This window comes from Streptomyces sp. CA-142005 (assembly GCF_050942335.1).
Classification (GTDB): domain Bacteria; phylum Actinomycetota; class Actinomycetes; order Streptomycetales; family Streptomycetaceae; genus Streptomyces.
In genome coordinates, this window is sequence record NZ_CP192078.1 from 7,240,247 (window position 1) to 8,154,452 (window position 914,206).

805 protein-coding genes, 2 tRNA genes and 44 pseudogenes (1 of these 851 only partly in view) are annotated in these 914,206 nt (G+C 71.1%); 432 read left to right on the forward strand and 419 right to left on the reverse strand.

Going from position 1 to position 914,206, the window contains the following annotated elements; genetic code table 11:
- Positions 1–214 precede the first annotated feature (214 nt).
- The 5 genes from ACQPXS_RS33740 (at position 215) to ACQPXS_RS33760 (ending at position 6,934) form a co-directional block, all read left to right on the forward strand.
- Positions 215–2,959 (forward strand): ATP-binding protein, encoded by a 2,745-nt coding sequence (locus ACQPXS_RS33740; RefSeq protein ID WP_433453140.1) that lies wholly within the window; start codon positions 215–217, stop codon positions 2,957–2,959.
- A 107-nt stretch (positions 2,960–3,066) separates the two neighbouring features.
- A complete protein-coding gene (locus ACQPXS_RS33745; RefSeq protein WP_433453142.1) occupies positions 3,067–3,831 on the forward strand; it encodes an alpha/beta fold hydrolase in 765 nt (254 codons plus the stop codon).
- A gap of 117 nt (positions 3,832–3,948) precedes the next feature.
- Entirely contained in the window at positions 3,949–5,199 is a 1,251-nt protein-coding gene (locus ACQPXS_RS33750; RefSeq protein ID WP_433453143.1) for a sugar ABC transporter substrate-binding protein, read from the forward strand.
- Positions 5,196–6,107, forward strand: a complete 912-nt coding sequence (locus tag ACQPXS_RS33755; RefSeq protein WP_433453145.1) for a carbohydrate ABC transporter permease — start codon at positions 5,196–5,198, stop codon at positions 6,105–6,107. The genes ACQPXS_RS33750 and ACQPXS_RS33755 overlap by 4 nt, the downstream gene beginning before the upstream one ends.
- Positions 6,104–6,934 carry a carbohydrate ABC transporter permease gene (locus ACQPXS_RS33760; protein ID WP_433453146.1) on the forward strand — a complete coding sequence of 277 codons (831 nt, stop codon included), beginning with the start codon at positions 6,104–6,106 and terminating at the stop codon, positions 6,932–6,934. The genes ACQPXS_RS33755 and ACQPXS_RS33760 overlap by 4 nt, the downstream gene beginning before the upstream one ends.
- Here ACQPXS_RS33760 and ACQPXS_RS33765 read toward each other — a convergent pair.
- The 5 genes from ACQPXS_RS33765 to ACQPXS_RS33785 all read right to left on the reverse strand — a co-directional run bounded on the left by ACQPXS_RS33765 (position 6,927) and on the right by ACQPXS_RS33785 (position 11,323).
- Positions 6,927–7,274: a GNAT family N-acetyltransferase gene (locus ACQPXS_RS33765; RefSeq protein WP_433453147.1), complete on the reverse strand. Its 348-nt coding sequence runs from the start codon at positions 7,272–7,274 to the stop codon at positions 6,927–6,929. The genes ACQPXS_RS33760 and ACQPXS_RS33765 overlap by 8 nt on opposite strands.
- Before the next feature lie 118 nt (positions 7,275–7,392).
- Positions 7,393–8,130, reverse strand: coding sequence for a YoaK family protein (locus ACQPXS_RS33770; protein ID WP_433453148.1), 738 nt, complete (start codon positions 8,128–8,130; stop codon positions 7,393–7,395).
- On the reverse strand, positions 8,111–8,635 hold the full coding sequence (locus ACQPXS_RS33775) for a DoxX family protein (protein ID WP_433453149.1): 525 nt from the start codon (positions 8,633–8,635) through the stop codon (positions 8,111–8,113). Before ACQPXS_RS33775 ends, ACQPXS_RS33770 begins: the two co-directional genes overlap by 20 nt.
- 37 nt (positions 8,636–8,672) lie before the next feature.
- On the reverse strand, positions 8,673–9,335 hold the full coding sequence (locus ACQPXS_RS33780) for a hydrolase (protein WP_351806080.1): 663 nt from the start codon (positions 9,333–9,335) through the stop codon (positions 8,673–8,675).
- Between the two features lie 101 nt (positions 9,336–9,436).
- The gene (locus ACQPXS_RS33785; protein WP_433453151.1) at positions 9,437–11,323 is read right to left on the reverse strand and encodes an amidohydrolase; all 1,887 of its coding nucleotides are present in this window, start codon (positions 11,321–11,323) and stop codon (positions 9,437–9,439) included.
- Positions 11,324–11,688: 365 nt separating this feature from the next.
- On the opposite strand from ACQPXS_RS33785, the gene ACQPXS_RS33790 reads away from it, so the two are divergent.
- Both ACQPXS_RS33790 and ACQPXS_RS33795 read left to right on the forward strand, forming a co-directional pair.
- Positions 11,689–12,660 (forward strand): alpha/beta hydrolase, encoded by a 972-nt coding sequence (locus ACQPXS_RS33790; protein WP_433453153.1) that lies wholly within the window; start codon positions 11,689–11,691, stop codon positions 12,658–12,660.
- Between the two features lie 21 nt (positions 12,661–12,681).
- Positions 12,682–13,401 carry an alpha/beta fold hydrolase gene (locus tag ACQPXS_RS33795; RefSeq protein WP_433453155.1) on the forward strand — a complete coding sequence of 240 codons (720 nt, stop codon included), beginning with the start codon at positions 12,682–12,684 and terminating at the stop codon, positions 13,399–13,401.
- Positions 13,402–13,458: 57 nt separating this feature from the next.
- Here the strand turns inward: ACQPXS_RS33795 and ACQPXS_RS33800 are convergent, their stop codons facing one another.
- Together ACQPXS_RS33800 and ACQPXS_RS33805 are read right to left on the reverse strand one after the other, a co-directional pair.
- Positions 13,459–13,590, reverse strand: a complete 132-nt coding sequence (locus tag ACQPXS_RS33800) for a hypothetical protein (RefSeq protein ID WP_433453156.1) — start codon at positions 13,588–13,590, stop codon at positions 13,459–13,461.
- A 142-nt stretch (positions 13,591–13,732) separates the two neighbouring features.
- Positions 13,733–14,487 (reverse strand): annotated as a pseudogene (locus tag ACQPXS_RS33805) (low temperature requirement protein A); the annotation flags it as partial.
- A gap of 329 nt (positions 14,488–14,816) precedes the next feature.
- Between ACQPXS_RS33805 and ACQPXS_RS33810 the strand changes: the two are divergent.
- Both ACQPXS_RS33810 and ACQPXS_RS33815 read left to right on the forward strand, forming a co-directional pair.
- Positions 14,817–15,398 (forward strand): Dps family protein, encoded by a 582-nt coding sequence (locus ACQPXS_RS33810; protein ID WP_433453157.1) that lies wholly within the window; start codon positions 14,817–14,819, stop codon positions 15,396–15,398.
- A gap of 308 nt (positions 15,399–15,706) precedes the next feature.
- Positions 15,707–15,958 (forward strand): hypothetical protein, encoded by a 252-nt coding sequence (locus ACQPXS_RS33815; protein WP_433453159.1) that lies wholly within the window; start codon positions 15,707–15,709, stop codon positions 15,956–15,958.
- Between the two features lie 485 nt (positions 15,959–16,443).
- Here ACQPXS_RS33815 and ACQPXS_RS33820 read toward each other — a convergent pair whose 3' ends face one another.
- Positions 16,444–17,871, reverse strand: a complete 1,428-nt coding sequence (locus tag ACQPXS_RS33820) for a non-reducing end alpha-L-arabinofuranosidase family hydrolase (protein ID WP_433456059.1) — start codon at positions 17,869–17,871, stop codon at positions 16,444–16,446.
- 500 nt (positions 17,872–18,371) lie between these two features.
- On the opposite strand from ACQPXS_RS33820, the gene ACQPXS_RS33825 reads away from it, so the two are divergent.
- Positions 18,372–19,802: an endo-1,4-beta-xylanase gene (locus tag ACQPXS_RS33825; protein ID WP_433453161.1), complete on the forward strand. Its 1,431-nt coding sequence runs from the start codon at positions 18,372–18,374 to the stop codon at positions 19,800–19,802.
- A 159-nt stretch (positions 19,803–19,961) separates the two neighbouring features.
- On the opposite strand, the gene ACQPXS_RS33830 is transcribed toward ACQPXS_RS33825, so the two are convergent.
- Positions 19,962–20,528: a nucleoside deaminase gene (locus ACQPXS_RS33830; protein ID WP_433453162.1), complete on the reverse strand. Its 567-nt coding sequence runs from the start codon at positions 20,526–20,528 to the stop codon at positions 19,962–19,964.
- 115 nt (positions 20,529–20,643) lie between these two features.
- Here ACQPXS_RS33830 and ACQPXS_RS33835 point away from each other — a divergent pair, with 115 nt between their 5' ends.
- Positions 20,644–21,612, forward strand: coding sequence for an antibiotic biosynthesis monooxygenase (locus ACQPXS_RS33835; RefSeq protein WP_433453164.1), 969 nt, complete (start codon positions 20,644–20,646; stop codon positions 21,610–21,612).
- 36 nt (positions 21,613–21,648) lie between these two features.
- Here ACQPXS_RS33835 and ACQPXS_RS33840 read toward each other — a convergent pair whose 3' ends face one another.
- The gene (locus ACQPXS_RS33840) at positions 21,649–22,797 is read right to left on the reverse strand and encodes a zinc-binding dehydrogenase (RefSeq protein ID WP_433453165.1); all 1,149 of its coding nucleotides are present in this window, start codon (positions 22,795–22,797) and stop codon (positions 21,649–21,651) included.
- Positions 22,798–22,909: 112 nt separating this feature from the next.
- On the opposite strand from ACQPXS_RS33840, the gene ACQPXS_RS33845 reads away from it, so the two are divergent.
- Positions 22,910–24,286: an FAD-binding oxidoreductase gene (locus ACQPXS_RS33845; RefSeq protein WP_433453167.1), complete on the forward strand. Its 1,377-nt coding sequence runs from the start codon at positions 22,910–22,912 to the stop codon at positions 24,284–24,286.
- Here the strand turns inward: ACQPXS_RS33845 and ACQPXS_RS33850 are convergent.
- Positions 24,263–25,354: pseudogene (locus ACQPXS_RS33850) on the reverse strand (helix-turn-helix domain-containing protein). The gene ACQPXS_RS33845 and the pseudogene ACQPXS_RS33850 overlap by 24 nt on opposite strands.
- 340 nt (positions 25,355–25,694) lie before the next feature.
- Here ACQPXS_RS33850 and ACQPXS_RS33855 point away from each other — a divergent pair.
- The 18 genes from ACQPXS_RS33855 to ACQPXS_RS33940 all read left to right on the forward strand — a co-directional run bounded on the left by ACQPXS_RS33855 (position 25,695) and on the right by ACQPXS_RS33940 (position 45,253).
- On the forward strand, positions 25,695–25,880 hold the full coding sequence (locus ACQPXS_RS33855; protein WP_433453168.1) for a hypothetical protein: 186 nt from the start codon (positions 25,695–25,697) through the stop codon (positions 25,878–25,880).
- 422 nt (positions 25,881–26,302) lie between these two features.
- Positions 26,303–26,437, forward strand: coding sequence for a thiocillin family RiPP (locus tag ACQPXS_RS33860; RefSeq protein ID WP_433453170.1), 135 nt, complete (start codon positions 26,303–26,305; stop codon positions 26,435–26,437).
- A gap of 59 nt (positions 26,438–26,496) precedes the next feature.
- Positions 26,497–26,658 carry a RiPP peptide gene (locus ACQPXS_RS33865; protein ID WP_433453172.1) on the forward strand — a complete coding sequence of 54 codons (162 nt, stop codon included), beginning with the start codon at positions 26,497–26,499 and terminating at the stop codon, positions 26,656–26,658.
- 61 nt (positions 26,659–26,719) lie between these two features.
- Entirely contained in the window at positions 26,720–26,878 is a 159-nt protein-coding gene (locus ACQPXS_RS33870; RefSeq protein WP_433453173.1) for a thiocillin family RiPP, read from the forward strand.
- A gap of 31 nt (positions 26,879–26,909) precedes the next feature.
- Complete coding sequence (locus ACQPXS_RS33875; protein WP_433453175.1) at positions 26,910–27,080, forward strand: thiocillin family RiPP; 171 nt, start codon at positions 26,910–26,912, stop codon at positions 27,078–27,080.
- A 46-nt stretch (positions 27,081–27,126) separates the two neighbouring features.
- Entirely contained in the window at positions 27,127–27,300 is a 174-nt protein-coding gene (locus ACQPXS_RS33880; RefSeq protein WP_433453176.1) for a hypothetical protein, read from the forward strand.
- Positions 27,301–27,426: 126 nt separating this feature from the next.
- A complete protein-coding gene (locus ACQPXS_RS33885) occupies positions 27,427–28,665 on the forward strand; it encodes a cytochrome P450 (protein ID WP_433453177.1) in 1,239 nt (412 codons plus the stop codon).
- The gene (locus ACQPXS_RS33890) at positions 28,665–30,878 is read left to right on the forward strand and encodes a peptidase domain-containing ABC transporter (protein WP_433453179.1); all 2,214 of its coding nucleotides are present in this window, start codon (positions 28,665–28,667) and stop codon (positions 30,876–30,878) included. The genes ACQPXS_RS33885 and ACQPXS_RS33890 overlap by 1 nt, the downstream gene beginning before the upstream one ends.
- On the forward strand, positions 30,875–32,980 hold the full coding sequence (locus tag ACQPXS_RS33895; RefSeq protein ID WP_433453181.1) for an ATP-binding cassette domain-containing protein: 2,106 nt from the start codon (positions 30,875–30,877) through the stop codon (positions 32,978–32,980). The genes ACQPXS_RS33890 and ACQPXS_RS33895 overlap by 4 nt, the downstream gene beginning before the upstream one ends.
- Before the next feature lie 50 nt (positions 32,981–33,030).
- The gene (locus ACQPXS_RS33900; protein WP_433453182.1) at positions 33,031–35,322 is read left to right on the forward strand and encodes a TOMM precursor leader peptide-binding protein; all 2,292 of its coding nucleotides are present in this window, start codon (positions 33,031–33,033) and stop codon (positions 35,320–35,322) included.
- Positions 35,319–36,845: a SagB/ThcOx family dehydrogenase gene (locus tag ACQPXS_RS33905; protein WP_433453183.1), complete on the forward strand. Its 1,527-nt coding sequence runs from the start codon at positions 35,319–35,321 to the stop codon at positions 36,843–36,845. Before ACQPXS_RS33900 ends, ACQPXS_RS33905 begins: the two co-directional genes overlap by 4 nt.
- Before the next feature lie 30 nt (positions 36,846–36,875).
- Entirely contained in the window at positions 36,876–39,320 is a 2,445-nt protein-coding gene (locus ACQPXS_RS33910) for a hypothetical protein (protein WP_433453184.1), read from the forward strand.
- The gene (locus tag ACQPXS_RS33915; RefSeq protein ID WP_433453186.1) at positions 39,317–40,180 is read left to right on the forward strand and encodes a thiopeptide-type bacteriocin biosynthesis protein; all 864 of its coding nucleotides are present in this window, start codon (positions 39,317–39,319) and stop codon (positions 40,178–40,180) included. The genes ACQPXS_RS33910 and ACQPXS_RS33915 overlap by 4 nt, the downstream gene beginning before the upstream one ends.
- Positions 40,181–40,272: 92 nt before the next feature.
- A complete protein-coding gene (locus tag ACQPXS_RS33920; RefSeq protein ID WP_433453187.1) occupies positions 40,273–41,193 on the forward strand; it encodes an ATP-binding cassette domain-containing protein in 921 nt (306 codons plus the stop codon).
- Positions 41,190–42,005 carry an ABC transporter permease gene (locus ACQPXS_RS33925; protein ID WP_433453188.1) on the forward strand — a complete coding sequence of 272 codons (816 nt, stop codon included), beginning with the start codon at positions 41,190–41,192 and terminating at the stop codon, positions 42,003–42,005. Before ACQPXS_RS33920 ends, ACQPXS_RS33925 begins: the two co-directional genes overlap by 4 nt.
- A gap of 71 nt (positions 42,006–42,076) precedes the next feature.
- Positions 42,077–43,309: a sensor histidine kinase gene (locus ACQPXS_RS33930; protein ID WP_433453190.1), complete on the forward strand. Its 1,233-nt coding sequence runs from the start codon at positions 42,077–42,079 to the stop codon at positions 43,307–43,309.
- Positions 43,306–43,914, forward strand: coding sequence for a response regulator transcription factor (locus ACQPXS_RS33935; RefSeq protein ID WP_433453191.1), 609 nt, complete (start codon positions 43,306–43,308; stop codon positions 43,912–43,914). The genes ACQPXS_RS33930 and ACQPXS_RS33935 overlap by 4 nt, the downstream gene beginning before the upstream one ends.
- Before the next feature lie 64 nt (positions 43,915–43,978).
- Complete coding sequence (locus ACQPXS_RS33940; protein WP_433453193.1) at positions 43,979–45,253, forward strand: amidohydrolase; 1,275 nt, start codon at positions 43,979–43,981, stop codon at positions 45,251–45,253.
- Positions 45,254–45,522: 269 nt separating this feature from the next.
- Here the strand turns inward: ACQPXS_RS33940 and meaB are convergent, their stop codons facing one another.
- The 4 genes from meaB to ACQPXS_RS33960 all read right to left on the reverse strand — a co-directional run bounded on the left by meaB (position 45,523) and on the right by ACQPXS_RS33960 (position 51,109).
- A complete protein-coding gene (gene meaB / locus ACQPXS_RS33945; protein ID WP_365330790.1) occupies positions 45,523–46,527 on the reverse strand; it encodes a methylmalonyl Co-A mutase-associated GTPase MeaB in 1,005 nt (334 codons plus the stop codon).
- Between the two features lie 13 nt (positions 46,528–46,540).
- Positions 46,541–48,715, reverse strand: a complete 2,175-nt coding sequence (gene scpA, locus ACQPXS_RS33950; protein ID WP_433453195.1) for a methylmalonyl-CoA mutase — start codon at positions 48,713–48,715, stop codon at positions 46,541–46,543.
- A complete protein-coding gene (locus ACQPXS_RS33955) occupies positions 48,715–50,514 on the reverse strand; it encodes a methylmalonyl-CoA mutase family protein (protein WP_433453197.1) in 1,800 nt (599 codons plus the stop codon). The genes scpA and ACQPXS_RS33955 overlap by 1 nt, the downstream gene beginning before the upstream one ends.
- Positions 50,515–50,599: 85 nt before the next feature.
- Positions 50,600–51,109: a MarR family winged helix-turn-helix transcriptional regulator gene (locus ACQPXS_RS33960; RefSeq protein WP_351806126.1), complete on the reverse strand. Its 510-nt coding sequence runs from the start codon at positions 51,107–51,109 to the stop codon at positions 50,600–50,602.
- 139 nt (positions 51,110–51,248) lie between these two features.
- Here ACQPXS_RS33960 and ACQPXS_RS33965 point away from each other — a divergent pair, with 139 nt between their 5' ends.
- The gene (locus ACQPXS_RS33965) at positions 51,249–51,764 is read left to right on the forward strand and encodes a YceI family protein (protein ID WP_433453198.1); all 516 of its coding nucleotides are present in this window, start codon (positions 51,249–51,251) and stop codon (positions 51,762–51,764) included.
- A gap of 9 nt (positions 51,765–51,773) precedes the next feature.
- Here the strand turns inward: ACQPXS_RS33965 and ACQPXS_RS33970 are convergent, their stop codons facing one another.
- Positions 51,774–53,483: a hypothetical protein gene (locus ACQPXS_RS33970; protein WP_433456061.1), complete on the reverse strand. Its 1,710-nt coding sequence runs from the start codon at positions 53,481–53,483 to the stop codon at positions 51,774–51,776.
- 249 nt (positions 53,484–53,732) lie between these two features.
- On the opposite strand from ACQPXS_RS33970, the gene ACQPXS_RS33975 reads away from it, so the two are divergent.
- The 6 genes from ACQPXS_RS33975 (at position 53,733) to ACQPXS_RS34000 (ending at position 59,014) form a co-directional block, all read left to right on the forward strand.
- Positions 53,733–54,152 carry a cell division protein SepF gene (locus ACQPXS_RS33975; RefSeq protein ID WP_356305181.1) on the forward strand — a complete coding sequence of 140 codons (420 nt, stop codon included), beginning with the start codon at positions 53,733–53,735 and terminating at the stop codon, positions 54,150–54,152.
- 589 nt (positions 54,153–54,741) lie between these two features.
- Complete coding sequence (locus tag ACQPXS_RS33980; RefSeq protein ID WP_433453200.1) at positions 54,742–55,938, forward strand: AAA family ATPase; 1,197 nt, start codon at positions 54,742–54,744, stop codon at positions 55,936–55,938.
- Positions 55,935–56,303 (forward strand): nucleotide pyrophosphohydrolase, encoded by a 369-nt coding sequence (locus ACQPXS_RS33985; protein WP_433453201.1) that lies wholly within the window; start codon positions 55,935–55,937, stop codon positions 56,301–56,303. Before ACQPXS_RS33980 ends, ACQPXS_RS33985 begins: the two co-directional genes overlap by 4 nt.
- Before the next feature lie 166 nt (positions 56,304–56,469).
- Positions 56,470–56,976 (forward strand): DUF6099 family protein, encoded by a 507-nt coding sequence (locus tag ACQPXS_RS33990; protein ID WP_351806136.1) that lies wholly within the window; start codon positions 56,470–56,472, stop codon positions 56,974–56,976.
- A gap of 102 nt (positions 56,977–57,078) precedes the next feature.
- Positions 57,079–58,002, forward strand: coding sequence for an LLM class F420-dependent oxidoreductase (locus ACQPXS_RS33995; RefSeq protein WP_433453202.1), 924 nt, complete (start codon positions 57,079–57,081; stop codon positions 58,000–58,002).
- A 73-nt stretch (positions 58,003–58,075) separates the two neighbouring features.
- Positions 58,076–59,014 carry a CbrC family protein gene (locus tag ACQPXS_RS34000; RefSeq protein WP_433453204.1) on the forward strand — a complete coding sequence of 313 codons (939 nt, stop codon included), beginning with the start codon at positions 58,076–58,078 and terminating at the stop codon, positions 59,012–59,014.
- Between the two features lie 58 nt (positions 59,015–59,072).
- On the opposite strand, the gene ACQPXS_RS34005 is transcribed toward ACQPXS_RS34000, so the two are convergent.
- Positions 59,073–59,990: a D-alanyl-D-alanine carboxypeptidase family protein gene (locus ACQPXS_RS34005; protein WP_433453205.1), complete on the reverse strand. Its 918-nt coding sequence runs from the start codon at positions 59,988–59,990 to the stop codon at positions 59,073–59,075.
- 122 nt (positions 59,991–60,112) lie between these two features.
- Here ACQPXS_RS34005 and ACQPXS_RS34010 point away from each other — a divergent pair, with 122 nt between their 5' ends.
- The 5 genes from ACQPXS_RS34010 (at position 60,113) to ACQPXS_RS34030 (ending at position 67,751) form a co-directional block, all read left to right on the forward strand.
- The gene (locus tag ACQPXS_RS34010; RefSeq protein WP_433453207.1) at positions 60,113–61,051 is read left to right on the forward strand and encodes a hypothetical protein; all 939 of its coding nucleotides are present in this window, start codon (positions 60,113–60,115) and stop codon (positions 61,049–61,051) included.
- A 59-nt stretch (positions 61,052–61,110) separates the two neighbouring features.
- Entirely contained in the window at positions 61,111–62,574 is a 1,464-nt protein-coding gene (locus ACQPXS_RS34015; protein WP_433453208.1) for a 3' terminal RNA ribose 2'-O-methyltransferase Hen1, read from the forward strand.
- Positions 62,571–65,153 (forward strand): polynucleotide kinase-phosphatase, encoded by a 2,583-nt coding sequence (locus ACQPXS_RS34020; RefSeq protein ID WP_433453209.1) that lies wholly within the window; start codon positions 62,571–62,573, stop codon positions 65,151–65,153. Before ACQPXS_RS34015 ends, ACQPXS_RS34020 begins: the two co-directional genes overlap by 4 nt.
- 220 nt (positions 65,154–65,373) lie before the next feature.
- Positions 65,374–67,221: a RiPP maturation radical SAM C-methyltransferase gene (locus ACQPXS_RS34025; protein ID WP_433453211.1), complete on the forward strand. Its 1,848-nt coding sequence runs from the start codon at positions 65,374–65,376 to the stop codon at positions 67,219–67,221.
- The gene (locus ACQPXS_RS34030; protein ID WP_433453212.1) at positions 67,218–67,751 is read left to right on the forward strand and encodes a DUF5825 family protein; all 534 of its coding nucleotides are present in this window, start codon (positions 67,218–67,220) and stop codon (positions 67,749–67,751) included. The genes ACQPXS_RS34025 and ACQPXS_RS34030 overlap by 4 nt, the downstream gene beginning before the upstream one ends.
- Here ACQPXS_RS34030 and ACQPXS_RS34035 read toward each other — a convergent pair.
- Together ACQPXS_RS34035 and ACQPXS_RS34040 are read right to left on the reverse strand one after the other, a co-directional pair.
- Positions 67,748–68,639 (reverse strand): annotated as a pseudogene (locus tag ACQPXS_RS34035) (hypothetical protein). The gene ACQPXS_RS34030 and the pseudogene ACQPXS_RS34035 sit on opposite strands and share 4 nt — an antisense overlap.
- Positions 68,636–69,862: an SPFH domain-containing protein gene (locus ACQPXS_RS34040; RefSeq protein ID WP_433453213.1), complete on the reverse strand. Its 1,227-nt coding sequence runs from the start codon at positions 69,860–69,862 to the stop codon at positions 68,636–68,638. Before ACQPXS_RS34040 ends, ACQPXS_RS34035 begins: the two are co-directional and overlap by 4 nt.
- 145 nt (positions 69,863–70,007) lie before the next feature.
- Between ACQPXS_RS34040 and ACQPXS_RS34045 the strand changes: the two genes are divergently transcribed.
- From ACQPXS_RS34045 to ACQPXS_RS34055, 3 genes are all read left to right on the forward strand, one after another.
- The gene (locus ACQPXS_RS34045; RefSeq protein ID WP_365330755.1) at positions 70,008–71,231 is read left to right on the forward strand and encodes an arginine deiminase; all 1,224 of its coding nucleotides are present in this window, start codon (positions 70,008–70,010) and stop codon (positions 71,229–71,231) included.
- Positions 71,232–71,293: 62 nt separating this feature from the next.
- Positions 71,294–72,304 (forward strand): ornithine carbamoyltransferase, encoded by a 1,011-nt coding sequence (argF, locus tag ACQPXS_RS34050; protein ID WP_433453215.1) that lies wholly within the window; start codon positions 71,294–71,296, stop codon positions 72,302–72,304.
- Positions 72,305–72,425: 121 nt separating this feature from the next.
- The gene (locus ACQPXS_RS34055; protein WP_433453217.1) at positions 72,426–73,877 is read left to right on the forward strand and encodes an amino acid permease; all 1,452 of its coding nucleotides are present in this window, start codon (positions 72,426–72,428) and stop codon (positions 73,875–73,877) included.
- Here the strand turns inward: ACQPXS_RS34055 and ACQPXS_RS34060 are convergent.
- Entirely contained in the window at positions 73,834–74,289 is a 456-nt protein-coding gene (locus ACQPXS_RS34060) for an ATP-binding protein (protein WP_433453218.1), read from the reverse strand. The two genes, ACQPXS_RS34055 and ACQPXS_RS34060, sit on opposite strands and share 44 nt — an antisense overlap.
- Positions 74,290–74,584: 295 nt before the next feature.
- On the opposite strand from ACQPXS_RS34060, the gene ACQPXS_RS34065 reads away from it, so the two are divergent.
- The 3 genes from ACQPXS_RS34065 to ACQPXS_RS34075 are packed head-to-tail and all read left to right on the forward strand — an operon-like array spanning position 74,585 to position 78,208.
- Positions 74,585–75,412, forward strand: coding sequence for an enoyl-CoA hydratase family protein (locus ACQPXS_RS34065; RefSeq protein WP_433453220.1), 828 nt, complete (start codon positions 74,585–74,587; stop codon positions 75,410–75,412).
- A 6-nt stretch (positions 75,413–75,418) separates the two neighbouring features.
- On the forward strand, positions 75,419–77,686 hold the full coding sequence (locus ACQPXS_RS34070; RefSeq protein ID WP_433453222.1) for a bifunctional salicylyl-CoA 5-hydroxylase/oxidoreductase: 2,268 nt from the start codon (positions 75,419–75,421) through the stop codon (positions 77,684–77,686).
- A 57-nt stretch (positions 77,687–77,743) separates the two neighbouring features.
- Positions 77,744–78,208, forward strand: coding sequence for a hypothetical protein (locus tag ACQPXS_RS34075; protein ID WP_433453223.1), 465 nt, complete (start codon positions 77,744–77,746; stop codon positions 78,206–78,208).
- 12 nt (positions 78,209–78,220) lie between these two features.
- Here the strand turns inward: ACQPXS_RS34075 and ACQPXS_RS34080 are convergent, their stop codons facing one another.
- Both ACQPXS_RS34080 and ACQPXS_RS34085 read right to left on the reverse strand, forming a co-directional pair.
- Entirely contained in the window at positions 78,221–79,033 is an 813-nt protein-coding gene (locus ACQPXS_RS34080) for a PaaX family transcriptional regulator (protein WP_433453225.1), read from the reverse strand.
- A 15-nt stretch (positions 79,034–79,048) separates the two neighbouring features.
- Entirely contained in the window at positions 79,049–80,746 is a 1,698-nt protein-coding gene (locus ACQPXS_RS34085) for an AMP-binding protein (RefSeq protein ID WP_433456063.1), read from the reverse strand.
- Positions 80,747–80,992: 246 nt separating this feature from the next.
- Here ACQPXS_RS34085 and ACQPXS_RS34090 point away from each other — a divergent pair, with 246 nt between their 5' ends.
- A complete protein-coding gene (locus ACQPXS_RS34090; protein ID WP_433453227.1) occupies positions 80,993–82,126 on the forward strand; it encodes an acyl-CoA dehydrogenase family protein in 1,134 nt (377 codons plus the stop codon).
- Positions 82,123–82,521, forward strand: a complete 399-nt coding sequence (locus ACQPXS_RS34095) for a RidA family protein (RefSeq protein WP_351806177.1) — start codon at positions 82,123–82,125, stop codon at positions 82,519–82,521. Before ACQPXS_RS34090 ends, ACQPXS_RS34095 begins: the two co-directional genes overlap by 4 nt.
- 10 nt (positions 82,522–82,531) lie before the next feature.
- Here the strand turns inward: ACQPXS_RS34095 and ACQPXS_RS34100 are convergent, their stop codons facing one another.
- Entirely contained in the window at positions 82,532–82,726 is a 195-nt protein-coding gene (locus tag ACQPXS_RS34100; protein ID WP_433453228.1) for a DUF5999 family protein, read from the reverse strand.
- Positions 82,727–82,961: 235 nt separating this feature from the next.
- On the opposite strand from ACQPXS_RS34100, the gene ACQPXS_RS34105 reads away from it, so the two are divergent.
- Positions 82,962–83,387 (forward strand): DUF6299 family protein, encoded by a 426-nt coding sequence (locus tag ACQPXS_RS34105; RefSeq protein WP_433453230.1) that lies wholly within the window; start codon positions 82,962–82,964, stop codon positions 83,385–83,387.
- 436 nt (positions 83,388–83,823) lie between these two features.
- On the opposite strand, the pseudogene ACQPXS_RS34110 reads toward ACQPXS_RS34105, so the two are convergent.
- The 4 genes and pseudogenes from ACQPXS_RS34110 to ACQPXS_RS34125 form a co-directional block, all read right to left on the reverse strand.
- Positions 83,824–83,973 (reverse strand): annotated as a pseudogene (locus ACQPXS_RS34110) (UTRA domain-containing protein); the annotation flags it as partial.
- 100 nt (positions 83,974–84,073) lie between these two features.
- Positions 84,074–84,223: pseudogene (locus ACQPXS_RS34115) on the reverse strand (UTRA domain-containing protein); the annotation flags it as partial.
- A gap of 100 nt (positions 84,224–84,323) precedes the next feature.
- Positions 84,324–84,473, reverse strand: a pseudogene (locus tag ACQPXS_RS34120) (UTRA domain-containing protein); the annotation flags it as partial.
- Positions 84,474–84,573: 100 nt separating this feature from the next.
- A complete protein-coding gene (locus ACQPXS_RS34125; RefSeq protein WP_433453232.1) occupies positions 84,574–85,353 on the reverse strand; it encodes a GntR family transcriptional regulator in 780 nt (259 codons plus the stop codon).
- A 324-nt stretch (positions 85,354–85,677) separates the two neighbouring features.
- On the opposite strand from ACQPXS_RS34125, the gene ACQPXS_RS34130 reads away from it, so the two are divergent.
- The 10 genes from ACQPXS_RS34130 to ACQPXS_RS34175 all read left to right on the forward strand — a co-directional run bounded on the left by ACQPXS_RS34130 (position 85,678) and on the right by ACQPXS_RS34175 (position 97,464).
- Complete coding sequence (locus ACQPXS_RS34130) at positions 85,678–86,958, forward strand: extracellular solute-binding protein (RefSeq protein WP_356305226.1); 1,281 nt, start codon at positions 85,678–85,680, stop codon at positions 86,956–86,958.
- 84 nt (positions 86,959–87,042) lie between these two features.
- Positions 87,043–88,041: a carbohydrate ABC transporter permease gene (locus tag ACQPXS_RS34135; protein WP_433453234.1), complete on the forward strand. Its 999-nt coding sequence runs from the start codon at positions 87,043–87,045 to the stop codon at positions 88,039–88,041.
- Positions 88,038–88,868 (forward strand): carbohydrate ABC transporter permease, encoded by an 831-nt coding sequence (locus ACQPXS_RS34140; RefSeq protein ID WP_351806189.1) that lies wholly within the window; start codon positions 88,038–88,040, stop codon positions 88,866–88,868. The genes ACQPXS_RS34135 and ACQPXS_RS34140 overlap by 4 nt, the downstream gene beginning before the upstream one ends.
- Before the next feature lie 8 nt (positions 88,869–88,876).
- Positions 88,877–90,364 (forward strand): glycoside hydrolase family 3 protein, encoded by a 1,488-nt coding sequence (locus ACQPXS_RS34145; protein WP_433453236.1) that lies wholly within the window; start codon positions 88,877–88,879, stop codon positions 90,362–90,364.
- A gap of 110 nt (positions 90,365–90,474) precedes the next feature.
- Complete coding sequence (locus tag ACQPXS_RS34150) at positions 90,475–91,509, forward strand: phytanoyl-CoA dioxygenase family protein (RefSeq protein WP_433453238.1); 1,035 nt, start codon at positions 90,475–90,477, stop codon at positions 91,507–91,509.
- The gene (locus ACQPXS_RS34155; protein WP_433453240.1) at positions 91,506–92,795 is read left to right on the forward strand and encodes a DUF6271 family protein; all 1,290 of its coding nucleotides are present in this window, start codon (positions 91,506–91,508) and stop codon (positions 92,793–92,795) included. Before ACQPXS_RS34150 ends, ACQPXS_RS34155 begins: the two co-directional genes overlap by 4 nt.
- Positions 92,792–94,078 carry a type III PLP-dependent enzyme gene (locus ACQPXS_RS34160; protein ID WP_433453242.1) on the forward strand — a complete coding sequence of 429 codons (1,287 nt, stop codon included), beginning with the start codon at positions 92,792–92,794 and terminating at the stop codon, positions 94,076–94,078. The genes ACQPXS_RS34155 and ACQPXS_RS34160 overlap by 4 nt, the downstream gene beginning before the upstream one ends.
- A 1-nt stretch (position 94,079) precedes the next feature.
- On the forward strand, positions 94,080–94,583 hold the full coding sequence (locus tag ACQPXS_RS34165) for a GNAT family N-acetyltransferase (RefSeq protein ID WP_433453243.1): 504 nt from the start codon (positions 94,080–94,082) through the stop codon (positions 94,581–94,583).
- Positions 94,583–95,776 carry an MFS transporter gene (locus tag ACQPXS_RS34170; protein ID WP_433453245.1) on the forward strand — a complete coding sequence of 398 codons (1,194 nt, stop codon included), beginning with the start codon at positions 94,583–94,585 and terminating at the stop codon, positions 95,774–95,776. Before ACQPXS_RS34165 ends, ACQPXS_RS34170 begins: the two co-directional genes overlap by 1 nt.
- Positions 95,777–96,009: 233 nt before the next feature.
- Positions 96,010–97,464, forward strand: a complete 1,455-nt coding sequence (locus ACQPXS_RS34175) for an MFS transporter (protein ID WP_433453247.1) — start codon at positions 96,010–96,012, stop codon at positions 97,462–97,464.
- Positions 97,465–97,539: 75 nt separating this feature from the next.
- Here ACQPXS_RS34175 and ACQPXS_RS34180 read toward each other — a convergent pair whose 3' ends face one another.
- Complete coding sequence (locus ACQPXS_RS34180) at positions 97,540–98,556, reverse strand: Lrp/AsnC family transcriptional regulator (protein ID WP_433453248.1); 1,017 nt, start codon at positions 98,554–98,556, stop codon at positions 97,540–97,542.
- 109 nt (positions 98,557–98,665) lie between these two features.
- Positions 98,666–100,195: a helix-turn-helix domain-containing protein gene (locus ACQPXS_RS34185; RefSeq protein WP_433453250.1), complete on the reverse strand. Its 1,530-nt coding sequence runs from the start codon at positions 100,193–100,195 to the stop codon at positions 98,666–98,668.
- Positions 100,196–100,575: 380 nt separating this feature from the next.
- Between ACQPXS_RS34185 and acnA the strand changes: the two genes are divergently transcribed.
- Complete coding sequence (gene acnA / locus ACQPXS_RS34190) at positions 100,576–103,293, forward strand: aconitate hydratase AcnA (RefSeq protein ID WP_351806209.1); 2,718 nt, start codon at positions 100,576–100,578, stop codon at positions 103,291–103,293.
- A 918-nt stretch (positions 103,294–104,211) separates the two neighbouring features.
- Here the strand turns inward: acnA and ACQPXS_RS34195 are convergent.
- Positions 104,212–106,881, reverse strand: coding sequence for a SpoIIE family protein phosphatase (locus ACQPXS_RS34195; protein WP_433453251.1), 2,670 nt, complete (start codon positions 106,879–106,881; stop codon positions 104,212–104,214).
- A gap of 472 nt (positions 106,882–107,353) precedes the next feature.
- Here ACQPXS_RS34195 and ACQPXS_RS34200 point away from each other — a divergent pair, with 472 nt between their 5' ends.
- Positions 107,354–110,662, forward strand: a complete 3,309-nt coding sequence (locus ACQPXS_RS34200; protein WP_433453252.1) for a GH92 family glycosyl hydrolase — start codon at positions 107,354–107,356, stop codon at positions 110,660–110,662.
- Between the two features lie 58 nt (positions 110,663–110,720).
- Here the strand turns inward: ACQPXS_RS34200 and ACQPXS_RS34205 are convergent, their stop codons facing one another.
- Positions 110,721–114,524: a GH92 family glycosyl hydrolase gene (locus ACQPXS_RS34205; protein ID WP_433453254.1), complete on the reverse strand. Its 3,804-nt coding sequence runs from the start codon at positions 114,522–114,524 to the stop codon at positions 110,721–110,723.
- A 361-nt stretch (positions 114,525–114,885) separates the two neighbouring features.
- Between ACQPXS_RS34205 and ngcE the strand changes: the two genes are divergently transcribed.
- From ngcE to ACQPXS_RS34250, 9 genes are all read left to right on the forward strand, one after another.
- Positions 114,886–116,331, forward strand: a complete 1,446-nt coding sequence (gene ngcE, locus ACQPXS_RS34210) for an N-acetylglucosamine/diacetylchitobiose ABC transporter substrate-binding protein (RefSeq protein ID WP_433453256.1) — start codon at positions 114,886–114,888, stop codon at positions 116,329–116,331.
- Between the two features lie 125 nt (positions 116,332–116,456).
- Positions 116,457–117,392 (forward strand): carbohydrate ABC transporter permease, encoded by a 936-nt coding sequence (locus ACQPXS_RS34215; RefSeq protein ID WP_356305257.1) that lies wholly within the window; start codon positions 116,457–116,459, stop codon positions 117,390–117,392.
- Positions 117,393–117,407: 15 nt separating this feature from the next.
- A complete protein-coding gene (locus ACQPXS_RS34220; protein ID WP_351806224.1) occupies positions 117,408–118,328 on the forward strand; it encodes a carbohydrate ABC transporter permease in 921 nt (306 codons plus the stop codon).
- Between the two features lie 187 nt (positions 118,329–118,515).
- The gene (locus ACQPXS_RS34225; RefSeq protein ID WP_433456065.1) at positions 118,516–119,715 is read left to right on the forward strand and encodes an ROK family transcriptional regulator; all 1,200 of its coding nucleotides are present in this window, start codon (positions 118,516–118,518) and stop codon (positions 119,713–119,715) included.
- Between the two features lie 133 nt (positions 119,716–119,848).
- Positions 119,849–120,946 (forward strand): substrate-binding domain-containing protein, encoded by a 1,098-nt coding sequence (locus tag ACQPXS_RS34230; protein WP_433456067.1) that lies wholly within the window; start codon positions 119,849–119,851, stop codon positions 120,944–120,946.
- Positions 120,947–121,132: 186 nt separating this feature from the next.
- Positions 121,133–121,924, forward strand: coding sequence for an ATP-binding cassette domain-containing protein (locus tag ACQPXS_RS34235; RefSeq protein WP_351806226.1), 792 nt, complete (start codon positions 121,133–121,135; stop codon positions 121,922–121,924).
- Positions 121,921–123,213: a sugar ABC transporter permease gene (locus ACQPXS_RS34240; protein ID WP_433453259.1), complete on the forward strand. Its 1,293-nt coding sequence runs from the start codon at positions 121,921–121,923 to the stop codon at positions 123,211–123,213. The genes ACQPXS_RS34235 and ACQPXS_RS34240 overlap by 4 nt, the downstream gene beginning before the upstream one ends.
- 168 nt (positions 123,214–123,381) lie before the next feature.
- Positions 123,382–125,310, forward strand: coding sequence for a 1-deoxy-D-xylulose-5-phosphate synthase (dxs, locus tag ACQPXS_RS34245; RefSeq protein WP_351806230.1), 1,929 nt, complete (start codon positions 123,382–123,384; stop codon positions 125,308–125,310).
- A 151-nt stretch (positions 125,311–125,461) separates the two neighbouring features.
- The gene (locus tag ACQPXS_RS34250) at positions 125,462–126,985 is read left to right on the forward strand and encodes an amino acid permease (protein ID WP_433453260.1); all 1,524 of its coding nucleotides are present in this window, start codon (positions 125,462–125,464) and stop codon (positions 126,983–126,985) included.
- A gap of 910 nt (positions 126,986–127,895) precedes the next feature.
- Here ACQPXS_RS34250 and ACQPXS_RS34255 read toward each other — a convergent pair.
- Together ACQPXS_RS34255 and ACQPXS_RS34260 are read right to left on the reverse strand one after the other, a co-directional pair.
- A complete protein-coding gene (locus tag ACQPXS_RS34255; protein WP_433453261.1) occupies positions 127,896–128,294 on the reverse strand; it encodes an NTP pyrophosphohydrolase in 399 nt (132 codons plus the stop codon).
- 38 nt (positions 128,295–128,332) lie between these two features.
- Positions 128,333–129,307 carry a hypothetical protein gene (locus ACQPXS_RS34260; RefSeq protein ID WP_433453262.1) on the reverse strand — a complete coding sequence of 325 codons (975 nt, stop codon included), beginning with the start codon at positions 129,305–129,307 and terminating at the stop codon, positions 128,333–128,335.
- Positions 129,308–129,327: 20 nt separating this feature from the next.
- On the opposite strand from ACQPXS_RS34260, the gene ACQPXS_RS34265 reads away from it, so the two are divergent.
- The 7 genes from ACQPXS_RS34265 to ACQPXS_RS34295 all read left to right on the forward strand — a co-directional run bounded on the left by ACQPXS_RS34265 (position 129,328) and on the right by ACQPXS_RS34295 (position 137,802).
- Positions 129,328–130,545 carry a CapA family protein gene (locus tag ACQPXS_RS34265; protein WP_433453264.1) on the forward strand — a complete coding sequence of 406 codons (1,218 nt, stop codon included), beginning with the start codon at positions 129,328–129,330 and terminating at the stop codon, positions 130,543–130,545.
- Positions 130,546–130,808: 263 nt separating this feature from the next.
- Positions 130,809–133,142, forward strand: coding sequence for a HAMP domain-containing protein (locus tag ACQPXS_RS34270; protein WP_433453265.1), 2,334 nt, complete (start codon positions 130,809–130,811; stop codon positions 133,140–133,142).
- 6 nt (positions 133,143–133,148) lie between these two features.
- Positions 133,149–134,759: a poly-gamma-glutamate synthase PgsB gene (gene pgsB / locus ACQPXS_RS34275; RefSeq protein WP_433453266.1), complete on the forward strand. Its 1,611-nt coding sequence runs from the start codon at positions 133,149–133,151 to the stop codon at positions 134,757–134,759.
- Positions 134,756–135,238 (forward strand): poly-gamma-glutamate biosynthesis protein PgsC/CapC, encoded by a 483-nt coding sequence (locus ACQPXS_RS34280; protein ID WP_031169214.1) that lies wholly within the window; start codon positions 134,756–134,758, stop codon positions 135,236–135,238. The genes pgsB and ACQPXS_RS34280 overlap by 4 nt, the downstream gene beginning before the upstream one ends.
- A 41-nt stretch (positions 135,239–135,279) precedes the next feature.
- The gene (locus tag ACQPXS_RS34285) at positions 135,280–136,332 is read left to right on the forward strand and encodes an NlpC/P60 family protein (protein ID WP_351806244.1); all 1,053 of its coding nucleotides are present in this window, start codon (positions 135,280–135,282) and stop codon (positions 136,330–136,332) included.
- Between the two features lie 47 nt (positions 136,333–136,379).
- Positions 136,380–137,399: a hypothetical protein gene (locus ACQPXS_RS34290; protein WP_433453269.1), complete on the forward strand. Its 1,020-nt coding sequence runs from the start codon at positions 136,380–136,382 to the stop codon at positions 137,397–137,399.
- Between the two features lie 10 nt (positions 137,400–137,409).
- Positions 137,410–137,802, forward strand: a complete 393-nt coding sequence (locus ACQPXS_RS34295) for a hypothetical protein (RefSeq protein WP_356305305.1) — start codon at positions 137,410–137,412, stop codon at positions 137,800–137,802.
- Positions 137,803–137,872: 70 nt separating this feature from the next.
- Here ACQPXS_RS34295 and ACQPXS_RS34300 read toward each other — a convergent pair whose 3' ends face one another.
- The 5 genes from ACQPXS_RS34300 to ACQPXS_RS34320 all read right to left on the reverse strand — a co-directional run bounded on the left by ACQPXS_RS34300 (position 137,873) and on the right by ACQPXS_RS34320 (position 144,574).
- Positions 137,873–140,002: a 3-hydroxyacyl-CoA dehydrogenase NAD-binding domain-containing protein gene (locus tag ACQPXS_RS34300; protein WP_433453271.1), complete on the reverse strand. Its 2,130-nt coding sequence runs from the start codon at positions 140,000–140,002 to the stop codon at positions 137,873–137,875.
- On the reverse strand, positions 139,999–141,216 hold the full coding sequence (locus tag ACQPXS_RS34305) for a thiolase family protein (RefSeq protein WP_351806250.1): 1,218 nt from the start codon (positions 141,214–141,216) through the stop codon (positions 139,999–140,001). Before ACQPXS_RS34305 ends, ACQPXS_RS34300 begins: the two co-directional genes overlap by 4 nt.
- A 241-nt stretch (positions 141,217–141,457) precedes the next feature.
- A complete protein-coding gene (locus ACQPXS_RS34310) occupies positions 141,458–142,747 on the reverse strand; it encodes a ribonuclease D (protein ID WP_433453272.1) in 1,290 nt (429 codons plus the stop codon).
- 212 nt (positions 142,748–142,959) lie between these two features.
- The gene (locus ACQPXS_RS34315; protein WP_351806713.1) at positions 142,960–143,616 is read right to left on the reverse strand and encodes a response regulator transcription factor; all 657 of its coding nucleotides are present in this window, start codon (positions 143,614–143,616) and stop codon (positions 142,960–142,962) included.
- 280 nt (positions 143,617–143,896) lie between these two features.
- Positions 143,897–144,574 (reverse strand): DUF3000 domain-containing protein, encoded by a 678-nt coding sequence (locus tag ACQPXS_RS34320; RefSeq protein WP_365329257.1) that lies wholly within the window; start codon positions 144,572–144,574, stop codon positions 143,897–143,899.
- A gap of 159 nt (positions 144,575–144,733) precedes the next feature.
- On the opposite strand from ACQPXS_RS34320, the gene hemE reads away from it, so the two are divergent.
- The gene (gene hemE / locus ACQPXS_RS34325; protein WP_433456069.1) at positions 144,734–145,774 is read left to right on the forward strand and encodes a uroporphyrinogen decarboxylase; all 1,041 of its coding nucleotides are present in this window, start codon (positions 144,734–144,736) and stop codon (positions 145,772–145,774) included.
- A gap of 1 nt (position 145,775) precedes the next feature.
- Here hemE and ACQPXS_RS34330 read toward each other — a convergent pair whose 3' ends face one another.
- Entirely contained in the window at positions 145,776–146,600 is an 825-nt protein-coding gene (locus ACQPXS_RS34330) for a rhomboid family intramembrane serine protease (protein WP_433453275.1), read from the reverse strand.
- A gap of 91 nt (positions 146,601–146,691) precedes the next feature.
- Between ACQPXS_RS34330 and ACQPXS_RS34335 the strand changes: the two genes are divergently transcribed.
- Positions 146,692–146,961, forward strand: a complete 270-nt coding sequence (locus tag ACQPXS_RS34335) for a hypothetical protein (RefSeq protein WP_351806705.1) — start codon at positions 146,692–146,694, stop codon at positions 146,959–146,961.
- 6 nt (positions 146,962–146,967) lie between these two features.
- Here the strand turns inward: ACQPXS_RS34335 and ACQPXS_RS34340 are convergent, their stop codons facing one another.
- Together ACQPXS_RS34340 and ACQPXS_RS34345 are read right to left on the reverse strand one after the other, a co-directional pair.
- Positions 146,968–148,362 (reverse strand): FAD-dependent oxidoreductase, encoded by a 1,395-nt coding sequence (locus ACQPXS_RS34340; RefSeq protein WP_433453276.1) that lies wholly within the window; start codon positions 148,360–148,362, stop codon positions 146,968–146,970.
- 27 nt (positions 148,363–148,389) lie between these two features.
- A complete protein-coding gene (locus ACQPXS_RS34345; RefSeq protein WP_433453277.1) occupies positions 148,390–149,361 on the reverse strand; it encodes a DUF4349 domain-containing protein in 972 nt (323 codons plus the stop codon).
- A 138-nt stretch (positions 149,362–149,499) separates the two neighbouring features.
- Between ACQPXS_RS34345 and hemG the strand changes: the two genes are divergently transcribed.
- Positions 149,500–150,954 carry a protoporphyrinogen oxidase gene (gene hemG / locus ACQPXS_RS34350; protein ID WP_433453278.1) on the forward strand — a complete coding sequence of 485 codons (1,455 nt, stop codon included), beginning with the start codon at positions 149,500–149,502 and terminating at the stop codon, positions 150,952–150,954.
- A 5-nt stretch (positions 150,955–150,959) separates the two neighbouring features.
- A complete protein-coding gene (hemQ, locus tag ACQPXS_RS34355; RefSeq protein WP_351806698.1) occupies positions 150,960–151,691 on the forward strand; it encodes a hydrogen peroxide-dependent heme synthase in 732 nt (243 codons plus the stop codon).
- 77 nt (positions 151,692–151,768) lie between these two features.
- Here the strand turns inward: hemQ and ACQPXS_RS34360 are convergent.
- From ACQPXS_RS34360 to ACQPXS_RS34395, 8 genes and pseudogenes are all read right to left on the reverse strand, one after another.
- A pseudogene (locus ACQPXS_RS34360) lies at positions 151,769–151,942 on the reverse strand (alpha/beta hydrolase); the annotation flags it as partial.
- Between the two features lie 12 nt (positions 151,943–151,954).
- The gene (locus ACQPXS_RS34365) at positions 151,955–153,604 is read right to left on the reverse strand and encodes an alpha/beta hydrolase (RefSeq protein WP_433453279.1); all 1,650 of its coding nucleotides are present in this window, start codon (positions 153,602–153,604) and stop codon (positions 151,955–151,957) included.
- Positions 153,605–153,774: 170 nt separating this feature from the next.
- A complete protein-coding gene (locus ACQPXS_RS34370; RefSeq protein WP_433453281.1) occupies positions 153,775–154,554 on the reverse strand; it encodes a TIGR04222 domain-containing membrane protein in 780 nt (259 codons plus the stop codon).
- 106 nt (positions 154,555–154,660) lie between these two features.
- On the reverse strand, positions 154,661–155,434 hold the full coding sequence (locus ACQPXS_RS34375; protein ID WP_433453282.1) for a DUF4142 domain-containing protein: 774 nt from the start codon (positions 155,432–155,434) through the stop codon (positions 154,661–154,663).
- Between the two features lie 456 nt (positions 155,435–155,890).
- On the reverse strand, positions 155,891–157,210 hold the full coding sequence (locus tag ACQPXS_RS34380) for a DUF692 domain-containing protein (RefSeq protein ID WP_433453283.1): 1,320 nt from the start codon (positions 157,208–157,210) through the stop codon (positions 155,891–155,893).
- A gap of 107 nt (positions 157,211–157,317) precedes the next feature.
- Positions 157,318–157,926, reverse strand: a complete 609-nt coding sequence (locus ACQPXS_RS34385; protein WP_433453284.1) for a TIGR03086 family metal-binding protein — start codon at positions 157,924–157,926, stop codon at positions 157,318–157,320.
- 77 nt (positions 157,927–158,003) lie between these two features.
- Positions 158,004–158,642: a TetR/AcrR family transcriptional regulator gene (locus ACQPXS_RS34390; RefSeq protein WP_433453286.1), complete on the reverse strand. Its 639-nt coding sequence runs from the start codon at positions 158,640–158,642 to the stop codon at positions 158,004–158,006.
- 8 nt (positions 158,643–158,650) lie between these two features.
- A complete protein-coding gene (locus ACQPXS_RS34395; RefSeq protein WP_365329234.1) occupies positions 158,651–159,367 on the reverse strand; it encodes a peptidyl-tRNA hydrolase in 717 nt (238 codons plus the stop codon).
- A 79-nt stretch (positions 159,368–159,446) separates the two neighbouring features.
- Here ACQPXS_RS34395 and ACQPXS_RS34400 point away from each other — a divergent pair, with 79 nt between their 5' ends.
- Both ACQPXS_RS34400 and ACQPXS_RS34405 read left to right on the forward strand, forming a co-directional pair.
- Complete coding sequence (locus ACQPXS_RS34400; RefSeq protein WP_433453288.1) at positions 159,447–160,325, forward strand: ABC transporter ATP-binding protein; 879 nt, start codon at positions 159,447–159,449, stop codon at positions 160,323–160,325.
- Positions 160,322–160,993 carry an ABC transporter gene (locus tag ACQPXS_RS34405; RefSeq protein WP_433453290.1) on the forward strand — a complete coding sequence of 224 codons (672 nt, stop codon included), beginning with the start codon at positions 160,322–160,324 and terminating at the stop codon, positions 160,991–160,993. Before ACQPXS_RS34400 ends, ACQPXS_RS34405 begins: the two co-directional genes overlap by 4 nt.
- Positions 160,994–161,002: 9 nt before the next feature.
- Here ACQPXS_RS34405 and ACQPXS_RS34410 read toward each other — a convergent pair whose 3' ends face one another.
- The 10 genes and pseudogenes from ACQPXS_RS34410 to zapE form a co-directional block, all read right to left on the reverse strand.
- Positions 161,003–161,185, reverse strand: coding sequence for a hypothetical protein (locus ACQPXS_RS34410; protein WP_433453291.1), 183 nt, complete (start codon positions 161,183–161,185; stop codon positions 161,003–161,005).
- A gap of 80 nt (positions 161,186–161,265) precedes the next feature.
- A pseudogene (locus tag ACQPXS_RS34415) lies at positions 161,266–161,533 on the reverse strand (polysaccharide deacetylase family protein); the annotation flags it as partial.
- Between the two features lie 78 nt (positions 161,534–161,611).
- On the reverse strand, positions 161,612–163,135 hold the full coding sequence (locus ACQPXS_RS34420; protein WP_433453292.1) for an FAD-dependent oxidoreductase: 1,524 nt from the start codon (positions 163,133–163,135) through the stop codon (positions 161,612–161,614).
- Positions 163,136–163,152: 17 nt separating this feature from the next.
- Positions 163,153–164,010 (reverse strand): PPK2 family polyphosphate kinase, encoded by an 858-nt coding sequence (locus ACQPXS_RS34425; protein WP_351806675.1) that lies wholly within the window; start codon positions 164,008–164,010, stop codon positions 163,153–163,155.
- 23 nt (positions 164,011–164,033) lie between these two features.
- Positions 164,034–164,585: a YbhB/YbcL family Raf kinase inhibitor-like protein gene (locus tag ACQPXS_RS34430; RefSeq protein ID WP_433453294.1), complete on the reverse strand. Its 552-nt coding sequence runs from the start codon at positions 164,583–164,585 to the stop codon at positions 164,034–164,036.
- A gap of 10 nt (positions 164,586–164,595) precedes the next feature.
- A complete protein-coding gene (locus ACQPXS_RS34435; RefSeq protein ID WP_433453296.1) occupies positions 164,596–165,447 on the reverse strand; it encodes a slipin family protein in 852 nt (283 codons plus the stop codon).
- A 135-nt stretch (positions 165,448–165,582) separates the two neighbouring features.
- Positions 165,583–167,061: a SulP family inorganic anion transporter gene (locus ACQPXS_RS34440; protein WP_433453297.1), complete on the reverse strand. Its 1,479-nt coding sequence runs from the start codon at positions 167,059–167,061 to the stop codon at positions 165,583–165,585.
- Between the two features lie 8 nt (positions 167,062–167,069).
- Complete coding sequence (locus tag ACQPXS_RS34445) at positions 167,070–167,648, reverse strand: carbonic anhydrase (RefSeq protein ID WP_365329217.1); 579 nt, start codon at positions 167,646–167,648, stop codon at positions 167,070–167,072.
- A gap of 76 nt (positions 167,649–167,724) precedes the next feature.
- Entirely contained in the window at positions 167,725–168,063 is a 339-nt protein-coding gene (locus ACQPXS_RS34450; RefSeq protein WP_433453300.1) for a hypothetical protein, read from the reverse strand.
- Positions 168,064–168,229: 166 nt separating this feature from the next.
- Positions 168,230–169,333, reverse strand: a complete 1,104-nt coding sequence (gene zapE / locus ACQPXS_RS34455; RefSeq protein ID WP_351806663.1) for a cell division protein ZapE — start codon at positions 169,331–169,333, stop codon at positions 168,230–168,232.
- A gap of 37 nt (positions 169,334–169,370) precedes the next feature.
- On the opposite strand from zapE, the gene ACQPXS_RS34460 reads away from it, so the two are divergent.
- The 12 genes from ACQPXS_RS34460 to ACQPXS_RS34515 all read left to right on the forward strand — a co-directional run bounded on the left by ACQPXS_RS34460 (position 169,371) and on the right by ACQPXS_RS34515 (position 181,328).
- Positions 169,371–170,267 carry a pyrimidine reductase family protein gene (locus ACQPXS_RS34460; RefSeq protein WP_433453302.1) on the forward strand — a complete coding sequence of 299 codons (897 nt, stop codon included), beginning with the start codon at positions 169,371–169,373 and terminating at the stop codon, positions 170,265–170,267.
- A gap of 130 nt (positions 170,268–170,397) precedes the next feature.
- A complete protein-coding gene (locus ACQPXS_RS34465; protein ID WP_351806659.1) occupies positions 170,398–170,871 on the forward strand; it encodes an indole-3-glycerol phosphate synthase in 474 nt (157 codons plus the stop codon).
- A gap of 214 nt (positions 170,872–171,085) precedes the next feature.
- Entirely contained in the window at positions 171,086–172,474 is a 1,389-nt protein-coding gene (murC, locus tag ACQPXS_RS34470; protein ID WP_433453303.1) for a UDP-N-acetylmuramate--L-alanine ligase, read from the forward strand.
- Positions 172,475–172,489: 15 nt separating this feature from the next.
- A complete protein-coding gene (gene msrB, locus ACQPXS_RS34475) occupies positions 172,490–172,897 on the forward strand; it encodes a peptide-methionine (R)-S-oxide reductase MsrB (protein ID WP_351806655.1) in 408 nt (135 codons plus the stop codon).
- Between the two features lie 191 nt (positions 172,898–173,088).
- Positions 173,089–174,429, forward strand: coding sequence for a PP2C family protein-serine/threonine phosphatase (locus ACQPXS_RS34480; RefSeq protein ID WP_433453306.1), 1,341 nt, complete (start codon positions 173,089–173,091; stop codon positions 174,427–174,429).
- Positions 174,430–175,017: 588 nt separating this feature from the next.
- Positions 175,018–176,355, forward strand: a complete 1,338-nt coding sequence (locus ACQPXS_RS34485; RefSeq protein WP_433453308.1) for a ferredoxin reductase family protein — start codon at positions 175,018–175,020, stop codon at positions 176,353–176,355.
- A 16-nt stretch (positions 176,356–176,371) separates the two neighbouring features.
- Positions 176,372–176,761: an FMN-binding protein gene (locus tag ACQPXS_RS34490; protein WP_433453309.1), complete on the forward strand. Its 390-nt coding sequence runs from the start codon at positions 176,372–176,374 to the stop codon at positions 176,759–176,761.
- A 1-nt stretch (position 176,762) separates the two neighbouring features.
- Entirely contained in the window at positions 176,763–177,485 is a 723-nt protein-coding gene (locus tag ACQPXS_RS34495; RefSeq protein ID WP_433453310.1) for an FAD:protein FMN transferase, read from the forward strand.
- Between the two features lie 126 nt (positions 177,486–177,611).
- Complete coding sequence (locus tag ACQPXS_RS34500; protein WP_433453312.1) at positions 177,612–178,880, forward strand: ABC transporter ATP-binding protein; 1,269 nt, start codon at positions 177,612–177,614, stop codon at positions 178,878–178,880.
- Positions 178,877–179,530 (forward strand): ABC transporter permease, encoded by a 654-nt coding sequence (locus ACQPXS_RS34505; RefSeq protein WP_351806644.1) that lies wholly within the window; start codon positions 178,877–178,879, stop codon positions 179,528–179,530. Before ACQPXS_RS34500 ends, ACQPXS_RS34505 begins: the two co-directional genes overlap by 4 nt.
- Complete coding sequence (locus tag ACQPXS_RS34510; protein ID WP_351806642.1) at positions 179,527–180,195, forward strand: ABC transporter permease; 669 nt, start codon at positions 179,527–179,529, stop codon at positions 180,193–180,195. Before ACQPXS_RS34505 ends, ACQPXS_RS34510 begins: the two co-directional genes overlap by 4 nt.
- A 173-nt stretch (positions 180,196–180,368) precedes the next feature.
- Positions 180,369–181,328 carry an ABC transporter substrate-binding protein gene (locus ACQPXS_RS34515; protein WP_351806640.1) on the forward strand — a complete coding sequence of 320 codons (960 nt, stop codon included), beginning with the start codon at positions 180,369–180,371 and terminating at the stop codon, positions 181,326–181,328.
- Between the two features lie 102 nt (positions 181,329–181,430).
- Here the strand turns inward: ACQPXS_RS34515 and ACQPXS_RS34520 are convergent, their stop codons facing one another.
- Complete coding sequence (locus tag ACQPXS_RS34520) at positions 181,431–181,886, reverse strand: tellurite resistance TerB family protein (protein WP_351806638.1); 456 nt, start codon at positions 181,884–181,886, stop codon at positions 181,431–181,433.
- A gap of 192 nt (positions 181,887–182,078) precedes the next feature.
- Between ACQPXS_RS34520 and ACQPXS_RS34525 the strand changes: the two genes are divergently transcribed.
- Positions 182,079–182,447 carry an ArsR/SmtB family transcription factor gene (locus ACQPXS_RS34525; protein WP_433453315.1) on the forward strand — a complete coding sequence of 123 codons (369 nt, stop codon included), beginning with the start codon at positions 182,079–182,081 and terminating at the stop codon, positions 182,445–182,447.
- 128 nt (positions 182,448–182,575) lie between these two features.
- On the opposite strand, the gene ACQPXS_RS34530 is transcribed toward ACQPXS_RS34525, so the two are convergent.
- Entirely contained in the window at positions 182,576–183,046 is a 471-nt protein-coding gene (locus ACQPXS_RS34530; protein WP_433453317.1) for a DUF6114 domain-containing protein, read from the reverse strand.
- Between the two features lie 5 nt (positions 183,047–183,051).
- The gene (locus tag ACQPXS_RS34535) at positions 183,052–183,762 is read right to left on the reverse strand and encodes a DUF6230 family protein (protein WP_433453318.1); all 711 of its coding nucleotides are present in this window, start codon (positions 183,760–183,762) and stop codon (positions 183,052–183,054) included.
- Positions 183,763–184,350: 588 nt separating this feature from the next.
- Between ACQPXS_RS34535 and ACQPXS_RS34540 the strand changes: the two genes are divergently transcribed.
- Entirely contained in the window at positions 184,351–185,004 is a 654-nt protein-coding gene (locus ACQPXS_RS34540) for a Tat pathway signal sequence domain protein (protein ID WP_433453319.1), read from the forward strand.
- A 30-nt stretch (positions 185,005–185,034) separates the two neighbouring features.
- Here the strand turns inward: ACQPXS_RS34540 and ACQPXS_RS34545 are convergent, their stop codons facing one another.
- Positions 185,035–185,859, reverse strand: a complete 825-nt coding sequence (locus ACQPXS_RS34545; protein WP_433453321.1) for a lytic polysaccharide monooxygenase auxiliary activity family 9 protein — start codon at positions 185,857–185,859, stop codon at positions 185,035–185,037.
- Between the two features lie 434 nt (positions 185,860–186,293).
- Here ACQPXS_RS34545 and ACQPXS_RS34550 point away from each other — a divergent pair, with 434 nt between their 5' ends.
- Both ACQPXS_RS34550 and ACQPXS_RS34555 read left to right on the forward strand, forming a co-directional pair.
- A complete protein-coding gene (locus tag ACQPXS_RS34550) occupies positions 186,294–186,941 on the forward strand; it encodes a ScbR family autoregulator-binding transcription factor (protein ID WP_433453322.1) in 648 nt (215 codons plus the stop codon).
- Between the two features lie 22 nt (positions 186,942–186,963).
- On the forward strand, positions 186,964–188,154 hold the full coding sequence (locus ACQPXS_RS34555) for a damage-control phosphatase ARMT1 family protein (protein WP_433453323.1): 1,191 nt from the start codon (positions 186,964–186,966) through the stop codon (positions 188,152–188,154).
- On the opposite strand, the gene ACQPXS_RS34560 is transcribed toward ACQPXS_RS34555, so the two are convergent.
- Positions 188,147–189,409, reverse strand: coding sequence for a cytochrome P450 (locus ACQPXS_RS34560; RefSeq protein ID WP_433453325.1), 1,263 nt, complete (start codon positions 189,407–189,409; stop codon positions 188,147–188,149). The genes ACQPXS_RS34555 and ACQPXS_RS34560 overlap by 8 nt on opposite strands.
- The gene (locus ACQPXS_RS34565; protein WP_433453327.1) at positions 189,406–190,242 is read right to left on the reverse strand and encodes an alpha/beta fold hydrolase; all 837 of its coding nucleotides are present in this window, start codon (positions 190,240–190,242) and stop codon (positions 189,406–189,408) included. The genes ACQPXS_RS34560 and ACQPXS_RS34565 overlap by 4 nt, the downstream gene beginning before the upstream one ends.
- A 180-nt stretch (positions 190,243–190,422) precedes the next feature.
- Between ACQPXS_RS34565 and cyc2 the strand changes: the two genes are divergently transcribed.
- Positions 190,423–192,585, forward strand: coding sequence for a germacradienol/geosmin synthase Cyc2 (gene cyc2, locus ACQPXS_RS34570; protein ID WP_433453328.1), 2,163 nt, complete (start codon positions 190,423–190,425; stop codon positions 192,583–192,585).
- A 716-nt stretch (positions 192,586–193,301) separates the two neighbouring features.
- Here cyc2 and ACQPXS_RS34575 read toward each other — a convergent pair.
- Complete coding sequence (locus ACQPXS_RS34575; RefSeq protein ID WP_433453330.1) at positions 193,302–194,024, reverse strand: CTP synthase C-terminal region-related (seleno)protein; 723 nt, start codon at positions 194,022–194,024, stop codon at positions 193,302–193,304.
- A gap of 94 nt (positions 194,025–194,118) precedes the next feature.
- Between ACQPXS_RS34575 and ACQPXS_RS34580 the strand changes: the two genes are divergently transcribed.
- The 4 genes from ACQPXS_RS34580 (at position 194,119) to ACQPXS_RS34595 (ending at position 198,092) form a co-directional block, all read left to right on the forward strand.
- The gene (locus tag ACQPXS_RS34580; protein ID WP_433453332.1) at positions 194,119–194,985 is read left to right on the forward strand and encodes a LysR family transcriptional regulator; all 867 of its coding nucleotides are present in this window, start codon (positions 194,119–194,121) and stop codon (positions 194,983–194,985) included.
- 159 nt (positions 194,986–195,144) lie between these two features.
- Positions 195,145–195,714, forward strand: coding sequence for a PDZ domain-containing protein (locus tag ACQPXS_RS34585; RefSeq protein ID WP_433453333.1), 570 nt, complete (start codon positions 195,145–195,147; stop codon positions 195,712–195,714).
- 249 nt (positions 195,715–195,963) lie between these two features.
- Complete coding sequence (locus ACQPXS_RS34590; RefSeq protein WP_433453335.1) at positions 195,964–197,091, forward strand: aminopeptidase P family protein; 1,128 nt, start codon at positions 195,964–195,966, stop codon at positions 197,089–197,091.
- Between the two features lie 65 nt (positions 197,092–197,156).
- Entirely contained in the window at positions 197,157–198,092 is a 936-nt protein-coding gene (locus tag ACQPXS_RS34595; protein ID WP_433453336.1) for a phosphotransferase family protein, read from the forward strand.
- Positions 198,093–198,196: 104 nt separating this feature from the next.
- Here the strand turns inward: ACQPXS_RS34595 and treZ are convergent, their stop codons facing one another.
- The gene (gene treZ / locus ACQPXS_RS34600; RefSeq protein WP_433453338.1) at positions 198,197–199,942 is read right to left on the reverse strand and encodes a malto-oligosyltrehalose trehalohydrolase; all 1,746 of its coding nucleotides are present in this window, start codon (positions 199,940–199,942) and stop codon (positions 198,197–198,199) included.
- Between the two features lie 223 nt (positions 199,943–200,165).
- Between treZ and ACQPXS_RS34605 the strand changes: the two genes are divergently transcribed.
- Complete coding sequence (locus ACQPXS_RS34605; protein ID WP_433453339.1) at positions 200,166–200,717, forward strand: FHA domain-containing protein; 552 nt, start codon at positions 200,166–200,168, stop codon at positions 200,715–200,717.
- Positions 200,718–200,827: 110 nt separating this feature from the next.
- Positions 200,828–201,241 carry an SSI family serine proteinase inhibitor gene (locus ACQPXS_RS34610; RefSeq protein ID WP_433453341.1) on the forward strand — a complete coding sequence of 138 codons (414 nt, stop codon included), beginning with the start codon at positions 200,828–200,830 and terminating at the stop codon, positions 201,239–201,241.
- 55 nt (positions 201,242–201,296) lie between these two features.
- On the opposite strand, the pseudogene ACQPXS_RS34615 reads toward ACQPXS_RS34610, so the two are convergent.
- The 3 genes and pseudogenes from ACQPXS_RS34615 to lpdA all read right to left on the reverse strand — a co-directional run.
- Positions 201,297–201,545, reverse strand: a pseudogene (locus ACQPXS_RS34615) (M14 family zinc carboxypeptidase); the annotation flags it as partial.
- Positions 201,546–201,566: 21 nt separating this feature from the next.
- Positions 201,567–202,817, reverse strand: a complete 1,251-nt coding sequence (locus tag ACQPXS_RS34620; protein ID WP_433453343.1) for a M14 family zinc carboxypeptidase — start codon at positions 202,815–202,817, stop codon at positions 201,567–201,569.
- Between the two features lie 137 nt (positions 202,818–202,954).
- On the reverse strand, positions 202,955–204,445 hold the full coding sequence (lpdA, locus tag ACQPXS_RS34625; RefSeq protein ID WP_433453345.1) for a dihydrolipoyl dehydrogenase: 1,491 nt from the start codon (positions 204,443–204,445) through the stop codon (positions 202,955–202,957).
- 108 nt (positions 204,446–204,553) lie between these two features.
- On the opposite strand from lpdA, the gene ACQPXS_RS34630 reads away from it, so the two are divergent.
- Positions 204,554–205,495, forward strand: coding sequence for a LysR family transcriptional regulator (locus tag ACQPXS_RS34630; protein WP_433453346.1), 942 nt, complete (start codon positions 204,554–204,556; stop codon positions 205,493–205,495).
- A 6-nt stretch (positions 205,496–205,501) separates the two neighbouring features.
- Here the strand turns inward: ACQPXS_RS34630 and treY are convergent, their stop codons facing one another.
- Together treY and glgX are read right to left on the reverse strand one after the other, a co-directional pair.
- Complete coding sequence (gene treY, locus ACQPXS_RS34635) at positions 205,502–207,877, reverse strand: malto-oligosyltrehalose synthase (protein ID WP_433453347.1); 2,376 nt, start codon at positions 207,875–207,877, stop codon at positions 205,502–205,504.
- Between the two features lie 183 nt (positions 207,878–208,060).
- The gene (glgX, locus tag ACQPXS_RS34640; RefSeq protein ID WP_433453349.1) at positions 208,061–210,172 is read right to left on the reverse strand and encodes a glycogen debranching protein GlgX; all 2,112 of its coding nucleotides are present in this window, start codon (positions 210,170–210,172) and stop codon (positions 208,061–208,063) included.
- 196 nt (positions 210,173–210,368) lie between these two features.
- Between glgX and ACQPXS_RS34645 the strand changes: the two genes are divergently transcribed.
- The 4 genes from ACQPXS_RS34645 (at position 210,369) to ACQPXS_RS34660 (ending at position 214,726) form a co-directional block, all read left to right on the forward strand.
- Positions 210,369–211,169 carry a Tat pathway signal sequence domain protein gene (locus tag ACQPXS_RS34645; RefSeq protein ID WP_433453350.1) on the forward strand — a complete coding sequence of 267 codons (801 nt, stop codon included), beginning with the start codon at positions 210,369–210,371 and terminating at the stop codon, positions 211,167–211,169.
- Positions 211,170–211,217: 48 nt separating this feature from the next.
- The gene (locus ACQPXS_RS34650; protein ID WP_433453352.1) at positions 211,218–212,546 is read left to right on the forward strand and encodes a copper amine oxidase; all 1,329 of its coding nucleotides are present in this window, start codon (positions 211,218–211,220) and stop codon (positions 212,544–212,546) included.
- A gap of 116 nt (positions 212,547–212,662) precedes the next feature.
- Positions 212,663–213,901: an SAV2148 family HEPN domain-containing protein gene (locus tag ACQPXS_RS34655; protein WP_365329132.1), complete on the forward strand. Its 1,239-nt coding sequence runs from the start codon at positions 212,663–212,665 to the stop codon at positions 213,899–213,901.
- Between the two features lie 102 nt (positions 213,902–214,003).
- Entirely contained in the window at positions 214,004–214,726 is a 723-nt protein-coding gene (locus ACQPXS_RS34660) for a 3'-5' exonuclease (RefSeq protein WP_433453354.1), read from the forward strand.
- Positions 214,727–214,760: 34 nt separating this feature from the next.
- On the opposite strand, the gene ACQPXS_RS34665 is transcribed toward ACQPXS_RS34660, so the two are convergent.
- Positions 214,761–215,624 (reverse strand): phosphotransferase enzyme family protein, encoded by an 864-nt coding sequence (locus ACQPXS_RS34665; RefSeq protein WP_433453355.1) that lies wholly within the window; start codon positions 215,622–215,624, stop codon positions 214,761–214,763.
- 167 nt (positions 215,625–215,791) lie between these two features.
- Here ACQPXS_RS34665 and mgt point away from each other — a divergent pair.
- A pseudogene (mgt, locus tag ACQPXS_RS34670) lies at positions 215,792–217,040 on the forward strand (macrolide-inactivating glycosyltransferase).
- A 114-nt stretch (positions 217,041–217,154) separates the two neighbouring features.
- Here the strand turns inward: mgt and ACQPXS_RS34675 are convergent.
- On the reverse strand, positions 217,155–219,413 hold the full coding sequence (locus ACQPXS_RS34675) for an MMPL family transporter (RefSeq protein WP_433453357.1): 2,259 nt from the start codon (positions 219,411–219,413) through the stop codon (positions 217,155–217,157).
- Positions 219,414–219,837: 424 nt separating this feature from the next.
- Between ACQPXS_RS34675 and ACQPXS_RS34680 the strand changes: the two genes are divergently transcribed.
- Positions 219,838–220,389: a DUF1697 domain-containing protein gene (locus ACQPXS_RS34680; protein ID WP_433453359.1), complete on the forward strand. Its 552-nt coding sequence runs from the start codon at positions 219,838–219,840 to the stop codon at positions 220,387–220,389.
- On the opposite strand, the gene ACQPXS_RS34685 is transcribed toward ACQPXS_RS34680, so the two are convergent.
- Entirely contained in the window at positions 220,355–221,224 is an 870-nt protein-coding gene (locus ACQPXS_RS34685) for a transglutaminase-like domain-containing protein (protein ID WP_433453360.1), read from the reverse strand. The two genes, ACQPXS_RS34680 and ACQPXS_RS34685, sit on opposite strands and share 35 nt — an antisense overlap.
- 98 nt (positions 221,225–221,322) lie before the next feature.
- Here ACQPXS_RS34685 and ACQPXS_RS34690 point away from each other — a divergent pair, with 98 nt between their 5' ends.
- The 4 genes from ACQPXS_RS34690 (at position 221,323) to ACQPXS_RS34705 (ending at position 224,992) form a co-directional block, all read left to right on the forward strand.
- Complete coding sequence (locus ACQPXS_RS34690) at positions 221,323–222,366, forward strand: ketopantoate reductase family protein (RefSeq protein WP_433453361.1); 1,044 nt, start codon at positions 221,323–221,325, stop codon at positions 222,364–222,366.
- A 108-nt stretch (positions 222,367–222,474) separates the two neighbouring features.
- Positions 222,475–223,422, forward strand: coding sequence for a sigma-70 family RNA polymerase sigma factor (locus ACQPXS_RS34695; protein WP_433456071.1), 948 nt, complete (start codon positions 222,475–222,477; stop codon positions 223,420–223,422).
- Positions 223,423–223,477: 55 nt separating this feature from the next.
- Positions 223,478–224,113 carry a mycothiol-dependent nitroreductase Rv2466c family protein gene (locus tag ACQPXS_RS34700; protein WP_433453363.1) on the forward strand — a complete coding sequence of 212 codons (636 nt, stop codon included), beginning with the start codon at positions 223,478–223,480 and terminating at the stop codon, positions 224,111–224,113.
- 570 nt (positions 224,114–224,683) lie between these two features.
- Positions 224,684–224,992, forward strand: a complete 309-nt coding sequence (locus ACQPXS_RS34705; protein ID WP_433453365.1) for a hypothetical protein — start codon at positions 224,684–224,686, stop codon at positions 224,990–224,992.
- 31 nt (positions 224,993–225,023) lie between these two features.
- On the opposite strand, the gene ACQPXS_RS34710 is transcribed toward ACQPXS_RS34705, so the two are convergent.
- From ACQPXS_RS34710 to ACQPXS_RS34780, 15 genes are all read right to left on the reverse strand, one after another.
- Positions 225,024–225,761: a sirohydrochlorin chelatase gene (locus ACQPXS_RS34710; RefSeq protein ID WP_433453366.1), complete on the reverse strand. Its 738-nt coding sequence runs from the start codon at positions 225,759–225,761 to the stop codon at positions 225,024–225,026.
- Between the two features lie 8 nt (positions 225,762–225,769).
- Positions 225,770–226,654 carry an ABC transporter permease gene (locus ACQPXS_RS34715; RefSeq protein WP_356308932.1) on the reverse strand — a complete coding sequence of 295 codons (885 nt, stop codon included), beginning with the start codon at positions 226,652–226,654 and terminating at the stop codon, positions 225,770–225,772.
- Positions 226,641–227,444, reverse strand: a complete 804-nt coding sequence (locus ACQPXS_RS34720; RefSeq protein ID WP_433453367.1) for an ABC transporter ATP-binding protein — start codon at positions 227,442–227,444, stop codon at positions 226,641–226,643. The genes ACQPXS_RS34715 and ACQPXS_RS34720 overlap by 14 nt, the downstream gene beginning before the upstream one ends.
- 12 nt (positions 227,445–227,456) lie before the next feature.
- Positions 227,457–228,566 carry an aliphatic sulfonate ABC transporter substrate-binding protein gene (locus ACQPXS_RS34725; protein ID WP_433453369.1) on the reverse strand — a complete coding sequence of 370 codons (1,110 nt, stop codon included), beginning with the start codon at positions 228,564–228,566 and terminating at the stop codon, positions 227,457–227,459.
- 235 nt (positions 228,567–228,801) lie between these two features.
- Complete coding sequence (locus ACQPXS_RS34730) at positions 228,802–230,136, reverse strand: sulfate adenylyltransferase subunit 1 (RefSeq protein ID WP_365329110.1); 1,335 nt, start codon at positions 230,134–230,136, stop codon at positions 228,802–228,804.
- Positions 230,137–230,138: 2 nt separating this feature from the next.
- Positions 230,139–231,074 (reverse strand): sulfate adenylyltransferase subunit CysD, encoded by a 936-nt coding sequence (cysD, locus tag ACQPXS_RS34735; protein WP_351806552.1) that lies wholly within the window; start codon positions 231,072–231,074, stop codon positions 230,139–230,141.
- Positions 231,071–231,607, reverse strand: coding sequence for an adenylyl-sulfate kinase (cysC, locus tag ACQPXS_RS34740; protein WP_351806550.1), 537 nt, complete (start codon positions 231,605–231,607; stop codon positions 231,071–231,073). Before cysC ends, cysD begins: the two co-directional genes overlap by 4 nt.
- Positions 231,608–231,633: 26 nt before the next feature.
- Positions 231,634–232,344: a phosphoadenylyl-sulfate reductase gene (locus ACQPXS_RS34745; protein WP_356308920.1), complete on the reverse strand. Its 711-nt coding sequence runs from the start codon at positions 232,342–232,344 to the stop codon at positions 231,634–231,636.
- On the reverse strand, positions 232,341–232,520 hold the full coding sequence (locus ACQPXS_RS34750; protein WP_356308917.1) for a hypothetical protein: 180 nt from the start codon (positions 232,518–232,520) through the stop codon (positions 232,341–232,343). The genes ACQPXS_RS34745 and ACQPXS_RS34750 overlap by 4 nt, the downstream gene beginning before the upstream one ends.
- Positions 232,517–234,217: a nitrite/sulfite reductase gene (locus ACQPXS_RS34755; protein WP_390680974.1), complete on the reverse strand. Its 1,701-nt coding sequence runs from the start codon at positions 234,215–234,217 to the stop codon at positions 232,517–232,519. Before ACQPXS_RS34755 ends, ACQPXS_RS34750 begins: the two co-directional genes overlap by 4 nt.
- A 125-nt stretch (positions 234,218–234,342) precedes the next feature.
- A complete protein-coding gene (locus ACQPXS_RS34760; protein ID WP_309486338.1) occupies positions 234,343–234,426 on the reverse strand; it encodes a putative leader peptide in 84 nt (27 codons plus the stop codon).
- A gap of 139 nt (positions 234,427–234,565) precedes the next feature.
- Entirely contained in the window at positions 234,566–235,138 is a 573-nt protein-coding gene (locus tag ACQPXS_RS34765; RefSeq protein WP_433453373.1) for a GNAT family N-acetyltransferase, read from the reverse strand.
- 67 nt (positions 235,139–235,205) lie between these two features.
- Complete coding sequence (locus tag ACQPXS_RS34770) at positions 235,206–236,540, reverse strand: hypothetical protein (RefSeq protein WP_433453375.1); 1,335 nt, start codon at positions 236,538–236,540, stop codon at positions 235,206–235,208.
- Positions 236,541–236,715: 175 nt separating this feature from the next.
- Positions 236,716–238,002: a GAF domain-containing protein gene (locus ACQPXS_RS34775; RefSeq protein WP_433456073.1), complete on the reverse strand. Its 1,287-nt coding sequence runs from the start codon at positions 238,000–238,002 to the stop codon at positions 236,716–236,718.
- A gap of 352 nt (positions 238,003–238,354) precedes the next feature.
- Entirely contained in the window at positions 238,355–239,992 is a 1,638-nt protein-coding gene (locus ACQPXS_RS34780) for an acyl-CoA dehydrogenase family protein (RefSeq protein ID WP_433453377.1), read from the reverse strand.
- 130 nt (positions 239,993–240,122) lie between these two features.
- Here ACQPXS_RS34780 and ACQPXS_RS34785 point away from each other — a divergent pair, with 130 nt between their 5' ends.
- The 4 genes and pseudogenes from ACQPXS_RS34785 to ACQPXS_RS34800 all read left to right on the forward strand — a co-directional run bounded on the left by ACQPXS_RS34785 (position 240,123) and on the right by ACQPXS_RS34800 (position 243,767).
- Complete coding sequence (locus ACQPXS_RS34785; protein ID WP_433453378.1) at positions 240,123–241,346, forward strand: YihY/virulence factor BrkB family protein; 1,224 nt, start codon at positions 240,123–240,125, stop codon at positions 241,344–241,346.
- 219 nt (positions 241,347–241,565) lie between these two features.
- A pseudogene (locus ACQPXS_RS34790) lies at positions 241,566–242,083 on the forward strand (cupin domain-containing protein); the annotation flags it as partial.
- A gap of 227 nt (positions 242,084–242,310) precedes the next feature.
- Complete coding sequence (locus tag ACQPXS_RS34795; protein WP_433453380.1) at positions 242,311–243,111, forward strand: VC0807 family protein; 801 nt, start codon at positions 242,311–242,313, stop codon at positions 243,109–243,111.
- Positions 243,084–243,767 (forward strand): helix-turn-helix domain-containing protein, encoded by a 684-nt coding sequence (locus ACQPXS_RS34800; RefSeq protein WP_433453382.1) that lies wholly within the window; start codon positions 243,084–243,086, stop codon positions 243,765–243,767. Before ACQPXS_RS34795 ends, ACQPXS_RS34800 begins: the two co-directional genes overlap by 28 nt.
- On the opposite strand, the gene ACQPXS_RS34805 is transcribed toward ACQPXS_RS34800, so the two are convergent.
- A complete protein-coding gene (locus ACQPXS_RS34805) occupies positions 243,753–244,151 on the reverse strand; it encodes a VOC family protein (RefSeq protein ID WP_433453383.1) in 399 nt (132 codons plus the stop codon). The genes ACQPXS_RS34800 and ACQPXS_RS34805 overlap by 15 nt on opposite strands.
- An 87-nt stretch (positions 244,152–244,238) precedes the next feature.
- On the reverse strand, positions 244,239–244,871 hold the full coding sequence (locus ACQPXS_RS34810; RefSeq protein WP_433453385.1) for a VOC family protein: 633 nt from the start codon (positions 244,869–244,871) through the stop codon (positions 244,239–244,241).
- Positions 244,872–244,952: 81 nt separating this feature from the next.
- Between ACQPXS_RS34810 and ACQPXS_RS34815 the strand changes: the two genes are divergently transcribed.
- The 3 genes from ACQPXS_RS34815 to ACQPXS_RS34825 all read left to right on the forward strand — a co-directional run bounded on the left by ACQPXS_RS34815 (position 244,953) and on the right by ACQPXS_RS34825 (position 246,887).
- Positions 244,953–245,609, forward strand: coding sequence for a ThuA domain-containing protein (locus ACQPXS_RS34815; protein WP_433453386.1), 657 nt, complete (start codon positions 244,953–244,955; stop codon positions 245,607–245,609).
- A gap of 157 nt (positions 245,610–245,766) precedes the next feature.
- The gene (locus tag ACQPXS_RS34820) at positions 245,767–246,630 is read left to right on the forward strand and encodes an isocitrate lyase/PEP mutase family protein (protein ID WP_433453388.1); all 864 of its coding nucleotides are present in this window, start codon (positions 245,767–245,769) and stop codon (positions 246,628–246,630) included.
- Positions 246,627–246,887, forward strand: a complete 261-nt coding sequence (locus ACQPXS_RS34825) for a hypothetical protein (protein ID WP_433453390.1) — start codon at positions 246,627–246,629, stop codon at positions 246,885–246,887. Before ACQPXS_RS34820 ends, ACQPXS_RS34825 begins: the two co-directional genes overlap by 4 nt.
- 90 nt (positions 246,888–246,977) lie before the next feature.
- Here the strand turns inward: ACQPXS_RS34825 and ACQPXS_RS34830 are convergent, their stop codons facing one another.
- The 3 genes and pseudogenes from ACQPXS_RS34830 to ACQPXS_RS34840 all read right to left on the reverse strand — a co-directional run bounded on the left by ACQPXS_RS34830 (position 246,978) and on the right by ACQPXS_RS34840 (position 249,206).
- Positions 246,978–247,199, reverse strand: coding sequence for a hypothetical protein (locus tag ACQPXS_RS34830; protein WP_433453391.1), 222 nt, complete (start codon positions 247,197–247,199; stop codon positions 246,978–246,980).
- A gap of 61 nt (positions 247,200–247,260) precedes the next feature.
- Positions 247,261–248,061, reverse strand: a pseudogene (locus ACQPXS_RS34835) (substrate-binding domain-containing protein); the annotation flags it as partial.
- A gap of 131 nt (positions 248,062–248,192) precedes the next feature.
- Positions 248,193–249,206, reverse strand: coding sequence for a hydroxyacid dehydrogenase (locus tag ACQPXS_RS34840; protein ID WP_433453393.1), 1,014 nt, complete (start codon positions 249,204–249,206; stop codon positions 248,193–248,195).
- Between the two features lie 149 nt (positions 249,207–249,355).
- Here ACQPXS_RS34840 and ACQPXS_RS34845 point away from each other — a divergent pair.
- A pseudogene (locus ACQPXS_RS34845) lies at positions 249,356–250,144 on the forward strand (alginate lyase family protein); the annotation flags it as partial.
- 151 nt (positions 250,145–250,295) lie between these two features.
- Positions 250,296–251,864 carry a carboxylesterase/lipase family protein gene (locus ACQPXS_RS34850; RefSeq protein WP_433453394.1) on the forward strand — a complete coding sequence of 523 codons (1,569 nt, stop codon included), beginning with the start codon at positions 250,296–250,298 and terminating at the stop codon, positions 251,862–251,864.
- A gap of 171 nt (positions 251,865–252,035) precedes the next feature.
- Here the strand turns inward: ACQPXS_RS34850 and ACQPXS_RS34855 are convergent.
- Together ACQPXS_RS34855 and mmuM are read right to left on the reverse strand one after the other, a co-directional pair.
- Positions 252,036–252,255 (reverse strand): annotated as a pseudogene (locus tag ACQPXS_RS34855) (LacI family DNA-binding transcriptional regulator); the annotation flags it as partial.
- 180 nt (positions 252,256–252,435) lie between these two features.
- Positions 252,436–253,362, reverse strand: a complete 927-nt coding sequence (mmuM, locus tag ACQPXS_RS34860; RefSeq protein ID WP_433453396.1) for a homocysteine S-methyltransferase — start codon at positions 253,360–253,362, stop codon at positions 252,436–252,438.
- A 424-nt stretch (positions 253,363–253,786) separates the two neighbouring features.
- On the opposite strand from mmuM, the pseudogene ACQPXS_RS34865 reads away from it, so the two are divergent.
- From ACQPXS_RS34865 to ACQPXS_RS34880, 4 genes and pseudogenes are all read left to right on the forward strand, one after another.
- A pseudogene (locus ACQPXS_RS34865) lies at positions 253,787–254,083 on the forward strand (carbohydrate esterase); the annotation flags it as partial.
- A 68-nt stretch (positions 254,084–254,151) separates the two neighbouring features.
- Positions 254,152–255,848, forward strand: a pseudogene (locus ACQPXS_RS34870) (DUF2264 domain-containing protein).
- Positions 255,849–256,000: 152 nt separating this feature from the next.
- Positions 256,001–256,369, forward strand: coding sequence for a VOC family protein (locus ACQPXS_RS34875; RefSeq protein WP_433453397.1), 369 nt, complete (start codon positions 256,001–256,003; stop codon positions 256,367–256,369).
- Positions 256,370–256,427: 58 nt separating this feature from the next.
- The gene (locus ACQPXS_RS34880; RefSeq protein ID WP_433453399.1) at positions 256,428–257,237 is read left to right on the forward strand and encodes an isocitrate lyase/PEP mutase family protein; all 810 of its coding nucleotides are present in this window, start codon (positions 256,428–256,430) and stop codon (positions 257,235–257,237) included.
- Here the strand turns inward: ACQPXS_RS34880 and ACQPXS_RS34885 are convergent.
- The 12 genes from ACQPXS_RS34885 to ACQPXS_RS34940 form a co-directional block, all read right to left on the reverse strand.
- Positions 257,171–257,887, reverse strand: a complete 717-nt coding sequence (locus ACQPXS_RS34885) for an alpha/beta fold hydrolase (protein WP_433453401.1) — start codon at positions 257,885–257,887, stop codon at positions 257,171–257,173. The two genes, ACQPXS_RS34880 and ACQPXS_RS34885, sit on opposite strands and share 67 nt — an antisense overlap.
- A complete protein-coding gene (locus ACQPXS_RS34890; RefSeq protein ID WP_356308842.1) occupies positions 257,880–258,464 on the reverse strand; it encodes a TetR/AcrR family transcriptional regulator in 585 nt (194 codons plus the stop codon). Before ACQPXS_RS34890 ends, ACQPXS_RS34885 begins: the two co-directional genes overlap by 8 nt.
- A gap of 231 nt (positions 258,465–258,695) precedes the next feature.
- A complete protein-coding gene (locus ACQPXS_RS34895; RefSeq protein ID WP_433453402.1) occupies positions 258,696–259,541 on the reverse strand; it encodes a MerR family transcriptional regulator in 846 nt (281 codons plus the stop codon).
- A gap of 45 nt (positions 259,542–259,586) precedes the next feature.
- Positions 259,587–259,907 carry a nuclear transport factor 2 family protein gene (locus tag ACQPXS_RS34900; protein WP_433453404.1) on the reverse strand — a complete coding sequence of 107 codons (321 nt, stop codon included), beginning with the start codon at positions 259,905–259,907 and terminating at the stop codon, positions 259,587–259,589.
- A 24-nt stretch (positions 259,908–259,931) separates the two neighbouring features.
- Complete coding sequence (locus ACQPXS_RS34905; protein WP_433453406.1) at positions 259,932–260,705, reverse strand: SDR family oxidoreductase; 774 nt, start codon at positions 260,703–260,705, stop codon at positions 259,932–259,934.
- Between the two features lie 259 nt (positions 260,706–260,964).
- Positions 260,965–263,835: a glycoside hydrolase family 2 TIM barrel-domain containing protein gene (locus ACQPXS_RS34910; RefSeq protein WP_433453407.1), complete on the reverse strand. Its 2,871-nt coding sequence runs from the start codon at positions 263,833–263,835 to the stop codon at positions 260,965–260,967.
- Positions 263,836–263,853: 18 nt separating this feature from the next.
- Positions 263,854–264,669 carry a carbohydrate ABC transporter permease gene (locus ACQPXS_RS34915; RefSeq protein WP_433456075.1) on the reverse strand — a complete coding sequence of 272 codons (816 nt, stop codon included), beginning with the start codon at positions 264,667–264,669 and terminating at the stop codon, positions 263,854–263,856.
- 23 nt (positions 264,670–264,692) lie between these two features.
- Positions 264,693–265,658, reverse strand: coding sequence for a carbohydrate ABC transporter permease (locus tag ACQPXS_RS34920; RefSeq protein WP_433453409.1), 966 nt, complete (start codon positions 265,656–265,658; stop codon positions 264,693–264,695).
- A gap of 20 nt (positions 265,659–265,678) precedes the next feature.
- Positions 265,679–266,944 (reverse strand): ABC transporter substrate-binding protein, encoded by a 1,266-nt coding sequence (locus tag ACQPXS_RS34925; protein ID WP_433453410.1) that lies wholly within the window; start codon positions 266,942–266,944, stop codon positions 265,679–265,681.
- 213 nt (positions 266,945–267,157) lie between these two features.
- A complete protein-coding gene (locus tag ACQPXS_RS34930) occupies positions 267,158–269,002 on the reverse strand; it encodes a glycoside hydrolase (RefSeq protein WP_433453411.1) in 1,845 nt (614 codons plus the stop codon).
- Between the two features lie 11 nt (positions 269,003–269,013).
- Positions 269,014–270,255 (reverse strand): ROK family transcriptional regulator, encoded by a 1,242-nt coding sequence (locus ACQPXS_RS34935; protein WP_433453413.1) that lies wholly within the window; start codon positions 270,253–270,255, stop codon positions 269,014–269,016.
- 152 nt (positions 270,256–270,407) lie between these two features.
- Positions 270,408–271,679: a D-arabinono-1,4-lactone oxidase gene (locus tag ACQPXS_RS34940; protein ID WP_433453414.1), complete on the reverse strand. Its 1,272-nt coding sequence runs from the start codon at positions 271,677–271,679 to the stop codon at positions 270,408–270,410.
- Positions 271,680–271,837: 158 nt separating this feature from the next.
- Here ACQPXS_RS34940 and ACQPXS_RS34945 point away from each other — a divergent pair, with 158 nt between their 5' ends.
- The 6 genes from ACQPXS_RS34945 to ACQPXS_RS34970 all read left to right on the forward strand — a co-directional run bounded on the left by ACQPXS_RS34945 (position 271,838) and on the right by ACQPXS_RS34970 (position 279,078).
- Positions 271,838–272,524, forward strand: a complete 687-nt coding sequence (locus ACQPXS_RS34945; protein WP_433453416.1) for a pyridoxamine 5'-phosphate oxidase family protein — start codon at positions 271,838–271,840, stop codon at positions 272,522–272,524.
- Positions 272,525–272,582: 58 nt separating this feature from the next.
- Entirely contained in the window at positions 272,583–273,926 is a 1,344-nt protein-coding gene (locus ACQPXS_RS34950; protein WP_433453417.1) for a radical SAM protein, read from the forward strand.
- Positions 273,927–274,163: 237 nt separating this feature from the next.
- Positions 274,164–275,666, forward strand: a complete 1,503-nt coding sequence (locus ACQPXS_RS34955) for a cellulose binding domain-containing protein (RefSeq protein ID WP_433453418.1) — start codon at positions 274,164–274,166, stop codon at positions 275,664–275,666.
- 252 nt (positions 275,667–275,918) lie between these two features.
- The gene (gene rsgA, locus ACQPXS_RS34960; protein ID WP_433453419.1) at positions 275,919–277,013 is read left to right on the forward strand and encodes a ribosome small subunit-dependent GTPase A; all 1,095 of its coding nucleotides are present in this window, start codon (positions 275,919–275,921) and stop codon (positions 277,011–277,013) included.
- 173 nt (positions 277,014–277,186) lie between these two features.
- On the forward strand, positions 277,187–278,590 hold the full coding sequence (locus ACQPXS_RS34965; RefSeq protein ID WP_433456077.1) for an AlkA N-terminal domain-containing protein: 1,404 nt from the start codon (positions 277,187–277,189) through the stop codon (positions 278,588–278,590).
- Complete coding sequence (locus ACQPXS_RS34970; protein WP_433453421.1) at positions 278,587–279,078, forward strand: methylated-DNA--[protein]-cysteine S-methyltransferase; 492 nt, start codon at positions 278,587–278,589, stop codon at positions 279,076–279,078. The genes ACQPXS_RS34965 and ACQPXS_RS34970 overlap by 4 nt, the downstream gene beginning before the upstream one ends.
- On the opposite strand, the gene ACQPXS_RS34975 is transcribed toward ACQPXS_RS34970, so the two are convergent.
- On the reverse strand, positions 279,068–279,466 hold the full coding sequence (locus tag ACQPXS_RS34975) for a PPOX class F420-dependent oxidoreductase (RefSeq protein WP_433453422.1): 399 nt from the start codon (positions 279,464–279,466) through the stop codon (positions 279,068–279,070). The genes ACQPXS_RS34970 and ACQPXS_RS34975 overlap by 11 nt on opposite strands.
- 196 nt (positions 279,467–279,662) lie before the next feature.
- On the opposite strand from ACQPXS_RS34975, the gene ACQPXS_RS34980 reads away from it, so the two are divergent.
- Positions 279,663–280,868 carry an SGNH/GDSL hydrolase family protein gene (locus ACQPXS_RS34980; RefSeq protein WP_433453424.1) on the forward strand — a complete coding sequence of 402 codons (1,206 nt, stop codon included), beginning with the start codon at positions 279,663–279,665 and terminating at the stop codon, positions 280,866–280,868.
- 18 nt (positions 280,869–280,886) lie between these two features.
- On the opposite strand, the gene ACQPXS_RS34985 is transcribed toward ACQPXS_RS34980, so the two are convergent.
- Both ACQPXS_RS34985 and ACQPXS_RS34990 read right to left on the reverse strand, forming a co-directional pair.
- A complete protein-coding gene (locus tag ACQPXS_RS34985) occupies positions 280,887–281,369 on the reverse strand; it encodes a DUF456 domain-containing protein (RefSeq protein ID WP_433453425.1) in 483 nt (160 codons plus the stop codon).
- A 59-nt stretch (positions 281,370–281,428) separates the two neighbouring features.
- Positions 281,429–282,409: a helix-turn-helix domain-containing protein gene (locus ACQPXS_RS34990; RefSeq protein WP_433453426.1), complete on the reverse strand. Its 981-nt coding sequence runs from the start codon at positions 282,407–282,409 to the stop codon at positions 281,429–281,431.
- A gap of 441 nt (positions 282,410–282,850) precedes the next feature.
- On the opposite strand from ACQPXS_RS34990, the gene ACQPXS_RS34995 reads away from it, so the two are divergent.
- The 3 genes from ACQPXS_RS34995 to ACQPXS_RS35005 all read left to right on the forward strand — a co-directional run bounded on the left by ACQPXS_RS34995 (position 282,851) and on the right by ACQPXS_RS35005 (position 286,965).
- On the forward strand, positions 282,851–284,422 hold the full coding sequence (locus ACQPXS_RS34995) for a protein phosphatase 2C domain-containing protein (protein ID WP_433453428.1): 1,572 nt from the start codon (positions 282,851–282,853) through the stop codon (positions 284,420–284,422).
- A gap of 27 nt (positions 284,423–284,449) precedes the next feature.
- Positions 284,450–286,192 (forward strand): pyruvate dehydrogenase, encoded by a 1,743-nt coding sequence (locus tag ACQPXS_RS35000; RefSeq protein WP_433453429.1) that lies wholly within the window; start codon positions 284,450–284,452, stop codon positions 286,190–286,192.
- 299 nt (positions 286,193–286,491) lie between these two features.
- On the forward strand, positions 286,492–286,965 hold the full coding sequence (locus tag ACQPXS_RS35005; protein ID WP_351806460.1) for an ATP-binding protein: 474 nt from the start codon (positions 286,492–286,494) through the stop codon (positions 286,963–286,965).
- 121 nt (positions 286,966–287,086) lie between these two features.
- Here ACQPXS_RS35005 and ACQPXS_RS35010 read toward each other — a convergent pair whose 3' ends face one another.
- Positions 287,087–288,136 (reverse strand): DUF2637 domain-containing protein, encoded by a 1,050-nt coding sequence (locus ACQPXS_RS35010; RefSeq protein ID WP_351806458.1) that lies wholly within the window; start codon positions 288,134–288,136, stop codon positions 287,087–287,089.
- A gap of 450 nt (positions 288,137–288,586) precedes the next feature.
- On the opposite strand from ACQPXS_RS35010, the gene ACQPXS_RS35015 reads away from it, so the two are divergent.
- Positions 288,587–289,387, forward strand: coding sequence for a GntR family transcriptional regulator (locus ACQPXS_RS35015; protein ID WP_433453432.1), 801 nt, complete (start codon positions 288,587–288,589; stop codon positions 289,385–289,387).
- A 287-nt stretch (positions 289,388–289,674) separates the two neighbouring features.
- Here the strand turns inward: ACQPXS_RS35015 and ACQPXS_RS35020 are convergent, their stop codons facing one another.
- Both ACQPXS_RS35020 and ACQPXS_RS35025 read right to left on the reverse strand, forming a co-directional pair.
- Entirely contained in the window at positions 289,675–290,442 is a 768-nt protein-coding gene (locus ACQPXS_RS35020) for a hypothetical protein (RefSeq protein WP_351806454.1), read from the reverse strand.
- A gap of 166 nt (positions 290,443–290,608) precedes the next feature.
- Positions 290,609–292,282: a PucR family transcriptional regulator gene (locus tag ACQPXS_RS35025; RefSeq protein WP_433453433.1), complete on the reverse strand. Its 1,674-nt coding sequence runs from the start codon at positions 292,280–292,282 to the stop codon at positions 290,609–290,611.
- Positions 292,283–292,625: 343 nt separating this feature from the next.
- Here ACQPXS_RS35025 and ACQPXS_RS35030 point away from each other — a divergent pair, with 343 nt between their 5' ends.
- The 5 genes from ACQPXS_RS35030 (at position 292,626) to ACQPXS_RS35050 (ending at position 299,363) form a co-directional block, all read left to right on the forward strand.
- Positions 292,626–293,519, forward strand: coding sequence for an FAD binding domain-containing protein (locus tag ACQPXS_RS35030; protein ID WP_433453435.1), 894 nt, complete (start codon positions 292,626–292,628; stop codon positions 293,517–293,519).
- On the forward strand, positions 293,519–294,103 hold the full coding sequence (locus tag ACQPXS_RS35035) for a (2Fe-2S)-binding protein (RefSeq protein ID WP_365328991.1): 585 nt from the start codon (positions 293,519–293,521) through the stop codon (positions 294,101–294,103). The genes ACQPXS_RS35030 and ACQPXS_RS35035 overlap by 1 nt, the downstream gene beginning before the upstream one ends.
- Before the next feature lie 2 nt (positions 294,104–294,105).
- A complete protein-coding gene (locus ACQPXS_RS35040; RefSeq protein ID WP_433453437.1) occupies positions 294,106–296,490 on the forward strand; it encodes a xanthine dehydrogenase family protein molybdopterin-binding subunit in 2,385 nt (794 codons plus the stop codon).
- 209 nt (positions 296,491–296,699) lie between these two features.
- Positions 296,700–298,166, forward strand: coding sequence for an NCS2 family permease (locus ACQPXS_RS35045; RefSeq protein WP_433453438.1), 1,467 nt, complete (start codon positions 296,700–296,702; stop codon positions 298,164–298,166).
- A gap of 45 nt (positions 298,167–298,211) precedes the next feature.
- Positions 298,212–299,363: an XdhC family protein gene (locus ACQPXS_RS35050; RefSeq protein WP_433453440.1), complete on the forward strand. Its 1,152-nt coding sequence runs from the start codon at positions 298,212–298,214 to the stop codon at positions 299,361–299,363.
- A gap of 10 nt (positions 299,364–299,373) precedes the next feature.
- Here ACQPXS_RS35050 and ACQPXS_RS35055 read toward each other — a convergent pair whose 3' ends face one another.
- Positions 299,374–299,814 carry an SRPBCC family protein gene (locus ACQPXS_RS35055; protein ID WP_356308765.1) on the reverse strand — a complete coding sequence of 147 codons (441 nt, stop codon included), beginning with the start codon at positions 299,812–299,814 and terminating at the stop codon, positions 299,374–299,376.
- Between the two features lie 53 nt (positions 299,815–299,867).
- Positions 299,868–300,638 (reverse strand): polysaccharide deacetylase family protein, encoded by a 771-nt coding sequence (locus ACQPXS_RS35060; protein WP_433456079.1) that lies wholly within the window; start codon positions 300,636–300,638, stop codon positions 299,868–299,870.
- A 149-nt stretch (positions 300,639–300,787) separates the two neighbouring features.
- Between ACQPXS_RS35060 and ACQPXS_RS35065 the strand changes: the two genes are divergently transcribed.
- On the forward strand, positions 300,788–301,432 hold the full coding sequence (locus ACQPXS_RS35065; RefSeq protein ID WP_433453442.1) for a phosphoribosyltransferase: 645 nt from the start codon (positions 300,788–300,790) through the stop codon (positions 301,430–301,432).
- Positions 301,433–301,509: 77 nt separating this feature from the next.
- Here ACQPXS_RS35065 and ACQPXS_RS35070 read toward each other — a convergent pair whose 3' ends face one another.
- A complete protein-coding gene (locus ACQPXS_RS35070) occupies positions 301,510–302,673 on the reverse strand; it encodes a magnesium and cobalt transport protein CorA (protein ID WP_390681020.1) in 1,164 nt (387 codons plus the stop codon).
- 136 nt (positions 302,674–302,809) lie between these two features.
- Here ACQPXS_RS35070 and ACQPXS_RS35075 point away from each other — a divergent pair, with 136 nt between their 5' ends.
- Entirely contained in the window at positions 302,810–303,925 is a 1,116-nt protein-coding gene (locus ACQPXS_RS35075; protein ID WP_433453443.1) for a winged helix DNA-binding domain-containing protein, read from the forward strand.
- Positions 303,926–304,057: 132 nt separating this feature from the next.
- A complete protein-coding gene (locus ACQPXS_RS35080) occupies positions 304,058–304,243 on the forward strand; it encodes a tautomerase family protein (protein WP_433456081.1) in 186 nt (61 codons plus the stop codon).
- Positions 304,244–304,377: 134 nt separating this feature from the next.
- Here the strand turns inward: ACQPXS_RS35080 and ACQPXS_RS35085 are convergent, their stop codons facing one another.
- The 3 genes from ACQPXS_RS35085 to ACQPXS_RS35095 all read right to left on the reverse strand — a co-directional run bounded on the left by ACQPXS_RS35085 (position 304,378) and on the right by ACQPXS_RS35095 (position 309,219).
- On the reverse strand, positions 304,378–305,169 hold the full coding sequence (locus ACQPXS_RS35085) for a S1 family peptidase (RefSeq protein WP_433453445.1): 792 nt from the start codon (positions 305,167–305,169) through the stop codon (positions 304,378–304,380).
- A gap of 238 nt (positions 305,170–305,407) precedes the next feature.
- Positions 305,408–308,236, reverse strand: coding sequence for an ATP-binding protein (locus ACQPXS_RS35090; protein WP_433453446.1), 2,829 nt, complete (start codon positions 308,234–308,236; stop codon positions 305,408–305,410).
- A gap of 152 nt (positions 308,237–308,388) precedes the next feature.
- Positions 308,389–309,219 carry a response regulator transcription factor gene (locus tag ACQPXS_RS35095; protein ID WP_433453447.1) on the reverse strand — a complete coding sequence of 277 codons (831 nt, stop codon included), beginning with the start codon at positions 309,217–309,219 and terminating at the stop codon, positions 308,389–308,391.
- Between the two features lie 188 nt (positions 309,220–309,407).
- On the opposite strand from ACQPXS_RS35095, the gene ACQPXS_RS35100 reads away from it, so the two are divergent.
- Positions 309,408–311,081, forward strand: a complete 1,674-nt coding sequence (locus ACQPXS_RS35100; RefSeq protein ID WP_433453449.1) for an AMP-binding protein — start codon at positions 309,408–309,410, stop codon at positions 311,079–311,081.
- Positions 311,078–312,670 (forward strand): AMP-binding protein, encoded by a 1,593-nt coding sequence (locus ACQPXS_RS35105; RefSeq protein ID WP_433453451.1) that lies wholly within the window; start codon positions 311,078–311,080, stop codon positions 312,668–312,670. Before ACQPXS_RS35100 ends, ACQPXS_RS35105 begins: the two co-directional genes overlap by 4 nt.
- Positions 312,671–312,969: 299 nt before the next feature.
- Here the strand turns inward: ACQPXS_RS35105 and ACQPXS_RS35110 are convergent, their stop codons facing one another.
- Positions 312,970–313,794 (reverse strand): hypothetical protein, encoded by an 825-nt coding sequence (locus tag ACQPXS_RS35110; protein ID WP_433453452.1) that lies wholly within the window; start codon positions 313,792–313,794, stop codon positions 312,970–312,972.
- A 211-nt stretch (positions 313,795–314,005) separates the two neighbouring features.
- On the opposite strand from ACQPXS_RS35110, the gene gcl reads away from it, so the two are divergent.
- Positions 314,006–315,793 carry a glyoxylate carboligase gene (gene gcl, locus ACQPXS_RS35115; protein ID WP_433453454.1) on the forward strand — a complete coding sequence of 596 codons (1,788 nt, stop codon included), beginning with the start codon at positions 314,006–314,008 and terminating at the stop codon, positions 315,791–315,793.
- Between the two features lie 220 nt (positions 315,794–316,013).
- Here gcl and ACQPXS_RS35120 read toward each other — a convergent pair whose 3' ends face one another.
- Positions 316,014–316,247, reverse strand: a complete 234-nt coding sequence (locus tag ACQPXS_RS35120; protein ID WP_153543919.1) for a hypothetical protein — start codon at positions 316,245–316,247, stop codon at positions 316,014–316,016.
- Between the two features lie 93 nt (positions 316,248–316,340).
- Between ACQPXS_RS35120 and ACQPXS_RS35125 the strand changes: the two are divergent.
- A pseudogene (locus tag ACQPXS_RS35125) lies at positions 316,341–316,586 on the forward strand (heme-binding protein); the annotation flags it as partial.
- 738 nt (positions 316,587–317,324) lie between these two features.
- Here the strand turns inward: ACQPXS_RS35125 and ACQPXS_RS35130 are convergent.
- From ACQPXS_RS35130 to ACQPXS_RS35205, 16 genes are all read right to left on the reverse strand, one after another.
- Positions 317,325–318,788, reverse strand: coding sequence for a catalase (locus ACQPXS_RS35130; RefSeq protein WP_433453456.1), 1,464 nt, complete (start codon positions 318,786–318,788; stop codon positions 317,325–317,327).
- 161 nt (positions 318,789–318,949) lie between these two features.
- Positions 318,950–319,864 carry a 2-hydroxy-3-oxopropionate reductase gene (locus tag ACQPXS_RS35135; protein ID WP_351806408.1) on the reverse strand — a complete coding sequence of 305 codons (915 nt, stop codon included), beginning with the start codon at positions 319,862–319,864 and terminating at the stop codon, positions 318,950–318,952.
- 43 nt (positions 319,865–319,907) lie between these two features.
- Entirely contained in the window at positions 319,908–320,747 is an 840-nt protein-coding gene (locus ACQPXS_RS35140) for a TIM barrel protein (RefSeq protein ID WP_433453459.1), read from the reverse strand.
- Positions 320,748–320,901: 154 nt separating this feature from the next.
- Positions 320,902–321,702, reverse strand: coding sequence for a hypothetical protein (locus tag ACQPXS_RS35145; RefSeq protein WP_433453460.1), 801 nt, complete (start codon positions 321,700–321,702; stop codon positions 320,902–320,904).
- Between the two features lie 33 nt (positions 321,703–321,735).
- Positions 321,736–322,224, reverse strand: a complete 489-nt coding sequence (locus ACQPXS_RS35150; protein WP_433453461.1) for a hypothetical protein — start codon at positions 322,222–322,224, stop codon at positions 321,736–321,738.
- Positions 322,221–323,495: an MCE family protein gene (locus ACQPXS_RS35155; RefSeq protein ID WP_390681031.1), complete on the reverse strand. Its 1,275-nt coding sequence runs from the start codon at positions 323,493–323,495 to the stop codon at positions 322,221–322,223. The genes ACQPXS_RS35150 and ACQPXS_RS35155 overlap by 4 nt, the downstream gene beginning before the upstream one ends.
- Positions 323,492–324,784 carry an MCE family protein gene (locus ACQPXS_RS35160; RefSeq protein ID WP_433453463.1) on the reverse strand — a complete coding sequence of 431 codons (1,293 nt, stop codon included), beginning with the start codon at positions 324,782–324,784 and terminating at the stop codon, positions 323,492–323,494. The genes ACQPXS_RS35155 and ACQPXS_RS35160 overlap by 4 nt, the downstream gene beginning before the upstream one ends.
- The gene (locus ACQPXS_RS35165) at positions 324,781–325,899 is read right to left on the reverse strand and encodes an MCE family protein (RefSeq protein WP_433453465.1); all 1,119 of its coding nucleotides are present in this window, start codon (positions 325,897–325,899) and stop codon (positions 324,781–324,783) included. Before ACQPXS_RS35165 ends, ACQPXS_RS35160 begins: the two co-directional genes overlap by 4 nt.
- Positions 325,896–326,876, reverse strand: coding sequence for an MCE family protein (locus ACQPXS_RS35170; RefSeq protein ID WP_433456083.1), 981 nt, complete (start codon positions 326,874–326,876; stop codon positions 325,896–325,898). Before ACQPXS_RS35170 ends, ACQPXS_RS35165 begins: the two co-directional genes overlap by 4 nt.
- Before the next feature lie 344 nt (positions 326,877–327,220).
- A complete protein-coding gene (locus tag ACQPXS_RS35175) occupies positions 327,221–328,261 on the reverse strand; it encodes an MCE family protein (RefSeq protein ID WP_433453466.1) in 1,041 nt (346 codons plus the stop codon).
- Complete coding sequence (locus tag ACQPXS_RS35180; RefSeq protein WP_433453468.1) at positions 328,258–329,505, reverse strand: MCE family protein; 1,248 nt, start codon at positions 329,503–329,505, stop codon at positions 328,258–328,260. The genes ACQPXS_RS35175 and ACQPXS_RS35180 overlap by 4 nt, the downstream gene beginning before the upstream one ends.
- 4 nt (positions 329,506–329,509) lie before the next feature.
- Positions 329,510–330,325 carry an MlaE family ABC transporter permease gene (locus ACQPXS_RS35185; RefSeq protein WP_351806391.1) on the reverse strand — a complete coding sequence of 272 codons (816 nt, stop codon included), beginning with the start codon at positions 330,323–330,325 and terminating at the stop codon, positions 329,510–329,512.
- A 3-nt stretch (positions 330,326–330,328) separates the two neighbouring features.
- Positions 330,329–331,099 (reverse strand): MlaE family ABC transporter permease, encoded by a 771-nt coding sequence (locus ACQPXS_RS35190; protein WP_023545776.1) that lies wholly within the window; start codon positions 331,097–331,099, stop codon positions 330,329–330,331.
- Positions 331,096–332,025: an ABC transporter ATP-binding protein gene (locus ACQPXS_RS35195; protein WP_351806388.1), complete on the reverse strand. Its 930-nt coding sequence runs from the start codon at positions 332,023–332,025 to the stop codon at positions 331,096–331,098. Before ACQPXS_RS35195 ends, ACQPXS_RS35190 begins: the two co-directional genes overlap by 4 nt.
- 338 nt (positions 332,026–332,363) lie before the next feature.
- Positions 332,364–333,410 carry a sigma-70 family RNA polymerase sigma factor gene (locus ACQPXS_RS35200; RefSeq protein WP_433453470.1) on the reverse strand — a complete coding sequence of 349 codons (1,047 nt, stop codon included), beginning with the start codon at positions 333,408–333,410 and terminating at the stop codon, positions 332,364–332,366.
- Positions 333,411–333,474: 64 nt separating this feature from the next.
- Positions 333,475–334,557 carry a lytic transglycosylase domain-containing protein gene (locus ACQPXS_RS35205; protein ID WP_433453472.1) on the reverse strand — a complete coding sequence of 361 codons (1,083 nt, stop codon included), beginning with the start codon at positions 334,555–334,557 and terminating at the stop codon, positions 333,475–333,477.
- Between the two features lie 190 nt (positions 334,558–334,747).
- Between ACQPXS_RS35205 and ACQPXS_RS35210 the strand changes: the two genes are divergently transcribed.
- The 9 genes from ACQPXS_RS35210 (at position 334,748) to ACQPXS_RS35250 (ending at position 342,187) form a co-directional block, all read left to right on the forward strand.
- Positions 334,748–334,996 (forward strand): hypothetical protein, encoded by a 249-nt coding sequence (locus ACQPXS_RS35210; RefSeq protein WP_351806382.1) that lies wholly within the window; start codon positions 334,748–334,750, stop codon positions 334,994–334,996.
- Positions 334,993–335,361 carry a helix-turn-helix domain-containing protein gene (locus tag ACQPXS_RS35215; protein ID WP_351806380.1) on the forward strand — a complete coding sequence of 123 codons (369 nt, stop codon included), beginning with the start codon at positions 334,993–334,995 and terminating at the stop codon, positions 335,359–335,361. Before ACQPXS_RS35210 ends, ACQPXS_RS35215 begins: the two co-directional genes overlap by 4 nt.
- A gap of 127 nt (positions 335,362–335,488) precedes the next feature.
- Complete coding sequence (gene uraD / locus ACQPXS_RS35220; protein ID WP_433453474.1) at positions 335,489–336,001, forward strand: 2-oxo-4-hydroxy-4-carboxy-5-ureidoimidazoline decarboxylase; 513 nt, start codon at positions 335,489–335,491, stop codon at positions 335,999–336,001.
- Positions 336,002–336,005: 4 nt separating this feature from the next.
- Positions 336,006–336,401 (forward strand): hydroxyisourate hydrolase, encoded by a 396-nt coding sequence (gene uraH, locus ACQPXS_RS35225; RefSeq protein ID WP_356308686.1) that lies wholly within the window; start codon positions 336,006–336,008, stop codon positions 336,399–336,401.
- Between the two features lie 5 nt (positions 336,402–336,406).
- Positions 336,407–337,330, forward strand: coding sequence for a factor-independent urate hydroxylase (pucL, locus tag ACQPXS_RS35230; RefSeq protein WP_433453476.1), 924 nt, complete (start codon positions 336,407–336,409; stop codon positions 337,328–337,330).
- Between the two features lie 64 nt (positions 337,331–337,394).
- On the forward strand, positions 337,395–337,595 hold the full coding sequence (locus ACQPXS_RS35235) for a hypothetical protein (protein ID WP_433456277.1): 201 nt from the start codon (positions 337,395–337,397) through the stop codon (positions 337,593–337,595).
- Between the two features lie 16 nt (positions 337,596–337,611).
- A complete protein-coding gene (locus ACQPXS_RS35240; protein WP_433453478.1) occupies positions 337,612–338,997 on the forward strand; it encodes an 8-oxoguanine deaminase in 1,386 nt (461 codons plus the stop codon).
- A 1,121-nt stretch (positions 338,998–340,118) separates the two neighbouring features.
- Positions 340,119–341,486 carry a nucleobase:cation symporter-2 family protein gene (locus tag ACQPXS_RS35245; protein WP_433453479.1) on the forward strand — a complete coding sequence of 456 codons (1,368 nt, stop codon included), beginning with the start codon at positions 340,119–340,121 and terminating at the stop codon, positions 341,484–341,486.
- A 62-nt stretch (positions 341,487–341,548) separates the two neighbouring features.
- Complete coding sequence (locus ACQPXS_RS35250) at positions 341,549–342,187, forward strand: TMEM175 family protein (RefSeq protein ID WP_433453480.1); 639 nt, start codon at positions 341,549–341,551, stop codon at positions 342,185–342,187.
- Here ACQPXS_RS35250 and ACQPXS_RS35255 read toward each other — a convergent pair.
- Positions 342,123–342,755, reverse strand: a complete 633-nt coding sequence (locus ACQPXS_RS35255; protein WP_433453482.1) for a 3'-5' exoribonuclease domain-containing protein — start codon at positions 342,753–342,755, stop codon at positions 342,123–342,125. The genes ACQPXS_RS35250 and ACQPXS_RS35255 overlap by 65 nt on opposite strands.
- A gap of 80 nt (positions 342,756–342,835) precedes the next feature.
- Positions 342,836–343,651 (reverse strand): helix-turn-helix domain-containing protein, encoded by an 816-nt coding sequence (locus ACQPXS_RS35260; protein ID WP_433453484.1) that lies wholly within the window; start codon positions 343,649–343,651, stop codon positions 342,836–342,838.
- A 96-nt stretch (positions 343,652–343,747) separates the two neighbouring features.
- Between ACQPXS_RS35260 and ACQPXS_RS35265 the strand changes: the two genes are divergently transcribed.
- Positions 343,748–344,602 carry an NAD(P)H-binding protein gene (locus tag ACQPXS_RS35265; protein ID WP_433453486.1) on the forward strand — a complete coding sequence of 285 codons (855 nt, stop codon included), beginning with the start codon at positions 343,748–343,750 and terminating at the stop codon, positions 344,600–344,602.
- A gap of 13 nt (positions 344,603–344,615) precedes the next feature.
- Here the strand turns inward: ACQPXS_RS35265 and ACQPXS_RS35270 are convergent, their stop codons facing one another.
- Positions 344,616–346,055 (reverse strand): MFS transporter, encoded by a 1,440-nt coding sequence (locus tag ACQPXS_RS35270; protein WP_433453488.1) that lies wholly within the window; start codon positions 346,053–346,055, stop codon positions 344,616–344,618.
- 92 nt (positions 346,056–346,147) lie between these two features.
- Between ACQPXS_RS35270 and ACQPXS_RS35275 the strand changes: the two genes are divergently transcribed.
- Positions 346,148–346,549: a winged helix-turn-helix transcriptional regulator gene (locus tag ACQPXS_RS35275; protein ID WP_356308662.1), complete on the forward strand. Its 402-nt coding sequence runs from the start codon at positions 346,148–346,150 to the stop codon at positions 346,547–346,549.
- An 11-nt stretch (positions 346,550–346,560) separates the two neighbouring features.
- Here the strand turns inward: ACQPXS_RS35275 and ACQPXS_RS35280 are convergent, their stop codons facing one another.
- The 7 genes from ACQPXS_RS35280 to ACQPXS_RS35310 form a co-directional block, all read right to left on the reverse strand.
- Positions 346,561–346,983 carry an acyl-CoA thioesterase gene (locus tag ACQPXS_RS35280; RefSeq protein ID WP_351806356.1) on the reverse strand — a complete coding sequence of 141 codons (423 nt, stop codon included), beginning with the start codon at positions 346,981–346,983 and terminating at the stop codon, positions 346,561–346,563.
- 52 nt (positions 346,984–347,035) lie between these two features.
- Positions 347,036–347,674: a hypothetical protein gene (locus ACQPXS_RS35285; protein WP_433453490.1), complete on the reverse strand. Its 639-nt coding sequence runs from the start codon at positions 347,672–347,674 to the stop codon at positions 347,036–347,038.
- A gap of 139 nt (positions 347,675–347,813) precedes the next feature.
- On the reverse strand, positions 347,814–348,413 hold the full coding sequence (locus ACQPXS_RS35290) for a histidine phosphatase family protein (protein ID WP_351806352.1): 600 nt from the start codon (positions 348,411–348,413) through the stop codon (positions 347,814–347,816).
- A 42-nt stretch (positions 348,414–348,455) separates the two neighbouring features.
- The gene (locus ACQPXS_RS35295; protein WP_433453492.1) at positions 348,456–349,616 is read right to left on the reverse strand and encodes a serine hydrolase domain-containing protein; all 1,161 of its coding nucleotides are present in this window, start codon (positions 349,614–349,616) and stop codon (positions 348,456–348,458) included.
- An 85-nt stretch (positions 349,617–349,701) separates the two neighbouring features.
- On the reverse strand, positions 349,702–350,658 hold the full coding sequence (locus ACQPXS_RS35300) for a trypsin-like serine peptidase (protein ID WP_433453494.1): 957 nt from the start codon (positions 350,656–350,658) through the stop codon (positions 349,702–349,704).
- A gap of 105 nt (positions 350,659–350,763) precedes the next feature.
- The gene (locus ACQPXS_RS35305; protein WP_433453496.1) at positions 350,764–350,970 is read right to left on the reverse strand and encodes a DUF397 domain-containing protein; all 207 of its coding nucleotides are present in this window, start codon (positions 350,968–350,970) and stop codon (positions 350,764–350,766) included.
- A complete protein-coding gene (locus tag ACQPXS_RS35310; RefSeq protein WP_433453498.1) occupies positions 350,967–351,800 on the reverse strand; it encodes a helix-turn-helix domain-containing protein in 834 nt (277 codons plus the stop codon). The genes ACQPXS_RS35305 and ACQPXS_RS35310 overlap by 4 nt, the downstream gene beginning before the upstream one ends.
- Positions 351,801–351,955: 155 nt before the next feature.
- On the opposite strand from ACQPXS_RS35310, the gene ACQPXS_RS35315 reads away from it, so the two are divergent.
- Positions 351,956–352,432: an ATP-binding protein gene (locus tag ACQPXS_RS35315; RefSeq protein WP_433453499.1), complete on the forward strand. Its 477-nt coding sequence runs from the start codon at positions 351,956–351,958 to the stop codon at positions 352,430–352,432.
- 3 nt (positions 352,433–352,435) lie between these two features.
- On the opposite strand, the gene ACQPXS_RS35320 is transcribed toward ACQPXS_RS35315, so the two are convergent.
- Complete coding sequence (locus ACQPXS_RS35320) at positions 352,436–353,644, reverse strand: pyridoxal phosphate-dependent aminotransferase (protein ID WP_433453501.1); 1,209 nt, start codon at positions 353,642–353,644, stop codon at positions 352,436–352,438.
- A gap of 81 nt (positions 353,645–353,725) precedes the next feature.
- Here ACQPXS_RS35320 and ACQPXS_RS35325 point away from each other — a divergent pair, with 81 nt between their 5' ends.
- On the forward strand, positions 353,726–354,352 hold the full coding sequence (locus ACQPXS_RS35325) for a winged helix-turn-helix transcriptional regulator (protein WP_433453502.1): 627 nt from the start codon (positions 353,726–353,728) through the stop codon (positions 354,350–354,352).
- Between the two features lie 52 nt (positions 354,353–354,404).
- Here the strand turns inward: ACQPXS_RS35325 and ACQPXS_RS35330 are convergent, their stop codons facing one another.
- Genes ACQPXS_RS35330 through ACQPXS_RS35340 form a run of 3 tightly spaced genes read right to left on the reverse strand, consistent with a single transcriptional unit; the run spans position 354,405 to position 357,991 of the window.
- Positions 354,405–355,205: a hypothetical protein gene (locus tag ACQPXS_RS35330; RefSeq protein ID WP_433453503.1), complete on the reverse strand. Its 801-nt coding sequence runs from the start codon at positions 355,203–355,205 to the stop codon at positions 354,405–354,407.
- The gene (locus ACQPXS_RS35335; RefSeq protein ID WP_433453505.1) at positions 355,205–356,467 is read right to left on the reverse strand and encodes a VWA domain-containing protein; all 1,263 of its coding nucleotides are present in this window, start codon (positions 356,465–356,467) and stop codon (positions 355,205–355,207) included. The genes ACQPXS_RS35330 and ACQPXS_RS35335 overlap by 1 nt, the downstream gene beginning before the upstream one ends.
- A 9-nt stretch (positions 356,468–356,476) precedes the next feature.
- The gene (locus ACQPXS_RS35340) at positions 356,477–357,991 is read right to left on the reverse strand and encodes an IucA/IucC family protein (RefSeq protein WP_433453506.1); all 1,515 of its coding nucleotides are present in this window, start codon (positions 357,989–357,991) and stop codon (positions 356,477–356,479) included.
- A gap of 85 nt (positions 357,992–358,076) precedes the next feature.
- On the opposite strand from ACQPXS_RS35340, the gene ACQPXS_RS35345 reads away from it, so the two are divergent.
- Positions 358,077–359,591, forward strand: coding sequence for an IucA/IucC family protein (locus ACQPXS_RS35345; RefSeq protein ID WP_433453508.1), 1,515 nt, complete (start codon positions 358,077–358,079; stop codon positions 359,589–359,591).
- Between the two features lie 7 nt (positions 359,592–359,598).
- On the opposite strand, the gene ACQPXS_RS35350 is transcribed toward ACQPXS_RS35345, so the two are convergent.
- Complete coding sequence (locus ACQPXS_RS35350) at positions 359,599–360,357, reverse strand: CAP domain-containing protein (protein ID WP_433453509.1); 759 nt, start codon at positions 360,355–360,357, stop codon at positions 359,599–359,601.
- A 382-nt stretch (positions 360,358–360,739) separates the two neighbouring features.
- Positions 360,740–361,039 (reverse strand): annotated as a pseudogene (locus tag ACQPXS_RS35355) (M23 family peptidase); the annotation flags it as partial.
- A 351-nt stretch (positions 361,040–361,390) separates the two neighbouring features.
- On the opposite strand from ACQPXS_RS35355, the gene ACQPXS_RS35360 reads away from it, so the two are divergent.
- Positions 361,391–362,305, forward strand: coding sequence for a HipA family kinase (locus tag ACQPXS_RS35360; RefSeq protein WP_351806327.1), 915 nt, complete (start codon positions 361,391–361,393; stop codon positions 362,303–362,305).
- A 10-nt stretch (positions 362,306–362,315) separates the two neighbouring features.
- Positions 362,316–362,591 (forward strand): SelT/SelW/SelH family protein, encoded by a 276-nt coding sequence (locus ACQPXS_RS35365; RefSeq protein ID WP_351806325.1) that lies wholly within the window; start codon positions 362,316–362,318, stop codon positions 362,589–362,591.
- A 3-nt stretch (positions 362,592–362,594) separates the two neighbouring features.
- On the opposite strand, the gene aceB is transcribed toward ACQPXS_RS35365, so the two are convergent.
- A complete protein-coding gene (gene aceB, locus ACQPXS_RS35370) occupies positions 362,595–364,220 on the reverse strand; it encodes a malate synthase A (RefSeq protein ID WP_433453511.1) in 1,626 nt (541 codons plus the stop codon).
- Positions 364,221–364,404: 184 nt separating this feature from the next.
- Positions 364,405–365,007, reverse strand: a complete 603-nt coding sequence (locus ACQPXS_RS35375; RefSeq protein WP_433453512.1) for a nucleotidyltransferase family protein — start codon at positions 365,005–365,007, stop codon at positions 364,405–364,407.
- Positions 365,008–365,136: 129 nt separating this feature from the next.
- On the opposite strand from ACQPXS_RS35375, the gene ACQPXS_RS35380 reads away from it, so the two are divergent.
- On the forward strand, positions 365,137–365,451 hold the full coding sequence (locus ACQPXS_RS35380; RefSeq protein ID WP_433453514.1) for a DUF5955 family protein: 315 nt from the start codon (positions 365,137–365,139) through the stop codon (positions 365,449–365,451).
- A 119-nt stretch (positions 365,452–365,570) separates the two neighbouring features.
- On the opposite strand, the gene ACQPXS_RS35385 is transcribed toward ACQPXS_RS35380, so the two are convergent.
- The gene (locus tag ACQPXS_RS35385; protein WP_365328885.1) at positions 365,571–366,365 is read right to left on the reverse strand and encodes an IclR family transcriptional regulator; all 795 of its coding nucleotides are present in this window, start codon (positions 366,363–366,365) and stop codon (positions 365,571–365,573) included.
- Between the two features lie 271 nt (positions 366,366–366,636).
- Between ACQPXS_RS35385 and allB the strand changes: the two genes are divergently transcribed.
- The 9 genes from allB to ACQPXS_RS35430 all read left to right on the forward strand — a co-directional run bounded on the left by allB (position 366,637) and on the right by ACQPXS_RS35430 (position 376,070).
- On the forward strand, positions 366,637–367,974 hold the full coding sequence (allB, locus tag ACQPXS_RS35390; protein ID WP_433453516.1) for an allantoinase AllB: 1,338 nt from the start codon (positions 366,637–366,639) through the stop codon (positions 367,972–367,974).
- A gap of 37 nt (positions 367,975–368,011) precedes the next feature.
- Positions 368,012–369,151, forward strand: coding sequence for an allantoicase (gene alc, locus ACQPXS_RS35395; RefSeq protein ID WP_433456085.1), 1,140 nt, complete (start codon positions 368,012–368,014; stop codon positions 369,149–369,151).
- Positions 369,152–369,285: 134 nt separating this feature from the next.
- Positions 369,286–370,104, forward strand: a complete 819-nt coding sequence (locus tag ACQPXS_RS35400; RefSeq protein ID WP_351806311.1) for an AIM24 family protein — start codon at positions 369,286–369,288, stop codon at positions 370,102–370,104.
- A gap of 107 nt (positions 370,105–370,211) precedes the next feature.
- Complete coding sequence (locus ACQPXS_RS35405) at positions 370,212–370,838, forward strand: dihydrofolate reductase family protein (RefSeq protein WP_356308607.1); 627 nt, start codon at positions 370,212–370,214, stop codon at positions 370,836–370,838.
- Between the two features lie 89 nt (positions 370,839–370,927).
- On the forward strand, positions 370,928–371,839 hold the full coding sequence (locus ACQPXS_RS35410) for a DMT family transporter (RefSeq protein WP_433453518.1): 912 nt from the start codon (positions 370,928–370,930) through the stop codon (positions 371,837–371,839).
- Between the two features lie 85 nt (positions 371,840–371,924).
- Positions 371,925–372,320, forward strand: a complete 396-nt coding sequence (locus ACQPXS_RS35415) for a ribonuclease domain-containing protein (RefSeq protein ID WP_356308602.1) — start codon at positions 371,925–371,927, stop codon at positions 372,318–372,320.
- Between the two features lie 265 nt (positions 372,321–372,585).
- On the forward strand, positions 372,586–373,830 hold the full coding sequence (locus tag ACQPXS_RS35420) for a sensor histidine kinase (protein WP_433456087.1): 1,245 nt from the start codon (positions 372,586–372,588) through the stop codon (positions 373,828–373,830).
- A gap of 307 nt (positions 373,831–374,137) precedes the next feature.
- Positions 374,138–374,809 (forward strand): response regulator transcription factor, encoded by a 672-nt coding sequence (locus tag ACQPXS_RS35425; protein ID WP_356308599.1) that lies wholly within the window; start codon positions 374,138–374,140, stop codon positions 374,807–374,809.
- A 79-nt stretch (positions 374,810–374,888) separates the two neighbouring features.
- Positions 374,889–376,070, forward strand: a complete 1,182-nt coding sequence (locus tag ACQPXS_RS35430) for a cytochrome P450 family protein (protein WP_433453520.1) — start codon at positions 374,889–374,891, stop codon at positions 376,068–376,070.
- 65 nt (positions 376,071–376,135) lie between these two features.
- Here the strand turns inward: ACQPXS_RS35430 and ACQPXS_RS35435 are convergent, their stop codons facing one another.
- Entirely contained in the window at positions 376,136–377,140 is a 1,005-nt protein-coding gene (locus ACQPXS_RS35435) for a Gfo/Idh/MocA family protein (protein ID WP_433453522.1), read from the reverse strand.
- Positions 377,141–377,269: 129 nt separating this feature from the next.
- Here ACQPXS_RS35435 and ACQPXS_RS35440 point away from each other — a divergent pair, with 129 nt between their 5' ends.
- The 8 genes from ACQPXS_RS35440 (at position 377,270) to ACQPXS_RS35475 (ending at position 388,459) form a co-directional block, all read left to right on the forward strand.
- Positions 377,270–378,007 carry a GntR family transcriptional regulator gene (locus ACQPXS_RS35440; protein ID WP_433456089.1) on the forward strand — a complete coding sequence of 246 codons (738 nt, stop codon included), beginning with the start codon at positions 377,270–377,272 and terminating at the stop codon, positions 378,005–378,007.
- 186 nt (positions 378,008–378,193) lie between these two features.
- A complete protein-coding gene (locus ACQPXS_RS35445; RefSeq protein ID WP_433456091.1) occupies positions 378,194–379,198 on the forward strand; it encodes a sugar ABC transporter substrate-binding protein in 1,005 nt (334 codons plus the stop codon).
- Positions 379,195–380,250, forward strand: coding sequence for an ABC transporter permease (locus ACQPXS_RS35450; RefSeq protein WP_433453524.1), 1,056 nt, complete (start codon positions 379,195–379,197; stop codon positions 380,248–380,250). The genes ACQPXS_RS35445 and ACQPXS_RS35450 overlap by 4 nt, the downstream gene beginning before the upstream one ends.
- Entirely contained in the window at positions 380,247–381,017 is a 771-nt protein-coding gene (locus ACQPXS_RS35455; protein ID WP_351806296.1) for an ATP-binding cassette domain-containing protein, read from the forward strand. Before ACQPXS_RS35450 ends, ACQPXS_RS35455 begins: the two co-directional genes overlap by 4 nt.
- Before the next feature lie 106 nt (positions 381,018–381,123).
- Positions 381,124–382,269 carry an ROK family glucokinase gene (locus ACQPXS_RS35460; RefSeq protein WP_433453526.1) on the forward strand — a complete coding sequence of 382 codons (1,146 nt, stop codon included), beginning with the start codon at positions 381,124–381,126 and terminating at the stop codon, positions 382,267–382,269.
- Entirely contained in the window at positions 382,266–382,847 is a 582-nt protein-coding gene (locus ACQPXS_RS35465) for a sugar kinase (protein WP_433453528.1), read from the forward strand. Before ACQPXS_RS35460 ends, ACQPXS_RS35465 begins: the two co-directional genes overlap by 4 nt.
- A 96-nt stretch (positions 382,848–382,943) precedes the next feature.
- The gene (locus ACQPXS_RS35470; RefSeq protein WP_433453529.1) at positions 382,944–385,787 is read left to right on the forward strand and encodes an SNF2-related protein; all 2,844 of its coding nucleotides are present in this window, start codon (positions 382,944–382,946) and stop codon (positions 385,785–385,787) included.
- Between the two features lie 875 nt (positions 385,788–386,662).
- Entirely contained in the window at positions 386,663–388,459 is a 1,797-nt protein-coding gene (locus tag ACQPXS_RS35475) for an SWIM zinc finger family protein (protein WP_433453531.1), read from the forward strand.
- 81 nt (positions 388,460–388,540) lie between these two features.
- Here the strand turns inward: ACQPXS_RS35475 and ACQPXS_RS35480 are convergent, their stop codons facing one another.
- A complete protein-coding gene (locus ACQPXS_RS35480) occupies positions 388,541–389,065 on the reverse strand; it encodes a transglycosylase SLT domain-containing protein (protein ID WP_433453532.1) in 525 nt (174 codons plus the stop codon).
- Positions 389,066–389,476: 411 nt separating this feature from the next.
- Between ACQPXS_RS35480 and ACQPXS_RS35485 the strand changes: the two genes are divergently transcribed.
- From ACQPXS_RS35485 to ACQPXS_RS35495, 3 genes and pseudogenes are all read left to right on the forward strand, one after another.
- Positions 389,477–390,109, forward strand: a complete 633-nt coding sequence (locus ACQPXS_RS35485; RefSeq protein WP_351811561.1) for a hypothetical protein — start codon at positions 389,477–389,479, stop codon at positions 390,107–390,109.
- 188 nt (positions 390,110–390,297) lie between these two features.
- The gene (locus ACQPXS_RS35490) at positions 390,298–391,281 is read left to right on the forward strand and encodes an MSCRAMM family protein (RefSeq protein WP_433453534.1); all 984 of its coding nucleotides are present in this window, start codon (positions 390,298–390,300) and stop codon (positions 391,279–391,281) included.
- Between the two features lie 230 nt (positions 391,282–391,511).
- Positions 391,512–391,613: pseudogene (locus ACQPXS_RS35495) on the forward strand (alpha/beta fold hydrolase); the annotation flags it as partial.
- A gap of 234 nt (positions 391,614–391,847) precedes the next feature.
- Here ACQPXS_RS35495 and ACQPXS_RS35500 read toward each other — a convergent pair.
- Positions 391,848–392,813: a restriction endonuclease gene (locus ACQPXS_RS35500; RefSeq protein WP_433453536.1), complete on the reverse strand. Its 966-nt coding sequence runs from the start codon at positions 392,811–392,813 to the stop codon at positions 391,848–391,850.
- 242 nt (positions 392,814–393,055) lie between these two features.
- Complete coding sequence (locus ACQPXS_RS35505) at positions 393,056–393,205, reverse strand: hypothetical protein (protein WP_433453538.1); 150 nt, start codon at positions 393,203–393,205, stop codon at positions 393,056–393,058.
- A gap of 56 nt (positions 393,206–393,261) precedes the next feature.
- Between ACQPXS_RS35505 and ACQPXS_RS35510 the strand changes: the two genes are divergently transcribed.
- From ACQPXS_RS35510 to ACQPXS_RS35520, 3 genes are all read left to right on the forward strand, one after another.
- Entirely contained in the window at positions 393,262–393,771 is a 510-nt protein-coding gene (locus tag ACQPXS_RS35510) for a class I SAM-dependent methyltransferase (RefSeq protein ID WP_433453540.1), read from the forward strand.
- Positions 393,772–393,836: 65 nt separating this feature from the next.
- Positions 393,837–394,502, forward strand: a complete 666-nt coding sequence (locus ACQPXS_RS35515) for a hypothetical protein (protein ID WP_433453542.1) — start codon at positions 393,837–393,839, stop codon at positions 394,500–394,502.
- A gap of 75 nt (positions 394,503–394,577) precedes the next feature.
- A complete protein-coding gene (locus ACQPXS_RS35520; RefSeq protein WP_433453544.1) occupies positions 394,578–395,759 on the forward strand; it encodes an FAD-dependent oxidoreductase in 1,182 nt (393 codons plus the stop codon).
- Between the two features lie 41 nt (positions 395,760–395,800).
- Here the strand turns inward: ACQPXS_RS35520 and ACQPXS_RS35525 are convergent, their stop codons facing one another.
- Positions 395,801–397,174 (reverse strand): MFS transporter, encoded by a 1,374-nt coding sequence (locus ACQPXS_RS35525; RefSeq protein WP_433453546.1) that lies wholly within the window; start codon positions 397,172–397,174, stop codon positions 395,801–395,803.
- A 154-nt stretch (positions 397,175–397,328) separates the two neighbouring features.
- On the opposite strand from ACQPXS_RS35525, the gene ACQPXS_RS35530 reads away from it, so the two are divergent.
- Complete coding sequence (locus ACQPXS_RS35530) at positions 397,329–397,688, forward strand: ArsR/SmtB family transcription factor (protein WP_433453548.1); 360 nt, start codon at positions 397,329–397,331, stop codon at positions 397,686–397,688.
- 747 nt (positions 397,689–398,435) lie between these two features.
- On the forward strand, positions 398,436–400,481 hold the full coding sequence (locus ACQPXS_RS35535; RefSeq protein WP_433453550.1) for an N-acetylmuramoyl-L-alanine amidase: 2,046 nt from the start codon (positions 398,436–398,438) through the stop codon (positions 400,479–400,481).
- A gap of 609 nt (positions 400,482–401,090) precedes the next feature.
- On the opposite strand, the gene ACQPXS_RS35540 is transcribed toward ACQPXS_RS35535, so the two are convergent.
- From ACQPXS_RS35540 to ACQPXS_RS35560, 5 genes are all read right to left on the reverse strand, one after another.
- On the reverse strand, positions 401,091–401,786 hold the full coding sequence (locus tag ACQPXS_RS35540; protein WP_433453551.1) for a response regulator: 696 nt from the start codon (positions 401,784–401,786) through the stop codon (positions 401,091–401,093).
- A complete protein-coding gene (locus ACQPXS_RS35545) occupies positions 401,758–402,894 on the reverse strand; it encodes a sensor histidine kinase (RefSeq protein ID WP_433453553.1) in 1,137 nt (378 codons plus the stop codon). Before ACQPXS_RS35545 ends, ACQPXS_RS35540 begins: the two co-directional genes overlap by 29 nt.
- 181 nt (positions 402,895–403,075) lie before the next feature.
- Positions 403,076–403,576, reverse strand: a complete 501-nt coding sequence (locus tag ACQPXS_RS35550; protein ID WP_433453555.1) for a hypothetical protein — start codon at positions 403,574–403,576, stop codon at positions 403,076–403,078.
- Between the two features lie 148 nt (positions 403,577–403,724).
- Positions 403,725–404,213 carry a hypothetical protein gene (locus tag ACQPXS_RS35555; RefSeq protein WP_433453557.1) on the reverse strand — a complete coding sequence of 163 codons (489 nt, stop codon included), beginning with the start codon at positions 404,211–404,213 and terminating at the stop codon, positions 403,725–403,727.
- Between the two features lie 59 nt (positions 404,214–404,272).
- Entirely contained in the window at positions 404,273–404,935 is a 663-nt protein-coding gene (locus tag ACQPXS_RS35560) for a hypothetical protein (RefSeq protein ID WP_433453558.1), read from the reverse strand.
- A 328-nt stretch (positions 404,936–405,263) separates the two neighbouring features.
- On the opposite strand from ACQPXS_RS35560, the gene ACQPXS_RS35565 reads away from it, so the two are divergent.
- The 4 genes from ACQPXS_RS35565 (at position 405,264) to ACQPXS_RS35580 (ending at position 410,142) form a co-directional block, all read left to right on the forward strand.
- The gene (locus ACQPXS_RS35565; protein ID WP_433453560.1) at positions 405,264–405,659 is read left to right on the forward strand and encodes a hypothetical protein; all 396 of its coding nucleotides are present in this window, start codon (positions 405,264–405,266) and stop codon (positions 405,657–405,659) included.
- 141 nt (positions 405,660–405,800) lie between these two features.
- The gene (locus ACQPXS_RS35570; protein ID WP_433453562.1) at positions 405,801–406,409 is read left to right on the forward strand and encodes a carbonic anhydrase; all 609 of its coding nucleotides are present in this window, start codon (positions 405,801–405,803) and stop codon (positions 406,407–406,409) included.
- An 80-nt stretch (positions 406,410–406,489) separates the two neighbouring features.
- Positions 406,490–407,962: a SulP family inorganic anion transporter gene (locus ACQPXS_RS35575; protein ID WP_433453564.1), complete on the forward strand. Its 1,473-nt coding sequence runs from the start codon at positions 406,490–406,492 to the stop codon at positions 407,960–407,962.
- A 206-nt stretch (positions 407,963–408,168) separates the two neighbouring features.
- A complete protein-coding gene (locus tag ACQPXS_RS35580; RefSeq protein ID WP_433453566.1) occupies positions 408,169–410,142 on the forward strand; it encodes a copper resistance CopC/CopD family protein in 1,974 nt (657 codons plus the stop codon).
- Here the strand turns inward: ACQPXS_RS35580 and ACQPXS_RS35585 are convergent.
- From ACQPXS_RS35585 to ACQPXS_RS35595, 3 genes and pseudogenes are all read right to left on the reverse strand, one after another.
- Positions 410,129–410,296, reverse strand: a complete 168-nt coding sequence (locus tag ACQPXS_RS35585) for a hypothetical protein (protein WP_433453567.1) — start codon at positions 410,294–410,296, stop codon at positions 410,129–410,131. The two genes, ACQPXS_RS35580 and ACQPXS_RS35585, sit on opposite strands and share 14 nt — an antisense overlap.
- 176 nt (positions 410,297–410,472) lie before the next feature.
- A pseudogene (locus ACQPXS_RS35590) lies at positions 410,473–412,967 on the reverse strand (Pls/PosA family non-ribosomal peptide synthetase).
- Positions 412,968–413,469: 502 nt separating this feature from the next.
- A complete protein-coding gene (locus ACQPXS_RS35595; protein ID WP_433453569.1) occupies positions 413,470–413,901 on the reverse strand; it encodes a hypothetical protein in 432 nt (143 codons plus the stop codon).
- Between the two features lie 354 nt (positions 413,902–414,255).
- On the opposite strand from ACQPXS_RS35595, the gene ACQPXS_RS35600 reads away from it, so the two are divergent.
- The 4 genes from ACQPXS_RS35600 (at position 414,256) to ACQPXS_RS35615 (ending at position 418,207) form a co-directional block, all read left to right on the forward strand.
- Positions 414,256–414,846: a hypothetical protein gene (locus ACQPXS_RS35600; RefSeq protein ID WP_433453571.1), complete on the forward strand. Its 591-nt coding sequence runs from the start codon at positions 414,256–414,258 to the stop codon at positions 414,844–414,846.
- A 407-nt stretch (positions 414,847–415,253) separates the two neighbouring features.
- Entirely contained in the window at positions 415,254–416,024 is a 771-nt protein-coding gene (locus ACQPXS_RS35605) for a methyltransferase domain-containing protein (RefSeq protein ID WP_433453572.1), read from the forward strand.
- Positions 416,025–416,354: 330 nt separating this feature from the next.
- Positions 416,355–417,056, forward strand: coding sequence for a methyltransferase domain-containing protein (locus ACQPXS_RS35610; RefSeq protein WP_433453573.1), 702 nt, complete (start codon positions 416,355–416,357; stop codon positions 417,054–417,056).
- A 347-nt stretch (positions 417,057–417,403) separates the two neighbouring features.
- Complete coding sequence (locus ACQPXS_RS35615; protein ID WP_433453575.1) at positions 417,404–418,207, forward strand: DUF2690 domain-containing protein; 804 nt, start codon at positions 417,404–417,406, stop codon at positions 418,205–418,207.
- Between the two features lie 473 nt (positions 418,208–418,680).
- Here ACQPXS_RS35615 and ACQPXS_RS35620 read toward each other — a convergent pair whose 3' ends face one another.
- Positions 418,681–419,607: a cation diffusion facilitator family transporter gene (locus ACQPXS_RS35620; protein ID WP_433456093.1), complete on the reverse strand. Its 927-nt coding sequence runs from the start codon at positions 419,605–419,607 to the stop codon at positions 418,681–418,683.
- A gap of 366 nt (positions 419,608–419,973) precedes the next feature.
- Here ACQPXS_RS35620 and ACQPXS_RS35625 point away from each other — a divergent pair, with 366 nt between their 5' ends.
- From ACQPXS_RS35625 to ACQPXS_RS35645, 5 genes and pseudogenes are all read left to right on the forward strand, one after another.
- On the forward strand, positions 419,974–420,330 hold the full coding sequence (locus ACQPXS_RS35625; protein WP_433453576.1) for an ArsR/SmtB family transcription factor: 357 nt from the start codon (positions 419,974–419,976) through the stop codon (positions 420,328–420,330).
- Positions 420,331–420,558: 228 nt separating this feature from the next.
- A pseudogene (locus ACQPXS_RS35630) lies at positions 420,559–421,357 on the forward strand (permease).
- A 440-nt stretch (positions 421,358–421,797) separates the two neighbouring features.
- On the forward strand, positions 421,798–422,232 hold the full coding sequence (locus ACQPXS_RS35635) for a hypothetical protein (RefSeq protein WP_433453577.1): 435 nt from the start codon (positions 421,798–421,800) through the stop codon (positions 422,230–422,232).
- 167 nt (positions 422,233–422,399) lie between these two features.
- Complete coding sequence (locus ACQPXS_RS35640) at positions 422,400–423,542, forward strand: PLP-dependent cysteine synthase family protein (protein WP_433453579.1); 1,143 nt, start codon at positions 422,400–422,402, stop codon at positions 423,540–423,542.
- Positions 423,539–424,783: an MDR family MFS transporter gene (locus ACQPXS_RS35645; RefSeq protein ID WP_433453581.1), complete on the forward strand. Its 1,245-nt coding sequence runs from the start codon at positions 423,539–423,541 to the stop codon at positions 424,781–424,783. The genes ACQPXS_RS35640 and ACQPXS_RS35645 overlap by 4 nt, the downstream gene beginning before the upstream one ends.
- A 68-nt stretch (positions 424,784–424,851) precedes the next feature.
- Here ACQPXS_RS35645 and ACQPXS_RS35650 read toward each other — a convergent pair whose 3' ends face one another.
- The 3 genes from ACQPXS_RS35650 to ACQPXS_RS35660 all read right to left on the reverse strand — a co-directional run bounded on the left by ACQPXS_RS35650 (position 424,852) and on the right by ACQPXS_RS35660 (position 427,174).
- On the reverse strand, positions 424,852–425,871 hold the full coding sequence (locus ACQPXS_RS35650) for a chitinase (RefSeq protein WP_433453583.1): 1,020 nt from the start codon (positions 425,869–425,871) through the stop codon (positions 424,852–424,854).
- 116 nt (positions 425,872–425,987) lie between these two features.
- Positions 425,988–426,701, reverse strand: a complete 714-nt coding sequence (locus ACQPXS_RS35655; RefSeq protein ID WP_433453584.1) for a hypothetical protein — start codon at positions 426,699–426,701, stop codon at positions 425,988–425,990.
- Entirely contained in the window at positions 426,698–427,174 is a 477-nt protein-coding gene (locus tag ACQPXS_RS35660; protein ID WP_433453586.1) for a GNAT family N-acetyltransferase, read from the reverse strand. Before ACQPXS_RS35660 ends, ACQPXS_RS35655 begins: the two co-directional genes overlap by 4 nt.
- Positions 427,175–427,347: 173 nt before the next feature.
- Between ACQPXS_RS35660 and ACQPXS_RS35665 the strand changes: the two are divergent.
- Together ACQPXS_RS35665 and ACQPXS_RS35670 are read left to right on the forward strand one after the other, a co-directional pair.
- Positions 427,348–427,530 (forward strand): annotated as a pseudogene (locus tag ACQPXS_RS35665) (hypothetical protein); the annotation flags it as partial.
- 101 nt (positions 427,531–427,631) lie between these two features.
- Positions 427,632–427,976: a hypothetical protein gene (locus tag ACQPXS_RS35670; protein WP_433456279.1), complete on the forward strand. Its 345-nt coding sequence runs from the start codon at positions 427,632–427,634 to the stop codon at positions 427,974–427,976.
- Between the two features lie 116 nt (positions 427,977–428,092).
- On the opposite strand, the gene ACQPXS_RS35675 is transcribed toward ACQPXS_RS35670, so the two are convergent.
- Positions 428,093–428,800 (reverse strand): DUF1775 domain-containing protein, encoded by a 708-nt coding sequence (locus ACQPXS_RS35675; protein WP_433453588.1) that lies wholly within the window; start codon positions 428,798–428,800, stop codon positions 428,093–428,095.
- A gap of 78 nt (positions 428,801–428,878) precedes the next feature.
- Positions 428,879–429,538 (reverse strand): hypothetical protein, encoded by a 660-nt coding sequence (locus tag ACQPXS_RS35680; RefSeq protein WP_433453589.1) that lies wholly within the window; start codon positions 429,536–429,538, stop codon positions 428,879–428,881.
- 276 nt (positions 429,539–429,814) lie between these two features.
- Here ACQPXS_RS35680 and ACQPXS_RS35685 point away from each other — a divergent pair, with 276 nt between their 5' ends.
- Together ACQPXS_RS35685 and ACQPXS_RS35690 are read left to right on the forward strand one after the other, a co-directional pair.
- Positions 429,815–430,738: a permease gene (locus ACQPXS_RS35685; protein WP_433453591.1), complete on the forward strand. Its 924-nt coding sequence runs from the start codon at positions 429,815–429,817 to the stop codon at positions 430,736–430,738.
- A pseudogene (locus tag ACQPXS_RS35690) lies at positions 430,735–431,466 on the forward strand (TIGR03943 family putative permease subunit); the annotation flags it as partial. The gene ACQPXS_RS35685 and the pseudogene ACQPXS_RS35690, both read left to right, overlap by 4 nt.
- Before the next feature lie 3 nt (positions 431,467–431,469).
- On the opposite strand, the gene ACQPXS_RS35695 reads toward ACQPXS_RS35690, so the two are convergent.
- The gene (locus tag ACQPXS_RS35695; RefSeq protein ID WP_433453593.1) at positions 431,470–431,865 is read right to left on the reverse strand and encodes an ArsR/SmtB family transcription factor; all 396 of its coding nucleotides are present in this window, start codon (positions 431,863–431,865) and stop codon (positions 431,470–431,472) included.
- A 115-nt stretch (positions 431,866–431,980) separates the two neighbouring features.
- Between ACQPXS_RS35695 and ACQPXS_RS35700 the strand changes: the two genes are divergently transcribed.
- Positions 431,981–433,954: a heavy metal translocating P-type ATPase gene (locus tag ACQPXS_RS35700; RefSeq protein WP_433453594.1), complete on the forward strand. Its 1,974-nt coding sequence runs from the start codon at positions 431,981–431,983 to the stop codon at positions 433,952–433,954.
- Complete coding sequence (locus ACQPXS_RS35705; protein WP_433453596.1) at positions 433,951–434,358, forward strand: (2Fe-2S) ferredoxin domain-containing protein; 408 nt, start codon at positions 433,951–433,953, stop codon at positions 434,356–434,358. The genes ACQPXS_RS35700 and ACQPXS_RS35705 overlap by 4 nt, the downstream gene beginning before the upstream one ends.
- Before the next feature lie 157 nt (positions 434,359–434,515).
- Here the strand turns inward: ACQPXS_RS35705 and chrA are convergent, their stop codons facing one another.
- The 6 genes from chrA to ACQPXS_RS35735 all read right to left on the reverse strand — a co-directional run bounded on the left by chrA (position 434,516) and on the right by ACQPXS_RS35735 (position 439,129).
- On the reverse strand, positions 434,516–435,748 hold the full coding sequence (gene chrA, locus ACQPXS_RS35710; RefSeq protein ID WP_433453597.1) for a chromate efflux transporter: 1,233 nt from the start codon (positions 435,746–435,748) through the stop codon (positions 434,516–434,518).
- Positions 435,749–435,789: 41 nt separating this feature from the next.
- Positions 435,790–436,167, reverse strand: a complete 378-nt coding sequence (locus ACQPXS_RS35715; protein ID WP_433453599.1) for a hypothetical protein — start codon at positions 436,165–436,167, stop codon at positions 435,790–435,792.
- A 56-nt stretch (positions 436,168–436,223) separates the two neighbouring features.
- Positions 436,224–436,655, reverse strand: a complete 432-nt coding sequence (locus ACQPXS_RS35720) for a chromate resistance protein ChrB domain-containing protein (RefSeq protein WP_433453601.1) — start codon at positions 436,653–436,655, stop codon at positions 436,224–436,226.
- Complete coding sequence (locus tag ACQPXS_RS35725) at positions 436,652–437,179, reverse strand: Chromate resistance protein ChrB (RefSeq protein ID WP_433453603.1); 528 nt, start codon at positions 437,177–437,179, stop codon at positions 436,652–436,654. Before ACQPXS_RS35725 ends, ACQPXS_RS35720 begins: the two co-directional genes overlap by 4 nt.
- 103 nt (positions 437,180–437,282) lie before the next feature.
- Positions 437,283–438,365: a sensor histidine kinase gene (locus ACQPXS_RS35730; protein WP_433453605.1), complete on the reverse strand. Its 1,083-nt coding sequence runs from the start codon at positions 438,363–438,365 to the stop codon at positions 437,283–437,285.
- Positions 438,362–439,129 (reverse strand): response regulator transcription factor, encoded by a 768-nt coding sequence (locus tag ACQPXS_RS35735; RefSeq protein WP_433453607.1) that lies wholly within the window; start codon positions 439,127–439,129, stop codon positions 438,362–438,364. The genes ACQPXS_RS35730 and ACQPXS_RS35735 overlap by 4 nt, the downstream gene beginning before the upstream one ends.
- Positions 439,130–439,249: 120 nt before the next feature.
- Here ACQPXS_RS35735 and ACQPXS_RS35740 point away from each other — a divergent pair, with 120 nt between their 5' ends.
- The 8 genes and pseudogenes from ACQPXS_RS35740 to ACQPXS_RS35775 all read left to right on the forward strand — a co-directional run.
- Positions 439,250–440,251 (forward strand): DUF1259 domain-containing protein, encoded by a 1,002-nt coding sequence (locus ACQPXS_RS35740; RefSeq protein WP_433453608.1) that lies wholly within the window; start codon positions 439,250–439,252, stop codon positions 440,249–440,251.
- Positions 440,248–440,613 carry a hypothetical protein gene (locus ACQPXS_RS35745; protein ID WP_433453610.1) on the forward strand — a complete coding sequence of 122 codons (366 nt, stop codon included), beginning with the start codon at positions 440,248–440,250 and terminating at the stop codon, positions 440,611–440,613. Before ACQPXS_RS35740 ends, ACQPXS_RS35745 begins: the two co-directional genes overlap by 4 nt.
- Before the next feature lie 86 nt (positions 440,614–440,699).
- A complete protein-coding gene (locus ACQPXS_RS35750) occupies positions 440,700–441,743 on the forward strand; it encodes a hypothetical protein (RefSeq protein WP_433453611.1) in 1,044 nt (347 codons plus the stop codon).
- Positions 441,744–441,832: 89 nt separating this feature from the next.
- Complete coding sequence (locus tag ACQPXS_RS35755; protein WP_433453613.1) at positions 441,833–442,510, forward strand: ABC transporter ATP-binding protein; 678 nt, start codon at positions 441,833–441,835, stop codon at positions 442,508–442,510.
- The gene (locus ACQPXS_RS35760; RefSeq protein WP_433453615.1) at positions 442,507–443,292 is read left to right on the forward strand and encodes an ABC transporter permease; all 786 of its coding nucleotides are present in this window, start codon (positions 442,507–442,509) and stop codon (positions 443,290–443,292) included. The genes ACQPXS_RS35755 and ACQPXS_RS35760 overlap by 4 nt, the downstream gene beginning before the upstream one ends.
- Positions 443,293–443,885: 593 nt before the next feature.
- Positions 443,886–444,407, forward strand: a complete 522-nt coding sequence (locus ACQPXS_RS35765) for an IS110 family transposase (RefSeq protein WP_433453616.1) — start codon at positions 443,886–443,888, stop codon at positions 444,405–444,407.
- Positions 444,358–444,915, forward strand: coding sequence for a transposase (locus tag ACQPXS_RS35770; protein ID WP_433453617.1), 558 nt, complete (start codon positions 444,358–444,360; stop codon positions 444,913–444,915). The genes ACQPXS_RS35765 and ACQPXS_RS35770 overlap by 50 nt, the downstream gene beginning before the upstream one ends.
- A gap of 301 nt (positions 444,916–445,216) precedes the next feature.
- Positions 445,217–445,460, forward strand: a pseudogene (locus ACQPXS_RS35775) (transposase); the annotation flags it as partial.
- Between the two features lie 62 nt (positions 445,461–445,522).
- On the opposite strand, the gene ACQPXS_RS35780 reads toward ACQPXS_RS35775, so the two are convergent.
- Positions 445,523–445,786 (reverse strand): GlsB/YeaQ/YmgE family stress response membrane protein, encoded by a 264-nt coding sequence (locus ACQPXS_RS35780; protein ID WP_383669914.1) that lies wholly within the window; start codon positions 445,784–445,786, stop codon positions 445,523–445,525.
- Between the two features lie 281 nt (positions 445,787–446,067).
- On the opposite strand from ACQPXS_RS35780, the pseudogene ACQPXS_RS35785 reads away from it, so the two are divergent.
- Positions 446,068–446,157 (forward strand): annotated as a pseudogene (locus tag ACQPXS_RS35785) (ion transporter); the annotation flags it as partial.
- Positions 446,158–446,359: 202 nt separating this feature from the next.
- Positions 446,360–446,815, forward strand: coding sequence for a tellurite resistance TerB family protein (locus ACQPXS_RS35790; RefSeq protein WP_383669916.1), 456 nt, complete (start codon positions 446,360–446,362; stop codon positions 446,813–446,815).
- A gap of 81 nt (positions 446,816–446,896) precedes the next feature.
- On the opposite strand, the gene ACQPXS_RS35795 is transcribed toward ACQPXS_RS35790, so the two are convergent.
- A complete protein-coding gene (locus ACQPXS_RS35795) occupies positions 446,897–447,829 on the reverse strand; it encodes a M56 family metallopeptidase (RefSeq protein ID WP_433453618.1) in 933 nt (310 codons plus the stop codon).
- 6 nt (positions 447,830–447,835) lie between these two features.
- Positions 447,836–448,219: a BlaI/MecI/CopY family transcriptional regulator gene (locus tag ACQPXS_RS35800; protein WP_433453620.1), complete on the reverse strand. Its 384-nt coding sequence runs from the start codon at positions 448,217–448,219 to the stop codon at positions 447,836–447,838.
- 215 nt (positions 448,220–448,434) lie between these two features.
- Here ACQPXS_RS35800 and ACQPXS_RS35805 point away from each other — a divergent pair, with 215 nt between their 5' ends.
- Both ACQPXS_RS35805 and ACQPXS_RS35810 read left to right on the forward strand, forming a co-directional pair.
- Positions 448,435–449,010 (forward strand): TerD family protein, encoded by a 576-nt coding sequence (locus ACQPXS_RS35805; protein ID WP_383669924.1) that lies wholly within the window; start codon positions 448,435–448,437, stop codon positions 449,008–449,010.
- Between the two features lie 47 nt (positions 449,011–449,057).
- Positions 449,058–449,642, forward strand: coding sequence for a TerD family protein (locus ACQPXS_RS35810; protein WP_433453622.1), 585 nt, complete (start codon positions 449,058–449,060; stop codon positions 449,640–449,642).
- Between the two features lie 22 nt (positions 449,643–449,664).
- On the opposite strand, the gene ACQPXS_RS35815 is transcribed toward ACQPXS_RS35810, so the two are convergent.
- Positions 449,665–449,931: a GlsB/YeaQ/YmgE family stress response membrane protein gene (locus tag ACQPXS_RS35815; RefSeq protein WP_383669931.1), complete on the reverse strand. Its 267-nt coding sequence runs from the start codon at positions 449,929–449,931 to the stop codon at positions 449,665–449,667.
- 243 nt (positions 449,932–450,174) lie between these two features.
- On the opposite strand from ACQPXS_RS35815, the pseudogene ACQPXS_RS35820 reads away from it, so the two are divergent.
- The 8 genes and pseudogenes from ACQPXS_RS35820 to ACQPXS_RS35855 form a co-directional block, all read left to right on the forward strand.
- Positions 450,175–450,732, forward strand: a pseudogene (locus ACQPXS_RS35820) (TerD family protein); the annotation flags it as partial.
- A 678-nt stretch (positions 450,733–451,410) separates the two neighbouring features.
- Positions 451,411–451,773 (forward strand): ArsR/SmtB family transcription factor, encoded by a 363-nt coding sequence (locus tag ACQPXS_RS35825; protein WP_433453624.1) that lies wholly within the window; start codon positions 451,411–451,413, stop codon positions 451,771–451,773.
- Complete coding sequence (gene mgtA / locus ACQPXS_RS35830; protein ID WP_433453625.1) at positions 451,766–454,441, forward strand: magnesium-translocating P-type ATPase; 2,676 nt, start codon at positions 451,766–451,768, stop codon at positions 454,439–454,441. Before ACQPXS_RS35825 ends, mgtA begins: the two co-directional genes overlap by 8 nt.
- Complete coding sequence (locus tag ACQPXS_RS35835; protein WP_433453627.1) at positions 454,423–454,893, forward strand: hypothetical protein; 471 nt, start codon at positions 454,423–454,425, stop codon at positions 454,891–454,893. The genes mgtA and ACQPXS_RS35835 overlap by 19 nt, the downstream gene beginning before the upstream one ends.
- A 64-nt stretch (positions 454,894–454,957) precedes the next feature.
- Positions 454,958–455,641, forward strand: a complete 684-nt coding sequence (locus ACQPXS_RS35840) for a transglycosylase SLT domain-containing protein (RefSeq protein ID WP_433453629.1) — start codon at positions 454,958–454,960, stop codon at positions 455,639–455,641.
- A gap of 592 nt (positions 455,642–456,233) precedes the next feature.
- Positions 456,234–457,946 (forward strand): LCP family protein, encoded by a 1,713-nt coding sequence (locus ACQPXS_RS35845; RefSeq protein ID WP_433453630.1) that lies wholly within the window; start codon positions 456,234–456,236, stop codon positions 457,944–457,946.
- Positions 457,947–458,070: 124 nt separating this feature from the next.
- Positions 458,071–458,352, forward strand: coding sequence for a Sec-independent protein translocase subunit TatA (tatA, locus tag ACQPXS_RS35850; RefSeq protein ID WP_433453631.1), 282 nt, complete (start codon positions 458,071–458,073; stop codon positions 458,350–458,352).
- A 148-nt stretch (positions 458,353–458,500) separates the two neighbouring features.
- Positions 458,501–459,622, forward strand: coding sequence for an acyltransferase family protein (locus tag ACQPXS_RS35855; protein ID WP_433456095.1), 1,122 nt, complete (start codon positions 458,501–458,503; stop codon positions 459,620–459,622).
- A 25-nt stretch (positions 459,623–459,647) separates the two neighbouring features.
- On the opposite strand, the gene ACQPXS_RS35860 is transcribed toward ACQPXS_RS35855, so the two are convergent.
- Positions 459,648–460,199 (reverse strand): hypothetical protein, encoded by a 552-nt coding sequence (locus tag ACQPXS_RS35860; protein ID WP_433453633.1) that lies wholly within the window; start codon positions 460,197–460,199, stop codon positions 459,648–459,650.
- A 248-nt stretch (positions 460,200–460,447) separates the two neighbouring features.
- Here ACQPXS_RS35860 and ACQPXS_RS35865 point away from each other — a divergent pair, with 248 nt between their 5' ends.
- The 4 genes from ACQPXS_RS35865 to ACQPXS_RS35880 all read left to right on the forward strand — a co-directional run bounded on the left by ACQPXS_RS35865 (position 460,448) and on the right by ACQPXS_RS35880 (position 465,295).
- Positions 460,448–461,803, forward strand: a complete 1,356-nt coding sequence (locus ACQPXS_RS35865) for a hemolysin family protein (RefSeq protein ID WP_433453635.1) — start codon at positions 460,448–460,450, stop codon at positions 461,801–461,803.
- A complete protein-coding gene (locus ACQPXS_RS35870) occupies positions 461,800–462,819 on the forward strand; it encodes a hemolysin family protein (RefSeq protein WP_433453636.1) in 1,020 nt (339 codons plus the stop codon). The genes ACQPXS_RS35865 and ACQPXS_RS35870 overlap by 4 nt, the downstream gene beginning before the upstream one ends.
- A 299-nt stretch (positions 462,820–463,118) precedes the next feature.
- On the forward strand, positions 463,119–464,414 hold the full coding sequence (locus ACQPXS_RS35875) for a phosphatase PAP2 family protein (protein ID WP_433453638.1): 1,296 nt from the start codon (positions 463,119–463,121) through the stop codon (positions 464,412–464,414).
- A 185-nt stretch (positions 464,415–464,599) separates the two neighbouring features.
- Positions 464,600–465,295: a hypothetical protein gene (locus ACQPXS_RS35880; protein WP_433453640.1), complete on the forward strand. Its 696-nt coding sequence runs from the start codon at positions 464,600–464,602 to the stop codon at positions 465,293–465,295.
- An 89-nt stretch (positions 465,296–465,384) separates the two neighbouring features.
- Here the strand turns inward: ACQPXS_RS35880 and ACQPXS_RS35885 are convergent, their stop codons facing one another.
- The 8 genes from ACQPXS_RS35885 to ACQPXS_RS35920 form a co-directional block, all read right to left on the reverse strand.
- Positions 465,385–465,768, reverse strand: a complete 384-nt coding sequence (locus tag ACQPXS_RS35885) for an STAS domain-containing protein (protein ID WP_433453642.1) — start codon at positions 465,766–465,768, stop codon at positions 465,385–465,387.
- An 883-nt stretch (positions 465,769–466,651) separates the two neighbouring features.
- A complete protein-coding gene (locus ACQPXS_RS35890; protein WP_433453644.1) occupies positions 466,652–466,786 on the reverse strand; it encodes a hypothetical protein in 135 nt (44 codons plus the stop codon).
- A 380-nt stretch (positions 466,787–467,166) separates the two neighbouring features.
- The gene (locus tag ACQPXS_RS35895; RefSeq protein ID WP_433453646.1) at positions 467,167–468,699 is read right to left on the reverse strand and encodes a hypothetical protein; all 1,533 of its coding nucleotides are present in this window, start codon (positions 468,697–468,699) and stop codon (positions 467,167–467,169) included.
- A gap of 344 nt (positions 468,700–469,043) precedes the next feature.
- On the reverse strand, positions 469,044–469,703 hold the full coding sequence (locus ACQPXS_RS35900) for a zinc ribbon domain-containing protein (protein WP_433453648.1): 660 nt from the start codon (positions 469,701–469,703) through the stop codon (positions 469,044–469,046).
- A 124-nt stretch (positions 469,704–469,827) separates the two neighbouring features.
- A complete protein-coding gene (locus tag ACQPXS_RS35905; RefSeq protein WP_433453649.1) occupies positions 469,828–470,670 on the reverse strand; it encodes an undecaprenyl-diphosphate phosphatase in 843 nt (280 codons plus the stop codon).
- Between the two features lie 116 nt (positions 470,671–470,786).
- Positions 470,787–472,328, reverse strand: a complete 1,542-nt coding sequence (locus ACQPXS_RS35910; protein ID WP_433453651.1) for an LCP family protein — start codon at positions 472,326–472,328, stop codon at positions 470,787–470,789.
- Between the two features lie 138 nt (positions 472,329–472,466).
- Positions 472,467–472,697 (reverse strand): hypothetical protein, encoded by a 231-nt coding sequence (locus tag ACQPXS_RS35915; RefSeq protein WP_433453653.1) that lies wholly within the window; start codon positions 472,695–472,697, stop codon positions 472,467–472,469.
- 71 nt (positions 472,698–472,768) lie between these two features.
- Positions 472,769–473,200, reverse strand: coding sequence for a sec-independent translocase (locus tag ACQPXS_RS35920; RefSeq protein ID WP_433453654.1), 432 nt, complete (start codon positions 473,198–473,200; stop codon positions 472,769–472,771).
- 153 nt (positions 473,201–473,353) lie between these two features.
- On the opposite strand from ACQPXS_RS35920, the gene ACQPXS_RS35925 reads away from it, so the two are divergent.
- Positions 473,354–473,929, forward strand: a complete 576-nt coding sequence (locus ACQPXS_RS35925) for a TerD family protein (protein WP_383669976.1) — start codon at positions 473,354–473,356, stop codon at positions 473,927–473,929.
- A 148-nt stretch (positions 473,930–474,077) separates the two neighbouring features.
- On the forward strand, positions 474,078–475,274 hold the full coding sequence (gene rodA / locus ACQPXS_RS35930; protein WP_433453656.1) for a rod shape-determining protein RodA: 1,197 nt from the start codon (positions 474,078–474,080) through the stop codon (positions 475,272–475,274).
- 61 nt (positions 475,275–475,335) lie between these two features.
- On the opposite strand, the gene ACQPXS_RS35935 is transcribed toward rodA, so the two are convergent.
- On the reverse strand, positions 475,336–476,583 hold the full coding sequence (locus ACQPXS_RS35935; protein WP_433453658.1) for a CASTOR/POLLUX-related putative ion channel: 1,248 nt from the start codon (positions 476,581–476,583) through the stop codon (positions 475,336–475,338).
- Positions 476,520–477,209, reverse strand: a complete 690-nt coding sequence (locus ACQPXS_RS35940) for a hypothetical protein (protein WP_433453660.1) — start codon at positions 477,207–477,209, stop codon at positions 476,520–476,522. Before ACQPXS_RS35940 ends, ACQPXS_RS35935 begins: the two co-directional genes overlap by 64 nt.
- Before the next feature lie 319 nt (positions 477,210–477,528).
- On the opposite strand from ACQPXS_RS35940, the gene ACQPXS_RS35945 reads away from it, so the two are divergent.
- Positions 477,529–477,879, forward strand: a complete 351-nt coding sequence (locus tag ACQPXS_RS35945; RefSeq protein WP_433453661.1) for a DUF4190 domain-containing protein — start codon at positions 477,529–477,531, stop codon at positions 477,877–477,879.
- Between the two features lie 266 nt (positions 477,880–478,145).
- Positions 478,146–478,481 (forward strand): transposase, encoded by a 336-nt coding sequence (locus ACQPXS_RS35950; protein ID WP_433453663.1) that lies wholly within the window; start codon positions 478,146–478,148, stop codon positions 478,479–478,481.
- 624 nt (positions 478,482–479,105) lie between these two features.
- Here the strand turns inward: ACQPXS_RS35950 and ACQPXS_RS35955 are convergent.
- The 7 genes and pseudogenes from ACQPXS_RS35955 to ACQPXS_RS35985 form a co-directional block, all read right to left on the reverse strand.
- Complete coding sequence (locus ACQPXS_RS35955) at positions 479,106–482,090, reverse strand: RNaseH domain-containing protein (RefSeq protein ID WP_433453665.1); 2,985 nt, start codon at positions 482,088–482,090, stop codon at positions 479,106–479,108.
- A 91-nt stretch (positions 482,091–482,181) separates the two neighbouring features.
- Positions 482,182–485,481, reverse strand: coding sequence for a hypothetical protein (locus tag ACQPXS_RS35960; protein ID WP_433453666.1), 3,300 nt, complete (start codon positions 485,479–485,481; stop codon positions 482,182–482,184).
- Positions 485,478–486,728 carry a hypothetical protein gene (locus ACQPXS_RS35965; RefSeq protein ID WP_433453668.1) on the reverse strand — a complete coding sequence of 417 codons (1,251 nt, stop codon included), beginning with the start codon at positions 486,726–486,728 and terminating at the stop codon, positions 485,478–485,480. Before ACQPXS_RS35965 ends, ACQPXS_RS35960 begins: the two co-directional genes overlap by 4 nt.
- 59 nt (positions 486,729–486,787) lie before the next feature.
- Positions 486,788–487,249 carry a hypothetical protein gene (locus tag ACQPXS_RS35970; RefSeq protein WP_433456281.1) on the reverse strand — a complete coding sequence of 154 codons (462 nt, stop codon included), beginning with the start codon at positions 487,247–487,249 and terminating at the stop codon, positions 486,788–486,790.
- Between the two features lie 588 nt (positions 487,250–487,837).
- A pseudogene (locus ACQPXS_RS35975) lies at positions 487,838–488,014 on the reverse strand (helix-turn-helix domain-containing protein); the annotation flags it as partial.
- A 469-nt stretch (positions 488,015–488,483) separates the two neighbouring features.
- A complete protein-coding gene (locus ACQPXS_RS35980) occupies positions 488,484–489,269 on the reverse strand; it encodes a hypothetical protein (protein WP_433453669.1) in 786 nt (261 codons plus the stop codon).
- The gene (locus ACQPXS_RS35985) at positions 489,266–490,099 is read right to left on the reverse strand and encodes a hypothetical protein (protein ID WP_433453671.1); all 834 of its coding nucleotides are present in this window, start codon (positions 490,097–490,099) and stop codon (positions 489,266–489,268) included. The genes ACQPXS_RS35980 and ACQPXS_RS35985 overlap by 4 nt, the downstream gene beginning before the upstream one ends.
- Before the next feature lie 113 nt (positions 490,100–490,212).
- Between ACQPXS_RS35985 and ACQPXS_RS35990 the strand changes: the two are divergent.
- Positions 490,213–490,715, forward strand: a pseudogene (locus tag ACQPXS_RS35990) (MFS transporter); the annotation flags it as partial.
- A 78-nt stretch (positions 490,716–490,793) separates the two neighbouring features.
- Here the strand turns inward: ACQPXS_RS35990 and ACQPXS_RS35995 are convergent.
- Both ACQPXS_RS35995 and ACQPXS_RS36000 read right to left on the reverse strand, forming a co-directional pair.
- Positions 490,794–491,406: pseudogene (locus ACQPXS_RS35995) on the reverse strand (serine hydrolase); the annotation flags it as partial.
- 89 nt (positions 491,407–491,495) lie between these two features.
- On the reverse strand, positions 491,496–491,771 hold the full coding sequence (locus ACQPXS_RS36000) for a helix-turn-helix domain-containing protein (RefSeq protein ID WP_361292713.1): 276 nt from the start codon (positions 491,769–491,771) through the stop codon (positions 491,496–491,498).
- 588 nt (positions 491,772–492,359) lie between these two features.
- Between ACQPXS_RS36000 and ACQPXS_RS36005 the strand changes: the two genes are divergently transcribed.
- Complete coding sequence (locus tag ACQPXS_RS36005; protein WP_433456097.1) at positions 492,360–493,256, forward strand: DUF5655 domain-containing protein; 897 nt, start codon at positions 492,360–492,362, stop codon at positions 493,254–493,256.
- Positions 493,257–493,555: 299 nt separating this feature from the next.
- Here ACQPXS_RS36005 and ACQPXS_RS36010 read toward each other — a convergent pair whose 3' ends face one another.
- The 6 genes from ACQPXS_RS36010 to ACQPXS_RS36035 all read right to left on the reverse strand — a co-directional run bounded on the left by ACQPXS_RS36010 (position 493,556) and on the right by ACQPXS_RS36035 (position 498,173).
- Positions 493,556–494,293, reverse strand: coding sequence for a class I SAM-dependent methyltransferase (locus ACQPXS_RS36010; protein WP_433453673.1), 738 nt, complete (start codon positions 494,291–494,293; stop codon positions 493,556–493,558).
- A 50-nt stretch (positions 494,294–494,343) separates the two neighbouring features.
- Positions 494,344–495,735: a hypothetical protein gene (locus tag ACQPXS_RS36015; protein WP_433453674.1), complete on the reverse strand. Its 1,392-nt coding sequence runs from the start codon at positions 495,733–495,735 to the stop codon at positions 494,344–494,346.
- A 2-nt stretch (positions 495,736–495,737) separates the two neighbouring features.
- The gene (locus ACQPXS_RS36020; RefSeq protein WP_433453676.1) at positions 495,738–496,502 is read right to left on the reverse strand and encodes a hypothetical protein; all 765 of its coding nucleotides are present in this window, start codon (positions 496,500–496,502) and stop codon (positions 495,738–495,740) included.
- Positions 496,503–496,541: 39 nt separating this feature from the next.
- Entirely contained in the window at positions 496,542–497,126 is a 585-nt protein-coding gene (locus ACQPXS_RS36025; protein WP_433453677.1) for a hypothetical protein, read from the reverse strand.
- A gap of 157 nt (positions 497,127–497,283) precedes the next feature.
- Positions 497,284–497,583, reverse strand: coding sequence for a hypothetical protein (locus tag ACQPXS_RS36030; RefSeq protein ID WP_433453679.1), 300 nt, complete (start codon positions 497,581–497,583; stop codon positions 497,284–497,286).
- An 80-nt stretch (positions 497,584–497,663) separates the two neighbouring features.
- A complete protein-coding gene (locus ACQPXS_RS36035) occupies positions 497,664–498,173 on the reverse strand; it encodes a nucleoside-diphosphate kinase (RefSeq protein WP_093721422.1) in 510 nt (169 codons plus the stop codon).
- A 405-nt stretch (positions 498,174–498,578) separates the two neighbouring features.
- Here ACQPXS_RS36035 and ACQPXS_RS36040 point away from each other — a divergent pair, with 405 nt between their 5' ends.
- Together ACQPXS_RS36040 and ACQPXS_RS36045 are read left to right on the forward strand one after the other, a co-directional pair.
- Positions 498,579–499,238, forward strand: a complete 660-nt coding sequence (locus tag ACQPXS_RS36040; RefSeq protein WP_433453681.1) for an NUDIX hydrolase — start codon at positions 498,579–498,581, stop codon at positions 499,236–499,238.
- Positions 499,235–499,648 carry an NUDIX hydrolase gene (locus ACQPXS_RS36045; RefSeq protein ID WP_433453683.1) on the forward strand — a complete coding sequence of 138 codons (414 nt, stop codon included), beginning with the start codon at positions 499,235–499,237 and terminating at the stop codon, positions 499,646–499,648. Before ACQPXS_RS36040 ends, ACQPXS_RS36045 begins: the two co-directional genes overlap by 4 nt.
- Positions 499,649–499,894: 246 nt before the next feature.
- Here ACQPXS_RS36045 and ACQPXS_RS36050 read toward each other — a convergent pair whose 3' ends face one another.
- The 26 genes from ACQPXS_RS36050 to ACQPXS_RS36175 form a co-directional block, all read right to left on the reverse strand.
- Positions 499,895–502,042 carry a DEAD/DEAH box helicase gene (locus ACQPXS_RS36050; RefSeq protein WP_433453685.1) on the reverse strand — a complete coding sequence of 716 codons (2,148 nt, stop codon included), beginning with the start codon at positions 502,040–502,042 and terminating at the stop codon, positions 499,895–499,897.
- A 52-nt stretch (positions 502,043–502,094) separates the two neighbouring features.
- The gene (brxD, locus tag ACQPXS_RS36055; protein ID WP_433453686.1) at positions 502,095–503,447 is read right to left on the reverse strand and encodes a BREX system ATP-binding protein BrxD; all 1,353 of its coding nucleotides are present in this window, start codon (positions 503,445–503,447) and stop codon (positions 502,095–502,097) included.
- 121 nt (positions 503,448–503,568) lie between these two features.
- Positions 503,569–506,484 carry a BREX-2 system phosphatase PglZ gene (pglZ, locus tag ACQPXS_RS36060; RefSeq protein ID WP_433453688.1) on the reverse strand — a complete coding sequence of 972 codons (2,916 nt, stop codon included), beginning with the start codon at positions 506,482–506,484 and terminating at the stop codon, positions 503,569–503,571.
- Positions 506,484–510,383: a BREX-2 system ATPase PglY gene (pglY, locus tag ACQPXS_RS36065; protein WP_433453689.1), complete on the reverse strand. Its 3,900-nt coding sequence runs from the start codon at positions 510,381–510,383 to the stop codon at positions 506,484–506,486. Before pglY ends, pglZ begins: the two co-directional genes overlap by 1 nt.
- Before the next feature lie 25 nt (positions 510,384–510,408).
- Positions 510,409–514,155 (reverse strand): BREX-2 system adenine-specific DNA-methyltransferase PglX, encoded by a 3,747-nt coding sequence (pglX, locus tag ACQPXS_RS36070; protein ID WP_433453691.1) that lies wholly within the window; start codon positions 514,153–514,155, stop codon positions 510,409–510,411.
- A 60-nt stretch (positions 514,156–514,215) separates the two neighbouring features.
- Positions 514,216–518,904 carry a BREX system serine/threonine kinase PglW gene (gene pglW / locus ACQPXS_RS36075; protein ID WP_433453692.1) on the reverse strand — a complete coding sequence of 1,563 codons (4,689 nt, stop codon included), beginning with the start codon at positions 518,902–518,904 and terminating at the stop codon, positions 514,216–514,218.
- Positions 518,905–519,165: 261 nt separating this feature from the next.
- Positions 519,166–520,536, reverse strand: coding sequence for a DUF317 domain-containing protein (locus ACQPXS_RS36080; protein ID WP_433453694.1), 1,371 nt, complete (start codon positions 520,534–520,536; stop codon positions 519,166–519,168).
- Between the two features lie 65 nt (positions 520,537–520,601).
- A complete protein-coding gene (locus tag ACQPXS_RS36085; RefSeq protein WP_433453695.1) occupies positions 520,602–521,720 on the reverse strand; it encodes a DnaB-like helicase N-terminal domain-containing protein in 1,119 nt (372 codons plus the stop codon).
- The gene (locus ACQPXS_RS36090; RefSeq protein ID WP_433453696.1) at positions 521,720–522,991 is read right to left on the reverse strand and encodes a DNA cytosine methyltransferase; all 1,272 of its coding nucleotides are present in this window, start codon (positions 522,989–522,991) and stop codon (positions 521,720–521,722) included. Before ACQPXS_RS36090 ends, ACQPXS_RS36085 begins: the two co-directional genes overlap by 1 nt.
- A complete protein-coding gene (locus tag ACQPXS_RS36095) occupies positions 522,988–523,851 on the reverse strand; it encodes a hypothetical protein (RefSeq protein WP_433456099.1) in 864 nt (287 codons plus the stop codon). Before ACQPXS_RS36095 ends, ACQPXS_RS36090 begins: the two co-directional genes overlap by 4 nt.
- A 96-nt stretch (positions 523,852–523,947) precedes the next feature.
- Positions 523,948–524,415 (reverse strand): hypothetical protein, encoded by a 468-nt coding sequence (locus ACQPXS_RS36100; RefSeq protein ID WP_433453697.1) that lies wholly within the window; start codon positions 524,413–524,415, stop codon positions 523,948–523,950.
- Complete coding sequence (gene trpA / locus ACQPXS_RS36105) at positions 524,408–525,247, reverse strand: tryptophan synthase subunit alpha (protein WP_433456101.1); 840 nt, start codon at positions 525,245–525,247, stop codon at positions 524,408–524,410. The genes ACQPXS_RS36100 and trpA overlap by 8 nt, the downstream gene beginning before the upstream one ends.
- On the reverse strand, positions 525,244–525,714 hold the full coding sequence (locus ACQPXS_RS36110) for a hypothetical protein (RefSeq protein ID WP_433453698.1): 471 nt from the start codon (positions 525,712–525,714) through the stop codon (positions 525,244–525,246). The genes trpA and ACQPXS_RS36110 overlap by 4 nt, the downstream gene beginning before the upstream one ends.
- A 196-nt stretch (positions 525,715–525,910) precedes the next feature.
- Positions 525,911–526,513, reverse strand: coding sequence for a hypothetical protein (locus tag ACQPXS_RS36115; RefSeq protein WP_433453699.1), 603 nt, complete (start codon positions 526,511–526,513; stop codon positions 525,911–525,913).
- A 157-nt stretch (positions 526,514–526,670) separates the two neighbouring features.
- Positions 526,671–528,464, reverse strand: coding sequence for a type IV secretory system conjugative DNA transfer family protein (locus ACQPXS_RS36120; protein ID WP_433453700.1), 1,794 nt, complete (start codon positions 528,462–528,464; stop codon positions 526,671–526,673).
- 34 nt (positions 528,465–528,498) lie between these two features.
- Positions 528,499–529,284, reverse strand: a complete 786-nt coding sequence (locus ACQPXS_RS36125; RefSeq protein ID WP_433453701.1) for a DUF317 domain-containing protein — start codon at positions 529,282–529,284, stop codon at positions 528,499–528,501.
- A gap of 2 nt (positions 529,285–529,286) precedes the next feature.
- A complete protein-coding gene (locus tag ACQPXS_RS36130) occupies positions 529,287–529,811 on the reverse strand; it encodes a hypothetical protein (protein ID WP_433453702.1) in 525 nt (174 codons plus the stop codon).
- Positions 529,812–529,883: 72 nt separating this feature from the next.
- The gene (locus ACQPXS_RS36135) at positions 529,884–530,702 is read right to left on the reverse strand and encodes a DUF317 domain-containing protein (RefSeq protein ID WP_433453703.1); all 819 of its coding nucleotides are present in this window, start codon (positions 530,700–530,702) and stop codon (positions 529,884–529,886) included.
- The gene (locus ACQPXS_RS36140; RefSeq protein ID WP_433453704.1) at positions 530,693–531,049 is read right to left on the reverse strand and encodes a hypothetical protein; all 357 of its coding nucleotides are present in this window, start codon (positions 531,047–531,049) and stop codon (positions 530,693–530,695) included. The genes ACQPXS_RS36135 and ACQPXS_RS36140 overlap by 10 nt, the downstream gene beginning before the upstream one ends.
- 29 nt (positions 531,050–531,078) lie before the next feature.
- On the reverse strand, positions 531,079–531,882 hold the full coding sequence (locus ACQPXS_RS36145) for a DUF317 domain-containing protein (RefSeq protein ID WP_433453705.1): 804 nt from the start codon (positions 531,880–531,882) through the stop codon (positions 531,079–531,081).
- Positions 531,879–532,262 carry a hypothetical protein gene (locus ACQPXS_RS36150; RefSeq protein WP_433453706.1) on the reverse strand — a complete coding sequence of 128 codons (384 nt, stop codon included), beginning with the start codon at positions 532,260–532,262 and terminating at the stop codon, positions 531,879–531,881. Before ACQPXS_RS36150 ends, ACQPXS_RS36145 begins: the two co-directional genes overlap by 4 nt.
- A 474-nt stretch (positions 532,263–532,736) precedes the next feature.
- Complete coding sequence (locus ACQPXS_RS36155; RefSeq protein ID WP_433456103.1) at positions 532,737–533,495, reverse strand: hypothetical protein; 759 nt, start codon at positions 533,493–533,495, stop codon at positions 532,737–532,739.
- A gap of 742 nt (positions 533,496–534,237) precedes the next feature.
- Positions 534,238–535,086: a relaxase/mobilization nuclease gene (locus tag ACQPXS_RS36160; RefSeq protein ID WP_433453707.1), complete on the reverse strand. Its 849-nt coding sequence runs from the start codon at positions 535,084–535,086 to the stop codon at positions 534,238–534,240.
- Positions 535,083–535,316 carry a hypothetical protein gene (locus tag ACQPXS_RS36165; protein WP_433453708.1) on the reverse strand — a complete coding sequence of 78 codons (234 nt, stop codon included), beginning with the start codon at positions 535,314–535,316 and terminating at the stop codon, positions 535,083–535,085. The genes ACQPXS_RS36160 and ACQPXS_RS36165 overlap by 4 nt, the downstream gene beginning before the upstream one ends.
- Positions 535,313–535,735 (reverse strand): hypothetical protein, encoded by a 423-nt coding sequence (locus ACQPXS_RS36170; RefSeq protein WP_433453709.1) that lies wholly within the window; start codon positions 535,733–535,735, stop codon positions 535,313–535,315. The genes ACQPXS_RS36165 and ACQPXS_RS36170 overlap by 4 nt, the downstream gene beginning before the upstream one ends.
- A gap of 297 nt (positions 535,736–536,032) precedes the next feature.
- Positions 536,033–536,617: a group II intron maturase-specific domain-containing protein gene (locus ACQPXS_RS36175; RefSeq protein WP_433456105.1), complete on the reverse strand. Its 585-nt coding sequence runs from the start codon at positions 536,615–536,617 to the stop codon at positions 536,033–536,035.
- Positions 536,618–536,789: 172 nt separating this feature from the next.
- Here ACQPXS_RS36175 and ACQPXS_RS36180 point away from each other — a divergent pair, with 172 nt between their 5' ends.
- From ACQPXS_RS36180 to ACQPXS_RS36190, 3 genes are read left to right on the forward strand one after another with little or no spacing between them, the layout of a single operon-like run.
- Positions 536,790–538,022, forward strand: a complete 1,233-nt coding sequence (locus ACQPXS_RS36180) for a site-specific integrase (RefSeq protein ID WP_433453710.1) — start codon at positions 536,790–536,792, stop codon at positions 538,020–538,022.
- Positions 538,019–538,948 carry a tyrosine-type recombinase/integrase gene (locus ACQPXS_RS36185; RefSeq protein WP_433453711.1) on the forward strand — a complete coding sequence of 310 codons (930 nt, stop codon included), beginning with the start codon at positions 538,019–538,021 and terminating at the stop codon, positions 538,946–538,948. Before ACQPXS_RS36180 ends, ACQPXS_RS36185 begins: the two co-directional genes overlap by 4 nt.
- On the forward strand, positions 538,945–539,934 hold the full coding sequence (locus ACQPXS_RS36190) for a tyrosine-type recombinase/integrase (RefSeq protein WP_433453712.1): 990 nt from the start codon (positions 538,945–538,947) through the stop codon (positions 539,932–539,934). Before ACQPXS_RS36185 ends, ACQPXS_RS36190 begins: the two co-directional genes overlap by 4 nt.
- A gap of 15 nt (positions 539,935–539,949) precedes the next feature.
- Here ACQPXS_RS36190 and ACQPXS_RS36195 read toward each other — a convergent pair whose 3' ends face one another.
- Positions 539,950–540,909 carry a reverse transcriptase domain-containing protein gene (locus ACQPXS_RS36195; RefSeq protein ID WP_433453713.1) on the reverse strand — a complete coding sequence of 320 codons (960 nt, stop codon included), beginning with the start codon at positions 540,907–540,909 and terminating at the stop codon, positions 539,950–539,952.
- 56 nt (positions 540,910–540,965) lie between these two features.
- Here ACQPXS_RS36195 and ACQPXS_RS36200 point away from each other — a divergent pair, with 56 nt between their 5' ends.
- Positions 540,966–541,277 carry a hypothetical protein gene (locus ACQPXS_RS36200; protein WP_433453714.1) on the forward strand — a complete coding sequence of 104 codons (312 nt, stop codon included), beginning with the start codon at positions 540,966–540,968 and terminating at the stop codon, positions 541,275–541,277.
- Between the two features lie 146 nt (positions 541,278–541,423).
- Here the strand turns inward: ACQPXS_RS36200 and ACQPXS_RS36205 are convergent, their stop codons facing one another.
- The 20 genes and pseudogenes from ACQPXS_RS36205 to ACQPXS_RS36300 all read right to left on the reverse strand — a co-directional run bounded on the left by ACQPXS_RS36205 (position 541,424) and on the right by ACQPXS_RS36300 (position 560,019).
- Positions 541,424–541,930, reverse strand: coding sequence for a hypothetical protein (locus ACQPXS_RS36205; RefSeq protein WP_433453715.1), 507 nt, complete (start codon positions 541,928–541,930; stop codon positions 541,424–541,426).
- Positions 541,931–542,831: 901 nt separating this feature from the next.
- A pseudogene (locus tag ACQPXS_RS36210) lies at positions 542,832–544,009 on the reverse strand (hypothetical protein).
- The gene (locus tag ACQPXS_RS36215; protein WP_433456107.1) at positions 544,006–544,461 is read right to left on the reverse strand and encodes a hypothetical protein; all 456 of its coding nucleotides are present in this window, start codon (positions 544,459–544,461) and stop codon (positions 544,006–544,008) included. Before ACQPXS_RS36215 ends, ACQPXS_RS36210 begins: the two are co-directional and overlap by 4 nt.
- Positions 544,462–545,554: 1,093 nt before the next feature.
- Entirely contained in the window at positions 545,555–546,298 is a 744-nt protein-coding gene (locus ACQPXS_RS36220; protein ID WP_433453716.1) for a glycosyltransferase, read from the reverse strand.
- 51 nt (positions 546,299–546,349) lie between these two features.
- Positions 546,350–546,865: a hypothetical protein gene (locus ACQPXS_RS36225; RefSeq protein WP_433453717.1), complete on the reverse strand. Its 516-nt coding sequence runs from the start codon at positions 546,863–546,865 to the stop codon at positions 546,350–546,352.
- 136 nt (positions 546,866–547,001) lie between these two features.
- Positions 547,002–547,796, reverse strand: a complete 795-nt coding sequence (locus ACQPXS_RS36230) for a hypothetical protein (protein ID WP_433453718.1) — start codon at positions 547,794–547,796, stop codon at positions 547,002–547,004.
- A gap of 289 nt (positions 547,797–548,085) precedes the next feature.
- Positions 548,086–548,856 carry a hypothetical protein gene (locus tag ACQPXS_RS36235; RefSeq protein WP_433453719.1) on the reverse strand — a complete coding sequence of 257 codons (771 nt, stop codon included), beginning with the start codon at positions 548,854–548,856 and terminating at the stop codon, positions 548,086–548,088.
- A gap of 30 nt (positions 548,857–548,886) precedes the next feature.
- Complete coding sequence (locus ACQPXS_RS36240; RefSeq protein WP_433453720.1) at positions 548,887–549,807, reverse strand: hypothetical protein; 921 nt, start codon at positions 549,805–549,807, stop codon at positions 548,887–548,889.
- A 344-nt stretch (positions 549,808–550,151) separates the two neighbouring features.
- On the reverse strand, positions 550,152–550,400 hold the full coding sequence (locus ACQPXS_RS36245; protein WP_433453721.1) for a hypothetical protein: 249 nt from the start codon (positions 550,398–550,400) through the stop codon (positions 550,152–550,154).
- A gap of 321 nt (positions 550,401–550,721) precedes the next feature.
- Entirely contained in the window at positions 550,722–551,246 is a 525-nt protein-coding gene (locus ACQPXS_RS36250) for a hypothetical protein (protein ID WP_433453722.1), read from the reverse strand.
- Positions 551,243–551,665, reverse strand: coding sequence for a hypothetical protein (locus tag ACQPXS_RS36255; RefSeq protein ID WP_433453723.1), 423 nt, complete (start codon positions 551,663–551,665; stop codon positions 551,243–551,245). The genes ACQPXS_RS36250 and ACQPXS_RS36255 overlap by 4 nt, the downstream gene beginning before the upstream one ends.
- A 252-nt stretch (positions 551,666–551,917) precedes the next feature.
- Positions 551,918–552,097, reverse strand: a pseudogene (locus tag ACQPXS_RS36260) (ParB N-terminal domain-containing protein); the annotation flags it as partial.
- Between the two features lie 35 nt (positions 552,098–552,132).
- Positions 552,133–553,647, reverse strand: coding sequence for a VirB4 family type IV secretion system protein (locus ACQPXS_RS36265; RefSeq protein WP_433453724.1), 1,515 nt, complete (start codon positions 553,645–553,647; stop codon positions 552,133–552,135).
- A gap of 28 nt (positions 553,648–553,675) precedes the next feature.
- Positions 553,676–554,128, reverse strand: a complete 453-nt coding sequence (locus ACQPXS_RS36270) for a DUF6238 family protein (RefSeq protein ID WP_433453725.1) — start codon at positions 554,126–554,128, stop codon at positions 553,676–553,678.
- On the reverse strand, positions 554,125–554,613 hold the full coding sequence (locus ACQPXS_RS36275) for a hypothetical protein (protein WP_433453726.1): 489 nt from the start codon (positions 554,611–554,613) through the stop codon (positions 554,125–554,127). The genes ACQPXS_RS36270 and ACQPXS_RS36275 overlap by 4 nt, the downstream gene beginning before the upstream one ends.
- A gap of 143 nt (positions 554,614–554,756) precedes the next feature.
- Positions 554,757–556,229, reverse strand: coding sequence for an SCO6880 family protein (locus tag ACQPXS_RS36280; RefSeq protein ID WP_433453727.1), 1,473 nt, complete (start codon positions 556,227–556,229; stop codon positions 554,757–554,759).
- Between the two features lie 81 nt (positions 556,230–556,310).
- Positions 556,311–557,693: an SCO6881 family protein gene (locus ACQPXS_RS36285; protein ID WP_433453728.1), complete on the reverse strand. Its 1,383-nt coding sequence runs from the start codon at positions 557,691–557,693 to the stop codon at positions 556,311–556,313.
- A gap of 37 nt (positions 557,694–557,730) precedes the next feature.
- Positions 557,731–558,426, reverse strand: coding sequence for a hypothetical protein (locus ACQPXS_RS36290; protein ID WP_433453729.1), 696 nt, complete (start codon positions 558,424–558,426; stop codon positions 557,731–557,733).
- Positions 558,426–558,740, reverse strand: a complete 315-nt coding sequence (locus ACQPXS_RS36295) for a DUF6112 family protein (RefSeq protein WP_433453730.1) — start codon at positions 558,738–558,740, stop codon at positions 558,426–558,428. Before ACQPXS_RS36295 ends, ACQPXS_RS36290 begins: the two co-directional genes overlap by 1 nt.
- Positions 558,741–558,885: 145 nt before the next feature.
- Positions 558,886–560,019, reverse strand: a complete 1,134-nt coding sequence (locus ACQPXS_RS36300) for a C40 family peptidase (protein WP_433453731.1) — start codon at positions 560,017–560,019, stop codon at positions 558,886–558,888.
- A gap of 514 nt (positions 560,020–560,533) precedes the next feature.
- Between ACQPXS_RS36300 and ACQPXS_RS36305 the strand changes: the two genes are divergently transcribed.
- The 19 genes and pseudogenes from ACQPXS_RS36305 (at position 560,534) to ACQPXS_RS36395 (ending at position 574,630) form a co-directional block, all read left to right on the forward strand.
- A complete protein-coding gene (locus tag ACQPXS_RS36305; protein WP_433453732.1) occupies positions 560,534–561,289 on the forward strand; it encodes a DNA-methyltransferase in 756 nt (251 codons plus the stop codon).
- Between the two features lie 211 nt (positions 561,290–561,500).
- Complete coding sequence (locus ACQPXS_RS36310; protein ID WP_433453733.1) at positions 561,501–562,076, forward strand: DUF4913 domain-containing protein; 576 nt, start codon at positions 561,501–561,503, stop codon at positions 562,074–562,076.
- Complete coding sequence (locus ACQPXS_RS36315; protein ID WP_433453734.1) at positions 562,073–562,558, forward strand: hypothetical protein; 486 nt, start codon at positions 562,073–562,075, stop codon at positions 562,556–562,558. The genes ACQPXS_RS36310 and ACQPXS_RS36315 overlap by 4 nt, the downstream gene beginning before the upstream one ends.
- Positions 562,559–562,576: 18 nt before the next feature.
- On the forward strand, positions 562,577–563,275 hold the full coding sequence (locus ACQPXS_RS36320) for a hypothetical protein (protein ID WP_433453735.1): 699 nt from the start codon (positions 562,577–562,579) through the stop codon (positions 563,273–563,275).
- A gap of 18 nt (positions 563,276–563,293) precedes the next feature.
- Complete coding sequence (locus ACQPXS_RS36325; RefSeq protein ID WP_433453736.1) at positions 563,294–564,034, forward strand: hypothetical protein; 741 nt, start codon at positions 563,294–563,296, stop codon at positions 564,032–564,034.
- A 180-nt stretch (positions 564,035–564,214) separates the two neighbouring features.
- Positions 564,215–564,508: an SH3 domain-containing protein gene (locus ACQPXS_RS36330; protein ID WP_433456109.1), complete on the forward strand. Its 294-nt coding sequence runs from the start codon at positions 564,215–564,217 to the stop codon at positions 564,506–564,508.
- A 98-nt stretch (positions 564,509–564,606) separates the two neighbouring features.
- Positions 564,607–565,089: a hypothetical protein gene (locus ACQPXS_RS36335; RefSeq protein ID WP_433453737.1), complete on the forward strand. Its 483-nt coding sequence runs from the start codon at positions 564,607–564,609 to the stop codon at positions 565,087–565,089.
- A pseudogene (locus ACQPXS_RS36340) lies at positions 565,086–565,526 on the forward strand (hypothetical protein). Before ACQPXS_RS36335 ends, ACQPXS_RS36340 begins: the two are co-directional and overlap by 4 nt.
- A 10-nt stretch (positions 565,527–565,536) precedes the next feature.
- A complete protein-coding gene (locus ACQPXS_RS36345; protein ID WP_433453738.1) occupies positions 565,537–565,953 on the forward strand; it encodes a hypothetical protein in 417 nt (138 codons plus the stop codon).
- Between the two features lie 44 nt (positions 565,954–565,997).
- Positions 565,998–566,840 (forward strand): winged helix-turn-helix transcriptional regulator, encoded by an 843-nt coding sequence (locus tag ACQPXS_RS36350; protein ID WP_433453739.1) that lies wholly within the window; start codon positions 565,998–566,000, stop codon positions 566,838–566,840.
- Positions 566,837–567,355: a regulator gene (locus ACQPXS_RS36355; protein WP_433453740.1), complete on the forward strand. Its 519-nt coding sequence runs from the start codon at positions 566,837–566,839 to the stop codon at positions 567,353–567,355. Before ACQPXS_RS36350 ends, ACQPXS_RS36355 begins: the two co-directional genes overlap by 4 nt.
- A complete protein-coding gene (locus ACQPXS_RS36360) occupies positions 567,352–568,587 on the forward strand; it encodes an MFS transporter (protein WP_433453741.1) in 1,236 nt (411 codons plus the stop codon). Before ACQPXS_RS36355 ends, ACQPXS_RS36360 begins: the two co-directional genes overlap by 4 nt.
- 35 nt (positions 568,588–568,622) lie before the next feature.
- On the forward strand, positions 568,623–568,925 hold the full coding sequence (locus tag ACQPXS_RS36365; protein WP_433453742.1) for a hypothetical protein: 303 nt from the start codon (positions 568,623–568,625) through the stop codon (positions 568,923–568,925).
- A gap of 214 nt (positions 568,926–569,139) precedes the next feature.
- On the forward strand, positions 569,140–570,366 hold the full coding sequence (locus tag ACQPXS_RS36370) for an ATP-grasp domain-containing protein (RefSeq protein WP_433456111.1): 1,227 nt from the start codon (positions 569,140–569,142) through the stop codon (positions 570,364–570,366).
- Positions 570,363–571,508, forward strand: coding sequence for an MFS transporter (locus tag ACQPXS_RS36375; RefSeq protein WP_433453743.1), 1,146 nt, complete (start codon positions 570,363–570,365; stop codon positions 571,506–571,508). The genes ACQPXS_RS36370 and ACQPXS_RS36375 overlap by 4 nt, the downstream gene beginning before the upstream one ends.
- Positions 571,505–572,125, forward strand: coding sequence for an HAD family hydrolase (locus ACQPXS_RS36380; RefSeq protein WP_433453744.1), 621 nt, complete (start codon positions 571,505–571,507; stop codon positions 572,123–572,125). Before ACQPXS_RS36375 ends, ACQPXS_RS36380 begins: the two co-directional genes overlap by 4 nt.
- Positions 572,126–572,180: 55 nt before the next feature.
- Positions 572,181–573,026, forward strand: coding sequence for a DUF317 domain-containing protein (locus tag ACQPXS_RS36385; RefSeq protein ID WP_433456113.1), 846 nt, complete (start codon positions 572,181–572,183; stop codon positions 573,024–573,026).
- Between the two features lie 30 nt (positions 573,027–573,056).
- Complete coding sequence (locus tag ACQPXS_RS36390) at positions 573,057–573,545, forward strand: hypothetical protein (protein WP_433453745.1); 489 nt, start codon at positions 573,057–573,059, stop codon at positions 573,543–573,545.
- 53 nt (positions 573,546–573,598) lie between these two features.
- Positions 573,599–574,630 (forward strand): SpaA isopeptide-forming pilin-related protein, encoded by a 1,032-nt coding sequence (locus ACQPXS_RS36395; RefSeq protein ID WP_433453746.1) that lies wholly within the window; start codon positions 573,599–573,601, stop codon positions 574,628–574,630.
- 201 nt (positions 574,631–574,831) lie between these two features.
- Here ACQPXS_RS36395 and ACQPXS_RS36400 read toward each other — a convergent pair whose 3' ends face one another.
- The 3 genes from ACQPXS_RS36400 to ACQPXS_RS36410 are packed head-to-tail and all read right to left on the reverse strand — an operon-like array spanning position 574,832 to position 580,575.
- On the reverse strand, positions 574,832–575,167 hold the full coding sequence (locus tag ACQPXS_RS36400) for a DUF2267 domain-containing protein (protein WP_433456115.1): 336 nt from the start codon (positions 575,165–575,167) through the stop codon (positions 574,832–574,834).
- An 8-nt stretch (positions 575,168–575,175) separates the two neighbouring features.
- Positions 575,176–576,699 carry a gamma-glutamyltransferase gene (locus ACQPXS_RS36405; RefSeq protein ID WP_433453747.1) on the reverse strand — a complete coding sequence of 508 codons (1,524 nt, stop codon included), beginning with the start codon at positions 576,697–576,699 and terminating at the stop codon, positions 575,176–575,178.
- Between the two features lie 60 nt (positions 576,700–576,759).
- Positions 576,760–580,575 (reverse strand): DUF4365 domain-containing protein, encoded by a 3,816-nt coding sequence (locus ACQPXS_RS36410; protein WP_433453748.1) that lies wholly within the window; start codon positions 580,573–580,575, stop codon positions 576,760–576,762.
- A gap of 553 nt (positions 580,576–581,128) precedes the next feature.
- Here ACQPXS_RS36410 and ACQPXS_RS36415 point away from each other — a divergent pair.
- The 4 genes from ACQPXS_RS36415 (at position 581,129) to ACQPXS_RS36430 (ending at position 583,354) form a co-directional block, all read left to right on the forward strand.
- Positions 581,129–581,482: a DUF317 domain-containing protein gene (locus ACQPXS_RS36415; RefSeq protein WP_433453749.1), complete on the forward strand. Its 354-nt coding sequence runs from the start codon at positions 581,129–581,131 to the stop codon at positions 581,480–581,482.
- Between the two features lie 107 nt (positions 581,483–581,589).
- Positions 581,590–581,880 carry a hypothetical protein gene (locus ACQPXS_RS36420; RefSeq protein ID WP_328919275.1) on the forward strand — a complete coding sequence of 97 codons (291 nt, stop codon included), beginning with the start codon at positions 581,590–581,592 and terminating at the stop codon, positions 581,878–581,880.
- Positions 581,881–581,895: 15 nt separating this feature from the next.
- A complete protein-coding gene (locus ACQPXS_RS36425) occupies positions 581,896–582,717 on the forward strand; it encodes a DUF317 domain-containing protein (RefSeq protein ID WP_433453750.1) in 822 nt (273 codons plus the stop codon).
- Between the two features lie 232 nt (positions 582,718–582,949).
- Entirely contained in the window at positions 582,950–583,354 is a 405-nt protein-coding gene (locus ACQPXS_RS36430) for a hypothetical protein (RefSeq protein ID WP_433453751.1), read from the forward strand.
- A gap of 55 nt (positions 583,355–583,409) precedes the next feature.
- Here ACQPXS_RS36430 and ACQPXS_RS36435 read toward each other — a convergent pair whose 3' ends face one another.
- From ACQPXS_RS36435 to ACQPXS_RS36480, 10 genes are all read right to left on the reverse strand, one after another.
- Positions 583,410–584,105 carry a hypothetical protein gene (locus tag ACQPXS_RS36435; RefSeq protein ID WP_433453752.1) on the reverse strand — a complete coding sequence of 232 codons (696 nt, stop codon included), beginning with the start codon at positions 584,103–584,105 and terminating at the stop codon, positions 583,410–583,412.
- Positions 584,106–584,184: 79 nt separating this feature from the next.
- Positions 584,185–584,628: a hypothetical protein gene (locus tag ACQPXS_RS36440; RefSeq protein ID WP_433453753.1), complete on the reverse strand. Its 444-nt coding sequence runs from the start codon at positions 584,626–584,628 to the stop codon at positions 584,185–584,187.
- 442 nt (positions 584,629–585,070) lie between these two features.
- Entirely contained in the window at positions 585,071–586,813 is a 1,743-nt protein-coding gene (locus ACQPXS_RS36445; protein WP_433453754.1) for a relaxase/mobilization nuclease domain-containing protein, read from the reverse strand.
- A 15-nt stretch (positions 586,814–586,828) separates the two neighbouring features.
- Positions 586,829–587,344 carry a plasmid mobilization protein gene (locus tag ACQPXS_RS36450; RefSeq protein WP_433453755.1) on the reverse strand — a complete coding sequence of 172 codons (516 nt, stop codon included), beginning with the start codon at positions 587,342–587,344 and terminating at the stop codon, positions 586,829–586,831.
- A 92-nt stretch (positions 587,345–587,436) separates the two neighbouring features.
- On the reverse strand, positions 587,437–587,673 hold the full coding sequence (locus ACQPXS_RS36455) for a hypothetical protein (protein ID WP_433453756.1): 237 nt from the start codon (positions 587,671–587,673) through the stop codon (positions 587,437–587,439).
- Between the two features lie 87 nt (positions 587,674–587,760).
- Positions 587,761–587,952 carry a hypothetical protein gene (locus tag ACQPXS_RS36460; protein WP_328919280.1) on the reverse strand — a complete coding sequence of 64 codons (192 nt, stop codon included), beginning with the start codon at positions 587,950–587,952 and terminating at the stop codon, positions 587,761–587,763.
- Positions 587,949–589,670: a hypothetical protein gene (locus ACQPXS_RS36465; RefSeq protein WP_433453757.1), complete on the reverse strand. Its 1,722-nt coding sequence runs from the start codon at positions 589,668–589,670 to the stop codon at positions 587,949–587,951. The genes ACQPXS_RS36460 and ACQPXS_RS36465 overlap by 4 nt, the downstream gene beginning before the upstream one ends.
- Positions 589,667–590,308: a WhiB family transcriptional regulator gene (locus tag ACQPXS_RS36470; RefSeq protein ID WP_433453758.1), complete on the reverse strand. Its 642-nt coding sequence runs from the start codon at positions 590,306–590,308 to the stop codon at positions 589,667–589,669. The genes ACQPXS_RS36465 and ACQPXS_RS36470 overlap by 4 nt, the downstream gene beginning before the upstream one ends.
- A 155-nt stretch (positions 590,309–590,463) precedes the next feature.
- Positions 590,464–591,180, reverse strand: a complete 717-nt coding sequence (locus ACQPXS_RS36475) for a zinc finger domain-containing protein (protein ID WP_433453759.1) — start codon at positions 591,178–591,180, stop codon at positions 590,464–590,466.
- A 2-nt stretch (positions 591,181–591,182) separates the two neighbouring features.
- Positions 591,183–592,070, reverse strand: coding sequence for a helix-turn-helix domain-containing protein (locus tag ACQPXS_RS36480; RefSeq protein ID WP_433453760.1), 888 nt, complete (start codon positions 592,068–592,070; stop codon positions 591,183–591,185).
- Between the two features lie 850 nt (positions 592,071–592,920).
- Here ACQPXS_RS36480 and ACQPXS_RS36485 point away from each other — a divergent pair.
- The 4 genes from ACQPXS_RS36485 to ACQPXS_RS36500 all read left to right on the forward strand — a co-directional run bounded on the left by ACQPXS_RS36485 (position 592,921) and on the right by ACQPXS_RS36500 (position 596,589).
- Positions 592,921–593,391 carry an XRE family transcriptional regulator gene (locus tag ACQPXS_RS36485; protein WP_229924139.1) on the forward strand — a complete coding sequence of 157 codons (471 nt, stop codon included), beginning with the start codon at positions 592,921–592,923 and terminating at the stop codon, positions 593,389–593,391.
- A 71-nt stretch (positions 593,392–593,462) separates the two neighbouring features.
- Entirely contained in the window at positions 593,463–593,939 is a 477-nt protein-coding gene (locus ACQPXS_RS36490; protein WP_433453761.1) for a hypothetical protein, read from the forward strand.
- A complete protein-coding gene (locus ACQPXS_RS36495) occupies positions 593,936–595,144 on the forward strand; it encodes an MAB_1171c family putative transporter (protein WP_433453762.1) in 1,209 nt (402 codons plus the stop codon). Before ACQPXS_RS36490 ends, ACQPXS_RS36495 begins: the two co-directional genes overlap by 4 nt.
- Complete coding sequence (locus ACQPXS_RS36500) at positions 595,141–596,589, forward strand: amidase family protein (protein ID WP_433453763.1); 1,449 nt, start codon at positions 595,141–595,143, stop codon at positions 596,587–596,589. The genes ACQPXS_RS36495 and ACQPXS_RS36500 overlap by 4 nt, the downstream gene beginning before the upstream one ends.
- On the opposite strand, the gene ACQPXS_RS36505 is transcribed toward ACQPXS_RS36500, so the two are convergent.
- The 16 genes from ACQPXS_RS36505 to ACQPXS_RS36580 form a co-directional block, all read right to left on the reverse strand.
- The gene (locus ACQPXS_RS36505; protein ID WP_433453764.1) at positions 596,567–597,085 is read right to left on the reverse strand and encodes an AAA family ATPase; all 519 of its coding nucleotides are present in this window, start codon (positions 597,083–597,085) and stop codon (positions 596,567–596,569) included. The two genes, ACQPXS_RS36500 and ACQPXS_RS36505, sit on opposite strands and share 23 nt — an antisense overlap.
- A 39-nt stretch (positions 597,086–597,124) precedes the next feature.
- Complete coding sequence (locus ACQPXS_RS36510) at positions 597,125–597,760, reverse strand: M15 family metallopeptidase (RefSeq protein WP_433456117.1); 636 nt, start codon at positions 597,758–597,760, stop codon at positions 597,125–597,127.
- Positions 597,761–598,038: 278 nt separating this feature from the next.
- Positions 598,039–598,866, reverse strand: coding sequence for an NUDIX domain-containing protein (locus tag ACQPXS_RS36515; RefSeq protein ID WP_433453765.1), 828 nt, complete (start codon positions 598,864–598,866; stop codon positions 598,039–598,041).
- 132 nt (positions 598,867–598,998) lie between these two features.
- Entirely contained in the window at positions 598,999–600,072 is a 1,074-nt protein-coding gene (locus ACQPXS_RS36520; RefSeq protein WP_433453766.1) for an NUDIX hydrolase, read from the reverse strand.
- A 129-nt stretch (positions 600,073–600,201) separates the two neighbouring features.
- Entirely contained in the window at positions 600,202–600,783 is a 582-nt protein-coding gene (locus ACQPXS_RS36525; RefSeq protein ID WP_433453767.1) for a GFA family protein, read from the reverse strand.
- A 188-nt stretch (positions 600,784–600,971) separates the two neighbouring features.
- Positions 600,972–603,296, reverse strand: coding sequence for a methyltransferase, FxLD system (fxlM, locus tag ACQPXS_RS36530; RefSeq protein WP_433453768.1), 2,325 nt, complete (start codon positions 603,294–603,296; stop codon positions 600,972–600,974).
- 50 nt (positions 603,297–603,346) lie between these two features.
- Positions 603,347–604,726, reverse strand: coding sequence for an NUDIX domain-containing protein (locus ACQPXS_RS36535; protein ID WP_433453769.1), 1,380 nt, complete (start codon positions 604,724–604,726; stop codon positions 603,347–603,349).
- On the reverse strand, positions 604,723–605,643 hold the full coding sequence (locus ACQPXS_RS36540) for a class I SAM-dependent methyltransferase (RefSeq protein ID WP_433453770.1): 921 nt from the start codon (positions 605,641–605,643) through the stop codon (positions 604,723–604,725). Before ACQPXS_RS36540 ends, ACQPXS_RS36535 begins: the two co-directional genes overlap by 4 nt.
- The gene (locus tag ACQPXS_RS36545) at positions 605,556–605,984 is read right to left on the reverse strand and encodes an HIT family protein (RefSeq protein ID WP_433456119.1); all 429 of its coding nucleotides are present in this window, start codon (positions 605,982–605,984) and stop codon (positions 605,556–605,558) included. The genes ACQPXS_RS36540 and ACQPXS_RS36545 overlap by 88 nt, the downstream gene beginning before the upstream one ends.
- Positions 605,985–606,085: 101 nt before the next feature.
- Positions 606,086–607,318, reverse strand: coding sequence for a methyltransferase (locus tag ACQPXS_RS36550; protein WP_433453771.1), 1,233 nt, complete (start codon positions 607,316–607,318; stop codon positions 606,086–606,088).
- A gap of 203 nt (positions 607,319–607,521) precedes the next feature.
- Complete coding sequence (locus ACQPXS_RS36555) at positions 607,522–607,971, reverse strand: NUDIX hydrolase (protein ID WP_433453772.1); 450 nt, start codon at positions 607,969–607,971, stop codon at positions 607,522–607,524.
- A complete protein-coding gene (locus tag ACQPXS_RS36560) occupies positions 607,968–609,377 on the reverse strand; it encodes an MFS transporter (RefSeq protein WP_433453773.1) in 1,410 nt (469 codons plus the stop codon). The genes ACQPXS_RS36555 and ACQPXS_RS36560 overlap by 4 nt, the downstream gene beginning before the upstream one ends.
- A gap of 279 nt (positions 609,378–609,656) precedes the next feature.
- On the reverse strand, positions 609,657–611,525 hold the full coding sequence (locus ACQPXS_RS36565) for an ABC transporter ATP-binding protein (protein ID WP_433456121.1): 1,869 nt from the start codon (positions 611,523–611,525) through the stop codon (positions 609,657–609,659).
- 576 nt (positions 611,526–612,101) lie between these two features.
- Positions 612,102–613,199 (reverse strand): DNA-3-methyladenine glycosylase family protein, encoded by a 1,098-nt coding sequence (locus ACQPXS_RS36570; protein WP_433453774.1) that lies wholly within the window; start codon positions 613,197–613,199, stop codon positions 612,102–612,104.
- Positions 613,196–613,480 carry a hypothetical protein gene (locus ACQPXS_RS36575; RefSeq protein WP_433453775.1) on the reverse strand — a complete coding sequence of 95 codons (285 nt, stop codon included), beginning with the start codon at positions 613,478–613,480 and terminating at the stop codon, positions 613,196–613,198. The genes ACQPXS_RS36570 and ACQPXS_RS36575 overlap by 4 nt, the downstream gene beginning before the upstream one ends.
- Positions 613,477–614,685, reverse strand: a complete 1,209-nt coding sequence (locus tag ACQPXS_RS36580; RefSeq protein ID WP_433453776.1) for a hypothetical protein — start codon at positions 614,683–614,685, stop codon at positions 613,477–613,479. Before ACQPXS_RS36580 ends, ACQPXS_RS36575 begins: the two co-directional genes overlap by 4 nt.
- A 166-nt stretch (positions 614,686–614,851) precedes the next feature.
- Here ACQPXS_RS36580 and ACQPXS_RS36585 point away from each other — a divergent pair, with 166 nt between their 5' ends.
- Positions 614,852–615,358 (forward strand): NUDIX domain-containing protein, encoded by a 507-nt coding sequence (locus ACQPXS_RS36585; RefSeq protein ID WP_176945002.1) that lies wholly within the window; start codon positions 614,852–614,854, stop codon positions 615,356–615,358.
- 20 nt (positions 615,359–615,378) lie between these two features.
- Here the strand turns inward: ACQPXS_RS36585 and ACQPXS_RS36590 are convergent, their stop codons facing one another.
- From ACQPXS_RS36590 to ACQPXS_RS36685, 20 genes are all read right to left on the reverse strand, one after another.
- Positions 615,379–615,924 (reverse strand): NUDIX hydrolase, encoded by a 546-nt coding sequence (locus tag ACQPXS_RS36590; protein WP_433453777.1) that lies wholly within the window; start codon positions 615,922–615,924, stop codon positions 615,379–615,381.
- A complete protein-coding gene (locus tag ACQPXS_RS36595; RefSeq protein WP_222995839.1) occupies positions 615,921–616,766 on the reverse strand; it encodes a class I SAM-dependent methyltransferase in 846 nt (281 codons plus the stop codon). Before ACQPXS_RS36595 ends, ACQPXS_RS36590 begins: the two co-directional genes overlap by 4 nt.
- Before the next feature lie 60 nt (positions 616,767–616,826).
- A complete protein-coding gene (locus tag ACQPXS_RS36600; protein ID WP_433453778.1) occupies positions 616,827–617,756 on the reverse strand; it encodes a DUF2797 domain-containing protein in 930 nt (309 codons plus the stop codon).
- A gap of 36 nt (positions 617,757–617,792) precedes the next feature.
- A complete protein-coding gene (locus ACQPXS_RS36605) occupies positions 617,793–618,485 on the reverse strand; it encodes a dTMP kinase (RefSeq protein WP_433453779.1) in 693 nt (230 codons plus the stop codon).
- Positions 618,482–619,561: a hypothetical protein gene (locus ACQPXS_RS36610; protein WP_433453780.1), complete on the reverse strand. Its 1,080-nt coding sequence runs from the start codon at positions 619,559–619,561 to the stop codon at positions 618,482–618,484. The genes ACQPXS_RS36605 and ACQPXS_RS36610 overlap by 4 nt, the downstream gene beginning before the upstream one ends.
- Positions 619,558–620,385: a hypothetical protein gene (locus tag ACQPXS_RS36615; protein ID WP_433453781.1), complete on the reverse strand. Its 828-nt coding sequence runs from the start codon at positions 620,383–620,385 to the stop codon at positions 619,558–619,560. The genes ACQPXS_RS36610 and ACQPXS_RS36615 overlap by 4 nt, the downstream gene beginning before the upstream one ends.
- Positions 620,382–621,011, reverse strand: coding sequence for a GTP cyclohydrolase I (gene folE / locus ACQPXS_RS36620; protein WP_433453782.1), 630 nt, complete (start codon positions 621,009–621,011; stop codon positions 620,382–620,384). The genes ACQPXS_RS36615 and folE overlap by 4 nt, the downstream gene beginning before the upstream one ends.
- Positions 621,012–621,067: 56 nt before the next feature.
- Positions 621,068–621,811 (reverse strand): 7-carboxy-7-deazaguanine synthase QueE, encoded by a 744-nt coding sequence (locus ACQPXS_RS36625; RefSeq protein ID WP_433453783.1) that lies wholly within the window; start codon positions 621,809–621,811, stop codon positions 621,068–621,070.
- Positions 621,808–622,218 (reverse strand): 6-pyruvoyl trahydropterin synthase family protein, encoded by a 411-nt coding sequence (locus ACQPXS_RS36630; protein ID WP_433453784.1) that lies wholly within the window; start codon positions 622,216–622,218, stop codon positions 621,808–621,810. The genes ACQPXS_RS36625 and ACQPXS_RS36630 overlap by 4 nt, the downstream gene beginning before the upstream one ends.
- 67 nt (positions 622,219–622,285) lie before the next feature.
- On the reverse strand, positions 622,286–622,744 hold the full coding sequence (locus tag ACQPXS_RS36635; RefSeq protein WP_433453785.1) for a DUF6082 family protein: 459 nt from the start codon (positions 622,742–622,744) through the stop codon (positions 622,286–622,288).
- A 73-nt stretch (positions 622,745–622,817) separates the two neighbouring features.
- Entirely contained in the window at positions 622,818–623,393 is a 576-nt protein-coding gene (locus ACQPXS_RS36640; protein ID WP_433453786.1) for a DUF6624 domain-containing protein, read from the reverse strand.
- The gene (locus ACQPXS_RS36645) at positions 623,390–623,962 is read right to left on the reverse strand and encodes a hypothetical protein (protein ID WP_433453787.1); all 573 of its coding nucleotides are present in this window, start codon (positions 623,960–623,962) and stop codon (positions 623,390–623,392) included. The genes ACQPXS_RS36640 and ACQPXS_RS36645 overlap by 4 nt, the downstream gene beginning before the upstream one ends.
- A 74-nt stretch (positions 623,963–624,036) precedes the next feature.
- Positions 624,037–624,528 carry a LuxR C-terminal-related transcriptional regulator gene (locus ACQPXS_RS36650; protein WP_433453788.1) on the reverse strand — a complete coding sequence of 164 codons (492 nt, stop codon included), beginning with the start codon at positions 624,526–624,528 and terminating at the stop codon, positions 624,037–624,039.
- Between the two features lie 128 nt (positions 624,529–624,656).
- Positions 624,657–625,910 carry an acyl-CoA dehydrogenase family protein gene (locus tag ACQPXS_RS36655; RefSeq protein WP_433453789.1) on the reverse strand — a complete coding sequence of 418 codons (1,254 nt, stop codon included), beginning with the start codon at positions 625,908–625,910 and terminating at the stop codon, positions 624,657–624,659.
- 87 nt (positions 625,911–625,997) lie between these two features.
- Complete coding sequence (locus tag ACQPXS_RS36660) at positions 625,998–626,639, reverse strand: GAF domain-containing protein (RefSeq protein ID WP_433453790.1); 642 nt, start codon at positions 626,637–626,639, stop codon at positions 625,998–626,000.
- Positions 626,639–627,226: a GTP-binding protein gene (locus tag ACQPXS_RS36665; protein WP_433453791.1), complete on the reverse strand. Its 588-nt coding sequence runs from the start codon at positions 627,224–627,226 to the stop codon at positions 626,639–626,641. The genes ACQPXS_RS36660 and ACQPXS_RS36665 overlap by 1 nt, the downstream gene beginning before the upstream one ends.
- A 52-nt stretch (positions 627,227–627,278) precedes the next feature.
- Entirely contained in the window at positions 627,279–627,683 is a 405-nt protein-coding gene (locus tag ACQPXS_RS36670) for a DUF742 domain-containing protein (protein WP_006143017.1), read from the reverse strand.
- Positions 627,680–628,195, reverse strand: a complete 516-nt coding sequence (locus ACQPXS_RS36675; RefSeq protein WP_055493701.1) for a roadblock/LC7 domain-containing protein — start codon at positions 628,193–628,195, stop codon at positions 627,680–627,682. The genes ACQPXS_RS36670 and ACQPXS_RS36675 overlap by 4 nt, the downstream gene beginning before the upstream one ends.
- A gap of 70 nt (positions 628,196–628,265) precedes the next feature.
- Positions 628,266–629,783 (reverse strand): ATP-binding protein, encoded by a 1,518-nt coding sequence (locus ACQPXS_RS36680; protein WP_433453792.1) that lies wholly within the window; start codon positions 629,781–629,783, stop codon positions 628,266–628,268.
- A 263-nt stretch (positions 629,784–630,046) separates the two neighbouring features.
- Positions 630,047–630,538 carry a DUF6415 family natural product biosynthesis protein gene (locus ACQPXS_RS36685; RefSeq protein ID WP_433453793.1) on the reverse strand — a complete coding sequence of 164 codons (492 nt, stop codon included), beginning with the start codon at positions 630,536–630,538 and terminating at the stop codon, positions 630,047–630,049.
- A gap of 189 nt (positions 630,539–630,727) precedes the next feature.
- Here ACQPXS_RS36685 and ACQPXS_RS36690 point away from each other — a divergent pair, with 189 nt between their 5' ends.
- Positions 630,728–632,116 (forward strand): Tat pathway signal protein, encoded by a 1,389-nt coding sequence (locus tag ACQPXS_RS36690; protein WP_433456123.1) that lies wholly within the window; start codon positions 630,728–630,730, stop codon positions 632,114–632,116.
- 72 nt (positions 632,117–632,188) lie between these two features.
- Entirely contained in the window at positions 632,189–632,689 is a 501-nt protein-coding gene (locus ACQPXS_RS36695; protein ID WP_222995855.1) for an SAM-dependent methyltransferase, read from the forward strand.
- Between the two features lie 62 nt (positions 632,690–632,751).
- On the opposite strand, the gene ACQPXS_RS36700 is transcribed toward ACQPXS_RS36695, so the two are convergent.
- Positions 632,752–633,261, reverse strand: coding sequence for an ATP-binding protein (locus ACQPXS_RS36700; protein WP_433453794.1), 510 nt, complete (start codon positions 633,259–633,261; stop codon positions 632,752–632,754).
- A 131-nt stretch (positions 633,262–633,392) separates the two neighbouring features.
- On the opposite strand from ACQPXS_RS36700, the pseudogene ACQPXS_RS36705 reads away from it, so the two are divergent.
- Positions 633,393–634,635 (forward strand): annotated as a pseudogene (locus ACQPXS_RS36705) (helix-turn-helix transcriptional regulator).
- A 65-nt stretch (positions 634,636–634,700) separates the two neighbouring features.
- Here ACQPXS_RS36705 and cutA read toward each other — a convergent pair.
- The gene (gene cutA / locus ACQPXS_RS36710) at positions 634,701–635,027 is read right to left on the reverse strand and encodes a divalent-cation tolerance protein CutA (RefSeq protein ID WP_433453795.1); all 327 of its coding nucleotides are present in this window, start codon (positions 635,025–635,027) and stop codon (positions 634,701–634,703) included.
- 1,037 nt (positions 635,028–636,064) lie between these two features.
- On the opposite strand from cutA, the gene ACQPXS_RS36715 reads away from it, so the two are divergent.
- The 5 genes from ACQPXS_RS36715 (at position 636,065) to ACQPXS_RS36735 (ending at position 641,004) form a co-directional block, all read left to right on the forward strand.
- Entirely contained in the window at positions 636,065–637,282 is a 1,218-nt protein-coding gene (locus tag ACQPXS_RS36715) for a tyrosine-type recombinase/integrase (protein ID WP_433453796.1), read from the forward strand.
- Positions 637,283–637,777: 495 nt separating this feature from the next.
- Complete coding sequence (pcaC, locus tag ACQPXS_RS36720; protein ID WP_433453797.1) at positions 637,778–639,067, forward strand: 4-carboxymuconolactone decarboxylase; 1,290 nt, start codon at positions 637,778–637,780, stop codon at positions 639,065–639,067.
- Positions 639,068–639,118: 51 nt separating this feature from the next.
- Positions 639,119–639,754, forward strand: coding sequence for an MBL fold metallo-hydrolase (locus tag ACQPXS_RS36725; RefSeq protein ID WP_356313968.1), 636 nt, complete (start codon positions 639,119–639,121; stop codon positions 639,752–639,754).
- 35 nt (positions 639,755–639,789) lie between these two features.
- Positions 639,790–640,569, forward strand: coding sequence for an exodeoxyribonuclease III (locus ACQPXS_RS36730; RefSeq protein WP_433453798.1), 780 nt, complete (start codon positions 639,790–639,792; stop codon positions 640,567–640,569).
- Positions 640,570–640,584: 15 nt separating this feature from the next.
- Positions 640,585–641,004, forward strand: coding sequence for a DUF6278 family protein (locus ACQPXS_RS36735; protein WP_356313964.1), 420 nt, complete (start codon positions 640,585–640,587; stop codon positions 641,002–641,004).
- Positions 641,005–641,195: 191 nt separating this feature from the next.
- Here ACQPXS_RS36735 and ACQPXS_RS36740 read toward each other — a convergent pair whose 3' ends face one another.
- Entirely contained in the window at positions 641,196–642,764 is a 1,569-nt protein-coding gene (locus ACQPXS_RS36740) for an alpha/beta fold hydrolase (RefSeq protein ID WP_433453799.1), read from the reverse strand.
- A 108-nt stretch (positions 642,765–642,872) separates the two neighbouring features.
- Positions 642,873–643,616, reverse strand: coding sequence for a hypothetical protein (locus ACQPXS_RS36745; RefSeq protein WP_433453800.1), 744 nt, complete (start codon positions 643,614–643,616; stop codon positions 642,873–642,875).
- A gap of 142 nt (positions 643,617–643,758) precedes the next feature.
- Here ACQPXS_RS36745 and ggt point away from each other — a divergent pair, with 142 nt between their 5' ends.
- On the forward strand, positions 643,759–645,561 hold the full coding sequence (gene ggt / locus ACQPXS_RS36750) for a gamma-glutamyltransferase (protein ID WP_433453801.1): 1,803 nt from the start codon (positions 643,759–643,761) through the stop codon (positions 645,559–645,561).
- Positions 645,562–645,614: 53 nt separating this feature from the next.
- Here ggt and ACQPXS_RS36755 read toward each other — a convergent pair whose 3' ends face one another.
- Together ACQPXS_RS36755 and map are read right to left on the reverse strand one after the other, a co-directional pair.
- Positions 645,615–648,182 (reverse strand): ATP-dependent Clp protease ATP-binding subunit, encoded by a 2,568-nt coding sequence (locus ACQPXS_RS36755; protein ID WP_433453802.1) that lies wholly within the window; start codon positions 648,180–648,182, stop codon positions 645,615–645,617.
- A 142-nt stretch (positions 648,183–648,324) separates the two neighbouring features.
- Positions 648,325–649,101, reverse strand: coding sequence for a type I methionyl aminopeptidase (gene map / locus ACQPXS_RS36760; protein ID WP_433453803.1), 777 nt, complete (start codon positions 649,099–649,101; stop codon positions 648,325–648,327).
- Between the two features lie 62 nt (positions 649,102–649,163).
- On the opposite strand from map, the gene ACQPXS_RS36765 reads away from it, so the two are divergent.
- The 9 genes from ACQPXS_RS36765 (at position 649,164) to ACQPXS_RS36805 (ending at position 660,800) form a co-directional block, all read left to right on the forward strand.
- Positions 649,164–649,415, forward strand: coding sequence for a helix-turn-helix domain-containing protein (locus ACQPXS_RS36765; RefSeq protein ID WP_351803760.1), 252 nt, complete (start codon positions 649,164–649,166; stop codon positions 649,413–649,415).
- Between the two features lie 100 nt (positions 649,416–649,515).
- Positions 649,516–651,732, forward strand: coding sequence for a hypothetical protein (locus tag ACQPXS_RS36770; RefSeq protein WP_433453804.1), 2,217 nt, complete (start codon positions 649,516–649,518; stop codon positions 651,730–651,732).
- A gap of 206 nt (positions 651,733–651,938) precedes the next feature.
- Complete coding sequence (locus tag ACQPXS_RS36775) at positions 651,939–652,781, forward strand: nitrilase-related carbon-nitrogen hydrolase (RefSeq protein ID WP_351803756.1); 843 nt, start codon at positions 651,939–651,941, stop codon at positions 652,779–652,781.
- Positions 652,778–654,061, forward strand: a complete 1,284-nt coding sequence (locus ACQPXS_RS36780; RefSeq protein ID WP_365329523.1) for an aspartate aminotransferase family protein — start codon at positions 652,778–652,780, stop codon at positions 654,059–654,061. The genes ACQPXS_RS36775 and ACQPXS_RS36780 overlap by 4 nt, the downstream gene beginning before the upstream one ends.
- Positions 654,062–654,078: 17 nt before the next feature.
- Positions 654,079–655,644 (forward strand): PucR family transcriptional regulator, encoded by a 1,566-nt coding sequence (locus tag ACQPXS_RS36785; protein WP_433453805.1) that lies wholly within the window; start codon positions 654,079–654,081, stop codon positions 655,642–655,644.
- A 156-nt stretch (positions 655,645–655,800) separates the two neighbouring features.
- Complete coding sequence (locus tag ACQPXS_RS36790) at positions 655,801–656,643, forward strand: nitrilase-related carbon-nitrogen hydrolase (RefSeq protein WP_356313946.1); 843 nt, start codon at positions 655,801–655,803, stop codon at positions 656,641–656,643.
- Positions 656,644–656,719: 76 nt separating this feature from the next.
- Positions 656,720–658,123 (forward strand): dihydropyrimidinase, encoded by a 1,404-nt coding sequence (gene hydA / locus ACQPXS_RS36795; RefSeq protein ID WP_433453806.1) that lies wholly within the window; start codon positions 656,720–656,722, stop codon positions 658,121–658,123.
- Between the two features lie 11 nt (positions 658,124–658,134).
- Complete coding sequence (locus ACQPXS_RS36800; RefSeq protein ID WP_365329516.1) at positions 658,135–659,157, forward strand: TIGR03842 family LLM class F420-dependent oxidoreductase; 1,023 nt, start codon at positions 658,135–658,137, stop codon at positions 659,155–659,157.
- 116 nt (positions 659,158–659,273) lie between these two features.
- Complete coding sequence (locus ACQPXS_RS36805; protein ID WP_433453807.1) at positions 659,274–660,800, forward strand: NCS1 family nucleobase:cation symporter-1; 1,527 nt, start codon at positions 659,274–659,276, stop codon at positions 660,798–660,800.
- A 17-nt stretch (positions 660,801–660,817) separates the two neighbouring features.
- Here ACQPXS_RS36805 and ACQPXS_RS36810 read toward each other — a convergent pair whose 3' ends face one another.
- The 6 genes from ACQPXS_RS36810 to ACQPXS_RS36835 form a co-directional block, all read right to left on the reverse strand.
- The gene (locus tag ACQPXS_RS36810; RefSeq protein WP_433453808.1) at positions 660,818–661,531 is read right to left on the reverse strand and encodes a hypothetical protein; all 714 of its coding nucleotides are present in this window, start codon (positions 661,529–661,531) and stop codon (positions 660,818–660,820) included.
- Between the two features lie 454 nt (positions 661,532–661,985).
- The gene (locus ACQPXS_RS36815; RefSeq protein ID WP_433453809.1) at positions 661,986–662,522 is read right to left on the reverse strand and encodes a hypothetical protein; all 537 of its coding nucleotides are present in this window, start codon (positions 662,520–662,522) and stop codon (positions 661,986–661,988) included.
- The gene (locus ACQPXS_RS36820; protein WP_433453810.1) at positions 662,500–663,798 is read right to left on the reverse strand and encodes a WXG100 family type VII secretion target; all 1,299 of its coding nucleotides are present in this window, start codon (positions 663,796–663,798) and stop codon (positions 662,500–662,502) included. Before ACQPXS_RS36820 ends, ACQPXS_RS36815 begins: the two co-directional genes overlap by 23 nt.
- Positions 663,798–664,103, reverse strand: coding sequence for a DUF6317 family protein (locus ACQPXS_RS36825; RefSeq protein ID WP_433453811.1), 306 nt, complete (start codon positions 664,101–664,103; stop codon positions 663,798–663,800). Before ACQPXS_RS36825 ends, ACQPXS_RS36820 begins: the two co-directional genes overlap by 1 nt.
- Positions 664,100–664,606 carry an SAV_915 family protein gene (locus tag ACQPXS_RS36830; protein WP_433453812.1) on the reverse strand — a complete coding sequence of 169 codons (507 nt, stop codon included), beginning with the start codon at positions 664,604–664,606 and terminating at the stop codon, positions 664,100–664,102. The genes ACQPXS_RS36825 and ACQPXS_RS36830 overlap by 4 nt, the downstream gene beginning before the upstream one ends.
- A 189-nt stretch (positions 664,607–664,795) precedes the next feature.
- Complete coding sequence (locus tag ACQPXS_RS36835; protein ID WP_433456125.1) at positions 664,796–665,860, reverse strand: lipoate--protein ligase family protein; 1,065 nt, start codon at positions 665,858–665,860, stop codon at positions 664,796–664,798.
- Positions 665,861–665,988: 128 nt separating this feature from the next.
- On the opposite strand from ACQPXS_RS36835, the gene ACQPXS_RS36840 reads away from it, so the two are divergent.
- The 4 genes from ACQPXS_RS36840 (at position 665,989) to ACQPXS_RS36855 (ending at position 670,796) form a co-directional block, all read left to right on the forward strand.
- Positions 665,989–667,806 carry a gamma-glutamyltransferase family protein gene (locus tag ACQPXS_RS36840; protein ID WP_433453813.1) on the forward strand — a complete coding sequence of 606 codons (1,818 nt, stop codon included), beginning with the start codon at positions 665,989–665,991 and terminating at the stop codon, positions 667,804–667,806.
- Between the two features lie 91 nt (positions 667,807–667,897).
- Positions 667,898–668,746: an inositol monophosphatase family protein gene (locus ACQPXS_RS36845; RefSeq protein WP_433453814.1), complete on the forward strand. Its 849-nt coding sequence runs from the start codon at positions 667,898–667,900 to the stop codon at positions 668,744–668,746.
- A 125-nt stretch (positions 668,747–668,871) separates the two neighbouring features.
- Positions 668,872–670,290 carry a phytoene desaturase family protein gene (locus ACQPXS_RS36850; protein WP_433453815.1) on the forward strand — a complete coding sequence of 473 codons (1,419 nt, stop codon included), beginning with the start codon at positions 668,872–668,874 and terminating at the stop codon, positions 670,288–670,290.
- Positions 670,287–670,796: an O-acetyl-ADP-ribose deacetylase gene (locus ACQPXS_RS36855; RefSeq protein WP_433453816.1), complete on the forward strand. Its 510-nt coding sequence runs from the start codon at positions 670,287–670,289 to the stop codon at positions 670,794–670,796. Before ACQPXS_RS36850 ends, ACQPXS_RS36855 begins: the two co-directional genes overlap by 4 nt.
- Before the next feature lie 15 nt (positions 670,797–670,811).
- On the opposite strand, the gene ACQPXS_RS36860 is transcribed toward ACQPXS_RS36855, so the two are convergent.
- Positions 670,812–672,659 (reverse strand): PLP-dependent aminotransferase family protein, encoded by a 1,848-nt coding sequence (locus ACQPXS_RS36860; RefSeq protein ID WP_433453817.1) that lies wholly within the window; start codon positions 672,657–672,659, stop codon positions 670,812–670,814.
- Positions 672,660–672,685: 26 nt separating this feature from the next.
- Positions 672,686–673,387 carry a B3/B4 domain-containing protein gene (locus ACQPXS_RS36865; protein WP_433453818.1) on the reverse strand — a complete coding sequence of 234 codons (702 nt, stop codon included), beginning with the start codon at positions 673,385–673,387 and terminating at the stop codon, positions 672,686–672,688.
- A 240-nt stretch (positions 673,388–673,627) separates the two neighbouring features.
- Here ACQPXS_RS36865 and ACQPXS_RS36870 point away from each other — a divergent pair, with 240 nt between their 5' ends.
- The 4 genes from ACQPXS_RS36870 (at position 673,628) to ACQPXS_RS36885 (ending at position 678,298) form a co-directional block, all read left to right on the forward strand.
- Entirely contained in the window at positions 673,628–674,515 is an 888-nt protein-coding gene (locus ACQPXS_RS36870; RefSeq protein WP_433453819.1) for a methylenetetrahydrofolate reductase, read from the forward strand.
- Between the two features lie 138 nt (positions 674,516–674,653).
- Entirely contained in the window at positions 674,654–676,165 is a 1,512-nt protein-coding gene (locus tag ACQPXS_RS36875; protein WP_433453820.1) for an AlkA N-terminal domain-containing protein, read from the forward strand.
- A gap of 11 nt (positions 676,166–676,176) precedes the next feature.
- Positions 676,177–676,665: a methylated-DNA--[protein]-cysteine S-methyltransferase gene (locus tag ACQPXS_RS36880; protein ID WP_433453821.1), complete on the forward strand. Its 489-nt coding sequence runs from the start codon at positions 676,177–676,179 to the stop codon at positions 676,663–676,665.
- Between the two features lie 202 nt (positions 676,666–676,867).
- Positions 676,868–678,298: a selenium-binding protein SBP56-related protein gene (locus tag ACQPXS_RS36885; protein ID WP_433453822.1), complete on the forward strand. Its 1,431-nt coding sequence runs from the start codon at positions 676,868–676,870 to the stop codon at positions 678,296–678,298.
- A gap of 39 nt (positions 678,299–678,337) precedes the next feature.
- Here ACQPXS_RS36885 and ACQPXS_RS36890 read toward each other — a convergent pair whose 3' ends face one another.
- Together ACQPXS_RS36890 and ACQPXS_RS36895 are read right to left on the reverse strand one after the other, a co-directional pair.
- On the reverse strand, positions 678,338–679,075 hold the full coding sequence (locus ACQPXS_RS36890) for an SIR2 family NAD-dependent protein deacylase (protein WP_433453823.1): 738 nt from the start codon (positions 679,073–679,075) through the stop codon (positions 678,338–678,340).
- Between the two features lie 118 nt (positions 679,076–679,193).
- Complete coding sequence (locus tag ACQPXS_RS36895; protein WP_433453824.1) at positions 679,194–679,793, reverse strand: TetR/AcrR family transcriptional regulator; 600 nt, start codon at positions 679,791–679,793, stop codon at positions 679,194–679,196.
- 147 nt (positions 679,794–679,940) lie between these two features.
- Here ACQPXS_RS36895 and ACQPXS_RS36900 point away from each other — a divergent pair, with 147 nt between their 5' ends.
- Positions 679,941–680,459, forward strand: a complete 519-nt coding sequence (locus ACQPXS_RS36900) for an ATP-binding protein (protein WP_433453825.1) — start codon at positions 679,941–679,943, stop codon at positions 680,457–680,459.
- Positions 680,460–680,465: 6 nt separating this feature from the next.
- On the opposite strand, the gene ACQPXS_RS36905 is transcribed toward ACQPXS_RS36900, so the two are convergent.
- The 3 genes from ACQPXS_RS36905 to ACQPXS_RS36915 are packed head-to-tail and all read right to left on the reverse strand — an operon-like array spanning position 680,466 to position 682,403.
- Positions 680,466–680,798 carry a hypothetical protein gene (locus tag ACQPXS_RS36905; protein WP_433453826.1) on the reverse strand — a complete coding sequence of 111 codons (333 nt, stop codon included), beginning with the start codon at positions 680,796–680,798 and terminating at the stop codon, positions 680,466–680,468.
- A complete protein-coding gene (locus ACQPXS_RS36910; protein WP_433453827.1) occupies positions 680,795–681,289 on the reverse strand; it encodes an NUDIX domain-containing protein in 495 nt (164 codons plus the stop codon). Before ACQPXS_RS36910 ends, ACQPXS_RS36905 begins: the two co-directional genes overlap by 4 nt.
- Before the next feature lie 28 nt (positions 681,290–681,317).
- Positions 681,318–682,403, reverse strand: coding sequence for an ADP-ribosylglycohydrolase family protein (locus ACQPXS_RS36915; protein ID WP_433453828.1), 1,086 nt, complete (start codon positions 682,401–682,403; stop codon positions 681,318–681,320).
- Positions 682,404–682,586: 183 nt separating this feature from the next.
- Between ACQPXS_RS36915 and ACQPXS_RS36920 the strand changes: the two genes are divergently transcribed.
- Entirely contained in the window at positions 682,587–683,705 is a 1,119-nt protein-coding gene (locus ACQPXS_RS36920; protein WP_433456127.1) for a glycerate kinase, read from the forward strand.
- 331 nt (positions 683,706–684,036) lie between these two features.
- On the opposite strand, the gene pssA is transcribed toward ACQPXS_RS36920, so the two are convergent.
- The 9 genes from pssA to ACQPXS_RS36965 all read right to left on the reverse strand — a co-directional run bounded on the left by pssA (position 684,037) and on the right by ACQPXS_RS36965 (position 694,987).
- Positions 684,037–684,858, reverse strand: a complete 822-nt coding sequence (pssA, locus tag ACQPXS_RS36925) for a CDP-diacylglycerol--serine O-phosphatidyltransferase (RefSeq protein ID WP_351803831.1) — start codon at positions 684,856–684,858, stop codon at positions 684,037–684,039.
- Positions 684,859–684,880: 22 nt separating this feature from the next.
- The gene (locus ACQPXS_RS36930; protein ID WP_433453829.1) at positions 684,881–685,537 is read right to left on the reverse strand and encodes a phosphatidylserine decarboxylase; all 657 of its coding nucleotides are present in this window, start codon (positions 685,535–685,537) and stop codon (positions 684,881–684,883) included.
- A 169-nt stretch (positions 685,538–685,706) separates the two neighbouring features.
- Positions 685,707–686,912 (reverse strand): acyl-CoA dehydrogenase family protein, encoded by a 1,206-nt coding sequence (locus ACQPXS_RS36935; protein ID WP_351803704.1) that lies wholly within the window; start codon positions 686,910–686,912, stop codon positions 685,707–685,709.
- Positions 686,912–687,424, reverse strand: coding sequence for a MaoC family dehydratase (locus ACQPXS_RS36940; protein WP_351803702.1), 513 nt, complete (start codon positions 687,422–687,424; stop codon positions 686,912–686,914). Before ACQPXS_RS36940 ends, ACQPXS_RS36935 begins: the two co-directional genes overlap by 1 nt.
- Positions 687,425–687,439: 15 nt before the next feature.
- The gene (locus ACQPXS_RS36945; protein ID WP_433453830.1) at positions 687,440–688,405 is read right to left on the reverse strand and encodes an HpcH/HpaI aldolase/citrate lyase family protein; all 966 of its coding nucleotides are present in this window, start codon (positions 688,403–688,405) and stop codon (positions 687,440–687,442) included.
- Positions 688,402–690,429: a protein meaA gene (locus tag ACQPXS_RS36950; protein WP_351803698.1), complete on the reverse strand. Its 2,028-nt coding sequence runs from the start codon at positions 690,427–690,429 to the stop codon at positions 688,402–688,404. The genes ACQPXS_RS36945 and ACQPXS_RS36950 overlap by 4 nt, the downstream gene beginning before the upstream one ends.
- Positions 690,430–690,438: 9 nt before the next feature.
- Positions 690,439–691,776 carry a crotonyl-CoA carboxylase/reductase gene (gene ccrA / locus ACQPXS_RS36955; RefSeq protein WP_433456129.1) on the reverse strand — a complete coding sequence of 446 codons (1,338 nt, stop codon included), beginning with the start codon at positions 691,774–691,776 and terminating at the stop codon, positions 690,439–690,441.
- Between the two features lie 432 nt (positions 691,777–692,208).
- On the reverse strand, positions 692,209–693,027 hold the full coding sequence (locus ACQPXS_RS36960; protein WP_351803697.1) for a TetR family transcriptional regulator: 819 nt from the start codon (positions 693,025–693,027) through the stop codon (positions 692,209–692,211).
- 154 nt (positions 693,028–693,181) lie between these two features.
- On the reverse strand, positions 693,182–694,987 hold the full coding sequence (locus ACQPXS_RS36965) for a 3-hydroxyacyl-CoA dehydrogenase family protein (RefSeq protein ID WP_433453831.1): 1,806 nt from the start codon (positions 694,985–694,987) through the stop codon (positions 693,182–693,184).
- A 393-nt stretch (positions 694,988–695,380) separates the two neighbouring features.
- Between ACQPXS_RS36965 and ACQPXS_RS36970 the strand changes: the two genes are divergently transcribed.
- A complete protein-coding gene (locus ACQPXS_RS36970) occupies positions 695,381–695,965 on the forward strand; it encodes an adenylosuccinate lyase (RefSeq protein ID WP_365329459.1) in 585 nt (194 codons plus the stop codon).
- A gap of 11 nt (positions 695,966–695,976) precedes the next feature.
- Here ACQPXS_RS36970 and ACQPXS_RS36975 read toward each other — a convergent pair whose 3' ends face one another.
- From ACQPXS_RS36975 to ACQPXS_RS36990, 4 genes are all read right to left on the reverse strand, one after another.
- Entirely contained in the window at positions 695,977–696,471 is a 495-nt protein-coding gene (locus ACQPXS_RS36975) for an N-acetyltransferase family protein (protein WP_433456131.1), read from the reverse strand.
- 20 nt (positions 696,472–696,491) lie between these two features.
- Positions 696,492–696,890 carry a RidA family protein gene (locus ACQPXS_RS36980; protein ID WP_433453832.1) on the reverse strand — a complete coding sequence of 133 codons (399 nt, stop codon included), beginning with the start codon at positions 696,888–696,890 and terminating at the stop codon, positions 696,492–696,494.
- Positions 696,891–696,963: 73 nt separating this feature from the next.
- Positions 696,964–698,526 carry an alpha/beta hydrolase gene (locus tag ACQPXS_RS36985; RefSeq protein ID WP_433453833.1) on the reverse strand — a complete coding sequence of 521 codons (1,563 nt, stop codon included), beginning with the start codon at positions 698,524–698,526 and terminating at the stop codon, positions 696,964–696,966.
- 176 nt (positions 698,527–698,702) lie between these two features.
- Positions 698,703–699,743, reverse strand: a complete 1,041-nt coding sequence (locus ACQPXS_RS36990) for an Rv2578c family radical SAM protein (RefSeq protein WP_433453834.1) — start codon at positions 699,741–699,743, stop codon at positions 698,703–698,705.
- Between the two features lie 159 nt (positions 699,744–699,902).
- Here ACQPXS_RS36990 and ACQPXS_RS36995 point away from each other — a divergent pair, with 159 nt between their 5' ends.
- The 10 genes from ACQPXS_RS36995 (at position 699,903) to ACQPXS_RS37040 (ending at position 714,936) form a co-directional block, all read left to right on the forward strand.
- Positions 699,903–700,346, forward strand: a complete 444-nt coding sequence (locus tag ACQPXS_RS36995; protein ID WP_351803685.1) for an SRPBCC family protein — start codon at positions 699,903–699,905, stop codon at positions 700,344–700,346.
- A gap of 152 nt (positions 700,347–700,498) precedes the next feature.
- Positions 700,499–702,898, forward strand: a complete 2,400-nt coding sequence (locus ACQPXS_RS37000; protein WP_433453835.1) for an MFS transporter — start codon at positions 700,499–700,501, stop codon at positions 702,896–702,898.
- 165 nt (positions 702,899–703,063) lie between these two features.
- Entirely contained in the window at positions 703,064–705,520 is a 2,457-nt protein-coding gene (locus ACQPXS_RS37005; RefSeq protein ID WP_433453836.1) for a SpoIIE family protein phosphatase, read from the forward strand.
- Positions 705,521–705,662: 142 nt separating this feature from the next.
- A complete protein-coding gene (locus ACQPXS_RS37010; RefSeq protein ID WP_390682841.1) occupies positions 705,663–706,385 on the forward strand; it encodes a class I SAM-dependent methyltransferase in 723 nt (240 codons plus the stop codon).
- Between the two features lie 130 nt (positions 706,386–706,515).
- The gene (locus ACQPXS_RS37015) at positions 706,516–707,349 is read left to right on the forward strand and encodes a M55 family metallopeptidase (RefSeq protein ID WP_351803677.1); all 834 of its coding nucleotides are present in this window, start codon (positions 706,516–706,518) and stop codon (positions 707,347–707,349) included.
- The gene (locus ACQPXS_RS37020; protein WP_433453837.1) at positions 707,342–708,646 is read left to right on the forward strand and encodes a M20/M25/M40 family metallo-hydrolase; all 1,305 of its coding nucleotides are present in this window, start codon (positions 707,342–707,344) and stop codon (positions 708,644–708,646) included. The genes ACQPXS_RS37015 and ACQPXS_RS37020 overlap by 8 nt, the downstream gene beginning before the upstream one ends.
- A 15-nt stretch (positions 708,647–708,661) precedes the next feature.
- Positions 708,662–710,614 (forward strand): prolyl oligopeptidase family serine peptidase, encoded by a 1,953-nt coding sequence (locus ACQPXS_RS37025; RefSeq protein ID WP_433453838.1) that lies wholly within the window; start codon positions 708,662–708,664, stop codon positions 710,612–710,614.
- The gene (locus ACQPXS_RS37030) at positions 710,611–711,534 is read left to right on the forward strand and encodes a S66 peptidase family protein (protein ID WP_433453839.1); all 924 of its coding nucleotides are present in this window, start codon (positions 710,611–710,613) and stop codon (positions 711,532–711,534) included. Before ACQPXS_RS37025 ends, ACQPXS_RS37030 begins: the two co-directional genes overlap by 4 nt.
- A gap of 822 nt (positions 711,535–712,356) precedes the next feature.
- Positions 712,357–712,911, forward strand: a complete 555-nt coding sequence (locus ACQPXS_RS37035) for a GNAT family N-acetyltransferase (RefSeq protein WP_351803669.1) — start codon at positions 712,357–712,359, stop codon at positions 712,909–712,911.
- A gap of 63 nt (positions 712,912–712,974) precedes the next feature.
- Positions 712,975–714,936 carry a DUF5107 domain-containing protein gene (locus ACQPXS_RS37040; RefSeq protein WP_433453840.1) on the forward strand — a complete coding sequence of 654 codons (1,962 nt, stop codon included), beginning with the start codon at positions 712,975–712,977 and terminating at the stop codon, positions 714,934–714,936.
- Positions 714,937–714,941: 5 nt separating this feature from the next.
- Here the strand turns inward: ACQPXS_RS37040 and ACQPXS_RS37045 are convergent, their stop codons facing one another.
- Complete coding sequence (locus ACQPXS_RS37045) at positions 714,942–715,289, reverse strand: VOC family protein (RefSeq protein WP_356311876.1); 348 nt, start codon at positions 715,287–715,289, stop codon at positions 714,942–714,944.
- Between the two features lie 80 nt (positions 715,290–715,369).
- On the opposite strand from ACQPXS_RS37045, the gene ACQPXS_RS37050 reads away from it, so the two are divergent.
- Positions 715,370–715,789, forward strand: coding sequence for a phage holin family protein (locus tag ACQPXS_RS37050; RefSeq protein WP_433453841.1), 420 nt, complete (start codon positions 715,370–715,372; stop codon positions 715,787–715,789).
- A 32-nt stretch (positions 715,790–715,821) separates the two neighbouring features.
- Here ACQPXS_RS37050 and ACQPXS_RS37055 read toward each other — a convergent pair whose 3' ends face one another.
- The gene (locus ACQPXS_RS37055) at positions 715,822–716,775 is read right to left on the reverse strand and encodes an LLM class F420-dependent oxidoreductase (protein ID WP_433453842.1); all 954 of its coding nucleotides are present in this window, start codon (positions 716,773–716,775) and stop codon (positions 715,822–715,824) included.
- A gap of 197 nt (positions 716,776–716,972) precedes the next feature.
- On the opposite strand from ACQPXS_RS37055, the gene ACQPXS_RS37060 reads away from it, so the two are divergent.
- From ACQPXS_RS37060 to ACQPXS_RS37120, 13 genes are all read left to right on the forward strand, one after another.
- On the forward strand, positions 716,973–718,496 hold the full coding sequence (locus tag ACQPXS_RS37060) for an NAD(P)/FAD-dependent oxidoreductase (protein ID WP_433453843.1): 1,524 nt from the start codon (positions 716,973–716,975) through the stop codon (positions 718,494–718,496).
- A 40-nt stretch (positions 718,497–718,536) separates the two neighbouring features.
- Entirely contained in the window at positions 718,537–720,384 is a 1,848-nt protein-coding gene (locus ACQPXS_RS37065) for a transketolase (RefSeq protein WP_365329424.1), read from the forward strand.
- Positions 720,381–721,316, forward strand: a complete 936-nt coding sequence (gene ligD, locus ACQPXS_RS37070; protein WP_433453844.1) for a non-homologous end-joining DNA ligase — start codon at positions 720,381–720,383, stop codon at positions 721,314–721,316. The genes ACQPXS_RS37065 and ligD overlap by 4 nt, the downstream gene beginning before the upstream one ends.
- A 45-nt stretch (positions 721,317–721,361) precedes the next feature.
- A complete protein-coding gene (locus ACQPXS_RS37075) occupies positions 721,362–721,736 on the forward strand; it encodes a gas vesicle protein (protein WP_365329606.1) in 375 nt (124 codons plus the stop codon).
- A 69-nt stretch (positions 721,737–721,805) separates the two neighbouring features.
- Positions 721,806–722,222 carry a gas vesicle structural protein GvpA gene (locus ACQPXS_RS37080; RefSeq protein WP_433453845.1) on the forward strand — a complete coding sequence of 139 codons (417 nt, stop codon included), beginning with the start codon at positions 721,806–721,808 and terminating at the stop codon, positions 722,220–722,222.
- Positions 722,219–722,989 carry a GvpL/GvpF family gas vesicle protein gene (locus ACQPXS_RS37085; RefSeq protein WP_433453846.1) on the forward strand — a complete coding sequence of 257 codons (771 nt, stop codon included), beginning with the start codon at positions 722,219–722,221 and terminating at the stop codon, positions 722,987–722,989. The genes ACQPXS_RS37080 and ACQPXS_RS37085 overlap by 4 nt, the downstream gene beginning before the upstream one ends.
- 29 nt (positions 722,990–723,018) lie before the next feature.
- Positions 723,019–723,279 (forward strand): gas vesicle protein GvpG, encoded by a 261-nt coding sequence (locus ACQPXS_RS37090; RefSeq protein ID WP_365329416.1) that lies wholly within the window; start codon positions 723,019–723,021, stop codon positions 723,277–723,279.
- Positions 723,279–723,887, forward strand: coding sequence for a DNA primase (locus ACQPXS_RS37095; protein ID WP_433456134.1), 609 nt, complete (start codon positions 723,279–723,281; stop codon positions 723,885–723,887). The genes ACQPXS_RS37090 and ACQPXS_RS37095 overlap by 1 nt, the downstream gene beginning before the upstream one ends.
- Complete coding sequence (locus tag ACQPXS_RS37100; RefSeq protein WP_433453847.1) at positions 723,884–724,996, forward strand: SRPBCC family protein; 1,113 nt, start codon at positions 723,884–723,886, stop codon at positions 724,994–724,996. The genes ACQPXS_RS37095 and ACQPXS_RS37100 overlap by 4 nt, the downstream gene beginning before the upstream one ends.
- Positions 724,993–725,328 carry a gas vesicle protein gene (locus tag ACQPXS_RS37105; protein ID WP_351803643.1) on the forward strand — a complete coding sequence of 112 codons (336 nt, stop codon included), beginning with the start codon at positions 724,993–724,995 and terminating at the stop codon, positions 725,326–725,328. The genes ACQPXS_RS37100 and ACQPXS_RS37105 overlap by 4 nt, the downstream gene beginning before the upstream one ends.
- A complete protein-coding gene (locus ACQPXS_RS37110) occupies positions 725,325–726,089 on the forward strand; it encodes a GvpL/GvpF family gas vesicle protein (RefSeq protein ID WP_433453848.1) in 765 nt (254 codons plus the stop codon). The genes ACQPXS_RS37105 and ACQPXS_RS37110 overlap by 4 nt, the downstream gene beginning before the upstream one ends.
- On the forward strand, positions 726,086–726,274 hold the full coding sequence (locus ACQPXS_RS37115; protein ID WP_356311891.1) for a gas vesicle protein: 189 nt from the start codon (positions 726,086–726,088) through the stop codon (positions 726,272–726,274). Before ACQPXS_RS37110 ends, ACQPXS_RS37115 begins: the two co-directional genes overlap by 4 nt.
- Complete coding sequence (locus ACQPXS_RS37120) at positions 726,271–726,552, forward strand: gas vesicle protein K (RefSeq protein ID WP_069777790.1); 282 nt, start codon at positions 726,271–726,273, stop codon at positions 726,550–726,552. Before ACQPXS_RS37115 ends, ACQPXS_RS37120 begins: the two co-directional genes overlap by 4 nt.
- A gap of 1 nt (position 726,553) precedes the next feature.
- On the opposite strand, the gene ACQPXS_RS37125 is transcribed toward ACQPXS_RS37120, so the two are convergent.
- The 3 genes from ACQPXS_RS37125 to ACQPXS_RS37135 all read right to left on the reverse strand — a co-directional run bounded on the left by ACQPXS_RS37125 (position 726,554) and on the right by ACQPXS_RS37135 (position 729,208).
- Positions 726,554–726,724, reverse strand: coding sequence for a hydrophobic protein (locus ACQPXS_RS37125; RefSeq protein WP_351803637.1), 171 nt, complete (start codon positions 726,722–726,724; stop codon positions 726,554–726,556).
- 42 nt (positions 726,725–726,766) lie between these two features.
- Entirely contained in the window at positions 726,767–727,588 is an 822-nt protein-coding gene (locus ACQPXS_RS37130) for a class I SAM-dependent methyltransferase (RefSeq protein WP_433453849.1), read from the reverse strand.
- Between the two features lie 111 nt (positions 727,589–727,699).
- On the reverse strand, positions 727,700–729,208 hold the full coding sequence (locus ACQPXS_RS37135; protein ID WP_433453850.1) for a bifunctional phosphatase PAP2/diacylglycerol kinase family protein: 1,509 nt from the start codon (positions 729,206–729,208) through the stop codon (positions 727,700–727,702).
- 81 nt (positions 729,209–729,289) lie between these two features.
- Here ACQPXS_RS37135 and ACQPXS_RS37140 point away from each other — a divergent pair, with 81 nt between their 5' ends.
- Complete coding sequence (locus ACQPXS_RS37140) at positions 729,290–729,946, forward strand: histidine phosphatase family protein (RefSeq protein WP_433453851.1); 657 nt, start codon at positions 729,290–729,292, stop codon at positions 729,944–729,946.
- 129 nt (positions 729,947–730,075) lie between these two features.
- Positions 730,076–731,695, forward strand: coding sequence for an ABC-F family ATP-binding cassette domain-containing protein (locus ACQPXS_RS37145; RefSeq protein WP_433453852.1), 1,620 nt, complete (start codon positions 730,076–730,078; stop codon positions 731,693–731,695).
- 57 nt (positions 731,696–731,752) lie between these two features.
- Here the strand turns inward: ACQPXS_RS37145 and ACQPXS_RS37150 are convergent, their stop codons facing one another.
- Positions 731,753–732,868, reverse strand: a complete 1,116-nt coding sequence (locus ACQPXS_RS37150) for a Vms1/Ankzf1 family peptidyl-tRNA hydrolase (RefSeq protein WP_433453853.1) — start codon at positions 732,866–732,868, stop codon at positions 731,753–731,755.
- 92 nt (positions 732,869–732,960) lie between these two features.
- Between ACQPXS_RS37150 and ACQPXS_RS37155 the strand changes: the two genes are divergently transcribed.
- Positions 732,961–733,218, forward strand: a complete 258-nt coding sequence (locus ACQPXS_RS37155) for a DUF6158 family protein (protein ID WP_433453854.1) — start codon at positions 732,961–732,963, stop codon at positions 733,216–733,218.
- A gap of 109 nt (positions 733,219–733,327) precedes the next feature.
- Here the strand turns inward: ACQPXS_RS37155 and ACQPXS_RS37160 are convergent, their stop codons facing one another.
- From ACQPXS_RS37160 to ACQPXS_RS37175, 4 genes are read right to left on the reverse strand one after another with little or no spacing between them, the layout of a single operon-like run.
- Positions 733,328–733,870 carry a type 1 glutamine amidotransferase domain-containing protein gene (locus tag ACQPXS_RS37160; RefSeq protein ID WP_433453855.1) on the reverse strand — a complete coding sequence of 181 codons (543 nt, stop codon included), beginning with the start codon at positions 733,868–733,870 and terminating at the stop codon, positions 733,328–733,330.
- Complete coding sequence (locus tag ACQPXS_RS37165) at positions 733,819–734,517, reverse strand: diguanylate cyclase (protein ID WP_433453856.1); 699 nt, start codon at positions 734,515–734,517, stop codon at positions 733,819–733,821. The genes ACQPXS_RS37160 and ACQPXS_RS37165 overlap by 52 nt, the downstream gene beginning before the upstream one ends.
- On the reverse strand, positions 734,514–734,891 hold the full coding sequence (locus ACQPXS_RS37170; RefSeq protein ID WP_433453857.1) for a DUF2795 domain-containing protein: 378 nt from the start codon (positions 734,889–734,891) through the stop codon (positions 734,514–734,516). The genes ACQPXS_RS37165 and ACQPXS_RS37170 overlap by 4 nt, the downstream gene beginning before the upstream one ends.
- Positions 734,892–734,908: 17 nt before the next feature.
- Positions 734,909–736,705, reverse strand: a complete 1,797-nt coding sequence (locus ACQPXS_RS37175; RefSeq protein WP_433453858.1) for a thiamine pyrophosphate-requiring protein — start codon at positions 736,703–736,705, stop codon at positions 734,909–734,911.
- Between the two features lie 390 nt (positions 736,706–737,095).
- Here ACQPXS_RS37175 and ACQPXS_RS37180 point away from each other — a divergent pair, with 390 nt between their 5' ends.
- The 3 genes from ACQPXS_RS37180 to ACQPXS_RS37190 all read left to right on the forward strand — a co-directional run bounded on the left by ACQPXS_RS37180 (position 737,096) and on the right by ACQPXS_RS37190 (position 740,518).
- Positions 737,096–737,827: a hypothetical protein gene (locus tag ACQPXS_RS37180; protein ID WP_433453859.1), complete on the forward strand. Its 732-nt coding sequence runs from the start codon at positions 737,096–737,098 to the stop codon at positions 737,825–737,827.
- Positions 737,828–738,131: 304 nt separating this feature from the next.
- On the forward strand, positions 738,132–739,388 hold the full coding sequence (locus tag ACQPXS_RS37185; protein ID WP_351803613.1) for an aminotransferase class I/II-fold pyridoxal phosphate-dependent enzyme: 1,257 nt from the start codon (positions 738,132–738,134) through the stop codon (positions 739,386–739,388).
- Positions 739,385–740,518: an MBL fold metallo-hydrolase gene (locus ACQPXS_RS37190; protein WP_433453860.1), complete on the forward strand. Its 1,134-nt coding sequence runs from the start codon at positions 739,385–739,387 to the stop codon at positions 740,516–740,518. The genes ACQPXS_RS37185 and ACQPXS_RS37190 overlap by 4 nt, the downstream gene beginning before the upstream one ends.
- Positions 740,519–740,530: 12 nt before the next feature.
- Here the strand turns inward: ACQPXS_RS37190 and ACQPXS_RS37195 are convergent, their stop codons facing one another.
- Both ACQPXS_RS37195 and ACQPXS_RS37200 read right to left on the reverse strand, forming a co-directional pair.
- Complete coding sequence (locus tag ACQPXS_RS37195) at positions 740,531–741,148, reverse strand: DedA family protein (protein ID WP_365329390.1); 618 nt, start codon at positions 741,146–741,148, stop codon at positions 740,531–740,533.
- A gap of 14 nt (positions 741,149–741,162) precedes the next feature.
- The gene (locus ACQPXS_RS37200; protein ID WP_433456136.1) at positions 741,163–741,936 is read right to left on the reverse strand and encodes an MBL fold metallo-hydrolase; all 774 of its coding nucleotides are present in this window, start codon (positions 741,934–741,936) and stop codon (positions 741,163–741,165) included.
- Positions 741,937–742,020: 84 nt separating this feature from the next.
- Between ACQPXS_RS37200 and ACQPXS_RS37205 the strand changes: the two genes are divergently transcribed.
- From ACQPXS_RS37205 to dnaK, 6 genes are all read left to right on the forward strand, one after another.
- Positions 742,021–742,458 (forward strand): hypothetical protein, encoded by a 438-nt coding sequence (locus ACQPXS_RS37205; RefSeq protein WP_433453861.1) that lies wholly within the window; start codon positions 742,021–742,023, stop codon positions 742,456–742,458.
- A gap of 329 nt (positions 742,459–742,787) precedes the next feature.
- On the forward strand, positions 742,788–744,917 hold the full coding sequence (locus ACQPXS_RS37210) for a phage holin family protein (RefSeq protein ID WP_433453862.1): 2,130 nt from the start codon (positions 742,788–742,790) through the stop codon (positions 744,915–744,917).
- 80 nt (positions 744,918–744,997) lie between these two features.
- Positions 744,998–746,059, forward strand: a complete 1,062-nt coding sequence (locus tag ACQPXS_RS37215) for an ATP-binding protein (RefSeq protein ID WP_433453863.1) — start codon at positions 744,998–745,000, stop codon at positions 746,057–746,059.
- Positions 746,060–746,142: 83 nt separating this feature from the next.
- A complete protein-coding gene (locus tag ACQPXS_RS37220) occupies positions 746,143–747,861 on the forward strand; it encodes a vWA domain-containing protein (protein WP_433456138.1) in 1,719 nt (572 codons plus the stop codon).
- 82 nt (positions 747,862–747,943) lie between these two features.
- On the forward strand, positions 747,944–748,369 hold the full coding sequence (locus ACQPXS_RS37225) for an OsmC family protein (RefSeq protein WP_055709926.1): 426 nt from the start codon (positions 747,944–747,946) through the stop codon (positions 748,367–748,369).
- A 136-nt stretch (positions 748,370–748,505) separates the two neighbouring features.
- Entirely contained in the window at positions 748,506–750,374 is a 1,869-nt protein-coding gene (dnaK, locus tag ACQPXS_RS37230; protein WP_433453864.1) for a molecular chaperone DnaK, read from the forward strand.
- A 51-nt stretch (positions 750,375–750,425) separates the two neighbouring features.
- Here the strand turns inward: dnaK and ACQPXS_RS37235 are convergent, their stop codons facing one another.
- Positions 750,426–750,833 carry a hypothetical protein gene (locus ACQPXS_RS37235; RefSeq protein ID WP_433453865.1) on the reverse strand — a complete coding sequence of 136 codons (408 nt, stop codon included), beginning with the start codon at positions 750,831–750,833 and terminating at the stop codon, positions 750,426–750,428.
- A complete protein-coding gene (locus ACQPXS_RS37240; protein ID WP_433453866.1) occupies positions 750,830–752,536 on the reverse strand; it encodes a right-handed parallel beta-helix repeat-containing protein in 1,707 nt (568 codons plus the stop codon). The genes ACQPXS_RS37235 and ACQPXS_RS37240 overlap by 4 nt, the downstream gene beginning before the upstream one ends.
- 179 nt (positions 752,537–752,715) lie before the next feature.
- On the opposite strand from ACQPXS_RS37240, the gene ACQPXS_RS37245 reads away from it, so the two are divergent.
- Positions 752,716–753,936, forward strand: coding sequence for an RNA-guided endonuclease InsQ/TnpB family protein (locus tag ACQPXS_RS37245; protein ID WP_433453867.1), 1,221 nt, complete (start codon positions 752,716–752,718; stop codon positions 753,934–753,936).
- Positions 753,937–754,160: 224 nt separating this feature from the next.
- Here ACQPXS_RS37245 and ACQPXS_RS37250 read toward each other — a convergent pair whose 3' ends face one another.
- The 3 genes from ACQPXS_RS37250 to ACQPXS_RS37260 form a co-directional block, all read right to left on the reverse strand.
- Positions 754,161–754,970, reverse strand: coding sequence for an SAM-dependent methyltransferase (locus ACQPXS_RS37250; RefSeq protein WP_433453868.1), 810 nt, complete (start codon positions 754,968–754,970; stop codon positions 754,161–754,163).
- A gap of 36 nt (positions 754,971–755,006) precedes the next feature.
- Positions 755,007–755,870: a helix-turn-helix domain-containing protein gene (locus ACQPXS_RS37255; protein ID WP_365329373.1), complete on the reverse strand. Its 864-nt coding sequence runs from the start codon at positions 755,868–755,870 to the stop codon at positions 755,007–755,009.
- Between the two features lie 94 nt (positions 755,871–755,964).
- The gene (locus ACQPXS_RS37260) at positions 755,965–756,795 is read right to left on the reverse strand and encodes a helix-turn-helix domain-containing protein (RefSeq protein ID WP_433453869.1); all 831 of its coding nucleotides are present in this window, start codon (positions 756,793–756,795) and stop codon (positions 755,965–755,967) included.
- A 42-nt stretch (positions 756,796–756,837) separates the two neighbouring features.
- On the opposite strand from ACQPXS_RS37260, the gene ACQPXS_RS37265 reads away from it, so the two are divergent.
- From ACQPXS_RS37265 to ACQPXS_RS37280, 4 genes and pseudogenes are all read left to right on the forward strand, one after another.
- Positions 756,838–757,959 carry an ADP-ribosylglycohydrolase family protein gene (locus ACQPXS_RS37265; protein ID WP_433453870.1) on the forward strand — a complete coding sequence of 374 codons (1,122 nt, stop codon included), beginning with the start codon at positions 756,838–756,840 and terminating at the stop codon, positions 757,957–757,959.
- Positions 757,960–758,052: 93 nt separating this feature from the next.
- A complete protein-coding gene (locus tag ACQPXS_RS37270; RefSeq protein WP_356311923.1) occupies positions 758,053–758,361 on the forward strand; it encodes a 4a-hydroxytetrahydrobiopterin dehydratase in 309 nt (102 codons plus the stop codon).
- Positions 758,362–758,366: 5 nt separating this feature from the next.
- Entirely contained in the window at positions 758,367–759,116 is a 750-nt protein-coding gene (locus ACQPXS_RS37275; protein WP_433453871.1) for a class I SAM-dependent methyltransferase, read from the forward strand.
- Positions 759,117–759,288: 172 nt separating this feature from the next.
- Positions 759,289–759,588: pseudogene (locus ACQPXS_RS37280) on the forward strand (glycoside hydrolase family 6 protein); the annotation flags it as partial.
- A gap of 27 nt (positions 759,589–759,615) precedes the next feature.
- Here ACQPXS_RS37280 and ACQPXS_RS37285 read toward each other — a convergent pair.
- On the reverse strand, positions 759,616–760,377 hold the full coding sequence (locus ACQPXS_RS37285) for a phytanoyl-CoA dioxygenase family protein (RefSeq protein WP_433453872.1): 762 nt from the start codon (positions 760,375–760,377) through the stop codon (positions 759,616–759,618).
- 144 nt (positions 760,378–760,521) lie between these two features.
- On the opposite strand from ACQPXS_RS37285, the gene ACQPXS_RS37290 reads away from it, so the two are divergent.
- The gene (locus ACQPXS_RS37290) at positions 760,522–761,442 is read left to right on the forward strand and encodes a class I SAM-dependent methyltransferase (protein ID WP_433453873.1); all 921 of its coding nucleotides are present in this window, start codon (positions 760,522–760,524) and stop codon (positions 761,440–761,442) included.
- Positions 761,443–761,534: 92 nt separating this feature from the next.
- Positions 761,535–762,236 (forward strand): SDR family oxidoreductase, encoded by a 702-nt coding sequence (locus ACQPXS_RS37295; protein WP_351803579.1) that lies wholly within the window; start codon positions 761,535–761,537, stop codon positions 762,234–762,236.
- A gap of 13 nt (positions 762,237–762,249) precedes the next feature.
- On the opposite strand, the gene ACQPXS_RS37300 is transcribed toward ACQPXS_RS37295, so the two are convergent.
- Positions 762,250–762,957 (reverse strand): glycoside hydrolase family 75 protein, encoded by a 708-nt coding sequence (locus ACQPXS_RS37300; protein ID WP_365329360.1) that lies wholly within the window; start codon positions 762,955–762,957, stop codon positions 762,250–762,252.
- A gap of 211 nt (positions 762,958–763,168) precedes the next feature.
- On the opposite strand from ACQPXS_RS37300, the gene ACQPXS_RS37305 reads away from it, so the two are divergent.
- Together ACQPXS_RS37305 and ACQPXS_RS37310 are read left to right on the forward strand one after the other, a co-directional pair.
- On the forward strand, positions 763,169–763,780 hold the full coding sequence (locus ACQPXS_RS37305; RefSeq protein WP_433453874.1) for a hypothetical protein: 612 nt from the start codon (positions 763,169–763,171) through the stop codon (positions 763,778–763,780).
- A 5-nt stretch (positions 763,781–763,785) separates the two neighbouring features.
- Positions 763,786–764,013, forward strand: coding sequence for a hypothetical protein (locus ACQPXS_RS37310; RefSeq protein ID WP_433453875.1), 228 nt, complete (start codon positions 763,786–763,788; stop codon positions 764,011–764,013).
- A gap of 289 nt (positions 764,014–764,302) precedes the next feature.
- Here the strand turns inward: ACQPXS_RS37310 and ACQPXS_RS37315 are convergent, their stop codons facing one another.
- On the reverse strand, positions 764,303–765,139 hold the full coding sequence (locus ACQPXS_RS37315) for an aldo/keto reductase (protein ID WP_351803571.1): 837 nt from the start codon (positions 765,137–765,139) through the stop codon (positions 764,303–764,305).
- A gap of 315 nt (positions 765,140–765,454) precedes the next feature.
- Between ACQPXS_RS37315 and pqqA the strand changes: the two genes are divergently transcribed.
- The 9 genes from pqqA to ACQPXS_RS37360 all read left to right on the forward strand — a co-directional run bounded on the left by pqqA (position 765,455) and on the right by ACQPXS_RS37360 (position 777,421).
- Positions 765,455–765,622, forward strand: a complete 168-nt coding sequence (gene pqqA / locus ACQPXS_RS37320; protein ID WP_433453876.1) for a pyrroloquinoline quinone precursor peptide PqqA — start codon at positions 765,455–765,457, stop codon at positions 765,620–765,622.
- Positions 765,619–766,344 carry a pyrroloquinoline-quinone synthase PqqC gene (gene pqqC / locus ACQPXS_RS37325; RefSeq protein WP_433453877.1) on the forward strand — a complete coding sequence of 242 codons (726 nt, stop codon included), beginning with the start codon at positions 765,619–765,621 and terminating at the stop codon, positions 766,342–766,344. The genes pqqA and pqqC overlap by 4 nt, the downstream gene beginning before the upstream one ends.
- The gene (pqqD, locus tag ACQPXS_RS37330) at positions 766,341–766,625 is read left to right on the forward strand and encodes a pyrroloquinoline quinone biosynthesis peptide chaperone PqqD (protein WP_433453878.1); all 285 of its coding nucleotides are present in this window, start codon (positions 766,341–766,343) and stop codon (positions 766,623–766,625) included. The genes pqqC and pqqD overlap by 4 nt, the downstream gene beginning before the upstream one ends.
- On the forward strand, positions 766,622–767,713 hold the full coding sequence (gene pqqE / locus ACQPXS_RS37335) for a pyrroloquinoline quinone biosynthesis protein PqqE (RefSeq protein WP_433453879.1): 1,092 nt from the start codon (positions 766,622–766,624) through the stop codon (positions 767,711–767,713). The genes pqqD and pqqE overlap by 4 nt, the downstream gene beginning before the upstream one ends.
- A 156-nt stretch (positions 767,714–767,869) precedes the next feature.
- Positions 767,870–769,072 (forward strand): glycoside hydrolase family 88/105 protein, encoded by a 1,203-nt coding sequence (locus ACQPXS_RS37340; RefSeq protein WP_433453880.1) that lies wholly within the window; start codon positions 767,870–767,872, stop codon positions 769,070–769,072.
- Between the two features lie 5 nt (positions 769,073–769,077).
- Positions 769,078–769,863: a heparin lyase I family protein gene (locus ACQPXS_RS37345; protein WP_433453881.1), complete on the forward strand. Its 786-nt coding sequence runs from the start codon at positions 769,078–769,080 to the stop codon at positions 769,861–769,863.
- A 151-nt stretch (positions 769,864–770,014) separates the two neighbouring features.
- Entirely contained in the window at positions 770,015–773,122 is a 3,108-nt protein-coding gene (locus tag ACQPXS_RS37350; protein WP_433456140.1) for a glycosyl hydrolase family 28 protein, read from the forward strand.
- The gene (locus tag ACQPXS_RS37355) at positions 773,119–775,368 is read left to right on the forward strand and encodes an alpha-galactosidase (RefSeq protein WP_433453882.1); all 2,250 of its coding nucleotides are present in this window, start codon (positions 773,119–773,121) and stop codon (positions 775,366–775,368) included. The genes ACQPXS_RS37350 and ACQPXS_RS37355 overlap by 4 nt, the downstream gene beginning before the upstream one ends.
- A gap of 22 nt (positions 775,369–775,390) precedes the next feature.
- The gene (locus ACQPXS_RS37360) at positions 775,391–777,421 is read left to right on the forward strand and encodes a PQQ-dependent sugar dehydrogenase (RefSeq protein WP_433453883.1); all 2,031 of its coding nucleotides are present in this window, start codon (positions 775,391–775,393) and stop codon (positions 777,419–777,421) included.
- A 16-nt stretch (positions 777,422–777,437) separates the two neighbouring features.
- Here ACQPXS_RS37360 and ACQPXS_RS37365 read toward each other — a convergent pair whose 3' ends face one another.
- Together ACQPXS_RS37365 and ACQPXS_RS37370 are read right to left on the reverse strand one after the other, a co-directional pair.
- Positions 777,438–779,264 carry an AMP-dependent synthetase/ligase gene (locus tag ACQPXS_RS37365; RefSeq protein WP_433453884.1) on the reverse strand — a complete coding sequence of 609 codons (1,827 nt, stop codon included), beginning with the start codon at positions 779,262–779,264 and terminating at the stop codon, positions 777,438–777,440.
- Between the two features lie 702 nt (positions 779,265–779,966).
- The gene (locus ACQPXS_RS37370) at positions 779,967–780,836 is read right to left on the reverse strand and encodes a LysR substrate-binding domain-containing protein (RefSeq protein WP_356311940.1); all 870 of its coding nucleotides are present in this window, start codon (positions 780,834–780,836) and stop codon (positions 779,967–779,969) included.
- Positions 780,837–780,972: 136 nt separating this feature from the next.
- Between ACQPXS_RS37370 and ACQPXS_RS37375 the strand changes: the two genes are divergently transcribed.
- Complete coding sequence (locus ACQPXS_RS37375; protein ID WP_351803549.1) at positions 780,973–782,019, forward strand: bile acid:sodium symporter family protein; 1,047 nt, start codon at positions 780,973–780,975, stop codon at positions 782,017–782,019.
- Here the strand turns inward: ACQPXS_RS37375 and ACQPXS_RS37380 are convergent.
- Together ACQPXS_RS37380 and ACQPXS_RS37385 are read right to left on the reverse strand one after the other, a co-directional pair.
- On the reverse strand, positions 781,969–783,846 hold the full coding sequence (locus tag ACQPXS_RS37380; RefSeq protein ID WP_433453885.1) for an exo-alpha-sialidase: 1,878 nt from the start codon (positions 783,844–783,846) through the stop codon (positions 781,969–781,971). The two genes, ACQPXS_RS37375 and ACQPXS_RS37380, sit on opposite strands and share 51 nt — an antisense overlap.
- 130 nt (positions 783,847–783,976) lie before the next feature.
- Positions 783,977–784,894, reverse strand: a complete 918-nt coding sequence (locus tag ACQPXS_RS37385) for a quinone oxidoreductase family protein (protein WP_433456142.1) — start codon at positions 784,892–784,894, stop codon at positions 783,977–783,979.
- A gap of 128 nt (positions 784,895–785,022) precedes the next feature.
- Here ACQPXS_RS37385 and ACQPXS_RS37390 point away from each other — a divergent pair, with 128 nt between their 5' ends.
- Positions 785,023–785,460 (forward strand): MarR family winged helix-turn-helix transcriptional regulator, encoded by a 438-nt coding sequence (locus ACQPXS_RS37390; protein ID WP_433453886.1) that lies wholly within the window; start codon positions 785,023–785,025, stop codon positions 785,458–785,460.
- A gap of 19 nt (positions 785,461–785,479) precedes the next feature.
- Positions 785,480–786,007 (forward strand): isochorismatase family protein, encoded by a 528-nt coding sequence (locus ACQPXS_RS37395; protein WP_433453887.1) that lies wholly within the window; start codon positions 785,480–785,482, stop codon positions 786,005–786,007.
- A 184-nt stretch (positions 786,008–786,191) separates the two neighbouring features.
- Here the strand turns inward: ACQPXS_RS37395 and fdhD are convergent, their stop codons facing one another.
- From fdhD to ACQPXS_RS37420, 5 genes are read right to left on the reverse strand one after another with little or no spacing between them, the layout of a single operon-like run.
- Entirely contained in the window at positions 786,192–787,040 is an 849-nt protein-coding gene (gene fdhD / locus ACQPXS_RS37400) for a formate dehydrogenase accessory sulfurtransferase FdhD (protein WP_390682790.1), read from the reverse strand.
- A 7-nt stretch (positions 787,041–787,047) separates the two neighbouring features.
- Positions 787,048–787,908: a 2Fe-2S iron-sulfur cluster-binding protein gene (locus ACQPXS_RS37405; protein ID WP_356311948.1), complete on the reverse strand. Its 861-nt coding sequence runs from the start codon at positions 787,906–787,908 to the stop codon at positions 787,048–787,050.
- Positions 787,905–789,722 (reverse strand): NADH-ubiquinone oxidoreductase-F iron-sulfur binding region domain-containing protein, encoded by a 1,818-nt coding sequence (locus tag ACQPXS_RS37410; protein ID WP_433453888.1) that lies wholly within the window; start codon positions 789,720–789,722, stop codon positions 787,905–787,907. Before ACQPXS_RS37410 ends, ACQPXS_RS37405 begins: the two co-directional genes overlap by 4 nt.
- A gap of 4 nt (positions 789,723–789,726) precedes the next feature.
- Positions 789,727–791,646: a molybdopterin oxidoreductase family protein gene (locus ACQPXS_RS37415; protein WP_433453889.1), complete on the reverse strand. Its 1,920-nt coding sequence runs from the start codon at positions 791,644–791,646 to the stop codon at positions 789,727–789,729.
- A complete protein-coding gene (locus ACQPXS_RS37420) occupies positions 791,643–792,614 on the reverse strand; it encodes a 2-dehydropantoate 2-reductase (protein ID WP_433453890.1) in 972 nt (323 codons plus the stop codon). The genes ACQPXS_RS37415 and ACQPXS_RS37420 overlap by 4 nt, the downstream gene beginning before the upstream one ends.
- Positions 792,615–792,841: 227 nt before the next feature.
- Between ACQPXS_RS37420 and ACQPXS_RS37425 the strand changes: the two genes are divergently transcribed.
- From ACQPXS_RS37425 to ACQPXS_RS37440, 4 genes are all read left to right on the forward strand, one after another.
- Positions 792,842–794,179 carry an OFA family MFS transporter gene (locus ACQPXS_RS37425; RefSeq protein WP_433453891.1) on the forward strand — a complete coding sequence of 446 codons (1,338 nt, stop codon included), beginning with the start codon at positions 792,842–792,844 and terminating at the stop codon, positions 794,177–794,179.
- A complete protein-coding gene (locus ACQPXS_RS37430) occupies positions 794,154–794,282 on the forward strand; it encodes an MFS transporter small subunit (protein ID WP_351803529.1) in 129 nt (42 codons plus the stop codon). The genes ACQPXS_RS37425 and ACQPXS_RS37430 overlap by 26 nt, the downstream gene beginning before the upstream one ends.
- Before the next feature lie 138 nt (positions 794,283–794,420).
- Complete coding sequence (locus ACQPXS_RS37435; protein WP_356311954.1) at positions 794,421–795,368, forward strand: beta-ketoacyl-ACP synthase III; 948 nt, start codon at positions 794,421–794,423, stop codon at positions 795,366–795,368.
- A 122-nt stretch (positions 795,369–795,490) separates the two neighbouring features.
- Complete coding sequence (locus ACQPXS_RS37440; protein WP_433456143.1) at positions 795,491–796,168, forward strand: GntR family transcriptional regulator; 678 nt, start codon at positions 795,491–795,493, stop codon at positions 796,166–796,168.
- Here the strand turns inward: ACQPXS_RS37440 and ACQPXS_RS37445 are convergent, their stop codons facing one another.
- A complete protein-coding gene (locus tag ACQPXS_RS37445; RefSeq protein WP_433453892.1) occupies positions 796,169–797,374 on the reverse strand; it encodes a low temperature requirement protein A in 1,206 nt (401 codons plus the stop codon). It lies immediately after the preceding gene.
- A gap of 103 nt (positions 797,375–797,477) precedes the next feature.
- Here ACQPXS_RS37445 and ACQPXS_RS37450 point away from each other — a divergent pair, with 103 nt between their 5' ends.
- Both ACQPXS_RS37450 and tnpB read left to right on the forward strand, forming a co-directional pair.
- Positions 797,478–798,053, forward strand: coding sequence for an IS607 family transposase (locus ACQPXS_RS37450; RefSeq protein ID WP_433453893.1), 576 nt, complete (start codon positions 797,478–797,480; stop codon positions 798,051–798,053).
- Positions 798,050–799,555 (forward strand): IS607 family element RNA-guided endonuclease TnpB, encoded by a 1,506-nt coding sequence (tnpB, locus tag ACQPXS_RS37455; RefSeq protein WP_433453894.1) that lies wholly within the window; start codon positions 798,050–798,052, stop codon positions 799,553–799,555. Before ACQPXS_RS37450 ends, tnpB begins: the two co-directional genes overlap by 4 nt.
- A gap of 69 nt (positions 799,556–799,624) precedes the next feature.
- Here the strand turns inward: tnpB and ACQPXS_RS37460 are convergent, their stop codons facing one another.
- The 5 genes from ACQPXS_RS37460 to ACQPXS_RS37480 all read right to left on the reverse strand — a co-directional run bounded on the left by ACQPXS_RS37460 (position 799,625) and on the right by ACQPXS_RS37480 (position 807,600).
- On the reverse strand, positions 799,625–801,034 hold the full coding sequence (locus ACQPXS_RS37460; RefSeq protein WP_433453895.1) for an OFA family MFS transporter: 1,410 nt from the start codon (positions 801,032–801,034) through the stop codon (positions 799,625–799,627).
- Position 801,035: 1 nt separating this feature from the next.
- Positions 801,036–802,400: an MFS transporter gene (locus ACQPXS_RS37465; RefSeq protein ID WP_433453896.1), complete on the reverse strand. Its 1,365-nt coding sequence runs from the start codon at positions 802,398–802,400 to the stop codon at positions 801,036–801,038.
- Between the two features lie 124 nt (positions 802,401–802,524).
- A complete protein-coding gene (locus tag ACQPXS_RS37470) occupies positions 802,525–804,669 on the reverse strand; it encodes an acetate--CoA ligase family protein (RefSeq protein WP_433453897.1) in 2,145 nt (714 codons plus the stop codon).
- A 4-nt stretch (positions 804,670–804,673) separates the two neighbouring features.
- Positions 804,674–805,906: a formyl-CoA transferase gene (frc, locus tag ACQPXS_RS37475; RefSeq protein ID WP_433456144.1), complete on the reverse strand. Its 1,233-nt coding sequence runs from the start codon at positions 805,904–805,906 to the stop codon at positions 804,674–804,676.
- 11 nt (positions 805,907–805,917) lie between these two features.
- Positions 805,918–807,600 (reverse strand): thiamine pyrophosphate-binding protein, encoded by a 1,683-nt coding sequence (locus ACQPXS_RS37480; protein ID WP_390682780.1) that lies wholly within the window; start codon positions 807,598–807,600, stop codon positions 805,918–805,920.
- 234 nt (positions 807,601–807,834) lie between these two features.
- Here ACQPXS_RS37480 and sucC point away from each other — a divergent pair, with 234 nt between their 5' ends.
- The 4 genes from sucC (at position 807,835) to ACQPXS_RS37500 (ending at position 811,799) form a co-directional block, all read left to right on the forward strand.
- Positions 807,835–808,965 (forward strand): ADP-forming succinate--CoA ligase subunit beta, encoded by a 1,131-nt coding sequence (gene sucC / locus ACQPXS_RS37485; protein ID WP_433453898.1) that lies wholly within the window; start codon positions 807,835–807,837, stop codon positions 808,963–808,965.
- Positions 808,966–808,976: 11 nt separating this feature from the next.
- Entirely contained in the window at positions 808,977–809,858 is an 882-nt protein-coding gene (gene sucD / locus ACQPXS_RS37490) for a succinate--CoA ligase subunit alpha (protein ID WP_433453899.1), read from the forward strand.
- 101 nt (positions 809,859–809,959) lie between these two features.
- Positions 809,960–811,540, forward strand: a complete 1,581-nt coding sequence (locus tag ACQPXS_RS37495) for an aldehyde dehydrogenase family protein (RefSeq protein WP_433453900.1) — start codon at positions 809,960–809,962, stop codon at positions 811,538–811,540.
- A 174-nt stretch (positions 811,541–811,714) separates the two neighbouring features.
- Positions 811,715–811,799, forward strand: a tRNA-Leu gene (locus ACQPXS_RS37500).
- Positions 811,800–812,155: 356 nt separating this feature from the next.
- Here the strand turns inward: ACQPXS_RS37500 and ACQPXS_RS37505 are convergent.
- A complete protein-coding gene (locus tag ACQPXS_RS37505) occupies positions 812,156–812,425 on the reverse strand; it encodes a GntR family transcriptional regulator (RefSeq protein ID WP_351811163.1) in 270 nt (89 codons plus the stop codon).
- 76 nt (positions 812,426–812,501) lie between these two features.
- On the opposite strand from ACQPXS_RS37505, the gene ACQPXS_RS37510 reads away from it, so the two are divergent.
- Both ACQPXS_RS37510 and ACQPXS_RS37515 read left to right on the forward strand, forming a co-directional pair.
- The gene (locus ACQPXS_RS37510; RefSeq protein ID WP_433453901.1) at positions 812,502–812,852 is read left to right on the forward strand and encodes a hypothetical protein; all 351 of its coding nucleotides are present in this window, start codon (positions 812,502–812,504) and stop codon (positions 812,850–812,852) included.
- Between the two features lie 718 nt (positions 812,853–813,570).
- Positions 813,571–813,765 (forward strand): hypothetical protein, encoded by a 195-nt coding sequence (locus ACQPXS_RS37515; RefSeq protein WP_433453902.1) that lies wholly within the window; start codon positions 813,571–813,573, stop codon positions 813,763–813,765.
- A 253-nt stretch (positions 813,766–814,018) separates the two neighbouring features.
- On the opposite strand, the gene ACQPXS_RS37520 is transcribed toward ACQPXS_RS37515, so the two are convergent.
- Positions 814,019–814,918, reverse strand: a complete 900-nt coding sequence (locus tag ACQPXS_RS37520; protein ID WP_433453903.1) for a replication-relaxation family protein — start codon at positions 814,916–814,918, stop codon at positions 814,019–814,021.
- Between the two features lie 1,417 nt (positions 814,919–816,335).
- Between ACQPXS_RS37520 and ACQPXS_RS37525 the strand changes: the two genes are divergently transcribed.
- Positions 816,336–816,872: an SMI1/KNR4 family protein gene (locus ACQPXS_RS37525; protein WP_433453904.1), complete on the forward strand. Its 537-nt coding sequence runs from the start codon at positions 816,336–816,338 to the stop codon at positions 816,870–816,872.
- A 52-nt stretch (positions 816,873–816,924) separates the two neighbouring features.
- Positions 816,925–817,467, forward strand: a pseudogene (locus tag ACQPXS_RS37530) (IS701 family transposase); the annotation flags it as partial.
- Between the two features lie 27 nt (positions 817,468–817,494).
- Here ACQPXS_RS37530 and ACQPXS_RS37535 read toward each other — a convergent pair.
- The 3 genes and pseudogenes from ACQPXS_RS37535 to ACQPXS_RS37545 form a co-directional block, all read right to left on the reverse strand.
- Positions 817,495–818,587, reverse strand: a pseudogene (locus tag ACQPXS_RS37535) (integrase core domain-containing protein).
- A 572-nt stretch (positions 818,588–819,159) separates the two neighbouring features.
- Positions 819,160–819,414 (reverse strand): annotated as a pseudogene (locus tag ACQPXS_RS37540) (transposase); the annotation flags it as partial.
- A 4-nt stretch (positions 819,415–819,418) separates the two neighbouring features.
- A complete protein-coding gene (locus ACQPXS_RS37545; RefSeq protein WP_433453905.1) occupies positions 819,419–822,349 on the reverse strand; it encodes an NACHT domain-containing protein in 2,931 nt (976 codons plus the stop codon).
- A 119-nt stretch (positions 822,350–822,468) separates the two neighbouring features.
- Between ACQPXS_RS37545 and ACQPXS_RS37550 the strand changes: the two genes are divergently transcribed.
- Positions 822,469–822,885 carry a hypothetical protein gene (locus ACQPXS_RS37550; RefSeq protein WP_433453906.1) on the forward strand — a complete coding sequence of 139 codons (417 nt, stop codon included), beginning with the start codon at positions 822,469–822,471 and terminating at the stop codon, positions 822,883–822,885.
- Between the two features lie 87 nt (positions 822,886–822,972).
- Here the strand turns inward: ACQPXS_RS37550 and ACQPXS_RS37555 are convergent.
- A pseudogene (locus ACQPXS_RS37555) lies at positions 822,973–823,119 on the reverse strand (IS5/IS1182 family transposase); the annotation flags it as partial.
- Positions 823,120–823,139: 20 nt separating this feature from the next.
- Positions 823,140–824,237: an integrase core domain-containing protein gene (locus ACQPXS_RS37560; protein ID WP_433453907.1), complete on the reverse strand. Its 1,098-nt coding sequence runs from the start codon at positions 824,235–824,237 to the stop codon at positions 823,140–823,142.
- A 157-nt stretch (positions 824,238–824,394) separates the two neighbouring features.
- Between ACQPXS_RS37560 and ACQPXS_RS37565 the strand changes: the two genes are divergently transcribed.
- Positions 824,395–824,730 carry a helix-turn-helix transcriptional regulator gene (locus ACQPXS_RS37565; RefSeq protein WP_433453908.1) on the forward strand — a complete coding sequence of 112 codons (336 nt, stop codon included), beginning with the start codon at positions 824,395–824,397 and terminating at the stop codon, positions 824,728–824,730.
- Positions 824,731–825,107: 377 nt separating this feature from the next.
- Here the strand turns inward: ACQPXS_RS37565 and ACQPXS_RS37570 are convergent, their stop codons facing one another.
- Entirely contained in the window at positions 825,108–825,998 is an 891-nt protein-coding gene (locus ACQPXS_RS37570) for a helix-turn-helix domain-containing protein (RefSeq protein WP_433453909.1), read from the reverse strand.
- Between the two features lie 685 nt (positions 825,999–826,683).
- On the opposite strand from ACQPXS_RS37570, the gene ACQPXS_RS37575 reads away from it, so the two are divergent.
- From ACQPXS_RS37575 to ACQPXS_RS37605, 7 genes are all read left to right on the forward strand, one after another.
- Positions 826,684–826,914 carry a hypothetical protein gene (locus ACQPXS_RS37575; protein ID WP_433453910.1) on the forward strand — a complete coding sequence of 77 codons (231 nt, stop codon included), beginning with the start codon at positions 826,684–826,686 and terminating at the stop codon, positions 826,912–826,914.
- 111 nt (positions 826,915–827,025) lie between these two features.
- Positions 827,026–827,295 carry a hypothetical protein gene (locus tag ACQPXS_RS37580; protein ID WP_433453911.1) on the forward strand — a complete coding sequence of 90 codons (270 nt, stop codon included), beginning with the start codon at positions 827,026–827,028 and terminating at the stop codon, positions 827,293–827,295.
- Between the two features lie 652 nt (positions 827,296–827,947).
- Positions 827,948–829,492: a circularly permuted type 2 ATP-grasp protein gene (locus ACQPXS_RS37585; protein ID WP_433453912.1), complete on the forward strand. Its 1,545-nt coding sequence runs from the start codon at positions 827,948–827,950 to the stop codon at positions 829,490–829,492.
- The gene (locus ACQPXS_RS37590) at positions 829,489–830,421 is read left to right on the forward strand and encodes an alpha-E domain-containing protein (protein ID WP_433453913.1); all 933 of its coding nucleotides are present in this window, start codon (positions 829,489–829,491) and stop codon (positions 830,419–830,421) included. Before ACQPXS_RS37585 ends, ACQPXS_RS37590 begins: the two co-directional genes overlap by 4 nt.
- Before the next feature lie 2 nt (positions 830,422–830,423).
- On the forward strand, positions 830,424–831,278 hold the full coding sequence (locus ACQPXS_RS37595; protein WP_433453914.1) for a transglutaminase family protein: 855 nt from the start codon (positions 830,424–830,426) through the stop codon (positions 831,276–831,278).
- Between the two features lie 235 nt (positions 831,279–831,513).
- Complete coding sequence (locus ACQPXS_RS37600) at positions 831,514–831,771, forward strand: hypothetical protein (RefSeq protein ID WP_433453915.1); 258 nt, start codon at positions 831,514–831,516, stop codon at positions 831,769–831,771.
- A complete protein-coding gene (locus tag ACQPXS_RS37605) occupies positions 831,768–832,373 on the forward strand; it encodes a class I SAM-dependent methyltransferase (RefSeq protein ID WP_433453916.1) in 606 nt (201 codons plus the stop codon). Before ACQPXS_RS37600 ends, ACQPXS_RS37605 begins: the two co-directional genes overlap by 4 nt.
- A 300-nt stretch (positions 832,374–832,673) precedes the next feature.
- Here ACQPXS_RS37605 and ACQPXS_RS37610 read toward each other — a convergent pair whose 3' ends face one another.
- The 3 genes from ACQPXS_RS37610 to ACQPXS_RS37620 all read right to left on the reverse strand — a co-directional run bounded on the left by ACQPXS_RS37610 (position 832,674) and on the right by ACQPXS_RS37620 (position 835,972).
- On the reverse strand, positions 832,674–834,917 hold the full coding sequence (locus tag ACQPXS_RS37610) for an RICIN domain-containing protein (protein ID WP_433453917.1): 2,244 nt from the start codon (positions 834,915–834,917) through the stop codon (positions 832,674–832,676).
- A gap of 95 nt (positions 834,918–835,012) precedes the next feature.
- Positions 835,013–835,552, reverse strand: a complete 540-nt coding sequence (locus ACQPXS_RS37615) for a hypothetical protein (RefSeq protein ID WP_433453918.1) — start codon at positions 835,550–835,552, stop codon at positions 835,013–835,015.
- 120 nt (positions 835,553–835,672) lie between these two features.
- A complete protein-coding gene (locus ACQPXS_RS37620) occupies positions 835,673–835,972 on the reverse strand; it encodes a hypothetical protein (RefSeq protein WP_433453919.1) in 300 nt (99 codons plus the stop codon).
- 96 nt (positions 835,973–836,068) lie between these two features.
- Between ACQPXS_RS37620 and ACQPXS_RS37625 the strand changes: the two genes are divergently transcribed.
- Positions 836,069–836,377 (forward strand): hypothetical protein, encoded by a 309-nt coding sequence (locus ACQPXS_RS37625; protein ID WP_433453920.1) that lies wholly within the window; start codon positions 836,069–836,071, stop codon positions 836,375–836,377.
- A 299-nt stretch (positions 836,378–836,676) separates the two neighbouring features.
- On the opposite strand, the gene ACQPXS_RS37630 is transcribed toward ACQPXS_RS37625, so the two are convergent.
- From ACQPXS_RS37630 to ACQPXS_RS37640, 3 genes are all read right to left on the reverse strand, one after another.
- Positions 836,677–837,639 (reverse strand): electron transfer flavoprotein subunit alpha/FixB family protein, encoded by a 963-nt coding sequence (locus ACQPXS_RS37630; protein WP_433453921.1) that lies wholly within the window; start codon positions 837,637–837,639, stop codon positions 836,677–836,679.
- A gap of 57 nt (positions 837,640–837,696) precedes the next feature.
- Positions 837,697–838,482, reverse strand: a complete 786-nt coding sequence (locus ACQPXS_RS37635; RefSeq protein ID WP_433453922.1) for an electron transfer flavoprotein subunit beta/FixA family protein — start codon at positions 838,480–838,482, stop codon at positions 837,697–837,699.
- A gap of 206 nt (positions 838,483–838,688) precedes the next feature.
- Positions 838,689–840,230: a 3-hydroxyacyl-CoA dehydrogenase gene (locus tag ACQPXS_RS37640; protein ID WP_433453923.1), complete on the reverse strand. Its 1,542-nt coding sequence runs from the start codon at positions 840,228–840,230 to the stop codon at positions 838,689–838,691.
- Between the two features lie 476 nt (positions 840,231–840,706).
- Here ACQPXS_RS37640 and ACQPXS_RS37645 point away from each other — a divergent pair, with 476 nt between their 5' ends.
- The 3 genes from ACQPXS_RS37645 (at position 840,707) to ACQPXS_RS37655 (ending at position 843,493) form a co-directional block, all read left to right on the forward strand.
- Positions 840,707–841,609, forward strand: a complete 903-nt coding sequence (locus ACQPXS_RS37645) for a LysR family transcriptional regulator (RefSeq protein WP_433456145.1) — start codon at positions 840,707–840,709, stop codon at positions 841,607–841,609.
- A gap of 117 nt (positions 841,610–841,726) precedes the next feature.
- On the forward strand, positions 841,727–842,950 hold the full coding sequence (locus ACQPXS_RS37650) for an acetyl-CoA C-acetyltransferase (RefSeq protein WP_433453924.1): 1,224 nt from the start codon (positions 841,727–841,729) through the stop codon (positions 842,948–842,950).
- An 84-nt stretch (positions 842,951–843,034) separates the two neighbouring features.
- A complete protein-coding gene (locus ACQPXS_RS37655; protein ID WP_351812268.1) occupies positions 843,035–843,493 on the forward strand; it encodes a MaoC family dehydratase in 459 nt (152 codons plus the stop codon).
- Between the two features lie 73 nt (positions 843,494–843,566).
- Here the strand turns inward: ACQPXS_RS37655 and cofC are convergent, their stop codons facing one another.
- From cofC to ACQPXS_RS37720, 13 genes are all read right to left on the reverse strand, one after another.
- Positions 843,567–844,448, reverse strand: a complete 882-nt coding sequence (cofC, locus tag ACQPXS_RS37660) for a 2-phospho-L-lactate guanylyltransferase (RefSeq protein WP_433453925.1) — start codon at positions 844,446–844,448, stop codon at positions 843,567–843,569.
- On the reverse strand, positions 844,445–847,045 hold the full coding sequence (locus ACQPXS_RS37665; protein WP_433453926.1) for a bifunctional FO biosynthesis protein CofGH: 2,601 nt from the start codon (positions 847,043–847,045) through the stop codon (positions 844,445–844,447). The genes cofC and ACQPXS_RS37665 overlap by 4 nt, the downstream gene beginning before the upstream one ends.
- 2 nt (positions 847,046–847,047) lie before the next feature.
- Positions 847,048–848,202 (reverse strand): acyl-CoA dehydrogenase family protein, encoded by a 1,155-nt coding sequence (locus tag ACQPXS_RS37670; RefSeq protein WP_433453927.1) that lies wholly within the window; start codon positions 848,200–848,202, stop codon positions 847,048–847,050.
- Between the two features lie 77 nt (positions 848,203–848,279).
- Positions 848,280–848,933 carry an enoyl-CoA hydratase/isomerase family protein gene (locus ACQPXS_RS37675; RefSeq protein WP_433453928.1) on the reverse strand — a complete coding sequence of 218 codons (654 nt, stop codon included), beginning with the start codon at positions 848,931–848,933 and terminating at the stop codon, positions 848,280–848,282.
- The gene (locus tag ACQPXS_RS37680) at positions 848,930–849,994 is read right to left on the reverse strand and encodes an LLM class flavin-dependent oxidoreductase (protein WP_433453929.1); all 1,065 of its coding nucleotides are present in this window, start codon (positions 849,992–849,994) and stop codon (positions 848,930–848,932) included. The genes ACQPXS_RS37675 and ACQPXS_RS37680 overlap by 4 nt, the downstream gene beginning before the upstream one ends.
- Positions 849,995–850,120: 126 nt before the next feature.
- On the reverse strand, positions 850,121–850,444 hold the full coding sequence (locus ACQPXS_RS37685; RefSeq protein WP_433453930.1) for an NIPSNAP family protein: 324 nt from the start codon (positions 850,442–850,444) through the stop codon (positions 850,121–850,123).
- A complete protein-coding gene (gene npdG, locus ACQPXS_RS37690) occupies positions 850,441–851,109 on the reverse strand; it encodes an NADPH-dependent F420 reductase (protein ID WP_433453931.1) in 669 nt (222 codons plus the stop codon). The genes ACQPXS_RS37685 and npdG overlap by 4 nt, the downstream gene beginning before the upstream one ends.
- 90 nt (positions 851,110–851,199) lie before the next feature.
- Positions 851,200–852,006, reverse strand: a complete 807-nt coding sequence (locus ACQPXS_RS37695) for an IclR family transcriptional regulator (RefSeq protein ID WP_433453932.1) — start codon at positions 852,004–852,006, stop codon at positions 851,200–851,202.
- 27 nt (positions 852,007–852,033) lie between these two features.
- On the reverse strand, positions 852,034–852,504 hold the full coding sequence (locus tag ACQPXS_RS37700; RefSeq protein WP_351812294.1) for a VOC family protein: 471 nt from the start codon (positions 852,502–852,504) through the stop codon (positions 852,034–852,036).
- Between the two features lie 114 nt (positions 852,505–852,618).
- The gene (locus tag ACQPXS_RS37705) at positions 852,619–854,241 is read right to left on the reverse strand and encodes an AMP-binding protein (protein ID WP_433453933.1); all 1,623 of its coding nucleotides are present in this window, start codon (positions 854,239–854,241) and stop codon (positions 852,619–852,621) included.
- Complete coding sequence (locus ACQPXS_RS37710) at positions 854,223–855,671, reverse strand: aldehyde dehydrogenase family protein (RefSeq protein ID WP_433453934.1); 1,449 nt, start codon at positions 855,669–855,671, stop codon at positions 854,223–854,225. Before ACQPXS_RS37710 ends, ACQPXS_RS37705 begins: the two co-directional genes overlap by 19 nt.
- 24 nt (positions 855,672–855,695) lie before the next feature.
- Complete coding sequence (locus tag ACQPXS_RS37715) at positions 855,696–856,583, reverse strand: TIGR03619 family F420-dependent LLM class oxidoreductase (RefSeq protein WP_319752710.1); 888 nt, start codon at positions 856,581–856,583, stop codon at positions 855,696–855,698.
- 28 nt (positions 856,584–856,611) lie between these two features.
- Entirely contained in the window at positions 856,612–857,808 is a 1,197-nt protein-coding gene (locus ACQPXS_RS37720) for a CaiB/BaiF CoA transferase family protein (protein WP_433453935.1), read from the reverse strand.
- Positions 857,809–858,492: 684 nt separating this feature from the next.
- Here ACQPXS_RS37720 and ACQPXS_RS37725 point away from each other — a divergent pair.
- From ACQPXS_RS37725 to ACQPXS_RS37735, 3 genes are all read left to right on the forward strand, one after another.
- Positions 858,493–859,371 (forward strand): ABC transporter substrate-binding protein, encoded by an 879-nt coding sequence (locus ACQPXS_RS37725; RefSeq protein ID WP_433453936.1) that lies wholly within the window; start codon positions 858,493–858,495, stop codon positions 859,369–859,371.
- A 40-nt stretch (positions 859,372–859,411) separates the two neighbouring features.
- Positions 859,412–859,714 carry a muconolactone Delta-isomerase family protein gene (locus ACQPXS_RS37730; RefSeq protein WP_433453937.1) on the forward strand — a complete coding sequence of 101 codons (303 nt, stop codon included), beginning with the start codon at positions 859,412–859,414 and terminating at the stop codon, positions 859,712–859,714.
- Positions 859,715–860,093: 379 nt separating this feature from the next.
- Positions 860,094–860,240: a hypothetical protein gene (locus ACQPXS_RS37735; protein ID WP_433456283.1), complete on the forward strand. Its 147-nt coding sequence runs from the start codon at positions 860,094–860,096 to the stop codon at positions 860,238–860,240.
- A gap of 56 nt (positions 860,241–860,296) precedes the next feature.
- Here the strand turns inward: ACQPXS_RS37735 and ACQPXS_RS37740 are convergent, their stop codons facing one another.
- The 3 genes from ACQPXS_RS37740 to ACQPXS_RS37750 all read right to left on the reverse strand — a co-directional run bounded on the left by ACQPXS_RS37740 (position 860,297) and on the right by ACQPXS_RS37750 (position 862,994).
- Positions 860,297–860,821 (reverse strand): hypothetical protein, encoded by a 525-nt coding sequence (locus tag ACQPXS_RS37740; protein ID WP_433453938.1) that lies wholly within the window; start codon positions 860,819–860,821, stop codon positions 860,297–860,299.
- A 1,230-nt stretch (positions 860,822–862,051) separates the two neighbouring features.
- A complete protein-coding gene (locus ACQPXS_RS37745) occupies positions 862,052–862,774 on the reverse strand; it encodes a hypothetical protein (protein WP_433453939.1) in 723 nt (240 codons plus the stop codon).
- A gap of 145 nt (positions 862,775–862,919) precedes the next feature.
- Positions 862,920–862,994 (reverse strand) — tRNA-Trp (locus ACQPXS_RS37750).
- A gap of 827 nt (positions 862,995–863,821) precedes the next feature.
- On the opposite strand from ACQPXS_RS37750, the gene ACQPXS_RS37755 reads away from it, so the two are divergent.
- The 9 genes and pseudogenes from ACQPXS_RS37755 to ACQPXS_RS37795 form a co-directional block, all read left to right on the forward strand.
- On the forward strand, positions 863,822–864,673 hold the full coding sequence (locus tag ACQPXS_RS37755) for an ABC transporter substrate-binding protein (RefSeq protein ID WP_433453940.1): 852 nt from the start codon (positions 863,822–863,824) through the stop codon (positions 864,671–864,673).
- A 2-nt stretch (positions 864,674–864,675) separates the two neighbouring features.
- Entirely contained in the window at positions 864,676–865,425 is a 750-nt protein-coding gene (locus ACQPXS_RS37760; protein ID WP_433453941.1) for an amino acid ABC transporter permease, read from the forward strand.
- Positions 865,422–866,192 carry an amino acid ABC transporter ATP-binding protein gene (locus ACQPXS_RS37765; RefSeq protein WP_433453942.1) on the forward strand — a complete coding sequence of 257 codons (771 nt, stop codon included), beginning with the start codon at positions 865,422–865,424 and terminating at the stop codon, positions 866,190–866,192. Before ACQPXS_RS37760 ends, ACQPXS_RS37765 begins: the two co-directional genes overlap by 4 nt.
- Positions 866,193–866,236: 44 nt before the next feature.
- Entirely contained in the window at positions 866,237–867,304 is a 1,068-nt protein-coding gene (locus ACQPXS_RS37770) for a LacI family DNA-binding transcriptional regulator (protein ID WP_433453943.1), read from the forward strand.
- Between the two features lie 161 nt (positions 867,305–867,465).
- Positions 867,466–868,590 carry an NAD(P)/FAD-dependent oxidoreductase gene (locus tag ACQPXS_RS37775; protein ID WP_433453944.1) on the forward strand — a complete coding sequence of 375 codons (1,125 nt, stop codon included), beginning with the start codon at positions 867,466–867,468 and terminating at the stop codon, positions 868,588–868,590.
- A gap of 29 nt (positions 868,591–868,619) precedes the next feature.
- Positions 868,620–868,925, forward strand: a pseudogene (locus tag ACQPXS_RS37780) (Gfo/Idh/MocA family protein); the annotation flags it as partial.
- A gap of 313 nt (positions 868,926–869,238) precedes the next feature.
- Positions 869,239–869,619 (forward strand): Gfo/Idh/MocA family oxidoreductase, encoded by a 381-nt coding sequence (locus ACQPXS_RS37785; protein ID WP_433453945.1) that lies wholly within the window; start codon positions 869,239–869,241, stop codon positions 869,617–869,619.
- Positions 869,620–869,662: 43 nt separating this feature from the next.
- The gene (locus ACQPXS_RS37790; protein WP_433453946.1) at positions 869,663–871,696 is read left to right on the forward strand and encodes an FAD-dependent oxidoreductase; all 2,034 of its coding nucleotides are present in this window, start codon (positions 869,663–869,665) and stop codon (positions 871,694–871,696) included.
- Between the two features lie 172 nt (positions 871,697–871,868).
- A pseudogene (locus ACQPXS_RS37795) lies at positions 871,869–872,199 on the forward strand (VOC family protein); the annotation flags it as partial.
- A gap of 67 nt (positions 872,200–872,266) precedes the next feature.
- Here the strand turns inward: ACQPXS_RS37795 and ACQPXS_RS37800 are convergent.
- The 4 genes and pseudogenes from ACQPXS_RS37800 to ACQPXS_RS37815 form a co-directional block, all read right to left on the reverse strand.
- Positions 872,267–873,154 carry an acetaldehyde dehydrogenase (acetylating) gene (locus ACQPXS_RS37800; protein ID WP_433453947.1) on the reverse strand — a complete coding sequence of 296 codons (888 nt, stop codon included), beginning with the start codon at positions 873,152–873,154 and terminating at the stop codon, positions 872,267–872,269.
- A pseudogene (locus ACQPXS_RS37805) lies at positions 873,151–873,740 on the reverse strand (fumarylacetoacetate hydrolase family protein); the annotation flags it as partial. The pseudogene ACQPXS_RS37805 and the gene ACQPXS_RS37800, both read right to left, overlap by 4 nt.
- 145 nt (positions 873,741–873,885) lie before the next feature.
- Positions 873,886–874,407: a DUF3995 domain-containing protein gene (locus ACQPXS_RS37810; RefSeq protein WP_433453948.1), complete on the reverse strand. Its 522-nt coding sequence runs from the start codon at positions 874,405–874,407 to the stop codon at positions 873,886–873,888.
- Positions 874,408–874,557: 150 nt separating this feature from the next.
- On the reverse strand, positions 874,558–874,989 hold the full coding sequence (locus ACQPXS_RS37815; protein ID WP_433456146.1) for a thioesterase domain-containing protein: 432 nt from the start codon (positions 874,987–874,989) through the stop codon (positions 874,558–874,560).
- On the opposite strand from ACQPXS_RS37815, the gene ACQPXS_RS37820 reads away from it, so the two are divergent.
- The gene (locus tag ACQPXS_RS37820; RefSeq protein WP_433453949.1) at positions 874,983–875,360 is read left to right on the forward strand and encodes a DUF6191 domain-containing protein; all 378 of its coding nucleotides are present in this window, start codon (positions 874,983–874,985) and stop codon (positions 875,358–875,360) included. The two genes, ACQPXS_RS37815 and ACQPXS_RS37820, sit on opposite strands and share 7 nt — an antisense overlap.
- Positions 875,361–876,107: 747 nt before the next feature.
- Positions 876,108–877,133: a cytochrome P450 gene (locus ACQPXS_RS37825; RefSeq protein WP_433453950.1), complete on the forward strand. Its 1,026-nt coding sequence runs from the start codon at positions 876,108–876,110 to the stop codon at positions 877,131–877,133.
- A gap of 104 nt (positions 877,134–877,237) precedes the next feature.
- Here the strand turns inward: ACQPXS_RS37825 and ACQPXS_RS37830 are convergent, their stop codons facing one another.
- Positions 877,238–877,795 (reverse strand): GNAT family N-acetyltransferase, encoded by a 558-nt coding sequence (locus ACQPXS_RS37830; protein WP_433453951.1) that lies wholly within the window; start codon positions 877,793–877,795, stop codon positions 877,238–877,240.
- Between the two features lie 363 nt (positions 877,796–878,158).
- Between ACQPXS_RS37830 and ACQPXS_RS37835 the strand changes: the two genes are divergently transcribed.
- The 4 genes and pseudogenes from ACQPXS_RS37835 (at position 878,159) to ACQPXS_RS37850 (ending at position 882,301) form a co-directional block, all read left to right on the forward strand.
- A complete protein-coding gene (locus ACQPXS_RS37835; RefSeq protein ID WP_433453952.1) occupies positions 878,159–878,290 on the forward strand; it encodes a ferredoxin reductase in 132 nt (43 codons plus the stop codon).
- Positions 878,287–879,657, forward strand: a pseudogene (locus ACQPXS_RS37840) (NAD(P)/FAD-dependent oxidoreductase); the annotation flags it as partial. The gene ACQPXS_RS37835 and the pseudogene ACQPXS_RS37840, both read left to right, overlap by 4 nt.
- A gap of 132 nt (positions 879,658–879,789) precedes the next feature.
- Entirely contained in the window at positions 879,790–880,908 is a 1,119-nt protein-coding gene (locus tag ACQPXS_RS37845; RefSeq protein ID WP_433456147.1) for a cytochrome P450, read from the forward strand.
- Between the two features lie 691 nt (positions 880,909–881,599).
- Positions 881,600–882,301 carry a hypothetical protein gene (locus ACQPXS_RS37850; protein WP_433453953.1) on the forward strand — a complete coding sequence of 234 codons (702 nt, stop codon included), beginning with the start codon at positions 881,600–881,602 and terminating at the stop codon, positions 882,299–882,301.
- Between the two features lie 52 nt (positions 882,302–882,353).
- On the opposite strand, the gene ACQPXS_RS37855 is transcribed toward ACQPXS_RS37850, so the two are convergent.
- Complete coding sequence (locus ACQPXS_RS37855) at positions 882,354–882,518, reverse strand: hypothetical protein (RefSeq protein WP_433453954.1); 165 nt, start codon at positions 882,516–882,518, stop codon at positions 882,354–882,356.
- Positions 882,519–882,934: 416 nt separating this feature from the next.
- Between ACQPXS_RS37855 and ACQPXS_RS37860 the strand changes: the two genes are divergently transcribed.
- Positions 882,935–884,380 carry an FG-GAP-like repeat-containing protein gene (locus ACQPXS_RS37860; RefSeq protein ID WP_433453955.1) on the forward strand — a complete coding sequence of 482 codons (1,446 nt, stop codon included), beginning with the start codon at positions 882,935–882,937 and terminating at the stop codon, positions 884,378–884,380.
- Positions 884,381–884,481: 101 nt separating this feature from the next.
- Positions 884,482–884,667, forward strand: a complete 186-nt coding sequence (locus tag ACQPXS_RS37865; protein WP_433453956.1) for a hypothetical protein — start codon at positions 884,482–884,484, stop codon at positions 884,665–884,667.
- A gap of 296 nt (positions 884,668–884,963) precedes the next feature.
- Here the strand turns inward: ACQPXS_RS37865 and ACQPXS_RS37870 are convergent, their stop codons facing one another.
- Entirely contained in the window at positions 884,964–886,001 is a 1,038-nt protein-coding gene (locus tag ACQPXS_RS37870) for a LacI family DNA-binding transcriptional regulator (protein WP_433453957.1), read from the reverse strand.
- Positions 886,002–886,457: 456 nt separating this feature from the next.
- Here ACQPXS_RS37870 and ACQPXS_RS37875 point away from each other — a divergent pair, with 456 nt between their 5' ends.
- The 9 genes from ACQPXS_RS37875 to ACQPXS_RS37915 all read left to right on the forward strand — a co-directional run bounded on the left by ACQPXS_RS37875 (position 886,458) and on the right by ACQPXS_RS37915 (position 898,077).
- Positions 886,458–887,807 carry an ABC transporter substrate-binding protein gene (locus ACQPXS_RS37875; RefSeq protein ID WP_433453958.1) on the forward strand — a complete coding sequence of 450 codons (1,350 nt, stop codon included), beginning with the start codon at positions 886,458–886,460 and terminating at the stop codon, positions 887,805–887,807.
- 95 nt (positions 887,808–887,902) lie between these two features.
- Positions 887,903–888,895 carry a carbohydrate ABC transporter permease gene (locus ACQPXS_RS37880; RefSeq protein WP_433453959.1) on the forward strand — a complete coding sequence of 331 codons (993 nt, stop codon included), beginning with the start codon at positions 887,903–887,905 and terminating at the stop codon, positions 888,893–888,895.
- On the forward strand, positions 888,892–889,794 hold the full coding sequence (locus tag ACQPXS_RS37885; protein ID WP_351807779.1) for a carbohydrate ABC transporter permease: 903 nt from the start codon (positions 888,892–888,894) through the stop codon (positions 889,792–889,794). Before ACQPXS_RS37880 ends, ACQPXS_RS37885 begins: the two co-directional genes overlap by 4 nt.
- A 47-nt stretch (positions 889,795–889,841) precedes the next feature.
- A complete protein-coding gene (locus ACQPXS_RS37890) occupies positions 889,842–891,371 on the forward strand; it encodes an alpha-N-arabinofuranosidase (protein ID WP_433453960.1) in 1,530 nt (509 codons plus the stop codon).
- Positions 891,372–891,472: 101 nt separating this feature from the next.
- Positions 891,473–893,518, forward strand: a complete 2,046-nt coding sequence (locus ACQPXS_RS37895) for an RICIN domain-containing protein (protein ID WP_433453961.1) — start codon at positions 891,473–891,475, stop codon at positions 893,516–893,518.
- A gap of 58 nt (positions 893,519–893,576) precedes the next feature.
- Entirely contained in the window at positions 893,577–895,268 is a 1,692-nt protein-coding gene (araB, locus tag ACQPXS_RS37900; RefSeq protein ID WP_433453962.1) for a ribulokinase, read from the forward strand.
- A 25-nt stretch (positions 895,269–895,293) separates the two neighbouring features.
- The gene (araA, locus tag ACQPXS_RS37905) at positions 895,294–896,811 is read left to right on the forward strand and encodes an L-arabinose isomerase (RefSeq protein WP_351807775.1); all 1,518 of its coding nucleotides are present in this window, start codon (positions 895,294–895,296) and stop codon (positions 896,809–896,811) included.
- Positions 896,812–896,824: 13 nt separating this feature from the next.
- Positions 896,825–897,547 carry an L-ribulose-5-phosphate 4-epimerase AraD gene (gene araD / locus ACQPXS_RS37910; protein ID WP_433453963.1) on the forward strand — a complete coding sequence of 241 codons (723 nt, stop codon included), beginning with the start codon at positions 896,825–896,827 and terminating at the stop codon, positions 897,545–897,547.
- 149 nt (positions 897,548–897,696) lie between these two features.
- Complete coding sequence (locus ACQPXS_RS37915; protein WP_433453964.1) at positions 897,697–898,077, forward strand: VOC family protein; 381 nt, start codon at positions 897,697–897,699, stop codon at positions 898,075–898,077.
- Between the two features lie 99 nt (positions 898,078–898,176).
- On the opposite strand, the gene ACQPXS_RS37920 is transcribed toward ACQPXS_RS37915, so the two are convergent.
- Both ACQPXS_RS37920 and ACQPXS_RS37925 read right to left on the reverse strand, forming a co-directional pair.
- Positions 898,177–898,338 carry a WhiB family transcriptional regulator gene (locus ACQPXS_RS37920; RefSeq protein WP_433453965.1) on the reverse strand — a complete coding sequence of 54 codons (162 nt, stop codon included), beginning with the start codon at positions 898,336–898,338 and terminating at the stop codon, positions 898,177–898,179.
- A 9-nt stretch (positions 898,339–898,347) separates the two neighbouring features.
- The gene (locus ACQPXS_RS37925; protein ID WP_433453966.1) at positions 898,348–899,190 is read right to left on the reverse strand and encodes an NmrA/HSCARG family protein; all 843 of its coding nucleotides are present in this window, start codon (positions 899,188–899,190) and stop codon (positions 898,348–898,350) included.
- Between the two features lie 361 nt (positions 899,191–899,551).
- On the opposite strand from ACQPXS_RS37925, the gene ACQPXS_RS37930 reads away from it, so the two are divergent.
- From ACQPXS_RS37930 to ACQPXS_RS37940, 3 genes are all read left to right on the forward strand, one after another.
- The gene (locus ACQPXS_RS37930) at positions 899,552–900,250 is read left to right on the forward strand and encodes a TMEM175 family protein (protein WP_433453967.1); all 699 of its coding nucleotides are present in this window, start codon (positions 899,552–899,554) and stop codon (positions 900,248–900,250) included.
- A gap of 417 nt (positions 900,251–900,667) precedes the next feature.
- On the forward strand, positions 900,668–900,979 hold the full coding sequence (locus ACQPXS_RS37935; protein WP_433453968.1) for a hypothetical protein: 312 nt from the start codon (positions 900,668–900,670) through the stop codon (positions 900,977–900,979).
- Between the two features lie 307 nt (positions 900,980–901,286).
- The gene (locus tag ACQPXS_RS37940; RefSeq protein ID WP_433453969.1) at positions 901,287–901,946 is read left to right on the forward strand and encodes an MSMEG_1061 family FMN-dependent PPOX-type flavoprotein; all 660 of its coding nucleotides are present in this window, start codon (positions 901,287–901,289) and stop codon (positions 901,944–901,946) included.
- Between the two features lie 435 nt (positions 901,947–902,381).
- On the opposite strand, the pseudogene ACQPXS_RS37945 reads toward ACQPXS_RS37940, so the two are convergent.
- The 3 genes and pseudogenes from ACQPXS_RS37945 to ACQPXS_RS37955 form a co-directional block, all read right to left on the reverse strand.
- Positions 902,382–903,145: pseudogene (locus ACQPXS_RS37945) on the reverse strand (formyltetrahydrofolate deformylase); the annotation flags it as partial.
- A gap of 87 nt (positions 903,146–903,232) precedes the next feature.
- Positions 903,233–904,453: a metallophosphoesterase gene (locus tag ACQPXS_RS37950; RefSeq protein WP_433453970.1), complete on the reverse strand. Its 1,221-nt coding sequence runs from the start codon at positions 904,451–904,453 to the stop codon at positions 903,233–903,235.
- 206 nt (positions 904,454–904,659) lie between these two features.
- On the reverse strand, positions 904,660–905,166 hold the full coding sequence (locus tag ACQPXS_RS37955; protein ID WP_433453971.1) for a hypothetical protein: 507 nt from the start codon (positions 905,164–905,166) through the stop codon (positions 904,660–904,662).
- Positions 905,167–905,265: 99 nt separating this feature from the next.
- Between ACQPXS_RS37955 and ACQPXS_RS37960 the strand changes: the two are divergent.
- From ACQPXS_RS37960 to ACQPXS_RS37990, 7 genes and pseudogenes are all read left to right on the forward strand, one after another.
- Positions 905,266–905,409, forward strand: a pseudogene (locus ACQPXS_RS37960) (SAM-dependent methyltransferase); the annotation flags it as partial.
- Between the two features lie 616 nt (positions 905,410–906,025).
- On the forward strand, positions 906,026–907,546 hold the full coding sequence (locus ACQPXS_RS37965; protein ID WP_433456148.1) for an SDR family oxidoreductase: 1,521 nt from the start codon (positions 906,026–906,028) through the stop codon (positions 907,544–907,546).
- A gap of 73 nt (positions 907,547–907,619) precedes the next feature.
- Entirely contained in the window at positions 907,620–908,996 is a 1,377-nt protein-coding gene (locus ACQPXS_RS37970) for a cryptochrome/photolyase family protein (protein WP_433453972.1), read from the forward strand.
- A 77-nt stretch (positions 908,997–909,073) separates the two neighbouring features.
- Positions 909,074–909,964, forward strand: coding sequence for an MBL fold metallo-hydrolase (locus tag ACQPXS_RS37975; protein WP_433453973.1), 891 nt, complete (start codon positions 909,074–909,076; stop codon positions 909,962–909,964).
- Between the two features lie 232 nt (positions 909,965–910,196).
- A complete protein-coding gene (locus ACQPXS_RS37980; protein ID WP_433453974.1) occupies positions 910,197–911,030 on the forward strand; it encodes an SDR family NAD(P)-dependent oxidoreductase in 834 nt (277 codons plus the stop codon).
- A 24-nt stretch (positions 911,031–911,054) separates the two neighbouring features.
- Positions 911,055–912,641: a Na+/H+ antiporter gene (locus ACQPXS_RS37985; RefSeq protein ID WP_433453975.1), complete on the forward strand. Its 1,587-nt coding sequence runs from the start codon at positions 911,055–911,057 to the stop codon at positions 912,639–912,641.
- 391 nt (positions 912,642–913,032) lie between these two features.
- Positions 913,033–914,206: the 5' end (the start) of a LamG-like jellyroll fold domain-containing protein gene (locus ACQPXS_RS37990; protein ID WP_433453976.1), read on the forward strand. It continues 1,445 nt past the right edge of the window; the window shows 1,174 of its 2,619 coding nt (coding positions 1–1,174); its start codon is at positions 913,033–913,035; its stop codon lies beyond the right edge, outside the window.

Genomic DNA, 914,206 nt, shown 5'->3' on the forward strand with positions numbered 1-914,206 from the left:
TCACCCAACCCGCTCAGAGCCACCGCACGGCCCTGGACGCACCCCGGGGTATGCACTGAGCTGCGGTTCTTGCGATAGTGGACACGCGGAGCGCCGTCCGCGCCCCGGCCGGCCCCTCCACCCGGACAGGCGGGCGACGGCATAGGGCGACATCGCCGCTCCGCATGGCTGCCTGGACCGGAGGCGGTCGGCGAGTGCGGACAGAGGGGCGTGAGTGGAGCGGTCGGACGGGTCGCTGTCCCGGCGCGGTCTGCGTGGCCGAGAGGCCGAACTCGAACAGCTGCGGGCCGTCCTCACATCGGTGGTCGGCACCGGAAGCGGCGCCTTGGTCCTGCTCCGGGGGGAGCCGGGCATCGGCAAGACCGCGCTGCTCGGCGAGGTCGTCACCACGGCCGGTGCGGCGGGCTTCTCGGTCGGTCTGGGCAAGGCCGACGAACTGCACCACATCGTCCCGCTCTCCTCGCTGGCCGCCTGCCTCCTGTACGGTGACCGGCCGCTGCTGTCCAGTGACGCGTTCGCCGACCTCACCCGCCACCACGACCAGCGGATCTGGCTGGTCGAGCGCGTGGCGGAAGCAATCGAGGCCAGGGCCGCCGAGATGCCCGTGCTGATCGCCCTGGACGACGTGCAGTGGGCCGACTCACTCAGCCGGTTCGCCCTGAAACAGCTCCCGACACGCCTGCGGACATCGCCGGTTCTGTGGGTGCTCACCGGGCGGCAGGATCCCGCCGGCCCGGCGCAGGAGATCGTCGCGGCGGCCGAGGGCGGGCTCCCGTCGGTCACTGTGCCCCTGGGACCGCTCTCCGGCACGGCGATCGGCCAGCTGGCCGACGACACCCTGGGCGCGGCCGTCGACGAGCGGGTACGGCAGCTCCTCGACGGAGCCGGCGGGAACCCGTTCCTGGCGGTCGAGATGCTCACGGGACTGCGGACCACCGGCCCGTCGGGGGAGCCCGTGCCCGAGGGGCTCGTGGTGGGCGTGCGCGGCAGGCTCAGGTCACTCGAGCCCAGCACCCTGCGCTTCCTGCAGATGGGAGCCGTGCTGGGACGGAGATTCGACCTCCTCGACGCCGCCGCGCTCTACGGCCGACCGTCCGCCGGCTTGCTCGCGGAGCTGGAGGAGGCGGTGCGCGCCGGGCTCCTGGACGACGACGGCGACCAGCTGGTCTTCCGGCACGACCTGCTGCGCCAGGCCGTCTACGTGGACATCCCGCCGTCGGCTCGCAAGGCCCTGCACCGGGAGGCCGCGGGACACCTGGTCGCGGCCGGGCACCGGCCGATCGACGCGGTGTCGCACATTCTCCGGGGCGCCCGGCCCGGAGACGACGAAGCGGTGACGCTGCTGTGGCAGGCCGCCGACGACGTCCTGTCGGTCACGCCGGGCCTCGCTGCCGACCTGATGACGCGCGCCCTGGAACTGGCGCCTCCCGGACGGCCGTTGTGGTACGACGTCGGTGTGCAGGCGATCGTCTGTCTGACCCGGGCCGGCCGGAACCGCGAGGCGCTGGAGACCGGCGACCGGCTGCTGGCCGCCCGGCCGCCGCTGGAGACGTTCGGCCGGATCCAGGCCGCCCTCGGCGGGACGCTCTGGAACCTGGACATCGCCGAGGAGCTGCGCCGCCGCGCCGAGACAGCCCTCGCGCTCGGCGGTGCCGCCCCGGAGGTCGAGGCGCGGCTCACCGCCCTGCGTGCGCTGGCTCTTTCCCGGGGCGAGGATCTCGGCGCGGCACTGGAGGCCGGCGAGAACGCGCTGCGTGCGGCCATCGCGACCGGTGACCGGGAGGCACACGTGCTGGCCCTGTTCGGTCTGGGGGAGAGCGCTCTGAACGCCGGTGCGAACGCCGTGGCGCTGGAACGCTTCACCGCGCTCAGCGCCGTCGAGCCCGCCTTCCTTCCCGAGGAGATCGTCGCGCACCAGCACATGGACGACTTCGAGGCCGGCCGGCTGCTGCTGCTGCGGGCGGCGGACGACGGCGGCTCGGTGCCGCAGACCATGCTGCTGTGGGCACAGGCCTCGCAGCATCTGGGGCTGGGTGACCTCGACGACGCGGAGGCCGACCTGGTCACCATGGAGCGCCTGGAGAACGACGTACACATCTGCGTCCAGCAGGTGAACGCCCGGGTGATCCGCTCCTGGATCGCCCTGCTGCGCGGCGACCGGGAAGCGGCGCGGCACCAGCTGACCGCCGCGCGGGAACGACGCGCGATCAAACCGAACCCGGGCAACACGGCGGCGGTGCGTTTCCTGGAGGCGCTCATCGCCGACGACGAGGGGAACACCGCGCTCGCCCTCGACAGGATCCGGCAGGTGCAGCAGGAAGGTCCCTTCATGCGCTGGCGGCTGCTGCGCACCTGGGTCGACTCCGCGATACGCATGGCCCTCGGCGGCGCGGACCACGCGCTGGCGGAGGATCTGGCCGCACAGGCCGAGGCCCACGGCGCGCGCAACCCGGCCGTGCCCACCGCCATGGGCATCGCGGCCCAGGCCGCGGGCCTGGTGCGCAACGACCTCACCCTGCTGGAACGCGCGGTGGCCCTCCTCGAGGAGAGTCCGCGCCCGTTGGTCCGGGCCGGGGCCCAAGCCGACCTCGGCCGGGCACTGCTGACGGCAGACCGGGGAGCCGAGGCCAAGGCCGCCCTGACCCGCGCCCACGGCCTGTTCGCGGAGGCGGGTGCCCACGCCGCGGCGGCGCGCGTGCAGCGCGATCTGGGCCGTGCCGGGTCCGGCAGCCGCGGGACGACCACACCGCGCCCGGTCCAGGGCTGGGAGGCGCTCACGGCCTCGGAGAAGAAGATCGCGCGACTGGTCGCCGCGGGCCACACCAACCGGTCGGCCGCCGAACTGCTCGTCGTCTCCCCGCACACGGTCAACACGCACCTGACCTCCGCCTTCCGCAAGCTGTCGGTCAACTCGAGGGTCCAGCTGGCCCATGTGGTCATGGCCTTGCCCGAGGACTGAGCGGATCCGCCGGTACGTCCGGCACGTCTTGGTACGTTCACGCGATGCCCGCGGTAACCGGATGCGCTTGGCTGGAACGCCAGGACTCATCCGGAGGTCATCGGAACGTGAACGGACCCGCCCCCCACCCACCGACCGTCGTGCTCGTGCACGAGGCGTTCACCGACGCCTCCTCCTGGGCCGGGGTCATCACCCTCCTGCAGGCCGCCGGCCTGACCGTGCTCGCCCCGGCGAACCCGCTGCGCGGACTGGCGCAGGACGCCGCCTACCTCAGGAGCGTGGTGCGCCGGATCGACGCCCCGGTCGTCCTGGTCGGACACGGCTACGGCGGCGCGGTCGTCACCCATGCCGCCGGCGACTGCGACCAGATCGTGGCCCTGTGCTACGTCGCGGCGTTCGGCCTGGACGCCGGAGAGTCCGTCCTGGACATCCTGAGCCGCTTCGCCGCCGCGCCGGTGACCGACACCACCATCACGGCAGCGCTGCCCGCCCGGTTCTCCGGCGGCCCGGGGGACGAGATGTACCTCGTCGAGGAGCAGTTCGGGACGACGTTCGCCTCCGACCTGCCACCGCACGTCACCGATGTCCTGGCCGTGACCCAACGCCCCATCGCGAGACGTGCGCTGAGCGGTACGTCGGGCCCGCCGGCCTGGGCCTGCAAGCCGTCGTGGTACGCCATCGCGGCCGCCGACCGGATGCTCGCCCCCACGGCCCAGCGCTTCATGGCCCAGCGCATGGCGGCCACCGAATACTCGGTGGCCGCTTCGCACGGCGTAGTCCTGTCACAGCCCGGCGCCGTGGCGGCGATGATCCGGGAAGCCGCCGAACAGGGCACGGACCGCGGCGACGGCTACGGGCTCCCGCGCAGCTGATGCGCAGGTCAATCGGCTAGCATCCCTGTTCGATCGGTAAGACGCCGGTGTCAGAGCCTCTCCTCGGCGACGCGGACGCCTGGCGTCGACCACAGGCTCGCTCGGGAAGGCGTCACCTTGAACTCACCGGCCAGACCGTCGGCGCGACGGATCACCACCCTCCTCGGGACCGTCGCCCTCGCACTGGCTGCCACCGGCTGCGGCGGGGGAACCGGCGCCGCATCGGCCCCGGACAAGGCGACCTCCATCACCGCGCTCGACTACTACACCGACGGGACCGAGCACGCCCAGTGGAGCAAGCGGCTCACCGACTGCGGCAGGACCGTCGGCGTCAGGGTAGAGCACACCAGTGTCCCGGCGCCGTCGCTCATCCCCCGGGTCCTGCGACAGGCGTCGTCACGCACCCTGCCCGACCTGCTGATGCTCGACAACCCCGACGTCCAGCAGATCGCGAGCACCGGCGCACTGACGCCGCTGGACCGCTACGGCATCGACACCACCGGCTTCGCCGAGGGCATCCTGTCGGCGGGCACCTACCGTGGGAAGGTGTACGGACTGGCGCCCGCGGTCAACACCATCGCCCTCTTCTACAACAAGGACATGCTCGCCGAGGCCGGTGTCGCCGTGCCACGGACCTGGGACGAGCTGAAGACGGCGGCCGCCCGCCTGACCCGCCCGGGGCGCTACGGCATCGCCGTCTCCGCGAACGCCACTCCCGAAAGCACCTGGCAGTTGCTGCCCTTCCTGTGGTCCAACGGCGGGGACGAGAGGCATCTGGACACCCCGCAGGCCGCGCAGGCCCTCCGGTTGTGGACCGACCTGGTGAAGAGCGGGTCCATGTCGAAGTCGGCGCTGAACTGGACCCAGGCCGACCTCCACGACCAGTTCGCCGCCGGAAAGACGGCCATGATGGTCAACGGCCCCTGGCGGATCCCCGCGCTGAACAAGGACCGTGACCTGCACTGGGGAGTGGTCCCTCTGCCCGTCCGCCAGAAGGGGCAGAAGCTCGTCACACCCCTCGGCGGCGAGGTGTGGACAGTACCGCAGAACTCTTCCCCGTCCCGGCAGGAGAAGGCCGCCCGGGTCCTGGCCTGCCTGAACGACCCCACGACCATGCTGGCCGTGGCGAAGGATCACCTCACCGTGCCCTCCCGCACCGCGGTGGCGGCCCGGTACGCCGAGCAGGTCCCGTCGATGTCCGGCTTCGTCACCAGCGTGGAGCGGGCCCGGTCCCGTACCGCCGAACTCGGCGTCAAGTGGCCCGGAACGGCGACCGCGATATCCACGGCGATCCAGTCCGCGCTGACGGGCCGGCAGACGCCGGAGGAAGCACTCGCACGCGCGCAGCGGCTCGCGACCGCCTCATGACCTGTCCGCCGGCCCCCACCCGGACCCGCTTGCGGGCCCTGCTCACCCAGTGGGGGTTCGTCGTGCCCGCTGTGGTCTACCTGCTGCTGTTCTTCGGCTACCCGATCGTCGAGAACGTGGTGATGAGCTTCCAGCAGTACACGCCCGCCACCTTCTACACCGGGGCCGCGCCGTTCGTCGGGCTGCGGAACTACGCGGAGATCCTGTCGTCGGGCCTGTTCTCCCAGGCACTGCTGACGACGGTCCTGTTCACCGCGGGTTCGGTCGCCGGGCAGTTCCTGCTCGGTCTCGCCCTGGCCCTGTTCTTCCGCCGCAGCTTCCCGCTCGGCGGCCTGCTGCGCTCGCTCCTGCTGCTGCCGTGGCTGCTGCCGCTGGTCGTCTCGGCCACGACGTGGAAGTGGATGCTCGACACCGACGACGGAGTCGTCAACAACGCACTGCGCGCCCTCCACATCGTGCCGTCCGGCATCCCCTGGCTCACCGGCACCTCACAGGCACTCGTGTCGGTGACCCTCGTCAACATCTGGGTGGGAATCCCCTTCAACACCGCGATCCTGTACAGCGGCCTGCAGAACATCCCGGCCCAGCTGTACGAGGCGGCAGACCTGGACGGCGCCGGTCCGGTGGCGTCGTTCCGCCACATCACCTGGCCGCTGCTGCGGCCCGCCGTGAGCGTCGTGCTGGTGCTGGGCGTGGTCTACACCCTCAAGGTGCTGGACATCATCCTCGTCGTGACGGGCGGAGGACCGGCCGACGCCACGCAGACCCTCGCCACCCGCTCCTACGAACTGTCCTTCCAACGGTTCGAGTTCGGGCGCGGCGCCGCCATGGGCAACGTACTGATCGTCCTCTCCCTCGTCCTCGCCCTCGTCTTCCTGCGCGCCGACCGGCGCGCCGCGCACGCATGAGGGGCGGTCAGGTGCGGCGGGGACGCCGCCGTGGCCCGCTCTCCACCGTCGTCGGGACAGTCCTGCTCGCGGTGATGCTGTTTCCCGTCTACTGGATGGTGAACGCCTCTCTGCAGCCGACGGGCACCACACTGCGGGCGGGCTGGTTCCCTTCCCACCCGGACTTCAGCGGCTACGCCACGGCACTGCGCGAACAGGGACCCAACCTGGTCACCAGCCTCGTCGTAGCCCTCGGCAGCGTCGCGCTCAGCCTCGGGCTCGCCGCCCCGGCTGCCTACGCCCTGGCCCGGTTCTCCCTGCGGGGAACCAGCCTCGTACTCTTCGGGATCCTGATCACACAGATGGTGCCGGGCATCGTCGTGGCGAACGCGCTCTACGGCGCCTACAACGACCTGGGACTGCTGAACTCCCGCCTGGGACTCGTCCTCGCGGACTCCACCGCCGGGGTCCCGTTCGCCGTCATCATCCTGCACTCGTTCATGCGGGGCATTCCCAGGGAGATCACGGAAGCCGCGCGTATGGACGGCGCCGGGAGGCTGCGCACCTTCTGCGCCGTGGTGCTGCCGCTGAGCCGGAACGCACTGATCACCGCTGCTCTCTTCACCTTCCTCTTCACCTGGAGCGACTTTCTCTTCGGCCTCACACTGACCACCACAGAGACAGTCCGGCCGATCACCCTGGGCATCTACGAGTACATCGGTGCTCACACGACCCAGTGGAACGCGGTGATGGCCACCGCGGTCCTGGCGTCGGTGCCGGCCGCGGTGCTGCTCGTCGTCGCCCAGCGCTTCATCACCGTCGACGCCACCAGCGGCGCGGTCAGGTGAGGGTCCGCAGCTCGGTCTTGAGCCGGCGCAGGATCTCCGGGGTCACCGGGTCGGTGATGTCCGCGAACTCCTCGTGCTTCTTCAGGAACTTGGCCACATAGGGGCAGACCGGCACGATGCGCATGCCTGAGCGGCGTACGTCGGTGAGGGCCTCCTGGACCAGGAGCGCGGCCAGTCCCTGTCCGGCGAAGGCGTCGTCGACCTCCGTGTGGTAGAAGACCCGCTGCTCACCATGGTCGCGATAGGCGGTCAGACCGGCGAGCCGGCCGCCGACCAGAATCTCGTAACGGTGCCTGTCGTCTGCTCGTTCGACGGTCGGGGTGGGGGAAGGCCGGCTCATGGGGTTCCTTTCGGTGGGTGCGGGTCGGCGGTGCGCCGGACCCCCGGGGACGAGGAGTCCCGAGGATGCGCCGAAGGTGCGGCTCCGGGGTGCCAGCCGGGGGTGGTCACCGCCGCGTTCATGGCCGTGGCCGCAGCCAGGGGGCGTCGGCGGCGGAGAGGCGGTGGGTGGTCACGGAGGTGACCGCGAGCAGGACCAGGGTGAGGCTCAGGACGAGGACCAGATGGCCGTGCAGCAGGAGCGCGGCTCCGACCAGGGCGCCGAGGAACATGGCGAGCACGGACAGGATCCGGCGGCCGGGGCGCGGCGCCTCGCCGCCGGCCGGGGTGGAGTCGGCGGCCAGGCCCGTCAGCGTCAGGGTCAGCACGGTGGTGGTGAGATCCGGGACGCCGAGGCGCCGGGCGACCGCGTTCTGCAGTCCCATGGCGAGCCCAAGGAACACGATCAGCGTGTACTGGACGGAGGTGGTGACCCGGCCGTCGGCCACCGCGGCGACCACCACGGCGACCGCGACCAGCACCGTCTGCACCGCCGTCGCCGCTCTCAACATGTGCCCTCGGTGCGTGGCGAACCGGGTGCCGAGCCTGCCGCCCGCGAGCGCGCCCAGGAGGAACACGGTCATCGAGACGACGGACGCGAGCGCGGACAGGCTCTCGGCGCCTCCCAGGGCGAACCCCAGAAAGACCACGTTGCCGGTCATGTTGGCGACGAAGACGTGTCCGAGGGCCAGATAGCTCACCGAGTCCACCAGGCCGGTGACCACCGTCATGGTCAGCAGCAGCGGGGGCAGCGGACCGTGGCGTTCCTCGCCCCGGGGCACCAGCGTGCCGACGGCGTCACTCAGCAGCTTGCGCATGTCGCGTCCCTTCCACCTCGGAGTCCGTCCGGTGCAGCACCACACGGGTGAGCAGTCCGCTCGTCGGGCCGAGCACGATCGCGGCGACGGCGATCCACAGCGGCCAGGGGGTGATGCCCAGCGCGTGGTCCACGGACCACCGTCCGGGCCCGGTGAGGGCCAGCGAGGCGGAAACGACGACGAGGACCATCGGGTACTCGTAGCCGTCGTTCTGCACCCACAGGCCCTTCTGCCACTTGACGGTGCCCGCGACCGTCATCACGCCCATGGCGGCCATCGTGGCCAGGGGCGTGAGGAGCCCGAGGGCCAGGAACAGGCCGGCACCGATCTGACTGGCTCCCGCGACGAGTGCGGTCAGCACTCCGCCGCGGAATCCGTCACGGCGGAATTCCTCGGTTCCGCCCGCCAAGCCGTTGCCCCCGAGCCGGAGGCTCACCTTCTGCACCCCGTGACCGGCGATGAGCAAGCCCGCCACCAGCCGCAGGACCAACAGTCCAGCGTCCATCGTGTTCCTGCCTGTTCCTGGATCAGAATCGGTGCGGTCAGCCGGCGGCGTGGGCGCCGATGACGGACTGCGCGTACACCACACCGAGGCCGTAGGCGCCGGCGTGCTCCTTGACGACCTCGGTGACCGGGACGTACGTCTCCGTGCGCGCCCAGTCCCGCTGGAGCTCCAGGAGCACCTGCACCCACGTCACCGGGATCGCGCCGGCCTGGATCATGCGCTGGACGGCGTGCTCGTGGGCCTGCGGGCTGACACCGCCGGACGCGTCCGTGACGACGTAGACCTCGTAGCCCTGGGCGAGGGCCGACAGCGTCGGCAGGACGACACAGACCTCGGTCCACAGGCCGGCGATGACCAGCTTCTTGCGGCCGGTCGCCTTGACGGCCTCGACGAAGGGCACGTCCTCCCAGGCGTTCATCGAGGTGCGGTCGATGATCTTCTGGTCGGGGAAGACCGCGGCCAGTTGCGGCATGATCGGGCCGGAGAAGGACTCGGCGGCCACGGTGCTGAGCACGGTCGGCACGTCGAAGACCTTGGCGGCCTTCGCCAGGCCCACGGTGGCGTTCATGATCGAGGTGCGGTCGCCGCTGGCGGCGGCGAAGAACATCTGCGGCTGGTGGTCCACGAAGAGCACGGCGCAGTTGTCGGGGGTGAGCAGGTCGGGGCTGGGGGCGGCGGTGACGTCGGAGATGTTGACCATGAGGATGAACCTTTCCTATCCATGTAGAACCGTCCGTGTGCGGACGGAGTCGGTGGGTGTCCCGGCAGGGGCGCTCAACGACCTGGCCCCTGCCGGGTGTTCTAGAGGTCGAAGCAGGGATCGAAGGGCGTGCTCGCGGTCTCTGGGGTGAGGCCACGGGCGATGCGCCAGTGGCGGTGCTGCTCCGATTCGGCGACGGCCTGGCCGAGGGACTCCGCCTGGCGGGCGCCGGCCACTGAGGGAGACGCCTGGTAGCCGCCGAAATGCGCCACCGGGCTCCAGGCGGGGCTGACGGGCGGCAGTTCCTCGTCGAGCCCCTCGTAGGTGCCGGCGGCGTAGACGATCCGCCCGCCGGTCACCGTCAGCAGCGACTCGATGTGCGCGATCTCAGGCTCGGGCACGGTGAAGTAGTCCTCGGACAGCATCGCCAGGTCCGCGTAGCAGCCCGGCCGCAGGACGCCCTTGACCTCGTCCTCGCCGGTCAGTACGGCGCCGGCGCGGGTGAACATCGTCAGCGCGGCCTGCCGGTCGACGCGGTTGGCCGGCGGGCGCAGCGTCAGGTCGCCGACGGTGCGGCCGCTGACCAGCCAGTGCAGGGCCACCCACGGGTTGTAGGAGGACACCCGGGTGGCGTCGGTGCCGGTGGCCACGGTCAGCCCGCGGTCCAGCATGGCCCGGATCGGCGGGGCGTCCGCGGCGGCGCCGGGACCGTAGCGGCGCAGGAACGCCTCACCCTGGAAAGACAAACGATTCTGCACGGACATCGCGCCGCCGAGCGCGGCGATCCGGTCGAGGCTGTCGGTGGAGACGGTTTCCGCGTGGTCGAACAGCCACCGGTTCCCGGCCGGGAAAAGCCCGTCCGTGGCGAGTTTCTCGAAGACCGCGAGGTCCCGGCGGATGGTCTCGTCGTAGGTGGCGTGCAGCCGGAAGCCCCACCCGTTCTCCATGAGGAGACGGACGGCCTTCTCGAACTCGACCTCGTAGTCCGACGTGAGTTCTGGACGCGGCTCGGCGAAGTTCTCGAAGTCCGCGGCGGCCCAGGTGAGATTCTCGCCCGCGCCGTTCAGGCGCAGCCATTCGTCCCCGTCCTCGGGGCGGGCCATCTCGATCCAGCGGGCGAGATCGTCGACCTCCTGGCCCGGAGTCTGCGGGAAGAGGTGATAGGCGATGCGCATCGAGAGCTGGCCGGCCTTGGCCAGTTCGATGACGGTGGCGTAGTTGTCGGGGAAGTTCTGGAATCCGCCGGCGGCGTCGATCGCCGAGGTCAGTCCGAACCTGTTCAGCTCGCGCAGGAAATGACGGGTGGAGGTCTTCTTGTCCTCCTCGCTCTCCAGGACCGGCGCCTTGGCGAGGGTCGAGTAGAGGATGAGGGCGCTGGGCGCGGCCAGCAGCATGCCGGTCGGTTCCCCGTCCCGGCCGCGCATGATCTGGCCGCCCTTGGGGTCCGGCGTGTCCTTGGTGAAGCCGGCGGCCTTGAGCGCCGCACGGTTCAGCACGGCCGAGTGGTACAGGTGCAGCACGAACACCGGGGTGTCCGGGGCGGCCGCGTTCAGTTCGGCGACGGTTGGCAGCCGGCGCTCGGCGAACTGCTCGACGGACCAGCCGCCCACCACCCGCACCCACTGGCCCTTCGGGGTACGCGCGGCCTGCTCACGCAGCATCGCCAGCCCCTGCCGCAGGCTGCGCACCCCGTCCCAGCGCAGCTCCAGTACGTAGTTCAGGCCCCCGCGGATCACGTGCAGGTGGGCGTCGTTGAGGCCGGGGACGACCCGGCGGCCGCATGCGTCGACCACCTTGGTGGCCGTACCGATGTGCGGGGCCACGTCGTTGTCGTCGCCGACGACGGTGATGACGCCGTCCCGGACCGCGATGGCCTCGGCGTGCGGGCGCCTCGGGTCGGCTGTGTGGATCTTCGCGTTGCGGACGACGAGGTCTGCGGCATCGTCGGAGCCATGCGGAACGAGCCCGCCGACCGGCATTGTCGACATCTCTTGAAGGCCTTTCCGGGACAGGGGAGTTCGGTTCCGTCCGCTTGCGGCGCGGCAAGGAGAAGTCCGGGGCACGCGCCGCGCCAGTGGGGTGGAGGGCAGACCCGGCAAGGGGCCGTGGTCTCGCTGTCGCCCTCACGATAGGCACGGCCGACCTGCGGCAATGTCTCCGCAGTGCACCGGACTTGGTCTCACAGTGCACTACGTCGCCCAGGACCCCGAACGAGCTCGCAAGGCGGCCGGAAGCCCGCAGTGCGCTGGCGGAACAGCGGTGGTGCGCTCACGGAGAATCCCGCCCCGGCGACGCTCACTAGCGTGACCGGCGCACCACACGAAACAGTCCCCTGGAACATCGGGAGAGGCACATGTCCCACACCGTCGAGCCGGTTCAGCCGGTACTGGAACCCGCGGCGGCCGCCTTCGCGGAGGCGACCGCCAACCCGCCTTACCTCTTCGACCTGGCCCCGGCGGAGGGACGCAAGGCCGTCGACGAGGTGCAGTCCGGCGACATCGACAAGCCGGCGATCGACGAGGAGTGGATCAACGTCTCCGGTGGCCCCACGGGCAGTGTCCGGGCCCGCATCGTCAAGCCCGCCGGCGCCACCGGCACCGTCCCGGTCATCCTCTACATCCACGGCGCCGGCTGGGTGTTCGGCAACGCCCACACCCACGACCGCCTGGTGCGCGAACTCGCCGTCGGCGCGGACGCCGCGGTGGTCTTCCCCGAGTACGACCTCTCGCCCGAGCACCGGTACCCGGTCGCCATCGAGCAGAACTACGCGGTCGCGCGGTGGGTTGTTCAGGAGGGCGCCACTAAGGGCCTGGACGGCACACGGCTGGCCGTGGCCGGGGACTCCGTCGGCGGCAACATGAGCGCCGCCCTCACCCTGATGGCAAAGGAGCGCGGCGACGTCTCCCTGGTGCAGCAGGTGCTGTTCTACCCGGTGACGGACGCGAACTTCGACACGCCGTCCTACCACCAGTTCGCCACCGGCTACTTCCTGCGCCGCGACGGCATGCAGTGGTTCTGGGACCAGTACACGGCCGACGAGGCCGAGCGCGCCCGGATCACCGCCTCCCCGCTGCGCGCCACCACCGAGCAGCTCACCGGCCTGCCCCCGGCCCTCGTCATCACCGGCGAGGCCGACGTCCTGCGCGACGAGGGCGAGGCGTACGCCAACAAGCTTCGCGAGGCCGGCGTCCCCGTCACCGCCGTGCGCTTCCAGGGCATCATCCACGACTTCGTGATGCTCAACGCCCTGCGCGGGACCCACGCCGCCGAGGCCGCCATCACGATGGCCGCCGGCACCCTGCGCGCCGCCCTGCACACCGCCTGACCGCAAGGAGATCCGGCAGACATGAGCACCACCACTCCCACCGTCGTCCTCGTCCACGGCGCCTTCGCCGACGCGGCCAGCTGGTCCGGCGTCATCGAGGAGCTCCAGCGCCACGACATCCCGGTCATCGCCCCGCCCAACCCGCTGCGCGGCCTGGCCTCGGACGCCGCGTACGTCGCCTCCGTGGCCGCCCAGATCGACGGCCCCGTTGTGCTGGTCGGCCACTCCTACGGCGGTGCGCTGATCACCGTCGCCGGCACCACGGAGAACGTCGTCGGGCTGGTCTACGTGGCCGCCTACGTCCTCGAAGAGGGCGAGAGCCTCGGCGAGCTGCAGGGCCGCTTCCCGCTCTCCCCGCTGGTGAGCAACCTCAAGCAGTGGACGTACCCCGTCGCGGACGGCGACCCGGCCGTCGAGGTCACCATCGCCGCGGACGCCTTCCCCTCGGTCTTCGCCGCCGACGTGCCCGCAGACGTCACGAAGGTGCTGGCCGTGGCGCAGCGCCCGCTGGCCGCCGCCGCCTTCGAGGAGACGGCCTCCGCCGCCGCCTGGAAGACCAAGCCGTCCTGGGCGCTGGTCGCGGGCGCCGACACCGCGATCAACCCGGAGGTGGAGCGCTTCGGCGCGAAGCGCGCGGGGGCGACCGTCGTCGAGATCGAGGGCGCCTCGCACGCGGTCGCCGTCTCCCGGCCGAAGCAGGTCGCCGACCTGATCCGCGAGGCGGTGCACGCCACGACCTGACCAGGGGAAAGGGATGCTGCACGGAGAAGGACTCCGGGCGGCACCCCATTTTCCGTGTCACGGGTCCTCTCGCCGCACCCGCTCGGCCCGGTCGACCAGCGTGACCACGACGACCAGGGCCGCCGCGGCCAGAGCGGCGAGAAGGGCCGGCGTCGGCGAACGAGTGGCCGTCAGGACTGCCACCGCCACCGCGGGAAACGCAAGCTGTTCGACCCGGCTCCGCCGGTGCGGCCGGACGTGCACAGCCCATACGGTGATGAGGAAGACCGCCGCCGGCACCGTGACCGCGCCACCCGCCGACAACGGCGGGGCACCGGTACGCCCAGGTGAACCTCCTGCGATGGGCCTGGTGCGAGGTGGCGAGCAGGGTGTGGGCCGGCCGGGCGAAGTACAGCCACCACAGGGCGAAGACGAGCAGCAGGCCACCCGCTGCCAACAGGTACAGCGCCGCGGTGTCATGGTCCCGGTTCAGGGCACCGCGGACCGCCGCCGCGGCGGCCGCGACGGACGCACCCAGCACGATGAGGACGAACAGCCCGTACCGCGCGGCGATGTGGTGCGGATGCCACGGGGTCATTCCCGCGGACTGCGCCCACACCGGGACGCAGACCTCTGGAACGATCAACGCGATGATGGTCGGCAGGCGCGCCGGGGCCGGGAGGAAAAGCACCCCGGCCCAGCCGATCTGACAACACGTCACCCCCATGGCGAATCGGAGCGTGGTCCGCCGCCGAGGCGGATCCGATCGTGCGACACGCAGCCACAGCGAAGTCAGCGTCGTACGCAGGACGACGTATCCGAGTGTGACGACGCGCAGATCGCCTTCCTCGAACGCGCTGGGGACACCGGCGGCGAGAATGAGGGAGCCCGCGATCTGGACCAGCACCGTCAACCGGTAGGGGACGTCGTCAGGGTCATAGCGGATGCGAACCAGGCGAAGTTCCTCCAGGCCCACCAGATCGTGAAGAAGACCAGCGCGAAGCGCAGGGCGCCGGTGAGCCAGTGCCCGCTCGTCACCGCCGTGTTCAGACACGCGGACGCCTGCGCGACCGCGATGACGAAGCACAGGTCGAAAAAGCACTCCAGCGTCGTGGCGGTTCTGTGCGCTTCCCTCGGGTCCCGCCCCCCGCAGGCTCAGTGCGGGGCTCCCGGAGCGCAATCCACCCTCCGCTGCTCGCTCGGCATCATGCCTCTCCTCGTCGGTTTCCGGGCCCACGTCGTCAGCGACGTTAGGCGGGACGAGGTGCTGAGCCGTGCCCGCTGGCGCCCGGGGGCTTGCCCGAGAGTGAACAAGGGCACGCACGGATCGTTCCCGTGCGCTCCCGAGCACGTGCATGTGCGCTTCAGGGCAACCCGCCCGTCGTGCCGGCACCTAGCGTCACTCGTGTCCACGGCCAGTCAGCAGGAGGCGGAACATGACCATCGAATCCCAGCACGTCGGCAGCCAGCCGTGGCTGCACCAGAAGGGCGAGATCATCCAGGAGTTCGGGACCGTGAAGCAGTTCCCCCTCGGCCTGTCCTACGAGACGCGCATGTACTCCTGCCAGCGCATCAACATGGTCCTCGCGGACAGCCAGATCCTTCACGGCCTCTACAAGAAGCACCACTGGCTGATGCGCGGGGCGACCTTCTACCAGCTCCACCTGGTGCTGGACAAGCACGCGGCGGAACAGCTGGAACTCGTCGACGCCCTTGCCGAGCGGGTCCAGACCCTGGGCGGTGTCGCTGTGGGCGATCCGCGGCACGTCGCCGAGATCACGTCGATCCCGCGCCCTCCGGACGGTGTGGAGGAGGTCCCCGCGATGCTCTCGCGACTGCTGGAGGCCCACGAGGTCATCCTGACGGAGGCCCATGACGCGGCTGCCCGCACCGCCGAGCTGGGCGACGACGGCACCAACGACCTGCTCGTCTCCCAGGTGATCCGGACCGGCGAACTCCAGGCGTGGTTCCTCGCCGAACACCTGGTCGATACGCCCTTGGTCCGTGTCCGTGCCTGAGCGATGACCTCCTCACCGCCCTTTGAGCCGCCCGCCCCGCGGTTCGCGCGCCGCGGGCGTATGAGGACAGGTTGCACCGACCACGAGCCCGGGGCGCCGACGGTGAGACCGACCTGGACGAGGTGATACCGACCCCGCCACGCGGTACAGACGCGCGCGTTCGATGTCCTTGCCGAAGCGTCCGGTTGAGGATCTGCGCACCCAGCCGGCCAGGGCAGTTCCGCCCGACGGCGAGGGAGGGATGTCGTCCTGACGCTCGGTTGACGCTCCTGACACCCGAACGCGGGACAACGCGCTGACTGCTCGATGTGCTGACGGTGCTGCTGCTCTCCTCCGGCGCGTTGAGTGCTCCGCCGGTCTGTCGGCTGGTGTTGAGGAGCGCGGCGGCCGTGCCGGCTCCTTCGGCCGCGACGCTGTCGAGCATCAGTGATATCGCCGCCTTCGGCGCCCTCCTCGCGAGTGACTTCTCCCGCGGCATGACGGAAAGCCTCGCACTCGCCGCGTGCCTGCTGGCGGTGGCCGAGCTGGGCGCGGCCATCCTGCTGCAGCGCCGCCGGTGAACGACGGTGCGGCAGCGCCGCCTCCCCCCGGCACTCCGGCGCGGTGCACGCCGGGCGGGGCACCCCCCACCCATCAAGTGAGGGCGGCTGCGCGCCGCCGCGGCGAGGGCGTGGGCGTACGCGGCGGCGTCCTGTGCCAGGTCGCCGGCGACTCGGGTCCTGGTCGTCGTGCTCCCTCCGGGGGGGCGGGTGCGGCTGGGAGGCGAACGCCCACACCACGAAGGCGGCGGAAGGCCGCGAGCAGCAGGAGGACCGCGATCGTCCGCTTCTCCGCGGCGGGCATCGGCGGGACACGTTCACGGCTGTCACGCATGTGCCCGGCGCCGTTGTTGCCGTTGCCCATCGCTTTTGCCGCTTAGGTGAGGCGCAGAGGGTTGGTCCACGCCAATCACGTCGAGGAACCCCGGCCGCCGCGCAGCCGGGATTCCTCGACGCCGTGATCGTCGGTCAGCAGGCGGAACGACCCCCGCCGTGCACCGAGGAGGTCAGCGCTGCAGGGTGAGGACGCCCGGCCGCCACGGCAGCTGGTCGTAGGGGCCGGTCGCGGTGGGGGACTTGCCCTGGTAGAGGAACTGCAGGTTGCAGGGGTCGATGGTCATGGTCTGGTCGGGGTTGTTGCGGACCAGGTCGCCGTGGCTGATGTCGTTGGTCCAGGTGGCACCGCTGTTGGCCTTGCCCGCGAAGGGGTTGGACTCGGTGGCGGCCTGCGGGGTCCAGGAACCGTTCAGGCTGGTGGCGGTGAACGAGCGGAAGTAGCGCTGCTCGTTCGCGCCCCGCGCCTCGACGATCATGAGGTACTGGTTCTGGCCCTGGACCTTGTAGACCTGCGGCGCCTCGAACAGGTTCTTCGTCGTGTCGCTCATGACCGTCGTGTACGACGAGCCGAAGCTGCCCGGGAAGTTCGCGAGCGGCATGCTCGCCCGGTAGATCTTGCCGTTGTCACCGGCGAAGAAGAGGTACATGTTCTGGCTGTCGGCGATCAGGGTCTGGTCGATCGGCCCGGTGCCGGAGTCGGGGAGACTCCCGGTGAACAGGGGCTGCGGCGCGGACCAGCCGTTGGGGTTGGTCGGGTCGCTCGACGTGCGGTAGATGAAGGGCCACGCACCCCACTGGTACGCCAGCACCCAGATGTTCTTGGGCGCGAAGTAGAACAGCGTGGGCGCCACCGCGGCCTGGCTCATCCCGGTCTGGCCGGCCGACGCCATGTCCGACCAGTTCGTGAACGGGCTGAACATCATCGAGCCGTACGACGATCCCGACACGTTGGACGCGTAGACCAGGTGCTTGCCGTTGTACGTCACGTTGGTGAAGTCCTTCACCGCGGCCCACCCGTTCGCCGGCTGCGCCAGCGCACCCGTTGACGTCCACCGGTACGTCGACGGAAGAGCGCACGTGCCGTCCGGCGGGGTGGACCCGGAAAGGCCGGTCCACTTCTGGTTGCTGCCCCCGTTGCACGTCCAGATCTGCACCGCCGTGCCGTTGGCCGTGCCGGCGCCCGCGGCTTCCAGACACAGCCCGGACTCCACGCCGACGACGGTGCCGTCGGAGTTGACCTGCCACTGCTGGTTCGCCCCGCCGGAACAGGTCCAGATCTGCACCCGGGTGCCGGGTGCGGTGGCGTGGCCGGGAACATCCAGGCACTTGGTGCCGTACACGGTGAGCTGGTTGCTGTCGGTCAGCGTCCACTGCTGGTTGGTCCCGCCCCAGCAGTCGTAGATCTGCAGGTACGTGCCGTCGGTCTGGCTGGCGCCCGGCACATCGAGACACCGGTTCGAACCGATACCGCGCAGGGCTCCGCTCGTGGCCGCCTGAGCCGGGGTGACGACGAGCATCGCCGCCAGCGCGGCCAGGACCGCAGCCACGACGGCGAGCGCCGCAGGCGTATGCCCGCGGCGGGAACTTCCTCTGGGCACGGGGTGCAGGGGATGCATGGAGACTTCCTCAACCTCGGGCGGACAGCGATTGTCGAGTCCATGACATATGTAGCGTTCGATATGTCGGACGTAGGTCGGAGTGTCGAGCACCTGAATGATAGGGAACCGCCCAACGGCGTCAACCCTTCTCGCATGTGTCGACAGTCAAGTCGAAACATCCGGGACGGACTCGGCAAGAAATTGCCGCCTCACGTGGACGACTGACCGAGCAGGCGCGCGATTTGCCCGATCGACGGGGGCTCCAGGATCTCGAAACATTCGGACGAAAGACAGAAACTTGATGCGTAGCGAGTATTGACGATCCGTCATCGCTGCCCCAACCATTTCTGGCTGAGAAACCGGCCACAGGTCGATATTTCGAACCGTATGGGCCTTGAACCATCCCTGCCGCACGGCAGTGTCCGGTCATTCCGTGCTGCCCGGGCTCCGGCCCGCCTGCACTTCACGCCTTCCGTGTCGTCTACCTTGGAGGCACAGCCATGGGCTCGTATGCCCTTCCCAGACCCAATGTCCGCCGGAAGATCCGCGGCCTGCTGCCGGCGCTGCTCGTCGGCGTCCTCGGTGTGGCCGCCGCCCTGGTCCCGCCGTCGGCCGCGCAGGCCGCTGAGAGCACGCTCGGCGCCGCGGCGGCGCAGAGCGGCCGCTACTTCGGCACCGCCATCGCCTCGGGCAGGCTGGGCGACTCGACGTACACGTCGATCGCGGCCCGTGAGTTCAACATGGTGACGGCCGAGAACGAGATGAAGATCGACGCCACCGAACCGCAGCGGGGCCAGTTCGACTTCACCTCCGGTGACCGCGTCTACAACTGGGCGGTGCAGAACGGCAAGAAGGTACGCGGTCACACGCTCGCCTGGCACTCCCAGCAGCCGGCCTGGATGCAGAGCCTCAGCGGCAGCGCGCTGCGACAGGCGATGATCGACCACATCAACGGCGTGATGGCGCACTACAAGGGCAAGATCGCCCAGTGGGACGTCGTGAACGAGGCCTTCGCCGACGGGAGCACGGGCGCCCGGCGCGACTCCAACCTGCAGCGCACCGGCAACGACTGGATCGAGGTCGCCTTCCGCACCGCGCGCGCCGCCGACCCCTCCGCCAAGCTCTGCTACAACGACTACAACATCGAGAACTGGACCTGGGCCAAGACCCAGGCCGTGTACTCCATGGTCCGGGACTTCAAGCAGCGCGGCGTGCCGATCGACTGTGTCGGCTTCCAGTCGCACTTCAACAGCGGCAGCCCGTACGACAGCAACTTCCGCACCACCCTGCAGAGTTTCGCCGCCCTCGGTGTCGACGTGGCCATCACCGAACTCGACATCCAGGGCGCCCCGGCATCGACCTACGCCAGCGTGACCAACGACTGCCTGGCCGTCTCGCGCTGCCTCGGCATCACCGTCTGGGGTGTGCGCGACACCGACTCCTGGCGATCGGGTGACACGCCGCTGCTGTTCAACGGCGACGGCAGCAAGAAGCCCGCCTACACCGCCGTTCTCGACGCCCTCAACGGCGGCTCCACCACGCCCCCTTCGGGTTCCGGACAGATCAAGGGCGTCGGTTCCGGCCGCTGTCTGGACGTGCCCAACGCCAGCACCACCGACGGCACCCAGCTCCAGCTGTGGGACTGCCACAGCGGCACCAACCAGCAGTGGACGTACACCGACGCCGGAGAGCTCAGGGTCTACGGCAACAAGTGCCTGGACGCCGCCGGCACCGGCAACGGCTCCAAGGTCCAGATCTACAGCTGCTGGGGTGGCGACAATCAGAAGTGGCGCCTCAACTCCGACGGAACCATCGTCGGCGTCCAGTCCGGCCTCTGCCTCGACGCCGTTGGAGCCGGCACCGCCAACGGCACCCTGATCCAGCTCTACTCCTGCTCGAACGGCAGCAACCAGCGCTGGACCCGCACCTGAGGGCACCTGAGTCACGGGTCGCCGCCGGACGGGGTGGTGGCGACCCTCGCGTCGGTAAGCCCGCGGCCAAGGGAGCTGGGTCCGCGCAGAGCAGTCGTGACGCTCATGTGACGCCCGCTCTGATGGCTCATCAAGTCTGCGGCCTTGCCTCGGCTCTCGTCAGTAGGCGTGCCGGTCGGGCTTCGTCTCCCAGGCTTCGTATGCCTTCGCGCCCAGCTCCGGGTGGATCTGCTCGATGTGGATCCGGCGCCGGTCCAGCGGCTTCTGGAAGTCCTCGTACTGGAAGGCGTCGTCGAAGCCGATCTTCCGGGTGGCTTCCAGGTCGCAGCTGAAGTAGACGTTGTCGATGCGCGACCAGTAGATGGCGCTCATGCACATGGGGCACGGTGCGCCACTGATGTAGATCGAACAGCCCTGCAGCATCCGGGCCCGCTCCGGGACCGGGTCGGGGGAGCCTTCGGGGCGCTGGACGTATTCCAGGGTGCCCTCGTTGTGGTGCTCTTCCGGGATGGTGGGCGCCTGCGGGTTGAGGAGTTGGGACGCCTTGCGGATGGTCTCCACCTCGGCATGTGCGGTCGGATCGCCGGTCAGGAGGACACGGTTCTGCCCACGGGCGATGATCTCGCCATCCCGGGTGAGCACGGCGCCGAACGGGCCGCCCCAGCCGTGCTCCACCGACTCCGTGGCCAGCCGTACCGCTTCCGTCAGGAACTCCGTGTGACCCATGACGCCCTCCGCTCCGCCCCAGCTTAGGCATTCGATCGATTTCACCGGTCTACGATTGTTTGATTGCCTTTCCCCCATTTGTTCTATAAGTCCCTTTGTGATTAGGCTACCTCGTATGAGCGCCAGCGCAAACCGCGGCCGTGGTGGAGCCGGAGCAACCGTGGTGACCTCGCAGAAGGTCGTCCCCGGTCGCGAGGAGGACTACAAACGCTGGCAGGAGCGGGTGAACCGGGCCGTACGGGTCTTCGACGGCTTCGAGGGAACGGAGCTGTACCCGCCCGACTCCGCCGACGACAACCAGTGGGTCGTGGTGTTCCGCTTCTCGGACGTCGACCGGCTGAGCGCCTGGCTCGGGTCGGCTGCGCGCCGGCAACTCCTCGACGACGGCCACGACTTGTTCGAGGAGGAGCCCTCCCAGGAGGTGCTGCACGGAGGGCAGCCCGCTCAGGAGGCCGTGACGGCCGTCGTCTCCCACACCGTGCGGCCAGGCCGCGAGCAGGACTTCGAGCGCTGGCAGGACAAGGTCCTGAAGGCCCAGCAGAAGTACCCGGGTTTCATGGGGTCCGAACTCTTCGCGCCGGTCGAGGGCATCCAGGACCGCTGGGTCGTCGTGTTCCGGTTCGACACCCGTGAACACCTCGACCAGTGGCTGCAGTCGGATGTCCGCAGGAAACTGCTGGACGAGGGGCGCGACTCCGTCGCCGACTACGACGTGCGCGAGATCGCGTCGGCCTTCAGCGGATGGTTCCGCTTCGGCGAAGGGGAGCAGGCGGGTGTCCCGCCCAACTGGAAGCAGGCCATGTCCGTTCTTCTCGCGCTCTACCCCACCGTCATGGTGCTCAACCTCACGGTAGGGCGCGCCCTCACGCATGCCGACGTTCCGGGGTACCTCGGCCTGTTCATCTCCAACGTGCTGAGTGTCGCGATTCTGACCTGGCTTCTGATGCCGCTGGTCGTCAACCGCGCCCTGGCCTTCTGGCTGGCACCCGACCGGCCGCGTTCGCGCCGCACCGACCTGGCGGGTGCGGCCGTCGTGGCGGTGTGTTACGCGGCGCTCCTCGTGGTTTTCGGGCTCACCGTCTGAGCGCGTGCCCCGCCGTCAACAGCCAAACCCCCGCCGTCAACCGCCGAAGTGGATCAGTGGCTTGATGATGCCGTCGGCCCCGGCTTCCATCATCCGGAATGCCCGCTCGACCTCGTCGAAGCCGAACGCGTGCGTCGTCATCGGAGTGGGGTCCACCCTGCCGTGCTGCATCAGCCGGAAAATCCGCGTCAGGCGCTCCCTGCCCCCTCGGTTCAGCCCGGCGTGGACATGCTTGTCGGACATGCCGTATCCGAAGGGCTCCAGCGGGATCCTCAGCGGTTCAGGCACTTCGCCGTGGTAGCCGACGTTGGAGATGTGGCCGCCCGGCTTGGTGACGCGGAACGTCGCTTCCCAGGTGCCCGGAGTGCCCAGCGCCTCGATGGCCGCATCCACACCCTGCCCGTCCGTCAGTTCGAGGACCCGCTCGACGGGATCGCAGCGCGTGTGATCGACGATCACGTCGGCGCCGAAGTGACGGGCCAGTTCCTGCCGTTCGGGCCGCGATTCGACGGCGATGACGAATCCTGCGCCGCGCAGCCGGCACCCGATGGTGGCCGAAAGACCCACTGCTCCCTGAGCGAAGACGGCGACGGTCTGCCCGAAGTCGAGTTCGGCGTGTTCGGCGGCGACGAATCCGGTCGACAGCATGTCCGTCGCGTACAGGGCCTGGTGGTCGGACAGGGCCTCGGGAATCGGAGCGAGATTCGCCTGTGCGTTGTTCACGAGGAAGTATTCCGCCAGGCTGCCGTCCCTCCGCACGGTGAACCTGGCTCCGCCCATCATTTCGCCCCCGCACTGCGAGGACAGGCCGCGCTGACAGAATTCGCACTGAAAGCAGGGCGTGACTCCACCCACCGCCACGCGTTCGCCTTCGGCGAGTCCTTCCACCGCGGAGCCGAGCGCATGGACCGTTCCCACGGCCTCGTGCCCCAGGGTGACATCGGGGGCGACCGGGATCGCTCCCCTCACCGTATGGACGTCGGAACTGCAGATCATCGCGGTGGTCGTACGCACCACGGCGTCATTCGGTCCCGGTTCCGGAACACGTTTGTCGAGGACGGCGACCTCGCCGACGTTCCTCATGACGAAGGATTTCATGGTGTCCGTGGCAATCCCTGCCCGCCACCGGTCGTTTCGCTGCGGGCTGCGAGGTAGGCTGGAAAGGCCCAAACCGCCCTGGCTCATCACTGAATGGCGTAAACAACGTCTTTTCAGCGTCGTATACAACGGCGGTCTCCGCAACTTCGCCGCCCGAGGGCGTGCAGCGGACCGCGGATGCCGGGGCAAGGAGCGCAGGATGAGCCGCCACACGCAGATTCGCGGTCTCGAGGGGCTGTCGGTAGGGCGGAACGACGCCGGTTACGAAGACATCCGCCGGGCCGTCGTGTGGAACGCGCTGACACCGGCGCGGTTCCCGGACGTCATCGTCCGCGCGGCGTCGGCCGGTGATGTCGTGGAAGCGGTGCGCCTGGCTCGGTCCCAGCGCCTCCAGGTCGCCATCCGGTCGGGGGGACACAACTGGTCCGGATCGTCCCTGCGCGACGGGGGCATGCTCATCGACCTGTCCGGGCTCCGCGGCTGCGCCGTCGACCCCGCCTCCGCGACGGCGACGGTACAGCCCGGTGTCACGGGCGGGCAGCTCACCGCGGAACTCGGCCGTCACGGACTCGCCTTCCCCACAGGTCACTGCGGGTCCGTCGCCGTCGGCGGATACCTCCTCAGCGGAGGTCTCGGCTGGAATTCCGGCGCCCGCGGGCCGGCGTGCGCCAGTGTCGAGGGGCTGGAAGCCGTGACCGCCGACGGGGAGCCGGTCACCTGCAGCGCGAGCGAGCACAGGGACCTGTTCTGGGCGGGCCGGGGAGCGGGTCCCGGCTTCTTCGCCGCGGTCACCGCCTTCCGCCTCAGGCTGTATCCCAGCCCCGGCGCGATCACGAGCACGAGGTGGACCTTCCCCCTCGCGAACGTCACCGAGGTGACGCACTGGGCCACCGAGCTGGCCGCAGGGCTGTCCCCGAACGTCGAGTTGAGCTTCTCCCTCGGCACGGTCGACCTCGGTCCGAAGCCGGGTCCCAAAGGGGTGACCGTCACCGGTACCGCCTTCGCCGCGTCGCGAGAGGAAGCCGACGCGTTCCTGCTGCCGCTGCGCCACTGCCCCCTGCGCCAGAGCTCCCTCTCCCGCCGATTGGACGAGCCGACGACGTTCAAGGCCCTGTACGACTCCGCCGCCGCCCTGTGGCCTCCGCAACTGCGCTATGCGGCGGACACCCTGTGGTCGGACGCCGGCTTCCCCACGCTGCTCGGCGAGCTCGCGGATGTCGTCGACTCGGCCCCCTCGCACAGATCGCTGGTCCTCGCACCGTTCTCGCCGGCAGGCCGGCCGCCGCCCGACATGGCCTTCTCGGTGCTCGGACAGAGCTATGTCGTTCCCTACGCCGTCTGGGACGACCCCCGCCAGGACGCCGCCAACACCGGCTGGCTGCGGGAAGCGATGCGCAGGGTGGAGCCGTTCGGGACGGGGCACTACATCGCCGAGGCGGACCTCACCGCGGCACCGTCCCGTGCCCGCCGCTCCTTCACCGCGGGCGACTGGCAGCGCCTGCGGAGCCTGAGGACGCGGTACGACCCGGACGGCGTCTTCTGCTCCTACCTGTCACCGGACGAGGCCGTGCCGTAACGCCACAGGTCCGGTCTGGTCGGTGGCCCAGGAGGCGAGGATACGGAGCCGTTCGTGGGTGGGGGAGCCGGGCTCGGCGGTCCAGACGGTCAGGTGCTGGTCGGGGTCGGTGTTGGTGGTGAGGGTGTCCCAGTCCAGGACGAGCTCGCCCACGACCGGATGGTTGAGGGTCTTCGTGCCGACGGTGCGGGCCGCGCCGCGGTGGTCGCCCCACCACTGGGCGAACTGCTTGTCCTACAGGGAGAGTTCACCGACCAGCTCGATCAGGCGAGGATCGTCCGGGTACTTCGCCGCCTCCATCCGCAGCTGGTCCGCGGAGATCTGCGCGGAGGTCTCCCAGTCGGCGTACGGGGTGCGCCTCGCCGGGTCGGTGAACTGGATCCGCGGGTAGTTGCGGTGCTTCTCCGGGAGGCGGGAGAAAACGGTGACCAGGGCGTTCCAGGCCAGGATGTCGCCGCGTCGGCCCTGCACGATGGCCGGGGTGGCGGTGAGGTCGTCCAGCACGCGCTGGAGCTGCGGCTGCATCTTCTGCCGGCCGCGGCGCCGGGCGCGGACGGTGGGCTTGCCGGCGAGCTGGAAGAGGCAGCCGCGCTCGTCGTCGTCCAGGTGCAGGACGCGGGCGAGGACGTCCAGGACCGGCGCGGACGCCTGCATGCGGCCCTGTTCGAGACGGGTGTAGTAGTCGGTGCTGATGCCGGCGAGCTGGGCGACCTCCTCGCGGCGCAGCCCGGTCACCCGGCGGGGACTGCCGGTGTCGGGCAGCCTGGCCGTGCGCCTGCCTCCCGGTGTGAGGCTCGACGGAGCGGCCGTACGCAAGCGACGACAGCGGCAGACCCGAACCTCGCACCGAAGGAAGAACCACCCATGCGCGGAGCAGTCATCCATGGCAGGGGGGACTGACAACGGACGTCTGAGGCCAGGACACACGTGAAGAGGCCGCCGGAGCATTGCCGGCGGCGGTCCACATCCACTCCTGTACCTGCTCCGCAGGTATCGCAGACGCCACCGCCCACTCGATCTGAGGTTTCTCTGAGGTTTTTCCATAAGGGGAAGTTGAAATTCGCACATCCGGCTCCCGGTTAGTATTGCACCGGTAAAGAAAAGGTCAATCGCCGGTTATGTCCCATCGATCACAGGGAAGCCACTCCGCGTCTGTACGGCGATTGCCGGACATGCATTGCCCGATCTTGTCCCAAATGTCGCCACGCTCGGCGCATGTGAGGTCGCGATGCGATGGACGCGGCGAGGGTGACCGCCGAAGTGACGTATGTTGCGTCCGCGTTGCGGGCTTTGTAGTGTGGCAACGCGTCGAGCGACTGACCATCGCCGATCAAGCCTGAATGGGCGGCGCTGAAACAAGGCAGCGCTGAAAAAAGGCAACGATAATTCTGCACGGGGGTGCACGACGATGCATGGTGGCGAGTCCGGAGGACACGGCGGCGACAGCGGATCGATCGGTGCCGCGGCGGCGGCCGGGTCCGACGGCGGCCGTGACCAGAGCTACCGAGAAGACCTGCGCGGCTGGGTGCCCGTCTTCGGCATCACGGCTGCCGTGATCGCGATCGGCTTGCTGGTCGTCTTCCTCATCAAGTAACCGCAGTTCACCGGCGGTTTTCACGGGCACTCGAGTGACCCGCCGCGCGCGCTGCGCGCAGGGTCCACAGCGCCCTTCGTCCGCAGTACCTCTCAGCACACCGACGCCTCCCCGCCCACCCGTGCGGTGCGGCGAGGAAGACGCGTGAAGGACGCGTCGGCGATGTGCTCGGGTTTCGGGACGAAACGTTTCCTGCGTTCGGCTGCGGTTCGAATTCATCGTGTGAACGCGCAGTTTTCCCGTGTCATTACGTGTCATTTCTGCGCTTGCTCAGGCTTGCCCGTTCCCACCATGGGGACGCGGCATCATGACTCCGTGTTCCCGCGCAGAGACTGCGGTTCCACGCGTTTCCTCGCGGTCGAACAGGAGTGAATTCTGCGCCTTTATGCGCGCGAAAAAGGGGGTGAAAAGAAATGGAAGAAATGACCGAGGGTCCGGAAATGCACGAGGACATCGCGATCGAGGAACTCGCGGAGACCGCCGGTGCGGGCACCGCGTTCACGATCGGCTCGGCCGGTTGCCCCAGCTCCGCCGGTACCGCCTCCAGCTTCGGCTGATCCGGGCGGCCCGCGAACTTCCTTCACACGCGCGGAAGAAAGAAAGGGGGTGAAACGCGATGAACAACGTCGAGAGCATCGATGTCGTCGAGGAGTTCGACGACATCGCCATCGAGGAGCTCGGTGACCTGGCCGGTGCCGGTGGCACCACCAACACCGGCGGCACTTTCGGGTCAACGACCTGCCCCGCCTGCATCGGCACCGCCTTCAGCTGGAGCTGACGGCACCGCCCGAGCCGGCCGCTGCCCCACGGCGGCCCCTGTGGGAAGGGAGGTGAACACAGTGAACGAGACCCTCAGCGACGCCGACCTCGATCTGTTCGAGGACGTGGCGATCGAGGAACTGTCCGACGCCAGCGGCGCCGGCTGGTGCGTCGGCTCCGCCGGGACCTTCGGCTGCCCGAGCTCGGCAGGTTCGTACGGAACCGCGACGTCGCACTGACCATGCCCGTCATTCACCAGGGGGAACCCGTATGAACCAGGAGCAGAAGCTCGTCCAGGGCGCAGAACCTGCCCCGCACGCCGACGACATCACGATCGAGGAACTGAGCGACGCCACCGGCGGCAGCCTCTGCCTCGGCACCGTCGGCTGCGCCGGCTGCCCCAGCTCCGCGGGCACGGTCGGAACCGCCAGCTCGCACTGACGCACCGATCGGCCACCCATCCATTCCCGGAGAGGAGGTGTGACCCATGACCGCTCTCGACACGATCAACGCGATCCACGCCGAGACCGACGCCGACGCCCTCGTGACCGAGGACATCGCCATCGAGGAGCTGACCGAGGCCGGCGGCACGAACTGCTTCGGCACGCTCGGCTCCGCCGGCTGCCCGGTGTGCTTCGGCACGCTCGGCTGCGCCACCTGACGCACAGCCCGAACTGAGGTGCCGCGTCCCGCCGTTCGGCCCACGCACGGGCGGCGGGGCCGGTGCCCTGCCACGTCCACCACACCAAACCGTCCAACCAGCCCGCACCACGGGGGAATCGGGACCATGTCGACCAGTGAGAGTGCGCGCCGAGTCTGGCGCTGGTTCACGCTGCGGGAGAACTGCGCCGAGGACAACACCGACCTGTTCGCCCGCCTCGCCACCGAGTCCCCGGTCGTGCACATGCCCGGACTGTGGGTGGTCTCCCGGCATGATCTGGTCACCAAGCTCAGCAACCACCCCGCCTTCACCATGGTGAACCCCGAGTTCCCCGCCGAGGTCCGCGAGGCCAACCCGGACTTCACCGCGTTCTTCGCCCGTTCCATGTCCGTACGCGCCCCCGAGGACCACCGTCGGCTGCGCGGCGTCCTCGCCCGGGAGTTCACCGGGCGCGCCGTGGAACGGCTGCGCGAACGGATCACGGGCATCGTCGACGGGCTGCTCGCCCCGCTTCGCGACGGTGCCCCCTTCGACTTCGTCACCGAGATCGCCGTACCCCTCCCCTCCCTCGTCACCGCGGCCCTGCTCGACCTCCCGGAGGAGGACTGGCCGCAGATCGGCGTCTGGGCGCGCGGGCTGCTCGCCCAGCTCGGGAAGTCGTTCCCCGGCTCGGCGCAGCACGCCGACCCGATCTCCGTGGCCGGCTTCCGGGCGCTGCGCGCATACGTCGCCGAGACCGTGGACGCACGGCACGGCGACGGCAAGGACGTCGTCTCCCAGCTCAACCAGGCCGCCGACGCCGGACTGATGAGCCGCGACGAGGTCATCGACATGGTGCTGCTGCTGTTCATGACGGGCGTCGACACCGTCACCAGCGGCCTGACCAACGCGCTGACCTGCCTGCTGACCCGGCCCGGCGACTGGCGACGGGTGCAGGAGGACCCCGCCCGGTGGGCCGGTCCGGCCTGGGACGAATCGATCCGCCTGCTCACCCCGGTCACCTTCGGGGCCCGGGTCGCCGCACAGGACGCCCACTGGGGACCACTGCGCTTCGCCGCCGGAGACGTCGTCCTGCTGTCCTTCGCCGCGGCCAACCTCGACCCGCGCCGCTTCGAGGACCCGCTCACCTTCCGCTGGGACCGCAACCACAGCGCCTCCCTGTCCTTCGGGCACGGCGCGTACTTCTGCCTCGGCGCCGGACTCGGGGGCCTCCAGGCGGAGCTGACCCTGCGCCGGCTCGCCGAGACCGGCGTCACCCTGACCGTCCCCCCGGGCGATCTGTCCTGGCGGCCCGAACTCACCTTCAACAGCCCGGCGGAACTCCCCGTACGGCTCGGCCGGTCACCGGCGGCGGAGGTCGCCTGATGAAGGCACCCATGATCCGCCGCACCCGGCCCGTGCGCACCCGGCACGTCCGGCAGTCCGAGGAGGCCGACTGCGGTGCCGCCTGTCTGGCCGCCGTGCTGGCCTGGCACGGACGCAATGTACCGCTCCCCGAACTGCGCAGGGTGTGCGGCGGCGGACGGGACGGGCTGACCGCGGCCACCCTCGTGCGGGCGGCCGGGCACTACGGGCTGCAGGGCCGTGGCAAGCGGGTTCGGCTCACCGGTGACGACGCTGCCGACGTCCGTGCGCTGCGGGGCCTGTCGGCGCCGGCGATCCTCTTCGTCGACGGCCACCACTTCGTCGTCCTGGACGAGGTGACCGAGTCCGGGGAGGTGCGTCTCAACGACCCCGCGACCGGGCGACGCCGACTCCGTGTCACGGAGTTCCGCGCCCACTTCACCGGTATCGCGCTCGTCTTCGCGCCCGCCGCGGACTTCACCCCCGGGGGTGAGCCGGAGCGGTTGCGGCACCACGTGCGCTCCTGGCTGCACCCGCACCGCGGGCTGCTGGCCGCGGCCGCCGTGGCCGGAGCCCTCGCCTCCCTCGCCGCGCTCGGCGCCGCGCTGCTGCTGCGCGCCCTGATGACGGCCCAGACCGGCGCGGCACAGCGAACGGCCACGTGGCCGCTGTGGGCGATGGGCGGGGCGGCCCTCGCGGTGCTCGGCGCAGGCTGGCTGCAGAACAGGCTCCAGTCGGCGCTTCTGGCCTCGGTCTCCGCCGAGCGCTCGGCGGAGTTCGTGCGCACCCTGCTGCGACTCCCCCCGGCGTTCTTCCAGCGGCGCTTCACCGGAGGTATCGCCGCCCGCGTCCAGCTCCCCGACACTCTCGCCAACCAGCTCACGGCGCTGGCCGTGCCCGTGCTCGGCGCGGGGATCACGTCACTGGTGATGGCCGGTGCGCTGCTGTGGCTGGCGCCGGCCGTCGCACTGCTCGCCTTCACCGGCACCGTACTCGCCGTCCTGGTCTCCCGCCGGTCGGCGGCGGACGAGGAGGAGCGGCAGGGCGTCGTGCTGGCCGAACAGGCCGCCCGCGACGGGGAGTTGATGGGCGGCCTCGGCATGCTGGACACGCTCAAGGCGGAGGCCGGCACGGCTCGGCTGCTGGACCGCTGGCAGCGCGCCCACACCCGGGGCCTGCTCGCCGAGCGGGACGCCACGGCCGCGGCTCAGCGCGCCGAGGGCACCGTCACCGCCGTGCACGCGGCCGTCTCGGCCGGCGCGGTGATCCTGGGCGCCTTCGAGGTGCGGCACGGCAGCCTGACCTTTCCCGACCTGATGGCCGCCGTCACCCTGACCGGTGTCTTTCAGGCGTCCGCGGCCACCCTCGGCGGCAGCGCTCTGCGAGCGGGAGCGCTGCGCGGCGGGTTCGCCGCGTACGCGGACGTCGTGGGAGCGGAAGAGGGCACAGCGGCGGCAGCGGGGGCTCAGGACGCGGACGTGTCCCGCGTTCCGGGGCCGCTGCCACCGGGCGGCTCTGGCGCTCCCACCGGCAGGCTGGCCGTGCGGGACCTCGTCTTCGGCTACGACATCAACCGCCCGCCGCTGCTGGAAGGCGTCGGCCTCACTCTGGAGCCCGGTGAACGGCTCGTCGTCGTCGGCGCGTCCGGCAGCGGCAAGTCGACCCTCGTCCGACTGCTGGTGGGGGGTGCCGCCCCCTGGTCGGGTGCCGTCACCCTCGACGGGACGGACGTACGCCTGCTGCCGCCCGGCACGGTCGGCTACGTCAGTCAGCACCCGGTGTTCTTCGAGGGCACCGTCGCCGAGAACGTCGCCTTCGGCGACCCCGCCATCCCGGCGCCACTCGTCGAAGAGGCCCTGCGGATCGCCTGCCTGGACGAGGTCGTCGCCCGGCGCGGGGGGCCCGGCACCGCCCGGGTGGCCGCCGGCGCGCAGAACTTCTCCGGCGGCGAACGGCAGCGGCTCGCGCTGGCCCGGGCCCTGTGCCGGCGACCGAGGCTGCTCGTCCTCGACGAGGCCACCAGCGCCCTGGAGGCCCCGCTCGCCGCCCGTGTCGACGCCCGGCTGCGCGCCGGCGCCACGACGACCGTGAGCGTGGCGCACCGCCTCGACACCGTCCGCCGCGACGACCTGGTGCTGCTCCTCGATTCCGGCCGCCCCGCACAGTACGGCCGGCACCGCGACCTCGCCCGGGGCCGGGGCGCCTATCGAACGCTGCTGGAGGCGGCCCGATGACCGCCACGACCGCCGGGCAGGCTCCTCCCGCCCGGGACGCCGACGACGGGGCCACTCGGGACTGGGCCGCCCAACGCGCCGCTCTGCTGCCGCTGCTCACCGCGCTCGGAGCCGATCCGGGCGACGTCCCCGACGTGCCGCCGTCCGGGGCCGACCCGGTCGCCGTCGCCGTCTCCCGCTGCGGTGTCCGTGTCCAGCGTGCGCCTCTCGCCGAGGCGCTGCTCTGGCAGCCGCACAGCCCCGTGCTCGCGGTCCGCGACGGCCACCCCGTGGCCCTGCTGCCGGGCCGGCGCGGCCGCTGGCTGCTGCACGCGCCGGGGCGCCGCTCGCCCCGGCTGCTCACGGCCGGTGACATCCGGCGGCTGGACGAGAGCTGCCGGGTCCTCGGCCGCCGGCTGCCCGAGGAGGGCAGCGTGCGCGGGCGGCTGCTGCGGCTCGCCTTCCACGGCACCGCCGGCACCGTCACCGCCACCGTCGTCACCGGCCTGCTCGCCGCGGCCGCGGCCTTCGCCGTCCCGGTGACCTCACTGCTGCTGCTCACCGCCGTCCTGACCGACGACGACACCGCCTTCGGCTGGGCGTGTGCCGCCGTCGCCACGGCCATACCGCTCGGCCGGCTGCTGGGCGAGGCCCGCGACCGTGCCTCGGCCCGGCTCCAGACCGCGGCCCAGGGCGCGGTGGAGCCCGCCGTCTGGGACCACGTGCTGCGGCTGCCGTCGCGGTTTCTGCGCGCCTACCCGCCCGCCCGGCTGCTGCACCACGCGGGCGGCATCGGCCGGTTGCGCGGGCTGCTCGGTGCTTCGGGCCTGGACGCGCTGCTGGGCGCCGTCTGCTCGGCGGTGGCCGTGGGTCTGCTCATGGTCGTCGATCTCGTGCTGGGGCTGGTCGCGGTGGCCGTCGCGGTGCTGCTGCTGGCCGCTGTCTCGCAGTTGTCCTGGCGGCAGCAGAAGCACGACCTCCGGGTGTACGAGGCGGTCGAGGACGTGCAGGCCACCGTGTACCCGGCGCTGCTCGGCATCGAGGAGGTCCGCGCCTACGGCGCCGGCGACCTGGTCGTGCGCCGCTGGCACCAGGTGTACGAGGCGCAGAAGCGGGCCGACGACGCGGGTCTGCGGTACGCGGAGGTGTCCGCGGGGCTGATCGCGGCGACGTTGCCGCTGACGTTGACGGCGCTGCTGCCGGTGGCCCTGTGGCGGCACACCGGACCCGAAGGGCTGTGGGCCGCGTCCTTCGCCGCCGTCCAGCTGAACCTCGCCCTCGCCCGGCTGCCCGCGGTGCTCCAGGCGGCGTTCTCCGTCCGCACCACGCACGCCCGCCTCAAGCCGCTGCTGTCCACCGCTCCGGAGACCGGGGCCGGCGGTGTCCTGCCGGGCCCATTGACCGGGCGGGCCGAACTGCGCGGGGTCACCTTCGGGTACCCGGACGCCGGGCGGCCGGTACTCGACGGGCTCGATCTCGCCGTCGAACCGGGCGAGTTCCTCGCCGTGGTCGGGGAGTCGGGCGCCGGGAAGTCGACCCTGCTGCGGCTGCTGCTCGGCCTGGACGCCCCGGACGCGGGAGCGGTGTGCCTCGACGGACGGGACCTGCGGGAGCTGGACCTGGACGCCGTCCGCCGGCAGATCGGCTACGTGCCGCAGGACACCCGGGTGCTGCGCGGCGACATCCGGTCGGTCCTGCTCGGCGCCACGGCCGGGCTGGGGGACGCCGATGCCTGGCGGGCGGCCGAACTGGCCGGCGTCGCCGCCGACATCGCCGCGCTGCCCATGGGCCTGGACACCCGGCTCACGGACGGCACCGCCGGGTTCTCCGGCGGCCAGCTGCAGCGGCTGCTGATCGCCCGCGCGCTGGCCGGCCGGCCCCGGCTGCTGCTGCTCGACGAGGCGACCAGCGCGCTGGACAACGCCACACAGGACGCGATCAGCGAGGCGGTCGGCGCCCTCGGCATCACCCGGGTCGTGGTCGCCCACCGGCTCAGCACCATCCGCCGCGCCGACCGGATCGCGGTCGTCGCCGACGGCCGGATCGCCGAGTGCGGGGACTACGACTCGCTGGTCGCCGCCGGCGGCCGGTTCGCCCGGCTGGTGGCGACGGCGCTCACGTGACCGGGCCCGCACACGGCGCCCGTACGCAGACAAGAAAGGCACAGGGGGACATGGCAACCACGCAGTCCGGGCCGACCACCCGGACCACGATCAGGTTCAAGCGGTTTCTGCGCAGCACGACCGTCGACGGCGACGGCGTCTACCTGACCACCGAACGCTCGGGGCAGATCCGGCTCGAGGGCCGCATGATCGAGCTGATGGCGCCGCTGTTGCAGGGCGGCCACAGCCGCGCCGACATCGTCCGGGCGCTCGACGGCGAGTTCCCGGCCGCGCGTGTGGAGCGGGCGCTGGACAAGCTGGTGGCCGCCGGGCATGTCGTCGTGGCCGACGCCGGCACCGACCCGCGGGCGGCCGGCTACTGGGAACTGCTCGGCGTGGACGGCGACAAGGCCGTACACGGCGCCAAGAACGTCGACGTCGTCACTGTCGGCGAGGTGCGCCGCGCCTGGTTCGAGGAGGCCGCCGAATCCGTCGGTCTCACCGTCACCGGCCCGGCCGACAGCGCGCTGACCGTCGTCCTCACCGACGACTATCTGCGTCCCGAACTCACCGAGCTGAACCGCCGCTTCCTGGCGGAGGGCAGGCCCTGGCTGCCGGTCAAGCCGGTCGGCTCCACGGTGTGGACCGGCCCGGTGTTCCGGCCCGGCGACGGCCCCTGCCACGAGTGCCTGCGCATCCGCCTCGCCAACAAGCACATGCTGACCTCCTATCTGCGGCAGCGCGGGGTGCTGACCGGCCCGCTGGTCGGTTCGGTCACCGACCTGCCGGGCACCGTCCGCCTCGGCACCGGACTGGCGGCGCTCGAGGCCGCCAAGTTCCTTGCCGGAGCGGTGAGTTCGCCCCGGCTGGAGCTGCCCCGTGACCAGGTCACCTCGCTGGACACGCTCACCGCGCGCACCGAAGCCCACCCCGTCACCCGGCGCCCGCAGTGCCCGGAGTGCGGCGACCCCGAGCTACAGGCGGCGCGGCAGCGCCGGCCGGTCGAACTCACCAGCCGGGGCAAGGCCGTCGCCTCCGACGGCGGCCACCGGGCCAAGGACCCGCAGGAGTTCCTCGACACCTACCAGCACCTGGTCAGTCCGATCAGCGGTCCGGTCAGCAGCCTGGTGAAGGTGCCGCTGGAGGTGGAGGGCCTGCACACCTACACCGCCGGCCAGAACTTCGCCGTGCCCATGGCCAACGCGGCCGACCTGCGGGCCGGACTGCGCAGCGCCAGCTCCGGCAAGGGCATCAGCGACCTCCAGGCCCGGGCCAGCGCCCTCGGCGAGGCCATCGAGCGGTACTCGGGCGTCTTCCACGGCGACGAGGCCCGCATCACCGCCTCCTACGCCGAACTCGGCCCGGACGACGCCATCGAGCCCAACGCCCTGCATCTGTACAGCGAGCGGCAGTTCGCCGAACGCGCCGAGTGGAACGCCCGGCCCTCGCACTTCCACTGGGTGACCCCGCCGATGGACCCGGAGGCGCCCGTCGAGTGGTCCCCGGTGTGGTCGCTGACCGAGCGCCGGCACAAGTACCTACCCACCTCCGCCCTGTACTTCTCGTACGCGAGCGAGCAGCGGCTGTACAACGCGGGGGCCAACTCCAACGGCTGCGCGGCGGGCACCACGCTGGAGGACGCGATCCTGCAGGGCTTCTTCGAACTGGTCGAGCGGGACAGCGTCGCCATGTGGTGGTACCACCGGCTGCGGATGCCGCGCATCGACCTGGACAGCTTCGACGATCCCTACTTCCGGCAGTGGCAGGAGCGGTACCGGTCGCTGAACCGCGAGACGTGGGTGCTGGACGTCACCAACGACCTCGGTATCCCGACCGTCGTCGCCGTCTCCTACCGCACCGACAAGCCCGTCCAGGACATCCTGTTCGCCCTCGGCTCCCACTTCGACGTGCGGATCGCCATCGGCCGTGCCCTGTCGGAGATGAACCAGTTCCTGCCCGCCGTCATCGGCGTCCGCGCCGACGGCACCGGCCGCTACGCCTACGACGATCCCGACCAGCTGAACTGGTGGCGTACCGCGACCCTGCAGACCCAGCCCTATCTGCTGCCCGCCGACGGCGTCGTGCGCACCGCCGCCGACTACGCCCCGCACATCTCGGCGGACCTGCGTGACGACGTGCTGCTGGCCCAACGCGCGGTCGAGGACAAGGGCCTGGAGATGCTCGTCCTGGACCAGACCCGCGTCGACATCGGGCTGCCGGTCGCCCGGGTGATCGTGCCCGGCATGCGCCACTTCTGGCCCCGCTACGCGCCCGGGCGGCTGTACGACGTGCCCGTCGAGCTGGGCTGGCTCGACCACAAGCCCACCGAGTCCGACCTCAACCCGATTGCGATGTTCCTGTGACGACCACCATCGAACCCACCCGGCTCACCGAGGGCACCGTCTTCCGTCAGGGCGTGGTCTGCGAACACCGCGACAGCACCGTCCTGCTGGGCCTGCGCAACCAGACGGGCTACCGGCTCACCCATGTCACCCCCGGCATCATCGGCCTGCTGCACCGGCTCACCCGCGAGGCCGTGCCGTCCGGTGCCCTCACCGAGGGACTCGACGAGCGCGAGCGGCGTCAGCTGCCGCGCGTGCTGGAGCGCATCGCGCCGTTCCTGGCCCGCGCCCAGTTGCTGGACGGCACCGCGCACCTGTCCGTCGAGGCCACGGCACCGGTCGAGCCGTACACCCTGGTTCCGGTCGGCCCCGACCGGCCCGTGCGGCTGTCGAAGTTCACCCTGCTGCGCCGCCGTGAGGGCGCCCTGGTGCTGGAGACGCCGTTGACCGCGTACCGCTGCGTGGTGCGGTCGGCGGCCGCGGCCGCCGTGGTGAGCGCGCTCGCCGGGACCGCCACGGCCGCCGAGCTGGCCCGCCCCGGGCTGCCCGCCGAGGCCGTCGCCCAACTGCTCGGGCACCTGGTCGGCGCCTCCTTCGCCGACGCGGGCACCCGGGACGCCGACGGGGACCACTTCGCCGCGGACGACGACGAGGTGCTGCGCCAGTGGGACGTGCACGACCTGTACTTCCACTCCCGCAGCCGGCTCGGCCGCACCGACGAGCCCTACGGCGGCCGTTTCCCGCACGTCGGCACCATCGAGCCGCTGCCCCCGGTGCGGCCGGCCCCGGCCGGCGAGCCGATCCCGCTGCACCGGCCGCGGCTCGACGACATCCTCTCCCGGGACCCGAGCCTGGTCGCCGTGATGGAGGGCCGGCAGTCGATCCGCGCCTACGGCGAACAGCCGCTGCACATCGACCAGCTGGGCGAGTTCCTGTACCGGACGGCCCGGGTCCGTGGCGTCTACGGCCCGCGTCCCGACCAGAAGATGCCGTACGCCGGCTCCACCCGCCCCTACCCCTGCGGCGGGGCCGCCTACGAGCTGGAGCTGTACCTGACCGTGCGCCGCTGTGCGGGCCTGGCGCCGGGCGTCTACCACTACGACGCCGCTGAACACGCCCTGCGCCTGGTCAACGACGACCCGGAGATCCGGCGGCAGCTGATCGACCTGGGTTCGCTGTCGACGGGCGGTGAGGCGGTGCCCGACGTGCTGTGCACGGTGACCTCCCGCTTCCAGCGGCTGTCGTGGAAGTACCAGTCCATCGCCTATGCCGTCACCCTCAAGCACGTCGGTGTGCTCTACCAGACGATGTACCTGGTCGCCACGGCCATGGGGCTGGCCGCGTGCGGGCTGGGCAGCGGCAACTCCGCACTCGCCGAGCGCGCCTTCGGACTGGACCCGCTGCGGGAGTCCGCCGTCGGCGAGTTCCTGCTGGGCAGCGCGCCCGAGGTCCGGCCCGTCCCGGAGAGTGCCCGGGGCGCCGCCGACTGGCGGCCCGGAAACGACCCGCAGTGGCAGCAGGACGTACGGCGCCTGCTGCCCTGACGTTCGGACACAGTGAGAGGAAACCCAGTGGTGACGCAGATCGCGCCGCTCGTGGTGACCCGGGTCTGCGGGCTGCCCGCCGACGCGGTGGACGCGCTGCGGGCCGACGGCACCGTCTCCGGCGTACGGCTGGCGGTGGCCGCCGAGGACCGGGCGCGGCGGCTCGCGGAAGCCCTCGGTGACGCCCTGCACCTGATGGTGCCGCAGCTCGACCGGCAGACCCGGCGGGCAGCGCTCCGGCTGCGCCGGGACGCGCACAACCTGCGGCTCACCGAGGCCACGGAGGCGGCGGCCGAGCTGGTCGCGCAGCGGCTGGACGAGGAGACGGCCGGACTGCTGGACTCGTGGCGCAGGGCGGTGCGGGAGGCGCGGTGCGCCCTGGCGGACGCCCGGCGGGCGGCCGCCACGGAGCTGCCCGCGGCAGGGCGAGCCGCGCTCGACCGGCTGGGTGACCCCCGCGTGGCCCGGGGACTGGCCCTGGCCAGCCCGGACTTCACCCGGGAACTGCTCGAGCGGCCACCGGCCGAGGCGCCCGCCTGGGACGCCCGGCTCGCCCGCACCGCGACCGCCTACCTCACCCGTACCGCCCTCAAGCCCAGCCCTTTCGGCACCCTGACGACGGTCGGCACCGTCGCCCTCCCGGCACCGCCCACGAGCGGTCCGCTGCCTCGTTCCGGCACCGAGGCCGCGGGCGCCGGGCCGATGGGGTACGGGGGCGGTCCGGCTGCGCCGGCCGGCGGTGAGCCCGCCGGTGCTCCCACCGGTCCCCGCGCCTATCGTGCCGTCTCCTCCTCCCGCGCTGCCGCGTTGCATCTGCTGCACGTGTGGGCCAGTTCCCCGGAGGCGCCCGGCTGGATCCGTCTGCTGCCCCACCCGGGCGTCCGTGGCGACCTGGCCGCACTGCCCCTGTACTGCCACGCGGCCGGTGTGTTCGTGCGGCAGGACGAGGTCACCGACGTGTCCGCGGTCCGCCGGATGTTCGCGGCGCTGCCCGCCGAGCCGGTCGCCGCGAAGGAGGCGGCCCGGCTGCTCGGCACCGGTCCCGAGGAGATCACCCGGCTCGTCGCCATGGGACTGCTGCTGCCGGTGACACCGTGGGCGTTGTCCGACGGCCGGCACTTCACCGCGTTCGCGGCCGCGGCTGCCGACACTCCGCACCCGGTGGCCGACGCGGTGCGCACCCTCGCGGACACCGAGGAACTCCTCGCCCTTGACGCCGGGGCCGCCGAACGCACCGCGGCCGCCGGCCGGGCCCGCGCCGCCCTCGCCGAGGCCCACACGCTCCTGCACCGCCGCCCACCGGACTGGCTCCCGGCCGCCGGGCCACTGCACGAGGCGGTGGCCCACCCCGCCGAGCACAGCCCGCCGCCGGCCCCCGAGTTCCACGCGAGCCTCCGGGAGCTGGGCGCGGGACTGCGGCGCTGGGTCCGCCGGTCGGCGCTCTACGACCGGATGGTGCGCCATTTCCTCCGTCGCCACGGCGCACACGGCAGCTGCGACCTGCTGGCGTTCTGCTACGACTTCCTCGCCGCCGACCCGTTCTGGTTCGCCGACCGCACGGCCGACGCCGTACCGGAGACGCCGTCCGGGCACCGTACGCTCGCCGCCCCCGCGCAGACCGTGTTCTTCCAGACGGCGGGCCCCCTGCTCGTTGTCAACCGTGTCTACAGCGGCTTCAGCGGCATGGTCGCCCGCTGGGCGGCGATCCCCGCCCTGCACGACTCCATCGACACGGCCGTCACCGCCTGGCTGGAAGCCCTGCACCCGGAATGCCGGGTGTACCAGATGTCGGCGCACGCGGACTGGATCGAGTTCCAGCGGCCCTCGGTGCGCGGCCTGCCCCGCGTCGGCTGGGGACCCGAACTCGCCGAAGCGGCCCGTGCGGCACGGGACCTGAGGGGTTTCACGCTGGCCCACGACCCCGCCACCGGCACGCTCCAGGCCACCGACCCTGACGGCCGCCCCGCCGCCTTCGCCTACCTCGGCGCCGTACCGCCCCACTCCCTGCACGGCGTCGACCGGCTGCTGGCCACCCTCAGCGATCCCTGGACACTGGCCCAGCCCGCCTCCGGCGCCGGACACCAGCCTCGGCTCCAGCGGGCCAACCTCGTCCTTCGCCGCGCCACTTGGGTGTTCAGCCCGGGACAACTGCCGAGCGCCACCCGGGGCCAGGATCCGGTGGACTTCCTCGCCGCGGTCGAACGCTGGCGTGGCGCCCACGGCCTGCCCGAGGAGGTCTTCCTCACCCGGCTGTCCCCCGGTCGGCACCACAAGCCCCAGTGGGTCAGCTTCCGCCACCCGCACACCGTCTGGTCCGCCCTGCGACGGATCGACACCCGCACCACCGGGGTCCGGCTCACCGAGGCCCTGCCGGCCCACGACCAGCACCCCAAGGCTCCGGGTGGAGACGGCCGGCCTCGGGCCACCGAGTACATCGTCCTGTTGCGGCAGGCCGCGACCGAGGAGCCCTCATGACGGGACACCAGGACTGGCTCTACTACCGTGTCTACGTCGCGAGCATTCCCGAGATCCGGCGACTGGTCGAGGAGGTCGTCGCCCCCGCCGTACGGGAGTTCACCGCGGAGGACCCCGATCTGCACTGGTTCTTCCTGCAGTACGTCGATGTGATCGGCCTTCAGCTGCGGCTGCGGCTGCGCGGCACGCCCGACCGACTGGCCCGCTACGAACGCACGTTGGACCCGGCCTTCGACACCGCCCTGGACGCGCTCGCCGCCGACGCGGGCCCTTCGCCCGGCCCGTTCCCGGCCCGCCGGGCAGCCGTCAAGCGACTGTACGAACCGGAGTACGCCAAGTTCGGCGGGGCCGAGGGCGTGGCGCTGGCCGAGCGGCTGATGCGGCGCGGCAGCGAGGCCGCGCTGCTGTGCGCGGGCCCCCGGCACCGGGCGCGACGCACCGCGATCGCCGCCGCCCACACCCACCTCATCACCGCGCGGCTGCCCGCGCCGCAGCGCACCGCCTTCCTGCACCAGTACGCGTGGTACTGGGACGGCCGCGGCCGCCGCGACGCGCCCCCGGGCCGCCCCCTGCCCCGGCTCGCCCCCGGCGACCCCGAGTCCGCCGGGCGTGCCGAGGTGCTGCACGGCCGGATCGCCGAGGTCCTCGCCGACCGGGAGCTGGGTCCCGTCCTCACGTCGTACGCCGACGACTTCTGGCGGCTCGTGCGCGAGGCCGCACTGCCCCGCCCCGACTACCTCGCCGCCTTCCACCACATCCATCTCATGAACAACCGGCTCGGTGTCGTTCCCGGCGAGGAGTTCCAGATCGCCCGGCTGCTGTGGCTGCGCCGCATCACCGGACCTGTGCGCACGGCATGACGAATGTCATGGTCACCGTCGTGCGGAACGCCCGCGGAACCCGTGAGATCGCTCCCTACTGTCCCCACCCCCGTGATCCCTAGGGTCGAACCATGAACACCGAATCCGTGATCCAGGTCGCCGACCTGCGTGTCGACTACGGAGCGAAGACCGCCGTGGCCGGCATCACCTTCGATGTGCGCGCGGGCGAGGTGGTCGCGCTGCTCGGTACCAACGGTGCGGGCAAGACCACCACGCTGGACGTGCTGGAGGGCTATCTGCGGCCCACCTCGGGCAGCGTCACGGTCCTTGGCCACGACCCGTACACCGAGCGCGGCCGTATCGCCCCGCACATCGGGATCATGCTCCAGGAGGCCGGCTTCTTCGGTGAACTCACCGTCGCGGAAACCGTCCGCGCCTGGCGCCGCTTCACCCCGAACGCGTCCTCCGTCCAGGAAGCGCTGCGCCTGGTCGACCTGGAGGACCGGGCCCGCACCAGGGTCGGCCGGCTCTCCGGCGGCGAGCGGCGCCGGCTCGACCTGACCCTCTCCGTCCTCGGCAGGCCCCGGCTGCTGTTCCTCGACGAACCGACCACCGGCCTCGACCCCGAATCCCGCCGGGAGACCTGGCGGTTCCTCAAGAAGATGGTCAACGACGGCATGACCATGCTGCTGACGACGCATTACATGGAGGAGGCCGAGTTCCTCGCCGACCGGGTCGCCATCATGGACCACGGTCGTGTCGTCCGGCACGGCACCGTCGGCGACGTCCTCGCCCAGGAGTCCAGCACCCGCATCTCCGTGACCGCCGACGCCACCGTCAACGCCCGCACCCTGCCGCCGTTCCCCGAGGCCGAGGTACGCGAAGTCGACGGCCGCGTCACCCTCGTCACGCCCGACCCGCAGCCCGTCCTGAAGCTGCTGCTGCGCTGGGCCGACGTCAACGCGGTCCGCCTGCGCGGCCTCGAAGTACGCACCGCATCCCTGGAGGACGTCTTCCTCGACGTCGCCGCGACCGGAAAGGGGCGAGCATGACCTGGCTGCGCCTTACCTACTCCCAGTTCCTGCTCTCCCAGCGCGTGTACTGGCGTGACCTCGGCTTCGCCCTCACCGGGGCGCTGCTGCCTCTCGGGCTGAGCCTCGCCTACTCCATCAGCCGGCACGGCAAGGGCAGGATCGCCGGATACGACACCGGCGCCTACCTTTTGCCAGGGTTCGCAGGTTTCGTCCTGCTGTGGATCGTCTACAACGTCATCAACTCCGCGGCCTCCCGCCGTGACCGGCTCATCTACAAGCGGCTGCGCGGCACTCCGCTGCCCGACACCGCGATCCTCACCGGGGAGGCGGCCAGCGGCAGCGTAACCAGCCTGCTCCAGGTGGTGATCCTGCTGGTGGTCGGCACCCTCGCCATCGACGCCCCCGCCCCGCGCAACCCCCTGCTGCTGCTCCTCGGCATCCTGTTCGGCGCCGTCGCCTTCTCCCTGCTGGCCATCGGGCTGTCCGGGCTGCTGCCCTCCGGCGAGGTCTCCACCTGGATCGTGACCCCGGTGATCCTGGTCATGATGATGACCTCCGGTATCGCCATGCCGATCACCGACCTTCCCGGCTGGGCCCAGCACGTGGCGCCCTATCTGCCCTCCAGCCCGGTCGTGGAGATCGTCCGCACCGCCTGGCTCGGCCGCGACTTCGCGAGCGACCCGACGGTGAGCGGCGTCCCGGCCGCCGTCGGTTTCGCCGGTTCCTTCCGGGCGTGCGCCCAGCCGCTGGGCATCCTGTGTGCGTGGGCCGGGCTGTCCTTCTCGATGGGCAAGCGGTTCTTCCGCTGGGACCCCCGCCGGTCCTCCTGAACCGCCGGGCCCCGGCACCTGCCGATAGGGTCGAAGGACAGCCGACCGGATCACGAAGGGGGGATCAGCAGGTGCGAGCGCGCACTCCCGCGACGGTGGCCCGCACCGTGGCCTGGCTCATCCTGCTGACCGCGGCCGTCTTCCTCGCCGAAGGGCTGGTGCTGTGGCTGCGCCACCGCCCCTCGCTCGGGCTGGTCTGCCTCGCCGCCGTCGGTCTGCTGGCCTTCGCCCTCACCTTCTCCCGCACGGTCTACGACGTCGTCGCGCGCGGCGGTGCCCGCGACCGGCATCTGCTGGACGTGGCGATCTGCACCAGCGTCGCCTTGGCGCTGCTGCTTCTGCTCGGCGGCGCCTGGGGGGCCCTGCCCTCCCTGGCGGCCTGCGCCGCCGTCGTCTCGCTGAGCGCCCGCCGCTCCGTGTGGGCGGCCCTCGGCATCCTCCTCGGTACGACCCTGTCGTGCCTGCTCCTCGGCATGTCCGCGGACCTCCTCGTGGACGTCGTCGTACGCAGCGTGGTCACCGTGGTGGTCGTCGGTGCCCTCGGCCTGCTGCCGCCCTTCGCACGCGAGATCCACGACCACCGCGCCGAACTGGCCCGGATGGCGGTCCTGGAGGAGCGGCTGCGCTTCGCCCGCGATCTGCACGACGTGCTCGGCCACGGCCTGTCGGTCGTCGGTATGAAACTGGAGGTGGCGCTGCTGCTGCTGCGCCAGGATCCCGAGCGGGCCCGCACCGAGATCGAGCAGGCGCTCGGTGTCTCTCGGGAGTCCGTGTCCGACCTGCGTTCCCTGGTCCGTGGCTACCGCCAGCCCTCCCTGGAGTCCGAACTGGAGGGCGTCCGCTCGGTCCTGCGGTCCGCCGGCATCGCCTGCCGCACCGACCAGGTGCCCCCGGGTGTGCCGCGGCCGGTGCAGGACGTCGCCGGGTGGGTCGTACGGGAAGGCGTCACCAACGTGCTGCGGCACAGCGCGGCCACCGAATGCCGTATCAAACTCCGTGTCGACGACGGCTGGTTGCTCGTCGAGGTCGCCAACGACCGGGCCCGTCCGAGCGGCACCTCGGACGGCAGCGGCCTGCGCGGCCTGCGCGAGCGCCTCGCCGGCATCGGCGGCGAACTGACCGCCGGACCGGACGGCAGCGGGGGCTTCCGGTTGCTGGCATACGCCCCGCTGCACCCCGCCGCATCCGGTTCCCCGGCCTTCGACCGGGTCCCCACACACGACAGCACTTCGCGTACTTCGCACACCTCGCACACCTCGCACACTTCGCGGACTTCGCGCACTCGGCAGGAGGGACCCGTATGACGATCCGCATCGCCGTCGCCGACAACGAGGCCTTCATCCGCGACTCGCTGTCCGTGCTGCTCTCCGCGCACGAGGACCTTCAGGTCGTGGCCACCGCGGCGGACGGCACCGGCGCCGTCGCGGCGGTCCGCGCGGGCGGCGTCGACGTGGCCGTCCTCGACCTCGACATGCCGGTCATGGACGGGCTCGCCGCCGCCGAGGCCATTCGGGACAGTTCGGCCGCGTGCGCCGTCGTCGTCCTGACCAGCCATGGCCGTCCCGGCCACCTCCAGCGCGCGCTGAGCCTCGGCGTCCGGGGCTTCGTCACCAAGGACACCCCGGCCGCCCGGCTCGCCGAGGTGGTCCGCACCGTGCACGGCGGCGGCCGGTACGTCGACCCGGAGATCGCCACCGACGCGCTCGCCCTTGGGGGCAATCCGCTGACCGCACGGGAGCGCGAGGTCCTCGGTCTGGCCGGCGAGGGCCTGCCCACCGCCCGCATCGCGGCCCGCCTGCACCTCGCCGAGGGCACCGTCCGCAACTACATGTCCTCGGTGCTCGCCAAACTCGGCGTCGACAACAAGGTCGCGGCCTACCAGCGCGCGAAGGAGACGGGCTGGCTGTGACCAGGCCCGAGGGGAAAGGGGTCGGCTGTTGCCGCCGGCCCGTTCCGGAAGACAGGGGGAACGCATGGAGACCGGCGCGACCGGCACCGCCAGTGTCATCGACCGCACCGTCCTCGCGGATGTCGCAGACGTCCTGCCCGAGGCACTGAGCCTCTACAAGGCGCTGCACGCCGCGCCCGAACCGTCCGGGCACGAGAGGGAGACGGCCCGGCTCCTCGCCACCCGGCTGCGGGAGACCGGCTGCGAGGTCACCACCGGCGTCGGCGGCCACGGGATCGTCGCCCTGCTGGGCAACGGCCCCGGACCGGTCGTGGCCCTGCGCGCCGAGCTGGACGCCCTGCCGGTCACCGAGGCGACCGGTCTGCCCTACGCCTCCCGCACCTCCGGTGTCATGCACGCCTGCGGACACGATGCCCACCTGGCCTGCGCCGCCGGGGCCGCGGCCTGGCTCGCCGCCCGCCGCGACCTCTGGTCCGGCACCCTCATGATCATCGGTCAGCCCGCCGAGGAGACCCTCGCCGGTGCCCGGGCTCTTCTCGACGATGGCCTCTACGCCCGCTTCCCTCGCCCCGACGTGGTCCTCGCCCAGCACGTCGCCCCCCTTCCGTGCGGGGTCGTCGCGCACGGACCCGGACCTCTGACGTCCGCCACCGCCGTCGTGCGCGTCGTCATACCGGGCAGAGGAGGCCATGGCGCCACCCCGCACCTCACCGTCGACCCGGTCGTCACCGCCGCCCATGTCGTCCAGCGGCTCCAGACCGTCGTCTCGCGCGAGAACAACCCCTTCGAGCCCCTTGTCGTGACCGTGGGCACCCTGCACGCCGGAACGGTCCCCAACGTCATCCCCGACCGGGCCGAACTCGGCATCAGCATCCGCTGCTACGACGACGACCGGCTCGACCGGACCGTCGCCGCCGTCCGCCGCATCGTCCAGGCCGAGTGCGCGGCCGCCGGCTGCCCGGAGGAACCGCTCGTCAACGTGGGCCCCGTGGCTCCCGTCACCGTCAACGACCCTGCGGCCGCCGCCCGGGTGCGCGCCGCCCACACCCGACTGCTGGGTGAACGCCGGGTCCTCACCACACCGCCGATGCTCGCCAGCGAGGATTTCGGCCTCTTCGGCGCCGATGGAGTGCCCACCGTCTACTGGTTCCTCGGCTCGATCGCCGCCGGCGACTGGCGCGCCGCTCCCGGACGCACCCCGCAGGAGAAGACAGCCGCCCTCCCCGCCAACCATGCCCCGGACTTCGCACTGTCCCCCGACGCAACCCTGCGCCACGGCATCACGGCGGCCACCTCCGCCGCTCTGTCCTGGCTCGGGCGTGAGCACTGCGCCGGCTGAGGCCTGGGCACGGTCCCCGGCTGGTGCCGAGAGGCCGGGCAACATCTCAAAGCCGAGCGGGCCTGCTCCGCCCGGCGTCACAGGAAGTCGGCCCCGCGCGGCCCGCCATCCCGGGACCGGCGGGCCGGCGCTTCGAAAGGCGCCATCGCGGGGTAACCGGAACCTACGCCTCCGCCAGCCACAACGGAAGGCCCCGGCACACCGCTGACCGCACCGGGCACCCACCCGGGGTCCAGCGCCCCCGCAGCGGAGGAGGCTCCCGTGACGACTCAGTTGCCCGTCGGCGGGGTCATGCTCCCGCCGAACGCCTCCAGGATCCGTTCCGCCGCCAGGGTCGCCGTCAACCGGCCTTCCCTGACCTGCCGTTCCAGGTCCGGTGCGGCCTCGCGTACCGCCGGGTCGGAGTGGAGGCGGCCGAGCAGTTCGTCGCGGACCATCGCCCAGGTCCAGCCGACCTGCTGATCGCGTCGCTTGGCGGTCAGCCGGCCGGTGGAGTCGAGCAGGGTGCGGTGCTGTTCCAGGCGCTCCCAGACCGTGTCCAGGCCCGTCGACTCCCGGGCGCTGCAACTCAGCACCGGCGGGGTCCAGAACGCCTCCTTGCCGTGCATCAGGCGCAGCGCGCCCGCCAGTTCGCGGGCGGCGGCCTTCGCGTCGCGCTCGTGCGGGCCGTCCGCCTTGTTGACGGCGATCACGTCGGCCAGTTCAAGGACGCCCTTCTTGATGCCCTGCAGTTGGTCGCCGGTGCGGGCCAGGGTCAGCAGGAGGAAGGAGTCGACCATGTCGGCCACCGTCGTCTCCGACTGGCCGACGCCGACGGTCTCGACGAGGACCACGTCGTAGCCCGCCGCCTCCATCACCACCATCGACTCCCGGGTGGCCTTCGCGACCCCGCCCAGCGTGCCCGCGCTGGGGGAGGGGCGGACGAAGGCCGCGGGGTCGACCGCCAGGCGTTCCATGCGCGTCTTGTCGCCCAGGATCGAGCCGCCGGTACGCGTCGAGGAGGGGTCCACGGCGAGCACCGCGACCCGGTGGCCCAGCGAGGTCAGCATCGTGCCGAACGCGTCGATGAAAGTCGACTTGCCGACACCTGGCACCCCGCTCACGCCGATCCGCCGCGCCCGGCCGCTGTGCGGGAGCAGCTGGGTCAGCAACTCCTGCGCCAGCGACCGGTGCGCGGGCCGGGTGGATTCCACGAGCGTGATCGCGCGGGCCACGATCGCTCGCTTCCCGTCGAGCACGCCCTTCACATACGTGTCGAGATCGATCGCCGCCACCCCGAGAGCTCCGTTACAGCTCGTGGCCGAGGTCGGCAGACAACCGCTTGACCAGGTCGTACGCCGCGTCCGGGATCACCGTCCCGGGCAGGAACACCTCCGCCGCGCCCATCTCCCGCAGCGTCGGCACGTCCTGCGGCGGGATGACCCCGCCGACCACGATCATGATGTCCTCGCGGCCCTCCTCGGCGAGCTTCTCGCGCAGCGCCGGGACGAGGGTCAGGTGACCGGCGGCCAGCGAGGACACGCCGACCACGTGCACGTCCGCCTCGACCGCCTGGCGGGCGACCTCCTCCGGCGTCTGGAACAGCGGGCCGACGTCGACGTCGAAGCCGAGGTCGGCGAACGCGGTGGCGATCACCTTCTGGCCGCGGTCGTGGCCGTCCTGGCCCATCTTGGCGACCAGGATGCGCGGGCGGCGCCCCTCGGCCTCCTCGAAGGCGTCCACCAGAGCGCGGGTGCGGTCCACGTTCGGGGACTGGCCTGCTTCGTTGCGGTACACGCCGGAGATCGTACGGATCTGGCTCGCGTGCCGGCCGTACACCTTCTCCAGGGCGTCGGAGATCTCACCGACCGTGGCCTTGGCGCGGGCCGCGCGGACGGCCAGCTCCAGCAGGTTCTCCTTGCCGTCGGCGGCCCGGGTGAGCGCGTCCAGGGCGTCCTGGCAGGCCTGCTCGTCCCGCTCCGCGCGCAGCCGCCGCAGCTTCTCGATCTGCTGGGCGCGTACGGCGGAGTTGTCGACCTTGAGGACCTCGATCGCCTCGTCGTTCTCCACCCGGTACTTGTTCACGCCGATCACCGGCTGGCGGCCCGAGTCGATGCGGGCCTGGGTGCGGGCCGCCGCCTCCTCCACACGCAGCTTCGGGATGCCGGCGTCGATGGCCTGCGCCATGCCGCCCGCCTGCTCGACCTCCTGGATGTGCGCCCAGGCCTTGCGCGCGAGGTCGTACGTCAGCTTCTCCACGTACGCGCTGCCGCCCCACGGGTCGATGACCCGGGTGGTGCCCGACTCCTGCTGGATGAGCAGCTGGGTGTTGCGGGCGATGCGCGCCGAGAAGTCGGTGGGCAGGGCCAGCGCCTCGTCGAGGGCGTTGGTGTGCAGCGACTGGGTGTGGCCCTGGGTCGCGGCCATCGCCTCCACGGCCGTACGCGTGACGTTGTTGAACACGTCCTGCGCCGTCAGCGACCAGCCCGAGGTCTGCGAATGCGTGCGCAGGGACAGGGACTTGCTGTTCTTCGGGTCGAACTGGGAGACCAGCTTCGCCCACAGGAGCCGGGCCGCCCGCATCTTGGCGATCTCCATGAAGAAGTTCATGCCGATCGCCCAGAAGAAGGACAGGCGCGGTGCGAACGCGTCCACGTCCAGGCCCGCTTCACGCCCGGCCCGGATGTACTCGACGCCGTCCGCGAGCGTGTACGCCAGCTCCAGGTCGGCCGTCGCGCCCGCCTCCTGGATGTGGTAGCCGGAGATGGAGATCGAGTTGTAGCGGGGCATCCGCTGCGAGGTGAACGCGAAGATGTCGGAGATGATCCGCATCGACGGCTTCGGCGGATAGATGTAGGTGTTGCGGACCATGAACTCCTTCAGAATGTCGTTCTGAATGGTTCCGGCCAGCTTCTCGGGCGGTACGCCCTGCTCCTCCGCCGCCACGATGTACAGCGCGAGCACCGGCAGCACGGCGCCGTTCATCGTCATCGACACCGTCATCTTGTCCAGCGGGATGCCGTCGAACAGCTGCCGCATGTCGTAGATGGAGTCGATGGCCACGCCCGCCATGCCGACGTCACCGGTCACCCGCGGGTGGTCGCTGTCGTAGCCCCGGTGCGTGGGCAGGTCGAAGGCGACCGACAGGCCCTTCTGGCCGGCCGCCAGGTTGCGCCGGTAGAACGCGTTGGACTCCTCGGCGGTGGAGAAGCCCGCGTACTGGCGGATCGTCCAGGGCTGGTTGACGTACATCGTCGGGTACGGGCCGCGCAGATACGGCGCGATGCCCGGGTAGGTGCCCAGGAAGTCCAGGCCCTCCAGGTCACGGCCGGTGTACAGCGGCTTGACCCCGATGCCCTCCGGGGTCTCCCACAGCGGCTCTTCGCTGCCGGTGGCCCGCTGGACGGCCGCACGCCACTGATCGGCAGTGCCGTCGGCGACCGGTGTCCCCAGCTCGATGCCGGAGAAGTCGGGGATTCCCATCAGGACACTCCCATGCGGTCGAGGGTCGCGGACAGCACGTCGATGGCGTCGCAGCCCGCGAAGACGTACGAGTCGATGCCGGCGTACTCGCCCCGGCCCGCGAGGAACACGTGCCGGGCGCCGGCCGCCTTGAGCGACTCGGCGGTCTGCTCGGCCTGTTCGGCGTACAGGGCGTCGCTGGAGCACAGCACGGCCTCGGTGGCGCCGCTGTCCTCGAAGGCGCCCTCGGTGACCGGCTCGATGCCGCCGGCCTGGAAGAGGTTGGCGGCGAAGGTGGCGCGCGCGGTGTAGGCGGCGGCCGAGCCGAGGGTCGCCAGGAAGATCCGGGGGCGGGCGCCGGTCGCCGCGAGGTGGGCGTCGGAGCGGGCCCGCAGCTCCTCGTACGCCTCGTCGCGGCGCACCCGCGGCAGACCGCCGGACGGCGGCTCGGGCGCGGGCTCGCGCTCCACCGGCTTCTCGGCCAGCAGCGGGAACTCGCTGACACCGGTGATGGGTTCGCGCCGCTTGGCGAGCTTCTTGGAGCGCTCCGCCCAGGTCGTCGCGAGGTCCGTGCGCAGCCGGCCGGAGCGCAGCACGGCCGCCTGGCCGCCGTCGCGCTCGATCGTCCGGAAGAACTCCCAGGCGGCCTCGGCGAGTTGGTCGGTGAGCCGCTCGACGTACCAGGAGCCGCCCGCCGGGTCGATGACGCGGGCCAGGTGGGACTCCTCGATGAGGATCGTGGAGGTGTTGCGGGCGATGCGGCGGGCGAACGCGTCGGGCAGGCCGAGCGCGTGGTCGAACGGCAGGACGGTCACCGAGTCGGCGCCGCCGACCCCGGCGGCGAGCGTCGCGACCGTCGTGCGGAGCACGTTCACCCACGGGTCGCGGCGGGCCATCATCACCGGCGAGGTCACCACGTGCTGCACCTGCGCGCCCGGGGCCCCGCAGACCTCGGCGACCCGGGCCCACAGCCGGCGCGCGGCGCGCAGCTTGGCGATCGTGAGGAACTGGTCGGCCGTGGCGGCGTAGCGGAACTCCAGCTGCCTTGCGGCCTGTTCGACGCTCAGCCCCGCCTCGGTGAGCTCCCGCAGATACGCCACCCCGGTGGCGAGCGAGGCGCCCAGCTCCTGCGCGGCCGAGCCGCCCGCCTCGTGGTACGGCAGCGCGTCCACGGTCAGCGCGCGCAGCCCGGGGTACCGCTCGGCGCAGCGCGCGGCCAGGGCGGCGTACGGCGCGAAGTCCAGCGGGGTGCCGGTGCGGGCCTCGTACCCGAGCGGGTCGCCGCCCAGATTGCCGCGCACGGCCGCGGCGGCCACGCCCTTGTCCGCGCACAGCCGCAGCAGCGCCTCGGCGGCCTGCCCGGTGTCCCGGCCCGCGTCCAGCACGACCGGCGCCAGGTCGAGGTACACGCCCTCCAGGGCCCGGCCCAGCCCGTCGACCGGGATGCCGCCCTCGCCCAGCACGAGCCACAGCGAGGTGCCGCCGTTCTCCAGGTCGGCCAGGACGGCGTTCTCCCCGAGGGCGGTGTGCCGCTGCCGTACGTCCCAGCCGCCCGCGATGTTGCCCTCGGGGCGGCTGCCGCGCACGTACGGCGCGAAGCCCGGCAGGCCGGGGTCGGGCGCGGTGTCGCGCGCGGTGTACAGGGGCCGGGTGCGCAGCCCGTCCTCCAGCGTCGTGGACAGAGCGTCCTCAGCTGCCGCGCCCGAGACTTCCTTGCCCGACTTGCGCAGCACGCCCTCGACCAGGCGTTGCCACTGCTCGTGTGTCGCGTCAGGGAACTCGGCGGCCAGTGAGAGCCCGTCGTCAGGCAGGACCGTCATGGCTCGGATGCTAGGGCAGCATGCTCAAGTGAGTGCAGAGCGAGGGCTGTGAGGTTTCCCTCCTTGCGCTTGTGACCTGCGCCGCTCAGCCGTCGGAGGGCTCCTCGTCCGGGTCCGGCAGATCGGGTACGAGCGCGCACATCGCCGCGCGTTGGTCGGGCCCCATGGAGTCCGCGAGGGCCTGGCGGACGGTGCCGGCGAGCAGGGCGGAGGTCTCGTTCAGGAGGTCGCGGGCCTTGTCGGTGAGGGCGACCTGGACGCCGCGCTTGTCGCCGCACACGGAGGTGCGGGCGACCAGACCGGCCCGCTGAAGGCAGGCGATCTGGTAGGTGAGCCGGGTCTTGGGGCGGCCGAGGAGGTCGGCGACCTGGGTCATGCGCAGTCCGGTGCGGGGCTGTTCCGCCAGCAGGCACAGGATCAGGAACTCGTCGTGGGAGACGTCGAGGGTCTCCTTCACGACCGACCGCAGCCGCTGCTCCACGGCGCCCGTGGCGGCCAGCAGGATCATCCAGGCGCGCAGCTCGGCGGGCAGCAGGCTGCCCGCCGAGGCGGGACATTCGAGCTGATGGGCGGGGTGCGCGTCGGAGGCGGACATGGGTCGAGTCTACCTGTTGTCCAATTTTGGACCAGAAGGTTGTCCAGTTTTGGATTAGCAGGTTGTTCAAATTTGGATGACGCGCTAGCGTGAGCCGTCAGTCATCCAAATTTGAACCACTCGATTCCGGAGTACGACCATGACCGTCGCCGTGCAGACAGGCACCTGGCAGCTCGACCCGGCCGCGTCCACCGTGGGACTGCGGCACAAGACCATGTGGGGACTCGTCACCGTGAAGGGCACGTTCACCGCCGTCGCCGGCGGCGGCGAGGTGCACGCCGACGGCTCGGCCACCGGCACCGTGACCCTGGAGGCGGCCTCCGTGGACACCAAGCACGCCAAGCGGGACACCCACCTGCGCTCGGCCGACTTCCTCGACGCCGACAACCACCCCGAGATCACCTTCGCGGTGCGCGGCGCCGAACGCCTCGACGGCGACGGCGTACGGGTGACCGGTCAGCTGACCGTGCGGGGCATCAGCAGGCCCGTGACCTTCACCGCGCGCCTGACCGACGCGGGCGCCGAGGCGCTCACCCTGGACGCCGAGTTCACCGTGGACCGCGACCAGTTCGGCATGGGCTGGAACCAGCTGGGCATGATGCGCGGGCTCACCACGGTGTCGGCGAGGCTGCGTTTCGCGCGGACCGAGGGATGAGCCGCCCGCTCAGCCCTTGAGGCCCAGCTCGGCCCGGCGCACGTCCTCGGTGGAGAGCGTCTGCGGGGTCGCCGTGAAGGCGCGCAGCCGGATGTGCGTGTACTCCTTCGTGGGCAACGGGAAGCCGCCCTTGGGCGCCCGCAGCTCCACGGTCGCCGTGGTGTGCGCGGGGATCGTGGCCGGGCCGTGCGCGAGCGTCCAGTACCGGCTCATGCCCTGACCCGTCGTCAGCATGTAGTGCGGGGTCAGCGCGGTGCTCCCGGTGTTGGCGACCTTCACCGTCAGCGTCGACAGGGTGCGCGCCGAGCCGTGCCGGGCCGCCGTGATGTCCATCCGCAGCGGCGGCCCGCCCGTCACCGCGAGGGTCGCGCTCACCAGCGCGGGCGTGATCAGCAGGACGACCGCGGCGACCAGGGCCGGCCGGCGGCGCGGGCCGGTCAGCCACCGGGGCCGCGGCTGCCACGCGTTCCGGAACTCCGACAGGGGCGCGGTGATCGCCGCCGTCAGCCACAGCGGGGTGTACATCAGGTAGTAGCCGTCCTGGGACCGGGTCGCCAGGTAGAAGGCGCACCAGGGCAGCACGGTCGCGGCCGGGCCCAGCCGCCGCACGAACAGCACGAACAGCACCAGCAGGGACGCGGCGAGCAGCGCGCTGGCGTGGCCGTACCAGTCGAGCCGGTCGCTGCCGTGGGTGAAGTACAGGGAGATGTCGACCAGACCCTGGCCGTGCAGTACCGCGCCCTGGGTCAGCGGCAGGGCGACGCCCTCCAGCCACGGGCCCGGCTCGCTCACGATGAAGTACGCGTTGATCAGCAGCCAGGTGACGACCGCGATCCCGGCGATCCGCAGCACCACCCGCGCGGCCGCCCGCCCGCCGACCTCACCGCGGCGCAGGGCGTAGATCCCGGCCAGCAGGAACGGCGTGACGAACCAGGGGAGTTGCTGTGCCGCGCACGCGGCCCCTATGCACACGGCCCGCGCGATCCCGCCGGAACCCAGCCGGCCCCCGGCGCCGAACCGCGGCCAGCGCACCACCACCGGCACCAGCAGGACCAGGCCGACGATCGCCGGGTAGCCCTGACGGGCGTACATCGGCAGGAAACCGAAGCCCAGACAGACCATCGTGGCCGCCGACCGCCACGGCGTCGGCAGCAGCCGCCACAGCATCACCGCGCCCACGATCAGTACGACCGTCACCGCCGCGGTCGCCGGGGCACCGCCGTGGCCCAGGGCCAGGAACGGCACGGTGAGCAGCGGGGCCAGCGGCGGATAGCCGTACGTGAAGTCGTAGCCGCCGTCTATCGTCGGCGTCAGGGCGACACCCTTGGTGTGGAACAGCCACGGCCACGGCTGCCCGTACACCGTGTGCCCGTTCACCAGCTCCTTGGCGGCCTGCGTGGTCAGGACCGCCTCGTCGCCGCCGGCGTGGTTCAGCGCCCAGGCGCACAGGGCGAGGACGATCGCCGTGACCAGCACGACCAGGTCCAGGCGGGCCAGCGAACGCGCACGGCGGACCGTGAGCGCGAGCACGCCGGTCACGAGGATCGAGGCGTAACAGACCGAGATGGCCGCCGCGAGGACCAGTTTGTGCGTGGCCGCCTGCGTCCACACCGCGCGCGTGCCGATGAACAGGCTGACGTCGGCGAGCAGCGTCAGCACGCGATGCCACTGCGCGGGTGGCTCATGGAGCGTCGCGCGGGCGACCGGGACGGCGGACACCGCCGACTGCGTCCGCCGGCCGGCTGTCACCTGCTGGGTTTCTGCCAAGTGCACGGCACTGGACGCTAACGGCAGCCGGTGAGCGCGGTGTGGCGGCATGTGAAGAGTCCGGTATGAGGGCGGTAAGAAGCGGACGTAAACGTACATGTGACGCAGGTCGCTCCCGGCCGTGGCGCGCCGGAACGGTCGCGCAGTGTGTCGCAGTTGGGCCGAACGGGTGACTTGGCGTAAGAATTGGCCGGTGCAGGCATGGAGTGCGAGTCAGGTCAGGGGGAGCCGGTGAGCCGTTACGACGTCACCGATGAACAGTGGGAAGGGCTCGCCCAGGTCGTGCCGCTGCGGGGCCGGGACGCCTGGCCGTCCGCGGTGAACCACCGCTCGCTGCCGGACGCCGAGACCGAGACGCGGCGCCGGTTCGTCGTCCTGCGCGTCAACGTCTTCGCCGACGCCCGGGAAGTCGCCGAGACCCTGATGGCCGGCGCGCCGGTCCTGCTCGACCTCTCCGGCGCGGAGACCGAGGTCGCCAAGCGCGTCCTCGACTTCAGCACGGGCGTGGTCTTCGGCCTGGGCAGCGGAATGCACCGCGTCGACCGCAACGTCTTCCTCCTCACCCCACCCGGCACCGAGGTCAGCGGGCTGATGGAGGGGGTCGCGGTGTCGAAGGGCTGAGAAGGCCTCCGGCGGTCGAACGGTGGGCTCCGGGGTCGGGCGGGGTGTTGTTCGGGGTGGCTGCGCGGTGTCCACCGGCGGTTGAGCGGGGGCTCGCGTGGCTGAGCGGATACTCCGGCGGTACCGCGTGGTGGCTGAGTCGGCGGGCTCCGGGGTGGGCGCGGGGCATCGGCCCTTCCGTTCGGGCGAGGCGCCGGCCGCGTGGGGCGTTCTCACCAAGGGTGACGATGACTCGGCCACCTGCTGTTCTCACGTAAGGATCGCGCGGGTGACTCGGTGGTACGGGAGGTGGGCCGTGCCTGCCTAGGGAGCGGGACCAGCCGGCTGCGACGGTGCGGTGCGGTCGATGGAGAGCGTGGAGCCGGCCGGCACTCGACATCGCTCACCGCGCAGGTCGAGCCGGGACAGCGTCGGCAGGGGCGAGCGTGCCGTGGCGTGCGCGTGGGTCCGGTGGTCCCGGTAGCCGGTCGCTCGTTGTCACTCGACCGAGTGGCCCCTCGTCCCGTTTGGTCCCGTCCGGACGCCCGATCGTAGGAAGGTGCCGGCAGGAAACGGTTCGGCAGGTGGGGGGAGTTCTACGGTCCGGGGCATGGCCGTGTCTTCCGTGTCCGCTCAGCCCCCCGCCGCCGACGCGCCCGCCGGGACCGTGCCCGCGCAGGCCCGGCGGTCCCTCGATGTGCGCGCCCGGATCACCGAGTTGCGGCTGTCGGCCTTCGCCGGGCATCGGCGGGCCGGATTCCCGCTGGGGCCCGTCACCTTGTTCGCCGGGCCCAGTGGAACGGGGAAGACGACCGCGCTCACGGCGTACGAGGCGCTCGCCAGGCTCGGGGGCGGAGCCTCGCTCCTGGAGGTGTTCCCGGACCCGGCGGCCTGTGTGCCGCAGCGGGCGCGCCCGGATGCCGGAGGGCGGCGCGGCTTCCGGATCGGCTGTACGGCCGACGGCGCCGAGGGACCGGTCCGGCTCGATGTCGCCGTACAGGCCGAACCGGACCTCAGGATCGTGGGGGAGCGGCTGACCGCGGGCGGGGTCGTCCTGCTGGAGACGGCGTTGCGCGACCCCGGACGCGGTACCGTCCAGGCCGCCTGGCACACCGCAGGCTCCGCTCCGGTGACCCGCGCACCGCTCCCCGACGACCGCCTCGGCACCCCTCTGCTGCCGCTGCGCGTGGCCGGCAAGACCGACGGACAGCGCCATGTGCTCGCCGCCGCCGAGCAGATGGTGGTCGCCCTGCGCTCCGTCTTCCCCTGCGACCCCCGCCCCGAGCGCATGCGCAGCCCCGTGCCCACCGGTTCCGGCCGGCTGCTGTCCGGCTGCGACAACCTCGCCGACGTGCTGTGGCGCACCCGCGCCGAATGCGGCCGCCGGCACGGCCTGCTGGTGGACGCCCTGCGTGCGGGCTGTGCGGGACCGGTGACCGATCTCGCCGCGGAGCCGCTGCCGGACGGCACGGTACGGGCGCTGCTCGACCGCGGCGACGGCCCGCGCACCGAACTCGCCCGGCTCGGCGACGGCGAACTGCGCTACCTCTCGCTGACGCTGGTGCTGCTGACCGGGCCCGGCGTCCTGGACGTGGACACCCCGGGCGAGGTGCCCGACGCCCTGCGCACCCTCACCGTCCTCGCCGACGGCTTCGACCGCGGCCTCGACCCCGTCCAGCGCCGGGAACTGCTGCGGACGGCCGCCCGGATGGGCGAGCGCGGGCACATCCGGTGCGTGGGCGCGGTGAGCGACGCCTCGTGGGCCACCGGGACCGAGGGCGTCACGGTGGTACACCTGGACGCGTGACGGAACCCCTCGACCTGGCCCGACTCCAGCGCAGGCTCGCCGAGTTCGCGGCCGCGCGGAACTGGCAGCCCTACCACACCCCCAAGAACCTCGTCGCCGCGCTCAGCGTGGAGGCCTCTGAACTGGTCGAGATCTTCCAGTGGTTGACGCCGGAGGAGTCCTCCCGCGTGATGGCGGACCCGGACACCGCGCACCGGGTCACCGACGAGGTCGCCGACGTCCTCGCCTATCTGCTGCAGTTCTGCGACGTCCTCGGCGTCGACCCGCTGGCCGCCCTGGCCGCCAAGATCGACCGCAACGAGCGGCGCTTCCCGGTGCCGGGGGCGCAGGGCGCGTCCGAGCGCCCCCAGCCGCCGGAGGAGTGAACTCCGCTATGACTCTCCGGAGTTGAATCACTCGTCGAATCCGAATTGTTGTCCACAGATTTCCGTCTACCTCTGGCTTTTCACCCCGAGCGGTTTCACTCTGGGTAGTGACCAAGAGTGTTCAAGCGGGCGTGCGAGGAAGCGCGCGGAAGGACGGGGGCGACGCATGGATGCGATAGGACTCATCCTCACGAGCAGGCGTGCGCTGGCGTGCGGCGCCGACGCGGCCGAGATCATGGCGGAGGTGTGGCAGGCGCAGGCCCTGGCCCAGGCGATCGGCAGCCGGCTCGCGGTCTCCGGCCCGCCCGAGCTGCGCGGCGAGGCGCTCGGCCTGACCGAGCTGGCGGGGCGGGGCTGCGGAGTCCTCGACCCGCCCGAAATCGACCTGGGCGACCTGCGCGCCGCCCAGCTCACCGAGCTGGCCGACGCCCGCGAGACCCTGCTCGGCCTCGGGGGTCTGCTCGGCGAGGTGGGCATGGCCCTGGTCGGCATGGCCAGCGGGGCTGACGACGAGACGACGTACTGGCAGTGCATGGAGGCCATCGACGCGGCCGACGAGTCCCGTGACCGCGTTTTGGAGATGCTGCGCAAGCTGGCGGCGCGGGAGGAGGCCTCACAGGACGGCGATCAGAACAGCCTGAACGGCAACCGCAGCAGCCCGTCCGGCGTTTGAGCGCGAGGCCCGCCCGGCGGGCGCCTTTCACCCGACCGGGGGGCGGCTGTGCCGGGGGGTACCGGCGAGGTGGACGCGGTCAGGGGTGTGCAGGATGGATGTATGGACCTTCGAATCTTCACCGAGCCCCAGCAGGGGGCCACCTACGACACCTTGCTCACCGTGGCCAAGGCCACCGAGGATCTGGGCTTCGACGCCTTTTTCCGCAGCGATCATTACCTCCGGATGGGCGGCGTGGACGGCCTGCCCGGGCCCACGGACGCCTGGATCACGCTCGCCGGACTGGCCCGTGAGACCAAGCGCATCCGCCTCGGCACGCTCATGACGGCCGGCACCTTCCGGCTTCCCGGCGTGCTCGCCATCCAGGTCGCCCAGGTCGACCAGATGTCCGGCGGCCGGGTGGAGCTCGGCCTCGGCGCGGGTTGGTTCGAGGAGGAGCACCGGGCGTACGGCATCCCGTTCCCGAAGGAGAAGTTCGCGCGGCTGGAGGAGCAGCTCGCGATCGTCACCGGGCTGTGGGCGACCGAGCTCGGCAAGACCTTCGACTTCCACGGCACGTACTACGACCTCACCGACTCGCCCGCGCTGCCCAAGCCGGCCCAGAAGAGGATCCCGGTGCTCGTCGGCGGTCACGGCGCGACCCGTACGCCGCGGCTGGCCGCCGAGTTCGCCGACGAGTTCAACATCCCCTTCGCCTCCATCGAGGACAGCGAGCGCCAGTTCGGCCGGGTGCGGGCCGCCGCCGAGGAGGCCGGCCGCGGCGCGGACGCGCTGACGTACTCCAACGCGCTCGTGGTCTGCGTCGGCCGGGACGACCGGGAGGTCGCCCGCCGCGCCGCCGCGATCGGCCGGGAGGTCGACGAGCTGAAGGCCAACGGCCTGGCCGGCTCGCCGGCCGAGGTCGTCGACAAGATCGGCCGGTACGCGGCGATCGGCTCCCAGCGGATCTACCTGCAGATCCTGGACCTCGACGACCTGGACCACCTGGAGCTGATCTCCGCCGAGGTGCAGTCGCAGCTGTCGTGAACCGTTCGGGCCGCCCCTCCGCCAAGGGCCTCACCCCGGCGGAGGGAGCCGTTCGTGTGATGAAGTGACCGTCATGGGTTCCGGCATCCACGTCCACATGTTCCGCGACGGCGACGTCGTCCCGATGGACGCCTCGGTCGTCCGGGAGGTGCTGGAGCCCTACGCCCCGTACGACGTGCCCGACGACGAGCCGGTCGAGTGGGTGCGGGCCGCCGACGGCAGCGACGCCGAGGTGTACACAGGTGACGGGGTGTACTTCGACCGGCCGGGCCCCGGTGTCCTGGACGTCATCGCCGGGCTGGCCCGCCGTACCGGCGCCGCGATCCTGCTGCCGGGCGAGCCGACGGCGATCGTGACCCGCGAGGAGGGGCTGCGGCACCTGCCGGAGGATCTGCGGGCGCAGGCGGTCGTCGTGCCGCCCGCCCTCCTGACCGGCCAGGCGATCGCACAGGTCCTCAGGCCGCGGCCGGAACCCCGGCAACGGCCGATGCTGCCGCCGTTCCCCTACCACCCGGACCCGGTGGCCACCGGGTCGATCGTCGCGGCCGACGAGACGTGCGCGTGCTGCGGGCACGACCAGGGCTGGATCTACACCGGCCCGGTCCACGGCGAGAACGTGCCGGACGGCCGCCTCTGCCCGTACTGCATCGCGTACGGCACCGCGGCCGAGCGGCACGGCGTGTTCTTCAACGAGGCCGCGGGCCGCCGGATGCCGGAGGAGGCGGCCCGGCTGATCCGTGAGCGCACCCCCGGCTTCGCCACCTGGCAGGACTGGGGCTGGCCCGCGCACTGCGGCGACGCAGCCGAGTTCCGCGGCGTGGTCGGGGCGAAGGAACTGGCGCCCCACCCGGACGCGCTCGACCGTCTGCGCCGGCGGTGCGCCGAGTGGGGCTGGGAGTCCGGGGCGACCGAGGACTTCCTCGCGGCGCTCGACAAGGACGGGCAGCCGACCGCGTACCTCTTCCGCTGCCGCGCCTGCGCGACCCATCTCGCCGAGGCCGACTTCACGTGAGCCCCTGCCCGGGCGAAGGGCCACCGCCGTGCACCACGGCGGCGGCCCCCCGCCTGCGTCAGCCGCGCTGCGCGAAGCCGTAGTCGAGGATCTTCGTCGCGTCCTGGAAGCGCTGGTCCACCGAGGTGTCGGCGAGCACCGTGCCCACGACGGTCCGGCCGCCCCGGGTCGCCGCGAACACCAGGCAGAACTGCGCCTCAGGTCCCGAGCCGGTCTTCACACCGATCGCGCCCCGGTAGGAGCCGAGCAGCTTGTTGGTGTTCTCCCACGGCGCCATCGCGTGCGTTCCGCCGCCCGGCCGGTAGGACTGCATGTCCTTGTACAACGGGGTGCCGACGACCTTCCGGAACGTCGCGTTCTTCAGCGCGACGGCGGCCAGTTTCGTCAGGTCGCGCGGCGAGGCGTAGTTGTTGCCGTTGGACACCCCGTCGAAGGAGTCGAAGTGGGTGTTGGTCAGGCCCAGTTCGCGTGCCTTGCCGTTCATCTTGGCGATGAACGACCTGGTCCGCTGGGCCGTCGTCGACCCGGTGCCGTAGGTGTCCGCGAGCGCGTAGGCCGCGTCGCAGCCCGAGGGCAGCAGCAGCCCGTACAGCAGGTCGCTCACCTTCATCGAGTCGCCGAGGATCAGGTGGGCGCTCGAATAACGCTGGGCGTGCGTGGTGGGGTCGATGACGTAGTCCGTGTACTCCTTCTTGATCTTCACCTTCTTGCCGAGGTCCAGGTGCGGCTGGGACAGCACCACGAGCGCCGTCATGATCTTCGTCGTGGACCCGGTCCGCAGCCGTCCGTCCGGTGCCTTGCCGAACAGCGTCTTGCCGGTGGCCGGGTCGAACGCGTACGCGCCCTGGGCCGACACCTGCGGTGCCGTGGCCGCCTGGGCGGGAGCGGCCGCGAGGATCCCCGTACCGAGGACCGCACCCGCCAGTGCCGCGACGACGGCTCTTCTGCCGGCGCGGACTCCGTGGCCATGGGACATGGTTCCCCCTTGAGTCAGTGGTCAGTTGACGGTTGATCACTATGCCGTAACTGTGGATGTCGCGTGTCGGAAGTGTGGGCTCCACCACAGCGCGACCGATCAGGGCTTGATCGGATGACCGGGTGCGCAAAATCCTCCCTCTCGCCCTCACCGGCCTGTTCGCCCTGTCGGCATGCCGGTTCGCCGGTCACGACGACCCCGCCGACAAGGCCCGCCGCCTCAACACCACGGCGTCGTTCCCGCTGCACGCCTACATCCCCGATCCCGCGTCGGACGGCGCGAAGGCCGTCAGCCGGGCGCAGTGGATCCTCGGCAAGCAGTGCATGGTCCGGCTCGGCTTCGCCGGCTTCGCGACGCTCGACCCCAAGGCCGTCGAGTCGACCTACGCGGTCCGGCAGGGAACGCTCACGAGGGAGGACATGCCCGGGGACGACAGCCCGTACGGCGTCGCCGACCCCGACCTGGCCGCCGAGCACGGCTACCACAACCGGACACCGGACAGCTCCGCCCAGCCCCAGGAGTGGCCCGCCGACCAGTACACCGCCCTCACCGGCGTCTTCGAGTCCGGGGGCAGCCACGTCTCGCACGGTCACCGCATTCCCGAGGGCGGCTGCCTGGGACAGGCCACACGGAGGATCTACGGCGCGCCGCCGAAGGTGGTGAAGGTCGACGGTGTGAGGCTGTCCGGCTACTACTCGCTCGCCCTCGCGCTGTGGAACGAGTCCCACGAGCAGGCGCGCAAGGACCCGGCCTGGAAGAAGGCCGACCGCGCCTGGTCGGCCTGCATGAAGAAGAAGGGCTTCCACTACCCGGACCCGGACGAGGCGTCCCTGGACTCCGACTGGTTCGGGCACGAGAAGCCGTCGGCGAAGGAGAAGGAGACCGCGTCCGCCGACGCCCGGTGCAAGCTCGACACCGGCTACAACCCCGCCGTGCACGCCCTCGACGTGCGCACGCAGAAAACCTTCATCGCCAGGAACAAGGAGAAACTGGAGGCGCTGCGGGCGGCGGACGAACGGGCGATGCGCAAGGCCCGGACGATCGTCAGTCACGCCTCCTGACCGGTGCACAGGGAGAAAACCGGTGGTCAACGGGTTCTCCGAGCGGAAGACTCGGTCATGTGTTCCTGACGATCTCCACGCGCGGCGACGCCGCCCACCCGGCCACCGACCTCGGGTACCTGCTGCACAAGCACCCCGACAAGGCGCAGAAGTTCTCCACGTCCTACGGCACGGCGCACGTCTTCTACCCCGAGGCGGACGACCGGCGCTGCACGGCCGCGCTGCTGCTGGAGATCGACACGCTCGCGCTCATCCGGCGGGGCAAGGGCAAGGGCCGCGGCGGCGCCCCCGACGCGGCCCTCGCGCAGTACGTGAACGACCGCCCCTACGCGGCCTCCTCGCTGCTCGCGGTCGCGCTGAGCGGCGTGTTCTCCAGCGCCCTGCGCGGCGTGTGCACCGCCCGTCCCGAGCGGGCCGCCGCCCCGCTGCCCCTGCGCATGGAGGTGCCGGCCCTGCCCGCCCGCGGCGGCCCCGACCTGGTACGACGGCTGTTCGAGCCGCTGGGCTGGACGGTGACCGCCGAGCCCGTCCCGCTCGACACCGAGTTCCCGCAGTGGGGCGACTCGCGGTACGTCCGCCTGGTCCTGGAGGCGGAGACACTGACCCTCGCCGAGGCGCTGCGCCATCTGTACGTCCTGCTGCCGGTCCTCGACGACGCCAAGCACTACTGGGTCTCCTCCGACGAGGTCGACAAGCTGCTGCGGGCCGGCGAGGGCTGGCTGCCCGCCCACCCGGAGCAGAAGCTGATCAGCAGCCGGTACCTCTCCCGCCGCTGGTCGCTGACCCGGCAGGCGATGGAGCGGCTGGAACTGGTGCGCCTCGCCGAGGCCGACGACAGCGAGGTCGAGGAGATCGACAACGCGGTCGAGGCCGAGACCGAGGAGGAAGAGCGGCCCACCCCGCTCGCCGTGCAGCGCCGCGAGGCGATCCTCGCGGCCCTGCGGGACTCCGGCGCCGCCCGCGTCCTCGACCTCGGCTGCGGACAGGGCGAACTGGTCCGGGAACTGCTGAAGGACGTGCGGTTCACCGAGATCGTCGGCCTCGACGTGTCCGTGCGGGCGCTCACCATCGCCTCCCGCCGGCTGAAGCTGGACCGCATGGGGGAGCGGCAGGCGTCCCGCGTCAAGCTGGTGCAGGGCTCGCTCGCCTACACCGACAACCGGCTCAAGGGCTACGACGCCGCCGTGCTCAGCGAGGTGATCGAGCACCTCGACCTGCCCCGGCTGCCCGCCCTGGAGTACGCCGTGTTCGGGCACGCCCGCCCGCGCACGGTCCTCGTGACCACCCCGAACGTCGAGTACAACGTCCGCTGGGAGACCCTGCCCGCCGGACACGCCCGGCACGGCGACCACCGCTTCGAGTGGACCCGGGCGGAGTTCCGCACCTGGGCGCACACGGTGGCCGAACGGCACGGCTACACGGTGGAGTTCGGGCCCATCGGCCCCGACGACCCCGAGGTGGGCCCGCCCACCCACATGGCACTGTTCGTGATCAGGACCGAGAAGGAGGCGAAGGCGGCATGACCGAGTCGACAGAGCAGCAGGGACGGGTCCTCCCCGTCACCGACCTCTCCCTCGTCGTCCTCGTCGGCGCCTCCGGCTCGGGCAAGTCCACCTTCGCCCGCCGGCACTTCAAGCCCACCGAGGTGATCTCCTCGGACTTCTGCCGCGGTCTCGTCTGCGACGACGAGAACGACCAGAGCGCGAGCAGCGACGCCTTCGACGTCCTGCACTACATCGCCGGCAAGCGGCTGGCCGCCGGCCGCCGCACCGTCGTGGACGCCACCAGCGTGCAGCAGGACGCCCGGCGTCAGCTGATCGAGCTGGCCAGGAAGTACGACGTGCTGCCCATCGCCATCGTGCTGGACATCCCGGAAGACGTGTGCGCCGCGCGCAACGCGGCCCGTACCGACCGCGCCGACATGCCCCGCCGGGTCATCCAGCGCCACATCCGCGAACTGCGCCGCTCGCTGCGGCACCTGGAGCGGGAGGGCTTCCGCAAGGTGCACGTCCTGCGCGGGGTGGAGGAGGTGGAGCACGCCACCGTCGTCACCGAGAAGCGCTTCAACGACCTGACCCATCTCACCGGCCCCTTCGACATCATCGGGGACGTCCACGGCTGCTCCGCCGAACTGGAGGCGCTGCTCGCCAAGCTGGGCTACGCCGACGGCGTCCACCCGCAGGGCCGTACCGCCGTCTTCGTCGGCGACCTGGTCGACCGCGGCCCGGACACCCCGGGCGTGCTGCGCCGGGTGATGTCGATGGCCGAGTCGGGCAACGCGCTGTGCGTGCCCGGCAACCACGAGAACAAGTACGGCCGCTACCTGGCGGGCCGCAAGGTCCAGCACACCCATGGGCTCGCCGAGACCATCGCGCAGATGGAGGGCGAGAGCGAGGAGTTCAAGGAGCGGGTACGGCGGTTCCTGGCGGGCCTGGTCAGCCACTACGTCCTGGACGGCGGCAAGCTGGTCGTCTGCCACGCCGGACTGCCCGAGAAGTACCACGGCCGCACCTCCGGCCGGGTCCGCTCGCACGCCCTGTACGGCGACACCACGGGCGAGACCGACGAGTTCGGGCTGCCGGTGCGCTACCCGTGGGCGGAGGACTACCGGGGCCGCGCCGCGGTCGTCTACGGCCACACTCCGGTGCCGGAGGCATCCTGGCTCAACAACACGATCTGCCTGGACACCGGCGCGGTCTTCGGCGGCAAGCTGACCGCGCTGCGCTGGCCGGAGCGCGAGCTGGTCGACGTACCGGCCGAGCGGGTCTGGTACGAGCCGGCCCGCCCGCTGCGCACGGAGGCTCCCGGCGGTGAGGACGGCCGGCCGCTGGACCTCGCGGACGTGTACGGCCGCAGGGCCGTGGAGACCCGGCACGCCGGCCGGGTGGCGGTCCGCGAGGAGAACGCGGCCGCGGCCCTGGAGGTCATGAGCCGCTTCGCGACCGACCCGCGCCTGCTGCCGTATCTGCCGCCGACCATGGCACCGACGCCGACCTCGCAGGTCGAGGGCTACCTGGAGCACCCGGCCGAGGCCTTCGCGCAGTACGCGGCGGACGGCGTCGAGCGGGTCGTGTGCGAGGAGAAGCACATGGGCTCACGCGCCGTGGCCCTGGTGTGCCGGGACGCGGAGACGGCGCGCAAGCGGTTCGGCGTTGGGGGTACCTCCCGCTCGAGCGAAGCCGAGAGTGGGGGAGGTCCGACCGGGTCGCTCTACACCCGTACCGGGCGGCCGTTCCTCGACGACGATCGGGTGACCGAGGAGATCCTCGGACGCCTGCGCTCGGCGATCACGGATGCCGGTCTCTGGGACGAACTGGCCACCGACTGGCTGCTGCTGGACGCCGAGCTGATGCCGTGGTCGCTGAAGGCCTCGGGGCTGCTGCGCAGCCAGTACGCGGCCGTCGGCGCCGCGTCCGGCGCGGTGTTCCCGGGCGCGCTGGCCGCGCTGGAGGCCGCCTCGGCCCGGGGCGTCGACCTCACCGGACTGCTGGACCGGCAGCGGGACCGGGCCGCCGACGCGGCCGCGTTCACCGCCGCCTACCGCCGCTACTGCTGGACCACGGACGGCCTGGACGGCGTACGCCTGGCGCCCTTCCAGCTGCTGGCCGTCCAGGGCCGCAGCCTCGCCGCGCTGCCGCACGACGAGCACCTGGCCCTGATCGACCGCCTGGTGGAGCACGACGGCACCGGACTGCTGCAGACCACCCGGCGGCTGTACGTCGACACCGGTGACCCGGAGTCGGTGCGCGCGGGTGTCGACTGGTGGCTGGAGATGACCGGCCGCGGCGGCGAGGGCATGGTCGTCAAGCCGCTCGGCGCGCTGGTCCGCAACCCGGACGGTCGGCTGGTCCAGCCCGGCGTCAAGTGCCGCGGCCGGGAGTACCTGCGGATCATCTACGGCCCCGAGTACACCCGCCCGGACAACCTCGCCAGGCTCCGGCAGCGCTTCCTGAACCACAAGCGGTCCCTCGCCCTGCGCGAGTACGCCCTCGGCCTGGAGGCCCTGGACCGCCTCGCGGACGGGGAGCCGCTGTGGCGGGTGCACGAGGCGGTGTTCGGGGTGCTGGCCCTGGAGTCGGAGCCGGTGGACCCGCGCCTGTAGTCCGGCACGCCGAGTCGGGCCGCATCCGTCGGTCACAGAACGCCCTTGTGTCGCACACACATCTGTCCATATGGTGGACAGCCGGTGCGGCACATGGGTGTTCGCGTGTCCGGCGGGGAGGGGTGGTGGACGTGGAGATCAAGAAGGTCGTGGTCCGCGAGGAGGAGCGGGGCACCGGCCGCCGGCCGGCGATCCTGGAGAAGCGGCCGACCCGCTGAGCATGCGCGTCCATCTGGTCACGATGCCCTGGCATCCGCTCGACCTTCCGTCACTGCAACTCGGCCTGCTGAACCGGCTGGTCCGGCAGGCCCGCCCCGAGGCCGAGGTGGCGGAGTTCCACGGCTCCCTGCGCTGGGCCGAGTTCCTGCTGGAGCACTCCGGGGGCCGGCTGCGGCCGGGCGACTACGTCTCCGTCGGCAGCGACGCCATCTTCCACGGCCTCGGCGACTGGGTCTTCTCCGGCGTCCTGTACGACGATCCGGACTGGGGCCTGGCCCGGCTGCGGGACTACGCCGCCGACCGGGACGTCCTCATCGACACGGCCGTCGCCATGCGGCCGTACGCCGCCGCCTTCGTCGCCGCCTGCGCCGACGAGGTGCTCGCGGCGGAGCCCGACGTCGTCGGGCTCACCACGACCTTCATGCAGAACGTCTCCTCCCTCGCGCTCGCCCGCGAACTGAAGCGAAGACGCCCCGAGTCGACGGTCGTCCTCGGCGGCAGCAACTGCGACGGGCCGATGGGCCACGCCCTGCACCGCAACCACCCCTTCGTCGACCATGTGGTGCGCGGCGAGGCCGAGTACGCCTTCCCGGCCCTGTTACGGCACCTGGCCGAGGGCACCGACCCGGTCGACGTGCCGGGCCTGTGCTGGTGGGACGGCCCGGTGTCACGCGCCAACCCCGCGACCCGGCGGACCGTGGCGCCCGCCGACATCCCCTCGCCCGACTACGACCAGTGGCAGGCCGCGCTGGACGCCTCCCCGGTGCGGGAGTACGTCCATCCGAAGCTCGTGGTGGAGGGTGCCCGCGGCTGCTGGTGGGGCGAGAAGCACCACTGCACCTTCTGCGGGCTCAACGGCTCCGCCATGGCCTTCCGCGCCAAGCCCGGCGAGCGGCTGTGGGCCGAGATCGACCGGCTGGTGCGCCGGCACCGCATCCTCGACGTGGTCACCGTCGACAACATCATCGACATGGCCTACTTCCGGGACTTCCTGCCCCGCGTGGCCGAGAGCGGCTGGGACCTGCGGCTGCACTACGAGGTCAAGTCCAACCTCACCCCGGCCCAGCTCCGCCTCCTCGGCGAGTCCGGCACCGTGCACATCCAGCCCGGCATCGAGAGCCTGGGCAGCAGGGTGCTGGACTTGATGGCCAAGGGCGTCACCGGCGCCCGTAACGTCCGCACCCTGCGCGAGTGCGAGAACCACGCGCTGACCTGCTCCTGGAACCTCCTCTACGGCTTCCCCGGCGAGACGGCCGAGGACTACGCACCGGTGATCGACCAGCTCCCCGCACTGGTCCACCTCCAGCCACCGAGCGGCGCCCACCGCATCCAGCTGGAGCGGTTCAGCCCGCACTTCACCGACCCGGACCTCGGCTTCGGCAAGCGCCGCCCGGCCCGGATGTACCAGCACGTCTACGAGCTACCCGAGGACGAACTCGCCGACTTGGTCTACCTGTTCGACAGCGAGGACGCCGGGATCACGGGCCCGGTCGAGCGACGGCTCAAGGCCGCCGTCGCCGCGTGGCGGGCCGGGCACGCGCACTCCCGGCTGCTGTTCGCGGAGGACGGCGACGAACTGCTGGTGCACGACCGGCGGCACGGCCGGGCACCGGTCACCCACCGCTTCTCCGGCTGGCGCGCCGAGGCCCTGCGGCGACTGGAAGACGGCCGTACCGTACCGGCGCTGCACCGGCTGCTGGCCGCCGACGGGCACGGGCCGGGCGTCGACGCGCTGGCCGAGTGGGTGCGACAGGCCTTCGGGCTCGGTCTGTTGTTCCGCGACGGGGCCACCTATGTGTCCCTGCCGACCTGGGGCGAGCCGGTCCGCCTGCCCGAGGGCGCCGGATGAGCGCGCTGTCCGCCGCCGTGCCGTACCGGCTTACCGGACGGCGGGCCGAGGTGACGGGGCCGCTGGAGCTGAGCGGCGCGGGGCGGGAGACGGCGGAGGCGGTGCGCTTCCTGCGCGAGTGCCAGAGCCAGGGCCTGCGGGTGACCTGGCGGGCCGTGGGCGGGCCGTCGTACGACATCGGACTGCTGAGCCATCTGCCGCCGCCGGACGAACTAACGGGAGCGGAGGCCGAGTTGGCCGGCTGGCGGACCGGATATACCTACGGCAGCCTCTACCACCGGCGCGGGCCCGGGTTCGTGACGGTCCTCGACCGGCGGGCGGGGCGGGGCACGGCCGTACGGCTCACCCTCGACCACCCCGAGCTCCTCGCCGCCTTCCTCCGCCTCCAGGAGCCGACACCGGTGGACGCGGTCGGCCGGGAGGCCGTGGGCGTGCTCGTCGCCGAGCGGCTGGTGCTGGCCGCCGGAGGCTGGGCGGTGGCCCTGCCGCCGCGGATCCGGCGCTGGCCGGTGCCCTGCACCGCGATCTAACCGACCAGCCGCAGCCGCTGTCCGCACACCCCGACCCGGACCGTCTGTCCCCAGGTCAGCTGGAGCGCGTCCGTCTCGATGGCGTCGCCGAAGGCGACGAGGCGGTCGGACTCCACGGTGACCGTCAGCGCCGCCGAGGCGGCGAGTTCGCCCGCCACCAGGCTCGTGCCGGTGGCCGGTGACGGCCAGGCCTCGCGGACGCACCACACCAGCCGGTCCTCGGTGGGGGAGGGCAGCGGGATCCGGCTGCCCCGCTCCTGCCACACCGAGCGGAGCCAGCCGGTCGCGCCGGTGCCGGTGCCCGCCAGCACTCCGGAGGAGGCCTGGGCCTCGACGACACCCCCGTCGTCCTCGAGGCCCAGGCGGTACCGGGCGGTCTGATGACCGGGTGTGCCCAGGTAGATCTCGTTGAGTGCGAGCAGCCGCTGGGTGTCGTCGGTGACGGCCTCCACCATGGTGAGTTCGTCCACCGCCGTGGCCGTCGCCGCCAGCAGCTGGGCCGCGTCGGCCGGGCGGTGCCGCACCAGCACCCCCGGATTGCGGCCGGGATCGGTGTCGATGCCGATCACCGGCTGCCCCGCCGGATACTTGGCGGCGTTCGCGACCAGCCCGTCCTGGCCGATGACCACCACCACGTCCTCGGGCGCGAACAGGAACCGGTCCAGGTCGCCCCGCTCCACCTGCGCCTGCCGCCAGGTCGGCGGCACCGCCGCGGTCACCTCGGCCAGCGCGCGGCGGGTGCGCCGGTGGCGTTCGGCCACCTCCTCGATGTCCCGCCCCCCGGGAGGCGAGGAAGAACGCGGCCTGGCCGTGCGTGCCGTGCCGGGCCACCAACTCCTCGTACTCCGTGGTCCGATGGACCAGCACGGCACGCGGGGCGAGGCTCACGCGGAACCTCCGGGGGCGAGCCGGGTGAGCAGGGCGGTCAGCACGTCCGGTGAGACGGTCACGCTGTCGATGTGCGGCAGGTTCTCCGCCAGCCGGGCGGCGGCGAGCGCCCGCAGGGTCGTCGCCCCGTCGACGCCGGCGTCGGTGTGCACCCGCAGCCAGGCCGCCTGGGCCTCGGCCCGCGCCGCGCCCAGCTCCCGCGCGCCCTCGGCCTCGGCCCGGGCGATCCGTACCGCCCGCGCCGCCTCGGCGTCGGCCAGCAGGGCCGTGCGCGCGGCCTCGGCCTCGGCGAGCTGCCGCGACCGCGCCGCCTCGGCCTCGGTGAGCCGGAGCTGCCGCGTGGCCTCCGCCTCCGCGAGCTTCACCGACCGCTCGGCCTCCGCCTCGGCCCGCCGCACCGAGCGGGCCGCCTCGGCCCGGGCGCGCACCGCGTCCGCCGCCTGCTCCTCGGCCTCGCGGCGGGCGTTGGCACCGTGCTGCTCGACCAACTGCTCCTCGCGGCGGGCGAGTTCGATCCTGCTCGCCAGTTCGTTCTCGGCGATGGTCCGCTCCCGCTCGACCGCGACGGCCCGCCGCTCGTAGGTCGCCCGGTCGGCCTCCTGCTGGATCTGTTCCCGGGCGGGGGCGCGCAGGGCGCGCTCCACCTCGGGCTCGGGCCGCAGCGCCATCACCCGTACGGCGACCACCTCGATCCCGGTCGCCGGCAGCCGGGGCTCGGCGCCCAGCCCCGCCGCGACCCGCTCGCGCACCGCCGCGACGCCGTCGACCAGCGCCGCCGAATTGATTCCGCGGCCCGGAGGGCCTCGTCGAGGGGTGGTGGTCGGGAGACGGGCGGGCGTACGGGCGAGCACGTCCAGCGCGTGCTGCTGGGCCGTCTCGGTCAGGAGCGTGCCGAGCTGCTCCAGCGGGGTGCCGCGCCGGGCGCCGGTGTCCGGGTCGATGGAGAAGTCCAGGCGGGCGGCGGCCGCGGCCGGGTCGGCGATGCGGTAGGTGACCGTCGCCTGGACGGACACGTCCTGGAAGTCGGACGTGCGGGCGTGGAAGGTCATCGCCAGTTCGCGGTCGTCGACCGGCACCTCGGACAGGGCCGCGCTGAGCGGCCGGAACCAGAAGCTGAGCCCGGGACCGTCGTGCACCGGCGTGCCCGAGCGGTGGTGCCGGATGTGGGCGGTCGGTGCGCCGCGCAGGTGGCGCAGGCCGAGACGCCGGGTGATGTCGGCCATGGATCCCCCTCGTGTGCGAACCCCCGTTTTTCGTCATGGCGACGATAAGCCGGGGCGCCGCTTCTCGTCAAGGGGACGAAAACAGGAGGGATCGGAAACGGTCAACAAGGGCGTGAAGACGGGCGGGGACGGCCAGGATGGAGGCATGGCATACCACGTCGACTCCGAGGCCGGACGGTTGCGCCGCGTGATCCTGCACCGGCCCGACCTGGAGCTCAAAAGGCTCACCCCCAGCAACAAGGACGCCCTGCTCTTCGACGACGTGCTGTGGGTGCGCCGGGCGCGCGCCGAGCACGACGGATTCGCCGACGTCCTGCGTGACCGCGGGGTCGCCGTCCACCTCTTCGGCGACCTGCTCACCGAGACCCTGGAGCTCCCCGAGGCCCGCGCCCTCGTCCTGGACCGGGTCTTCCACGAGAAGGAGTACGGCCCCCTCGCGGCCGACCACCTGCGCGCCGCTTTCGAGTCCCTGCCCGCACGCGAGCTGGCGGAGGCGCTCGTGGGCGGCATGACCAAGCGCGAGTTCCTGCAGGCGCACGCGGAGCCGACCTCCGTCCGCTTCCATGTGATGGACCTCGACGACTTCCTCCTCGGCCCCCTCCCCAACCACCTCTTCACCCGCGACACCTCCGCCTGGGTCTACGACGGGGTCGCGATCAACGCCATGCGGCTGCCCGCGCGGCAGCGGGAGACCGTCCACTTCGAGGCGATCTACCGGTACCACCCGCTGTTCCGTGACGAGACGTTCCACGTCTGGTCCCAGGGGCAGGCGGATCACCCCTCCACCATCGAGGGCGGTGACGTCCTGGTGATCGGCAACGGCGCCGTGCTGGTCGGCATGAGCGAGCGCACCACCCCGCAGGCCGTGGAGATGCTGGCGTACAAGCTGTTCGCGGCCGGCTCGGCGCGCACCATCGTCGCGCTCGACATGCCCAAGCGGCGCGCCTTCATGCACCTCGACACGGTGATGACCATGGTCGACGGCGACACCTTCACCCAGTACGCGGGGCTCGGCATGCTGCGCTCGTACACCATCGAGCCGGGGGTCTCCGAGAAGGAGCTGAAGGTCACGGACCATCCGCCGGAGCACATGCACCGCGCCATCGCCGCCGCCCTGGGCCTCGGCGAGATCCGGGTGCTGACCGCCACCCAGGACGTGCACGCGGCCGAGCGTGAGCAGTGGGACGACGGCTGCAACGTGCTCGCCGTCGAGCCCGGGGTCGTCGTCGCCTACGAGCGCAACTCGACCACCAACACGCATCTGCGCAAGCAGGGCATCGAGGTGATCGAGATCCCGGGCAGCGAACTGGGCCGGGGCCGGGGCGGTCCGCGCTGCATGAGCTGTCCCGTGGAGCGAGACGCCGTATAGAAATGTGAAAGGTCGTATAGACTTACAGCGTCCGCTGTAGTCGTACCCCTGGAGCGCCCCCCATGGCGACTGTCCCGACCGCCCTCGCCGGCCGCCACTTCCTCAAGGAGCTGGACTTCACCGGTGAGGAGTTCCGCGGCCTGGTCGAGCTGGCAGCCGAGCTGAAGGCGGCCAAGAAGGCGGGCGCCGAGACGCAGTACCTGCGCGGCCGGAACATCGCGCTGGTCTTCGAGAAGACCTCGACGCGCACCCGCTGCGCGTTCGAGGTCGCCGCCGCCGACCAGGGCGCCCACACGACCTACCTGGACCCGTCCGGCTCGCAGATCGGCCACAAGGAGTCCGTGAAGGACACCGCGCGGGTGCTGGGCCGGATGTACGACGGCATCGAGTACCGCGGGGACAGCCAGGCCAAGGTCGAGGAGCTGGCGGCGTACGCGGGCGTGCCCGTCTACAACGGGCTCACCGACGACTGGCACCCCACCCAGATGCTCGCCGACGTGCTCACCATGACCGAGCACAGCGCCCGGCCGCTGACGGAGATCGCCTTCGCCTACCTCGGCGACGCCCGCTTCAACATGGGCAACTCCTACCTGGTCACCGGCGCCCTGCTCGGCATGGACGTGCGGATCGTCGCCCCGAAGGCCTACTGGCCCGCCGAGGACGTCGTCACCCACGCCCGCAAGCTCGCCGAGACGAGCGGTGCCCGGATCACCCTCACCGAGGACGTCGGGGAGGGTGTGTCGGGGGCGGACTTCGTCGCCACCGACGTGTGGGTCTCCATGGGCGAGCCGAAGGAGATGTGGGCGCAGCGCATCGCCGCGCTGAAGCCGTACGCCGTGACCATGGACGTCCTGCGAGCCACCGGCAACCCGGACGTGAAGTTCCTGCACTGTCTGCCGGCCTTCCACGACCTCGGCACCCAGGTCGGCCGCGAGATCCACGAGACCTACGGCCTCGACTCGCTGGAGGTCACCGACGAGGTCTTCGAGTCCGCCCACTCGGTCGTCTTCGACGAGGCCGAGAACCGCCTGCACACCATCAAGGCGGTGCTGGTCGCCACACTCGCCCGCTGACCCTGGTCCACCGCCCCGACCAGCCCTTATCCTGACCGGCGGCCCGGCAACACCCCAGCCCGGGCCGCCGCCGCGACCCCACCCGGTCGCCCGCACCACGCAGAAACGAGCACCACCCGCAATGCCCGCTCCCCGCATCAAGTCCCCGCACCTGCTCGTCGCCGAATCCGGCGCCGACCGCGAGGGCCACGGCCTCAAGCGCACGATGGGCCTCTTCCAGCTCATCTGCTTCGGCGTCGGCGCCATCGTCGGCACCGGCATCTTCGTCGGCCTCTCCGACTCCGTCGCCCAGGCCGGCCCGGCCGTCGTCGTCTCCTTCGTTCTCGCCGCGATCACCTGCGTCTTCACCGCCTTCTCCTTCGCGGAGCTGGGCGGCGCGATCCCGGTCTCCGGCTCCTCGTACTCCTTCGCCTACGCCGGTCTCGGCGAGTCCACCGCCTTCCTGGTCGGCTGGTGCCTGCTGCTGGAGTACGGCATCTCCATCTCGGCCGTCGCCGTCGGCTGGAGCCAGTACGTCAACGAGCTGCTGCACAGCCTCACCGGCGTCCAGCTCCCGGCCGCCCTGTCCGCGGGCCCCGGCGACGGCGGGATCATCAACCTCCCCGCCGTGATCGTCATCGCCATGGCCTCCGTGCTGCTGGTGCGCGGCGTGCGGGAGAGCGCCCGGGCGACGGCCGCCATGGCCGCGGTCAAGCTCGTCATCCTGCTGGCCTTCTGCGCCATCGGCTACAGCGCCTTCAAGCACGGCAACCTCACCCCGTTCTCCCCGGCCGGCCTCGGCGGCATCGGCGCGGGCACCACGGCCGCGTTCTTCTCCTACATCGGCTTCGACGCGATCACCACGGCCGGCGAGGAGGCGAAGAACCCGCGCCGGGACATCCCGGTCGCGATCATGGTCTGCATGGGCATCGTGACCCTGCTGTACTGCGCGGTCGCGCTGGCCGCGATCGGCGCCATCGGCGGCAAGCAGGTCGCCGGCCGCTCCGCCGCCCTCTCCTACGTCGTCAACGAGGTCACCGGCTCCGCCGTCGGCGGCGGAGTGATCGCCTTCGGCGCGGTCGTCGCCATCGCCTCGGTCGTCCTCGCGGTGATGTACGGCCAGACCCGCATCCTGATGTCGATGTCCCGCGACGGCCTGATCCCGCGCGTCTTCGAGAAGGTGAACCCGAAGACCTCCACCCCGGTCGCCGGCACGCTGATCGTCGCCGTGGTCTTCGCGCTCCCGGCGGCCTTCGCCTCGCTCGACGCCGTGATGAACCTGTGCACCATCGGCACGCTCGCGATCATGGCCGTCGTCAACATCGTGGTGATCGCCCTGCGCCGCCGCGAGCCGGGCCTCACCCGCAGCTTCCGCGTGCCGCTCTACCCGGTGGGCCCGCTGCTCGGCGTCGGCTTCTGCCTGTACCTGATGTACGAGACCGGCTGGCAGACCTGGGTCCAGTTCGCCGTGTTCCTCGTGGCGGGCCTGGCGATCTACGCCGGCTACGGCCGCCGGCACTCCACGCTGGCGCGGACGGCCGCCCCCGAGGTCACGCCGAGCGCCGCCGCTGAGCGGGAACCACAGGCAGTCTGAACCACACCGCCTTGCCCGACGGGGTGGGGCGGTGACCGCAGGAGGAGCTGAGGGCGCGGATCAGCAGCAGGCCGCGCCCGCCCTCCTGCCAGACGTCGGGCTGCTCGATGGCCGGCGCGGTCAGCCGACCGGGCGGCGCCGGGTCCGGGTCGTGCACCTCGACCTGGCAGCCGGTCGGCAACAGCTCCACCACCAGCTCTATCGGGCCGCGCCCGGCGGTGTGCTCCACCGCGTTCGCCACCAGCTCCGCCGTGAGCAGCTCCGCGGTGTCGCTGTCGGCCGGGTGCTCCACCTCGGCGAGGGCCGTACGCACCAGGGCACGGGCCACGGGCACCGCCGCTGCGGTGTGCGGCAGTGCGATGCGCCAGGAGGCCGGTTCGGTGGGGCGTTCGTGCAAGGCGAGTCCGTTCATGGAGCAGGCTGTCCTGCTTTCGACTGTAGGAATGGTACGGGCCCGGCCACTTCGGACCGTCGGCGGGCTTCGCCCGGGACCCTCGGCCCCGGTACCGGCGGCTTACCCCGGCGAACGCCCTCCCTCGCCCGCCCGAGCCCCTTGTTACGGCGCTGTCGCCGACCGGTGACGCACGTGACCGGATCCGGCCGAACGACCGCTGCCTGTCGCGCAGTCGTGACGACAGTCACAAACAAGTGATAACTTCGGGGGACAGCGCAACGTACGGCACCGCCGCCCTAGGAGGCCGCACGTCATGAGTCCCTTCACCGGCTCCGCCGCCCGCACCTCCGACTGGGAGCACCTGCGGGTCCAGCTCGCCGACGGGGTCGCCACCGTCACCCTCGCCCGTCCCGAGAAGCTCAACGCGCTCACCTTCGGCGCCTACGCCGACCTGCGCGACCTGCTGGCCGAGCTGTCCCGGGAGCGCGCCGTACGCGCCCTGGTGCTGGCCGGCGAGGGGCGCGGCTTCTGCTCCGGCGGCGACGTCGACGAGATCATCGGCGCCACCCTCGGCATGGACACCGCCCAGCTGCTCGACTTCAACCGGATGACCGGCCAGGTCGTACGGGCGATCAGGGAGTGCCCGTTCCCCGTGATCGCCGCGGTGCACGGGGTGGCGGCCGGCGCCGGAGCGGTCCTGGCCCTGGCGGCCGACTTCCGCGTCGCGGACCCCACCGCCCGCTTCGCCTTCCTCTTCACCCGCGTCGGCCTGTCCGGCGGCGACATGGGCGCGGCCTATCTGCTGCCCCGCGTCATCGGCCTCGGCCACGCCACCCGCCTGCTCATGCTGGGCGAACCGGTCCGGGCCCCCGAGGCCGAGCGCATCGGCCTGATCAGCGAGCTGACGGAGGACGGCCGGGCCGACGAGGCGGCTCACGCGCTGGCCCGCCGCCTGGCCGACGGCCCTGCCCTGGCCCACGCCCAGACGAAGGCCCTGCTGACGGCCGAGCTGGACATGCCGCTGGCGGCCTCGATCGAGCTGGACGCCTCGACCCAGGCGTTGCTGATGAACGGCGAGGACTACGCGGAGTTCCACGCGGCCTTCACGGAGAAGCGCCCGCCGAAGTGGCGGGGGAGGTGAGCCTGCGTGCGCGTGGCGATCATCGGTGGCGGCCCCGGTGGCCTGTACGCCGCCGCGCTCCTCAAGCGGCTCGATCCCACCCGTGAGGTCACCGTCTGGGAGCGCAACGCCCCGGACGTCACCTTCGGGTTCGGCGTCGTCCTCTCCGACGAGACCCTCGGCGGCATCGAACACGCCGACCCCGTCGTCTACGAGGCCCTGCAACGCGACTTCGTCCGCTGGGACGACATCGACATCGTCCACCGGGGTGTCACCCACCGCTCCGGCGGCCACGGCTTCGCCGCCCTCGGCCGGCGCCGTCTCCTCGCGATCCTGCACGAGCGCTGCCGCTCCCTCGGCGTGGACCTGAGGTTCTCCACCGGGGCGCCCCACCCGGACACGCTCTCCGCCGAGTACGACCTCGTGATCGCCGCCGACGGAGTCAACAGCACCACCCGCGCCGCCCATGCCGAGGTGTTCGGCCCGCGGGTGACGACACACCGCTGCCGCTACATATGGCTCGCCGCGGACTTCGCGTTCGACGCCTTCCGCTTCGAGATCGCCGAGACCGAACACGGCGTGATGCAGCTGCACGGCTACCCCTACGCGGCCGACGCCTCCACCGTGATCGTGGAGATGCGCGAGGAGGTCTGGAAGGCGGCGGGATTCGGCGAACTCGGGACGGACGAGTCCATCGAGCGCTGCGCCAAGATCTTCACGGACGCGCTCCGCGGCCGCCCGCTGCACTCCAACAACTCGGCCTGGACCACCTTCCGTACGGTGGTCAACCACCGGTGGTCCCACGGCAACGTCGTCCTGCTCGGCGACGCCGCGCACACCGCCCACTTCTCCATCGGCTCCGGCACCAAACTCGCCGTGGAGGACGCCCTCGCCCTCGCGGCGTGCCTGCGCGAGCAGCCCACACTCGCAGCGGCCCTGGCGGCCTACGAGGAGGAGCGCAAACCCGTCGTCGCCTCCACCCAGCGCGCCGCCCGGGCCAGCCTCGAATGGTTCGAGAACCTGCGGCTCCACCTCGGCCGGCCGCCCCGCCAGTTCGCCTTCGACCTGCTCACCCGCAGCCGCCGCGTCACCCACGACAACCTGCGGCTGCGCGACGCCCACTTCACCGAGGCGGTCGAGCGCGAGTTCGGCTGTCCGCCCGGGACACCCCCGATGTTCACCCCCTTCCGGCTGCGCGGCCTGACCCTGCGCAACCGGGTCGTGGTGTCGCCGATGGACATGTACTCCGCCACCGACGGCGTCCCCGGCGACTTCCACCTCGTCCACCTCGGCGCCCGCGCGCTGGGCGGCGCCGGGCTGGTCATGACCGAGATGGTGTGCGTGAGCGAGGAGGGCCGGATCACGCCTGGCTGCGCCGGTCTCTACACCGGCCGGCAGGCCGAGGCGTGGCGGCGGGTCACCGAATTCGTGCACACCCAGGCACCCGGCACCGCGATCGGCGTGCAGCTCGGGCACTCCGGCCGCAAGGGCTCCACGAAGCTGATGTGGGAGGGCATGGACGAGCCGCTGCCGCACGGCAACTGGCCCCTCGTCGCCGCCTCCCCGCTGCCGTACAAGCCCGGCGCCCAGACCCCGCGGCAGCTCTCGCGCGCTCAACTCACCGACATCCGCGAGCAGTTCACCGCAGCCACCTGGCGGGCCGCGCGGGCCGGCTTCGACCTGCTCGAACTGCACTGCGCGCACGGCTATCTGCTCTCCGGCTTCCTCTCCCCGCTCACCAACCGGCGCACCGACGCCTACGGAGGCTCGCCGGAGCGACGGCTCAGGTTCCCGCTGGAGGTCTTCGACGCCGTACGCGCGGTGTGGCCGGCGGAGCGGCCCATGACGGTGCGCATCTCGGCCACGGACTGGGCCGAGGGCGGCACGACCGCCGAGGACGCGGTGGAGATCGCCCGCGCCTTCGCCGCGCACGGGGCCGACGCGATCGACGTCTCCACCGGGCAGGTGGTGGCCGAGGAGCGGCCGGAGTTCGGGCGGTCATACCAGACGCCGTTCGCCGACCGGATCCGGCAGGAGGTGGGTGTCCCGGTGATCGCCGTCGGCGCGATCTCCTCCTGGGACGACGTCAACTCCCTGATCCTCGCCGGGCGTACGGACCTGTGCGCGCTGGGCCGTCCGCATCTGTACGACCCGCACTGGACCCTGCACGCGGCGGCCGAGCAGGGGTACGAGGGGCCCGGTGTCGTCTGGCCGGCGCCCTACCGCGCGGGCAGCCGGCGCCCGCAGACCGGCCGCACGGACGCCCCGAAGCCGCGGTTGACCCTCGACGGATGACTGCCGGTGCCGTCTGCTGTACTCGACTCGTGGGGCAGTGAGACGAACGGAGACATCATGGGCGTGTCACACGAGTACTTTCTCGCCGGCGACCGGGGCATGGCGGTGGAGCGGGCCACCGGGCCGGGCGTGGACGGGCTCGATGCGGGGGGCATGGACCCTCACCTGGCGCTGCCCCGGCTGGTCGCCTTCGCGGCGGGCATACCGCCCGCCCGCGGGGAGCGGCCCGAACTGGTCTGGCCCGACCCCGGCGAGGTGCCGTACCCCCATGAGACGCCGGCGGCGTCGGGGACCGCCTGGGACGACGGGACGTACCTCGAGGAACTGCCCGACGCCTGGCGGGACACGCTCGACGACGTGGTCGAGGACGCGGTGCCGATGCTCGCTCTTCAGGCGTGCGACATCGGCGAGGCGCACTTCGCCGACTACCTGCAAGCCGAGGACAGCATCCGCACGTTCGTCGGCCTGGCCCACCGCGCCCGGGCGGAGGGAGCACACCTGTACTGCCTGACCTCCCTGTGAAACCGCACCGTCTCACACCCCGGCGAACTCCGCCCCCGCGTCCCGAAGCCGCTCGTGCAGGGCGCGGAACACCTCCGCCGAGCGCACGCCCGGCCAGCCCGCGGGCAGCAGCCGGGCGGGCAGACCGGGGTCGGTGTACGGCAGGTGGCGCCAGGAGTCGAGGGCGAGGAGGTAGTCCCGGTAGGCCTCCTCGGGCGGGGTGGCCGTACGGCGCTCCCAGGCCCGCAGCACCGGGGCGTGCGCGTCCAGGAACCGCTCGTGCTCCTTGGCGATCGCGGCCAGGTCCCACCAGCGGGCGACCGCCTCGGCCGTCGGGGCGAAGCCCAGGTGCTCGCCGCGGAAGAGGTCCACGTACGGGTCCAGGTGCAGCCGGCGCAGGGTGTGCCGGGTCTCCTCGTACAGCCTCGCCGGGGCGATCCACACCCCGGGGGCCGCCGTGCCGAAGCCCAGGCCGGCCAGCCGGGAGCGCAGCACATGCCGCTTCTGCCGCTCCGACTCGGGCACGGAGAACACCGCGAGCACCCAGCCCGTGTCCTCCAGGGGCGTCGTCGCGTAGATACGCCGGTCGCCGTCCTCCAGCAACTGCCGGGCCTCCGGCGAGAGTTCGTAGCCGGCCGCGCCCTGCTCGGTGCGGGCCGGCAGCAGCAGGCCGCGGCGTTTGAGCCGGGACACCGAGGAACGGACGGAGGGCGCGTCCACGCCGACCGCGGCCAGGAGCCGGATCAGCTCGGCGACGGGCACCGGGCCGGGCATGAAGCGGCCGTACGCGCCGTAGAGCGTGACGATGAGGGACCTGGGGGCGTGCTGCTCGGACACGTTGATCATTTTAGGTCGTCGGCATCACTGCCGGTCACCTTCGCTGCGCAGCCGGAAGCGTTGCAGCTTGCCGGTGGCGGTGCGGGGGAGCGCGTCGAGGAAGACGAACTCGCGCGGGCATTTGTAGGGTGCCAGTTCGGACCTGAGGAAGGCGCGCAGGGCCTCGGGGTCGCGCCGGGCGCCCTCGCGCAGCACGGTGTAGGCGACCACCACCTGTCCGCGGGCCTCGTCCGGGCGGCCGACGACCGCCGTCTCCACCACGTCCGGGTGCCGCAGCAGCGCGTCCTCCACCTCGGGGCCGGCGATGTTGTACCCGGCGGAGATGATCATGTCGTCGGCGCGGGCCACATAGCGGAAGTAGCCGTCGGGCTCGCGGACATAGGTGTCACCGGTGATGTTCCAGCCGCCGCGGACATAGGTGCGCTGGCGCGGGTCGGCGAGGTAGCGGCAGCCGACCGGACCCCGCACGGCGAGCAGTCCGGGCTCGCCGTCCGGCACCGGCGTGCCGTGCGCGTCCTGCACCCGCGCCTGCCAGCCCGGTACCGGCACCCCCGTGGTGCCCGGCCTGATCCGCTCGTCGGCCGCGGAGACGAAGATGTGCAGCAGCTCGGTCGCGCCGATGCCGTTGATGACGCGCAGGCCGGTGCGCTCGCGCCAGGCCCGCCAGGTGGCCGCGGGCAGGTTCTCGCCGGCCGACACACAGCGCCGCAGCGACGAGACGTCGTACCCGTCGAGCTGCTCCAGCATGGCGCGGTACGCGGTCGGGGCGGTGAACAGCACCGAGACGCGGTGCTCGGCGATCGCGGGGAGCAGTTGGCGGGGCCCGGCCTGTTCCAGGAGCAGGGAGCTGGCGCCGGCCCGCATCGGGAAGACCACCAGACCGCCCAGGCCGAAGGTGAAGCCGAGCGGGGGGCTGCCGGTGAAGACGTCGTCCGCCCGGGGGCGCAGCACATGCCGGGAGAAGGTGTCCGCGATGGCCAGCACGTCCCGGTGGAAGTGCATGCACCCTTTCGGGCGGCCCGTGGTGCCCGAGGTGAACGCGATCAGGGCCACGTCGTCGGCCGCGGTGCCGACCGCCGGGTACGGCGTGCCGGGTGCCGGGCGGTGCAGGAGGTCGTCGGGGCCGTCCCCGCCGTACGTCGTGATCCGCAGCCCGGGTATGTCGGCCTTCGCCAGGTCGTCCACGGACCGGATGTCGCACAGCGCGTGCCGCACCAGGGCGATCTCGCACATGGTGGCCAGCTCGTGCGGGCGCTGCTGGGCCAGCACGGTGACCGCTATCGCGCCCGCCTTCAGCACCGCCAGCCAGCAGGCGGCGAGCCAGGGCGTGGTGGGGCCGCGCAGCAGCACCCGGTTGCCGGGGACCACGCCGAGGTCGCCGGTGAGCACGTGCGCGATCCGGTCGACCCGCGCGCGCAGCTCGCCGTAGGTCCAGGTGGGCCCGTCCGGGGTGTGGAAGACCGGCCGGTCCGCCTCGGTGTGGTCCAGGAGTTCGGCGGCGCAGTTCAGCCGCTCGGGGTAGCGCAGCTCCGGCAGGTCGAACCGCAGCTCGGGCCACTCGTCGGGCGGCGGCAGATGGTCGCGCGCGAAGGTGTCGACATGGGCCGAGCGATGCATGGCGGTTCGCCCCCTTGCCGTGACAAAACGTCGAGACGGGCGTCGTGGTGGGCACCGGCGTCCTGGTGGGCTCGCGGAACGAGCGTATCGGCTTGGTGACGGCAGTCAAGGTTGCGCGATAACGTCGGGTGGGACGGGGTAGGCCAGGAGGGTGCCCGGCGGTGACGGGAAGGCTGTCGCGGCCCGGCCCCGCGAATTGACGGGGAGGCCGTGGTGGCCCGCCCTCGGGAGATGGCGGCGAGGGGTCCTGCCGACCCGTCGCCGGAAGGCGCTGGGGCGGGCCGCGGTGGTCCCGTCCCGGACGGCGAACGGGACGGGTCACGGTGGCCCGGACCGGAGGGAGGACCGGCAGTGCCCGCATTCTCGCTCGACCCGCGGCAGACGGCCTGGTGCGCCGAGCTGCGCACGGCGGCCGCCGAACGGCTGCGCCCGCTCGCCGACAAGGGCGAGCCCGGACACGTCAACCGACCGCTCCTCGCCGAGCTCGGCCGACTCGGTCTGCTCGCCCGGCTGTTCAGTTCCGGCGCGCTGGACCTGTGCCTGATGCGGGAGTCCCTCGCACAGTCCTGCACCGAGGCCGAGACGGGGCTCGCCCTGCAGGGCCTGGGCGCCCATCCGGTGCACGCCCACGGCAGCGCCGCCCAGCGCGAGCTCTGGCTGCCCCGCGTCGCCGACGGCAGCGCGGTCGCCGCCTTCGCGCTGAGCGAGCCGGGGGCCGGTTCGGACGCGGCCGCGCTGTCCCTCGCTGCCGAGCCCGACGGCGACGGCCGCTGGCGGCTCACCGGCGCCAAGCGCTGGATCTCCAACGCCCCCGAGGCCGACTTCTACACCGTCTTCGCCCGCACCACACCCGGCGCCGGAGCCCGCGGCGTGACCGCCTTCCTCGTCCCCGCCGACCGGCCCGGCCTCACCGGCACCCCGCTGGACATGCTCTCGCCGCACCCCATCGGCGCCCTGGACTTCGACGCCGTGCCGGTCACCGCAGACGACGTGCTCGGCGAGCGTGACCGCGGCTTCGCCGTCGCCATGGGCACCCTCAACCTCTTCCGCCCCAGCGTCGGCGCCTTCGCGGTCGGCATGGCCCAGGCCGCGCTCGACGCCACCCTCGCCCACACCCGCCGCCGCGAGGCCTTCGGCGGCCGGCTGATGGACCTGCAGACCGTCTCCCACCAGGTCGCCGAGATGGCCCTGCGCACCGAGGCCGCCCGGCTGATGGTGTACGCGGCGGCGACGGCGTACGACGTGGGCGCGGCCGATGTGCCGGGGCGCGCCGCGATGGCCAAGCTGCTCGCCACCGAGACCGCGCAGTACGTCGTCGACACCGCCGTCCAACTGCACGGCGCGGCGGCCCTGCGCCGCGGCCACCTCCTCGAACACCTCTACCGCGAGGTGCGCGCCCCCCGCATCTACGAGGGCGCCAGCGAGGTCCAGCGGGGCATCATCGCCAGGGAGTTGTACACCAGGACCGAGGAGGACCGACGGTGACGACCGAGCGCGTCAACCCGCCCGAGCTGTCCCCGCCCACGGGGTTCTCGCACGCCGTCGTCGCCTCCGGCTCGCGCGTGGTGTTCCTCGCGGGCCAGACCGCCCTCGACGCCGACGGCAAGGTGACCGGGGACACGCTCCCCGAGCAGTTCGAGCGGGCCCTCGGCAATCTCCTCGCGGCCCTGCGCGCGGCCGGCGGCACCCCCGCCGACCTCGCCCGGGTCACCGTCTACGCCACGGACGTCGCCGCGTACCGCGCCCACGCCGGCCGGCTCGGCCGTGTCTGGCGGGACCTGGCGGGCCGGGACTACCCGGCGATGGCCGTCGTACAGGTCGTACGGCTGTGGGACGAACGGGCGATGGTGGAGCTGGACGGGTTCGCGGTGCTGCCGTAGGGAGCCCGGGTCAGGCCGCTGTGGCGAGCCGTTCCGCCGGGACGCGGCACGGCGGGACCACGCTGCCGTCCGGGTGCAGTTCGCCGCTGTCGTCGAACACGATCGAGCCGTCGCACAGCAAGGTCCAGCCCTGCTCGGGGTGGGCGGCCACCGGGTGCCGCAGGGCGGGGCCGGACGCGGGGCACGAGGACTGGTCGGAGCACATGGCGCACCTCCACATCGGGATGTGAGGGGCCGGCGGATGCGGCCGCCGCCCGTCATACCTAGACCATGCTCCCGCCGTGAACGCCCCGGAACCGTGCGCCGTGAAGCGTGACAACTCCCGGACAACTCCCGGACGGTTCCATGACGCGCCACCGATGGGGTGACGATCACGCCCGGTGACACGGCCGACCGGTACGAGTGGAGGCCCCCGACCCCATGGAACCGGGAGGTTTCCCATGCACGTTCGCCCCGCCCTCGCCGCGGCCCTCGGCGCCGCCGCCCTGCTGTGTGCCGCCGTCGGCCCGGCCGGCGCCGACCCCTCCGAGACCGTCACCGTCGACACCGCCGGCCATCTCGCGTCCGACGGCACGGTCACGCTCTCCGGCAGCTACCGCTGCACCGCCGGCACCGGAACGGTGTTCGTCAGCTCCTCGCTCAGCCAGAGCGACGCCCAGGTCAAGCACGGCATCGGCGGCAGCGTCGCCCAGTGCGACGGCGCCGAGCACCGGTGGCGGAACACCGGCAAGGCCGACTCCGGGGCCCTCAGGACCGGCCCGGCCCATGTGCAGGCCACGCTCATGGAACTGCGCCCCTCGGGCATCGCCCCGCTGCCCGCCTTCCACGCCGTCACGGACCAGGACATCACCCTCGACCAGAGCTGAGCGGCCGTCACATGCCGTGCATCGGCGACTCGTCGCTGCACGTGAGGTGGATCGTCAGGTCGGCCGGACCGGCGCCGTGCCGCGTGTCGCCCTTGCCGTGCGGGTGCCCGCCGGGCCCGGGCCGCCACCAGGTGGTTTGTGCACGGGGACGATCCGCCGCTGGCGTTGTCGCCGGACCGGTCGTCCAGAACGTCGGCCGCCTCCTCGGAGAGCCGGGTGCCGCCGGCGCCTTGGGGAATGAGCGTGCCGGCGACGTGCCGCGGTGGCTCCGGCGGGTCGGCGGCGAGGGGGACACGGCTTGCGGTGGGCGGGGGACAGGGCGCGCTCATGGGAGCCCGCCCGTCCGGCCCCGCCCACGGGCCGCCCGGGGCCGTCCGATGTCCCTGTCGGCCATCGGCTCGCCTTCGTCACCGACTTCGAGTGGGCTGTGGCGTGGTCACTCCTGCGCGGGCCCCGGCAGCGGCCGGCGCAGGGCCGCCACGAACTTGTACCGCGAACCGCGGTACACCGAGCGCACCCACTCCACCGGGGTGCCCTCCGCGTCCCGCGAGTGCCGGGACAGCGGCAGCATCGGCAGACCCACGTCACGCCGGGCGGCCCTGCCCACGGGTCGCCCGGGGCCGTCCGATGTCCCTGTCGGCCATCGGCTCGCCTTCGTCACCGACTTCGAGTGGGCTGTGGCGTGGTCACTCCTGCGCGGGCCCCGGCAGCGGCCGGCGCAGGGCCGCCACGAACTTGTACCGCGAACCGCGGTACACCGAGCGCACCCACTCCACCGGGGTGCCCTCCGCGTCCCGCGAGTGCCGGGACAGCGGCAGCATCGGCAGACCCACGTCACGCCGGGCGGCCCTGCCCACGGGTCGCCCGGGGCCGTCCGATGTCCCTGTCGGCCATCGGCTCGCCTTCGTCACCGACTTCGAGTGGGCTGTGGCGTGGTCACTCCTGCGCGGGCCCCGGCAGCGGCCGGCGCAGGGCCGCCACGAACTTGTACCGCGAACCGCGGTACACCGAGCGCACCCACTCCACCGGGGTGCCCTCCGCGTCCCGCGAGTGCCGGGACAGCGGCAGCATCGGCAGACCCACGTCACGCCGGGCGGCCCTGCCCACGGGTCGCCCGGGGCCGTCCGATGTCCCTGTCGGCCATCGGCTCGCCTTCGTCACCGACTTCGAGTGGGCTGTGGCGTGGTCACTCCTGCGCGGGCCCCGGCAGCGGCCGGCGCAGGGCCGCCACGAACTTGTACCGCGAACCGCGGTACACCGAGCGCACCCACTCCACCGGGGTGCCCTCCGCGTCCCGCGAGTGCCGGGACAGCAGCAGCATCGGCAGACCCACGTCGGTGGCGAGCAACTGTGCCTCGCGCGGGGTGGACAGCGAGGTCTCGATGGTCTCGTCGGCCTCGGCGAGATGGACGTCGTACACCTCGGCGAGCGCCGTGTACAGCGAGGGCTGGGTCGCCAGCGAGCGGCGCAGGCCGGGGAAGCGCGTCGCGGACAGGTGGGTCGTCTCGATCGCCATCGGGTCGCCGCTGGCCAGCCGCAGCCGCTCGATGCGCAGGACGCGCTCGCCGATGCCGATGCCGAGCAACTCCGACAGCCGCTGGTCCGCCGGGATCTCCCCGATGTCCAGCACCTGCGAGGCGGGGGTGAGGCCCTGGGCGCGCATGTCCTCGGTGTGCGAGGTCAGCTGGAGCGTGCGGTACAGCTTGGGCTGGGAGACGAAGGTGCCCTTGCCCTGGATCCGGTCCAGGCGGCCCTCGCCGACGAGTTCGGTGAGCGCCTGCCGGATGGTGGTCCGGGAGGTGTCGAACCGGACGGCGAGCAGCCGCTCGGCCGGCATCGCCGAGCCGGGCTGCAACTCCTCGGCCATGGCGAGGAGTCGCTGCTTGATCCGGTAGTACTTCGGCACGCGCGCGGTGCGGCCGGACGCCCCCGCGTGCGGCTGGGCGCTGCTGACGTCGGTGGTCATGCCTGCCTTCCCGGCTGTGTCGACGGTCTCCCGTTATAGCGACCAACTGCCCTATGGTCTAGTCCAACTCGCTCGCTCAGGTCCGGTCCAACCCGAGGGCCGGGCGAAAGGGGCGGATGCGGACGGACGCGCTCCGGTGACGTTCTCGTAACGGCCGGAATCGGCTTCCCGGACCACCCTTGACACCCCGAAAGGTCTAGGCCAAGCTCCACCCTACTGGTCTACACCATTAGTGGCCAGGTCCCGAGCCCTACGTGCAAAAGCGTCGTACGCAGGTCACCGCCGAGGGCGTGGGGGGTTAGTGGCATCCCTGAGGAGGGTGGCGTGAAGCGCAAGCTCGCTGCCGCGATCGTGATCGCGGGCATGATGGTCTCCGTTGCGGCGTGTGGCGGAAACGACGGCAAGGACAGCGGCAAGGACGCGGGACCGGACAGCTGGAAGGGCCAGACGCTCACCGTCTGGACCATGGACGGCTCCGCGCCGCCGCAGTGGAGCAAGGACGTGCAGGCCGCGTTCGAGAAGAAGACCGGCGCGAAGCTGAAGTTCGAGATCCAGAAGTGGGACGGGATCCAGCAGAAGATCACCACCGCCCTCTCCGAGGACAACCCGCCGGACGTCCTGGAGGTCGGCAACACCCAGACCCCCGCCTACGCGGCCACCGGCGGCCTCGCCGACCTCGCCGACCTCAAGAAGGGGATCGGCGCGGACTGGACGCCGTCGGTCTCCCAGTCCTCCGTGTACGACGGCAAGCAGTACGCCGCCCCCTGGTACTTCGCCAACCGCGTCGTCATCTACAACAAGGCGATCTGGGCGAAGGCCGGCATCAAGTCCACCCCGAAGACCCGCGACGAGTTCTTCAAGGACCTGGACACCATCGGCAAGAAGACCGACGCCGAGCCGCTCTACCTGCCGGGCCAGAACTGGTACTTCTTCGACGGCCTGACCATCGGCCAGGGCGCCGACCTGGTGAAGAAGCAGGGCGACAAGTACGTCTCCAACCTCGCCGACCCCAAGGTCGCGGCGGCCATGGAGACCTACAAGAAGTACGCCTCCTACTCCAAGGCACCCAAGGACAAGGACGAGGCCACCCCGCAGCAGGCCACGATCTTCGCCAAGGGCAAGACCGGCGCGTTCATCGGCATGGGCTGGGAGGCCGGCACCGCCGTCCAGGCCAACAAGGCCATCGAGAAGGACCTCGGCTACTTCACCATCCCCGGCGCCACCGCCGACAAGCCCGAGGGCGTCTTCCTGGGCGGCTCCAACCTCGCCGTCGCCCAGAACAGCAAGAAGCAGTCCCTGGCCAAGGAGTTCCTGAAGATCGCCCTGTCCGACCAGTACGAGGGCGAACTGGCCAAGCTCAACGGCGTCATCCCGAACAAGACGTCCCTGCAGAGCAACCTCCAGGGCAACGGCGCCGCCGAGGCCGCGGCCCCCGCCGCCGCGGTCGGCGGCACCACCCCGCTGATCCCGGAGTGGGCCGCGGTGGAGAACACCCCGAACCCGATCAAGGCCTACATGACCGCGGTGCTGAACGGCAAGTCCCCGGCGGACGCCGCCAAGCAGGTCGAGGCCGAGATCAACAAGCGCCTGGCCCAGCAGAACTGATGACCAGCGCCGGGGGCGCCGCGGCAGGCGCCCCCGGCTCAGTCGTTCGTACGGCCGGTTCGGCCACGGAAGAGATGGCAACTCATGTCAGTGCAGACCCAAGGCACGGACACGGCCGGGGAGCCCGCTGTCCGCAAGGCCCGGATACCGGGGCCGCCCCGGGGCGCGGACCGTGACTCCGCGTCCCCGTCCCGCCGCGGTGCCGCCGCCCCCTACCTCCTGCTGCTGCCCGCACTGCTGGCCACAGTGGTCCTGCTCGGCTGGCCCCTGGTCAAGAACGGCATGCTGTCGTTCCAGAACCTCAACCCACGGCAGCTCATCCAGCACCTCACCGAGTGGAACGGCGTCGACAACTACCGGCAGGTGCTCTCCGAGTCGGAGTTCTGGCACGTCCTGGAGCGCTCCGTCTTCTTCACCGTCGCCAACGTCGTCCTCATCATGGGCATCGGCATGCTGATCGGCCTGCTGCTGGCCCGGCTAGGCCGGAGGATGCGACTGCTGCTCATGGTGGGCCTCGTCCTCGCCTGGGCCATGCCCTACGTCGCGGCCACCACCGTCTACCAGTGGCTGTTCGCCCAGCGCTTCGGCGTCGTCAACTGGGTCCTGGACAGGCTGGGCTGGCACTCCATGGCCGACTACAACTGGATGGGCTCCCAGTTCTCCACCTTCTCCGTGGTCATCCTGCTGATCGTGTGGCAGTCGGTCCCGTTCGTGGCGATCAACCTGTACGCCGCCACCACCACGATCCCCAAGGAGCTGTACGAGGCCGCGTCCCTGGACGGCGCCGGCGCCTGGCAGAGCTTCGCCTCGGTGACCCTGCCCTTCCTGCGGCCGTTCCTGTACGCCACGACCTTCCTGGAGGTCATCTGGGTGTTCAAGTCGTTCACGCAGCTCTTCGCGATGAACGAGGGCGGCCCCGACCACCTCACCGAGACCCTGCCGATCTACGCCTACGTCGAGGGCGTCGGCAACCAGCACTTCGGGGTCGGCGCGGCGATCTCCTTCCTGACCATCCTGGTCCTGCTCGTCATCACCTCGTACTACCTGCGCATGGTGCTCAAGCAAGAGGAGGACGAGCTGTGAAGCGCTCGCTCTTCGGCCGTATCTGGCCCAACGCGACCGCCGTGGTCCTCTTCGTCGGCTTCGTGTTCCCCGTCTACTGGATGTTCGCGACGGCCTTCAAGCCGACCGGCGACATCATCGCCGAGAACCCGGTGTGGTTCCCGACGAACGTCACCCTCGGCCACTTCAAGAAGGCCGTCGACGCCGACCACTTCTGGACCCTGGTCGCCAACTCCGTCACCGTGACGGTCCTGTCGGTCGTCTTCTCGCTCGTCATCGCCCTGTTCGCGGCCTTCGCCCTGGCCCGGATGCGGTTCCGGGGCCGGCGCGGGCTCATCGTGACGTTCATGCTGGCGCAGATGGCCCCCTGGGAGGTCATGATCATCGCCATCTACATGATCGTCCGGGACAACGACATGCTGGACAGCCTGGTCCCGCTCACCGTCTTCTACACCATGATGGTGCTCCCCCTGACCGTCCTGACGCTGCGCGGGTACGTGGCCGCCGTGCCGAAGGACCTGGAGGAGGCGGCGATGGTCGACGGCTGCACCCGCACGCAGGCCTTCGTCCGGGTCATCTTCCCGCTGCTCGCGCCCGGCCTGATGGCGACCTCGCTGTTCGGGTTCATCACCGCCTGGAACGAGTTCCCGCTCGTCCTGATCCTCAACAAGGACGTCGAGAAGCAGACCCTGCCGCTGTGGCTGTCGCAGTTCCAGACGGCCTTCGGCGACGACTGGGGCGCCACCATGGCCGCCTCGTCCCTGTTCGCGCTGCCCATCCTGATCCTCTTCATCTTCCTGCAACGCAAGGCCGTCAGCGGCCTGACCGACGGCGCCGTGAAGGGATGACACCGCCGATGACCACACTCGCCACCGGCCCGGACACCCTCACCCGGGACGCCCTCGCGGTGCTGCAGCCGGGGTTCGACGGCACCACCGCGCCCGACTGGGTGCGCCGCCGCCTCGGTGAGGGCCTCGCCTCCGTCGCCCTGTTCGGCCGCAACGTCGTCACCGAGGAGCAGGTCACCGCCCTCACCGCCGAACTGCGCGCCGAACGCGACGACCTGCTGGTCGCCATCGACGAGGAGAGCGGCGACGTCACCCGCCTGGACGTGCGCACCGGCTCCTCCTTCCCCGGCAACCACGCCCTCGGCGCCGTCGACGACCCCGGCCTCACCCGGGCCGTCTCCCGCGAACTGGGCCGGCGCCTGGCCGCCTGCGGCGTCAACTTCGACTGGGCGCCGTCCGCCGACGTCAACGCCAACCCCGACAACCCCGTCATCGGGGTGCGCTCCTTCGGCGCGAGCACCGACCTGGTCGCCCGGCACACCGCCGCCTGGGTCGAGGGCCTGCAGTCCACCGGCGTCGCAGCCTGCACCAAGCACTTCCCCGGCCACGGCGACACCAACGTCGACTCCCACCACGCCGTACCCCGCATCGACGTCGACGCCGACACCCTCTACGCCCGCGAACTGCCCCCGTTCCGCGCGGCCATCGCCGCCGGCACCCGGGCGATCATGAGCGCCCACATCCTCGTCCCGGCCCTCGACCCCGACCGGCCGGGCACCCTCTCCCGCCGCATCCTCACCGAGCTGCTGCGCGACGAACTCGGCTACCGGGGCCTGATCGTCACCGACGGCATGGAGATGCGCGCCATTTCCGGCACGTACGGCCTGGAGCACGGCGTCGTCCTCGCGATCGCGGCCGGCGCCGACGCCATCTGCGTGGGCGGCGGACTGTGCGACGAGGGCACCGTGCTGGGACTCAGGGACGCGCTCGTGGCCGCCGTACGCTCCGGCGAACTGCCCGAGGAACGGCTCGCGGACGCGGCGGCCCGGGTGCGGGACCTGGCCGCGTGGACCGCCGGGGCGCGAGCCGCCGCCTCCGCCACCGTGCCCGACCCCGAGGTGGGCCTCGTCGCCGCCCGCCGCGCACTGAGAGTGACCCGGGCCGGCGCCGCCGTACCGGCCGACACACCCGTGTTCGTCGCCCAGTTCGAGCCGGCCCGCAACATCGCCGTCGGCGACCAGACGCCGTGGGGCGTGACCGCCGAGCTGGAGCGGCTGCTGCCCGGCACCGCGTCCGGGTCCTTCACCGGTGAGGGCGGCGGACCGGAGGCCCTCGCCGCCGCCGACGGCCGCCGGATCGTCGCCGTGGTCCGCGACGAACACCGGCACGGCTGGATGCGCTCCGCCCTCGACACCCTGCTCGCCGCCCGCCCCGACACCGTCGTCGTGGAGATGGGCCTGCCGCAGGCCGCCCCGCGCGGCGCCCTGCACATCGCCACCTACGGCGCCGCGCGGGTCTGCGGTGTGGCGGCGGCGGAGGCCGTCGTCGCGGGCTGACCGAAACGGCCACCACCGGCCGCCCGCTTCGTCGCGGGCGGCCCGCTCGACCTTGCTCTTTTCCCGGATCCCAACCGCACCTGCTCGCCCGTGCTGTCCAGAGGAATCGCATGCAAACGCCCCACCCCCACCTCCACCGAGCAGCCTCCACCCGCCCCTACTTCAGCGCCGACGGCGAGACCTACCTCGCCCCGACCCCCCTGCGCCACATCGAGAAGTCCCAGCCCCTCAGGGTGCTGTCGGACGAGGACTTCGCCTTCTGGCAGACCTACGGCTACGTCGTCGTACGGGAGGCCATCACCCCCGGCGAGGCCAAGCAACTCCTCGACTTCGCCTGGCGGTTCCAGGGCCTCGACCCCGACCGCCCCGACACCTGGTACGAGGAACCGGAGTTCCGCTCCGAACTCGACCGGCACCTGTTCATCTACGGCTTCGTCGAGGCCTACCACCACCAGCTCCTCTGGGACAGCCGCCAGACCCGGCGGGTCTACGACGCGTTCGTGGACGTGTGGGACTGCCCGGAGCTGTGGGTCACCCTGGACCGGCTCAACCTCAACCCGCCCAACACACGCACCCGTTCGCGCTCCCTGATCGAGCCCACCGACGAGGGCTTCGACATCGAGCTGCACTGGGACGTCGACACCACCCTCGCCGTCCTCCCGCAGCGCGTCCAGGGCATCATCGCGCTCAACGACACCCGGCCCGAACTCGGCGGCTTCCAGTGCGCCCCCGAGCTCTTCCGCCGCTTCGAGGAATGGCGCGTGGCCCAGCCGCCCGGCCGCGACCCGGTCCGCCCCGGCACCGACCGCGCCGAGTTCCCGGTGATCCGCCCCGACCTCCAGGCCGGCGACCTGCTCATCTTCAACGGGCTGCTGGCGCACGGCGTGGCACCGAACCTCTCTGACAACGCTGTCCGAGCCGTCCAGTACCTGTCGATGATGCCCGCCCTGGAGGAGGCGACCGCCCTGCGCGACTCCCGCGTCCACTCCTGGCGCACCCTCGCGACCCCCGACTGGAACGCCACCCTCCTCGGCGACGCCCGCAAGCCGGAGGCCGACCGCTACGGCCCGGCCACGCTCGACCCGCTCGGCAGAAAACTGCTCGGCCTGGACTCCTGGACCACCGCCGCGGAAGAGGCACAGTGAACCGGATCTGCCTCTGCCTGCCCACCAACCGGGCCTGCTCCGCCACCCTCACCGCACTCCACGACGAGGCCGCCTACGCCGCTCGGCGCTTCGGCGCCGACGTCCAGCTGCTCATCCTCGACTCCTCCGACGCCCGCACCCGCGCCCGGCACGCCCGCGTCGTCGCCGGACTCCACCCGGCGACCGGCGTCACCGTCCACCACCTCGACGAGGACGCCCAGCGCGCCTTCCTGCGCCGGACGATCGAGCGAGCGGGCCTGGCGGAACCCGAGCGCCTCCTGCACCTGATGCTCCCGCCCGCCGTCTCCTACGGCGCCTGCACCAACCGGGCCTTCCTGCTCGCCGCCGCCCTCGGCTGCCACTCGCTGCACCGCAGGGACTCCGACAGCACCTACCAACTGCTCGCAGGACAGCCGGTGTTCCCCGTCCACCACGAGCTGCCCTGGCTGGGCGGTCCGGTCGCCGAGGCCACGGCCGCCGGTCTGCCCACCGACCTCGACCCGGCGCTGCTGGGCCGCCCGGTGTCACTGGCCGGAGCCTCCTTCATCGGCGAACTCTCCGTGGACCTGGGGGAGATACGGCACCTGGACGAGGGCGTGTACCACGACGTCGTCAGCCTCTGGGCGCCCAGCGACTGGTCCGAGGAACGCAAACGGCACCTGGTCGAGGAGTCCTTCACCGGAGCGGGCACGGCAGCCTTCACCGGCGACCGGGCGACCCTCACCGTGGTCGACCCCATGCGCGTCGACATGTGCAACATCGCCTTCGACCGCGCGATCTACGAACGCGTCCCCCTGCCACCCGCCACCGACACCATCGGCAGCGACTACTTCCTCCTCCACCTGGTCCACGACGCCGGCCTGCCCGGCATCCTGCACAACCGCCACATAGAGAACTTCCACACCCCCGAACGCCGCACCGACACCGGCTTCCCGGCCTACCAGCGGCGGTTCGTGAAGTTCCTGCTGTCCATGCTCTACTTCCACCACGTCTACGACCGCATGGCCGCCGAAGGTGCCGGGTTGCTGGACGACCGGCATCGGGTGCGGCCCGACCGGATCGTGGACTTCCTGCGGGAGAGCACCGGCCTGGACCGCACGGAGAACATCTGGCGCCTGGACCGGGTGGACACGGCGTATCGCAAGCTGGGCGGCCGGTACGCGACGTTCGCCGACCAGCTCGCGGCAGAGCGCGAACGGTTATGGGACGAGGCGGAGTCGGACATGGAGGACTTCGCACACCTGGTCGAGGTCTGGCCGGCACTGATCAAAGCAGCCTGCACATGAGCGCCCCGAAGGAGCGCGGGGCCCTGTCTGATATGCGGCTACCGCCGCGCGGGCGCGATCAACCACGGTGGACCCGCCCTCGCACGACGGCACATCCGGGCACGTCCGTAGGCGCACTCGGCACCGCACTCGCCGCAGCCGAATCCGACCGCGTCATCTACGACCTGACCGGCATAGAGCACCAATACGACGCCCTGCTCAACGAGTTGCCCGGCACCCACATCCGCTTCGCCCTCAAGGCCTGCCCCGTCGACGAGGTCCTGCACACCCTCGCAACCCGCGGATCGGGTTTCGACGCGGCAAGCCCTGCTGAAATCACGCAAGCACTACGCACTGGCGCCTCAGCCGACCGCATCCACTACGGCAACACCATCAAGTCCGACCAGGACATAGCCGAAGCCCACCGCCTGGGTGTCCGCACCTTCGCCACCGACAGCGTCGAGGACGTCACCGCCATCGCCGCACACGCCCCAGGGGCACGGGTGTTCTGCCGCCTGGCCACCGGAGGTGACGGCGCCCTGTGGGGCCTGAACCGCAAGTTCGGCTGCGTCCCCGACGACGCCGTCCGCGTGCTGGAGACCGCCCGTGACGCCGGACTCACCCCGGCCGGCCTGTCCGTGCACGTCGGCTCCCAGCAGATGACCGGCGAGGCCTGGCAGCAGGCCCTCGACACCCTCGCCGGGACCCTGTCGGCGCTGGCCGGGCGGGGGATCCTACCGGACCACGTCAACCTCGGTGGCGGCCTGCCCGCGCTCGGCTACCGGGACCGCCACGGCAACCCCCTCGACCCGCCGCTGGACAAGATCTTCACCGTGCTCCGCGAAGGCATGGACCGGCTGCGCGACCTCACCTCCTCCCCGCTCGACTTCGTCATGGAACCGGGCCGCCACCTGGTCGCCGACCACGGTGCCGTGCGCGCCCACGTCTCCCGGCTGACCCGGCGCCGGCAGCCGGACGGAACCGAGGAGCACTGGCTCTACCTGAGCTGCGGCAAGTTCAACGGCCTCTACGAGATGGACCAGGTGACGCACCGCATGGTGTTCCCGGGCCACCTCGGGGCGCGGGAGCACGTCCTCGCCGTCGTCGCCGGCCCCACCTGCGACAGCGACGACGCCTACGGCGCGGGCCGGTATCCGGTGCGCGTGCCGGCGTCCGTCACCTCCGGCGACCCGGTCTGGATCCTCTCCGCCGGCGCCTACGCCACCAGCTACATGACCCAGGGGTTCAACGGCGTCCGCCCGCTGCCCTGCGTGTGCGTCCGCGGCCAGGAAGGACACCACTGACATGACCCACCTGATACGCGGCATCACCGAGGCCGACTGGCCCGAGGTCGTGGCCCTGGAAGCCGAGGCGTACGCGGACACCGCGCTCACCGAGGGGGAGGCCGCACTGCGCGCCCGGGCCGCGGCGGGCACCGGCCTCGTCCTGGACCTCGACGGCCGGATCGCGGGCTATGCACTGGCCCTGCCCTACCCGATGTTCCGCTGCCCCGACCTGACCCGCGCCGAGCACGCCGCCCACTGCTCCACCAACCTGCACCTGCACGACCTCGTCGTCACCGCGCCCCTGCGGCGCAGGGGGCTCGGCAGCCGGATGGCCCGCCACCTGACGGACACGGCCCGCACCCGCGGTTTCCGGACCATGTCCCTGATCGCCGTCGCCGGCAAGGAACCCTTCTGGCGGGCCAACGGCTACCGCGCCCACCACGAGGCGCACGTCCCGGCCGGCTACGGCGCCGGCGCGGTGTACATGTCGGCGCGGGTCGCCGCCGTACGGAAGGCGAGCTGATGCCCACCCCCTCCTTCCCGCGTGCCAAGTGGTCGATCGCGGCGCTGTTCTGCTTCCTCGGCCTCCAGTACGGCACCTGGGTCTCCCGCCTGCCCGCGCTCAAGACCCGGCTGGACCTGGGCTCCGGGGAGGTGGGCCTGCTGCTGATGGTGTGCGGGGCCGGCGCCGCGGCCTCCTTCCCGCTGGTCGCCGTCCTGATGCGGCGTCTCGGCTCCCGGCGGCTGGCCCTGGCCTCCGCCCTCGGCCTGGTCGCCGTACTGGCCGCCCTCTCCGCCGTACCGAACTACCCGCTCGCCCTCCTCGCCGTCTGCGCCGACGGAGTCGCGGTCGGCTGCCTCAACGTCGCCATGAACGCCCAGGGCGCCGCGCTGGAGAGGGCCTACGGCCGCACCGCCATGTCCCAGCTGCACGCCACCTTCAGCGCCGGTCTGCTCGCCGCCGCCCTGCTGAGCTCGGGCGTGACCACGCTGACCGCGTCGGTGCCGGCACATTTCGCCGTGGCCGGGGCGCTGTTGCTGCTGCTGCTCGCCGGCGCCCGCTCCGGGCTGCTGGACCACACCCAGCCGGGCACGCCGGGCGAGCCGAAGCGGAACCGGCGCCCGGTCCTGCCCTCCTGGACGACTCTGCTGATGGGCTGCGCCATGGCCTTCGGCACCATCACCGAGGGCGCGATGAACGACTGGTCGACGCTCTACCTGAAGGACGTCGTCAAGGCCTCGGCGTCCGTGGCGCCGCTGGGCATCGCGGTCGTCTCCGTGATGATGCTGCTGGCCCGCCTGAGCGCGGACCGCTGGCGCAGTCGCTGGGGCGACGGCCGGGTGGTACGGGCCGGCAGCGCGGTGGCCGCCGCCGGCCTGGCCCTCGCCCTGCTCGCCGGCGGGCTGGTCCCGACCCTCCTCGGCTTCGCCTGCGTCGGCCTCGGCGCGGCCGCCGTCACCCCGTGCGTCTACGTCGCCGCCGCCGGCCGCGGCTCGGACGCCCTGGCCCTGGTCGCCGCGATGGGCACCACGGGCCTGCTGGCGGGCCCGGCCCTGATCGGCTTCGTCGCGAGCACCACGAGCCTGACCCTCGGCATGGCGACCGTCGCCGCGTCGGCCCTGATCGTGACACTGACCGCGTTCCGCATCCCCTGGCCCGGCCACCGCACCCCGGCACCCGCGGCCGAACCCCGGCCTTCGTTCAGCGGTCCGTGAGGATCTCCAGGTCGTCCACGTGCCGGCACATCTCCGCGCCGGCCGGGGTGCGTGCACCCGGCCGGCGTGTGGGAAATCGTCACCGCAGGCGTCCTCGGCGGCAGGAATCTTCCATCTCCCCGCTCCGGCTGGAGGCCCCGGACCCGTCCCTCCACGCTGACTCGTGGTCGGACTCGATGCCCTCACCCCAGGGGATCGGGTCGGCGCGTCGACAACGGTGGAGAGGAACCCCGATGACTGCTGAGCATGTGCTTGCGCCGACTCCCGCGACGGCGTACCGATGGCGGTGGCCGGCGCTCACCGCCCTGCTGCTCGGTGAGGCGATGAACCTGTGGGACACGACCATCGTGCAGGTCGCCGCACCGGCGATCCACGCCGATCTGGGCGGATCGGTGTCCGGCATCCAGTGGTTCACGACCGCCTACACCCTGCCGTTCGCGGTGCTGCTGATCACCGGTGGCCGGCTGGGCGACATCGCCGGCCGACGACGGCTGTTCGTCGTCGGCGTCACGGGATTCATGCTCGCGTCCACCGCCTGCGCCCTGGCACCCACGGTGGGACTGCTGATCGCCTTCCGTGCGGTGCAGGGAGCGGCGGCGGCCGTGATCATTCCCCAGACCATCGGTCTCATCAAAGCCATGTTCTCCGGTGACGAGATGTCCAAGGCCCTGGGCAGCATCGGCCCGGTGATGGGCCTGGCGGCCGTCTGCGGTCCGGTGCTCGGCGGTGTCCTGACGCATGCCGACCTGTTCGGCTCGTCGTGGCGCGCGACATTCCTGGTCAACGTGCCCGTCTCCCTGGTCGTGCTGGCCCTGGCCCCCAAACTGCTGGAGAACCGCGCTCCCCAGCGGCCCGCTCTCGATCTCACCGGCACGCTCCTGGCCGCGATCGGAGTCGGGCTCGTCGTCTACCCCCTCGTCGGTGCCGACATCGCCGCGATGTCCGCGTGGAGCCGGGGTGCCGTCGTGGCCGGTCCGCTCGTGATGGTCGTGTTCGCGCTGCACCAGCGCCGCGTCGCCGCCGCCGGCCGGAGCCCGGTGGTGGAGCCGAGCCTGTTCGCGCACCGGGGTTTCCCGGCCGCGCTGGTGACGTCGGCATCGTTCTTCGCGGTGACCAACGGCCTGATGACGGTCGTCGTGCTGCAGCTCCAGCTGGGGCTCGGCACCGATGTGCTCGACGCGGGGCTGACCCTCGCGCCCTGGTCGGTGGGCCTGGCCGTGGCCTCCTGGGTGGCCGGCGCCCATCTGGTCCGGCGCCACGGGCACCGCGTGATGTCCCTGGGCCTCGCCGTACTCCTGCTCGGAGCACTGGCCGCCATCGCCGTCTACCACGAGGCGGACCCCACGTCCTACCCCGAGCCGCTGCTGATCGCGCTGGGCGTGGCGGGTCTGGGAGTCGGGCTCTTCAGCCCGGCCTTCTTCACCATCGCCCTGAAGCCGCTGCGGCCGCAGGAGACCGGGTCGGCCGCCGGCCTGCTGAACGCCGTGCAGCAGTTGGGCGCCACGCTCGGGGTCGCCGTCCTGGGCAGCGTCTACCTCGACAGCGCGGAGCCCGGCGGCCCATCGGCCGCGCTGCACGCGGTCCAGGCCGCCTTCTGGGTTGCCGTCGCGCTGGTGGTGGTCAGCTTCGTCACCAGCAGGTCGATGCTCGCCAAGGACGCCCCGGACAAGGCCGGGGCACAGCGCTGATCGAGCCACGCTCCCGAGCGGTCCCTGCGGCGGCCTCGCGCTCGCCGCACCGGCGTGCGCGAGCACTCCACCGCTTCACAGCCGCACGCGCGAAGCCGGAACAGCCCGTCGGATACGGGCGAGGTCGGTGAGCACCGGGCTCGCCGCCTTGACGTTCCGCAGCACCGGGCTGGTCTCCAGGGTATGGATCGCGTCGAGGGAGCCGAGCCGCCGGGTGAGGTAACGGTGCAGGTCGGCGGGGTCGCTGCACAGCGCCTGGGCCACCAGGTTGGTGGGGCCCGTGGTCGCGGCGACGAAGGCGAGTTCGTCATGGCCCGCCAGGGCCGTCGCCACGTGATCCAGGTGCGCGGGGCTCACCGACATCCACAGAAGTGCCCTGGTGTTGGCGCCGAACAGCCCGGTGTCGACCTCCACGTCGAAGAAGAGGGCGCCGCCCGCCCGCAGATCGGCCAGGCGGCGCGCGACGGTGACGGGGGACCAGCCGGTCGCCTGGGCGAGTTCCGCGTGACTGGCACGCCCGTCCTTCTGCAGTGCGACCAGCAAATCGGCGTCCGCGTCGGTCAGTTGACGCGGCACGGGGACATGTCCGGTGCCGGTGGCCTCGTTCGACCGCAGCATGCGCTGCTGCTCCTCGTCGAGGGTGTTCGCGCTCCGGCGCCAGTTCGTGGGACCTCCGAGGTACATGTGCAGCAGGCAGTGGGCGGACACGGCCGTGACCGTGTTGGTGCGCGGGATGTCGCGCAGCAGCAGGGAGCTGCCGGCGGCGCCGTTCGGGGCGTGGATGATCGCGACGATGTCGGTGCCGCCGGAGGTGAGTTTGACCCACGACGTGTCCGGCCGACGGGCCAGGGCGTGCGCGAGGTCCTCTGCGGAGCCCGCCGCGGCGGTCATTCTGACGAGCCACTGTGTCCGACCGGCTCGGTGGGGGTCCGCGAGCCCGACGACACGCAGCGACGCCTCCTCCCGCAGCCGTCGGTAGCGGCGGGCGATCGTCTGGGACGACACGCCGAGTGCGGCAGCGATCCGGCTGAACGGCGCGCGGCCGGCCACGTGCAGCGCGTGGATCAGGGCACGGTCCAGGTCGTCGAGCATGCACCCATCCTTCAGTGGGGGCCGGCCCCGGGCACAGGTGCCGCCGCCCCCTCCCGCCGTCACATGGCGCGGGTCGGTCGGGGTGCGGCGGCGTTCCCTCGGCAACCGGTCAGATGTCCCGGAAGATCTCGATCTGCGCCCCGATGGAGTTCAGCCGCTCGGCGAGGTCCTCGTAACCCCGGTTGATGACATACACGTTGCGCAGCACGGACGTGCCCTCGGCCGCCATCATCGCCAGCAGGACGACCACGGCGGGGCGCAGGGCCGGCGGGCACATCATCTCGGCGGCGCGCCAGCGGGTGGGGCCCTCGACCAGGACCCGGTGCGGGTCGAGGAGCTGGAGGCGGCCGCCGAGGCGGTTGAGGTCCGTGAGGTAGATCGCGCGGTTGTCGTAGACCCAGTCGTGGATCAGCGTCTTGCCCTGCGCGGCGGCCGCGATCGCCGCGAAGAACGGGACGTTGTCGATGTTCAGGCCCGGGAAGGGCATGGGGTGGATCTTGTCGATCGGGGCTTCGAGCTTGGAGGGGCGGACCGTCAGGTCGATCAGGCGGGTGCGGCCGTTGTCCGCGAAGTACTCGGGCGACCGGTCGTGGTCGAGGCCCATCTCCTCCAGGACCGCCAGCTCGATCTCCAGGAACTCGATGGGGACCCGGCGCACCGTCAGTTCCGACTCCGTGACGACGGCGGCGGCCAGCAGGCTCATCGCCTCGACCGGGTCCTCGGAGGGGGAGTAGTCCACGTCGACGTCGATGTTCGGCACGCCGTGCACGGTCAGCGTGGTGGTGCCGATGCCCTCGACCTTGACGCCCAGGGCCTCCAGGAAGAAGCACAGGTCCTGGACCATGTAGTTGGAGGAGGCGTTGCGGATGACGGTCACGCCGTCGTGCCGGGCGGCGGCCAGCAGCGCGTTCTCGGTCACGGTGTCGCCGCGCTCGGTCAGCACGATCGGACGGTCGGGGCGGACCGTGCGGTCGACCTGCGCGTGGTACTGGCCCTCGGTGGCCGCGATGTCCAGGCCGAACCGGCGCAGCGCGATCATGTGCGGCTCGATGGTCCGGGTGCCGAGGTCGCAGCCGCCGGCGTACGGCAGTTTGAAGTGGTCCATGCGGTGCAGCAGCGGGCCGAAGAACATGATGATCGAGCGGGTGCGCACGGCGGCCTCCGCGTCGATCGCCGCCATCTCCAGCTCGCCCGGTGGCACCAGTTCCAGGTCGACGCCGTCGTTGATCCAGCGGGTGCGCACGCCGATGGAGTTGAGGACCTCCAGCAGGCGGTACACCTCCTCGATCCGCGCGACGCGGCGCAGCACCGTGCGTCCCTTGTTGAGCAGCGAGGCGCACAGCAGCGCCACGCAGGCGTTCTTGCTCGTCTTGACGTCGATGGCGCCGGACAGACGGCGACCGCCGACCACGCGCAGATGCATCGGGCCCGCGTACCCCAGCGACACGATCTCGCTGTCCAGGGCTTCTCCTATGCGGGCGATCATCTCAAGGCTGATGTTCTGGTTCCCGCGCTCGATGCGGTTGACCGCGCTCTGACTGGTGCCGAGCGCCTCCGCGAGCTGCGTTTGTGTCCAGCCTCGGTGTTGCCGGGCGTCACGGATGAGCTTGCCGATGCGTACGAGGTAGTCGTCTGCCATGTGGTTGAGGTTATCTCAGATATGAGATGGCGCCCGCCGAGGGGTCCATTCGGGTGACGGCGCGTCAGTGGCCTGCGGAGACGCGGTGCTACGCCCCATTCATGGTGAGTGCCCGGTATCTCCCCTACCCTCCATGCAGGGGGCGAATCCAGCGTGTGGCCCCGTCGCCTCATATCGCGCCACCGGCCCGGCGGGGTGTCCGGGCATGACCATCCGGCCCCCATGTACTAGTGTTATCTCGACATCGAGATATCTGCCAGGTGCACCGCAGCCGCCACCCACTAAGGGTTACCTAACTTAGCCTTACCTTAGCGGATCGGCCAGACCGGCGTGGCGGCAGGATTGACGGTGGTACGCGCACATCAATGAAGGAGACTGTCGTGTCGGCGAACAGCTTCGACGCCCGCAGCACGCTGCAGGTGGGCGACGAGTCGTACGAGATCTTCCGGCTGGACAAGGTGGAGGGCTCGGCCCGCCTGCCGTACAGCCTCAAGGTCCTGCTGGAGAACCTGCTCCGCACGGAGGACGGCGCGAACATCACCGCCGACCACATCCGCGCCCTCGGCAACTGGGACTCCCAGGCCCAGCCCAGCCAGGAGATCCAGTTCACGCCGGCCCGCGTGATCATGCAGGACTTCACCGGCGTGCCCTGTGTCGTGGACCTCGCGACCATGCGTGAGGCCGTGAAGGAGCTCGGCGGCGACCCCGCCAAGATCAACCCGCTGGCGCCGGCCGAGCTGGTCATCGACCACTCCGTCATCGCCGACAAGTTCGGCACCAACGACGCCTTCAAGCAGAACGTCGAGCTGGAGTACGGCCGCAACAAGGAGCGCTACCAGTTCCTGCGCTGGGGCCAGACCGCCTTCGACGAGTTCAAGGTCGTCCCGCCCGGCACCGGCATCGTCCACCAGGTGAACATCGAGCACCTGGCCCGTGTCGTGATGGTCCGCGACGGCAAGGCCTACCCGGACACCCTGGTCGGCACCGACTCGCACACCACGATGGTCAACGGCCTCGGCGTCCTCGGCTGGGGCGTCGGCGGCATCGAGGCCGAGGCCGCCATGCTCGGCCAGCCGGTCTCCATGCTCATCCCGCGCGTCGTCGGCTTCAAGCTGACCGGTGAGCTGCCCACCGGCACCACCGCCACCGACCTCGTGCTCACCATCACCGAGATGCTGCGCAAGCACGGCGTGGTCGGCAAGTTCGTGGAGTTCTACGGCGAGGGTGTCGCCGCCACCTCCCTCGCGAACCGCGCCACCATCGGCAACATGTCCCCGGAGTTCGGCTCCACCGCCGCGATCTTCCCGATCGACGACGAGACCCTGAACTACCTGCGCCTGACCGGCCGCTCCGAGCAGCAGGTCGCGCTGGTCGAGGCCTACGCCAAGCAGCAGGGCCTCTGGCTGGACCCGAAGGCCGAGCCGGACTTCTCCGAGAAGCTCGAGCTGGACCTGTCCACGGTCGTCCCGTCCATCGCCGGCCCGAAGCGCCCGCAGGACCGCATCGTCCTCGCGAACGCCGCCGAGCAGTTCAAGCTGGACGTCCGCAACTACGTGGACGACATCGACGAGGCGGGCAAGGAGTCCTTCCCGGCCTCCGACGCCCCGGCCGTCCACCCCAACGGCTTCCCGTCCAACCCGGTCCCGGTCACCGCCCCCGACGGCACGACCTACGAGCTGGACCACGGTGCGGTGACGGTCGCGGCCATCACCTCCTGCACCAACACCTCCAACCCGTACGTCATGATCGGCGCCGCCCTGGTCGCCAAGAAGGCGGTCGAGAAGGGCCTGACCCGCAAGCCCTGGGTCAAGTCCACCCTCGCCCCGGGTTCGAAGGTCGTCACCGACTACTTCGAGAAGGCCGGCCTCACCCCGTACCTGGACAAGCTGGGCTTCAACCTCGTCGGTTACGGCTGCACCACCTGCATCGGCAACTCCGGCCCGCTGCCGGAGGAGGTCTCCAAGGCCGTCAACGACCACGACCTCGCGGTCACCTCGGTCCTGTCCGGCAACCGGAACTTCGAGGGCCGGATCAACCCCGACGTCAAGATGAACTACCTGGCGTCCCCGCCGCTGGTCGTCGCGTACGCCATCGCGGGCTCCATGAAGGTGGACATCACCCGTGACGCCCTGGGCACCGACCAGGACGGCAACCCGGTCTACCTGAAGGACATCTGGCCGACCGAGGCCGAGGTCAACGACGTCGTCGCGAGCGCCATCGGCGAGGACATGTTCTCCAAGTCCTACCAGGACGTCTTCGCCGGCGACGCCCAGTGGCAGTCGCTCCCGGTCCCGACCGGCAACACCTTCGAGTGGGACCCGCAGTCCACCTACGTCCGCAAGCCCCCGTACTTCGAGGGCATGGGCATGGAGCCGGCCCCGGTCGAGGACATCGCCGGCGCCCGCGTGCTCGCCAAGCTCGGCGACTCGGTCACCACCGACCACATCTCCCCGGCCGGTGCCATCAAGGCCGACACCCCGGCCGGTCAGTACCTCACGGAGCACGGCGTCGAGCGCCGCGACTTCAACAGCTACGGCTCCCGCCGCGGCAACCACGAGGTCATGATCCGCGGTACGTTCGCCAACATCCGCCTGCGCAACCAGATCGCGCCGGGCACCGAGGGCGGCTACACCCGCGACTTCACCCAGGACGGCGGTCCGGTGTCGTTCATCTACGACGCCTCCCGCAACTACATCGAGCAGGGCATCCCGCTGGTCGTCCTGGCCGGCAAGGAGTACGGCTCCGGTTCGTCCCGCGACTGGGCCGCCAAGGGCACCGCGCTGCTCGGCGTCAAGGCCGTCATCGCCGAGTCGTACGAGCGCATCCACCGCTCGAACCTCATCGGCATGGGCGTCCTGCCGCTGCAGTTCCCGGAGGGCGCCTCCGCCGCCTCCCTCGGCCTGACCGGTGAGGAGACCTTCTCCATCTCCGGCGTGACCGAGCTGAACGACGGCACCACGCCGCGCACGGTCAAGGTCACCACCGACACCGGTGTCGAGTTCGACGCGGTCGTCCGCATCGACACCCCCGGTGAGGCCGACTACTACCGCAACGGCGGCATCATGCAGTACGTGCTGCGCAACCTGATCCGCAAGTAAGCGGACCCGGCACAGCGGTTCAGGGCCGCATCCCCGGCACCGGGGGTGCGGCCCTTCGCCGTCCGTCCCCGGACCGGCACAGCGTTCTCACCGCCACCCTCGTCAGCGTGTGCGCCGCGCTCACACTGACCACCGACCTCGCTCAACGCGCCCATCCCATGGGCGAGTCGGACGGACGACTGACCGAGGCCCGCCGAGCACGGACCGACCGGCCCAGCCGACCTCGCCTTCCTCGGCACCGGAGGCCACCCGTCGGGGCCGCCCGGTTCGACTCCGGCGGGCTCACCTCGGCCGCCGCGGTCGTCGGCCGGAACAAGGGCCCTCGCCCGCTCAGCGCGCCGCTCTCGGCGGCGTCCCCGGCGACGGCGCGGCCCGCACCCGCACGGTCCCGGGACTCGGCATCTACCGCGTCACCGTCCTCGACGGGAGCGGCATCCGCGTTCTGGCCGGCCTGTGCGTGGACGGCGTACGGCACACGCTCGACGGACCGGTCCGCTGGGCCGGGACGAGGGCTCTTGCCCGCTCAGCGCGCCGGTCTCGGCGGCGTTCCCGGCGACGGCGCGGCCCGCACCCGCACGGTCCCGGGACTCGGCATCTACCGCGTCACCGTCCTCGACGGGAGCGGCATCCGCGTTCTGGCCGGCCTGTGCGTGGACGGCGTACGGCACACGCTCGACGGACCGGTCCGCTGGGCCGGGACGAGGGCTCTTGCCCGCTCAGCGCGCCGGTCTCGGCGGCGTTCCCGGCGACGGCGCGGCCCGCACCTGCACGGTCCCGGGACTCGGCGCCTGCCGCGTCACCGTCCTCGGCGCGAGCGGCATCCGCGTTCTGGCCGGCCTGTGCGTGGACGGCGTACGGCACACGCTCGGCGGACCGGTCCGCGTCGATGCCGCGGCCATGACCCCGCCCGGCCGCGCCCTACGGCAGCGCCTGCTCCGCCCAGATCACCTTGCCCTGAGGGCTGTACCGGACGCCCCAGCGCTCGGTCATCTGCGACACCAGGAACAGTCCCCGGCCGCCCTCGTCGGTGGTCGCCGCGTAGCGCAGATGCGGCGAGGTGTTGCTTCCGTCGGCCACCTCGCAGATCAGGGTGCGGTCACGGATCAGCCGCACCCGGATCGGGGCGCCGCCGTAGCGGATGGCGTTGGTGATCAGCTCGCTGAGCACGAGTTCCGTGGCGAAGCCCAGCTCGGCCAGGCCCCACTCGTCCAGTTTCGCGGAGACGGCCAGGCGCATGTCCGACACGGCCGCCGGATCGGCGGGCACGTCCCACTCGGCGACCTGGCCGGGCGTCAGCGTATGGGTGCGCGCGACGAGCAGCGCGACGTCGTCCGTGGGCCGCCCGGGCAGCAGCTCGTCCAGCACCGCCTGGCAGCTGGCGTCCGGTGTCCGGCCGGGATGGCCGGCCAGCGCCTGCCCCAGCAGCTCCATGCCGACGTCCAGGTCCCGGGCGCGGTCCTCGATGAGACCGTCGGTGTACAGCACGAGCTCGGTGCCCTCGGCCAGCTCGAACTCCGCCGTTTGGAACGGCATGCCCCCGATGCCGAGCGGAGGCCCGGCCGGCACGTCGGCGAAGGTGACGCTGCCGTCGGGGTGGACCAGTGCCGGCGCCAGGTGCCCCGCCCGCGCCATGGTGCAGCGGCGCGTCACCGGGTCGTAGATCGCGTACAGACACGTGGCACCCGCGATCTCCCCGGCCGCCTCCGCGTCGGCCTCGTCCTGGTCGATGCGGCCGACCAGGTCGTCCAGGTGGCCCAGCAGCTCGTCGGGCGGCAGGTCGAGGGTGGAGAAGTTGTGGACCGCGGTGCGCAGCCGTCCCATGGTGGCGGCCGCGTGCAGGCCGTGGCCGACCACGTCACCGACGACGAGCGCCACCCGGCTGCCCGGCAGCGGGATCACGTCGAACCAGTCCCCGCTCACCCCCGACTGCGCGGGCAGATAGCGGTATCCGACGTCGAGGGCGCTCTGCTCGGGCAGAGCCCGCGGCAGCAGGCTGCGCTGCAGGGTGACCGCCAGCGCGTGCTCACGGGCGTAGCGGCGGGCGTTGTCGATGCTCACGGCGGCGCGCGCCACCAGCTCCTCCGCCAGCGACAGGTCCTCCTGGTCGAAGGGGTCCCGCTTGGCCCGGTAGAAGTTCGCCATGCCCAGCACGACACCGCGGGCCCGGATCGGGGCGACGATGAGGGACTGGATGCCGTAGTCGAGGATCTCCCTGGTGCGCTGCGGATCCTGGGCCTGCCAGTCGTCGGCGGTGGACAGGTCGGTCACCAGCTCCGAGCGGCCGCTGCCGTACCCCCGGGCCTGGGGTGTGAACGGCAGGAAGTCGATCAGCCGGTCCTTCTCGTAGAGCGGGTGGTCGTCCCGGACGCCGTGGACGGCGATGCGCCGCATGTCCGTGGCGGTGGCGGCCGGCTCCTCGCCGTGCAGCACGGCGTCGGCCAGGTCCACGGTGACGTAGTCGGCGAAGCGCGGCACGGCGACCCGCGCCAGCTCGCTCCCGGTGCGCTCCACGTCCAGGGTGGTGCCCACGCCCAGACCGGCGTCGTACAGCAGTTTGAGCCGCTCCTTGGCGACCTCCGCCCGTCCGGACAGCGCCTGCAGCTCGGTGGTGTCGCGGAGGGTCACCACGGTGCCGCTGGGGCATCCGGCCCGGTCGGTGGGCCGGATGTTGACCGCCAGCAGCCGGTCCCCGGCGAACAGCACCTCGTCGGTGGCCTCGCGCCCGGACAGTAGGAGGTCCACGAAGTCGGGATCGAGGCCCGCGAGCCCGGCCACGTGTGCTCCCTCGGCCTCGGCGGGCAGCTCCAGCAGCCGTCTGGCCTCGTCGTTGATCAGCAGCAGCCGCCCGTCGGCGCCGACGATGAGCACTCCCTCCCGCACCGAGTGCAGCACCGTGTCGTGGTGCTCGTACATGCGGGTCATCTCGTCCGGGGCCAGGCTGTGGGTCTGCCGTCGCAGCCGCCTGCCCACCAGTGCCGTGCCCCCGGTCGACACCACCAGCGCCGCGGCCCCGGCGGCCAGGATGAGCGGCAGCTGCCGGTTGACCTCGTGGGTGACGTTCTTGACCTTCATCCCGGCGGAGACGAGAGCGACCACCTTGCCGTGGGTGTCGTCGATCGGCACGGTCGCCTGTTCCTCGTGGCCCAGCGGGCCGTGCACGCTCTCCGTGTAGACCTTGCCGGCCAGCGACGGGCCGATCCGGCCCACGAACCGCTTTCCGATCTTGCTGGGAATCGGGTGGGTGTAACGGATGCCGTGGGTGTCCATGACGACGATGAAGTCGACACCGGCGGACTTGCGCCCCGCCTCGGTGAGCGGCTGCAGGATCTTGGACGGGTTGGGCTTACTCAGCGCCTGCAGGACGCCGGGGGAGTGCGCGAAGGTCTGGGCGACGGCGATGGACCGCCGCCGGGCCTCGGTGCCGGTGTCCCGTTCCGACTGCAGGACCAGGGCGAGTACGGCGCTGAGCACGAGTGCCGCGACCAGCGCCACCTGCAGGACGAAGACCTGCCCGGCGACGCTCCTCGGGCTTTTGCCGATCACAGACCGCCAGGAGTGACGCCTGAGTCGGTCACTGATGTCCGACATGCGGCCTTTGTAGCACCGGGTTCACCCCGTGGCTATGCCTCGTCCACGAGCTGGACGTCCGCTCCGTCCCGATCGACGTGCATCGTCCCTGGTTGCGAGCGTGAGGGCGGGGCCGGAGATCAGTTCGAGAATCCGGCGCGCGCGCCGCGAACCGCTCTGGGCGGACCCGGTGTTCAGGTCCACCGGGTCCGCGAGCCGGGCGGGTGAGGGGAGTGCGGGAAACCCGCCCGGATGGTGCTGGCCTGTGAGGCGCGCTGAGCGCGCGACAACGTTGTCTATGGTCTGTACATGACTCTACCGCCTCAACCGACAACGATGTCAACCCACTTGGGGTAGCCCGTCCGGGTGGTCCCCGGCGTGTGCCTACCGGGGCGTACGCGGTCTTCCGTGGTACCGCTGGGCCGCGTTAGTGTCCCTGCGGCTTGTGCGACCTGTGGTGCGCGACCCGTCCGTAAGGAGGAGGGGCCGCGTCATGCGTTTCCGCCCCGTGTCCCTGTTTCTCGCCGCGCTTCTCACCACCGGCGCCGTCACCCCCGCCCTCGCGGCGACCACCGCACCTCCCGGCCTCGTCGAGGATCCCACCGCGTACGTCGGCCCCCTGATCGGCACCCGGAACGGCGGCGATGTCTTCCCGGGCGCCGTCGTGCCCTTCGGCATGCTCTCCTGGAGCCCCGAGAACACCGGAGGGGACGCCACCAGAACCGCCGCCCCCGGCGGCTACCAGTACGACGCCACCCGCATCCGGGGCTTCAGCCTCACCCACATGTCCGGCACCGGCTGCGCCGGCGGCAGCGGCGACATCCCCTTCTTCCCCTACACCGGCGAGGTCACCTCCTCCCCGGCGAGCGACACCAGGGACGCCGTCTACGCCTCCGACTTCGCCCACGCCGACGAGACCGCCGAGCCCGGCCACTACAAGGTCGGCCTCGCCTCCGGGGTCACCGCCGACCTCACCGCCACCGCACGCACCGGCTCGGCCCGCTTCACCTTCCCGGCCGGCAAGCCGGCCTCACTGCTGGTGCGCACCGCCAACTCCGAGCTCGGCTCGCAGGACTCCACCGTCACCATCGACCCCGGGAGCCGGACGATCTCCGGTTCCGTCACCTCCGGCGACTTCTGCGGCTACCTCGATCCGGAAGGACAGCGCGCCTACTACACCCTGTACTTCACCGCCCGCTTCGACCGCGCCTTCCGGAGCACGGGCACCTGGCAGGACGACAAGCTGAACCCCGGCTCCCGCACCGCCTCCGGCGGCACCGGCGGCTTCACGCACGGCGGGCGGCCCGTCGCGGGCAAGGGCGCCGGCGGATACGTCGAGTTCGCGCCCGGCACCGGACCGGTGAACGTCAAGGTCGGCATCTCCTACGTCGGCCGTGAGGCCGCCGAGGCCAACCTCGCCGCCGAGAACCCGCCCGGCCGCTCCTTCGCCGCGGTCGAGGGCGCGGCCCGCCGGGCCTGGCGCGAGCGGCTCGGCGCGATCCGCGTCGGCGGCGGCACGGACGCCGACCGCACCACCTTCTACACCGCGCTGTACCACGCGCTGCTGCACCCCAACGTCATCAGCGACGCCGACGGCCGGTACCGCGGCAGCGACGGTGAGGTGCACCCGGTGGCCCACGGCCATCGGGCCCAGTACGGCACCTTCTCCGGCTGGGACGTCTACCGCGACCAGGTGCAGCTGCTCACCCTGCTCGACCCGCGCACCGGCTCCGACATCGCCCAGTCGCTGTACGAGCTGGCCCGGCAGAACGGCGGCACCTGGGACCGCTGGCTGCACGGCGCGAGCGGCACCCATGTCATGAACGGCGACCCTTCGCCGACCGCCCTGGCCGGCATCCGCGCCTTCGGCGGCACCGGCTTCGACCTGCGCGGCGCGCTGCACTCGCTGGCCCGGGCGGCCACCGTCCCGACCGCGCAGGACCTGTCCGCGGCGGGCAGACCGGTGCTGTCCGTCGGCCAGCGCCCCTCGCTGGACAGGTACCTCGACCTGCACTACATGCCGAGCGTCTCCAACGCCTGGGGCGGCGCCGCCGAGACCCTGGAGATGTCCACGGCGGACTTCTCGATCTCCCAGCTCGCCGCCGCGGCAGGGGAGAAGGACACCTCCGCCGCCTTCCAGCGCCGGGCCCAGTGGTGGCAGAACACCTTCGACATCGCCGCCGACCCTCCCCCAGTCTCGAATCCGCTCGACCGGGGGGACCCCCATGGCGGCTACATCGCCAACCGCAAGGCCGACGGCAGCTGGGTCACCGGCTTCGCCCCGGACACCGGCAACGGCTTCGTGGAGGGCACGGCCGCCCAGTACACCTGGATGGTCCCGCACGACCCGGCGGGCCTGTTCGCCGCGCTCGGCGGCCGGAACAGGGCGCTCGCCCGGCTCGACGACTTCTTCCACGACACCGACGGCGGCTGGGCCCTCACCGGCCACGGCGGCACCAAGTCCGAGCTGGACAACGAGCCGTCGATCAACGTCCCCTACCTGTACGACTACGCGGGCGCCCCGTACAAGGCACAGGAGACCGTACGGGCCGCCATGCGGCAGCTGTGGTCGACCGCGCCCGGCGGCATCCCGGGCAACGACGACCTCGGCGCGATGTCGGCGTGGTACGTCTTCTCGGCCCTCGGCATGTATCCACAGGTGCCCTCCCGTGCCGAACTGGTCCTCGCCTCACCGCTGTTCGAACGCGTGGAGATCGGCAGGCCGCAGGGCAACGACATCTCCATCCGCGCGACCGGAGCGGCGCCCGACGCGCCGTACGTCCAGTCCCTGAAGGTCGACGGCCGCAGCAGCGACCGCCCGTGGCTGCCCGCGTCCTTCGTCCGGGACGGCGGAACCCTGGACTACACCCTCTCCCGCACCCCGAACCGGACCTGGGGCAGTGACCCGGTCTCCGCCCCGCCGTCCTTCCGCGAGGGCGAGCAGCCGTACCAGATCGGCGTCGGCCCCACCGCCGCCACGCTCGCCCCCGGTGACAGCGCGAAGACCGTCGTCCGCGCGCTGTCCCTGAACGGCGGCACCGGTCCCGAGGTGCGCTTCCGGGTGGACACCCCGGCCGGCGTCACGGCCGCGCCCGCCGAGGGCACGGTCACCGACGGCGTCCAGGTGATCACCCTCACCGCCGCGAAGGACGCCGCACAGGGCTTCGCCGACGTCAAGATCACGGTGACCTCGGGCGACATCTCCTACCGGCAGCCGGTCGCCCTCACCGTGGCCGCGCCCGGCACCCTCCTCGCCGCCTACGACAACACCGGCATCTCCGACGACACGGGCGACCACGACGAGGCCGACTACGACGGCGGCGGCTGGAGCTACTCCCGCCAGGCCCTCGCGGCGGCCGGCCTGACGGCGGGCGGGCAGGGCACGGTCGACGGCCTCGCCTTCACCTGGCCGGGCTCACCGGACGGCCGCCCGGACAACGCCTCGGGATCCGGCCGGACCATCCAACTCGACACCCCGGCAAGCAAGTTGTCCTTCATCGGGAGCGCGGTCAACGGCAACCAGCAGACCAGGGCGACCGTCACCTACACCGACGGCACCACCGACACCGTCGACCTCTCCTTCACCGACTGGACCGTCGGCGGCGGAGGCGGCGGCGTCCAGTACGGCAACGAGGTCGTCGCCAGGACCCCGTACCGCAATGTCGCGGGCGCCGACAAGGACCCGGTGGCGACCTACGTCTTCGCCACCCGGCCCTTCACCGCGCCGGACGGGAGGACCATCGCGAGCGTGCGGCTCCCGCAGAACGGCGACCTGCACGTGTTCACCCTGGCCACCGGCTGACCGACCGCACGACAAGGGGGCGGACCCGAACGGGCCCGCCCCCTTTCCCGTGTCCGGGTCAGGCCAGCAGCTCCACCTCCGCCAGCGTGGACTCGCCGTCCAGGACCAGCCGGTACTTCGTGTACGTGCCCGGCGCGGCGATGGTGAACGCCCTGGTCTGGCGGTCCCAGGTGAACGACTCGCCGGAGCGGTGGTCCAGGGTCTGCCAGGTGGTGCCGTCCGTGGAGCCCTGCAGGGTCCAGCCGGTCGGCGCCCTGGTGTGGTCCGCCGAGGAGGTCAGCGTGTACTGGACGGGCCTCACGGCCCCGTCCACCGGCAGATCCACCGAGGTGACCGTGGCGTCCGTCGCCGAGGTGTCGTCGAACAGCGCGCCGTCACCCTTCAGGACGTCCGAGCGGGGCGCCGGCACCTTGTCGTCCTGGGTGACGGAGGCCGGGGCCGCGTTCTTGCCCGTGCCCCACACGGACGGCTTGGCGCCCATGGAGAACTCCAGCACCCCGCCCTTGGACAGCAGCGAGTGGGGCAGCGAAGTCGACGTCCAGGGGCGGCCGTTGAACGTCACGCCCTGGATGTAGACGTTCCTTGCGCTGTTGGCGGGCGCCTTGACCACCAGGTCGCGGCCGTTCTCCAGGTGCACGGTGACCTTCTTGAACAGCGGGGAGCCGATGGCGTACTCGCCGCTGCCCATGACCAGCGGATAGAAGCCGAGCGCGGAGAACAGGTACCAGCCCGACTGCTCGCCGTTGTCCTCGTCGCCGTGGTAGCCCTGCCCGATCTCGCTGCCGGTGTAGAGCCGGGAGAGGATCTCCCGGACCGTCGCCTGCGTCTTCCAGGGCTCGCCGGCCGCGTCGTACATGTACGACACGTGGTGGGCGACCTGGTTGGACTGCCCGAGCATGCCCATCCGCACGTCCCGTGCCTCGGTCATCTCGTGGATGACACCGCCGTAGGAGCCGACGTAGTCAGGGGAGGCGGTCTCCGGGGTGGAGAAGAACGCGTCCAGCTTGTCGGCGAGAGCCTGCCGGCCGCCGTAGAGGTTGGCCAGGCCCCGGCTGTCCTGCGGGACGCTGAAGGCGTACCCCCAGCCGTTCGTCTCCGTGTAGTCGTAGCCCCAGACGCGCGGGTCGTACTTCGCGGAGTCGATCCGCCAGTCGCCCTTGGCGTCACGGCCCTGGAAGAAGCCGCCCGCCTTGGAGTCGAACAGGTTCACATAGTCCCGGGCGCGGTTGAGGAAGTACTCGGACTCCTCCTTGTAGTGCTTCTCGCCCGTCTTCTTGTACAGGGCCTCGCCCATCTTGGCGATGCCGTAGTCGTTGACGTACCCCTCCATCGCCCAGGACAGGCCCTCGGCGGTGGCGGTGCTGGTGTAGCCGAGGAACTGCGAGGTGCTCATGCCCTTGCGGCCCACGCCCGACATCGGCGGCACGACGGTCGCGTTCTTCAGGGCCGCGTCGTAGGCGGCCTTCGCGTCGAACTTCACGCCCTTGACGTACGCGTCCGCGAACGCCACGTCCGAGGAGGTGCCGGTCATCAGGTCGGCGTAACCCGGCGAGGACCAGCGCGAGGTCCAGCCGCCGTCCTTGTACTGCTGCACGAACCCGTCGACCATCTCGCCCGCCTGGGACGGGGTGAGGAGGGAGTACGCCGGCCACGTGGTCCGGTAGGTGTCCCAGAAACCGTTGTTGACGTACACCTTGCCGTCGACGATCTTCGCCCCGGTGTGGGTCGGGGTGTCCTGGCTCGGCATCGGGGAGAAGGGGGAGGCGTACTGGTCCTTGCCGCCGACCTTCTCGAAGCCCGAGTTCGGGTACAGGTACAGCCGGTACATGCCGGAGTACAGCGTGGTCAGCTGCTCCGGGGTCGCGCCCTCCACCTCGACCTTGCCGAGCAGCCTGTCCCACGTCTGCCGGGCCTGCTGCTCGACCGTGTCGAAGGAGGCGCCGTCCGGGATCTCCTGGCGCAGGTTGTCCTTCGCCTGGTCGACGCCGATCAGCGAGGTCGCCAGGCGCAGGGTGACGGTGTGGTCGGCGCCCGCGTCGAACCGCAGGTAGCCCTTCACCCCGCTCGATCCGCCGTCCGTCACCGGCTTGTCGAACTCGCCGTACACGAACAGGCGGGTCGCGCCGGTCGACAGGCCCGACTTCACGTCCGAGTAACCGGTGACGATCCCGTGCTCCTTGTCGAGCGTCAGGCCCGCCTGCTCGGTGACGTTGTCGAACAGCACGCTCGCGTCGTCGCCGGGGTAGGTGAAGCGCAGCATCGCGGCGTGGTCGGTGGGCGTCATCTCCGCCTTGAGACCGTTCTCGAAACGGACCCCGTAGTAATACGGCCGCGCGGTCTCGTTCTCGTGCCGGAAGGGCAGCTCGCGTGCCTCGCGGCCGGTGTCCGGGGTGCCGGCCGCCGCCGACGGCATCAGCTGGAAGGTCTGCCGGTCACCCATCCACGGGCTCGGCTCGTGGCTCGCGCTGAACGCCTGGATCGTGGGCAGGTTGTCGTCGTTGTTCGCCCGTGCGTACTCGTAAAGCCAGCTCAGCGACGAGGCGTTGGTCACCGGCGTCCAGAAGTTGAAACCGTGCGGAAGGGCGGTCGCCGGGAAGTTGTTGCCGCGCGAGAAGCTGCCGCTGGAGTTGGTGCCGCGCGTCGTCAGCGCGTAGTCCGACAGATGCGCCTTCGGCTCCTCGGGCGGTACGGGCCTGATCGCCACGTCGTCGATCCAGCCCCGGAACTTCGCCGGCCCCGCGGGGGAGTCGTACGCCACCAGGATCCGGTCGACCGTCCTGCCGGCCGCCACCGAACCGATCCGTGCGACAACGTTGTTCCACTGGTTCACGTAGAGCGACTTGGATTCGCCCTGCCCGCGCGGCGACAGCGGGAACCCGTGCTGGTCCAGCGCGCCCAGACCGCTCAGATACGTGCCGTCGGTGAAGGCCAGGTCGAGGGAGACGTTCGTGGCGTCGTAGTCCCGGTCGCCGTCGGCCATCTGCGGGAAGATCCGGTAGGAGAGCTGGGTGTCGCCGCCGACCTTCACGTTCACGTCGAAGACCTTGTTGTACGAGTACGCCCGGCCGCCCGCCGTGTGCCGCCCGGCGTAGCGCAGCGCCCGCTTCCCGGTGAACCCGACCCGTGCCTTGGCCGTCGGCGAGGCGGTCGGGCCCTTGTCGACCAGCGTCAGCATGTCCTGCGGCACCGGGCCGCCCCCGCCACCCGTGGAGAACTGCACATCGGCGAGCTGCAGGATGTCGGCGCCGGAGTTCTTCGTGATCTCCAGCCGGAAGTGCTGGTACTCGGCGGGCTCGGCCAGGTCGTAGGACTTGGTCTGGAACCGCTCGGAGAAGGTCTCGCCCGCGCGGGTGTCGACCGTCTTCCAGTCCTTGCCGTCGGGGGAGCCGAGCAGCGTCCAGTCCCTCGGGTCGCGTTCGGCGTAGTCGTTGGCGGAGGTGAGCGCGTACGTCACCAGCTTGACGGGCTTGTCGAGGTCGAACTCCACCCAGCCGGTGGGCTCGAAGGTCAGCCACTTGGTGCCGGGCTCGCCGTCGGCCAGGTTCTCCTTGACCTCGCCCGCGCCCGTGTTCTCGCCGCTCGCCCGGACCTCGGTGACATGGTCGTTCACATTGCCCGGTATGCCGGTGCTGTAGCCGCCGTCGACCCCCGAGGCGCGCTTGGTGCCGTCCGGTGCGGTGTCGACGGTGTTGAGCCAGTCCGGCGCCGGATCGCCCGTCTCGAACGAGGATGCGAACTCCCGGTCGGCTGCCGGAGCCTTGGCGGGCAGGGCGACCGCCGCGCCCTGTGCGCCGACGGCCATGACAAAGGCGGCCGTGAGGACGACCGCCGGGCCCCATCTGTGCCGAGTTCTCCGCTGCATCTACGGATTCCCCTCCTGCGACCGCTCTGGACAACGTTGTCAACTTCGGTACGCAGGAACCAGTAGGGCGTCAAGTGGCCCGTGGTGTCAAGGGTGTTGGGTGTGGCATTCAGGCACTTATGCCGCGAGTTTTTCCGCCGGGCGCTCCACAGGGGGCTCATATTTCCGCGAGGTCTCAACTCGGAAAAGACCCATGGCCAACCCTGCATTCGATCTTGCTCCGCTGGCGGGAAGTGGACTATACCTGTCGGCACTTCCAGCAAGACCCAGCACTACTCTGCACGACCCAGCACTACCCGACCGCGGTGCCGGGGAGGATCCGGTTCACCGCCTGAGTCCTGGAGAAGGCGAGGACTTGAGCATGGGATCCACTGCGCACCACGGTGGCGAAGATGTCGGCCGCCGCGATCTGATCAAGCGTTCGGCCGCGCTGGGCCTGGTGGCCACCCCCGCAATGGGCCTTCTGTCCGCCTGTGCGAGCGGCGGCGGAGACGGCGACAACTCCGACGGGGGCAACACCAAGGGAAAGGCGTCCAAGGACAACCCCTTCGGCGCGAAGAGCGGCAGCAAACTCGACGTCGTCGTCTTCAAGGGCGGCTACGGCGACGACTACGCCAAGGCGTGGGAGGCCGACTTCAGCAAGAAGCTCGGCATCACCTCGACCCACACCGGCACCCAGGAGATCACCGGCAAGCTGCAGCCGCGCTTCAACGCCGGCAACCCGCCGGACGTCGTGGACGACTCCGGCGCCCAGCAGATCAAGATCGACGTCCTGTACAAGAACGGCTCGCTGCTCGACCTGTCCGAGGTGCTCGACGCGCCCTCGGTGGACGACCCGAGCAAGAAGGTCCGTGACACCCTGATCCCCGGCACGCTCGACCCGGGCGTCCAGGAGGGCAAGGTCGTCGCCCTCAACTACATCTACACGGTGTGGGGCCTGTGGTACTCCGGCAAGCTCTTCAAGGAGAAGGGCTGGACGCCGCCGAAGACCTGGGACGACTTCCTGGCCATCTGCCAGGACGCCAAGAAGCAGGGCATCGGCGGCCTCGCCCACCAGGGCAAGTACCCCTACTACATCAACGTCGCCATCATGGACATGATCGCCAAGAAGGGCGGCATCGACGCCGTCAAGGCGATCGACAACCTGGACCCGAAGGCGTTCGTCGGCTCCGCGGCGGCCCAGGCGGGTGTCGAGGCGATCTACGAGGTCGTCGAGAAGGGCCTGTTGATGCCCGGCACCAACGGCCTGACCCACACCGAGTCGCAGACCCGGTGGAACCAGTACAAGGCCGCGTTCATCACCTGCGGCTCCTGGCTGGAGAACGAGCAGCTGAAGCAGACGCCGACGGACTTCGACATGAAGTTCCTGCCGATGCCGCTGCTGTCCGGCAGCAAGATGCCGTTCGAGGCGATCCGGGCCGGCTCCGGTGAGCCGTTCATCATCCCGGCGAAGGCGGCGAACCTGCCCGGCGCCAAGGAGTTCATGCGGCGGATGCTGTCCAAGGAGTGGTCGACGCTGTTCGCCAAGGAGGCCAACTCCCTGACGATTCTGCAGGACGGCGTGGACCCGAGCGTGAAGCTGCGGCCCGGTACGCAGTCCACGGTGGAGGCGTCCAAGGCGGCCGGCTCCAACACGTTCCGGTATCTGTATCCCGAGTGGTACAGCGAGATGGACACGGCGATCCAGAACGCGTCCAATGAGCTCATGGCGAAGCGGATTCAGCCGAAGGAATGGCTGAAGAGGTGTCAGGCGGCCGTGGACAAGCAGGCGAAGGACCCGGCGTCGAAGAAGAACCGGCACGAGTGACATTCGCCTGAGCGCCGTAGGGGTGCGGATGGAATTGCGGGTTCCGGTCCTTTGTGGCCAGGTCGCGTAGTTCCCCGCACCCCTGAGGTGCTGGCGCTCACCGGAACATCAAGGGCAGGAACGCCATGCGCAAAGGGCAGTACCGGTTCGTCGCGGGGTTTCTCTTCGTCCCCGTGGCGCTTTATCTGATCTTCGTGATCTGGCCGTACATCCAGACGTTCGGCTATTCACTGACCGACTGGAAGGGACAGTCGCAGACCTTCAGCTTCGTCGGTCTGGACAACTACAAGGCGCTGTTCCAGGACGACGTGTTCCTGGAAGCCGTGTGGCACAACATCCTGTTCCTGATCTTCATCCCGGTGATCACGATTCTGCTCGCCCTGTTCTTCGCCTTCATGCTGAACGCGGGCGGACGCAGCAGGGCCGGCGGAGTGCAGGGTGTCGCGGGGTCGAAGTTCTACAAGATCGTGTACTTCTTCCCCCAGGTGCTGTCGCTGGCGATTCTCGCCGTGCTGTTCAACGCGGTGTACCGCAGCGACGGCGGCGGTCTGCTCAACGGCGCGCTGATCAAGATCGGCCTGGTCGACGCCGACAACCCGGTGGAATGGCTGAACGAGCCCAACCTGGTGCTGTGGGCGCTCATGGTGGCCGTCATCTGGCAGGGCGTGGGCTTCTATCTGGTGCTGTTCTCGGCCGCCATGCAGTCGATCCCGAAGGACATCTACGAGGCCGCGCTGATCGACGGCGCGAGCCGCAACCAGTCCTTCTTCCGCATCACCCTGCCGCTGCTGTGGGACACCGTGCAGACCGCCTGGGTCTACCTCGGCATCGTCGCCATGGACATGTTCGTGCTGGTGTCCTCCATGACCCAGAGCATGGGCGCGTACGGCGGCGGTCCCGACCATCACAGCGATGTGATGGCGACCGTGATGATGCGCAACTTCCTCTACTACGGCAAGAGCGGCTACGCCTGCGCGATGGGCGTGGTCATGCTGCTGCTCACCCTGATCCTGTCCGTCGTCACGCTGCGCGCCACCCGCCGCGAGCGCATCGAGTTCTGAGCGGGAGTAACGACGATGACCGCACTCAAGGAGACCGCCCCCGCTCCGGCCGAGGGGCCCGTGGCCAAGGTGCCCGTCCGGCCCGGCGACCGCCGTGGCGAGGGCGTCGTACTGAACGTCTTCTCGCACGGCTTCCTCGCCCTGTGGGCGCTGCTGATCGTGCTGCCGCTGCTGTGGCTGGTGCTGAGCTCCTTCAAGACCGACGCGCAGATCGGCGGCTCCGCCTTCGGCTGGCCGCACAGCTGGTCCTTCGACGTCTTCCACCGCGCCTGGAGCAAGGGCATCGGGGACTACTTCCTGAACACCGTGATCGTCCTGGTGTTCTCCGTGCCGCTGACCATGCTGTTCGGCTCGATGGCCGCGTATGTGCTGGCCCGGTACCAGTTCTGGGGCAACCGGCTGCTGTACTACTTCTTCGTCGCCGGCGCCATGTTCCCGGTGTTCCTGGCCCTCGTCCCGCTGTTCTTCATGGTCAAGCGGCTGGACATGCTGAACACCTACCAGGGCCTGATCCTGGTCTACATCGCCTACTCGATGCCGTTCACGGTGTTCTTCATGCACGCCTTCTTCCGGACCCTGCCCACGGCGGTCTTCGAGGCGGCGGTCCTGGACGGCGCCTCGCACACCCGGATCTTCTTCCAGGTGATGCTGCCGATGGCCAAGCCCGGCCTGATCAGCGTGGGGATCTTCAACACCCTGGGCCAGTGGAACCAGTTCATCCTGCCCACGGTGCTCATGCAGCCGCAGAGCGGCTCCGACCCCGAGCGCTATGTCCTCACCCAGGGGCTGATCCAGCTGCAACAGCAGCAGGGATACGCCTCCGACCTGCCGGTTCTGTTCGCGGGTGTGACCATCGCGATGATCCCGATGCTGGTCGTCTACCTGTCCTTCCAGCGCCAGGTGCAGGCGGGTCTGACCTCGGCGACCCTCAAGTAGCGGCACGCTCCGCGACCGTCCGTGCGCACGCCGCTCCGGCTTCCGGGGCGGCGTACACGCGTGCGTCCGGGTACCCGGAAACGGTTCAACCTCTTGACGGAAGACACCCCGAACGGCTCAGCTTAGAGTTCACTAGTTGGACATACGCGGGGCCTCGCCGAAGCGGCCCCGCGCTCAGGAGGTCGTCGTGGAGACTCCAGGGTCGCAGTCGTCGCTGCACCGAGCCAACCTGGAGCGGGTCGTACGGGCCGTACGCTTGGCCGGGTCCCTCACGCAGGCGGAGATCGCGCGGACGACCGGTCTGTCCGCCGCGACCGTCTCCAACATCGTGCGGGAGCTGAAGAACGGCGGAACCGTCGAGGTCACGCCCACGTCGGCGGGCGGGCGCAGGGCCCGCAGCGTCAGTCTGAGCGGGGACGCCGGGATTGTGATCGGCGTCGACTTCGGGCACACCCACCTACGCGTCGCTGTCGGGAACCTCGCCCACCAGGTGCTGGCCGAGGAGGCCGAGCCGCTGGACGTCGACGCGTCCGCCGCGCAGGGCTTCGACCGGGCGGAGGAGCTGGTCAGCCGCCTGATCGCGGCAACGGGCGTCAACCGGTCCAAGGTGGCCGGCGTGGGGCTCGGCGTGCCCGGTCCGATCGACGTGGAGTCGGGGACGCTGGGCTCCTCCGCGATCCTGCCGGGCTGGACCGGCGCCAAGCCCGCCGAGGAGCTGCGCGAGCGGCTCGGCGTGCCCGTGCACGTGGACAACGACGCCAACCTGGGCGCCCTCGGCGAGCTGGTGTGGGGCGCCGGCAAGGGGGTCCGCGACCTCGCGTACATCAAGGTCGCGAGCGGTGTCGGCGCGGGTCTGGTGATCGACGGGAAGATCTACCGGGGGCCGGGCGGAACGGCCGGAGAAATCGGGCATATTACACTCGATGAATCCGGCCCGGTCTGCCGCTGCGGCAACCGCGGCTGCCTGGAGACGTTCGCGGCCGCACGCTATGTCCTCCCGCTGCTCCAGCCCAGTCACGGCCCCGACCTGACCATGGAGGGCGTCGTCCGGCTGGCCAGGGACGGAGACCCGGGCTGCCGTCGGGTGATCGCCGACGTCGGCCGCCACATCGGCAGTGGGGTGGCCAATCTCTGCAATCTCCTCAACCCGAGCCGGGTAGTGCTCGGCGGTGATCTCGCCGAGGCCGGTGAGCTGGTGCTCGGGCCGATCAGGGAGTCCGTCGGCCGCTACGCCATCCCCAGCGCGGCGCGTCAACTGTCCGTTCTTCCAGGGGCACTTGGCGGTCGCGCCGAGGTGCTCGGGGCGCTCGCCCTCGCCCTCAGCGAGATGGGCGATTCGACCCTTTTGGACGGGTCGCTGTCCATGGCGGCTCCTGCCTTCACTTAGAAAACGGATGGCACCGTTGCCATCTCGTTAAGGATTTACTTCTTGACGTCGCACGTGTGGCCGAGTTGACTTCCAGCCACCTCGGCCGCAACGACGCGGCCTCGTCAGGGAGGTTTCTGAAGTGAACACGCGTATGCGTCGTGCGGCCTTCGCCGTTGCTGCTGGTGCCATGGCCGTCTCTCTCGCCGCCTGTGGCAGCGCCAAGGAGTCCGGTGGTGGCTCCTCCAAGTCCGCCAGCCCCAAGAAGGGCGACGCCATCAAGGTCGGTCTGCTCCTGCCGGAGAACCAGACCGCCCGTTACGAGAAGTTCGACCGCCCCTTGATCGAGAAGAAGGTCAAGGAGCTCACCAACGGCAAGGGCCAGATCGTCTACGCCAACGCCAAGCAGGACGCCAGCCTGCAGAACCAGCAGGTCGACACCATGGTCACCAACAAGGTGGACGTGCTGATCGTGGACGCGGTGGACGCCGCGGCCATCAAGAACTCGGTCCAGAAGGCCAAGGACGCCGGTATCCCGGTCGTCGCCTACGACCGCCTGGCGCAGGGCCCGATCGACGCGTACACCTCGTTCGACAACGAGACGGTCGGCAAGACCCAGGGCGAGGCCCTGCTGAAGGCCCTGGGCTCCAAGGCCAAGTCCGGCAAGATCGTCATGATGAACGGCTCCTCCACCGACCCGAACGCCGCGCAGTTCAAGAAGGGCGCCCACGAGGTCCTCGACGGCAAGGTGAACGTCGGCAAGGAGTACGACACCAAGGAGTGGAAGCCGGAGAACGCCAACTCCAACATGGAGGGCGCCATCTCCGCTCTGGGCAAGAAGAACATCGTCGGCGTCTACTCCGCCAACGACGGCATGGCCGGCGGTATCATCACCGCCCTCAAGCAGGCGGGCATCAAGGTCCCGGTCACCGGCCAGGACGCGGAGCTCGCGGGTGTCCAGCGCATCGTCACCGGCGACCAGTACATGAGCGTCTACAAGCCGTACGCTCCCGAGGCCGCCGCCGCCGCCGAGATGGCCGTGGACCTCGCCCAGGGCAAGTCGCTCGACTCCGTCGCCAAGGACAAGGTCGACAGCCCGACCACCAAGCAGGTCCCCTCGGTCCTGGTGCCGGTCACGGCGCTGACCAAGGACAACATCAAGGACACCGTCATCAAGGACGGCGTCTACACGCTGGCCGACATCTGCACCCCGCAGTACAAGGCCGCCTGCGAAAAGATCGGCCTGAAGTAATCAGCCGCACGCGCCTTTCCAACCAGGGGAATCCACCCTTGAATTTCCCTAGCGGGAGGAAGGCGCCCACAAGCTCCTCCGGCGCCCCGCGCAACCAAACAGCCCCGCAAGCTCGGTGCGGGGCGCCGGACGGAACTACCCCCCAAACTTCTGCACAACCTCCCGCCGGGTCAGGCGGCGAAGGAGATGGTTCACGTGTCCGCTACGCCCGTGCTGGCGTTGCGCGGGGTCTCCAAGCGGTTCGGTGCCGTTCAGGCGCTCACCGACGTAGAGCTTGAGGTCCACGCCGGTGAGGTGGTCGCCCTGGTGGGCGACAACGGTGCCGGAAAGTCCACGCTGGTCAAGACGATCGCCGGCGTGCACCCCATCGATGAGGGCGTCATCGAATGGGAAGGCAAGGCCGTCCAGGTCAACAAGCCGCACGACGCCCAGAACCTGGGCGTCGCGACGGTGTACCAGGACCTCGCGCTGTGCGACAACATCGATGTCGTCGGCAACCTCTTCCTCGGCCGGGAGATCCGCCGCCGCGGTGTGCTGGACGAGGTCGAGATGGAGCGGCGCTCGCGCGAGCTGCTGGACCAGCTCTCCATCCGCATCCCCAGCGTCCGCATCCCGATCGCCTCCCTCTCCGGCGGTCAGCGCCAGGTCGTGGCGATCGCCCGTTCCATGCTCGGTGCGCCCAAGCTGGTCATCCTCGACGAGCCGACCGCCGCGCTCGGCGTGGAGCAGACCGCCCAGGTCCTCGACCTGGTCGAGCGGCTGCGGGAGCGCGGTCACGCCGTGATCCTCATCAGCCACAACATGGCCGACGTCAAGGCCGTCGCCGACAAGGTGGCCGTCCTGCGTCTGGGACGCAACAACGGCGTCTTCGAGGTCAAGTCGACCTCGCAGGAAGAGATCATCTCCGCCATCACCGGCGCCACGGACAACGCCGTGACCCGTCGTGCGGCGCGCAGCAATGGGGAGATCAAGAAGTGAGCATCGACAAGACCTCCACGCCCCCCGAGGACGTCCCCGTGGAGAACCCCGAGGCGGCACGCGGCTCCGACGTCGCCGTCGACCCCCGTCTGCTGGTGCGCGAGCAGGGCCTCGCCGGCTACGTCACCGAGTTCAAGCGCAAGATGAAGGCCGGTGACCTCGGCTCCATCCCGGTCGTCGTCGGTCTGGCGATCATCTGGATCATCTTCCAGAGCCTGAACTCCAACTTCCTCACCGCGGGCAACCTCTCCGACATCTCCGTCGCCATGGTCGGCACGGGCATGATCGCCGTCGGTATCGTGTTCGTGCTGCTGCTCGGCGAGATCGACCTGTCGGTCGGTTCGCTCTCCGGTGTCGCGGGCGCCACCTTCGCGGTGCTCAACGTCACCCACGGCATGAACGAGATCCTGGCGCTGGTGCTGTCGATCCTCACCGGAACGGTCGCGGGCGCGCTGCAGGGCTTCTTCTTCGCGAAGATCGGCGTGCCGGCCTTCGCGGTCACCCTGGCCGGTCTGCTGTTCTGGAACGGCTTCATGCTCAAGATCCTGGGCGACAACGGCACGATCAACCTGAACGACAACGGCGTGGTCGCCAAGCTGACCAGCTACTACTTCTCCGACGTGGCCGCCGCCTACGGCCTGGCCGTCGCGGTGACGGTGCTGTTCTTCCTCAGCTCCTACTTCGGCAACAAGCGCCGCGAGGCCGCTGGTGTGCCGTCCCGCCCGCTGAGCGAGACCATCCTGCGTACCGCGCTGCTGGCCGTCGTGGCCTTCGCCGCCGCGATCATCTTCAACCAGTACAAGGGCCTGCCGCTGGCCGTGGTGGTCTTCGTCGCCGTGCTGTTCATCACGGACTTCGTGCTGCGTCGCACTTCCTACGGCCGCAAGGTCTTCGCGCTCGGCGGCAGCGTCGAGGCGTCCCGCCGTGCCGGTATCAACGTGGACATGGTCCGCATCTCGGTGTTCGCCATCTCCGGCACGTTCGCCGCGATCGGCGGTCTGTTCATCGCCTCCAAGATCGCGTCCGCCAACCAGGGCGCCGGCGGCGGTGACCTGCTGATGAACGCGATCGCCGCGGCGGTCATCGGTGGCACCTCGCTGTTCGGCGGGCGTGGACGCACCTGGAACGCGCTCCTCGGCGTGCTGGTGATCGTCTCGATCCAGTACGGCCTCGCGCTGGAGGGCATCGCCTCGCCGGTGCAGTACATGATCACCGGTGGTGTGCTGTTGGCCACGGTCGTGATCGACGCGGTGACGCGCAAGACGCAGAAGACCGCGGGGCGTGCGTAACGCCTAGCCGCCCAGGGGCGTGGGGTTGCGGCCCCGCGCCCCTTCGGCGCGCCCACCGTGCCCGGCACGCTGAAACGTGCCGGGCGCTGTCGTGTCGTGCAAAGCCGGAACATTAGACTCTGGCGAGCCCGGCGAAAGCTCGATCAGCTCTACTGCAAGGAGGCACGGGTGCCGCTGCTGACCCGCATCAGGGGACCGCGCGATCTGGACCGGCTCAGCCTGGAGGAGCTGGACCAGCTGGCAGAGGAGATCCGGACCTTCCTCGTCGACGCCGTCTCCAAGACCGGCGGCCACCTCGGCCCCAACCTCGGCGTGGTGGAGCTGACCATCGCCCTGCACCGCGTCTTCGACTCGCCGAAGGACAAGGTCCTCTGGGACACCGGCCACCAGTCCTATGTGCACAAGCTGCTCACCGGCCGGCAGGACTTCTCCAGGCTGAAGATGAAGGGGGGCCTGTCCGGCTACCCCTCGCAGGCGGAGTCCGAGCACGACGTCATCGAGAACAGCCACGCCTCCACGGTGCTCGGCTGGGCCGACGGCATCGCCAAGGCCAATCAGCTGAGGAAGCGGGACAGCCATGTCGTGGCCGTCATCGGCGACGGGGCGCTCACCGGCGGCATGGCCTGGGAGGCGCTGAACAACATCGCCGACGCCAAGGACCGCCCGCTGGTCATCGTCGTCAACGACAACGAGCGGTCGTACGCCCCGACCATCGGCGGCCTCGCCAACCATCTGGCGACCCTGCGCACGACGGACGGCTACGAGCGGTTCCTCGCCCGCACGAAGGAACTCCTGGAGCGCACCCCGGTCGTCGGCCGGCCGCTGTACGAGACCCTGCACGGGGCGAAGAAGGGGTTCAAGGACTTCATCGCCCCGCAGGGCATGTTCGAGGACCTGGGCCTGAAGTACGTCGGCCCGATCGACGGCCACGACATCGAGGCGCTGGAGTCCGCACTCGCCCGCGCCAAGCGGTTCGGCGGGCCGGTCATCGTGCACTGCCTCACCGAGAAGGGCCGCGGCTACCAGCCCGCCCTGCAGGACGAGGCGGACCGCTTCCACGCCGTCGGCAAGATCCACCCGGACACCGGCCTGCCGATCGCCAGCTCGGGCGCCGACTGGACCTCCGTCTTCGGCGACGAGATGGTCCGGCTCGGCGAGGAGCGCGAGGACATCGTCGCCATCACGGCCGCCATGCTCCAGCCGGTCGGTCTCGACAAGTTCGCCAAGCGCTTCCCCGAACGGGTGTACGACGTCGGCATCGCCGAGCAGCACGGCGCCGTCTCCGCGGCGGGCCTCGCGTACGCCGGGGTGCACCCCGTCTTCGCCGTCTACGCCACCTTCCTCAACCGCGCCTTCGACCAGGTCCTCATGGACGTGGCCCTGCACCGGTGCGGGGTGACGTTCGTGCTGGACCGGGCCGGAGTCACCGGTACGGACGGTGCCTCGCACAACGGCATGTGGGACATGTCGATCCTGCAGGTGGTGCCGGGGCTCAGGCTGGCCGCCCCGCGCGACGCCGAGCAGGTGCGGGCCCAGCTGCGGGAGGCCGTCGCGGTGGACGACGCGCCGACCGTGGTGCGCTTCTCCAAGGGCGCCGTCGGGCCCGCCGTACCGGCCGTGGGCCGGATCGGCGGCATGGACGTGCTGCGCGAGCCCGGCACCGACCGGCCGGACGTGCTGCTCGTCTCCGTGGGCGCCCTCGCCCCGATGTGCCTGGAGATCGCCGGCCTGCTCGACAAGCAGGGCATCTCCACCACCGTGGTCGACCCGCGCTGGGTCAAGCCCGTCGACGAGGCGATGGCCCCGCTGGCCGAGCGGCACCGGGTCGTCGTCACCGTCGAGGACAACAGCCGGGCCGGTGGCGTCGGCTCCGCGATCGCCCAGGCCCTGCGCGACGCCGGCGTGGACGTGCCGCTGCGCGACTTCGGCATCCCGCCGCGCTTCCTCGACCACGCCTCCCGCGCCGAGGTCCTCGCCGAGATCGGCCTGACCGCCCCGGACATCGCCCGCCAGGTCACCGGGCTCGTCGCCAAGCTGGACGGCCGGTACGACCGTACGGCCGCCGAGGTGGACTCGGTGGAGCCCGCGCGCGACTGACGAGCGTTCCCTTCACGGGCCGGTCACGCCGCACCCTGCGGTGGCGGAACCGGCCCGTTTGCGTGAACCTGCCTGTGCCGGGGCATACGCATCCCGACCCTCTCGATCATGACGGGCCAGGGCGTGGCCCCCGAGCGTGGGAGGTAGGTACGTGAGCAGCGCGCTGTTCAGGACGAAGAACGTCGAGCAGTCCATCCAGGACACCGAGGAACCGGAGCATTCGCTCAAGAAATCCCTCTCCGCGCTGGATCTGACCGTCTTCGGCGTCGGCGTCATCATCGGCACCGGCATCTTCGTCCTCACCGGACAGGTCGCCAAGAACAACGCCGGCCCGGCGGTGTCCCTGGCCTTCGTGGTGGCCGGCGTGGTCTGCGCGCTCGCAGCCCTCTGTTACGCCGAGTTCGCGTCCACGGTCCCCGTGGCGGGCTCGGCGTACACGTTCAGCTACGCCTCCCTGGGCGAGCTGCCCGCCTGGATCATCGGCTGGGACCTGGTCCTGGAGTTCGCGCTCGGTACGGCGGTGGTGGCGGTCGGCTGGTCCGGCTACATCCGCTCGCTGCTGGACAACGCCGGCTGGCATCTGCCCGGCTATCTGGCCAGCCGGGACACGGCCTCCGGCTTCGGCTTCGACATCCTCGCCGCCGTCCTGGTGCTGGTGCTCACGGGCATCCTCGTCCTCGGCATGAAACTGTCGGCCCGGATCACCTCGCTCGTCGTCGCCATCAAGGTGGTCGTCGTGCTCATCGTGATCATTGCCGGGGCCTTCTTCATCACGGGCAGCAACTACTCGCCGTTCATCCCCAAGGCCCAGCCGGTGCCGGCCGGCGGTACGCTCAGGGCCCCGCTGATCCAGCTGATGTTCGGCTGGGCGCCGGCCAACTTCGGTGTGATGGGCATCTTTACGGCCGCCTCGGTGGTGTTCTTCGCCTTCATCGGCTTCGACATCGTCGCCACGGCCGCCGAGGAGACCCGCAACCCCCAGCGGGACATGCCGCGCGGCATCCTCGGCTCCCTGTTCATCTGCACCATGCTGTACGTGGCCGTCTCCATCGTCGTCACCGGCATGGAGAAGTACTCCAAGCTCTCCGTGGAGGCCCCGCTCGCCGACGCCTTCAAGGCCATCGGGCACCCCTGGTTCGCGGGTGTGATCAGCTTCGGCGCCGCCGTCGGCCTGACCACGGTGTGCATGATCCTGCTGCTCGGCCAGACCCGGGTGTTCTTCGCGATGAGCCGCGACGGGCTGCTGCCGCGCTTCTTCTCCCGCGTCCACCCACGTTTCCGCACCCCGCACCGGCCGACCATCCTGCTCGGCGTGATCATCGCGGTCGTCGCCGGTTTCACCAGCCTGAGCGAGCTCGCCGAACTGGTGAACATCGGCACCCTCTTCGCGTTCGTCGTCGTCGCGCTGAGCGTGATCATCCTGCGCCGGACCCGCCCGGACCTGCCGCGCGCCTTCCGCACCCCGTGGGTCCCGGTCATCCCGATCCTGTCGGTGTGCGCCTCGCTGTGGCTGATGCTCAACCTGCCGGCCGAGACCTGGCTGCGGTTCGCCATCTGGATGGTGATCGGTTTCGCCGTCTACTTCTTCTACGGCCGCACCCACAGCCGGCTGGCTCCGGGCGCGCAGACCGCCGCCGGAGAGACCCACCGGCCGTCCGCCGGAAACGCTCCGTAACCGCCTTCGGTCTGCTGGTCTCGGTCGGGCTCGGCCCGGAGGGCGCGCAGGCTGCCTCCTTGGAGCTGGGGCGGTTGCCGGGAGGCTGCCGGCTCTCTGTGCGACCCGGTGCGCTGGGCCTCGCTCGGTCTGTCGCTGCCGGCGGTCCTCGGCCAGCTGCTCACGGCAGCGTTGCGGGCTTTCGTCGCCCGGCGCTGCTGGGGCGGCGGTGCGGCGGGGGTGCTGTGTTGCTGGTCTGGGTCGGGCTCGGCCCGGGCGCGCAGGCTGCCTTCTTCGAGGTGGGGCGGTTGCCGGGAGGCTGCCGGCTCTCTGCGCGACCCGGTGCGCTGGGCATCGCTCGGGCTGTCGCCGCCGGCGGTCTTCTGCCGGCTGCTCACGGCAGCGCTGCGGGCTTTCGTCGTCGGGCGCTGCTGGGGCGACGGTGCGGCGGGGGTGCTGTGTTGCTGGTCTGGGTCGGGCTCGACCCGGAGGACGCTGAGTCCGACCGCGGGCGCTGGGGTGCGGCCGGGGGGGCGTCGCCGTGGCGTTCCTCACCGAGCGGACCGGCGGCGCGGTGCTGCTTCCGGTGGCGTGGCTGCCGCACCGGCAGGGCGCCCACGCGCGGGCGCGCTGCGGCAGGCCGTGAGTTGCCGGCTGCCGGGCGTGGCCCTGTCGACGGACTCGGCCGGGTTCCTCGTGGCCCAGTCCTGTGCGAACACCGGTCTCTGGGCCCCGGGGGGCGGCGGCCTCGGCTCAGTACCGGTGCGGGGCCCTGCCACCTGGGCGCCGTGTTCCTGGACCCGGCGGCGTAGTTTGCGGTCGGCCGCGCTGCTGGCTGCCGGGCGTGGCCCTGTCGACGGACTCGGTCGGGTTCCTCGTGGCCCAGTCCTGTGCGAACGCCGGGCTCTGGGCCCCGGGGCGGGCGGCGGACTCAGACCAGTACCGTGCGGGGTCCCGCCACCTGGGCGCCGTGTTCCTGGACCCGGCGGCGTAGTTCGCGGTCGGCCGTGACGACCAGGCATGGGCGGTCGCCCGCCGCTGCCGCGAGGTTCACGATGTGGTCGTCGCCGCTGCCGGGGGCATCCTCGACGCGCACCCCGGGCACCGGCTCCACGCCCCGGGCCGCGCCCTCCACCACCAGGACCAGTTCCAGCGGACCGGGCAGGCCGGCCACACCGGACCGGGCGAGGGGCGCCAGCCGGTCGCGCAGGCGCTCGGCGGCGCCGCGGCGGTCGCGCCACCAGCCGTCGGGCACCGACCCGACGACGTTCGCGCCGTCGACGACGAGCAGCGGGAGCGGCCCGTGCGCAGTACCCGAAGTGTCCGTCATGTCGGTAACAGCCCTGTTCTGCCGTGTTCCTGGCGGACTCAGTGTGTCACGGGTGTCCCCGCCCACCGGCGGGTGATCTCGGCGATCGCCGCGGCCGCGCGATCGGCGGGCCGCCCGCCCGCGCGCACCTCGGGGGAGAACTCGACGTGCAGGAACGGCACATGGTCGGCGTCGGCCACCCGGCCCTGCACGTTCGTCCGGCCCTCCAGCGGACAGGAGCGCGCCCAGGCCCGGCACACCCGGAAGCCGTGGCCGCGCAGGGCGTCGGCCAGGTCGCGGCCGTCCTGCCGCCCCGCCGACCCGGCACCGGTGGAGGCGACCACGTCGTACCCGGGCACGGCGGACGCGGCGAAGCCGTGCACCTGGATACCGGGCATCCCACGGCGGGCCAGCTCGGCGCAGACGGCGTGGAAGACGGTGTCCAGGCGGTGCGCCACGTCCGCGGAGTTGCCGACTCCGGCTTTGCGATGTGCTCCTGCTATCACCAGAATCCCACCCGGTGAGCCGCGCAGTACCCGCACGCCCAGCTGCTCGGTGCCCAGGTCGAAGCCGGGATGCGGAACCTGTACCGACCAGCTCGGGCGGTGGTCCAGATCCAGGTAGACCCGGCCCCAGCCGCGTGGTGTCACGGCGGAGTCGGTGCGGTCGGCCACCTCGGCGTAGCGGTGGCCGGAGGGCCGGTCGAAGACCGTGCGCACGGTGAAATCCTGTTGTGAGAGTCGCTCTTCCGCTTGTTTGCGGTGACCGTCGAGCAACAGGCCGATGGCCGTGGCGATGTCCTCGCGGTCGGACCGGCCGGGCGGCAGATAGCCCCGGTCGGGGCCGAACCGGCTCGTGTAGTCCGCCACCTCGCGGGACAGGTCGATCTGCTCGGCCCCCTTCGGCGCGGGCCCGCGGGCGTCGTCCGCGGTGCCGCCCGGGGTGCGGAGCAGGGCGGTGAGACCGGCCGCGAGACCGGTGACGAGCAGCAGCAGTGTTGCGATCGTTATCAGACGTGAGCGATGGGCTCTCATGGTTGTATCAAGATATCCCGGTGAACAGACGCCGTAGCCGGACCCTGCTGTCCCTGCTGACCCCGCTCTCCCTCCTCGCCGCCGTCTCCGGATGCGGACTCCTCTCGGACGACGCCGGTGCCTCGGGCGGCGGGCGCTCCTTCACCGTCGCGGCCGCCGGTGACATCCTCATGCACCCGGAACTGGTGGATCAGGCGCGCAAGGACGCCAAGCGCACCGGCAAGGGCGTGGACGGGCTGGACTTCGGGCCGATGATGGCCGGGATCAAGCCGCTGATCAGCAAGGCCGACCTGGCGATCTGTCACTTCGAGCCGGTGATGGGCCCGGCGAATGGGCCGTTCGAGGGCTTCCCGGACTTCCAGGTGCCGCCGCAGCAGGCGAAGACCATCAAGGACATCGGTTACGACACCTGTTCCACCGCCTCCAACCACACCCTCGACCACGGCTACGACGGTGTGAAGCGCACCCTCGACGCGCTGGACGCCGCCGGCCTGAAGCACACCGGCTCCGCCCGCACCGCGAAGGAGGCGAGCACCCCGCTGGTCATGGACGTCAAGGGCGTCAAGGTCGCGCAGATCTCCTTCGCCTACGGCTTCAACGAGCCGCACACGCTGCCCAAGGACAAGCCCTGGCTGGCCAACCAGCAGGATCTCGGCCGGATCAAGGCCGCCGAGCAGCGGGCCCGCAAGGCCGGTGCCGAGGTGGTGATCCTCTCCCTGCACTGGGGCCGTGAGCACCATCCGGAGCCGTCGGGCTCGCAGATCTCCTTCGCCCGGCAGATCGCCCGGAACACCGGCATCAACCTGGTCATCGGCCACCACGCGCACGTGGTGGAGCCGATGGAGAAGGTCGAGGGGACCTGGATCTCCTACGGCCTCGGCAACCAGATCGCCCGGCACGAGGTGCCGACGGGGCTGACCGAGGAGGGCGTGATCGCCTGGTTCACGTTCACCGAGCACGGCAAGGGCCACTGGGACGTCCAGCCGCGGTTCGAGCCGACGCTGCTGACGATCCCGCCGGACGCCGAGAACGTCCGGGACGGCGGCACCGCCGCGTACACCGACGCCGACGTGCGGGACTACCGTCTGCTGGACGTGCCGGCCGCGCTCCGCGACGACCACGACCTCACCGGCGCCCAGAAGGCCCGGCTGCGGCTGGCCTTCGAGCGCACCGAGGGCACCCTGCTGAACCGCGGCGCGGCCGAGGACGGGCTGAAGCCGCTCACGCCGCTGCCGTAGGGGCCGCAGTGGCCCCCTGCCGGAGAGGCCGCCATGCCGGACCGGCCCCCAAGGGCAAGGTATTTGTCCGAACTTGTCCGGCAGTTGCGCGATGTTGCCTAGATCACGTCGGACTTACTGCAACTTAGTGCCCCTCTTATCTGTCTGAGGTATCCGGGCGAGCCCTTAGTGTCGGCACGCCCGGAGCCCGTTTTCACGAGAGGACACCTCCCTTGGCGTCACCGCCCCCGGCGCGGCAGCACCGAGCCCGCCGCCGAGCCGACATGTCGCTGATCGGAGGCATCCGCCCGCCGATCGCGGTCCTCTCGGCGCTGCTGCTGACGCTCGCCGCCATCACGGCACTCGTGCTCGGCCGCGTCGACGACGCCGGCGTGCCGAAGGCGGTGCTGAACTCCCAGCAGCACTTCGCCGAGGACGGCGCCATCGCGCTGCGCGCCTCGATCGACGAGTCCGTCAAGGACGTCACCCGCTCCGCCGCGCTGTTCAGCGCCGGGCAGCCGGTCTCCGGCGACGCCGTCCTCGACAAGCTCGGCAGCACCTACGAGAAGTGGATGGGCACCGCCGTCGTGGAGGTCCGCAGCGGCAAGCTGGTCGCGGCCCGCGGCGAGACGGTGCCGCTGACCTCCATGGACCTCTCCACGCTCAGCGGCGAGGACGGGCTGGCCCCGCGTATGGTCCGGCTGAAGAACGGCGAGGTACGGCTGCTGTCCTTCGGACTGCTGACCTGGCCGGGCAAGCCGCAGCTGCTGCTGGTGGCCTCCCGGAACCTGAAGTTCCCCGGTATCAGCCTCGGCCAGTTCCGCTCCATCGCCGTGGTCGACGCGGGCGGCACGATCCTCAGCAGCGACGGCATCGCCGAACCGGAGTCCGCGCGCAACAGCATCGACCGCAAGGACATCACGGACTCCCGCAAGCAGCTGAAGGACTTCGCCGAGCAGGCCGCCCGCCGCGCGAAGCAGGATCCGCGCAGCAGCAAGGAACCCGGCAGCGGCGGCTACCAGGGCGTCAGCGGCAGCCTCCTCGGCGGCAAGCTGCTCGGCGACCGCTCCGTCGCCGGATACGCCACGCTCGCCGCGGCCGAGCCCGGCGAGACCACCACCGCCACCGGGCTCGGCCTCTCCGTGGTCGCCATGGTCAAGGTGACCGAGGAGTCCGGCGGGACCCAGTCCCCGGTGTTCGGGCTGGCGGCGGGCGCCGCGCTGCTCGTCGTCGGCGCCCTGGCCGTGGCGGTGCTGCTGGGCACCGTGCAGCGCCCGCTCATCCGGCTGTTCCTGGAGTCCCGCCGGCTCACCCGCGGCGATCTGACCCGGCCCGTCACCGTCCCCGGATACGGCGAGGCGCACCGCATCGGCGGCGCCCTGGAACGGCTGCGCCGGCAGCTGCTCGGCGAGAGCGCCGAGGCCACCGGAGCGGCCGAACGCCCCCGCGGGGCACGCCGGGTGGGCACCCGCGCCCTCCTCGCGATCTGCGCCGTGCTCCTGCTGGCCTGGGCCGCACCGCTGATGCTGCTGTTCAACCGCGCCGACAACACCGCCGAGATACCCCGGCAGCTCGTCAACGACCAGCGCGAACGCACCGACACGCTCAGCGACCGGGTGCGCCGCGCGCTCAACGAGGGCGACGCCGACCTGCAGTCGGTGGCCTCCCTGATCGGCGACAAGACCGCGCCCGACGCCATGGAGCCGGTGCTGGAGCGCACCTACAACGAGAACAAGCGCTACCGCTCCCTGTACGTCGTCGACTCCTCCGGCGAGATCAAGACCCGCGAGGGCAAGGACCCGAAGGTGATCCGGCAGAACCGCGTCTCGGACAAGCCCCTGCGGCTGCTCGGCCGCGGCGGCAAGGAGCCCGTGGTCGTCGCCGTCGCCGAGATACCCGGCCGGAACGGGGACCGGCTGATCGGCGAGTTCCGCCCCGAGTTCTTCAACGCCCTGCTGACCCGGCCGGGTCTCGGCGTGGTCCGGCTCGTGGACGACCAGAACAAGGTCATCGCCGGCAACACCGGCTTCCTCGCCTTCCAGTCGCTGCCCGACCAGCATCTGACGGACCTCGTCGAGGCCAGCGCCCAGCGGCTCGGCAAGAAGCCGCGGCCCAACGGGGTGCTGTACCGGGAGAACGGGCTGCGGATCGCCGCCGCCGCGCCGTTCTCCGGCAGCGGCTCGGCCGAGTCGCTGCACTGGAGCGTGGTCAGCTGGGAGCCGGTCGACCGGCTCGCCATCCCGGAGTTCGACACCCAGAACCGCACGGTCCTCGCCGGTCTGCTCGGCGCCGCCGCGGCCGTCGCCTGCCTGGGCTGGCTGCACATCGTCGTCGCCCGGCCGCTGCGCAGCCTCGCCGACCGGGCCGAGGCTCTGGCCGGGGGCGACCGCAAGACCGTGCTCTTCCCGCAGCACCACGACGAGGTCGGCGCCGTCACCCGCTCCCTGGAGCTCATCCGGCAGCAGTTGCAGGACCAGCGCAAACAGCAGCCGCGCCGCACCCCGCCGCCCCGACCCTCCGCGCCGAGGCAGGACCCGCCCGAGCCGTACACGCCGCCGTCGCACCCGGACCCGTACCCGCCCCAGCAGTACCCGCCCCAGCAGTACACAAGGAACTGATCACCCGTGCTCTTCCTCTACTCCGTGCTGCTGGTCTGCTGCGCGATACTGCTCGCGGCAGGCATCGTGGAACAACGGCGGCACTTCACCAACCTGGACCACATCCCCACCCGGGTCCTGGTCAACGGCATCCGCGGCAAGTCCTCCATCACCCGGCTGTGCGCGGGCGCCCTGCGCGGCGGAGGCCTCACCACCGTCGCCAAGACGACCGGCACCGCGGCCCGGTTCATCCACCCGGACGCCACCGAGGAGCCGGTCTACCGCAAGTTCGGCATCGCCAACGTGGTCGAGCAGATCGGCATCGTGCGGCGCGCCGCCGCGTACAAGCCGGACGCGCTGGTCATCGAGTGCATGGCCGTCATGCCCGCCCTGCAGGAGATCAACCAGTCCAAGCTGATCCGCTCCACCATCGGCGTGCTGTGCAACGTCCGCGAGGACCACCTCGCCGAGATGGGCCCCACCCTGGACGACGTGGCCCGCTCGCTGTGCCGCTCGATGCCCGAGGACGGCATCTGCGTCACCGCCGAGAAGGACCGCTTCCACATCCTCCAGGAGGAGGCGGACGCCCGGAACTGCAAGCTGGTCTACGCCGACCCCGAGACGGTGACCGACGAGGAGCTGCGCGGGTTCAGCTGGTTCACCTTCAAGGAGAACGTCGCCATCGCGCTGGCCGTCGCCGAACTCCTCGGCGTGGACCGCGAGACGGCCCTGCAGGGCATGTACGACGCCCCGCCGGACCCCGGTGTCCTCTCCGTCGAGCGCTACCAGACCCCCGAGGGCAAGAAGCTGCGCTTCGCCAACGTCTTCGCCGCCAACGACCCCGAGTCGACGCTGATGAACATCAACCAGCTGCTCGACCTCGGCGCCATCCACCGCCCGCTCAACGTGGTCATCAACTGCCGGCCCGACCGCGTCGAACGCAACGGGCAGATGGGCGAGATCATCCCCGACCTCGACCCCGAGCGCGTCTTCGTCATCGGCCACCCGGCCAAGTCCGCCATCGACGCCATCCCCGCCGAGTTCCGCTCGCGCGCCGTGGACCTCGGCGGCGACAAGCGCGACCCCGAGGAGTTCATGGGCAAGATGCTGGACATGCTCGGCGCGGACTCGTCGATGGTCGCGATCGGCAACATCCACGGCCAGGGCGAGATCCTGCTGGAGCACCTCGCCGAACTCCCGCCGGACGACAGCGCCGACGAGCCGGTCCCCGCGGCACCGGCCGGCCGGACCGAACCGGCGCCCGACCGGGTCGACCCCTCGGAGACGATGCAGCTGTACGCGCCTCGCATCGACCCCTACCAGCACTACTCGGAGGCGTACGAGTCGCGCTACGCCCACCAACAGCAGCCGTACGTCCCGCAGCTTCCGGTGCAGCGCAGCGCCGCACAGCCCCACCGGCACGAGGAGCCGGTGCACCGGGCCGGACACGAGCAGGCGCAGTCGTACGGCACCTGGACCGAGCCCCAGCCGAACCCGGCCGGCCGGCCCACCCCGCCCCAGGCACCCGCCGACGGCGGCCGACCGGCCCCGTCCCGCGGGCTGTTCGAGCCCCGCATCCCGCCCCAGCCTTCCGCCGACGACAGCCAGCAGTGGCACAGCCCAGGAGAACAGCGTTGATCCCCTCCGTCCTCACCCCCGAGATCGCCGCGATCGGCATCGGCCTGGGCCTGATGTTCTCGCTCATGTGCTACCTGACGACCAACCTGTCGCCGGGCGGCATGATCACTCCGGGATGGCTCGCGCTCACCCTGATCGAGGACCTCCAGCGCGCCGCGCTCGTCGTCGGCGTGACCGTGCTGACGTACCTCGCCACGCTGCTGATGCAGAAGTTCGTGATCCTGTACGGCAAGCGGCTCTTCGCGGCGGTCGTGCTCAGCGGTGTGCTCATCCAGGCCACCGTGATCATCGTGCTGCAGATGGAGTTCCCGCTGCTGTACGCCAACCAGACGCTCGGCTTCATCGTCCCCGGCCTGATCGGCTACCAGCTGGTCCGCCAGCCCAAGGGCGCGACCCTGCTCTCCGTCGCGTCGGTCTCCCTCGCCACCTATGTGGTGCTGACCGCCGGCATCCTCCTCGGCGCCATGCCGACCGCCTGAACCCGCCCGTATCCGACGCACGCATTCCTGGAGCCCCCACCATGCCGAAGCGCAAAGGCCGCCCGGTCGTCCACACGGTGACGGTCCTGGCGCTGCTCGCGGGCAGCGCCTACTTCACCTTCGAACTGCGCAAGGACGAGCAGGCGAAGCTCCCGGCCGCCCAGAGCATCACCGAGAACCTGCACAGCTCGGGCGGGGCGACCGGCAAGCAGACCTGGGAACGGCTGAACAACCCGGCGCGCTCGGTGCTGCGCGACGGCAAGGGCGCGGTCATCGCCACCTTCACGGACGGCGCCCGCACCGCGACCCTCAAGGGCCCGACCCGCACCTTCAGCGAACCGGCCAACACCACCACCAAGGTGGTCACCGACGACTGGGTCCGCCTGATGCCGGAGACCTGGACCAAGGGCTCCGAGAAGCAGCAGTGGTTCAAGGACTGGTTCAAGCAGTACTACGGCAGCGAGGAGGACGACGTCTTCGCGTTCGCCTTCCAGTACATCGTGGGCGCGCCGGCCAAGAAGGACGACCAGGGCATCCAGTACGCCGGGCACGCCACCTACGGCCCGCTCAAGGCCGACGGCGTCGACCGCTTCGAGCAGACCGACTTCTACGACTACCTGGGCATCCCGTACACCTTCCGGGACGGTGTCACCAAGTACCCGCAGCAGGACCGCCTGCGCGCCGTGGACTGCTCCGGCTATCTGCGCCTGGTCTACGGCTACCGGGCCCGCTACCCGCTGATGTCCGACAACGACCACGGCGACGGGCTGCCGCGCACCGCCGACGGCATGGCCCGCGGGAAGGAGGGCGTCGACATCATCAAGCTCCAGGGTCCGAGCCCCTGGTACGTACGGCCGCAGAACATCGACGTCCTCCAGCCCGGCGATCTGCTGTTCTTCAAGATGGACCACCGCACCGGCAACCACATGGACCACTCCGCGATCTACCTCGGCCCGGACACCGAGGGCCACAAGGTCTTCATCTCCAGCCGCAAGGAGCAGAACGGCCCCACGATCGGCGACCAGGGCGGTGTCTCGCGCCTGGACGGCGACGGTTTCTACGCCAAGCTGTTCCGCACGGCGAAGCGGCTGTGACCAGGGGCGGCGAGGGTTCGCGTGCGGTCCGCGGCTAGAGTGAACCGGTGAACGGCGACTGGCTCCTGCGCGGCCGAGACGGCCGGCTCAGTGTCTACCAGCTGTCGGGCGACGCCGTCCTGTGCCGGGCGGAGCGCGAACCCGGCGGCCCCTGGACCGCCCCGCGCACGGTGGGCGGCGACCAGAAGCTGCACCCCGTCCTGGCGGTCGGCCAGGGCAGCGACGGTTACGCCCACCTGGTGTCCTGGCGGCCCACCGTCAAGGGCGAGTCGGGACTCGTGCACTCCACCCACTTCCGCCCGCGCCTCGCGGCCCTGGACTGGAACCCGCTCGGCCACCCGCAGAAGAAGGGCGACCGCACGGGCACGCCCGCGGTCGCCGTCGACGCCCAGGGCCGCGCCCATGTCTTCGTGCCCGACGGCCAGGGCGGGGTGCGCCTGCTCGCGCAGAAAGAGAAGGGCGGCTGGGCGGCCTGGCGGGACCTGAAGGGCGGCGAGAACGTCCGGGACGGTCTGGCGGCGGTGACGGGGGAGTCCGGCCGGGTCGAGCTGTACGCGGCCGTCCCCGACGGGATCCGCCACTGGCGCCAGGAGGAGGCGGGCGCCGAACCGGTCCTGACGGAGTCCCTGCGCACCCCGGTCCGCCCCGGCACCCTCTACGCCCTGGCCACTTCCGCCGACAGCACGACGCTCTTCTACACCGACCCGGACGGCGACCTGTGCGCCTGGCGCCCCGGCGGCAAACCGGTCACCCTGCTGCCCTCGGCCGGTTCCGGCCCGGTCTCGGCGGTCCGCTGCGAACTCGACGGCCACGACTGCACCCTGCTCGCCCAGCGCTCGGCGAGCGGCCGCGTCGCCTTCGCCGCCTACCCGACCGAACTGGAGTCGGCGGGCGCCTGGTGGACCGAGTCGGGCCCGCGCCTGCCGGTGGACGCGACGGTGTCCCTGGCGACGGACCAGGACGGCCGGGTCGTGGCGGCAACGTTGTCCCCGTCGACCGGCCAACTCCTGCTGACCCGCCGCAAGTCCGAGCCGGGACTGGCCCTGGAGGCGTGGCGGCAGGTCTGAGTGCGCCATGATGGCCGGCGTGGACACCGAGACTCTCATCGACACCTGGCGGCGTCTCCTCGCCGGCTCCGGAAAGACATGGGCGTTGTTCGAGCACGGCACCTGCGTGGTGCTCGAACGGCCCACCGGGGATCCGGCCGCCCAAGCCACCGAGATCCTGCGGGAGTTCGGGCCGGTACGGGTGGGAGGCCCCGCGGGCGACTTCCGGGTGCTGGAACTGAACAACGGCGAGGGCTGGCTGGTGACGGGCCACCACCCGGACGTCGTCACCTTCGTCCCGCTGGACGACCCCGCCGATCCCACGCACCTGGCCGTCGGCATCCTCGGCCGCTCCCGGCGCGACCAGGACGGCACCGGGCTGCACGTCGTCCACGTCGAGGACGGCCGCCAGGACGCGGGCTGACAGGCCTCACGCAGACGCCGGTGCCCGCACTCCGACGGGAGCGCGGGCACCGGCGTTCATCGGTGAAGCGTTACGCGGGGACGCTGGCCACGCCCTGCGCCAGGAACTTCTTGCCGTTCACGCGCTCCGAGACGCCCTCGCGGTCCAGGTACGGCGTGATGCCGCCCAGGTGGAAGGGCCAGCCGGCGCCGGTGATGAGGCACAGGTCGATGTCCTGGGCCTCGGCGACGACGCCCTCGTCGAGCATGAGCCCGATCTCCTGGGCCACCGCGTCCAGGACCCGGGCGCGGACCTGCTCCTCGGTCAGGACGGCGTCGCCCTGCTTCAGCAGCGCGGCGACCTCCGGGTCCAGCTCCGGCTTGCCGCTGTCGTAGACGTAGAAGCCGCGCTTGCCCGCCTCCACGACCGCCTTGAGGTTCGGGGAGACCGTGAAGCGGTCCGGGAAGGCCCGGTTGAGGGTCTCCGAGACGTGCAGGCCGATCGCGGGACCGACCAGCTCCAGCAGCACCAGCGGGGACATCGGCAGACCGAGCGGCTCGACGGCCTTCTCGGCGACCTCGACCGGGGTGCCCTCGTCGATGACGTTCTGGATCTCGCCCATGAAGCGGGTCAGGATGCGGTTCACGACGAACGCCGGGGCGTCCTTGACCAGAACCGCGGTCTTCTTCAGCTTCTTGGCGACGGCGAACGCGGTGGCCAGGGAGGCGTCGTCGGTCTTCTCGCCGCGGACGATCTCCAGCAGCGGCAGCACCGCGACCGGGTTGAAGAAGTGGAAGCCCACGACCCGCTCGGGGTGCTTGAGCTTCGACGCCATCTCCGTCACCGACAGCGAGGAGGTGTTGGTCGCGAGGATCGCGTGCGCCGGGGCGACCGCCTCGACCTCCGCGAACACCTGCTGCTTGACACCGATCTCCTCGAACACGGCCTCGATGACGAAGTCCGCGTCGGAGAAGCCCTCGGCCTTGTCCAGGACACCGGTGACCAGCGCCTTGAGACGGTTGGCCTTGTCCTGGTTGATCCGGCCCTTGCCGAGCAGCTTGTCGATCTCGGAGTGGACGTAGCCCACACCCTTGTCGACGCGCTCCTGGTCGATGTCGGTCAGCACGACCGGCACCTCCAGGCGGCGCAGGAAGAGCAGGGCCAGCTGCGAGGCCATCAGACCGGCGCCGACGACGCCGACCTTGGTGACCGGGCGGGCCAGGTTCTTGTCCGGGGCGCCGGCCGGACGCTTGCCGCGCTTCTGGACCAGGTTGAACGCGTAGAGCCCGGCACGCAGTTCGCCGCTCATGATCAGGTCCGCGAGGGCCTGGTCCTCGGAGTCGTACCCCTGCTGCAGGTCGCCGTTCTTGGCGGCCGCGATGATGTCCAGGGCGCGGTAGGCGGCCGGGGCCGCGCCGTGCACCTTGGAGTCGGCGATGAACCGGCCCTTGGCCACGGCCTGGTCCCAGGCCTCGCCGCGGTCGATCACCGGGCGCTCGACCTGGACGTCGCCCTTGAGGACCTGCGCGGTCCACAGCAGCGACTGCTCCAGGAAGTCGGCGCCCTCGAAGATCGCGTCGGCGATGCCGAGCTCGAAGACCTGCTTGCCCTTGAGCTGCTTGTTCTGGTTCAGCGAGTTCTCGATGATGACCGAGACGGCCTTGTCGGCGCCGATCAGGTTCGGCAGCAGGGTGCAGCCGCCCCAGCCGGGGACCAGGCCGAGGAAGACCTCGGGGAGCGAGAACGCCGGGACGGCCTTCGACACCGTGCGGTAGGTGCAGTGCAGGCCGACCTCGACGCCGCCGCCCATCGCCGCGCCGTTGTAGTAGGCGAAGGTCGGCACGGCCAGGCCCGCCAGACGCTTGAAGACGTCGTGGCCGCCCTTGCCGATGGCGAGCGCGTGCTCGTGCTCCTTGAGGACCTCGACGCCCTTGAGGTCGGCGCCGACCGCGAAGATGAACGGCTTGCCGGTGATGCCGACGCCGACGATCTCGCCGTCCGCCGCCTCCTTCTCGACCTGGTCGATGGCGGTGTTCAGGTTCGCCAGCGAGCCGGGGCCGAAGGTGGTCGGCTTGGTGTGGTCGAAGCCGTTGTCCAGCGTGATCAGCGCGAAGCGGCCGGCGCCGAACGGCAGGTCGAAGTGGCGTACGTGCGCACTGGTGACGACCTCGTCGGGGAACTGCTGCGCGGCCTGCTTGAGAAGCTCGGCGGTGGTGCTCACTTGTCCCCCTCGAAGTGCGGGTTCTCCCAGATGACCGTCGCGCCCATGCCGAAGCCGACGCACATGGTGGTCAGGCCGTAGCGGACGTTCGGCTGCTCCTCGAACTGGCGGGCCAGCTGCGTCATCAGACGGACGCCGGAGGAGGCCAGCGGGTGACCGAAGGCGATGGCGCCGCCGTACTGGTTGACGCGCTCGTCGTCGTCCGCGATGCCGTAGTGGTCGAGGAAGGCCAGGACCTGGACGGCGAAGGCCTCGTTGATCTCGAACAGGCCGATGTCGGAGATGGACAGGCCCGCCTTGGCGAGGGCCTTCTCCGTGGCCGGGATCGGGCCGTAGCCCATGACCTCCGGCTCCACGCCCGCGAAGGCGTAGGAGACGAGCCGCATCTTGACCGGCAGGCCGTTCTCGCGGGCGAAGTCCTCGCTGGCGATGATCGAGGCGGTGGCGCCGTCGTTCAGACCGGCCGCGTTACCGGCGGTGACCCGGCCGTGGACGCGGAACGGCGTCTTGAGGCCCTGCAGGTTCTCCAGGGTCGTGCCCGGCCGCATCGGCTCGTCCGCGGTGACCAGGCCCCAGCCGGTCTCGCCGGCCTCCGGGCTGGTCCGGCGCACCGAGATCGGCACCAGGTCCTGCTGGATCTTGCCGTTGGCGTACGCCTTGGCGGCCTTCTCCTGCGAGCGCACCGCGTACTCGTCGGCGCGCAGCTTGGTGATGTGCGGGTAGCGGTCGTGCAGGTTCTCCGCCGTCATCCCCATGAACAGGGCGGACTCGTCGACCAGCTTCTCGCTCACGAACCGCGGGTTGGGGTCCACGCCCTCGCCCATCGGGTGGCGGCCCATGTGCTCCACGCCACCGGCGATGACGGCGTCGTAGGCACCGAAGGCGATCGAACCGGCGGTGGTCGTCACGGCGGTCAGCGCGCCGGCGCACATGCGGTCGATGGAGTAGCCGGGCACCGACTGCGGCAGGCCGGCGAGGATGCCGGCCGTACGGCCGAGGGTGAGGCCCTGGTCGCCGATCTGCGTGGTGGCCGCGATGGCGACCTCGTCGATCTTCTTCGGGTCCAGACCGGGGTTGCGGCGCAGCAGCTCCCGGATCGCCTTCACGACAAGGTCGTCGGCACGGGTCTCGTGGTAGATGCCCTTCGGGCCCGCCTTGCCGAACGGGGTGCGGACGCCGTCGACGAAGACGACGTCCCTGACGGTACGAGGCACGATGGCTCTCCTCCAGGGTGCGGGACGCTGAGCGCTTGCTTAAGCCCATGCTACTCATGGGTAATGTTGCTGCCCAGTCCCCTCCGCTGGAGCGGCGAAGGTCACACCAGGGGGCTTGTGCGCTGAAGAGCGGTATGGCTTGATCTGGTCGCGCCGGTGGCGCCCCGAAGAGGGCACGGGGAGCCGCGTGACCGTCCTCGGCGAACCCGCGGCCGCCGTATCCGGTCAAGCGCCGTGGCGGCTACGCGTCCTTCGCCGACAGCGCGGACACCAGGACCGGGGTCACCAGCTCCACCTGCCACGCCCGCGCCCCGTACCCGGCCAGCGCGGTCTCCACCGAGCCGGTGTCGATCACCTTCGGTGGTTCCCAGCAGATACGCCTGACCGTGTCCGGCGACACCAGGTTCTCCTGCGGCATGGCGAGCCGCTCGGCGAGCGCGCTGACCCCCGTCCGGGCCGCGGTCAGCCGGGCCGCGGCGGCGGGGTCCTTGTCGGCCCAGGCCCGCGGCGGCGGAGGCCCGGTCACGGGCTGACCGGGCTGAGGCAGCGCGGAGTCCGGCAGGGCCTTGGCCCGGTCGACCGCCGCCTGCCACTGCTCCAGCTGCCGCCGCCCCATCCGGTGGCCGAACCCGTTCAGCGCCGCGAGCGCGTGGACGTTGGCCGGAAGGGCGAGCGCCGCCTCCACGATGGCGGCGTCACTGAGCACCTTGCCCGGCGAGACATCCCGCCGCTGCGCGATCCGGTCCCGCGTCTCCCACAGCTCCCGTACGACAGCGAGCTGCCGGCGCCTGCGCACCTTGTGCATCCCGGACGTACGGCGCCACGGATCCTTCCTCGGCTCGGCCGGCGGCGCGGCCGCGATCGCGTCGAACTCCTGCAGGGCCCACTCCAGCTTGCCCTGCCGGTCCAGCTCCTTCTCCAGGGCGTCGCGCAGGTCGACGAGGAGTTCCACGTCGAGCGCGGCGTATCTGAGCCACGGCTCGGGCAGCGGCCGGGTCGACCAGTCGACGGCGGAGTGGCCCTTCTCCAGGACGAAGCCGAGCACGTTCTCGACCATGGCGCCGAGCCCGACCCGGGGGAACCCGGCGAGCCGGCCGGCCAGCTCGGTGTCGAAGAGCCGGGCCGGGACCATGCCTATTTCCCGCAGACAGGGCAGGTCCTGGGTGGCGGCGTGCAGGACCCATTCGACGCCGGACAGGGCCTCGCCGAGCCCGGACAGGTCGGGGCAGGCCACGGGGTCGATCAGGGCGGTCCCCGCACCCTGGCGGCGCAGCTGCACCAGGTAGGCGCGCTGGCCGTAGCGGTATCCGGAGGCGCGCTCGGCGTCGACGGCGACCGGGCCGGAGCCCGCGGCGAAGGCCGCGACCACCTTGGCGAGCGCGGCCTGGTCGGCGACGACGGGCGGAATGCCCTCGCGGGGTTCGAGCAGTGGTGTCGGCGCCCCCATCACAGAAGATCCGGCGTCGTCCGGAGGAGTGCCTCCGGTGATACGCAGGGAGCTGTCTGCTGCGGTGTCTTGGGCGTCGGTCACCTGTCAAGGGTATCGGTGTGTGGACGGCGCCCGTCGACGGAACGTTCCGTCGACGGGCGCCGGAGGGTCGTAAACCAGTCAGGTCGGTGAAAGGCGCGGTTCATGTGAGTGAACCGTGCGCTGCTCTGAACGGCTCGATGGGCGGCTCTATGGGCGGTTCGGTAAACGGTGATCGGTTCGGTAAGCGTGATCGGCTCGGTGATCGACTTGGCTCAGTGGATGATCCCCGTGCGCAGGGCCACGGCCACCATGCCGGCCCGGTCGCCCGTGCCGAGCTTGCGGGCGATGCGGGCGAGGTGGCTCTTGACGGTCAGGGCGGACAGGCCCATGGAGACGCCGATCGCCTTGTTCGACTGGCCCTCCGCGACCAGCCGCAGCACCTCGACCTCGCGGCCGGACAGCTCCCGGTAGCCGCCCGGGTGGCTCGGGGCACCCGGGGGGCGGCGGTGCATCCGGGCGGCGCCGAGGGGAGCGGCGCCGGGCCGGGTGGGCATGCCGAGGTTGGTACGGGTGCCGGTGACGACGTAACCCTTGACCCCGCCGGCCAGGGCGTTGCGCACCGCGCCGATGTCGTCGGCGGCGGACAGCGCCAGCCCGTTGGGCCAGCCCGCGGCGCGGGTCTCGGACAGCAGGGTCAGGCCGGAGCCGTCGGGCAGATGGACGTCGGCGACACAGATGTCGCGCGGGTTGCCGATGCGGGGACGAGCCTCCGCGATGGACGAGGCTTCGATCACGTCGCGCACGCCGAGCGCCCACAGGTGGCGGGTGACGGTGGAACGGACGCGGGGGTCGGCCACGACCACCATGGCGGTCGGCTTGTTCGGGCGGTAGGCGACCAGGCTTGCGGGCTGCTCGAGGAGAACGGACACCAGGCCTCCTGGGTGGGGGGACGGGGCCGGCTTGTGGGGAGGAAGCCGGGACGAACCGTGCTTTCTAGGTCACAGTCGTCTTCGGCAGCAAACTCGTCCGCCTTTAGAGAATGATCACGATCTAGTGAGTAATAATCTGTGCAATTCGGACACGCGATCGATCATCCGAAGATCGAGTCGGTTCGAGCGAGTGCCATTTGGGGTCGGAAAGTGGCCGTATCGACAAAGGGATGGTCAATAAGGCGCCCATGCGGATGAAAGGCCGGTCCGACGGCCCCGCTCACTGTGGCTGCGGACCCCTGCGCTGCGGCAGCGTCACCACCGAGGCGTCGCCCGGACCGGCCGGCGGCAGCCCCGCGACCTGGGCCAGCAGATCGCACCAGGAGGCGAGGTGGGAGGCGGTGTCGGGCACTCCGCCGAGGCCCTCCCGGGGCGTCCAGGACGCCCGGATCTCGATCTGCGAGGCCGCCGGCCGCTCGGCCAGCCCGCCGAAGTAGTGCGAGCTCGCGCGGGTGATCGTCCCGCTCGGCTCGCCGTAGCCGAGCCCGCGCGCCTGCAGCGCCCCGGTCAGCCACGACCAGCACACCTCGGGCAGCAGCGGATCAGCGGCCATCTCCGGCTCCAGCTCCGCGCGCACCAGCGTCACCAGCCGGAAGGTTCCGCGCCAGGCGTCGTGACCCGCCGGGTCGTGCAGCAGCACCAGCCGTCCGTCGGCCAGTTCCTGCTCGCCGTCGATCACCACGGCCTCCAGCGCGTAGGCGTGCGGGGCGAGCCGCTGCGGGGCGGGGGTGGGCTCCACCTCGACCTGGGGCCGCAACCGGCAGCTGCGCAGGGCGTCGACCGCGGCCCGGAACGCCGGCGGCCCCGGAGTACCGGAACGCCGGTCCGCCTCCTCGGTGTCCTTCACGTCGTCCATTCCGTCAGCGCTGTCCGACATTCTTCCGTGAGCCGCAGCCATGCCGGGAAGAGTAAGGGGAACGGGGCCTTCGTGCAGGGCAAGACACCACCGCGGCGCACGTGGCCGCGGGCGGGTGACCCGGCTCCCGGCCGGCACCGGTCCCGGATCGATCGCTTCCGGCGGCATGCGAAACTTGACCCCGTGACCGCCAACACCAGCATGCAGCCGACAGCCACGTACGACAGCGCCTTCCTCAAGGCGTGCAGGCGCGAACCCGTACCGCACACGCCCGTGTGGTTCATGCGCCAGGCCGGCCGCTCCCTGCCCGAGTACCGCAAGGTCCGCGAGGGCATCCCGATGCTCGAGTCCTGCATGCGGCCCGAGCTGGTCACCGAGATCACGCTGCAGCCGGTGCGCCGGCACCACGTGGACGCGGCCATCTACTTCAGCGACATCGTCGTTCCGCTGAAGGCCATCGGCCTCGGCCTCGACATCAAGCCGGGCGTCGGCCCGGTCGTCGAGGAGCCCATCCGCACCCGCGCCGACCTGGCCCGGCTGCGCGACCTCACGCCCGAGGACATTCCCTACGTCACCGAGGCGATCGGCCTGCTCACCAAGGAGCTGGGGCAGACCCCGCTGATCGGTTTCGCGGGCGCGCCTTTCACCCTCGCGAGCTACCTCGTCGAGGGCGGTCCGTCTCGCACGTACGAGAACGCCAAGGCGATGATGTACGGCGACCCCGAGCTGTGGGCCGACCTGCTGGACCGCCTGGCCGACATCACGGCGGCCTTCCTGAAGGTGCAGATCGAGGCCGGCGCGAGCGCGGTCCAGCTGTTCGACTCCTGGGTCGGCTCCCTCGCCCCGGCGGACTACCGGCGCTCGGTCATGCCCGCCTCCGCGAAGGTCTTCGACGCCGTCGCCGGCTACGGCGTCCCGCGCATCCACTTCGGTGTCGGCACCGGCGAGCTGCTGAAGCTCATGGGCGAGGCCGGCGCCGACGTCGTCGGCGTCGACTGGCGCGTCCCGCTGGACGAGGCGCAGCGCCGCGTAGGCCCCGGCAAGGCGCTGCAGGGCAACCTCGACCCGACGGTCCTGTTCACCGACAAGGACACCGTCGAGGCCAAGGCCCGCGAGGTGCTGGACGCGGCCGCCGGCCTGGAGGGCCACGTCTTCAACCTCGGCCACGGCGTCATGCCGAACACCGACCCGGACGCGCTCACCCGGCTCGTGGAGTACGTCCACACCGCGACCGCGCGCTGACTCACCACGTGTAACGGGGCCGCGCCCGCCTGCCGAACAGCAGGCCGCGCGGCTCCGGCGGGGGCGGCGTGCCGGGCTTGAGGGGCCAGGCCAGCAGCATGCCCGCGAGGAATCCGACCACGTGCGCCGCGTACGCCACCGTGCCCGCCCCGGACACGCCGTGCCCGGACGAGTACACCGCCTGCAGCACGAACCAGAAGCCCAGCACCAGCCAGGCGGGCAGCCTCAGCGGCAGGAAGACCAGGAACGGCACGAGGACCCACACCCGCGCCCTCGGCCACAGCACGATGTAGGCGCCGAGCACCCCCGCGATCGCACCGGACGCGCCGATCAGCGGGTCGCCGGAGGTGGCGTTGAGCAGCGCGAAACCGTATCCGGCCGCGTATCCGCAGACGACGTAGAAGAGGAAGAAGCGGATGTGGCCCATCCGGTCCTCGACGTTGTTGCCGAAGATCAGCAGGAAGAGCATGTTCCCGAGCAGGTGCAGCCAGCTGCCGTGCAGGAACATCGCCGTGAAGACCGACAGCGGCGGCGACTTGTCGTAGCCGGGCGGGGCCACCACGCAGCCCGGGCCGTGCGGCCCGACGCCCACCTGTCCCGTCGGGACCAGCCGCGGCACCTGATGGTGGATCAGCTCCCGTGGGACGGCGGCGTAGTGATCCATGAAGGCTTGCAGATGGCACAGTTGCGCCAGGTCGCTGCCGCCGGCCACGGAACCGGCTATGCCGGGCGTGGTGACGAACACCAGGACGTTCGCGGCGATGAGGGCGTACGTCACCCAGGGGGTGCGGCGCACCGGGTTCACGTCATGGACGGGGATGACCACACAGAAGTACTGCCCGGGATGCGGCGGGCGAATCGGTGAACGGCGCCGGGTGCGTGTGCGTATCTCCTTTCAACCGACGTGAGGACAGGCGATGAGCGAACGAATCACTCCTCCGATGCATGCTCTGCCCGACGGCGAGGCGGAGATCTCTCTGGTCCTGCGGCTCCCCTGGGAGGACGTGGCCCGGCTCGGCCAGGAGGCCGGCCGGCTCGCCTCCCAGATGCAGCGGCCGGTGACGCTCGACGAGGCGGTGAGCTACCGGCTGCGGTCCACCCGGCCGTCCGCCACGCACGCGAAGCCCGCCGGCGAGCAGCCGCCGGCGGCCGTGTCCGCACTGCCGCGCATCAGCGGAACGGCCTAGGCGCGCCTAGGAATCCCGCACCTTCGCCGCCGCCTTTCGCGCCGCCACCAGGACCGGGTCCCACACGGGGGAGAAAGGCGGGGCGTAGCCCAGGTCCAGGGCCGTCATCTGCTCCGCCGTCATCCGCGCGGTCAGCGCCACCGCGGCGATGTCGACCCGTTTCGCCGCGCCCTCCCTGCCGACGATCTGGACGCCGAGCAGCCGGCCGGTGCGGCGTTCGGCGAGCATCTTGACCGTCATGGGGGAGGCGCCGGGGTAGTAACCGGCGCGGCCGGTGGACTCGATGGTGACCGTCTCGTACCGCAGGCCCACCCGGTCGGCGTCCTTCTCGCGCAGGCCGGTGCGGGCGATCTCCAGGTCGCAGACCTTGCTGACCGCCGTGCCGACCACGCCCGGGAAGGTGGCGTAACCGCCGCCCGCGTTGGTGCCGATGACCTGGCCGTGCTTGTTGGCGTGGGTGCCGAGGGGCATGTACTGCTCCTGGCCGGAGACCAGGTTCAGCACCTCCACGCAGTCGCCGCCGGCCCAGACGTTCGCGTGGCCGCGCACCCGCATCGCGAGGTCGGTGAGCAGGCCGCCATGGGCGCCGAGGGGCAGCCCCGCGGCCCTGGCGAGAGCGGTCTCCGGACGGACACCGATACCGAGGACCACCACGTCCGCCGGGTACTCGGCGTCCTCGGTGGCCACCGCGCGGGCCCGTCCGTCCTCCCCGGTGAGGATCTTGGTGACCTCGGCGTCGTTCACCATGGTGATGCCGAGGCCCTCCATGGCCCGGTGCACCAGCCGGCCCATGTCCGCGTCGAGCGTCGACATGGGCTCCTTGCCGCGGTTGACGACCGTCACCTCGAAGCCGCGGTTGATCAGCGCCTCCGCCATCTCCACGCCGATGTAGCCGGCGCCCACGACCACGGCCCTGCGGCCACGCGTGCGTGCCAGCGTCTCCAGCAGCGCCTGGCCGTCGTCCAGGGTCTGCACGCCGTGCACCCCGGGGGCGTTCGCGCCGGGCAGGTCGGGGCGGACCGGGCGCGCGCCGGTCGCGATGACGAGCTTGTCGTACGACGTCCAGTACTCGGCGCCGGAATCGACGTCACGCGCGCGTACCCGCTGTCCGGCCACGTCGATCTCGGTGACCTCGGTGCGCAGCCGCAGATCGATCCCTCGCGCCCGGTGCTCCTCGGGGGTCCGGGCGATCAGGGCGTCGCGTTCGGGCACGTCGCCGCCCACCCAGTACGGGATGCCGCACGCCGAGAAGGAGGTGAAGTGGCCGCGTTCGAAGGCCACGATCTCCAGTTCCTCGGGCCCCTTCAGCCGGCGCGCCTGCGACGCCGCGGACATGCCCGCGGCGTCGCCGCCGATCACGACCAGCCGTTCCGTCCCACCTCGTCCGTCACCCATGCTCATGGGAACACGCTACGGGGCGCGGGCATTTCAGTCCCGGTCCGGCCGTCCCTCGGAGGATTCCGGCGCCGGGCGGGCCGACGGCAGGGGGCCCAGCGCGGTCATCGCGGGCGCGGGCTCCCGCCGGCGCGGCAGCCGGGGCCGTACGACCCGCAGCCACAGCAGCGTCAGCAGCGCCGCGCACGCCGCGAACGGCAGGGCGGCGCCGAGCGCGAGGACGATCCAGCGCAGCATGGTCACGAACACGTGCCAGCCGCCGGACAGGGCGTCCACGACGCCGGGGGAGCCGTCACCGGCCGCCTTCCGCACCGGCGTCTCGGACAGCGACAGCGTGATGGTGGCGAGGCTCGTGCGGTCCTTCAGGGACGCCTGCCGGGCCAGCAGCGCCTCCAGGTCGGCCTGACGGCTGCTCAACTCGCCCTCCAGCGCGACGACATCGCTCAGCTTCGTCGCCCGGTCCATCAGCGCGCGGATCCGGTCCACGCTGGCCCGCTGCGACTTGACGCGGCTGTCCACGTCCACGACCTGGTCGGTGACGTCCTCCGCCTGCGCCGTACGGTCGATCAGCCGGCCCGTCCCCTGGAGTCCGACGAGCACCGCGTCGTACCGCGCGGCGGGCACCCGCAGCACGACGCGGGTGTGCTCATGGCCGTCGGCGTCCCGGCCGGTGCTCTCCTTGCCGACGTAGCCGCCCGCGTCCTCGGCGGTCGCGCGGGCCTGGTCCAGGGCCTTGGGCACGTCCTTGACCTGGAGGGTGAGGGACGCGGTGCGGATGACCGCGTTCTGGGCGAGCCGCGGTGTCTTCGGTGCCGTCGGCTTGGCGCCGCCGGCCGCGCCGGGCCCGGCGGCCACGTCGGCGCCGTCCGCCGCGGACTTCGCCGAGCCACCGCCGGCCGTGTCGTCCGCCCCGCCGCATCCGGCGAGGGCGAGGGAGGCGGCGAGCAGGATCCCCGCCAGGGCCCTGGCGGGGCGTGCGGGCCGAGTGGAACGTGATGTGCGCATGGGCGGTACCCCCGAGGGCTCTGCGGCCTGTGACGTCCCTACGACGGCCGGACGTGCCGGAACGTTCGGACGACGGCCCCCCGCGTGGGGACCTCCGGCCCTGGCGGGGGTGTCGGTGGGGTCTGAGAGAGTGGGGGCATGAGCGCAACGGGTACGCGTACGGGGCATGTCGTCGTCATCGGAGCCGGTATCGCCGGGCTGGCCGCCGCCCACCGGCTGCTCGGGCGCGGCACGCGCGTGACCGTGCTGGAGGCCGCGGACCGGGTCGGCGGCAAGCTGCTGCCCGGCGAGATCGCGGGCGTGCGGGTCGACCTGGGCGCCGAGTCGATGCTCGCCCGCCGCCCCGAGGCCGTGACCCTGGCACGCGAGGTGGGCCTGGCGGAGCGCCTCCAGCCGCCGGCCACCGCGACCGCCTCGATCTGGACCCGCGGCGCCCTGCGCCCCATGCCCAAGGGCCATGTGATGGGCGTCCCCGGCACCGCCGCCGCCCTCTCCGGCGTGCTCTCCGAGGAGGGCTTGGCCCGCATCGAGCGCGACGCCGACCTGCCGCGCACCGAGGTCGGCGACGACGTGGCCGTGGGGGAGTACGTGGCCGCGCGGCTCGGCCGCGAGGTCGTCGACCGCCTGGTCGAGCCGCTGCTCGGCGGCGTGTACGCGGGCGACGCGTACCGCATCTCGATGCGCTCGGCCGTCCCGCAGCTCTTCCAGGCCGCCCGCACCCACACCTCCCTCACGGAGGCGGTCCGCGAGATCCAGGCCCAGGCGGCGGCGAACCAGCAGGCCGGGCCGGTCTTCATGGGCATCGAGGGCGGAGTCGGCACCCTGCCGCTCGCGGTCGCCGACTCCGTCCGGGCCCGCGGCGGCGAGATCCTGACCGGCACACCGGTCACCGGGCTGCGCCGCGAGGCGTCCGGCGGCTGGCGGCTCACCGCCGGTGAGCGGGTCCTGCGCGCCGACGCCGTGATCGTCGCCGTACCCGCCCCGGCCGCCGCGCGGCTGCTGCGCGCGGAGTCCCCGGAGGCCGCCGCCGAGCTGGCCGCCGTCGAGTACGCGTCCATGGCGCTGGTCACCCTCGCCTACCGCCGCCCGGGCCTGAACCTCCCCGAGGGCAGCGGCTTCCTCGTGCCCCCCGTCGACGGCCGCACCATCAAGGCGTCCACGTTCGCCTCCCACAAGTGGGGCTGGATCGCCGAGGAGGACCCGGACGTGGTCGTGCTGCGCACCTCCGTGGGCCGGCACGGCGAGACGGAGATCCTCCAGCGGGACGACGCCGCCCTCGTCGAGGTGTCCCGGCACGACCTGCGGGAGGCCACCGGCCTGGACGCCGTACCCCTGCGGACCCGGGTGACCCGCTGGACCGACGGCCTGCCGCAGTACCCGGTCGGGCATCACGCGCGCGTGGCCCGCATCCGCGAGCACGTCGCCAAGCTGCCGGGCCTCGTGGTGTGCGGCGCGCAGTACGACGGCGTCGGCATCCCGGCCTGCATCGCGAGCGCGTACGCGGCCGTCGACCAGCTCGACGGCGACCTGAGCGGAATCCGGGAGCTTACGGCCAACCCGGTGCAGAGCCTCCACGGCGGAGCGGGAGAATAGGGACCATGAGTGACGACGCCCCCACCACCGAGTCCGGCAGGATCCCGAACAAGGGCAAGCTGGCCAAGGACCTCAACGAGGTCATCCGCTACACCCTCTGGTCGGTCTTCAAGCTCAAGGACGTACTGCCGGAGGACCGCGCCGGTTACGCCGACGAGGTCCAGGAGCTGTTCGACCAGCTCGCCGCCAAGGACGTGACGATCCGCGGCACCTACGACCTCTCCGGCCTGCGCGCCGACGCCGACCTCATGATCTGGTGGCACGCGGAGACCAGCGACCAGCTCCAGGAGGCGTACAACCTCTTCCGCCGCACGAAGCTGGGCCGCGCGCTGGAGCCGGTGTGGTCCAACATGGCGCTGCACCGCCCGGCCGAGTTCAACCGCTCGCACATCCCGGCGTTCCTCGCCGACGAGACGCCCCGCAACTACGTCAGCGTCTACCCGTTCGTGCGCTCCTACGACTGGTACCTGCTGCCCGACGAGGACCGCCGCCGCATGCTCGCCGACCACGGCAAGATGGCCCGCGGCTACCCGGACGTGCGCGCCAACACGGTCGCCTCGTTCTCTCTCGGCGACTACGAGTGGATCCTGGCCTTCGAGGCCGACGAGCTGTACCGCATCGTCGACCTCATGCGCCACCTGCGCGGCTCCGAGGCCCGCATGCACGTCCGCGAGGAGGTCCCGTTCTTCACGGGCCGCCGCAAGGACATCGGGGACCTGGTGGCGGGCCTGGCCTGAGGCGCCCCGAAGGGCCTCTGGCGTCGCTCGCCCCGCATGGAGCCTCGCGGGGACTCTTTCGCCGGGCCCGCCGCCGGGGGCAGCCGGTGCGGCGCGCACGACGTGAGCCGTGCCGGGACGCGGCCCTCCAGCAGGTGTGTGTCGAGGTGGCCGTTGACGCACGGGTTGGGCCCGCCCCCGCTCCCGTGCGTCCCGGCGTCCCGCTCGGTCACCAGCACCGAGCCGGCCAGCCGCCGGTTCATCTCCAGCGCCACGAAGGGCCTCTAGCGTCGCCCGCCCCGCATGGAGCCTCGCGGGGACTTTTTCGCCGGGCCCACTGCCGGGGGCAGCCGGTGCGGCGCGCACGACGCGTGCCGTGCCGGGACGCGGCCCTCCAGCAGGTATGCGTCGAGGTGGCCGTTGACGCACTGGTTGGGCCCGCCCCCGATCCCGTGCGTCCCGGCGTCCCGCTCGGTCACCAGCACCGAGCCGGCCAGCCGCCGGTTCATCTCCAGCGCCCCCGGGTACGGTGCCGCCGCGTCCCGCTCGGCCGCCAGGATCAGCACCGGCGGCAGTTCACCCGGTCCGGTCCGCACGTCCAGGGGCTGCCGGCGGGGCGCCGGCCAGTAGGCGCACGGCAGGTTCATCCAGGCGTTGTCCCAGGTCTCGAACGGTGCCGCCCGGGCCAGCCGGGTGTTGTCGCGGTCCCACGTCTTCCAGTCCGTCGGCCAGGGCGCGTCGTTGCACTCCACGGCCGTGTAGACCGCGCTGCCGTTCTCCGCCTCGGCGGCCGTCTCCGCGTTCGGCGCGGCCAGCCGGACCAGCGGCTTCGGGTCGCCGTGCAGATAGGCCGACAGCGCCTCGGCCCGGCTCGGCCAGAAGTCGTCGTAGTACCCGGCCATGAGGAACGCGTTCTGCAGCTGCCCGGGACCGACCTTCCCGCCGGCCGCCTTCCGGGCCAGCCGCTCGCGCGCGGTGTCGTAGGCGCGCTGCACCTTCTCGGCGGTGTTCCCGAGCTTGTAGACGTCGTCGTGGCGGGCGATCCAGTCCCGGAAGTCCGCCCAGCGGTCCTCGAACGCCGCAGACTGGTCGAGGTTGTTGCGGTACCAGACCTTCGCCGGGTCCGGGTTCACCGCCGAGTCCAGCACCATACGCCGCACGTGCGTGGGGAACATGGTGGCGTACAGCGCGCCGAAATAGGTGCCGTACGACGCTCCGACGAAGGTCAGCCGGTCCTCGCCCAGCGCGGCCCGCAGCACGTCGAGGTCCCGGGCGTTGTTCAGCGAGGTGTAGAAGCGCAGCCTGCTCCCGGAGCGCCGGGCGCAGCCGCGCGCGTACGCCTTGGCCTGGGCGATGCGCTGCCGCTTGTACGCCTCCGTCGGGTGGGCCGGCGACGCGGTGGGCGCCTTGACGAAGCGTTCGGGGTCCTCGCAGGACAGGGGCGCCGAACGGCCCACGCCGCGCGGGGCGTAGCCGACCAGGTCGTAGGCGGCGGCGATCCGCTGCCACTGCGGGAGCTTGCCGATCAGCGGGAAGTACATGCCGGACGCGCCGGGGCCGCCGGGGTTGTAGACGAGGGCGCCCTGCCGGGGGACCTTCCGCTTGCTGTTGCGCGAATCCTTCTGCGTCGCCGGGATCCGGCTGACGGTCAGGCGGATCTGCGGGCCTTCCGGGTGGGCGTAGTCGAGCGGGACGGTCACCGTGCCGCACCGCACGTCGCTGCCGGGCTCCTGCGGTACGTCGGCGGCGGAGCACGCGCCGAAGTCGATACCGGCCGCCCGGGCGCGGGCCGCGGCCACCGCGGTGCCGCGCAGCTCGGCCGCGCCGGGGACGGCCGCCGCCCCTGCCACGCGGGCCGCACCGCCCGCCGGGGCGGCGGCCAGGGTGGTCAGGAGCAAGGATCCGGCGGCCGAGTACAGGGCGGCAGCTCTCATCGCGTATCCCTTCGGTGCGGCGACGGCGATGGCACGGCTGCCACGGCCCGGCAACAACACAAGGGATGTTTCGTTCGGCCCTCGGGGAAGGCAAGCACCACCCGGCCGGTGTCGGCGCCAATGCCCCCTATGCGCCCCTCGAAGAGCCTGTCGGGACCCTCGGGCCGCCCTCACTCCCGCCAGGGCTGGTCGCGGTGGGTGAAGGCGGCGCGCAGCTGCGGCTCGCCGATCGCGCGGATCCCGCGTACGGCGACCGAGGTGAGGAAGGACCGCTCGTCGCCGGCCGGCCTGCGCACCAGCGCGCCCAGCAGCCGCTGCCCGGCCGGGGAGGCCCAGCGCGAGTAGGGATGCACCTCGAACCGGGCGATGGCGAGGCAGCTCAGGGACAGCACGAGGGGCAGGGCGAACCACAGTCCGACCAGCAGCCGGGGCGTCCCGGTCTGGACGGGCAGCAGCAGCGCGACCGTCCCGAGCACCGCCGCGGCCGACGCGGCGGCGCGCACCTGGCGGACGGCGGCGCCCACGGTCGCACCGGAGCCGTCGGGGACGGCGAGACCGGCCCGCACCAGCCGGTCGGCGAGCCGCCGTACCGCCTCGGCGCCGGCCGCACGCGCCCGCGCGGGCGCGATGCGCGACTGCCCCTCCGGGCCGATGGCTCCTATGACGGACTGCTCGATCTCGTCACGCCCTTGCGGGTCCACCACCGTGGCCCAGCCGGTGTGCGCGAGGTGCAGGCGCCGCTGGCGGGCCATGGACACCATCGTCACATCGGCGACCCGGGCCGGGCCGCCGGAGAGGAAGGCCGCCTCGTAGAGCGTCAGGTCGTGCTCGTGGTCCGCCGTCGTGGCATCCGCGTCCAGGGCTGCCGCGCGAACGGCCGCAAGGCACAGCCGGGTGCACGCCGTACCGGCGAAAGCCCAGGCCAGGAGCAGGAGAAGGACCCAGAACATGACGCGTTTCTATGTCAGAGGCCCGGGTGAGCGCCATGCCCTGTTCATCATCCGGACACAGTGTCAGCGGTTTGTGACGTTCCGTTCCGCGCTCAGGTCGGGGATTTCAGGAGCCGTTGGTCGCAGGCGGCGGGCTGGTGGTGGCGGGCGGCAGGGAGTACGACTCGGCCGGCGACGGGGTGACCGGCACGGCGGCACTGGGTTCGACGGCCGGCGGGGTCGGTACGGGGGTGGGCGAGGAGGCCAGCTCCTTCGCGAGCGCGGCGAAGTCGACGTAGCCGGTCGCCTCCAGGACCTTGATGTGATCCAGGACGGTCGCGTTCGCGTCGTCGGCGAGATCGCGGACCAGGGAGTTCTGGGTGCCGGCCCGGACCGCGGCGACCAGTGCGAACACCCGGCCGTGGGCGAGCCGTACGATGCCGGCGAACTGGCGGTCGAAGTCCTGGCCCTGCGCCGCCTTCAGGGTGCCGAGCCACTGACGCTGCTGCCTGTTCGGCTCGTTGGGCAGCGGGACGCCGAGCTGGGTGGCGACGGTGCGGACATGGGCGTCCAGCGAGGCGTGCCCGTCGACCAGGTGCTGCCCCGCCGTGCGTACGGCCCCCGTGGTGCCCTTCCGCTCGGCCATCTCACCGGCGGGCAGCTCCCACAGCCCCGCCAGCCGGACCTTGGTGATGAAGTCCCGGTCCTGCGCGGACAGGGGGCCGTAGGGGGTCGTCACGGTCTGCGTGCTCAGGACGGTCGCACCGGCCGCCGGGCTCTGGCGGCCGGCGTACGACCAGAGCGGGTAGAGCAGCGCCGCCGCGGTCGCCGCGAGGGCCGCGATGATGAGGCCTGTGCCGCTGAATATGCCTCGGCCCTTGACCGGGGGTCGGGGTCGCATGACGCCTCCTGTAGCGCACCGCACGCGAGTGTGCAGGGGGGTGGGGTGCGGGCGGCATATTACTCGGCTGCGGTCGGCTGCCGCCGGGCTCGGGGTGCGCGTGGGTGCCGTCGGGGATGCGGCGTTGGCGACTGCGGGTGCGTCGTGGCCGGTCGCGCCCACGCGGCGGAGCGGCACATCGATACAGCCCCGCGCCCCTTACGGGGCGCGCGTCGCCGTCGTAGTCCGCGGGCGGTCTGCCGCTGGGGCGAGGCGCAGGCCGAGGCCGCGCCCGGGGAGGCTGCGGAGGCGAAGGCGCGCCGCACGCGGAAGACGGCCGCCGCCGTCACCGAGGCTGCACCGACCGACGCGGCACCGGTGGACGCGGAGGCGGAGCCACGACGGGTGGGCGCAGCGGCGCCCGGCGGGCGCCGGTGAGCGAGCCGGCCCCGGCCGGCACCAGCACCGGTCGCCGCGTCATGCCCTCCGCAGCAGTACCTTCCGTGCTGCCCGGGCCACCCGTCCTCCGCCGGGCCTCGGTGCCGGACCCGCCCGGTCCAGCCACCACTCACGCAGCTGTCGGCGAGACCCCGGCTCCTCCGGCCGTCCCGCTGTCAGCAAGTGCCCGGCGAAATCCAGGGCGTCCCGTCGATAGCCCCCCGTCATCGGCCGCACCCGGGCGTAGTCCAGGAACGCCGCCCGGTACCCGTCGCCGAGAATGACCGTCAGCTCGGGCGCAACCTTCGCCACCACGTCCGCCCGCTTCGAGGCGAGCGCCCGCGCCTGCACCCCCATCCGCACCCGGTCGAACCCCTCGGGCACCGGCGTCCCGGCCACCAGCGAGGACAGTACGGCGGTCTGGGCGACGGCGAGCCGCTCCCGCGCACGGACCGTGGGCGGCGCCAGGACGGCGACACCCCCGCCCGCGGAGCCGGCGACGGCACCGGTCCCCGTGCTCCCCTCGGCCCGCGCGCGCCCTGCCGTCACCGCGTCCCGGATCTTCGCCAACTCCCGCTCCAACTCGTCCGGTTCGGGGAAGTTCTCGTCCCGTTCCAGGAGGACGCCGGGCGGCTCGGTACGGGAGGCGAGGCCGGTCAGGATGTCCAGCACCGGGCGCGGCACGGGGTGGGCGTGGCTGTCGTGCCAGACGCCGTCGCGCTCGAAGCCGCCCGCGACATGGACGTAGGCGATCGCTTCCACGGGCAGCGCGGCCAGCGCCCCGGCCGGGTCCTCGCCCCGGTTGACGTGGTTGGTGTGCAGGTTGGCCACGTCGATCAGCAGCCGTACGCCGGTGCGCTCGACCAGCTCGGACAGGAACTGCCCCTCGGTCAGCTCCTCGCCCGGCCAGGAGAACAGCGCGGCGATGTTCTCCAGCGCCAGCGGTACGGGAAGCGCGTCCTGCGCGATGCGCACGTTCTCGCAGAGCACGTCCAGGGCGTCCCTGGTGCGCGGCACCGGCAGCAGGTGCCCTGCCTCCAGACGCGGGGAGGCGGTGAGCACCCCGCCCGCGCGGACGAACGCGATGTGCTCGGTGACCAGGGGGGAACCCAGGGCCTCCGCACGCTCCGCCAGCGCCGTCAGCCGCGCCTCCTCCGGGCGGTCGGCGCCGCCGAGGCCGAGGGCGACGCCGTGCGGGATGACGGTCACGCCGCGCTCGCGCAGCCGCAGCAGCGACTCGGGAAGGTGGCCGGGGCAGACGTTCTCCGCCACGACCTCCACCCAGTCGATGCCCGGCATGCGCTCCACGGCGTCCGCGATCTCCGGCCGCCAGCCGATCCCCGTGCCCAGTCGCCGCATGGCTCCTCCCCTCCGTCGAGCGAACCCCTCCGTCGAATGACGGGGGTATGGCCCCGGCGGCCGGACCCGAACCTCCTCCGTGCCGTGTTCAGAGCAACATTTGAGCTTCAGTCCCCGGTCGGCCACCGCTCGGGGCTGCGGCCCAGCAGACGCAGTGCCTCCTCCAACGGGCCGGAGCCCTCGGGCACCTTCAGCGCCGGGGCGAAGGCGAAGCCCGGGCCGCGCCGGCCGGGATCGTCCGGCACCCGACGGGCCACGGCGAGCGCGCCGACGAGGACGTGCTCGGGGAGTTCCGGCCTGGTGCCGAGGGCGGCGGCGACGTCCCAGGCGTGGACGACGTAGTCGACGAAGTGGAAGCTGATCGCCCGGCCGCCCGGGAAGCCGCCGCCCAGCTCGGGCAGCGTGAACTCCCGCTGGGCCGCGCCCGGTTCGGCGAAGGCCGACAGGACCGAGGCCGCGGCCGACCGGTGGATTCGGGCGGGCTCGCTCATGTCCTCCGGCTCCCGCCAGTGCTCCGGTTCCCGCCCCGCCCCGCGGGCCGCTGCGGCGAACCCGACATGCTGTGCGGTCATGTGCGCGACGAGCCGCCGCAGAGTCCAGCCCGCGCAGGGGGTGTCCCGGCTCCAGTCGGCGTCCGTGGCCAGGTCCACCACGCGCACGGCCTCCTGGACGGCGATCCGGTCGAGTTCGACGAAGTCCGCTCCGGTGAGAGTCATGGCCCGAGCATAAAACAAACCGAACGAGCGTGCTTATTTTTTAGCAGGTGCGTTCTCTCTCCCGACACCGGCTCATTTCAAGGGAATTGGGGGAGCAGGGCACCATCCACGGTCGCATCGCGCAGCCGCCGCGCCAGGGCCACCCGAGCCCTGCGGTACGCGGTCTCCTCGTCGTGCAGCACCGACAGCGCGTTCGCCGTCTCCAGCAACGCCACGACCTCGAAGGCGAGTTGCGCCCCATCGGTGTCGGCGCGCAGCTCACCCGCCGTACGGGCCTCGTCGATCGTGCGCTCGACATGGGCCGACCAGTCACGCTGCGCACGGACCACGGCGTCGTGCACGGGCCCCGTCCGCGCGTCGAACTCGGCCATGGCGCCGTAGAAGAAGCAGCCGCCCGGGAACACCCGGCCGCGCGAGTACTCCAGCCACAGCTCGCACAGCCGCCACACCCGGCCGACGCCGGCCGGGGTCTCGGCGGCGGGCCGTATCACCCGCTCGGTGAAGATCCGCGCCGCCTCCCGCACGGTGGCCAGCTGCAGTTCCTGCTTGGAACCGAAGAGCGCGAACACCCCGCTCTTGCTCAGCTCCAGCTCGGCGGCGAGACGGCCGACGGTGAGCGCCTCCAGGCCCTCGACCGAGGCGATGTCCACCGTGCGGCGCAGCACCAGCCGGCGGGTGCGGTTGCCCCGCTCGACCCGCCCGTCGACCCGTGTCATCGGCCCTCCTAGCGCAGCGCCGGATGGTCGGCGACGACCGTGCAGCTGCCCGGCGCGATCTCCGTGAAGCCGGCGTCGCGCACCATCGGCAGGCCGCCGCCGGCCAGCCGTGCCCAGTCGGCGGGGTCGGCCGTACGGACGGCCAGTGCGTAGCCCGCGTCCCGCCAGGCGGCGCGCTCGGCGCCGGACAGCGCCCACCAGGCCAGCTGGGCACCGTGCCCGGCCTGTGCCATCGCCTTCCCGGCCGACATCTCCAGCCCGGGGTTCAGCCACAGCACCGGCTGGGCCGCGTCCGCGGCGACGGGCGGCTCCGGGTCGTCCAGCTCGGTGCCGGACACCTGGAGCTTGGCCAGGTCCTTGGGCCAGCCGTCGAGCGGGATCGGCGGGAAGACCCGCACCTGCGCGGACTTGCCGGTCACCGTGATCCCCGGCAGCGCCTCGGCCCGCCGCCACTCGGCGCCCCTGGCCCGCCGCACGACCTTGCGGATCCGCGCGTCCTCCCAGCTGCGCACCGCATCGGCCCACTCGCCGTCCCCGTGCGCCCGCTCGTCCCCGAGCAGCACCAGTACCGCCCGGGCGGCCGTCTCCAGCGCGTCGGTGCGCGCCGGCGGCGCGCTCTTCTCGATCCGCACGACGAGGGGCAGCACGAACTGCGGCGCCTCGTCGCGCGGATTGCGCTCGGCCTGGAAGGGACTGTCTCCGGGGGAGGCTGAAACATGGCTCACACCAGCCAACCTTAAAGGGGGGCGCCCGCGGGCCGACAGGCCGATCAGGTCCTGCGGCGAGACCGGACAAAATATCCGCATGCAACGTGACCTGCGACTGACCGCCGTAGGCCGCCGCTACGGCATCCGCGGCCCCTGGGTGTTAAGAGGCGTCGACCTCACCGTCACGCCCGGAACCCTCACCCGCGTAGACGGAGCGAACGGCACCGGAAAGTCCACCCTGCTGCGCCTCCTCGCCCGGCTGGACGCGCCGACGGAGGGCCGTGTCACCGGCCGCCCCCGCACCGCGTACGTCCCCGAACGCTTCCCCTCCGCCCTCCCCTTCACCGCCCTCGGCTACCTCACCCACCTCGGCACGGTGCACGGCCTGAGCCGCCGGACGGCACACAGTGCCGCGGGCACCTGGCTGGAGCGCTTCGGCGCGGCGGCGTGCGCCGGCACGCCCATGGCGCGGCTGTCCAAGGGCAGCAGCCAGAAGGTGGCGGTCGCGCAGGCCCTGCTCGGCGAGCCGGAGCTGCTGGTGCTGGACGAGGCCTGGACCGGACTGGACGCGGCGGCGCGGGCCGAGCTGGAGCGGGCCGTGGCCGAGCGCACCGCCGCCGGGGGTGCCGTGGTGTTCGTGGACCACGACCCGCGCCGGCTGGCCGGGGCGCCGGACGCGACGTACACGCTGCTGGACGGCGGCCTCAAGCGTCGTACGGACCAGGGGAGTTCACCGGAGGGGCCGCTCACCCTCGTCACCGTCCGCGGACCGGCCGGCGGGCAGCTGCCGCCCGACGCGGCCCGGACCGCCGCCTTCGCCGAGGAGACCGCTCCCGGTGTCCACCGCCTCGCCGTGCCCGCCTCCCACTCCGACGTCGTCCTGCGCACCCTGCTCACAGCCCGCCCGCCCTGGCACGTCGTGAGCGTCAGCCCGCCCCCGGTCGATCCCGTACCGAACCCCGAAAGCCGCCCATGACCGCACTCCTGCGCTACCAGGCCGACCTGCTGGTGCGCTCCCAGCGCTGGCTGCCGCCGGTGATCCTGTACGCCGTGTTCCTCGGGATCGGCGTGCAGAGCGGCCAGCCCGTCCTCGACTCGCTCGGCTACACCGCCGCCGGTCTGCTCCCGGTGGCCGCCTGGCTGGTGCGGATCTGTGTCACCGGCGAGCCGGACGCGGCCCGCGCCTGTGTCGCCGCCGCGCGCGGCCCCGCCCGGGCGCACCTGGCCTGTCTGCTGACGGCGCTGCTCGCCTCGGTGGCGCTCGGGGTGGTGGCGACCGCGGTGGTGACGCTGATCAGCGATCCGGCGAGCAACGGGCACCGGGTGCCCGTACCCCTGCTGCGGGCGGGTGCGGCCGGACTGCCGGCCACGCTCACCTGCGCGCTGCTCGGAGCGGCCGTCGGCGCGCTCACCAACCGGCCGCTGCTGCGTTCCACCGGCCGCGCGGTGCCCGCGATGCTGCTCGGCGCGCTGCTGGCGGTGGTGCTCACCGGCTCCCCGGCGCAGGCCGCCGTCCAGGGCCTGGTCACCGGTTCGCGGACCGGCCACGCGCCGGTGCCGCTGCTGCCACTGGCCGGGGCGGTCCTGCTCACGGCCGCGGCCTTCGCAGCGGCGGCCCGGCTCACCGCCCGCCGGGCGCCCTGAGCGAGCCGGTCACCCCGAGCAGGCGGTGCGCTGCGCCTCCAGCCACTCGCAGCGAGGGCAGAGCGTGATGCCCTTGTACGACTCCGGGTACTCCGTCGGCTCCCGGCACAGCACACACTCGGCGTACGGCGGGCCGTCGGCCTCGGGCGGTTTCGCCGCCGGGACGACCGTGCAGTAGTCCTCGTCGCTCATGCCTCCAGCGTAGGACGGCCAGCGGTGTCCGCCGGCCTCGCCGTGGCGGTCGTCGGTGAACGCGCAGTGGCTGTAGGAGTCCAGCGGCCGGTCATGAAGATCGTCGCCGGCACCTTCAGTACGCGCAGGGTGGCGATGAGGTCTGGGTTGTCGAAGTGTTCGCCGGCGGGCGGCGCGCGGCCCCTGGCCGGCGGTCATGCCGGCGTCGAAGGGGGCCGGCACGGGCGGACGCGAGACGGACGGGGCGGCGGGGACGGCGGCCTCGCCAGGGACCTGACGGCCATGGCCGACGGGCCCCGCGCCGCCACAGGCCCCGAGAGCCACGCCCAGGACGCAGACGGCGGTGATACGACGTGCCGGTGACGCGGCGGCACCGGCACCCGCGCGGCGGCGAGCCGCGGTGGGGCCGCCGGGATCGCGGGAACCTCACAGGCCACGCGGCTCCAGCGGCCGTACCGCCGGGCCCTGGATCACCGTGCCGTCGACGTCGAAGCGCGAGCCGTGGCAGGGGCACTCCCAGGCGCGTTCGGCCCGATTGAAGGCGACCAGACAGCCCAGGTGGGTGCAGCGGGCCGAGACCGCGTGCAGGGCGCCCTCCTCGTCCCGGTGCACCGCGAGCCGGCCGCCGCCCGCCCGGACCACCGCACCGTCGCCGGGCGCCAGGCCGTCCACCGAGGCAGGCGGTTTCAGCCGGTCGCCGACGAAGTGCCGAGCGACCTCCGCCTGCGTCTTCAGCAACGACGGCGCCTCGCGCACCACCGACTTCAGCCGCCGCGGGTCGTACAGCTCGCGCCAGGCGCGGTCCCGCCCGGTGATCAGCGCGGTCAGCAGCAGCCCGGCCATGATGCCGCCGCTCAGCCCCCAGCCGCCGAAACCGGTGGCGACATAGGTGTGCCGGGCGCCCGGGTGGAAGGGACCGACCAGCGGCACGGTGTCGGTGGAGTCGTTGTCCTGGGTGGCCCACGCGTGGTCCAGGGCCACCCCCGGGAAGTGCTCCTCGGCCCAGGCGGCGAGGCCGTCGAAGCCGGCCCGCACATCGCCGGTGCCGGGCGTGAAGTGCTCGCCGGTGACGACCAGCAGCCGCTGCCCGTCGGCACCGTACGGCGCCGTGCGCACCGAGCGGGTGTTCTCCTCCGGCGTGATGTACATGCCCTCCGGGTCGGCGCCCTCGCCCAGCGGGCCCGCGACGACCAGTTCCCGGCGCGGGGAGAGCCGGGCGAACAGCAGCGCCCGGTCGAACACCGGGTAGTGGGTGGCGATCACGACGTCCCGGGCGGTGACCGTGTGGCCCGCCTCGGTCGTCAGCCGGCAGGGCTCTCCGCCCTCCTGCAGCCCGACGACCCGTGTCCCCTCGTACAGCAGGCCGCCCCGCGCCAGGAGATCCTCGGTGATCGCCCGCAGGTACTTCACCGGATGGAACTGCGCCTGCCCCGTCACCCGGACCGCGCCCGCCACCGGGAACGGCAGCCCGGTCTCCGTCGTGAACGCGGCCGGCAGCCCCGCCTCCCGCGCCGCCTCGGCCTCCGCCCGCACCTCGTCCGCGCGCGAGGGGTCCCGCACGTAGGTGTACGCGTCCCGGGTCTCCCACTCGCACTCGATGCCCAGCTCGGCCACCAGCGCCGCCGCGTGCTCGATCGCCTCCGACTGCGAGCGGGCGTACAGCCGCGCCCCCTCGGGTCCGCGGGTGCGCCGCAGCCGGTCGTAGACGAGGGTGTGCTGGGCGGTCAGCTTGGCCGTGGTGTATCCGGTGACCCCGGCGGCCGCCCGCCCGGCCTCCAGCACCGCCACCCGCAGCCCGGCCCGGGCCAGTTCGTGCGCGGTGCTCAGCCCGGCGATGCCGGCGCCGACGACGGCCGCATCCACGTCCAGGTCCTCGCTCAGCGGGGGACGGGACGGCCCCGGTGCGGTCCGGAGCCAGTACGAGTCGGTGACCTGCCGTTGTTCGCGCATGGCCGCCGGGTACCCGGCTACGCCTCCTTCAGCAGCCGCTCCCGGCACTCGGCCACGTCGAAGTCGCCCTTCGGGTACTGCGGGTCCAGCTCCTCCAGATGCTCCAGCAGCAGACGGCTGATCGCCCAGTTCCGGTACCACTTGCGGTCCGCCGGCACCAGGTACCAGGGCGCGTACGGCGCCGCGCAGCGCTCCAGCGCCAGCTGGTAGGCCTCCTGGTAGGCGGGCCACAGCGCGCGCTCGTCGATGTCGACCGGATCGAACTTCCAGTGCTTGTCCGGGCGGTCCAGGCGGCGCAGCAGCCGGCGCTTCTGCTCCTCGCGGGAGATGTGCAGGAAGCACTTGATCACGGTCACGCCGTCCTCGGCGAGGGACCGCTCGAAGTCGTTGACGAGGCCGTAGCGGCTGCCGATCTCGGCGGGGCGGGCGAGATGCCGGACCCGGGCGATGAGGACGTCCTCGTAGTGCGAGCGGTCGAAGATGCCGATCTCGCCCGGCCGGGGCAGGGCCGGGCGCACCCGCCACAGGAAGTCGTGCCGCCGTTCCTCCTCGGTGGGAGCCTTGAACGCCTGGATCCGGCAGCCGGCCGGGTTGAGCCGGCCGATGACGTGCTTGACCGTGCCGCCCTTGCCGCTGGTGTCCATCCCCTGGAGCACCACCAGCACCCGCCGCCGGTCCCCGGCCGTACTCGCCGCCCACAGCCGCACCTGGAGCTCGGCGAGCCGCTTTCCCATGGGCGCGGTGTCCCGCAGGGCCGCCTTCTTCCCGCCGGGGGCACCGGGCGTGGCCCGGGTGTCGTACGCGGCGAGGTCGACCGGCTCACCGGGCGGCAGACGCAGCGACTCCCTGAGGTCCTTGCCGTTCTTCTTGGCCACGGTCACCCTTTCCCTCTGCGGCACTACCCCCGTCCGTACCGTCCCGTCAACGTGCCCACAGCCGACGTGTGCCCGGAAATCGCCTTCAGCAGATCCGCCGACGAGACTCCCGCGCCGAGCGACACACGCCGGTCGACGGCGTACACCGTGAGGACATAGCGGTGCGGCCGGTCACCGCGCGGCGGGCAGGGACCGCTGTACCCGGTCCTCCCGAAGTCGTTGCGGCCCTCGCGCGCCGCCCGCGGGTGCTCCCCCGCGGCCAGCCGCGTGGTGTGCGGGTCGATGCCCCACACCAGCCAGTGCGTGAACGTGCCGTGCGGGGCGTCCGAGTCCCGCAGCAGCAGGGCCAGGGAGGACGTCCGCGCGGGTACGCCGGTGACGGCCAGCGGAGGCGAGACGTCGGGGCCGTCGCAGGTGTACCGGCGCGGGACGGTGCCGCCGTCGGCGTAGGCCGTGCTGGTGACGGTCAGCCGGCGGGCTCCGCCCGGGGAGGGCGCGGTGGCCGGTCCGGCACCGTCCCCGCAGCCCGCGGCGAAGGCCATCGCGGCCACGGCGATCACCCAGCTCCTGCGCATGCCCGGCACGTTATCCGGAGGGGAGCTCTCCGTCCTCGTCCGGCACGGGCTGCCGTGCACCCTTTTCCAGGCGGAGTTCCCCGTCACCGTTCGGCGCGGTCTGCTGGTTGCCCCGCTCCAGGAAGTGCAGCAGCTCCACCGGGATGGGCAGGACCAGCGTGGAGTTCTTCTCGGCGGACACCGCCATCACGGTCTGCAGCAGCCTGAGCTGGAGGGCGGCCGGGGTGTCGGCCATCTGCTGGGCCGCCTCGGCCAGCTTCTTGGAGGCCTGGTACTCGGCGTCCGCGTTGATGATCCGGGCCCGGCGCTCCCGGTCCGCCTCGGCCTGGCGGGCCATGGACCGCTTCATCGTGTCCGGCAGGGAGACGTCCTTGATCTCCACCCGGTCGACCTGGATGCCCCAGCCCACGGCCGGGCTGTCGATCATCAGCTCCAGGCCCTCGTTGAGTTTCTCGCGGTTGGAGAGCAGGTCGTCCAGGTCGCTCTTGCCGATGATCGACCGCAGCGACGTCTGGGCCATCTGCGACACCGCGAACTTGTAGTCCTCGACCTTCACCAGGGCGCTCGCCGCGTCGACCACGCGGAAGTAGACGACGGCGTCCACCCGGACGGTGACGTTGTCGCGGGTGATGCCCTCCTGGGCCGGGATCGGCATCGTGACGATCTGCATGTTGACCTTGTGCAGCCGGTCCACGAAGGGGATCACCAGGGTCAGGCCGGGCTCGCGTTCGCCTCCCACCACCCGGCCGAGGCGGAAGAGCACGCCTCGTTCGTACTGCTTGACGATCCGCGCCGCCATCGCCAGGTAGACCACGGCGACCGAACCCGCCGCCGCCACGGCGCCCAGCAGCTCCTGGAGCATGGTGACCTCCTCACGGAGAGGTCCGATTTCGTCCGCTGCTGTAACCATATGCCCGGGGTGGGGCGGAAGCCATAAGCCGGGGACCGGGCCGGGGTGCCGAGGGGCGTCGGCGCCCCGGCCCGGAGACAGCGGCCGTCAGCGGGCCGGCGTCGTGACCCTCACCGGTTCCGTCCCCGCCGCGCTGTGCCGCTCGGCCCAGTTCTCCAGGGCCGTGCGGCAGGCGTGGTCCAGATGGTGCAGGCCGGACAGGTCCAGGCGGACCGGGCGGTCCTGGGGCAGCGACTCCAGGCTGTCCAGGATCTTCGGCAGCCGCAGGAAGGTCGCGTTGCCCGAGAGATACGCGCCGACCGGGCCCGCCCCCTTGTCGACGACCTCCAGCTTGACGTGCGAGGCCTGCCAGGCGGTCTTGACCACCGCCATCGCCAGGCCGATCAGCACGCCCTCGAACATGCTGACCGCCACGATCGAGACCGCCGTCACCGCGAGGATCAGTGCCTCGCCCCGATGCTCGCGCCACAGCACGGTCAGCGCCCGGACCGGGACCAGCTTGGCGCCCGAGTGGATCAGGATGCCCGCGAGCGCCGGGACCGGGATGTGGGCGAGCACGTCCGGCAGCAGCGCGGCGAACAGCAGCAGCCACACGCCGTGCAGGACGCGGGAGGCCTTGGTACGGGCGCCCGCCTGGACGTTGGCCGCGCTGCGCACGATCACCGCGGTCATCGGCAGCGCGCCCAGCAGCCCGCACACCGTGTTGCCGGCGCCCTGCGCGACCAGCTCGCGGTCGTACTGGGTGCGCGGTCCGGAGTGCAGCCGGTCCACGGCCGCCGCGCTGAACAGCGACTCGGCGGAGGCGATCAGCGTGAAGGCGACGATCGTGCCGAGCAGCCCGGCACTCGCCAGTTCGCCGAACGCGCTCAGTGGCGGCGGCTGGACCGAGCCCAGCAGACCCCGCACCTCGACCATGGCCACCGGCAGGTGCAGCGCGAACGCGGCCACCGTGGCGAGGCCGACCGCGGCCAGCGGACCGGGCAGCGTCCGCAGCTTCGCCGGGACGTGCTTCCACAGCAGCAGCACCGCGACCGTGCCCGCGCACACCGCGAGCGAGGCCACCGCCCTGCCGTCGCCGAGGGCGTCCAGGAACGCCCCGGGCAGCCCGGCGATCTTGCCCAGGCCGGAATCGGGGGCCTTGGCGGCCAGCGCCGGATACAACTGCCCGGCGATGAGCACCAGTCCGATTCCGGCCAGCATGCCCTCGACGACGGAGACCGAGATGGCGCGGAACCAGCGGCCCAGCCTCAGCAGGCCCATGGCCACCTGGAGGAGTCCGGAGGCGAGCACGATCACGCCGAGTGCCGGCAGCCCGAACTCCTGGACCGCCTCGAAGACGAGCACGGTCAGGCCGGCCGCCGGCCCCGACACCTGCAGGCTGCTGCCGCGCATCAGCCCGGTGACGAGGCCGCCCACGATGCCGGTGACCAGGCCGAGTTCGGCCGGGACCCCGGAGGCGACGGCCACGCCCACGCACAGCGGCAGCGCGACCAGGAAGACGACGAGGGAGGCGGTGAAGTCCTGCCGCAGGTACGGAAACCGGGATATGAGGTTCTTGCTGGTCATCGGCGCGCTCACAGGGACTCGAAGGTGTCGGTCTGCGGGCGGTGCGCCCGTACGGCGCCGGTGTGCACCTCGTAGTACCAGGCGTGCAGGCCGAGTTGACCCTCCGCCAGCTTGCGCTCGACGCAGGGGTAGGAGCGCAGCCGGAGCAACTGGGTCAGCACATGGGCCTGCACGCCCTCGGCGACCTCCGGGTCCTCGGCCTGGCCGGCCGGGCGCGGGGTGGCGTGCGCGAGCCAGTCGCGCACGGCGGGTACGGCGGTCAGGTCGTCGCCGCGCACCAGGGCGCCGACGGCACCGCAGTGCGAGTGACCGCAGACGACGATGTCGCGGACGCCGAGCACCTCGACGGCGTACTCGATGGTGGCGGCCTCGCTGGTGGGGTGCTGCGAGGTGTGGGGCGGGACGATGTTGCCCGCGGTGCGCAGCTCGAAGAGCTCGCCGGGGCGGGCGCCCGTGATCAGGGCCGGGACGACCCGGGAATCGGAGCAGGTGATGAACAGGACCTGCGGGGACTGGCCTTCGGCGAGCTTGGCGAACTCCTCAGGGCGCTGTCCGAAGGTACGGGCGTTGTCGATGAGGGGCTGCATGTATGTGGTTCCTCCTGGCGCGCCTGAGCGGCGCGTCGGACTTGAACGACGGTTGTGGGGGAGAGATGAGCGCCTGTCAGCAGCGGAAGACCTGAAGTGCTGCCGGGGCGTGGGGTGCCGATGCTCTGGGGACCGGGCCGTGCGCGGTGCCGGGCGTGGGGGAGGGGCCGGTACCGGCTGCCCGGCCGGTTATCAGCGGGTGCTCCCGCGCGCAGCGGGAGGCGGGGCCGCGGACCGGGTCCGCCGTGTCGCGCACCGGCTGTTCGGGCGGCGTGGTTCCGGTCTCGGCCTTGGCCGTTGCTTCACTGAGAGTGTGCGCAGATGTGAAGGGATCCGCGGGGGCGGAGAACAGCAGGGCGAGCAGGACGACGGCGACGGCAGCGAGTGCGGCCCGGGCCGTCCTGCCTCGGAACATGCGCCCTCCTCCCGGACGTCCCACATCTCTCGCGCACACCAAGCATTGGTCAATGGCTGGTCAAGAAACACGTTAACCCTGCAAAGTCGTTTGCAGGGTTAACTACGCGTTACGGGCGCAAGAGAGCGTGAAAAGTGCCGGTCGCGTGGCGCGAACTCGCTCTTGACTAGGAGCCGACGAGCCCCTTCGCGTCGCGGGCCAGCGCGGTGAGCCGGGATATCGCGCGGAAGTACTTCTTGCGGTAGCCGCCGTTCAGCATCTCCTCGCTGAACAGCTTGTCGAACGGCAGGCCCGAGGCCAGCACCGGGACCTCACGGTCGTAGAGCCGGTCCGCGAGCACCACGAGCCGCAGCGCCGTCGACTGGTCCGGCACCGGTCGCACGTCGGTGAGGCACACCGCCCGCAGGCCGTCGGTCAGCGCGCCGTACCGGCTCGGGTGGACCTTGGCCAGGTGGTCCAGCAGATGCGGGAAGTCGTCGAGCGAGGCGCCCGGGGTGGCGTAGGCCGCCTTCGTCACCTCTTCGTCGGTGAAGGGCTTCGGCGCCTCGGGCAGGCCGCGGTGGCGGTAGTCCTCGCCGTCGATGCGCAGGGTGCGGAAGTGGGCCGACAGGCCCTGGATCTCGCGCAGGAAGTCGGCGGCGGCGAACCGGCCCTCGCCCAGCTTGCCCGGCAGCGTGTTGGAGGTGGCGGCGAGCGCCACGCCCGCCTCGACCAGCTTGCCGAGCAGGGTCGACACGAGGACCGTGTCGCCCGGGTCGTCGAGCTCGAACTCGTCGATGCACAGCAGGCGGTGGCCGGAGAGGGTCCGCACGGTCTGCTGGAAGCCGAGGGCGCCGACCAGGTTCGTCAGCTCCACGAAGGTGCCGAACGCCTTGAGCGCGGGCTCGGCCGGGGTGGCGTGCCACAGGGAGGCGAGCAGATGGGTCTTGCCGACGCCGTAGCCGCCGTCCAGGTAGACACCGCGCGGGCCGGCCGGGGTCTTGGGCGCCTTGGCCCTGCCGAAGCCGAGGAAGCCGCGCCGGCCGGCGCCGGAGGCGTGCGCCCCGCCGAGTCCGCCCGCGAAGCCCTCGAGCACCTTCACGGCCTCGCTCTGGCTGGGCTGGTTCGGGTCCGGTATGTAGGTCGAGAAGCGGACCGAGTCGAAGCGCGGGGGCGGGACCATCTCGGCGACCAGCCGGTCCGCGGGCACGTGCGGCTCGCGGGCGCACAGGGACAGGGGGCCCGCGTCGGTCAGAGGGCTGGATCCGGGGGCGGTGGTGGAGGACGACACGGTTGTCCATGCTAAGCGCCGTGTCACACTGCACGACATGCGACGCCTGTTCCCTGTGACCGACGAAACAGCAGCCCAGGCCTCCGGCGGGACGGCCGAGAGGGAAGGGGCGAGGGGGGTTGGCGGGACAAGGGTGGCCCATGCGCCCGGTGAGATCGGCGCCCACGCCGACCTCGGCGCCCACGCCGACCACGACGCCCACGTCGACCGCGAGTGGAGCCTCGCCGAGCTGGCCGCCGCCTACGTCTACCCGGAGCCGCCGGGCGCCCCGCGGCCGTGGCTGCGGGCCAACATGGTCTCCACGCTCGACGGCGCCGCCCAGCACGAGGGGCGTTCCCAGCCCATCTCCAGCGCCGCCGACATGCGGATCTTCGGCACGCTGCGGGCGCTCGCGGACGTGATCGTCGTGGGCGCGGAAACGGTGCGCCAGGAGGGGTACCGGCCCGCACGCGCGCGTGCCGAGTTCGCCGAGGCCCGGGAGGCCGCCGGACAGGGCCCGGCGCCGGCGATCGCGGTCGTCACCGCGAGCCTGGACCTGGACTTCTCGCTCCCGCTGTTCACCTCGCCCCTGGTGCCCACGCTGGTCCTGACCGGATCCGCGGCCGCCCCCGACCGGGTCGCCGCCGCCGAGAAGGCCGGCGCCAAGGTGGTGATCGCCGGCGAGGGCAGCGGCATCGACCCAGTGCGGGCGGTGCGCGCCCTGGCCGGCCTCGGCCACATCCGGATGCTCACCGAGGGCGGTCCCCGGCTGCTCGGCCAGCTGGTCGCCGCCGAGGTGCTGGACGAGCTGTGCCTGACCCTGTCGCCGATGCTCACCGCGGGCGACGCGCAGCGCATCGGCGGGGGGCCGGCGGTCGCCGTGCCGCACCGGTTCGAACTCGTGTCCCTGCTGGAAGACGCCGGTTTCCTGTTCGGACGCTACCGGCGGTCCTGAAATCGGCGGAATGTGTCGTTCCGTTTAGCTTCCGGGGGGCAGACTTAGTCCGGCACACCCCGTGCGATCACGAGGCAGGATGGTTTCCGCAGGGGCCTGCTCGGGGCCCACGGAGGAGAAGAGGCGTTCTGTGTTCACCAGCGTTCTGATGATCGAGAAGGCTTTGACGTCCGCCGACGTGGAGTTCGTCACCACCTTGCACGGGGACGAGCCGGTCGATTTCCATGTGCTCCTCCAGCCGCGCGGCGACCAGGCGGACCGCCTGCTGCGGGCCATCGACGACATCGCGCTCGGCGAGCTCGACGAGGCGGTCCGCGAACACGAGACACCCGAGGGCGAGGACGCCAGGAGCGTCGGACAGCAGGCCCTGGACGTGTCGGTGCAGGCGCTGCGGGCCGCCGGGAGCCAGGCGGCGGGGCAGATGGTGGAGGACCATCCGCTGGATGCGCTGAAGTCCCTGGTCGCCGAGGTGAAGGCGGACGAGGTGATCGTGCTCACCGACCCCCACTACGTGGAGGAGTTCTTCCACCGGGACTGGGCCTCCCGGGCGCGGCACAAGGTAGGGGTGCCGGTGCTGAAGCTGTTCTCGCACAGCAAGGCGTAGACGCTCCGCTGGTCCGGCCGACGAGCGCCGTCGGGGGTTGCGGTGCGTTCGCGGGCGCCGGTGCGTCGTGGTCGCTCGCGCCCGCGCGGCGGAACTGTACATCGACACGGACACGCGCCCCTCATGCCGGCGGCCTTGCCCTCGCTGCCACGAGCCCGGTGCTTCAGCGCATAGGCTAGGGCCGCTCGCACGTACCGTCTCTGGGGAGAACCACATGGCACCCGGCCTTCCTACCGCCATGGACCGACCGCACTTCATCGGCATCGGCGGCGCCGGGATGTCGGGGATCGCCAAGATTCTCGCGCAGCGCGGGGCCGAGGTGGCCGGCAGCGACGCCAAGGAGTCGGCGACCGCCGAGGCGCTGCGGGCGCTCGGCGTGACCGTGCACATCGGGCACGCCGCCGAGCACCTCGCCGACGACGCGAGCTGTGTCGTGGTGTCCTCGGCGATCCGCCAGGACAACCCCGAGCTGGCCCGCGCGGCCGAGCTGGGCATCCCGGTGGTGCACCGCTCCGACGCCCTCGCCGCGCTGATGGAGGGGCTGCGCCCGATCGCCGTGGCCGGCACCCACGGCAAGACGACGACCACCTCGATGCTGGCCGTCTCCCTCACCGAGCTGGGCCTGAAGCCGTCGTACGCCATCGGCGGCGACCTGGACGCGCCCGGCTCCAACGCGCTGCACGGCGAGGGCGACATCTTCGTCGCCGAGGCGGACGAATCGGACCGCAGCTTCCACAAGTACGCGCCCGAGGTCGCCATCGTCCTCAACGTCGAGCTGGACCACCACGCCAACTACGCCTCGATGGACGAGATCTACGAGTCCTTCGAGACCTTCGCCGGGAAGATCGTCCCCGGCGGCACCCTGGTGATCTCCGCCGACCACGAGGGCGCGCGGGAGCTGACTCGGCGACTGGCCGGGTCGGTGCGGACGGTGACGTACGGCGAGGCCGAGGACGCCGGCGTACGGGTGCTGTCGATCGTCCCGCAGGGGCTGAAGAGCCAGGTCACCGTGGTCCTGGACGAGCAGGAGCTGACCTTCACGGTCTCCGTGCCCGGCCGCCACTACGCCCTCAACGCCGTCGCCGCGCTCACCGCCGGTGCCGCCCTCGGCATCCCGGCCGCCGAACTGGCGCCCGCGCTCGCCGCCTACACCGGCGTCAAGCGGCGCCTGCAGCTCAAGGGCGAGGCCGCCGGGGTGCAGGTCATCGACTCCTACGCCCACCACCCCACCGAGATGACCGCCGACCTGGAGGCCATGCGCGCCGCCGCCGGCGACTCCCGCATCCTCGTCGTCTTCCAGCCGCACCTGTTCTCCCGCACCCAGGAGCTGGGCAAGGAGATGGGCCAGGCCCTCGCCCTCGCCGACGCCTCCGTGGTGCTCGACATCTACCCGGCCCGCGAGGACCCGATCCCGGGCGTGACCAGCGAGCTGATCATCGAGGCCGCGCGCGCCGCCGGCGCCGACGTCACCGCCGTGCACGACAAGGACGGGATCCCCTCGGTGATCGCGGGAATGGCCAAGCCCGGCGATCTCGTTCTCACCATGGGCGCGGGCGACGTGACAGACCTGGGCCCGCTGATCCTGGACCGCCTGTCGCAGTAAAAGGGGCTGAGGCTCATGTCGTACGACGTCGAGAAGCCGGACGAGCAGTGGCGCGCGGAGCTGAACCCCGCCGAGTACGCCGTGCTCCGCCAGGCCGCCACCGAGCCGGCCTTCACCGGTGAGTACACCGACACCAAGACCAAGGGTGTCTACTCCTGCCGGGCCTGCGGCGCCGAACTCTTCACCTCCGACACGAAGTTCGCGTCGCACTGCGGCTGGCCGTCCTTCTACGACCCGAAGGACACCGACGCGGTGGAGCTGGTCGAGGACCGTTCCCACGGCATGGTCCGCACCGAGGTGCGCTGTGCCCGCTGCGGCTCCCACCTGGGGCACGTCTTCGAGGGGGAGGGGTATCCGACCCCGACCGACCAGCGCTACTGCATCAACTCGATCTCCCTGCGGCTGACGCCGGCCGAGGACTGACTCCCTCCTCGGTCGGTCGACACTCCGGATCCGGCAGAAGACGTCCTCGGCAGGGCTCGCCCGGTCGAAGATGAACGCCATCGGGCACCGGAGTGCGACTCGAGGCCTGTGCTGGGCCTGCCGAGGGCGCTGGGACGGATGAGGCTGGTGCCCCACTCGCTCCGGTTTGAGATTCTGTGAGGGTGTTGGGTGTGGCGCGCTGGATCCAGTCCCGCCGCAGGCCTGTGCCCGCCGACAGCGGTCGCCACCGCGAGGACGACGGCGGGCACGAGGCGACGGCGACATCCGCGCGGTCCGAGGAGCTCGCGGCGGCCGAGGGCTCCTCGGAGGGCCTGCCGGCCACCGGTGCCATGGCGGCCGGCGCGCCGCTCGGCGTGCTGCGGGAGGCGCTGGCCGGGATCGGTACCACCCTCGACGAGGACAGGATCTGCGCCGAGCTGACCCGGCAGGCCGTACGCCTGGCCGGTGGCACGGCCGCCGTGATGCGCCGGACGGGCCAGGCCATGTCCGGATACGAGGCGATCACCGGGGACGCCGACGCGCTGCCCGACGTCCGGTGGGCCACCGCGGCGGCCCGCGAGGCGGAGACACCGGCGCTCGACGCACAGCCGGAGCCCTGGCTGGAGTACGCGGGCGCCACCCCGACCCGGGTAGGGCTGTGCGCGCCGCTGACCAGCGGCACGGACAGGTACGGCATTCTCGTGTGGGCCCGCTCCGGGCAGCCGCTGCGCCGCGCCGAAGCCGAACTGCTCACCATGCTCGCCGAGCGCGCCGCCTCCCACATCCGGCACGCCCGCGCCTACGCGAGCATCAACCGCACCGCCGGCGATCTGCAGCGGGCCCTGCTCGCCGAGCCCGGCCGCCCGCATCCCAACCTCGACATCGCCGTCCGCTATCTGCCGGCCGGCGGCGGCGTGCTGGTCGGCGGCGACTGGTGCGAGACCGTACGGCTGCACTTCGGGCGGACCCTGCTGGTCGTCGGTGACGTGATGGGCCACGGCCTGGAGGCCGCCGTCGACATGAACGTCTACCGTTCCTCCCTGCGCTACATCGCCTCCGCCGACCTTCCCCCGCACCGGGTGCTGCGGCAGATGGACGACATCGCCTCCCGGGAGGCGGAGCTCAGGCCCGCCACCTGCCTGCTCGCCCGCGTCGACCCCGGGCGCCACCAGGTCACGCTGGCCAGCGCGGGCCATCTGCCGCCGGTGCGCATCGCGATGGGCGGCGAAACCTCCATCGTGCCGGTCCCCGTCGGACCGCCGTTGGGCACCGGGCTCGGTGGCTATGAGATGGCCACGCACCCGCTGGCCGCGGGGGAGACGCTCGTGCTGTTCACCGACGGACTGGTGGAGCGCCGGGGCGAGGACATCGACCGGTCCCTGGAGCGGCTGGCCACGGGCCGCCTCCCCGGCGGGGAGTGCCTGGACGACGTTCTGGACACCATCCTCAGCCGTACGGACGCGCGGCACGCGGAGGACGACGTCGCCGCGATGGCCTGCCGGACCCACAGCCGGCAGGGCGTCTCACCGTAGGGCGCAGCGGCCCGCCGGCCGACCGCCCGCGGAAGGTTGCATGGAGCCCCGCACACCTTCGGGGAGCCGCGGTCACCGGCGGCCGCAGCGTGAACGCCGTCGAGGCGTCCTCCCCGGGCGGACGGAGCATGCCGCCGCAAGCGTCCGCCAAGGCCGGACTCCCTGGGTGTGCTCCTCCAGGGCCAGGTCGGCGAGCCGCAGCACCGTCCGCTGGAGGACGGGGCACGTGCAGCGCCGGAGCCCGCGACCCGGCCGGCGACGCCGTCGCGCGCGGTGAGGAACAGGGCCGACACCATCGTCCCCGAGCGGCGCAGCCGGCCCAGCAGCCGAAGCCGTCCACGTCGGCCGGCATCAGGTCCAGGACGCGTGGCCCGGCCCGAGCTTGGCGGACCCCGGCCGGTGGGCCGCCGTGCGCGACCAGCAGGCGTGCCCTCCGCACCCGCCCGTCTTCGTGCACCCGTTCGGCCCCGCCCGGGCTGCCGCGCCCCACGGGCCGCATCGATACTCGAGTGACAGTCGTCCGACAGGCAAACGACAGCAACCACGGGCGAAGCTCGTCATCCAGGACCCGATCAAGGAGCTGTGTCCGTGACGACCCTCCAGACACGTCCCGCACCTCCCACGACGATCCGCCCCCGGGTCGTGGCCCGCACCGGCCTGTACGCCCTGCTGGCCGTCAACGCGGCCGCCACGGCCTGGTTCTTCGTCCAGGCCGGATTCGCCTCGAACACGCTGATCGTGCTGGGCCGCCTCGCCGGCCTGAGCGGCGCCCTCCTCATGGCCTTCCAATTGCTGCTGGTGGCCCGGCTGCCCTGGCTGGACCGCCGGATCGGCATGGACCGGCTGACCTCCTGGCACCGCCGCACCGGCTTCGGCATCCTGTGGACCCTGCTCACGCACGCCGTGTTCATCACCTTCGGCTACGCCCAGGCGTCCTCGATGGACCCGGTGAACCAGCTCGTGAACCTCGCCGAGACGGTCGAGGGCGTGCTGCGCGCGATCGTCGCGCTCACGCTGATCGTCGTGGTCGGCGCCGTCTCGGCCCGCTGGGCACGCCGCCGACTCGCCTACGAGACCTGGCACTTCATCCACCTGTACACCTACGCCGCCGTGGTCCTCGCCTTCACCCACCAGGTCGCGGCCGGTACGACCTTCACCTCCTCGCCCGTCGCGCGGACGTACTGGTACACGGTGTGGGGCTGCGCCCTCGGCTCGGTGTTCCTGGGCCGGCTGGTGCTGCCGCTGTGGCGCAACCTGCGGCACCGGCTGCGGGTCTCGGCGGTCGTACCCGAGTCCGACGACGTCGTCTCCGTCTATGTCACCGGCCGCGACCTGGACCGGCTGCCCGCGCGGGCCGGCCAGTTCTTCCTGTGGCGGTTCCTCACCCGGGACCGCTGGTGGCAGGCCAACCCGTTCTCCCTGTCCGCCGCCCCCGACGGCCGCACCCTGCGCCTCACCGCCAAGGCGTCCGGCGACGGCAGCGCCGCGCTGCGGCACCTCAAGCCCGGCACCCGCGTCTTCGCCGAGGGCCCCTACGGCGCCTTCACCACGCTGCACCGCACCCGCCCGGAGTCCGTGCTGATCGCCGGCGGCGTCGGCGTCACACCCATCCGGGCACTGCTGGAGGACCTTCAGGGCCACGCCGTCGTCATCTACCGGGTGGCAGCCGACCGCGACGCCGTCCTCTACGACGAGCTGAGCGACCTCGCCCTCACCAAGGGCGCCGAACTGCACCTGGTGACCGGACCGATCGCCCCGGACAAGCTCGCCCCGAGCGAGCTGTCGCGGCTCGTCCCCGACATCGGCGAGCGGGACGTCTTCCTGTGCGGGCCGCCCGGCATGATGACCGCCGTGCTGCGCAGCCTGGCCGACCTGGGCGTACCCAAGCGGCAGATCCACTTCGAGCGCTTCAGCCTCGCCGGCTGAGAGAGGGCGTCCGACCGTGAAGCGAGCCATTCCCGTCTTCGTCCTGACCGTCGCCGGTCTGATCCCGGTGTGGCGTTACCACCCGTCGACCGGGACCGTCGAGACCGCACAGCCCGCGGCGACGCCGACCTCCATGCCGTCCTCCTCGAGGGTGGTGCCGGGCACCGCGGTGAGCACCACGAAGGGCGTCTTCCAGGTGGAGGTGACCTTCCGGGGCGACCGGATCGCCTCCGTGCGGATGCTGCAGGCGCCGCACCATCCACAGACCCGGTGGGCCGTACCGGAGCTGATCGCGGAGACGCTCAAGGCGCAGAGCGCCCACATCGACTCGGTGTCCGGGGCCACGATCACGAGCCAGGGGTACCGGGCGTCCCTCCAGGCCGCGCTCGACGCCAAGGGCTCCTGACGTGCGGCGTGTCGAGCACGTCATGGGGTTTCCGGTCTCGCTGCGGATCGACGACGAGGGCGACTTCGGCGCGGCCGCGGACGAGGTCTTCGCCTGGCTGCGCCAAGTGGACGCCCGCTTCAGCCCGTTCAGGACCAGCAGCGAGGTGTCCCGGTACGGGCGCGGGGAACTGGCGGACGCCGAGGTGAGCGCGGACCTCACCGAGATCCTCGGCCTGTGCGAGCGGTACCGGGCCGCGACCGGCGGTGCCTTCGACGTACGGCTGCCCGGCCGGGGCTTCGATCCCTGCGCGGTGGTCAAGGGCTGGTCGGTGCAGCGGGCGGCCGGGCTGCTGGCGGCGGCCGGCGCGCGCCGGTTCTGCCTCAACGCGGGCGGTGACGTGGTCGCGTCCGGCGGGCCGTGGCGGATCGGGATACGGCATCCGGAACAGGCCGACCGGCTCTGTGCCGTGCTGGCGGTCACCGACGCGGCGGTGGCGACCTCCGGTCGGTACGAGCGCGGTGACCACATCGTCGACGGGCGCACCGGACGCCCCGCGACCGGGCTGCTCAGCCTCACCGTGGTGGCCCCCACCCTGACCGAGGCGGACGCGACCGCCACGGCCGCCTTCGCGCTGGGCGCCGACGGCCCGGCCTGGGCCGCCGCCCGGCCCGGCTGCGAGGTGTTCGCGGTCGACGCCGCACGCGGTGTGGTCCGCACGCCGGGGCTGCCGGTGGCGGCCTAGCCGGTTGTTCGCCCGCCAAAGCGCCGCAACATTTGCGGTCTAGACTCTCCCCGCAACGGCCTGCGCATCGACGACCGTGGCCGAAAGCGGGCGGAAATCCGCCAAACCCGAAGGGTATTCGGCGTTTTGATACGGATAGAGTCAGTCACGAAGCGGTATCCCGACGGCACGGTCGCGGTCGACCGGCTGTCGCTGGAGATACCGGACCGCGCGATCACCGTACTCGTCGGGCCCTCCGGCTGCGGCAAGACGACGACCCTGCGGATGATCAACCGGATGGTGGAGCCCACCGAGGGCAGCATCCTCCTCGACGGCACGGACATCCGGCAGCAGCCGGTCAACACCCTGCGCCGCTCGATGGGGTACGTCATCCAGAACGCCGGACTCTTCCAGCACCGCACCATCCTCGACAACATCGCCACCGTGCCCCGGCTGCTCGGCTGGAGCAAGCAGAAGGCCCGCGCGCGAGCCGCCGAGCTGATGGAGCGGGTGGGGCTCGACGCCGGGCTCGCCAAGCGGTACCCGTACCAGCTCTCCGGCGGCCAGCAGCAGCGCGTCGGCGTGGCCCGGGCCCTCGCCGCCGATCCGCCGGTGCTGCTGATGGACGAGCCGTTCTCCGCCGTCGACCCCGTGGTACGCAAGGGACTCCAGGACGAACTGCTCCGCATTCAGGACGAGTTGGGCAAGACCATCGTCTTCGTCACGCACGACATCGACGAGGCGATCAAGCTCGGCACGATGGTCGCCGTGCTGCGCACCGGCGGCCGGCTCGCCCAGTTCGCCCCGCCCGCCGACCTGCTCAGCGCCCCCGCCGACGCCTTCGTGGAGGACTTCCTCGGCGCCGACCGCGGCATCCGCCGGCTGTCCTTCTTCCCCTCCACCGGCCTGGAGCTCGAGACCGGGCCGATCGTGGGCGTCGACGCCGACGCCGACCGGCTCGCCGCCCGCGCCGACGCCGCCTACCTCCTCGTCACCGACCCCGACGGCAGACCCCTCGGCTGGAGCGAGCCGGGCCGGCTCACCGCCGGGGCCGTCGACCCGGGGCAACTCCTCGACCACGGGCGGCCGTTCGTACCCGGCAAGGACTCGCTGCGCACCGCGCTCGACGGGGCGGTGCTCTCGCCGACCGGCTGGGCCGTCGCCGTGGACGGCGAGGGACGCGCCGTGGGTGTCGTCTCCCAGCAGGTCATCGGCGAGGCCATCCGCGCCGCCCACAGCCGGGTCGCGGACGGCGGCACCGGCACCGGGCGCGCCCGGCCCGCGGACGACACCGATGCCGCACCCGGCGCGGCTGCGGACGACACCGATGCCGCACCCGGCGCCGCTGCGAACGACACCGGCGCCCCACCGGGCCAGGGCACGGACGGCGACGCCGACCTCAAGGCCGCCCGATGAACGGCTTCTTCGACCTCCCGAGCGACCTCCAGCACAGCTACCTCGGGCTCGTCGGCCTGCATGTGCGCGAGGGCCTGCTGCCGGTGCTGGCCGCGCTGCTCGTCGCGCTGCCCGTGGCCCAGCTCTGCGTACGCTTCCGCTGGGTCTACCCGCCCGTCCTCGGCATCACCACCGTGCTGTACTCCATCCCGTCGCTGGCCTTCTTCGTCGTGCTCATCGACTACTTCGGGCAGAGCGAGACGACGGTGATGATCCCGCTCGCGGTCTACAGCCTGGTGGTGCTGGTGCCGGGCATTGTGGACGGCGTCCGCTCGGTGCCGCCGGAGACCCTGGCCGCCGCGCAGGCCATGGGCTTCGGGCCCGTACGCCGCTATCTCCAGGTCCAGTTGCCCATCGCCGCCCCCGCGATCATCGCGGGCCTGCGGGTGGCCGTGGTCTCCAGCCTCTCGCTGGTCAGCGTCGGCATGCTCATCGGCAACCAGGGCGCGCTGGGCAACATGCTCAACGACGCCACCACGTACCACCGGCCCGCCCTGGCCGTGAACTCGGTGCTGACGACCGCGCTGCTCGGCATCCTCGCCGACGCGCTGCTGGTCCTCGTCCGCCGCCTCCTCACCCCCTGGATGCCGAGGAAGGGTGCCTCCCGGTGAACGTCCTGAACTTCGCGCACGCCTTCTTCGGCGACAGCGCCCACTGGCACGGCTACGACGGCATCCCCACCCGGCTCGCCGAGCACGTGAAGTACTCCCTGGAAGCACTGCTGTTCGCCGCGCTGATCGGACTGCCCGTCGGCCTGGTCACCGGCCACTACGGCCGCGGCGGCAACGCCCTCGCGCTGATCGCCACGGCGGGCCGGGCCCTGCCCAGCTTCGGTCTCCTGGTCCTGATGTTCATCTGGATCGGATTCGGTCTGCTGCCGGTGATGATCCCGCTGGTCGTGCTCGCCGTACCGCCGATCCTGGTCACCACCTACGAGGCGATCCGCTCCGTCGACCCCTCGCCCGTGGACGCCGCCCGGGGCATGGGCATGCCCGAGGCGCGGGTGCTGTTCCAGGTCGAGCTGCCCGTCGCGCTCCCCCTCATCCTGAGCGGCCTGCGCACGGCGGCCATCCAGATCGTATCCACCGCCACCATCGCCGCCTACGTCAGCCTCGGCGGACTCGGCCGCTACATCATCGACGGTCTCTACCAGAAGGACTACGAGAAGGTGGTGGGCGGCGCCACCCTGGTCGCCGGACTCGCCCTGACCACCCTCGTGGTGTTCTGGGCCGCCTCCCGGATCACGGTCTCGGCGGGGGTACGGCGCAGCGGCTGAGGTCGACCGGCCGGGCTCCCGGGCGCCGAGGGCCACGACCGGCGCCGGGGAGGGCCCCAGGGGCACCGATGAGCCTGCGCTGCACGGGCGCGTCGCAACTGACCACAGATCGAGGCCAATCGGTGATCCGGAGCCCCTTGACTGACCGAGAACCGGCTGGATTGGATCGGTGAGTGACTTCCACCAACCGCATCAGCAGGTCCATCCGGAGGAACCGAGGCGCGGCGGTGGTCGCCCTCGCGGCGGCGACGGCTCTGCTGGCGGGCTGTTCCTCCAACGACAAGTCCGGCGGCAATCCGTTGACGGACAGCAAGGCGAGCGGCGACACCGTGGTCGTCGGATCCAACAACTTCCCCGAGAGCACCCTGCTCGCCGACATCTACGGCGAGGCCCTCAAGGCCAAGGGAATCAAGGTCAGTTACAAGCCGAACATCGGCAGCCGGGAGACCACCTACGGGCTGATCAAGAACGGCTCCCTCTCGGTGCTGCCCGAGTACAACGGCGCGCTGCTGGCCTACCTCGACCCGAAGGCCACGCCGAAGACGGCCGACGCCACCACCACGGCCATCGAGGCCAAGCTGGACTCCAAGCTGACCCTGCTCAAACCCTCGCCGGCCGAGGACAAGGACTCGGTCACGGTCAACGCGGCCACCGCGAAGAAGTACCACCTCACCGAGAAGTCGACCATCGCCGACCTCAAGGACATCGCCAAGGACCTGGTCATCGGCGCCTCGCCGGAGTTCCAGACCCGGCAGCAGGGCCTGGTGGGCCTGAAGTCGGTCTACGGCCTGCAGTTCAAGTCCTTCAAGGCGCTGGACGCGGGCGGCCCGCTCACCCAGGCCGCGCTGAAGAAGAACGCCGTGCAGGTCGCGGACATCTTCACCACGGACCCGACCATCTCCAAGGAGAAGTTCGTCGTCCTGCAGGACCCGAAGAACCTCTTCGGCTTCGAGAACGTCCAGCCGCTCGTCTACAAGAGCGCCCTGTCCCAGAAGGGCGTCGACGCGCTCAACGCGGTCTCGGCCAAGCTCGACACCGCGACTCTGCTGGACCTGGACACCCAGGTGCAGGCCCAGAACAAGGACCCGCTGGACGTGGCTCAGGCCTGGCTGAAGTCCGCCGGTCTCGCCTGACGTCCGCTCCGCCAGGTACGGCCGCGTGGACGCCGGCGCGGGTGCCCCGGGACACCGGGAGCACCCGCGCCGCATGTTCCGAAGGGGCGCGGACCCGTGGGCTCAGAGGTCGAACTCGTGCGGCGGCAGGTCCAGCGTGTAGCACGCCTCGCGCACCACGGCCTGCTCCGTCTTGTCGAAGTCGCCGTCCGCGCCGCCGATCACGATGCCGATCTGGATCACGGCCCGCGCCTCCGCCGGCTTCTTCTTCGCCTTGGCGATCTCCTGAAGCACGCTCACCTTGCCGAAGGCGAAGTCGGTCGTCAGCTTGTTCAGGTTCTCCTCGAAGCGGCGCCTGAGGTCGTCCGCCGGGAAGTTCTGCAACACCTCGTTCGTGGCGATGAGCTGGGCCACCCGCTGCCGCTCCGACGGATCCACGGTCCCGTCCGCCGCCGCCACGAGCGCGCACATCGCCATGCTCGCATCGCGGAACGCGCCGCTCTTCAGGTCGTTCTTCTTCGCCTCCAACTGGGTCTGCATCTGCGACGCCGACTCCTTGATGCGGTCCCACAGGGCCATGCGCACTCCTCGTGTCACTCGTGAACCACGGCCGGGTCTTCCGGCACACCGGCCGCGACTTCTACAACACCGCAGAAACTCCAGCACCGTGGAAACTCCCGGGACCGCCGGGAAGTTCCTGCCGACCTAGACTGAGTCCCCGCACAGAGACGGAACAGACCGAACACAGCGCGACGCGGAGGGAAGGCGACAGTGGCGACAGTGTCCGGCACCGGCTACCAGGACCCCTCCGCCGAGGTGCTCACCGAGGCGGCCGCCGCCTTCGGACTGCTCGCCTCACCCGCCCGGCTGCACATCGTCTGGGCGCTGATCCAGGGGGAGAGCGACGTCACCGGGCTCGCCGAGCGGGTCGGCGGCGCGCTGCCCGCCGTCAGCCAGCACCTGACCAAGCTGAAGCTCGCCGGGCTCGTCCGCTCCCGTCGCGAGGGCCGGCGCCAGGTGTACTTCGTGGACGCCGCCGGGCAGGCCGCCGTCGTCGACGTCGTACGCCTCCTCGTCGGCCGGCTCGCCGAACGGGCCGCGGCCGCACCGGCCACGGCCCGCCGCCTCCGTGGCATCTGAGACCCCGACGGGCCCGGTGAGCGGACCCGGCACCGGCCCGGCGAGCGTCGGCGGCCGAGCGGACGGCCACGGAGGCGGAGGCGTCCGCCGGGTCCCGGTGAGCGCGGGCTCGGTGCGTCCCCGGGCCGTCAGACGGCCAGGCCCTCCGCCCCCTCCGGGTCCTCGGCACCCTCGGCCCCCGCACGCGCCGCCGCCTTCGCCCGCTCGCGGCGCCTGCGGCGGCCGACGCGCGGCTCCTGGTCGGGGAGCCAGCCGAAGGTGAGGCAGCTGCCGGTCACGCCCAGCAGGAGGCCGATGAGGAAGCCGCCCAGGTTGGACGTGACCCAGGTGCCCAGGGAGAGCAGGACACCGGTGATGGAGTAGAACAGCCGCTGGGCCGGGTTGAAGAGGATCAGCAGGCCCAGCAGCGCCATCAGCGTCGGCAGCAGGTAACCGGCCACCCCCTGCATGCCGATGTGCATCACGACCTTCAGTGAGGCCTTCTCGGTGAGCAGGATCTCGCCGCCGGCCAGCGCGAGCAGCAGCCCGCCCCAGAACGGACGACGCGCCCGCCAGCCGCGGAAGGCGGCCCACGCTCCCCGGTGTGGACGGTCGGCCACCGCGCTCAGCAACCCGAGTCGCTGAAGCGGAGCTTGAGACCGGGAAGCTTGAACACACCAGCCGTCGTCGCGTAGTTGGTCTGCCGCAGGTTGGCGATGTGGACGGTGTCGGCCTGCTGGCTGAAGACGCCGATCGGGCCCTTCACGCCCGCCTTGGTCAGCGTGCTGGCGTCGTTGCCGATCTCGATGTTGTCGAACGCGGCGTTGCCGGACAGCTCCGTGGAGTCCGTGGTCAGGTCGCTCGCCCGTACCTTGTCCGCGCCGCCGCCCGCCGTGATCAGCAGGTTGGTGCCGCCGAGGTCGACGCTCTGGCACAGGTGGTCGAGCGTGGCATTCTTGATCGCGGAGGTCACCACCAGCACCTGACCGCCGGTGTCCCCGGCGTTCGGGCTGCCGTCCGCCATGGTGTCGAGGCCGCCGAACTGCTCGAAACCGGTTCCGTTCAGTTCCGTCGCGGTGACCGTGAACGGCATGCCGGAGATCGCGAACTGCACGCCCAGTGCCCCCTGGGCGGTGAGTACGGCGAGACCGGCGGCGACGAGGGTGGCCGGCACCGCCATCACCGCGGCCCGGCGGGCCCGGACCCGGCCGCGCCGCTCGCCGGCGGTTCCGGCCGCGTGCGGTGCTTCGGAGGCTTCCGGGGCTTCTGAGGGTGAACCGCTTCCCGGGTTCTCGGGGGTGTTGCCGACGGACGGGACGTCCGGGGACGAGGCCATGTCTGCTCCCATGGGCATGATCTGCGGGTTGGGCTTCAGCGGCGCGGTGTCCTGGCGCGGACAGCGACTGTCGCGTACGCCTCCTCGCACCCCGGCGGAGCAAGGGCTTTCTCGTTACGCGGCAGTAGCCTGCGAGGAAGTTACCGCCGGTTACTTCGGGGGGTCAAGGTGGTTGTGAAAAAAGGGTGTCGGATGTGCGCGAGCTGCGATCGCGGTCCACAACTCCCTTGGCAGCGCTTGACGTTGACGGTTGATCAGGTCTACAACTTCCCCTGTTTCCACGGATCCGTGGCGCCGGATCCGCGAGCGGCACCGGATGCGTTGCCCGGCCTCTCACGCCGACCGCTCACCTCGGCCGACAGAAACCGTTCACATCGGTGCGGCACCGCATGGCCGCTTCACCCTCGCCGCACCCGGCCGCCCCCCTGCCGGCCCGGCCGAAGGCCTTCCCCCGGGCCTTCGGCCGGCGCCTGTACCGCCGCCGTCGCCGGACCGTCGCGTACGGAGAAGGCGCACGGCCCTGCGCCGGCGGCACCGCGCACCCCCCACCCACCTCACCCGGACCCCACCCAGGAAAGAGGCACCCGCATGCGTACGCGTTCCCTTTTCGCCCTCGCCGGCGCCGCCACCGCACTCGCCCTCGCGGTCGCCGCCCCCGCCTCCGCCGACGGCAGCGCCGTCCTCACCACCGGCGGCGCGGGCGGCACCGCCGTGGCGACCGGTGACACCCTCACCGCGCCGCTGGCCTCCGGCACGTCCGCGACGCTCTACTCCAGCGCGACCGGCACCAGCGGCGTCACCTGCACGTCGTCCCAGTTCACCGCCACGGTCACCGACAACCCGACCGCCCCCGGCACGGCCACCGAGTCCGTCACCGGGCACACCTTCGACAGCAGCTCCTGCACCAGCAACGTCACCGGCGTCCTCGGGGTCAGCAGTATCACCGTCGACAACCTGCCCTACACGGCGACGGTCGCCTCCGACGGCACCCTCACCGTCTCGCCGGCGAGTGGCTCCACCATCCAGACCACGGTCAAGCTGCGCACCCTGCTGGGCTCCATCACCTGCGTCTACCAGGCGGCCTCCCTGACCGGGAAGGCCGGCAACGCCGACAACAGCATCAGCTTCACCAACCAGCAGTTCACCAAGACCTCCGGTTCGTCGCTGTGCTTCGCCAACGGCTACTTCACCGCCAGGTACGCGCCCGTGACGGACGGCGGCACCCCGGTCTACGTCAACTGAGCCGCCAACCGGCCTGCGGATTCACTGAGTTCAGCGCCGCCGCAGGCGCACCGCGAGGGCGGCGCCCCCGGTGAGCACCAGCACCGCTGCGGCGCCGCCCGCCAGCAAGGGCGCCGAGGGGCCCGGGTCCCGGGCGACCCGCTCGTCCGCGGCCGAAGCCGGACCTGCCGACACGGCGGGTCCGGTTTTCGTCTTCCCCGGCCCCTTCTCGCCCTTCTCCGCGAAGACCACGTCGGAACACGAGTAGTAGGTGTCCGTCGTGCTGCTGTTCTGCCAGACGGTGTACAGGACCTGACGGCCCGTCCGGTCCTTCGGCAGTGTCGCGCCGATGTGGTACGCCCCGTCGCGCAGCGGTGGGTCGGTGACCCGCGCGAAGGGCCGCTCCGGCAGATCGGACCAGGTGAGCGGTTTCGCCGGGTCGTAGCCGGGCTTGGTCAGATACAGCCGGAACGTGCCCGTGTGCGCGATCGTCGAGGCGTACGTCATCGTCAGCCTGCCGCCGGGCGTCAGCCGGGTCGCCGGCCAGTCCCGCCGCGCCAGGTCCAGGCCCCGGTACGCCGGAAGGTTCCCGCTGCACAGTCTGCCGTCCGGAATCACCTGCCGGTCACGGCCGTTCACCCCTGCCACGCGCAGGTTGTCCCACGCGGTGAAGGGAGCAGCGTTGGCCGCGACCGCCGCCCGGCAGGCCGCCGAGCGGCCGGCCTCGCCGCCCTCGGGGGAGCAGGCGTAGACCCGGCTGACCGGAGCCGTGGGGGCCCCGTGCGCCTGGGCAGGCCCCGCCGCCCACGACAGGAGCAGGAGCGAGGCCGCGGCGGCGGCCGCAGTGACGCTCGGGCGGGCGGTCGTCCGGGTCATCCGGGATGTCTCCTCGGCGGGCGCGGGAACGGGGTCTGCGCGGTCCAGTACGGCGGGGACGGTCCGTGCGTTCAGCCGGACCGGCGGATCGGTGGTCCGGGGGGCGTGAAAGCACCGACCGGTACGGACGTTTCGCGCCTCCTTCAAGACACCGTTGAGGAGCCGGCGGTCGTCCTCGTATCGTGGCGATCATGGGTCCGGCACCCGCCGCCCCGCGGTTGCCGGGAGAGGCCGGGCAAGGAAGGGGGATGCGTCCTGGTCTCGTCGTGCACGGACCGCCGGGAGCCCGTCCGACGCCGTATCGGCAGGTGACACGGGTCCCGGTGCCGGTCCGCACCCCGGACTGCCGCTGCCGTGGGGTGAGTTATCGTGTGCAAGGGGTCAAAAACAAACCGCATGTCCCGTTCGTTCGAGTCGCGAGGAGGGGTCCCAGGATGGCGAGGCAGTTACGCGCCGAACAGACCCGGGCAACGATCATCACGGCCGCCGCCGATCTGTTCGACCGGCAGGGCTACGAGTCCACGAGCCTGAGCGACATCGTCGCGCACGCGAAGGTCACCAAGGGGGCGCTGTACTTCCACTTCGCGGCCAAGGAGGACCTCGCCCATGTCATCCTTGAGCTCAACGCGGGCGCCGCGAAAGCACTCGTCGCCGAGGTCGAGAACCGCGGCTGCTCCTCGCTGGAAGGCCTGATGCGCACCACGTTCGGGATCGCCAGACTCGCCGTGGAGGACCCCGTGCCGCGCGCCGCGCTCCGCCTCGCCACCGCCGGTGTCGCCGTACGCCCGCCGCTGAGGCACCCGTTCACCGAGTGGCTGGAGTTCGCCACCCGGAAGTTCACCGGAGCCGTCAGGGAGTCCGATGTGCACGGTGATCTCGACGTCGGGATCGTCGCGCACTCGCTGGTCTCCTTCTTCGTCGGCACCCGGGTCGCAGGCCGCTCACTCGAACCGGTAGGTCGGCTTCCGCGCCGGGTCGCCGAGATGTGGCACCTCCTGATCCGGGGCCTGGTCCCGGTACACCGCCGCCCCCGTTACGTCACGCTCGCCACGCAGCTGGAGCGGGAGATCAGAACCGCCTGAGCCGCGCGATACGGTGACGGACATGCCCTCCACCCCGTTCGCACCCGTGATCCTCGGCAACGAACCCGGCTCGTTCCCGCACAGCGTGCTGGCCGAGCGGCACCCCGCGATCATCAGCCGGGTACGGGACACCTTCCCGTACGGCCCCGGGCAGCACCGGGCACTCGACGAGCTGCTGAAGAGCTGCACCGAGGGGACGGTCGAGCCGCTGCCCGCCGATGCCCCGGACCGGGACCGATGGCAGGAGTGGGGCCTCGCCGGCTGTGCCGGGAGCTCCTGGTACGACGTGCCGTGGCTGTGGTCGGAGAGCTACTTCTACCGCCGGCTGCTGGAGGCCGTCGGCTGGTTCGGCCCCGGCGCCTGGCAGGGCATCGACCCCTTCCGCCCGTTCAAGCGCGCCGAACTCGACGCGCCGGAGACGGACGAGGAACTGGCCGCACTGGACGCCCTGCCCGGCCTGCCGGAGGAGGAGCGGGCACACGCCCTGCTGCACGGCTCGCTGTGGGGCAACCGCGCCGACCTCGGCTTCCGGCTCTCCGCCGAGGGCGCCGAGGCCCGGGAGCCGGCCCCCGCGCTGGTCGCCGACGACAGTACGGCCCTGTGGTCGCTGCTGCCGCCCGACGGCACGGCCACGCTCGTCCTGGTCGCGGACAACGCGGGCCGCGAACTCGTCCCGGACCTGCTGCTGATCGCCCATCTCCTCGCCGAGGGCCGGGCCGCACGGGCAGTGCTGCACGTCAAGCCGTACCCGTACTACGTGTCCGACGCCACCACCGCCGATGTCGTCGACGCGCTGCACCGGCTGCGCGCCGCCTCCGGTGCGGCCGCCGAGTACGCGCGCGTGCTCTGGTCGGCCACGGCCGACGGCCGCCTCACCCTGCGCGCCCACCCGTTCTCCTGCGCCCCGCTGCCGTACGCGGAGATGCCGGACGACCTGCGCGCCGAGTTCGCCGCGGCCACCCTGACCGTCTTCAAGGGCGACCTCAACTACCGGCGTCTGGTGGGCGACCGGCTCTGGCCGGCGACCACGCCCTTCCAGGAGACGACCGACTGGTTCCCCGGCCCGGTCGCCGCGCTGCGCACCCTGAAATCGGACGTGATCACCGGCCTGCCCGCGGCGACCGAGGCCGCGCTGGTGGCGGCCGAGGACGGGCGCTGGCGCACCAGTGGCACGCACGCGCTGATCCAGGTTTCCGGTGCCGACATCAAGTGACCTGGATCCGCAGTGACTTGATGCCGTTGATGAAGTTCGACACGAGACGCCCGGCCGGCGCGGCGAGCCGCGGCTCGGGGATCACCCGCAGCACCTCCTCGTGGAGCAGCCGCAGCTGCAGCCGTGAGAAGTGGGCGCCCAGGCAGACGTGCGGGCCGTCGCCGAAGGACACGTGCGGGTTGGGGGAGCGGGCGAGGTCGAGCCGGGCCGGATCGGTGAAGACCCGCTCGTCCCGGTTGGCCGAGGCGTGGAAGACCACGACCTTGTCCCCGGCCCGGATCCGCTGCCCCGCGAGCTCCGTGTCCCGCGCGGCGGTCCGGCGGAAGGTCAGCACGGGCGGATGCCAGCGCAGCAACTCCTCGACGGCGGTGGCCAGTTCCACCTTGCCGGCCCGCAACGACGCATAGGCCTCCGGGTGCTCGGCCAGGGCCAGGAGTCCGCCGGGGGCCGCGCTGCGCACGGTGTCGTTGCCGGCGACGGTGAGCAGGAAGAAGAACATCTCCATCTCGCCCTCGGCGAGTTCGGCATCGTGGGCGAGTGTCGTCACGACGTCGTCCGCCGGGTACCGGCGTTTGTACGCGGCCAACTGGTGGGCGTACGCGAACATGTCCTTGAGCATCGCCGGGGAACGCGGATTGACCGGCTTCCCCGTCCCGTCCAGCACCGCAGGACCGGCCTCGTCCGGGTCCTGATAGCCGATGACCCGCTGCGTCCAGTGCAGCAACAGCCGCCGGTCGCTCTCCGGCACGCCCAGCAGATCAGTCAGGTTGAGCAGGGCGTACTCGTCGGTGACGGTGGCCACCAGGTCGGCCGAGCCGTCCCCGTGCCGTGCCTGCCGCAGCGCACCGGCGAGCAGGGTGCGCGCCCGCTCCCGGGCGAGGGCCGCGAACCGGTCGACCCGGCCCGGCGTGAACGCCCGGCTCACCAGCCGCCGCAACCGGCCGTGCTGCGGCGGATCCTGATTGAGCATCATGCGGCGGATGAAGGGCAGGTCCTCCGGGTCCGGGTCGCGGATCTGGGTCGCACCGAGGCGGGAGGAGTACGTCGGGGCGTCCTTCAGCACCCGGACGACGTCCGCGTGCCGGGTCACCGCCCAGAATCCCGGCCCGGCCGGCCAGCCCAGCACCTCCGGCTCCTCCTGCCAGGCGACCGGGTGGCCCTCGCGCAGCAGGCGGTAGTCGTCGTGGGGCACACCGACGGCGTACCGGCGCGGGTCGAACACGTCGGGCACGGGCCGGGTCTCGCGCACGCTCACGCCGGCTCGCTCTCGCCGACGGCGGCCACGGCAGCCGCCGGGTGCCCGGCGTCGGCCGGGTTCTCGGCGTCCGCTCGCAGGAAGTCCTCGACCACGCGGATCAGGTCCAGCGGGGACTCGTCCATGGCGTAGTGCCCGGCGCACGGCAGGGCCACGAGTTCGGCACGCGGGTACCAGGACATCCAGGTCTGCCGCATGACCTCGGGCGGGAGGGCCGGGTCCAGCTCCCCGGCCACGGCCAGCGCGGGCACCTCGCTGCCCTCGACGTCGGCGTGGAAGTCCTCGACCGCCCAGGAGTCCAGCCAGGCCCGGAACGCCCGGGCGTCGCTGCGCTCCAGCGAGCGCGCGACCATCCGGTCCAGCCAGGCGGCGGGACGCCGGCCCCCGGTGGTGAAGTCGATGATCGCGCGCCGGTTCTCCGGCTTGTGCGCGGCGTCCGCGAACAGCGCGGCCTGCTCGCCGGCCAGCGGCACCCCCGAGGCCGGCACCGGGGAGACACCGACCATCCGGCGCAGCCGGTCCGGGACCGTGGCGGCCAGCCGCTGCGCCACCGCGCCGCCCATCGAGTGCCCGATCACCGAGAACCGCTCCCAGCCCAGCCGGTCGGCCAGCTCCACCAGGTCTCCGGCCGCCTCGGCCGTCGTGTAGGCGCCCGCCGCGTCCCGGGCCTCGCCGTAACCGCGCAGGTCGACCAGCGCATAGGTGAAGGAGGTGCGGTCGAGGTCCGGCAGAACGGTGGCGTAGGCGGAGCGGTCGGCGAACCAGCCGTGCACGGCGAACACCTTGTGGGCGCCGTCGCCGTGCACCTCATGGGGCAGCACAAAGGAGGTCATGGGCCTACCGTGGCCCGCCGGCGAGGGCACGGCAAGGGTGCGGACGGGGCATAGCGCGGGGCCCCGCGGCGGTGCTCGTCCGGGCCCGGAAATTCCCCTGTTCCCCGGCGGTTCACGCGATGGTGTGATCATGTCCCGCGCGGCGGATGCGCGTTGGAGACCGCGGGTAGGGCCCCGGCCATGACGCAGCCGTTCGAACTCCCGCACTTCTACATGCCGTATCCCGCGCGGCTCAACCCGCACCTCGACGAGGCCCGCGCCCACTCGACCGGGTGGGCACGCGAGATGGGCATGCTGGAAGGCTCCGGGATCTGGGAGCAGGCCGACCTGGAGGCGCACGACTACGGACTCCTGTGCGCCTACACCCACCCCGACTGCGACGGAGCGGCCCTCTCGCTGATCACCGACTGGTACGTGTGGGTGTTCTTCTTCGACGACCACTTCCTCGACATGTACAAGCGCACCCCCGACCGCTCCGCCGGCAAGGCCCACCTGGACCGCCTGCCCCTGTTCATGCCGCTCGACCCGGCAACCCCCGTGCCGGAGCCGGAGAATCCCGTCGAGGCGGGGCTGAAGGACCTGTGGGCGCGCACGGTGCCGTCGATGTCCGTGGACTGGCGCCGCCGCTTCTGCGTGGCCACCGAGCACCTGCTCAACGAGTCGATGTGGGAGCTGTCGAACATCGACGAGGGGCGGATCGCCAACCCCGTCGAGTACATCGAGATGCGCCGCAAGGTAGGCGGCGCCCCCTGGTCGGCCGGGCTCGTGGAGTACGCGACCGCCGAGGTGCCCGCCGCCGTCGCCGGCACCCGGCCGCTGCGGGTCCTCATGGAGACGTTCTCCGACGCCGTCCACCTGCGCAACGACCTGTTCTCCTACCAGCGCGAGGTCGAGGACGAGGGCGAGAACAGCAACGGCGTGCTGGTGCTGGAGACCTTCTTCGGCTGTACGACCCAGGAGGCCGCCGAGACCGTCAACGACATCCTCACCTCCCGTCTGCACCAGTTCGAGCACACCGCGCTCACCGAAGTCCCCGCCGTGGCGGTGGAGAAGGGCCTCGCCCCGGACCAGGTCGCAGCGGTCGCCGCCTACACCAAGGGGCTGCAGGACTGGCAGTCCGGCGGCCACGAATGGCACATGCGCTCCAGCCGCTACATGAACAAGGGAGCGCGGCCCGGTGCGCCCTGGCAGCTGCCCAGCGGCCCCGGAGTGTCGGCCGCCGACGTCGGTGCGCTCCTCGCCGCGGCCGCCCAGGAACGCCTGCGCGCCTACACCCACCTGCCGTACCAGAAGGTCGGCCCATCGATCCTGCCCGAGTTCCACATGCCGTACCGGCTCGAACTGAGCCCCCACCTGGACGACGCGCGCCTGGGCCTCGTGGGGTGGTCGCACCGTATGGGCATCCTGGAGGAGGGCGTCTGGGACGAGGACAAACTCGCCGCCTACGACCTCGCGCTGTGCTCCGCCGGCCTGGACCCGGACGCCACCCCCGAGGCGCTCGACCTCAGCGCCCAGTGGCTCGCCTGGGGTACGTACGGCGACGACTACTACCCGCTGGTCCACGGCCACCGCCGGGACCTCGCCGCCGCCCGGCTGACCACGGTCCGGCTGTCGCAGTGCATGCCCGTCGAGGGCGGGCCGGCCCTCGTCCCGGCCAACGCGATGGAGCGGGGACTGATCGACCTGTGGGCGCGGACGACGGCCGGCATGACCGCCGACCAGCGGCGCACCCTGAAGGCCACCGTGGACACGATGACCGAGAGCTGGGTGTGGGAGCTGTCCAACCAGCTGCAGAACCGCATCCCCGACCCGGTCGACTACCTGGAGATGCGGCGCGCCACCTTCGGCTCCGACCTCACCCTGAGCCTGTGCCGGATGGGCCACGGCCCCGCCGTCCCGCCGGAGGTGTACCGCAGCGGCCCGGTCCGCTCCCTGGAGAACGCCGCCGTCGACTACGCCTGTCTGCTCAACGACATCTTCTCGTACCAGAAGGAGATCGAGTACGAGGGCGAGATCCACAACTCCGTCCTCGTGGTGCAGAACTTCTTCGGCGTCGACTACCCGGCCGCCCTCCGTGTCGTACACGACCTGACGACCCAGCGCATGCGGCAGTTCGAGCACGTGGTCGAGCACGAACTGCCCGTGCTCTACTACGACTTCGGGCTCTCGGAGGCGGGGCGGGCCGCGATGGACGGCTATGTCCTCGACCTGCAGAACTGGATGGCCGGAATCCTGAACTGGCACCGCAGCGTGGACCGCTACAGGGCCGAGTGGCTGGGCCGCCGCTCACACGGCTTCCTGCCCGGCCGGGCGCCCGCCACGCCGGCCCTCTCACTCGGCTGACGGCCGCGGAATCCTCCGGGAACTTCGGTGAGCCCACGGCGGTGCACACGGCGGCCATGGAGAGGGCCACACGGGCTGAGCCACGGCGGCGGCCCCGACTCACGGACCGCCGGGCCGCCGGAACCACGGAGGACTTCCGGGGTTACGACGGGCGGGCGGTCCGAGGGCTGGTGGTCCGCGGGGCGGCGGTCGTCGGCTGGCCGGGCGGCCCGGTGGTCTGAGGGGGAGGCCGCCCGATACTCGGGCGCCCCGGCACCCTGGTGGTCTCAGGGACGACCTTTCGACGGCCGGGTGGTGGTCCGAGGGGCGACCTTTCGACGGCTGGGCGGTGGCCCTAAAGTCCGGAGGTCCGGGCGTCCTCGAATCGCCGTGCCGTGGCGCTGCCGTGTTTTCGGCCGTGGCGTCGGGTGGTCCGGGGCCGGTCGTCCGGGAGAGGGCGGCTGACTGGTGCTGGGCCGAGGGGTGGTGGTCCGAGGGGCGACCTCTCAACGGCCGGGCGATGGCCCAAGAGTCCGGAGGCCTGGGCGTCCTCGAACCATCGCGCCGTGGCGCTGCCGTGTTTTCGGCCGTGGCGTCGGGTGGTCCGGGGCCGGTCGTCCGGGAGAGGGCGGCCGACTGGCGGTGGTCCGAGGGGCGGTCTTTCGATGGCCGGGTGGTGGCCCGAGAGTCCGGAGGCCTGGGCGTCCTCGAATCGTCGCGCCGAGGCGCGGCGGGTCTCAGGCCGGGTGGGCCAGTGCGGGGGACGCGTGGTCGGCCGCGGCTTGTGCCAGGGCCCGGATCATCGGGTGCGGGCGTGCCGGGTCGCCGGACAGTTCCGGCTGGAACAGGGACGCCAGGAAGAAGGGATGGCCGGGCAGTTCGGCGAGCCGTACCTGACCGTCCGCGTCGTGGCCGGAGAACCGCAGGCCGTGGGCGCGGAGCGTGTCGAGGTGGCGGGAGGGGCCGTAGGCACAGAAGTACCGTTCGACCGTGCGCGGCGCGCCGATCACGGACTCCGCCAGCGAACCCGGCTCGATCGTCACCGCGGCCTCATGGCCCACCAGCGAGCAGGCCAGCGGCTCGATGAGCGGGTCGGTGGCGTCCGGGTCGTTCTCGGCGTGCGCCACCCCGGTCAGCCCGCACACGTTGCGGGCGAACTCCAGCACCGCGTGCTGGAAGCCGCCGCACGTGCCCAGGAACGGGATGCCCTCCTCGCGCGCCGCGCGCACGGCCGCGAGGACACCCGCCTCGCTGCGGTACGGGCTGCCCGGCAGCACCCACACCGCGTCGAAGCCGCGGACCGCGCCCTCGGCCTCCGCGTCCGTGGAGGGGATCCAGTACGCGTCCAGGACCAGCCCGTCGCGTTCGGCCAGGGCCTCCAGCAGAAGCGGCACACGCGTGTGCGAAACGACATGGGGCGAGCGGTCGCCGACGAGGGCGACGGTGGCGGTGTTCGTCATGCCCCTCATCCTCCGGGCCACCGTCAGTTCACGTCCAACGATGATTCCTGCACCGTCGATAAGCAGAGCTGATGGTGATGGGATCCTGGGCCGCATGGACCCGCACCTGCTGCGCACGTACGTCACCGTGGCCCGCATCGCCTCCTTCTCGGAGGCCGCCCGCGAGCTGGGCTACACCCAGTCCGCGGTCTCCCAGCACATCGCCGCCCTCGAACAGGACCTGGGCGCACCCCTGCTGACCCGGCGCCCCGTCGCGCCCACCGCGGCCGGCGAGCGGCTGCTGGAGCACGCGGGCCCGCTGCTGCTGCGGCTGGACGCGGCGCGCGCCGACATCCTCCGCATGGCCGCCGCACCCCAGCGCGGTCTGACCCTCGCCACCACCCCGACCGCGCTCGGCGCGGGAGTCCTCGCAGCCCTCCCGCCGGCCGGCGTCACCCTGCGCGTCCTCACCCGCGCGGAGATCCCGGCCGCCGTCGCCACCGGCACCGCCGCCCTCGGCCTCCTGGACGGGCTCGCCGCACCCAGCGATCCGCTGCGCCTGCCGGACGTGGCGCCGCTGACCACGCACGGCCTCGCCGAGGAACCCGTGAGCGTCCTGCTGCCCGCCCGGCACCCCCTCGCGGCCCGGGCCGGCCTGCGCCTCGCCGACCTCGCCGACGCCCGCTGGCTCGACGCGCCCGACGCCGCCCTCCCGCTCGGCCAACTGCGCGCCGCGACCGGCGGCCGCGCGTTCCGCTCCGTCCTGCGCTACGAGGGCACCGACCTGCGCACCCTCACCGCCCTCGCGGCCGCCGGACACGGCCTCGCCCTGCTGCCCAGCTCGGCCGCCACCGCCGTACCCGGCACGGTCGCCGTCCCCCTCACCGCACCCCGGGTCGTCCACCGCACGGAACTCGTCCACGGCGGGAGTCCCGGAGGAGCGGCGCAGGAGGTGGTGCGGAGGCTGGTGGGAGCGGTGTGACGCCCGCGCCATGCCGTAGGACATGGGCGCCGGGTGTGCCCCGACGCCCGCGCCTTTGGGCTATGGCTACCCTCCGCCACGCTCGGGCCAGTCTCACTCGTTCGTGTCTCGTCGCGGCCCTGCGCCCCGGGTAGAGCACCAGCCGGAGGCGAGCGAACCATGGAACAGACTGTGTTGCGTCCCAAGCCGATGCCCGGTCAGGACCGGGAGGAGGGCGGCACCCCCGGCCCGCCGCACCGCCCGCACGCCGCGCCACGGCGCGGACGGCGGCTGCGGACCGTGCTGTTCGTCCTGTGCACCGGCACCCTGCTGGTGCTGTCCGGCGTCGGCATGGGCACGGTCGGCGCCACCGTGATCGGCATGAGCAAGCTCGCCGAGCTGCAACGCCAGGCCCCGCCGGCCAGGCCCACGCCCACCGCCCCTGCCGGTACACGCACCCTGAGCCCCGCTCCCGCCGCCGCGACGGGGGCGACCCTGGGCGTCGAGGCCGTCGACGCCGACAAGGCGGGTGCGCTGGTCGTGGGCGTGCACGTGCCCGGCCCCGGCTATACGGCCGGCCTGGTCCGCGGGGACGTGCTGCTGCAGTTCGGCTCCGCCCGCGTCGACACCGCCGCCGACCTCGCCCGGGCCGTCGCCCAGGCCCGCCCCGGCAAGCAGGTGCTCCTCACCGTGCGTCACAGCGAAGGGAGCTACCAGCAGTTGACGGTCGTACCCGGCGTGGTGACGTGAGACGTGCGTCCTGCCTCACGACACGTCGGCGGGCCGCCGCGAGCCCCGCCGCACGACTCTCGGTCACCCCGGGAAACCCGCTGGTGACCGTCCGCCCCGCGCGCCATGATGGCCCCATGCCGAGTCCCTTCCGAGCCGACCGCGCCCCGCGGGGAGCACCGGCGATCGGCTCGCGTGACCCTGTCCGGCCGGGCAGGATGCTGCCCGAGACGCCGACGCCCGTTTCCCCACCCGCGCCCGGAGGCCCGGATGACCGGTAGTACGCCCGCGCCCTTCACCGCCGCCGACTACAGGGCCCGCATGGAGCGCGCCGCGCGCTCCGCGGCCGACGCCGGCCTCGCGGGACTGCTCGTGGCGCCGGGACCGGACATGGTCTGGCTCACCGGCTACACGCCCACCGCCGTCACCGAACGGCTCACCGTGCTGGTCCTCACCCCCGGCCAGGACCCCGTGCTCGTCGTGCCCACCCTGGAGGCCCCCGACGCCGAGCACGCGGCCGGCGCGACCGCGCTCACCCTGCGCGACTGGACCGACGGCAAGGACCCCTACGCCGTCACCGCCGCCCTCCTCGACGGCCACGGCCGGTTCGGCATCAGCGACAACACCTGGGCCATGCACCTGCTGGGCCTCCAGCGGGCCCTGCCGGAGACCTCCTACGCCTCCCTCACCGACGCCCTCCCCATGCTGCGCGCCGTCAAGGACGCCGCGGAACTGGAACTCCTCGCCGCCGCCGCAGCGGCCGCCGATGCAACGTTCGAGGAGATCCGCAAGGTTCCCTTCGCCGGCCGCCGCGAGTCCGACGTCGGCCAGGACCTCGCCGGCCTGCTGCGCCGCTTCGGCCACTCCCAGGTCGACTTCACCATCGTCGGCTCCGGCCCCAACGGCGCCAACCCGCACCACGAGGTCGGCGACCGCGTCATCCGGCGCGGCGACATGGTCGTCCTGGACTTCGGCGGCCTGAAGGACGGCTACGGCTCCGACACCACCCGCACCGTCCACGTGGGTGAACCCACCGAGGAGGAGCGCCGGGTGCACGACATCGTGCGCGAGGCCCAGGAGGCGGGCTGCCAGGCCGTACGGCCCGGTGTGGCCTGTCAGGAGGTCGACCGCGCGGCCCGCGCGGTGATCAACGACGCCGGCTACGGCGAGTACTTCATCCACCGCACCGGGCACGGCATCGGCGTCACCACGCACGAGCCGCCGTACATGATCGAGGGCGAGGAACAGCCCCTCGTGCCCGGGATGTGCTTCTCCGTCGAGCCCGGCATCTACCTGCCCGGCCGGTTCGGGGTGCGCATCGAGGACATCGTCACGGTGACCGAGGACGGCGGCCGCCGCCTCAACAACACCACGCGCGACATGGTCATAGTGGACTGAGAGACCGCTGAGGCGACCCAGGGGACACACCCTCGACGACATCCAGGAACGGCGACGCGCGACCCATGACCCAGGCACCGGAACCCACCGCGGACACCGTCCGCAGACTGGTCCGTTCGCTGCTCAAGGAGGGCGGCGCCGACACGCCGGGCCCCGATGTGCGGCCCGTGACGGAGGGCCGCGCGCACACGTGGTGGGTCGGCACCCGCCATGTGCTGCGCCTCGCCCCCGACCGTGAGGCCTCGGTGCTGCGCCGCCGGGAACTGCGCCTGCGCGACCTGGTCCGGCCGCACGTGCCCGTCGCCGTCCCCACCAGCGTCGCGCACGGCGACTGGGCGCCCGGCCTCGCCTACACCCTGGACACCAAAGTGCCCGGGGGCACCGCCGACGAGCACGACGTGTCCGCCGTCGGCGAGGCCGACCTCGCCGCCCTGCTCACCGGGCTGCGCACGGTGCCCGCACGGCAGGCCGAGACGCTCGGCGTGCCGCGCACCGCCCCGCGCTCCCTGGAGGCGCTGCGCCGCATGGCCGTGCACGCGGCCGAACGGCTCTCCGCCGCCGACGAGTTCGACGCCGCCCGGCTGCACCAGCTGACCCCGCCCGGCGCGGCCCAGCTCGCCGCCCAGCCCGGCACAGCCGTCCTCACCCACCACGGCCTGACCGGCGAGCACGTGGTGGTCAGTGCCGACGGCCGGGTGCGCGGCATCCTGGACTGGACCCGGGCGTCCCTGGGCGACCCCGCCGAGGACATCGCCGGCCTGGCCGTCGCCGTCGGCTCCCCGGCGGCCGTCCGCGCCGCCACCCTCGCCGGCTACGGCGCCCGCCCCTGCCTGCGCGGCCTGTGGCTCGCCCGCTGCGACACCGTCATCCACCTCACCGACCACCTGGAAGGCCGCGCGGGCGGTTCCCCGGTGCTCCTGCGGACCCAGCTGCGGCGCGCGTGGGAGCCGATCCTGCTGGAGCGCTTGTCGGACTTCAAGGAGGACGGGCCGGAGCCGTAGCGCACCGGCTCCGGCCCGCGGCGCGCGCCTGCCGGGGGTGCCCCCACGCGGCAGGCGCGGAGCGGACACGGCCCCGCGCCCCTGCGGGGCACGGTCGGCTCCGCTCAGGGCTGGGCCAGCACCACGCACGACTCCGCGGGCACCTGGAGCAGCCCGTCCGCTCCCGGAAGCTCCACCGGCTCCCAGGCCGCCAGGACCGTCGCGGGGCGGGTGCCCAGCGGGATCGCCGCCGGTTCCTTGCCGAGGTTCACCGCCACCCGTACGTCACCGCGCCGGAAGGCCAGCCAGCGGGCGTCCTCGTCGTACGCCACCTTGGTGTCGGCCAGGTCGGGGTCGGTGAGGTCCGGCTGCTCGTGCCGCAGGGCGATCAGCCGGCGGTACCAGGCGAGCACGCTCGCGTGGGGCTCGCGTTCCGGTTCCGACCAGTCCAGGCAGGACCGCTCGCGGGTCGCCGGGTCCTGCGGGTCCGGTACGTCCTCCTCGGCCCAGCCGTGCGCCGCGAACTCCCGCCGCCGGCCCCTCCGTACCGCCTCGGCCAGCTCCGGATCGGTGTGGTCGGTGAAGAACTGCCAGGGCGTGCCCGCCGCCCACTCCTCGCCCATGAACAGCATCGGCGTGAAGGGCGAGGTCAGCGTCAGCGTCGCCGCGCAGGCCAGCAGCCCGGGGGACAGGCGGGCCGCGAGCCGGTCGCCCTGGGCGCGGTTGCCGACCTGGTCGTGGGTCTGGCCGTAGCCGAGCAGCCGGTGCCCGGCCACCCGCGCGCGGTCCAGCGGCCGGCCGTGGTGCCGCCCGCGGAAGCTGGAGTACGTGCCGTCGTGGAAGTAGCCCGCGGTGAGCGTCTTGGCGAGCGCGGCGAACGGGGCGCGCGCGAAGTCCGCGTAGTAGCCCTGCGACTCACCGGTCAGCGCGGTGTGCAGGGCGTGGTGGAAGTCGTCGTTCCACTGCGCGTGCAGCCCGAGGCCGTGCTCCGCGCGCGCGGTGATGAGCCGCGGGTCGTTCAGGTCCGACTCGGCGATCAGGAACAGCGGCCGGCCCAGCTCCTCGGCGAGGGCGTCCACGGCCGCCGACAGCTCCTCCAGGAAGTGGCACGCGCGCGTGTCGTACAGCGTGTGCACCGCGTCCAGCCGCAGCCCGTCGATCCGGTAGTCCCGCAGCCACGCCAGCGCGCTGCCGACGAAGAACGCGCGCACCTCGTCCGAGCCGGGCCCGTCCAGGTTCACCGCCGAGCCCCACGGCGTGTGGTGGGCCTCGGTGAAGTACGGCCCGAAGAGCGGCAGATAGTTCCCGGACGGGCCCAAGTGGTTGTGGACGACGTCCAGGACGACACCCAGGCCGAGCTCGTGCGCCCGGTCCACGAACCGTTTCAGCGCCTCCGGGCCGCCGTACGGCTCGTGCACCGCCCACGGCGACACCCCCTCGTAGCCCCAGCCGTGCCGACCCGGGAACGGACACACCGGCAGCAACTCCACATGGGTGACACCCAGTTCCACCAGGTGCTCCAGCCGGGCCGCCGCCGCGTCCAGGGTGCCCTCCCGGGTGTACGTGCCCACGTGCATCTCGTAGAGCACCGCACCGGGCAGTCCACGCCCCGCCCACTCGGCACGCCATGCGTGGCGTCCGTGGTCCACGACCGCGCTCAGCCCGTCCGGCCCGTCCGGCTGGCGGCGCGAGCGCGGGTCCGGCCGTACGGGGCCGTCGTCCAGCGCGAAGCCGTACCGGGCGCCGTCCCCGGCCTCCGCCTCCCCCGTCCACCAGCCCGCACGCTCCGGATCGCGCGCCAACGCGCGCGTGCCGCCCTCGCAATGGAGCGTCACTCGGTCTGCCTGCGGTGCCCACACCTCGAACTGCACGGACGGTTCCCCTTCGTCTGTGACGGCTTGCGTCTGTGATGGCTTGCGCCTGTGATGTCTCGCCTGCTCACCGTGATGTCCCGCGCCCCCATCGTGCCCGCCGGGACGATCAATCCGCTTTCGAATCCGTCCTTTCCCGGTGGGTGTCGTGGAAGTACCCGCAGATCGGCGTCGATTCCCCGTTTTCTGGACACCCGGGGTTCACTGCCCGACAATCACCAGCGTGACGTCGTCCTTCGAGTTCTCCACGTACCCCGCGCGGCTGTCCGACGCGGAGCGCGACAAGGCGCTGCAGGTGCTGCGTGACGGCGTCGCCATGGGCCGGCTCTCGCACGACACGTTCGTGCGCCGCATGGAGCTGGCGCTGGCCGCCCGCCGCGCCGACGAACTGGCCGCCCTCGTCGCCGACCTGCCCCGGGAGAACCGCTTCTCCCGCGCGGTCCTCGGCACCGTCGAGGCGGTCTCCGGGTTCACCGTACGGCTGCGCCGGGCCTGGCAGGCCGAGCGGCTGCCCAAGCTGCTGCTGCCGCGTCCGGAGCACACCCATCCGCTGCGCATCGGGCGCGACCCGGCCAACGGGCTGCGCCTGAACCACGAGACGGTCTCCCGCGTGCACGCCGAGCTACGCCGGCAGGGCGGCATGTGGGTCCTCAGGGACCTCGGCTCCACCAACGGCACCACCGTCAACGGCCGCCGGGTGATCGGCTCGGTCGTCGTCAGCGAGGGCGACCAGGTCGCCTTCGGCAGGGTGGTCTTCCGGCTCGCCACGAGCTGAGCGGCCACGGCCGCTCCCGTTCGAACGGATGCTCCCGGCACGCGCGCGTGCCGTCCCGATCGGGTGAGCCGGGCTGTGGTCCGCGGGCCGGCGTGCCGATGGAAGGGGGCATGACGTACCTCACCAGAGCGACAGCGGCGGGCGGCGCCCTGCTGGCGGCCGCGGGGCTCCTCGCCGCGGGCCCGGCCCACGCGGCGTCCCGCGACCTCCTCCCCGGCAACTGGCTCTACCTCACCGTCACCAAGGGTGATCCGGCCTCGGGCGACGCGCGGGGCACCCTGCTGCTGTGCGATCCGCCCGTGGGCCACCCGCACGCGGCCGAGGCCTGCGCCGAACTCGCCGCCAGCGACGGCGACATCGGCCGTATCCCGCCCAAGGACGTCTTCTGCCCGATGATCTACGCCCCGGTGACCGCCCACGCGAGCGGCCGGTGGAACGGCCGGCCGGTCGACTTCCAGGAGACCTACGCCAACACGTGCGCCATGAACGCGCGGACCGGCGCGGTGTTCGCCCTGGACGACTGACCACCGGCCGGGCGGCCGCAGGCGTCGAGGGGGCGGCGCGTGGGCCCGGTGTGGCTCACACCGCCTGCTCGCGGGCCTGCTGCGCTGCCACCAGCACCGTGCGGGACTGGTGCTCCACCTGGTGCTCCATCGGCACCCAGCGGGCCCGGAAGCGTGTGGCGAAGGCATCGCACCAGTCGGTGACGAGCTGTTCCAGTCGCGGTGCCGCCTGGTCGTCGGTCTCGCGCAGCACCCGCAGCAGCATCGCTGCCGCGCGCAGCGGCAGCCGCCGCCCGAAGGCGTCCACACTGCCGACGTACGCCCCGGCGCGCGGGCCCGGTGTGGCTCACACCGCCTGCTCGCGGGCCTGCTGCGCTGCCACCAGCACCGTGCGGGACTGGTGTTCCACCTGGTGCTCCATCGGCACCCAGCGGGCCCGGAAGCGTGTGGCGAAGGCATCGCACCAGTCGGTGACGAGCTGTTCCAGTCGCGGTGCCGCCTGGTCGTCGGTCTCGCGCAGCACCCGCAGCAGCATCGCTGCCGCGCGCAGGGGCAGCCGCCGCCCGAAGGCGTCCACACTGCCGACGTACGCCATCGTCGTACCCGCGGGCGGCGTGTGGATCCAGTCCTCGGCCAGGCCCGGGATCAGCTCCAGCGCCCAGCGTGCCGCCCGCAGCAGCGGACCGTCTTCGCCGTCGAGCCGGGGCAGCGCCTCGGCGAGGATCCGCTCCACCTCCAGCGAGTCCCGCAGCAGCCGCTGGGCCAGGCGCCGCATCGCCGCCGCCGGTGCCGGGTGCGGTGCCGGATCGTCCACCAGGTCGCTCGCCCACATCGGCACCTCCACCACGGCCGTCAGACCGCCGTAGCGGTGCGCGTGGTACCAGGTGCTGTGCCGGGCGTCGTCCGGCATGCTCGGGTAGGCGACGCCCGTCTCCGGGCCGGGCATGACATGCACGCCGGGGCCGGAGGCCGGCCAGCCGGCGGCGTCCGAGGCGCCCGTCTCCACCGGGATGTGCAGCTGCGCCGCGGACTTGGCGAACGGCTCCGCGAGCCCCGGCACGTCCTTGGTCAACTGCACCCAGCTGCCGCCCAGATCGGTGCCGTGCAGGGTCACCTGGAGGTAGGGCCGCAGCTCGTCGATCACCCCGGTCAGCGCCCGGGTCTCGGGCGGCAGCCGGTCCGGCGGCAGCACGGAGGGCGACCACTCCGGCTGCTCGGCGCCTGTCGGCCGGTAGAAGCCGAGGTGGTAGTCGAGCAGGCTGCGCGGGGCCGGCGTCACATGCAGGCTCGCGCCGTCGGGATCCGCGCACAGCAGGAAGTGCCAGGACGTGTCGTCCCGCAACTCGCGCTCGGCCAGTACGCGTTCGGCCAGCACCCGCAGGGTGGAACCCCCGGTCGGCTCGTTGGCGTGGGCGCCGGCGACCACCAGCACCGCCCGCCGGGCGTGCCCCACCGACAGCAGGTGCAGGGGTCTTCCCGCGCGCGAGACGCCCACCCGCCTGAGCGAGCACAGCCCGGGTTCCTGAGCGGCCAGCGCCTTCGCGGTGGCGACCAGTTCGGGAACGCTGGGGTAGCGCAGCTCCGGCAGGAGACTCACCCCCGACTTGTTCCGCCCGGCTTCGCCCTCCAAGTCCCGCACGCGAAGGGTGAACTGTCAAGCATTCGGCGAGGGAGGCTGCGGGGGCGCCCGGACGGAATCGCGGGGGTGCGGCGGGCGCGGTGCGTGCCCTGGGCTCACTGCTGGTGCAGGCAGCGTCCCGCGAGCGTCAGGAACACCTCACCCACCGCCTCCGACAGCGTCGGGTGCGGGTGCACGTGCCGGGCCACGTCCGAGGGCTCGGCGTCCCAGCCGACGATCAGCTGGCTCTCGGCGATCATCTCCGACACGTTCGGGCCGACCAGGTGCACGCCGAGCACCTGCCCGCCACCGGCCTCGGCGACGACCTTCACCACGCCGCCTTGGCCGTGCACCATGCCCTTGGCAACGGCGGTGAGCGGCATCGTGTTCACCTCGACCTCGCGCCTACGCGCGCGTGCCTCCGTCTCGCTCAGTCCCACCGAGGCGGTCTGCGGCGCGGAGTACGTCACCCGGGGCACGGCCGCGTAGTCCACCGGCGCCGACGGCAGCCCGGCCAGTGTCTCGGCGACCAGCAGGCCCTCGGCGAACGAGGCGTGGGCGAGGCCCGGCGAGGGCGGCGGCAGCAGGTCCCCGACGACATGGATGCCCCGTACGGCCGTCTCCAGCCGGTTCCAGTCCGCCGGTACGACGAACCCACGCTCGTCCGTCGTCAGGCCGGCCGCCGCCAGGTCCAGGCCCGCGGTGACCGGCGCCCGGCCGACGGCCACCAGCAGCCGCTGCGCCTCCACCGTGCGCGTCTCACCCCGCGCGGTGCGCACACGCGCGCGTACACCGTCGTCCAGCACCTTTGCGTCCAGCAGCCGTGCGCCCGCCCGCACATCGATCCCGCGCTTGCGCAGCCCGCGCGTCAGATGCCGGCTCACATCGGGGTCCTCCAGCGGAACGATCCGGTCCGCGGCCTCGACCAGGGTGACCTCCGCGCCCATGGATCGGTGGAAGGAGGCGTACTCCACGCCGATCGCGCCCCCGCCCAGCACCAGGACGGACGCCGGCAGCCCCGGCGCGAACAGGGCGTCGTCGCTGGTCACCACGTGCCGCCCGTCCGGTTCGAGACCCGGGAGCGTGCGCGGGCGTGAGCCGGTCGCGAGCACGATGCCCCGGCGCGCGGTGAAGTCGTGCACGCTGGGCGCGGAGCCGCTGCGCGCGCCCGGCGCGGAATCCGCCCGCCTGCCCTTCGCGCCCTCCACCCGCACCGTACGCGCCCCCGTCAGCCGTGCGCTGCCCCGCACCACCTGCACGCCGGCATGCGCCAGATGCGCCTCGACCCCCTTGTGGTTGCGCGCCACGATGTCGTCCCGCGTGGCCACCAGCGCGGCCCAGTCGACCGAGTCCAGCGAGGCCTTCACACCCCACCGCTCGCGTGCCTCGGCAATGCCGTCGACCAGCTCGGCGGCGTGCAGCATCGCCTTGCTCGGGATGCAGCCCCGGTGCAGACAGGTCCCGCCGACCTTGTCGCGTTCGACGAGGACGACGTCCAGCCCGAGGCCGGCGGCGCGCAGGGCGGTGCTGTAACCGCCCGTGCCCCCGCCGATGACGATGACGTCCACTGTGTCCGTGACCTGCGTGGTCGTGCCCCGTGTGCTCATGGTCCCAGCCTCCGCCCACCCCTTGCCATGAGTCCAAGGCAATGTTCTTGTGGGAGCCATGCAGGATGCTTATGAGTCGATGCCTGCGACTCGTAGGGAGGCGCGGAGTTGAGTCTGCGGCAGATGGAGTACTTCGTCACGGTCGTCCACGAGGCGTCCTTCACCCGCGCGGCGGACGCCCTGCACGTCACGCAGCCCGCGCTCTCGCACCAGATCAAGGCCCTGGAGAAGTCGGTCGGCGGCGCCCTGCTGGAGCGCATGGCCCGCGGCGTGCGCCTCACCCCGATGGGGCGGGCCTTCCTGCCGCACGCCGAACTCGCCGTCCGCAGCGCCGCGCAGGCCCGCCGCGCCGCCCGCGCCACCGCCGGCGCCGAGGGCGGCGAACTGCACGTCGCCACCCTGCACTCCCTCGCCGTGGGCGTCCTGCCCGATGTCTTCGCCCGCTGGCGCGAGACCCGTCCCCGCGTCCTGCTGCGGCTGCACGAGTACGCCACGGCCGAGGCACTGGAGGAGGCCGTCCAGCGCGGCACCGCCGACCTCGCCTTCGGCCCGGAGCCCGCCGACCCGCCGGGCACCGTCGTGCCGGTCGGGGAGGAGGAGCTCGTCCTGGTGGTCCCGTTCGACGACCGGCTCGCGGGCCGTACGACGGTGACGCTGCCCGAGCTCGCCGACCGCGCCTGGGTCCGCTGTGCGCTCGAACCCGTCGTGCACGGCGAGCGCTTCCTCGACTGGGCGTGCGGGCGGGCCGGGTTCGCACCCCGGACCGCCGTGTGGACCGAGCACACCTCGACCGCGGTGCGGATGGCCGCGGCCGGTGTCGGGGTGTGCGTCGCGCCCGCCCACATCGTGCGCGGGGCCGTCGGTGAGGACTGCACGGTCCTCAGCCCCGACCCGGCCTGGAAACGCCCCCTGGCCGTCTACGCGCGCGTGGTGCCCACCGGAGCCGCCGAGGCCTTCGTGGACCTCCTGCGCACCACCTGGCGCGCTCTCGGAGACCGGCCGGAACAGCCGTACGAGGACTGCCGACTACCCGCGGCGCCCGTCCACTGAGCCGCCTCAGCCCTCCCCGGCCCGCTCCAGCAACACCACCGGCAGCCGGTCGAACAGGTCCGCCACGCGCGCTTCGCCGGTGAACTCCCGCTCCGGGGCGAGCACGTCCGCCCACCGGCCGGGCGGCAGCGCCAGCCGGGTCTCCCGCCAGCCGCCCGCCTCCGCGAGCCGCAGCGACAGCCGGGTCACCGCCGTCACCACCTCACCGGAGCGCGCGAACGCCACACAGTGCCCGGCCGCCGGGCCCTCGGCGGTCAGCGGTTCGTACGACGCGGCCGCGCCGAACGCGCCGGGACGGCGGGCCCGCAGCCGCAGCGCCGCCGCCGTCACTGCGTCCTTCTCGCCGGGCACCTGGGGCGGGAAGGCCACCGGACGCCGGTTGTCCGGGTCCACCAGCGACCGGCACTCGCCCTCCGTGCCCTGGTACACGTCCGGCACCCCGGGCATCGTCAGATGGACCAGGGCGGTGCCGAGCACGTTGGCCCGGATGTGCGGCTCCAGTGCCTTGCGGAAGGCCGCCACACGCTCACCGGGCGGCCCGCACGGCCCTGCGGCGACGAACGCGGCCACCGCCTCCTCGTACGGCGGCTCCTGCTCCGTCCAGCTGGTGTACATGCCCGCCTCGCGCACATGCTTCAGCAGCGCCCGCTGCACCCGCTCCTCCTCGGCCGGCCCCAGCCCGAACACCGTCTGCCAGGCCGCCCAGGCCAGCTGGCCGTCCGGCACGCCGACACCCTCCTCGGGCCGGTTCACCTCGGCCAGCAGCTCCGCCCACCGGCCGGGGCACTCGGTGAGCACGGCCAGCGCGGCGCGCATGTCGGCGCTGCGCTTGGTGTCGTGCGTGGAGACCACCGTGCCGGTGACCGGCCAGTCGCGCTGCACGCGCGCGCAGTACGCGTGGAAGTCCTCCGGGGACACCCCCGGCCGGCCCGGGTCGCCGCCCACCTCGGTCGCCGACAGCAGCGGCACATAGCGGTAGAACGCCGTGTCCTCCACCGACTTGGCGCGCAGCGCCGACGCGGTCTGCGCGAACCGGGTGCGGAACTCCACCCGGTCGGCGTGGTCCGGCGCGGAGGCGTCACCGGGCGGCTCGACCAGCAGCCGGCGCACGATGCCGACGGCCTCCGCCTCCTCGGGCACCACGAAGGCGAGCCGGGCCTCCTCGGCGGCCTCCTCGGTGACCACGGCGGCCGCGTCACCGGAGGAGTACGGCCGGTACACCCGCATCCGCACCAGCAGCTCCTCCACGGCCGTGCGCAGCGCCCAGGGAGCACGGTCGCGCAGGCCGAGGTCCGGCGAGGACGCGCACAGCCGGGTGGCCACCCGGGTGAGCCGGTCCGTCTCGGCGGCCAGCTCGTGCGTGAGCACCTTGTAGGCGGCCCGCCGTGCCGTCGCGTCCCAGTTGCCGCCCCGGTCCGTCTGCGGCGCCGCGAACGCCCGGTAGCGGCCCAGCAGTTCGTACGCCCCCGTCTGGTCGGTGAACAGGCCGTCCACCTGGCGGAGGGCGTCGTAGCCGGTGGTGCCCGCGACGGGCCAGGACGCCGGCAGGCGTTCGCCGTCGGCGAGGATCTTCTCCACCACCGTCCAGCGCCCGCCGGTCGCCTCGTGCAGCCGCGCGAGGTAGCCGTCGGGGTCGGCGAGCCCGTCCGGGTGGTCGACGCGCAGCCCGTCGATGACGCCCTCGCGCAGCAGCTGGAGGATCTTGGCGTGGGTGGCGTCGAACACCTCCGGATCCTCCACGCGCAGCCCGATCAGCTCCGAGATGCTGAAGAACCGCCGGTAGTTCAGCTCGGTGCGGGCCAGCCGCCACCACACCGGGCGGTACCACTGGGCGTCCAGCAGCTCCGGAAGCGGCAGGTCGTGGGTGCCCTCGCGGAGCGGGAAGGCGTGCTCGTGGTAGCGCAGCACGTCGCCGTCGGCCACGAGATGCTCCAGCTGCGAGCCGACCGGACCGCCCAGCACCGGCAGCAGCACGCGTCCGCCCTGCGCCTCCCAGTCGATGTCGAACCAGCGGGCGTACGGCGAGTCGGGCCCCTCGCGCAGCACCTCCCACAGGGCGTGGTTGTGCCGGGGGGCCATCGCCATGTGGTTCGGCACGATGTCGGCCACCAGGCCCAGACCGTGCTCCCGCGCGGTCCGCGCCAGCGACCTGAGGCCCTCCTCGCCGCCCAGTTCCTCGCGTACGCGCGCGTGGTCCACCACGTCGTAGCCGTGCGGGGAGCCGGGCACGGCCTCCAGGACGGGGGACAGGTGCAGATGCGAGACGCCGAGCGACGCCAGGTACGGTACGGCCGCCGCGGCGGCGGCGAACGGGAACGCGGGCTGGAGCTGCAGCCGGTAGGTGGCCGTGGGCACCTCCGGTCCGGGTCGCGCAGAAGTCATGGAAACCTACGTACCCAGCCCGCCGCCTTTCGTGTCATCGGTCCCCGCACGGACCCCACGCACGCGTGCCCGGCTTCGAGCGAAGGGGACGACGGCAGACCCATCCGGCCTACGCGACGGCGGCGGCGCCGGCGACCGTCCGCGGCACCGCCTGTGCCCTGCCGCCACGAGCTCCCGCCCGGCCTACGTGGGCCGTTGCAGCACGGTCAGGCTTCGGTCGGGCAGGGTGAGGCGGTCGCCCGCCTCGATCTTCGGCCCGGTTCCCGGTGGCACCCCGTCCGGACGGGCCGTGTCGACGACCACCTGCCACTGCCGGCCGTGGTTGACCGGCACCTGGAAGTCCAGCGGCTCCGGGGAGGCGTTGAACATCAGCAGGAAAGAGTCGTCGGTGATGCGCTCCCCGCGCGGGCCCGGCTCGGAGATCGCGTTGCCGTTCAGGAACACCGTCAGCGCGGAGGCCCGTGCCGAGTCCCAGTCCCGCTGCGTCATCTCGGCACCCTCGGGGGTGAACCAGGCGATGTCGGACAGATCGTCGTGGGTGCCCTCCACCGGACGGCCGTGGAAGAAGCGGCGCCGCCGGAAGGCCGGGTGGTCACGGCGCAGCCACACCATCGCGCGGGTGAACTCCAGCAGGTCGCCCTCCGCGGGCTCCGGCCAGTGCACCCACGACAGCTCGCTGTCCTGGCAGTACGCGTTGTTGTTGCCGTTCTGGGTGCGGGCGAACTCGTCGCCGTGGCTGATCATCGGCACGCCCTGGGACAGCATCAGCGTGGCGATGAAGTTCCGCATCTGCCGGGTGCGCAGCGCGAGCACGTCCGGGTCGTCGGTCTCGCCCTCCGCGCCGCAGTTCCAGGACCGGTTGTGGCTCTCGCCGTCCCGGTTGTCCTCGCCGTTGGCCGCGTTGTGCTTCTCGTTGTACGAGACGAGGTCGTGCAGCGTGAAGCCGTCGTGGCAGGTCACGAAGTTGATCGAGGCCAGCGGGCGGCGGCCGTCGTCCTGGTAGAGGTCCGAGGAGCCGGTCAGCCGGGAGGCGAACTCCGCGAGCGCCCGGGGCTCGCCGCGCCACAGGTCCCGTACCGTGTCCCGGTACTTGCCGTTCCACTCGGTCCACAGCGGCGGGAAGTTGCCCACCTGATAGCCGCCCTCGCCCACGTCCCAGGGCTCGGCGATCAGCTTCACCTGGGAGACCACCGGGTCCTGCTGCACCAGGTCGAAGAACGAGGACAGCCGGTCCACCTCGTGGAACTGCCGGGCAAGCGTCGCCGCGAGGTCGAAGCGGAACCCGTCGACGTGCATCTCGGTGACCCAGTACCGCAGCGAGTCCATGATCAGCTGGAGCACGTGCGGGGACCGCATGAGCAGGGAGTTCCCGGTGCCCGTGGTGTCCATGTAGTAGCGCGGGTCGTCGGTGAGGCGGTAGTACTGCCGGTTGTCGATGCCCTTGAAGGACAGCGTCGGGCCCAGATGGTTGCCCTCGGCCGTGTGGTTGTAGACGACGTCCAGGATGACCTCGATCCCGGCCTCGTGCAGCGCCCGGACCGCCGACTTGAACTCGAGCACCTGCTGCCCGCGGTCGCCCCAGGAGGCGTACGCGTTGTGCGGGGCGAAGAAGCCGATGGTGTTGTAGCCCCAGTAGTTGCTCAGGCCCATGTCGACGAGCCGGTGGTCGTGCACGAACTGGTGGACCGGCATCAGCTCCAGGGCCGTCACCCCGAGCTTGGTCAGGTGTTCGATCAGTGCCGGATGTGCGAGCGCCGCGTAGGTGCCGCGCAGTTCCTCCGGCAGCCCCGGGTGACGCATGGTCAGCCCCTTGACGTGCGCCTCGTAGATCACCGTGTGGTGGTACTCGGTGCGCGGCGGCCGGTCGTCGCCCCAGTCGAAGTACGGGTTGATCACCACCGAGGCCATGGTGTGCGGGGCCGAGTCCAGGTCGTTGCGGCTGTCCGGAGCGCCGAAGTGGTAGCCGTACACCTCCTCGCCCCACCGGACCGTGCCGCTGACCGCCTTCGCGTACGGGTCGAGCAGCAGCTTCGCGGAGTTGCAGCGCAGTCCGCGCCCGGGGTCGTACGGGCCGTGCACCCGGAACCCGTACCGCTGTCCCGGCATCACGCCCGGCACGTACGCGTGCCGCACGAAAGCGTCGCTCTCGCGGAGTTCCACCGCCGTCTCCGAGCCGTCGTCGTGCAGCAGACACAGCTCTACTCGGTCCGCGGCCTCCGTGAAGACCGCGAAGTTGGTTCCGGCGCCGTCATAGGTGGCGCCGAGCGGATACGCCTCTCCAGGCCAGACCTGCATGGCTACGACTCTCCCAGGTGTGCCGCCGCCCCGGGGCCGCGTTGGCCCCCGAGTCGCGCCGAATTGACGGAACCTCCCGTGTCCTGCCTCCCTCTTACCCACCGACCAGCGCACACGCCGGTTCTCGTACCCGCCGTGTGCCGAACCAGTGGGGCAACACGTACTCCCGGACGACCATGGGGAGCAGGGGGACAATGTGCGTGAGACAGTGCACCGCCATCTGGGCACGTTAGTGGCAGCAGTGGCCCTCGCGACGGTGGGGACCGCCGCGATGGTCGCGATCACCCTGCCGGGCACGGCGGGGGCGGACACCTCGGCGGGAGCGCGCGGCGGTACGGGGGCCGGGCAGGGCCCGGACGCGGTCCGGCCCGGTGTCGTCGAACAGGCGCCAGCCGAGGGCGGCAAGGGCACCGGCCGGGATCCGCTCACCGACGACGAGATCCGGCGGGCCGAGAAGATCGCCCTGAACCGGCGGCCGCCGACCGCGGGCGAGAACGTCGACGGCGGCCGCGGACCGCAGCGGCTGAGCGCCGACCTCGCCGAACCCGGGCCCGGCGAGGCGGACGACCCGGCCGCGCCGCGGCGGGCCGACATCACCTTCTACGACTACAAGGACGACACCCTCGTCACCGCAACCGTCGACCTGGACACCGGCAAGGTCGAGCGGACCGGCACCCAGCGCGGTGTCCAGCCGCCGCCCATCCGGGCCGAGAACGCCGAGGCCGCACGGCTCCTGATCACCTCCCCGCTCGGCGCGGGCCTGAAGGCCGACTACAAGGACGCCACCGGCAAGGAGCTCACCTCTCCGGACCAGCTGCTGCTGAGCGGCGGCATCTACCGGGCCGCTCCGGGGGCCCAGCCGGCGGTCCTCGACCAGTGCGGCGTGCACCGGTGCGTCCGGCTGTTCACCAAGGTCAGGAACGGGCCCTGGATCGACACCCGGTCCCTGGTGATCGACCTGAGCGCCCGCAGGGCCGCCGCCCTGGACCGCGGCTGACCGAACGTTTCCGCAGACCTGTACCTCCTGAAAGGGAGCCATTTCGTCATGCCCGAGTACGGAATCCGCCGTGCCCGCAGGGCAGCGGCCGCCGGTCTGACCGTGGCCGCGCTGGCCGCCGGCGCGACGACCGCCGCCGGACCGGCCGCCGCCCGCCCGTCGGTGGCCGCCACCGCCGCGCCCGCGGCCGACTGCAGTGCCGCCTACCGCATCGAACAGAAGCTCTCCACCGGCACGACCTGGCGCATGTGCTGGCACTACGACAGCAAGGCCGACCTCGTCCTGGAGAAGATCAGCTACCAGCCCCAGGGCGAACCGAAACCGATCAAGGTCCTCAACAGCGCGAGACTCGCCCAGATCCACGTCCCCTACGACGACGGACAGCACGAGTACAGCGACCTCACGGACGAGGACTACGCCGCGTCGCTGATGAACCTCTCGCCCGCCGAGTGCCCCGGCGGCACCATCAGGACCGTCAAGGTGCCGGACGCCGTGGACCCGCAGCACCCGAACGTCCAGGGCCTGTGCACGACCACCCGTGCCCGCGGCCACGCCTACCGCATGCACGACGACCTCGGCACGGGCAAGGTCTACCAGGCGCAGGGCAAGGACTTCCTCGTCTACACCGTCAACCAGGTCGGCTGGTACGAGTACATCACCGAGTGGCGCTTCCAGGACGACGGCACGATCGCCATGAACGTCGGCGCGACCGGCAGCCTGTCCTGGGAGGACTACGACTCCGGCGACGGACGCGGCTGGCCCGTCGGCAAGGGCGCCAAGGCCTACGCCACCAGCCACAGCCACAACGTCTTCTGGCGGCTGGACTTCGGCCTCGACGGCTCGTCCAGGACGAAGGTCGAGCAGTACGACTCCGCCGTCAGCCCCCGCACCGGCCGGCAGCAGGGCCCGACCACGAAGACCACCCGCACCCCGGTCACCAGGGAGACGGCGGGCGACCTGAAGGACTACCGCTGGTGGCGGGTGGTCAGCGCGACCGGCAGGAACAGGGACGGGCACGCGCGTTCGTACGAGATCGTCCCCGGACCCACCACCAAGTACCCCGGCCGCGGCTTCACCAGGCACGACCTCTACGTCACCGAGTACAACCCGTGCGAACTGTTCGCCAGCAACAACCCGACGTGCGGCCGCGGGCACCACCCCGCATCCGTCGACCACTGGGCCGATGGACAGACCCTGACCCACCCGGTGATCTGGACGAACGTCGGTTTTCACCACATCGCGCGGGACGAGGACCAGCAACCCATGCCGGTGCACTGGCAGGGCTTCGCCATCGTCCCCCGGGACGTCACCGCTATGAATCCGCTCACTCCGCGTGACCTGGCATGGCAGAACGGCCATTGGGAACCGCGCAGTTGAGGAAAACAGTTGAGGAACCGACCTGTCCATCCGGCTGCACCGCCCACCCCTCGCGGAGTACCCTTCCTTGATCGTTGAGACGGGAAAGGCCCGGGGGATCGGAAGGCGGTGCACGGGTGGGCTCGGGAGGCCTGGAGCTGCCCCCTGGTGACGAAGGTCACGAGGGGAACTCCACAGACGTCCCGCCCGGCGCGGTGTCCCTGGCCCGCCCGATGGACCCGGGGGCCATCGGGCCGGAGCTGGACTGGGACGCCGACGCCTGGCGCGAGGTGCGCACCCGTGCCCAGCGGGCCGGCCGGGCCTACATCTGGCTGAACCTCGTCGAACAGCGGCTGCGCGCGGTCGTGGCCGCCGTACTGCGGCCCATCTACGAACCCGTGCACGGGGACGAGTGGGTGGTCGCCGCGGCCGGTCCGGCCGGGCAGGAGTGGGTGCAGCGCGCCGTCGCCGTCCGCGAGGTCAGCCGCCGCAAGGGCTACTTGCTCGACCCGGCCGACGACAACGTGCTCAGCTTCCTCACCCTCCCCCAGCTGCGCGAGCTGATGGTGCAGCACTGGCCGTGCTTCGAGCCGTACTTCGACGAGCGCCGCGACCTCGAACTCGCCCTGGACGAGCTGGAGGTGACCCGTAATGTCGTCTCCCGCAACCGGGCGCTGTCCGAGGCGGTCCTGAACCAGGCCGAGCGCGCCTCCGCCCGGCTGCTGGAGATGCTCGGCTCCGGCGGCGACGTCCCCTCGGCGCGCCGGCTGCCGGTGGACGCGGTCGAGGACCTGGTCGGCGACCGGTACGCGGACGTCGTCGCCGTCCACGCGGACCGGGTGCGGCTGATGCGCCAGTTCCCCGCCGAGGACCTCTTCGGCGGCGCCCGCCGTCTCGACGCCATCGGCATCGGCCTCAACCTGCTGGTGCAGAACTTCTCCGGCCGCCGCCTGGTCCGGCTCGCCGAGACCGGCTGCCGGGTACGGCTGCTCTTCCTCAACCCGGCCTCCAGCTCGGTCAAGCGCCGCGAGCGCGAACTCGGGATGAAGCGGGGCGAACTGAGCCGCTCCGTCGAGATGAACATCCTGCACATGCGCCGGGTCCGCTCCCGGCTGCGCGACCCGGGCGCCTTCGAGATCCAGGTCTACGACGAGACACCGCGCTTCACCGCCTACCTGGTCGACGGCGACGGCGCCGACGGCATCGCCGTGGTGCAGTCCTATCTGCGCGGGGCGCGCGGGATGGAGTCGCCGGTGCTGGTGCTGCGCAACGGCAGCAAGCTGGTCAAGTCGGACGACGTCGGTGAATCGGGCCTCTTCCCCACATACCGCGAGGAATTCGAGCTGGCGTGGGCGGATTCGCGCCCGGTGTCCTGAACTGTCCGTGACGGCAAGCGGAACGCGATCCTCTGATTGTCAGTGCCGCGTGCGATGGTGGAGGCCACTGGGGGAAAGCACCACCAAGAAGGGGGGCCGCCCATGGGCTGGCACCGGGAGCTGCTGATCGGCTTCGACCTGGAGACGACCGGGACCGATCCGCGCGAGGCGCGCATCGTCACCGGCGCGGTGATCGAGCTCAGGGCCGGTGAGCCCATGGGACGCAAGGAGTGGCTGGCCGATCCGGGCGTGGAGATCCCGGCCGACGCGGTGGCGGTGCACGGCATCAGCAACGAGCGGGCGACGGCCGAGGGCCACCCGGCCGACCGGGTGGCCGACTCCATCGCCGACGTCCTGGTCTCCTATTGGAGGACGGGCGTGCCGGTCGTCGCCTACAACGCCGCGTTCGACCTCACCCTGCTCTCCGCCGAGCTGCGCCGGCACGCCCTGCCGTCCCTCGCCGACCGCCTGGGCGCCGCCCCGGCCCCGGTCGTCGACCCCTACACCATCGACCGCTGGGTCGACCGCTACCGCCGCGGCAAGCGGAACCTGGAAGCGGTCTGCGCCGAGTACGGCATAGCCCTCGACGCGGCCCACACGGCCCCGGCCGACGCCCTCGCCGCCGCACGGCTCGCCTCCGCGATAGCCGACCGCCATCCCAAGATCGCATCCCTGAGCCCGGCCGAACTCCACCGGCGGCAGATCGAGTGGTACGCGCAGTGGGCGGCGGACTTCCAGGCGTTCCTGCGGCGCAAGGGGGACGCGGGGGCCGTGGTGGACGGGGCGTGGCCGCTGCGGGAGCTGACGGAGAGCCAGCCCGCGTAACCGGTTCCGGGCGCGCGGAAACACCGGAGCACTGTCAGAACGAGTACCAGCGGACGGTCTCGTCCCCGTCCCGCAACGACTCCACCCGCCGCCGGAATTCGTCCCGGGCCTTCGGATTGCTCGGCGCGTGCTGGGCCACCCAGGCGCAGCTGGCCGTCTCCCGGGCCCCGCGCAGCACACCGCACCCCTCCCACTCCCGCACATCCCACCCGTACGTCTCGACGAAGGAGTCGTATTCCTCGGCGGGCAGCCCGTACCGGTCACGGGAGAGGGCCATGACCACCAGGTCGTGCTCGCGCAGATCCGCGGAGAAGGTCTCCAGGTCGACCAGGAGCGGGCCCTCCGGGCCGACGTACACATTGCGGGGCAGGGCGTCGCCGTGGATCGGGCCCGGCGGCAGATGGGGCGTCAGCGCGGCCGCGGCCGCCGCGAACCCGTCCCGGCGCTCGCGGAGATACGCGGCGTCCGCCGGATCGATCGCGTCGCCCGCGAGCCGCAGCCACCGCTCTACACCGCCGAGCAGTTCGCGGGGCGGCAGGACGAAAGGAGGAGAGGGCAGTGCGTGCACGATCCGCAGCAGCTCCGCCAGATCGCGTGGCTCGGCGGGCCGTGCCGGATCCGGCAGCCGGTGCCACACCGTCACCGGGTGCCCGTCCACCAGCCGCGGCTTCGGCTCCGTCGCCCGTACCGCCGGCACGCCCGCCTCGGCCAGCCAGCCGGCGATGTCCAGCTCGCGCCGGGCCCGTTCGAGCAGCTCGGCGTCGCGGCCCACCTTCACCACCAGGTCACCGGCGGCGAACACCGCGTTCTCGCCGAGGGCCAGGAGAGCCGCGCCTCGGGCCGGACCCGGCAGCACCCCCGCCGCGGCCAGTACGTCCCGTGCCCGTGCCTCGTCCATCGTGCCTCCGTGCCGCGCCGTCGTCCCGTGCCATGAGCGGACCCGGCCGCCGCCATGCGGGTGCCGGACGCGTGCCGGTTCCGGTCGGATCTCGCCGATCAGTCTCGCATCCGCACAGGTCGGCCGGCCGCGCCCTGAACGCGGGCCGCCGCCAGGCCCGGCGGGAAATCACTTTGAACGAGACGTCTCGTCTCGTCTACCCTCGGCACCATGACCACGCCCGCCCATATCGCCATGTTCTCCATCGCCGCGCACGGCCATGTGAACCCCAGCCTGGAGGTGATCCGCGAACTCGTCGCCCGGGGCCACCGGGTGACGTACGCCATCCCGCCGGTGTTCGCCGAGAAGGTGGCCGCCACCGGCGCCCGGCCGGTGCCGTACACCTCCACGCTGCCCGGACCCGACGCCGACCCGGAGGCCTGGGGGACCACGCTGCTGGACAACGTGGAGCCGTTCCTCGCGGACGCGATCCAGGCGCTCCCGCAGCTCGTCGAGGCCTACGCGGGTGACGAACCCGACCTCGTGCTGCACGACATCGCCTCCTACCCGGCCCGCGTCCTCGCCCACCGCTGGGGCGTCCCGGCGGTCTCCCTCTCCCCGAACCTCGTCGCCTGGGAGGGCTACGAGGAGGAGGTGGCCGAGCCGATGTGGGCGGAGCCGAGGAAGACCCCGCGCGGGCAGGCGTACTACGCCCGGTTCGCGGCGTGGCTGGCGGAGAACGGGATCACCCAGGACCCGGACTCCTTCGCCGGCCGACCGGCCCGCTCGCTCGTCCTCATCCCCAAGGCGTTGCAGCCGCACGCCGACCGGGTCGACGAACGCGTCCACACCTTCGTCGGCGCGTGCCAGGGCGACCGCGGCGACCAGGGTGACTGGCAGCGGCCCGCCGGCGCCGGCAAGGTCGTGCTGGTGTCGCTGGGCTCGGCCTTCACCAAGCAGCCCGCGTTCTACCGCGAGTGCGTCCGCGCCTTCGCGGACCTGCCCGGCTGGCACCTGGTCCTGCAGGTCGGCCGCCATGTGGACCCCGCCGACCTGGGCCACGTACCGGAGAGCGTCGAAGTGCGCGACTGGGTGCCGCAGTTGGCGATCCTGAGGCAGGCCGACCTGTTCGTGACGCACGCCGGGGCGGGCGGCAGCCAGGAGGGGCTGGCCACGGCCACGCCGATGATCGCCGTACCGCAGGCCGTCGACCAGTTCGGCAACGCCGACATGCTCCAGTCCCTCGGCGTCGCCCGCCGGCTGGACACCGGGGAGGCCACCGCCGACCGCCTCCGCGAGACCGCGCTCGCCCTGGTGGACGACCCGGAGGTGGCGCGGCGCCTGAAGGACGTCCAGGCGGAGATGGCGCAGGAGGGCGGCACACGTGGGGCGGCGGACCTCATCGAGGCCGAACTGCCGGTCCGCGCAGGCAAGTAAGAGCTGCAGCGCCCCGAAAGGGGCGTGGGGAACCGCGCGACCGGTTCCCCACGCCCCGCACCCGCGCACGGTCTCAACCGCCCGGCGGGCGGGCACCCGCCACGACCCGCCGGATCAGACCGGCAGCCGCTCGTCCTCCTCCCGCACCGGCCCGGAGGCGACCGCGGCCGGCGTCTCGTCGTGCGTGAGGTCCGGCAGCCAGTGGAGCCACTTCGGCAGGTACCAGTTGCGCTCGCCGAGCAGGGCCATCACGGCCGGCAGCAGCACACCGCGGATGACGGTCGCGTCGATGAGGACCGCGGCGGCCAGGCCGACGCCCATCTGCTTCATGGACTGCATCGACAGCGTGCCGAAGATCGCGAACACGGCGACCATGATGACGGCGGCGCTGGTGACGACGCCGGCCGTGGTCACCACGCCGTGCCGGATCGCGTCCTTCGTCGTGCGGCCGTTCATACGGGCCTCGCGGATCCGGGACACCACGAACACGTGGTAGTCCATCGACAGCCCGAACAGGATCACGAACAGGAACAGCGGCAGCCAGGTGACGATCGCGCCGACCCCCTCCGCGCCCACCAGCGAGGCGCCCCAGCCGTGCTGGAAGACCGCGACGAGGATGCCGTACGCGGCGCCCACCGACAGCAGGTTGAGCACGATCGAGGTGATGGCCACGGTCAGCGAGCGGAAGGACAGCAGCATCAGCAGGAAGGCGAAGACGATCACGAACGCGAAGACCGGGACGACGGAGCCGAGCAACTGGTCGTTGAAGTCGTGGTTGCCGGCCACCTGCCCGGTGATCGGCGCCTGCACACCGGCCACCTTGCCGAGCGTGGCGGGCCGCACCTCGTCGCGCAGCTCGTCCAGGCTCTTGACCGCCCGGTCCATGTCGGAGCCGCCGACCAGCGGCACGGAGACCAGCGCGACGTTCTGCGCGTCGTGCACCCGGATGTCGACCGGGCCGCGCGAGGCGCCCGAGGAGATCGCCCGCTGCTTGAAGTCGGCCAGCGCCTGCCGTACCTCGGGCGCGTTGATGTCCTTGGCCTTGACGACGACCTGGGCCGGCTCACTGCCGCCGGGGAAGGCGTCGTTGACGCGGTTGTACGTCTGCACGATCGGCAGCGACTTCCCGAACTCCTGGTCCAGGGTGAGCTGCTGGGTGTTCATGCCGAGCGCGGGCGCGGCCACCGCCAGCAGGGCACCCGCCGCCACGACGACGGAGACCAGCGGCCTGGCCAGCACCCCGCGCAGGACGGTGGTCCAGACCCGGCTGCCCTCGTCCGCGGCCCGCTCACGGCTCCGGTTGCGGCGGCTCAGGAACGGGATCCTGCCCTTCTCCACCCGTTCGCCCAGCAGCGACAGCAGCGCCGGCAGGACGGTCACCGACCCGACCATGGCGACCGCGACCACCATCAGCGAGGCCAGACCCATCGCCTCGAACCCGGCGAGCCCGGTGAAGAGCATGCCGGCCATCGCGACGCACACCGTGACGCCGGAGACGATGACCGCCCGGCCGCTGGTGGCGGCGGCGATCCGCAACGCGGTGCCCGCGTCCTTCCCGGCCTGCCGTTCCTCGCGCTCGCGGCGCAGGTAGAACAGGCAGTAGTCGACACCGACGGCCAGACCGACCAGCAGCATCACGGAGTTGGCGGTGTCGCTCATCGGCTGCAGATGGCTGACGAGGCCCATCAGACCCATCGTCGCCATGATCGCGGTGATCGCGAGGGCCACCGGCAGCAGCGCCGCCACCAGCGCCCCGAAGGCGATCAGCAGGATGCCGAGGGCGACCGGCACCGCCGAGTACTCGGCCTGCTTGAAGTCGTCCCCGAAGGCGTCCTTGTACTGCTTCTGCATGCTGGCGCCGCCGATCTCCTCGATCCGCAGCGAGCCGTGCGCCTTCTGCACCCCGTCGACCGCGTTCAGCACCGGCTCGACCCGGTCGACGGCCGTCTTGGCGTCCCCGCGCATGTCGAACTGCACCAGCGCGCTGCGGCCGTCCCGGGAGATGGTGTGCGTGTCGTACGGCGAGGTCACGGCCGTGACCTTCCCGGTGCCCTCGACGGCCTTCACCACGTCGGCGACGGCGGCCCGGAACTCGGCGCCGGTCGCCGTGACGGAAGCATCCTTGGCCTGGATCAGGACGGTCTCGCCGGCCGGCTGCTTGATGCCCGAGTCGTCCATGATCTGGGCGGCGGTGTGCGTCTCGCCCTTGAGCTGGTTGTTCTCGTCGACGTCGACCCGGCCCGCCGCCGAGCCCAGCCCCATGGCCAGCACGACGAACAGCACCCATATGCCCACGGCCGCCCAGCGGTGCCGGGCGCTCCAGCCGCCGGCGCGGGCGGCCAGCCCCCGCACCGGCACGTCCCTGTTCCCCATCGCGGGTCTACCCCCTCGTGTGCGGTGGCGACCCCCTGTCGCCACGTCTGCGCTTGCTCCGGTACGACCGTATGAGCCAGGTAAACGCGTCTCGTCGTGCTGCCCGGTGAACTCGGCGACCCGCCGGTCAGCACTGGGGAGGACAGTGGCCCCTTACACCTATCCGTGCTTCTCGGGGGCGCGTCTCGGGGTTCTGGCAGTCTGTGCCGCCGGCCGGTCCCGCAGGCCGGCGGACATGGGCTGTCCGTTCTGCCGCCGGCGCGGCGGTTTGTGATTACGAAACCTTGTTGAACAAGTCACAGCTGCGTGTAGAGGTTGATCCGCCGCCCGGCGATCGGCGAGAGTTTCGCGCAGCCCCGCCCCGCGCGGGCCCGGCCGTCGTGCCCACCCCCACGGGGCACGACGGCCGTTCTACGCTGGCCGGGTGACGACCTACGCGGCGCTGTTGCGCGGAATCAACGTCGGCGGCAGCAGGAAGCTCCCGATGGCCGACCTCCGTACGCTGCTGACCGGCCTCGGCCACACCGGTGTGCGCACCCATCTGCAGAGCGGCCAGGCCGTGTTCTCCACCGGCCGCGGCGACGAGGAGTCGCTCGCGGCGGAGCTGAGCCGGGCGATCGAGGAGCGGTTCGGCTTCCCGGTCGACGTGATCGTGCGCGACCACGCCTATCTGAAGGCGGTCGCCGAGGCCTGCCCGTTCCCGGCCGCCGACCTGGAGCCCAGGCAGCTGCACATCACGTACTTCTCCGCCCCGGTCGCCCCGGACCGCTTCGCGGACATCGACCCCGCCGCCCACCTCCCCGAGGAGTTCCGCCTCGGCGACCGCTGCCTGTACCTGTACGCCCCCGAGGGCCTCGGCCGCTCCAAGCTCGCCGAGGTGCTGTCCCGCCGCCCTCGGACCAAGGGCCTGATCGCCACCAGCCGGAACTGGAACACGGTGGTCAAACTGGTCGAGCTGACCGTTCCGGGAGCGTGACGGACCGCCGCCCGAGGAAGGTCGTGTGCGCGACGATCTCCCGGGGTACGGCGAGCCTCGGGTCCGCGTGCAGACGGCGCTGCTCCTCGGCGGTGCCGGCGGCGGCCACCGTGTCCAGCAGCGCGAGTTCGTCCGAGGTCAGGGGGCGCTCCGCGTCCCATGGACCCCAGCCGTCCCAGGGGAGCGTCTCGGTGCCGGCCACACAGGCCAGGTCGAGGACCACGCTGTGGGCCACCATCGGCAGACCGCGCAGCTCCGGTACGTCCCAGACGCCGAAGGTGTCCGGGTCCGCCTCCCCGGCCCGGCAGGCCCGCCACGCCTGCCCGGCCACGATGAACTGGTCCCGGGGCACGTCCAGCGGGTCGAACGGCACGCCGTAGCGGTCGTCGTGGACCTGGGGGTCGGCCAGCCGCCAGGCGCCGCCGGGGAGTTGGTACTCGGTCACCCAGTGGTCGTCGTGGAAGCCGGCGACGAAGTAGGCGGCGTACCCGCCCCGGACGCGGGCCGGGGTGCCGGTGGCGCGCAGCAGGGAGCACAGCAGCAGCGCGTAGTCCCGGCAGGTGCCCACGAACCGCTGGTCGTACGGCCGTTCCTCGGTGAGCGGGCCGGACCCGCGCTCGCGCAGGATGCGCAGGATCTCCGTGACGTACCGGGACTCGGCGTCGTGGTGCAGCCGTTCCTCGGGGATGGCGCACCCGAAGCGCTCGCCCTCCAGCCGGTGCAGGATCAGCCCGCGCACCAGTGCGGTGAGCCGGCGCGGATCGCGGGGCAGGGCGCCGACGTCCAGGTCGCCCGGATCGCTGTACGGCGTCTGCCGCAGGTGGAAGTCGTCCATGCCCCGCACGCTGCGCCCTGCCCCAGGGGCAAGGTCAAGCGCCCGCCTTCCGGGGAATCGACGGGCAGGGCCACGCACGCGTGTGCGACGCTCTGCCCATGCGCTACATCATCATCGGGGCCGGAGCGGTCGGCGGGACCGTCGGCGGGCGGCTGGCCCAGGCCGGGCGCGAGTGCGTCCTCGTGGCACGCGGCAAGCATCTGGCGGCACTGGAGGAGCACGGGCTGCGACTGCGGGTACCGGAAGGGGAGTTCACGCACCGGCTGCCCGCCGTCGACGGGCCCGGCCCGCTCGGTGAACTGCGCGCCGACGACGTCCTCGTGCTCGCCGTGAAGACGCAGGACACCGTGGCCGCCCTCCAGAGCTGGGCCGACGTGCCCGTGGCCGGTGGGGGCACGGCGGCCGAGCGGCTGCCGCTGGTCCTGCTGCAGAACGGGGTCGAGAGCGGACGGCTCGCGCTGCGCCGCTTCCGTCATGTGTACGGCGTCTGCGTCTGGCTGCCATCGACCTTCGTGGAGCCCGGCGTGGTCTCCGCCGCCGGCCGTCCGCTCACCGGCGTCCTGCACCTCGGCCGGCTGCCGCACGGCACCGACGACACCGCCCACCGGATCGCCGCCGACCTGACGGACGCGCACTTCGAGGCGCCGGTCGTGCCCGACGTGGCCCGCTGGCAGTACGCCAAGCTGCTCGGCAACCTCGGCAACGCCCTGGAAGCGGTGAGCGGGCCCGTCGCGGATGCGGCCGCCGAGGCGCTGTACGCGCGCGTGCGGGCCGAGGGCGAGGCCGTGCTGGACGCGGCCGGCATCGCCTGGGCGAGCACCGAGGAGCAGCGCGCGGCCCGCGGCGACAAGGTCACCCTGGTGCCGCTGGACGGGGCCCCGCGCGGCGGCGGTTCCTCCTGGCAGTCCCTCGCCCGGGGCACCGGCACGATCGAGGCCGACTACCTCAACGGAGAGATCGCGCTCCTCGGCCGGCTGCACGGCGTGGCGGCCCCGCTGAACGAACTGCTCCAGCGGCTCGCCAACCGGTTCGCCCGGGAGCACCGGGCCGCCGGGTCGCTTCCGGTCGCGGAACTGGTGCGGACGGCCGACGCTGCCGAGGGTTCGGCGCCGACCGACTCCGTTGCGGCACAGGGCAGTTGATCTTCCGGCCGGTTCGGCGTTTCGTAGGACGTGGTCGGCGTTGTGGGGCGTCGACCGTACACACGAGGGGGCGGGGGAGCGGTGGACGAGTCCACGGACGGGACCCGGATGGACGGCGTCGGGGAGGACGCCGGGCGGCGGCTCGCGGAGCGGTTCGAGGCGGACCGGCCGCATCTCACGGCCGTGGCCCACCGGCTGCTCGGCTCGGCCGCCGAGGCCGACGACGCGCTGCAGGAGGCCTGGCTGCGGGCCCGGGGCGCCGACCTCGACGGGATACACAACCTCACCGGCTGGCTGACCACCGTGGTGACCCGGGTCTGCCTCAACCTGCTGCGCGCCCGCCGCAACCGGCGCGAGGAGTTCCTGGAGGCGTACGACAACTCCCACGGCACCCCGGCGGTCTCCGCCGAGGCCGACGACCCGGCCCGGGAGGCGCTGCTGGCCGACCAGGTCGGGGTCGCGCTGCTGGTCGTCCTCGACACCCTCGGCTCGGCCGAGCGGGTCGCCTTCGTGCTGCACGACATGTTCGCGGTGCCCTTCGAGGAGATCGCCCCGCTGATCGACAAGACCCCGGCCGCCACCCGGCAGCTCGCCAGCCGGGCCCGCCGCCGCGTCCAGGGCCGGCCGGCCGCGCCCGCCGCCGGCGCCGTACGCCGGCGCCGGGCCGTCGAGGCGTTCCTGGCCGCCACCCGCGGCGGAGACTTCACGGCCCTGGTCGCGCTGCTCGACCCGGACGTGGTGCTGCACGCCGACGCGCTGGTCGTACCCACACCCGAACCGATCACCGCGCGGGGCGCCGGGCCCGTCGCGAAGGGCGCGATGGCCGCCATGGCGCGCGCCCGGCTCACCGGACTCGCCCTGCTGGACGGCGAGTTCGGCCTGGTCATGACGGAACGGGGGCGCCCCCGCCTGGTCCTGGCCTTCGCCTTCGGCACGGACGGCCGGATCACCCGGATCGACGTCGTGGCGGAACCGGAACGCCTGCGCGCGACGGAGATCGCGGTGGCGGACCCGGGGCACACAGGAGGAGGTGACGCCGAAGGATTGGACCAGTGAACCGAGAGCGGATTGGACCGGGACACTGGACCAATACGGCACTAGCGTCGCAGCCATGACGTACCGCGACACCGCCACCGAGCCCACCCCGACCCGGATCGACTTCTACTTCGACCCGGCCTGCCCCTTCGCCTGGATCACCTCCCGCTGGCTGCTGGAGGTCGAGCGCCTGCGCCCACTGGACCTGCGGTTCCGGGTGATGAGCCTGTACCTGCACAACATCGGCAACGAACTCCCCGACTGGTACCGGGACCTGGTGGACCGCTCGATCGGCCCGGTGCGGGTCGCCGTGGCCGCCGCCGAACGGCACGGCGAGAAGGTGCTGCGCGACCTGTACACCGCGTTCGGCACCCGGATCCACGAAGGCCGGATCGAGGACTTCGACCGGGTGATCGCCGAGTCCCTGGCCGAACTCGGGCTGCCCGCCGACCTGTCGGCCGCCGCCCACGACCCGTCGTACGACGACGCGGTGCGCCGGAGTCACGAGGCGGGCGTCGAGCCGGAGACGGGCGGCTACGTGGGCACACCGACCCTGCACATCGACGGCACGGTGTGGTTCGGTCCCGTGCTGCGCGCCGTTCCGCGCGGCGAGGAGGCGTCCGAACTCTTCGACAGCTTCCGGGTGCTGGCCCGCCACCCCGACCTGTTCGAACTCAAGCGCACCCGCACCGGCGCCCTCCGCTTCGACTGACCGGGAGACGGACTGGCCGATAAACGTCGCTCGCGCGCGTCGAGCCGGTCGCTCGTGTGACACACGGGCCGTGACCGACGCAGAACGAAGAGCCGCCTCGGTCCGACGTCACAGGGGAGCGCCGGACCCCGGCGGCCCTCTACCACGAGCCCGCGGCCCAAGGCCAGCCCTCGCCGAACCTCGCGACAAACTCATCCCGTTCTCCCTAGGGTGAAGCGCGCAGACGGCTGGAAGGGGCGAGGGGCACCGATGAGCGTGACGGGCAGGAGACCGCGGGAACGGAACGCCCCGGCGACCGGGTGCCCCGGGGTACCCCTCCGGGCCCGGTCAAGGGGTGCCGGTCACCCGGATGGGTGGCGATTTTCGGCCTACTCGGCACCGTATCCGCGCGTCACCGCTCCCCGACCTGGTGCGGGGCGGCCCGCAGCCGCCGGGCGCCGGCACCAGGCGTCGGTAACGTCGGCCGCACCAGCACCTTCGGCAACCAGAGCCTGGTCGCCCGCGCCGAAGCAGCAGCCGTGGCCACCCCTACCCCCGAAGGCTCCTTCGGACCACAAGCGAGGACAGGACATGAGTACCTACCACTTCGGGAACGGGCCCATCGACTTCGCCCGTATCGACCCCAGGAACGGCGCACCCGACCTGGAAACCCTCATGGATGTGGCGGACCGGCTCACCGAGGCGCTGCGGGCCGAGTACCCGGGGATCGCCGGCAACGGGGAGGTCGTCCAGGCGGAGCTGGCCCTGTCCGCGGAGGACGGCCTGCCGCCCAACCGGGGCCGGATCCGCACCGCACTGGAGAACGTCGCCATCACGGCGGGCGCGGGCACGGCCAGCCTCACCTTCACCCAGCACCTCCTGCACGCGCTCGGCCTGTGACCCCCGGAACGCCGGGAAGGCCGGGGGGCGATCAGGCGCCCAGGGCCGTCAGCACCGGCCGGCGCGTCGAGTCGTAGCGCTTCAGCAGCACCCGCGCCACCTCCGGCGCGGGGCCCAGCACGTCCGCCAGTACGTCCGCCCCGGCCGCGCCCCGCGCGATGCGGTCCGGCAGAAAGCCGGGGGCCAGGACGTACGGCGCGACGGCGACCCGCTCGCACCCGAGGGCGCGCAGCTCGGCCACGGCGTCCTCGGTGCGGGGCAGGGATGCGGAGGCGAACGCAGGCCGCACGGCGCACCAGCCGGTGTGCCGCCACTCCCGCGCGATTTCTGCGATCACTGCGATCGCCTCCGGGTCGGTGGACCCCGCCGAGGCCAGTACGACCCCGGTCGAGGACTTGTCGGCGGGGCTCAACCCCGCCTCGTACAACCGTCGTTCCAGCGCCGACAGCAGCAGCGGCGACGGGCCCAGCACGTCCGCCTGCCGGATCCGCAGCCGGGCCGGCGCCTCCCGCAGCACGGCGGGGATGTCGGCCTTGGCGTGGAAGGCGCGGGTCAGCAGCAGCGGCAGGGCGACGACGTCCCGCACTTCCTCCGCCGCGAGGGACTCCAGCACGCCCTGCACGGAGGGCACGTTGAAGTCCAGGAAACCGGTCTCCACGCGCAGCCCCGGCCGCAGCGACCGCACCCGTTCCACCAGGGCGTGCACGGTCGCCGCGTGCCGTGGGTCGCGGCTGCCGTGGGCGATGACGAGGAGAACCGGACGGTGCATCGTGTGCCTCAGCCCTTCACCAGCAGGCCGCGGCTGCGCAGCACCCACCGCTCCAGCGGGCTGAAGATCAGCAGATCGATGGCGATGCCGACGAACAGGATCAGCAGGATGGCCTCGAACACCATGGCCATGTCGCTGGCCGTGCGGGCGTTCTCCAGCAGCTGGCCGAGGCCCGTCCCCAGGTCGGGGAAGTTGGCGATGATCTCCGCGGCCATCAGGGAGCGCCAGGAGAAGGCCCAGCCCTGCTTCATGCCGGCCACATAGCCGGGCAGCGCGGCCGGCAGGGTGACGTGCCAGGTGCCCTTCAGGCCCGTGGCGCCCATCGTGCGGCCCGCCCGCAGGAACAGCGGCGGCACCTGGTCCACGCCGGACACCAGACCGTTGGCGATGGACGGCACGGCGCCGAGCAGGATCACCGCGTACATCATCGAGTTGTTCAGGCCCAGCCAGATCACCGCGGGCGGCACCCACGCCACCGACGGCAGCGACTGCAGACCGGACAGGATCGGGCCGATGGCCGCGCGCACGAACCTCACCCGGGCTACCAGCAGGCCCAGGGGGGTGCCGATCAGCAGCGCGAAGCAGAAGCCGAGCAGACCACGCGAGACACTGGTCCAGATGTAGCCGAGCAGCTTGCCCTGCAGCCAGTCGTCGCGGAAGGCGTGCCAGACCGCGCCCGGTGTGGGCAGCTTGGTCGGATCGTCGACGATCTTCAGGGTGATCAGGCCCTGCCAGACCACCAGGACCACGACGATCGCGGTGACCGGCGGGACGATCTTGTCGACGAGGGTCTTGCGGAACGGCGTACGGCCCGGCTGCGCGGTCTCCAGCGCGTCGAGGCCCGCCTCCACGCTCCCCGTCTCGCGCGAGGTCGTCGTCTCAGTGCTGGCCATGGCGGCGGATCTCCCCACGTAGTACTTCGGTGATCTCCAGGGACAGTTCCGCCACGGGCGCGTCCTCGATGCGGCGCGGCTGCGGAATGTCGACCTCCCACTCCCGGGCCACCCGGCCCGGACGGGAGGACAGCAGCACGACACGCTGTGCGAGCCGTACCGCCTCGCGCACGTTGTGCGTCACGAACAGCACGGACAGCCCGGTCTCCGACCAGATGCGGGTCAGCTCGTCGTGCAGCACGTCCCGGGTGATGGCGTCCAGCGCGGCGAACGGCTCGTCCATCAGCAGCAGGCCGCTCTCCTGCGCCAGCGCGCGGGCCAGCGCCACCCGCTGCCGCATACCGCCCGACAGCTCGTGCACACGCTTGCCGTACGCGCCCTTCAGCCGGACGAGTTCGAGCAGCTCCTCGGCCTTGCCGCGCCGCTCGGGCTTGGGAACCCCCCTGAGCTTCAGGGCGAGTTCGATGTTCTTGCCCGCGGTCAGCCACGGGAACAGGGCGTGCTCCTGGAACATCAGGGCCGGGCGCCCGTCCGTGGTGATGGACCCGGCGGTGGGCCGGTCCAGGCCCGCCACCAGGTTCAGCAGGGTGGACTTGCCGCAGCCCGAGGCCCCCAGGAGGGTGACGAACTCGCCGGGCGCGACATCGAGGCTGATGTCGTCCAGGACGAGCTGCTGCCCGCCGGGTGTCGCGAAGGACTTCGAGACATGCTCGAGGCGTGCGGCGTACTCGACCGACTCGGCGGCCTTGGCGAGAGTCGTGGCCATGGTCGTCACCTCCTGGGAACTCATCGGGAAGGGGCGTCAGCTGGTGCCGAGACCGGCGGCGTCGACCGGGCTGTCACCGTCGGCCTTGAGGACCTTGTTGAGGATCGTCAGGTCGTAGATCCCCTTGAGGTTCGGCGCGTCCAGCAGGCCGGCCTTGACCGCGTGTGCCGCCTCGGTGTTCAGGGTGGAGGCCAGCGGGTCGTCGGTGAACTGGATGGACTTCCACGCCGGGTCCAGGACGTTCGCCGGCAGCTCCTTGCCGGAGTCGATGCCCAGCTGCTTGTTCGCCGCCGCCTTCGCCTGGTCCGGGTTGGCGTTGATCCACTTGTTGGCCTCGACCGCGGCCTTCAGCACCGCCTCGACCGCCTTCGGGTGCTCCTTCAGGAAGGCCTGCCGCACGATGATGTTCGTGATCACGAACTTCTTGTCCGGCCACAGCGTCGACTCGTCCAGCAGCACCTTGCCGCCCTCGGCGACCAGCTTGGACGCGGTCGGCTCCGGCACCCAGGCGCCGTCGACCGACCCGGCCTTGAAGGCGTCCGGGGTGACCTTGTTGTCGCTGCGGACGACCGTGACGTCACCCTTGCCGCTCTGCGCGTCGACCTTCCAGCCCTGCTCGGCCGCCCAGTTGAGGAACGCCACGTCCTGTGTGTTGCCCAGCTGAGGGGTGGCGATCTTCTTGCCCTTGACGTCCTTCAGGGACGAGATCTTCTTCGGGTTCACGACCAGCTTCACCCCGCCGGACGCCGAACCACCGATGATCTTCAGGCTCTTGCCGTTGGACTTGGTGTAGCCGTTGATCGCGGGGGAGGGGCCGATCCAGCCGATGTCGATGGAGCCGGAGTTGAGCGCCTCGATCTCCGACGGACCGGCGTTGAAGGTGGCGTAGTCCGCCTTGGTGGCGCCCAGCTCCTTCTGGAACAGGCCCCGCTCACGGCCGACCAGCGCGGTCGCGTGGGTCAGGTTGCCGAAGTAGCCGATCTTGACGGAGTCGAGCCCGTCGATCTTCTTGGCGCCGGCGGCGACCTTCGTGGTCTCGTCGTTCTTGGAGTCGGAGCCGTAACCGCAGGCGGCGAGCGTGAGCAGGGGAAGTGCGGCGAGCGCGGCTATGCCGCCTCGGAAAAGCTTCGAGCTGATGGCAGGCACGGGAGGGGTTCCTCTCGTTGGCCCGGCGGTCACGGTCTCTCAGGTCGTGGCCGGGAGATCGGCAAAGGGTCTTCGTCGCTTCCGGGACGTCGGGTGGGGGGTGTGGGCGCGCATGCGGTGCGCGTACGTCAGCGCACACATCGCGCCACCCCGCCCTGTCCGCTGCCGAGGGAGCCGCTGCCGATGCGGCCGCCCTCCTTCGCGAACGTCGAGTAGACGTCGGTCGTCCTCATGCTCAGAAGTCCCAGCCGTCGTCGTCGGACTCGTCCTTGACCGGCTCCGGGGAGGCGAACGACTCGCCGACCATGCCCGCGGTCAGCGTGGTGCCGTCGCTCGGGTCGATCAGGATGAACGAGCCGGTGCGCCGCGAGTCGGCGTAGGAGTCGACCGGCAGCGGCTCGGCGGTACGGATCTTCACCCGGCCGATGTCGTTGGCGACGAGCAGTCCGGGGTGCGGGTGCAGGGACAGGTCGTCGAGCGTGAGCCGGGACGGGATGTCCTTCACGATCGCCTTGACCGTGCGGGTGCCGTGCTTGAGCAGCACGCGGTGGCCGACGGTCAGCGGGGCGTCGGCGACATGGCAGACGGTCGCCTCCACGTCCTGGGTGGTGGCCGGCGCGTCCTTCGTCGGCACGATCAGGTCGCCGCGCGAGACGTCGATGTCGTCCTGGAGCAGCACCGTCACCGACTGCGTCGTCCACGCGACGTCCACCGGCTCGCCCAGCAGGTCGATGCCGGCGATCCGCGTCGTCCGCCCGGACGGCAGGACCGTGACCTCCTCGCCGACCCGGAAGGTGCCGGCCGCGATCTGGCCCGCGTAGCCCCGGTAGTCCGGGTGCTCGGCCGTCTGCGGCCGGATCACGTACTGCACGGGCAGCCGGGCGTGGCAGTGCGCCAGGTCGTGGCTCACGGGAACGGTTTCGAGGTGTTCCAGGACGGTCGGGCCGCCGTACCAGTCCATGTTGGCGGACGGGTCCACCACGTTGTCACCGGCGAGCGCCGAGATCGGGATCGCGGTGACCTCGGGCACGCCCAGCTCGGTCGCGTACGCCGTGAACTCCTCGGCGATCGCGGCGAACACCCTCTCCTCGTACCCGACGAGGTCCATCTTGTTGACCGCGAGGACGACGTGCGGGACCCGCAGCAGGGCCGCGATCGCCGCGTGCCGGCGGGTCTGCTCGACCACGCCGTTGCGGGCGTCGACCAGGATCACGGTCAGCTCGGCGGTGGAGGCGCCGGTGACCATGTTGCGGGTGTACTGCACATGGCCCGGGGTGTCGGCCAGGATGAACCGGCGCCGCGGGGTGGCGAAGTAGCGGTAGGCGACGTCGATGGTGATGCCCTGCTCCCGCTCGGCGCGCAGGCCGTCGGTGAGCAGCGCGAGGTCCGGGCCGTCCTGGCCGCGGCTCGCGGAGACCCGCTCCACGGCCTCCAGCTGGTCGGCGAGGACCGACTTGGAGTCGTGCAGCAGCCGTCCGACGAGCGTGGACTTGCCGTCGTCGACGGAGCCGGCGGTGGCGAACCGCAGCAGCGTGGTGGCCGAGAGCGCCTCGGTCGTGGTCGTGCTCATGCTTAGAAGTACCCCTCGCGCTTGCGGTCTTCCATCGCGGCCTCGGACAGCTTGTCGTCGGCGCGGGTCGCGCCCCGCTCGGTGAGCCGGGAGGCGGCGATCTCGGCGATCACGGCGTCCAGCGTGGTGGCGTCGGAGTCGACGGCGCCGGTGCAGGACATGTCACCGACGGTGCGGTAGCGGACCTGGCGCTTGACGACGGTCTCGCCGTCCTTCGGGCCGCCCCACTCGCCGGGGGTCAGCCACATGCCGCCGCGCTGGAACACCTCGCGCTCGTGCGCGAAGTAGATCTGCGGCAGCTCGATGCCCTCACGGGCGATGTACTGCCACACGTCGAGCTCGGTCCAGTTCGACAGCGGGAACACCCGGACGTGCTCGCCGGGGGCGTGCCGGCCGTTGTACAGGTTCCACAGCTCGGGGCGCTGGCGGCGCGGGTCCCACTGGGAGAACTCGTCGCGCAGCGAGAACACCCGCTCCTTGGCGCGGGCCTTCTCCTCGTCCCGGCGCCCGCCGCCGAACACCGCGTCGAACTTCTCGCTCTGGATCTTCTCCGTCAGCGGAAGCGTCTGCAGGGGGTTGCGGGTGCCGTCGGGACGTTCCTTCAGCACACCGCGGTCGATGTAGTCCTGGACGGAGGCCACGTGGAGCCGCAGCCCGTGCCGGGCCACCGTGCGGTCGCGGTACTCCAGCACCTCGGGGAAGTTGTGCCCGGTGTCCACGTGCAGCAGCGAGAACGGCACGGCCGCCGGTGCGAACGCCTTCAGCGCCAGGTGCAGCATGACGATCGAGTCCTTGCCGCCGGAGAAGAGGATCACCGGGTTCTCGAACTCGCCCGCCACCTCGCGGAAGATGTGCACCGCCTCGGACTCCAGCGCGTCCAGGTGCGACAGGGCGTACGGGCTGTCCGTGCCGTCCTCGACCTTGGCCACGGTCGTCATGCCAGTCCCCTCTCGCTCAGCAGGGCGTACACGCTCGCCGCGGACTCCTGCACGGTCTGGTGCTGCGACTCGATCCGCAGATCGGGCGTCTCGGGCTCCTCGTACGGGTCGTCGACACCCGTCAGCCCGGTCAGCTCGCCCGCGGCCTGCTTGGCGTACAGCCCCTTCACATCGCGCACGCTGCACACCTCGACCGGGGTCGCCACATGGATCTCCAGGTACGACGTCCCGTTCTCGGAGTGCCGCTTGCGCACCGCGTCCCGGCTGTCCGCGTACGGCGCGATCACCGGCACCAGCGCCTTGACGCCGTTGCGGGCGAGCAGTTCGGCGACGAAACCGATGCGCTGCACGTTGGTGTGCCGGTCCTCGCGGGAAAAGCCGAGGCCCGCCGAGATGAACTCCCGGATCTCGTCGCCGTCGAGCACCTCGACGCGGTGGCCCTCGGCGCGCAGCCGGCCGGCCAGCTCGTACGCGATGGTGGTCTTGCCGGCGCTCGGCAGACCCGTGAGCCAGACGGTGGCTCCGGTCGTCACGTGGTTCTCCTGAGTCGAGTCGTTGGTCATCCGTGCAGCCCGCACTCGGTCTTGGCGCGGCCCGCCCAGCGGCCGGCCCGCGCGTCCTCGCCCTCCAGGACCCGGCGGGTGCACGGGGCGCATCCGATGGAGGCGTAGCCGTCCATCAGCAACGGGTTGGTGAGCACGCCGTGCTCGGCGACGTAGGCGTCCACGTCGTCCTGCGTCCAGCGGGCGATCGGGGAGATCTTGACCTTCCGCCGCTTCTCGTCCCAGCCGACGACCGGTGTGTTCGCCCGGGTCGGGGACTCGTCGCGGCGCAGGCCGGTCGCCCACGCCTGGTAGCCCTTCAGCCCCTCTTCGAGCGGCTTGACCTTGCGCAGCGCGCAGCACAGGTCGGGGTCGCGGTCGTGCAGCCTCGGGCCGTACTCCGCGTCCTGCTCGGCGACCGTCTGCTTCGGCGTGAGGGTGATGACGTTGACGTCCATCACCGCCTCGACGGCGTCGCGGGTGCCGATGGTCTCCGGGAAGTGGTAGCCGGTGTCGAGGAAGACGACGTCCACGCCCTTCAGCACGCGCGAGGCGAGATGGGCGACCACGGCGTCCTCCATGGAGGAGGTGACGCAGAACTTCGTGCCGAAGGTGTCGACCGCCCACTGGAGGATCTCCAGGGCGGACGCGTCCTCCAGGTCCCGGCCCGCCTGCTCGGCGAGCGCCTTCAACTCCTCGGCCGTACGGTCTTGCTGAGCCGTCGTCATATCGGGTCCCCTCCGTTGTCGGCTCGCTGAAGGCCCCGGGCGAGCAGCCCGAGGAACTTCAGCTGGAAGGCGCGGTTGCACGCCGCGCATTCCCAGGCGCCGTGTCCCTGCTCGTGCGGACGCAGGTCCTCGTCGCCGCAGTAGGGGCAGTAGAACGGTGCGGCACGTTCGCTCACGACAGTGCCTCCTCGTCGGCGCGGGCGGCCCAGGCTGCGAACCGCTCGCCGTCCTCGCGTTCGGCCTGGAACCGCTTCAGGACCCGCTCGACGTAGTCGGGCAGCTCCTCCGCGGTGACCTTCAGCCCGCGCACCTTGCGGCCGAAGCCCGGCTCCAGGCCGAGCGCGCCGCCGAGGTGCACCTGGTAGCCCTCGACCTGCTCGCCCTTGTCGTTCAGGACCAGCTGGCCCTTGAGACCGATGTCCGCGACCTGGATGCGGGCGCAGGCGTTCGGGCAGCCGTTGAGGTTGATGGTGATCGGCTCGTCGAAGTCCGGCAGGCGGCGCTCCAGTTCGTCGATCAGGGACGAGCCGCGCTGCTTGGTCTCGACGATCGCGAGCTTGCAGAACTCGATGCCGGTGCAGGCCATGGTGCCGCGGCGGAAGGAGGACGGCCGGGCGGTGAGGTCCAGCGCCTCCAGGCCCTCGACCAGCGAGTCGACCCTGTCCTGCTCGACGTCGAGGACGATCATCTTCTGCTCGACGGTGGTGCGCACCCGGCCCGAGCCGTGCGCCTCCGCGAGGTCGGCGATCTTCGTGAGGGTGGCGCCGTCGACGCGGCCGACGCGCGGGGCGAAACCGACGTAGTAACGGCCGTCCTTCTGCCGGTGCACACCGATGTGGTCCCGCCACTGCTGCACGGGCTGCTCGGGGGCGGGCCCGTCGATCAGCCTGCGCCCTCCCAGGTACTCGTCCTCCAGTACCTGACGGAACTTCTCGGCGCCCCAGTCGGCGACGAGGAACTTCAGCCGGGCGCGGTTGCGCAGCCGGCGGTAGCCGTAGTCACGGAAGATGGAGATGACGCCCTCGTAGACGTCCGGGACCTCGTCGATCGGCACCCAGGCGCCCAGCCGCACGCCCAGCTTGGGGTTGGTGGACAGGCCGCCGCCCACCCACACGTCGAAGCCCGGGCCGTGCTCGGGGTGCCGTACGCCGACGAACGCCACGTCGTTGATCTCGTGCACCACGTCCAGCAGCGGCGAACCGGAGATGGCCGTCTTGAACTTGCGGGGGAGGTTCGAGTACGCCTTGTTGTTCAGGACGCGGCGCTTCATCTCCTCCAGCGCCGGCGTGCCGTCGATGATCTCGTCCTCGGCGATGCCCGCCACCGGGGACCCGATCATCACACGCGGGGTGTCGCCGCAGGCGGTGACGGTCGACAGGCCGACGCCCTCCAGCCGGTCCCAGATCTCGGGCACGTCCTCGATCCGGATCCAGTGGTACTGCACGTTCTGACGGTCGGTGATGTCCGCGGTGCCGCGCGCGAACTCCTGGGAGATCTCACCGATGACGCGCAGCTGCCGGGTGGTGAGCGCGCCGCCGTCGATGCGCACCCGCATCATGAAGTAGCGGTCGTCCAGCTCCTCCGGCTCCAGCACCGCCGTCTTGCCGCCGTCGATCCCGGGCTTGCGCTGGGTGTACAGCCCCCACCAGCGCATCCGGCCGCGCAGGTCGCTGGGGTCGATCGAGTCGAAACCGCGCTTGGAGTAGATCGTCTCAATGCGTGTCCGCACATTGAGACCGTCGTCGTCCTTCTTGACCTGCTCGTTGCCGTTGAGCGGGGTGAAGTGGCCCACCGCCCACTGACCCTCACCACGGTGACGGCTCACCTTGCGGCGGGGCGCGGAGGCGGCGGGGTTCGGCGGAGTGGCGGCCATGGTTCTACGTCCTTCGGGACCGGTGGGAATCGACTCTGACCTGCGCGGACGCGCGCACGCGGGCAGGCGTGCGCGTCCTTGCGCAAGGAAAAATCAGGAGGGGGTTCGCGACGGTGCTGGGGCGGTCAGCTCGCCGGACAGATGGCGCTGGACATGCGGCCGAGGTCGACGTGCCGCCGACTCACCAAGGCAATTCCAGTTCCAGACATGACGGAAGCGTGTCACGGCGATCTGGACACAGTCCAGCTTTATCCATCATGCGGACACCCTTGTCCCGGAATGTGGGACAAGGGTGTCGTCGCTCACATGACCTGCGGGAAGGCTTGTCCCGGCAGGTCAGGCGGGGTATCAGGCCGGGTGTGCGCCGGGCCAGGGCCCCGGCGTCGGCGCATCCGGCTCCAGCTCGACCTTGGTGTCGAACAGTTGGAAGCCGCGCCGCTGGTAGTTGGCCATGGCGAACTCGCCGTCCTTGCTGCACGTGTGCAGCCACACCCGCTTCGTCGGCGCCCGCTCGGGCCACCGCTCGGCCAGGTCCCAGGCGCGCGCCGTGCCGTACGACAGCAGATGGCCGCCGATGCGCCGGCCGCGGAAGGCGGGGATCAGCCCGAAGTAGGCGATCTCGACCACGCCCTCGCCCTGCGGGTCCAACTCGACATAGCCGGCCGGGGTGCCCCGGTCGTAGGCCACCCAGGTCTCCACCCCGGGCCGCTCCAGATGCTCCTGCCACCGGGCGTACGTCCAGCCCAGCCGGTCGGTCCAGCGGATGTCGCCGCCGACCGAGGCGTACAGGAAGCGGCTGAACTCGGGGGAGGGGACCTCGGCGCGGACGACCCGTACCTCGCCCTCCGGCGCGGCGGCGGGCAGGAGGTCGGCCGGCGAGGTCTGCTCGAGGGACCAGGTGGTGACAGGGACGCTGCTCATGCGGGCCAGGGAATCATCCCGCCGCCCGGTCTGTCGATCGACCGGGTCACGCCGCAGACGGCGGGGGTCACCCCAGGGACGTGTCCAGCTCCGCCAAAGGCAGGGAGAACAGCATCCGGTCCGACAGCGACCACACCTCGCCCGTCGCCTGCCAGTAGGACAGGGAGCCAGCCGCCTCGGCCCAGCAGCGGTGGGAGCCGTCCGCGCCGCAGTGTGCCCCCTTCGCCCCGCCGACGTCCTGCCGCCACAGCCCGCCGTGCCCGTCCCGTGAGCCGGGCAGGCGTCCCACATACCAGGACGTGTCCTCCGCGCCCGGCGGCTGGTACGACAGCACGCCCCGGATCCCGGCCGCGCGGGTCCGGTACTCCTCCGACGGCGCCACCCGTCCCGCGGCGTCCGTGGCGAGCAGCCCCCCGCGTTCCGGGGACGTGCTGAACGCGTACCGCCACAGCCGGGCGTTCCGCGCGCCGTCCGGCTCGGTCCACTCCGCGGCGACCAGACTGTCCGGCATGGTGCCCCGGTCCAGGGCGAGCGCGCCGGGACAGGGCGGCCCCGAGCGGCCGCAGCGGCCCCCGGCGAAGCGGTACGAGCCGATCGCGGGCATCACATAGCGGTAGCCGTCGGCCGACCAGCCGCCGGGCACCCGGCCGATCGCGGGCCCGTCGACGTCGACGCGCTGGATCCGGTCGAGGTCGTAGACGTACAGCGCGTCGGCGCTGCCGGTCCTGGCGGTGACCAGCAGCTTGTCCTGGTACCAGACCATCCCGGAGATCCCGGAGGCCAGCCCCCGGTAGTCACGGCCGCCGTCGACCGGCACCACCAGCAGCACCCAGCGGTAGGAGAGGCGGGCGGGGACGTCGGCGTTCACGAACGCGACCCTGGCCAGCCCCCGCTCGGCGGCCCGCCCGGTGGAGGTGCTGTGGGTCCAGCCGGCGAGCACCACCCGGTGGGTGCCCCAGACGCCGTCGTCGTCGGCGTCCCCGGAGGTGGTCACCGACGCCGGGCGCCAGGCGGTGGAGGCGGAGTCGGCCGCGTCCCAGCAGTAGGCGCGCGTGGCGGTCGGGGTGACGGGCAGGGAGGCGCGGTCGGCGGAGGAACAGCCGGCGGAGGCGCGCATTCCGCGGTCGGCGCTCGCCAGCACGGCGTCCACGCCGACGGGCCGGCCCATCGCGGCGGAGAGCCGGTCCAGCGTGCGGGCGGGGAACAGCCGCTCCTGGAGCCGCAGCCGGCCGGTGTCCGTGGGGGAGGAGAGTGGCTTGAGCGCGCCGGGGCTGTCGGTGACGTCCGCCTGGGACGCGCTGATCAGGGTGGCGGCCGCGGTGAGCGCCAGCGCGGCCCCGGTCAGGACCGCGCGCAGTGCAGCGCCCCGCCTGCGCCGGCGGTGTCTGCCGCGATGCTTCATCTCGTCCCCTTCTCCAGGGCCCCTTCGCCGCCGGGGTGCGCCGCCCGGTGACGGGCCAACTGCGTCTCATGATCCGTACGTTGACGCGAGAAGCGGCTGGGGAGGCCCTCAAGGGATGCTACGGCAGCAACGGCCCGCGCAGGGCGAAGACCCCGCAAATATGCGGAAGACACACTCACCGGTCCGCGGGCCCGCCGGACGGCCCGGCCGCCCGCCTCCGCGTGATCGCCGGCGCCGTCGAGTAAGGCAGCAGGTCACGGGGGTCGTCGGGGAGGAGCACCTCGAACTCCGCGTCCTCGCGGAAACGATACGGCCGATGCTGCAGAAGTTCCCCGCAGTACCTCCGGATCCGGGACATCTCCGCCCGCACCGTCACCGTGCGTGAGGCATCCCCGAACAGATCCTCGGCCAGGGCCGCCGCCCCGCGGCCGGCCCGGTGCACGGCGAGCAGATACAGCAACTCGGCATGCCGCGGACTGAGTTCACGCGACCAGGACCCCGCCGCACCGGACACCGTGAGCGTACTGCGTCCCGGCCTGGCCAGGTCCAGCGCGATCCGCGGAGCCGTGCCGACCGGTTCCTCGGCCGCCCGCAGCAGCCAGCCCCCGGCCAGCGGCTCCACCGCGCACAGACCCAGCGCCGGCAGCCACCGGCACCCCGGCGCGAGCGACTTGGGCAGTGCGACGCGCCGGACGTACGGCATCCCGGACACCGCCGCCGACCAGCCGTCCCGGTCCACCACCAGCGCCCGCCCGTCCAGCCGGGCCAGCACCGGTGCCGCCACCGACCGCAGCCCCTCCAATGAGTCCCGGTGCAGCTCCCGCAGCCGGGCCTCGGCCAGCTTGGCCACCGAGTCCACCCAGGCGAGGGTCGCCGGATGCATGGTCTCCAGCGGGCCGCTGACGTCCACCACACCGATCAGCCGGCCGTCCCTGGGATCGGTGATCGGTGCGCCGGTACAGGTCCAGGAGGCGTGCGAGCGGACGAAGTGCTCGGCTGCGAAGACCTGTACGGGCCGTCGCACGACCGCCGGTGTGCCCACCCCGTTGGTGCCGACGACGTCTTCCCGCCAGTCCGCGCCGAGTTCGAAGCCCAGGCCGTCCGCCTTGCGCAGCACCGGCGAGGCCCCCTCCCGCCACAGCACCCGCCCGTCGGCGTCCGCGACGACCATGATGTGCTGGGCCACGTCGGCGACCGAAAGCAGTCCCTGCCGCAGCACCGGCAGCACATGCCTGAGCGGTGACTCCTCGCGCCGGCGCAGCACTTCGTCGGAGGGCAGCAGCCCGGATCTGAAGTCGTGGTCGGGATCGACACCGCTGCGCAGCATCCGTCCCCAGGACTGCTCGATCACCGGCCGGGGCGCGACTCTCGCCCGCTGACCGGCCAGGGTGGCGTCACGTACCTCGCTCAGCAGTCGCGCCGCCTGTGCCGCGTCCACGGCGGCCAAGCGCGCCACGTTCATCGGCGGGTTCACCACGGGGGCCTCCCGGATTAGGGCTCGAACATGGTTGTCAAGCCGTCCTGGCGGCGGTTTCCGGTCCGGCTGTACCTCTCATACTGCCGCTCCGGGCAGGCCGGAGGCACACACTCCGCGCACGTGCCCCCACAAGTTGCAACCCCCTGCAACCCTGGTGGACCGTCGGAGGGTGGCCGAGACTTGACCCCGGCGCGGTATCTCGCGTCCGCGGGCTTCAACGGGCCCATGGGGTGGGGGTGGTGCCGTGTCGGCGCAGCACCACCCCCACCGGGGGTTCGGCCGGGTTCGCGGGAGAAGGTGCGTGACGGCTGTGCGTTGACGGATGAGGCCGCGTGTTTCAGAGCGCCGGGCGGGCCCGTTCGACGATCGACGCCCAGTCCAGGCCCGTCGGCAGGGTGCCGAACGACGCTCCGTGGTCCCCGCCCAGACGGGAGGCGCAGAAGGCGTCCGCCACCTCCGGGGGTGCGTGCCGCACCAGGAGCGAACCCTGGAGCACCAGTGCGAGGCGTTCCACGACCCGCCGGGCCCGGCCCTCGACGGCCTCCAGGTCGGCGAGTTCGGTGAAGAGGTCCTTCACGGCTCGGTCGAGACGGTGGTCGGCGCCGTGTGAGCGGCCGATCTCGGTCAGGCAGGCGTCGAGCGCGCCCGGCTCCCGTCGCAGCGCCCGGAGCACGTCCAGCGCCTGAACGTTTCCGGCGCCCTCCCAGATCGAGTTCAGCGGTGACTCCCGTACCAGCCGGGGCAGGCCCGACTCCTCGACGTAACCGTTGCCGCCCAGGCACTCCGCGGCCTCGACCGCAACGGGCGCACAGCGCTTGCTGATCCAGTACTTGGCGGCCGGTACCGCCAGCCGCAGAAGGGCGCGCTCCTGGTCGCCGCCGTCGTCGTAGGCGGCAGCCAGTCTGAGCGTGAGCGCGGTCGCCGCCTCCGACTCCAGCGCGAGGTCGGCGAGGACGTTCCGCATCAGCGGCTTGTCGATCAGCTTCCCGCCGAACGCCTCGCGGTGGGCGCAGTGGTGGACCGCCTGCGCCACCGCCTGCCGCATCAGTCCCGCCGAGCCGAGCGCGCAGTCCAGCCGGGTCGCCGCGACCATCTCGATGATCGTCCGCACCCCCCGCCCCTCCTCGCCGACCCGGCGCGCCCAGGTGCCGGCGAACTCCACCTCGGCCGAGGCGTTGGACCGGTTGCCCAGCTTGTCCTTCAGCCGCTGGATGAGGAAGACGTTGCGGGCGCCGTCCGGCAGGACGCGCGGCACCAGGAAACAGGTGAGGCCTTCCGGGGCCTGCGCCAGCACCAGGAAGGCGTCCGACATGGGAGCCGAGCAGAACCACTTGTGCCCGGTCAGTTCGTACGCGCCCGCCTCCGCGAGCGGCCGGGCCTCGGTGGTGTTCGCGCGGACGTCGCTGCCGCCCTGCTTCTCCGTCATGCCCATGCCGAACAGCACGCCGGCCTTGTCCACGGCGGGCCGCAGCTCGCGGTCGTAGACCGTGGACGTCAGCCGCGGCTCCCACTCGGCGGCGAGCACGGGGTCGGTCCGCAGCGCCGGCACCGCCGCGTGCGTCATCGACAGCGGGCAGCAGTTGCCCGCCTCGACCTGCGTCCAGACCAGGAAGCCGGCGGCCCGGCGGACGTGCCCGGACGGCCGGGTCCAGGCGCCGGTCAGGCCCGCCGACACCCCCTTGCCGAGCAGCCGGTGCCAGGCCGGGTGGAAGTCGACCTCGTCGATCCGGTGGCCGTAGCGGTCGTGGGTGCGCAGCCGGGGCGGGTGCTCGTTCGCCTGCATCCCCCACTCCTGCAGCTGCGCCGAACCCGCGGCGCGGCCCAGCGCGGACAGCTCCGACCGGACCTCGTCGAGCACGTCCGGACCGGTGTGCCGCTCGACGGCCGCCACGAGGGCCCGGTCGGCGGTGAAGACGTCGTAGCCGACCAGGGGAGGCGGCTGGTTCGTCACGGTGTGGGTGGAGGTGCCTGCCATGATTGCGAACCTACCGGGACAGCGATGGTGGTGGCCTCCAGAGTGGCACAGCGGCCCCGCCGGGCGCGCCGGATCCGCTCACCCGGCCCGGAAGGTGAGGGCGGTCCGGTGCTGCGGATACCTTTGGGTCGTGCAGCCAGCAAGTGAACCCCCCGAGCGGCCCGCCGGTCGCCTCCACCGGGCCAGAGCCCTCTACCGGAACGTCTCCAAGCGCAGGACGGCCTGGCTGCTGCTCAAGGACACCGTCAACTCCTGCATGGAGTACCGCATCCTGGGCCTGGCGGCCGAGGCGGCGTTCTTCACGCTGCTGTCGGTGCCGCCGCTGCTGCTCTGCCTCATCGGGCTGCTCGCCTACGTCGACACCTGGACCGGCGCCCACACCATCAGCAGCCTCGAGACCAACATCCTCGAGGCCTCGCGGACGGTCCTGTCCGACAAGGGTGTGAAGGAGATCACCGAACCGATCCTGCACGACGTGATGAAGGGCCGCCCCGACATCATCTCCATCGGTTTCCTCTTCGCCCTGTGGTCCGGCTCCCGCGCGGTGAACGTCTTCATCGACACCATCACCGTCATGTACGGCCTCGACGGCGTCCGGGGCATCGTCAAGACCCGGGTGATGTCGTTCCTGCTGTTCATCGTGGCGCTGCTGATCGGGTCGGTGGCCCTGCCGCTGATGGTGGCGGGCCCCGACGCGGTGGTGCGGGTGGTGCCCTGGTCGGAGACGGTGGTGCAGGTCCTGTACTGGCCGGTCGTCATCGTGCTGTCCATCGCCTTCCTGACGACCCTGTACCACGTGTCCGTGCCGGTCCGCTCCCCGTGGATCGAGGACGTCCCCGGCGCCCTCGTCGCCCTGGCCATGTGGGTCCTCGGCAGTTTCCTGCTGCGGATCTACCTCGTGCACACCATCGAGGGCGCCACCATCTACGGCTCCCTCGCCGCCTCCGTCGCCGTGCTCCTGTGGATCGGTGTGTCGGCCTTCGCCGTGCTCGTCGGCGCGGCCGTGAACGCCGCCATCGACCGGGTCTGGCCGGCCGCCGCCACGGCCGCCGCCCGCGCCGCGAACGAGCGGATCCGCGAGGCTCAGGTCGCCGAGTACGTCGCCCGGGCCGCGGCGGCCCGCGATTCCGACCCCGACGACCCCGACATGCCCTCCGAGTTCCCCGAGCGCTGGTCCCGCTTCCTGCCCCCGGAGGACGTCACGGCCCGCCTGCGCACCCACACCAAGCACCCCCACCACGCGCACAAGGCGAACAGCCGGCCTTCGCACGAGGCCGACGGGGGCGACGGCGTCGGCGGGGTGAACGGGGCCAACGGGAACGGGGACGCGGACGAGGGGCCGGCACGGCAGTAGAGGTGGCCGGGGGCCCGTGGGGCGCACCGGCCGGACCTCACCCGTACCGGCCGCACAGCGCACCGCCCGCCGGCGTCAGGCCTTCCACGCCCCGGCTGCCGCCGCCTCCCGGGCGAAGTCCACGACGTCGCGCGGCGCCCGGCCCAGCACCCGCCGTACACCGTCCGAGACGTGCTCGTTCCGCCCGTCGAGCGAGTGGCGGACGAGGCGCCGCTGACCGTGATGCTCATGGCGCGCGGCTCGGCCTGGATCACCCCGGACTGCGACGGCGTGCCGGTGCGGCTCGGCCCCGGGGACTTCGCGATCACGCGCGGCCCGGACCCGTACACCTGCGGCGACGAGTGCCGCTACCCCGACGGCACCTCGCTGAACGGCTCCATGGACCCGGCGTGCGCACCCGGGGCGACCGCCCCGACGCCGGCACGATCATGCTGATCGGCACCTGCCTGATGCGCGGCGAGATCAGCGGACGACTGCTCGACGCCCTGCCGCCCCTGCCGACCCTCCCCGCCGACGTGTGGGCCTGCCCGCTCACGCCCCTGCCGGCCGAGGAGATCGTCCGCGACGAACCCGGCCAGGACGTCGTCCTGGACCGCCTGCTGGACCTGCTGCTCATCAGCGCCCTGCGAGCCTGGTTCTCCCGCCCGGAGACGGCGGCCCCCGCCTGGTACTCGTCGGCGAAGCGGCGGGCCCTCGACACCATCGCCCACCCGTTCGGCTACGGCAGCGCCTTCGCCCTCTCCCCTCTCCACCCGGTGAGTGAAGCCGCTGTCCACCTGCTTTCCACCCGGCCCTCCACCCGTGCGCCGATCCGCCCGGCACCGCCTCGCATCTAGCGTTTTCCCTCAGCGGGGCAGGCAGGCCAGGCGCCGCAAGGCGACCGGGCGGAGGCACAGCGCCGGACAAGGAGGCGGAGGACATGGCGGACGCAGCCGGGACGGCAGGTATGACACGGACGGCAGGCATGACAGACGTGGCGGACAGGGCGGTCCGGGAACGGCGGCGCACGGCGGCGAAGGCGGGCGGCGCGCCCCACGGCCCGCTGCTCACCATCGCCGTGGACATCCTCCTGCCGCTCCTCATCTTCTACGCGGCACGCGCCCTCGGCGCCGGCCAGGCCCCGGCGCTGCTGCTCAGTGGCGCGCCACCCGCCCTTCGGCTGATGTCCGGCACGGTGAGGCAGCGCCGGATCGACGGCGTGGACCTGTTCTTCACGGTGCTGCTGGCCGCCGCCGCGCTCGCCACCCTGATCGGTGGCAGCACCCGCCTCCTGCTGTTCAAGGACGCGGCACTGTCCCTCGTGGTCGGCGGCTGGATACTCGGCACCGGGTTCACCGGGCGGCCGCTCGCCTTCCAGTTGGGCCAGCGACTGCACAGGGGCCCGGCTGCCTCGGCACGGGCCGGGATGTGGCGGGACTCCGCCGAGTTCCGCCGGGGCTTGCGCGTCCTGACCGTGCTCTGGGGCGCCGAGCAACTGCTCGACGGCGGTCTCGGCACACTCGCCGCGGCCACCCTGCCCACGGACGCGGTGCCGCTGCTCACCCGAGTCCTCTCGCTGCTCCTGCTGGCCCTGACTGTCGCGGCCACCGCCGCCGGTGCCCGCCGCTTCCGCACCCGCCACGGCGTCCCGCTCTTCGGCACCCCCGGCATCGCCGATTCCGCCGAGGCACGGCAGTCGGCGCCGTACGGAATCGGGGAGCAGACGTCGGGCGCTGTCGGCGACGTAGGCTGGCACCCGTGTACACGGAGCGGGCGTCCCGGCTGACCGGCGCGGTCGTGTGGACGAACACCCCCGAGGGGGCCGGTGCTGGGCCGGTACTGCCCGACGGCTGCATGGACCTGCTGTGGAGCGAGGACCGACTGCTGGTCGCGGGCCCCGACACCCGGCCGTACGTCCCCGAGGGCCCGCCCCGCTCCTGGGCCGGCGTCCGCTTGTTCCCCGGCACCGCGCCCGCCCTGCTGGGCGTCCCCGCGCACGAACTGCGCGATCTGCGCGTGGACTTGGCCGACCTCTGGCCCGCCGCCCGGGTCCGGCGGCTGCGCGAGCGTGTCGAGGCGGCGCCCGACCCGGCGACGGCACTGGAGGACATCGCCCTGGACCGGGCAGCGCGGACCACGGCCCCCGACCCGCTGCTGCACCGGCTGGTGCAGCGCCTGGACGAGGGCCGCCCGGTGTCGGCCACGGCCGCCGAACTCGGCATCGGCACACGGACGCTGCACCGTCGCTGCCTGGGCGCGTTCGGCTACGGCCCCAAGACCCTGGCCCGCATCCTGCGTCTGCAACGGGCGCTGGCGCTGGCCCGCTCCGGGACGCCGTTCGCCGAGACGGCCGTCCGCGCCGGGTACGCGGACCAGCCCCATCTCGCCCGTGAGGTCCGGGAGCTGACGGGCATGCCGCTCGGGCGGCTACTCGGCGGCTAGCGGGGCGAACAGGTCGACGCCGTTGCCGTCGGGGTCGTGCACGGTGGCGTACCGCTGCCCCCAGAACGCGTCCCACGGCTTCAGCTCCCCGTGGTACCCGGCGTTCACCAGGTCCTCGTACAGGGCGTCGACCTCGGCGGGCGAGTCGCACCGGAAGGCGAGCCCGACACGGCCACCGTCCTCGGGCGGCTGCCAGCCGGGGTGGAAGGAGCGGATGGTCTCCTCGGTGTCCAGCGCGAAGACCAGCCCGCCGGGCAGTTCGGCCTCGACGTGCGGCTGCTCTTCGGCCCCCTCGGGAAAGACGAGTCCGAGGCGACGGTAGAAGGCGAGCGTGGCGGCCATGTCGGACGTCACCACGCCGATCACGGCGAATCGTGGAGTCATGCCGTCACCGTAGGCGGGCGGTCTGCGGCCGGTCTTGAAGAAATCGGCCACCCTCCCCGAGGGCCGCACCGGGCGCGCGTTCCCGGCTCACCCGAAGGTCACCGGCCCGCTGGGTGTGTCCACGGTGAAGGACAGCGTCGCCGGTCCCGTGGTGAGCGTCAGGCCGGTGTCCAGGGCCGCGAGCGGGCCGCGCAGTTCCTCCGGGTCCGGCACGGTTGCGGACACCTCCAGCAGCGGGGTGACCGGCAGCCCCGAGGCCGTGGGATGGCGGGACCCGCCCCAGTCGATCAGGAACGGGACCAGGCCGGAGGGGTGCGCGTGGCCGCTGTCGGTCAGTCGCCAGCGCAGTACGGCGCCGTCCGGGGTGCGGCGGCTCATCGGGTGCACGGGCCCGGGGTCGTAGCCCCGCTCGCGGGCCGTCGTGATCGCCGCGTCCAGGTCGGGCGGGCTGATCGCCCAGGTCAGCGTGCGCGGCCTGGTCAGCCGGTCGACCCCGAACGGGCGCGGCGCCGCGGGTTCGGGCTGCTCGGGATCGGGGCCGAGGATCTCCAGATAGCTCCGGCCGCCCAGCCCCACCAGATGGTTGCGCGTACCGAGGCCGGGATGCACCCCACCGGGCACGGGCGTCACCCCGGTCCGCCGCGCGAACTCGGCGACGGTCGCCGCCAGATCGGGCGTGGCGAGGACGAGATGGTCCAGGAACGGGGGAACGGCGCTCATGCCCGGCGAGGCTACGGTCAGCGGGCATGCGGTTCAAGGGAGTTGAAGCGGACGCCGGCCGCCGCGGCATAGGGTCGTCGCATGGCCGCCCGACTGCTGCTCTACACCCGCACCACGGACTACCGCCACGACTCCATCCCGGACGCCGTCGCCGCCGTGCGCGCGCTCGGAGGGTTCGCCGTCGAGCACACCGAGGACCCCGCCGAGCTCGAGAAGCCGCTGGACGGGTACGCGGCCGTCGTCTTCCTCTCCACCAGCGGCGAGGTGCTGACCCCGGCCGGGCGCGAGCGGCTCGCGCGGTACGTGGACTCGGGCGGAGGTTTCGCCGGGGTGCACGCGGCGGCCTGCACCGAGTACGGCTGGCCGTACTACGGGGAACTCCTCGGCGCCCGCTTCGTACGGCACCCCGCCTTCCAGCCGGGCCGGGCCGTGGTCGAGGATCCCGGTCACCCCGCGACCCGACGGCTGCCGGCCGTCTGGGACTTCACCGACGAGTGGTACGACTTCGACGCCAGCCCCCGGGGCCGGGTGCGGGTGCTGCTGAGCGCCGACGAGACGTCGTACGAGGGCGGAGGGATGGGCGCGGACCATCCGCTGGCCTGGTGTCGCGAGCAAGGCGCGGGTGGTGGCCGCGTCTTCTACACGGCACTCGGTCACGCCGCCGAGGCCTACCGCGATCCGTCCTTCCTGGCCCACCTCGACGGCGGGTTGCGCTGGGCGGGACGGCTTCCGTCGTGACGTTTCTGCGGTGAAGCGGTTCCACCATTGGGGTGAGTAAAGCTCGCGTACATCGAGAGTCACGTGAGTACCTAGAGATGCTCTTGTCTTGGCAAAGGGCGTCGAGACGCGTCGGCCATCCGGCCAAGCGTCACCCACCCACAGGAGGAGCCGGACCTTGACTTACGGTAAGAAGCTGCGCGAGCGCATCGCCGGGCCCGGGACCACACCGCTGATCGGCGTGTACGACATGTACTCGGCGTCGATCGCGGCCAAGCACTACGACGGGATGTTCGTTTCGGGCTTCGGCTTCGCGGCCTCGTACTACGGGCTGCCGGACATCGGTTTCATCGCTTGGCCCGACATGGTGGCCTTCGTTCAGCGGCTGCGGGGCGCGTTCCCGCACCATCACCTGCTGGTCGACATCGACGACGGGTATGTCGACCCCGAGGTCGCCTGTCACGTCGTCGAGGGGCTGGAGCGCATCGGCGCCTCCGGAGTGATCCTGGAGGACCAGAAGCGGCCCCGCCGCTGCGGCCACGCCGACGGCAAGCAGGTGCTCCCGCTGGAGGAGTACCTGGAGAAGCTGCACAAGGTGCTGGAGACCCGCAAGGATCTGGTCGTCGTCGCCCGTACGGACGCCACCGACGAGCACGACATCCTGCACCGCGCCGAGCGGCTGGCCGCGACCGACGCCGATGTGGTGCTGGTCGACGGGGTGCGCAGCGTCGAGTGGATCAGGCGCATCCGTGAGGTGGTCGGCGCCAAGCCGCTGCTGTTCAACCAGATCGCCGGCGGCAAGTCGCCCCGCCTGTCCCTCGGTGAGCTGTCCGACCTCGGCGTCGACGTCGCGATCTACAGCACCCCGTGCCTGTTCGCGGCGCACGAGGCGATGGACTCCGCGCTCGCCGGCCTGAAGGCGGCCGACGGCCGGCTGCCGGAGGTGGACCCCGCGAGCGGGATCGGCGTGAAGGCCTCCACCAGCCTGCTGGAGCGCAACATCGCCCGTGAGCGGCTCACCCCCGAGGGCGTGGGCGTGTGACCGGCGCCGTACCCCGGCTCGGGATGGCGGCGTCGGTCGCCGCCGCCGTGCTGGGGGCCGGTGCGGCACCGGCGGTCGCGTCCGGCAGTCTGATCACCGTGGTCGACAACTCCCACGCCGACTCCTGGCTGGAGGTCGACCGCGCGGCCAACGTGCAGACCGGCAGCGGCACGGCCGGCAGCGACCACGACGGCAGCGCCGTGGATGTGGTTGAGGCCCTCGTGGGCGCCGCGCACCGGCACGGGGTCGCGGACTGACCGCGCTCGCCGGCGCTCCCCGTATACGGCGGCGGCCGGGCACCTCCCGCACGAGGTGCCCGGCCGCCGCCGTGCTCCGTGCCCCACTCATCAACCGTGCAGCGTGCCCCAGTCCTCGCCGAGGTCGGGGCGGCCGTTCTCGTCGAGTTCCACGTCCTCCGTCGGGTCGTGCTCGTCGCCGGGTGTGGCCACCGTGGCCCGGTGCGGGCCCGGAGCGAGGGTGTGGCAGGCGGCGTGGGCCGTGCCGTAGGCGGTGACCAGGGCGACTGCGGCCACGGCGAGGGCCGCTGCGGTGCGCGTGGTGAGGTCCATGCCCGGGAAACGATGCCGCGCCGGGTGCCGTCACCGTCTGCGCCCGAACGGGCTCCGCACATCACGCAGTCGGCCGCTCCTCGGGCGGCGCGGCCGTGCTCGCCCGCGACACCAGCCGGGTCGACAGCTCGGTCCGCGTGCCTTCTGGGTGCTCGCCCTGCATCATCCGCACCAGCAGCCGGAGTGCGGTCGCCGCCATCTCACCGAGCGGCCGGCGGACCGTGGTCAGCCCCGGCGCCGCCCAGCGGGCCTCGGGCAGATCGTCGAAGCCCACGACGCTCATGTCGTCCGGCACCCTCAACTCCCGTTCCGTGAGGGCCTCGTACACGCCGAGGGTCAGCCGGTCGGAGCACACGAACACCGCGGTCGGCGGCTCCGGCAGGTCCAGCAGCCTGTGCATGCACCGCCGGGCGGCGGTCTCGTCGACACCGGCGTGCCGCACGTACTCGGCGCGGTACGGCAGTCCGGCCGAGGCGAGCGCGGAACGGTAACCGGCCACCCGGGCGCCGCCGGCCATGGTGTGCCGGTGCCCGGCGATCACCGCGATGCGCCGATGGCCGAGTTCGAGCAGATGCTCCGTCGCGCTCACCCCGCCCTGCCAGTTGGCCGCCCCGACCGACACCACTCCGGCCGGCGGCTCGTGCGCGGGGTCGATCAGCACGTAGGGGATGCGATGGTGGTCCAGCCACGCGTACTGCGACGGGGACAGCTCCGCCAGGTTGAACAGCACCCCCGAGGAGCCGCGCGCCGTCGGCTTGTCCAGCCAGTCCCGCTCAGGCCGGTCGGCCCGGGTGCGGGCCGGCCCGGCCGAGACCACCACCTCCAGGCCCGCACTCACCGTTGCGGCTCCTTCGACGTCGTGGCGCGTCTCCCACCTGCACGGGTCCGCGCCGGTTCGGAAACCGTATCCCACCGTCACTCCGACCGGTGGGCCTGTGGACAACGGCCCTCCGAGGCCCGGCGGACCTGTGGACGGCGGTCCGTCCACGGGCATCAGGCGACCCGGGCCAGGTCCGCGTGCCGCACCTCGTGCAGGGGCGGCAGGCCCGCCGCCAGCCGCTCCACCTCCTCCACGACGATCAGGCCCAGCCGCTCCAGTTCATTGCCGAGCGAGCCCGCGATGTGCGGGGTGAGGAAGACGTTGGGCAGCCGGTACAGCGGGGAATCGGCGGGCAGCGGCTCGGGCTCGGTGACGTCGAGGACCGCGCGCAGCCGTCCCGAGACCAGCTCCTCGGTGAGCGCCTCGTGGTCGACCAGCGCACCGCGCGCGGTGTTGATCAGCACACCGCCGTCCCGGATGAGGGCGAGCCGGGCCCGGTCGAGCATGTGGTGGGTCTCGGGGATGTCGGGGGCGTGCAGGCTGACGATGTCGCTGCGCCGCAACAGGTCCTCCAGCGGCAGCAGTTCGGCCCCGAGGGCGGCGGCCTCGGCGGGGCTCAGGTAGGGGTCGTGCAGCAGGACGGTGAGGTCGAACGGCCGCAGGAGTTCCATGAGCCGGCGGCCCACGCGGGAGGCGCCGACGACCCCGACGCGGCGCCGGAGGTTTCCGGTGGCCGCGGTCTCGGCGGGGGGCGGGCCGGCGTGGGTGCGGCGGTAGCGCTCGCGGTGCGCGAAGGCGTCCTTCCCGGCGAGCAGGATCATCGCGAGCGTGTACTCCGCCACGGGCACGGCGTTGCCGGTGACCGCGCTGGACACGGTGACGCCGTGTTTCCATACGGCTTCGCCGACCAGGGAACGGACCGAGCCCGCGGCGTGCAGGACGGCACGCAGCTTCGGGACCGTGGCCAGGACGCCGGCGTCCAGATGCGGGCAGCCCCAGCCGGTGATCAGCACCTCGGCCCGGGCCAGGGCCGCGGCCCCCGCCGGATCGGTGAAGTCCCGTACGACGAGCTCGGTGTCGATGTCGGCCGTCCGCCTCAGCCGGGCCATGAGCGGCGGAGGGAACAGCAACGGCAGGTGTACCGGATCCATCGCGAACACGGCCCGCGGCGGTTGAGGGCTGGGCATGGCTCTCCTGGGAGCGATGGGGGAGGGAGTGTGGTTGCGGGATGGAAACCGTTTCAGAAAGCGCCTTCTACCGTATGTCTGCCGGGAGGGGCGGTCAATCGGCTGTCGGCTGGGCGGGTGTTGGTGGGTATGCGCGCTGCCGGGAAGACGGCAACGCCGACCGCTTCCTCGCCGTCGGCATCTACGGCTGGGAGTTCGCCAACGCGGGCGAACTCATGCGGGAATACGACGGGTTCGACCTCGCCGCCTTCCAGGACATGATGGTGAGCGTCTTCTACCCGCTCAACAACAGCTTCCTGACCAACCACAACGACGCCTGCATCACCAACTACTGGACGAACTGGGACCTGTGCACCACGGCCTCGATCATGGCCATCGGGATCCTCACCGACGACGCCGCCAAGTACGACCAGGCCGTCACGTACTTCAAGTCCGGCGCCGGAAACGGTTCCCTCGCGCACGCGGTGCCGTACCTGTACACCGACGCCGACGGCTACGCCCTCGGCCAGTGGCAGGAGTCGGGCCGCGACCAGGGACACACCATCATGGGCATGGGGCAGATGGGCTCCCTGTGCGAGATGGCCTGGAACCAGGGAGACGACCTGTACTCGTACGACGACCGCCGCTTCATGAAGGCCGCCCAGTACGTCGCGAAGTACAACACCGGCCAGGACGTCCCCTACACGACCTACACCTGGGGTGGCGGCCAGAACTGCGCCCAGCAGTCGCAGACGGCGATCGGCTCCGGCTCGCGCGGGCAGATCCGCCCGGTGTGGGCCATTCCACTTCCACTACAACCGCCGTCTGTCCTCGACGACACGTACATCGCCGCCATGTACTACGACCTCGTCGCCCCCGAGGGCGGCGGCGGTGACTACGGCTCCACCAGCGGCGGCTACGACCAGCTCGGCTTCGGCACCCTGATGTACGCCAAGTAGCCGTGGTCCCGAACGTGACCGCCCCGACACCCACCGTGCCGGGGTAGCCCGAACGGCCCTCCCGCGCGCCCGTGCAGCCGGAATACCGGGCGCTCTTGTGGTGCTCTGATGGTGCACGGTGCACGAGCGCGCGGCGAAGGGCTGGTGAGCGATGACGGCGGACCAGGCGAACCCCGTGGTCAGAACGCCGTACGGGGCCGTACGCGGCCGGTACGAGCAGGGCGTCGCGGTGTTCCGCGGCATCCCGTACGCCGCCCCGCCCTTCGGCCCCCGGCGGTTCCGCCCGCCCGAGCCGCCCGAGCCCTGGGACGGGGTGCGCGACGCCGGCGCCTTCGGTCCCACCGCGCCGAAACCGCCGTACTCCGAAGCGTTCGGCCAGTACCTGTCCGACCCGGAGATCGCCGGCGACGACTGCCTCAACCTCAACGTATGGACCCCGCAACCGGACCCCGGCGCCCGCCTCCCGGTCCTCATCTGGCTCCACGGCGGCGCCCTGACCAGGGGATCCTCCGCCGTGCCCGTCTACAACGGCGCCACCTTCGCCCGGGACGGCGTCGTCTGCGTCTCCGTCAACTACCGGCTGGGCGTCGAGGGCTACGGACTGTTCCCCGACGCACCGCCCAACCCCGGCCTGCGCGACCAGCTCGCCGCCCTGCGCTGGGTGCACGACGCGATCGGCGCCTTCGGCGGTGACCCGGACCAGATCACCCTGTGCGGCCAGTCGGCCGGCGCCATCAGCGCCGGCGCCCTGCTCGCCGCACCCGCGACCCGGGGCCTGATCCGGCGCGCGGTGCTGCAGAGCGGCGCCCCGGAGGCGTCCGAACGGGACAAGGTACGGCGCATGGTGCGCCGCATGGCCACCCGGCTGAAGATCCCCGCCACCGCCGAGGCCTTCGCCGCCGTCGACCGCGACCTGCTGCTGCGCACCCAGGCCGAGGTCGGCCGGCTCAGCAGCCCGGTCCTGGGCGGACCCGCGTTCGGCATCGTCGTGGACGGCGACCTCGTGCCCCGCGACCCCCTTCAGGCCCTGGTCGACGGCGACGCCGCCCAGGGCGTCGAGCTGCTGATGGGCTGGACCCGGGACGAGTACCGGCTCTGGCTCGTGCCCGGCGGGCTGGTGGAGCACGTCGACCGGCTCGGCCCCGTCGCCCTCGCCGGAGCCATGGCCCGCTGCCGCGCCGGGCACGAGGTGCCCCGCGGCTACCGCGCCCTGCGCCCCGACGCCGGCGCCGCCGAGATCGTCGGCCAGATGGTCACCGACCACCTGCTGCGCCTCCCGCTGCACCGCCTCGCCGACGTCCGCCCCGGCACCTCCCACCTCTACGAGTTCGCCTGGCCGTCCCGCATCCCCGGCCTCGGCGCCTGCCACGCCCTGGAACTCGGGTTCGTCTTCGACTCCGGTGACCTCCCCGAGTCGAAGAAACTGGCGGGTCAGGGCGCCCCGCAGGAGCTGGCCGACGCGATGCACGCCGCCTGGGTGCGCTTCGCGACGACAGGGGATCCCGGCTGGCAGGCCTGGGACGCGTCCCATCCGGTGCGGATCTTCGGCGACGGTGAACCGTATACCGCATACGGTCCACGAGACGCGGAAATCGCCCTCTGGGCGACCGCGTCCGCCCTCCCGGAACCCGGCCCCGCCTCCGAGATCCGGGCACCGGGAGCGGAGCTGGCGGCGGCGGTACGGCGCCTGCGGCGGTCGGTGGGGGCGCGGCGCCGCTGATCGTCGACAGTCGACGGCAGACGGCCGACGGTCGTCGGCATGCCGTCACAGGTCCGCCCCGACCTCACCCCTTAACCGCCCCTCACCCCTGAACCGCGGCCACCGACTCCCGCACCACCACATGCGTGCCCAGCAGCAGGTGCTCACCGGGGGAGCCCGGGGAGTGACCCAGGGACGCCAGGGTCGGCGTACCGACCTCGGCGACGGCCTTGGCGTGCGCGTCGGCCACGTAGTCCATCTCGCGCACGGCCCGCAGCACCCGGGTCCGGGTGGCCGTGCTCACCGGGTACACCCCGCCCAGCACCCGGGACACGGTCGACGCGGACACCCCGGCCCGCGCCGCGACATCCCGGATCGTGCTCCGTCCGGCGGCCTCGCTCTTCCTGGTCATCCCCCGCCCCTCCGCACCGTCGGGAACTGCGGCAACATCGGCAGAAACCGGTTCCCAGGCGGGAGGCCGGCGTCCGGGAGCGGGCGTGGGCCAGTGTCGGTGCACCGCTCCGGCGCATGCCCGCGTGCCCGGAGGCGGTCCGGCCGTCCCGCGGGGCCTTGGGGATGACGAGAGTGCCGCTCAGAGCGTGCCCAACGCCTGCCTGATCGACGCGATCGCCTCCGGCCCCACCCGGCAGCACCCCCCGATGAGCCGCGCACCCGCGTCCCGCCAGGTCTTCACCTGCCCGGCGCCGAACCTCGTCCGCCCCGTCCAGGCACGCGCCTCGGCGTCCCAGGCCTCGCCGCTGTTCGGATAGACCACGACCGGCTTGCCGGTGACCCGCGCCGCGATCTCCACCGCCGGCTCCACGTCCTCCGGCGCACAGCAGTTCACGCCGACCGCGATCACCTCGTCCACGTCGGAGGCCAAGGCGAAGGCCTCCTCCAGCGGCTGCCCGGCCCGCGTGCGCCGACCGTCGACGGTATACGACAGCCAGGCCGGCACCCCCAGCCCGCGCACCGCCCTGAGCAGCGCGGCGCCCTCGTCGGCGTCCGGCACCGTCTCCAGCGCGAGGACGTCCGGCGCCGCGGCGGCCAGCACCTCGATGCGCGGCCGGTGAAAGCGCTCCAGCTCGTCCACGCCCAGCCCGTACCGGCCCCGGTACTCGGACCCGTCCGCGAGCATCGCGCCGTACGGCCCGACGGACGCCGCCACCCACAGCGGCCGGTCGACGCCCTCGTCCGCTGCCTGCCGGGAAGCCTCGCGCGCGAGGTCCACGCTCAGCGTGAGCAGCCGGGCCGCGTCGTCATGGCCGATCCCGCGCCGCGCGAAGCCCTCGAAGGTGGCCTGGTAACTGGCGGTGATGGCCACGTCCGCGCCCGCCCGGAAGTAGGCGAGATGCGCCTGCGTCACCGCTTCCGGCCGCCCGGCGAGCAGCCGCGCCGACCACAGTTCGTCGCTCAGGTCGTACCCAGCCGACTCCAGCTGGTTGGACATGCCGCCGTCGAGCACGACCGTCCCGGCGGCGAGGGCGTCGGCGAGGCTGGGTGAGGTGTCGCTGGTCATGTCACGACGCTAGTCGAAGCCCGACGCCGACGGACCGGGGTGTCCAGGTGGTGAGCGTCCGGCCGTGCTGTGCCGGCCCCTCCCGCGGAAAGCGGTGTCTCGCGACCGGGACGTCCGTCTAGCCTGAGGGGAATGACCACACCGCTCCCTGATGGACCGGAACCCGCGGAAACCCGCTCGGAAACGCCGGAACCCCGGAGCGCCCGAAAGCCCAGGAGCCCCCGAAGGCCTCCCCGTCCCCGGACGTCCAGGAAATTCCCGACTCGCTCCAGGGCGAACTGCGCGGCGTTTTCGGCGACTTCACCGAAGTCCCGGCGCGGACGCCGCTCGTCCACAACCCGCGCAGCGGTGTCACCGCCGGCGTCTGGCGAGTCCGGGTGGACGAGCGCTCGGCGATCCTGAAAGTGCTGACGCGGTCGAAGGGGACGGCACCCTGGACAACACCACCGCCCTGCTGGTCAACGGCCTCGGCGTCGACCTCCCGGCCGTCGTCCGGTCCGTCGCCGCCGCCGAACGCATCCCGCTGATCGACCTCACGGCGAAGACCAAGGCGCTGGTGGAGTCCCTCGGCCCGGAGGGCTCCAAGGCGATCTACCTCCACAACGAGAAGCGCGACAACACGCACACCTCCGTGCACGGCGCCACCGTCTACGCCGGCCTGGTCCGCGACGCGCTTCTCGCCCTGGATCTGGTGCCCGAGGGTGCCGTGCGGGTGGGATGAGCCCCTGGGGTGCCCCGACCGGAACCGGGGCGCCCCAGGCCCCGCCAGGAAGGAAAATCACCGCCGTGATCGAACTGCCCGCCGACGACCGCCTGTCGAGCCCGTACACCGGCTACACCCGCGCCCACTGGGAGGCCGCCGCCGACGCCCTGCTGGCCGCCGTCGAGCCCCACGCCACCCCCGACCGGGCCCTCTACCACCTCCCCGGCGACCACGCGAGCCACTCCGGCCACCTCTCCGACGGACTGGAGGGATACGCCCGTACGCTGCTGCTGGCCGCCTTCCGCCGCGACGAGACCGCGCTCGGCCGCTACGCCGACGGCCTCGCGGCCGGTCCCGGCGGGGTCTGGCCGAGCATCGAGGACCGCAGCCAGCCGCTCGTCGAGGCAGCGTCCATCGCGCTCGCCCTGCGGCTGACCCGGCCACTGCTGTGGGACCGGCTCGACGACGCTGTACGGCAGCGCACCGCCGACTGGCTGGGGGACGCGCTCACCGCAGAACCCTGGCCGTGCAACTGGGAGTTGTTCCCCGTCACCGTCGGCGGCTTCCTGGCGGAGATCGGGCACCGGCCGGAGGCGGCACGCAAGGCGATCGACCACGGTCTGGAGCGGATCGAGGGCTGGTACCTCGGAGACGGCTGGTACACCGACGGCGACGGCCGGAAGTTCGACTACTACAACGGCTGGGCCATGCACCTGTACACAGTCCTCCACGCATGGCTGGCGGACGACAGCGAACTGCTTTCTGTGTACGGTCGACGGTTGTCACGCCATCTCGCCGACTACGCCCGCCTGTTCGGCGGCGACGGCGCCCCCTGCGCCAGGGCCGCTCCCTCACCTACCGCTTCGCGACGACCGCCCCGCTCTGGCTCGGCGCACTGACCGGACAGACCCCCCTGACCCCGGGCGAGACACGGCGCCTGGCCTCCGGCGCGCTCCGGTACTTCCTCGACGGCGGCGCGGTCGACGAGCGCGGACTGCTCCCGCTGGGCTGGCTCGGCCCGGACGAGTCGCTCGTGCAGGACTACTCGGGCCCGGCCTCCCCGTACTGGGCCAGTAAAGGGTTTCTCGGCCTGCTGCTGCCCGCGGAGCACGAGGTGTGGACGGCGACCGAGGAACCGGGCCCGGTCGACCGCGCCGACGAGACACGGCCCGTCCACGCCCCCAACTGGCTCCTGCAGTCCACCCGTTCGGACGGACTGGTCCGGCTGCACAACCACGGCAGCGAGGACGTCCGCTACGACCCGTACTACACCCGGCTCGCCTACTCGACCGCGACCACGCCCGACCGGGAGTCGTACGACAACAGCGTGATCGTCGGCGGCGATGCGAGCCGCACCGGGATCGAGCCGCTCGGCACGGGTGAGGGCTGGATCGCCTCCCGGCACATCGTGCGCGACGGGATCGGTGTGACGAGCGTGGTGCTCGCCGAGGGAGCGGTGGAGGTGCGGGCCCATCTGGTGTCGGGAGCCGCGCCCGGGACACCCGTGCGGATCACCGGGTGGGAAGCGGTGCGGGACGGCGTACGGACCGAACTCCTGCCCGCTGTGGGCCTGTCCGGCGCGCTCACCGGGACCGTCGGGGAGGGGGACACCCTGTTCGTCGCGCTGGCCCGGCTCACCGGGGACGCGCATCCGCAGCCGATGGGAGAGCTGGTGTCCGTGCGGGCGGACGGGGAAGGGCAACTGGAGGTCCGGTGGAGCGGGGGAGGCACGGCCCGGGTACGGCTGGCGGCGACGGAGGTGGACGTCGTCGTACGACGATGAGGGCGGGGCCTGCCGTGCGGGGCGACCCGGAGCGAGGCGTTCCGGGCGGTGGCGGTGGCGGTGCGGTTTCGCTCGTGGAGGTCGTTGTGGCCGGTCGACAGGTGGGGCTATCCGGTTGCCGTTCTTCACCGCCATTGACAAGAATCCAGCACATGTCTTCCAAGATCCGTCACGTGACCGTCGACTGTGCCGACGCCTACGCCCTGGGCAGCTTCTGGTCGAAGGTGCTGGAACAGCCCCTGCACGAGGACGACCACCCGGGTGACCCGATGGCCCTGATCGAGGGCGCGGGCCTGCTCTTCGTCACCGTGCCCGATGCCAAGACCGTCAAGAACCGGGTCCACGTCGACCTCCAGCCCCAGGACCGCAGCCGTGACGAGGAGGTCGCGCGGCTGCTCGCCCTCGGCGCCACCCTGGTCGACGACCGGCGCAACGACGACGGCACCGGCTGGGCGGTCCTCGCCGATCCCGAGGGCAACGAGTTCTGCGTGGAGCGCAGCGCGGCCGAGCGCGGGGAGTAGCCGGGCCGACCCCAACGGTTCGGCGGGCGCCGAAACGCCCCGCGTCCAGCATGGCCGTATGACCGCTGAGCCCACCGTGACCTCCTTCGCCGGACTTCACCACCGCCCCGGCGAACCGCTTCTGCTGCCCAACGCGTGGGACCACGCCTCGGCCGCCACACTGGCGGCGCACGGCTTTCACGCGATCGGTACGACGAGTCTCGCGGTGGCGGCGGCCGTGGGACTGCCCGACGGTCGGGGCGCGACCCGAGAGCACACCCTGCGCCTCGCCCTCACCCTCGGCTCGGAGCCGTACCTGCTGTCGGTCGACGCGGAGGACGGTTTCGCCGGTGATCCGGACGAAGTGGCGGCGCTGGCAAGCGAGTTGTGGACGGTCGGAGTGGCCGGCATCAACCTGGAGGACGGTCTCGGGCCCAGGGACCGGCACGCCGCGAAGATCGCCGCGGTGAAGGCGGCCGTACCCGGCCTGTTCGTCAACGCCCGTACGGACACCCACTGGCTGGGCGACGGCGACGAGACGGACACCCTGCGCCGCTTGGACGCCTACCAACAGGCGGGTGCCGACGGGGTGTTCGTGCCCGGGCTCACCGACCCCGGGCGGATCGCCGCCCTCGTCCGGCGCCTCGACGCCCCGCTCAACATCCTCTACTCGCCCACCGGCCCCACCGTGTCCCACCTCGCCGACCTCGGCGTCCGCCGGATCAGCCTCGGCTCCCTGCTCTACCGGCGGGCGCTCGGCGCGGCCCTGGACGCGGCGGTCGGCATCACCGCCGGACGCGCGCCGGGCGGAACCACCCCCGGCTACGCCGAGGTCCGCGCACTGGAGCGCAGCGTGTCGGCGAGCAGGTCCGCGAACGCCACCGGGTGATCCACCGTGCCCAGGTGTCCGCCCGGGAACTCCACGAACGAACCGCCCAGCAGCCCGGCGAGCGACACGCTCGTCCGGTACAGCGACCCGCCGCGCGAGTCGGTGCCGGCGGCGAGGCTGAGACCGCCCGGGGAAGCGGTGAAGGACGGCAGGTACGACGTGAACGGGCGCAGTACGCGTGCCAGGAAGACCCCGAACGGTGTGGCCGCGTCGCCTTCCGCGGGCGGGCGCCCGGGGCCGTCCAGCTGTCCGATCAGCTCGGCCCGCCGCTCCTCCCCGTCCGGCAGCACCGTCACGCACGGCGGTTCGTGCGCGACCACGTGCGCCAGCCGTCCGGGGTGCCGGGCGAGCAGGTCCAGGGCCGCGATGCCGCCGGAGCTGGTCCCGAAGACGCAGGCGGAACCGCCTTCCGGAAGCACCGCCTCCAGCACCCGGTGCGCGCCCTCGCTCCAGTCCGCCACCCGCTGCTCGGGAACGGGCCGCCCGAGCCGGCCGTGGGCGAGGCCCAGCGGGTCGTACGTCACCACGGTGAACCGCGCGGCCAGCCGCTCGGTCAGCGGCCCGAGCCCCATCGGATGCCCGGCGCCGCCCGGCAGGACCAGCAGCACGGGACCGCTGCCCGTGACGTCGTAGGAAAGCGGTTCAGTCATCGTTTCTCGTCTCCCGGGGCCAGTGGGTCAGGGCCAGGTGCAGGGCGTCGATCGCCTTGTCCCAGGAGGCCCGTACGTCCCGGTCCGCGCCGAAGCCGCCGGAGGACTCCAGGGCGCAGTAGCCGTGGAAGGTGCTGCGCAGCAGGCGTACGGCGTCGGTCAGGTCGGGTTCCTCAAGGCCGTAGCCGCGCAGCATGCCGTAGGTGATCTCTGCGGTGCGGCGCATCGCCGGGGAGCCGGCGATCAGGGACTGGTCGATGCGGATCTGGGTGGCCGCGTAACGGCCGGGGTGCTCCAGGGCGTAGGCGCGGTAGGCGCCGGCGAAGGCGGCCAGTGCGTCCTTGCCCGCGCGGCCCGCCACGGCCACCGCGATCCGGTCGATCAGCTCGCCGCCCGCGTGCAGCGCCAGCCGGGTGCGCAGGTCCGCGAGGCCCCGGACGTGCGAGTACAGGCTCGCGTCCTTCACCCCGAAGCGGCGCGCCAGCGCGGACAACGTGACGTTCTCGAACCCCGCCTCGTCGGCGAGCTCGGCGGCGGCCACGACGACACGGTCGACGGTGAGTCCCGCACGGGCCATGGGAGCCTGCCTTTCCCTGTATACCTAGGTTATCTAGGTTAACGCCTAGGTATACCAGGAAACCGTCGGCACTGATCCCGGACGGCCCTTCTTGCGGTACATGGCCGCCTGAACCTGCTCTTGCCCTCGCCCGGCGAGACTCCTTGGCCGGCCGGCGACCGGTTGCGGGTGAGTGGGGCGTGACCCTCAGCACCTGGGACCTGCCTCAGCGACAGCCGAGGCTTGCTGCCCCTACGTCGGTGACGGACCGGCGCCGGAGGCGAGCAGCCACGCGACGAGGGTGCGCCAGTGGTCGGGCTGGTCGGTGTCGCGTGGCCCGACGAGATAGACCTCCTCGACGAAGTCATCGCTGCCCAGCCCGTTCCGGGCCGCGAAGGAGCCGACGGCGGCGTAGGTGAGGTCGAGATCGTCGTGCGGACCGGAGTGGGTGGCGACGACAGCTCTCCGCTGTGGCAGTTGGAGCTCCCTCACGGCACCGGGGGCTCCTGGCCGCAGCGGTGGCTCGGCCGGGAGGTAGACGGTGGCGCGGCCGTGGCCCTCGGTGAAGAGCGTGTGCTCGTACCGGCCGCCGGGCGGGAGCACCGGACGCCGGCCGGCTGCTGCGTCCAGGTCACGCATCGCGGCGTCGTACCAGCTCAAGTCGGCGCCGGGCGGAACGTCCACAGACACGGCGAGGACTCGCTGAGGCGGAAGAACCTCCAGGCTCACCGCCCGCTCGGCCTCCGGGTCGAGGAGCTCCCGCAACGCCTGCACCGCTCGCTGCGTGCGGCCGAGCCGGTCTTCGAGCCGGCGCAGGTGGGCGGCGACGATCCGTTGCGCCGTGCCATGGCCGGCCGCGTTCCCGCTGGCGGACTCCGCCTCGAGAAAGCGCCTGACGTCCGGCAGCGGGAGGTCGAGCTCGCGGAGCCGCCTGATGGTCAGCGCCGGCCGGACCTGTGCGGGCGCGTAGTAGCGGTAGCCCGTGGCCGGGTCGACCTCTGCGGGGACGAGGAGCTCCTGCTCGTGGTAGCGGCGCAGCGCGCGGATGCTCAGGTGCGTGATGCGGGAGAACTCTCCGATGGTCAGCCGCTCAGCCACGATGTCCTCCTCGTGGTCCGCATCCGGACCGGTGCGCTCTCGCTGTCAGGGTTCGATGCCCAGCTGGGTGATCTTCCCCTGTACGTCGCGGACGAAGGCGAAGCGGAGCGTGACCGGGCTGCCGGGGAAGTCGCCGGAGACCTCCGCGACCGCCGTGCACGCGGTGGCCGTACCGGTGACCCCGCGGAGGTTGTAGCGCACGGAAGGGATCTCGGCGCGCCAGCGGCGCACCGCCGTGAGTCCATGGTGGCTCCGGCCGTCGTCGTGTACGACGACGTCGTCGCGGAAGAGCGAGAAGTAGCGCTCACGGTCGGGGTCGACCGCCGCGCCGAAGTACTCCTCGGTGAACTCCTGGATGTCATGCATGGTCTTCTCCTGTGTCGAGACGTGTCAGAGGGTGCGAAGGGTGCCGCCGTCGACGACGTGTTCGGCGCCGGTGACCGCGCTCGCCCGATCCGAGGCGAGGAAGGCGATCACCTCGGCCACCTCTTCCGGCTCGGCGGGCCGCCCCAGCGGGATGCCGCCGAGGACCTGCATCAGGCCGTCGAGGGCGGCCTCCCTGGAGACGCCGTCCTCGCTCATCCGGCGCGCGAGCAGATGCTCGGCACCGTCGGTGCGGATGAAGCCGGGCGCGACCGAGTTGACCCGGACGCCGGCCGGGGCGACCTCGTTCGCGAGTCCCTTGCTGTAGGTGGCCAGGGCGCTCTTGGCCGCGGCGTACGCCAGCGTCGACTGGTGCAGCGGCATACGGCGCTGGATGGAGGTCACATGGACGACGGCGCCCGACCCGCGGGCCACCATCCCGGGGACCAGCTCGCGGTCCAGCCGGACCGCGGGGAACAGGTTGAGCGCGAGCTCCTGCGCCCACAGTTCCTCGTCCAAGGCCGCGTACCCACCGGCCGGGGAGCGGGAGCCACCCACGACATGCACCAGGATGTCCGGTACGCCGACCAGCTCGGCCACTGCCGAAGCCGCCGACGCCACACCCTCGCGGGTACTCAGGTCGGCCCGGACGAAGAAGGGGTCGGAGGTCTCCGGCGGCGTACGGGCGATGGTGACGACCCGAGCTCCGGCGTTGCCGAGCCGGCGTGCCGTCGCCAGCCCGACTCCCTTGCTCGCGCCCGCCACCACGGCGAGGCGCCCGTCGAGATCAGTGCTGCTCATGAGCTCGACCCTGCACCCTCCCGCGGGGAGAGACTCAAGCCGCATGCCCGGACTCGGGTCGGGTGCCGCGGCTGTGGGGGGCGGGCCCTGTGCGGGCGAGGTCATCCGCTCATCCCCGTGCAGTACCCGAGGGCACGGCGCCACAGCAGGTGGGCGGGCGGGCCGAGCGCATTGGACGCGGCCGCCGGCCAAGGCCGACCCCGACTCGGCCGGCCGGTTAGGAACCGGCCGGCCGCGGTGGGATCGGAGGACGTGGTGGTCAGCTGGTCTCCGGGTCGGGGGCGGTGGAGAACACGAAGGAGAACTCCGCCGGTTCGGCCCGCAGGTGGTACTGGGGCAGCGGGGCCGGGCCGCAGGACTGGGAGCCGATGCCGTGCTGGCCGTGGTCGAGGTTGACCCACACCGTGTCGCCGGGGGCGAGGTCGGTGCGGTGTTCGGCGGCGTCCAGCTGCTCGGTGGTCCAGCGGCGGGCGGTGAGCCAGAACGCCGGGTCGCCCTCGATGCGCAGGCCGCCGAGCTCGGCCCAGCGGACGTCGATGCGGGCGCCGTTCTCCTGGGGACGGACGTACGGCGTCTGCATACCGTCCACGGTCGACCGCCAGCGGCCGACCGCCGACGCCGTGCCGGTGTCCGGATACGCCTCGCCGGGGCCCCCGCCGTACCACTGCACACGGTCGGCCGCTCGCAGTCCGAAGCGGATGCCGAGCCGGGGGAGGGGGACGCTCCAGTCGCCCTCGGGGGTGGTGCGTACGGTCAACCGCAGCCGGTCTCCGTCCGAGGTCCAGCGGTATACGGTCGACAGCCCCAGCTCCCGTGCGGCCGGCGCCACCCGGGTGCGGACCGTCAGGGTGTGCTCGCCGGTCTCCAGCGCGTCCAGCCGGTGCCGCATCCGGTGCAGGCCGAGCCCCCGCCACAGCAGCCCGTAGCGCAGGTCGGGCTGCCAGGGAGCACCGTCGTCGTTGTCGGTGGTGGCCCGCCACACGTCCAGGCGCAGCCCGGAGACCGGCACGCCGCCGACGGCCGTCAGGGCGCCGGTGCGGGCGTCGAAGGTGCCGGCGCCGAGGGTGATCACCCCGTCGCCCGACACCGGGCGGGCCGTCGCCGCGACCGTGGGCACCCGGCGCTCCGACGCCGGGACCTGGCCCCAGGCCACCACATGGCCCTTCGGCGCCCAGGCGGTGTCCGCCGCGAGCGCCGCCCGGACCGTCCAGAAAGCCTCGCCGGCCGGCGCCCCGGCCGGCGGCGCGGGCAGCTTCACGTCGGCCGACTCGCCGGGCGCCAGCGCCGGCACCGACAGCGTGCCGGTCTCCACCGCCTCCCCGTCGACCTCGTACGACCACGAGAACGCCAGCGCCGACAGGCCGGCGAAGTCCTGCTTGTTGGTGACCCGGACCGTTCCGTCGCCGAAGTCGCCGGCGATGCCGACCGGTTCGATCACCTTCTTGAACTCGACCAGGCCGGGGGAGGGCCGCCGGTCCGGGAAGAGCAGGCCGTCGCAGACGAAGTTGCCGTCGTGCAGCTCCTCGCCGAAGTCACCGCCGTAGGCGTAGCCCAGCTCCGGATGGGCGATGCCGTGGTCGATCCACTCCCACACGAAGGCACCCTGCAGCCGCTCGTACGACTCGAACAGCCGCTGGTAGTCGGCGAGTCCGCCGGGACCGTTGCCCATGGCGTGCGCGTACTCGCAGAGGATGAAGGGCAGCCGGCGGCGCTTGAGGCTGCCGCCGTCCAGGCCCTGGCCGATCCGCTCTACCTCGGCGTGGCCGGCGTACATCCGCGAGTACATGTCCGTGTCACGGCAGGTGAGGTCGCCCTCGTAGTGGATCAGGCGGGAGGAGTCCCGGCCGCGGATCCACTCGGCCATCGCGGTCAGGCCGCGGCCGGTGCCGGCCTCGTTGCCCAGCGACCAGACGACGACCGACGGGTGGTTCTTGTCCCGTTCGACCATGCGGGACGCCCGGTCCAGCAGGGCCGGGGTCCAGCGGTCGTCGTCGACGGGGTTGTCCCGCCAGCCCTGCTCGGTGAAGCCGTGGGTCTCCAGATCGCACTCGTCGATCACCCACAGCCCGTACTCGTCGCACAGGTCGAGGAAGGCCGGGTGCGGCGGGTAGTGGGAGGTGCGGACGGCGTTGACGTTGTGCCGTTTCATCAGCAGCACGTCCTCGCGCATGGTGGCGAGGTCCAGCGCGCGGCCCTTCTCCGGATGCCACTCGTGCCGGTTGACACCCTTGAAGAGGACCGGCCTGCCGTTGACCTTGATCAGGCCGTCCGCCAGCTCGACGGTGCGGAAACCGATGCGCAGCGACACCCGCTCGCCCTCGGTGGCGAGCGTGCCCTCGTACAGCCTCGGGGTTTCCGCCGACCACGGCTCGACCGGTACGGTCACGCTCTCGCCGGTCGCGATGTCGATACCGAGCTCGGAAACGGTTACCCGGCCGTCCACGTCGGAGTCGACGCGCAGGGTGCCGGTACCGGCGCGGTGGTCGTAGGAGGCGTGCACGAAGAAGTCGAGGGCGGCGCCCGCCGGGCGGTGCAGCAGGGTGACGTCACGGAAGATGCCCGGCAGCCACCACTGGTCCTGGTCCTCCAGGTAGGAGCCGGCCGACCACTGGTGGACGCGGACCGCCAGTACATTGCCGGCAGTCTTCAGCAGATGGCCGACCGCGAACTCGTGCGGCAGGCGGGAGCCCTTGAACTCGCCGAGGTCCGTGCCGTTCAGCCACACCCGGGCGCAGGACTCCACCCCGTCGAAGCGCAGCACGGCACCGCCGTCCGACGGCCAGTCCTCAGGCAGGTCGAAGACCCGCAGATGGTCGCCGGTCGGGTTCTCGGTCGGCACCCGTGGCGGGTCGACCGGGAACGGGTAGAGGTGGTTGGTGTAGATGGGGGAGCCGTGCCCCTGGAGGACCCAGTGGCCCGGGACCGGGATCTCGGCCCAGTCTCCGGCGTCGTACCCCTCCTCGGCGAAGGAGTCGTCCTCTGCGTCGGCCGTCGGCGACAGCCGGAAACGCCAGCTGCCGTTCAGGGACAAGGACTTGGCGTCCGAGGAGGCGTACCAGGCGCGGGGCGGCAGCGCCCCGGAGCCCGGCGAGACGTCCTCGACGTAATCGGTGACGGTGTGGGTGCTCAACGACATCGGTCTCCTAGCTCAGCCCTTGATGCCGGTCTGTGCGATCCCCTGCACCAGCCAGCGCTGGAGGAAGAGGAACACGAACAGCAGCGGCAGGATGGAAATGGCGGCCGCCATGAAGATCTGGTGGAAGACGACGGTCTGGTTGGTGATGTACGAGGAGAGCGCGACCTGGACGGTCCACGAGTCGGGGTCCTGCCCGATGACCAGCGGCCACAGAAAGGCGTTCCAGCCGTTGATGAACGTGATCGTCGCGATCGCCGCGAAGAAGTTCAGCGAGTTGGGGACGACGACCCGCCAGTACGCGCCCCAGTAGCCGAGCCCGTCCACGCGCGCCGCCTCCTCCAGCTCCTTGGGGAACCCGAGGAAGTACTGCCGGAACAGGAAGCAGGTGAAACCGCTGAACAGCCCCGGAATGATCAGGCCCCGGTAGCTGTCCACCCAGCCGAGCGACGACACCAGCACGAAGCTGGGCACGAAGGTGACCGAGGTCGGGACCATCAGGGTGCCCAGCACGACATAGAAGATCTTGTTGGCGTGCCGGTACGGGATGCGGGCCAGGGCGTAGCCCGCGAGCGAGCACACCAGCAGGATGCCGGCGGTCATGGAGACGGCGACGACCGCGGAGTTCAGCAGCGACCGGGCGAACGGCACCGACGGGTCGTCGAACAGCTCGCCGATGTTGTCCCACTGCAGGTGCGTGGGGAAGAGCTCCCAGTGCTCGCCGGTGATCCGGGCGTCGGTGGACAGGGAGTTGCGCAGCAGCACGTAGAACGGGACCAGGAAGAGGACGGCGGCGACACCGGTGGCGATGTAGAGCCCGGTGTTGCCCATCACCCCGCCCCTGCGTTTGGCGGTCACTTGGACTCGTCCCCCCTTCCGAAGCCCATGATCTTGCCCTGGAAAAGGGTTACGACGACGATCAGCGCGGTCAGGATGACGGCGCCCGCGCTGCCGGCGCCGTAGTCCTGTTCCTGGCCCAGGGCGGTGTAGTACAGCTCGACCAGCGGGGGCCGGCCCCAGGTGGTCTTGTCGAGCAGGTTGAAGAACTCATCGAAGGCCTGGTAGGCGGCGATGAGCAGCAGCAGGACCACCGCCGTCGAGGTGGCGCGCAGCTGGGGCAGCGTGATGTGCCGGAAGGTCTGCCAGCCCGGCCTGGCGCCGTCGATGGCGGCGGCCTCGTACAGCTCGGCCGGGATGTTCTGCAGTGCGGCCAGGAAGAGGATCATGTAGAAACCGGACTGCAGCCACAGCCGTGCCGAGACGATGACCAGCCAGTACCAGGGCGGATCGGGGCTGGCCAGCCAGGCGATGCCGTCTATCCCGAACCAGCCGAGGACGGTGTTCATCAGGCCGAAGCGCACGCCGCTGAAGAGGGACATCTTCCAGATCAGCGACGCGGCGACGTAACTGCACGCGGTCGGCAGGAAGAACACCGACCGGAAGAACGCCCGCATGAACCTGAGCCGGTTCACCAGCAGGGCGAGCCCCAGCGACACCGCCCAGGTGGTCGGCACGATGAACGCGGCGAAGACGGTGAAGGTGCCGAGCGAGTGGACGAACTTGGGGTCCGTCAGCATGTACGTGTAGTTGTCGAAACCGATGAACCTGCTCGGCGTGACGGTGAAGCGCGCGTCGAAGAAGCTGAGGTAGACGCTCCAGACGATCGGCAGATAGATGAAGACGATCAGCCCGACGAGGAAGGGGCTGAGGAAGAGCCAGAAGTTGAACGTGCGGCTGCCGCGCAGGCCCCGCCAGGTCCGGGCCGGTTCGGCCTTCGCCGGGGCGGGGCCCGCGAGGACGGGCTTGGTGGTCGTCGACATGTCGTGGTCCGCCCGCCGGCCTATCCGAAGAGCTTCTTGAGCTCGCGGTTCACGGCCTTGTCGCACTTGTCGAGCGCCGCCTCCGGGTCACCTTCCTTGCGGACGCAGTCGGCCATGACGTCCCACGACGCGCTCATCATGGCCTGCGTCCAGGCGATGTTGTCGAAGTGCCCGTACTGGTTGAAGAGCTTCACGCCCTGCGCGGGCAGCCCGGACTCGAGCGTGGTGGCCGACGCGGCGATCGAGGCGCGCGGCGGGATGTGGAAGCCGTACGACGTGGCGAAGTCCTCCTGGTACTTCTTCTGGTCGATCCACAGCCACTTCACGTACTCCTTGGCCGCGTCGACGTTGCCGCCCTTGGCGTTGACGAACATCGACCAGCCGCCGTTGTAGACCGAGGGCTTGCCCGAGTCGACGGTCTTCGGGAAGGGGAAGACGCCGAGGTCGTCGCCGAGTGCCTTCTGGAACTGCGGCATGGCCCACATGCCGCAGAACTGCATGGCGCACAGACCCTGGCTGAGCGAGGAGGGGTCCCAGAAGTCGGTGGGGGCGCCGAGGAGCAGATGGCCGCTGGTGAACAGCTTGCGCATCTTCTTCAGGCCCTCGACGACGGCGGGCGTGTGGTAGGCGATCTGGTTCTTGTCGTCGAGGGTGTCGGCGCCCGCGGACCACATCAGCGGGTTGACGACGGCGTGCAGGTCGTTGCCGAGGTACAGGCCCTTGACCTTGCCGGTGGTGAGCTTGGCGGCCGCCTCGATCAGCTCGTCCAGGGTCTCCGGGACCTTGACGCCGGCCTTCTCGAAGAGGGAGGGCCGGTAGAAGAAGAACTGCGGATCGTCGATCATCCGGACGCCGTAGATCTTCCCGTCCACGGTGTGCGACTTGATGTCGGCCGGGTTGAAATCGTCCTTGACCGGGTCGATGAGGTCGCTCAGGTCCGCCACCTGACCGCTCTTGACCATCTGGATCTGCGGGTGGAACTCGAAGACGTCGGGCGCGTTCTTGGTGAGCAGGGTGGCGAAGAGCTTGCTCTCGTAGTCGGCGCTGGTGATCCACTGGGTGTTCACGTCGGCGTTCTTGTAGGCGGCGGCGTACCGCTTGATCGCCTGCTCCGTCCCCGCCTCGCCGTAGGCGTGGAACATCTGGTTCAGCTGCTTGCCCGAACCGCTTCCTCCGCCACGGCCGTTGTTGCTGCCGCACGCCGCGAGCGGGGCGGCGACGGCCAGTCCGGCGGCCGCCCGGAGTATCGAGCGGCGGTCCCAGGTGCTGTTGCTCTGTGCCGACATGGTGACGTCCTTGTCTGTCGAAGTGCGGGTGCGGGTGCGGCTGAGGCTGGTGCGGGACGTTAACCTTCGGCTAACGCTTCGGCAAGGGGTTGGACGAAGTCTGTTCGAAGCGTTGTGGCCGGTTCGGAATTCCGAACGGCCCGAGGAGCAAAGGGAGATGAGGGCCGCCGGGTCAGGGAAGCGGCCGGCGGCCCTCGTCCGGGGAGGTGGCGCCTACTGTCGGGTCCACGCCTCGTTGGCGCCGCCGTTGCAGCTGTACAGGATCACCTTGCTGCCGTCGGCGGTCGCCTGTCCGGTGACGTCGAGGCACTTGCCCGACGCCTCGTTCGCGATCTGCCCGTTGCCGTTGAGCAGCCACCGCTGAGTGCCGTCGTCCGTGGCGGCCGCGGTGGCCGTCAGGCCGGAACTCCCCGCCGTCAGATAGCCGTTGGCGCCCTTCAGGGTGCCCCTTGCGTCGTACGACCACGACTGGCCCGCCGCGCCCGTGCAGGAGGCGATCGCGGCCCCGGAGGCGTCGGCGGTCAGGCACTTGCCGGACTGCCGGCCGACCAGGGCCCCGGTGAGGGCCGTAGCGCCCTGGTCCTGCTGGTCGAGGACGTAGGTCGTGATGGAGCGGGCGGCCAGGGTTGTGGAAACGGTTCCGCCGCTGACGGCCGGCTTGGCCACCTTGGCCCAGTTCTCGTCCGCCGAGGTCCGCACCGCCTGGGCCGCCCGCACCGGCGCCTTGCCGTTGAAGTGCAGGTTCAGCGCCGTGTCGGTGGTGTTGTGGTTGTTCACCACGACCACCCACTGCCCGTTCCGGTCGTACGACGACACCTCCACGCCGTCCGGAGCCCCGGTCACGTTGTGCGCGACCGCGCCCGGCCGGACGAACCTGCTGTACTGGCCCAGCGCGTAGTACCGCTTGGTGAAGTACAGGCTCTGGTCGCCGTTCGTCGCGTAGTCGGGGTCGTAGTAGATCAGGCCGTCGTTCCACCCCTGGTCGTTCCTGGTGCCCGGATCGGTGCCGTAACCGCTGGCGAGCGCCACCCACCACTGGAACGCCGAGTCGTGGGAGGTGGCGAAGTCCTTGTAGATGATCCGCGACATCAGCAGGGCGTTGTCGATGGTGGGGTCGTACTCCTGGTTCCAGCCCGTGCCGCCCTTGCCGAAACAGCAGATCTCGGTGGCCCAGGACGTCCTGCCGGCCGATTTCGCCGTCTCGTAAACGTTTCCGAGCTGGCCGTCGTCCGGGTTGTTGTAGGTGTGATGGGCCAGCTTGGACACGTACTGCGCGGTGCCGGGCTGCGCGATCCACTGCGGGACCTCGCTGGTGAACTGCGTGGTCTTGCTGGACTCGTCCGCGATGACGGCGGTCTTCTGGTGCCGGGCCCGCTGCTCGGCGCCCAGCGCGCGCACGATGTCGTCGCGCTGGTCGACGGGCACCGGCATGCCCTCCTGGCCGCAGTCGGCGAAGCTGTTGTCCGGCTCGTTGAAGGGGCTGATGTAGTCCAGCTTCACGCCCTGCCGCGCGAAGTGACCGGTCACGTCGGCGACGTACTTCGCGAAATCGGTCTCGTGCTCCGTCTTCAGCAGCCCGCCGCAGCTCTTGCCGTTGGTCGTCCACTGGGCCGGCGCGCTGTTGACGAAGCCGATCAGGTCCTTCACGCCGTACTGCGCGGCGTACTTCAGGAAGGTCCGGCCGCCCTTGTCCCTGCTCCAGTCGTACGAGCCGTCGGAGGCGAGGAAGTCCTCGGCGGCGCGGGCCGGCGTGGTGACCCCGACACCGCCGCCGCCGATGTTGTAGCGGTACGAGCTCAGCGCCAGCCCCTGCGGGGAGAAGAGGAGTCGGGCGACCCGGGCCTGCACCTTCGGGTCGAAATGCTGGAGGTCGTTGACCCACCATGCGCCGGACGCGCCGATGTCGTCGATGGTCTGGGCGGCGTGGGGGGAGACCTCGGCGGCGGCCGGGGCGGCGTCGGCACTCGCGGCCGGGGAGGTGAGAAGGGCTCCGGTGACGGTCAGTGCGGCACACGCCGCCGGCAGCAGGAATCTCTTGCGGGGGTGAGACACGTGCATCCCTTCCGTCGTCATGAAGGCGGTGCGGTACGGCTCCTTGCGTTGCTGCGTGGTGCTGACCTCTGCCCGACGGACTGCAGTGCCCCTTCCAGCGCGAACGTGGCCGCGCCCAGGGACACCGGGTCGGTGGGGATCGGGGAGAGGACGATCTCGGTGGCCGCCAGCGGCCGGCGCAGCGCGTGCCGGGCGACGGCCTGGCGGACCTCGTCGAGCAGCGGCTCGCCCAGCCGGGCGGCGACCCAGCTGCTGAGCACGACCACTTCGGGGTTGAGGAGGTTGATCAGGTCCGAGATGCCGGCGCCCAGGTAACGGGCGGTGTCCCGGACCACCTTGAGCGCCACGGGGTCGTCCGCGGCGACCGCGCGGGCCAGGGCGTCGATGGTGGCCGTCTGGTCCTCGGGGTGCAACAGCGGGGACTGCGGGCTGAGTTCACGCAGGTTCTGCATGATGCCGGGCGCGCCGACGTACGTCTCGACACAGCCGTGATTGCCGCAGTGGCACAGTCGCCCGTCCAGCACGAGCGTGGTGTGGCCCCACTCGCCGGCGCTGTTGCTCACCCCCCGGTGCAGCCCGCCGCCGAGGGCGAGCCCGGCGCCGACGCCCGTGCCCAGATTGACCACGACCGCGTCCCCGCGTCCCCGCGCGGCCCCGAACCACAGCTCGGCCACCGCGCAGGCGCGCAACGGATTGTCCAAGTACAAGGGGTACGCGATGTGTTCGGCGAGCAGGTCGAGCAACGGCACCTCGTGCCAGTCCCAGTTGGGCGCGTACTCGGCGAGGCCGGTGTCCCGGTCCACCTGGCCCGGCACACTCACTCCGACGCCGAGCACCCGGGCGGCCTCGACCCCGGCCTGCGCCACCACCGAGCCGACGGCCGCGGCCACATGCCCGACCACCTGCTCCGGTCGGCTCTCGCCGGGCGGCATGTCCTCCTCGGCGCGGGCCAGCACGTTCAACGCCAGGTCGAACAGCTCGACATGGACGTACGTCTCCGCGATGTCCACGCCGATCAACGCGCCCCCCGACGCGTTGACCGCCACCAGGCCACGGGGCCGGCCGCCGGCCGAGTCCTCGAACCCGACTTCGGTGATCATCCGGAGGTCGAGCAGCTCGCCGACCAGCGTGGCGACCGTGGCCAGGCTCAGTCCGGTGGCGGCGGCCAGCTCCTGCCGGGAGGTGGGGGACTCGGCGATGATCTGGCGCAGCACCTCGTAGCGGTTCGCGGTGCGGATGTCACGTGATGTGCGCTTCAACGCGGCTGCCCCTCCCATCCCGTCCGGCCGGACCAGGCCGGGGCGACAACGGCACCGGCGCGGGCGCCAGGCTATGGGCTGGGAGGAGGTTTCGACAAGGGGTTAGGAAAGGGGCTGGAGGAAGTCCGGCGGAAGTCCCGTCCGAGGGGCCGTCAGTCGTCCGCGAGGCCGAGGAGGTCGCGCACGAAGTCGTTGGCGAACGTGCCGGAAGGGTCCAGGTGGCGGACCAGGGCCCGGAAGTCGGCGAACCGCGCGTACCGCCCGCGGAGTACGGCCGAGGGGGTCTCGAAGACCTTCCCCCAGTGCGGGCGCGGGTCGAACGCGTCCAGCACCTCCTCCAGCCGGCGCACCACCGGCAGCACCGCCGTCTCGTCCCGCACCCAGGTGAAGTGCAGCGCGACGGAATCCCGTCCGTGCGCCGGGCTCAGCCACTGCGTGTCGGCGGCGACCGTGCGCACCTCACACGTCTGCAGCACCCCGGCGACCGTCTCCCGGATGCCGTCGAGCGCGTTCAGCGCGTCGAGGGCCGCCGACCGCGGCAGCAGGTACTCCGACTGGATCTCCTCCCCGCTGCTCGGCGTGAACTCCGCCCGGAAGTGCGGCAGCCGCTCGTGCCACGGACCGGGCACGCCCAGCTGCCCGGTGCAGTTCTGCGCGGGCATGCCCGGCACCGGGTGCAGGGGGCCGGCCGCGGGCGCGGCCCACGGGAAGTCCACCGCCGGCCGGTCCGTGCGCCGCTTGACCCACACCTGCCGAAAGCCCGGCTTCCGCCAGTCCGTGAACAGGCTCACGCTGTACCCCGCGGCCGCCACGGCATCGAAGTCCAGTCCCTGCAGCGGGAGTTCGGTGTAGACCCGCTGCTCCACCTCGTACGCCGGCTCCAGATCGAGCGTGAGCGCGGTGACGACGCCGAGTGCGCCCAGGGAGGTCACGACACCGTCGAACCGCTGGTCGTCCCGGCCCATCGTCCCGGTCGCGCCGTCCGCGGCGATCATCTCCACCTCCCGGACCGCCGACGCCAGCGGGCCGTTGCCCACGCCCGAGCCGTGCGTGCCCGTCGCCACCGAACCGGCCACCGAGATGTGCGGCAGGGACGCCATGTTGGACAGGGCGAGACCGTGGGCGTGGACCGTGCGGGCCAGTTCCGCGTAGCGGACCCCGCCCGACACCCGGACCGTACGCGCCGCCGTGTCGACGTCGATCGTCCGCGGCAGCCCGGCGGTGGACAGCAGCACGCCGTCCGGGCCCGGGTCGGCGATCCGGTTGAAGGAGTGCCCGCTGCCCAGCACCCGCACCCGCGCACTGTCCGCCACCAGCGCCGCGAGTGCGTCGAGCGTGCGCGGACGGTGGAACTCGCGCGGGGCGTAGGTGATGGTGCGCGCCCAGTTGGTGACCGTCCCGGCGGTCTCGGCCGTCCCTGCCACAGTTGCGTCCCTCCCGGAGAGTGCGTCTGCCTCGACCCTCTCATCCGCCGAGACCCAGAGGAGAGTCTTTCTGCGGATTTCGTTGCCGAAACCGTATTCATCAACGTATACAGAATATGACTGGCCTAATGAATGCGGTATCGGTAGCTTCTCGATCCATGACTCAGGAACCGCTGCCGGCCCGCCTGCCCGCCCGTCTGCCCGTCACCGACCGCACCCGTCATCGCAGGCTGCGCGAGCAGGGCAGCCTGGAGCGGGCGGAGCTGGAGGCGATCCTGGACGCCGCCTTCGTCTGTCATCTCGGGGTGCTGGTCGAGGGGCGGCCGGTCGTCGTGCCCACGGTGTACGGGCGGGACGAACGGTGGCTGTATCTGCACGGGTCCGTGGCCGCCCGGAGCCTCGCCGGGGACACGCCGGTGTGTGTGACCGTCACCCACGTGGACGGGCTCGTGCTCGCCCGGTCCGTCTTCGAGCACGGCGTCAACTACCGCAGCGCCATGATCCACGGCACGGCCCGCAAGGTCACCGACCCCGAGGAGAAGCTGGAGGGGCTGCGCCGGCTCACCGAGCACTCCGCGCCCGGCCAGTGGTCGTACGCCCGCCGCCCCAATCGCAAGGAACTGGCCGCCACCACCCTCCTCGCCCTCTCCCTGGAGGAGGCCTCCGTCAAGATCCGCACCGGCGCCCCGGACGACGGCGACGGACCCGACGCCGCCCTCGGCCTGTGGGCCGGGGTCCTGCCGCTGACCACGGCCTGGGGCACCCCGGAGCCCGACCCGGCGCTGCCGTCCGGGACCCCCGTCCCGGACCACATCGCGCGCCGTGCGGGGACCCGGCACGGCTGAGCCGCAGGCGGGGGCATACGGTGTGAGACGTACGCCTGAACCGGGAGGAGACAGACGGATGGGCAGTCGTACCGCGCTGGTCGAGGATCTGATGGAGCGGTTCCCGCACGTGCCACGGGAAGCCGTCTTCAAGGAGGACCTGCTCCGCGGCGGCGTCGCCTTCGACCCGTCCGCCCTCAGCGACAACGAGAGCGGCGAGGTCAAACCGAAGTCGTACTTCATCTTCTCCTTCGACCACGGCACCCTGCCCGAGCTCGGTGAGGCCGCGCTGCGGCGCCCGCCGGAGGAGATCATCCTCACCGGTGGGCCGTACGACCTGCGGCGCACGGTCGTCTCCGTACGGGTGAACCCGGCCTCGCCGTACCGGGTGGCCGCCGACGACGAGGGACTGCTCGGGCTCTACCTCGACGGCAAGCGGATCGCCGACGTCGGTGTGCCGCCGATGCCGGAGTACTACCGGCACACCCTCTCCAACGGGAAGTCCGTGATGGAGGTGGCTCCGACCATCCAGTGGGGTTACCTGATCTATCTCACCGTTTTCCGGGTCTGCCAGTACTTCGGCGCCAAGGAGGAGTGCCAGTACTGCGACATCAACCACAACTGGCGCCAGCACAAGGCGGCCGGGCGGCCCTACACCGGCGTGAAGGACGTCGAGGAGGTGCTGGAGGCCCTGGAGATCATCGACCGGTACGACACCCAGAAGGCCTCCACCGCCTACACCCTGACCGGGGGCGCCATTACGAAAACGGTTGCCGGCCGTGACGAGGCCGACTTCTACGGCCACTACGCCAAGGCCATCGAGGAGCGCTTCCCGGGCCGCTGGATCGGCAAGGTCGTCGCCCAGGCGCTGCCCAAGGCGGACGTGCAGCGGTTCAAGGACTACGGCGTGCAGATCTACCACCCCAACTTCGAGGTGTGGGACCGCCGGCTGTTCGAGCTGTACTGCCCCGGCAAGGAGCGCTACGTCGGCCGCGACGAGTGGCACAGGCGCATCCTGGACTCCGCCGAGGTGTTCGGCGCGCGCAACGTGATCCCCAACTTCGTGGCGGGCGTGGAGATGGCCGAGCCGTTCGGGTTCACGACGGTGGACGAGGCGATCGCGTCGACCACCGAGGGGCTGCGCTTCTTCATGTCGCACGGCATCACGCCCCGCTTCACCACCTGGTGCCCGGAGCCCACCACCCCGCTCGGCAAGGCCAACCCGCAGGGCGCGCCGCTGGAGTACCACATCCGGCTGCTTCAGGCCTATCGCCAGACGATGGAGGACTTCGGGCTGTCCTCCCCGCCCGGTTACGGCCCGCCCGGACCCGGCCGCGCGGTCTTCTCCGTCAGCTCCTTCATGGACAGCCTGCCCGCGGACGAGTCGGCGGTGGACACCGAGGAGGCGCGGGCCGAGGTGTGATTGCGCACACCGGCCCGGCGGGACGGTGAATGGAACGGCGCCCGCGTCCGTACTGAAGGCGGGAGTTGGGGGCTCGTGGCGGCACGCATCCACCCGGCCACCAACGGTAACCGGATCTGAACAGGCCGCTTGTCAGTTGTGTCGAGAGCGTGAAAGGCTCTGTGCCCTGCCGCGAGGTCCCCAGCAACTCCCGTCTGTCTATGGTGAGTTGCCCTCGCTCGTGGATGCAGGAGTTCCATGCCCGACCTGCCGACCCCCAAGGACGCCACCGAGTCCGCGCTGTTCTCGGAGGGCTGGGACGCGGTGCTCAGTTACGCGGACCTGTGCACCTCCGGTTCCCTGACGGCCCATCAACTGGCCACCGAGGCGTTCACGCTCGGCATGCGCGAGATCCGCGCCGCCACCAGCACCCATGTGCGCGGCGCGGGCCGCCGCACCGCCCGGCTGCCCACGATCCCGGCGCTGCTCACCGCCGTACGCGACACCGCGGCCGCCTGGGAGGCCGGCGGGCAGGGTCACAAGCTCGACCCCGACCTCCGACTGTGGCTCAACTCCCCGAGCGCCGCCCGCTATTCGGGTCCGCCGCTGGAGCGCCCGGTCGCGCTGCGCGGTCTCAGGGACATGCAGGAGGCCGACGCCTCGCTGCTGTGGCTGGCCGACGTGGAGGCGCTGCCCCTGCCCACGGTCGCCCGCCGGCTCGGCCTGGACCCGGCCACCGTCGCCGACGAGCTCGACCAGGTCCGCACCCTGTTCCGGGACCGCTGCCACCGCGCCCATCTCGACACCCCGATGGACGCGCGGTGCCGCTCCTACGCCCGCCTGCTGGACGCGGTCACCCGCTCGCCGGCCGCCGACACCCCCGACGACCTCTCCCGGCACCTCGCGACCTGCGTGCGCTGCGCCGAGGCCGCCGCCTGTCTGCGTCTGCACGGCGGCGGGCTGCCCGCCGCGCTGGCCTGCGGGGTCATCGGCTGGGGCGGCCTCGCCTACCTGGAACGCCGCCGCCGCGCCGCCGAGGTCCGCCTCGGCGCGGGCCGCCCCGCCGGCACCGACCCCGCCGCCGGCGACCCGGAGGGGGACACCGGCCGCGGCCGCGCCCTGCGCGGCGGCCTGCTCGCCGCCGCCGTGCTGCTGCTCTCGGCCCTGGCGCTCGGCGTGTCGATGATGCCGTTCGGCGGCTCCGGCGACGACGGCGCCGCCGCCCGGGACGACCGGCAGCCGGTCGCCGCCGACCCCAGCGTCTCCCCGACCAGCACCGGCACCCGGCCCGGCTCGCCGACCGCACCCGCCGCCACCCCCTCCGCGACGCCGACCACGGCCGGTTCCGGCCGCAGGCAGCCCGACCCCGAACCCCAGGGCAGCACCTCCTCGGCCGCGCACCACCCCGGCCCCAGCGCCGGCCCCGGCCGCTCCAGCGCCCCCGCGGCCGGCTGCCGCGTCGCCTACGACCTCGTCGACCAGTGGCCCGACGGCTTCCAGGCCTCCGTCACCGTCACCACGGACCGGCCCCTCGACGGCTGGACCGTGTCCTGGTCCTTCCGCGACGGCCAGCAGGTCAGCCAGATGTGGGACGCCACCGTCCACCAGAGCGGCGCCCGGGTCACCGCCACCGCCGCCGACTACAACAGGACCGTCGCCGCGCACGGCACCCTGTCCGTGGGGTTCATCGGCACCTGGCAGGGCAGAAACCGGTCGCCGTACGGTTTCACGCTCAACGGGGCGCCCTGCACGACAGGCTGAGCGCGCCGTACGGAAAACGCGCCACGCGGAAAATGGTTTGACGCGACGCGCCTCCGGCGGGCTACGGTTTCCGTGCACGCCGAGGTGGTGTGTGCATGCGCGAGTGAGATGAGGAGGTGTCGACCGATGGCTGTCATTGCGATGGGCGCTGCCCGCATCCAGGAATCCGTCAAGTCCACCTCCGTGGCCACCGGCTGAACCCACCGCGCACCGAACGCGCCTGCCCGGGGCCACCCTTGTGAAGGGTCTCCCTTGACTTCCACCTCTGCTGCATCCACCGCGCTGGCTCCCTACGGCTGGGACGAAACCTGGGCCGACGCGTTCGCCCCGCACGCCGCCGACGGACTGCTGCCCGGCCGCGTCGTCCGGGTCGACCGAGGTCAGTGCGACGTCGTCACCGCCGACGGGACCGTCCGCGCCGACACCGAGTTCGTCGTGCCCCGTGACCCGATGAAGGTCGTGTGCACGGGGGACTGGGTCGCCGTCGACCCCGGCGGTGATCCGCGGTACGTCCGCGCGTATCTGCCGCGCCGCACCGCCTTCGTGCGCTCCACCTCCTCCAAGCGGTCCGACGGGCAGATCCTCGCCGCCAACGTCGACCACGCCGTCGTCGCCGTGTCCCTCGCCGTCGACCTCGACCTCGGCCGGATCGAACGTTTCCTCGCCCTGGCCTGGGAGTCCGGCGCCCAGCCCGTCGTCGTCCTCACCAAGGCCGACCTGGTGCCGGACCCGGTCACCCTCGCCCACCTCGTGCAGGACGTGGAGACGAGCGCGCCCGGCGTGCCGGTGCTCACCGTCAGCGCCCTGCACGGCGAGGGGCTCGACGTCCTCGTCGCGCTCGTCGGGTCCGGCACGTCCGTGCTGCTCGGCCAGTCCGGCGCGGGCAAGTCCACGCTGGCCAACGCCCTCGTCGGCGCGGACGTCATGGACGTACGGGCGGCGCGGGACGTGGACGGCAAGGGCCGGCACACCACGACCACCCGCAACCTGCTCGCCCTGCCGTCGGGCGGGGTGCTGATCGACACCCCCGGACTGCGGGGTGTGGGCCTGTTCGACGCCGAGGGCGGGGTCGGCCAGGTGTTCTCCGAGATCGAGGAACTGGCCGAGCGGTGCCGTTTCCACGACTGCGCCCACGCGACCGAGCCGGACTGCGCGGTGCGCTCCGCCGTGGAAAGCGGGGAACTCCCGCATCGCCGGCTGGAGAGTTACCGGAAGCTGGTGCGCGAGAACCAGTGGATCGTGGCCAAGACCGATGCGCGGGTCCGCGCGGAGCTCCGCCGGGACTGGAAGCGGAAGGGCGCCGAGGGGAGGGCGGCGATGGAGATCAAGCGGGGGCGCCGGATGTAGGGCGCCCTGGGCAGGCACTGCCTCGAAGGGGCGCGGGGAAGCGTGCGACCAGCCACGTCGTACCCGCGCCCGGCGACGGTCAGCGCCTCCACGGCGAGACCGCACGCCCGCCATCGCCATGTCCGATTTCCGCCAGCCCCACTTCTCGCCCCCGGTCCACACTGGAACACGTGATGGACGAGGACACCAGGTACGAGGCGGTGCGGAGCCGGGACGGGCGGTTCGACGGAGTGTTCTTCTTCGCCGTCGAGACCACCGGGATCTACTGCCGGCCCAGCTGCCCGGCGGTGACGCCGAAGCGGCACAACGTGCGGTTCTTCCCGACGGCAGCCGCCGCGCAGGGCTCCGGGTTCCGGGCCTGCCGGCGGTGCCGGCCGGACGCCGTGCCGGGGTCGGCGGAGTGGAACGTGCGGGCGGACGCCGTCGGGCGGGCCATGCGGCTGATCGCCGACGGCGTCGTGGACCGCGAGGGCGTCGCCGGGCTCGCCGCGCGGCTCGGCTACAGCGCGCGGCAGGTCCAGCGGCAGCTCACCGCGGAGCTCGGCGCCGGGCCGGTGGCGCTCGCCCGGGCCCAGCGGGCGCACACCGCACGGGTGCTGCTGCAGACCACCGAGCTGCCGGTCACCGAGATCGCGTTCGCGTCCGGGTTCGCCAGCGTGCGGCAGTTCAACGACACCGTCCGGGAGGTGTACGCCTCGACGCCGACCGAGCTGCGGGCCGCCGCCCCCCGGGGCCGTGCCGCGTCCCGGGGCCCGGCCGCTCCGGGCGCCGGGATACCGCTGCGGCTCGCCTACCGCGGCCCCTACCAGGCCGCCGCCGTCTTCGACCAGCTCGCGGCGGAGGCGGTAACCGGTGTCGAGGAGGTTTCCGGCGCGCCGGGCGGCCGTACCTACCGGCGCACCCTGCGGCTGCCGTACGGCACCGGAATCGTCGCCGTCGAGGAGCGCACCGGGGCGCCGGGCACCGGCACCGGCACCCATCCGGGCGGCTGGCTCGACGCCCGGCTGCACCTCACCGACCCCCGGGACCTCACCACCGCGGTGCAGCGGCTGCGCCGCCTGTTCGACCTCGACGCCGACCCGTACGCCGTCGACGAACGGCTCGGCGCCGACCCCCGGCTCGGCCCGCTGGTCGCCGCGCGGCCCGGGCTGCGCGCGCCCGGTGCCGTGGACCCGCCGGAGGCCGCCGTCCGTGCCCTGGTCGGGACGGAAGGCGCTCGGGAGCTGGTGCTGCGGTACGGCAAGGTGCTCGACGCGCCCTGCGGCAGCCTCACCCATCTCTTCCCCGAGCCGGCCGTCCTCGCCGAGGCCGAGCCGGACGGGCCGCTGGGCGCACTGGCCGCCGCCCTCGCCGACGGCACCGTACGGCTGGACCCGGGCGCCGACCGCGACGCCGCGCAGGAGGCCCTGCTCGCCCTGCCCGGGATGGACCCGGCCACCGTCGCCGCCGTACGCGCCCGCGCCCTCGGCGATCCCGACGTCGCCCCGCCGGGGGCGGAGGTCCCCGACGGCTGGCGGCCCTGGCGCTCGTACGCCGTCCGGCATCTGCGTGTGGCAGGGGAGTGGAACGACCGATGACAACCGTTTACTGGACTCGACTGGACGCTCCTGTGGGCAGGTTGCTGCTCACCGCCGACGCGGACGGGGCGCTCACCTCGCTGTCCGTGCCCGGGCAGAAGGGCGGGCAGGTCGTGCAGGACGGCTGGCGCCGCGATGCCGGGCCGTTCCGGGCCGCCGCGGACCAGCTCGCCGCCTACTTCGCCGGTGAACTCAAGGAATTCCGGCTGGCGTCGAGCCCGCACGGCACCGAGTTCCGGCAGCGGGTGTGGGCCGCGCTGGACGCGGTGCCGTACGGCGCCACCGTCAGCTACGGGGAGATCGCCACGCGGATCGGCGCCTCCCGCGCGGCCGTTCGCGCCGTCGGCGGCGCGATCGGCGCCAACCCCCTGCTGATCGTGCGCCCTTGTCACCGGGTCATCGGCGCCGACGGATCGATGACCGGGTACGCGGGCGGAGTCGAACGGAAGGTGTGGCTGCTGACCCTGGAGGGCGCGCTCACCGGTTAGGTTTCCCGCCGGTCCCCGGCTCCTCCTCCAGGCCCCAGCTGTGCACCCTGCGGGGATGGATGCGGATCACCTCCTCGCTGAAGTGCGGGCCCAAGCCGTGCGGCCCGACGAGGAGTTCGGCCTCGCCACGGATGTCGACGCCGCGCACCCGCCAGGGCCGTACGCTCACGACGTCGTCCACGACCAGGGCGACCTTCGGGTTCCGCTGGAGATTGCGCCACTTCTTCGTCGTCCCCATCGCGAAGCCGCCGACCAGGATCGTGCCGTCGTCCTGCACGAAGTAGCCCACGGGGTTCGCCTGCGGCTGGCCGTGCGGGTCGACGGTGGCCATGCGGCCCAGCCGCTGCGACGCCAGATACGCGCGCTCCGCCTCGCTGAATTCGGTCATGACGCCAGCCAAGCACGCCGGGCCGCCCCGCACATCGGCTCCGCGTCCTAGGTCCTTGGGGCGAACGCCCGTCGTCCGCCGCCGCCCCGCGCCCCGTTGCGCCGAGCGGGTGGACCGCTGTCGCGGGTGCGGTGGTGGGGCCCGGCGCTGTGGCACGGTCTGCTCCGACGGGCAACGGGGAAGGGCGGGTGCGGAGATGGCCGGGGCCGGACGGATCCTCGTGGTGCTGCTGCTGGCGATGGTGCCGGGCACGGTCGCGCCGGCCGTGGCGGAGCCGGCGCCGCCGTCCTGGACGGGCAGCTGGGAGACCGCGCCGTCGGGAACCGCTCCCGCACTGCCCGGCGCCGCGATCCGCAACGTCGTCCACCTCAGCGTCGGCGGCACGGCCGTGCGCATCCGGCTGGGCAACCGTTTCGGCACCGCGCCCCTGCGGCTCGGCGCGGTCACCGTCGCGCTGCGCCGTGGGGCCGGCCCGGGCGCGGTGCCCGGCAGCCTGCGCACCGCCACCTTCCACGGCGCCCCGACGGTCACCGTCCCGCCCGGCCGGGACACGGTCACCGACCCGGTGCCGCTGTCCGTCCCGGCCGCGGCCGACCTCCTCGTGACCGTGTACACCCCCGAGGACTGCGGACCCGCCACCTACCACCGGACCGCCCTGCAGACCAGCTACGTCGCCCGGGACGGCGCCGGCCGGGCCGCCGACCAGGGCGGCGCCGCCTACACCAGAACCGTGAGCAGCTGGTACTACGTCACCGGCGTCGACGTACTGGGCGCGGCGTCGGGCTGCATCGTCGCCTTCGGCGACTCCCTCACCGACGGAAACGGTTCCACCCCCGACGCCAACCACCGCTGGCCCGACCGGCTCGCCGCACGGGTCCGCGCGGACCGGCTCGGTGTCCTCAACGCCGGAATCTCCGGAAACCGTCTGCTGCGCGACGGCACCGGACCGCGCGCCCTCGCCCGCCTGGACGCGGACGCTCTGGGCCGGGCCGGGGTACGGGTCCTGGTCGTCCTGGAGGGCATCAACGACATCAAGGGCACACCGACGGCCGACGACGTGACGGCCTACGCCGGCGCCTACCGCGCGCTCGTCGCCCGCGCCCACGCCCGGGGGCTCCGGGTCGTCGGCGTCACCCTCACCCCGTACCGGGGCTTCTCCGCCTACACGGGCGCCCGCGAGGCGGTACGGCAGCGGGTGAACGCCTTCATCCGCACCGGCGGCACCTTCGACGCCGTCGCCGACGCCGACGTGGCCCTGCGCGACCCGACCGACCCGACCCGCCTCCTTCCCGCCTACGACCCCGGCGACCACCTGCACTTCAACGACGCGGGCATGACCGTGGTGGCCGAGACGGTGCGGCGGACTCTCGCAAGAATCCCCGTCGTGACCGCTCCCTCGTGACCGTTCCCTGGTGACCGCTCAACCCCCCAGCACCGCACCCAGCCACGCCCCCGTGATCAGCAGGCAGGCGAACAGTTCCGTCAGCACGCTGGAGCCGCCCGAGCGCATCGTCGTGCGCACGGCGGCCATCGCTTTGCCGTGTCCGCCGAGGCGCAGCCGCTCGTGCAGGTAGATGCCGGCCACAAAGCCCGGCAGTGCGCCCAGCACGGGCAGCAGGACGAAGCCGAGGAACGCCCCGGCGCCCGCGTACACCCCCATCCGCGGTGTGGCGCCGCTCCGGCGCAGCCGGCGCGGGGGCAGCGCCGTGCGGACCGCCAGCGACAGCAGCAGCACCGCGCCGGCCCCCATCAGGACGGCCCAGGTCAGTGGCCCCGGATCCGTCAGCGCCCACCACAGCACCGCGGCCCACACCAGCCACGATCCCGGCACCCCGGGCACCAGCACTCCGCACAGGCCGAGCGCGACGACCACACCGACCAGCAGGAGTTCCCACACTCCCATCTGCCCACAGTGCAGGAGAAGGCGGGCGGCGGCAGGTGGGTGCCGGGCCGGCCGGGAGCCTACGAGCGCGTGACCCAGCCCCGCTCGTACGCGTGCCAGCCCAGCTGCAGCCGGGTCGTCACGCCGGCCAGCTCCATCAGCCGCCGCACCCGGCGCTGCACGGTCCGCAGGCCGAGGTCGAGCTGCTTGGCCACGCTCGCGTCGGTCAGCCCGGCCAGCAGCAACGACAGCACCTCCAGATCGGTGGCGTCGGGGCCGTCCGGCCGCTCCTCGACCACCCCCGACGCCCCCAGCCGCAGCGGCAGCGCCTCCCGCCACACCGACTCGAACAGCCCGGCCAGCAGCTCCAGCAGCCCGCTGGCGTGCACCACCAGCGCGGCCGGCTCCGCCGTGCGCGAGGTCAGCGGCACCATCGCGAGCGCACGGTCGGCGATCACCAGCTTCGTCGGCACCCGGTCGACCGCCCGCACCTGCTCGTCCCGTCCGAGCGCCGCCGTCAGCTCGGTCAGCCCGTGCGGCGGCTCCAGCACCGCGCGCTCCACCACCACCCGGTAGCGCACCCCGCGCCCGGCCGCCTGCGCCTCCGCCTCGTTCTCCACGCCGGACACGACCACCGGATTGCCGGTCACCAGGGCGCACACCTCCTCCGCCGCCCCCAGCTGCAGCTGCAGAAAGCGCTGGGCCACCGCCGAGGCACCGGTGACCACCTCCACCAGGTCGTGCACGGCGGGCTCGGCCGCCGTCGCCCGGTACTCCTCCGCGAGCAGCGCCGCCGCCAGCTCCGCCTTCTCCAGCTCGTGCCGCTGCTGGGCGAGCAGCGCGCCCAGCGCCACCCCGGGCGGGGCCGCCACCCAGCGGCCCGGCCGGGCCGGGGACTGGGCGGCGAGCCCCTGCCGCTCCAGCCGGCGCAGCGCCCGCTCGGCGTCCGGCTCGGACAGCGTCAGGCGCCGCGCCAGATCGGTCACGTCGGCCGCGCCCACGGACACCAGCGCCCGGTACGCCGCCTCGTGCGTGTCGTCCAGCCCTATCGCCGCCAGCATCGGCCCACGTCCCTCCCCTGGAACCGGTCCTGGAACCCCCAGGCCCCGGCACCCGCCACCGACAAGCCACCCCGACGGGCCCGGCCTGGCGGAAACCGGCCACGGCGCAAACCCGCCGCGGAACATCATCGCCGTACCGGAGGTGGGTCTGCCAAGGTGGCGGCATCGCGGGACACGGGCCGTGCTCCTCAGGCACAGCCGCGTCCCGGGAAACCAAGCCACAATCCGGCCAACCGACCGGTGCCCCGGGGGTCCGGGGCCGGGTCACCCGGACGCCGCCGGGCGGTCCTCCCGTGGGGGGTGGGGCCGCTCGGCGGCCATCTGCCGCCGCCCGTACGACTGTTCACCCCCTCACCCGACACGCCGTTCGACGCGGCCGGGTGCACCGGATTTTCCTGATGCCCCGTTTTCATACGGCCCGTGCGGTGGACAATTAGGGGCATGAGCCAGCAGGGGGGAAGGCCCGCCCGTCCTGAGGACGACTGGTGGGGACAGCTGTACGACGACTCCACCGAGGACACGGGACCCACGGCCGCGCCCGATTCCCTGGACGACCGCTTCGCCTCCGCGAAACACACGGTGACGGACCGGCCGGCCAGGCGGAGCGACGACGACGGCTCGGGCCGGGGTGCCGAGGGCGCGGGCCCGGGTGTCGGGGGCGCGGACCGAGGTGCCGGAGGGGCGACGGGAACGGAGTCCCGGGAGCCCGCGGTGCCGGCGCAACGCGCGGCCTGGGAGCCTCCGCCGGCCGCACCCCCGGCCGGGGCGACGTTCCCCCCGGCCACCAGGCCCCCGGAACCGGCCCCGGCACCGTCGGCGCCGTCCGAGCGGCAACCACCTCCCGCCCCCTCCCCGCCGGCGGCACCGGCGTCCGGCCGCCCCGAACAGTCCCCGTCGGCACCCGCCTCGCTCCCCGAGCCGCCACGGCTCCCGGACGCGCACGCCGCGCCGCCGCCCACGGCAGGCGCCGCCGCCCACGACCCCGAGCCCGCCTCGGCCACCCCAGCCGTCCCCGCCCCTGCACCCCCTTCCGCCGTCGACTACGTCGGCTCCGGCCCGCCCACCTACGACCCCGAGCCCACCGCGCTGCCGGTCGCCGATCCGGACGGGCTGGAGGAGCTGGTCGCGGACACCGTGCTGGACGGTGCCCGGTACGGGGCCTGCACGCTGCGGGCCGTGTCGTTGCGCGGGGACTCGGCGCGGTACCGGGGTGAGCCGCGCCGGGACTCGCTGCTCATCGCGCGGTTCGGCACGGGGGAGCAGGCGCTCGTGCTGGTCGCGATGGCGACCGGGGTGCGGGGCACTCCGGGCGCGCATCTGGCGGCGGCCGAGGCGTGCCGGTGGATCGGGCAGGCCGTGGGGCGCAGTCGGCACCGGCTCGCGGAGGACATCCGGGCGGCCCGGCGCGGCGACCTGAAGTCGGGTCTGCACCGGCTGACCGACCGCAGCCTCGGCAGGCTCCGCGCGAGCGCCGTCGAGCAGGGCGTCGACCCGGAGGAGTACGCGGCGAGCCTGCGCTGTCTGCTGGTGCCCGCCGACCCCGACTGCCGTACGCGCGTGTTCTTCGGCGTGGGCGACGGCGGCCTGTTCCGGCTGCGGGACGGCGCGTGGCAGGACATCGAGCCGAAGGTGTCACCCGCCGACACCACCGGCGGCTCCGTCGTCGGCTTCGGCTCCCCGCCGGCGAAAACGTTTGCCGAAACCCCCGAGGGCGACCGGCTCACCATGGACTTCGGCATCCCCACCCCGCCGAGCCCGTACGAACCGGCGCCCGAGCCGCCCCGCGAGCCGTTCCGGTTCCGTGCCTCGGTAGCCCGCCCGGGTGACGCCCTGGTGATGTGCACCGCGGGCCTGGCCGATCCGCTGCGCGGCGAGGCCGCCCTCTGCGCCTACCTGGCCCGCCGCTGGTCCGGCCGCACCCCGCCGGGGCTCGCCGCGTTCCTCGCCGACGCCCAGGTGCGGGTGAAGGGCTACGCCGACGACCGTACGGCGGCGGCCGTGTGGGAGGCGTAACCGTTTCCCCTGTGCATCCATGGGTGCATGGCCAAACAGAACGTAGCGGAGCAGTTCGTCGACATCCTCGTCCGCGCCGGTGTGCGCCGCCTCTACGGCGTGGTCGGGGACAGCCTCAACCCGGTGGTGGACGCCGTCCGCCGCAACGCAGCCATCGACTGGATCCACGTACGCCACGAGGAGACCGCCGCCTTCGCGGCCGGCGCCGAGGCGCAGATCACCGGAAAGCTGGCGGCCTGCGCCGGCTCCTGCGGCCCGGGCAACCTGCACCTGATCAACGGCTTGTACGACGCGCACCGGTCCATGGCCCCGGTGCTCGCGCTCGCCTCCCACATCCCGTCGAGCGAGATCGGCCTCGGCTACTTCCAGGAGACCCACCCCGACCGGCTCTTCCAGGAGTGCAGCCACTACAGCGAGCTGATCTCCAGCCCGAAGCAGATGCCCCGGCTGCTGCAGAGCGCCATCCAGCACGCGGTCGGGCAGAGCGGTGTCAGCGTGGTCGCGCTGCCCGGTGACATCGCCGCCGAACCGGCACCGGAGAAGGCCGCGCAGAGCGCCCTCGTCACCTCCCGGCCGACGGTCCGGCCCGGCGACGCCGAGATCGACGCGCTCGTGGACATGATCGACGCGGCGGACCGGGTGACCCTTTTCTGCGGCAGCGGCACGGCGGGCGCGCACGCGGAGGTCATGGAGTTCGCGGGGAAGATCAAGTCTCCGGTGGGGCATGCGCTGCGGGGCAAGGAGTTCATCCAGTACGACAACCCGTACGACGTCGGCATGAGCGGACTGCTCGGCTACGGCGCCGCCTACGAGGCGACCCACGAGTGCGACCTGCTGATCCTGCTCGGCACCGATTTCCCGTACAACGCCTTCCTGCCCGACGACGTGCGGATCGCCCAGATCGACGTACGGCCCGAGGTGCTCGGCCGCCGTTCCCGCCTGGACCTCGCCGTGTGGGGCGACGTGCGCGAGACCCTGCGCTGTCTCACCCCGAGGGTGAAGGAGAAGACCAGCCGGCGTTTCCTCGACCGGATGCTGAAGAAACACGCCGACGCGCTGGAGGGCGTGGTCAAGGCGTACACCCGCAAGGTCGACAAGCACATCCCGATCCACCCCGAGTACGTGGCCGCCGTCCTGGACGAAGTCGCCGACGACGACGCCGTGTTCACGGTCGACACCGGGATGTGCAACGTGTGGGCCGCGCGGTACATCTCGCCGAACGGGCGCCGCAGGATCATCGGTTCGTTCTCGCACGGCTCGATGGCGAACGCGCTGCCCATGGCGATCGGCGCCCAGTTCACCGACCGGCGCCGGCAGGTGGTCTCCATGTCCGGCGACGGCGGGTTCTCCATGCTGATGGGCGACTTCCTGACGCTCGTGCAGTACGACCTGCCGGTCAAGGTCGTGCTGTTCGACAACTCCTCCCTCGGCATGGTCGAGCTGGAGATGCTGGTCTCCGGGCTGCCCTCCTACGGCACCGCCAACACCAACCCCGACTTCGCCGCCGTCGCCCGCGCCTGCGGTGTCTACGGAATCCGGGTGGAGAAGCCCAAACAGCTGGCCGGCGCGCTCAAGGACGCTCTCAAGCACAAGGGACCGGCCCTGGTGGACATCGTCACCGATCCCAACGCCCTGTCCATCCCGCCGAAGATCAGCGCGGAGATGGTCACCGGATTCGCCCTGTCCGCCTCCAAGATGGTGCTGGACGGCGGCGTCGGCCGTATGGTCCAGATGGCCCGCTCCAACCTGCGCAACGTGCCGCGCCCCTGAACCCGGAGACGGAGGGGTTGATTTCGGCCACTTTCACGGCGCGTGACGGTGTGCCGACGGCCGGTGCCGGGCGCATCTGCCTGGCCGTCCCGGGGCGTCCGTGGCGCCCAGGGCCCTGAGAGGAGCCGGCCACCCGGGCCCGGTGGGGACCGGTGGCCGGCTCGTACGCCGTACAGCCGTGGCCGAACCGCCGGTCATCGGGCATGTGTGATGACTGCCTGTGTGCGTGCTGGGCAAGCATCCTCCGTGAACGTGTTCGACCAGGAGGGGCAGGGTCCAGCGGCGTGCGGGCGGGGGTCATGAAGAGTCAGGCACGAGGGGGCGGTCCCGCGGTCGTCGGGGGCTCCTCGGCGACGACGGGGGAAGAGGCCGGCACCATCACGGAACACGCGCACCGGCTCCGGCGCAGGCTGGGGCGGGCCGATCTCAAGGCAGTGCCCGAGGCGCGCCGGGAGTTGCGCGAACTGCTACGGCACTGGGGCAAACCGGGCCGTTCGGAGATCGCCGAACTGCTCACCAGCGAACTGGTCACCAACGCGCTCGTCCACACCGACGACGACGCGGTCCTCACGGCGGTCGTGGAGCCGGACGGACTGCGCGTGGAGGTCCGGGACTTCGTGGGCCGCAGACCGCAGCTGAGAGGCCCGGACTCGGACGACGACACCCATGGGCGGGGCATGGTGCTGGTGCAGTCCCTGGCGGACGCCTGGGGCGTACGGCCGCACGGGGTGGGCAAGTCGGTGTGGTTCGAACTGGGCGCCGAGGCGGCGTGACGCTCCGCGACGGCTCCGCCGGCGTGGCGGCGCCGGCGCCCGAAACGGGACGGGGCGCGAAACGGGACGGGGGCGTGACCCGTGTGGTCACGCCCCCGTCCCGTCATGAGCGGCGGTGGTCCTAGCCGAACTGCTGCTCCAGGTCCTTCAGCTTGCGCTCCAGGGAGTCAAGGCGCGGGAGGGCCATGGTGTCGTCCTCGGCGGTGAGGTCGACGGTCACCTGCTCAGCGGACCCGCTGCGGACCGGCTGCAGGGAGGGGCGGGCGCGTACGGGCAGCTGTTCCGCGGTCGATATGGCAGGCTCCGCGGTCGCCTGGGCGGACCCGCGCTCCACCGCCTGCACCTCCACCTCGACCTGCCGTCCGCCCCGGTTGACGAAGCCGCGGTGGCCCCGGCTGATGGCCTTCAGCTGGGCGCGCTCGATGCGCTGCTGCTCGCGCCGGCGCTGCCGCTGCTCCTCCTTCTGCCGCCTGTCGTCGCGGACCTCCTCGACCGCCTCGTCCAGGCTGCGCACGCCTTCCAGGAGCATCAGCGACCAGGCCCGGTAGGTCTCGCGGGGGGCCCGCAGCCAGCGCACGATGCGGATCTGCGGCAGCGGACGCGGCACCAGGCCCTGCTCGCGCAGCGCGGCCCGGCGGGTCTGCTTCAGCGCACGGTCGAACAGCACGGCCGCCGACAGCGACATACCGGAGAAGAACTGCGGCGCGCCCGCGTGGCTCGCGCCGCGGGGCGCGTGCACCCAGTTGAACCAGGCCGCCGCCGCGGCGAACATCCACACGAGTATCCGGGAGCCGAGGGCCGCGTCACCGTGGCTGGCCTCGCGCACCGCGAGGACGGAGCAGAACATCGCCGCGCCGTCCAGGCCGAAGGGCACGAGGTACTGCCAGCCGTCGGTCAGCCCCAGGTTCTGTTCGCCGAAGCCGACGAGGCCGTGGAAGGACAGGGCGGCCGCGACCGCCGCACAGCAGAACAGGAGCACGTAGGAGGCCGTGCCGTAGATGGCCTCCTTGCGCCTGCGGCGCTCCTCGCTGCGCTCCCACGAGTCGTCCGCGCTCGCGTTCTCCCCGGAGGAGCGCTTGCCGCGCGCGAGCACCGCCACCGCCGCCAGCATTCCCAGGAGCAGTACGGCGCCCGGAAGGAGCCAGTTCAGCGATATGTCGGTCAGTCTCATCAGGGGTCCCTTGCATTGGGATAGGGCGTAACGCCCGCCATAGTGGCCCACTCCCGACGGCCCTCAGGGGGTTTCGGGGCAAGAGGCCGCCAAGGAAGTGCAAGGGGATGCCCAGGGCGGCGTTCTGCTCGAACTGCCGCTTGAGGGGCGGGAGTTGAGTTCGAATAAGAGTACCTGTACCGGTGGTTCCTCGGAAAGTTCCCGTGGTTGGTGAGGAAGTTGTGAATCGCCTGTCCGAGGGCCGTCCGCGGGCGGGTGGCGCCATCTCCGATGATCTTAGTGGATCCGGGCCCGGCCGAATGACTGGGATTGCCGAATGACTTAGGCAAGGCAACCCTTATTCATCCCCTTCGGAATTTGAACTGTCGCCTCGGGCGCCTAAGGTGCTTGACGGACCGGAGACAACCCGTCCTTAATGACCCAAGTGCCGACAAGCTGCCAGGAGGACCCGTGAAGCAGAGCACGCAGGGCTCCGCCGGTGCGGGGACACCGGGCGGGATGCCGCCGGGTGCCGCCCGGGTGCCCGTGCAGCCGAGCGCGGCGGACGGCCCCGACGGCTTCCGCGAGCGGGACACCGCCGTGCCCGCCGCGCGGGGGGAGCACACGCACAGTGAACGGCCGATTCCGGACCCGCGCGCCGTGGTGCAGCGCTCCTCGGTGCGCGGGCAGATCCTGGACGCACTGCGTACCGCGCTGGTGACCGGGGAGCTGAAGCCCGGCGAGGTCTACTCGGCGCCGGTGCTCGGCGAGCGGTTCGGTGTCTCGGCCACGCCCGTGCGGGAGGCCATGCAGCAGCTCGCCCTGGAGGGCGCCGTCGAGGTCGTGCCCAACCGCGGGTTCCGAGTGGTCGAGCGGGGGGCGCGGGAACTGGCCGAGCTGGCGGAGGTGCGTGCGCTCATCGAGGTGCCGGTGATGCTGCGCCTCGCCCGGAGCGTGCCGGCTGAGCGGTGGGCCGAAGTGCGTCCGCTCGCGGAGGAGACGGTACGGGCGGCGGCCACCGGCTGCCCGGCGACGTACGCGGAGTCCGACCGCGCCTTCCACCGCGCCCTGCTCGCCCCGTCGGGCAACGAGCAGCTGGTCCGTATCGCCTCCGATCTCCATCGGCGCTCGCAGTGGCCACCGGTCCGGCGGGGCCGGGCGTACCTGGTCGCGGACGCGGCGGAGCACATGGCGCTGCTGGACGCGTTGATCGCCGGGGACGTGGACGTGGTGCGGGGGCTGGTATCCGGGCACTTCGCCGACGCGGGCTGAGGGGGGCAGGGCGGGCGCCACCGGGGTCCGGGGACGACTTCGGGGTGTGGGTCTGACGCGGCCGTTCGCGCGGCTCCCACCCGGCGCCGAGCCCGCACGCACGCGCCTCTAGGTCGTGGCCACCCCCGGAGTCGGCGATGTGGCCGTTCGCGCAGCTGCCGCCGCCGCACCCGGCGACGAGCTCGCGCCCGCGCCTCTACGCCGTGGTTACCCTCGGAGCTGGTGACGTGGCCGTTCGCGCGGTTCCCACCCCGCGCGCACCCGGCGACGAGCTCGCGCCCGCACCCCTACGCCGTGGCCACCCCCGGAGCCGGCGGAGTCAACTGCCGTGCCAGCCAGGTCGGTACGCCCCCGAGCAGCCGGAACAATCGCCGGGCCTCCTCACGCAGCCGCGAGGCCTCCGGCTCGGTCTCCGCGTCGGCCAGTGAGGCCAGCGCCGGTGCCGTGCCCACCAGGTAGCCCAACTCCTCGCGGATCCTCAGCGATTCGGCGAAGCCGTGGCGCGCCTCGGTCAGCTCGCCGTCGCGCAGGGCGAGTCCGGCGAGGTGGCGCCAGGTGAAGGACAGCAGGAGCGGGTCGGCGTGCGCCGTGGCTCCCGCGTGGGCCCGGCGGTACGCCGCCCGCGCCGCCTGCGGGGAACGGGTCAGGTTCTCCGCGATCAGGCCCCGGCGGAAGTCGAGCAGGGCCCGGCCCGGCGCCCCCGGCGGGATCAGCGCCGCCGCCCGCCCCAGCGCGGCCCGGGCCTCGTCCGCGCGGTCCCGGACGCCGTGCAGCGTTGCCGTGTAGGCGAGTTGGCCGCGCTCGCAGGCGGCGGCCCCCCGCTCCTCGTCGGTGTGCGCTAGCGCCTCCGCCGTCCGCAGGGCGTCCTCGGCGTCCTCCCAGCCCCGCTCGGTGTACAGGCACCGTTCGACCAGCAGCGCGGCCCGCTGCAGGCCCGTGGCGGGGGTGTCCGGCGGCAGCAGGGCCGCCGCGTCCGCCCAGCAGGCCCGCGAACGCAACCGCCATACCGCGGTCTGGAGTGGATCGTCACCGGCGGTCGTTCCGTTACCAGACATGGCGGTATGCGCCACGTTGCCCTCCCCGAGCACGCCATCGAGCTGTTGAGTGGTGGCGGCATTCCAGCACCAATCGCGGGGCCGGGCCAAGAGGGTGGGTGAAAGATTTCACAAAGTCGTGGGGTGCGGGCGCGACCGGTTCGGCCGCCGGTGGCCCCCGCCGGCCTCAGCTCATGCGCAGGGCGAGGAAGAAGTCGAGCTTGTCCTCCAGGCGCGAGAGGTCACGTCCCGTCAACTGCTCGATCCGGCCCACCCGGTAGCGCAGCGTGTTGACGTGCAGGTGGAGCCGGGTGGCGCAGCGCGTCCAGGAGCCGTCGCAGTCCAGGAACGCCTCCAGGGTCGGGATCAGCTCGGCCCGGTGGCGGCGGTCGTAGTCCGTCAGCGGGTCCAGCAGGCGGGCCGTGAAGGCGCGCCGGACGTCGTCGGGCACGAAGGGGAGCAGCAGGACGTGCGACGCCAGCTCCTGGTGCCCCGCCGCGCAGACCCGGCCCGGGCGGGCGGCCGCCACCCGGCGCGCGTGCCGGGCCTCCTCCAGGGCGCCGCGCAGCCCCTCGGCGGAGTGCACGGCCGCGCTGACGCCGAGGGTGAGCCGCCCGTCGTCGTTCAGGCCCGCCGAGAGCGTCTCCCGCACCGACTGCAGCAGGGAGTCGGCCAGCAGCCCGGTCTCCGAGCCGTCGTGCTCGGCGGAGACCGCCGGCAGCGGCACCAGGGCGATCGCCTCGTCGCCGGTGTGTGCGACGGCGATCCGGTCGGACGGCTCGGGGCCGGTCGCCTGCGGATCGACCAGCACTTCCTCCAGCAGCGACTGGGCGACCGGGCCGCCCTCGACCTCGCCGCCCTCCCACTCCACGCGGGCCACCACGACCTGCCAGTGCGGGGCCGCGCCGAGCCCGGGCAGCAGCACCGGGGCGGCCACCCTCAGGCGGGCGGCGATCTCGGCCGGCGCCGCGCCCGTCTGGACCAGCTCCAGCACCTCCTGGGCGAGCCGGCGCCTGACCGTGCGGGCCGCGTCCCGGCGGTCCCGCTCGACCGCGATCAGCTGGGTGACGCCCTGCAGCAGGTCCAGCCGCTCCTCGGGCCAGTCGCCGGCGTCCGCCTCGACGGCCAGCAGCCAGTCCGACAGCACCGACTCGCGCACATCGCGGGCGGCCTGCGGGGAACGGCCGGAGGAGCGGATCGGGAAGAGGGAGTAGGTGCTGCCGGCGAGCAGGACGCGGTGCGGGCCGCGGCGGCCGGTGCGGGTGGCCGCCAGGTGCTCGGCGGCGAGCTTGGCGCAGAGGTCCGCGGGCAGCGCCGGGCCCGCCACCTTGGAGCCGGCGATCAGCCGGCCGGTCGGGGCGAGCACCCAGGCGCGCAGGTCCAGGTCGGTGCCGAGCAGGTCGAGGACCACGTCCGGGCCGCCGCCCGCCGGGCCGGAGGTCATCATCCGCCGGTGCCGGTCGACCACGGCCGCCAGGTCCCCGGCGCGCTCGCTGGAGACCTGCCGTACGACGTGCTCGGTGATCGTGGCGAAGGCGACCGACTCGTGCACCGCGAACAGCGGCAGCCGGTGCTTGGCGCAGGCCAGGACCAGGTCCTCCGGCACATCGCCCAGCTCCGCCTCACCGGCGGCGAGCGCCGCCACCCCGGCCTGCACCAGGAGGCGTACGAACGGCTCGGAGTCGGCGGCGTCCCGGCGCCAGGCGAGGCCGGTCAGCACCAGCTCGCCCCCGGAGAGATAGCGGCTCGGATCGCGCAGGTCCGTGGTCATGACGCCGCGCACCGACCGGTCCAGCTCCTCCTCGCCGCCGAGCAGCCGCAGGCCCAGCGCATCGGTGTCCAGAAGTGCGCGCAGCCGCATCTCGTCGCCGCCGTTCTTTGTCTCGAAACCTACGATGGATCTTGGAGGGTGACGGGGGAGTCACCCGGAGCGTGACGTCCGGGGACGCGTTCGGCGGTCCTCCGGCTGTTTCCTGCGTTTCTCGAGGAAAACGGAGAGGTTACCGATGACCTCCGTTCATACGAATCTACAAGATGCCCGCCGTGGCCAGCCAACTCCTTCATGGTTTCGGTGACTGACCCCGTCGGAGCACGGAGCGGTGTACTGAGTCCGCTCCGCGTTAACAGCACATGAACGAGCCGCGCCCGCCGCACACGGATTGGCTCAATCTGTACGACCCACGAGACGAAGAAGAGAGCCGGTCATGGACTTCCTTCGCCCCGCCAGCTGGGAGGAGGCGCTCGCCGCGAAGGCCGAGCACCCCACCGCTGTGCCGATTGCGGGTGGCACCGATGTGATGGTCGAGATCAACTTCGACCACCGCCAGCCCGAGTACCTCCTCGACCTGAACCGCATCGGCGACCTCTACGAGTGGGAGGTCGGCGAGGAGAGCGTACGGCTGGGCGCCTCCGTCCCGTACACCGACATCATGCAGAGTCTCCGTGCCGAGCTGCCGGGCCTCGCGCTCGCCTCGCACACGGTCGCCTCCCCGCAGATCCGCAACCGCGGCGGCGTCGGCGGCAACCTCGGCACGGCCTCGCCCGCCGGTGACGCCCACCCCGCCCTGCTCGCGGCGGGCGCCGAGGTCGAGGTGGAGTCGGCGGCCCGCGGCACCCGGCTGATCCCGATCGACGCCTTCTACACGGGGGTGAAGCGCAACGCGCTCCAGCCCGACGAGCTGATCCGCGCCGTGCACATCAAGAAGGCCGACGGCCCGCAGCAGTACTCCAAGGTCGGCACCCGCAACGCCATGGTCATCGCCGTGTGCGCCTTCGGCCTCGCCCTGCACCCCGGGACCCGTACGGTCCGGACCGGCATCGGCTCGGCCGCGCCCACGCCCGTGCGGGCCAAGGCGGCGGAGGAGTTCCTGAACGCGGCCCTGGAGGAGGGCGGCTTCTGGGACAACGGAAAGATCATCACCCCGTCGGTCGCCAAGCAGTTCGCCGACCTGTGCTCGGCCGCCTGCAACCCGATCGACGACGTCCGGGGCACCGCGAGCTACCGCCGCCACGCGGTCGGCGTGATGGCCCGCCGGACACTCACCTGGACCTGGGAGTCGTACCGCGGCGCCCGCCGCGCATCAGAGGGAGCTGCGTAATGCGCGTCAACTTCACCGTGAACGGACGTCCGCAGGAGGCCGACGACGTCTGGGAGGGCGAGTCCCTGCTGTACGTCCTGCGCGAGCGCCTCGGCCTGCCGGGTTCGAAGAACGCCTGTGAGCAGGGCGAGTGCGGCTCCTGCACCGTGCGGCTGGACGGCGTGCCCGTCTGCTCCTGCCTGGTCGCGGCCGGTCAGGTCGAGGGCCGTGACGTGGTGACCGTCGAGGGCCTCGCGGACTACGCCAAGCAGCGCGAGGAGCACGGCGGCTGCGCCACCGGCGCCTGCGGTACGACCCTCCAGGACGCCCAGCAGTGGGAAGCCAAGGGCACCGACTCGCAGACCGGCGAGGGAACCGAACTCTCGCCGATCCAGCAGGCGTTCATCGACGCCGGCGCCGTCCAGTGCGGCTTCTGCACCCCGGGTCTGCTCGTCGCCTCCGACGAACTCCTGGAGCGCAACCCGAACCCGTCCGACGCCGACATCCGCGAGGCGCTGTCGGGCAACCTGTGCCGCTGCACGGGCTACGAGAAGATCATGGACGCGGTCCGCCTGGCGGCCGCCCGCCAGTCCGAGGGGGTCTGACCATGCGGGCCAACGGCGCTCCTACGAAGATCACACAGGGCTCCCAGACCAAGGGCGGCATCGGCGAGTCCACGCTCCGCCCGGACGGCACCCTCAAGGTCACCGGCGAGTTCGCGTACTCGTCCGACATGTGGCACGAGGACATGCTGTGGGGCCAGATCCTGCGCTCCACCGTCGCCCACGCCGAGATCGTCTCGATCGACACCTCCGAGGCCCTGGCCACGGCGGGCGTGTACGCCGTCCTGACGTACGACGACCTGCCCACCGAGGTGAAGAACTACGGCCTGGAGATCCAGGACACCCCGGTCCTCGCGCACGGCAAGGTACGCCACCACGGCGAGCCGGTCGCCCTCGTCGCCGCCGACCACCCGGAGACGGCCCGCCGCGCCGCCGCCAAGATCAAGGTCGAGTACCGCGAACTGCCGGTCATCACCGACGAGAAGTCGGCCCTCGCGCCGGACGCGGTCCTCGTCCACGAGAACCGCGACGACCACCACTTCGCGCATGTCCCGCACCCGAACGTCGTGCACCGCCAGCCGATCGTCCGCGGCAACGTGGAGGAGGCCCGCGCGCGGGCCGACGTGATCGTCGAGGGCGAGTACACCTTCGGCATGCAGGACCAGGCCTTCCTCGGCCCCGAGTCCGGCCTCGCCGTGCCCGAGGAGGACGGCGGCGTCCACCTCTACATCGCCACCCAGTGGCTCCACTCCGACCTGCGCCAGATCGCGCCCGTCCTCGGCCTGCCCGAGGAGAAGGTGCGCATGACGCTGGCCGGCGTCGGCGGCGCGTTCGGCGGCCGCGAGGACCTGTCCATGCAGATCCACGCCTGCCTGCTCGCGCTGCGCACCGGCAAGCCGGTGAAGATCGTCTACAACCGGTTCGAGTCCTTCTTCGGGCACGTCCACCGGCACCCGGCGAAGCTGTACTACGAGCACGGCGCCACCAAGGACGGCAAGCTCACGCACATGAAGTGCCGGATCGTCCTGGACGGCGGCGCCTACGCCTCCGCCTCCCCGGCGGTCGTCGGCAACGCCTCGTCCCTGTCGGTCGGCCCGTACGTGGTGGACGACGTCGACATCGAGGCCATCGCCCTCTACACCAACAACCCGCCCTGCGGCGCCATGCGCGGCTTCGGCGCGGTCCAGGCGTGCTTCGCCTACGAGGCGCAGATGGACAAGCTGGCGAAGAAGCTCGGCATGGACCCGGTGGAGTTCCGGCAGCTGAACGCCATGGAGCAGGGCACGATCATGCCGACGGGCCAGCCCGTCGACTCGCCCGCCCCGGTCGCCGAACTGCTGCGCCGCGTCAAGGCGATGCCGCTGCCGCCGGAGCGCCAGTGGGAGTCCAGCGAGGGCGCCGACGTACGGCAGCTGCCCGGCGGTCTGTCCAACACCACGCACGGCGAGGGCGTCGTACGCGGCATCGGTTACGCGGTCGGCATCAAGAACGTCGGCTTCTCCGAGGGCTTCGACGACTACTCCACCGCCAAGGTGCGCATGGAGGTCGTGGGCGGCGAGCCGGTCGCCACCGTGCACACCGCGATGGCGGAGGTCGGCCAGGGCGGTGTCACCGTCCACGCGCAGATCGCCCGCACCGAGCTCGGCGTCACCCAGGTGACCATCCACCCCGCCGACACCCAGGTCGGTTCCGCGGGCTCCACCTCGGCCTCCCGGCAGACGTACGTCACCGGCGGCGCCGTGAAGAACGCCTGCGAGCGGGTCCGCGAGAAGGTCCTGGAGATCGGCCGGCGCAAGTTCGGCTCCTACCACCCGGCCTGGGCGACCGCGGAACTCCTGCTGGAGGGCGGCAAGGTCGTCACCGACGGCGGCGAGGTCCTCGCCGACCTGGTCGACGTCCTGGGGGACGAGGCCGTGGAGATCGAGGAGGAGTGGCGGCACCGGCCGACCGAGCCCTTCGACCTGCGCACCGGCCAGGGCAACGGCCACGTCCAGTACTCCTTCGCCGCGCACCGCGCGGTCGTCGAGGTCGACACCGAGCTCGGCCTGGTCAAGGTCATCGAGCTGGCCTGCGCCCAGGACGTCGGCAAGGCGCTCAACCCGCTCTCCGTCATCGGCCAGATCCAGGGCGGTACGACCCAGGGCCTGGGCGTGGCGGTGATGGAGGAGATCATCGTCGACCCGAAGACGGCGAAGGTCAGGAACCCCTCCTTCACGGACTACCTGATCCCCACGATTCTCGACACGCCGACCATCCCGGTCGACGTGCTCGAACTCGCCGACGAGCACGCCCCGTACGGGCTGCGTGGCATCGGCGAGGCCCCGACCCTGTCGTCCACCCCGGCCGTCCTCGCGGCGATCCGCAACGCGACCGGGCTGGAGCTCAACCGCACGCCGGTGCGGCCCGAGCACCTGACGGGGACCGCGTAACACCCAAGCTCTCCGGGCGGCGTGAGGGAACGTCACACACTCCGCCGCGCCGCCCGGAGGAACCCCTTTGAGTTCCGCACCGCTCGCGGTCCTTGAAGTACCAGGAAATTCGTTCGTCTCGGGCCGTCCCCCGGGTCGTCCATTCCCAAATCCCGTGGCCGCTCAGGGCGGTAGCACGGGTGCCCCTGTGAACCTTGGGAGATGGCACCATGACCCAGCAGTCAGTGGAGCCCACGACCACCGCCGAAGACGCGGGCGCGGGTTCGCGTCCGTCGGCCGGCAGGTCGTGGCTCGACCGGTACTTCCACATATCCGAAAGAGGATCCACCGTCGCGACCGAGGTGCGCGGTGGCGTCACCACCTTCATGGCGATGGCGTACATCCTTCTGCTCAACCCCGTGATCCTCAGCGGCGCGGACAAGTCCGGCGACTCCCTGAGTCAGAAGGCCCTCATCACGGCCACCGCGCTCGGCGCGGCGTTCACCACTCTCCTCATGGGCTGGATCGGCAAGGTGCCGCTCGCCATGGCCGCCGGACTCTCCGTCTCCGGTGTGCTGGCCGGTCTGGTCATGGGCACCAAGGACCTGACCTGGGCCCAGGGCCTGGCGATGTGCGTCGCCTACGGCGTCGTGATCATGCTGTTGGTGGTCACGGGACTCCGCGAAATGATCATGAACGCGATCCCGTTGCCGCTCAAGCACGGCATCACCATGGGCATCGGTCTGTTCATCGCGTTCATCGGCCTGGTCAAGGCCGGGTTCGTGCACGCCGGTACGGCGACCCCGGTCACGCTGGGCAACGGGGGTGAGCTCGTCGGCTGGCCCGTCCTGCTCTTCGCCGTCACGCTCCTGCTGATCTTCGCGCTCCAGTCCCGGAACGTTCCGGGCGCCATCCTCGTCGGCATCGTCACCGGTACCGTTCTCGCGCTGATCGTCAACGCGGCCGGCCTCGTCGACGACAAGGGCTGGGCCAACGGCGAGGGCCCCGCGCTGCACGGCAGCGCCGTGTCGATGCCGGACTTCTCGCTCACCGGCAAGGTGTCCTTCGGCGGCCTGGGCGACGTCGGCTACATGACGGTCACCTTCATCGTCTTCACGCTGGTGCTCGCCGGCTTCTTCGACGCGATGGCGACCATCATCGGCATCGGCACCGAGGCCAACCTCGCCGACGCCCAGGGGCGGATGCCGGGCCTGTCCAAGGCGCTGTTCATCGACGGTGCCGGCGGCGCCATCGGCGGTGCGGTGGGCGGCTCCGGCCAGACCGTGTTCGTCGAGTCCGCGACCGGCGTCGGCGAGGGCGCCCGCACCGGGCTGGCCTCGGTCGTCACCGGCGGGTTCTTCGCCCTCTGCCTCTTCTTCACACCGATCACGGCGATCGTGCCGCGCGAGGTGGCCTCGGCCGCCCTCGTCACCATCGGCGCGATGATGATGATGAACGCCCGTCATGTGGACTGGGGGGACCGATCCGTCGCGATCCCGGTCTTCCTGACGGTCGTGATCATGCCGTTCACGTACTCGATCACCCCCGGTGTCGCCGCCGGTGTGATCTCCTACGTCGTCATCAAGCTCGCCCAGGGCAAGTGGCTGGAGATCGGCCCCTTCATGTGGGGGCTGACGGTGCTCTTCCTCGTCTACTTCTCCCTGCATCCGATCCGGGACCTGCTGGGCGTGCACTAGCCGGTCGAACGTCCCTTCCACGCGAACCCGTTAGGAGACCGACAGATGCTGGACATCGCCGAAGAGCTGAACCGGTGGGTCGAGCAGGGCCGTGACTTCGCCGTCGCCACCGTGGTGGCCGTCGGCGGCAGCGCCCCGCGCCAGCCCGGCGCCGCCCTCGCGGTGGACGCCGACGGCACGGCCGTCGGCTCGGTCTCCGGCGGGTGCGTGGAGGGCGCCGTGTACGAGCTGTGCCGACAGGCGCTGGAGGACGGGGAAACCGTTCTCGAACGCTTCGGCTACAGCGACGAGGACGCCTTCGCCGTCGGCCTGACCTGTGGCGGCGTCATCGACATCCTCGTCACGCCGGTCCGGGCGGACGGTTCCGCCCGGCCGGTGGTCGCCGCCGCGCTGGCCGCCGCCGCCCGCGGGGAGGCGGCGGCCCTCGCGCGGATCGTGGAGGGGCCGGACGAGCTGCGGGGCCGGGCTCTCCTGGTCCGCCCCGACGGCTCCTTCGAGGGCGGTTTCGGCGGCCATCCCGAGCTGGACCGCACGGTCGCCGCCGAGGCCGGAGCCTTCCTGGACGCCGGCCGCACCGGCTGTCTGGAGACCGGCGAACAGGGCTCGCGCTGCGGTGCCCCGCTCACCGTCCTGGTCGAGTCCTCCGTCCCCGCCCCCCGGATGATCGTCTTCGGCGCGATCGACTTCGCCTCCGCCCTGGTCCGCGTCGGCAAGTTCCTCGGCTACCACGTCACGGTGTGCGACGCCCGCCCCGTGTTCGCCACGAAGGCCCGCTTCCCGGAGGCGGACGAGATCGTGGTCGAGTGGCCCCACAGGTACCTGGAGCGCACCCAGACCGACGGCCGTACGGTCCTGTGCGTCCTCACCCACGACGCCAAGTTCGACGTACCGCTGCTGAAGCTGGCCCTGCGGCTGCCGGTCGCCTATGTCGGCGCGATGGGCTCCCGCCGCACCCACCTCGACCGCAACGAGCGCCTGCGCGAGGTCGGCGTCACCGAACTCGAACTCGCCCGCCTGCGCTCGCCGATCGGGCTCGACCTCGGCGCCCGTACGCCGGAGGAGACGGCCCTGTCCATCGGCGCGGAGATCGTCGCGGGGCGGCGCGGTGGCAGCGGGGTCTCCCTCACCGGCGCGCATACTCCCATCCACCACGACGCGGTCTCGCGGCCGGCCGGGAGGATCGGGTCGGTGGCCTGAGGGGGACGGCTCACGCCCGCCTGAGCAGCCGGTTGACCGCTCGGCCGAACATCGCGCGTGCCGTGCGCTCCAGTACGCCGTCGAAGACGCGCGGCAGGAAGCGCACCCGCAGTTCCTCCAGCCACAGCACCCGGCTGCGGCCCCCGGGCCCCGGCAGGACCTCGATCTCCGCCCAGCCCCGCACCACCCGGCCGCGCTTCTCCAGCCGGCACAGCCCGCCCTCGCCGTCGGCCGGCGGGCGCCAGACCGTGACCTCCATGACGTCGTCGAGGGCCAGCGGGCCGATGCCGGAACGGGCCACCAGACGCGTACCCACGCCCGTGGGCCCGTCGGTGAGCACCCTGATCCGGGTCAGCGGGACCGCGTCGGCGTGGCGGGGCCACTCGGTGAGCCTGCGCCACGCCTCGTCGAGGGGGAGCGGGGCCGTACGGGCGAAGGAGAAGATCGGCACGCCACGATCGTAGGCAATGCGGCCCGGCCGGCCGGCCGTTCGGCCCACGCTCGTCAGGGCCGGTAGACCTTGCCCGGTTCCGCCTTGCCGGGCGCCAGCAGCTGAGGCACCGTCACGAACACGTATCCGCGTGCCTTCAGCGCGTCGATGATGCCCGGTACGGCGGGCACGGTGCCCGGGTAGATGTCGTGCAGCAGGATGATCCCGTCCCGGGACGCCTGGTCCAGGACGCGCTGGGTGATGAGCTCGGAGTCGTTGGTCGTGTAGTCCTTGGCGGTCACGCTCCACAGCACCTCCGCCAGGCCCTCCTCCCTGGCGATCTTGTGCACGTTGCTGTCCGTACGGCCCTGCGGCGGGCGCATCAGCGTGGGCCTGCGCCCGGTGAGCCGCTCGATCGCGTCGTCCGGCCGCTTCAGCTCCTCGCGTATCCGGTCGTCCGATATCTGCGTGAGGATCTTGTGGTCCCAGGTGTGGCTCGCGACCTCGTGCCCCTCGGCCGCCATCCGCTTGACCAGCTGCGGGTACTTCTCGATGTGGTTCTTGCCGAGCAGGAAGAAGGTGGCCGGGACCTTCTTCTGCTTCAGGATGTCGAGCAGCCGCGCCGAGTGCTCGCTGGGTCCCGCGTCGAAGGTGAGCGCGATGCACTTGGCCTCGCGGCAGTCGACGGTCCCGAGGCTCGCCGCCGCGCCGTGCGCCGCCGCGGCGGCCCGTGCGGTGCTCGGTGCGGTCGTGTCGACCTGGGCGCAGCCGGACAGGACGACCGCCAGGCCGAGTGCGGCCGAGGCGAGCGCGGCCGGACGCAACCTCCGGGCGGTTTCGCGCATCTTCCCGTGCTTCGGCGTCGGGATCTTGTCGGTCGAAAGAGGCATGCGGCGACTGTACACTCAGTGTATAGCGCATCAGTTCGAATATCTCCCCACGGCTCGACCAGGAGCACCATGGAAGGAGAGGCACCGCGCGGAGGAGGACGGCCATGCGCTTCCGGGACCGTGCCGAAGCCGGACGGGAACTCGCCGGACTGCTGAGCGACCTGCGGGAACAGGGCGCCCTCGTCGATCCGCTCGTCCTCGCCCTGCCGCGCGGCGGCATCGCCGTCGCCGAGCCCGTCGCCCGGGCCCTCGGCGCCCAGCTCGACGTGCTCATCGTGCGCAAGATCGGCGCGCCGCACCACCAGGAGTTCGCCGTCGGCGCGCTCGTCGGGGACGACCCGCCGCTCTTCAACCCCGGAACCCTGGACCGGCTCGGCCTGACCGAGGAGTCCATGGCCCCGGTGGTGGAACGCGAGCGGCGCGAGCTGCGCCGCCGTGAGGAGCGCTATCGCGGCGGCCGGCCGGCGCCGGACCCCGCGGGGCGCACGGTGATCGTCGTCGACGACGGTCTGGCCACCGGCGCCACGGCCCGCGCGGCCCTGCGGCACGTACGGCGACGCGGGCCCGCGCACCTGGTGCTGGCCGTGCCCGTCGGCGCGCCGGACTCCGTGGCGCAACTCGCCTCCGAGGCCGACACGATCGTGTGCCCGCATCGGCCGGTCGCGTTCACCGCGGTGGGGCAGTGGTACGAGGACTTCGAGCAGTTGACCGACGCGCAGGTGCTGGCGGCGCTCGGCAGCGGCGGGTAAGCGCCGCCGGGATGCTCGCCGCTGCCGGGTGCGGGTCGTCGTGGCCGGTCGCGCCCACACGGCGGAGCCGGAGATCGCTACAGCCAGTCGCGCTTCTTGAAGACCACGTACAGCGTCAGACACACCACGCCCATCAGCCCGATCGCGAACGGGTAGCCCAACAGCCAGTGCAGCTCCGGCATGTGGTCGAAGTTCATGCCGTAGATCGTGCCGACGAGGGTGGGGGCGAAGAGGATGGCCGCCCACGACGAGATCTTCTTGACCTCCTCGTTCTGCTCGAAGCCCGCCTCCGCCAGCGCGCGCATCTCCGCGTTCTGCTGCTGGGAGACCAGGGTCGCGTTGACCGTGAGGATCTCGGAGAGGGCCTGGCGGAAGCCGTCGACGCGTTCGCTGATGTGGGTGACGTGGTCGGCGACGTCCCGCAGATAGCGCTGGAGCTCCTCGTCGGTCTCGTACTTGGCGAAACCGGCCATCAGCCCGTGCAGCATGCCGACCAGCGGCCGGGTGGCGCGCTGGAACTCCACCATTTCGCGGGAGAGTTCGTAGATGCGGCGGGAGACCTCGGGGTCGCCGCGGAACACCTCGGTCTCGATCTCGTCGATGTCGTTCTGGACACCGGAGACCACCGGGGCGTAGCCGTCGACGACGGCGTCGAGGATCGCGTACAGCACCGCTTCCGGGCCGAGCTTGAGCAGGTCCGGGGTGTCCTCCATGCGGCGGCGGACCGCCGACAGGTCCGGGGCCGCGCCGTGCCGGACCGTGATGACGAAGTCCGGTCCCACGAACACGTGCAGCTCACCGAAGTCGACCTCCTCCGGCGCGTCCAGATAACGGGCGGCGCGCAGCACGACGAACAGCGTCTCGCCGTACCGCTCCAGCTTGGGCCGCTGGTGCGCCTCCATCGCGTCCTCGACCGCGAGCGGGTGCAGGCCGAACTCGGCGGCCAGCGAGTGCAGATCGGCCCCGGTGGGCCGGGCCAGGCCGATCCAGGCCATGCCCGAGGGCCGTTCGCGCAGCTCGCGGTAGGTCTCGGCGAGCGTGGCGGGGGTGGAGACGCGGACCCCGTCGTGGTACAGCGCCGCCTGGACGATGCTCACCGGCTCGGCGCCGTCCGCCGCGGCGGAGGCGGACGCGGGTGCCTCGGCGGCGGGGGACTGGGGCTGGGTGAGCGCGCGGCGCCAACCGGACCTGCGCCCGTTCCCGCCGTTCCCGCCGTTCCTGCCGTTCTCTCGATCGGACATCGGCCGCCTCCTAGGAACCCAGGGGGACAGGAGGAGCAGGATATCGGCGGGCCGCCGCGAGCGGCGCGTGCCGCGGTGCAGGGTCCGGTGAGAGTTACGGACAGAAGGTGTCCGCGATCCCGGTTAGCGTGCGGTCATGACGAAGAGCAGTGCGACGAAGGCCCCCCTCCTGGACGTCCGTGCCCTCAACCGCGCCACGCTGGAACGCCAGCTGCTGCTGCGCCGCTCGGCGCTGTCCCCGCAGGCCGCCGTGGGGCATCTGCTCGGTCTCCAGGCGCAGAACGTCAAACCGCCGTACTACGCCCTCGCCGCCCGCCTCGACGGCTTCGCACCGGAGCGGCTGTCCGCGCTCATGGCCGACCGCGAGGTCGCCCGGATCGTCACCCTGCGCTCCACCCTGCACACCCACACCGCCGAGGACTGCCTCACCCTGCGGCCCCTCGTCCAGCCGGCCCGGGACCGCGAGCTGGGCCAGTTCCGCGGCGGCCTGGCCGGCGTCGACCTGGGCCTCCTGGCCGGCCTCGCCCGCGAGCTGGTCGAGGCCGAGCCGCGGACCATGGCCCAGCTGCGGCAGGCGCTGAGCGCCCGCTGGCCGGACGCCGACCCGCGGGCCCTCGCCGTCGCCGCCCGCTGCACGCTGCCGCTGGTCCAGGTCACCCCGCGCGGACTGTGGGGCCGCAGCGGCCAGGTCACGCTCACCACCGTCGAACACTGGCTCGGCCGCTCGGCCGGGCCGGCCCCCGAGCCGGACGCCGTGGTCCTGCGCTATCTCGCCGCCTTCGGCCCGGCGTCCGTCAAGGACATGCAGACCTGGGCCGGGCTCACCCGTCTGAAGGACGCCTTCGAGCGCCTGCGCCCCCGGCTGCTGACCTTCCGGGACCCGAACGGAGTCGAGCTGTTCGACCTGCCCGACGCCCCGCGCCCCGACCCGGACACCCCGGCCCCGCCCCGCTTCCTGCCCGAGTTCGACAACCTCCTGCTCTCCCACGCCGACCGCGGCCGCGTCGTGCCCGCCGAGCACCGGGGCCGGCACTGGCAGGGCAACCAGGCCTACCGCACCCTCCTGGTCGACGGCTTCCTGGCGGGCGTGTGGAAGCTGGACCCGGACGCCCTGGTCGTCGAGCCGTTCGCCGAGCTGACCAGGGCCCAGCGGGACGAGGTCACCGCGGAGGGAGAGCGGATGCTCGCGGTCCTGCACCCGCAGAGCCCGTACGACATCCGCTTCGGGACGGTCGTACCGAGGGACGCCTGACGCCCCCTCCACGGTCACCTTCCATGGAGTGCCCCTCTCCGGTCAGCCCGTGGAACGCCCCTCTACAGTCGGCCCTGGAGAACCTGCTCCTGGCCTGCGGCGATCACGAAAGCTGATCGCTGCGGTCGCGGACTGCTTCTTGGTCCGGGGCGCGCTCCGCGATGGACTGGACCCACCGAACAGGAACACCGACCGAGGGGGGTCACCGACGCGTTCGTCGACGCCTACCGGATCCCGGCGGAGACCGTCCAGGTGTGGATCCCCGAGGTCCCGGCGGACAGCTGGGGCGCGGCCGGGAAGCTCACGGCCGACAAGTAGCCCCGCGTTCCAGGGGGGTGAACGTGGAGAGGGGGGCGCTGCGGGCCGCTCGTGGTGGCTCGCAACGCCCCCCTGGCATCTACCTGAGGGGTGCTCAGGTGTCCCTCTTCCGGGCTACGAGTGGACCTGCGCGGTCATGAACCGACCTGCGCGGTCACGAGGTCCGAGAAGGTGGTCAGCCGGGTGTACACACCCGGTGAACCGGCCTCCGCGCACCCCTCGCCCCAGGAAGTGATCCCTGCCAGGACGCCCCCGATGAGCAGGGGACCGCCGCTGTCGCCCTGGCAGGTGTCTACGCCGCCGGAGGAGTATCCGGCGCACACCATGTCGGACTGGACGAAGTCCGAACCGTAGGAGGTACGGCAGCTGGAGTCGGACAGGACCGGGACGGTCGCGGTCCGCAGCTGGTGGGAGGGGCTGCCGTACTCCGAGGTGGTCCCCCAGCCGAGGATGCGGGCCGTGGTGCCGGCCGCGTACACGCCCGTCTGGGAGGAGGAGACGTACGACACCGGTTTGTACGGCATCGGCGTCGACAGGGTCAGCACGGCCACGTCATGGCCGCTGGTGGCCTCCGTGTACTCCGGGTCGACCCAGATCTTGCTGACCCTGCCGACCGTGCCGTCGGTGCCGTTGAGATAGGTCCGGCCGCCGACCACACGGACGTTGCCCGCCGACCCGCCGGCCATGCAGTGGGCGGCCGTCACCACCTTCGTGGCGGACACCAGGGTGCCACCGCAGAACTGGCGGCCGGACGCGTCGGTGATCTGCATGATGAACGGGTACGCCGCCGTCGTCGTGGTCGTACCGCCGACGATGGGCTGGGGTGCGGCGCTCGCCGTGGGGGAGGCGAGCAGCGCGGTCGCCGCGACGGCGGCACCGGCCGCCAGGGTCGCGGCGGCCTGTCTTGCACGTCTGGGCCCGAACATGAGTCTCCTGTAGGGGTCGCACCGGTGGGGGATCGCACGGGCGTGGGGGTTGTGCACGGGGTGGGAGCGCCCCCGCTCGAACGAAGCCGAGAGTGGGGGAGGGACCGACCCCGTGTGCCCGGGCGAGCGGCACGCCCATTACGCTAGGACCCGGCGCCCTTGGCCCCCAATGAGGGAACCCCCTAAGGGGCCGGGTGAGGGAAAACCCTCGGTCCGCCTCAGTTAACCGGCCGTGTTCTCACTTCGCGCGGCGAGCCGCCGCCAATCGGACGATGTCGACCCGCGACCGGATCCCCAGCTTGCGGTAGACCCGGGTCAGGGTCGCCTCCACCGTCTTGACGCTGATGAACAGCCGCGCGGCGATCTCCCGGTTGGTGGCCCCCTCCATGACCAGCGCGGCGACCTGACGCTCCATCGCGGCCAGGATGTCGAGGGCGTCCAGGGCGTCCGGGACGGCGCGCGCGGGTTCCGGCTCGGGGGCGGTGAGGGATTCGTCCACCTGGCGCAGCCAGGGCAGTGCCCGGCAGCGGCGGAACATCCGGGTGGCCTCGTCGTACACCGACGAAGCCGTGCCGGCCCGGGCCTTGCCGCGCAGCCGGGCGAGCGCGAGCGTGGCCCTGGCCTCCTCCAGACCGTAGCCGAGCTTGCCGAGCCGGTGCTGAGCGGATGTCAGCTGGGCGACCGCGGCCTCCAGGTCTCCCTGGGCGGCGCGCACCAGGGCCTCGGAGCGGTCCAGCACCGCGAGGACGCTCTCCCGGCCGAGCCGCAGGGCGTGTTCACGGCTCACGTCGATGACGTCCTGCGCCTCGGCCGGTTCACCGATCCGGACCAGCGCCTCGGCGAGGTCGCCCTGCCAGCGGCCGCGCGCCGGGTCGGTGATGCCGAGCCCCAGTTCCAGGGTCCGCACCCGGCGCAGCGAGCGGACCGTGCCCGCCGGGTCCCCGGCCACCAGCTGGGCGTATCCGAGCGCGCCCAGGGCCCGGGAGAGGTACATCTGGTCGCCGTCCTCCTCGGCGTGCTCCACCGCCTCCCGGGCGAGGGCGAGGGCCCGGTCCACGTCCCCGCCGGAGGCCTCGGCGAGCGAGGTGAGCATCGCCGAGGCGGTCTCGCCGATCCCGGAGTCCCGGGCCAGGCGCAGGCTCTCGCGGGCCAGTTCCAGGGCGCGTCCGCAGTGCCCGGCGCGCAGCTCGGTCTCGGCGATGCCGCGCAGGAAGTGCACCTCGCTCTCCACCGAGCCGCGCCGGCGCACCTCGCGCAGCAGCGCGGTGACCGTCGCCCGGGCCTCGGTCAGCTGGTCGCTCATCACCAGCCAGCGGAACCGGGCGCTGGCCGCCCCGTTGTGGTGCCAGGCCACCCTGGGGTCCTGCGGCTCCTTCAGGGCGCGTTCGATGGTCCGGGGCGCCTGCGGGTGGCCCATCAGGGTCTCGGTCTGGGCCTGGAAGGCGAGGGAGAGCAGTTCGGTGCGCCGGTCCTTGCCGCGCGCCGCCAGCTCGGCGGCGTGCGCGGCGGCCTCGCGGGCCTCCGTGAAGTCGCCCTCCACGATCAGCGCCCGCCAGGCCAGCTGGTAGTGCACCAGCGCCAGCAGCCGGGGGTCGTCGCCGGCGTCGGCGAGGGCCTGCGGGAAGACGGCGTCGACCTCGGCCATGGTGTGGCCGGCGGTGTCGATGACGATGATCCAGGCCCGCACCCGTTCGGCGGGCACGCTCGCCCGCGACAGCACCTCGCGGGCGATGTCCCGGGCCAGGTCGATCTCGCCCGCGGTGATCGCGTCCTCGGCGGCCTGCAGCCGGCGCTCCTCCGGGCCGGGCGTCCCGTCGGCGGGGGTATGCCGGGCGGCGAGCAGGCCCAGGTGGGCGGCGACCGAGGGCGCGCCGCGGTCCCGGGCGAGGGCGGCGGCCTCGGCGAGCCGGGCGGCGACGTCCGGGTCGGTGCCGGTGGTGGCCAGGGCCAGGTGCCGGGCCCGTTCGATCGGGTCGGAGGCGGCCGTGGACAGGGCCGCGTGCGCGGCGCGCCGCTCGTGCGCGGGCGCCTCCGCGTACAGCGCGGCCGATATCAGCGGGTGCGCGAACCGTACGGCGGGGGCGTCGGGCTCGGTGGCCAGCAGCCCGAGTTCGGCGGCCTGGGCGCACTCGGCCTCGGCGTTCTCCCGGCCGGCCGCGTGCAGCAGCGCCGGGCTGGGGCGGGCGCCGGCGCTGGCCACCAGCAGGGTGCGGCGGGCCTCTACCGACAGCATGTCCAGGCGGCTGAGCACCAGGGCGCGCAGGCTGGTCGGCACCGGCAGCGGCTCGCCCGGGCGGGGCGGGGTGGGGCTGTCGGCGAGGGCGCGGCCGAGTTCGAGGGCGAACAGCGGATTGCCGGCGGACGTGCGGTGGATCTCGCGGACGGTGGAGCGGGGCAGCTGGCCGTGGCCGCGGTGGTCGAGCAGCTGGGCGACCTGGGTGCGGGAGAGCGGGCCGAGCCGGACCGCGAGGGTGCCCGGCGGGCAGGAGCGCAGATGCCGGTCGTACTCCTGGCTCTCCTGGCCCTCGGTGCGTACCGCGCACAGCAGCTGCACCGGGGTGCCCCCGAGGCGGCGGGCGGCGAAGCCGAGCAGTTCGGCGCTGGCCGGGTCCAGCCACTGCAGGTCGTCGGCGACGACGAGGACACCGCCGTGCGCGGCCAGTGCGCGCAGCGCGGAGAGCACCGCGAGGCGCAGGGCGAGTCCGTCGCGCTGGAGGCTGGACTCGCCGCGGCCGGTGAGCGCCGACTCCAGCGCGGTGCGCTGGGCGAGGGGCAGCCGGGGCGAGACGTCGTCGAGGACCAGGCCGAAGAGGTCGGCGAGGGCCAGGAAGGGAAGATGGGATTCCGACTCGGTGGCGGAGCAGCGCAGGACGGTGCGGGCGGTGGCGCCGTATTCCTCGGCCAATGCCCGCAGGACGGTGGATTTCCCTATTCCGGCGGGACCGTGGAGCAGCACACTGCCGCCCGAGGCGAGTTGGTCGCGGGCGCCGGCGAACAGGTCCTCCCGGCCGATGACCAGGTCGGGGCGGCACCTGGCAGGCTCCTGGAAGTCCCGTCGCACGGTCACCGCTCCCCTCGTGTGTCGTGTCCGGGGCAAATTCTAGGCAACGATCGCTGAAATTCGGCCGGATGCTGTGGTGAGGGAAATAACAAATGATCAAGCATAGGGAAATTCAAGGCGCCTACGCTTGAATGGAAAGGTTTCCCAACGGTCCGCCGTCACGGCAGCAGCCCCGCCCTGCGGGCCGCGGTCACCGCCTCCCCTCGGGTGTGCGCGCCCAGCTTCCGCATCGCCGAGCGCAGATAGCCCTTCACCGTCTCCGCACGCAGTCCCAGCCGTTCGGCCACGGCCGCGTTGGTCGCTCCCGCCGCCACCCAGGACAGCACGTCCAGTTCGCGCGGCGCCAGGGTCACGCCGCCGGACCGTGGCGGCGCGGTCAGCAGTCCGCAGGCCGCGAGCAGTTCGGCCCGCAGACCCGGATCGGCGATCCGCGGGGCCAGCGCCCGGAGCGCCGCATGCGCCTCGCGCACCTGCTCCCAGGCGGCACCCTGGTCGCCGCCGGCCGGCTCCGGCCGGGCCGCCGCCAGCAGCCCCCGCGCCTCGTCCCGCACCACCAGCGCCTGCTCCACGTCCCGGGCGACGGCCATGGCCGCACCCAGCGTGCGGTCGCCGAGGGGCTGGGCCGAGCGCAGCGCGCCGTAGAGCACGCCGCGCACCCGGCGCCGTACCACCACCGGCACCGCGACGACCGAGCGGATGCCCTCCGCGGCCACCGGCACGTCGTACTCGTGGCTGATCTGCCGGGAACTGGAGTAGTCCGTCACCGCGCACGGCCGGGCCAGCGCCACCGCCTTGCCGCCGAGCCCGTTGCCGGAGGTCACCGCGAGCGAGCGCAGGGCGGCCGTGGTCGTGCCGCTCAGCTCGCTGATCCGGATCTGCGGCCGGCCGGACTCGACCAGGCCGCCGAAGGCGACCGGCAGCCCCGTGAGGTGCCGCAGCCGGGCGAGCGCGCCGCCGATCTCCACCGTCCCCGCCGCGTCTGCCGTCACCTGTCCGCCCCTTCTGCCGACCCCACCCCCGTTCGGGGGTAGTGAGACCCGCATCACGGATTAGACGATGCCAGAGAGCCGCCCGGCAATGGTCCGGAACAGCGGGAGTGAGCCGTGGGGCCGAGCACGCCGCGGGCACCGGCTGCGAGCGCCCCGAGGTGAACGCCCCACAGCGCGAGGAGTGTGTGATGACGACGGCGACCGAGGTGTTCCGCGACGCCCGGGACTTCCTGCTGGAGCACCGCGAGGACTATGCCACCGCCTACCAGGGCTTCGCCTGGCCGCGGCCCGCGCAGTTCAACTGGGGGCTGGACTGGTTCGACGCGATCGCCGCCGGCAACGACCGGACCGCGCTGCACATCGTCGAGGAGGACGGCGGCGAGACGCGGCTGTCCTTCGCCGAGATGTCCGAGCGCTCGAACCGGGTCGCGAACCATCTGCGGGCGCGGGGTGTCGCCGCCGAGGACCGGATCCTGGTCATGCTCGGCAACCAGGCCGAGCTGTGGGAGACCGCGCTGGCCGCGATGAAGCTGCGCGCGGTGGTCATCCCGGCCACCCCGCTGCTCGGGCCGGCCGATCTGCGCGACCGGGTGGACCGGGGCCGGGTGCGGCATGTGATCGCGCGGGCCGAGGACACCGCGAAGTTCGCCGACGTGCCCGGCGGTTACACGCGGATCTCGGTCGGCGGACCGCCGCCGGAGGGCTGGGAGCCGTACGAGGACGCCTACTTGGCCCCCGCCGGCTTCGTGCCCGACGGCCCCACGCTGGCCGACGACCCGCTGATGCTCTACTTCACCTCCGGTACGACCGCCCGCCCCAAGCTGGTCGAGCACACCCACACCTCGTACCCGATCGGGCATCTGGCCACCATGTACTGGATCGGCCTGAAACCCGGTGACGTGCACCTGAACATCTCCTCGCCGGGCTGGGCCAAGCACGCCTGGTCCAATCTGTTCGCGCCGTGGAACGCCGAGGCGACCGTCTTCCTCTTCAACTACACCCGCTTCGACGCCGCCCGGCTGATGGCCGAGATGGACCGGGCGGGCGTCACCACCTTCTGCGCCCCGCCGACCGTGTGGCGCATGCTGATCCAGGCCGACCTGGGCCTCCTCGCCACCCCGCCCCGGGAGGTGGTGGCCGCCGGCGAGCCGCTCAACCCCGAGGTCATCGAACAGGTCCGGCGGGCCTGGCACGTCACCATCCGGGACGGCTTCGGGCAGACCGAGACCGCCGTGCAGGTCTCCAACAGCCCCGGCCAGCGGCTGAAGACCGGCTCCATGGGCCGCCCGAGCCCCGGCTACCGCGTCGAGCTCCTCGACCCGGTCTCCGGCGCGCCCGGCGCCACCGAGGGCGAGATCGCGCTGGACCTCTCCGAGCGCCCGGTCGGGCTGATGACCGGCTACCACGGCGACCCGGACCGCACGGCGGAGGCCATGGCGGGCGGCTACTACCGCACCGGGGACATCGCCTCCCGCGACGAGGACGGCTATCTGACCTACGTCGGCCGCGCGGACGACGTCTTCAAGGCCTCCGACTACAAGATCAGCCCGTTCGAGCTGGAGAGCGCGCTGCTGGAGCACGAGGCGGTGGCCGAGGCCGCCGTCGTGCCCGCGCCGGACGAGCTGCGGCTCGCGGTGCCGAAGGCGTACGTCGTGCTCGCCGAGGGCTTCGAGCCCGGACCGGACACCGCGAAGGTCATCTTCGAGCACTCCCGCCGGGTGCTCGCCCCCTACAAGCGCATCCGCCGGCTGGAGTTCGGCGCGCTGCCCAAGACCGTCTCCGGCAAGATCCGCCGGATCGAGCTGCGCGAGGCGACCGCCCAGGGCTCGGAGCACGAGTACCGCGAGGAGGACTTCCGGTGACCGCATCGCTGTCGTACACCCACGGAACCGGTGCCACCGCCCTGCTCGGGGACACCATCGGCGCCAACCTGGACCGCGCCGTGGCCGCCTGGCCGGACCGCGAGGCCCTGGTCGACGTGCCCTCCGGCCGGCGCTGGACCTATGCCGAATTCGCCGCCGACATCGAGGAGTTGGCGCAGGCGCTGGTCGCGAGCGGAGTCGTCAAGGGCGACCGGGTGGGCATCTGGGCGGTCAACTGCCCGGAGTGGGTCCTGGTCCAGTACGCCACCGCCCGCATCGGCGCGATCATGGTGAACATCAACCCGGCCTACCGCACCCACGAGGTCGAGTACGTCCTCAACCAGGCCGGGATCTCCCTGCTGTTCGCCTCGCTGAGCCACAAGAGCAGCGACTACCGCGCGATGGTCGAGCAGGTGCGCGGCAGGTGTCCGGCGCTGCGCGAGGTCGTCTACATAGGCGACCCCGGCTGGGAGGCACTGCTGGCGCGGGGGACCGGTGACGCGCCGTACGAGGAACTGTCCTGCGACGACCCGATCAACATCCAGTACACCTCGGGGACCACCGGCTTCCCCAAGGGCGCCACCCTGTCCCACCACAACATCCTCAACAACGGTTACTTCGTGGGGGAGTTGATCGCCTACACCGAGCAGGACAGGATCTGCATCCCGGTGCCCTTCTACCACTGCTTCGGCATGGTGATGGGCAACCTGGCGGCCACCTCGCACGGCGCCTGCATGGTCATCCCGGCCCCGTCCTTCGACCCGAAGGCCACCCTGGAGGCGGTGCAGCAGGAGCGCTGTACGTCCCTGTACGGCGTGCCGACCATGTTCATCGCCGAGCTCAACCTGCCCGACTTCGCCACGTACGACCTCTCGACCCTGCGCACCGGCATCATGGCGGGCTCGCCGTGCCCGGTGGAGGTGATGAAGCGGGTCGTCGCCGAGATGCACATGGCGGAGGTCTCCATCTGCTACGGCATGACCGAGACCTCCCCGGTGTCCCTGCAGACCCGCCGGGACGACGACCTGGAGCACCGCACGGGCACCGTCGGCCGGGTGCTGCCGCATCTGGAGGTCAAGGTCGTCGACCCGGCCACCGGCGTCACCCAGCCGCGCGGAGTGGCGGGGGAGTTGTGCACCCGCGGCTACAGCGTGATGCTCGGCTACTGGAACGAGCCCGAGAAGACCGCCGAGGCCGTGGACGCCGGCCGCTGGATGCACACCGGGGACCTGGCGGTGATGCGCGAGGACGGGTACGTCGAGATCGTCGGCCGGATCAAGGACATGATCATCCGGGGCGGCGAGAACATCTACCCGCGCGAGATCGAGGAGTTCCTCTACGGCCACCCGAAGATCCGGGACGTCCAGGTCGTCGGGGTGCCGCACGAGACGTACGGCGAGGAGGTCCTGGCCTGTGTGATCCCGCACGACGCGGCCGCCCCGCTCACCCTGGAGGAACTGCGCGCCTTCTGCCAGGGCCGGCTCGCCCACTACAAGATCCCCAGCAGGCTGCAGATCCTCGACTCCTTCCCGATGACGGTGTCCGGAAAGGTGCGCAAGGTCGAACTGCGCGAGACGTACGGGGCGTGAGCCCGTCGCGGTACGGCCGGCTCCGCGGTACGGCATCGGGCCCGGCCCGGCCTGGCTGACGCCGGGGCTGGTGCGGCCGTGGGGCGAGACCTGACCGAGACGGCTTCCCGTCCTGGGCGGCCGGCGCATCCCCGTCCTCTCGGCCGTCGTGCCCGCCGGGCTCGGCGCACTGGCCTGCTCGGTCCACGGGGTGCTCTTCGTGTGGACGACCCCGCATGTGCGGAGGGACATCACCCGTGGGGGCCATGGCCGCTGGACGCCTGGTGTCCGCTGCTGCCCGGAGCCGTCACCGTCCGCTGCTACAGGCGCCGCGTCCACGGCCGGCCGCCCGGTGCGCCCGTCTCCTTCAGGGCGTCGGCCGCGTCGTTCACCGGCTGCGGGACGCCCGCGAGGTCCAGGACGAAGAGGGGGACGCCCAGAGTGTTCGCGCGGGCCCGGGCGTCGTCGGTGTAACCCGCGAGGCAGAAGTACACACAGTCCGCGGACTCCGTCATCGCCGTGAGCCACAGGCACTCCACGTCCCGTGGCTCCGCCGGGCGCACGGTCGGGTCCACCTGGGCGAGGAGGCCGTGCGTGGCGAGCCCGATGCCGTTCGGGGGCCGCTGGTCGGCGCGGCGGATGTCCCGGTAGCCGAGCCAGCGCAGATAGAGCGCGGCGACGGTGACGGCGTCGCGGGCGGTGCGGATGGCGCGCGGCCGGAAGGCGGGGCGGTGGGCCGGGGTCTCCGGTTCGGCCACCGCGGACCGCACACCGCTGTCCGAGGGGGACGCGCCGACCACGGCTGACGGCATGCCGGTGTCCGCCGGAGGTGCCGCCGCCACCGGGATGCGCAGGACCGTGCCGCAGGAACAGCCCAGCTCCGGGTGCGGCCACTGGTTGCCGCGCCCGCAGCAGGCGCACCGTACGGAGATCCACTCGTCGTCCCAGGCCCGGTGGTCCGCCACGGCCGGTTCGGTGGCGGCATCCAGCCGCGGGGCGGTGGGCGCGCCGCACGCGCACGGATACGACGGCGCGGTGTAGACGTGCTCGCGCCGGCAGGCCGGGCAGCGCACCGGCACGCTCTCGGGCATGGCCCACTCCCAGGCGTCGCGTCGGGACAGTCGCGTGGGGACAGCGGCTCCCATGGTCCTCCTCTTCCGCCCCGCTTGTCCGGCGCTTGCCCGGTCTCCGCCTCTCTTGACGACAGTTGGCGCGCACTTCTACATTGATTCCAGATAGTAGAAGTTAAGTTCCGCGATATGGAAAAATCTCGCGGAAGTTCGACAATCTGGAGACTGTGCTCACCGCGGGGCGCGACGGGAGTACGCATCCGAGAAGCCGAAGCAGGAGTACTCGATGGCTCGTATGACCGCTGCCCGCGCGGCAGTTGAGATCCTCAAGCGCGAGGGCGTCACCGACGCCTTCGGTGTGCCGGGCGCGGCGATCAACCCCTTCTACAAAGCCCTCGAGGAGGGCGGCGGCATCCACCACACCCTCGCCCGCCATGTGGAAGGCGCCTCGCACATGGCCGAGGGGTACACCCGCACCAAGCCGGGCAACATCGGCGTCTGCATCGGCACCTCCGGCCCGGCCGGCACCGACATGATCACCGGCCTGTACTCGGCCATCGGCGACTCCGTCCCGATCCTGTGCATCACGGGCCAGGCGCCCACCCACGTGATCCACAAGGAGGACTTCCAGGCCGTCGACATCGCCTCGATCGCCAAGCCGGTGACGAAGATGGCGGTCACCGTCCTGGAGGCCGCCCAGGTCCCCGGCGTCTTCCAGCAGGCCTTCCACCTGATGCGCTCCGGCCGTCCCGGCCCGGTCCTGATCGACCTGCCGGTCGACGTCCAGCTCACCGAGATCGAGTTCGACCCGGAGACGTACGAGCCGCTGCCGGTCTACAAGCCGGCCGCGACCCGCGCCCAGATCGAGAAGGCGATCTCCTTCCTGCTCGCCTCCGAGCGCCCGGTCATCGTCGCCGGCGGCGGCGTCATCGGCGCCGACGCCACCGACCTGCTGGTGGAGTTCGCCGAGCTGACCCAGACCCCGGTCGTCCCCACCCTGATGGGCTGGGGCACCCTGCCCGACGACCACGAGCTGAACGCCGGCATGGTCGGCGTGCAGACCTCGCACCGGTACGGCAACGCCAACTTCCTGGAGTCGGACTTCGTCCTCGGCATCGGCAACCGCTGGGCCAACCGCCACACCGGCTACAAGCTCGACGTGTACCGCCAGGGCCGCACGTTCGTCCACGTCGACATCGAGCCCACCCAGATCGGCAAGATCTTCCCGCCGGACTACGGTGTCGTCTCCGACGCCAAGGCCGCGCTGGAGCTGTTCGTCGAGGTGGCGAAGGAGCTGAAGGCGGCGGGCAGGCTCCCCGACCGCTCCGCGTGGGTGGCCTCCACCCAGGAGCGCAAGGCGACCCTGCTGCGCCGTACGCACTTCGACGACGTGCCGATGAAGCCGCAGCGCGTGTACGAGGAGATGAACAAGGCCTTCGGCCCGGACACCCGCTACGTCACCACCATCGGCCTCTCCCAGATCGCCGGCGCGCAGATGCTGCACGTCTACAAGCCGCGCCACTGGATCAACTGCGGCCAGGCCGGTCCGCTCGGCTGGACCATCCCGGCCGCGATCGGCGTCGCCAAGGCCGACCCGGACAGCCCGGTCGTCGCGCTGTCCGGCGACTACGACTTCCAGTTCCTGATCGAGGAGCTGGCGGTCGCCGCCCAGCACCGGATCCCGTACGTCCACGTGCTGGTGAACAACGCCTACCTGGGCCTGATCCGGCAGGCGCAGATCGGCCTGGACATCAACTTCCAGGTCAACCTGGAGTTCGAGAACATCAACACGCCGGAGATCGGCGTCTACGGCGTCGACCACGTGAAGGTCGCCGAGGGTCTGGGCTGCAAGGCGATCCGGGTCACCGAGCCGGACCAGCTGGGCGCGGCGTTCGAGCAGGCGAAGAAGCTGGCCGCCGAGTACCGGGTGCCGGTGGTCGTCGAGGCGATCCTGGAGCGGATCACCAACATCTCGATGAGCCGCACCATGGACATCAGCGACGTCTCCGAGTTCGAGGAGCTGGCCACCGAGCCGGGCCACGCGCCGACGTCGATCAAGCCGCTGAAGGTCTGATCCCCTGCCACGCACACCAAGGGCGGCCCGTCCTCAGGACGGGCCGCCCTTGCGCGTCCCCCGTGACTCCCCCGTCTCGGGGCCCGCCGCCCCCGTGCCGGCGGGCCCCTGTGCCCGTAATCTGCCCGGCCGCGGGGGCAGTTGAAGCCTGAGCCGCGGTATTCAGAGCTCGATTTGAGGATGGCGTAGCCCGCCTACGACCGCTGCCGTACACCAGCCGCTACAGCTCGTGCTCCGACAGCCCGGGCCAGTCGTCGGGTCCGCCGCCCTGCCATTCGATGAGATCGCTCTCCTCCACCTCGATCCGGTCCAGATCGGCCAGCCGCAGGATCTCCACGACATCGTCCAGATGCGAGGCGATCCCCAGGGTCACCTCCCCCTCGGTGACCCGCCGGGAGCCGTCGAGCGCCGGGGAGTGGACCACGATGTGCGGGTAGTGCGTCGGATTGCCCATGGGTTCAGCGTGCTGCGCCGGCCGGCTTCTCGCACGTCGGTCGGGGATCATGTCTGACACCCACGCCTACCCGGTCCGACGTCGGCCGAGGCGGACTGGCTCGTGCAGGACGCGCCGGCGGTCGGCGCGGAGCGAGGTTTCCCGCCGCTGGCGGTGGCCGTGGTCGATCTGACCGGTGAGGTGGTGGTCCTGTGCCGGGCCGACGGCGGGATGCCGATGACCAGCCGCATCGCCGTGGCGAAGGCGCGCACTGCGCTGCTCGTCGACAGCATCCGCACGTCTACGGCGGCGACTTCGTGCCGTGGGCCGGCGGTGTGCTGGATACCGACGGCGATGTGATCCTCGGTGCCGCGGGTGCGTCCGGGGCCCACGCGTCGCGGACGAGGAGGCCGTACGGTCGGTGGTGCGGCGGTGGCAGGAGGGTCGTTCCGGCTGACGGTCGGGTGTGCGGGGGAGGTGCCCCGTAACGCCGAGCGCTCCCTCTGTGCGGGCGGTGAGCCGGCGTGGGGAGCGTTCTCGGTGATGGCCGTCCGACGGCGCGAGGCTGGGCGCGACAGGTCGTTCGCGCCGCCGGACGGAGTGGGGGAGCCCCCGCGAGGGGGCTGGGTGGGGCCATGCCGTCGAGGCGAGGAGGCCCTATGGCCGGCGGTGCGGCGGTGGCAGGAGGGTCGTTCCGGCTGACGGTCGGGTGTGCGGGGGAGGTGCCCCGTAACGCCGAGCGCTCCCTCTGTGCGGGCGGTGAGCCGGCGTGGGGAGCGTTCTCGGTGATGGCCGTCCGACGGCGCGAGGCTGGGCGCGACAGGTCGTTCGCGCCGCCGGACGGAGTGGGGGAGCCCCCGCGAGGGGGCTGGGTGGGACCGTGGTGGGTGCGACGGAGCCGGGGCCCTTCCCTCTGGTCGAGAAGGGGACTCGGTCCTTGACCACCGCACTGGCTCGCATCCGCCACGGTCCTCGCCCTGCCCGCGCGCGCCGCCGGACAACCACCCCTCATCCGGGCCGTCCGGCGTGCCGCGCGGGCCGCGTGCGGAGATCATGACCTCCCGTCAGATCCCGTACGCTGCTTGCGGGTCACTGGTCTCAGTCCTCGCGCAGGGCGCGGACCGCCTCCTCCACGCGCTTGCCGTACTCCGGGTCGGCCGCGTGGAAGTGGGCCAGGTTCTTCTCGATCACGTCGTCGCGGGAGACCTGCGACAGGCCGCCGGCGATGTTCGCGATCAGGCGGGACTTCTCCTCCTCGGACATCAGCCGGTATAGCTCGCCCGCCTGGAAGAAGTCGTCGTCCTTGGTGTGGAGGGGGGCGACGTGGCTGCCCGTGTGGCCCGACACCGCCAGGGGCGCCGACAGCGGACGGCCGGTCTCCACCGGGCCGTCGTAGGAGTTCGGCTCGTAGTTCTTGGCGCCGCGGCCCTGGCCGTTGACCGCCATGAAGCCGTCGCGGCCGTAGTTCCGGGCGCCGCCCGCGACCGCCTTGGGGGCGTTCACGGCCAGCAGGGTGTGGTTGACGCCCAGGCGGTAGCGGTGCGCGTCCGCGTAGGCGAACAGGCGGCCCTGGAGCATCTTGTCGGGGGAGGGGCCGATGCCCGGCACGAAGTTGTTCGGGGAGAACGCGGCCTGCTCGACCTCGGCGAAGACGTTGTCCGGGTTGCGGTCCAGCACCAGGCGGCCCACCCGCCGCAGCGGGTAGTCCTTGTGCGGCCACACCTTGGTCAGGTCGAACGGGTTGAAGCGGTAGTCCGCCGCCTCGGCCGCCGGCATGATCTGGACGTACAGGGTCCAGGACGGGTGCACCCCGCGCTCGATGGCCTGCAGCAGGTCCGTCTGGTGGGAGTTCGGGTCCTTGCCCGCGAGCTCCGCGGCCTGCTCGCTGCTCAGGGAGCGGATGCCCTGGTTGGTCTTGAAGTGGTACTTGACGAAGAAGGCTTCGCCCGAAGCGTTCGTCCACTGGTAGGTGTGCGAGCCGTAGCCGTTCATGTGCCGGTACGACGCCGGGATGCCGCGGTCGCCCATCAGCCAGGTCACCTGGTGCGTGGCCTCGGGTGCGTGCGCCCAGAAGTCCCAGACGTTGTCCGGCTCCTGGCGGCCCGTGAAGGGGTCGCGCTTCTGCGAGTGGATGAAGTCGGGGAACTTGATGGGGTCCTTGATGAAGAACACCGGCGTGTTGTTGCCGACGAGGTCGTAGTTGCCCTCCTCGGTGTAGAACTTCACCGCGAAGCCGCGCGGGTCACGGACGGCGTCCGCGCCGCCGAGGGAGTCGGCCACCGTCGAGAAGCGCACGAACACCGCGGTGCGCCTGCCGATCGCGCTCAGGAAGTCGGCGTGGGTGAAGCCGGTGATGTCGTCCGTCACCTCGAAGTGGCCGTACGCGCCGGAGCCACGGGCGTGCACCACGCGCTCCGGGATGCGCTCGCGGTTGAAGCGCGCGAGCTTCTCCAGGAGGTGCTGGTCCTGGATCAGGAGCGGGCCGCCGACGCCGGCGGAGGCTGAGTTCTGGTTGTCGGCGACCGGTGCGCCGGACTCTGTCGTGAGCACGCGCTTCGACATCGTGGACCTTCCGTGCGGGTGTCAGCGGAAAACTGTTTCCGCTTTGTGGAGCCTAAAAGTTGGTGATCCGACCGTCAACAGTTTGTTGAAGTCGATTCCGGGCCGCGGCGCCGCCTGGGCGCGACAGGACAGGTGTCAGCGGCGCCGCGGCCCGGAAGTCTCTACAGCTGAGCGCCGGAGAGGCGCTCGACCGCCCGCAGCAGGGCCGAGTGGTCCAGGCCGCCGTCGCCCTGGGCGCGCAGCGAGGCGACCAGCTGGGCGACCACGGCACCGACCGGCAGCGCGGCGCCGACGTTGCGGGCGGCGTCGGTGACGATCCCCATGTCCTTGTGGTGCAGGTCGATGCGGAAGCCCGGCTTGAAGTCGCGGTTCAGGAAGTTGTCCTTCTTGCGTGTCAGCACGGTCGAGCCGGCCAGGCCGCCGTTGAGGACGTCGAGGGCGGCCTTCAGGTCCACGCCCGACTTCTCCAGGAAGACCACGGCCTCGGCGCACGCCTGGATGTTCACGGCGACGATCAGCTGGTTGGCCGCCTTCACGGTCTGGCCCGAGCCGTGCGGGCCGCACAGCACGATGGTCTTGCCCAGCGCCTCGAAGATCGGCTTGGCCTGGTCGAAGTCGGCCTGCTCACCGCCGACCATGATCGACAGCACGGCCTCGACGGCACCGGCCTCACCGCCGGACACCGGGGCGTCCAGCACCCGGATGCCCTTGTCCCCGGCGGCCTTCGCCAGGTCGACGGAGGTCTGCGGGGTGATCGAGGACATGTCGATCAGCAGGGCGCCCTGCCGGGCGTTCTCCAGGATGCCGTCCGGGCCGTAGGCGATGGCCTCGACCTGCGGGGACGCGGGCACCATCGTGATGACCACGTCGGCGTCGCGCACGGCCTCGGCGATCGAGGCGGCGGCGGTGCCGCCGGCCGCGGCCAGGCGGTCCAGCTTCTCCTGCTCCAGGGTGAAGCCGGTGACGTCGTAACCCGCCTTGATCAGGTTCTCGGACATGGGGGAGCCCATGATGCCGAGGCCGATCCACGCGATCGCCGGGCGGGTCGGGCGGGAAGAATCCGCAAGAGTGCTCATGTCTGGGGGTGCCTCTCTCAACTGCCTTGCAAAGTCAGGATGTTCAGCGGGCCGCGCGCGCTTCGCGCGGGAGCCAGTCGAAGGCCTCGGCGCTCGGGCGGTCGCCCGGCTTGTACTCCAGGCCGACCCAGCCGTCGTAACCGGCCTTCCTCAGCCGGTCGAGCAGCTCCTCCAGCGGGAGCGAACCCGTCCCGGGGGCGCCGCGGCCGGGGTTGTCGGCGATCTGGACGTGGCCGGTGCTCGCCGCGTACCGCTCGATCACCGACGGCAGGTCCTCGCCGTTCATGGACAGGTGGTACAGGTCCATCAGGAACCTGGCGTTCCCGAGGCCCGTCGCCTCGTTGACCTTGTCCACGACCTCGACGGCGGCGGGCGCGCTCACCAGCGGGTACAGCGGCGACTCCGGCTGGTTCAGCGTCTCGATCAGCAGGATCGCGCCGATCCGGTCGGCCGCCCGGGCCGCGAGGACGAGGTTCTCCAGGGCGAGCGCGTCCTGCTCCGCCGGGTCCACGCCCTCGACGCGGTTGCCGTACAGGGCGTTGAGCGCCTTGCAGCCGAGGGAGGCGGCGAAGCCGGCGGCCACGTCGATGTTGGCGCGGAACCTCTCCGACTCCGCACCGGGGACCGACAGGGCGCCGCGGTCCGGGCCCGGCAGCTGTCCGGCGTAGAAGTTCAGTCCCGTGAGCCGGACGCCCGCGTCCTCGATCGCCTTCTTCAGGGCGTCGAGCTCGGACTGCTCGGGGGTGGCGGAGTCGACCCAGGGCCACCACAGCTCGACCGCCGTGAAGCCCGCCGCGGCGGCGGCCGCGGGACGCTCCAGGAGCGGGAGTTCCGTGAAGAGGATCGACAGGTTGACGTTGAAGCGCTGGTCTGCGAATCCCACGGGGACGGCGCTCCCTTCCCTGTTAGTTATTCCGTATTACGGAAGTTCGTTTCTGTTCTGTGGAAAGACTGCCTGTGAGTCGGGAGGACTGTCAAGAGAGCCCACGAAAAAGTGCCCCCGCGCGACCGCGCGGGGGCACTGTGCGAAGGCCTGGTCAGAGGGCGTCGACGCCGCTCACCTTCCAGCCGCCGGAGGTGCGGGTGAGCGTCATCCGCACCCGGTTCAGGTCCAGCCGGGGCTGCGGGACCTGGGTGCTCTCCGTGACCTGGTTGACGAAGAGCAGGACGACGGCGCTGTTTGGTGTCGCCGACACGACGGAGGCCGCGGGGGCGCCGCCGTCGGCGGGGGTGGCCACGGTCGCCTTCACCACGCCGTGGTACTTCGTCGCGGTCGGCGCGACCACCGTCTTCGTGGTCCTGCCGTACTGGTCGCGGAAGTGCCCGGTCAGCAGGGCACGCGCCCGGGCGAAGTCCCGGTCCAGGTGCCGGTAGTCGTACGACAGCACGGCCGGCGCCGCCTTCCGCGCGGCCGCGAGGGCCTCGCCGCGGGCCTGCTCCGCCTGTCGCCCCTCCCGGTACCGCCAGCCGAGTACGGCGACCACGACCAGGGCCGCCACGAGGACGACGCCCAGTACCGCGACGAGCACGCGCCGCGCGACCCTGCGCGGGGGCGCGCCCTCCTCCGCCGCGCCCTCCTCCGCCGCGCCCTCCTCCGGCGCGCTCTCCTCCGGCTCGTGCTCGGACGAGTCGGGTGAGTCGGACGGCTCGGGCTCGGGCGGGTCCTCCCAGCCGTCCGCCGGGGGATCGACGAGCAGCGTGCGCCCGGGGGAAACCTCCTCCTCCCGGCGGGCGGGGCGCTCCGGCCGCCCGGCGCGCTTGGCCGCCGCGCGGGCGGCCGCGGTCAGGGTACGGCGGGCCGGGGAGCCGCCGCCGCGGGTCCGGGTCGGGTTCGCCATGGTCTCTCTCCTCACTGATGGCCTCACGGCGGGTCAGCCCACGAACGTGACGTCGGAGGTCAGCCAGCGGCCGCCGGCCCGCACGAGGTCCAGCTGGAGCCGGTAGGTGCGCGCCTGGCCCTCGGGCGCGGCGGTGTTGGTCACCTTGCTGTCGGCCACGACCAGCACCCGGGCCGAGCGCGCGTCGGACCGCACGATGCCCGCTTCCAGCACCTGCCCCTCGGACACCGACTTGTTCTGCGCGACGAGCTTCGTCAACTGGGCGGTCTGCGCGGCGAACTGCTTCTTGAAGTCGCCGGTGGCGCCCTCCAGCACGTTGCGGCTGTCCCGGTCGTAATGCCGGTAGTCGAGCGAGGTGAAGTTCAGCGCCGACTGGCGGGCCGCCGCCAGGACGTCCTGGCGGCGCTGTTCCGCTCCGCGCTGGTCGGCCAGCTTCAGGCCCAGCCAGACCGCCGCTACGGTCGTCAGCACGGTCGCCGCGACCAGGCCTGCCGACAGCAGCCTCACGCGGGCCCCTGTCATGCCATCGGTCCCACGAGCAGCCATTGCCACGACTCCTTTCCGAAAACGGTCTGTTCGCCGCCTGTCGAGCCGATCTCGACGGGCGCTCCGTCCGGGCCGGTCAGGGTGCCGGTCTCCGGGTCGTACGGGGCGACGAACGCGGCCTGGTCCGCGCCGCCCGAGCCGGTCGTCGCGCCGGGGGCGTTCTGCGCACCGCGCACCGAGGTCTTGCTCCCGCGCGGGGCCGTGCAGCGCGCGTCGGTGTTCGCCGGGCGGGTGCCGGTGTCGGCCGGGTCGCGGCGCTGGGTGCCGTAGCCCTGGGTGCAGGCGGGCGGGTCGTCGGCGTTGACGGTCAGCCCGAAGTGGGTGGTGCCGTCGCCGGGGATCACCGTGTAGCTGCCCGCCACGGTGAGCGGGAGCGTGACCAGGGCCTGCTCGACTCCGGGCAGCCGGGCCACGGTGATCTGACCGCCGCTGACGAGGTTGGCCAGCAGGACCGGCACGTGCGGCCGGGTGGACTTCAGCAGGGAGTCGAGTTCCCGCGTGGCGGGCACCGTGTTGCCGATCAGCCGGCGCAGGTCGCCGTCGCTCGACTTCAGCTGCTCGGTGAGCCTGGCCAGGTCACGGGAGAACGACTTGATGGCCGAGCCCTGGTCCGCCTGTGTCTTGAGCACCTTCCGCGAGTCCTCGATCAGCGAGACCGTCTGCGGGAGCGACGCTGACGCCGACTCCACCAGCGAGTTGCCGGAGTCGACCAGTCGGCTCAGGTTCGGTCCGGTACCGGCGAACGCCTTGCCCAACTCGTCGACGGTGACCCGCAGATCGTCCTTGCCGACCGAGTCGACCAGCCGGTCGAGGCTGAGGACCAGGTCGGTGACCGGCAGCGGGGTCCGGGTGTGGCTGCGCGGGATCGGGCTGCCGTCCATGAGGTACGGCCCGCCCGACCCGCGCGGCTGGAGGTCGACGTACTGCTCGCCCACCGCCGAACGGTCGGCGACCACCGCGAGCGTGTCGGCCGGGATCCTCGGGGCACCGTCCTCGATCTTCAGCGCCACCGAGACCCCGGACCCGTTCAGCCGCAGATCGCCCACGCGGCCCACCGGCACCCCGCGGTAGGTGACCTCCGCGCCGGGGAACACGCCCCCGGACTCGGCGAAGTCGGCGCGCACGGTGTATCCGCGGTGCAGCACGTCGTCCACCAGGCCCGTGTACCGGGCGCCGACGTACGACACCCCGAGCGCGGTGACGGTCGCGAAGGCGAGCAGCTGGGCCCTGACCGTACGTGTGATCACGGCAGTATCCCCTTCAGCATCAGCTCGGCCAGGCCGAGGTCGATCCCGGGCGGGAGGCGACGCGAGCCGTCGCCGGCGGCGTAGGCCGCGGTGCACACCGGCGGGCACAGCAGGGTGCCGCCGTCGGAGGGCTTCGAGGGCACGGCGGGTGCGGAGGGCACGGGCGGGAGCGACGGAGTGGCCGGCAGGGACGGGACGGACGGGACGGACGGGAGAGGGGTGGGAGTGGGGACGCCGGGAAGACGCGGGGTCCCGGGGGCCGGGGATCTCCCGCCCTTGCCCGGCTTGTCCGTGACGTTGCCGTAGATGCCCGCCAGATCGAGGTCGGCGGTGATCTTCAGGTTGACGTAGTCGCCCTTGACGGCGTCGGTGGCGTTGCGCGGGAACGGATACGTGGTCAGCAGTTCGAGGGAGTCGGGCAGGTCGTCGCCCGCCTTGTTCAGCTGCTGCAGGATGGGCCGGAGACTCCTCAGGTCGGCGACGGTGTCGTCGTGGGAGGCGTTCACCACCCTGGTGCCGGTGGTGCCGAGCTCGGACAGGGCGGTGAGCATCTTCGTCAGGTCGCGGCGCTGGTCGGCGAGGGCCTTCAGGGCCGGTGGCATGGTGTCGACGGCCACGGCGATCGTCTTCTTCTCCTTCTTCAGCCGTTTGGCGAGCCTGTCGACGCCCTTGAGCGCGCGCACGATGTCGGCCCGCTGGTCGTCGAGGCCGCCGAGGAAGGTGTCGAGCTGCTTCAGCAGCGACCTGACCCGGTCCTCGCGGCCGTTCAGGGCCTTGTTCAGCTCGACGCTGATCGTCTTCAGCTGGGCCACCCCGCCGCCGTTCAGCAGCGCGGACAGGGCGGACAGCACCTCCTCGACCTCCGCGTTGCGGCCGCTGCGGGAGAGCGGGATGCGGTCGCCGTCGCGGAGCCGTCCGACGGGTGGTGTGCCGGCCGGCGCGGACAGGGCCACGTACTTCTCGCCGAGCATGCTGGTCTGCCTCAGGTCGGCGACCGCGTTGCCGGGCAGTTTCACCGAGTCGGCGATCCTGAGCCGCACGCGCGCGTGCCAGCCGTCCAGTTCCACCTTCTCGACCGTGCCCACGGTGACGTTGTTCACCTTCACCGCCGACTGCGGCACCAGGTCCAGCACGTCCCGGAACTCGACGGTGACGTGATAGGCGCGGCCGTCCGAGGCGGCGCCGCCGGGGAGCGGGACGTCGTACCAGCCGTTGAACTCGCACCCGGTCAGCAGCAGTGAGCCGACCGCCGTCCAGGCGGCCGCCCGCCCCAAGCGCCGCGCGCTCATGCCCGTGCCCCCAGGATTCCGCCGAGGGTCCTGTCGACCGTGCCCGTCCCCGCCGGGGCCGAGGGCAACGCGGGCAGGGAGCCGAAGAGTTTCCTCAGGTCCGTGCAGCCGGGGTTCTTGCCGCCCTCGTCCCCGGTCGTCTTGAGGATCGAGCAGAGCAGGGACGCCGGGTCCTGGGAGGTCTGTGCGTTGTTGCGGGTGTCGAGGGTGCCGGCCGCGGGGTTGTAGGCGTTCTGCAGGTTCGACAGGCCGGTGGGCGCGACGCTCAACAGCTCCTCCAGTGCGGCCCGTTGGGTGACCAGCACCTTGGTGACCTTGGCCAGGCCCCGCACGTCGGAGGTCAGCGCCTTCTTGTTGCCCTTCACGAAGCCGGAGACGTCACCGAGGGCGGCGGCCAGGTACTTCAGCGCGGCCGCGAGATCCTTGCGCTCCCCGGCCAGCTGCCCGGCCACGTCGGCGAGGTCGGTGTCGAACGACCGCACGCTCTGGTCGTCCGCCGCCAGCGCGGCCGTGAACACCTGCAGGTTCCGCACGGTCCCGAACAGGTCGCCGCGCCCGTCGGACAGCGTGGTGACCGCCTTCGAGAGGTCCTCGACCGTCTGGTTCAGGTTCTTCCCCTGTCCCTGGAGGTTGTCGGCGCTCACCCCCAGCAGCCGGGACAGCGAGCCCTTCTTGTTCGCGCCGTCCGGGCCGAGCGCCTCCGCGGTGGTGTGCAGGCTGTCGAAGATCCGGTCCAGCTCGACGGGGACGGCCGTACGGGACTCGGGGATGACAGCGCCGTCCCGCAGCACCGCTCCCTTCCGGTACACCGGCAGCAGCTGCACGTAACGGTCGCTGACCACAGAGGAGTTGACGATGGCGGCCTGTGCGTTCGCGGGCACCTTGCGGCCCCGGTCGTACTCCAGCTCCACCCGGACCCGGCCGCCCTCCGGCGTGATCTTCCTGACCTCGCCGATGCGGACACCGAGGACGCGGACGTCGGAACCCGGGTAGATGCCGACGGTGCGCGGGAAGTACGCCGTGACCCGGACGGGGTCGGGGCCGGGCCACAGGAGGACGGCGAGGCCCGTGACGACCGCGAGAGCGGTGAACAGGGCCAGGAGTCTGCGGGTCATCGGGTGCCTCCCGTCCGTGGGGTGACCGGGGCGGCGACCAGGTTCTGCACATAGGAGTCGAACCAGCGGCCGTTGCCGAGGGTGTTGGTGAAGAGCCGTACGTAGGGGGCGAGCAGCCGGACGCTGCGGTCGAGGCTCGCCTGGTTGCGTTCGAGCATCATCACGAAGGTGTCGAGGTTCTTCAGGGCGGGCCCGATGTCCTTGCGGTTGTCGTCGACCAGGCCGGACAGCTCGATGCCCAGCAGGGCGGAGCTCTTGAGCAGGTCGTGGATCGCCGTGCGGCGCCGGCCGATCTCCTTGAGCAGCGCGTCGCCGTCCTTCACCAGCGCCGAGAAGTCCTTCGTGTGGCCGGCCAGCACCTTGGTGACTCCGTTCGCGTGGTCGAGGAGCCCGCGCAGCGCCTTGTCGCGGGAGGCGACGGTCCGCGAGATCCGCGACAGTCCCTTGATGGACGCCCGCACCTCGGCGGGCGAGTCCTGGAAGGTGACGGAGATCGTGTCCAGCGCCTTCGCGAGCCGGTCGGTGTCGACCTCCTCGGTGGTGGTCGTGAGGTCGCTGAAGGCCTGGACGACGTCGTACGCCGACACCGTCCGCCCGATCGGGATCTCGCTGCCCGGCTTCAGCTGCCCGGGTCCCCTGGGGGAGAGGGCCAGGTACTTGGCTCCGAGGATCGTCTTGACCCGGATCGCCGCGCCCGTGTCGGTGCCGAATCCCGGGTGGCCCTTCACCTTGAAGGTGACCTTGACGTGGTCGCCGTCCAGGCCGACGTCCTCGACCTTGCCGACCTTGACCCCGGCGATCCGCACCTCGTCGCCCGGCTTGAGCCCGCCGGCCTCCGAGAAGGCCGCGCTGTAGGTGTCGCCGCCGCCGATCAGCGGCAGGCTGTCGGCGTTGAAGGCGGCGACGGTGAGCAGCGCGAGGACGGTGAGGCCGACGGCGCCCACGACGACCGGATTGCGCTCGCGGAAGGGCTTCAGCCGAGGGCGCCTCAGCCGGATCCTGGGCAGCTTCGGCGGCAGGACGCGTACCTTCACCAGGGGCTCGGGGCGCGCCTTGCGCTTGGGCAGCCGGGGAACGAGCCTCGGCAGTTTCGGCGGCAGGACGCGTACCTTCACCAACGGCTCGGGGCGCGCCTTGCGCTTGGGCAGCCGGGGCAGGAGCCTCGGCAGTTTCGGTGGCAGGACGCGTACCTTCACCAACGGCTCGGGGCGCGCCTTGCGCTTGGGCAGCCGGGGCAGGAGCCTCGGCAGTTTGGGAGGCAGGACCCGTACCTTCACCAGGGGTTCGGGGCGGCGCACCCTGCGCCGCGGGACGCGCATGCTCATCCGCCGCACCTCGCCCGTGCCACGTGCAGCTCCGGGGTGATCACCTGCTTGGTCTTCGGCAGCACGATCCGGCCGTCGAAGTCGCACAGGTAGAAGTTGAACCAGGAGCCGTAGGACGCCGTCCCGGTCAGCTTGTCGAGCTTGTTCGGCAGCCGTTTCAGAACGCCCTCCACGGTGTTCTCGTTCTTGTCCAGCGTTCCGGTGAGATCGCCGAGGCCGGCGATGTCGTCCTTCAGCGGCGCACGCGCGTCCTTGAGCAGTCCCGCCGTGGCGTCCGTGAGATCGCCGATGCTCACCAGGGACGCTCCAATGGGCTTGCGGTCGGCGGACAGTCCCGAGATCACCCGGCGCAGCTGCGTGAGCAGGTCGGAGAAGCGGGAGCCGCGCTTGTCGAGCGTCTTCAGGACGGTGTTGAGGTTGTCGATCACCGAGCCGATCAGCTGGTCGCGGTCGGCGAGCGTCGTGGTGAGCGAGGCCGTGTGCGCGAGCAGGCCGTTCACCGTGCCGCCCTCGCCCTGGAGGGTCCGGATGATCTCGGTGGCGAGCTGGTTGACGTCGTTCGGGCTGAGCGCCGCGAACAGCGGCTTGAAGCCGTTCAGCAGGGCGTTGAGGTCCAGCGCCGGCTGGGTCCGGGACAGCGGGATGGTGCCGCCGGGCCGCAGCCGCCTGCTGCCGTCGCCGGTGCCCTCGGTGAGCGCGATGTACCGCTGCCCGACCAGGTTGCGGTAGCGGACGACCGCGTGGGTGCCGGCGAGCAACGGCCGGTCGGCGGTGACGGTGAACGTGACCTCGGCCAGGGTCCGGTCCTTGATCCGGATGCCCTCGACCTGGCCGACCCGCACTCCGGCCACCCGGATGTCGTCGCCGGTCTCCAGCCCGGTGACGTCGGAGAACACCGCGTGGTAGGTGTCCTTCGGCGTGAAGGAGACGTTGACGATGGTGGCGGCGAGCAGCGCCGTCGCCGCGATGGTGACCAGCGCGAAGAGGCTGAACTTGATCAGCGGGCCGGTGGTCTGCCGGGCTCCTGCCCTGCTCATGCGACACTCACCGCCGTTCCGCGTGCGAGCGGCCCGAACAGCAGGGTCGCGACGGGCGGCACCTGGTCCGCGGGGACGCCCATGACGGGGGCCACGAGCGAGCCGACGGCCCGCTGCTCGGCCGCGGTGGCGGACACGCCGGCACCTCCGGGGAGCGAGCCGTCCGAACTCCGGGCGGACGTACCGTCGTTCAGGTGAGGCTTCGGCCCGGGCACCTGCGGGTGCGGCAGGCCACGGCAGTCGGGGCCCGACCGCTCGCCGTACACCGGTTCCTCGCCGGGCCGGTACGCCCCCTGCGGCCGGACGACCTCCAGGGTGATCCGCATCTCCCCGCCCCGGAACGCGTCCTCCGACGCCCTCTCCTGCCGGACCAGGCCCTGCAGCAGGCACGGGTACTCGGGGGAGTAGCGGGCGAAGAGTCCCAGCGTGGGCCGGGAGACCCGGCCCAGGGTGATCAGCCGGTCGCCGTTCTCGGCGAGGAAGTCGTCCGCCGTGCCCGCCACGGCAGCGGTCGAGCGCAGCCCTGCGGCCAGCTGGTCCTGCTTCTCGACGATCGTCCGGCTGGTGGTGACCGTGTTGCGCAGGATCCGCATCAGGTCGGGCGCGGCGTCGCCGTAGACCTCGGCGACGTCGGCGAAGCGCGAGATGTCCTCCTTGAGCGACGGCAGATGCGGGTTGAGGCGGCGCAGATAGCCCTCGACCCGGGTGAGGTTGTCCCCGATCCGGTCGCCGCGGCCCTCCAGCGCGGTGGCGAATGCCGAGAGGGTCGCGTTGAGTTCACCGGGCCGGACGGTCCGCAGCAGCGGCAGCAGGTCGTTCATCAGCTGCTGCACCTCGATGCCGGCCTTCGTACGGTCCTGGGTGATGACGTCCCCGGCGCGGATGGGCCGGGTCGAGGATCGCGCGGGCGCCACGAGGTCGACGTACTTCTCGCCGAACAGCGTCTTGGGCAGCAGCCGCGCGTGCACGTCCGCGGGGATGTACGGGACGTACTGCGGCTTGAGCGCGATGTCGAGGGTCGCCTTCGTGCCGTCGGCGTGCACCGCGCGCACCTCGCCGACCAACATCCCGCGCAGCTTGACGTCGGCGCGCGGATCGAGCTGGTTGCCGATGCTGCCGGCCTCCAGGGTGATCGGTACGACGGACGTGAACGCCTGCTGGTAGACGGCCACCGCGAGCGACAGCAGCAACGCGAGCACGGCGACGAACGCGATGCCGTACAGCCTGAGTGTCAGATGTCTCACCGGTTCACCCCGCGATCCGTACGGTCGTGTTGGCGCCCCAGATCGCGAGGCTCAGGAAGAAGTCCAGGACGTTGATGGCGACGATGGACGTCCGTACCGCCCGGCCCACCGCGACGCCGACGCCCGCCGGGCCGCCGCTCGCGTGGTAGCCGTAGTAGCAGTGCACCAGGATGATCAGCACGGCGAAGACGATCACCTTGCCGAAGGACCACAGGACGTCCACCGGCGGCAGGTACTGGTGGAAGTAGTGGTCGTAGGTGCCGGTCGACTGCCCGTAGTAGCCGGTGGTGATGGTGCGGGCGGCGAGATACGAGGACAGCAGCCCGATCACGTACAGCGGGATCACCGCGACGAAGCCGGCGATCATCCGGGTCGTCACCAGGAACGGCACCGACGGGACGCCCATCACCTCCAGCGCGTCGGTCTCCTCGCTGATCCGCATCGCGCCGAGCTGCGCGGTGAACCCGGCGCCCACCGTCGCGGACAGGGCGAGCCCGGCCACCAGCGGGGCGATCTCCCGGGTGTTGAAGTACGCCGACAGGAACGCCACGAAGTTGGAGGTGCCGAGCTGGTTCAGGGCCGCGTAGCCCTGCAGGCCGACCTCGGTGCCGGTGAAGAAGGACAGGAAGGCGATCACGCCGACCGTGCCGCCGACGACGGCGAGCGCACCGCGCCCGAAGCTGACCTCGGCGAGCAGCCGCAGGATCTCCTTCTTGTAGCGGCGCAGGGTGCGGCCCGTCCACGCGAGCGAGCGCCCGTAGAAGGACAGTTGGGTGCCCAGCTCTTCGAGTGAGCGCAAGGGGCGGTCGAGAAGTCTCATCGGCTAACCCCTCTGCGGGACGACCTGGAAGTACACGGCGGTCATCACGAAGTTGGTCACGAACAGCAACATGAAGGTGATCACCACGGACTGGTTGACGGCATCGCCGACGCCCTTCGGCCCGCCCTTCGCGGTCAGCCCCTTGTACGAGGCGACGATCGCGGCGATGGCGCCGAACACCAGCGCCTTGATCTCGGCCGCCCACAGGTCGGACAGCTGGGCGAGGGTCGTGAAGGACGCCAGGTAGGCGCCGGGAGTGCCGTGCTGGAGGATGACGTTGAAGAAATAGCCGCCCGCGACGCCGACCACCGAGACGAGGCCGTTGAGCAGGACGGCCACGACCATCGACGCCAGCACCCGCGGTACGACGAGCCGGTGGATCGGGTCGATGCCGAGCACCTGCATCGCGTCGATCTCGTCCCGGATCTTGCGCGCCCCGAGATCCGCGCAGATCGCCGTGCCCCCCGCGCCCGCGATCAGCAGCGCGGTGACGATCGGCGAGGCCTCGCGCAGCACGGCGAGCACGGACGCGGCACCGGAGAACGACTGGGCGCCGAGCTGCCGGGTGAGGCTGCCGATCTGCAGCGCGATGACCGCCCCGAAGGGGATCGATACCAGCGCCGTCGGCAGGATCGTGACGCTCGCCACGAACCACGCCTGCTGGATGAACTCCCGTGCCTGGAAGGGCCGTCGGGGCAGGGTGCGGACGACGTCCAGCGCCATCGCGAACAGGTTGCCGGAGTGCCTGAGCGCACCGGTCGGGGAGAGGCTCATCCGCCCGTCACCCCCGTCCCGTGCAGCTCGGCCTCCCGGCGCGCGATCGCCTCCCAGCGGGGCGGGCGGGTGATGCCGGGACTCGGCAGCAGCCGGGGCGTCAGGCCCTCGACCGATCCGCCCTCGTCCATCTGGGCCAGCTCCTGTTCGACCTGGGCCGCGTCCTTCTCCTCCGCCATGCCGATCGGCCCCTGCATCCGGCCGTTCAGGAACTGCCGCACCACGGGCTCGTCACTGGTCAGCAGCTGCTCGCGGGGCCCGAACAGCACCAGCTCGCGCCGGAACAGCAGCCCGATGTTGTCGGGGACCTGCCGGGCGGAGGCGATGTCGTGGGTGACGATCAGGAAGGTCGCGTCGGTCTGTGCGTTGAGGTCGACGATGAGCTGGTTGAGATAGGCCACGCGCACCGGGTCCAGACCCGAGTCCGGCTCGTCGAACAGGATGATCTCCGGGTCGAGGACCAGGGCGCGGGCGAGCCCGGCCCGCTTGCGCATACCGCCGGAGATCTCGCCGGGCAGCTTCCCCTCGGCGCCGATCAGCCCGACCATCTCCATCTTCCCGAGCACGATCCGCCTGATCTCGCTCTCGGACTTGCGGGTGTGCTCGCGCAGCGGGAAGGCGATGTTGTCGTAGAGGTTCATCGAGCCGAACAACGCGCCGTCCTGGAACAGCACACCGAACAGCTTCCGCACCTCGTACAGGTCGCGCTCGCGCAGGCGGGTGACGTCCCGGCCCGCGACCCTCACCGAGCCGCGCTCCGGCTTCAGCAGTCCGACGAGCGTCTTGAGGAACACCGACTTGCCGGTCCCGGACGGCCCGAGCATCACCGAGACCTCCCCGGCGGGGAGCGTCAGCGAGACGTCCTCCCAGATGACCTGGTGGCCGAAGGACTTGGTCAGCCCTTCCACACAGATCTCGACACCCATCCGGTTCCACCCTTCGCCCGTGCAGCAGCTGCGACATCTGCTCTACGGGGAGGGGCGGGGCGTCCGTCGCGGCGACCGCGAAGTTTTTTCCGGACGTGGGCGGGGGCGCTACGGCAGCTTCGGCAATGACGTGTTTGAGGGCGCCGGGGTGGAGACGGGGAGCCCGGTGGAGGGCAGGGCCGGGGTGGGGGGAGGTGACGGGGCCACCACGGCGGCGGACGTCGCCGGCAGGTCCGGCACGGTGGGCAGGCCCGGTGCCTGTGGGACGTCGGGCACCTGCGGGATCCGTGGTGCCGGCAGGTTCGGGAGCCGGGAGCAGGACACGTCCGACAGGGGCGCTACGGCAGCTTCGGCAATGACGTGTTCGAGGGCGCCGGGGTGGAGACGGGGAGCCCGGTGGAGGGCAGGGCCGGGGTGGGGGGAGGTGACGGGGCCACCACGGCGGCGGACGTCGCCGGCAGGTCCGGCACGGTGGGCAGGCCCGGTGCCTGGGGGACGTCGGGCACCTGCGGGATCCGTGGTGCCGGCAGGTTCGGGAGCCGGGAGGAGGAGACGCCCGGCAGGGACGGTACGGACACCGGCAGCGGCAGGGTCGTTCCCGCGGTGGGTGAGGGCGTCCGGCCGGAGGCACCGGCCGCCGTGGTCGACGCGGTGCGCGTCTCCGGGGAGGGCTCCCGGCCCGTGGCCCCGGTCCGCAGGGGCCGCGCGTCGGCGGACACGGCCGGGCGCGGCACCGGATCGCTTCCGTTCCCGCCTGCGTCGAGCGCGTACGGCAGCACGAATCCGGCCACCACCAGGGTCGCCGCCGTCGAGGTGACCGCGACCGCCTGGGCCTTGCCGCCGCCGCGCAGCCGCCCGCGCCCGAACAGGAACAGCACGAGCCCGAGCGTGCCGGCCAGCGAGGCGCGCAGGGTCCGCCGGGCCCGGGCGAGCAGCGACTCGACGGTCCGGTAGCTGAGTCCCATCCGCACCGCGACCTGGCTCACGTCCAGGTCCTCGGACTTCAGCCGCAGCGCCTCCGCCTGCCGCGCGGGCAGCTCCCCGCTGCGCACGGCGAGCCACTTCGCCTCGGCCCGGTCGCACACCACCTCCTCGACCGGTACCGGGCCCGGCGCGACGAGCGTGGGGCGGCGGCCCACCTCGGCCTCGCGGTGGACCTGCCGGTACCGGTCGACGCACAGCCGCATGGTCACCGTCGTCAGCCAGGCACCCAGCCGCTCGTCGTCGAGGTCCGGGCGTTCCGCGGCCCGCAGCATCGCCTCGTGCACGGCGTCCTCGGCGTCCTCCAGGCTCATCGAGCGGCGCCGGGCCACCTTGAGCAACTGCTCGCGGTGGCTCCACATGCGCTGCCAACGCTCGTCGGCGGCCGCTGTGTTGGCAGGCATGTCCGTCGCCATGAGGGCCCCTTCGCACTCACCCGCCGGTCCTGTGCTCCCGGCGGTGGCGACATTACCGCCGGGTATCCGCGGTTGTGGAGGGGGAGACGCCCATCGTGTTCGAGCTGTTGCCGGTGGTCAGCGGACCTGCGCCGGGCAGCACGCCGCCGGGCAGGGTGAGCGTCGGCCCGGGGACGGGGACCGGCGGCGGCTCGGTCCCCTCGGGGGCGTCGGCCGTACGGGACGGGGCGGGGGACGGCGAGGCAGGGGGTGCCGACGGCGTGCGCGAGGGGGCCGGGCGGCCCGGTTTCCGGTCGTCCGACGGCTTCGGCGCGGGCTTCGGGGCCTTCGGGCGGGACGGCTCAGACCGGTCCCCCGGCTCGGCGGGCGCGTCCGGCACCACCCGGTGTCCCGTCAGGAAGTACGCGTACCAGGCCTTGACCGTGCGCAAGTAGGCGTCCGAGTGGTTGTAGCCGAGGACCGCCCGGTCCAGGTCGGCGGGGTTCGACAGGTCCCGGCCGCCCGCGCACAGGTAGCGGCCGGCGGCGAGCGCCGCGTCGTACACGTTGTCCGGGTCGGCGCGCCCGTCGCCGTTGCCGTCCGCGCCCCAGCGGGCCCAGGTCGAGGGGATGAACTGCATCGGGCCGACCGCGCGGTCGTACACCGCGTCCCCGTCGTACGCGCCGCCGTCGGTGTCCGGTACGACGGCGAAGGCGCCGCCCGTCAGCCGGGGACCGAGGACGGGCGTCACGGTCGTACCGTCCGGGGTCACCCGGCCGCCCCGCGCCTGCCCGGACTCCACCTGGCCGATCGCGGCCAGCAGCTGCCAGCGCAGCCGGCAGCCGGGCGCGGTGCGCGCCAGCTCCTCCTCGGCTCGCCGGTACGCGGCGAACACGGTCGCGGGCAGGGCGCCGCTGCCGCCCGTCACGGCCCGTGCCGAGGTCCGCTCACGGCCGCGCAGCGGGGGCAGATCGGTGCGGTAGGGCGTGTCACCGGAGACGCTGGGTCCCTGCCCGGCGGAGGGTGCCGCCTGCCGCGCGGGCTCCGTGGCCCGCGCCGGCACCGCCCCCGGCGCCTGCGACGCGGTCAGCGCGGCCAGCGCCGCCGCGGCGACCGCCGTACCCCTGGCACCCCTGGCGCCCCTCGCACCCTTCAACGCTCCTTTGAGCTCGCGCGCTGTCACTGCTCAGTCCCCTCCCCGGCTCGATCCGTCATCCGCTCTACGCGGCCGGACGGCCCGTCCGTCGCACGGAGCGGAAGGAGTGGGGAGGAGTGGGAGGAACGGGGGAGAGCAGAGGACCCGGAAGGACTGCCGGAGGATCGACGCCGCGCGCTAGGTTGAGCCCGTGCGATTGAGAGTGGAGTTCACGACCGAGCCCTTCGACCTGGACGAGGCGCCCGCGCACGCGCTGGCGGCCCGCGAGGTGATCGAGGCGGCGGAGCTGGACGCGGTGGACGTCGGTCCCTTCGGCAACACCGCGGAGGGCGGCGCCGACGCGGTGCTGACCGCCGTGGAGGCGCTGCTGCGCAAGTCCCTGGAAGCCGGCGCCACCCGGATCTCGCTGCAGGTCAACGTGATCGGAGCGGGCGAATGACCGGCACCGGTGACGAGCCCTTCATCGCGGCCGTGAAACCGCTGGTCGACGCCATGGGCGGGGAGATGATCCCGCCCGACGAGGCCGGCCCCGAGGACGTCGTCCTCGCCTGGGAGGGCGCCGACGTCGTCGCCGTGCGCCTGCCCCAGCTCGCCGACTCCCTCGACCACATCCTGGCCGCCATGGAGCGCAGGCAGGGCCGGCCGCTGGCCGACCTGGACCGCAAGGCGAAACAGGAGGTCGTACGGGTACTGGAGGCACGCGGCGCCTTCGCCGTGCGGCACGGCGTGGAAACCGTGGCGAGCGCCCTCGGGGTCAGCCGCTTCACCGTCTACAACTACCTCAACCGGGAGAAGGGTGTCTGAGCCGGCGCCACGGGATCCGTAGCGTTGCCGCCGAATTTTCAACAAAGTGTTGACGCGGTGTTTCGGAGGGCGTTAGCTGTTCGCAGCCCGTTCAGCACGAAGGCCGGATCCGGCCACGGAGGCTCCCGTGACTTCGACTTCCACGCCCCCGGGCCTGGCCCGGTTCAACGACCTGGAGGAGCGCGCGGCCCTCGCCGCCCTCCACGAGGCGTGCGCCTCCACCGAGTGGGCCCGGCGACTGCTCGCCGCCCGCCCCTACGCCACCCCCGACGCACTGTACGCCGCCAGCGACGCCGCCATGGCCGAGCTCGGCACCGCGGACCTGGAGGAGGCGATGGCCGGGCACCCGCCGATCGGGCGCCCCAGGCCCGGGGACCCGACCTCCGCCCGCGAACAGCGCGGCATGGCCGGCGCGTCCGAGGACCTCAAGGCCGAGATGCTCGAACTCAACCTGGCCTACCAGCAGAAGTTCGGCCATGTGTTCCTGATCTGCGCCACCGGCCGCACCGGCGAGCAGATGCGCGACGCGGTCAAGGAGCGGATCGGCAACGCGCCGGAGCAGGAGCGGGAGATCGTCCGCACCGAGCTGGGCAAGATCAACCGCATCCGACTGGCCCGACTCGTCGAAGAGGACGCCTGACACCATGAGCACCAGCACCACCGCCTCCGTGTCCACCCACATCCTGGACACCTCGGTCGGCCGCCCCGCCGAGGGCGTCGCCGTCCAGCTCGCCGCCCGCGCCGGCCGGGACGCGCACTGGCAGGCACTCGGCGGCTCCGCGACCGACGCCGACGGCCGGTGCAAGGACCTGCCGGCCCTGCCTGAGGGGACCACACACGTACGGCTCGACTTCGCGGTGGAGCCGTATTTCGAGAAGAAGCAAGCCGATGCGCAGCAGGACGCCCCCGCGAATCGGGACAGCGGACCGGCCGTGTTCTTCCCGGAGGTGGCGATCACGTTCGCCGTCGTGCCGGGCGAGCACTACCACGTACCGCTGCTGCTCAACCCGTTCGGCTACTCCGTTTACCGAGGGAGCTAGCAGAAATGCCCACGATCCTGGGACAGAACCAGTACGGCAAGGCCGAGAACCGAGTCGTAAAGATCACGCGGGACGGCGCCACCCACCACATCAAGGACCTCAACGTCTCCGTCGCCCTGAGCGGCGACATGGACGAGGTCCACTACTCCGGCTCCAACGCCAACGTCCTGCCGACCGACACCACCAAGAACACGGTGTTCGCGTTCGCCAAGGAGTACGGAATCGAGTCCGCCGAGCAGTTCGGCATCCACCTCGCCCGCCACTTCGTCACCTCGCAGGAGCCGATCCACCGCGCCCGGATCCGCATCGAGGAGTACGCCTGGGAGCGGATCGAGACCTCCGACGCCAACTCCAGGTTCATCGGCGCGGACGAGGTCAAGCACTCGTTCGTGAAGAAGGGCCAGGAGACCCGGCTCACCCAGGTCACCTACGACGGTGAGAAGTGGGAGGTCGTCTCCGGTCTGAAGGACCTGACGGTGATGAACTCCACCAACTCGGAGTTCTGGGGCTACGTCAAGGACAAGTACACCACCCTCAAGGAGGCGTACGACCGGATCCTGGCGACCTCCGTCTCCGGCCGCTGGCGGTTCAACTGGACCGACGACGAGCAGAAGATGCCCAACTGGGAGAAGTCCTACGAGCAGGTGAAGAAGCACATGCTCCAGGCCTTCGCCGAGACCTACTCCCTCTCCCTGCAGCAGACGCTGTACCAGATGGGGTCGCGCATCATCAACAACCGCAGCGAGATCGACGAGGTCCGCTTCTCGCTGCCGAACAAGCACCACTTCCTGGTCGACCTGGAGCCCTTCGGGCTCAAGAACGACAACGAGGTCTACTTCGCCGCCGACCGGCCCTACGGCCTGATCGAGGCGACCATCCTCCGGGACGGCTGCGAGCCGAGGATCCCGGTCGACATGACCAACCTCTGACACGGGACGCGTGTCCCCGGACCCGCCCACCGCGCCGGGGACACGCCACACCGGAGGGAGCACCATGGCACAGCCCGCGAAGGGGCCGGCCCACGCCACGCTCGTCTCAGGCCTCAGCGCGGGTTCGCTCGCCGCCGTCCTGCCCGACCTGTTCTTCCACCACCTCGGCACCCGGAGCGGGCAGCCCGCCCCGGCACTCAAATCCTCCCAGGGTCCTGCCGTGCCCTCCTTCGTGGACACGTCCCCGTCCACGGACCGCCACTGAAAGACAAGGAAGCGCCATGGCACCATCGGCAGCCCAGCGCATCGTCATCGAGAACTGTGCGATCGCGACCGTGGACGCGGGCGACACCGAGTACGTCTCCGGACACCTGGTCCTCGCCGGCAACCGCATCGAGTCGGTCGGCGCGGGCCAGGCACCCCAGGGCCTCGACGACGTGGTGCGCCGGATCGACGGACGCGGCCACCTGGCCACGCCCGGCCTGGTCAACACGCACCACCACTTCTACCAGTGGATCACCCGCGGCCTCGCCACCGACCACAACCTCTTCAACTGGCTCGTCGCGCTCTACCCGACCTGGGCGCGCATCGACGAGCAGATGACGTACGCGGCCGCGCAGGGTTCCCTCGCCATGATGGCCCGCGGCGGCGTCACCACCGCCATGGACCACCACTACGTCTTCCCGCACGGCTCCGGTGACCTGTCCGGGTCGATCATCCGGGCCGCCGCCGAGATGGGCGTCCGGTTCACGCTGGCCCGCGGCTCGATGGACCGCAGCGTGAAGGACGGCGGCCTGCCGCCGGACTTCGCCGTGGAGACGCTGGAGGGCGCGCTCGCGGCGACCGAGGAGACCGTCAAGCAGCACCACGACGCCTCCTTCGACGCCATGACCCAGGTGGCCGTGGCCCCCTGCTCCCCGTTCTCGGTGTCGACCGAACTCCTCAGGCAGGGAGCGGAGCTGGCCCGCCGGCTGGGCGTGCGGCTGCACACCCACGGCTCGGAGACCGTGGAGGAGGAGAAGTTCTGCCACGAGCTGTTCGGCATGGGCCCGACCGACTACTTCGAGTCCACGGGCTGGCTCGGTGACGACGTGTGGATGGCGCACTGCGTCCACATGAACGACTCCGACATCGCCGCATTCGCCCGGACCAGGACCGGTGTCGCCCACTGCCCGTCCTCCAACGCCCGCCTCGCGGCCGGCATCGCCCGCGTCCCCGACATGCTGGCCGCCGGCGTCCCGGTCGGCCTCGGCGTCGACGGCACCGCCTCCAACGAGTCCGGCGAACTCCACACCGAGCTGCGCAACGCCCTGCTGATCAACCGGCTCGGCGCACACCGCGAGGCCGCGCTGAACGCCCGTCAGGCGCTCAGGCTCGGCACCTACGGGGGCGCGCAGGTCCTCGGCAGGGCCGACCAGATCGGTTCGCTGGAGCCCGGCAAGCTGGCCGACGTCGTGCTGTGGAAGATGGACACCCTCGCCCACGCCTCGATCGCCGACCCGGTGACCGCGCTGGTCTTCGGTGCGGCGGCGCCGGTCACCGCGTCCTTCGTCAACGGCAGGCAGATCGTGGAGAACGGCCGTCTGCTGACGGTGGACGAGGACGCCATCGCCCGCTCCACCCGCGAGGAGGCCCAGCGCCTCGCCCGGATCAGCGCCCAGTCCTGATCACCACGCACCACCGATGGGCCGGCCCCGCCAAACCCCGGCCCACCGGACCTTCGACGAACCCACCCGCAGCGGGCCACACCGAACCCCTCGGCGGCCCCGGCACCCCGCCGACAAACCTGGCGGTCGCCCCGTATGGACGATCCGCCTATGGCCTCGGCGAGCGGCCTCGCGGTCGGTTTGTCGCCAGCCCCGGGGGTGGCCCCATAAGGGCCTGTCGCCGGAGCACCCGGCGGGTCGGACCCTGGGGCCGTCCTGCCGGACAACACGGCGGTCGCCTGTCGTGGGTGGCCCGCCGGAAGATGTGGCGGTCGCCGGGTACGGGCGGTCCGCCTAAGGCCTGGGCGAGCGGCCTCGCGGTCGGTTTGTCGCCAGCCTCGGCGGTGCCTCACAAGGGCCTGTCGCCGACAGCACCGGGTGGGTCGGATCCTGCGGCCGTCCTGCCGGACAACACGGCGGTCGCCTGTCGTGGGTGGCCCGCCAGAAAACTTGGCGGTCGCCTGCCGCGGGTGGCCCGTCAGCAGACTCGGCGGTCGCCCCGTATGGACGACTCCGCCTAAGGCCTCGGCAAGCGGCCTCGCGGTTGGTTTGCCGGCAGCCCCGGCGGTGGCCCCACAAGGGCCCGTGCCGACAGCACCTGGCGGGTCGGGCCCTGCGGTCGGCCTGCCGGACAACACGGCGGTCGCCTGTCGTGGGTGGCCCGCCAGAAAACTTGGCGGTCGCCTTTCTTGGGTGGCCCGTCAGAAGGCCTGGCGGTCGTCCCATACGGGCGCTCGCCACAGGTTTCGGCAGGTTGGGCCATGAGGCCGGTCTGCCGGAGGACTTGGCAGGTTGCCCTGTACGGGCAGCGTGCCGGAAGCGCGGTGGTCGGCTCCTGTGGCCGGCTCGCCGGAACGCTCCGGTCGGGAGGGACGGCTCCCGGCCGGGGTCCGTGGACCCGAGCGGGGTCCACGGCAGCCGTCTCCGGGGCGCGTGTGGACACACGCGCCCCGGGACGGTCACCGCTCGAACCGCTCAAGCGCCACCCCGTCCCGGTCCCGCACGACCACACGCACCACCTCCAAGAAACCCACGTCGACCCCGCGTCGACGGCGACGTGTTACCCGACCGGAGGAGCCGCCGTGGCCGCCCACCCTGTTGACGAGAAACTCCCCGCCCTCAAAATGGCGACCAGCGGCCTGCAACATGTGGCCGCCATGTACGCGGGAGTCGTCGCCCCACCCCTGATCGTCGGCGCGGCCGTAGGCCTGTCCGGCAAAGACCTCACCTTCCTCACCGGAGCCTGTCTGTTCACCGCCGGGCTCGCCACCTTCCTGCAGACCCTCGGCTTCTGGAAGGTCGGCGCCCGCCTGCCCTTCGTCAACGGCGTGACCTTCGCCGGCGTCGCCCCCATGACGGCGATCGTGGCGTCCGCGAAGGACAAGTCCGACGCCCTGCCGATGATCTTCGGCGCGGTCATCGTCGCCGGTCTGCTCGGCTTCGTCGCCGCGCCCTTCTTCAGCAAGGCCGTCCGCTTCTTCCCGCCCGTCGTCACCGGCTCGGTCATCACGCTGATCGGCGTCTCCCTGCTCCCGGTCGCGTTCAACTGGGCCCAGGGGCCGAACCCCGCGGCGCACGACTACGGCTCGACGACCAACCTCACCCTGGCCGGCATCACCCTGCTCATCGTGCTGCTGCTGCGCCGCTTCACCCGCGGCTTCGTCAAGCAGATCGCGGTCCTGCTCGGCCTGATCATCGGCACGCTCATCGCGATACCCTTCGGCGTCACCGACTTCAGCCCCGTCGCACACTCCGCCGTCGTGGGCTTCCCGACCCCGTTCCACTTCGGCACCCCGACCTTCCACATCGCGGCGATCCTCTCGATGTGCGTGGTGATGGTCGTCTCCATGACGGAGTCCACCGCCGACATGCTCGCGCTCGGGGAGATCGTCGAACGCCCCGCCGACGAGCGGACCATCGCGGCCGGTCTGCGCGCCGACACCCTCGGCTCCGCCCTCAGCCCGCTGTTCAACGGCTTCATGTGCAGCGCCTTCGCCCAGAACATCGGCCTCGTCGCGATGACCAGGATCCGCAGCCGGTTCGTCGTGGCCGTCGGCGGCGGCTTCCTCGTCCTGATGGGCCTGTGCCCGATGGCCGCCTCCCTCATCGCGGTCGTGCCCCGCCCCGTCCTCGGTGGCGCCGGCATCGTCCTGTTCGGCTCGGTCGCCGCGAGCGGCATCCAGACCCTGGTCCGGGCCGGCCTGGAGAAGGACAACAACGTCCTGATCGTCGCCGTCGCCCTCGCGGTCGGCATCGTCCCGATCACCGCGCCGGACTTCTACCACGCCTTCCCCGAGACCGCGAGGATCGTCCTGGACTCCGGCATCTCCACCGGCTGTGTCACGGCCGTCGTCCTCAACCTCCTCTTCAACCACCTAGGCAAGGGCCAGGAGGCCGAGGACGTCACGCACCCGATGGAGGCGGGAGAGGAACTCACCCCCGCCCACTGAACTCCCGTGCGGGGCACGGCGATCGCCGTGCCCCGCACGGGTGTGTGCGGCAGTCTTGGGCCATGAACGAGTCCGGCCGGGTCGAGGCCTTCAGCGACGGCGTGTTCGCCATCGCCATCACCCTGCTCATCCTGGAGATCAAGGTCCCCAAGGCGGGGAACCACGGCGGCCTGTGGCACGCCCTGGGCGCGCAGTGGCCCTCGTACGCCGCCTATGTGGTCAGCTTTCTGGTCATCGGCATCATGTGGGTCAACCACCATCAGGTGTTCAGCTACGTCGCCCGGGTCGACCGCACGCTGATGTTCCTCAACCTTCTGCTGCTGATGGTGGTGGCCGCGGTGCCGTGGCCGACGGCCATGCTCGCGGAGTATCTGCGCGAGGACGCTGCCTCACACGCGGCGGCCGCCGTGTACAGCCTGGTCATGGTCGCCATGGCTCTCGCCTTCCAGGCCCTGTGGTGGCACCTCACCCGCACCGGCCACCTCTTCGACGCGCGCGTGGACACCACGGCGGCCCGGTCGACCCGGGCCCGGTTCGCCCTCGGCTCCCTCGGCTACCCGCTCACGGTGGGCCTGGCCTTCGTCTCGGCCCCGCTCACGCTGGCCGCGCACGGCCTGCTCGCCCTCTACTACGGCTTCAACCAGATCGCGGTACCGACGCGCCCGGACCCGGACCCGGACCCGGACCCGGCCACGCCATGAGGTTCGCCAGCAGCTCCGCCTGCTCGATCGCGTCGTCCAGGGCGTGGTGGGTGTGCCGGCGCCGGGACAGCAGTTCCCGCGGCATCGTGCCCTTGGCCACCGCCCGCAGCGGCAGCCCGGCCTTGGTGGCGTACAGCGTCTTCATGTCCAGGCAGCCGGAGTGCCCGAAGGGACTCTCGCCGGTGAACCGGATCAGGTACCAGTACAGGAACGTCCAGTCGTACGACGCCGGATACCCGCACATCACCGGCTGCGCGCCCGCGCTCACCTCCCCCACCCAGGCGCTGAACTCGGCGAGCGCGACGGCCGGTTCGGCGCCGTGAGCGGTCAACCGGTCCCGGTCCAGGCCGCTCACCGCCAGCGCCTCGGGGACGAATTCGCTGGAGATGGGGCGCAGTTCGCGGTAGAAGGTCCGCTCTTCCGGGTCCGCCGGGGTGAAGCCGTCGGCGTCCTGGGTGCCGGCCACGGCCGCGCCGATGCTCAGCATGGAGTACGGCCCCGGGATCGGCCCGTCGGCCTCGATGTCGACGGAGATGCAGCGGCTGGGCTTGACGCGTCGTGCGGACATGGTCCCGCAGCATGGCAGCCACGGCCGCCGCCGCGCATCCCGTTTCCGGCGCGCGACGGCATACGGGCGGCCGCGCGGATTCAGCCGCGCTGTCCGACCTGGCAGGGCGTGACCGCGGGCAGCCGGCCGGTGACGTACGACCTGGGCGGCACCCCCATCAGGGCACGGAAGTCGGACGTCATGTGCGACTGGTCGAAGTAGCCGGTGGCGGCGGCCAGTTCGGACCAGCGGGCACTCCCGGCCCGGGTGACGACCGTACGGACGCGGTCGATACGGGCGTAGTGCTTGGGGGAGACCCCGACGCCCTCGGCGAACAGGTTCCGCAACTGACGCTCGCTGACGGCCAGTTCCCGGGCGACCTCCCGGACCTGCGCGGGCGCCCGGTCCAGCCGTACGGACAAGGCCGCCACGCCCGCCCGCAGCAGTGCCGTACGGTCCGGATCCACGGCGTCGGACAGCAGTCCGGGCAGCACCTCGGTGAGGTGCGGCAGCGCATCCCGGGGCTCCAGCCGGCGCATCTCGCGCGCCAGCCGGCGCCCCGCCCCGCCCGGCAGCTCGTCCAGCCTCGCGACCCGGCCGACCAGCCCGGCGGCCGGAACACCCAGCAGGGGCCGGGCCGTACCCGGTGCGAGGCGCAGCTCGACACAGGAGATGCGGCTCTTCCCCTCGTGGTAGGAGGCCCGCACCCGCGGCCCGACGGCCAGCACGTCACGCCGCCCGTCCGCCGTCACCCGCAGCACCACCTTGGTCACCGCGTCGGGCAGATGGACGAACGCCTCCTCGGGCGGCTCGGCGAAGGACACGGTCCGCACCCCGGCGAGCCAGGGGCGCAGCACCTCGGGCGTGCTGCGGACCTGCCAGGCGGCGGTGTCGGGCGCGGCGGTGGAGTTCGGCACCCCTCCACGGTAAGCGCCCGGGACCGCCGTCCGGGCCGGCCGGCCGTGCCGGAATTTCCAAGAGACCGGCGCCGCCTGCGGACCACCGTGGACCCCATGATTCTGGTGACGGGTGCCACGGGCACCATCGGGAGTGACGTCGTACGACAGCTGGCCGCGCGCGGTGAGAAGGTGCGCGCCCTGACCCGCGACCCGGCGAAGGCGCGGGTCCCCGCCGGGGTGGAGGTGGTGCGCGGGGACTTCCACGAGCCGGCGTCCCTCGGGGCGGCGCTGGAGGGTGTGACGGCCGCCTTCCTGCTGCGTCCGCCCGGCCCCGACGAGGGCCGGGACGCGGCGCTGGTCGCGGCGGCCGGCGCGGCGGGCGTACGACGGCTGGTCAAGCTCTCCGCCATCGGCACCGGCGACCCGGCGGTCGGCCCCTCCGGGCTCTGGCACCTGGACGGCGAGCGTGCCGTGCGCGACAGCGGCGCCGAGTGGACGGTGCTGCGGCCGTCGTCGTTCGCCTCCAACACGCTGAGCTGGGCGGAGCCGCTGCGGGCGGGGGAGCCGGTGCCCAACATGACCGGGGACGGGGCGTCCGGCGTGATCGATCCGCGCGATGTGGCGGCGGTCGCCGTCCGCGCGCTCGTCGACGCCGGGCACGCGGGGCGGACGTACACCCTGACCGGGCCCGAGGCCATCACCGTCCCCGGCCAGACCGCCGTGCTCGCCGACGTCCTGGGCCGTCCGGTCCCGGTCCGGAACCTGTCGCCGGACCAGACCCGCGAATTCCTGCGCACCGCCTGGGGCTTCGACGAGGAGCGGGCGGACGGCATCCTGGCCGGCGTCGCGTTCGTCCGCGACGGAGGCAACGCGGTGGTCACCGAGGACGTGCCCGAGGTGCTGGGCCGCCCCGCCCGCAGCTTCCGGGAGTGGGCCGAGGACCACAAGGAGGCCTTCGGCGCGGACTGAGGCGCGCCCGGTGTCAGCGGCCCCGCGGCCGCAGCACCGCTCCCGCCAGGACCAGCGCGGCCACCGCGATCCCGGTCGCCACCCGGAACGCCAGCCGGTAGCCCTCCGCCGTGGCCGGGATCAGCTCCGTGCCCCGGTCGAGCAGACCGCCGGTGCGGCTCGCCGCCAGCGTGCTCAGCACCGCCAGGCCCAGTGAACCGCCCACCACCTGCGTGGTGTTGAACAGCCCGGACGCCAGACCCGCGTCCTCCTCCCGCGCCCCGGCCATCGCGAGCCCGGTCAGCGCCGGCATCGCCGCGGCGAACCCGGCGGAGAGCAGCAGCAGCGGCGGCAGCACGTCAACGGCGTAGGAGGCGCCGACCGGTGCGCGGCTCAGCAGGGCCATGCCGGCGACGATCAGCGCCAGGCCGGCCAGCAGCACCCGGTACGCGCCGTACCGGGCGACCGTGCGCGCGGACAGGCCCAGCATCAGCAGACCGATCGCGACCGGCGCCGGAAGGAACGCGGTGCCGGTCGCCAACTCGCCGTACCCCAGCACCCTCTGCAGATACAGCGCGCCGATGAACTGGAAGCCGTACATCGTGGCGATCATCAGCATCTGCACGGCGTTGGCGCCGGTCAGCAGCCGGGAGCGGAACAGGCGGGGCCGCAGCAGCGGGCGGGCCGCCCGCACCTGGCGCAGGGTGAACGCCGCGAACAGCACGAGCGCGAGGACCGCGAGCAGCGCGGTGCCGGCCGGGGTACGGCCACCGGCGCCGACGATGACGTACACCGTGAGCATCAGCCCGGCCGTGACCAGCGCGGCTCCCGGATAGTCGGCGCCCCTGCCGAGCCCGGCGCCGCGCTCCGGCGCGAGCACCCGCGCCGCCGCCAGCCAGGCGAGCACCCCGATGGGGAGGTTGATCAGGAAGATCCAGTGCCAGTTCAGGGCTTGCGTCAGCGCGCCGCCCAGGAAGGTGCCGAGCGCCCCGCCCGCCGCGCCGACCGCGCTGAACGCCGCGATGGCGCGGGCCTGTTCCCGTGGCTCCGGGAAGAGCGCGACCAGCATGCCGAGGACCACCGCCGAGGCCATCGCCCCGCCGGCGCCCTGCAGCGCCCGCGCCGCGATCAGCAGCCCCTGACCCGTGGCCACCCCGGCCAGCACCGAGGCCGCGGTGAAGACGGCCAGCCCGGTGGTGAACATCCGCTTGCGGCCCACCAGGTCGCCGAGCCGGCCCATCAGCAGCAGCAGTCCGCCGAAGGCGATCAGATACGCGTTCACGACCCAGGCGAGCCCCGGACCGCTGAAGCCGAGGTCGCTCTGGATGGCGGGCATGGCCACCGTGACGATGTTGCCGTCGAGGATCGTCATCAGCGTGCCGGTGCACAGCACGGCGAGAGACGTCCAGCGGGAGTACGGTCGTGGGGACGTCACCGGCGTGGGTGACGGGCTGTTCTCGATGACGGCCGACATGGCTACCCCGTTCCTCAAGCTCGCCTTGGTGCACGACTTGTAACGGGGAACATCGTGAGTGACCATGGAGGCCGGCGTAAGGAGGCAGTCCGATGTCCCGAAGGAACACCGGTGTTACCGTCCAGGCAGTGAACGCGCAGGCCTGCCCGGTCCGCGAAGTTCTTGACAGGGTGGCCGGGAAGTGGAGCGTGCAGATCCTCGTCGCCGCCTCGCACGGGCCCATCCGGTTCACCGAACTGGAGCGCGGCATCGAGGGCATCAGCCGCCGGATGCTCACCCTCACCCTGCGCAACCTGGAACGCGACGGCCTGGTGACCCGCACGGTGCATCCGACCGTGCCGCCCAAGGTGGAGTACGAACTCACGCCGGTCGCCCACGAGTTGAACGACACCCTGCAGCGGCTGACCGACTGGGCCGAGCGGAACCGGACGTACATCGCCGGGGCCCGGGCGGCCTACGACGCCGAGCACCGGCCCGAGCTGCTCGACGCCTAGGCCCGCGGGGCCTACAGGCCGAACAGGGCGAGGTCCGTCGTCAGTTCCTTGAACACCTCCCGCGGGTCGGCGACCAGCTTGCGCTCCTTGAGGTCCAGCAGGCCGCCCACCGCGCTGACCTCGGCCGCCAGGGTGCCGTCGGTCTTGCGTATCTCCTGCGCGATCCGGAAGGTCTTGCCGCCGCCCCACTCGAACGCACAGGTGACGTCGACCTCGTCACCGGCGAGCAGTTCGCGCCGGAAACGGAGCGTCGTCTCCAGCGCCACCGGGCCCACGCCCCGGCCCACCAGCCGGGCCTGGCTGATGCCGGCCGCCTGGAGCAGCGACCAGCGGGCGTGCTCCGCGTAGTTGAGGTACACGGACTGGTTGAGGTGTCCCTGGGTGTCGGTCTCGTAGCCGCGGACGGTCACACGGACGGAAAACGGTTCGGCCACTGCTTGCCCTTCTCGCATGCGAATATCCGGTCGCTCGATCTTGGCACGACGCTCACACCCGGCGCGGCGAGGCCAGCAGATAGCGCTCTCTCGTGCGCGGTTCGGTGTACTCGCCGGGCTGCCAGCCCGCGCGCTCCAGCGTGGCCGCGCAGGCCGCCAGGCTGTCCGGGTCCGCCGCGTACACGGCGACCGCCTCCGGCTGGGGGGTCGCCCGCACCCGGTAGCCGTCCGCGCTCCCGCTCGCCGGACGGTGCCCGGCCGCCTCCAGGGCCAGCGCCGCCGCCCGCACCAGATGCGTGCGCTCCCAGCCGCACGGCCGGTCCACCGCGCCGTCGGGGTTGGTCATCCGGCGCAGCTCCAGCAGCCCCTGCCAGGCACTGTGCACCTCACGCAGCCGCGCCGGAGTTTCCGCGGGCGGCTCCTCCTCGCCGCCGACCCGCGCCGCGAACACCCCCGGGCGCGGCGCGGGTTCCGCCGGCTTCGCCTCGGGCACCGCCTCCGGGGGCTCCGCCTCCCGTATGCGATGCCCCGCCGGGGTCAGGAAGTGCTCGTGCGGCGGCCGCGGGTGCCGGAAGGCCAGTCCCCGCTTCACCAGCGCCGCCAGCTGCGCCTCCGTACCGCGCAGCCGCCCGGTCACCGGATCGGCGGCCTCGATCACCCGCCGCTGCGCGGCGGTCGGCGGTCGGCTCACGGCGCGCTCCTTCCGGTCCCCTGCCCCCTCCGGGCCCGCCCGTCGGACGGCCCATTCGCAGAGTACGACCCGGGTCTGACAACGCGGCCGCCGCCCGTGTCCAGGCCCCGAGCCCGTGTCCAGGCCCCGAGCCCGGGGCCTACTCCGGTGGCCGGATGTTCCACCCCGCCACCACCGGCCGCTCGTGCTCCGTGCCCAGCCGGCACAGGGTCCCCGTCGCCAGCTGGAACAGGGCCCCGTGCCGGGGCGGGAGGCCGAGGCGGCGGGCGGTGAGGACGCGGAGGAAGTGGCCGTGGGCGATCAGCACGACGGCGCCGTCGGTGTCGGCGAGGGCGGCGTCGACCTTGCCCAGCATCCGGTCGGCGCGCTCGCCGACCTGCTCCGGGGTCTCGCCCGGATGCTCCGGCGGCCCCGGCGCGACCCCGTCGGTGAACAGGAACCAGCCCGGCCGGCTGCGCTGGATCTCCACGGTGGTGACGCCCTCGTACCCGCCGTAGTCCCATTCGTGCAGGTCGGCGTCGACCCGGGCGTCCGGGATGCCGATGAGCTCGGCGGTCTCCCGGGCCCGCTGCAGGGGGCTGACGAACGCGGCCGCGATCCGGTGCGAGCGGATCAGCGGCACCAGCCGCCGCGCCTCCTCCCGTCCGTGCTCGGTGAGGGGTACGTCGGTCCAGCCGGTGTGCCGTCCGGACCGCGACCACTCGGTCTCACCGTGCCGGACGAGAAAGAGGTCACCCACGTCAGCGCCTTCCCGCCTTCCCGCTCGCCTGTCAGCACCGTGTCACAGGGTGGCGGCCGCCCGCAGGACGGACTCGGCCAGACGGCCGTTCTCCAGGGCGGCCCCCACCCCGGTGGGGAAGGCGAACCGGCGCCGGGTGTAGGCGTACGCGATGCCGTTCGCCGGGTCGGCGAAGCCCAGCGAGCCGGTCGCGCCGCTGTGCCCGAAGGTGCCCGCGCCGAGGAACGGGTAGAGCGCCCGGGTGTACTCGAAGCCGCGCGCGAAGTGGTTCTCGCTGCCGGTGACCAGGTCCGGCCCGCCCGGGGTGCGCAGCGCGCCGAACAGGGCCGCGGTCGCGGGCGTGAGCAGCGGCGGCCGGCCGTCCACGGTGCTGATGGCGGCCGCGAACATCCCGGCGACCCCGCGCGCGTTGCCCACCCCGCCCGAGGACGCCGGCCCGAGCGCCTTCACCCGGGGGTGATTGCCGAAGGCCACCAGGTCGGTCGGCTCCGGCCCGTGCGCGTTGAAGGCGATGCCCCGGATGCTGTCCGGTGCCGCCGCCCGCTCCTTCAGCAGCGCGGCCTCCTCCGGGGTCGGCACCAGCGGCTGCACGTCCACCCAGCGCGGCTCCGCCTCGGCCGGCAGGCCCAGGTAGTAGTCCAGCCCGTACGGCGCCCGGATCCGCTCCTCGTACAGTTCCTGGATGGACCGGCCGGTCGCCCGGCGCACCACCTCGCCGGTGAGGGCACCGATGACGAAGGCGTGGTAGCCCCAGGCGGTACCCGGCTCCCACAGCGGCCTGCGCCCCGCCAGCCGGGCCGCGGTGATCCGGTCGTCGGCCAACTCCTCGACGGTGAAAGGCTGTTCGGCGTCGCTGACGAGTCCGGCCCGGTGCTCCAGCAGCTCGCCCAGCGTCAGCCGGTCCTTGCCGTGGACACCGAACTCGGGCCAGTACACGGCGACTTCGCGGCCCAGGTCGAGCACCCCGTCCTGCACCAGCAGGGCGACGACGAGGTGCGCGGCGCCCTTGGCGATGGAGTACAGGGTCGTCAGCGTCTCCCCGTCGATGCCGTCGCCGCCCCACAGGTCCACCACGCGCCGCCCGTGGCGGTACACCACGAGCTGCGCGCCCGGATCGTCCCGCTCCTCGGCGAGCACCGCCGCGAACTCCTCGCGTACGCCCTCGAATCCCTCCGCGACCGTTCCGTGCACGTCGATCGGCATGCGTCGTTCCCCCTGTCCGCTGATGGCCAACGGAGATCCTCAACGGACGGACGCCGCGGGGCATTCCCCGTCCCCGAACCGCCGGTCAGCGCACGCCCGGTGTGCGTCGCGGCGGCGCATCCGAGGACGGGTCCCGGTTCGCCACCGCGTCGGCGAGGAGGTGCGCGGCGTCGTCGCCGAACGCCGGGGCGTAGCTGATGTAGTCGACGTTCGCGTCGTTGCCGCCGCCGTTGTAGCCGCCGAGGTCGCCGATGACGTGGCCGGTGCGCGCGTCGTCCTTGTAGTCGGTGATCCACGGGCTGCCGGACACGCCGCCGTAGTAGCCGCCGCAGGTCATCGACATCTGCCGGTAGCCGGGGAGCTGCCTGGTGGGCACGGTGCACTTGACGGCGCGGCCGGCGCTGTTGTGCCGGTAGGAGGGGTAGCCGACGACGGTCACGTTCCTGTGCGTGTAGCCGTTCGCGCGGGTGAAGGTCAGACCGCCGCCGACCGCGTCCTGGAGGCTCCGGCCGCGCTGGTCGGCCGAGACCCGGGCGAACGCGGTGTCCAGGTCCGACGCGCGCTTCTTGGTGGTCGTGGACCCCCTGTCGGGGACGTACCGGGGGTCGATGAAGATCCGCTGGACGTGGAAGATGCCGTACGGCTGCCGGTCGGGCCCGGCCCCCTTCACGAACTTGGGGACGAAGACGTAGTCGCCCTTCATGTTCAGCGCGCAGTGGGCCGCCGTGAGGACGATGTCGCGCGCCGGGGTGTCGATCACGCTGCCGGTGCAGTGCCAGGTGGTGCCGCCGGGCCCGTCCGACCCGAAGAAGGTCCCGATCAGCCGGCTCCCGCCGAACATCGTGCCCTGCGGCCGGCCGGCCGCAGCGACCGGCCGCCCCGGCCCGCCCGGCGCCACCCGCGCCGCGTCCAGCGGCCGGGCGTCCGCCATGCGCTGCGCGGTCCAGAACCGCGCGGCCTGCCGGGCCTCCCGCCCGGCGGCCGGATCCGACGGCGAGGGCGCCGCCCCGCACACCATGGCCACGGCCACGGCCACGGCCACGGCCGTCCAACGAATTCGGTACGCCGACAACACTGTTCCCCCCTGATCACGCGGGGGTGATCTTCGCACAGACGTCGGCGGACGGGCCAGGCGACCGGGGCGTTGTCAGCGTCCGGCGGCGTACGAGACGAAGGAGGCCCACTGCCGTGGGCCGACGGTGAGTTGGGGGCCGTGGTGGTGCTTGGAGTCCCGTATGTGGATGGTCCGGGGGGTGGCGGCGACCTCGACGCAGGCGGGACCGTCGTCGGTGCTGTAGCTGCTCTTGAACCACTTCAGTTCGGAGCCGTGTCCGGCCGAGGGCTTCGCGCTCATGTTTCTCCCAGGACTTTCTCGACGAAGGCCAGTGACTCCCGCGGGGGAAGGGCCTGGGCCCGGATGACCCCGTAGCGCAACTCGAGGATCTGGATCTCCTTGGCCTCCGAGATCAGCCGGCTGAAGCGCTGAACCTCGCTGTGCCCCACCGTGGTGCCCTCCTTGAGTCGCAGCAGGTGAAAGGGCCCGCCGAGACCGGCGTTGTCCTCGCGATCAAGAGGCAGCACCTGGATCTCCACGTTCCGCATCCGCCCGACCTCCAACAGCCGTTCGAGCTGTCGGCGCATGACCATTCTGCCCCCGACCCACCTCCGCAGGATCGCCTCATCATGTACGAAGCTGAAGGCGGGGATCATCTGCTTACCGTCGATGATCCGCTGTCGTGCCAGCCGCGCGGCGACGCGCTGTTCCACCTCGTCCTCGGTGAACGCCGGCCGCCGCGAGCCGAACACAGCCCTGAGATACTCCTCCGTCTGCAGGAGCCCGTTGACCACGGAGTTGTCGTAGGCGCAGATCTCGACCGCCTCCGCCTCCAACTTCGCCAGATCCCGTACCTTCTTCGGATACCGGGCCTCCTCCACGTCCTTCTTCAGCCCGGCGATCACCCCGTGGGCGTCGAGCACCTGATCCGCCGCGTCGAGGAACTGCCCCTTCGGTGCCCGCCGCCCCCGCTCCACCGAGGACACCTGCTCCTCGCTGTACCCGATGGCCGTTCCCAACTCGGCCTGGGTGAGCCCCTTCCGCTCGCGGTACATCTTGATGACCTTGCCGACGGTCCGCAGGACGGCCGCCGACTCCTCGTCCTCGGCGTGCCCCGTCGCCTCCACCACCCCGACACCTCCACATGCCGCCCGTGCCCAACTCCTCACCGGCCCGCCGCGTCACGCGTCGCCGCCCGGACAACCCCGGACAGCCACCGGACAGTGACGCTGCGTACCGCCGTGATCGCTGTTCAGCGTAGAGACAGGCGGCCACGCTGAGTGACATGAACGCCGATATTGCCCACTCGACCGCGTCCCACGCCGAGGCGGCGGAACCCGCCGCGGCCGCCCGCCACTTCACCGTCCGGCTCTCGGCCACACCGAGAGGCGCTTGTCTCGCCCGCCGTCTGACGGCCGGGCAACTGGACGCCTGGGGCTGGCCGTACGGCGCGGAGGCGAACGAGACCGCGGTGCTCCTCGTGGCCGAACTCGCCGCGAACGCCGTGCGCCACGGGCGGGTGAGGGGACGCGACTTCCGCCTGAAGCTCAGCCTCTTCCCCGACGGCCCGGCACTCCGCATCGAGGTCACGGATTCCCGCATCGACCGTCACCCGCCCACTCCGGGCACACTCCCGCCGGCCTCTTTCGAGGCGGAGTCCGGCCGGGGGCTCCTGCTCGTCGAGGCCCTGGCCGGTCACTGGGGAACGACGTGCGGGAACCCCTATACCAAGACCGTCTGGTGCGAGGTGGCGATGGGGTGACGACTACTGCCGGTACCCGCCGAGGAACCGCCCGATGCGGCCGATCGCCGCCTCCAGGTCCTCCGCGTGCGGCAGGGTGAGGATGCGGAAGTGGTCGGGGGAGGGCCAGTTGAAGCCGGTGCCCTGGACCACTTGGATCTTCTCGCGCAGGAGCAGGTCGAGGACGAACTTCTCGTCGTCGTGGATCTTGTGCACCGCGGGGTCGATGCGCGGGAACGCGTAGAGCGCGCCCTTGGGCTTCACGCAGGACACGCCGGGGATCTCGTTCAGCTTCTCCCAGGCCATGTTGCGCTGCTCGTACAACCGGCCGCCGGGCAGGGTCAGTTCGCGGATGGACTGGCGGCCGCCCAGCGCGGCCTGGATGGCGTACTGGGCGGGCGCGTTGGCGCACAGACGCATGGAGGCCAGCATGGTCAGGCCCTCCAGATAGTCCTTCGCGTGCTGCCTGGGGCCCGTCACCACCAGCCAGCCGGAGCGGAAGCCCGCCACCCGGTACGTCTTCGACAGGCCGCAGAAGGTGAGGACGACCAGGTCGGGGGCGAGGGCGGCGGCCGAGTGGTGGACCGCGTCGTCGTACAGGATCTGGTCGTAGATCTCGTCCGCGAACACCATCAGGCCGTGCCGGCGGGCGAGGTCGAGGATGCCCTCGACGACCTCCTTCGGGTACACCGCGCCCGTCGGGTTGTTGGGGTTGATGATGACCACGGCCTTCGTGCGGTCCGTGATCTTCGACGCCATGTCGGCCAGGTCCGGGTTCCAGTCGGCCTGTTCGTCGCACAGGTAGTGCACCGCCTTGCCCCCGGCGAGGGTGGTCACGGCGGTCCAGAGCGGAAAGTCCGGTGCGGGGATGAGGATTTCGTCGCCGTCCTCGACCAGGGCCTGTACGGCCATGGAGACCAGCTCCGAGACGCCGTTGCCGAGGAACACGTCGTCGACCCCGACCTCCAGTCCCAGGGTCTGATAGCGCTGGGCGACCGCGCGGCGGGCGGAGAGGATGCCGCGGGAGTCGGTGTAGCCGTGCGCCTGCGGCAGCATCCGGATCATGTCCTGGAGGATCTCCTCCGGCGCCTCGAAGCCGAAGGCCGCGGGGTTGCCGGTGTTCAGGCGCAGCACGCTGTGCCCCGCCTCCTCCAGCGCGTTGGCGTGCTCGATCACCGGGCCGCGGATCTCGTAACAGACCTCGCTGAGCTTGTTCGACTGCCGGAACTCCATGCGCCCCTCCGGAAACTGGTGTTGCTTGGTTTTACCAAGTAGACGCTTGGAAAGTCCAACATCTTGTCTAGACTGCGTCGCATGTCACCACGCCGAAGCTACGACCAGTACTGCTCCGCAGCCCGCGCCCTCGATCTCGTCGGCGACCGCTGGACCCTGCTGATCGTCCGGGAGCTGCTGGCCGGCCCCCGCCGCTACACGGACCTGCACGCGGACCTGCCCGGCGTGAGCACGGACGTACTCGCCTCACGGCTGAAGGACATGGAACGCGACGGCCTCACCACCCGCCGGAAGCTCCCTCCGCCCGGCGCGGCCTTCGTGTACGAACTCACCGGGCGCGGACGCGCGTTGCTCCCGGTGCTCCAGGCACTCGGGCGGTGGGGCGAGCCCGAGCTGGGAGAGCGGCGGCCGACCGACGCGGTCCGCGCCCACTGGTTCGCCCTGCCGCTGCTGCGGGCACTGGAGGGCGAGGGGCTGGTCGAAGTCCGGCTGGAGGAAGGCGACTTCCATCTGCGGGTCGGCGCGGAGGAGGGCTGGGTGTACGGCGACGGCCCCGCGCCCGGCGAGGCCGACGCCTGCCTGACGATGGACGCCGCGACCTGCGAGGCCGTGGCCAGGGGCGAGACGGGCCTGGCGGACGCGGTACGGGACGGACGGGTGACGGTGACCGGCGACGGCATGCTCGCCAAGGCGCTGAAGGAGGCGTAGCAGCGGAAAAAGGAGAAGGCCCGCCGGGAGGCGGGCCTTCGAGCGCCTTGGCTCACGCGTTCGGCGGCACCCGGGACGGCCGTCCCGAACCCCGCGTCAGCGCATACCCGCCGATTCCGGCGAGGGCCGCGAGCACGCCCCCGATCGCGGTCCACACCCACCGGTCGGACCACCAGCCGGAGGACCAGCCGTCGTCGGAGCCGAAGCTGGACAGCACCGCGGTCTTGGAACCGCCCCCGTCGGCCTGCGACTTGACGGCGATGCCGGGCACCAGCGGCTTGCCCAGCGAGCCGTCCACCGCCGCCGCGCCGCCGATGTCCTTGGAGTCGGCGCGGACCTCGACACCGACCGGCTTGCCCAGGTCGGCCGAGCCGAGGTCCACGACCGTCAGCCGGATGTAGTAGGTGCCCGGCAGCGGGTCGTTGGCCCAGGGCTCCGACCAGCCGCGCACGGTCCGCAGGACACAGGCCAGTTCGACGGAGGACGCGCCCTGCCCGGCCGTACGGCTCGCCGCGCCGTACTGGCAGGCCTGCCGGCGCCGCAGTCCGTCGTACACGTCGATCTGCCAGGTCTGCGCCCCGTGCGTGGCGGGCAGCTTCACCGTCGCCTTGACGGTGGGCCGCTGCCCGGTGTCCGCGGGGAACGACCAGTACAGGTAGTCACCCGTCGAACCGGACGCCGTGGCCTGCTGCCCCTGCTCGATCTCCGTCGCCGTACGGAACGACGTGCCCGCCTGGGTGGGTGCCGTGCCGTCGGCGGAGGCACCGGGAGACGGGGAGGAGTCGGCCGCGGCCGGTCCGGCGGCCAGCCCGAGTGCCAGCAGCGCGGCACCCAGCACACGTGTGATCCGCATCAGTTCGTCCTCCAGACCGAGACCCGCCAGCGCGACAGCCAGCCCCACAGCAGACCGGCGACGAAGCCGGCCAGCACCAGGGCGCCCAGCAGCCACCAGCCGCGCCCGAGACCGAAGGAGGCCACGTCGTGGTGGTCCGACGGCCCGTCCACGACATCGACCGTCAGCTCCAGCGGCAGACCCGGCGTGGTCTTCACGCCCGCCGCCGCCGAGAAGGAGTTGGTGACCTGAAGGCACACCGTCTCCGCCGTCGCCGTGTCGTCGTCGGTCTCCGGCTTCGGGTAGCGCAGACCCGTGGAGATGACGTCCGTACGGCCGTCGCCGGCGGCCTCGCCGCGCACGATCTCCCGTCCGTGCACGGTCACCGCCCGCAGCAGCACCCCGTAGTCCGGGTTCACGGCGCGGTCGTCGGCCACGCTCACCGAGGCGCGCAGCTCCTTGCCCGGGTCGACGTCGACCTTGTACCAGCGCTGCTGCCCGAACTCCTCGCGGTCCGTGAAGAGCCCGGACTTCAGCGTCGGCGCCTGCGCGCACTGCGCGGCACCCTCCGTGGCCACCGGCGTCACCACCGGATCCGCCGCCCGGTCGACCAACTGGCCCACCCGGTCCGACAGTTCCTCCTTGTGCCGCACGTCGGTGTAGGTGCCGCCGGTGGCGTCCGCGATGCAGCTGAGCTGGTCGCGGGTCTTGGCGTCCGGCACCAGGCCGAGCGTGTCGATGGTCAGGCCGATGCCCTTGGCGGCTATCTCGCGGGCCACCTGGCACGGGTCGAGCGGCTGGCAGGTGTCCTCGCCGTCGCTGATCAGGACGATACGGCGGGTGCCGGTACCGCCGTTCAGGTCGTCCGCCGCCTTCAGCAGCGCGGGGCCGATCGGCGTCCAGCCGGTGGGCTGCAGCGTGGCCACCGCCGTCTTCGCGTCGGTCCGGTTCAGCGGGCCGACCGGGTAGAGCTGCGCGGTGTCCTTGCAGCCCTCCTTGCGGTCGTCGCCCCGGTAGTTGGCACCCAGCGTGCGGATGCCGAGCCGGACCTCCTGCGGGGTCGCGTCCAGCACCTCGTTGAACGCCTGCTTCGCCGCGGCCATCCGCGAGCCGCCGTCGATGTCCCGCGCCCGCATCGAACCGCTGACGTCCAGCACCAGTTCGACCTTGGGAGCGGCCTGTTCCGTCTCATCGGCGACGGCCCCGCCGGGGAACGCGATCCCGGCCGCCAGGGCGGCGAGCAGAGCACAGACGCCCGCCGCCAGCCGTTGTCTTGTGATCATCGCCGGATCTTATTGATCAGACGGGTCGTGCTCCAAAACGAGGGGGTTGGGCAGGGCGGTCCACTGGTCGCCCGGGGTCCGCGGAGACAGCCGCATCAGGGTCAACGCCTTCGCCGGCAGCGGCCCTTCGCGCAGGGCGCGCAGGTCGGGGGTGTCCGGCAGGTCCGGTACGGCGGACGCCAGCGCCGTGCCCAGCGCAGGGCCCGAACCCGCCGTACCGGCCAGGGCGCCCGCCACCAGCGAGCCGAACAGCTTGCGGCGCAGGGCCGTTTCGTCGTCGGTGATCAGCCGGCCGGCGAGCGGTGGCGGGGTGATGCCGTGCCGCATCAGGCGGGCCGGGCTGATCCGGATGTCGGCCAGGTCGCGGTAGACCAGCCGCAGCGGGGTGCCGTCCGCCGACAGGATCACCAGCAGGTTCTGGCCGTGCGCCTCCAGGGCCACGCCGAGGTCGAGCAGGCGCAGTCCCACGGTCAGCGCCAGCCGGGCGAACGCGGCCAGCCAGGCGGGGGAGCCGGGCAGGTCGGTCGTGGCGAGCGCGGCCACGGGGACGACCCGCTCGCCCGGACCGGCGTACACCTCGGGCGACTCCCGCAGCAGCGCGGCCAGGTCGGGGGAGTGGGCGGAGACCGCGGCCGGCGTGCGGGTGACGTGCAGCAGTCCCCCGGTGCGCGCCGCCAGCTCCTCGCCGAGGGCGGACAGGGGCGCGGCGGCCCGGACCGAGTAGGGGGAGATGTCCCGCACGGACGACGTCAGCCGGGCGCTGAGCGCGGTCTTCACATGCGGGCCGTCCGGCAGCGCGAGGGTACGCAGGGAGAGCAGCGGGCGGGCCGGGCGCCAGGGGGCGTACGGCTGCTTCAGCACATGGTCCGCCTGCCACGGGTGCACCGGCAGCAGCAGCCGCTCGCCGTCCCGCAGCTCCCGCGGCCAGTCGCCGGTCACCAGGCACCCGTCCGCCGGCACCGGCACCGTTCCCAGCTCCACCACCGGCCGGTGCTCCGGGCCGTACGCCAGCTGGTCCGCCACCGAGAAACCGGGCCGGGACCGGCAGCCCGGATGGTACGGATGCCCGTCGGTCACCCGCTGCTCCCACTCCCAGTCCCGGTCCGGCCACTCCTTCGGGTGATCCGCGTCGGCCCGCGACAGGGCCAACGAGGCGACGCTGTCCGCCAGTTCGGCCGCGAACGCGGCACCGTGCGGCACCCCGAGGGCGGTCATCAGCGCGGCCGGATCCACCTGGCGCTCCCGGTCCAGGCGGACCCCGGTGACGTACGCGCTCGTGGCGTACGGGTCCGCGTGCGGCCCGTACAGCGTCCGTCCGTCGGCCAGCCGCAGCGCCAGGCTGTGCGCGCCCGGCACCCGGCCCGTGACCCAAGGCAGCGGCTCATGGGCCAGCGCCCGCCACAGCCGGGTCAGCACCGCGGCGCGGGCCCCCGGCAGCTCCGCCGTGAACCGGGGCAGCAGTCCGGGCCGGACGGCGGCCAGCTCCTCGGCGACCTGGGCCTCGGTGGTGGGTGGACGGTGCACGGTCGGCTCCTCGGGTACACGGGGCACAGAGGACGATTGTCGGCGACGACAGACATACTGATCGCGACCACCCCGGACGAAACGAATGGATCGCGTGGACTCCTCGCCCTCCTCCGGAGCACCCCCCATCGGTTCCGTCGGCCCCCTGGCCGACTCCTACGCGGCCGCGCCCCTGCTCAACTGCCTGCTGCGCGAGGTGGCCGAGCCGCTCGGCCACCCCGGTGACCCGCGGGTCCACCGGCTGCCCAGCGGGCGGCTGCTGCGCGTGCGGGCCGGCCGGCGCCCCGCCGACCCCGAGGTGCGCGCGGCCGGGGCCTGGCACCGCGTCGGCCACTCCGAGCTGGTCAAACTGGTCGCCGAGGAGCTGCGCCGGCACACCGGGCTGGCGGGCGGCGACCTGCCCGCCGAGATGGTCGACAGCCGGGACGCGGTCGCGGCCCTGCTCACCGCCCGCGCCCGGGCCACGGCGCCCGCGGACCCGTATCTGCGCTCCGAGCAGTCCCTGATCACCGGCCACCCGTACCACCCGGCGCCCAAGGCGCGCGGCGGCGGCCCGGTCGCCTCCTGGCTGCCCTACGCCCCCGAGGCGCACGCCCGCTTCCCGCTGGTGCTGCTCGGCGTCCGCGAGGACCAGGTCGCCGAGGAGGGCGACACGAGCGCCCTGGACGCGCTCGGCCCGGTCCCGCCCGGCTACCAGCTGCTGCCGGCCCACCCCTGGCAACTGGACCTGATCGGCCGCGAGCTGGCGGAGGCCTTCGCCGACGGGCGCCTGCTCCGTCTCGGCACGACCGCCTTCGACACCTGGCCGACGGCGGCGATCCGCACGGTGTACGAGCCCCGGCGTGACCTGTTCCTGAAGTTCAGCGTGGACGTCCGCATCACCAACGACATCCGCCGCCTGTGGCGCCACGACCTGCGAAAGCTGCGCCGTACCGACACGGCCGCCCGGCACGCCTTCGCGGCGATGGGCCCGCCCGCGGCCTGGCTGAGCGACCGCGGCTACCGCACGGCCGCGTTCGCCTTCGAGGAACTCGCCGTCCTGGTCCGCGACGGCCTGCGCGGCCATCTGCTGCCGGGCGCCACCCCGCTGCTCGCCGCCGGCCTCGCCGAGGGCTTCGACGGCAGCCCGCTGGCCACGGCGGCCGACCCGGCGGCCTGGTGGGAGGCCTATCTGCGCCAGGTCGTGCCGCCCGCTGTCACGGCCTTCGACGACCACGGGGTCGTCCTGGAGGCCCATCTGCAGAACACCCTCGTCGCCGTGGACGCGGCCGGCACGCCCGTCCAGGTGCTGTACCGGGACGCCGAGGGAGCCAAGCTGCTGCCGGACGTGACCCGGGCGGCGGGCTGGGAGCGGCTGGTGTACTGCCTGGTCGTCAACCACCTCACCGAGATCGCCGCCGCCCTCGCCGAACACCATCCCGGGTTCGACCCCTGGCCCGCCGCCCGCCGTGAACTCGCCCGGCACGAGCTGCCCGAGATCCCCGCCCTGCTCACCTCGCCCACGCTGCCCGGCAAGACCAACCTGCTGCTGCGCTGGACCGGCGCGGACGGTGCGGACGCCCGCTACCTGCCGCTGCCGAACCCGCTGGCGGGCGGCTGACCCGGGCTCAGCGGGCGGTGCCGAAGTCCTGGGTCCAGTAGCTGCCCGGCTGGGCGAGACCGACGCCGATCTCCTTGTACGAGCAGTTCAGGATGTTGGCCCGGTGCCCGGGGCTGTTCATCCAGCCCGTCATGACCTGCTCCGGGGTGGAGTACCCGTAGGCGACGTTCTCGCCGTAGGCGCTCCAGGTGTAGCCGGCCCGCGTGATGCGGTCACCGGGGGACGATCCGTCGGATCCGGTGTGCGACATGTTCTGGTGGGCCGCCATGTCCGCGCTGTGGGCCTGCGCCGCCTTCGTCAGCTTCGCGTTGACGGTCAGGGGATGGCACCCCACCTTGGCGCGCTCGGCGTTCACGAGCTGCACCACGCGCGCGGTGGCCCCGGACGCGGTGGCCGTGGGCGTGGGGGTGGGCGTGGGCGTGGGCTTGGCGGTGCTGGGAGCGGTGGTCGTCCGGGGCTTGGGGGCCGTGGTGGGCTTCGCGCTCGCGCTGGTGCTCGGGTGCGCGGTGGGCCGGTGCGTGGGCGACGCGGTGGCCCGCGGGGTGCCGGTGTGGTGGTGGGCGTTGCGGTGGTGATGGTGGTGATGCCGGTGGCCGTGGTGCTCCGGCTGCCGGGGCGTGGTCGTCGCGGCGACGTCCGCCCGGTTCTGGTCGCCGTACGGCCAGTCGGAACAGGCCAGGGCGACGGACGGCACGCCCACGACTCCCATGGCGACGGCGGCGACGACTATGCGCCGGTAGTGCTGCGTCTTGCGGTGCTTGGCCATTCCCTCAACCTCGCTCGGTGATCGCCGGGCGCTCATTTTCAGGAGGGCTTCACAAGGAGCGCAAAGGCCGCTTCTACTACTGCGGGTCGTAGGGGTTGATGCCTCTTGTCAGGCGGCCACGGAGATGCCGAGTTCGCTTACGCGACGTTTGCAGGAGCCTGGCGTTGTGTCAGGAGAGGTCCGATGGCGGTGTATACGGTCACGCATCGAGCCGGGGCGGCGCAGTGGCCCGATGGGTGGTTCCTGTCGGCGGCAAGCCGGACAAATCCCATTTGTCATCGGGGTCGCGCCTACTATGCAGGACGCCTAGTTGCCGAGTGCGCTGTGATGGATGTCACGCCGCCGGGCCTCCGGCGGGGGTGTCCCGCCGGAGGCGCGGTGGTCAGCAGTCGGGGATGACGGTGCCGTTGTTGTCCTTGGCCTCGTCGTTGCCCCAGCGGGTGAGGTAGTAGGCGGAGACGTACTGGTTCGCCGGTCCGGTGTCGGGGTCGGTCTTCAACCACCAGTGGTTGTAGCTGGTGGCGTTGCCGATCTGACGGCCCCACACCTTGCAGTAGACGTAGTTGGTGCCCTGGTAGAGGGTGCCGGTCTGGGTGGTGCTGGTCTCCGACGCGTACACCGGGGCGTTGGCGAAGGTGTCCACCCAGTACTTGACGGGCGGCGGGGGCACGCTGCCTCCGCCGTCGACGTCGAGGCAGTCGCCGTCGATGTTGACGGTGACACCGCCCCAGGTCTCGTTGGTGCCGCCGAAGTACTGGTGGATGCGCTGGTGGTCGGCCCAGTCGGCGGCGGGCACGTACCGAAGGGCCGGGCAGCGCCGAGGGGCGGCTTCCAGGCGCTGCGGCAGACCCGCGCCTGGATCATGCTGGAGGCAGGGACAGTCCTCCCCGGTTGTCACGCTTGGTCACTATGCTCATGTCTTGCCGGAGGCCGGAAGCAGGGCGGCGCGTCTGATCGGGGAGGTTTCCCCGGACCGAACCGCGTCGGAGCCGGCCGTGGAATGTGAGACAAGCGACCGTGGGGGCCTTGGAAAATGCTGAGAGAGGTCACCGCGACCCGCTACATCGCCCCCCTGCACTCCGGCGGCTCCGTGCCCGGGATCGTGGAGGCCGACGACGACGGCACCTACGTCGTGAAGTTCACCGCTTCGGCGCAGGGGCACAAGGCGCTGGTCGCCGAGGTGATCGTCGGAGAGCTCGCCCGTGCGCTCGGCCTGCGCTTCCCCGAACTGGTCCTCGTCCACTTCGACCCCGCGATCGCCGCCGGCGAGCCGCACCAGGAGGTGCGGGAGCTGCACGGCGCGAGCGCGGGCGTGAACCTCGGCATGGACCATCTGCCGGGCGCCCGGGACTTCACCCCGGAGATCGCCAAGGTCTTCCCCGTGGACCCGCTGGAGGCGGGCCGGATCGTCTGGCTGGACGCGCTCACCGTCAACGTCGACCGTACGGTCCACAGCTCCAACCTGATGGTCTGGCCCACGCTCGGCACCGTGCCGCCCCGCCTGTGGCTGATCGACCACGGCGCCGCCCTGGTCTTCCACCACCGCTGGGACACCACGACACCGGGCAAGAGGTACGACTTCCGCCATCACGCCCTCGGCCACTACGGCCCCGACGTCCGCGCCGCCGACGCCGCACTCGCCCCGAAGGTGACCGAGGACCTGCTGCGCGGGATCGTCGCCGAGGTGCCGGACGCGTGGCTCGCCGAGGACGCCGGCTTCGCGAGCCCGGACGACGTCCGCGCCGCCTACGTCGACTACCTCATGGCCCGCGTGCGCCTGTCGCACGAGTGGCTGCCCACCGACTTCCCGAGCCGCGAGCAGCTCGCGGCCGAGGAGGCCGCCCGCGCGGCGAAGACCCAGGCGGGCCGCCCGGACTGGCTCAAACGCGTCCCCGACCTGCACGGCAAGCCGGCGGCGGAACAGGACTGGTCGGCACACCTGGGATGAGGCACATCGGATGAGCCATCGCGTACAGATCGAGTACTGCACACAGTGCCGCTGGCTGCCCCGCGCGGCCTGGCTGGCGCAGGAACTGCTCACCACCTTCGAGGCGGAGCTGACCGAGCTGGCGCTCAGGCCCGGCACCGGGGGCGTCTTCGTGGTCCGGGTGGACGGCGAGGTGGTGTGGGACCGCAAGGAGCAGGGCTTCCCGGAGCCCACGGCGGTCAAGCGCCTCGTACGCGACCGAGTGGCCCCGGGGAAGCCCCTGGGCCACTCGGAGGGATCCTCGTGAGCGTCAGCCCTTGAGCTGCTCGTACGCCGGCAGGGTGAGGAAGTCGGCGTAGTTCTCGTCCAGGGAGACCTTCAGCAGCAGGTCGTGGGCCTCCTGCCAGTGGCCGGCGGCGAAGGCCTGCTCGCCGATCTCCTGGCGGATGGCGGACAGTTCCTCGGCGGCGATCTTGCGGGCCAGCTCGGGCGTGGCCCTGTCGCCGTTCTCGAACTCGACGCCGGCGTTGATCCACTGCCAGATCTGGGAACGGGAGATCTCGGCGGTGGCCGCGTCCTCCATCAGGTTGAAGATGGCGACCGCGCCGAGCCCGCGCAGCCAGGCCTCGATGTACCGGATGCCGACCTGGACGGCGTTGACGAGGCCCTGGTACGTCGGCTTCGCCTCCAGCGAGTCGATCGCGATCAGGTCGGCCGCCTCGACGTGGACGTCCTCGCGCAGCCGGTCCTTCTGGTTCGGCTTGTCGCCGAGGACCCGGTCGAAGGACTCCATGGCGATCGGGACCAGGTCGGGGTGGGCGACCCAGGAGCCGTCGAAACCGTCGTTCGCCTCGCGGTCCTTGTCGGCGCGGACCTTCTCGAAGGCCACCTTGTTGACCTCGGCGTCGCGACGGGACGGGATGAACGCGGCCATGCCGCCGATCGCGTGCGCCCCGCGCTTGTGACAGGTGCGGACGAGGAGTTCGGTGTACGCCCGCATGAACGGGGCGGTCATCGTGACCGCGTTGCGGTCCGGCAGGACGAACCTCGGGCCGACGTCACGGAAGTTCTTCACGATGGAGAACAGGTAGTCCCAGCGGCCCGCGTTCAACCCCGAGGCGTGGTCGCGCAGTTCGTAGAGGATCTCCTCCATCTCGTACGCGGCCGTGATCGTCTCGATCAGGACGGTGGCGCGGATGGTGCCCTGCGGGATGCCGACGTAGTCCTGCGCGAAGACGAACACGTCGTTCCACAGGCGGGCTTCGAGGTGCGACTCGGTCTTCGGCAGGTAGAAGTACGGCCCCTTGCCGAGGTCCAGCAGCCGCTGGGCGTTGTGGAAGAAGTACAGGCCGAAGTCGACGAAGGCGCCCGGGACCGGCGTCCCGTCGGCGTCGACCAGGTGACGCTCGTTCAGGTGCCAGCCTCGCGGGCGCATGACGACCGTCGCCAGCTCCTCGTTCGGGCGCAGGGCGTAGGACTTGCCCGAGCCCGGGTCGGTGAAGTCGATGTTCCGGGTGTAGGCGTCGATCAGGTTGACCTGGCCGACGACGACGTTCTCCCAGGTGGGCGCGGAGGCGTCCTCGAAGTCGGCGAGCCAGACCTTCGCGCCCGAGTTGAGCGCGTTGATGGTCATCTTGCGGTCGGTGGGGCCGGTGATCTCGACGCGCCGGTCGTTCAGCGCGGCCGGGGCCGGGGCGACCTTCCAGGAGTCGTCCGCGCGGATCGCGGCCGTCTCGGGCAGGAAGTCGAGCGTGGAGGTGCGGGCGATCTCGGCGCGGCGCTCGGCCCGGCGGGCGAGGAGTTCGTCACGGCGCGGGGTGAACCGCCGGTGCAGCTCCGCCACGAAGGCGAGCGCCGCGTCCGTGAGGACCTCTTCCTGCCGGGGCAGGGGCTCGGCGTCGACGATGGCCAGCGGGGACGGCGCTGGTGCGGACATGAGCTGTCACTTCCTTCAGCGGTGGCACCGGGTGCCTAGTGGCACGAACAGGGCGATCGGCGCCAACTGTGCGGGCAGGCGCTTCTGATCAGTGGATAGTAGTTTCCTCATCGTGGAACTTCAATGGTTTGTTGATGTCGAGATTCTCCGGGTCGAGGCAAGGTGGCGCCCAGTGCCACCCTCTTCACTCAAGGTGGCGCAGGTCCGCCTCGGTGTCGATGTCGTACGGCTCGGCCACGTCCGCGCACTCCACGAGCCGGATCCGCCCGGCGTTCTCCTTCAGGTACTCCCGGGCCCCGCGGTCCCCGGCGGCGGTCGCCGCGATGCCGGGCCAGTGGGCAGCGCCGAAGAGCACCGGATGCCCGCGCGTGCCGTCGTAGGCGGCCGAGACCAGCGATTTCTCGTCCTCGAAGGCGCCGAGCACCCGTGCCACGGCCGCCGGCCCGATGCCCGGCTGGTCGACGAGGCTCACCAGGGCCGCGCGCACCCCCGTACCGGTCAGCGAGGCCAGTCCGGCCCGCAGCGACGAACCCATCCCCTCGGCCCAGTCGGAGTTGTCCACGAGCACGCATCCGCTCAGATCGGCCCGCCGGCGGACCTCGTCCGCCCGCGCTCCCAGCACGACGTGGATCCGGCCGCACCCGGCCACGCGCAGCACCTCGGCCGCGTGCTCGACCAGGAGGCGCCCCCGGTGCTCCAGCAGCGCCTTGGGCCGCCCGCCGAGCCGTCTGCCCCCGCCGGCGGCGAGCAGCAGCCCGGCGACGTCCTCGCGTCGGTTCTCCGTCATGCGTCCTGCATACCCGACGGGGAAGGCGGCGGCCGGTTTCCTTGGGCTGAATTTCGGTCCGCGCGGTGGCGCTCCCGGACGCGGTGGCGTTTACTGACCCGCGCACGAGGGCGTGTGAGGGGGAGGGCTGTGTTGCAGAGCTTGGGGCAGAGGCCAGTGACCGGCAGCGACGAGGATCCGAGAGTGGCGGAACTGCGGATCGCGGTGTCCCGGCTGCGTCGCGAACTCGCCGCGCTCCCCTCCGAGTTCCCCGACCGCGCCATAGCCGAGGACGAACTGGCGACGCTGGCGGCGATGGCCTCCGGCGGCTCACCGGAGATCCCGCGCCTGCGCAGCTCCCTGTTACTGATCGCCGGTGCCATCGGCTCGGTGAGCGCCCTGGCCAGGGGGCTGGGCGAGGTACGGCAGGCGGTGGATCTGTTCGGGGAGTCGCCGAGAGCTTGACAGCGGGGCGGGCCGACTTACGCAGGGGCGCGGGGCTGTATCGATATGCGGCTCCGCCGCGTGGGCGCGATCAACCACGAAGCACCCGCACCCGCAAACGATCAGGTCTGCCCGAGCTCTCAGGCGCCCGAACTGGCCAAGGCCTGAGACAGCTCAAGGGCGACCTGCTGCAGCACCGGCACGATCTTCTCGGTAGCTGCTTCCGTGACCCGCCCGGCCGGCCCCGAGATGGAGATCGCCGCAGCCGTCGGAGACTCCGGCACGGACACCGCCAGGCACCGCACCCCTATCTCCTGCTCGTTGTCGTCGACGGCGTACCCCAGCCGCCGTACGTCCTCCAGCGCGGCGAGGAACCCCTCGGGTGTGGTGATGGTCTTCTCGGTGGCCGCGGGCATCCCGGTGCGAGACAGCAGTGCCCGGACCTCGTCATCGGGAACGCCGGCCAGCAGCGCCTTGCCCACGCCGGTGGAGTGCGGAAGGACCCGTCGGCCCACCTCGGTGAACATCCGCATCGAGTGCTTCGACGGCACCTGGGCCACGTACACGATCTCGTCGCCGTCCAGCAGCGCCATGTTCGCGGTCTCGCCGGTCTCCTCGACCAGCCGCGCGAGATACGGCCGCGCCCATGTGCCGAGCAGCCGGGACGCCGACTCGCCGAGCCGGATGAGCCGGGGGCCGAGTGCGTAGCGCCGGTTCGGCTGCTGGCGGACGTATCCGCAGGCGACCAGGGTCCGCATCAGCCGGTGGATGGTCGGCAGCGGCAGCCCGCTGGTCGCGGACAGCTCGCTCAGGCCGACCTCGCCGCCCGCGTCCGCCATCCGCTCGAGCAGGTCGAAGGCGCGCTCCAGGGACTGGACCCCGCCCGCGGCGGAGGGCTTGGCGGAGTCGGTGGTGCTGGCGCTGGACGTCGGCACGGCGCGTTCCTTTCGGATGGCAGGAGGTGAGAAGCCTACCCGGCAGCCGGTTGACTCCCTGCTTGTACGTAGCTACGTTCTGCTTGCTGGAATTGTAATTCCGCTTTGTGGAAACGTCCAGAGTGGATGCGGGTCGGCCGCTGTTCAGAAGTGTGCCTCTTGACGGCGGAGAAGCGGGAGTGAAGACTCCTTCAACAGAACGTTGAAATCCGTTACGTGGATGTACATCCCGTTCCCGGGGCGTAAAACGGCGGTACAGAGAGGGGTCCGGGTGTCCGACGCTGAACTGGTCCTGCGCTCGACGCGCGTCATCACTCCGGAGGGGACGCGGGCCGCCACGGTCACCGTGTCCGCCGGGAGGATCACGGCCGTCCTGCCGTACGACGCGGAGGTCCCGGCCGGCGCGCGGCTGGAGGACTTCGGCGACCATGTGCTGCTGCCCGGCCTGGTCGACACCCACGTGCACGTCAACGACCCGGGCCGCACCGAGTGGGAGGGCTTCTGGACCGCCACCCGCGCTGCGGCGGCCGGCGGCATCACCACGCTGGTCGACATGCCGCTCAACTCCCTCCCGCCGACCGCGACCGTCGACAACCTGCGGCTGAAGCGGGAGGTGGCCGCCGACAAGGCGCACATCGACGTCGGCTTCTGGGGCGGCGCCCTGCCCGACAACGTCAAGGACCTGCGCCCGCTGCACGACGCCGGCGTCTTCGGCTTCAAGGCGTTCCTGTCCCCGTCCGGTGTGGACGAGTTCCCGCATCTCGACCAGGACCAGCTGGCCCAGTCCCTGGCGGAGATCGCCGGCTTCGACGGCCTGCTGATCGTGCACGCCGAGGACCCGCACCACCTCGCCGCCGCACCCCAGCACGGCGGCCCCAGGTACGCCGACTTCCTCGCCTCCCGCCCGCGCGACGCCGAGGACACGGCCATCGCGAACCTCGTCGCGCAGGCCCGCCGCCTCCACGCGCGCGTGCACGTGCTGCACCTGTCGTCCAGCGACGCGCTGCCGCTGATCCGCGCCGCCCGTGCCGAGGGCGTCCGGATCACCGTGGAGACCTGCCCGCACTACCTCACTCTCACCGCCGAGGAAGTCCCGGACGGCGCCAGCGAGTTCAAGTGCTGCCCGCCCATCCGCGAGGCCGCCAACCAGGACCTGCTGTGGGAGGCGCTGGCCGACGGCACCATCGACTGCGTGGTCACCGACCACTCGCCCTCCACCGCCGACCTGAAGACCGACGACTTCGCCACCGCCTGGGGCGGCATCTCCGGCCTCCAGCTCAGCCTGTCCGCCGTGTGGACCGAGGCACGCGCGCGTGGGTACGGCCTTCAGGACGTGGTGCGCTGGATGTCCACCCGGACCGCGTCCCTCGTGGGCCTCGGGCAGAAGGGCGCCATCGAGGCCGGCCGCGACGCCGACTTCGCGGTCCTCGCCCCCGACGAGACCTTCACCGTCGACCCGGCCGGTCTCCAGCACCGCAACCGGGTCACCGCGTACGCCGGCAAGACCCTGTACGGCGTCGTGAAGTCCACCTGGCTGCGCGGCGAACGCATCGTCGCCGACGGCGAGTTCACCGAGCCGAAGGGCACGCTGCTCGCCCGCCCCCGGTAAGCCACCCTCCGCACCGGCCGACTCCCGAAAGGAACCCCTGATCACCGTGACGGCGCTGCATCAATCTTCTTCGGCTCGCTTCACCGGCGACGCGAACCCCTACGGAGGCGGCGACCCGTACGCGGACTACCGCACCGCCGACTTCCCCTTCACCCGGTACGCCAACCTCGCCGACCGGCAGCTCGGCGCCGGTGTCATCGCCGCCAACGACGAGTTCTTCGCCCAGCGGGAGAACCTGCTGGTGCCCGAGCCGGCCGAGTTCGACCCCGAGCACTTCGGGCACAAGGGCAAGATCATGGACGGCTGGGAGACCCGCCGCCGGCGCGGCGTCTCCGCCGAGCACCCGTGGCCGACCGCCGAGGACCACGACTGGGCGCTGGTCCGCCTCGGCGCGCCCGGGGTGATCCGCGGGATCGTCGTCGACACCGCCCACTTCCGCGGCAACTACCCGCAGGCGGTCTCGATCGAGGGTGCGTCCGTACCCGGCTCGCCGTCCCCGGAGGAGCTGCTGGGCGAGGACGTGAAGTGGACGACGATCGTCCCGCGCACCGCCGTCGGCGGCCACGCGGCCAACGGCTTCGAGGTCACCGCCGAGCAGCGCTTCACCCACCTGCGGGTCAACCAGCACCCCGACGGCGGCATCGCGCGCCTGCGCGTGTACGGCGAGGTCGTCCCGGACCCCGAGTGGCTCTCGGTCCTCGGCACCTTCGACGTGGTCGCCCTGGAGAACGGCGGCCGGGTCGAGGACGCCTCCGACCTCTTCTACTCCCCGGCCACCAACACCATCCAGCCGGGCCGCTCCCGCAAGATGGACGACGGCTGGGAGACCCGCCGCCGCCGCGACCAGGGCAACGACTGGATCCGCTACCGGCTGGCCGCCCAGTCCCGGATCCGCGCCATCGAGATCGACACGGCCTACCTGAAGGGCAACAGTGCGGGCTGGGCGTCGGTGTCGGTGAAGGACGGCGAGCACGGTGAGTGGACGGAGGTCCTCCCGCGCACCCGCCTGCAGCCCGACACCAATCACCGGTTCGTGCTGCCGGCCCCGGCCGTCGGCACGCACGCGCGGATCGACATCTTCCCCGACGGCGGCATCTCCCGCCTGCACCTGTTCGGCTCCCTGACCGAGCAGGGCGCGGCCGGCCTCGCCGCCCGGCACCAGGAACTGGGCGGCTGACCCCCGGCCGGCCCACTCCGTACCCGCGTGGGGCGCCCCGGCCCGGACAGCACCGGGGCGTCCCGCGCGTCACTCACCGGGGCCCGTTTCCGGATGGCCGGAACTTACGGGTCCGTCTCCCGCGTTCTCCCCGCGTGACCCTTCAGCAAGAGATCGTCGGCAACGCCATGCAGATGGCGGTCGTCAACCTTCAGCCCGGCCAGACCGTGTACTGCGAGGCCGGAAAGTTCCTGTTCAAGACGACGAACGTGACCATGGAGACGCGGCTGTCCGGCCCGTCCGGAAACGGCGGACAGCAGGCGCAGGGCGGCGGGAGCGGCGGCATGGGCGGCCTGCTCCGCCAGGCCATGGGCACCGCCATGCAGGTGGGCCAGCGCATGCTCGCGGGCGAGTCGCTGGCGTTCCAGTACTTCACCTCCCAGGGCGGCCAGGGCACGGTCGGCTTCGCCGGGGTGCTCCCGGGCGAGATGCGGGCCCTGGAACTCGACGGCACACGCGCGTGGTTCGCCGAGAAGGACGCCTTCGTGGCCGCCGAGTCCACCGTCGACTTCGGCATCGCCTTCGCCGGCGGCCGCACCGGCATGAGCGGCGGCGAGGGCTTCATCCTGGAGAAGTTCACCGGGTACGGCACGGTGATCATCGCCGGCGCGGGCAACTTCATCGACCTCAACCCGGCGGACTTCGGCGGCCGCATCGAGGTGGACACCGGCTGTGTGGTCGCCTTCGAGGAGGGCATCCAGTACGGCGTCCAGCGCGTCGGCGGCCTCAACCGCCAGGGGATCATGAACGCCGTGTTCGGCGGCGAGGGCCTGTCCCTGGCCACCCTGGAGGGCAACGGCCGGGTGATCCTGCAGTCCCTCACCATCGAGAGCCTCGCCAACGCCCTGAAGAAGGCCCAGGGCGGCGACAAGCAGGGCCCGACCGGCGGACTGTTCTCCACCCACGCCGGCTGAGCCGGGATTTCTCCGGCGCGCGCGGCTCGAACCGATGAGTTGCGGGTGTGTGCGGGGTCTGAGCTGTTGACCGAAAAGACCCCGCACCCGGAAAGAAGGCACCCGCCATGGGCAAGCTCGTCTCCACCATCTTCGTCACCCTCGACGGCGTCTACCAGGCACCCGGCGGTCCCCAGGAGGACACCCGGGGCGGCTTCGAGCACGGCGGCTGGAGCTTCACGTACGGCGACGACGACTTCGGCCGATTCGTCACCGAGGTCTTCGACCGCGCGGGCGCGTTCCTGCTCGGCCGCCGTACGTACGACATCTTCGCGGGGTACTGGCCGAAGGTGACCGACCCCGACAACCCGATCGCCGCCAAGCTGAACGCCCTGCCGAAGTACGTCCCCTCGTCCACCCTCACCGACCCCGCGTGGTCCGGCACCACCGTGATCAGCGGCGACCTCGCCAAGGAGGTCACCGCCCTCAAGGAGCGCACCGACGGCGAGCTCCAGGTGCACGGCAGCGGCGCCCTGCTCCGCTCCCTGATCGATCTCCAGCTCCTCGACACCCTGCACCTGCTGACCTTCCCGGTGGTGCTCGGTTCCGGCCTCCGCCTGTTCACCGAGGGCGCCGTACCGACCGCGTTCACGCACACCGCCGGACGTGTCACCGCCGCCGGTGTCTCCCTCCAGTCGTACGACCTGGCCGGCAGGCCGCAGTACGGCTCGTACGAGCTTCCGGAAAACGCCTAGCCGAAGATCGTCACCGCCGGTACGGTGATCGCCCCGCGCGAGCCGCCGACGTCTCCGCACCCCTTTCGGAGACCGGGAGAGCCGCCCCCATGTCGTCGATCGCCGTACCGGGTCCCGCCGCCCTGCCCCGCCGCACCTGGCACACCGGTCTGCCCGTCCTGCTCGTCGCCGTCTGCTGGGGTGCCAGCTATCTCGCGGCCAAGGACATCACCACCGCCCGTACGGTCCTCGCCGTCCTGGTGCTGCGGTTCGCGCTCGCCGTCCCCGTGCTGGCCGTCGCCGGCCGCCGGGCCCTGCGGGGGCTCGGCGGCGCCCAGTGGCGCGGCGCGGGCCTGCTCGGCCTGATCCTCAGCGGGATCTTCCTGCTGGAGACGTACGGCGTGGTCCACACCTCGGCGACCAACGCCGGTCTGATCATCAGCCTCACCATGGTCTTCACCCCGCTCGCCGAGGCCGCCGTCACCCGTACCCGGCCCACCCCGGCCTTCCTCGGCGCGGCGCTGCTGTCGGTGCTCGGTGTCGTCCTGCTCACCCAGGGCGCCGGCTTCACCCGGCCGAGCACCGGAGACCTGCTGATGCTGCTCGCCGCGCTGGCCCGCACGCTGCACGTCCTCGCCATGTCCCGGCTCAGGGCCGTACGGGGCGCCGACGCCCTGCCGCTGACGACGGTCCAACTCGGCGCGTCCGTCGCCGTCTTCGCCTTGCTGTCGGCCGTCTCGGGCGGTCCGGCGCCGTGGGCGGTCGCGGCCGGGTTCGGCGCCCGGGACTGGGCGGGGCTGCTGTTCCTGTCCGCGCTGTGCACGGTGTTCGCCTTCTTCGTGCAGATGTGGGCGGTGCGCCGCACCTCCCCGTCGCGGGTCGGTCTGCTGCTCGGCACCGAGCCGCTGTGGGCCGCCGCGGCGGGGATCGCCCTGGGCGGGGAACGGCTCGGCGCGCTCGCTCTCGCGGGCGGTGCGCTGGTGCTGGTGGGCACCGCGTGGGGGCGCAGGGCGGCAGGTTAACTTCCCGAAAACTCATCGGGCTTGAAGGGAAATTCTTCAATCTTGTCGTTGACATGCCAACGTCTACGCGCGTCATCATGAGGGCATGAGATTCCCCCCACGCGCCACTCGCATCGGCGCCGCAGCCGCGCTCCTGTCCGCCCTCCTCGTGGGCGGCACCGTCTCCGCCACCACGGCGGACGCCGCGGCCTCGTCGGTCGGCAGCATCTGCTACAGCGACCTGCCGTCGCAGGCCTACGACACCCTGGACCTGATCGACCAGGGCGGCCCGTACCCGTACTCGCAGGACGGCACCGTCTTCTCCAACCGTGAGGGCGTCCTGCCCAGCGAGTCCTACGGCTACTACCACGAGTACACGGTGATCACCCCGGGCTCCTCCACCCGCGGTGCCCGGCGCATCGTCACCGGCGAGGCGTACCAGGAGGACTACTACACCTCCGACCACTACGCCACGTTCGACCTGATCGACTTCGGCTGCTGAGCCGGACGACGACAGAACCCGAGGAACAGCGCGACGATCCGACGCACCAGCTCCGCCCCGCGGTCCATCCCCCACCCATGCGCCGCGGGGCGGGTCGGCGAGTGAAGCCGGCCAGGAGCGGAAGGCATGAGAGCGTCCGCAGGCCCCTGCCCACCAAAGTCCATGAGTCCGCGACTTTGGTAGCCGATCCCGTCCACGACGCGCTCGGCGCATCGTGGCCTGCGTAGATTTGTCGACCGTGACAGAGAACGGGCTGGACCACACCATGGCGCCCGGGGCGGGGCTCCGCCGGTGGATGCTGCCCTCGGCCGTGCTGCACGGGCTCGACCCGGACTCCGCCCCGGCCGGCCGGCGGCCCCGGCGCACCGCACGGGACTGGGTGGTGGATTCCTGCTGCTTCCTGCTCGCGGTGCTCCTCTTCCTGGCGACCGCCACCGTCCTGCTCCGGCGCGCGCCCCAGGCACTCGCCGTCGCCGACGTGCTGCTCGGCGCCCTGTCCTGCGGCGCCGTCTGGCTGCGCCGACGCCGGCCGGTCGGCCTCGCCGCCGCGATGGTCGTCGTCGGCTTCGTGTCCTCCACCGCGGGCGGCGCCGTCATGGTCGCCGTGTTCACCCTCGCCGTGCACCGGCCCTTCCGCTACGTCGCCTGGATCGGCGGCGCCGACCTCGCCCTCGTACCCGTCTACTACTGGCTGCGGCCGGACCCGGACCTGCCCTATCTGGGTTCCGTGGTGTTCGCCGTGCTGCTCGCGGTCTCCGTCATCGGCTGGGGCATGTTCGTGCGCTCCAAGCGGCTGCTGATGCTCAGCCTGCGGGAGCGGGCCCGCCGGGCGGAGAGCGAGGCGCGGCTGCGCGCCGAGCAGGCGCAGCGGCTCGCCCGCGAGGCCATCGCCCGCGAGATGCACGACGTCCTCGCCCACCGGCTGACCCTGCTCAGCGTGCACGCGGGCGCGCTGGAGTTCCGGCCGGACGCGCCGCGCGAGGAGGTCGCCCGGGCCGCCGGAGTGATCCGGGAGAGCGCGCACGAGGCGCTCCAGGATCTGCGGGAGATCATCGGCGTGCTCCGGGCCGGCGAGGCCGACGACGCCGCCGGTGAGCGGCGCCGGCCGACGCTGGCCGCGCTGGACGCCCTCGTCTCCGAGTGCCGCGAGGCCGGCATGAAGGTCACCCTGGAGCACCGCGTCGCCGACCCGGCCGCCGTACCCGCCTCCGTCGGCCGCACCGCCTACCGCATCGCCCAGGAGGCCCTGACCAACGCCCGCAAACACGCCCCCGGCGCCGAGGTCGCCCTGACCCTCACCGGCGCCCCCGGCAAAGGCCTCACCGTCACGGTCACCAACCCGCCGCCCACCACCGAGCCCGCACCCGTCCCCGGCTCCGGTCAGGGCCTGATCGGCCTCACCGAGCGCGCGACTCTGACCGGCGGCCGGCTGGAGCACGGCAACACGTCCGACGGCGGCTTCGAGGTGCGGGCCTGGCTGCCCTGGGGGGAGCCGGGGCCGGCGGCATGACGGCGCCCTTCGTGAGCGGGTCCGCCGAAGCCGGAGCCCGGGGCGCCACCGGCGCGACGACCCGCCCTCGACCGGGTGAGGACCATCCCGGGCGCCCCGCCGGGACCCCCTGGCCGATGCGGTGAACGCGCCCTGGCCAGGCGGCACTTGTGGCCGGCATCCACCCTCGGCCGGCTCATGCGGACCGCCGGACACGCACCCGGCACGGCGTGTTCCCCCACGGCCGAGGCGATACCGGTCACGCGGCCCGACCCCGGGTGCCCAGGCGTGGCGCCATCGCCCCCGCAACCGTGATTACGTAAGGCCCATGACGCCGATCAGACTGCTCCTCGTGGACGACGACCCGCTCGTACGGGCCGGGCTGGCCCTGATGATCGGTGGGGCCGAGGACATCGAGATCGTCGGGGAGGCCGCGGACGGCGCCCAGGCCGAGGAGCTCGTCGCGCGCACCCGGCCGGACGTCGTCCTCATGGACATCCGGATGCCGTCCGTGGACGGGCTCACCGCGACCGAGCGGCTGCGTGCGCGGTCCGACGCCCCGCAGGTCGTGGTGCTCACCACCTTCCACGCCGACGAGCAGGTGCTGCACGCCCTGCGCGCGGGCGCCGCCGGATTCGTGCTGAAGGACACCCCGCCCGCCGAGATCGTCCACGCCGTGCGCCGGGTCGCGGCCGGCGACCCCGTGCTGTCGCCCGCCGTCACAAGGCAGTTGATGCGGCACGCGGCCGGCAGTGCCGCCGACGCGCGCCAGGCACGCGCGCGTGAACGGCTCACCGTTCTCAACGACCGCGAACGCGAGGTCGCCGTCGCCGTCGGCCGCGGCCTCGCCAACGCGGCGATCGCCACCGAGCTGTTCATGAGCGTGGCCACCGTCAAGACCCACGTCTCCCGCATCCTCGCCAAACTCGGCCTCGACAACCGCGTCCAGATCGCCCTGCTGGCGTACGACGCCGGACTCCTCGAGGACGACGGGCACTAACCGGGTGTCCGGGGCGTTCACGCGGTACGGGGTGCTGCTGTCCTGGCCTCGGGGGCGGCAAGGGGAGGACGGGAAGGACATGGAGCTGATCGACCTGGGGGAGTACGGCGACGAACTGCGCCGGAACCCGCACGCGGTGTACGCGCGCCTGCGCGAGCGCGGCCCGGTCCACCGCGTCCGGCCGCCTGGCTCCGACAAGAGCTACGAGAGCTGGCTCGTCGTCGGGTACGAGGAGGCCCGCGCCGCGCTCGCCGACCCGCGCCTGGCCAAGGACGGCAGCAGGATCGGCGTGACCTTCCTCGACGAGGACCTGATCGGCCGGCACCTGCTGGCCACCGACCCGCCGCAGCACACCCGCCTGCGCGGCCTGGTCGCCCGGGCCTTCACCATGCGCCGGGTCGAGCGACTGCGCCCACGCGTCCAGCAGATCACCGACGACCTGCTGGACGAGATGCTCCCGGCCGGCCGCGCCGACCTCATCGGCTCCCTCGCCTACCCGCTGCCCATCACCGTCATCTGCGAACTGCTCGGCGTCCCGGAGATGGACCGCGACGAGTTCCGGAAACTGTCGACGGAGGTGGTCGCCCCGACCAGCTCCCAGAGCGAGTACGACGCCGTGGTCCGCCTGGCCGAGTACCTGACGGAGCTGATCGAGGACAAGCGGTGCTCCGGCCCGGCCGACGACCTGCTCAGCGACCTGATCCGCACCACCGCCGAGGACGGCGACCGGCTCTCGGCGCAAGAGCTGCGCGGCATGGCCTACCTGCTGCTGATCGCCGGCCACGAGACCACGGTCAACCTCATCGGCAACGGCGTCCTCGCGCTGCTCACCCACCCCGGCCAACTCGCCGCCCTCCGCGCCGACATGGGCCTGCTGGACGGCGCGATCGAGGAGATGCTGCGCTACGAGGGCCCGGTGGAGACCGCCACCTTCCGCTACGCCACCGAGCCCCTGGAGATCGCCGGCACGCGGATCGGGCGGGGCGAGCATGTGATGATCGGCCTGACCGCGGCCCAGCGCGACGGCGCCCGCTACGCCGGACCGGACCGCTTCGACATCCGCCGCGACCCCCGCGGCCACCTCGCCTTCGGCCACGGCATCCACTACTGCCTGGGCGCGCCCCTGGCCCGCCTGGAGGGCCGTACGGCCATCGGCACCCTCCTGCGCCGCGCCCCCGCCCTCACCCTCGACGGCCCACCCGGCGAATGGCTTCCGGGCCTGTTGATGAGAGGCGTCCGCACCCTGCCGGTGCGCTGGTAGCTCTCCGGCCGCCCGCTCGGAGCCGCCCTTCGGCAGCCGTGCCGGGACCCGTGCTCCGAAGCCCCCTACCGGCCCGGGATCTCCGCCAGGGCCACCGGGCGCCGCTCCCGCCGGGAGACCTCGCAGGCCTCGGCCACCCGCAGGGCCTGCAGGGCCTCGTGACCGTCGCACGGGTTGGCGCGCTCGCCGAGCACCACCTGCACGAAGGCGTTCAGCTCGGCCTCGTACGCGGGGCCGAACCGCTCCAGGAAGCCCGGCCACGGCTTGTCCGCGGGCGGCGGCCCGGTCGGCTCGGTCGAGGCGAGCGGCGTGCGGTCGTCCAGGCCGACCACGACCGTGTCCGCCTCCCCGGCGAGCTCCATGCGCACGTCGTACCCGGCCCCGTTCAGCCGGGTCGCGGTGGCCGTGGCGAGCGTGCCGTCGTCCAGCGTGAGCAGGGCCGCGCCCGTGTCGATGTCGCCGGCCTCGCGGAACATCGCGGGCCCGGCGTCGGACCCGGTGGCGTAGACGTCGGTCACCTCACGGCCCGTCACCCACCGCAGCACGTCGAAGTCGTGGATCAGCGTGTCCCGGAACAGCCCGCCCGACAGCGTCAGCCAGTCGGGCGGGGGAGGGGACTGGTCGCAGGTCATCGCGCGCACGGTGTGCAGCCGGCCGAGGCGTCCGGAGCGGACGGCCTCGCGGGCACCGGCGTATCCGGCGTCGAAGCGCCGCTGGAACCCCATCTGCAGGACCGTGCCCGCCGTCTCCACCTCGGCGAGTGCCTGCAGCGTGCCCGGCAGGTCGAGCGCGATCGGCTTCTCGCAGAAGACCGGCAGGCCCGAGCGGGCTGCCCGACCGATCAGTTCGGCGTGGGCCGACGTCGCCGTGGTGATCACCACCGCGTCCACGCCCCACGTGAAGATCTCGTCCACACCCGGCGCCGCCGTCTCACCCAGCCGGTGTGCCAGTCCCTGCGCCCGCGCCGGATCCGCGTCCGTCAGGATCAGTGATCCGACCTCGCGGTGGCGGCTGAGCGTTCTCGCGTGGAGGGTGCCGATGCGGCCCGTACCGATGACCCCGATGCGCATGGAAACAAAGTGAGGGCGGACCCCGTACGCTGTCAATGCGTATGTCCGGACAATCGGACTACACAACTTCCCGTCAACCGACCACGGGGCTACGCTCGGGCCGTGCCGAAACCAGATGTGGACCCCACCGTGTCGCTCGACCTCCATGTGGACCGTAGCTCCCCGGTGCCGTTGTACTTCCAGCTCTCCCAGCAGCTGGAGGCCGCCATCGAGCACGGCAGCCTCACGCCGGGCAGCCTGCTGGGCAACGAGATCGAGCTGGCCGCGCGGCTCGGACTGTCCCGGCCGACCGTCCGCCAGGCCATCCAGTCCCTCGTCGACAAGGGGCTCCTCGTGCGCCGCCGCGGCGTCGGCACACAGGTGGTGCACAGCCAGGTCAAGCGCCCGCTGGAGCTGAGCAGCCTCTACGACGACCTGGAGGCGGCCGGCCAGCGCCCCGCGACCAAGGTGCTGGTCAACACCGTCGTGCCGGCCTCCGCCGAGGTCGCCGCGGCGCTCGGCGTCCCCGAGGGCGCCGAGGTGCACCGCATCGAGCGGCTGCGCCTCGCGCACGGCGAGCCGATGGCGTATCTGATCAACCACCTCCCGCCCGGCCTGCTCGACCTGGACACCGGCCAGCTGGAGGCCACCGGCCTGTACCGGCTGATGCGCTCGGCCGGGATCACCCTGCACAGCGCCCGCCAGTCCATCGGCGCCCGCGGTGCCACGGCGGCCGAGGCCGAGCGGCTCGGCGAGGACGAGGGCGCACCCCTGCTCACCATGCAGCGCACCACCTTCGACGACACCGGCCGCGCGGTCGAGTTCGGCGACCACACCTACCGCCCGACGCGCTACTCCTTCGAGTTCCAGCTGCTCGTCCGGCCCTGACCGCTGATCCCCGGCGGCCGGCCCTCGATGCTGAATTCGTCGCAATGTCCGGACATTCGGGCCGGTAGATGATCCCCGGCTGTGTCATGAGTGTCACCCGTGTTCGATACTGGAGCGTTTGGGGCCGCCGAGCTGATCGCCGGCCCCTTCCGTACGTACGAACACAGCAAGAAGGGGCACTGCCTCGTGGCACGGTTCAGGACCTGGGCGGTCATCGCGCTGACAGGGGCACTCTCGCTGTCCCTCGCGGCGTGCAGCAGCACCGGAGGCAAGCGGGCCGAGGACGCCCGCGAGGCCGCCGCGGCCCAGGGGAGAGCGGCGGTGAACACACCGCGCTGGACCTTCGCGATGATCACCCACTCCGGAGACGGCGACACCTTCTGGGACATCGTGCAGAGCGGCGCCAAGCAGGCCGCCGTCAAGGACAACATCAACTTCCTGTACTCGCACGACGACGAGGCCCAGCAGCAGGCGCAGCTGCTGGACGCGGCGGTCGACAAGAAGGTCGACGGCATCATCGTCACCCTCGCCAAGCCCGACGCCATGAAGGCAGCCGTCGCCCGCGCCGAGAAGGCCGGCATCCCGGTCATCACGGTGAACTCCGGCTCGGAGGAGTCCAAGGCCTTCGGCGCCCTCACCCACATCGGCCAGGACGAGAGCATCGCCGGCGAGGCCGTGGGCGAGGAGCTGAACGAGCGCGGGAAGAAGAAGGCCCTGTGCGTGCTGCACGAGCAGGGCAACGTCGGCCACGAGCAGCGCTGCGACGGCGTCGCCAAGACCTTCCACGGCACGCTGCGGAAGCTGTACGTCAACGGCACCGACATGCCCGACGTGCGGTCCGCCATCGAGGCCAAGCTCCAGGCCGACGACTCCATCGACTCCGTCGTCACCCTCGGCGCCCCGTACGCCGACACCGCGGTGAAGGCGAAGGGCGACGCGGGCAGCAAGGCCGAGATCGACACCTTCGACCTCAACGCCCAGGTCGCCGCCGAACTGAAGAACGGCACCCTCGGCTTCGCCGTGGACCAGCAGCCGTATCTCCAGGGCTACGAGGCGGTCGACCTGCTGTGGGCCTACAAGTACAACGGCGACGTCCTCGGCGGCGGCAAGCCGGTCCTGACCGGCCCGCAGATCGTCACCAGGGACCAGGCCGCCGCGCTGGCCGCGTACACCGAGCGGGGCACCCGATGAGCGCGACGACCAAGGAGACGGCCGACGAGCGAGCGGTTGACGAAAGGATTCTGCAGACCTCCGTCCTGCGGAAACTGCTCTCCCGCCCCGAGCTCGGCTCGACCGTCGGCGCGCTCGCCGTCCTCGTCTTCTTCGCCTGCGCCGCCGACGGGTTCCTGCGCGCCTCCAGCCTCAGCACGGTCCTGTACGCCTCCTCGACCATCGGCATCATGGCCGTACCGGTGGCGCTGCTGATGATCGGCGGCGAGTTCGACCTGTCGGCCGGTGTCCTGGTGACGTCCTCGGCGCTGGGCTCCTCGATGTTCAGCTACCAGATGACGGCGAACACCTGGGTCGGCGTCGGCGTGTCCCTGCTGGTCACCCTCGCGATCGGCGCCTTCAACGGCTTCGTGCTCACCCGCACCGGGCTGCCCAGCTTCATCGTCACGCTGGGCACCTTCCTGATGCTGACCGGCATGAACCTCGGCTTCACCAAGCTGATCGACGGCACGGTGTCGACGAAGACCATCGGGGACATGGAGGGCTTCCCCGCCGCCCACGCGGTCTTCGCCTCGACGCTCACGATCGGCGGCGTCGACGTCAAGGTCACGATCCTTTGGTGGCTGGGCCTGGTCGCCCTCGCCTCCTGGATCCTGCTGCGCACCCGCACCGGCAACTGGATCTTCGCCGTCGGCGGCAACGAGGACGCGGCCCGCGCGGTCGGCGTCCCGGTGGCCAGGACCAAGATCGGCCTCTACATGGGCGTGGCGTTCGGCGCCTGGATCTCCGGCCAGCACCTGCTCTTCTCCTTCGACGCCGTCCAGTCCGGAGAGGGCGTCGGCAACGAGCTGATCTACATCATCGCGGCCGTGATCGGCGGCTGTCTGATCACCGGCGGCTACGGCAGCGCGATCGGCTCCGCCGTGGGCGCCCTCCTCTTCGGCATGACCAGCAAGGGCATCGTCTTCGCCGAGTGGAACCCCGACTGGTTCAAGTTCTTCCTCGGAGCGATGCTGCTCCTCGCGACCCTGCTCAACGCCTGGGTCAAGAAGCGCGCGGAGGTCACCAAGTGACTCTGGTCGAGCTGGCCGACGTCAGCAAGCACTACGGCACCGTCCGCGCCCTCGAAGGCGTCTCGCTGGAGGTCCACCCCGGCGAGATCACCTGCGTCCTCGGCGACAACGGAGCCGGCAAGTCCACCCTCATCAAGATCGTCGCGGGTCTGCACCGGCACGACGGCGGCACCCTGAGCATCGAGGGCGAGGAGACGACCCTCTCCTCCCCGCGCGAGGCCCTGGACCGCGGCATCGCCACGGTCTACCAGGACCTGGCGGTGGTCCCCCTCATGCCGGTCTGGCGGAATTTCTTCCTCGGCTCCGAGCCCCGCAGGGGCAAGGGCCCCTTCAAGCGCCTGGACACCGACCTCATGCGCCGTACGACCCGCGAGGCGCTGCTCCGCATGGGCATCGACCTGAGGGACGTCGACCAGCCCATCGGCACCCTCTCCGGCGGCGAACGCCAGTGCGTGGCGATCGCCCGCGCGGTCCACTTCGGCGCCAAGGTCCTGGTCCTGGACGAGCCGACGGCGGCACTGGGTGTGAAGCAGTCCGGTGTGGTCCTCAAATATGTGGCCGCGGCACGCGACGAGGGCCTGGGCGTTGTTCTGATCACCCACAACCCGCATCACGCGTACCTCGTGGGGGACAGGTTCGTGCTGCTGCGGCGCGGCACGATGGTGGGCAATTACACACGGGACGAGATCACCCTGGACGAGCTGACCCAGCAGATGGCGGGAGGGTCCGACCTGGACGCTCTGCGCCACGAACTGCGGCGGAGTTGAGGGGCGCGCGACCGGCCACGGACCAGCCGCACCCGGCACTGCTCGCGCACCCCCTCCCCCTTCCCCGTACCGCACCCTTACCCACGGTGAGGCACAATCGAGCGCGATGAGCACCTACCGCGACCTCACCGCCCCCATCGGCTCCCGCCGAGCCCCGGTCCTGCGTACCGTCGGCACGCGGGAGCGCCGGTCCCACCTGACCGCACCCCGCGTGCCCACGGTCGGGATCGACATCGGCGGCACCAAGGTCATGGCGGGCGTCGTGGACGCGGACGGCAACATCCTGGAGAAGCTCCGCACGGAGACCCCGGACAAGTCCAAGAGCCCCAAGGTCGTCGAGGACACCATCGTCGAACTGGTCCTGGACCTGTCCGACCGGCACGACGTGCACGCGGTCGGCATCGGCGCGGCCGGCTGGGTCGACGCCGACCGCAACCGCGTCCTGTTCGCCCCGCACCTGTCCTGGCGCAACGAGCCGCTGCGCGACCGCCTGAGCGGCCGCCTCTCCGTGCCGGTCCTCGTCGACAACGACGCCAACACCGCCGCCTGGGCGGAGTGGCGCTTCGGCGCGGGGCGCGGCGAGGACCACCTCGTCATGATCACCCTCGGTACCGGCATCGGCGGCGCCATCCTGGAGGACGGCCAGGTCAAGCGCGGCAAGTACGGCGTCGCCGGCGAGTTCGGCCATATGCAGGTCGTGCCCGGCGGCCACCGCTGCCCGTGCGGCAACCGCGGCTGCTGGGAGCAGTACAGCTCCGGCAACGCGCTGGTCCGCGAGGCCAAGGAGCTGGCCGCCGCCGACTCCCCGGTGGCCTACGGGATCATCGAGCACGTCAAGGGCAACATCCACGAGATCTCCGGCCCGATGATCACCGAGCTGGCCCGCGAGGGCGACGCCATGTGCATCGAGCTGCTCCAGGACATCGGCCAGTGGCTCGGCGTCGGCATCGCCAACCTCGCCGCCGCCCTCGACCCCTCCTGCTTCGTCATCGGCGGCGGGGTCTCGGCCGCCGACGACCTGCTCATCGGCCCCGCCCGGGACGCCTTCAAGCGCCATCTGACCGGCCGCGGCTACCGCCCCGAGGCCCGCATCACCCGCGCCCAGCTCGGCCCCGAGGCCGGCATGGTGGGCGCCGCCGACCTGGCCCGGCTGGTCGCCCGCCGGTTCCGCCGGGCCAAGCGCCGCCGGGTGGAGCGGTACGAGCGCTACGAGCAGTACGCCCAGGCCCGACGCGACCGGGACACCGTATGACCGCGTCACTGCCCCGCCAGGCCGCCCCGCCGCACGCGCCGCGCCGCCCCGCCGAGGACCCCCGGCACAAGGCCAGGCGCCGCGCGCTCACCCTGCTGATCATCGGGCTGCTGATCGGCGTACCGGCCGGCTACCTGGTGATCTCCGCGAACCAGAGCCGCGACAGCGGCAAGGACAAGGAGGCGAAGTACTCGGCGACCGGCCTGACCCCGGGCTGGCCTTCGAAGGTGCAGCGCCGCCTCTACCAGGTGACGGTCCCGCACCCGGCCGACTACATCGCCTTCTACGAGACGAACAACTGGAAGACCAGCCGCCTCTACGTGCAGTTCCGCACCAACGCGGCCGGCCTGGACGGCTTCCTGCAGACCATGGGCGCACGCCGGGACGAGCTGAAGAAGGGCGACATCGCCATCGGCTCCCGCGACCAGAAGGTCAGCGGCTGGCACTTCACCGGCGCCGGCCCCTGGTGGGGACTCACCCACAAGCAGAAGAACCCGGCGCCGACGCAGGACGTGGTCGTGAACATGTCCGACCCGAAGTACCCGATGGTCTACGTCGTCTCCCGCACCGTCCCGTAGGCGCGGGCCCGGGCCGGTCCCGGGGCCGATTGTCAGACCCCGCCCGTAGAGTCGAAGACGTCTGATCCGGCACAGGGGCGGGAGGTGGCAGGACGTATGAGCGGCGGCACGACGACGGTGGCCGAGCGCAGCCCGGGCGACTCCGGGCAGGCCGGGAACCCGGTCCCGGTGCGTCTCGCGTCCGTCTATCTGCCCGCGCCCCTCCCGCGCGAGGGCCGGATCGCCTTCTGGGATCCCGAGGGCGGGTCCGTCCCGGGCGACACCGCCGAGATCACGGTCGTACGACGCCATGGTGCGGGGGTGCGCCGCCGGCAGGTGTCCGCGCTCACCCTGCCGCTCGCCGAGGCCCTGCCGGTGCTCGTCCGGGCCCGCCGCGACCCGGCCGCCCATCCGGCCACGGCCTGCTGGGGCGCCGCCGCGCTGCACGCGCTGCGGCTGGTCGCCCGCGGCCGGCTGCTGCCGGGCCTGACCCCGGCCGGCCATGACGCCTGGCGGGCCGGCCCGCTGGAGCCCGCCGACATCGCCCACCTGCGCGCGGTCGCCGCGGCCCTGCCCCCGGAGGGCCACGCCGTGCCGCTCCCGGACCCGGGCCCGCTCCGGCTGCCCGAGCCGGAGGCCCTGATCCGCTCCTTCCTGGACGCGGTCGCCGACACCCTGCCGCGCACCCCGGCCGCCCCCTACACCTCCGGCCGGCCCTTCGCCGCCCGGGAGCCCGTGGCACTGCCCCAGGCCCATGAATGGGCGGCCGAGGTCGCCGCCGGCATGGACGCGGGCGTGCGGATCTCGCTGCGCCTGGACCTGTCCGCGTACGACGTCTTCGACGCCGGCGAGCACGACGGCGCGCGCGCCGCGGGAGCGGCGATCGTGCAGGTGCACAGCCTCGCCGACCCCACCCTGGTGGCCGACGCGGCGTCCCTGTGGGCGGGGGAGGCCGACACGGCGTTCGGGCCCCGCTCGCGGGTGGACGCCGCCCTCGCCGTGCGGCGCGCGGCCCGCGTGTGGCCGCCCCTGGACCGGCTCGCCGAACAGGACGTGCCCGACGTCCTCGCCCTGTCCGAGGAAGAGCTGGGCGAGCTGCTCGGCGTCGGTGCCGCGCGGCTGGCCGCCGCCGGGGTCGCCGTGCACTGGCCCCGGGACCTCGCCCGCGACCTCACGGCCGCCGCGGTGGTCCGCCCGGCGCCCGGCTCGGCGACGGACGGCACCGGCTTCTTCGAGAGCGAGGAACTGCTCCGGTTCCGCTGGCAGCTGGCCCTCGGCGGAGATCCGCTCAGCGAGGCCGAGATGGACGCGCTCGCCGAGGCCCACCGCCCGGTCGTACGGCTGCGGGACCGCTGGGTGCTGGTCGACCCGGCCCTCGTCCGCAAGGCCCGCAAGCGCGAACTGGGCCTGCTCGACCCGGTCGACGCGCTGTCCGTCGCGCTCACCGGCACCGCCGAGGTCGACGGCGAGACGGTGGAGGCGGTGCCGGTCGGCGCGCTGGCCGCCCTGCGCGACCGGCTCACGGCGGGCCTGCGCCCCGCGGACCCGCCGGCCGGCCTCGCCGCCACTCTCCGCGACTACCAGCTGCGCGGTCTGGCCTGGCTGGACCTGATGACCTCCCTCGGCCTCGGCGGCTGCCTCGCCGACGACATGGGCCTCGGCAAGACCGTCACCCTCATCGCCCTGCACCTCAAGCGCGCCCGCACCGAGCCGACCCTGGTCGTGTGCCCCGCGTCCCTCCTGGGCAACTGGCAGCGGGAGATCACCCGTTTCGCGCCCGGCGTCCCCGTCCGCCGCTTCCACGGCCCGGACCGCACCCTGGACAGCCTCGACGGCGGTTTCGTCCTCACCACGTACGGCACCATGCGCTCCACCGCGGCCCGCCTGGCCGAACAGCCCTGGGGCATGGTCGTCGCCGACGAGGCCCAGCATGTGAAGAACCCCTTCTCGGCCACCGCCAAGGCACTGCGCACCATCCCGGCCCCCGCGCGCGTGGCGCTGACCGGCACCCCCGTGGAGAACAACCTCTCCGAGCTGTGGGCCCTGCTCGACTGGACCACCCCCGGACTCCTCGGCCCGCTGAAGTCCTTCCGCGCCCGGCACGCGCGGGCGGTGGAGAACGGCGAGGACCAGGAGGCGGTCGAGCGCCTGGCCCGCCTGGTACGGCCGTTCCTGCTGCGCCGCAAGAAGTCCGACCCCGGCATCGTGCCCGAGCTGCCCCCCAAGACCGAGACGGACCACCCGGTGCCGCTCACCCGCGAGCAGGCCGCGCTGTACGAGGCGGTGGTGCGCGAGTCGTTGCTGGCCATCGAGACCGCCGAGGGCATCGCCCGCCGGGGCCTGGTCCTGAAGCTGCTCGGCGCCCTGAAGCAGATCTGCGACCACCCGGCGCTGTACCTGAAGGAGGACCCGCACGCCGACCGGCTCCTGGCCCGCTCCGGCAAACTCGCCCTGCTGGACGAGCTGTTGGACACCCTCCTCGCCGAGGACGGCTCGGCGCTCGTCTTCACCCAGTACGTCGGCATGGCCCGCCTCATCACCGCGCACCTGTCCGCCCGTGCGATCCCGGTGGACCTGCTGCACGGCGGCACCCCGGTTCCGGAACGCGAGCGCATGGTCGACCGCTTCCAGAGCGGCGAGACACCGGTCCTGGTGCTCTCCCTGAAGGCCGCCGGCACCGGCCTGAACCTCACCCGCGCGGGCCATGTCGTCCATTTCGACCGCTGGTGGAACCCGGCGGTCGAGGAACAGGCCACCGACCGCGCGTACCGCATCGGCCAGACCCAGCCGGTCCAGGTCCACCGCCTGGTCACCGAGGGCACGGTCGAGGACCGCATCGCCGAGATGCTCACCGCCAAGCGCGCCCTGGCCGACGCCATCCTGGGCTCCGGAGAGGCGGCCCTCACCGAACTGACCGACCGCGAGCTGTCCGACCTCGTCTCGCTGCGGAGGCCGTCGTGACGAACGGCGAACAGCGCCCCGGCGACGCCGCCCGCCGGGCCCTGCGAGAGGCACGGCAGCGGGCGGAGACCGAGCGGGCCGGGGGCGCACGGGTCGGGTCCGAGCGGGCCGAGGCGGCGCGGGAGGAGACCACGGACGAGCAGGCGGCGTCCGGGCGCGGAGCCGACGGGCCGGGCACCGCGGAGTGGAGGCCCGCGGACGTCGCCCGGGCAGCCCTCCGGTCGGCCATGCCGTCCGTGCCCACCCGGTCGCCGGACGCAGTCGGCCCGCAGGACGAGACCGGCGAGTCCGCCGCATCCGCCGACAGCGGGACAACAGGCGCTCGCGCACACTCCGCCGACGGAGGGGCGCTCGGTGCCACCGCGCGATCTGCGGACGAAGGCGGGGCCGGTGCCACGGCGCGGCCCGCGGGCGCGGGGGACCGGGGGGTGTCCGGGGCTGCTGGTGCGGGGGAGCGGGGCGTGCCCGGGGCTGCCGGTGCGGGGAAGCGAGGTGTGTCCGGGGCTGGCCGTGCGGATGGCCGTGCTGTGTCTGGGGCTGCCCGTGCGGGGGACCGTGATGTGCCGGGAGGCGCCCGTGTGAGTGATCGGGGCCTGCCCGGTGCCGCCCGTGCGGGAGAGGGGGACGTGTCCGGGGGCGTCCGTGCGGATGGTCGTGATGTGTCTGGGGCCGCCCGTGCGCGGGAGCGGGGCGTGTCTGATGCTGCCCGTGCGGGGGACCGTGATGTGCCGGGAGGCGCCCGTGTGAGTGATCGGGGCCTGTCCGGCACCGCCCGTGCGGGAGAGGGGGACGTGTCCGGGGGCGTCCGTGCGGATGATCGTGATGTGTCTGGGGCCGCCCATGGGCGGGAGCGGGGCGTGTCTGATGCTTCCCGTGTGGATGATCGGGACGGGGCGGGAGGCGCCCGTGCGGAACGGCCGGTGGCGCGGCCCGCCGACGTGGCCAGGGAAGCGCTCCGGTCCGCCCGCCGGGAGGCGTTGCGCGCCGAGGCCGAGGCGGGCGAGGCCGCCGCGCGCGGCCGGCGGGCGCAGGAGCCCCCTGCCGGACGCGGGCCGCGCGCGACCGGTGGCCCCGCAGCGACGGCGCCGCGCCCCGCGACCGCTCCTGGATCGGACTCCCGCGGCGCCCGCGTCAAGGCCGCCCAGGAGATGCGGAGCTACCTGGCCAACGCCTTCCGGATGCCGACGTGGTCCGACACCCCGGAGGGCGAGACCCCGAGCACGGACACCAGCGGCAGCGCCGACAGGGCCGGCAGCCCCGACATCACCGACGCCTCCCAGCCGCGACCCTTCGCCACCCCCGCCGAGCCGGGCCCGATGGGGGAGGAGCCTGCAAGCTCCGCCACACCCACCGAACCGCACTCCACGCCCCCCGCGCCGGTGTCCCCCCACGTGCCCGCCACCATGGCCACCCCCCACCGCGACTCCGAACTGCGCCGGACCTTCCCGGAGTTCGCGCCCCGTGCGGCCACCGACGAGGGCGCGCCGTTCGCCGGGACCTGGTGGGGCAACGCCTGGGTGGCCGCGCTGGAGCAGGGCGCGCTGGACCCCAAGAGGCTGGCGCGGGGCCGCGGCTACGCCGACCAGGGGCACGTCGACGCGATCACCGTGACCCCGGGGCTGGTGCTGGCGTACGTCCGGGGGAGCCGGCCCCGCCCCTACCGGGTGCAGGTGCGGGTCCGCACGCTGGAGGACGCGGACTGGGCGCGGTTCCTGGACGCGGCCGCCGACCGGCCGGGGCACATCGCCGCGCTGCTCGACAAGGAACTGCCCCAGTCACTCGCCGACTGCGGTGTGCCCCTGCTGCCCGGCCCCGGCGACCTCGTGCCGCGCTGCAGCTGCCCCGACTCCGGGCACCCCTGCAAGCACGCGGCCGCGCTCTGCTACCAGACGGCACGGCTGCTCGACGCCGACCCGTTCGTGCTGCTCCTGCTGCGCGGCCGGGGCGAGCGGAGCCTGCTCGACGCGCTGTCCCGGCGCAGCGCCGCCCGCGCGGCCCGCGCCGCCCAGGAGCGGCAGCTGCAGTCCCTGCCGGGTGTACGCGCCGCCGACGCCCTCGCGCCGCGCGAGCTCCCGCCGCTGCCCCCGCCGTTGCCGGCGCCCCCGCACCCCGAGCAGCCCCCGGTCTATCCGGCGGCGCCCGGCGGCCCGGACCCCCTCGCACTGGACCAGCTCGCGACCGATGCCGCCGCCCGCGCCCACGCGCTGCTCGGCACCGGACGGGACCCGGTGGGCGAGCTGACCCTGTGGCAGGACGCGGTGCGCCTGGCCGCGGCCCGCCCCGGCTCCGGTCTCACGGCCGCCACCCGCTCCCTCTACGCCACGCTCGCCACGGCCGTCGGCCGCACCCCGGCCGACCTCGCGCGGGCCGTCGCGGCCTGGCGCCAGGGCGGGGCCGCCGGGCTGGCCGTCCTGGAGGAGGAGTGGGACCCGCCGGCCGGCCGCTTCGACCGGGCCCGCCCGCTGCTGCTCGCCGCCGACCTCCCGGCGTTCCGCCCCCGGCGCAACCGGCTCACCCATCCGCGCGGCCACGTTCAGCTCCGGCTGGGCCGCGACGGCCTGTGGTACGCGTACGAGTCGGAACCGGGCCGGGACGACTGGTGGCCCCGCGGCACGCCCGACCTGGACCCGGTGGGCGCCCTGACCGGCCTCGGCACACCGGACGACGGCTGACCGCCACGACGCGGGAAGGCCGGTGCCGGCAGCGGTGGTCGCTGCCGGCACCGGCCTTCGGGTGCCCCGGGGTGCGTCGGCTCAGTACGCGGAGTTGACGTTGTCGATGGAGCCGTAGCGGTGGGCGGCGTAGTTGGCGGCCGCGGTGATGTTGGCCACCGGGTCGGTGACGCTGTTGGCGGTGCCGGCGACGTGGTAGGCGTGGAAGGTGGGGTCGATCACCTGGAGCAGGCCCTTGGAGGGGGTGCCCTGCTTGGCGTTGACGTCCCAGTTGTTCTGGGCGCTGGGGTTGCCGCCGGACTCGCGCATGATGTTGCGCTTCAGGCCCTCGTAGCTGCCCGGGATGCCCTTGGCCTTCATGATGGCCAGCGACTGCTTGATCCAGCCGTCGAGGTTGTTGGCGGTACCGCCCTTGCCCTGGGAGGTGGTGCTGCCGTCGTTCGAGGACGCGTTGACCACGTGGGAGGCCGACACCTGCGTCGCTTCCGCGGCCTGGGCGTTCGCGGGCATCAGAGTCAGGGCGACGGCCGCCGCGCCGGTGGTGGTGATGCCGGTGAGGGCGAGGGTGCGCAGACGAGCGATGCGGGTGCGGGTGATCATGGTCATACGGAAGGAATTCTCCACGAAAGGACGTAGTCGGTGCCGGCCGCTGTCGGTCGCGGTGGCCTGGGGCGGTGCCCCGGGTCGCCGCGGGAGTGGGCGGATCCGGCGGTGTCCCGCTCGGTCCGTCCGGTGGCTCCCGGCGACGACAGCAATGTTTATCGGCGAGCTGAGCGCGGCGCAAAGGTGTGACGTACTGCCCAACCACGTAGTAATGTCCGAAATCAGCCATTAAATGGTGACTTTTATGCAGGTCCGCCGATTAGTGGGTCTACGGCCCTGCCTAGGATGTGATCTGGCTCCTATGGGTGGCATCACACGCAAAGCCCCTCCGGCGGGGGTCCGGAGTCGACTCGCGAGGGGTAGATCGGGGTCTCACGATGGAAGACCCAGACCATCGACCCCTTGGACGGCACCATGTCCGTGACCCGCCCCAAAGGCTCCGCGAGGGCCCGGCACCGGATCATCCTGGGAAGCGCGCTCGGCGGACTTCTCCTCGCCGGCGGGCTCGTCGGCTGCGGCAACGGCAACGGCCAGAGCGCCTCGCCCACGGTCGGCACTCCCCGTACGCCGAACGTCTCCTCGTTCTCCGGTACGCCGCCGTCGGCACTGGCGTCCTCGGCCTCCTCGGCGATCAGCTCCGCCCGGGCGTCCGCCTCCGCGGCGGCGTCCTCCGCCTCGGCCCGCGCCTCCGAGTTCGAGGCCTCGGTGGACGCCGAGACCCAGCGCAGGAGCGCGGCGGCGGAAAAGGAGCTGAAGAACGTCAAGGGCCGGGGCAACGCGCTCTCCGAGGTCTCCATGACGGGCATCCCGCGGTCGCAGTCCGGCGGCGTGCACGCAGTCCTGGTCACCGTCACCAACAAGACCGACAGCAAGGCCTCCTACGCCGTGCAGGTCGACTTCAAGGACGCGTCCGGCAAGGTGGTCGAGACGCGGTACGTCGGCGCGGAGCACCTGGAACCCGGGAAGAAGGACCAGTCCATCGCCTTCAGCCGCCTGCCGAAGGAGAAGAAGCTGACGGCTGACCTTGCCAAGGCCCAGCGCTACTGACGCCGGCCCGCACGGGGCCGGGGGCGCTGCCCTTGGTGGCGTGCGCGTGTACGCGTCCGGCCGGTCCGTTGTCCCCGGCCGGCTGCCGCACGAGCGACCGTGCGCGCCGGTGGTGCGGTGTGAGGGCGTCTCGGCGCCGCACCGGTGGCTGGACGGGGCCGGGGTGTGCGAGGAGTCCCAGGTCATCGATGCTCGACGACTCCTCGTTCATCCAGCGGCTCGACCCGCGCCTGGCCCTGCCGTTCAAGGTCGGCTTCACCGACTCGATGCAGCTGGTGTTCCTCATCGCGGCGGCGGTGCTGGTCCTGGGCTTCCTGGTCGCGGTGTGGACCAAGGAGGTGCCGCTGCGCAAGGTCTCCGGACTGGAGGCACGGGCCGCCGAGGAGAACGCCGGCTCCGCACCGGAGGCGACCGCGACCATGACCGCCGAGCAGGCCGCGAGCACGGCCGCCGTACCGGCCGCGAGCACGGCCACAGAGCCCGCCGATCGGTTCGCACCCGCCCCCGGCGCCTCGCCGTACGGCGTCCACGGCCGGGTGCTGGACGGCACGGGCGCGCCGGTGCCGCAGGCCGTGATCACCTTGATCGACGTGAACGGACGGCAACTCGGCCGCGCCGTCAGCGGCGCGGACGGGGCCTACGCGCTGTCCGTCACCGGCCCCGGCACCTATGTGCTGATCGGCGCCGCCGGCGCCCGGCAGCCCCAGGCCGTCACGGTGCTGGTCGGCGAGGAGCGGGTCGAGCGCGACCTCGCGCTCAGCGGCACCGTCGCCCTCACCGGGGCGGTCCGGGACGCCGTCGACGGGCAGCCGCTGCCCGGAGCCCTGCTGGTCGCCACCGACGTGCGCGGCGAGGCCGTGTCCTCCGGCACCTCGGCCGCCGACGGCGCCTTCGAGCTCGCCGACCTGGTCCCCGGCGGCTACACGCTCGTGGTGAACGCGCCCGGACACCGCCCGGCCGCCCTTCCGGTCGACGTCACCCCGGGAGCCGCGGACGTCCGCGAGATCCGCCTGGAACCCGGCGCCCGGCTCCACGGTGGCGTCAGCACCGCGACCGGCCGGCCGCTCGGCGACGCCAAGGTCACCCTGCTGGACTCGGCCGGGAACGTGGTCGGCACCACGATCACCGGCTCCGACGGCGCCTACGGGTTCACCGACCTCGACGGCGGCTAGTACACCGTCATCGCCGGCGGCTACGCCCCGGTCGCCGCCTCGGTGCGGCTGGACGGCAGCGGCGTCACCGACTTCGACGTCGAGCTGTCCCACCAGGAGGAGTCCCGGTAGCGGCACCGTGCCGGATCGCATGTGAACGATCTTCGCGGAGTCCTCACAACAGGGGACGACTCGCGTCGGGCTGTGACCCGGGCACGTGCGAAATGGTGAGATGTGAGAGCGTGCAGGACGTGAGTGAGATACCGACGAACCCCCTGCAGTACCGCTTTGACGGGAGAGAAGACGCCCCAGTTCTGATCCTTGGTCCCTCACTCGGCACGACTTGGCACATGTCGTAGAAGCCGTCTCTGGGCGTCCATCTGGTCCAGGGCGGGCGCGTAAGTCCAGGTCGGAGCGCTGTGACACGCAAGCGTCCATGGGGCTCGTGACACGGATGTGACAGAAGATGCGCAGCGGAGCCCCTGCATGCGGCGGTGGTATTGAGGGAGCGCCGTGCCATCTGTATCTGGGCGAATGGCAGACCGGCTGGACGCTGCGCTTGGGCAACCTGATGGTGCGTAGGGTGCTCAGAAGTCGGAGCCCAGCAGGGCGAGAGGACGACGTTCGAGCTGTGCGAAACGGACCTTTTCGCGCAGCCAGGCCGCAACATCACCTTGCCGTTCGAGCAGGAGAACGAGTTCCCGGAGTTCGCCCAGGACGATCACTCGCTGGTTCAACGCGCGTTCGCTTTCTTCGATGGCTGGCCCGGTGAAGCCAGATGCAGAGATGAATAGGGCGCGGACTTCCGAGCGCCCGTACACCCGCACCAGGTGGCGGCTCATCGCGTTGATCTCGACAGGCTCACCCCACCACTTGATCTCCACGAGGTACGCGGATCCGTCGACTTCGAGGGCGCCGTCGATCTGTTCAACGGGATGCCCCTCCTCGCTACGCAGCGTAAAGGATTCCCTGATCAAGATGCCTTCGGTCGCGAACAGGTCGTTGAGCACGCCTTCCAGGGCGGTGCCTCGCTTTCTCGGGTCGTCTTCGTCGAACAGGTCGTTGAGTCGGTCTCGGAGTGCTTGAAACCTTGCTTTCCGTCGAGTAAGGCGCTCAAGCTCGCTTGTGCGTGCTTTGATACGAGCGGCCCGCTCTTCATCATGTGCCTGGCTCATCCGCGTGAATGAGTCCTTGACGTTGACGAGTTGTCGCACGTTTGCCTGCAGTCCCTGGGCCGGGAGACGGTCGTCCGGCCACAGTGTGGAGAAGTCCTCGAATTCGATCGTTCGTTTGATGATTTCCCTACGAACACCCAAGCCTGCGTCGCCCTGTTCATTGATCTGGCTGAGCACGGCACGAACGATCTTGTACTTGCTGACTGCTGACTTGTCTGCGGCGAGCTGGTGTCGATGGGGCGCGAGCAGGTCTTCGCTGACGCCGGCGCCCCGCAAGAATCCAAGGACCCCTTCTTTGCTCCGGTTGAGCCGGGGCACCAGTTCGATCAGCAGGTCCAAAAGCTCAGGCGGCCAATGGTAGGCGTCGTTGTGGGCCACTCGTCATCTACACCTTCCGCGCGGGAGCCGCTCTCCGGGTGCTTCGATCTGGACGATGTCCGAACGGCGCAACCCTATGAACCTGATTGTGCAGCGGCTGCCGCCGCTTGAGACTGGGTTTGGCGGGATGCACGGCATGAAGCTGGTGCGGTGATGTTTGATGGCGGCGCCTCTCAGTAGGCTGGAAGACTTCTCGGCCCCTCTGGCGGCTTCTGACTGGCCGAACCGGGGGACTGGCCCTACTACAGCGGTTGGCCTGCCGGGCCGCTGTCCAACGGCTCGATCCCAGCAGGCCCGACCGGCAGACCGGCCCAGAGCAGGACTCGCCAGATGCCTTCGGTATCGCGCACGGCTATCACGACACCGGTGGTGTCCACCTCGCGTTCCTTCACGTGCTGGACGGTGAGGTCAACTGCGCGTGCGGCGATCCAACCCGGATCGACACGCCGTGACTGACCATCGCCACTCTCTCAACGCCGCCTCGTACGGCCTCGTCGACGACGCCGCCCAACTGCTCCAGCACCTCCGGGCCGCACTCGCCGTCGGGCACACGAGTCGTGGGATCGACGGGCCAGGCAAAGACGAGCTCCACTTGTACGAGACCGGCGTCGCCGAGGCGCTGACCGCACCCGACGGCTCCTTCGACGTCGTCGTCACCAGCCTGGCGGTGCACCATCTGCCCGGGGATCTGCGGCATGTTGCCCTCCGGGAGATGCGCCGGGTGCTGCGTCCGGGCGGGCGGCTACTGGTCGCCGACTTCCGGCCGCCGCGCACCCGGCTTGTGCGGCACCTGGTTGGTGCGAGCGCCGGCCACGTCATGGCGGAGTACCGCGTGGACCTGCTTGACGGGCTGGTCGCGGACGCGGGCTTGGAGGTGCGGGGGGGCGGGGACGTACGGCCGTGGTTGCGGTACGTGCAGTCGGCGCGCCCGGAGAAGCAGGCCGTAACAGCTGAGTGACAGCGGGGGCCGGTTCCCGACGCGGTGGTGACACGGGCGCGGACCGGGCCCCATCATGGGTCGTCATGGGGGGTTCGGTGCATGTGTCCCGTGTGCGCCGCCGCGGCAGGGTGCCGCGCGTGGTGCCGGTGGCGGTTGCCCGAGCCGGCCTGTTCTCCCTGCTCGGTACGGCGGTCGCGGCCACGGTCCATCATCTGGCCTTCGACTCCAGCCCTTCGTGGGCCGTGCGCGCCCTTGCCGCGTCCGTACTCTTCGGCGTCGCGCTGCCCGGCGCGGGCCAGGACAAGCCGCTGGTACGGCAGTTGGTGCTGGCGGCGGGTGCGCAGGTGGTCGTGGGCTACTGGTTCGTGCGGGCCGACGACGCGGTTTCCGTACCGGCACACGCGGTGTGGCCGTCCTCCGCGCATGCGGGCTGGCCTGTCGTGGTCGGGCATGTGCTGCTGACGGTCCTGTGCGCGGCGCTGCTGCACGGCGTGGACACCTGCCGTCGGCGCGTGCTGTACGTCGCCGGGCGCGAGTGGGAGAAGCTGCGCGCGCTGCTGCGCCGGCTCTTTGCGCCGGTCCGTAATCCCGTTGACCTGACCGCGTCGACGCGCGCCGCGTGGCGCGGGGACGCCGGCCCCGCGCCCGGCGCTCCCCCACAGGTCTTCCTCGCGGACACCGTCGTACGACGCGGTCCGCCCTCTCCCTCCCGGTCGCCGCTCACGCGGCGGCTCTCGGTGTGTGTCTGAAGCTCCGACCTGTCCCGTCACGCCATACCGGAGCGCGGGCTGCCCGACGGTGCCGCGCCAGGGGGAATCCACTTCATGTCCAAGAACGTCGTCGTCATCGGGGCGGGCCCGTACGGCCTGTCCACCGCCGCGCATCTCAAGGCGCGCGGCCTGAGTGTCAGGGTGTTCGGTTCGCCGATGGCGAGCTGGGCCGAGAACATGCCCGCCGGCATGCTCCTGAAGTCACCGCCGAGCGCGTCGATGCTGTCGGCGCCGCGTCCGGGGTTCGCACTGGACGACTACGCCCGGCAGGCCGGCGAGTCCCGGCTGAGCGGGCACGACCAGGTGCCCGTCGAGATGTTCGTGCGCTACGGGCAGTGGTTCGCCGAGGAGTTGGTGCCCGAGGTGGAGCGGGTCCGGGTCCTCGGTGTCGACCGGCAGACCGACGGCTTCCATCTCAAGCTCGCCTCGGGCGAGGAACTGCGGGCGGCGGCCGTGGTCGTGGCCAGCGGCATGGACGGCTTCGCGCACGTCCCGGAGCCGCTCGCCGAGTTCGTCCCGGAGGGGCTGGTCTCGCACAGCTCGCACCACGCCGACCTCAGCACGTTCGCCGGACGGGACGTCGTCGTGGTGGGCGGCGGGCAGTCGGCGCAGGAGAGCGCGGCGCTGCTGCACGAGGCCGACGCGCGGGTGCAACTGCTGGTGCGCGGAGAGAAGCTGGTGTTCGGCGCGGGGCCCACCCCGCCGCCGCACTGGCAGCCCGACACCCCGCTGGGCCGGTCCTGGGGGCTGTACGGCGTCGTCCACCAGGCCGCTGTCTTCCGCTTCCTGCCCGCGGTCACGCGGCTGCGGCTGGTCAAGCGGGTACTGGGCCCGTTCGGGTCGTGGTGGCTCAAGCCGCGATTGGACGGCGTCGTGCCCGTCCGGCTGGGACAGCACATCACCGGCGCGCGACGGCACGACAGCGGCCTCCTCCTCACCACCGCGGATGGAGAAGGCCGTACCCGCACGATCGCGGCGGAGCACGTCCTGGCCGCCACCGGTTACCGGGTTCGCCTGGACGGGCTGGACTTCCTGGCCCCCGAACTGCGGGCAGAACTCACCCGCACCGGAGGCTTCCCGCATCTCGACGCGGGGCTGCAGTCCTCTGTGCCCGGCCTGTACTTCACCGGCATCCAGGCGGCGGCCACCTTCGGACCGCTCCTGCGGTTCACCTGCGGTACCGCCTTCGCGGCGCCGCGACTCGCGAAGGCCGTGGCAGCGCGCCAGGCGATGTGATCTCGAAAGGCGACTCGCCGTCGGCTCCGGTGCCGGTCAGGTCAGGAGCCGACGGCGCTGGAGGTCACGCGGGGGGCGGTGGTGGGGTGCAGTTCGTCGACCGCGATGCCGTGGCTGTGCCGCCAGCCCGCCGCCGCCCGGGTGGCGTCGGTGAGGTGGGGGTGGTCGTCGTGGAGGCCGGTGTGCTCGTGCTCGATGGCCACCGGCTCCCGCGCCGGCCACAGGCGCATGGCCAGCAGGGACGCGACGACCGCGATCACCCCGAGGGCGATGACGGCCGCCTGTAGTCCGGCCTCCGCGCCCAGCCAGCCGGCCAGCGGGTAGGTCAGCAGCCAGGAGCTGTGCGAGAGGGAGAACTGGGCCGCGAAGGCCGCCGTACGCTCGTCGGCGGGAGCCGAGCGGCGGATCAGCCGACCGGTCGGGGTGAGCACCATCGAGCACGCCGCGCCGAAGGCCGCCCACACGACCAGCAGCGCGGGCCAGCGCCAGCCGCCGTTCTGTGCGGCCGTGATTGCGCCGAGCCCGGCGAAGACGAGACCGAGCAGCAGCGCGCCGCGCAGCATGACCGCCCGGTCGGAGACCCGCTCCAGCACGCGCGGCAGGACCAGGGCGACGATCATCGAGCCCGCTCCGTAGGAGCCGAGCGCCACGGGCACGACCCCGGCCGACAGGCCCAGGAAGTCGCGGACGTAGACGACGGAGTTGACGGTGACCATGGCGCTCGCCGCGGCGACGGCGAGGTTGAGGGCAAGCAGGGCGCGCAGCTGCGGGACGGCGAAGAAGAGGCGGGTGCCCGCGGTGGCCTTCGCGTACGCGCCGCCGGTGCGCGGGGCGGTGGAGGCGGTCTGCTTCGGCAGTACGGCGGAGACGACGAGCGCCGCCGAGGCGAGGAAGCCCAGCATGGTGCCGGTGAACAGCCAGTTGTAGGTGATGACGGAAAGCAGGGCGGCGGCGAGCGCGGGGGAGAAGAGGCTCTCCAGGTCGTAGGCGAGGCGGGACATGGACAGCGCCTGCGTGTAGTCGCGTTCCGCTGGCAGTACGTCGGGGATGACGGCCTGGAAGGTCGGGGTGAACGCGGCCGAGGCCGACTGGAGCAGGAAGACCAGGAGATACACCTGCCACACCTGGTCCACGAAGGGCAGGAAGAGGGCGACTCCGGCCCGGGTCAGGTCGGCGGTGACCATGAGCGCGCGACGCGGCAGGCGGTCGGCTATCGCGCCGATCGCCGGGGCGATCAGGACGTACGCCACCATCTTGATCGCGAGGGCGGTGCCGAGCACCGATCCGGCGTCGGCGCCCGCGATGTCGTATGCCAGCAGGCCCAGGGCGACCGTCGCCAGCCCGGTGCCGACCAGTGCGATGAGCTGGGCGGCGAAGAGGTGGCGGTAGGTGCGGTTGCGCAGGACGGCGAGCATGCGGGCGGCTCCTGGACATGAGGATGTAACGGCGTGGTGATCGGTTCGACGTCCCGAGTGTAGCCAATGTGTGCGCAGCTGCGCACATGTCGGCTGGATCTTGCCGCTTCCCGTCCGTATCCGAATCCTGACCCGCTGGCTCTAGGCTGGCACCATGCCTGAACGCGACCTCATGCCACCTGCATCCGATGTGCATCTGCAGGCCCCGGACAGTGCTCGGCTGGCCGAGGCGAGCGGGGTGTTCGCCCTGCTCTCGGACGCCACCCGGTTGCACTTGCTGTGGCTTCTCGCGCAGGGCGAGTCGGACGTCGGCTCCCTCGCCGAGCGCACCGAGGCGTCGCGCACGGCGGTCAGCCAGCACCTGGCGAAGCTGCGCCTCGCCGGACTTGTCGACACCCGCCGCGAAGGCCGGCACATCCACTACCGCCTCAGCGACGGGCATCTGCGCCGCCTGGTGATGGAGGCGCTCAGCCACGCCGACCACCGGGTCAGCGGAAAGGCTTCGCACGACTGAGGCGCCGCACGGTGGCACGGCGGCCCCTGCGCCCCGAACCGGACCCCGTCCGCCTGAAGGAGCGGTGTTCGCTGTGGTTCGGTGGACCGGAGGGCCACGGCCTGCCCGTGCGCCGGGAGATCCTCGTCGTGGGGCAGAGCGAGGATGGAGTGGAGCCGGCGACACCGTGCGGGACGTGCCGGTCGTACTCGACAACGCCGCCCTCGGATTCGGAACGCTTTCATGGCTGGTGACACTGCGATGCGGCCCTCAGCCACTTGGTGAGAGCGAGCCGCCGACTCGTCGGGTGAGCTCGCCGGCTGTGGAGAGGGCCTCCCGGGTGGTTGTTGTCCGCTGGTCTGCTTCGAGGGAGTCCATCGGGAAAGCGACCGCGAGACCGGCGACAGGGTGATGTGCGGGATCCAATGACGGGCCCGGCGATTCACTCCCGCGCGTGGGTGCACCGCGGCCGTCCTGAGCCCGACCGGGCCGTCGAACCCGCCTTCTGCGTGGTCGCGCCGACTGCCCTTTCCTGCCTGCCGCCGCCGACCGGGTGGCAGGAGCGGGCGATTAGTCCGCGCAAGTGACACTTGACAGGCCGACTCGCCGGGGGCGGGGGAGCGTGGGGGAAGTGGCCGCCGCCGGGGCAACTGCCTTGCCCCGGCCCAAACGTGGCGGTCTTCGGGGAGCCGTCGGCCACGGTCCGTGGGCTGCCCACGGGCGCCACTTCACATCCACTTCGCCCCCGAGTCCCACTGGAGGTCCCGCATGGGCGGACCTGTCATTGCCCGCGCCCGGGCCCTCGGACATCTGTACCGGATGGCCTGCCTGGTCGCGGCTGCCGCACTGGCGATTCCTCTGCTGGGCGGATGGCCGCTGGACAGTCCGCGGGCGGTGTCCGTAACGAGCCTGCAGCGCGCATTCTCGGACGCGGCAGCCGAGTTCCGGGTGCCCGAGCCCGTGCTGCTCGGTGTGTCGTACATGGAGTCCCGTTGGGATGCGCACGCCGGCGCTCCGAGCGTCATCGGTGGCTACGGGCCGATGCACCTCACCGACGCGCGGGCGGCCCTGGCCGGAGCAGCGATCCGGGGCCGGGCCGGTGGCGTGCCGCGGTGGCCGGTGGGGTCGGAGGGTTCGCGGGCGTCCCAAGGTGTGCCTCCGCCGGAGGGAGATCTCCCTGTCCGGTTGGCGACCCTGGAGCGGGCGGCCGGGCTGCTGGGCGTCCAGCCGTCCCGGCTGCGTACGGATGCCGTCGAGAACGTACGCGGTGGCGCCGTGCTGCTGGCGGCCACGCAGCGCGAGCTCGGCAGGCCGCTCGGCTCGGATCCGGCCGAATGGTGGGGTGCGGTGGCACGGTTCTCCGGCTCGACCGACAGCGCGGCGGCATCGGTGTACGCGGACAACGTGTTCCGGGTGATCCGGGAGGGTGCGGGGCGCACCACGGACATGGGGCAGCGGGTGAGGCTTGCGGCCAGCCCCGGCGTGCGGCCGTCCGCCGAGCAGAAGGAAGCCGCACCGCAGCCGCCGATGTCGGCGCCCGGGTACGGCACCGGCAGCGGTTCCGAGAGCAGTCTCGGGGGCAACGCCAAGAACAGCGCCAGGGTCGGGGTCGAGTGTCCTGCGACCCTCGCGTGCGGCTGGCTTCCCGCGCCGCGCGAGCAGTTCGGGGACGACCAGTACGGGAACCACGACATCGCCGACCGGCCGGTCGACCAGAAGATCGAGTACATCGTCATCCACGACACCGAAGCCACCCAGAACTCGATGTTCCAGACGGTGCAGACTCCGTCCGAGGCGTCCTGGCACTACACGATCCGCTCCAGCGACGGACGGGTGACACAGCACCTCAGGACCAAGGACATCGGCTGGCACTCCGGGAACCAGTTCGTCAACGCCCGCTCGGTCGGTGTCGAGCACGAGGGGTTTCTCGCGCAGCCGGACACCTGGTACACGGAGCAGATGTACCAGTCGTCGGCCCGCCTGGTGTCGTACCTCGCCAAGAAGTACGGCATTCCGCTGGACCGGCAGCACATCTTCGGCCACGACGACGTGCCCGGCCCGGTGGCCGCCAGCATCCCCGACATGCACGAGGACCCCGGCCCCTACTGGGACTGGCGGCACTACTTCGACCTCCTGGGCGCGCCACTGCGCGCGACGGCCGGCTCGAAGAGCGACCTGGTGACCGTCCTTCCCGACTTCGCCACCAACAGGCCGGAGTACACCGGATGCGCCGAGGACGACAAGCCCTGCGCGCGGCACGGCTCCAGTGCCGTACGCCTGTACACCGAGCCGAGCGAGAGTGCCCCGCTGGTCCAGGACCTGGGCAAGCGTCCGGACGGTGAGGACTCCACGACCGGCGTCTACGACATGGGGTCACGGATCTCCACGGGCCAGAGGTTCGTGGTCGCCGAGCGCCGCGGTGACTGGACCGCCGTCTGGTACCTGGGGCAGAAGGCGTGGTTCAGGAACCCGCCGGCGCACCCCACGGCGGTCGGTAGCACCGGGTGGATGGTGACCCCCAGGGCCGGACTGTCCGACGTCCCCGTGTACGGCCGTGCCAACCCCGAGGAGTCGGCGTACCCCGACGGCATCTCCGTGCAGCCCGACTCCCCGCTTCCCTACGAGTTCCTCGCAGGCCAGCGGTACGCGACTCAAGGCAGCGTGCTGGGCTCGTACTTCGATCCCTCGGACTTCGACAGCACATCGCCCGACCGCTTCGTGAAGGGACATGTTCTCTACTACGAGATCCAGTTCGGCCACCGGCTGGCCTTCGTCCGGGCGGACGACGTGGAGGCGCGGCGAATCACCGGGTAGAGCGTTCAGAGCGAGGCCCTCTCGGCTACCTGGCCCCGGCCCGTCGTCTCCGCGAGATCTGTTCCACGGATGGTCGACGTGGTGCTGCTGACCCATTGGGACAGGGCGATCTGCCTGGCCGCGGCGGCTCGGGACGTCCTGTGGCGCCGGACCGGCACGTGGCGGGATCCGGGCAGGCCGAAAGGGGACCTCCGCGGGTTCCGGCCACGGCCGTTCGTGAGGGCCTCGCGCAGCAGGGACAGGTGCGGGGCCACCGCGGCGAGGGAGTCGCCGCCCCCTTCCAGGGGCCTGTCATCGGTGTTCCGGTGGACCCGTGCCGCACCGACCGCGTCGGGCGTGGGAGTCCGCAGTGCGTGTGCGTCCGGTCCTCCGGGGATCGAGCGGCCTTCCACATGGGTTGCCGTCTCGCCGGACTCTCGGGTCGGACAGTGAACTTGGGCCATGGTGAAACCTCCGTTCATGGTTTCACCCTCGCTCATGGACGGCCCCCGCCACATCGTCCCCGCGCAGCGATTCCCGGCTACCACGGCTGCGGTATCCGGCTCGTCGGCCTACCGCGGGGACAGGCGATGGCCGCCTGCCGTCGGATCCGGGGCGCCGTGCCGATGTTCAGGCGGGCGCCCGCATGCTGCCGGGTTCTGCCGCCGGGCTGACCAGCCCGCACTGGTAGGCGATGACCACGAGCTGGGCACGGTCACGAGCCGCCAGTTTGGTCATGGCCCGGTTGACGTGAGTCTTCGCTGTCAACGGGCTCACGAACAGGCGGTCGGCGATCTCGTCGTTGGACAGGCCCAGGGCGACCAGGCCGGTGACGTCGCGTTCCCGTGGCGTCAGGCAGGCCAGCCGTTCGGGCACGGCGGTCAGGCAGGGTTCCGGCTGGGACAGAAACCGGGTGATCAGCGCTCGCGTCGCCGACGGGGACAGCAGGGCCTCGCCGTCCGCGACCGTGCGGACTGCGTCGAGAAGCTCCTCGGGGCGCGCACCCTTGCCGAGGAAACCGCTCGCACCCGCGCGCAGCGCCTCGGCGACATGCTCGTCGTCCTCGAACGTGGTCAGGACGAGCACCTTCACGCCCGCGAGGTCCTCGGAGTCGCTGATGAGCCGGGTGGCCTCCAGGCCGTCCATCTCCGGCATGCGGATGTCCATCAGGACCACGTCCGGCAGCTGTGCTCGGGCCAGCGCGACCGCCTCACGCCCGTCGGACGCCTCGCCCACGGTCTCCATGTCCTCGGTGGCGTCGAACAGCATGCGGAAGGTGCCCCGCAGCAGGGCCTGGTCATCGGCAAGCAGTACGCGAATCGTCATGCTCGTCTCTCCGATCCCGTACCGGGCCAGGGCGCAGCGGCAGCTCGGCGGTCACGGTGAAACCGCCCTCGGGGCGTGGCCCGGCGTACAGCCGGCCCCCGAGGGTGGCAGCCCGCTCCCGCATTCCGATCAGTCCGTGACCCGCACCGGGGTGGGGGCGACGCGGTCCGGCGGGTCCGTCGTTCTCGATGGTGATGGTCAGCTGTTCGGGGTGGTAGCGCAGGAAGAGCCGGGCATCGCCGGCCCTTGCGTGCTTGCGCACATTGGTCAGGGACTCCTGCACGATGCGGTACGCGGCCAGGTCGACGGACGGTTCCAGCGCCTGTGGGGTGCCGCTGCGGGCCTGGCTCACGGCCAGCCCGGTGCGTCCGAAGCACGCCAGCAGGGCCGGTATCCGCGCGAGGCCCGGCATCGGGTCGCGGGGTGCGACCGGGTCGTCGGACTCCCGGAGCAGCCCCACGGTCACCCGTAGTTCGTCCAGTGCGGAGCGGCTGGTGTCCCGGATGTCCTTCAGGGCGGTGAGGACGTGTTCCGGCCGTTGGTCCACCAGGTGGACGGCGACGCCTGCCTGAGCGTTGATCAGGGCGATGTGGTGCGCGACGATGTCGTGCAACTCGCGTGCTATCCGTATCCGTTCAGCCGTCACCCGCTGCCGGGCCTCCTGTTCCCGGGTGCGCTCCGCGTGCTCCGCCCGTTCCTCGACGGCCGCCAGGTGCGCGCGGCCTGAGCGCACTCCGTCTCCGACCGCCGCCGGCAGCGCCGTCCAGGCCAGCATCGCGGCGTTGTCCGGATCCAGCCACTCTTTTGCCGTGAACACCGCGGCCACGGACACCAGGGCGGCGGCCGAGATCGCTGCCGCGGTCCAGGCGGTACGCCGGTCGGTCCGCACGGTCACGTTGTAGACGGACACCAGGACCGGGCTCGTCGCCAGCGGGCTCGTGTGAAACCCGAGCAGCTGAAAGAGCACCCCGCAGCCGAGGGTGATCGCCATTACGCCGAACGGGCGGCGATGCCGCCACAGCAACGCGGAGCTGCCGACGGCCGCCAGCACGACAGCGGCCCATCGCAACGAGAACTGGTGCTGGTGCGGTTCCACCGAGGCGGCCACGACCGACAGCAGAACAGCCCGACGGTTCCCAGCGCGTGAACCGCGCGGACCCGGGCCTGCCGTCCTCGTCCCTGGCCGTGGAGCATCGCCATGCCACCACCGTAGGACCGGTGACCGGATCGGGCATCGTCGCCTGCGTACGCGGTCTTCCCGGGACCTCTGGGATGTTGAGGCGACGAGTTCAGGCCGCCGAGGGAGAGGCTCCGTAGGCGCTGTTCTCTTCGATCGTGCCGCCGAGCTTGTCGCGGGCGGCCTCCATGGCCGAGCGAGGGCTGGCCGAGAGCACCCAGCGGTTGCCGACCAGGTAGACGCCGCCGTACATCTGCGAGATGCCCAGCCACTCGCGCTGGCCGGTGAGGGTGTCAAAGGTCAGCAGCAGGTACTGGGCCCCGGCCGTTTCGCAGACGCCCTGGCGGTAGTCCTTTGCTTTGCCGGCTTCCTCGGCCTTCTTGCATCCGACGGCTTCGGCGAGCTCCTCCAGGGTCGCGGGCTTGGCGCTGGGCGCCGCGCTCGCGCCCGGCCCCGCCTGCGGTCCGCCGGGTTCGGTTGTCGTGGACTTCGACTTCCGTTCGCTCTCTTCGACGGCCGAGTCGGCCGACGAGCCGCTGCATCCGCCGAGGAGGAGCGTCGCGGCGGTCACGAGCGCCGGAACGGTGGGACGGCTGCGGACATGACGGCTCATTCGGGGGCTCCACGTACGCTGCGGGGGCGATCGGCCCCTGGGAGATACGCGAGAGGCGAGGCGCGCGTTCATGCGGTCCCGTTGTGGGTGGCGTGTGCGGTGGGGTGACGCTGCCGCTGGTCCGTTGTGGTGTCGAGCCGATGCCGGATCACTGCCCGGTGGCGTCACGGCGCCGTACGGCGAACATCACGGCCGCGATGGCGATGAGGATCGCGGCGAGGATTCCTGCCAGGATGCTGTCCGACCCTCCGTCGTGGTGCCCACTGTTCGCCCGGGGCGACGGGGAGGCGGCCGCCGTCAGTTCGAGGGTCGGCGCCGGGCTCTCGCCGCTGCCCTCCGGTTCGGTCCGGCGGTCGGTGCGTCCGTCACCGTAGGTCTGGAGCGACTTGTACGTCGCGGTGGCCGGGGTGATTCCCGCAGGCAGCACGACGTGCGGTTCGGTGATTCCGGCGGTGTCGGACTCCGACTCGGCCTCGAAGCGGATCCGGACGTTCTTGGCGAGCGCTTGTGCCTTGTCGGGGTCGACCTCCACGTGAGCGGTGGCCGGGACGGCGGTGAGCAGGACGAGGGCGGTGGTTGTGGCGGCCCTGAGGCCCCGACGGCGGGCGGTGCGGTGCTTGGCGCGAGTGTGGAACACGGGTGTCTCCAAGCGTGGGGACGTGCAGGGCGGCCGTATGAAGGGCCGCCCCGGCAGGGTCAGTTGGCGTGATCGAGCTCCGCCTGGGGAGGACCCCGCCGTGTCACCGCGTCTGCGAGCGCCGCCTCCTTGGGCGGTTGCCGGTCCGGCCGCGCGAGGGCGGGCATCGGCAGCCTCGGTCCCGGCGTCGCCGTGTGGTTGCCGAGCAGGGCCCGGACGGTCGCGATGCGGGCCCGGACCGCCTCGACCGTCGTCGTCAGGCCGCGCGCCAGTGACCAGCACACCGTGTCCGCGCGGTACAGCAAGAAGGCGATGACGACGGCCGTGACCGCGTGTACGACCGTCATGGCGGGCGAGCCGTGCAGACGCTCGTGCCATGCCTGGTGGGCGTCGGCAGCGTGGTGTGCGTGGCCCGGCACGGCCGTCGGGGCCTCCGGGCTGTGCGCGTGTGCGGTCGCCAGGAAGAGGTGCAGTCCCGCCTGCGCCGCCCCGCACACCGCCACCATCTCGGCCAGGGAACGCGGGCGCCGCGTGCCGACGAGGCCGACGGCGAAGAGCGCCGCGACAGCCATCGCGCTCTGTGGCCAGGGCACGGGTCCGCCGGCGGCCAGATGGCGGGCGCTCGCCCCGAGCACTGATCCGACGACCGCGAAGACCGCCGCCCGCACCACGGGCAGCGGGGCGCTGTGCGTCGGGGGACAGAGCGGGTGGAGCGTGGACATCGCCCGCTCATCATGGAGCAACCCCGATCTCGTCCGGAGGCCGGATCCCCGAAGTGTCGCCCGATCGGTAATCAGTCATCCGTTCCCCGCTCGGTTGTTCGCGGCGGTTGTGCCGCGGTTGGTGGTCGTCGCGAGGGCCGACGACGACCGATTGGGCCGACGGGGCGGTGGCGAACGGCGATGGGGCGCCCGGATGGGCGACTTTGCCCGCGCCGGGGATACTTGGGGATTTGATTACTCACATTTTGCTTACATGAGATCGGGCAGGATGAGAACTCGACTGCACATAACATTTCGTTGTCGGCCTGCGTAGCGTGTGGGGAGTCCCGTGGTGGTACGGCGAGTGGCGGCGGCAGTCGTGCTGCTGGCTACGGCCCTGCTGCTGCACCTGACCGTCCCTCACCACGGTGCGGCCCGGACGGTGCCGGTCGCGGTGTCCGCGGCGGAGGCCGAGTCCAGGAAGCATTCCCTGGAGCCTGTTGCGGGACGGGCGCAGCAGGCGCCGACCGCGCATGAGCAGTCCGGCGCCGACGTGACCGCGCGGCTCTCCAGGAATGTTCAGCCTGCGGCGCCGCCTGCCCTCGTCGACGTGCAGACAGCGGCCGAGGCCGACATGGCGGTGGCGGCCGCGGGGCCGTCTCGTGCCGGGACACCGAGAGACTGCCGCACCCCGTCCACCGGCGCGGCACCCGCCCTGAGCGCTCTGCAGATATTCCGCTGCTGATCGGCAGCGTGCCGTTCAGCCGACGACCCTGTCCGCCCTGCCGATGGTGCACTCTGCCGGTCGGCCGCAGGCGGTGGGTCCGTGGGCTGTTCGGTGCGCCCTCTTCGCGTCGTCGAATCCACGAAGAGCACGAGGCCGAACATGCAAACCCTCATCGAGCACGCCCGTACGTTTCCCGCCAAGGCCGCTGACGGCGGCCACGACCTCGCCCGGCTGGCCGGCGGACAGCAGCCGCAGGTCCTGTTCATCGCCTGCTCCGACTCCCGGGTGATGCCCGCCCTGTTCACCGGCGCCCGCCCCGGCGAGATCTTCGAACTGCGGACAGTCGGGAACATCGTCCCGCCCTACCGCCCGCAGGCCGCCTGCGCCGTGGCGGGCACCATCGAGTTCGCGCTCACCGCGTTGAAGGTGCCGGACATCGTGGTCTGCGGCCACTCGCACTGCGGCGCGGTCAAGGGACTGATGGACGAACGGAGCGTCCGGACCATGCCGCAGGTGAGCCGGTGGCTGACCCTGGCCGGACACCACCGCGCCGACAATGAACCGCAGTGGTACCGGGAACCGGGTGCGGACCCGGTAGAGGCCGCCCAGCGTCACCTGCTCACCCAGCTCGGCCATCTGCGCGACCACCCCGCGGTGGCCCGCCGCCTCGCCGCCGGAACACTGCGCCTGCACGCCTGGTACTACACCGTCGAGACCGGTGAGGTCCTCGCCTGCCCGGACGACAGCCAGACCTTCCGGCCCCTGTGAAGCGACCGGACCGAGTCCCCGCACCCGTCCGATCCGGTCGCCACTCGCGCGACGTTCCTTCCCCCACGCGAAAGAACGCCATGAACCCCCATCTTTCCCGGCTCAAGCGCGTCCTGCGCACCGACCTGACCTCCTCACTGGTGGTCTTCCTCGTCGCCCTGCCCCTGTGTGTGGGCGTTGCTGTCGCCTCCGGTGTCCCGGCCGAACTCGGCCTGATCACCGGCATCGTCGGCGGTCTGGGCACCGGCCTGCTGCCCGGCAGCAGCCTCCAGGTCAGCGGTCCAGCGGCCGGCCTGACCGTGCTCGTGTACGCGGCCGTCGAGGACTACGGGCTCGCCGCCCTCGGCGTCATCGTGCTTCTTGCCGGGCTCAGCCAGCTCGTCCTCGGCGCGCTGCGCCTGGGCCGCTGGTTCCGCGCCATCTCGCTCTCCGTCGTCCAGGGCATGCTGGCCGGCATCGGCCTGGTGCTCATCGCGGGCCAGCTGTACGCCCTGGCCGACAGCAAGGCACCCGGCAACGGACCGGCCAACATCACCGGGCTGCCAGGTCTGGTCGTCGACACGCTCGCCTCGGGCGCGGCGCTGACCGCGCTCGGTGTGGGTACCGTCACCGTCGCGATCATGGTGCTGTGGAAGAAGCTCCCGGGCCGCGCGCAGCTGCTGCCCGGGCCGCTGGTCGCCGTCGGCGCGACGACTGCCGCGACCGTCCTGTTCGACCTGCCCATCGCCAGGGTCCGGGTGAGTGGTCTGTGGGAATCCGTCCAGCCGCCCGGCTTCGCCGAGTTCGGGCGGCTGGCGGACATCGGGCTGGTGGGTACCGTCGTCGCGTTCACGCTGATCGCGTCCGCCGAGTCGCTGTTCAGCGCGGCGGCCGTGGACCGGCTGCACGACGGGCCGAAGACCGACTACGACAAGGAGCTGATGGCCCAGGGCGCCGGCAACACGGTCTGCGGGCTGCTGGGCGCGCTGCCGATGACCGCGGTGATCGTGCGCAGTGCGGCCAACGTCCAGGCGGGCGCGCGGACGAAGGCGTCCCGTGTGCTGCACGGCGTGTGGCTGCTGCTGTTCGCGGCGCTGCTGCCTGGTGCCCTGGGCGTGATTCCCACGGCGGCGCTCGCCGGTGTGCTCGTGCACGCGGGCTGCAAGCTGCTGCCGGTGCAGGAGCTGCGGCCGCTGTGGCGCGAACACCGGGGCGAGGCCGTGGTGTTGCTGGCCACGGCTGGGGCCATCCTGGTCACCAACATGTTCGAGGGTGTCCTGATCGGTCTGATGCTGGCCCTGGTCAAGACGGCCTGGGACACCTCGCACGTGCACATCGACATCACCGACACGGGCAGCGGGCCGGTGCGGATAAGGGTGGCCGGCAACGCCACGTTCCTCAGGCTGCCGCGCATCCTCGACTCCCTGGACCAGCTGCCCCGTGACCGTGCCGTGGAACTCAACCTCGCCGGCCTACGGCACCTCGACCACGCCTGCATGACCGCGCTCCAGAGCTGGGCCGACCAGCACAACGCGCAGAGCAGCGAGCCGGTCCGGGTGATCCCGGCGCTCTGAACCCCGTCTCGTGGCAGGACCCGCCGGGCGACGCCCGTCGCCCGGCGGGCGGTGCGGCCCGGCAGGCCGCTCCGCCTTCGTGAACGCGGGCGCGGGGACATCCGTAGGACATAGTGATGGTGATCCGTCGCGAAGCCCGCTCCCGGAGGTCACGCCCCTGCCACCAGGCCGTCCGTAGTGCGTACCGACCCCCAGGAGGCAAGCCATTGAGCACCCTCGCCACCCCCCGCCCCGGCCGTCGGACGGCAACGCTCGCACTGCTGGTGGCGACGATCCTCGGGGTGCTGCTCGCGGGGGCGGGCCCGGCCTCCGCCCACGCGAAGGTCACCGCCACCGATCCCGCCGAGGACGCGGTCCTGAAGACCGCGCCGCGACAGATCACCATGAACTTCACCGAACCGATGACCCTGTCCGAGGACTCGATCAAGGTATTCGACCCCCAGGGCCAGCGGGTCGACACGGGGACGACCGCGCACGTCGGCTCCGACCGTGCCACGGCCCGCGTGGCGCTCGAAAGCGGCCTGGCCGACGGTACGTACACGGTGTCGTGGCAGGCGGTGTCCGCCGACAGCCATCCCATCGGGGAGGCGTTCGTGTTCTCGGTGGGCAAGCCCTCCCCGACGAAGGCGGTCGGGACCGGCACACGGCCGGGCGGAGGTGTGGTGGGCACCCTCTACTCCGTCACCCGCTTCATCGCCTACCTGGGCTACGTCCTCGCAGTGGGCGCGGGAGCCTTCCTGCTGGTCTGCTGGCCGGACGGCGCCCGGCTGCGCCGTGTCCGGCGGCTCCTCCAGGCCGGCTGGTCGGCCCTGCTGCTGTCCACCCCGGCCCTGCTGTTGCTGCGCGCCCCCTACACCTCCGGGGAAGGGATCGGCCGGGCGTTGGACCTGGGGGCCCTGCGTGCCACCTTGGACACCGACGCCGGGACCGCCCTTCTCGTACGTCTTCTGCTGCTCGGCGGCACGGGTCTCTTCCTGGCCGTGGTCGTCGGCGCCGGGAGCCGCCCGACTGCCGACACCATGGACGGTGAGGAGGCCGCGGATCCCGTACCACGGCCCACCGTGCTCCGTCCCGCCCTGATCGTGTCCGGACTGTTCATCGCGGCGGTGCTGGCCGGCACCTGGGCCCGCACCGGACATGCGGCCGCCGGTCTGCAGACCGCGCTCGCCCTTCCGGCGGACGCGCTGCACCTCATGGCCGTGGCGGTGTGGCTGGGGGGTCTGGTCACACTGGTCACCGTCCTCTTCCGCACCCGTGCAGGCGAGAGGGTGCCACCGCAGGCGGTTGCCCGTTTCTCCCGGCTCGCCTTCGCCGCCGTGGCCGTCCTCGCCGCTACGGGCCTGTACCAGTCATGGCGGCTGGTCGGCTCCTTCGAAGCTCTCTTCGCCACCCGGTACGGCGTGATGCTGCTGCTGAAGACGGCGGCCGTCGCGGGAGTGCTGGCGGCGGCGGCCGGTTCCCGGCGCTTCACGGCTCGGCTTCGGGAACCGGCCAGGCACGAGGACCGGACCACGGCGGCGGCTCTCGCGCAGCCGACGGTCCATCAACCACTCGCCACGGCAGTCGCCGTGACGGGCACCTCCGCGCCCGGCACGCGATCCGGACAGACAGGGGAAAGTGCGTTCCTCGTCGGCACGCAGCCCGGCGACCCGGACGCACCCGAGCCGGGCACCGGCGCGGGCGACAGCGGCCCGGCGAGCCGGCTGCGACGTTCGGTCGCTGTCGAGGCCGCCCTGGCCCTTGTGGTCCTCGGCGTCACCACGGTGCTCACCGACACCACGCCCGGACGCACCGAGGCGGCCGCACCGGAGCTGGCGGCCGCGACCGCCGTCGCCCAGCCCACCGCCGTCAGCGTCACCGTCCCGTTCGACACCGGTGCCCGATACGGCAGCGGCAAGGTGCTGGTCGATCTCAGCCCGGCGAGCGTGGGCCGCAACGAACTGCAGGCCCTTGTCTATGCCTTCGACAACGGCATCACCTCCGTGCCCGAACTGCGGATCACCTTCACCCATCCCGAGCGCGGGATCGGCCCGCTCGACGCCCACCTCAAGGACGTGGGCGGCTACTGGGCCGCCGGCAACCTCCAGTTCCCCACGGCAGGCAAGTGGCAGATGTCCGTGACCGTCCGCATCTCGGACGTGGACCAGGCCACCGCGTCGACGACCATCACCGTCCGCTGAGCACGACGGCGCACTGTGCGGAGTGGATGTGCTGCCCGGTGCGGCTGCCTGCCGGGAGGGCCGCGAGCAGCACCTCGCCGGAGCGACGGACGTAGCCACGCAGGTTCATGTGGGCGGCGCGCAGCCGAACCCGATCGGCGTGCGCGCCGGTCATCGGCGGGTAGGGGTCGGGGGCCGTCCAGGCGGGCGACGGCGTCGACGAGGAGGCCGACCTCCTCGTCGGTCTGATCGACGACCGGCGTCCCGATCAGATGGGCAGGGGGGATCAGCGGGGCACGGACCGCCTTGGAGGCCGTGACAAGGCGGTCCGGCGTGGAGGGAGGCGCTTGCCTAGTTGATGACGGGCCCGGTCTGCACGGCTGGGTTGCCTCCCCACCGTGCCAGGGGCGGAACCTCTTCGCCCTTCATCAGGAAGGTGTCGGCGTCAAGTTGTGCTTGATCACCCACGACTGTGCCGTAGTGGACGAAGGCTCCGACGCCGAGGGTCACGCACCGGCCGAGCGTGACGTGGTCGGACTTGAAGGCGCCGTCTTCCTGGGAGTGCGACTGGATGACGCTCGCAGCGTTGAGGGTGCAGGCGTCTCCGATGGACACGAGGGTTCGCTCGATCAGCGTGCAACCGTCGTCGAAGACCCGGCGTCCGACCTTCGTGCCGAGCAGCCGCCAGACCATGGGCTTGAACGGGGTGCCGTTGAAAACCTCCATGTAGCGGTGCGATGTCAGCTTCCAGAAGCGTTCATGCGACCAGAAGGAGGGGTCGTAGATCGAGCAGTACAGCGGTTTCTGCGGGCGGAAGCCGGTGACGGTTCGTTCGACCAGAGTGAAGAACAGGACGGTGACCGCCACGCCGGCCAGGCTCGCAAGTGGCAGCGTCAGTACGCCGTAGGTGTTGTAGAGGTCGAAGGCGGCCACGGCGATGACGTTGAGCAGGACGAAGTGGAACCAGCGCGCCAGCAGGTGAAGGCTCGCGGTGAGCGCGTTGTGCCGGTTCTTGGCGGCGAGGCGCCGTCGCAGTTCGTCGCCTGCGGCCATGGCGTCGAACCGGGTGTCGCGCATCACCGTGCGCGGGATCTCGAAGCTGGGCGACCCCAGCAGCCCCACGCCTTCCCGTACGGGTCCGTCGATGGGCACCATCACCTTGGTCGCGAGCAGGCAGTTGTCGCCCGTGCGGCCGCCCGCGGGGTAAGCGATGTTGTTTCCCAGGAAGTTGTCCGCTCCGATCGAGGTCCTGGACAACCGGAAGGATGTGCTGGAGAACTCGGCGTTGATGATCGACAGACCGTCGGCCACCATCGTCCCGCCGCCGACCTTGCTCAGGTACGGGGTGTCGTGTTTGACCAGCGTGCCGAAGTTGGACCCGGTCTGCCGGACGTTGCGGAGGTCGTAGCCCAGGCAGCGCAGGTAGTGCACGATCGCGGAGCTGTCCCCGAACAGCATGGTGAAGAACCTGATGTTGGTCAGCCGCTGGATCGCTCGCTGGACGCTGTAGTGGAAGCCGTACAGCGGATAGACCCTGTCCGGCTTGATCGCGAGGCTGAGCAGGCGCGGCAGGGTGCCCACCAGGAGCAGACCCACGAGTACGGCACCGATGAAAGCCACCAGGGAGGCCGACAGGGCGGCGAGGACGAACATCGGGTCCGTGAGGGCCGATGACTCCAGACCCAGCAGTGCGTTCAGCTGCGGTACGGCGGAGAGCACGATGCCCACGCCGGCCACCGGCATCGGCAGATACACCAGCAGGATGGCCGCGAGCTGCCCAGGCTGTAGCCGGCCTGGCGCAGAGTGCTGCACGCGACCGGCGGGACGCTTCCGTAGTCGCTCGTCGTCACCTCTGCAGGCGAGCCGTGCCAGGACTCACCGGCCGGAACGTGCTGGCCCGGTTGCAGGGACGAGGCGTGGCCGAGCCGGGCGTCGTCGCCCATCACCGTGTCGATGTCGAGCACGGTCTGCTCGCCGACGATCACCCGTGCACCCAGAGTGACGGAGCCCGTCTCGATCCAGCCGTCGTGCGCCCGGTAGCAGGACAGATGGACGTCCTTGCGGATGAGCGTGTTCTCACCGACGGAGAGCAGGTCGGTGCAGACCGGAACGGTCCGGGACAGGATGACGGCACCCTTCCCGATGCGCGCGCCGAGTGCCCGCAAATAGAGCCCGTAGAGCGGGGAACCGGCGAGCAGCCGTGCCGGACTGGTGCGGATGAGAGACTTCACGCACCAAAAGCGCAGGTAGGCCAGGCTCCACACCCGTATCCTGCGGCAAGTGAAGCGGCCGACGAGCAGCCACTTGGCGACGACGGGGAGGGCACACAGCCCGAAGAACACCGCCGCGCTGAACGCCACCGCGCGCAGGTAGAGTTCGACGGTTCTGGAGCCCTCCATGACCCACTCGTAGCCCTCGATGGCGACCAGGCCGCCGACGGACGAGAAGACGAGGAAGAAGAACAGCTGCGCTGCCCCGCACAGCACGTACGGCACAGTGCCGAGCGGTGGTTCCTCCGGGGCACCGGGCGGTGCCTCGACCGCCTGGGCCCTCCTGGGCAACGGAGCTTCCGACGGCGCCTGGCTCTGGGCCGGGGACGGCTCGGTGACCGCGAACGCCGTCGCGAGAGTCCTGATCGTCGGGTACCGGTAGATGTCCTTCATCGACACCGCCGGCAGGCCGACCTGCTTGCGCACGCGGGCGCAGAACTGCGCCATGACCAACGAGTCGGCGCTCAGATCGTCGAAGAAGTGACTGCCGACCGGCACCCGCTCCACTCGCAGAACGGCTGCCAGCACCTCCGCGAGCTGGTCCTCAGTACGGGCTGCCACCGCACCCGTACCCATCGCGTCGTCCGTTGTCGTTGTCGTGGCGGCGACGCTCTCGCCGGTGCGGGGGCTCATGACCGTTCCCCGAGGACATCGAGGTCAGAGCCGATTCGTGTGGCCGGCGTCCGGTGCCCGCGTGCGGACATGGCAGTGCCCTGTCGGCCGAACCTTGCGGCGCCGGGGCGCAGATCGAGCCGCGCGCGGGTCACGGCGGCGGTGGGGTTGGCGGAGCGGTCCTTGAGACCGCCGGGCCGGAAGGCTTCGAGCACGGCGGCCCGGTCCTGGCCTCCCGGTGTGAGAGGAGCGGAAATTCGGACGGCCTGTGTGCAGCCGGCTGCCGCCGTGAGAGAGCGGCCGATGCCGCACGGGGGCATGCCAAGGGAAGGCTGGTGCATGATCAGGTGCTTTCTGGTGCGGGAAGAACGCCGTAGGACAGCGACTCACCTGGGCCCGCGGCTCCGACACGAGGCAGGCGGGCAGGCAGAGGTGAGGGACCCCTTGGGAGTCCGGAGGCGGTCTTCTAAATGCGCCAGAGGCAAAGACGCGTCTGGAGAGGCGCGCTACCTGGTGGAGGTCGCGGATCGCTGATACAACCGACCGGCTGCAGAGGGGTCGGGACGTCCACGGCCGTCGTCGCCGATTCGGCGGAGATCAGCTGTGGTGCACCCATCCAGGGAGTTGAACCCGACTCGACCACGAAGTGGTCGCCCGCCTGATGCGGCGCATGGTCGGCAGGCTCACCGATCGGCTCAGTGCTGTGCTCAACAGCTTCCGCAGGGTGCGGCACGTGATGGACGTGCATCGGCGAATCAGCCGCTGCGTGATGCCCGACCACCAGTTCCTGGTCGGTCACCGAATGAACGTGCAGGGGTGAACCGGCAATCGCGCAGAAGAACAGTGCGAGGATCGCCATCATCAGCGCTCGCAACCGTGCGTACCGGTTCGCATACACAGGTTCAACATAGGGCGGGGCAGATACGCCTGCCGCTTCCGCAGGTCCATCCGGGTTACGGAGCCGGCGCAGGACACTACGTACAAAGGCAGCCCGAATGCGAGTCCTCGCGGTGCCGTGCCACGCCCGGGGACACCCCGCGGCATTGACGTCCATTGGACGGCGGGTCTGCCGATCCGATGCCGGACGGCGACGGTGAGGGCACGGTCCAGATGGCGGGCGAAGATAAGGGCGCGAGGCCCGGGCCGACAGGACAGAAAGGGTGACAAGTCGCGCAGTAGGGGTCATCATGGCTCAGTGATGGGGGGAACATCGCGCGTTCTTGTTGTGCGCCGCCGTGGCCACGTGTCACCTGTGGCGGTGATGGCAGTTGCCCGCGCGGGGATGTTTTCCCTGCTGGGAACCATTGTCACGGTGATCGTGCATGACCTGGCCTTTGAATCGAACCCATCTCGGCTCGTGAAGGCGCTGGCGGCTTGTTTCCTGTTCGCCGTAGCACTGCCTGGTGCTGGGAGCAATAAGTCGCTCCGTACTCAAGTGCTGTTGGCGTTCGGCTGCCAGGCAGTCATCGGGTACTGGTTCGTCCTTGCGGACAGCTCTGTCACATTCCGCGAACACGGACTGCTGCCGTCTGCTGTTCTTGCAGGGTGGCCCGTGGTGATCGGCCACATCGTGCTGGCCCTGCTCTGCGCCGTCCTGTTGCACGGACTCGATGACAGTGTGCGCCGCGTGCTGTACGCAGCCGGGAAGGAGTGGTGCGCGTTGCGCGCACTGCTGCGCAGGCTGCTGGTTCCTGGCTGTACCCCCTATGAGGTAACAGAGTTCGGGGCCGCCCGGCGCGTGAGCTCCGGGCCGACCCGGGCTCCCCCGTCATCAGTTCTGCTGGCCGGCGCGGTGGTGCGCCGCGGCCCGCCGTTTCTTCCCCTGCCGCACGCCGCCGCCTGATCTGTCACGGGCGGTGCCCGTACGGCTTCCGGTGTGCTCACCCGTCCCTGTCGGGGACGGTTCTGTCCGCCATTCCGGCGCGCGGGCTCTGCGCGAGTCCCGCGGCAGGGGGGAAGTCCTTTGAACCGCATGTCACATGCGACGCGAGCGCTCGCGCCCGTCGTCGCGGCGGGCCGTACAGGCCCGTTCACTGCAGCGCACCTGAAGGTCCAAGGCCATGCTGCTGCTCGGGTCCTTGCTGAGCGCGTCCGTGCTCGCTCAAGGCGTACGTACGAGTTGTGCACGGAGCACGGCCAGGCGGCAATGGCCTGTCCCCGCTCGGACACCGGGTTCGGCTCCTCGGTTCCGGGGCTGTACGTCACCGGGATCCAGGTGGCGGCATTGATGGCCAGGGAAGGGGTGAACCGATGACGGCAGCAGGCAGGGCGAAGTCCGCCGTGAAGTCCGGGGCGAAGCGGCTCCTGGAGCGCGCTGGGTTCCACCTCGTGCGCAGCACCACCCCCCGTGGCGGCGTCAATGACTTCATCCCGTTCGAGCCTACGATGCGGGCCGCGCGGGCGGCCGGTCTGTCGGTGGGCGACTACATCGACGAGGTCATGAACGGGACGCCCGGCGCCACCCAGTCCACCGTCGACGAACTACGGACCCTCGGCGTCTTCGCCGCGGAGCCGGACACGGTGCTGGAGATCGGCCCCGGGTCAGGGCGGTATCTGGAGAAGACGCTGAAAGAGTGCTCGCCGGGCCGCTACGAGATCTACGAGACTGCAGCGCCCTGGGCGAGCTACCTGGTGGAAACATTCGGAGTGGTTGCCCGACCGGTGACAGGATTCAGCCTCGACGCGACACCGGACAACAGCGTCGACCTCGTCCAGGCCCACAAGGTCTTCAACACTCTGACCTTCCTCGGTTCCTGCCGCTATTTCTTCGAGATGGCCCGCGTTACGCGGCCGGGTGGCTGGATCGTCTTCGACGTCATGACGGAGACCTGCCTCGACCCGGAGGCGATGCGTGTCTGGGCGACCAAGGGCGGCGCGGGGCACGATTCGTTCCCGGCTGCTATGCCTCTCCGCGCGTGCGTGGATCTCTTCGGGACGCTCGGCTGCACCCTTGAGGCCGGTTTCCCGGCTCCCCTGGGCGTAGCGTCCACCGAGGTGCTCGTCTTCAGAAAGACGGCCTGACCTTCCGCAGGCTCTTCAGCCCGCCCGGCGGGGACTTGTCACGTGGAGCATCAGCGGCTCGGCGCACATGTCCCCGCCGGCCCTCACCGGCGCCGCTGACGCGCCACGAGTCAAAGTCGAGGCAGATCCTCGACGAGGTCCGTGACGGAGCATGCGCCTCAGGCTCTCGACGCATCTCCAGCCGGATTACGGCGTGGTCGAAGGTCCAGGCTCAGCTGCACAGGCCGGCTCACGCTTCCGCGCTTCTTGCACGGCCCGCAAAAAGCCGACGAACTTTTTCATGTAGGCACAATGTCTGCACTGGGTACGGCTCGTGGCGGAGTGAACCGCATGTTGCGCCCCCTTGGGGTGCAGATTGTCCGTGGGCACAGCGATGACCCGGCGATCCAGCCGTTCTTGTCGGCACGCAAGACATTGGCCGCGTCCCGACGGGCGGGAATGTCCGTCGAGGAGTACATCGACCACTACAGCGCTGCGCCCGGCGCGACCATGGAGACCGTGGACGCCCTGCTCAGGCTGGCGGATTTCAGCGAGAAGGTGGAGCGCGTATGTGAGATCGGCGCGGGGTCGGGCCGATACGCGGCCCGGGTGATCATCTCAACGTACCCTGATAGCTACGAGATCTACGAAACCGCGGGGGACTGGCTGCCTCGTCTGAGGGCGCTGCCGAACGTGGTCCTGCAACCCGCCGACGGGCACACACTGAGCGCCACTCCGGCCGGGTCGGTGGATCTCGTGCACGCGCACAAGGTGTTCGTCTACCTGCCGTTGGTTGTGACCATCGGCTGTCTCGACGAAATGGCCCGGGTCGTGCGCCCAGGCGGAGTCGTCGCATTCGACGTGGTGAACGAGGACTGCCTCGATGACGAGATGACCGAGAACTGGGTGGCGAGCGGGGCGACTTTGTACAGCATGATCTCGCGTTCGTGGCTGCTCAAGCGCCTGGCTCAGCGGGGCCTGTCCTTGCTGGGGAGCCATTTCGTGCCGCTCAGTGGCGGGCGGACCGAACTGCTCGTGTTCCGTCGAGCGTAAGCACGGTGGTAGTCCGGGCGATCGGAACATCGTCGCCCGGACGTGGACCAGGCCAACGCCACGACTACCGTCACCGTCCGCTGAGCATATCGGCGGACGGTGCGGAGTGGCCGTGCCGCCTCGTGCGGCTGCTCGCTCACGCACAGCTGCCGACGTCGCATCCGCGACCTATCCGTACGCCCAACCGACGTCCTCCCCCGTCCGGGTGAGGGCAAGTGCTTGCACCGCGGCCTTGGGCAGACTCCGACCAACCGGTACGCATAGACCTTATCGGCGTCTTTTGCGTGGAGTCTCGCTGCACCTTCGGAAGGCCGAAGTGGCGAGGGCAATGGGAGGGCGACGTAACAGTGGAGCAGCCATCACTTCCCGGTGCCTCTCGCGGGGCGACCGCCGTTCTCGCGGAGGAGCTGCGCGGGCTCAGAGAGCAAGCCGGGCTCAGCTTGGCGGCGCTCGCCTCGCGTACGCCGTTCAGCAAGTCCGCATGGCATCGCTACCTGACTGGAAGCCACCTTCCAACGCGCTCGGCGGTGGAGACGCTCGCTCGCCTGGCGGGCACAAGTCCGATGCGCGCACTTGAACTGTGGGAGGCCGCAGCTGTCGCGTCCCACAGGATCGGCGGCGTCGCAGCCGGCTCATCGAACCACGAGGCGGCGGAACGTCCGGCCCAGACGGCTTTGGACCAAAGGCGTCGCTTCTGGCCTCTGAAGCGGATCGCGGTCGTGTCGGTGATCACGGTGTTCAGTGTCGGCGGTGCGGTCGCTGCGACACGGCTGTTGCCCACCGCCCGCAATACGTCGCAGGCCCTGGGTGTGCACTGCCATGCCAAAGCCTGTGAGGGACGGCTGCCGGACTTCTCCGTCTGTGTAAGGGACGCGCGCACCGTGAGCTCCATCGTCGACCCGGCATTCGTCCTGAGGCTGCGGTTCTCACCTGGCTGTGGAGCCGCCTGGGCCGAGATTCAGATTCACGCGTCAGAGGGCCGGCAGGTTTCGGTCCGCTCGGGGCGCGACGAATTCTCCGCCTCCTACCCGGGGGACGGGGATGGTTACAGCAGCCCGATGGCCGCGGTGTCGAGCCCGCGAGGCGTTGTGGCCTGTGCCGAAGCCCATGGCAAGGTGGTCTGTACCGGCCTCGACGGCCCGAATGAGTGAGAGCCGCAGGGGCAGCGGCAGGGGCAGGAGTAGGGCGCCCCGCCACGCAGTCACAGACCGACAGACCGGCTGCCCGCATCGTTGCCCCGAACGGGATGAAGTCGTCGACACGCCCAGGTTGTTGGTGCTGCGCACGATGTCGAATCCAGCACGCCCCCAGGAGCCGCTCGACCCCCAACTTCAAATGCTGACGTTCCCCTGTCCGCTGCCCGCATAAGACATGTCCTCAGATCGTTTCCCTCAATATCCGCATAAGATTACGGGAGCAGACCACACAGCGAGACGGCGAACTGGCTACGCGGCCGTCGAGGGCCGGTTCACGGCGCTGGAGTCTCGCGCCCGATGTGTGCCTTCCGGGTAGGACTGATTGTCGATCCTTGGTGGGCGGTGCCTCTGGTTCGGGTGGCGCTCGGGCAGCCCGCCGGTGCCTCGCCGTCGAGCGTGATGGAGCCCGAACTGGTCGGGCGCCGGGCTCAGGCGTGGCTGTGGTGGGCGAGGGCCGCGTGCGGATCGTTCCCGTGAGCCTTGTGGTCGGTGTGGACCGTGGCGGCGGTCAGCCGGGGCACGGCGTGGATGAGGGCGTGTTCGGAGGCGACGGCCAGTTCGTGGGCCTTCACGACGGTCAGGTGCGGGTCGACCACGATGTCGGCCTCGGCGCGCAGGGCGTGGCCGATCCAGCGCATCCGGACCTGGCCGACGTCGAGCACGCCGTCCACGCCGCGCAGGGCGTCCTCTGCGGTGTCGACGAGCTTGGGGTCGACGGAGTCCATCAGGCGGCGGTAGACCTCGCGGGCCGCGTCCTTGAGGACCATCAGGATGGCGACGGTGATCAGGAGGCCGACGACAGGGTCGGCCCAGCGCCAGCCGATGGCCACGCCTCCGGCGCCGAAGAGGACGGCGAGGGAGGTGAAGCCGTCGGTGCGGGCGTGCAGTCCGTCGGCGACCAGGGCGGCGGAGCCGATACGGCGGCCGGTGGTGATGCGGTAGCGGGCGACCCATTCGTTGCCGATGAATCCGACGAGGGCGGCGATGGCGACGGCCCACAGGTGGGTGATGTCGCGGGGGTTGAGGAGGCGGTCGATCGCCTCGTAGGCGGCCACGGCCGAGGAGGCGGCGATGGTCAGGACGATGGCGATGCCGGCGAGGTCCTCGGCGCGGCCGTAGCCGTAGGTGTAGCGGCGGTTGGCGGCGCGGCGGCCGACGACGAAGGCGATGCCGAGGGGGACGGCGGTCAGGGCGTCGGCGGCGTTGTGGATGGTGTCGCCGAGCAGGGCCACGGACCCGGATATGGCCACGATGACGGCCTGGATGACCGTGGTCAGGCCGAGGATGCCGAGGGAGAGCCACAGGGTGCGCATGCCCTCGCGGGACGTCTCCATGGCCGAGTCGACCTTGTCCATGGCCTCGTGGCTGTGCGGGGTGACGAAGTGCGAGAGCCGGTGGCGGAGCTTGGACCAGCCGCTGCCGTGATCGTGATCATGGTCGTGCCCGTGGTCGTGCGTGTGATCACCGTGGTCGTGCTTGGCGCCGCCGTGGTCATGGGCGGTGTCGGCGGAGCGCGGATGGTCGTGCTCGCCGTCGTGGCGGTGGGTGACGGGAGCCGTGCCGCCGTGGCTGTCGTGGCTGTGGCTGCCGTGATCGTGATCGTCGTGGTCGTGCGTCGTGTGTGCATGGGTCTGTTCGTTCACGGTCGATCTCCCCTCTCGGTATTCGGGGGTGTCCTGTCGGGCTGGACTCTTCCCCGCCTATCCCGTCATTATGTGCGCATGAGTGCACGCATGCATCTATCAGATGCGCACGGATCGCAGGAGCCAGACGAAAGCGAGCGGCTCGCGGTGGCTGTGGAGGTGTTGGGGCTGCTCGCCGACCGCACCCGCCTGGCACTGCTGCGGCGCCTGGGCGAGGGCGAGGCCGACGTCACGACGCTGACCGAGTCCGTCGACACCTCGCGGACATCGGTCAGCCAGCATCTGGCACGACTGCGTCTGGCCGGCCTGGTGAGCACCCGTAAGGAAGGGCGCCGGGTCGTCTACGTGCTGCGCCACGGCCATCTGCGTCGCCTCGTCGACGAGGCCCTTCAGGTGGCGGACCATATGATCGGTCGCCTGCCGCCCCACGACTGACCGGTGCTCCCGCGGGGCCCGCCCATGACGTACTCACAGTTTCCCGTAGGCAGGGGCACAGCCGCCACCGCCAGCCTCCGTCGGGCGCCACGGCGGCGTGGTTCAGGCAGCGGGAGCAGGCGGGATCCGGCCGACGGCATACGGCTGCTCCTCCGGGCCCTTGTCCACATCATGCTCGGCGGTGCCGCCCTCATCGTCATCGCGACGGTCGTCTCCGTGGTCGGCCCGATGCTCGCGATCGACCTCTACACCCCGCCCGTGGCCGCCTGGTGGACCGTCTTCACGGCGATCGCCGTCCAGGGCGTGCCGTTCCTCCTCCTCGGCACCCTCGTGTCAGCGGCCATCGGTGCCTTCGTACCGGAACGGGTCTTCAGCCGGCTCCTGCCGCGCAACCCGGCGCTTGCCGTGCCGGTCGCGGGTATGGCCGGTGCCGTACTGCCCGGATGCGAGTGCGCGTCGGTTCCCGTCGCCGACAGTCTGATGCGGCGCGGTGTCACCCCGGCCGCGGCGCTCGCCTTCTTTCTCTCCGCGCCCGCGATCAACCCGGTCGTACTGGTCGCGACCTCCCTCGCCTTCCCGAGCGATCCCGTGATGGTCGTGGCCCGGCTGATCGCCTCGCTCGCCACGGCCGTCGTCATGGGCTGGCTGTGGGTGCGGTCCGGGCGGGAGCAGTGGCTGCCCCGACGGGTGCGTACGACGTCGCAGGCGCCCTCGGCCGGCGGGCGCCTGGGTGCCTTCCGGGCCGGCCTGCAGCACGACTTCCTGCACGTCGGCGGCTTTCTGGTGGTGGGCGCGGCTGCCGCGGCGATCACCGTGGCTGTCGGTGCCGCTGCTGGCCGCCCTGGCCGTGGTGCTGTGCGTGTGCAGCGAGGCCGACGCTTTCGTCGCCGACTCGCTGAGCGGGTTCTCGCCGATGGCGCGGCTCGCGTTCATGGTGGTCGGCCCGATGGTCGACCTGAAACCGATCGCACTCCAGGCGGGCACCTTCGGGCGCTCCTTCGCCGTGCCATTCTCGTCCGCCACCTGAGTGGTGGCCTTGCTGAGCAGCGTGCTCGTGGGGTTGTGGCTGTTGTGAGGCGATACGGTCCGGCGCTGGTGCTGCTCCTCTGTGGCGCGGCGGTCCGGCGGATCACGCTCTTCAGCGAGCCCCTGCCGAAGGGCGACCCGGTCGAGATCACGCTCCGCGAGTTCACCTCCCGCGCCATGTACGACAGCGAGAGGACCATGAAGGGCCGTACGTTCCGGATGACGGGGTTCGTCACCAGGGACGGTGACACGCCGACTCCTGGGTCACGGTCACCGGCACCTGGATCCCCAAGGGCAAGCTCGGCACGGACAGCGCATGGCCGCCCGCGCTGCGCGGGGTGTCCGTCAAACGGGTGAAACAGTCGGAGAGCCCCTACGAGAAGCGGTAGCGCCGAGCCGCCCTGATATGACACATAGTAATTATCTGACTACGATGTGTATGTGATCGGACCGCGGATCGCTGTGAGGACCGCCTGGCCTTCGGGCCGGGCCGGTCAGCTGCTCGGTCTTGTCCTGCTGATCACGGTTCATCTCGCGGGCCACACGCACGGAGCCGCCTTCGAGGGCAGGCACGTGGACGTGGCCGGCGTGAAGCGTGCCCACGACACGGACGTGGACACCGGGGAGGCCCTCGCGGGTACCCCAGGACATCACCATCACCATCACCCGGGCGCGCACATCGACCATGCGGTGGACCGTCCGCGCGCCGTGTCCGCAGACGCCACCGACTCCGCGCCGGTTCCCGACGCGGTCGCCGCGATTCCGGTCACCGTCCCGGCGCCTGTCCGTGTCGGCACAACCAGGGATCCGCCGCCCGGTCCTCGTTCCGCGTACGGCCGTTCCGCGCTCGCGCTCCACTGCGTCTGGCGGCAGTAGACGCCACCCGCACACCCTGACCCCTCCGGGGCCGGCTTGCCGGCACGTCCCGGCGAGGGGTGTGCCCGCACGCCCCGACCTGACGAGGGGTGTGCCCGTGCGTCCGCTGAACCACCAGTAGCGCGCCCCGTGCTTGCCACGCTCGGGCGCGAAGGAGCCGTACAGCCATGCACGTTTCCCTGCTCGAACACCTCGAACCTCTCGGAGCCCACAGGCCCTCCGGCACCGTGGCCCGCCGTCCCGCCCAACTCGTCGGCAATACCCCGGTCCTGTGGATCGACGAACCCTTCGCCCCATTCGGCCGGGGTTTCTACGCCAAGCTGGAGGGCACCAACCCCGGCGGTATCAAGGACCGCCCGGGGCTGCACATGGTCCGCGAGGCCCGTCGGCGCGGTGCCCTCGCCCCCGGTGCGCCGATCGTCGAGTCCTCCAGCGGCACCCTCGGCCTGGGGCTCGCCCTGGCCGGACTGACATACGGCCATGCGGTCACCGTCGTCACCGACCCCGGCACGGAGCCCGCCATCGTCCGTCTGCTCACCGCACTGGGAGCGGACGTCGACCAGGTCCCCCGGCCGCACCCGAAGGGCGGCTGGCAGCAGGCCCGCCGCGAACGCGTCGCCGAACTCCTGGCCCGTACCCCGGGCGCGTACTGCCCGGACCAGTACCACAACCCTGACAACGTTGCCGCCTACCGCCCGCTGGCCGCCGAGCTCATCGCCCAACTCGACCGTATCGACGTTCTGGTCGCGGCCGTGGGTACCGGCGGCCACTCGGCCGGCATCACGGCGGGACTGCGCGAGCACTGCCCCGGGGTGCGGTTGATCGGGGTGGACTCGGTCGGCTCGACCATCTTCGGCCAGCCCGCCACGCCCCGTCTGATGCGCGGGCTGGGCTCCAGCATCCACCCGTCCAACGTCGACTACGACGCCTTCACCGAGGTCCACTGGGTCGCCCCGACCGAGGCGGTGTGGGCCTGCCGGCAGCTGGCCCGCCGCCACTACACCTCCGGCGGCTGGAGCGTCGGCGCGGTCGCCCTGGTCGCCGGCTGGGCAGCGCGGACGTACCCGCTCGGCACCCGGATCGCCGCGATCTTCCCCGACGGGCCGCACCGCTACCTGGAAACCGTTTACAACGACGCCTGGTGCGACGAGCACGGCCTCCTCGGGCCACAGGCGCCTCGGGAGCCCGACGAGATCGCCGCACCCGACGAGTGCGTGGTGACCAGTTGGACCCGGTGCAGCCAGGTCCGCGACCCGCTCGGACGGGACCGACGCGACCGGGCGGACGCGAAGGAAGGTGCCGTCCGATGAGGGGATTTCCGGCCCAACTGGCCTCCTTCGACCGGCCGGCGCGGCTGCTGATGGTCAACCAGTTCGCCATCAACCTCGGCTTCTACATGCTGATGCCGTACCTCGCCGACCACCTCGCCCACGGCCTGGGTCTGGCCGCCTGGACGGTCGGCCTGGTGCTCGGCGTGCGCAACCTGTCCCAGCAGGGCATGTTCCTCGTCGGCGGGACCCTCGCCGACCGCTACGGCTGCAAGCCGATGATCCTGACCGGTTGCGTCCTGCGAACGTTCGCCTTCGGGCTGCTCGCGGTGGCCGCCAGCCTTCCCGCGCTGGTCGTGGCCTCGGCGCTGACCGGACTCGCGGGGGCGCTGTTCAACCCGGCGGTTCGTGCCTATCTCGCCGCCGACGCCGGCGAGGAGCGGAGAGTGGAAGCCTTCGCGGCCTTCAACGTCTTCTACCAGGCGGGCATCCTCGTCGGCCCGCTCGCCGGACTCGCCCTGCTGACCTGGGATTTCAGTGCGGTCTGTGCGGTCGCGGCGCTCATCTTCGGCGCCCTGGCCGTTCTTCAGACCCGAGCGCTCCCGGCCCGACCGCCGGTCGACCGGGGCGCCGAGTCGGCCTGGCGTGCGGTTGCCGCCGACTGGCGCACCGTCGCCGCCAACCGGCCCTTCCTCCTCTTCGCCGCCGCGATGACCGGTTCGTACGTCCTGGCCTTCCAGGTCTATCTGGCCCTTCCGCTGCGCGCCCGTGAACTCTTCGGCGAGCAGACCGGGTTGGTGACCGGCGCGGTCTTCGCGGTGTCGGCGCTGGCCGCGCTGTCCGGGCAGCTGAAGCTGACGGCGTGGGCGAAACGGACCCTCCCCGGGCCGCGTGCCATCGTGTGCGGGCTGGCGGTGATGGGGGCGTCCTTCCTGCCGCTGCTGCCCGGCGAGCCGGGTGCGGTGACCGGAGTGCTCGCCCTCGCCCTGTGCGCGGCTCTGCTGGCCTGGGGCGGGGCGCTGCTCTACCCGTTCGAGATGGACACCGTGGTCCGGCTGTCCGGGGACCGGCTGGTGGCGACGTACTACGGCGCCTACAACACGGCCTCCGGCATCGCCATCTCGCTCGGCAACCTGGCCGTCGGAGCGCTCTTCGACACGGGCGTGCGGTGGCTGCCGTGGGCGGCGCTGGCGGGCACCGGCCTCGCGTGCGCGGGGCTGGTGGCACGGCTGCACCGGGCGGGGCACCTCACATCGCCACGGCCGGTTGCCCTGGCGAGCTGAGGAGGCAGCTTGGGATGGGCCGTCGGCGCGGGATCCGAGACCGTGCCGACGGCCCACCCTTGTGCTGCTCAGCCCGCCAGCGCCTTCGCGAAGGCGCCGTCCTGCTGGCTGACTCCGCTGCACTCGCTGGTCGCCGCACCGGATGAGGAGCCGCTGTCACACTGCTGGTCCCGGAAGGTCGCCCACATCGAGACCCAGGCCAGGTCTTTCCCGGTGCCCAGTGTCCTCACCTTGGCGGCATCGGCCAGGGTGAAGGTCTCGCCTTCGACGTCGTTGTCCCCGATCATCACCGTCACGGCGAGGCCCCGCCACGCGCCCGCCGCGGTCAGCCCGAAGACGTCGGTCAGCTGGTCATGGGCGGCCTTGGCCGCGGCCAAGGCGTAGTCACCCATGTCGCCGGTGTACGAAGTGCCGTAGGTCATCGCCATGATGTTGACAGTGGAGACCATCACCCCGTTGTCGTTCGCGGAGTCGAGCACGGCGACCGCGTCGTCGGTCAGACCGGTGGGCATGGCGGGCAGAGTGAAGGACACCTTCAGCTTGGGCCGCTGCTTCTGCAGCAGCGCGATCGACTTGGAACGCAGGTCGATCGAGGCGGTGTCGGTGAGGGCGGTGCCCTCGATGTCGAAGTCGGCCTGGGTGGACCCCGCGGCGTCCAGCGCGGCCCCGTACGCCTTCGCAAGGTCCGCGACACTGTCGCAGGTTGGGGCCAGTTCCGTGCCGGTGGCCCCGCCGAACGAGACGCGTACCGAGGCGCCCGAGTCCTTCAGCGCCGAGATCCTCGACCTCACCGCCTGGTTGCCGATGGCGTAGTCGCCGTTCCACTTCGGCGTGCAGCCGCTGCCACTGGAGAGCACGAAGGCCAGGTTGTACGTCGAAGGGGAGCCGTCGTCGTCGAGACCCGAGGCCGTGATGGCGCTGACGTACGGCTGGAAGCCGGTCGACAGCTGCTGTGGCGAGGCCGCTGCCTGCGAGCTTCCGTCCGCCCCCGAGTCGGAGGACCCGCCACCTCCCGACGACGAGCAGCCCGCGCAGGCGAGAGCCACCAGGCAGACGAGCCCGGCGACCGGCTTGAGGAGACTCCGCATGATGGGTGCACCCGCTCTCGTGAGAAGTTCGCGGCGGCGAAGACCCGGGGATCTCGGCCACCGGACATTGATGGCACGCGCGGCTGTGAGGAACGGACAGCGCACGCACAGGGATCTCACGAGGGACGGGGCGGGTACGGCCCGCACGCAGGCGTTCGGCAGCCATGACCGCGCCCGGCGCGCGATGCCGCGGCGAAAACTCTCAGGCACCTCACATGTCGCGGACGCGATCGCCGCGTCGGCGTGACTACGAGCCCGGGTCGTCGGCTGGCGAAGGCGGGTCGGCCCGGGGACCGGCGTAAGGCTTCGACGGATAACCGGTGTCGAAGTGCATGTAGTCCGCCACGACGATGTCCTGCCAGATCCAGCCCTCGTCGACGAATCTGGTTGGCCCGGCGGCAGTTGTAGGTGGCGGTGTTGTCGGCGGCGAGACTCGCCGTGTTGTCGCCGCCGTACCCCTCCAGGGGCTTCATCTGCCGGATCGGGAACTCCTCGTCGAAGAGCCGGGTGAAGATCCGTACGACGGTCTCGGCGTTGACGACGAGAACCCCGCGGTGGATCTCGAAGCCGTGGTGGTTGACCTCGACGCGGACCAGTTGTTCGCGGGAGGTCACCGGGCAGCCCGAGCGCACCATCCCCGCGTCCTTCATCTTCTGCCACTGCGCAGCGGGGACGGTGCGTACGACCGCGTCCGCCGAAGGGGTTGGCGCCGGGGGCGGAGAAGGGCTTGCGTTCGTGGCCGCGCCGGTGTCCGCGGCGGCCGTGCAGGCCGTGGTGAGGAGGAGTGCCACGAAGGCGAGCGGCAGTCCTCTGCGGGTGGAACGGGTCAAAGCTCTTTTCCTTGGGTAAGCGGGTATGCGTAGGTGGCGAAGAGGTGGCCCTCGGGGGTGCGGGTCTCGCCCGCGTACCGCCAGTCGAGCCGTTCGTAGTAGCGGTCCGCGCCGCCGTCGTCGGCGGCCGTCACGAGGGTGACCTGGGCGCAGTCCTCATCCTCGGCGTCGTCGGTGAAGCGGCGGACGAGTGCCGAGCCGAGGCCGAACGAGCGGGCCCGGTCGACCACGGCGACGTGGGCGAGGACGGCCACGGCGCCGTCCAGGCGGCCGTGCGGGGCTGCTGGGGCCGGGTGTTCCGGGTGCTGTTCGTGCGGTCCCGGCAGCAGCTTGCGGGCGTATCGGCCCAGCCGCGTCCGGGCGAAGTGCAGGGCGAGCACCGGGCGGACGGCGAGCGCCAGGCCGGCGCGCAGGAGCAGAGCGCGGCCGTGGGTGCGTATGACGGGTTCGCGATGCCGGGCCGGATCGATCACGCCGACCAGGAACCCGACCGGCGTACTGCCGCCTACGGGGCGCCTGGCAGGCCGCCGGCATCGCCGAGGCGGCCCTGCTCGCCCTGCTCGCCCTGCTGGTCGGCGCCGGAACGCTGTCCGCGCTCACCCTGCGCCGCTCACTGCGGCTGCGTCACGACCGGGACCGGTACAGGTTGACGGCCGACGCGCAAGCCGGACGGGGTGCGTACGCAGTCGAACGCGAGGAAGGAGGCGCCGAGCCCGCGGTCCGCGTCCTGCCCGATCATGCCCCGGCGGCCTTCTGTATCCCCGGCTCACGCCGCGACTCCCGCATCGTCGTGACCAGCGCGGCCCTGGAGATGCTCTCCGGCGATGAACTCGCCGCCACCCTCGAACACGAGCGAGCCCATCTGCGCCTGCGCCACACCGCTCGATCCTCGCCGCCGACATCCTCACCGCAGCCCTCGGCTGGACAGGGTTGCTGCGCGGATACGCCGACCAGGTACGGCGTCTCGCCGAGATGGCCGCCGACGACCAGGCGGCACATCGGCACGGCAGGCGCGCGGTCGCCAAGGCCCTGCTGGAGATGTCCTCCGCGCCCGGCGTGGGTCCCGGTGCACCTGGCCTGCCCGCCATGACGGGAGCCGACCCCGCCGGGCGCATCCGCCGACTGATCGGCTCGACGCCGCGCCCCGCGAGCCGGTCGCTCTCGGCGCTGATGCTGGTGGCGACGCTGGCGGTGGCGTTGCTGCCGGTGGCGGTGGCCATGGCGCCGGCCGCACTGCTGGCGGACACGGCGCATCCGGTGTCCGCGGGCCATTGAGGGAACTGCGGACGGTGCGGAGCGCTTGGGCCCCGCCACCTCGTACTGCGGGGTGGCGGAGCCCACGGCTCAGCGCGGCATCAACGCCGGCTCACTCCTGCCTCGTCGGTGTCGGCTCAGTCCTGCGTCGCGCCGGCACCGCGACGCCGTACCACGAAGACGGCGGCCGCAGCCACGATGAGGACCGCCGCGACGATCCCGGTCCAGGCACCGGCGGACAGCCCGTCGTCGTCCTTCTCGGTGCCGGCTGCCTGTGGGGTGGATGAGGTCTCGGCGGTCTCCTCGGTCGACGGCGTCGAGGACGCGGAGTCGGCGGGGGAGGAGGAGGCGGCAGCTTCGGCACCCGGTGCTGCGGCCTTGAGCTTGAGGACCGGCGCCGGGTTCTCGCCGCTCTCGTCCAGTTCGATCCAGCGGTCGGTGCGCCCGTCGCTGTAGGACTGGAGCGTCTTGAAGGCCAGCTCCTTCGCGTCGGGGAGCTGCTTGACGACCACCGAGTACTCGGCGTTGACACCGGCCTTCACGGCCGGACCCTTCACGGTATAGCCGTCGTCGGCGGCGGTGAACTTCCAGCCCTCGGGTCCTTCGCCGTACGTGACGCCGGCCGGGTCGATGCCTTCGGGCAGGACGACTCGGATCTCGGTGATGCCGGCGGTGTTGGATTCCGACTCGGCATCGAACTTGATCTCGACGTTCGCGGCGAGGGCCTGCGCCTTGTCCGACTCGACCTCCACATGGGCGGCGGCCGGACCGGCGGCCAGGAGGAGGGCAGTGGCCGTCGCCGTTGTCAGCAGCGTCAGGTGGCGGGCGGTGCTGTGCTGCTTCATGGCAGTGAACATGGGTGTGCTGTCTCCAGGCGTGGCGGAACGCGGGACGGCGGGGCTTCGACTGCCGTCCCGGAAAGGTCAGTTGGCGAGAGCGAGCTCAGCCTGGGGAGGGCCCCGCCGCACCACCACGTCCATGAGTACCGCGCTCTGGGGCGGCGGCCGTTCCAGCCGAGCGAGGGCGACGGCCTCACGCGTACCGGCCTGGGCCGGCACCGGCCGGTCGCCCAGGAGTGAGTGCGCGGTGGCGATCCGCGCCCGGACCGCCTCGACCGCCGTGGTCAGTCCGCGGGCCAGAGTCCAGCAGACGGCGTCTGCGCGGTGCAGCAGTACGGCGACCAGGACGGCGGCCAGCGTGTGCGTCACGGTCATCGCCGTGGAGGCGTGCAGCCGCTCGTGCCAGGCGCTGTGGGAATCGGCCGCGTGATCCATGTGGCCGGGCATGTTCATGGTCATGCCCGGTGAGGCGTCGGCGTGTTCCCTCATGAGCCACACGTGCAGCCCCGCCTGCGCGGCGCTGCACGTCGCCACCACGGCGGTCAGTGAGCGCGGCCGCCGGGTACCGGCGAGTCCGACGCCGAAGAGGACCGCTGCCGCCGCCGCGCACTGACGCCACGGCACGGGTCCGCCGTCGACCAGGTGATGGGCGCTGGCCCCCAGTACCGTCCCGACCACCGCGAACGCCGCCGCCCGGAAGGCGGGCAGGGGCACGTGGTGCGTCGTCGTACGGATCTGGTTCATGGCCTGCCCATCATCAGGCATGACCCGGGCCGACCGGAGGCCGGATCCCTAAAGAGACGCCTCGTCCGGATTCCCGTCATCCGATCGGGGCGGCGTGTGGGCGCGGTGCGGGGCACCCCTCTCGCTTATCTTCGGCCTCGACATCCGACATCCGACATCCGGAGTAAAAATCCAAAAGCGGATGAAATGCTCAATGTGGGGGGTGTAGCGGCGGCCTCACCCGCCGCACCACCTGTGCGACGGGCCGTCCCGTGGTCGTGGGTCGCAGGTGCTGCCATGGCCGCCGGACTGGCGTCCACTCTTGTGCTCACCGGCACCCAGTGGCTCGGCAGCCCCGCTGTTTCGGCCTGGCGCACGGTCTGCCTGGCCATCACCGTCCAGGCGCTGCCGTTCCTCCTGCTCGGCACGGTGCTGTCCGGAGCGATCAACGCCTTCGTGCCCGCGGACCTGTTCACCAAGGTCCTGCCCAGACGCCCGGCGCTCGCCGTCCCGGTGGCCGGTGCCGCCGGGGTCGTCCTGCCCGGCTGCGAATGCGCATCCGTCCCCGTCGCGAACAGCCTGGTCCGCCGCGGCGTCACCCCGGCCGCGGCCTTCGCCTTCCTCCTCTCGGCGCCCGCGATCAACCCCGTCGTGCTCACCGCCACGGCGGTTGCCTTCCCCGGCCGCCCGGCCATGGTCGCGGCCCGCCTGCTCGCCTCGCTCGCCACCGCCGCCGTCATGGGCTGGCTGTGGCTCTGGCTGGGGCGAGAGGAGTGGCTGCGGCCCGCCGCCCGCCACACCGGCCACCAGCCGGGTCACCACCGCTGGACGGAGTTCCGCCGCGGCTTCCAGCACGACTTCCTGCACGCGGGCGGCTTCCTGGTGCTGGGCGCGATGGCGGCGGCCACCTTCAACGTGACCGTGCCCCGTTCCGTCCTCGACACCTTCTCCGGCTCACCCTGGCTGTCCGTCCTCTTCCTGACGGCGCTCGCCGTGCTGCTCGCGGTCTGCTCGGAGGCCGACGCCTTCGTCGCCGCCTCCCTCACCGGCTTCTCGCCCACGGCCCGGCTGGCCTTCCTGGTGGTCGGCCCGATGGTCGACCTGAAACTGATCGTCCTCCAGGCCGGTACCTTCGGCCGGGCGTTCGCACTCCGCTTCTCCACCGCGACCACGGTCGTGGCCGTGGTCACCAGCGTTCTGATCGGAGGCGCACTGCTGTGAAGCGCCCGGTCCAAGTCGTCCTGCTGGCCCTGACCGGCCTGGGTCTGCTGCACGCCGCCCTCTTCACCGACCTCTACCTGCGCTACGTCAAGGAGGGCCTGCGCCCGCCGCTGATCGCATCCGGCGTGATCCTGCTGCTGCTCGGCCTGACGGGCGCGGCCCTCGACAGGAACGACCAGGACCACGACCACGAAACCGCGCACGGACACGACCACTCCACAGCCCCGCGCATCGCCTGGCTGCTGTTCCTCCCCGCGCTCAGCCTCCTCCTCTATGCTCCACCCGCGCTCGGCGCCTATTCGGCCTCGCGTGCCACCGAGAAGGCGGTGAAGAAGGAGAAGCGGTTCGACCCGTTGCCCGTGACGACCTCGCCGCTGCCGATGACGCTCAGCGAATTCACCGCCCGGGTCCAGCAGGACCGGGAGTTGAGCATCAAGGGCCGTACCGTCCGGATGACCGGCTTCGTCACCCCGGCAGGCCAGGGCGGCCGCTGGTACCTGACCCGGATCATCTTCACCTGCTGCGCGGCGGACGCCCAGACGGTGAAGGTCCTGATGTACGGCAGCGACGCCCTCCCCGCGAACATCTGGGTGGCCGTCACCGGAAGCTGGCATCCCCAGGGCGGACTCGGTACGAAGTCCGCGGCGGCAGCCCTCGACGTGCGCCGCGCCGAGCAGGTCTCTCAACCGGTCAACGCCTATACGGACGACCTGCCGCTCACGCCTTCCTGGCTAGATGTGCTGTTCGGGCAGGTTGGTGACGGTGCCGGCGGCGTCGCTCATGCCGAGGCGGAGGTGCTCGATGTGGTAGATCGCCTGGTCGAGAAGTTCCGCGACGTGGTTGTCGTAGAGCGAGTACACCACCGAGCGGCCCTTGCGGGTGCCGACCACCAGGCCGAGATTGCGCAGCAGGCGCAACTGGTGGGAGCAGGCGGACTGCTCCATTCCGACCTCGGCGGCCAGCTCCGTCGCGGGCAGGGGGCCTTCGCGCAGTCGGGCAAGGATGAGCAGCCGTGACGGAGTCGCCAGAGCCTGGAGGGTGGTGGCGACCTTGGCGGCGCTGGCGGCGTCCAGGCGCCCGCGCGGAACGCCTTCTGCTTCTGCTGACGGTGCGGCTCCATGACCCATGGGCTCATGGTATCGGCACTTTCCATGAATGCATGAATGACTCTTCATTCTTTCCTGCTACGGTGGTGTGGTCGGACTGCGTTCCGTCCCGCTACTGATGAAGGACCCCACGTCGATGTCATCCACGCTCACCCGCCCGGCGCCGCCCGGCGTTGCCCGTGACGCGGTGGCACCCCGCCGCCGCACCCGGATCCTTGCCCTGTCCGAGGCCCGATGGGCCACGGCGGCCCTGGTGCTGTTCCTGATCGCCCTGCCGCTGTACCTGACGGGCGCCCCGGCCTGGTCGTGGGGCCCGCTGTTCGCGCTCACCTACGCCACCGGCGGCTGGGAGCCGGGCTGGGCCGGGCTCCAGGCCCTGCGGGAGAAGACTCTGGACGTGGACCTGCTGATGGTGGTCGCCGCGCTCGGGGCGGCGGCGATCGGGCAGGTCCTGGACGGCGCCCTGCTGATCGTCATCTTCGCCACCTCCGGCGCGCTGGAGGCGATCGCCACCGCCCGCACCGCCGACTCCGTGCGCGGCCTGCTCGACCTCGCTCCCACCACGGCCACCCGCGTCAGTGATGACGGCGGGGAGGAGACGGTGCCGACCGAGCAGCTGCGCGTGGGCGACACGGTCCTGGTGCGGCCCGGCGAGCGCATCGGCGCCGATGGCCGGGTGCTGGACGGGGCCAGCGAGGTGGACCAGGCGACCATCACCGGTGAGCCGTTGCCGGTGGCGAAGGAGGCCGGGGACGAGGTGTTCGCCGGGACCCTGAACGGCACCGGCGCGCTGCGGGTGAAGGTCGAGCGCGACCCGTCCGACTCGGTGATCGCCCGGATCGTGGCCATGGTCGAGGAAGCCTCCGAGACCAAGGCCCCGACCCAGCTGTTCATCGAGAAGGTCGAGCAGCGGTACTCGATCGGGATGGTCGCCGCCACCGTCGCGCTGTTCGTCCTGCCGCTGCTCTTCGGCGCGGCGTTGCAGCCGACGCTGCTGCGGGCGATGACCTTCATGATCGTCGCCTCGCCGTGCGCGGTGGTGCTGGCGACCATGCCACCGTTGCTGTCCGCGATCGCCAACGCCGGACGCCACGGCGTACTGGTGAAGTCGGCCGTGGTCATGGAGCGCCTGGGCCAGATCGACGCGGTGGCGCTGGACAAGACCGGCACACTGACCGAGGGCACCCCGCGCGTCACCGACGTCCGCCCGCTCGCGGGCTCCGGCCTCACCGGCGACGAACTGCTGCGGCTCGCGGCGGCGGCCGAGCACCCCAGCGAGCACCCGCTGGCCCGCGCGATCGTGGACGCCGCCCGCACCCGCGAGCTGGACATCCCCGTGGTGGAGGACTTCGCCTCCGCGCCCGGCACGGGCGTCACCGCGACCGTCACCGGCCGGAAGATCGCCGTCGGCAGCCCCGCTCGGCTCCTGGACGGCAGCACCTACCCGGCCGCCGCGGTCGCCGCCGGCCTGGAGGAGGAGGGCCGCACCGCCGTGCTGGTCACGGCCGACGGCACCCCGGTGGGCGTGCTGGGCATCGCCGACCGGCTGCGCGAGGAGGCCGCCGGCACGGTCGCCGCTCTGGGCGAGCTGACCGGCACCGCCCTGGTGCTCGTCACCGGTGACAACCCGCGCGCGGCGGCCCGGCTCGCCACCGAGGTCGGCATCACCGACGTCCGCGCGGGCCTGCTCCCGCAGGACAAGGTCACCGCCGTGCAGGAGTGGGAGCAGGCGGGCCGGAAGGTCCTGGTGGTCGGTGACGGCGTCAACGACGCGCCCGCGCTGGCCGCCGCCCACACCGGTATCGCCATGGGCCGGGCCGGATCCGATCTCGCCCTGGAGACCGCCGACGCGGTCGTCGTCCGCGACGAGCTGGCCACCATCCCCACCGTCGTACGCCTCTCCCGGCAGGCCCGCCGTCTGGTGGTGCAGAACCTGGTGATCGCCGGTGTGTTCATCACCGGCCTGGTCATCTGGGACCTGGTCGGCACGCTGCCGCTGCCGCTCGGCGTCGCCGGGCACGAGGGCTCCACCGTGATCGTCGGCCTCAACGGCCTGCGGCTGCTGGCCGACGGAGCCTGGCGCCGCGCCCGCACCGGGACCGGCCGGTGAGCCGCCGTACCCGCAAAGCCGCCCCCGCCTCGGCAGGGCCGGCCCGGTGCACGGTCACCGTTTGCCGCGGCTGCTGCTGCGGCACGCCGAAGATCCCCGGCCTGGACCACGCCGGACAACTCTCCCGGCTACGCCAGGCACTCGCCGACAACGCCCAGGTGAGGGTGACCGGCTGCCTGGACGCGTGCGAGCACGCCAACGTCATCGTCGTCCAGCCCACCGCCGAAGGACGGGTGGCAGGCGGGCGGCCGGTGTGGCTGGGCCTGGTCAACGACCCCGACGCCGCCGACGACATCGCCGCATGGATCGCCGCCGGCGGCCCCGGCCTCGCCGACCCGCCCGGCGTCCTCGACCTGTACGAGTTCACCCCCTCCCGCCGCATCCGTCAGGCCGTCGAGGACTGAACCGCTCGGGCTCCGGTGCCGCACCGCCGGATTCCACGTGGCTGCACGCACGAGTGACCTGGTGCGTGCAGCTGTCCGCGGCCCATGCGGGCAGCTGTCGCTACCAGTGCTGATTCTTGCTGTCGTCGTGTTTCACCAGGCGAATGCCGGGGGCTGGTCAGTGCAGCAGCAGGCCGAGGATCCCTGCTGCACCGACGACGTACGGCTCCGGGATCTTGAAGCGCCACAGCAGGGCGAGGGTGACCACGGCTATTGCGGTGGTGGGGATGTCGGTGACGGCCTGGCGGGTCAGGACGACCACCGCGCCGCACAGGGCGCCGCCCGCGGCGGCGGTGGCGCCCGTGACGAATGCCTTGAGCTGGAGGTTGTCGCGGTGGCGGATGAACCAGCGGCCGGGGACGACGACGCCCAAGTAGATGGGGATGAAGATGGCGACGGTGGCGACCAGCGCGCCGGTGGCGCCGCCGACGAGGTAGCCGATGAAGCCGGCGGTGATCACGACCGGGCCCGGGGTGATCAGTCCCATCGCCACGGCGTCCAGGAACTGTGCCTGGGTGAGCCAGTGGTGCTGGGTGACGACGCCGTCGCGCAGCAGGGGGACGATGGCCAGGCCGGAGCCGAAGACCAGGGCGCCGGTCTTGAGGAAGAACAGGCCGAGGGAGGCGAGCGTTCCGCCGGTGGCGAGGGCGCCGAGGGCGGTGGAGGCCAGGGGCCAGGCGGCGATGCCGTACGTGGAGGTGCCCTTGCCGGGAGACGGGGTGCGTCGGCGTGGCAGGCGCAGGCGGGGGCGGGCGTCGAGGGTGATCATCAGCAGGCCGGCGCCGACGATGAGGTAGATAGGTTCCCTGCCGGTGAGTGCGGTGACCGCGAACACCACGGTGCTGATGGCCCAGGCCCGCCAGTCCTTGCCGTCGGTGAGGCGGACCAGCTTGTAGGCGGCGATGGAGATGATCGCCATGACGGCCGGGGCGATGCCGTAGAAGAGGGCTTGCACCACGCTCAGGCCCGCGTAGTGGGCGTAGACGGCGGCTACGCCGGTGACCATGAGGAACGACGGCGCGATGAACGCGAGCGCGGTCGCGGCCGCTCCGAGTGCGCCTCGTCTGAGGTAGCCGACCCACATGGCGACCTGCGCGGCCAGCGGGCCGGGCATGGTCTGTCCGAGGGCGACGCCGCCCAGGAACTCCTGTTTGGCGATCCAGCCGCGCTTCTCCACCAGGTCGCGCTGCATGTAGCCGACGACGGCGATGGGCCCGCCGAAGCCCAGGGTGCCCAGACGCAGGAAGTACCGCAGCACGGCGGCGAAGCCCGGGCCGTCAGGTGCCGTGGCCGGTGCGGGGGTCTCGGTGGCGCCTGCGCTGCCGGGCGTCGGAGAGTGCTCGGAACTCACACGAGCACTGTAACCATGGTTTCACTTTTCCATCAATGGCGTCAGATGGTGATGACGTTGACCGCCAGGGAGACGAGGGTGGCGAGCGCGCGGGTCTGGGCGTAGCGGCGCGGGTCTGCCGGTGGGCGGATGTCGGCGTAGAGGCTGAGGAAGACGTACGTGAGGACGGGGGCGGCCCAGTCGTTGGCGGAGAATCCCGGCAGGCCGTCCGTGTTCAGCTGCGTCATGTTCGCGGAGATCCGCCACAGGTAGACGGAAGCCGCGGACAGCACCGCCACCGCGGCCATGTCGGGCCATGCGGCACGGGGAAGCCGCCAGGCCGCCACGGCGAGTGCGAGAACGCCGGTGATGGCGGCGGTCAGCGCGATGTGGGCGGTGCTGAAGATTTCCGGCGAGGAAGAAGCGACGACGAGGGTCATGGAGTAGTCCCGGATGACTCGTGCGGACTCGAACGGGTTCAGGACGGCAGACGCCTTCAGGACGGCGGGCGGCCTATCAGCATGGCCCGGTGGTGGTACTCGTACAGGCCGTCGAAGAGCGGGCCGGTCAGCTCCAGGACGCGTACGTCGTCGCAGATCATGGACAGGCCGCGCAGGATGACGTCCACGCCGGGGGCCTCGGGGGCGTCGTAGCGTTCGTCGTCGAGGTCGGCCTCGTGGACGATCTCGGCGATCTTCCACAGCACCGGGTCGGTCAGGTCGTAGCGGCGCAGGATCGTCTCGAAGGAGCAGTCGCCGCCGTGGTGGCCGAGGTCCACGCCGCGCATGTCGAAGGGAGTCGCGTCCTCGGGGACGTCGGCGGGGTCGGTGACGAAGACGAACTCCGCTTTCTTGTCGATGTGGTGGCGGATGAGCCAGGCGCAGGCGGCCCGGTCGATGTGGATCCCGGCACGGGTGGCCCACTTCATGCGTTCTCCGGGTGGCTCGCGGTCTGCGGCGCGGCTTTGCCGGCGGTGCCGCCGGGCTTGTCCGCGAGGGCCTGGACGGCTGCGTGGGCGCGGTCGCGTTCGAGGGGCGGGAAGAAGTCGCGGCGGTCGATGCGGCGCAGTTCGGCGCGCAGCCGCCGTACGACCGGTGCGGCCCCTGCCGTGCCGGTGGCCTGGGTCGCCTGGTCGATGACGGCCTGGTACTCGGCGGCGCGGGCGGCGGCCATGGTGGTGGCCAGTTCGCGTTCCTGGGCGTGGGTCGCGGGTCGGGCGATCCAGATGGAGGCTGTGCCGCCGGCCTCGATCGCCTCGTCGGCGATCCACTCCAGCTGTTCGCGGGTGCGGGCGTCGGAGGGCAGGGCGACCAGGCCGTCGGAGATCTGGGCGACGCCGAGGCGCTTGAGCTTGCGCCACAGGGCGATGCGGGGTGTGGAGGGTTCGCGGGGAATCCGGTAGGAGAGCAGGACCCATTCACCAGGGTCGCGGGTCGGCCGGTCAGTGGTCATGGCGTGTGCCTGTTCCCGTAGCGGACGTTGTCCGGTCCATCGGCGCTCCCCGCAGTCGGCTCCACACTCGGCGCAACCATGGTTGCACGGTGCTCGGGGTGCATCAAACGGACGCGGGCGGTTGCGGAAGGGCGGGGAGGGCGATCGATACGACGGCGCCGCCGTCGGGGTGGTTGAAGGCGCCGTAGTCGCCGCCGGCGGAGCGTGCGATGGCGGCGGTGATGGCCAGGCCGAGGCCGGTTCCGGTGGTGGCGCGGGAGCGGTCGGCCTGGGTGAAGCGGTCGAAGGCGTGGGGGAGGAAGTCGGGCGGGAAGCCGGGGCCGTGGTCGCGGACCTCGATGCGGATCTGCTTGTCGTGGGGGCGGGCGGTGACTTCGACGGGGCCGTGGCCGTGCTGCTGGGCGTTGTGGATCAGGTTGGTCACCGCCCGGTCGAGCCGGTCGCTGGGGACGGCGGCGGTCAGCCCGGCGGGGCAGTCGACGGTGATGGCCTTGTCGGGGGAGCCGTTGCGCAGGCGGGCCGCCACCCGGTGCAGAACGGGTGCCAGGTCGGGCACCGTTGACCCGGCCGGCGTGGTGTCGCGGCGATCGGTGCGGGCCAGGAGCAGCAGGTCCTCGGCGAGCTGGACCAGCCGTTCGGTCTCCTCGTGCGCGGATACCAGGGCGGCGTGCAATTCGGCGGCGTCGCGTGGGTGCCGTAGGGCGAGTTCGATCTCGGTGCGCAGCAGGCTGAGCGGGGTGCGCAGTTCGTGGCTGGCGTCGGCGACGAACAGGCGTTCGTGGTCGAGGGCGGTCTGGAGGCGGGTGAGCATGTCGTTGAGGGTGGTGGCCAGGCGGGCGATCTCGTCGCGGCTGGGCGGTACGTCGAGGCGGTGCTCGGGGGTGTCCTCGGTGACGGCGGCGGCCTGGGTGCGCATGCGTTCCACCGGGCGCAGGGCGGCTGCGGCGAGCAGGTAGGCGCCGATGGTGGCCAGGACGAAGACGATGGGCAGGGCGGTGAGCAGTTCGCGCACGAGGTCGTCGAGGGCTTCCTGTTGGGCCTGGTGGGCGATGCCCGTGCTCGCGCCGTACTCGGCCTGGGACTCGCGGAAGCGGCTGAGGGTGAGGTAGCCGGCGCCGGCCAGGACCAGGGCCATCACGGCGGCGAAGATCGCGGTGAGGCGGATGCGGAGCGGGATGCGGTTCATGACGTGCGGCTCGCGGGGGTGCGGCCGCCGTCGCGGCGGATCCGGTAGCCGGCTCCGCGGACGGTTTCGACGGCCTGGGTGCCGTAGGGGCGGTCGATCTTGTCGCGCAGGGCCTTGATGTGGGCGTCGACCACGTTGGAGCCGGGGCTGGTGCCCAGGTCCCAGCAGTGTTCGACGAGCATGGCGCGGGTCAGGACGGTGCCGGGGCGGCGCAGCAGCGCTTCGAGCAGGGCGTACTCCTTGGCGGTCAGGCAGATCTCCTCCTCCCCGCGGCGCACGGTCCGGGTGGCCGGGTCCAGGGACAGGTCGCCGGCGGTGAGGACGGCCGGGCGCTCGAACGGGCCACGGCGGATCATCACCCGCAGCCGCGCGAAGAGTTCCTCCAGACTGAACGGTTTGGTCAGGTAGTCATCTGCGCCGCCGTCCAGGCCGCGCACCCGGTCGGCGACGGCGTCTTTGGCGGTGAGCATCAGCACGGGCAGCCAGGTGCCACGTCTGCGGAGGGTGGCGCAGACCTCGAAGCCGCCCAGGCCGGGCAGCATCACGTCCAGCACCATCGCGTCGTAGATGGCCACGTCGGTGAGGGCGAGGGCCTGGGGGCCATCGGGGGCAGTGTCGACGGCATAGCCCTCCTCGGTCAGGGCCCGGCGCAGCAGGGCCCGCATCTTGGGCTCGTCCTCGACCACCAGGATCCGCATCGCACGTTCCCTCGTCCCGTCGTTGTCGCGCAGCTCGTCGCGCGGTTGACGATCCTTGCCGCTCATGAAGGTGGCATGAAGTCACCCGTTTGTCCGGGTGGCTCTTCATGGCAACTTCATCAGGGGTGGCTTCTGTGACCACATAGGCACCTTCGACTTCGACAACGATCTCGACGAGGAGTGGTCATGTCACCCCGTTCGATCACCAAGCCGGCCGCAGGGACGGCGGCCGCGCTCCTGCTGGTGACGGGCAGCGGCCTGCTGGCAGGCTGCGGTACCCAGGCGAGAAGCGATGCCGGCGGTACGAGTGTGGTCGGGGCGCAGGCCGCCGTCCGGCCGGGCCGCCTTCAGCAGGCCGTGCAGACGACGGAGAAGGACTGGAAGCCCGTCGCCGACGCCCTCGGCCGCACCGGAACGCTGATGAAGGGCACCGTCTACCACGTCGCGCTGCCCCGCAAGGACCTCAAGGTCACCACCGAGGGCGTCACCGTCAAGCCGGGCCTCTCTCTCGGCGGCTACGCGAACTTCGCCAAGTACCACGACGGCGCCATGCTCATGGGCGACCTGGTCGTCACCGAGGACGAGCTGCCCAAGGTCACCGACGCGCTCCAGGCCGCGGGCATCGAGCAGACCGCCCTGCACAAGCACCTGCTCCAGCAGTCCCCGGCCATTTGGTGGACCCACGTCCACGCCATGGGCGACCCGGTGAAACTGGCCCAGGGTCTGAAGTCCGCGCTGGACGCCACCGCCATACCGCCGGCCTCGCCGCCCCCGGCCACCCAGCCGCCCATCGCGCTGGACACCGCCGGCATCGACAAGGCGCTCGGCCGCAAGGGCACCGCGGACGGCGGCATCTACAAGTTCACCGTCGCCCGCAAGCAGGCCGTCAATGACGGCACGCACGTGCTGCCTGCCGCCCTCGGCCTGACCACCGGTATCAACTTCCAGCCGCTGGGCGGCAACAAGGCGGCCATCAACGGCGACTTCGTCATGACCGCACCCGAGGTGCAGAAGGTCATCCAGGCGCTGCGGAAGGGGAACATCGACATCGTCGAACTGCACAACCACTCCCTGACCGACCAGCCCCGCTTGTTCTATATGCACTTCTGGGCCACCGCCGACGGAGTCACCCTGGCCAAGGCCCTGCGCCCCGCCCTGGACGCGACCGCGCCGGCTCCCGCGTCGTGATCGGCTGGGGTCAGATCGGCTACGGCGCGGTACTGTCGGCCGTCCTCGCCGCCGTCCTCATCGCCATCGCCCGGGGCCGCGCCCGAGCGGTGGTGACAACGGGTGCGCTCGCCGCGGCCGTCGGGCCCCTCGCCTGGAACGCTATCCTGCGGGCCGCCCATGGGGACCAGTTCTTCACCGACGTACCCGTGATCGTCTTCCCGGTCAGCTGGCAGGACACCGGCTCCGGCGTCTTCACCCTCGCCGCCGCGTCCCTCGGCTACGGGCTGGGTCCGCTGGCCACCCAGCCGGCACGCACCAGCGTCCGCTACTCGCTGCTGGCCGCTGTCGCTGCCCTGCTGGTCGACATCTACTTGTACTGAACGGCCCGGTCGTTCCGCCGACCCGAACTCCTCCGGGCGGCGGGACGACCCTCCCACCTCACCGCCGACCCCTGGAAAGCCCGCCCATGATCCGTCGCCTTACTCCTCGCGCCCTGCTCGCCCTGGCGGCCGGCCTGGTCGTCGCCGTCGCCGCAGCCGTGGCCGGCGTGACGCTCACCCGCGGAAGCAGCCCGCCGCCGAAGGAGGCGCTGCCCCTCCGGTTGGTCAAGGAGATCGCCCTGCCCGGCGACAGCTCCCGCTTCGACTACGCCAGCCTCGATGCCGGCCGCGGCCTGCTGTTCATCGCCCACCTCGGCGCGAGCCAGGTCATCGAGGTGGACACCCACGCGGACAAGGTCGTGCGGACCATCAGCGACCTGCCCGGCGTCCACGGCGTCCTGGTCGTCCCCGCCCTGCACCGGGTGTACGCCACCGCCAGTGACGCAAACCAGGTCGCCGCCATCGACGAGACCACCGGCAAGGTCCTGCACCGCAGCCCCACCGGCGACACCCCCGACGGTCTGGCCTACGACCCGTTGCACAACACGGTGTGGACCACCAACGAATCCGGCGGCTCCGAGACCGTCGTCGACGCCAACAGCGGAACGGTCCACGGCACCGTCACTCTCGGCGGCGAGGCCGGCAACGTCGCCTACGACCCCACCACCAGGCAGATGCTCGTCGACGTCCAGACCCGCAACGAACTCGCCGTGATCGACCCCGCCACTCTCCACATCACCCGCCGCGTCCCGCTGCCCGGCTGCGACCACGACCACGGTCTGGCCCTCGCCCCCGCCGACCGGCTCGCCTTCGTCGCCTGCGACGGCAACGCCCGCCTGCTGACCCTGGACCTGACCAGCTGGCGCGTCACCCGCACCGATCAGGTCGGCCAGGACCCCGACGTCCTCGCCTACGACCCCGCCGCCCGCCACCTCTACGTCGCCGCCGAATCGGGCTGGGTCACCACCGCCGACAACCGCAACCGGCACCCGACCGTCACCGGCCGCGCCCACCTGGCCGACGGCGCGCACGTCGTCGCCGTCGACTCCACCACCCACCGCAGCTACTACCCCGTCCCGCACGGCTCCGGCGGACACCCGGCCCTCCTGATCTATCAGCCGACTCGATGAAGCCGGCCGACATGCATCGCTGCTGACAGCGCCTACCAGGTTCGTGTAACCATGGTTGCATCAAGTTGTGGGCGGTGGAGGTGGCACCCGTGGAGTCGAGCGCGTTCGCCCTGGAACAGGTCACCGTGCGACGCGGTGAGGCGATCCTGCTGGAGGAGATCACCTGCCGCATCCCCGCATCGGCCTGCACCGCCCTGGTCGGGGCGAGCGGCGCGGGCAAGACGACCTTCCTGCGCCTGCTCAACCGGCTCGAAGAACCCACGACCGGCACGGTCATCTTCCAGGACCGTCCCCTGCCGGACTGGGACGTGCTGACCCTGCGCCGCCACGTCACCCTCGTCGGCCAGCAACCCGTCCTACTCACCGACACCGTCCTGGACGACCTACGCGTCGGCGCCCGCGACCTGGACCGGCACGAAGCGGCGGCTCTGCTGGACCGCGCTCACCTACCCGCCGCCTACCTCGACCGCCCCACCACCAATCTCTCCGGCGGCGAGGCACAACGCGTCTGCCTGGCCCGGGCCCTGGCCGTCAGCCCTCGGGCGCTGCTGCTGGACGAACCCACTTCAGCCCTCGACGCCGTCGGCACCACCGCCGTCGAGGGCGTCATACGCGAACTGGTCGCCGACGGACTGACCGTGGTGCTGGTCAGCCACAACACCGCACAGGCCCGCCGCGTCTCCGACCATGTCCTCGTACTCGACCACGGCCGCCTCGCCGAACAGGGCGAAGCCCACCACGTCGACTACCTCAGGGAGCCCGCGTGAACCCCGCCGTCCCCACCTGGGCGGGAGTCGCCGCCTCGGCCGCCCTCATCGCCCTCACCGTCGCCGTGGCCTGGCACGGCCGCCTCCACCTTGTCCGCGACATCACCCTCGCCGCAGTCCGAGCCGCTCTTCAACTTGCCGCGGTCGGCGCCCTGTTGCTCCTGGTCTTCCAGCACACCGGACTCGCCGGAGCCATCGGCTGGCTCGCCCTCATGGTCCTGATCGCCGGCCGGGTCGCCGCCCGCCGTGCCTCCGCCCTGCCGAGGGTCCTCCCCACGGCGACCGCCGCGATCACCGTCGGCACGGCGGCGACCATGGGCACCCTGCTCGCCCTCGGCGTGATCGCCACCCAGGCCCGCGTCGTCATCCCCGTCGGCGGCATGGTCGTCTCCGGCGCCATGCAGGCCACCGCCCTCGCCCTGACCCGCCTGTACGACGAGGTCCGCACCGCCCGCCCCGCCATCGAGGCCCGCCTCAGCCTCGGCCTCGCAGCCACCGACGCCTTTGCCCCGCACCAGCGCACCATCGTCCGTACGGCCCTGATCCCCGCCCTCGACTCCACCAAGACCGTCGGTGTCATCAGCCTCCCCGGCGCCATGACCGGCCTCATCCTCGCCGGAGTCGACCCCCTCACCGCGATCCGCTACCAGATCGTCGTGATGTACATGCTGCTCGCCGCCGCAGCGCTCGCCGCACTCATCGCTGTGCGACTCTCCGAACACGCCTTGTTCGACGACGCACACCGGCTGCGCCCGCTCGCCGCAAAGTCCGCCAGCGCCTGACCTCGCACAACCTGTCCGACGCCTTCCGGTCTGCTGTCCCAGTCGGCGATCTGTGGCTGGAGACGGGGCGTCACATTCAGCGCTGGCCCCGGCGCCGACCGGTGTATTGCAGGATCCCGGGTGCGGGGCTGCCGGCCACTGCCGTTGAAGCGGACCACGAGGCTGTCCGTCATGCCGGTCATGAGTGGACGAAGAGTCGACTTGTAGTCAGCCCGTCCAGGCCGGGTTGAGCGTCGGTTCGTTCGAAGCCATCCGGCGGTGATCGGATCATGCCGTTGTGGCGGGATCGATGGGACGGTTGCGCTGTGCCGTCCCGGACGGGGGTCTGACTCATGAGATCTATGACCGCAGTGTCCAGTCACTGGCTTGTCGACTGTCGTTGCGGGATGGCGTCTGCAGGTACCGAGCCACAGGGCGTGTCCCCATAGGGGCCTTGCCGTCTTTCAGGGCGTCATCACGGTTCAGACCGCCCGAGCGGGCCGGTGCCATCCACCCAGCACGTCACCACGCGGGAGGCGAATCACCATGAGACCAGACAGCGCAGCACCTCCTCCAGCACCGATCCGCCCAATCGGGGCGAGGTTGTTCTGGGCGTGGACACGCACGGTGAGGTGCACGTCGCCGCCGTGGTCTCCCCGCTTGGGAAGGTACTGGGCACCGGGTCCTTTCCGGCGACGGCGGCCGGCTACCGTCGGCTGCTCGTCTGGGCCCGCAAGCGGGGGACGGTGCGCCGGGCCGGTGTGGAGGGCACAGGCACCTTCGGAGCGGGCCTGTCCCGCTACCTGCTGGCTCAGCACGTCGAAGTGATCGAAGTGAACCGGCCGGACCGCACGGCCCGCCGGCTGCTCGGCAAGTCGGACCCGCTCGATGCGCAAGCTGCCGCGCGGGCCGTGCTCAGCGGTCGCGCCCGGGCCCGGGCAAAAGCCGGCGACGGACCGGTGCACAGCGCCCGGATGTTCAAACTCGCCAAGGACTCGGCGGTCAAGGCCCGCACCCAGGCGATCAACCAGCTCAAAGCCGTTCTGGTCATCGCCGGCCCCCGCCCTGCGGGAGCGGCTGTCGAGCTTGGGCAATGCCGACTTGTTCCGCACCTGTGCGCGCCTGGGCCTACGTGACGGTGAGGGCGACGATGACGTGGTGGCCCAGGCCACCCACATGGCGTTGCGCATGCTGGCCGAGCGCATCGAACAGCTCACCGGGCAGATCGACGAGCTGAACCAACGCATAACCCGGCTCGTCGAACTTCACGCCCCACAGCTACTCGTACCGGTGGGCATCGGTCCGGACAGCGCCGTCACCCTGCTGATCACCATGGGAGACAACCCCGAGCGGCTGAACACGGAGGCTTCCTTTGCTGCCCTTTGCGGAGTCAGTCCCGTCGAGTGTTCCTCTGGCCGTAGGAGCACGCGTCGGCTCAACTACGGCGGCGACCGCCAGGCGAACGCGGCCCTGCACCGCATCGTCTTCACCCGCCTGCGCCACGACCCGCGCACCCAGGCGTACTTCGCACGCCGCAACCGGGAGGGCAAGACCCGGCGCGAGATCATCCGATGCCTCAAGCGATATGCCGCCCGAGAGGTGTTCAACCTGGTCAGGACGGTACCCAGAGTCCCCCTGTTATAGGGGCGTCAGTGATACGGCGAGGCCCCGCCGGCGTCCGCCCACGGGACCGCTACGCGGAGCCATGAGACGACGAAGCCGCACCGGAGCGCTCCGGTGCGGCTTCGTCTGAGAGCGGATGCTCCGGCGCGCACGATGCGGTCGGCGCCGCACGCGGTTCGTGTTCCTGTGACGCTCTCAGGGCGCGCCGACTTTGCGATCGCACTCGCCCCGAGGTGCGGTGCCGCAGGGCTGCCCCACCCAGGCGCCGAAGGAACGAACCGGTACCTTTCACTCCGGCCCGGCGCATCGGACACGGTGTAAAAAGTGGCGGGCGCTGCCCAAGGACTTCCCGCCCTGGCGGACCTGCTACGGGTTAACGGCCCGCTGGGCTGCCGCCGGGTCATCGGGCAGATCTGTGACCAGCTTCGCAAGCGGATCCGCCGGGAGATGGGCGGGGCGCCTGGCGCGGTCGCCACCGTGATCGCTCCCAGTTGGTCAAGGCCGCCGAGACCGCCGGCAAGGACTCGCGAGGCTATGGCGGCGCGAACAGCCCAGCCCGCCGGAGGGCGGCCCGGGGCCGGCTGCCGGTGTCCGCCTGGCACAGCTACTTGCTGTCGCCACCTGGTGTTCAGCGGCGGGCCTTGGCGCGGTCCAGGGCGGCGACGCCGAGGGCGGCGAGCGCGATCTGGATGAGCCATTCGATCCAGTCGACGCCCTTGGTGTCGGCGACGCCGATGCCTGCGGCGATGGCGGAGCCGATGAGGGCTGCCACGATGCCGATGAGGATGGTCCACAGGATGCCGATGTGCTGGCGTCCGGGGACGACGAGCCGGCCGAGGACCCCGATGACGATGCCGATGACGATCGCGCTGATGATGCCGGAGATCTCCATGTCCGCCCCTTAGTCGCTCCTGTCTGCGGTTACATCTGCCCTGTGGGGACGGGGGTAGTCCGTTCCGCTTCGATGCCGGGTGGCGCTGACGCATGGGTGTGCTCGCGTTCATGGTCGTCCAGGGCGCGGTGGGCTATAGCGATGCGGTCGAGCAGTGCCTGCCTCTCGGCCCGCGCCCATGGCGTGCGGTCAGCAGTGGTCGTCAAACGTCGCGGCAAGACCTCAAAGAGGGGGCGAAAACACAGGCCAGAGGCCATGCATCTACCAAGCGCCGTCGCTTCCTCGTCGATGCACTGCTGCTGCACGTCTACGCGATGGTCGGCTGGGTCTTCTTCGCCCGCCACCACCCGCAGCCCTACGGCTCCGTCGGTGTCGACGTGGAGGCTCCCTCATGCACGCTTCGAAGCGCACATCAGGGAGCGTTCGGTCCGCGTCACGCGTTAGTCGGTCTAGGGGGAGGAGAGTGATCTCTCTCCCTGCTATCTTCTACAATATTGTAGAAGTTGATTCGGCTGCCGAGGGTTTGCCTGCCTGCGGGCTCACTGCGGCGGCCCTTGAGCAAGGGGAGTCGATATGGCCCTGTGGGACCGCATCAAGGATTCGGCGTCGCAGATGCAGACCCAGTTGGTGGCGAAGAAGAACGACCTCAAAAGCGGCGCGTTCCGCGACGCGAGCATGGCGATGTGTGCCCTGGTCGCGGCCGCCGACGGGAAGATTGACCCGTCCGAGCGGCAGCGTGTCGCGCAGCTGATCTTCAGCAACGAGGTGTTGCAGAACTTCCCCGCCGACGACCTTCAGCGCCGCTTCGAGGACAACCTCAACAAGCTGACCGCCGACTTCGACTTCGGCAAGGTGAGCGTGCTGCAGGAGGTCGCCAAGGCGAAGAAGAAGCCGGCCGAGGCCCGTGCCGTGATCCAGATCGGGATCGTCATCGGTGGCGCCGACGGCGACTTCGACGCCACCGAGCGCGCGGTGGTCAAGGATGCCTGCTTCGCGTTGGGGCTGCCGCCCCACGAGTTCGACCTCTGAGCGAACAACCCTCACCACGCGCGTCGTCGGGCCCGGCAGGGATGGACTACCTGCCGGGCCCGCTGCTGTGGCGTCTCGGCATCAGAGCGGCGTCGCCGTGTGCAGCAGGAGTAGCAGGGTGAACGCCGAGTTGGCGGAGAACGTCGCCGAGAGCAGGACTCCGGTGGCCGCGGTCCACAGGGCCAGGCCCGCCGCGGTGAAGGTCGGCGGCCAGGTGCGCACGGCTGGCTCCGGTTCGAGCAGGGCCGCGACCCGGCGGGGGAGCGGGCCCGGGGCGGCGAGGCCGGCGAGGGTGGGCGTGGGTGTGCTGCGCGAGACGAGCGCCGCCTTGCCGATCGCGCGGGCGACCACCTTGCGACTGGCGACGGCTTGGGCGGCTTCCTCGTCGGCCCACCGTTCCACCGTGTAGGCGACGGCCTTCCGCAACGGCAGCAGGCACGGGTTGGCGCAGGCGGCCAGTCGTACGAGGAGAAGATGGCGGTGGTGCCGGGCCGCGAGGTGGCTGCGCTCGTGGGCGAACAGGGCCCGGCGCTCCCGGGAGGAGAGGCAGGCGAGCATGGTCGTGGACACCACGATCCGGTCGCGCAGGCCGCCCGGTAGCGCGTAGGCATACGGCTGGGGGTCGGGAAGTACGGCCACTTCCGTGGTGCGCAGCCCGTCCAGGGCCCGGTGGGCGCGCCACCGTACGCGGTAGTGGTGCAGCAGAGCCTGCCCGCAGGTGCCGATGACCGCGAAGAGCGCGGGGATGGCGGCCTTTCCGGCGACCTCGTGCCGCGGGACGCTCTCCCGCACCTCGGGATCCGACCAGCCGTCCGGCAGCGGGTTGCCGGGCAGCTGTGCGGTGCCGACGACCACCAGCAGCGCCAGGCACACCGTGCTGCACACCGCCATGACCGTGCAGACGCCTGTCAGCACCACCGTTGCGGTGCGGGGGTGGAGGCGCTGTGCGGCCAGGCGCGCGATGGGCCAGGCGGTTAAGGGCAGGACCAGTGGGAGGAAGACGAAGATTCCCATGCGCGCTCAGTCCTCGTCCGGGTCCTGGTCCAGCAGTTCGCGAAGCAGCTGCTCGTCGCCTTCGGGCAGCCCGGTGATGAAGCTGGCCAGCACCGCCCGGCGGTCCTGCTCGCCGTCCAGCACCCTGCGCATCTTCAGCGCGGCCAGTCCGGCCTCGTCCGCGGCCGGCATCCACACGAAGGAGCGTCCTTCACGCTTGCGCGTGACCGCGTGCTTCGCCAGCAGGCGGGCCAGCACCGTCATCACGGTCGTGTAGGCGAGGTCGGCGGCCAGCCGCTCCTGCACCCAGCCCGCGGTCACGGGGCCGTCGGCCTCATGCAGCACGCCGAGCACCTGCGTCTCCAGCGAGCCGTGCGCCCTGCGCCGCCGGCGCGGCTCCGGCTCCGTCACGCGGTCTCTCCCTTCTGCCTGCGGGGTTCGCCTCAACCCCTCACGTCGGAGGAGCGTCACATCGTACAAAGCGAGCGGCGGCCGTGACCTGCTCATACTTCCTTGCGGTGCTGTCTCTCCGTGCCGTCCACCCGCGATGTTTCTACAGTGTTGTAGATTCTAGGTGGGGTCCAGGGCAAGGACTCGAACCGATCGCGTGCGTGGAGGGACGAACCATGGGTGTTTCCCTGTCCAAGGGTGGCAACGTGTCGCTGAGCAAGGAGGCGCCGGGGCTGAGCGCGGTGCTGGTGGGGCTGGGCTGGGATGTGCGGACCACCACCGGCGCCGACTTCGACCTCGACGCCTCGGCACTGCTGCTGAACGCCTCCGGCAAGGTCGTCTCCGACCAGCACTTCGTCTTCTACAACAACCTCACCAGCCCGGACGGTTCGGTGGAGCACACCGGTGACAACCTCACCGGTGAGGGCGAGGGCGACGACGAGAGCATCAAGGTGAACCTCGCCGCCGTCCCCGCCGAGGTCGACAAGATCGTCTTCCCGGTGTCGATCCACGACGCAGAGGCGCGCGGCCAGAGCTTCGGCCAGGTCCGCAACGCCTTCATCCGTGTCGTCAACCAGTCCGGTGGCGCCGAACTGGCCCGCTACGACCTTTCCGAGGACGCCTCCACGGAGACCGCGATGGTCTTCGGTGAGCTGTACCGCAATGGCGCCGAGTGGAAGTTCCGGGCCGTCGGTCAGGGCTATGCCTCGGGTCTGGCGGGCATCGCCGCCGACTTCGGCGTCAACGTCTGAGGCGGGACCCGAGACGTAAACCGGACGACAGAAAGCGAGAGCCATCCGTGTCGGTCAATCTGAACAAGGGCCAGCAGATCAGCCTCAGCAAGTCCGACGGCACGGCGCTGAGCGCCGTCCGTATGGGCCTGGGCTGGCAGGCCGCGCAGCGCAAGGGGTTCCTGGCCAAGCTGGCCGGCGCCCGGGAGATCGACCTGGATGCCTCCGCCCTGCTGTTCGCCGACGGGCAGATGGTCGACGTGGTCTTCTTCCAGCACCTGGCCAGTCAGGACGGGTCCGTACGTCACCTGGGGGACAACCTCGTCGGCGGCACGGGCGCCGGGGGCGACGACGAGGTCATCCTGGTCGACCTCGGCCGGGTCCCAGGCCATGTCGACCAGATCGTCTTCACGGTGAACTCGTTCACCGGGCAGACCTTCGCCGAGGTGCAGAACGCCTTCTGCCGCCTGGTCGACGAGGCGACCGGGCAGGAACTCGCCCGCTACACCCTTAGTGGTGGTGGTGCGTACACGGCGCAGATCATGGCGAAGCTCTACCGGAACGGTGCCGGCTGGCAGTTGAAGGCCATCGGTGAACCGGCCGCCGGTCAGACCTTCCAGGATCTGCTGCCCGCCATCGTCGCCCATCTCTGAGCGACGGCCCCCAGGCGCCGGCTCAGTCGCGGGAGTCGCCGAAGAGGATGCGGTATCCGATGAGCAGCACCAGTGAACCCGCGATGGCCGCGCCCCACGTGTAGAGGTCGAAGAAGTGTTTCTCCACCGAGCGGTGGAGGAAGTGGGCCGAGAGCCAGCCGCCGATGAAGGATCCCGCGATGCCGATCAGAGTGGTGCCGATCAGACCGCCCGGGTCGCGGCCGGGGAGCAGGATCTTCGCGATGCCTCCGGCGAACAGGCCGAGGATGATCCAGCCGATGATGCCCACGGTGTTGTCCTCCAGTCGGTCCGCGCCGGCCAACACGCCAGGCGCAGACGTCGTTCATTGCTTGATTGCGCAAGAGGCTACGGAAGGTCTCTCAGCCATGGCCAGAGGTACTGACTGTTTGCCACTCAGTCGTTGGGGTCCTGTCACTTACTCATGACATTGCGCAAGCCGGGAACTGGAAGGGGTTAGGGTCACGTTGATCGCGATGACAGTGGGAAGCGGAAGCAGCTGCGGAGGGCGTGCATGAGTGTGTCCCTGACCAAGGGCGGCAATGTGTCGCTGAGCAAGCAGGCCCCCGGTCTGACTGCTGTCACGGTCGGGCTGGGCTGGCAGGCGAACACTGGGTATGAGCTGGACGCCAGCGCGATGCTCTGCGCCCCGTCCGGCAAGGTGCTGTCCGACGAGCACTTCGTCTTCTTCAACAACCTCAGCAGTCCTGACGGCTCGGTTCGCCACTCCGGCGGCGCTCGCCCGGCCGGCGAGGACGAGCAGCAGATCCAGGTCGACCTCACCCGGGTCCCGGCCGGCGTCGAGAAGATCGTCTTCCCGGTGTCTCTCTACGACGCCGCGAGCCGAGGACAGAGCTTTGGGCAGGTGCACCGGGCCCACATCCGGGTTTTCGACCAGGACAGTGGCGCGGAACTGGCCCGGTACGACCTGGCGGCCGGCGGCCTGTCGAACGAGACGGCCCTTGTCTTCGGCGAGCTGTACCGGCACGGCGCGGAATGGAAGTTCCGCGCGGTCGGCCAGGGCTACGCCTCCGGGCTGGCCGGCATCGCCGCGGACTACGGCGTGGACGTGCTGAGAGAGCAGACCCCGAGCCCGGCTCCTGCCACCTCACCGCAGGCGCGCAGCGGCAGTAGCACCTACCTGCCGCCCACCCCTGCTCCGCCGACACCGACGGTCGTCTCCCCGCCGCCCGCCCAGACGTTCGCCACATCACCGCAATCCACAGGGGGTTCCTCCGTGACCTGCTTCTTCGACCCCAACCACGGTCCCGGCATGACCACCGTGACCTGGTCGCCGCAGTGGGGTGTCCCGCGGCCGGTCCAGGCGTGTGGCGGCTGCGCCCAGCGGGTGCAGACCACGGCGCCGCCGTTCTACACCCCGCCCCAGCAGGGCTACCCGCAGCCCGCGCCGCAGGGCTATCCCCAGCAGGGGTACGGACAGCCGTATCCGGACCATCACGACCACCATGACCAGCAGGGCGGCGGTCGCCGCTTTGGTGCCGGTGCTCTGATCGGTGCCGGTGCGGCCGGTCTCATCGGCGGTGCCCTGCTGAACGAGGCGTTCGACGACGACGAACCGGACGTCATCGTCAACAACTACTACGAGGACTGACGCGTCGAGCCCTGTGAGCCCGGCCGGCAGCCACCCGGCCGGGCGTCTTGCTTGCGGAGGACCGCCTGGAACCGACGCCTACACTGTGTAGGCGGCATGTACGTCGACTGTGAAGTGCGGGCGGGAGGGGACAGGACTGTGACGGACAACGTCGGTGGCTTCGAGGACCCGTCGGCCGACGTGCTGGCGGCTGCTGCCGGCGCCTTCGGGCTGCTCGCCTCGTCTGTCAGGCTCCACTTGATGTGGGCGCTGTCGCAGGGGGAGAGTGACGTCACGCATCTCGCCGACCGGGTGGGTGGTGCCCTGCCCGCCGTGAGCCAGCACCTGGCCAAGTTGAAGCTCGCCGGGCTCGTGCGCTCTCGCCGTGAGGGCCGGCGGCAGGTCTATTACATCGACGACCCGGACGTCGTGACGCTCGTGCGAGTGATGATCGGGCAGCTGACGGCACGTTCTCACCAGGGTTCCGCGCCAGTACGGCTCCTGCACGGGACCAGTGGCTGAGACCACCGCGGCCTCGGACCGGGACGCCGACCCGCCCGTTCCGGTGGCCGTATCTGCGGTAGGGGCTGCAGGCTCCGAGGTATTTGGGGCGCCGAGTCCGGGATCCTCCGCGCCGACGCTGCTGGAGGTACTGCGCCGTCTGGACAGCGGTCCGCGCGGCTTGACGGAGGCTGAGGCCGAGGCACGCCTGGCCCGGTTCGGCGGCAACACCGTTCCGGCTCGCGTCGAGGCTTCCTGGCCTCGACTGTTCGTGCGCAGCCTGCGCGATCCCTTCACCGCGGTCCTGCTCTGCCTCGGGTTGGTCTCAGCGGCCGTCTTCGCCTGGGGCACCGCCTCGGTGATCCTCACCCTCGTCGTGGTCAGCTGCGCGCTGCGCGCGACGGGCGAGCACCGCGCCGACCGGTCCACAGCCGCATTGCGTCAGCTGGTCGCCACCACAGTGACCGTGGTGCGGCGCGCCGACGAGGACGCGGTACCCACATCTCGCGAGATCCCCGTGGACGAACTCGTGGTCGGCGACGTGATCCGCCTCGGTCCGGGTGACCTCGTACCCGCGGACGTACGCCTTCTGCGCGCGAGCGGCCTGACCGTGCACCAGTCCGCCCTGACGGGAGAGTCGGCTCCAGTCGCGAAGCACACCGACGAGACACCTTCCCGTGCCGGGAGCGGACTGTTCGATCGGCCGCAATGGTGTTTCCAGGGCAGCAGTGTCGCCTCCGGCAGTGCCACCGCGGTTGTCACCGCGACCGGTGCGAGCACTCGCTTCGGTGTCGCGCACGGCCGTGCGGCGAGCCGGCCGGAGCCGAGCGCCTTCGACCGTTCTGTCCACGGCGTCTCCTGGATCCTGATCCGGTTCATGCTGCTGACACCGCCGCTGGTGTTGATGGCCAACGCGGCGTTGCGCGGACGCGGTCTGGAGACGTTGCCGTTCGCGGTAGCAGTGGCGGTGGGGCTGACCCCGGAGATGCTGCCCGTCCTCGTCACCACCTGCCTGTCCCGCGGAGCCTCACTGCTGGCCCGGGCCCACGGGGTGATCGTCAGACGGCTCCCCGCCCTGTACGACATCGGCGCCGCTGATGTGCTGTGCCTGGACAAGACCGGCACGCTCACCCAGGACCGGCCCGTCGTCGACCGAAGCCTCGGCCCGGACGGCCGCGACGACCCCGACGTCCTGCGCTGGGCCGCCGTCAACGCCTGGTGGACCCTGCAACTCGCTGACCTGCCCGAGCCCGACGCCCTGGACGAGGCGATCCTGGATGCGGTCGACGAGGACGACCTTCTCGCGTACGACGGTATCGCCGCTGTCCCCTTCGACCCGGCCCGCCGCCTCGCCACCGTAGTCGTCCGCACCCGCGGTCGCCTCGGTATGCACACCCTGGTCGTCAAGGGAGACGTCGAAGCGGTCCTGGCACGCTGCACCCTCTCGGACGAGGAACGCGCACGCGTGCGCGACCTGGTGGCCCGGCAGGCCGACGACGGGCTGCGCATCCTGGCCGTCGCCACCGCCGAGCGCCCGGCCCGCAACCGCGACTACACGCAAGCCGACGAGAAGGGGCTCACCTTCCATGGCCTGATCAGCCTGCGGGATGCGCTCGCGCCCACCGCCGCCGAGGCGCTGAAAGTCCTCACCGGGCAAGGAGTCACCGTCAAGGTCCTCACCGGCGACCACCCCGGCACGGCCGCCCGGACCTGCCGCGACCTTGATATCCCGGTGCCCGAGGACGCCGTTCTGACTGCGGACGCCATCGACACCCTCACCGACGCCGAGTTGGCCGACCTGGTCGCCCGCACGACCGTCTTCGCCCGCTGCACCCCCGACCACAAGGCCCGGATCACCCAGGCACTGCGCAGCACCGGGCACACCGTCGGCTTCCTCGGCGACGGCGTCAATGACTTGCCCGCCCTGCACGCCGCCGACGTCGGCATTGCTCCGCAGGGCGCCGCCGACGTGGCCCGCGAGGGCGCGGACGTGGTGCTCGCGAAGAAGGACCTCACAGCGATCACCCATGCCGTCGACGTAGGCCGGCATGCGGGCGGCAACATCGCCACCTATCTGAAAGTCACGCTGTCCTCCAACCTCGGCAACGTGATCGCGATGCTCTCGGCCGGCCTGCTGCTGCCCTTCCTACCGATGCTTCCCGTACAGGTCCTCACCCAGAATCTCTGCTTCGACGCGGCCCAGCTGACCTTCGCCCACGACCGCCCGCACCCGTCGGTACTGCGCCGGCCGACCGTACTGCGCCCTCGCGACCTCCTGCGCTTCATCACCGGGTTCGGACTGCTCAACGCCATGGCCGACGTCGCCACCTTCGCCGTACTCGCCTTCACCCTGCATGGGCTGGGCACCGGCGGCGACGAGGCGGTGTTCCACTCCGGCTGGTTCACCGAGAACCTGCTCACCCAGGCCCTGGTGATGGTGTTGCTCCGGGCCGGTCGTCCAGGAGCACAGAACCGCAGGCCCGGCCCAGTCGCCTGGGCCGTGATCGCCCTGTCCGTCATCGGCCTGGCGCTGCCGCCTTCACCGCTCGGCCCACTGGTCGGCCTCGCCGGACTGCCGACCGTCTACTACCTCTTGCTCAGCCTGGTCCTGGCTCTGTACGCCGCCGCTCTGCTGTTGGCCAGGGCTCGTCACAAGCGATCCCACGGTGCATGGACATCGGGGCTGTGAGAGGCGGGCGGGGCGCCGGGCTGCGGGAGCGCTGGGTTGGACTGCCGCTGTGGGCGCGGTGGGTTCTGGCGGCGTACGTCGTCGGCTTGCTTGAAGGAACCTGCGCTCACCTTCTCGATCTGACCCGAGGCGGGATACACGCCTATGCGTCGTATCCGCTCGTCTCACAGGTGCTGTTCATCGGCATGGTGTTTCTCGACCCGCTGGCCGCCGTGCTGGTGGGGCTCCTGCGCAAGGAGGGTATCTGGCTGGCAGGCGCGGTAATGGTGTTCGACGTCTGCGCGAACTGGTTCGGCAACTGGAGCTGGGTGCGGAATCATCCCGTGAGGCTCGTGCATCCTGTCGGTCTGTTGCCCATCACAGCGTTCGGCCTGTTCGTCGTCGTCTTCTTGATACCCATGCTCCGCACCGTCGCCGCATCCATGCAGCCACGCACAGACGGTCTCGTTTGACGTCGGTCTTAAATCTCCTGCTGTACAAGGGCGCTGGCCGACGACAGATGACAGGAGGGCATGTATGTCCGATTCCAGGGCGCCGAGGCGCATGCGGTGGCTACCTTTCATGGTCTTCGCCTTGGCGCTGTACGTCATCGTCCGCGCCGCCGGCACCCCGCAAGGCGACGCCACACCGCCTCAGGCCAAGGCATCGCGCTCTGGGCGAACTCCGTCGGCCGGCTCGTCCGTTCCGTCACCGTCCACGACGCCCGCCTCTTCTTACGATCCCGCCGACTACGCTTCCCAAGTTCGCACCCGTGCCCGGCAGGCGGGCGTCAGCGCGCAGCTGGTGATGGCGATCCTCTGCAACGAGTCCTACAAACCGCACGACCCGTCCTTCGAACGAGCCTGGCAGAAGTACAAGCCCGACGCCGCCTTCGGTATCGCCAACATGCACCGTGCCACCTTCGATGAGGTCAGGACAGGCCGGGATTTCACACGTCGCCGCTGGGAGGAACTGCCCGACGATCGCGACCTGGCAATCGAAGCCGAAGCCTGGTACCTGCACGATCTGGCAACTCAACTGCCCGCGCACTGGCCGGCTTCCTATACCAAGAACGACCTCTTGGCGCTCGGATACAACGCCGGTCCGGGCAACATGCTCGCTTTCGCCCGTGGCGCCACCCTGGGTAGTCAGGCCCGGTCGTACCTGGACCGGTTGCACGAGAACTGGGCGAAGGCGGGAAGGTCCGTCAACCCAGGATGAGTTGCCGAGTTGCGCAATAATCGCAGTCGGCTGGGGTAAGACCCCGTGATCGGGGGAGGAAGGGCGTCCATGCCGCGCGGTGACATTCGGCGAGTGCGTGATGCGAATCTGCGGCTCGGCGCTGCCCTGGCCGAGGTGGAAGGGCTATATGCGGCGTTACTGAGAGCCGGTACCTCCGAGCGACGTCGGGGGTTGCAGGCAGAGCTGGCCCGTGCCGCCGGTCGGCTCGCGGTTGTGGCGGCCGTGCCGACAGAGACTCCGCCACCACGCCTCGTCGGCCAGCGGTCGCGCCGGGCACGGCGACGGGCCCTGGCGGAGCGTGGCGCCGCGTGGATCATCGAGAGGTACGGAAAGAACGATCACTGAGGTCAGCCGGGCTGACCGGTCACATGGCGCTGTTCCGCCCGCCCATGAGATCCCTCACCTGTGAGATACGCACGGCTCTGTACAGCCCACGCCACGGGTTTGTTAGATTGCGCAACTACGCAACCAAGGTGGGGCCCACCCTCGCCTGTCCGTAACCAGCCGCGCGTGCCCGGCCATACTACAGATGGCCCGGCCTGACGAGCCCGACCGTTCATGGGAGTGGTAGATGAGCGACCCGTGGGACGGCCCGACCCGCCAGGCCACGCGCGGCCACACCACCACCCGGGTCCCGGGACAGCGTACGTCCGAGGCGGAGGGCACCCGCCCACCGGGCGGCCGGGCCGCGGCTCGGGCAGCCTCCCGGTCGCGGGGCGGAACCCGTTCTCGGCGCCGTGCCCGTCCGGCCGGCCGCGGCCGACGGGTGCTCAAGATCGCCGCAATCACCCTGTCCGTGCTGATCGTGGTCACGGCCGGTGCGGGCTGGTGGTTCTACGAGCACCTGAACGGCAACATCAACAGCGTCGCCCTCGACGGCAAGGGGGGCAGCGAGAAAGCCGACGCCTTCGGCCGCACCCCGATCAACATCCTGGTCATGGGCTCGGACGGCCGCACCAGCAAGGCCGACTGCAAACTCGGCGGCGGCTGCTCGAAGACGGGAGTCCAGACGGGGAGCAACGCGGACGTGGAGATGGTGGTGCACATCTCCGCCGACCGTTCCAACGCGACGGTGATGAGCATCCCGCGTGACACCATGACCCGGGTCCCGGCCTGCAAGGACACTGAAAGCGACCAGTCCACATCCGGCTACTACGGCCAGATCAACAGCGCTCTGCAGTACGGCCCCGCGTGCCAGGTGGCCACCGTCCACCAGCTCACCGGCATTCCGATCGACCACTTCGTCAAACTTGACTTCTCCGGCGTCGTGAAGATGTCCGACGCCGTCGGCGGCGTCTCCGTCTGTGTCAGCGACGACGTGTACGACACCTACTCGCACCTGAAGTTGTCCAAGGGCGCCCACACTCTCAAGGGTGTCGCGGCGCTGGAGTTCGTGCGCTCCCGGCACGGCTTCGGCGACGGCAGCGACCTGGGCCGTACGGCGACCCAGCACCTCTTCCTCAGCTCGTTGATCCGCAAGTTCAAGAGCGCGGGCACGCTCACCGACCCCACCGCGGTGTACGACCTGGCCGACGCCGCCACCAAGGCACTGACCGTGGACGACGGCCTCGGCAGCGTCAATAAGCTGATCTCGCTCGCGTCGGACCTGAACAAGGTGCCGACGAAGCGGATGACGTTCACGACGATGCAGACGGCCCCCGACCCCAACAACAAAGACCGGGTGGTCGTGGGCACGGGTGCCAAGTCCCTGTTCACGACCATCGCCAACGACCAGTCGCTGACCACGGGCTCCGGCAAGAAGTCGGCGGCGGCCTCGGCGACCGCGAAAGCCACCGCTGCGGCCGTGCCCGCGTCGCAGATCGCCGTCACCGTGGAGAACGGCACCGCGGTCACCGGCCGCGCTTCGGACATCGCGTCCGCGCTGACCGACCAGGGGTTCAGCTCCGGCACGACCACGGCCAACGCGCCGAGCCCGGCGACGACCACCGCACTGACCTACGGCACCGGCCAGAAGGCGGAGGCCACCACGGTCGCCAAGGCGCTCGGCCTGTCCACCTCGCACCTGAAGCAGGGCACCGGCACTGGCCTGACCCTGGTCATCGGCAGCGACTGGCCCAGCGGCACCAGCTTCCCGGGCGGTGGCTCCTCGCCCGCGCCCGCTGACACCAAGGCCGCCGTAGGGGGCGCCCACGCCTCCACCGCCGACCAGGCCAAGACCTGCGCCAAGGTCAGCCCGTACAAGACGGTCAGCCTCAACGGCGTCCCCATGACACCGACCCAGGCGTACGCGGCGGCGAGGAACAAACCCGACTCAGACGAATGAGACCGGGCCGAGCTGCAGCCGGTCCGGCTGGGGGCTTGTACAGTTGCGCAAGGTAGCAATAGTCGACGGCAGGTACGGCATTCCTGGCCCGCACCGCCGTCAGCGTGGAGAAGGGGTGGGCGGAATGCTCCGCAACGGACTGGAACCCTGGCACCTGCTGATCGTGGCGATCGTCATCATCGTGCTGTTCGGCTCGAAGAAGCTGCCCGAGGCCGCGCGTGGGTTGGGCAAGTCGATGCGCATCCTCAAGAGCGAGGCCAAGGCCATGAAGGATGAAGATAGCGGCCAGTCGACCGCCGCCGCGGCCGAGAGCACGCCCGCCGAGCCTGCTGCGCGGGTCATCCAGGCGGCCCCTGGCGAGACAGTGCCGGCCCGGCCGGCTGCCGAGACCAACCCGGCTCGCTGAGCCGCAACTGGCGTGAACAGGCGGTGTTTACGCGGCCTGAAGTGGGTGGTTCCGGTGCCCGGAGTTCTCTGCGGTGCCCCTCACGTCACTGAGTAAGAGGTGTTCTGGTCTGTCTGGGTTCCATCGGGAAGCGACGTCCGATCAAACACTGCCATCAGGCAGTGCACGCCAGGCGGACCTTTCCCCACCCAGACCGGCGGAAGCAGCGGCCGACGCGGCGACGGCTTCACCGGTCAAGCGGCGGGACGCCTTCTTCGACAACGCCAAGTACCTGGCCATCGTGCTGGTGGCGATCGGGCACGCCTGGGAGCCCTTGCGTGATGGCAGCCGCACGGTCACCGCGCTGTACATGCTTGTCTACGCCTTCCACATGCCGGCCTTCATCGTCATCTCCGGCTATTTCTCGCGCAGTTTCGATGCGAGCCCGCAGCGCATCAAGCGCCTGATCTCAGGCGTCGTCGTCCCGTACGTCATCTTCGAGGTGGCGTACACACTCTTCACCCGGTGGACCGATCATGCCCCGGACCGTGAGATCAGTCTGCTGGATCCTTTGTACTTGACCTGGTTCCTGGCGGCGCTGTTCATCTGGCGGTTGACCACCCCGATCTGGAAGCTTGTTCGCCGGCCGTTGCCGCTCGCGCTCGCCATCGCCATGCTGGCCACCCTCTCGCCCTCCATCGGCAACGACCTCGACCTGCAACGTGTCCTGCAGTTCCTGCCGTACTTCGTGCTCGGCCTCTGCCTGAAGCCGGAGCACTTCCGGCTGGTACGCCGATGGAAGGTGCGGATCCTGGCGGTGCCGGCCTTCATCTGCGCCCTGGTGGTGGCGTATTGGGCGGTACCGCGGATGAACTATGCCTGGTTCTTCCACCGCGACAGCGCCGAGCAACTGGCCGCGCCTGACTGGTATGGGCCGGTCATGACGCTGGTGACCTTCGGCTGCTCGACGGTTCTGGTCGCCTGCTTCCTGGCCTGGGTGCCCGCGCGCAGGATGTGGTTCACCGCGCTGGGCGCCGGCACGCTGTACGGGTACCTGCTGCACGGATTCGTCGTGCAGAGCGCGAAGCCCGGGCACTGGTACGACCCGGCCTGGGTGCACCGGCCGCTCGGCGAGGTCACCGTCACCCTTGTCGCCGCCGCGGTCATGACCGTTCTGTGCACCCCGCCCGTCCAGCGGCTGTTCCGCTTCGCGATGGAGCCGAAGCTGGGATGGGCGTTCCGGAGAGACGCCGCCGAGTTGGCGCGCAACCCTGCGGCTGTACGCCGGTGACATGCCCGACGGGAGCGGTCGGCCCTCACTGCGTTCCGACGGGCTCCTCTGCTTCAGACGGCTCCGCCGGTCCGGTCGGTTTGTGCCGGACCAGGCAGGCGGTGCCCCACAGCATGACGGCGGCGCCGACCCCGACGGTCATCCGGACAGTGCTCGCCGACTCTCCGGCGACGCCGATGACACAGCCGACCGCACCCGTAGCCGTCATCAAGGTCCCGGTCACGTGGAACCTCGGCTGCCGGAACAGCGCGGCCACCGGCAGGAAGTGCAGGCCGACGACGACGGCCACCAGGCCGAAGATCAGCTCGGGCCTGCCACTCGCTTCCGCACCGCCGACCACCGCGGCGATGGCCAGCCACTGCAGCGCATTGATCCAGACGAAGCGGCGTCGCACATCACCGGGAAGCGGTCTCCCACCCGGGTGCCGTACGTCACGTCCCGTGCGCCAGACTCCGGCCGCGACGGCAACTCCTGCCAGAGCCGCCACCGGCAGCAGTGACTCACCCAGGGCGCTCGCGCCGAGCAGCCACCACGCCAGGCCGAATCCGGTCAGGAACGCAAGGCCGGTCCGGTCCATCGACACCCCCCTGGGCCCTTGTGGCGTGCCCACCCACCATGTGAGCCGGAAAGGCTCTGCGTCTTCTGCCGTCGCATGAGGCCCGGATGCGCCGGGGAACCCATGTGTGGCCAGGATCGTTTCTTCAGTCCCACTGCTATCAGAGGAGTGCCAGCCTTGTCCGCCAGATCGACGGACCCTTCGGGGAACAGTCCCCGACCACCCCGCCAGGACCTTCCTGAGCACGGCACACGGCGGGGTGGTGTTCGTTGAGTGCCACGAGCGCCGCGCTGGGCCTGCTGGCCGTGTTCGTGCTGACCGCCGCCACCGGCTACTTCGTTGCCCAGGAATTCGCCTACGTCTCCGCCGACCGGCTCGCCCTCGCGCGGGAGGCCGAGGCGGGTGACAAGAAGGCCGCCCGTGCGCTGAAGGTGCTGGAACGGCTGTCGTTCATGCTGTCGGGCGCGCAGCTCGGCATCACCGTCACCGGTCTGGTGGTCGGCTTCATCGCGGAGCCGTCGGTTTCGGCGCTGCTCAAGCCCGCATTGGATGGACTGGGCATCCCGGATGCAGCGGCCGGCGTAATCTCCGTGGTCCTCGCTTTCGTGGGTGCCACGGTGGTGCAGATGGTGCTGGGTGAGCTGGCTCCGAAGAACCTGGCCATCGCCGTGCCCGAGCGGCTGGCGAAGGCACTGGCCGGCTCCACGCTGACCTACCTGCGGGTCGTCGGCCCGGTGGTGCATGTCTTCGACGGCGCGGCGAACCGGCTGCTGCGCAAGGTCGGCATCGAGCCCGTGGAGGAGCTGCACCACGGGGCGACTCTGGAAGAGCTCAGCCAGCTGATCGGCGAGTCCCACGAGCAGGGCGAGCTGCCCAAGGACACCGCCGAGTTGCTCGACCACGCGCTGGAGTTCTCCGAGCGCACGCTGGACGAGGTGATGGTGCCGCGCGCGGACGTCGTCTTCGTCCGCAAGGACGCCACTGCCACCGAGGCAATCCAGCTGATCGGCGAGCACGGCCACTCCAACTACCCGGTCCTCGGCGACCACCCCGACGACGTCTCGGGGGTACTTGGCGTACGCGAGCTGATGGGTCTGCCCGCCGAGAGGCTGGCCGACACACCTGCAGGTGCCGTCGCGCGCCCGCCCCTGCTGCTGCCGGACACCCTGCCGCTGCCGGACGCGGTGGAGCAGATGCGGGAGCAGGACGACGAGTTCGCCGTCGTCCTGGACGAGCACGGCGGCGTCGCCGGCATCGTCACCTACGAGGACATCGCCGAGGAACTCGTCGGTGACATCGCTGACGAGAGCGACACCGTCACCGTGCCCGCCGTGGCCGACGGCGAGGGCTGGCTGGTCGACGCCGGCCGCCGCCTGGACGAGATCGCCGACGCCACTGGCATCGAACTGCCCGAGGAGGACGACTACGACACGGTCGCCGGACTGATCGTGGACCGACTCGGCCGTTTCCCGACCGTCGGCGACCGCATCGTCGTCGACCTGGCCGACGGCAGCCGCGTGACTCTGGAGGTCCGTGCGCTCGACCGCCATGTCCCCGACCGGGTCCGCATGGAGCGATCGCCCGAGCCCACCACCGACGCCGACCGTGAGGAGGAGCAGGCGTGAGTTTCCCGATGGCGCTCTTCGTCACCGTGCTGCTGCTGATCGGCAGTGGGTTCTTCGTCGCCGCCGAGTTCGCCCTGGTTGCCGCCAAACGGCACCGCATGGAGAAGGCCGCCGCCGAAGGCCGGCGCGGTGCCAAGGCGGCACTCGCCGGGATGCGCGAGCTGTCCCTGATGCTGGCCGGCGCGCAGCTCGGCATCACCGTCTGCACCCTGGGCCTCGGCTCGGTGTCCAAGCCGGCGATCTCGCACGAACTCGACCCGCTGCTGCACGAGCTGGGCTTGCCGAGTGCGGTCAGCTACGGCATCGCGTTCGCCGTGGCCATGGTCGTGGTGGTGTTCCTGCACATGGTGGTCGGTGAGATGGCGCCCAAGTCGTGGGCCATCGCCCATCCCGAGCGCTCCGCCATGCTGCTGGCTCCGCCCTTCCGGGGTCTGGTCAAGGCGGTCCGCCCGCTGCTCTGGCTGCTGAACCGGCTGAGCAACGCGCTGGTGCGGATGTGCCGGGTCACCCCGCGCGACGGGCTGACGGCCGTCCACAACCGCGAGCAGCTCACTCATCTGGTGGTCGAGTCGGAGCGGCTCGGTCTGATCAGCAAGGAGGACTCGGAGCTGATCACCAGCTCCCTGACCGAGCCGCAGAACCCGGTCGGCGACCTTCAGGTGCCCGCGGCACTGATCACGTCCGTGGACGCCGCGGCGGACGCGGACACCATCCTGGCCACGGCCGCCGAGCACGACCGCAACCGCCTGCTCGTGCGCGACGGCTCCGCAGTCATCGGCTCCGTCCACGCCCGCGACGCGCTGATCGCCCGCGCGCGGGGCAGGACGGTCAGCGCCCGTGACCTGGCCCGACCGGTGCCGGAACTGACCGAACGGGACACCATCAGCCACGCCATCGAGCAGCTGCGCCAGCGGCGGGCGTCGCTGGCCGTCGTCCGTGACACCGACGGGCAGCTCACCGGCATGGTCACCCTGGACGACCTGCTCGCGCGGCTTTTGCACTCGCAGGCCGCGTAACGACGTTCGTGCGCAGTATTCGGGGTGTTGGCGGTATGCCAACACCCCGTTCACGCCGCAAGACCGCATTGGCAGACGCTTCGGAGTCCTCTGGACAACCGTGAGCTACTTGGCCAGCGGAAGCCATCGCACCGCTCCGATAGCATGTTCGAACTCGCGATGATCACCGTCGTCGCTTTTCGCCCACTCAACCCATATCGAATAAGCCGGTCAAACGATTGATATCTAGAGCATCGCGGGTATTTTCGCGAATAAACGGCAGATCTGTGTTGGTCGCCGCGTGGCGTCATCGGCGAGCCGTGCTGTGGGTCGCGGCGGGCGTGGCGGCTCTTGGATTCCTCATCACGCTGGAGATCGCCGCACACCGCTATGGTCAACCGGGGCCGATTACCAACCTGGTGAGTGGGCTGATATTCGCCCCGAAGCCGGGGCCGCTGTACGGCGGTATGGCGTTGATGATGGTGGTGCTCACCTGGCGGCAACGGTTCATCGCGACTGGTGTCGCGATCGGCATCGATGTCGTCTTCGTGCTGGTGCGGTGGGCGGTCGGCGCCAGGATGAGCGACGGGCATTTCTTCGGCAACGGCGCGTTGTGGGTGATGGTGGGCTGTGCGGTCATCGCTGTCACGCGCCGTACCGGTGCCGAACGCGTCCTGTTGCTGAAGGGCGTCGGGCTGGGCCTGCTGCTGGCGGTCGCCCGCAAGTCCGGAGATACCTGGCTACTCATCACTTCGAAGGCCCGCCCGGCGGTGCTCGACCAGTACGTGGCCACCGCCGATCACGCACTGGGCAACCCCTCGTGGCTGGTGGGCCGGATGGTCAGGGCCACCGGCCCGATCGGCAGCCACGTTCTCCACTTGGTCTACGCCCAGCTTGCGGTGGCCGCGGTCATCGTCGCGCTGTACCAGCTGCGCAACGTGGCGGTCGAGCGCCGCTTCCCGCGCCATCATCTGGTGCGCACCTTCCTGGTCATCGGCCTCCTCGGCCCGGCCATTTACATGATCTTCCCGGTGGTCGGGCCGGTCTTCGCCTACGGCCCGGGCGCCTCCGGCACCGGCGGCGTGCACTGGGCGATGGCCAATCTCTGGCCGGACACGCCGCCGCCGATAAACACCCCGCACCCGATGTCGTACGACGAGATCACGCCCCGAAACTGCATGCCCAGCCTGCACACTGCGTGGGCTACCGCGATCTTCATTCACACCCGCAGCGCCCCACGGATTCTGCGGTTCGCGGGCACGTTCTGGCTGATTGCCACGCTCAGCGCAACGCTGGGATTCGGCTACCACTACGGCGCGGACCTCGTCGCCGGCGTGGTGTTCGCGCTCACGATCGAGACAGCGCTGCGCTCGCTCGATCGTGGCTGGGACCGGTCAGGAATCCAGCTGGTCATCTGCGGCGCTACGGTCTTTTCCGCGCTCTTGGTGTCGTACCGCTGTCTGCCGATCGAGATGGCCGGACATCCGTGGCTGTTCGGGCCGCTTCTCATTCTGGCGATGGCCTCAGTGGTCTACGGCTACGTACGGACCACCAGGCTGTGGGAACCGACGGCCGCACCGGCGCGGCAACGGGAACCGCGACTCGAACCAGTTTGAGTCGATTCGCGTCAGGTCGTGGCTGAGTGTTCTCGTCGACCACGATGAGAACCCCTCGCCCAATCCTGTGTGCACGGCTCCTGTCGCTTTGCCTCTACAGGTTGCGCAACCAGGGCATTAAACTCGCCACTCCTGACGGCGCTCGAGCGGCTGGTTCGTACGCCGTGCGGACGAGTGGGGCTTCCATGTTCGGGGAACACATGCGGGCGTCGGAATTGCCTGGGGCAGAGGTCACTGCGACGTTCGAGCGGGTTCTCGAGCACGCGTTGCGCTCCCGGCAGGTCACGGACACGCTGCGTCGCCCTGGCGGGTCACTCGACCGCGAACAGCTGCGTACGCGAGCGCTCCAAGCACGGGACGACATCGCCGCCGCAGCGGCTGTCGAATATCGCAGATACGTCGAGGCACGGTCGGGCGTGGCCGCTAAGACGCGAGACCGCAGCGCGAACGACGCGTCGACGCCCGGCGCGTTGAGCGCCGGAGGCGGCGTGCTGCCGCTGTTGGCAGTGCTCATACCGACTCTTGCCGCCGCTGCCGCAATCACCTGCTTGATCATCGGATTTACGCTGCTGACCCTTGGAGGGCGCCCCTACATCGGCGACCGACTGATCACAACGGGTCTGTTCGCTGCCGCCGTTGCTGTGGGAGGGGCGCTCGGGGATATGGGGTACCTGATCGTGGCGGCGGTTCGCAACGGGTCGGCTGATCTTGCTGACGTGCCAGAAGATGCCGCGTCGGACATGACGTGTGCTCGTGAGGAGTGGGAGTTGGCCCTGCTGGAACGAGGAGTTCTCCCGTTTCTGCTCGGTCGGATCGAAGAGAATCTCGCCGCGAACCGCGCAAACCCTCCTGACCGTCGGGCCGGGCCCGGTCTCGTCTAGGAAGCCCGGCCGGTGCCGGAATTGCCCGAGCAGGCACCATCGGACACGGCATCCCGGCTTGCTCTCCGAGGGCCAGCCGGCCGACTCTTTCAGGTCGGTGGGTCCTCGTCATGAATTTCGAGGAGAGGCTCCAACCCCATTCGGTTGAGGGCACGACGGGCCTGATCACTGACGTGGGTGACGATCAGCCTTGTGCCCGCCGGCTGAGTCCACCGCAGCGGCATCAGGAAGACTCGCCCGCTGTCCAGGCCGAGGTAAGAGACGCGGCGCAGATCGATTTCAAGGATCTGGGGCTTCGACGCGAGGGCCTGCCGTACCTCCCGCTCAAACCGCGCGGCCTTCTTTGCCGTCACCTCTCCGGAGAGGCGTACGACGGCGTGATGCGGCTGCCGAGCGTTCTGCGTCACTCGGAGACGGATGCGGTGCAGGATGCGGCGGAGCACGATGTAGGGATTGCGCAACTGGGGAACCATTAAACTCGCCACTCCTGACGGCACTCGTCGTCCGGCCGGTTCGTACGCCGTGCGGCCGAGTGAGGCATCGAGGTTCGGGGGACAGATGCGAGCGCCGGAACTGACGGAGGCAGAAGTCCGCGCGACGTTCGAGCGGCTTCTGGAGCAGGGGTTGCAGTCCCGGCAGGTCACTGACGCGCTGCGTCGCCCTGGCGGGACGCTCGACCGGGGACGGCTGCGTACGCGAGCGCTCCAGGCGCGGGACGACATCGTTGCCGCTGCGGCTGTCGAATATCGCGAGTTGGTCGAGGCGCGGGCCGATGCGGCCGCCAGGACGAAAGACAGCAGCGCAAGCTACGGACCGGAACCCGGTGTGTCGAGAGCCGGCGGCGGCCTGTTGCCGGTGCTGGCAGTGCTCGTGCCGAGCCTGGCCGCCGCTGCCGCAGTCGCCTTCCGGATCATCGGGTTCGTCCTGCTGGAACGTGGAGGGCGCCCCTACATCGGCGAGGGGCTGATCACGTCGGGTCTGATCGCTGGGGCCGTGGCCGTGGGAGGGCGATCGGGGATCTCGCGTACCTCATCGTGGCGGCCGCTCGGAACCGGGCGGCCGATCAGGCTGACGTACCCGAGGATGCGGTCACGGGCGCGGCGCGGGCACGTGAGGAGTGGGAGCTGGCCCTGCTGGAGCGGGGAGTCCTGCCGTTCGTGCTCGGGCGGCTCGAAGAGAGTTCCGCGGCGGAACCTGAGGGCCGTCCTGCCCGCCGGTCCGCGCGCGATCTCTGATGGGCCCTCCAGACGTGGGTGCCGCGCTCGGGGCCGATCCGCTGGCTGTACGGAGTACTTACCCCATTGGTCCGGCTCCAGGGCAAGCTCGACTTTCGTCGCTCTGACAGGTTTGGAGTGATCAGACCGCGGCGGTGTCGAGGTTGGCTGCAGCCCGTGCCTGTTGGACGGCGCGGATTTCCTGATCGGTGGGTCGGCCTGGTCGGGTGGGCAGAAATCGGGCGGCGGTGATGACCCGGCGGAGCTTGGCGACCATGTCCGAGACGGACGGGTCGGTTTTAGTGGTGTACCCAGGGGGGCGCGCTCGCGTCGCTCGGCGGCGTCGCTCGGCTGGCGGCCGTGCAGCGCGTACCAGGCCAGGGTGATCGTGTAGCAGTACAGGCCTAAGGGGACGGTCCGCTCGACCGCGCGTCGGGTGCGGCTGCGGGCTTGACCGGCTCCGAGCAGGGCGCCGGCCTCGGTGAAGGTGACCTCGATCGACCACCGCCACGCGTAGCGGGCGATCAGCGCCGAGGCCGGCGTGGTCAGGTCGGTGATGACCAGCGCTAGGTCGTAGCCGGTGACGAGAAGCACCGCCGATGCTTCTCTGCTGTCTCCAGCCTGTGCGGCCGGATGACGCCACGTCACCCGTCTGAACTAGCTCCGTCCGACCGGCCGGAGGTGGCTCTCGGCGAAGCTGCGCAGTTCGCTGCGGGTTCGTGCGGGGTCGGCCGCGGCCTCGGTCGCACGGCCTCTGGGGAGGTAGAGGATGCCGTCGATCTCGCAGATCAGCGGCCCCACGCCGGTGTTGCGCACCAGGGCCTCGCCCACCGAAGCGGGGCCGCCGATGGTGCGGCGCCCACTGCCGCGGGATGGGGAGATCGGTTGGAAGAACAGCGGCGCCGCCACCTCCCCGCCCTCCGGTCGGAACAGGACCAGCACCATCTCGCCGGGACCCCGGCTTAGCCGGACGTAGCGCATGGGCTGCCATGCGCCCTCTCCGGCACCCGAACGCGCGGCACGCAGTACCGGACCGCAGAGGGCGGAGCGGTCGACAGCGACCCAGCCGATCCGGGCGAGGGATGCGATGCCGACCGTACCGAGCACGAGGAAGCGCCAGTGCCCCAGGTGGAAGTGGTCGTCGAGGATGGCGGCTGAGGAGAACAGCAGGAAGTACCAGGCGCCGGTGCCGAGGACGGTGGTCAGCACCCAGCTGCGCGGCGACACGGACGTGCGGCCGAAGCCGCGGCGCGGCGGGGTCACCCGGGGGCCCGGGCGATGGCGATCGCCGTGCCGGGCCGCGGCGGCCAGGCTCGCGTAGCTCAGGTCGTCCTCGAGGGCGGGCCACCTGTCCTCACCCTCCCCGTCGCCCGCGGCCGCCTGCGGGGGGACCGCCGGCCCGGCCCGGCGCGCCAGCCGGACGCGTCGGGCGCAGGCCAGCGGGTTGACCACCAGCGCACCGCCAAGGCCGAGCAGGCCGAGGCTGCCTCCGAGCACCGCGACCACGCTCAGGGTGGTCCTCGTGTCCACACCCTCACCTAGGAACGGCCAGGGCAGGGCGATAATCGGGATTCGGTCGCCGGAACGGACACCTGCCGTGTCGCAGTCCAGGGTCGCCCGCTGTGAGCCGCCATCCCACCCGACGGTGCAACTGTCCTCGTCCCGATTCACACGGACGACCTCGGCGGCGGTGTGCTTCCCGAGTAGCGCGACGTCCGCGGCGGCCAGGCCCACCAACAGGGACGCTGCGAGGGCCAGCACCGCCGATAGCGGCACGGCCGGCAGCAGCCGCCGCCGGGCGGCCGCGAGGGCCGGGCGGGGCTGTTCGCCCAGCCAGGCGCCAAGGGTCCTCGCGTCGTGCGTGGCCAGGCCCAGCCGCAACACATGTCCTTCGGGCGTCCGGTAGCGCAGGCCAACCTTCTCGAACGCGTGCCGGTCGGTGGTGGAGACCGTCGCGTCCAGGGCCTCACCGCCGCGCGGCAGGTCAGTGGCATTCCCGGAGCGGTCGAGAAAGACGGGCCCGTCGAGGCGCGGGTCGGCCAGCAGTCGGCCCTTGCGGCCGTCGAGTCGGCAGCGGAAGTGCACGGCCCGGCCCGCTGCCAGGTCGCGCCGCCTCCTTGCCGCCGTCCACCGGGCCAGCCCGGCCATGACCAAGGGGATCACCACGAGCCCCACAAAACTGCCGATCATCGGATCCGTCGTCTCCTCCGCTGTGAGCGATCGGAGAAGCGTACGAGGGCTGCCAGGGGCCCTGGCCCGGGGGTGCGCCGGGCCTGCCTGGATGATGTGGCACCGCAGTGAACGGCCGCGACGTGCGTTGCGGGGCCCGGCAGTTCCGTTGGAGAGAATCTAGTTACTCTGAGCAACCTCAACAACGATCAACGAAAGCATCGAAAGAGGAGGGGCGAGAACGCCGAACGTAACGAGCACGAGGAGTGCGGCGCCGAGCAGCAGGACCGACTCGAACACGTGAGGTGAACGCGAAGCCGCGCGCTTCCGTGCGTCCTTCGCGCTCCACCCAGCTGGGAACCATGCTATTGCCGAGTGCCGCACCCCGGGCAGAAGGCCGCGCCGTCCGGCACGACGGCGGAGCAGGAGGCGCATGCGGTGGACTGGGCCAGGTGATAGCCGCAGCCGGAGCAGAAGGCGGCGCCGCGGGTTTCGGTGCGGCACTGGGGGCAAACCAGCTGCCTGGGTGTGGTGGGGTCGTACCCCTGCCCAGCCTGTTGGCCCACGGCGTACGCCCGCTGCGAGGCCATGTCGTTCAGGCCGCGCTGCTGGGCCGCCATGGCCTCGGCCGCGGTGTCCGGGGCGCAGTTCAGGCACAGTCCCTGCGCCGCGTTCCAGCAGCGCCCGCAGACGTAGTGGGTGCATCGCGCACAGCGGTTGAAGTGTCCTTGCGCATTGCCGATCGCCCGCTCGAAAGCCTTGTCGCGGGTGGGCCCCCAGCCGGCGCCCGCGAGTCCGTCGGCCGCGGAGGTGAGCCCGCCGCCGGCCCGGCCCAGCAGGCTCCAGGCCATGTCGACGCCCTTGCCGAGCCAGGTGGCGGCCCGCTCACCGGCGTACGGCTCGAAGGGCGAGCGCCAGGTGTCATAGCAGCGGGAGCACGAGAACTCGAACTGGAAACCGGCCCCCGTACCACTGCGTTCGCACAGGTCACGGTAGTTGTTGCTGAAGTAGATCTCGCTGCTCATGTGGTCCCCCCACAGTTCAGGCCGTCGGCACACTGCCCTACGACGCCGACGGAAGGCTACTGGTTCTCGCCATCAGCGAGACATTCGGGCAACGTAGGACCGCCCGCCACGGCCCCGTCGGGGATCAGCCGAGCGGACCCGCGCCCGGTGCGAGTACACCGAAGGTGACGAGCGCGAGGAGCGCGACACCCAGCAGCACGCGGTAGACGACGAACGCGGTGAAGCTGTGCTGCGAGATGAACTTCATGAACCATGCGATCACCGCGTAGCCCGAGGCGAAGGCGATGAAGGTGGCCCACAGGGTCGGCCCCCAGGCCGGAGCCGTTCCTTCACCGATCTTCAGTAGTTCGAGTCCGCCGGAGGCCAGTACGGCGGGTACGGCGAGCAGGAAGGAATAGCGGGCGGCGGCTTCCCGGCTGTACCCCATCAGCAGGCCGGCGCTGATCGTGCCGCCGGAGCGGGAGACGCCTGGGATGAGGGCCAGGGACTGGGCGAAGCCGTAGCCCAGGGCCTGGGGCAGGTTCAGCTCGCTGATGGGCTTCGCGGCGCGGATCGCGCGGGTGCGGTCGGCGAAGGCCAGGATGAGCCCGAAGACGATGAGGGCGCTCGCGGTGATCCGCAGATCGCGCAGCCCCGTTTCGATGGCGTCCTGGAAGGCGAGGCCCAGTGCCGCGATCGGCACAGTGCCCACTATGACGAACCAGCCCAGACGGGCGTCAGGGTCCTTGCGCCGCTCGCGGACGACCAGCGACGCGCTCCACGCCTTGACGATGGACGCAACGTCCTTGCGGAAGAAGATGAGCACGGCACTTTCGGTGCCGAGCTGGGTCACCGCAGTGAACGCCGATCCCGGGTCGCCCCAGCCGGCGAGGGCGGAGAAGACCCGTAGATGGGCGCTGGAGGACACGGGCAGGAACTCGGTGAGTCCTTGCAGCAGGCCCAGGACGGTGGCGTGGAACCAGTTCATCGAGACGGTACTCCGTAGTCGGTGCCCCGGCCTCGCGTCGGAGGCCGGAAGCAGAGCGCGAAATCCAAAGCACGGAAGGTTGTTGCCGGGTGGTGCGGCTGGAGGGGGACGCAGCGTCAGCCGCGGGCGCCATAGGACAGGTTGGAGCACAGGTTGTCGTCCGCGGAGCGGGCTTCGTTCGCGACCGAGCTGGGGACCGCGGTCGGTGTCGCCGAGCCGACGTCGCCGGCCTTGTAGGAGGCGCCGACGAGCACGTTGACGACCGGCCCGCCGATGGACTCCAGCGTTGCGTCGGGGAACAGCTTGGCGACGGTCTCGGCCTGGGGTTCGAGGCCCGGGCCGTACTGGATGACGGTGGTGGCGTGCTGCCGGTCGCTGGCGTTGGCCGTGCTGGTGACAGTGAAACCGTGCTGGGTGAGCGTCGACGCGGCTGTCGCGGCCAAGCCGTCGGTGGTGGTGCCGTTGTACACGGCGACGTTGACGCCGGCCCCGGGAACGGTTTCGCTCGGCGTCGCGGATGCGGGCGGCTTGGCGGTGCTCTTCTTGCCGCTGGCGTTCTTGCCGTCGATGGTGCGGTCCGCCTTGAGCGCGGCCCATAGCTGGGAGGCGTCGGGCTCGACGATAGCGACGCGCGAGCCCTGGTAGCGCCAGGGGATGGTCACGAACTTGGTGTTGTGCAGGTCGATGTCCTTCAGGTTCATCGCGAACGAGAGCAGCCTGCTCGCGGTACCCAGCCCGGGGTCGACGGTCATGGACTTGGCGGCGGCGTTCGCGAGCGGCAGCAGCTTGGTCGGAGTGAACCCGTCGCTCTTGATCTGCTTGAGGAGGCTGGAGACGAACGCCTGCTGGCGCTTGATCCTTCCGATGTCGGAGCCGTCTCCGATGCCGTGCCGGATGCGGACGTAGTCGAGGGCTTTCTGCCCCGACACGGTCTGCTCGCCTTTGTGGAAGATCAGGGCACCCTTGGTGGTGCGGTGGGGATTGAGGTCTCCCTCGTAGATGTCCTGCGGCAGGCACACTTTCACCCCGCCCACCACGTCCGTCAGCGCCGCGAATCCCTTGAAGTCGACGACGATGGTGTGGTCGACGCGCAGCCCGGTGAGTTCCTCGACCGTGTTTTGGGTGCAGGCGGGGTTGCCCTTCTCCGTCTGCCCAACCGAAAAGGCCGAGTTGAACATGGTGTTGGCCTGTGTCCTTGTCCAGCCGCCGTCGGGCAGTTTGCAGGGCGGGATGGTGACCAGCGTGTCACGTGGGATCGATACCGCTATCGCGTGCTGGTGGTCGGCGTAGATGTGCAGCAGGAACGCGGTATCGGAGCGGCCGATGTCGTCCTTGCTGCCGCCTCCGAGTGCGTTGTTGCCGTCGTTGCGTGCGTCCGAGCCGATGACCAGGACGTTCTCGCCCTTGGAGGAGGCCGGGCGGTGTTGGGACAGGCCGTCACCGTCGAAGGTGTTGATGTCGCCGTTTAGCTTCAGGTAGATCCAGCCGAGGCCCGCCACGCCGAGCACGGTCACCGTGAGGGCTATCAACATCGTCGTGCGCAGCGGGCCGCGCTTGCGCCCTCGCCTCGCACGGCCACCGTGCGCTCCACGACCGCGAGGCGGCTCTGCTCGGCGCCGGCGGCGGGCAGGTGGCGTGTGATCGCCTCTGGTCGTCATCGCTGTGCCCTCGTCAGTACGACTCATACGGAGGTGACGGCTGACCCCGTCAGGGGGTTGTGCAGTTGCGCAATGCAGCAAGGAAGTGGCGGGTCCCGGAGGAACATGGCGACCACGGGGGCAGCTGCCTCGTACGTCTCAGGGGCTGGCGATGTCGAAGCCGTACCGCAATGGTTCGCTGGTCGCGCTGTGGTCCCGGCGGTAGACGTACACGCCCTCCGCGCGCACGCCGTACGGCGCGCCCTCCACCTGGCATTCGTAGGTCACCTGGATGACTCGCGGCCGGCCGGACACCCGCATCCGCATGCCGTCCGCCGGCCCGCCGGCGAGCATGGCCGTCTCCCAGGCCCTCACATCGGTCGTCTCCACGGACGACAGTTTAGAGGTTGCGCAAGTCTCAATGGATCGCGCGGGCGGGAAGGCCACGCGTCGGCTCCCACTCAGGTGGCGTCGGGGTCGAACGCGGAGCGTGCAGCCGGTTCGAGCTGTTCCGCCTTCGTCAGGGGCACGCGCCCCGCGTCCACTGCACCGGCACCAGCGTCACCGGCTGATGCGCGCACCGCGTCGGCGACGTCTGCGAAACCGCCGCTCGGGTCGAGAGCGCTGCGGATCTCGCCCAACCCGAGATCACCGTCGTCGAGCAGGTGCTTGCGCACGAACGTCTTCGGATGCAGGTCCTCGAACTCGAAATCGTTGAACTCCGGGCCGAGTTCCGAACGGACCTCCTGCTTGGTGCTTTCGGAGAACTCCCGCACCTTCTGGATGAACCCGGCCACGTTCTGGATCATCTCCGGCAGTTTGTTGGGGCCGAACAGCAGCACGGCGAGAACCACCAGGGTGACTAGCTCCAAGGGACCCACATCGGAGAACAACAGCCACCCTCGCCCTCACTGGCGTCGACCGGATCGGCGGAAAACCCACCCGAAGGAACAGTTTAGCTTTTGCGCAATCCAAGGAACCGTCGCGGTAGGGTCGGCGTTGAAGCCAGTGACCGTACAGACGACCCACAGTCGGAAGGAAGAGCCGTGGGAGTTTCCCTGGGCAAGGGCGGCAACGTGTCGCTGAGCAAGGAGGCGCCGGGCCTGAGCGCGGTAGTGGTCGGCCTGGGGTGGGACGTGCGCACCACCACCGGCGCGGACTACGACCTGGATGCCTCCGCCCTGCTCTGCGATGCCTCCGGCAAGGTCGTCTCCGACCAGCACTTCGTCTTCTACAACAACCTCAGGAGCCCGGACGGGTCGGTGGAACACACCGGCGACAACCTGACCGGTGAGGGTGAGGGTGACGACGAGTCGATCAAGGTGAATCTGGCCGCCGTGCCGGGCGACGTCGCGAAGATCGTGTTCCCGGTCTCCATCCATGAGGCGGAGGTACGCGGACAGAGCTTCGGGCAGGTGCGCAACGCGTTCATCCGTGTCGTCAACCAGGCAGGCGGCCAGGAGATCGCCCGGTACGACCTGTCCGAGGACGCCTCGACGGAAACCGCGATGGTCTTCGGCGAGCTGTACCGGCATGGTGCGGAGTGGAAGTTCCGCGCAGTGGGACAGGGCTACGCCTCGGGCCTGCGCGGAATCGCGGCCGACTTCGGCGTCAACGTATAAGGCCGCCGCACACCGCCCGCCTGGTTACCCCATCCCTGCACGCGGGCGGTGCGTGGGCGGCCATTGGCAATCCTGAAAGCTCGGCGACCACAGCCGACCGTACTACCCGCAGGCGGCCGCGTGAGCGCGGAAGCCGGAGGACGCTCACATGACCGGTGCGAACACCTTCACCGTCTCGGGCTACGGCCCCGAGCGCCCCACCTGGACGCGGCTCTTCGCGCGCGACTCCGTGGTGCGCCGACTGGACTGGCCGATACTGCTGGCGGCGCTTGCCCTGTCGTTCATCGGCTCGCTGCTGGTGTACTCCGCTACCCGGAAGCGCACCGAGATCAACCAGGGCGACCCGTACTACTTCCTCGTTCGGCACCTGATGAACCTCGGTATCGGGTTCGTCCTGATGATGGGCACGATCTGGCTGGGCTACCGCGCCCTGCGCAACGCGGTGCCGATTCTGTACGGCCTTTCGCTCCTCGGCGTGCTGCTGGTTCTCACCCCGCTCGGTGCCACCATCAATGGCAACCGCAACTGGATCGTCCTGGGCGGCGGATTCTCGCTCCAGCCCTCGGAGTTCGTGAAGCCCGCGATCATCCTGGGCATGGCGCTGCTCCTCGCAACCCAGGTCGACGCGGGGGACAGGAGGTACCCGGACAGCCGCACCGTGATCCAGGCCCTGGGGCTGGCAGCCGTGCCGATCATGGTCGTCATGATGATGCCCGACCTCGGCTCGACGATGGTCATGGCGGTCACGATCCTCGGCGTCCTGCTCGCCTCCGGCGCCTCCAGCCGCTGGGTCTTCGGCCCGCTCAGCGTCGGAATCCTCGGTGCCGTCGCCGTGTGGCAGCTGCATCTCCTCGACCAGTACCAGATCAACCGCTTCGCGGCCTTCGCCGACCCGAGCCTGGACCCCTCCGGTGTCGGCTACAACACCAACCAGGCCCGCATCGCTATCGGATCCGGCGGACTGACCGGCGAGGGCCTTTTCCACGGCGCGCAGACCACCGGCCAGTTCGTGCCGGAACAGCAGACTGACTTCGTGTTCACGGTCGCCGGAGAGGAACTGGGCTTCGCGGGCGGGATCCTGATTATCGCCCTGATCGGAGTGATCCTGTGGCGTGCCTGTCGCATCGCCCGCGAGACGACGGAGCTGTACGGCACGATCGTCGCCGCCGGTATCGTCGCCTGGTTCTCCTTCCAGTCCTTCGAGAACATCGGTATGTCGCTCGGCATCATGCCGGTGGCGGGCATTCCGCTGCCGTTCGTCTCCTACGGCGGTTCCTCGATGTTCGCGGTGTGGGTGGCGGTCGGTCTGCTGCAGTCCATTCGGGTGCAGCAGACGAGGCAGTGACCTGACCGCTCGTGCGGCGATCTACAAGAACCAGATCTTGACTCCTGCCCGTCGTCTCGCCTCATCGTTCGGCGAGCACGACAACCGCGTCAGCCTCGCTCAGCACCAGCGGCGCTGTCCTGGACGGGTTGAGGAAGATGCCGTAGGTCGGCGGTTCGTCGCCGTGGGCTGCCAGCCGGTAGCCGATGGCGGATTCTCCTCGCCTCCGGGCCGCCTCGATGACGGTGGCGAAATTGGCTTTGGCGCCGGGAACAAGGTAGTTGGACCCCGGCTTGAGATAGATCTCCGAGCCCTCGGGGTCGAAGAGATCGGTGAACACGGCGTAGAGGTTCTGGTTCTCGGTCAGTTGGGTCAGCAGAAGAGTGATCACCTTGGTGCTGACGATGAAGTCGTCGGCCTTGGTGACCTGAGCGACCTCGCGGTTGCTGTCGTCGTTCATCTCGGTGACGATCGAGTACGGGTCCCCGAGGCGGTCCTCGATGTCGCGGAGGTGGAGCAGCGTCACCAGCGTCCGGTCGTCCGCCGGGCCCGGGGCGATGGTGTCGTCCGAGAGCACGACGATGTGCTGGTAGCTGCCCAGGTCCAGGGCCTCCAGCGACGATCGGCGCGTTGGCTCGCAGTGCTTGTACCCCACCGTGACGTTTTCCAGGCCCTCCCGCAGTTCCTCCCTCGGCGGCTGCGGTGAGGCGATGTCCAGCACTGAACCCTGCTCCACGAAGCTGTCCAGAAGCCCGACAAGCTTCGTGGCACGGGAGGTGGTACCGATCAGAAGAGTGCGGTCGAGAGTGGGTGGCTGGCTGGGTGCGGAGGTGATCGCCGATTCGATGATGGCCGGCGCGGTCTCGGCCGGCCTGATCAGCAGGTCGTCCTCGGCGACCAGGATCATCTGATCGCCGGCGCCGATGACGGTATCCATCGCGGGGTTGACCAGCACCTCTCCGGCGCTTCGGCGCAGACCGACCGGGACTCCGAGCTCATAGGCGTGGAGGGCCTCGCCGTAGGTGGACCCGACCAGGGCGGGTTCCTCGCGCAGATAGAACTCGTTGCCGACGAAGCTCAGCAACTCGTTGAAGACGCTGGACAGGCCCGTCTGCCGGTGCGACTGGGCGACGAGCCGGACGGCGATGTCGTCTGCGTCGATGACTAGGGCGGTGTCACCCGCGGCCAGGCGGGCGGCGGCGACGTTCTCCGAATCCTGGACCGCGGCCACGACAGTGGGCCGTGTGCCGCGCCAGACCCGGCTGTTCAGGAGCAGGAGGGCCTTGATGACGTCGATGTCACTGTCGTCACCGACCGGGGGCAGCACCATGATCGACTTGGCTGAGTCCGGGCTGACCAGTTCCAGGTCCGTTCGTACGAGAGCGTTGCCGGCGCGGCAGATGATGCGGGTGCGGCCGGTCTCGGGATCCGCGCGCGGATCGCGTCCTCCATGTCGACCTTGTCCCGGTCGGCAAGGATCACGACGCACGACCGGCGTTCGCTTTGGTTCGCCTCGACCAGTTCCGCGATCACCGTGAAGATCTGGTCCGACCAGCCCAGCACGATCGTGTGCCCACGTTCCATCAGCCGTGACCGGCCCTTGCGCAGCTTCTGGATCCGGTGGTCCAGGCCCGTGGTCAGGACACCGATGAGCGCACTGACGATGAAGATCCCGCCGATCGTCACCGTGAGCATGAGGGCGAGGAACAGCGGTCCGCCGGTGTCGCCGCCCATGGTGCCCGGATCGAGGGTGCGCAGCAGGCTCATCCACGCCACGCCCAGCCAGCCGCCGTTCTGCTCGGCGTCGGTGTTGGTGAGCGCTACGACCAGGGTCGTGACCAGCACGATGAGCACGACCGAGGCCAGCGCGAGCCAACTGATCAGCGCCGGAGTTCCCCGGTCCATCGTGCCGTCGAACCAGTACCGAAACCGGTCCCGCAGCCTGCCTCGCGCCACCCGAGCCCCCTGCCGTTCACTCCACCGAGCGCGCTGTCCCCGCACCCCTTCACAGTGCCCTGACGAGCACAGTTGATCATTCTCGCAGTGCCAGATGGCTCTGGTGACTCTTCCGCCGCTGTTTTCAGGTGTGTGACGAAGTCTCGTCCCGGTTGATGACCACGCCGGAGACCACGCGCTTCCTGCCCGGAGGCGCCTCCGGCGACTCCGGCTCGTGAAGTAGGCGCAGTTGGACATACTCCGGCTGCTGGTGAGTGTCCGTGCCGCTGGCGGCGGCCGGTCCGCGAGCGCCCGCTCCAGGGTCACTATCGTGTCGATCATGAGCACTTCACCGCAGACAGCCGGCCGGACCCGTAACAAGCCCGCCTTGGTGAGCGCGTCGGCCGCCCTTGCCGGCGTCGTCTACGCGAGCGGCTCCGTCATGGGCGGCTGGCTCACGGTGACCTACTCGGCGGCCATCTTGAGTCTGCTGATCCTCTGCGCGCTGGTCGCCATCATCGCCGGGCACATCGGGCGCCGCCGCGCCAAGAAGCACGGTGTCGAGGGCCGTTGGCTGTCGCTGGCGTCCATCGTCGTCGGGTGGCTGTGCATCCTGTACGCGGTGTTAGTCAATCTCCTCGTCATGGGGATCGTCGCCGGGCTGGCGGTGCTGGTCGACTCGGCCGGCTGACGGCCCGATGCTTGGGCGAACGCTCCAGACGGAGCTGATCGCCGCCGTCCGGCAACGCGGTGATGGTTACGCTGCAGCCACATGCGGGGCTGTGCTCAGCGGTCGCGCCCGCTCCCGGGCAAAAGCCGGCGACGGACCGGTGCACAGCGCCCGGATGTTCAAACTCGCCAAGGACTCCGCGGTCAAGGCCCGCACCCAGGCGATCAACCAGCTCAAAGCCGTTCTGGTCATCGCCGGCCCCCGCACTGCGGGAGCGGCTGTCGAGCTTGGGCAATGCCGACTTGTTCCGCACCTGTGCGCGCCTGGGCCTACGTGACGGTGAGGGCGACGATGACGTGGTGGCCCAGGCCACCCACATGGCGTTGCGCATGCTGGCCGAGCGCATCGAACAGCTCACCGGGCAGATCGACGAGCTGAACCAACGCATAACCCGGCTCGTCGAACTTCACGCCCCACAGCTACTCGTACCGGTGGGCATCGGTCCGGACAGCGCCGTCACCCTGCTGATCACCATGGGAGACAACCCCGAGCGGCTGAACACGGAGGCTTCCTTTGCTGGCCTTTGCGGAGTCAGTCCCGTCGAGTGTTCCTCTGGGCCGTAGGAGCACGCGTCGGCTCAACTACGGCGGCGACCGCCAGGCGAACGCGGCCCTGCACCGCATCGTGTTCACCCGCCTGCGCCACGACCCGTGCACCCAGGCGTATTACGAACGCCGCACTCAGGAGGGCAAGACCCGGCGTGAGATCATTCGATGCCTCAAGCGATATGCCGCCCGCGAGGTGTTCAACCTGGTCAGGACGGTTTCCAGAGTCCCCCTGTTATAGGGGCGTCGGTGATACGGCGAAGCCCCGTCGGAAACATCACGACGGGGCTTCCGCATGGAGGGGGCTATGACAGAGTGCGGCGTCCGGCAGCACGGACACTGACGCTTGGACTCCCGGCTCTGGAGCACCGGGAGCAAGGATGCCGGGCGTGGTAGGGCCTGGCCGACCACACGGCACACACGTTCGCTCAGCTCGCCGAACGGCTTTGCCTTCGCGAATATGGCGAGTCCCTCGACTGGCCAGTGTGCCTTCAGAGCGCGACCAGGAGGCGGTGTCCAAACCATCGACGGAAGATCGCGGTACCCCGTCATAGGGGCAGTGCGGCCAGCGTTGCTGCCGTTCGGCGTGGCGGCCTCATCTTCGAGGCCGCCACGCCGAACGGCTCGGAGCCGTCCCGGTATCTACAGGTCGGTGCCGCTGGCTTCCTTCAGGATTTCGATGCTCTCAGGGTCCTTCGGCTCGGAGCGTCGGTACTGGGGGTGGCCAAGGTCCATCTGAAGCGCGGCGTGGAGCGGGGCCGGGTATCGCGTCCGGTCTGACCAGGAGAGCGCCTGGTGACAAAGCCGCGCCGCGGCAACCGCGAGAATCTCTCGGTCGTAGCCGTCCCGCGTGTGCATCGGGGTGATCTCCCTGGTGGTCATGCTGTACCAGGGTGCGTTCAGTTCGTTCTCCTTGCGCTCGTCGGCATTCTTCGATGCTTTCCCCGGGTCGGCGCGCCAGCGGGTCTTCCACTGCCCATGGCGCTTCTTGCCGTAGTTGCGGGGTTCGGTGAACAGGAACCAGGGGTGGCCTTCGGGCCGGGCTTCCGGGTAGTAGAGGTCGCTGGAGGTCTTGAGCGGGACGGTCTTGCCGTTCTTCTGCTTCTCGGTGACGGCGACCAGACGGGGCATTTCCGCCTGCGCGCAGTTCATGCGGATGATGCTGACCGGATTCCAGGACGGGGGCAGTCCGCTTGCGGGGAGCCAGAGGCGCGGGTCCCCGGGATCTTTTCCGAGGCCCTGCTTGTTGTTGTGGAGGCCGGGCCATACACGGCGGCTGGCGTGACCGTCGATCATCAAGGCGTAGGGCAGGCCGTCGAGTTCGTCGTGGAGCTCTTGGAGGGCGGTGCGGACGTCTTCACCGGCCTGTGCCCAGCGCTGGATTTCGCCGTCGCCGTTTTCAGTGTGAAGAGGGTAGTTGGCGGCGTGGAAGTTGCTCTGTGCGAGGGCGTAGTGCTCCCACTGCGGGTGGATGTTGCTCCAGCCGATCATGCGCCACGGGCCGCCGGGTTCAGGGGAGGGGATGATCACGCTGGCGGTGATGATCCTTTTGGGCTGGCCCTTGTACTTGCGGTCCGTGGCCTGCTTGCGGATGTGGATGCCGCAGAAGGCCATGCGGGGCAGCGGGTAGGGGTCGTCGCCGGGGTAGAGGGCACGCTCGAAGCGGTCGTCCACGACCCCGCACGAACGGTAGAGGTCCAGCAGACCCATGTAGACGCGGTGATCCTCGAAGGCTTTCGCGGGCCTCTTGATGATGGTGAAGGTCTTGGTGAACGGGTCGTACTCGCGGCCGACGAGGAATTGGGACGGCACTGCGGCCTTGGCGAGCTCCCGGACGACTTGGTGCTTGGCGTCGTTCTCCGCCAGGGCGGTCTTCACTTCGGCGGGCTTCATGCCCTCGTGTTCCTCGCCGCGCACCGGGATCTCTGTTTCACACCAGGCGGCGAGGAGGACGCCGGGTTCTGCGAAGGTGCCGGCGATCCTTTGGGCGTCAGTGGCGCGCTGAGTGCCGGGGCCGTGCTCCAGCAGGGATTCGGCGTTGCAGAAGACAGCTTCGATGCCGTCCGCGAGCGGGAAGGACTTCTTTCCGCCAGGGTCCGGATCGATGCCCTCCGGGTCCAGCCCGTAGGGGTGGGCGAGACCGTGGATCATCCGCGTGAGGGTCGCGTCGCGGTACCACAGGCACAGGATGCGGAGTTTCTTGTATCCGGCCGCTTCGATGGAACGGCGAATACCCTCCGGGGAGGGCTTGCCGATGAGATCGACGTATTCGCCATCCTGCTTCTTCTGTTTCTTCTCTTTCTCCTGGGCAGCGGTGGCGGGCTCGTGGGAACGCTTACCGAAGACATTCCCCTTCGACTTCAGGTCGAGCAGGGAGACGGCGTCACCGAAGACTCGCTGGATGTGTTCCCGCAGCAGGGAGAGATGGTAGATGCCGGCGCCGGTACCGACAGCGAAGGAGTCCGTCTTCGGCATGGTCGGCCTGATCGCGCCAGGAGGAGGAGTCAGGATGTCGATCCTCTTGCCATTTTCGTCCCTGGCGTTCAGGCGGCTGCGCTCACCGGCGACGCGTTCCTCGATGGCGTTGAGCGATGACCGGTCGGCGTCCATCTTCGCCAGGATTTCCAGCGCATGCTTGTTCGTCTGCCGCAGACCGCGCCCATCCAGGGACACAGACATGATCGGCCGGTCTGTTCCCTGGTCCACGAGAACGGTGCTGGCGTGGATCACCGTGTTGTTGATGCGCCGGATGTGAGCGTCAAGATTCAGGACGGGGTTCGGCTCGGCCGTGTAGGTGGCCATCTTCACCGACAGGCGGGACAGCGCGTACTGGACTTGACTGCGGGTGGGGTTCTCGGGACGGGCCTTGAGCGCTTCGGCGAGGTCGACCGGGTGGGCGAGGGTGGCGAAGACCGGGCCGATGGGCTGTTCCCAGGCGATCAGGTCACCGTTGCTGATGGGCCGGTACTGCACGGCCGCGACGTTGTCGGAGGGCTGCCAGCCGACGGTCCTGTGTTTCACCTGGCCGTTCGTCGCCTCGTACGCCTCACGGACCGGCTCGACTTCCCGGTCGAGGAAGGGCTTTGCCGCCAGCTTCTTGGCGATGTGCCACTTCACCGCCTCATAGGCCCAGCTGTCCGGACTGGCGGGCTTGCCGTCTTCCTCTTGGAGGATGTTCTTAGCCAGGCTTCGGCGCTCAGGAGCGACGTCCGCGACCAGTCGGGCCAAGGTGGGTGGATCCATGAAGGGGATCTCATCCAGAGGAATCCGGCGGACGATGCCTTCCAGGTAAGTGAAGACCGTCCTGAGGGCGTCGGGCTCCACGGGGTTGAGCGTCACCATGAAGGCCAGGTACTTGTCCAGGTAGACGTAGCCATCGGTGATCTGCTGGAGCACGGTGACAGCGATGGAATAGGGGACCAGGAAGGGGTCGGATTCCTGGACATCCTTGATCCATTTCGCGTTCTTTGAGGCCGTGCTCCCCAAATCCCGCCAGGCCGTGCGGATGGGCGAGTGGTAGTCGCCGAAGTCCCAGACCAGGGCGGTCATGCCGTCCAGGAGCTCGGGGGTGCACCGGATCGATGTGGTGTGCGCGGTGAGATCCCGCTGCGTGTTGCTTCGCCCCATGAGCGGGGGTACCTCGTCTCTCGGTCTCTCCGTTTGGGAGAGGATGCGGGTCCGTCTCCGCCGCGGCAAGGCGGAGACGGGCGTGGTCAGTTCAGAGCGACTCGCGGTCGAGCCCTGCATAGGTCAGGAATGCCTGAAGCGCTTGACCGTAGAGCTCATTCATGATGTCGCGCTGTTTCGGAGTCCAGTCGCGGTAGATCTGTTCGATGATCGTGGCCAGGTCGGAGCTGAACTTCTTGTCGTGGATGGAGTGGTCCACGATGTGGAGGGTCATGTCGGTCTCGCCCCGCCGGGCACGGCCGGCGAGCTGGATGAGCAGGACGAGCATTCCTGCGACGAGTTCCTTGCGCAGGTCGTGGTCCATGTTGGAGAACCGGGCCGGGGAGCGAAGGATCTTGGTGAGTTGCTTCCAGGAAGCTTCGCCTGCTGCGCGCAGGACGGCCAAGGGCTCGTCGCTGCCGCCGGCGGGAAGGGTGTTGTAACCGGCGGCGTTGACGCTTGCGTGCAGCCAGTCGGTGTCCTCGATGCTCAGGACAGGCCGGACGCACAGATAGATGTCGCGGACTGCCGAGCGCGTTCCGACGACGATGTTCAGGCCCCGGCCGATGACGGCGAGGGGGGCGATAAGGATCTCTCCGCGGTCGGGGAACTCCTTGAGCTCTTCGCGGACCATCCGGTCCACGTGGGCAGGTAGGTGCTCCTCGTAGTTCTGTTTCTCCGGCTTCTTCACCAGCAGGCAGATCCGGTGGTTCAGCCCGTCGGCCTGTGCCACCCCGGAGGCGAGGAAGGCGGCCTGCTCATAGGAGTTGACGGCGAGGATGACGCGGGCCCGTTCCGGTTCGTGCTTCTCCAGGCGGGCCAGGTGCTTGGCGAGCTGCTGCTCGTACAGGCCCCGGCCGAGATCGCGCAGTGCATTGGGCTTCAGCTCTGGCGGGAGACCCCCGATCCTCATGGCATCCCCGCTGCTGCCCCGTACAGGCGTGGCGAGGGTGACGATGGACTCCGGACGAGTGTCGGGGAGCCACCAGCGGACCGGGGCATGGATGTGTTCCTGTACGGCCTGTGGTAGGTAGGCGGTGGCGGACAGGCCCATGACGGGACGCTGCACGCCGGCCGCCAGCAGGGCGGTGAGGCCGCCGAGTTCGCTGACGAAGGTGTGCGGATCGCCGCCGAAAGAACGTGACAGGAGTTCCGCTTCCTGCTCCTTTTTGTCCATGCCCTTGACCTGGTAGCCGTGGATGGAGCGGCCCAGCATGGCCAGGGGGTAGAGGGTGGCGACCGTGCTGCTGCGCATGCTTTCAAGGATCTTGCGGACCGATCCCAGGTCGAGATAGCGCAGGGTCTGGGCCTGCATGCGCAGCTCGTCCAGCGCGCTGTCGAGTTCCCGTAGCACGGTGCGGGTGATCAACAGGTTCACCACGGCGGCCTGCTGATGCGCATCGGGCACGAGCTCACGCAGGAGCGTGCGCATCGCGTCGCGAGTGTCGGTGAGGTGGTCCTGGCCGCGCTGCGCGGTGAGGATCGTCAGGGCTGTTTGGATGGCGTCCCAGTCGGCTCCGTCGGGAAGCTTGGCCTCCTCATCCGGTCCGGCCGCGTACCAGCGGGCGGGCATGATCTCGTCGAGGAAGGCGAACAGCTCGGGCGGAACGTCGTCGGCCGCGGTCTGGTGGGGGAACAGGAGCTGAAGGATTTCACGGTCCCTCGAGCGGGCCAGGCGCCAGCCGGTGTTGTCGCGGCTGGCCCCGTCAGGGCTGTCCGCCTCGTTGCCCGGGTTCAGCCTGAGCCCGCTGCCTGAGCAGAGCCACAGCAGCAGCATCTCGGCCATGAGCCGCGCGTGGCTGACCGGCGCTGCAAGGGACATCTCATGGACGACGGGCAGGTTCCTGGCGTCCGAGTCGATCTCCCGCAACGCGGTCGTCCGTTTCCGGGAAGCCAGAGTGAGCTCCGAGGTACAGCGGCTGATGGCGGCCGTCTGGAAGGCATCGATCTCATCGATCACCAGCGCATCGCAGGCGCGCAGCGTCATCTCCAGCACGCTCATGCCCCTGGTGCCACGTGCCTTGCCGCGGAACTCCTGCCCGTCCAGGACGACACCGATGCGTGTGCGGCCTTCCAGGAGGTTGGCGTGGTTGGTGACGATCACGGCCGCGTCGGTGGCCCGGTAGAACTGCTGGAACTTGCCGCACACCGGGGCGAAGGAGCAGGTGAGCCGGGTGGAGCCGGTGGCCGGAGAGGTCAGCGAGGTGCAGTTCTCCTCCCCGTGCGGATACAGGGTGGGCGGGTCCATCAACGCCCGCTGCGCGCAGCCGGCCGACAGCAGCGCGATGTCGGTCCTGGCGCGCCGGTCCCATTCGTCGATCTGGGTGGAGGTACCCAGGGCGGCGTAGTCCATGGCCCGCCGGTGCATGCTCGACGGGGACATCAGCGGAGTGCAGTGAGCGGGCTCGGCTAGGTGCTTGTTCTTGTGCAGATAGGCCAGGTCGTTGTTGATGTCCCAGGCCATGTCCAGGGTGGCGCGGACATCGGTGACGGCGAGGGCGATTCGCCGGTCGTTGAGCGCTGCCCAGGACGCCATGACCCGTACGAGTACCGTTTTGCCGCTTCCCGTGGGGGCGTTGAGGACCTGCAGGTCTCCGGACGTCAGGTCGAGTTCGGTCAATTCGCCGTCGGTCGTCTTCATTGCCTTGAAGAAGCGCTTGAGCACCTTGTGCAGGTAGGCGACGCTCTTGTCCTGGCCGCTGAGGATCTTGGCGACATCCAGGAGTTGGTTCACTGTCGGCGCGACCCGGTCGCGCTGCGGCCGGGTGTGCACCTGCGGGAGCACCTCGTGGCCGGGCGCTTCAAGGAAGCCGGGAGTCGCCTGGATATGGATCTCTCTACTGGTCGTGCCGTGCTCTTGGCCCAGGTAGGCCGTCCTCGTCTTGAGGGTTCCTGGGCCCGCGAACGCCTGTGCCTTGGGGCGCTTGCCGAAGGTGAAGAACGGCCCGGTGACGCGTTGTGCGTATCCGAGGAAATCCCCTCCCACCCTGGGGATCACCGCCTCGGCCAGCTGTGGGTCTCCGGCCGGCAGCCGCAGCGAACCTCCCGACCTGTCCGCGAGGTCGGGATCGGGGGCCAGGGTGCCTAGGCGCGCGAGGACGGCGGCCCTGAGTTTCTTCGCATCCGTCCATTCGGGAGCCATCAAGGCCATCACCTGACGGATCAGGTTCCGCTCGGCCACTGGCAAGCTCGCCCAATCCGACCATGCCTGCGGCTTGCGGTGGGCGAAGAACGTGGCTTCTTCGAAGCCGGCCAGGATGCGCCCCTCGTCGTCCTTGCGGGGAAAGTAGTGCGCGGCCAGAGCGAGTGCTCCAGCCAGGCCGGCTTCCTTACCCGTCATCTCCCCGCTCACGCCTTGCCCTCCTTGATCTGCGTGATGACCATCTCGAGGTAGTCCGTCGCGGTCATCGCCGCCTTCATCCTGTATGTGCGGCACACCGCGTGGAGCTGGGCCACCTGGTCCTGGCGATGGTCGGGCACTACCAGGTACTCGGCGCCGCCCTTATCGCCGCCGTCCATATGAAGCTTGCTGACCAGGTGATTCGGCCAGGTGTAGTCTTTGAAGTCAGCAGGAAAGTGCGGCTGTTCGCTTCCTTCGCGGGTGATCCACAGGTCACACTGGTCCCCGTTGGGCCACAGATGTGATGTCCAGGCGGTTCCCTCCAGGGCCGCCGCGGCGGCTCGGTGCAGGGCCAGTTCGGGTAGGCCAGGGATGACGGTGTAGCGCCACACCGGCCGTACCAGCGCCATGTACTCTGCGGCCGGCTTGGCCTGCGGCACGTGCGGTACGGCCCCGGTCCATAGGCGTGCGAACCGGCCGGACGGGACCCGGCATGCGAACGTCGGACTCGGTTCGGGGGCCGACTTCTTCCGGGCGGTCACGACGAACTCGTACGACGCGCCCGTCTCCTCGTGCCAGGGGTACAGACACCGCACCCTTCCCCTTGTGCGCGCGCCGGTGCGGGCAGCTGTCACCTTCATCGGCCACTTGCAGGCGGGGCAGGGCCACCACCAGCCGTTGAACTGCGCGTACTGGGCGACCGGCTTGTAGAAGTCGTTCGCCCGGGAGGGCAGCTTGAGCTCCGTGAGACTGCCCGTCGGCACCGTCGGGTTCTCAACCAGAGTGGTGCGGTGCCTCTGGTAGAAGGAGCCCTTGATCGCGCTGAAGACGGCTTCCTGGCTGTACTCGTCATCCAGCTTCGGTTTCGTTACCTGCCCGGTGAACTTCCCGACCTTCTGCGCGGCCCGCAGGACGCGCTGGGCTTCGTGCCGGAAGTCGAACCCGTCCTCCGTGGCAACGCCCTCGCTGTCCATGAGCCGCACGCCAGCGAGAGCCTCGCTGTCGATCCAGTCGGGCAGCAGCCCTTCCAGGGAGCCAGCCCGGTCGCCAGTGAGCCTGCCCATCAGTTCGTCGAACAGGATCAGGTGCCCCGGGCCGCATGCCGCCATCAGGATGCCGTGGGCCTCCATGAGGCGGTCCAGGCGTCTCGGCCCGTCCAGTCCCTCGCCGACCATCGCGTGCTCGCACACGGCGAACGCCTTGACGATTTCCAGCAGTGCGTGAGTCTGCTGAATGTCCGTTGTGTCGTCAGCTTGCATCACATGCCGGACCATACGGCAGGCCACTGACAATGGGCCCTGGGAATCCCGAGGGGAGTTCAGCCAGAGCTCTCGTCGAGGCCCTCGGTGTCGATGCTGGGATACAGGCCGCGGTAGGCGTCGAGGTGGTCGGCGATGTGGCTTCGCCCGGAGTCGGTGAGGAACCACCGGTACGGTCCGTGAGTCACTCCGTCGGGGTGCCGCAACACGATGAAGCCCCGGCTCGGGGTCCGTCCATCAGGGCTTTGCCCCACCGCCAGGTAATGCGGCCCACGCCCGGCGAGGCTGCCGTCCACCCCCTGCGCTCCGGCGCGCGCGACCCGGACCATGATCTTCCAGAGCCACAACGACAGCAGCGGCGCAGGTGGTCCTGCTTCCCGGGGAGCCCCGAGGGCCGCACGGGCCACCGCTCGCCCGTACCGGGTCATCTCCACCCGGGTACGGGGGATATCCCCCAGACCGTCGACATACAGCCGGTCCCGGTACACGACGATCAGGCCACGCCGCTCCAAAGCGGCCACCGACGATCCAGCTCCTGGGTCATGTACCCCCGCTGCGCGCAGCCCCTCCTGAATGCGGGTGTACCCGACTACATCAGACGAGGCGGAGACTGCCAACGTCATGCGCCGCCATTCGGCTGCTGGTCGCTGTTCCGCTCCCACCAAGCGGGCCTGCCGCTGTTCTTCCTCTACCTCCTGGTCGTGACGGAAGATGCACGTCAGATAGGTACGTTGCCGCTCGTTGAGGGCCCTCCATACAGCTATCGACTCCTCGGAAGGCTGACGGGGACGTCGGACGGGAAGCACTGGGAGAGGGTCCTCCGGGCGGCTGCGGCGCCAGGCATCCATCACCACCCGGTCGGGGACTCTATAGACCTGGGCGATCATGTGCGCCACTCTCCCCAGGGTCTCGGGAGATCCCCACATCCAGCCGCGCACACGTCTGCCGCGTTCAAGATCGCGGATCTTCTCGGCGCTGATATGCAGACCGTGTGCACCACGCTTGCGTCGTAGAGCTGAGGCGGCCTCTTCCGTGCTCAAGCCAGCATCACGACGCAAGTCGGCCAGGCTCTCGGTACCCGGTTCGCGCCCTGTCAGATCCTGCGCACCACATCGCAGAACCTCTAGCAATCGGCCGAAAGCTCGGTCACCAACAGTCCGTGTTCCCGCTTCCCAGTGGCGTACAGCACGTGGCGTAACCCCTACAGCCTCGGCGAGCTGTTCCACGCTCATGTCTCTGAACAGTCGTTGGCGTTGCAGGGCCTGGGGACGGAGGGACTGTGCCATACCGGAAGCAAAACGTAGTGAACAGTTCACTGCAACTATTCACGACGGGGCGATCCTGATCCAGGCCAAGGCGGTTGCGGGCAACTACCGTCCAGAGCTTGGGGCCATCGCTGGTCGCCCCTCAGGACGCGCGCGGTCTGTGCCTCTCGGTCGCAGGGCCGGTCAGCGAAGGAGCCGTGGTGCACGACAGGGTGGCGAGGTCGCTCCGGTCTTCGCCGTCGTCGGCCACGCCGAAGGGGACCGTCCCCGTAACGGATGGCACCCGCTGGGAGAGCGTCCTTGGCTGGCTGGTGCACCGGGCACTGCCGGAGTACGTGCTCGCAGCGCTGCGCCGGGCCAGGTCGCCGTTCTTCATCGACCCCGATCTGCAGACCGTCGGTGAGCAGAGCGCTCGCGACGCGCTGGAGGACCTGGAGGCGCGGTACGCGGCCGATTCCCAGGCTCATGTGCCCTCGTGGGTCAGCTCGCTTCAGGACCACGCCCCCCAGACAATGACCGCAGCGGCTGCAACCAGGGCGACCGAGACGGCCCAGACGATCGCTGTCCGTGCAGAGTTTTGCTGGGCCCCTCCGCTGACTTCGGCTCGCGCTGATCCGCGATGGCGCGCGACCGCAATAGGCGCCGTGACGGTCACAGAGGAGTTGTCGCCCGTGATGATGTTGATGCTTTGGAGTGCTTGAGCGACCTGGTCCGGTGTCGGATCTTTTTGCCCTTGTGGCATCGCGGCCCGCAACTCCCCGACGAGCTGAACGAGTCGCGTGCGGACCTGATCCAGAATGCCCTCCAGGGCTGACGGGTGCACAGCCCAATACAGCCTGAGAACCTGCCTGGGCGAGTTCTGGCTCATGAACACGGCCAGGTCGGCAGCCATGGCCGGACCGAGCTGAACAGTCTGGCCAGGATTTCCGGCGATGAGGGATTCGATCTGGCCGACGCCCTGCCCGAGGCGAAGTTCGCCGCCCAGACTGTCACGGGCGAAGTCCGGCAGGTCGAACATGCTGACCGGCTGCTCCCGAAACTGGTACATCCCAACGAGGCCATCCATCACCAGGGGGGCTGAGATTCTCCGGTATTCGGGAATCGGCACATCCGTGCCCTCGTAACCCTGGAGTTCCCGCAGCGCCCAGGCCCGTAACGGTTCGGAGTGAGCGTGCCCGCCCAGGGTGATCACCTGGCGCAAGATCGGCGCGAGCGGGCGGCTCTCGTCGAGGACGTCGCCTTCCAGTCTGTCGAGGCGGCTTCGGCGGAATCTCACTTCACGGCCACGGTGACGATGACGCCAGCAACCGTCCCCAGAGCGGCGATGGCACCCCAGATGACCGAGGTGCGGTGCCACCAGGGCTGCGGAGTCGCGGGCGCGGGTTCATTGACGTTGGCGCTCGCGGTGCCGCCGCGGTCCGCTTTCGCGTTCGGCGCGACGATGTTGAAAGTGGAGCCGTCGCCTCCTGTGATGTTGAGCGCCTGTTGCGCGGCCGAGTCGATCTGGTTGGGGTTGGGGTTCTGTTGGCCCGGGGGCATGGCTGCTCTCACTTCCGCGACGAACTGGGTCAGACGTGTTCTGATGTGATCGAGGACGCCCGCGATACTGGCGACGGAGACGTCCCAGTGCAGAGACGTGATCTGGGAACCTTCGTTTCCCTGCTGATGCTGCTCCTGCGTCATCAGTAGGGCGTAGTCGGCAGAACCGGGCGGGCTCAGGCGTACCGCCGCCCTGTCGGTGCGGGTGACCAGCGCTTCGAGTTCCCGTACTCCTTGTCGGATTGGCGCGCTTTCCCCGATACCGCGATCCTGGGCGTGTTGAGGTAGTTGGTTTGGACTGACCCGCTGGGTATTGTCCCGAATGATCTGACCTGGAAGGTAGAGATCGATCACGACTTCGAGCGCGGCTCGCACCTTCCGGTAAGGGGGCAGCTCATCGGACGTCGCGTACCCCTCCAGCTCTTTCAGCGCCCATGCGCGCAGCTCCTCATGGCGGGCGTAGCCGGCCAACATGAGGCACTGCCGGAGCGCAGTGGCGAGAGAGGCAGCGTCGTCTAGGACGGCGCGCTCAAGCTGCTCTAGTCCTCGGACGTCGGGTGTCGTCACGGCATCCAGTTTGCACGGCCCCACTGACAACATCGGTCGGATCCGTTGCCCTGGTGCGAGGATCCAGCCTGGAGCGGTGGAACCGGGCGTTCACCGGAGACCCCACCCGGGCCCTCATCGTCCGCGGCTTCAGCCCGACCGCCGCTGCGTGGGCGCTCGGTCTCGGCGGTGCGGGCCAGACTCTCGGCCGTACGCTCTAGCCTCTCTTGCCCGATGTACGAGCGTCACCAGCCGCACGGTGCTGCTGATCAGCGCGGGAGGAGCCACCACGGTGGCGCTCGCACTCGTGCCCGGTCCCTATCCGCTGCTGCTTGCCCTTGCCATCGGCGCGGGCATGGTGCGGGGCAATTTCACCCTGCTCCAGGCCACCGCAGTAACCGACCGCTGGGGAGCGACCCATTACGGCAGGCTCTCGGCTGTCCTCGCGGCACCTGCCACCATCGCCGGCGCACTGGCTCCCTTCGCCGGGGCCGCACTTGCGCGCGAACTGGGCGGTTACGCCTCTCTGTTCGCAGTGCTGGCGGTGACCTCGTTCGCCGCTGCCGTATTGGCCGCTGGATCGGGGCACGGACTTGCTCAGTCCAAGGCGAGGCAGCGGAATGCATTGCGGCTGTGAGGGGCTCGGCTCACGTCCGACGGCGTCCGATGTGAATGGCGGCCTACGACGTTTCCTTCATGCGGCCACACGCACCGCTTACACGAAGGCGAGTTCACGGAAGGCGTTGCGGACATTGGTCAGTGGTCCGCGGTCGCGGGTGTAGTAGAGCTTGTTGGTCAGGAGTACTGCCCACAGGCCCCTGGTGGGTGAGACCCACATTCCCGTGCCCGTGAAGCCGTAGTGGACCCATGTGTCCTGTTCGGCGGTGGTGCCAGGGGCGGGATGCCAGAACAAGCCGCGCGCGGGTTGCAGCGCGCCGGTCTGGATCGTCAGCGACTCGGTGGTCCAGGCGGGACCGAAGCCAGCCTGCCTTGGCGCGGTGTCGGTGTTCAGCATGTAGCGCAGGAAGGCAGCGAGGTCGTCGAGGACGGTGAAGACGCCGGCGATGCCGCAGACGCCGCCCATGACGCGTGCGGAGAAGTCGTGAGCTGTTCCCTTGAGGTGGCTGTCGGTGTCCTGGTCGAGTTCGGTGGGGGCGCAGCGAGCGGCGATATTTTGTAGGCAGGGGGCTGAAGCGGGTGGAGTTCATGCCCAGTGGGTGCCACGTGCAGGCGGTGGACAGCTGGTCCAAGGGTTGGCTGGTGAGGTGTTCGGCGAGGTAGCCGAGGATGAGCGCGGCCCGGTCGGTGTACTCGACCCGGCGACACGGCTGGCCAGTCTGCCTTCAGAGCGGGGTAGTGAGAGGGCGTGCTTGGAACGACGAAGCCCCGCCGGAAGCGGAGCCACGTCGAAGCTGGCTTAGGGTGTGGGGCGGCATCCGGCGCGGGCATCGTTATACTCCGGATCTCCGCTTTCGAGGACGCGGAGTAGGGACGCCGTGACAACACGCGTCTTACGGCCGATGCGTAGCACACGGCACGGAAACTGCCCGCTGCGGATCAGGTCGTATCCCTTGGCCCGTGAGAATCCCAGCGCCTTTGAGGCGTCCTCCACGCTCCCCGTTCCGCCCCAGGTGGCACGGATGTGAGCGGGGCTATAGAGAGGGCCCAGAGTCTCTTCAATCTGCGTGTGCATTCCGATTACTTTCGTCTTGGCGGGTAGCCCGTGTTGGGCCTACGGACACCGCATGCGCCCGTCATCGCGGTGACCGTCAATACTCCGCGTTATCGCCGGTTTGGCTAACCGGCGATTTGGGGCTATGTTGCCTCGCTCGCCGTGGAGGGGCTCACTCTGACAGCGTGAGGCACGATGCCGGAGAGGAGTCGGCAGGGTCCAGCACTTCACTGCATTGCCCAGCACTGTGACGAACGGTTACCACGGATGAGTTGGGTGTTGCGTGGGTCGCAGTTCGCCCCGTTGCACCACTGCAGGTCAATTGGGTTCTGGCTCTTCGGTGTCAGGCCCCCTAATTTTCACCGTGCTGGATAGGTGCTGGATTTCCTGACTCCTCGTCACCTGCCGTCAACTCCGCATCTCCCATACTGTGCTGGATTCGTGCAGTACGCCGACGAATCACGGGTACCACCGGCCTGCGTGCTGCGCGCCGGGGCAGCTGACCCAGTCGATCGGGCATCCGGCACACCTTCTTCACGTGACTCGCGCCGGTTGCGGAAACAAATCTCTGCCTGTCCGATGTTGTCGATCTCCTATGCGATAACGGGGGTGGTCGGCTTGAAGTTGTTCCGGACGGACCTATCGAAATGTGGCGTGAGCGAGGTCATGCCGCGTCTTGCCGAGGTCGAGGCAGATGTGCAGGGTCTCGTCGAGGCGCACATGGAGACGCTGCTAGGCGTCCGTTTCCTGGCGAGTGAGTACGGCACCGGGCCGGTCCACAAGGGCCGGATCGATTCGCTCGGGCTGGACGAGAACGGATCGCCGGTCATCGTCGAGTACAAGCGCGGCATCGACGCCGGCGTCATCAACCAGGGCCTGTTCTACCTGGCGTGGCTAATGGACCACCGTGCCGAGTTCGAGCACCTGGTCCTCGACCGGCTCGGGATGAAGGCCGCGTCCCAGGTCTTGTGGAGCAGCCCTCGCCTGATCTGTATCGCCGGCGACTTCACGCGTTACGACGTGCATGCCGTGCACGAGCACCGGCGGTCGATCGACCTGGTTCGCTACCGACTGTTCGGGAGCGACCTGCTCGGGCTTGAGACCGTGGCGTCCGGAAGCGGCGGCATGCAGGTGGCACGCCGAGCCCACCGCCAGGCGGTTGCCCGGGCGACAGCCGGCATCCAGGACGCGTCGATGGTTGAGTTGGCGAGCGCGGTCGATGAGGCATTGCTCGGGCTCGGGGACGGTGTGAACCGCGTCGAGCGCAAAACGTACCGGGCGTACCAGCGGCTGCGGAACTTCGCCTGCCTCTGTCCGCCGCAGCGGAGCAAGCTGCTGGTCTACCTGAAGGTCAACCCGAAGGACGTCGACCTTGTCCCGGGATTCACCCGGGATGTCTCCGGTCTCGGTCACCATGGGACGGGTGATCTGGAGGTGCAGTTGCGTACGCCGAGGGATGTGGAGCGGGCGCAAAATCTGTTCCTGGCGAGCTACGCGGCGGCGTGACCGCTGGCGGGTTCCTCGGTCGTGCCTGCTCGTGTGGGCGGTCCGGGCTCGTCGGGTGACTCCTTTCGACGTAGGGACAGGACGTGGCGGTGGACTACCAATGATGCGCGGGATCGTCGGTTTGGCTAACCGGCGACCCCGCGCTATGTTGCGCCGCCCCACGCTCACACGCTGCGCTGAACGTCTTAGCTCACCGCGCAAATGGCTCAGCGACGGAGAGTCCTCGTGCGGTGCGTCGGGCCAGCGAGCGCTACCGGCAGCCGAAGGCTCCTGTCTGCGCCGACCGCTGGGCTGGCGGGCTACTTCGTCGCGATGACGTAGACGCTGCCCCACTGGCGCTTCGGGTTGGCAATGGTGGGGTCGAACGTCCAGGGTTCGACGGTGGTGAAGCCGGCCTCGGTGAAGAGCTGGACAAGCTTGTCGTGGTCGTAGGCCCACAGGTGCGGGGTGTACGTAGGGTCGTCGTCCTGGTCTCGGAAGACGAGATTGACGAGGTCGAGGCGGGTGTTGATGTCGCTGAGGCCGTCGCGCTTGGCATACCAGCGCCGGATCATCTCGTCGGACTCTTCCAGGACACCGGGGTACTCGCTCAGGGCGAAGGCGGCGTCGGGGACGCCAGTGACGATCCGGCCGCCCTGTACGAGGACTCGGTGCGCCTCTCGGACATAGTGCTTCGCGGAGCGCGGGTAGTCGATGTGCTCCAGGAAGTGCTCGGAGAAGATCTCCTCGGCGCTGTCGTCCTGAAGGGGTATGCCTTCGCGGATGTCCCAGAGGAGGTCGGCCGGCGGGACGAGGTCGATGTTGAAGAAGCCGTCGACGCGGTGGGCCCCGCCACCGATCTGGACCTTGGCGGGCTTGTCGTCGATGCGGCCGTGGGGCCAGGCGTGGCGGCTGGCGTGGTGGTAGCGGTGGAGTTCGATCTCCTTGGCGGCGGCCCGGAGGGCGCGGGCGAGGCCGTGGGTGGTGGCGGGGTCGGCGAGGACGGTTTCGATCTGCTCGCTGAGAAGGTCGACGGAAGGTACACCGAAGGGACTCATCACGGGGCTCCTGTGCGAGAGTGCTTGTGATGGGTGGATCCGCTGGTGGCTCAGGCGGCGCTAGGTGCGGGGGACCACTGGTTGTTGCGCATGAGGGTGTACTTGATGTCCACCAGTCGCGGGGCGATGGTCAGCGAGAGCTCCTCGGCTGGGTGCAGGTGGCCGGCCTCGTCTTGCTCGGCGCGCCAGACGCGGTAGTCGAGGTTGGGGTAGGCCGGGTTGATGCCGACCTCACCTTTGGGCATCGTGCCGTTGAACGGGGCGACGATGTCCATGTGGTTCCAGTAGTTCCAGGCTTGCAGCGCCTTGTGCTGGTCGAAGTAGAAGTAGAAGTCGGGGTAGCGGCCGAATGTGCGCAACTCCCGGTGGATGAGATGGCCCAGCAGAGGGCCGAGCTGGGTGGCCAGAGAGTCGAACTCCCAGCGCGTGTGGTGCCAGTCTTCGGGGGCGTCGCCGGGTGCGAAGAGGCGGGCTGCGGCGAGATAGCTGATCCGCTCGACCAAGTACGCGCTCGCGTGGCTGGCATCGATGGTCGGATCGACTCGGTGGATGAGCGCGGAGAGCTGCTTCGGGCGGGGCCGGAACCTCGTCAGGTCGAACTTGCCGGCCATGGCGGGGAAGGCGGCGAACAGCATCTCCTTGTATAGCCAGTTGTTCAGCTCACCGAGTTCGGCCAGACGTCGGGTCTGGTGCGAGACCGAGTGGAGCATCAGGTATTCGGCGACCGCTTCGAAATACAGGTAGCCGAGGATCGGCAGGCGGGGGATCGTCTCGTCAAGCAGCTTGAGGAACGGATCGGCGCCTACCCTGGTGCCCTGGTAGGCGACGGCGGCAGCGGTAGCGAGGAACGCGGCCGAGTTTTTGACCCGGCTGACGACGGTCTCGCGCAGCTGGTGTCGTTCGTTCTTGCTCAGCAGATATTCGAGGTGGCTGTAGATCTGCAGGTGGATGAGGCCCAGCCGCAGGTAGTCCACGCCGGCGAGCCCGCGGTACACCTGAGGCGGGGTGTCGATCTCGAAGATCAGCGGGGTGGGCACGCGGCCGGTGACGCCGAGCTTGGCCAGGAAGGTCGGCGCTTCCTTGGTCAGGACGTAGGCGCCCAGGTTGTGCATACGGAAGCCCTGGTCGGTCGCGGTAAGAGGCGCGCAGTAAATGCTTCCGACGAGGCAACCGCCCGACGGGTAGAGCACTCCCTGCCGGCTGATCTCCTCCAGAGCGTGGGTGACGTGCAGCAGGTGCAGCTTGCCGTTGCCGCTCAGGGCTTCGAAGAGGGCGTTCTGCCGCAACAGGTGGCCGTTCGGAGTGTCCTCGGCGAGCCGTCTGTCCCAGCCTGCGGCCTGGGTGGCGAGCGGGTCGGTGTCGTCGGAGGGGCTGGGGATGAGGGTGGAGTCGAAGAAGGCGTGGGCGTCGGCCCACAGGTGGTAAGCGTCGAGGAAGTCCACGGCTAGACCAGGCCCTTCTCGGCGAGCGCGTAGCGGACGGCTGTGGTGCCGCTGGCCCCGGCGAGGTGGGCCCGCTCGGAGACGAGGACCAGGTTGAAGGCGAGACCGCGTAGCTGGTCGAAGGCGGGCTCGCGGACGTACCGGGCGTCCGGCCACCACTTCAGTTTCGGCAGACGGTAGCGGTCCAGGGCATCGGCGGCCTTGACCACGTCGGTGATGTGCTCGGCCCGGGCGTGGTCGGCCTTGTCGTCCGCGGTGAACGCTTCGTACGGGATGTCGTGCAGGCGGATGGCGGTGCACGCCTGCACGATCCGGCGGGGTGTCGCGGTGAGGCCGAAGTGGCCCCAGACGGTGTCGGCGTTCGCAGCGAGCCAGATGGCCGCACGGGCGCCATGCCCGCGGTCGTCCTGGTCGTGGTGCCGCTGGCAGTCGTGGATGGCGGCGGCGAGGATCGCGGTGGCGGCGTCGGCGTCTCCGAGGTCGTTCGCCTCGGCGAGGAGGGCGGCGAGCGCCGCCGTCCTCATGGCGTGCCGGACTCCGTGGAGCGAGGTGTACAGGCGAGGGTCTGCCCACCATCGGGTGGGCAGACCTCCGTGCGCGAGCAGCTCCTTCGACTGCGGGCGCAAGGCTGGCCGTGGCGCCGGCGGGAGGTCGGGCCTGTTGTCGCTGATCCATGCGACGGTGGCGTGGTCCATGTGCTGGTGGAGCGGGAGCTGCCCTTGGGCGGCCAGGTCGATCAGACTTGCGGTCAACGGGGTCGTGCTCATTCGTGCCCACCCCCTTGGTGGTCTCCGCGGTGATGTCCCCTACCGGATCGGCGCGGCCTGCTGCTCGCGCGCCTTGCGCTCCTTTTCGGCGGCCTCGAAGGCTGCAGTGAAGTCGGCCAGCTCCTGCTCCGTCATCAAGGTCACGCCAAGTGCCGTAGCGACGTCTGTAATCTTGGCCTCAGCCTCGGCGCGGGTGGCATCCGGGGCGCCGTCCTCCAACAGGACCTCGAACTCGGCGTGGTAGCCCCACGCCTCACTCCACTTGACCGCGATCTCGACGCCGTCGAGGCGGAAGTTGTGACGGAAGTTGAACGCCTCGTGCATCGTCGTCTCGAACCCGAGGGCGTTGAAGACCTTCACCGCAGCGGGAACGTCGGCTGGAGCGATGGCGAACTCGGTCTCCGCGAAGGCCGCGCCCTGGCCGATCTTGCTCCCCTTGAGTGTGATCTTGGCTGTGCCGGCAGCGGTGTTGTCGGTGACCTTAAGGAGCTGGTCGGGGAGCACGTAGAAGTAGATGTGCTTGTCATCGGGGCCCAGGTCCTCCCCGTCCGCCTTTAGGCGGGTGACGAGCTGGTCGTGAACCTCCTTGGTGAAGCGGGCGCGCATCTCGATCTCGACGGCCACGGGGCTGCTGCCTCCTCGTTTCAGGCATGGCGAAGCCAGCCGGACCCTGCTGTGCGGGGGCCTGTCCGGTCGGGCGATCGCTATGGGGTTAGTGGTCGAACGCGGGGTGATGCGGCCGATGCGGTCCCGGCCGCATCACCCCGGTGGATCGTAGGTTTCAGCCCAGGGCGCCGAAGCGCTCATGGACGACCCCTGAGTGCAGGTAGGTCGGCAGCTGGACGCCTCCCACCGACGTGCGGCCGGTGGCGACCTGCTCCTCCGTCTCGCTGGGGAAGCCCTCCAGCAGACGGAGGCACTGCTCGGCCCACTCACGCGAAGCGGGCCAGTCGCCCAGGTCGCGGTGGCGCGCCGCCAGGGCGTACGCGGTCTCGGTGGCCGCCCACAGGTCGGTCGCCAGCTCACGCTGGAAGATCGACTCCAGCTCGTCGGTGGAGGCCAGGCGGGTCTGGTTGGTCATGGTGCCCTCTCGGTTCAGACGGTCGTGCCCCAGTGGTGATCAACGCGACGGCGTCCCCGCAGTGACGCCGTGACCCGCGGCTAGTAGGTGTAGATTTCAGCCAGCGTCTTGTAGTCGTGCAGCTCGCCCTTGTCGAACCACAGTTCCACCTCCTGCTTGGCCTCCTCCGCGTTGCCGGAAGCGTGTACGAGGTTCGCGACCGCCTTGCCAGAGGCGATGCTGGCCGCGGCGCTGTAGTGCGAGAAGTCGCCCCGCACCGTGCCGGCCGGAGCCTGGTTCGGGTACGTGCTGCCGACGATCTTGCGGACGGTGGCAATGGCGTCGAAGCCCTCCAGCACCAGGGCGATGACCGGGCCCTGCTGCATGAACGTCGACGTGACGTTGTAGACCTCCGAGCCCAGCCGTTCCTCAAGGTCGAAGTAGTGCCGACGGGTGAACTCCTCGTCCATCCACTTCATCTTGGTGCCGACGATCTTCAGCGCGGCGTCCTCGAACCGCGCGATGATCCTCCCTGCCAGGCCACGCGCCAGCGCATCGGGCTTGAGCAGGACGAGCGTGCGCTCGACGGTGTGTACCTCAACCTCGGACATGGTTCCCTTTCGCCTTGCCAGCAACGGCATATGACGGTTAATCATCCGTCATTGATTGAGGTTACCGGCGCCGCCCAGGGTGCTCGGGCGAGCGTGCGATACCCCGGATGGGTGGACGTCGGCATGGTGTCGCTGACCAGCCAACCGAGGTGACCGATCCAGCCAACTTCACCTCCCTTGTCGTCCGCCGGTGATACGCACCTAGAATCCCCACGTGATCGTCTGGTGCACTCGTCCCTTCTGTGGCCTGTCCAAGGGCTGAGACCGTGGCGGGTGCTTGCCTGGCTCCTGGCGACTTCGATTCTTCCGACGCTCCAGCTGCGTGACCATGCAGTGCCAGTGCGGTAGGAGTGCACCTTCCGCGCGCAGGTTCCTGCACCAGAGCGACGATGAGGGGGCAGCATCATGGACGTGGTCGAGCGCTGGACCGGCCGCTACGCCTGCCTGCTGCAGTCCGCCCTACGCCTCGGCAACGAACAGTTCGCCGCTCACCTGGGCATCGCCGTGAGAACCGTGGCCGCTTGGCACTCCGACGCGTCCGTCGTCCCTCGCAGGGAGATGCAGCAGCTCCTCGACACGGCCCACGAACAAGCTCCCGCGGCTGCGCGGCAGCGCTTCGCGCTCCTGCTGGCGAAGGAGCGAGGCCCGACAGATTCGACACCGTCAGGCGTCCAGGCGCTGCGCGTGGCCATCGCTGTGGTCATCCGTAACCGAGATGTACTGCTCGTGTGCCGGCGCGACGACGACGCCGCCGGTATCACCTGGCAGTTCCCGGCCGGTGTCATCAAGCCAGGAGCCAAGGCGGAGACCACCACCGTGCGGGAAACCTTGGACGAAACGGGTGTCCACTGTGCGGTCCGGCAGCGCCTTGGGAACCGGCTTCATCCCGTGACCGGCGTGCTGTGCGAGTACTTCCTCTGCGAATACCTGGCGGGCGAAGCCAGCAACACCGACGCAGTCGAGAACATCGACGTCATGTGGGTCCCAAGAAACTCGGTCCCCCGCTTCATCCCCGTCGATACGATCTTCCCACCCATCCTGGCTGTCCTGGAGGAGCAGACGTGACGCAGCAGAACGCGGAGGAGCAGCCGGGCATCGCCGCGGCCATCGTCGTCAGCGAGGGGCGCGTGCTAATGGTGCGGCGCCGGGTCAGCGAGGGACAGCTCTCGTGGCAGTTCCCGGCTGGTGAAATTGAGCCGGGCGAGACCCGCGAAGACGCCGCCGTACGAGAGACCCATGAGGAGACCGGGGTGGAGGTAGCCGCCGTGAAGCTGCTCGGCGAGCGGATCCACCCGAAGACGGGTCGATTGATGTCGTACACGGCCTGTGAGGTGGTGGGCGGTACTGCCCATGTCGCGGACGCCGAGGAGTTGGCTGAGCTTGCATGGGTCGCCCATGGCGATATTCCGCAGTACGTACCATATGGGCTGTTCGGGCCAGTGCAAGAGTATCTCGACGTAGTTATGACAACTTGAGTGGTTCCATCCCAAATGGGCGATCTCTTGAGTTCGAGTAAGTGCGTTGGCATCGTGGCTGGAACTGGGGCGTGGCTGCTGGAAGCGGACCTCAACCTCGGTGAGCAGGACCTGCCTGCCCCTGGAGCTGGAAGCCCAGGCGGGTGGACTGCACCGGCCACCGCATCGACATTGAGATAAGCGGGAGCCTCACCGAGGCCAAGAAGGACCTCAGCCGCCCGAACACTCGCCCCTGTTACGGGTTGTTCAGGTGCCCCATTCCATCCGTACGGGCTCGCGGGCTGCGGCGAGGGCGCCGTCGAAGTCGGCGAGGCGTTCGGCGAGGGTGGTGGTGGCGATGCGGGGCGGGAGGGCCGCCGAGAACTTGAGGCCGCGGACTGCTCGCGGGTCAACGGCCGGCAGGGTGAGGGAGTCGGGGAGTTCGGCGCGGGCGGTTTTCCAGTCGGTGGGGGAGAGGCCCTGGCGGAGCCGGATATGGGTGTCCGTGGGGCGCTGTACGGGGTCGGCGAGGTTGCCGAGGGAGGCGGTGAGGGTGGCGTTGGCGCGGTATCCGGCCCAGGTCCACCAGCGGGTGGCGTCGGCGTCGCGGACCAGCAGGGTGCCCGCCGGGTGGACTTCGTGGGGTGCGCGGTCCATACGGAGTTCAGCGAGTGCCGCGACGGCGCGGCGGGTGAGGCGGACGTCGGGGTCCGTGCCGAGCAGGACGTCGCGCATGGCGCGCGTGAGGACGTAGGACAGCCCGCGAGCTTCGTTGCCCTGCCATTTGGCGATGCCGCCGTCTTCGACGGGTTCCACGAAGGCACGGCGTCGGGCCCAGTCGATGAACGTGACCTGCCAGCTGCGGCCGGCTAGCAGCAGGCGGCGCGGGCCCGGTCGTTCTTCGGTGAGGACGGTGGGGTCGGTGGTGCCGATCTCGGTGCGTCCAGCGAGCACCGTGAACTCGGGGGGTGCGGTGAAGGAGGCGGTCAGCTCCATGAAGTGCCGGCGGCCGAAGTGCTTCTCGGCTTCGGAGCCGATGAACAGCATGCCGCCGTCGCTGTCGAGGAAGCCTTCCGCGACCAGGTGCGACAGGAGGGGCGCGGCAGACTGGTCGAAGGGAGCCAGGCCGTTCCACTGCTCGGGCCACAACCGGTCGCCGATGCGGTGTTCCTGCAGGGTGACGGCGAGGAGCTGCTGGGCGACGAGATGGCGTGGTGAGGGGGGCGGGGTGACTGGTTCCACCCAGCCACGGGCCCACAGAGTGAGCAGGCCGGCGGCTTGGAGCAGGGTGTCGGGCCGGGTGGCGAGGAACAGGCAGTTGCGGGATGTGCCGGCGCGACGCCCGGTGCGGCCGATGCGCTGCAGGAACGAGGCCACTGTGCTGGGTGAGTCGATCTGGATGACACGGTCGAGGTCGCCGACGTCGATGCCGAGTTCCAGGGTGGAGGTGGAAACGATGACGCAGTCGCGGGCTTCGGCGAATGCCTGCTCGGAGCGTGCGCGTTCGTCGGTGGACAGCGAGGCGTGTGAGAGGGACACGGTGACGTCGCGGGCGCGCAGTGCCGCACCGAGTTCTTCCACCTGCTTGCGGGAGTCGCAGAAGACGAGCCGTTTCTCTCCCCGGTGCAGGGCGGAGATCACCTTGGCGGCGTTGGCGAGCGATCCGACGTAGTCGAGCTCCACCTCCCCTGCGGGGCGCGGGTGTTCGGTGGTGCCGGTTGTGGCGGGCAGAGTCACGCCGGGGGCGACGACCCGGCCGGGGCGATCGGCGGGGTGTGCGCCCTGGAGCCAGGTGAGCAGGGCGTCGGGGTTGCCGACTGTGGCGGACAGCCCGATGCGCTGGATGCGGTGGCCAGCGAGCCGTTCCAGGCGTTCGAGCACGGCGAGCAGGTGCCAGCCGCGGTCGTCCCCAGCGAAGGCGTGCACCTCATCGACGACGACGGCACGCACCCGGCCCAGCATGTGTGCGTGGTCGGTCTTGACGCTGATGAGCATCGCTTCGAGCGACTCGGGTGTGGTGAGCAGGAAGTCGGGGGATTCGGTGCGGATGCGACGGCGTACGGACTCGGGGGTGTCGCCGTGCCAGAGGGCGGCTCGGCGCCCCAGCCACTGGGCGTAGCTGTCGACCCGGTGCACCAGGTTGTTCAGGAGCGCCTTGAGCGGGGCCAGGTAGAGGACTGAGGTGCCGGTCCAGCGCTGCTCTCGCATGGCGGACAGCAGGGGGAAGGCGGCGGCCTCCGTCTTCCCGCCCGCCGTCGGCGCGAGCAGCACCGCGTCCTCGCCGTTCATCAGCGGGTGCACGGACGCCTTCTGCAGCGGGCGCAGATCGGGCCACCCGAGCGTGTTGACGATGTGGTGCAGGACTACCGGGTCAAGGCGCTCCAGCGGGTCAGTGCCGCGCGGCTGCTCCTGCACGTCTGCAACTCCCGGGCTGTTCGTCAGAGTTCGGGACTTCGGGACTGGGCCGTCAGATGTCGAGGTCGAGGTCGTCAGCCGAGGCGGCCGGTGCGGGCGCGGCGAAGTTTCGTTCGGTGGCGGTGAGCTCACTACTGCCCACGGTCAGCTTGTAGTGCCTGCGCGGGTCGAAGTCGGGGAACTGGTCGATCCGGTCGAGTACGTCGCCAACCAGCTTCTTCAGGTACAGCCGTGGTGCTACTCCGACCTTCCCGCCCAGTGCCCCGCCCACGGCCCGGGCCAGGTCGGTGAGGTAGGCGTCGTCGGCAAGCTGCTTGATCCTGTCGGGGGACTGGGAGCCTTCGGTATACAGGTCGCGGATGGTGGCGCCCAGGCCGGTCAGTGATGCCTCGGTGAATCCGGGTAGCCGGATCTGGACGGCCCGCGGGTTGTCGAAGCGGGGGTCGGTGGTGAAGTCGGTGGCGAGGCGCTGGGCGAGCGGTGCGAGTCGCTGTACGCCCTGCTGCCCGTCGTAGAAGGCGGGTGTGCCGGTGATGATGAGATACAGGCCGGGGAAGCGGCCGGAGTGGACCTCGTCGATGAGCTGCCGCAGCGCGTTGAGTGCTTTGTCGCGGGCGTCGGAGCGGACCCGTTGCAGGGTTTCTACTTCGTCCAGGACGAGGACGAGGCCGGCGTGCCCGGCGTCTCTCAGCACGGTGAGCAGGCCCTGAAGGAAGCCGAAGGCACCGAAGTGGTCGAGGTCACCGCGGACGCCTGCACTGCGCCGGGCGGCTGCGGCGACGTGCGGCTGGCCGCCGAGCCAGGCCATCACCGCAGCGGCGGTGGCCTCGTCGCCGGCATCCAGGGACTGCTTGTATCCGCGCAGGGCGGTGGCGAACGCGGGGGCGTGTCGGGACACCTCGGCCAGACGGGCAGTGAGCAGCCGGTCCACGGCCTGTGGCAGCTCGCTCTCGCTCGCGCCGTCGGCGAGTGCATCCTCCTCGAGTGCGTAGAACCAGGCGTCTACGACCGGCCGCAGGGCGCTGGGCGGGAAGCTGGCGGTGGCCAGGCGCTCAGTGAGTCGCCGGTAGACCGTCTCCAGCTTGTGCAGCGGGGTCTCGGTCTCTGACACCTGCACCTCGGCCACGGCAAAGGTGCGCCGTTTGGCGCGCTCGCCGAGCCAGCGGGTGAAGAAGGTCTTGCCGGATCCGTACTCGCCGCGCACGGCCTTGAACACCGAACCGCCTGCGGCGGCAGTGTCCAGTTCCTCATCGACGGCCCGCTCGAAGCGGTCTAGTCCGGTGGCGAGCAGGTCCAGGCCGCTCTCGGGGACAGCGCCGCGCCGCAGCGCGTCCACGACAGCACGCCGCCGCACCGCGCTGACTGGGGTGGCAGCCCCGGATACTGAAGATCCAAACGCGTTCACCCGAATAGTCTCCCATCCGGCTGCCCACCTGGCCGGACACCCGTGCGTGCGCCGCGCCGCCGCTGCCCGGAGCGGCCAGGCGGGCCGACTTCACCGCCCGGCATGGCCGCAGACCCCCAGTTCACAGTCCGAACTGCTCGATCAGCTGGCCCCGGTGCAGGCGCAGGGTGCGGTTGTCGGGGAGAATTTCCAGGATCTGGGCGCCGTCATAGTTGAGGAGCTGGGCCAGGGTCGCGGCGAGGCCAGGGGCTCGGGTGGTGGGCTGGCCGGCGCGTTCGGCCAGGGCGGTCATGGGCAGGGTGCCCGCTTCGACCAGCGCGGCCAGAGCCTTCGGCAGGACCGCCTTGTCGCGTGGCACACGGGCGAGCAGTGCCAGCTGTTCCTGGTACAGCTCGGTGGCCATGAGGCGATTCACCAGTGCGGTGGCAGGGTCCTCTGTTTGATCGGAGACGGGTACGGCCGCAGGCTTCACTACAGGGGCGACAGGTTCCTGTGGTGCGGAGGTGACCTCGTCCTCGCCGAAGAGACTGATAGCGCCCTCTGTCACGGGCGGGGCTGACTTCTTGGCCTGCTTGCGGCTTGGGCGTGCAGCGGTGGCCTCGGGTGCCGCGATGGCATCGGCTCCGGCCTTCGTCTCGGCCTCGAGTCCGGTGGTGGCGTCGTTGTCCTGCTCCCACCATGCGGGCGTAAGGTCGCCCAGCTCCCGCCACCCCGTAGGTGGCTCCGCGCCGAACGGCAGTAGGGCGAGGAGGGGGATGGTGAACTCGGCGAGGGTTGCCCCGCCGTGGTAGCCCGCCTTGAGCGCGGTGTACCGGGCGTCGTGGTCCCGAAGCGCGACGATCCGCGATCCGGGCTCCGGCCAGACCACCCGTGGTCCGGACAGCTCAATTTCGGCCGGTGCGACGGGTCCGCCGGGGGTGCGGTGACGGGCCGACCCTATGGCGCCGGCGGCCGTGTCGATCTTGCTGCCGCGTCGCTCGACCACATGGCCGTGGTCGGAGGTGAGGAGCACGGTCATGTCGTTGGCGCGGGCGGCCCGCAGCAGCGGTTCCAGGCCGCCGATCTCCTTGATCTCCCAAGCGCCGTCGCCGAGCTTCTGCTCCTTGGCGAGCCGGTCGTCGACGGTGTTGAGGACGACCGCGACATGGGTGCGCTCGTCGGCGAGCGCTTCAGTCAGGGCGGTGGAGAAGGGCGAGCCGGTGTCGGGGCTGCGCAGATCGTCCTTGTGGAAGACAGCCGCAGGGGCCCCCTTCCAGCACGGGTGCTGGGGGAAGAGCCGCTTCTCGTCGTTCTGGTCGCCCTTCATCAGGGTGCCGGCGAACAGCGAGGTGCGGGAAACGGTGGTGAGGGTGGGCAGCGCAGCGGCCACGGCACGCCTCGCCGGTGCTCCGGTCGCGCCCTGCAGCGGGTCGAACTCGGACCAGTGTGTGTGCAGTTCCTCACCCAGTTCGGCTGCGATCGCCGCACTCATTCCGTCGATGAGGAGGAGCAGGACCCGTCGGCCGGGACAGTCCACGACGGGCGCGACGACCCGGTCCAGGAAGCTTTCGACGGTGAGTATGGCGCCGGGGGCGGTGCCATCTGCGGTCCACACCGCGAGCCGCTCGGAGAACGCGCGGTCCAGCTCACGACGTTTGCTGCGCACCTGCTCGCCGATCCGGCTGTAGGCGTTGGCGAGTGCCTCGTCTGCGTCGCCGCCCGCGTCCAGGTGTTCCAAGGCTCGGTCTACCCAGCCGAGTTCGCGGATCTGGCGGGCGGCGCCGTCGGCCACCGAGGCGATGTCGACTTCAGGCTGGGACGCCAGCCACCGCCGCAGCCGCGCTGCCATCCGTACCCGTTCGATACGGGCCTGGGTGGCGCCGTCGACGGCCAGGGCGTGTTTGGTCAGCGCGGTGATGGCAGCCGTGACCGTCTCGGGACCGCCCTCGGCGAGGGCGCGGCCTGCTGCGGTGAAGCGGGCATCGAGTCCGGCGGCGAGCAGCGGACTGGCAGTGGCGGCGGTCTGCGCCCCGAACTGTGTGACGAGCTGCGCGGCCCTGCTCAGGACGGGGTCGGCGAGCCGGTGTTCGCCCCGGTCGACGAGGCCGCGGACGTACGCCTCACCGCTTTGCCCGAAGGAGGCGAGGAGTCGGTCGAGGTCGTCGCCTTGGGCGGGGGGCTGGTCGCCGAGCCATCGCTCGGCGCGCCCGCGCGCCCGGTACAGGTCGTGGTCGGCCGCCGCGTGCCCCCACAGGGCCGCGCAGACGACCGCGTAGGCGGCTGCGTCCGCCCCGTGGTCGGCGTCTACCAGGGCGGTAATGATCTTTCCGGTGGAGCCGGCCTGTTCGGGTTCGGCGAGGAAGCGGGCCAGGCCGGCCCGTTCCGGTCCGCGCAGATCGCGCAGGAGGTTGGGGCCGCCGGGGATGTGGGTCCACCGGAACAGGGTGATGGGGTCGATGCGGTCCCCGTCATCGTGTGCGGCCGGCCCGCCCAGCGCGTCCGTGTCACGGCGGCCGAGCCGGAGCCGACGCCGGGCCAGCCGGGTGAGGGCCTCGTCTCGGGAGAGCAGTCCCTTGCCGAGCGAGGGCCAACCGCGGCTGGCCGCTGCGTCAAGGAGCGCTTCGGCCGCCCAGGTCTCCCTCCGCAGCCGCCCGTCGAGGCCGCGGGCGTCGAACGCCTCCTGCACGACCTCCCAGTTGTCGACAGACCGGATCCTCCCGCCGTAGACGCGGGCGAGCAGCCCGGGGTCCAGGTCGGTGTCCTCGCGGTCGGTGAGGACGACCAGGACTTTGGGGTCGGGGGGAGTCGCCGCGTCGAGGTGGCCCAGGATCTGCTCGTGCACGGCCAGCACCGAGGGCGCGACGACCACCCGCGCCTGCAGCCCGCCAGCTGTACGCTGCACGGCGGGCCCGTCCCAGACGGGAGCGGCCCGCAGCAGCAGTACGCGGACCGTGCCGTCACCGAGCCGACTGCGGGCGGCGAGGTACTGACGGACGGTTCCTGCCGACAGCCGGGCGGGGCCGGCGGTCGTGGGGGCTGTGGTGACCGTGTCGGACATCAGTCGACGACCTTCCAGGTGACCTCGACGGTGGCGTTCGGGTGTTCGGCCGCGAGCGCCGCGATCTCCGCCTGCAGTTCGGCGGCGGCCCGGGCGGCGGTAGTCCGCCCGCCGCCGGAGCGGGCCACGGACCGGGACGGTGTGCGCGGCCCCGGCTGCTGCGGCGGCTCCGGCAGCACCTGCGGGTGGGCGGAGCCGCCGTTCAGGTCCACGCTGTCGGAGCTCGGCGGCGGAGTGGGCGACGGCTGGGGGCGCTCGGTCGTGCTCTGGCGAGACCTCAGCAGGGACAGCACTTCCCGGCCGCTGGCGTGCAGCACGCCCGGCAGGTCGGGGTAATCACCCGGGTCGCCAGCAGCAGCATCCCGCACCCGCTCCAGGACGGCCGCGCCGTCCACGCCGAGGGTGTCGGCCAGGCTCAGCTGGTCCCAGCTGGTGTTCTGCAGCGCGCTGGCGACCTTCCCGGCGCTCTTCAACGACATGCCGTACCGGTGTGCGGAAAAGTCGCCGAGAGGGAAACGGGCGAGCCGGTCCACGACGGTCTTCGCCTCGATGCCAGCTTCCGTCACCTCCTTGACCAGCTCCTGCGCCCGCCGGGCAAGGACGAGCCGGGGGGAGTCGTCGTTCAACTGGAGAAAGGCACGGTGCTTCTCCAGTTCCCCGACGAGCCGTCCGGCGTCCTGGCCGAGTGAGGCGGCGGCCTGCTTGATCTGTGCGGCGAACTGGTTGACGATCCGGCCGCGCCGCAGCTGCGGCGCCTGGTCGCCGAGCATGGTCTCGAATCGCTTGCGCGCCTCTGCCCAGTCGCTCTCCGTCGGCAGTTGCTGCTCGCGCAGGGCGTAGTCCGGCTTCAGCTCGTGCGGTGCGGGCGCGGGTTCGACGGGGACGCCGCCGCGCACCCACACCCGGTCGGTCATCTCCGCGTACGCGGCGGCGAGCAGCCGGCGCAGCGGCTCGGGGAGTCCGCGCGGCTCGGGAAGGTCGCTCCAGTCGGAGAGCTTGACCAGGGTCGGCTCGGCGGTGCCGTTCCGGCGGGCTCGGTCGTTGAAGTGGTCGGACCAGGCGGTGGACTGCCGGTAGTACGCCTCCCGCATCGCGCCGAGCCCGAGGCCGCCCGCGATCCGCGCCATGGTCTTGCGGTCCTTGGAGTCGACCTCGGTCTGGCCGTCACGGTTCTCGGCGGCCTTGCGGACATACTCGAAGACGGTCTTGATCTCGGCAGGCTTCACGGGCCTGCCAGTGCCGTCCGGGTCCAGGTCGGGGTGGGCGGGATACTGGTGGGCGAGCAGCTTGCCGGCCAGGTCGCGGGCGGCGGTATCCAAGGTCGCCCCGAGCGGAAGCCGCAGCTCGGGCACGTCCTGCTGGGCGACCAGGTGGGTGTCGAAGCTGAGGTCGACGACCCCTTCCTGCTTCTGCGTGAGCCCGTACGCCTGCCGCAGCGCCTGGGTGACGCGCTCGGTGAGGATGAGGAGCTGCGACTGGAGCATGCCCTTGGCGCGCTCTTTGTCGTCGGCGTTGAGGCTGCGCGCCAAGTCGGAGTCGAAGCGGGTCTCGTCAGCGAGGGCCTTGTCGATGACGACTAGGCGCTCGAAGTCGCTGCGGGAAGCATCGGTCAGGTGGGTGGGCAGCCAGGCCAGGGTGCGTGAGTCACCGCCCGGCTTCTCCCGCAGGGCGCGCAGCCGCTGCAGGTCGTCCATCGGCCCGAACTCGCCCTCGTCGTAGGGGAAGTCGACGATGAGCCGCCAGGCGTCTTCCTGGCTGGGACGCAGGGTTGCCTCGGGCAGGGAGTCGACATCGGCGACGTTTCCGAAGACGACCTCGACCTGCCGTTCGGTGCCCTTCCACACCAGGTTGAGCACGTCGTACGCGTCGAAGCCGCCAGGCCCGTCGCTGACGCCGAGCGCCTCCTTGAGCAGGCCGCGCATCTTGGCACGTCGGTTGTTCTGGTTGTTGTGGACCTGGGCGTTGGCGAGGACGGCGTCCAGGTCGACGCCGGTGAGCTCCAGGCGCACCACCGCACCCGGCCCGGTACCGGTCACCTTTATCTCGGGGAAGGTCGCCGCCCACTCCTTCGCCTTCTGCTCGAGCCGGCCGACCTCCGTCCCCGCGATGCGGGTGGTGATGGAGCCGTGGTTGAGGGCGTGCAGCCGCGCCAGGGTGAGGTCGGCCAGCGCGGGCACACTGGGCGCGAGCGCAGACAGCAGCAGGGTCTGCAGCAGTCGGCTGTCACCGGTGAAGTCGCGGCAGCGGGCCGCAAGTTGCGGATCGCCGAGGATCTCGGGGCGGCGGCGGTACGCCTCGACCTGGTCCTCGGTGACCTGGTTGGTCTTCAGCAGGTACGGGCGGAGCTTGTCCCGGTACAGCTTGTCGGCGGCCTCGAAGTGAACACTGGTCTCCCCGCTGAACGCCTTGTCACCGCCGCCCGCGATCGCCGGGTACAGATCGCCCAACGGCACAAGCTGCCCGAGCCGCCAGTCGTCGCGGTGATCGACGAGCAGCTGGCTCATTAGCTTCAGGCCGGTGCGGGAGCGCTGCAGGGCCGCGGAGATGTGTACCAGGGTGTCCATGAACGCCGGCGGGAACGGGTACGTCCGCCTGAACGCGCCCTCGTCCGCGCCGGTAGTGGACTTGTCATGGCCGAGCAGGGTGTCCCACACGTCCGGACCGAGCCTCTTGGCCTCGGCGAACGCCGCCTCCACCTTCGCCTCGGCCTCCGGGCTGGTGGGCCTGAGCAGGCGGGCCTGCGCGATCTGTGGGAGGTTGCGGTCCTCTAGGACGATCTTGTCGAAACGCCCGCCGCTGAGCTTCAGACTGTCCTGGACGGCGGCCTCGGCGGCCCCCGACATCTCCTCGCCGACCAGCTCACGCAAGTCGCGCTGGCGGGCGATGAATGACACCACCGGGACGGCGCGCCGTTCGTCGCCGCCCTCCACAAAGTTCGTGATCTTGTCGGCTTCGCGGGAGACGAACTTTTGGTCGTGGATGCGGGAGGCCAGCCACAGGATCAGCTCGTCCATGAAGAGGACGAGCCCGTCGTAGCCGAGGGACTTGGCGTGCGCGGCGATGACGCCGAGGCCCTTGTCCAGCGAGACGAACCCGTCGGCATCCTCGGAGGCGTTGCGCGAGAACGACGGGAACAGGGTCTGGGTGAGGTCCTGCACGAGACGGGCCCGCAGTTCCCGCGGCGTGGAGGGGTTCTCCAGGTCGAGGTCCTTGGTGTTCTCATGCTCCTCCGGCGCGTTCACCGCCTGGTCCAGCAGCTCAGTGGTCCAGGCGAAGGAGTCACCCCACTCGTCCTCCTGGCCGTCGCCGGCATCGGCGAGCTGCTCGATCACCCGCTCGTCGCCGTTCCGGCGGCGCTGCTCGGCGAAGTCCTCGAAGAGCCCGTCGGTCCGGTAGACCTGCGGCAGCGGGCAGTCTGGGTGGAGTTTCCGTACGTGTTCCACGTACTTGCCGAGCACGCGCTGCTCCAGGGACTTGGAGCCCAGCATGTGGTACGGCACCAGCAGGAACTTGCGGTCGTCCGCATCCAGCCAGGCGTGCCGGGCCCGCACCGGGTCGAGGTCGCCGCGCGCCCGAGCGGCCTGGTTACGCGACAACAGTGCGTAGAGAACGGCCATGAAGTGCGACTTACCGGAACCGAACGAGCCATGTAGATAGGCAGCCTTCGATGAGCGGCTGTCCAGCGCGGACTTGATCAGGTCGAGGGCCTCGTCGAAGTTGCCGAGCAGCCGGTCGGTGACGACGTAGTCCTTCAGTGCTGCCTCGGCCCCCTCGGGGGTGACCGCTTCGTTCAGCTTCAGCACAAAGTCGGAGGTGGACACCGACTCTGGGATGTCGATCAACTCCCGCAGCAGCGGCCGGTCCTCGGGGCGAGAGTTGTTCCTACTCATGAACGCCATGATGTCTTTAAGCTCCTCGCCCTGCTCAGTCGGACTCTGCGCCGGTGACGGCATCGGTGACGTTGTCCGTGACGGACATCTGGAGGGCTGCCTTCGCGCCCGTTCGCTTCATGGGTGCGGCTGCCCTCTTGGCGCCCCCTCTGGTGGCGGCTGCCGGGCGCCAGGCCCGCAGCGCGTCGTCGGTCAGCCCGAGTTCACCCTGCTTCTGCTGCCGGAACGCCAGGATTTCGGCGGCCGGCGACGCACCAAATTCCGGGTCGTACTCGCCGTACCACTGCTCCAGCCACGGCTGCAGCTCAAGCAGCCCGGCCAAATACGGCACGAGGTCGTCGTCACCGAGCCCAGCCTGCTGGATGTACGAGGCAAGGGCGAGGGCCTGTTCTAGATGGTCCCAGCCGGCCCACCCGTACAGCTCCGGCGACTGAACGTTGACCGTGCCGTACGACACGAATCGCTCCCTGGACACGTCGAGCGTGCCTCGGTTACGCCAATAGCTGGGCCTCAGGAAGTCGGGAGGAGAGGAGGTGTACTTCGGCGGCACAGGAGTTCGCTGGCGGATCTCCCGCTTCGCGGGCTCGTCCGGCGCAGCGTCTTCCTCACGCTGCAACTCCCACACATGCTCCCAGTCGGCGCGCTTCTTCAGTCCGGTCGGCTTGTACCGCAGCGCGGACACAAACGGCACGTGCTCTTCGGACAGCAGCTCCCGAACGGTCTTCACGAGGTCCTGCCGGGGCGCGTACAGCTCGGCGACGGACGCGAAGCCCTCATCGGTAGAAAGATTTTCAGCAAGGCGGCCGAGGGTGGTGATAGTGGGGTTGCCGCTGGCATCGAACCAGTGCACACGATCCTCGACCCGGTCGAGCAGCCAGGACTTCAACGCCTTCTGTCGCATCGCATCCCAGCCCTCGGTGGACCAACGCCGCTTGTACTCGGGACGCTCCAACATGCCAATGGCACGGTTCGACTCGATGACCTCAATCCGCCTCTGAACAAGCTCGCGATAGTCGGCCGGCCAATCCGCTCGGACCTCCGTGATCGGCGTCGACCCATGCCGCTTGAACCACTCGCCACTGGCCTCGCCAGCAACGACCCTCCGTGCAAGCACGATCTCGAAAGCACGCTCGCCAAGAGCCAATTCAGGCACGGAAGAGACGTCAGGCAGGCGCAGATCCTCAGCGTGCAGGTCGTAAAGGGAGTAAACCTGCCAGTCCAGCTCCTCTTGGAGGGCGATCATGCGGGCGCGAATCGAGTCATAGCGGGCTTCGGCTGCGCGGAGGGCACCAACCGTGGGCACGGTCTCGGAAGCGAGGGCGGCGGGGGTCGACGCGGAGAGCTGCTGGGCAAGAGCGTCCAGCTCGCTGGCGAGAATGGTTGGGTATTCGGCGGGGAGGGGAAACTCCTGGAGCTTGGTTCCGGTGAACTCATAGAAGCGTTCCCAGACCTGTGACTTGTACCCTTCGTTCACCCCCTGGCTGCCCCGGTCGTGACTCACCATCTTGAGCCAGAAGCCGGCCGTGGAGCTATTAAGTAGCCCGAGCAGCCGAAAATATTCCTCCTCCGTCGCCCCCTCTCGCAACTTGATCACCGGCGCGGTCTGCTTGAACACCTTCCCACCGCGATCCAGCACAAAGTGATTATGCGTCGCCACGAAAGCAAAAGCGATTCCCAGCGGAGTTGAGTATCGCTCTGGGTGCCAGCGACTCCACTCGTACCAAGTAAGCCCAATTTCCTCATGCGTTCCCCCTGGCTCTCGTCGCTCACGCAGCATTGCTCGGTGAACCCAGAGAGGCCGGGCGATGTCGGCGGCAAGATCGGGTTTGAGGTCGCTTCTGCGGTATGGGAATAGCGATTCGGTAGTAACCGAGATCTCCCAGTCTCGAACAGTGTCGCCTTCAATTAGTGGCACCACGCGTTCCGGGTGTACACCGAAGCGCCGCCATGTCCCGACCGGCCGGAAATATGCAGAATCATTCCCTGTGTGCGTGTATCGCCCAATCGCTCGGTTCAATTCAGCCAGACGCTTTACTTTTGCTTCCTCTAGGCTTCCGAGCATCTCTTGACCGCCATCCGCGAGGACCCACGGTTGCCTGGCAAAATATTGGCTGCGATCGAGGTCCTCGACGGAAACCCATTGGCTGGCGGATCCTGGTTCATCGATCTGCTGGACGATCGCCGTCCACACCAGCCCTTCCTCCGGATTAATCGGTGCGGAGGGTTCACCTTGAACACTTCGTACCGTTCGGATCGTCGCTTGTCGCTTCGATCCATCGCGAGGCTTACCCACGAGGATCACTGTTGGCGTCCCATGCCCAGGAATATAGGCACCCGACGTGTCAATTACCTCCGTAAGTTCGACTCGGTGCGCGAAGTAGTCCTCGATGAGCCTTGTGCCGAACTCGCGCTTCATGAATGAGTTCGCCGTGATCTGACCGACCATGCCATAGCCGGTGCCATCGGCCCCGCCCTGCTTGGCAAGTTCGAAGAACCGCTGAGCAAACGGCACAGACAGGGCGTACTGCAGTCTGCAGGCGTCGTAGAGCTTCTTGTACAGCCCGTTGAGCTTCTTGTCCTTGACCGTGATGTATGGCGGATTGCCCACCACTACGTGGTACCGCCCCTGTTGCAGAATTCCAGGGTAGTCGTGGACGTCCTCCGTGGCGTACGAGAACTCGGCGAGCGGGTCACTGGTGCCGCCGTCCTCCTCAGCCCCGAAGCCAAGCTGCAGTTCCAACTGCCGGTCCTTGATGAGCGAGTCGCCGACTGCGAGTTGGATGGGCCACTCGTACCGCCGCGCCTGTTCGAAGGTCCGCATGCCGCTCGCGGCCATCGCGGCGACCAGGAGCCGGAAGCGGGCCACCGCGACCGCGAATGGATTGAGGTCCACCCCGTGCACCGAGTCGAGGGCCGCCCGTACCCGCTCGTACGCGCCCACCTCGGGCCGCTGTTCGGCCCACATCCGCACCAGGCGTCGGAACGCGCCGAGTACGAAGTGTCCGGACCCGCAGGTCGGGTCAATCATCTTCAGACCTTCGAAGCCGAACTCCCGTACTGCGGGCGTCATAGTGCGGTCGAGGATGAACTCCTCTACGAAATCCGGTGTCTGCAGCAGCGCGTACGTCTTGCGGGCGGCCTCGCTCAGGTCCTGGTACAGGTCGCCCAGGAACCGAGTGTCCCAGCCCTCGGTGCCGTCCTCGCTCAGCGGGTCGCTGAAGTCGTGCACGAGCACAGGGCTGCCAGCCCCGTCTTCGCCGTCTCCGTCGAGTCCACCCGCGCCAACGCGCTGCTCGCGCCAGAATGCGAGCAGCGCGCCTGCACCGTCGTGTGAAAGCGGGATCTGGTAGAGCGGGTTATGTTCGGGGTCGAAGAGCAGCCGTCCGGCCTGCCCGGCGCCCAGTTCAGCGAAGGCCGTCTCTAGCCATCCTCGGTACGTCGGGTCGGCGTCTTTCTCCAGGTACTCCTCGTACCGGGCCTGGGCGGTCTCCCGTCCGGCCACGTCGGGGGACGTGATGTACGGCTCATCGATCAGCCGGTTGTCCTCGCTGAACCGCACGAAGACCGTGCCGAGCACCCAGGCCACCGCGACCTGGGTGATCCGCTCGCCAAGCCAGGCGTTCCAGGTCGCCGCCGTGCGGCCCAGCTTCCGGGCCTGTTCGTACTCGCCGCGCAGCCGTGTCCGGACCTCGGGGACGGCTTTGACCTGCTGCTCAAGGTCCGTCTCTGCCGCCTTGACCTGCGTTTGCAGGTCGGTGAGGAGGCTCTTGCGGTCGATCACGAACGGCTCCTGTGGAGAAGGGAGATGACGGAAGAAGATCAGGTCAGGAGGAGAAGTGGGTCAGGCGTCCAGCGCGAGATGTTTGCGCGTGACCCAGGCGTCAGGCACAACGATCCACTCGTCGAACCCCGCCTGGTACGGAACACTCTGCCCGGCCAACCGCGGCGCACGTGCCGGATCGGACTGGGCGACGAGCAGCCACAGCGGGCTGCCGCCCTGTCGAGCCTCCTCCGAGAGGCGCCCGAGCAGGTCGAGCGCGTCGTAGCGGGCCAGGACCGCAGTGTCGGTGAGCAACAGCGGACCATCGGCCTCCGCTAGCTGCTCCCGCAGCTGCGGCTCGATCCGCCCCCACGCCTTGTCGGTGCGTATGCGCAGCTGTTGGTGAGCCCGGCTGCCCGGCTCGGCGGCGTCCGCCTTGAGGACGGTCTCCCAGGTCGGTCGGGCGGCCTCGCCGACCACGCCGCGCAGTTCGGCTATGAACAGTGCGGTCACCGACACCGGCCGAGCCCTGTATGGTTCGCTGGCCAGCCGCCGCACCGCGTCCTCGGCCCGCCGCTGGGGCACGGTCAGGACCCGGAAGCCGTCCTGTCGTGCCGAGTGCATAAGTCGCTGCTCAGCCTTGACGGCAGCGGCGACGGCCGCGTCCGCGTCGTACTGGGTGGGGGCCGAGCGGCGCGCAGCCGAGGCACCCCAGCTCGCCGAGGTCAGCCCGGCAGTGGCGTCCCCGGAGGGGCGGTCCGGGATGAGCCGGAGCACCTTGTCGTAGCGGGTGGCCAGTTTCAGCTCGAAGCCGGCCTGCTTCAGGGCGCGGACCAGGGCGCTGCCCGTGGGCAGCTCGCGCGGCGCCAGCGGATCGGTGCCTAGGTCGGGGAAGCGGGTGGCGACCCGCTTGTGCAGCGCGTCCACCGTCAGGCCCGGCTGCCGCTCCTCCTCGACGCCCGGCTGCACGGCGACCACGCCGGCCTGGGTGATCCGCAGCGCACGCACCAGGTCCAGGTCGCGCGGGTAGATCTCCAACCGCGGGGTGAGCGCGGCCCGGGTGGAGGCGGCGACCGCGATCTCGGCCGTCCGCCGCTCGTCCCAGCCCAGGCTGCCCGGTGGCCGTCGCACTGCGTCCAGCTCGGTGAGGACCGTGCTCGCCGTCGGCAGGGACTCAAGCGCCGCGAGCCGGTCGGCCCGCACGCCCAGGTTCAGCGCGTACTCCTGCAGGGCGGGCAGCGCCGGGGTGTCCGGACCGTCCACGTCCTCCCGGACATCCAGGGCGAGCAGGCCGAGTACCGGATCGGCGCCCTTGGGCATACGCGCGTGGAAGTAGCGGAAGAGCGGCGGGGACTCGTTGTCGTAACTCTCTCGTTCGACCACCGCACGCAGCAGCGACAGGGCGAGTGCACGCCGGTCGCGCCGCTCCACGTGCTGGGTGCCCCGCCGGGCGATGAGGGCGTCGGCGAGCTCGATCACCGGGGCCACCCGGCCGCGCTCAGCCAGAAGCTCCACCACCTGCTCACGCAGCAGCCCCAGGGCCGCGTCCTTGTACCAGCGCTCGCGCGCCTTCTTCACGATCTGCGGGATCCGGCCCGCGGTCAGGCCCACCGCGTCGGCGACGTCCCGCTGCCGGACCCAGGCCAGGCCCCCGGGCAGCGTCCCTGTCTCATCGGGCAGCCGCAGCAGCAGCCGGATTGCTTCGCGCTCCTTGGCATTGGAGCGGGCGCTACCGCTGGATGGCTTCGGTACGAGACGGGCGGCGAGCGCGTCCAGGCTCAGGCCGCCCAGCACCTGCGGGTCGGCGCCGTCCCCGTCGGCGGCGACCGACTCTGCGACCGCCCGCTCCAAGTCGGAGAGCTCCTGGCCCGCCGCCTTGCGGGCCTCCGCGCTGAGCGGCGCGGGAGCCGCTTTGCCCAGGCGTGCGTTCCACTCTTTCTGCCGGCGCTGGATCTCCTCCCGGGTGCGCGAGCCCATGCCCGGCGCGGTGAGGAACTTCTTCGCCGAGTATTCCAAGACGTCCCCGACGGTGTTCAGCCCCATCGCGAACAGCTGCGACTGCGCTGCGACCGTCAGACCCGCCACCGACAGCGGCGTGTTCCGGTCGGCGCGCTCGGCCTGCTGGTCGCGGACCTGCTCGGCAGAGACGTCGTCGTCTTCCCGCCCGATCCGCGGCTGCGCCGCCGACCCGGCAACCGCGTCGGTGCCGCCCTTCGCCCCGCGCCCCGACTTCTCACCGTGACCGGTGCTCGGCGCCGTGGTCTGCTGTGCGTCCAGGAAGATCCGCTGCCAGGCACGCTCCATCGGCTTGAGATCCGGGAAGCGGTCCTTCACATCTCGGGCCAGGGCCTTACGGAAGAACGCCACCAGGCCGTCCCGGACGGCCGGCTCAAAGGCGTCTGCCGCCAGCTGCGGGTACGGCCATTCTTTCGCATCCGTCTGCCGGGCCGTGACCGAGCCGTCACCCCAGCGGGGCAGCTCGTTCGAGGCCATCTCATGCAGCGTCACGGCCAGCGCATACCGCTCGGCGTGCCCGTCGTACGAGCCGCGCGTGATGACGCCCACGAACGGGTCGAGATAGCCCTCAGTGCCCGCGTCGATCTCCTTCGCCGGGTACCCGGCGAGCGAGAAGTCGATCAGCACCAGCTGACGGGTGCCGTTGGGGCGGACCCGGATCGCGATGTTGTCCGGCTTCAGATCCCGGTGCCAGATCCCCTCCGCCTCCAAGTGCTCCACAGCACCGAAGAGGTACTTCCCGTACGCCTCCAGCTGGTCCATGCCCAAGCGGCCGTTGTCCCGCAGCTGGCGGGCAACGGTGTCCTCCCGGCGGCGCGGCCCCTTACTCGCACTTCCGTCCTGGTCCTTCAGCTCCCTGCTGTCGCCCACGTACTCCAGGACGAGGACCCGGCGCCCAGCCAATGTCAGCGGCTGCGGCTCGTACAGGGAAATGATGCTGGAGTCCCTGTGGATCCGGCCCAGGACCTCCGCCTCACGATCCAGGACAGCATGCTTGGCCTCGCTCAGCGCGACCTTCAGCACTGCCACCGGCAGGCCGCCGCTGCGCCGAGGCTCGCCCTCCAGATCCCGCACCAGGAAGGCCCGCGCGGTCGAGCCTGTACCGAGGCGGCGCACGACCTCCCAACGTCCGGCCAGTACGTCCCCGGCCACGGCCTCCAGCGGATCCTTCTCCGGCTCGGATCTTTCCTCGCCTACGCCTGCGGCTGAACCGCCGTCCCCGCCCGCGACTGCAGCCGCATCCCCGCCGCCCGGGACCTCCTCGACGAATGCCTGCTCGACGTACTCCAGCATCTCCAGGAAGTCGTCGACCGTGGACAGACGCCGACCCGGTTCGTACGCGGTGGACGCCTCCACCAGATCGTCGATGTCCGGATTGAGACCGTCGACGAGCGCGCTGGGACGCAGACTCTCTCCGGCCTCCAGACGCGCCATGACCTCGCTCTGGCTCGCGCCAGGCGCTTGCCCGGTCACCAGCAGATACGTGAGCACGCCGAGCCCGTACACATCGAGGCGCACTGGATCGGCCTTCGGAATTCTCAGCTCCGGAGCCAAATAGGGATCAGCCTGCTCCGCGACATGGAATCCCGTCACGTTCGTCGGAGCCAGTGTCAGCGGCCGGCCGCGGCTGGAGCTTTGCCCGGTGGCGATCTGCCAGTCCGCGATCTGCGTCCACGGACGCAGCCAGCGCTGCTCCTCGCCGAGCTCCCGCCCGCGTGGACCGCGGTCGCGCGGAATCACATGCACCGCGTGCGCCGACAGCGTGCGGTGGTGGACCCGCCGGGAGTGCGCGGAGCGCACCGTCTCGGCAAGCTGCCGCACCAGCGCGAGGCGCCCCTGCAGGTCGAGACCCTCACCGTGCTGGACCAGGTAATCGTCCAGGCGTAGCGTCTCCGGGTGGTAGTCAAAGAGGATCGCGGGCCCGGCGGGATGCCCCGACGGCAGATAATTCTTCAGCTGTACCGCCCCGGGATGACGAAAACGGCTGAGTACCGATGCCTCGCGGGCGGCGGCTCGCTCCACCGAGCGCCGCTCGTCGTCGGAGGCACCACGTTCACTGAGGAAGACCCGCACCCGTGCCAGATCGTGCAGCTGGGAATGGCGTCCCAGATAGTCGGCCCAGGAGGGACCGGAGTCGAACGCCTTCGCTTCCAGGAGGTAGGAGCCCACCTCGTGCTGGCGGCGGATCGGTGCGATACGGAGCTTTTTCAGGGCTGCATCGACAAAGCGGGATGCCTCGGCTGTGATCTGGTAGCGGGCGTCTCCCGGCGGCACGGCCAGCATCTCCACCAGCTGCTTGACCGTGAACACGCCGTTCATGTCGGCAGCCGGAAGGTTCACCTGAAGCTTGTCGTCCGTGAAGCAGACAGCCTCACCCACCCAGATCTTCGTTCGGTGCGCGGGCCGACCGGAGACGCCGTTAATCAGGCCGGACAGCTCCTTGGCCTTCCGGTTTGCCAGGTGCAGCGGGTTGCCATGCCGACGGCTGGTCCCGCTGGGCGTGGTCTGCACCCAGTCGTTGCCGCCGCCGTGGACCGAGCCGTGCCAGTCCTTCAACTCGACCAGGAAGACCCCGGCCGGCGCTACCACCAGAAGATCGACCTCACGGACGTGCCCGCTGTTCGCGGTGAACATGAAGTTCGTCCAGGCACGCCACGGCTCCTCATCCGGCAGACGCCGGCGGATCGCCTCAAGACCACGGCGCTCGTGCTCATACTCGGACTCGGTGACCGTTGTCCACCGGTCTTCCAGCATGCGGCTCCCCGTCCGTGTCTGTAAGCCTGCCGCAGTTCCTGCCGACGCGTTCAGGAAGCACAGCTCAACCCTCGGACCGAATCCTAAAGGGTGTCACTGACATCAAGAGCGGCCTGAGCGTGCTACGGCCGGGGCCGCGGAATCCCAGACCTGACGTCAACGGAACGGGGCAGAGTGCGCCGCGAACGAACGTGCGCGGGATCGCCGGTTTGGCCAACCGGCGATCCCGCGCTAAGTCGCCCCGCTCGTGTGCGCCAATGATCAGCGTGAACGGCTGGCGGCTGGGCCGGCCGTAACCATGGGCGTGGCCGGGGGACTGGTAGCGAGGCTGGTCTTGTGTTCGCGGCCTGCAGGCTGTGCCTGGTGCGTGCCGGTCTCGTGGGCCAGGGTTTCGGAGAGGCCGGCCAGCAGTGAACTCGGGGTGTGGGGGGACGCGGTGATGGCCCAGGTGGGCCGGTCCGGTCCGGGGCCGGCCCAGACGGTCCAGGTGGCCAGGTTCTGATTCGGGCGTTGTGCTGTGAAGGCGTCGAACTGGACGCCCGCGTTCCCGTCGGGGGATGTCCAGCGGATCCATCGCCCGTCCACGGTGTGCTTCCATCCGGCGTCGGAGAGCGGCTGGGTGGCCGCGGTGACCATCTTCTCTTCCACCGGGACGCCGGTGGTCGTGTCCCAGCCGTCGCCGTCGGCGAGGTGATTCAGAAGTTCCGCTATCACCGGGGCGGGGGTGGCGCCGGTCGCGGTGAGGACCCACATGCGGTCGGAGACGGGCGTCTCGTAGGCGGCTACGGTCCACGCGGTCTCGTGGGACGGGGTCTCGTGGACGCGCTCGATGCGCAGGGTCTGCGACTCGTGGATGGCGTGGGTTGTCTCGTCGGACCAGGTCCGCCACTTCTCGAACTCGCCGTGCCTGTCGAGGAAGGAGTCGAGGAGGGCGTCGTGGTCGCCTGCATCGGCCAGGTAGATGGGGACGGTCTCCGGCTCCGGGCGGTGAGGCCCGGGTTTCGCTGCGCCGAGCTCCAAGGCGGCACGGGCCTCGCCGGCGGCCCGCTCGGCGTCGGTCAGAGGTGCCGGACCGGGGCGCATGTCGGTGCCGTGGACCATCTCGAAGGCGAGCAGGGCCTGAGCGGGTGAGTCGAAGGTGTCGGCGACCTGGCGCAGGTGGTCCTCGCCGTGGAGGTAGACCGACTTGCCGTCATGGCCGAGGTACGTACCGACTGCGACGGTGGTGTGGCCGTCGTGGGCGTGTGCGTGGATAAGGAGATGGCCGTGGCGGATGTCGTCGTGGATCTTCTGCGCGTGGTTGGAGACCTCGCGGATCTCGCTGCGGGTGCACCACGGCATCGGATAGTTCGCCCAGGTCCATTCCTCGTCCATGGCCTCCCGGAGTCGAGGGGTGATTTCGACGGTGATGCCGCCGGCGGACAGGTGCTTGGCTGCGTCCTCCGCCCAGTAGGGCTCCTCGTGGTCGATGCGGGCCAAGACTAGGACGTTGTCGGCGAGGACGGCCCAGTCGGCTGCCTCGAGAGCCATGAGAGCGATGCGGGCCTGGCTGCCGGTCAGGACAGCGGTCACGGCGCTGGGATGGGTTGGGTGAGTGTCGAGGCGGACGTGAGCGTCGATGGAGGGAGTCACGTTGGGTGTCGTCTCTTCTGCCGGTGTCCGGGCCTTCGGGTCCGGCCACCGGCGTGAGTGGGGTGCTATCGGGTTGCTCGCGCGGCGCGGGCGGTGTGAGCGGCCGTCGTGGTCGGCGGGCCGGCGCGAGTGGCGGGTGCCGGGCACGGCCGTGGTGGAGGGACAGTTCCGGTGGCCTGCTGCCAGCGGGTGCGAACGGCGCTGATGTCGGCGAGGGCGCGGCGGGCGCCCACCACAAGCTGGAACGGGGTGTTCGCCGGGTCTCCTGCGTACGCCCAGATGCGCTGGCCAGCGTGATCGGCGGTGGCTAGGAGGGAGCGCTGCAGGGCACGTTCGCCCCAGTGCTCCACGGAACCGGCCGGTTCGGCCAGCAGACGGAGCACATCGCCAGGTTCACAGCCGTTGTCGAGCAGGCCGCGCTGTTGGGCCTCCCATAGGACGGTGACGGGGTCGACGGGCTCGCGGCGGCGGGCCAGGGCGGTCAGGCATTGCCACAGGCCGGCGTGCAGGGGCCGGGTGAGGTCGTCGGGGAGCAGCCACCGGACGGACTCGATGTCGGCGGGGTGGGCGGTGGCGGTCGCGAGGAGCAGCTGCTCCTCCTCGACCGCCTCGGTGCGGTCGGTGGTGATGGCCGGCGGCGGTACCGTGGTGCGGGGCAGCACTCCGGCGCGCGGCGGGAACCGGCTCGCGATGTCGTCCACGACCGCGGTAAGCGCGTCGGCCTCGGCGAGCACTGTCTCGTCTGGGCGCGGGTGGGAGGCGTCGTGGGCGGTTTGGATGAGGCGTTCGGCGGCCGTCTGCAGGCGACGGCGGGCGTGTTCGGCCTCGACCATCCGGGCGTAGGCCGGTGCGTGGCGGGGCCAAGGGCAGACCTGGACGAGGGTGTGCAGGTAGGAGGCGGTCAGTCCGCGCGCCTGCTGCCGGCCCATGGCGAGCACTCGGTCGAGCCACTTGGTGTTCTTCGCGTGCTCGGCCGGGTCGGGCGGAGGCAGTGTGCTGATCGCGGCGAACAGGGCGGCGTGCGCGGCGGTGGAGAACGAGTCGGCGGCGATGCCGGTTACGTCACCGAGACGGTGCGGATCAAGGAGCAGGGCGCCGAGGAGGGCCTGCTCGACGTGGAACACCGGCTTGGGCAGTGCAATTGTGTCGAGGTCCTCTTCTTCGGGTTCGGGGGCGTGGGGCATCAGGCAGCAAGGGTGAAGTCGTCGGGGTCGAGGGCGACGCCGAGGTGCGGGGCGAGGAGGTGGCCGGCGAGCAGCGGCGGTACGGCGTTGCCGATCTGCGAGAACTGCTGGCCCTTGTTGCCGGCCCAGGGGTAGTCGGCGGGGAAAGTCTGCAGGAGGCCGGCCTCGCGGGCGGTGATCCGGATCGGCTCCGGCACCGCTGGCACGTCCGTGTCGTTGGCCGGAGCCAACACCGGTTCGGCGACCCAGGTGCACTCGTTCGCGCGGTGCCCGAAGAACAGCGTGCCCGCCGGCTCGGACAGCGGACGGACGGTGGCGTTGGCCTGGTTGTTGCTGCGCAGGGACCAGGACCAGCGGTGGGCCTCGGCGGTGAACGTCGGCGCCGGAGCGTCGATGACCCGGTTCTCGCGTCCGCCGTGCCGAGCCTTCCAGCCAGCTCCTTCACCGCGGGACTGCAGGACCACACCGTCCGGCCTGGGCATCCATGTGCCGCGCTCCCGGGCGTCGGAAAGCGACTTGCGGGAGCCCGAAGGGAACGGTTCTGGCCCGCCACCGGGCCCGCCGCCGGCGCAGACGGTGGGAACGGGCCGGTCAGTCGCACCCCATCCCAGGGCCTCGGCCATGCTGACCCAGCGGGCGCGGCCCGGACCGAACAGTGAGTCAGGCTCGGCAACCTGGGCGTGGGTGGGCGTGGGAGGCTGTGCCGTGCGGACCCGGGAGGCGATCAGGATCGCTCGCCTACGCGTCTGTGGAACGCCGAAGTCGGCGGCGTTGAGGATCCCGTACCAGACCGAGAACCCCCAGCCGCGCAGAACGGCCGCGTACTGCTTCCACAGCGGTAGGACGTCCGGCACCTCCTCCATTACGACCCACTCGGGCTCGCCGACCGTGTTCAGGGCATGGAGGTAGCGCATCGGCTCGGCCGCGAGCAGCGAGCGTTCGTCGCGGCAGGTGGCGAGGAGGCGCTCGCGGGTGTCACGGCCGGCGGCAAGATCCTCGACCGCCGCGTGCACCAGCGGCTGGTCGAGTAGGCCGAGGCGTTTGCCGGCCATGCTCCACGCCTGGCACGGCGGAGAGGCGATCAGCCCGCGGATGCGGCCGAGGAAGGGCCAGATCGGATACTTGGCCACGTCGGTCCGGATCGTCAACTGCCCAGCAGCAGCACGTGTCTTGCAGGCCCACTCGTCCCATTCCAGGCCGACGTCGCGCACGCCGAGGACGCCCAGTGCCCTACTCCAGCCGCCCGGCCCCGCGAAGAGGTCGAGTATCACGTGGCCAGCCCGAAGTCGTCGCGGGTCAGCGCGTCCGCGTCCCCGCGGCACGCCCACGGGGAGCAGCCGTCCACGACGCCGTTCTCCAGGGCGTCGGCTTCGTCCGCGCCGATGCGCAGTGCTGCCCGTTCGGCGGCGGTGACGTGGTCGATCGGCGCCTGGCTCAGCGGGACGCGGGAGCGGTGCAGGAACGCCTCGCCGAGCAGTCGGCTGCCCGAGGCGTTGGCGCGCGCATTGCCCTGTCGGATGGCCGCATCGAATTCGACGACGTCCGCCCACTCAGTCGGGGAAGTGTCCCTGATATGCCTCCACTGCGCATTTCCGTGGAATGGGCACCCTAGGCAGCTCGATTTCGGCGTCTCGGCCAGCCCGAGCGAGGTCAGGTAACGAACGCAGTCCGCTCTGCTCCAGCCCAGGTCCAGAAGCGGATGCCGGTTGCGCATGTATTTCACGTCGGCGTCTTTGGCGCGGTGGAACTCGTCAGTGGAGATTCCCACCCACTGCTCCACAAACATTCCCTTGGGAACGCGCGAGGGGTAGGGGTGTCCGAGTAGTTCGCGCACCTTCTGCTTGATCGGTTTTACCTTATATTCGCCGGTGCACTGCCTGCGCGTCATTCCAGGCCGCCCGTCCTTGTTCAGGATGTGCAAGGGCATGGAGGCGAATCGGTGGTCCGGGTCCAGGGCGTCGCTGCGAATGTTTCCGGCCGAGACGCGGAGAACCGGTATACCGGCGGGCTTAGCTATCTCCTGTTCCAGTCGGTGCAGGTGGGCGTAAACGGCTTTGGGTTCCCATCCGGTGTCGGCGAATATCGCGTAGTCGACCTTCGGGAGGATCTCTTCTGCGGAAAGGGCGAGCAGGGTGCTGGACTGGACTCCCGCGCCCAGGGAAAGGGCGCGGAATTGAGGCTGATCTGAAATGGTCTGTCCTGGAGGTGGGGAAATGGGGGCGCGACCTCAATGAGGCTGGTGTGTCAGCCGGCTGGGCGGGATCAGCCAGTCGCGGTGTATGGCGTGGTGGAGGGCGCGGATGCGGTCGAGGAGGTCGGTGGCCGACTCGATGAACTGCTGTGGTGAGGGGCGGATGAGGACGGTCGGCCCCGTCGTGGCGTTGGCTCGGCGGCGTTGGTTCTCCACGGCGCGGGCGAGGGCTGCGGTCAGTTCGGCGCTTGCGTCCTGGGCGGCCTTGGTGATCTGCGCGACGTGGTCGAGGAGTAGCAGCTCTCCGGCCGTGGTGTGCGGCGTGTGCTGGGCGAGGTCGAGGAACAGCCGCAGGGCGGCGCCGGCGATGTCCTGGGCGTCGGTGATCCGCGCGGCCAGCGCGTGAGCGTGGCCGATGGTGTTGGTGCGCAGGGCCTGGTGCAGGGTGAGGGCGTCGGCCGTGATCCGGTCGAGGGCCTCGGTCGGGGCGGAGCGATCAGGCACGGGTCTCCGTGAGGGTGGTTGGGTGCAGAGCCTGGGCGAACGCGGCCGTCAGGTCCGGGGCTTGGGCCGGGCCGGTGGCCAGGGCGCGGACGACGGGGGTGCCGATGACGACGGCGTCCACCAGCGGAGCGACGCGTGCGGCGAGGGCCGGGGTGGAGATCCCCACTCCCGAGACCACGGGCAGTGGGCTCGCGGCGCGTAGCCGCTGGGTGAAGCCGGCGAGCGCCGGGATGTCGAGAGGCCCTCGGTAGCCGGTGGGGGCCGTGCTGGCGGGTGCGTAGAGCCATCCGGACGCGCCGGCGACTGCGGCCGGGAGGAGCGGGTCAGGGGTGGTGCGGGGGATGAGGCGTGGGGTGCGAAGGCCCGTCTCCCGTGCGATTTCGTGCCAGCGGGCCGCTTGGTGGGCGGGCAGGTCGACGATCATCACGCCGGCGGCGCCGGCGTCGGCGAATACGCGGGCCACGTACGCGGGGCCGTGGCGGCTCACGGGCTCCCAGTAGGTCATGACAACGGTCGGCCGGAGGCTGGCGGCGTGTTCGACGGCGCGCACCGCGTGGTCGAGGGCGTTTCCGCTGCGCAGGGCGCGGTGGTAGGCGGCCTGAATGACGGGGCCGTCGAGGGCGGCGTCCTCGGTGGCCAGGCCGACCTCGAACAGGTCGGCACCTGCCTGCGCGAGCTGGTCGAGGTGCTGGCGCTGTGCGGTTGCCGGGTGCAGGCCGGCGGGGACGAACACGCCCAGCGCACAGGGTTCTTGGGTGAGGCGGGCGTGGAGGGGATCGGCGGTGGCCAGGTTGGTGCCTTTCCCGGCGGGTGGGCTGTCGCCGGAGGTCAGCGGCGGCGCCCGGCCGGTGGAGTCGTGGGCGCGGGTGGGCTGGCGGTGTGGCGCGGTCGCGGGGCAGGCGGCATGGGCGCGGCGGGCTGGCTGCTGAAGGCGGGTGCGACGGCGTCGAGGGTCTTGGTGACCTGCTGGGTCTGGTCGCGGACCTCCCGGAGCTGCTCAGCGACGGTGTCGGGGAGCCGGTCCCATTGGGCCTGGTACTGGTAGCGCTGGATGATCTCGGTGGCGTTGCGCAGCTGCTCGGCGAGCTGTTGCAGGATTGCGGTGTGCTGCTCGGGGGCGGTTGCGGTGTGTGTGGCCTGCAGCAGCGCATCCAGAGCGATGGGCAGCGGCCCGTCCTCCGTGGGAAGGCCGTAGAGCTGGGCGTGCAGGGCTTGGGCGAAGACCGTCACGGGGCCGCCGCGGGAGCCGTGGTCGTACTTGGCTGCCGCCTGTCGGCGGACGCTGAAGCTGACGGTCACATCACGGGGAGCGGCGCCGGGGCGGATCTGGTCGGCAAGCGCGCAGGCAAGGTCATGCGCGCTCGGGGTGTCGGATGACGTGGCAAGACTCCAAGAGGGATAGCGGTCAACGGCTGGAGTGCGAAGCTGTGTACCGCCGCGCGCCCTTGACCGCGGCTCGACGATCGTTCACACCCCGACCCCACCCGCGTGGGGGTCAACGGGTGTGACGGCGGGTCGAAGGCGTGGCCGGTGTGCGGATGGCGGCAGATGACGGGCGGCGGGGAGCGGGAGGGATGTCGGCCGACGTGGGGATGCCGAGGTCGACGCGGACACCCAGACCGTGGGTGTAGGCGTGGGTTTCGGCAGCTGTCACGGCGCCGAGCAGGCCGCGCTCGTCCAGCCCGTCCGGCGGGCGATAGGAAGAGCCGTTCACCACCGGGGTGAAGCCGTGCTGCTCCAGGAGGGAACGGGCGGCGGCGGTCCTGGCCGTCACCGCCACGGTGCCGGCACTGAAGTGGAAGCGGATCTCCGGATCGGCGACGGGACTGTCGGGGCTCCAGCGGGTCGTCCAGCAGAGATCGACCAGGTCGTGGGTGTGGGCCAGGAGCCCGTACATCGCGATCCCGGCGCGCTCGTGCGCGTCCTGGGTAGTGCCCGGTGGGAGCAGGTAGAGCGTTCGGCCGAGGTGCTCCAGGGCGAGGAACCCGGCCTCGGTCAGCAGCCGGTCGGCATCGCGGATGCGGCGGTTGATGACGACGAAGGTGTGCCCGTCGTCGGTGGACCCGATGAACACATCGGGGATGTCCAGAAGAGACACGGTGGTCCAAGGGGTGGGGGTAACGGGATCTGGTGGTTGCTTCAGCGGGTCTGGCGAGCCTTTACGGAGTGGTTCGCGCCTGCTGGGCGGACTGGTCGCGGCGATGACGGCGTCCAGCGCTGCGGCGGTCGTCCTGTCAGGTGCAGGCGCGATTCGCTCATGCTGCCGGTCCGAAGTCGGACTGCGTCGGTGCGTGCTTGGCGATAGCCCGGGCGGTGATCGCCTTGGACGCGCGGTCGGACGCCGCGGACAGTTCTGCCGCGCCGGGCTCCTGGTACCACGGGCGCAGGTCGAGCATGGCGGCGCGCATACCGGTGGCGAAGCAGAGGGCCGTGCCCTTGGGCAGGGCGCGGATCTCGTCGGCGGGCAGGATCCGCTGCTGTCGCATCGATACTGAGGTCGACTTGCCGGACTCGGAGTGCGAGGTCGAGGTGGTCTCGACGTCGTGGTCGCCGATCAGGCGGGACAGCTTGTCCGCGAAGTCGGGGTCGTCGATACCTGAGCCGATGACCTTGACGGTCGAGGCGGACCACATGGCGTCCATGCCGGCGTCCCCCCAGACTTTCTGGCCCTGGCGGTAGGACTGCAGGATTGTGATCGGGATGATGCCGCGCGACCCGAGGTGGGAGTACAGGTCCGGCAGGTCGCTGATCTTGCAGACGTTGGCGGCCTCGTCGAGGATCGCGAGCATGGGCGGGTCGAGGCGTCCGCCGGCGCGTTCGGCTTGGGCGGTCGCGGCCCGCATCACCGAATCCGTGCATGCCGCGATCAGCGCAGAGGCTCCGCCTCCGCCGTCCTTGCTGAGCAGGAAGAGGGTGTCGCTGGAGGTGACGAACTCGGGCGGCCTGAACTCCGGGACGTTCTTCTGCGGGGTGACCCAGGCGGCGATCTCGCTGTTGAGCAGAGCGGAGGCGTACTGGCGGGCGGTCTCGTAGATGCCGTCCCGGGTTTCCGGCGGTCCTTCCACGGTGCCCTTGAGTTGGGCGGCGACGGCGGTGAATCCGTGGTCGCGGAGGATGTCGAGCGGGGTGCGGTCGGCGGGGAAGGCCAGCCACTGCATGACGTCGGTGATCGGCCGCTCGTCCAGGGCCGCGGCGAGGAAGAGCTGGGCGAGGATGTTGGATCCGGCCTTGGACCAGAAGTCGCCCTGCTGGCTGGCGTCCACGGAGGCGGCGAGGAAGTGGCCGGCCAGCCGCCCGGCGCCGTCGAGGGTTTTGGCGTCCGCCAAGGGGTTCCACCACATCTCGCGTGCTGCGTGCGCGATCTGCTGCGGGTCCATCGCCCACACCTGCCCGACGCGCGCGCGGGCGTCGTAGGTGGCGGTGAACGCATCGCCGGCGGCCTTGTTCGAGGTCAGCAGGACCGGGCCGGGCGCGGCGAGGATGGAGGGGATCGCGAGCGAGGTGGTCTTGCCCGAGCGGGGCGCCATGATGGCGACGGCCACGTCCTCGTAGCCCATGCGGATCTCGTGCTTGGTGCCCTGCAGGTTGCCGAGGAGGATGCCGGTGTCCCGGGCCTCGATGTGCTTGGCGTCCTTCAGGCTCGGGCGCAGGGAGCGGGCCTTGTCGGTGATCGCCTTGGCCATCAGCGGTTCGATGTCCCGGGCCTTGGCCATGCCGGTGATCTTCTTCTTCCGGCCGCCGCTGCGGTTCTTGTGCCGGGCCCACAAAATGCCCGCCGCTGTCCCGAGGGCCAGGAGCAGGAGAACAGGCACGATGCGTGCCCCGATCAGCAGGGGCGTTTCTCCCGCGTGGGGCCAGAGGCGCTCGGGGTGGAGCAGGGCGTTGGTCGGTTGGTACGGCGCCCAGCCGGCTCCGGTGAGGGAGGCGGTGATGTTGCCGGACAGCCAGGCGAGGTGGGACAGGGGGACGACGACGGCTGCGGCGCCGACTAGGAGGCGCAGGACGATGTCGTATCCGCCGGTGGAACTGTTGGAGGAGGTGGGGGGCAAAGAGTTACGTGCCTTCCGGGCGGGGGCGGGGCATTCAGCGGCTGCGGCTCTTCCTGGCCGGCGGCTGGCGCGGCGAGCTTGGAGTCGTCGGCGGAAGGGTGCGGCGGGCCGCGAGGGCGTGGACGCGTTCTTCCAGGGCGGCGGCGACGTGCACGGCGAGGACGTCCGTTGTCCGGAGGGTGACGACGTCCGGGTCGCGGGTCGGAAGACTGCGCAAGCTGCCGGTACGCGCTACGGGGTGGGGATCGGTGAGCGCGGTGGTGAACGCGGCGACCAGCCGTTCAGGGGTGTGTTCGCCGAAGCGGGCCTGCCACACCGGCTTTCGGTCCGGGCCGAGGGTGGCAGTGACGAACCAGGCTCCCGGCTCCTGCGCGTTGCCCAGGCGCTGCACGTAGGCCGTTCCGTCGGGCGACACGAGGCCGTCAGCCCCGATAGTGGGGGGCTGCCACGCGCTCTGCCGGAGCGGTTCGTACGGATCCGAGGGTGTGCTCGCTCCAGGGGCGGGGTCGGTGAGGGCGTCGGTGAAGGCGGCGATGAGTTCGACCGGGGTGCGGGCGCCGAAGCTTGCGTACCAGGCGGGCCGGTCCGCCTCCGCCGCATGGTTGAGGGTCCACCACTGTCCGTCGGGGTCGGGTTCCAGGCGCAGGAGTGCCTTCTGGTCCGGGCTGGAGAGCAGGACGCGGGGCATCAGGGGGTCGTTGCCGTGGCTCCAGCCGCAGGCGCGGTGCAGGGGGATGGTGATCCAGGCGGGGTCACCGCTGCCGGCCAGGTGGCGCGGGGTGATGAAGTCGACCTCGACGGTCTCAGGGGTCGGGGGCATGCTCACTTCCGTGCCGCAGATCGCCGGTCGGGTGCGGTGGCCGGGGCCGGTGTCGGTGTGGGGGCCAGGGGTGAAGGGGCTTTGCGGGCGGCCGTGTTGATCTCGCGGAGCGCTTTGCCGTGGGTGGCCCAGTCATCGAGATAGCTCCACGATTCGGCGTGATGTTCGGCGAGGGCGTCGTCGAAGTCGGCGGTGCCGGGCTTGGCGGTGGCGGGGAGGGCGTCGCGGGTGACCAGCCATTGCTCGTGCAGTTCGTCGAGCCGGTCGAGGGCGTCGCGCAGGACGCCCAGCTGGTAGACCCAGCGGCTCTGCACGGCGTTCTCAGGCAGCTGGGCCAGTTGTGTTTCGGCCGTGGTGAGCAGGTGACGGGCGCCGTATCGGAGCGGTTCGAACGCCTCGGCGGTGTCGGCGTCGCGCTGGCTCGCGCGCCTTCCGTAGGCGTGGTCGTCGTAGGGCCATCCGTCGAGGTCGGTGTGCTCGTCGGAGTAGGCGTCCCAGGCGTCGAGGATCTTCTTGCTGTCGCTCACGTAGGCGTCGAGGTGGCGGAGGAAGGCGCGGTGTGCGCGGTGATCGGCGGAGATGGAAAAGGTCCTGTCGGTTCAGCGGCGGGCGGCCGGCTGGGTGGTGTGGGTGTGCGCCGGGTTCGGTGCGGGTTTCGTCTGCTGCCTGCGGGCGGAGCGTGCCCGGGCGCGGAGCGATTCGATGCGGGCGGTGTGGGCGTCGACCACCTGCTGCGGGCGCGGGCTGGGCTCCTGCCCGGCGCTGTAGTGGCCGGTGCGGTCGTACATGCCGCGCTGGAGGGGGCTGCGGTCGGCCAGCGCGGTGAAAAACGATCCGACGAGGTGGGCAGGGACGTCCTCGTCGAAGTACGCGTGCCAGATACGCGGGCCGGGGAACTGCCCGTCGCCGGGCTCGCAGGTCTCAACGTGCCAGGACGACCGGCCACTGAATTCGCTCAACGGGCGCAGTTCGATGCGGCACATGGAGTCCGGCGAGCGCGCGGTGCCGTCCGAGTCGCGGTGCCAGCCCGCCGAGGTCACCGGCTGCCACGGGTCTGGCTGTTGTGGCGGCGGGGCGATGAGGGCGTCGGTGAAGCCGGCGAGGACCTCGGCAGGCACGAATTCACCGAATTCGGCGTACCAGCCGGGCTCGGTGTCGGTGGGCTCGGCCCGCAGCCGCCACCACGCGGAGGTGGCGGACTGCGGGTCGAACTGGAGGTGGTGGCGAAGGTCGGGACTGCGCATGACGATCTCGGCACTCAAAGGGTCGGAGACGGCGCTCCATCCGGCGGCGGCCAGGCCGTGGGTGACGTGGCGGGCATCCCCGGGGCCGGCGAGGGGGCGGGGGCTGGTGTCGAAGGGGATCCGCCAGGCGTGCTTGTTGGCGAAGGCGGCGAGCTGCCGTTCGCTCAGCGGCACCGACCGCACCCCGGCTCACTCGAGGCGGCGCTGACGATCACCTTGCGCAGCTCGTCCAGGACGTAGTGGAGCATGTACTGGTCGGTCTGCACCCACGCTGCGGCACGCAGCTCGGTGACCAGATCGCTGATCTTCTCGGTGCGCGGGGTGTTCGGGTGGCTCTGTACGGCGCGGGCGAGGGCGCGCAGTGTGTCGCCGAGCTGGATGGGCAGGCCGGTGTATTCGTCGAGGAGGGGTTCGACGAGGGCGAGCGCCTCCTGGGGGTCGGGGTTCTCGCGCAGGTATTCGGTGAGACGGCAGAGGGTGTCGGTCGCGGCGCGGATGGTGTCCGGGGTGAGTGCGGGCATGGGACTCCTCGGGGTGGTGGGTGTCGTGGTCAGCGGCGGGTTCGTGCGCCGCCGGCGGCGGCGTGGGCGCGGGCGGTGGTGCGCGGTCTGGTGCTTCGGGCGCTGTTGCGGGCCCAGGTGGCGGCTCGGGCGGCCGTGATGCGGGCCTGCTGCCAGGCGCTGAGTTGGGAGGGCTTGACGGAGACCGACCATGTGCGGATCTGCGCGCTGTGCGGTACGCGTCCGCGCGGGCGCATCACGGGGTCGGGGCTGGCGAGTTCGGTGGAGAAGGCTTGCACGAGGTGCATCGGCGTGTTCGGGGTGAAGTTGGCCGTCCAGCCGTTGCCCTGTTTGTCCTGCGCTCCGCTCCACCACATCGCTGCCCCGTCGGGGCTTTGGCGGTACTGCATCCAAGCGGTGCCGTCGGGGCTGGTCGCGGTGTAGTGCTCGCCCTCGAAGCGCGTGTGCCAGTTCTGTTCCTGCAGCGGGGCCCAGACGTTGGGGGCGTGCGCGGAGCGGGGGCGGGTGAGGGCGTCGGTCAGGCCGGCGACTATCTCCACCGGGGTCTGCCGGCCCAGGTGAGCCGACCACTCGCCGTTCGCCCCGTCTGCCCGGCCGTGGATGGTCCAGCCGCCGGGAAGGACGTAGGGGTCGTAGGCGACGCGGACGGTGCGGTCCGGGCTCTCCATGTGCAGGGGGCCGCCGGTCTTGGACTTGTCCCGCCAGCCCGAGGCGCGCAGGAACTCCGAGACGTGCCGGACGTCGCCGCCGCCGGCCAGGGCACGGGGCTGGACGAGGTAGTGCTGCTCGGCCTGCTCGCCGGGCCCCCAGCCCTGCCACTGCTTCTTCTTCACCGGCGCCGCCGGACGACGAGCGGTGCGGGTACTGGGGGCTTCGCCGCGGTGGTGGCGGGCTGGGTGCTGACGTGCTGCAGGGTGTCCTTGTGTTCGTCCAGGTCGAGGGTGATGTCGTGCAGTTCGTTTGAGGCACGGCCCAGAGCGAGCCACACCTCTGCGGGGAGCGCGCCTCGCTCTGCCTGGTCCTTGGCGAACATGCTTCCGGTGGCGACGAGGTGGGTGACGCCGCCGAGGACTCCGCTGTCCGGGTCGAGTACGCGGGCGATGACTTGCGCGGCCTGGGGCGGAGGAAGCTGGGAGAGGTGGTCGGCGAGCTGGCCGAGCTGGCGGGTGATCTCGTCGGCGAGTCTCAACGGGTAGGGGGCGGGGTGGGGCATGCTCCTCCGGGGCGGTGGACGGTCAGTGGTGGTGGCGCTGCCCGACGCGCTGTGCCTCGGTGAGGGCGGCCTCCGGGCGGGCGCCGGCCAGCGGGGAGGTGTGGTCGGGGCCGCTCGGTATGCAGGCGCGTAGATAGCGGCGGAAGAGGGCTGTGGCGAGCCGGGGCTTGAGCCGGTTGCTGATCGGTGGGGGTGTGCGGGGTGCTACGGGTTTCTCCGGGAGTCGGGCTGTGTGCTGGGCGGCCCCGGCGAGCTGCCGGGGCCGCCCGGGCGTCTTACGGGGTACGGCGGGCCGGATCGGAGTGCGACGGGGAGCCGTCCGGTGCCGGTTGCTGCGCGGCGGGACGGGCCGCTGGGGTGCGGAGGCCGTGCATGGCCTGCCGGTAGGTGGCTTCGTCGAAGACGTCGAGCGTGCTGTTGACGTCGTGACCGGTCAGGAGCAGGCGGGGATGCCGAGGTCGGCCTCCGCCTGGTTCATCGAGTCCTGGCGGTTGGCGTACGGGTGCCGGCCGGGGCCGACGGCATGTATGCCGGGGCGGAGGCGGGCGCGGTCCGTCCGGCGGGGTGCTGGAGGGCGGTGCCGATGCCGAGTGCGTCGAGCTGCGGGCCGATCGCGCGCAGGGCGCGGGCCTGGGCGTGGGTGTCGTCGCCCTCCAGGCGGTAGATGCCGCTGTGTGGGTCCTGGACGAAGCCGTGGGCGATGAGGATCGTGCCAGCCCGGTCGTCGGCGGGGGCGGTGGCGACGCTGCCGTCCGGCTGCCAGGTCAGGACGATCCGGTCCGGCTGGGAGGGCTGGATGCCGCCGAGGGCGTTGTGCCGGACCTGTGCGAGCGCACGGTCGTAGCGGGCGAGCAGATCGCCGGCGACCTGCTCGGCGCTCAGGAAGGGGTCATCCGCCAGGGCGATGCCGTTGGGCTCGGGGACAGCGCGGTACGCCTCGTCGGGCAGAGCGCGCGGGGCGACGGCGGCGAGAAGGAAACCGTCGCGTCCGTCGTGCCGGTCCAGGAGGGCGAGCTGGGCGCCGTCGGGGCGGCTGAGGACGGCTGCCTGCGTCAGCGGGTGCTCGGCGAGGGAGGCGGCGACCAGGTCCAGGTCCCAGATCCGGTCGGCGAGTTCGGCGAGGTCATCCTTGGCCCCGGCTGGCAGGTGGGTGCTGGTCCAGGTGTCGGGGAGTTCACCGGCGAGGACGTCGGCGTACGAGGCGAGGCGCTCGGAGGTGTCGTGGTCGTGCATGGTGTCCTTGGGCAGTTGCGGGGGCTCAGCGGCGAAGGCGGGCGGCACCGACGGGTGGCGGTGCAGGGGCCAGCAGTGCGCGCGGCGGGGGTGGGCAGGCGCACACGGCGGAGCGTTCGGGCTCGTGGTCGGGAACCTGCTCGGCGCAGGCGCGGCGGCCGGGGTGAGGGGCGTGCCGGTCGGCCAGCCGTTCGCGGGTGTGCGCGAGGTCGGAGTGGATGACGCGGACGTATTCGTCGGCGAGGTAGCGCAGGCGCCGGCGGTGTGCGGATCGCTAGCGTCGCCGAGTCCGTCGAAGAAGTCCGCCAGGGCGCCGAGGGTCTCTTCCAACCCGGCGAGGATGCCGTCGTAGGGCGCGGTGAGTTCGGTGAGGATGCCGGCTGCCTCGGCGGTGTCGGTGGCTTCGCGCAGACGCTCGGCGAGGTGGGAGACCGAAGCACCGAGCGCGGGATAGCGGGCCGGCCGGGCCTCGGTGTCGAAAGCTGCGTCGCAGTCGACGTGGTAGCCGGCAGCTCGCAAGCGCCCTACGGCATCGGTGGCGAGACGGGACTCGTCGCCCTGGGTGAGGCCGGCGGGTGCGCGGTGGTAGGTCTCGTGGAGGCGGACGACGGCGATGAAACCCGTGCGCTGGAGAATGCTGTGCGCCTCCAAGTCGCCGCCGCGCGCGAGGAGTTCGTCGGAGTGCGGGTCACGGCGGATGTCCAGGAAGCGGTCGGTGGTGCGGGGCAAGGAGACGTTTCTCCTACAAAGTCCGGTGGGCGGTGTGCCGGGCCACGGGCGGTGCGGCGGTGATCCGGGGCTGGAGCAGGTGGGCCGCAGTGGTGTCCAGGTCCTGCTGGATGGCGTGGAGGCGGCGGGCGATCAGCTCCAGGTGGTGCGCCGTGCCGGTGCCGGCGGCTCCTGGTAGGCGGGCGATGCGGTGAGCAGTGTGCTCGACCAGTCCGCGGACCGCTGCCAGCGGGCCGGCCTGCTCGTCGGCGAGCTGCGCAAGGACGCTCGCGAGCTGGGCTGATGCCGTGGGTGCCGTGCGGACAGCGGGCCGCACTGTGGGAGCGGTGCGCGCGGGGTTCAGGTTCAGGTCCTGTTCGATGCGGCGCGCCTCGTCCGCAAGGCGCCGCAGGATGTCTGCGGGCGGGGTGCGCCACGTGCCGTCGAGGTGGATCAGGTTGGCGATCAGGTCCAGGCGTCCGGGCTGTGCTTGGACGGCGATCCACCGCCAGCCGTGCTCCGCGGCGCCGGGTATCTCGATACCGGCGGCTCGCGCGAACCGGTGAGCGGTTTCGGCCCACTCGGGACCGGTCAGCTCCCGGTCGTCGGGGTGGAGGCGGATGTCGAGATGGAGGATCGCCCGCCGGTCGTCGTCCGCACTGGCAGCGAACGGATGCTCCAGGTAGGGATCTTCGAGGTGCTCGGCCCACTGAACGGATGTCCAGGTTCTCTGCTCGTCGTTGGGGGTGTAGTAGTCCAGGCCCGGCCAGTGGGCGACGATGGTGTACTCCGTCAGGCCCTCGTTCGCAGAGAGGGACCGCCCGAGTGCCTCGGCGAGCGGGTCGCGCGGCGAGTGTGTCCGCGCGTGCAGGCGGGGAATCACGACGGCACCCCGCCCGATGTGCGGGTGGGCGGCCGGTGCTGATGAAGGTCGCGGGCTGCGTGGAGCAGGGAGCGCTCGCGGACCAGGTCGGCGTGCACCGAGGTGTCCCCCGGCGGGAGACAGTCGATCGCCCGGTCGATGGCGCCCAGCCCTTCGTCGTACCGGCCCAGCCGGCGCAGGGCACCCGCCACACGGAATGCACAGCCGCGGCGGTGCGTATAGAAGATCATCGGCCGGCCCGGATGTCCGCGATGTGTACGAGCTGGCCCAGGGCGGTGGTGGTGTACCAGCCGCAGTCGATCAGCTCGTCGCGGTCGGCGAACCGCGCAAGGAGGGCATCCTCCATGGCCCGTAGGTAGATCAGGCAGTCCGGGCAGCGGCGCGAGAGGTGCACGAGGTAGCGGGGGTGGGCGGTGACGTAGGACTGGGCGCCGCCGGTCGCATCACGCAGCCGCCAGCCGTCCTCGTCGGTCGGGGTGTGCCAGGACGGGGCCACGACGCGCATCGCATCGCCCCACAGTTCTCCGCCGGCCATCCCCTTCAGGACGACGACGGTGTCACCGGCCTGGAAGTGGGCGTGGGTGATGTCCCGATTGGGGGTGAGCGGGTCGGGCGTCGGTGCGAACGCCGAGGTGGGGGGCTGGGACATGAGTTCCTTCCACGCGAGTGCTGGCGGGGTGGGAGCATCAATAGTCCGGAGGAACGCCGGTTTGGCTAACCGGCGTTTCCCGGCTATGTTGCCCCGCCGTCAGCGGAACGGATTCTCCGTCCCGCGGTCCGCTTCACTGGCCGCGTCGAGGAGTTCGAGCAGGTCAGTGCCCTCGGCGTCGCGGTGAGGTCGGCCTGGGGCGCGGTACTGGCCTTTCGGCCAGCCCGTTTCCCCAGGCCGCCTCCCGAACCGGACGTGCCCGTTACCGAGCATCCGGCTCTCCACTGTTTCGTGGCGTCAGGCGAGTTGACGCGCCGCGTACTCGGCCCACGGGGTGGGGATTCTCTCGCCGCGGAACCGGTAGCGAGTGACTTCCCTGGATGCGGCCAGGTAGAGCCGCACGTTCTCCGTGGGGTCTGCCCACAGCCATCGGTCGACTTGATACCGACGGCGCAGTTGCTTCCTGTTGGCGCGGCGGTGCTTCTTCCGTAGCCACCTTCCGACCAGCCACCACACGTAGTGGCTGAGGTAGTGGAAGGTGTGCGACGAGACGCCGTGCTGGAAGTACGCAGTCCATCCCCGCAGTACCTGATTGATCCGGCGCAGCAGGGTGCCGAGCGTGACGTTCGTGGTCTGCTTCGCGATCGCCTTCACCTTGTGCTTGACCGACGTCAGCGCCTTGTCAGACGGCCAGGTGTAGACGTACCGCTTGCCGCTTCCCTTCTGCCGCTGCCGCTGGATGCGGAAGCCCAGGAAGGTGAAGCCCTCATCGAGATGGACGACGCTCGTCTTCTCCTCCGACAGGCGTAGACCCATCGGGCAGAGCACTTCTGCGACCTTCTCCCGGATCGCTTCAGCGTGCGCTTTCGTCCCGGCGACCATCACCACGAAGTCGTCGGCTTATGCCGTGCACCGGGTTATGCCGACTGCGACGGCGACAGCATGACGGACCTGGGGGCTGGTTCCGAAAGCTTCAGCATAACCAGCGGCCTCCGCCCGAGGTGGCCCATATCCCTGTCTGTACAGGCGAGTTGCCTGCAGACAGGAGAAGATCATGGATGCGATCGGAGGGCGGCGCCGAGGCCCGGTGCCGTTGGTGGTGACGGGGCCGTTGGCGCCGTACGAGTCGCTGGTGTGTGCGGAGTTGGCGTCCCGTGGGTACGCGGCGTCGTCGGTGAAGGACGCCGTACGCATGATGCGGCGTTTGAGCCTGTGGATGTGTCGGCGTGAGCTCGTCGCGGCCGCGCTGACACCGGCCAGGGTGGAAGAGTTCCTGGCCTTCCGGCGCGCGGTGTGCTCGTCGGAACAGGTGGCTCGGCGGTCTCTGGGAGCGGTGATCAAGGTGCTGCGGCATGCCGGTGTGGTTCCGGTTCCGGCTGAGGTCGGTGGCGACGCGGTGCAGGAAATACTGGCGGACTACGCCTCCTACCTGCGCGGCGAGCGAGGCTTGGCGACCGAGTCGGTCCGCTGCTACTGCGTGCAGGCCCGCAAGTTCCTTGCTGCGCTGCAGACTCCGCTGGACGAATCGCTGGCTCGGCTGGATGCCGCGCAGGTGACCATGTTCATGGTGCGCCACACCGCGGACGCTGACAGCGTGTGGTCGGCGAAGGCCCTGGTGACCGCGGTCCGTTCGCTGCTGCGTTACCTGCACGTGGACGGCCGGATCCCGGTGGCGCTGACCGGGTCGGTGCCCGCGGTCGCGGGCTGGCGGCTCGATTCCCTGCCCCGCGGACTGGAAACGCGGCAGGTGTCCGCGCTGCTGACCGCATCGGATCCGGACTCCTCGGCGGGACGCCGGGACAGGGCCGTGCTGACGGTGCTCGCCCGTCTCGGACTGCGCGGCGCGGAAGCCGCCGCGCTCCAGCTGAGCGACATCGACTGGCACGCCGGAGAGATCGCCGTGCGCGGCAAGGGCTCCCGCGTCGAGCGGCTGCCGCTGACTGCCGAGGTCGGCGAGGCACTCTCGGACTACCTGATGACCGGCCGTCCCCGGTGTTCGGCCACGGCCGTGTTCCTCACCGCCAGGGCTCCCTATCAGGCGCTGACCGGACACTGCATCCGAGCGATCATGGGGCGGGCCTGCGAGAAGGCCGGACTGCCACGGCTCGGAGCCCACCGGCTCCGCCACACGCTGGCCACCACCATCCTGCGGGCCGGAGCGCCGCTGTCCGAGGTCGGCCAAGTACTCCGTCACCGCAGCCAGTTGAGCACCACCATCTACGCGAAAGTCGACCACGAAGCCCTGCGGACCCTGGCCCAGCCGTGGCCACAAGGCGGTGCACGATGACCACGATTCGACAGCACGCCCAGGAGTACCTGGCCATGCGCCGACGGCTGGGGTTCAAGCTGACCACCTTCGGCGAGAAGCTGATGAGCTTCATCGACTACCTGGAGGACACGGGCGACACCGTCCTGACCACCCGGGCCGCGCTCGCCTGGGCAACCAATACGCCTCGCAGCACCGATGAAGTGCACTGGAGTCGGCGGCTGATGGTCGTGCGGATCTTCGCCCGACACCTCAAGACCCTGGAGCCGGCCACCGAGATCCCGCCCGATGACGCCCTGCCGCACCACTACCGGCGCATCACCCCGCACCTGTTCACCCCCGACGAGCTGAACCGCCTGCTCGCGGCGACGAGCACCCTCAATCCGGCCTTCCGGGCCCGGACCTGGCACACCTTCCTCGGCCTGCTGGCCGTGAGCGGCCTGCGCACGTCCGAAGCCTGCGGCCTGGACCGCACCGACGTCGACCTCGCTGATGGTGTTCTCACCGTGAGGGAGACGAAGTTCGGCAAGTCGAGGCAGGTCCCGGTGCATGCCACCACCGTCACGACCCTGCGGAGGTATGCCCGCGAACGCGATCTCCAGCGGCCCGCCCCGAGCACAGCGGCTTTCCTGGTCTCCACCCGCGGCACCCGCCTCGACTCCCACAACCTCCCGCGCGCCTTCGTCCAGCTGCTGGCTACGGCGGGCATCACCGCAGGCCAGAGCCGCCGCAGGCCCCGCTTGCACGACCTACGCCATACATTCGCGACCACGACCTTGCTTCAGTGGTACGCGAGTGGCGAAGACGTGCAGGCCAAGCTTCCGTTGCTGACCACCTACCTCGGTCACTCCGACCCGAAGTCCACCTACTGGTATCTCTCCGGCTCGCCGGAACTGCTGTCCCTGGCCGCGGCCCGCCTGGAGCACAGCTTCGGGGGCCGGCCATGAGCGACTTCGCGCCCCTGCTGCAGGGCTTCTTCACCGACAAACTGATGCTCCAGCTCCAGGCCAGCCCGCACACCGTCGCCGCCTACCGCGACACCTTCACCCTCCTGCTCGACTTCGCCGAGCAGCGCACCGGCCGCCGGCCGAGCCGCTTGAGCATCACCGACCTGGACGCACCGACGATCGGTGCGTTCCTCCAGCACCTCGAAACCGTTCGCGGCAACACCGCGGCGACCCGCAACGTCCGCCTCGCCGCGATCCGTTCGTTCTTCCGCTACGCGTCCCTGCGGGCCCCCGAGCACGCAGCAGTGATCCAGCGGGTGCTGGCGATCCCGCCGAAACGCTTCGACCGGGCCATCGTCAACTACCTGACCACCGCGGAGACCGATGCCCTGGTCGCTACACCGGACCGCACCACCTGGACCGGACGGCGCGATCACGCCCTGCTCCTGACCGGAGTCCACACCGGACTGCGCGTCAGCGAACTGACCCGGCTCACCCTCCAAGACGTCCATCTGGGCACCGGCCCCCACCTGCGCTGCCACGGCAAGGGACGCAAGGACCGGTGCACCCCGCTGACCAGCGACACCGCCAAAGTGCTCAAGACCTGGCTGAAGGAACGAGGCGGCGAGCAAGGCGATCCGCTGTTTCCGACCCGCCGCGGCACCCCGCTCAGCCGGGACGCCGTCGAGCACCTTGTCGCCAAGCACGCACGGGCCGCCGCAGCCACCTGCCCGTCCCTGGCCAGCAAACACGTCACCCCGCACACCCTGCGACACAGCGCCGCAATGGCACTCCTACATGCGGGAGTTGACGTCTCCGTGATCGCCCTCTGGCTCGGCCACGAATCAACTGAAACCACGCAAATTTACCTGCACGCCGACATGAGCATCAAGGAACGCGCGCTCGCGCGCACCGCTCCCTCCGGCAGCCCACCGGGACGCTACACCGCACCGGACACTCTGCTGTCGTTCCTCCAGACTCTCTGAGCAGGAGGGCACGGGTTATGCCGACCACTTCAAGCTGGGCGCGGAGCTCATTACGCCCCCGACCGTCGCAGTCGGCATAACCCGGTGCAAGGCATAAGCCGACCTATGCCGAGTTCGGCATAGGTCGGCGTACCGCACAAGGCGATACGTCGCTCCTCCGCGACGACGGTGCCGGGTCCGCGCGGTGCTGTTGCTCCCGGCCGCCTGCCACTGCTCGGCGAAGAACTCGTCGAGCACGGACAAGGCGATGTTGGCCAACAGAGGCGAGAGAATGCCGCCCTGCGGGGTGCCGGTGTCGGTGCGCCTGACCATCTGGCCCTCGGAGAGGATGCCAGCCTTCAGGAACGCCTTGACCAGCCCCAGGACGCGCTTGTCTCCGACGCGGTCTCGAACCCGGCCCATGAGGGCCGTGTGGTCGATCTCGTCGAAGCACGCCGTGATGTCCGCCTCCAGGACCCAGTGATAGAGGCTGGTTCCGTAGTGGTGGATCTCGGCGATGGCGTCCTGAGCACGCCGGTTCGGGCGGAAGCCGTAGGAGCACGGCTTGAAGTCCGCCTCGAAGATCGGCTCCAAGACCAGCTTGAGAGCCGCCTGCACCACCCGGTCCCGCACCGTCGGAATCCCCAGCCGGCGCAGTTTGCCACCGGCCTTCGGGATCATCCGCTCACGTACGGGCATCGGGCGGAACGCCCCGATTTTCAGGTCGGCCCGCAGCACGCCCAGGAACTCCTCAAGGCCGTACCGAACTTCGACACCGGTGGCGGTAAGACCGTCCACCCCTGCCGATCGGGCTCCCCTGTTGCTCCGCACCCGGCTCCATGCGATCAGCAGGAACGCCGAGTCACAGACGAGGTTGAACAGATCATCGAACCTTCGCGACGGATCATCCGTCGCCCAACGATGCAGCTTGGCCTGGATCTCCAGTACCCGGCGTTCGGCCTTCATCAAGGCCCACTCCAGCTCGTCGGTATTCACCCACGACCTCCTGGCATTCCAGCACCTGCACTGCGAAACAGCTGCCGCCCTTCGCCATGTGGACGGCTTTCCCGTCCTCGGACTACTACGGCGGCTCCGTCCCACTGCGCGACTCCCGGTCGACGACGGACCTGGCCGCTCCCGCACTGGAAGTGCGGGCAGACGGCAGGCCGCGCAGCGGTTCCCACGTTCACCACAAACCGATCGGCGGGGGTGGTGCCCAGCTCTTCCCCGGCAGCATGGTCACGCCTACGCCGCAGACCTTCGGCGTGACTCCCGACGGCAGCGATCAAAACCGTCGCCGGGCGCGCTTCGTCAACCAGATACTCAGCGCCTACTGCAATCCAGCCCATATCCACCAGATTTGAGCTGGCGGTGGAGTTACGGGGGTTCAACCACTGGTTCACTCGCGTTACACCTCTCCGCCTTGCTTGCCGTACCCGGGCCGTCTGGTAGTTCCGGCCCGTCACGGCGTTGTCAGGGCTGCTTTCCGCCCTCCCCGGCGTCTCCCGGCTCAGGCTGCCCTCAGCTTCGCCACCCACGCTGCGACGGGGCGGCGGTGGAGTCCTTCCACCTCCACTCGGTTATGTGGCGCCTCGTGGCGCACCTGGTCGATCCACCATCCGGCACGGGTGATGGCGCGGGCCTTCTCCTCCAGCTCCGCCCAGTCCGCCTCGTCCCACGTGCCCTCGACGACGAGCGCGGTGTGCGCGGCCCTCATCAGCTGGTGGCGGGAGCGCTCACCCCAGTCCAGGGCCTTGGCCGGGCCCTCCAACTGCGGCATGTCGAACTGCTGCGCCCACGCGAGGGCTGCCTGGTGCTCCTCGGTCCGCTTGGCCGCGAGCCACTCTTCCTTGGATCCGGTGTCGGCGTCGCGCGCCGCCTTCCAGCAGTCGGTGCAGTCCTTCGACGCGAGCCAGCGGGCGAAGCCGGCCCGCTTGTCGGCAGGGCGGTTGGACAGGTCATGATCCACGCGGTGGGAGCAGGCGTGCTCCACGGTCCAGTGCGTACGCACGGCCATAATTCGATCTCCTCAAAGGGGTTGCAAGGTGGGGGTTGCGCCCTGATCAGGGCGTCTTGTGCCGGCCACGGAGCAGGCACCGGCGCCAGCCGCACCGCGACTGCCCGCGGAGCCCAGACGTCGGCGCGCGGCGAGAAGGACGGTGAGAGCGAAGGCCGCGCCGGTGCCAGGGAGCGCCGGGTCGGCGAGCGGCTGCTTGGCGAGGTATCCGGCGAGGGCTGTGCGGCGGGCGGGATTCTTGGCCAGGGGCACGGCCACCAGGAGAGATGTGCCTGCAACGAGGCTTCGGGCGTGAAGACTCAGGTAGGTCAGGGTCGCTGCAGATCGGAGCTTGGGCTCCAGGAAACATTTTCACCAACTTGCCTGGATGTCAGTGGGGTTGGCTACTATGGACGTGATCGACGAGATACTTGAAAGGCATGATGCATCGGTGATGATGGCCAACCGCTATAGCGCTCCATCCGAGGAGCGATAGGCGCGCCTGGCCGGCGCTTCCCTATCGCGACGCCCGCTGGGCGGCGACGCTGTGACGTGAATCCAGCGCAGGCTGCACCCTGCCCTGATTCAGGTGACGGCGCTCCGACGGAGTATGGGAGGGCCCTACTTGTCTGCCACCACTTCTGCCTGTGACCACCGCGTGTATCACGTTGTCGTCGTTGCTCTGGTATCCGTCATCGCTGGGCTGGTTGCGGGGATCGGCTCCGCTGTTCTGGGGCAGCCTGCCCTCACCGCCGTGGCTTCTGGTGGTGCCGTCCTTGCCTTCACCTACGGCGCCGGTATGACCGCCGTGTCACACGTGAGTAAGCGTCAGCCGTAGCCGCTGCTTCGGGGCGGCTGGCATGGCCGCCCCTAGGCGGTGGGCGCTCAAGACAGCTCACGATCGTGCAGGTGGGACATGGGCTTAGCGGTGTCGGGCGGTGGTGCTGGCGCGGGGTGGCGGCGTGGGTGGTGTGGTGTCCACGGCCGGTCGTGGACGGGCGCGCAGCACGGGGGCAGGACGGCGACGGTCGCGCCGAGGTCCTCGGCCGCCTCTTCGACTTCGCGCGTGAGGAACTCGATCTGCCGGCTCAGCGCTGCCAGGCGGGCGGCGATCTGGCGGCCCTGCACGGTCTCCAGGGCACTGGCGAACTGGCCGCTGGCCTCCAGGAGTTCCTGCAGGCGGACCATCGGGCCGGCGTCATAGCCACGTTGGACGGCGCTGAGGAGAGCATTGGAGGCGTCGCCGGCACTCTGGCCTTCGACGACATCGCGGATGAGGTCCTGCAGGGACACCTCCGGGACCCGAGCCGGGCGGTTGAACCGGGAGACGTCCGCGCGCAGCACGCCGGGCGGAACCGGAGCGGGCAGCACCTTGCCCGCCTCGTACTCGTGGGCGTAGTGCCCGATCACCTGCCAGCCCGGTACGTCTGGATCGCCGCGCAGCGCAACCACCGTGTCGTCGTCGTCCTCGACCAAATAGGCGAGGGTGATCGGCTGCCCGTCGGCGGCGTACCACGACTCGGTCAGCTCCAGCTCGCCGCGCTGCTGCGCGGCCTGCGCCTTGTCGGTCCACATCTGCTGTTCCTCGTCGGTCAGCGGGGCCTTGTGGTGCTGGCCGTCGCGCTGGTCGGCGAGGTTGCCGGCGATGGGGCCGTGGTCCGCCCAGGCGGCCAGGTGCGGCCACAGGGCCGCGTGCTGTGCGCGCTCGGCCGGGGAGCCCGGGACTGCCGGCCGGTCGAGCGCCCGTTGGATCTCGGCGGCCGAGACGGCCAGGCCGTCCAGGACGGCCCGCCACCCCTCCAGGTGCCGAGCGGGTGGCAGCTCATCGAGCACGAGACGGGCGGCATCGAGGAGCGCCTCGGCGTGCGGGGCGAGATGGGTGGCGTACGCCTGCACCGCGGCCTTGTCGCGGTGGGCTCGTGCGGCTGCCGCGGCGCCCGCGTGGACGGTGCGGCCGTAGCCGTCGCGTGTCATGTCGAGCGCGGCCTCGGTCTCGCGGTCGATGACCGCCATCCGCAACCGGAAGTCGCGTGCCGCGTCGGCCAGTTCGGGAGCGGTCGGAAAGGGGCCGTCGGGGGTTGGCCTGCTCGCGGGTGTCATCGGGATCGCCCGCCGGTCGCGGCCGTCAGGTGGACGGTCGGAGCGTAGGTGGGCTTCGGCGGGATCGGCCGGGCCGCCGGGGAGGTGGTGGGTGGTGCGGAGCGCTGCGTCGTTCGGCCGGCGGCGGCCTGGGCGAGACGGCTGCGGCGCTCCTGGAGTCCGTGGGGCCGGGCGGGGCGTGGCGGGCCGGCCGAGAGGGACGGGTCGAGGCGGATGTCGGCTTGCACGGTGTAGCCGTGGCGGCGCAGGTCGTGGACGGCCTGGCGGGTGCGGCGTACTCCGTCGCGCTCGGGCTCGCTGAGCCGGTACAGGCCGGGTTCTCCAGGAACGGGCTCGAACTGCTCACGCTCCAGGTACCAGTGGGCGAGGTGCGCGGGGATGGAGGCGGTGAAGGAGGCCACGAAGCCGTGTTCCTCGTGGTCGCCGAAGGCGAAGTGGGTGCCGGGTTGCAAGGGGGCGGGGTTCTCCTCGGGGCGTGGGGCGGAAGGATTCAGGGGCTGCGGTGCGCGGGCCGGCCGGCGGTGGGGTGCGCTGATGCGGGCCTGACGCAAGAACGTTTCGCCGTCGGTGAGCCAGGTCTCGATGGCTGGCCACGCGCGTGCTCGGCGCTCCTGCTCCGGCACAAAGCCGCCGTGGACGATCTCGTCGACCAGGGCCTCGGCATCGATCACGGCGTCGGCCAAACGGGAGAGGGCCGCGACGTCGTCGGGCCACGGGCTGCTGGCGGGACGGCACCGGTCGAGCATCGCCGGAGCGTGGTCGACGACGGTCAGGAAACGGTGCCAGGCGTGGTCGAGGAACAACTCCGTCGCGGCGCCGACGGCGGCGGCGCTCAGCGGGGTGGCGTCGCTGTAGCGGCCGGAGGCGTTCATGGCCTGCCAGGTGTCGTGCTCGCAGCGGATGTCCCCGAGCACGGCGGCGATGGCCGCCGTCTGGCGGGCGTGGACGGCCTGCTCGTAGGCGGGGAGGTACTGGTCGGTGAGGGCCTGGGCAGCCCGCCCGGCAAACGGCGGCAGGACGATGCTGCGCGGGGCGTGGGGATCGCCGTAGCCGCCTTCCAGTCCCTCGGGCGAGAAGGCTCCGACCAGGTAGTCGAGTTGGCGGCCGGGGCGTTCGATGAACAGCAGCGTGGTGCCCTGTGCCACGTCGGTGAGGAGCGCGGCATAGGGGATTCGCTCGCTCTGTACGGCGCGGCCGAGTTCGCCGCTGTCCCAGATCCAGGGGACCAGGTCTTCCTGCCAGGCGGGGTGTGAGTAGATCTCGACCGAGGCGTGCCACTGGCCGGGCAGGAGGCGCGCGAGGTCGTGGGCGGCGTCGCCGATGAACCGGCGGCTGCTCGTGTGCACGCTGGTGCGGTGCCGCTTCGCGCAGGTGACCAGCTCGACCACGGTGGTCTGGGTACCGTCCGCGGGCAGGTGCCAGACGCCGTCGTCGTCCCGCTGGAAGCCGCTCTCCGCGAGGGCGGTGTGCGCCCACGGGTACTGCTCACCCGAGGAGATGGCGACGATCCCGTACTCCCGGCTGTGGGACAGAATGATCCGCGCCTCAGCCATGGACCAGGTCCTCGACGCCGCGCAGGGCGGCGCGCAGGCTGCGGCCGTACGCCCAGGCGTGCTCGCGGGCCGCCGCCTCCAACTGGTCGTATCCGACCTGGGCTGTCATCTGGCCGTTCCACTTGCGGTACCTGTACACGGGGGACGGCAGCAGGATCCCCGGCGCGAGAGCGGTGACGCCGAGGGCCGCGCAGTAGTCCTCGCCCTGGACGAGGCCGCCCATCGGCGCGGCGCGCACGAGGTCAGTGCGGGCGAGGATCGTAGTCGGCCCGATGGGGATGGTGTCCGCCGGCGACTTCCAGTACGTCCACACGTCACCGGCCTCGTGCCGCCCGGGCGGCGTGGGGCAGCGCCACAGGGTGGTCGAGCCGTCGGGGTAGTAGTCCTCGCTCCAGCCCGCGCACCAGCCGACTCCCGACGATTCCAGTGCGTTCAGCCGTAGGGCCATCGCGTCGTCGGTGAACTCGTCATCGTCGTCCGCCCAGTTGGTGTACGGGGTGCGTACGTGGCCGAGGGATAGGTTGCGTGCGCAGGCGGCGCCGACCGGCCGGGGAAGCGCCAGCGTGCGAACGCGGGAGTCTTGGGCGAGCGGGGCCGGCAGGCGGTCGGGCGAAGTACCGTCGAGCGCGATCACGGCCTCCCAGGGCACGGACTGTCGTGTAAGGCTGGCGTGCATGGCGGTCAGGTAGTCGAGCCGGTCCTCGCGCAGGCGGCTGGCGATGACGACGGTGATCAAGGGCTTGGTGTGCGGGGGCAGAGAAGGCTCCGGGAAGAAGACGAGGGGAAACTAGCGGCGGGCGGTGCGGCGCGAGGGGCCGGCCTTCGCAGGGGCTGCGGCAGGAGCGCTCCGAGGCCGCCTGCCGCGCGATGCCCGGACAGTGGGCGGGGAGTCGAGGGAGGACCAGGCCGCCGGGTGGTCGTTGAAGGCGGTGCACGGGTCGATGGACCAGCTCACGATGGGGCCGATGTCCTCGTGCCGGAGGCTGATCACCTCGATGCCCTCCTTGTGCAGGACATAGCCCCATTCCGTGTCCTGCTCGTTGGCGGTCTCGTCGGTGACGGACATGCGTACCGGCGGTGAGCCATCCGGGGTGACCAGGTGGTCGAGGGTTCGGCTGGGCCAGTGCTCGCCGCCGGTCAGCGCGGCCACGAGTGCGGGCGGGGCATCGTCGAGGAGATCGGTGCCGAGTTCGTCCCAGCCGACGGCGACGTCGTCGATGAGGTGCCTGCACATGGCCTCGATGTCGCGTCCGAACTTGTATTGGTAGGCGGCCAGGAGCAGGGGGAGGTGGTGGCTGGGCACGCCGTCGAGCTGGACGTGGATTCCGGTGTACCCCGTGCCGACGGTGGGGCGGGCGATGAAGGAGCGAGTGGACAGGGAGTTCTCCGCAGCAAGCAGGGGGCGGGAAATGCGGCCATCAGGTGGCGCGTGGGTGCGTCTACGCGCGGTCGGACCAGGACGGGACCGGCGGGCCGGAGGCGTCGGTGCGGGCGCAGGTGTAGCCGATCAGGCGGGACGGTGCGGCCTTCGCGGGGACGGTGGCGGCGTCGTTGCACACGAACGTGTACGTGATGGAGGTGCGGGGCACGTCGTGGAGCCACGCCCGGTCCTCCTTACCGGGGTTGATCTGCAGCCCGGAGTGAGCGACGGCGTCGGTCTGGGTGTGCGTGTGGGAGAAGAGGATCAGCGCGCCGCCGTCGGTGGTCTTGAGGGCGTAGGCGTCCGTGTAGCGGTTGTCGGTGCCGGCGAAGACGGTGGTGCCCTGGTCGCCGTAGCGGGTGCCGGTCTTGTCGTGGACCTCGATCTGCCGCTTGCTCGCCGTGGTCGGTGCGAGAACCTTCGTCCCGGTGTGCGTGCCGCCGGTGGCGAAGTTGTCGAGCACCGCGGTACGCAGCAGGTTCGCGTCGGCGGCGAGGTGCTTGTTGCCGTCGGCGGCAACGGCCGTCGCGTACCCGTCGTGGTCGAGGGCGATGTCCGGCAGTTTCGGGCTGTCGAGGTCGACGACGGAGACCATCTCCCAGCGCTTGTGCTGGGGTCGTTCCGCGAACACGGCCAGACGCGACGGGGCCTTGTCCTGGTCGTCCGAGAGCGCGGCGGCGAACCACCGGTCCTGTCCGGCGGCCAGGCGCGGGATGTACAGCTTGGCGCTGGCCGTCTCGTAGGACCAGGGCTTGTAGGGCGTGCGGTCGGCCGCGGGGAGTCCCTCGGTCTCGGTGTAGTCCGAGACGGACATGGCGTACAGCGGGCCGTCCTCGACGGTGTCGAGCAGGGCTCGGTTGCGGTCGGCGTTGGCCTCGTTGTTGATCTTCGAGTAGTGGGTGATGACGTCGCGGGCCTGGGCGGGGCTGAGAGCAGGAGCCGGCTTGGGCGCGCTGCTGGCGCTGGGCGTCTGCTTGGCGACAGCTGTGCCGTCGTCGGCGCAGCCGGTGAGGGCCAGGGCGAGGCAGGCGGCGCCGGCGAACAGCGGCAGGGTACGGCGGGCGATGCGGATGGAGACTCCAAGGGGCGATGGGCCGGGGCGGTCAGCGCGTACGGCGGATCGGCGACGCGGCCTTCGCGGCGGTCGGCGGAAGGGCGTTGGTCGTGGGTGCGCAGTGGCGCAGGTTTACGCCGATGCCCTTGGCGGTGAGCTGCTGGACCACGGCGTGGACGCGAAGGGCGCGACCGGTGTCCCCGTAGGCGGCGGGCAGGAGGAACGCGGCTTGGTGCGGGTGGTACTGGAAGCCGTGGGCGTACAGCGTCATGCGGGCATCCACCGGCACGCTCTCGTACGGCGCGCCGAGGGCTCCGTCGCCGTACAGGGTCAGCGTGAGGACCTGCTCGACCTGCGGTGGGGCGGGCCGGTGCGGAGGCTGGGGCTGGTGCTTCGCGTTGTAGAGGACCGCCTGCAGGGCTCGTTCGTAGCGGGGCAGCAGTCGCCGGGCGACTCGTGCCGCCGCCCGCGCGGGGTCCTTGGGAACGGCGATGCCGTTGGGTTCCTCGACTCCGGCGAAGTGGTGGGTCTTGATGCGGGCGCCGTGGGGGGCGAGCGCGGCGACGACGAACTGATGCGGGTAGCGAGGCCGGTCTGTTACGTACAGATGCTGGTCGTCCGGCCCGTGGAGCACGGCGTTGTGGGTGAGGACGTACTGGCTGACGAGGTAGTCGACGTGTCCGGTGTCCCAGAGCTGCTCGGTGCGGGGGAACTGGTCGGCGTACTGCGAGTGGCGCTGGTACTGGCTGGTCCAGGTGCCGGGCAGGCGCGCGGCAAGGAATGCGGAGAAGGCGGCCAGGTCGGTGCGGGGTGAGGTCATGTGTTCCTGGAGGGAGGCGATGGTCCGAGGTCAGCGCGTGTGTCGCGGTTGTGCCGGCGGGAGCCCTCGCGGGAGAAGGGACGGTGCACGGGCCGGCGTGGACGAAAGTCGCGGCGCGGGTACCAGCGGGGTCAGGGCCCGCATCCGGTCCTCGGCCACGTGCAGGACCTCTGCGAGGTTGCGGATCTCGGCGGCTGCGTCGGCGAGGTCGTACGACAGATCGAAGCCGTCGTCCTCCTCCGCTTCCTTGGCCTTTTCCCCGGCGGCTTCGAAGAACTCGCCGAGTTGCGCCAGCAGGCCGTCGGTGGGCTCCAGGATCTGGTGCAGCAGGGCAGCGGCATCCGCATGCGACGCGGCTGCGTTGAGCCGGTCGGTCAGAGCGCGCAGTGCGTCGCCGTAGACGTAGACGGGAGCGGCGTCGGGTGTGCTGGGGACGTCACGGGCCTGGGGCGTCGGCTGGGCTGAGTGCACATGTGGGCTTTCGCCTGGCACGATGGGGTGCGGCAGCAGTCCGAGCTGGGCCAGGCGGTGGTTGATCGCCTCGATCAGGGGCTGGGCGCTGCCGCCGTGGCGGGCTTCGGGCCGCTGGGGAGCACCGGGGTCGTCGGAGGGGGCCGAGTCGTAGAGGACCTCGAACAGCGACGGGTCGTCGGGGTGCTCACGCGTCGCGATCCAGCCCTCGGGGTCTCCGGGCGGGCGCTCGGAGGACGGCTCCTGCGGCGGACCGATGATCAGGTAACTGTCGTCGGGGAGCGAGACACGCACGATGTAGGCGCTGAGGCCGAACTCGATGTCGCACTGCAGGCCGCGCGCCCGCAGCGGCGTGGTGATGTGCGCGTGGCGACGCCACAGCTCCTGCCACCACGGGGTGTCCACGTTGCTGTGGTCGGGAAGCGGTGCGAGCGAGGCAACGCGGCGGGAGTCTGGGGTGCTCGCTGCGTCAGCGGCCACGGTATCTCCCGCGGGAGGAGGCGGGCGATCGGTGCGGTGGAGGCGTCCGTTCAGCGGGGGTGACTCCCGGCTGCGACTGCTGACTGAAGCCGAGTTGGTACTCGTCGTGGGTGGCGATCAGGTCGTGTTCTCTCTGGGCTTCCTGGTCGGCGACCTGTGCCATGAGGTCGTCGAGTGCGGCTCGGCGTTGGTGGTCTTCGGCCCATTCGGTGGCGTTCAGGTGAGGGGGACGTTTCAAGAGGACTCCGTGTGCAGGCGGTGGCGGTGCCGTGGCGATCCACGGTGGGTGGCCGCTCGGGATCGCGTTTGGGAGAGGCGGGTGGGACGGAATCGCCGAAAGAGACCTATCGGCGGGGTGCGGAGCCGGGGGACGGAGGAGCGGGCGGGACGCCAGGCTGGCCGCCGGTCGGTGGGGCGGGGGTGGGGGCCGGGTCGTAGGCGGCGCGCAGCCTGCTCAGGCCGGCCTCGTCGGCGAGGGCCAGGACCGACAGCGCCCGGCTGGCCGCTGTCATCAGCAGGTTTGAGGGAGATCCCTGGGCCGCACCGCGGTTTTCCCGCTGCCACCGGGCGGCGTCGACGAGGTAGTCGCTCACGGCGCGCAGTGCAGGTTCGGCGGCGTCCAGGACGTGGTCGGTGACTGCTTCGATCTCCGCCGGAGTCTGAGCGGCAGCGAGGGCGTCCAGGTAGGGCGTGAGGTCGGGTGCGGGCCAGGGGTGGTCCGGCAGCGGATGCGCGTCGAGGAAGGGCTGTGCGTCGCGTCGCGCCCACCGCTTCAGGTCGCCGCGGGTGGCGAGGTTGTACCGGGCGGCGTGGATCTGGTCGGCGTCGCGGCCGACGTTGTCGTACAGGTCGAAGTCCGGGTCACGCGGGGAGATACGAAAGTCCTTCGAGTCAAGGTCTGGGCCAGGACGGGGCTAGAGCTCGTCGTAGTCGTCGGTGTCGAGGAAGCCGTCGACTTCGTCGTCGAGGGTGTCCTGCTGGTAGTGGAAGACGGCCTCTTCGAGGGAGGCGAGCCGCTCGAATCCGGGGTGGGCGCGGAAGGCGTCGGTGCGGTCGGCGATGTACTGCTGGGTCTCGGCCTCGGAGGTGAGGATGCGGACGGCGTTGCGGGAGCAGACCCGTCCCCACTGTGTGATGTCGGTGGGGGTGGCGTCCTTCATCCACACCCAGATGCCGTTACCGAGCTTCAGCACGGAGTCGGGGTGATACAGGCCGCCGGACTTGCGGTGGCGGCGGGGGCTGTGGCGGTCACCCATATCCCGGATGAGGCCCTGACAGCCCTTGGCGAGCGCCATGGGGAGCAGATCCTCGTGCTGGGCCAGTTCCTTGGCCAGCTCGCTCTGGAGTTCGTCGGTGTGGATGCGTCCGCGGTCTGTGGTGATCCGCCGGGCGACCTCAAGGACGAGCTTGCGCAGGGCGTCGTTGGAGATGTGGGTCACGGCAGGTCACGCTCCACCCACACGGAAGCGGCCTCGGCCAGAGCGCTGGCCGCGTGCTCGATGACCTCCCGTGTCACCGCACGTCCAGGCGGGGCCAGGTCGGGGTCGTAGAGGGCGAAGGTGCGCGTTCCGCGGACCTGGGCGAGCGAGGGGAGGGTCTCGCACAGCAGCTGGGTGGCGACCCGGCGCTGGCGCTTCTCCTCCTCCACGCGCGCGCGCCGCTCGGCCCAAGCGCCCTGCAGGGAGAGGTCGCCTTCGGTGACCCGGTCGGCCAGCTGGGGATCCTCCTCGCGCAGCCGGGAGAGCTGCACCTCGGCGGAGTTGGCCTTGGCCTTGTTCTCTCGTGCGACGTCGTACGCCTCGTCCAGGCCCATGGCGCCGTTGATCACCGGATCGACGAGGTCGGGCGCATGCCGCAAGACGGTACTGGCCCGCCCGATCATGGCCAGTGAAATGCCCGTCGCCTCTCCCAGGGAGCGCGCTGTCTGTTCCGTTTCGGAACGCGCAGCCTGTTCCGAGTCGGAACGGCCCCCGTGTTCCGAAACGGAACGGGCCTTGACGGTGATCATCGCGGCCTGCCCCTTGGTCAGGCTTCGGCGACGGAGATTGACGGAGAGGACATAGGCGTCCGGACAGTCACCGTCATAGGTAATGAACGCCGGCTCGACCGAAGCGAGTTCGCAGGCAGCAAGCCGCCCTCGGCCGTCGAGCAGACGGCCCTCTCGGTCAAGGACGATGGGAAGCTGGAGCCCGTTCTCGCGTATGTCGTCGGCGAGGGCGTTCAGATCGTCTTCGTCGAGCGGCGGGAAGAGGTTGATGGTCGGGTAGGTTTCGATGGTGCTTTCCTTGATGAGGTGTTGTCAGGATTCGCGAACTCGACGCCTTTTCAATGCATTCGGGCGTCGGTGTCGAAGAGCGCCAGCTCGTGTGGATGCAGCAGGTGCTGGACGATGAAGGATCTGCCGGCGACTTTCCACAGGCCCCGGCCCCGGTTGAGGTGCGCGATGGCGTCCATTTCCACGGAGGTCAGGCCGAGCAGGGAGGCCGCAGCGTGGAGCTGGTCGGTCTCCTGGCGGTAGATGATCCGGGTGGAGCAGTCGGCGAGGAGGCCCTCGGCGAGGGCGCGGCCCTGTGATCCGGCGTCGCCGGCGGTGAGCAGGTCGGACAGCCGGTGGATGACCATGAGGTTGGCGATGCCGAGGCCGCGGCTGAGTTTCCACTGGGCCTGCATGCGTTGAAGCAGGCCGACGTGCCGCATCAACCGCCACGCCTCGTCGTACACGATCCAGCGTCGGCCGCCGTTCGGATCGGAGAGGGCGGACTCCATCCAGGCGCTTGCGCAGGTCATGGCCAGGACGAGGGCGGTGTCGTCGCCGGATCCGCCGAGGCGGGACAGGTCGATCGTGAGCATCGGCGCGTGCGGGTCGAAGGCGACGGTGGAGGGGGCGTCGAACATGCCGGCCAGGTCACCGTGGACGAGGCGGCGCATCGCGTGGGCCAGGTCGCGGGCGGCGTCGCCGAGCTGGCCGGACATCATGCCGGCGGCTTCGTCAAGCGCACGGGGGTTGTTGAGGGTGGCGGCGACATCGCCGAGCAGCGGGGTGCGGCCGGTGGCCGCGGCGTGCGTGACGACGGCGTCCAGGGTGACGTCCAGGGCGGTGTGCTCCATGGGCATCAGGTCCCGGCCCAGGACGGTGCGGGCCAGGGAGCCGAGCAGGAGCAGACGCCGTTTGCGGATCTCGCCGACCCAGTCGGCCTCCGTGACGCTGTCCGGGCGCGGGGCAGCGTCCAGGGGGTTCAGCCGTCCGGGCAGTCCAGGGCCGAGAGCGACGGACCGGCAGCCGAGGGCTTGCGCCACCGGCGTCCACTCGCCCTTGGGATCACACGGGACGTAGACGCGGTAGCCGAAGGCCACCGAACGCAGCGCGAAGGACTTGGCGAGCGCGCTCTTGCCCTGGCCGATCACCCCGGCGAGCAGGAGGTTGGGGTTGGTGAATCCCTCGACCTTGCCGTACAGGGCGAACGGATCGAAGACGAACGACGCCTCGGCGTGGACGTCGCGGCCGATGTAGATGCCCTCGGCGCCGAGTCCGCCTTCGGCGAGGAAGGGGTAGGCGCCGGCGGCCACGGCGGTGGTCATGCGGTGGGCGGGCAGCTTCAGCCGGTTGTTGCGGGCGGAGGCGGGCCCGGGACGACCGCTCGGGGGGTAGAGCGGTGCGGGCATCTCGTGCTCGGCTGGGGCACTGTCGGCCTGGTGGGCGCTGGCTTCGGCGCGGGCCTTGGCGGTGGCTTCGGCGAGCTGGCGGCGGGCAGCCTTGCGGCTGGCCCGGTCGGTGCCGTGCGGGGTGAACAGCGGGCTGGCGGAGGCGCGGCGGGCGCGGCGGGCGGGCCGATGGCTCATCGGGGGCCCTCGATTCTGCGGGTGGTGCTCATCGCACGCAGGCCGTGGTGTGCGGGCGGAGGTCGGTGGGCGTGGTCTTGCGGCGGATGCTGTGCCCGGCGGCGAGGTGGCGTTGGCAGATGGTCAGCACGGGCGGCCCTTCGGGCAGCCGTTCCGGATGGCACGCGCCCGTCTCGGGGTCTGCCTGCGCTGCGTTGCCGGGCAGCAGGTGGAAGGCGGCGTGGATCTCGGTGGTGGCCTGCCACAACCGGGTGTGCGCGCTGGCGAGGTGGCGGCCTGCTGCAGGATGCGGGGGCCGTGCCACCTCGGCCAACTGGTCGAGAAGTCGGTGAAGTTCGGTGAGGTGGGCGTGGAGGGTGTCGAGGTGTCCGCGATCCGGGGGCTCGGTGCGGTTGAGGGCACGAGCGTGATGGCGGACGCCTGCGGTGGCGGCCCGAAGGTAGGGGTGCGCGTCGGGCTCGACGGGACGGGGATGGATCACTGGGAGGTCCTTGCCGCCAAAGAGGCGGGAGCGGGGTGTGGGGGCGAACTGGCCGCCGGGACGGTTGGGCGAGCATGTGCGGTTCGCGTGCTGCCGGTCGCGGCGGGAGCAGCGGGTTCTTGTTCGCTGCGCAGGTCCACGTATTCGCCGCGTGTCGGGAGGCCGGGATGGCTCTGCTCTGGCAGGTAGATGATGTCCGCGCCCTGGCCGTCGGGGGCGGCGTCTGCCAGGTACCACTCGTGCCAGGTGGGGAGGCCGGCCAGGATGCGGGCGGCGTCATCGAGGTTCATGGCGTTGACGACGAAGCTCGTGGGGGCGTCACCGGTGTGCCGCTCATGGCCGGCGAAAGTGAGGGTGAAGGAGCTTGGCCCGGGTGGCCCGAGGAGTTGGGCGAGGTGGCTCCGTACGGTGTCGAGGTGGTCACTGGCCTCGATCGCCGTGGTGATGCGGGCGTCGTCGTATTCGCGCAGCTTCTCCTCGATCACCTCTCCTTCAACGTCGCGGTACTGGTCGAGGACGGCGCGGTGGCGGGCGGCCAGCTTCTCGCAGGAGGTCAGCAGGGCCCGAAGGTCCTCCAGCAGACCATCGTGGTTGGTGGTCGGTGTCAGTGCGGATCCTTGGGCTGGGACTACAGGGTGGTGCGGGCGAGGGGGAGTGCGGCCACGGTGAACGCGTCGGGCTGCTGGTAGTTCAGCCGTCGCAGGTCGACGCCCGAGGTGACGGCGTGGGTCTCGATCTGGGCGCAGGCGGCGTCCAGGAGGGCGTCGGTCTCGGCGGTGACGGTGACGAGGCCGGTCAGGGCGACGTCGGCGTGTCCGGCGATGAGCTGGCGCTCACGCTGTTTGACGTCGGCGTACTCGACGGAGTCTTCCTCGCTGTCGACTTGCCCGCGGCGGGCGCGTTCGTTGGCGTCGGCGATGATCGCGGCCTTCTTGCGCTGGACGTCCCGCAGGGCGGACTCGAGCCCCTGTGGCACGTAGATGAGGGACAGGCTGCGTCGCACGCCGGCCGTGAACATGAGGCCGTGCATGAAGCCGGCGTTCGTTTCGGTGCGGGGCCAGTTCTCCACCCAGTACGTGGCGTGCCGCGCGCTGTCGGTGGCGAGGCGGTCGTACTCCTCGACCTGGACGACGGGACCTGCGGCGGCGGGGTCTGCTTCGGCGCGGCCGGTGTCGGACCACTGTTGGAGTGCGGCGAGTGCCTTCGGGTCGTAGGCGGTGCGGATGACGGCTGCGATCTCCCGCGCGGTCAGCCACCCGGTGACCATCAGTCCGGCGTTGCGGGCCGCCTGGGCGATGGACGCGGTGGTCTGCTCCATGACGGTGAACGCCCCGGGCAGCCCGCCGCCGGCCTGCGAGATCAGGCGCCGGGCGGCTTTGAGGTCGAGGGAGATGGCGAGGTAGGTCTCGTGGGGTGCGGCGGCGGGGCCGGCAGAGGCGACCAGTTCGGAGTAGATCTGTCCGACGACCGGTGTCTGGAGCTGCCCATGCTGCGCCCAGTGGCGCGTGAGGGTGTCGCCGCTGTCGGGGACGGTGCGTTCCAGTACCTGCACGGTGGCGATGTGCCCGGTGCGGGCGATGCCCGCGAGCGCGCGTCCCCAGCGGCCCACGTTGTGGTTCTGGATGGCGGGGTCGAGGAGGGCGAAGGCACGGCTGGAAACGCGGGCGATGGCGGTCAGGGTCTGGCGGTGCGGGTCGTGGACGGCTGCGGCGCCGTTGGCGGAGTCGCCGGGGGTGACCACCTTGAGGGAGGCGGCCGTGCCGGGCAGGTGGAGGATGCCGTCCTGCCGGGGCCGGGTGACGGGCCGGGCGAGCCAGAGCGTCTGGCCGGTGCGTCGGCGCTGTGCGTAGCGGGCGACGATCGGCGCCCAGTCGATCAGGGAGCGGCCGTGCCGGCGGATCACCACGAGCGCACCGGATGCCGCCCACAGCGGGGTCAGGGCGACGGCACCGACCAGCCCGGTGGACACCACCGTCATCAGTAGCAGCGCCAGCGTGCACGAGACGAGAACGAGTTGGGGCAGGGAGAGGCCGAGGAGGATGCCGCGGCGGGACCGGTGCGGAAACTTCACCGTGACCGGGGCGACGGAGAGATCAGTCAAGGGGCGGGTCCTGAAGGCGCGGGTGGAACCCGGGGGCGGGAGGTGCAGTACACCTCCCGCCCCCGGTAGACGGGCAGGGGATCAGAGGCCGGTCGCAGGCGGCGCCGGTGGTGAGCCCGGTCCGCTGGGCGTGGCGTTCTGTGCCCCCGGGGACGGTGGTGCGCCCTGCGGCGGCGGGGTCGTCGTCGGCGGCACTGACTGCCAGCCGCCTTGCTGGCCGGACGCGGCGCTCACGCCGGACCCACCCGGTCCCGGGCTGCCGCCCACCTGGCCGCTCGTGTCATCCGACACGCTCGTCGGCGCGGGCTGAACGGCGTTCTCCAGACCGGACTTCATGCCACCGCCACCGGGCGAGCCGCCCGTTCCACCACCCTGTGCATCGTCCTTGCCGCCTTGGCCGCCGGTGGGGTTGGCGGCGATGTCGCCGGGGAATCCGCCTCCGCCTACGGCGTCAGGGCCTTGCGCGGCGGCGACACCCGCACCGGCTGCCGCGCCACCACTCCCGGCGGTGGCCGCTGCCGCCGCGGCCTTGCGGGCAGCGTTCTCGGCGTGAGCCTTGGCGATCTGCGCTCCGGCGCCGCCGGCGCGGTGGATGGACTCGCCGTCGGTGCCGTCGGCCGCCCAGTGCACGAACTTGAACACGGCATACGGGCACAGCAGCACCAGGATCATGATCACGATGCCGGACATGACGTCGGCGAGGGCGGCGATGCCGTCCTTGGCGTCAGTCTTGCCCATGGCGGCGATGCCGAGCACGAAGATCACGGTCATCAGCAGCTTGCTGACGACGAGGGTGGCGGTGGCTTCGATCCAGCCCTTGCGCCAGCGGCGTGCGACTTCCCAGCCGCCGCCGGCGGACGCGAAGACGGCGAGGGTGACCATGACGAGGATGCCGACCTTGCGGACCATCATCACGCACCAGTAGAGGAAGGCGCCGATGGCGGCGCCGAGACCGACGACGACCGGGACGAGCCATCCCAGGCCGGCGAGGGACCCGATCTGGCTGACCTTGACGATGCGGCGCACGGCCGACTCGATGTTCATGTGCGCGGTCTTGAATAGGCCGTCGCTGACGGCGTCGACGACTTCGACGGCGACCGTGGTCAGGGCGATGGCGCAGAACGCGAACAGCACCCCTGACATGGTGCCGGTGAACGCTTGGGTGAGGGCTTGTCCGTCGCGTCTGACGGCGGCCCGGACGAGTTGCGCGCAGAAGGTGGCGACCAGCAGGACCAGGCCCAGTGGCAGCAGCATCTCGTAGTTGTCGCGGAACCATCCGGCGTTCAGGTCGACCCTCGTGGTGGTGTTGACCGCCTTGGCGGCCAGGTCGGCTGCTGCCGCAGCCAGCTCACCTGCGGACTTCGCCATCCAGTCACCGATGGCCTTGCCAGGGTCCGAGGCGAAATCGACCGCGTCGCCGACGGCGCACAGTTTGTCCGCCAGGGGGTAATCACAGAAACCCACGGGGAGTTACTCCTCCTTGTCTTATGTCAGGCGCGGGTCACTGCGTGACGCTCGGAGCGATGGCGGCCAGGGAGCAGTCGTGGCCGGGGCGGCACTGCACGGCGAGGGTCACGGCGCGGTCCTCGGCTCCGCCGCCGCCCTTCTTCCAGGCGATCTGCTGCTTGCCGTTGACGGTGACGACGTAGATGTACGCCTCGGTGATCGCCGAGGGGTCCTCGGCGAGGGCCTGCTTGAACGCGCCCGGGTAGTGGCCTTCGGTGACGCGGGCGGTGGCGTGCTGGTCCTGGTCGGCCATCCGCGACCACAGCAACGGATCCGGGACCTGGCCGGAGACGGACGCCCAGTCGGCGTAGGTGGGCTCCTTGGTCATCCACGCGCGCATGCCGGCGAGCTGCTGGTCGCGGCTGGTGTCGCGGGTGTCGTAGGACCACAGCATCTGGGCTGCTGCCTTGGCGTACGCGACCGGCTCGGCGATCTGCGGGGGCTTGGGCACGGAACCGGAGCCGGCCTCGGGTTTCGGGTCGGGGGCTGCGGAGGAGGACGGGCTATGCGTCGCGGCCGGCCCGGCAGCGGTCGGATCCCGGTGGGCGTTGCCGCTGCCGGACAGCCAGGCGACGGCTGCGGCGATGGCGAGCAGGACGGTGACGACCAGAGCGACGATGGTGATGCGCCGGTTGGCCGACCAGCCGACGCCGTAAGAGGACAGCGAGAGGGTGGGGAATCGGTTCCGCATCAGTGGACCTGTGAGCCGAGGGTGGAGAAGAACGCGACGATTCCGTTCGCGGCGCCGAGGCCGAGGGCGGCGCCCGCGGCGACGACGGCGCCCTTCTTGCCGTTGGCCTCGGCCTGGTGGCCGCCGGTGTGGTGGCCCCAGGCCCACACGCCGAGCGAGACGGCGAGGGCGCCGACGACGGCGATGATCCCGAACATGTTGATCGAGTTGACGACGTTCTTCAGCACGCTCAGACCGGGCAGGCCGCCGCCCTGGGGCGAGATGCCTGGGTTGTAGGCGAGCTGGATGACGCGGTCTGCGAGAGGGAGGGACATGGGTGTGGCGGGGCTCCTTGCATACGCGGGCCAGACGAGGGGCCGGCGAGAAGAGGGGAAGCAGAGGGGGTGGGGAGATGCGCTCGGGGCGCGGGAGATCACCGCGGCTGCGGCCCGCCCGGAGCGGTGCCCTGGCGGGGTGGCGTCAGATGACGCGGCGGGCGGCGAGAATCGTCCAGTCCTTGATCGGGGTGATCCGCACCGGCTTTGAAGAGCGCGGTGCCTCGATCACGAGGCCCTCGCCGATGTACATGCCGACATGCTCAGGCCGGGCGGCGGTGCCGCGGCTGAAGATGAGGTCACCGGGCTTGAGCTGGGCGGGCGAGACCGCCTTGCCCTCGTTGACCTGCGTGTACGTGGTGCGGCTGAGCGTGACGCCGGCGTGCGCGTACGCCTGCTGCATCAGCGAGCTGCAGTCGCAGCGGCCCATCGGGTCCGGGCCGTGGGCGTTGGTGCAGGATCCGCCCCACTGGTAGAGGGTGCCGAGCTGGTGCATCGCCCACTCGATGGCCTTGCGCGCCTTCGGGTCGGCGTCCTTGGGGATCTTGTATCCCTTTGGGACGCTGCCCTCGGGGATCGGGCCGAAGCCGGAGCCGTCCTGGCCCGGAGCGCAGCCGGTGGTGCCGGCTCCTGAGTCCTTGCCTGGGTTCGGATCCTTGGCGTCCTTGTCGTTGCCGGCGCCGGGGAAGGTCTTGGCGATGGCTTCCTGCAGCGCGGTGGCCAGGTGCTCCCACTGCGCGTAGGCGTCCGGCAGGCCGGACTGCTGTACTGCCTGGGCGGCCTGGGTGACGGTCATCTGCTGCCAGCCGTTCACCTTGAGCAGGTGCTTGTAGAACTGCTCGCTCGCGTACGTCGGGTCACGGATCTGCTCGGCGGTGCCCCAGCCCTGGGAGGGACGCTGCTGGAACAGCCCAAGGCTGTCCCTGTCGCCGTAGTTGAGGTTGCGCAGCCGCGACTCCTGCATCGCCGTGGCGAGCGCGATGACCTGGCCCTTCTTGGGGACGTCGAGGCTGATACCGGTGGCCACGATCGTCTGGGCATTGGGAACCTGCTCGGCGGGCAGGTCCAGGCCCTCGATGTGGACGTTCTTGCCGGACGCCCCGTCGAGGATCTTGGTGACCTGCTCGGCGACCTTGCCGGTGTCGATGTCGTTCAGGCAGACGAGGGAACTGCTGCTGCTTTGAACGGCGTCCGCGGAGGACGCCATCATCATGCCGGTGCCGGCGAGCAGGAGCGGGGAGAGGAAGACGACGCCGATGCCGGCGGCGAGCGCCTTCAACCGGAGCGGACCACTCGCGGGTCAGCGAGGTCGGGCAGGGGTGGGTAGCGAGACGTCATGAGCGTGTCCTTCGGGGGTGCGGTGTCCGGCGTGCCGCGTGCGCGAGGCGTGGTGGAAGGGCGCGGCGGCCGGGGTGGGCGATCAAGGTGGGTCAGCGCGGGGCGAGTTGCCGCTCGCTCCAGCTGGCCGGGCCGTGAGCTAGGTATGCCGGGGCAAGGGGGTACCTCCGTGAGGTGTGGCGGGGAGTAGCCATCGGCGGTGTGCGCCGGGCGGTTCAAAAACAGTAGATGCGGATTGGCGGTTGACCAAAAAGCTGGCGCGAGGTGCCGGAATCCGGCACCCCCGCACGGCACTTCTTGGTCGTCGGCGGATTCGCCTCTACAGTTTTTGGACTCCCCCTCGCCTCCTCGGTCTGCGGCCCTGGGCTTCTTCATGCCCACTTCCGGCCTGCGAGGACTCCCGTGCGAGGCGGCTGGTTCCCTCCGCGATTCCGCACCCGAATAGGGGTTCCCCTTTGCCTTTTTCCCTTCACCAGGGCGACGCCTTGGCCGTTCTCTCCGGACTTCCGGACGGCTGCGTCGACTCCGTCATCACCGACCCGCCGTACAACAGCGGTGGCCGGACCGCCAAGGAGCGCACCACGCGCTCCGCGAAGCAGAAGTACACCTCCGCCGATGCCAAGAACGACCTCGCCGACTTCACCGGCGAGAACATGGACCAGAGGTCTTATGCGTTCTGGCTGACGCAGATCATGACCGAAGCGCACCGTCTGACGAAGACCGGCGGGACCGCGCTGCTGTTCACCGACTGGCGTCAGCTCCCGACGACGACGGACGCGATCCAGGCCGCCGGGTGGCTGTGGCGCGGTGTGCTGGCCTGGCACAAGCCGCAGGCCAGGCCGCAGAAGGGCCGCTTCACCCAGAACTGCGAATTCATCGTCTGGGCCAGCAAGGGGCCGATCGACGGCTCCCGGAACCCGGTCTATCTGCCCGGCATGTACTCGGCGTCGCAGCCCTCGGGCGCGCAGCGCCGGCACATCACGCAGAAGCCGGTCGAGGTGATGCGCGAGCTGGTCAAGATCAGCCCCGAGGGCGGCACGGTCCTCGACTTTTGCGCCGGGTCCGGCTCCACGGGCGTGGCCGCTCTGCTGGAAGGCCGGGACTTCATCGGCGTGGAGAAGACCGAGCACTACGCGTCGGTCGCGGCCGACCGGCTCACCGAGACGATGCGCGAAACCCTCGCGCAGGACGACGTGGACCTTACCGGCTGAGCCCCGCCCGCCAAGGCGACCGGCTCCCCAAGCGTGGCCGTCGGCGACATACCGCCGCAGTGGCCGTGCAGCTCGCCGGATGGGCCGCGAGCAGACGCTTCCGTCCTTTTCTCATCCCGTGTCTCGTAGGAGGCCGAGCTTTTCAATGCCCGAATCAACAAAGTCGCCTGACGATGGCGAGTTGGAGCCGGTTCGTATTCCGGATCGACAGATGGAGGGAATCGAGGCGAGCGTGCGGCGGCTCATTGAGCAGTCGGCGCAACAGGCCCAGCAGCTCGACCACCTCGCCTCCGCCCCACCGCCCAGCGGATCACCGTTCGCCGCCTTCGGGATGCCAGGACTCGGCGGGCCGCCTCCCGCCGCTCCACCGGAGCCCCGCCCGATCCTGGAACTCGACGGAGAAGAACGCGAGGACGAACTCGACGCCCTCTCTGACTGGGTGGATGACTTCTTCCTCCCGGTGTACGGGGCGGAGGTCACCACCGCGGCACCTTGGTGCCTGCAGTGGCAGGAGCACGACGACGTCGTGGCCTGGCTCCACGCCCTGTGGCTCGCCTACCAGCAGCACAAGGATCCCGAAGCGGGGCTGTCCGGCCTGTTCGTGTGGCACCGCGACTTCCTCACCCACGCCGTCGCGGCGATCCGTGCGCCGGGCGGGCCGCTGTCGGCCTGCATGACCTCGCCTGACCGGCCAGCGCACCGCCTTTTGCCCGGCCCGCCGCCGTCCGTGCGCACGGAGACGGCGAATACGGCACAAGCCGCCGAGCCGGACGAGCCGACGTCATGACCGCGGGAGTGGGACAGCCCGCCTTCGCACTGAGCTTCGACCCCCGCGCGCTGACCGATCTCCTCCAGGCCCCCAGCGACATACGCGACCTCACGCTCGCCTACCTGCAGGAAGTCGTGAACGCGCAGCGCTTCGGCCTGCGTCTCGACGGTGACCTGGAGGGATTGCGGAAGCTGTTCGTGGACTCGCGCAAGGACTGGCGCGTGGTCTACGGCGTCCGTCCGGCACCCGCGGAGTCCGCGCACCACAAGGAGATCCACGTCGTCGCCATCCGGCCGCGAGCAGGCAACGACGTCTACGACGAGGTCGGCCGCCGCCTGGGGATGACCCGCCGGCCGCTGAGCGCCCGCACCCACGCGGCACGCTCGCGGTCCCCGCAGCTGACCACCCGCACTCCCGTGCCCCGGCCCGGTCCGCCGCCCACCGCACTGCCAGGGCTGCCCCCTCCCGCCCCAAACCCCGCGCACCATCACACCCGCTGAACGCACAGAGGTCCGCCTATGCCCCCTGAACCGGCGCCGGCACCCACCCGGCGTGCGGTCTCCCCGCTCGACCACCGCCTCGAAGCCGTCACCGGTCACGACATCGACACCCTGTGGGCCTACCGCGACCGCGGCGTCCTCGACGAGCAGCACGCCCAAGTGGTCGACCTGCACCGTGAACTGGCCAAGGCCCACACCAGCGTCACCTTCTATCTCCGGCTCCTCAACCGCCTGTCCAGCGGCGAGTTCGACGTCGATGACGCCCTGTTCACGCGCCTCGACCGCACCGTGGACCAGCTGGAAGAGGCCGCCGCCGCGCGGGACGCCGCGGCTAGGAGGGTGCTCGCCGCCCTGGAGCCCATCGAAGCCGCAGCGGCGGCTTCCGCGCCCGACGCCCGGCAGCTCTCGACGGACGACCAGGCGGCGCTGCTCGCCATCGCCGGCGGCGCCAAGCTCTACGAACACCTGCTGACCGGCCGGATGTCCGTCACAGCCGCCTCCGGTACCCGCATCCCCCACGCCAGGCTGCAGCAGTTGGAGGACGCCGGCCTGGTCGTCCGGGACACCGGCCACCCCGTGCACGCCGGCCAGCCGGTCGCACTCACCGACGCCGGACGGGCCGTGCTGGTCGCCGCCCGTCGGGCCCCCACAGCGCAGGCGCCGAAGGTCCCGGCTCGCCCCGGCGCGTCGCGGGCCACCCCGGCGCAGCGGCGCTGACTTCACCGAAAGGCTCTTTTGTCTCCCACCGAACTGGCGCCGGACCGGAAGTCCATTCCCCACGTCGACTTCGATCTGGACGACCTCGACGCCGACGAGGAGAAATGCCTCGACTTCTACCGCAAGGTCGCTGTCCACGAGGACATGCTCGTTCCCCTCGCCGAACATCACGACGGCCCGCGCAGCTACTACGTCCTGTTCGACCGCACCGCCACCTGGGGACACCCCGGCATGCCACAGGTGCTCGCCGTGCATCTGCAACGCGATCAGGCGGAGCGGACGTTCAGCTTCGAGCATGCCCATCTGCCGCTGCCCGCGATGGCGCAGTCCTGGCTCATCCACCGTGGCTGTCGGCCCGATGCCCTCGCCCTCGACCCCGAGCTGGGCCCGCCGCCGGCGGACGAGGCCACGCGAGCGCTGGAGCGACGCCTCGCCGACGACGGCGACCACTACGCCATGGGCTACTCCTACACCAGCGACGACCCGGACGACATGGTCATCGTCGTGGCCCTGCGCGCCCTGGAGGAGCGAGCCCCCTCACCGTTCCGCGTCGTGGTCGAAGAGGTCGACACCGAGACGTGGACGCACACCCTGCGCGAGGGCGGCTTCGACACGCTCGGCGAGGCACTGCAGTGGTGCGACAACCGCCTCGCCGGCCAGGCCGGCCCTCTTCCGCCGGTCCGTCCGGCAGCCGCCGCCAGCCGCCCGGCCGGCTTGCCGAAAGCCCCTGCCCCGCGCCCGCCCGGCCGCTCACGCTGAGCGTGAAAGCCGCCCGGGGCGGCGCAACATAGCCGACGATCGCCGGTTAGCCAAACCGGCGAATCTCCGGACTCTTATACAGCCGCCGGAACAACCCCGCGGCTCCTTCCCCCGCCATCCCCATGCCTTCACGGAGGTTTCTTCCGCATGCGCTCCACCCGAATTGCCATATCCGCAGCCATGCTCGGCGCCCTCGCTCTGCCGGTCCTGACCGCCACCACCGCCAGTGCGGCCCCCGCGAGCAGCTGCTCGTCCCAGCCTCCGCTGCCGTACGAGGTGCACACCAAGGCCGTGACCATCCGGTCCAAGGCCACCACGAAGTCGACCGCGCTCGGCGTGCTCTACCGGAGCCACAAGTTCAGCGTCGCCAAGAAGAGTGGCAACTGGCTCTACATCACGGACAAGACCACCGGGGTCAAGGGCTGGGTCTCCGGCACCTACGTCTACCGCGACGTCCCGATGTGCCTGGACTGACAGGCCCCCAGCAGGTGCCCGTCAGCGGCTGAGCCACCGGGTACGGCAGGACCTCCCATTACCCAGGGATCGGCCTTTCCAGAACAGGAGACTCCCTTTTGTCCGACGGCATATCCGATGAGTCTGAGGATGTCGTGGGCGTGCTCACCGAACGGATCGAAGCGCGTTTCGGCATGGGCATGGACCAGTTGAAGGCCGCGGTCGCCGCCGCGCCGACCGCGAATCCTGATGCCACCGACGTCGTCAAGTGGCACGGCCTTCTCGTCGAAGCCCAGTCCGTGCTCGACCGTGCGGAGGACGATCTTGTTGCTGCGCTGCAGACCCAGCCCAGCGAGGTCGACGATCCGACGATGGGCCTCGCCCACCGGGTGAACGCGGCCGTCACCGCCCGCGACGGCCGGGCCATGGTCGTGCGGTGGCTCCTTGACCCGGACGCTCCGGGGAAGAGGGACCTCGCCGCCCAGCGCCTTGCCCGCCTTCGGCCCCGCACCGGCCCGGCGGTGCAGACCAGCCCTCCTCATCGGCCAGCCGGTACCGCCGCACCGGCATCGGCGTGGCGATCGGCAAGGGGCGCCCGATGAGCCGGGACAAGGCCAGCACCATGGACGCCGACCTGTCCATGATCTTCGGAAGGCCGGTGCCCGAGCTGTACGAGGCGGCGGCCGGCCACGATGCCTCGCCCGCGCTTGCCCGGGCCCTGGAACTGCGCTCGTTCCTGGCGCTCACCGAGGAGCAGGTCGCCCGCGTCCGCGACCGCGTCTACGCCGACATGGAGCCGGACCGCGACATGGGCTAACTGTCGGCGGACAAGCTCCGCTTCGACGCCCAGTGGCTGGAGGCGGCGCTCGACGCCCGCGATGGCTACCGCGCCGCCCTTCGCGAGTTGCTGTGCACCACGCCCCCGCCCGGCCAGCGGGCCTGGCCCGCCCGCACGCAGCTCACGGCCGCCGCATCCCTGCCCCCGTCTGCCGCCCCGGCACCCCAGCGTGCCGGGGCGGCCCGGGGCCGCCGACCGTGAAAGCCCCCGCTTGCCCCACCTCACGTCCACCGACATAGCCGACCGGATCGAGAACCTGTACGGCGCGCCGCTCGCCGACCTCGAAGCCCACGCCCAGGACCAGCCGCCCGGCATGCTCTCCGCCCTGCTCGGCATGCACGAGGGTCTCGCCCTCGCCGAGCGCAGCATCGACGTCCACCGCGACCACCTCGCCCGGCTCATCCACCCCGAGCGGCAGATCGGCCCGCACGAGGTCTCCCACCTCCTCGACGGTGCACGCCGGCTCGCCGAAGCCGTCGCCGTCCGCGACGTCCAGGCCAAGTCGGTCGCCGCCGTCCTGCAGAGCCTGGCCCGCGTCTCAGCCCCGGCGCCTGCCCCGCCGCCGACTTGCTCGCCGCCCGTTGCAGCTCCGCCTCTTTCGGCGCCGAGCCCGGCGCACAGCCGCTGACCGCTCAGGCGATCCGCCCTTTCCTTCACCCAGGAGTTCCTCCCTTGGCCATCACCGCTCTGCCCCCTGACGCCGACGCGGACATCGCTCGGGTCACCGAGGCCCTCGCCATGATCACCCCGCGCTGGAACGTCAGGATCCTACTGGCCCTTTCCGGCCCGCCGCTGCGTTACAGCGAGCTGGCGGCCAAGGTGTCCTGGCTGCAGAACGGCCAGCTCCATCCCAAGCTCAAGGCACTGTGTGATGCCGGGCTCGTCGAGCGCACCGAACACACCGCGCGGCACGTGACCTACCGCCACACCGAACGTGGCGCGGCCCTGCTGCCGGTCCTGCCGGTGATCGTCACCTGGGCCGAGGAACACCTAGAGAAGGCGGACCGTCCACTGCCCGCGATCGAGCAGATCGAGGACAGCCTCACCCTCCTAACCCGGCGTCACGCCGCCGCCATCTTGTGGGTGCTCAAGTCCCGGCAGGAGGTCAGCGGCCGGGCCCTGGCCCGCATCGTGATGCCCAGCGGCGACTGGACCAACATTTATCCGCCGCTGCGGCAGCTCGTCGCCGACGGCCTGGTCGACACCGAGGGCATCGGCCGGCCCTACCGGCTGTCCGCAGCCGGCGACGGCCTCGGCCCCGTGCTCGGAGCCCTGTCCGCCTGGTCCGCCGGGCAGCGTCTCGACCAGGCGGCCCACCACCCTGTCTGGGGACACCCGCAGGAAAAGCCCGCGCCGAGGCCGTGGCTCAGCAGCCAGCCACGGCCGACCCCTGCGGCGCTCCCATCCGCTCGGACGCCCGGGTCCTCTCCGGCGTGGCACCACCGCGAGCTCTTCTCGCACGCCACGACCGCCCGCCCGAAGGCAGCCATTCCGGCGGGAGGCCCGCGCCGATGAGCACCCCCTTCACCCCTGCCGAAGTGCGCCACGCCGTCGAACTGCTGGCCTCGCGCTCCTTGATCCGCCTGGTCACCGAGATCGACGACAACGGCGCCATACCTCCGCGACGGCTGGCCGGCACCCTGCCCGACCTCTCCACGCGCCAGCTGCGAAGCGCCTCCGACACGGCCCGCGCCCACGGTCTCATCCGGGTCGCGCCCGGCGCCGGTCTGGAACTCACGCAGGGCGGAACGGAGTTGGCGGACCTGTACGACGCGATGGCTCGCTGGGCCCGGCGTCACGCCGTCCCAGCCCCCGTCTGCGAGTTCAGCCGCCGTATCCGGCACGTCCTCGACCTGTTGGCGCCATCGCTCACCACCGAGCACGCCGACGGCCTCGCACCGCTGTCCGCCCCGCGCCTGACCAGCGCCGGGGATGCGGCGGACCTTGCCCGTCCCCGCACGCTGCTGATCCAGTGGCTGGCCGGTAACCCCCAAATGGCCAGGGTGCCCGAGACCGAGCCGGTCGCGTGAGCGCAGCGGTCACACCCCGGCACGCACGCCACACCGCCGGGCTGCTGCGCGGCATCTACCTGCCGCGCACCGCGGACGCCCTCGCCTTCGCCATGTCCACCTACGGCATCCCGCTGCTGGTCCTGGCCACCACCCGCTCCGCCGCGCTCACGGGAGCGGCGTTCGCCTTGGAGTGGATTCCGAGGCTGGCGGCGTTCGGGTGGGCCGGATCGATCGTCGACCGGCGCGGGGCATCCGTCGTCTTCCACCTCGCCTCCCTGGGGCGCGCGCTGGCCCTGGCCGCCGGCGCGGTCCTGCTCCGCCTCCATCCGTCCGGCACGGTGGCGAGCGTGACCGTGATGGCACTCGCGGCGATCACAGGCGTACTCACCGAGTTCAGCTATATCGCGGCCGAGACCGCGGGCGCAGCCGCCGGCCGCCGCGCCGGAAGTCGGGCGCATCGCGTCCAGGCAGTCCTGCTCGGCATCGACCAGACCGCGACCCTGGCCGGGCCGGCGCTCGCCGCGGTGCTGCTGCTCGCCGGGCCGCCGCCGATGCTCGCGGCAATCACCGTGCTCTCGCTTCTCGCCGCGATGCTCGCCCTGCGCACACCCCCCTCGCCCATCGCCCCGGCCCGCACGCCCAAGGGGCAGACCAGTGTCGGGCTGCTCACCGGCTGGCACACCATCCGCTCCCTGCCCGCGCTCGGCTGGCTGGTGACCGGGCTGACCCTGTCCAACCTCGCCACCGGGCTCCTCCAAGCGGCTGGTCCTGTGATTGTCGTCAAGCACTTCGGGCAGTCCACCACCGACGTCGGCCTGGTCTGGTCCGCCGCTGCCGGAGCGACGCTCCTCAGCGTCACCCTCTGCCGGTTCGCGATCGACCGGCTGGGCCTGTGGCCGGTCGGCGCCGCCTGCGCCGTAGTCGCCTCGCTCGCCACTCTCGCCGCCGCCCAAGCCCCCGACTACCTGTCCTACCTGGTCTTGGTCGCGGTCCTCATGGCGGCCGAGGGCGGCATGACGGTGGTGCTGCGCACGCTGCGCTCCCAGCTGATTCCGCCGGAGAAGTTCGGCAGCACCCTGTCGGCGACCATCCTCATCCTCCTGCTGCCCTACCCCGTCGCCGGCGTACTGACCGCGCTCACACCGCCCGACGCACTGGGCCACGTCCTCACCGCCTGCGCGGTCCTGCAGGGCCTCGGACTGGCCCTCGCCTTCACGCGCCTGCGCACCGATCCAGCCTTGCGTACCTGACCTTGCACTTTTCCCCAGCCTGTGGAGAACCCCTCATGTCCACCGCCGTCCCCGGGACGAACCGTGCGAGCGGTCGCAGCATCACCGAGCGGTTCCGCGCCTTCGACGCACAGAACCCGCACGTCTATCTCGAACTGAGACGCATGGCCGCTCGCCGGTTGGCCGCCGGCGCCACACGGGTCAGCGTCAAGGACCTCTTCGAGGACCTGCGCCACCAACTCCCGTACGGAGTCGCCGGGCTGAACAACAACTTCACCGCCCTCTACGCCCGCCGCCTGATCGATGAGCACCTCAACTGGGCCAGCGTGTTCGAGCTGCGCCGCCGCCGTGCCGACTGACAACTCCCGTCCGTTTCCTCCCATCTGAGCATCCTCGGCACCGGCCACGCCGCTCAGCCTCGCCTGCCTCGCTCCCGGCGGCTGCTTGCCGGACACCCACAGCCGCCCGCCCCCGCCGAGGTCCGCCGCCCTCACACTCCTGCCCCCTCTTTCGAATCCGAGGAGCCTGTTCTTGTCCGACCGTCCTGTCGTCCTGGTCGTCGCCGCATCCGACATGGAGGCCGAGGCGTACCGCGGGTACTGCCTTCAGTCCGTGGCCGCCGCCTACGACGTCGTCCTGATCACCGGCGAAGAGCCCTCGTGGGAGGCGCCGTACCTGCGGGACTGCGTCGTCGTGTCCGACCCGACCGACCAGGCGGCGCTGTCCGCTGCCGGCCGGGCCCTGGCCGACCGCTACGACCTGGCCGGTGTGTTCACCTGGACCGAGTGGTACCTCGTCCCGGTCGCCCGCCTCGCGCGCCAGCTCGGCCTGCCCACCACCGTCCCGGAAGCCATGCAGGCATGCCGCAACAAGGCCACCTCCCGCACGCTGTTCGCCCGGCATGGGGTTCCGTCGGCTGCCTCGGTGAGCGTGCGCACGCGTGCCGAGGCCGAGGTGGCGGCCGAGCGGATCGGCTATCCGGTTGTGCTGAAGCCCGCCGCGCACGCGGCCAGCATCGGGGTGATCCGCGCCGACACCCCCGAACAGCTCACCGCCGCCTTCGCGTTCGCCGACCAGGCGGCCGGGCTGGGGCTCGAGTCCACCAGCGTGCTGGTGGAGGAGTATCTCGACGGACCCGAGGTGTCGGCCGAGTGCGTCACCTACGGCGGGGAGACCACCGTGGTGGCCGTCACCCGCAAGACGGTCAGCGCCCCGCCGTATTTCGAGGAACTGGCCCACTCGGTCGACGCCGCCGACCCGCTGCTCGACGTGGTCGCCCCGGCGGCACGGGCCGCGATCCATGCCCTGGGGATCACCGATGGCGTCTCCCATGTCGAGATGCGGCTGGTCGACGGCCGGCCGCGGCTGGTCGAGGTCAACGGCCGGATCGCCGGTGACATGATCGGCCATCTCGTCCAGCTCGCCACTGGCATCGATCTGCCCCGGGCCGCCGCCGACATCGCCTGCGGCCGAGCCCCCGACCTCACCCCGACCCGGTCCTCGGCCGCCGCGATCCAGCTGCTCTACCCGGACACCTCCGGCACTCTGCTCCGCCTCGGATTCGACGGCGTCAGCCCGCGCTGGCTGGAACGCGTGCACTTCCAGCACCAGGTCGGCGACCAGCTGATCCTGCCGGCCGACGGCGGCAACATGTTCACCGCCCGTATCGGCTACCTGATCACCACCGCGCCCACCGCGGACCTCGCACAGGCCCGCGCCCAGCAGGCTGTGCGCCGTCTCCAGGTCGAGGTGGTACCCCGCACAACCGATGAGACTGTTCCGGGTGGCCGCCCCGCATGAGCCGCGCCAACGCTTCCGTTCGCCGCAGCCGGATTCTGCTGACCGGTTACTTCCTCGGCCTGGGCGTGGTGATGGCGGTCTGGGGCGCCCGGATGCCGGCCATCCAGCACGCCGCCCACCTCACCACCGCTGGCCTTTCCCTCGTCCTGCTCGCCGCCGCTGTCGGCATGGTTGCCGGACTGCAGGCCGGGGGCCGACTCGTCCGGCCCGACCGACTTCCCCTGCTCCTGATCGGCGGAGCCGTCGCGCTGGCAGCAGCCCTCGCCGTGCTGGGGCAGTGTCGGACGCTGGCCTCGCTACTCGCGGCGGCTGTCACCTTCGGTGCCGCGCACGGTGTCCTGGATGTCGCCGCCAACACCGCGGCGGTCCGCTGCCAGAACGCCGCTGGCCGGCCGGTCATGTCCTCCCTGCACGCCGCGTACTCGATCGGTGCCCTGGGCGGTGCCGCCCTGGCCGCCGTCACTGCCCGCACGGCCCACAGCACCCTGTTCCTGGCGACCGGCCTCGCGCTGACCGCAACCGTGCTTGTGGCCGGGCCGCGCACCCTGGCGCTCAGTGGCGCCGACCAGCCCAAGCTCCCCGGCCCCGCAGCGGCCGGTCGGGGCCCGACGGGAGGTGTGTGGCTGCTGGGTGCGCTGGCGGCTGCGAGCCTGCTGGGGGAGGGGGCGGCAGCCGACTGGGCCGCAGTGCACCTGCACACGCTGCACGCCACAACCGCCCTCAGCGCGACAGCGTTTGCCCTCTACAGCACGGGCATGGCGATCGGCCGGCTCACCGGCGACCGGCTTACCGCTGCCATCGGTGCCACTGCCTTGGTTCGTACTGGCGCGGCGCTCGCCGCCGCCGGACTGGCCACCGGCGTCTTGGTCGACAGCGTGCCTGCGGCGCTGGCCGGCTGGGCGGTCTTCGGGCTCGGCCTGTCCGGCACCGTCCCCTCCTTGATCACCGCCGCCGGCAGACACGGCCCGAGGGCCGTCGCCACGGTCTCCGTCACCGGCTACCTCGGCCTCCTCGCCGGCCCCGCCGTCATCGGCGCCCTCGCCAGCGCCACCACCTTGCCCACGGCCCTGCTGCTGCCCGCCCTCCTCGCAGCCGCTCTCGCCGCCCTCACCCGCCGAGCCCTGGAGAACGCCGCCCCTTGACCCGCCCCACCGGCCCTGACGCCGTCATCCTCGACTACAACGGCGTCCTCGGCCTGCAGCCGACCCGCGCCCAGTGGCTACGGCTGGCCCGTACCGCTTCCTGGCCCGAAGACGATCTCGCAGCATTCCAGCGGGCCTTCTGGAACGCCCGCGACCTCTACGACGCCGGCCAGCTCAGCGACCTGGCGTACTGGGCCCGCGTCCTCGGCTTTCATCCAGGCCCTCGCCTGTTGCGCGAACTCATCGCCGCAGACACCGACATGTGGACCGCGACCGACGCCAGCGTCCTGTCCGTCCTACGCCGCGCCCACGCCACCGGACTGCCGATGGTGCTGTTGTCCAACGCACCCGCCCACCTCAGTACGGTGCTCGACACCCACGACTGGCGCCGCATGATGACCCAGGCGCTCTACTCCGCCCGCCTGCAGCTGTGCAAGCCCGCCCCGGCCACCTACCAACAGGCACTGCAGGCCACCGGGGTGAGAGATCCACGACGCGTGCTGTTCGTGGACGACCGCCCCGACAACTGCCAGGCCGCCGCCCGCCTGGGCCTGCGCACGCTGCACTACACCGGCTCCACCGACGCCCTCCGAGCAACTCTGCTGCCCGCCGGCTGACTCATCCGCCCACACCGCCACTCAGGAACCCGTGTCCCTTCACGACGACCTTCATATGCTCGACGGAGACGTCTTCGTCTCCCCGCGCCATCTCGCCGGCAGCACCTGCACCGGCGACCCTGCCCTCGTCCCGCTCCTCGACCATGGCTGGGACCTTCAGTACGACGACCTCGGCAACGTGTATGTCAACGCCCCCGACCGGCGCGTGCGCTTGGGCTACCTGCCCGAAGGCGAGGACGACGGACTCTGGCGCATCAACGCCTACAAGGACCCATTCGACCCCCCGACATGGGGCGTGTGTTTCAACGACCGCGTCCCCACCGAGTTCGTCCAGGCGTTCACCACCGCCCTCGCCACCGCCTACGAACAGGGGCCGGACGCCTACCTCGCCAGGCCGGTCTCGGGAACCGACGAGCACGATCCCTTCCTCGCCGTCGCGCCTCTTCTGCAACAGGGCTGGCAGATCGACCGTCCCCGCTGGGGAGTCTTCGCCGTCCAGGCCCCGGACGGCCTCGCCGGCCTGGAGTTCACCACCGGGGACCTCGATCCGGAAGCCGAGCTGACCACCCGTGACGCCCGCTGGCAGCTGTGGGCGGGAAAATCCATCGACCGGCCCGTCTGGTACGCGACGGCCAGCACCGACACCCCCGTCGCCCTGCTCACCGCAGTCACCCAGTGCGTCACCGACCCGACCCCGCTGCCCCGGTGGCGCCAGGAAACCCTCAGCTACATCGAGGGCATGGCCAAGCTCACCCCCATCATCCCGCCACAGCCGCCGGCCCCGACCCCGCTCGACGTGCAGCGGGCTGCCGCCTCCCGCCGGCCGGCTGCGCTGCCGGCTGCGAGTGTCCCTCGATGGAGCACCACCAGCCGACCAGCCCTACCCAGCCCGCGCCGATAGCGTCGGTCCGTTCTCGACTGGAGTTCTCTCTTGCCCCTGCACGCCGCCGAGTTCTTCGCCGAGCTGTGCCTTCCCTTCCACGACCACGCCGTCGTAGGCCCCACCTACTTCGCCGCCCCGGTCCCGGGCGCACCGCTGCGGCTGCGAATCGACTTCACCGCCACCATCCACGCGGACACCTACGGCGGACTGCGTGTGGCGGTCATCCACCCGGACCGCGGAGAAATCGACGCGGTCGCCCTCAGCTTCCTCGATCACGGCACCTTCCACCGCCGCGACGAAGCCAACAACACCCGGCCGAACACCAAGCAGTACGGCACGTTCAGCACCAAGGGCCACTCCGGCCAGCCACCCTGGGAAGGAGCCGTCACCACCGGGCTGCGCGACGCCATCGAGCAGTACACCACCGTCTGGTTCCCCGGCGCCTGGGCCGCGTCCACGCCCAGCCCCGCGGCGAGCCGGACCGCGCACCGGGCGCCCGCCCCGTCGGCCACACGCAGCCAAGCCCGCACCCGCTGAATCCCCGTGCGGTGAGCGACCTTCCACCAACCGATCAAGGAGCCCTCTTCCCCGTGCACGCTCGTTTCGTCCGTGGCGCCGTCCGATCCGCCGCCGTCGCCGCCGCGGTGACCGGCACGCTCACCTGGGCGCCGACCGCGAACGCCCAACCCTCCGAACCGACACCCTCCGCGTCGGCCACCGCTGCCGACACACCGGCCCCGGACGTGGGCAGCGTTGAGATCACCACCAGGGACACGGCCGGAGATGTGCTCCCCGACGCCGCGTTCCTGCTGCTCGACTCAGCCGGCCAGGAGGCCGGACGCGGGACAACCGACGCGCAGGGGAAGCTGACCTTCCCCGACCTCGCCCCGGGCATCTACCGGCTCAAGGAGACGGCCTCCGGCAGCCCGCTCCACGAGGTTGTCGCCGACCAGGACGTCATCATCACGCCCGGGGCGACCACGCGGCTGACGATCACCGACCCGTTCAAGGCCGCCAAGGTCCTCCTGAAGGCCAAGGACGACAAGACCGGCAAGCTCCTGCCCGGCACAACCGTGAACATCGGCACCGGCACCTCAACGCTGCTCACCCTGACGACCGGCGCCAAGGGCACGGCCTCCGGGGAGCTGCCGGTGTCGAGCCGGAAGACGGAGTTCTGGGTCAGGCAGGTCAAGGCACCCGCCGGATACGACCTCTACAAGCCGTCCAAGACGTTCACCGCGGGCCCAGGCTCACCGGTGACTGTGACCCTCACTAACACCAAGACTGCGACCAGCCCGAAGCCCGACCCCTCGGACAAGCCGACGCCCAAGCCCTCCGGCACCCCGACTCCTCCGGAAACGCCGGGCGACGGCACCGGCGGGGTCAAGCCCTCAGCGCCGGGCACCGGCACGCCGGATGCTGACTCCTTGGCCGCGTCCTCGGACAGCGACTCCTCGCCGACGACCCCGGCAGGCTCCCTCGCCCACACCGGTGCCGACGCCACGCCTTGGATCGCCGCCGGCGCGGGGCTCCTCGTCATCGCAGGCGCCGTCACCCTGGTCGCTGTCCGCCGTCGTAGGGCTGCCGAGTCCGAGCACGACGACAACAACAAGACCAACTAGCCAAAGATCAATCACCGTCGCAGGCTCCCGCGAAGCGCTTCCGGGGGCCTGCTGGCGTTTATCGACGCCGAACCGCTGGCAAACCTCCGGCACGGGCGGCGTGCCGCCGCTATGCCTGCCCCGTCACAGGGCAACCCGGCCCGTACGTGGACCTTTAGCACCGGCACGGCCGAGCGCTTTGTCGTGCTGCGCTCCGGCTGGTCAGGCTGGCTGGGGGCGGCCGAAGAGAAGGTCGTAGCCCGCGGGGAGCTGCAGCAGGATCCGGTTCAGCAAGTCGTCGCTGGCGACGACGCTGAGCATGGCGCTGGCATCCCAGGCCGCGGTCTGCTCGGTGGCGCCCTCGATCCAGGCCGCTGTCGCCCGGACGAACCTGTCTGGCACAAGCGGTTCGTGTGCCTTGAGTGGGTTGAGCAGGACCAGCGCGAGCGTCTCGGGGAGGCGGGCGGCCAGCTCGCTTCGCACCTCGCCCACCAGGTGCGCGCCCAGCAGAGCGAGCGCGGTGCGGGAGGATCGTTCCGCCGTTCGGGGTCGGTTGATGTGGAGATCTAGGCGCGTACCGGGGGCAGGTCGTAGCGACTGACGGCCAGGTACGTCTCTGGGGTCGCCGCTTCGAGAAGACTCTCGTCGCCTTCCAGGTCGAGTGCCGGCTCCTGGGGGTGGCGCAGCAGTTCGCTCCAGTTGGTCGCCGCGCCCCGCTCGTAGGCGTCGCGGAGCAGGGGGCGCAGCCGGGGGCGGGCTTCCTCCTGCTGCTCGCGGAAGATCCGCCGCTGGGTGAGCCGCTGTTCTTCCTGGGCTTCGTCGCTGAGCTCCTGGTCACCGCTCGGCTCGTCCTCGGCGCGAAGTCCTGGAGTGCGCCGGGCGATGGCGAGGTCTTCGTCGTGGAGGCGCTCGCAGGCGGCGAATAGCTTCCGGGACATGCCGAGGTGTACTTCCGTTCCGGGGATGCGGCAGGTGAGGAAGTCGTCGAGCCCCATGGAGCGGATACCGGCGCGCAAGGTGTGCTGCTCGGCTTGGAGCGCTGCTCCGCGGGCGTCGGCCCGCATGGCGAGGGTGAGGCCGTCGTGCTCCAGGGGCGTGGTGAGTCCGGTGCGCCGGCGGCGGGAAGTGCGGTCTGCGGGCACGGGCACCGTGCGCAGTTGCGAGGCGGGAGCGGAGCGCAAGGCGAGGTAGGTGAGCATCTGGACGCGGGCCGCGCCGATGAGCGCGTCGTCGCTGTCGCCGAGGCGGTCTTCCAGGTTGCCCGGGCCCGCCGCCTCGTCGTCGATGCCGGACCCGTCAGAGTTGAGGGGCGGCTGGCCAGGGTGCAGGTCGTGGTCGATGGTGAGGAAGAGATCGTCACCGGGCCGTACTGACGCTCCGACCAGGACGGTGCGGTGCGCATACGCGCCGAGGATCTTGCTTCCGGCCGCCAGCTGCGCCCACCCCTTGCGGAGCGTGCCCAGGCCGATGTCGCCCCCCTTGGCCTCGATCAGCCAGTACATCTCCTCGGCCTCGTGGCGCCCCCACAGGTCGGGCAGCTTCTTCTTCGGATCTTTGAACGTCTTGCGCAGGGCGGGGACAGGGCCGCCGAGTTCGAGGTGCTCGGTCTGGCCGAGGCCCAGCAGTGAGCGGCAGGCCCACTCGGTCATCGTCATGCCCAGCCGGTAGCTGGCGGCGTTCTTCGCGCTGCGCTCGGTGCCGTGCGCGTACACCGGGTTCCAGGTCAGGCGTCGCCCCTTCGCTCCAGGCACAGGGTGGCGGGGCTCGACGGAGTGCGCGCCGAGATAGGCGTACAGCGGAGAAACCCGAGCGACCAGTTCCCCGTGTGCGTAGCGCGGCTGGTTCTGCAGGTGAGGGGTGACGTCCCGGCCGACCTCGGTGGCGGCTTTGATGATCTCCCGCCACGTGGTGGTCGGGGCGTACCAGCCGTCGGCCGCCGGGAAGCCGTTCGACCCGACCCACGGCTGGTGCTCGGCCGTCCGCCACTGCTTGCGCGGCTTGTTCGCGGGCCCGTTACGGATCAGGACCGGCACGTCGAAGCTATCGGCATACGTGAGCGGCGGCGCGTCGGGAACATCTGCGGGGATCATGTCGATCACTCTGGCACGGGCCGTGACGTCTCCCGGCGCCGGGTATCAGGGTCTTTACATTCAGGCTGCTTCATCAACGAGCGGCAGGGCGGCATCGACGATCGCGGTAGCTGTAACGGCTGAGAATCCCCGCTGGGCCGTCAACTGTTCCACCAACGTCTGCCGGAGGTAGGCAACCAGATCTCCTTCCTGCGAGGCATCCGGCGGGGAGACGAGCTGACCGCTCAGCTCGCTTCGGCGGAGTGCCGACCGGCGGCAGGCTTCAATTGCCTGTGGTGAAGCTGCGAGCAGACTGTCTGCCACCTCGGGACCGACTCCGACAGCGATCAGGGTTTCCGCGGCCAGTTGAAAGACTGCCTGGGGGATATCCTGGGGGTGCTTCCCCGCGGTCACTCCAGCGGCCGCGATGGCGAACCAGGCGCCGAGTTGTTCCGGTCGGCTGTCCCAAAGCCTTTCTGCGACAAGCGCCCACAAGGACTGCGTTCGGCCGGTGGCCCACAGCTGCGGCCGGGCGAAGAGCATTGCGGCGCCAGCTGGCCGCCAGTCGGCTTGCGCTGCCACATCCGCAATGTCGTCCACCGCGATCGGGAGATCCACCACATGTGCTGCGACGAGAGTGCGCATGTCCTGGTCGTGCCGTTCGTCGGTGAACTCGGGATAGTCGCTTAGCTCTTTCAGAACGTGCAGGAGGGCCACAGTGCCGAAGGCGGGGACGTGTGCGCGGGTGAGCATCTCGCGGAGGGCGGCATCGTCGCACCACAAGGGGGCACCGGTGGTGAGGGCGTGCTGGGCGGCTGAAAGCCAGGGGGCATCAGCTTCATCGGGAACAGTGGTCAAGCCGAGCCGACTGCGGATCTCACTGAGGTCGGGTACCTCGATTGGTTGCAGGGCCGGGATGATGCGGTTGATGGCCGCGGCCTGCAGCGCCAGGTGGTCTTTGTCTTCGGCGGAGTATTCGAAGAGGGTGGAATGCCCGTCGCGGACCCCGAGCTGGCCCGACGCCCGAAGCATCTCACTGAGGGCGTATCGGGTCTGAAGGATGTCGTCATAGACCGCCGTGGTGGTAGGCGTGGCGGCGAAGACGGCTCGCAACTGGTTGAACCGACCCGGGATGAGAGAGGTCACGGCCAGGGTGCTGACGTCCAGGACAGCAGTGCGGTTCAAAGCCTGGCGCACTGCTCTGATTTCCGCAGTCACCTGTGCGTCATCGAGGCTGCATGCGGGGATGAGGCCAGCGGCCCGCTGGATGTAGGCGAGGGCGACGGGACGCCGCGCTGCCCAAGCGAGCATGCCCATGGGGACGGCTCCGCAACGGACGGCGTCGGCGGCTGCTTCGAGCAGCCTTTCGCGGGGGCCGAGGTGCTGCTCTACCATCCGCACCAGTGCTTCCGTGTCGGCGGGCATCATGGTGAGGGCCTTGGTCGCGGGCAGATCGGTCAGCAACGACTGCATTCGGGCGCGCAGGTCATCAGGCAGCACCAGCGGACGTGCTGTGGTGTCGGCATCGTCGGCTGACGGCTCGCTGGTGGCGAAGAGGAGTCCGCCGAGAATTGCCCCGGTCAGCTCTGTGTCCTCGCGGCGGTAGCGCTCGGCGAGGTCGATTGCGGTTTGCGCCAGTTCTGTTGTCCATCCAGACCAGCCGACCAGCATGAGCCATGACCGGACGTCGTCTGTGTTGCGGATCTGCGGTGCGAAACGAGCCAGTGTGTCCCGTGCCGCCTCAGGATTGCGACCGTTGAGTTGGGCGCGAATGGCCGCCCATGCGAAGGCGAGTGCGGACTGTGGAAGAACTCCTGCGGATCCCTCAAGGGCAGTGACGCGTTCGATCCCGATCTCCTCGGCCAGGCCGATGAGGGCATGCTCTTCCATGTCGTTCCAGTCGGACCGGTCGTGGGCCCATTGGATGGCCAATCCACGCAGTTGGCGGCGCATGCCGGCGGGCAAGAGCGGCTGGCTCAACAAGGTCAGCGCCTTGATGCGCGCCTGCTCCGTTGCGCCAGCGCGGTCCCACAGCTCGACCGCGAGGACGCGCGGTCGGGCGTCACCGAAACGTCGCCCCGCTCTCTCAGCCGCTTCAGCAGCTGCGGCCAGTTGCCCCTCGCGCTCGTACAACTCAACGAGTCCTACCGCAGCCACGATGCTGGTGTTCTCCCATTCACGCAGACGCCTGATCGCGGCCTCCGTCGCGCCCTGCGCGGCCTCAGCCACGGCCCAACGTGTCTGGTAGATCGCTTCCGGAATGAGCCCCTGCTCACGGATCTGGTCGAGATAGGGCACGGGCCAGACGCCGAGGCTGGACAAGGCGAATGCCGCATTGCCACGTTGATCGTCGTCGGTGGCGCCGGCTGCAGCGGCTTGCCATGCGGTGATGCGGTGCTCGCGGTCGCCATCCGGATCTGCCTCGGCCGCGTATGCGGCGAGGTGAAGTCGCGCCGAATCGCTGATCAGCCCGGCGGCGATCAGATCCGCCAGGTCTGGTCGGCCCGCTTTGTAGGCAAGCCGCACTGCCTCCAGTTGCAGCGGCTCGTAGGTTGTTTCTGGTTCTTGTGCGTCTCCTTCCGGCGCGGCGAGCGCCGTATGGATGGCGGCCATCACGTCGGTGGCCATCAGCCGCGCCTCCAGGAGGATGATGGCGGCCGTAGTGCTGGGTCCGCGCCAGCGACGAAGATCGGCACGTGCGGCCAGGGCCAGGCGTAGGGCGCGCCTGGTGTCGAGGGATGCCTGCCGCGGTGTTCCGGTTGCGCCACGCAGCAGACATCGAGCGAGGTCGAGTTGCAGGCTCGGTTCTTGTGGCGCGATCCGCAGAGCCCTTTCCAGCAGGTCCTCGCCGTCCTCGTGGCGATCGGCTGCGAAATGGCAGTACGCAGCGAACCGCAGGATGTTGACGTCCCTGGCTGCAGCCGGGTCGCCTTCGGCCAGTGCTTGTGCCACCACCTCGGGCAAGTGCTTGGGGAACTGTCCACCGGTGGCCAGCAGGACATGGGTGGCGGCCACCAGTACGGTGGAGCCCGCTCTTTCGGCGGCTGCTGACAGGCTGCGGGCACGGTCGGGTGCATGGGTGACGGCTGTGAAAGCGGCGAGGGCGAGCAGGTGGCCGTTGTCGTCGCGCGCTGTGGTAGCGGCACGTTCCAGGGCGTTGGTGGCCGCAGGACCGAGTTCGTGCGCACAGGCGTAGGCGGCGATCGTCCTCCAGGCGCCTTCCTCGTGTGTCGGTTGAAGCTGGGTCAGCCAGCGGGGCGGGTGGGTGAGGAGTTCGGTGACCGTGCGGTCCGGGTTGTCGGTCTCGGCAAGGAGCCGGGCCAGGGGCAGGGGATGGCTGGCTCCGTCTTGGTGGTCTTGCAAGAGACGGAGCCGAACGTCACCTGGGAGCTGGTCGGTCGCTGTTCGGAGGGGGTCGATGTCCTGTTGGAGGCGCGCTGGCCGGCTTAGGGCTTCGGCGTTGGCGTCGTCGATCTGTTGATGTGACGGGACGAACACCTTGTAGTGCTTGCCGGTGGAGACAAGTGTGTCCTCGTTGACGTGCTGCCAGTACACCCGTTCAGTCACCGGGTCGAACAGCATGAGAGTCACCGGTAGGGAGTGTTTCTCCCAGTACGCCACATGAGCGGCATCGCACGGATACCACCAGCCGCCTTCACCAGCGACATCGAACTGGCTTTCACCTGACTTGATTTGCACAGCGAGCAGACGGCCGCTCGCACCACCCGTGGTCCTGGAGGTCAGGCTGGCACCCGTGACTACCTCCAGGTGTGCATCGATGCCGACATCACTGGTCTCCTGCTCGCGAAACAGCCAGCCCAGACGAGTGGTCACCAGATATCCGGTCCTGGAGACCCCTGCACGGTCAATCAGGTGAGTCGCACGCACCGTCGTCACAGTGTTTTCCCCATCCCCGCCGAGTCACGAAGCCATGACTCCCCCTTGCGGAACCAGGCTAGGCGACGGCACTGACACGCCTGCGGCCCAGCGGTGACAGGTGAAGGTCGCCGACCAGGGGTGGTGAAGCTGGGCCGACATGCTGCCCGATTGCCGCCCAGGAACAGCCCGGAAAAATGGCGCCGTCTCGTCTACCCCCGACATGGCCGTACGGGACCGCATCCTCAAACCCGGCCTTCGTGCAGTCCGGCAGAGAACGCGGCCGACGCTCGCGTTCGGAATTCACGCACGACTCTCCGACGTACGGCACGGCCCAGTCCGCCCCAGCCGGTACGGCCATCAACACCCCCCGGCGTGCTCAGCCCGCATGACTAGGTTCGCTGTCAGAAAAGCCGAAACGACTGGGTTCATTGTCAAACGCCTCGATTGGATGGCAAGGGACAGTTCGCCGGGGGCAGACAGGAAAGATCGCGGAAAGACTGGCCAACGTGCGCGAGAGCATGTCAACGTAGACGACCTTGCAAGAAACCCCTGGTCAGAGAGGTGATTACCCGTGACCATGGCTCCCGTCGGCCTTGGATTCTCCACCACCGTCGAAGCCCTGCGGCTGCGCGAGTGGCAGCTGGGTCCTGGCCAGCCCACGCTCGTCATGGACCAGTTCTCCGCGGAGGACTTTAACCTCATCGTGGACGACCGTGCGGACGTACACGTCAGCTCCAAGGACGGCCGGTTCTACCTCGGCTGGTTCCCGCTCGGTCGTCCCGGCACCGACGGCGAGGGATGGAAGATCGCCGTCACCGGCACGGCCAATGTACGCGGCTACCAGCTGTCGTTCGACACCGAGACGCCGGCCGACATCGTCGCTGCCGCCGTGGCGCGCGTGCTGGAAACCTCACGTCGCGTATGACAGTGCCGGCGCCCTCGCGTAGTCCTCGCTGGGAGGGTGGCCGGCTGACTGTCAGGCCGCCGGCTGATTCCACCGCTCACCGTGTTCCTCACCCAAGGAGGCTGTTCATGACGTCCACGGAGATGACCGTCGGCGATCTCATCGACCTGCTGTCCGGTTGCGACCGCAGTGCTCCGGTCCGCCAGGCCATGAACCCGTTCTTTCCGATGGCACACCGCTTGGCGCAGGTCGTGCGGTCCGTGGACGAGACCGGCCAAACCGTCGTCTACCTCGCCGAAGGCCGAGACGAGGGATCACAGCTCGGCCATCTGCCGCCCGAGGTCGCCGTCGCCCTGACCTGGCAGGGCGATGTCCAGGCACCCCCGCGCCGTCCCCGCCGTCGTGCCGGCGGTAACTAGACCCGCACCGAGCCCTTGGAGGCGCCCCTGTACCCCGAATTCCCGCCCGACCCGTCCACTCCACGTGGCGGCCAGCCTGCGTTCTGGGTCGGCCCCCGGCATCTGGCCGGTGACGATGGGCGCCTCTACGACACCGTCGCCGACACGCTCGCCGGCCTGGGCTGGACTAGCCTGACGATCGTCCGCGGACGGCACGAGCCGGATGAGGCACCCGAGGACCGCCAGGTCCTGCGCAGCACCGTCCTGCATATCAGCCCTGATGCGCTCTGCTGGGCGCAGTGGAGCCTGGCGGACGAACCGTTCCACTTGGGGGATCTGCCGATCGCCTGGCAGATCTCCGCCCGAGCGGAGGCGAGCAGCCCGCTCGCTCAGTGGTCGGCCTACTTCACCCCCGACGTCCCCGGCGAGGCCGTGACCGACTTCCTCGTCGCGCTCGACGCCCGGGACGAGCCCACCGTGCCGTTCGCCGGCCCCGAGCTGGTCCTCGACGCCGTCGTCGCACACGGATGGCTCCGCGACATCGACCAGCCCCAGGCGGCAGCGACGGACCCGACGTTCACCTCGCACATCAGCTTCGGCGAGGTGCCGCCCCTCATCGAGGACGCCGACCCGCGCGCCCTGATCACCGAGGCAGATGAGGCGGGGCCGGCCGGTTGGCAAGCGTGGGCCGAGCCCACGCTCGGCGCCCCCTGCCTGTGGGCAGCCTCGTTCGGTTCCAGCGTCCCGCACGACCTCGCGGCCGTCTTCGCCGCCTCCCTCAGCTCGATGGCACCGGTCCTGCGCCGGGTGCTGCCCGAGGCCACCCGGGAGCGGCTCCTGCGCGCGCCGGCCATCTAACGCCCCGCCGTTGCCTTTCCCCTCAAACACACAGCCCGGCCTTTTCCGAAATGGAGGGCCGGGCTTCGTGCTTCTCGGGCCGGTATTTGTGTGCACACAACGCGCTGTTGGCTGTTCCCTGGCAACCGGGACGGGTTCCGGCTCGCGAGAGGTGCAGTCGCTGCTTGAAACTGCTCCTCGATGTCCGGCAATGGGTTTGCCACCCTGTGACGCCAGGCTGCAGGATGCGGCAATGCACCTCAGCCCCGGCGTCCTTCTTGCCCTCGTCCTTGGCGTCGCCGTGATCGTCGCGCTGAAGGTCCGTTCACGCCGCAAGCGCACGGCCGCCCTCGCGGCACAGTGGCAGGCGTTCCAACAGCACCGGAATGCAGGCCGAGGAGATCTTCTTCAGATTACGCGGGTCTACCAGCGCGGACGCCGCGGGTCGAAGGCCGTCGTCACCTGGTGCGACACCGGCCGGCAACAGGACGCCTGGTTCTGGAACTGGCACGTCCCCGCAGGCGCGTACCTGCTCGTCAATGCCACCAGCGGCTATGGACCCCACAGCCACAATCCGAACGTGCTCTACGTACAGCCCGGCCAGATCCAAGCCTGGGTCCCCGCCCAGGCGGCGCGCGCTGCTCAGCGCATCGGCTGACGCGCTGCTGCCCCCGACCATCACATGGTCGGGGGCAGCAGCATGACCGGGCAGGTCAGCCGGTTGCGGTGGCCTTGGCGAGGGCCTTGCCGAGGTGGCGGTCGACGAGGGCCGGGGCGCCGGAGACGATCAGCAGCAGATTGCCGTCCCGGATCGCGCTCTGCTTCACCACGGTGCTCCGCCCTGCGGTGGAGAACGAAAGGAGCTGGCTCCACTGCTGATCCCCGAGTCGTTGGGGCGCGGGCAGCTTCTGCGCGGTTACGTCGATTGGGGTGCCGCCCGCGACGACCTGATAGGCGGGGCAGCCGGTCATGGCGTCGAAGATCCGTCCGATGCCGGCGGACAGCTTGTTCGCCGTGTCGCTGTACAGCTCCTCGGAGATCTCCGAGGAGCTGTCGCCGTAGGTGAAGGTGGCCTTCGCTTTGTGCAGGAAGGTGAGCGTGCCGCCGGTTGCCGCGTCGCCGCCCAGCTCGCTCAGGGCCGGGCAGCCGATGACGGTGACGTCGTCGTGCCGGGTGGGGCGGTCCGGCTTGGGCAGGTAGCCGTTGCCGAGGTCGCTCCGGTCGAGCAGGCGGGACTCGAGCGCGGCCGACGAGAGCGCGGCCGACTTGTGGACCGCGTCGGCCGGCTTTCCTGTCTGGGCGGAGGCGGGAGTCTGGTGCTTGGCCCCGGTGGTGTCGGTGGAGCAGGCGGGCAGGGCGAGGAGGGCGGCGGTGATGCCGAGGGCGGTGGTGGCGACGCGAACGCGCATGACGGAACTGACCCCTTGGTGTTAGGCGACGGGTGGTCAGTGCGGGCCCGAGGGCCCGGTGGGGTCGTAGGAGTGGTGGTCAGTGCCCGAGGTGGCGCAGGCAGTCCTCGAACGTGGCGTGCGTCGCGTCCGCCGGTCCGCTGTTCCGGTTGAACCACGCGGTGTCGAGGCGGGTCTCCTGCTGTTGGTGGCCGGCCCGGCAGCGCAGCCAGATCTCGCCGCGGGTGGAGAGGATGAGCCAGTCCCGGTACGCGCCGCACGCGGCGCAGGCGGCCATCTCGCCGTCGAGGACGAGGGGCTGCTTCCACGGCATCATCTTGCCGTCGACCTGGTCGTGGCTCGGCACACGCAGCTCCGGCGGAAGGAAGTCGTCCACGACGACGGTTGGCTCGACGGGCGCCGGTTCGGCCGCCTGCAACCCGATGCCCGGCGGGGCCTGGCCCTGCATCCGCGCGTGCAGCTCGGCGAACTGCCTTTGAGCTTCGCTCGGCTCCTTGGCTCGGCGGCGTATCCGGTGAAACACCCTGGCGTCCTCCTCTACCTCGTCACCTCGTCCTTGCGCGCTTCATGATCGTGCCCTGCGGCCCCGGTGGTTGCAATTCACAAAATCCACAGCCGTCTTCAGCCAGGTCATCAGGGGTGCTCCGGCTTCTGCGTTGCCCGGATGACGAGTTGGCGACCCTGCCTGTCTTCGTGCGGCGAGATGCCGTTGTCACGGCGTGCCCGATCACACGTCGCCATTTCCCCCAACCGTCCAACTTCGCGACGCCTACTGGCTCGGCTCGCTCCATCTGCGTTATGCCCGCCTGTCCTGTAGGTGCACGGATTCCGGCGGCCTCCACATCGAACCTGGTCGCCGGCGAAGTCCGATGGGGCGTACGACCATGCTGTGGCTTGCCGGCGAAGCGGTGGTGCTCTCCTCTCTTGGTGATGCGATGAGATCTGCGTACCGGCACCCGGCGGGCTCACCGGGTCTTACGCGATGCCTCCTCTCCGCTGCGCCGCCTGCCGGGTGCGGAGGTCCTGGTCGTCGTCCCGCGCGTTGCGGACTGGCCTGCTACGGGGCCGTGCTCGGGTGGGTGGGAGGTGTCGGCGGGCAGGTCGGCCGTCCGCCGCATCCGCCACACGAGCACGTCGCTGACGGAGTCCGCGGTGGCTAGTTCGCGGCGTTCGGCTACGTCGGACAGGAGGGCGGCCGGGTCGTGGCCGGCGGCTTCGGCCTCCGCGATGGTCGCTGCCAGGGCGTACCAGCCGGGCTCGGCGAGGATCTGCTCGGCCAGCTCCGGCAGCGCCTCGCGCAGCAGCACGGTCTGCCGCAGGAGCATCGGTCGGCTCAGACGCCGCCCTCGTTGGTAGAGCGCTCCGAGGGGCTGGGCGGCGGCGACCTGGTAGGCGGTACGCAGGTGCTCGGCGGCGCGGGTGGCGGCTTCGGCCTGCTGAGCGTGGCCCTTTCTGGCGTGCCAGTGGGCGGCGGCGGTGATGAGGAAGAACAGCATGTCGATGGCCATCGCCGTGGTGGCGCCGTCTTCCCCGCGGCCGAGGGCTGGGCCGCCGTGGACGAGGTCGCGGGCGGCCTGCCGCAGGGCTCGGTCGTGCCCGCGTACGGCGCGGACATGGGAGCGCGAGGCCCGCTCGAAGGCGGTAGCCGCCTCCCGTAGTTCGCGGCGGGTGTGGGCGGCGGACGTCTTGGCGAGGGCATCCAGGACCTCGCCGGCCGCGGCGATGTGGGCGGCGGCGACCGCATCCTCGCCGTGCTCCACGACGAGGACGGCCTGCCACGCGGCCGATGCCGTCCTGCGGCGGGCGGAGGCCGGAGCGCCCGGTCCCGTACGGGGTGCCTTCTCGTGCCGGGCGGCTGGGTTGTGCTGGGCGTCGCCGGACCAGCGCTCTCGGATGCGGGGCAGCGAGAGGTCTGGGGCGAGGCGCGCGCCGGGGTAGAAGACCGGCTCGCCGTCCTTGTTGAGGTCGTCCGGCAGAGCGACCTTGTACCCGAGGAGGTCGCCAAAGGGCGCGGCACGCTTACGGATCAGGAGTCCGGCGGCGGCGAGCCGGTCGAAGAACTCCTCGTCGCTCCTCGCCCCGGTCACCGCCCGTCGTACCGTTTCCCGCAGTTCCTCGCGGGCGGTGCGCTCGCGGCCCTGGCGCTCGGCCTTGTGGCGCTCAGCGCTGGTGGGTCGCTTCGCGCCGGTGCCGTCGCCCTTGTTCAGGCGGCGCAGACCGAGTTCGGCTTCGAGGGTGCGGGCTTGGGCCTGGACCCGGACGGCGTCGTGGTCGAGGTCGGGCTTGAACCCGTCCTCGCGCACGAGGGTGGCGATGATGTGGATGTGGTCGTCGGCGTGCCGGACCGCTGCCCATCGGCATCCGGCGCCCTCCTTGGGGTCGTCGATGCCGGCGGCGGCCACCATGCGCCGGGCGACCTCGCCCCATTCCTCGTCGCTCAGAATCCGGTCTTCTTGGGCGTTGCGGACCGAGAGGTGCCACACATGCTTCTTGGGCCGGTCGGCCTGCTCGACGTTCTCGACGGGCTGATCGAGGAGCTGCTGGAGCTGTTTGAGCGTGGCCGACGGGTCACGGCCCGGGTCGGGGGCGTTGCCATCCCAGGAGGCGACCAGGTGCGGGTCGGTGTGCTCTTCGAACTTGCCGGGTCCGTAGAGGTAGGAGAGGAGGCCGATGGTGCGCTGTCCGCGCTTCTGGATCCTGGGGATCATGCCGGTGAGGGGGTCCTAGTCCTGGTTCAGGAGCCGGTCGGTGGCGTGCTGGACGCGCTGGACGGCGCGGTTGGTGGCCGCGATGACCACGTCGAGTTCGCCCGGGTGCCCTCCGGCGTTGACCGCTCGGGCGATCTGGTTCAAGTTGCTGCCGACATGGCCGAGATGCCGACGGGCGGCGAACAGCTCGGCGATCACCTCACGCTCGCCGGCGACGGCACTCGCGGTCCGTTCAAGGTCGCGGGCGGCGGAGAGGGCAGCGCGCGCGAGGAAGCCTGCGAGAGTGAGGCCGGCGGCGTTCGCGCCGGCGGTCACGAGGGTGAGTTCGTCGTCGCTGAAGCGGGTGTTGCGGACGTGGGGGCGCTGGCGACGCTGGTACTTGCGGCGGCGCGTGCGCGGCTGCTCACGTCCGTCCTGTATCCCCTCTGGCTGCGATCCGCCCTCGGTCGCAGCCTCCTCGTCTGGCGTCCCCCGGCGCCGGACGAGCCCCTGCCCCCCGGGGGCAGGGGAACCCTTGGATACTCCGCTCAAGGCGGAGTATCCAAGGGGATAACTTGCTCGCCCCGAGACCGAGTTGGAGTCGGGAGCAGGTTCGAGGGTGGTGCCGGTCTGGGTGGGGTTCGTCATCGGAATTCGGGCCTCGTAGAGCGGGTGTGGTGCTGGATGGTCGCGGCCAGCGCGAGGACGTCGGCCGGTCCCATAAGGACGCGGACGGGCCCGTCGGGCTGGTTTTGAACGAGCCACTGGCCGCTCGGCGTGAGGACGGCGGCGTGCAGGAGCCGCCGGCGGACCAGGACGTCCGCCCAGGCGCCGGCCTCATCGACCGTGGGCTCGTATGAGCGAGCAGGTCGCGCAATCACGGGGTGTCTCCTCAAGTGGGGCGGTGGCCCGGCACGGAGTCGGGCCACCGGTGGCGGTTAGGGGCATTGAGGTGGGGTTTTGCAGGTTCAGCCGCACTCGGGGCAGCGACCGACGTGGCTGCTGAGCGCCCGGGCCATCCGCTGCTTCGTCGAGGCAGCCTGCTTCGCGCTGGACTTCGCTGCCGGCCTGCCCTCGTGCCGCTTGGAGTGGGCGAGCATGAAGCCGATCTCCCGCTCGTACTCCGCACGGACGGTGTCGAACTGGTGGCAGGTCTTCACGGGGCAGTGCTCCTTGTCTTCGTGGTGTCGTCGCTCCGCAGTTGCTGGAGGACGAGGCTCAGTCGGTCGTTCCGGCCGCCCTTCAGGCCCTCGCGGCGGAGGATCTCCCGTAGCTGGACCCGGGTGACGGACTCGTTGCCGTCCCGTTCGAGCAGGGCAGGGACGTGCGGACGGACCTGCTGGACGAGCTGGTCCACCGACTGCTCCGGCTCGCGCGGCGGACGCTGCGTCTGCGGGGCGCGGGCCCGGGTGCGCTTCCCCTTGGTCTTAGTCCGGGGCTTCGTGGTCGCCTTCCGGCGGAGGGGGACCTTGTGTCCCTGGTCCCCGGTGGGCTCGGTCCCCGTGTCGGTGTCGTTCGGTCCCTGGTCCCCGGTGGGCTCGGTCCCCGTGTCGGTGTCGTTCGGTCCCTGGTCCCCGGTGGGCTCGGTCCCCGTGTCGGTGTCGTTCGGTCCCTGGTCCCCGGTGGGCTCGGTCCCCGTGTCGGTGTCGTTCGGTCCCCGGTCCCCGGTGGGCTCGGTCCCCGACTCGGCGGCGTTCGGTCCCCGATGCGGATCCAAGCCCTGAGCAGGGACTTCTCGCGTAGTTCGGTCGGTCCCCGCGCCTCCCGGGTCCCCCTGCAAGGCTTCCGGATTGGCGCGACCGGTCCCCGGGACCGCACCTGCTTCTGGGGCCTCGGTCCCCACCCTGGTCCCCGTGTTCTCGCCCTCGGTCCCCGCGCTAGCCGACGCCTTCGGGACCGCGACTTCGGGGACCGGTCCCCTCGGAGCGCTCGGTCCCCGATCCCGGACCGACTCGTCGGAACCGTCTACGGGGACCGGCGCTTTCGATGCCGGCTGCGAAGGGACCGTGGCTGCCACCGAGGCGGTGTACGCCGGGGACCAGGGCGAGGGAAGCGGGACCGTGGCGAGCGCGAGCGCGTGCCGGCGCGCAGCGAGCTGGTCGAGCAGCTGCGCGCGTTGGCGGGCGTCGGTCCCGACCGAGGCCCTGCCGACCGCCTTCGACAGGCGCCGCGTCAACCGCCGGCCGCGCCAGCTCCGTTGCTGCTCGGGTGTGCGTTCGGCGAGGCGGGCGGCGAGAGTGACTGCGCGGGCGGTGGCCCGGTCCCGGGTGATCTGTGCGGCGTTGCGGTCGCGTGCGGCGATCCCGAGGCGGGACAGCAGACGCTCGCGTGCTTCCCGCCCCAGGACGGCGATCAGTCCGTGGGAGGCGGCACCCGGGGTGCGCAGGCGCAGCTCGATCCCCATAGCGAGGTGCCACAGCATCGCCGCCATGACCGGCCCGACGAAGGCCCTTACCGTGCCGCCGATAGGACCGCTCTCGGCATAGGCGGGGATCACCTGCACTGTGGTGATCAGCCAGACCAGCGTGCCCGGAAGGCCGGGGGCGCCCTCGGTGGCCAGGTTCTGTCGTGCCATCAGCGCCGTCGCGAAGAGCGCCAGCTCGGCTGCGGCGAACATGCCGGCCCGCTCGGCGGCGCCGGCCATGTCGAGGTAGTCGGCGGCGAACCGCCAGCTCGTGTCCGCGGAGTAGCAAGTACAGCCGAGGGCGGCAAGGGCAGCGACCTTGACCGCCGGACCGCTGAGACGTTTCTGCGGGCGCGTGCCCCGGCGCCGGATCGTCCAGGCGGTCAGCACCAGCACGACGGCGGCGGGCACCACGGCGGCGAGGAGGAGAGAGAGGTCCGGAGCGGCGCCGAGGGACAGGAGGGGGTGGGTCATGCGGCCTTTCCGAGAGAGGCGTGCGCCGGAGTCGACGCTGCCGGGCGGGCTGCCGGCTGCTGTGTGCCAGGTGCTGAGGCGGGCGGGGGGCCGCCCGCTGGGGCGGTCTTCGTCCGCTTCTTCTTGGGCCGCGGCACGCCGTAGGTGCGGTCGCGGTCGAAGACCTTGTTGGCCGCCTGCCGGAGCAGGTCGCGTGCGTGCTTGTGGCTGATCTGCAGGGCGGTGGCGAGCCGGTCGGGGCGCCAGCCGCGCACGTAGGCGTGGTCGATGACGACCTGCCGTTCGGCCTCGGTCAGATGCACGTCGCGTCCCAGGAAGAAGGACGTGACGCGTCGGTAGTCGAGGCGCTGGTGCAGTCCGTCGTGCCAGGGACGCCGCTCGGCCTCGGTGAGGCCACCCCAGATGCCCTCCTTGAGAACGTTCTCCAGGGCGAAGTTGAGGCAATCGCTGCGTACCGGGCACCAGCCGCACAGCTCCTTCGCCTCGGCTATGGCTTCGTGGTCCCTCGGGAGCGGGAAGAAGACGGCGTCAGCGTCCTCGACGTCCATGCCGTGGCACGCTCCCTGGGTGTGCCAGCTGGTGTCTCCGATACTGCGCAGGCCGGTGGCCGGCGCGTCGTGGGTGGTGATGTGACGCAAGGGTGGTCTCCGATGTGCTGCCGCGTCGGCTGGCTGGGCTGGCGCTGGGCGCGGCGTCGGGTGCCGGCTACGGCGCGCGGGCGTGCGCCGCAGTCGGTGGCGGGACGGTGATGTTGGGATGGCGGTGCACCGGGAGGCACGCGCCGATGCGCCGGTCAGGCCAGGGCGGGCTGCTGGACCTGCTCGCTCTGCTGGGCCTGCTGGGCGGCGGCGAGGTCGACGCGGCCGGGGTGCGGGGTGGCGCGCGGGGCGGTCGTGCGTACGCCGTCGTCGGGGCCGATCCGGCGGCGACGACACGGCTCGCCGGGCTGGGCCAGGCACCACTCGCACTTGACGCTCAGGGCGTCGGGCAGTCCCTGAGCGACGGCGGCCTCGCGGGCTGCGCGGGCGGGCCGGTAGGGGGCGAGGGCGGCGCGGGCGGCGGGCGGTATGCAGGAGCCGATCTGCCGCAGCCTGGCCTCCAGCCGTGGGTCGATCCGGTCGCGACCGCTGGTGATGGCTCTGGCCTGGGCGGGCTGCGCCGTGCCGGCGGCGACGGCGCGGCGGGTGCCGACCAGCTCGGCGGTCCAGGCGGCCTGGTCGTCCGGGTCGGCGGACGGCGTGGGATCGGAGTGCCGGGCCAGGCGGTCGCGCCGGTAGCTCTCCCAGGGGCGGGCCACGTCCGCAGGCAGGATCTGGTACGGCGAGACTCGGACGTGCTGTCGGGCAGCGACGCGGGCGTCCCAGCCGTGCGGAGTGGCCATCGGCACGTCGCCGAGCAGCTCGTGCCACTGGGCGAGCTGGTCGCGTGCCTCGCCCTGGTCGGTGCGAATGGTGCGGGGGTCGAGTCGGCCGATGTAAGCCAGCAGGGCGGCGATTTCGCGGCGGTCCACGGCTACTGCTCCGTTCCGGTCGGCTCGTTCAGGGCGGCGAGGAGGGCGGCGGTGTGGGCCTCTGCCCGCGTCATGCCGCCGGGTTGGCCGGGACCCGTGCCGGGCACGGCGTAGAGGTTCGGGCGGCCAGGGGGGTGCTCCCTGGCGACCCAGGAGCGCCAGTCGGCAGCCCACGCAGCCGCCGGCCTCGGCTTGAAGCCGGAGCGGTGGGCACGCCACTTCGCGTCGGCCGCCTGCAGGCCCTGCTCGCCGAGGCGGTCGAGGTGTCCCTGCTGGCGGGCCCAGGTGTGGCTGGCTGGGTCGACCTGCCACTCGGCAGCCGAGAGGACGGCAGCACCACCACTGCTGTACCTCCGGTTCAAATCCGGTTCACTACGGTTCTGGGTGCCGGTTTCCGGTACATCGCTGTGCCGGTTTCCGGTACGTCGAGGTGCCGGTTTCCGTCGGGACCTGCCGGATTCCGGTACTGCCGGTTTCCGGGCCCTCGCAGGAGATTCCGGCACCTCACGCGGGCGGATGTTGTAGCGACGCAGGGCCGAGATGCGGAGCGCCGGGGTGGCCTCAGTCCCCGCCGGCGGCGCATGGTCGGCATCCTCGTCGTCCACGGTCTCTGCCAGGGCCTTGGCGGCGAGGGGGAGGCGGTAGACCGTGCTGCGCTGCGGGCCGGTGAGGTCTTCGAGCTGCTCCAGCTCACCGGCGTCGACCAGACGGTCAATGGCTTCGCGGACCGTGGAGACGGAGGCGCGGGTGCGCTTGGCCAGGCTCGACAGGGAGGCCCAGGAGACGCACTGCTCGTCGCCCACCCGGTCGGCGATCGACAGTAGGACCAGACGCGCCGTCCCCCGGCTGCAACTGTGCTCCCACACCCAGTCGCGGGCTTCGCTGCTCATCGGCAGCTCCCGACGAGCGGGCGGGTCCCGCAGCTCGGCGGGGCCATGAACGTGCGGTCCGGCTCGGGGCGCTGAGGCGCCGAGGCGGAGATGGCTGCCGCGCAGGCCAGGCGAAAGGGCCTTTTGCGCAGGGCAGGAGACATGCGATACTCCCCTTTGCAGTGTTGCCACGCTGACGCGCCCCTTGGAAGGACTCAGCGTGGTGATGGTGGGCAATCTCCGCCCTTGCCGGGGCGGGTATGCCGCTTAGCGTTCGGCGTCCGTGAGTTACCGCTCCCGGGCGCCGTCGCTGTTTGTGGACCTTCGCGGTCCGGTCCGTCCTCGTGCTCTCCTCATGTCCGTCGCTGCGGGCGGGTTGCCCGGGGACGATGAACATACGCACGGACCCGTATCAAGATCCAGACTTGGTTCTTAAACTCTGTACTGGTTGCAGAGAGTCATCGGATGATCGTGTGCCGCAAGTGTCCGTACGGCGCGACCTGGGGCGCACCCCCGCGTCGAAGCGCACCGTTGCCGCGGCTGCCTCGAACGCCGAGAGGGTGTCACTGTGTCCGAATTGGAACGGGTGTCTGTTATTCCCCGCAGTGGAAATGCGAGGCGGACGGGGTGTTTCCACTGCCGCCACCGCGCTTTCCGGTCGAAGATAAAATCCTGCGTGCCAGACGTGACCTATGTCGCTGGCCGAATGTGGCTTGCGCCACGTCATCCGGCATACTCCTGCCGGTAGAAACGGACAGGATGACCTGAAACAGGCGGTACGCGTCACACGGAAACGTGCTGGTGAGGAAGAACTTTCCATACAGTGGATCAGCTCGTCAACTCACGTTTATGGCGGGGTAGGGTGCTTGAAGTGACGACGAAGTCCACCCAGGAAAGGATCATGAAAGACTCGACCGAAGGCCAGGTGAGCCCCAAGGGGCTCATGGACCGCCTAAACCGCCTGTTCGACACAGTGCACCCGCCCGACCGCGGCCCCTTCAGCAACGCCGAGGTGGCCGAACTCATGGAGAAGCGCGGGCTGGGCAAACTGTCAGCCCAGTACCTCTGGCTCCTGCGGACCGGGCAGCGCGATAACCCGACGAAGCGTCACCTCGAAGCGCTAGCAGGGTTTTTCGGCGTGGACCCCGCGTACTGGTTCGACGACGCCGTCGCCGAAAAGACCGTGCAGGAACTTGAGTTGCTCGCACTGCTTCGCGACACGAAGATCAAAAACGTGCTCCTTCGCCTGTCCGACGTTTCCGCAGACGGAAAGGATGCCGTCCTGGGAATCGTCGAGAGCGTACGAAAATCCGAGGGGTTGCCGCCCTCAACTGGCTCGTAAAACGGCCGTGTTCAGTAAGTGATCAAGGAAAAGTAATGTGGTCCGCACGTAGGCTGCGCCGGCCTGACCTCTTGGCCGAGCTGCAGCTCCCGCACGTCACCAATATCCGCGACCTCAGCGACGAGGTCTCACGCCGCACGGGACGGAAGGTTTTCCTGGAGGCCCGTGAGCAGGCGCCCTCCGTGTGCGGGGCATGCGCCGTCACGGAGAGCGCCTTCCACGTGTACTACGACCCGCGGACCAGCTCCCTGCACCAGGACCACATCATCGCCCACGAGTTCAGCCACCTGCTGCTCGGCCACCACAAGAACCGCCCGGCGTCCGCGCTCTCCTCAACGATCTTCACCAGCGTGGGCTCGGCCACCGTTGAGATGATGCTGGGCCGTACCAAGTACGACGAGGACGAGGAGCGGGACACCGAGCTCCTCGCCTCGTTGATCCAGCGCCGGATCATCGACCGGTGGCTGCGCAGCGACGAGTCCTCCGGAGACGAAGTGCAGGACCGGGTCACGCACACGCTGCTGCGCCGACGGGAGGCCCGGCCGTGAAGGATCTGCTCCACCCGATCAGCCTCGTCGTCGCCACGCTCGGCTTCCTCTGCTTGCTGCGGGACATGCCGACCCGCCGCCGAGACCCCGCCTTCACCGCGCTGGCCGCCGTCTTCCTGCTGTCAGGGCTGTCGTTCCTGTTCTCCATCACACTGATGTGGCAGTACCTCGACCATGTCCTGGGCGTGGTGAACCTCTCCGTACCCCTGGCGATGGGGTGCGTGGTCGCGCTGCTCGCCTGCCAGCAGATCGTCCTCACCTACTGGGGATCACCCCCCGAAGTTGCCCGCAGGAGGGCACGGGAGTGGCTAGCCGCAGGCTTCGCTGTGATCGCAGGGCTGCTGGTGCTGTTCGCCCTGCTGACGCCGAACGCGCCGCGACCGATCAACTTCACGCTGTACTACGCGCATGATGGCTGGTACGCCGCGTATCTCACCCTGTACGTCACGGCCTACACCATCGGTGAACTGTCCCTCGCCCGTGCCTGCTGGCGCCTGGCCCACCGCAGCACACGCGGGTCCGTCCGTATCGGCCTGCGCATCGTCGCCCTCGGCGCGACCGTCACTCTCGGATACAGCGCCGTGCGCATCGGGAACGTGATCGCCGGTGCCTTCAACGCGTCGCTCGCAGAGTGGGAGGGCTTCGCGTGGACCTGCGGCGATGTCGGCGCCATGCTCACGCTCATCGGCTGGCTAGTGCCCACCATCAACGATCAGGCTCAGAGCCTCCAGTACCGGATCAAGCAATACCGCAGCTACTACGGCCTACGCCCCCTGTGGCTGGAGTTCTACAGCGAGGCGCCCGAGATCGCACTGCCGATCGACCGAGTCGACCCGGCCCAGAGGCGCCGCTTCCGCAGCATCTCGATCCGGCTCTACCGCCGAGCAGTCGAGATCAGAGACGGACGGTTCGTGATCCGTCAGTATCTTGATGCCGCAGTCCGCGAAGCCAGCGAAGCCCGCCACCGGGCCCGAGGGCTTCACGGAGAAGAGCTGTCCGCGGCCGTCACCGCCGACCAGATCCTCGCCGGAATCGCCGCCCGGGCAGCCGGTACCCGCCCGGAGACCGACCAGCTCACCGAGTTCGCCGACTCCGAACGCCAGACCAGCAGGCCCATGGACGACATCGACGCTCTCCTCGACGTCGCGCGCCACCTGCCCCGCCAGCCCGCACGAGCCCCCCACCTTGAGCAGGTCTCTGCATGACGACCGACCTCACCCACCAGCCCGCCCACGTCCAGCTCCAGGCCCTGGATCGCCGCGAGATCTCCAGCCGCGAACTGCTCGACCTCCACCTGGCGCAGATCGACGCCAGCCAGATCAACGCCGTCGTCACCCGCGACGACAGCGCTGCCCGAGCCGTCGCACACGCGGCCGACGAACGCCGCGCCCGCAACGAGAGCACCGGCATCCTCGACGGCCTTCCCCTCACGATCAAGGACAGCTTCGAGACGGCCGGCCTGCGCACCACCAGCGGTGCCGAAGACCTCGCCGATCACGTTCCCGCACACGACGCCGACGCCGTCGCCCGGCTCCGCCACCAAGGCGCCGTCATCATGGGCAAGACCAATACCCCGGCGTACTGCCAGGACCTGCACACCGACAACAGCCTGTTCGGCCCCACGCTCAACCCGCACGACCCCAAGCGCACCGCCGGTGGCTCCTCCGGCGGTCCCGCCGCCGCAGTCGCCGCCCACCTGACACCAGCCGACCTCGGCAGCGACCTCGCTGGCTCCCTACGGCTCCCCGCTCACTACTGCGGCGTCTACGGCCTGCGCCCCACGCAGGGACTTATCCCGGCCCGCGGCCACGTCCCTCGCCCGCCGGGGTGGATCACCAGCAGCGACATGGTCACCCCCGGCCCCCTGGCCCGCCACCCCCGAGACCTCGACCTGCTCCTCGCCGCACTGACGACACCGTCACCCGACGAGAACAACCCCTGGAGCGTCACGCTGCCCACAGCGCAACGCCCGATCGGCCAGCTCCGCGTGGCAGTGTGGGCCGACGACGCGAGCTGCCCAGTCGACCGCAACACCGCCGATGCTCTCGCCACCGTCGAACGGACGCTGACCTCCGCCGGCGCGAGTGTCCGCCACACCACGGGGCCGGTCGGCTTCGCTGACTCTCTGCGCCTCTTCGAGCAGCTCCTTTACGCCACCACGACCGCAGCCACCGACGACGACGCCGGCTCCGCCGAACTCGCCGCTGCCCGTGACCTGCACACGGACGATGCGAGCCCTCGAGCCGCCTTCCTCCGCCACCGAACGCAGACACACCGTGTCTGGCTCCGCGCCAACGAGGAGCGCCTCCGGCTCCGGCAGACCTGGCACCGGTTCTTCGCCGACGCCCAGCACGACGTCCTCATTACGCCCGCCGCTCCTACTGCGGCGATCCCAGCCGGGAGCCGCTCTCTCATGGTCGACGGCGTCGAACGGAGCTTCTTCGACCAGACCGGCTGGGCCAACCTGACCAGCCACGTCGGTCTGCCCAGCCTGGTCATGCCTGCTGCGCGTAGCGCCGATGGCCTCCCGATTGGTGTGCAGCTGGTAGGACCGGCCTATTCAGAGCGGTCCTTGCTCGTGATGGCCGAGCACCTGGCGCCTCTGCTCGGCGGGACGGCCGGGGGCGTCATCGGATCATCGAGCGGATGACCTCTGCGTCGCCGTTGTAGGTGATGACGGCACCTTCATCTTCGGTAGGCGGTTCGAACCGAGCGAAGAAGTCGTCCAAGGCTTCGGGAGTCACGTTCAAGGCATTGGCGTCCTTGCGCTGGTTGCGCGCGGCGAGGCGCCGCAGGAGCTCCTCCCTGGACGTCGGCAGGTAGACGAGCAGCGGGAGTCCGCCCGCGGCCCGGACTGTCTTCTTCCATTCCTCGCGATCGGAACGACGCCACAGGCCGTGGTCGAGGACGACGGCACGGCCCGCGCGCAGGTGCTCCGTGAGCTGCGCACGTACGGTCTCGACCGCAGGAGCCTCGCGCTCGAAATACCCGTGCTCGGGGTAGTCGACCCCATACCGGCCGTGGAGGCGGTGGACCTCCTCGTCAACGCTGAGGCGGACAAGGCCCATCGCGGCGAGGGCCTGTGCAAGGTGCGTCTTGCCGGAGCCGGTGATCCCGATGAGCAGGACGGCGGTCGGCTTGCTCACGATGTCGCGCTCCCTCGCGGTACTGCTGGTAGCTGCTGCTTACGTGCGGTCGCGTGGTCCGTAGACGGCGGCTGCCCGGCCGGTGTGGAGGGCCCAGTATCGGTCTCCGTAGCTGAAATGCCACCACTCCGTTGGATAGTTCACAAACCCGGCGGCTGACATGACGCGGCAGAGCGTGTCGCGATGGGCCCGGGCGGCGCCGCTGATCGAGTTCGCGTGGGTGTAACAGGCGCCGTCGCTTTCCTCTGGGGAGGCGTTCATCCTCGTCCCCATGTCCACCTCCTGGCCGTCCGGGGCGGCGAGGGTCAAGTCGACGGCCGCGCCAGCACTGTGCGGCGCGATCTCCGGTGGGGAGACGTAGCGGCTTGCGGCCTCGTGGACGCGGCTGTCGCTCCAGTCGGGGTTTCCGCGACGCAGTTTGGTCGCGTACTCCTCGAAGTATGCCCGCTGGAGCGCCGGAGGCCGGTACCCCTCGACGACGAGCAGGCGGAACTCAGTGGGAAGCAGTCGCTGGGCGTGTTCCAGGCGCTCGATGAGCCCGTGCCGCAGGTGCGCGAAGTGGCCGTCGGAGTCCTGCTTGCGTTGATCGACGAGGAACAGGCCAGACGTCCGTATGTCGATGAGTTCCTCGCCGCAGTCCTGAACAGGGATGGCGGCGACCCGAGGGTCGGACATCAGCACGATCTTCAACTACGTCTCCTTCTGCAGTAAAAGGTGAGCGGCGCCGCAGGTGTACGTCGGTGCTGGCGGTCAGGCCAGGCCGTCGCCAGGCATGGCCGCTGGTCCGGATGCGAAACCCGTGGAGTGCGCTGGCGAGTGGTCGATGGCCAAGTCGGGCCGCCATGCTGTGAGGATCTGGGCGCTGCACACGAACAGGCCGTCGGGGAGCTGATCGAGCGGGTGCCAAGCCCAGTCGCCGACACTTTCGTCCGGCTGGGTGGGTGCGCTGGGGATCAGGTGTGCGTGGTGAGGTAGGCGGGGCCTTCGCCGCGACGGGCCTGTTCGATGGCGTCGAGGCGGGCGAAGGCGCGCGGCGCCATCAAGCGCTGCCAGGTGGCGAGGTCGTGCACAGCCCACATGTCGTGCTCGGCGGGATCGAGTCGGATCCGACCGAGCTGCTCTGCGGTGAGCCGGCCTCCGTCGAAGATGAGCCCTACCTTGTTCAGCGGCAGGCGGGGCCCGGCGTGCAGGAAGTGCGTCAGGAGAAGTTTCGGTGTATCCAGGCCCAGTTCGAGGCCGGTCTCTTCGACCGCTTCGCGACGAGCGGTTTGCAGCGGGTCCTCTCCTTGGGCGTCCAGGTTGCCGCCCGGGAACTGCCAGAGGCGCGAGCCGTAGACCGAGCGCAGTTGAACCGGCCGGTCGTGTTCGTCGCGGATGTACAGGCAGCCGTACACCGTATGGTGGGGGACGGTGTGCGCGTACTGCGCGGGCGTCATCGGCATCGGTCGGCCTGGCCGTGCAGGGCGGTGGTCGAATGCGAAGGCGAGGACGCCGAGGCCCTCCTTGGCTGGCGGGTAGATGCTGCGCAGGTTGGCGAGCAGTTCTCCGGGCGGCCCGCTCGGGTCGATGCGCGCAGGGTCCTCTGAACTGAGCAGACCCTCGAACGAGGGGTACGGGGTGATCCGCTGCACGATGACGTCGAGCTCCCGGCCGGTGTCGCGGTCGTGGAAGACGACCGTGTCGCCGACGGCAACGGCGCGCTTCTGCGGGGTGGCCACCCTCACTTCGATCGTCTTGCGCCCTGCCTCTACTTGACGGTAGTACCGCGGGAGCAGGTGCATGTGGTGCTCCCGCGGTCCACCTCCTGTCGCCGGGCTCGGGACAGATGAGATCGCCTGTTGGGTGTCGTCAGGCACGCGTGCCTCCGATCGATGGTCTAGCTGGTCCAGAGTTGAGAAGGGCGGTCGTTCGTGTCAGCTCAGCCGCATCCCCTCCGCAGGGACTTCGTCGATTGCGGTGGGGCGAGCGGTGGGCAGGCCCCAGCGCTCTCGGGCTGTCTCAGCGGCGAGTCGGGCTTGCCGCGCTCCTGGCGGGCCCCATCCCAGAAGGGCGGCTGCCTGGGCGGGGGTTGCGAGCAGGCGTGCGAAGGGGTGGCCGGTGGCGGGGTCGACGGTCGCCGGCCCGATGTCGGTGACCCGGGCGGCTAGGCGGAGTCGGGCGTTGGGGCCCACTCCGCCGTAGACCTCGCCGGTCTCGTCCAGCACCCAGCCCAGTCGCACCGGGTCGGTCAGGGTGAGCTGGGCTTCCTCGGCGGCTTCGCGGTGGAGGGTGTCCTCGGGTGTCGTGTCGGTCCTTTCCACGGTGCCGCCGGGCAGCATGGGCAGGGCGCCCCGGGGGCTTGGGTCGGCGACGAGGACGACCCGGCCGTCGGGCACGAAGCACCACGCCCAGGCTTGCTGCACGGGGAGCCGTTCAGGGACAGGGTCACGGTTGAGGGGGCTGTCCCACAGGGGCCGGTAGCGGACGTGGACGTCATGTCGGTCCAGGGGTGGGAAATCGAGGATGTGTCGGCCGTCGGCGAGGTGGGCGGTGGGTGTGTTCCCGAGGCGGGCACGGTAGGCGGCGAGCATGATCTGCCCGTCCACGGGGTGTAGCCGCTGCATCGCGTCCCGCGTTTCGAGGAAGGCGTACTCGGATAGTTCCTCGCGCGGCAGGCGGATCGCCTTTGCCTGGTCAGGGGTGAGGGTTCCGCCGTCGAAGACGTAGCGGATCTCTCCGGGGCATGGGATGCCGCGCCGGATGGCGGCGTGGTGTGACGAGAGGGAGTGGACGGCGAGCACGCTCGCCAGGGCCAGGTTCGGCAGGCCCAGTTCTTCGGTGATCTCGCGTCGGCAGGCGTCGTGCGGGTGTTCGCCGGGTTCAACGACCCCTCCGGGCAGCAGCCACCGGTCGTCCTCGTGGTAGGTGGGGTGTACCAGCAGGACGCGGCCGACCTGGTCGGTGACGATCGCGGCGGCGCCGAGCCACACCGCGTGCCGGGAGGACACGGCGTACTGCGCTGCGGAGAGGGCAGTCCGAGGTGCAACGCGATCCGAAGGGGAAGCGGGGGAGGCCATGTGGCTCTGCCTTTCAGGACGGTGGGCGGGCGTGTCATGGCGCGGACGGGGGAGCGGGGATCAGGCGGCGCCGCCCGCGAACCGGGGCGGTTCTGGGGCGAGAGTGATCTTCATCCACGGAACGGCGTTCTCTCGGAAGGAATGCCCGACGGGCTCGATGCCGCGTTGGTGGGGGAGGTCGAGACTGAAGCCGGTCACCATGATCATTTCCGTGGAGTCAGCGACGGAGATCAGGTGGGTGCCGCAGCGGGGGCAGAACCCGCGGCGAAGGTCTGGCCATGTCGAGTACCAGGTCGGTTCACCGCCGGGGCCTGTCCAGGCCAGCCCGTTCTTGTGGAAGCCGACCCAGAGTACGGCTGGACCGCCGGAGATCCGGGTTTCATGAGGACATGAGCACAGATGGGGATCATCCGGGAGGCCGCTTACCTCGTATGCGATGTCACCGCACTGGCATCGGCCGGTTCGGATCTCTGGGGCCAGGAGGGTGACAGTCTGTTCGGTGGCTTCGGAGCCGTCGGCTTGCTGGCTCTCGGACACCAGGCGGGACGGTGTGTGCACCAGCACCGGGTCACCGGAAGGACTGCGCGTGGTGTTGCAGATTTCGCGCTCGGTTTGTTCGGAGGGGCGGGTTGTCTCGGCCATGGATCTCCTCGAGGAAACCGGATGCGGACGGAAGGGTCGTGGAGGCTTCTAGCAGGTGCAGGGATCGATGAGGGGTGGGACTCGACGGCCGTGAGCCGGGGCTCCGCCGGGCTCACGTATGCCGGACATAGCAGGCCGTCCCGGTCCGGCGCGCTTCAACCAGCCCCACGTCTTTCGTCCGGCCGGCTCTACGGTGAAGGCACACGGCCCGGCCACTGGAACACGAGACGGCTGTGGGGCTTGTCCAGGACGTCCCCGGCGGGTAGCTGGCCGTCGGGGGTGCTAGCCGGGTGAACGGTCAGGACAGGGTCGTTTTGCTTGCCGTCGTTCGTGCGTACGTCGCGGTCCCAGGCTCTCACCGTGGCCGCCAACTGCTCGGCGAGCTGCGGGCCGTGCTGTCCGAAGGCATGGACGACCCACTCCCACTCCTTTTCGGCAGGGCTGTCACCGTGCCGGGTCTGGACGTGGACGAGGTAGGCCAGTGATGCGTCGCCGAGAATCGCCGGCGCATCGCCGTCCTTCGCGATCTGGGTGACGCCGGTGCCTTTGTCCCGGTGGGCGGACAGACGGACGAAGCCTGGCAATGTGGTGGCCGCGTAGAGCTGCAGCGAGCCGAAGTAGAAGGCCGCCCCCATGGTGACCCCGGTGGCGACCTGGTGGCGCGGCTCGCGCAGGGCCTCTTCCAATCCCTTCGTCGAGGCGGGGGTGCCGTCTTCGAATCGGAGCTTCAGCTCGCCGTCGAGGAGGTCCACGACCGGGGTGGGGCGGGCGTGTTCGCCCTGGGCGCGGAGGAATCCGCAGTGCGTGAACTTCCGCGCGTGCAGCACCTCGCCGCGTCGCTCGAACGCGACCGCCCTCGTGTATCCGTGGATTTCGAGAGGCAGGACCAGGCGCCCGCCCTCAGTGACCTGCTCCCGCCAGGATGGGGAGATGTCCCAGGAGTTGTAGGTGATCACAACTGCATCGAAGCCGCCGCGCGGTACGAGGTGTGAGGGGGCGCCGAGTGCCGCATCGCCTTGGAACGCGGTGACACGGCCGCTGCCGGCCTCTGCGGTCAAGCGCCGGGTGCGGTGCACGACGTAGGGGTCGATGTCGCCGGTGACCACCCTGCCCGGGGGGCCGGCCACGTGGGCGATGAGCTCGGCGTTGTAGCCGCCGGATCCTGCCTCGAACACGATCGCTCCCGGCTTCAGGCACAGGCTCTGGAGCATGTCGGCCTGGAGCCAGGCCGCGGACACCGAACTGGTCGCCTTTCCTTTCTCGTCGCGGCGGGTGATAACGGCCCGGTCGCCGCCGTCGTACGCGGTCTTCAGGTCTTTCTCGGGAACGAAGCGGTGTCGGGGCACCGTGCGCAGCGCCTGCTGTACCGGTTCGGAGGGCGCCCAGCCGCCGTCGATGACCGTCTTGGCCATCTGCTGGCGCAGCCGGACAGCTTCGGCCGGTTCGCCGGGCACGGGCGGTTGGCCGATCGCGAGCGGATAGGAGTGGACCGGTGCAAGGCCGGGGATAACCCCGGGCCAGATCGCGTCAAGGGCTTGGGCGGCTGGAGCGAACGCGGGACCGAGGCAGGCCAGGGCGTGCAGGTCATGCCACTCCCACCGGTCGAACAACTGCCGTTCTCGGTTGGCGAGGGTGCCGGACCATGCGGTGATGCGGGCGACCGCGGTGAGCCGCGGCACGCCGTGGCTGTCGTCGGCCAGCATCGTGACCACGTGCGCGTCCGAGGCCGAGGCGGTCAGACCCGTCTCCTCGGCCAGTTCCCGAACCGCCGCCGCTTCGAAGGACTCCGCACCACTGGTCTTCCCGCCGGGAAGTTCCCACATGCCCCGGCGCGAGCGGCCGAGCAGGACCCGACCGGCCTCGTCGGTGACGACCGCAAGGGCGCCTGTCACAGCCAGACCGGTGGGCGGTCGCTGCCGCTCCACCGCCCGGGCGCCGGTGTGGCACGGGCCGCGCAGGACCAGGACGGCGAGCTGGTCCGCCTCCAGCCGCTCGACGGTCTCCCAGCCTTCGGTGAGCAGGCGGACCTCGTCTTCGTCGAGGGCGATGTCCCGTCGTTCGGCCGGGGTGTGCTCGACCACGGGGGTGATGACCACCAGCGTGCCGCCAGGCCGCAGCCGTTCACTGAGCCCGTGCAGGACGCGGCTGCGATCGCGCAGGAAGGGGTACATCAGTCGCATGGTGACCAGGTCGTAGCCGTCCTCGTGCAGCTCTGCCGGATCGTCGCGCTCGATGTCCAGGCAGATCCAGTGCACCCGCTCGACGCCGGCATGTTCGTCCCGGGCCCGGGCGAGAGCACTGTCGGCGAAGTCGACGGCGTCCACCGTGTAGCCGAGGGAGGAAAGGTAGGTGGCCAGGCTGCCGGTGCCGCAACCCACATCGAGCGCCCGTCCGCCGCCGTCGGGGACGGGAGCGTGCTCGGCGAGCAAAGACCGCTCGCAATCACCGAGTTCCCGGAACCCCTTGCCGTCGGCATAGTGCTGCTGCCACTGGTCGCGGACGACGTACGCCACGGTCGTGCTCCTCAACTGCTCTTATGCTGGTGGGTGGTGTGGTGTGCTGGTCAAAGACGGTTCGTTGCGCGGAGCCGGGCCAGGGCGCGGCGGCCTCGCTCGACGAGTTCCGGATCGCCGTGGGCGGCGCCGTACTGGATGCCGGAGACGGCATCCAGTAGCGACAGGACGATCAGGTGCTCTTCTTCGGCGGGGGACAGGGGGCGGCCGTAGCCGGTCAGCAGGGCCTCGTGCAGGTCCGGCCGTCCGTGCCAGGCGTCGGACAAGCGGACGAAGTCCCTGACGGCCGGACCGCCTTCGCTTCTTTCGAAGTCGATCACGTACAAGGTGCCCGTCGACTGCTCCCAGCGAAGGTTCCGCCGCTGGAAGTCACCGTGCGTGGGAATCCTCTCCAGGGCCGGCAGACCAGCGGCCCCCTTTGCGGTGGCACGGATGAACGCCTCGTCCCCGGGCTCCAAGTAGGCGCGTGCGCCGTCGAGGTGCCGTTCCAGCTTCTCGAGCGGCAGAGAGTCGGGGAGGGGCGGCAGTGCCGGGACGCTGCGGTGAATGGTTGCCGCGAGTTGCCCGATGCAGTGGAAGATCTGCCGCTCCTGGTCGGGCGGGTGGACGGCGCCGTGCAGGGAGCGGCCTGGCACCGTGGTGATGACGATGGCCCGCAGTGATTCGTCGGCGGCCACCAGACGGGGTGCCAGCGGGCCCAGACGGGGAACCCAGCTGCGGTATGCGGCCAGCTCGCGCTGGTGGAAGCGGTCGTTCTGGTGGATCTTGACAAACCACACCCAATCCTCGGCATCGCGTGCCCGCCACACCTGACTGCCCTTGCGTGCCCAGGAGACATCCGTCCAGCCGGTGATCCTCCCGACCGCCCGACCGACGAAGTCCCGCACCGCGTCCTCGGGGACCGTGCTGCTTGGACCGGCGTTGGGCACGAGGCGCAGCCGGTCGACGGCCGGGGCGTAGGCGATGGGATCGCCGGGCTCCTGGAAGTGCAGGGCCATCCGGGCTCCGTCCCGGTAGGCGTCCAGCCCGGCCCGGCAGTAGGCCACCATGGGCTGCGGCAGCGCGTCGAGCGGGAACCAGCCCATGGCGTCGCACCGGTCCGGCTCCATGACGCGGGGGTTGCCGCGCCAGTGCCGGACCTCGAAGAAGAACCCAACGCGTGCGCCGCCACCCGGGGAGCGGTGGTGCACGGTGACGGCCGCGCGGACATCAGCTGGATCGACGAGGACGCCGGTCTCCTCGCTGGTCTCCCGCACGAGCGCGGTCACGACATCCTCTCCGGGGTCGAGGTGACCGGATGGGAGATGCCAAAGTCCCGTCGCGTAGACGTCGCCGGCCCGCCGGGACAGGAGCACTTCGGGACCCGTCTCGGTATCGCGGACCGCTACCAGGTGCACGTCCAGCGGCTCGGTGTGCCGCCCCCCGCTCACCGGTCACCGCCAGGGCGGCGCGCGAGCAGCACGGTGAACACGGCGTCCTCAATGAGCCCTTCACTTCGGGCGTGTTCCTCCAGCAGCAAGTGAGCTTCCTGCTCGAACCGTGCGTGCAGATCGCCGAAGAGCGCCGGGCGGGCGAAGCTCGTGCTGCGCAGATAGCCGACCACAGCTGCGGGTGTCCACGTGCGGCGGACCGGGAACCGGTGCTCGCTGACGTCGCTGAACGCGGACTCGGCGAGGTCGTCCTCGTAGCGGCGCCCCGGCTCGGTGTACGCCCCAGCGGTGCCGGCCCGCCGCTCGGGGCCGAGGTAGGACTGGATGAGCCGCTGCAGATCCGCCGTCCACTGCGCTTGGTAGGTCCAGAGGCTGCCATCCCCCATGATCGCCATGCTGGCTCCGGGAGAGGTGACGCGGTCGGCCATCGTGAGGACCGCGGGCCGGGGCATCCAGTGAAACGCCCGCGCGCAGGTGACCAGGTCCGCTCGGTAGCCGTCGAACGGCGGCGTGAAGTCCTCGGCTCGCCCGCAGTGGAAGCCAGCGGGACTGTCACCCAGGAGCGGGGCGAGGACTTCAGTGGCCTCGCGGAGCATCCCGGGATCTGGATCCACCAGGTCCACTCGGGCCACATGCGCAGGAGCGGAAAGCAGCGCAGCCGCAACCTGCCCGGTGCCGCAGCCGAGATCGAGCAGGATAGGCCGGGCGACGTCCTTCACTGCGCCGGCGAGCAGGCGGACCGCTTCGGATGGGATACCTGGCCGGTATCGGGCGTAGTCGGCCGCCGCCGAGGCGAACAGGCCCCCGGACTCTGCTCCCGGGCGGCCCCTCATGCGTGCTCCAGCAGCGCACGCAGTGCGACGGCGTCCGCCTGCAGCTGCGCCTCGTCCTGACGGCCCGTATCGAGGGCCGACCATGGGAGCGGCCCGCCTGGCGCCGGATCGGCATCGTCGGCGTACCGGGGAACGATGTGGGTGTGGAGGTGGGGCACCACGTTGCCGAGGGTGGAGTAGTTGAGTTTCACCGGCTGGTAGAACGCCGTCAGGGCCTTGCCGAGCGTGAGGGTGTCGGCCCAGTACGCGGCGGCAAGGGTGTCCGACAGGTCGGTGGGCTCGGCGACGTGCGGTGCGCCGCGGTGGATCAGTACGCAGTAGCCCCGCACCTGGCCCGAGCGCCACAGGTAGGCGTTGGCCACTTCGCCCCGGTGGAGCAGGATGCCCCAGCCGATGTCGTCGGCGGTGAAGTCGTTGCCGCACATGGGGCAGCCCTGGCCGCCGCGCTGACGGAGGAAATCCTCGGACCACCCGGCCGGCCGACGGGGGCCGTCGGCGGACCGAGAAGGGGGTTTGGTTTGCTGGGTCATGGACAACTCCCAACCGATGGAGACGTCTGGTGGGGGACGGTGGCGAGCGGCGGCAGCGTCCAGGTGAGGGCCATCCGGCCGGGACCGGAGGTGACGCGTTGCGGGCCACCGCCGTCCGGAATATCGACCCGGTACGTGTCCGGGCGGCCCGCCCGCTCCCAAGCGTCGTGGAGATCTTCGAGTTCGGCCCACACATCACGCGGCCCGTGCAAGCGGACCGTGCCGTCGCCGGGACCGGCCACCGCCCAGGAGTCCTCCTCCGGGGCGACGATGGTCATCGTGTCGGCCTGGAAATCCCTGACCAAGCCCGGTGCCAGGTACGCGGCGGCGATCCAGAAGCCGTAGGCGTCATCGTCGGGCGGCGCGAGCCGGATCGGGCGCGGCCGGCCGGGGTCGGCCTTGACCCGGGGCCGGTGGTTCACGGCGGTGAGCCACTCGTAACCGAGCAAGGGCCGGTGGCCGCGCGGCCTGCCCGTCAGCACCACCTGCAGCCTGCCCTTCCGCGTGCGGGTGGCGCGGATCTGGCCGGGCCAGCTGGGCGTCCTGGCCACGAGCGTGGTCAGCAGCGTTCCGCCGGGGGCGAGTTGCTCCACCCATGCCAGCGGGAGAGACGGCACGCCGATACCGGAATGGATCCGGTCGTACGGTGCCCCGGCGGCGTGTCCGCCGAGCGCGTCACCTTCGATGACCACCGCTCCCAGCCCGAGCCGGTCCAGGTTCCGCTGGGCGAACACGCTCATGTGCTGATCGCGTTCGACACCGGTGGCGAGGCCGGGACCCGTGATGGCAGCGGCGAGCGCGAGAGAGATCCCCGGACCCGAACCCAGGTCCAGGAACCGCTGCCCGCGCTCCAGATTGAGGCACTGCAGCACCTCGACGGTGGCGGGGGCGTAGGTGCTCATGGAGGTCATGTGGCCGCCGGTCACCGGCCCGCGGCCGAGGGCATCCAGCGGCTCGCCATCGCGCTGGAGCAGGACGGAGTCGCCGCTGTAGACGAGGTCGAGCCACTTCGCCTGGTCGTCGGGATGAGCGCCGTCCAGAAGCCGCCACTGGATCGGCTCGATGCCAGGACCGCTCTCCCGGAGATAGGCATGGGGGAGGAGCAGTTCCCGGCGGACCTGGAGCATGGCGTCGCGCAGCAGCGGATCGGTCAGCACGCCATCGGTGACGAGGCGGTCGACCATCGCGGTGCGTGCGTCAGTGGTAACGGCGAGCAGGTCAGCGGACATGGGCTCGCGCGTCCTCGGGCGTTCGGATGCGCTTGACGAGGAGCCCTCTGCTCGTCCTTGCGCAGCTGAACCCTCGGCCGTCGTTGCCGTACTCGGCCTGGGCAGCGCGGACGCATCCCTGGTCCCGGCGCGGTGCTTGGAAGTGCCATCCGGCCGCTGGGCGGTTTCTGGCCTGGGCCGGGGCACGTTCCTCTCCGAGATGCTCACTTCTGCCGCCTCCAGCCCATCTCGGTATACAGCCGGCCTGCGCGGATTCCCCCGATGGCCGCTCGTGTGTACGGGACGATCGGCTCCGGCAGGCTGTCGACGGGCCACCAGGCCCACCGCAGGCACTTGTCCTTCTCCAGCCCGCGGGGCTCGCCCTGCCATCGGCCGGCCTGGAAGAAGAGCTGGATGCGAGGGATGGCGTCCTCGTGGTCGAGGAGGTGCACGGTATGCACGAGCGTGAGGTCATCCTCGGCGACGACCAGTTCCGCCTCCTCCATCGCCTCCCGTACCACGCATGTCCGGACCGGTTCTCGTTCCACGTGTCCAGCCAGCGCGTGCCAGTGGCCACCCGCGAACGCCGAGTCCGGGTGTCGCTGCCCGAGCAGCACCATGCCGTCCCGCTCCAGGTACAGGTGGCCGCCGATCACGTTCAGTTCCGCGCTCACGCCGTAGCACCTCCGCCCGCCGCGGGATTGCGCTGTCCCTTGCCAGCGGGGGCGGGGGCGGGGGCGGCGAGGGGTGAAGGGGATGGGGAGGGGACGGATGGTTGCACGAGTGGATCTCCTGGACGGGAGGGGACAGCCTGGTCTCGGTCTCCGGGCATCTGGCGGAGGCCGCGCAGTGGGGAGCGGTAGAGGACCACGAGGGGGACGAGGAGCAGGCAGGTACCGACGACCAGGGTGGGCCGTACGCCGATCCGCGTCCCGAGGCCGCCCGCGACCAGGGCGGCCACCGGCCGGGCACTTGAGGTGAGCCAGGTACTGGCGGCCTGCATGCGGGCCTGCATGTCATCGGCGGTGACGACCTGACGAATGGAGCGCTGGGTGGTTCCCGCCGCCGCGGCACAGGCCAGCTGGAGAAACAGGGCGGCGCCGATGCCGATCTGCCAGGCCAGGGCCGGGGAGGCGAGCAGCAGCGGGATCTGGGTGAGCGGGGCGAGCGCGAGCGCGACGAGCATCATCGGCCCGGGCCCGTACCGTCGGGCGAGCACCGGGGCGGCAAGTGCTCCTGCCGCCGCGCCGAGGGCTGCCAGGCCCAGGACCACGCCGAAGGCGGTCGGGCTCATCGAAAGGGACTTGAGCAGGTACAGGGCCCACAGGGTGTTGAGGAGTGCCAGGGCGGCCGAGGTGGTCGCGTTGACCAGGGTCAGTGTGCGCAGCCGGTGGTCGCGGCGTACGTACCTCAGGCCCTCACCGATCTCCGTGTGCAGACGGCGGCTTCCTGCTCGCGCCCGGGTGGTCTCGCGTGTCTGGATGCGGGCGGTGCACCAGGCGCTGACGAGGTAGGAGCCGACGTCACCGAGCAGTGCCCGGGCCGGTCCGAGGAGCGCGGTCAGGGTGGCGCCGAGGTTGCTGCCGGCGGTGGCGGCGACGGCGAACAGGGCGCCGATACGGCTGTTGCTCCGTTGGATCAGGGACCGGTCGACCAGGCTGGGCAGAAGGCTGATCGCGGCGGCGTCGTGCAGCACGCCTGCCGCGCCCTGCACCGCGGCGACCACCATGAGCTGGGTCAGGGACAGCCTGTCCAGCGCCGCTGCTGCGGGCACGCTGGCCAGCGCGGCGGCGCTGACCAGATCTCCGTTGATCATCTGCTTCCGCTTGGAGTGCCGGTCGGCCAGCGCTCCGGCAGGCAACGCCAAGAGCGCGGGCGGGAGTTGGCCCATGAACGTGATCCAGGCAACCTGGGTAGGGCTGGCATCCAGTACGAGAACGGCCAGCACGGGCAGAGCCATCGAGCTGATCGAGCTGCCGGCCACACTGGCGGTCTGGCCGGTCAGATACCGACGGAAGTCCCGGTGTTGCCACAGAGACGTCCGCCCGGCCGATGTGACGGAGTCACACGGGCAGGACATGACGTACCCCCTCGGCTTCCCTCGGACGCACGCCCGGCGCGACCGTGACTGCGTGATCGTGGTGCCCGGGCGTCCCCGGCACCGCGGTGTCCACGCCCAGGTCACCGCCCCGGACACAGCCGTGGAGGAGAAGCATCTTCCGCCGCACACGAAGGGAGGCGTCACATGGTCGTGGGCCGGTTGACACATCGGCATCCGGGCGGGCAAGCATGGCAGTGTGCCGTGTGCTCGCGGCGGCGGACAGGTCTGTGAGCACGATGCTCTTCTGCGGCCGTGTGTTCATGCGGGTGCCTGCCGCTGTCCGTCATCGTCCCTGGCATCCGAGGAGACCTGGCACGACAGCAGTTGCCGGAACAGACCCGGTTGCTCGGCCAGCTGTTCGTAGGTGCCCTCCTGTACGACCCTGCCCTCGTCGAGGACGACGATCCGGTCGGCTACGGCGACGCTGGTGATGCGGTGGGTCACCAGCAGTACCACCCGGTCCCGGGCAAGGCCCCGTAGCCGCTGGAAAATCCGGTACTCGGCGAGCGGATCGAGGTTCGCGGTCGGCTCGTCAAGGACCAAAAGCCCGGCCTGGCGGAAGAACGCCCGGCCGAGAGCGATGCGCTGCCACTGGCCCCCGCTCAGTTCCTCGCCGTTGAGCCACTCGCGGGCGAGAAGGGTGTCCAGGCCGGCGCCGAGCTTGTCGACGACCTCGTCGGCGCCGGCGGCCTCACACGCCTCGCGTACCGCCGCGTCGCCACGCGCCGTGGGCTGCCCGAGGGTGATGTTCTCCCGCACTGTCAAAGGCCACCGCGCGTAGGTCTGGGGTACCAGGGCCACCTGCTGCCACAGCGCCTGCGGCTCGGCGTCGCCGGTGGGTACGCCGTCCCACAGCACCTGCCCTTCGGTGGGCAGGTACAAGCCACTGATCAATTTCGACAGCGTCGACTTGCCCGAGCCGTTGAAGCCGACCAGGGCGGTGACCTCGCCCTGGCGCAAGGTGAGCGACACCTCGGACAGAGCGTCTTGCTTCTTGCCCGCGTACCGGTGCGTGACCGACTTGATCTCGATCTTCTTCGGCGGCCCCGGACGATGCGCGCCCCGGCGCATGCGGAACCCTCCGGCCTTGTCCAGGAAGCCGCTCCAGTCGTCCATGTACAGCCCCGTGCGCACGGCGCGCGCCCCCACCGAGACCAAACCGCGGACCGACTGGCCCACCGTCTGCAAGGCGAAAACAGCCGTCCCGGCGTGTCCGACGCTGATGCGGCCGGTGGCCAGCAGCCACACGACCGCCGCCCATACGACCGCCGACCCCACGCCGCCGCACAGCGCGCCGATCAGGGACATGCGGGCCCCCTTGTCGGCGGCGGCGCGGTCCTCGCGGTTGATCCGGGCGACCGTCTGCCGGTACCGGCCGGAGAGGAAGGCGGCCATGGTGCCGGCACGGATCTGGTCGGCGGCCTCCTTGGTGTAGATGTGCCAGCGCAGGATCGACAGCATCCGCAGGTCGCCGTTGCTGCGCAGATTCGCCAGGTATCGCACACGCGCGGCGCTGACCTGGGCCAGGGCCTGTGGCAGGCTGGCCGCGACCAGAAGGGGGAGAAGGACCCAGTGCACGCCGGCCAGCACGATCGCTCCGGCGACGAAGGAGGCCGACGAGGCGATCAGGTCCTGCCCCTCGTCGATCAGGTCCCCGGTGACCTGCGCCCCGCGGTCGGCGGCTTCGCGGTCGTGGTTGAAGTCGGGCTCGTCATAGGCGCACAGCTCCACCTCGGCGCAGCCGGTGAGCAGCATCTGCTCGGCCTCGCGCGACATCAGTGGGCCCAACCGGGAGGACAGCCAGGAGACGGTGATCCCCAGAAGGGCGCGTACGCCGGCGGTGCCGGCCAGGAGGGTCACGGACGGCCACGCCTGAAGGAGCCGCTGGTAGACGTCTCCGCTGGTCAGCAAGGCGGTGAGGGTGCCGCTGATGGCGACCAGGCCGAGGGCTTGCATCACGCCGGTGACGGCCTGGCACAGCAGGAGACCGATGGTTGCCCGGCGGTCGACCCGCCACGCTAGAGCCAGTGACCGGCGCACCAGCTGCGGCAGCCGCCGGGCCATATCGCGCATCCTGATCGAACGGCCGGCCGCTTCACGGCTGCCCGTCAGATCGACATACCGCATCTGCGGCTCGTTGGCGGCCGTTTCCGATGGCTTCTCCGGCTCGGCTGCAGAGGGCGCCTCGGTCCCGGCCGTCGGTTCGGGAGGCAACGAAGAGGGTGTGGACTCCAGCGGGGCGGTGCGCGGCCCCGGGATGTTGTCGGGGGATGCATCGGTGGGCTCACTCATGCCGCCCACCCCGTATCCGGTCGTGCCGCGCGCTGGGCGGCGGCGTCAACCTGCCGCCCGGATCGTGCGGAGCACGAGCCAGCCGGCACGGGACGTTCGAATACGGCGGCAGGATTCACGGGGACGGGCACAGGATTCACGGAGTCCTCCAGATGGACGCACGAGGGGTACTGGTGCTCTAACAACGGCCCCCGGACGGGTCTGTCACGGGCAGATCCGGGGCAGATCGTGGACGGATGTTCTATTCGGTGGCCGTGGCCAAGCGGGCCTTGTCGCGAGGTGCGCCTGCATCGCTCGAACAGCTCGGATCACCCCTTCGAGGTATTGCGGGGATCCCGTCGGGCGCGGTGCGGGCATGGCAACGAGGAGCAGCGGCGGCAGTGGCGTCCGCTGCTCTCGACCTGGGGTCGGTCAGGTTCCTGTCTGCTCCAGGGCCGCGTTCCAGGCGGCGAGGGCGTCGGGGCCGGAACCCAGGAGCGGGGCGACAGGCTTGGCCAGGTAGTCGTGCTCGACGAGGTAGAGGCCGGCGGTGCCGGCGTAGCCGGGGAACAGTTCGTTGAGGCGGGTCATTACGGTCTCCGGCGCGGCGTCGTCAGCGTCGAGGAGGCGGCGCGCAAGGATCTTGCGGTTCCACACGTCGATGCCGAAGACGGCAGGGTCGCGGGAAGCGTGGGAGGTAATTACCGCGGCGGTGTAGGGGCCCACTCCTTTGATTTCCTGAACGGCCTCCATCAGGCTTCCGGCGGCCTTGAGGTCCTCGGTGCTGTGGTCGCGGAAGTAGGCCGCGTAGTGCGGAAGGCTTTTGGCGCGAAAGCCCAGACGGTCCCGTTCCTTTAGCGTCTCCGGCGGGACGTGGGCGATCTCGTTGGGGGTGAACCAGGCCCGCAGCGTGATCCCGTCGAAGTGGACGAGACGGCCGTAGTGGATCAGCAGGTTGCGGGTCATCTGGGCGGTGCGGCGGATGGTGACGTTCTGCAGCAGCAGGGCGATCACGGCGATCTCGAAGTGGTCCTCAGGGCACGACTGCCGCATCCCGCCCAGGGCTGCGAGTGCCTGGCGCATTGCGGGCACTCGGGACGCGAGTTCCGCGAACGCCGCCTGGTCTTCGTCCAACCCGTACGAAGAGATGAGCCGGCGCGTCAGCTCCTCGCAGTCGGCGGGCTTGAAGTCACCGTCGGTGTAGATGTCGGCGATCACGGTGCGGTCCTCGGCACGCAGCCGGACTCCGACCACGAGGTCGCCGACTCGGAAGGTACGCCAGCTGCAGGACTCGGTGTGGGCTTTCAGACCGGTGGCGTAGTGGGACGGCTTCCAGAAGGTGTGCAAGGCGTTGAACGGACCGTCGCCGGTTACGGACAGTTCGAGGGTGTCGGTGTGGTCGAGGGTGCGCGGGTTCACGTCATGCTCCTGGGTCGGGGCCGTGGGTCGCAGGGGGCCGCCGAACAGCTCGTGTTCGGCGTCGGAGACCTGCGGATCGGCCATCGTGACCGGGCCGAAGAATCTCTTCACGGGGCGCCTCCTGCAGGCCAGTTGATGGCCCGGTAGGACGGGCCGTGGGTGAGCATGTGGAAGATGGTGGCGGTGTAGGGGTGACAGTCCGGCGACGGTCGTTCCATCGGCACCCAGAAGGGCCCTTCGTGCTTGTGTGGCTCGGTGTTGTACGGCTCACCCGTCCAGGACTGCGCCACGAACACGGCGGTGATCCGGTCCAGGCCACCGTCGGAGTCGTGGTGGTGGATTAGCCCGCAGAACTCCTGCTGCTCATTGCCGGGGGATGCTTGGTCAGTCATGGCGTGGCGAGGTCCGGGCGGAGGGCGATGGCGTCGCGAAGGAAGCTGCGCTTGGAGTAGAAGGTGTGCTCGGCCGCCCAACCGTGACTGGCGAGGTACTCGCAGAGCCAGCTGTCGATCCGCTTCATCTCGATGAGGATCTCTTCCTGGTGGTGGTCGAGGATGCTGCGTGAGCGGAGGTACTCCAGCTCGCACTGGGAGAGCACCACGTCGGGGGCCGCCAGGAGGGCGCAGCGGTCGAGGAAGATGCCGTAGACGTGTCCGGTGCGCAGCGACTCGCACTGGATGTCGTAGCGGACGCGCTGGAAGGGCGGCATGGCCCGGACCTGGAGGTTCAGGTCTTCGCGCAGGAACGTCTCGAAGCGGTCGGGGGTGATGTCGAGGCCAGGGGTGAGTTCCTCGCGGCGGGCGAAGGCGTCCTCGGTGAACCACTTTCGCTTGAGCACGTGCCCGGCGGTGACGGTGGGGATGAAGGAGGCGTAGCCGATCTCGGGCTCGGGGCCGGTGACGTCGAACAGATGGTTCTCGGTGTGGTGGATCTGGAACTCTTCCCGGTACTCCGGACGGCAGCCTTCCAGCTTGCCGTCGCGAAGTGCCTTGAGCAGTTCCATGGACGCGGACCAGATGTCCGGTGCCGGGTCGAGGGTGTACTTGATCTCCAGCTCAGTGCCGGAGAAGTGCTTGCGGAAGTACCGCAGATGGTTGTTGAGCGCCGTACTCGACTCTGCGTGCGCCGTCAGCACGGGGTCGAACCAGCGCAGTTCCTCGACCGGGCCGTGGCCGACTGGTTCCCGGGTGGTGCGGACGAAGCAGGCGTCCTCGGGGTGGAAGCGGATCTGAGCGTACGCGTGGTAGCCGCCGCCGGGGTGTTCGGCCAGGTAGCACAGCGGCACCAGGCCGGGGGCGGCCTCGGTACCGACCAGGCCGCGCAGGGCGGGGCCGGCGATGGCGTCGGGGAACAGTTCGCCGCCGTCGATCCTGGCCGCCCCGAGCCGGGTGCCGCCGGGCTGCAGCGCTTCGGCCGGGCAGGGCCCCAGCGCGTTCCAGCGGACGATCACGGTGGTGGCCGGCCGGCATACCTCCTGCGGTGGCACCCGTACGAGCACGATCGGCTCGTCTGGTCGCCGTGGCGCGGTGCGGTTGAGGAGGTGGACGCCGCCGAGGACGACCCAGGCTCCCCGGTACGAGGGCTGCTCATCGTGCACGCTGGTCTCCTTCGTGTGAAGCGGGTGCCACGGGTGATCGCCCTGCAGCCCGAAGGGGCCACCGGGTCGGCCGGACCTCCCCGTATGGCTGCCTGCTCGTCGCTGCGACGTCCGGCCGGTTCGTCGGCCTAGGGTGGGGCGGGTGAGTCATGGTGAAGTTGGTCAGATGATCTTGGGCGAGGCTGTTGCGGATGCCCGCCTCGCCGCATGGGAGTTCGACGGTGCACGGGCCTGGCTGGAGGAAGCCCGCCGGCATCCCATGGAGCCGCTGGCGGCCGAGGTGTGGGTCACCGACCCTGCTTTCGAGCACGTCCTGCTGGTCAAGCACCGCGTGCGCGGATGGGTGCCGCCGGGCGGCAAGGTGGAGCCGGGCGAGGCGCCGCGTGCGGCGGCGGCACGAGAGCTGCTGGAGGAGACCGGCCTGCGCACCGAGTTGCTGCCCGAGCCCGCGGCCGTGGCGGTGCGTTCCTACCGGGCCGACTGGTCTCCGACCCTGGGCCTGTCCTACGCCGCGATCGTGGGACGCGACGTGCCGCTCGCCGGGGAGCAGAACCAGCCGGCGGCATGGTTCCGCCTGGACACAGGCTGGGACAGTGTCTTCCCCGAGGACCGCGAGCGGATCCGTGCGCACGCTCGCCGTCTGGCAGCCGGCCGGGCGGTCGGCTCCTGCTGAGGTAGGTCCCTGGCCGCCGTTCACAGGAGGGCCTCGATCCGGTCGAGGTCGGCCGAGGGCAGGGTGACGAGCTCAAGGTCGTGCAGGAAGCGGCACCACACCGGCTCCAGGCCGGGTTCGCGTTCGAACTCCTCACGGTCCAGGCATCCGTTGGCGTGCGCGGCGGTCCGCAGCGCGTGCTGCTGCAGCTGGGCTGGGTGGATCCACCGAGGGGCGCGGACCTCCCGGGGCGAGGGGCACAGCGACCCGGAAACCTCGGCCTGGAAGATCCACCAGTGGTGGCCGACCGGACCGTTGGGCGTGCGGTGGCAGTGGTTGGGGCGCCACTGGTCCAGCAGCAGGTGCAGGTGGGTGACGGTGAGACCGACCTCTTCGGTGACTTCGTCGCGGGCGGCCTGCTCGGGGCCGCCATGCTCGTCGACGTGGCCGGCGACCGGGGCGATTCCGGTCGGAGGAGTCGCCCGCTCGAACACCAGCAGGCCGCTCGGGGAGGAGATCAGTACCCCGACGCTTGCGTGGTCACAGAGGCGGGCCCCGCCGCCAGGAGCCGGGGCGGCCGGAGTCATGCGGCGGCCTTTGGCCGTTGGGCGACGACGACGAGCCAGCTCGTCACGGCCGGGGCATCGGGGGTGGTCATGGCGTAGGCGGTGTCGAGAATCTGCATCCGCTGGGCGTGGGTGAAGTCGCCTTCGGGCCGCGCGAAGACGGGGATGGATAGCCACGCCTTCTTCTCGGCCATGGTGCTGTGCTGGGCGGTGAGCTCTGTGCCGACGACCGTCAGTCCGGCTGCGGTCAGCTGCTCGGTGACTGTTTTCAGCGGCAGCTTCGGTGGCCTGTCCGCGTCGCGCGGCGGTGGGGTGTATCCGTGGGTCTCAGCGGCGACTTGGCGGATGAGGGCGTTTAGGGAAGGCCCGGTGCGGGTTGACAGTTCGTCGGGGTGCCGGACGCCGGCGAAGCCGCCGCCGATGTTGAAGACGAAGTGCCCGCCTGGGCGCAGGATGTGGGCGACGGCTGCGAACACTGCGGCGGTGTCGGTCTTCCAGATCGCGGAGTTGCACACTACGGCGTCGGCGCTGCTGGCGTGCAGGTGGTCGGCGAGCCGTTCGGCCGGGGAGGTGATCCAGGTCAGGCGGGCGTCGGTCAGGGTGCGGCGACCGACACGCTGCATTGCGGCGGCGTTGTCGACGGAGACGACCCGAGCGCGGGCCGGGATCAGGTCGAGGATCGCGCGGGCGGTCGCGCCGGCGCCGCCGCACAGGTCGACCACCAGGCTGGCGTTGGCCAGATGGCCTCGGCGGGCAAGGTCGCGGCTGGTCGCGTCGTACATGGGGTGGGCGCGGGTGAAGGCGTCGTACGCCTCGGCGTTGCTGTCCTCGTCCCAGCCGAGGATGGCGTCCTGGGGTGCCATGTTGCTGTGGCCTCGCTTCTCAGAGCGGCCCGGCAGTGCAGGCCGGGTGTTCGGGCTGGGTCAAAAGAGCGCGGACTGTACGGCGGCGGGCGGTGAGGAGAACTGTGCGCCGAGGACGATGCGCCGGCCCTTGAGGGTGCCGAGGTCGAGCAGGTAGGGCAGTTGTTCACCGTCGCCGTCGAGGGTGGCGAGGACCTGGGAGCCGAGGCAGGAGAGCACCGTCAGCCCGTGCTCACCGGAGCGTGGGTCGTGCGGGTACAAGGCGCGCCCGGTCTTCGGCGTCCGCAGCAGTTCGCCTTCGCCGGGCGGCGTCCACGGCTCCGGTGTGGCCGGGACGTTCAGGCCGCTCAGGGCCGCGGTGGCGCGGTCGAGGTGCTGATGGTGGGCGGCACCGGCCGGGGCGAGGTCGCGCAGCTCGGCCAGGGCCGTCAGCTTGGCCGCGGCCCGCACGGTCTGCGTCAGGCCGAGGTGGCGGGTGAGGGCATCCTCCAGGAACCGCACGGCGCGGCCGTCAGCACTCCGGGCGAGGTAGGTAGCGATCAGGGCACCCTGTTCGTCGAGGCGGGAGCGCTTACGGGGTTCGGCCGCGGTGCCGATCTTGGTGGTGCCGTCGGCGAACGTCGCCAGGTACAGCCAGTGCGGCTGGGCCATGTACGCCGCCAGGGCGTCGGGAACATGCCCGCCGGAGTGGAACCGGTGGGCGAAGCGGAAGTCGTCCCGCCCGGCGCAGGCCGGGCACTGTCCGCCGGCCTCGGCCGGGGCCCGGTCAGGGCAGGCGACCGCCTCGACGCGGACGCGGTCGGCGAACCGGTACCGGCCGGTGCACCACCGGCCGGTACCGCTCACCTGGTAACTCAGGCGCCTGCCCATGACCGGGGCGTAGACGAGTGGTCCGCCGGTCACGGGGGCGAGTAGAAGACGGGGGTCTGCGCTCGCCCAGGTGATGCCGTGACAGACGTATGTCCCGCTGGCGGGCAGGGCCTGGTCCATGGTGCGTTCCTTGTCGATCGGGGAGGGAGGGCCGGTTTAGACGGTCAGGCGCAGACGGTCGGCCAGGGCAGCGGCGGCGGCCTTGAAGACCTGCTCGCGGTCCAACTGGGCGACGTCCAGCGTCAGCCAGGCGCCGCGCTCCGCCTGTTCGCGCATCTGGTCCAGGACGGTGTCCTGGTAGCGGATGAAGTCCTCGTCACCGCCGCCGGCGTGGCCGGCCTCCAGGGAAGTGAACGAGCCCTTGCGGACGAGAGCCTCGCGGGCACCGATGTTCAGGAAGAACACCAGGTCCGGCTTTGTGAGATGCGCGAAGACCTGCTCGCACAGGCGGGGGGAGACCTCGGGGTTGACCGCGTACCGAGCGAGGATCTTGTGGTGCGCGTTGTCGAGGATCACGTGGGTTCCCGCGGCGAGGGCCGGCTGGATGACGAGCCGGTCCTGCAGGGTGTACCAGGAGGCCAGGGCAAGCAGCCAGTAGTGGTCGCCGCATGCCTGGGCGACGCCGACGTCGCGCCGGTAGACCAGCTCGTTGAGGCGGTCGAGGTAGGCGGACAGCTCCGGGTCCCGGCGGGCGTCGGTGCTGTGCTTGCCGATGAGGACTGCCGTGTGGCCGGCGTCGTTGAGGGCCTGGTGTAGGCGGGCGGCGAGGGTGGACTTGCCGGCCCCGTCACCACCGACGAAGGTGATCAGCTTCCCGGCTGCGGTAGTGGTCGGCGCGTTCGCCGTCATCGGGATTCTCCCAGGGGGTGGGTCGGGCTGGCGGTCAGGCGGCTGGTGATGATGGTGCGGATGCGGTCCACCAGGACGGCGCGCTGGCGCAGGACGTCGCTGTGACGCTCATTGGACAGGTCGGCGGGATAGTGCGTGGCGAGGTTGTTGGAAATGACGTGGAGGTAACCGAATCTGATCCCCGCCTGGCGCGCCGCCGCCCCCATGGGGCCGATCTCCGGGTCGACGAAGGTGTACGAGGCGGTGTGCTGGGCCAGCCAGTCGCGGTTCTCCAGCAGGATCGACGGGGAGGACACGTGCAGGCCGCTGCGCACCCCATCGTGGGCGGCGGCGTAGTCGCCGAAGAAGTCGTCCCAGCTCACCATCGCCCCGCGTACCAGGCTGGTGTTGCCGGTCGCCAGCCAGGCGTTCGGTTCGACGCCGGGGGTCAGCGAGCCGACCTTGCCGACGTAGACGACGTCGCCTGCGCCGAGTTCGGCAAGGCGCGTGACGACCCGTCCGGCCACGTCTCCCCAGATGCTGTGGAGGAACCCGAGGTAGACCACGCGACGGCCGGCGACGTCGAGGCGCTGCCAGGCGTAGCCGGGTCCGCGGGTCCACACTCCGTTCTCGGGAGCGAGGTACTGAAGGCCCCAGCCGACGATCACCAGGTCGCCGTCCAGTTCCAGGTCGAGCGCGTCGAGCGCCGTTCGGCACTCCTCCTGCTCGGGCGGCTGATAGGTGACGGTGCCGCCGGGGCGGCCGGTCATGGCCAGATACGTGGCGATGATCAGGGCGTAGTGCTGGACGTAGTCGGCTCCGGGGAACGCCTTGACGATGAGGTCACGGCCGTGGATCTCTGCGGTGGGCCGTTCGATGTTGAACAGCTTCCCGGTCTTCTCGTACCGGGAGATCACCGCCGTGCGGTCGTAGCCGCCGATGACGCGGATGCTGTCCCAGTCCTGGTCCTGGATGAGGTGGTGGACCTTGATCTCCAGGTAGCGCAGCAGCCTCGCGTGGGTCATGGTGTGCCCGGCCGGCTCGATCGGGGCGGCGCGCAGGAGTCCGGGGGTCGGGTCGGCGAGTAAGGGCGTCATCGGTGCTCCTCGGCGATCGTCACGGTGCTGCCGGCCGCCGCGCGAACGACGGAGATGTTCTTCCGTATGAGGTCGAACCGGTCTTCGGGGATCGGGCCGAGCTTCTCGATGCGGGGCGTGGAGGGCTTCTCGTACGGCCCTTCGGGCAGCAGGGCGACGCCCATCGCGCCGAGGATGACCGGGGCCGCGCCGTCCACGGAGGAGATCCACTCGTGCTCGCGCTGCTCGATCAGCTCCAGGTGCCCGGTCCGGCCCAGACCGAGCAGCCGGTAGATGAGCAGATCGTCGACCAGGCCGCGATCCTGCAGGTAGGCGGTCGCCAACCAGCGGGTGCGGCACAGTTGCTCGTCGGGATCCGGTCGACGCGAGGCCGGCAGGGCGATGGCCCCGGCCCAGCCGCTGGTCACGAAGGCGTCGTAGGTGCGCAGCCACTCGTCGTCGTCAGCGGCGTGCAGCACCGCGCACAGCCGGAATGCATCACCGGACAGCTCCCGGATCTCTCGCGCGGCCTTCTCGCTCGCCTTCAAGGTCGCGGTCCCGTCCCGCATGACGTCCGGCAGGATGATCTCCCTCGCGGACACCGCCAGTGCGGCGTCGACGAGGCTTTCCGCCGGCAGGGCGTAGCCGAGGTCGAAGAGCCCGTTGTCGATGATGATCTCGGCGCCGCGCTCGGCCTCGTGAGCGAAGAAGGCCCGGTAGCTCTCGTCGGACAGCACGTGCTGGGCGGCCACGTGGTGGACGCGGGCCGGCTCCTGGGCGACGAAGTTCTTCAGGTAGGCAGGCGGAGCGATGACGGAGAAGTCGATGCCCGCGGTGGTGATCACGACGCCCCCCACAGGCCGGTGGTGAGGGTGAGGAACTGCTGGGAAAGGACGGGGTCGGTGCCGAAGCGCCCGCCCGAGTGCACCGTGGTGGTGCGAGCCTCCTCCATCCGTACGCCCCGCATGCTCATGCACAGGTGCACGCCGCGCACGGCGACGGCGATGTTCTCGTGTCCGATCACGCCGTTGAGGTATTCGGCGACCTGGCGGGTGAAGCGTTCCTGGACCTGCAGTCGGCCGGCGAAGTGCTGGGCGATCCGCCCGAACTTCGACAGGCCCACCACCTCGCCATCCGGCACGTATCCAGCCGTGACCTGCAAGTTCATGGGCAGCATGTGGTGCTCGCAGAGCGACCACACGCTCATTCCGCCCACGATGACCAGCTGACCACCCAGCTGGGACTCGGTGAAGCAGGTGGCCGTTTCGGCGCCGTCCGGGGACAGGAAGGCTCTCCACCAGGCCGCGACGCGGTCCGGGGTGCCGGTCAGCCCCTCGCGGGCGGGGTCCTCGCCCAGCTCGACCAAGAGCTGGTGGATCAGGCCGGCGACCCGGCCGGTGTCGATGACCGCAGCGGGCCCGGCGACGGCAGCCGTCGGCGCCGCCGCAGGGCTGGCGATAGAGGTCGTCATGGGCGTCTCTCGTTTCCGGGGACTGGGGAACGGATGGGGCGTGGAGTCGCGTGCGGTCAGCGGCCTCGGGCGTCCGCGAAGGCCAACACGTGAAGGCGGGTGGTGAAGTGCCAGTGCCGGGCCGCGACCCCGTCCGCGAGGACCCGGGTAGTCGCGGTGATCACCTCGGGAGTGGTGCCCTCCGGCATCACCCACACCGGCGCGAGCCGGTGGGCGTCGGCCAGCTCGGCGATCCGGTCGAGGTCGTCCACCGTGGAAGCGACGAACTTGAACGCCGCCCGCCCGGAGGCCACAAACGCCTCCAGCGCGGCTGGCACGATGCTCTTGGTCTCCTTCACGCCGAAGCTGGCAAGCTTGGGCGAGACGTTGAACCGGACCCCGTTGGCCACCAGCTCGGGAGTGGGCGCGATGGTGCCGTTCGTCTCGAACTCGATCCGCTTGCCGGCTGCTATCAGTCCCCGGACGAGAGGCACCAGTCGCGCCTGCTGGATCAACGGCTCGCCGCCGGTGATCACGACCAGCTCGACCGGTGAAGACGTGGCCCAGGCCACCAGGCCCGCGACGGATTGCCTCGTCGACTCCTCGTGCGGGTCGAAACGAGACCAGTCCCAGGTGTACTTCGTGTCGCATCTCGTGCAAGTGAGGTTGCACCGGGACAGGCGGATGAACAGGGCCGGGTGTCCGCAGCTTGGGCCCTCGCCCTGAAACGTCGGCACCTCGGTACCGAAGCACTCCGCGACGATCAGGGATTCGCCTTCGGCAGCTTCCAGTTCGAGGTTGAGCGGCTTGGTTGTGGTCATTGGCCCACCACATCGAAGCGGGCCCAGCTGCTTGCGGTCTCGCGGACTAGGACGGCGACAAGGCGGCCGGGGATCTCCGACTGGAGGTTTTGAACGAACCAGCCGGCCAGGAACTGGGCCAGGCGCTCCGAGGTGGGCTCGAAGGGCAGGATCTCGTGCAGGTTGTGGTGGTCGAGCTCGGTGTCCAGGAAAGACTTGAACGGGGCGAGCGCACCGAAGTCCGTGACAAAGCCGGAATCCTCCAGCGCGGATGCAGTGAGGATGACCTCAACCTCGTAGCTGTGCCCGTGCTGGCGGGAGCACTTGTGCTCATGCGGCAGCCGGGGAAGCCGATGGCCAGCCTCGAAGGCGAACTTCTTACCGATGGTGAAATTGCCGGGCGGTAGTGGAACAGCAGTGAAGCCCATTCGATTTCTCCGAGAGGTGAGGGTGTGGCTGATTCGGGCGGGGTGGGGCAGCCGCCTCTTCAGGCGGCTACGGGCTGCGCCCCCACGTGGTTCTTCGCGGCCTTGTCCAGCACCTTGGTGAAGTGCTCGGCGCGCTCGTCGCCCTCGGCCTCCTGAGCGCGGAGGCCCCGAAACGGGCCCAGTACCGCCGGCAGACGTCCCTCTCCATCAGCTTCGAGGCGTAGAACGGCAGACGCCCGTCCCGGACGAAGCCGAGGCGGTCGCGCAGACTGAGCATGCAGATGAGCTGGTTGGCCTTCAGCAGCTGCATGTACTCCTCGACGTCCAGGTCCTCGGGCGTCCAGAGCTTGGCGAGGTCAGGGTTGGCGGACATCTGCGTCAGCCAGTCGAGTTGGTTGCGCGCGACGGTCGCCTCATTTCGTTCGGCCTGGTGCCGCGCGTCCTGCCTCAGCCGGGCGGCTCCGACCACGACGGTGGCGAGGGAAACCGCGGCGCCGGCAGCGAGGACTGCGGTGGTGAGCTTCATGCTTAACGGTCCTTTCACGCAAAGTGATCTGGGGCGAGGGGCGGGTCTGTGGAAGCCTGCGGGGCTCGCTGCGTCATGCGACCCCCGCTAGCACGAAGGCCGGTGAGCCGCCGTCAATGCGATCCAGGGCGTACCGGCGGCGCACAGTGTCCAAAGCGACGGCGATCGGCGGCAGTCCGACGGCGGCCCTTCGCTGGTCCAGCAACTGCGGCGCACGCAGTGGGCACAGCTCCACCCCTGCTGCGCTGAGGACGAGTTGCGTCCCGAACTGTTGGGGTCGCCCGCTGTTGACCAGGGCGCGGTCGTGAAGGTGGGCCCAGTGCTGGATGCGCGCATCGCCGTCCTGGACCGCACGTTTCAAAAGGGTGGTGGCCGCCCGCTGGAAGTCGGGTTCGTCGTCGGCGTGAAGAGCGATGCTCCAGGCGGCACGTGCTGCGTCGGGGCCCACGAGACGGTGGCCGGGCCAGTCATGTTCGGCCAGGATGCGGCGCAGCACTTTGGTGTCGGCGTGCTCAGCGTGACGGTCCTGCCCGAGGTGGACGGCGTCGAGCTGGTTGCGTACGCGTCTGGCCCGGCGTGCTGCCGACTGTGCGGCGCGGGCGATGAGTTCGCGGGCGAGGTCCGGCCGCAGCGGTTCCGCGGTCCTCACGCGATACTCCGCTGGTCGGCGGCGGACTGCGGCTCGTGGACCTGGCAGCCGATGAGCGCGCTCAGCCCAGGCCGAAGCTCGGCGGTGAGTTCGAGGCGCGCGACTCGCTCATGGTGCTGTCCGGTGCCCGATCCACGGACGTCCCAGCCCATGTCGGTGAGCCGACGAAGGAATGTGGCGATCGGATCGACGTCGAGAGGATGGCGGGCCATGGCCTCGGCCCGCACAAGCGGTACCTCGAGCCGGGCGGCGAAGTCGGAGGCCCACAGAGTGATCAGCCGGACGGTGTCATCGGAGTGACCGGGCAGGGTGTGGACGCAGTCCAGGAAGAGGCACGGGCCTTCGCCCCATCCGAGGTCGGGCCCGCGTTGCGGGATCATGCAGGCCAGCAGCAGCCCGTCCTCGAATAGTCCAGCCGGCTTCACCTGCGGGGCGCGGAACAGGGCCGGGATATCGGACCGGGCGGGTGTAAGCACGCCGCGCATGGCGAGCCAGCGCTGACGGTCCTGGACGAGGGCCGCGGCCTCGTCCCGTTCGGCGTCAGTGCGCAACGACCGCATCTCGTACACGGCCGGTAACCCTGTCGCGCACTGGCTTCGAGGCGCGGGGGAGGACTCGATGGCCGCAGAAGCGGGTGAGGCATTCACTGGCTCGCTCCGCTCTCGATCGTGGTGGCCCGCCTGGCGCCCAGCAGGCCCCACGCGTGGGCCCAGACGACAAGTTGGGTGGTGTTGGCCGCCCCGGCCTTGTCGAGCAGTTCGTCATGTGCGGCTCGCACGTCGGCGGGCGCGATCTTGGCTATGGCAGCAATGTCGCTGGGATTGCTGTGCTCAGCGACCGCCCGCAGCAACAGTTGCTGCTCTGGACTGAGTTCCGGCATTGGCCTGTCCGTTGTGGGCGGAGCGACCTGCCGGGCGTTGCACAGGAAGTGCACGATCACCGGGGGCTTGCAGCGGGGCGGGCAGTGGAGGCTCTCCCGGATGTCGCGTACGTACTGGCGGACGGTCACGGCCGACAGCCCGGTCCTCGTGGCGATCTCTTGAGGGCTGAGGCCGTCCACGAGGTGCTGGGCGACGCGCTGCTGGGTCGGGGTCAGGGGGGTGATCGGTGCGCTGGTCGTCATGCGCGGGGTCACGGGTGTCTCTTTCGCGGCTGGGTTGAGGGACATCGGGTGGGGTGTCGCCGGACCCCGCGGGGGACGGGGGCCGGCGACACGGGCCCGTGCGCGGCGGTCTGGATTCACGGGGCGCCGCACACGGGGGCTCATGCGGCTGTCGGGTCGGGGCGGGCCCACGCCGCTTCGGCGGCGAGACGTTCTGACCACTGGATGTGGGCCTCGTCGAAGGCGGCGTCGGCGAGGCGTATGCGCTGGACTTCGCCGGTTCCGGCCGGTGGGTAGGTGAACTGGATGTCGCGCCACAGGCGCTGGAGGATGTAGTCGCCGTTGAGGGCCTGGGCGCCGTGCAGCTCCATGGCATCCTGGGTTGACTGCATCGCCCACTGGTGGCCGAGGTACTTGGCGTTGATCAGGTCGGTGTCGCAGGGCAGGCCCTGGTCGAGGAGGTGCACGGACTGATAGGCAAGGATTCGCCCGGCGCGCAGGCGGGCCTCCATGTCACCGATGCGGTCCCGCAGAACCGGCAGATCGGAGAGGGCGCCCCGGTAGCGGGAGCGCGTCTTGAGGTAAGCGGTTGAGGTGGCCACGACTGCCTCGTGTATTCCCAGGCTGACTGCGGTCAGGTTGGGACGGCCGTACAGGATGCTGCTGCTCTGCGCTACGCCCAGCCCCTGGCCGATCTCTCCGACCACGTTTTCCTCAGGGACGCGGACGTGATCGAGGTCGAGGCGGCCGGCGGAGAAGCCGTGCAGGCCGAGGCCGGGACGGTGGTCGGCGACTGAGAGCCCTCGGCGCTTGGATTCGACCATGAACGCGGTCAGCGCCTGGGAGGTGCTCACGCCTGCCTTGGCGGTCCGGGCGACCACGAGGTGGGCTCCCGCGAGGTGGCTATTCCCGATGTGGATCTTGCTGCCGGTGATCACCCATTGGTTGCCGACGTGCTCGGCGGTGGTCTCGATGCCGCCGATGTGTCCGCCGGCTCGCGGTTCGGTCACGGCGATCGACAAGAGCAGTGAACCGTCCGCTAGGCGGGGCAGCCAGCGGCCCTTCTGCTCGTAGGTGGCGAAGTGCAGCAGGGCGCCGACGGGGATCAGCGTGGCCTGGAGGATGGCCGCCGCAGCTGCCGAGACGCGGGCAATGCGGTGGACGAGGATTGTCTTGGCCACGTGTCCGGCGTCCAGCCCGCCGAAGGAGGACGGGACGGTGACGGCGAACCACCGTCGTGCGGCCATCAGGTCGGCGACCTTGCGCTCCACCCTGCCGGGGGCGGCCTCCATGCGTGCGGCGCGCGGCGCGATGTGCTCGGCCGCGAAGGCGTCCGCCTCGTCCCACAGCAGTTCGTGGCGGGCGTTGAAATAGGGGCGCAGCGCCGGCGGCGGCGTGGTGGGTGTGGCGGGCATGGTCCTCTCCCTCTCCCTGGATGAAGGTCGCACGGTGGAGCGGCCGGGGATCGCCTGCGGCTCCCGGGTGGGGGGTCGTGCAACGGACTAGCGGACGGGCGCGCGGGCGATGTGGTCCATCACCCGGACGCCGGCGTTGATGACGATGTCTCTCAGCCGTCGGGCCTCGCTCAGGGGCCGCTTCTCGGGGTCGATGACGCACACCGTGCCCAGCACGGTGCCGCTGTCGTGGATGAGCGGGGCACCGAAGTAGGAGCGGATCCCGACCGCGTCGACCACGGGGTTGCCGCTGAAGCGCGGGCTGGCGTGCACGTCGTGCAGCGGAAGGGCCTTCTTGCGGGCCATGACCTCCGGGCACCAGCCGTGGTCGCGGCTCATGGTGCGGCCGACGATGACGTACCCGCTGTCCGCGGGCGGCTGGTGCAGCCCGACGAAGGTCTGCTCCTCCAGGAAGAGGTTGACGAAGCCGTACAGGAACCCGGCTCGTGTGGCCATGTCGCGGGCCAGTTCGTCGAAGTCCTCGCTGGCAGCGGTGGGCACGCCTAGGCGATCCAGCAGCTCGTACCGCTGCGCCAGCTCGGTCGCCTGCTGGGCCTGCGGGACGGGGACGGCGGCGCCGGCGGGGAGGGATGGCCCATGGGTGACGTCCCGCATGGTACGTCGCGGCAGCGACTGCGTGAGGGGGGCGGTCTGCCGCGCGCGGTAGGGGTCGTTGGGCTGATACGACATCAGGCGTCCTGAAAGGTGGTAGTGGATGCGGGGCGAGCGGGGCTTGCCGATGCGCTCTTCAAGGCGTGGCCAACGAGGGTCAGCAGGACGCCAGCGACGTGGTTCGGATCGCGGGCGTCGCAGGTGACCACCGGCACAGAGGCGGGCAGTTCGAGGGCGGTGCGGACCTCATCGGGGCGGTATCGATGTGCTCCGTCGAACTGGTTCACCGCGACGACGAAGGGCAGGCCGATGTCCTCGAAGAAGCCGACGGGGGTGAAGCTGCTTTCCAGGCGGCGGGTGTCGACCAGGACGACTGCGCCGACGGCTCCGCGACAGAGGTCGTACCAGAGGTCGACGAACCGGTCCTGGCCGGGCGTGCCGAACAGGAACAATTCCAGGGGCACGGGCGCGTCGGGCAGGTTGAGGCGACCGAAGTCGAAGGCGACCGTGGTGGTCTGCTTGGCCTCGACGCCCGCCAGGCTGTCCACGTCCGCGCTCGCCTCGGTCAGGTACTCCTCCGTGCTCAGCGGCGTGATCTCACTGACGGCACCCACGGCGGTGGTCTTGCCCGCGCCGAAACCGCCAGCGATCACGACCTTCAGCACGGTCGGTGCACCGGTACGCGGGCGCGACGACGGCCGCAGCACCACGGCCGGGTCACCCGGCCTGGGGGTAGGCGATGGCATCGGGCCACTTCCTCTTCAGGCCCGCAGATAGGGCCGCCAGCAGTTGTGCAGAGGGACGTGCATGCGCGTCGGACGCGGCATAGGCGGTGACGGGGACGACCAGTGCGTCGGCGTCCAGGAGGTCGGAGATAAGGATCTTGACGGCGGTTACGGGACGGCCGAGTCGGCCCGCCAGCTCGGTCACCGAACGCCGGTGCTCCCGGCACAGGGCGAGGATCTCTGCGCATTCTTCGGCCTGGCCCGGGCCGGGCCGCCCGGGTCCGGCATCCAGCACCGTGTCCAGGCCGAGCAGATGCCGTGGCCGGGTGCGACCGCGCGTCAGGGTGTAGGTCCGCACGAACGTCGAATCCTCGGCCGCGCTCCCGTGTGCGGTCACCGGACCTCATCACCCGTGCCGACGCGGACGGGGATCTGCATGTAGGGGGCGAACTTCTGCACCAGGCGCCCCATCTCGAACCCGACGGTGCCGGCATCGGCGTCCATGGTCGCGATCACCGCGAGGACCGTGTCCACCACGCCCCGTTCGTTGCCGGGATGGCCCTCGAAGGCCGCGCTGCGACCGGAACTCTGGACGAAGATCAGACAGTCGTCTCGCTCGATGACGACCTGCCTCGCCGGCCTCTTCTTGTGGGTGGGACCGGTGATGTTCGCCGCGAGTGAGGCCACTCCGCTGATGGCGGCCGACAGTTCGTCCGCCCAGTCCTTGTCGACCTCGCTGTCCAGCAGCCGCAGTCCGTCCCGCGAGAGCAGGACGGCGTGCGTGACGCCCGTCGTGTCGGAGGCGAACTGCCGCAGCAGCCACGCCATGTTGTCCCGCTGTCCGCTTGCCGTTGTCTCGGTTGCGGGTGCGTCGCCGGTCACGTTGTTCATCGCGGGGTGGGTACTCATAGGGATCGCTCCAGAAAGGGGGGAAGGGCCAGCGGATGTAATGGCCACCGGGAACGTGGAGGGACGAGGTTCAGGGCCTGGGGTGCTCTGTCGAAGCGGTGGGAGAACCGGCTTGCCCGCCGGCCTGGATGCCGGTGCGGAAGGCGGCTGCGAGCCCTGGCGTCGCCTCGGTCACAGGGGCTTGCTCCCGCTCGTGTGGCGGACGGAACGTGCCGGCCTGGCGTCTACGCGTGGGAAGCGCGGGTGGATCAGCAGGGTGACCTGCCTGTGCGGCTTCCGGCGCCCCTGTGGCATTGGTGCGTGGAACCTGCCCCGCTCTCGGGGTGGCTGGAGTCGCGGCAACCTGCTGCGATTGCGGCCCCAAGGGGCGGGTGTCCTGGGGCGGCGCGCCCGCATCGTCGATGGAGGGAATGGCTACCAGGAGCCGTGCCGGGATGACCACCAGGGCGGTGGTGCCTCCTGTCACGTTCTCCTGCAGGAGAACGGACAGCCCGTGCGACTGGGCGATCTTCGCGGCGACCAGCAAGCCGAGCTGTCCCGCTCGCACCTGGCCGCTGACGTCGACCTCGTCGGGGGCCTGGAGCAGGTGGTTCATCTGCGCCCGCGTCTGCGGATGCATGGGGATGGCCCGGTCCTCGACCTCGACCGCCAGCCCGTTCGCCACCCGCTGCGCACGCACCATCACCTTCGTAGCCGGATCGGAACACTCACAGGCGTTCTCGATCAGCTCAGCCAGCAGGTGCGTCAGGTCCGGACCCACATGGCCGGGAAGGCCCAGCTCCGCGCCCACGGACCCGGCCGCAACCGCCACCCGCGGATACTGCACGACCTCGGAGACGGCGCCGCGCAGCACGCTCTTGACGGGAACGGGCCGACGCACGCTGCGCAGGGACTGCCCGCCCAGCACCGCTGTGCTCTCGACCTGACGACGCATCCGCGTCACGAGGTGATCGATCTCGAAGATCTTGGCGAGCAGCTCCGGGTCGTCGGTCAGCATCTCCAGCTGGCTCAGTGCCTCAAGCGCCTTGCCGACCAGCGCGTGCTCGCGCATGGCCAGGCGACGCAGCACTTCCAGGAGTACGACGGACTGGGACTCGTCGTGCACCCGTATCAGCGACGCGATGGCCTGCACCTGGAGGGCACTCAACGCCTTGTTGATCTCGACGTTCGGACTGGCCGATGGTGGCACCTGCAGGTCCGGCAGCGGCGGCCGTCCCCCGCGGCACAGCTCGTCTGCCGACCACTGCACCGACTTTTCGACGGCCGCCGCGGCTCCTGCGATCGCTGCCAGTGCCGCTGCCTGGGCATGCTCCGCAGCCGTCTGCACGGCCCCTGCAGCCGTTCGCGCTCCGCGAGCCGCCAGCGTGGCGACTCCCGCCAGTCCGCAGACCAGGCCGGCGAGGAGCCAGCCGGGGCCCACCGCGGACACCGACCAGAGGATGAAGGCGGCACCCAGCAGCGCGGCAAGGAGCACTAGGGGCAGTGCGACGGCGCGGTGGACATGGTGCAGCGTGAACGCGTCGATCTGAGGCCGCCGTCGGCGGTGGCCGGTGGCGGCCGGCCCTGCCGCAAAGGCGCTGTCAGGCATGGGAATCCTCGTCAGGGTGGGGTGGCTAGGCGTGCTGCGGCGTCAGGTATGCGCAGGTCTGGTGTGTGCTGCGTGGGGTGGAGCTGGGTGACGGAGACGCGACCGCGCTGCGGTGGGGGACTGTGTCGCCAGGAGTTGAATGTTCTGCCTCGGCGGGGGATCCACGTCCCGTGGAGCGATGCGGCCGCTTACTCGATCACCACGAAGAGCCAGCCACGCCGTGGGACCGAGAATCAGCGCGATCAAAACTGCCCCGGCGGCGGTCATGTCCGGGGCACCGACGCGGCCAGAACCACGCAGGCGAGGGCGAGAGCGAAGACCGCGCCGCGCAGCACGTTGATCGGCGGCTTCCACCAGCGCCGTCTCTGGACCGGCTTCGCAGGGGCCACGTCGTGGGCCTGCACGGCAGCGATAAGGTCGTGGGTTGCCTCGGCCAGCCTGACCAGATGGACCCTGCTGGGCATGTAGCCATCGGGGAGGCCGCCCGAGCAGAGCTGCTGCGCACGGAGCAGGGCCGGCTCTTGCGAAGGCGTCAGGGCCCCGAGCTGGCTGACGTGTCCTCGCAGCCGCAGTGCGAGGTCCTCCACATCGGCGGCAGTATCGGGTAACGGCGAGTCCTCGCCCAGTACGAGCGCCACCGTTTCCGCCGCGAAGGCGACCGGGTCCCGTCGCAGGATGGGCTCACCAAGGGCGTGGCTTCTTCGACCCTGATCACTGAGGTGGCACGCCCGGCGAAGGGCCAGCGGGGGACGCATGACGCAACTCCTAGATGAATCCAGCCAACTTGAGCGAAGAACGCTGTGCACCGCAGGCAACTGACGTGCATGGGGAGTGATCCTGCGGCTACGTTGAGCGAACCGCGAATCCATGTCAGGGGGTATGCCTACGCGGCCCTCAAGGCCGTCAAAGGCGTCAAAGATCATTTCGGAACCGAGGGGCAGTACATGGCCCGTGAGAGAAACGTCGCCCTTGCCGCGCTCCTGCGCGAAGCGAGCTGGTCCCAGCCCCAAGCAGCCGCTGCGGTCGCTCGCGTTGCCGCGGAGAGCGGTGTACGCGAACTGGAGGCCATTTCCCGCTCCCACATCGCCATGTGGGTTCAGGGCACGAAGCCCAGTGGACGAGCGCCTCATATCCTGCGTGAGACGCTGTCCCGCAGGCTCGGCCGACGCCTCACCCTCGCTGACCTCGGACTGGAAGAGGGGCCGACAGGCCCCACTGACAGTAGTTCTGACTGGAGCGTCGACCCTCTGACCGTGTTGGCCGAGCTGGGAAGCGACGATCTGGACATGCACCGACGCAAGCTGTTGGCTACCACCGCGTACTCGGCCGCCGGCCTCGTCCTGCCTGCCTCTCCATGGTGGGCAGCCGCCCCGGCCGCAGCGGCCTCGCGCCCTGCAGTCTCCTCCCGGCTGGTGACTCAGGCTGACATCGACGACGTCCGCAAGCTGACCACCTTCTACTCCGCGAGGGACCAGCAGCGCGGTGGAGCCTCGGGGCGCTCGGCCCTGGCCGGCCATCTTCGCGACGAAGCGGTGCCGCTCCTGAGCAGCAGGTTCCGAACGGAACAGCACCGCCGGGATACGTACTCGGCCGTGGCAGAGATGACCTACCTCGCCGGCTGGATGGCCTTCGACGCCTCCGAGCATCGAACCGCCCAGCGCTACCTCACCCTCGCCGCACGCCTTGCGGCCGAAGCCGCAGACGGACCGCTGGGCGGCCACATCCTGCGTGCCCTCGCCCACCAAGCAGTCGACCTCGGGCACCCACGCAGAGCGCTCGACCTGGCTGACGCCTCGATGTCCCGCACCCACTACGGCCAGGCCAGCTCGCGGGAGAAGGCCCTGCTCGCGGTAGTCCATGCCCGCGCCCTGGCCTCCGGCGGCGACCGCCGCGGCAGTCTCGCGGCCATCAGTCGCGCGGAGAGGGACCTCGCACGTGCCGATAACGAGGATGCCCCCAACCGCGTCAGCTTCTTCCAGGAAGCCTCCCTCGCCCACGAGACTGCCTGTGCCTTGCGGGACCTGGGAAATCCTCTCGACGCGGAGTTGCATTTCCAGCGCAGCGTCGCCACCCGCCGGCGGCAGCAGTATGCCCGTACCCACAGTGTGACCCTCGGCTACCTCGGTGCCGTCCAGGTCCAGCAGGGACGCCTCGATGAGGCATGTGGTACCTGGGGACAAGCACTGGACGCCATGGCTGGCGTCCAGTCCGGCCGCGCCCGCGACGTCATCGTCCGCATGCAGAGCGACCTCTCGCCTGTTAGGCAACGTGGTGGCCGCCACGTCGCCGAACTGGACCGCCGAGCGCGGGAAATGCTGCGCGCCATAGGCTGACCACAGGGCAGGTCCGCAGCTATTGACGGCAGCTGCTGAACACGCGCCCCCGTTAGAGAGGAACGAGCGCCGATGGCAACGTACGAGGTCGAATCGATCGCAACGGTTGTCGGGGGCCACACCCGCGTCCAGGACGATTACCAGGGCGGAGTCGAGTCGATCATCCGACTCAACGAGGCGTACCCCCTCGAGACGCTGCAGGGAATCGAAGAGTTTTCCCACCTGACGGTGACCTGGCTCTTCCACCTGGCGCGACCGGAAGATGTTCAGCTCCACGCACGCAGCCCCCGCGGGAATCCGGACTGGCCGCCGACCGGTACCTTCGTCCACCGCAACCATCGGCGTCCCAATCAACTGGCGATCAGCTACCCGCGGCTGCTCAAGGTCGAGGGGCGGGACCTGTTGGTCACCGATCTCGACGCTGTAGACGGAACGCCCGTGATCGACTTGGCACCGTACTTCGAACAGATGGGGCCTCGTGGTCCGATCCGTCAGCCCGCCTGGCCCGGCGAGATGCTCGAACCGAATTACTGGGCGAAGGCAAGCGAACGGCCCTCGGAGCGCCCTGTATGACAGAAGCGACTGAGCTGCCCGGCTTGCCATTTGCATCGTCGGGAACCAACTTGAGGTCTGGCTCAAGCTGCAGCCCTCGCGTCTCGGAACTCACACCACGTCTCCTCGCCGCTGCTCTCCCATGCGTCTGAGATCGCATCGACCAGCCGGATCCCGCGCCCTGATTCGCCGTCGGGTCCGGCTTCCTTGAGCACAGCGGGCGCCGGGTTGTGGTCGGTTACCGAGACACGCACCACGTCGACGGCCACCGTGATGCGGAGCACGACTTCGCCCTCACCGTGGACCACGGCGTTGGTGACCAGCTCCGAAACGGCCAGTACGACGAACCCCGCCACCGGCTCCGAAACACGGCACCGCCGCAGGAACGCCCTGGCTATGCGCCGCATCTCCCCGACCTTCGCGAGGTCGGGGAGAAGGGCCGTCTGACAGGCATGGGCTGTCGCCGGTACCTCTGCCCTCGCCGATGCGCCGGGCTCGTCTTCCTGAACCGGCCTGACGCATGACGCGCCTGCTGTAGCCGCACTGCTACGGATGCCCCCGCCGGGCGGGGCCGCCTCTTGGAGCCTGGTCATGTGGGCTATGGCACCGTGCGGCGACGCCGTCGACCAGGGGAATCCAGAGGGGGAAAATTCTGTCAAGGGGGAAACTGCAGGGGGGAATTGAGGCCATGATTGGATTCCGCCCACCAACAGAGGTCACACTCATGCCAGACCCGTTCGCCGACCTGCTCCTCCGGCTTCGGCAGGAGGCGGGCCGGACACAGGAGGAGCAGGCGGAGGCGATCAACGCTGTCTCCGGCCGGGACACCATGACCCGCCGAGAGATCAGCCGTTATGAGAACTTCGAGAACATTCCTACCAACCACACAATCGGCCACATCGCGGCGGCCTGCGGTGTCCCCTTCGAGGAACTACAGCGAGAGGCCAAGGCCGCCCGCGCTCGGAAGAGAAGGGGGCATGCCGATGCAGGGGAGGACCAAGACGCCGTGAAGCGTCGCACGCTCCTGGGTAGCGCCACTATCGGCGTGAGCGTGGCCGCCGAGCCCTGGGGGCGCCTCGCCTTCGCCCTCAGCAAGGGGACCAAGATCGATTCGCCCGCTGCCGCCGCGCTCATCGACCGAGCCGCTGAACTGCACGTCCAGGAACTCAACCTCAGCGCGCGGCGGCTACAAAAAAACGGTCGAGTCGCATCTTGACGCGATCACTACGGCCCTGCCTCGTGCAGGCGAACACGAAGGCGCTCTCACCATCGCCGCCGGGGAAACCGCCGCTCTGGCCGGTTGGGTGGCCTGGGACCTGGGGGAGCACGACAAAGCCAACGCCTACTACAAAGTCACGTCGCAGTGCGCGGCGGCTGCCGGGCATCCTCCACTCCGAGCCCTGGCCCTGACCTACAGCAGCTACGGCGCTTTGACGCCAAAGGCGAAGATGGAGTTCCTCTCCCAAGCCGCCAACGACGTGCGAGGCCACGGTAACGCTACTGCTGCCGCCTGGGTTCTCGGTAGGCACGCGGAAGAAGCTGCGGCGGCCGGCGACGAGGTGGGGGCGCTCCAGGCGTTAGACCGAGCGCGCTTCGCCTACGATTTCGCGGACCACACCAGCGAGCAGGCATGGGTCAGGTTCGTGACCCCATACCGCATGGACTCGTTGGCCCTGTCCGTGTACGGCCAGCTGAGGCGCCCCGAGCTCACGTCCACAGCTGATACCGCGGTCGACCGCCTCGGAGACGGGCTACCGGACGGGGGCGTCGTAGTCCTCGGTGATCTGGCGTCGGCCCTACTGCGTGGGGGTGACGTCGACCAAGGTGTCTACGTGGCCCGCCAGTTCGCTGCGGCGGCACAGGCCAAGCCCAACACCATGGGCAAGGAGCGGGCGGCGGCTATTGCAGCGTTGCTCCCTGACAGCGAGCACGAACTTGCCGTTCATTTCCGGCGGTTCGCATCCTGATCCACCTCAGGTGGCACGCGGCAAGCCCAGGGCACCAACGTCGCCGACGCCCGGCCCGTGGCTCCTCAGTCGGATTCCGTCTCCTCGAAGACCCAGGACAGGTACGCCTCCGACCCGCCGGTTACGGGCAGTGTGATCCATTGCGGGACGTCGTACGAGTGCTTCTCGTGCACCCACGCTTCTAGCGCGGGAAGACGGTCCGTCGTAGTCATATACGAGATGCGCCACTCCCGCGCCGCCTCGACCTTCCCCTTCCACCAGTAGAAGGCGGTGATTGGCGCATCGATGTGAACTCCCGCTGCCAGCTTGCTCTCGACCGCACCTTGGGCCAGCATCGTCGCCTGCCCCTCGTCGTCGCTGGTCGTCTGAGCAATCACAATATCGTGGGCCATGCAACTACCTCTCCAGCTCGGGTACCGCGACCCTACCCAGCCGTCCAGGGCACACCGAGAGCCGGTCGCCACCTCTCAAGGCGAGTGAGGGCTCGACCACGACCTGTACCAGTCAAGTGACGGCGGGCCATGCGGGGTGGCGCGTCGCTTCGGCACTGCGGTGGCAGGTTCTCATCAACGAGGTCGTGCGGCTGCATTATGCAGGCGCCGGGCCCGTGCGCTTCACAAGCCCGCGACAGGAGGACTTGCTGGCTGTCGGCGGCCATTCGCTCACGGCAGACGAGAAATAGGACCACAGGACTGGATACCTCCGTCCGGACCATGTCAACGTACAACGTCCCGGAAAACACCAGGCCAGGATGTGCAGATGCTCCACTGCGGCCCAGGTTGCGAAATGCCTTGGAATCCTGCACCCGTGTGACTGCCTTGCTGGCAGGGCTCCTACTTGGGGAGGTCCGCCTGTCTGACCCCACTATTCGATCCGCTCGCTTCACTGCACCCGCCCTTTATACCCGCGGCGCGTCTGAACGCCTGGTACAGCCAGACAGCCGGCGACTACGGGACCCTTTCCGCCGGGCTGTACGTCTGCCTTTGCGTGGCTGGCCTGTTCGGCGAGGACCTGTTGTAACCCGGCTATCGCAGCGTCAGTGCCGCCCTCGCATACCGTGCGGCACGTCTTGGCGCCGCAACACGGCAAGTGGCACTCGCCATCAGGACGAGCGACTCGCTGCCCGGAATCTCGACCGCCTCACCGATGACGGTCTGCTGGTGCTCGCCACGGACGGCGCGCACCTGGTTGCGCGTCGGCTGGCCCTGGCTGCGGCGAGCCTAAGCAGATGCCGCCTTCGTGATGCGGTGCGCAACATAGACGACGATCGCCGGTTAGCAAAACCGGCGATCGTGAGGTTCCTTGAGGACGTTCGCATGCGCGGCTGTGCTTGGCGGCGGAGCTGCAGCGAACTCAGCAGCCCGTGAAACGGAATGGCACTGGTCTGGTGCCAGCCAGATGATCCGGCGCCCTGCTCGTACAGGTCCCCTTGAAGGAGAGTGAGTACCCCCTGTCCGTTCCGATCAAGAAGCTTCCACCCAACTCCAAGGGGCAGGTGCGCTACCGGTTCGTAGTCGACGTGGGTGTCGACCCTGCCACCGGGAGGCGGAAGCAGCTGACGCGTACGTTCGCCACTCTCAAGGAGGCGAAGGCTGAGTACGCGCGCATCACCAACCGCCGCGAGGAAGGGACATTCGTACCTCCCAACCAGATAACTGTCAATGAGTGGCTTGATCAGTGGCTGGCCATGAAAGCAGAGGATCTGGAAGAGACCACTGTCTACAACTATCGGGTCACCCTCGACCGGGTTCGGGGGAGGCTGGGGCGCATCCGGCTTCAGGAACTCACCGAGGAAGATGTAGAAGAGTGGATGCACTGGGCGTTGAAGCACGGGCGTGTACGTGGTGGTAAAGCAGGTACTCCGCTAGGAGTGACCAGCGTGGAAATGAGTCTCGCCCGATTGAAGGACGCCCTGAATCGAGCCGTTACGCGTCGGCTAGTAACCATGAATGTAGCCCAACATGTGACCATCCCACGTAGGGCGCGTAAAGAAGAGCGAAAGAAGAAGCAGGAGGTGAAGCCGTGGAACGTGCAGGAGATTCAGACGTTCATTCACGGTGTCCGGACAGAACGGCTTTACGCTGCCCTCTTGCTGTCTCTCATGGGTCTACGTCCGGCTGAAGTCTGCGGACTCCGATGGGAAGACGTGGACTTGGAAGCCGCCACGATCACCATAGCCAACACGCGGACGATGATGGGAAATCGGTACGTTGTGGAGAAGGACACCAAGTCCCTGGCTGGGGAACGGGATCTTCCTTTGCCGGCACCGGTGCTGGCTGCCCTCAAGTCGTTCAGGGCTCTCCAAGCCAAGGAGAAGCTCGTCCTCGGTGAGGCTTACTCGGATTCCGGATACGTCGTGGTGCACGAGACCGGGGAAGCCTTCACGATCAAGCAGCTCCGTAGACGCGCTTACCGGCTCATGGAGATCCTTGAACTCCGCAGAGTGCGCCTCTACGACGCTCGCTCCTCCTGCCTCACATACCTCGCCAACAAAGGCGTGCCGGATCACATCCTTGCCCGGTGGGCCGGACACACGAACGTCAAGACCACCAAGAAGTGGTACGTGAAGCCGGACGTGGAGGACCTCCGCGGAGCCGCCACAACGTGGGACGGCCTGCACGGTGCTGCGACGGAGGGGCAAGCGTGACTCAGGCGGCCTGCCGATTGAGCGAGCGACCCGCCCAGCCGTATGGCAGTGAAATGGAGGTGACCCGGAGGCCGGCTGCTCGCTGTGGACCAGCGACGGCAACGGGGGAGGGGCGGCCAAGCTACGGCCAACGTCTCCCCTCCTGCGAGGAAAGGCAGAGCTTGCCCGCCGTGTGGCGTTCGGGCTGTTCGTCGGTGAATCCCGGAAGGTTTTCAGGTGCGTCATGCCGATCCTTGGGGACGGCACTACGCGCTTTGCTGCAAACCAGACCGTCTGGAAACCGTGCCGAGGGTGGGAAGCTGTGCGGCGCGGGGATTGGGAGGGTGCGGGAGCCGGGAGGACGCACTGTCCTCACGGTCAGGCGTGCACATCGAAGAACCCGTACGTGGACCCATGAGGGTCTCGGCAGTGCCGGGCATGCCGCGCCGCGAGGTCACGAGCCGCCGGGTTCCCCTGGCCGTGTGAGATTTCGTGAGACGTGAGAGGGTCTGGGGCGTGAGTGAGACACCCCCGAACACCCTGCAATACCGCTTTGACGGGCCAGAAGACGCTCCGGTCCTGATCCTGGGTCCCTCACTGGGTACCACATGGCACATGTGGGACCGCCAGGTGCCGGAGCTGACCAGGCAGTGGCGGGTCCTGCGGTTCGACCTGCCGGGTCACGGCGGGGCCCCCGCCCACCCGGCCGGGTCCGTCGCCGAGCTGGCCACCCGGCTGCTGGCCACGCTGGACGCGATCGGCGTGCAGCGGTTCGGCTACGCGGGCTGTGCGCTCGGCGGCGCCATCGGTATCGAGCTGGCCCTGCGCCACCCCGAGCGGCTCGCCTCGCTGGCGCTGGTCGCGGCCTCGCCCCGGTTCGGGACCGCCGACGAGTTCCGCCAGCGCGGGGTGATCGTCCGTACGAACGGGCTCGACCCGATCGCCCGGACCTCGCCGGACCGCTGGTTCACCGGCGGGTTCGCCGCGGCGCAGCCGGCCATCACCGAGTGGGCGGTGCAGATGGTCCGCACCACCGACCCGGGCTGCTACATCGCCGCCTGCGAGGCGCTCGCCTCGTTCGACGTGCGGACCGAGCTGGGCCGGGTCGGCGTGCCGACGCTCGTGCTCGTCGGCTCCGACGACCAGGTCACCGGGCCCGCCGAGGCCCGCACCCTGGTCGCCGGCATCCCGGACGCCCGGCTCGCGGTCGTCCCCGGCGCCTCCCACCTGGTCCCGGTCGAGCAGCCGGCGGCCGTCACCGACCTCCTGGTGCACCACTTCTCCACCGCCTGGCAGCAGCCCTACGACACCGGCCAGACCGCCCTGCCGGCCGCCCCGGTCAGCCCGGCCATCGCCGCGGCGCCGCACGTCACGCCGGTCGCCGAGATAGCCCCGGCCGCCGTACCGGCACAGCCGGCCGGGCAGCCCGACCGGTACGAGACCGGGCTCAAGATCCGCCGGGAGGTGCTCGGCGACGCGCACGTGGACCGGGCACTGGCCGAGGCCGAAGGGTTCTCCGGGGAGTTCGAGGAGTTCGTCACCCGCTACGCCTGGGGCGAGATCTGGGACCGGCCGGGACTGGACCGCCGTACCCGCAGCTGCGTCACGCTGACCGCGCTCGTCGCGGGCGGCCATCTGGAGGAGCTCGCCTTCCACACCCGGGCCGCGCTGCGCAACGGGCTCACCCCGGACGAGATCAAGGAGGTGCTGCTGCAGGCCGCCGTGTACTGCGGGGTGCCCGCCGCGAACAGCGCGTTCCGGGTGGCCCGGCAGGTCATCCGGGAGGAGACCACGCCCGCCGAGTGAGCCGTGCCGCCTCGCGCACGGCGGGCCGCCGTTTCGGCAGGATGGTGTGTCATGAAGCTCACGAAGAAGTCCCACGCCTGTGTCCGCCTCGACAAGGACGGTCAGACGCTCGTCATCGACCCCGGCGGGTTCAGCGAGGAGGACGCCGCGCTCGGCGCCGACGCCATCCTGATCACGCACGAGCACCCGGACCACTTCGACGAGTTCCGGCTCCGGGCCGCCATGGAGAACAATCCCGCGGCCCGGATCTGGACGCTGAAGTCCGTCGCCGAACGGATCACGGCGGCCTTCCCGGGCCGGGTGCACACCGTCGGCCACGGCGACACCTTCACCGCGGCCGGCTTCGACGTGCAGGTCCACGGCGAACTCCACGCGGTGATCCACCCGGACATCCCGCGGATCACCAACGTCGGCTATCTGATCGACGGCGGCAAGGTCTTCCACCCCGGCGACGCCCTCACCGTCCCCGCCCATCCGGTTCAGACGCTGATGCTCCCGGTGATGGCCCCGTGGAACAAGATCTCCGAGGTCATCGACTACGTCCGCGAGGTCAGGCCGCAGCGCGCCTACGACGTCCACGACGCCCTGCTGACCGACCTGGCCCGCCCGATCTACGACCGCCAGATCGGCGCCCTGGGCGGCACGGACCACCAGCGGCTGACGCCCGGGGCCTCCGCGGAGGTCTGAGCCCGTTGTCACAGGCTCCGGGTAGGTTGTGAGGCATGCGCATCGCTACCTGGAACGTGAACTCGATCACCGCCCGCCTTCCGAGGCTGCTGGCCTGGCTGGAGAGCAGCGGCACCGACGTGCTGTGCCTGCAGGAGGCCAAGGTCGCCGAGGAGCAGTTCCCGTTCGACCAGCTGCGCGAGCTGGGCTACGAGTCGGCGGTCCACGCGACCGGCCGGTGGAACGGCGTGGCGGTGCTCTCCCGCGTCGGCATCGAGGACGTCGTGAAGGGCCTGCCCGGCGACCCGGGCTTCGAGGGCGTGACCGAGCCGCGCGCCATCTCGGCGACCTGCGGCCCGGTCCGCGTCTGGTCGGTGTACGTGCCGAACGGCCGCGAGGTGGAGCACCCGCACTACGCCTACAAGCTCCAGTGGTTCGAAGCCCTCAAGGCGGCCGTGTACGGCGACGCGCAGGGCAGCCGCCCCTTCGCCGTCATGGGCGACTACAACGTGGCACCGACGGACGACGACGTCTACGACGTGGCCGCCTTCGAGGGCTCCACCCATGTCACCCCCGCCGAGCGCGCCGCCCTCGCCTCCCTGCGCGAGACCGGCCTGAACGACGTGGTGCCGCGCCCGCTGAAGTACGAGCACCCGTTCACGTACTGGGACTACCGCCAGCTCTGCTTCCCGAAGAACCGCGGCATGCGCATCGACCTGGTGTACGGCAACGACCCCTTCGCCAAGGCCGTCAAGGACTCCTACGTCGACCGCGAGGAGCGCAAGGGCAAGGGCGCCTCCGATCACGCTCCGGTGGTGGTCGACCTCGACGTCTGATGCCAGGCTGGGTCCATGAACCTTCCGTTCCTGGGCCACCGGCACAAGAAGAGCGGTGCGGCGGGGATCCCCGCCGACCCCGAGGGGATCGCCGCGCTGCTGTCCGAGTGCGAACTGCTCCGCTCGCAGGCGGCCCGGGCGGGCGTCCGCCTCGACGACACCCCGGGCTCCCTGGAGGCCCTGGACCAGCTCGTCCCGCGCTGGCGCGACGACGCCGAGATCCTGCCCTGGCTGGGCAACGACGCGGGACTGTATCTGGGCACGGTCGTGGTGCGCACCGTGCCCGGCGCCGCCTGGCTGATCCGCCCCGACGGCGAGCCCGTCGTACGGCTGGCCTCCGGACGCGAGGTCGAGGTCGTCGGCGCCGGGCAGGACTGGGCCGCGAGCGGCGTTCCCGAGCTGTCCCAGCTGTACGCGGAGATCGCCGAGAACTGAGCCGGCATCTCCCCTTGGGCACCGGCCAGTTCACGTCCACCACGCGGATGACCCTTGGCGCACGGAGGAGTTCCTCCCATCCGGCAAGCCCAGCGCCGCCAACCTCGACTAAGATGTGCCGTTCTGCATGCTGCGAGGCCCCAGGGGGCGGCAGTTCACACGGGCCAGGCTCGTCCGGCGGCAGCCGGAGATCACTGCTCGCCGAGCGGGACGGACACGTACGACGGGTCGTCCGGGGGCGAGGAGAAGGTCAGCTGCGCGCCGGACGGGTTGTGCTCGATGTACAGCGGGTCGACCGTGTCGACCACCAGCGCGAGGCGGTGCCCGGCGGGAACGTCGTAGGCCGTGGTGAACAGGTCCAGGTCGACGTCGAACGGTTCACCGGGCGTCCGCGCGTGCCAGGTGTACGGCGCGTTCGTGACGAGCTTGCCGATACCGAGCGGTCCCACGTCGTACAGGTAGGCGACGAGGGTGCCGCTCTCCGCGGTGGGCGTGAGCGTGGTGTGCACGGTGGCCGTGCCGCGCACCTTCCGGGTGCTGCCGTACCGCTCCGACTGCCACACGGCCGCCCAACGGCGCGGCAGCAGCGGGATGGAGGCCATGGGCGGCAGCTGGGCGACCTGGTCGAGGATGCTGGAGAGGAAGACGATCCCGCCGTCCGCGCCGGAGTCGACGTTCGCGTGGATGGTGGTGGAGCCCGTGAGCGCGAACTTCCGCCGTGTCGCCTCGACGGACTTCCAGTCCGGGTAGCCCTCGTATCCCCCCGCGCTACGGGGCTTCAACTGGACCGGCTGCTCACGGTCGATGCCGTTGTCGGCGCCCTTCAGATAGTGGTCGAACCAGCGCTCGGTGTCCGTCCAGACGTCGTTGGGCAGCCCGAACAGACCGGTCAGCTCGGCGGTCGCGTGGTCGCCGGGGCGCAGTTCGAGCCGCTTGGGCACGGTCAGCTTCTGGTAGAAGCCGGCGTACTGGTTGGCCGGGAAGACCGTGTCGCCCCAGGCGTTGGCGAGCATGAGGGCCGCGCCGTTCTTGTTCAGCTGGTCGACATAGGTCGCGGCGGAACGTTTCCGCCCCCACTCGACCATCTCCTGTTCCCTGGACAGGTCGGAGGCGTAGAAGTGGTCGAAGATCTCGCGCACTTCGGGGCTCTCCCGGCCGGTGAGGGTGGCCGCCCCGTCCAGTACGGCGGCCGCCTGGACGTGCTGGGTGCGGCCCGAATAGATCGAGTCGATCAGGTCCGACCAGCCGCTGAGCGCGGCAACGGCCTTGATGCGCTTGTCGTGCGCGGCGGCGAGCAGGCTGATCCCGGCGCCGTACGACACCCCGGCCATGCCCACGTGCCGCGGGTCGGCCGGGGTATTCGCGAGGGCCCAGTCGATGACCTTGGAGGCGTCCGCTATGTCCGGCGGACCGGCCACTTCTATCTGTCCGCCGGACTGCCAGAAGCCGCGCACGTTGTAGGTGAGCACCACATAGCCGGCGTCGGCGAGCTTCTGCGCCTGGGCGAGGTACTCCACCTGGGGCAGGCCCCAACTCGTGGGCAGCACGATGAGCGGGTAGCCGTGCGAGCCGTCGGCACCCGCGGGCGTGACGACGTTCGCCTTCAGCACGGTGCCGCCGTCGCCGGTGATGTCGACGAACCGGACGGACGGGGTGCCGGCCTGAGCGGCGGGCGCCAGTGCGACGACGCTGCCGGCGACGAGGGCTGCCGAGACGGCTCCTGCGGCGGCGGTACGCAGAGCGGTGCGACCGTGTCCCATGGGTCACTCCTTCACTTGTGTCAGTGCAAAGTGACCCGACGGTAACCGCGCGCACTTACCGCAAGTAACCCGTCAGTAAGTTACGTACCAGTAAAGATTGTTGAACCGCTAAGCGGCGGCCTCGGCGGACGCCGTGTCCGGCAGGGGAGTGCGGGCCGCCCGCGTCACGTCCGCCACCAGCTCCACCACATCCGGGCCGTACGCCTGCGAGTTGACCACCTTCAGCAGCAGCACGAAGGAGCCGGTGCCGTACTTGCGGGCCAGCCGCTCGTGGTGGCGGGCGAGATAGCGGGTGGCGGCCTGGTTGGTGACGGCTCGCTGGCCGCAGAAGAGGAACACCGGGCGGGCGTCACGGCCCATGGTGAGCCGGGCGAGCAGCACGTACTCGCTCTGCCCCTTCTCCAGCCGGTAGTTCTCGCCGCCGATGCGGAAGGCGCCGCGGTCCGGGCCGGGTTCGGCGTCCGTGTTCACCCGCACCCCCGGCAGCAGCGAGGCGAGATGGGCGGCCATCCGGCGGTTGGAGGCCGGGCCGCCGAGGCAGAACTCGGTGCGCTCGCCGAAGCCCTGCTGGGCGCCGTCGTGCGCGACGACCCGGGCGTTCGCGTGGCAGTCCTTGATCAGGGCCGAGAGCTCCAGCAGCGCGAACACGTCGTTCCGCGTCACCGTCAGGTCCGGCCCGCCCGCGTCACGGTTGACCACCAGCAGGGACTCGGAGTTGTCCGGCAGCCCGAAGAACGCCTGCTTGCGCCGGAGTTTGCGGCGCCACAGATACGTACGGGCGAGCCAGCCCAGCGAGGCCGATATCCCGGTCGCGACCAGGCCCAGGACGATGTTGCGCACGTCGTCGTTCATGGCCGCGCATGGTAGCGGGCCCGGGCGACGGCTACGTACCGGTGTTCGATCTGTGACGGTCGTACGGCGGATGCCCCAGGCGTACTGTCGGTACTACGACAATCTGGCTACGCTGCGCGGACTGTCCCGACGGGAGGTACGGATGGGTCGTCCTGGCACGCGGAAACTGGCGGTACTGGCGGTCTCGGCCGCGCTGGTGTCGGTGGGAGCGGCGGCGCCGCCCCCCGCGACGAACAGCGAAACTCCCCCGAAGGTTCCCGTGGCCGTCGGCTACGGCGGCGCGGTGGCCAGCGTCGACGCCGACGCCTCCGCCGCCGGCATCGAGGTACTCAGACACGGCGGCAACGCGGTCGACGCCGCCGTCGCCACCGCCGCCGCGCTCGGCGTCACCGAGCCCTACTCGGCCGGCATCGGCGGAGGCGGCTATTTCGTCTACTACGACGCCAAGTCGCGCACGGTGCACACCATCGACGGCCGCGAGACGGCGCCGCTCAGCGCCGACTCCGACCTGTTCACGGAGAACGGCAAGCCTCTCGCCTTCGCCGACGCCGTCAGCAGCGGCCTGAGCGTCGGCACCCCCGGCACGCCCGCGACCTGGCAGACCGCGCTGGACGAGTGGGGCAGCAGGCGGCTGGGCACGGTCCTGAAGCCGGCCGAGCGGATCGCCCGTGACGGCTTCACGGTGGACGACACCTTCCGCTCGCAGACCGCGTCCAACGAGACCCGGTTCCGCTACTTCCCGGACACCGCGAGGCTGTTCCTGCCCAACGGGCAGCTGCCGGTCGTCGGTTCCACGCTCAGGAACCCCGAACTGGCCCGCACCTACGAGGAACTGGGCCGCGAGGGCGTCGGCGCCGTCTACCGCGGGGACATCGGCGACGACATCGTCAAGACGGTCGAACACCCGCCCGTGGACCCCGCCTCCGGCTGGAACGCCCGCCCCGGCAAGCTGGAGGAGAAGGACCTCGCCGTCTACCGGGCCAAGCTCCAGGCGCCCACCAGGACGTCGTACCGCGGCATTAACGTGTACTCCATCGCCCCCTCCTCCTCCGGCGGCACCACGGTCGGCGAAGCCCTCAACATCCTGGAGAACACCGACCTGTCGAAGGCGAGCGAGGTGCAGTACCTGCACCACTTCATCGAGGCGAGCCGCATCGCCTTCGCCGACCGCGGACGCTGGGTCGGCGACCCCGCCTTCGAGGACGTACCGACGAAAGAGCTGCTCTCGCAGGAGTACGCCGACTCACGGGCCTGCCTGATCAAGGACGACGCGGTCCTCACCAGCCCGCTCGCCCCCGGCGACCCGCGCCACCCGGCGGCCTGCGGCAAGGGCGGGACGGCGGCCCCGGCGACGTACGAGGGCGAGAACACCACGCATCTGACCGTGGCCGACAAGTGGGGCAACGTCGTCTCCTACACGCTCACCATCGAGCAGACCGGCGGCAGCGGCATCACCGTGCCCGGCCGGGGCTTCCTGCTCAACAACGAACTGACCGACTTCTCCTTCGCCCCGGCCAACCCGGCGGTGCACGACCCGAACCTGCCGGGTCCGGGCAAGCGGCCCCGCTCCTCCATCTCCCCGACGATCGTGCTGGACAAGAGCAACCGGCCCGTGGTGGCGCTCGGTTCGCCCGGTGGCGCGACCATCATCACCACCGTGCTGCAGACCCTCACCGAGTTCCTCGACCGGCGTCTGCCGCTGGTCGACGCCATCGCCGCACCCCGCGCCAGCCAGCGCAACGCGGCCCAGACGGAACTCGAACCGGCCCTGTACAACGGTGACTTGAGGAAGCAGCTGGAGGCCATCGGGCACTCCTTCAAGCTCAACCCCGAGATCGGCGCGGCGACCGCTGTGCAGCGGCTGCCGGGCGGCAAGTGGCTGGCCGCCGCCGAGAAGGTACGGCGCGGCGGCGGCTCGGCGATGGTCGTGAACCCGGCGCCGTAGCCGCGGTGACCCAGGCGCCGGGCCCTCCCTGAGGGGGCCCGGCGCCGCAGGCCTCACAACTCCGGCGCGGGCGGCGGGGTCTCCTCGGGGGCGGGCGGCCGGGTTTCCTGGGGACGGAAGTCCAGCCGTCCGTCCCGGACGTCCACCGTCACCCGGCTGCCCTCGGAGATCGTGCCGTTCAGCAGCAGCCGGGACAGCTGGTTGTCCACCTCCCGCTGGATGGTGCGGCGCAGCGGCCGGGCGCCGTACTCCGGCTGGTAGCCGCGCTCGGCGATCCAGTCGACGGCCGCGTCCGTGAACGTGACCGTGACGCCCTGCCCGTCCAGCAGCCGCCGGGTGCCCTCCAGCAGCAGGTCGGTGATCTGCCGCAGTTGCTCGCCGGTCAGCTGCTTGAAGACCACGATCTCGTCGATACGGTTGAGGAACTCCGGCCGGAAGTGCTCGCGCAGCGGCCGCAGGATCTGCTCCCGGCGCGCCTCCTCGTCCGCATCCGCGCCGCCCGGCCCGAAGCCGATCCCGGCACCGCGCCGGGTGATCGCCTCGGAGCCGAGGTTGCTGGTCATCACGATGACCGTGTTGGTGAAGTCCACCGTCCGGCCCTGGGAGTCGGTCAGCCGGCCGTCGTCCAGCACCTGCAGCAGGATGTTGAAGACGTCCGGGTGCGCCTTCTCCACCTCGTCCAGCAGGAGCAGCGAGTACGGGTGCCGGCGTACCACCTCGGTGAGCTGACCGGCCTCCTCGTGGCCGACGTACCCGGGCGGGGCGCCGATCAGCCGGGAGACGGTGTGCCGCTCCTGGTACTCGCTCATGTCGAGCCGGACCATGCGGTCCTCGCTGCCGAACAGCGCCTCGGCCAGCGCCCGGGCCAGCTCGGTCTTGCCGACGCCGGTCGGGCCGAGGAACAGGAAGCTGCCGATCGGCCGGTTCGGGCTCGCGAGCCCCGCACGGGAGCGCAGCACGGCCTCCGAGACCACGGCGACCGCGTCCTCCTGGCCCACGACCCGCTGGTGCAGGTGCTCCTCCAGGCCGAGCAGCCGTTCCTTCTCCTCCTGGGTGAGCCGGCTGACCGGGATGCCGGTCTGCCGGGACACCACCTCGGCGATGGCCTCCGCCGTCACCTCCAGGTCCAGCCCCTCGTCGGCCTTGTCCTCGTCGCTCGCCTGGGCGATGCGCTGCTTCAGCTCACCGATCCGGTCGCGCAGCTCCTTGGCCTTGTCGTAGTCCTCGTCCGCGACCGCCTGGTCCTTGTCACAGACCAGCTGCTCCACCTCGCGCTCCAGCGCGCGCACGTCCGCGCCCTTCGTCCGGGCACCGAGCCGGACCCGGGCGCCCGCCTGGTCGATCAGGTCGATCGCCTTGTCCGGCAGCCTGCGGTCGGTGAGATACCGGTCGGACAGCTCCACTGCGGCGACCAGCGCCTCGTCGGTGTAGCGGACCTGGTGGTGGGCCTCGTACCGGTCGCGCAGCCCGCGCAGGATCTCGATGGTGTCCTCGGCCGTGGGCTCGGGCACCAGGATCGGCTGGAACCGGCGGGCCAGCGCCGCGTCCTTCTCGATCCGCCGGAACTCCTCCAGCGTGGTCGCGCCCACGATGTGCAGCTCGCCCCGCGCCAGGGCGGGCTTGAGGATGTTGCCCGCGTCCAGCGAGCCGCCCTCGCCGCCGGAGCCCGCGCCCACGACGGTGTGCAGCTCGTCGATGAACACGATCAGCTTGTCCGAGTGGGCGCGGATCTCCTCCACGATGTTGTTCAGGCGCTCCTCGAAGTCGCCCCGGTAGCGGGTGCCGGCGACGACGCCGGTCAGGTCCAGGGCCACGACCCGGCGGCCCGCCAGGACGTCCGGGACGTCCGAGTCGGCGATGCGCTCGGCGAGACCCTCGACGATGGCCGTCTTGCCGACGCCCGCGTCCCCGATCAGCACCGGGTTGTTCTTGCCGCGCCGGGACAGCACCTCGATGGTCTGCTCGATCTCGGTGTCCCGGCCGATGACCGGGTCGATCCGGCCCTGCCGGGCCAGGTCGGTCAGGTCACGGCCGTACTTGTCCAGCGTGGGCGTGCCCGTGGCGCGCTGCCGCTCCACGCGGACCGGGGTGCCGGCCTCCGGGGCCTCCGGCGGCAGGGAGCCCGCCGAGAACCGGGCCGCGTTCAGGATGTGGCCGGCCGCCGAGTCCGGGTTGGCCGCCAGCGCGCTCAGCACGTGCTCCGGGCCGATGTACCCGGCGCCGCTCGCCCGCGCCATGTCGTGCGCGTCCAGCAGGGCGCGCTTGACGGCCGGGGTGAGCGACAGCGAGGTCGGCGGCGGCACCTCGCCCGGCGGGTGCTGGACCGGGCCGGCGCGGTCGTCGATCTCCGAGGCGAGCGAGTCCGGGTCCGCGCCCGCCCGGCTCAGCAGGCTCCGGGTGGGCTCGGCGGCCACGGCCGCGCGCAGCAGGTGCTGGGTGTCCAGATCCCGGCTGCCGTGCTCGGCGGCGTACAAGGCGGCCCCTCTGACCAGCTCGCGGGCCGGCTGGCTGAGCAGGCGGCCGATGTCGATATGGCGAGGCGCTCCCCGGGCTCCGCCGGATCCGCCGAAGAAGCGGGCCAGGAATTCACCGAAGGGGTCAGGAGGGTAGCCGTCGGTCATGGCATGGGCTCCTTCGCTGACGACAGACGGAGCGGCCGGGTAACCCGGGGCGGGTTGCTCATGCCCACGATGTCACGATCTGTGGGGGTGGGCATGTTCGCCTGCGGGGGAGGGGCTCTCCGGCTCCGCGCCCCTCAGGGTGTCAGGGTGTCTCCCGCGCCGTGAGGATCCTGGGACCGGACTCCGTGACGGCCACCGTGTGCTCGACGTGGGCCGCGCGGGAGCCGTCCGCCGTGCGCAGGGTCCAGCCGTCGTCCGCCGCGTAGTAGGCGTCCTTACCGCTCGCGACGAGCATGGGCTCGATGGCGAGGACCATGCCGAGGCGCAACGGCAGCCCTCGCCCCGGCCGGCCCTCGTTCGGCACGTCGGGGTCCTCGTGCATGCGCCGGCCCACGCCGTGCCCGCCGAACCCGTGCGGGATGCCGTATCCGGCCGTACGGCAGACCCGGCCGACGGCGTGGGCGATGTCGCCGACGCGGTTGCCGGGGACGGCCGCCTCGATGCCCGCCGCCAGGGCCCGCTCGGCCGTCTCGACCAGGCGGAGGTCCGCCGGGCGCGGGCGGCCCACCGTGAAGCTGATCGCCGAGTCGCCGGCCCAGCCGTCCAGGGTGGCGCCGCAGTCGATCGAGACGAGGTCGCCGTCGCGCAGCCGGTAGCGGGTGGGGATGCCGTGCACGATCGCGTCGTTCACGGAGGCGCAGATCACGGCGGGGAAGGGGGTCGGGGCGAAGGACGGGCGGTAGCCGAGGAACGGTGACGAGGCCCCGGCCTCGCGCAGCACCTCCCGCGCCACCTCGTCCAGCTCCAGCAGGCTGACGCCGACGCCCGCGGCCCGCCGTACGGCCGTCAGGGCCCGCCCGACGACCTGGCCCGCCGCGTGCATCGCGTCGATCGATGTGTCTGTCTTCAGCTCCACCATGCCAATTACTATACCGGTATTTAAATGGGGGTCGCCGTGTGGGCCGGTATTAGAATGGGCGCATGGTGCGCACCCCACTCACCCCCGAAGAGCGCGAACGCGGCGAGCGGCTCGGACAGTTGCTGCGCGAGGCGCGTGGCGGCCGGAGCATGACCGAGGTCGCCGCGCAGGCGGGCGTGTCCGCCGAGACGCTCCGCAAGATCGAGACGGGCCGGGCACCGACGCCCGCGTTCTTCACCGTGGCCGCGCTGGCCGGGGCCCTCGGGCTGTCGATGGACGAGCTGGTCGCACGGTGCGCGTTCGTGGCCGCGTGAGGCGCCCGCGCTCTGCCGGAAAACTCTGTGTAGCAGCGCCGTAACACGACTCGTGTTGCCTACCCAGCGAAAGGGCCGGCGGTCGGGCGGGAGCTGAGCGATGGCGGTGGATCGACTCCCCGGTGGAGTGCGGGAGTTCGCGAGCTACCTGGACGGTCTGCTGGCGCGCCTGGATCAGGGCGGAGGGTGGAGCGGGGTCTTCTGGCAGCGCGACCCCGACGGCATGCGGGCCTGCCTGGACGGGCGCGAGGTGCCGCCGTGGGACGTGGTGGAGGCCCTGCTGGAGGACCTCTCCACGGCGTACGGCCCCGCCGCCGCTGCCGCCGAGCGGGAACGGGCCCGCGCCCTGTACCGGGCCGCACTCACGGCGTACGACGCCCGCCCCGGCGCGCGGGAGACCCTGCTCGACCGCCTCGACGTGATGCTCCGCGAACAGCGCTACGCCGCCGAACGCCACGCCGAACTCACCCGCCTCCTCTCCACGGCCGCGGACCCCGATGCCCTTCGCCTCGACCTCGCCTGGGCCCAGGACGACCACGACCGCGCCACCGCGAGGTACACCGAACTCCGCGCCCGCCTGGCCGAGTTGGACCGCCGGGAAGCGGCGGAGACGGGCGCGGTGCGGCGCGCGGGCGTGTCCCGGCCGGGGTGGGTCGAGGACGGGAGCCGGGGAGCGGCGGGGCGGGTGGCGCTCGGCGGGGTGCCGGCGGCCGCCTCGGGTGCCGGCCGTGAGGGGCGATCGGCGGAAGGGGAGTGGCGGGGAGAGCGGCGTGGTGGTGAGGCCCGGCCGCCGTGGTTCGGCGAAGGCGGGGGCCTGGAGGCGGCGGGGCGGCAACAGGCCACAGCGGTGCCGCCGCGCTCCACGGATGCCGACCGCGCCGCCCACACCTCGGCGCCCGCTCCGGCCCCGCCCGGCATCAGGACCGCGCACAGCCCGCAGGCCCGCAGGCCCGAGGGCTCCGGCGCCCGCACCCTTCACGTCCCCCCGCCCGACACCACCGCGCCGACCCCGCCCGCTCGGGGCGTCGCCGCTCCGCCCCCGCTCGGCGGCACACCGGCCCACGCCCGCCACCCCGGTCCTCTCCACGTCCCGGCCCCCGACGCCGCCGTGCCGACTACGGAGGCCACCGCGCCCGGCGCCCTGCCAACCCGGCAGGCCACCTCGCCCGCTCGGGGCGTCGCCGCTTCGGCCCGGCTCGGCGGCACACCGGCCCACGCCCGCCACCCCGGTCCTCTCCACGTCCCGACCCCCGACACCGCCGTGCCCACTACGGAGGCCACCCCGCCCGGCGCCATGCCGACCCGGCAGGCCACTCCACCCGCTCCCGGCGTCGCCGCGCGGGCCTGGGAAGCCACTCCTCCCGCTCGCGACGTCACCACGCCACCCTGGCAAGCCACCGCTCCCGATGCCGCTGTACCGACCCGGGAAGGCACCCCGCCCCCTGTCGGCCTCGCCGCGCCGATCCGGCAAGCCGACCCCCCTGCTCCGCACACCACCCCACAGACCCCGCAAGCCACCCCACCCTCGCCCCGCACCCAACTCCCCAGCGGAACACCCGCCCCCGAGCCTCCGGCCGCCCCCGCCAAGCCCCGCAAACGTCGCCGTGGCAGTGCGCGGTTCGCCGGGATGGCGGGGGACGGGGACGCGGCCGAGCAGGTCGTGTTGCCGCCGGCGGCGCCGCCGGGCGTGCCGGAGGTGAGCGGGCGTCGCACGCCGAGGGGGGCGAGGTTCGCCGGGGGTGCGCAGGCGGACGAGCCCGCGGCGGCCCCCGTCGAGGTGGTGGACGCCGAGGCGAGGGCAGCGGTGGCCGGGGTCGTGGAACGGCTCGCGCGGCTCAGGGCCGAGGGGCGCAGCGGGGAGGCGCATGTGCTGCTCGTCGAGGTCGTGCAGTGGCCCGCCGAGCGGTTCCCGGCGCTCGCGGACGCCCTGCAGCGCGCGGGGCTCGGCGCCGACTGGGCGACGCTGCTGTGGGAGGGCGCCTCGCTGCCCGCGGAGCGGCTGGTCGCCGCCGCCGACGCACTCGCCGCCGCCGGACGGGAGGCCGACGGGCGGGAGTTGCTGCGGCAGGGCGTGGGCCGCCCGGCGGAGCAGATCGGCGCGGCCGTGCTGCGGCTGGAGGGGGAGGGGCGCCGACGGGAGGCGGAGGCGCTGCTCGACGCCTGGGTGCGGGTCCGTACGGCGGAAGAGGCCGCCCGGAGTGTCGTACCCGACCCGCCCCGGCTCGTGCCGCTCCTGCTCCGTGCCGCGCGGGCCGTCTCCGACGAGCGGCACTGGGATCTCGTGCACGCCCTGCGGGTGGCCGGACACGCGACGTGACCGGCAATCCATCACCTCGTCCCGGTATGCTCCGTTTCACCCCTTCGAGCGATGCCCTCGCTCACCCACAGGAGTGTGAAACGTGATCGACTCCGCGGGTTGACGACGATGGTCTTGGCAAGGGCCTCCCGGAGGCTTACTTTCGTCCCTCTACGGCCTGCTCTACGGGCGTAGAGGCTCTGACGGTCCCGTCGAAGGAGCAGCTCATGGCCAACGTCGTACGAGCCGCCCTGGTCCAGGCCACCTGGACCGGCGACACCGAGTCCATGGTGGCGAAACACGAGGAGCACGCCCGTGAGGCGGCCCGGCAGGGCGCCAGGGTCATCGGGTTCCAGGAAGTCTTCAACTCGCCCTACTTCTGCCAGGTCCAGGAGCCGGAGCACTATCGCTGGGCCGAGCCGGTGCCCGACGGGCCGACGGTGCGGCGGATGCGGAACCTCGCGCGTGAGACCGGGATGGTGATCGTCGTCCCCGTCTTCGAGGTCGAGCAGTCCGGCTTCTACTACAACACCGCCGCCGTGATCGACGCCGACGGGACCTACCTCGGCAAGTACCGCAAGCACCACATCCCCCAGGTCAAGGGCTTCTGGGAGAAGTACTACTTCAAGCCCGGCAATCTGGGGTGGCCCGTCTTCGAGACCGCCGTCGGCAAGGTCGGCGTCTACATCTGCTACGACCGCCACTTCCCGGAGGGCTGGCGGCAACTCGGCCTCAACGGGGCGCAGTTGGTCTACAACCCGTCGGCCACCCACCGCGGCCTGTCCGGCTATCTGTGGCAGCTGGAGCAGCCCGCCGCCGCCGTCGCCAACGAGTACTTCATCGCCGCCATCAACCGCGTCGGCCAGGAGGAGTACGGCGACAACGACTTCTACGGGACCAGTTACTTCGTCGACCCCCGCGGGCAGTTCGTCGGCGAGGTCGCGAGCGACAAGTCCGAGGAGCTCCTCGTCCGTGACCTCGACTTCGACCTGATCGAGGAAGTGCGGCAGCAGTGGGCCTTCTACCGCGACCGCCGCCCCGACGCCTACGAAGGGCTGGTGCAGCCGTGAACGATCTCTACTCCCGCCACCGCCAGGTCATGCCCGACTGGCTCGCCCTCTACTACGACGAGCCGATCGAGATCACCCACGGCGAGGGCCGCCACGTCTGGGACTCCGCCGGCAACAAGTACCTGGACTTCTTCGGCGGCATCCTCACCACCATGACCGCGCACGCGCTGCCGGAGGTGACCAAGGCGGTCGGCGAGCAGGCCGGGCGGATCATCCACTCCTCGACCCTCTACCTCAACCGTCCGATGGTCGAACTCGCCGAGCGCATCGCCCAGGTGAGCGGCATCCCGGACGCCCGCGTCTTCTTCACCACCTCCGGCACCGAGGCCAACGACACCGCCCTGCTGCTCGCCACCGCCTACCGGCGCAGCAACACGATCCTGGCCATGCGCAACAGCTACCACGGCCGCTCCTTCAGCACGGTCGGCATCACCGGCAACCGCGGCTGGTCGCCGACCTCGCTGTCCCCCCTGCAGACCCTCTACGTCCACGGCGGCGTGCGCACCCGGGGCCCGTTCGCCGGGCTGGACGACCGCGCCTTCATCGACGCCTGTGTCGCCGACCTGAAGGACATCCTCGGGCACACCCGCCCGCCCGCCGCGCTGATCGCCGAGCCGATCCAGGGCGTCGGCGGCTTCACCTCCCCGCCCGACGGGCTCTACGCCGCGTTCCGCGAGGTCCTGAAGGAGCACGGCATCCTGTGGATCGCCGACGAGGTGCAGACCGGCTGGGGCCGCACCGGCGACCACTTCTGGGGCTGGCAGGCACATGCGCGCAGCGGCCCGCCGGACATCGTCACCTTCGCCAAGGGCATCGGCAACGGCTCCTCGATCGGCGGGGTGATCGCCCGCGCCGAGATCATGAACTGCCTGGACGCCAACAGCATCTCGACGTTCGGCGGCACCCAGCTCACCATGGCCGCCGGTCTCGCCAACCTCACCTACCTGATCGAACACGACCTCCAGGGCAACGCCCGCCGGGTCGGCGGCCTGCTCATCGAGCGGCTGCGGGCCGTCGCCGCCCAGCTGCCGGGAGTCCGGGAAGTACGGGGACGAGGGCTGATGATCGGCGTCGAGCTGGTCAGGCCCGGCACCGACGAGGCCGATCCGCAGGCGGCCGCCGCCGTGCTGGAGGCGGCACGCGAGGGCGGCCTGCTCATCGGCAAGGGCGGCGGCCACAACACCAGCGCCCTGCGCATCGCCCCACCGCTGTCGCTCACCGTCGCGGAGGCCGAGGAGGGCGCGGCGATCCTGGAACGGGCGCTCAGGAGCACGCACTAGAGAACGGGTGTACGGCCATGACCACCACCTTGGAGTCCCGGTACGGCTGGGAGCCCGCCCTCTCCGTCCGCCAGGTGCTCACCCTGGAACGGGTCCTCGCCGGAGAACCCGAGGTGGTGGCGGGCGCCGGACAGCTCGACCGGCCGGTGCGCTGGGTGCACGTCGCCGAGGCCGCCGACGTCGGGGTGATGCTCAGCGGCGGCGAGATGGTGCTCACCACCGGGGTGCTGCTGGCCGGTGACGAGGCCAAGCAGGCCGAGTACATCCAGTCCCTGCACCGGGCGGAGGCCTCCGCCGTCGTGCTCGGCCTCGGGCGCGCCTTCCCCGCGCCGCCCGAGGTGATGCGCCGGGCCGCCGAGCGGTGCGGACTGCCGATGGTCGTCCTGCACCGGCCCTTCCCGTTCGCCGAGCTCACCGAAGAGGTGCAGTCCAGGCTGGTCCGGCGGAAGTTCGCCGCCATCAGCCTCTCGGAGACCGTACGGACCGAACTCACCGCCCTGATCACGGCCGGTGCGCCGCTGCAACGCCTGCTCGACGAGGTCGCCCGGCACAGCGGCTGCCCGGTCGTGGTCACCAACCTCGCCCACCGCGTCCTCGCCACGGCGGGCGAGCGGTCCGCGGTGGACGACGTGCTGCGCGACTGGGAGCGGATCGCCCGGCAGGCCGGCGCCGGCGCCGAAGGCGGCTGGATCAGCGCCGCACTCGGCGGCCGCGGCGAGCGCTGGGGCCGGCTGCTGCTGTGCGGCTACCGGGGGGACGCGGCCACCGGGCGGCTGCTCGCCGACCGGGCCGCCGAGGCACTGGTCCTGCACCGCATGCTCGGCGGCGGCTCCGCGCACTCCTGGGAGGAGGAGTCCGCGCAGAGCCTCGTCACCGACCTGCTCTCCGGTGTCGTACCCGCGTGCCGGCTGCTGCCCAGGGCACGCGCGGCCGGGCTGCCGGTCAACCGGCGCACCTTCGTCCCGCTCGTCGTGCTCGGCCGCGCCCCGGACGAACTCGACCGCGTGCTGCGGCTGCTGGGCATGTCCGGGCTGGTCGCCGAACTCGCCGACGGCCGGGCCGCCGTTCTGCTCAGCCTCGCCCGCGACCAGGACGCCGAGGCCCTCACCGCCCACTTCGCGGCCCGGCTGCGCGCCGGGCCAGGGGCCGTGGTCGCCGCCAGCGACCCCCGTACCGCCTGGGACGACGTGCCCGGCGGGCTGCGCGAGGCCCGGCATGTCGCCGACGCCGTCGCCGACTCCTCCGCCGCCCTCGACCTGCCGGCCGTGGTCCGGCTGAAGGACGTGCACCTGCGCGGGCTGATCCGGCTGCTGCGCGACGACCCGCAGGTGCAGTCCTTCGCCGAGCGGGAGCTGGACGGGCTGCTGTGCGCGGCCGAACCGGAGCTGCTGAACGTCCTGCGGACGTATCTCGCCACCGGCCGCAACAAGTCCCGCACCGCCCAGCTCCACCACGTCTCCCGGCCCGCCCTCTACCGCCGCCTGGAGGTCATACAGGCCCGCCTCGGCGTCGACCTGGACGACTTCGAACAGGCGGCCTCCGTGCACATCGCGCTCCTCGCGCACGACGCGCAACAGGGGTGAAACATGCGACGACCTGGGAAAACGGCGGTGAAACATGGGCCTCTGCACACGTGACACGGTGGCACGCGCACGGCCCGCAGACGTGACACGCTGCCAATCGAACCGTCCTCGCGGGCTTTCTACGCTCACGGCACACCGAGCTACCGGAGGTCCCCGATGAGCCGAGTGATCCGCGCCGCCCTGTTCCAGACCGCATGGACCGGCGACAAGGAATCCATGATCCAGGTCCACGAGCAGGCGGCCCGCGACGCGGCCGCGCAGGGCGCCCAAGTCCTCTGCTTCCAGGAGCTGTTCTACGGCCCCTACTTCTGCCAGGTCCAGGACAAGGCCTTCTACGAGTACGCCGAACGGATCCCCGAGGGCCCGACCGTACGCCGCTTCCAGTCCCTCGCCCGCGAACTGGGCATCGTCCTCGTGCTGCCGATGTACGAGGAGGAGCAGCCGGGCGTCCTGTACAACACCGCCGCCGTGATCGACGCGGACGGCTCCTACCTCGGCAAGTACCGCAAGACCCACATCCCCCAAGTGCAGGGCTTCTGGGAGAAGTTCTACTTCCGCCCGGGCAACAGCGGCTGGCCCGTCTTCGACACGGCCGCGGGGAGGATCGGCGTCTACATCTGCTACGACCGCCACTTCCCGGAGGGCTGGCGGGCGCTGGGCCTCGCGGGAGCCGAGATCGTCTTCAACCCCTCGGCCACCTCCCGCGGCCTGTCCCGCTACCTCTGGCAGCTGGAGCAGCCGGCGGCGGCCGTCGCCAACGAGTACTTCGTCGGCGCCATCAACCGGGTCGGCGTGGAGGACCTTGGCGACAACGACTTCTATGGCACGACCTACTTCGTGGACCCCGAGGCCCAGTTCGTCGGCGAGGTCGCGAGCGACAAGGAGACCGAACTCGTCGTCCGCGACCTGGACCTGGCCAAACTCCGCGAGGTCCGCGACCGCTGGCAGTTCTACCGGGACCGGGCGCCGGGCGCGTACGAACCGCTGACGGCGCCGTAACAGCGCCCCACAGGGGCGCGGGGAACTGCGCGACCAGCCACAACGCACCTGCACGCGACCACGAAGGAGAGGGCCCATGACCCGTCGAACACTGATCCGCGGTGGTCTCGTCGTCACCGCGTCGGACGAGATCCACGCCGACGTCCTGATCGAGGACGGCCGCATCGCCGCCCTCGCCGCCTCCGGCACGCCCGCCGCCGAGGCGTTCACCGCCGAGCGCGTGATCGACGCCACCGGGAAGTACGTCATCCCCGGTGGCGTGGACGCGCACACGCACATGGAGCTGCCGTTCGGCGGCACCTTCGCCTCCGACACCTTCGAGACCGGCACCCGGGCCGCCGCCTGGGGCGGTACGACCACGATCGTCGACTTCGCGGTGCAGAGCGTCGGCCACACCCTGCGCGAGGGCCTGGACACCTGGCACGCCAAGGCCGAGGGCAACTGCGCGATCGACTACGCCTTCCACATGATCGTCTCCGATGTGAACCAGGAGACGCTCAAGGAGATGGACCTCCTGATCGAGGAGGGCGTGACGTCGTTCAAGCAGTTCATGGCGTACCCGGGCGTCTTCTACTCGGACGACGGGCAGATCCTGCGCGCCATGCAGCGCTCCGCCGAGAACGGCGGCCTGATCATGATGCACGCCGAGAACGGCATCGCCATCGACGTCCTGGTCGAGCAGGCGCTCGCCCGGGGCGAGACCGATCCGCGCTACCACGGCGAGGTCCGCAAGGCCCTGCTGGAGGCCGAGGCCACGCACCGCGCCATCCGGCTCGCCCAGGTCGCGGGCGCCCCGCTGTACGTCGTCCACGTCTCGGCGATGGAGGCGGTGGCCGAGCTGGCACGGGCCCGCGACGAGGGGCTGAACGTGTTCGGCGAGACCTGCCCGCAGTATCTGTTCCTGTCCACCGATAACCTCGCCGAGCCCGACTTCGAGGGCGCCAAGTACGTGTGCAGCACACCGCTGCGGCCGAAGGAGCACCAGGCCAGGCTGTGGCAGGGCCTGAGGACCAACGACCTTCAGGTGGTCTCCACCGACCACTGCCCGTTCTGCTTCACCGGCCAGAAGGAACTGGGCCGCGGCGACTTCTCCAAGATCCCCAACGGTCTGCCGGGCGTGGAGAACCGCATGGACCTGCTCCACCAGGCCGTCGTCGACGGGCACATCTCCCGCCGCCGCTGGATCGAGATCGCCTGCGCCACCCCGGCCCGCATGTTCGGGCTGTACCCGAAGAAGGGCACCATCGCCCCCGGCGCCGACGCCGACATCGTGATCTACGACCCGCACGCCGAGCAGGTCATGTCGGCCGAGACCCATCACATGAACGTCGACTACTCGGCCTACGAGGGCAAGCGCACCACCGGCCGGGTCGAGACCGTGCTCTCGCGCGGCGAACCCGTCATCACCGAGCGCGAGTACACCGGGCGCGCCGGTCACGGCGCCTTCACCCCGCGCTCCACCTGTCAGTACCTCAACTAGGAGTGGCGCCCATGGACTTCGGACTCGTCCTGCAGACCGACCCGCCGGCCTCCCGCGTCATCAGCCTGATGAAACGGGCCGAGCGCAACGGGTTCACGTACGGCTGGACGTTCGACTCCGCCGTGCTCTGGCAGGAGCCGTTCGTGATCTACAGCCAGATCCTGGCCAACACCTCGAAGCTGAAGGTCGGCCCGATGGTCACCAACCCGGGCACCCGCACCTGGGAGGTCACCGCCTCCACCTTCGCCACCCTCAACGACATGTTCGGCAACCGCACCGTCTGCGGCATCGGCCGCGGCGACTCCGCGATGCGGGTCGCGGGCCGCAAACCCAACACCCTCGCCCGCATCAGCGAGGCGATGAAGGTCATCCGGGCCCTCGCCGGGGGCGAGTCCGCCGACCTCGGCGGCGGCACGGTCGTGAAGTTCCCGTGGATCAAGCCGGGTGCCCGGCTCCCCGTCTGGATGGCCGCGTACGGCCCGAAGGCGCTGAAGATGACCGGCGAGGAGGCCGACGGGTTCATCCTCCAGCTGTCCGACCTGTATCTGACCGAGTACATGGTGAAGGCCGTCAAGGACGCGGCGGCGGCCGCCGGACGCGACCCCGGCGAGGTCACCATCTGCGTGGCGGCCCCCGCGTACGTCACCGCCGACGACTCGCCCGAGGCCCTCGCCCACGCCCGTGAGCAGTGCCGCTGGTTCGGCGGCATGGTCGGCAACCACGTCGCCGACCTGGTCGCCAAGTACGGCGAGCACTCCGCCCAGGTCCCCGACGCGCTCACCGACTACATCAAGGCACGGCAGGGCTACGACTACTCCCACCACGGGCGCAGCGGCAACCCGGACACCCAGTTCGTGCCCGACGAGATCGTCGACCGGTTCTGCGTCATCGGGCCGGCCGAGAAGCACATCGAGAAACTGACCGCGCTCCGCGCGCTGGGCGTCGACCAGTTCGCGGTGTACGACATGCACGACGCGCAGGAGGCCACCATCGACGCCTACGGCACGAAGGTGATCCCGGCCGTCAACGCCTGAGCCCCCGCCGCCACTTCGAGTCCCCCACCTCCTGGTCACCCCTCCCCGCGGCCGAAGGGGAGGGGCTGGTGCCCGCACGGCCTCTCCCGTCCCGACCTCGTTCGATTGGCCTGCCCATGACCGACACCGCTCCCACCGCCATACCGTCGTCCGCCCAAGTCACCCTGCCCGACGGCCGGGTGACGCTAGCCCCCGGTTCGCCGCAGCCCAGCGGCCCCTACGCCAACGCGGATCTGCTGCCGGTCCCGGTCGAGAAGCGCACCTGGACCACGTACAACTTCTCCGCGCTCTGGGTCGGCATGGCCCACAACACGGCCTCCTGGACGCTGGCCTCCGGTCTGATCGCCGTCGGCATGGACTGGAAGCAGGCGGTGTGCACCATCGCCCTCGCCAACCTGATCGTGCTCGTGCCGATGCTGCTGACCGGGCACGCCGGCCCCAAGTACGGCATCCCCTTCCCGGTCTTCGCCCGCGCCTCCTTCGGCGTGCGCGGCGCCAACCTCCCTGCCGTCGTGCGGGCGTTGGTGGCCTGTGGCTGGTTCGGCATCCAGACCTGGATCGGCGGCGAGGCGATCTACTTCCTCGCCGGGAAGCTGATCGGCGACAGCTGGTCGAAGGCGGCCCACGTCGGCGGCTACGCCTGGACCATGTGGCTGTCGTTCGCGATCTTCTGGGTGATCCAGGTCGCGATCATCTACCGGGGCATGGACACCATCCGCCGCTTCGAGAACTGGGCCGCGCCCTTCGTGCTCGTCGGCGCGTTCGTGATGCTGTGGTGGATGAGCAGCAAGGCCGGCGGCGTCGGCCCGCTGTTCGACCAGCCCTCCAAGCTGGGCTGGGGCGGGGGCTTCTGGAAGATCTTCTGGCCCTCGCTGATGGGCATGATCGGCTTCTGGTCCACGTTGAGTCTGAACATTCCCGACTTCACCCGCTATGGGCGCAGTCAGAAGGCCCAGACGTGGGGCCAGGCCCTCGGCCTGCCGACGACCATGACCCTCTTCGCGTTCCTGTCCGTCCTGGTCACCTCCGGCTCGCAGGCCGTGTACGGCCAGCCGGTCTGGGACCCGGTCCAGCTGGCGGCGAAGACGGACAACGTGGTCGGACTGCTCTACGCGCTGGTCACGGTCCTGGTCGCCACCCTCTCGGTGAACATCGCGGCCAACCTGGTCTCCCCGGCGTTCGACTTCTCCAACGTGGCGCCGCGGAAGGTCAGTTTCCGCACCGGAGCCCTGATCACCGCGGTCCTCGCCGTTCTGATCTTCCCGTGGAAGCTGTACTCCGACCCGCAGGGCTACATCTTCACCTGGCTCGGTCTGGTCGGCGGTCTGCTCGGCACCGTCGCCGGCATCCTCGTCGCCGACTACTGGCTGCTGCGCCGCACCCGCCTGGACCTCGCCGATCTGTACCGCACCGGCGGCCGTTACTGGTACGCGGGCGGCTGGAACTGGCGGGCCGTGGTCGCCTTCCTCGCGGGTGGTGTCCTGGCGATCGGCGGGGCCAGCTTCAAGCCCCTGATCGACGGCCGCCCCATCCCCGCCCTGTCCTCCCTCGCCGACTACGGCTGGGCGGTGGGCCTCGGCACGTCCCTGGTGCTCTACCTGGCCCTCACGCTGCTGACGGGCCGCCGGGAGGCGACGGCATAAGGAGGCGCCGGGGGCGGTCAGCCGGACTGCGAGTCCGACCCACCGCCCCCGAGCGCGCCCACCGCGGCCCGCGCCGCCTTGATGGCCCCCTTGTTGATCTCGTCCGTACCGGGCGCCTTCTTCGTCTCGAAGTCGCTGCCGTTGTAGGTGACGATCACGAGGGCGTTGGACACCCGGACCATCACCACGCCCTCGCGCGTCTGCTGCTTGTCCTCCGTGGAGAGGCCGACGACGGAGTAGGCGCTGTTCCCGAGCCCCGGCACGGCCCCGCCGCCGCTCTTCTCCTTGACCCGCTGCTCGTACTCCTGCGTCGCCGCCTGGTCCGACTCGCTGATCTCGAAGGTGACGTCGAGCCAGCGGTAGTCGTAGCCCTGCAGCGCGTTCCAGGAGCAGGTGCGGCGCAGCTTGGTGTCGGTCGAGGGGATCTCCTTGCCGGTCGTCTTCGCCCCCGGCACCAGGGACTTGACGGTCGCCGCGGGCACGCTGGTGCAGGGCGAGGGCGCGGTGCTGTACGCCTTCGCCGCCGCGGTGGACGACGGGCCGGAGGAGGAAGAGGACGAGGAGGAGGAAGAGGAAGAGGAGGACTGGGTGGACGTCTGCTGGTTCGCCTGGTGCCCGGCGGCCGCCTGCGGCGCGGCCGGGCCGGACGTCAGCGCCCAGCCGGCACAGGCGAGGACCGCGACCGGCGTCAGTCGCGCGGTGAGGGCGAGCGGCAGAGGAAGGGAACGCACGGCTCACTTCTCGTGTGGGGGAGGAGGTACGAAGGGTCCGCATGGTGGACTGGGACGCCAGTGTCACACGAGTCCCTGTGGTGCGGAAGCGGAAACTCGCAGCGTGCCCGCGCGGTCACGGCGGTGCGCTCATGACGTACTGCTCTGTCTGTTTTGTGCCCTCCAGCCGGGCCGGGACGAGCGCCGCCGCTCCACCGTTCCGGCCGTCGTCGGCCGTGCCCTCCGGCTGATCGCCGCCGGGTGCCGGCGGGGCGAGGCGAGTCCGGCGGTGATCCCGGCGCCGCACCGGCCTCCCACGCCACGGCCACGACGGACGCCGCGATGCGGACGCGGAAGGCCGGCACCGCCAGCCACGCGGCGGCACCGAGCGCGCGGCGCGGCCGGTGGCGCGGACCCCGCCGGTACCAGGTGATGCCCGGGCCCGGCAGGGACGGGACGCCGAGGGGTGTTCCGCTCATGTTCCGGTGGGGTGTGCCTCCAGCCAGCGGCGGGCGCCGACTTCGCTGGGGTATTCGCGGACCGTGAGCATGCCGGCGCTCCAGCCGACGGCGAACCCGGCCAGCGCCGGCAGGACGGGCGCCGCGAGCACCAGCAGACCGCGTCCGCCGTAGGCCAGCGCCCCGGAGCGGCGGACCTCCGCCCGCTTGCGGCCGCGGAACTCGTCCGGCTCGGGCGGATCGAGGAGCTGCCTGCGGTGCTGCCGCCGCTGCACCACCCAGCCCCAGGGCAGGGCCGCGACGGCCCCGGCCACCTGCGCCCAGTCCCATACGGGGCGCACGCGCGACGGCAGCACCGTGCGGAACCCCTCGTAGAGCTCGACGGCGGCGAAGCAGAGGAAGGCCAGGAAGGCCACCATCAGGACGGCCAGGCGGACCCGGCGCAGCCAGTAGCCCGTGCCACGCTCGTACCAGCTGGTGCCCAGCCCGTTGAGGGACGGGATCCGGGCGGGCACGCGGGCTTCCGGCGTCTCAGAAGATGCTCGTGATGCCATGCCACACGTCCTTTCCGAGTCGTTTGAAGTCGTCCCCGGTCTTGGACAGTACGTGTCCCGTGCCGGTCAGCACGCCGCCGACCACTCCGTGATCATGGATGTCCTCGCTCCAGTGCTCGTGGAGGGAGTGGTCGATGATGCCGGTCGCGCCGATCACGACGGCACCGCCGACCCCCGCCGCCACCGCGACGGGCACATCGAACGGCGCGGCGGCCACGAGGCCCGCCGTGATGGCCGTGCCCGCCGCCAGGCCGGCGATGTTGGCGCCGCCGTCGGTCGCGATCGAACGCTGCCACGACCAGCCCGCGTCATGGTCGCTGGAGGCCTCCAGCAGCCCGCAGGCACCCGCCGCGGCGACGTCCAGCACCGGGATCTCCTTCAGGAAGTCCGGGACCTTCTCCAGGCTCTCGCCCGCGCGCAGCAGGTCGGCGGCATCGGCCAGCTTGACGTTGAGCGCATGGTCGTAGGGGAGTGCGGTGCTGCCGTTCTCGGCGCGGGCGATCGCGGTCTCCAGGTCGTCCACCTTGGTGAGCGCGTCGCGGTAGGCGCCCTTGGCGGGCAGGTCCTTGGGCAGGGCCTTGCCCGCCTTCTGGTAGGCCTTGCGCTCCGCCCGGAGCTCCTTCTTGGCGGCCTGGGCCTCGTTCTTGGCGTCGTCGAGCTTCGCGCGGGCCTTCGCGCCGCCGGCCCGGGCGTCCTCGGCGTCGTACGCGTACAGGCCGCGGAGGTAGTCGGCGATGGTGACCTTGTCCCCGGTGGAGGCCGCACCGTCCTTCGACGTCACCTGGTCGTACAGACCCTGCAGTTGCTGCGCCGCGGTCAGCCGCGCGTGCTGGGCGGTGTGCAGGATCTCATCGCGCACCTTGGCGTACTCGTTCATCGCCGAGATGGTCTTCTGGTCCTCCGCGCTCGGCGGGTCCGCCGTCATGATCGGCTGCGGCGCGCCCTTGGCGTCCGTCGCCACGCCCTTGCCGGCGGCGACGTGCTCCGCGTTCTGCAGGGACGTCTCGCAGGTCGACAGCGCGTCGGCGAGGGTTCCCAGGATCTCGCCCGCGCGGTGCACCAGTTCGGCGAAACCGCCGGCCGTGATCTGGTCCTCGCTCCACTTGCCGCGGAACGTCTCGGCCGCGTCGCCCTTCCAGTCCGCGTCACCCGCCAGCTTCTCGACGGCACTGCTGAGCGGCTTCACCACGCCGTCGAGTTTGTCCTTGGCGTTCTTGTACGTGGTGGCCATCGTGTGCAGGCCGCCGATGTCGCCGCCCACCCAGCTGTCGCCCATCAGTGCCAGTCCTCCGGGGTGAGGTCCTCGAACACGCCGTGGACGTCCACGTCGTGCCGGTGGAAGGAGTCGCGCGCGTACGCCGCCTTGTCCCCGTGCTCGTCCAGCCGGTCGGCGAGCAGGATGTGCAGGCTCTCGATGAGGTCGGCGACCTCCTTGATCGCACTGTCCAGGGCCGGGTCGCCGCCGCTGACCACGGGCGGGGTCACGTCCGGTTTCAGCTTCCGGTAGTCGTCGGCCTGGTCGTGGAAGGTCTTCGCCAGCGTGGCGAGGTCGTCGTAGATGACCTTGAAGTCGGCCGTCACCGGCGCACCTCCCGCGCGTACGCGGCCAGGTCCTCCGGCCGCCAGTTGGGTTCCGCGGGCCTGACCCGCGGATCCAGCAGGACGGTGACGCCCTGCTCGTCCATCGCCTCGGCCAGCGGGCCGATCGAGGCGGCGACCCACGGCTGGGCCTCGCCGAGGACCTCCACCAGCTTGTCCAGTGCGGTGAAGGCGAAGGCCACGGTGCCGCCCGAGGGGTGGGCGAACAGCTCGCAGACGATGAACGGCACCCGTGCCGGGCGTCCGTTCGTCCCCGTCGCCGCGACGGACCTGGGATGTGCCGGGACGAACACCGGCGTGTGGTAGGGCGGCACGCCGGGTTTGGGACGAGGCCGCTCGTCCGTGGCCGTGCTCGGCGCGGGTGCCGCCTCGACGAGGTCCATCAGGTGCGAACGAGGTGCGCCCGGTCCCTGCCCGGGAGCGGCTTCTCCCGGCGGATCCGGCTCCAGGAAATCGAGCAGGCGTGAACGTATCGGCGCCCCCATCGCCGTCACCTCTTCCCCGTGGTTGCGTGGCCGATCGGGCCCGACCACGGTAGCCAGCGGTCAACGGCGCAAATCCGGCTATGTCGGGGTGGGGCGGCGGGTGTACACGGAACTCATACGACTGCTTGGCCGGCGATAGAGCAGTCCTTGACCCATTGCTGAACCAGGGTTTCCGGCCGGCGCGGACCGCTACGGCACCCGGGCCGTCCACCGCGCCGACGTGAACTTGGTCCGCGCCAGGTCCTCCGCGCGCGCCAGCTCCTCGTCCGTGATCTTGCCCGGCGTCAGGCCGTACCGCGCGCGGAACGACTCGATCATCCGGTCGATGACCGCCGCACGCGGCAGACCGGTCTGCCGCCGCAGCGGATCGACCCGCTTCTTCGCGGACCGCGTCCCCTTGTCGGACAGCTTCTCCCGCCCGATGCGCAGCACCTCGACCATCTTGTCGGCGTCGATGTCGTACGACATCGTCACGTGGTGCAGGACGGCGCCGGGGCCCCCGCCGGGTCCGACGATCCGCTTCTGGGCCGCACCCGCGATCTTGCCCTGATCGGTCGCGATGTCGTTCAGCGGCTGGTACCAGGCCCGGATGCCCATGTCGCCGAGCGCGCCCAGCACCCAGTCGTCCAGGTAGGCGTAGCTGTCCTGGAAGGACAGGCCCTGCACGAGGGACTCGGGCACCGACAGGGAGTAGGTGATGGTGTTGCCGGGCTCCACGAACATCGCGCCGCCGCCGGAGATCCGCCGCACCACCTCGATGCCGTGCCGCGCGGCGCCCTCCGGGTCCACCTCGTTGCGCAGCGACTGGAAGCTGCCGATGATCACCGCCGGGGCGCCCCACTCCCACACCCTGAGCGTCGGCGGCCGCCGGCCTGCGGCGACCTCGGCGGTCAGCACCTCGTCGAGGGCCATGTGCAGCGCGGGCGGCTGGGGGTCCTCGTGGATCAGCTGCCAGTCGTAGTCGGTCCAGTCGGTGGCGTGCGCGAGGGCCCGGCGCACCGCGATCCCCACGCCCTCCGACGTCAGGCCGTACATCACCGTCCCCGCGGGCAGCGCCGCCTCGATCCGCGTGGCCAGACCGGCCGCGTCGGTGTCCGCCGGGGCGCCCTCCAGCGCGGCGTTCACCGCGTCCAGCGCCTCGTCCGGCTCCAGGAAGAAGTCGCCCGCCACGCGCACGTGCCGCAGCACGCCGTCCTCGACGTCCACGTCCACGACGACGAGCTTGCCGCCGGGCACCTTGTACTCACCGTGCACTGCCTGCGCCTCCGTCCCTGCCGCCTCCCGCACGAGATCAACGGCGCAGGTCGTCGCCGTGTTCCCGGACGGCGACCACGCTCGTACGATCACCCGGACGAGGTACCCCAGCCGAGGAGACGTCTGTCGTGTTCACCACCCGGCCCACCCTGCAGGGCACCTTCGGCATGGTGTCCTCCACCCACTGGCTGGCCTCCCAATCGGCCATGGCGGTCCTGGAGGACGGCGGCAACGCCTTCGACGCCGCCGTGGCCGGCGCGTTCGTGCTGCACGTGGTGGAGCCGCACCTGAACGGGCCGGCCGGCGAGGTGCCGATTCTGCTCGCCCCGGCGGGCGGTGAGGTGCGGGTGCTGTGCGGTCAGGGCGTCGCCCCCGCCGGTGCCACCGTCGCCCACTACCGCGGGCTCGGACTGGACCTCGTACCCGGCACCGGGCCGCTCGCGGCCGCCGTGCCCGGCGCCTTCGACGCCTGGCTGCTCCTCCTGCGCGACCACGGCACGAAGTCCCTGGAGGACGTGCTGAAGTACGCCGTCGGATACGCCGAGCACGGGCACGCGCCCGTGGAGAACCTCGGCGCGACGGTGGAGACCGTGCGGGCGCTGTTCGAGACCGAGTGGACCTCGTCGGCCGAGGTGTACCTGCCCGGCGGCCGGGCGCCCCGGCCCGGTGAGCGCTTTCGCAACCCCGCTCTCGCCGATACCTGGAAGCGGCTGCTGGCCGAGACCGCCGGTGCCGGCGACCGGGAGGCCCGGATCGACGCCGCGCGCGAGGTATGGCGCTCCGGGTTCATCGCCGAGGCGCTGGTGCGGCAGTCCCGGCGGCCCACCATGGACACCGGCGGCGCACGGCACACCGGCACGCTCACCGAGGCCGACCTCGCCGGCTGGTCGGCCACCTATGAGACACCGGTGACCTACGACTGGAACGGCTGGACCGTGTGCAAGGCCGGCCCCTGGAGCCAGGGCCCCGCCCTCCTGCAGCAGCTCGCCCTGCTGCCGCCCGAGCTGCCCGCCTACGGCTCCGCCGAGTACGTCCACCTGCTGATCGAGGGCTGCAAGCTCGCCATGGCCGACCGCGAGGCCTGGTACGGGGACGCGGCCGAGGTGCCGGTCGCCGAGCTGCTGTCGGACGACTACAACGCCGCACGGCGCGCCCTGGTCGGCGCCAAGGCCTCCTTCGAGCTGCGGCCCGGCAGCCCCGGCGGCCGCACCCCGCGGCTGCCGGCGCAGGCGTACGCGCGCGTGGAGAGCGGCGAGGACCGCGGCTTCGACCCGATGGGCGCCGGTGAGCCGACGGTCGCGGAGTTCCCCGGCGAGCCGCGGGTGGCCGCCGACGGCACGACCCGCGGCGACACCTGCCACCTGGACGTCGTCGACCGCTGGGGCAACATGGTCGCCGCCACGCCCAGCGGCGGCTGGCTGCAGTCCAACCCGGTCGTGCCCGAGCTGGGCTTCCCGCTCGGTACGCGGCTGCAGATGACCTGGTTGGAGGAGGGCCTTCCGAACTCCCTCACCCCCGGCCGCCGCCCGCGCACCACCCTCACCCCGTCCCTCGCGCTGCGGGACGGCGTGCCGGTCCTGGCGTTCGGCACGCCCGGCGGAGACCAGCAGGACCAGTGGCAGCTGCACTTCTTCCTCGCCGCCGCCCTGCGCGCCCCGGTCCGCGGCGGCCTGGACCTCCAGGGCGCGATCGACGCCCCGAACTGGCACAACGACAGCTTCCCCAGCTCCTTCTACCCGCGCGGCCGCCGCCCCGGCAGCGTGACCGTGGAGTCCCGCACGGACGCCGGGGTGGTCGAGGAACTGCGGCGGCGCGGCCACGACGTCACCGTCGGACCCGCCTGGTCCGAGGGACGCCTGTGCGCGGTGGCCCGGGACCCGGAGACCGGCGTGCTCTCGGCGGCGGCGAACCCGCGCGGGATGCAGGGGTACGCCGTCGGCCGCTGACTGATCGTCCGGCACCTGTTCTTCATCCCGATTCCACCCGCTGTGCACCGGGCGGGCGGGGATTGTCAGCGGGGCGTGGTCTCATGGGGGCATGATCGAAGCAATGACGGAAACCATCGACGAGTTTCTCGCCCGCTGCTCGGCCGACGTGGAGGACGCGGTCCGCAAGGCCGCCGCGGCCGAGATCCTGCCCCGCTTCCGGCGCCTCGCCGAGGACGAGGTGGACCAGAAGAGCGGCCCGCACGACCTGGTGACGGACGCCGACCGGCTCGCCGAGCTGCGGCTCACCGCGGACCTCGGCGCCCTGCTGCCGGGCTCGGTCGTCGTCGGCGAGGAGGCGGTGCACGCCGACCCGGCGACCTACGCGGCGCTCCAGGGCGACGCACCGGTCTGGATCGTCGACCCGGTCGACGGCACCCGCCAGTTCGTGCACGGCGACGACGGCTTCTGCACCCTGGTCGCCCTCGCCCACCGCGGCGTCGTCCTCGCCTCCTGGACCTACGCCGCGGCGCGCGACCAGCTCGCCACCGCGGTCCGCGGCCAGGGCGCCTTCCTCGACGGCGAGCGGCTGTTCGCGGGGCCGCCCGCGCCCGGCCGGGACCTCGTCGTCGCCACGTCCCACCCGGACTACACCACCGACGAGCAGAAGCGCGCGCTGCGCGCCCTGTGGACCGACGGCCTCGCACCCCGCCCCTGCGGTTCGGCGGGCCTGGAGTATCTCGCCGTAGCCCGGGGCGAGTTGGACGCCGTCGCGTTCTCCTGGGAGGCGGCCTGGGACCATGCGGCCGGGCTGCTCCTGGTCGAGGAGGCGGGCGGGACGCATCTCACCCGCGACGGCGAGCCGTTCCGCGTGACCGGCGGCAACACCCTGCCCTTCACCGCGGCCCGGAACACCGCGACCGCCCGCCGGGTGGCCGATCTGCTGCGATCGGTGGCCTAAATCCGACGGGCGGCGTCCCGCCGGGCCCCGTCCGCCGGTCCACCGGGCCACCCGGCCCGGGGGAATGTCGGTCCCCCGGCATATCCTGAGCCGGAGTGGCCATCGGCTGACGAAGGGGTCCGAAGGTGCCGTCGATGCTCGATGCGGTCGTGGTGGGTGCGGGACCGAACGGACTGACCGCTGCCGTGGAGCTGGCCCGCCGTGGCTTCTCCGTCGCGCTGTTCGAGGCGAAGTCCACCGTGGGCGGCGGCGCCCGCACCGAGGAACTGACCCTGCCCGGCTTCCGGCACGACCCGTGCTCGGCCGCCCACCCCCTCGGCGTCAACTCACCGGCGTTCCGCGCCATGCCCCTCGACCGCTACGGCCTGCAGTGGCTGCACTCCGAGCTGCCGATGGCGCATCCCTTCCTCGACGGCACCGCGGCCGTGCTGTCCCGCTCGGTGGCCGAGACGGCCGCCTCCTTCGGACCACGGGACGCGGGCGCGTACCGCAGACTGGTCGAGCCGTTCCTCGCCCACTGGGACACCCTCGTCGGGGACTTCATGTCCCTGCCGCTGACCACTCTCCCGCGCGACCCCGTCACCCTGGCCCGCTTCGGCCTGGCCGGGCTGCCGCCGTCCACCTGGCTGCTGCGCCGCTTCAAGGACGAGCGGGCCAAGGCCCTGTTCGCCGGCCTGGTCGCCCATGTGATCGCGCCGCTCGGCGGCCTCGCCACCGGCGCCATCGGCCTCGTCTTCGCCCTGGCCGCCCACGCCCGCGGCTGGCCGGTGCCCCGCGGCGGCTCCCAGGCCATCTCCGACGCCCTCGCCGCCTACCTGAGGGACCTCGGCGGCGCCGTGCACACCGACTACGAGATCAAGCGCCTGGACGACCTGCCCCCCGCGCGGGCGTACGTCTTCGACACCTCGCCCACCGCGCTGGCCCGCATCGCCGGCTTCGGCGACCACTACGCGCGTTACCGCTACGGCCCGAGCGTCTTCAAGATCGACTACGCCCTGGACGGCCCGGTGCCCTGGACCGCGCCCGAGGCCCGCTCCGCCACGACCGTGCAGATCGGCGCGAGCAAGGACGAGATCTCCACCGCCCTGCGCGCCGCCTCCCGCGAGGACCGCGCCCCCGCCCGGCCCTTCCTGATCACCGTGCAGCCCAGCATCGTCGACCCGGCCCGCGCGCCCGAGGGCAAGCAGGTCTTCTGGGCGTACGGCCATGTCCCGAACGGCTGGTCCGGCGACCTCACCGACGCGATGGAACGCCAACTGGAGCGCTTCGCCCCCGGTTTCCGGGACCGCGTCCTCGCCCGCGCCGTCGCCGGGCCCGCCGAGCTGGCCGCCCACAACGCCAACTACGTCGGCGGTGACATCGCCTGCGGCGCGGCGTCCGGACTCCAGCTGCTGCTGCGCCCCAGACTGTCCCTGTTCCCGTACCACACCCCTCATCCGGCCGTCTTCATCTGCTCCTCGGCCACCCCGCCGGGACCCGGCGTGCACGGCATGTCGGGGCACAACGCGGCCAAGGCCGTATGGCGAAGACTGAGGCAGGCATGACCACCATCACCCTCGTCCAGGGCGACATCACCCGGCAGGGCGCCGACGCGATCGTCAACGCGGCCAACTCCTCCCTCCTCGGCGGCGGAGGGGTCGACGGCGCGATCCACCGGCGCGGCGGCCCCGCCATCCTCGAGGAGTGCCGCGCCCTGCGCGCCTCCCGGTACGGCAAGGGGCTGCCCACCGGCCAGGCGGTCGCCACGACGGCGGGTGAACTCGACGCCCGCTGGGTCATCCACACGGTCGGCCCGGTCTACAGCCCGAGCGAGGACCGCTCCGGCCTGCTCGCCTCCTGCTATCGCGAGTCCCTGAAGACAGCCGACGAACTCGGCGCCCGCACGGTCGCGTTCCCCGCCGTCTCCACGGGCGTGTACCGGTGGCCGATGGCAGACGCGGCACGGATCGCCGTGGAGACCGTGCGGAACACGCCGACGGCCGTCGAGGAGGTGCGCTTCGTCCTCTTCGACGAGCGGGCGTACGAGGCGTTCGCCCGCCAAGTCGGCTGATCCGCGCCGAGGTTGTCAGGACAGCTCGCGCAGGGTCCTGCCGAGCAGTGCCACGCCCTCGGCGATGACTCCCGGCGCGGTGGCCGCGTAGCCGAGGACGAGGCCGGGCGGACCGGGCAACTGCCGGTGCCAGGACAGGGGCTGGCACTTCACGCCCCGGGCCAGCGCGGCGGCGGCGAGCTCGGTGTCGGGTACGTCCGCGGTGTAGGTGACCGTCAGATGCAGGCCCGCCGCGGCGCCGTGCACGGTGCCGCCCGGCAGATGCTCGGCGAGCGCGGTGATCATCGCGTCGCGGCGATCGCGGTGCCGTCGCCGCAACAGCCGCAGATGCCGCTCCAGCCCACCGGACTCCATCAGCCCGGCGAGCACCAGCTGCGGCAGCACCGCGTTGCCCAGGTCGTTGAACCGCTTGGCGTCGACCAGGCCGGTGCGGTACCGGGGCGGGGCCACCAGCCAGCCGATGCGCAGCGCCGGAGCGAGCAGCTTCGACACGCTGCCCATGTAGCACACCCGGTCGGCCAGCAGCGCCCGCAGCGCGGGGACCGGCGGCCGGTCGTAGCGGTGCTCCGCGTCGTAGTCGTCCTCCAGGATCAGCCCGCCGTCCCGTGCCCAGCCCAGCAGCTCACGCCGGCGCTCGCCGCTGGTCACCACGCCGGTCGGGAACTGGTGGGCCGGCGTGAGCAGCACCGCGCGGGCGCCGGTCGCGCGCAACGCGTCCACGCGCACCCCGTCCCCGTCGACCGGCACCGGCGGGGTGTCGAGGCCCCCGTTGCGCAGATGCTGGAGGCCGCCGAGCGAACCGGGGTCCTCCACCGCCACGGCGTCGATGCCGTCCGCCCGCAGCACCTGGTGCAGCAGCGTGAGCGCCTGGGCGGTGCCGGCCACGATCAGCACCTCGTCCGGCTCCACCCGTACGCCCCGCATCCGCGCGAGCCATTCGGCGACGGCCCGCCGCAGCGCGGGAGCGCCACGGGGGTCGCCGTAGCCGAAGTGCTCGGCGGACAGTTCCGCGAGCACGGCACGCTCGGCACGCAGCCAGGCGGTACGCGGAAAGGCGGCGAGATCCGGCCGCCCGGGAGTGAGATCGACGACGGCCGGCGCCTCCCGCAACGCGTCGAAGACGTCGGCACCGGGGGCTCGGAGGAACGGCGTCGCGGGTGGGGTGGGGACTGTGGGGCGATGGGAGCTTCTGGGGCGGGTGCGGCTGGTCGGCGGCTGCGGGGGGCGGGGCGCACGAGGGGGCGGCGGCGGGCACTGCGCGCTGGAGGGCGGCGCGGCGTGGGCGCGAGAGGACGGTGTGCCGGGTGCGGGAGGGGGCGCTCCCGATGGACCGGACGGCGCGGTGCGGGGCGCGTGCGGCGGGCCGGGCGACTCGGTGCGGGATGCCCCTGGCCACACGGTGCCGGTCATGCCGGTGCCCGGGGTTCCGGGCGTGTCGGCGCCGGGCAAGGTCGTTGATGCCCGTGCCCCGGGGAGGGTGCGGTCGAGCGCCGCACCCGCAGGCGCCGTACGCGCCTCCTCGCGTCCCGGAGCCCCGTCGCCGCGGACGCCCGGAGCGAACGGTGCCGCCACCACCACCGTGCCCCCGCGGCGGCGGCCCTCCAGGTGGCCGTCCTCGGCGAGCCGGCGGTAGGCCTCGGTGATCACCCCTCGGGAGACCCGCAGTTCGGTGGCCAGCACCCGGGTGGGCGGGAGCCTGCTGCCCACCGCCAGACGGCCGTCCGCTATCGCCTGCCGCAGCCGTCCGGCCAGCCACTCGGCCTTCCCGCCGGCCGGCACGTCACCGGCCGCCAGCTGCAGGAAGTCCGAGCCGCGGCCCGGGAGTTCGCCCGCGCCCGCCTGCACCCCTCGTCCCTCGTCCACCGTGCTCATGCTGTCACGCGCCGGGTTCAGCCGCCGAAGACGAAGTCCGGCGCGGCCCGGGTGAGCAGGGCCGTCTGCGTGCCGACCCCCCAGTGTGCCGCCACCTCCGCCTCGACCGTCTTCAGCAGCTCGGGCACGGTCTCCGCGCCGCCGTCGTGCATGGCCTCCGCCACCACCAGCACCCGGCGGGTGTGCTCGCCGACCGCCGAGTGGCCGCTCTGCCGGTGGGTCCAGCGCCGGGCGTGCGCGCGACCCGCGGAGTCGACGAAGGTCACCTCGCCGGGCGCGGGATGCTCGACGCCCCCGCCGAACGCCGTGTACGTCTCGTCGCCGCCGGCCGGCCGCACCTCCAGCAGCGGCCCGGTGATCCGGTCGACGTCGAGGACCGCCACCGGAACCGCGTACGCCACCGACAGCGCGTTGCACAGGTCGACCAGCGGATGGATGCGCGGCAGCGTCCCCTCCTTCCGCAGCCGCCGCAGCAGCGACTCCGAGGCGCTCCGGTACTGCGTCGGCCTCAGCCCCGTCCGGCTGAACGCCCGCCGCCAGGCCAGCACTTCGGGGAACTCGCCCTCGGTGGCGCCGGCCAGCCGGGCCAGGGCGCGGGCGGTGTACTCGGCGGTGCGCGGCCCGGTGTCCACACCGGCGCCGACGCCGTCGGCGTACAGCGCGCCGGAGGCCAGTTCGGGGAACGTGGCCCAGATGGTGTCCGCGTGCCGGAATCGCATGGGCAAGGACCTCCTCGGGGTTCGGGATCACCACCTTGCCGGGGCCGTGGTCCGGTCACCAGGGCCAAAGCCGGTACGTGTCACCGGTCCATAACCTGCCTGCCGGCTCACTGCCCGGTGCCGGGCCATGCGGGGGACGGGCGCCCACACGGCCTCCGCGGGGTGTGACCCCGGGCCGAGGCCCCGCACCCCGCGTGACATCATCGGCCGGGGTCCGAACGCCGTCGTACGAGGAGCACGATGAACCCCGCTCTCACCGCCACCTCGGCGGTCGGTGCCGCGCTGCTGGACGACTTCTCGCTGGAGATGACCGGCAAGGACGTGCCCCGGCTGGAGGAGGCGCGGGAGAGTATCCCGCAGGGCACCCGGATCAACATCACCTTCCTCGCCGGCGAGGACCTCGGCATGCGGCTGGCGGCCGCCCGGGCGGTCAAACGGCTCGGTTTCGTCCCCGTACCGCACCTCTCGGCACGCCGCCTGCCCTCCCAGGCCGCCCTGGAGGAGTTCCTGTCCGGGCTGGCCGCGGACGGCACCGCCGAGAACGTCTTCGTCGTCGGCGGCGACCCCGCCCGCCCCGAGGGCCCCTACCCGGACGCCCTCGCCGTCCTGCGCACCGGCCTGCTCCAGCGCCACGGCGTCCGGCACGTCGGCATCTGCGGCTACCCGGAGGGCCACCCCGCGATAGCCGACGGCGCGCTGTGGTCCGCGCTCACGGACAAGGCGGCGGCCCTCGGGGCGCACCGGTTCGGCGGCGACGTCATCACCCAGTTCGGCTTCGACGTCGACCCCGTCCTCGGCTGGCTGGAGGCCGCCCGCGCCCGGGGCGTCCACCTGCCCGTCCGCATCGGCGTGCCCGGACCGGCGGGCGTACGCCGGCTGCTCGGTTACGCCACCCGGTTCGGCGTCGCGACCAGCGCCTCCGTCGCCCGCAAGTACGGCTTCTCGCTGACCAACCTCATGGGGACGACCGGCCCGGACCGCTTCCTGCGCGCGCTCGCCGACCGCTACGACCCCGAGCGACACGGCGCGGTCAAGGTGCACTTCTACACGTTCGGCGGGCTGCGCCCCACCGCCGAGTGGGTCGCCGGGTTCCGGCAGGCGGCGGCCCTCGGGACACCCGCGCCGTGAGGCCGGCGCGGCCCGGCCCGGCCGCGCACGTCCTCACGCCCCGCCCCGCCCACCCGGATCGGCACCCCACCAGGCCCGCGAACGCTGCTGTCGGATTTCCGCCAGCGTTCGCCGCCCAGGGTGGCCGATGCTGGACGCATGCAGACAGCCACGCACCTCGACCGGGAGCACTGCGTACGCGCCGTGCAGTCCAAGGACGCGCGGTTCGACGGGTGGTTCTTCACGGCCGTCCTGACCACCCGGATCTACTGCCGCCCCAGCTGTCCCGTCGTCCCGCCCAAGCCGGAGAACATGACGTTCTACCCGAGCGCGGCCGCCTGCCAGCAGGCCGGGTTCCGGGCCTGCAAGCGCTGCCGCCCGGACACCAGCCCCGGCTCCCCGGAGTGGAACCAGCGCGCCGACCTGGTGGCCCGTGCCATGCGGCTCATCGCCGACGGCGTCGTGGACCGCGAGGGCGTGCCGGGACTCGCCGCCCGGCTCGGCTACAGCACCCGCCAGGTGGAGCGGCAACTGCTCGCCGAACTCGGCGCGGGCCCCCTCGCGCTCGCCCGCGCCCAGCGCGCCCAGACCGCGCGGCTGCTCATCGAGACCACCCCGCTGCCCATGACGGAGATCGCCTTCGCGGCCGGCTTCGCCTCCGTCCGCACCTTCAACGACACCGTCCGCGAGGTGTTCGCCCTGTCCCCGAGCGAGCTGCGCGCCCGCGCGCCGAAGGCCGGGGCCGGCACCCCGGGCGGGATCAGCCTGCGGCTGCCGTTCCGCGCCCCGCTCAACCCGTCCAACCTCTTCGGCCACCTCGCCGCGACCGCCGTACCCGGCGTCGAGGAGTGGCTCCCCCACCCCCCGGACGGCGTGGGAGGTGCCCCCACCGGCGCGTACCGGCGCACGCTGCGCCTGCCGTACGGCCACGGGATCGTCTCCCTCACACCCCGCCCCGACCACATCGCCTGCCGCCTCACCCTCAGCGACCTGCGTGACCTGCCCGTGGCGATCAGCCGCTGCCGCCGCATGCTCGACCTGGACGCCGACCCCGTCGCCGTCGACGACCGGCTGCGCACCGACCCGCTGCTCGCGCCCCTGGTCGACAAGGCGCCCGGCCGCCGGGTGCCGCGCACGGTCGACGAGGCCGAGTTCGCCGTCCGGGCCGTCCTCGGCCAGCAGGTCTCCACGGCCGCCGCCCGCACCCACGCGGCCCGCCTGGTCACCGCGCACGGCAAACCCCTCGACGACCCCGAGGGCGGCCTCACGCACCTCTTCCCTTCCCCCGAGGCCCTCGCCGACGTCGACCCCGAGACCCTGGCGATGCCCCGCACCCGGCGCACCACCTTCACCACCCTGGTCCGCGCACTCGCCGACGGCTCCCTCCACCTGGGCGCGGAGTCCGACTGGGCCGAGACCCGCGCCCGGCTGCTGACGCTGCCCGGATTCGGGCCGTGGACGGTCGACGTCATCGCCATGCGCGCCCTCGGCGACCCCGACGCCTTCCTCCCCACCGACCTCGGCATCCGGCGCGCGGCACAGGAGCTGGGCCTGCCCTCCACCCCGGCCGCGCTCACCGCCCGCGCGGAGGCATGGCGGCCCTGGCGGGCGTACGCCGTGCAGTACCTGTGGGCGACCGACGGCCACCCGATCAACTTCCTGCCCGTGTAAGAAGGTTCCGCGTGTCCCACACCGTGATCGACAGCCCGTACGGCCCGCTCACCCTGGTCGCCGACGCCGACGGCACCCTGTGCGGCCTCTACATGACCGGCCAGCGGCACCGCCCGCCCGAGGAGAACTTCGGCCCCCGCGAGGACGACCTGCCCTGCTTCGCCGCGGCGAAGGAGCAGCTGGCGGCCTACTTCGCGGGCGAGTTGAAGCGGTTCACCCTCCAACTCGCCCTGGACGGAACCCCCTTCCAGCGCGGCGTCTGGCAAGAGCTCACCCGCATCCCCTACGGCGAGACCCGCACCTACGGCCAACTCGCCGACTCCCTCGGCAAGCCCCAGGCCTCCCGCGCGGTCGGCCTCGCCAACGGCAGGAACCCCGTCGGCATCATCGTCCCCTGCCACCGCGTCATCGGCTCCGACGGCAGCCTCACCGGCTACGGCGGCGGCCTGGACCGCAAACGGCGCCTGCTGGACTTCGAGCGAGCCGGCGCCCTCTTCTGAACCGCCGGGACCGGGCGGGGGCACGTTCGGCGACGGAACGTCCAGGGGCTCGCGCTGCCGCGTTGGCAGTGCTTCGGGGCTGTGAAACGCTGGCCGTGTGGCATGTATGTCCGGTATCTGCACATCGATCTCGCACGGATGAGGCCGACCGCCTCCCGGGAGCCCTCTGGTCCCCGCCCTCCGTTCGGGACAAGGAACAGCCATGACGACGACCGACCACGCCCACCACGGTGGCGACCACGGTGACCCCACCCTGTACCGCACTCCGGCGGACGCCGTCGCCGCACCCCCGGAGAAGCTCGCCTATGTCGTCGGTTTCGACCCGGCCGCGCAGCACGCGGACGCGTTGTTCACCGTCGTCACCGACCCCGAATCCGCTGCCTACGGCCGTGTGACCGCCCAGGCCGAGCTGCCCGGCCCGGGCAACGAACTGCACCACTTCGGCTGGAACGCCTGCTCGAGCGCGCTGGCGCACGCCGGTCACCAGCACGCCGCGCGGCGCTACCTTCTCGTCCCGGGACTGCGCTCCTCCCGGCTGCACGTCTTCGACACCGGTCCCGATCCCGCCCGCCCCCGCCTGGTCAAGGTGGTCGAGCCGGAAGAGCTGGCCGCCAGGGCAGGGTATTCGCGTCCCCACACACTTCACTGCGGTCCCGACGGGGTGTTCCTTTCCTGCCTGGGCGGCGCGGACGGCGCGGACGGGCCCGGCGGCGTCGCGCTGCTGGACCACGAGAGCTTCGACGTGCTGCGCGCCTGGGAGAGCGACCGCGGACCGCAGTGGCTCGCCTACGACGTCTGGTGGCATCTGCGCCAGAACATCGCCGTGACCAGCGAGTGGGGGACCCCGTCGATGGTCGAGGACGGACTCGTACCCGAGCTGCTGCTGGGTCGCCGGTACGGCCACGCACTGCACTTCTGGGAGCTGGACTCCGGCCGGCACCTGCAAGTCGTCGACCTCGGGGACGAGAACCAGATGGTGCTGGAACTGCGCCCCGCCCACGACCCCGAGGCCACGTGGGGGTTCGCGAACACCGTGGTCGACGTGGAGGATCTCTCGGCGTCCGTGTGGTTGTGGAACCGGGAGGGCGAGGACTACGTGGTCCGCAAGGTGATCACCCTCCCCGCCGAGTCCGCGCCGGCGGAGGACCTGCCCCCCGCACTGCGGCCGTTCGGCGCCGTGCCCCCGTTCATCACCGACATCGACCTGTCGGTGGACGACCGGTGGCTGTACGTGTCCGCGTGGGGAACCGGTGACCTGGTCCAGTACGACGTGAGCGACCCGGTCCGCCCGAGGCGGACCGCGTCCGTGCGTCTGGGCGGCGTCGTAGGCCGAGCGCCGCACCCCGCCGAACCGGACGTTCCGCTCACCGGTGGAGCGCAGATGGTCGAGCTCAGCCGCGACGGGCGGCGCGCGTACGTGACGAACTCCCTGTACTCCGCCTGGGACGCGCAGGTCTATCCGGCGGGCATCGACCCGTGGATGGTGAAGCTCGACGCCGACACCACCCACGGCGGGCTCTCCGTCGACAGCCGCTTCTTCCCGCACGGCCCTGACTTCCTAGGCCTGCGCGTGCACCAGACGCGCCTGCAGGGCGGCGACGCGTCCTCGGACTCGTACTGCTACCGCAGCTGACCGCTCACGCTCGGACACCCTCGCGTGGGGAACGGGACCCTACGTACCGCTCTCGGCCCGGATACGACCCAGCAGCGCGGGCAGCGCGGTGCCGATCGGTTCGCGTACGACCTCGTCGGCGAGGTCGTCGTACGGCGTCGGCTCGGCGTTGACGATGATCAGGCGGGCGCCGTGGTCGGCGGCGATGCCTACGAGGCCGGCGGCGGGCTGTACCTGCAGGCTGCTGCCGACGGCGACGAACAGGGTGCACGCCTTGCTGATGGACACCGCCTCACCGAGGACGACCGGGTCCAGCCGCTCGCCGAACATCACGGTTGCGGACTTGAGGATGCCGCCGCACGTGAGGCAGGCAGGGTCCTCCTCGCCGGCCTCGACACGGGCGAGGGCGTCCTCCATGGAGCCGCGCGCATGGCACCGGGTGCACACCACACTGCGTGCGCTGCCGTGCAGTTCGAGCACCTTGCGGGCGGGCATGCCGGCGAGCTGGTGCAGGCCGTCCACGTTCTGGGTGATGACCCGCACCGGGATGCCGGACTTCTCCAGCTCGGCGACGGCCCGGTGCGCGGCGTTCGGCTCGGCCTTGAGGGTCCGGTTCTTCCGCCGCATCTGCCAGGACCGCCGCCGGATCTCCGGGTCCGCCATGTAGTACTCGTAGGTGACGAGCTTCTCGGCCTCCGGATCCCGCCGCCACAGCCCGTTCGGCCCGCGGTAGTCCGGGATCCCGGAGTCGGTGGAGATGCCTGCGCCGCTGAGCAGGGCGAGGAGGGGCTTGTCCATGGGCCGAGAGTAGGACGCCCGTCCCATCGGGGCGAGCGGATATCCGGGCCTGGTCCCCGGTCCCCGGCCGTGGTGCGGTGAGGCATCGGTCGGCAGCGCAGCGGTCTCTGACGGGGCGTCACGCCTGGGGCCCCCATCCGGGTTCCAGGATGTCGAGGAGAGCGTGGAAGGCCTTGTCGGCGCGGTCCCAGTGGCCGTTCGCCAGCGGGGCGATCACGAGGCCGAAGGCGGCGTCGGCCAGCAGGGCGGCCTGGGTGCCGGCCCGCTCCTGGTCCATGCCGAGGTCGCGGAAGATGCCGGTGAGCAGGTCCGTCCACTCGGTGACGATGTCGTGCAGGACGGGCCCGTACCGGTCCGGGTGGAGCACGCTTGCGCTCATGACCTCGAGATAGAGGGGGAGCGCGGCACGTACGTCGGGGTCGCCGAACCGACGCCACAGCTCCTCCATGAAGCGGCGCAGGCCCGCCGCGTCCGTTGGCGTGCCGAAGGCCTCCAGCAGCTCGCGGGCACGCAGCAGAGGCCGGCGCTCGTAGCCGGCGAGGGCCTCGGCGACCATGCGTTCCTTGGAGCCGAAGTAGTACAGGAGCATGCGGTCGCTGGTGCCCAGCGCACGGGCCAGGGGCCGCAGCGAGAGGTCCGTCAGCCCGTTGCGGAGGACGTATGCGCGGACCTGGCCGAGCAGGTCGCGTCGTTTGGCCGGGTCGGGCGGCCGGGGCATGGGGGCTCCTGTATGCGGTGAGGAAGTCGGGGCTATATGTACCCATAAATACCTTTTGGGGATGTCTTTACCGTAGCAGCCGCTACGTATATATTTGAGGTGTAGCGACTGCTACATGTACGGCCTCGTTCAGAAGGACTGATTCCTATGGCCACCCACGCCGCCCTCTCCTGGGCCACCCGGCAGTGGGCCCTGTGGTCCCGTGCGCTCGCCCCGCTACGACCGCTGGACGCGCCCCGTGGCCGCGCCACCGTCTGGGACGCCTCCTGGCCCCTGCCCCGGGACCTGACTTCGGCGGGCCGGGCCCGGCGGCTGGTGACCGCCCAGCTCAGCGACTGGGACCTGGCCGACCTGGCCGACACCGCCGAGCTCCTGGTCAGCGAGGTGGTCACCAACGCCCTGCGCCACACCCGTGGGCCGCTCAGGCTCAACCTGCGGGTGCGCGACTCCCGTCTGGCGTGCGAGGTGGAGGACACCGAGTCCGCCGGCCCCCAGCGCAGCGTCGTCGACACCGACGCGGAAGGCGGGCGCGGCACGGAACTCCTCGACCTGCTCGCGGATGCCTGGGGCAGCACGGAGACGGCCACGGGCAAGACCATCTGGTTCGAACTGCGCTCCGAGCACCGGGCCGTGGAAAGCCCGGAGACCGCCTTGGCGACGGCCTGAGCGCGGTCAGCCGAGACACGCCCAGCGCACCGCCGCCGCAGCGGCCAGCGCCACCGCCGGAGCCGCCCAGCCCCAGCCCAGCACCCGCCGGCCGAGCAGCCGCACCCCGACCGCGGCCGCCGCGCTGAGCAGGGTGAGCAGGCAGGACAGGACGACGGCGGCGTAGGCGTCGTCGTCCCAGGGCCCGGACGGGCGGGTCACCAGCGCCGCCCGGCAGAAGAAACCGGTGACCAGGGTCAGCAGCGCCACGGGCACCGCGAGGACCAGGCGCAGGCAGCCCCCGTCGTCGTCGGCGGATCCGCCGACGGCGGCGGGACGGGTGGGATCCGGGCCGGTCATGCCGTGCGGTGGCCGTTCTCCAGTTCCGCGGTGCCGGAGCCGTCCGCGAGGACGTCCAGGGCGGTCAGGACACGGCGGCCCAGGGCGCCGGGGAGGTGGTCGGCGATCTCCTCGCGCGGGACCAGGCGCCAGGACAGCAGCTCCTCCTCCTGGAGGCGGATCGCCTTCAGCTCGGCCTCCGTGAGGACACCGCCGTCGTACAGGTACGCCACCAGCGGGGGCCGGCCCACGCCGTGCACCCAGTCCACGGCCAGCAGCCGGCCCGGCTCCCGGTCGAGCCCGATCTCCTCCAGCGTCTCCCGGCGCGCGCCCTGGCGCGGGGTCTCCCCGTCGTCCGACTCGATCGTGCCACCCGGAAGCGCCCAGCCCTCGCGGTAGTTGGGCTCGACCAGCAGTACGCGTCCCTCGGCGTCGCGGAAGAGCGCGGCGGCGCCGGCGAGGACACGGGGCAGGCTCGCGATGTACGTGGCGAAGTCAGGAGTCGTGGTCATTGGGGAAGGGTAACCAGGCGCGGGGCGGCTACGGGCCGGCCGTCGCCAGGCGCAGGGTGCGTTCCGCCAGCGCACTGATCCGTACGCCGTCGAAGCCGAACACCGCGCTCCGTACCGTGTCCCGCAGCGGGTCCTTCCACTGGGCCGGGATCGCTGCCGCGCCCGTGAGCACTCCGGCCACCGAGCCGGCCGTCGCCCCGTTGGAGTCGGTGTCCAGTCCGCCGCGCACGGTCAGGGCGATGGTCCGGGTGAAGTCGCCGTCGCCGTACAGCAGCCCGGCGGTGAGGACGGCGGCGTTCGGGACGGTGTGGATCCAGCCGAGCCCGGCGGTCTCCGCGGCCAGCGTGGCCAGGGTCTCCTCCCAGGCCAGCCGCGTCTCGTGCAGGGTCATGACCCGCCGTACGGTACGGGCGAGCCTGCTGCTCGCGGGGATCACGGCGAGCGCCGTGCCGAGTGCGTCCCGCACGGTGGGGGCGGTGAAGGCGGCCGCGATCAGCGCGGCCGCCCACATGGCGCCGTACACCCCGTTCCCGGTGTGCGACAGCACCGCGTCCCTGCGGGCCAGACCGGCGGCGCCGGCCGGGTCCCCGGGGCTGGTCCAGCCGTAGACGTCGGCGCGGATCAGCGCGCCGATCCACTCCTGGTACGGGTTGTCGTACGTCGCCGTCAGCGGTGGCTTCAGCCCGTTGGCGAGATTGCGGTAGGCCGCCCGTTCCGCGGTGAAGGTCTGCAGATACGGCAGCCGCAGCAGCCACAGGTCGCCGACCTGCTCGGTGCTGAAGCCGAAGCCGTACGTCTCCAGCAGGTGCAGGCCGAGGATCGCGTAGTCGACGTCGTCGTCGCGCACGCTGCCGTGGATCCGGCCGCGCACGCACTCGCGCCACTCCGGGCGCAGTACGGCGGTCTCGCCCGGGTCGGCGGGCTCGGGCAGGTAGTCGGTGAGCGGCAGCGCCTCGGCCTTGCGCAGATAGCGGTCGATGAGCTCGCGGGTCCACACCTCGCCCTGCTCCACCGGCTTGCCGAGCATGTTGCCCGCGATCCGGCCGAGCCAGCCGCCGTGGATGCGGTCGGCGAGGGCGGGGAGGTCGGCGGGCTGCGGGCGCTGGCGGGTCATGGCTGGGGTCTACCCGTTTTGCCCAGGGTCTTCCCAGCCGCTTCCCAGCCTTCGGTCGGGGCATGACGACGGGGGCGTCCTCCGGTTAAGGTCGCAGCGGCGCGACTGGCCCTGACGTGCGCGGGGCCCGGAGAGCAAGGGGAAAGCAAGGTGGCGGACGCTGCAGTGAACGAGACCCGTCGGGTGCTCATCGCCGCGGACAAGTTCAAGGGCTCGCTGACGGCCGTGCAGGTCGCCGAGCGGGTGACGGCCGGGCTGCGCCGGGTCGTGCCGGACCTGACGGTCGAGGCGCTGCCGGTGGCCGACGGCGGCGACGGGACCGTGGACGCGGCGGTCGCGGCCGGTTTCGAGCGCCGCGAGGTACGGGTCGCCGGGCCGCTCGGCGAGGAGGTGACCGCCGCGTTCGCGCTCCGCGGGCCGACCGCGGTCGTGGAGATGGCCGAGGCGAGCGGCCTCCAGCGCCTGCCCGCCGGGGTCTTCGCGCCCCTGACGGCCTCCACGTACGGCTCCGGCGAGCTGCTGCGGGCCGCGCTCGACGCGGGTGCCCGGACGATCGTGTTCGGCGTCGGCGGCAGCGCCACGACCGACGGCGGCGCCGGGATGCTGTCCGCGCTGGGCGCGCGCTTCCTGAACGAGGGCGGCGAGCCGGTGGCGCCGGGCGGCGGCGGGCTGGCGGACCTCGCCCGCGCCGATCTGTCCGGCCTGGACCCGCGCCTGTCCTCGGTGGAATTGGTGCTGGCCAGCGACGTCGACAATCCGCTGACCGGGCCGAAGGGCGCGCCGGCGGTGTACGGCCCGCAGAAGGGCGCCTCCCCGGACGACGTGGAGGCCCTGGACGCGGCCCTCGCCCACTTCGCCAAGGTGCTGGAGGCCGAGGCCGGGCCGCGCGCGGCGGAGTACGCGGCGTCGCCGGGCGCGGGTGCGGCGGGCGGCATCGGCTACGGCGCGCTGCTGCTCGGCGCCCGGTTCCGGCCCGGTATCGAGGTCATGCTGGACGTCCTGGGCTTCGCGCCCGCGCTGGAGCGGGCCTCGCTGGTGATCACCGGCGAGGGCTCGCTGGACGAGCAGACGCTGCACGGGAAGGCGCCCGCGGGGGTCGCCGCCGCCGCGCGGGCCGCGGGCAAGGAGGTGGTCGCGGTGTGCGGCCGGCTCGCCCTGCCCACGCAGGCGCTGGAGCGGGCCGGGATCCGGCAGGCGTACCCCCTCACCTCGGTCGAGCCGGACGTGGCCCGGTGCATCGCGGAGGCCGGGCCGATCCTGGAGGACGTCGCGGAACGGATCGCCCGGGACCGGCTGGTCTGATCGGGCGCCTCCCGGCGGGCCGACGGGGGCGCGGCCACACCAGGGGCGTCAGCTCGCCGTCCGGGTCATGGAAGTGGCCGCCGGCGGTGAGACCCTCGACCTTGCCGTCCTTGAGTCAAGTGGGCGACCGCCGGCAGTGTGGCCGGGTTGTCGGCCTGCTTGTCCAGCGCTCCGTAGACGATGAGCACGGGCACCCTCCCGCCGAGCACGGGCGTTCCCCTACGACTGGTGGTTGCCGACTCAACGGGGAATCCGGCAGACCTTGAACGCACAACGGGTGTGGCCCGGGCCGCAAGGGCCCGGGCCACACCCGTCAGCGCTGGGACGAGGGTCAGGGCAGCTGTGCCGCCCGCGCCTCCCGCCGGTTGTCGCGGAAGTTGTTCACCCGTCGAGCCGTGGCGAACAACGGGATCACCGCGCCCATGACCAGCTGGAGCGCGCAGCCCGTCTGCAGGAGCAGCTGACCGCTCGGGGCGTCGAAGGCCCACGCCGCCAGCAGGCCCATGGACAGGACGATCCAGCAGAGCATCGCGCCGGCGAGGCGCCCCCGCGGCTTCGGGTACTCCACCCGGCTCACCATCAGCCACGCCGTACCGAGAATCGCCAGCAGCGTCGCCACGAAGGGCAGCTCCAGCAGGACGATGGAGACCACCGTCAGCGCGCCGAAGGGGCTCGGCATGCCCTGGAACATGCCGTCCTTCATGGTCACGCACGAGAAGCGGGCCAGGCGCAGGACGACGGCCAGGAGCACCACGATTGCCCCGAGCGCCGCCACTCTCTGGTGCGCGTCGTCCGCGACCATGCCGTAGACGAGGACGAAGTACGCGGGCGCGAGCCCGAAGCTGATCAGGTCGGAGAGGTTGTCCAGCTCCGCGCCCATCGGCGACGAGCGCAGCTTGCGGGCCACCAGTCCGTCGAACAGGTCGAAGACGGCCGCGCAGAGCATCAGGATGACGGCCGTGGCGGCGCTGTGCCGCGCCATGCCGGCGGACTCGTCGTTCCCGGTCAGGTGCGGGATCAGGATGCCGGTGGTGGTGAAGTACACCGCCATGAACCCGCACGTGGCGTTGCCCAGGGTGAGGGTGTCCGCTATCGACAGGCGCAGAGAGAGGGGCATCTCCTCCTCTTCGTCCACTTCATCGGCCTCGGGCACCCAGCCGGCCTGGGTCTCCGGATCAATCACGGTCAATGCGAGTCACCCCAGCCACGGTCTTCTGGCCGACCTCGACCGCGACCTCCACGCCCTCGGGCAGGTAGAGGTCGACACGCGAGCCGAAGCGGATCAGACCGATACGGTCGCCCTGCTCGACCTTCGTGCCCTCAGGGATGTAGGGCACGATGCGGCGGGCCACCGCGCCGGCGATCTGGATCATCTCGACGTCGCCGAGTTCGGTGTCGAAATGCCAGACTACGCGCTCGTTGTTCTCGCTCTCCTTGTTGAAAGCCGGAACAAAGCCGCCGGGGATGTGCTCGACGGACGTCACCGTGCCCGCGAGGGGAGCGCGGTTGACGTGGACGTTCAGCGGGCTCATGAAGATCGCGACGCGGGTGCGCCCGTCCTTCCACGGCATGATGCTCTGCACCACACCGTCGGCGGGCGAGATCACCCGGCCGGAGCCGATCTCGCGCTCGGGGTCGCGGAAGAACCACAGCATGCCCGCGGCGAGCGCGGTGGCGGGCACGGCCACGGCCTTCGCCGCGCCGGAGCGGCGGGCGCGGGCCAGGCTGAGGGCTGCGGTGGCGACGGTCGGGAGAAGCCACGGCGATGCTCCGCGCGCGAGGCGTACGCCGGCTCGGCTGTCGCGAGGTGCAGAGGTTTGGCTGTGGGGCATGGATGACCTTCGTAGCGGATGATGCCGCGCAGGACGGGGGACGGCGGCTTTCCCGGGATCGTACCGGTCGCGGGCCACAACTGGGCAAGCGAGGCTGTCGAGTCGACGGCCGAAGTGCGTCTACGGGGTGTGATCTTCTTCTCGAAGAAAACACCCCGTATCCGGACAATCAGCCCTGGAATCGATACTCTTCGAGCAGTCTGCGGCCGATGATCATTTTCTGGATCTCGGCGGTACCTTCACCGATGAGCAGCATCGGAGCCTCCCGGTAGAGGCGCTCGATCTCGTACTCCTTGGAGAAGCCGTAGCCGCCGTGGATCCGGAAGGCGTCCTCCACGACCTCCTTGCAGTACTCGGAGGCCAGGTACTTCGCCATGCCCGCTTCAAGGTCGTTACGCTGGCCGGAGTCCTTTTTGCGTGCCGCGTTGACCATCATCGCATGGGCGGCCTCGACCTTGGTGGCCATCTCCGCCAGCTTGAACTGGATGGCCTGGTGCTGGGCGATCGGCTTGCCGAAGGTGTGCCGCTGCTGGGCGTACTGGACACCGAGTTCGAAGGCACGCTGGGCGACGCCACAGCCACGCGCCGCCACATTGACCCGGCCGACCTCGACGCCGTCCATCATTTGGTAAAAACCTCGGCCGGTGACGCCGCCGAGCACCCGATCGGCCGGTACCCGCAGACCGTCCATGATCAGCTCGGTGGTGTCGACGCCCTTGTAGCCCATCTTCTCGATCTTGCCGGGGATGGTCAGGCCCGGGCGGACCTCGCCGAAGCCCGGCTCCTTCTCGATCAGGAAGGTGGTCATCGACTTGTGCGGGGCCGTGCCCTCGGGGTGACCCTCGTCACTCCGGACGAGAACGGCCACCAGGGAGGACGTACCGCCGTTCGTCAGCCACATCTTCTGGCCGTTCAGGACGTACTCGTCGCCGTCCTTGACGGCCTTGGACGTGATCGCCGACACATCGGAGCCCAGGCCCGGCTCCGACATCGAGAAGGCGCCCCGGATGTCGCCGGCCGCCATCCTCGGCAGGAAGTGGTCCTTCTGCTCCTGCGTCCCGTGCTGCTTGAGCATGTACGCGACGATGAAGTGGGTGTTGATGATGCCGGACACCGACATCCAGCCGCGGGCGATCTCCTCCACGCACAGCGCGTAGGTCAGGAGCGACTCGCCCAGGCCCCCGTACTCCTCCGGGATCATCAGACCGAACAGGCCGAGTTCCTTCAGGCCGTCCACGATCGCTTGCGGATACTCGTCGCGGTGCTCCAGCTCGGTCGCGACAGGAATGATCTCCTTGTCGACAAAGTCCCGGACGGTGGAGAGGATCTCCTGCTGGATGTCGGTCAGACCGGCGGTCTGGGCGAGGCGCGCCATTACTTCTCCTGCTGCTTCAGCTCCGGGCGGCCGGGCTGCTCGCCGCCGCGCTCCTTGATGTAGGTCTCGGTGGGCACCATGACCTTGCGGCGGAAGACGCACACCAGGGTGCCGTCCTGCTTGTAACCCTTGGTCTCGACGTAGACGATGCCGCGGTCGTTCTTCGACTTCGACGGCCACTTGTCCAGCACGGTCGTCTGGCCGTAGATCGTGTCGCCGTGGAAGGTCGGCGCCACGTGCCTGAGCGACTCGATCTCCAGGTTGGCGATCGCCTTGCCGGAGATGTCCGGCACGGACATGCCGAGCAGCAGGGAGTAGATGTAGTTCCCGACGACGACGTTCTTGCCGAAGTCCGTCGTCTTCTCCGCATAGTTCGTGTCCATGTGGAGCGGGTGGTGGTTCATGGTGAGGAGACAGAACAGGTGGTCGTCGTACTCCGTGACCGTCTTGCCCGGCCAGTGCTTGTACGTCGCCCCGACCTCGAACTCCTCGTACGTGCGTCCGAACTGCATCGCGCTCAGGGCTCCTTAGCCGACGGGGGTCTCGAACGTGCTGGTGCGCTGCATGCCGGCCGCGCGTCCCTTGCCCGCGATGACCAGGGCCATCTTGCGGCTGGCCTCGTCGATCATCTCGTCGCCGAGCATCGCCGAGCCCTTCTTGCCGCCCGCCTCGGACGTGTAGTAGTCGTACGCGTCCAGGATCAGCTCGGCGTGGTCGTAGTCCTCCTGGGAGGGCGAGAAGATCTCGTTGGAGGCCTCGACCTGGCCCGGGTGCAGCACCCACTTGCCGTCGAAGCCGAGCGCGGCGGCGCGCTGGGCGACCTCGCGGTAGCCCTCGACGTTGCGGATCTGCAGGTAGGGGCCGTCGATCGCCTGGAGGTTGTTGGCGCGGGCGGCCATCAGGATCTTCATCAGGATGTAGTGGTAGGCGTCCGCCGGGTAGCCGGGCGGCTGCTCGCCCACGACCAGGGACTTCATGTTGATGGAGGCCATGAAGTCGGCCGGGCCGAAGATGATCGTCTCCAGGCGCGGGGAGGCCTGCGCGATCGCGTTGACGTTGTTCAGGCCCTGCGCGTTCTCGATCTGCGCCTCGATGCCGATCTTGCCGACCTCGAAGCCCATGGTCTTCTCGATCTGGGTCAGCAGGAGGTCCAGGGCGACGACCTGCTGGGCGTCCTGCACCTTCGGCAGCATGATGCAGTCGAGGTTCTGGCCGGCGCCCTCGACCACCGTGACGACGTCCCGGTACGTCCATTCGGTCGTCCAGTCGTTCACCCGCACGACCCGCGTCTTGCCCGTCCAGTCGCCCTCGTTGAGGAACTTGACGATGGTGTGCCGCGCCTCGGGCTTGGCCAGCGGCGCGCAGGCGTCCTCCAGGTCCAGGAAGACCTGGTCCGCCGGGAGGCCCTGCGCCTTCTCCAGGAAGCGCGGGTTCGAGCCCGGCACGGCCAGGCAGGAGCGCCGCGGCCGAAGGCGGTTGACGGGGGTGGTCATGCGGGGACCTCCAGAGGGTCGAGCTTGTTCGCTTTCCGGATCTCGTCGACGATTCGGCCGATGATCCCGGTGATGTCGAAGTCCTTCGGGGTGAAGACGGCGGCCACTCCGGCGGCCCTGAGCTGCTCGGCGTCACCGTTCGGGATGATGCCACCTGCGATCACCGGTATATCTGTGGCACCGGCCACACGCAGCCGCTGGAGTACGTCCGGCACCAGTTGGGCGTGCGAGCCGGACAGGATCGACAGGCCGACCGCGTGGACGTCCTCGGCGAGGGCGGCGTCCACGATCTGCTCGGGCGTCAGCCGGATGCCCTGGTAGACCACTTCGAAGCCGGCGTCACGCGCCCGTACGGCGATCTGCTCGGCGCCGTTGGAGTGCCCGTCCAGGCCCGGCTTGCCGACCAGGAAGCGCAGCTTGCCGACGCCCAGCTCGCGGGCGGTGGCGTCCACCCTGGCGCGCACCTCGGCGAGCGCGGAGCCCGGCTCGGCGGCGACGGCCACCGGCGCGGACGAGACCCCGGTGGGCGCCCGGAACTCGCCGAACACCTCGCGCAGCGCCCCCGCCCACTCGCCGGTCGTGACCCCGGCGCGGGCGCACTCCAGCGTGGCCTCCATCAGGTTGTCGGTGCCCTTGGCGGCCTCCTTCAGCCGCTCCAGCGCCTTGCAGGGGCGCGGGTGGTTGAAGGGCGGCTGGTAGCGGGTGTCGCGCCAGTTCTGCAGCCCGGCGATGACCCGTGCCTCGACCGCCGGGTCGACCGTCATGATCGCGGTGTCCAGGTCGGCCGTGAGGGGGTTGGGCTCGGTGCCCTCGAAGGCGTTGACACCGATGATCTTCTCCTCGCCGGACTCGATCCGGGCCCGGCGCTCGGCGTGCGAGGAGACCAGCTGGGACTTCAGGTAGCCGGACTCCACGGCGGCCATGGCGCCGCCCATCTCCTGGATGCGGTCGATCTCGGCGAGGGCGTCCGCGACCAGCTGGTCCACCTTCGCCTCGATCACCTTCGAGCCCTCGAAGATGTCCTCGTACTCCAGCAGATCGCTCTCGTACGCCAGCACCTGCTGTATGCGCAGCGACCACTGCTGGTCCCACGGGCGGGGCAGGCCCAGCGCCTCGTTCCAGGCGGGCAGCTGCACGGCACGCGCGCGTGCGTCCTTGGAGAGGGTCACGGCCAGCATCTCCAGGACGATGCGCTGGACGTTGTTCTCCGGCTGGGCCTCCGTCAGGCCCAGGGAGTTGACCTGGACGCCGTAGCGGAACCGGCGCTGCTTGGCGTCCTGGATGCCGTACCGCTCACGGGTGACCTTGTCCCAGATGCGGCCGAACGCCCGCATCTTGCACATCTCCTCGATGAAGCGGACGCCCGCGTTCACGAAGAAGGAGATGCGGGCGACCACGTCACCCATGCGCTCCTGCGGCACTTGGCCGGAGTCGCGGACGGCGTCGAGGACGGCGATCGCGGTGGACATCGCGTACGCGATCTCCTGCACCGGCGTGGCCCCGGCCTCCTGCAGGTGGTAGCTGCAGATGTTGATCGGGTTCCACTTCGGCATGTGGGAGACCGTGTACGCGATCATGTCCGTCGTCAGGCGGAGCGACGGCCCCGGCGGGAAGACGTGCGTCCCGCGGGACAGGTACTCCTTGACGATGTCGTTCTGGGTCGTGCCCTGGAGCTTGGTGATGTCCGCGCCCTGCTCCTCGGCGACGACCTGGTAGAGCGCCAGCAGCCACATGGCGGTGGCGTTGATCGTCATCGAGGTGTTCATCTGCTCCAGGGGGATGTCCTGGAACAGCCGGCGCATGTCACCGAGGTGCGCGACGGGCACGCCCACCCGGCCGACCTCGCCGCGGGCGAGGATGTGGTCGGGGTCGTAGCCGGTCTGCGTCGGCAGGTCGAACGCCACCGACAGACCGGTCTGGCCCTTGGCGAGGTTGCGCCGGTACAGCTCGTTGGACGCCTCGGCCGTGGAGTGGCCGGCGTACGTCCGCATGAGCCACGGACGGTCCTTCTGACGCTCTGTCATCTGCGGCTCTCAGACGTTCCGGAAGCGGTTGATGGCGTCGATGTGCTTGGCGCGCATCTCCTCGTCGCGCACGCCCAGGCCCTCCTCGGGGGCCAGGCAGAGCACGCCGACCTTGCCCTGGTGCAGGTTGCGGTGGACGTCGTAGGCGGCCTGGCCGGTGTCCTCGAGGGAGTACACCTTCGACAGCGTGGGGTGGATCTTGCCCTTGGCGATGAGGCGGTTGGCCTCCCAGGCCTCGCGGTAGTTGGCGAAGTGCGAGCCGATGATCCGCTTCAGGGACATCCACAGGTAGCGGTTGTCGTACTCGTGGTTGTACCCGGAGGTGGAGGCGCAGGTGACGATCGTGCCGCCCTTGCGGGTGACGTAGACCGAGGCGCCGAAGGTCTCGCGGCCGGGGTGCTCGAAGACGATGTCGACGTCCTCGCCGCCGGTGAGCTCACGGATGCGCTTGCCGAAGCGCTTCCACTCCTTCGGGTCCTGGGTGTGCTCGTCCTTCCAGAACTTGTAGTCCTCGGCGCTGCGGTCGATGATCAGCTCGGCGCCCATCTTCCGGCAGATCTCGGCTTTCTGCTCGCTGGAGACCACACAGATCGGAGTGGCGCCGCCGGCGAGCGCGAACTGGGTGGCGTAGGAGCCGAGGCCGCCGCTCGCGCCCCAGATCAGGACGTTGTCGCCCTGCTTCATCTGGGCGCCGTTGCCGGAGACCAGCTGGCGGTAGGCGGTGGAGTTGACCAGGCCCGGGGCCGCGGCCTCCTCCCAGCTCAGGTGGGCCGGCTTCGGCATCAGCTGGTTGGACTTGACGAGCGCGATCTCGGCGAGGCCGCCGAAGTTGGTCTCGAAGCCCCAGATGCGCTGCTCGGGGTCGAGCATGGTGTCGTTGTGGCCGTCGGAGGACTCCAGCTCGACGGACAGGCAGTGCGCGACGACCTCGTCACCGGGCTTCCAGGCGTTGACGCCGGGGCCGGTGCGCAGGACCACGCCCGCGAGGTCGGAGCCGATGATGTGGTACGGCAGGTCGTGGCGGCGGGTCAGCTCGCTGAGCTTGCCGTAGCGCTCCAGGAAGCCGAACGTCGGCAGGGGCTCGAAGATCGAGGTCCACACCGAGTTGTAGTTGACCGAGGAGGCCATGACGGCCACCAGGGCCTCGCCCGGGCCCAGCTCGGGCACGGGAACGTCGTCCAGGTGGATCGACTTGCGGGGGTCCTTGTCGCGGGTCTGCAGGCCCGCGAACATCTCCGTCTCGTCCTTGTGCACGGTGATCGCGCGGTACGAGTCGGGGAGCGGCAGGGCGGCGAAGTCGGCGGACGTGGCGTCCTTCGACTGGATCGCGTCCAGGATGTCCTTCACGGTCACGGTGTTGCCTCCGGCGGTGAGCGCCCTGAGGGAGGGGCGCTGAGGGATCGTCGGTGCTGCTGGGAGTGCTGCTGAGGGTTTGGGGAAGGTGCCGTCGGTTCGGCCCGGTGGTGCTTCGGCAGCGCTTTGTGGCGCGGGAGGTTGCCTGTGACGCAGGCGTCCGGGCGCGCGGGCCATGAGCCCTTGGGGACAGCCGGCGAGCGAACGGTCTCTGCTCGCCGGCCGCCCGGACACCATCAAGGTATGACACCGCGTGTCAGGCGGCAAGGCACTGAGTGCCAGAAACTCGGCTCAGGTGAAATCTTTACGTAACAAATGAGCGATGATCGATCGAACGCGCTCTGAAATCTCCACGAAAACGGGCCCTGACATGGCAAAACGGCCACCCGGTCGGGTGGCCGTCGTCACAGCGGGGGAGAAGCGGGCTCAGCGCTCCTTGAGTGCTTCCTCGATGGTCCGCATGACCTCGTCCAGCGGGGCGTCGGTACGGGCGACCGTGACGAGCACCTCGCCGTGCGCGGACGCCGTCGCGGGGGCGGTGGCGGCCGGCTTGGGGGCCGAGCCGCGCCCGGCGCCGATGCCGGTGCCGAACGTCTTCCGGACGATCGCGAAGGCGTGGTCGAGCTGCGCCTCGACGTCGCCCTGGCCGCCCGCCCGCAGCCAGCGCCTGAGGACGTGGTTGTGGGCGGTGACGACCGCGGAGGCGGCCACCTCGGCCAGCAGCGGGTCGTCGTTGGCGTCGTCGGCGTGCGCGTGCTCGTCGAAGTGGCCCAGGAGATAGCGGGTGAAGAGGCGTTCGTAGCGGGCCACCGAGGCGATCTCGGCCTCCCGCAGGGTGGGCACCTCGCGGGTCAGCTTGTAGCGGGCTACGGAGATCTCCGGGGCGGCCGCGTACATCCTCATGACTTCCTTGATGCCACGGCACACGGTGTCGAGGGGGTGCTCGTGCGCGGGGGCGGCGTTGAGCACCGCCTCGGCGCGGATCAGCGTGTCGTCGTGGTCCGGGAAGATCGCCTCTTCCTTGGAGCGGAAGTGGCGGAAGAAGGTGCGGCGGGCGACTCCGGCGGCGGCCGCGATCTCGTCGACGGTGGTCGCCTCGTAGCCCTTGGTCGCGAACAGCTCCATCGCCGCGGCCGCCAGTTCTCGGCGCATCTTGAGCCGCTGGGCGGCGGCGCGACTGCCTGCGGCACTTTCCGGCGCGTCGGGCGTAGCTGGTGTACGTGAGGACTTGGCGGGCTGGGACATGACCCGAACGTACTGCATGTGCGCAGTTCGGTGCGCGGGTGAGGGGCTTCTCCCGTCCCCGGGGCCTCCCCCGCCCCAGGAGGGCGGGGGAGCGTCCACCGGGTCGAGCAGCCCGCCCCAGTCCGTCTCCGCCTGGGACCAGTCGCCGGCGCCCTCAGCGGCGGGCATACTCGCGGAAGCCGCGGCCGGTCTTGCGGCCGAGGCAGCCCGCGGCCACCAGGTGCTCCAGCAGCGGGGCCGGGGCGAGACCGGGGTCGCGGAACTCGCGGTGCAGGACCTTCTCGATGGCCAGCGAGACGTCCAGGCCGACCACGTCCAGCAGCTCGAACGGGCCCATCGGGTAGCCGCCGCCGAGCTTCATCGCCGCGTCGATGTCGTCCAGCGACGCGTAGTGCTCCTCGACCATCTTGATCGCGTTGTTCAGGTACGGGAACAGCAGCGCGTTCACGATGAAGCCGGCCCGGTCGCCGCAGTCCACCGGGTGCTTCTTGATCTTCGCGCAGACCTCGCGGACGGTGGCGTGGACGTCGTCGGCGGTCAGCACGGTCCGCACGACCTCGACCAGCTTCATCGCCGGCGCCGGGTTGAAGAAGTGCATGCCGATCACGTCCTGCGGGCGGGAGGTGGCGCGGGCGCAGGCCACGACGGGCAGCGAGGAGGTGGTGGTGGCGAGGACCGCGCCGGGCTTGCAGACCTTGTCCAGCGTGGCGAACAGCTGCCGCTTGATCTCCAGGTCCTCGGCGATCGCCTCGACGGCCAGGTCGACCTCGGCGAAGGCGTCGTAGGACCCGGCCGGGGTGATCCGGTCCAGGATCTGCGCGGCGGCCTCGGCGGTCAGCCTGCCCTTGTCGACAGAGCGCGAAAGCGACTTGCCGATCCGGGCCTTGGCGGCCTGGGCCTTCTCCGCGCTGCGGGCGGCCAGCACGACGTCGTAGCCCGCCTTGGCGAACACCTCGGCGATGCCGGAGGCCATGGTGCCGGAGCCGGCGACGCCGACCGAGCGGACCTCCCGGCCCTGGGCCGCCGCGGCGTCCGCCGCCGGGGCCAGCGCGTCCGGCACGACCGTGGCGCTGCCCGGCGCCTCGTAGGTGTAGAAGCCGCGCCCGGACTTGCGGCCGGTCAGGCCCGCCTCGCTGAGCTGCTTCAGGATCGGCGCGGGGGCGTGCAGCCGGTCGTGGGACTCGGCGTACATGGCCTCCAGGACCGTGCGCGCGGTGTCGATGCCGATCAGGTCCAGCAGCGCGAGCGGGCCCATCGGCAGGCCGCAGCCCAGCCGCATCGCCGCGTCGATGTCCTCGCGGGAGGCGTACCGGGCCTCGTACATCGCGGCGGCCTGGTTGAGGTAGCCGAAGAGCAGGCCGTCCGCGACGAAGCCGGGGCGGTCGCCGACCGCGACGGGCTCCTTGCCCAGCTCGATCGCGAGGTCGGTGACCGCGGCGACGGCGCCCGGCGCGGTCAGCACCGAGGAGACGATCTCGACCAGCTTCATGGCCGGCGCCGGGTTGAAGAAGTGCAGGCCGAGGACCCGCTCGGGGCGGGCGGAGTCGGCGGCGAGGCGGGTGACGGACAGGGCGTTGGTGCCGGTCGCCAGGATCGTCTCAGGGCGGACGATGCCGTCCAGCTCACGGAAGATCCGGTGCTTGACCTCGTACGACTCCGGGACCACCTCGATGACGAGGTCGGCGTCGGCCGCCGCCGCGAGGTCGGTGGTGGTGCGGATACGGGCCAGGGTGTCGGCGCGCTCCTGCTCGGTGAGCCGGCCGCGCTCCACGCAGCCGGCGGTGCGGGCTTCCAGGGCGGCGACGCACCGCGCGGCCTGGGCGTCGCTGACGTCGATGCCGATCACCTCGCGGCCCGCCTTGGCGAGGACCTCGGTGATACCGGTGCCCATGGTGCCGAGGCCGACGACGGCGATCGTCTTGAGCGGGGACAGAGCTGAGTCGGAAAGGGGAGTGGCCATCGCGGGACTCCAGAAATGAGGGTGACGACGAGGAGCGCGCCGGGTGCGCCGAGGGGCGCACCACGGGGCGGAGAAGGGATGCGGGTGTTTCCGGGCTGCGAGCGCACACGCCCGGTGCCGCCGGGAGCCACGGGCGATGCACACGCCCGCCGAAGGCCCTCGGCAGGGAATCCGACCGGCCCTGTCCCGGAGCCGGGTCGTACTGCGGTACGTGGTACCGAACCGACAACGCTCACAACGGCTGCGTCACCAAACCGTCGTCAACGGAAGCGCGAGTGGGTAACTCGCTCGTCTGAGCTTAACCCGCGAGTAACGAGCACGCCAGACCTGGGGGCGGAACCGACTTTGTGATCTGGCTCCCTCGGGCCTCGCCACCCGCCTACGCTGGACTTCGTGGACGAAGAGTTGCGATCGCTCACGGAGCGCTTACGGCAGGAGTCGCACGGCTCGGCGGCGTTCGACCGGCTGCTGGCGACCGAGGACCACGACGAACTCGCGGAGGTGCTCACCGCGCCGGGGCAGCCGCTGTGGGCGAGGGAACTGGCCGCGTTCCGGCTCGGCCTCGCCGGCGACCGGCGCGCCTTCGAGTCCCTGGTGCTCCTCCTCAACCACCGCGACGCCCCGCGTTGCGCCTCCGCCGCCCATGCCCTCGCGCGCCTGGGCGACCCGCGCACGGCCCGCGCCGCGGCGGCCCTCGCCACCAACGAACTCCGCGTCGCCTACGCCCTGCACCCGGTACGGCTGCTGACCGACCTGCGCGCCCCGGAGTCCGCGCCCGCCCTGATCACCACCCTGGAACGCCGCCTGCACCCGCACGACCCCTACCGCCGCGTCGCCCTCGCCTGCGTGGAGGGGCTCGGCGTGCTCGGCGACCCCCGCGCCCGCCGCGTCCTGAAGGAGGCCCTGGCCCATCCGGCGCTCGCGGAGGCGGCCGTGCGGGCGCTGGCCCTCATCCCGCAGCAGAACGAAGCCGGCTGACCGACGCCCGGTCAGCCTGGCAGGTCCCGGACGTACCGCACCTCGGGCACGGACACGCCGCCCGCCTCGAAGGGCTCCTCGGCACCGTCCGGCCGGAAGCCGGCGCGCTCGTAGAAACGGCGGGCCGGGGCGTTTCCCCTGAGGACCCACAGATACATGCGCGGGTACGACGAGCACCGCTCGACCGCCTCGGCCAGCAGGGCCCGGCCGAGACCCGCGCCGAGGTGCGCCGGATCGACGTAGATCGCGTACAACTCGGCGTCACCGGTCCGCACGTCACCGTCCCGGTACGGCCCGTACGCCGCCCAGCCGAGGACCTTGCCCGCCCGCTCGGCGACCAGGTTCACCACCGAGCCGTCCCCCTGCGCCCACCACGCCCGCCGCCGCTCGGCGTCCGCCGCGATGCTGAGCCCGTCGAGGTAGGACTGCGGCATCAGCCCCTGATAGGCGTGCTGCCAGCCGCGGACGCGGATCTCGGAGACGCGGTCGCAGTCGGCGAGGGCCATCTCCCGGACGACCAGGGAGGTCACTCGCCCACCACCGCCAGCGCCTCGACCTCCATCAGGAACTCCGGTGCCACCAGCGCGGCCACCTGGACCGCGGAGGACGCCGGGAGGCGGTCGTCGGGTATGTGGGCGGCGCGGGCCGCGCGGATGGCCGGGAGGTGGGCCGTGTCCGTGACGAAGTAGGTCAGTTTCACCACGTGTTCGAAGCCGGCGCCCGCCGCGGCCAGACAGCGCCCGAGGTTCTCGAAGACCTGGCGGGCCTGGGCCGCGGGGTCGCCCTCCCCGACCAGCTTGCCGTGCTCGTCCAGGGCGAGCTGGCCGGAGACGGCGACGAAGCGGCCGGTCGCCGAGACGACGTGGCTGTACTGGGTCGCGGGGGCCACGCCGTCGGGGGCGGGGATGCGGGTCGGTTCGGTCATGGCTCCATGGTGGCGCACGCCACTGACAGCGCCCCGACCGGTCGCCAAGCCGCCCCGCCGGCGGACACCGTGCCTAGCGGCGAAAGCCCAGCAGGCCGTGCAGGGCCGAGCCGCGCGACGACGTCGACGCTGCCTTCGTCGCCAGTGGTCTCGGGTCGGGTGACTTCGCGCAGACCGCGTCGGCGACCCCCGCACCCCGCGGGACGCTGCCGTTGGTCAGATAGGCCGCCAGGTACGTGTCCAGGCAGGCGTTGCCGCTGAGCGTGATGCCGTGGTTGCCGCCGCCCTCCTCGACCACCAGGCTGGAGCGGGCGAGCAGCCGGTGGACCGTGACACCGCCGGGGTACGGCGTGGCCGCGTCGTCCGTCGCCTGGAAGAGCAGCACCGGCGGCAGCTTGGCGTTGGCGATGTTCACCGGCGTGCGCTTCGCGGTCGGCCAGAACGCACACGGCGCGTTGTACCAGGCGTTGTTCCAGGCCATGAAGGGCGCCTTGCCGTACACCTCCCACGTCTGCGCGCGCCACCGGTTCCAGCTGCCCGGCCATGAGGTGTCACGGCACTGCACCGCCGAGTAGACGCTGTAGCCGTTGTCCCTCGAGCCCTTCACCGCGCCGAAGTTCCGGTACGCCTCCACCAACGGCCCGGTCTTCCTCTCGCGCACGTACGCCGCGAACGCCTCGGCGAGGTAGGGCCAGTAGCCGTTGTAGTAGCCGCCGGGGATGAAGGTGTCCTCCAACTCGGAGGCGCCCACCTCGCCGTCGGCCGGCCGCTTCGCCAGGGCCGCCCGCATCGCGTACCACTGGGCCTCGATCTTCCCGGGATCCCTGCCCAGGTGGTACGTGGAGTCGTACCGCGCGATCCAGGCCATCAGCGCGCGATGGCGGTCGTTGAACGCGTAGTCCTGGCCGAGGTTGTCCGTGTACCACACGCCGGTCGGGTCGACGACCGAGTCCAGCACCAGGCGGCGGACCCGGTCCGGGTACAGCTTCGCGTAGACGGCGCCGAGGTAGGTGCCGTAGGAGTAGCCGAAGTAGCTGATCCTCGGCGCGCCGAGCGCCTGGCGGATGGAGTCCATGTCGCGTACGGCGCTGATGGTGTCGATGTACGGCAGCACGTCGGCGTACTTGCGGCCGCAGGCGGCGGCGAAGGACCTGGCGCGGGCGAGGTTGGTCCGCTCCAGCGCGGCCGTGGCGGGCAGGGTGTCCGGGCGCACCGTCCTGAAGTGGCCCGGCGCGCAGTTCAGGGCCGGGCTGCTGCGACCCACCCCGCGCGGGTCGAAGCCGACGATGTCGTACTGCGCGGCGACGCTGCGGGGCAGTGCCGAGGCGACGAACCCGGCGAGCGTCAGTCCGCTGCCACCGGGCCCGCCGGGGTTGACCAACAGCGGTCCCTGCGAGGTCTTCGCGGTGTGCGGGACGCGGGAGAGGGCAAGCGTGATCTGCCGGCCGGACGGCTTCGCGTGGTCCAACGGCACCTTCAGGGAGGCGCACTGGAGCGTCGGATAGTCGCCGGCGCCGCACCTCTTCCAGGTGAGCCGCGCGGCGGGGGCGGCCGGGGCCCCGTGCGCGGGCAGAGCGGTGACCGAGCCCGCCAGCACTGCGGCGGCTGCGCACAGCACGGCTGCGCGTGTTCTCATGCGTCCTCCCGGGACGGCGGTGACGGCGGACGGCGAGGTCACATCTTCCGCCGCGTCGCCCCGGAATCGGCGCTCTGAAGAACGCGTTATAGGCATAGTTGACCCGATTGGGGTGACCGAGGCCCTCGAAACGCCCCCACCCGAGGCCGGGCACCGCTCTCCCCCGGGGAACGTGCTCACATGAGGGTGAGCTGGGTGGGTTCGGCCACGGCCGGGGGCTCGGCCGGCTGCGCCGGGCGGATCCGGCGGGCCAGGCCCGGGCGGCTGGGCCCGATGCCGTACTCCTGGGCCAGCTCGTGCACCTGACGGGTGATCCGGCGCTGGTACCACTTGGGCGCGTAGGCGCCCTCCGCGTACAGCCGCTCGTAACGCCGCACCAGGTGCGGATGGTGCTGCCCGAGCCAGGCCATGAACCACTCCCGCGCGCCGGGCCGCAGATGCAGCACCAGGGGAGTGACGGAGGTGGCCCCGGCCGCCGCGATCTCCCGTACCGTGGCCCGCAGTTGAGCCGGATGGTCGCTCAGGAACGGGATGACCGGGGCCATCAGCACCCCGCAGCCGATGCCGTGCTCGCCCAGGGTGCGTACGACGTCCAGGCGGCGTTCCGGCGCGGGCGTGCCCGGCTCCACCGTGCGCCACAGCGCGGGGTCGAGGAAGCCGACGGAGACCGAGATGCCGATGTCCGTCACCTCCGCCGCCCGGACCAGCAGGTCCAGGTCGCGCAGGATCAGGGTGCCCTTGGTGAGGATCGAGAACGGGTTGGCGTGCTCGGTCAGGGCGGAGATGATGCCCGGCATCAGGCGGTAGCGGCCCTCGGCGCGCTGGTAGCAGTCGACGTTCGTGCCCATCGCCACGTGGTCGCCCTGCCAGCGGCGGGAGGCGAGCTGGCGGCGCAGCACCTCGGGCGCGTTCACCTTGACGACGATCTGGGTGTCGAAGCCGATGCCGGTGTCGAGGTCCAGGTAGCTGTGCGTCTTCCTGGCGAAGCAGTACACGCACGCGTGCGAGCAGCCCCGGTACGGGTTCACGGTCCACTCGAACGGCATGCGCGAGGCCCCCGGCACCCGGTTGAGCACCGAGCGCGCGCGGACCTCGTGGAAGGTGATCCCTCTGAACTCGGGCGTGTCGAAGGTGCGGGTGGTGACGGCGTCCGCGCCGAACAGCGCGGTCTCGGCCCGGCCGTGTTCGCCCTCGCCCGTGAGGTTCTCCCAGCGCATGACGCCTCCTCGCTAGCACTGCGCACACAATAGAACATGTGTTCCCATGATCGTGCGATCCCAGGTGAGGCCCCTTGACGGCGGCCCCCGATTTGGGTGGCCGGGCGCCGGGGTGGTTGGCTTTCCCCAACCCCGAAAAACCAGGTGTGGAGGAACGCAATGGCGCAGGTCGAGGCCACTACGGAGCGGGTCGTCGCGGCGGACGCGGAGAAGGTGTTCGACGCTCTCGCCGACTACCGCGGCACGCGGCAGAAGCTGCTGCCCGAGCACTTCAGCGAGTACGAGGTCCGCGAGGGCGGCGACGGCGAGGGCACCCTCGTCCACTGGAAGCTCCAGGCCACCAGCAAGCGGGTGCGCGACTGCCTGCTGGAGGTCAGCGAGCCCACCGACGGCGAGCTGGTCGAGAAGGACCGCAACTCCTCCATGGTCACCACCTGGCGCGTCACCCCCGCCGGCGAGGGCAGGTCCCGGGTCGTCGTCACCACCACCTGGAAGGGCGCCGGCGGCATCGGCGGCTTCTTCGAGAAGACCTTCGCGCCCAAGGGTCTGGGCCGGATCTACGACGCCGTGCTCGCCAGGCTCGCCGCCGAGGTCGAGAAGTAGCTCCAAGGCTCCGCCGGTGAAGGGGTGTTGTGCCCCTTCACTGGTTCGAGTGGATCTCCCTCTCGCGCGGAACGATGCCGTAACTCGTCGCAGTTGTTCACAGTTGACGCTTAATGCGGGAAATGTGACAGGTGTGACGAGGGGAGCGGTACGTGGGCGGCACGACACTCGCGGAGCAGGAGCCGGTGGTGACACCGGCCGAGGACGACACCGTCGCCGCGCCGCAGGCTCCCGCACCGGCCGCCGAACTGGGCGCGCCCCGCGTGCGGTTGGTGTTCTTCGGGCTGATGCTCGCCCTGCTCCTCGCGGCGCTCGACCAGATGATCGTCGCGACCGCGCTGCCCAAGATCGTCGGCGAACTGCACGGCCTGGACCGGATGTCCTGGGCGATCACCGCCTATCTGCTCACCTCCACCATCGGCCTGCCGCTCTACGGCAAGCTCGGCGACCTCTTCGGCCGCAAGGGCGTCTTCCAGTTCGCCATCGCCGTGTTCGTCGTCGGCTCCGCGCTCGCCGGCCGGGCGCAGTCCATGGACCAGCTGATCGCCTTCCGCGCGATCCAGGGCGTCGGCGCGGGCGGGCTCATGATCGGCGTGCAGGCGATCATCGCCGACGTCGTGCCGCCCCGGCAGCGCGGCCGCTACATGGGCCTGATCGGCGCGGCCTTCGGCCTCGCCTCCGTCGCCGGGCCCCTGCTCGGCGGCTACTTCACCGACCACCTCTCCTGGCGCTGGTGCTTCTACATCAACGTCCCCTTCGGACTGGTCACCCTCGGCGTCGTCACCCTCGTCCTGAAGCTCCCCAAGCCGCCGAGCCGGGGTCGACTCGACGTCCTCGGCGCCCTGCTGCTCGCCGCCGCCTCCACCTGCCTGGTCCTGCTGACCAGTTGGGGCGGCACCGAGTACGCCTGGGGATCCCGGCAGATCATCGGCCTCGGCGCGGGCGCGTTCGCGGCGGTCGTCCTCTTCCTCGTCGCCGAGCGCTTCGCCGCCGAACCCCTCATCCCGCTGCGGCTGTTCCGCGACTCCGTCTTCAACGTCAGCGCACTGGTGGGCCTGGTGATCGGCGTCGCCCTGTTCGGCGCCGCCAGCTATCTGCCGACCTTCCTGCAGATGGTCGACGGGGCCAGCGCCACCGAGTCCGGGCTGCTGATGCTGCCCATGATGGCCGGGATCGTCGGCGCCTCCGTCATCGGCGGGCAGCTCATCAGCCACACCGGCCGCTACAGGATCTTCCCCGTGCTCGGCGGCGCCGTCTCCGCCGCCGGCATGTGGCTGCTGTCCCGGCTCGAGGTGGACACCCCCAGGCTGCACTACAGCATCTGGATGGCCGTCCTCGGCGCCGGCATCGGCATGGTGATGCCCGTCCTCGTCCTCGCCGTGCAGAACTCCGTACGGCCCGCCGACCTCGGCACCGCCACCAGCGCCAACAACTACTTCCGGCAGATCGGCGGCAGCGTCGGCGCCGCGATCTTCGGCACCCTCTTCGCCGACCGTCTCACCTCCTCGCTGCACAAGGAGCTGCCCCCGCGCGCGGGCGCGGCGCTGCCCGACCCCGAGTCCATCACCCCGCAGCTCGTCCACGCGCTGCCCCCGGCGCTGCGCGACGCCTACATCCGCGCCTATGCCGACGCGATGCCCCGGATCTTCCTCTACCTCGTCCCGGTGCTCGTCCTCGGCCTGCTCATCGCCTTCTTCCTCAAGGAGAAACCTCTGGTGTCCCACCCCACCGCCGAAACCGAGCCCGAGACCGTGAACACACCCATCCCCCCGCAAGCCCGTTCGCCCTACGCCGCCGGAATTCCCGTCTGCGGCACGGTCCAGCACCACGACGGCACCGTGGTGCCCCGCGCGGCCCTCACCCTCATCGACGTCGCCGGGCAGCAGATCGGGCGCGGCGCGAGCGGCGAGGACGGACGGTACGCGCTCAGCACGCCGGGCCCCGGGTCGTACGTGCTGATCGCCGCCGCCGGCGGCCACCAGCCGCAGGCCGTCTCCGTCACCGTCGGCGAACGGCCCGTCGAGCTCGACGTCGTCCTCGGGGGCGCCGGCCGCCTCGCCGGCAGCGTGCTCACCGCCGACGGCACCCCCGTGCGCGACGCCACCGTCACCCTCACCAACGTGCACGGCGAGGTCGTCGCCACCACCCGCAGCGGCCGCGAGGGCGGCTACGTCATCACCGAACTGGTCGCCGGCGAGTACACCCTCGCCGCCAGCGCCCCCGCCTTCCGCCCGGCCGCCCTCCCGGTCACCGTGCAGGCCGCCCGGGAGACCCGGCAGGACGTCGAACTCGCGGGCGGCGCCGTGCTGCGGGGCACGGTCCGGGCGAGCGGCGGCCGGCCCGTGGAGGACGCGCGCGTGACGCTCCTGGACGCCGCCGGCAACGTCGTCGACACCCTCACCACCTCGGCCGACGGAACGTTCCGGTTCGTCGATCTCTCCTCCGGCGAGTACACCGTCATCGCCGCCGGTTACCCGCCGGTCGCCACCGTGCTGCAGGTGGCGGGCGGCGGCCGTAGCGAACGGGACCTGCAGCTGGGACACGAGGACTGACGACACCACGGGCAGCGGTGCCCGCAGGCCGCTGAGCTGCGCGCCGGTGCGATCCGGTGAAACCAATTCCAGGATTGCCACACATCGCGACCGGCCGCCGCCGTACCGTAGTGGCGGGCGGCACAGATCGTTTGCGTACAGCCGTGGGGAGAGAGGGCCTGGGCCATGGACCGTGGCAGCGAGCGGGACACACCTCCCGGCCGCGGCGTCGGCGACGCGGCGGCCGGCCGGATTCCGCTGGCCGTGGTCGTCGTCGACCGCGACGGCCTGGTGTCCCACTGGAGCAGCGGCGCACGGCGCCTGTTCGGCGTCGGCAGGGAGGCGGCCGTCGGGCGTGCCGCGGCCGACCTGCTGCCCGTCGCGGGTGCCCTCCCCGAGGACATGCACGGCGACGCGATGCCGGACGCCTACGAGCAGTACGACGGGCTCGGCCCCGACCTGGAGGCCTCCCTCGGCGGGCACACCGCCTACGCCACCGCCGGCCGCGCCCGGCTCTTCCCGCACGAGCCGGGCGACGGCGGCGAGCGGCTCGACGTGCTGTGGTGGGCCTATCCGCTGGTCGGCCCGGGCCCGTCCCGGCTGCTCGTGCTCGCCGCCGACGCCACCCGGCTGCGCGACGAACGCGGCTACGACGACGAGACCGCCGAACGCATCTCGCCCGGCTTCGCCCGCCACACCGAGCTGCCCGCCTCCGACGAGCTCGAACGCCGGCTGCCCGAGATCCTGCCCAACATGGGCCCGGGCCACAGCGGCCGTATCGTCTCCCAGATGCTGGAACTGGGCTATCCGGTCCTGGAGTTCAGCCAGTTCGACCGGGTGCCCGTCACCCCGTACTGGGGCGTGCCCCGCCGTCCCGGACGCAAGCGCACCGAGGCCGTCGTGCCGCAGCGGCGGACCATGCCGGCCGTCGCGGTCCCGGAGGGCGCCGAGCTGGACCTGGAGTACGCCGCCGTGCGCGAGCGGCTGGAGTTCCTCAACGAGGTCAGCTCCGCCATCGGTACCTCCCTCGACCTCGGCGAGACTATCCGCGAGGTCACCAGCGCCGCCGTACCCCGGTTCGCGGACTTCGCCGGCACCCATCTGCGCGCGGCCGTCCTGGCCGGCGAGGGCTTCCCGGACGGCCCGCCGGACGCGCAGACCGTGATGTTCCGGGTGTGGGTCGAGCACAACGACGAACCGGGCCGCTGGGACGACACGGTGCCCGTCGGCGAGGCCTTCGCCTTCCCCGAACACACCCCGTTCTACAAGTGCATGGTCACCGGCGAGCCGGTCCTCGTCCCCAGGGTCACCGAGGAGCTGAGCGAGCGCATCGCCGGCGAGTTCGAGAAGCGGGACCTCAGGCCCCTCATCGGCGGGCGTTCCCTGCTGATCGTGCCGCTCAAGGCCCGCAGCGTCGTCCTGGGCTTCATGGTGCTGATGCGCCGCCCGGACCGCCCGGCCTTCGACGACATGGACCGCACCACCGGCGCCGAACTCGCCGCCCGCGCGGGCCTGGTGCTCGACAACGCCCGCATGTACACCTACCAGGAGAACGTCGCCGACACCCTGCAGGACAGCATGCTCCCGCAGGTCACCCCGCGGATGGCGGGCTGCGACATCGCCACCCGCTATCTGCCGGGCACCCGGCTCGGCCGGATCGGCGGCGACTGGTTCGACACCATCAAGCTGCCCGGCTCGCGCACCGCCCTCGTGGTCGGCGACGTCATGGGCCACGGCCTGAACTCGGCCGCCATGATGGGCCAGTTGCGCACCGCCGTACAGACCATGGCCACCATGGAGACCCCGCCCGCCCAGCTCCTGCGCAACCTCGACGACCTCGCCCGCAGACTCGGTGACACCTACCTCGCCACCTGCCTGTACGCCGTCTACGACCCGATCCGCGGCGAACTGCACCTCGCCAACGCCGGACACATCCCGCCCGTGCTGGTCCGCGCCGAGGACGGCTCCAGCGAACTCCTCGACCTGCCCACCGGCGCCCCCATAGGCGTCGGCGGCGTGCCCTTCGAGGCCACCCGGGTCAAGGTCTCGCCCGGTGACCGGCTGGTGCTGTGCACCGACGGCCTGGTCGAGGTGCGCGGCTCCGACATCGGCGAGGGCCTCGCCGCGCTCTGCGAGTCCGCCGCACACCCCGCCGCCTCCATGGACGACGCCTGCGACACCATCATCCGCGCCCTGAACACGCGCGGCGGCCGCAAGGACGACGTCGCCCTGCTGATGGCCCGGCTCAACGGCATCCCCGACGACCACGTCGCCGAATGGCGGCTGGACGCCGACCCGCGCGAGGTCGCCCGGGCCCGCCGCCTGGTCCGCGAACGGCTCCTCGCGTGGGGTCTGCCGCAGGCCGTGGAGACCGCCGAGCTGCTGGTCAGCGAGGTCGTCACCAACGCCGTACGGCACGCCGTGAGCGAACCCGTCGGGCTGCGCGTGGTCCGCACCGACGCCCTGCTGTTCGAGGTCACCGACGACGAACCCGGGCTGCCCGAGATGCTGGCCGCCGGGCCCTGCGAGGAGTCGGGGCGCGGTCTGCGCGTGGTCAGCCGGCTGGCCCGGGAGTGGGGCGCCAGCGGCAGCGGGCACCGCAAGACCGTCTGGTTCGAACAGGCGCTCGCCGGACGGGAATGACCAGGGGGCGTGCGTTCTGCCGGTGCGCGCCCCCGCAGGTTGGCCGGGGCCCGTACATCCGGTGAAGTTGGCCTCCAGCCCCTTGCACCGTTCCAGGCCCGCGCGATATCCCGATCACGGAACCGAACCGTGGGGAGAACGCATGAACGTCTCGGACAAGTACCGCAGCAACTGGGAGAGTTACTGGAGCGAGACCTCCGACGAGGCGGGCGAGGCGATCTGGGACTGCGATCCCGCCCTGTCCGCCGAACCGTACAGCGCCCTGCTCCTGCCCCACGCGGACCCGGCGCGCACCATCGTCGACCTCGGCTGCGGCAACGGCACCCAGACCCGCTACCTCGCCACCCGGTTCGCGCGTGCGCTCGGCGTCGACCTCTCGCACGCCGCCGTCGAGCACGCCCGCCGCGCCACGCGGGACGACGCCGTGGAGTTCCAGCAGCTCGACCTCACCGACTCGGCGGCCGTAAGCGCCCTGCACGAGCGCCTCGGCGACGTCAACGTCTTCATGCGGGCCGTCATCCACCAGAGCGAGCCCGCGGCGCGGCCCGCCGTCGCCGCCGCCGTCGCCGAGCTCATCGGCACCGAGGGCCGCGCGTTCGTCGTCGAACTCACCTCCGGCTCCCGGGACGTGCTGAAGCGCGCCGCGACCCAGGAGGGCGGCCCGGGGCCCAAGCTGCAGCGCGTCTTCCACCACGGGCTCAAGCCGGCCGACGCCGACGACACGGAGATCCCACGCCTGCTCGGCGAGGCCGGTCTGAAGGTCCTCGCCGAGGGCGAGACCACCCTGCCGCAGACCGAGTACCTGACCGACGGCACCCGCATCGACCTGCCGGCCCACTGGTTCGTCCTCGCCGGCGCGCAGTGACCCCCACCGCGCCCACCGCGGTCGCGGCCACGGTCCCCGGCGGAAGGGCGGACGGCTGCGAGGTGGTCCTGCGCGACCGTGGCGTCCGCTTTCTGGCCGGGGGGCCGCTCGGCCAGTAACGTGGCGCAGCATGAAGATCCTCATCAGTGCCGACATGGAGGGGGCCACGGGCGTCACCTGGCCGGCCGACGTGCTGCCGGGTACGCCGCAGTGGGAGCGGTGCCGGTCGATGTTCACCTCGGACGTGAACGCCGCCGTGGAGGGCTTCTTCGACGGTGGCGCCGACCAGGTGCTCGTCAACGAGGCCCACTGGACCATGCGCAACCTGCTGCTGGAGCGGCTCGACGAGCGGGTCGAGATGCTCACCGGGCGGCACAAGGCGCTGTCGATGGTGGAGGGCGTGCAGAACGGAGACGTCGACGGCATCGCGTTCGTCGGCTACCACGCGGGCGCCGGCATGGAGGGCGTCCTCGCCCACACCTACCTCGCCAACCAGATCACCGGCGTGTGGCTGAACGACGTCCGCGCCAGCGAGGGCCTGCTCAACGCGCACGTCGTCGCCGAGTACGGCGTCCCCGTCGTCCTGGTCACCGGGGACGACGTGGCCTGCGAGGACGCGCTCGGCTACGCGCCGGAGGCGTTGAAGGTCGCGGTGAAGGACCATGTGTCCCGGTATGCGGCGGTGTGCCGGACGCCCGCGCGCACGGCCGCCGACATCCGCGCCGCCGCCAAGGAGGCCGCCCGGCTGGCGGTGCGCCACGAGCCCGTCCAGGCCGGGCCGTTCACGGTCGCCGTGGAGTTCGACGCCGAGCACCTGGCGACGGCCGCGACCGTCGTGCCCGGCGTCGCGCGGACCGGGGAGCGGAAGGTGGCGTACACCAGCGCCACGATGTACGAGGGGATCCGGACGTTCAAGGCGGTCACGACGATCGTCTCCGCCGCCGTGGAGGAGCAGTATGGCTGACCAGCAGGCCCTCGATGAGGTGGTGGAGTTCACCTCCGGGCTGATCCGGATCGACACCACCAACCGGGGCGGCGGGGACTGCCGGGAGCGGCCCGCCGCGGAGTACGCGGCCGAGCGGCTGGCCGGGGCCGGACTGGAACCCGTGCTGCTGGAGCGGACGCCGGGCCGCGCCAACGTCGTCGCCCGGATCGAGGGCACCGACCCCTCGGCCGACGCGCTGCTGGTGCACGGTCACCTCGACGTGGTGCCCGCGGAGGCCGCCGACTGGAGCGTGCACCCGTTCTCGGGCGAGATCCGCGACGGGGTGGTGTGGGGGCGGGGCGCCGTCGACATGAAGAACATGGACGCGATGATCCTCGCGGTCGTCCGGTCCTGGGCCCGGCAGGGCGTACGGCCGCGCCGGGACATCGTCGTCGCGTTCACCGCCGACGAGGAGGCCAGCGCCGAGGACGGCTCCGGGTTCCTCGCGGACCGGCATCCCGAGCTGTTCGAGGGCTGCACCGAGGGCATCAGCGAGTCCGGCGCGTTCACCTTCCACGACGGCGCAGGCCGGCAGCTCTACCCCATCGCGGCGGGGGAGCGGGGCACCGGCTGGCTCAAGCTCACCGCGCGCGGCCGGGCCGGACACGGCTCCAAGGTGAACAAGGAGAACGCGGTGACGAGGCTGGCCGCCGCCGTCACCCGGATCGGCGAGCACGAGTGGCGCCTGAGACTCACCCCGACCGTACGGGCCGCGCTCACCGAACTCGCCGCCCTGTACGGCGTCGAGCCCGACTTCGGGGACGTGGACCTGCTGCTGGAGAAGCTCGGCCCGGCGGCCAAGCTGGTCGAGGCGACCCTGCGCAACAGCGCCAACCCGACCATGCTGGACGCCGGTTACAAGCTGAACGTGATCCCCGGCGAGGCGGTCGCCTACGTCGACGGGCGCTATCTGCCGGGCGGCGAGGAGGAGTTCACCGCCACCCTCGACCACCTGACCGGCCCCGACGTGAGCTGGGAGTTCGCACACCGGGAGGTGGCCCTCCAGGCGCCGGTGGACTCGCCGACCTTCGCCAGGATGCGGGCCGCGGTCGAGGAGTTCGCGCCCGAAGGGCACGTGGTGCCGTACTGCATGTCGGGCGGCACGGACGCCAAGCAGTTCTCCCGGCTCGGCATCACCGGCTATGGTTTCGCCCCGCTGAAGCTGCCCGAGGGCCTCGACTACCAGGCACTCTTCCACGGCGTGGACGAGCGGGTGCCGGTCGAGGCGCTGCACTTCGGCGTCCGGGTGCTCGACCGGTTCCTGCGGACGGCCTAGACGATGGGGGACGACATGCTCAAGACGCCTTACGGATCCTGGCCGTCGCCCGTCGACGCGGCCCTGGCCGCCGCACACGACGGCCGGCCGGAGTGGCCGGGCTTCGTCGGGGACGAGACCTGGTGGACCGAACCCCGGCCGACCGAGGGCGGCCGCCGCGCCCTGGTGCGCCGCCGCACCGACGGAACCGAGGAATCGGTGCTGCCCGCGCCCTGGAACGTGCGCAGCCGGGTCATCGAGTACGGCGGCCGGCCCTGGGCCGGGGTGGAACGCGACGGGCAACCCCTCGTCGTCTTCGTGCACTTCGCCGACCAGCGGCTCTACCGGTACGAACCCGGCGGCGAGCCGCGCCCGCTGACCCCGGTGTCGGCCGTGGGCGGCGGGCTGCGGTGGGCCGAACCGCGCGTGGACGTGGAGCGCGGCGAGGTGTGGTGCGTGCTGGAGGAGTTCACCGGGGACGGTCCCGGTGACGTTCGGCGCGTCCTCGCCGCCGTACCGCTGGACGGCTCGGCCGCCGAGGACCGCGGCGCCGTCCGGGAACTCAGCGACGGCCGGCACCGGTTCGTCACCGGGGCCCGCCTCGCCCCCGACGGCCGGCACGCCGCCTGGCTCGCCTGGGACCATCCGCGCATGCCGTGGGACGGCACGGAACTGCTCGTGGCCGACATCGGTGACGACGGCACGCTGCGGGACGCGCGTACCGTCGCCGGCGGACCGGACGAGGCCGTCGCCCAGGTGGAGTGGACCGCGGACGGCAGGCTGCTCTACAGCAGCGACCGCAGCGGATGGTGGAACCTCTACCGCGACGGTACCCCGCTGTGCCCGCGCGACGAGGAGTTCGGCGGCCCCCTGTGGCAGCTCGGCCTGCGCTGGTTCGCGCCCCTCGACAACGGGCTGATCGCGGTCGTCCACGGCAAGGGGGCGGCCGTACTCGGCATCCTGGATCCGGAATCCGGCGAGATCGTCGACGCCGCCGGCCCGTGGACCGAGTTCCCGGCCCATCTCGCGACCCACGGCGCCCGGGTGGTCGGGGTCGGGGCCAGCCCGCGCACCGCCTTCGAGGTGGTCGAGTTGGACACCGTCACCGGCCGGGCCCGCGCGATCGGCGCCCGGCACCGGGACGCCGTCGATCCCGCGTACTACCCGGAGCCGCAGATCCGCGTCTTCACCGGCCCCGACGGCCGCGAGGTGCACGCCCACGTCTACCCGCCGCACCACCCCCACCACGCCGCACCCGACGGCGAGTCGCCGCCCTACGTCATCTGGGCGCACGGCGGTCCCACCAGCCGGGTGCCGCTCGTGCTGGACCTGGAGATCGCCTACTTCACCTCGCGCGGCATCGGCGTCGCGGAGGTGAACTACGGCGGCTCCACCGGATACGGCCGGGCCTACCGCGAGCGGCTGCGCGAGCAGTGGGGCGTGGTCGACGTCGAGGACTGCGCGGCCGTCGCCCGTGCCCTCGCCGACGAGGGCACCGCCGATCCCGCCCGGCTCGCGATCCGGGGCGGCAGCGCGGGCGGCTGGACCACCGCCGCGTCCCTGACCACGACCGACGTCTACGCCTGCGGCACCATCATCTACCCCGTCCTGGACCTGGCCACCTGGGGCCCGGGCGAGACCCACGACTTCGAGTCCCGCTACCTGGAGTCGTTGATCGGCCCGCTCGCCGAGGTGCCCGCCCGGTACGCCGAGCGCTCGCCGACCACCCACGCCGACCGGCTCACCGCGCCCTTCCTGCTCCTCCAGGGCCTGGACGACGTGATCTGCCCGCCCGCCCAGTGCGAACGCTTCCTCGCCCGGATCGCCGGCCGGGACGTGCCGCACGCCTACCTCACCTTCGAGGGGGAGGGGCACGGGTTCCGGCGGGCGGAGACCATGGTCCGCGCCCTGGAGGCGGAACTCTCCCTGTACGCCCAGGTGTTCAAGCTGGACGTGCCCGATGTGCCGAGACTGGAGCTGCACACGTGAAGGAACTGACGCGCCCGGAGCGGCTGGCCCCGGGCGCCCGGGTGGCCGTCGTCGCCCCCAGCGGGCCGGTCCCCGAGGAGCGGCTCCAGGCGGGGCTCGACGTGCTGCGCGGCTGGGACCTGGATCCGGTCGTGGCACCCCATGTGCTCGACCGGCACGGGGACTTCGGCTATCTGGCCGGCCGGGACGCCGACCGCGCGGCCGACCTGCAGAACGCCTGGTGCGACCCGTCCGTCGCCGCGGTGCTGTGCGCCCGCGGCGGGTACGGGGCGCAGCGCATGATCGACCTGCTGGACTGGGACGCCATGCGGGCGGCCGGGCCGAAGGTCTTCGTCGGCTTCAGCGACATCACCGTGCTGCACGAGGCCTTCGCCACCCGCCTCGGGCTCGCCACGCTGCACGGGCCGATGGCGGCCGGCGTCGACTTCGTCAAGAACGCCCGGGCACAGGAGCATCTGCGGGACACGCTGTTCGCTCCGGAGACGGTCCGCACCATCGCCTCCGGCGGCCGGGCCCTGGTGCCCGGCCGGGCCCGCGGGGTCACTCTCGGCGGCTGCCTGAGCCTGCTCGCCGCGGAGCTGGGCACCCCGCACTCGCGTGCTTCGGCGGCCGGCGGGCTGCTGTGCCTGGAGGACGTGGGCGAGGACACCTACCGGCTGGACCGCTACCTCACCCAACTCCTGCGCGCGGGCTGGCTGGAAGGGGTGCGCGGGGTGCTGCTCGGCTCCTGGGAAGACTGCCCGGACTACGCCGAGGTGCGGCCACTGCTGGCCGACCGGCTCGGCGCGCTCGGCGTACCGGTGGCGGAGGAGTTCGGCTTCGGTCACTGCGCGGGTGCGCTGACGATCCCCTTCGGCGTCCCGGCGGAACTCGACGCGAACACGGGCACGTTGACCCTGGAGGAGCCCGCACTGCGCTGAGGGCAGGCACTGACTCCTGGTCGATCAACCCGCGCACACAGGCTGACCAGCACCTGACACGTGCCACAGCCTGCGGCACGGGCCAGTACCGGACGGATTCTACGAGCCGGGCGGATCGGCTGGGCTGGGCTGGGCTGGGTGGATTGCAGGGCCGATCGGGCGGGATCGTGGTGTCGGGTCGGGAGGATCTGCTGAGGTTCGGCTGGGTGAGTTCGTGGTGTCGGCCCGGACGGGTTCCCGGAGCCGGGGCCGACGGATCTGCTGGAGCCCGGGCTGGCCGGGGTGTCGGGAGCCGGGCTGGGCGGATCTGCTGGAGCCGAGTTGGGTGGGATGTCAGGAGCCGGGCCGGCCGGGATGTCAGGAGCTGGGCTGGGCGGATCTGGCTGGAGCTGGGCTGGGCGGAACTGCTGGAGCTGGGCTGGGTGGATCGGCTGGGGCCGGGCTAGGCGGATGTGCTGAAGCCGGGCTGGGTGGGGTGTCAGGGGCCGGGCCGGGCGGATCTGCTGGAGCCGGGTTCGGCGGGATGTCAGGAACTGGGCTGGCTGGCATGCCTGGGGCCGGGTCGGGCGGATCTGCTGGGCGCCGGGCTGGGTGGATTGCAGGCCGGTCGGGCGAGGCCGAGGTGTCGGCCGAGGCGGGCTCCCGGAGCCGGGGGCCGGGCGGATCTGCCGGGGCGCCCGGCTGGGTGGATTGCAGGGTCGGCTGGGTGAGTTCGTGGTGTCGGCTCAGGGGGGTTGCCTGAGTCGGTGTCGGTGGAATCCTGGGCGCCGCCCGGGGGGATTTCCGCAGGCGGCGCGGGCGGGTACGCCGTACGCTGGCCCGATGCCGCACACCGCACCCCACTACCTCGCCGAGGGGCCCCGCGTGGCCATCCGCCACTTCCGCCTCGACGACGGACCCGAGTTCACCGCGCGTGCCCGGGAGAGCAAGGACCTGCACCGGCCCTGGCTGTTCCCGCCGGACAACGACGAGGCCTACGCCGCCTACGCGCGCCCGCTGATCGAGGACCCCACCAAGGCCGGCTTCCTGGTGTGCGAGAAGGACAGCGGGGACATCGCCGGGTTCATCAACATCAACAACATCGTGCGCGGCGGCTTCCAGTGCGGTGCCCTCGGCTACGGGGCCTTCGCGCACGCCGCCGGGCGCGGCCTCATGCGCGAGGGTCTCGACCTGGTCATCGGGTACGCCTTCGGCCCGCTCGGGCTGCACCGGCTGGAGATCAACGTGCAGCCCGAGAACACCGCCTCCATCGCGCTGGCCCGCGGCGCCGGCTTCCGGCTGGAGGGATTCTCCCCGGCCATGCTCCACATCGACGGCGCCTGGCGCGACCACGAACGCTGGGCGCTCACTGCCGAGATGCGCGACACCACCGCCTGAACACACCCTTTGCGCAATCCTGACCGGCACATCCCCTGGCCGACCGGGCCCTCGCCGGGTTCCATGGTGATCGTGACGAGGATCCGACGTGAGGTACTGACGCTGCCCGCCGGGCGGTTGGGCCCGGACAACCCGCTGCCCCCACTGCGCCCGCTCGACGAGGTCCACCGCATCGACGACCGCGACCGGGACGGCATGCCCAGGGACATGGCCCGCCAGCTCGGGTACGAGCCGCTGCGCAGCCTGCTCCCGGTCCGCATCCGCGACGGCTACGACAGAAACCGCGAGCCCCGCGACCTCGACGCCCTGGTGATCGAGAACGACCGGCTGCGCGCCACCGTCCTGCCCGGCCTCGGCGGCCGCATCGCGTCCCTGCTCCACCTGCCCACCGGACGCGAACTCCTCTACCCCAACCCGGTGTTCCAGCCGGCCAACTTCGCCCTCAACGGCGCCTGGTACTCCGGCGGCGTGGAGTGGAACATCGGCGCCACCGGACACACCACCCTCTCCTGCGCACCCCTGCACGCCGCCCGCGTCCCCGCCCCCGACGGCGGCGAGATGCTGCGCCTGTGGGAGTGGGAGCGGCTGCGGGACCTGCCGTTCCAGGTCGACCTGTGGCTGCCCGACGGCTCCGACTTCCTCTACGTCGGCGTCCGCGTCCGCAACCCGCACGAGCGCCCGGTGCCGACCTACTGGTGGTCCAACATCGCCGTGCCGGAGGAGGTCCGCGTTCTCGCCCCCGCCGAGGAGGCCTGGCACTTCGGCTACGAGCGCCGGCTGCGCCGGGTGCCCGTCCCGGCGTACGACGGCATCGACCGCACCCGACCCCTCAACAGCCCCTATGCCGCCGACTACTTCTACGAGGTGCCGGACGGCCGCCGCCGCTGGATCGCCGCGCTCGACGCCGAGGGCCACGGTCTGGTGCAGACCTCCACCGACGTCCTGCGCGGCCGCAAGCTCTTCGTGTGGGGCCACCTGCCCGGCGGCCGGCGCTGGCAGGAGTGGCTGACCGAACCCGGCACCGGCGGCTACTGCGAGATCCAGGCCGGACTCGCCCGCACCCAGCTGGAACACGTCCGGCTGGAGGCCGAGAGCGAGGTGTCCTGGCTGGAGGCGTACGGCCCGCTCGACGCACCGCCCGAGGGGGAGTGGACCCAGGTGCTCCGGGGCGCCGAGGAACGGCTGGAGTCGGTCCTGCCGCGGGCCCGGGTGGAGGAGGCGTACGCGGCATGGCGGCCGTGCGCCGACACCGAGCCCGGCGAGATCCTGGCCGCCGGATCCGGCTGGGGTGCGCTCGAAGTGCTGCGCGCCGACTGGAAACTGCCCGGCACCCCGTTCCCCGAGTCCACCCTCGGCGAGGCACAGGCGCCCTGGCGGGAACTGCTGCGCACCGGCTCCCTGCCGGAGCCGCGCCGGGTACGCCCGCCCGGCGAGACCCTCGTCGCCCCGCACTGGCGGGACATGCTGGAGACCGCGCCCGCCGGTCCGCACACCGAGTACCACCTCGGCGTCGCCCAGTGGCACGCCGGAGACCGCGCCCAGGCCGTCCGCAGCTGGGAACGCGCCCTCGAACTCGCCCCGTCGCTCTGGCCGTTGCTGCGCTGCCTGGCCGTCGCCGACGAGGAGTCCGGCCACCACGAACGGGCCGCCGAACGGTACGCGGACGCCTTCGACGACCTGTGCCGGGAGCGGCGTGACGAGGGTGAGGCGTGGACGGCCGCGGTGGCCGCGCTCGGCCGGGAGACCCTGCAGGCACTGCTCCGGGTGCGGCGTACGGCGGACGCCCGCGCGGTCTGGGACCGGCTGCTGCCCGCCGTCCGCGAGCGCGGCCGGTTCCGGCTGCTGGAGGCCGAACTGCTGCTCGCCGAGGGACGGCCCAGCGAGGCGCGGGCCGTCTTCGACGCCGGGTTCGAAGTCGCCGACCTGCGGGAGGGCGAGGAGGTGCTGGGCCGCCTGTGGGCCCGGCTCACCGAGGAGCCGCTGCCCGACCGGTACGACTTCCGGATGCGGCCCGACGCCCTCTGACCGGCTCAGCCCCGCTGGTCGACGTACTCGAACACCGACCCGTCCGGATGCATCGCGAGCAGGTTCCGGCCCACCGGGGTCGGCACCGGCCCCGCGATGATCCGGGCGCCGAGGTCGGTCAGCAGCCGGTGCGCCTCGTCCACGTCCTCGACGGCGATGGTCGCGGCCACTTTGCGCAGGATCTCCAGCTCCGCCTCCGGGCCGCTCATCAGCAGGAAGGAGCCGATCGCGGCGACTTGGACCCCGCCGCGCTCAAAACGCAGGGCTCTGCCGCCGGCCAGCCGCTCGTAGAAGGGGACCGCGGTCTCGAGGTCGTCGACGCAGATGCGCAGCGAGGCGCCCAGAATCTCCATGCCGCCGAGCCTAGTTGGGGCGGTCCGGGGCGTGCAGGGCGCCCGCGTTACCCGCCGTGACCTCCGGGTACCCGCAGGGTATGGACCGTTTGGATCACCTGGAACACCTGGACAAGCAGCTGGTCGAAGAGCTGGCACAGGTGGCACGCGAGACGGTACGCGACGAACTGCGCGAGCAGTCCCGCAAGCAGCGCCGCACCGCCGTGCTCTACGCCGCCTCCGGTGCCGCCGCCCTGTACGCGGGCGCCGCGCTGGCCCTCGCGGTGGGCCTGGCGCTGGCCACCGGCCTGCCCGGCTGGGGCGCCGCCCTGATCACGGCGGCGATCATGGGTGTGGTGGCCTACGCCCTGCGCGGCGCCGCCCACCCCAGGCACGGCCACCCCTCGCCGCCGGCTCACGTCATCGGCGGCAGCGCACCGGCCGCCCCGCCGAGCGGCCTCGGGATGCCGTACCCCCCGATGCCGGCGGAGCCTCCGGACACCCCGGACCACAGGGCCTGAGGCCCGGGGCTTCCGGCGACAGCGCGCCGACGTCACCCGAGCCGCGGCAGCACCTTCGTCCGGTAGAAGTCGAAGAACCCCTTCTGATCGGGCCCGATCTGGTTCACGTACACCCGGTCGAATCCGGCGTCGGCGAACGCGGTCAGCGTGGCCACGTGCTGGTCGGCGTCGTCCCCGCACACGACCTTCTCCCGCACCATGTCCTCGGTGACCAGCTCCCGCAGCTGCTCGAAGTGCCGCGGCGAGGGCAGCACCTGCCCCATCTCGCCGGGCAGCAGCTCGTTGTACCAGAGCCGGCGCACCGTACGGACGCACTCCTCGCGATCGGTGCCGTAACAGACCTTCGTGCCGCCGCTCACCGGCTTCGCCCCGCCGCCGCCCTTGCGGAACTGCGTGACCATCTCCTCCTCGGGCATCATCGTGATGTACCCGTCGCCCACCCTGGCGGCCAGCGACGTCGCCTTCGGCCCGAAGCCGGAGATGTCGATCGGGACGGGCTCCTCGGGGACGGTGTAGAGGCGGGCGTTCTCCACGGTGTAGTGCGTGCCCTGGTGGTTGACCTCCTCGCCGGTGAACAGCCGGCGCATCACCTGGATGGCCTCCTCCAGCATCTCCAGGCGCACATGCAGGGGCGGCCAGCGGTCGCCGAGGATGTGCTCGTTGAGCGCCTCTCCCGTGCCGAGGCCCAGCCGGAAACGGCCCTCGGTCAGCACCGCGCTGGTCGCCGCGGCCTGCGCCGTCACCGCCGGATGCATCCGCACGGTCGGACAGGTCACCGCCGTCTCGATCGGCAGCGACACCGCCTCCGACAGGGCGCCGATCACCGACCACACGAACGCGCTCTGTCCCTGCGCGTCGTTCCACGGGTGGAAGTGGTCGGAGATCCACAGCGCGCGGAAGCCGGCCTGCTCGGCCATCCGGGCCTGCTCGACGAGGCCGGCGGGGCTGTGCTCCTCGCTCGCCAGGAAATAGCCGTACTCGGGCATGGGGAACCTCCGCGCGGGCGACGCTGGTGGGGTGCGGTCCCGGGCCGGGTAACCGGGGCCGGGCACGCGAAACGCCGGGGGCGCGGCGCGGCGTTCGGGTGCTCCGACCGGCGTACGGGTGACCCGCCCGGCGTTTGGGTGCCCCGGCCCCGGTTACGCGGAAAACCTCGGACGAGCCACACCGCCGGAGGCGCACCGTGAGCCGACCCCATGTCGTGATCGTCGGCGCCGGGTTCGCGGGGTACCGGGCTGCCCGCACACTGGCCCGGCTGACCCGGGACCGGGCCGACGTCACCCTGCTGAACCCGACCGACTACTTCCTGTACCTGCCGCTGCTGCCCCAGGTCGCCGCCGGCATCCTGGAGGCCCGCAGGGTCACCGTGTCGCTGCCGGGCACCCTGCACGGGGTGCGGATGGTGCTCGGCGAGGCGGACCACGTCGACCTCGACGGCCGTACGGTCCACTACTCCGACCCCGAGGGCGGCATCGGCACCCTCGCCTACGACCGGCTGGTGCTGTGTGTCGGCAGCGTCAACAAGCTGCTGCCCGTCCCCGGGGTCGCCGAGCACGCGCACGGCTTCCGCGGGCTGCCCGAGGCGCTGTACCTGCGCGACCACGTGACCCGGCAGGTGGAGCTGGCCGCCGGCGAGGACGATCCGAAGGCCTGCGCGGCCCGCTGCACCTTCGTCGTGGTCGGTGCCGGCTACACCGGCACCGAGGTGGCCGCGCAGATGCAGATGCTCACCGACCGGCTGGCCCGCCGGCATCCGCTGTGCGCCGGGCTCCGGCCGCGCTGGATCCTGCTGGACGTGGCACCGCGCGTGCTGCCGGAGATGGACGAGCGGCTGTCCCGCACGGCCGACCGGGTGCTGCGGGCGCGGGGTGTCGACGTGCGGATGGGGACGTCGGTGAAGGAGGCCACCCATGACGGGGTGCTGCTCACCGACGGCGAGTTCGTCGCGTCCCGGACGCTGGTGTGGTGTGTCGGGGTACGGCCCGACCCGCTGGTGGAGGCGGTCGGGCAGCCGCTGGAGCGGGGCCGGCTGATCGTCGACCCGTATCTGCAGGTGCCGGGCCGGCCGGAGGTGTTCAGCTGCGGGGACGCGGCCGCCGTACCGGACCTGGAGAAGCCGGGGTCCTTCACGCCGATGACGGCCCAGCACGCGTGGCGGCAGGGCCGGGTGGCCGGGGAGAACGTGGCCGCCTCGCTCGGCCTCGGCCGGCGCCGGCGGCCCTACCGCCACCGCGACCTGGGTTTCGCCGTCGACCTCGGCGGGATCCAGGCCGCCGCCAACCCGTTCGGCATCCCGCTGTCCGGCCCGGCGGCCGGTGCCGTCACCCGCGGCTACCACCTGGCGGCGCTGCCCGGCAACCGCGTCCGGGTCGCCGCCGACTGGCTGCTGGACGCCGTACTGCCACGTCAGGGCGTCCAGTTGGGCCTCGTACGCTCCTGGTCGGTACCCCTGGACACGGCCTCTCCGGAACTGGCCCGCGTACCGGGCGGGCACGAGCGGGCGGGTGAGCCGAAACGGCCGGATGGACCCGAGCGGGCCGGGGCGGCGGAAGCGGCGGCCGGAGCGGGGCAGGCCGAAGCGGCGGAGCAGGACGCCGGGTGCGGGGACCACCCCGCCCCGGGCCCGGTCAAGCGCACCGACGCCCCGGATCACCCGGCCCCCGGCCCCGTCAAGCGCACCGACCCCCCGGACCCCGCCGCCGAGTGACCCCGCGGGCCGTACCCCTCGACTCACCGCAAGGAGACCCATGAACACCGACGAACTCGCCGAACTGGGACAGCAGTTGCGCGTGGACAGCGTGCGGGCGTCCGCCGCGGCGGGATCCGGGCACCCCACGTCCTCGATGTCCGCCGCCGATCTGATGGCCGTGCTGCTCGCCAACCATCTTCGCTACGACTTCGAACGCCCCGAACACCCCGCCAACGACCGCTTCGTGCTGTCCAAGGGCCACGCCTCGCCCCTGCTGTACGCCGCGTACAAGGCGGCGGGTGCCATCGAGGACGGCGAGCTGCTCACCTTCCGCAAGCTCGGCAGCCGGCTCGAAGGTCATCCCACGCCCCGGCGGCTGCCCTGGGTGGAGACGGCCACCGGATCCCTCGGGCAGGGCCTGCCGGTCGGGGTCGGCATCGCCCTGGCCGGCAAGCGGCTGGAGCGCACCGGTTACCGGGTGTGGGTGCTGTGCGGCGACAGCGAGCTGGCGGAGGGCTCGGTGTGGGAGGCCGCCGAACACGCCGGGCACGAGCATCTGGACAACCTGATCGCGATCGTGGACGTCAACCGGCTCGGCCAGCGCGGCCCCACCCGGCACGGCCACGACCTGGACGCCTACGCCCGCCGCTTCCAGGCCTTCGACTGGCACACCGTCGAGATCGACGGCCACGACGTCGACAAGATCGACCGGGCCTACGGCGAGGCGCTGTCCACGACCGGGCAGCCCGTGGTGATCCTCGCCCGCACCCTCAAGGGCAAGGGCGTCGCCTCCGTCGAGGACCTGGAGGGCCACCACGGCAAGCCGGTGCCGGACGCCGAGGAGGCCGTCGCCGAGCTCGGCGGGCCGCGCCGGCTGCACGTGCGGGTCCACGAACCGCCGGCCGCCGCCGCGCTGCGCGACCTGACGACCGAGGTGCTGCAGCTGCCGCGCTACGACGAGGGCGACCAGGTCGCGACCCGGGACGCCTTCGGCGCGGCCCTCGCCGCACTCGGCAGCGCGCGCGGCGATGTCGTCGCCCTGGACGGCGAGGTCGGCGACTCCACCCGCACGGAGGAGTTCGCCAAGGCCCATCCCGACCGGTTCTTCGAGTGCTACATCGCCGAGCAGCAGATGGTCGCAGCGGCCGTCGGCATGGCCGCGCGGGGCTGGCTGCCCTACGCCTCGACGTTCGCCGCGTTCCTCACCCGCGCCTACGACTTCGTGCGGATGGCGTCCGTCAGCGGCTCGGGCATCAACCTGGTCGGCTCGCACGCCGGTGTCGCGATCGGCCAGGACGGGCCCTCGCAGATGGGCCTGGAGGACCTGGCGATGTTCCGCGCCGTGTACGGCTCGACCGTGCTGTATCCCTGCGACGCCAACCAGACCGCCCGGCTGGTCGCGGCCATGGCCGGTCTCGACGGGATCCGCTATCTGCGCACCTCACGCGGCAAGACGCCGGTGATCTACGGCCCCGACGAGGAGTTCCCGGTGGGCGGCAGCAAGACGCTCGTCGCCGGCGAGGAGGACCGGCTGACGATCGTCGCGGCCGGCGTCACCGTGCCCGAGGCGCTGGCCGCCGCCGACCGGCTCGCCGCGGACGGCATCCGGGTCCGGGTGATCGACCTGTACTCCGTCAAGCCCGTCGACACGGCCACCCTGCACCGGGCCGCCGAGGAGACCGGCTGTCTGCTCACCGTGGAGGACCACCACGCCGAGGGCGGCCTCGGCGACGCCGTCGCGGAGGCCTTCGGCGACGGCCGGCCCGTGCCCCGGCTGGTCCGGCTCGCGGTGCGCACCATGCCGGGCTCGGCCGCCCCCGACGAGCAGCTGAACGCGGCCGGCATCGACGCCGTGGGCATCGCGGCGGCGGCCAAGCTGCTGGTGGAGGAGGCGGTCGTGCGATGAAGGACGCGGACGCCCGGACCGTACGGGCGGGCCGTCACACGGTGGAGATCCAGCGGCCCGGGAAGGTGCTCTTCCCGGGCGGCGCCGGCGCCGAGGAGTACACCAAGGGCGATCTCGCCGACTACTACCGGTCGATCGCGCCGTACATGCTGCCGCACCTGCGGGGCCGTCCGCTGATGCTGGAGCGGTATCCGGACGGCCTCGACGGGCAGCGCTTCATGCAGAAGAACATCCCGAAGCACTATCCGGACTGGATCACCCGCGCCGAGGTCCCCAAGGAGGGCGGCACGGTCACGCATGCCGTCTGCGACGACACCGCCACCCTCCTCTACCTCGCCGACCAGGCCTGCCTCACCCTGCACCGCTGGCTCTCCCGCACCGACCGGGCCGGCGGCCCGGACCACCCCGACCAGCTCGTCTTCGACCTCGACCCTCCCGGCGACGACTTCACCCCGGTGCGGGAGACGGCCGGCCTGCTGCGGGAGCTGCTGGACGAGCTTCAGCTGCCCGCCGCCCCCATGACCACCGGCTCGCGCGGACTGCATCTCGTCGTCCGTCTCGACGGCCGCCAGGACTTCGACGAGGTCCGCGAATTCGCCCGTGACGTGGCCGAGTTGCTGGCCGACCGGCATCCGGACCGGCTCACCACAGCCGCCCGCAAGGAGGACCGCGGCGACCGTCTCTACCTCGATGTGCAGCGCAACGCCTACGCGCAGACCGCCGTCGCCCCCTACACCGTCCGCGCCCGCCCCGGCGCCCCCGTCGCCGTACCCCTCGCCTGGGAGCAGCTGGACGACCCCGGGCTCGACGCCCGCCGCTGGACCATCGCCGACGCCGTCGACCAGGCCGGCACCGACCCCTGGTCGGAGCTGCCGGGCCGGGGCCGCGCCCTGGGCCCGGCCCGGCGGCGTCTCGCGGAGATTCGCTCCTGAAGGTTTGGTCGTGGGATGAGCGGCCACCCGCAGGAAGAGGTGACCATGTCGAACACAAACAACACATCCCATTCACAAAGTTCGCACAAACCTCATGACTCACAGGAGTCGCACGACCAAGACAAGCGGACCAACGCGGAGGAGCGGCGGCCGACACCCATGGACGTGCTGCGTCAGGCGCGTGCCCAGCTCGCCGAGCTGACCGGGCTCGCTCCCGAATCGGTGACCTCCTTCGAGCAGACCGAGGACGGATGGGCGCTCGAGATGGAGGTTCTCGAACTCGCTCGGGTCCCGGACACCATGAGCCTGATGGCGAGCTACCAGGTCGATCTCGACCAGGAGGGCCGGCTCACCGGCTACCGGCGCGTTCACCGCTACGAACGCGGGCGGTCCGACGCGCGCCGGCCCGGCGGCCGGTAGGTCGCCTCACCCGCCGCGCCCGCGGAGCGCAACCGTGACACGGACCAATCACGAGGAGGAACGGCCGGTATGACCGTTGTCCCGGCACAGCAGACCGGAGGCGGAGGCGGCACCAGCGGCCTCTACGACGTACTCGAACTCGTCCTGGACAGGGGGCTCGTCATCGACGCGTTCGTGCGGGTCTCCCTGGTCGGCATCGAGATTCTGAAGATCGACGTGCGGGTCGTCGTGGCCAGCGTCGACACATACCTGCGCTTCGCCGAGGCGTGCAACCGTCTCGACCTGGAGGCAGGACCCCACAAGGCCCCGGGGCTGCCCGACCTCGTCGGCGAGATCACCGAGTCCGGCGCGCGCGGCAAGTCCAAGGGCGCCCTGTCCGGCGCCGCGGAGACCATCTCCGAAGCCTTCAAGCAGGCCCGTGAGGAGGGCGAGGAGCGGACTCGTCCCCGTAAGGCCACGGCCCGTCGGAGGGAGGAGCAGGAGTGAGCACCTACGTCTACGGGATCACCGCCCGGACGCACCCGGCCCTGCCCGAGGGCATGACCGGTGTGGGGGAGCCACCCCGCCCGGTGCGGGTCATCACGGCCGGCGAGCTGGCCGCCGTGGTCAGCGACGCTCCCGAGGATCTGCGGGCCAAGCGCCGGGACCTGCTCGCACACCAGAACGTCCTCGCCGAGGTCGGCGCGGCCGGCTGTGTGCTCCCCATGCGGTTCGGAAACGTGGCCTCCGACGACGATGCCGTCGCCCATGTGCTCGACGAGCGCGCCGATCACTATCTGGAGCGTCTCAAGGCCCTCGACGGCAAGGTCGAGTACAACGTCAAGGCCAACCATGTCGAAGAGGCCGTGCTGCATCTCGTCATGGCCGAGAACCCGGATCTGCGCAGCCTCGCCGAGGCGAACCGGCGCGCGGGCGGCGGCAGCTACGACGACAAACTGCGCCTCGGCGAGCTGGTCGCCAGCGCCGTCAAGGCCAAGGAGGCCGAGGACGCCGCCTCGGTGCAGGCCGTGCTGGAGCCGGTCGCCGCCGCGGCCAGCGCCGGCCCGCAGTCCACGGGCTGGCTGCTCAACGTGTCGTTCCTGGTCGCCCGGGACGCTGCCACCGACTTCCTGGCGGCCGCCGACCGGGTCCGCGCCGAGCGCCCCCACCTCGAACTGCGCGTCAACGGCCCGCTGCCCCCGTACAGCTTCGTCGAGCCCGGTCCCGCCCAGCCGGCGGCCGAGCCGGCCGGCACGGACAGCGAGGCGCACTGACCGGACGGCCCGGACGGAAGGAGGAGCCCATGGGACTGATCGGCGAGGTGCTGCTGCTGCCGTTCGCACCGGTGCGTGGTGCCGGGTGGGCGATCGGCCAGGTGCTCCGCGAGGCGGAACGGATCTACTACGACCCCGCCACCGTCCGGGCCGAACTGGCGCGACTGGAAGAGCGGCTGGAGGCGGGCGAGATCACCGAGGAGGAGTTCGACCGGTGTGAGGACGAGCTGCTCGACCGGCTGGAGACAGCAATGCGATCCGGCCGTACCACAGGCGAGGGGACGGGATGATGAACCGAACGGCACTGGGCCTCGCCATAGGGGCCGGATACCTCTTGGGGCGCACGAAGAAGCTGAAGATGGCGGTCGCGGTCGGCTCCCTGGTCGCGGGAAAGAAGCTGAACCTCGGCCCCGGCGCGCTCGCCGCCATGGCGCGGCAGCAGCTGCGTGACAACCCGCAGTTCAAGGAGATAGGCGACCAGCTGCGCGAGGACCTGCGGGGCGTCGGCAAGGCCGCTTCCGGGGCCATGGTCGAGCGGCAGATGGGCGCGCTCGCCGACCGTCTGCACGACCGTACCGCGCATGTCCGCGACGAGCTGTCCGGGGCGCTGCCCGCAGGGGGCTCGGACGAGGAGCCCGAGGACGACGACCGGGACCGCGAGGCCCGGCATGGCGGCGACCAGGAGCGGGAGGACGACGACCGCCAGGCCCGCCGGCGGCAGTCCTCCGGCAAGAAGGCGGCTGGGAAGGCCTCGACGAAGGCCTCCGCCGGGCGGAAAGCCATGGCGAAGAAGACGGCACCCGCGAAGAAGGCGGTGGCCAGGAAGACGGGCACGGCCGGGAAGAAGGCGGCCGAGGCCCGTGGCGCCGGAACGTCGAAGGGCGGCGATGACCGATGACCGACACACTCGGATCCGCGGCGTCCACGGCCGGGCGGGCCACGAAGGCCGCGCAGGACAACCCGCTCACGGACCTCGTCCACAGCGAGGCCGCCGACCGGCTGAAGGCAGAGGCACAGGAATACCTGGCCGCCCAGGCCGAACGGATGCTCAGCGGCCTCGGACACAAGCTCGGCGAGACCACCGTCAAGCTCAACGACATAGCGGAGGGCAACAGCCCCGGGTTCGCCAAGCTGGCGCTCGATGCGGGCCGCAAGATCGCCGAGGGCAAGGGGCCGCTGCGCTCCGCCCTGGAGCTGGGCGCCTCACGCGTCAAGGACAACGTCACGCAAGCGGTCAAGAACCTCGGGGGCGGCAAGGGCAGGAAGAAGAGCAGGGGCGGCAACAAGCCGACGGTCATCATGGAGTCGGTCGACGTCGGCGTGCCGCTGCGCACCGCCTACGACCAGTGGACGCAGTACCAGGACTTCTCCACCTTCGCCAAGGGCGTCAAGAGCGCGAGCCGTGCCGACGACACCCACAGCGACTGGCAGGCGAAGATCTTCTGGTCCAGCCGCAGCTGGAAGGCACACACCACCGAGCAGCTGCCCGACCAGCGCATCCAGTGGACATCGGAGGGCGCCAAGGGCACCACGAAGGGGGTCGTGACCTTCCACCCCCTGGGCGAGAACCTCACCCGGATCCTGCTGGTCATCGAGTACTACCCGAGCGGCCTGTTCGAGAAGACCGGCAATCTGTGGCGCGCACAGGGCCGGCGGGTCAGGCTGGACCTGAAGAACTACGTCCGGTTCATCACCCTGAAGGGAGAGGCCGAGGACGGCTGGCGCGGCGAGATCCGCGACGGCGAGGTGGCCCGCAGTCACGAGGACGCGGTGGCGGAGGAGGAGTCCGAAGAGCCCCGCGGCGAGGACGAGGGGGAGCCGGAGGAGTACGAGGCCGAGGAGGAGGAAGAAGGCGAGGGGGAGGAGCCTGAGGAGGAGGAAGAAGGCGAGGAGGAACCTGAGGAGGACGAGGAAGAGGAAGAAGGGTCTTACGAGGACGAAGCCGAGAGTGACGAGGAGTACGAGGAAGAGGAGCCCGACTACGCCGAGCGCGGGAGCCGTCGATGACGACGCCCAGCCGGTTCCCCGAGCCCTACGGTTCGGGCAGTGGGGCCAACCTCGCCGACATCCTGGAGCGCGTCCTCGACAAGGGTGTGGTGATCGCGGGTGACATCCGGATCAATCTGCTCGACATCGAACTGCTGACCGTCAAGCTGCGGCTCATCGTCGCCTCGGTCGACAAGGCCAAGGAGATGGGCATCGACTGGTGGGAGAGCGACCCGGCGCTCTCCTCCCGGGCCCGCCGCGACGCGCTGACCCGGGAGAACGCCGAGCTGAGAGAGCGGCTGGCCCGGCTGGAGGAGCTGGAGCCGGGCCGCGTGCCGAAGGAGGCACCGTGACAGGACTGCGCTACGTCTACGCCGTCTGCCGCCCCTTCGGGACCCCCCTGCAATCGCAACTCACCGGCGTCGGCGGTGCCCCGCCGGCGCTGTTGCGCCACCACGACCTGGTCGCGGTCGTCAGCCAGGTCCCGGCGGCGGACTTCGGTGAGGAGGCCCTGAAGGCGCACCTGGAGGACCTGGACTGGCTGGCCGCCACCGCCCGAGCGCACCAGGGCGTGATCGACGCGCTCACCACGGTCACCACCCCGCTGCCGCTGAGGCTCGCGACCGTCTTCCGGGACGACTGCGGGGTGCGGATGATGATCGAGGCCCGTGAGGAGGACTTCCGGCGCATCCTGGAGCGGCTGGAGGGCCGGGTGGAATGGGGAGTGAAGGTGTACCTGGAGGCCGAGCCCGCCGAGCCCACCGAGCCTGTCCCCGCCGCGCAGCCCGCGAGCGGCCGGGACTACCTGCGCCGGCGGCGTGAGAGCACCCACGCGACCGAGGAGCGGTGGCAGCGGGCCGAGGCGTTCGCCCGGTCGCTGCACGAGCGTCTTTCCGGGCTCGCCGAGGATTCCCGGCTGCACGCCCCGCAGAATTCCGCACTTTCCGCCGAACCCGGCCGGAATGTTCTCAACGCCGCTTATCTCGTGCCGCGTGCGCATTCCGAGGAATTCGTGGAACTGGTGGACCGTACGAAAGACGAGACTTCCGGAATCCGGGTGGAACTCACCGGACCCTGGGCCGCCTATTCGTTCACGGGGGAGGCGACGCCGTGACCGTCGTGGAACGGCGCGAGGTCGCCCTCGTCGACCTGCTCGACCGGCTGCTGGCCGGCGGAGTCGTCGTCACCGGGGACATCACCCTGCGGATCGCGGACGTCGACCTGGTCCGCATCGATCTGAACGCGCTGATCAGCTCCGTGAACGAGTCGGTTCCCTCGCCCTTCGAGGAGATCCTGTGACCCCGCGCAACCGGCTCGACCTGGAGCCCGACACGGTCGAGCGCGACCTGGTGAAACTGGTGCTCACGGTGGTGGAACTGCTCCGGCAGCTGATGGAACGGCAGGCCGTGCGCCGCTTCGACACCGGCGAGCTGACCGAGGAGCAGGAGGAGCGCATCGGGCTCACCCTGATGCTCCTGGAGGAGCGCATGGCCGAGCTGCGCGAGCGCTACGGACTGCGGCCCGAGGACCTCAATCTGGACCTCGGGCCGCTCGGACCGCTGCTTCCCCGGGACTAGCTCACCACCGGTACCAGCGGCCCCTGCCGCCGGCGGCAGTCGTGCCGCGGACCAGGAAACCCAGCAGCCAGACGACCAGAACCACCAGGGCGATCCACCAGAGAACCTTCACCGCGAATCCGACGCCGAAAAGAAGCAGTGCCAGAAGCAGTACCAGCAGGATGGGAACCATAAGTAAAACCTCCTGCAATCCGGGTTTCCCGAATTCGGCGGATCAGGCTTCTTTACGGCACAGAATTTCCCCGTGCAGGACCGCGAACCAGCCGTCCTCCCGCCGGCCCCATTCCCGCCACGTCGCGGACACGGCCCGCAGGTGTTCCTCCGTCGCGTGCCCGCCCTGCGTGGCCCGCTCGGCGTAGGAGGAGGCCAGGGTGCGGTCCGCCCACAGGCCGCTCCACCAGGCCCGCTCCTCGGGCGTGGTGAAGGTCCAGGTGCTGGAGGTGGCGGTGATGTCGGTGAGCCCGGCGGCCAGTGCCCACGCCTTCAGCCGGCGCCCGGCGTCGGGCTCGCCGCCGTTGGCCCGGGCCACCCGCTCGTACAGGTCCAGCCACTCCTCCAGGCCCGGCATCTGCGGGTGCCAGGTCATCGCCGCGTAGTCCGCGTCGCGTACGGCGATGAACCCGCCCGGCTTCGTCACCCGGCGCATCTCGCGCAGCGCCTGCACCGGGTCGCCGACGTGTTGCAGCACCTGGTGGGCGTGGACCACGCAGAAGGTGTCGTCCGGGTAGTCCAGGGCGTGCACGTCGGCGACCGCGAAGTCCACGTTGGCCAGGCCGCGACCGGCGGCGGTGGCCCGGGCCTGCTCCAGGATGCCCGGCGCGTGGTCGACGCCGGTGACGTGGCCGTCCGGCACCCGTTCCGCCAGGTCGGCCGTGATGGTGCCCGGCCCGCAGCCGATGTCCAGGATCCTCATGTGGGGCTTCAGGGAGCCGAGCAGATAGGCCGCGGAGTTCGCCGCGGTCCGCCAGGTGTGCGACCGCAGCACCGACTCGTGGTGCCCGTGCGTGTAGACGGCGGTCTCCTGCGCTTTCGGCATGGCTGTTCCCCTTCACCTTCGTCGCCCGTGGTACGCATCACGGTACGCGCGCATGCCGAATGATGAGACTGTCGTTTCATGATGTGGACAGTCGGGCATCCTGACCGGACGTCAAGAAGTGGCGCTCGACGGCCGGTAGACCGTCAGGGCCTCCGGCAGCTTCTCCAGGGTCACCTCGCCGGACACGGCCGTCACCTCGCCGTCGTACGCCATCGGGGTGCCCGGCGTGACGCCGGTCAGCCGGAGCCGGTTCACCTGTACCGCCGAGTGGGCGGGGGACCGCGTCAGCGGGCCCGCCGCGGCCGCGGCCAGCAGTCGCAGCGCGGGCCGCCGGCCGCCGTGCACCACCCGCACGTCCAGCAGCCCGTCCGCGAGATCGGTACGGCGGCCGGGCGCGAGGCCCATGCGGTGGTAGACGCCGTTGCCGACGAACAGCAGCCACAGCGGCCGCCGCTCACCGCCCAGCTCCACCTCCAGCGGATGCCGGTCCGCGCGCAGCACCCGCAGCGCGCCCAGCAGCCCGGCCGGCCACCCGCCGATCCGGTGCGACCAGCGGTCCCGCACGCGCACCAGCTCCGGGTAGACGCCCAGGCTCAGCGTGTTCAGGAACAGGCCCTCGCTCTCGCCGGCGACATAGCGGACCGCGTCCACCCGCACCGCCTCCCCGTGCCGGACCGCACGGGCCAGATCGCGCTCGTCCTCCACGCCCAGGTCGAGGGCGAAGTGGTTCAGGGTGCCGCCCGGCAGCACCGCGAGCGGCAGCCCGTGCCCGAGCGCGACCCGCGCGGCCGCGTTCACCGTGCCGTCGCCACCGCACACACCGAGCGCCCGGGCGCGGGCCGCCGCCTTCGCCAGTTCGTCGCCGATCTCCTCCGGGGCGCACTCGACGATCTCGGCCTGCGGCAGCGCGCCCTGCAGCGCACGGATCCGGTCGGCCGTCCCCGAGGCCCGGTTGGTGACCACCACCAGACCCTCGCCCTCCGGCAGCGCCGGCGCCGCCGCGCGCGGCCGGGACCGCCGCCGCACCTGGGCGCGAGTCGGGATCAGCCGGCGCAGCAGGAAGGCCGCGCCCGCGCCGAGCGCCGCCCCGGCCAGCACGTCGCTCGGGAAGTGCACGCCGGTGTACACCCGGGAGGCCGCCACCGAGAACGCCACCGGCGCCAGTGCCGCGCCCCACGCCGGGGACTCCAGCGCGACCCCGGTCGCGAACGCCGCCGCCGACGCGGAGTGCCCGGACGGGAACGACGTGGTGATCGGCTGCCGCTTGAGCTGGCGCACCAGCGGCACCGGGTCCAGCACCGGCCGGGCCCGGCGCACCGAGCGCTTGCCGATCGTGTTGATGGTCAGCGAGGCCAGGCTCAGCGAGGCCAGGCCCCGGGCGGCCGCCCGGCGGGCCCTCGGGGTGCGGCTCGCGGCCATCGCGGCGGCCGTCGCGAACCACAGCACCCCGTGGTTCGCGCTGTGGCTGAGGCGGGGCAGCACCCGTTCGGCGCCGGGCCAGTGCCAGGTGGCGGCCGCCTCGAACAGCCGGCCGTCCAGATCCAGCAGCCGGCACAGCGGGCCCCGGCCGGCCGAGCGCGCGGTCAGGGCAAGGTCGGTCAGGTCCAGGTCTGGGCTCATGGGGTCCGGTTACCCTGAAGTGCCCGTTTCTTGTGCCCGTCTGCGCCGGGCCGCCACCGGCGCGTGAGGAGATTCCCCCGGATGCGCCTGCTTCTCGTCCGCCACGGCGAGACCCCGTCCAACGTGCACCACCTGCTGGACACGAAGGTCCCGGGCCCCGCGCTCACCCCGCTGGGCGAGGCGCAGGCCGCCGCACTGCCCGAGGCGCTCGCCGGCGAGGACATCGAGGCCCTCTACGCCTCCACCCTGCTGCGCACCCGGCTCACCGCCGCCCCGCTGGCCGCCGCCCGGGGCCTCGAAGTGATCGTCCGCGACGGCATCCGCGAGGTGTCCGCCGGCGACCTGGAGATGCTGCCCGGCGAGTCCGCCGAGGGCCGGGAGTACATGCGCACGATCTTCGGCTGGGCGGCAGGCGACACCGCGCCGCGCATCCCCGGCGGGGAGAGTGGCGAGGAGGCCCTGGCCCGGTACGACGCCGTGGTGGCCGAGGCCGCCGCGAGCGGTGCCGGCACGGTCGCCATGGTCAGCCACGGCGCCGCGATCCGCCTGTGGACCTCCACCCGCGCCGACAACGTCGACGTCGCCTTCGCCGCCGCCCGTCCCCTGGGCAACACCGGTGTGGTCGTCCTGGAGGGCTCCCCGTCCGACGGCTGGAAGGCCCTGTCCTGGGAGGGCGCCACGGTGGAGCCGGCGGGAGAGGCGGGTCCGGCGGGGGAGCCGGTGGATACGGCCGGGTAGGGAGCGGTGGGGGAGCCGTTCGGAGAGGGTGGATGCGGGCGGCGCCGTGCGCTCGGGAGCGGCGCACGTGGCGGAGTCCCGCGATAAGGGTTTGCCGTCGTCGTGGGCCGCCCCGCAGAATGCCTGCCCATGGGACATCTGGAAGCCGCGCACCTCGAGTACCACCTCCCCGACGGGAGGACCCTGCTCGGGGACGTGTCCTTCCGGGTCGGGGAAGGCGCCGTCGTCGCCCTGGTCGGCCCGAACGGCGCCGGCAAGACGACCCTGCTCCGGCTGATCTCCGGCGAGCTGAAGCCGCACGGCGGCACCGTCACCGTCAGCGGCGGCCTCGGTGTGATGCGCCAGTTCGTGGGCTCCGTACGGGACGAGACGACCGTACGCGACCTGCTCGTCTCCGTCGCCGTCCCCCGCATCCGCGAGGCGGCCAGGGCGGTCGACGAGGCCGAGCACGCCATCATGACCGTCGACGACGAGGCCGCCCAGCTGGCATACGCGCAGGCCCTCGCCGACTGGGCCGAGGCACGCGGCTACGAGGCCGAGACCCTGTGGGACATGTGCACCACCGCGGCCCTCGGCATGCCCTACGAGCGCGCCCAGTGGCGCCAGGTGCGCACCCTCTCCGGCGGCGAGCAGAAACGCCTCGTGCTGGAGGCGCTGCTGCGCGGCACCGACGAGGTGCTGCTGCTGGACGAGCCGGACAACTACCTCGACGTGCCCGGCAAACGGTGGCTGGAGGAACAGCTGCGGGAGACCCGCAAGACGGTCCTGTTCGTCTCCCACGACCGTGAACTCCTCGCCCGCGCCGCCGAGAAGATCGTCTCCGTGGAGCCGGGCCCGGCCGGAGCCGACGCCTGGGTGCACGGCGGCGGCTTCGCCACCTACCACGAGGCCCGCCGGGAACGCTTCGCCCGCTTCGAGGAGTTGCGCCGCCGCTGGGACGAGAAGCACGCCCAGCTGAAGAAGCTGGTGCTGAGTCTCCGTCAGGCCGCCGCGGTCAGCCACGACATGGCCTCGCGGTACGCGGCCGCCCAGACCCGTCTGCGCAAGTTCGAGGAGGCCGGACCGCCGCCGGAGCCGCCGCGCGAGCAGGACATCACGATGCGCCTGAAGGGCGGCCGTACCGGCGTGAGGGCCGTCACCTGCAAGGGACTCGAACTGTCCGGCCTCATGCGGCCGTTCGACCTGGAGGTCTTCTACGGCGAACGGGTCGCCGTCCTCGGTTCCAACGGCTCCGGCAAGTCGCACTTCCTGCGCCTGCTGGCCGGCGAGGACGTCGCGCACACGGGGGAGTGGAAGCTCGGCGCGCGCGTCGTTCCCGGGCACTTCGCGCAGACCCACGCGCACCCCGAACTCCAGGGCCGTACGCTGCTCGACATCCTGTGGAAGGAGCACTCCCAGGACCGCGGCGCCGCCATGTCCCGGCTGCGCCGCTACGAGCTGACCCAGCAGGCCGAGCAGCCCTTCGACCGGCTCTCCGGCGGCCAGCAGGCCCGCTTCCAGATCCTGCTGCTGGAGCTGGCGGGCGCGACCGCGCTGCTGCTGGACGAACCGACCGACAACCTCGACCTGGAGTCGGCCGAGGCCCTGCAGGAGGGCCTGGAGGCCTTCGAGGGCACGGTCCTCGCGGTCACCCACGACCGCTGGTTCGCCCGTTCCTTCGACCGCTACCTGGTCTTCGGCGCCGACGGCCGCGTCCGCGAGACCCCGGAACCGGTCTGGGACGAACGCCGCGTGGAGCGCGTCCGCTAGGGAGCGCCGGACCAGGGCGCATCCGGCCCGGATACGGCCCCGCGCCCGGGCCGTCCGTCACTTCCAGCGCAGCAGCGCGCCCATGCCGCCCGGTGCGACCTCCTCGCCGGCGTCCTCCAGGATCGGTGTCAGCGACAGCACCGGAGCGTTCGTCACCACGGCCGCCCGTACCAGCGCGTCGTCGGCGCGGGCCGGCCACGCCTGGCGTTCGCCGATGTCCTTCAGCTCCGAACGGTGGGCCGCCAGCTGGTCCGGGTCCTCGCCGATCCACACCTCGCGCTGCGTGTCGGGCGCGTCCGGGCGGATCAGCAGCTCGGCCAGCCGGTGCTCGCGCGCCGCCTCGATCAGCTGCGGCATCTCCTCGACGGCCGCGGCCCGCCGCTCCTCGTCGGGCGTCCGCGCCTGACGGAACCGGTCCACCTCCGCCAGGATCCGCTGCCGTACGTGCTGGGCGCGTATCTCCTCCACTTCCTGCGGCAGCAACGCGCTGTCCTTGCCGCGCGACGTCTCCATCACACGGTCCTGCAGTGCCTTCGGCAACTGCTCGTGCACCGACCTGCGCTCGCGGTCGTCCCCGCACAGGATCAGCAGATCGGCGCCGGTCTCCTCCTGGCACGCGGCCAGCGCGTCGGCGACCTCACGCGCATTGTGCTCCCAGGTGTCCTCCACCTTCAGCTGGAAGTGCCGCTCGGACCAGTCGGACGCCTTGGACCGGTGCATCGGCCACTGCCGGCCCGTCACCTGCCCGGCCTCCTCGTGCAGCAGCGCGCTGCGCAGTTCGATGCGGGCTCCGGTCCGGTCGATGTAGGCCACCAGCGACAGCGGGTCCTCACCGGCGAGGTCCAGCAGTGGTGTCACCCGCGGCAGCGCACCCCAGTACGCCTCGCCGTCCTGCGGGCCCCGGGTCAGCGGTACCTCCAGGACCACCTCGCCGTCCCGGGCGAAGACGGCCCGGCCGTAGGGCTCCGGCGCGTGCCGCAGACCCTCCAGGGCGTCGTGCACCGCCCGGCAGGTGGGCTCGTCCGCCCCCAGCCGGGCCAGCTCCCGGGTGATCGCCTCCGCGGTCAGATGACGGCGTTGCTGCTGGTCCTCCGTGTGGATCGAGGTGTCGATGTATGCGGAGGCCCAGGACCCCGGATGTTCGTACAGTGGATTCAGGAACGCGAGCAACATGGATTCCTCCGGAAACTCCTCGGGGGCAGTGCCTGCCGGGCGGGTACCCGGGCCGAGACCCAAGGACACGGACACGACGAGCGGGGCACCACATGAACGGAGTCGACCCCAACCGACTGGACGACCAGCAGCTCATGAAGGAGCTGGAGACGATCCACCGCACGCGCCACGACACCCTCCTGTACGGCTCGAACGACGCGCTGCGGACCCACAACGAGCGCATGGCGCAGCTGGAGGGTGAGTATCTGCGCCGCAACCCGCGCCGTCTGGTCAGCGCGGGCCGCACCCGTGAGGGCGCCCGGGAACGGCGGTGCGGCGAGGCGGCGACTCCGGAGACGACCGGCACCTGAGCGGTCGGGCCGGCACAACAGGGGCAGGCACAACAGGGGCAGGCACAACAGGGGCAGGCACAGGGAAGGGCCGGCCCGCACGGGCCGGCCCTTCGCGGCAAGCGGCAATTCAGCCCGCCTCACCGGCGAACACGTGCAGGAACGCGTCGCAGAACGCCTTGAGATCGTCCGGCTTGCGGCTGGTCACCAGCTGATTCGACCCGTGGTCGCAGATCTTCACCCGCTCGTCCACCCAGGTGCCGCCCGCGTTGCGGATGTCCGTCCGCAGACTCGGCCAGGACGTCAGCACCCGGCCCCGTACGACGTCCGCCTCCACCAGCGTCCAGGGGGCGTGGCAGATGGCGGCGACCGGGCGGCCCTGGTCGAAGAACTCCTTCACGAACGCCACGGCCTTGTCGTCCATGCGCAGGAAGTCCGGGTTGGCCACCCCGCCGGGCAGCACCAGACCACCGAACGACCCGGCCGACGCCTCACCGACCACCTCGTCCACATCGAACGTGTCCGCCTTGTCGAGATGGTCGAACGCCTGGATCTTCCCTGGTTCCGTCGACACCAGCACCGGCTCGTGCCCGGCGTCGGAAGCCGCCTTCCACGGCTCGGTCAGCTCGACCTGCTCCACACCCTGGGGCGCCGCGAGAAACGCGATGCGCATGACTCTTCACTCTCCTTCCCTGCCTCGCCCTGCCCTGCCTTCCAGGTGCGCCGCCAGGCCGCCCGCCGGCAGCGCAGCAGCTCCTCGCCGTACGGCAGCACCACGCACAGCCCGATCGCGAGGCCGATCCCGGTCAGATAACCGGGCGACAGCGGGCGCCGGCGCTTTCGCAGCCGCCAGGCGTCCCTGTCTCCGCCGCCGCCCCGCACCAGCGACCGCACCTGGTCGGCGTGCAGGCACATCAGCGAGGCGAGCGCGCCGAACGGCAGCGACTCCAGGAAGCTGTGGATGTGCTGCTCGACCGGCCTGACCTCCCGGTCGCTGTCCACGGCCGTACGCACGTCCCACAGCGCCGTCGCCTCGTGCACCGCGGCCGCCCCGAGCTGCACGCTCAGCAACAGCGGATTGATCCGGTAGCGCAGGGTCAGCGCGATCGGCAGCCCGACCTCGGCCATCATCAGTGAGTGGATCAACGACTCCTTCGTCCCCGAGGTGTCCTCGATCCGGGTGCGCCGGTGCATCAGCCAGTCGGCGAGCCCCGGCACGAACCAGCCGGGCAGCAGCCCGTACAGCAGGAACCGGGTGGTCGCCACGTCGACGTCGACGCCGGCCCCCCTCGCGATATCGGCCGCCTGGTCCCCGCTCATGCGCCGCCCGCCAGCGCCTCGGCCAGCTGCTGCACGTTCGCGTAGCGCGCCGTGTGGGGCAGCCCGGCCACCGCGTCGACCAGTGCGGTCGGCGCGTTCTGCCGGCGCAGCATCCGGGCCAGGTCACGGGCGGTCGCCGGGAACGAGCCACGGCTCAGGACGCGGGCCAGCTCCGACCGCACCCGCTCCAGCGACGCCGGAGAGCCGAGGCCGCCCACGGGCCCGCTCCAGACCTCCGGGTCGTCGTCCGCGGCCGGTTCCGGGTCGTGCCACTCCTCCACCCGTGTCGGGTGGCCGGACCTCAGCAGTCCCTTCAGCTCATGTTTCATCTCATCGTCCCGGTGGACGTTCAGCCGGTCACTGCCTCGCTGCATGGCAACCTCCACAGGGGCTAGTTCTTGTCCTTGCCGGGCAGGAACTCCTGCATCTTCGCCTTGAAGCCCTGCTTGACCACCGACTTGCGGTCGGTATCCCCCTTCAGAATCGACGCCGCCGTCGCCTCCATCTGCTCCCACGTCGCGTGCGGCGGGATCGGCGGCACGGCGGGGTCGGTGAGGAACTCGATCACGCACGGACCGTCGGCCTCCAGAGCCGCACGCCAGCCCGCCTCCACGTCCTCGGGCTTCTCCACCCGGACGCCGGTCAGGCCCAGCGAGCGGGCGAACGCCGCGTACTGCACGTCCGGGATCGCCTGCGACGGCAGGAACGACGGGGCGCCCTCCATGGCGCGCATCTCCCAGGTCACCTGGTTCAGGTCCTGGTTGTTCCACACGCCCACCACCAGCCGCGGATCCGACCAGCGGTCGCGGTACTTCGCGGCCGTGATCATCTCCGCCAGGCCGTTCATCTGCATCGCGCCATCGCCGACCAGCGCGAACACCGGCCGGTCCGGATGCGCGAACTTCGCGCCGATCGCGTACGGCACACCCGGCCCCATCGTCGCCAGCGTCCCGGACAGCGAAGCGCGCATGCCCGGCCGCATCGTGATGTGCCGCGCGTACCAGTTGGCGACCGAACCGGAGTCGGACGTCAGGATCGCGTTCTCCGGCAGCAGCGGATCCAGCGCGCGGGCCACGTACTCGGGATTGATCGGATCGGCCGACAGACCGGCCCGCCGCTCCATCGTCTCGTGCCAGCGCCGCACGTTCGCGCACACCGTGTCGTACCACTCGCGCCCGCCCCGGTCGCCGTCCAGCAGCGGGATCAGCCGGCGCAGCGTCGCCTTCGCGTCGCCGACGAGGTTCACCTCGTACGGGTAGCGCATTCCGATCATGTGCGGATCGATCTCGATCTGCACGCCGCGCGCCTTGCCGAAGTCCGGCATGAACTGCGTGTACGGGAACGACGACCCGATCGTCAGCAGGGTGTCGCAGTCCCGCATCAGCTCGTACGACGGCCGGCTGCCCAGCAGCCCGATCGGCCCGGTGACGTACGGCAGTTCGTCGCTGAGGACGTCCTTGCCGAGCAGTGCCTTCGCGACCCCGGCGCCGAGCAGTTCGGCGATCTCCTGCACCTCTGCTACGGCACCGGCCGCGCCCTGGCCCACCAGGATCGCCACCTTGTCGCCCGCGTTCAGCACGTCCGCCGCCCGGCGCAGCGCCTCGTCCGTCGGGGTCATGGAGTACTCGCTCATGCCCATGCTGGACGGCACCATCTTGAACTCGTGCGTCGGCGGCGAGTAGTCCAGTTCCTGCACGTCACCCGGGATGATCAGGGCGGTCGGGCAGCGCCTGGCGTAGGCGGTGCGGATCGCCCGGTCCAGCACGTTCGGCAGCTGCTCGGGCACCGTGACGGTCTCCACGAAATCCGAGGCGACGTCCTTGTACAGCGTGTGCAGATCGACTTCCTGCTGGTAGGAGCCGCCCATCGCGCTCCGGTCGGTCTGGCCGACGATCGCCAGCACCGGCACGTGGTCGAGCTTGGCGTCGTACAGACCGTTGAGCAGATGGATGGCGCCCGGTCCCGATGTCGCGGCGCACACTCCGATGCGGCCGCTGAACTTCGCGTATCCGACGGCCTCGAACGCGGACATCTCCTCGTGCCGGGACTGGATGAACCGCGGCCGGTCCTCGGCCCGGCCCCACGCGGCGAGCAGGCCGTTGATGCCGTCGCCCGGATAGCCGAAGACCTGTTCCACATCCCAGGCGCGCAGGCGCTCGAGGATGTGGTCGGAGACCTTGGTGCTCATGGAGGGACCTCCCCGGTGGGGTGCGAAGCGGACGATCCGGTCAGCACATACCGAGTCACCTGCACCGGGGACGGAAAACCTCTCCGGCGCGTGGAGGCGAGAGCGCCGGGGCGGCGGTACGGGTGGTGGAGCGTGTCGGAGCCGCGACCGGCACCGTTTGTCACCCGGCCGGGCGCGCCCGTCCCGCGAATGGGGTCCGGCCGCGCGCGCGGCGGCGCCGTGCGGGCTGTGATGGCAGCGAGGGCACGCCCTGTGCCCCCGTACCCGTGACGCCGTAGGGGCCGCGCCCCCGCACCGCCGTACCGGTGCTCGACGTACTGCCCGCTGTACCGGCGTCCGGCGTACCACTACCGCCGACCGATCCGCCGTGTCTGCCGAGGAGCCCGTCCCATGCGCTGCACCGCCCGTGCCCTGTCCGTCGCCTTCGTCGCCGGGGTCGTGCTCGCCCTGGCCGGGCCCGCCGCCACCGCGGACGTGGGCCCCGGCACTCCGTCCTCGCCCACCGTCACCGCTCCGGCGGTCGTCCCCGATGTGGGTCCCGGCACTCCGTACCAGCCCCCCGTCACCGCTCCGACGGTCGTCCCCGATGTGGATCCCGGCACTCCGTACCAGCCCTCCGTCACCGCTCCGACGGTCGTCCCCGACCCGTGCGCCGCACCACAGCAGTGCGCCGACCCCCTTCCCCTCCCCGGCCCCGCCGCCACGTGCCGGCCCGGCGAGCCCTGCCAGGACGGTGCGGGGTGCAAGCCGGGTGAGGTGTGTCCGAGCGGCCCGAGTGCGGGGTGCAGGCCAGGGGAGGTGTGCCCGACCGGTCCTGGTCCGGCGTGCGGGCCGGGGGAGGTGTGCCCCGACGACGGCCACCGGTGCGCGCAGGGCCAGTACGAGCCCTGCCTCCCCGGTCGTCCCTGCGGCTTGCCGGACGGCCGGCAGCACCACGGCACCGACGGCTGCGAACCGCCCACCGTGCAATACGGAGTCGAGGCCGGGACGGGAGGCAGCTTGTCCGACTCGGTCCCGGCCCTCGCCGTCGGCGCCGCCTTCATCGCCGCGGCCTGCGGCGGAGCCGGCTACCGGCTGTACGGCGCCCGGCGCGCCGCGGGAGGCCGGTCCACGGACGCGTGACCGGGGCGGCGCCCGCCACCCCCATGGAGTGCCGCCCGGCGGGTACACACCTTCCCGAGGGCTCCGGCACCGGGCCCCGACACCGACGGACAGCACAGGCCACGGACGAGACCGACCGCCGGCGCACGCCCGAACCCCACGACCCCCCACCCCCTAACCCCCACAACCCAGGCGACACGGCAGAGGCCGGTGACGCGCCCCCACCCCACGCTCCACATCGCAGCCCACGACGACACAGTCCGCCGGTCCCGGCCACCCGGCCAGGTCCGGCGGCACACGGCACCAGGACCGCGCGGAGGCGGACATGCGGCGGACGGACCCCGAGGGCCACGGCCCCGTCCGCTACGGCCCGCCCCTGCCCGGTGACGGGCTCCCCGTGCTCCCCGAACTCACCGCCGTGCTCGCCGCCGCGGCGAGCCGCGCCGACGCCCAGCCCGTCGGCGGCGCCCCCGCCCTCCTCGAAGCGGCCTGCGGCTACTGGACCCGGCGCGGACTGTCCACCGTCCCCGACCAGGTGGCCGCCGGCCCCGGTGCCCCCGCGCTGCTGCTCGCCCTCACCGCCGCCCTCGCCGGCGACGGCGCCGACATCCTCGTCCCGCGCCCCTGCGCCGCCTGGTGGGCGCCGTACGCCCGGGTGCTCGGCAGGCCCGCCTACCATGTGCCCACCCCCGCCGAGAGCGGCGGCCTCCCGGACCCCTACGCATTGCTGGAGACCGTCCGACGGGTCCGCGCCGAGGGCGGCGACCCACGGCTGCTCGTGCTGTCCGTCGCCGACGACCCCACCGCCACCGTCGCCCCGCCGGAACTGCTGCACGAGACGGTCGAGGCCGCCACCGCCGAAGGACTGCACCTGGTCAGCGACGAGACCTGGCGCGACACGCTGCACCACCCCCACGACACCGTGCTGCTCAGCCCCGCCGAGATGCGGCCCGACCGGGTCACCGTCGTCACCGACCTCGCCGGATCCCTGCTGCCGGCCGGCTGGCCCGCCGCGGTCGCCCGCTTCCCGGCCACCGAACCCGGCCGGCAGCTCCACGCGCGCGTGCTGGACATCCTCACCGGGCTCGACGCCCGCATCGCCGCGCCGGTCGCCGCCGCGGCCGGCTACGCCCTCGACGAGCCCCCGCCCGTCACCGAGCGCCGTGAGGCCGCCGTACGACTGCACGCACGCGTGGCCGCCGCCGCGCACGCCGCCGTCGTCGCCGCCGGCGCGCTCGCCCGCCCCCCGCAGGCCGGCCGCCACCTGTACGCCGACCTCGGCCCGCTGCGCGAACCCCTCGCCGAACAGGGCGTCGGCGACGCCCAGGAGTTGGAGGACCTCCTCACCGCCCGGCTCGGCATGCCCGCACCCGGCGGCCACCGCTTCGGTGACGACCTGGGGGCGCTGCGCGTACGACTCGCCACGGGGCCCCTGCTGGGCGGCACCGACGAGGAACGCGCGGAATGCCTCACCTCACCCACGCCGTTGGAACTGCCACATGTGCAACGCGCGTTGATCCTCTTGACGTCGGTCCTCGACGATCTCCGCGACGACGCTCAGCGAAGGGGGCATCCTCGATGAGGCAGCAGGCGCACGAGACCGAGACGCACCAGCCCGAGACGCACGAGCCCGGATCGACCACGACGACCAAGACGGCTGCGACGACCGCGACGGCCATGGCGACCGCCCCGGCCGCACCGACTCGCTGCACCGGCAGCCCGACGCCCCTGGCGCCCCCTTTCCCCCCGCTGGCCGAGCCCCGTCCGCTCGGCGAACACCGCGTGTGGCCACGTACCTTCCACGACCGGCTCACCGCCCCCCTGCCCGGCCTCAAGGCCCTCGCCCGCTTCGCTCGCGAAGGCGCCGTACGCCCCGGTGCCGAAGGCCTCGCGGACATACCCCGGCTTCCCTGCGCTCCCGCCCCGCTGCCCCGCGTCGACACCCGCACCCTCGCCGTCACCTGGGCCGGACACGCCAGCTGGGTGGTGCGGATCGGCGGCCTGACCGTGCTCACCGACCCCGTCTGGTCCCGCCGCATCCTCGGCACCCCGGCCCGAATCACCCCCGTCGGCGTCCCCTGGGACACGCTGCCCCGCGTGGACGCCGTCGTCATCAGCCACAACCACTACGACCACCTCGACGCCCCGACGCTGCGCCAACTCCCGCGGGACACCCCGGTCTTCGTGCCCGCCGGCCTCGGCCGCTGGTTCCGCCGGCGCCGCTTCACCCGCGTCACCGAGCTGGACTGGTGGGAGGGCGCCGAACTGTCCGGCGTCCGTTTCGACTTCGTCCCCGCCCACCACTGGTCCAAGCGCACCCTCACCGACACCTGTCACAGCCTCTGGGGCGGCTGGGTGCTGACCGACTCCGACGGACAGCGCCTCTACTTCGCCGGCGACACCGGCTACGGCCACTGGTTCTCCCGCATCGGCCGCCGCTACCCCGGCATCGACCTCGCCCTCATGCCCATCGGCGCCTACGACCCCCGCTGGTGGCTCAGCGACGTCCACTGCGACCCGGAGGAAGCGGTCCAGGCCACCCTGGACGTGGGCGCCCGCCGTATGGCCCCCATGCACTGGGGCACCTTCATCCTCTCGGCCGAGCCGGTCCTGGAACCGCTGACGAGAGTGCGGGCGGCCTGGGAGAAGGCGGGGCTGGAGCGGGAGGACCTGTGGGACCTGCCGGTGGGGGCCTCGAAGGTGCTCGAGTGAGGCGCCCCTGGGCTAGCGGAACCGCCGCACCACACCCGGCATCGCGCTGATCACAACGGTCAGCGCGACCGCCACCACGACCCCCTCCCACGGCTCCTCGAACAGCGAACCCCCCAATATCCCGATCACCTGGTAGGTGGCCGCCCAGGCCAGACACGCGGGCATGTTTCCCCGAGCGAACCGCCTGAGCGGCCACTCCGCCATCAGGCAGGCCAGCATCACCGGTATCCGCCCCGCAGGGACGAGCCGGGACAACACCAGTACGGCGACCCCGTGTTCGGCCAGCTTCTCCCTCGCCGACGCCAACCGCGCGTCCGGCGCCCGCGACCGTATCGCCTCCAGCCACCGCGACCCGTTCCGCGACCGCATCCCGCGCCGCCCCAGCCAGTACAGCGCGCCGTCTCCCAAGAAGGCCGCGAGCGATGCCGTGACGAACACCAGAGCCAGCGAGAAGGGTGCCGTCTGATGGAAGGCCACCACCGCCGCCGAACTCACCAGCGCCCCGGTCGGCACCACCGGGACCAGCGCCCCGATCAGCACCAGCAGGAACAGCGACGGATACCCGATCGCCTGCTGCGTCGACTCCGGTGGCACCGTCGACGTGGTGGACGCGGCGGCCAGCACCGCCACGGAGGCCGGCCACCTCACCGGGCGACCTCCAGCCGCACACTCTCGCCGTGCCCCAGCTTGTGCACCGCCACACCCGGCGCCGCCACGGCCGCGAGCCGCACGAACTCGTCCCCGGGCGCGTGGAACTCGTGCGGGCGCACCGCGTCCATTCCGATCGGCCAGTACGTGCCGTAGTGCACCGGCACGGCCGCCCGCGGCACCAGCCGTTCCAGCGCCTGCGCCGCGCGTCCCGCGTCCAGATGCCCCTCACCGAGGTACGGCCCCCAGCCGCCCACCGGCAACAGCGCCACGTCCACCGGCCCGACGCGCTCGGCCATCGCGTCGAACAGCCCCGTGTCCCCGGCGAAGTACGTCCGTGCCTCGCCCTCCACGACATAGCCGAGCGCGGGCGAGCGGTGCGGGCCCACCGGCAGCCGCCGCCCGTCGTGCCGTGCCGGCACCACCCGGACCAGCAGCTCACCGATCCGCACCTCGTCCCCGGGCACCACCTCGGTCACCCGCAGTCGGCGCAGCCGGCGCAGACCGGGCACCGCCCGTGGTGCGCCCCGGGGCACGAGAAGGCGCGTGCCCGGGGCGAGCTCCGCCAGCGAGGGCGGATGCAGATGGTCGGCGTGCAGATGGGAGACGAGCACCACGTCCGCGTGACGGGCCTCGGCCGGCGGCACGGCACCCCGGCGCCGGCGCAGATGCGCCAGCCGGCGCGCGAACAGGGGATCGGTGAGCACACGTATGTTCGCGTCCTGGACCGTGCAGGTGGCGTGACCCCACCAGGTGATCTCCGCCGGCACCTTCTTCGCCTCCTTCACGCGACTCCCCGAAGCCTACGGGCAGGAGTAGGGTCGGCGGCGAAACCCGGAGGTGAGGGGGACGCCATGGGACAGCTGCGGGGTACCTCCGACACGCCCGCGTCCGCGCCGGTGCGGGTCATCGCGATCGCCAGCCTGACGCCGCTGGAGGAACTGGAAGCGGACCCCTTCCTCGTGGACTCCCGCAGCCAGCACGCCATGTGCGCCCGCTGGGCCGCCGAACGCGGGTACGTCATCGCCCGGGAACTCCTCGTCGGCGGACTGCGCTTCGACCACGGCGCGCTGTGGGACGGCGTCCGGCCGGGAGAGGACGTGTTCGTCGCGCCCAGCCTGCGCGTGCTCCGGCGCGCTCTGTCCTCGGTCGAGGCGTTCACCGCCGAGTGCGCGCGCCGGGGCGTGCGCGTGGAGACCGTCGGGCGGGCCGAGCCGTCGTACGACGCCCAGATGAAGGCCCGCGTCCACCGCCGGCTGTCCATGCCGACGGCCGGCTACGACGGCCGCTAGCGTCCACGCCCTGTCCTGGCACAGGGGCGCGGTGTCCGCTCCAAAGTGGCCAGGACCTGGGCCAGGACCCGGACCGCGACGCCTTCCTCGCCGGCGAGAATGCCCAGCAGCAGATGCTCGGCGTGCCTGCCTCGGCTCCGGGCCGTGCCGACCCTGTGGCTCTCGTACGCGTCAGTGCTCCTTGCCTGTCGCCTTGGGCCTGCTCGCGTGACCCGGCTCGCCGGTCGGGCGGCCGGTGACTCGTCCACCGTCATGGTGGCAAGACCCGGTGTGACAAGGTGGAGCGAGGCCCGGGCGTCGAGCGGGGCGGGATGTGAGGGGGACAAGGCGTGCGAGGCGTACGGTGGCGGCGGGTCGCCAGTCAGATCGGACGCAGCGTCGCCGTATGGGCGGTCTCCACCCTCACCATGCTGGTCCTCGCCGCGCTCCTGCCCGACTTCCAGCTCCAGTCCGCCGACGGTGACAGCGCCACCCGCATCGCCGTCACCGCCGCGCTCGGCGCCGGTGCCTTCGGTGTGCTGTCGGCCGTGGTGTGGCCGCTGCTGGTCCGGCTCCTGCTGCTCGTACCCGCCCTCGTGCTCGGCCTGTTGGTCTTCTTCCTCAACGGCTCCCTACTGCTGCTCGCCCTGCGCATCAACCCCTCCGGCCATGGCGAGGCGGCTCCCGAGACCGCCGTCATCGTGGCCGCGGTGATGTCCGCCGTCGCCTCGGCCACCGGCGCTGCACTCGCCGTCCGCGACGACGAGACCTACCGGCGCCGCCTGCACCGCCTCGCCGCCCGCCGCCGCAGATCCGACCCGCCCTGCCCCAGCACACCCGGCCTGGTCATCGTCCAGCTCGACGGCGTCGGCCACGACGTCCTCGCCGACGCGGTCCGCAAGGGGCTGATGCCTACGGTCGCGCGCTGGCTGGGGATGGGCGACGGTATACAGCCGACCGGCGACGGCCTGCGGCCGACCCACCGCCTCACCCCCTGGCACACCGACTGGTCCAGCCAGACCGGTGCCAGCCAGCTCGGCATTCTCCACGGCAGCACCTTCGACGTGCCGGCCTTCCGCTGGTACGAGAAGAACCGCGGGGAGGTGATGGTGTGCAATCGGCCGACGAGCGCCGCCGAGCTGCAGCGCCGCGCCATACTGCATACGGGCGACGGTGGACTGCTCACCGTGGACGGTGCCAGCCGTGGCAACCTCTTCAGCGGCGGCGCCGGTGAACAGGCCCTCGTGCTGTCCATCGCGGCCCGCCGCCGCAGCCGGGAGAACCGTTCCCGCGCCGGTTACTTCGCCTATTTCTCCGACCCCGCGGGCGCCGTCCGCACCGCGCTGTCCTTCGTCGCCGAGGTGGTCCGCGAGATCGGCCAGTCCACCCGCGCCCGGATGCGCAGGCAGCGCCCCCGGGTGAGCCGCGGCGGTCTCTACCCGCTCGTCCGCGCCTTCGCCACCGTCGTCGAACGGGACGTCGTCGTCGCGGCGGTGATGGGCGACATGCTCGCCGGGCGCACCGCCGTCTACGCCGATCTCGTCGCCTACGACGAGGTCGCCCACCACTCGGGTCCGCGCAGCCGGGACGCGGAGAAGGTCCTGCAGCGCCTCGACCGCTCCCTCGCCCTCCTCCAGCGGGTCGCCGAGCACGCCCCCCGCCCGTACCGCATCGTCGTCCTGTCCGACCACGGGCAGAGCCCCGGCGAGACCTTCCGCTCCCGCTACGGCCTCACCCTCGGCGACCTGGTCCGGGCCGGCTGCGGGCTGCACGTGCCGCGCCGGGCGGAGCGGACGCACAGCGGTGCGGAGGCGCGGGCCGCCGTCCGGGCCGCGCTGCGCCGGCCCGTGGAGGAGAAGGACGAGCAGCAGCACCCCGTCCGCGGCTCCGAGCCGATCGTGCTGGCCTCCGGCAACCTCGGCCTGGTGTCCTTCCCGGACGTCCCGCACCGCATGACCAAGGAGGAGATCGACGCCCGCCACCCCGCCCTGCTCACCACCCTCGCCAACCACCCCGGCATCGGCTTCCTGCTGGTGCGCAGCGCGGAGCACGACGGCGTGGTGCTGGGTGCCTACGGCGCCGAGATCCCGTTGGCCAGGCTCGACGACCAGCCCGGCCCGCTGGCCCGGTTCGATCCCGGCGCCGCCGACGCCGTCCGCCGTACCCACTCCTTCCCGCACACCGCCGACATCATGGTGAACTCGGCCTTCGACCCCGCCGACGGCGAGGTCCTCGCCTTCGAGGAGCAGATCGGCTCCCACGGCGGCCTCGGCGGCGCCCAGTCCCACCCGTTCCTGCTCTGGCCGCTGGAGTTGTCCGCACCGGCCGACGGCGAGGAGGAACTGACCGGCGCCGAGCAGGTGCACGAGGTACTGCGCCGCTGGCTGGGCGAGCTGAACGGACCCCAGGTCCCGCTGACCGACGACACCGCCGCCGAGGACACCGGCACCGACGACACCGACGACGAGCGGGCCGCCTGAAAATCGGCTGCGCCCGCCCCGCCGGACACCCAGACTGTTCGAGTCGTAGATCACCCGAACCCCCGCAAGGATGTCCAGCGTTGCAGGCTGCCGTCACCGTCACTCCCGCCCGCGTCCCCGAACTCCTCCTCGGCCTCGCCACCGTCCGGCCCGTGTTCCTCTGGGGCGCCCCCGGCATCGGAAAGTCGTCCCTGGTGCGGGAGTTCGCCGACTCGCTGGGCCTCGAGTGCGTGAGCCTGCTCGGTACGCAGCTCGCCCCCGAGGACCTGATCGGCGTGCCGCAGATCCGCGACGGACGGTCGGTGTTCTGCCCGCCGGAGACGATCGCCCGGGACGAGCCGTACTGCCTGTTCCTGGACGAGCTGAACGCGGCCACCCCGGATGTGCAGAAGGCGTTCTACTCGCTGATCCTCGACCGCCGCATCGGAAACTACGAGCTGCCCGCCGGGTCCATCGTCATAGGCGCCGGGAACCGGGCCACCGACAACGCCCTCGCGCGTCCGCTGGCCTCCGCCCTGGTCAACCGGCTCGCCCATGTCCAACTGGAGGTCTCCGCCACGGACTGGCTGGCCTGGGCCGCCGGAAACGGCATCCACCCGTGGATCCTCGATCACCTCACCGACCGGCCGGACCACCTGTGGTCGAAGCCGCCGAAAACCGAGGAACCGTTTTCCACGCCCCGCTCCTGGCACATGCTCTCCGACGCCCTGCACTCCTTCGGCGCGGAACTGGACGAGCCGACGCTGACCGTCCTCGCGCACGGCACGCTCACGCCCGCGCACGCGACCGCGTTCTGCGGTTACGTCAAGGTCGTGCGCAGCCGGTTCGGGATCGAGGCGATCCTCAAGGGCGACGCCCGCTGGCCGCACCGCATGCAGGACCGGGACCTGCTGTACTACCTCGCCGAGTCGTTCCGCGGCCGGCTCGTCAAGGAACTGCCCGCCAGCAAGGAGCACATGTCGGCGAACGGCCGGCAGATCGCCTACCGCGCCAAGTCGCTGCTGGTGCAGCTCGCCGAGATCTCCGTGGAGGTCGCCCAGACCGTCATCTCCTCCGACACCGACGGCAACCCCGTGCTGCCCTCGTGGTTCCTGGTCGAGGCCGCCCGCGACATGCCCCGCCTGGTGGAGGCCCGACGGTGAGCCGCACCGGGCCGAAGAAGACGGAAACGAAGAAGACGGAACAGAAGAAGCGCGACCTGGCCGGTGAGGCGTTCGCCGAGGGCATGCGGCTGCTGCGGGCCAACCCCGCCCTCGCCGCCGTCGACTTCGGCACCTGCCGCAGCGAGACCTGCACCTTCGCCCCGCACGAGGGCCTGCTCGTGGTCGACTCCGACGCCACCGTGCACGCCCACCCCGACCGGCTCGCCGAGCCCGGCGCCTGGGCCTGGGCGCTCGCGCACGCCGCCCTCCATCTCGGCTTCGGGCACCTCCCGGCCGCCAAGGGCCGGCGCGAGCAGCCCGACCGGTACGACCTGGCCGCCCGCTGTGTCGTAGTAAACCGTTTTCTGCTCGGTTTCCCCCTCGGCACCACCCCCGAGGACCTGCCCACCAGCTATCCAGACGGAGACGAGGAACGGCTCGCCGCGCGCTGGCGGGCCCACGGCCTGCCGCCCGCCTACGAGCGCTGCGGCACCGCCGGCGGCGCACCCGACCAGGTGCTCACCGAATGGCATGCCTGGCAGGGCCCCGTCCCGGACCGGCAGCTGGCCTTCGCCACCGCGCTGACCCGGACCGTGTCCGCCGCGATGGACATGGCCGGCGGCCGCCGGGACTCCCTCGACGGCGAGCGGCTCCCGCAGCGCCCCTGGGAGCGGGCCCTGAGCTGGTTCGTCTCCTCCTACCCGCTGCTCGGCGGCATCGCCGCCGGCATCAAACTGGTCGCCGACGCCGAACTGGCCCAGATCGCTGCCGTCGACCCCGAGGCCGGCGAGATCTACATCAACCCGCTGCGCACCTTCGACACCGAGGAGTGGCGGTTCGTCCTCGCCCACGAGATGCTGCACGCCGCCCTCCGCCACGGCGACCGCTGCGGCCCCCGCGACCCCTACCTGTTCAACGTGGCCTGCGACTACGTCATCAACGGCTGGCTGGTCGAGATGCAGGTCGGCACCATGCCGGAGGGCCTGCTGCACGACCCGCGGCTCGCCGGCCTGTCCGCCGAGGAGGTCTACGACCGCATCGCCGGCGACCTGCGCCGCGTCCGCCGCCTGGCCACCCTGCGCGGCAAGGGCACCGGCGACGTCCTCGGCGCCCCGCTCGGCCCGCCCGGCACCTACGTCGACCTGGACGAGTTCTACCGGCGCGGCCTCAGCCGCGGCCTCGATCTGCACCAGGCGCAGGAGCGCGGCTTCCTGCCCGGCGGCCTCGTCGAGGAGATCCGCGCGCTGAGTCATCCTCCGCTGCCCTGGGACGCGCAACTCGCCCGCTGGTTCGACGAGTTCGTGCCCCGCCCGGAGCCCGTCCGGTCCTTCGCCCGCCCGGCCCGTCGCCAGGCGTCCACGCCCGACATCCCGCGCGCGGGCCGCTGGTTCCCGCCCGAGGAGGTGGCCCGCTGCACCTTCGGCGTCGTCCTCGACACCTCCGGCTCGATGAACCGCACCCTGCTCGGCAAGGCGCTCGGCGCGATCGCCTCCTACGCCGAGGCCCGGGACGTACCGGCCGCCCGGGTGGTGTTCTGCGACGCCGCCCCGCACGACGCCGGCTATCTCCCGGTCACCGAGATCGCGGGCCGGGTCCGGGTGCACGGGCGCGGCGGCACGGTCCTGCAGCCCGGCGTCGACCTGCTGCACCGGGCCGAGGACTTCCCGCCCGCCGCACCGGTGCTGGTGATCACCGACGGCTGGTGCGACGTCCTGCGGGTGCGCCGTGAGCACGCCTATCTGATCCCGCAGGGAAGTCACCTCCCGTTCACGCCGCGTGGGCCGGTCTTCAGAGTGCGATGAGCCCCGATGTGATCGGATAGGGGCACGGAAAACCCCCGTAACGGGATCTCACGTCACGGGACCCGACGCGAAAGGAACCATCGTGGCCACCACGCGCACCGCGCACACCGTCTGGGAAGGCAACCTGCTCCAGGGGCACGGCGTCGTCACGTTCGACTCCTCCGGCATCGGCGAGCAGCCGGTGTCGTGGCCGTCGCGCGCCGAGCAGGCCAACGGCAAGACCAGCCCCGAGGAGCTGATCGCCGCAGCCCACTCCAGCTGCTTCTCCATGGCCCTCTCGCACGGTCTGACCGGCGCCGGCACCCCGCCCACCCGGCTGCAGACCAAGGCCGACGTGACCTTCCAGCCGGGCGAGGGCATCACCGGCATCCACCTCACCGTGCGCGGCGAGGTGCCGGGCCTGGACGCGGAGGGCTTCGCCTCGGCCGCCGAGGACGCCAAGAAGAACTGCCCGGTCAGCCAGGCCCTGGCCGGTACGACCATCACCCTGACGGCCGAGCTGGCCTGACGCCCGTACGGCCCTCGATGCCGCGTCCCGCTCCCGGGGCGCGGCATCGCCGTGTCCGGGTACCCGGTTATTGACAGCGCCGCGGGCACGTCCTGTGCTGGGAGTGCGGCAGCGCCCGGGCGGAAGGGGACGGACCATGGCACGTGCGGTCGGGATCGATCTCGGGACGACGAACTCGGTGGTGGCCGTCCTGGAGGGCGGCGAGCCCACCGTGGTCACCAACGCGGAGGGTGCGCGCACCACACCGTCGGTGGTGGCGTTCGCGAAGAACGGGGAGGTGCTGGTCGGCGAGGTCGCCAAGCGGCAGGCCGTGACCAACGTGGAGCGCACCGCCCGCTCGGTGAAGCGGCACATGGGCGACGCTTCCTGGCGGTTCCCCGAGCAGGGTTCCGTCGACGGCGGCCGCCTGCGTGCGCAGGAGCTGTCCGCGCGGGTGCTGCAGAAACTGAAGCGGGACGCGGAGGCCTACCTCGGCGAGGACGTCACGGACGCGGTGATCACCGTACCGGCGTACTTCGACGACACCCAGCGGCAGGCCACCAAGGAGGCCGGTGAGATCGCCGGCCTGAAGGTGCTCAGGATCATCAACGAGCCGACCGCCGCCGCCCTCGCCTACGGCCTGGACCGGGGCGACGAACAGACGGTCCTGGTGTTCGACCTCGGCGGCGGCACCTTCGACGTGTCCCTGCTGGAGATCGGCGACGGCGTCATCGAGGTGAAGGCCACCAACGGCGACACCCACCTCGGCGGCGACGACTGGGACCAGCGGATCGTCGACCACCTGGTGAAGCGGTTCAAGGGGGCTTACGGCATCGATCTCGGCGCCGACAAGATGGCGGTGCAGCGGCTGCGCGAGGCCGCCGAGAAGGCCAAGATCGAGCTGTCGTCGTCCTCGGAGACCTCGATCAACCTGCCCTACATCACCGCCTCCGCCGAGGGCCCGCTGCACCTGGAGGAGAAGCTGACGCGCGCGCAGTTCCAGGAGTTGACCGCCGACTTGCTCGACCGCTGCAAGAAGCCGTTCCACCAGGCCGTACAGGACGCCGGGATCCAGCTGTCCGCGATCGACCACGTCATCCTCGTCGGCGGCTCGACCAGGATGCCCGCCGTCACCGACCTGGTCCGCGACCTCACCGGCAAGGACCCGCACAAGGGCGTCAACCCCGACGAGGTGGTCGCCGTCGGCGCCGCCCTCCAGGCCGGTGTCCTGCGCGGCGACGTCAAGGACGTGCTGCTGCTCGACGTCACCCCGCTGTCCCTGGGCATCGAGACCAAGGGCGGCATCATGACCAAGCTGATCGAACGCAACACCACGATCCCCACGCGCCGTTCGGAGATCTTCACCACCGCCACCGACAACCAGCCCTCGGTCGGCATCCAGGTCTACCAGGGCGAACGCGAGATCGCCGCCTACAACAAGAAGCTCGGCGTCTTCGACCTCACCGGCCTGCCGCCCGCCCCGCGCGGCGTGCCGCAGATCGAGGTGGCCTTCGACATCGACGCCAACGGGATCATGCACGTCTCCGCGAAGGACCTGGCGACGGGCCGCGAGCAGAAGATGACCGTCACCGGCGGTTCCGCCCTGCCCAAGGACGACATCGACCGCATGATGCGGGAGGCCGAACAGTACGCCGAGGAGGACCGCAAGCGCCGCGAGGCAGCCGAGACCCGCAACCAGGCCGAGCAACTCGTCTACCAGACCGAGAACTTCCTGCGCGACAACCGGGACCGCGTCCCCGCCGACACGCGCGGCGAGGTCGAGGCGGCCGCGGCGGAACTGAAGACCCTGCTGGAACAGAACGCCGACACCGCCGCCCTGCGCGCCGGTGTGGAGAAACTCGCCACCGTCAGCCAGAAGATGGGGCAGGCCATGTACGCGTCCGCCTCCGCCGGCGACCAGAGCGCACAGGAGAGCGCGAGCACGCAGAACACGACCGACACGGACGGCGTGGTCGACGCGGAGATCGTGGACGACGAGCCCGACAACAAGGGCGGAGCCGCCTGACACCGCCCGGCCGGAGACACCTGGGGCCGGCCCGATACCGGCCCGCAGGGGTCACATGAGCGCGGTCAGGTTTCTGATCGCCTCGTGGGCCCACTCCTGCGCGCCCGCCTCCGCCCCGGCCGCGGCACCCGTGGCGACCGGGGCCAGCGCCCCCTTGAGGCCGTTCAGCGCCCGCCGCAGCCGGCCCGGCTCGGGCGCCCCGGGACCGGTGACCTCCGCGAGCACTTCCTCGGCCGCGGCCTCGGCGTCCACCCGGTCCTGCTCCGCGAGGCCCGCCCGCGGCAGCTGCCGCACCAGCTCGCCCACGAGCCGGGCGAGCGCCTCGACATCGGGTGCGGCCGCGGTGTCGTTCCGCTGGTTCTGGGTGACGGTCTGGTTGCCCCAGGCGATCTGGCTGCCCGAGACCGGTCCGTGGAACTGCGGACCGCCGTGCGCGTGCTGCGGCTGCGGGTCGGTCATGAGCCGGCTCCGTCCTGTGTGGTCTGCTGCTGGATGACGTGGGTGTTGCCGAAGGCGACCTGGGAGTGCGTGATCGCGCCGGTGAAGACCGGGGCGTTGAAGTTGTTGACGACGGTCGCCGGCGGGGGAGCGGCCGGCTCGGAGAACTGCTCGGCGACACGCAGCGAGGAGTCGAGCGAGACCAGGTCGACGCGGCCGTTGTGCTGGACGGCCATGCCCCCCGGCGCGCCCGTCACGGAGCAGTCCACCAGCCGGCCGCCGCTCGTCCCCTGCACCGACACGGCCACCCGGCCGCAGTCGGTGAACCGGCTCCCGGCGACGTCCAGATACGCGGAGTCCGTGGAGCCGAGGCCGGGTCCGTCCGGGCCGGTGACGGCCAGGTTCCGGGCGAACAAGGTCGTTCTGCCGATGGCGAGGACGCCCATGCCCATCTCGGCGATCTCGCAGTCGTGCACCCGCAGCGTGGACTCCTCGACGGCGGCGAAGCCCACGACCCCGCGCCGCGCGGCCACCCCCCTGACCGTGACCCGCGACTGGCCGCCCGCGGCCACGGACCCCATGGTGCAGTCATGGAACCGCCCGCCGGTCACCTCGGCCGTGGTGCCCGCGTCGCCCTGTGTCTCCAGGCCCGCCGTGCAGCGCTCGACCCGCACGTCCTCGAAGACGGCCGAGGATCCCTCCCTGACCCGCAGCGCGACGCTCGGCAGGTTCTCGACGTCGATCCGGCGGAAGCGTCCGCGGGACTTGTCGACGACCGCGACACCGACGTTGCCCCCCACGATCCGGCAGCCCGACACCGCCGGCGCGCCGCCCCGCGTCACGAACACCGACACCGTCCGGGCGTCGATCACCTCGCAGTCCTCGAACGTCCCCAGGCCCGCGTCCGCGACGTTGATGCCCGTGTCCCGGCAGTCGGTGAACACACAGTCGCGGACGACGGGGTCGCTGCCGGTCGTCGCCGCGACCCCGTGCTCGGCGTCGCTCACCCGGCAGCCCCGCATCAGGCCCCGGGACTGCCCGGTGAACAACACGGCCTCGGCCTGTACGGCGGTGATCACGCAGTCCGTGACGGTCATCTCCGCCCGCGTGTCCGCGCACACGGCCGCCTTCCCCGTACCGGACAGCTGACACCCGGTGAGCTCGGCCCGGGCGTCGCTGACCCGCACGCCGTGGATCCGGCTGCCGGTGAACCGGCTGTCGCGGAGGGCGACTCGGCCGCTCTCGATCACCGCGAGCGCGTTGTCGGCGGCGTCGGTGAACCGGCACCGTTCCACGCTCCCCGCCGCCCCGGCGAACAGCACCCGCCCGTACCGGAATTCGCTGTCGGTCAGCGTGGCAGCCGTGTCCCGCCGGGCGTGCAGACAGACACCGCCGTGCGCCCGGACCGCCACCCGGTCCAGTACGAGGGTGCCCGCGTGCAGGTCGACGACGTCCGCGTCCCGCCCGACCAGCTCCAGGCCGCGCACCACCACCGACCCCGCGGCATCCAGCACGGTGCCCCGGGCCGGGTTCACCACCACGGAGCCCGGTTCACCGCGCGCGGCGAGCTCGACCTCGCCCCGTACGGTCAGGAACTCCGGGTAGTGTCCGGGCTCGATCTCCACCCGCACCGGGCCGCGCCGGCCGGCCGCCGCCCGCAGCGCGGACCCGATGTCCGGATAGGTGCCCCACCGCCCGCGCGGTGCGACCACGAACCGCTTCACCGGGTTTCTCCGAGGATGCCCTGGCCTTCAGTCCGGGGAGGAATCGGACTCCTGCGGAGCAGGGCAGGGATAGCCGGATCGCCGTCAGGGCGATCCGGTGTCCACCCCGGACGACGGTGTTGTCGCCCACGATGATCGAGAGCTCTCAACTGTCAGTCCCCTCGGGTAGGTTCGGATGCATGATGACAGAGGCGACCACGAAGGACGCCGGGCATGCCCGGTACACCTTCCGTGTGCGCCTGTCGAACACGGCCAGGCGCCGGCTCGAAGCGGAGTGGGATCGCTGCCGCTGGATCTGGAACGAATGCGTGGCCAAGTCCAGGCAGGTCCACGTGCAGGGCATAGCGGGTGGCGAGAAGCTGACGTGTGGTCCGGCTCAGCTCGACAAGATGCTGACCGAGGCACGCGGGGTGACGCCCTGGCTGGCTGAGGGCGCGAGCGTGCCGCAGCAGCAGGTGATACGGGACTTCGCCAAGTCCCGTGCCAAGGCCTTGAAGGACATCGAGGGCCGGTTGCCGCAGCAGCGCCGGGCCCAGATGCCCCGCTTCAAGAAGAAGCGCGAGGCGCGGCCCAGCCTGAACTACACCAAGCGCGGTTTCCGCCTCAGGGACGGCCGCCTGCACCTTGCAGGCCAGATCGTGCTGACGGTGGTGTGGTCGCGGGGCCTTCCGGCGGATCCGTCGAGTGTGCGCGTGTACCAGGACACGCTCGGACATTGGTACGCCTCTTTCGTCGTTGCTGCGCAGAGCGAGCCGCTCGCCCTCACGGGGCGGGTGCTCGGGGTGGACTGGGGTGTGAAGGAGACCGCCACCACCACCGACGACGCCTACGATCTGCCGCATGCCGAGCACGGCAGGCGGGCCGCGCAGCGGCTGGCGAGGTACCAGCGGATGATGGCCCGGCGGCGGCCTCTGAAGGGACAGCCCGCATCCGCGGGCTACCGGCAGGCGCAGGCGCAGGCGGCGAAGCTGCACAAGAAGATCGCGAGGCAGCGGGAGGACACCGGCCGCAAGTGGGCCAAGTCCGTGATGCGCGGCCACGACGGGGTTGCGGTGGAGGACTTCAGGCCGAAGTTCCTGGCGAAGACCACCATGGCCCGCAAGGCGGCCGATGCCGCCATCGCCGCGACGAAGCGTGCCCTGGTCGAGATGGGCCGCAAGCACGGGCGGGACGTCCGTCTGGTGCACCCGGCGCACACCACGATGGACTGTGCCACGTGCGGAGCGAGAACCAAGCACGCACTGCCTCTGTCGATGAGAACGTATGCCTGCACCGTGTGTGGAGCTGTGTCCCCCAGGGACAAGAACTCCGCCCGCGTGATGCTGGTCCGGGCAGGTTGGAACCCGGACGGTGTCGAGGGCGTAAGACCACCTGAGCCGCCGGCTCCGGTGGCGGCCTGAGCCGTAAATCCCCGCTCAGCCCCGGAGGGTGACCAATCCCCCCTCCAGGGAGGGGAGCCTTCAACATGCCCGCATTCCCCCGCCGTGCTCATCGATGGCGCCGTCCGCTCGCGGCGACCGATGCTACCGGAGCACTCGCCACCCGGCCGTCGCCGGCGCAGGCCCAACTGCCGTGGATCCCGGGCACGGTGGACCGCATACGGGCGGACACAGACCCGTACGGGTCAGCGCTTGACCGCCACCCCCGCGTACACCGGCACGACCCCCTCCGCCTGGGCCGCCACGTCCACCGGCTCCGGGCGCCAGCCGTACACCGGGATGACGCCGGGGCCGAGCAGCTCCAGGCCGTCGAAGAAGCGGGAGAACTCGGGGAGCGTGCGAGGGTGGAATGGCGTGCCGCTCCTGCGGAACAGCTCCGCCGCCCTGGCCACCCCCTCGGGGCTGAGGTCCTGGGTGACCTGGGTCAGGATCAGGAAACTGCCCGCGGCGAGCTCGTCGACGTACCGCTTGACCAGCCCGAACACATCGTCCTCCTGGTCACCCAGGTAGTGCGTGAGCGCCACCAGGGACAGCGCGACCGGGCGGCCGAAGTCCAGCGACTCGCCCGCCAGCCGCAGGATGGTGCCGGGATCGCGGACATCGGCGTGGATGTAGTCCGTGGCGCCCTCGGCCGAACTCTGCAGCAAGGCCTCGGCGTGCCGCAGCACGATCGGGTCGTTGTCCGCGTACACCACCCTGGACTCCGGGGCCACGCCCTGGGCGACCTGGTGCAGGTTGGGCTCGGTCGGGATGCCGGTGCCGATGTCGAGGAACTGCCGTACCCCCGCCTCGGCCGCCGTGCGGACGGCCCGGTGCATGAACCGGCGGTTGGCGCGCGCCCCGCGCACCACCGTGCCGTCCACGGCGAGGATCTTCCGCGCCAGCTCCTCGTCCACCGGGTAGTTGTCCTTGCCGCCCAGCCACCAGTCGTACACCCGGGCGGGATGCGGACGGCTGGTGTCGATCGGCGTGGGCGTGGCATCGCGTGCGGTCATACGGCTGTTCCCCCAGGGATCGGTCCGGTCAGGGCGTCACAAGGTCGAGCGGAACTCCCGCAGCAGCGTCCGGGTGCGCTGCGCCGACGCGGCGCGGGCCGTCATGTGGTCCAGCACCTCCAGATGCGCGGCCACCTCGCGGCGGGAGTCCAGGTAGAGGGCGCCGGTCAGGTACTCGGTGAACACCATGTCCGGCAGCTCCGGCTCGGCGAACCGGAACAGCGTGAACGGCGCGTACGTCCCCGGATGCGGGCCCGCCGCGAACTCGGCTACCTGGAGGGTGACCCGGTCCCGCTCGGCGTACTCCAGCAGCCGGTCCAGCTGCTCGCGCATCACCTCGCCGCGCATGCTCACCGGGCGCCGCAGCACCGTCTCGTCCATGATCACCCACAGGTGGGGCGGGTCGTCCCCTTCCAGCAGCCGCTGCCGTTCCATCCGCAGCGACACATGCCGTTCCACGCTCTCGGGTGAGGTCTGCCCGATCGTCCCGGCCTCCAGCACCGCGCGCGCGTAGTCCTCCGTCTGCAGCAGACCGGGGATGAAGTGCGGCTCGTAGGAGCGGATGATCCGGGCGGCGCCCTCCAGGCTGACGTACAGGCTGAACCAGTCCGGGAGCACGTCGTGGAACCGCTGCCACCAGCCCGGCTGGTTCGCGTCCTCGGCCAGCCGCACGAACGCGGCCGCCTCCTCCTCGGGCACCCCGTAGGTGTCCAGCAGCACCTGCACGTAGGGGATCTTCAGCGCTACCTCGGCCATCTCCATCCGCCGTACGGTCGCCGACGCCACCCTGAGGACCTTCGCGGCCTCCTCCCGGCTGAGACCCGACGCCTCGCGCAGTTCCTGCAACCGTTTACCGAGCACCACTTGCCCCACGGTGGGCGCAGCCCGCCGCTCACTCACGCCACGCCCTCCCCTACGCGCCGAAGTACGCGGGCAGTCTGCCATGTGATCCTCTCTCGCACACGAGTCCGAGGGGATCCGGTGGCCAGAGCGGTCAAATGGCCAGCGTCTGCAGGTACTTGGCGGTCGCCGGGTCGGCCGGCAGGAACGTCTCGATGGCCAGCTCGGCGACCGTGACGTCCATCGGCGTGTTGAACGTGGAGATCGACGACACGAACGACAGGACCCGGCCGTCGTGCTCGATGAGCAGCGGCAGCGCGAAGTACGGGACGGGCTCGGCCGGTTCGTCACCCGGGGTGTCCTCCGGCACCGGGTAGGCGGCCACTTCCTCGTACAGGGCGCGCAGTCGGTCCGAGCGCTGCAGGGCGATCTGCCGCTCCATCTGCTCCAGCAGATGGCCGCGCCACTCGCGCAGATTGCGGATGCGCGGTGCGAGACCCTCCGGATGCAGGGTCAGCCGCATCGCGTTCGGCGGCGACAGCAGTGTCTGGGGCACGCCGTCCAGCAGCATCATGATGCCCCGGTTGGCGGCGACGACCGTGTAACCGGCGTCGACCACCAGCGCCGGATAGGGCTCATAGCCCTGGATCAGGCGTTCCATGCCGTCGCGCAGCGCCTCCAGGGCCGGGTCGTCCAGCGGGGTCTCCGGATAGCGCGGGGCGTAACCCGCCGCCAGCAACAGCGCGTTGCGCTCGCGCACCGGCACGTCGAGGTGTTCGGCGAGCCGCAGCACCATCTCCTCGCTCGGCCGGGACCGGCCGGTCTCGATGAAGCTGATGTGCCGGGCCGAGGAGTCGGCGCGCAGCGCCAGCTCCAGCTGGGAGATCCGGCGCCGCTCCCGCCAGGCGCGCAGCAGCGGGCCGACGCCCTTGTCGGCGGCGGGGGCGATGGCGGACGCGGAGGGACCGGAAGCGACAATGGCCATACGTCCGACCGTAGTCGAGGAGTTGCTGAGGAGTTGCTTCCGTTGAGCACGAACGAGCCGTGGTCGAAACCGTGGCGGACCTCGTCCGCCCAGGCGTCCCTTCAGGCCTCGGCCGTCCACCGGGCCAGGGTCCGTGGCTGTCTCCTCGGCGGCGCGGTCGGTGACGCGCTCGGCTACCCCGTGGAGTTCGCCTCCCTGGACCGGATCCGCGCCACCCACGGTGCCCGCGGCGTCACGGGTTTCGTCCCCGGCGCGTACGGCGCGATCGGACTCATCAGCGACGACACCCAGATGACCCTGTTCACCGTGGAGGCCCTGATCCAGGCGCACGCACGGCAGCGCGAGAAGGGCATCGGCGGCGCCTGGCCGCTGCTGCTGCGCCAGGCGTACGAGCGCTGGCTGGAGACCCAGTCGAAGCCCGGCCCCGAGCAGCCGGCACCCGAGCGGCCCGGCGCACCGGCCGGCGGCCTGGTCACCGAGGCCTGGCTGTACGCCCGCCGCGCCCCCGGCAACGCCTGCCTGTCCGGCGTGGCCCAGTTGTACGCGCCCGACCCGGCGCTCCCGCTGGACGGCACACCGGGTGAGGTCAACCCCGACTCCAAGGGCTGCGGCACGGTGATGCGCTCGGCGCCCTTCGGCCTGGTCGCCCCCGCCGAGGAGGCCTTCGCCATGGCCGCGCGCGGCGCCCAGATCACCCACGGCCACCCCACCGGCTACTACGCGGCCGGCGCGCTCGCCGCGATCGTGGCGCACCTGGTCGCCGGGGAGTCCCTGGAGGGGGCCGTACTGCGCACGCTGCGCCTGCTGGAGGGGCACCCCGGCCACACGGAGACCACGGCCGCCCTGCGCGCCGCCCTTGACCTCGCCGCCGACGGGACACCGACGGCCGAGAAGGTGGAGTCGCTGGGCGCGGGCTGGGTCGCCGAGGAGGCCCTCGCCATCGGCGTGTACTGCGCGCTCGCCGAGCCCGCTGCCGAGCGGGCCCTGCCGCTGGCCGTCAACCACTCGGGCGACAGCGACTCCACCGGTTCGATCTGCGGCAACCTGATCGGCGCGCGCTACGGCGACACCGGCCTGCCGCACGCCTGGGTGGCCCGGGTGGAGGGCCGGGAACGGATCGCCGCGCTCGCCGACGACCTCGCGGCGGAGTGCGCACTCGGCTGACGTGGTCGGCCTCGCGGTGGAGTGGGCACACACCTGACGTGGCAGGCTGAACCCGTACCCCGTGTTCCCGCCGCCTCGAAGGGAGATCCGGCCATGGCCGTCGAACCGCTGTCGCAGAAGGAGATCGAGGACCGGCTCGCCGAGCTGCCCGGCTGGTCGGTCGACGACGCCGGCCGGCTCACCCGCTCCTACCGCCTCGGCTCGCATGTCGCGGCGGCGGCGCTGGTCATGCACATCGCCGCCGTGCAGGACGAACTGGACCACCACTCCGACCTCACCCTCGGCTACAACACCGTCTCCCTCGGCGTCCACACGCACAGCGCGGGCGGCGCACTCACCGAGAACGACTTCGCGCTCGCCCGCAGGGTGGAGGACCTCGCCCCGGGTCACCAAGCACACTGAGGGGCGTGCTCGACTACGACAAGGAAGCCGACGCCTATGACGTGTCCCGCGGCGGTGAGGCCCGCGCCGCGGCGGCCACGCGTGCGGTGCTCGGGCTGATCCCCGAGAAAGCGGGCCGACTCCTCGACGTGGCCTGCGGCACGGGCATCGTCACCCGCCGGCTGGCCGCCGGCCGTCCCGGGCTGCGGGTGACGGGCGCCGACCTCACCGCCGCCATGGTGCGCAGGGCGGGTGCCCGGCTGCCGGGCGCGATCGTACGGGCCGACAGCCGCCGGCTGCCCTTCGGCACCGGCACCTTCGACGCGGTCACCAGCATCTGGCTGCTGCACCTGTTCCAGGACGCCGAGGACGTCCGCGCGATCGTCGCCGAGTGCGCCCGGGTGCTGCGGCCCGGCGGGGTCTACGTCACCACCGTCGACAAGGCCGCGGCGCACGACGTCGGCAGCGACATCGACGCCGTTCTCGCCGCCCGTCCGCGCCGCCCCGCAGGGGACGCCGCCGCCACCGTCACCGCGCACGCCGTCCGGCACGGGCTCCGGCCGGCCGGCGACACCGTGTTCCCCGGCGTCGGCCAGGGCCGCAGCCCCCGCGCCACCATCGCCGACCTGCGCCGCGGCTGGTTCACCCAGCTGCCGCCCGGCGAGCCGCGCACGGAGGAGTTCGCCGCGCGCCTGTCCCGCCTCCCGGACCAGGACCGCCCGCGCCCGGACCCGGTGTTCGCGGTGTGCGCGTTCCGGAAACCGATGGGGGGCTGACGGCGGGACCGCGTGCGCGGGGCGTGGAGCTGGTGGCGAGCATCGACAGGGGCAGGGCCGGTGCGGCCGCCACGCAGGTCCACAGCTGCCGCACGGCTCTGCGTCTGCGTCCGGGATCCATGTGCTGGTTCCTCCTTGCGGGCGTGCTGCTCGGGAGAGGTCAAGGCTTGCGCGCCAGTCGGAGTGGGTGGACTGGAACCAGTACGTGGACGAGCAGTCGGTCGCCCTCGCCCTGCGGGACAAGCTCGTCGCGGCCGGGTTCGGCTCCGGCACCGGCATGCTGATCGACACCTCCCGCAACGGCTGGGCGGCACCGCCCGGCCCACCGGTCCCAGCCCGCTGACCAACGTGGACGACTACGTCAACGGCGGCCGTACCGACCGGCGCCCTGCCGAACGCGCCGCCGGCCGGGCACTGGTTCTCCGCCCAGTTCCAGCAGTTGATGCAGAACGCGAATCCGCCGCTGTCCTGACCCGGTGAGCTCCGCCGGGGTCGGCCCCTACCGGCGCAGACCCCGGCGGATCGCCAGCTCCACCGGCGAGTAGCCGCCGTGCGGCTCCAGGTCCAGGGGCACCGCCGGATACAGCGGCGGCTGCGCCATGAACCGCGGCCGGGTGCCGTGGTGCGGCTGGGCCGCGTGCACCAGGAACGGATGGCAGAGGTAGACGTCACCGGGGCGGCCGGTGGCGTGGGCGAGCGGGCGGTGGGCCGTGGCCCGGTCCAGCCGGGGACCCAGTTTCAGGATGGACGCGCCCGCCTCGCCGTACGGCTTCAGCAGTTTCGGCACGTCCCGGTGCGAGCCGACCCGGATCCGCGTCGGGGCGTCGGCCTCGGTGACCTCGCTGAACAGGAACAGCATCAGCAGGGCGCGGTCCCGCGAGCGCAGGTTGGCGAAGTACCTGTTCTCGCCCTCGGGGAGATAGCTGCCTTCGATGTGCCAGCCTGCGTCGTCCGGCTCCTCGGTGTGCGGGAAGCGGAGCGGGAACGTGCCCAGCGAACGGCGCGGCGCCCATCGGCCCTTGCCGACGAGCAGATCGAACGCCTCGTGCAGCACGGGGGAGTTGGCCGCCGCGTCGAACGGCTCCTGCGCCATGTCCCCGACCCACACCACGGGATCCTTCCAGGTGCCGGGATCATCCGGGTCGTAACCGGTTTCCCGCCACAGCAGCCGGGCGCAGTCCTCGGCGACAGGGGCCGGGACCGCACCGTCGATCTTCACGAAGCCGTCGTCGAGGAAGCGCCGCACCAGTTCGTCGTCCACGGAGCCCCATGCTGGTGCCGTGCCCACTCTGGCGCACCCGGTTTTTTGCCGCCTCGGCACCTTTTTTGCGGCACCGGCAACGAAAGTGGCGTCTCCCCGTGCGTCGTCGCACGCTGACCGCATTCGAGCGAGAGGCTGAGCGACATGGCACACGACCACCAGGCCCACCACGGGCACTCCACACAGCACGGCCACGGTCACACCCACGGCCACACCCATGGCGGCGACGTGGACTGGGCCGCGATGGCGGCGCTGCTGGAGGCGGAGGCCGAGGTGTGTTCCCCGGCGTACGCGCGCGCCCTGGCCTGGCTGGGCCAGGAGGTGACCGAGCCCGGGCTGATCGTGGACGCGGGCAGCGGGCCCGGGGTGATCGCCTGCCTGATGGCGGAGACGTTCCCCGGCGCGCGGGTGGTCGCCGCCGACGCCGCCGAACCGCTTCTGGAGCGCGCCCGGAGCCGGGCCGCCCGCCAGGGCGTCGCCGACCGCTTCGACACGCTCGTCGGCGAACTGCCCGAATCCCTGGCCGAGTTGGACTACCCGGTGGACATGCTCTGGGCCAGTCGCAGTCTGCACCACCTCGGTGACCAGAGGGCCGCGCTGGCCGCGTTCGGCGCCCGGCTCGCCCCCGGCGGCACGCTGGCCATCCTGGAGGGCGGCCTGCACGCCCGCTATCTGCCCCGCGAGATCGGCTTCGGCCGCCCCGGACTGCAGGCCCGCCTCGACGCGGCCCAGGAGGACCGCTTCGCGCGGATGCGCGCCGAGCTGCCCGGCGCGGTCACCGAGACCGAGGACTGGCCCGCCCTGCTGACCGCGGCCGGCCTGAAGCACACCGGCACCCGCAGCTTCCTCCTCGACATCCCCGCCCCCGTCCCGGACCGGACCCGCGCCTTCGTCGCCGGGTGGCTGACCCGCACCCGGGACATCCACGCCGACGCCTTGGACGCCGAGGACCGGGCCACCCTCGACCGTCTCCTCGATCCCGCCGATCCGGGCAGCGTCCACCGGCGCCCCGACGTGTTCGTGCTGGCGGCCCACACGGTGCACCGGGCGGTACGGCCGGCCTGACCGGGCGGAACCGGCCGCGACCCCGGGCGCTTGACTTGGAGAGTGCTCCAAGTGATGGACTCCGGGTCTCACCGAGACACAGGGGGACTCACATGAACGACTCTCCGGTCGCACTCGTCACCGGCGGCGCCACCGGCATCGGCGCCGCCGTCGCCCGGCAGCTGCTGGCCGCAGGTCACCGGGTCACCGTCACGGGCCGTACCGAGGCCCGGCTGCGGGACTTCGCCGACGGGCTCGGGAACCCCGGGGAACTGCTGACGGTCGCCGGTAACGCGTCGGCGTTCGACGACGTACAGGATGCAGTCGACCGTACGCTCAAGGCATACGGCCGACTGGACACGGTCGTCGCCAACGCCGGCTTCGCCACCCACGACACCGTCGCCGAGGGCGACCCGGCCGGCTGGACCGAGATGGTGCTCACCAACGTCCTCGGCCCGGCCCTGCTCATCCGGGCCTCCGTCGAGGCGCTGAAGGAGTCCCGCGGCCGGATCGTGCTCGTCGGCAGCGTCGCCGGGTTCGTGAACACCCCGGGCAACATCTACGGCGCCACCAAGTGGGCGGTCACCGGGCTCGCCGAGAACACCCGGCGCCAGGTCACGGAGTTCGGGATCGGTGTGACGCTGGTCGCCCCCGGCCGGGTGGAGACCCCGTTCTGGGACGGGCTCGGCAGCCTGCCGCCGGGACACCTGCTGACCGCCGACCAGATCGCCGACTCGGTGGTCTGGGCGATCCGGCAGCCGGCCGGGGTCGACGTCAACACCGTGGTCGTACGCCCGCTGGGCCAGCCCAACTGACGTACGCCACCGGTCAGTTGTTCGCGATGAACTGCTTGGCCAGCTGGTCCCCGAGAGAGACCGCGGCGCTGTGGCTCTCGATGGGGGAGACCTTGGAGTTCTTGAACAGGATGTAGGTCACGCCGGAGTCGACGCCACCGGTGGCCGGGTCGGGGTCGATGCCGAGCGCCTTGGCGGTGGCGTACGACGCCTCACCGATGATCTTCGTGGGGCCGGTGTCGCCGACGACGGCGTACTCCACCTTGTTGTTGTAGATGACCGCGACCACGCCGCCGCCCTTGATGCCGGCGCCGGAGTAGTTCCAGATGCTGCTGGAGCTCGGGACCACGACGTACGGGAGCGACTCCGCCTTCAGCGGCTTGCCGTCGGACTGGTGGAAGGCGGTGTCGTCCTGGTACCAGGGGTCGCGGTTCTCGTTGCAGTTGGTGGTGCGCTGGCCGTCGCAGTCGATGTCCATGTCGGCCTTCCAGAAGACCGCGCCGTTCTTGCCGCACACGGGGACCGTGGCCGACGTCTCGTCGTCGGTCTTGTACTTGCCGTTCGATATCTGCGAACACGACTTCACCTTGGCGAGCAGATCGGCCGCACTGACCGAGCCCTCCTGGGCGGAGGCCGGAGCGGTCCGCGCCGCCGGGCCGGCGGACGCGTGCGCGGGCAGCATTCCGGCGGCGAGCAGGGCGGCCCCGGAGGCCGCGGCAAGGGTCAGGGTTCGAAGGCGCACTGTGGGGGGCCCTTCTGTTAGGAAAGTTTCCTTACCAGGTGCCGTACACGGTGGACCCGTGCGCATGTCCGCGTCAAGTCTCGGGTTGCGAGCTTGTAAGTGCTATGCGTATTGCGATGATTTGAGACCGTGGCAAAACTGTAGAAGACCACTTTTCCGGATATGTCTGCCGCGTCGATCGGCAGGGTCACCGCTCCGGGAGGCGAGGCGCATGTTCGTACGCACGGTGTACGCGACCGGCGATCCGGCGCAGCTGGGCACGGCCGTGGGGGCCCTGAACACGCGGGGCCACGACCTGCTGGAGGAGCGTCCCGGATATCGGGGGGCGGGTGTCTTCGTCGACCGTGACCTCGGCAAACTGCTCACGGTCAGCTGGTGGGAGTCCGTGGACGCGCGCCGCAACAGCGACGAGGTGATGAGCGCCCGGCGGCCGGAGCTGCTGCAGCCCTTCGCGGGGACGGTCGCCGTCGAGAACTACGAGGCCGTCGTCTTCCACCGCGCGCACCGGCCCGTCACCGGCGGCGGGCTGCGGGTCACCCGGCTCGAGTTCGACCCGGCGGACACGGATCTCGCCGCCGACACCTTCCACGCCGGCGTGCTGCCCCGGCTGGACGTCCTGCCCGGTTTCGCCGGCGCGGCCCTCTTCCTGGACCGCGAACGCGGCCGCGGCATGTCGGGCGTCCTCTTCGCCGACCGCGTGTCGCTCGCCCACTCCCGCTCCGCACAGGCGATGATCCGCCGCGAGAGCGCGGCCAAGGCGCATGTGAGGGTGGTCGCCTTGGAGGAGTTCGAGGTCATCCACGCGGATGTGCGGGGCGACTGAGCGCGATGACGCGCGGACGTGTGGGGCGGCGGGGTGGCGGGGGCGGCGTGGCCGGGCCTGCGCGGGGCCGCGTTGCGGGCCGGTGGGGGCTCGATTTCGCCGACCGCGTGTCGCTCGCCGCGTCCCGCTCCGCACAGGCGATGATCCGCCGCGAGAGCGCGGCCAAGGCGCATGTGAGGGTGGTTGCCTTGGAGGAGTTCGAGGTCATCCACGCGGATGTGCGGGGCGACTGAGCATGAAGCCGCGCGGACGCGTGGACGCCCGGGCCGACCGGGCGGCGGAGCCGGCGTGGCCGGGTCTGCGCGCGGGCGCGTTCCGGGCCGGTGCGGGCTCGATGCACCGGATGGCACCGGGGCGTGAATCCGCACCGGGCGGGCGCAGGCGTACGGCCCGAGGTATCCGAGGCGTCCGAGGCACCGCAGGTCAGGCGCGTGGCGCGCCGGGTGGCCGGCCCCGAACGGCACACGGTCGCCCGCCCCGCCGCTCGGACGGGACGCGCGGCCGTGTGCTGCGCGGTGGACGTCAGCCCATGTCGAAGGTGGCCGGGTCGGGGCCCAGGCGCCGGTCCTCGTTGAGCGCGCTGATCGCCGCGAGGTCCTCGTCGTCCAGGCTGAAGCCGAAGACCTCGATGTTCTCCTTGATCCGGGACGGCGTCACGGACTTCGGGATCACGATGTTGCCGAGCTGGATGTGCCAGCGCAGCACCACCTGGGCCGGGGTGCGGCCGTGCTTCTGCGCGATGGCGACGATCGCCGGCACCTCCAGCAGGCCCTTGCCCTGGCCGAGCGGCGACCAGGCCTCGGTCGCGATGCCCTGCTCGGCGTGGAACTCACGGGCGGCGTGCTGCTGCAGGTGCGGGTGCAGCTCGATCTGGTTGACCGCCGGGATGACGGAGGTTTCGGAGATCAGCCGCTCCAGGTGCTCGGGAAGGAAGTTGGACACGCCGATGGCCCGGACCCGGCCGTCGGCGAGCAGCTTCTCGAACGCCTTGTAGGTGTCGATGGACGTGCCACGGGCCGGCAGCGGCCAGTGGATCAGGTACAGGTCGAGGTAGTCGAGACCCATCTTCCGAAGCGACGTGTCGAAGGCGCGCAGCGTCGCGTCGTACCCGTGGTCGCTGTTCCAGAGCTTGGTGGTGACGAAGATGTCCTCGCGGGGCACGCCGGAGGCGGCGATCGCCTTGCCGGTGCCCTCTTCGTTGCCGTAGATGGCCGCGGTGTCGATGCTGCGGTACCCGGCCTCCAGCGCCGTGGCGACGGCCCGCTCGGCCTCGTCGTCCGGCACCTGCCACACGCCGTAGCCCAGCTGGGGCATCTCGACGCCGTTGTTGAGGATGATCGGGGGGACCTTGCTGCTCACGAGCCTCTTGATCCTTAGGTTGTCGACAGGTGGTACTCCCATCGTCAACGATCACGCGCCGCAACGCATTCCTGACGGCGCGATCCGCCTCGACTGACCGGTCAGTCAGCTTCCGGAGCGGAGATTGGCCGGAAACGCATCCGACGTTTTCGGTCCGGACCATTGACCGGAGTCCTGTGGCCCGCAACTCTGTATCGCGCCACCGGACGTGTCACTGAACCCGGTGCACACATGTGAACGGACCCTGACCAGGCCGCGTTCCCCCTCCGGCTCCCTTCCGAGACTCCCCACCCTCAGGAAAGCGAGTACGCACCCATGACCGAGAGCCCTTCCTTGCCTGTCCTGACGCACCGCTCCGTCCCCGAGACATCGGATGAAAAGGTCTGGAGAAACCCTGGTTACCACGTCGTGGAGACGGCGCTGGAGGTGACCGCGTACGCGCTCGCCGACCGCCGCCCGCCCGAGCCGCCCCCGGCCGCATGACCGCGGCACCACCGGAACCCGACGGCCGCGCCGCCTGGCCGGCCGCCGAGTTCACCGAGCGGCTGCGCGCGGTCACCGCGACGCGGTACCACGACCGGCACCCCTTCAACCAGCGGATGCACCGCGGCGAACTGACCCACGCCGAACTGCGCCGCTGGATCGCCGCCCGCTTCCACTACCAGCGGCACATCCCCGTCAAGGACGCGCTGATCCTCGCCAAACTCGACCGGCCCGAGGAACGCCGGGCCTGGCTGCGCCGCATCCACGACCAGGACGGTACCGACGCCGACTCCCGGGAGGGCGGCGGTATCGAGCGCTGGCTGCGGCTCGGCGAGGCGGCCGGCCTCGCCCGCGAGGAACTGTGGGACACCTCCCGGGTGCCGCCCGGGGTGCGGTTCGCGGTGGAGGGGTACGTCACCTTCTGCCGGCGGCGTCCGGTGCTGGACGCGGTCGCGGCCTCCCTGACCGAGCTGTCCGCCCCCGATCTGATGCGCACCCGCATCGCCGCCTTCGAACGCCACTACCCGTGGATCGACCCGGCGGGCCTCGCCTACTTCCGCACCCGCGTCACCCAGGGCGCCCGGGACGCCGAGCAGGCCCTCGCCCTGGTCCTCGCCCGGGCCGGCACCCGTGAGGAGCAGCAACGGGCCGTCGCGGCACTGGAGTTCAAGTGCGAGGTGCTGTGGGCCCTGCTGGACGCGGTGGACCGGAGGGACCCATGACAGCGGCGTCACCGGCATTACTCGCCAGGTCATGGCGTCCCGTCCTCGCCCGTGGTGTGGTGCTGCGCCGGGACCCGGTCCGGGATGCCGACCTGTTGCTGCTGCCCGAACGGGTGGTGGTGCTCGACGGCAGCGGGGGCGCCGTGGTCCGGCTGTGCGACGGCGTCCGGGACGTGGCCGCCGTCGTCGCCGAGCTGGCCGTACGTCATCCCGCCGCGCCAGTCGCCGCCGAAGTCCCGGAGTTTCTCTACCGGTTACGCAAGGAGGGCTGGTTGAGATGACCCCACCTCCCGATCCGCCCTGGGCCCTGCTCGCCGAACTCACCCACGCCTGCCCACTGCGCTGTGGCTACTGCTCCAACCCCGTCGAACTGGTCGGCCGGTCAGCGGAGCTGTCCACGGAGCAGTGGTCGGAGGTCTTCCGGCAGGCGGGCGCGCTAGGTGTCGTCCACACCCATCTGTCCGGAGGCGAGCCGCTGCTGCGGCACGATCTGCCCGACCTGGTGGCCGCCGCCGCGGGCGCGGGACTGTACACCCAGCTCGTCACCAGCGGTGTGGGCCTCGGTGAGCGGCGGCTGGCCGAGCTGACCGGGGCCGGACTGCGCAGTGTGCAGCTGTCGGTGCAGCACGCGAACCGCGCCGCCGCCGAACGCATCGCGGGTGCACGGTCGTTCACGGCGAAGGAGCGCGCCGCCCGGCTGGTTCGCGCGGCCGGGCTGCCCCTGGGACTGAACGCCGTGCTGCACCGCGGCAACCTGGACGACCTCGACGGCCTGATCAGGCTCGCGCTGGCCTGGGGTGCCGACCGGATCGAGCTGGCGAACACCCAGTACCACGGCTGGGCGGCCCGCAACCGCGCCGCGCTGCTGCCCACGCCCGCCCAGGTCGATCGGGCCCGCGCCCGAGTGGCCCGCTGGCGTGAACAACTCGGCGACTCACTGGAGTTGGTGTGGGTGGCCGCCGACCTGGTGGACGCCACCGCGAAACCCTGCATGGGCGGCTGGGGCGCCGTCTCGCTCACCGTGGCCCCCGACGGCACGGTGCTGCCCTGCCCGGCTGCCGGCACCCTGCCCGGCCTGGACCCGCCGAACGTCACGAACCGCGAACTTGCCTGGATCTGGCGCGAGTCGAGCACCTTCAACGCCTTCCGGGGCGAGTCCTGGATGCCCGAACCGTGCCGCGGCTGCGCCCGGCGCGCGGTCGACCACGGCGGCTGCCGCTGCCAGGCGTACACCCTGACCGGCGACGCCACCCGTACCGACCCCGCCTGCCGGCACGCCCCGGACCGGCATCTCGTGGAGGCGCTGGTGCGGGGCGCCGCCGACGGTGCTGATCCGCGCGCGTACGCCTACCGAGGGGGAGGCCGTTGAGCCGCCGACACCGGGGGCCGCCGCGCCGACCGGCTACGCCGCCCGCACCGATCCCGGCTGTCCGCATGCCCTGGACCGTCATCTCGTCGACGCGGCGGTGCACGGCATCGCCGACAGCGTTCAACCGCCCGCGTACGCCTACCGAGAAGGAGGACCATGAGACGCCGACGCCTGCGGGCCGCGCTGACCGCGGCCACGCTCGCCACCGCCATCCTGGCCGCACTGCCCGCCGCCGTACCTCCGGCGAGCGCCGCCCCCGCATCCTCCGCCCCGGCCGCCGCGCCCCGCCCCGCCGCCGCCCGCGACTGGTCCGCCGCCGTCGTGGACTCCACGATGGCGCGCTACACACCGGCCACCATCGGCGGCTGGTCGTACCCCGTGGGCCTGTACCTCTACGGTCAGTACCTCGTCTACCGGCGTACCCACGACCCGCGCCTGCTCGCCTACATCAAGGCCTACGTCGACCGGTTCGTGCACGGCGACGGCACGATCGACCAGTCCTTCAACAGCCTCGACAGCATGCAGGCGGGACGGCTGCTGGTGATCCTGCACCACGAGACCGGCCAGGACCGCTACCGCAAGGCCGCGCGGAGGATCCGCGACCGCCTGAACAGCTATCCGCGTACCTCCGACGGCGGCTTCTGGCACGCCGACACCAGCAGCCGGGCGCACCAACTGTGGGCGGACGGCGCCTACATGGTGAACCCGTTCCTGGTCGAGTACGGCAGGGAGTTCGGCGACAGCGCGTACACGAACGCCGAGGCCGCCGAGCAGTTGTCCGTCTACGGCGGTCATCTGCAGGTGGCGAACGGCCTGTTGCGGCATGCCTACGACGAGTCGAAGTCGGCGAGCTGGGCCGACCCGGCCACCGGGCTCGCCCCGGAGCACTGGTGCCGTGCCGTCGGCTGGTACGCCATGGCGCTGGTGAACGTCCTGGACGCGATCCCCGCCGGCCAGCCCCGGCGTCCCCGACTGCTCGGCATCCTCCGGACGCTGGCCTCGGCGCTGGAGAAGTACCAGGACCCGGCGTCCGGGCGCTGGTTCCAGGTGATCGACAAGGGCTCCCGGCCGGACAACTGGACCGAGACCTCGTGCTCCAGCATGTTCACCTACGCCCTTTCCCGAGGCGCCCGACAAGGCTATGTGGACCCGCACTTCAAGGCGGTCGCCCGGCGCGGCTACGAGGGCGTACTGGCCCGGCTGTCGGTCGGCGCGGACGGCCGCACGAACCTGGCCGACATCTCCGTGGGCACCAACGTCGGCGACTACGCGTACTACGTCGGCCGCACCCGGGCCACCGACGACTTCCACGGACTCGGGGCCTTCCTGATCATGAACGAGCAACTGCGAGGTGATTGAGTGTCATGAGCACGTCCAGAAGAGCCGTACTCGGTGCCGCGCTCGGCGGTGCCGCGGCAGCCGTGACCGGCCTCCCGGCCACCGCGGCCCACGCCGCCTCCTGGCAGCTGAAGTGGTCGCCGTCGGCGCGCACCGACGGGCTCGGCGCCTTCGAGACCGTCGAGGACGACCGCGCGCACTCCCACCCGGCCGGCCATCCGCACATCCACGCCACCGGCGACAACTGGCGCTTCGACATCCACACCGTCGACCGGGACACCTCCACCGACCGCCAGCGCCAGGAGGTCACCGGCCTGCGCACCGGCGCCGACAGCTATCTGAAGTGGACCGAGGGCCAGACCTGGCGGGTCACGTACTCGATGTACATCCCCAGCACGCTGAAGGCCACGACCACTTTCACGCACATCACGCAGATGAAGCAGCCCGGCACCGGCACCTCGCCGATCGTCGTGCAGTCGCTGCGTCGGGTGAACGGCAAGCAGACCATCGAACTCCGGCTCGCGACCGACGACATCCTCGTCGGCCGTACGAACCTCGACCCGCTGCACGACAAATGGACCGACGTCGACTTCCAGATCAAGGTCGGCAACGGCTCGGCCGGTTCCGTCCGCTGGATCCTCAAGAGCGGCTCCACGACCGTCATCGACAAGTCGAGGTCCGGTGTCGACACCTTCCTCGCCGACCGGGTGCGCCCGAAGTGGGGCATCTACCGCTCCCTCGGCGACACCTCCGGATCCCTGCAGGACACCTACCTGCTGCTCACCAACCTCCGCGGCTACCAACTCGCCTAGAGGAGCCGGTCTCGTGAAACCCGCCATCGCCGACCCGAGAAGGGCGGCGGCGATCGTCCTGTGCGTTCTCGCCGTCGTCCTCGGCCTCACCCACCCCGCCGCCCTCGCGGCCCCGCAACCCGCCACGCCACACCGGGCGACCGTGTACGACGTGCGCGACTACGGAGCCAAGGGCGACGGCTCGACCAACGACACCCCCGCCATCGACAAGGCCATCGCCGCGGCCGGCGCGGCGGGCGGCGGCACCGTCCGCTTCCCGGCCGGCACCTACAAGTCCAAGAACACCATCCACATGAAGAGCCATGTGACGCTCCAGGTCGACAAGGGCGCCACCCTCCAGGGCTCCTCCGCCGGCACCTACGACCCGCCGGAATCCAACCCGAACGACAAGTACCAGGACTACGGGCACAGCCACTTCCACAACGCGATGATCTACGGCGACCGGCTGACCGACATCGGTTTCACCGGGGGCGGGGTCATCGACGGCGCCGGCAACCTCATCACCGGCAACCCGAAGTCCGGCCAGGCCGACAAGATCCTGTCGCTGACCCGCTGCGACGGGCTCCGCCTCGGCGACGGCCTCACCCTGCGCCGCGGCGGCCACTTCGCCGCCCTGATCAACGGCTGCACCAACGTCGTCTCCGACCATCTGACCATCGACACCGCGAGCGACCGCGACGGCTGGAACGTCATCTCCACCACCAACGTGACGATCACCAACGCGCACATCGCGGCCAACGACGACGCCCTGGTCTTCAAGAGCGACTACGCCCTCGGCGCCAAACTCCCCAACGGCCATGTACGCGTGAGCGATTCGGTGCTGTCCGCGCGCTGCTGCAACGCCCTGATGTTCGGCTCCGAGACCTGCGGCGACTTCTCCGACTACCAGTTTGAGAAGATCCGTATCGAGGGCGCCGACAAATCCGGGCTCGGCATGGTCTCCATGGACGGCGCCAAGATCTCCGACGTCCACTACCGCGACATCACCATGACCGACGTCCACTCACCGATCATGGAGAAGATCGGCACGCGCAAGCGGTGCGGAAACAGACCGGGTGTCGGATCGATCAGCGACATCACGTACGACGACATCACGGCCACCGGCAACAGCCCGTCCTTCAGTCCGACCCTGTGGGGCGAGGACGGCCACCGCATCAGCGACGTCACCTTCAACCATGTCGACATCACGGTCCCGGGCGGCAACGGCACCATGTCCACCGGTGTGCCGGGCAACGACCCGAAGGACTACAACCCGAAGAGCATCGGGACCCGGCCGGCGTACGGCTGGTACCTGCACAACGCCGACGGCATACAGTTCACCGACAGCAGCGTGCGGTATGCCGCCGACGACGGACGGCCCGCCCTCATCGCCAACGCGGCGAGCGGCATCCGGCTGACCCGGTTCACGGCGCAGAAGGGCGGCGACTCACCTCACGACCTCGGCTTCCAGTCCGTCACCGGCTACTGCGTCAGCGACAGCCACACCACCGACGGCGGCGCCCTGCGCGTGTCGGCGAGCGGATCCAGCCGGAACTGCGCGGCGCAGGTACGCCCCCGCGACGTCGAGAACCCCCGCCAGGCCTTCCTGCGCGCCTCCGTCGGCGGCCTGTTCCTGCACTGGGGCCTGCGCACCGCCCCGGCCCACACCAGCTGCGCCGCCTGGGAGAAGGACGTCACCAGCGGCGGCTGGACGCCAGACTACTGGGTGCACGAGGCCCAGAAACTGCACACGCAGTACATCGTGCTGGCGACCTTCCACAGCCGGCTCGGCTACGCCCGCCCCTGGCCGTCGAAGATCCCCGGTTCCTGCTCCACCAAGCGGGACTTCCTCGGTGAGCTGATCAAGGCCGCCAAGGCCAAGGGCATGAAGGTCATCCTCTACATGACCGACGACCCCCAGTGGCACGACGAGGGCGGCCACGAATGGCTCGACTCGGCCGCCTACTCCGCGTACAAGGGCGAGAACGTCGACCTGACCACCCGCGACGGCTTCGGGCGGTTCTCCTACGACAACTTCTTCGAGGTCATGGACCGTTACCCGGACCTCGGCGGTTTCTGGATCGACAACGACAACGCGTACTGGGAGAGCCACGACCTCTACGCGCAGATCTATCAGAAGCGCCCGAACTACACGCTCAGCAACAACAACGAAGACACGTCGATCATGGACATGATCAGCAATGAGCAGAAGACGGGGATGACGCCGGCCTACGACTACCCGCAGGCCGTCTACACCGCCCAACCCCGGCTCACTGAGGCCGACTTCAAGCTGCCGTCGACCGGCGCCTGGTGGTACGACGGCTCGAACCCGAGCGTCGACAAGATGCTCACCCTCGGCCGGCTGATCACCAACGCCGGCTCCTCGGTGAAGGCGCTCATGGCGGAGACGGCCCAGGTCAACGGGAAGTTCCCGGCGAACCAGGCCGACTTCAACAACTTCGCCGACTCCTACCTCGACAAGATCTGGGAGTCCCTGCACGGCACCGAGGGCGGCGGCTACCTGTACGGCGGCCTCAAGCCCGGCTTCTGGAACGACGGCGCCCACGGCGTCACCACCGTCGCCAAGGACGACCCGAACCGGCAGTACATCCACGTCCTGACCCCGCCGAGCACCGGCACCCTGCGCATCCGCGACAACGGTTACCGCATCGCCTCGGTCACCAACCTCCGCACCGGAGCACCGGTTTCCTGGGCGCAGTCCGGCGGAGTGCTCACCCTCAGCGGCCTCGGCGGCTGGGACCCGTACGACACCGTCTTCAAGGTGATCACCGCGGGCCGCCAGGGCATCGCGACCGGCGCCGAGGTCACCGCCGACGCGTCCGCGAGCGGCCACCCCGGTTCCGCCGCCGGCGACGGTGACTACCTCACCTACTGGGACAACGGCAAGACGCTCCCCGCGAACCTCACCTTCGACCTGGGAGCGGCGAAGAAGGTGCAGTACATCGGGCTGAACCAGCGTGAGGACTCCGTCGCCTACGCGCGCTCCGCCACCGAGCAGTCCGCGCGGATCAAGGCCTACAAGGTCTACCTCAGCGACGACGGCAAGAACTGGGGCAGCCCCGTGCGGACCGGTCAACTCCCCAGTGCCCGCGGGATCCAGGGCATCGACCTGACCGCGACCACGGCCCGCTACGTCCGCCTCGAAGTCGACTCCACCTGGGCCGCCTCCAGCGACACCACCCGCTACCAGCGGCTGCGGATCGACGAGGCCTGGATCGGCACCTCCTACGCCACACCCGCCCCGAAGGGACGTCCATGACCCGGCTCAGAACCCTGACGACGGCGGCGGCCGGGCTGCTCGCGGTCGCCGCGGTGCCCCTCGCCGGCACCGCCCACCCCGCGGCCGCCTCCGACAACGGCCAGTCGATCCGCCCCGCCATGGGGTGGAGCAGCTGGAGCTTCGTACGCCGTCAGCCGACCGAGGCGAAGATCGAGGCCCAGGCCGACGCGCTGGCCTCCAGCGGCCTGAAGAACCACGGCTTCGCCTACGTCAACCTCGACGACTTCTGGCAGAAGTGCGACGACAACGGCTTCACCGTGGACGCCTACGGCCGCTGGGCCGTCGACACCGCCAAGTTCCCGGACGGCATCAAGGCCCTCGCCGACCACGTCCACTCCAAGGGCCTGAAGTTCGGCTTCTACGTGACGCCCGGCATCGCGAAGAACGCCGTGCTGAAGAACACGCCGATCGAGGGGACCCCGTACCACGCGAAGGACATCGCGGACACCTCGAAGACCGAGAAGAACTACAACTGCAAGAACATGTACTCCATCGACTACTCCAAGCCGGGCGCCCAGGAGTTCGTCGACTCCTGGGCCGGGCAGTTCGCCTCCTGGGGAGTCGACTACCTGAAGATCGACGGCGTGGGCAGCCATGACGTCCCCGACGTCCAGGCCTGGGACAAGGCGCTGCGCGCCACGGGACGGCCCATCCACTTCGCGCTGTCCAACAACCTTCCCATCGCCGACGCGTCCACCTGGCGCAGGCTCGCCAACAGCTGGCGCACCCAGGGTGACGTGGAGTGCTACTGCGGCCCCGGCTCCCACGGCAGCGGTTATCCGCTCACCGACTGGTCCCACGTCTCCAAGCGCTTCGACTCGGCCGCGTCCTGGCAGCCGTACGCCGGCCCCGGCGGCTGGAACGACCTGGACTCGCTGGAGATCGGCAACGGCGACCAGGTGGGCCTCACGGCCGACCAGCGCCGCTCCCACTTCACTCTGTGGGCAATGGCGGCGGCCCCGCTGCTGCTCGGCACCGACCTCACGCACCTGGACCCCGTCGACAAGGCGATGCTCACCAACGACCGGCTGATCGGCGTCGACCAGGACGGGGTCGCGGCGAAACGGATCGTGAACAGCGGCGTGAAGCAGGTCTGGAGCAAGCGGGAGAGCGACGGCGACTACGTGGTGGCCCTGTTCAACACCGGAACCTCCGGCAGCGCCACGGTCACCGTGAACTGGTCCCAGGTCGGCTTCACCGGCTCCGGTGACGTCACCGACCTGTGGTCCGGCTCCCACAAGGGCACGGTCACCGGCTCCTACAGCGCGACCCTGCGCCCCGGCGAGACCCGGCTCGTCCGGGTCAGGCCCACCGCCGCCGCGCAGGAACGTGCGGCGTCCCCCGGCATGGCCGTCGCCCCGTACGAGTACCTGGGCTGGGGCGATCCGCCGGACCCGACCAAGGTGATGTCGGCGACCGGCGTCACGTGGTTCACCCTCGCCTTCGTCCTGTCGGACGGCACCTGCAACCCCAAGTGGGACGGCACCCGGCCGCTGACCGGCGGCACCGACCAGTCGGCGGTCGACCGCATACGATCCGCGGGCGGCGACGTGATCGTCTCCGTCGGCGGCTGGAGCGGCGCCAAGCTGGGGGAGAAGTGCTCCAGCGCCTCCGCGCTGGCCGGCGCCTATCAGAAGGTGATCAACGCGTACAGGCTGAAGGCGCTCGACATCGACATCGAGAACACCGAGTGGTCGAACGCCACCGTCCGCCAACGTGTCGTGGACGCCCTGAAGACCGTGAAGGCGAACAATCCCGGCCTGAAGACGGTCATCACCTTCGGCACCACCAGCAGCGGCCCCGACGCGACCGGCGTCGACATGATCAAGCGCGCGGCGAGGTCGGGCCTGGCGAACGACGTCTGGTGCGTCATGCCGTTCGACTTCGGCGGCGGCACCACGACCATGGGCACCCTCACCACCCGGGCCATGGAGGGCCTCAAGGCCAGGGTCGAGGCGGCCTACGGCTACGACGACGCCACCGCCTACGCCCACATCGGGCTGTCGTCGATGAACGGCAGGACGGACGACTCCGGTGAGCGCGTCCGCGTCGCCGACTTCCGGACCATGCTCGCCTACGCCCGGCAGCACCACATCGCGCGCCTCACCTACTGGTCCGCCAACCGCGACCGCCCCTGCGGCTCCGGCACCGACGGCGACTCCTGCAGCGGCGTGTCGCAGCAGCCGTACGACTACCTCAAGGTCTTCACCCAGTACACGGGCTGAGGAAAAACAAGGGAACACACCCATGCATCTCGGAAGAGTTCTGCCGTACGGTCTCGCCGCGGCCCTCGCACTGCCCGTGGCCGGCCTGAGCCAGGGCACCGCCCTCGCCGCCACCGACTACCAGGCCGAGGACGCCCTGATCTCCCAGGGCACCGTCGCCACCAACCACACCGGCTTCACGGGCACCGGATTCGTCGACTACACCAACGTCAAGGGCTCCTACGTGGAGTTCACGGTCGGCGCCACCGCCGCCGGGCCCGCGTCGCTCACCCTGCGGTACGCCAACGGCACCGCCGCCGACCGGCCGATGGACCTGTCCGTCAACGGCACCGTCGTCGCGCCCGCCGTCTCCTTCCCGGGCACGGCCGACTGGAACACCTGGGCGGCCAGGACCGTCAACGTCACGCTGAAGGCCGGCAGCAACAAGATCCGGGCGACGGCGACCACGGCGAACGGCGGCCCCAACCTCGACCGCGTGAGCCTCGGCACACCGGCCGACACCCAGGCCCCCACCCGCCCCGGGCAGCCCTCCTGCTCGGACATCGGCGAGGACCGCCTGACCCTGTCCTGGGGCGCGTCGACCGACGACGTGGGTCTCGCGGCGTACGACCTCTACGAGCACGGCAACAAGATCGGCGAGGCGGCGGGCGACGCGACCTCGAAGACGCTGACCGGGCTCGCCCCGAACACCACCTACGACCTCACGGTCATCGCCCGGGACACGGCCGGCAACACCTCGCCGGCCAGCCCGGTCGTCGACTGCACCACCAGGCCCAGCTCCGACACCACGCCGCCGACCGCGCCCGGCACATTGCACACAGCCGACATCACGTCGAACACGGTGGACCTCGCCTGGGGCGCCTCCACCGACGACCGCGCCGTCACCGCCTACGACGTGCGCAGCGGCGCGACCGTCTACAAGACCGTCACCGGCGGTACGTCCACCACGCTCAGCGGGCTCGCCTGCGACAGCCCGTACAGCCTGAACGTCGTCGCCCGTGACGCCGCCGGCAATGTCTCCGCGCCGAGCAACACGGTCTCCTTCACCACCAAGGCCTGCGCCACCGACGGCGGTGTCCCGTCCTCCATCGCCACGCTCTCCACCGGCTGGACCATCCCCTGGGGCACCTACTGGATGCCCGACGGCCAGTCCGCCCTGGTCACCGAGCGGGACGACTTCCGGGTGTGGAAGCTGACCAAGAGCGGCACGAGGACGCAGGTGGGCACGGTGCCCAACGCCGTCACCACCAACGGAGAGGGAGGTCTGCTCGGCGTCGCCGTCGACCCCAGGTGGGAGACCGACCACTTCGTCTACTTCATGCACACCGCGTCCGAGGGCAACCGCGTGGTCCGCATGACGTACGACGGGACGAAGCTCGGCGACTACAAGGTCCTGCTCCAGGGCATCAAGAAGAACCGCTACCACAACGGCGGCCGCCTCGCCTTCGGCCCCGACGGCTACCTGTATGCCTCCACCGGCGAGGCCCAGCAGCCCGACCTCGCGCAGGACAAGAACTCCCTCAACGGCAAGATCCTGCGCATGACCACCGACGGCAAGCCGGCCCCCGGCAACCCCTTCGGCACCTACGTCTACTCGTACGGCCACCGCAACCCGCAGGGCCTCGCCTTCGACCGCAACGGGCGGCTCTGGGAGGCGGAGTTCGGCAACAGCTCCAAGGACGAACTCAACCTCATCAAGCCCGGCGCGAACTACGGCTGGCCCACCTGCGAGGGCAGCTGCGACGTCGTCGGCATGACCAACCCCAAGGCCACCTGGAACGTCTCCGAGGCCTCGCCGAGCGGCATCGCCATCGTCCGCAACGTCATCTACATGGCATCCCTGCGCGGCGAACGCCTCTGGCGCGTCCCCATCAACGGCGACACCGAGAGCGTCGGCACCCCGAGCGCGTACTACGTCGGCACCTACGGCCGGCTGCGCACGGTCACCAAGGTGCCGGGAGCCGACCAGCTGTGGCTGTCCACCACCAACTGCGACAACAACGGGGGTGCCGCCGACGGGTCGGACAAGATCTTCAAGGTGACGATCAGTTGACGCCCCATCAGCGGGCTCACGTCCGGTAGAGGGCCTCGACCTCGTTGCCGTACGCCTTCTCGATCGCCTTCCGCTTCAGCTTCAACGACGGTGTCAGCAGGCCGTGTTCCTCGGTGAACGGCTGCGCCAGGATGCGGAACGTACGGATCGACTCGGCCTGGGAGACGAGGGTGTTGGCGGCGACCACCGCCCGCCGCACCTCCGTCTCCAGGTCCGCGTCGCGCACCAGCTGGGCCGGGGTCATCCGCGGCTTTCCGCGCATCTGCAGCCAGTGCTCGACGGCCTCCTGGTCTAGGGTGACCAGGGCGGCGATGTAGGGGCGGTCGTTGCCGACGACGATGCACTGGTTGACCAGCGGATGCTCGCGGACCCGCTCCTCCAGCACACCGGGGGAGACGCTCTTGCCGCCGGAGGTCACCAGGATCTCCTTCTTGCGGCCGGTGATGGTCAGATAGCCGTCCTCGTCGAGCGAACCGAGGTCGCCGGTGGCCAGCCAGCCGTCGTGCAGGGTCTCGTCGCTGGCCTTCGGGTTGTTCAGATAGCCCTGGAAAACGTTTCCGCCGTACAGCCAGATCTCCCCGTCGTCGGCGATGTGCACGGTCACGCCGGGAATGGCCTGCCCGACGGTGCCGTAGCGGGTGCGCTCGGGCGGGTTGGCGGTGGCCGCGGCCGTCGACTCGGTCAGGCCGTAGCCCTCGTAGATCTGCACACCGGCGCCCGCGAAGAACAGTCCCAGCCGGCGGTCCATCGCCGAACCGCCGGACATCGCGTTGCGGATCCGGCCGCCCATCGCCGCGCGGACCTTGGAGTACACGACCTTGTCGAAGAACTGGTGCTGCATGCGCAGCCCCGCCGACGGGCCGGGCCCGGTGCCCCACGCCTTGGCCTCCACGGCCTCCGCGTACTTCACCGCGATGTCGACCGCCTTCTCGAACGGCCCCGACCTGCCCTCCTTCTCCGCCTTCCGGCGGGCGGCGTTGAACACCTTCTCGAAGATGTACGGCACCGCGAGGATGAAGGTCGGCTTGAACTCCTGCAGGTCGGGCAGCAGGGCGGCGGCGTTCAGCTGCGGCTGGTGCCCGAACCGGACCCGGCCGCGGATCGCGGCGACCTCCACCATCCGCCCGAAGACGTGCGCGAGCGGCAGGAACAGCAGGGTGGAGGCCTCGTCGTCCTTCTTGGTGTGGAACACCGGCTGCCACCGCTGGATCATCGTGTCCGCCTCGTACATGAAGTTGGCGTGCGAGAGGACACAGCCCTTGGGGCGGCCGGTGGTGCCCGAGGTGTAGATGATGGTGGCGACCGAGTCCGGGGCGACCGCCTGCCGGTGCCGGTGCACCAGCTCGTCGTCCAGATGCGCCCCCGCGTCGTACAGCTCCTGCACACAGCCGGAGTCCAGCTGCCACAGCTGGCGCAGCTGCGGGAGGCGGTCGATGACCGTGGCGATGGTCATCGCGTGGTCCTCGTGCTCCACGATCGCCGCGGACACCTCGGCGTCGTACAGCATCCAGAAGCACTGCTCGGCCGAGGACGTGGGGTAGACGGGCACCACCTGGGCGCCGATCGACCACAGGGCGAAGTCGAACAGGGTCCACTCGTAGCGGGTGCGGGACATGATGGCGACGCGGTCGCCGAAGCGGATGCCGCGCGCCAGCAGGCCCTTGGCGAGGGCCATGACCTCGTCGCGGAACTCGGCGGAGGTCACCTCCCGCCACTGCCCCTCGGCGTCCTTGCGGCCGAGAGCGACGTGCGTCGGGTCCGTCAGGGCATGCTCGAACACCACGTCGGCCAGACCGCCCACCGGCGGTGCCGTCGTGAGCGGCGGGTTGGTGAACTCGCGCAAACCTCGCTCCCCGATCCTCGCTGCTTGGTCACGCCCGTGATGCTCGGCACAGCGCGGTGAAAGCTACCCCACGCCGTCACTGGGCGGGAGGGGGCCGGAAACCGAGCAAACCTCATGTTTCCCCCGGGCAGTGACCGGAAAATGCCCGCACAAGGGGAAGGGCCGGACACAATACTGACGGGTCAGTAAGTTTCGGTGCCGTAATCTCCACCGAATCTGTACGCGGCGATTACGGCGCACATCGGGCCGATCCCCACATACGCGACGCGGCCCGGCCCGGCAGACACACGACGGCGGCGGCGGGCCCGAAGCAGGCGCCCCGGAACCGCCTCACCGCCGCGCGTCGCGGCCGTGCCGGGCGGGCAACGCCTTCGCTGTCCCCGCGCCGCATTCCGTCCGCCACGCGGCCCGGTCCGCCCACACGAACGGCAGAACCAGCGCACCCGCGACCGCCTGGCCCGCCCTCCCGGCCCGCTCCGGCGGCAGCACGCGGAGACCGCGTCCTTCCCGCGCCGGGTCAAGCATCCGACGTATCTCGATGCCCGCTGACGCCCCGGCTCGCTGTCGTGAGGTGCGCGATGTCCCGCTGTCGGGGGACCCGCGTCCGTGTGGTGCGTGCTGTCCCGCTGATGTCGGGCCGGCTGCCGTGCGGGCCCGATGCCCGCTGACGTCGGGTCCGCCGCCGTGCAGTGACGTGAGGTGTCAGCCGCTGCGTCGTCGCAGCCGCTCCCCGCCCGCCAGGACGGCCGTGGCCAGCGCGTGCGCCGCCTCCTCCGCCGTGCCCCGGCGGCGGCCGTGGACCAGGACGAAGTCGACCTTGCCCAGGTCGGGCAGCCCGGCGCGCTCCGGCAGGCGGAACAGGCCGGGCGGGATCAGGCGCCGGGAGTGGGCCATCACGCCGAGCCCGGCGCGGGCCGCCGCGATCAGGCCGTTGAGGCTGCCGCTGGTGCACACGATCCGCCAGTCGCGGCCCTCCCGCTCCAGCGCCTCCAGCGCGCGGGCCCGGGTGATGCCGGGCGGCGGATACACGATCAGCGGGACGGGCCGGTCCGCGTCCAGGCGCAGCCGCTCGGCGCCGATCCACACCAGGTCGTCGCGCCAGACCAGTTCGCCCCGGGGATCCTCCGTGCGCCGCTTGGCCAGCACCAGGTCCAGCTTGCCTGCGGCCAGCTGCTCGTGCAGGGTGCCGGACAGCTCCACGGTCAGCTCCAGGTCGACCTCCGGATGGTCGTAGCGGAAGCCCTCCAGAATCTCCGGCAGCCGGGTGAGCACGAAGTCCTCGGACGCGCCGAACCGCAGCCGGCCGCGCACCCGGGTGCCGGTGAAGAACGCCGTCGCCTGCTCGTGGACCTGCAGGATGCGGCGGGCGAAGCCCAGCATCGCCTCGCCGTCCTCGGTCAGCTCCACCGAATGGGTGTCCCGGGTGAACAGCTGCCGCCCGGTCGCGTCCTCCAGCCGGCGCACATGCTGGCTGACCGTGGACTGGCGCAGCCCCAGCCGGCGCGCGGCCTGCGTGAAGCTCAGCGTCTGGGCGACCGCCAGAAAAGTGCGCAGGTGCGTGGGGTCGTACACGGTGCGAGTTTATTGCAGATCGTGATGACAGTCAGAGTGGTATGCCGGATTCCCGATCGGCGCGTCGAGGAGGAAGATGAATGGGGGCCCCTGCGCGCCCGCGACGGAACGAAAGCAAGAGATCAACCGGAGCACCGTGAAACGCCTGAGCTGGCCGAGCTGGATGCCGATCGACCCGTACATCGTCCTGCTGCTGGGCACGGTGGGGCTCGCCGCGCTGTTCCCGGCGCACGGCACCGGCGCGGACGTGGCCTCGGGCGCGTCGACGGCCGCGATCGCCTTCCTCTTCTTCCTCTACGGCGCCCGGCTCTCCACCCGGGAGGCGCTGGACGGGCTGCGCCACTGGCGGCTCCATGTCACCGTGCTGGTCTGCACCTTCGTCCTCTTCCCGGTGCTCGGGCTGGCGGCGCGCGGTCTGGTGCCGGTGCTGCTGACCCAGCCGCTCTACCAGGGGCTGCTGTTCCTGACGCTGGTGCCGTCCACGATCCAGTCGTCCATCGCGTTCACCTCGATCGCCCGCGGAAACGTCCCGGCGGCGATCTGCGCGGGCTCCTTCTCCTCGCTCATCGGCATCGTCGTCACCCCGCTGCTGGCGGCCGGGCTGCTCGGCAACAGCGGGGGCGGGTTCTCCGCCGACTCACTGGTCAAGATCGTGCTCCAGCTGCTGGTGCCGTTCCTCGCCGGGCAGGTGCTGCGCCGTTGGATCGGCGGCTTCGTCGCCCGGCACAGGAAGGTGCTCGGGCTGGTCGACCGCGGCTCGATCCTGCTGGTCGTCTACACCGCCTTCAGCGAGGGCATGATCCGGGGCATCTGGCACCAGGTCAGCCCCGCCCGGCTCGGCGGGCTGCTCGCCGTCGAGGCCGCCCTGCTCGCGGTGATGCTCCTGCTGAGCTGGTACGGCGGCAAGGCGCTCGGCTTCGGCCGGGAGGACCGGATCGCCATCCAGTTCGCCGGGTCGAAGAAGTCCCTCGCCTCCGGGCTCCCGATGGCCAGCGTCCTGTTCGGCGCCCACGCCTCGCTCGCCGTGCTGCCGCTGATGCTCTTCCACCAGATGCAGCTGATGGTGTGCGCGGTCATCGCCAAGCGCCGGGCCCGGGACCCGCGGGAGGTCCCGGGCGCCGGCGTCGGCGCGTCAGCCGCTCACCTGGTCCAGGGGCAGCCACAGGACCGTGTCCTTCGGTGACCTGAGCGCCTTCGGATCCGACAGTTCCGCGTCGGTGAGCGCCCGGTCCCAGACATGCACCTCGTCGATGGCGCCGGTGAAGAAGGCCCGGCTGTCCATCCGCTGACCGATGTGCACGCCGAAGGGCGAGTTACGGCTGACGGACCCCGGTATGTCGGCGACGGACCACTGCATACCGTCGACGAACAACGCCAGCCGGCCGCCGCCCCGGCGCAGCACGAGGTGATGCCACTGGCCGTCGTTGTACGCGGTGTCGGTGCGCACAAAGGTCGTCTGCGGCGCGATCGCCCCGTCCCGCACCGTGATCAGCCCCTGTATGCGGTGGTTCGCCGGCTCCCCGCGCAGCCACACCTGCGGCTGGGTGGTGCCGATCCCGCCCATCCACAGCAGCGGCTGCTCGCCGGTCGTGGCCGTGTACCGGAACCACAGGGACGCCGTGAAGTCCTTCGTCCCCAGCGGCAGCTCCGTACGGAAGGGCAGGCGTACGGCGTCGTCGGTGCCGTCGAACTGCAGCGCGCCGCCGAACACCCCGTCCGTCTCCTCGGCGCCGCCGAGCACCGCGGCCGGGCGGGCGTGCGGGGCGAGGTCGGCGGTGACCGGGTCGGGGCCGCGGCGCGGGGCGAGCCAGTCCTCGGTGAAGCGGGCGAAGCGGATCTCGTCGCGCGCGTCCACCGCGCCGCCCTCGTAGATCAGGCCCACCGTGTCCGCGTCGGCGCGCACCAGGTCGGAGTAGCCGGACCAGTCCGTGGTGACGACGGTGCCGCGGTCCACGCTGTCCCAGGTGCGGCCGCCGTCGTAGGAGGAGCGGATCATCATGGTGCGCCGCCGGTCGGGGTCGGCGGGGCAGGCGAGCAGAAGACGGTCGCCCACGCGCAGCATCGAACCCTGGACCTGCGGGGTGTACAGGTCGGGCAGGTCGCGGAAGGGCGCGGTGAAGCTGTCGCCGCCGTCGCGGCTGACCGCCTCGGTGCGGTGACCGAGGTCGGTGCCGTCCTGTTCCCGGCCGCTGACCAGGACGGAGCCGTCCTGGCGCTCGGCGAGGGTCAGCTCGGACGGCTTCTGCCGGAAGGTGCCGTCGTCGGCGATGGGCCAGGTGTCGGTCGCGCCGATCCGCCAGTGGCCGCCGTGGTCGTCGCTCACGATCAGCGCCGCGTGGTTGGCGGTGACCCGGCTCCCGTCCCAGGTCTCGGTGTTGACTCCGAAGACCAGCCGGCCCGCGTACCGGCCCCGGGTGAGCTGGATGCCGTGCACCGGCCCGGTCGCGTACCAGGAGTTCCAGTCGGCGGGCAGGATCTCCGGGCTCAGATCGCGCGGCACCGACCAGGTCCGGCCGTCGTCGTCGCTGTACTGCAGGTGCGGGGTGCGGTCGCAGGGGACCGAGCAACTGGCGCTGTCGGTACGGCCGGTGTTGTACGTCTCCGCGAGCCAGACCCGGCCCGTCGCGCGGTCCACGATCGGCGCCGGGTTGCCGTGCGTATCGCCGGCGCCCTCGTTGACCACCTGCAGCGGGCCCCAGGTGCGGCCGCCGTCGGTGGAGCGTTTGACGACGATGTCGATGTCGGCGGCGTCGCCGCAGTTGAGGACCCGGCCCTCGGCGAACGCCAGCAGGGTGCCGTCGGTCGTCTTGACGATCGCCGGTATGCGGAAGCAGGCGTAGCCGGGGTCCTGGGACGCCTTGAAGAGGATCTGCTGCTCGAACTCGGGGTCGTGTGCGGGGGACTGGGCGTGTGCGGGGTGGGGGATTGCGAGCGGCACCAGGAGCAGTGCCGCCGTGGTGAGGGCGGTGGCGTGTACGGCTCTGAGACGGGCGCGAAGACCTGACGGCATGTGCGACCTGCCCTTCGTCGGCGGACATCCGGACATGCGGACATCCCACGTCCAACGTGCGCCCCATCGACGGTAGTTGGGGCCAGGTCGCCTCACAAGAAGCGTGCAGCACAAGGAGCCCGCGAAGGGCCTACGGGCACAGCACGACCTTGCCCAGGTTGGCCCTCCGCTCGATCACCTCATGTGCCTTGGCGGCGTCCTCCAGTGCGAACCCGGCGTGCACGGCGGGCTTCACGGTGCCCTCGGCGAACAGCCGCCACAGCTCCTGGCGCCACCGCTCGTACAGGTCCGGCCGGCCGCGGGCGATCAGGGCCATCTGGAACCCGATCACGGACTTGGCGCCCACCAGCAGGTCGTACGCCTGAATGGTGCCGCCGCCGGAGCTGTAGGCGACGAGGCGGCCGTGCGGGGCCAGGGCGGCGAGGGCGGGGGTGAGCAGGTCGCCGCCGACGGCGTCCAGGACACAGTCGACGGGATCCCCCCAGCTGTCGTCGCCGTAGCGGACACAGTCGTCCGCGCCGAGCGAGCGGACGAACTCCGCCTTGCCGGGGTCGGACACGGCCCCCACCACCCGTCCCGCACCCCGCGCCCGTGCCAGCTGCACGGCCAGGTGGCCGACCCCGCTCGCCGCCGCGGTGACCAGCACGGCCTCGCCCGGCACCGGGCGCGCCGCCTCCAGCGCGCCGAACGCCACCAAGCCGCTGCGCACCAGCGCGACCGCGTCCACCGCGTCGGCGCCGTCCGGTACCGACGAGGCCATGGCCTCGTGCAGCAGGGCGAAGTCGGCGTACCCGTGCCCGAAGCACAGCCCGGTCACCCGCTCGCCCGGCCGGAAGCGGGTCACGCCCTCGCCGACCGCCACCACCTCGCCGGCGACCTCGCCGCCCAGCGGTATCGGCTCGGCTGCCTCGGTGGCCTTGCGGACCACGGGCAGGGTGATCCCGACCGCCGCGCAGCGCACCAGCAGCTCACCGGGGCCGGGCTCGGGGACGGGGACCTCCTCCAGGAACAGCGGGCCACCGGCTGATTCATAGCGGACGCGACGCATCGCACACACCTCCACGCCGGGCACACCCTGCGCCTCGGTCGTTGGGAACACCCACGAATTCGTGGGGAGCCCCAACGATAGCGGAGGTTCGTGGGGAATCCCAACGTTTTCTCGGCTAGGCTGCCCGCATGGCCGAAGCACCCCTGCCCGCGATCCGCTCCCTGCCCAGCTGGCTCCTCGGCCGCGCCGCCGCCCGGGGCCGTTCCCTGGTCGCCGACGCCCTCGCGGCCGAGGGGCAGAAGATGTGGCACCACGTGGTCCTCTCCGCCGTGCGCGACCTCCAGCCCGTCGCCCAGGCCGACCTGGGCCGCAGCGTGGGCCTGGACCCCAAGGACCTGGTCGGCGTGCTCAACGACCTGCAGTCCGCCGGCCATGTCGTGCGCGCCCCCGACCCCAGGGACCGGCGCAAGAACGCCGTGTCCCTCACCGGCGACGGCGCCCGCCTCCTCGTGCGCTGCGAGAAGGCGGCCCGCGAGGCCAACGACGAGCTGCTCGCCCCGCTGTCGGCCGCCGAACGCGATCAGTTCACGGGCCTGTTGATCCGGATTTCCGGCACGGACGGCTGACGGCGGCTAACGTTCCGTCATGACCGCAGCCCCCGTCCTCGATCCGCAGCGCACCGCACTGGTCCTCGTCGACCTGATGGAACGCATCGTCGCGCTGCCCCTGGAACCCCGCAAAGGCACCGAAGTACTGAGCACCGCCGAGGAGTTGGCACACGCCTTCCGCTCCGCCGGGGCACCCGTCGTCCTCGTCCGGGTCGAACGCCCCTCGGTCGCCGAACAGCCGCCCGGCAGCTCACTCGTGCCCGGCCTCGCCCGAAGCGGCGACCTGGAGGTGGTCAAGCGGACCATCGGCGCCTTCCAGGGCACCGGCCTGGACGAACGGCTGCGCGAACGCGGCGTCACCACCCTGGTGTTCGGGGGCATCGCCACCAACCTCGGCGTGGAGTCCACCGCCCGCGCCGCCGCCGACCTCGGCTACGAGCTGGTCTTCGTCGAGGACGCCATGGCCGCGTTCACCGCCGCCGAGCACGAGGCGTCCGTACGGCTCGACTTCCCCCGGCTCGGCACGGTGGTGACCGCCGCCGGCGTACGCCTCGGCCCCGCCTGACCGTGTGCCGGTGACCGACGCGGAACCGGACCAGGCCCCGCCGGCCCGGGCGGCGGGACGCCGCTCACCGCTGATCACGGCGTTCGCCGGGATGGCGCAGCCGCTCGGCCGAGGCGGGGCCCGGCGGCGCAGGGGGCGCTCCCCGCCGGCCGGGCCCCCGCCGCCGTGCCGCGGGGGAGGTACCTCAGCCCTGGGCGGCCGCCTCCCGCAGGGCGATGCGGTCCTCGCCCGCGTACACGTTCATGGAGCTGCCCCGCAGGAAACCCACCAGCGTCAGGCCCGTCTCCGCTGCCAGGTCCACCGCCAGCGACGACGGCGCCGACACGGCCGCCAGCACCGGGATGCCCGCCATCACGGCCTTCTGCGCCAGCTCGAACGAGGCCCGCCCGGAGACCAGGAGGATCGCCCGCGACAGCGGCAGGTCGCCGTTCTGCAGCGCCCGCCCGACCAGTTTGTCGACCGCGTTGTGCCGGCCCACGTCCTCCCGTACGTCCAGCAGCTCGCCGTCCTCGGTGAAGAGCGCCGCCGCGTGCAGGCCCCCGGTCCGGTCGAACACCCGCTGGGCCGCTCGCAGCCGGTCGGGGAGGCTCGCCAGCAGTTCCGGGGCGACCCGGACCGGGGGAGTGTCGGCGATCGGGAAGCGGGCCGTCGTGCGTACGGCGTCCAGGCTGGCCTTGCCGCACAGGCCGCACGAGGAGGACGTGTAGACGTTCCGCTCCAGGGTGAACTCCGGCAGGGCGACGCCGGGCGCGGTCTTCACGTCGACCACGTTGTAGGTGTTCGAGCCGTCCGCCGTCGCGCCCGCGCAGTAGACGATGTTCTGCAGATCGTCCGCGGTCGCCAGCACACCCTCGCTGACGAGGAAGCCGGCCGCCAGCGCGAAGTCGTCGCCCGGTGTGCGCATGGTGATCGCGAGCGGCTTGCCGTTCAGGCGGATCTCCAGGGGTTCCTCGGCGACGAGTGTGTCCGGCCGGGTGGAGAGCGCCCCGTCCCGGATGCGGAGGACCTTGCGTCGTTCCGTGACTCGTCCCATGTCCTGATCAGCCCCGGTTCTGTACGTGCTGGTAGCCGAAACGGCCCTTGATGCAGAGATTGCCGTGGGTCACCGGGTTGTCGTGCGGCGAGGTGACCTTCACGATCTCATTGTCCTGCACATGGAGCGTGAGCGTGCAGCCCACTCCGCAGTAGGCGCACACCGTGGACGTCCGCGTCTGCCGGGACTCGTCCCAGGTGCCCGCCGCCCGCATGTCGAACTCCGTCTTCGGCGCGAGCGCCCCCGTCGGGCACACCTCCACGCAGTTCCCGCAGTACACGCACGCCGAGTCGGTGAGCGGAGCGTCGTGCTCCACGGCGATCCGGGCGTCGAAACCGCGCCCGGCGACGGAGATCGCGAAGGAGTTCTGCCACTGGTCGCCACAGGCGTCGACGCACTTGTAGCACAGAATGCACTTGCCGTAGTCGCGTACGTACAGCTCGTTGTCGATCCTGGGCTGCTCGTTCACCCGGGCCGCGTCGGGGCCGAAACGGTCCGGCTTCGCCTCGTACTCCTTGATCCACTCGGCCGCCTTCGGTGTGGTCGACAAGTCGACCGAGGAGGCGAGCAGCTCCAGGACGATCTTCCGGCTGTGCCGGGCGCGCTCGGTGTCGGTACGGACCTCCATGCCGGGCTCCGCGGTGCGCGAGCAGGCCGGCACCAGCGTGCGCGAGCCCTCGACCTCCACCACGCACACCCGGCAGGCGTTCTTCGGCCGCAGCGTGTCGCCCTGGCACAGCGTCGGGATGTCCTTCCCCGCGGCCCGGCAGGCGTCCAGGACGGTCGAGCCCTCCGGGACCCGCGCGGGCTCGCCGTCGACGGTGCACTCCAGCAGCCGGCGCGGGATCCCCAGCGGTGTGACGGTCATGCGTACGCCCCCAGACGGTCGATGGCGGATTCCACGGCGTTCCAGGCGGTCTGCCCCAGACCGCAGATCGAGGCGTCCCGCATCGCCCGGCCGACCTCCCGCAGCAGGGCGATGTCGTCGGCGGCCGCGGCCCCGGTCCGCTCGGCGATCCGGCGCAGCGCCTCCTCCTGCCGGACGGTCCCGACCCGGCACGGCACGCACTGCCCGCAGGACTCCTCCCGGAAGAACTCGGCGATCCTGAGCAGCAGCCGGGGCAGCGGCACGCTGTCGTCGAAGGCCATCACCACGCCCGAGCCGAGCGTGGTGCCCGCCTGACGGGTGCCCTCGAAGGTCAGCGGGATGTCCAGCTCGTCGGGCCGGACGAACCCGCCCGCGGCGCCGCCGAGCAGCACCGCCCGCAACCCCTCCCGGACGCCGGCCAGTTCGAGCAGCTCGCCGAGCGTGGCGCCGAAGGGGAGCTCGTAGACGCCGGGCCGCGCCACGCTCCCGGAGACGCAGTACAGCTTCGGCCCGGTCGACCTCTCGGTGCCGATCGCCGCGTACGCCGGGGCGCCCATGGAGAGGATCGGCAGGACGTTGACCAGTGTCTCGACGTTGTTCTCGACCGTCGGCTTGCCGAACAGCCCCTTCTCCACCGGGAAGGGCGGCTTGGAGCGCGGCTCGCCCCGGTACCCCTCGATGGAGTTGAACAGGGCCGTCTCCTCACCGCAGATGTACGCCCCCGCGCCCCGCCGGATCTCGATGTCGAAGGCGTAGCCCTGGCCGAGGACGTCGTCCCCGAGGAAGCCACGCGCGCGTGCCTGCCCGATCGCGTGCTCCAGGCGGCGCAGGGCGCGCGGGTACTCGCCGCGCAGATAGAGGTAACCCTTGTGGGCGCCGGTCGCGTACGCCGCGATGGTCATCGCCTCGACCAGCGCGTACGGGTCGCCCTCCATCAGCACGCGGTCCTTGAAGGTGCCCGGCTCGGATTCGTCGGCGTTGCACACGAGGTAGTGCGGGTGGTCCGGCTGGGACGCCGTGGCCTGCCACTTGCGGCCGGTGGGGAAGGCGGCGCCGCCGCGGCCGACCAGGCCGGAGTCGGTGACCTCGCGGACGACTCCGGCCGGCCCGAGCGCGAAGGCCCGGCGCAGCGCGGTGTAGCCGCCGTGCGCGCGGTAGTCGTCGAGGGAGGCCGGATCGACGACCCCGACCCGCCGCAACAGCACGAGGTCCTCCCGGCCGGCCTGGGGCACCGCCGTGACCGCCGGGGGCTCCTCCGGCGCCGAGTCGGGCGCGCCGGCCGCGCGTACGGCCTCGTCCACGGTCGCCGGTGCCGCCACCGCCGTACGCACCGGATCGCCCGCCCTGACGGCGAGGGCCGCCGGGGCGCGCTCGCACAGGCCAAGGCAGGGGCTGCGCTCGACGCCGACCCCGCCGCCGAGACGTTCCTCCACACCGGCGCACAGCGCGTCGGCCCCGGCGGCCGCGCAGGCCAGGTCGGTGCACACGTGCAGCACGGTCGCCGGGCGGGGTTTCATGGAGAACATGGCGTAGAAGGTGGCGACCCCGTACGCCTCGGCCGGCGGCACGGTCAGCCGGCGGCACAGATAGCCGAGGCCGCCCTCGCTGATCCAGCCGACCCGGTCGCTGAGCGCGTGCAGCCCCGGCAGCAGCAGATCGCGCCGGTCCCGGGCCGCCCGGCCGCCGCGCGCCCACCTCAGGTCGGCGTCGCTGCGGTCGGCGCCCTCCCAGGAGGACTCCGGCGGGCCCAACAGGGCGTCCACGGCGGCCCGTTCCTCGTCCGTCGGCTTGCTGTCGCCGAAGTGCAGATCCACCAGGTCACCTCACGATGGTCGCGACGGGCAGCTTCTCGATGCGGATCGCCGACGCCTTGAACTCCGCCGTCCCCGCGATCGGGCAGTTCGCCTCGATCGTCAGCTGGTTGGTGTCCACCTCGTCGGGAAAGTGCATGGTCATGAAGGCCAGCCCGGGCCGCAGCGCGGTGTCGATCCACACCGGCGCCACCACCGACCCGCGCCGCGAGGTGACCTGCACCTCCTCGCCGACCACGACCCCGTACCGCTCGGCGTCCTCCGGGCACAGCTCGACGTACTCGCCGCGGCGCAGCGGGGAGGCGAAACCACCGCTCTGCACACCGGTGTTGTACGAGTCCAGGCGCCGCCCGGTGGTCAGCCGGATGGGGTACTCCTCGTCGGTGAGATCCACCGGCGGACCGTGCTGCACCAGCCCGAACGGCGCGGGCACACCCCGCGTGCCCGGGTCGGACTCCCACAACCGGCCGTGCAGATACGTCGGTTCGAGCCGGTCCGTGCTGGGGCAGGGCCACTGGATGCCCCGGTGCTCCTCCAGCCGCCGGTACGTCATCCCGTAGTGGTCCGGGGAGACCGAGCGCAGCTCGTTCCAGACCGCCTCCGCGTCCGCGTACTTCCAGTCGTGGCCCAGCCGGGCCGCCAGCTCGCAGATGATGTCGATGTCCTCGCGGGCCTCCCCGGGCGGGGTGACGGCACGCCGTACCCGCTGCACCCGGCGCTCGCTGTTGGTGGTCGTGCCCTCGGTCTCCGCCCACCCGGCGGTCGCCGGCAGCACGACATGCGCCAGCTCGGCCGTCCTGGTGAGGAAGATGTCCTGCACGACGAGGAAGTCGAGCTGTTTCATGCGCCGTACCGCCTGCTCGCTGTCGGCCTCCGACTGCGCCGGGTTCTCCCCGATGCAGTACACGGCCCGCAGGCTCCCCTCCTCCATCGCCTCGAACATCTCCGTCAGGTTCAGCCCGTAGTGCGGCCGGATCACGGTGTCCCACGCCGACTCGAACTTCAGCCGGACGTCCGCGTCGAGGATGTCCTGGAAGCCGGGCAGCCGGTTGGGGATCGCGCCCATGTCGCCGCCGCCCTGCACGTTGTTCTGCCCGCGCAGCGGCTGCAGTCCCGAGCCGTAGCGGCCGACGTGGCCGGTGAGCAGGGACAGGTTGATCAGGGCCCGGACGTTGTCGGTGCCGTTGTGGTGCTCGGTGATGCCGAGCGTCCAGCAAAGCTGGGCACGCTCGGCACGGGCGTACGCGTGCGCCAACTCCCTTATGGCAGCGGCCGGTACACCGGTCACCTTCTCGGCCAGCGACAGCGTCCACGGCTCCACCAGCGCGCGGTACTCCTCGAAGCCGGTGGTCGCCCGCTCGATGAACGCCTCGTTGGCAAGCCCGGCCCGGATGATCTCGCGGCCGATCGCGTGCGCCATCGGGATGTCGGTGCCCACGTTCAGCCCGAGCCAGCTCTCCGCCCACTCGGCGGTGGAGGTACGCCGCGGGTCGACCGCATACATCCGGGCGCCGTTCCTGATCCCCTTCAGCACGTGCTGGAAGAAGATCGGGTGCGCGAAACGCGCGTTGGACCCCCACATCACGATGACGTCGGTGTGCTCGATCTCCTCGTACGACGACGTGCCCCCGCCGGAGCCGAACACCGCCGACAGGCCCGCCACGCTCGGGGCGTGACAGGTCCGGTTGCAGGAGTCGACGTTGTTGGTGCCCATCACGACCCGAGCGAACTTCTGCGCCACGTAGTTCATCTCGTTGGTCGCGCGGGCGCAGGAGAACATCCCGAACGCGTCCCGGTTGCGCTCCAGGCCCCGGGCCGCCCGGTCCAGCGCCTCCTCCCAGCTCGCTTGCCGGAACGGTTCGTCGCGGCTGTCCCGGACCAGCGGGTGGGTCAGCCGGGTGTAGGTCTTCGATTGCCGTTTCCTCATGCGGCGCTCCTCAGCGCGAGCAGGTCCGAGATGGCGTGCACGGTGCGCAGCGTGGGCACCTCGACGCCGGTGATCTCCGCGAGTTCGACGACGGCCGCGAGCAGCACGTCCAGTTCCAGCGGCTTGCCGCGCTCCAGGTCCTGGAGGGTGGAGGTGCGGTGGTCGCCGACGCGCTCCGCGCCCGCGAGCCGGCGCTCGACGGAGACGCCGACCGTGCAGCCGAGGGCCTCCGCGACCGAGAGCGTCTCGCGCATCATCGTCTCGATGACCCGGCGGGTGCCGCCGTGCAGACACATCTGCCGCATGGTGGCGCGGGCCAGGGCGCTGATCGGGTTGAAGGAGATGTTCCCGAGCAGCTTGACCCAGATGTCCCCGCGCAGGTCGGGCTCCACCGGGCACTTCAGGCCGCCGGTCCGCATGGCCTCGCCGAAGTCCACACAGCGCGCGGAGATGCTGCGGTCGGGCTCGCCGATGGAGAACCGGGTACCTTCCAAGTGCCGTACGACGCCGGGCCCTTGGAGTTCGGTGGCGGCGTAGACGACACAGCCGACGGCCCGCTCGGGGGCGAGGACGCGGCTGACCGCGCCGTCCGGGTCGACGCTTTCGAGGCGGTGGCCGTCGTAGGGGCCGCCGTGCCGGTGGAAGTACCACCAGGGGATGCCGTTCTGCGCGGCCACCACCGCGGTGCGCTCGTGCAGCAGCGGTGCGATCAGCGGCCCGCACGCCGCGTACGCGTTGGCCTTCAGGCCGAGGAAGACGTAGTCCGCCGGGCCGACCTCGCCGGGATCGTCGGTGGCGTGGGGGTGCGCGGTGAAGTCGCCGCGCGGGCTGAGCACACGTACTCCGTGCTGCCTCATGGCCGCCAGATGCGGTCCACGGGCGATGAGATGCACATCGGCGCCGGCGCGGTGGAGCGCGGCACCGACGTAGGCGCCTATCGCACCGGCGCCGAGAACTGCCACTTTCACGGGAGCACTCCGTTCGGTTTGAGGGATACCGCGGAGGTGGGAGAAGGGGCCGACCGACGCGAGCCGCTCATCGGCTGAATCCTGTCGACGAAATATTGTCTACAGTATGGGATGACCGTCGGCAAGGGTTCGCGCGGCGACCGTTGAACGCAGGCTGGATACCGTTCACCGCATACGGTCGACCGCACACTTCTCAACTCCCGCTCCCCGCCCTAGCGTCCGCGGCCATGAGCAGCCCCCCTCTCGCACCCCCGGGCTGGAGCCGCTGGCTCGTCCCGCCCGCCGCCCTCTCCGTCCACCTGTCCATCGGGCAGGCCTACGCCTGGAGCGTGTTCAAGCCGCCGCTCGAATCCGCGCTCCATCTCGACGGCACCCAGAGCGCGTTGCCCTTCCAGCTCGCGATCGTGATGCTCGGCCTGTCCGCCGCGTTCGGCGGCACGCTCGTGGAGCGCAACGGGCCCCGCTGGGCCATGACCGTGGCCCTCGTCTGCTTCTCCTCCGGCTTCCTCATCTCCGCGCTCGGCGCCCAGACGCAGCAGTACTGGCTGATCGTCCTCGGCTACGGCTTCGTCGGCGGGATCGGCCTCGGCATCGGCTACATCTCGCCCGTCTCCACCCTGATCAAGTGGTTCCCCGACCGGCCCGGCATGGCCACCGGCATCGCCATCATGGGCTTCGGCGGCGGCGCGCTGATCGCCTCCCCCTGGTCGGCGCAGATGCTCTCCTCCTTCGGCACCGGCCACTCCGGGATCGCCCTCGCGTTCCTGGTGCACGGACTGGCGTACGCCCTCTTCATGACGCTCGGCGTGCTCCTCGTCCGCGTGCCCCGCGGAAACACGCCCGGCGCGAGCGCGAGCGGACCGACCTCCGCCGCCGGTGTGCAGGTGTCCGCCAACAGCGCGCTGCGCACCCCGCAGTTCTGGCTGCTGTGGATCGTGCTCTGCACCAACGTGACCGCCGGCATCGGCATCCTGGAGAAGGCCGCCCCGATGATCACCGACTTCTTCGCGGACAGCTCCACCCCGGTGTCGGCCTCCGCCGCCGCCGGTTTCGTGGCGCTGCTGTCGGCGGCCAACATGGCCGGCCGGATCGGCTGGTCGTCCGCCTCCGACCGGATCGGCCGCAAGAACATCTACCGCTGCTACCTCGGCGTCGGCGCACTGATGTACCTGCTCCTCGCGCTGTTCGGGGACTCGGCGAAGCCGCTGTTCGTCCTGTGCGCCCTCGTGATCCTCTCCTTCTACGGCGGCGGCTTCGCGACGGTCCCCGCCTATCTGAAGGACCTCTTCGGCACCTACCAGGTCGGCGCCATCCACGGCCGGCTGCTCACCGCCTGGTCCACCGCGGGCGTCCTCGGGCCGCTGATCGTCAACTGGATCGCCGACCGGCAGAAGGACGCCGGGAAGCACGGCCCGGCGCTGTACGGGCTGTCCTTCGGCATCATGATCGGCCTGCTCGTCGTCGGCTTCGTCGCCAACGAACTCGTCCGTCCCGTCCACACCCGCCACCACCACGTCCCCGCCCAGAGGGAGGCCGCAGATGCCCAGCGACAGCAGCCCGCCTAGCCGGCGGGGCCTGATCGCCCTCGCCTGGCTGTGGGTGGGAGCACCCCTCGGCTACGGGGTGTACGAACTCGTGCAGAAGGCGACGCAACTGTTCACAGGGTGAGTGCCCGGGCGTCCGAGGGTCTGAGGGAAGCCGACAACTCGGGCGCCCGATTCCTGTGGCTTCACCTGCCGTCGTACCCGTGGGTCACTGATCAGACTGGTGGATCCCGCTACCCACGGCCACGAGGGGACTCCCGCCATGAACGGCTCGCGCATCGCCGCCATCGGTCACTATCAGCCCGCCCGGGTGCTCACCAACGAGGACCTGGCCGGCATGGTCGACACGAGCGACGAGTGGATCCGCAGCCGGGTCGGCATCCGGACCCGGCACATCGCCGGACCCGACGAGCCGGTCGACGAACTGGCCGCGCACGCCGCCGCCAAGGCCCTCGCCGCCGCCGGTCTGACGCCGGGCGACATCGACCTGGTCCTGGTCGCCACCTCCACGGCCATCGACCGTTCCCCGAACACCGCGGCCCGGGTCGCGGCCCGGCTCGGCATCCCGCGGCCGGCCGCGATGGACGTCAACGTGGTGTGCGCCGGGTTCACCCACGCGCTGGCCACGGCGGACCACACCGTCCGGGCCGGCGCGGCCGCCCGTGCGCTGGTCATCGGCGCCGACAAGATGTCCGACGTCACCGACTGGAGCGACCGCACCACCTGTGTCCTGGTCGGCGACGGCGCCGGGGCCGCCGTCGTCGAGGCCTGCCCGCCGGGCCGGCAGCCGGGGATCGGGCCGGTGCTGTGGGGATCGGTGCCGGAGATGGGGCACGCCGTGCGGATCGAGGGCACCCCGCCGCGGTTCGCGCAGGAGGGGCAGAGCGTCTACCGCTGGGCCACCACCCAGCTTCCGGCCGTCGCCCGCAGCGCCTGCGAGCGGGCCGGCGTCGCCCCCGAGGACCTCGCGGGGGTCGTCCTGCACCAGGCCAACCTGCGCATCATCGAACCGCTGGCCGAGAAGCTCGGCGCCGTCAACGCCGTCGTCGCCCGTGATGTCACCGAATCCGGCAACACCTCGGCCGCCAGCATCCCGCTCGCCTTCTCCAAGCTGCTCGAACAGGGTGCGCTCAGCGCGGGCGACCCGGTGCTGCTGTTCGGCTTCGGCGGCAATCTGTCGTACGCCGGGCAGGTCGTACGCTGCCCGTGAGTTGAGTGACGAAGTGGGCGCCATCAGGTCTGGATTTTGTGCACCGTAGACTGTAGACAAAAGACAATCGATGCTGAGCGTCCAGCGTCCACACGCCAGACCTGCCCAGGAGGGGGACCGTGATGTTGTCGACCGGACTGCCGCAGGGGGCGGTACCGAAGCTGGAACGCCCCGGACCGCTGCGCGAACGCGTCTACGAGGCACTGCTGGAACTCATCACCACCCGCGCGCTGCAGCCCGGCCAGCATCTGGTCGAGAGCGAGCTCGCCGGACACCTCGGCGTCTCCCGGCAGCCGGTGCGCGAGGCGCTGCAGCGGCTCAACACCGAGGGCTGGGTCGATCTGCGGCCCGCCCAGGGCGCGTTCGTGCACGAGCCGACCGAGGAGGAGGCCGACCAACTGCTCACGGTCCGCACCCTCCTGGAGGCGGAAGCGGCCCGGCTCGCCGCCCTGCACGCCGACGCCCCCGGAGTCGGCGCGCTGGAGGAGCTGTGCGCCGAGGGCGAGAAGGCCGTCACCGCCGACGAAGTGGACCGCGCCGTCGCCCTCAACGCGGCCTTCCACGCCAAGGTCATGGACCTCGCGGGCAACGCCGTCCTCGCCGAACTCGCCGCCCAGGTGGACCGCCGGGTCCGCTGGTACTACACCCCGGTGGCCCGGCAGCGCGGACGCCAGTCGTGGATCGAGCACCGGGAACTGATCACCGCGATCGCCCAGCGCGACCAGGAGCGGGCCGCCTTCCTGATGCGCAACCACACCGAACACACCCGCCGCTCCTACCACGAGCGCAACGGCTCCTGATCACACCGGCTCGTCCACCGTCTCGCCCACCGGCCGGCCCATCGCCCGGTCCGCCGCGCAGGACCGGGACTCCACCGCCAGCATGACCACCAACACCGCCACCAGCAGCAGGAGTTCGCCGAAGACCGGCATACGGACACCGGCCGCGGCGGTGGCCAGGGCGAGCGCGGCACCTACCGCCCGGAAGCGCACCGGCCGCAGCCGCAGGGCCGTACGGAAGGCCGCGTCGCCCACGAGAAACAGGGCCACCCCGCCCGCCAGCGCCAGCGCCGGCCCCGGCTGCGGGTGCCGGTCCAGATGCCCGAGGGTCTTCTTGATGCCGGCCGCGAGGAAGGCGATGCCGAGCAGCATCGGCAGGAAGGCGTAGTAGTAGGCGTTCATCGCCAGCCGCCAGCGGGCCGGTGCGGGCGTCGCCCGGAATGCCGCCTCGGCCTCCTCCTCGTCCCGCACGAAGTACGTCCACCACAGCGCCACCGACAGGGCCAGCGCCAGGAACGCGCCGCAGAACAGGCCCGGGGTGAGCGGCAGATCGCCGATGCCGACACCGATGGAGATCACGGACTCGCCGAAGGCGATGATCAGCAGCAGCCCGTGCCGCTCCACGAAGTGCGCCGGATCCAGGGCGCCCAGCTGGACCCGCAGCACCGCCGCGCCGCGCCCGTCCCTGCGGCCGGGCCCGTGCTCGGCCACGAGGGGCGTCACCGACTGCAGGGCGATCGCCAGCAGCCACAGCCCGTCCGCCGCGAGCCCGTCGACGAGCCCGGCGCCGGTCACCGCGAGGGCGGCCAGCGCGTTGGTGACGCCGTACCAGATGGAGTCCCAGCCGTGGCTGCGGGTGTACAGGGCGGTGTGCACGACCACCACGAGCAGAAACCCGAGCCCGAAGACCACGCCGGTGTCGTCGAAGACCCGGGGGATCGCCAGCGCGCACACCAGGAACGCGGCCATGCCGAGCATGAGCAGCAGCCGCCGCGACGGACGGTCGGGCGGCACCTGGTTGGTCAGGTAGGCGTAGGCGCCGTACATCCAGAACAGGACGACCAGGATCAGCGCCACCCGGCCGGCCGTCGCGAACGACAGGTCGTGCGCGAGCAGCACGGTGAGCTGGGTGAGCGTGAAGACGAAGACCAGGTCGAAGAAGAGTTCCAGGGTGGTGACCCGGCGCCCCGTCTCCTCGACCGCCGCCTCCAACGGCGTGCTGTACATGCGTGTTCCCCCTCCGGCGATCGGTTAGCAGATCGTAGAGGGGTGACAACTGCTACGTGGTCTTCAGCGAACCTCAGTCGCTCTCAACCGTTAGCTTGGTCTTGTGAAGCTTTGCGGGTGGGCGGCGCGCAACGGCGTGCACTACCAGACCGCTTGGGCGTGGGCGAAAGAGGGCCGTATGCCGGTCCCGGTGCGCCAGACGCTGTCCGGTACGTGGCTGGTCGACGAGCCCACTGTGCAGATGTCCGGCCGGGTCGTGGCGTACTGCCGGGTCTCGTCGGCGGACCAGAAGGCGGACCTTGATCGACAGGTGGCCCGCGTGGTCCAGGGGGCCACTGGTCTCGGCCTGCCGGTTGCGGAGGTCGTGACGGAGGTCGGTTCGGCACTGAACGGACGTCGGCGCGAACTGCACCGGGTTCTGTCCAACCCGTCTACCGCTGTGATCGTGGTCGAGCACAGGGAGCGGCTGGCCCGGTTCGGCGTCGAGCACCTCGACGCCGTAGTGTCGGCGTCCGGTCGGCGCCTGGTCGTCCTCGGCCCTGATGAGAGGCTCGAAGACTTGGTGCGGGACATCACCGAGGTGCTTAGGTCGATGCGTGCGCGCTTGTACGGGCGGCGGGCGGCGAGGAACCGGGCCGCCCGTGCAGTGGCCGTGACGACCGGGGAGACCGCCGAATGAAGAGGTTCCAGCCGCAGCCCGGGTTCGTGGTGCAGGCGTACCGGTTCGCGCTGGATCCGAACGCTTCCCAGGAGGTCGCGCTGCGCTCCCACTGCGGTGCGGCCCGCGCGGCGTACAACTGGGCTGTCGGCTGGGTGACCGCCTCCTGGTGGCAGCGCAAGGCTGAGGAGACGTACGGCATTGCCGAGGCGGAGCTGACCGAGTGGCGGCCGTGGTCGCTGTCGTCGTTGCGAAAGGCGTTCAACAAGGCCAAAAAGACTGACTCGCGCTTTGCCGAATGGTGGCAGGAGAATTCCAAGGAGGCGTACTCCACCGGCCTGGCGCACGCATCGGCCGCGTTCGACAACTACGCGAAGTCGAAGAACGGAAAGCGACGCGGCAAGCGGATGGGTGCGCCGCGGTTCAAGTCGAAGCGAAAGGCACGTCTTGCCTGCCGGTTCACTACTGGCACCATCCGTGTGGACGCTGACGGCCGACACGTCACACTGCCGAGGCTGGGCACGATCCGTACCCACGAGGCGACCGACAGCCTCCTCGCCCGGGTGCAGGACGGGACGGCACGCATCCTGTCCGCGACCGTCCGGCACGAGCGCGGACGCTGGTTCGCCTCGTTCCAGGCCGAGGTGAAGCGGGATTTCGAACGCGTCATGCGCCCGGACGTGGCGGTCGGCATCGACCTCGGGGTGAAGACCCTTGCGGTGATGGCCGACTCGACGGGCGAGATCCGCACCGTGCTCAACCCCCGGCACTACGACGGTGCGCTGAAGCTGCTGCGCCGCGCCTCCCGGACGGTGTCCCGACGCCAGGGTCCCGGCTGCCGCACCGGTCGCCAGCCGTCGAAGCGGTGGCAGAAAGCCAACACTGCCCTGGGTAAGGTGCAGCACCGCGTCGCGAATCTCCGCACGGACGCCCTGCACAAGCTCACCACCGCCGTGGCGGCCGAATACGGCACCGTCGTGGTCGAGGACCTCAACGTCGCCGGCATGCTCCGCAACCCGCGCCTGGCCCGCCAGATCGCCGACGCCGGATTCGGGAAGATCCGCCGCCAACTCGACTACAAGACCCGCCAGCGCCACGCCACCCGCGTCATCGTGGCCGACCGCTGGTATCCCTCCTCCAAGACATGTTCCGGGTGTGGCGCGGTGAAAGCCAAGCTGCCGCTGCACGTCCGGACCTACGAATGCGACGTCTGCGGCCTGGTCCTCGACCGGGACGACAATGCCGCGCTCAACCTCGTCGCTCTCGCGGCGGCCAGTACCACCGGTACCGGAGTGGCCGGAGACCGGGACACCCCACAGGCGGTGTCGAAGCCTCGTGGAGCCGACCGTAAGACCCGCGCCACCCGCCCCCGTCGCAAGACGGAGACGGGGCGGGCAGGTGGCGCAACCCCGCCGCACCAGCGGCGGAAGGAAGCGAGAGACCGTCCTCAAGCCGAAGCCTCACGCTTTGGTGATGTGATGGACCTTCCAGGCCGAAATGCCCGGAATGCTGAGAGCCGCTGAGGCTCTCAGCAACGGAACATCCGGAAGGCATGCCCACCCAGGACGTCGGCCGCCTCCTCGCCGCCGGCCTCAGGCGGTCGGCTGCGTCCTCGGTGCCGGCACGGCCTTCTCGGCCGTGTCCCCGCCCGGCTGGCGCAGCAGCAGCGCGATGGCCGCGGCCACCATCGACACCCCGCCGGCCAGCGCGTAGGCCCCGTTGTAGCCCCAGGCGCCGACCACCATGGAGCCGAGGCCGCCGCCGAACAGGCCGCTGATCAGCTTGCCGCTGTACACCAGGCCGTAGTTGGTGGCGTTGTAGTTCTCGCCGAAGTAGTCCGGGGTCAGTGCCGCGAACATCGGGTAGAAGGCGCCGCCGCCGAAGCCGGAGAGGAAGGCGAAGAGCAGGAACAGCCACTCGCTCTTGATGTCACCGGCCCAGATGACGCCGAACTGGGCGAGACCGAGCACCACGATGACGAAGACCAGGGTCGTCTTGCGGCCCCACCGGTCCGACAGCCAGCCGACCGCGGCCCGTCCCACGCCGTTGATGACGGCCATCACGCCCATCGACGAGGCCGCGACCAGCGGCCCGAAGCCGACCTTCTTGGCGAAGTCCACCTGGAATGAGATCCCGAAGATCGACACCCCGGCCGTCATCACCACGGTGATCCACATCAGCGGCAGCATGCCGGTCCGGATGGCCTCCATGGGCGTGAACTGCCGTACCGCGGGCGGGTTCTTGGCAAGACTCGCGGCGCTCTTGGTGTTCCCCGAGAACGACAGCGGGTCGATGTCGGCCGGCCACCAGTTCTTCGGCGGGTCCTTGAAGAAGAACGCGCACACCGCGACGGCGATCAGCACGTACACGCCGATCAGGTCCAGCACCTCGTTGTAGTTGCCGGTGTCGAAGGCGTAGTTGAAGATGAAGATGAACGGCAGCGAGCCGTAGGCGAAGCCGCCGTTGACGAAGCCGGTCTTCGCGCCGCGCCGCTCCGGGAACCACTTGCCGACCATGTTGATGCAGGTGGCGTAGATCAGCCCGGAGCCGACGCCGCCGACGACACCGAAACCGAGGATGGCCAGGAACACGTTGTCGAGGTGGGACAGCGCCAGGAAGCCGAGCAGGCACATCGCGGCGCCGACGTACATCGCGCGGCGCGCGGTGAGGATGCCCCGCTCGCGCAGCCAGCCCGCCGGGAAGGCGATGCCGGCCTGGAAGAACACCCAGATGCTGAGGATCCAGAAGGTGTTGGACTGGGTCCAGCCGTGCGCCTCGGACAGGGTGTCCTCGGCGGAGCCGTAGGCGTACTCCGAGACGCTGATGGCCATCATCGATATCCACGGCAGGTACACCATGAACCTGCGCGAGTGGCCGAGGATGTCGCGGTCCGTCTCGCCGATGCGGTAGACCCGCCCCCGGGAGTCGGTGACTTCGCGGTAGGAGCGGTTCGCCGCGCCGGGATCGGCCGGCGTGTTCCGAGTTGTGGGATCAGCCGTCATGTCAGGCCATCTCCTCGCCGAGGGGGTGGGGATTAGGGACGATGCGCCGGACGCTGAGCCTGCCCGGCGCTTTGAGGAACAGCGCCAGTGCGGCGCAGGCGAGCCCGGTGCAGCCCGCCAGGAGGGATGCGGCGTGCGGGTGCCGGGCGGCGTACCCGGCCGCATCCGTGCCGCAGCCGGCGGCGACCGGCAGGAGCCAGGCGCCGGTGAGCAGTCCGTGGACGCTCGCGTGGTGGTTCTCACCGAAGTGGTCCGCGGCCAGGGCGGTGACCAGCGCGAGCGCCGTCACGCCGGCGGCCGCGGTGGCCGCCGCGCAGCCGAGGAGAGTGACGTCGCTGCCCGTGCGGGTCGCGATCAGCACGCCGAACTGTGCGGCGCCCAGCAGCAGACAGGCCGCGATCAGCGCGGTGCGCCGCCCCGAGCGGTCCGACAGCGCCCCGGCCACGGCCGCCGCCGCGCCGCCCGCCACGGCCGCCGGCCACACCGACTCCGGGTTGATAGCGAGCTGTTGGGCGTAGTGGACCTGCAGGTCGAGGCCGAGCACGGTGACACCGGCCGCGCCGAGCAGACAGAGCCACATCAGCCACAACACCGGGCTTTTGGTCGCCTGTTGGAGGGTGTGGTGGCGTACGGCGGGCGGGTTCTTGTCGCGTGCGCGCCGGGCGAGCGGATCCGGCGGCACGGAGAGCGGATCGGGGCGCGGCGGCCACCAGTTCCGCGGTGGGTCCCGGAAGAGACGGCCGGCGCCGGCCGTGGCCAGGGACCCGGCGACGCCCGCGGCCGCGAGCAGCACCTGTGGGTCGGCGTCCGCGACGGGACGGAGGAGGAACGGTAGGGCCCCGACGGCGAGCCCGCTCGCCACCAGCCCCGTCGGGCCGCCCCGCCGCTCGGGCCACCACCGGCCCGGCAGCGTCAGACATGTGGCGTGCACCAGTCCGGCCCCGGCCCCGGCGCACACCGCGAAGGTCAGTCGGGCCAGGCCGAGTCCGGGGGCGAGGGCGAGCGCCAGGTACCCGGCCAGGGTGCCGAGCGCTCCGGTCGTCATGGCCGCGCGGGCGGGGAGCCGGCCGCTCTCCCGCAGCCGCCCGGCCGGAACGGCGACGGCCGCCTGGGCGAGCACCCACAGGCCGGCCGGCCAGTACAGGTCCCCGCCCCACTGGTGGGCGGCACGGAGACCGGCCTGCGCCGCGACGAACGCGTACGCGGCGCCACTGATGCCCGCCATGCCCACCCAGGGCAGGACGACCATCCAGATCCGGCCACGGCCCAGGAGTTCGACGTCGCTCTCGCCGACCCGGTACACGCGGCCCCTGCGGTCCCTCACCTGCCTGCACAGCACGGAGGCGGGAGGGTCGATGGTTTCCATCTCGCGGCTTGCACCCCTTGCGTCGAAAGTTCTGGCCAGCGCCCCCTGTCCATTGCCTTTCGTGCGCGCGCGGGTCCCGGGGCCGGCCGACGCGCACCGCCGGCCGGCCCCCGCGTCACTCACCTCATGAGCCACCCCCCAGCACCCCGGCAGCCCGCGCCCACCGGTACTTCGCGCCGAGCACCGCCACCGGCTTCTCGGTCGTGTAGGGGTAGGCCACGACGCCCCGCTCGAACAGGTACTGGCAGGCCTCCTCGACTTCGACGTCCCCCGCGAGGGACGCCACGACCGGCTTCTCGATCCCGCGCTCGCGGAACTCGGCGACCACGCGCGCCGTCAGCTCGGCGAACACCATCGGCGGGGTGACGATGGTGTGCCAGTAGCCGAGCACCAGCGCGTGGATCCGCGGATCCTCCAGGCCGAGCCGGATCGTCGCCTCGTACGTCGACGGCGGCTCGCCCCCGGTGATGTCGACCGGGTTGCCGGCCGCGCCGAACGGCGGGATGAACCGGCGGAACGCCTCGTCCAGGTCGGGCGGGATCTCCATCAGGGACAGCCCGTTGTCGGTCACCGCGTCCGACAGCAGCACGCCGCTGCCGCCCGCGCCGGTGATGATCACGACGTTGTCGCCCTTCGGGGCGGGCAGCACGGGCAGGGCGCGGGCGTACTCCAGCATGTCGTTCAGGCCGGGCGCCCGGATGACGCCCGCCTGCCTGAGGATGTCGTCGTACACCGCGTCGTCGCCCGCGAGCGCGCCCGTGTGCGAGCCGGCCGCCTTCGCGCCCGCCGCCGTACGGCCCGCCTTCAGCACCACCACCGGCTTCTTCGGCACCGTGGCCCGCGCCGCCCCCACGAACGCCCGGCCGTCCTTGAGGTCTTCGAGGTGCATGGCGATGCACTCGGTGTGCGGGTCCTCACCGAACCAGGTCAGCAGGTCGTCCTCGTCCAGGTCCGACTTGTTGCCGAGGCCGACGATCGCCGACACGCCCGTCTTCGTGGTGCGGGCGAAGCCGAGGATGGCCATGCCGATGCCGCCGGACTGCGAGGTCAGCGCCACCCCGCCCTTGACGTCGTACGGCGTGCAGAACGTGGCGCACAGGTCCTGCCAGGTGGAGTAGTAGCCGTAGATGTTCGGGCCGAGCAGACGGACCCCGTGCCGCTCGGCGATCTCCACGATCTCCGCCTGGAGTTCGTGCTCGCCGGTCTCGGCGAAGCCGGAGGGGATGAGGACGGCGTTGGGGATCTTCTTCCGTCCCACCTCCTCCAGCGCGGCTGCCACGAACTTGGCGGGAATGGCGAAGACGGCCACATCCACCTCACCGGGAACGTCCGTGACACTCTTGTACGCCTTGCGGCCCAGAATGTCATCGGCCTTGGGGTTCACCGGATGGATCTCCCCGGAGAAGCCGCCGTCGACGAGGTTGCGCATGACCGAGTTGCCGATCTTGCCCGCCTCGTTGGATGCGCCGATGACGGCGACGGAGGACGGCTGCATCAGCCGGCGCATGGACGTGAGGATCTCGTCGCGTGTGTACGTCTTCCTCGCCGCCGGCTGCTTCTCGGCGAGGATCACCCGGATGTCGGCGGCCATCGCGCCGTCGGGTGTCGCGATCACCGGGTTGAGGTCCACCTCGGCGATCTCCGGGAAGTCCGCGACCAGGTGGGAGACCCGCCGGATCTGCTCGGCCACCGCCCACCGGTCGACGCCGGCCTGCCCGCGCACCCCGCGCAGGATCTCCGCCGACCGGATGGAGTCCAGCATCGACAGCGCCTCGTCGGCGGTGACCGGCGCCAGCCGGAACGTCACGTCCTTCAGCACCTCGACCAGCACCCCGCCGAGCCCGAAGGCCACCACCTTCCCGAAGGTCGGGTCGGTGACCGCGCCGACGATGACCTCCTGCCCCTGGGGCAGCAGCTCCTGCACCTGCACGCCCTCGATCCGGGCCGCGGCGTCGTAGGCGCGGGCGTTCTCGACGATCCGGCAGAACGCGGCCCGTACGTCCGCCGCGCCCTCCACGCCGACCACGACGCCGCCGGCGTCGGTCTTGTGCAGGATGTCCGGCGAGACGATCTTCATGACCACCGGCCCGCCGAAGCGTGCCGCCGCGGCCACCGCCTCGTCCACGTCCGTCGCCAGCTCCTCGCCCGGTACGGCGATCCCGTACGCGTCGGCGATCACCTTGCCCTCGGGCGCGGTGAGTGCCGTACGGCCCTCGGCGCGCACCGAGTCGAGGAGCGCGCGCACCCGCAGCTCCCGGTCCTCTGCCATCACGTCAGATCACTCCGTTCGACTTCAGCAGGCGCAACTCCTCGTCACCGAGGCCGAGTTCGCCGACGTAGACCTCTTCGTTGTGCTCGCCGAGCAGCGGTGAACTGCTCACCTCGACGGGGGAGTCGGAGAGCTTGAGCGGGCTGCCGACGGTGACGAACTCGCCGCGCTCGGGGTGCGGGACGCGCACCACCATCTCGTTGGCGGCCAGCGACGGGTCCTCGATGATCTCCTTGGTGGAGAGGATCGGCCCGCAGGGGATGTTGTGCGCGTTCAGCTTCTCCAGCACCTCCCACTTGGGGAGGGTGGACGACCACTCCTCGATCAGCTGGAACATCTTGTTCAGCTTCGGCAGCCGGGCCTCGGGGGTCGCCCACTCGGGGTCGTCGGCGAGTTCCGGCCGGCCGATGAGTTCGCTGATCGGCTTCCAGCCGACCGGCTGGACGATGACGTACACGTAGTCGTTCGGGCCGCCCGGCGCGCACTTGACCGCCCAGCCGGGCTGGCCGCCGCCGGAGGCGTTGCCGGAACGGGGCACCTCGTCGCCGAAGTCCTCGTTCGGGTACTCGGCGAGCGGCCCGTGCGCCAGGCGCTGCTGGTCGCGCAGCTTCACCCGGCACAGATTGAGCACGGCGTGCTGCATGGCGACGTTGACGCGCTGGCCGCGTCCGGTGCGCTCGCGCTGGAAGAGTGCCGCCAGTATCCCGGCTACTGTATGCACTCCGGTGCCCGAGTCACCGATCTGCGCTCCCGTCGCCAGCGGCGGCCCGTCCTCGAAACCGGTGGTCGACATCGACCCGCCCATGGCCTGCGCGACGACCTCGTACGCCTTGTAGTCGGTGTACGGCCCCTCGCCGAACCCCTTGATGGAGGCGTAGACGATCCGGGGGTTGATCTCCTTGATGCGGTCCCAGGTGAACCCCATCCGGTCGATCGCGCCCGGGCCGAAGTTCTCGACCATGACGTCCGAGCGCCGGATCAGCTCGGTGAGGATCTCCTTGCCGCGTTCGGTCTTGGTGTTCAGGGTGATGCTGCGCTTGTTGCAGTTGAGCATCGTGAAGTAGAGGGAGTCGACGTCGGGCAGGTCCCGCAGTTGCTTGCGGGTGATGTCGCCGCTCGGCGCCTCCAGCTTGATGACGTCGGCGCCGAGCCAGGCCAGCAGCTGGGTGGCGGAGGGCCCGGACTGGACGTGGGTCATGTCCAGGACGCGGATGCCGTCGAGTGCCTTGGTGGTCACCTTGGGTCCCCTCACTTGTACATGGTCTGGTTCATGGTTCCGGGGGCGTACGCGTCCGGGTCGACCCAGACGTTGATCAGCGACGGCTTGCCCGACTCGCGGGCCCGGCGCAGCGCGGGGCCGATGTCGGCGGGGTCGCGGACCTCCTCGCCGTAACCGCCCAGCATCTGCGCGAACTTGTCGTAGGCGACGTCGCCGAGGGTGTTGCCGATCCGCTCCCGCTCCTTGCCGTACTTGGCGGCCTGGCCGTAACGGATCTGGTTCATCGAGGAGTTGTTGCCGACGATGCCGACGAACGGCAGGTCGTAGCGGACCAGGGTCTCGAAGTCCCAGCCGGTGAGGGAGAAGGCGCCGTCCCCGAAGAGGGCGACGACCTCCTTGTCCGGGCGTGCCTGCTTGGCGGCGAGCACGAAGGGGACGCCGACGCCGAGCGTGCCGAGCGGGCCCGGGTCCATCCAGTGGCCGGGCGACTTGGGCTGGACGACCTGCCCGGAGAAGGTGACGATGTCGCCGCCGTCGCCGATGTAGATCGAGTCCTCGGTGAGGAAGTCGTTGATCTCGCTGACGAGACGGTAGGGGTGGATGGGCGACGCCTGCGACCTCAGCTGCGGCAACCGCTTCTCGATCGCCGTCTGCTCGGCCGCGCGCAGCTCGTCCAGCCATTCCTTGCGCTTGGCCGCGCCCCCGTTGAGGCGTCCGGAGGCCGCCTCGGCGACGGACTTCAGGACCAGTCCCGCGTCTCCGACGATGCCGAGGTCGATGTCGCGGTTCTTGCCCACGGTCCGGTAGTCCAGGTCGATCTGGACGACCGTCGCGTCGGGGGAGAGGCGCTTGCCGTAGCCCATGCGGAAGTCGAACGGCGTGCCGACGATCACGATGACGTCGGCGTTCGAGAAGGCGTAGCGCCGCGAGAGCTGGAAGTGGTGCGGGTCTCCGGGCGGGAGGGTGCCGCGGCCGGCGCCGTTCATGTACGCCGGGATGTCGAGGGTGCGCACCAGCTCGATGGCCGCCTCGGTGCCGCGGGTCGTCCACACCTGGCTGCCCAGCAGGATCGCCGGTTTCTCGGCGTGCACGAGCAGGTCGGCGAGCCTCTCGATCGCCTCGGGATCGCCGGCCGAGCGGGTGGAGGCACGGTAGGCGCCGGCCTTCGGCACCCGCGCCCTGTCGGCCGGCACCTTCGCGTCCAGGACATCGCGGGGGATCTCCAGGAAGGACGGGCCGGGCGCGCCGTGGTAGCACTCGCGGAACGCCATCGACACCATGTCGGCGGCGCGGGCGGTGTCCGGCACGGTCGCCGCGAACTTGGTGATCGGCGTCATCATGTCGACGTGCGGCAGGTCCTGCAGGGACCCCATCTTGTGCTGGGTGAGCGCGCCCTGGCCGCCGATCAGCAGCATCGGGGACTCCGCGCGGAAGGCGTTGGCGACCCCGGTGACGGCGTCGGTCGTGCCGGGGCCCGCGGTGACCACCGCGCAGCCGGGCCTGCCGGTGATCCGGGCGTAGCCGTCGGCGGCGTGCGCGGCGACCTGCTCATGGCGTACGTCGACGACTTCTATGCCCTCGTCGACGCAGCCGTCGTAGATGTCGATGATGTGGCCGCCGCACAAGGTGTAGATGCGGTCGACCCCCTCGGCCTTCAGCGCCTTGGCAACGAGATGACCACCGGAGATCACGTCCTGGGTGTCGTCGGGCATGGCGAAGTCCTGTCCCTTTCGTAGGGGTTGAGCGGCTCGCGTGCACTGCATACGGACAGCCGGCGAGCTGTATGCAGTAGATTGCATACAGTCGACGAATACTGTATGAAGCTTGTTATCCCGCATCCCGTGGGTGGTGTCCAGGGGGCGAACACACTTTTCGGTCATCGGAGTCCGGCCTCTTTCGGTCAGTGCCGGGCGGACTCGCGACGGCCTCGCAGACAGGAGCCGCACATGGACCTCTACGAACACCAGGCACGGCAGCTCTTCCAGGAACACGGCATTCCCGTGCCGCGGGCCGAGGTCACCGACTCGTCCAAACAGGCCCGCGAGATCGCCCGCCGGCTCGGCGGCCGGGCCGTGGTCAAGGCGCAGGTGAAGACCGGCGGGCGCGGCAAGGCGGGCGGAGTCAAGTTCGCCGCCGACCCCGCCGCGGCGGAGCTGACCGCACGCCAGATCCTCGGCATGGACATCAAGGGCCACCGGGTCGGCACGGTGATGCTGGCCGAACCCGTCGACATCGCCGAGGAGTTCTATGCCTCCTACGTCCTCGACCGCACCGCCGGCGGCTTCCTCGCCATCGCCTCCGCCCAGGGCGGCATGGAGATCGAGGAGGTCGCGGCCACCCGGCCGGAGGCGGTGGCACGGATCCCCGTCGACCCGGCGGAGGGCGTCACGTCCGCCAAGGCAGGGGAGCTCGCGCGCGCGGCCGGGCTGCCCCCGCAGACCGTCGACGTCCTCGTGCGGCTGTGGCAGGTGCTGATCCGCGAGGACGCCCTGCTGGTCGAGGTCAACCCGCTGGTACGCACCGCCCAGGGACCGATCCTCGCCCTCGACGGCAAGGTCACCCTGGACGACAACGCCCGCTTCCGTCAGGCCCGTTGGGGCGAGCGGCACGAGGAGCACCAGGACCCGCTGGAGGCGGCCGCCGCCGAACGCGGCCTCACCTACGTCAGGCTCGACGGGGAGGTCGGGGTCATCGGCAACGGCGCGGGCCTGGTCATGTCCACCCTGGACGTGGTCGCCGGCTGCGGCGCCCGCCCCGCCAACTTCCTCGACATCGGCGGCGGGGCCTCCGCCCAGGTGATGGCCGACGGCCTGTCGGTGATCCTCTCCGACCCGGCCGTGAAGTCCGTCTTCGTCAACGTCTTCGGCGGGATCACCGCCTGCGACGCGGTCGCCGAGGGAATCGTGGCGGCCGTCGACACCGTCCGGCTGACCAAGCCGCTCGTCGTCCGCCTCGACGGCAACAACGCCGCACGCGGACGCGCGATCCTCGGCGAGCGCGCCCATCCGCTCGTCGAACAGGCCACCACCATGGACGGCGCCGCCCGCCGGGCCGCCGAACTCGCCCACACCGCCTGAGGAGCCGGGACATGGCCATCCACCTCACCAAGGAGAGCAAGGTCCTCGTCCAGGGCATGACCGGGGGCCAGGGCATGCGGCACACCCGGCGCATGCTCGCGGCCGGCACGAACGTCGTCGGCGGGGTCAACCCGCGCAAGGCCGGGCAGACCGTCGACTTCGACGGGCAGGCCGTCCCGGTCTTCGGGTCGGTCGCCGACGGTATGCGGTCGACCGGCGCCGACGTCACCGTCGTCTTCGTGCCGCCCGCCTTCGCCAAGGCCGCCGTCATCGAGGCCGCCGACGCCCGCATCCCGCTCGCCGTCGTCATCACCGAGGGCATCCCGGTCCACGACACGGTCGCCTTCACCGCCCACGCTCGGCGCACCGGTACCCGGATCGTCGGCCCCAACTGCCCCGGCCTGATCACCCCCGGCCAGTCCAACGCCGGCATCATCCCCGCCGACATCACCAAGCCGGGCCCCATCGGCCTGGTCTCCAAGTCGGGCACGCTCACGTACCAGCTCATGTACGAGCTCCGCGACATCGGCTTCTCCACCTGCGTCGGCATCGGCGGCGACCCGGTCGTCGGCACCAGCCACATCGACTGCCTGGCCGCCTTCCAGGACGACCCCGACACCGAACTCGTCGTCCTCATCGGGGAGATCGGCGGCGACGCCGAGGAACGCGCCGCCGCCTACATCCGCGAGCACGTCACCAAGCCCGTCGTCGGCTACATCGCGGGGTTCACCGCGCCCGAGGGCCGGACCATGGGCCACGCCGGCGCGATCGTCTCCGGCTCCGCCGGCACCGCCCGCGCCAAGCAGGAGGCCCTGGAGGCGGCCGGAGTCCGAGTCGGCCGCACCCCGACGGAGACGGCCCGCCTGGTGCTGGAAACCCTCCGCGCGGGCTGACCTGCCCGGCCCCCACTCCCTCCCCGGCCAACCTCAACCCCCCACCCCACCTGGAGCCACCCCACCCCGCCCCGACCGCGCAGCGAGAGCGGAGCCGACGTATGACACCCACCCTCACCCCGAACCCGCCGCCCCCTAACCAGCCGACCCCGGGGCTCCTGAAACCCGGCACGGCCTACGCCGACGCCTGGCGGCGCTGTTTCGCCGCCGCGCCGGAGGCCTTCCAAGACGACCGTGTCCTCAACCTCTGGGGCGCGGCCTGGCGCCCCGACGGACGGACGCTCCCGGCCACCACCCCCGTCGACGGCACCCCGATCGCCGGCGCCCCGCGGCTCGACGGCGGCACCGCCCAGCAGGCCGTACGAGCGGCCCTCGACCAGCACCGCGCCTGGCGGCACATCCCGCTGCCGGAGCGGCGGGCGCGGATCGCCGCCACGCTGGACGCGCTCACCGCGCACCGCGATCTGCTCGCCCTGCTGCTCGTGTGGGAGATCGGCAAGCCCTGGCGGCTCGCCCTCGCGGACGTCGAGCGGGCGATCGACGGCGTGCGCTGGTACGCCGACGGCATCGAGCCCATGCTCGCCGGCCGGAGTCCGCTGGACGGACCCGTGTCCAACATCGCCAGCTGGAACTACCCGATGAGCGTGCTCGTGCACGCCGCCCTCGTGCAGGCCCTGGCCGGCAACGCCGTGATCGCCAAGACTCCGACAGACGGCGGGGTGGCCTGCCTCACCCTGGCCATGGCGCTGGCCGCGCGCGAGGGGGTGCCGGTCACCCTGGTCGGCGGCAGCGGCCGCGAGCTGAACGAGGCACTGGTGCGGGCGCCGGAGATCGGCTGTGTGTCCTTCGTCGGCGGCCGCGACACCGGGGCCGACGTGGCCACCGCCGTCGCCGGACTCGGCAAACCGCACATCCTGGAACAGGAGGGCTTGAACACCTGGGGCATCTGGGAGTTCTCCGACTGGGAGCGGCTCACCGCCGTGATCCCCAAGCTCTTCGACTACGGAAAACAGCGCTGTACCGCTTACCCGCGTTTCGTCGTGCAGCGTTCCCTGTTCGACGCGTTCCTGGCCGCCTACCTCCCCGCGGTCCGCTCCGTCCGCGTCGGCCACCCCCTCGCGGTCGCGGACCCGGCCGACCCGCTGCCCGAGCTGGACTTCGGCCCGCTGATCAACGCGGCCAAGGCCAAGGAGCTCACCGACCAGGTCGCCGAGGCGGTCGACCGGGGCGCCGTACCGCTGTACCGCGGCCGCCCCGACGACACACGGTTCCTGCCGGGTCAGGACACCTCCGCCTACGTCCACCCGGTCACCCTCCTCAACCCGCCGCCGTCCTCCCCACTGCACCACGCGGAGCCCTTCGGACCCGTCGACACGATCGTCCTGGTCGACACCGAGGCGGAGCTGTTGGCCGCCATGAACGCGTCCAACGGCGCCCTGGTCGCCACCCTCGCCACGGACGACCGGGCCACCTACGACCGGCTCGCCCCGCAGATCCGCGCCTTCAAGACCGGGCACGGCGTCCCCCGCTCCCGCGGCGACCGCGACGAGCTGTTCGGCGGGTTCGGCGCCTCCTGGCGGGGTGCCTTCGTCGGCGGCGACCTTCTGGTGCGCGCCGTGACCCGGGGGCCGGCGGGGGAGCGGCTGCCCGGGAACTTCCCGGAGTACCAGCTCATGCCGTAATCCTCACGCCGAGTACACAGAATCATGCGTTCTGTGCGCGCCGCCGACTCGGGTGGCCCGGCCCGGCGCCGGGCCACCCCAGGGACGGATACGCAGGTGAAACGCACTCCGAAACCTTGGTATTGTTGTCCATGTCGCCGCGGGGAACACCCCCGGCCAGGCGGCAGACACCTAGTCCGGGTGGCGGAATGGCAGACGCGCTAGCTTGAGGTGCTAGTGCCCTTTATCGGGCGTGGGGGTTCAAGTCCCCCCTCGGACACAATCACTGACGATACGCAGATGAGGGCCGCGACCTTAAAGTTCGCGGCCCTCATCTGCGTATCCGTACTGATGGTGATGCCAAGGGTCGACCCTCAGTCCGTGGCGTTGATCCACTGCGCGATTGGGTGTGCGTTCATCCCAGGATCCGGATGCGGCGCGGGGCATGCTCGATGACCCCGAAGTCGAACAAGGGTGCGCCGGTCGGGGCGCGGGGCCGACCGGCGTTGCGCTTGGTCCGGAGCCGAGGCTCGGCCCGGTCGAGTGGGCCCGCCCGTGCGAAGTGGTCCTGTAGGCGACTCGGACGCGGGAGTCCCTGTACGGCCACGAGTCGGTAGACCTTGCGCCCTCGCAGGGCTATATGGCCTCTGAACTGGGATTTTCCGCCACGTAGGTGCCACGCTGGGGCACCGTGAAGACCTCACCGGACTCCACCAGGACAGCGATAGCCCGCCGTACCGTGCTGCGCGCAAGCCCGTATTGCTGCACTAGCTGAGTCTCCGACGCGATCGCGCGTCCCGGTGCCCAATCTCCTCGCCGGATGCGCGCACGCAGAATCTCGGCGAGTTGCCGGTACGGCGTGAGCGGGGCGCCGTGATCAATCTCCGCATCCGGATCAATGGCCATGACTGGAAGCTAGGCGTACCCCTTCGTGGCGGCACTTTGAGATACGTCTAGAGACGTAGCGATACAAGGCGATACCATGCGAACGAAAAATGCCCCGGCGGGTGCGGCGAACACCCCCGGGGCGTGGCCGATCGCTGAAAAGGAGCAAACGACGATGCGAAGCCTACTGGCGCTGGTACTCAGCTGCCTGCGGGCCGCCCTCGGAAAGAGCCTGGCGGAAACCGCGCCGACGTCGCCGAAACGACCCGTTCCCATTGCGCGCCGCCAGCGTGTGTCAGACGTCATCGAGGCGGATTTCCTGCTCGTGGTGAGGCCGTACCCGGTGATGCACGAACAGGCCCACGAAAGGCAGCGCCGACGGGAGAGGCGTCGCGCGGCAGTACTGGCAGTCGTCGGACAGGACTACCTCCCGGCGGTGACCGAATGACCCGCCTTCGACGCCTCCCCTTCAACGGGCCGGAAGGCAAGCCCGCGTACATCCCCGCCAACAACCCAGACGGTCCGCTCTCGCTGTTCGCAGACGCCATCGAGGCACAACAACTAGAGGTAGGCGCAGCGGTGCTGGGCTGGTGCACCCCATGCTGGACGCGACTTTGACCGCCGATGAGGCCACGTACATGCTGCGGCGTACGGCGGAATGCCTCCGCGACGCGCTAGACGTGGCGGAGTCCCGTGGCCAGCGGCTGGATCTGCCGGACCAGCCGCTCTCGGGCACTGCGGCAGAGGTGATGAGTCAGGCACTGAAGCGCTCGTGCTCTGCCGCGCAGTCAACGAATGGAAGCGGCGGAGGCGCGTAGCAACTCCATCCGTCCTCAAAGACACGAAGCTCTGTGGGCGCCTCGCGGGATTCGTGGGTGTCAACAGGGCTTCTCGCCGCTCCCTGGCCGCCTTCTTCCGAGCACCTTCGTCTCCGATGGGCCCGCTGCCGACCATGCGAGCCCGACCATGGTGACAATGGGGCACAAGGGCCGCGGTCGGCCCGACCACGGATCCGGCCTCGCATGGACGCCGACCTGCTGAACACAGCCGGAGAGACCCTGTCCTGTGTGAAAACCCCGGTTAGATCCCTGATCAGGACGTCTCGCTGCGAGACAGTGGTGGACCGGGCAAGATCGAGATCCATGCGGTGGTCGTGGATCTATTTGATGACGCGCAGGTCTCTGGAGCTGACGGGCCTGCGGTTACTGGGCAACGCGGCCAAGGACGTCGAATTGCTGGTCTTGCGGCACCAGCTGGCGGTGCTCCAGCGCCAGGTCCGCCGACCCGACCGGAACGGGCCGACCGGGTCCTTGTGGCCGCCCTGCAAGCACCACGTGCCCGTTGAGACGTCGGGTGTGTAGAGGTGTGGTGGGCCGTTTGGTTGGGGCGACCATGAGTCCGACCGCGGCAGGTTGGAGCGCGGTTGCGCAGGCTCCGATTCGCCCGGTGCGCAGACTGCGCAGCCGTCCACCGGTACTGCGCATCTGCTGCGCGCTCGGTGTGCAGTTCCTTGCGCAGGGCTGCGGTCGGGGTTGTGGTGGGGGCCTGTGGTCGGAAAATCTCTGCGCAGCCGTCGCACGGAGGTGGGCGCTGCGCAGCGGTTGCGCAGGCCGTCTACGCGTCCTGGGTCTGGCTCCAGACCACTTTGCGGTCGGGGTCTCGTATGGGGTGCCACACTGGCTCGGACGGGCCGTTGCTGCGCAGGTCGGCAAGGGATGCGGCCACAACGGGGACAGCGTGCAGGAAGCCTGCCACTGGCGGGTCGGCGGCGGTCGCGTGCAGGGCGCGGATGCGGGTGGTGATGCCGGCGGGGCCGGCGCCGTCGAGGACGAACAAGAGGCGGGGGAAGAGCGGGTAGCGCCTTCGCCATTCCTCCTGCGCCGGTTCCTGCCCGATGGTCGGCCGGTGGCGACCCGGGGAGGCGGGCACGTAGTGGTAGAGGCGGGCGTAGGCGGTGAGCTTTGCGGCCAGGCGTTCCGGGCCCATGGTGGCCCGGTCGACCTCGACGAACGCCCGCAGCATCGACCCCTCGCCGTCCGCGGGTCCGCGCCGGTAGTACATCAGCGCGTCGGGGATGACGGCCTCGCCACCCCCGATGGGGTGGTAGACCTCGGGCAGCCAGTCCAGCGGCCGGCACAACTCGCCGTGCCGGCGCGCGTCTTCGAGGAAGAGGAGCGCGGTCTCGGTCACCGTCAGAGTGTGTCCGGCCCGCAGTCGCGCGGCAGTGGGATCGGACACCGTCTTCGGTGGCCGCCGCCCGCGCAACTCCGGCCACTCCGAGGCGATCTGCACGCCGTAGGAGGTGGGAAACCATACGCGCTGCCGTCCGGACTGGGGCAGGGTGATGCGGTCGATGAGTCCCTCATCGCGCATTTTGGCCAGCCGCCGCCGGGTCTGTTCGATGCGCACCTCGGGGGCGATAACCCGGTGCATCTGTTCGGTGGTGGCCATCCGGTACTGCGTTAGCACCGCCAGCGCCAGCCGGTCGCCACCGCCCGCGTCCACGTCGGTCATCGTCGGCCCGCCTCTCTCGTAGGGGGCGGCGCCGTCCAGCCCGGCGCCGCGTATACCGGCTACAGCAGCAGGTGGCCCCGACCGGACCACCGACCATGAAGGCCCGACCACGGTCACGAGGCGACAACACCGCCCACGACCGTGTCGGCATCCCCGCCGACATCTCCTCCGACAACTGACCGTGCCCTGCCGCACCCTGGATGGCGTAGCCGCAGGTCACCATGCTTTATCGGCCGTGGTCGGGAGCCCGACATCCCCCTATGCGCCTCTCGCAGCCGACCCCGAAACAGAAAGAGAGAGGTTGGGGCGGGGCTGGGGCGAGCGATCGGCGTGGCGGGAGATCGGGCGGACTGGAGCTCGTGTTGCGCGTCGGCCGGGGCCTCCACGCTCAGCGCCGAGCAAGCTGGCACAAAGGGACGACTGGCGGGTGGGGCGCAGTGGGACGACGTCACACGCCACCGGCACGATGCCACGCAGCGGTCTCTTCACCCTGCTCGCGCATGCAGAGCGCAGAAGTCAGGCGCGAGCGACGTGCAGGCGAATTGCTCGGGTCTTGGGGCGCCGGCTGCCGCAGAGCGACGTCGGCGTTGAGCACTACGACGTAGTACTCGAAGATACTTGCCTGGTATGTACGCCGTTTGCTCGAGACCGCGTTGACGACGGCGGAGACGGCCGGGTTGACCGACGAGCGATACCGGGCGCTCCATGCCACGCTGACCGGTGCTCATCGAGGACGGCGTGCGCCGCGCCAGCCATCATCGTGTCATAGACCGAGATTACGGCGTTGGCTCCGTTGGCGGCGGTGAAGGATGTGCTGGTGCTGTCGTCGCTGTGACGGCCGAAGGCCCAGACCTGGGTTCCAGAAGAGTAGTAGAGCTGGAAGCCGTTGGCCGCGCCGACAGATGGAGCCTCGGACTGTGAGATGAACGTGGAGTTGCTGCCGAGGAAGGGGCCGCCACGCGGCCGGTGACCGATATGCGATGAGGGGCGGCGACCTCGGAGCCGGAGGCACACAGATCGGGAGGGAAGGCTGGCGGCGTTTTATCTCGCGTCAGCACGTCGCTCGGGGCCCATCTCGCCGACGGTTGCCCTCGCGTCGCCCATGACGCCCGGACTCACAGCCCGCCACTCAGCGCGGGGCGAGTTCCGCGACCTCGCCCAGATGTTGGCGCGACAGCCCGCAGAAGGCAGGACGGGACATGGCCGCGTGGGCCTGTTTGATCTTCACATGGCGAGATCATCCAGTACAGCATGACGCCTATCCATGCTGGTGAGCACGCGAGGATTCCCCTTGGCGTGACAATCGAGGCTCATGGGAGCAACGGCTTCCAGATGCACCCCCACGGCACCCACACCGGTGGAACGAACATCCTCACCATCTGGAATCGCAAGCGCTGAAGAAAGGAACAGCCTTCCGATGAACCCCGAGCTGAACCGGCTCACCGATCTCCTGCCCCGGCCCACCGCACCAGAGGAGACCCCCAGCTGGGAGGCGGCCGAAACAGCACTGCAGACCGCTCTGCCCGCGGACTACAAAGAGCTCATCAACGCCTACGGGGGCGGCTTCGTCGATGGATACCTGCTGCTCCTGGAGCCCGGCTGCCCCAATGATGTCTACGACCAGCTCAAGATCTCCGCAGAGCGTGACGAGGCGAACGAGTCGCTGTGGCAGTACGAGGACAAACCCGCCGAACTGGAAGACGACAGCACTCGTCTGATCTGCTGGGCAACCACAGACAACGGAGAGTACCTGTACTGGCTCGTGCAACCCGGCGACGACCCCGACAGCCGTACCATCATGATGAATGACGAGTCCGGAGAGGACTGGGAACGGTACGACATGACCGTGACCCGTTTCCTTACCGCAGTTCTCAGTGGCGAGATCCACTCGGAAATCCTCTGGGACAAGTTCCCGCTGCCTCAGCATGAGTTCCGCCCCGCTCGTGACATCTAGTAGGACTTCGTTAGGTCTGTCTGCCTGCCGAGTTCAGGGGCATGAGGACTGTGTGGATGCACATGAAGTCGATCGTGTTCGGGCGAAGTTGGCGTTACTCATGGCAGACGTGTTCGCCTCGGTACCGCGGAAGGGCCAGCGGGCCAAAGGCGACTGCTATCTGAGGGGACTGATGACGGACGGTCGCCGTAAGTCCAATCAGGCCATGGCCGCGCGGCTGCCGGACGGCAACGAGCAGAACCGGCAGCAGTTCGTGAACCAGTCCACCTGGGATCCGCTGCCGGTGCGCCGGCGGATCGCCAAGCGGTTGGTGCCGCAGATCGGCCCGGACGCCTGGGCGATCGATGACGTGTCGTTCCCCAAGGACGTACGGATGTCCGTCGGCGTTGCCCCCCAGTACTGCGGTGCGCTGGGCGAGCAGGCCAACTGCCAGGTCGCGGTCAGCGTGCACGCGGTCTCCGACACGGCCTCGTGCCCGCTTACCTGGAGGCTGTTCCTGCCTCAGGAGTGGGCGGATGACGCCGTCCGGCGTCGGCGGACCGGCGTGCCGGAGGACGTCGGGCACCGGGAGAAGTGGCGCCTCGCCGTGGACGTGCGGGTGCCGATAAATCATCCGGCCTGGTCACGCGGCATGGTGGTACTCGTGGAGGGTTCCGCCGAGTCGGTTTCGTCGGCGGATCTCCAGGTGTCTGGTGTTCCCCGGTTCGCTGATCGGGCGGGGGAGTGGGCGGAGGGGAGCGGCTTGGCCCAGGGCTCGGTGCGGGCGGTGTCCGTTGTAGAAGGTCTCGAACTCGCGGAGCACGTGGAGGAGATGCCTGGGGTTCCAGATCAGGGTGCGGTCCAGGAGTTCGCGCCGGCAGGTCTGTATCCAGCGCTCCATGATGGAGTTCATCCGCGGTATCTGGATGCCGGTGGTGATGACCTTCATCCCGGCGTCGGCCCATGAGGGCGTCGAAGGTGGCGGTGAACTTCGAGTGTTGGTCGCGGATCAAGAATCTGGCCCTGCTGCCGGCGTCCTCCAGGTCCATCAGGAGGTTGCGCCCGAGCTGCACGATCCAGTCCGCGGTCGGGTGCGCGGTGGCACCGAGGATCCGGATGCGCTTTGTGGAGTGCTCGAGGGCCGCGAAAACGTACAGGCGTGCCCCGGTCAGGGTGCGGACCTCGAACAGATCGCAGGCGAGCAGTGCATCGGCTTGGCTGCGTAGGAAGTCGGCCCAGGTCGTGCTCTGTCGTGCGGGGGCGGGTGGGATGCCGTGCTCCTTGAGGATTTCCCACACGGTGGAGGCGGCGACCTTGATGCCCAGGGCTGCGAGTTCACCGTGGATCCGGCGATACCCCCACGGGCTGTTCTCGCGGGCGAGGCGCAGGACCAGGGCGCGGATCGATAGAACGGTAGGTGGGCGTCCGTGTCGCTTCGGGACGCAGGTTGCGGCATGGCGGTGCTTGAGCAGGTTACGGTGCCAGCGCGGGATCGTGTCTGGGCGTACCAACAGAAGGAGCTGCCGCAGCTTCTCCACGGGGAGGTGGTGGAGCAGGCCGGCGAGGACAGCGCGGTCGGTGTCCTCGAACCTGGGCTTGCCGACCTGGCGCTGCAGGACCAGCAGTTGGTGCCTCAGCGCCAGTATTTCGATGTCCTTCTCCGTGCTGCTCATCGGCAGCAGGCGCAGGAATGCAATGGTGTTGGTCGCAACAAGATAGGCCAGGCGCAGCAGCACGACAGATCATGATGCCCCGGGTGCCCTGCGCAGATGAAGACGTCGGCGCGAGCGCTGAGCACAGTCGGAGATCAGCACTCAAGGCCGCGACCTGCACGGATGATTTATCGGCACCCGCAATGTCCGCTCCAGGGGCGACCGGGGACGGTTCCCACGTTCACCACATGACCGCTTGATCAGGGCGGTGCCCAGCTCTATCCCGGCAGCATCGCCACGGTTACGCCGCAGACCTTCACCGTGGCCTCCGGACCGACCACAACCACCGGCGCCGAAGACGACCCCTCGAGGACACAGGGGTACGAGCACTGCACACCGGCCCAGATCCGCCAGATTCGAGCCGGCACAACGATTACGGGACTTCAGCCGCTGGTTCACTCGCGTTACACCTTCTGATCTCGCTTGCCGGGCCCGACCCGTCTGGCAGTACCGAGTCGTCCCGTCGTTGTCGGGGCTGCTTTCCGTCCTCCCCGGTGTCCCCCGGGTCGGGCTGCCCCCAGCTTCCACCGAGCCGCTGCGACGGCCCGGCGACGGTGGCCTTTCACCTCCGTACGGTCATACGGCGCCTCGTGGCGCACGTCCTCGGCGTTGCAGATGTCTTGGATGGCCTTCTTCGCGCCCGGCTGCGCAGACTTCGGCACGGAGTCGAGAACATTGGCGGTTTTGTGAACCCAGCACCTCTGCTCACGGGTGGCGGGGAACACCTCCGCCAGCGCCTTCCAAAAGCCCAGGGCGCCGTCCCGGACCGCGAGCACCGGGGCGCGCATGCCCCGGCGGGCGCAGTCGCGCAGCAGGTCAGCCCACGATTCGCCCGACTCGCGATAGCCGTCTGGGCTACGGGGCCTCTGCCGGGTGAAGTGCTTTGCGTACGGCGAGGTGGAGCAGTCGGCTCAGCACTGCGGTGCCGTCGGAGGGGACACCCGCTGCGGTGTCGGAGTCGTAGTCAACCTCGATGAGGACGTTTCGGCAGAGCAACAGCGCGTGCCCGTAGGTCGCGTGGCTCTGGATGTCGTACGTCGCGGTGACGGATGCGTGTTTCCAGTCACAGGGGATGGCCAGGGGATCGGCGACGGGCGGGGTGCGGGTGTACGGGCGTGTGTAGTCCACGAAGATGCGCCGCGCGATCTGGACGCCGCTCAGGTCGGGGGTCGGCTTCTCCGCCCCGGTGGCCAGTGACAGGCGCGAGCGGTTGGCGTCGGTGTGCCAACTGCACCACGCGTCATCGTTTTCGGGCCACGGCTCGTACAGTCCGCCCATCCGTTGCGCCGCGCGGTCACGCACGGGGTCCCCGTGGAGGGCCGAGGTGACCGTGTGTGTGTCGAGGAGAGAGCAGGCGGGCGTAGGAACGGCATAGGGACCGGCTGGCCGGCTGATCCGGCTGATGGACTGCGAGATGTAGTCGCTGCCGAAGAACAACACGATGCCTGTCAGGAGTAGGACGGGCCAGCGACCCAGCAGCCGGGGGGCCCGCGGCCACAGCTGGAGACGGCCCCTGCCATTCCGGGCCGGCGGCGCTTCGCTGATCAGGTGCTCCTGCAACCGTGCGTGGCGGAACTGGAACACCCCGCCGGTCTGGCGCAGTACACCGCGGGCATGGGCGTCCTCGAGGAAGGCCATCGACCGCCAGGGCAGCCGGCCGGTGGCCGCCAGAACGACGCGCGCTGCGGCGTGGCGGCCCCATGCCGTGTTGGTGATTCCGTGCAGGGCGGTGATGACAAGGGCGCCCGACACAACGATGGCCCATTGCGCAGAGCCCGTCACCTCCGCTCCCGCGTGGTCGCTCCAGGTGTGGAAGTCCAGGATGGGCAGCAGCACCACCGCTTCCAGGCACCAGCGGCGCGGCCCGGTGACCGAGTGGTTGAGCGCCAGGGCCAGGGAGGCAACCCGGTCGGCTCTCAGCAGGGAGCGAGGAGTGGCCGACGTCACGTCCGTCGTCATGCTCGGCGCGGCCCGTATGACGAAGAGGATCCCCAACATGATTGCCGCGGGAACGGGAAAGCCGGTCGGATAGGGGTCCTTCTCACTGGGGATGTTGGTCAGCCAGGCGAAGCAGACGCCGGTGGCGCTTCCGGCGGCGCGCCAAGCAATCGTGGGCATGCGGCGACGCAGTTGCAGACGCGCGGGGGTCGGCTCGGTGGCATAGACATCCACGACGGCGACGAGCAGGGGAAGAACACCGAGCAGCGCCAGTGCGCCCCAGGGCGGAAGCGTCATGCCCCACCACCGGATGGTGCCGTGCGGCGGCAGGGCGGCGGTGAGGGCCACGGCGGCGCCGTAGACCAGGGTGACGGCCACCGCCGTCGCGGCCTTCGCCTGCTCAGGATACCAACGCCACCAGGCGAGTTCACCGCCGGGAGCGCCGTGCCGGGCAGCGTCCTGCGCCAGTCGGCTCAAGTGACGTTCGGCGTCCTCCGCTCGCCGGCGGGACGGTCTGCCGACATCGGGCGGGGCCGTGTAGACGGCGGGGACGAACTGGGCGATGAGGTGCTTCTCGATCCTGGCTCTGCTGGGGAACGCGGCCGCGTCCAGCAGCTCGGCAGGGTCGGAGTCGGTCTCACCGTAGACGCCGAGAGCCAGTCCCAGCATGAGTGGCGACGACAGTACGGCGCGCAGCCGCCGGGCGTGGGGATCGTCGCCGTCACGGATGCGGCCGAGAACGGGCTCCCACCACGTGGTGCCGTCCGCCCGTCTCCGCCGGGTGCTGGTCTTCAGGTACTCGCTCAGCTTCCGCACGGTCAGAGGCTGGAGCGTCACAGCCGCCGCGCCGCTGAGTACGTCGGCCCGGCGCACCGTGTTCCGGTACTCATCAGTGCGGCTGGTGACGACGAGATGAGTGTGTTCATCCAGGCTTTCGTTGAGCGTCCGCAGGGCTACGGCCCGTCGTTCGGCAGGCATTTCGTCGAGCCCCTCGAGGATCAACAGAAGGCGCTCGGGCCTCGCCACCTCCTCGGCCAGCACGGTTCCGAAACCGGTCGGTGCCGATAGTTCAGGGTGCTCGGTGGTGAGCCGCTGCGCGGCCCATCGCCACAGGCCCGTCGCGCCCGGGTCCCAGGAAGCGAGAGGGAGTATCACGGGGACCCGGTCGGTCGGCCCTCGTCGCTCCAGGAGCCGCAGTCCGAGCCGGAGGGCCGCGACGCTCTTGCCCGCGCCCGGTTCGCCCAGGATCACCAGACGTCCGGAGGGCACCAGGCTGTAGAGCTGGTCGATCTCGGCGACGTCGCCGTCGAGGGGCAGGGGTTGGTCACTTCGTTCGCCGGTACGGATGTTGGACCAGTGGTCGAACAGATCGTGCTCGGCGGCCTGGCACAGCACCGGCAGCAGGCGCGGGCCCTGTACGCGGCGCACGATCGTCTCATCCCGCCACTGTTGGGCCTGCTCCCGGGCCAGTCCGCCGAGCACGCCATTCACCGTGGCGCGCAGCGCGTTCTCGTAGCGGCCGCGGGACATCTGACGGCTCTGCCACGTCACCCATCCCACGGAGTGCGCCGCCATCAGCAGCGCGAGCCCGGCGACGACCAGCCAGGGCGCCTTGCGGCCGGTCGTGGCGGTGAGCCCCGTAGTCAGCAGGAAGCTGCCCAGAGCCACGAGGACCGCCATGACCGCACAGCGGCGGACGACCGACCAGCCGGACAAGGGCCTCAGCTGGAAGGGGATCATCCCGTAGAGGTGCACGCGGCCGATGGAACCGGCCTGGATGACCGTCTGGGCGTCACCGTGAAAGGTGTTGTGTACGCCGTGAGACCTGCTCCCCGCGTCTCGCCCCACGTCTCGCGCACCTCCACCGTCTCCTGGTCGAGCACGATAGTCCGCGCCCCCGAAGCGCTCCAAGTAGGCTGATGTTCCGGCCGGGTTGAGGCTGATCACCGGGAAGCGGAGGTGGCGGGATGGACGCCGAACTGACTGGGCTGGCCTTGTCCGGGGCGACGACCCTGGTACAGCTGATGGCGGGCGACGCGTGGGCCACGGTCAAGGGCCGGGTGCGGGCGCTGTTCGGGCATGACCGGCCCGGTCAGACGCGTACGACGGATGCGGAGCTGGAAGAGGTTCGCGCGGCGGTGGTCGTCGCCGCGAACAGCGACGACCGGGCGGCCCTCGCCGAGATCGAGTCCCATTGCCGGGCGCGGCTGCTGCTCCTGCTCCGCGAGGACCCCGCGGCGGAGGCCGAGCTGCGTGCCCTGCTGGCGGCAGCCGGGCACCTCTCCGAGCAGGGCACCACCGTCCACAACACCGTCAGCGGAGGCGACATCCGCGGTCCCGTGATCCAGACCGGCACCATCGAGGGCGACCTCCACTTCGGATGATGGTCTCCGCCGCACGTTCGCAGATCTTCACGAGAAGTGGTTCTCGCCCAGGTTCTGTGGTGCGGCCACGTTGAGTAAGACGTCATCTCATTTGGTCAGTCTGCGATAGCAGATGAGGGTGCAGGCGATGCTGGTGAAGGCCAGGAAGTGCTCGGCTTTGCGCTCGTAACGGCGGTGTAGGCGGCGGCAGCCGGCGAGCCAGGACATGGTGCGTTCGATGGTCCTGCCCCTGCCGAAAACCTCATCCGCCCTGCTCAGGCCGCATGTTTGTACTCGTGGAGGAGGCCGCCGAGTCGGTCGGTTCGGCATATGTCGAGGTGGGCGATTTGATCAGGGTTGTCGATTGGCTTGGGCAGGGCGAAGAGGGGTCGGGCGTTGGTGATGCCCTGGTGGGGCCTGTGGTCGTTGTAGAACTCCTCGAACTGGCGTAGCGCGTGCAGGAGGTGGCGCTGGTCCCAGATGAGAGTGCGGTCCAACAGCTCCCGGCGGCAGGTCTGCACCCAGCGCTCCATAAGGGAGTTCATGCGCGGCATGCGGACCCCGCTGAGCACGACCTGGATCCCCGCGTCGGCGAGGACGGTGTCGAACAGTTCGGGGAACTTCCCGTCCCGGTCCCGGATTATGTAGCGTGCCCGGCAGCCGGCGTCCTCGAGGTCCATGACGAGGTTCTTCGCCGCCTGCGCCACCCAGGACGCGGTCGGATGCGCGGTGGCGCCGAGGATCCGGATCCGGCGGTTGGCGTGCTCGATGACGGCGAATACGTACAGCCGCGCTCCGGTCAGGGTGACCGTTTCGAAGAAGTCGCAGGCCAGCAGGGCGTCGGCCTGGGAGCGCAAGAAGTCGGCCCAGGTGCTGGAGCTCCGTTCGGGCGCGGGGTCGATCCCGGCCTCCTTGAGGATCTCCCATACCGTGGAAGCGGCCACCTTGATCCCGAGCACGAGCAGTTCGCCGTGCACCCTCCTGTAGCCCCACGTGGGATTCTCCCGAGTCAGGCGCAGCACCAGGACGCGGATGGAGTGCACGGTGCGTGGCCGGCCCGAGCGCTTCGGCCGGGAACGGGACGCGTGGTGGCGCGCGACCAGGTCGCGGTGCCATCGCAGCACCGTGTCAGGGTGCACAAGCAACCGCAGCCGACGCAGCGCATCGCGCGGAAGCGGGTGCAGCAATGCCGCCAGGAACGCCCGGTCGCTCGGCCCGAACCGCGGCCTGTCCCCGTCCAGTTGCCGCTCCAGCACCGTGATCTGATGACGCAGCGCCAGGATTTCCACGTCCTTGCCGCGGTCACTCATCGGTAGCAAGCGCAGCACGGCAAACGCGTTCGTCACACCCAGGTAGGCCAGTCGCAGCAGCACGATCGATCATGTTCCCGCAGTTCTCGGCACGCGCGCCAGAGCGCCGTCTCCAGCGACCACCACCAAGATCCCTTACACCGCGCACGCCGCTTCCCACCAGGGCGGATGAGGTTTTCGGCAAGGGCAACCTCTGGTTTCGTCGCGCGAATTCGACAATGTGACAGTCGTAGTCGCGCAAAGGTTCATAGATGACAATCTCGAGTCTTTCGACCTGAATCCCGCGTCTGTCGCCAAGGCCATCTCGGTGTCCCTCAGGACGCTGCATCGCTCGTTCTCCAGTGCTGGAATGTCGGTCATGGGGTATGTGCGGATGAGGAGAATTCAGGAAGCGCGCAAAGACCTACTGGAGTACGGAAGCAGTATCAGCGTATCCGAACTGGCGGCAAAATGGAGATTCTCCGACGCGAGCCACTTCATCCGGCATTTCAAACAAGTGTACGGCGCCTCGCCCGTCTCCTATGCAAGGAATTATCGCGCCAAGCACCAGCCGTGAACGAACGAATCCACTGGCTTGTATGCAGCCGGGTGACCAGAGCGTCGGCGCCACCGTCGGAGGCAGGCGACTCTGTCGGGGATCTTGAGGTTTCGAGGACAGGACCGCGGCGGTTCGGCAGACTCCGGCGGTTCGGGACAGCCCTATCTCTCAGTAGCTGTTGCCGCTCACGTCGTTGCAGAGGGCGGAACGGTTGACCAGCAGGCGCAGCCGGACGTCCGCCGGCTTGGGGCCCGGCGCCTTCTCCGGTCGGGGCGGGCAGAAGAGGCTGGAACAGCGGCCGGAAGCCGCCGTCGACGATCCACGGCCGGTGCCTCGCGCCTCACCAACGGCGGAACCGCCGTGCCGGCCGGCCGGCACACGTCCACGAGAGGCGGTCAAGGCTCGTCCGCTTGCGCTCTCTTGATCGTTGCATGCTCCTGAACGAAGGACTTGGGAGTCAGTCCATACGTCTGTTTGAAGCTTCGAATGAAATGACTCGCGTCCGAAAAATGCCATTTCGCTGCCGTCAACGACACGCAGGTGGCCGGGTCGGACGAAAGGAGGTCGCTACGGGCTTTCTCCATGCGGAGCTGCCTGATGAGCGACATCACGGAGCACTCGCTCGCTGAGAATGCCCTGTGCAGTGCGCGCACCGATATGCCCAGCTTGCCGGCCACAAAAGCAGGCGTAAGATCTTTGCTCTCCAAATTCTGTTCGATGACAGATCTCGCGACAAGAACCGCGTCTTCTCGACCGATTCGACCGGAGGGGGAGTCGTGCTCCAGCAGTCCTGCAAGGAGCGACAGAAACGATTTTTCCGCCATCTCCGATGCCACCGGAGAATCGAGCATGTCCGCCGTCCTGAGCATCGTCAAGTAATCGAAGATCAGTCGGACCTCCGGCCTCGCCATATCGAACAGATGGGCTGTCCTGAAGGGATTCGAGGACGACGACGCCGCTGTCGCCAGACGCCTCGGGATCGTGATCACGTGTGAAGACGTATGGACACCGCACACGATCCGCCATGGCGTGCGAGAATCCCTCACTATAAGCTGCCCGGCCTTCACCGGGTGTTCCTCGCGGGTTCCGCCGAACGTCATCTCGCCGGAAGTGATCGCGTGTATGACGATCGGATCGTCGCCATCTGATCCGCCCGAGGAGGCGATGACCGCTCCCGAACGCTGCACGGCTGCGAGGACAGTATTGATGTAGAACCCGGCAACTGTCAGATGGAATCCGTGCGGATTTTCTGACTGCAGCACGCGCACTTCGTTCAGATGCCTCATGGGCGCAGGCTCCAGATCGGACAGAACGCGGCCTGATTCAGGAATCTGCGCCCGAGGTATCCGCAGTCTCCCGAGCAGTTCGACTCGGTCTCTCCCGCGTGGCTCCATGATACGGCCCACTACCTACTGGGCTTCCTGATTCGGGGCGACGGTGTATGACGGGAGAGCGAGGTCGGCGGACAGTCGGGATGCCGCGCTGCGTTTCGAAGGGCACCCATGTTCGACATGTGATCCTGTTCCGTGCCGGGACGCCTCATCTTCACGTGTGTCAGCCTGTTCACTTCCAGCCAACCTTGAATTGATCAATAGGAACTACACCGCAGTGCCACGGAACTGTATTGAATCGCCGTGCCAGGCAGTGGAATCTGGGTGCATGTTTGACTGAGGGTTCGTCGACGGAGTCGGCGGGCCTTTTTGGTCTCCCGGGGCGGTTGGTGAGCAGGCCGGCCACTCCCTCCGACGCTTGAGGGACGAGTGCCACGGGGCTGCCCTCGACGCAGTCCGCCTCCCCGCCGATCGGGCCGGTGCACGGAGCCGAGGCGGTGACCGTCCGCCCGCACCACGACCACCGGACGGCCGGCCGCCACCACGTCGCCCACGGCCCCGGCGGGCAAGCGGACTACCGGCGGGGGAGACCACCGGTGGAACGCGGTGCGTGCGCCGGCCCAGGTCCGAGCGGTCCAGGATGACCGCCCAGGCTGCCGCCGACGTCGTCACCCGCCTCGGCTCCGACGCCGACCCGGACGGGTGGTGGACCGGCACCGTAAGCGCCGCGGCGCGGCCACCACCGCCCTCCGCGCCGGGCCGAGGCGCGGATCGCCTCGCAGAGGACGACCCCCGGCCTCTCTGGCCCGCCTGCACCCCCGGGCGGCGCCCCCGCGAGAAGGCGCCGGACGTCTGGCAGTTGACGGGCTGACGGAGTCGCGCCGGCGGGCTGTGATGGCAGATTCCAGGGATGAGGGGCCGCCCCCGGCCACCGGTTTGCTGTCATTGTCCGAGGTCGGCGGTTCTTCCTAGCGTCTTGGGCATGGCAGCGACTCTTTCGGCGGAAGCCGACTCGTCTGCGCGGGTCATCGCTCCCGTGCCCCTCAAGCAGGTTCCCGAGGTCGTCGACGCCATGGAGCGGCTGGGGCTGGGTCGGTTCCAGCCGGACGGGCTCGTCGGCTTCCTCGGCCGCAATGACAACTGGGCCGGACGAACCACGGACGGCCTGGAGGTCTTCGTTGAAGCGGGTCGGGGGCCGTCCTGCGGAGGCGCCCGCCCGTTCCGCCGGGTCTGCGCCTTCAATCAGGGCTGACAACACGCGGGCGTGGCCGTCGCGTCCGTCCGCACCGCGGCAGAGGAAGCAGGCAGGCGTGCACCCGGCGATGCGTTCTTCGCCGACGACCTCGGTAGCCGCACCATTCAGGTGCGTTTCCACAAGGGCAGCCACCTTTGTGCCACAACGGCCGTATCGTCACCCGTCGACTCGCCTCGGACACAGAGTTGCCCCACGAGGCCCGGTTTCCGGGCAGGGGTGATCAGCACCCGCTTCCGGCTCCCGGCCGGGGCGGGTGTTCGTTGTTGCGGTGCCTTCCGCCTGGCCCCTCTCCCTTCGCCGGCGGTTCGGTGGGCTTCGATCAGGTGATGTGGATCCTTTCTGCCTGGGGTGTGTCCGCGGTCAGGGTTCTGGTCGCGGGGTCGTAGGTGAGGGTGATCTCCTCGCTGCGGAGATGCGCGATCGCTTGGGCCCGTGTGGGCTGCGCCGATGGCTCGCTGAGGGACGCCGACCCGGGTGGGTCCAAGCGGCTGGTGAGGCGGAGGTGCAGGGCTGGCACCCCGGACATCCGGCCATCCGCACTCAGGGTGCGCCCGAGACTTTTGGCACCCCACAGGCTGGGCGGCCGCGGGTGCGCTGCCGGAAATGACGTAGAGATCGGCGCGTTACGAGCCGCACTTAATGTCCCCTCATGGCGGACATATTTGACGCGTACGCGTTGGCCGACGCGTGGGACGAGACGTTTGTGCGGCCGGGTGAGGTCAGGACCGCCTATGAGCCGGTACTGGCGGCGCTGCAGTCGATCGCACCGAGTGAACTGCGTTTCAGGGCTGACCAGATGGCGCGGGCGTTCACCGACCGCGGTGTGACCTACGCCTTCGCGGGCGAGGAGCGGCCGTGGCCGCTGGACCTCGTGCCGCGCATCCTCGACGCCCTCGAATGGGATCTCATACAACGCGGCGCCGGCCAGAGAGTCAGGGCACTGGAGGCCTATCTCGCCGACGCCTATGGTCCCTGCCGTGCCTTCGAGGACGGCGTCGTGCCCTGGCGGCTGCTCCTCAACTCCCCCCATTTCCACCGCGTCGCGCACGGAATCGAGCCTCCCGGGGGCGTGCGCATCCACGTCGCCGGCATCGACCTCGTGCGCGACGAGGCCGGGGACTTCCGGGTGCTGGAGGACAACGTGCGGGTGCCCAGCGGGGTGTCGTACGTGATCGAGAACCGGCGTGCGATGACCCGTATCTTCCCCTCCCTCTTCGCCGAGCAGCACGTGCTGCCCGTCGACGGTTACGGGCACCGCCTGCTGGCTGCCCTGCGTGCCGCCGCGCCGGACGGAACCGCCGACCCCAGGGTCGTGGTACTGACCCCCGGTCCCAACAACGCGGCCTACTTCGAACACGCGCTGCTCGCCCGGCTGATGGGCGTGCAGCTGGTGGAGGGGCACGACCTGCTGTGCAGGAACAACCGGGTGTGGATGCGGACCACGCGCGGCGAGGTGCCCGTCCACGTCGTGTACCGGCGTCTGGACGACGACTTCCTCGATCCGCTGCACTTCCGGCCCGACTCGGTGATCGGCTGCCCGGGGATCATGAGCGCGGCGATGGCCGGCAACGTCACGCTCGCCAACGCCGTCGGGAACGGGATCGCGGACGACAAGCTGCTCTACACCTACGTCCCGGATCTGATCCGGTACTACCTGTCCGAGGAACCGGTCCTGCCCAATGTGGAGTCCTACCGGCCCGACGAACCGGGGCAGCTGGAGGCGGTCCTTGACCAGATCGAGCAGCTCGTCGTCAAGCCCGTGGACGGAGCGGGCGGTCAGGGCATCGTCATCGGGCCGAAGGCCGATTCCGACACCCTCGAACGCACCCGCAAAGCGGTCATCGCCGACCCGCGCGGCTTCATCGCGCAGCGGCCCGTCGCCCTGTCCACCTCCCCCACCCTCGTCGGCGAGGGCATGGCGCCGCGCCACATCGACCTGCGCCCGTTCGCCGTGCACGACGGCAACGATGTCTGGGTGCTGCCCGGCGGCCTCACCCGCGTCGCCCTCCAGGAGGGCAACCTGATCGTCAACTCCAGCCAGGGCGGCGGCTCCAAGGACACCTGGGTACTAGCCGAGGGCCCCGCTGAGCGGCCGGCCCCCGTCCGCTCCGGCGATCTGCCCGAGGTCGCTCCCCGCCAGCTGGGGCCCGACGGCACCCCCATGCTCGTACAGGAAGGGGCGCAGCAGCAGTGAACGACGTGATCCTCTCCCGGATAGCGGAGGCGCTGACCTGGACCGGGCGGTACGTCGAGCGGGCGGACGCCACCGGCCGGATCCTCGACGCCTATCTGCACCGCATGCTGGAGGACCCCTGGCGCGACGAGGACGTGGCCTGCCGGTCGCTGTACGCGATCCTCGGTGTGGACGCGGGGGCGGAACCGGTGGACATGCAGCAGGTGCTGGACCAGCTCGCGTTCGACGCCCGCTCGACCGGTTCCATCGAGGGTGCGCTGGGCGCCGCCCGGCTCAATGCCCGCAGCGCCCGTGAGGCCGTCTCCTCGGAGATGTGGGAGTGCCTCAACTCCACCTGGCATGCCCTCGCCGACCAGCGGCTCGCCGCCCGCCGTACGGGTCCGTACGCCTATCTGGAGCTCGTCCGACGCCGAGCGGCTCTCTTCTTCGGGCTCGCGGACTCCACGATGAGCCGGGACGACAGCTGGCGGTTCGTCATCCTGGGCCGGAGTCTGGAGCGGGTCGACATGACCGTACGGCTGCTGAGCGTGCGCGTGCTGGACGCAGTGCACGCGCCGGACTGGCCGACGCTGCTGAGCGCGAGCGGCGCCGACGAGGCGTACGCGCGCGTGTACGGCGGTTTCGGCGACACCCCGCGGGTGGCCGAATTCCTCCTTCTGGACCGGGACTTCCCGCGCTCGGCGTTGCATGCGCTGACCACGGCCGAGGAGTGTCTGACTGCGCTGGGCCGCCCGCGCCAGGATCCGGCACGCCGCCCGATCGGCCGCCTGCGAACCCGCCTTGAGTACCTGGACTCGCACGCCCTTGAGGAACAGCTACCGGTACTGCTAAGGGACTTGCAGCAGGCTTGCATGACGTCCGCCGACGCGGTGGCGGAACGGTTCTTCCCGTACCAGGGGGCCGTCGAGTGGGCCCAGGAAGGGGCGTGAGCGTGACCGGCAAGGGAATCCGCCGCCTCCGCATTCGGCACGTCACGCGCGTCTCCTACGCGCAGGCCGCCGTCTCCTCGCACAATGAGGTCCGCATGACCCCGCTGACGCTGCCCGGCCAGACCACTCTGGACTGTCGGGTGACCGTCGGCCCGGCGGCCGCGACCTGGTCGTACTGGGACTACTGGGGCACCCAGGTGACCGGCTTCGACCTGATGGACCCGCATTCCGACCTCACCATCACCGCGTCCAGCCTGGTCGAGACGGGCCCGCCCGGTCCGCTTCCCGTGCCGCCCGGCTGGGCGGAGGTGGCCGAACGCACCACGCGTTCCCGTCTGCTGGAGTTCGCGAACCCGACGGGGCGTACGACGGTCCCGGTGGAGCTGATCGCCCACGCGCGGGAGGTCACGGCGGGCCTCGACCCGCACGAGACGGCCGTCGCCGTCTCCTCTCTGGTCGCCGACCGGGTGTCGTACCTGCCCGGCACCACCGGCGTGACCACCTCCGCCGCCGAGGCCTGGGAGCAGGGCACTGGCGTCTGCCAGGACATCGCCCACGTCACCATCGCCCTGCTGCGGGGCCTGGGGCTGCCGTCCCGCTACGTCTCCGGCTACCTGCACCCGGAGAAGGAGGCCGAGCTCCACCACCCGGTCGCCGGGCAGAGCCACGCCTGGATCGAGTACTGGGCGGGCGACTGGTGCGGCTACGACCCGACCAACCGCACCCGCGCCGACGAGTCCCACGTGGTGGTCGGCCGTGGCCGCGACTACGACGACGTGCCCCCGCACAAGGGCGTGTACCGGGGGGTGGCGGGCGGGCCGCCGGAGGTTACCGTGGAATTCACACAGGTTGCCTGAACGCGACGGAGGGCCGGGAACCACTCCCGGCCCTCCGGACGACCCCTTCATGACGCGGCACCCGACACCGAGCAGGAGGGGTGCGGGGCTGTGTCTGATATGCGGCTCCGCCGCGTGAGCACGAACGAGAAGTGAGCTCGTCTGGAGCCTCACTTACCGAAGAGCATCGGGCGGGGCAGACGATTTACGGCAGGCATTGACGCTGGTCAGCCGAGATTTCTGTCGGCTGCCGCCCGTGGCCGGCGTGCTCGTCCGGTCGACTCACTACGGCATCGAGGATCCGATCGGCCTCACGCCCCTGCCCCGAGACGCGGTTCAGGGCTCGGACCGGGGCGCAGACGTCGCCGCCGCCGGCCCGGTGTCGGTTGTGCCGATGACGTCGCCACGCCGACGCCTGCTGCCCTTCCCGTCCTTCTCGGCGACGGGCCTTCAGCGCCGCGGACTCGGGCGCATCGTCGAGCGGTACACGGGCGACCTATATTGGGCCGCATGAGCCGTTGGAAGGAGTTGACCGGGGGCACGTCCGGACAGGACTACGCCGCACGGTTCGCGGCCCTGGCCCGCAGCGGGAAGGATATGCACGGTGAGGCGCGGTTCTGCGCGTCGCTCGTGCCCGCCGGAGCACGGGTGCTGGACGCCGGGTGCGGTACCGGCCGGGTCATGATCCGGCTCGCGCGTCTCGGGTACGAGTGTGTCGGGGTGGACCTCGATGCGTCGATGCTGGCAGTGGCCCGGAAACAGGCGCCCGAGCTGCCCTGGTTCCAGGCCGACCTGGCCGAATTCGCGCCGGCCGCGCTCGGCGTCGCGGCCGACTTCGATCTCGTGGTCGCGGCGGGCAACATCTTCCCGCTGCTGGCCGCCGGCACCGAGGCCACGGTGGTCGAACGCCTGGCAGCGGCCCTGCGCCCGGGCGGTCTGCTGGTGGCCGGCTTCGGACTGGACGAAGCCCACCTGCCCGTGCCGCCCAGCATCACGCTGCCCGAGTACGACGACTGCTGCGCCACGGCCGGTCTCACGCTCGTCGACCGCTTCGCCACCTGGGACGCCGACCCCTACGACGGCGGCGGCTACGCCGTCAGCGTCCACCGCCGCTGAGCTGCACCACGAGGTGTCCTTGCGCCACCACGACCGTATCTGTCACTTGCGCGTAGTTGATCCACTGGATGACGACGGCCGGGTCGGCTCCGGAGCCGAGGGCGGCCTGGTAGCGAGCGAGGCGTTGCTCGCATTCCTTGATCGCCTGGCGGGCTCAACGTGCTGCAAGTGAACTCAGAAAGGGAGAGACGACGACACTGGACGTCGCCCTGCAGAAGGTCTGGTTCCGCTCTGCCGAGAGGGCCCGGGCGGTCTCGTCGCCCGGGCCCTCTCCCGTGTGCCGTCAGGTCTGCGCCCGACTTAGGGGTAGCTGACCAGGTAGGCCACGTTGTTGCTGGGGGTGACCTGGCTGCCGGTGTTGTCGATGACGTGGTTGATGGTGCCGGCGCCGCCCAGGACCGTGGTGACCATGCTGTGGAACTTCACCGTGGACGTGGTGGGCACCTCGATGGCATGGCCGAGTACCACGGAGGGGTTGTCGCGGAGATAGGCGTAGACACCCACCCCCCATGCCTCGTGCGAGGCGACCGAGTTGGCCACCTTGTACGAGGCGTAGCCGAGGTCGCCTCCGCTGGTCGTCCAGCTGGACTGGTCGGGCACGTCGTAGGGGGTCTCGCTCTGGTAGAAGTACGTGCGGCCGCCGTTGCCGTTCCAGGTGGTCTGGTACTTCTGGTAGTGCTCGACTGCCAGGCCGTACATGGTGACGTTGTTGCCGTTGACGATCAGCCCGTTGACGGCCGGGTTGGTCGTCCAGCCGACGCCGTTGGTGTGGTCCGCCCGCCACAGCCACAGGTCGTCGCCGATGACGTCGTTGCTGTTGATCACCAGTGTCTGGGTGGCCTTGCCGGCGATGTCGCCGCCGATGCGGAAGAACACGTCGTGGAGCACGATCGGGTCGGTGGTGTGACCGGCGGTCGAGCCGGCCGGGCCGACTTGCATGAGAGTGCTGGAGTTGGTGGTGTTCGCGCTGATCAGCAGTCCGGCGATGTCGATGCCGTCGACGTCGGCGGTGGTGATCGCGGTGACGCCGTTGTCCGGCACGAGGGTGGCCAGGCCCAGTCCGAGGACCACGGTGTCGGGGCGGGTGATGTTGAGCGGGGCGGACAGGTGGTAGACGCCTGGGGTGACGATCAGGTTCTTGCCCGCGGCGAGCGCGTTGTTGATCGTCGTGGCGGTGTCACCGGGCTTGACGATGTAGAACTGGCTGATCGGCAGCGAGGTGCCCGGAGCGGTGCTGTTGATCCAGTCCGGGCCCTGGACATTGGTGCGCACCGACGGGACGAACACCTGCCAGTTGCCCGAGCCGTCGACGTAGATGAACGGCTTCTCGCGTATCACGGGGCTCTGGGCGACGGTGGTGTACTGCGGATTGGGGAAGCTGGTCGCCGGGGCGCCGGTGTCGCCGACGAAGACCATGTTCCAGTTGTGTCCGCTCCAGCCGCCGTCCATGGCGGTGTCCTGGGTGAGGAACTGCTGCTGGGTCCCGGAGTTGATCTGGCCGGAGATCCGGGAGTCGCCGATGTAGCCGCCACTGGACCAGTTGGTGCTGGTGCCGTGGGTGTCGTCCCACAGCTTCATGCTGCCGTGCACGTCCATGCGCCGGAACGGGTCGGCCTGCGAGACGGCCCACATGGTGCTTCCCGAGCTGGGACTCACCGACATGTTCTCGACGTCGCGCCAGAAGTTCTGGGTGGCGTTGCCGTCGCTGAGGTGACCCTCGACGTGCACGCCGCCGCCGGTGATCGACACCTGGTCCGGTGACAGACCCAGCCCCGAGACCTGGGTGTAGTAGCCGACGGGTATGTCTACGTTGTACGTGCCAGGGGTGAACAGCAGGGCGTTGCGCTGGGTGCCGAACTCGTTTGTCTGCTGGGTGCTGTAGACCGAGTTGATCTTCGACTGGATGGTGGACACGGGCATCGACGGATCGAACACCGTCACATTGGGGCCGAAGTCCGGTGTGTTGGGCGGCGGTGCGATGCCGTCGGAGATCGTGAAGGACTGGGCGCCGGTGCCGTTGCAGGTGTACTGCTGCAGCTGGACGCTGTCGGCGGTGGACGCCGCCGGCACATCGAGGCACTTGCCGCTGTTGCGGTTGACGAAGTGGTACGTCCCGGAAGCCTCGGCGACCGGCAGCCACTGCTGGTTGGCGCCGCCGCCGTAGGTCCACAGCTGGGTCAGCGCGCCGTCGGCCGTGGAGACGTCGGTCTCGTCCCAGACCTGATTCGGCGCGGAGGCCACGCCGATCCGGTAGTAGCCGCTGTCGGTCGCGGTGAACTGCCAGGACTGGGCGCCGGTGCCGTTGCAGGTGTACTGCTGCACGGCGGTGCCATTGCCGGTGGCCGCTGCTCGCGCGTCAACGCACTTGCCGCTGTTCGCGTTGACGACGGTGGTGGGGGTGGTGGGAATGGTCGCGGCACTGGCACTCGGGGCCGAGACCAGCGCGATGCCGGCGGCGGCCGGCAACAGGAGCGCCGCGGTGAAGGCGGTTGCGCGTCTGTGATGACGGTGGGCTTGGCCGAGCACAGCGAGAACGTTTGTCACGCGTGTCTCCTAGAACGCCTGCTGGGCGAGATGTTGATCGGACGCTAAGCGCCACCCGACGAGCCGTCAATATAAGTTGAAAGAAAAGTCGTGAACTATGTTCGGCGCGCGCAACGACCACTGTCCGCGGGCGCTGTGGCACCTGCGGACAGTGGTCGGCAGCGGATCAGCTCATTAGGAGAACTGCTGGATCTGGTTTCCGTCGCCTGCGTACGTCCAACCGGTCCGGGTCTCGCCGGATCGAGTTGGACGACGCGCTCGCGATGGCTGTCGAGCCGACCGTTCCAGGCACCGTAGAGCGGGTACTCGACGCCGGTCACGGTGCCAACCGACTTGCCCGTCTTCAGGTCGACGACGGCGATCCGTCCGGTGGCGTTGTTGTCGCCGAAGCCGTACTGCTGGTAGCCGCCTGTCGGCTTCAGATCCGGGTACCGGAAGGCGCACAGTGCCAGTTGATGCTCACCGTCGACGGCCAACGCGAGGGGCACCTGACCCGTTCCGGGACTCACCGGTCCCTCACCGGGCAGCTGCGCGACATACGCGGTGCCGGGGACGTTGACGCTGTACGAGTGGTACCACGTCGTGCGGGCGGCGAGGGTGGAGGCGAAGAAGAAGGCGTTGGGCAAGTTGATCACAACCTCGGGCTGACTACCCAGCCACGTCACGGCGTGACCGCCGACCGCCGCAGCCCTGCATCAGGGGCCGTAATGCGGTCCTTGACCTGCAACAAGCTGACCAAGATCATTACGTCGTCATTACGTGATCAGTGGCAAATGGCTGCTCCCGGCGGCCTCCGCCTGCATAAACGCGAAGACCCCGGCGTCAGCGTTTCCGCTGGTGACGGGGTCTTTGCGCACCTCGTTGTCGTGATGCTCGGCATCACGCGGATGGTCCGCCGCCGGGGCCGCTCGGAGCGCGCCCAGCTGCGCCGCGTCCGGCGTGATGCCCGGTGCCGCGAGATGGGCCTGCGCCGGATACTGGCCCACATGGTGGCCATGGGAGAGGTCATCGGCGTCGACCCCGCCGAGCAACCCCCAGGTTCCCACGGTGGCCAACGCGATCGACACCGCCCGCGGCAACGAACTGTTCGGCGTCTGGCGGTGGTGGCACTCCCGGCCGTACCGCGTGCCGCCCGCCGAACTGGAGCACTGATGGACTCCGACTGCTGCCCGCACGAGGGCGTGGAGATCCTGGACGAGGACTGGTGGTACTGCCGCGACTGCGGCGACGCCGGGCCCTACCTGGTCCCCATCCGCCGCGCCGAGCACCTGCCGGTGCTGGCGTACGAGGACTACGACGACGGCTACGGCGATGCGCTGACCAGCCGCGACAAGAGGCGGTACCACTGCCCCACTGCGGCAATGCGCTGCACCGGGGCCTCCCACGGTCACGTCGAGCCGAGTGCCGACAGGATGCCCAGCCCGAGGGTCATCGAGACGGCGAAAGCCCCTGCTGCGTAGAAGACAGCGGCGGCCAGCGACTTCGCCGGAACCATGTGTCCAAGTCCTGGACATGGGACGGAATTTGTATGACGCCATCCGACCTGTCTCGGGGTGAGTGCGGCAACGCGGCGATGTTCACCGGCTTCGACGACTTCTCCACTCCGAGCGTCCTGTGCGCTTCCGGGCAGCCCGAAGGCACTGACATCGATGTGCGGTGTCGCTGTCAGTGCCTTCGGGGGTTCAGGGGAATGCGGCGAACGGGAAAGGCTCCCCCTCGGTGTCGTCCACACACTCGCGGTGCGCGGGTTTCGACGCGATCAGGCCTTGCGGGCCCGGATCTCCTCCGTGAGACGGGGCACGACCTCGAACAGGTCGCCGACCACGCCGTAGTCGGCCAGGTCGAAGATCGGTGCCTCGGCGTCCTTGTTGATCGCCACGATCGTCTTCGAGGTCTGCATGCCGGCCCGGTGCTGGATCGCGCCCGAGATACCCGCCGCGACGTACAGCTGCGGTGACACGCTCTTGCCCGTCTGGCCGATCTGGTGCGCGTGCGGGTACCAGCCGGAGTCGACGGCCGCGCGGGACGCACCCACCGCCGCGCCGAGCGAGTCGGCCAGGGCCTCGATGATCCGGAAGTTCTCCGCTCCGTTGACACCGCGGCCGCCGGCGACGACGGTTTCCGCCTCCGTCAGCTCCGGGCGTCCCGTCGATTCGCGCCGGGTCCGCGAGGTGATCCTGGTGCCGGTCGCCTGGTCCGAGAAAACCACCGCCAGCTCCTCGATCGTGCCGGCGGCCGGGGCGGCCTCCACCGGGGCCGAGTTGGGCTTGACGGTGATGACCGCGATGTCCCGGGTCACGCGCGAGCGGGTGGTGAAGGCGGCGGCGAACGCCGACTGCGTGGTGACCGGGCCCTCGGGGCCGGCCTCGACGTCTACGGCGTCGGTGACCAGGCCGGCGCCGACGCGCAGCGCCAGGCGGGCGGCGATCTCCTTGGACTCGGCCGAGGAGGGCAGGAGGACCGCGGCCGGGGACACGGCGGCGCAGGCGGCCTGCAGCGCGTCGACCTTGGGGGCCACCAGGTAGTCGGCGTACTCGGGGGCGTCGTGCGCGAGGACCTTGACCGCGCCGTTGTCGCCCAGGATCTCGGCGGCGGCCTGCGCGCCGCCGCCGAGATACACGGCGACCGGCTCGCCCAAGCGGCGGGCCAGCGTGAGCAGTTCGAGGGTGGGTTTGCGCACGGCTCCGTCGACGTGGTCGACGTAGACGAGGATGTCAGCCATGGAGGTGTCTCCTGCGAAGGAAGAAGAAGGACGTGGGCGGGTGGGCGTCGGCTGAGCTCAGATGTACTTCTGGGCCGCCAGGAACTCCGCGAGCTGCTTGCCGCCCTCGCCCTCGTCATTGACGATCGTGCCCGCGGTTCGGGCCTGGCGCTCAGCCACCGCCTCGACCGCGGTCCAGGCGCCCTTGAGGCCCACCTCGTCCGAGTCGATGCCGAGAGCCGACAGGTCGAGGGACTCCACCGGCTTCTTCTTGGCCGCCATGATGCCCTTGAACGACGGGTAGCGGGCCTCACCGGACTGGTCGGTCACGGACACGACCGCCGGCAGGGACGCCTGAAGCCGCTCGGACGCCGCGTCGCTGTCCCGGCGGCCCGTGACCTGACCGTCGGCCACCGAGACCTCGGACAGCAGGGTGGCCTGGGGGACGTCCAGGCGCTCCGCCAGCAGTGCGGGCAGGACCCCCATGGCGCCGTCGGTGGAGGCCATGCCGCAGACGACGAGGTCGTAGCCGATGTGTTCGAGGGCCTTGGCGAGCACGAGCGAGGTGCCCAGCGCGTCCGTGCCGTGCAGGTCGTCGTCCTCGACGTGGACGGCGCGGTCGGCGCCCATGGAAAGCGCCTTGCGCAGCGCCTCCTTGGCGTCCTCGGGCCCCACCGTCAGTACGGTGATCTCCGCGTCGTCCGACTCGTCGGCGATCTGGAGGGCCTGCTCGACCGCGTACTCGTCGAGCTCCGAGAGAAGACCGTCGACGTCTTCACGCTCGACCGTCGAGTCGTCGGCGAAGTGCCGGTCGCCGGTCGCGTCGGGCACGTACTTCACACACACGGCGATCCTCAGGGGCATGACTGTTCTTCCTTCTGCTTGTGCGTTGTCGTGCGATTCGTTCGTCGTGCCTGGGGCGCGGGCCGTACTCCGCCGTCCGGTCCGGCAGGGCTCTGGCCGTGGGTGGCTTTCGGCGTTCGGGGTTCGGTGGCCGGGCCCGTCGGAGGAGGCTCGGCCGCGCCGGCCACAGCGATCCGTTGCCGAGTGCGGTGCGGGGGGCGCTTGCCTCAGGCGCCGGTGATCGGCGGGACGGCGCCCGGTTCGGTGAGCGGCAGGCCGAGATGCGCGCGCTCGGTGACCCAGCGGGTCGGCCGGTACCGCGGGTCACCGGTGCTGCGGTGGAGCTCTTGCTGGAGGGCGAGCAGGCGCTGGGCCCCAATGCGGTCGCCCCAGGCCAACGGGCCGACGGGATAGCCGAGTCCAGCCGTGACCGCGATGTCGATGTCGCCGGGGGAGGCGATGGAGCGCTCCGCGACGGAGGCCGCCACCGAGACGATCGACGCCAGCACCCGCTGGGCGACCGAGCCCGCCGTGTCGCGCACGACGGACACCGGGACGGCCGCGGCACCGCCGGCGGCCCGCGCCAGCACCGCGCGCGCGTCGCGCACCGCGGTCTCGTCGGACGCCGGGGTCATGGCCAGCACCCGGCGACGGGCGGTGAGGGACAGCGGGTCGACGCCCAGCGTGCGCTCGGTCGGCAGACCGTCCTCGGCGATCGCGGAGGCGACGGTCGTTCCCCAGACCGGGGACAGCACGAGAGCCTGCGCCGAGGGCGCGGATGCCTTTTCGAGAGCCGCCCCCGACTCGCTGAGCACCGTGCGCACTGTGTCGCTGTCCCGGCTCTCGCCGGCGACCCACACCGGCCTGTCGGCATCGCCGGTGACCGGTTGTTCCGGCAGGTCGGCGGGGGCCGGGATGCCGGTCCCGTACGCGTAGAAGCCGCGCCCGGTCTTGCGGCCGTGCAGGCCCGCCGCTACCCGGTTGGCAGCGAGGTAGGAGGGGCGCAGCCGGTCGGAGTGCCGGAAGCCCTGCCAGATGGAGTCGGTCACCGCGGCGGTCACGTCCAGGCCGGTCAGGTCCATCAGCTCGAAGGGCCCCATGCGCAGTCCGAGGACGTCGCGGACGATGCGGTCGATGCCCGTCGTGTCGCAGACGGACTCCTCCAGCAGCGCGAACGCCTCGGTGATCAGGCCGCGGCCGACGTGGTTGATCAGGAAGCCGGGGGTGTCCGACGCGACTACCGCGGCGTGTCCGGTACCCCGGACCAGTTCGACGAGGGTCTGGGGGATCTCGGGGCGGGTCAGCGCGCCCGGAATGACCTCGACGATCTTCATCAGCGGCACGGGATTGAAGAAGTGCAGGCCGCAGAGGCGGGACGGATCGAGGAGTCCCGACGCGATCTGCGTCACGGGCAGCGAGGACGTGTTGGTAGCGAAGATCGCACCCGCGGGCAGGACGTCCTCCAGCTGCCGGAACAGCTCCGTCTTGGTGGCCAGGTCCTCGCGGACCGCCTCGATGACGAGCTCCACGCCGTCGCCCGGCGCGGCCGGCGAGTCCACCGGGAGCAGCCGCGCCGCAGCGGCTCCGGCGGCCTCATCGGTCATCCGCTGCTTCCGCGCGGCGCGCTCGAGCATGCGCCGGACGAACCCGATGGCCTCGCCCACGGCCTCCTGCCGCACATCGGCGAGTTCGACGGTGTGGCCGGCGACCGCCGCCCACTGGGCGATACCGCGGCCCATGGCACCGGCGCCGACAATCCTGATTCGCATGTGGATCTCGCCTCCCTCTCGGTTCTCGGACTTCCGCGCCCGCTCCAGTGGTGCGGGAGCCGGATCCGTCCTGCTGACCCGGCCGTTGCGGTCCGCAGCCGCCGGTGGAAACGCCCGCCCTCCCTGCCTCCCGCGCCCGGGCCGCGGTGACATCCGACGCATCGTGGCCCGGGCGCGGTGATCACCCACCGCCGACGCACCCCTCCGGACCGCCGTCGGCCTGACCGCTCCGGTCTGGGAGACGCAAGTCCGCGCGAACGGCCGCCGTCCGAGGCGGACGGACGTGTCCGCCGGTGTGCCACGCCAGAACGCTCGTCACATGTCGCCAGGCCGGGCCTGCGCGGAGCGGTGGGGCGGACGGTCTTACGGTGCCAGCCGTAATCCATTAGTGTCCAATACTAAATGGCACACGCTTTGAGACGTTCATTCGATGAATGACCGGGATTCGTCCCGGAGTCGGAACAGTGGGAACCACCATGGAACTGCGCCGCCTGGTCGCCTTCGTAGCCGTCGCCGAAGAGCTGCACTTCGGCCGTGCCGCCAAGCGGCTCCAGATGGCCCAGCCACCGCTGAGCCAGCAGATCCGGCAGTTGGAGAAGGAGCTGGGGGTCCAGCTCTTCGAGCGCAACACCCGCTCGGTCAAGCTCACCAGCGCCGGCCAGTCCTACCTGGAGCCGGTGCGTACCGTGCTCAAGGACCTCGACCTGGCCACACGGGCCGCCAGGGCCGCCGGGCTGGGCCAGTACGGGCAGGTGACCGTGGGCTTCGCCGGCGCCTCCAGCCACGAGAGCCTGCCCCGGCTGACGCGGGCCGTCAGGGCCGTTCACCCCGGCATCGAGCTGGTCCTGAAGGGGCAGACCTACGCCAATGCGGCCCTTGCGGGCGTCGCGGATGGCTCGCTGGACCTCGGTTTCGTACGGCTTTCGGCCACTCCGCCGGGCGTGACACTGCGGGTCATCGCAGAGGAGGAGATGATCTGCGCGCTGCCGTCCTACCATCCTCTGGCCCAGCGCGACCGTATCCCGGTCGCCGCCCTGGCTGAGGAGCCCTTCGTGAGTTTCCCCGCCAACGCCGGGTCCAGCCTGCGCGACGCGACGTTCCAGGTGTGCGACACGGCCGGGTTCAGGCCGCGGGTGGTCCAGGAGGCTCCGGACTCCCACACCATCCTGGCGCTGGTGGCCGCCGGGGTCGGGGTGACGCTGACGCTGACGTCCTGCCTGCACGTCCAGCAGACCGGCCTGGTGTACCGCCCGCTGGCCGGGCCTCCCATCCGGCTCCAGGCGGCGCTGGCCTGGCGTACGGACAATCCGTCGGCCGCGCTGCACTCCGTCCTCGCCGTGGCCGAGGAGGCCCTGCCGACCCCCACCCTGAGCACCTAGACGATTTCCGTCCGAGTCTGACGTGAATCAGGTATTGGCTCTTCTTGGTGTCGGAGTGCGAGGCTCGGCGGGAACGGTTCCGCCGTAGAACTTCCCCCACCAGGGAAAGGCAGTCGCATGTCCGAACAAGCCGATGTCGTCATCTGCGAGCCGCTGCGAACGCCGATCGGCCGCTTCGGCGGCGCGCTCGCGGGCCAGCGGGCGGCCGGTCTCGCGGCGCTCGTCATCGCCGAGATCGTCGGCCGCACCGGGATCGACCCCGAGCGGATCGACGAGGTGATCCTCGGACACGCCTACCCGACTTCCGACGCCCCCGCGATCGGGCGGGTCGCCGCCCTCGACGCGGGGCTGCCCGACTCGGTCACCGGCATCCAGGTCGACCGCCGTTGCGGATCGGGCCTCCAGGCCGTCCTCGACGCCGCCATGCAGATCCGCAGCGGCTTCAGCGATGTCGTCGTCGCGGGCGGGGTGGACGTCATGAGCGCGGCCCCCTTCTACACCCACGACGGCCGGTGGGGCATCAAGACGCCGAGCCTCGAACTCCACGACTCGCTGGCGCGCGGCCGGGCCACCGCCGGCGGTGTCAACCACCCCGTCCCCGGCGGCATGATCGAGACCGCGGAGAACCTCCGCCGCGCGTACTCCATCTCCCGCGAGGACCAGGACGCCCTCGCGGTGCGCTCCCAGCAGCGCACCGCGGCCGCCATGGCGGCCGGGCTGTTCAAGGACGAGATCGTCCCCGTCGCGGTGCGCACCCGGAAGGGCGAGGTCACCGTGACCGAGGACGAGCATCCCCGCCCCGGCACGACGGCGGAGCAACTGGCCGCGCTCCGGCCGATCATGGGCAGGTCCGACCCGGAGGCGACCGTCACCGCGGGCAACGCCAGCGGTCAGAACGACGCGGCGGCCGCGTGCCTGGTGACCACCCGCACCACGGCCGAGCGGCTGGGCCTGACCCCGCTGGTGCGACTGGTGTCCTTCGCCCGCGCCGGGGTGCCTGCCGAGACCATGGGGCTAGGCCCGGTGCCGGCCACCCGCAAGGCCCTGGAGAGGGCCGGTCTCTCGCTCACCGACATGGGCCTGATCGAGCTCAACGAGGCCTTCGCCGCCCAGGTACTGGCCTGCACACGGGTGCTGGGTCTGACCGACGCCGACCACGAACGGATCAACGTCAACGGCTCCGGCATCTCGCTCGGCCACCCCGTCGGGGCGACCGGCGCCCGGATCCTGGCCACCCTGGTGCGCGAGATGCACCGCAGGGGGACCCGCTACGGCCTGGAGACGATGTGCATCGGCGGAGGCCAGGGCCTGGCCGCGGTGTTCGAACACATCACCGGCTGACGCCCCACCGGACCGGAGGCACCGGTCGGCCAATGGCCGGCCGTCATCCAACGAGGCACTGAGCCAAGGAAACCGGAGTCCATCGTGACACTGACCGTCAACGGCATACCGGAGATCGCGAAGCTGGCCGGCCGCGACCTCGGACACTCCGAGTGGAGGGAAGTCACCCAGGCGCTCATCGACACCTTCGCGGCGGTCTCCGGCGACGGCCAGTGGATCCACACCGACGTCGAGCGCGCGGCCGAAGGCCCGTTCGGGCGCACGATCGCGCACGGCTACATGGTGCTCAGCTGGGGCATCCCCATGGTGGCGGAGCTCCTCCAGGTCACCGGCGTGGGCATGGCCCTCAACTACGGTGTGAACAAGGTGCGTTTCCCCGCGCCCGTGCCGGTCGGCAGCAGGATCCGCCTGCACGCGGAGATCACCGAAGTACGCGAGGTGAGCCGGGGCGGGATACAGGTGCACCGCGCCTTCACCTTCGAACTCGAAGGATCCGACAAGCCCGCCTGCGTCGCGGAGTCCCTCACGCACTACTACCCGTAAAGAGAGCCCTCCCCGGAAAACAACGACCTTGGCGGCCAGGCACCCTCGATTCCTCTGGCCGCCAAGGTCGTTCCTATGCCTCCGGCGGGTGACGTGCGACGCCCGGCAGAACTGCGCCCCCGGCCGCGAACCCGGCCACCTGTCCGTCACCCGCGCCGTCACGGTCCCGCGGCGGCGCGGGACGGCCGAAGACGTCGGGGAGGTACGAAGCATCCACGAGCGACGACACGGGCCTCAGATGGGCGAGTACGTCCGAGAGGTGGGTGTGTCGTGCCAGGGGTGGCACGAGGGCGAGGTGGGCGAGGCAGTCGAGGTCGTAGCGCAGCGTGGCGAGGCCGGGTTCGGTCAGTTCGACGGCGCCGGAGCGGCGGTGGGCCCGGCGGGAGCCGTTTCCGTAGACCGGACCGAGCGCGTGTCCGGGACGCGCGGTGAGGAGCGTGGTGCCCTCGTCGTCCGCGTCGGGGAGGAACGCCCGGTCATGGGCCCCGGCCTCGGCCAGGGCCCGGGCGAGGACCGCGGGTTCGATCAGCGGCAGGTCGGCGGGGAGCGCGGCGACACCGCACCCGGGATCGCCGGCGCGGGCGGTCAGTTCGCCTTGGCGCAGGGCCCCGTTGAGACCCGGGCCGGTCCCGAGGACGTGTCCGACACCGAGGCCGGCGACGGGTTCGAGGTCCTGGATCCGGTCGACCACGACGATCACCGTGGACACGCCGGGCGTGTGCCGCGCGGCGGCCACGGTGTCGCGGAACAGGGCACTCGCGACCCGCTGCCGGTCACGGGAGTCGAGTGCGAGGCGGCTCTTCGCCAGGCGGAGGTCCTTCTGCGGGATGACAACGGCCCAACGCACTTCGGAGCGCGCACGGTTGTCGCGGTGTCCGCCCATGCCGGCCGGGTGGTGGGCCCGGCCGTCCGCACCCCCGTCCGCGTGGCCGTGGTCGTGCCGGCCGGTGGTCATCGTACGAATCCGACGCTCAGGGGTACGACCCGGTGGACTTCCGTGTCGAACCGGCGGGCCGCTTCCGCGCGTTCCGCGCTGACCTGGCCGTAGGTCGTCGAGCGCTGCCGGGCCGGCCGGCCGGCCGCCGCGGCGAGGGCCTCGATGTCCGCGATGGTCTTCATCGACCCGTTCGTCGAGCCCGCCATCCGGCTGATGGTCTCCTCCATCAGCGTCCCGCCCAGGTCGTTGGCACCCCCGCGCAGCATCTGTTCGCACTGCTCGGGCGACAGCTTGACCCACGAGCACTCGATGTTGTCGATGTACCCGTGCATCAGCAGGCGCGCGAGGGCGTGGACGGCCCGGTTGTCCCGGTGGGTCGGGCCCGGCCGGGCGATCCCGGCGAGGTAGATCGGGGAGGAGTGGTGCACGAAGGGCAGCGGTACGAACTCGGTGAACCCGCCCGTCTCCCGCTGGATGTCGACCAGGGTCCGCAGGTGCCCGACCCAGTGCCGGGGCTCGTCGACGTGTCCGTACATCATGGTCGCGGTCGTGGGGATCCCCAGTCCGTGCGCGGTCTTCACCACCCGGATCCACTCCGCGGCGGGGAGCTTGCCCTTGGTCAGGATCCAGCGGATCTCGTCGTCGAGGATCTCCGCCGCGGTGCCCGGCACGGAGTCCAGCCCCGCCTCGCGCGCCCCGGCCAGCCACTCGGACACGGAGATCCCCATCCGGGACGCGCCGCTGATGATCTCCATCGGGGAGAACGCGTGCAGGTGCATGTCGGGGCAGCGTTCCTTGACCGCGCGGGCGAGGTCGTGGTGGACGCTGCTGGGCAGGGCCGGGTCGATACCGCCCTGCATGCACACCTCCGTCGCGCCCACGGCCCAGGCCTGTTCGGCCCGGTCGCCGACCTCGCCCAGGGACAGCCGGTAGGCGTCCGCGTCGGTCTCCCGCTGCGCGAACGCGCAGAACCGGCAGCCGACGTAGCAGACGTTACTGAAGTTGACGTTCCGGTTGACCACGTAGGTGACGGTGTCACCGACTGCGGACCGGCGGACCTGGTCCGCGAGCCGGCACATCGCGTCGAGCTCCGGACCGTCCGCATGGGCCAGCGCCAGCGCCTGCGCGTCCGTGATGCCCGCAGGGTCTCGCTCGGCCGCCCGCAGGGCCTCGGCGACGTCGCTGTCGAGGCGCTCCGGCGCACTCCTGCCGGCCCCGGTGGGGAGGCTGCTGACCTGGTCGGCAAGGACCTGCCAGTCGCCGAACGCGTGGTCGAAGTCACCGCGCGCGGTGGTGAGGCGGCCTTCCCGGTCGATCGCGGTGTGCAGGTCGGTACGCCCGGACGAGACGGCCTCGGCGGCTTCCTGCCACGGCCTGCCCACCGGCAGCACGTCGGCGGCGAGGCCGGTGTCCGGGTCGGCGAGTGCCCTCAGGTGCGGCTGGACGCGGGCGTCCGCCCACGGGCTGCCCGCACGGATGTACTCCGGCTGCGCCGCGAGGCGTTCGCGCAGTTCGAATCCGGCTCCGGCAGTGAGTTCCGCGAGGCGCTCCAGCTGCGGCCAGGGCCGTTCCGGGTTGACGTGGTCGGGTGTCAGGGGTGACACGCCGCCCCAGTCGTCGACACCGGCCGCGAGCAGGAGCCGCAGCTCGTGCGGGTCGGACAGGTTCGGCGGGGCCTGGATCCGCATCTTCGGCCCCAGCAGGATCCTCGCGACCGCGATCGCCGCGAGGTACTCCTCCAGATCCGCGTCCGGCACCGACTTCATGGCCGTGTCCGGCTTGGCCCGGAAGTTCTGCACGATCACTTCCTGGACCGCCCCGTACTGCCGGGCGATGCGGCGGATCTCCAGGATCGACTCGACCCGGTCCTCGGCGCTCTCGCCGATACCGATCAGGATCCCCGTCGTGAAGGGGATACTGCTACGGGAGGCGTCCTCGATGGTCCGCAGCCGCACCGCGGGGTCCTTGTCCGGGGACCCGTAGTGGCAGCCCCCCGGCTCCGCCCAGAGCGACCGTGCCGTCGACTCCAGCATCAGGCCCATCGACCCTGCGACGGGCTTCAGGCGCTGCAGTTCCGTCCAGCTCATCACCCCGGGGTTCAGATGCGGGATCAGGCCGGTCTCCTCCAGCACCAGGATCGCCATCGCCCGCACATACGCCAGGGTGTCCTCGTAGCCGTGTACGTCCAGCCACTCCCGGGCGGCCTTCCACCGGGCCTCCGGACGGTCCCCGAGCGTGAACAGGGCCTCCTTGCAGCCCAGTCGGGCTCCCTCCCGGGCGATGTCGAGGACCTGCCCGGGCGTGAGGTAGGCCTCCTCGACCCGGCCCGGGGCGGTCGCGAACGTGCAGTAGTGGCACCGGTCCCGGCACAGCCGGGTCAGCGGTACGAACACCTTCCTGCTGTAGGTGACGATGCCGGGCCGCCCCGCGTCGAGGAGACCCGCCGAGCGCACGGACCCGGCGACCTCGCACAGCGAGGCCAGGTCGTCGCCGCGCGCCCCGAGCAGGGCCGCCGCCTCCCGGCGGTCGATGTTCTTGCCCGCCCTGGCCCTGGCCAGGGCACGGCGTACGGGTGTGGAAGTCACCGCGGTCTCCTCACGTGGACGCTCATGCATGGTCAGTGGGCGCGCAGGCCCATGGACCGCGCGATGAAGTTCAGCTGCACCGACGGCGGTCCGGCCACGACCCGGGCGATGATCCCGTCCGAGTGGTGCATCGGCAGCGTGTGGTCGCGGACGTAGCCGTACGCGCCCTGCAGCTGCACCGCCAGCGCCGACGCCTCGGCGTAGATCTGGCCGCACAGGAACTTGGCCATCGTGCTCTCCGTCTCGCACGGCAGGCCCGCGTCGAAGAACGCCGCCGACCGCTGCACCGCGCAGCGGGCCGCGTCCTTGCGGACGAACATCTCCGCGAGCGGCAGCGTCACACCCTGGTACGACGAGATCGTCTTCCCGAACTGCTCGCGCTCATTGGCGTACTCGACCGTCATGTCCAGGACCTGTCCGACACTGCCCAGGAACCCCGAGCTGATCATGATCCGCTCCAGGACCAGCCGCTCCTTCAGGATCTGCCAGCCCTGGCCCGGCTCGCCCAGCAGGGCCTCGTCGGGGACCAGCACGTCGTGGAGGAACACCTCGTAGATCCCGCTGATGTTGCGGCCCAGGGCCGGCATCCGGCGGATCTCCACACCCGGGTGGTCCGAGGGGACCAGGAAGACGGCGAGGTCGTCGCGCTTGCGGCCGCTGTCGCCGGTCTTCGCGAACAGCTCCATCACCGTGCCCGGGATCCCCGCACCCTCGCAGTAGGTCTTCTGCCCGTTCAGCAGCCAGCCGCCCTCGACGCGTTCCGCCGACGTCGACACGCTCGCCGCGTCCGAGCCGACGTCCGGCTCCGAGACCGCGATGGAGAACCTGCCGTCGCCGCGCAGCACGGGCTGGGCGTACTTCTCCTGCTGTTCGAGGGTGCCCCAGCGGATCAGGTCGCGGATCCCGCTGATGTTCAAGTTCAGCAGCGCGACCAGGTCCGAACTCGCCCGCCCGACCTCCTCGCACAGCGCGATCAGCAGGCCGGCCATGCCCTCGAGGGGTTCGTCGTCCGCGACGATGTCGTACCAGCCCAGCTTGGCGATCTCGCGGTAGAGGTGCTCGGGGTAGGAGCCCTCCTCGTCCCAGATCCGCACGTCACGCTGGGGAGCGTGACGTGCGATCACCGCACGGGCCGTGGCCCGCAACTGCTCCTGGTCCTCGGATTCGAGGAAGGGGTTCGCGCTCATGGTTGTCGCCTTTCCGAAGGGGATCGGGCGGCCGGGTGGATCGGGTGGTCCGAACGGTGCGGTCGCCGCGGGGGAAGTCAGGTGGTGAGAGCCGTCCGAAGGGTCCGGACAAGATCGGACGGTGCGGCCGCGAACTGCTCGGCGAGGTCCCGGGCCCGGTGGCCGAGGTCCACGGCCTCGACTACGTCGACCAGGCCGAGCCGGGCCAGGTCGTCTCCGGTGAAACGTTCATCCGCCACCAGCAGCCGGAACGCCGCCGCGGGACCGACAGCGGCCCGCAGGCGGCGGACCGTCTGGTCCGGGGGCAGGAAGCCCAGCCGGAGCTCCGGGAAGCGGAACATCGCGCCCGGAGTCGCCAGCGTGACCACGGCAGCGACGGCCAGGGCCCATCCGCCGCCGACGGCCGGGCCCTGCACGGCGGCGACCGAGGCGGGGAACGCTTCGACGAGGTCGCACGCCTCCTCGATCAGTTGCCGGCGCAGGCCTGGCCGGCCCACCGCGGTGCCGTCGTCCGACCGCACGTCGGCACCCGCGCAGAAGGCCGGGCCCTCCGCCTTCAGCAGCAGGACGTCCACGCCCTGTCCGCGGGCGTCCTTGAGCGCCGCGACCAGCTGCTGGAGCAGCGGAATGTTCATGGCGTTGCGCGCGTCGGGGCGGTTCAGCGTCACCGTCGCGACGCCGCTCTCGATCTCCGACAGGCACAGCGGTGTCTGGCCCGCAACGGCGTTCATAGGAGCTCCGGAAGGACTTCGGTGGTGAGCAGGTCCACGGCTTCCGCCGGGTCCGGGCCGACGGGGGCTCCGACGTATGCCTCGGTGAAGCCGGCCCCGCGGGCGTAGTCGAGGAGTTCGGTGAGCAACGCGATGCAGTCGCCGGGCGTTCCCGAGATGACGAGCTGGTCGGCCACGTACTGGGGCAGGAGTTCGGCCGCCGCGGCGATGCCCTTGCCCGCGTGGACGGCCTCGCGGGTCGCCGCATAGTCGGACTGTTCGAAGCCGACCTGCTGCAGGCTCTCGTGCGGCTGTTGGGAGACGATCAGGGCGGCCTGCCGGCGGGCGGCGGCGTTGGCGCGGTCGCGGTCCGCCGAGACGGACACGTTCACTCCGTATATGCGGGTGAACTCCGGGCGGTCGCTGCGCTCCCGGCCGGCGTCGAGGCGGTCCAGGTTGCTGACCGCGTCGAACTGGCCGCTGCGGAAGGCCGCGAGGCTGTGCGCCGGGAAGTTGCTCGCGCAGATCACGCCGTCGGCCAACTCGCCCGTCATCTCAAGGACCTTGGGACCCGTGCCGGCCACGATCACCCGGACCGCGGGGTCGTCGACCCAGTCGAGGGACGCGCGACCGTCCGCACGCAGGCCCAGGTCCGCGCAGGTGAGGGGATAGTCGCCCATGCGGACGCTCTCACCCCGCCAGAGCGCGCGGCAGAACCTGATGAGTTCGGCGACGCGGCCGACGGGCTGCCCCCGCTCCATCAGGGCGCTCACCAGGCCACCGCCGGTGCCGATTCCCATGCTCACCTGGCGGCCCGCCGGCATGAACTCGGCCAACGTGGCCATCGTGGACGCCTGTTCCAGGGGGTTGCGCCCGAACGGGAACGTCACCGCAGTGCCGACACCGGCACCGGTCCTGGCCGCGATCGCCCCCAGGACGGCGCCCACTCCTCGCGACTGCATCTGGTCGGTGACCCAGATCGTCTCGAAGGTCCGAGCGGCGACCTCGGCGACCTCGACCAGGCTCGGTCCACCTGCCCAGGCGTGTAGCTGAATGCCCTTGATCATCGACTCTCGATTCACGATGGTGAACTGTGTCCACGATGCTGAATGAAGGATGCGCGAATCCATTCCGGCCGAGATTTCGAACATCTGTCGGCCGGTCATGACGAGGCCGAATGCACGACCGCATCCGGCCTCGCCGGAGAATCAGCGACGAGCTGCCACGTAGTCGGGCTCAGTGAGGTACGTGCTCACGATTTCCTCGATCAACGGGCCATCGGCCTCGCTGCGTTCCTTCAGCTCGATCCATCGCGGATCCGCCCTGAAGGCATCCCAGAACACGACTGCTGCGTTCACGTCCTCGAACGCGCACAGGTAGTAGATCCGCCGCCGGTCGCCGACGACGTGCCAGAAACCCCTGAGGTCCAGACCGAATTCCCTGAAGAGGTCCAGGGTCTCGTCGGCGAAGCGCCGGTGCAGGTCCTCGGTCCGGTCCGGCAGCGCGATGTACTCGCGCAGTTCGAGGATCATGCCGGGATCCCGGAGACCGAGACGCCCGAACGGGTCTTGTAGCGCCGGTTGATGTTGATGAGGACGGCGGTGAGCGGCTCCAGCTGACGGGCCAGGCGCAGGGCACCGCCGTCGATGCCGGGGCGGCCGGTGATCGTCGCGGCGAGGGCGGCGACCTTCTCCTTGGCGTCCTTGTCGTCGCCGACCACCAGGACGTCCTCGTGGTCGAGGGGGCCCTCGGCCTCCCACAGGGAGACGGCGGACAGGTGGTGGAACGCGCCGACGACCACGGCGTCGGGCACGAGCCTCTGCGTCTGCTCGGCGGCGCTGCCGTCCTCGACGTCCAGGCCGTACGCGCCGCGCTTGTCGAAGCCGAGCGGGTTGACGCAGCTGATGACCAGCTTCCCCGCCAGCACCGGCGCGAGAGCCCCGATCAGTTCCTCGTGGCCGTCCCACGGCACGACGATCAGGACGGCCTCGGCCGCCTCGACGGCACCCCTGTTGTCCAGGCCGAGGACGTCGACGGCCGAGCCGACCCGCGCGCGGATCTCGGCCGCGGCCTCCTCGGCGCGCCCGGCCGAGCGGGATCCGATGACGACCTTGTGGCCGGCGCGGGCGAAGTGCAGGGCCAGGCCCTTGCCCTGTGGACCGGTACCTCCCACAACGGCGATGGTGCGGCTGTCCATGGTTCGTGCTCCTCAAGAAGGTGTCCGCCACCGGCGGTGCGGGTTCACAGTCCCGGCGGTGCGGGCGCCGGGCCTGTGAGTCTGGTGGGATCAGCCGGCGGATGGCTCCGGGCCGGCCTCCGGGTAGTCGGCCGGTACCCGGCCGCCGCTGCGCACCGTGATGGCACGCGCGGCGGTGACCAGGTACGGGGCCAACTCGTCGATGTCCTGCGGCGTGAGATCCGTTCCCATGCCGAGCAGGCTGATCACGAGGCAGGGCTGCCCGTCACGGTCGAAGACGGGGAAACCCATGACGTTCAGCTCGGGGGCATACTCCCCGAAGACGACTCCGAAACCGCGGGAGCGCACTTCCTCGCGGCGCGAATCGTCGTCCGCGGCCGGCACGCCGTCACGCCACGCGTCGATCAGCCGGCTGAGCAGCGGCGCGTCCCGGTCGAACCGGGAGCCGATCTCGATGGTGATCTTGATGTCCTTGCGGCTCTCGATCTTCGCGATCGCGGTGAAGTGCCCGTCGGGCATCGGCGAGATCGCGAGACACGCCAGCTCGGTCCGCTCGGCCAGACGCTCCATGAACGGCCGTGCCTCGGCGACCGGGGTGGTCCTGGTGACCGCCGCCACGCCGTACTCCACGAGCAGCGGTCCCAGGTTGTAGCGCCGGGTGTCGGAGCTGTACTCGATGAGACCTTCACTGACCATCGTCCGGATCAGGTTCGACGCCGTGCTCTTGGCCAGCCCGCACGATTTGGCGAGTTCGGTGACCGTCGCCCCGTCGGCGTGCCGGACCAGGTGGTCGAGTACCCGTACCGTGCGCGACACCGCCGGCACGAGAACCCCGGCTCCCTGGTCGGCATCGTCGTCGACGACCACGTCGCTGGATTCGGAAGGTCCCTTCGCCACGTCTCCTACTTTCCGGTCAGGGAAGTCTCAGTGCTTGGCTGAGTCCCCTACCAACTCGACAAAGTGGAACAGCGTACCGTCGGGGTCCGCCGCGAAGAGGATCTTCCACCCGTTCACCCCGTCGGGAGCCATGACGGTCTGAGGGGTGTGCAGGAACTTGACGCCCGCGACGCTCAGGCGGTCGTACTCGCCCTGGATGTCGTCCGTGAGGATCGAGAAGCGGCACAGGCCGGGATTGACGGTGTCGGCGACGGACCGCTCGCGGGTCGCCGGCACGTCGCGCCACTCGATGATGTCGAGCATCGCCTCATCGGGCGCGTTGTTCAGGCGCATGTGCGCGAAGCGCAGCTTGCTGCCCTGGTCGATCATGAACGCCCGCGCGAGGTTGGCGTCGTCGACCTCCTTGTCCTGCACGACCTCGAAGCCCACGAGTCGGTAGAACTCGATGGTGCGATCCATGTCGGTGACGTTGAGACCGACATGCCAGAATCTACGCATAGGTGGTCCCTCTCGTGATGTGTGTCTGTACGTGATGTGTGTCTGCAGGTGCCATGCGGGCACGCGCGCCGCCGGGCCGCCGTCTCGGGCGGCAGCGCCGCGGAAGGGAGCCGGTCAGTGCCGGGCCGGAGCGAGTTCGCGCCGCAGGAGCTTCCCGGTCTCCGTCCTCGGCAGGGACGAGACCACTTCGAACTCACGGGGTTTGGCGTGCGGCCCGACCGTGGCGGCCACCAGGTCGCACAGCTCCGAGCGGAGCGCCTCACCGACCTCACCGCCGGCCTCACCGTCGGTGAACCGCAGGAAGACCTTCACCCGCTGACCGATCCTGTCGTCCGGGATGCCGACCGCGGCGGCCTCGGCCACCAGCGGGTGGTTCACCAGGGCGTCCTCGATCTCCGAGGGGCCGATCCGGTAGCCGCGGCTCTTGATGACGTCGTCCGCGCGGCCCAGGTACTCCAGGCGCTGTCCATGAGCACGCCTGGCCAGGTCGTTCGTCCGGTGCCAGTCGCCGACCGGGGGCACCGGGCCCTCGGTCCTCGCATCCCAGATCCCCAGGAGCGCGACCGGGTCGGGAAGCCGCAGGGCGATCTCGCCGACCTCACCGTGGGCGACCTCCCGGCCGTCCTCGCCGAGCAGCGCGATGGTGTGACCCGGATACGGGGCACCCATCGTGTCGTCGTCGACGGAGCCCAGCGCCGCCGAGTCACCGATGAGACCGTTCGCCTCGGTCTGGCCGTACGCCTTGTTCACGGCCTGCGACAGGTGCAGCCGGGACCACGCCATCTCCGAGCGCCCCGCCGGCTCGCCGCCGGTGACGACGGCACGCAGCCTGCGCTCGGGCGCCCGGCCGTTCGCCTGCAACAGGCGCAGGACGGAAGGCGGCAGGAAGGCGGTCGTGACGCCGCACCGCGCGAACAGGTCCAGCGTGGCGTTCGCATCGAAATGCGTCTGCCGCTGCGCGACGACCGGGACGCCGAACGACCACGGGACGAGGAGCCCCAGCATGAGGCCGCCGATCCACCCCCAGTCGGCCGTCCCGTAGTAGACGTCCCTGGGCTGGAACAACTCGAAGGCGTAGTCCACTCCGCCGTGGCCGAGCAGCACCTGGTGGCCGTGCAGGATGCCCTTGGGCGGACCGCTGGTGCCCGAGGTGTACATCAGCAGGGCGGGGTGCGTCGGACCGGCCGGCCAGGGTGCGTCGGAGTGGTCGTCGACCTTCCGGCCGGCGATCCCCTTCCCCTCGGTACCGTCGACCGTCAGCACGACCCGGCCCTCGACGTCGCAGCCCGTCGACCGCAGCCGCTCAAGGCCCAGCCCGTCGGTGACGAGCACCTTCGCCCCCGAGTCGCTCAGGCGGTGGGCTACCGAGCCGCCGGCCATGAGCCGCGGGATCGGAAGGAGCACCGCCCCGGCGGCCAGCACTCCGAAGACGGCCTCCGCCGCGGCCGGCGAGGGGTCGAGGTAGAGCGCGACCCGGTCGCCCGGGGCGACGCCCTGCGCCCGCAGTACGTCGCCGATCCGCAGCGCGGCCTCCTGGACCTCACCGAACGTGATCTCGCCGACTTCCTGCGGTCCGGCCGTGAGAACGGCCACCGCGTCCGGATCCTGCGCGAAGAGCGCATCCTGGGCGATCGAGTAGTCCGGAGCGGGTGACCACCGCGCGAGGCCCCGCAGTTCCCGCAGGCGGGCGACGACCGGGACGTCGGCGCCCTGCGGCGCTAGTCCAGACGTGCCCATACGCTCTTCTCCTTCGTGAAGCTCTCGATCGCGCTGCGACCGAGGTCACTGCCGTAGCCGCTGTGGCGGAACCCGCGGTACGGCGAGGCCGGGTTGAGCACGCCCCAGCTGTTGATCCACACGTTCCCCGCGTCCAGCGTCCCCGCGAAGCGCAGAGCCCGGCCGACATCGCGGGTGAACACACCGGCCGCGAGGCCGTAGATCGTGTCGTTCGCCAGCTCGATCGCCTGCTCCTCGCCCTCGAACGGCAGCACACCGAGGACGGGGCCGAAGATCTCCTCGCGAGCGATCCGCATGTCCGGGGCCACGTCCGCGAACAGCGCCGGCCGGTAGAAGAAGCCCGGACCCTCTGCCGGAGCCTCGGTGCTGCCCGCCAGCAGACGGGCACCCTCCTCGGCGCCCGACACCACGTAGGAGTGAACCGAGTCGCGCTGCGCCGCGTTGACCAGCGGGCCGATCTCCGTCTCGGGGTCGAGCGGGTCGCCGACCCGGGCCGCGTCGACCCGTGCCTTGACCAGCTCCACGACCTCGTCGTAGATCGGGCGCTCGACCAGGAGCCGGCTGGGCGCGGTGCAGGTCTCGCCCTGGTTGCCGTACATGGCCGTGAAGACCACGTCGGCGACCGCCTTCGGGGAGGCGTCCGCGAAGGCGACCAGCGCCGACTTGCCGCCCAGCTCCAGGGAGGTGGTGATCAGCCGGTCCGCCGCCATCCGGCCGATCTCCTGGCCGATCTCGGTCGAACCGGTGAAGGTGACCTTGCCGACGTGCGGGTGCTGGACCAGCGCGTTTCCCGCCACCGAGCCGCGGCCCGGCAGGACGTTCACGACACCGGCGGGGATGCCGGCCTCCAGGGCCAGCTCACCCAGCGCCACCGGCACGAGGGGTGCCAGCTGCGCCGGCTTCAGGACGATGGAGTTGCCCATCGCCAGGGCCGGCGCGATCTTCCAGATCGACTGCACGGCGGGGAAGTTCCACGGGGTGATCGCACCGACCACACCGATCGGCTCGCGCACCGTGTAGTTCAGGAAGCGGCCGGGGGCCGGGGTCGTCCGCCCCTCGATCTTGGTCACGAGGCCGGCGAAGTACTCCACGGTCTCGACCATGACCGGCAGGTCGATCGTCGCGGACTCGCGGATCGGCTTGCCCATGTCGCGGGTCTGCAGCTCGGCGAGCCGCTCCTTGTTCGCTTCAATGAGCGCCGCGTAGCGCAGCATCAGACGGGTGCGCTGCGAGGGCCGCATCCGCTGCCACGCCTTGGCGCCCGCTCGCGCGGCCTCGACGGCGCGGGCGACGTCGTCCACGGTCGCCTCGGCGACCTTCGCGATGATGCTGCCGTCGGCGGGGTTGACGGTCTCGAACGTGGCTCCGTTCGAGGCGTCTGTGAGCTGGTCACCGAGTACCAGCGGAACACTGGAGGTGAGTGCACGCATGATCGGGTCTCCTTCGTTCGGGCCTCAGGGGAGACGGTGCGCGGTCGGCAGGACTGCCTCGGCGAGAGCCTGCAGTTCCTCCATCGCGGACTCGAGCGTGGCGTGCTCGAACGAGGTGTCGCAGATGAAGTGGGTGACACCGAGGTCGCCGTACGCCTCGATCGTCTCGGCGTTGTAGGGCGCCTTGCGCAGCGGGCGCGCGGTGAGCGTGATCTCGCTCATGTCGCGGCCGGCCTGCTCCACGTACGACTTCAGCGTGGCGAGGTAGCCCGCGTAGTCCTCCGGGCCCACGGCCAGCGGGTGCCAGCCGTCACCGATGGCGGCGATACGGCGCAGCGACGCCTCGCTGTAGCCGGCGAACCAGACCGGTATCGTGCCGCGCACGGGTTTGGGGAACATCATGAAGTCGTGCAGGTTGTAGAAGTCGCCGTCCCAGGAGACCTCGTCCTCGGTCCACATCTGGCGCATGGCCTTGACCATCTCGGTCACCCGGCGGCCGCGGTCCTTGAACGGCGCGCCCAGCGCCTCGAACTGCTCCTTCATCCAGCCGACGCCGATGGCGACGGACAGGCGGCCCTTGGACAGGACGTCGATGCTCACCAGCGTCTTCGACGTCTGTACCAGCGGGCGCCACGGCAGGATCAGGCAGGACGTGCCCAGCTCGACGGTCTCCGTCGCGGCCGCGGCCCAGGTCAGCGCGGTGAGGCAGTCCAGGTAGGGGGTTTCGGGCGCCCAGAGGAACTTGCCGTCGGCGGTGTACGGGTAGGCCGTCTCCACCTTCGTGGGCAGGGCCACGTGGTCCGTCATCCACAGCGAGTCGAAGCCGATCTTCTCCGCGTAGCGGGAGACCTCGCTGATCGCGTCCGGTCCGGCCCAGGGACCGGCGCCGGGGATCCTGATACCAACCTTCATGTGATGCTCCTGTCAGGACGTTGTGAGTTCACCGGACGACGCGCGCGGCCAGCAGCCGTGCGATGTCTTGGTCGTTGTGGCCGAGCTCCTTGAGAAGCTCGGCGGTGTGCTCGCCCAGGGCGGTCGGCGGACGCTCCACACGGCCGGGAGTGTCCGACAGCTTGATCGGCAGGCCCGGCACCCGGACCTCGCCGAGGGCCTTGCTCTCCAGGTCGACGACCAGTTCGAGCGCGCGGATCTGGGGGTGCTCCACGGCCTCGTTGTACGCGAGGACCGGAGCGCAGATGATGTTCTGGTCGGTGAGCAGGGTGACGATGTCGTCCCGGTCGCGCTCGGCGAACCAGGGTGCGAGCACCACGTCGAGTTCCTCGCGGTGGGCCAGCCGGCTCGCCGCGTTCGTGAACCGCTCGTCGTCGAGCAGGTGCTCGGCGCCGGCCGCCTTCACGAACCGCTCGAAGTGCCGGTCGTTGAAGGCGACGACGTGGACGGCCCCGCCGTCGCGCGTCGCGTACGCGTTGTACGGCGCGTAGAAGTTGCTCGCGTTGCCGACGCGCGGTGCCACGTAGTCGGCCAGCATGTACTGGCCCAGCCACGGCGACTGAAGGTGGAACAGCGAGGCCACCAGCGACACCGAGCCGCTCTGGCCGGCTCCGGTCTTCTGCTTCGCGAAGAGCGAGACCAGGGCCGCGACGGCGACCAGGTATCCGGCCGAGCTGTCGGCCACCGGCGGGCCGGCCTTGATGCCGCGGCCGTCGGAGTCCCCGGTGGCCTGGATCATGCCGGTGAGGGCCTGGGCGACAGGATCCAGCGCGGGCCGGCCGGCCGACGGGCCGCTGTCGCCGTAACCGCTCACGTTCAGGCAGATCAGGTGGGGGTGGCGCTCCCGGAGCTCCTCGGCGGTCAGGCCGAACTTGGCGTGGGCAGCGGGGAGCATGTTCTCGATCAGCACGTCGGCGCCGGCGCACAGCTCGTGGAAGAGCTCCCGGCCCTCCTCCGTGCGCAGATCGAGTGCGATCGCCCGCTTGTTCCGGTTGACCCCGGCGTAGACACCGCTCATGCCGTTTCGGCCGGGGCCGAACGTACGGGACTCGTCCCCTGCGATGGGCTCCACCTTGACCACGTCGGCACCGAAGTCAGCCAGGATCGACGCGCCCAGCGGGCCCGCGACCATCGTCGCGGCGTCGATCACCCGCGTTCCTGCCAAAGCCCGAACCTGCTGAGTCATCCTTGACCATCCGTGTTCATTATCTCGAACTCACGCCAGCATTTGGAACGACCATAGGTAGGGTGTTCATCGGCGTCAAGACTCGCCTGGGGACTTCCTGAGAAGGCCCGCTCGTCCCGGGGCCCTGGCGCCGGGGCGCCGACGACCGGACCGAAGGGCCGGCGCGCAGGCCTGGCACATCGCCAGATCGCTTCACCTGACGGCAACTTGGAGTCGAACTGATGGCGCATCAGCGGAGAGTGGCGAGGACCCCGGCCGAGCCCGGAGGAGCCGCGAAGAGACCTCGGCCGACGGGAGTCGATCAACGAATCCGCCGCTCGCCGGGAGTTTCGCTCGCGCGTCCAGCCGTATCGGCGGCGGCGTGTACAGTGCTGCCGATCACCCGCAGCCCCGGGAATTGGCCCGTTCTGCCGCCTTTGCCCTGTCGTGCGGGAGATCCTTCGGTACCCCGAAGTTCCCGGGTTTCCAGTGCCCCGCGCGGTCGGCGGCCGGCCCGCCGGGCCACCCACATCCGCACAGCGGACATGTGGCGCATTCCGCACCGGCAGCATCATTCCGGCCGGGTCGCGACAAGACGTCCTTGCAGCGACACCTCCGTCCCGGACACACCTCCGCCGGGCCCGCCCGGATGCGACCGGCGGGCGGACCGCCTACGGGACACAGCCACCTCTGAGGAAGGCGTTCATGCACACGATCGATCTCGCCTACGTGGGGCGCGGTCCCCACGAGGAGCTAGTCACCTACATCGCGGACCAGCAGGACTTCTACGCCGACGCCGGTGTCCACGTCGCCCTGCGGGACGGCTCGATCTGGGACCCGGAGCGGCTGCGCCGCGGGGCCGTCATCGGCCTGGGCCGGACGCTGCTGTCCCGGCTGGTCGGCGGCATCCCCTGGGTCGCGCTCAATGTGAACACCCAGCAGCCCCAGTTCTGGTTCCTCGCCCGGCCCGGCCTGGACTCGCTGGCCGACCTGGCCGGGAAGCGTCTGGCAGTGCACCCGCACCACACCGGGCCCGGCTGCTTCACCCGCATCATGCTGCGCCAGGCCGGACTGGACCCGGACCGCGATGTCGAGACCATCGTCCGTGCACCCGGCGACTACGGCATGGACCTGCGCAGGCTGCGCGAGGGCACGATCGACGCCGCGGTGGTGGGCGACACCCTGGTGCCCGAAGCCGTGGCCGCCGAGAACGGCTGGCGGGTGCTGGCCTTCGCCGGTGACCTCTTCCAGATCCCGACCGTCGGTGTGTCCGTCGACCCGACCTACACCGATCCGGAGGACCCCGCGGTCCAGGCCGTCGTGCTGGCCCACCGGCGCGCGCTACGGGTGATCCGGGACGAGCCCGACACCACGGTCAGGTATCTCCAGGCCTTCCTCAACGGACACACGGAAGACGAAGTCCGGGCGCACTACGAGAGGTTCATCGCCCCGTCGTTCGGCATCGACGGTCAGGCGGACCTCGCCACCGCCGAGACGGCCGTCAAAGCGGTCGCCGCCGAACTGGGCGTGCCCGCCACGTTCACCGCGGCGGATTTCTATCGCACCCGACCCACCACGGCTTAGGCCGCGGTGTCTTTTCGCAGCATCAGAGAAAGGCTGGCTTGTGAAAGAGTTCCTGATCGAGGTCACCACCAACATTCCCGACGGAACCGACGCGGCCGAGGTCGACCGCCGTCGCGCCGCGGAGGCCGCCCGGGCCGTCGAGTTGATCGCCTCCGGCCACCTGGTCCGGATCTGGCGTCCGGTAGGGGAGACTCGCAGTATCGCCCTGTGGCGGGCCAACGACGAGGCCGAGTTGCGTGACAGGATCCTGAGCACCTTGCCGCTTTGGTCCTGGATGACGTCCGTCGTCACCCCTCTTGAGTCGCACCCGAGCGACCCTGGCAAGGCGGACACCACCGTCTGACTTTTCTTCCTCCGTGCACCTGCCCGGCTGCGGTCGGAGCGGTCGGCGGGTGTGCGGGGCAGTGCGTGCCCACGGAGGGCGACCGGGGTTCCCAGTGCCGCCTGCCGCCCGGTACGGTCAGCGACTGGCCTGCTACACAAGCCCATTCAGAGCAGAGGTCAGTCGGCAGCGAGGATGTCGGAAAGACTCACAGCCGGGCTGCCAAGCATGGTTGTCAGCGTGCGCTGTTGTCGCTCGGTCAAGGTGGGTACGAGAGCAAGACCACACGATCCCCGGTCGACTGATCTTCACCGGACCGCGCGGAGATTGCCGACTGTCACGAACGCGGCGCTTCACAGGGCCTTCGACACCCACCTCTTCACCATCAACCCTGACATCAATGAAGATAAGCCAAAGCATCACGGAGCGGTTGGGTGGTGACGTGGCTGAGGGGGCGTCGGCGGAGGAGATCACCGAGGGGATGCTCCAGAAGCCAAAGGGGTTCACGGCGAGTGGGAACCGGGTGTACCTGGCCGTCACCGACTGACGAGAGGAGAGGAGCGGTGCTCCAATGTGTTGCGAGCACGGAGCACCGCTTCCTGCTCAGCGCCGCTGCACACCCTTGATGCGCTCGACCTGCTTTGCGATCAGATCAGAGGGGAAGGACGCGCGTTTGCCCACGTCCATTGCGTTGAACGTCGCGATGGTGCTGCCCACTCGGACCACGACGTAGTCTTCATCGTGGAGGCGGCCGTCGTCCATGGGAGACTCGATGTTGTATCGCAGGGCTTCGTCCCCGACCTGTGGAGAGCTTTCGAGTGCCAGTTTCGACCGGTACTTGCCGGCGTAATTGGTTCCTGTGAAGGACCTGCACATCTTGAGTCCCTCGCCAAGCCTGTTGAAGGCCGCTTGCGCCTCTGTGTCCTCGTATGCCGCGAGCGTCGATCCGCCGGGGAAGATGTTGTCCTTCCAGTTGAAGGTCTGATCCACAACAGCAGATGCGCCCTCGCCCCTGGCGATGTCCAAAACACGCTGGCATGCAGGGTCCGAGACGCGAGCGTAGATCGAGCGGTCGCTCGTGGGCTTGCGTTCGCTTACGGGGATCGCGCCTTCGTACGCCTGGGGCACCTCTCCTTCGTGGAGAGTGAGGGCCTTGAGCTCCTTCGCACTAAAGGCCCGCCGAGTCTCCGGGGCGGAAGCCTTTGCTCGCGGAGTCCCAGTGGCGCCACTTGGCTCCCGATCCGTGCCGCAGGCGCTCAGGCACAACGATCCTGCGATCAGAGCCCCGAACATGATGACGCCCGGCGTTCTTATCGGCACTTTCCCCGGCACGTACCCCCCCCATGATCCCTGAAGTGAGGGGCAGAGAATAGATGGGAAGTGCCTCGCCCACAAGACACGGTCTGGCGTTGGCTTGTCCGGGCTCATCAAGTCCTCGCAGAGACACGTCCCGGCGGGCCGACCCTGGAAGACATGGGCATCGCGCATCCGAAGCTCATCCTGGACCGTCTGCCGCACCCAGATGTCCTCAGGCGGCGCTACAACGAGTGGCTGCGCTGCACCGGCCGAGAAGAGGCAGGGCCGGGCGATCGGTAGCCGGCCCTGCTGGCACCCGAGGGAAACTCCTCCGCGTATTCACCGCAGCCACCCGCAGCCACCCGCAGAAACCCGGTGAACAGCCGGACGGCGCCGGACCCTCCCCGCGATCACCGGGGACGGTCCGGCGCTCTTCTATGTGGGGCTTCACCTGTTCTGAACAGCAAAAACGCCCTCCCGAAGGAGGGCGGGACATGGGCGCCCCCGGCAGGACTCGAACCTGCGGCCAAGCGCTTGGAAGATGCGGGCACATGGTGGTGCGGCGGTCAGCCGGCACGCCGCCGGCGCCGTGCCGGGCTGCTGAGTGCCGCTGGCGTTCGCAGTCGTTGCCGTCAGCGTTGCCGTCACTGCCGTCCGCGGTGACTGCGTCCGACCACCGCTTTAGGAGTTCATTCACAGCTACGTGCGTGCTGCCGCATTGCTACTCCAAGGGCTCAAGGAAGTCGCCCTGCTACTGCCAAGGTTCCGCCGCGTAACCTACGTTGCCGTCATCTTCTGCCGTCAGGAGGCGCAAAACACTGGCATCCCCAAGTAGGCGTGAGCGGTCGTAGAGCTCTAGCACGGTGGACTGGAAGCTGTCCTTCGTCCCCCCGGACGGCGTGGGACAGCCGCTGGAGGTACGCGGCTCGGTCCGGCTGGCATCCGGACGTCGCCTCGCCCGCCGTCCGGGACGCCGGCCGAAATACCGGCCGGGCACCCGGCCGCACCGGGAGGCGCGACAGGGTGCCACGGATGATGCCCGGCAGATCGGCCGGGCCAGCCTCACCCGTGGTAGAGCACTCGTACGACCAACGTGTCCGGCGTAAGGGCGTCGAGGTACTCGTTGAAGTAGCGGCGCAGCTCGGTGCCGGCGATGGCGAGCCAGCGCCCGTCGAGGGTCAGCAAGGCGTGCGTGGGGAGGGCCTCGTCTGCGGTCTCACGGACGTAGGCGTCGAGGTCGCCGCCCAGGTAGGCGGCCGGGTCGCCGCCCACCAGGTCCTCCAGTTCCGGGCGTTCCCTGAGTGCGGCCATGGCCGGCTGCGTGCTGAAGTCCTCCCGGGCGCGTGCCTGCGGGTATGCGTCGGGGTCGGCGACGTACCGGGCCCAGAAGTGGCTCATGGGACGCACGGGCGGGTACCCGGAGGCGAACTCCTGCCATTCCTCGAAGGCCCGCCCGGCCTTCGATGCCGCTCGGGCGCGCGGTGTTTCGAGGTCCAGCAGGCCGCGCGGCCCGCCGTCGCACAGGGAAGGCGGGACATCGCGCGGGTCCCCGGAGAGGGTCTCGGTCCCCCGGATCAGGCGCGGGTCGTCCTCGTGCCCCGGGACGACCGGGAATTCCCAGCCCCCGCCGTTGATGCGCCAGTAGTCCCACCAGGTCTCGACGACCGGCTCACCGGGGGCGAACTCGCGGTTGTAGTCGTACGGTGCCATGGCCGCGCCGATCGCGCGGGGCACGTCCCCCGGCTCGCACCGGGGGACGCACACGGTCACTCGTTCTTTCGCCATGGCCCTTGCGGCCCTCTCTTTGGTTTCTGTCTCATGCCACCGGCGGTGACGCAATCGGGCAGCCAGCCGCCTCAGCCGCGCCGGAAGTCCCGCTGACGGGGCCATTCGATGACCCTGGGACTGCGCCTCGCGTAGCTGGGGCGGACGAAGCCGGCCGGATTCGAACCGGCGTCCTCGCGATTTTGGAGACCGCGCGCGACTACCTCTGCGCTACGACTTCGCCCGGCTGGGATCCTAGTCGCGCCGGCCACGCGCGAGGGGTACGGGCTCTCCGTCAGGCCCCCGACAGGGAGTGTCTCATCAACGGCGGATCTGTTGATCATGGAGACACCAAGTGAGTTACTGGATGTGTTTGGGTTTCGGCGGTGCGGCGAGTGGGGCCCCCGTTCGAAGGACTTGCGGGAGCGTGCCGGGCGTCGCGACGGGGCGAACGTCGCCTGCCGCACCACTGGTCACCGTTGGTATTCGAGCAGCAAACCGGCGCCTGTCAGGGGCGTATCGAGCAAGCGGGGCCCGTCGATTCGGGGGTTCGTACTCCACGCCGAGGACACTGCGGCCGAGATGGATGGCCTCCACGAGGGTGGTGCCGATGACGCACATCGGGTCGAGCGCCAGGTCGCTGGGGCGGGTGTAGGCGGAGAGGGCGTGGGCGGCGATCCGCAGGAGCATCTTGGCGAGTGGGCGGCCGAGGGGCGCGTAGCCGGCTTTGCGCTGCGCCGGGCGGAGGCGGGAACAGCGCAGGGTCTCCCTACTTCGGGCGAAAGTCTTGACGCTCCGCAAGCGCGGTGAGAACGTTCTCCCACCCCCTCGGAGAGAACGTTCTCTCTCTGGAGGAGGTGGTGATGCACGTGTCATCACTTCGGATGCATGTGTCATCGCTTCGCCTGTGGTGCGGCTACCGGGAGATTCCCCGGCCGACACCCACTGCCGGGTGCGGCCCCCTTCGGCCCTCGTCGGCATCTGTCCCACCTGCCCTCTCGTCCGGGCCGATCAGTCGGATCCGGACCTCAGCACACGCGCGAGTGTCCCGGCACGCATGGAGGAGTTATGGGGAAGGCCCGTTCAGCGAAAAGTGGGGTTGCCGCGGTGGCTGTGCTGCTGCTCGCGGTGACCGGCTGCGGTTCCGGGGGGAGGTCTGGCGGGGCGGGCTCTGCCGGGCAGGCGCAAGGGGTCGGCCAAGCCGGCGTACTGAAGATCGGTACCTCGAACAACATGAAGCCCTACGCGTACGAGGAAAACGGCAAGCTGACCGGCTTCGAGGTCGATCTCATCTCGGCAGCCGCGCGGAAGCTCAAGCTCGAGCCGCAGATCGTGTCGCTGGACTTTTCCGGGCTGCTGCCGGCGGTCAGCAACCGGCAGTTCGACGTGGCCGCCGCGGCGATCGGCATCACCGCGCCGCGCAAGAAGATGGTTGACTTCTCCGACGGCTATCTCGCCGGCTACTTCGGCGTCCTCACCAGGCCGAACAGCGGGATCACCTCCTCTGTCGCGAGTGTGAAGGGCAAGCGGATCGCGGTACTGCAAGGTTCCATCGAGGACGCCAACGCCAGCACGTTCCTGCCGGGCGCGAACATCGTCCGGTTCCCCGATGACAACTCCGCCGACCTGGCGCTGAAGAACAACCGGGTCGCCGGATTCTTCAACGACTTCGAGCCGAACCTCGCCATCGTCAAGAAGTACGCGGACCTGCATCTGAAGCAGCCGATCACCCTCCCGGCCACCGCCTTTCCCGCCGGATGGGCGGTGCGCAAGGGCAACACGAAGCTGGCCGGCCGGCTCAACGGCGCGCTGAAGCAGCTGGTCGGCGATGGCACCTGGCTGAAGCTGTACAAGAAGTACTTCCCGCAGGACCCGGTGCCCACCGGCAGCCAGCTGCCCCCGTACACCGCCAAGGGATAGCCATGAACGCCTTCCTGCACAACTTCTTCGACTGGCAACTGATCGGCCAGGTGCTGCCGGATCTGCTCACCTACGGGCTGCGCAACACCCTGGTCCTCGCGGTGACCTCCGCGCTGCTGGGCAGCGTCATCGGCATGGTGCTGGCGATCATGGGTCTGTCGCATCGCTGGTGGCTGCGGCTGCCCGCCCGGATCTACACCGACCTCTTCAGGGGCCTGCCTGCGGCTTTGACCATCCTGATCGTCGGCGAGGGGGTGTTCTCGGCGCAGATCAGCTGGCTGACCTCGCCGTACCCGGTGGCCGTCCTGGCGATGAGCCTGATGTCCGGTGCGTACATCGGCGAGATCTTCCGCTCGGGCATCCAGAGCGTGGACAAGGGCCAGGGCGAGGCGTGCCGAGCCCTGGGACTCACCCACGGCCAGGCGCTGCGCCTGGTGGTGGTGCCTCAGGGCGTGCGCAAGGTCCTGCCCGCCATGGTCAACCAGTTCATCGCCATCATCAAGGACTCCAGCCTGGTGTACTTCCTGGGCCTGATCACCAGCCAGCGGGAGCTGTTCCGCATCGGTCAGGACGACGCGACGACGACCGGCAACCTCTCCCCGCTGCTGGCCACGGGTCTGTGCTACCTGCTGCTGACCGTCCCGCTGACCCACTTGGTCAACTACATCGACCGGCGGCTACGCGAAGGCTCCCGCCCGGCCCCGGCGGCCCCGGAGCCGTCCCTCGTCGATCCGAAAGAGGCGCTGGTATGACGACGCCGGATGTGACAGTCTCCCCCGACTCGCAGCGCTATGAGGGGGCGTCTCTGGAAGCCCGCGACGTGCGGATGAGGTTCGGGCCGGTCGAGGTCCTCCGTGGCGCGGATCTGCTCGCCCCGGCCGGCGAGGTGGTGTGCGTGATCGGCCCGTCCGGTTCGGGGAAGTCGACGCTGCTGCGCTGCCTGAACGGGCTGGAGACCCGCTCGGCGGGCCGGATCCTGCTGGGCGGCGAGGACACCTCGACGATGGACATCAACGTGCTGCGCCAGCGGGTCGGCATGGTCTTTCAGCACTTCAACCTGTTTCCGCACAAGACCGCGGCGCAGAACATCATGCTCGCGCTGCGGCATGTGAAGAAGATGTCCCAGGAGCAGGCGGAAGCGATTGCCCGGCAGCGATTGCGGGACGTGGGCCTGGCCGACCGCGCGGGACACCGTCCGGCCCAGCTGTCCGGCGGTCAGCAGCAGCGGGTCGCCATCGCGCGGGCCCTGGCCATGGAGCCGCAGGTGATGCTCTTCGACGAGGTCACCAGCGCCCTCGACCCGGAACTGGTCAAAGGTATCCTGCAGTTGATGGCAGGCTTGGCCCAGGGTGGCATGACCATGGTCGTTGTGACCCATGAGATGGGGTTCGCCCGAAAGGTCGCCGACACGGTGGTGTTCATGGACGCGGGGGTCGTGGTGGAATCCGGGCCGCCCGAGCAGATCTTCGACGCTCCCGCGTCGCCGCGGCTGAAGACCTTCTTGTCGCAGGTGCTGTGATGCCGGCCGGCACAGGAGCCACGCATGGGCGCAGGCGTCCGACGGTGGCCGACGTCGCCCGCGAGGCGGGCGTCTCGGTGGCAACGGCCGGCCGGGCGCTCGGCAACTACGGCCGGGTCGGGGACGACCTGCGCGAGCAGGTGCAAGCGGCCGCACAACGGCTCGGGTACTCACCCAACGCCGTGGCGCGCAGCATGCGCTCCGGTGGTACGCGCAGCATCGGCTTCGTCGGCGCCGACATCTCCAACCCCTACTTCGCCACCGCTATGCGCGGCATCTGCGACGTGGCTCGGGAGCAAGGCTACGAGCCGATCCTGGCCAACAGCGACGACCGGCTCGAGGTGGAGCGCGCCGCGGTCAACGTACTGCTGGACAAGCAGGTCGAGGGCATCGTCGTCGCGCCGACCTCGGTCACCGACGTCGCCCACCTCAAGCGGGCCCAGGAGCTGGGCGTGCCCATCGTCCTGCTCGACCGGCACATCGGAACGCTCGAAGCGGACAGCGTGGTGATCGACAACGAGGCGGCCGCCTACGAGGCAGTCTCGCACCTGCTCGGACTCGGCCACCGGCGGGTCGGTCTGCTCGCATGCGTCGACCCCGCGGAAAGCCCGGAACTGGTAGCGCGGACCGGCGACGGACGACTTACGGTACGGGGCGCGGCCCGCCCCTCCATCGACCGCATCCGGGGCTACCTGGCAGCCCTGGACGACCACCAGGCGACCTCTTCGGCCGAGCTGATCCAGTGCACACCGCTCAGCGACGCGGTGGAGGCCCAGCGGAAGGCGGAGGCCCTGCTGGTACAGCCGCAGCCGCCCACGGCCGTCTTCGCCACCGACAACGTCACCACACAGGGCCTGTTCATGGCGGCACGTCGGCGCGGACTGACGATCCCCGCAGACATCTCCCTGGTCGGCTTCGACGACCTGGACTGGACGACGCTCGTTGCCCCGCCGCTCACCGTGGTGGCCCAGCCACCGCTGGAGATGGGCCGCGCCGCCGCGGCGCGGCTCTTCGAGCGGATCAAGGGCGACGACGGCCCAACCGAGCGGATCGTCCTGCCAACCGAGCTGATGGTCCGCTCCAGCACCGCCGAGCGCGCCCCGGCGTGCTGAAGCACCCCGTCTGATCCACCAGACCCGAATCCGCGGCCGATTCACCGCACCCGAATCTTCGGCCGGAGCACCTTCGAGGCACCGCAGCCGACTTACGGCAAGCGCTGCGCCCACACGGGCTCCCCGGCCGTGCCCGCCACCGGAACATCGAGAGGTTTTCCATGCGTACTTCCCTTTCCCGGCCCCGCGTCGCCGTCCTGGGCGGCGGCGTCATCGGGATGGCGACCGCGACGCAACTCGCCCGCCGCGGAGCACAGGTCGTCCTGGTCACCGAGGCCGAACTGGCCGACGGGGCATCGGGCCGCTCTCTGTCCTGGCTCAACTCCTTCGGCGGCATGCGCTCCGAGGCCTACCACCACCTGCGGTTCCTGGGGATGGACCGGTACCGCACGTTCGCCACCCGGAATCCGTCCTTCGACTGCCTGAGGTTCGACGGCGGACTGACCTGGGCGGCGCCGGGTGAGGAGTCGCACCGCGTGGCGTTCGAGCACATGCGGCGCAACGGCTACGACGCCGTGTGGCTGGCCCGCGACGAGGTCGCACAGTGGGCGCCGGGCGTGAACCCGGCCGCGGTCCCCGACGAGGGTGCCATCTTCAACCCCGGCGAGGGCTGGGTGGACCTGGTCGCACTCGTCCAGCACCTGGCCGGTGAGTTCACCGCGGCCGGCGGCCTGATCCTCGCTGGTGGCGGCGCTGCCGGCGTGGTGGTCGAGGGTGGCCGGGCGGTCGCCGTGCGCACGGGCGCGGGGGAGCGGATCGACGTCGACGCGGTCCTGCTGGCGACAGGTGCCGACGTGCCGAACATGGTGCGCCCGTTCGGGGTGGAGATCCCGGATGCGACGCCCACGGCACTGCTGGTACGCACCAAGCCGGTCGACACGACCCTGCGCGCCACCCTGAACACCCCGCGTGTGGCATTGCGGCCCGCCCCGGGCGGGGCACTGGTGATGGACTCCGATGCCTCGGCGGCCGAGGTGATCGACCACGCGGACGGCAGCTACGAGGTCAAGGACTCCACCGTCGAGCAGTTGCTGCGCGAGGCGACGGCGGTACTGGCCGGCAACCCGCGGCTGGAACTGGACACCTACGGTGTGGGCCGCAAGCCGATCCCCGGCGACGGCGATCCGGTCCTCGGCGAACTCGACGAGGTCCCCGGCTTGTTCATCGCCTTCACGCACAGCGGAGCGACCCTCGCCCTCATCGCCGGCGAGCTGCTGGCCGACGAGATCATCACCGGCGAGCGCAGCCCGCTGCTGGCAGCGTTCCGGCCCGGCCGCTTCCGTTGACTCCGGCCGCCACGGAAACGGGACCACAAATGATCACGCCCGTACGCATCGGTCTGGTCGGTTACGGCTTCGGCGGCCGGTACTTCCATGCGCCGCTGATCGCCTCCGCGCAGGACTGCGCATTCCTCGGTGTGGTCACCACCTCACCCGAGCGCCGTGCCCAGGCGGCCCGTGACCTGGACCGGCCGACGTACGCCTCGCTCGAGGAACTGGCCCGGGCCGGCGCCGAGGCGGTCGCGATCTCCACGCCGGCGGCCACCCACGTGACGTTGGCGCAGGAGGCGCTGAAGCTGGGCCTGGCGGTGGTCTGCGACAAGCCGTTCGCGCTTGACGCGGAGTCGGCACGGGAGACCGCGCAGCTGGCGGACCGGCTCGGCGTTCCGCTGACCGTCTACCAGAACCGGCGCTGGGACTCCGACTTCCGCACTCTGCGCCGGCTGATCGACCGGGGAAGGCTGGGCACGCTGGCCCGGTTCGAGTCGCGGTTCGAACGGTTCGAGCCCGAGCCGGGCCCACCCGCCGCGGGCGGCGGCACCCTGCTCGACTTCGGGCGTCGGCGGCGAGCTGGGGCTGGAGACGGGCCCAGGTGTCGGCGGCGAAGGCACGCCGGACGACGACGTCTTCGTCGCGCTGACGCACCACAGCGGCGTGCAGTCGCACCTGTGGGGAAGTTGGCGACAGGGCGCCCCGGGTCCACGCTTCCGGGCGGCCGGCACGTCGGGCACCTTCATCGTCGACGGGATGGACGGGCAGGAGGCGCTGCTGCTCGCAGGTACCTCCCCGGCCTCGGAGGGCGACCGCTGGGGGGTCGAGCCCGAGGACCGCTGGGGACAGGTGCTCCGCGGAGCGCACGCCGAGCCCGTGCCCTCCGCCCGCGGTGCGTGGGACCTGTTCTACCCCGCCTTCGCCGCGGCGGTCCGCGGCACCGGTGCGGTGCCCGTCGATCCGTGGGACGCGGTGGCCACCGCCACCGTTCTGGACGCCGCCCGCGCCAGCGCCCGCAGTGGCCGAACCGTGCGCCTGCCCTGACCCCCGCACCTACCCCTCTCCACCCGGCGAAGGAGTCCTGCCCGTGCGTGTGAACGACCCCGTCCTGCAGCCGCTGCGGATCAACAACCTGACGCTCAAGAACCGGATCTACAGCACCGGGCACGCGCCGTCCGGCTATCTGCAGGACGGCGCGCCGGGTCTGCGGTACGAGCTGTACCACGAGGAGAAGGCCAAGGGCGGCATCGCCCTGACGATCATCGGAGGTTCGAGCAACGTCGCGGCGGACTCCGCGAACGTCTTCGATCAAATCAATGCCGGAGACGACGCCATCCTGCCGTTCTACCGCTCCATCTCCGAGCGGGTGCACCGGCACGGTGCAGCCATCATGATCCAGCTGACCCACATGGGCCGCCGCTCGAAGTGGGACATCGGCCAGTGGCTGCCCGCTCTCGGTCCCTCCCCGGTGCGCGAGCGGGCACACCGCAGCTTTCCCAAGGAGATCGAGCACTTCGACATCGACCGAATCGTCAAGGCCTACGGCGCGGCCGCCCGCAGGGCGCGGGAGGGCGGCCTGGACGGCATCGAGATCGCCGCCATGGCCGGCCATCTGATCGACCAGTTCTGGTCGCCGCGCACCAACCACCGCACCGACGAGTTCGGCGGCACTCTGGAGAACCGGCTGCGCTTCGGCCACATGGTGCTCGAGGAGGTCCGCAAAGAGGTCGGTGACGACTTCGTCGTCGGGATGCGCGTCCCCGGCGACGAGGGCACGGCAGAGGGCCTCGCACCCACCGACTGCGTCGGCATCGCCACGGCGATGGCCGGCACCGGCAAGCTCGACTTCCTGTCCGTCATCTACGGCTCCGGCAACACCGACCGTGAACTGGCCGACGTCATCCCGGTCTACGGCCGACCGCTGGGCGCCCACCTCCCGGTGGCGGCCGCGATCCGCAAGGAGATCGGCATCCCGGTCTTCCACGCCGGCCGCATCGCCGACCTGCCCACCGCCCGGCACGCCATCGACGGCGGCTACGCCGACATGGTCGGCATGACGCGGGCGCACATCGCCGACCCGCACATCGTTGCCAAACTCCTCGCCGGACAGGAGGAGCGCATCCGTCCCTGCGTCGGCGCCACCTACTGCGCCTCCCGGGTCGAGACCTTCTGCCTGCACAACCCCGCGACCGGCCGGGAAGCGGTGATCCCGCAACTGGTCGGCCCAGCAGCCCGCACCAAGCGGGTGGTCGTGATCGGCGGCGGCCCGGCGGGACTGGAGGCCGCCCGCGTCTGCGCGGCACGTGGGCACCACGTGACGCTGCTCGAAGCCGCCGACCGGCTCGGCGGCCAGATGATCCTCGCCGCCCGGACCCCAAGGCACGCAGAGAAAGCGGGCATCGTCCACTGGCTGGCCCAGGAGACGAAGCACCTGGGAGTGACGGTACGGCTGAACTGCCTCGCCGAGCCCGCCGACGTCCTCGCCCTGCAGCCCGACATCGTGATAGTGGCGACCGGGGGGCTCCCGAACACTGCCGTACTCACGACCGGTGAGGAGCTGGTCGCCTCGACCTGGGACGTGCTGAGCCGGATGCCCCGGCCCGGCACCAAGATACTGATCTTCGATGACCACGGCGGGGAACAGGCGCTGACCGCCGCCGAGCGGCTCGCCGCCACGGGCGTGCAGGTGGAGATCGTGACCCCCGACCGGCATGTCGGCGCGGACGTCACTGGCACGATCTACCCGGACTACCTGCGCACCCTGTATGCCCACGGTGCGGTGCTGACTCCGGACCACGTCCTGCGCACTGTCAGGCGCGAGGGCAGCGCACTGGTGGCCACGCTGGCCAACGCCTACACCGACGCGATGTGCGAGCGAACCGTGGACCAGGTCGTCGTCGAACACGGCACCACCCCCGCCGACGACCTGTACCACCAGCTGCGGGTGAGCTCCCGTAACCTTGGCCAGACCGATCCGGCCGCCTTGGTCACGGGCCGGCCACAAGTCCAGGTGACCAATCAGGACGGCACCTACCAGCTGTTCCGCATCGGTGATGCGGTTGCCCACCGCAACGTCCATGCCGCGATCCTCGACGCTCGCAGACTGTGCATGGCCATGTGAGGTCGGCCTCGAGGTCTTGCCGTGGCGGGAGACTTGTGGACCCCGGTGATTTCGATGGTCGGTGTGGCTGTCGGTGGTGCGTTGACGTACCTGACCCAGCGCACGACGCAACGGGCAGCTGACCGGGCTGAAGAACAAAGGCGGGCTGCGGCGCAGGCGGAGGAGCGACGTGCTGCCCATCGACCCCGTCCGCACCCGCGTCCAGCACCTCAACATCCAGGCCGCCACCCTCGACGACCTGGCCCGCAGCTACGAGCGCGGAACTCTCCTACTACGCCCGCACACCCTCGGGCTTCGAGTGGGAGGTCGCCTGGAACCCCGTCGTCATCGACGAGACCACCTGGGAACCCAGCACCCACCAGGGCATCAGCATCTGGGGACACACCCCGGTCGGCCAGACCATCGTCGACAAGCTCACCCAGTTCGGCCTCGGCGCCCGCTCCCTCACCCGCCCCGCGAGAACCGTGCCCGCCCTCAGCGGCACGGGCGTCCCCGACGAATGACACAACCCTCACAGCGGTGAGCCCCGGCCCGAACGGCCGGGGCTCACCGCTGTTGTGCCATCTGAAATCAGGCCGCTGCCTCCGCGCGGGCGACCAGGTCGAGGGCGATGTCGGTGATCATGTCCTCCTGTCCGCCGACCATGCCCCGCCGCCCGACCTCGACCAGGATGCTGCGGGTGTCGAGGCCGTACCGGTGCGCGACGGTCTCGGCGTGGCGCAGGAAGCTGGAGTACACGCCCGCATAGCCGAGGCTCAGCGGCGCCTGGACGCGGCCGACCATCTCCTCGACGGACGCGGTGACGGCCTCGGTAGCGCAGTCGGAGACCAGGCAGTGCACGGTGTCCCGCATGATCAGCGGGGGCTCGGCCGGGTTGAGGATGATGATTGCTTTGCCACGCCGCGCGCCGCCGACTTGCTCGATGGCGGAGGAGGTGGTTTCGGTGAACTCGTCGATGTTGACCCGGGTGCCGGGGCCGGCGGAGCGGGAGGCGATGGAGGCGACGATCTCGCCGTAGTGCACGGGGGTGACCGCGTTCACGGCGGCGACGATCGGGATCGTGGCCTGGCCGCCGCAGGTGACCCTGTTGACGTTAGGCGCGCCGAGATGGGCGTCGCCGTTGACCGGCGGGACGACGTACGGGCCGAGCGCGGCGGGGGTGAGGTCGATGAGGGTACGGCCCAGTGGGCGGAGCACCTGATCGTGGTGGCGGTGGGCGCCGGCGGAGGTGGCCTCGAAGACGATCTCGACGTCGGCGAACTCGTCCAGCGCGACGAGTCCTTCGATGCCCTCGTGCGTGGTGGCGACCTTCAGACGCCGGGCGCGGGCCAGGCCGTCTGAGTCCGGGTGGATCCCGGCCATCGCGGCGACCTCCAGGCTCTCCGACAGCCGCAGGACCTTGATCAGGAGATCGGTGCCGATGTTGCCGGAGCCGATGACGGCGACCTTGGTGCTCACCGCTTCTCTCCTTCCGTGGCGAACGCGACCCGTACGGCGCCCAGGCCCGAGATGTGCGCCTCGAACACGTCGCCGGGGGAGGCGGGGGTCATCGGTCCCAGGGCGCCGGTGAGCACGAGGTCTCCGGCGCGCAGTGGATCGCCGCGCTCGGCGAGTGCGCAGGCCAGCCAGACTGCCGCGTTGAGGGGGCTGCCGAGGCAGTCGGCGCCGGCGCCCTTGGAGACGGTCTCGCCGTTGCGGGTCATGGTCATGGTGACCGTGCGGACGTCCACGGCCGTGAGGGGAACGGGGCGGAGCCCAGGACGTACAGTCCGCAGGAGGCGTTGTCGGCGACCGTGTCGACGAGGGAGATGTCCCACCCGCGCACACGGCTGTCGACGATCTCCAGCGCGGGCAGTGCGAAGTCGACCGCGCGCAGCACGTCCACGACCGTGCACTCACGGTGTGGCAGATCGCGGCCGAGGACGAGCGCGACCTCCGCCTCCACCTTGGGCTGCAGCAGCCGCCCCAGGGTCACCTCTCCGTCGTCCGGTACAGCCATGTCGGCGAAGAGCGCGCCGAAGTCGGGCTGACCGACACCGAGTGTTGCAGACGGCGCATGGACGGCTGCCCGACGCTCAGCCGGAGTTCTCGCAGCTGCCGCACAAAATCTGATGGAGTGTCAGGTATCATCCGGGACGTCATTCCCCCCGTGTCGCCGGCTTTTTCCGTTGTGAGCCTGTGTCACCTGGTCAGTGGATGACTGCGGCTCTCTCTGGTGCCCGGCTCGCCATGCCCTTGCCGAAGCCGCGCGCTGCCAGCCCGAAGAGCAGGCCACCGAGAATGAACCAGGGGTTCCATAAGGCGAGCGTCCAGAACTTCTGCGCCGCACTGACCTCGCCGACGGCGGACACCCCGGCGATGAGCAGCGCCTCGACAAGAAGCCCCCGGACGAGCAGCAGTACACAGATCGCGACGCCGAGCCACCGGAGCACACGCCACCGGTGCCCATGCACACCGCGCCGCTGGAGCCCGATTGCCACCGCGGCGCCGACCAGGCACATGAGGCCGACTCCCCAGAGGCCGCCGGCCACGAACCAGGCCGGTCGTTCGGACGCGAGACGCTTACCGGACGAGACGTCCAGTCCCACTTGGCCACCGAGGGCCCAGAAGAAATGTAAACCAGCGAAAGCTGCCGCCCAACCGGCAGCAAGGTACCCATAGCAGCGCGACGAAACGAACCGCAACTCGAAACCCCCGTTTTGCAACCGCATCGCAGCACCCTGCGACACTGCCGAATCTTTCCCGGTAGTATCAGCAGAGGCAAGTACCTATTTCCGGTACGGCAATCAACTGCTCGCGATGCGCGTCATGTTGAATAGCAAACCAGGTAGGAAACTTCTCGTCCCGTCGGCACGACCACCTCAGCAATCGGCCGCCGAAAGCCTTGCCCGGAGGGCCTGGACCAGCACGCCGGCGTCCGGATCGGTGTAGTCGGGCCCGGGGACCGTGGTGTCGAGCATGGCCAGCAGGTGCACCTCATCGCCCCGGTCACGCGGCAGTCGGGCGATGGCGTGGGCCACCGCACCGCCGGACGACCAGCCCAGCAGCTGATACGGCCCGTGCGGCTGCACCGCGCGGATCTGCCGGAGGTAGTCGGCAGCCATGTCGTCGATCGACGCGGCGAATCTCCTCGGGCTGCGCAGGCACTTATCTCCCCTGGAGACTCCGCTGTGTCGACTTGCCGCGCAAGGCTCGAGACGGCACCGGACGAAACGGGACAGCGAATCCCGCAGGACGGGCCTGTGCCGGCGGATAGCCTCGAACCTCCAGGCAGGAGGCTTATCCGATGACAGGTATGTTGAGCCAGGCTGTGATCCCCGGGCTGGCGTTGGTGCTCTTCGTCTGCTGCGGCACGGAGTTGATCCTGCGGCGCTTCTTCAAGCGCAGCATCCTCTTCCGGCGCGGCACCTCACGGCGCCCTCTTACCGGTTCCGCGTTCGACGAGTTCAACCTGATCTTCAACGGCAACAAGCTGGTCGAGATCAAGCAGCAGCAGCGGCAGGAACTTCAGCGTGACGAGGTGGGCGACGGCGCCCCGCCGCGGACGCGCATCGACCTGACCAACGGCACCGCGCACGTCGTCCTGCCCAGCGAGAACGCGACCCCCGGTCCCCGTCCGGCCGCCGACCGCCCGTCGGCCGCCGAGAAAGATCCCTCCCGGTGACGTCGTCACAGACCCCGTCTTTCCTCTTGGACCTGGCTCTGATCCTGCTGGGCCCAACCCTGCTCGGCGCGCGGTTCGCGGGCCCCGGGATCAAGCCCCTTTGTGGTCGAGGAACAGCGGGACGCGGTACTTGATGTCCTTGCGCCCCATCTCGCCGCTTCTTCTTCGAATGCGTGCGACCGGTGACCGGAATATGGCGTATATCTCAGATGTGCTATGTGTGGCAATATGTCATGTGTGGCGTTTGGCGCTGAAGACAGGCGAGAGGAGAGCATCATGATCGCCAAGCTGCTCGGCAAGCTGTCCTTCACCCGCCACTACGGTGCGTACGGGATCCACGAATGGGATGCGTACGCCGGCGACGACTAGGACTTACCGCAGTGCCGGCGGGCGCCCCTGGGCGCCCGCCAGTTCCCAGCCACGCTGCCGACGACATCGGCCTGGACCGGTACGAGAGCCAGGGACGATCTCATGGGCCGAAGGAATGAGCCGCCGAGGTTGCCCGGAGGCAGCTTTGCGGCCTGGAGCCGCGACCGGCTGGCAGTGGCGCGCCGTGGCGCTGAAGAGTGTGGGGACGTCTGGCAGCTGGAGCCGGGTGTCTACGTAGCCGCTGCGGCCGGGCCGTGTGAAGCAGTCCTGCGCCGTGCACAGGACTTCCCCAAGGCACCCTCGCCTCTCTTCCCGCCGTTGAAGCGGTCGAGCGGAGCACCGACACCCGAGGAACGTGCGCGCGCTCACGCCGCCCGCATGCGCGGACTGCGTGCGCAGGCGGTTGCGGCCCGGATCGGTGACATTGCGCCCCAGACCGCTCGATTTGCCGACCAGTGGCCCACGGGCCAGGACGTCGAGATTCTGCCACCGGTCCGGCACGCCCTGGCAGAGATCGGCGTGAGCTACCTCTTCTCCGAAGACGCTCCCACCCTGCTGCCCTATGCCTTCCAGCTCTTCCTGGCGCGCGAGGTGCTCGTACGCCCCTCGCGTTGGGTATGGCCGCGCTGGATCCCCACACCGGCACGGCGGTTCCGCACACGGCAGCAAGTCGCCTTCACCGACGCTTTGCGGCCCATCGTCCGCCGGCGTCGTTCATCGGGCCGGCTCGGTGACGACATGCTGGGACAGATGCTCCGGCCCTCCCCCCACTACGGCCTACTACCGGAAGAAGCCATCCTCGACACTCTTCCCGGAATCACCGTCGCCACCTTCGAGACCCCTTCCCGGGCAGCCGGATGGATCCTGCTCCACCTGGCCCGGCACCCCCAGGCAGCGAGCCGCGTCGCGGCCGAAGCCGCCTCGCTGCCCGCGGACCCGCCCGCGACGACCAGCACCCACCTCGGCAGCCTGCGATACACCCAGGCCCTGGTGAGTGAGGTGCTTCGGCTGTACCCCCCGAGCTGGCTGCTGACCCGGCGCGCCCCGCGACAGACTCAGCTCGCCGACTACACCATCGACGCCGGGTCCACCGTTCTCGTCTGCCCTTACACCGCCCACCGCGACGCACGGGAATTCCCCGAGCCGGACCAGTTCCGGCCCGAGCGCTGGCTCGATGATTCGGGTTCGTCGGCGAAACCCGGGGTCTTCCTCTCTTTCGGTACCGGGCCACATGGCTGCGAGGGAGCCGCTCTGGCCATGGCGATGCTGACGCTCCTGACTGCGCAGACCGCTCGCCGTTACCACTTGAGCGAACCGCCCGGACCGGAACCCAGCTACCAGGTCACCACCCTCGAAGGTCTCGCACCTGTGGGCTTGCGTCTGCGCGCCACCTTGCGCGGCTGAGGGCAGTCCTGCAGTCCTGCTCTCGGTGACGGGCCGCCTCCACCAGCGAACGGCGAACGTCGATCAAGTTCGAGTGCCGTTCCGCACAGGCCTGGATGACCAGCTCATGGTTCGCTCATGATGTGTCGCTGGTCGAGCTCGTTGGCGAGCATGCCCATCATGACGAGGTCGTGGTGCCGGCCGGCGAAGAAGACGTGTTCCCGCAAGCGTCCCTCCTCGGTGAAGCCGAGCCGACGAAAAAGTGCCAGCGATGCCTCGTTGTGGGCGAAGATCGCCGCCAGGCATTTGTGATAGCGCCGCTCGGCGAACATGAAGCGCAGCAGCAGCACTACGGCTTCGGTCGCGTAGCCCCTACGCCGGTGGTCGGCGCCGATCGTGACATGACACTCGAACCAGCCTGAACGAGGGCCGGTGCGATGTGAGCCGACTGTGCCGACCAGCTCGCCCGTGGCGGTCGCTTCGACTGCCAACCGGAAGCGGTCGTCATCGCACTTGGCAACGGCTTGCTCCCTCGCCCAGGCACGGTAGCTCTCGGCGGACCGCGGCAGATCCAGCCGGCTCCCTCGCCGCCCGTCATCGTCGGCGAAGCGCATGAACGCTGTCCAGTCGTCGGGCTCGACAGCGCGTAGGCGTACCCGATTACCAGTCCAGGACGATGCCATGCCCTATTTGATCACGCTGCTGTGCGCGCGAGGCTGAAAGGCACACCGAACCGCGGTGGGCGGCAGTCAGCGAGACATGACGGGCCGGGTCTCCGGACTGCGGCAGTCTAATCGATCACGCATGACTCGCCGGTATCGGTGCCGCTGTTACGCTGATTCTCAGGCGGTATTCCGGCGCACCGTGCCACACGGTTTCGGTCGAAAAGGCAATCCAAAAGACCACCGCTTATGTAACCCAAAATGCAGCCGCAACCACGGATACGACTTCGCAGGGGTGGGTAGCGAGCGGCCAGATCCTCTCTCGTCGCCACCTCCCTGTGGAGGCCCGGGGAGGCGTTCCGGGTGCACGGTGAGGAAGCGCTCATGTACGACCCGAACCCCGACGACGCCCGGCGCGACCAGGTGCTGTGCGCCGCGGCGGCCTGCCCGGTCCAGGCGAACCTGGTCGACCAGACGGAGACGCGGCACGCACCGGCGGAGGCGGCGCCGTCATGACCGGTGCCGACAACCTGCGTGCGTTCAAGCGCGATGGCCGCATCGTGGTCGTCGGGGCTTCGCTGGCGGGGCTGCGGGCCGCGGAGGCTCTGCGAGACGAGGGTTTCACCGGATCGTTGACCATGATCGGTGACGAGGCGGACGAGCCGTACGACCGGCCTCCCCTGTCCAAGCAAGTACTGACCGGGTGGGTGCCGGCCGGGAGCACCACTTTGCCCCGCCGTCGTGGCATCGATGCGGAGTGGCTGCTGGGCGTGCCCGCCAGCGGGCTGGACCTCGCCACGCACCACGTGCGTCTCGCCGACGGACGCGAGGTTCCCTTCGACCGGGTGCTGATCTCCACCGGGGTACGGGCCCGGCCGTGGTTCGTCGCGTCCGAGGCGGCTCTGGACGGAGTGTTCGTCGTGCGTACGCGTGAGCATGCCGAGGGCCTGCAGCGGGCCCTCGCCGCCGGGCCCTCCCGTGTGCTGGTCATCGGTGCGGGCTTCACCGGCTCCGAGGTCGCCTCCGTCTGCCGCGAGCGGGACATCCCGGTGACCGTCGCCGAACTCGGGCCGGCCCCGCTGGTCGGGGCGCTCGGCGCCATGATCGGCGAGGTCGCGGCCGCCATGCAGCGCGCTCATGGTGTCGACCTGCGGTGCGGTGCCAAGGTCGTCCGGCTGGAGGGCGATGCGCAGGGGCGGTTTCGCCGTGCTCACTTCGACGACGGCAGTACGGTCGACGCCGAAGTGGCGGTGGTGGCACTCGGGAGCATCCGCAACACCGAGTGGCTGCGGGAGTCGGGACTGGCGGCGGGCGTGTGGGGAATCACCTGTGACACGGGCTGCCGCGCCCTCGACATCAATGGCCGCGTCACCGACGACGTCTTCGCCGCGGGAGACGTGGCACGTTGCCCGCACCCCCTCTACGAATCCCGGCTCATCGCACAGGAGCACTGGGCCAACGCCGTGGAGCAGGCAGAGATCGCGGCACACAACATGGTCAGCGCCCAGGCGGACCGCCGGCCCCACCTGTCCATCCCGCTGTTCTGGTCGATCCAGTTCGGCGTCAACATCAAGTCCGTCGGCGTGCCGACCTTCGCCGACGAGGTGGCCGTCACCCAGGGATCGCTGGACGACCACCGTTTCGTCACCGCATATGGCTATCGGGGCCGCGTCACGGCTGCCGTGAGCTTCAACAACGGCAAGTGGCTGGACCACTACCGACGGTTGATCGAGACGGCCGCACCTTTCCCGCCTCCGTGCCCCACGCCGGACCAGCCGGCCGACATGAAACCGGTGCCCGTCGACCTCCCCGGCCCCGCCCTGCTCGCGCAGGGCGCCACAGTGGTCGTCACAGGCCATGACCCGGGGGAGCGCCGCGTCACGGCCGTGCACCAGCATCCGCAGGAGGAAGGCCAGACGACCACGACAGGGACGCCCGGCCTGCTGCGACGGATCTACGACTACTCGGCCCGGGCCGACCCCTACCCGCTGTATGCCGAGCTGCGCAGGACGCCGGTGGCTCGGCAGGAGGACGGCAGCTACGTCATCAGCACCTATCGCGAGATCACGGACATACTGCATGACCCGCATCTCAGTTCCGACGTGCGCAATCTGTCGCGTCCGATGCCCTCGGCCGAGGGACCCACGTCGTCGTTCATCCACATGGACTCGCCCGAGCACGATCGCCTGCGGCGTATGGCGATGCGTCACTTCGGCCCCCCGCACACCCCCGGACTGGTGACCGGACTCGAAGGCTTCCTGACCGCCACCGTCGGCAGCCTGATCGACGATGTGGCGGGCAAGGAGCAGATCGACGTCGTCGACGACTTCGCCTTCCCGTTCCCCGTCACCGTGACCTGTCACTTGCTCGGCGTGCCACGCGAGGACGAGCCGAGGTTCCACCTCTGGGTGAACGACATCATGAACTCGGTCGACTACAACCCCGAGACCGACCCGAAGGAGAAACTGGACAAGGGCATGCAGGCCCGCAAGGACTTGCGCCAGCGCCTCGGCGAGCTGGTGGAACAGCGCCACTGCCGGCCGCAAGACGACCTGCTGTCACGGCTGGCCAACGACGACGGGCCCGACGGCCGGATGGCCGACGCCGAAATCGTCGCCACCGCCAAACTGCTCCTCATCGCCGGCCATGAGACCGTCGTCAACCTCATCACCAACGGCATGCTGACGCTGCTGCGCCACCCGCAGGTGCTGCAGCGACTGCGCGACGAACCGGACGTCGTCGTGCCGCTGGTCGAGGAACTGCTGCGCTACGAGCCCCCCGTGCAGATCATTCCCTGGCGGGCGGCGTACAGCGACATCACCGTCGCCGACACCGTCATCCCCCAGGGCTCGCGGATCATGCTCATGCTGGCCTCAGGCAGCCGCGATCCACAGCGCTTCCACGATCCGGACCGCTTCGACCCGGACCGACGTGACAACCAGCACCTGGGGTTCGGCAGCGGCATCCACCTGTGCTTCGGCGGCCCGCTGGCCCGGCGGGAAACCCAGATCGCGCTGACCGAGCTGGTACGCCGCCTCGACCGACCCAGGCTGGTCGCCGACCCGCCGCCGTACCGGCCCAGCCCCGTTCTTCGGGGTCCCGCCCATCTGTACATCGAGCAGGGTGACGGGTGACGCGGCAGCCGAGGGCAGTTGCAAGGTCCCGCCGCGGACCGGCCCGGTCGGCTCCGCATCCGCCAGCAACCCACTACCGCTGTTCCTGGCGCCGCCGCGGACCCTCAGCGCGCCCGGGCGGTGGAGCACCTCGCGATCATGCGCGTCTTCGAGCGCTCTGGCCTCCGTCTGATCCTGCGGTAAGGCGTCCCGCGCTGCCCGGGTGCGGGTGGCTCCATGCCTGCGAGGTTACGCGGCGCATCCGGCCGCCGGTCACGTTCTGTGAGCAGGGTCTGGGGGAGGCACGTGGAGTCCGGCCGGGAGTACGGCGGTGGCAGGACGGAGTCCTACTCACCTGGTTGCCTACTGGTGACTTTACGAACCACCGAGCAGAGAGCCACGAGTTGAAGGTCTGCACGCCCTCGCAGTCCTGGCAGCGCTCGATCGTGTCTGCTTCGCGATGCGCGGAGCGAAAGGACGGCCTGGCCGCCGTAGGTTCGATCAGCGCAGAACGACGTCGAAGCCCAGGGTCGCGTTCGTTTCGCGTTGTGCCTGGTTTGATCACGTGATGTGGTGGGCGGTCAGTGGCCGGATGGTACCGCGGGAGTGTCTGCTCAGTCCGGTCGCTGCCGGCGCTCGTATGGGAACCATGGCCTCGGACAGGCTCGTCTCCTGGAACGGGTGAACGGGTGAGGTTCGCCGGGGGGGAATCATGCAGATCATCGAGGTGACCGGGTATGCCGTCCGATCTGCTGTGATCACGATGAGGCGGACAGAGACGCCACTTGAATTCGTGATCTTCCCTATGCTGCACGTCGCTTCGCCCACGTTCTACTCCCAGGTCCGCCTCAGGCTCAGGGAATGCGACCTCATCGTCATCGAGGGAATCCGGGGGAAGTCGGTCGCCGTGAGTGCCATCACGCTTGCGTACCGGTTCGCCCCACGTCGGCGGCGCAACGGGCTGCAGGAACAGCGCGATGATCTGTTGCTCCCCGACGACGTGCCGGTCGTCAACCCGGATGTGACCGCGGCGGAGGCGATCGAGGACCTGAAGACACTGCCGCGGTGGATGTACGTACTGCTCATGGTGGGGGCCCCGGTGATGGGCCTGGTGTTCGCGCTGCGCGGTCCGCGCGCCTTCCTGGATGAAGACCTGGTCGTCGAGGACCTGCCGTCAACGCTGCGAGCGGAGATGATGGCCGACGGTCCTGTTGAGCACGCGATGGCTGGTCGGCGCGAGCAGCGGTTGCTCGACGCGCTCGGCGAGATCCACACGGAGCGCGGCGCCGAGCCGATCCGGGTGGCCGTCGTCTACGGAGCCGGCCATGTCCCGGCGATCGTGTCGGGGTTGTGGGATCGCTACGGATACCGGCCACGTGAAGCGGAATGGCTTACCGTCCTTGTCCCGGCGTAGATCGCCGGGCGGACCCCCGGGCTCCGTAGCTTTCGCGATCACTCCGGAATGATCAGGTGAGTCCGGGGGCGGCTGGTGGGGGAGGGCCGTGGTGTTCGTCGAGATCGTCTTCGTGGGGCTGCCGATCGACCGTGATGAGGTCGAGGAGGCTTTGGAAGCGGCGTTCGAGCTCGACGACGAGGTCACCGGAGCGGGCAGTGGCATGGGGCGTTGCCATCTTGACCTTGAAATCGTGGAAGGCTCGGACACGGCTGCGGCCTTGGAGCGGCCGCGGGCGGTGCTGTCCGATCTGGGGGCCGCCGACTGTGCGACCTTGAACGTCAGCCCAGCCGTGCCCGCCTCCGAGGGCTACGACTCCGTGTCCAACTACTTCGACAGGGAACTGGCGTCGCTGGACCGGGAGCTCGCCAGCCTCGACCGGCAGATCGCCAGACTCAACGTCGGCCCTTGTAGACCGGCCCGACAAACCGCCCGTCGCTGTCGCGGATCCCCATCCGCACCCCAGTCCCAGCGCGCCCGCCGCCACGTGCCGAATACGAGCAGGGCGGGAGCCCGGGCCCGACCCTTCTCGTCACCCCTTGTCCCCCTGACCCGTATGATCCGGTCGTATTCGATCATTCTGTGGGGGGTTCCATGCGCAGAAGTGCGCTCGTCACGGCTGCCGTTGCGGCGGTCGTGTTCGGTGCCGCCGGTACGGCCTCGGCCGCGCCGGCCGGCACGGTCACCGGTGCGGCAGCCGCGGGGGGCAGCCACGCCGACTTCAACGGTGACGGCTATCCGGACCTGGCCATCGGCGCGCACACCGCGGCGGTGGGCGACGTCCAGCGCGCCGGGGTGGTAGCGGTGGCGTACGGGTCCGCGACGGGCCTGCGGTACGACACCGCCCAGATCGTCAGCCAGGCCACGCCGGGCGTGCCGGGCGACGCGGTCACCGACGGCAAGTGGCGCGAGGCCACCGCGGCCGGGGACCTGGACGGCGACGGCTTCGACGACCTGGTGATCCACTGGGCAGACAAGAACACCGTCCTGTGGGGCAGCAAGGAAGGCCTCACCGGCGCCGCGACCGTCCTCCCGGCGGGCAACCAGCCGCGTCTGCTCGGCGGCGGGATCGGCATCGGTGACGTCAACGGGGACGGCGTCGACGACTTCGTCAGCCGCGCCATCTACGGCAGCTACCAGGGCGGCGGCTCCTCGTACGGCGCCGCCGTGCTGCTCGGGCCGCTCGACCGGGCCACCGGCAAGGCGGCCGGCACCTGGTACCGCGCCAGCGACAGGCTGGACGACCTGGTCATCGGCACCGTCTTCGTGGGCGACCTCACCGGCGACGGCATCGCCGACGTGGTGACCAGCGGCTACAAGGTGCTCGGCAGCGGTGCGCCCGCCGGAACGGTGCTCAAGGGCTCGCCGACCGGGCTGGTGAAGGGCTCCACGTTCCCGGCGCCGTACGTCTACGACGGCGGTCACCACGCGTCGGCCTTCGCCGATCTGGACAAGGACGGTTACCAGGACCTGGTCACCGGGCACGCGGAGAGGAACCAGATCTTCGTGACCTACGGCGGCCCCAACGGTGTCAGCACCACTCGCACCTCGCGCTCGTACCAGCAGGGTTCCAGTGGTGTCCCCGGCATGAACGAGACGGGTGACAAGTTCGGCTCCTCGCTGGCCGTCGGCGACACCAACAAGGACGGCTACCCGGACATCGCGGTCGGCATCCCGTACGAGACGGGGCTGGACGACGTGAACACCAAGGAGTCGGGGGCCATCGACGTGCTGTGGGGCAGCCCGACCGGGGTGAGCACCGTGGGCGCCAAGGGCTTCACGCAGAACGCCAAGGGCATCCCGAGCACCTCGGAGGCCGGTGACCACTTCGGCTCGGCGCTCGCCCTGCTGGACAGCAACCGTGACGGCGCCACCGAGCTGTACGTCGGCGGTAACGGCGAGGACGGCTACAAGGGCCGCGTCTGGAACTTGGCCACCGACGCGAGTGGCGTCATCGGCACCGGCGCCACCAGCTTCTCCCTCGGCACCCTGGGTGGGCTGAGCGGGGGCGGCAACTTCGGGTACCGGATGGCGGGGTGACCCACCGGGCGTGGCCTGCGGGGAACTTCCGGCGGGCTACGCCTGCTTTTCCCTGGCGTTCACGTCCGGGAGGAACCGCATCCTGAGGTGGGCGGCGGCCCGTGCAACCCCGGCCCGCGGCGCCGGACGACGCCATCGTGGGGCTGCGCAAAGCCCAAGCGGAGCACCTGCCGCAGCTCACGCTCGCCGCGCTGGGCCGGGCTCGCGCCAACGACCCGGACTTCCCGGCCTCGGTGGACAAGCGCGGCGCCGAACTCCTCTACCGCGTCGGCGACCTCAAGCGCTAGGCACCCAACTGGTCCCGTGCCGCCGTCGGCATCACCGACCTGGATTGAATCGCCACCCTCCAGCCCGGCCTGGGGCACTTGGCCATACGAGGCCGACCCGAATTTCAGCTGCACGGAAGCCGGACGGATGCCTCGTGACGATCGATGACACCCACGGCACGGACACCAACTGCGCCCGCCGGCCGGAATCGACGCGTCACAGGCCGTCCCGCCCGGCGCCGGTGGGCGCCGCCCCGGAACGCATGCACCCCGACCCGCCGCCCCCCCGGCTGCACGCGGCACGTCGCCCGGGGCGTTCAGGACGCGCCCGTCGCATGCCGCCCCACCGTGCTCACTCGCGGGATGAGCCGGTGCGGCGCGCGGATCTCCATGCCGGGGACGGGGGTGGAGCTGCCGATGCGCTTGAGCAGTCGCTCCACCGCCGTCTCGGCGATCATCCGTTTGTCCGGCGAGATCGTCGTGACGGGCGGGTTGGAGTAGCGGGCGTCCTCGATGTCGTCGTAGCCGACGATCGCGACGTCCTCCGGGACGCGCAGGCCACGTGAGGCCAGTGTGTGCAGCGCGCCCAGGGCGACCAGGTCGCTGTAGCAGAAGACCGCGTCGGGCGGTTCCTCGAGGTCGAGCAGGTGGGCCATGGCGGTGGCGCCGTCGGAGCGGTTGAAGCGGGGGGTGGAGATGACGTACTCCTCGCGGACGGGCACGCCGGCCCGCTCATGGGCGAGCCGGTAGCCGCGGGTGCGCAGCTGTGCCGCCTCGCCGGTGCGGTACGGCTGGTCGCCGATCGCGGCGACGCGGCGCCGGCCGAGATCGAGCAGGTGCTCGGTGGCCTCACGGGAGGCCGTGACGTCGTCGATGCCGATGTGGTCGAAGCCGCCGTCGCTGACCCGCTCGCCGAGCACGACCAGCGGGAGCTTCGGGTCGCGCTCGGACAGTTCGGACTGGGCCATGCCCAGCGGGCTGAAGATGACGCCGTCGAAGAGCAGTTGCTGCGAGCCGCGGCTGAGGAACAGCTTCTCGTGTTCCGCGTCGCCGTCGGTCTGGTCGATCAGGACGTTGTACCCCTGCACCCGGGCCGCGCGGATGATGCCCTGCAGCAGTTCGGCGAAGTACGGCGTGTCCAGATACGGAACCACCACCGCAATCTGGCCCGACCGGCCCGAAGCGAGGTTGCGGGCCAGGACGTTCGGCTGGTAGCCGAGTTCGTCGACCGCCTTCTGTACCCGGGCACGCATGGCCTCGGAGACCGGGGCGTAGCCGTTGACCACGTTCGACACGGTGCGACTGGAGACTCCGGCCAGCGCCGCGACGTCGCGCAGTGTGACGCCCTTTGCCATAGGTCACCTTCATCCTGGATGGACCATTACTCGAAAGTTTCGCCCCAGCTCTTGCAGCGCGGCAATCCTTCGGTTAACACTTTTGCAGCGCTGCAGAGCCTAGCAGAGGCATCCTCGAAGGGATGATCGGGAACCGCCTCCTCTTCGCTCTGACGTGCAGGTCCGTGGCGTCGCCGCGGGCCGGATCCCCGGCAGCGATCCCGGGGACGACCGGTAGGAGCCGCAGTGACGCAGGTGACCGCTTCCGGGCAGGCAACCCCTGGCGCCCGGACAGCACACCCCACGTTATTCGCCGCGGCCTGACGACGCCCGCCCTCTCTTTTGTCCGACATCTCGAACGGCGTTCGAGATAGAAATCCACCTGCACTGTTACGGCACATACCGCCGTATACCGCTCTCCACCTCCCTCCGCCCTCCCCTTCCTGCCCCTCGGGCACCTCACCCAGGAGAATGCTCATGTCGTCCACCAGACTGCCCCGTTCCCTGCGCCGGACCGCCGTCGCGACGACCTCCGCCGCCCTCGCCGGTGTGCTCCTCGCGGCCTGCGGATCCGGTGGCGGCAGCGGCTCCGGCGCCTCGTCCAGCGGCCCGGTGCACATCAAGGTGTGGGCCTGGTACCCGGACTTCAAGCAGGTCGTGGCCCAGTTCAACAAGACGCACAAGGACGTCCAGGTCGACTGGGTGCAGGCCGGCGTCGGGCAGGACGAGTACACCAAGCTGAAGACGGCGCTCAAGGCGGGCCAAGGCGCCCCGGACGTCGTCATGCTCGAGTTCCAGGAGCTGCCGACCATCCAACTCACCAAGGGCCTGCTCGACATGGGCAAGTACGGCGCGAATGCGGACAAGGGCAAGTACGTCTCGTGGGCCTGGAACCAGGCCTCCGACGGCGACCACGTCTACGCCATCCCGGTCGACGGTGGGCCGATGGCGATGATGTACCGGGCCGACCTCTTCAAGAAGTACAACCTGAAGGTGCCGACCACCTGGGCGGAGTTCAAGGAGGAGGCGGTCAAGCTCCACAAGGCCGACCCGAGCGCGTACCTGACCGACTTCGGCAGCGATGAGACCGCCGCCGGCTGGCGCCAGGGCCTGATGTGGCAGGCCGGTTCCCGCCCCTACACCTACTCGGCCAGCAAGCTGCCGAACATCGGGGTCCACATGAACGACGCCGGGGCCAAGAAGGTGTACGACTACTGGGGCGACCTGGTGAAGAACAAGCTGGTCGACACCACCTCGTACGCCACCACGGACTTCTACAACGGCCTCAGCACCGGCAAGTACGCCACCTACATCGCGGCCGGCTGGGGTCCGGGCTACCTCTCCAGCGTCGCCAAGAAGACTGCCGGCAAGTGGCGGGTGGCCCCGCTGCCGCAGTGGACGGCCGGCGGCAACGACCAGGGCGACTGGGGCGGTTCGTCCTTCGCGGTGACCGCGCAGACCCAGCACCCCAAGGAGGCCACCGAGGTCGCCCGGGAGCTCTTCGGCACCTCCGAGGCCGCCTGGAAGATCGGCATCGACCAGGCCTACCTGTTCCCGCTGTCCAGCCCGATCCTCAACGGGGCCTACTTCAAGCAGAAGAAGTACGACTTCTTCGGCGGCCAGCAGATCAACTCGGTGTTCGTGCCCGCCGCGAACGCCATCGGGAGCTTCGACTGGAGCCCGTTCCAGGACTTCGCCTACAACACCGACACCAGTGAGGTGGGCAAGGCGCTCCAGGGCCAGACCGACTGGTCCGCGGTGAACGACAACGTCCAGAGCCAGGTGACCTCCTACGCGAGCAAGCAGGGATTCAAGGTGAGCAAGTAACCGGCTCGAGTCCTCAAGTCCGCACCGCCCCCGCCGACGCCCGCGCGTCACCCGGCCGCCGTCGGCGGGGCCCGTACCACGCGCAAGGAGATGTGATGAGCCTGCTCCGACAGCAGGGACCAGCACTCGCGCCATCAAGTCCCCTGCCCACCAAAGAACTTGATGGAAAGATCGTCGGCGGGAAGAGCGGCCGGCGTAGCTCGGGTCTGTCCGCACGCGCCCGCCACCGGGGCATGGGTTTCCTGCTGATCGCCCCGTTCACCCTGCTCTTCCTGGCCTTCCTGGTGGCGCCGCTGGCGTACGCCTTCTGGCTGAGCCTGAGGACCTCCACCCTGGTCGGCGGCGACCACTTCAGCTGGTTCGCCAACTACAAGCAGACCTTCACCGACCCGCATTTCCTGTCCGGTGTGCGCCGCGTGGTGGTCTTCGGTGTGGTCCAGATCCCGGTGATGCTCGGGCTGGCCCTGCTGGGCGCCCTCATCATCGACGAGGTCGCCAGCCGCCTCGCCAAGGTCTTCCGCATGACGCTGTTCATGCCGTACGCGGTGCCCGCGGTGATCGGCGCGCTGATGTGGGGCTTCCTGTACAGCCCGACCTTCGGCCCGGTGAACTCCCTGAGCAACGCCCTCGGCCTCGGCAAGGTCGACCTGCTGTCGCACGGTCTGATGCTGACCTCGCTCGGCAACATCGTGACCTGGCAGTGGACCGGCTACAACATGATCGTTCTGTACGCCGCGCTCCAGGGGCTGCCCCGCGAGGTGTACGAGGCGGCCAAGCTCGACGGCGCCGGGCAGATCCAGACGGCCCTGCGGATCAAGATCCCGATGATCTCCTCGGCCCTAGTGCTCACGCTCATGTTCACCATCATCGGCACCCTGCAGTTCTTCACCGAGCCCCGGGTCCTGGAACCGACCGCCTCCCAGGTGATCAGCCCGGACTACACGCCGAACCTGTACGCCTACAACCTGGCCTTCCAGTACTCGGAGTTCAACTACTCCGGCGCCATCTCCTTCTCGCTCGGAGCGGTGGTCTTCATCGGCTCCTACCTCTTCCTGTTCGCCACGCGCAAAAGGAGCGGACTGAAGTGACGACCGCCGCAGCCCCCGTTCCCGCCGTCGCCGTCCCGGCGCCCCGCCGTACGTCCGCCGTCCGAGGGCGCGTCACCGTCAACGCGGTGATGGTGGCGATGATCCTGTACTTCCTGCTGCCGTTCTGGTGGCTGGTCGTCGCGGCCAGCAAGAACAACGACGCGCTGTTCTCCACCGCCGCGCTGTGGTTCCACTCGCCGGGCTCGTTCTTCGACAACGTCCAGCAGTTGTTCACGTACAACGACGGCGAGTACCTGCGCTGGATGGGCAACACCGCGATCTACGCGGGCGTCAGCGGTGTCGGTGCCACCGCCGTGGCGACCCTCGCCGGCTACGCCTTCGCGAAGTACCGCTTTCCCGGGCGCAACCTGCTCTTCTCCAGCCTCCTCGGCGCCATCATGGTGCCCGCGACCGCGCTGGCCATCCCCACCTACCTGCTGCTGAGCAAGGTGGCGCTGACCAACACCATGTGGGCGGTCATCCTGCCCCAGCTGCTCAACCCGTTCGGCGTCTACCTGGTGCGGGTCTACGTGCAGGAGTCCCTGCCGGACGAGTTGCTGGAGGCGGCCCGCATGGACGGGGCCGGTGAGCTGCGCCTGCTGTGGTCGGTGGCACTGCCGACCCTGAAGCCCGCGCTCGTCACCGTGCTGCTGTTCTCCATGGTCGGCACCTGGAACAACTTCTTCCTGCCGCTGGTGATGCTCAACAACGACAAGCTGTTCCCGCTCACCGTCGGCCTGCAGTCCTGGTACCAGGGAGCGCTGATCCAGTCCGGCGCCAACGCACTGTTCACCCTCGTCATCGCGGGTTCCCTCGTCGCGATCCTCCCGCTGATCGTGGCCTTCCTCCTCCTGCAGCGGTACTGGCGCGGCGGTCTGACCGTCGGAAGCCTCAAGTAGCCCACCCTCCGCCCCACCGTTCTCGCGCACCTCCCGGAGCGACCTTCATGCTGCACGCCTCCCTGACCGTCGACCCCGCCTTCCGTGTCGCCGACGTGAGCCCCCGTACCTTCGGCTCGTTCGTCGAGCACATGGGCCGCTGCGTCTACACCGGTATCTACGAACCCGGCCACCCGCTCGCCGACGAGGACGGCCTGCGCCGTGACGTCCTGGACCTGGTGCGCGAGCTGGGCGTGACCACCGTGCGCTATCCCGGCGGCAACTTCGTCTCCGGCTTCCGCTGGGAGGACAGCGTCGGCCCGGCCGGCGACCGCCCCACCCGTCTCGACCTGGCCTGGCACAGCACCGAGACCAACGCGTTCGGTCTGCACGAGTTCGCCACTTGGGCCCGCAAGGCCGGCGTCGAGCCCATGATGGCGCTCAACCTCGGCACCCGTGGCGTCCAGGAGGCCCTCGACCTGCTGGAGTACTGCAACCACCCCGGCGGCACCGCCTGGTCCGACCAGCGGATCAAGAACGGCGCCCGGCATCCCTTCGGCATCCGCATGTGGTGTCTCGGCAACGAGATGGACGGGCCCTGGCAGACGGGCCACAAGACCGCCGCCGAGTACGGCCGCCTGGCCGCCGAGACCGCCCGCGCCATGCGCATGATCGACCCGAACCTCGAACTGGTCGCGTGCGGCAGCTCCAGCTCCTCGATGCCGACGTTCGGCGCCTGGGAGGCGACCGTGCTGGAGGAGGCGTACGACCAGGTCGACTACATCTCCTGCCACGCCTACTACGAGGAACTCGACGGCGACCTCGGCAGCTTCCTGGCCTCCCCGGTCGACATGGACGGCTTCATCGAGTCGGTGGTCGCCACCGCCGACCACATCCGGGCCAAGCAGCGCCGCAAGAAGCGGATCAACCTCTCCTTCGACGAGTGGAACGTCTGGTACAACTCCCGTTTCGAGGCTCAGGGCAAGCCCGCCGAATGGGCCGTCGCCCCGCGCGTGATCGAGGACGAGTACAACGTCGCCGACGCCGTCGTGGTCGGCGGGCTGCTGATCAGCCTGCTGCGCAACAGCGACCGCGTCACCGCCGCCTGCCTCGCCCAGTTGGTCAACGTCATCGCCCCCATCCGCAGCGAGGCGGGCGGCCCGAGCTGGCGGCAGACCACCTTCCACCCCTTCGCCCAGGCGGCCCGGCACGCCCGCGGCACCGTCCTGCGGGTGGAGCCGGTCGCGCCCGTGTACGAGACGAAGCGCTTCGGCGAGGTTCCCGTCGTCGACGCCGTGGCCACCCACATCGCCGGCGCCGACGGCGCCGACGGCGCCGACGAGCTCACCGTCTTCGCCGTCAACCGGCACCAGAGCGAGAACGTGGAACTCGCCCTCGACCTGCGGGCGTTCCCGGGCTACACGCCGGTGGAGCACTCGGTGCTCAGCGACCCCGACATCCGCGCCACCAACACCCAGGACGACCCGGACCGGGTCCGGCCGTACACCGCCGGCACCGGTGCCGTCACCGACGGCCGGCTCACCGCGACCCTGCCGCCCGTCTCCTGGAACGTCGTCCGGCTGCGCCGCGCCGGCTGAGCCACCCCCTTTGCCCCCGCCGCCTCCGGTCTCCCTTCTCCTCCCCCGGGAGCGGCGGGCCCGCACCACCCCTTTCCCCGGACACTCCTTGGGAGCCGCCCATGTCCACCACCCGGGAAGGCGCCGGACACCGCGCCCTGCCCAGAACCCAGGCGATCACCCTGCTGCTGGCCCTGCTCGCAGCCGCCGTCGCCCTCGTCCTGCCCGCCGCCGGCCCGGCGCACGCCATCTCGCGCGCCTCGCAGACGATGTACACCCCGCCGTCGAACGCCCCGTCCCCCGGCTCGCTCTACCCGCGCGCCCTGCGCCTGCAGTACAGCGGATCGTCCAACGGCACCCTGCTCGCCACGTTCGAGCAGTACAGCTCGGGCACCCCGGTCTTCCCGATCTACCGCAGCACCGACAACGGCAACAGCTGGACGCAGATCTCCAGCATCACCGACACGCACAACGGCTTCGGTATGCGCTACCAGCCGTTCCTGTACGAACTGCCCACGGCCGTCGGCAACTTCCCCGCAGGCACGATCCTCGCGGCCGGCAACTCCATCCCGAGCGACCTGTCCTCAACGGAGCTGGACCTGTACGCCAGCACCGACCACGGCGCCAGCTGGTCCTACGTCAGCACCATCGCCACCGGCGGCAAGGCCGACCCCACCAACGGCCAGACGCCCGTGTGGGAGCCGTTCCTGATGGTCTCCGGCTCCAAGCTGATCGTGTACTACTCCGACCAGCGTGACCCCGACAACGGCCAGAAGATCGTGCACCAGGTCAGCACGGACGGCCTCACCTGGGGCTCCGTGGTGAACGACGTCGCCACATCGACCTACAGCGACCGCCCGGGCATGCCGACGGTCGCGAAGCTGCCCAACGGCAACTACGTGATGACGTACGAGTTCTGGGGTGCTCCCGAGGGCGGCTTCGCCGTCTACTACAAGATCTCCTCCGACCCGGAGGCCTTCGGCTCCGCGACCGGGACCGCGCTGAAGACGACCGACGGCTACGTGCCCACCAGCTCGCCGTACATCACCTGGCTGCCGACCGGCGGCGCCAACGGCACCCTGGTGGTCAGCGCCAACAGCAGTGACGACCTGTTCCTGAACACGCAGAACGGCGCGGCGAACCAGTGGACGCGCATCGCCTCCACCGTCCCCGGCGGCTACAGCCGGGGCCTGCTCCCGCTCGCCGACGGCCACAGCCTGATGGTCTTCAGCGGCGGCCACCTGACCAGCACCGGCCTGAACCCCGTCACCTACGGCACGATCGACCTGGGCGGCGGCATCTCCGACGGTGCCACCTACACCCTGTCCAACGCCAACAGCCATCTGCTGCTGACCATCGCCGGCGGCTCCACCACCAACGGCACCTACGCCACCCAGCAGAACGCCGACAACGCCACCGACCAGCAGTGGAAGTTCGTCCAGCAGATGTCCGGCTACTTCAAGATCTTCAACGTGGCCAGCGGCAAGGTGCTGGGCGTGCAGAACCAGTCCACCGCCAACGGCGCCAAGGTCCTGCAGTGGGACGACAACGGCACCCTCGACCACGAGTGGGCCCTCGCCCCGAACCCGGCCGGCGGCTTCACCGCCACCAACCGGATCAGCGGCAAATACCTGGAGATACCCAGTGCCTCCACCACCGTCGGCACCGCGGCCGGGCAGTGGTCCGACACCGGCTGCGCCTGCCAGCGCTGGAATCTCACCCAGACCGCCCTCCCCAGCCTGTCTCCAGGCCAGTACCGCCTGATCAACAAGAACAGCGGCAAGTTCCTGGAGATCCCCGGCGCCTCCACCACGGTGGGCAAGCAGGCAGGCCAGTGGGTCAACACCGCCAACAACTGCCAGCTGTGGACGTTCCAGTCGGCCGGCGGCGGGGCGTGGACCGTGAAGAACGTCAACAGCGGTCTGTTCCTCGACAACAACGGTTCGACCTCGTCGGGGGCGGCCGTCGTCCAGAACTCGTCCTCCGGCGCGACCTCCCAGAAGTGGACGCTGACGGACGCCGGCAACGGCTACTTCAAGCTCGTCAACTCCGGCAGCGGCCTGGTGGCGGACGTCGCCTCGGCCTCCACCGCCAACGGCGCGCTGATCGTCCAGTCGGCGGACACCGGCGCCGCCGACGAACTCTGGCAGATCGCCCGGGTCAACTGACCCACCCGGGGGTCCGGTCCCGGCCGGACCCCCGGCCTACTGTCCAGCATCCCGAACGATGACTGTCATACCGAACAAGAAAGGCGGGGTCGCCGTGTCTGAAGAGCCCTGTGCCGTAGGTGTCGACTTCGGAACCCTGTCCGGCCGCGCGGTCGTCGTCCGCGTCCGCGACGGCGCCGAGCTCGCATCGGCCGAGCACGTCTACGCCCACGCCGTCCTCGACCGGCAGCTGCCCGACGGCACCCCGCTGCCGCCCGACTGGGCCCTTCAGGTGCCCTCGGACTACCTCGACGTCCTGCGCACCGCCGTACCCGAGGCTCTCGCCCACGCCGGAGTGGCGCCCGAGCAGGTCATCGGCATCGGCACCGACTTCACCGCCTGCACCGTCCTGCCGGTGCTCGCCGACGGCACCCCGCTGTGCGAGCTGCCCGAGTACACTGCCCGCCCGCACGCCTACGTCAAACTCTGGCGCCACCACGCCGCCCAGGGCCAGGCCGAACGGATCAACGCGCTGGCCGCCGAGCTGGGGGAGCCCTGGCTGGAGCGGTACGGCGGGAAGATCTCCTCGGAGTGGGAGTTCGCCAAGGCGCTCCAGGTCCTGGAGGAGGACCCCGAGATCTATCACCGCACCGAGCGGTGGCTGGAGGCGGCCGACTGGATCGTCTGGCGGCTGTGCGGGACATACGTGCGCAACGCCTGCACCGCGGGTTACAAGGGCCAGTACCAGGACGGCGCCTATCCCTCGCCCGACCACCTCGCCGCTCTGCACCCGGACTTCGCCGGCTTCGTCACCGACAAGCTGGACCAGCCCATCGGGCAACTCGGCGACGCGGCAGGGCGGTTGACCGCCGAGGCTGCCGCCTGGACCGGTCTGCCGGAGGGCATCGCGGTCTGCGTCGGCAATGTCGACGCCCATGTGACCGCGCCGGCGGCAGCGGCCGTCGAACCTGGCCAGATGGTCGCGATCATGGGCACCTCCACCTGCCATGTGATGAGCTCCGACCAGCAGGCGACCGTGCCGGGGATGTGCGGAGTCGTCGACGGCGGCATCCTGCCGGGCCTGTGGGGTTACGAGGCCGGGCAGAGCGGCGTCGGCGACATCTTCGCCTGGTGGGTACGCACCGGCTTCCCCGCCGCGTACGCCGAGCGGGCCGCGGCCGCGGGGCAGACCCCGCACGAGTACCTGACCGCCCTCGCCGCCCCGCAGCAGGTCGGCGAGCACGGACTGCTGGCCCTGGACTGGCACAGCGGCAACCGCTCGGTGCTGGTCGACCACGACCTCAGCGGCCTGATCGTCGGCCAGACGCTGGCCACCCGCCCGGAGGACGTCTACCGCGCCCTGCTGGAGGCCACCGCCTTCGGCACCCGCACCATCGTCGACGCCTTCGAGGCCGCCGCCGTTCCGGTGAAGGAACTGATCATCGCGGGCGGCCTGACGAAGAACGCCCTGCTCATGCAGATCTACGCCGACGTCACCCGCCGCCCGCTCAGCATCATCGGCTCCGCGCAGGGCCCGGCGCTGGGCGCGGCGATGCACGCCGCCGTCGCCGCCGGGGCGTACCCCGACATCCGCGCCGCCGCCCAGGCGATGGGCAAGGTCGAGCGCGGGGTCTACCTGCCGGACCCCGACCGCGCCGCAGCCTACGAGCGCCTGTACGCGGAGTACCGGGTGCTGCACGACTACTTCGGCCGCGGTGCCAACGACGTCATGCACCGTCTGCGCCGCCTGCGCACAGAGACCTCCGTCTGAACCACCCCCTGTGAAAGGAACAGCCATGACGACATCCGAGAGCCCTTTCGAGGGCCAGGAAATCTGGTTTCTCACGGGCAGCCAGAGCCTGTACGGCGACGACACCCTGCGCCAGGTCGCCGAGCAGTCCCAGAAGATCGCCGAACTGCTCGACGGCGCGCCCGAGATCCCGCTGCGGATCGTGTGGAAGCCGGTCCTCACCGACGCCGAGTCGATCCGGCGGATGTGCCTGGAGGCCACTGCCTCCGACCGGTGCGTCGGAGTGATCGTGTGGATGCACACCTTCTCCCCGGCGAAGATGTGGATCGCCGGACTCAGCGCGCTCGACCGCCCGGTGCTGCACCTGCACACGCAGTACAACCTGTCGCTGCCCTGGTCGAGAATCGACATGGACTTCATGAACCTCAACCAGGCCGCCCACGGCGACCGCGAGTTCGGACACATCGAGGCCCGCCTCGGGGTCAACCGGAAGATCGTCGCCGGGCACGCCACCGACCCCAGGGTGGTCGGCCGCATCGCGGCCTGGACACGGGCCGCCGCCGGCCGGCACGCCGCACGCACCCTGCGCCTGGCCCGCTTCGGCGACAACATGCGCGAGGTCGCGGTGACCGAGGGCGACAAGGTCGAGGCACAGCTGCGGTTCGGCTTCTCCGTGAACACCTACGGCGTCAACGACCTCGTCGCCGTCGTCGACGCCGTCGAGGACAAGGCCGCGGCCGAACTCGCCGCCGAGTACGCCGAGTCGTACGACGTCGTCCCTGCCCTGCGCCCGGACGGCATCCACCACGACGCGCTGCTGTACGCGGCCCGCCAGGAACTGGGCCTGCGCCGCTTCCTCACCGAGGGCGGCTTCACCGCCTTCACCACCAACTTCGAGGACCTTGGTGGTCTGCGCCAGCTTCCCGGCCTCGCCGTCCAGCGCCTCATGGCCGACGGGTACGGCTTCGGTGGCGAGGGCGACTGGAAGACCTCGGCGCTGCTGCGCACGATGAAGGTCATGGGCGCCGGACTGCCCGGCGGCACCACCTTCATGGAGGACTACACCTACCACCTCGGCCCCGGCACCCCGCGCATCCTCGGCGCTCACATGCTGGAAGTCTGCCCCTCGGTAGCCGCCGGCCGCCCCAGCTGCCAGATCCACCCCCTGTCCATCGGCGGCCGCGAGGATCCCGTCCGCCTCGTCTTCGACGCCGCTCCCGGCCCCGCCCTCGTCGTCGGCCTGTGCGACCTGGGCGACCGCTTCCGGCTGACCGCGAACGCCGTCGACGTGGTGGCCCCCAGCCAGCCCCTGCCCCAGCTGCCGGTGGCCAGGGCCGTGTGGCAGCCGCGCCCCTCGCTGGCCGAGTCGGCCGAGAGCTGGCTGCTCGCCGGCGCCCCGCACCACACCGTGCTCAGCGCGGCCGTGGACCCGGAGACACTCGGCGACTTCGCCGCCATGACCGGCATCGAACTGCTCACGATCGACGAGCACACCACCTCCGGGCAGCTGGCCAAGGAGATCCGCTGGAACGCCGCCTACCACCGCCTCGCCCAGGCGCTGTGAGAAGGAGACGACGATGACCACAGCCATCCGGGAGGGCCTGCGCCGCGAGGTCCTGGAAGCGAACCTGGCCATCCCTCAGGTCGGTCTGGCGACCCTGACCTGGGGCAACGTCAGCGGGGTCGACCGTGAGGCGGGGGTGTTCGTCATCAAGCCATCGGGGGTCACCTACGAGTCCCTGACGATCGACGACCTGGTGACGGTCCGGCTGGCCGACGGCGCCGTGGTGGCGGGAAACCTGCGCCCCTCCACCGACACCGAGACCCATCGCTGCCTCTACCTCGCCTTCCCCTCCATCGGCGGCGTGACCCACACCCACTCCACCCACGCCGTCGCCTTCGCCCAGGCCCGCCGCGACATCCCCGTCCTCGGCACCACCCACGCCGACACCTTCAACGGCCCGGTGCCCGTCACCCGCGACCTCACCGAGGAGGAGTGCGCGAAGGACTACGAGTACAACACCGGCCAGGTCATCGTGGACCTCCTCGGCGCCGACGACCGGCGGGCCGTCGAGGTCCCCGCCGCCCTCGTCGCCGGCCACGGCCCCTTCACCTGGGGCGCCGGCGCCCGCAAGTCCCTGGAACACGCGATCATCTGCGAGGCCGTCGCCGACATCGCCCTGCACACCATGTCCCTCTCCCCGTCGGCTCCACCGCCCCGCCACCTGCTGGAACGCCACTACACCCGCAAGCACGGCCGCGACGCCTACTACGGCAACCCGGAGCCGGTGAGACCGTGACGCCGCCCGCGTTCGATTGCGAGGAGTGCCACGAACCCTGGTCGGGCTCGTGGCAAGGTGCCGTTCTTGCCGCCCAGGGGCATCTGCTGGATGCCGGCGTCGTGCGCACACGACGACCTTTGAGCCCATGACAAGAAAGGCTGCAGCCCATGCACAGAAGTCGCGTTTACGCCGTTGTCATCGACACGCCCGAAGCTGAGGCTGCCCAGGCAGCCGGCTTCTGGTCAGCGGCTCTCGGTGTTGACGCTCAACCGTTTCCGCCAGCACCGCAATTCACCACCCTCCATCAGGCTCTGCCAGGACTGATCACCGCCGTTCAAGCGGTCAACGACGCACCTCGTATCCATCTGGACATCGAGACCGATGACACCGAGGCGGAAATCACGCGCCTGATCGCTTTGGGCGCGGAGCACATTTCACAGTGGCAGGAGTGCCACGTGCTACGAGTGCCTGGAGGGCACCTGGTGTGCGTACTCCCCGTGGAGAGCGCTCCCGAGATCTTCAACGCGCAGGCCACCGCCTGGCGTTGACGACCCAGCGATCGGTCGGTGACCATGCTTACGCCGCACACGCCCTGCCATGCGGGATCTGCTGTACCTGTCCGAGTCGAAGATGGGGGTCTTGGTACCTCAGCTTCCCGGGCGCGTCCGTGACCGTGCTGCCTCTTCCCGCCGTCGGCGCGCAGGGCCCCGCTCACCGGTGGGCGAGAAGAACACGGAGCTGTCCATTCCACGGCACGCGGCGTCGGCCTGCCACTTCCATGCCTCCGAAAGTGGCTTGGTCCAGCGCACCGTTCAACCCTAAGCGAACGTGCGGCGCGCCCAGTCCGCGAATCCGGTCCATGGAATTTCCGGGTGAGCACCGTGCAGTGCGGGAATGTCCACGCGATAGCCGGGTCCATTCAGGAACGTCCACATCGCATGCATGTCCGGATTGCTGATCTCGGTCAGCGGTACGTACTCGTGACGGACCTCCCGTCCCAGCACCGCGCCGAGCGTGGCCGCCATCTGGGCGGGAGTGGGCGCGTCGCCGGCCAGCTCGATACGCTGCCCGACATAGGGGGCGGGGTTGAGCAGGACTTCCGCCGCGAAGGCACCGAGGTCGGGGCGGGCCAGTTGCTGCAACGGCCGGTCGGGTGGGAGCGGCAGATCGAGAACGCCGTTGCGGATGCGTTCCGTACCGCCCAGGGCGTTGTCGAAGAAATACGTCGGTCCGAGGATGGTGTAGGGCACGTCCCCGGAGACCAGCTCGGCTTCGATCCGGGCCTTGCTGTCGAAATGGGGTACGCCGCTTTTTTGGTCGGCGCCGGCTACCGAGCTGAACACGAGATGGGGCACGCCCGTTTCCCGGGCGGCAGCCAGAATTGCCCGCCCCTGAGCCACTTCCGCCTCCACACCGGCCTCGAAGGGAGTGGTCAACGCGAAGACGCCCGCCACCCCGCTCATCGCCGCGGCGAGCGACGCGCGATCGCTCAGGGACCCGGCCACCACCTCGACGCCTTGGCGGGCCAATTCCCGTGCGGCTCCTCGCAGGGGGTCACGTACCAGCGCCCGGAGCCGGGCATCGCTACCCAGCAACGCGTCGGCCACGGCACCGCCCTGCCCGCCGGTTGCTCCCAGTACCAGGATCGGCCCATCGACCATCGGTAGAACGTCCTTCCTTGCTGCCAGGCATGGCAGTGGATCAATGCATCCGGCCCCACCGTAACCGTCTGTCCTGGACGGCAGACGCAGCCGCGCGGCTGCCCGATGGTCAGCACCTCACCGCTCGGAGCGCGGACCGTCTGCTTCCTCACCAGCACACCGGTGTCGCTCCCCGCCCGCGCATCCAGGAGTCCGGACTCGGGGGCGGGGCGGGAACCGAACTGCATGAGCCCGCCGCCTTCTCCCTCACCCGCGCCTTCTTCGTGTCCAGAAGTGCACAAGGCCCTGCTCGTAGGACGCGGTGACGGAGACAGCGCACGGATACTTGTGAACGACATGAGTCTGTACGTCAGGAGACGGCTTGTCCCGCACCCATCCCCGCAAGTTCTCACGTTCCGAGACCACACGGGCCGAGGCATTCAGTGACGGTGTGTTCGCCATCGCCGTCACGCTTCTCGTCCTCAATCTTGCCGACCCTCCGCACAAACCGGGCGGCCTTGGCCGGGCCTTGCTGGTTCAGTGGCCTGCCTATCTCGGCTACCTGGCGTCCTTCGGCTACGTCGCGGTGATCTGGCTCAACCATCACCAGGCCTTCGTCCGTATCAGGACCATGGATCGCGGGCTGCATGCCGCCAACCTGTTTCTGCTGCTCACCACGGGGTTGTTGTCCTTTCCGACCGCGGTGGTGGCGGACGCGCTGCAGGCAGATCCCATGGGCGCGGACGCGCGGGTGGCCGTCGCTCTGTACGCCGGCATCGCCGCGGCGATGTGCCTGAGCTGGGTGGCCTTCTACCAACAGCTCTCCCACCGGCCGGAGCTGCTGGATCCTGATGTGGAGTACACCTACGTGCGGCACGGTCGGCTTCGTTCCTGGGCCGGTGCTCTCGCCTACATCGTGGCCGGGCTGATGGGGGTGCTCATCGCACCGCTGCTGGCGATCGCCGTGTTCGTCCTCCTCCCCGTCTTCTACTTCGTCACCAGTGAAGGTCTGCCCGGCGGGACGGCTCCGCCTGGTGCCGGACATCGGGCAGACGAGACAGGTCGCGACGGTGCGGTCTGACGAGCTCTGACCTCGGTGGCCTGGTTGCCGGGCGGACGCTGCCGCACGGGCGTCCGGCGCCCTGGTCGGCCGAGGTGTTCCGCATGCGGCCTGCGACGCGGCCAAGCCTCGCCGACCCTGACGTGACTCGCGTGGCTGTCAGTCGCGGGACGGCACTGCCTCCCGCGGGGACCTCGAGCCGGATGGTCATCGAATCGAGTGGGAGAGGCTGGGCGCGGTCATGCGGTCTGTCCTCGTCTTCGGTGCTGCGGGCGGTGGAGAACGTCCACCGCTGGATGTCGATGCGACGGAAAAGGTCAGGCGTCGGCGCCGACCTTGGCGGCGTCGGTGTCGACCGACTGCGCCGGAGTGCTGCTCGATCGAAGGGCCGAGCGGGCCTGTTCGGTGTCGAAGTCGTTCTCCCACTTGCCGATCACGATGGCCGACCACCGGCCTGCCGGCGCCGAGGATCTCCAGTTTGCGTACCAGCTGGGGGAGAACAGCTTCGCTGGAGCACGTGCTCAGGGCGACGAGCAGCTCGGCCTTCAAGCAGGCCTTGATGCGAACGTGCCCCAGTTCGGTGCTGGGTTTGTGCCGGGTGGGCCGCTTGGCGGCGCGGTCGGAGACCAAAGCGGCGATGGCGAGGTGAGTCTCTCCATAGGCCTCACGGCGGCCGGTGCACCGCAGGAGCAGGCCCCACTGCCGGACTTCGGCGTTGGCGTGCTCGAAACAGACCCGGGGAAAGGCTGACGGGGTTTTACCTCGCGCCAGCCGCCCGCTCGGTGACGGGCCCGTCCCTCGGGGCCTTTCCCGCCGACGGTCGCCCTCGCGTCGCCCTTGACGCCCGGACGGACTCACAGCCCGCCACTCAGCGCGGGGCGAGTTCCGCGACCGACCTCGCCCAGATGCTCGCGCGACAGCCCGCAGGAGGCAGGATGGAACATGGCCGCGCGGGCCTGTTTGATCTTCACACATCCGGCAGCTCGCGAGGTGGTCTCCATGTCCCGGGGCTCACCGACCAAGATCAATCGTGGGTCGGCCCATTAGGGTCGTTGGCATGACGACACCCCTTGCCGGCAGTGCCTTCGACTCGCTCCGCCTCGACGCCGTGTCCGACGAGCAGGCGTTGCGCCGGGTCTACCAACTCCCCAGCGACGCGGCCGTGCGCAAGCAGATGACCGAACTCACCGAGCAGACCCGGCGGTTGATCGGCTGCTCATCACTGGTCCTGGTGGCCAGCGCGGACGCCGAGGGCAACTGTGACGTCTCCCCGCGCGGTGGCCCCGCCGGGTTCGTCACCGTCCTGGACGCACGGACGGTGGCGATACCTGACGCGACCGGCAACAAGCGTCTGGACACCCTGCAGAACGTCATCGCCACCGGACGGGCCGGGCTGCTGTTCGTCATTCCCGGGCGCACCACGACGCTCAGGGTGAACGGCCGTGCCTGCGTCTCCACCCGTCCGGAGCTGCTGTCGCAGCTGACCGCCGTGGGCAAGCCGCCGGCCAGTGCGCTGGTGCTGGGGATCGAGGAGGTCTACCCGCACTGCCCCAAGTCACTCCTGCGCAGCGGGGCCTGGAAGCCGGAGCAGTGGCTGCCGGCGGACGCCCAGCCGACCTCGGCCGAGGTGACGCTGGCCCAGCTGCGGATGCCGGAGCTGACGATCGCCGACATCGAGCAGGCGGAGGCGGAGTCACTCAAGTACCGGTACGAGTAGCGGGCAGACCCTGCGATTGTGGCTGTGGTCCCGATGGCACAGTTCCGGGAGGAATCGGCCGGGTGACCGGATCGTGTGACCCGGCCCCCAGGCGACGTCTGCGGCCGAGGAGGACGTTGAGTCTGTCACGCCGTGCGCAGCGCGGTGATGCACCGGCGTCTGCGGGCGGGGGCTGCTGTTGATGGGAGGAGGCCGCCGACCCTCAAAGCGTGGCCTCCCCCCATTTGCCGCAGGCACGGCGGACGGGCACCGGCCCGGAAGACGAACGCGGCGGTGCGGCGCCGCGCCCGGGAACCGGCGGGAATGCCGGCAGTACCGGTCGGAGTGAGCCCCGCCCCGCCCGGTCGCCCTGCCGTCGCGTATGCCTGCGGCCGCCTGCGAGTCCCTGGAGCAGGGCCAGGGCGATGCGGGCACGTCGGTGGCCTGGGATGAGGGTCAGCTGAAGACCACGGTCCGGTTGCCATGGATCAGAACACGGCCCTGGCAGTGCCAGTTGACGACAGCGCCAGGCGCTCGGCGTCGCGGCCGACGGTGACGAGTTGGTCGGGGCCGGCCCGGTGATCGACGCGGATGATCTCCTGCTCGATGATCGGGCCTTCGTCCAGATCGGCGGCGACGTAGTGGGCGGTCGCGCCGACGAGTTTCACTCCGCGGCGGTGGGCCTGGTGGTACGGCTTGGCTCCGGCGAAGCTCGGCAGGAAGAAGTGGTGGATGTTGATGGCCCGGCCTTCCAGCCGCTTGCACAGGTCGTCCGAGAGGACCTGCATGTAGCGGGCGAGCACGACGAGATCGATGCGGTGTTCCTCCACCAGAGTCAGCAGCCGGGCTTCGGCCTGCGGCTTGGTGTCGGCCGCCACCGGTATGTGCTCGAACGGTACGCCTTCGGCCGCGGCCAGCGGCTGGAGGTCGGGGTGGTCGGAGGCCACCAGGACGATCTCGGCGTCCAGAGCGTCGCCGCGCCACCGGTAGAGCAGGTCGGCCAGGCAATGGTCGACTTTCGACACCATGACCAGCACACGTGGCTTGTGTGCGGCGTCCCTGAGCTGCCACTCCATGCCGAACTCGGCCGCTACCGGTGCGAAGGTGTCCCGCAGGCCGCCCAGCGTGACCCTCGTGTCGGGGGTGGCGAAGCCGGTGCGCAGGAACACGATGCCGTTGTCGGCGTCGTCGAACTGCTGGTGCTCGGTGATGTCGCATCCGTGCCGGTGAGACGGGCTTGGTCATCTGTCGCCGCCGCACCCCTCAGCTTGAGGACACCTCCAGGCGGATGTGTTGGCCCGCCCTGTCTACGGCGAGGTGGGCAGGTGCGGGGAGCGGAGTACGAGCAGGGTGATCTCGCTGGGGGCGAGGACGCGGAACGGCGGGCCCCAGAAGCCGGTGCCGCGGCTGGTGTAGAGGAGGGTGCGGGGGCCGTGGTGGGTGAGGCCGGCGAGGGCGGGCTGGTCGATGCGGACCAGGTGGTGGAAGGGCCAGATCTGGCCGCCGTGGGTGTGGCCGGAGAGTTGGAGGTCGATGCCGGCGGCTGCCGCCCGGTCGACGAACTTCGGCTGGTGTGCCAGGAGCAGGACGGGCAGGTCGGGGTCGGCGCCGTCCAACGCTCCGGCGAGGTGGGCGCGGTGGCCTGCCAGGCCGGAGGACTCGGCCGTGACGTCGTCCACGCCGGCGACCACGAGGGTGTCGCCTCCGCGTTCGAGCAGCAGATGGCGGTTGCGCAGCGGCTCCCAGCCCAGCTCGTCCATCAGGTCGACCCAGCCCTGGGCCTCGCTGTAGTACTCGTGGTTGCCGGTGACGTATACACGGGCCCGGGTGGCCCGCACGGTACCCAGTGGGGCGGCCTGGGCGCGGCGGCGTTCGGCCGTGCCGTCCGCGATGTCGCCGGTGTGGCAGACGAGGTCGGCCTCCAGGGTGTTCACCATCTCGCACACCCGTGCCGACCAGCGAGCGCGATCGAGGGGACCGTAGTGGGTGTCGGTGATGAGGACGACGCGGATGCCGTCCAACCCGGCACCCAGCCGCGGGAGTTGCACGTCGAGTCGGCGCACGCGTGGCACGCGGCGGGCCTCGGCGTACCCCCAGGCGAGCAGCACGGCGCTTACGCCGAGGACGGCCCACGTGACGATTCGGGCCCGGTCCTGACTCTCGCCGACGCCGGCCACGGTCAGGGCGAGCCGCAAGAAGACGCCGAGCAGAACGGACCAGGTGAACAGAACCCAGCTCGTGCCCAGCAGGGTGTCACCGACGATCGCCGCCCGGTCCTGCTGGCGCCGGCCGTGGCCGCGCATCATCGCGAGCGGCATACCGACGAGGCCGAGGACGAACAGGGCGGTGCCGACCAGCGTCACGGGCAGCGGCCAGTGCTGGCCGGTGTACAGGAGCACCCAGCAGGGCACGGCCCACAGCAGGACGGGGGCGATCAGGGGGATGTAGCGCATCAGGCGGTGCAGTCGGCTCTGCCGCGGCGCTTGCGCTTCTCCCTCGGCGGGCCGTGTGTTGCTGGTGTCGGTCACGCTTCCCCTCCCTGACCAGGCTGCCGTCTCGCGCACTGTATCCGGTGGCCGGGCACGGGCAGTCAGCTTGTCCATCCGGGGCGACAGCGGGGGTGGCAGGGTCGTACAACGGCATGACAGGACCTCTTGGCGCGACGGGGCTTCGACACACCGCAGTTGCTGTCAAGAGGTCCAACCAGCAGGGCCCTCGTCACGTCGTGGGGTGGTCAGTAGTGTGTGCCGTACCAGGTCCATCGTCCGACCTCGATGCCGGACTGGCCCCAGGGGGTGGAGTAGACGGCATCACCGTTGGCCGAGGTGCGCAGGTCATTCTCCCCGCTGTAGGTCGAGAGCTCGTTGTAGTCGCCGTTCCACAACTGCCCGGGGTTGAGGCCGCTGTCGCAGGTGCTCAGCCACACGGCGTTCGTGGCGGACTTGTCGTCCGTGGTGAGGCACTTGCCGGTGCCGGAGCTCCTCAGCTGGCGGTAGGTGATCCCGCTGGGGTAGGCGGTATACGAACTGCCCCAGAACCAGTAGGTGCCTATCGACTCGTCGCAGGGGCCCGACCAGACGTTGCTGGTCGTGGTGGAGCCGGTGAGGCAGTTGCCCTCGTAGGCGTTCTTGTACACCCAGTCGGTCGCCGCGAACGCACTGGACATCGAGCCCGCCACGGTGAGCATGAGGGCGGCGAACATCATGGGCAGGGTCAGTCTCAGGGTCTTCCGAGATTTCATGATCGCGAGGATTGAGGGCAGAGGCATTAACCATCTGAATCGAGCATGAACATGCCGTGTCCCAGTGGTCACGCTTTCGGCATGCACGCGTCAGCTACCGCACACCTGGCGCCCAGCATCACGCTGCCCGAGTACGACGACTGCTGCGCCACGGCCGGCCTCACGCTGGTCGACCGCTTCGCCACCTGGGACGCCGACCCCTACGACGGCGGCGGCTACGCCGTCAGCGTCCACCGCCGCTGAGCTGCACCACGAGGTGTCCTTGCACCACCACGACCGCATCGTCTGCCTTCGGCTCACCCCTCGGACACAGAGTCGCCCCACGGGCTGCTGTGGTTCGGTGTCGCGCGACCGGCATGGCCACGCACGGCGGGCGGACCGGGCGGTGGGCCGCCGTCCGCGCCGTCGCGTCGCCGGCCGCGGCAGCGCCGCGCCTCAGTCGGGGCACCACCTGTTCCGCGCGCTGCCGGTGGCGCGTGGCGACCTCCTGGGACGCGCCGGTCGGCACCAGCCGGCAGTGACCGGACCGGGCCGTGGGAGGTACTGGTGCCACCCTGGGCTGCGGGCGGCGGCGTGAGCAGGGTGCGCGGCGCGCGTGTGGTGCACTGAGGTCGGACGCCGTGCGATCAGCGTGCCCGCCGGGTGCGGCGTGATACATGGGCCAGTCCGGTCGTGCCGGGCGGTCCTTTGCCCCGGGGCGCTGGTGGCCTCGGACGTCACCCGATCACCGTGCGCACGAGGCGCGCCCGGCCGGGCGGCCAGCACTGTAGAAGTTCAGCAGAGCGCGCTGCGGTGCACCGGCGCAGGAGCAAGTACAGGGACGGTACCCGTGGCGGACGAGGCGACCAGGACGACGACGATCGGGGACGGGGCGGCGGCTCACGAGGCGCCGACCTGTCTGGTTACCGGCGCGAGCGGCTATATCGGCGGTCGGCTCGTGCCCGAGCTGCTGGACGCCGGGTACCGGGTACGCTGCCTTGCACGCACACCGGGCAAGCTGCGGGACCATCCGTGGGCCGCCCGGGCGGAGGTCGTCCAGGGCGACGTCCTCGACGCCGCGTCGGTGGCACGAGCGATGGACGGCGTGGACATGGCCTACTACCTGGTGCACGCGCTCGGCACCGGCCGAGACTTCGAACAGAGGGACCGCGAAGCGGCCCGCGTCTTCGGCGAGCAGGCCCGCCGGGCCGGCGTCCGCCGCCTCGTGTACCTCGGCGGGCTGACCCCCGAAGGGGTTGCCGAGTCGCGTCTCTCCCCCCACCTGCGTTCCCGTGCCGAGGTGGGCCGCATCCTCCTCGACTCGGGTGTGCCGACCGCCGTCCTGCGCGCCGCCGTCATCATCGGTTCCGGCTCGGCCAGTTTCGAGATGCTGCGCTACCTCACCGAGCGGCTGCCGGTGATGGTCACCCCGCGCTGGGTGCACACCCGTATCCAGCCCATCGCGGTGCGGGACGTCCTGCGCGTCCTGGTGGGCTGCTCCCGTCTGCCCGCCGACGTCAGCCGCGCCTTCGACATCGGCGGCCCGGAGGTGCTCACCTACCGGGAGATGATGCAGCGGTACGCCGCCGTCGCCGGGCTGCCCCGGCGGCTCATCGTGCCCGTGCCCGTGCTGACACCCGGACTGTCAAGTCAGTGGGTCGGCCTGGTGACCCCGGTGCCGGCCTCGATCGCCCGCCCGCTCACGGAGTCCCTGCGCCACGAAGTGGTCTGCCGGGAGCGGGACATCGAGCGGTACGTGCCCAGTCCGCCCGGCCATCCGCTCGGCTTCGACCAGGCAGTCGCCCTGGCGTTGCAGCGCGTCCGGGAGGCCCAGGTCGCCACGCGCTGGTCCTCGGCTTCGGTGCCGGGCGCCCCCAGCGACCCGCTGCCGACCGACCCGGACTGGGCAGGCGGCAGCCTGTACGCGGACATCCGCGAACGCGAGACGGATGTGGCGCCGGACGCGCTGTGGCAGGTCATCGAGGGCATCGGCGGTGAGAACGGCTGGTACTCCTTTCCCCTGGCCTGGGTTGTGCGCGGCTGGCTCGACCGCCTCGTCGGCGGCGTCGGCCTGCACCGGGGCCGGCGGGACGCCCGGCGGCTGCGGGTGGGCGACTCGCTTGACTTCTGGCGGGTGGAGGAGATCGAACGGGGCCGGCTGCTGCGGCTGCGCGCCGAGATGCGGCTGCCGGGTCTGGCCTGGCTGGAGATGCGCGTGGACGGCAACGGCGGCGGACCTGTCCGATACCGGCAGCGGGCGCTGTTCCACCCGCGTGGACTGCTGGGTCACCTGTACTGGTGGGGCGTGTCTCCCTTCCACGCGATCGTCTTCGGAGGCATGGCGCGTAACATCGTCCGCGCCGCCGCCCGCGCCCAGCAGGACCTTGCCCCGCACAGCTGAGCCCCTCACGACCGGCCGCACCGCTTCCGGGAGCGCCGTGCCGCCGGAGGACAGCGGAGAGAAGGTGAAGCCCATGCGCGTCTCGGTCGTCCTGTTCACCTCCGATCTGCGCCTGCACGACCACCCGCCGCTGCGCGCGGCGCTGAGGTCCGCCGACGCGGTCGTCCCGCTCTTCGTGCGCGACCTGGCCGTCGAAGCCGCCGGGTTCGCCACGCCGAACCGCAGCGCCTTCCTCGCCGACTGCCTGGCCGACCTGGACGCCTCCCTGCGCGTGCGCGGCGGACGCCTCGTGGTGCGCTCCGGCGACCTGGTGGAGGAGGTGTGCCGTACGGTGCGGGAGGCGGACGCCGACGGGGTACACATGGCGGCGGCGCACAGCGCCTTCGCCACCCGCCGGGAGGACCGGCTCCGGCGGGCCCTGGAGTCCGGCGGCCGCCGCCTGTTCGTCCACGACGCGGTCACCGTGGCCGTGCCGCCCGGCGAGGTCACCCCCTCCTCGTCGGACCACTTCGCCGTCTTCACGCCGTACTACCGGCGGTGGGCACAGGCCCGTCTGCGCACGGCTGTGGCCGCCCCGCGCCGCGTGCACGTGCCCGACCAGGTGAACGGCGAGCCGGTGCCCGCCCGCGGCGAGGTCACCGGGGTCTCGCCCGCCCTGCCGCCCGGCGGAGAGACCGAGGGCCGCAAGCGGGTGACCGCCTACTGGCGGCACGGCATGGACACCTACGACGACACCCGGGACGACCTGGCCGCCGACGCCACCTCCCGGCTCTCCGCGCACCTGCATTTCGGCACCCTTTCCCCGGTAGAACTGGTGCACCGGGCCCGCCGCCGCGGCGGTCCGGGCGCCGAGGCGCTGGTACGGCAGCTCGCCTGGCGCGACTTCCACCGGCAGATGCTCGCCGCCCGCCCGGGCGCCGCCCACGCCGACTACCGCACCAAAGGCGACCGTTGGCGCACCGAGCGCACGGCGAAGGCCGACATCGAGGCTTGGCGGGAAGGCCGTACCGGCTACCCGGTCATCGACGCCGCGATGCGGCAGCTGCGCCACGAGGGCTGGATGCACAACCGGGCCCGCCTGCTGACCGCGAGCTTCCTGACCAAGACGCTCTACGTCGACTGGCGCATCGGCGCGGCCCACTTCCTGTACTGGCTGGTCGACGGTGACATCGCCAACAACCAGCTCAACTGGCAGTGGGTGGCCGGGACCGGGACCGACACCCGGCCGGGCCGGGTCCTCAACCCCGTCATCCAGGCCAAGCGGTACGACCCCGACGGCACCTACGTCCACCGCTGGGTGCCCGTGCTGAGGAACATCGACGCGCCTGCGGTGCACGAGCCGTGGAAGCTGCCCGGAGCGGTCCGAGCCGCGCTCGACTACCCCGACCCGATCGTGGACCTGTCCGAGGGTTTGGACAGGTTCCGCCGGGCCCGCCACCCGCAGGAGTGACCTTGGCCGAACCGGCACTCGCCGCGTCACCGCGCGGGACGACCCACCCCGCGACGACCACAGAGGAACGACGAATCATGCGGAATTCCCCCACCCCCGCCTGGACCGTGGGCCACATCACCGTCCACCGCATCGACGAGATCCTGCTGCCGCCCGCGACCGGACCGTGGCTGCTGCCCGACGCCACCCCGGAGGTGGTCGCCGGCCAGGACTGGCTGCGCCCCCACTTCGCCGACAAGGAGGGCATCCTGCGCCTCGACAGCCACAGCTTCGCGTTCGTCGTGGACGGGCTGCGTGTTCTCGTCGACACCGGTATCGGCAACGGCAAGGAGCGGGCCAACCCGGCCTGGCACAACCTGCGGACCGACTTCCTGGAGCGCCTCACCGCCCGCGGTTTCGCCCCGGACGCCGTCGACCTGGTGATCCTCACCCACCTGCACGCCGACCACGTCGGCTGGAACACGCGGGACGTCGACGGCGAGTGGGCCCCCTCCTTCCCCGGCGCCCGCTACCTCACCTCCCGCACCGAGCGGGAGTTCTGGGGCACGTACGACATGGACGAGCCACGCGAGCAGATGTTCCGCGACTCCGTGATTCCGGTCGAGCAGGCGGGTCTGCTGGACCTCGTCGACGTCCCGGCCGAGGGCGTGGAAATCGCCCCGGGCCTACGCCTGACGCCCACGCCCGGCCACACCCCCGGCCACGTCGCCGTCGAGCTGACCAGCCGGGGTGAGACGGCACTGATCACCGGCGACTGCGTCCACCATCCGGTCCAGCTCGCCCACCCTGCCATCGGCGCCTGCGTCGACATCGACCCGCGGCAGTCCGAGGCCACGCGCCGCCAACTGCTCGGCTCGCTGGCCGGCACGGACACTCTCGTCCTCGGCACCCACTTCCCGCCGCCCACCGCCGGCCGCGTGGTCACGGCCGGGGACGCCTACCGGCTGCTGCCCGTCCCCCCAGCCTGACAGCCCGTCCTTCTCGCCCATGTGCGGCCGCCGCGGCACGTGACCAGCCCGGCGCGAGTCGCCGAGAACCCGGTTCGAGGCGGCCGACGACTCCCGGCGAAGGAACGCGCGAAGGCGGTCTTGGACTACGTGGTGCAAGCTTCGAAGAGCAGGCGGCACCGTGCCCGCGGCTGTGGTACGAGGCTCGCGGCACCTCGGGCTGCCCTGGGCGGGATGACCTGTGAGGGTGATCATGAGTGTGAGGGACCCGAACGCCGGCCAGGCGGAAGCTGCGGATCAGGGCGTTACGGCGGCAGGTGCAGGCGGCGCCGTCGGCGATGCGCCGTTGGCCGGATGCGCGGCGCTGGTGACGGGCGCGTCCAGCGGCATCGGCGCGGCCACCGCCCTGTCGCTCGCGCGGCAGGGCGCCGACGTGGCGGTGGTCGCCCGGCGTACGGGGCGGCTGGAGGACCTGGCCGGAGTGATCCGTGACCGGGGCGGCTCGTGCAGCGTTCTCACCGCCGACCTCGGAGACGCGGCGCAGGCGCGTCGGGCCGTCGAGGACGCCGTGGATTCCTTCGCGCGGTTGGACGTGCTCGTGAACAACGCCGGTTACGTGGCCATGGGCACCATCGGGGACGGCGACCCGGCGGAGTGGGAGCGGATGGTCGATCTCAACCTCAACGCCGTCCTGCACCTGTCGCAGGCGGCGCTGCCCCATCTGCTGCGGGCGGCGGCGAACGGCCCGCGCGGGGTCGCTGATCTCGTGAACGTCAGTTCCGTCGGGGGCCGGGTGGTGCGCAGGAACAACGGTGTGTATTCGGCGACCAAGCACGCGGTGGGCGCGTTCAGCGAGGCCCTGCGCCAGGAGGTGACGGGAAGGGGCGTCCGGGTGGGTCTGATCGAGCCGGGTATGACGGTGACGGAGATGGCGACGGGCCCCGGTGCCGGCGCCGCCCGTGGCGTGCCGCAGGACGCTTGGCTGCATGCCGAAGACATCGCCCGTGCCATCACCTTCGTGATCACGCAGCCGCCGCACGTCGCGGTCAACGAGATCATGGTCCGCCCCACGGCCCAGGAACACTGACCGTCGATCCACTGGGGACGCTCCATGACCGGTCTGACCGTCGTCCTGCTGCTCGTGGTCCTGGCCACAGCGGTGGCGAGCGGTGCCCGGCGCTGGAGCCTGCCCGCTCCGTCACTCCTCGTGATCGCCGGCCTCGTCGTGGGGCTGATGCCGTGGGTCCCCGAAGTGCGTCTGCCGCCCCAGGTGATCAGCGTGCTGGTGCTGCCCCCGCTGCTCTACGCCTCGGCCGGGGAAATCTCCGTCCGCGACCTGCGCACCGTGTGGAGGCCGGTGAGCGGACTGGTCTTCGGTCTGGTCGTCGTCTCGGCCCTTGCCGTCGGGTACATCGCCGCCGCGATCACTCCGCTCACCGCCGCGACCGCGCTCATCCTCGGGTCCGCGCTGGCCAGCACCGACCCCGTGGCCGTCACCGCGCTCGGCCGACGTCTGTCCCTCCCCCCGCGCGTGCAGGCCCTGGTGCAGGCGGAAAGCCTGTTCAACGACGCCACGTCGCTGGTCCTGTACAAGGTCGCCGTGGTGACCGCGGTGACCGGCAGCGCCATCAGCGTGTCCGGGACGGCCCTGCAGTTCCTGGTTCTCGCGGGCGGAGGAGCCCTCATGGGTGCGGCGGTCGCCGCGGTGGTGACCCTGATCCGCAGACGGACCGACGACCCCATGCTGGAGACCGTCATCGCGTTGGTGACTCCGTACGCGTCCTATGTGATCGCGGAGGAGTTGCACACCTCCGGCGTGACCGCCGTCATCGTGTCCGGGGTGGTCCTCGGCAGCAGTGGCCACAAGCTCAGCAACGCCTCCATCCGCCTCCAGATCCACGCCGTCTACGACACCGTGACCTTCCTGCTGGAGAGCGTCGTCTTCGCCCTGATCGGCCTGGAGCTTCCCTGGGTCGTCCGCCACCTCGCGGCCGACGAGCACGGCTGGCCGCTGTGGGTGCCGGTGATCGCCTTCACCCTGCTGGCGATCCGCCTGCTGTGGATCTTCCCGCTGTCCGCCCTGATCCATCACCGGCACAGGATCGGCGACAACCCCCTCTCCTGGCGCGTTCCGGCCGTCCTGTCCTGGGCGGGCACCCGGGGCGTCATGCCGCTGGCCGCCGCGCTCTCCATCCCCCTGGTCACCCACACCGGGGCGCCGCTGCCGCACCGGGCGCTCATTCTCACGCTCACCACCGGGACCGTCGCGCTGACTCTCGTCTTCCAGGGTTTCACCCTGGCCCCTGTCGTCCGCCGTTCCGGCATCGCTGTGGAACCGGAGCACACCGCTCGCGAGGAGGCGCGGACCCGCCGAGAGATCGCGCGTGCCGCACTTGCGGAGCTCGAGCAGCTCGGCGACGTGGAAGAGCTCGCCGATCTGGGTGCCGCCGCGCAGGCCGCCTTGAAACAGGCTCGTCGGCATCTGGAAGCGCGTATCCATCAGGTGGAAGACGCCCACTACAGCGACCCGGACGCCCGTCCCGCCGACGCCTACCGCGAGATTCGCCGGACGCTCATCGCCATCGAGGCGGCCGAGCTCCAGCACCTCTACGAAGCGAACAAGATCAGCAACGCCACCCGGCGCCGGATCCAGCACGAACTCGACCTCGAAGAGGCCAGCCTCCGCCCCCGCGACTGACTGCCGGCCCCGGTGACCCTCTCAGGCTGCGTCCAAGGCAGTGGCGTACGGGCTGAACCTGATCCGCGGCCTTTCGTGGGGAAGGCGGTCGGATTGAGGCATGGAGTCGGAGCCGGGACGGTTGCGGGACTCAGGAGATCACCGGCTGGTCGTCAGGAGACGTGTGCCCAGCCGGATTTCCCGGACGCGGACGTCGCCGGGCCGGTACCCGCGCCGGGAGAAGCATTGCCGTACGAGGGGTGTTGACGGGACTCGCCGACACCTTAAGATCCCTGCTGCTCGAAGTACCGATCACTGTACGGAATATCGAACGATTCGGCCGGCAGCTTCCGCAAGCTGCCCTCCTCTCGCCGGTACGCAACGCAACGTCTGTCGCAAAGGAATGAGCCGCATGCCTTCGGAAGCCGGAGTTCCGCGCAGAACCGTCCTCACCGTCCTGGGCGCCGCCTCCCTCGCCGGGACCTTCGCCGCCGCCGCTCCCGCCGGAGCCGCCGAACTCGCCCGCACCACCGCAGGCGCCACCGCCGCGGACCTCCCCGCCGCAGCCGCCCACTGGACCTTCGACGAAGGCTCCGGCACGTCGGCCGCCGACTCCTCCGGCAACGCTCGTACCGCCACCCTCCAGGGCGCGGCCGGCTGGGACACCGGCAAGGTCGGAACCCACAGCCTGAACCTCGGGGCGGGCGGCAACGCCACGGCGTCCGGGCCGGCCCTCGACGCCTCCAAGGCGTTCTCGGTGGGCGTCTGGGTCAACCTCGCTCAACTCGGCGGCTACCAGACCGCCGTCAGCATCGACGGCAAGGTCGTCAGCTCCTTCTACCTGGGACTGCGCGACGACACCGGCACGTTCGCCTTCGCCCGGCTGGGCTCGGACGCCACCCAGAGCGCCGCGGTGGCGGCCGCCGCCTCAGCGCCCACCACCGACACCTGGACCCACCTGGTCGGAGTCAGCGACCCGACCGCCGGCGTCATCCGCCTCTACGTCAACGGCGTGCTGGAGGGGGAGACCGCCTACACCGCGGGCTGGGCCGGCAGCGGCGACACCGCCATCGGCCGTGCGCTCTACGGCGGTGGGCACGTCGACCAGTGGCATGGCCTCATCGACGACGTATGGATGTTCCCCTCCGCCCTCACCTCCGACCAGGTCGCGGCGCTGGCCGGGGTGCCCGTGGAGACCACGACGCCGCTGCTGAGCGTGGACGTCGCCAACCCCGCGCACGCCGTGTCCCCCATCCTCCCCGGCTTGATGTTCGAGGACATCAACCACTCCGGCGAGGGCGGCATCTACGCCGAACTGGTGCAGAACCGCTCGATGATGGCCAGCGACACCACGCCCGTCCACTGGTCCGCCGTCGGCGGCTCCACGCTCGCGCTCGACGCCTCCACCCCGCTCAACGCCGCGCTCGACCGTTCCCTCAAGGTCGCACTGCCGAGCAGCACCGGGGCCGGAAACCGGGCCGGCGTCGCCAACGACGGCTTCTGGGGCATACCCGTGCGGCCCGGAACCAGTTACACCGCCCGGCTGTTCGCCAAGGCCTCGCGGCGCATCGGCCCGCTCACGGTGG

Excerpts from the sequence above, each read along its gene's own strand:
- ACQPXS_RS37035 (WP_351803669.1), top strand. The coding sequence starts at position 712,357 with ATGCCGCACACCGCACCCCACTACCTCGCCGAGGGGCCCCGCGTGGCC.
- ACQPXS_RS37765 (WP_433453942.1), top strand. The coding sequence starts at position 865,422 with ATGACGACGCCGGATGTGACAGTCTCCCCCGACTCGCAGCGCTATGAG.
- ACQPXS_RS35120 (WP_153543919.1), bottom strand. The coding sequence starts at position 316,247 with ATGGGCAATCCGACGCACTACCCGCACATCGTGGTCCACTCCCCGGCG.
- ACQPXS_RS35885 (WP_433453642.1), bottom strand. The coding sequence starts at position 465,768 with ATGGTTCCCCAGTTGCGCAATCCCTACATCGTGCTCCGCCGCATCCTG.
- ACQPXS_RS33885 (WP_433453177.1), top strand. The coding sequence starts at position 27,427 with ATGTCGACCAGTGAGAGTGCGCGCCGAGTCTGGCGCTGGTTCACGCTG.
- ACQPXS_RS37160 (WP_433453855.1), bottom strand. The coding sequence starts at position 733,870 with ATGCGCATCGCGTTTCTCGCGGCGCCCCAGGGTGTGGAGCAGGTCGAG.
- ACQPXS_RS36630 (WP_433453784.1), bottom strand. The coding sequence starts at position 622,218 with ATGGGCTTCACTGCTGTTCCACTACCGCCCGGCAATTTCACCATCGGT.
- ACQPXS_RS34995 (WP_433453428.1), top strand. The coding sequence starts at position 282,851 with ATGAGCCAGCAGGGGGGAAGGCCCGCCCGTCCTGAGGACGACTGGTGG.
- ACQPXS_RS36910 (WP_433453827.1), bottom strand. The coding sequence starts at position 681,289 with ATGACCACGACTCCTGACTTCGCCACGTACATCGCGAGCCTGCCCCGT.
- cyc2 (WP_433453328.1), top strand. The coding sequence starts at position 190,423 with ATGACGCAGCCGTTCGAACTCCCGCACTTCTACATGCCGTATCCCGCG.
- ACQPXS_RS35965 (WP_433453668.1), bottom strand. The coding sequence starts at position 486,728 with ATGCAAGCTGACGACACAACGGACATTCAGCAGACTCACGCACTGCTG.
- ACQPXS_RS37250 (WP_433453868.1), bottom strand. The coding sequence starts at position 754,970 with ATGACCGCACGCGATGCCACGCCCACGCCGATCGACACCAGCCGTCCG.
- ACQPXS_RS34915 (WP_433456075.1), bottom strand. The coding sequence starts at position 264,669 with ATGGGCAACACCGGGCTCTACATCGCCACCGGTGTCGCCGCCGTCCTC.
- ACQPXS_RS34100 (WP_433453228.1), bottom strand. The coding sequence starts at position 82,726 with ATGTGCTCCGACCAGTCCTCGTGCCCCGCGTCCGGCCCCGCCCTGCGG.
- ACQPXS_RS34920 (WP_433453409.1), bottom strand. The coding sequence starts at position 265,658 with ATGTCGACGACCACCAAGCCCGTCCTCGCGGGCCCCGCCCCGGCGAAG.
- ACQPXS_RS34430 (WP_433453294.1), bottom strand. The coding sequence starts at position 164,585 with ATGCGCAGGAGCTGGGTGATCGCCGTGGCCGCGATGGCCTTCGCCGCG.
- ACQPXS_RS36675 (WP_055493701.1), bottom strand. The coding sequence starts at position 628,195 with ATGAGTACCCACCCCGCGATGAACAACGTGACCGGCGACGCACCCGCA.
- ACQPXS_RS35585 (WP_433453567.1), bottom strand. The coding sequence starts at position 410,296 with ATGACCGGCGCGCACGCCGATCGGGTTCGGCTGCGCGCCGCCCACATG.
- ACQPXS_RS33795 (WP_433453155.1), top strand. The coding sequence starts at position 12,682 with ATGAGCACCACCACTCCCACCGTCGTCCTCGTCCACGGCGCCTTCGCC.
- ACQPXS_RS37650 (WP_433453924.1), top strand. The coding sequence starts at position 841,727 with ATGTCCGAACAAGCCGATGTCGTCATCTGCGAGCCGCTGCGAACGCCG.
- sucC (WP_433453898.1), top strand. The coding sequence starts at position 807,835 with ATGGACCTCTACGAACACCAGGCACGGCAGCTCTTCCAGGAACACGGC.
- ACQPXS_RS36175 (WP_433456105.1), bottom strand. The coding sequence starts at position 536,617 with ATGGTCGCCGGGACGAAAGCGCACGCTGAAGCGATCCGGGAGAAGGTC.
- ACQPXS_RS34435 (WP_433453296.1), bottom strand. The coding sequence starts at position 165,447 with ATGCTCCAGGAGCTGCTGGGCGCCGTGGCGGCGGCGGGTTCGGTCGCC.
- ACQPXS_RS33935 (WP_433453191.1), top strand. The coding sequence starts at position 43,306 with ATGACGATCCGCATCGCCGTCGCCGACAACGAGGCCTTCATCCGCGAC.
- ACQPXS_RS34380 (WP_433453283.1), bottom strand. The coding sequence starts at position 157,210 with ATGCGGCGACTGGGCACGGGGATCGGCTGGCGGCCGGAGATCGCGGAC.
- ACQPXS_RS34195 (WP_433453251.1), bottom strand. The coding sequence starts at position 106,881 with ATGTCGGACATCAGTGACCGACTCAGGCGTCACTCCTGGCGGTCTGTG.
- ACQPXS_RS33825 (WP_433453161.1), top strand. The coding sequence starts at position 18,372 with ATGGGCTCGTATGCCCTTCCCAGACCCAATGTCCGCCGGAAGATCCGC.
- ACQPXS_RS34850 (WP_433453394.1), top strand. The coding sequence starts at position 250,296 with ATGACGGCGGACCAGGCGAACCCCGTGGTCAGAACGCCGTACGGGGCC.
- ACQPXS_RS37880 (WP_433453959.1), top strand. The coding sequence starts at position 887,903 with ATGAGCCTGCTCCGACAGCAGGGACCAGCACTCGCGCCATCAAGTCCC.
- ACQPXS_RS34295 (WP_356305305.1), top strand. The coding sequence starts at position 137,410 with ATGGCCGGCGTGGACACCGAGACTCTCATCGACACCTGGCGGCGTCTC.
- ACQPXS_RS34730 (WP_365329110.1), bottom strand. The coding sequence starts at position 230,136 with ATGAGCACGACCACGACCGAGGCGCTCTCGGCCACCACGCTGCTGCGG.
- ACQPXS_RS34365 (WP_433453279.1), bottom strand. The coding sequence starts at position 153,604 with ATGAGAGCTGCCGCCCTGTACTCGGCCGCCGGATCCTTGCTCCTGACC.
- ACQPXS_RS36605 (WP_433453779.1), bottom strand. The coding sequence starts at position 618,485 with ATGACGGCGAACGCGCCGACCACTACCGCAGCCGGGAAGCTGATCACC.
- folE (WP_433453782.1), bottom strand. The coding sequence starts at position 621,011 with ATGACGACCTCTATCGCCAGCCCTGCGGCGGCGCCGACGGCTGCCGTC.
- pqqC (WP_433453877.1), top strand. The coding sequence starts at position 765,619 with ATGACCGCGGCACCACCGGAACCCGACGGCCGCGCCGCCTGGCCGGCC.
- ACQPXS_RS36540 (WP_433453770.1), bottom strand. The coding sequence starts at position 605,643 with ATGGTCGGCCCTCGATACGGGCCGTCAGGACGAGGCGCAGCTGCAGGC.
- ACQPXS_RS37435 (WP_356311954.1), top strand. The coding sequence starts at position 794,421 with ATGAACGGCTCGCGCATCGCCGCCATCGGTCACTATCAGCCCGCCCGG.
- ACQPXS_RS36420 (WP_328919275.1), top strand. The coding sequence starts at position 581,590 with ATGACGTCCACGGAGATGACCGTCGGCGATCTCATCGACCTGCTGTCC.
- ACQPXS_RS37935 (WP_433453968.1), top strand. The coding sequence starts at position 900,668 with ATGGCCGACCACCGGCCTGCCGGCGCCGAGGATCTCCAGTTTGCGTAC.
- ACQPXS_RS34060 (WP_433453218.1), bottom strand. The coding sequence starts at position 74,289 with ATGAACGGACTCGCCTTGCACGAACGCCCCACCGAACCGGCCTCCTGG.
- ACQPXS_RS37710 (WP_433453934.1), bottom strand. The coding sequence starts at position 855,671 with ATGCGTGCACTCACCTCCAGTGTTCCGCTGGTACTCGGTGACCAGCTC.
- ACQPXS_RS35405 (WP_356308607.1), top strand. The coding sequence starts at position 370,212 with ATGGGCAAGCTCGTCTCCACCATCTTCGTCACCCTCGACGGCGTCTAC.
- ACQPXS_RS35005 (WP_351806460.1), top strand. The coding sequence starts at position 286,492 with ATGAAGAGTCAGGCACGAGGGGGCGGTCCCGCGGTCGTCGGGGGCTCC.
- ACQPXS_RS35350 (WP_433453509.1), bottom strand. The coding sequence starts at position 360,357 with ATGGCCAAGCACCGCAAGACGCAGCACTACCGGCGCATAGTCGTCGCC.
- ACQPXS_RS36975 (WP_433456131.1), bottom strand. The coding sequence starts at position 696,471 with ATGGCCCTCGCCGACTGCGACCGCGTCTCCGAGATCCGCGTCCGCGGC.
- ACQPXS_RS35645 (WP_433453581.1), top strand. The coding sequence starts at position 423,539 with ATGAGGGGATTTCCGGCCCAACTGGCCTCCTTCGACCGGCCGGCGCGG.
- ACQPXS_RS33915 (WP_433453186.1), top strand. The coding sequence starts at position 39,317 with ATGACGGGACACCAGGACTGGCTCTACTACCGTGTCTACGTCGCGAGC.
- ACQPXS_RS37550 (WP_433453906.1), top strand. The coding sequence starts at position 822,469 with ATGGACGCCGAACTGACTGGGCTGGCCTTGTCCGGGGCGACGACCCTG.
- ACQPXS_RS35415 (WP_356308602.1), top strand. The coding sequence starts at position 371,925 with ATGAGATTCCCCCCACGCGCCACTCGCATCGGCGCCGCAGCCGCGCTC.
- ACQPXS_RS36510 (WP_433456117.1), bottom strand. The coding sequence starts at position 597,760 with ATGTCCGACCCTCGGGTCGCCGCCATCCCTGTTCAGGACTGCGGCGAG.
- ACQPXS_RS37980 (WP_433453974.1), top strand. The coding sequence starts at position 910,197 with ATGAGTGTGAGGGACCCGAACGCCGGCCAGGCGGAAGCTGCGGATCAG.
- ACQPXS_RS35685 (WP_433453591.1), top strand. The coding sequence starts at position 429,815 with ATGGCCGCCGGACTGGCGTCCACTCTTGTGCTCACCGGCACCCAGTGG.
- ACQPXS_RS36405 (WP_433453747.1), bottom strand. The coding sequence starts at position 576,699 with ATGATCCCCGCAGATGTTCCCGACGCGCCGCCGCTCACGTATGCCGAT.
- ACQPXS_RS35780 (WP_383669914.1), bottom strand. The coding sequence starts at position 445,786 with ATGGAGATCTCCGGCATCATCAGCGCGATCGTCATCGGCATCGTCATC.
- ACQPXS_RS34900 (WP_433453404.1), bottom strand. The coding sequence starts at position 259,907 with ATGCATGACATCCAGGAGTTCACCGAGGAGTACTTCGGCGCGGCGGTC.
- aceB (WP_433453511.1), bottom strand. The coding sequence starts at position 364,220 with ATGTCCGCACCAGCGCCGTCCCCGCTGGCCATCGTCGACGCCGAGCCC.
- ACQPXS_RS34805 (WP_433453383.1), bottom strand. The coding sequence starts at position 244,151 with ATGACTCCACGATTCGCCGTGATCGGCGTGGTGACGTCCGACATGGCC.
- ACQPXS_RS35725 (WP_433453603.1), bottom strand. The coding sequence starts at position 437,179 with ATGACCACTGACCGGCCGACCCGCGACCCTGGTGAATGGGTCCTGCTC.
- ACQPXS_RS35030 (WP_433453435.1), top strand. The coding sequence starts at position 292,626 with ATGGACTTCCTTCGCCCCGCCAGCTGGGAGGAGGCGCTCGCCGCGAAG.
- ACQPXS_RS37050 (WP_433453841.1), top strand. The coding sequence starts at position 715,370 with ATGGACCGTTTGGATCACCTGGAACACCTGGACAAGCAGCTGGTCGAA.
- ACQPXS_RS37270 (WP_356311923.1), top strand. The coding sequence starts at position 758,053 with ATGGCCGTCGAACCGCTGTCGCAGAAGGAGATCGAGGACCGGCTCGCC.
- ACQPXS_RS36430 (WP_433453751.1), top strand. The coding sequence starts at position 582,950 with ATGCACCTCAGCCCCGGCGTCCTTCTTGCCCTCGTCCTTGGCGTCGCC.
- ACQPXS_RS37570 (WP_433453909.1), bottom strand. The coding sequence starts at position 825,998 with ATGAGGCATCTGAACGAAGTGCGCGTGCTGCAGTCAGAAAATCCGCAC.
- ACQPXS_RS37825 (WP_433453950.1), top strand. The coding sequence starts at position 876,108 with ATGCGCGGACTGCGTGCGCAGGCGGTTGCGGCCCGGATCGGTGACATT.
- ACQPXS_RS33920 (WP_433453187.1), top strand. The coding sequence starts at position 40,273 with ATGAACACCGAATCCGTGATCCAGGTCGCCGACCTGCGTGTCGACTAC.
- pglZ (WP_433453688.1), bottom strand. The coding sequence starts at position 506,484 with ATGTCCGACACGGTCACCACAGCCCCCACGACCGCCGGCCCCGCCCGG.
- ACQPXS_RS34320 (WP_365329257.1), bottom strand. The coding sequence starts at position 144,574 with ATGGCTGCGGCTCACGGAAGAATGTCGGACAGCGCTGACGGAATGGAC.
- ACQPXS_RS34405 (WP_433453290.1), top strand. The coding sequence starts at position 160,322 with ATGACCGCACTCCTGCGCTACCAGGCCGACCTGCTGGTGCGCTCCCAG.
- ACQPXS_RS37235 (WP_433453865.1), bottom strand. The coding sequence starts at position 750,833 with ATGACCGACCCGCAGCCGCAGCACGCGCACGGCGGTCCGCAGTTCCAC.
- ACQPXS_RS34660 (WP_433453354.1), top strand. The coding sequence starts at position 214,004 with ATGGGCTGGCACCGGGAGCTGCTGATCGGCTTCGACCTGGAGACGACC.
- ACQPXS_RS34975 (WP_433453422.1), bottom strand. The coding sequence starts at position 279,466 with ATGACCGAATTCAGCGAGGCGGAGCGCGCGTATCTGGCGTCGCAGCGG.
- ACQPXS_RS37775 (WP_433453944.1), top strand. The coding sequence starts at position 867,466 with ATGCGTACTTCCCTTTCCCGGCCCCGCGTCGCCGTCCTGGGCGGCGGC.
- ACQPXS_RS36855 (WP_433453816.1), top strand. The coding sequence starts at position 670,287 with ATGACCACCATCACCCTCGTCCAGGGCGACATCACCCGGCAGGGCGCC.
- ACQPXS_RS35360 (WP_351806327.1), top strand. The coding sequence starts at position 361,391 with ATGCTGAGAGAGGTCACCGCGACCCGCTACATCGCCCCCCTGCACTCC.
- ACQPXS_RS36690 (WP_433456123.1), top strand. The coding sequence starts at position 630,728 with ATGGCCCGTGAGAGAAACGTCGCCCTTGCCGCGCTCCTGCGCGAAGCG.
- ACQPXS_RS36375 (WP_433453743.1), top strand. The coding sequence starts at position 570,363 with ATGAGCCGCGCCAACGCTTCCGTTCGCCGCAGCCGGATTCTGCTGACC.
- ACQPXS_RS36235 (WP_433453719.1), bottom strand. The coding sequence starts at position 548,856 with ATGACCTCACCCCGCACCGACCTGGCCGCCTTCTCCGCATTCCTTGCC.
- ACQPXS_RS33765 (WP_433453147.1), bottom strand. The coding sequence starts at position 7,274 with ATGAGCCGGCCTTCCCCCACCCCGACCGTCGAACGAGCAGACGACAGG.
- ACQPXS_RS36320 (WP_433453735.1), top strand. The coding sequence starts at position 562,577 with ATGCCCCCTGAACCGGCGCCGGCACCCACCCGGCGTGCGGTCTCCCCG.
- ACQPXS_RS35910 (WP_433453651.1), bottom strand. The coding sequence starts at position 472,328 with ATGACGACCAGAGGCGATCACACGCCACCTGCCCGCCGCCGGCGCCGA.
- ACQPXS_RS37760 (WP_433453941.1), top strand. The coding sequence starts at position 864,676 with ATGAACGCCTTCCTGCACAACTTCTTCGACTGGCAACTGATCGGCCAG.
- ACQPXS_RS34105 (WP_433453230.1), top strand. The coding sequence starts at position 82,962 with ATGCACGTTCGCCCCGCCCTCGCCGCGGCCCTCGGCGCCGCCGCCCTG.
- ACQPXS_RS36295 (WP_433453730.1), bottom strand. The coding sequence starts at position 558,740 with ATGTCCCTCCCTCTCGCAGACCGCGTCATCCAGCTCGCCTACAACCCA.
- ACQPXS_RS35805 (WP_383669924.1), top strand. The coding sequence starts at position 448,435 with ATGGGTGTTTCCCTGTCCAAGGGTGGCAACGTGTCGCTGAGCAAGGAG.
- ACQPXS_RS35845 (WP_433453630.1), top strand. The coding sequence starts at position 456,234 with ATGAGCGACCCGTGGGACGGCCCGACCCGCCAGGCCACGCGCGGCCAC.
- ACQPXS_RS37515 (WP_433453902.1), top strand. The coding sequence starts at position 813,571 with ATGACGCGCAGGTCTCTGGAGCTGACGGGCCTGCGGTTACTGGGCAAC.
- ACQPXS_RS34675 (WP_433453357.1), bottom strand. The coding sequence starts at position 219,413 with ATGGGGAACAGGGACGTGCCGGTGCGGGGGCTGGCCGCCCGCGCCGGC.
- ACQPXS_RS35450 (WP_433453524.1), top strand. The coding sequence starts at position 379,195 with ATGAGCGCGACGACCAAGGAGACGGCCGACGAGCGAGCGGTTGACGAA.
- ACQPXS_RS35325 (WP_433453502.1), top strand. The coding sequence starts at position 353,726 with ATGTCACCACGCCGAAGCTACGACCAGTACTGCTCCGCAGCCCGCGCC.
- ACQPXS_RS35190 (WP_023545776.1), bottom strand. The coding sequence starts at position 331,099 with ATGAGCCTCTCCCCGACCGGTGCGCTCAGGCACTCCGGCAACCTGTTC.
- ACQPXS_RS36730 (WP_433453798.1), top strand. The coding sequence starts at position 639,790 with ATGCGCATCGCTACCTGGAACGTGAACTCGATCACCGCCCGCCTTCCG.
- ACQPXS_RS36830 (WP_433453812.1), bottom strand. The coding sequence starts at position 664,606 with ATGGGGGCGCCGATACGTTCACGCCTGCTCGATTTCCTGGAGCCGGAT.
- ACQPXS_RS34505 (WP_351806644.1), top strand. The coding sequence starts at position 178,877 with ATGAACGGCTTCTTCGACCTCCCGAGCGACCTCCAGCACAGCTACCTC.
- ACQPXS_RS36575 (WP_433453775.1), bottom strand. The coding sequence starts at position 613,480 with ATGACTGACCAAGCATCCCCCGGCAATGAGCAGCAGGAGTTCTGCGGG.
- ACQPXS_RS36315 (WP_433453734.1), top strand. The coding sequence starts at position 562,073 with ATGACCGCGGGAGTGGGACAGCCCGCCTTCGCACTGAGCTTCGACCCC.
- ACQPXS_RS37625 (WP_433453920.1), top strand. The coding sequence starts at position 836,069 with ATGGACTCCGACTGCTGCCCGCACGAGGGCGTGGAGATCCTGGACGAG.
- ACQPXS_RS37820 (WP_433453949.1), top strand. The coding sequence starts at position 874,983 with ATGACAGGTATGTTGAGCCAGGCTGTGATCCCCGGGCTGGCGTTGGTG.
- ACQPXS_RS34905 (WP_433453406.1), bottom strand. The coding sequence starts at position 260,705 with ATGAGCAGCACTGATCTCGACGGGCGCCTCGCCGTGGTGGCGGGCGCG.
- ACQPXS_RS34400 (WP_433453288.1), top strand. The coding sequence starts at position 159,447 with ATGCAACGTGACCTGCGACTGACCGCCGTAGGCCGCCGCTACGGCATC.
- ACQPXS_RS37460 (WP_433453895.1), bottom strand. The coding sequence starts at position 801,034 with ATGACGGCTGATCCCACAACTCGGAACACGCCGGCCGATCCCGGCGCG.
- ACQPXS_RS35315 (WP_433453499.1), top strand. The coding sequence starts at position 351,956 with ATGAACGCCGATATTGCCCACTCGACCGCGTCCCACGCCGAGGCGGCG.
- ACQPXS_RS34955 (WP_433453418.1), top strand. The coding sequence starts at position 274,164 with ATGCCCGACCTGCCGACCCCCAAGGACGCCACCGAGTCCGCGCTGTTC.
- ACQPXS_RS36695 (WP_222995855.1), top strand. The coding sequence starts at position 632,189 with ATGGCAACGTACGAGGTCGAATCGATCGCAACGGTTGTCGGGGGCCAC.
- ACQPXS_RS36625 (WP_433453783.1), bottom strand. The coding sequence starts at position 621,811 with ATGACCACAACCAAGCCGCTCAACCTCGAACTGGAAGCTGCCGAAGGC.
- pglY (WP_433453689.1), bottom strand. The coding sequence starts at position 510,383 with ATGGCGTTCATGAGTAGGAACAACTCTCGCCCCGAGGACCGGCCGCTG.
- ACQPXS_RS36945 (WP_433453830.1), bottom strand. The coding sequence starts at position 688,405 with ATGACCACCCCCGTCAACCGCCTTCGGCCGCGGCGCTCCTGCCTGGCC.
- ACQPXS_RS37715 (WP_319752710.1), bottom strand. The coding sequence starts at position 856,583 with ATGAAGGTTGGTATCAGGATCCCCGGCGCCGGTCCCTGGGCCGGACCG.
- hemG (WP_433453278.1), top strand. The coding sequence starts at position 149,500 with ATGAGCGCAACGGGTACGCGTACGGGGCATGTCGTCGTCATCGGAGCC.
- ACQPXS_RS35425 (WP_356308599.1), top strand. The coding sequence starts at position 374,138 with ATGACGCCGATCAGACTGCTCCTCGTGGACGACGACCCGCTCGTACGG.
- ACQPXS_RS34775 (WP_433456073.1), bottom strand. The coding sequence starts at position 238,002 with ATGAACGTGGCGCGCTTGGCCGCCGTGGACGCGGCACAGGCGGCGCGA.
- glgX (WP_433453349.1), bottom strand. The coding sequence starts at position 210,172 with ATGCAGGTCTGGCCTGGAGAGGCGTATCCGCTCGGCGCCACCTATGAC.
- ACQPXS_RS37360 (WP_433453883.1), top strand. The coding sequence starts at position 775,391 with ATGCATCTCGGAAGAGTTCTGCCGTACGGTCTCGCCGCGGCCCTCGCA.
- ACQPXS_RS35270 (WP_433453488.1), bottom strand. The coding sequence starts at position 346,055 with ATGTCGGCCGTCATCGAGAACAGCCCGTCACCCACGCCGGTGACGTCC.
- ACQPXS_RS36950 (WP_351803698.1), bottom strand. The coding sequence starts at position 690,429 with ATGACAGAGCGTCAGAAGGACCGTCCGTGGCTCATGCGGACGTACGCC.
- ACQPXS_RS35460 (WP_433453526.1), top strand. The coding sequence starts at position 381,124 with ATGAGCACCTACCGCGACCTCACCGCCCCCATCGGCTCCCGCCGAGCC.
- ACQPXS_RS35430 (WP_433453520.1), top strand. The coding sequence starts at position 374,889 with ATGGAGCTGATCGACCTGGGGGAGTACGGCGACGAACTGCGCCGGAAC.
- ACQPXS_RS37155 (WP_433453854.1), top strand. The coding sequence starts at position 732,961 with ATGAACGGAGTCGACCCCAACCGACTGGACGACCAGCAGCTCATGAAG.
- ACQPXS_RS36185 (WP_433453711.1), top strand. The coding sequence starts at position 538,019 with ATGACCACGATTCGACAGCACGCCCAGGAGTACCTGGCCATGCGCCGA.
- ACQPXS_RS36435 (WP_433453752.1), bottom strand. The coding sequence starts at position 584,105 with ATGCGCGTTCGCGTCGCCACCACCGCCCTCGGCATCACCGCCGCCCTC.
- ACQPXS_RS35610 (WP_433453573.1), top strand. The coding sequence starts at position 416,355 with ATGTTGCGCCCCCTTGGGGTGCAGATTGTCCGTGGGCACAGCGATGAC.
- ACQPXS_RS37040 (WP_433453840.1), top strand. The coding sequence starts at position 712,975 with ATGGTGATCGTGACGAGGATCCGACGTGAGGTACTGACGCTGCCCGCC.
- ACQPXS_RS34720 (WP_433453367.1), bottom strand. The coding sequence starts at position 227,444 with ATGAGTTCCCAGGAGGTGACGACCATGGCCACGACTCTCGCCAAGGCC.
- ggt (WP_433453801.1), top strand. The coding sequence starts at position 643,759 with ATGGGTCGTCCTGGCACGCGGAAACTGGCGGTACTGGCGGTCTCGGCC.
- ACQPXS_RS36805 (WP_433453807.1), top strand. The coding sequence starts at position 659,274 with ATGACCGACACCGCTCCCACCGCCATACCGTCGTCCGCCCAAGTCACC.
- ACQPXS_RS36265 (WP_433453724.1), bottom strand. The coding sequence starts at position 553,647 with ATGAGCCATCGGCCCGCCCGCCGCGCCCGCCGCGCCTCCGCCAGCCCG.
- ACQPXS_RS34270 (WP_433453265.1), top strand. The coding sequence starts at position 130,809 with ATGTCGCTGATCGGAGGCATCCGCCCGCCGATCGCGGTCCTCTCGGCG.
- ACQPXS_RS36165 (WP_433453708.1), bottom strand. The coding sequence starts at position 535,316 with ATGATCTTCTATACGCACCGCCGCGGCTGTGCATTCCGTGTGGCGGGT.
- ACQPXS_RS35070 (WP_390681020.1), bottom strand. The coding sequence starts at position 302,673 with ATGTCCGATCGAGAGAACGGCAGGAACGGCGGGAACGGCGGGAACGGG.
- ACQPXS_RS37100 (WP_433453847.1), top strand. The coding sequence starts at position 723,884 with ATGACCGACACACTCGGATCCGCGGCGTCCACGGCCGGGCGGGCCACG.
- ACQPXS_RS37470 (WP_433453897.1), bottom strand. The coding sequence starts at position 804,669 with ATGGCAGAGGACCGGGAGCTGCGGGTGCGCGCGCTCCTCGACTCGGTG.
- ACQPXS_RS34970 (WP_433453421.1), top strand. The coding sequence starts at position 278,587 with ATGACAACCGTTTACTGGACTCGACTGGACGCTCCTGTGGGCAGGTTG.
- ACQPXS_RS34200 (WP_433453252.1), top strand. The coding sequence starts at position 107,354 with ATGCGTTTCCGCCCCGTGTCCCTGTTTCTCGCCGCGCTTCTCACCACC.
- ACQPXS_RS37955 (WP_433453971.1), bottom strand. The coding sequence starts at position 905,166 with ATGAAATCTCGGAAGACCCTGAGACTGACCCTGCCCATGATGTTCGCC.
- ACQPXS_RS33990 (WP_351806136.1), top strand. The coding sequence starts at position 56,470 with ATGGATGCGATAGGACTCATCCTCACGAGCAGGCGTGCGCTGGCGTGC.
- ACQPXS_RS36735 (WP_356313964.1), top strand. The coding sequence starts at position 640,585 with ATGAACCTTCCGTTCCTGGGCCACCGGCACAAGAAGAGCGGTGCGGCG.
- ACQPXS_RS34840 (WP_433453393.1), bottom strand. The coding sequence starts at position 249,206 with ATGCCCAGCCCTCAACCGCCGCGGGCCGTGTTCGCGATGGATCCGGTA.
- ACQPXS_RS37975 (WP_433453973.1), top strand. The coding sequence starts at position 909,074 with ATGCGGAATTCCCCCACCCCCGCCTGGACCGTGGGCCACATCACCGTC.
- ACQPXS_RS34165 (WP_433453243.1), top strand. The coding sequence starts at position 94,080 with ATGACCCACCTGATACGCGGCATCACCGAGGCCGACTGGCCCGAGGTC.
- ACQPXS_RS35065 (WP_433453442.1), top strand. The coding sequence starts at position 300,788 with ATGCGCTTCCGGGACCGTGCCGAAGCCGGACGGGAACTCGCCGGACTG.
- ACQPXS_RS34065 (WP_433453220.1), top strand. The coding sequence starts at position 74,585 with ATGAGTCCCTTCACCGGCTCCGCCGCCCGCACCTCCGACTGGGAGCAC.
- hemQ (WP_351806698.1), top strand. The coding sequence starts at position 150,960 with ATGAGTGACGACGCCCCCACCACCGAGTCCGGCAGGATCCCGAACAAG.
- ACQPXS_RS37675 (WP_433453928.1), bottom strand. The coding sequence starts at position 848,933 with ATGAACGCCGTTGCGGGCCAGACACCGCTGTGCCTGTCGGAGATCGAG.
- ACQPXS_RS36595 (WP_222995839.1), bottom strand. The coding sequence starts at position 616,766 with ATGGCACCCCAGGACGCCATCCTCGGCTGGGACGAGGACAGCAACGCC.
- ACQPXS_RS37850 (WP_433453953.1), top strand. The coding sequence starts at position 881,600 with ATGCAGATCATCGAGGTGACCGGGTATGCCGTCCGATCTGCTGTGATC.
- ACQPXS_RS35145 (WP_433453460.1), bottom strand. The coding sequence starts at position 321,702 with ATGGCGAACCCGACCCGGACCCGCGGCGGCGGCTCCCCGGCCCGCCGT.
- ACQPXS_RS37075 (WP_365329606.1), top strand. The coding sequence starts at position 721,362 with ATGTCGAACACAAACAACACATCCCATTCACAAAGTTCGCACAAACCT.
- ACQPXS_RS37190 (WP_433453860.1), top strand. The coding sequence starts at position 739,385 with ATGAGGCAGCAGGCGCACGAGACCGAGACGCACCAGCCCGAGACGCAC.
- ACQPXS_RS35160 (WP_433453463.1), bottom strand. The coding sequence starts at position 324,784 with ATGAGCGCGCGGCGCTTGGGGCGGGCGGCCGCCTGGACGGCGGTCGGC.
- ACQPXS_RS33925 (WP_433453188.1), top strand. The coding sequence starts at position 41,190 with ATGACCTGGCTGCGCCTTACCTACTCCCAGTTCCTGCTCTCCCAGCGC.
- ACQPXS_RS35250 (WP_433453480.1), top strand. The coding sequence starts at position 341,549 with ATGAACGAGTCCGGCCGGGTCGAGGCCTTCAGCGACGGCGTGTTCGCC.
- ACQPXS_RS36985 (WP_433453833.1), bottom strand. The coding sequence starts at position 698,526 with ATGAGAACACGCGCAGCCGTGCTGTGCGCAGCCGCCGCAGTGCTGGCG.
- ACQPXS_RS34985 (WP_433453425.1), bottom strand. The coding sequence starts at position 281,369 with ATGGGAGTGTGGGAACTCCTGCTGGTCGGTGTGGTCGTCGCGCTCGGC.
- ACQPXS_RS37395 (WP_433453887.1), top strand. The coding sequence starts at position 785,480 with ATGACCGCAGCCCCCGTCCTCGATCCGCAGCGCACCGCACTGGTCCTC.
- ACQPXS_RS34005 (WP_433453205.1), bottom strand. The coding sequence starts at position 59,990 with ATGTCCCATGGCCACGGAGTCCGCGCCGGCAGAAGAGCCGTCGTCGCG.
- ACQPXS_RS37340 (WP_433453880.1), top strand. The coding sequence starts at position 767,870 with ATGAGACGCCGACGCCTGCGGGCCGCGCTGACCGCGGCCACGCTCGCC.
- ACQPXS_RS34585 (WP_433453333.1), top strand. The coding sequence starts at position 195,145 with ATGGAACAGACTGTGTTGCGTCCCAAGCCGATGCCCGGTCAGGACCGG.
- ACQPXS_RS35720 (WP_433453601.1), bottom strand. The coding sequence starts at position 436,655 with ATGAAGTGGGCCACCCGTGCCGGGATCCACATCGACCGGGCCGCCTGC.
- ACQPXS_RS36310 (WP_433453733.1), top strand. The coding sequence starts at position 561,501 with ATGGAGGGAATCGAGGCGAGCGTGCGGCGGCTCATTGAGCAGTCGGCG.
- ACQPXS_RS34460 (WP_433453302.1), top strand. The coding sequence starts at position 169,371 with ATGCGACGCCTGTTCCCTGTGACCGACGAAACAGCAGCCCAGGCCTCC.
- ACQPXS_RS36915 (WP_433453828.1), bottom strand. The coding sequence starts at position 682,403 with ATGACCCGCCAGCGCCCGCAGCCCGCCGACCTCCCCGCCCTCGCCGAC.
- ACQPXS_RS34830 (WP_433453391.1), bottom strand. The coding sequence starts at position 247,199 with ATGGACCTCACCACGCGCACCGCAGCGGCCCTCGCCGTGGCCGCAGTC.
- ACQPXS_RS37065 (WP_365329424.1), top strand. The coding sequence starts at position 718,537 with ATGAACACCGACGAACTCGCCGAACTGGGACAGCAGTTGCGCGTGGAC.
- ACQPXS_RS34705 (WP_433453365.1), top strand. The coding sequence starts at position 224,684 with ATGAGTACCTACCACTTCGGGAACGGGCCCATCGACTTCGCCCGTATC.
- ACQPXS_RS35130 (WP_433453456.1), bottom strand. The coding sequence starts at position 318,788 with ATGTCGAAGCGCGTGCTCACGACAGAGTCCGGCGCACCGGTCGCCGAC.
- ACQPXS_RS34235 (WP_351806226.1), top strand. The coding sequence starts at position 121,133 with ATGGTTCACGTGTCCGCTACGCCCGTGCTGGCGTTGCGCGGGGTCTCC.
- ACQPXS_RS35200 (WP_433453470.1), bottom strand. The coding sequence starts at position 333,410 with ATGCCTGCCAACACAGCGGCCGCCGACGAGCGTTGGCAGCGCATGTGG.
- ACQPXS_RS37385 (WP_433456142.1), bottom strand. The coding sequence starts at position 784,894 with ATGCGTCGCGTCCGCTATGAATCAGCCGGTGGCCCGCTGTTCCTGGAG.
- dnaK (WP_433453864.1), top strand. The coding sequence starts at position 748,506 with ATGGCACGTGCGGTCGGGATCGATCTCGGGACGACGAACTCGGTGGTG.
- ACQPXS_RS36885 (WP_433453822.1), top strand. The coding sequence starts at position 676,868 with ATGACGACGACCGACCACGCCCACCACGGTGGCGACCACGGTGACCCC.
- ACQPXS_RS35560 (WP_433453558.1), bottom strand. The coding sequence starts at position 404,935 with ATGTCCACGCTCCACCCGCTCTGTCCCCCGACGCACAGCGCCCCGCTG.
- ACQPXS_RS37430 (WP_351803529.1), top strand. The coding sequence starts at position 794,154 with ATGCCCAGCGACAGCAGCCCGCCTAGCCGGCGGGGCCTGATCGCCCTC.
- ACQPXS_RS37700 (WP_351812294.1), bottom strand. The coding sequence starts at position 852,504 with ATGCGTAGATTCTGGCATGTCGGTCTCAACGTCACCGACATGGATCGC.
- ACQPXS_RS35485 (WP_351811561.1), top strand. The coding sequence starts at position 389,477 with ATGTCCGTGACCCGCCCCAAAGGCTCCGCGAGGGCCCGGCACCGGATC.
- ACQPXS_RS35085 (WP_433453445.1), bottom strand. The coding sequence starts at position 305,169 with ATGTTCGGGCCCAGACGTGCAAGACAGGCCGCCGCGACCCTGGCGGCC.
- ACQPXS_RS37835 (WP_433453952.1), top strand. The coding sequence starts at position 878,159 with ATGTACGACCCGAACCCCGACGACGCCCGGCGCGACCAGGTGCTGTGC.
- ACQPXS_RS37705 (WP_433453933.1), bottom strand. The coding sequence starts at position 854,241 with ATGGGCACGTCTGGACTAGCGCCGCAGGGCGCCGACGTCCCGGTCGTC.
- ACQPXS_RS35195 (WP_351806388.1), bottom strand. The coding sequence starts at position 332,025 with ATGGGTGTCGAGATCTGTGTGGAAGGGCTGACCAAGTCCTTCGGCCAC.
- ACQPXS_RS33955 (WP_433453197.1), bottom strand. The coding sequence starts at position 50,514 with ATGACGGTCCTGCCTGACGACGGGCTCTCACTGGCCGCCGAGTTCCCT.
- ACQPXS_RS37925 (WP_433453966.1), bottom strand. The coding sequence starts at position 899,190 with ATGGTCGATGGGCCGATCCTGGTACTGGGAGCAACCGGCGGGCAGGGC.
- ACQPXS_RS33790 (WP_433453153.1), top strand. The coding sequence starts at position 11,689 with ATGTCCCACACCGTCGAGCCGGTTCAGCCGGTACTGGAACCCGCGGCG.
- ACQPXS_RS36655 (WP_433453789.1), bottom strand. The coding sequence starts at position 625,910 with ATGCCCGCCACACCCACCACGCCGCCGCCGGCGCTGCGCCCCTATTTC.
- ACQPXS_RS35860 (WP_433453633.1), bottom strand. The coding sequence starts at position 460,199 with ATGGACCGGACCGGCCTTGCGTTCCTGACCGGATTCGGCCTGGCGTGG.
- ACQPXS_RS35625 (WP_433453576.1), top strand. The coding sequence starts at position 419,974 with ATGAGTGCACGCATGCATCTATCAGATGCGCACGGATCGCAGGAGCCA.
- ACQPXS_RS35020 (WP_351806454.1), bottom strand. The coding sequence starts at position 290,442 with ATGTCTGGTAACGGAACGACCGCCGGTGACGATCCACTCCAGACCGCG.
- ACQPXS_RS34760 (WP_309486338.1), bottom strand. The coding sequence starts at position 234,426 with ATGTCTGGAACTGGAATTGCCTTGGTGAGTCGGCGGCACGTCGACCTC.
- ACQPXS_RS35265 (WP_433453486.1), top strand. The coding sequence starts at position 343,748 with ATGATTCTGGTGACGGGTGCCACGGGCACCATCGGGAGTGACGTCGTA.
- ACQPXS_RS37090 (WP_365329416.1), top strand. The coding sequence starts at position 723,019 with ATGGGACTGATCGGCGAGGTGCTGCTGCTGCCGTTCGCACCGGTGCGT.
- ACQPXS_RS35695 (WP_433453593.1), bottom strand. The coding sequence starts at position 431,865 with ATGGGTCATGGAGCCGCACCGTCAGCAGAAGCAGAAGGCGTTCCGCGC.
- ACQPXS_RS37495 (WP_433453900.1), top strand. The coding sequence starts at position 809,960 with ATGACACCCACCCTCACCCCGAACCCGCCGCCCCCTAACCAGCCGACC.
- ACQPXS_RS37260 (WP_433453869.1), bottom strand. The coding sequence starts at position 756,795 with ATGGCCATTGTCGCTTCCGGTCCCTCCGCGTCCGCCATCGCCCCCGCC.
- ACQPXS_RS35680 (WP_433453589.1), bottom strand. The coding sequence starts at position 429,538 with ATGAACCAGATCCGTACGACGACGCACCACGTGCCCCTGCCCGCCTTC.
- ACQPXS_RS36035 (WP_093721422.1), bottom strand. The coding sequence starts at position 498,173 with ATGTCCGAGGTTGAGGTACACACCGTCGAGCGCACGCTCGTCCTGCTC.
- ACQPXS_RS34580 (WP_433453332.1), top strand. The coding sequence starts at position 194,119 with ATGGACCCGCACCTGCTGCGCACGTACGTCACCGTGGCCCGCATCGCC.
- ACQPXS_RS34025 (WP_433453211.1), top strand. The coding sequence starts at position 65,374 with ATGCGCGTCCATCTGGTCACGATGCCCTGGCATCCGCTCGACCTTCCG.
- ACQPXS_RS37290 (WP_433453873.1), top strand. The coding sequence starts at position 760,522 with ATGGCACACGACCACCAGGCCCACCACGGGCACTCCACACAGCACGGC.
- ACQPXS_RS36585 (WP_176945002.1), top strand. The coding sequence starts at position 614,852 with ATGATCTTGGGCGAGGCTGTTGCGGATGCCCGCCTCGCCGCATGGGAG.
- ACQPXS_RS37575 (WP_433453910.1), top strand. The coding sequence starts at position 826,684 with ATGACCGCCCAGGCTGCCGCCGACGTCGTCACCCGCCTCGGCTCCGAC.
- ACQPXS_RS34590 (WP_433453335.1), top strand. The coding sequence starts at position 195,964 with ATGACCGGTAGTACGCCCGCGCCCTTCACCGCCGCCGACTACAGGGCC.
- ACQPXS_RS37345 (WP_433453881.1), top strand. The coding sequence starts at position 769,078 with ATGAGCACGTCCAGAAGAGCCGTACTCGGTGCCGCGCTCGGCGGTGCC.
- ligD (WP_433453844.1), top strand. The coding sequence starts at position 720,381 with ATGAAGGACGCGGACGCCCGGACCGTACGGGCGGGCCGTCACACGGTG.
- ACQPXS_RS35895 (WP_433453646.1), bottom strand. The coding sequence starts at position 468,699 with ATGATCGGCAGTTTTGTGGGGCTCGTGGTGATCCCCTTGGTCATGGCC.
- ACQPXS_RS35110 (WP_433453452.1), bottom strand. The coding sequence starts at position 313,794 with ATGGGAGCCGCTGTCCCCACGCGACTGTCCCGACGCGACGCCTGGGAG.
- ACQPXS_RS34875 (WP_433453397.1), top strand. The coding sequence starts at position 256,001 with ATGTCTTCCAAGATCCGTCACGTGACCGTCGACTGTGCCGACGCCTAC.
- ACQPXS_RS34810 (WP_433453385.1), bottom strand. The coding sequence starts at position 244,871 with ATGAGCGCCGTTCCCCCGTTCCTGGACCATCTCGTCCTCGCCACGCCC.
- ACQPXS_RS35410 (WP_433453518.1), top strand. The coding sequence starts at position 370,928 with ATGTCGTCGATCGCCGTACCGGGTCCCGCCGCCCTGCCCCGCCGCACC.
- ACQPXS_RS35470 (WP_433453529.1), top strand. The coding sequence starts at position 382,944 with ATGAGCGGCGGCACGACGACGGTGGCCGAGCGCAGCCCGGGCGACTCC.
- ACQPXS_RS35535 (WP_433453550.1), top strand. The coding sequence starts at position 398,436 with ATGGGCGGACCTGTCATTGCCCGCGCCCGGGCCCTCGGACATCTGTAC.
- ACQPXS_RS34745 (WP_356308920.1), bottom strand. The coding sequence starts at position 232,344 with ATGACGACGGCTCAGCAAGACCGTACGGCCGAGGAGTTGAAGGCGCTC.
- ACQPXS_RS36930 (WP_433453829.1), bottom strand. The coding sequence starts at position 685,537 with ATGCCCCACAGCCAAACCTCTGCACCTCGCGACAGCCGAGCCGGCGTA.
- ACQPXS_RS37940 (WP_433453969.1), top strand. The coding sequence starts at position 901,287 with ATGACGACACCCCTTGCCGGCAGTGCCTTCGACTCGCTCCGCCTCGAC.
- ACQPXS_RS36480 (WP_433453760.1), bottom strand. The coding sequence starts at position 592,070 with ATGAGCAGCGAAGCCCGCGACTGGGTGTGGGAGCACAGTTGCAGCCGG.
- ACQPXS_RS34450 (WP_433453300.1), bottom strand. The coding sequence starts at position 168,063 with ATGTTCCGAGGCAGGACGGCCCGGGCCGCACTCGCTGCCGTCGCCGTC.
- ACQPXS_RS35035 (WP_365328991.1), top strand. The coding sequence starts at position 293,519 with ATGCGCGTCAACTTCACCGTGAACGGACGTCCGCAGGAGGCCGACGAC.
- ACQPXS_RS34990 (WP_433453426.1), bottom strand. The coding sequence starts at position 282,409 with ATGCTGGCGGCGATAGGGCTGGACGACACGCACGAGGCGGCGTACCGG.
- ACQPXS_RS33865 (WP_433453172.1), top strand. The coding sequence starts at position 26,497 with ATGAACAACGTCGAGAGCATCGATGTCGTCGAGGAGTTCGACGACATC.
- ACQPXS_RS34715 (WP_356308932.1), bottom strand. The coding sequence starts at position 226,654 with ATGGCCAGCACTGAGACGACGACCTCGCGCGAGACGGGGAGCGTGGAG.
- ACQPXS_RS35010 (WP_351806458.1), bottom strand. The coding sequence starts at position 288,136 with ATGAGACTGACCGACATATCGCTGAACTGGCTCCTTCCGGGCGCCGTA.
- ACQPXS_RS34390 (WP_433453286.1), bottom strand. The coding sequence starts at position 158,642 with ATGACACGGGTCGACGGGCGGGTCGAGCGGGGCAACCGCACCCGCCGG.
- ACQPXS_RS34980 (WP_433453424.1), top strand. The coding sequence starts at position 279,663 with ATGGCCGGGGCCGGACGGATCCTCGTGGTGCTGCTGCTGGCGATGGTG.
- ACQPXS_RS34020 (WP_433453209.1), top strand. The coding sequence starts at position 62,571 with ATGACCGAGTCGACAGAGCAGCAGGGACGGGTCCTCCCCGTCACCGAC.
- ACQPXS_RS34335 (WP_351806705.1), top strand. The coding sequence starts at position 146,692 with ATGAGCGAACGAATCACTCCTCCGATGCATGCTCTGCCCGACGGCGAG.
- ACQPXS_RS36170 (WP_433453709.1), bottom strand. The coding sequence starts at position 535,735 with ATGTCCCAGCCCCCCACCTCGGCGTTCGCACCGACGCCCGACCCGCTC.
- ACQPXS_RS33830 (WP_433453162.1), bottom strand. The coding sequence starts at position 20,528 with ATGGGTCACACGGAGTTCCTGACGGAAGCGGTACGGCTGGCCACGGAG.
- ACQPXS_RS36905 (WP_433453826.1), bottom strand. The coding sequence starts at position 680,798 with ATGACCGGCCCGGATCCCACCCGTCCCGCCGCCGTCGGCGGATCCGCC.
- ACQPXS_RS36725 (WP_356313968.1), top strand. The coding sequence starts at position 639,119 with ATGAAGCTCACGAAGAAGTCCCACGCCTGTGTCCGCCTCGACAAGGAC.
- ACQPXS_RS37735 (WP_433456283.1), top strand. The coding sequence starts at position 860,094 with ATGAAGATAAGCCAAAGCATCACGGAGCGGTTGGGTGGTGACGTGGCT.
- ACQPXS_RS36515 (WP_433453765.1), bottom strand. The coding sequence starts at position 598,866 with ATGCACCTGCTCCCGCGGTACTACCGTCAAGTAGAGGCAGGGCGCAAG.
- ACQPXS_RS37440 (WP_433456143.1), top strand. The coding sequence starts at position 795,491 with ATGTTGTCGACCGGACTGCCGCAGGGGGCGGTACCGAAGCTGGAACGC.
- ACQPXS_RS35945 (WP_433453661.1), top strand. The coding sequence starts at position 477,529 with ATGAGCACTTCACCGCAGACAGCCGGCCGGACCCGTAACAAGCCCGCC.
- ACQPXS_RS35525 (WP_433453546.1), bottom strand. The coding sequence starts at position 397,174 with ATGCTCGCCGTCCTGCGCAACCGCACCTACCGCCACCTCTTCGCCGCC.
- ACQPXS_RS34565 (WP_433453327.1), bottom strand. The coding sequence starts at position 190,242 with ATGACCTCCTTTGTGCTGCCCCATGAGGTGCACGGCGACGGCGCCCAC.
- ACQPXS_RS37830 (WP_433453951.1), bottom strand. The coding sequence starts at position 877,795 with ATGGCATCGTCCTGGACTGGTAATCGGGTACGCCTACGCGCTGTCGAG.
- ACQPXS_RS36820 (WP_433453810.1), bottom strand. The coding sequence starts at position 663,798 with ATGGGCGACAGCTGGGTGGGCGGCGACATCGGCGGCCTGCACACGATG.
- ACQPXS_RS37645 (WP_433456145.1), top strand. The coding sequence starts at position 840,707 with ATGGAACTGCGCCGCCTGGTCGCCTTCGTAGCCGTCGCCGAAGAGCTG.
- ACQPXS_RS34040 (WP_433453213.1), bottom strand. The coding sequence starts at position 69,862 with ATGGCCGACATCACCCGGCGTCTCGGCCTGCGCCACCTGCGCGGCGCA.
- ACQPXS_RS34215 (WP_356305257.1), top strand. The coding sequence starts at position 116,457 with ATGCGCAAAGGGCAGTACCGGTTCGTCGCGGGGTTTCTCTTCGTCCCC.
- ACQPXS_RS35605 (WP_433453572.1), top strand. The coding sequence starts at position 415,254 with ATGACGGCAGCAGGCAGGGCGAAGTCCGCCGTGAAGTCCGGGGCGAAG.
- ACQPXS_RS33975 (WP_356305181.1), top strand. The coding sequence starts at position 53,733 with ATGGAGTGCGAGTCAGGTCAGGGGGAGCCGGTGAGCCGTTACGACGTC.
- ACQPXS_RS35345 (WP_433453508.1), top strand. The coding sequence starts at position 358,077 with ATGGATCGCGTGGACTCCTCGCCCTCCTCCGGAGCACCCCCCATCGGT.
- ACQPXS_RS35305 (WP_433453496.1), bottom strand. The coding sequence starts at position 350,970 with ATGAGCGCGAAGCCCTCGGCCGGACACGGCTCCGAACTGAAGTGGTTC.
- ACQPXS_RS36815 (WP_433453809.1), bottom strand. The coding sequence starts at position 662,522 with ATGGCATCACGAGCATCTTCTGAGACGCCGGAAGCCCGCGTGCCCGCC.
- ACQPXS_RS37860 (WP_433453955.1), top strand. The coding sequence starts at position 882,935 with ATGCGCAGAAGTGCGCTCGTCACGGCTGCCGTTGCGGCGGTCGTGTTC.
- ACQPXS_RS36525 (WP_433453767.1), bottom strand. The coding sequence starts at position 600,783 with ATGGCCGAGACAACCCGCCCCTCCGAACAAACCGAGCGCGAAATCTGC.
- ACQPXS_RS35750 (WP_433453611.1), top strand. The coding sequence starts at position 440,700 with ATGATCCGTCGCCTTACTCCTCGCGCCCTGCTCGCCCTGGCGGCCGGC.
- mmuM (WP_433453396.1), bottom strand. The coding sequence starts at position 253,362 with ATGACCAGCGACACCTCACCCAGCCTCGCCGACGCCCTCGCCGCCGGG.
- ACQPXS_RS37135 (WP_433453850.1), bottom strand. The coding sequence starts at position 729,208 with ATGAGCCCAGACCTGGACCTGACCGACCTTGCCCTGACCGCGCGCTCG.
- ACQPXS_RS35135 (WP_351806408.1), bottom strand. The coding sequence starts at position 319,864 with ATGAGCACTCTTGCGGATTCTTCCCGCCCGACCCGCCCGGCGATCGCG.
- ACQPXS_RS36980 (WP_433453832.1), bottom strand. The coding sequence starts at position 696,890 with ATGACCGAACCGACCCGCATCCCCGCCCCCGACGGCGTGGCCCCCGCG.
- ACQPXS_RS36205 (WP_433453715.1), bottom strand. The coding sequence starts at position 541,930 with ATGGCCGTGCGTACGCACTGGACCGTGGAGCACGCCTGCTCCCACCGC.
- ACQPXS_RS37015 (WP_351803677.1), top strand. The coding sequence starts at position 706,516 with ATGAAGATCCTCATCAGTGCCGACATGGAGGGGGCCACGGGCGTCACC.
- ACQPXS_RS36600 (WP_433453778.1), bottom strand. The coding sequence starts at position 617,756 with ATGGACCAGGCCCTGCCCGCCAGCGGGACATACGTCTGTCACGGCATC.
- ACQPXS_RS37640 (WP_433453923.1), bottom strand. The coding sequence starts at position 840,230 with ATGCGAATCAGGATTGTCGGCGCCGGTGCCATGGGCCGCGGTATCGCC.
- ACQPXS_RS34535 (WP_433453318.1), bottom strand. The coding sequence starts at position 183,762 with ATGGCCTCGTCCCCGGACGTCCCGTCCGTCGGCAACACCCCCGAGAAC.
- ACQPXS_RS34695 (WP_433456071.1), top strand. The coding sequence starts at position 222,475 with ATGGACGGCGTCGGGGAGGACGCCGGGCGGCGGCTCGCGGAGCGGTTC.
- ACQPXS_RS34160 (WP_433453242.1), top strand. The coding sequence starts at position 92,792 with ATGAGCGCCCCGAAGGAGCGCGGGGCCCTGTCTGATATGCGGCTACCG.
- ACQPXS_RS33840 (WP_433453165.1), bottom strand. The coding sequence starts at position 22,797 with ATGAGCCAGGGCGGTTTGGGCCTTTCCAGCCTACCTCGCAGCCCGCAG.
- ACQPXS_RS34440 (WP_433453297.1), bottom strand. The coding sequence starts at position 167,061 with ATGACCAGCAAGAACCTCATATCCCGGTTTCCGTACCTGCGGCAGGAC.
- ACQPXS_RS35335 (WP_433453505.1), bottom strand. The coding sequence starts at position 356,467 with ATGATCACAAGACAACGGCTGGCGGCGGGCGTCTGTGCTCTGCTCGCC.
- ACQPXS_RS37810 (WP_433453948.1), bottom strand. The coding sequence starts at position 874,407 with ATGCGGTTGCAAAACGGGGGTTTCGAGTTGCGGTTCGTTTCGTCGCGC.
- ACQPXS_RS35480 (WP_433453532.1), bottom strand. The coding sequence starts at position 389,065 with ATGACCATGATCACCCGCACCCGCATCGCTCGTCTGCGCACCCTCGCC.
- ACQPXS_RS34125 (WP_433453232.1), bottom strand. The coding sequence starts at position 85,353 with ATGACCACCGACGTCAGCAGCGCCCAGCCGCACGCGGGGGCGTCCGGC.
- ACQPXS_RS35520 (WP_433453544.1), top strand. The coding sequence starts at position 394,578 with ATGTCCAAGAACGTCGTCGTCATCGGGGCGGGCCCGTACGGCCTGTCC.
- scpA (WP_433453195.1), bottom strand. The coding sequence starts at position 48,715 with ATGGGAATCCCCGACTTCTCCGGCATCGAGCTGGGGACACCGGTCGCC.
- ACQPXS_RS37245 (WP_433453867.1), top strand. The coding sequence starts at position 752,716 with ATGATGACAGAGGCGACCACGAAGGACGCCGGGCATGCCCGGTACACC.
- ACQPXS_RS33995 (WP_433453202.1), top strand. The coding sequence starts at position 57,079 with ATGGACCTTCGAATCTTCACCGAGCCCCAGCAGGGGGCCACCTACGAC.
- araB (WP_433453962.1), top strand. The coding sequence starts at position 893,577 with ATGACTGTCATACCGAACAAGAAAGGCGGGGTCGCCGTGTCTGAAGAG.
- ACQPXS_RS37150 (WP_433453853.1), bottom strand. The coding sequence starts at position 732,868 with ATGTTGCTCGCGTTCCTGAATCCACTGTACGAACATCCGGGGTCCTGG.
- ACQPXS_RS37140 (WP_433453851.1), top strand. The coding sequence starts at position 729,290 with ATGCGCCTGCTTCTCGTCCGCCACGGCGAGACCCCGTCCAACGTGCAC.
- ACQPXS_RS34420 (WP_433453292.1), bottom strand. The coding sequence starts at position 163,135 with ATGCGCGAACAACGGCAGGTCACCGACTCGTACTGGCTCCGGACCGCA.
- ACQPXS_RS34000 (WP_433453204.1), top strand. The coding sequence starts at position 58,076 with ATGGGTTCCGGCATCCACGTCCACATGTTCCGCGACGGCGACGTCGTC.
- ACQPXS_RS35905 (WP_433453649.1), bottom strand. The coding sequence starts at position 470,670 with ATGAACTGGTTCCACGCCACCGTCCTGGGCCTGCTGCAAGGACTCACC.
- ACQPXS_RS36900 (WP_433453825.1), top strand. The coding sequence starts at position 679,941 with ATGGCCACCCACGCCGCCCTCTCCTGGGCCACCCGGCAGTGGGCCCTG.
- ACQPXS_RS37170 (WP_433453857.1), bottom strand. The coding sequence starts at position 734,891 with ATGCAGCGAGGCAGTGACCGGCTGAACGTCCACCGGGACGATGAGATG.
- ACQPXS_RS37630 (WP_433453921.1), bottom strand. The coding sequence starts at position 837,639 with ATGGCTGACATCCTCGTCTACGTCGACCACGTCGACGGAGCCGTGCGC.
- ACQPXS_RS37220 (WP_433456138.1), top strand. The coding sequence starts at position 746,143 with ATGCGGCTGCTGCGGGCCAACCCCGCCCTCGCCGCCGTCGACTTCGGC.
- ACQPXS_RS37605 (WP_433453916.1), top strand. The coding sequence starts at position 831,768 with ATGAGCCGTTGGAAGGAGTTGACCGGGGGCACGTCCGGACAGGACTAC.
- ACQPXS_RS37580 (WP_433453911.1), top strand. The coding sequence starts at position 827,026 with ATGGCAGCGACTCTTTCGGCGGAAGCCGACTCGTCTGCGCGGGTCATC.
- ACQPXS_RS33835 (WP_433453164.1), top strand. The coding sequence starts at position 20,644 with ATGAGCGCCAGCGCAAACCGCGGCCGTGGTGGAGCCGGAGCAACCGTG.
- pqqE (WP_433453879.1), top strand. The coding sequence starts at position 766,622 with ATGACCCCACCTCCCGATCCGCCCTGGGCCCTGCTCGCCGAACTCACC.
- ACQPXS_RS35490 (WP_433453534.1), top strand. The coding sequence starts at position 390,298 with ATGCTCGACGACTCCTCGTTCATCCAGCGGCTCGACCCGCGCCTGGCC.
- ACQPXS_RS35365 (WP_351806325.1), top strand. The coding sequence starts at position 362,316 with ATGAGCCATCGCGTACAGATCGAGTACTGCACACAGTGCCGCTGGCTG.
- ACQPXS_RS36140 (WP_433453704.1), bottom strand. The coding sequence starts at position 531,049 with ATGCCCGCACTCACCCCGGACACCATCCGCGCCGCGACCGACACCCTC.
- ACQPXS_RS35790 (WP_383669916.1), top strand. The coding sequence starts at position 446,360 with ATGGCCCTGTGGGACCGCATCAAGGATTCGGCGTCGCAGATGCAGACC.
- ACQPXS_RS34610 (WP_433453341.1), top strand. The coding sequence starts at position 200,828 with ATGACGTACCTCACCAGAGCGACAGCGGCGGGCGGCGCCCTGCTGGCG.
- ACQPXS_RS37895 (WP_433453961.1), top strand. The coding sequence starts at position 891,473 with ATGTCCACCACCCGGGAAGGCGCCGGACACCGCGCCCTGCCCAGAACC.
- ACQPXS_RS37025 (WP_433453838.1), top strand. The coding sequence starts at position 708,662 with ATGCTCAAGACGCCTTACGGATCCTGGCCGTCGCCCGTCGACGCGGCC.
- ACQPXS_RS37305 (WP_433453874.1), top strand. The coding sequence starts at position 763,169 with ATGTTCGTACGCACGGTGTACGCGACCGGCGATCCGGCGCAGCTGGGC.
- ACQPXS_RS37130 (WP_433453849.1), bottom strand. The coding sequence starts at position 727,588 with ATGCCGAAAGCGCAGGAGACCGCCGTCTACACGCACGGGCACCACGAG.
- ACQPXS_RS37890 (WP_433453960.1), top strand. The coding sequence starts at position 889,842 with ATGCTGCACGCCTCCCTGACCGTCGACCCCGCCTTCCGTGTCGCCGAC.
- ACQPXS_RS36330 (WP_433456109.1), top strand. The coding sequence starts at position 564,215 with ATGCTCGGCGCCCTCGCTCTGCCGGTCCTGACCGCCACCACCGCCAGT.
- hydA (WP_433453806.1), top strand. The coding sequence starts at position 656,720 with ATGACCCGTCGAACACTGATCCGCGGTGGTCTCGTCGTCACCGCGTCG.
- ACQPXS_RS36180 (WP_433453710.1), top strand. The coding sequence starts at position 536,790 with ATGGATGCGATCGGAGGGCGGCGCCGAGGCCCGGTGCCGTTGGTGGTG.
- ACQPXS_RS34780 (WP_433453377.1), bottom strand. The coding sequence starts at position 239,992 with ATGGCAGGCACCTCCACCCACACCGTGACGAACCAGCCGCCTCCCCTG.
- ACQPXS_RS37020 (WP_433453837.1), top strand. The coding sequence starts at position 707,342 with ATGGCTGACCAGCAGGCCCTCGATGAGGTGGTGGAGTTCACCTCCGGG.
- ACQPXS_RS35320 (WP_433453501.1), bottom strand. The coding sequence starts at position 353,644 with ATGGAGTTCCGGCAGTCGAACAAGCTCAGCGAGGTCTGTTACGAGATC.
- ACQPXS_RS37145 (WP_433453852.1), top strand. The coding sequence starts at position 730,076 with ATGGGACATCTGGAAGCCGCGCACCTCGAGTACCACCTCCCCGACGGG.
- murC (WP_433453303.1), top strand. The coding sequence starts at position 171,086 with ATGGCACCCGGCCTTCCTACCGCCATGGACCGACCGCACTTCATCGGC.
- ACQPXS_RS34520 (WP_351806638.1), bottom strand. The coding sequence starts at position 181,886 with ATGGCCCTGTGGGACCGCATCAAGGAGTCGGCGTCGCAGATGCAGACC.
- ACQPXS_RS34230 (WP_433456067.1), top strand. The coding sequence starts at position 119,849 with ATGCGTCGTGCGGCCTTCGCCGTTGCTGCTGGTGCCATGGCCGTCTCT.
- ACQPXS_RS37180 (WP_433453859.1), top strand. The coding sequence starts at position 737,096 with ATGCGCTGCACCGCCCGTGCCCTGTCCGTCGCCTTCGTCGCCGGGGTC.
- ACQPXS_RS37445 (WP_433453892.1), bottom strand. The coding sequence starts at position 797,374 with ATGTACAGCACGCCGTTGGAGGCGGCGGTCGAGGAGACGGGGCGCCGG.
- ACQPXS_RS33875 (WP_433453175.1), top strand. The coding sequence starts at position 26,910 with ATGAACCAGGAGCAGAAGCTCGTCCAGGGCGCAGAACCTGCCCCGCAC.
- ACQPXS_RS37585 (WP_433453912.1), top strand. The coding sequence starts at position 827,948 with ATGGCGGACATATTTGACGCGTACGCGTTGGCCGACGCGTGGGACGAG.
- ACQPXS_RS33900 (WP_433453182.1), top strand. The coding sequence starts at position 33,031 with ATGGCAACCACGCAGTCCGGGCCGACCACCCGGACCACGATCAGGTTC.
- ACQPXS_RS35640 (WP_433453579.1), top strand. The coding sequence starts at position 422,400 with ATGCACGTTTCCCTGCTCGAACACCTCGAACCTCTCGGAGCCCACAGG.
- ACQPXS_RS37310 (WP_433453875.1), top strand. The coding sequence starts at position 763,786 with ATGACGCGCGGACGTGTGGGGCGGCGGGGTGGCGGGGGCGGCGTGGCC.
- tatA (WP_433453631.1), top strand. The coding sequence starts at position 458,071 with ATGCTCCGCAACGGACTGGAACCCTGGCACCTGCTGATCGTGGCGATC.
- ACQPXS_RS37855 (WP_433453954.1), bottom strand. The coding sequence starts at position 882,518 with ATGGCAACGCCCCATGCCACTGCCCGCTCCGGTGACCTCGTCGTCGAG.
- ACQPXS_RS37005 (WP_433453836.1), top strand. The coding sequence starts at position 703,064 with ATGGACCGTGGCAGCGAGCGGGACACACCTCCCGGCCGCGGCGTCGGC.
- ACQPXS_RS33960 (WP_351806126.1), bottom strand. The coding sequence starts at position 51,109 with ATGTCCGCCTCCGACGCGCACCCCGCCCATCAGCTCGAATGTCCCGCC.
- ACQPXS_RS36700 (WP_433453794.1), bottom strand. The coding sequence starts at position 633,261 with ATGACCAGGCTCCAAGAGGCGGCCCCGCCCGGCGGGGGCATCCGTAGC.
- ACQPXS_RS36040 (WP_433453681.1), top strand. The coding sequence starts at position 498,579 with ATGGACGTGGTCGAGCGCTGGACCGGCCGCTACGCCTGCCTGCTGCAG.
- ACQPXS_RS35700 (WP_433453594.1), top strand. The coding sequence starts at position 431,981 with ATGTCATCCACGCTCACCCGCCCGGCGCCGCCCGGCGTTGCCCGTGAC.
- ACQPXS_RS36960 (WP_351803697.1), bottom strand. The coding sequence starts at position 693,027 with ATGTCCCAGCCCGCCAAGTCCTCACGTACACCAGCTACGCCCGACGCG.
- ACQPXS_RS36775 (WP_351803756.1), top strand. The coding sequence starts at position 651,939 with ATGGCCAACGTCGTACGAGCCGCCCTGGTCCAGGCCACCTGGACCGGC.
- ACQPXS_RS37415 (WP_433453889.1), bottom strand. The coding sequence starts at position 791,646 with ATGAGGAAACGGCAATCGAAGACCTACACCCGGCTGACCCACCCGCTG.
- ACQPXS_RS35550 (WP_433453555.1), bottom strand. The coding sequence starts at position 403,576 with ATGAGCCGTCATGTCCGCAGCCGTCCCACCGTTCCGGCGCTCGTGACC.
- ACQPXS_RS34555 (WP_433453323.1), top strand. The coding sequence starts at position 186,964 with ATGCCCTCCACCCCGTTCGCACCCGTGATCCTCGGCAACGAACCCGGC.
- ACQPXS_RS34285 (WP_351806244.1), top strand. The coding sequence starts at position 135,280 with ATGCCGAAGCGCAAAGGCCGCCCGGTCGTCCACACGGTGACGGTCCTG.
- ACQPXS_RS34175 (WP_433453247.1), top strand. The coding sequence starts at position 96,010 with ATGACTGCTGAGCATGTGCTTGCGCCGACTCCCGCGACGGCGTACCGA.
- ACQPXS_RS35435 (WP_433453522.1), bottom strand. The coding sequence starts at position 377,140 with ATGCGCATCGGGGTCATCGGTACGGGCCGCATCGGCACCCTCCACGCG.
- ACQPXS_RS36765 (WP_351803760.1), top strand. The coding sequence starts at position 649,164 with ATGGTGCGCACCCCACTCACCCCCGAAGAGCGCGAACGCGGCGAGCGG.
- ACQPXS_RS34385 (WP_433453284.1), bottom strand. The coding sequence starts at position 157,926 with ATGACTCTCACCGGAGCGGACTTCGTCGAACTCGACCGGATCGCCGTC.
- ACQPXS_RS34170 (WP_433453245.1), top strand. The coding sequence starts at position 94,583 with ATGCCCACCCCCTCCTTCCCGCGTGCCAAGTGGTCGATCGCGGCGCTG.
- ACQPXS_RS33755 (WP_433453145.1), top strand. The coding sequence starts at position 5,196 with ATGACCTGTCCGCCGGCCCCCACCCGGACCCGCTTGCGGGCCCTGCTC.
- ACQPXS_RS35040 (WP_433453437.1), top strand. The coding sequence starts at position 294,106 with ATGCGGGCCAACGGCGCTCCTACGAAGATCACACAGGGCTCCCAGACC.
- ACQPXS_RS33855 (WP_433453168.1), top strand. The coding sequence starts at position 25,695 with ATGCATGGTGGCGAGTCCGGAGGACACGGCGGCGACAGCGGATCGATC.
- ACQPXS_RS34255 (WP_433453261.1), bottom strand. The coding sequence starts at position 128,294 with ATGACGGACACTTCGGGTACTGCGCACGGGCCGCTCCCGCTGCTCGTC.
- pglW (WP_433453692.1), bottom strand. The coding sequence starts at position 518,904 with ATGCTGGAAGACCGGTGGACAACGGTCACCGAGTCCGAGTATGAGCAC.
- ACQPXS_RS35240 (WP_433453478.1), top strand. The coding sequence starts at position 337,612 with ATGGCACCATCGGCAGCCCAGCGCATCGTCATCGAGAACTGTGCGATC.
- ACQPXS_RS35620 (WP_433456093.1), bottom strand. The coding sequence starts at position 419,607 with ATGGACAAGGTCGACTCGGCCATGGAGACGTCCCGCGAGGGCATGCGC.
- cofC (WP_433453925.1), bottom strand. The coding sequence starts at position 844,448 with ATGACCACCGGCCGGCACGACCACGGCCACGCGGACGGGGGTGCGGAC.
- ACQPXS_RS36445 (WP_433453754.1), bottom strand. The coding sequence starts at position 586,813 with ATGATCCCCAGGATCCAGAAGCGCGGACAGCGCACCATCGGCCTCCTC.
- ACQPXS_RS36565 (WP_433456121.1), bottom strand. The coding sequence starts at position 611,525 with ATGCGGTATGTCGATCTGACGGGCAGCCGTGAAGCGGCCGGCCGTTCG.
- ACQPXS_RS36870 (WP_433453819.1), top strand. The coding sequence starts at position 673,628 with ATGAACCCCGCTCTCACCGCCACCTCGGCGGTCGGTGCCGCGCTGCTG.
- ACQPXS_RS37510 (WP_433453901.1), top strand. The coding sequence starts at position 812,502 with ATGCGAACGAAAAATGCCCCGGCGGGTGCGGCGAACACCCCCGGGGCG.
- ACQPXS_RS36685 (WP_433453793.1), bottom strand. The coding sequence starts at position 630,538 with ATGCGTCCCCCGCTGGCCCTTCGCCGGGCGTGCCACCTCAGTGATCAG.
- ACQPXS_RS34345 (WP_433453277.1), bottom strand. The coding sequence starts at position 149,361 with ATGCGCACATCACGTTCCACTCGGCCCGCACGCCCCGCCAGGGCCCTG.
- ACQPXS_RS36355 (WP_433453740.1), top strand. The coding sequence starts at position 566,837 with ATGAGCACCCCCTTCACCCCTGCCGAAGTGCGCCACGCCGTCGAACTG.
- ACQPXS_RS33940 (WP_433453193.1), top strand. The coding sequence starts at position 43,979 with ATGGAGACCGGCGCGACCGGCACCGCCAGTGTCATCGACCGCACCGTC.
- ACQPXS_RS37525 (WP_433453904.1), top strand. The coding sequence starts at position 816,336 with ATGAACCCCGAGCTGAACCGGCTCACCGATCTCCTGCCCCGGCCCACC.
- sucD (WP_433453899.1), top strand. The coding sequence starts at position 808,977 with ATGGCCATCCACCTCACCAAGGAGAGCAAGGTCCTCGTCCAGGGCATG.
- ACQPXS_RS34755 (WP_390680974.1), bottom strand. The coding sequence starts at position 234,217 with ATGGCCGCCACTCCGCCGAACCCCGCCGCCTCCGCGCCCCGCCGCAAG.
- ACQPXS_RS34815 (WP_433453386.1), top strand. The coding sequence starts at position 244,953 with ATGGCCGCCCGACTGCTGCTCTACACCCGCACCACGGACTACCGCCAC.
- ACQPXS_RS36865 (WP_433453818.1), bottom strand. The coding sequence starts at position 673,387 with ATGCGATTCCGGCACGCGGACACCATCTGGGCCACGTTCCCCGAACTG.
- ACQPXS_RS36125 (WP_433453701.1), bottom strand. The coding sequence starts at position 529,284 with ATGCCCCCGACCCCTGAGACCGTCGAGGTCGACTTCATCACCCCGCGC.
- ACQPXS_RS35060 (WP_433456079.1), bottom strand. The coding sequence starts at position 300,638 with ATGCGCGAAACCGCCCGGAGGTTGCGTCCGGCCGCGCTCGCCTCGGCC.
- ACQPXS_RS37045 (WP_356311876.1), bottom strand. The coding sequence starts at position 715,289 with ATGGAGATTCTGGGCGCCTCGCTGCGCATCTGCGTCGACGACCTCGAG.
- ACQPXS_RS35515 (WP_433453542.1), top strand. The coding sequence starts at position 393,837 with ATGGGGGGTTCGGTGCATGTGTCCCGTGTGCGCCGCCGCGGCAGGGTG.
- ACQPXS_RS34650 (WP_433453352.1), top strand. The coding sequence starts at position 211,218 with ATGCCCGAGTACGGAATCCGCCGTGCCCGCAGGGCAGCGGCCGCCGGT.
- ACQPXS_RS35215 (WP_351806380.1), top strand. The coding sequence starts at position 334,993 with ATGACCGGCACCGGTGACGAGCCCTTCATCGCGGCCGTGAAACCGCTG.
- ACQPXS_RS37685 (WP_433453930.1), bottom strand. The coding sequence starts at position 850,444 with ATGATCCTCGAACTGCGCGAGTACATCGCGCTGCCGGACCGGACCGAG.
- ACQPXS_RS35075 (WP_433453443.1), top strand. The coding sequence starts at position 302,810 with ATGACGAAGAGCAGTGCGACGAAGGCCCCCCTCCTGGACGTCCGTGCC.
- ACQPXS_RS36845 (WP_433453814.1), top strand. The coding sequence starts at position 667,898 with ATGATCGAAGCAATGACGGAAACCATCGACGAGTTTCTCGCCCGCTGC.
- ACQPXS_RS37725 (WP_433453936.1), top strand. The coding sequence starts at position 858,493 with ATGCACACGATCGATCTCGCCTACGTGGGGCGCGGTCCCCACGAGGAG.
- ACQPXS_RS36365 (WP_433453742.1), top strand. The coding sequence starts at position 568,623 with ATGTCCACCGCCGTCCCCGGGACGAACCGTGCGAGCGGTCGCAGCATC.
- ACQPXS_RS37095 (WP_433456134.1), top strand. The coding sequence starts at position 723,279 with ATGAACCGAACGGCACTGGGCCTCGCCATAGGGGCCGGATACCTCTTG.
- ACQPXS_RS37465 (WP_433453896.1), bottom strand. The coding sequence starts at position 802,400 with ATGGAAACCATCGACCCTCCCGCCTCCGTGCTGTGCAGGCAGGTGAGG.
- ACQPXS_RS34685 (WP_433453360.1), bottom strand. The coding sequence starts at position 221,224 with ATGGACGACTTCCACCTGCGGCAGACGCCGTACAGCGATCCGGGCGAC.
- pqqD (WP_433453878.1), top strand. The coding sequence starts at position 766,341 with ATGACAGCGGCGTCACCGGCATTACTCGCCAGGTCATGGCGTCCCGTC.
- npdG (WP_433453931.1), bottom strand. The coding sequence starts at position 851,109 with ATGGACAGCCGCACCATCGCCGTTGTGGGAGGTACCGGTCCACAGGGC.
- ACQPXS_RS36890 (WP_433453823.1), bottom strand. The coding sequence starts at position 679,075 with ATGGACAAGCCCCTCCTCGCCCTGCTCAGCGGCGCAGGCATCTCCACC.
- ACQPXS_RS37355 (WP_433453882.1), top strand. The coding sequence starts at position 773,119 with ATGACCCGGCTCAGAACCCTGACGACGGCGGCGGCCGGGCTGCTCGCG.
- ACQPXS_RS35025 (WP_433453433.1), bottom strand. The coding sequence starts at position 292,282 with ATGCGGCTGCGCGCACTTCTGGACACCGATGCGCTGGGCCTGCGGCTG.
- ACQPXS_RS35275 (WP_356308662.1), top strand. The coding sequence starts at position 346,148 with ATGTCCCGAAGGAACACCGGTGTTACCGTCCAGGCAGTGAACGCGCAG.
- argF (WP_433453215.1), top strand. The coding sequence starts at position 71,294 with ATGGCGACTGTCCCGACCGCCCTCGCCGGCCGCCACTTCCTCAAGGAG.
- ACQPXS_RS34410 (WP_433453291.1), bottom strand. The coding sequence starts at position 161,185 with ATGAGCGACGAGGACTACTGCACGGTCGTCCCGGCGGCGAAACCGCCC.
- ACQPXS_RS34710 (WP_433453366.1), bottom strand. The coding sequence starts at position 225,761 with ATGCACCGTCCGGTTCTCCTCGTCATCGCCCACGGCAGCCGCGACCCA.
- ACQPXS_RS34150 (WP_433453238.1), top strand. The coding sequence starts at position 90,475 with ATGCAAACGCCCCACCCCCACCTCCACCGAGCAGCCTCCACCCGCCCC.
- ACQPXS_RS37755 (WP_433453940.1), top strand. The coding sequence starts at position 863,822 with ATGGGGAAGGCCCGTTCAGCGAAAAGTGGGGTTGCCGCGGTGGCTGTG.
- ACQPXS_RS36965 (WP_433453831.1), bottom strand. The coding sequence starts at position 694,987 with ATGGCCACTCCCCTTTCCGACTCAGCTCTGTCCCCGCTCAAGACGATC.
- cutA (WP_433453795.1), bottom strand. The coding sequence starts at position 635,027 with ATGGCCCACGATATTGTGATTGCTCAGACGACCAGCGACGACGAGGGG.
- ACQPXS_RS35540 (WP_433453551.1), bottom strand. The coding sequence starts at position 401,786 with ATGACGATTCGCGTACTGCTTGCCGATGACCAGGCCCTGCTGCGGGGC.
- msrB (WP_351806655.1), top strand. The coding sequence starts at position 172,490 with ATGTCGTACGACGTCGAGAAGCCGGACGAGCAGTGGCGCGCGGAGCTG.
- ACQPXS_RS36290 (WP_433453729.1), bottom strand. The coding sequence starts at position 558,426 with ATGCGGAACCGATTCCCCACCCTCTCGCTGTCCTCTTACGGCGTCGGC.
- ACQPXS_RS35465 (WP_433453528.1), top strand. The coding sequence starts at position 382,266 with ATGACCGCGTCACTGCCCCGCCAGGCCGCCCCGCCGCACGCGCCGCGC.
- ACQPXS_RS34595 (WP_433453336.1), top strand. The coding sequence starts at position 197,157 with ATGACCCAGGCACCGGAACCCACCGCGGACACCGTCCGCAGACTGGTC.
- ACQPXS_RS35675 (WP_433453588.1), bottom strand. The coding sequence starts at position 428,800 with ATGAAGCAGCACAGCACCGCCCGCCACCTGACGCTGCTGACAACGGCG.
- ACQPXS_RS37520 (WP_433453903.1), bottom strand. The coding sequence starts at position 814,918 with ATGACCGACGTGGACGCGGGCGGTGGCGACCGGCTGGCGCTGGCGGTG.
- ACQPXS_RS34220 (WP_351806224.1), top strand. The coding sequence starts at position 117,408 with ATGACCGCACTCAAGGAGACCGCCCCCGCTCCGGCCGAGGGGCCCGTG.
- ACQPXS_RS34925 (WP_433453410.1), bottom strand. The coding sequence starts at position 266,944 with ATGTCGGCACAGAGCAACAGCACCTGGGACCGCCGCTCGATACTCCGG.
- ACQPXS_RS36560 (WP_433453773.1), bottom strand. The coding sequence starts at position 609,377 with ATGTCCTGCCCGTGTGACTCCGTCACATCGGCCGGGCGGACGTCTCTG.
- ACQPXS_RS33780 (WP_351806080.1), bottom strand. The coding sequence starts at position 9,335 with ATGGTCAACATCTCCGACGTCACCGCCGCCCCCAGCCCCGACCTGCTC.
- ACQPXS_RS36010 (WP_433453673.1), bottom strand. The coding sequence starts at position 494,293 with ATGAGTCCCTTCGGTGTACCTTCCGTCGACCTTCTCAGCGAGCAGATC.
- ACQPXS_RS36660 (WP_433453790.1), bottom strand. The coding sequence starts at position 626,639 with ATGTCGTATCAGCCCAACGACCCCTACCGCGCGCGGCAGACCGCCCCC.
- ACQPXS_RS34540 (WP_433453319.1), top strand. The coding sequence starts at position 184,351 with ATGCGTACGCGTTCCCTTTTCGCCCTCGCCGGCGCCGCCACCGCACTC.
- ACQPXS_RS37745 (WP_433453939.1), bottom strand. The coding sequence starts at position 862,774 with ATGGCGAAAGAACGAGTGACCGTGTGCGTCCCCCGGTGCGAGCCGGGG.
- hemE (WP_433456069.1), top strand. The coding sequence starts at position 144,734 with ATGCAGCCGACAGCCACGTACGACAGCGCCTTCCTCAAGGCGTGCAGG.
- ACQPXS_RS36550 (WP_433453771.1), bottom strand. The coding sequence starts at position 607,318 with ATGTCCGCTGACCTGCTCGCCGTTACCACTGACGCACGCACCGCGATG.
- fdhD (WP_390682790.1), bottom strand. The coding sequence starts at position 787,040 with ATGGGACGAGTCACGGAACGACGCAAGGTCCTCCGCATCCGGGACGGG.
- ACQPXS_RS34885 (WP_433453401.1), bottom strand. The coding sequence starts at position 257,887 with ATGACTGAACCGCTTTCCTACGACGTCACGGGCAGCGGTCCCGTGCTG.
- ACQPXS_RS36680 (WP_433453792.1), bottom strand. The coding sequence starts at position 629,783 with ATGCCTGACAGCGCCTTTGCGGCAGGGCCGGCCGCCACCGGCCACCGC.
- ACQPXS_RS34370 (WP_433453281.1), bottom strand. The coding sequence starts at position 154,554 with ATGTTCTGGGTCCTTCTCCTGCTCCTGGCCTGGGCTTTCGCCGGTACG.
- ACQPXS_RS34445 (WP_365329217.1), bottom strand. The coding sequence starts at position 167,648 with ATGCAGCCCCTCATCGACAACGCCCGTACCTTCGGACAGCGCCCTGAG.
- ACQPXS_RS34550 (WP_433453322.1), top strand. The coding sequence starts at position 186,294 with ATGGCGAGGCAGTTACGCGCCGAACAGACCCGGGCAACGATCATCACG.
- ACQPXS_RS35575 (WP_433453564.1), top strand. The coding sequence starts at position 406,490 with ATGAACCCCCATCTTTCCCGGCTCAAGCGCGTCCTGCGCACCGACCTG.
- ngcE (WP_433453256.1), top strand. The coding sequence starts at position 114,886 with ATGGGATCCACTGCGCACCACGGTGGCGAAGATGTCGGCCGCCGCGAT.
- ACQPXS_RS37185 (WP_351803613.1), top strand. The coding sequence starts at position 738,132 with ATGCGGCGGACGGACCCCGAGGGCCACGGCCCCGTCCGCTACGGCCCG.
- ACQPXS_RS34930 (WP_433453411.1), bottom strand. The coding sequence starts at position 269,002 with ATGCACGTGTCTCACCCCCGCAAGAGATTCCTGCTGCCGGCGGCGTGT.
- ACQPXS_RS34375 (WP_433453282.1), bottom strand. The coding sequence starts at position 155,434 with ATGCGACCCCGACCCCCGGTCAAGGGCCGAGGCATATTCAGCGGCACA.
- ACQPXS_RS37390 (WP_433453886.1), top strand. The coding sequence starts at position 785,023 with ATGGCCGAAGCACCCCTGCCCGCGATCCGCTCCCTGCCCAGCTGGCTC.
- ACQPXS_RS35235 (WP_433456277.1), top strand. The coding sequence starts at position 337,395 with ATGGCACAGCCCGCGAAGGGGCCGGCCCACGCCACGCTCGTCTCAGGC.
- ACQPXS_RS37405 (WP_356311948.1), bottom strand. The coding sequence starts at position 787,908 with ATGACCGTCACACCGCTGGGGATCCCGCGCCGGCTGCTGGAGTGCACC.
- ACQPXS_RS33845 (WP_433453167.1), top strand. The coding sequence starts at position 22,910 with ATGAGCCGCCACACGCAGATTCGCGGTCTCGAGGGGCTGTCGGTAGGG.
- ACQPXS_RS37670 (WP_433453927.1), bottom strand. The coding sequence starts at position 848,202 with ATGAGCGCGAACCCCTTCCTCGAATCCGAGGACCAGGAGCAGTTGCGG.
- ACQPXS_RS36790 (WP_356313946.1), top strand. The coding sequence starts at position 655,801 with ATGAGCCGAGTGATCCGCGCCGCCCTGTTCCAGACCGCATGGACCGGC.
- ACQPXS_RS35255 (WP_433453482.1), bottom strand. The coding sequence starts at position 342,755 with ATGTCCGCACGACGCGTCAAGCCCAGCCGCTGCATCTCCGTCGACATC.
- treY (WP_433453347.1), bottom strand. The coding sequence starts at position 207,877 with ATGACTTCTGCGCGACCCGGACCGGAGGTGCCCACGGCCACCTACCGG.
- ACQPXS_RS37635 (WP_433453922.1), bottom strand. The coding sequence starts at position 838,482 with ATGCCCCTGAGGATCGCCGTGTGTGTGAAGTACGTGCCCGACGCGACC.
- tnpB (WP_433453894.1), top strand. The coding sequence starts at position 798,050 with ATGAAGAGGTTCCAGCCGCAGCCCGGGTTCGTGGTGCAGGCGTACCGG.
- ACQPXS_RS37295 (WP_351803579.1), top strand. The coding sequence starts at position 761,535 with ATGAACGACTCTCCGGTCGCACTCGTCACCGGCGGCGCCACCGGCATC.
- ACQPXS_RS35890 (WP_433453644.1), bottom strand. The coding sequence starts at position 466,786 with ATGGTCGCCAAGCTCCGCCGGGTCATCACCGCCGCCCGATTTCTGCCC.
- ACQPXS_RS37970 (WP_433453972.1), top strand. The coding sequence starts at position 907,620 with ATGCGCGTCTCGGTCGTCCTGTTCACCTCCGATCTGCGCCTGCACGAC.
- ACQPXS_RS34080 (WP_433453225.1), bottom strand. The coding sequence starts at position 79,033 with ATGATCAACGTGTCCGAGCAGCACGCCCCCAGGTCCCTCATCGTCACG.
- ACQPXS_RS35835 (WP_433453627.1), top strand. The coding sequence starts at position 454,423 with ATGGACATCGGGGCTGTGAGAGGCGGGCGGGGCGCCGGGCTGCGGGAG.
- rodA (WP_433453656.1), top strand. The coding sequence starts at position 474,078 with ATGACCGGTGCGAACACCTTCACCGTCTCGGGCTACGGCCCCGAGCGC.
- ACQPXS_RS37105 (WP_351803643.1), top strand. The coding sequence starts at position 724,993 with ATGACGACGCCCAGCCGGTTCCCCGAGCCCTACGGTTCGGGCAGTGGG.
- ACQPXS_RS35840 (WP_433453629.1), top strand. The coding sequence starts at position 454,958 with ATGTCCGATTCCAGGGCGCCGAGGCGCATGCGGTGGCTACCTTTCATG.
- ACQPXS_RS36995 (WP_351803685.1), top strand. The coding sequence starts at position 699,903 with ATGGCGCAGGTCGAGGCCACTACGGAGCGGGTCGTCGCGGCGGACGCG.
- ACQPXS_RS34340 (WP_433453276.1), bottom strand. The coding sequence starts at position 148,362 with ATGAGCATGGGTGACGGACGAGGTGGGACGGAACGGCTGGTCGTGATC.
- ACQPXS_RS35185 (WP_351806391.1), bottom strand. The coding sequence starts at position 330,325 with ATGAGACTTCTCGACCGCCCCTTGCGCTCACTCGAAGAGCTGGGCACC.
- ACQPXS_RS33770 (WP_433453148.1), bottom strand. The coding sequence starts at position 8,130 with ATGCGCAAGCTGCTGAGTGACGCCGTCGGCACGCTGGTGCCCCGGGGC.
- ACQPXS_RS34145 (WP_433453236.1), top strand. The coding sequence starts at position 88,877 with ATGACCACACTCGCCACCGGCCCGGACACCCTCACCCGGGACGCCCTC.
- ACQPXS_RS33890 (WP_433453179.1), top strand. The coding sequence starts at position 28,665 with ATGAAGGCACCCATGATCCGCCGCACCCGGCCCGTGCGCACCCGGCAC.
- ACQPXS_RS34545 (WP_433453321.1), bottom strand. The coding sequence starts at position 185,859 with ATGACCCGGACGACCGCCCGCCCGAGCGTCACTGCGGCCGCCGCCGCG.
- ACQPXS_RS33860 (WP_433453170.1), top strand. The coding sequence starts at position 26,303 with ATGACCGAGGGTCCGGAAATGCACGAGGACATCGCGATCGAGGAACTC.
- ACQPXS_RS36895 (WP_433453824.1), bottom strand. The coding sequence starts at position 679,793 with ATGCCCCGGCCGCCCGACCCGGCCAAACGACGCGACCTGCTCGGCCAG.
- ACQPXS_RS36200 (WP_433453714.1), top strand. The coding sequence starts at position 540,966 with ATGTGGACGGCTTTCCCGTCCTCGGACTACTACGGCGGCTCCGTCCCA.
- ACQPXS_RS37915 (WP_433453964.1), top strand. The coding sequence starts at position 897,697 with ATGCACAGAAGTCGCGTTTACGCCGTTGTCATCGACACGCCCGAAGCT.
- ACQPXS_RS36230 (WP_433453718.1), bottom strand. The coding sequence starts at position 547,796 with ATGTCCGTCTCGGACTACACCGAGACCGAGGGACTCCCCGCGGCCGAC.
- ACQPXS_RS37055 (WP_433453842.1), bottom strand. The coding sequence starts at position 716,775 with ATGCCCGAGTACGGCTATTTCCTGGCGAGCGAGGAGCACAGCCCCGCC.
- ACQPXS_RS34260 (WP_433453262.1), bottom strand. The coding sequence starts at position 129,307 with ATGAGAGCCCATCGCTCACGTCTGATAACGATCGCAACACTGCTGCTG.
- ACQPXS_RS37125 (WP_351803637.1), bottom strand. The coding sequence starts at position 726,724 with ATGGTTCCCATCCTGCTGGTACTGCTTCTGGCACTGCTTCTTTTCGGC.
- ACQPXS_RS33760 (WP_433453146.1), top strand. The coding sequence starts at position 6,104 with ATGAGGGGCGGTCAGGTGCGGCGGGGACGCCGCCGTGGCCCGCTCTCC.
- ACQPXS_RS35295 (WP_433453492.1), bottom strand. The coding sequence starts at position 349,616 with ATGCCGATCGACGTGCACGGAACGGTCGCGGAGGGATTCGAGGGCGTA.
- lpdA (WP_433453345.1), bottom strand. The coding sequence starts at position 204,445 with ATGAGCACACGGGGCACGACCACGCAGGTCACGGACACAGTGGACGTC.
- ACQPXS_RS37175 (WP_433453858.1), bottom strand. The coding sequence starts at position 736,705 with ATGAGCACCAAGGTCTCCGACCACATCCTCGAGCGCCTGCGCGCCTGG.
- ACQPXS_RS34700 (WP_433453363.1), top strand. The coding sequence starts at position 223,478 with ATGACGTACCGCGACACCGCCACCGAGCCCACCCCGACCCGGATCGAC.
- ACQPXS_RS34055 (WP_433453217.1), top strand. The coding sequence starts at position 72,426 with ATGCCCGCTCCCCGCATCAAGTCCCCGCACCTGCTCGTCGCCGAATCC.
- ACQPXS_RS36740 (WP_433453799.1), bottom strand. The coding sequence starts at position 642,764 with ATGGGACACGGTCGCACCGCTCTGCGTACCGCCGCCGCAGGAGCCGTC.
- ACQPXS_RS37480 (WP_390682780.1), bottom strand. The coding sequence starts at position 807,600 with ATGCCCGACGACACCCAGGACGTGATCTCCGGTGGTCATCTCGTTGCC.
- ACQPXS_RS36635 (WP_433453785.1), bottom strand. The coding sequence starts at position 622,744 with ATGAAGCTCACCACCGCAGTCCTCGCTGCCGGCGCCGCGGTTTCCCTC.
- ACQPXS_RS36465 (WP_433453757.1), bottom strand. The coding sequence starts at position 589,670 with ATGACCCACCCCCTCCTGTCCCTCGGCGCCGCTCCGGACCTCTCTCTC.
- ACQPXS_RS37505 (WP_351811163.1), bottom strand. The coding sequence starts at position 812,425 with ATGGCCATTGATCCGGATGCGGAGATTGATCACGGCGCCCCGCTCACG.
- ACQPXS_RS35740 (WP_433453608.1), top strand. The coding sequence starts at position 439,250 with ATGTCACCCCGTTCGATCACCAAGCCGGCCGCAGGGACGGCGGCCGCG.
- ACQPXS_RS37425 (WP_433453891.1), top strand. The coding sequence starts at position 792,842 with ATGAGCAGCCCCCCTCTCGCACCCCCGGGCTGGAGCCGCTGGCTCGTC.
- araD (WP_433453963.1), top strand. The coding sequence starts at position 896,825 with ATGACCACAGCCATCCGGGAGGGCCTGCGCCGCGAGGTCCTGGAAGCG.
- ACQPXS_RS34185 (WP_433453250.1), bottom strand. The coding sequence starts at position 100,195 with ATGGCAGACGACTACCTCGTACGCATCGGCAAGCTCATCCGTGACGCC.
- pqqA (WP_433453876.1), top strand. The coding sequence starts at position 765,455 with ATGACCGAGAGCCCTTCCTTGCCTGTCCTGACGCACCGCTCCGTCCCC.
- ACQPXS_RS35955 (WP_433453665.1), bottom strand. The coding sequence starts at position 482,090 with ATGGGGCGAAGCAACACGCAGCGGGATCTCACCGCGCACACCACATCG.
- ACQPXS_RS34205 (WP_433453254.1), bottom strand. The coding sequence starts at position 114,524 with ATGCAGCGGAGAACTCGGCACAGATGGGGCCCGGCGGTCGTCCTCACG.
- ACQPXS_RS34890 (WP_356308842.1), bottom strand. The coding sequence starts at position 258,464 with ATGGCCCGTGCGGGACTCACCGTCGACCGTGTCGTCGTGGCCGCCGCC.
- pucL (WP_433453476.1), top strand. The coding sequence starts at position 336,407 with ATGCCCACGATCCTGGGACAGAACCAGTACGGCAAGGCCGAGAACCGA.
- ACQPXS_RS33785 (WP_433453151.1), bottom strand. The coding sequence starts at position 11,323 with ATGTCGACAATGCCGGTCGGCGGGCTCGTTCCGCATGGCTCCGACGAT.
- ACQPXS_RS33965 (WP_433453198.1), top strand. The coding sequence starts at position 51,249 with ATGACCGTCGCCGTGCAGACAGGCACCTGGCAGCTCGACCCGGCCGCG.
- ACQPXS_RS35000 (WP_433453429.1), top strand. The coding sequence starts at position 284,450 with ATGGCCAAACAGAACGTAGCGGAGCAGTTCGTCGACATCCTCGTCCGC.
- ACQPXS_RS34945 (WP_433453416.1), top strand. The coding sequence starts at position 271,838 with ATGACTCAGGAACCGCTGCCGGCCCGCCTGCCCGCCCGTCTGCCCGTC.
- ACQPXS_RS35530 (WP_433453548.1), top strand. The coding sequence starts at position 397,329 with ATGCCTGAACGCGACCTCATGCCACCTGCATCCGATGTGCATCTGCAG.
- ACQPXS_RS35045 (WP_433453438.1), top strand. The coding sequence starts at position 296,700 with ATGACCCAGCAGTCAGTGGAGCCCACGACCACCGCCGAAGACGCGGGC.
- ACQPXS_RS37985 (WP_433453975.1), top strand. The coding sequence starts at position 911,055 with ATGACCGGTCTGACCGTCGTCCTGCTGCTCGTGGTCCTGGCCACAGCG.
- ACQPXS_RS35330 (WP_433453503.1), bottom strand. The coding sequence starts at position 355,205 with ATGCGGATCACACGTGTGCTGGGTGCCGCGCTGCTGGCACTCGGGCTG.
- ACQPXS_RS33980 (WP_433453200.1), top strand. The coding sequence starts at position 54,742 with ATGGCCGTGTCTTCCGTGTCCGCTCAGCCCCCCGCCGCCGACGCGCCC.
- ACQPXS_RS35165 (WP_433453465.1), bottom strand. The coding sequence starts at position 325,899 with ATGACCCGCAGACTCCTGGCCCTGTTCACCGCTCTCGCGGTCGTCACG.
- ACQPXS_RS35175 (WP_433453466.1), bottom strand. The coding sequence starts at position 328,261 with ATGAGCAGGGCAGGAGCCCGGCAGACCACCGGCCCGCTGATCAAGTTC.
- ACQPXS_RS36190 (WP_433453712.1), top strand. The coding sequence starts at position 538,945 with ATGAGCGACTTCGCGCCCCTGCTGCAGGGCTTCTTCACCGACAAACTG.
- ACQPXS_RS35100 (WP_433453449.1), top strand. The coding sequence starts at position 309,408 with ATGACGACGGCGACCGAGGTGTTCCGCGACGCCCGGGACTTCCTGCTG.
- ACQPXS_RS34575 (WP_433453330.1), bottom strand. The coding sequence starts at position 194,024 with ATGACGAACACCGCCACCGTCGCCCTCGTCGGCGACCGCTCGCCCCAT.
- ACQPXS_RS34795 (WP_433453380.1), top strand. The coding sequence starts at position 242,311 with ATGACAGACGTGGCGGACAGGGCGGTCCGGGAACGGCGGCGCACGGCG.
- ACQPXS_RS35715 (WP_433453599.1), bottom strand. The coding sequence starts at position 436,167 with ATGACCCTCGTCGTCGCTTCTTCCTCGCCGGAAATCTTCAGCACCGCC.
- ACQPXS_RS34950 (WP_433453417.1), top strand. The coding sequence starts at position 272,583 with ATGGGCAGTCGTACCGCGCTGGTCGAGGATCTGATGGAGCGGTTCCCG.
- ACQPXS_RS34880 (WP_433453399.1), top strand. The coding sequence starts at position 256,428 with ATGACCGCTGAGCCCACCGTGACCTCCTTCGCCGGACTTCACCACCGC.
- ACQPXS_RS35375 (WP_433453512.1), bottom strand. The coding sequence starts at position 365,007 with ATGACGGAGAACCGACGCGAGGACGTCGCCGGGCTGCTGCTCGCCGCC.
- cysD (WP_351806552.1), bottom strand. The coding sequence starts at position 231,074 with ATGACGACCGTGGCCAAGGTCGAGGACGGCACGGACAGCCCGTACGCC.
- ACQPXS_RS37720 (WP_433453935.1), bottom strand. The coding sequence starts at position 857,808 with ATGACTCAGCAGGTTCGGGCTTTGGCAGGAACGCGGGTGATCGACGCC.
- ACQPXS_RS36875 (WP_433453820.1), top strand. The coding sequence starts at position 674,654 with ATGCAGACAGCCACGCACCTCGACCGGGAGCACTGCGTACGCGCCGTG.
- ACQPXS_RS36785 (WP_433453805.1), top strand. The coding sequence starts at position 654,079 with ATGACCACCACCTTGGAGTCCCGGTACGGCTGGGAGCCCGCCCTCTCC.
- ACQPXS_RS36030 (WP_433453679.1), bottom strand. The coding sequence starts at position 497,583 with ATGACCAACCAGACCCGCCTGGCCTCCACCGACGAGCTGGAGTCGATC.
- ACQPXS_RS35150 (WP_433453461.1), bottom strand. The coding sequence starts at position 322,224 with ATGACAGGGGCCCGCGTGAGGCTGCTGTCGGCAGGCCTGGTCGCGGCG.
- ACQPXS_RS36755 (WP_433453802.1), bottom strand. The coding sequence starts at position 648,182 with ATGACCGACGGCTACCCTCCTGACCCCTTCGGTGAATTCCTGGCCCGC.
- ACQPXS_RS34045 (WP_365330755.1), top strand. The coding sequence starts at position 70,008 with ATGGCATACCACGTCGACTCCGAGGCCGGACGGTTGCGCCGCGTGATC.
- ACQPXS_RS37010 (WP_390682841.1), top strand. The coding sequence starts at position 705,663 with ATGAACGTCTCGGACAAGTACCGCAGCAACTGGGAGAGTTACTGGAGC.
- ACQPXS_RS36500 (WP_433453763.1), top strand. The coding sequence starts at position 595,141 with ATGACGACCGACCTCACCCACCAGCCCGCCCACGTCCAGCTCCAGGCC.
- ACQPXS_RS36020 (WP_433453676.1), bottom strand. The coding sequence starts at position 496,502 with ATGAGCACGACCCCGTTGACCGCAAGTCTGATCGACCTGGCCGCCCAA.
- ACQPXS_RS36590 (WP_433453777.1), bottom strand. The coding sequence starts at position 615,924 with ATGACTCCGGCCGCCCCGGCTCCTGGCGGCGGGGCCCGCCTCTGTGAC.
- ACQPXS_RS37080 (WP_433453845.1), top strand. The coding sequence starts at position 721,806 with ATGACCGTTGTCCCGGCACAGCAGACCGGAGGCGGAGGCGGCACCAGC.
- ACQPXS_RS33880 (WP_433453176.1), top strand. The coding sequence starts at position 27,127 with ATGACCGCTCTCGACACGATCAACGCGATCCACGCCGAGACCGACGCC.
- ACQPXS_RS36990 (WP_433453834.1), bottom strand. The coding sequence starts at position 699,743 with ATGCGCTGGGAGAACCTCACGGGCGAGGGCGAACACGGCCGGGCCGAG.
- ACQPXS_RS37165 (WP_433453856.1), bottom strand. The coding sequence starts at position 734,517 with ATGAGCGGGGACCAGGCGGCCGATATCGCGAGGGGGGCCGGCGTCGAC.
- ACQPXS_RS36770 (WP_433453804.1), top strand. The coding sequence starts at position 649,516 with ATGGCGGTGGATCGACTCCCCGGTGGAGTGCGGGAGTTCGCGAGCTAC.
- map (WP_433453803.1), bottom strand. The coding sequence starts at position 649,101 with ATGGTGGAGCTGAAGACAGACACATCGATCGACGCGATGCACGCGGCG.
- ACQPXS_RS36370 (WP_433456111.1), top strand. The coding sequence starts at position 569,140 with ATGGAGGCCGAGGCGTACCGCGGGTACTGCCTTCAGTCCGTGGCCGCC.
- ACQPXS_RS35420 (WP_433456087.1), top strand. The coding sequence starts at position 372,586 with ATGGCGCCCGGGGCGGGGCTCCGCCGGTGGATGCTGCCCTCGGCCGTG.
- ACQPXS_RS34690 (WP_433453361.1), top strand. The coding sequence starts at position 221,323 with ATGCGCTACATCATCATCGGGGCCGGAGCGGTCGGCGGGACCGTCGGC.
- ACQPXS_RS36385 (WP_433456113.1), top strand. The coding sequence starts at position 572,181 with ATGCTCGACGGAGACGTCTTCGTCTCCCCGCGCCATCTCGCCGGCAGC.
- ACQPXS_RS36545 (WP_433456119.1), bottom strand. The coding sequence starts at position 605,984 with ATGTGCGGCAACGACTTCACCGCCGACGACATCGGCTGGGGCATCCTG.
- ACQPXS_RS36745 (WP_433453800.1), bottom strand. The coding sequence starts at position 643,616 with ATGAACGACGACGTGCGCAACATCGTCCTGGGCCTGGTCGCGACCGGG.
- ACQPXS_RS36935 (WP_351803704.1), bottom strand. The coding sequence starts at position 686,912 with ATGGCGCGCCTCGCCCAGACCGCCGGTCTGACCGACATCCAGCAGGAG.
- ACQPXS_RS36155 (WP_433456103.1), bottom strand. The coding sequence starts at position 533,495 with ATGCACGACCACGACACCTCCGAGCGCCTCGCCTCGTACGCCGACGTC.
- ACQPXS_RS35730 (WP_433453605.1), bottom strand. The coding sequence starts at position 438,365 with ATGAACCGCATCCCGCTCCGCATCCGCCTCACCGCGATCTTCGCCGCC.
- ACQPXS_RS36000 (WP_361292713.1), bottom strand. The coding sequence starts at position 491,771 with ATGCACACGCAGATTGAAGAGACTCTGGGCCCTCTCTATAGCCCCGCT.
- ACQPXS_RS34765 (WP_433453373.1), bottom strand. The coding sequence starts at position 235,138 with ATGAGCAGCGTCCCTGTCACCACCTGGTCCCTCGAGCAGACCTCGCCG.
- ACQPXS_RS35795 (WP_433453618.1), bottom strand. The coding sequence starts at position 447,829 with ATGGGAATCTTCGTCTTCCTCCCACTGGTCCTGCCCTTAACCGCCTGG.
- ACQPXS_RS35735 (WP_433453607.1), bottom strand. The coding sequence starts at position 439,129 with ATGAGCGGCAAGGATCGTCAACCGCGCGACGAGCTGCGCGACAACGAC.
- ACQPXS_RS37380 (WP_433453885.1), bottom strand. The coding sequence starts at position 783,846 with ATGCCGTCAGGTCTTCGCGCCCGTCTCAGAGCCGTACACGCCACCGCC.
- ACQPXS_RS36150 (WP_433453706.1), bottom strand. The coding sequence starts at position 532,262 with ATGCCCCACCCCGCCCCCTACCCGTTGAGACTCGCCGACGAGATCACC.
- ACQPXS_RS36085 (WP_433453695.1), bottom strand. The coding sequence starts at position 521,720 with ATGCCCCACGCCCCCGAACCCGAAGAAGAGGACCTCGACACAATTGCA.
- ACQPXS_RS33895 (WP_433453181.1), top strand. The coding sequence starts at position 30,875 with ATGACCGCCACGACCGCCGGGCAGGCTCCTCCCGCCCGGGACGCCGAC.
- ACQPXS_RS36610 (WP_433453780.1), bottom strand. The coding sequence starts at position 619,561 with ATGACGCCCTTACTCGCCGACCCGACCCCCGGACTCCTGCGCGCCGCC.
- ACQPXS_RS34665 (WP_433453355.1), bottom strand. The coding sequence starts at position 215,624 with ATGGACGAGGCACGGGCACGGGACGTACTGGCCGCGGCGGGGGTGCTG.
- ACQPXS_RS34770 (WP_433453375.1), bottom strand. The coding sequence starts at position 236,540 with ATGAAGCATCGCGGCAGACACCGCCGGCGCAGGCGGGGCGCTGCACTG.
- ACQPXS_RS37205 (WP_433453861.1), top strand. The coding sequence starts at position 742,021 with ATGGGACAGCTGCGGGGTACCTCCGACACGCCCGCGTCCGCGCCGGTG.
- ACQPXS_RS33775 (WP_433453149.1), bottom strand. The coding sequence starts at position 8,635 with ATGGACGCTGGACTGTTGGTCCTGCGGCTGGTGGCGGGCTTGCTCATC.
- ACQPXS_RS34180 (WP_433453248.1), bottom strand. The coding sequence starts at position 98,556 with ATGCTCGACGACCTGGACCGTGCCCTGATCCACGCGCTGCACGTGGCC.
- ACQPXS_RS35900 (WP_433453648.1), bottom strand. The coding sequence starts at position 469,703 with ATGAGCAGCGAGATCTACTTCAGCAACAACTACCGTGACCTGTGCGAA.
- ACQPXS_RS34135 (WP_433453234.1), top strand. The coding sequence starts at position 87,043 with ATGTCAGTGCAGACCCAAGGCACGGACACGGCCGGGGAGCCCGCTGTC.
- ACQPXS_RS37870 (WP_433453957.1), bottom strand. The coding sequence starts at position 886,001 with ATGGCAAAGGGCGTCACACTGCGCGACGTCGCGGCGCTGGCCGGAGTC.
- gcl (WP_433453454.1), top strand. The coding sequence starts at position 314,006 with ATGGCTCGTATGACCGCTGCCCGCGCGGCAGTTGAGATCCTCAAGCGC.
- ACQPXS_RS35570 (WP_433453562.1), top strand. The coding sequence starts at position 405,801 with ATGCAAACCCTCATCGAGCACGCCCGTACGTTTCCCGCCAAGGCCGCT.
- ACQPXS_RS35050 (WP_433453440.1), top strand. The coding sequence starts at position 298,212 with ATGCTGGACATCGCCGAAGAGCTGAACCGGTGGGTCGAGCAGGGCCGT.
- ACQPXS_RS37875 (WP_433453958.1), top strand. The coding sequence starts at position 886,458 with ATGTCGTCCACCAGACTGCCCCGTTCCCTGCGCCGGACCGCCGTCGCG.
- ACQPXS_RS35650 (WP_433453583.1), bottom strand. The coding sequence starts at position 425,871 with ATGCGGAGTCTCCTCAAGCCGGTCGCCGGGCTCGTCTGCCTGGTGGCT.
- ACQPXS_RS35880 (WP_433453640.1), top strand. The coding sequence starts at position 464,600 with ATGTTCGGGGAACACATGCGGGCGTCGGAATTGCCTGGGGCAGAGGTC.
- ACQPXS_RS34075 (WP_433453223.1), top strand. The coding sequence starts at position 77,744 with ATGGGCGTGTCACACGAGTACTTTCTCGCCGGCGACCGGGGCATGGCG.
- ACQPXS_RS36800 (WP_365329516.1), top strand. The coding sequence starts at position 658,135 with ATGGACTTCGGACTCGTCCTGCAGACCGACCCGCCGGCCTCCCGCGTC.
- uraH (WP_356308686.1), top strand. The coding sequence starts at position 336,006 with ATGAGCACCAGCACCACCGCCTCCGTGTCCACCCACATCCTGGACACC.
- ACQPXS_RS34965 (WP_433456077.1), top strand. The coding sequence starts at position 277,187 with ATGGACGAGGACACCAGGTACGAGGCGGTGCGGAGCCGGGACGGGCGG.
- ACQPXS_RS36940 (WP_351803702.1), bottom strand. The coding sequence starts at position 687,424 with ATGCAGTTCGGACGCACGTACGAGGAGTTCGAGGTCGGGGCGACGTAC.
- araA (WP_351807775.1), top strand. The coding sequence starts at position 895,294 with ATGACGACATCCGAGAGCCCTTTCGAGGGCCAGGAAATCTGGTTTCTC.
- ACQPXS_RS37665 (WP_433453926.1), bottom strand. The coding sequence starts at position 847,045 with ATGCATGAGCGTCCACGTGAGGAGACCGCGGTGACTTCCACACCCGTA.
- ACQPXS_RS34030 (WP_433453212.1), top strand. The coding sequence starts at position 67,218 with ATGAGCGCGCTGTCCGCCGCCGTGCCGTACCGGCTTACCGGACGGCGG.
- ACQPXS_RS35935 (WP_433453658.1), bottom strand. The coding sequence starts at position 476,583 with ATGGTGCTGCCCCCGGTCGGTGACGACAGTGACATCGACGTCATCAAG.
- ACQPXS_RS33810 (WP_433453157.1), top strand. The coding sequence starts at position 14,817 with ATGACCATCGAATCCCAGCACGTCGGCAGCCAGCCGTGGCTGCACCAG.